Annotated in this window: 845 protein-coding genes, 12 tRNA genes, 1 other RNA gene, 17 pseudogenes, 3 riboswitches and 2 other annotated features (2 of these 880 cut by a window edge); of the genes and pseudogenes, 454 read left to right on the forward strand and 421 right to left on the reverse strand. The window is 52.9% G+C overall.

Annotated features, from left to right (window positions below):
* On the forward strand, positions 1-59 hold the 3' portion of the coding sequence (mgtE, locus tag GBC03_13265; GenBank protein QFS71109.1) for a magnesium transporter. It extends 1,378 nt beyond the left edge of the window; only the last 59 of its 1,437 coding nucleotides appear in the window; the start codon falls outside the window, past its left edge; the stop codon is at positions 57-59.
* On the opposite strand, the gene GBC03_13270 is transcribed toward mgtE, so the two are convergent.
* Positions 22-1,269, reverse strand: a complete 1,248-nt coding sequence (locus GBC03_13270) for a SulP family inorganic anion transporter (protein QFS71110.1) — start codon at positions 1,267-1,269, stop codon at positions 22-24. The two genes, mgtE and GBC03_13270, sit on opposite strands and share 38 nt — an antisense overlap.
* Positions 1,270-1,546: 277 nt before the next feature.
* Between GBC03_13270 and mqo the strand changes: the two genes are divergently transcribed.
* Positions 1,547-3,202 (forward strand): malate dehydrogenase (quinone), encoded by a 1,656-nt coding sequence (gene mqo, locus GBC03_13275; protein ID QFS71111.1) that lies wholly within the window; start codon positions 1,547-1,549, stop codon positions 3,200-3,202.
* Positions 3,203-3,296: 94 nt separating this feature from the next.
* Here the strand turns inward: mqo and eco are convergent, their stop codons facing one another.
* Positions 3,297-3,794 (reverse strand): serine protease inhibitor ecotin, encoded by a 498-nt coding sequence (gene eco, locus GBC03_13280; GenBank protein ID QFS73992.1) that lies wholly within the window; start codon positions 3,792-3,794, stop codon positions 3,297-3,299.
* A gap of 410 nt (positions 3,795-4,204) precedes the next feature.
* On the opposite strand from eco, the gene napF reads away from it, so the two are divergent.
* From napF to GBC03_13355, 15 genes are all read left to right on the forward strand, one after another.
* Entirely contained in the window at positions 4,205-4,696 is a 492-nt protein-coding gene (napF, locus tag GBC03_13285) for a ferredoxin-type protein NapF (protein ID QFS71112.1), read from the forward strand.
* Positions 4,686-4,949: a chaperone NapD gene (napD, locus tag GBC03_13290; GenBank protein ID QFS71113.1), complete on the forward strand. Its 264-nt coding sequence runs from the start codon at positions 4,686-4,688 to the stop codon at positions 4,947-4,949. The genes napF and napD overlap by 11 nt, the downstream gene beginning before the upstream one ends.
* Complete coding sequence (gene napA / locus GBC03_13295; GenBank protein QFS71114.1) at positions 4,946-7,432, forward strand: nitrate reductase catalytic subunit NapA; 2,487 nt, start codon at positions 4,946-4,948, stop codon at positions 7,430-7,432. Before napD ends, napA begins: the two co-directional genes overlap by 4 nt.
* Positions 7,433-7,438: 6 nt before the next feature.
* Complete coding sequence (gene napG, locus GBC03_13300) at positions 7,439-8,134, forward strand: ferredoxin-type protein NapG (GenBank protein ID QFS71115.1); 696 nt, start codon at positions 7,439-7,441, stop codon at positions 8,132-8,134.
* Positions 8,121-8,984 (forward strand): quinol dehydrogenase ferredoxin subunit NapH, encoded by an 864-nt coding sequence (gene napH / locus GBC03_13305; GenBank protein ID QFS71116.1) that lies wholly within the window; start codon positions 8,121-8,123, stop codon positions 8,982-8,984. Before napG ends, napH begins: the two co-directional genes overlap by 14 nt.
* Positions 8,981-9,430, forward strand: a complete 450-nt coding sequence (gene napB, locus GBC03_13310; protein ID QFS71117.1) for a nitrate reductase cytochrome c-type subunit — start codon at positions 8,981-8,983, stop codon at positions 9,428-9,430. Before napH ends, napB begins: the two co-directional genes overlap by 4 nt.
* Before the next feature lie 9 nt (positions 9,431-9,439).
* Complete coding sequence (napC, locus tag GBC03_13315) at positions 9,440-10,042, forward strand: cytochrome c-type protein NapC (GenBank protein QFS71118.1); 603 nt, start codon at positions 9,440-9,442, stop codon at positions 10,040-10,042.
* Between the two features lie 23 nt (positions 10,043-10,065).
* Positions 10,066-10,686, forward strand: a complete 621-nt coding sequence (gene ccmA, locus GBC03_13320; GenBank protein ID QFS71119.1) for a cytochrome c biogenesis heme-transporting ATPase CcmA — start codon at positions 10,066-10,068, stop codon at positions 10,684-10,686.
* Positions 10,683-11,342 carry a heme exporter protein CcmB gene (gene ccmB, locus GBC03_13325; protein QFS71120.1) on the forward strand — a complete coding sequence of 220 codons (660 nt, stop codon included), beginning with the start codon at positions 10,683-10,685 and terminating at the stop codon, positions 11,340-11,342. Before ccmA ends, ccmB begins: the two co-directional genes overlap by 4 nt.
* Positions 11,343-11,819: 477 nt before the next feature.
* The gene (locus GBC03_13330) at positions 11,820-12,557 is read left to right on the forward strand and encodes a heme ABC transporter permease (protein ID QFS71121.1); all 738 of its coding nucleotides are present in this window, start codon (positions 11,820-11,822) and stop codon (positions 12,555-12,557) included.
* Positions 12,554-12,766, forward strand: coding sequence for a heme exporter protein CcmD (ccmD, locus tag GBC03_13335; protein QFS71122.1), 213 nt, complete (start codon positions 12,554-12,556; stop codon positions 12,764-12,766). The genes GBC03_13330 and ccmD overlap by 4 nt, the downstream gene beginning before the upstream one ends.
* Positions 12,763-13,242: a cytochrome c maturation protein CcmE gene (gene ccmE / locus GBC03_13340; GenBank protein ID QFS71123.1), complete on the forward strand. Its 480-nt coding sequence runs from the start codon at positions 12,763-12,765 to the stop codon at positions 13,240-13,242. The genes ccmD and ccmE overlap by 4 nt, the downstream gene beginning before the upstream one ends.
* A complete protein-coding gene (locus GBC03_13345; GenBank protein QFS71124.1) occupies positions 13,239-15,182 on the forward strand; it encodes a heme lyase CcmF/NrfE family subunit in 1,944 nt (647 codons plus the stop codon). The genes ccmE and GBC03_13345 overlap by 4 nt, the downstream gene beginning before the upstream one ends.
* Positions 15,179-15,736: a thiol:disulfide interchange protein DsbE gene (dsbE, locus tag GBC03_13350; GenBank protein QFS71125.1), complete on the forward strand. Its 558-nt coding sequence runs from the start codon at positions 15,179-15,181 to the stop codon at positions 15,734-15,736. Before GBC03_13345 ends, dsbE begins: the two co-directional genes overlap by 4 nt.
* Complete coding sequence (locus GBC03_13355) at positions 15,733-16,785, forward strand: tetratricopeptide repeat protein (GenBank protein ID QFS71126.1); 1,053 nt, start codon at positions 15,733-15,735, stop codon at positions 16,783-16,785. The genes dsbE and GBC03_13355 overlap by 4 nt, the downstream gene beginning before the upstream one ends.
* 41 nt (positions 16,786-16,826) lie before the next feature.
* Here GBC03_13355 and narP read toward each other — a convergent pair whose 3' ends face one another.
* From narP to GBC03_13380, 5 genes are all read right to left on the reverse strand, one after another.
* Positions 16,827-17,474, reverse strand: a complete 648-nt coding sequence (narP, locus tag GBC03_13360) for a nitrate/nitrite response regulator protein NarP (GenBank protein QFS71127.1) — start codon at positions 17,472-17,474, stop codon at positions 16,827-16,829.
* 175 nt (positions 17,475-17,649) lie between these two features.
* On the reverse strand, positions 17,650-19,194 hold the full coding sequence (locus GBC03_13365; protein QFS71128.1) for a hypothetical protein: 1,545 nt from the start codon (positions 19,192-19,194) through the stop codon (positions 17,650-17,652).
* Complete coding sequence (locus tag GBC03_13370; GenBank protein QFS71129.1) at positions 19,194-20,141, reverse strand: glycosyltransferase; 948 nt, start codon at positions 20,139-20,141, stop codon at positions 19,194-19,196. The genes GBC03_13365 and GBC03_13370 overlap by 1 nt, the downstream gene beginning before the upstream one ends.
* The gene (locus GBC03_13375) at positions 20,138-20,500 is read right to left on the reverse strand and encodes a GtrA family protein (protein QFS73993.1); all 363 of its coding nucleotides are present in this window, start codon (positions 20,498-20,500) and stop codon (positions 20,138-20,140) included. Before GBC03_13375 ends, GBC03_13370 begins: the two co-directional genes overlap by 4 nt.
* 296 nt (positions 20,501-20,796) lie before the next feature.
* Positions 20,797-21,039 carry a hypothetical protein gene (locus GBC03_13380; protein ID QFS71130.1) on the reverse strand — a complete coding sequence of 81 codons (243 nt, stop codon included), beginning with the start codon at positions 21,037-21,039 and terminating at the stop codon, positions 20,797-20,799.
* A gap of 356 nt (positions 21,040-21,395) precedes the next feature.
* Here GBC03_13380 and GBC03_13385 point away from each other — a divergent pair, with 356 nt between their 5' ends.
* On the forward strand, positions 21,396-21,857 hold the full coding sequence (locus tag GBC03_13385; GenBank protein QFS71131.1) for a tRNA (N6-threonylcarbamoyladenosine(37)-N6)-methyltransferase TrmO: 462 nt from the start codon (positions 21,396-21,398) through the stop codon (positions 21,855-21,857).
* Between the two features lie 379 nt (positions 21,858-22,236).
* Here GBC03_13385 and fdnI (GBC03_13390) read toward each other — a convergent pair whose 3' ends face one another.
* The 6 genes from fdnI (GBC03_13390) to GBC03_13415 form a co-directional block, all read right to left on the reverse strand.
* Positions 22,237-22,887: a formate dehydrogenase-N subunit gamma gene (gene fdnI / locus GBC03_13390; GenBank protein QFS71132.1), complete on the reverse strand. Its 651-nt coding sequence runs from the start codon at positions 22,885-22,887 to the stop codon at positions 22,237-22,239.
* Positions 22,880-23,764 carry a formate dehydrogenase subunit beta gene (gene fdxH, locus GBC03_13395; GenBank protein QFS71133.1) on the reverse strand — a complete coding sequence of 295 codons (885 nt, stop codon included), beginning with the start codon at positions 23,762-23,764 and terminating at the stop codon, positions 22,880-22,882. The genes fdnI (GBC03_13390) and fdxH (GBC03_13395) overlap by 8 nt, the downstream gene beginning before the upstream one ends.
* An 11-nt stretch (positions 23,765-23,775) precedes the next feature.
* Entirely contained in the window at positions 23,776-26,826 is a 3,051-nt protein-coding gene (gene fdnG / locus GBC03_13400) for a formate dehydrogenase-N subunit alpha (protein QFS71134.1), read from the reverse strand.
* Positions 26,827-27,183: 357 nt separating this feature from the next.
* Positions 27,184-27,260, reverse strand: a tRNA-Pro gene (locus tag GBC03_13405).
* A gap of 73 nt (positions 27,261-27,333) precedes the next feature.
* A complete protein-coding gene (locus tag GBC03_13410; protein QFS71135.1) occupies positions 27,334-29,094 on the reverse strand; it encodes a DUF3413 domain-containing protein in 1,761 nt (586 codons plus the stop codon).
* 31 nt (positions 29,095-29,125) lie between these two features.
* Positions 29,126-29,353 carry a DUF1414 domain-containing protein gene (locus GBC03_13415; GenBank protein QFS71136.1) on the reverse strand — a complete coding sequence of 76 codons (228 nt, stop codon included), beginning with the start codon at positions 29,351-29,353 and terminating at the stop codon, positions 29,126-29,128.
* Between the two features lie 180 nt (positions 29,354-29,533).
* Here GBC03_13415 and yejK point away from each other — a divergent pair, with 180 nt between their 5' ends.
* The gene (gene yejK, locus GBC03_13420) at positions 29,534-30,541 is read left to right on the forward strand and encodes a nucleoid-associated protein YejK (GenBank protein QFS71137.1); all 1,008 of its coding nucleotides are present in this window, start codon (positions 29,534-29,536) and stop codon (positions 30,539-30,541) included.
* Positions 30,542-30,593: 52 nt separating this feature from the next.
* Here yejK and rplY read toward each other — a convergent pair whose 3' ends face one another.
* Both rplY and GBC03_13430 read right to left on the reverse strand, forming a co-directional pair.
* Positions 30,594-30,878 (reverse strand): 50S ribosomal protein L25, encoded by a 285-nt coding sequence (gene rplY, locus GBC03_13425; protein QFS71138.1) that lies wholly within the window; start codon positions 30,876-30,878, stop codon positions 30,594-30,596.
* Positions 30,879-31,002: 124 nt separating this feature from the next.
* A complete protein-coding gene (locus GBC03_13430; GenBank protein ID QFS71139.1) occupies positions 31,003-32,763 on the reverse strand; it encodes a DEAD/DEAH box helicase in 1,761 nt (586 codons plus the stop codon).
* Between the two features lie 151 nt (positions 32,764-32,914).
* On the opposite strand from GBC03_13430, the gene rsuA reads away from it, so the two are divergent.
* From rsuA to GBC03_13450, 4 genes and pseudogenes are all read left to right on the forward strand, one after another.
* Positions 32,915-33,610 carry a 16S rRNA pseudouridine(516) synthase RsuA gene (gene rsuA / locus GBC03_13435; protein ID QFS71140.1) on the forward strand — a complete coding sequence of 232 codons (696 nt, stop codon included), beginning with the start codon at positions 32,915-32,917 and terminating at the stop codon, positions 33,608-33,610.
* Positions 33,611-33,661: 51 nt separating this feature from the next.
* Entirely contained in the window at positions 33,662-34,852 is a 1,191-nt protein-coding gene (locus GBC03_13440; GenBank protein ID QFS71141.1) for a Bcr/CflA family multidrug efflux MFS transporter, read from the forward strand.
* Positions 34,827-35,020: pseudogene (locus GBC03_13445) on the forward strand (hypothetical protein). Before GBC03_13440 ends, GBC03_13445 begins: the two are co-directional and overlap by 26 nt.
* A 174-nt stretch (positions 35,021-35,194) precedes the next feature.
* Positions 35,195-35,539, forward strand: coding sequence for a hypothetical protein (locus tag GBC03_13450; protein ID QFS71142.1), 345 nt, complete (start codon positions 35,195-35,197; stop codon positions 35,537-35,539).
* Between the two features lie 3 nt (positions 35,540-35,542).
* Here the strand turns inward: GBC03_13450 and yejF are convergent, their stop codons facing one another.
* From yejF to GBC03_13495, 9 genes are all read right to left on the reverse strand, one after another.
* Positions 35,543-37,132 carry a microcin C ABC transporter ATP-binding protein YejF gene (gene yejF / locus GBC03_13455; protein QFS71143.1) on the reverse strand — a complete coding sequence of 530 codons (1,590 nt, stop codon included), beginning with the start codon at positions 37,130-37,132 and terminating at the stop codon, positions 35,543-35,545.
* Position 37,133: 1 nt separating this feature from the next.
* Entirely contained in the window at positions 37,134-38,159 is a 1,026-nt protein-coding gene (locus GBC03_13460) for an ABC transporter permease subunit (protein QFS71144.1), read from the reverse strand.
* Positions 38,159-39,253 (reverse strand): microcin C ABC transporter permease YejB, encoded by a 1,095-nt coding sequence (yejB, locus tag GBC03_13465; protein ID QFS71145.1) that lies wholly within the window; start codon positions 39,251-39,253, stop codon positions 38,159-38,161. The genes GBC03_13460 and yejB overlap by 1 nt, the downstream gene beginning before the upstream one ends.
* Positions 39,254-41,068, reverse strand: coding sequence for an ABC transporter substrate-binding protein (locus GBC03_13470; GenBank protein ID QFS73994.1), 1,815 nt, complete (start codon positions 41,066-41,068; stop codon positions 39,254-39,256).
* Between the two features lie 102 nt (positions 41,069-41,170).
* Positions 41,171-42,727, reverse strand: coding sequence for a cyclic di-GMP phosphodiesterase (locus tag GBC03_13475; GenBank protein QFS71146.1), 1,557 nt, complete (start codon positions 42,725-42,727; stop codon positions 41,171-41,173).
* Between the two features lie 188 nt (positions 42,728-42,915).
* On the reverse strand, positions 42,916-43,485 hold the full coding sequence (gene mepS, locus GBC03_13480) for a bifunctional murein DD-endopeptidase/murein LD-carboxypeptidase (protein ID QFS71147.1): 570 nt from the start codon (positions 43,483-43,485) through the stop codon (positions 42,916-42,918).
* 413 nt (positions 43,486-43,898) lie between these two features.
* A complete protein-coding gene (locus GBC03_13485) occupies positions 43,899-44,618 on the reverse strand; it encodes a phosphatase PAP2 family protein (protein ID QFS71148.1) in 720 nt (239 codons plus the stop codon).
* 32 nt (positions 44,619-44,650) lie between these two features.
* Positions 44,651-45,637 (reverse strand): hypothetical protein, encoded by a 987-nt coding sequence (locus tag GBC03_13490; protein ID QFS71149.1) that lies wholly within the window; start codon positions 45,635-45,637, stop codon positions 44,651-44,653.
* Between the two features lie 117 nt (positions 45,638-45,754).
* A complete protein-coding gene (locus GBC03_13495; GenBank protein QFS71150.1) occupies positions 45,755-47,221 on the reverse strand; it encodes a fructuronate reductase in 1,467 nt (488 codons plus the stop codon).
* Positions 47,222-47,426: 205 nt separating this feature from the next.
* On the opposite strand from GBC03_13495, the gene uxuA reads away from it, so the two are divergent.
* Positions 47,427-48,617 (forward strand): mannonate dehydratase, encoded by a 1,191-nt coding sequence (uxuA, locus tag GBC03_13500; GenBank protein QFS71151.1) that lies wholly within the window; start codon positions 47,427-47,429, stop codon positions 48,615-48,617.
* Between the two features lie 57 nt (positions 48,618-48,674).
* Here the strand turns inward: uxuA and yeiP are convergent, their stop codons facing one another.
* Positions 48,675-49,247: an elongation factor P-like protein YeiP gene (yeiP, locus tag GBC03_13505; GenBank protein QFS71152.1), complete on the reverse strand. Its 573-nt coding sequence runs from the start codon at positions 49,245-49,247 to the stop codon at positions 48,675-48,677.
* Positions 49,248-49,397: 150 nt separating this feature from the next.
* On the opposite strand from yeiP, the gene GBC03_13510 reads away from it, so the two are divergent.
* Entirely contained in the window at positions 49,398-49,652 is a 255-nt protein-coding gene (locus GBC03_13510) for a YkgJ family cysteine cluster protein (protein QFS71153.1), read from the forward strand.
* On the opposite strand, the gene setB is transcribed toward GBC03_13510, so the two are convergent.
* Entirely contained in the window at positions 49,649-50,830 is a 1,182-nt protein-coding gene (setB, locus tag GBC03_13515; protein QFS71154.1) for a sugar efflux transporter SetB, read from the reverse strand. The two genes, GBC03_13510 and setB, sit on opposite strands and share 4 nt — an antisense overlap.
* A gap of 369 nt (positions 50,831-51,199) precedes the next feature.
* On the opposite strand from setB, the gene GBC03_13520 reads away from it, so the two are divergent.
* The 6 genes from GBC03_13520 (at position 51,200) to GBC03_13545 (ending at position 58,461) form a co-directional block, all read left to right on the forward strand.
* Complete coding sequence (locus GBC03_13520) at positions 51,200-52,330, forward strand: HPr family phosphocarrier protein (protein ID QFS71155.1); 1,131 nt, start codon at positions 51,200-51,202, stop codon at positions 52,328-52,330.
* On the forward strand, positions 52,330-53,268 hold the full coding sequence (gene fruK / locus GBC03_13525; protein QFS71156.1) for a 1-phosphofructokinase: 939 nt from the start codon (positions 52,330-52,332) through the stop codon (positions 53,266-53,268). The genes GBC03_13520 and fruK overlap by 1 nt, the downstream gene beginning before the upstream one ends.
* Positions 53,269-53,284: 16 nt before the next feature.
* Positions 53,285-54,976 (forward strand): PTS fructose transporter subunit IIBC, encoded by a 1,692-nt coding sequence (fruA, locus tag GBC03_13530; protein QFS71157.1) that lies wholly within the window; start codon positions 53,285-53,287, stop codon positions 54,974-54,976.
* 284 nt (positions 54,977-55,260) lie between these two features.
* Entirely contained in the window at positions 55,261-56,202 is a 942-nt protein-coding gene (locus tag GBC03_13535) for a pseudouridine kinase (GenBank protein QFS71158.1), read from the forward strand.
* The gene (locus GBC03_13540; GenBank protein ID QFS71159.1) at positions 56,190-57,125 is read left to right on the forward strand and encodes a pseudouridine-5'-phosphate glycosidase; all 936 of its coding nucleotides are present in this window, start codon (positions 56,190-56,192) and stop codon (positions 57,123-57,125) included. The genes GBC03_13535 and GBC03_13540 overlap by 13 nt, the downstream gene beginning before the upstream one ends.
* Positions 57,126-57,210: 85 nt before the next feature.
* Positions 57,211-58,461, forward strand: a complete 1,251-nt coding sequence (locus tag GBC03_13545; GenBank protein ID QFS71160.1) for a NupC/NupG family nucleoside CNT transporter — start codon at positions 57,211-57,213, stop codon at positions 58,459-58,461.
* Positions 58,462-58,540: 79 nt separating this feature from the next.
* Here the strand turns inward: GBC03_13545 and GBC03_13550 are convergent, their stop codons facing one another.
* From GBC03_13550 to GBC03_13560, 3 genes are all read right to left on the reverse strand, one after another.
* A complete protein-coding gene (locus GBC03_13550) occupies positions 58,541-59,632 on the reverse strand; it encodes a sugar kinase (GenBank protein QFS71161.1) in 1,092 nt (363 codons plus the stop codon).
* A 2-nt stretch (positions 59,633-59,634) separates the two neighbouring features.
* Entirely contained in the window at positions 59,635-60,492 is an 858-nt protein-coding gene (locus tag GBC03_13555; GenBank protein ID QFS71162.1) for a deoxyribonuclease IV, read from the reverse strand.
* Between the two features lie 207 nt (positions 60,493-60,699).
* Positions 60,700-61,749 (reverse strand): YeiH family putative sulfate export transporter, encoded by a 1,050-nt coding sequence (locus GBC03_13560; GenBank protein QFS71163.1) that lies wholly within the window; start codon positions 61,747-61,749, stop codon positions 60,700-60,702.
* Positions 61,750-61,848: 99 nt separating this feature from the next.
* On the opposite strand from GBC03_13560, the gene GBC03_13565 reads away from it, so the two are divergent.
* The gene (locus GBC03_13565; GenBank protein ID QFS71164.1) at positions 61,849-62,712 is read left to right on the forward strand and encodes a LysR family transcriptional regulator; all 864 of its coding nucleotides are present in this window, start codon (positions 61,849-61,851) and stop codon (positions 62,710-62,712) included.
* Positions 62,713-62,894: 182 nt separating this feature from the next.
* Entirely contained in the window at positions 62,895-64,364 is a 1,470-nt protein-coding gene (gene lysP / locus GBC03_13570; protein ID QFS71165.1) for a lysine-specific permease, read from the forward strand.
* Between the two features lie 65 nt (positions 64,365-64,429).
* Here lysP and GBC03_13575 read toward each other — a convergent pair whose 3' ends face one another.
* Both GBC03_13575 and fghA read right to left on the reverse strand, forming a co-directional pair.
* Positions 64,430-66,415: a ligand-gated channel protein gene (locus GBC03_13575; protein QFS71166.1), complete on the reverse strand. Its 1,986-nt coding sequence runs from the start codon at positions 66,413-66,415 to the stop codon at positions 64,430-64,432.
* Positions 66,416-66,700: 285 nt separating this feature from the next.
* Positions 66,701-67,537, reverse strand: coding sequence for an S-formylglutathione hydrolase (gene fghA, locus GBC03_13580; protein ID QFS71167.1), 837 nt, complete (start codon positions 67,535-67,537; stop codon positions 66,701-66,703).
* Positions 67,538-67,845: 308 nt separating this feature from the next.
* Between fghA and folE the strand changes: the two genes are divergently transcribed.
* The 6 genes from folE (at position 67,846) to mglC (ending at position 74,761) form a co-directional block, all read left to right on the forward strand.
* Positions 67,846-68,514, forward strand: coding sequence for a GTP cyclohydrolase I FolE (folE, locus tag GBC03_13585; protein ID QFS71168.1), 669 nt, complete (start codon positions 67,846-67,848; stop codon positions 68,512-68,514).
* A 14-nt stretch (positions 68,515-68,528) separates the two neighbouring features.
* A complete protein-coding gene (locus tag GBC03_13590; GenBank protein ID QFS71169.1) occupies positions 68,529-69,686 on the forward strand; it encodes a DUF418 domain-containing protein in 1,158 nt (385 codons plus the stop codon).
* Positions 69,687-69,828: 142 nt separating this feature from the next.
* Positions 69,829-70,854 (forward strand): HTH-type transcriptional regulator GalS, encoded by a 1,026-nt coding sequence (galS, locus tag GBC03_13595; protein ID QFS71170.1) that lies wholly within the window; start codon positions 69,829-69,831, stop codon positions 70,852-70,854.
* Between the two features lie 294 nt (positions 70,855-71,148).
* On the forward strand, positions 71,149-72,147 hold the full coding sequence (gene mglB, locus GBC03_13600; GenBank protein ID QFS71171.1) for a galactose/glucose ABC transporter substrate-binding protein MglB: 999 nt from the start codon (positions 71,149-71,151) through the stop codon (positions 72,145-72,147).
* A 67-nt stretch (positions 72,148-72,214) separates the two neighbouring features.
* Positions 72,215-73,735, forward strand: a complete 1,521-nt coding sequence (gene mglA, locus GBC03_13605) for a galactose/methyl galactoside ABC transporter ATP-binding protein MglA (GenBank protein ID QFS71172.1) — start codon at positions 72,215-72,217, stop codon at positions 73,733-73,735.
* A 15-nt stretch (positions 73,736-73,750) separates the two neighbouring features.
* Entirely contained in the window at positions 73,751-74,761 is a 1,011-nt protein-coding gene (gene mglC, locus GBC03_13610; protein QFS71173.1) for a galactose/methyl galactoside ABC transporter permease MglC, read from the forward strand.
* A 49-nt stretch (positions 74,762-74,810) separates the two neighbouring features.
* Here mglC and GBC03_13615 read toward each other — a convergent pair whose 3' ends face one another.
* The 6 genes from GBC03_13615 to GBC03_13640 all read right to left on the reverse strand — a co-directional run bounded on the left by GBC03_13615 (position 74,811) and on the right by GBC03_13640 (position 79,132).
* Complete coding sequence (locus GBC03_13615) at positions 74,811-75,050, reverse strand: DUF2542 family protein (GenBank protein QFS71174.1); 240 nt, start codon at positions 75,048-75,050, stop codon at positions 74,811-74,813.
* Between the two features lie 2 nt (positions 75,051-75,052).
* On the reverse strand, positions 75,053-75,772 hold the full coding sequence (sanA, locus tag GBC03_13620) for an outer membrane permeability protein SanA (GenBank protein ID QFS71175.1): 720 nt from the start codon (positions 75,770-75,772) through the stop codon (positions 75,053-75,055).
* Between the two features lie 215 nt (positions 75,773-75,987).
* Positions 75,988-76,872, reverse strand: coding sequence for a cytidine deaminase (gene cdd / locus GBC03_13625; GenBank protein ID QFS71176.1), 885 nt, complete (start codon positions 76,870-76,872; stop codon positions 75,988-75,990).
* Between the two features lie 129 nt (positions 76,873-77,001).
* Positions 77,002-77,697 carry a CidB/LrgB family autolysis modulator gene (locus GBC03_13630; GenBank protein ID QFS71177.1) on the reverse strand — a complete coding sequence of 232 codons (696 nt, stop codon included), beginning with the start codon at positions 77,695-77,697 and terminating at the stop codon, positions 77,002-77,004.
* Complete coding sequence (locus GBC03_13635; GenBank protein QFS71178.1) at positions 77,694-78,092, reverse strand: hypothetical protein; 399 nt, start codon at positions 78,090-78,092, stop codon at positions 77,694-77,696. The genes GBC03_13630 and GBC03_13635 overlap by 4 nt, the downstream gene beginning before the upstream one ends.
* A gap of 131 nt (positions 78,093-78,223) precedes the next feature.
* Positions 78,224-79,132 (reverse strand): LysR family transcriptional regulator, encoded by a 909-nt coding sequence (locus tag GBC03_13640; GenBank protein ID QFS71179.1) that lies wholly within the window; start codon positions 79,130-79,132, stop codon positions 78,224-78,226.
* 126 nt (positions 79,133-79,258) lie between these two features.
* Here GBC03_13640 and GBC03_13645 point away from each other — a divergent pair, with 126 nt between their 5' ends.
* From GBC03_13645 to mdtQ, 7 genes are all read left to right on the forward strand, one after another.
* Positions 79,259-80,617 (forward strand): MFS transporter, encoded by a 1,359-nt coding sequence (locus GBC03_13645; protein ID QFS71180.1) that lies wholly within the window; start codon positions 79,259-79,261, stop codon positions 80,615-80,617.
* Between the two features lie 11 nt (positions 80,618-80,628).
* On the forward strand, positions 80,629-81,666 hold the full coding sequence (gtdA, locus tag GBC03_13650) for a gentisate 1,2-dioxygenase (protein QFS71181.1): 1,038 nt from the start codon (positions 80,629-80,631) through the stop codon (positions 81,664-81,666).
* A 14-nt stretch (positions 81,667-81,680) separates the two neighbouring features.
* Positions 81,681-82,382, forward strand: coding sequence for an FAA hydrolase family protein (locus GBC03_13655; protein QFS71182.1), 702 nt, complete (start codon positions 81,681-81,683; stop codon positions 82,380-82,382).
* An 8-nt stretch (positions 82,383-82,390) separates the two neighbouring features.
* On the forward strand, positions 82,391-83,035 hold the full coding sequence (gene maiA, locus GBC03_13660; GenBank protein ID QFS71183.1) for a maleylacetoacetate isomerase: 645 nt from the start codon (positions 82,391-82,393) through the stop codon (positions 83,033-83,035).
* A gap of 14 nt (positions 83,036-83,049) precedes the next feature.
* Complete coding sequence (locus GBC03_13665; protein QFS71184.1) at positions 83,050-84,243, forward strand: 3-hydroxybenzoate 6-monooxygenase; 1,194 nt, start codon at positions 83,050-83,052, stop codon at positions 84,241-84,243.
* Positions 84,244-84,401: 158 nt separating this feature from the next.
* On the forward strand, positions 84,402-85,340 hold the full coding sequence (gene dusC, locus GBC03_13670; GenBank protein ID QFS73995.1) for a tRNA dihydrouridine(16) synthase DusC: 939 nt from the start codon (positions 84,402-84,404) through the stop codon (positions 85,338-85,340).
* 144 nt (positions 85,341-85,484) lie between these two features.
* Entirely contained in the window at positions 85,485-86,924 is a 1,440-nt protein-coding gene (mdtQ, locus tag GBC03_13675; GenBank protein QFS71185.1) for a multidrug resistance outer membrane protein MdtQ, read from the forward strand.
* Here mdtQ and GBC03_13680 read toward each other — a convergent pair.
* On the reverse strand, positions 86,915-87,490 hold the full coding sequence (locus tag GBC03_13680) for a DedA family protein (GenBank protein QFS71186.1): 576 nt from the start codon (positions 87,488-87,490) through the stop codon (positions 86,915-86,917). The two genes, mdtQ and GBC03_13680, sit on opposite strands and share 10 nt — an antisense overlap.
* 163 nt (positions 87,491-87,653) lie before the next feature.
* On the opposite strand from GBC03_13680, the gene GBC03_13685 reads away from it, so the two are divergent.
* Positions 87,654-88,241 (forward strand): DUF1282 domain-containing protein, encoded by a 588-nt coding sequence (locus GBC03_13685; protein QFS71187.1) that lies wholly within the window; start codon positions 87,654-87,656, stop codon positions 88,239-88,241.
* Positions 88,242-88,406: 165 nt separating this feature from the next.
* The gene (locus GBC03_13690) at positions 88,407-89,354 is read left to right on the forward strand and encodes a D-alanyl-D-alanine endopeptidase (protein QFS71188.1); all 948 of its coding nucleotides are present in this window, start codon (positions 88,407-88,409) and stop codon (positions 89,352-89,354) included.
* 295 nt (positions 89,355-89,649) lie between these two features.
* On the opposite strand, the gene GBC03_13695 is transcribed toward GBC03_13690, so the two are convergent.
* On the reverse strand, positions 89,650-90,204 hold the full coding sequence (locus tag GBC03_13695; protein ID QFS71189.1) for a GNAT family N-acetyltransferase: 555 nt from the start codon (positions 90,202-90,204) through the stop codon (positions 89,650-89,652).
* A gap of 113 nt (positions 90,205-90,317) precedes the next feature.
* Positions 90,318-92,039: a D-lactate dehydrogenase gene (locus GBC03_13700; protein ID QFS71190.1), complete on the reverse strand. Its 1,722-nt coding sequence runs from the start codon at positions 92,037-92,039 to the stop codon at positions 90,318-90,320.
* A 216-nt stretch (positions 92,040-92,255) separates the two neighbouring features.
* Between GBC03_13700 and bglX the strand changes: the two genes are divergently transcribed.
* The 5 genes from bglX to GBC03_13725 all read left to right on the forward strand — a co-directional run bounded on the left by bglX (position 92,256) and on the right by GBC03_13725 (position 98,450).
* Positions 92,256-94,553 (forward strand): beta-glucosidase BglX, encoded by a 2,298-nt coding sequence (gene bglX, locus GBC03_13705; protein ID QFS71191.1) that lies wholly within the window; start codon positions 92,256-92,258, stop codon positions 94,551-94,553.
* A 142-nt stretch (positions 94,554-94,695) separates the two neighbouring features.
* Entirely contained in the window at positions 94,696-95,613 is a 918-nt protein-coding gene (locus tag GBC03_13710) for an ABC transporter substrate-binding protein (GenBank protein ID QFS71192.1), read from the forward strand.
* A gap of 15 nt (positions 95,614-95,628) precedes the next feature.
* Positions 95,629-96,795, forward strand: coding sequence for an ABC transporter permease subunit (locus GBC03_13715; GenBank protein ID QFS71193.1), 1,167 nt, complete (start codon positions 95,629-95,631; stop codon positions 96,793-96,795).
* A complete protein-coding gene (locus GBC03_13720) occupies positions 96,788-97,735 on the forward strand; it encodes an ATP-binding cassette domain-containing protein (protein QFS71194.1) in 948 nt (315 codons plus the stop codon). The genes GBC03_13715 and GBC03_13720 overlap by 8 nt, the downstream gene beginning before the upstream one ends.
* Positions 97,719-98,450 carry an ABC transporter permease subunit gene (locus tag GBC03_13725; protein QFS71195.1) on the forward strand — a complete coding sequence of 244 codons (732 nt, stop codon included), beginning with the start codon at positions 97,719-97,721 and terminating at the stop codon, positions 98,448-98,450. Before GBC03_13720 ends, GBC03_13725 begins: the two co-directional genes overlap by 17 nt.
* Here GBC03_13725 and GBC03_13730 read toward each other — a convergent pair.
* Together GBC03_13730 and mlrA are read right to left on the reverse strand one after the other, a co-directional pair.
* Complete coding sequence (locus tag GBC03_13730) at positions 98,431-98,538, reverse strand: protein YohO (GenBank protein ID QFS71196.1); 108 nt, start codon at positions 98,536-98,538, stop codon at positions 98,431-98,433. The genes GBC03_13725 and GBC03_13730 overlap by 20 nt on opposite strands.
* A gap of 59 nt (positions 98,539-98,597) precedes the next feature.
* Positions 98,598-99,329, reverse strand: a complete 732-nt coding sequence (gene mlrA, locus GBC03_13735; protein ID QFS73996.1) for an HTH-type transcriptional regulator MlrA — start codon at positions 99,327-99,329, stop codon at positions 98,598-98,600.
* A 222-nt stretch (positions 99,330-99,551) separates the two neighbouring features.
* Between mlrA and GBC03_13740 the strand changes: the two genes are divergently transcribed.
* Genes GBC03_13740 through GBC03_13750 form a run of 3 tightly spaced genes read left to right on the forward strand, consistent with a single transcriptional unit; the run spans position 99,552 to position 102,469 of the window.
* Positions 99,552-101,240, forward strand: a complete 1,689-nt coding sequence (locus GBC03_13740; protein QFS71197.1) for a GAF domain-containing protein — start codon at positions 99,552-99,554, stop codon at positions 101,238-101,240.
* Entirely contained in the window at positions 101,233-101,952 is a 720-nt protein-coding gene (gene yehT / locus GBC03_13745) for a two-component system response regulator BtsR (GenBank protein ID QFS71198.1), read from the forward strand. Before GBC03_13740 ends, yehT begins: the two co-directional genes overlap by 8 nt.
* A gap of 46 nt (positions 101,953-101,998) precedes the next feature.
* Positions 101,999-102,469, forward strand: coding sequence for a DUF1456 family protein (locus GBC03_13750; GenBank protein QFS71199.1), 471 nt, complete (start codon positions 101,999-102,001; stop codon positions 102,467-102,469).
* A gap of 45 nt (positions 102,470-102,514) precedes the next feature.
* Here GBC03_13750 and GBC03_13755 read toward each other — a convergent pair whose 3' ends face one another.
* Together GBC03_13755 and metG are read right to left on the reverse strand one after the other, a co-directional pair.
* On the reverse strand, positions 102,515-102,973 hold the full coding sequence (locus tag GBC03_13755; GenBank protein QFS71200.1) for a DUF1307 domain-containing protein: 459 nt from the start codon (positions 102,971-102,973) through the stop codon (positions 102,515-102,517).
* 193 nt (positions 102,974-103,166) lie between these two features.
* Entirely contained in the window at positions 103,167-105,200 is a 2,034-nt protein-coding gene (gene metG / locus GBC03_13760) for a methionine--tRNA ligase (protein ID QFS71201.1), read from the reverse strand.
* A 165-nt stretch (positions 105,201-105,365) separates the two neighbouring features.
* Here metG and apbC point away from each other — a divergent pair, with 165 nt between their 5' ends.
* The 4 genes and pseudogenes from apbC to GBC03_13780 all read left to right on the forward strand — a co-directional run bounded on the left by apbC (position 105,366) and on the right by GBC03_13780 (position 110,091).
* Positions 105,366-106,469: an iron-sulfur cluster carrier protein ApbC gene (gene apbC / locus GBC03_13765; GenBank protein ID QFS71202.1), complete on the forward strand. Its 1,104-nt coding sequence runs from the start codon at positions 105,366-105,368 to the stop codon at positions 106,467-106,469.
* Positions 106,470-106,497: 28 nt separating this feature from the next.
* Positions 106,498-107,195: pseudogene (locus GBC03_13770) on the forward strand (IS1 family transposase).
* A 14-nt stretch (positions 107,196-107,209) separates the two neighbouring features.
* A pseudogene (locus GBC03_13775) lies at positions 107,210-109,045 on the forward strand (fimbria/pilus outer membrane usher protein).
* Positions 109,046-109,059: 14 nt separating this feature from the next.
* Complete coding sequence (locus tag GBC03_13780) at positions 109,060-110,091, forward strand: putative fimbrial-like adhesin protein (GenBank protein ID QFS71203.1); 1,032 nt, start codon at positions 109,060-109,062, stop codon at positions 110,089-110,091.
* A 76-nt stretch (positions 110,092-110,167) separates the two neighbouring features.
* Here GBC03_13780 and rcnB read toward each other — a convergent pair whose 3' ends face one another.
* Positions 110,168-110,494 (reverse strand): Ni(II)/Co(II) efflux transporter accessory subunit RcnB, encoded by a 327-nt coding sequence (gene rcnB, locus GBC03_13785; GenBank protein QFS71204.1) that lies wholly within the window; start codon positions 110,492-110,494, stop codon positions 110,168-110,170.
* 744 nt (positions 110,495-111,238) lie between these two features.
* On the opposite strand from rcnB, the gene GBC03_13790 reads away from it, so the two are divergent.
* Complete coding sequence (locus GBC03_13790) at positions 111,239-111,673, forward strand: hypothetical protein (protein QFS73997.1); 435 nt, start codon at positions 111,239-111,241, stop codon at positions 111,671-111,673.
* 167 nt (positions 111,674-111,840) lie between these two features.
* Here the strand turns inward: GBC03_13790 and GBC03_13795 are convergent, their stop codons facing one another.
* Positions 111,841-112,674, reverse strand: coding sequence for a hypothetical protein (locus tag GBC03_13795; GenBank protein ID QFS71205.1), 834 nt, complete (start codon positions 112,672-112,674; stop codon positions 111,841-111,843).
* A 507-nt stretch (positions 112,675-113,181) separates the two neighbouring features.
* Positions 113,182-113,279: riboswitch (TPP riboswitch) on the forward strand.
* 31 nt (positions 113,280-113,310) lie between these two features.
* Here GBC03_13795 and thiM point away from each other — a divergent pair.
* From thiM to GBC03_13810, 3 genes are read left to right on the forward strand one after another with little or no spacing between them, the layout of a single operon-like run.
* A complete protein-coding gene (gene thiM, locus GBC03_13800) occupies positions 113,311-114,099 on the forward strand; it encodes a hydroxyethylthiazole kinase (GenBank protein ID QFS71206.1) in 789 nt (262 codons plus the stop codon).
* On the forward strand, positions 114,096-114,896 hold the full coding sequence (gene thiD, locus GBC03_13805; GenBank protein QFS71207.1) for a bifunctional hydroxymethylpyrimidine kinase/phosphomethylpyrimidine kinase: 801 nt from the start codon (positions 114,096-114,098) through the stop codon (positions 114,894-114,896). The genes thiM and thiD overlap by 4 nt, the downstream gene beginning before the upstream one ends.
* Positions 114,897-114,937: 41 nt before the next feature.
* On the forward strand, positions 114,938-115,684 hold the full coding sequence (locus GBC03_13810; protein ID QFS71208.1) for a UTRA domain-containing protein: 747 nt from the start codon (positions 114,938-114,940) through the stop codon (positions 115,682-115,684).
* Here the strand turns inward: GBC03_13810 and GBC03_13815 are convergent.
* The 3 genes from GBC03_13815 to GBC03_13825 are packed head-to-tail and all read right to left on the reverse strand — an operon-like array spanning position 115,658 to position 118,892.
* On the reverse strand, positions 115,658-116,560 hold the full coding sequence (locus GBC03_13815) for a sugar kinase (protein ID QFS71209.1): 903 nt from the start codon (positions 116,558-116,560) through the stop codon (positions 115,658-115,660). The genes GBC03_13810 and GBC03_13815 overlap by 27 nt on opposite strands.
* A 59-nt stretch (positions 116,561-116,619) precedes the next feature.
* Positions 116,620-117,624 carry an ADP-ribosylglycohydrolase family protein gene (locus GBC03_13820; protein ID QFS71210.1) on the reverse strand — a complete coding sequence of 335 codons (1,005 nt, stop codon included), beginning with the start codon at positions 117,622-117,624 and terminating at the stop codon, positions 116,620-116,622.
* The gene (locus tag GBC03_13825) at positions 117,621-118,892 is read right to left on the reverse strand and encodes an MFS transporter (protein ID QFS71211.1); all 1,272 of its coding nucleotides are present in this window, start codon (positions 118,890-118,892) and stop codon (positions 117,621-117,623) included. Before GBC03_13825 ends, GBC03_13820 begins: the two co-directional genes overlap by 4 nt.
* Positions 118,893-119,142: 250 nt before the next feature.
* Between GBC03_13825 and fbaB the strand changes: the two genes are divergently transcribed.
* Positions 119,143-120,195, forward strand: coding sequence for a class I fructose-bisphosphate aldolase (fbaB, locus tag GBC03_13830; GenBank protein QFS71212.1), 1,053 nt, complete (start codon positions 119,143-119,145; stop codon positions 120,193-120,195).
* Between the two features lie 48 nt (positions 120,196-120,243).
* Here fbaB and yegS read toward each other — a convergent pair whose 3' ends face one another.
* From yegS to GBC03_13870, 8 genes are all read right to left on the reverse strand, one after another.
* On the reverse strand, positions 120,244-121,143 hold the full coding sequence (gene yegS, locus GBC03_13835; protein ID QFS71213.1) for a lipid kinase YegS: 900 nt from the start codon (positions 121,141-121,143) through the stop codon (positions 120,244-120,246).
* A gap of 396 nt (positions 121,144-121,539) precedes the next feature.
* Positions 121,540-122,901, reverse strand: a complete 1,362-nt coding sequence (locus GBC03_13840; GenBank protein QFS71214.1) for a U32 family peptidase — start codon at positions 122,899-122,901, stop codon at positions 121,540-121,542.
* A 167-nt stretch (positions 122,902-123,068) separates the two neighbouring features.
* Positions 123,069-123,791: a two-component system response regulator BaeR gene (baeR, locus tag GBC03_13845; GenBank protein QFS71215.1), complete on the reverse strand. Its 723-nt coding sequence runs from the start codon at positions 123,789-123,791 to the stop codon at positions 123,069-123,071.
* Positions 123,788-125,191: a two-component system sensor histidine kinase BaeS gene (gene baeS / locus GBC03_13850; GenBank protein ID QFS71216.1), complete on the reverse strand. Its 1,404-nt coding sequence runs from the start codon at positions 125,189-125,191 to the stop codon at positions 123,788-123,790. The genes baeR and baeS overlap by 4 nt, the downstream gene beginning before the upstream one ends.
* Entirely contained in the window at positions 125,191-126,603 is a 1,413-nt protein-coding gene (locus tag GBC03_13855; GenBank protein ID QFS71217.1) for an MFS transporter, read from the reverse strand. Before GBC03_13855 ends, baeS begins: the two co-directional genes overlap by 1 nt.
* On the reverse strand, positions 126,600-129,680 hold the full coding sequence (gene mdtC / locus GBC03_13860) for a multidrug efflux RND transporter permease subunit MdtC (protein ID QFS71218.1): 3,081 nt from the start codon (positions 129,678-129,680) through the stop codon (positions 126,600-126,602). Before mdtC ends, GBC03_13855 begins: the two co-directional genes overlap by 4 nt.
* Entirely contained in the window at positions 129,681-132,803 is a 3,123-nt protein-coding gene (mdtB, locus tag GBC03_13865) for a multidrug efflux RND transporter permease subunit MdtB (GenBank protein QFS71219.1), read from the reverse strand. It abuts the gene before it with no gap.
* Positions 132,803-134,050: an MdtA/MuxA family multidrug efflux RND transporter periplasmic adaptor subunit gene (locus GBC03_13870; GenBank protein ID QFS71220.1), complete on the reverse strand. Its 1,248-nt coding sequence runs from the start codon at positions 134,048-134,050 to the stop codon at positions 132,803-132,805. Before GBC03_13870 ends, mdtB begins: the two co-directional genes overlap by 1 nt.
* Before the next feature lie 224 nt (positions 134,051-134,274).
* Between GBC03_13870 and GBC03_13875 the strand changes: the two genes are divergently transcribed.
* Positions 134,275-134,388, forward strand: coding sequence for a type I toxin-antitoxin system Ibs family toxin (locus GBC03_13875; GenBank protein ID QFS71221.1), 114 nt, complete (start codon positions 134,275-134,277; stop codon positions 134,386-134,388).
* 98 nt (positions 134,389-134,486) lie between these two features.
* Here GBC03_13875 and yegD read toward each other — a convergent pair whose 3' ends face one another.
* Positions 134,487-135,839 (reverse strand): molecular chaperone, encoded by a 1,353-nt coding sequence (yegD, locus tag GBC03_13880; GenBank protein ID QFS71222.1) that lies wholly within the window; start codon positions 135,837-135,839, stop codon positions 134,487-134,489.
* A gap of 136 nt (positions 135,840-135,975) precedes the next feature.
* Between yegD and alkA the strand changes: the two genes are divergently transcribed.
* Positions 135,976-136,845, forward strand: coding sequence for a DNA-3-methyladenine glycosylase 2 (gene alkA, locus GBC03_13885; protein ID QFS73998.1), 870 nt, complete (start codon positions 135,976-135,978; stop codon positions 136,843-136,845).
* Here the strand turns inward: alkA and GBC03_13890 are convergent.
* The gene (locus tag GBC03_13890) at positions 136,813-140,142 is read right to left on the reverse strand and encodes a diguanylate cyclase (GenBank protein QFS71223.1); all 3,330 of its coding nucleotides are present in this window, start codon (positions 140,140-140,142) and stop codon (positions 136,813-136,815) included. The genes alkA and GBC03_13890 overlap by 33 nt on opposite strands.
* A gap of 326 nt (positions 140,143-140,468) precedes the next feature.
* On the opposite strand from GBC03_13890, the gene GBC03_13895 reads away from it, so the two are divergent.
* The 3 genes from GBC03_13895 (at position 140,469) to asmA (ending at position 143,658) form a co-directional block, all read left to right on the forward strand.
* Positions 140,469-141,110: a uridine kinase gene (locus GBC03_13895; protein QFS71224.1), complete on the forward strand. Its 642-nt coding sequence runs from the start codon at positions 140,469-140,471 to the stop codon at positions 141,108-141,110.
* Positions 141,111-141,201: 91 nt separating this feature from the next.
* Positions 141,202-141,783: a dCTP deaminase gene (locus GBC03_13900; GenBank protein QFS71225.1), complete on the forward strand. Its 582-nt coding sequence runs from the start codon at positions 141,202-141,204 to the stop codon at positions 141,781-141,783.
* Between the two features lie 21 nt (positions 141,784-141,804).
* The gene (gene asmA / locus GBC03_13905; GenBank protein ID QFS71226.1) at positions 141,805-143,658 is read left to right on the forward strand and encodes an outer membrane assembly protein AsmA; all 1,854 of its coding nucleotides are present in this window, start codon (positions 141,805-141,807) and stop codon (positions 143,656-143,658) included.
* A 111-nt stretch (positions 143,659-143,769) separates the two neighbouring features.
* Here the strand turns inward: asmA and GBC03_13910 are convergent, their stop codons facing one another.
* A complete protein-coding gene (locus GBC03_13910; protein ID QFS71227.1) occupies positions 143,770-145,353 on the reverse strand; it encodes a CBS domain-containing protein in 1,584 nt (527 codons plus the stop codon).
* 674 nt (positions 145,354-146,027) lie between these two features.
* Here GBC03_13910 and GBC03_13915 point away from each other — a divergent pair.
* The 32 genes from GBC03_13915 (at position 146,028) to GBC03_14070 (ending at position 182,474) form a co-directional block, all read left to right on the forward strand.
* Positions 146,028-147,164: a polysaccharide export protein Wza gene (locus GBC03_13915; GenBank protein QFS71228.1), complete on the forward strand. Its 1,137-nt coding sequence runs from the start codon at positions 146,028-146,030 to the stop codon at positions 147,162-147,164.
* A gap of 5 nt (positions 147,165-147,169) precedes the next feature.
* On the forward strand, positions 147,170-147,616 hold the full coding sequence (wzb, locus tag GBC03_13920) for a low molecular weight protein-tyrosine-phosphatase Wzb (GenBank protein ID QFS71229.1): 447 nt from the start codon (positions 147,170-147,172) through the stop codon (positions 147,614-147,616).
* Entirely contained in the window at positions 147,616-149,778 is a 2,163-nt protein-coding gene (gene wzc, locus GBC03_13925; GenBank protein QFS71230.1) for a tyrosine-protein kinase Wzc, read from the forward strand. Before wzb ends, wzc begins: the two co-directional genes overlap by 1 nt.
* Positions 149,779-149,934: 156 nt before the next feature.
* Positions 149,935-150,777 carry a colanic acid biosynthesis glycosyltransferase WcaA gene (wcaA, locus tag GBC03_13930; protein ID QFS71231.1) on the forward strand — a complete coding sequence of 281 codons (843 nt, stop codon included), beginning with the start codon at positions 149,935-149,937 and terminating at the stop codon, positions 150,775-150,777.
* A gap of 2 nt (positions 150,778-150,779) precedes the next feature.
* Positions 150,780-151,268 carry a colanic acid biosynthesis acetyltransferase WcaB gene (gene wcaB, locus GBC03_13935; GenBank protein QFS71232.1) on the forward strand — a complete coding sequence of 163 codons (489 nt, stop codon included), beginning with the start codon at positions 150,780-150,782 and terminating at the stop codon, positions 151,266-151,268.
* On the forward strand, positions 151,265-152,482 hold the full coding sequence (gene wcaC, locus GBC03_13940) for a colanic acid biosynthesis glycosyltransferase WcaC (GenBank protein ID QFS71233.1): 1,218 nt from the start codon (positions 151,265-151,267) through the stop codon (positions 152,480-152,482). Before wcaB ends, wcaC begins: the two co-directional genes overlap by 4 nt.
* On the forward strand, positions 152,457-153,677 hold the full coding sequence (wcaD, locus tag GBC03_13945) for a putative colanic acid polymerase WcaD (GenBank protein QFS71234.1): 1,221 nt from the start codon (positions 152,457-152,459) through the stop codon (positions 153,675-153,677). Before wcaC ends, wcaD begins: the two co-directional genes overlap by 26 nt.
* A 13-nt stretch (positions 153,678-153,690) precedes the next feature.
* Positions 153,691-154,437 carry a colanic acid biosynthesis glycosyltransferase WcaE gene (gene wcaE / locus GBC03_13950; GenBank protein ID QFS71235.1) on the forward strand — a complete coding sequence of 249 codons (747 nt, stop codon included), beginning with the start codon at positions 153,691-153,693 and terminating at the stop codon, positions 154,435-154,437.
* Positions 154,438-154,453: 16 nt separating this feature from the next.
* Complete coding sequence (gene wcaF, locus GBC03_13955; GenBank protein ID QFS71236.1) at positions 154,454-155,020, forward strand: colanic acid biosynthesis acetyltransferase WcaF; 567 nt, start codon at positions 154,454-154,456, stop codon at positions 155,018-155,020.
* Positions 155,021-155,031: 11 nt separating this feature from the next.
* Positions 155,032-156,153: a GDP-mannose 4,6-dehydratase gene (gene gmd, locus GBC03_13960; GenBank protein ID QFS71237.1), complete on the forward strand. Its 1,122-nt coding sequence runs from the start codon at positions 155,032-155,034 to the stop codon at positions 156,151-156,153.
* A gap of 2 nt (positions 156,154-156,155) precedes the next feature.
* Positions 156,156-157,121, forward strand: coding sequence for a GDP-L-fucose synthase (gene fcl / locus GBC03_13965; protein ID QFS71238.1), 966 nt, complete (start codon positions 156,156-156,158; stop codon positions 157,119-157,121).
* Between the two features lie 2 nt (positions 157,122-157,123).
* Positions 157,124-157,603: a GDP-mannose mannosyl hydrolase gene (locus GBC03_13970; protein QFS71239.1), complete on the forward strand. Its 480-nt coding sequence runs from the start codon at positions 157,124-157,126 to the stop codon at positions 157,601-157,603.
* A complete protein-coding gene (gene wcaI / locus GBC03_13975) occupies positions 157,600-158,823 on the forward strand; it encodes a colanic acid biosynthesis fucosyltransferase WcaI (protein ID QFS71240.1) in 1,224 nt (407 codons plus the stop codon). Before GBC03_13970 ends, wcaI begins: the two co-directional genes overlap by 4 nt.
* Positions 158,824-158,826: 3 nt before the next feature.
* A complete protein-coding gene (gene cpsB / locus GBC03_13980; GenBank protein QFS71241.1) occupies positions 158,827-160,263 on the forward strand; it encodes a mannose-1-phosphate guanyltransferase in 1,437 nt (478 codons plus the stop codon).
* Positions 160,264-160,486: 223 nt separating this feature from the next.
* On the forward strand, positions 160,487-161,857 hold the full coding sequence (gene cpsG, locus GBC03_13985; protein ID QFS71242.1) for a phosphomannomutase CpsG: 1,371 nt from the start codon (positions 160,487-160,489) through the stop codon (positions 161,855-161,857).
* A 56-nt stretch (positions 161,858-161,913) separates the two neighbouring features.
* Positions 161,914-163,308: an undecaprenyl-phosphate glucose phosphotransferase gene (gene wcaJ / locus GBC03_13990; GenBank protein ID QFS71243.1), complete on the forward strand. Its 1,395-nt coding sequence runs from the start codon at positions 161,914-161,916 to the stop codon at positions 163,306-163,308.
* Positions 163,309-163,317: 9 nt separating this feature from the next.
* Positions 163,318-164,796 carry an MOP flippase family protein gene (locus GBC03_13995; GenBank protein ID QFS71244.1) on the forward strand — a complete coding sequence of 493 codons (1,479 nt, stop codon included), beginning with the start codon at positions 163,318-163,320 and terminating at the stop codon, positions 164,794-164,796.
* A 378-nt stretch (positions 164,797-165,174) separates the two neighbouring features.
* Positions 165,175-166,455 (forward strand): colanic acid biosynthesis pyruvyl transferase WcaK, encoded by a 1,281-nt coding sequence (gene wcaK, locus GBC03_14000; GenBank protein ID QFS71245.1) that lies wholly within the window; start codon positions 165,175-165,177, stop codon positions 166,453-166,455.
* Complete coding sequence (wcaL, locus tag GBC03_14005) at positions 166,452-167,672, forward strand: colanic acid biosynthesis glycosyltransferase WcaL (GenBank protein ID QFS71246.1); 1,221 nt, start codon at positions 166,452-166,454, stop codon at positions 167,670-167,672. Before wcaK ends, wcaL begins: the two co-directional genes overlap by 4 nt.
* A gap of 11 nt (positions 167,673-167,683) precedes the next feature.
* The gene (wcaM, locus tag GBC03_14010; protein QFS71247.1) at positions 167,684-169,087 is read left to right on the forward strand and encodes a colanic acid biosynthesis protein WcaM; all 1,404 of its coding nucleotides are present in this window, start codon (positions 167,684-167,686) and stop codon (positions 169,085-169,087) included.
* Between the two features lie 174 nt (positions 169,088-169,261).
* Complete coding sequence (gene galF, locus GBC03_14015; GenBank protein ID QFS71248.1) at positions 169,262-170,155, forward strand: UTP--glucose-1-phosphate uridylyltransferase GalF; 894 nt, start codon at positions 169,262-169,264, stop codon at positions 170,153-170,155.
* A gap of 367 nt (positions 170,156-170,522) precedes the next feature.
* Complete coding sequence (locus tag GBC03_14020) at positions 170,523-171,866, forward strand: oligosaccharide flippase family protein (GenBank protein ID QFS71249.1); 1,344 nt, start codon at positions 170,523-170,525, stop codon at positions 171,864-171,866.
* Between the two features lie 191 nt (positions 171,867-172,057).
* Positions 172,058-173,275 carry a hypothetical protein gene (locus GBC03_14025; protein ID QFS71250.1) on the forward strand — a complete coding sequence of 406 codons (1,218 nt, stop codon included), beginning with the start codon at positions 172,058-172,060 and terminating at the stop codon, positions 173,273-173,275.
* Positions 173,276-173,285: 10 nt separating this feature from the next.
* Positions 173,286-174,206, forward strand: a complete 921-nt coding sequence (locus GBC03_14030) for a glycosyltransferase (GenBank protein ID QFS71251.1) — start codon at positions 173,286-173,288, stop codon at positions 174,204-174,206.
* A complete protein-coding gene (locus GBC03_14035) occupies positions 174,203-175,327 on the forward strand; it encodes a hypothetical protein (protein QFS71252.1) in 1,125 nt (374 codons plus the stop codon). The genes GBC03_14030 and GBC03_14035 overlap by 4 nt, the downstream gene beginning before the upstream one ends.
* 8 nt (positions 175,328-175,335) lie before the next feature.
* Entirely contained in the window at positions 175,336-176,367 is a 1,032-nt protein-coding gene (locus GBC03_14040; GenBank protein ID QFS71253.1) for a glycosyltransferase, read from the forward strand.
* Position 176,368: 1 nt separating this feature from the next.
* A complete protein-coding gene (gene gmd / locus GBC03_14045; GenBank protein ID QFS71254.1) occupies positions 176,369-177,493 on the forward strand; it encodes a GDP-mannose 4,6-dehydratase in 1,125 nt (374 codons plus the stop codon).
* A gap of 4 nt (positions 177,494-177,497) precedes the next feature.
* Positions 177,498-178,463, forward strand: a complete 966-nt coding sequence (locus GBC03_14050) for an NAD-dependent epimerase/dehydratase family protein (GenBank protein QFS71255.1) — start codon at positions 177,498-177,500, stop codon at positions 178,461-178,463.
* 3 nt (positions 178,464-178,466) lie between these two features.
* Positions 178,467-178,928 (forward strand): GDP-mannose mannosyl hydrolase, encoded by a 462-nt coding sequence (locus GBC03_14055; protein ID QFS71256.1) that lies wholly within the window; start codon positions 178,467-178,469, stop codon positions 178,926-178,928.
* A gap of 5 nt (positions 178,929-178,933) precedes the next feature.
* Positions 178,934-180,340: a mannose-1-phosphate guanylyltransferase/mannose-6-phosphate isomerase gene (locus GBC03_14060; GenBank protein QFS71257.1), complete on the forward strand. Its 1,407-nt coding sequence runs from the start codon at positions 178,934-178,936 to the stop codon at positions 180,338-180,340.
* Positions 180,340-181,086 (forward strand): glycosyltransferase, encoded by a 747-nt coding sequence (locus GBC03_14065; GenBank protein ID QFS71258.1) that lies wholly within the window; start codon positions 180,340-180,342, stop codon positions 181,084-181,086. The genes GBC03_14060 and GBC03_14065 overlap by 1 nt, the downstream gene beginning before the upstream one ends.
* A gap of 5 nt (positions 181,087-181,091) precedes the next feature.
* Positions 181,092-182,474 carry a phosphomannomutase gene (locus GBC03_14070; GenBank protein ID QFS71259.1) on the forward strand — a complete coding sequence of 461 codons (1,383 nt, stop codon included), beginning with the start codon at positions 181,092-181,094 and terminating at the stop codon, positions 182,472-182,474.
* Here GBC03_14070 and GBC03_14075 read toward each other — a convergent pair.
* Positions 182,471-183,618, reverse strand: a protein-coding gene (locus GBC03_14075) for an IS3 family transposase (GenBank protein QFS71260.1) whose coding sequence is annotated in 2 segments (ribosomal slippage) — positions 182,471-183,381 and positions 183,381-183,618 — 1,149 coding nt in all. Because the reading frame shifts where the segments join, the coding sequence is not laid out codon by codon here. The two genes, GBC03_14070 and GBC03_14075, sit on opposite strands and share 4 nt — an antisense overlap.
* 322 nt (positions 183,619-183,940) lie before the next feature.
* Here GBC03_14075 and gndA point away from each other — a divergent pair.
* The 3 genes from gndA to wzzB all read left to right on the forward strand — a co-directional run bounded on the left by gndA (position 183,941) and on the right by wzzB (position 187,889).
* Positions 183,941-185,347: an NADP-dependent phosphogluconate dehydrogenase gene (gene gndA / locus GBC03_14080; protein ID QFS71261.1), complete on the forward strand. Its 1,407-nt coding sequence runs from the start codon at positions 183,941-183,943 to the stop codon at positions 185,345-185,347.
* Positions 185,348-185,595: 248 nt separating this feature from the next.
* Positions 185,596-186,762, forward strand: coding sequence for a UDP-glucose 6-dehydrogenase (locus tag GBC03_14085; GenBank protein ID QFS71262.1), 1,167 nt, complete (start codon positions 185,596-185,598; stop codon positions 186,760-186,762).
* A gap of 143 nt (positions 186,763-186,905) precedes the next feature.
* The gene (gene wzzB / locus GBC03_14090; GenBank protein ID QFS73999.1) at positions 186,906-187,889 is read left to right on the forward strand and encodes an LPS O-antigen chain length determinant protein WzzB; all 984 of its coding nucleotides are present in this window, start codon (positions 186,906-186,908) and stop codon (positions 187,887-187,889) included.
* Between the two features lie 55 nt (positions 187,890-187,944).
* Here the strand turns inward: wzzB and GBC03_14095 are convergent, their stop codons facing one another.
* The 9 genes from GBC03_14095 to GBC03_14135 all read right to left on the reverse strand — a co-directional run bounded on the left by GBC03_14095 (position 187,945) and on the right by GBC03_14135 (position 195,274).
* Entirely contained in the window at positions 187,945-188,556 is a 612-nt protein-coding gene (locus tag GBC03_14095; protein ID QFS71263.1) for a bifunctional phosphoribosyl-AMP cyclohydrolase/phosphoribosyl-ATP diphosphatase HisIE, read from the reverse strand.
* Positions 188,550-189,326 (reverse strand): imidazole glycerol phosphate synthase subunit HisF, encoded by a 777-nt coding sequence (hisF, locus tag GBC03_14100; protein ID QFS71264.1) that lies wholly within the window; start codon positions 189,324-189,326, stop codon positions 188,550-188,552. Before hisF ends, GBC03_14095 begins: the two co-directional genes overlap by 7 nt.
* Positions 189,308-190,045, reverse strand: coding sequence for a 1-(5-phosphoribosyl)-5-[(5-phosphoribosylamino)methylideneamino]imidazole-4-carboxamide isomerase (gene hisA / locus GBC03_14105; protein QFS71265.1), 738 nt, complete (start codon positions 190,043-190,045; stop codon positions 189,308-189,310). The genes hisF and hisA overlap by 19 nt, the downstream gene beginning before the upstream one ends.
* Positions 190,045-190,635: an imidazole glycerol phosphate synthase subunit HisH gene (gene hisH / locus GBC03_14110; protein QFS71266.1), complete on the reverse strand. Its 591-nt coding sequence runs from the start codon at positions 190,633-190,635 to the stop codon at positions 190,045-190,047. Before hisH ends, hisA begins: the two co-directional genes overlap by 1 nt.
* Positions 190,635-191,702: a bifunctional histidinol-phosphatase/imidazoleglycerol-phosphate dehydratase HisB gene (gene hisB / locus GBC03_14115; protein QFS71267.1), complete on the reverse strand. Its 1,068-nt coding sequence runs from the start codon at positions 191,700-191,702 to the stop codon at positions 190,635-190,637. The genes hisH and hisB overlap by 1 nt, the downstream gene beginning before the upstream one ends.
* Positions 191,699-192,778 carry a histidinol-phosphate transaminase gene (gene hisC / locus GBC03_14120; protein QFS71268.1) on the reverse strand — a complete coding sequence of 360 codons (1,080 nt, stop codon included), beginning with the start codon at positions 192,776-192,778 and terminating at the stop codon, positions 191,699-191,701. Before hisC ends, hisB begins: the two co-directional genes overlap by 4 nt.
* On the reverse strand, positions 192,775-194,079 hold the full coding sequence (hisD, locus tag GBC03_14125) for a histidinol dehydrogenase (GenBank protein QFS71269.1): 1,305 nt from the start codon (positions 194,077-194,079) through the stop codon (positions 192,775-192,777). The genes hisC and hisD overlap by 4 nt, the downstream gene beginning before the upstream one ends.
* A gap of 99 nt (positions 194,080-194,178) precedes the next feature.
* A complete protein-coding gene (gene hisG / locus GBC03_14130) occupies positions 194,179-195,078 on the reverse strand; it encodes an ATP phosphoribosyltransferase (protein ID QFS71270.1) in 900 nt (299 codons plus the stop codon).
* Between the two features lie 47 nt (positions 195,079-195,125).
* Positions 195,126-195,248: a sequence feature (His leader region), on the reverse strand.
* Positions 195,224-195,274, reverse strand: a complete 51-nt coding sequence (locus GBC03_14135) for a his operon leader peptide (protein ID QFS74000.1) — start codon at positions 195,272-195,274, stop codon at positions 195,224-195,226. It overlaps the preceding feature by 25 nt.
* Positions 195,275-195,436: 162 nt before the next feature.
* Between GBC03_14135 and GBC03_14140 the strand changes: the two genes are divergently transcribed.
* The 6 genes from GBC03_14140 (at position 195,437) to GBC03_14165 (ending at position 200,371) form a co-directional block, all read left to right on the forward strand.
* Entirely contained in the window at positions 195,437-196,261 is an 825-nt protein-coding gene (locus GBC03_14140; GenBank protein ID QFS71271.1) for an NAD-dependent epimerase/dehydratase family protein, read from the forward strand.
* 46 nt (positions 196,262-196,307) lie between these two features.
* The gene (locus tag GBC03_14145) at positions 196,308-197,237 is read left to right on the forward strand and encodes a LysR family transcriptional regulator (protein ID QFS71272.1); all 930 of its coding nucleotides are present in this window, start codon (positions 196,308-196,310) and stop codon (positions 197,235-197,237) included.
* A gap of 216 nt (positions 197,238-197,453) precedes the next feature.
* The gene (gene yoeI / locus GBC03_14150) at positions 197,454-197,516 is read left to right on the forward strand and encodes a membrane protein YoeI (protein ID QFS74001.1); all 63 of its coding nucleotides are present in this window, start codon (positions 197,454-197,456) and stop codon (positions 197,514-197,516) included.
* Positions 197,500-198,867 carry an amino acid permease gene (locus GBC03_14155; protein QFS71273.1) on the forward strand — a complete coding sequence of 456 codons (1,368 nt, stop codon included), beginning with the start codon at positions 197,500-197,502 and terminating at the stop codon, positions 198,865-198,867. The genes yoeI and GBC03_14155 overlap by 17 nt, the downstream gene beginning before the upstream one ends.
* A gap of 202 nt (positions 198,868-199,069) precedes the next feature.
* Complete coding sequence (locus tag GBC03_14160; protein QFS71274.1) at positions 199,070-200,128, forward strand: YeeE/YedE family protein; 1,059 nt, start codon at positions 199,070-199,072, stop codon at positions 200,126-200,128.
* A 15-nt stretch (positions 200,129-200,143) separates the two neighbouring features.
* Positions 200,144-200,371 (forward strand): hypothetical protein, encoded by a 228-nt coding sequence (locus GBC03_14165; GenBank protein ID QFS74002.1) that lies wholly within the window; start codon positions 200,144-200,146, stop codon positions 200,369-200,371.
* A gap of 35 nt (positions 200,372-200,406) precedes the next feature.
* Here the strand turns inward: GBC03_14165 and sbcB are convergent, their stop codons facing one another.
* Entirely contained in the window at positions 200,407-201,831 is a 1,425-nt protein-coding gene (gene sbcB, locus GBC03_14170) for an exodeoxyribonuclease I (protein ID QFS71275.1), read from the reverse strand.
* Between the two features lie 239 nt (positions 201,832-202,070).
* Between sbcB and dacD the strand changes: the two genes are divergently transcribed.
* The 4 genes from dacD (at position 202,071) to GBC03_14190 (ending at position 205,519) form a co-directional block, all read left to right on the forward strand.
* Positions 202,071-203,243 (forward strand): serine-type D-Ala-D-Ala carboxypeptidase DacD, encoded by a 1,173-nt coding sequence (gene dacD / locus GBC03_14175; GenBank protein QFS71276.1) that lies wholly within the window; start codon positions 202,071-202,073, stop codon positions 203,241-203,243.
* Positions 203,244-203,365: 122 nt separating this feature from the next.
* Positions 203,366-203,839: a DNA gyrase inhibitor SbmC gene (sbmC, locus tag GBC03_14180; protein QFS71277.1), complete on the forward strand. Its 474-nt coding sequence runs from the start codon at positions 203,366-203,368 to the stop codon at positions 203,837-203,839.
* A 125-nt stretch (positions 203,840-203,964) separates the two neighbouring features.
* Positions 203,965-205,023: an FUSC family protein gene (locus GBC03_14185; protein ID QFS71278.1), complete on the forward strand. Its 1,059-nt coding sequence runs from the start codon at positions 203,965-203,967 to the stop codon at positions 205,021-205,023.
* Positions 205,024-205,183: 160 nt separating this feature from the next.
* Positions 205,184-205,519, forward strand: a complete 336-nt coding sequence (locus GBC03_14190) for a DUF496 family protein (protein QFS71279.1) — start codon at positions 205,184-205,186, stop codon at positions 205,517-205,519.
* A gap of 34 nt (positions 205,520-205,553) precedes the next feature.
* Here the strand turns inward: GBC03_14190 and GBC03_14195 are convergent, their stop codons facing one another.
* The 21 genes from GBC03_14195 to pduA all read right to left on the reverse strand — a co-directional run bounded on the left by GBC03_14195 (position 205,554) and on the right by pduA (position 222,336).
* Positions 205,554-206,420 (reverse strand): L-threonine kinase, encoded by an 867-nt coding sequence (locus tag GBC03_14195; protein ID QFS71280.1) that lies wholly within the window; start codon positions 206,418-206,420, stop codon positions 205,554-205,556.
* Positions 206,421-206,511: 91 nt separating this feature from the next.
* Complete coding sequence (locus GBC03_14200) at positions 206,512-207,726, reverse strand: acetate/propionate family kinase (protein ID QFS71281.1); 1,215 nt, start codon at positions 207,724-207,726, stop codon at positions 206,512-206,514.
* Positions 207,711-208,163 carry a propanediol utilization protein PduV gene (gene pduV, locus GBC03_14205; protein ID QFS71282.1) on the reverse strand — a complete coding sequence of 151 codons (453 nt, stop codon included), beginning with the start codon at positions 208,161-208,163 and terminating at the stop codon, positions 207,711-207,713. The genes GBC03_14200 and pduV overlap by 16 nt, the downstream gene beginning before the upstream one ends.
* A 4-nt stretch (positions 208,164-208,167) precedes the next feature.
* Positions 208,168-208,518 (reverse strand): propanediol utilization microcompartment protein PduU, encoded by a 351-nt coding sequence (gene pduU / locus GBC03_14210; protein ID QFS74003.1) that lies wholly within the window; start codon positions 208,516-208,518, stop codon positions 208,168-208,170.
* Positions 208,518-209,072 (reverse strand): propanediol utilization microcompartment protein PduT, encoded by a 555-nt coding sequence (pduT, locus tag GBC03_14215; protein ID QFS71283.1) that lies wholly within the window; start codon positions 209,070-209,072, stop codon positions 208,518-208,520. The genes pduU and pduT overlap by 1 nt, the downstream gene beginning before the upstream one ends.
* A gap of 2 nt (positions 209,073-209,074) precedes the next feature.
* The gene (locus tag GBC03_14220) at positions 209,075-210,430 is read right to left on the reverse strand and encodes an electron transport complex protein RnfC (GenBank protein QFS71284.1); all 1,356 of its coding nucleotides are present in this window, start codon (positions 210,428-210,430) and stop codon (positions 209,075-209,077) included.
* Entirely contained in the window at positions 210,427-211,539 is a 1,113-nt protein-coding gene (locus tag GBC03_14225; GenBank protein QFS71285.1) for an iron-containing alcohol dehydrogenase, read from the reverse strand. The genes GBC03_14220 and GBC03_14225 overlap by 4 nt, the downstream gene beginning before the upstream one ends.
* 10 nt (positions 211,540-211,549) lie before the next feature.
* Positions 211,550-212,935: a CoA-acylating propionaldehyde dehydrogenase PduP gene (pduP, locus tag GBC03_14230; protein ID QFS71286.1), complete on the reverse strand. Its 1,386-nt coding sequence runs from the start codon at positions 212,933-212,935 to the stop codon at positions 211,550-211,552.
* Positions 212,932-213,939: a two-domain cob(I)yrinic acid a,c-diamide adenosyltransferase PduO gene (gene pduO / locus GBC03_14235; protein QFS71287.1), complete on the reverse strand. Its 1,008-nt coding sequence runs from the start codon at positions 213,937-213,939 to the stop codon at positions 212,932-212,934. Before pduO ends, pduP begins: the two co-directional genes overlap by 4 nt.
* Before the next feature lie 9 nt (positions 213,940-213,948).
* Entirely contained in the window at positions 213,949-214,224 is a 276-nt protein-coding gene (gene pduN, locus GBC03_14240) for a propanediol utilization microcompartment protein PduN (GenBank protein QFS71288.1), read from the reverse strand.
* A 3-nt stretch (positions 214,225-214,227) separates the two neighbouring features.
* Positions 214,228-214,719, reverse strand: coding sequence for a microcompartment protein PduM (gene pduM / locus GBC03_14245; protein QFS71289.1), 492 nt, complete (start codon positions 214,717-214,719; stop codon positions 214,228-214,230).
* Positions 214,716-215,348 carry a phosphate propanoyltransferase gene (gene pduL, locus GBC03_14250; GenBank protein QFS71290.1) on the reverse strand — a complete coding sequence of 211 codons (633 nt, stop codon included), beginning with the start codon at positions 215,346-215,348 and terminating at the stop codon, positions 214,716-214,718. Before pduL ends, pduM begins: the two co-directional genes overlap by 4 nt.
* A gap of 5 nt (positions 215,349-215,353) precedes the next feature.
* The gene (locus GBC03_14255; GenBank protein ID QFS71291.1) at positions 215,354-215,845 is read right to left on the reverse strand and encodes a BMC domain-containing protein; all 492 of its coding nucleotides are present in this window, start codon (positions 215,843-215,845) and stop codon (positions 215,354-215,356) included.
* 23 nt (positions 215,846-215,868) lie between these two features.
* Positions 215,869-216,144 (reverse strand): propanediol utilization microcompartment protein PduJ, encoded by a 276-nt coding sequence (gene pduJ / locus GBC03_14260; protein QFS71292.1) that lies wholly within the window; start codon positions 216,142-216,144, stop codon positions 215,869-215,871.
* A gap of 19 nt (positions 216,145-216,163) precedes the next feature.
* Complete coding sequence (locus tag GBC03_14265; protein ID QFS71293.1) at positions 216,164-216,514, reverse strand: propanediol dehydratase; 351 nt, start codon at positions 216,512-216,514, stop codon at positions 216,164-216,166.
* A complete protein-coding gene (locus tag GBC03_14270; protein ID QFS71294.1) occupies positions 216,504-218,336 on the reverse strand; it encodes a diol dehydratase reactivase subunit alpha in 1,833 nt (610 codons plus the stop codon). Before GBC03_14270 ends, GBC03_14265 begins: the two co-directional genes overlap by 11 nt.
* Positions 218,337-218,345: 9 nt before the next feature.
* Complete coding sequence (gene pduE, locus GBC03_14275; protein QFS71295.1) at positions 218,346-218,867, reverse strand: propanediol dehydratase small subunit PduE; 522 nt, start codon at positions 218,865-218,867, stop codon at positions 218,346-218,348.
* A 13-nt stretch (positions 218,868-218,880) separates the two neighbouring features.
* Positions 218,881-219,549: a propanediol dehydratase medium subunit PduD gene (gene pduD, locus GBC03_14280; protein QFS71296.1), complete on the reverse strand. Its 669-nt coding sequence runs from the start codon at positions 219,547-219,549 to the stop codon at positions 218,881-218,883.
* A 10-nt stretch (positions 219,550-219,559) separates the two neighbouring features.
* Entirely contained in the window at positions 219,560-221,224 is a 1,665-nt protein-coding gene (gene pduC, locus GBC03_14285) for a propanediol dehydratase large subunit PduC (GenBank protein ID QFS71297.1), read from the reverse strand.
* A gap of 18 nt (positions 221,225-221,242) precedes the next feature.
* Complete coding sequence (gene pduB, locus GBC03_14290; protein ID QFS71298.1) at positions 221,243-222,055, reverse strand: propanediol utilization microcompartment protein PduB; 813 nt, start codon at positions 222,053-222,055, stop codon at positions 221,243-221,245.
* Positions 222,052-222,336 (reverse strand): propanediol utilization microcompartment protein PduA, encoded by a 285-nt coding sequence (pduA, locus tag GBC03_14295; protein QFS71299.1) that lies wholly within the window; start codon positions 222,334-222,336, stop codon positions 222,052-222,054. Before pduA ends, pduB begins: the two co-directional genes overlap by 4 nt.
* Positions 222,337-222,859: 523 nt before the next feature.
* Between pduA and pduF the strand changes: the two genes are divergently transcribed.
* The 23 genes from pduF to ldtA all read left to right on the forward strand — a co-directional run bounded on the left by pduF (position 222,860) and on the right by ldtA (position 242,920).
* Complete coding sequence (gene pduF, locus GBC03_14300; protein QFS71300.1) at positions 222,860-223,669, forward strand: propanediol diffusion facilitator PduF; 810 nt, start codon at positions 222,860-222,862, stop codon at positions 223,667-223,669.
* A 207-nt stretch (positions 223,670-223,876) separates the two neighbouring features.
* A complete protein-coding gene (gene pocR, locus GBC03_14305) occupies positions 223,877-224,794 on the forward strand; it encodes a regulatory protein PocR (GenBank protein ID QFS71301.1) in 918 nt (305 codons plus the stop codon).
* A 303-nt stretch (positions 224,795-225,097) separates the two neighbouring features.
* Positions 225,098-225,273: riboswitch (cobalamin riboswitch) on the forward strand.
* Between the two features lie 88 nt (positions 225,274-225,361).
* A complete protein-coding gene (locus tag GBC03_14310; protein ID QFS71302.1) occupies positions 225,362-226,741 on the forward strand; it encodes a cobyrinate a,c-diamide synthase in 1,380 nt (459 codons plus the stop codon).
* Entirely contained in the window at positions 226,738-227,697 is a 960-nt protein-coding gene (locus GBC03_14315; protein QFS71303.1) for a cobalamin biosynthesis protein, read from the forward strand. The genes GBC03_14310 and GBC03_14315 overlap by 4 nt, the downstream gene beginning before the upstream one ends.
* Positions 227,698-227,709: 12 nt before the next feature.
* Positions 227,710-228,342, forward strand: a complete 633-nt coding sequence (locus GBC03_14320; protein ID QFS74004.1) for a cobalt-precorrin-8 methylmutase — start codon at positions 227,710-227,712, stop codon at positions 228,340-228,342.
* Complete coding sequence (locus tag GBC03_14325) at positions 228,339-229,478, forward strand: cobalt-precorrin-5B (C(1))-methyltransferase (GenBank protein ID QFS71304.1); 1,140 nt, start codon at positions 228,339-228,341, stop codon at positions 229,476-229,478. The genes GBC03_14320 and GBC03_14325 overlap by 4 nt, the downstream gene beginning before the upstream one ends.
* Positions 229,472-230,077: a cobalt-precorrin-7 (C(5))-methyltransferase gene (locus tag GBC03_14330; protein QFS71305.1), complete on the forward strand. Its 606-nt coding sequence runs from the start codon at positions 229,472-229,474 to the stop codon at positions 230,075-230,077. The genes GBC03_14325 and GBC03_14330 overlap by 7 nt, the downstream gene beginning before the upstream one ends.
* On the forward strand, positions 230,067-230,636 hold the full coding sequence (locus GBC03_14335; protein QFS71306.1) for a decarboxylating cobalt-precorrin-6B (C(15))-methyltransferase: 570 nt from the start codon (positions 230,067-230,069) through the stop codon (positions 230,634-230,636). The genes GBC03_14330 and GBC03_14335 overlap by 11 nt, the downstream gene beginning before the upstream one ends.
* Positions 230,629-231,402 (forward strand): cobalt-precorrin-4 methyltransferase, encoded by a 774-nt coding sequence (locus GBC03_14340; GenBank protein ID QFS71307.1) that lies wholly within the window; start codon positions 230,629-230,631, stop codon positions 231,400-231,402. Before GBC03_14335 ends, GBC03_14340 begins: the two co-directional genes overlap by 8 nt.
* Positions 231,383-232,438 (forward strand): cobalt-precorrin 5A hydrolase, encoded by a 1,056-nt coding sequence (gene cbiG, locus GBC03_14345; GenBank protein ID QFS71308.1) that lies wholly within the window; start codon positions 231,383-231,385, stop codon positions 232,436-232,438. Before GBC03_14340 ends, cbiG begins: the two co-directional genes overlap by 20 nt.
* Positions 232,438-233,163 carry a precorrin-3B C(17)-methyltransferase gene (locus tag GBC03_14350; protein QFS71309.1) on the forward strand — a complete coding sequence of 242 codons (726 nt, stop codon included), beginning with the start codon at positions 232,438-232,440 and terminating at the stop codon, positions 233,161-233,163. Before cbiG ends, GBC03_14350 begins: the two co-directional genes overlap by 1 nt.
* Positions 233,160-233,945, forward strand: a complete 786-nt coding sequence (locus tag GBC03_14355; GenBank protein ID QFS71310.1) for a cobalt-precorrin-6A reductase — start codon at positions 233,160-233,162, stop codon at positions 233,943-233,945. The genes GBC03_14350 and GBC03_14355 overlap by 4 nt, the downstream gene beginning before the upstream one ends.
* A gap of 11 nt (positions 233,946-233,956) precedes the next feature.
* Positions 233,957-234,751 carry a sirohydrochlorin cobaltochelatase gene (locus GBC03_14360; GenBank protein QFS71311.1) on the forward strand — a complete coding sequence of 265 codons (795 nt, stop codon included), beginning with the start codon at positions 233,957-233,959 and terminating at the stop codon, positions 234,749-234,751.
* A complete protein-coding gene (locus tag GBC03_14365; protein ID QFS71312.1) occupies positions 234,748-235,461 on the forward strand; it encodes a cobalt-factor II C(20)-methyltransferase in 714 nt (237 codons plus the stop codon). The genes GBC03_14360 and GBC03_14365 overlap by 4 nt, the downstream gene beginning before the upstream one ends.
* On the forward strand, positions 235,458-236,195 hold the full coding sequence (gene cbiM, locus GBC03_14370) for a cobalt ECF transporter S component CbiM (protein ID QFS71313.1): 738 nt from the start codon (positions 235,458-235,460) through the stop codon (positions 236,193-236,195). Before GBC03_14365 ends, cbiM begins: the two co-directional genes overlap by 4 nt.
* Before the next feature lies 1 nt (position 236,196).
* A complete protein-coding gene (locus GBC03_14375) occupies positions 236,197-236,478 on the forward strand; it encodes an energy-coupling factor ABC transporter substrate-binding protein (protein QFS71314.1) in 282 nt (93 codons plus the stop codon).
* Positions 236,465-237,142 carry an energy-coupling factor ABC transporter transmembrane protein gene (locus tag GBC03_14380; GenBank protein ID QFS74005.1) on the forward strand — a complete coding sequence of 226 codons (678 nt, stop codon included), beginning with the start codon at positions 236,465-236,467 and terminating at the stop codon, positions 237,140-237,142. The genes GBC03_14375 and GBC03_14380 overlap by 14 nt, the downstream gene beginning before the upstream one ends.
* A gap of 8 nt (positions 237,143-237,150) precedes the next feature.
* Positions 237,151-237,966, forward strand: coding sequence for an energy-coupling factor ABC transporter ATP-binding protein (locus GBC03_14385; GenBank protein ID QFS71315.1), 816 nt, complete (start codon positions 237,151-237,153; stop codon positions 237,964-237,966).
* Entirely contained in the window at positions 237,963-239,483 is a 1,521-nt protein-coding gene (locus tag GBC03_14390; GenBank protein QFS71316.1) for a cobyric acid synthase, read from the forward strand. Before GBC03_14385 ends, GBC03_14390 begins: the two co-directional genes overlap by 4 nt.
* Complete coding sequence (gene cobU, locus GBC03_14395) at positions 239,480-240,025, forward strand: bifunctional adenosylcobinamide kinase/adenosylcobinamide-phosphate guanylyltransferase (GenBank protein QFS71317.1); 546 nt, start codon at positions 239,480-239,482, stop codon at positions 240,023-240,025. The genes GBC03_14390 and cobU overlap by 4 nt, the downstream gene beginning before the upstream one ends.
* On the forward strand, positions 240,022-240,765 hold the full coding sequence (cobS, locus tag GBC03_14400) for an adenosylcobinamide-GDP ribazoletransferase (protein QFS71318.1): 744 nt from the start codon (positions 240,022-240,024) through the stop codon (positions 240,763-240,765). Before cobU ends, cobS begins: the two co-directional genes overlap by 4 nt.
* Positions 240,766-240,790: 25 nt before the next feature.
* Positions 240,791-241,858, forward strand: a complete 1,068-nt coding sequence (gene cobT / locus GBC03_14405; GenBank protein ID QFS71319.1) for a nicotinate-nucleotide--dimethylbenzimidazole phosphoribosyltransferase — start codon at positions 240,791-240,793, stop codon at positions 241,856-241,858.
* Positions 241,859-241,987: 129 nt separating this feature from the next.
* A complete protein-coding gene (gene ldtA / locus GBC03_14410; protein QFS71320.1) occupies positions 241,988-242,920 on the forward strand; it encodes a L,D-transpeptidase in 933 nt (310 codons plus the stop codon).
* Positions 242,921-242,980: 60 nt separating this feature from the next.
* On the opposite strand, the gene GBC03_14415 is transcribed toward ldtA, so the two are convergent.
* Positions 242,981-243,056 (reverse strand) — tRNA-Asn (locus GBC03_14415).
* A gap of 160 nt (positions 243,057-243,216) precedes the next feature.
* Between GBC03_14415 and GBC03_14420 the strand changes: the two genes are divergently transcribed.
* On the forward strand, positions 243,217-244,704 hold the full coding sequence (locus tag GBC03_14420) for an EmmdR/YeeO family multidrug/toxin efflux MATE transporter (GenBank protein QFS71321.1): 1,488 nt from the start codon (positions 243,217-243,219) through the stop codon (positions 244,702-244,704).
* A 99-nt stretch (positions 244,705-244,803) separates the two neighbouring features.
* Positions 244,804-244,879, forward strand: a tRNA-Asn gene (locus GBC03_14425).
* A gap of 55 nt (positions 244,880-244,934) precedes the next feature.
* Here GBC03_14425 and GBC03_14430 read toward each other — a convergent pair.
* The 3 genes and pseudogenes from GBC03_14430 to GBC03_14440 all read right to left on the reverse strand — a co-directional run bounded on the left by GBC03_14430 (position 244,935) and on the right by GBC03_14440 (position 249,086).
* Positions 244,935-246,389: an AMP nucleosidase gene (locus GBC03_14430; GenBank protein QFS71322.1), complete on the reverse strand. Its 1,455-nt coding sequence runs from the start codon at positions 246,387-246,389 to the stop codon at positions 244,935-244,937.
* Between the two features lie 115 nt (positions 246,390-246,504).
* The gene (gene shiA / locus GBC03_14435) at positions 246,505-247,821 is read right to left on the reverse strand and encodes a shikimate transporter (GenBank protein ID QFS71323.1); all 1,317 of its coding nucleotides are present in this window, start codon (positions 247,819-247,821) and stop codon (positions 246,505-246,507) included.
* A gap of 345 nt (positions 247,822-248,166) precedes the next feature.
* Positions 248,167-249,086: pseudogene (locus tag GBC03_14440) on the reverse strand (LysR family transcriptional regulator).
* Between the two features lie 141 nt (positions 249,087-249,227).
* Here GBC03_14440 and GBC03_14445 point away from each other — a divergent pair.
* Both GBC03_14445 and GBC03_14450 read left to right on the forward strand, forming a co-directional pair.
* A complete protein-coding gene (locus GBC03_14445; protein ID QFS71324.1) occupies positions 249,228-249,617 on the forward strand; it encodes a RidA family protein in 390 nt (129 codons plus the stop codon).
* 126 nt (positions 249,618-249,743) lie between these two features.
* Complete coding sequence (locus tag GBC03_14450) at positions 249,744-250,703, forward strand: zinc-binding dehydrogenase (protein ID QFS71325.1); 960 nt, start codon at positions 249,744-249,746, stop codon at positions 250,701-250,703.
* 1 nt (position 250,704) lies between these two features.
* On the opposite strand, the pseudogene GBC03_14455 reads toward GBC03_14450, so the two are convergent.
* Positions 250,705-250,983, reverse strand: a pseudogene (locus GBC03_14455) (integrase).
* A gap of 426 nt (positions 250,984-251,409) precedes the next feature.
* On the opposite strand from GBC03_14455, the gene GBC03_14460 reads away from it, so the two are divergent.
* Both GBC03_14460 and GBC03_14465 read left to right on the forward strand, forming a co-directional pair.
* Entirely contained in the window at positions 251,410-252,597 is a 1,188-nt protein-coding gene (locus GBC03_14460; protein ID QFS71326.1) for a hypothetical protein, read from the forward strand.
* 17 nt (positions 252,598-252,614) lie between these two features.
* A complete protein-coding gene (locus GBC03_14465; GenBank protein ID QFS71327.1) occupies positions 252,615-253,778 on the forward strand; it encodes a hypothetical protein in 1,164 nt (387 codons plus the stop codon).
* A gap of 127 nt (positions 253,779-253,905) precedes the next feature.
* On the opposite strand, the gene GBC03_14470 is transcribed toward GBC03_14465, so the two are convergent.
* Together GBC03_14470 and GBC03_14475 are read right to left on the reverse strand one after the other, a co-directional pair.
* Positions 253,906-254,181, reverse strand: a complete 276-nt coding sequence (locus GBC03_14470; protein QFS71328.1) for a hypothetical protein — start codon at positions 254,179-254,181, stop codon at positions 253,906-253,908.
* Position 254,182: 1 nt separating this feature from the next.
* Positions 254,183-254,932 (reverse strand): annotated as a pseudogene (locus GBC03_14475) (transposase).
* 306 nt (positions 254,933-255,238) lie between these two features.
* Between GBC03_14475 and dcm (GBC03_14480) the strand changes: the two are divergent.
* From dcm (GBC03_14480) to GBC03_14490, 3 genes are read left to right on the forward strand one after another with little or no spacing between them, the layout of a single operon-like run.
* Positions 255,239-256,324, forward strand: a complete 1,086-nt coding sequence (dcm, locus tag GBC03_14480; GenBank protein ID QFS71329.1) for a DNA (cytosine-5-)-methyltransferase — start codon at positions 255,239-255,241, stop codon at positions 256,322-256,324.
* Positions 256,325-256,329: 5 nt separating this feature from the next.
* A complete protein-coding gene (locus tag GBC03_14485) occupies positions 256,330-259,107 on the forward strand; it encodes a hypothetical protein (GenBank protein QFS71330.1) in 2,778 nt (925 codons plus the stop codon).
* 34 nt (positions 259,108-259,141) lie between these two features.
* Positions 259,142-260,137, forward strand: a complete 996-nt coding sequence (locus tag GBC03_14490) for a hypothetical protein (protein ID QFS71331.1) — start codon at positions 259,142-259,144, stop codon at positions 260,135-260,137.
* On the opposite strand, the pseudogene GBC03_14495 reads toward GBC03_14490, so the two are convergent.
* Positions 260,072-260,769 (reverse strand): annotated as a pseudogene (locus tag GBC03_14495) (IS1 family transposase). The gene GBC03_14490 and the pseudogene GBC03_14495 sit on opposite strands and share 66 nt — an antisense overlap.
* 151 nt (positions 260,770-260,920) lie before the next feature.
* Here GBC03_14495 and GBC03_14500 point away from each other — a divergent pair.
* From GBC03_14500 to GBC03_14510, 3 genes are read left to right on the forward strand one after another with little or no spacing between them, the layout of a single operon-like run.
* A complete protein-coding gene (locus GBC03_14500; protein QFS71332.1) occupies positions 260,921-262,732 on the forward strand; it encodes a hypothetical protein in 1,812 nt (603 codons plus the stop codon).
* A 17-nt stretch (positions 262,733-262,749) separates the two neighbouring features.
* Positions 262,750-268,746: a DEAD/DEAH box helicase gene (locus tag GBC03_14505; protein ID QFS71333.1), complete on the forward strand. Its 5,997-nt coding sequence runs from the start codon at positions 262,750-262,752 to the stop codon at positions 268,744-268,746.
* Positions 268,716-269,906, forward strand: coding sequence for a hypothetical protein (locus GBC03_14510; protein ID QFS71334.1), 1,191 nt, complete (start codon positions 268,716-268,718; stop codon positions 269,904-269,906). The genes GBC03_14505 and GBC03_14510 overlap by 31 nt, the downstream gene beginning before the upstream one ends.
* A gap of 396 nt (positions 269,907-270,302) precedes the next feature.
* Here the strand turns inward: GBC03_14510 and GBC03_14515 are convergent.
* Positions 270,303-270,494 (reverse strand): annotated as a pseudogene (locus tag GBC03_14515) (hypothetical protein).
* Between the two features lie 282 nt (positions 270,495-270,776).
* Here GBC03_14515 and GBC03_14520 point away from each other — a divergent pair.
* Positions 270,777-271,724, forward strand: coding sequence for a DUF1738 domain-containing protein (locus GBC03_14520; protein ID QFS71335.1), 948 nt, complete (start codon positions 270,777-270,779; stop codon positions 271,722-271,724).
* 192 nt (positions 271,725-271,916) lie between these two features.
* On the opposite strand, the gene GBC03_14525 is transcribed toward GBC03_14520, so the two are convergent.
* The 24 genes from GBC03_14525 to hemA (GBC03_14640) form a co-directional block, all read right to left on the reverse strand.
* Positions 271,917-272,663, reverse strand: a complete 747-nt coding sequence (locus GBC03_14525; protein QFS71336.1) for a molybdopterin-guanine dinucleotide biosynthesis protein MobC — start codon at positions 272,661-272,663, stop codon at positions 271,917-271,919.
* A gap of 9 nt (positions 272,664-272,672) precedes the next feature.
* Positions 272,673-274,532 carry a TraM recognition domain-containing protein gene (locus GBC03_14530; GenBank protein ID QFS71337.1) on the reverse strand — a complete coding sequence of 620 codons (1,860 nt, stop codon included), beginning with the start codon at positions 274,530-274,532 and terminating at the stop codon, positions 272,673-272,675.
* Positions 274,529-274,810, reverse strand: a complete 282-nt coding sequence (locus GBC03_14535) for a hypothetical protein (GenBank protein QFS71338.1) — start codon at positions 274,808-274,810, stop codon at positions 274,529-274,531. Before GBC03_14535 ends, GBC03_14530 begins: the two co-directional genes overlap by 4 nt.
* A 421-nt stretch (positions 274,811-275,231) precedes the next feature.
* Complete coding sequence (locus GBC03_14540; GenBank protein QFS71339.1) at positions 275,232-275,534, reverse strand: conjugal transfer protein; 303 nt, start codon at positions 275,532-275,534, stop codon at positions 275,232-275,234.
* Between the two features lie 44 nt (positions 275,535-275,578).
* Entirely contained in the window at positions 275,579-276,598 is a 1,020-nt protein-coding gene (gene virB11, locus GBC03_14545) for a P-type DNA transfer ATPase VirB11 (GenBank protein ID QFS71340.1), read from the reverse strand.
* Complete coding sequence (locus GBC03_14550) at positions 276,588-277,895, reverse strand: hypothetical protein (protein ID QFS71341.1); 1,308 nt, start codon at positions 277,893-277,895, stop codon at positions 276,588-276,590. Before GBC03_14550 ends, virB11 (GBC03_14545) begins: the two co-directional genes overlap by 11 nt.
* The gene (virB9, locus tag GBC03_14555; protein QFS71342.1) at positions 277,892-278,779 is read right to left on the reverse strand and encodes a P-type conjugative transfer protein VirB9; all 888 of its coding nucleotides are present in this window, start codon (positions 278,777-278,779) and stop codon (positions 277,892-277,894) included. Before virB9 (GBC03_14555) ends, GBC03_14550 begins: the two co-directional genes overlap by 4 nt.
* Positions 278,779-279,462 (reverse strand): type IV secretion system protein, encoded by a 684-nt coding sequence (locus GBC03_14560; protein QFS71343.1) that lies wholly within the window; start codon positions 279,460-279,462, stop codon positions 278,779-278,781. The genes virB9 (GBC03_14555) and GBC03_14560 overlap by 1 nt, the downstream gene beginning before the upstream one ends.
* Positions 279,463-279,684: 222 nt before the next feature.
* Positions 279,685-280,716, reverse strand: coding sequence for a conjugal transfer protein TrbL (locus GBC03_14565; GenBank protein ID QFS71344.1), 1,032 nt, complete (start codon positions 280,714-280,716; stop codon positions 279,685-279,687).
* Positions 280,717-280,787: 71 nt separating this feature from the next.
* Positions 280,788-281,063: an EexN family lipoprotein gene (locus tag GBC03_14570; protein QFS71345.1), complete on the reverse strand. Its 276-nt coding sequence runs from the start codon at positions 281,061-281,063 to the stop codon at positions 280,788-280,790.
* A gap of 11 nt (positions 281,064-281,074) precedes the next feature.
* Complete coding sequence (locus GBC03_14575; GenBank protein QFS71346.1) at positions 281,075-281,803, reverse strand: type IV secretion system protein VirB5; 729 nt, start codon at positions 281,801-281,803, stop codon at positions 281,075-281,077.
* A 22-nt stretch (positions 281,804-281,825) separates the two neighbouring features.
* The gene (locus GBC03_14580; GenBank protein QFS71347.1) at positions 281,826-284,573 is read right to left on the reverse strand and encodes an ATPase; all 2,748 of its coding nucleotides are present in this window, start codon (positions 284,571-284,573) and stop codon (positions 281,826-281,828) included.
* A gap of 11 nt (positions 284,574-284,584) precedes the next feature.
* Positions 284,585-284,863 carry a conjugal transfer protein gene (locus GBC03_14585; protein QFS71348.1) on the reverse strand — a complete coding sequence of 93 codons (279 nt, stop codon included), beginning with the start codon at positions 284,861-284,863 and terminating at the stop codon, positions 284,585-284,587.
* Entirely contained in the window at positions 284,860-285,504 is a 645-nt protein-coding gene (locus GBC03_14590; protein ID QFS71349.1) for a transglycosylase SLT domain-containing protein, read from the reverse strand. The genes GBC03_14585 and GBC03_14590 overlap by 4 nt, the downstream gene beginning before the upstream one ends.
* 72 nt (positions 285,505-285,576) lie before the next feature.
* The gene (locus GBC03_14595) at positions 285,577-285,795 is read right to left on the reverse strand and encodes a hypothetical protein (protein ID QFS71350.1); all 219 of its coding nucleotides are present in this window, start codon (positions 285,793-285,795) and stop codon (positions 285,577-285,579) included.
* Positions 285,796-286,189: 394 nt separating this feature from the next.
* Positions 286,190-286,399 carry a TraR/DksA family transcriptional regulator gene (locus GBC03_14600; GenBank protein ID QFS71351.1) on the reverse strand — a complete coding sequence of 70 codons (210 nt, stop codon included), beginning with the start codon at positions 286,397-286,399 and terminating at the stop codon, positions 286,190-286,192.
* Entirely contained in the window at positions 286,389-286,979 is a 591-nt protein-coding gene (locus GBC03_14605; protein QFS71352.1) for a DUF2857 family protein, read from the reverse strand. The genes GBC03_14600 and GBC03_14605 overlap by 11 nt, the downstream gene beginning before the upstream one ends.
* Before the next feature lie 22 nt (positions 286,980-287,001).
* The gene (locus tag GBC03_14610; GenBank protein QFS71353.1) at positions 287,002-287,187 is read right to left on the reverse strand and encodes an AlpA family phage regulatory protein; all 186 of its coding nucleotides are present in this window, start codon (positions 287,185-287,187) and stop codon (positions 287,002-287,004) included.
* Between the two features lie 143 nt (positions 287,188-287,330).
* Positions 287,331-288,248: a hypothetical protein gene (locus tag GBC03_14615; protein QFS71354.1), complete on the reverse strand. Its 918-nt coding sequence runs from the start codon at positions 288,246-288,248 to the stop codon at positions 287,331-287,333.
* Positions 288,249-288,653: 405 nt separating this feature from the next.
* Positions 288,654-289,832 carry an MFS transporter gene (locus tag GBC03_14620; GenBank protein ID QFS71355.1) on the reverse strand — a complete coding sequence of 393 codons (1,179 nt, stop codon included), beginning with the start codon at positions 289,830-289,832 and terminating at the stop codon, positions 288,654-288,656.
* A gap of 55 nt (positions 289,833-289,887) precedes the next feature.
* On the reverse strand, positions 289,888-291,741 hold the full coding sequence (asnB, locus tag GBC03_14625; GenBank protein QFS71356.1) for an asparagine synthase (glutamine-hydrolyzing): 1,854 nt from the start codon (positions 291,739-291,741) through the stop codon (positions 289,888-289,890).
* A 24-nt stretch (positions 291,742-291,765) separates the two neighbouring features.
* Positions 291,766-292,836: an oxidoreductase gene (locus GBC03_14630; GenBank protein ID QFS71357.1), complete on the reverse strand. Its 1,071-nt coding sequence runs from the start codon at positions 292,834-292,836 to the stop codon at positions 291,766-291,768.
* A complete protein-coding gene (locus GBC03_14635) occupies positions 292,833-293,339 on the reverse strand; it encodes a GNAT family N-acetyltransferase (protein ID QFS74006.1) in 507 nt (168 codons plus the stop codon). The genes GBC03_14630 and GBC03_14635 overlap by 4 nt, the downstream gene beginning before the upstream one ends.
* A 2-nt stretch (positions 293,340-293,341) precedes the next feature.
* Complete coding sequence (gene hemA, locus GBC03_14640; protein ID QFS71358.1) at positions 293,342-294,574, reverse strand: 5-aminolevulinate synthase; 1,233 nt, start codon at positions 294,572-294,574, stop codon at positions 293,342-293,344.
* Positions 294,575-294,722: 148 nt separating this feature from the next.
* On the opposite strand from hemA (GBC03_14640), the gene GBC03_14645 reads away from it, so the two are divergent.
* A complete protein-coding gene (locus GBC03_14645; protein QFS71359.1) occupies positions 294,723-295,571 on the forward strand; it encodes a helix-turn-helix domain-containing protein in 849 nt (282 codons plus the stop codon).
* Between the two features lie 250 nt (positions 295,572-295,821).
* On the opposite strand, the gene GBC03_14650 is transcribed toward GBC03_14645, so the two are convergent.
* Both GBC03_14650 and GBC03_14655 read right to left on the reverse strand, forming a co-directional pair.
* A complete protein-coding gene (locus GBC03_14650; protein QFS71360.1) occupies positions 295,822-297,075 on the reverse strand; it encodes a tyrosine-type recombinase/integrase in 1,254 nt (417 codons plus the stop codon).
* A gap of 161 nt (positions 297,076-297,236) precedes the next feature.
* Positions 297,237-297,312, reverse strand: a tRNA-Asn gene (locus GBC03_14655).
* A gap of 327 nt (positions 297,313-297,639) precedes the next feature.
* Here GBC03_14655 and nac point away from each other — a divergent pair.
* The 5 genes from nac to GBC03_14680 all read left to right on the forward strand — a co-directional run bounded on the left by nac (position 297,640) and on the right by GBC03_14680 (position 305,866).
* On the forward strand, positions 297,640-298,557 hold the full coding sequence (nac, locus tag GBC03_14660) for a nitrogen assimilation transcriptional regulator (protein QFS71361.1): 918 nt from the start codon (positions 297,640-297,642) through the stop codon (positions 298,555-298,557).
* A gap of 101 nt (positions 298,558-298,658) precedes the next feature.
* Positions 298,659-299,609 carry an HTH-type transcriptional regulator Cbl gene (gene cbl / locus GBC03_14665; GenBank protein QFS71362.1) on the forward strand — a complete coding sequence of 317 codons (951 nt, stop codon included), beginning with the start codon at positions 298,659-298,661 and terminating at the stop codon, positions 299,607-299,609.
* Positions 299,610-300,188: 579 nt separating this feature from the next.
* Positions 300,189-301,253 (forward strand): DNA (cytosine-5-)-methyltransferase, encoded by a 1,065-nt coding sequence (gene dcm, locus GBC03_14670; GenBank protein QFS74007.1) that lies wholly within the window; start codon positions 300,189-300,191, stop codon positions 301,251-301,253.
* Positions 301,213-304,215: an ATP-binding protein gene (locus GBC03_14675; protein ID QFS74008.1), complete on the forward strand. Its 3,003-nt coding sequence runs from the start codon at positions 301,213-301,215 to the stop codon at positions 304,213-304,215. Before dcm (GBC03_14670) ends, GBC03_14675 begins: the two co-directional genes overlap by 41 nt.
* 1 nt (position 304,216) lies before the next feature.
* Positions 304,217-305,866, forward strand: coding sequence for a hypothetical protein (locus GBC03_14680; GenBank protein QFS71363.1), 1,650 nt, complete (start codon positions 304,217-304,219; stop codon positions 305,864-305,866).
* A 368-nt stretch (positions 305,867-306,234) separates the two neighbouring features.
* On the opposite strand, the gene GBC03_14685 is transcribed toward GBC03_14680, so the two are convergent.
* Positions 306,235-307,038: a hypothetical protein gene (locus GBC03_14685; GenBank protein ID QFS71364.1), complete on the reverse strand. Its 804-nt coding sequence runs from the start codon at positions 307,036-307,038 to the stop codon at positions 306,235-306,237.
* A gap of 344 nt (positions 307,039-307,382) precedes the next feature.
* On the opposite strand from GBC03_14685, the gene GBC03_14690 reads away from it, so the two are divergent.
* Positions 307,383-308,330 carry a DUF1738 domain-containing protein gene (locus GBC03_14690; GenBank protein ID QFS71365.1) on the forward strand — a complete coding sequence of 316 codons (948 nt, stop codon included), beginning with the start codon at positions 307,383-307,385 and terminating at the stop codon, positions 308,328-308,330.
* A 195-nt stretch (positions 308,331-308,525) separates the two neighbouring features.
* Here the strand turns inward: GBC03_14690 and GBC03_14695 are convergent, their stop codons facing one another.
* From GBC03_14695 to GBC03_14790, 20 genes are all read right to left on the reverse strand, one after another.
* A complete protein-coding gene (locus GBC03_14695; protein ID QFS71366.1) occupies positions 308,526-309,272 on the reverse strand; it encodes a molybdopterin-guanine dinucleotide biosynthesis protein MobC in 747 nt (248 codons plus the stop codon).
* 9 nt (positions 309,273-309,281) lie between these two features.
* Positions 309,282-311,141 (reverse strand): TraM recognition domain-containing protein, encoded by a 1,860-nt coding sequence (locus tag GBC03_14700; protein ID QFS71367.1) that lies wholly within the window; start codon positions 311,139-311,141, stop codon positions 309,282-309,284.
* Positions 311,138-311,419, reverse strand: coding sequence for a hypothetical protein (locus tag GBC03_14705; protein ID QFS71368.1), 282 nt, complete (start codon positions 311,417-311,419; stop codon positions 311,138-311,140). Before GBC03_14705 ends, GBC03_14700 begins: the two co-directional genes overlap by 4 nt.
* Positions 311,420-311,839: 420 nt before the next feature.
* Positions 311,840-312,142, reverse strand: coding sequence for a conjugal transfer protein (locus tag GBC03_14710; protein ID QFS71369.1), 303 nt, complete (start codon positions 312,140-312,142; stop codon positions 311,840-311,842).
* A 60-nt stretch (positions 312,143-312,202) separates the two neighbouring features.
* A complete protein-coding gene (gene virB11, locus GBC03_14715; GenBank protein QFS71370.1) occupies positions 312,203-313,222 on the reverse strand; it encodes a P-type DNA transfer ATPase VirB11 in 1,020 nt (339 codons plus the stop codon).
* Entirely contained in the window at positions 313,212-314,519 is a 1,308-nt protein-coding gene (locus tag GBC03_14720; protein QFS71371.1) for a hypothetical protein, read from the reverse strand. Before GBC03_14720 ends, virB11 (GBC03_14715) begins: the two co-directional genes overlap by 11 nt.
* The gene (gene virB9, locus GBC03_14725; protein ID QFS74009.1) at positions 314,516-315,403 is read right to left on the reverse strand and encodes a P-type conjugative transfer protein VirB9; all 888 of its coding nucleotides are present in this window, start codon (positions 315,401-315,403) and stop codon (positions 314,516-314,518) included. Before virB9 (GBC03_14725) ends, GBC03_14720 begins: the two co-directional genes overlap by 4 nt.
* The gene (locus GBC03_14730; GenBank protein QFS71372.1) at positions 315,403-316,086 is read right to left on the reverse strand and encodes a type IV secretion system protein; all 684 of its coding nucleotides are present in this window, start codon (positions 316,084-316,086) and stop codon (positions 315,403-315,405) included. Before GBC03_14730 ends, virB9 (GBC03_14725) begins: the two co-directional genes overlap by 1 nt.
* Positions 316,087-316,308: 222 nt before the next feature.
* Positions 316,309-317,340, reverse strand: coding sequence for a conjugal transfer protein TrbL (locus GBC03_14735; GenBank protein ID QFS71373.1), 1,032 nt, complete (start codon positions 317,338-317,340; stop codon positions 316,309-316,311).
* A gap of 75 nt (positions 317,341-317,415) precedes the next feature.
* Positions 317,416-317,691, reverse strand: coding sequence for an EexN family lipoprotein (locus tag GBC03_14740; GenBank protein ID QFS71374.1), 276 nt, complete (start codon positions 317,689-317,691; stop codon positions 317,416-317,418).
* 11 nt (positions 317,692-317,702) lie between these two features.
* On the reverse strand, positions 317,703-318,431 hold the full coding sequence (locus GBC03_14745) for a type IV secretion system protein VirB5 (GenBank protein ID QFS71375.1): 729 nt from the start codon (positions 318,429-318,431) through the stop codon (positions 317,703-317,705).
* Positions 318,432-318,453: 22 nt separating this feature from the next.
* Positions 318,454-321,201, reverse strand: coding sequence for an ATPase (locus tag GBC03_14750; protein QFS71376.1), 2,748 nt, complete (start codon positions 321,199-321,201; stop codon positions 318,454-318,456).
* Positions 321,202-321,212: 11 nt separating this feature from the next.
* A complete protein-coding gene (locus GBC03_14755; GenBank protein QFS71377.1) occupies positions 321,213-321,491 on the reverse strand; it encodes a conjugal transfer protein in 279 nt (92 codons plus the stop codon).
* A complete protein-coding gene (locus tag GBC03_14760; protein QFS71378.1) occupies positions 321,488-322,132 on the reverse strand; it encodes a transglycosylase SLT domain-containing protein in 645 nt (214 codons plus the stop codon). The genes GBC03_14755 and GBC03_14760 overlap by 4 nt, the downstream gene beginning before the upstream one ends.
* Positions 322,133-322,202: 70 nt before the next feature.
* Positions 322,203-322,424 (reverse strand): hypothetical protein, encoded by a 222-nt coding sequence (locus GBC03_14765; protein ID QFS71379.1) that lies wholly within the window; start codon positions 322,422-322,424, stop codon positions 322,203-322,205.
* Positions 322,425-322,820: 396 nt separating this feature from the next.
* On the reverse strand, positions 322,821-323,030 hold the full coding sequence (locus GBC03_14770; GenBank protein QFS71380.1) for a TraR/DksA family transcriptional regulator: 210 nt from the start codon (positions 323,028-323,030) through the stop codon (positions 322,821-322,823).
* Positions 323,020-323,610 (reverse strand): DUF2857 family protein, encoded by a 591-nt coding sequence (locus tag GBC03_14775; protein ID QFS74010.1) that lies wholly within the window; start codon positions 323,608-323,610, stop codon positions 323,020-323,022. The genes GBC03_14770 and GBC03_14775 overlap by 11 nt, the downstream gene beginning before the upstream one ends.
* Before the next feature lie 118 nt (positions 323,611-323,728).
* Complete coding sequence (locus GBC03_14780) at positions 323,729-323,914, reverse strand: AlpA family phage regulatory protein (protein QFS71381.1); 186 nt, start codon at positions 323,912-323,914, stop codon at positions 323,729-323,731.
* Positions 323,915-324,060: 146 nt separating this feature from the next.
* Positions 324,061-324,987 (reverse strand): hypothetical protein, encoded by a 927-nt coding sequence (locus tag GBC03_14785; protein ID QFS71382.1) that lies wholly within the window; start codon positions 324,985-324,987, stop codon positions 324,061-324,063.
* 738 nt (positions 324,988-325,725) lie between these two features.
* On the reverse strand, positions 325,726-326,400 hold the full coding sequence (locus tag GBC03_14790; GenBank protein ID QFS71383.1) for a TetR family transcriptional regulator: 675 nt from the start codon (positions 326,398-326,400) through the stop codon (positions 325,726-325,728).
* A 185-nt stretch (positions 326,401-326,585) separates the two neighbouring features.
* Between GBC03_14790 and GBC03_14795 the strand changes: the two genes are divergently transcribed.
* The 8 genes from GBC03_14795 to GBC03_14830 all read left to right on the forward strand — a co-directional run bounded on the left by GBC03_14795 (position 326,586) and on the right by GBC03_14830 (position 335,226).
* Positions 326,586-328,085 carry an efflux transporter outer membrane subunit gene (locus GBC03_14795; protein ID QFS71384.1) on the forward strand — a complete coding sequence of 500 codons (1,500 nt, stop codon included), beginning with the start codon at positions 326,586-326,588 and terminating at the stop codon, positions 328,083-328,085.
* Positions 328,085-329,284, forward strand: coding sequence for an HlyD family efflux transporter periplasmic adaptor subunit (locus GBC03_14800; protein QFS71385.1), 1,200 nt, complete (start codon positions 328,085-328,087; stop codon positions 329,282-329,284). The genes GBC03_14795 and GBC03_14800 overlap by 1 nt, the downstream gene beginning before the upstream one ends.
* A gap of 3 nt (positions 329,285-329,287) precedes the next feature.
* On the forward strand, positions 329,288-330,820 hold the full coding sequence (locus tag GBC03_14805; protein QFS71386.1) for a DHA2 family efflux MFS transporter permease subunit: 1,533 nt from the start codon (positions 329,288-329,290) through the stop codon (positions 330,818-330,820).
* Positions 330,821-330,925: 105 nt separating this feature from the next.
* Complete coding sequence (gene cyoA / locus GBC03_14810; protein ID QFS71387.1) at positions 330,926-331,852, forward strand: ubiquinol oxidase subunit II; 927 nt, start codon at positions 330,926-330,928, stop codon at positions 331,850-331,852.
* A 2-nt stretch (positions 331,853-331,854) separates the two neighbouring features.
* Complete coding sequence (locus tag GBC03_14815; GenBank protein QFS71388.1) at positions 331,855-333,852, forward strand: cytochrome o ubiquinol oxidase subunit I; 1,998 nt, start codon at positions 331,855-331,857, stop codon at positions 333,850-333,852.
* On the forward strand, positions 333,842-334,459 hold the full coding sequence (gene cyoC / locus GBC03_14820; protein ID QFS71389.1) for a cytochrome o ubiquinol oxidase subunit III: 618 nt from the start codon (positions 333,842-333,844) through the stop codon (positions 334,457-334,459). Before GBC03_14815 ends, cyoC begins: the two co-directional genes overlap by 11 nt.
* Positions 334,456-334,779, forward strand: a complete 324-nt coding sequence (gene cyoD, locus GBC03_14825; GenBank protein QFS71390.1) for a cytochrome o ubiquinol oxidase subunit IV — start codon at positions 334,456-334,458, stop codon at positions 334,777-334,779. The genes cyoC and cyoD overlap by 4 nt, the downstream gene beginning before the upstream one ends.
* Before the next feature lie 54 nt (positions 334,780-334,833).
* Entirely contained in the window at positions 334,834-335,226 is a 393-nt protein-coding gene (locus tag GBC03_14830; protein ID QFS71391.1) for a helix-turn-helix domain-containing protein, read from the forward strand.
* A 179-nt stretch (positions 335,227-335,405) separates the two neighbouring features.
* Here GBC03_14830 and GBC03_14835 read toward each other — a convergent pair whose 3' ends face one another.
* The 3 genes from GBC03_14835 to mtfA all read right to left on the reverse strand — a co-directional run bounded on the left by GBC03_14835 (position 335,406) and on the right by mtfA (position 337,809).
* Positions 335,406-336,674 carry a DUF4102 domain-containing protein gene (locus GBC03_14835; protein QFS71392.1) on the reverse strand — a complete coding sequence of 423 codons (1,269 nt, stop codon included), beginning with the start codon at positions 336,672-336,674 and terminating at the stop codon, positions 335,406-335,408.
* A gap of 161 nt (positions 336,675-336,835) precedes the next feature.
* A tRNA-Asn gene (locus GBC03_14840) sits at positions 336,836-336,911 on the reverse strand.
* A 100-nt stretch (positions 336,912-337,011) separates the two neighbouring features.
* Positions 337,012-337,809 carry a DgsA anti-repressor MtfA gene (mtfA, locus tag GBC03_14845; protein ID QFS71393.1) on the reverse strand — a complete coding sequence of 266 codons (798 nt, stop codon included), beginning with the start codon at positions 337,807-337,809 and terminating at the stop codon, positions 337,012-337,014.
* A gap of 93 nt (positions 337,810-337,902) precedes the next feature.
* Here mtfA and GBC03_14850 point away from each other — a divergent pair.
* Positions 337,903-337,992 (forward strand) — tRNA-Ser (locus GBC03_14850).
* A 452-nt stretch (positions 337,993-338,444) separates the two neighbouring features.
* On the opposite strand, the gene GBC03_14855 is transcribed toward GBC03_14850, so the two are convergent.
* Positions 338,445-341,288: an autotransporter outer membrane beta-barrel domain-containing protein gene (locus tag GBC03_14855; GenBank protein QFS71394.1), complete on the reverse strand. Its 2,844-nt coding sequence runs from the start codon at positions 341,286-341,288 to the stop codon at positions 338,445-338,447.
* Positions 341,289-341,876: 588 nt separating this feature from the next.
* A complete protein-coding gene (gene ompC, locus GBC03_14860) occupies positions 341,877-343,064 on the reverse strand; it encodes a porin OmpC (GenBank protein QFS71395.1) in 1,188 nt (395 codons plus the stop codon).
* A gap of 647 nt (positions 343,065-343,711) precedes the next feature.
* Here ompC (GBC03_14860) and GBC03_14865 point away from each other — a divergent pair.
* From GBC03_14865 to vsr, 4 genes are read left to right on the forward strand one after another with little or no spacing between them, the layout of a single operon-like run.
* On the forward strand, positions 343,712-343,981 hold the full coding sequence (locus GBC03_14865) for a hypothetical protein (GenBank protein ID QFS74011.1): 270 nt from the start codon (positions 343,712-343,714) through the stop codon (positions 343,979-343,981).
* Positions 343,982-344,033: 52 nt separating this feature from the next.
* Positions 344,034-344,732 (forward strand): phosphohydrolase, encoded by a 699-nt coding sequence (locus GBC03_14870; protein ID QFS71396.1) that lies wholly within the window; start codon positions 344,034-344,036, stop codon positions 344,730-344,732.
* A 50-nt stretch (positions 344,733-344,782) separates the two neighbouring features.
* Positions 344,783-346,216 (forward strand): DNA (cytosine-5-)-methyltransferase, encoded by a 1,434-nt coding sequence (dcm, locus tag GBC03_14875; GenBank protein ID QFS71397.1) that lies wholly within the window; start codon positions 344,783-344,785, stop codon positions 346,214-346,216.
* Positions 346,197-346,664, forward strand: a complete 468-nt coding sequence (vsr, locus tag GBC03_14880; protein QFS71398.1) for a DNA mismatch endonuclease Vsr — start codon at positions 346,197-346,199, stop codon at positions 346,662-346,664. The genes dcm (GBC03_14875) and vsr overlap by 20 nt, the downstream gene beginning before the upstream one ends.
* On the opposite strand, the gene yedA is transcribed toward vsr, so the two are convergent.
* Complete coding sequence (gene yedA, locus GBC03_14885; protein ID QFS71399.1) at positions 346,656-347,576, reverse strand: drug/metabolite exporter YedA; 921 nt, start codon at positions 347,574-347,576, stop codon at positions 346,656-346,658. The genes vsr and yedA overlap by 9 nt on opposite strands.
* 171 nt (positions 347,577-347,747) lie before the next feature.
* On the opposite strand from yedA, the gene GBC03_14890 reads away from it, so the two are divergent.
* From GBC03_14890 to yedQ, 3 genes are all read left to right on the forward strand, one after another.
* On the forward strand, positions 347,748-348,665 hold the full coding sequence (locus GBC03_14890; GenBank protein QFS74012.1) for a DUF808 family protein: 918 nt from the start codon (positions 347,748-347,750) through the stop codon (positions 348,663-348,665).
* 75 nt (positions 348,666-348,740) lie between these two features.
* Positions 348,741-348,917 (forward strand): DUF2158 domain-containing protein, encoded by a 177-nt coding sequence (locus GBC03_14895; GenBank protein ID QFS71400.1) that lies wholly within the window; start codon positions 348,741-348,743, stop codon positions 348,915-348,917.
* A 130-nt stretch (positions 348,918-349,047) separates the two neighbouring features.
* Positions 349,048-350,742 (forward strand): cellulose biosynthesis regulator YedQ, encoded by a 1,695-nt coding sequence (gene yedQ / locus GBC03_14900; GenBank protein QFS71401.1) that lies wholly within the window; start codon positions 349,048-349,050, stop codon positions 350,740-350,742.
* Here the strand turns inward: yedQ and GBC03_14905 are convergent.
* Positions 350,739-351,554 carry a mannosyl-3-phosphoglycerate phosphatase-related protein gene (locus GBC03_14905; GenBank protein ID QFS71402.1) on the reverse strand — a complete coding sequence of 272 codons (816 nt, stop codon included), beginning with the start codon at positions 351,552-351,554 and terminating at the stop codon, positions 350,739-350,741. The two genes, yedQ and GBC03_14905, sit on opposite strands and share 4 nt — an antisense overlap.
* 290 nt (positions 351,555-351,844) lie before the next feature.
* Positions 351,845-352,072, reverse strand: coding sequence for a YodD family peroxide/acid resistance protein (gene yodD, locus GBC03_14910; protein ID QFS71403.1), 228 nt, complete (start codon positions 352,070-352,072; stop codon positions 351,845-351,847).
* Positions 352,073-352,198: 126 nt separating this feature from the next.
* Between yodD and dsrB the strand changes: the two genes are divergently transcribed.
* The gene (gene dsrB, locus GBC03_14915; GenBank protein QFS71404.1) at positions 352,199-352,390 is read left to right on the forward strand and encodes a protein DsrB; all 192 of its coding nucleotides are present in this window, start codon (positions 352,199-352,201) and stop codon (positions 352,388-352,390) included.
* Positions 352,391-352,445: 55 nt separating this feature from the next.
* On the opposite strand, the gene rcsA is transcribed toward dsrB, so the two are convergent.
* From rcsA to fliF, 14 genes are all read right to left on the reverse strand, one after another.
* Entirely contained in the window at positions 352,446-353,069 is a 624-nt protein-coding gene (gene rcsA, locus GBC03_14920; protein QFS71405.1) for a transcriptional regulator RcsA, read from the reverse strand.
* Positions 353,070-353,349: 280 nt separating this feature from the next.
* Positions 353,350-354,144 carry a flagellar type III secretion system protein FliR gene (gene fliR, locus GBC03_14925; protein ID QFS71406.1) on the reverse strand — a complete coding sequence of 265 codons (795 nt, stop codon included), beginning with the start codon at positions 354,142-354,144 and terminating at the stop codon, positions 353,350-353,352.
* An 8-nt stretch (positions 354,145-354,152) separates the two neighbouring features.
* Complete coding sequence (gene fliQ, locus GBC03_14930) at positions 354,153-354,422, reverse strand: flagellar biosynthesis protein FliQ (protein QFS71407.1); 270 nt, start codon at positions 354,420-354,422, stop codon at positions 354,153-354,155.
* A 9-nt stretch (positions 354,423-354,431) separates the two neighbouring features.
* A complete protein-coding gene (gene fliP, locus GBC03_14935) occupies positions 354,432-355,169 on the reverse strand; it encodes a flagellar type III secretion system pore protein FliP (GenBank protein ID QFS71408.1) in 738 nt (245 codons plus the stop codon).
* Entirely contained in the window at positions 355,169-355,543 is a 375-nt protein-coding gene (gene fliO / locus GBC03_14940) for a flagellar type III secretion system protein FliO (GenBank protein ID QFS71409.1), read from the reverse strand. The genes fliP and fliO overlap by 1 nt, the downstream gene beginning before the upstream one ends.
* A 2-nt stretch (positions 355,544-355,545) precedes the next feature.
* Complete coding sequence (gene fliN / locus GBC03_14945) at positions 355,546-355,959, reverse strand: flagellar motor switch protein FliN (GenBank protein ID QFS71410.1); 414 nt, start codon at positions 355,957-355,959, stop codon at positions 355,546-355,548.
* Complete coding sequence (gene fliM / locus GBC03_14950; GenBank protein QFS71411.1) at positions 355,956-356,960, reverse strand: flagellar motor switch protein FliM; 1,005 nt, start codon at positions 356,958-356,960, stop codon at positions 355,956-355,958. Before fliM ends, fliN begins: the two co-directional genes overlap by 4 nt.
* Positions 356,961-356,964: 4 nt before the next feature.
* Positions 356,965-357,429 (reverse strand): flagellar basal body-associated protein FliL, encoded by a 465-nt coding sequence (gene fliL, locus GBC03_14955; GenBank protein ID QFS71412.1) that lies wholly within the window; start codon positions 357,427-357,429, stop codon positions 356,965-356,967.
* Positions 357,430-357,533: 104 nt separating this feature from the next.
* Positions 357,534-358,745, reverse strand: a complete 1,212-nt coding sequence (gene fliK, locus GBC03_14960; GenBank protein ID QFS71413.1) for a flagellar hook length control protein FliK — start codon at positions 358,743-358,745, stop codon at positions 357,534-357,536.
* On the reverse strand, positions 358,742-359,185 hold the full coding sequence (fliJ, locus tag GBC03_14965; protein QFS71414.1) for a flagella biosynthesis chaperone FliJ: 444 nt from the start codon (positions 359,183-359,185) through the stop codon (positions 358,742-358,744). Before fliJ ends, fliK begins: the two co-directional genes overlap by 4 nt.
* 21 nt (positions 359,186-359,206) lie before the next feature.
* On the reverse strand, positions 359,207-360,577 hold the full coding sequence (gene fliI, locus GBC03_14970) for a flagellum-specific ATP synthase FliI (GenBank protein QFS71415.1): 1,371 nt from the start codon (positions 360,575-360,577) through the stop codon (positions 359,207-359,209).
* On the reverse strand, positions 360,577-361,281 hold the full coding sequence (gene fliH / locus GBC03_14975; GenBank protein QFS71416.1) for a flagellar assembly protein FliH: 705 nt from the start codon (positions 361,279-361,281) through the stop codon (positions 360,577-360,579). The genes fliI and fliH overlap by 1 nt, the downstream gene beginning before the upstream one ends.
* Entirely contained in the window at positions 361,274-362,272 is a 999-nt protein-coding gene (gene fliG / locus GBC03_14980) for a flagellar motor switch protein FliG (protein ID QFS71417.1), read from the reverse strand. Before fliG ends, fliH begins: the two co-directional genes overlap by 8 nt.
* On the reverse strand, positions 362,265-363,968 hold the full coding sequence (gene fliF / locus GBC03_14985) for a flagellar basal body M-ring protein FliF (GenBank protein QFS71418.1): 1,704 nt from the start codon (positions 363,966-363,968) through the stop codon (positions 362,265-362,267). Before fliF ends, fliG begins: the two co-directional genes overlap by 8 nt.
* Before the next feature lie 216 nt (positions 363,969-364,184).
* Between fliF and fliE the strand changes: the two genes are divergently transcribed.
* Entirely contained in the window at positions 364,185-364,499 is a 315-nt protein-coding gene (fliE, locus tag GBC03_14990) for a flagellar hook-basal body complex protein FliE (GenBank protein QFS71419.1), read from the forward strand.
* A 91-nt stretch (positions 364,500-364,590) separates the two neighbouring features.
* Here fliE and yedF read toward each other — a convergent pair whose 3' ends face one another.
* Complete coding sequence (gene yedF / locus GBC03_14995) at positions 364,591-364,824, reverse strand: sulfurtransferase-like selenium metabolism protein YedF (protein QFS71420.1); 234 nt, start codon at positions 364,822-364,824, stop codon at positions 364,591-364,593.
* A complete protein-coding gene (yedE, locus tag GBC03_15000) occupies positions 364,821-366,026 on the reverse strand; it encodes a selenium metabolism membrane protein YedE/FdhT (protein ID QFS71421.1) in 1,206 nt (401 codons plus the stop codon). Before yedE ends, yedF begins: the two co-directional genes overlap by 4 nt.
* A gap of 185 nt (positions 366,027-366,211) precedes the next feature.
* Between yedE and GBC03_15005 the strand changes: the two genes are divergently transcribed.
* Positions 366,212-366,625 (forward strand): lipoprotein, encoded by a 414-nt coding sequence (locus GBC03_15005; protein ID QFS74013.1) that lies wholly within the window; start codon positions 366,212-366,214, stop codon positions 366,623-366,625.
* A gap of 36 nt (positions 366,626-366,661) precedes the next feature.
* On the opposite strand, the gene amyA is transcribed toward GBC03_15005, so the two are convergent.
* The 4 genes from amyA to fliD all read right to left on the reverse strand — a co-directional run bounded on the left by amyA (position 366,662) and on the right by fliD (position 370,424).
* Positions 366,662-368,152 (reverse strand): alpha-amylase, encoded by a 1,491-nt coding sequence (gene amyA / locus GBC03_15010; protein QFS71422.1) that lies wholly within the window; start codon positions 368,150-368,152, stop codon positions 366,662-366,664.
* A 68-nt stretch (positions 368,153-368,220) separates the two neighbouring features.
* On the reverse strand, positions 368,221-368,592 hold the full coding sequence (gene fliT / locus GBC03_15015; protein QFS71423.1) for a flagella biosynthesis regulatory protein FliT: 372 nt from the start codon (positions 368,590-368,592) through the stop codon (positions 368,221-368,223).
* Positions 368,592-368,999, reverse strand: coding sequence for a flagellar export chaperone FliS (gene fliS / locus GBC03_15020; protein ID QFS71424.1), 408 nt, complete (start codon positions 368,997-368,999; stop codon positions 368,592-368,594). Before fliS ends, fliT begins: the two co-directional genes overlap by 1 nt.
* Positions 369,000-369,014: 15 nt before the next feature.
* Positions 369,015-370,424 (reverse strand): flagellar filament capping protein FliD, encoded by a 1,410-nt coding sequence (gene fliD / locus GBC03_15025; GenBank protein QFS71425.1) that lies wholly within the window; start codon positions 370,422-370,424, stop codon positions 369,015-369,017.
* Positions 370,425-370,678: 254 nt separating this feature from the next.
* Here fliD and GBC03_15030 point away from each other — a divergent pair, with 254 nt between their 5' ends.
* The 8 genes from GBC03_15030 to sdiA all read left to right on the forward strand — a co-directional run bounded on the left by GBC03_15030 (position 370,679) and on the right by sdiA (position 378,059).
* Positions 370,679-372,193 (forward strand): flagellin FliC, encoded by a 1,515-nt coding sequence (locus GBC03_15030; protein ID QFS71426.1) that lies wholly within the window; start codon positions 370,679-370,681, stop codon positions 372,191-372,193.
* Between the two features lie 162 nt (positions 372,194-372,355).
* Positions 372,356-373,075 (forward strand): FliA/WhiG family RNA polymerase sigma factor, encoded by a 720-nt coding sequence (locus GBC03_15035; protein ID QFS71427.1) that lies wholly within the window; start codon positions 372,356-372,358, stop codon positions 373,073-373,075.
* A gap of 59 nt (positions 373,076-373,134) precedes the next feature.
* Positions 373,135-373,686 (forward strand): flagella biosynthesis regulatory protein FliZ, encoded by a 552-nt coding sequence (fliZ, locus tag GBC03_15040; GenBank protein QFS71428.1) that lies wholly within the window; start codon positions 373,135-373,137, stop codon positions 373,684-373,686.
* 87 nt (positions 373,687-373,773) lie between these two features.
* The gene (gene tcyJ, locus GBC03_15045) at positions 373,774-374,574 is read left to right on the forward strand and encodes a cystine ABC transporter substrate-binding protein (protein ID QFS71429.1); all 801 of its coding nucleotides are present in this window, start codon (positions 373,774-373,776) and stop codon (positions 374,572-374,574) included.
* Between the two features lie 108 nt (positions 374,575-374,682).
* The gene (gene dcyD / locus GBC03_15050) at positions 374,683-375,669 is read left to right on the forward strand and encodes a D-cysteine desulfhydrase (GenBank protein QFS71430.1); all 987 of its coding nucleotides are present in this window, start codon (positions 374,683-374,685) and stop codon (positions 375,667-375,669) included.
* 15 nt (positions 375,670-375,684) lie between these two features.
* Positions 375,685-376,353 (forward strand): cystine ABC transporter permease, encoded by a 669-nt coding sequence (gene tcyL / locus GBC03_15055; protein ID QFS71431.1) that lies wholly within the window; start codon positions 375,685-375,687, stop codon positions 376,351-376,353.
* Positions 376,350-377,102 carry an L-cystine ABC transporter ATP-binding protein YecC gene (gene yecC / locus GBC03_15060; GenBank protein ID QFS71432.1) on the forward strand — a complete coding sequence of 251 codons (753 nt, stop codon included), beginning with the start codon at positions 376,350-376,352 and terminating at the stop codon, positions 377,100-377,102. Before tcyL ends, yecC begins: the two co-directional genes overlap by 4 nt.
* A 234-nt stretch (positions 377,103-377,336) precedes the next feature.
* The gene (sdiA, locus tag GBC03_15065; protein ID QFS71433.1) at positions 377,337-378,059 is read left to right on the forward strand and encodes a transcriptional regulator SdiA; all 723 of its coding nucleotides are present in this window, start codon (positions 377,337-377,339) and stop codon (positions 378,057-378,059) included.
* 66 nt (positions 378,060-378,125) lie between these two features.
* On the opposite strand, the gene GBC03_15070 is transcribed toward sdiA, so the two are convergent.
* On the reverse strand, positions 378,126-378,350 hold the full coding sequence (locus GBC03_15070) for a DUF2594 family protein (GenBank protein QFS71434.1): 225 nt from the start codon (positions 378,348-378,350) through the stop codon (positions 378,126-378,128).
* Positions 378,347-378,463: a hypothetical protein gene (locus GBC03_15075; GenBank protein QFS71435.1), complete on the reverse strand. Its 117-nt coding sequence runs from the start codon at positions 378,461-378,463 to the stop codon at positions 378,347-378,349. Before GBC03_15075 ends, GBC03_15070 begins: the two co-directional genes overlap by 4 nt.
* A 347-nt stretch (positions 378,464-378,810) precedes the next feature.
* On the opposite strand from GBC03_15075, the gene uvrY reads away from it, so the two are divergent.
* From uvrY to GBC03_15105, 6 genes are all read left to right on the forward strand, one after another.
* Positions 378,811-379,467 (forward strand): UvrY/SirA/GacA family response regulator transcription factor, encoded by a 657-nt coding sequence (uvrY, locus tag GBC03_15080; protein ID QFS71436.1) that lies wholly within the window; start codon positions 378,811-378,813, stop codon positions 379,465-379,467.
* Complete coding sequence (gene uvrC / locus GBC03_15085) at positions 379,464-381,296, forward strand: excinuclease ABC subunit UvrC (GenBank protein ID QFS71437.1); 1,833 nt, start codon at positions 379,464-379,466, stop codon at positions 381,294-381,296. The genes uvrY and uvrC overlap by 4 nt, the downstream gene beginning before the upstream one ends.
* A gap of 56 nt (positions 381,297-381,352) precedes the next feature.
* Positions 381,353-381,901 carry a CDP-diacylglycerol--glycerol-3-phosphate 3-phosphatidyltransferase gene (gene pgsA, locus GBC03_15090; protein QFS71438.1) on the forward strand — a complete coding sequence of 183 codons (549 nt, stop codon included), beginning with the start codon at positions 381,353-381,355 and terminating at the stop codon, positions 381,899-381,901.
* A gap of 150 nt (positions 381,902-382,051) precedes the next feature.
* Positions 382,052-382,127 (forward strand) — tRNA-Gly (locus GBC03_15095).
* Positions 382,128-382,176: 49 nt separating this feature from the next.
* A tRNA-Cys gene (locus GBC03_15100) sits at positions 382,177-382,250 on the forward strand.
* 12 nt (positions 382,251-382,262) lie between these two features.
* A tRNA-Leu gene (locus GBC03_15105) sits at positions 382,263-382,349 on the forward strand.
* Here GBC03_15105 and GBC03_15110 read toward each other — a convergent pair.
* A pseudogene (locus tag GBC03_15110) lies at positions 382,328-382,450 on the reverse strand (integrase). The gene GBC03_15105 and the pseudogene GBC03_15110 overlap by 22 nt on opposite strands.
* A 457-nt stretch (positions 382,451-382,907) precedes the next feature.
* On the opposite strand from GBC03_15110, the gene GBC03_15115 reads away from it, so the two are divergent.
* From GBC03_15115 to GBC03_15130, 4 genes are all read left to right on the forward strand, one after another.
* Positions 382,908-383,822, forward strand: coding sequence for an alpha/beta hydrolase fold domain-containing protein (locus tag GBC03_15115; protein ID QFS71439.1), 915 nt, complete (start codon positions 382,908-382,910; stop codon positions 383,820-383,822).
* Positions 383,823-384,923: 1,101 nt separating this feature from the next.
* Positions 384,924-387,479 (forward strand): autotransporter outer membrane beta-barrel domain-containing protein, encoded by a 2,556-nt coding sequence (locus GBC03_15120; protein ID QFS74014.1) that lies wholly within the window; start codon positions 384,924-384,926, stop codon positions 387,477-387,479.
* Between the two features lie 162 nt (positions 387,480-387,641).
* Positions 387,642-388,448 (forward strand): AraC family transcriptional regulator, encoded by an 807-nt coding sequence (locus tag GBC03_15125; GenBank protein QFS71440.1) that lies wholly within the window; start codon positions 387,642-387,644, stop codon positions 388,446-388,448.
* A gap of 85 nt (positions 388,449-388,533) precedes the next feature.
* The gene (locus GBC03_15130) at positions 388,534-389,160 is read left to right on the forward strand and encodes a LysE family translocator (GenBank protein QFS71441.1); all 627 of its coding nucleotides are present in this window, start codon (positions 388,534-388,536) and stop codon (positions 389,158-389,160) included.
* A gap of 109 nt (positions 389,161-389,269) precedes the next feature.
* Here the strand turns inward: GBC03_15130 and GBC03_15135 are convergent, their stop codons facing one another.
* The gene (locus GBC03_15135; GenBank protein ID QFS74015.1) at positions 389,270-389,632 is read right to left on the reverse strand and encodes a RidA family protein; all 363 of its coding nucleotides are present in this window, start codon (positions 389,630-389,632) and stop codon (positions 389,270-389,272) included.
* A 1,448-nt stretch (positions 389,633-391,080) separates the two neighbouring features.
* Here GBC03_15135 and GBC03_15140 point away from each other — a divergent pair.
* The 4 genes from GBC03_15140 to GBC03_15155 all read left to right on the forward strand — a co-directional run bounded on the left by GBC03_15140 (position 391,081) and on the right by GBC03_15155 (position 393,268).
* On the forward strand, positions 391,081-391,593 hold the full coding sequence (locus GBC03_15140) for a hypothetical protein (GenBank protein ID QFS71442.1): 513 nt from the start codon (positions 391,081-391,083) through the stop codon (positions 391,591-391,593).
* Positions 391,594-391,851: 258 nt separating this feature from the next.
* Positions 391,852-391,971 (forward strand): hypothetical protein, encoded by a 120-nt coding sequence (locus tag GBC03_15145; protein ID QFS71443.1) that lies wholly within the window; start codon positions 391,852-391,854, stop codon positions 391,969-391,971.
* Positions 391,968-392,807, forward strand: coding sequence for a transcriptional regulator (locus GBC03_15150; GenBank protein ID QFS71444.1), 840 nt, complete (start codon positions 391,968-391,970; stop codon positions 392,805-392,807). The genes GBC03_15145 and GBC03_15150 overlap by 4 nt, the downstream gene beginning before the upstream one ends.
* On the forward strand, positions 392,804-393,268 hold the full coding sequence (locus tag GBC03_15155; protein ID QFS71445.1) for a hypothetical protein: 465 nt from the start codon (positions 392,804-392,806) through the stop codon (positions 393,266-393,268). The genes GBC03_15150 and GBC03_15155 overlap by 4 nt, the downstream gene beginning before the upstream one ends.
* A 109-nt stretch (positions 393,269-393,377) precedes the next feature.
* Here GBC03_15155 and GBC03_15160 read toward each other — a convergent pair whose 3' ends face one another.
* Positions 393,378-393,704 (reverse strand): hypothetical protein, encoded by a 327-nt coding sequence (locus GBC03_15160; GenBank protein ID QFS71446.1) that lies wholly within the window; start codon positions 393,702-393,704, stop codon positions 393,378-393,380.
* A 147-nt stretch (positions 393,705-393,851) separates the two neighbouring features.
* On the opposite strand from GBC03_15160, the gene GBC03_15165 reads away from it, so the two are divergent.
* Positions 393,852-394,517: a UPF0149 family protein gene (locus tag GBC03_15165; GenBank protein ID QFS74016.1), complete on the forward strand. Its 666-nt coding sequence runs from the start codon at positions 393,852-393,854 to the stop codon at positions 394,515-394,517.
* A 48-nt stretch (positions 394,518-394,565) separates the two neighbouring features.
* Here the strand turns inward: GBC03_15165 and tyrP are convergent, their stop codons facing one another.
* Positions 394,566-395,777: a tyrosine transporter TyrP gene (gene tyrP / locus GBC03_15170; GenBank protein ID QFS71447.1), complete on the reverse strand. Its 1,212-nt coding sequence runs from the start codon at positions 395,775-395,777 to the stop codon at positions 394,566-394,568.
* A gap of 192 nt (positions 395,778-395,969) precedes the next feature.
* On the opposite strand from tyrP, the gene GBC03_15175 reads away from it, so the two are divergent.
* The gene (locus GBC03_15175) at positions 395,970-396,209 is read left to right on the forward strand and encodes a DUF2492 family protein (protein ID QFS74017.1); all 240 of its coding nucleotides are present in this window, start codon (positions 395,970-395,972) and stop codon (positions 396,207-396,209) included.
* Positions 396,210-396,242: 33 nt separating this feature from the next.
* On the opposite strand, the gene ftnA is transcribed toward GBC03_15175, so the two are convergent.
* Positions 396,243-396,740 carry a non-heme ferritin gene (gene ftnA / locus GBC03_15180; protein QFS71448.1) on the reverse strand — a complete coding sequence of 166 codons (498 nt, stop codon included), beginning with the start codon at positions 396,738-396,740 and terminating at the stop codon, positions 396,243-396,245.
* Between the two features lie 182 nt (positions 396,741-396,922).
* On the reverse strand, positions 396,923-397,258 hold the full coding sequence (locus tag GBC03_15185; protein ID QFS71449.1) for a hypothetical protein: 336 nt from the start codon (positions 397,256-397,258) through the stop codon (positions 396,923-396,925).
* Positions 397,259-397,520: 262 nt separating this feature from the next.
* On the opposite strand from GBC03_15185, the gene GBC03_15190 reads away from it, so the two are divergent.
* On the forward strand, positions 397,521-398,159 hold the full coding sequence (locus GBC03_15190; GenBank protein ID QFS71450.1) for a hypothetical protein: 639 nt from the start codon (positions 397,521-397,523) through the stop codon (positions 398,157-398,159).
* Between the two features lie 47 nt (positions 398,160-398,206).
* Here GBC03_15190 and GBC03_15195 read toward each other — a convergent pair whose 3' ends face one another.
* Positions 398,207-399,625, reverse strand: coding sequence for an MFS transporter (locus GBC03_15195; GenBank protein QFS71451.1), 1,419 nt, complete (start codon positions 399,623-399,625; stop codon positions 398,207-398,209).
* 213 nt (positions 399,626-399,838) lie between these two features.
* Here GBC03_15195 and azuC point away from each other — a divergent pair, with 213 nt between their 5' ends.
* Positions 399,839-399,922, forward strand: a complete 84-nt coding sequence (gene azuC, locus GBC03_15200) for a stress response protein AzuC (protein QFS74018.1) — start codon at positions 399,839-399,841, stop codon at positions 399,920-399,922.
* Positions 399,923-400,043: 121 nt separating this feature from the next.
* On the forward strand, positions 400,044-400,295 hold the full coding sequence (locus GBC03_15205) for a DUF2766 family protein (GenBank protein QFS71452.1): 252 nt from the start codon (positions 400,044-400,046) through the stop codon (positions 400,293-400,295).
* Between the two features lie 128 nt (positions 400,296-400,423).
* Here the strand turns inward: GBC03_15205 and GBC03_15210 are convergent, their stop codons facing one another.
* Entirely contained in the window at positions 400,424-400,927 is a 504-nt protein-coding gene (locus GBC03_15210; GenBank protein QFS71453.1) for a non-heme ferritin-like protein, read from the reverse strand.
* 519 nt (positions 400,928-401,446) lie between these two features.
* Between GBC03_15210 and GBC03_15215 the strand changes: the two genes are divergently transcribed.
* From GBC03_15215 to otsA, 6 genes are all read left to right on the forward strand, one after another.
* Positions 401,447-402,004 (forward strand): DJ-1 family protein, encoded by a 558-nt coding sequence (locus tag GBC03_15215; GenBank protein QFS71454.1) that lies wholly within the window; start codon positions 401,447-401,449, stop codon positions 402,002-402,004.
* A gap of 318 nt (positions 402,005-402,322) precedes the next feature.
* On the forward strand, positions 402,323-403,312 hold the full coding sequence (locus tag GBC03_15220; GenBank protein QFS71455.1) for a substrate-binding domain-containing protein: 990 nt from the start codon (positions 402,323-402,325) through the stop codon (positions 403,310-403,312).
* Positions 403,313-403,397: 85 nt separating this feature from the next.
* Positions 403,398-404,912: an L-arabinose ABC transporter ATP-binding protein AraG gene (locus GBC03_15225; GenBank protein QFS71456.1), complete on the forward strand. Its 1,515-nt coding sequence runs from the start codon at positions 403,398-403,400 to the stop codon at positions 404,910-404,912.
* A gap of 14 nt (positions 404,913-404,926) precedes the next feature.
* Positions 404,927-405,919 carry an L-arabinose ABC transporter permease AraH gene (gene araH / locus GBC03_15230; GenBank protein QFS74019.1) on the forward strand — a complete coding sequence of 331 codons (993 nt, stop codon included), beginning with the start codon at positions 404,927-404,929 and terminating at the stop codon, positions 405,917-405,919.
* A 165-nt stretch (positions 405,920-406,084) separates the two neighbouring features.
* Positions 406,085-406,885 (forward strand): trehalose-phosphatase, encoded by an 801-nt coding sequence (gene otsB / locus GBC03_15235; protein ID QFS71457.1) that lies wholly within the window; start codon positions 406,085-406,087, stop codon positions 406,883-406,885.
* Positions 406,860-408,281: an alpha,alpha-trehalose-phosphate synthase gene (gene otsA / locus GBC03_15240; GenBank protein QFS71458.1), complete on the forward strand. Its 1,422-nt coding sequence runs from the start codon at positions 406,860-406,862 to the stop codon at positions 408,279-408,281. The genes otsB and otsA overlap by 26 nt, the downstream gene beginning before the upstream one ends.
* A 13-nt stretch (positions 408,282-408,294) precedes the next feature.
* On the opposite strand, the gene uspC is transcribed toward otsA, so the two are convergent.
* Complete coding sequence (gene uspC, locus GBC03_15245) at positions 408,295-408,723, reverse strand: universal stress protein UspC (protein QFS71459.1); 429 nt, start codon at positions 408,721-408,723, stop codon at positions 408,295-408,297.
* Between the two features lie 785 nt (positions 408,724-409,508).
* On the opposite strand from uspC, the gene flhD reads away from it, so the two are divergent.
* The 6 genes from flhD to cheW all read left to right on the forward strand — a co-directional run bounded on the left by flhD (position 409,509) and on the right by cheW (position 414,942).
* Positions 409,509-409,868, forward strand: a complete 360-nt coding sequence (flhD, locus tag GBC03_15250) for a flagellar transcriptional regulator FlhD (GenBank protein QFS71460.1) — start codon at positions 409,509-409,511, stop codon at positions 409,866-409,868.
* A 2-nt stretch (positions 409,869-409,870) separates the two neighbouring features.
* Positions 409,871-410,449: a flagellar transcriptional regulator FlhC gene (gene flhC, locus GBC03_15255; protein QFS74020.1), complete on the forward strand. Its 579-nt coding sequence runs from the start codon at positions 409,871-409,873 to the stop codon at positions 410,447-410,449.
* A gap of 125 nt (positions 410,450-410,574) precedes the next feature.
* On the forward strand, positions 410,575-411,465 hold the full coding sequence (gene motA, locus GBC03_15260) for a flagellar motor stator protein MotA (GenBank protein ID QFS71461.1): 891 nt from the start codon (positions 410,575-410,577) through the stop codon (positions 411,463-411,465).
* Positions 411,462-412,391 carry a flagellar motor protein MotB gene (motB, locus tag GBC03_15265; GenBank protein QFS71462.1) on the forward strand — a complete coding sequence of 310 codons (930 nt, stop codon included), beginning with the start codon at positions 411,462-411,464 and terminating at the stop codon, positions 412,389-412,391. The genes motA and motB overlap by 4 nt, the downstream gene beginning before the upstream one ends.
* A 4-nt stretch (positions 412,392-412,395) precedes the next feature.
* Complete coding sequence (cheA, locus tag GBC03_15270) at positions 412,396-414,417, forward strand: chemotaxis protein CheA (GenBank protein ID QFS71463.1); 2,022 nt, start codon at positions 412,396-412,398, stop codon at positions 414,415-414,417.
* 21 nt (positions 414,418-414,438) lie between these two features.
* A complete protein-coding gene (cheW, locus tag GBC03_15275) occupies positions 414,439-414,942 on the forward strand; it encodes a chemotaxis protein CheW (protein ID QFS71464.1) in 504 nt (167 codons plus the stop codon).
* A 100-nt stretch (positions 414,943-415,042) separates the two neighbouring features.
* On the opposite strand, the gene GBC03_15280 is transcribed toward cheW, so the two are convergent.
* Entirely contained in the window at positions 415,043-416,311 is a 1,269-nt protein-coding gene (locus tag GBC03_15280) for a cation:dicarboxylase symporter family transporter (protein QFS71465.1), read from the reverse strand.
* A 423-nt stretch (positions 416,312-416,734) separates the two neighbouring features.
* Between GBC03_15280 and GBC03_15285 the strand changes: the two genes are divergently transcribed.
* The 16 genes from GBC03_15285 (at position 416,735) to GBC03_15360 (ending at position 435,098) form a co-directional block, all read left to right on the forward strand.
* The gene (locus GBC03_15285; GenBank protein ID QFS71466.1) at positions 416,735-417,304 is read left to right on the forward strand and encodes an SCPU domain-containing protein; all 570 of its coding nucleotides are present in this window, start codon (positions 416,735-416,737) and stop codon (positions 417,302-417,304) included.
* A gap of 13 nt (positions 417,305-417,317) precedes the next feature.
* Complete coding sequence (locus tag GBC03_15290; GenBank protein ID QFS71467.1) at positions 417,318-417,860, forward strand: SCPU domain-containing protein; 543 nt, start codon at positions 417,318-417,320, stop codon at positions 417,858-417,860.
* A 16-nt stretch (positions 417,861-417,876) separates the two neighbouring features.
* Positions 417,877-418,632 (forward strand): fimbria/pilus periplasmic chaperone, encoded by a 756-nt coding sequence (locus GBC03_15295; protein ID QFS71468.1) that lies wholly within the window; start codon positions 417,877-417,879, stop codon positions 418,630-418,632.
* Positions 418,608-420,998, forward strand: coding sequence for a fimbria/pilus outer membrane usher protein (locus GBC03_15300; protein ID QFS71469.1), 2,391 nt, complete (start codon positions 418,608-418,610; stop codon positions 420,996-420,998). Before GBC03_15295 ends, GBC03_15300 begins: the two co-directional genes overlap by 25 nt.
* Complete coding sequence (locus GBC03_15305) at positions 420,995-421,960, forward strand: fimbrial protein (protein QFS71470.1); 966 nt, start codon at positions 420,995-420,997, stop codon at positions 421,958-421,960. Before GBC03_15300 ends, GBC03_15305 begins: the two co-directional genes overlap by 4 nt.
* 81 nt (positions 421,961-422,041) lie before the next feature.
* Positions 422,042-423,703 (forward strand): methyl-accepting chemotaxis protein II, encoded by a 1,662-nt coding sequence (gene tar / locus GBC03_15310; protein ID QFS71471.1) that lies wholly within the window; start codon positions 422,042-422,044, stop codon positions 423,701-423,703.
* Positions 423,704-423,747: 44 nt separating this feature from the next.
* The gene (gene tap / locus GBC03_15315; GenBank protein ID QFS71472.1) at positions 423,748-425,349 is read left to right on the forward strand and encodes a methyl-accepting chemotaxis protein IV; all 1,602 of its coding nucleotides are present in this window, start codon (positions 423,748-423,750) and stop codon (positions 425,347-425,349) included.
* A 19-nt stretch (positions 425,350-425,368) separates the two neighbouring features.
* The gene (gene cheR, locus GBC03_15320) at positions 425,369-426,235 is read left to right on the forward strand and encodes a protein-glutamate O-methyltransferase CheR (GenBank protein QFS71473.1); all 867 of its coding nucleotides are present in this window, start codon (positions 425,369-425,371) and stop codon (positions 426,233-426,235) included.
* Entirely contained in the window at positions 426,232-427,281 is a 1,050-nt protein-coding gene (cheB, locus tag GBC03_15325; GenBank protein QFS71474.1) for a chemotaxis-specific protein-glutamate methyltransferase CheB, read from the forward strand. Before cheR ends, cheB begins: the two co-directional genes overlap by 4 nt.
* A gap of 17 nt (positions 427,282-427,298) precedes the next feature.
* The gene (gene cheY / locus GBC03_15330) at positions 427,299-427,688 is read left to right on the forward strand and encodes a chemotaxis protein CheY (protein ID QFS71475.1); all 390 of its coding nucleotides are present in this window, start codon (positions 427,299-427,301) and stop codon (positions 427,686-427,688) included.
* A gap of 10 nt (positions 427,689-427,698) precedes the next feature.
* Positions 427,699-428,343 (forward strand): protein phosphatase CheZ, encoded by a 645-nt coding sequence (gene cheZ / locus GBC03_15335; protein ID QFS71476.1) that lies wholly within the window; start codon positions 427,699-427,701, stop codon positions 428,341-428,343.
* Positions 428,344-428,490: 147 nt separating this feature from the next.
* Complete coding sequence (gene flhB / locus GBC03_15340; GenBank protein QFS71477.1) at positions 428,491-429,645, forward strand: flagellar type III secretion system protein FlhB; 1,155 nt, start codon at positions 428,491-428,493, stop codon at positions 429,643-429,645.
* On the forward strand, positions 429,638-431,716 hold the full coding sequence (gene flhA / locus GBC03_15345) for a flagellar biosynthesis protein FlhA (GenBank protein ID QFS71478.1): 2,079 nt from the start codon (positions 429,638-429,640) through the stop codon (positions 431,714-431,716). The genes flhB and flhA overlap by 8 nt, the downstream gene beginning before the upstream one ends.
* Positions 431,716-432,108 (forward strand): flagellar protein FlhE, encoded by a 393-nt coding sequence (flhe, locus tag GBC03_15350; GenBank protein QFS71479.1) that lies wholly within the window; start codon positions 431,716-431,718, stop codon positions 432,106-432,108. The genes flhA and flhe overlap by 1 nt, the downstream gene beginning before the upstream one ends.
* A gap of 262 nt (positions 432,109-432,370) precedes the next feature.
* Positions 432,371-433,954: an MFS transporter gene (locus GBC03_15355; protein ID QFS71480.1), complete on the forward strand. Its 1,584-nt coding sequence runs from the start codon at positions 432,371-432,373 to the stop codon at positions 433,952-433,954.
* Between the two features lie 4 nt (positions 433,955-433,958).
* Positions 433,959-435,098, forward strand: a complete 1,140-nt coding sequence (locus GBC03_15360; GenBank protein ID QFS71481.1) for a glycoside hydrolase family 105 protein — start codon at positions 433,959-433,961, stop codon at positions 435,096-435,098.
* Positions 435,099-435,191: 93 nt separating this feature from the next.
* Here GBC03_15360 and GBC03_15365 read toward each other — a convergent pair whose 3' ends face one another.
* Genes GBC03_15365 through deoC (GBC03_15375) form a run of 3 tightly spaced genes read right to left on the reverse strand, consistent with a single transcriptional unit; the run spans position 435,192 to position 438,325 of the window.
* Positions 435,192-435,965 (reverse strand): DeoR family transcriptional regulator, encoded by a 774-nt coding sequence (locus tag GBC03_15365; GenBank protein QFS71482.1) that lies wholly within the window; start codon positions 435,963-435,965, stop codon positions 435,192-435,194.
* A 52-nt stretch (positions 435,966-436,017) separates the two neighbouring features.
* A complete protein-coding gene (locus GBC03_15370; protein ID QFS71483.1) occupies positions 436,018-437,523 on the reverse strand; it encodes a pentose kinase in 1,506 nt (501 codons plus the stop codon).
* A 52-nt stretch (positions 437,524-437,575) separates the two neighbouring features.
* A complete protein-coding gene (deoC, locus tag GBC03_15375) occupies positions 437,576-438,325 on the reverse strand; it encodes a deoxyribose-phosphate aldolase (GenBank protein ID QFS71484.1) in 750 nt (249 codons plus the stop codon).
* Positions 438,326-438,856: 531 nt separating this feature from the next.
* Between deoC (GBC03_15375) and fucP the strand changes: the two genes are divergently transcribed.
* Together fucP and GBC03_15385 are read left to right on the forward strand one after the other, a co-directional pair.
* Positions 438,857-440,188, forward strand: coding sequence for an L-fucose:H+ symporter permease (gene fucP, locus GBC03_15380; protein QFS71485.1), 1,332 nt, complete (start codon positions 438,857-438,859; stop codon positions 440,186-440,188).
* Position 440,189: 1 nt separating this feature from the next.
* Complete coding sequence (locus GBC03_15385; protein QFS71486.1) at positions 440,190-440,579, forward strand: VOC family protein; 390 nt, start codon at positions 440,190-440,192, stop codon at positions 440,577-440,579.
* 58 nt (positions 440,580-440,637) lie between these two features.
* On the opposite strand, the gene argS is transcribed toward GBC03_15385, so the two are convergent.
* Positions 440,638-442,371 carry an arginine--tRNA ligase gene (gene argS, locus GBC03_15390; protein QFS71487.1) on the reverse strand — a complete coding sequence of 578 codons (1,734 nt, stop codon included), beginning with the start codon at positions 442,369-442,371 and terminating at the stop codon, positions 440,638-440,640.
* A 238-nt stretch (positions 442,372-442,609) separates the two neighbouring features.
* On the opposite strand from argS, the gene GBC03_15395 reads away from it, so the two are divergent.
* Positions 442,610-443,179, forward strand: coding sequence for a VOC family protein (locus tag GBC03_15395; protein ID QFS71488.1), 570 nt, complete (start codon positions 442,610-442,612; stop codon positions 443,177-443,179).
* 2 nt (positions 443,180-443,181) lie between these two features.
* Positions 443,182-443,928 (forward strand): copper homeostasis protein CutC, encoded by a 747-nt coding sequence (locus GBC03_15400; protein QFS71489.1) that lies wholly within the window; start codon positions 443,182-443,184, stop codon positions 443,926-443,928.
* A 307-nt stretch (positions 443,929-444,235) separates the two neighbouring features.
* Here GBC03_15400 and cmoB read toward each other — a convergent pair whose 3' ends face one another.
* Genes cmoB through GBC03_15425 form a run of 5 tightly spaced genes read right to left on the reverse strand, consistent with a single transcriptional unit; the run spans position 444,236 to position 447,813 of the window.
* Positions 444,236-445,204: a tRNA 5-methoxyuridine(34)/uridine 5-oxyacetic acid(34) synthase CmoB gene (cmoB, locus tag GBC03_15405; protein ID QFS71490.1), complete on the reverse strand. Its 969-nt coding sequence runs from the start codon at positions 445,202-445,204 to the stop codon at positions 444,236-444,238.
* Positions 445,201-445,944 carry a carboxy-S-adenosyl-L-methionine synthase CmoA gene (gene cmoA / locus GBC03_15410; GenBank protein ID QFS71491.1) on the reverse strand — a complete coding sequence of 248 codons (744 nt, stop codon included), beginning with the start codon at positions 445,942-445,944 and terminating at the stop codon, positions 445,201-445,203. Before cmoA ends, cmoB begins: the two co-directional genes overlap by 4 nt.
* 40 nt (positions 445,945-445,984) lie before the next feature.
* Entirely contained in the window at positions 445,985-446,380 is a 396-nt protein-coding gene (locus GBC03_15415) for a hypothetical protein (protein ID QFS71492.1), read from the reverse strand.
* A 51-nt stretch (positions 446,381-446,431) separates the two neighbouring features.
* Positions 446,432-447,250 carry a DUF72 domain-containing protein gene (locus GBC03_15420; protein ID QFS71493.1) on the reverse strand — a complete coding sequence of 273 codons (819 nt, stop codon included), beginning with the start codon at positions 447,248-447,250 and terminating at the stop codon, positions 446,432-446,434.
* Complete coding sequence (locus tag GBC03_15425; GenBank protein ID QFS71494.1) at positions 447,247-447,813, reverse strand: hydrolase; 567 nt, start codon at positions 447,811-447,813, stop codon at positions 447,247-447,249. Before GBC03_15425 ends, GBC03_15420 begins: the two co-directional genes overlap by 4 nt.
* A gap of 263 nt (positions 447,814-448,076) precedes the next feature.
* Here GBC03_15425 and aspS point away from each other — a divergent pair, with 263 nt between their 5' ends.
* The 6 genes from aspS to ruvB all read left to right on the forward strand — a co-directional run bounded on the left by aspS (position 448,077) and on the right by ruvB (position 453,564).
* Positions 448,077-449,849 carry an aspartate--tRNA ligase gene (gene aspS / locus GBC03_15430; GenBank protein QFS71495.1) on the forward strand — a complete coding sequence of 591 codons (1,773 nt, stop codon included), beginning with the start codon at positions 448,077-448,079 and terminating at the stop codon, positions 449,847-449,849.
* Positions 449,850-449,966: 117 nt separating this feature from the next.
* Positions 449,967-450,419: a dihydroneopterin triphosphate diphosphatase gene (nudB, locus tag GBC03_15435; protein ID QFS74021.1), complete on the forward strand. Its 453-nt coding sequence runs from the start codon at positions 449,967-449,969 to the stop codon at positions 450,417-450,419.
* 137 nt (positions 450,420-450,556) lie between these two features.
* A complete protein-coding gene (locus GBC03_15440) occupies positions 450,557-451,300 on the forward strand; it encodes a YebC/PmpR family DNA-binding transcriptional regulator (GenBank protein QFS71496.1) in 744 nt (247 codons plus the stop codon).
* 34 nt (positions 451,301-451,334) lie between these two features.
* A complete protein-coding gene (gene ruvC / locus GBC03_15445; GenBank protein QFS71497.1) occupies positions 451,335-451,856 on the forward strand; it encodes a crossover junction endodeoxyribonuclease RuvC in 522 nt (173 codons plus the stop codon).
* Positions 451,857-451,933: 77 nt separating this feature from the next.
* Complete coding sequence (gene ruvA, locus GBC03_15450) at positions 451,934-452,545, forward strand: Holliday junction branch migration protein RuvA (protein QFS71498.1); 612 nt, start codon at positions 451,934-451,936, stop codon at positions 452,543-452,545.
* An 8-nt stretch (positions 452,546-452,553) separates the two neighbouring features.
* Positions 452,554-453,564, forward strand: a complete 1,011-nt coding sequence (gene ruvB / locus GBC03_15455; GenBank protein QFS71499.1) for a Holliday junction branch migration DNA helicase RuvB — start codon at positions 452,554-452,556, stop codon at positions 453,562-453,564.
* Positions 453,565-453,655: 91 nt separating this feature from the next.
* Here ruvB and znuB read toward each other — a convergent pair whose 3' ends face one another.
* On the reverse strand, positions 453,656-454,441 hold the full coding sequence (znuB, locus tag GBC03_15460) for a zinc ABC transporter permease subunit ZnuB (protein ID QFS71500.1): 786 nt from the start codon (positions 454,439-454,441) through the stop codon (positions 453,656-453,658).
* Positions 454,438-455,193 carry a zinc ABC transporter ATP-binding protein ZnuC gene (gene znuC / locus GBC03_15465; GenBank protein QFS71501.1) on the reverse strand — a complete coding sequence of 252 codons (756 nt, stop codon included), beginning with the start codon at positions 455,191-455,193 and terminating at the stop codon, positions 454,438-454,440. The genes znuB and znuC overlap by 4 nt, the downstream gene beginning before the upstream one ends.
* Before the next feature lie 78 nt (positions 455,194-455,271).
* On the opposite strand from znuC, the gene znuA reads away from it, so the two are divergent.
* The 3 genes from znuA (at position 455,272) to lpxM (ending at position 458,648) form a co-directional block, all read left to right on the forward strand.
* Entirely contained in the window at positions 455,272-456,216 is a 945-nt protein-coding gene (gene znuA, locus GBC03_15470) for a zinc ABC transporter substrate-binding protein ZnuA (protein QFS74022.1), read from the forward strand.
* Between the two features lie 15 nt (positions 456,217-456,231).
* On the forward strand, positions 456,232-457,554 hold the full coding sequence (mepM, locus tag GBC03_15475; protein ID QFS71502.1) for a murein DD-endopeptidase MepM: 1,323 nt from the start codon (positions 456,232-456,234) through the stop codon (positions 457,552-457,554).
* A 122-nt stretch (positions 457,555-457,676) separates the two neighbouring features.
* Positions 457,677-458,648: a lauroyl-Kdo(2)-lipid IV(A) myristoyltransferase gene (gene lpxM, locus GBC03_15480; protein ID QFS71503.1), complete on the forward strand. Its 972-nt coding sequence runs from the start codon at positions 457,677-457,679 to the stop codon at positions 458,646-458,648.
* Positions 458,649-458,690: 42 nt separating this feature from the next.
* Here the strand turns inward: lpxM and pyk are convergent, their stop codons facing one another.
* Both pyk and hexR read right to left on the reverse strand, forming a co-directional pair.
* Positions 458,691-460,133 carry a pyruvate kinase gene (gene pyk, locus GBC03_15485; protein QFS71504.1) on the reverse strand — a complete coding sequence of 481 codons (1,443 nt, stop codon included), beginning with the start codon at positions 460,131-460,133 and terminating at the stop codon, positions 458,691-458,693.
* 249 nt (positions 460,134-460,382) lie between these two features.
* Entirely contained in the window at positions 460,383-461,252 is an 870-nt protein-coding gene (hexR, locus tag GBC03_15490; GenBank protein ID QFS71505.1) for a transcriptional regulator HexR, read from the reverse strand.
* Between the two features lie 330 nt (positions 461,253-461,582).
* On the opposite strand from hexR, the gene zwf reads away from it, so the two are divergent.
* From zwf to eda, 3 genes are all read left to right on the forward strand, one after another.
* Entirely contained in the window at positions 461,583-463,058 is a 1,476-nt protein-coding gene (gene zwf, locus GBC03_15495) for a glucose-6-phosphate dehydrogenase (protein QFS71506.1), read from the forward strand.
* Between the two features lie 234 nt (positions 463,059-463,292).
* Entirely contained in the window at positions 463,293-465,104 is a 1,812-nt protein-coding gene (edd, locus tag GBC03_15500) for a phosphogluconate dehydratase (GenBank protein ID QFS71507.1), read from the forward strand.
* 35 nt (positions 465,105-465,139) lie between these two features.
* Positions 465,140-465,781 (forward strand): bifunctional 4-hydroxy-2-oxoglutarate aldolase/2-dehydro-3-deoxy-phosphogluconate aldolase, encoded by a 642-nt coding sequence (gene eda / locus GBC03_15505; protein QFS71508.1) that lies wholly within the window; start codon positions 465,140-465,142, stop codon positions 465,779-465,781.
* A 104-nt stretch (positions 465,782-465,885) separates the two neighbouring features.
* On the opposite strand, the gene purT is transcribed toward eda, so the two are convergent.
* Positions 465,886-467,064 (reverse strand): formate-dependent phosphoribosylglycinamide formyltransferase, encoded by a 1,179-nt coding sequence (gene purT, locus GBC03_15510; protein ID QFS71509.1) that lies wholly within the window; start codon positions 467,062-467,064, stop codon positions 465,886-465,888.
* 131 nt (positions 467,065-467,195) lie between these two features.
* On the opposite strand from purT, the gene yebG reads away from it, so the two are divergent.
* The 4 genes and pseudogenes from yebG (at position 467,196) to ptrB (ending at position 470,814) form a co-directional block, all read left to right on the forward strand.
* The gene (yebG, locus tag GBC03_15515; GenBank protein QFS71510.1) at positions 467,196-467,486 is read left to right on the forward strand and encodes a DNA damage-inducible protein YebG; all 291 of its coding nucleotides are present in this window, start codon (positions 467,196-467,198) and stop codon (positions 467,484-467,486) included.
* A 73-nt stretch (positions 467,487-467,559) separates the two neighbouring features.
* Entirely contained in the window at positions 467,560-467,913 is a 354-nt protein-coding gene (locus tag GBC03_15520; GenBank protein ID QFS71511.1) for a hypothetical protein, read from the forward strand.
* A 94-nt stretch (positions 467,914-468,007) separates the two neighbouring features.
* Positions 468,008-468,667 (forward strand): DUF533 domain-containing protein, encoded by a 660-nt coding sequence (locus tag GBC03_15525; GenBank protein QFS71512.1) that lies wholly within the window; start codon positions 468,008-468,010, stop codon positions 468,665-468,667.
* An 87-nt stretch (positions 468,668-468,754) separates the two neighbouring features.
* Positions 468,755-470,814 (forward strand): annotated as a pseudogene (gene ptrB, locus GBC03_15530) (oligopeptidase B).
* Here the strand turns inward: ptrB and exoX are convergent.
* The 3 genes from exoX to GBC03_15545 all read right to left on the reverse strand — a co-directional run bounded on the left by exoX (position 470,811) and on the right by GBC03_15545 (position 472,493).
* Positions 470,811-471,473: an exodeoxyribonuclease X gene (gene exoX, locus GBC03_15535; protein ID QFS71513.1), complete on the reverse strand. Its 663-nt coding sequence runs from the start codon at positions 471,471-471,473 to the stop codon at positions 470,811-470,813. The pseudogene ptrB and the gene exoX sit on opposite strands and share 4 nt — an antisense overlap.
* A 23-nt stretch (positions 471,474-471,496) precedes the next feature.
* Positions 471,497-472,153: a carbon-nitrogen hydrolase family protein gene (locus GBC03_15540; protein QFS71514.1), complete on the reverse strand. Its 657-nt coding sequence runs from the start codon at positions 472,151-472,153 to the stop codon at positions 471,497-471,499.
* A gap of 109 nt (positions 472,154-472,262) precedes the next feature.
* Complete coding sequence (locus GBC03_15545) at positions 472,263-472,493, reverse strand: DNA polymerase III subunit theta (protein QFS71515.1); 231 nt, start codon at positions 472,491-472,493, stop codon at positions 472,263-472,265.
* Positions 472,494-472,630: 137 nt separating this feature from the next.
* Here GBC03_15545 and yobA point away from each other — a divergent pair, with 137 nt between their 5' ends.
* The 4 genes from yobA to pphA all read left to right on the forward strand — a co-directional run bounded on the left by yobA (position 472,631) and on the right by pphA (position 475,307).
* The gene (gene yobA / locus GBC03_15550) at positions 472,631-473,005 is read left to right on the forward strand and encodes a CopC domain-containing protein YobA (GenBank protein ID QFS71516.1); all 375 of its coding nucleotides are present in this window, start codon (positions 472,631-472,633) and stop codon (positions 473,003-473,005) included.
* Positions 473,006-473,007: 2 nt separating this feature from the next.
* Positions 473,008-473,880 carry a copper homeostasis membrane protein CopD gene (copD, locus tag GBC03_15555; protein QFS71517.1) on the forward strand — a complete coding sequence of 291 codons (873 nt, stop codon included), beginning with the start codon at positions 473,008-473,010 and terminating at the stop codon, positions 473,878-473,880.
* Between the two features lie 16 nt (positions 473,881-473,896).
* Positions 473,897-474,235, forward strand: a complete 339-nt coding sequence (locus GBC03_15560) for a DUF2511 domain-containing protein (GenBank protein QFS71518.1) — start codon at positions 473,897-473,899, stop codon at positions 474,233-474,235.
* Positions 474,236-474,644: 409 nt separating this feature from the next.
* Entirely contained in the window at positions 474,645-475,307 is a 663-nt protein-coding gene (gene pphA / locus GBC03_15565; protein QFS71519.1) for a protein-serine/threonine phosphatase, read from the forward strand.
* On the opposite strand, the gene GBC03_15570 is transcribed toward pphA, so the two are convergent.
* The 5 genes from GBC03_15570 to yebS all read right to left on the reverse strand — a co-directional run bounded on the left by GBC03_15570 (position 475,308) and on the right by yebS (position 481,354).
* Positions 475,308-475,499, reverse strand: coding sequence for a DUF1482 family protein (locus tag GBC03_15570; GenBank protein QFS71520.1), 192 nt, complete (start codon positions 475,497-475,499; stop codon positions 475,308-475,310).
* 101 nt (positions 475,500-475,600) lie between these two features.
* Positions 475,601-475,840 (reverse strand): DUF1480 family protein, encoded by a 240-nt coding sequence (locus GBC03_15575; GenBank protein QFS71521.1) that lies wholly within the window; start codon positions 475,838-475,840, stop codon positions 475,601-475,603.
* 111 nt (positions 475,841-475,951) lie between these two features.
* Entirely contained in the window at positions 475,952-477,391 is a 1,440-nt protein-coding gene (gene rsmF, locus GBC03_15580; GenBank protein ID QFS71522.1) for a 16S rRNA (cytosine(1407)-C(5))-methyltransferase RsmF, read from the reverse strand.
* 77 nt (positions 477,392-477,468) lie between these two features.
* Complete coding sequence (locus GBC03_15585; protein QFS71523.1) at positions 477,469-480,102, reverse strand: MCE family protein; 2,634 nt, start codon at positions 480,100-480,102, stop codon at positions 477,469-477,471.
* Positions 480,071-481,354, reverse strand: coding sequence for a membrane integrity lipid transport subunit YebS (yebS, locus tag GBC03_15590; GenBank protein QFS71524.1), 1,284 nt, complete (start codon positions 481,352-481,354; stop codon positions 480,071-480,073). The genes GBC03_15585 and yebS overlap by 32 nt, the downstream gene beginning before the upstream one ends.
* Positions 481,355-481,484: 130 nt before the next feature.
* Here yebS and GBC03_15595 point away from each other — a divergent pair, with 130 nt between their 5' ends.
* The 4 genes from GBC03_15595 (at position 481,485) to htpX (ending at position 485,909) form a co-directional block, all read left to right on the forward strand.
* Complete coding sequence (locus tag GBC03_15595; GenBank protein QFS71525.1) at positions 481,485-481,982, forward strand: GAF domain-containing protein; 498 nt, start codon at positions 481,485-481,487, stop codon at positions 481,980-481,982.
* 97 nt (positions 481,983-482,079) lie between these two features.
* On the forward strand, positions 482,080-482,766 hold the full coding sequence (gene proQ / locus GBC03_15600; protein QFS71526.1) for an RNA chaperone ProQ: 687 nt from the start codon (positions 482,080-482,082) through the stop codon (positions 482,764-482,766).
* Positions 482,767-482,785: 19 nt separating this feature from the next.
* Complete coding sequence (locus GBC03_15605; GenBank protein QFS71527.1) at positions 482,786-484,834, forward strand: carboxy terminal-processing peptidase; 2,049 nt, start codon at positions 482,786-482,788, stop codon at positions 484,832-484,834.
* Between the two features lie 193 nt (positions 484,835-485,027).
* On the forward strand, positions 485,028-485,909 hold the full coding sequence (gene htpX, locus GBC03_15610) for a protease HtpX (GenBank protein QFS71528.1): 882 nt from the start codon (positions 485,028-485,030) through the stop codon (positions 485,907-485,909).
* A 45-nt stretch (positions 485,910-485,954) separates the two neighbouring features.
* Here htpX and GBC03_15615 read toward each other — a convergent pair whose 3' ends face one another.
* A complete protein-coding gene (locus GBC03_15615) occupies positions 485,955-487,328 on the reverse strand; it encodes an MFS transporter (protein QFS71529.1) in 1,374 nt (457 codons plus the stop codon).
* A gap of 176 nt (positions 487,329-487,504) precedes the next feature.
* On the opposite strand from GBC03_15615, the gene kdgR reads away from it, so the two are divergent.
* Positions 487,505-488,296 (forward strand): DNA-binding transcriptional regulator KdgR, encoded by a 792-nt coding sequence (gene kdgR, locus GBC03_15620; GenBank protein QFS71530.1) that lies wholly within the window; start codon positions 487,505-487,507, stop codon positions 488,294-488,296.
* Positions 488,297-488,404: 108 nt separating this feature from the next.
* Here kdgR and GBC03_15625 read toward each other — a convergent pair whose 3' ends face one another.
* On the reverse strand, positions 488,405-488,644 hold the full coding sequence (locus GBC03_15625; GenBank protein QFS71531.1) for a hypothetical protein: 240 nt from the start codon (positions 488,642-488,644) through the stop codon (positions 488,405-488,407).
* 160 nt (positions 488,645-488,804) lie between these two features.
* Between GBC03_15625 and mgrB the strand changes: the two genes are divergently transcribed.
* The 6 genes from mgrB to rlmA all read left to right on the forward strand — a co-directional run bounded on the left by mgrB (position 488,805) and on the right by rlmA (position 493,172).
* Positions 488,805-488,948 (forward strand): PhoP/PhoQ regulator MgrB, encoded by a 144-nt coding sequence (mgrB, locus tag GBC03_15630; protein QFS71532.1) that lies wholly within the window; start codon positions 488,805-488,807, stop codon positions 488,946-488,948.
* A gap of 74 nt (positions 488,949-489,022) precedes the next feature.
* Entirely contained in the window at positions 489,023-489,310 is a 288-nt protein-coding gene (locus GBC03_15635; protein QFS71533.1) for a hypothetical protein, read from the forward strand.
* 657 nt (positions 489,311-489,967) lie between these two features.
* Positions 489,968-490,111: a DUF2627 domain-containing protein gene (locus GBC03_15640; GenBank protein QFS71534.1), complete on the forward strand. Its 144-nt coding sequence runs from the start codon at positions 489,968-489,970 to the stop codon at positions 490,109-490,111.
* Positions 490,112-490,123: 12 nt separating this feature from the next.
* The gene (cspE, locus tag GBC03_15645) at positions 490,124-490,333 is read left to right on the forward strand and encodes a transcription antiterminator/RNA stability regulator CspE (protein QFS71535.1); all 210 of its coding nucleotides are present in this window, start codon (positions 490,124-490,126) and stop codon (positions 490,331-490,333) included.
* A gap of 220 nt (positions 490,334-490,553) precedes the next feature.
* Entirely contained in the window at positions 490,554-492,299 is a 1,746-nt protein-coding gene (gene ftsI / locus GBC03_15650) for a peptidoglycan glycosyltransferase FtsI (GenBank protein QFS71536.1), read from the forward strand.
* A 63-nt stretch (positions 492,300-492,362) separates the two neighbouring features.
* The gene (gene rlmA, locus GBC03_15655) at positions 492,363-493,172 is read left to right on the forward strand and encodes a 23S rRNA (guanine(745)-N(1))-methyltransferase (GenBank protein QFS71537.1); all 810 of its coding nucleotides are present in this window, start codon (positions 492,363-492,365) and stop codon (positions 493,170-493,172) included.
* Here the strand turns inward: rlmA and mntP are convergent.
* The 5 genes from mntP to manX form a co-directional block, all read right to left on the reverse strand.
* Positions 493,169-493,735 (reverse strand): manganese efflux pump MntP, encoded by a 567-nt coding sequence (mntP, locus tag GBC03_15660; protein ID QFS71538.1) that lies wholly within the window; start codon positions 493,733-493,735, stop codon positions 493,169-493,171. The genes rlmA and mntP overlap by 4 nt on opposite strands.
* A 418-nt stretch (positions 493,736-494,153) precedes the next feature.
* Complete coding sequence (locus GBC03_15665) at positions 494,154-494,612, reverse strand: DUF986 family protein (protein QFS71539.1); 459 nt, start codon at positions 494,610-494,612, stop codon at positions 494,154-494,156.
* Positions 494,613-494,675: 63 nt separating this feature from the next.
* Entirely contained in the window at positions 494,676-495,527 is an 852-nt protein-coding gene (manZ, locus tag GBC03_15670) for a PTS mannose transporter subunit IID (GenBank protein ID QFS71540.1), read from the reverse strand.
* A 12-nt stretch (positions 495,528-495,539) separates the two neighbouring features.
* The gene (locus GBC03_15675; protein ID QFS71541.1) at positions 495,540-496,340 is read right to left on the reverse strand and encodes a mannose/fructose/sorbose family PTS transporter subunit IIC; all 801 of its coding nucleotides are present in this window, start codon (positions 496,338-496,340) and stop codon (positions 495,540-495,542) included.
* A 59-nt stretch (positions 496,341-496,399) separates the two neighbouring features.
* The gene (gene manX, locus GBC03_15680) at positions 496,400-497,368 is read right to left on the reverse strand and encodes a PTS mannose transporter subunit IIAB (protein ID QFS71542.1); all 969 of its coding nucleotides are present in this window, start codon (positions 497,366-497,368) and stop codon (positions 496,400-496,402) included.
* Positions 497,369-497,810: 442 nt separating this feature from the next.
* Between manX and yoaE the strand changes: the two genes are divergently transcribed.
* Positions 497,811-499,370: a CNNM family cation transport protein YoaE gene (gene yoaE, locus GBC03_15685; protein ID QFS71543.1), complete on the forward strand. Its 1,560-nt coding sequence runs from the start codon at positions 497,811-497,813 to the stop codon at positions 499,368-499,370.
* Positions 499,371-499,376: 6 nt separating this feature from the next.
* On the opposite strand, the gene GBC03_15690 is transcribed toward yoaE, so the two are convergent.
* The 4 genes from GBC03_15690 to pabB form a co-directional block, all read right to left on the reverse strand.
* Complete coding sequence (locus GBC03_15690; GenBank protein ID QFS71544.1) at positions 499,377-500,975, reverse strand: EAL domain-containing protein; 1,599 nt, start codon at positions 500,973-500,975, stop codon at positions 499,377-499,379.
* A gap of 149 nt (positions 500,976-501,124) precedes the next feature.
* Entirely contained in the window at positions 501,125-502,489 is a 1,365-nt protein-coding gene (sdaA, locus tag GBC03_15695) for an L-serine ammonia-lyase (GenBank protein ID QFS71545.1), read from the reverse strand.
* Positions 502,490-502,674: 185 nt separating this feature from the next.
* The gene (locus GBC03_15700; GenBank protein ID QFS71546.1) at positions 502,675-503,253 is read right to left on the reverse strand and encodes a CoA pyrophosphatase; all 579 of its coding nucleotides are present in this window, start codon (positions 503,251-503,253) and stop codon (positions 502,675-502,677) included.
* 3 nt (positions 503,254-503,256) lie between these two features.
* Complete coding sequence (gene pabB, locus GBC03_15705) at positions 503,257-504,618, reverse strand: aminodeoxychorismate synthase component 1 (GenBank protein QFS71547.1); 1,362 nt, start codon at positions 504,616-504,618, stop codon at positions 503,257-503,259.
* A gap of 73 nt (positions 504,619-504,691) precedes the next feature.
* Here pabB and GBC03_15710 point away from each other — a divergent pair, with 73 nt between their 5' ends.
* Complete coding sequence (locus tag GBC03_15710) at positions 504,692-504,874, forward strand: YoaH family protein (protein QFS71548.1); 183 nt, start codon at positions 504,692-504,694, stop codon at positions 504,872-504,874.
* Positions 504,875-504,881: 7 nt separating this feature from the next.
* On the opposite strand, the gene GBC03_15715 is transcribed toward GBC03_15710, so the two are convergent.
* On the reverse strand, positions 504,882-505,226 hold the full coding sequence (locus tag GBC03_15715) for a RidA family protein (GenBank protein QFS71549.1): 345 nt from the start codon (positions 505,224-505,226) through the stop codon (positions 504,882-504,884).
* 128 nt (positions 505,227-505,354) lie between these two features.
* Between GBC03_15715 and GBC03_15720 the strand changes: the two genes are divergently transcribed.
* The 5 genes from GBC03_15720 to GBC03_15740 all read left to right on the forward strand — a co-directional run bounded on the left by GBC03_15720 (position 505,355) and on the right by GBC03_15740 (position 511,910).
* The gene (locus GBC03_15720) at positions 505,355-507,265 is read left to right on the forward strand and encodes an ATP-dependent helicase (protein ID QFS71550.1); all 1,911 of its coding nucleotides are present in this window, start codon (positions 505,355-505,357) and stop codon (positions 507,263-507,265) included.
* A 57-nt stretch (positions 507,266-507,322) separates the two neighbouring features.
* Positions 507,323-508,018 carry a tRNA (adenosine(37)-N6)-threonylcarbamoyltransferase complex dimerization subunit type 1 TsaB gene (gene tsaB / locus GBC03_15725; GenBank protein QFS71551.1) on the forward strand — a complete coding sequence of 232 codons (696 nt, stop codon included), beginning with the start codon at positions 507,323-507,325 and terminating at the stop codon, positions 508,016-508,018.
* 58 nt (positions 508,019-508,076) lie between these two features.
* Positions 508,077-508,661: a Slp family lipoprotein gene (locus GBC03_15730; GenBank protein ID QFS71552.1), complete on the forward strand. Its 585-nt coding sequence runs from the start codon at positions 508,077-508,079 to the stop codon at positions 508,659-508,661.
* A gap of 204 nt (positions 508,662-508,865) precedes the next feature.
* Positions 508,866-510,551 (forward strand): long-chain-fatty-acid--CoA ligase FadD, encoded by a 1,686-nt coding sequence (gene fadD, locus GBC03_15735; GenBank protein QFS71553.1) that lies wholly within the window; start codon positions 508,866-508,868, stop codon positions 510,549-510,551.
* A gap of 231 nt (positions 510,552-510,782) precedes the next feature.
* Positions 510,783-511,910, forward strand: coding sequence for a ribonuclease D (locus GBC03_15740; GenBank protein QFS71554.1), 1,128 nt, complete (start codon positions 510,783-510,785; stop codon positions 511,908-511,910).
* 90 nt (positions 511,911-512,000) lie between these two features.
* On the opposite strand, the gene GBC03_15745 is transcribed toward GBC03_15740, so the two are convergent.
* On the reverse strand, positions 512,001-513,080 hold the full coding sequence (locus GBC03_15745; GenBank protein QFS71555.1) for a tartrate dehydrogenase: 1,080 nt from the start codon (positions 513,078-513,080) through the stop codon (positions 512,001-512,003).
* A gap of 103 nt (positions 513,081-513,183) precedes the next feature.
* On the opposite strand from GBC03_15745, the gene GBC03_15750 reads away from it, so the two are divergent.
* The 5 genes from GBC03_15750 (at position 513,184) to umuD (ending at position 516,241) form a co-directional block, all read left to right on the forward strand.
* Positions 513,184-514,101: a LysR family transcriptional regulator gene (locus GBC03_15750; GenBank protein QFS71556.1), complete on the forward strand. Its 918-nt coding sequence runs from the start codon at positions 513,184-513,186 to the stop codon at positions 514,099-514,101.
* A 95-nt stretch (positions 514,102-514,196) separates the two neighbouring features.
* Entirely contained in the window at positions 514,197-514,835 is a 639-nt protein-coding gene (gene leuE, locus GBC03_15755) for a leucine efflux protein LeuE (protein QFS71557.1), read from the forward strand.
* A 179-nt stretch (positions 514,836-515,014) separates the two neighbouring features.
* Positions 515,015-515,377: a DUF1971 domain-containing protein gene (locus tag GBC03_15760; protein QFS71558.1), complete on the forward strand. Its 363-nt coding sequence runs from the start codon at positions 515,015-515,017 to the stop codon at positions 515,375-515,377.
* A gap of 2 nt (positions 515,378-515,379) precedes the next feature.
* Positions 515,380-515,562: a DUF1869 domain-containing protein gene (locus tag GBC03_15765; protein ID QFS71559.1), complete on the forward strand. Its 183-nt coding sequence runs from the start codon at positions 515,380-515,382 to the stop codon at positions 515,560-515,562.
* Between the two features lie 259 nt (positions 515,563-515,821).
* Positions 515,822-516,241 carry a translesion error-prone DNA polymerase V autoproteolytic subunit gene (umuD, locus tag GBC03_15770; GenBank protein ID QFS71560.1) on the forward strand — a complete coding sequence of 140 codons (420 nt, stop codon included), beginning with the start codon at positions 515,822-515,824 and terminating at the stop codon, positions 516,239-516,241.
* Between the two features lie 160 nt (positions 516,242-516,401).
* On the opposite strand, the gene GBC03_15775 is transcribed toward umuD, so the two are convergent.
* Genes GBC03_15775 through GBC03_15805 form a run of 7 tightly spaced genes read right to left on the reverse strand, consistent with a single transcriptional unit; the run spans position 516,402 to position 521,513 of the window.
* On the reverse strand, positions 516,402-517,199 hold the full coding sequence (locus tag GBC03_15775; GenBank protein QFS71561.1) for a transporter substrate-binding domain-containing protein: 798 nt from the start codon (positions 517,197-517,199) through the stop codon (positions 516,402-516,404).
* 40 nt (positions 517,200-517,239) lie between these two features.
* Positions 517,240-517,965 (reverse strand): ATP-binding cassette domain-containing protein, encoded by a 726-nt coding sequence (locus GBC03_15780; GenBank protein ID QFS71562.1) that lies wholly within the window; start codon positions 517,963-517,965, stop codon positions 517,240-517,242.
* A gap of 18 nt (positions 517,966-517,983) precedes the next feature.
* Positions 517,984-518,670 carry an ABC transporter permease subunit gene (locus tag GBC03_15785; protein ID QFS71563.1) on the reverse strand — a complete coding sequence of 229 codons (687 nt, stop codon included), beginning with the start codon at positions 518,668-518,670 and terminating at the stop codon, positions 517,984-517,986.
* Positions 518,671-518,682: 12 nt separating this feature from the next.
* A complete protein-coding gene (locus GBC03_15790; protein ID QFS71564.1) occupies positions 518,683-519,360 on the reverse strand; it encodes an ABC transporter permease subunit in 678 nt (225 codons plus the stop codon).
* 14 nt (positions 519,361-519,374) lie between these two features.
* Complete coding sequence (locus GBC03_15795; GenBank protein ID QFS71565.1) at positions 519,375-520,283, reverse strand: NAD-binding protein; 909 nt, start codon at positions 520,281-520,283, stop codon at positions 519,375-519,377.
* Positions 520,284-520,303: 20 nt separating this feature from the next.
* Positions 520,304-520,750, reverse strand: coding sequence for a ribose 5-phosphate isomerase B (gene rpiB, locus GBC03_15800; GenBank protein ID QFS71566.1), 447 nt, complete (start codon positions 520,748-520,750; stop codon positions 520,304-520,306).
* Positions 520,751-520,763: 13 nt separating this feature from the next.
* On the reverse strand, positions 520,764-521,513 hold the full coding sequence (locus GBC03_15805; protein QFS71567.1) for an FCD domain-containing protein: 750 nt from the start codon (positions 521,511-521,513) through the stop codon (positions 520,764-520,766).
* 357 nt (positions 521,514-521,870) lie between these two features.
* Between GBC03_15805 and umuC the strand changes: the two genes are divergently transcribed.
* On the forward strand, positions 521,871-523,136 hold the full coding sequence (gene umuC / locus GBC03_15810; GenBank protein QFS71568.1) for a translesion error-prone DNA polymerase V subunit UmuC: 1,266 nt from the start codon (positions 521,871-521,873) through the stop codon (positions 523,134-523,136).
* Between the two features lie 108 nt (positions 523,137-523,244).
* On the opposite strand, the gene GBC03_15815 is transcribed toward umuC, so the two are convergent.
* A complete protein-coding gene (locus GBC03_15815) occupies positions 523,245-524,081 on the reverse strand; it encodes an MBL fold metallo-hydrolase (protein QFS71569.1) in 837 nt (278 codons plus the stop codon).
* A 228-nt stretch (positions 524,082-524,309) separates the two neighbouring features.
* Between GBC03_15815 and GBC03_15820 the strand changes: the two genes are divergently transcribed.
* The 4 genes from GBC03_15820 (at position 524,310) to alaE (ending at position 526,937) form a co-directional block, all read left to right on the forward strand.
* Positions 524,310-524,699, forward strand: coding sequence for a RidA family protein (locus GBC03_15820; GenBank protein ID QFS71570.1), 390 nt, complete (start codon positions 524,310-524,312; stop codon positions 524,697-524,699).
* Positions 524,700-524,730: 31 nt separating this feature from the next.
* Positions 524,731-525,711 carry a threo-3-hydroxy-L-aspartate ammonia-lyase gene (locus GBC03_15825; protein QFS71571.1) on the forward strand — a complete coding sequence of 327 codons (981 nt, stop codon included), beginning with the start codon at positions 524,731-524,733 and terminating at the stop codon, positions 525,709-525,711.
* 52 nt (positions 525,712-525,763) lie between these two features.
* Positions 525,764-526,393 carry a transcriptional regulator gene (locus tag GBC03_15830; GenBank protein ID QFS71572.1) on the forward strand — a complete coding sequence of 210 codons (630 nt, stop codon included), beginning with the start codon at positions 525,764-525,766 and terminating at the stop codon, positions 526,391-526,393.
* 82 nt (positions 526,394-526,475) lie between these two features.
* A complete protein-coding gene (alaE, locus tag GBC03_15835; protein ID QFS74023.1) occupies positions 526,476-526,937 on the forward strand; it encodes an L-alanine exporter AlaE in 462 nt (153 codons plus the stop codon).
* A gap of 5 nt (positions 526,938-526,942) precedes the next feature.
* On the opposite strand, the gene GBC03_15840 is transcribed toward alaE, so the two are convergent.
* On the reverse strand, positions 526,943-527,401 hold the full coding sequence (locus GBC03_15840; GenBank protein ID QFS71573.1) for a hypothetical protein: 459 nt from the start codon (positions 527,399-527,401) through the stop codon (positions 526,943-526,945).
* Between the two features lie 156 nt (positions 527,402-527,557).
* Positions 527,558-528,255 (reverse strand): annotated as a pseudogene (locus tag GBC03_15845) (IS1 family transposase).
* A gap of 130 nt (positions 528,256-528,385) precedes the next feature.
* Between GBC03_15845 and GBC03_15850 the strand changes: the two are divergent.
* Positions 528,386-528,460, forward strand: a tRNA-OTHER gene (locus tag GBC03_15850).
* 59 nt (positions 528,461-528,519) lie between these two features.
* Here the strand turns inward: GBC03_15850 and blaSED are convergent.
* Positions 528,520-529,404, reverse strand: coding sequence for an SED family class A beta-lactamase (gene blaSED, locus GBC03_15855; GenBank protein ID QFS71574.1), 885 nt, complete (start codon positions 529,402-529,404; stop codon positions 528,520-528,522).
* A gap of 191 nt (positions 529,405-529,595) precedes the next feature.
* Here blaSED and GBC03_15860 point away from each other — a divergent pair, with 191 nt between their 5' ends.
* Positions 529,596-530,456, forward strand: coding sequence for a LysR family transcriptional regulator (locus tag GBC03_15860; protein QFS71575.1), 861 nt, complete (start codon positions 529,596-529,598; stop codon positions 530,454-530,456).
* Positions 530,457-530,485: 29 nt separating this feature from the next.
* Here GBC03_15860 and uspF (GBC03_15865) read toward each other — a convergent pair whose 3' ends face one another.
* Positions 530,486-530,914 carry a universal stress protein UspF gene (gene uspF, locus GBC03_15865; GenBank protein QFS74024.1) on the reverse strand — a complete coding sequence of 143 codons (429 nt, stop codon included), beginning with the start codon at positions 530,912-530,914 and terminating at the stop codon, positions 530,486-530,488.
* A gap of 165 nt (positions 530,915-531,079) precedes the next feature.
* Between uspF (GBC03_15865) and zinT the strand changes: the two genes are divergently transcribed.
* Positions 531,080-531,730, forward strand: coding sequence for a metal-binding protein ZinT (gene zinT, locus GBC03_15870; protein QFS71576.1), 651 nt, complete (start codon positions 531,080-531,082; stop codon positions 531,728-531,730).
* An 86-nt stretch (positions 531,731-531,816) separates the two neighbouring features.
* Positions 531,817-532,617, forward strand: a complete 801-nt coding sequence (locus GBC03_15875; protein ID QFS74025.1) for a DUF4111 domain-containing protein — start codon at positions 531,817-531,819, stop codon at positions 532,615-532,617.
* Between the two features lie 104 nt (positions 532,618-532,721).
* Here the strand turns inward: GBC03_15875 and minE are convergent, their stop codons facing one another.
* The 3 genes from minE to minC are packed head-to-tail and all read right to left on the reverse strand — an operon-like array spanning position 532,722 to position 534,535.
* On the reverse strand, positions 532,722-532,988 hold the full coding sequence (gene minE, locus GBC03_15880; protein QFS71577.1) for a cell division topological specificity factor MinE: 267 nt from the start codon (positions 532,986-532,988) through the stop codon (positions 532,722-532,724).
* Positions 532,989-532,991: 3 nt separating this feature from the next.
* Positions 532,992-533,804 (reverse strand): septum site-determining protein MinD, encoded by an 813-nt coding sequence (gene minD / locus GBC03_15885; GenBank protein QFS71578.1) that lies wholly within the window; start codon positions 533,802-533,804, stop codon positions 532,992-532,994.
* Positions 533,805-533,827: 23 nt separating this feature from the next.
* Positions 533,828-534,535 carry a septum site-determining protein MinC gene (gene minC / locus GBC03_15890; GenBank protein QFS71579.1) on the reverse strand — a complete coding sequence of 236 codons (708 nt, stop codon included), beginning with the start codon at positions 534,533-534,535 and terminating at the stop codon, positions 533,828-533,830.
* Between the two features lie 126 nt (positions 534,536-534,661).
* Here minC and GBC03_15895 point away from each other — a divergent pair, with 126 nt between their 5' ends.
* The 3 genes from GBC03_15895 (at position 534,662) to GBC03_15905 (ending at position 536,222) form a co-directional block, all read left to right on the forward strand.
* Positions 534,662-534,955 (forward strand): hypothetical protein, encoded by a 294-nt coding sequence (locus tag GBC03_15895; protein QFS71580.1) that lies wholly within the window; start codon positions 534,662-534,664, stop codon positions 534,953-534,955.
* Between the two features lie 68 nt (positions 534,956-535,023).
* Positions 535,024-535,683: a fumarylacetoacetate hydrolase family protein gene (locus GBC03_15900; GenBank protein ID QFS71581.1), complete on the forward strand. Its 660-nt coding sequence runs from the start codon at positions 535,024-535,026 to the stop codon at positions 535,681-535,683.
* A gap of 77 nt (positions 535,684-535,760) precedes the next feature.
* Positions 535,761-536,222, forward strand: a complete 462-nt coding sequence (locus GBC03_15905) for a YcgN family cysteine cluster protein (protein ID QFS71582.1) — start codon at positions 535,761-535,763, stop codon at positions 536,220-536,222.
* Between the two features lie 23 nt (positions 536,223-536,245).
* On the opposite strand, the gene GBC03_15910 is transcribed toward GBC03_15905, so the two are convergent.
* The 3 genes from GBC03_15910 to nhaB all read right to left on the reverse strand — a co-directional run bounded on the left by GBC03_15910 (position 536,246) and on the right by nhaB (position 538,915).
* A complete protein-coding gene (locus tag GBC03_15910) occupies positions 536,246-536,587 on the reverse strand; it encodes a DUF1971 domain-containing protein (protein QFS71583.1) in 342 nt (113 codons plus the stop codon).
* Positions 536,588-536,698: 111 nt separating this feature from the next.
* On the reverse strand, positions 536,699-537,229 hold the full coding sequence (gene dsbB / locus GBC03_15915) for a disulfide bond formation protein DsbB (protein QFS71584.1): 531 nt from the start codon (positions 537,227-537,229) through the stop codon (positions 536,699-536,701).
* A gap of 144 nt (positions 537,230-537,373) precedes the next feature.
* A complete protein-coding gene (nhaB, locus tag GBC03_15920) occupies positions 537,374-538,915 on the reverse strand; it encodes a Na(+)/H(+) antiporter NhaB (GenBank protein QFS71585.1) in 1,542 nt (513 codons plus the stop codon).
* A 222-nt stretch (positions 538,916-539,137) separates the two neighbouring features.
* Between nhaB and fadR the strand changes: the two genes are divergently transcribed.
* Positions 539,138-539,857 (forward strand): fatty acid metabolism transcriptional regulator FadR, encoded by a 720-nt coding sequence (fadR, locus tag GBC03_15925; protein ID QFS71586.1) that lies wholly within the window; start codon positions 539,138-539,140, stop codon positions 539,855-539,857.
* 34 nt (positions 539,858-539,891) lie between these two features.
* On the opposite strand, the gene GBC03_15930 is transcribed toward fadR, so the two are convergent.
* Positions 539,892-541,424 (reverse strand): SpoVR family protein, encoded by a 1,533-nt coding sequence (locus GBC03_15930; protein ID QFS71587.1) that lies wholly within the window; start codon positions 541,422-541,424, stop codon positions 539,892-539,894.
* A gap of 328 nt (positions 541,425-541,752) precedes the next feature.
* On the opposite strand from GBC03_15930, the gene GBC03_15935 reads away from it, so the two are divergent.
* Positions 541,753-543,051, forward strand: a complete 1,299-nt coding sequence (locus GBC03_15935) for an FAD-dependent oxidoreductase (protein ID QFS71588.1) — start codon at positions 541,753-541,755, stop codon at positions 543,049-543,051.
* A gap of 12 nt (positions 543,052-543,063) precedes the next feature.
* Entirely contained in the window at positions 543,064-544,134 is a 1,071-nt protein-coding gene (gene dadX / locus GBC03_15940) for a catabolic alanine racemase DadX (protein ID QFS71589.1), read from the forward strand.
* A 96-nt stretch (positions 544,135-544,230) separates the two neighbouring features.
* Here dadX and GBC03_15945 read toward each other — a convergent pair whose 3' ends face one another.
* On the reverse strand, positions 544,231-545,967 hold the full coding sequence (locus GBC03_15945; protein ID QFS71590.1) for a potassium/proton antiporter: 1,737 nt from the start codon (positions 545,965-545,967) through the stop codon (positions 544,231-544,233).
* A gap of 97 nt (positions 545,968-546,064) precedes the next feature.
* A complete protein-coding gene (gene ldcA, locus GBC03_15950) occupies positions 546,065-546,979 on the reverse strand; it encodes a muramoyltetrapeptide carboxypeptidase (GenBank protein ID QFS71591.1) in 915 nt (304 codons plus the stop codon).
* A gap of 138 nt (positions 546,980-547,117) precedes the next feature.
* Between ldcA and emtA the strand changes: the two genes are divergently transcribed.
* Positions 547,118-547,729 (forward strand): membrane-bound lytic murein transglycosylase EmtA, encoded by a 612-nt coding sequence (gene emtA, locus GBC03_15955; protein QFS71592.1) that lies wholly within the window; start codon positions 547,118-547,120, stop codon positions 547,727-547,729.
* On the opposite strand, the gene GBC03_15960 is transcribed toward emtA, so the two are convergent.
* Positions 547,730-548,464 (reverse strand): flagellar brake protein, encoded by a 735-nt coding sequence (locus GBC03_15960; GenBank protein ID QFS71593.1) that lies wholly within the window; start codon positions 548,462-548,464, stop codon positions 547,730-547,732.
* A 203-nt stretch (positions 548,465-548,667) separates the two neighbouring features.
* On the opposite strand from GBC03_15960, the gene GBC03_15965 reads away from it, so the two are divergent.
* The gene (locus GBC03_15965) at positions 548,668-548,922 is read left to right on the forward strand and encodes a GlsB/YeaQ/YmgE family stress response membrane protein (GenBank protein ID QFS71594.1); all 255 of its coding nucleotides are present in this window, start codon (positions 548,668-548,670) and stop codon (positions 548,920-548,922) included.
* 118 nt (positions 548,923-549,040) lie between these two features.
* Positions 549,041-551,152: a TonB-dependent siderophore receptor gene (locus tag GBC03_15970; protein QFS71595.1), complete on the forward strand. Its 2,112-nt coding sequence runs from the start codon at positions 549,041-549,043 to the stop codon at positions 551,150-551,152.
* A gap of 53 nt (positions 551,153-551,205) precedes the next feature.
* Here GBC03_15970 and treA read toward each other — a convergent pair whose 3' ends face one another.
* The 4 genes from treA to dhaK all read right to left on the reverse strand — a co-directional run bounded on the left by treA (position 551,206) and on the right by dhaK (position 556,172).
* On the reverse strand, positions 551,206-552,912 hold the full coding sequence (gene treA, locus GBC03_15975) for an alpha,alpha-trehalase TreA (GenBank protein ID QFS71596.1): 1,707 nt from the start codon (positions 552,910-552,912) through the stop codon (positions 551,206-551,208).
* 102 nt (positions 552,913-553,014) lie between these two features.
* Positions 553,015-554,448 carry a dihydroxyacetone kinase subunit DhaM gene (gene dhaM, locus GBC03_15980; protein ID QFS71597.1) on the reverse strand — a complete coding sequence of 478 codons (1,434 nt, stop codon included), beginning with the start codon at positions 554,446-554,448 and terminating at the stop codon, positions 553,015-553,017.
* Between the two features lie 10 nt (positions 554,449-554,458).
* Positions 554,459-555,091, reverse strand: a complete 633-nt coding sequence (gene dhaL, locus GBC03_15985) for a dihydroxyacetone kinase ADP-binding subunit DhaL (protein QFS71598.1) — start codon at positions 555,089-555,091, stop codon at positions 554,459-554,461.
* A gap of 10 nt (positions 555,092-555,101) precedes the next feature.
* Positions 555,102-556,172, reverse strand: coding sequence for a dihydroxyacetone kinase subunit DhaK (gene dhaK, locus GBC03_15990; GenBank protein QFS71599.1), 1,071 nt, complete (start codon positions 556,170-556,172; stop codon positions 555,102-555,104).
* 243 nt (positions 556,173-556,415) lie between these two features.
* Between dhaK and dhaR the strand changes: the two genes are divergently transcribed.
* Entirely contained in the window at positions 556,416-558,317 is a 1,902-nt protein-coding gene (gene dhaR / locus GBC03_15995; protein QFS74026.1) for a PTS-dependent dihydroxyacetone kinase operon transcriptional regulator DhaR, read from the forward strand.
* Positions 558,318-558,682: 365 nt separating this feature from the next.
* On the opposite strand, the gene gap (GBC03_16000) is transcribed toward dhaR, so the two are convergent.
* Both gap (GBC03_16000) and GBC03_16005 read right to left on the reverse strand, forming a co-directional pair.
* Positions 558,683-559,693 (reverse strand): type I glyceraldehyde-3-phosphate dehydrogenase, encoded by a 1,011-nt coding sequence (gap, locus tag GBC03_16000; GenBank protein QFS71600.1) that lies wholly within the window; start codon positions 559,691-559,693, stop codon positions 558,683-558,685.
* Between the two features lie 78 nt (positions 559,694-559,771).
* Positions 559,772-560,753: pseudogene (locus GBC03_16005) on the reverse strand (helix-turn-helix domain-containing protein).
* A 231-nt stretch (positions 560,754-560,984) separates the two neighbouring features.
* Between GBC03_16005 and GBC03_16010 the strand changes: the two are divergent.
* Entirely contained in the window at positions 560,985-561,749 is a 765-nt protein-coding gene (locus tag GBC03_16010; GenBank protein ID QFS71601.1) for a methyltransferase domain-containing protein, read from the forward strand.
* Between the two features lie 207 nt (positions 561,750-561,956).
* Here GBC03_16010 and deoC (GBC03_16015) read toward each other — a convergent pair whose 3' ends face one another.
* The 3 genes from deoC (GBC03_16015) to GBC03_16025 all read right to left on the reverse strand — a co-directional run bounded on the left by deoC (GBC03_16015) (position 561,957) and on the right by GBC03_16025 (position 564,179).
* Positions 561,957-562,667 carry a deoxyribose-phosphate aldolase gene (deoC, locus tag GBC03_16015; GenBank protein ID QFS71602.1) on the reverse strand — a complete coding sequence of 237 codons (711 nt, stop codon included), beginning with the start codon at positions 562,665-562,667 and terminating at the stop codon, positions 561,957-561,959.
* Between the two features lie 85 nt (positions 562,668-562,752).
* Positions 562,753-563,571 (reverse strand): UTRA domain-containing protein, encoded by an 819-nt coding sequence (locus tag GBC03_16020; protein ID QFS71603.1) that lies wholly within the window; start codon positions 563,569-563,571, stop codon positions 562,753-562,755.
* Positions 563,572-563,825: 254 nt separating this feature from the next.
* Positions 563,826-564,179, reverse strand: coding sequence for a helix-turn-helix domain-containing protein (locus GBC03_16025; GenBank protein QFS71604.1), 354 nt, complete (start codon positions 564,177-564,179; stop codon positions 563,826-563,828).
* 333 nt (positions 564,180-564,512) lie between these two features.
* Between GBC03_16025 and GBC03_16030 the strand changes: the two genes are divergently transcribed.
* A complete protein-coding gene (locus GBC03_16030; protein QFS71605.1) occupies positions 564,513-565,688 on the forward strand; it encodes an efflux RND transporter periplasmic adaptor subunit in 1,176 nt (391 codons plus the stop codon).
* A gap of 23 nt (positions 565,689-565,711) precedes the next feature.
* Positions 565,712-568,867: a multidrug efflux RND transporter permease subunit OqxB gene (gene oqxB, locus GBC03_16035; GenBank protein QFS71606.1), complete on the forward strand. Its 3,156-nt coding sequence runs from the start codon at positions 565,712-565,714 to the stop codon at positions 568,865-568,867.
* Between the two features lie 65 nt (positions 568,868-568,932).
* Here oqxB and GBC03_16040 read toward each other — a convergent pair whose 3' ends face one another.
* Both GBC03_16040 and GBC03_16045 read right to left on the reverse strand, forming a co-directional pair.
* Positions 568,933-569,412: a transcriptional regulator gene (locus tag GBC03_16040; GenBank protein ID QFS71607.1), complete on the reverse strand. Its 480-nt coding sequence runs from the start codon at positions 569,410-569,412 to the stop codon at positions 568,933-568,935.
* Between the two features lie 399 nt (positions 569,413-569,811).
* Positions 569,812-570,717: a diguanylate cyclase gene (locus tag GBC03_16045; GenBank protein QFS71608.1), complete on the reverse strand. Its 906-nt coding sequence runs from the start codon at positions 570,715-570,717 to the stop codon at positions 569,812-569,814.
* A gap of 1,089 nt (positions 570,718-571,806) precedes the next feature.
* On the opposite strand from GBC03_16045, the gene GBC03_16050 reads away from it, so the two are divergent.
* A complete protein-coding gene (locus GBC03_16050; protein QFS71609.1) occupies positions 571,807-573,492 on the forward strand; it encodes a HAMP domain-containing protein in 1,686 nt (561 codons plus the stop codon).
* Between the two features lie 146 nt (positions 573,493-573,638).
* Here GBC03_16050 and GBC03_16055 read toward each other — a convergent pair whose 3' ends face one another.
* The 5 genes from GBC03_16055 to GBC03_16075 form a co-directional block, all read right to left on the reverse strand.
* A complete protein-coding gene (locus GBC03_16055; GenBank protein ID QFS71610.1) occupies positions 573,639-574,808 on the reverse strand; it encodes a putative C-S lyase in 1,170 nt (389 codons plus the stop codon).
* A gap of 51 nt (positions 574,809-574,859) precedes the next feature.
* The gene (gene nhaC / locus GBC03_16060; GenBank protein QFS71611.1) at positions 574,860-576,308 is read right to left on the reverse strand and encodes a Na+/H+ antiporter NhaC; all 1,449 of its coding nucleotides are present in this window, start codon (positions 576,306-576,308) and stop codon (positions 574,860-574,862) included.
* 98 nt (positions 576,309-576,406) lie between these two features.
* The gene (gene melR, locus GBC03_16065) at positions 576,407-577,336 is read right to left on the reverse strand and encodes a transcriptional regulator MelR (GenBank protein QFS71612.1); all 930 of its coding nucleotides are present in this window, start codon (positions 577,334-577,336) and stop codon (positions 576,407-576,409) included.
* Positions 577,337-577,732: 396 nt separating this feature from the next.
* The gene (ychF, locus tag GBC03_16070; GenBank protein QFS71613.1) at positions 577,733-578,824 is read right to left on the reverse strand and encodes a redox-regulated ATPase YchF; all 1,092 of its coding nucleotides are present in this window, start codon (positions 578,822-578,824) and stop codon (positions 577,733-577,735) included.
* 116 nt (positions 578,825-578,940) lie between these two features.
* Positions 578,941-579,525: an aminoacyl-tRNA hydrolase gene (locus GBC03_16075; GenBank protein QFS71614.1), complete on the reverse strand. Its 585-nt coding sequence runs from the start codon at positions 579,523-579,525 to the stop codon at positions 578,941-578,943.
* Positions 579,526-579,800: 275 nt separating this feature from the next.
* Between GBC03_16075 and ychH the strand changes: the two genes are divergently transcribed.
* Positions 579,801-580,079: a stress-induced protein YchH gene (gene ychH, locus GBC03_16080; GenBank protein ID QFS71615.1), complete on the forward strand. Its 279-nt coding sequence runs from the start codon at positions 579,801-579,803 to the stop codon at positions 580,077-580,079.
* A gap of 69 nt (positions 580,080-580,148) precedes the next feature.
* Here the strand turns inward: ychH and GBC03_16085 are convergent, their stop codons facing one another.
* The 12 genes from GBC03_16085 to lolB all read right to left on the reverse strand — a co-directional run bounded on the left by GBC03_16085 (position 580,149) and on the right by lolB (position 591,883).
* Positions 580,149-580,952 (reverse strand): cytochrome c1, encoded by an 804-nt coding sequence (locus GBC03_16085; GenBank protein QFS74027.1) that lies wholly within the window; start codon positions 580,950-580,952, stop codon positions 580,149-580,151.
* Positions 580,953-580,957: 5 nt separating this feature from the next.
* Positions 580,958-582,097, reverse strand: a complete 1,140-nt coding sequence (locus GBC03_16090; GenBank protein ID QFS71616.1) for a cytochrome b — start codon at positions 582,095-582,097, stop codon at positions 580,958-580,960.
* A 1-nt stretch (position 582,098) separates the two neighbouring features.
* On the reverse strand, positions 582,099-582,650 hold the full coding sequence (petA, locus tag GBC03_16095; GenBank protein QFS74028.1) for a ubiquinol-cytochrome c reductase iron-sulfur subunit: 552 nt from the start codon (positions 582,648-582,650) through the stop codon (positions 582,099-582,101).
* Between the two features lie 14 nt (positions 582,651-582,664).
* The gene (locus GBC03_16100; protein QFS71617.1) at positions 582,665-583,105 is read right to left on the reverse strand and encodes a pseudoazurin; all 441 of its coding nucleotides are present in this window, start codon (positions 583,103-583,105) and stop codon (positions 582,665-582,667) included.
* An 11-nt stretch (positions 583,106-583,116) separates the two neighbouring features.
* Positions 583,117-583,932, reverse strand: coding sequence for an ATP-binding cassette domain-containing protein (locus GBC03_16105; protein ID QFS71618.1), 816 nt, complete (start codon positions 583,930-583,932; stop codon positions 583,117-583,119).
* The gene (locus tag GBC03_16110) at positions 583,929-584,996 is read right to left on the reverse strand and encodes an iron chelate uptake ABC transporter family permease subunit (GenBank protein QFS74029.1); all 1,068 of its coding nucleotides are present in this window, start codon (positions 584,994-584,996) and stop codon (positions 583,929-583,931) included. The genes GBC03_16105 and GBC03_16110 overlap by 4 nt, the downstream gene beginning before the upstream one ends.
* Before the next feature lie 65 nt (positions 584,997-585,061).
* Positions 585,062-586,114 (reverse strand): ABC transporter substrate-binding protein, encoded by a 1,053-nt coding sequence (locus tag GBC03_16115; GenBank protein ID QFS71619.1) that lies wholly within the window; start codon positions 586,112-586,114, stop codon positions 585,062-585,064.
* 219 nt (positions 586,115-586,333) lie between these two features.
* Positions 586,334-586,562: riboswitch (cobalamin riboswitch) on the reverse strand.
* A gap of 179 nt (positions 586,563-586,741) precedes the next feature.
* Positions 586,742-587,233: a GNAT family N-acetyltransferase gene (locus GBC03_16120; GenBank protein QFS74030.1), complete on the reverse strand. Its 492-nt coding sequence runs from the start codon at positions 587,231-587,233 to the stop codon at positions 586,742-586,744.
* Positions 587,234-587,379: 146 nt separating this feature from the next.
* Positions 587,380-589,059 carry a C4-dicarboxylic acid transporter DauA gene (gene dauA, locus GBC03_16125; GenBank protein ID QFS71620.1) on the reverse strand — a complete coding sequence of 560 codons (1,680 nt, stop codon included), beginning with the start codon at positions 589,057-589,059 and terminating at the stop codon, positions 587,380-587,382.
* Between the two features lie 255 nt (positions 589,060-589,314).
* Positions 589,315-590,262 (reverse strand): ribose-phosphate diphosphokinase, encoded by a 948-nt coding sequence (prs, locus tag GBC03_16130; GenBank protein ID QFS71621.1) that lies wholly within the window; start codon positions 590,260-590,262, stop codon positions 589,315-589,317.
* A gap of 149 nt (positions 590,263-590,411) precedes the next feature.
* Positions 590,412-591,263 (reverse strand): 4-(cytidine 5'-diphospho)-2-C-methyl-D-erythritol kinase, encoded by an 852-nt coding sequence (ispE, locus tag GBC03_16135; GenBank protein QFS71622.1) that lies wholly within the window; start codon positions 591,261-591,263, stop codon positions 590,412-590,414.
* Complete coding sequence (gene lolB, locus GBC03_16140) at positions 591,260-591,883, reverse strand: lipoprotein localization protein LolB (protein QFS71623.1); 624 nt, start codon at positions 591,881-591,883, stop codon at positions 591,260-591,262. Before lolB ends, ispE begins: the two co-directional genes overlap by 4 nt.
* Positions 591,884-592,084: 201 nt before the next feature.
* Here lolB and hemA (GBC03_16145) point away from each other — a divergent pair, with 201 nt between their 5' ends.
* Genes hemA (GBC03_16145) through kdsA form a run of 6 tightly spaced genes read left to right on the forward strand, consistent with a single transcriptional unit; the run spans position 592,085 to position 597,387 of the window.
* Positions 592,085-593,341 carry a glutamyl-tRNA reductase gene (gene hemA / locus GBC03_16145; protein ID QFS71624.1) on the forward strand — a complete coding sequence of 419 codons (1,257 nt, stop codon included), beginning with the start codon at positions 592,085-592,087 and terminating at the stop codon, positions 593,339-593,341.
* A gap of 37 nt (positions 593,342-593,378) precedes the next feature.
* Positions 593,379-594,461: a peptide chain release factor 1 gene (gene prfA / locus GBC03_16150; GenBank protein QFS71625.1), complete on the forward strand. Its 1,083-nt coding sequence runs from the start codon at positions 593,379-593,381 to the stop codon at positions 594,459-594,461.
* Positions 594,461-595,294 (forward strand): peptide chain release factor N(5)-glutamine methyltransferase, encoded by an 834-nt coding sequence (gene prmC / locus GBC03_16155; protein ID QFS71626.1) that lies wholly within the window; start codon positions 594,461-594,463, stop codon positions 595,292-595,294. The genes prfA and prmC overlap by 1 nt, the downstream gene beginning before the upstream one ends.
* A complete protein-coding gene (locus tag GBC03_16160) occupies positions 595,291-595,683 on the forward strand; it encodes a SirB family protein (protein QFS71627.1) in 393 nt (130 codons plus the stop codon). The genes prmC and GBC03_16160 overlap by 4 nt, the downstream gene beginning before the upstream one ends.
* A 3-nt stretch (positions 595,684-595,686) precedes the next feature.
* Positions 595,687-596,496, forward strand: a complete 810-nt coding sequence (locus tag GBC03_16165; GenBank protein QFS71628.1) for a tetratricopeptide repeat-containing protein — start codon at positions 595,687-595,689, stop codon at positions 596,494-596,496.
* 36 nt (positions 596,497-596,532) lie between these two features.
* Positions 596,533-597,387: a 3-deoxy-8-phosphooctulonate synthase gene (gene kdsA / locus GBC03_16170; protein ID QFS71629.1), complete on the forward strand. Its 855-nt coding sequence runs from the start codon at positions 596,533-596,535 to the stop codon at positions 597,385-597,387.
* Positions 597,388-597,440: 53 nt separating this feature from the next.
* On the opposite strand, the gene chaA is transcribed toward kdsA, so the two are convergent.
* Positions 597,441-598,541, reverse strand: a complete 1,101-nt coding sequence (chaA, locus tag GBC03_16175) for a sodium-potassium/proton antiporter ChaA (protein ID QFS71630.1) — start codon at positions 598,539-598,541, stop codon at positions 597,441-597,443.
* Positions 598,542-598,814: 273 nt separating this feature from the next.
* Here chaA and chaB point away from each other — a divergent pair, with 273 nt between their 5' ends.
* The gene (gene chaB, locus GBC03_16180; protein ID QFS74031.1) at positions 598,815-599,045 is read left to right on the forward strand and encodes a putative cation transport regulator ChaB; all 231 of its coding nucleotides are present in this window, start codon (positions 598,815-598,817) and stop codon (positions 599,043-599,045) included.
* 196 nt (positions 599,046-599,241) lie between these two features.
* The gene (locus GBC03_16185; GenBank protein QFS71631.1) at positions 599,242-599,937 is read left to right on the forward strand and encodes a gamma-glutamylcyclotransferase; all 696 of its coding nucleotides are present in this window, start codon (positions 599,242-599,244) and stop codon (positions 599,935-599,937) included.
* A 48-nt stretch (positions 599,938-599,985) separates the two neighbouring features.
* On the opposite strand, the gene GBC03_16190 is transcribed toward GBC03_16185, so the two are convergent.
* Both GBC03_16190 and GBC03_16195 read right to left on the reverse strand, forming a co-directional pair.
* A complete protein-coding gene (locus GBC03_16190; protein QFS71632.1) occupies positions 599,986-600,231 on the reverse strand; it encodes a DUF1883 domain-containing protein in 246 nt (81 codons plus the stop codon).
* Positions 600,232-600,494: 263 nt separating this feature from the next.
* Positions 600,495-600,848, reverse strand: coding sequence for a hypothetical protein (locus tag GBC03_16195; protein ID QFS71633.1), 354 nt, complete (start codon positions 600,846-600,848; stop codon positions 600,495-600,497).
* Positions 600,849-601,057: 209 nt separating this feature from the next.
* On the opposite strand from GBC03_16195, the gene GBC03_16200 reads away from it, so the two are divergent.
* Positions 601,058-602,464, forward strand: coding sequence for a YchO/YchP family invasin (locus GBC03_16200; GenBank protein QFS71634.1), 1,407 nt, complete (start codon positions 601,058-601,060; stop codon positions 602,462-602,464).
* Here the strand turns inward: GBC03_16200 and narL are convergent, their stop codons facing one another.
* The gene (narL, locus tag GBC03_16205; protein ID QFS71635.1) at positions 602,465-603,115 is read right to left on the reverse strand and encodes a two-component system response regulator NarL; all 651 of its coding nucleotides are present in this window, start codon (positions 603,113-603,115) and stop codon (positions 602,465-602,467) included.
* Positions 603,108-604,904: a nitrate/nitrite two-component system sensor histidine kinase NarX gene (gene narX / locus GBC03_16210; protein QFS71636.1), complete on the reverse strand. Its 1,797-nt coding sequence runs from the start codon at positions 604,902-604,904 to the stop codon at positions 603,108-603,110. The genes narL and narX overlap by 8 nt, the downstream gene beginning before the upstream one ends.
* 353 nt (positions 604,905-605,257) lie before the next feature.
* Here narX and GBC03_16215 point away from each other — a divergent pair, with 353 nt between their 5' ends.
* From GBC03_16215 to narI (GBC03_16235), 5 genes are all read left to right on the forward strand, one after another.
* Positions 605,258-606,649: a NarK family nitrate/nitrite MFS transporter gene (locus GBC03_16215; protein ID QFS71637.1), complete on the forward strand. Its 1,392-nt coding sequence runs from the start codon at positions 605,258-605,260 to the stop codon at positions 606,647-606,649.
* 407 nt (positions 606,650-607,056) lie between these two features.
* Positions 607,057-610,800, forward strand: coding sequence for a nitrate reductase subunit alpha (locus GBC03_16220; GenBank protein QFS71638.1), 3,744 nt, complete (start codon positions 607,057-607,059; stop codon positions 610,798-610,800).
* On the forward strand, positions 610,797-612,332 hold the full coding sequence (narH, locus tag GBC03_16225) for a nitrate reductase subunit beta (protein ID QFS71639.1): 1,536 nt from the start codon (positions 610,797-610,799) through the stop codon (positions 612,330-612,332). The genes GBC03_16220 and narH (GBC03_16225) overlap by 4 nt, the downstream gene beginning before the upstream one ends.
* Complete coding sequence (gene narJ, locus GBC03_16230; GenBank protein ID QFS71640.1) at positions 612,329-613,039, forward strand: nitrate reductase molybdenum cofactor assembly chaperone; 711 nt, start codon at positions 612,329-612,331, stop codon at positions 613,037-613,039. The genes narH (GBC03_16225) and narJ overlap by 4 nt, the downstream gene beginning before the upstream one ends.
* On the forward strand, positions 613,039-613,716 hold the full coding sequence (narI, locus tag GBC03_16235; protein QFS71641.1) for a respiratory nitrate reductase subunit gamma: 678 nt from the start codon (positions 613,039-613,041) through the stop codon (positions 613,714-613,716). The genes narJ and narI (GBC03_16235) overlap by 1 nt, the downstream gene beginning before the upstream one ends.
* Positions 613,717-613,986: 270 nt before the next feature.
* On the opposite strand, the gene GBC03_16240 is transcribed toward narI (GBC03_16235), so the two are convergent.
* The 5 genes from GBC03_16240 to GBC03_16260 all read right to left on the reverse strand — a co-directional run bounded on the left by GBC03_16240 (position 613,987) and on the right by GBC03_16260 (position 616,013).
* Positions 613,987-614,118, reverse strand: a non-coding RNA gene (locus GBC03_16240) — RtT sRNA.
* 43 nt (positions 614,119-614,161) lie between these two features.
* A tRNA-Tyr gene (locus tag GBC03_16245) sits at positions 614,162-614,246 on the reverse strand.
* Between the two features lie 32 nt (positions 614,247-614,278).
* A tRNA-Tyr gene (locus GBC03_16250) sits at positions 614,279-614,363 on the reverse strand.
* Between the two features lie 296 nt (positions 614,364-614,659).
* A complete protein-coding gene (gene purU, locus GBC03_16255) occupies positions 614,660-615,502 on the reverse strand; it encodes a formyltetrahydrofolate deformylase (GenBank protein ID QFS71642.1) in 843 nt (280 codons plus the stop codon).
* Between the two features lie 55 nt (positions 615,503-615,557).
* Complete coding sequence (locus GBC03_16260; GenBank protein ID QFS71643.1) at positions 615,558-616,013, reverse strand: YchJ family protein; 456 nt, start codon at positions 616,011-616,013, stop codon at positions 615,558-615,560.
* 112 nt (positions 616,014-616,125) lie between these two features.
* On the opposite strand from GBC03_16260, the gene rssA reads away from it, so the two are divergent.
* The 3 genes from rssA to galU all read left to right on the forward strand — a co-directional run bounded on the left by rssA (position 616,126) and on the right by galU (position 619,249).
* Positions 616,126-617,034 carry a patatin-like phospholipase RssA gene (gene rssA, locus GBC03_16265; GenBank protein QFS71644.1) on the forward strand — a complete coding sequence of 303 codons (909 nt, stop codon included), beginning with the start codon at positions 616,126-616,128 and terminating at the stop codon, positions 617,032-617,034.
* 92 nt (positions 617,035-617,126) lie between these two features.
* Positions 617,127-618,140, forward strand: a complete 1,014-nt coding sequence (gene rssB, locus GBC03_16270) for a two-component system response regulator RssB (GenBank protein QFS71645.1) — start codon at positions 617,127-617,129, stop codon at positions 618,138-618,140.
* A 200-nt stretch (positions 618,141-618,340) separates the two neighbouring features.
* Positions 618,341-619,249: a UTP--glucose-1-phosphate uridylyltransferase GalU gene (galU, locus tag GBC03_16275; GenBank protein ID QFS71646.1), complete on the forward strand. Its 909-nt coding sequence runs from the start codon at positions 618,341-618,343 to the stop codon at positions 619,247-619,249.
* Positions 619,250-619,388: 139 nt separating this feature from the next.
* Here the strand turns inward: galU and GBC03_16280 are convergent, their stop codons facing one another.
* On the reverse strand, positions 619,389-619,802 hold the full coding sequence (locus GBC03_16280) for a DNA-binding transcriptional regulator H-NS (GenBank protein QFS71647.1): 414 nt from the start codon (positions 619,800-619,802) through the stop codon (positions 619,389-619,391).
* A gap of 604 nt (positions 619,803-620,406) precedes the next feature.
* On the opposite strand from GBC03_16280, the gene GBC03_16285 reads away from it, so the two are divergent.
* Positions 620,407-621,024, forward strand: a complete 618-nt coding sequence (locus tag GBC03_16285; protein ID QFS71648.1) for a thymidine kinase — start codon at positions 620,407-620,409, stop codon at positions 621,022-621,024.
* 128 nt (positions 621,025-621,152) lie between these two features.
* Here the strand turns inward: GBC03_16285 and adhE are convergent, their stop codons facing one another.
* Positions 621,153-623,828: a bifunctional acetaldehyde-CoA/alcohol dehydrogenase gene (adhE, locus tag GBC03_16290; GenBank protein ID QFS71649.1), complete on the reverse strand. Its 2,676-nt coding sequence runs from the start codon at positions 623,826-623,828 to the stop codon at positions 621,153-621,155.
* A gap of 476 nt (positions 623,829-624,304) precedes the next feature.
* Between adhE and ychE the strand changes: the two genes are divergently transcribed.
* From ychE to GBC03_16325, 7 genes are all read left to right on the forward strand, one after another.
* Entirely contained in the window at positions 624,305-624,952 is a 648-nt protein-coding gene (gene ychE / locus GBC03_16295; protein QFS71650.1) for an NAAT family transporter YchE, read from the forward strand.
* A 760-nt stretch (positions 624,953-625,712) separates the two neighbouring features.
* On the forward strand, positions 625,713-627,341 hold the full coding sequence (gene oppA, locus GBC03_16300) for an oligopeptide ABC transporter substrate-binding protein OppA (protein QFS71651.1): 1,629 nt from the start codon (positions 625,713-625,715) through the stop codon (positions 627,339-627,341).
* Between the two features lie 119 nt (positions 627,342-627,460).
* Complete coding sequence (gene oppB / locus GBC03_16305; protein QFS71652.1) at positions 627,461-628,381, forward strand: oligopeptide ABC transporter permease OppB; 921 nt, start codon at positions 627,461-627,463, stop codon at positions 628,379-628,381.
* A 14-nt stretch (positions 628,382-628,395) separates the two neighbouring features.
* Positions 628,396-629,304: an oligopeptide ABC transporter permease OppC gene (oppC, locus tag GBC03_16310; GenBank protein QFS71653.1), complete on the forward strand. Its 909-nt coding sequence runs from the start codon at positions 628,396-628,398 to the stop codon at positions 629,302-629,304.
* Between the two features lie 11 nt (positions 629,305-629,315).
* Entirely contained in the window at positions 629,316-630,329 is a 1,014-nt protein-coding gene (gene oppD, locus GBC03_16315; GenBank protein QFS71654.1) for a murein tripeptide/oligopeptide ABC transporter ATP binding protein OppD, read from the forward strand.
* Positions 630,326-631,330: a murein tripeptide/oligopeptide ABC transporter ATP binding protein OppF gene (gene oppF, locus GBC03_16320; GenBank protein QFS71655.1), complete on the forward strand. Its 1,005-nt coding sequence runs from the start codon at positions 630,326-630,328 to the stop codon at positions 631,328-631,330. The genes oppD and oppF overlap by 4 nt, the downstream gene beginning before the upstream one ends.
* A 47-nt stretch (positions 631,331-631,377) precedes the next feature.
* Positions 631,378-632,214 carry a transporter gene (locus GBC03_16325; GenBank protein QFS71656.1) on the forward strand — a complete coding sequence of 279 codons (837 nt, stop codon included), beginning with the start codon at positions 631,378-631,380 and terminating at the stop codon, positions 632,212-632,214.
* A 47-nt stretch (positions 632,215-632,261) separates the two neighbouring features.
* Here the strand turns inward: GBC03_16325 and GBC03_16330 are convergent, their stop codons facing one another.
* Positions 632,262-632,591 carry a DUF440 family protein gene (locus GBC03_16330; GenBank protein ID QFS71657.1) on the reverse strand — a complete coding sequence of 110 codons (330 nt, stop codon included), beginning with the start codon at positions 632,589-632,591 and terminating at the stop codon, positions 632,262-632,264.
* 34 nt (positions 632,592-632,625) lie between these two features.
* Entirely contained in the window at positions 632,626-634,086 is a 1,461-nt protein-coding gene (cls, locus tag GBC03_16335) for a cardiolipin synthase (protein ID QFS71658.1), read from the reverse strand.
* A 141-nt stretch (positions 634,087-634,227) separates the two neighbouring features.
* Between cls and GBC03_16340 the strand changes: the two genes are divergently transcribed.
* Positions 634,228-634,401, forward strand: coding sequence for a YciY family protein (locus GBC03_16340; protein QFS71659.1), 174 nt, complete (start codon positions 634,228-634,230; stop codon positions 634,399-634,401).
* Positions 634,402-634,442: 41 nt separating this feature from the next.
* Here GBC03_16340 and GBC03_16345 read toward each other — a convergent pair whose 3' ends face one another.
* On the reverse strand, positions 634,443-634,739 hold the full coding sequence (locus GBC03_16345) for a YciI family protein (GenBank protein QFS71660.1): 297 nt from the start codon (positions 634,737-634,739) through the stop codon (positions 634,443-634,445).
* A 212-nt stretch (positions 634,740-634,951) separates the two neighbouring features.
* Here GBC03_16345 and tonB point away from each other — a divergent pair, with 212 nt between their 5' ends.
* Positions 634,952-635,662: a TonB system transport protein TonB gene (tonB, locus tag GBC03_16350; GenBank protein QFS74032.1), complete on the forward strand. Its 711-nt coding sequence runs from the start codon at positions 634,952-634,954 to the stop codon at positions 635,660-635,662.
* Positions 635,663-635,711: 49 nt separating this feature from the next.
* On the opposite strand, the gene yciA is transcribed toward tonB, so the two are convergent.
* The 5 genes and pseudogenes from yciA to GBC03_16375 all read right to left on the reverse strand — a co-directional run bounded on the left by yciA (position 635,712) and on the right by GBC03_16375 (position 640,017).
* Positions 635,712-636,110, reverse strand: coding sequence for an acyl-CoA thioester hydrolase YciA (gene yciA, locus GBC03_16355; protein ID QFS71661.1), 399 nt, complete (start codon positions 636,108-636,110; stop codon positions 635,712-635,714).
* Positions 636,111-636,209: 99 nt separating this feature from the next.
* Entirely contained in the window at positions 636,210-638,396 is a 2,187-nt protein-coding gene (locus tag GBC03_16360; GenBank protein QFS71662.1) for a TonB-dependent siderophore receptor, read from the reverse strand.
* 176 nt (positions 638,397-638,572) lie between these two features.
* The gene (locus GBC03_16365) at positions 638,573-639,112 is read right to left on the reverse strand and encodes a septation protein A (protein QFS71663.1); all 540 of its coding nucleotides are present in this window, start codon (positions 639,110-639,112) and stop codon (positions 638,573-638,575) included.
* Positions 639,113-639,167: 55 nt separating this feature from the next.
* Entirely contained in the window at positions 639,168-639,911 is a 744-nt protein-coding gene (locus GBC03_16370) for a UPF0259 family protein (protein QFS71664.1), read from the reverse strand.
* 28 nt (positions 639,912-639,939) lie between these two features.
* Positions 639,940-640,017 (reverse strand): annotated as a pseudogene (locus tag GBC03_16375) (YkgJ family cysteine cluster protein).
* Positions 640,018-640,269: 252 nt separating this feature from the next.
* Here GBC03_16375 and ompW point away from each other — a divergent pair.
* Complete coding sequence (gene ompW / locus GBC03_16380; GenBank protein ID QFS71665.1) at positions 640,270-640,923, forward strand: outer membrane protein OmpW; 654 nt, start codon at positions 640,270-640,272, stop codon at positions 640,921-640,923.
* Between the two features lie 271 nt (positions 640,924-641,194).
* Positions 641,195-642,661, forward strand: a pseudogene (locus tag GBC03_16385) (diguanylate cyclase).
* A 33-nt stretch (positions 642,662-642,694) separates the two neighbouring features.
* Here the strand turns inward: GBC03_16385 and trpA are convergent.
* Genes trpA through GBC03_16410 form a run of 5 tightly spaced genes read right to left on the reverse strand, consistent with a single transcriptional unit; the run spans position 642,695 to position 649,224 of the window.
* Positions 642,695-643,501, reverse strand: a complete 807-nt coding sequence (trpA, locus tag GBC03_16390) for a tryptophan synthase subunit alpha (protein QFS71666.1) — start codon at positions 643,499-643,501, stop codon at positions 642,695-642,697.
* Entirely contained in the window at positions 643,501-644,694 is a 1,194-nt protein-coding gene (gene trpB / locus GBC03_16395) for a tryptophan synthase subunit beta (protein ID QFS71667.1), read from the reverse strand. Before trpB ends, trpA begins: the two co-directional genes overlap by 1 nt.
* Before the next feature lie 10 nt (positions 644,695-644,704).
* Entirely contained in the window at positions 644,705-646,063 is a 1,359-nt protein-coding gene (gene trpCF, locus GBC03_16400; protein ID QFS74033.1) for a bifunctional indole-3-glycerol-phosphate synthase TrpC/phosphoribosylanthranilate isomerase TrpF, read from the reverse strand.
* A 3-nt stretch (positions 646,064-646,066) separates the two neighbouring features.
* The gene (gene trpD, locus GBC03_16405; GenBank protein QFS71668.1) at positions 646,067-647,662 is read right to left on the reverse strand and encodes a bifunctional anthranilate synthase glutamate amidotransferase component TrpG/anthranilate phosphoribosyltransferase TrpD; all 1,596 of its coding nucleotides are present in this window, start codon (positions 647,660-647,662) and stop codon (positions 646,067-646,069) included.
* A complete protein-coding gene (locus GBC03_16410) occupies positions 647,662-649,224 on the reverse strand; it encodes an anthranilate synthase component 1 (GenBank protein QFS71669.1) in 1,563 nt (520 codons plus the stop codon). The genes trpD and GBC03_16410 overlap by 1 nt, the downstream gene beginning before the upstream one ends.
* Before the next feature lie 23 nt (positions 649,225-649,247).
* Positions 649,248-649,342 (reverse strand) — a sequence feature (Trp leader region).
* Between the two features lie 158 nt (positions 649,343-649,500).
* On the opposite strand from GBC03_16410, the gene GBC03_16415 reads away from it, so the two are divergent.
* The 3 genes from GBC03_16415 (at position 649,501) to rluB (ending at position 651,975) form a co-directional block, all read left to right on the forward strand.
* The gene (locus GBC03_16415) at positions 649,501-650,382 is read left to right on the forward strand and encodes a 5'-3' exoribonuclease (GenBank protein QFS71670.1); all 882 of its coding nucleotides are present in this window, start codon (positions 649,501-649,503) and stop codon (positions 650,380-650,382) included.
* Positions 650,379-650,999 (forward strand): threonylcarbamoyl-AMP synthase, encoded by a 621-nt coding sequence (locus GBC03_16420; protein QFS71671.1) that lies wholly within the window; start codon positions 650,379-650,381, stop codon positions 650,997-650,999. Before GBC03_16415 ends, GBC03_16420 begins: the two co-directional genes overlap by 4 nt.
* 100 nt (positions 651,000-651,099) lie before the next feature.
* Positions 651,100-651,975, forward strand: coding sequence for a 23S rRNA pseudouridine(2605) synthase RluB (gene rluB / locus GBC03_16425; GenBank protein ID QFS71672.1), 876 nt, complete (start codon positions 651,100-651,102; stop codon positions 651,973-651,975).
* Positions 651,976-652,059: 84 nt separating this feature from the next.
* Here rluB and cobO read toward each other — a convergent pair whose 3' ends face one another.
* The gene (gene cobO, locus GBC03_16430) at positions 652,060-652,650 is read right to left on the reverse strand and encodes a cob(I)yrinic acid a,c-diamide adenosyltransferase (GenBank protein ID QFS71673.1); all 591 of its coding nucleotides are present in this window, start codon (positions 652,648-652,650) and stop codon (positions 652,060-652,062) included.
* Positions 652,647-653,408, reverse strand: coding sequence for a YciK family oxidoreductase (locus GBC03_16435; protein ID QFS71674.1), 762 nt, complete (start codon positions 653,406-653,408; stop codon positions 652,647-652,649). Before GBC03_16435 ends, cobO begins: the two co-directional genes overlap by 4 nt.
* 214 nt (positions 653,409-653,622) lie before the next feature.
* On the opposite strand from GBC03_16435, the gene sohB reads away from it, so the two are divergent.
* On the forward strand, positions 653,623-654,669 hold the full coding sequence (gene sohB, locus GBC03_16440; protein QFS71675.1) for a protease SohB: 1,047 nt from the start codon (positions 653,623-653,625) through the stop codon (positions 654,667-654,669).
* A 49-nt stretch (positions 654,670-654,718) separates the two neighbouring features.
* On the opposite strand, the gene GBC03_16445 is transcribed toward sohB, so the two are convergent.
* On the reverse strand, positions 654,719-654,970 hold the full coding sequence (locus GBC03_16445; protein QFS71676.1) for a DUF2498 family protein: 252 nt from the start codon (positions 654,968-654,970) through the stop codon (positions 654,719-654,721).
* Positions 654,971-655,365: 395 nt separating this feature from the next.
* Between GBC03_16445 and topA the strand changes: the two genes are divergently transcribed.
* The 4 genes from topA to acnA all read left to right on the forward strand — a co-directional run bounded on the left by topA (position 655,366) and on the right by acnA (position 662,905).
* On the forward strand, positions 655,366-657,963 hold the full coding sequence (topA, locus tag GBC03_16450; GenBank protein QFS71677.1) for a type I DNA topoisomerase: 2,598 nt from the start codon (positions 655,366-655,368) through the stop codon (positions 657,961-657,963).
* 216 nt (positions 657,964-658,179) lie between these two features.
* Positions 658,180-659,154 (forward strand): HTH-type transcriptional regulator CysB, encoded by a 975-nt coding sequence (cysB, locus tag GBC03_16455; GenBank protein ID QFS71678.1) that lies wholly within the window; start codon positions 658,180-658,182, stop codon positions 659,152-659,154.
* Positions 659,155-659,453: 299 nt separating this feature from the next.
* Positions 659,454-659,615: a YmiA family putative membrane protein gene (locus GBC03_16460; GenBank protein QFS71679.1), complete on the forward strand. Its 162-nt coding sequence runs from the start codon at positions 659,454-659,456 to the stop codon at positions 659,613-659,615.
* A 614-nt stretch (positions 659,616-660,229) separates the two neighbouring features.
* Positions 660,230-662,905, forward strand: coding sequence for an aconitate hydratase AcnA (gene acnA / locus GBC03_16465; protein ID QFS71680.1), 2,676 nt, complete (start codon positions 660,230-660,232; stop codon positions 662,903-662,905).
* A 70-nt stretch (positions 662,906-662,975) separates the two neighbouring features.
* On the opposite strand, the gene ribA is transcribed toward acnA, so the two are convergent.
* On the reverse strand, positions 662,976-663,566 hold the full coding sequence (gene ribA, locus GBC03_16470) for a GTP cyclohydrolase II (protein ID QFS71681.1): 591 nt from the start codon (positions 663,564-663,566) through the stop codon (positions 662,976-662,978).
* A 196-nt stretch (positions 663,567-663,762) separates the two neighbouring features.
* Between ribA and pgpB the strand changes: the two genes are divergently transcribed.
* From pgpB to yciH, 5 genes are all read left to right on the forward strand, one after another.
* Complete coding sequence (gene pgpB / locus GBC03_16475) at positions 663,763-664,527, forward strand: phosphatidylglycerophosphatase B (protein QFS71682.1); 765 nt, start codon at positions 663,763-663,765, stop codon at positions 664,525-664,527.
* A 150-nt stretch (positions 664,528-664,677) separates the two neighbouring features.
* On the forward strand, positions 664,678-664,986 hold the full coding sequence (gene lapA / locus GBC03_16480) for a lipopolysaccharide assembly protein LapA (protein ID QFS71683.1): 309 nt from the start codon (positions 664,678-664,680) through the stop codon (positions 664,984-664,986).
* A gap of 6 nt (positions 664,987-664,992) precedes the next feature.
* Complete coding sequence (gene lapB, locus GBC03_16485; protein ID QFS71684.1) at positions 664,993-666,162, forward strand: lipopolysaccharide assembly protein LapB; 1,170 nt, start codon at positions 664,993-664,995, stop codon at positions 666,160-666,162.
* Between the two features lie 174 nt (positions 666,163-666,336).
* Positions 666,337-667,074: an orotidine-5'-phosphate decarboxylase gene (gene pyrF, locus GBC03_16490; protein ID QFS71685.1), complete on the forward strand. Its 738-nt coding sequence runs from the start codon at positions 666,337-666,339 to the stop codon at positions 667,072-667,074.
* On the forward strand, positions 667,074-667,400 hold the full coding sequence (gene yciH / locus GBC03_16495; GenBank protein ID QFS71686.1) for a stress response translation initiation inhibitor YciH: 327 nt from the start codon (positions 667,074-667,076) through the stop codon (positions 667,398-667,400). The genes pyrF and yciH overlap by 1 nt, the downstream gene beginning before the upstream one ends.
* A 123-nt stretch (positions 667,401-667,523) precedes the next feature.
* On the opposite strand, the gene osmB is transcribed toward yciH, so the two are convergent.
* The 9 genes from osmB to GBC03_16540 form a co-directional block, all read right to left on the reverse strand.
* Positions 667,524-667,742: an osmotically-inducible lipoprotein OsmB gene (gene osmB, locus GBC03_16500; GenBank protein QFS71687.1), complete on the reverse strand. Its 219-nt coding sequence runs from the start codon at positions 667,740-667,742 to the stop codon at positions 667,524-667,526.
* 258 nt (positions 667,743-668,000) lie between these two features.
* The gene (locus tag GBC03_16505) at positions 668,001-668,750 is read right to left on the reverse strand and encodes a DeoR family transcriptional regulator (GenBank protein QFS71688.1); all 750 of its coding nucleotides are present in this window, start codon (positions 668,748-668,750) and stop codon (positions 668,001-668,003) included.
* A gap of 99 nt (positions 668,751-668,849) precedes the next feature.
* Positions 668,850-669,032 carry a hypothetical protein gene (locus GBC03_16510; protein QFS71689.1) on the reverse strand — a complete coding sequence of 61 codons (183 nt, stop codon included), beginning with the start codon at positions 669,030-669,032 and terminating at the stop codon, positions 668,850-668,852.
* Positions 669,033-669,214: 182 nt separating this feature from the next.
* A complete protein-coding gene (gene pdeR, locus GBC03_16515; GenBank protein QFS71690.1) occupies positions 669,215-671,209 on the reverse strand; it encodes a cyclic di-GMP phosphodiesterase in 1,995 nt (664 codons plus the stop codon).
* 248 nt (positions 671,210-671,457) lie between these two features.
* Positions 671,458-673,392, reverse strand: a complete 1,935-nt coding sequence (locus GBC03_16520) for an exoribonuclease II (GenBank protein QFS71691.1) — start codon at positions 673,390-673,392, stop codon at positions 671,458-671,460.
* 89 nt (positions 673,393-673,481) lie between these two features.
* On the reverse strand, positions 673,482-674,621 hold the full coding sequence (locus GBC03_16525) for a CMD domain-containing protein (GenBank protein ID QFS71692.1): 1,140 nt from the start codon (positions 674,619-674,621) through the stop codon (positions 673,482-673,484).
* 200 nt (positions 674,622-674,821) lie between these two features.
* Complete coding sequence (gene fabI, locus GBC03_16530; protein ID QFS71693.1) at positions 674,822-675,610, reverse strand: enoyl-ACP reductase FabI; 789 nt, start codon at positions 675,608-675,610, stop codon at positions 674,822-674,824.
* A gap of 226 nt (positions 675,611-675,836) precedes the next feature.
* Positions 675,837-676,463: a hypothetical protein gene (locus GBC03_16535; protein ID QFS71694.1), complete on the reverse strand. Its 627-nt coding sequence runs from the start codon at positions 676,461-676,463 to the stop codon at positions 675,837-675,839.
* A 92-nt stretch (positions 676,464-676,555) separates the two neighbouring features.
* Positions 676,556-677,203 (reverse strand): hypothetical protein, encoded by a 648-nt coding sequence (locus tag GBC03_16540; GenBank protein QFS71695.1) that lies wholly within the window; start codon positions 677,201-677,203, stop codon positions 676,556-676,558.
* A gap of 434 nt (positions 677,204-677,637) precedes the next feature.
* On the opposite strand from GBC03_16540, the gene GBC03_16545 reads away from it, so the two are divergent.
* The 4 genes from GBC03_16545 (at position 677,638) to GBC03_16560 (ending at position 682,819) form a co-directional block, all read left to right on the forward strand.
* Positions 677,638-678,216, forward strand: coding sequence for a type 1 fimbrial protein (locus tag GBC03_16545; GenBank protein QFS71696.1), 579 nt, complete (start codon positions 677,638-677,640; stop codon positions 678,214-678,216).
* A 24-nt stretch (positions 678,217-678,240) separates the two neighbouring features.
* Positions 678,241-678,987: a fimbria/pilus periplasmic chaperone gene (locus GBC03_16550; protein ID QFS71697.1), complete on the forward strand. Its 747-nt coding sequence runs from the start codon at positions 678,241-678,243 to the stop codon at positions 678,985-678,987.
* Positions 678,988-679,016: 29 nt separating this feature from the next.
* On the forward strand, positions 679,017-681,554 hold the full coding sequence (locus GBC03_16555; protein ID QFS71698.1) for a fimbria/pilus outer membrane usher protein: 2,538 nt from the start codon (positions 679,017-679,019) through the stop codon (positions 681,552-681,554).
* 260 nt (positions 681,555-681,814) lie between these two features.
* On the forward strand, positions 681,815-682,819 hold the full coding sequence (locus tag GBC03_16560) for a fimbrial protein (GenBank protein QFS71699.1): 1,005 nt from the start codon (positions 681,815-681,817) through the stop codon (positions 682,817-682,819).
* Positions 682,820-682,877: 58 nt separating this feature from the next.
* Here the strand turns inward: GBC03_16560 and sapF are convergent, their stop codons facing one another.
* The 6 genes from sapF to pspF all read right to left on the reverse strand — a co-directional run bounded on the left by sapF (position 682,878) and on the right by pspF (position 689,247).
* The gene (gene sapF / locus GBC03_16565) at positions 682,878-683,684 is read right to left on the reverse strand and encodes a peptide ABC transporter ATP-binding protein SapF (protein ID QFS71700.1); all 807 of its coding nucleotides are present in this window, start codon (positions 683,682-683,684) and stop codon (positions 682,878-682,880) included.
* Between the two features lies 1 nt (position 683,685).
* The gene (gene sapD / locus GBC03_16570; GenBank protein QFS71701.1) at positions 683,686-684,678 is read right to left on the reverse strand and encodes a peptide ABC transporter ATP-binding protein SapD; all 993 of its coding nucleotides are present in this window, start codon (positions 684,676-684,678) and stop codon (positions 683,686-683,688) included.
* Positions 684,678-685,568, reverse strand: coding sequence for a peptide ABC transporter permease SapC (sapC, locus tag GBC03_16575; protein ID QFS71702.1), 891 nt, complete (start codon positions 685,566-685,568; stop codon positions 684,678-684,680). Before sapC ends, sapD begins: the two co-directional genes overlap by 1 nt.
* Complete coding sequence (gene sapB / locus GBC03_16580; GenBank protein QFS71703.1) at positions 685,555-686,520, reverse strand: peptide ABC transporter permease SapB; 966 nt, start codon at positions 686,518-686,520, stop codon at positions 685,555-685,557. Before sapB ends, sapC begins: the two co-directional genes overlap by 14 nt.
* On the reverse strand, positions 686,517-688,160 hold the full coding sequence (gene sapA / locus GBC03_16585; GenBank protein ID QFS71704.1) for a peptide ABC transporter substrate-binding protein SapA: 1,644 nt from the start codon (positions 688,158-688,160) through the stop codon (positions 686,517-686,519). Before sapA ends, sapB begins: the two co-directional genes overlap by 4 nt.
* A gap of 112 nt (positions 688,161-688,272) precedes the next feature.
* Positions 688,273-689,247, reverse strand: a complete 975-nt coding sequence (gene pspF / locus GBC03_16590; protein ID QFS71705.1) for a phage shock protein operon transcriptional activator — start codon at positions 689,245-689,247, stop codon at positions 688,273-688,275.
* A 168-nt stretch (positions 689,248-689,415) separates the two neighbouring features.
* Here pspF and pspA point away from each other — a divergent pair, with 168 nt between their 5' ends.
* From pspA to pspD, 4 genes are read left to right on the forward strand one after another with little or no spacing between them, the layout of a single operon-like run.
* Positions 689,416-690,084, forward strand: coding sequence for a phage shock protein PspA (gene pspA / locus GBC03_16595; protein ID QFS71706.1), 669 nt, complete (start codon positions 689,416-689,418; stop codon positions 690,082-690,084).
* Between the two features lie 54 nt (positions 690,085-690,138).
* The gene (gene pspB, locus GBC03_16600; GenBank protein QFS71707.1) at positions 690,139-690,363 is read left to right on the forward strand and encodes an envelope stress response membrane protein PspB; all 225 of its coding nucleotides are present in this window, start codon (positions 690,139-690,141) and stop codon (positions 690,361-690,363) included.
* Positions 690,363-690,722: an envelope stress response membrane protein PspC gene (gene pspC / locus GBC03_16605; protein QFS71708.1), complete on the forward strand. Its 360-nt coding sequence runs from the start codon at positions 690,363-690,365 to the stop codon at positions 690,720-690,722. The genes pspB and pspC overlap by 1 nt, the downstream gene beginning before the upstream one ends.
* A gap of 19 nt (positions 690,723-690,741) precedes the next feature.
* The gene (gene pspD, locus GBC03_16610; GenBank protein ID QFS71709.1) at positions 690,742-690,966 is read left to right on the forward strand and encodes a phage shock protein PspD; all 225 of its coding nucleotides are present in this window, start codon (positions 690,742-690,744) and stop codon (positions 690,964-690,966) included.
* A 68-nt stretch (positions 690,967-691,034) separates the two neighbouring features.
* On the opposite strand, the gene GBC03_16615 is transcribed toward pspD, so the two are convergent.
* From GBC03_16615 to GBC03_16635, 5 genes are all read right to left on the reverse strand, one after another.
* Positions 691,035-691,310 carry a hypothetical protein gene (locus GBC03_16615; protein ID QFS71710.1) on the reverse strand — a complete coding sequence of 92 codons (276 nt, stop codon included), beginning with the start codon at positions 691,308-691,310 and terminating at the stop codon, positions 691,035-691,037.
* Positions 691,311-691,419: 109 nt separating this feature from the next.
* A complete protein-coding gene (locus GBC03_16620; GenBank protein ID QFS71711.1) occupies positions 691,420-692,673 on the reverse strand; it encodes an MFS transporter in 1,254 nt (417 codons plus the stop codon).
* A gap of 9 nt (positions 692,674-692,682) precedes the next feature.
* Positions 692,683-693,444: an ATP-binding cassette domain-containing protein gene (locus GBC03_16625; GenBank protein QFS71712.1), complete on the reverse strand. Its 762-nt coding sequence runs from the start codon at positions 693,442-693,444 to the stop codon at positions 692,683-692,685.
* Positions 693,444-694,481, reverse strand: coding sequence for an iron chelate uptake ABC transporter family permease subunit (locus GBC03_16630; protein ID QFS71713.1), 1,038 nt, complete (start codon positions 694,479-694,481; stop codon positions 693,444-693,446). Before GBC03_16630 ends, GBC03_16625 begins: the two co-directional genes overlap by 1 nt.
* Positions 694,481-695,479: an ABC transporter substrate-binding protein gene (locus GBC03_16635; protein ID QFS71714.1), complete on the reverse strand. Its 999-nt coding sequence runs from the start codon at positions 695,477-695,479 to the stop codon at positions 694,481-694,483. The genes GBC03_16630 and GBC03_16635 overlap by 1 nt, the downstream gene beginning before the upstream one ends.
* Positions 695,480-695,848: 369 nt before the next feature.
* Here GBC03_16635 and GBC03_16640 point away from each other — a divergent pair, with 369 nt between their 5' ends.
* From GBC03_16640 to tyrR, 3 genes are all read left to right on the forward strand, one after another.
* Positions 695,849-697,246 (forward strand): YcjX family protein, encoded by a 1,398-nt coding sequence (locus GBC03_16640; protein QFS71715.1) that lies wholly within the window; start codon positions 695,849-695,851, stop codon positions 697,244-697,246.
* Positions 697,243-698,304, forward strand: coding sequence for a TIGR01620 family protein (locus tag GBC03_16645; protein ID QFS71716.1), 1,062 nt, complete (start codon positions 697,243-697,245; stop codon positions 698,302-698,304). Before GBC03_16640 ends, GBC03_16645 begins: the two co-directional genes overlap by 4 nt.
* 149 nt (positions 698,305-698,453) lie before the next feature.
* Positions 698,454-699,995 (forward strand): transcriptional regulator TyrR, encoded by a 1,542-nt coding sequence (gene tyrR / locus GBC03_16650; protein QFS71717.1) that lies wholly within the window; start codon positions 698,454-698,456, stop codon positions 699,993-699,995.
* Positions 699,996-700,042: 47 nt separating this feature from the next.
* On the opposite strand, the gene GBC03_16655 is transcribed toward tyrR, so the two are convergent.
* On the reverse strand, positions 700,043-700,549 hold the full coding sequence (locus GBC03_16655) for a thiol peroxidase (GenBank protein QFS71718.1): 507 nt from the start codon (positions 700,547-700,549) through the stop codon (positions 700,043-700,045).
* Between the two features lie 121 nt (positions 700,550-700,670).
* Between GBC03_16655 and GBC03_16660 the strand changes: the two genes are divergently transcribed.
* Positions 700,671-701,636 (forward strand): L-Ala-D/L-Glu epimerase, encoded by a 966-nt coding sequence (locus GBC03_16660; GenBank protein ID QFS71719.1) that lies wholly within the window; start codon positions 700,671-700,673, stop codon positions 701,634-701,636.
* Here the strand turns inward: GBC03_16660 and mpaA are convergent.
* Positions 701,611-702,339, reverse strand: coding sequence for a murein tripeptide amidase MpaA (mpaA, locus tag GBC03_16665; GenBank protein QFS71720.1), 729 nt, complete (start codon positions 702,337-702,339; stop codon positions 701,611-701,613). The two genes, GBC03_16660 and mpaA, sit on opposite strands and share 26 nt — an antisense overlap.
* A gap of 183 nt (positions 702,340-702,522) precedes the next feature.
* Between mpaA and GBC03_16670 the strand changes: the two genes are divergently transcribed.
* On the forward strand, positions 702,523-704,136 hold the full coding sequence (locus GBC03_16670) for an oligopeptide ABC transporter substrate-binding protein OppA (GenBank protein ID QFS71721.1): 1,614 nt from the start codon (positions 702,523-702,525) through the stop codon (positions 704,134-704,136).
* A gap of 35 nt (positions 704,137-704,171) precedes the next feature.
* On the opposite strand, the gene GBC03_16675 is transcribed toward GBC03_16670, so the two are convergent.
* Positions 704,172-704,942, reverse strand: coding sequence for a DeoR family transcriptional regulator (locus tag GBC03_16675; protein QFS71722.1), 771 nt, complete (start codon positions 704,940-704,942; stop codon positions 704,172-704,174).
* Positions 704,943-705,040: 98 nt separating this feature from the next.
* On the opposite strand from GBC03_16675, the gene GBC03_16680 reads away from it, so the two are divergent.
* A complete protein-coding gene (locus GBC03_16680; GenBank protein ID QFS71723.1) occupies positions 705,041-705,424 on the forward strand; it encodes a glyoxalase/bleomycin resistance/extradiol dioxygenase family protein in 384 nt (127 codons plus the stop codon).
* Between the two features lie 53 nt (positions 705,425-705,477).
* Here GBC03_16680 and GBC03_16685 read toward each other — a convergent pair whose 3' ends face one another.
* Positions 705,478-706,500: a mechanosensitive ion channel gene (locus GBC03_16685; protein ID QFS71724.1), complete on the reverse strand. Its 1,023-nt coding sequence runs from the start codon at positions 706,498-706,500 to the stop codon at positions 705,478-705,480.
* 232 nt (positions 706,501-706,732) lie between these two features.
* Between GBC03_16685 and GBC03_16690 the strand changes: the two genes are divergently transcribed.
* Positions 706,733-706,993 carry a DUF2534 family protein gene (locus tag GBC03_16690; GenBank protein QFS71725.1) on the forward strand — a complete coding sequence of 87 codons (261 nt, stop codon included), beginning with the start codon at positions 706,733-706,735 and terminating at the stop codon, positions 706,991-706,993.
* Between the two features lie 43 nt (positions 706,994-707,036).
* Here the strand turns inward: GBC03_16690 and uspE are convergent, their stop codons facing one another.
* The 3 genes from uspE to GBC03_16705 all read right to left on the reverse strand — a co-directional run bounded on the left by uspE (position 707,037) and on the right by GBC03_16705 (position 709,600).
* Positions 707,037-707,987 (reverse strand): universal stress protein UspE, encoded by a 951-nt coding sequence (uspE, locus tag GBC03_16695; protein ID QFS71726.1) that lies wholly within the window; start codon positions 707,985-707,987, stop codon positions 707,037-707,039.
* A 150-nt stretch (positions 707,988-708,137) separates the two neighbouring features.
* Complete coding sequence (fnr, locus tag GBC03_16700; GenBank protein QFS71727.1) at positions 708,138-708,890, reverse strand: fumarate/nitrate reduction transcriptional regulator Fnr; 753 nt, start codon at positions 708,888-708,890, stop codon at positions 708,138-708,140.
* A 194-nt stretch (positions 708,891-709,084) separates the two neighbouring features.
* Complete coding sequence (locus GBC03_16705; GenBank protein ID QFS71728.1) at positions 709,085-709,600, reverse strand: methylated-DNA--[protein]-cysteine S-methyltransferase; 516 nt, start codon at positions 709,598-709,600, stop codon at positions 709,085-709,087.
* Positions 709,601-710,022: 422 nt separating this feature from the next.
* Here GBC03_16705 and smrA point away from each other — a divergent pair, with 422 nt between their 5' ends.
* A complete protein-coding gene (gene smrA / locus GBC03_16710; protein QFS71729.1) occupies positions 710,023-710,586 on the forward strand; it encodes a DNA endonuclease SmrA in 564 nt (187 codons plus the stop codon).
* Here the strand turns inward: smrA and GBC03_16715 are convergent.
* Positions 710,583-711,389 (reverse strand): helix-turn-helix domain-containing protein, encoded by an 807-nt coding sequence (locus tag GBC03_16715; protein ID QFS71730.1) that lies wholly within the window; start codon positions 711,387-711,389, stop codon positions 710,583-710,585. The two genes, smrA and GBC03_16715, sit on opposite strands and share 4 nt — an antisense overlap.
* A 170-nt stretch (positions 711,390-711,559) precedes the next feature.
* On the opposite strand from GBC03_16715, the gene GBC03_16720 reads away from it, so the two are divergent.
* Genes GBC03_16720 through pcaC form a run of 6 tightly spaced genes read left to right on the forward strand, consistent with a single transcriptional unit; the run spans position 711,560 to position 716,623 of the window.
* Positions 711,560-712,249, forward strand: coding sequence for a 3-oxoacid CoA-transferase subunit A (locus tag GBC03_16720; GenBank protein ID QFS71731.1), 690 nt, complete (start codon positions 711,560-711,562; stop codon positions 712,247-712,249).
* A 10-nt stretch (positions 712,250-712,259) separates the two neighbouring features.
* Positions 712,260-712,916 carry a 3-oxoacid CoA-transferase subunit B gene (locus GBC03_16725; GenBank protein QFS74034.1) on the forward strand — a complete coding sequence of 219 codons (657 nt, stop codon included), beginning with the start codon at positions 712,260-712,262 and terminating at the stop codon, positions 712,914-712,916.
* Between the two features lie 9 nt (positions 712,917-712,925).
* Positions 712,926-714,128 (forward strand): 3-oxoadipyl-CoA thiolase, encoded by a 1,203-nt coding sequence (gene pcaF, locus GBC03_16730; protein QFS74035.1) that lies wholly within the window; start codon positions 712,926-712,928, stop codon positions 714,126-714,128.
* Between the two features lie 9 nt (positions 714,129-714,137).
* Positions 714,138-715,502, forward strand: a complete 1,365-nt coding sequence (locus GBC03_16735; protein QFS71732.1) for a 3-carboxy-cis,cis-muconate cycloisomerase — start codon at positions 714,138-714,140, stop codon at positions 715,500-715,502.
* The gene (gene pcaD, locus GBC03_16740) at positions 715,480-716,244 is read left to right on the forward strand and encodes a 3-oxoadipate enol-lactonase (protein ID QFS71733.1); all 765 of its coding nucleotides are present in this window, start codon (positions 715,480-715,482) and stop codon (positions 716,242-716,244) included. The genes GBC03_16735 and pcaD overlap by 23 nt, the downstream gene beginning before the upstream one ends.
* Complete coding sequence (gene pcaC, locus GBC03_16745) at positions 716,234-716,623, forward strand: 4-carboxymuconolactone decarboxylase (protein QFS71734.1); 390 nt, start codon at positions 716,234-716,236, stop codon at positions 716,621-716,623. Before pcaD ends, pcaC begins: the two co-directional genes overlap by 11 nt.
* 46 nt (positions 716,624-716,669) lie before the next feature.
* Here the strand turns inward: pcaC and GBC03_16750 are convergent, their stop codons facing one another.
* Positions 716,670-717,902: a diguanylate cyclase gene (locus tag GBC03_16750; protein QFS71735.1), complete on the reverse strand. Its 1,233-nt coding sequence runs from the start codon at positions 717,900-717,902 to the stop codon at positions 716,670-716,672.
* A 54-nt stretch (positions 717,903-717,956) separates the two neighbouring features.
* A complete protein-coding gene (locus GBC03_16755; GenBank protein ID QFS71736.1) occupies positions 717,957-720,071 on the reverse strand; it encodes an EAL domain-containing protein in 2,115 nt (704 codons plus the stop codon).
* A 433-nt stretch (positions 720,072-720,504) separates the two neighbouring features.
* Between GBC03_16755 and GBC03_16760 the strand changes: the two genes are divergently transcribed.
* From GBC03_16760 to dbpA, 4 genes are all read left to right on the forward strand, one after another.
* Positions 720,505-721,638 carry a chemoreceptor protein gene (locus GBC03_16760; GenBank protein ID QFS71737.1) on the forward strand — a complete coding sequence of 378 codons (1,134 nt, stop codon included), beginning with the start codon at positions 720,505-720,507 and terminating at the stop codon, positions 721,636-721,638.
* Positions 721,639-721,727: 89 nt separating this feature from the next.
* Positions 721,728-722,711 carry a zinc transporter ZntB gene (gene zntB / locus GBC03_16765; protein QFS71738.1) on the forward strand — a complete coding sequence of 328 codons (984 nt, stop codon included), beginning with the start codon at positions 721,728-721,730 and terminating at the stop codon, positions 722,709-722,711.
* Positions 722,712-722,986: 275 nt separating this feature from the next.
* Positions 722,987-723,169, forward strand: coding sequence for a hypothetical protein (locus GBC03_16770; GenBank protein QFS71739.1), 183 nt, complete (start codon positions 722,987-722,989; stop codon positions 723,167-723,169).
* A gap of 29 nt (positions 723,170-723,198) precedes the next feature.
* A complete protein-coding gene (gene dbpA / locus GBC03_16775; GenBank protein ID QFS71740.1) occupies positions 723,199-724,572 on the forward strand; it encodes an ATP-dependent RNA helicase DbpA in 1,374 nt (457 codons plus the stop codon).
* A 44-nt stretch (positions 724,573-724,616) separates the two neighbouring features.
* Here dbpA and ttcA read toward each other — a convergent pair whose 3' ends face one another.
* From ttcA to nifJ, 6 genes and pseudogenes are all read right to left on the reverse strand, one after another.
* Positions 724,617-725,552: a tRNA 2-thiocytidine(32) synthetase TtcA gene (gene ttcA / locus GBC03_16780; GenBank protein QFS71741.1), complete on the reverse strand. Its 936-nt coding sequence runs from the start codon at positions 725,550-725,552 to the stop codon at positions 724,617-724,619.
* 49 nt (positions 725,553-725,601) lie between these two features.
* Positions 725,602-725,813 (reverse strand): annotated as a pseudogene (locus GBC03_16785) (tyrosine-type recombinase/integrase).
* A 57-nt stretch (positions 725,814-725,870) separates the two neighbouring features.
* The gene (gene uspF, locus GBC03_16790; GenBank protein ID QFS71742.1) at positions 725,871-726,305 is read right to left on the reverse strand and encodes a universal stress protein UspF; all 435 of its coding nucleotides are present in this window, start codon (positions 726,303-726,305) and stop codon (positions 725,871-725,873) included.
* A gap of 81 nt (positions 726,306-726,386) precedes the next feature.
* Entirely contained in the window at positions 726,387-726,599 is a 213-nt protein-coding gene (locus tag GBC03_16795) for a KTSC domain-containing protein (protein QFS71743.1), read from the reverse strand.
* A gap of 155 nt (positions 726,600-726,754) precedes the next feature.
* Positions 726,755-727,879 (reverse strand): porin OmpC, encoded by a 1,125-nt coding sequence (gene ompC, locus GBC03_16800; GenBank protein QFS71744.1) that lies wholly within the window; start codon positions 727,877-727,879, stop codon positions 726,755-726,757.
* Positions 727,880-728,245: 366 nt separating this feature from the next.
* Positions 728,246-731,770 (reverse strand): pyruvate:ferredoxin (flavodoxin) oxidoreductase, encoded by a 3,525-nt coding sequence (nifJ, locus tag GBC03_16805; protein QFS71745.1) that lies wholly within the window; start codon positions 731,768-731,770, stop codon positions 728,246-728,248.
* Positions 731,771-732,436: 666 nt separating this feature from the next.
* On the opposite strand from nifJ, the gene GBC03_16810 reads away from it, so the two are divergent.
* Both GBC03_16810 and GBC03_16815 read left to right on the forward strand, forming a co-directional pair.
* The gene (locus GBC03_16810; protein ID QFS74036.1) at positions 732,437-732,907 is read left to right on the forward strand and encodes a glycoside hydrolase; all 471 of its coding nucleotides are present in this window, start codon (positions 732,437-732,439) and stop codon (positions 732,905-732,907) included.
* A 156-nt stretch (positions 732,908-733,063) separates the two neighbouring features.
* Positions 733,064-733,336 carry a DUF333 domain-containing protein gene (locus tag GBC03_16815; GenBank protein QFS71746.1) on the forward strand — a complete coding sequence of 91 codons (273 nt, stop codon included), beginning with the start codon at positions 733,064-733,066 and terminating at the stop codon, positions 733,334-733,336.
* Positions 733,337-733,343: 7 nt separating this feature from the next.
* On the opposite strand, the gene hslJ is transcribed toward GBC03_16815, so the two are convergent.
* Together hslJ and GBC03_16825 are read right to left on the reverse strand one after the other, a co-directional pair.
* The gene (hslJ, locus tag GBC03_16820; protein QFS71747.1) at positions 733,344-733,766 is read right to left on the reverse strand and encodes a heat shock protein HslJ; all 423 of its coding nucleotides are present in this window, start codon (positions 733,764-733,766) and stop codon (positions 733,344-733,346) included.
* A 111-nt stretch (positions 733,767-733,877) separates the two neighbouring features.
* Positions 733,878-734,867: a 2-hydroxyacid dehydrogenase gene (locus GBC03_16825; protein ID QFS71748.1), complete on the reverse strand. Its 990-nt coding sequence runs from the start codon at positions 734,865-734,867 to the stop codon at positions 733,878-733,880.
* Positions 734,868-735,378: 511 nt separating this feature from the next.
* Between GBC03_16825 and GBC03_16830 the strand changes: the two genes are divergently transcribed.
* The 7 genes from GBC03_16830 (at position 735,379) to GBC03_16860 (ending at position 741,760) form a co-directional block, all read left to right on the forward strand.
* The gene (locus tag GBC03_16830) at positions 735,379-736,188 is read left to right on the forward strand and encodes a DUF2971 domain-containing protein (GenBank protein QFS71749.1); all 810 of its coding nucleotides are present in this window, start codon (positions 735,379-735,381) and stop codon (positions 736,186-736,188) included.
* An 89-nt stretch (positions 736,189-736,277) separates the two neighbouring features.
* A complete protein-coding gene (locus GBC03_16835) occupies positions 736,278-736,874 on the forward strand; it encodes a glutathione S-transferase family protein (protein ID QFS71750.1) in 597 nt (198 codons plus the stop codon).
* A 323-nt stretch (positions 736,875-737,197) separates the two neighbouring features.
* Positions 737,198-739,837 (forward strand): YdbH family protein, encoded by a 2,640-nt coding sequence (locus GBC03_16840; GenBank protein QFS71751.1) that lies wholly within the window; start codon positions 737,198-737,200, stop codon positions 739,835-739,837.
* Positions 739,834-740,025, forward strand: a complete 192-nt coding sequence (locus GBC03_16845; GenBank protein QFS71752.1) for a YnbE family lipoprotein — start codon at positions 739,834-739,836, stop codon at positions 740,023-740,025. The genes GBC03_16840 and GBC03_16845 overlap by 4 nt, the downstream gene beginning before the upstream one ends.
* A gap of 7 nt (positions 740,026-740,032) precedes the next feature.
* On the forward strand, positions 740,033-740,356 hold the full coding sequence (locus tag GBC03_16850; GenBank protein ID QFS74037.1) for a DUF1318 domain-containing protein: 324 nt from the start codon (positions 740,033-740,035) through the stop codon (positions 740,354-740,356).
* A gap of 113 nt (positions 740,357-740,469) precedes the next feature.
* Positions 740,470-741,357: an oxidoreductase gene (locus GBC03_16855; GenBank protein ID QFS71753.1), complete on the forward strand. Its 888-nt coding sequence runs from the start codon at positions 740,470-740,472 to the stop codon at positions 741,355-741,357.
* Positions 741,350-741,760, forward strand: a complete 411-nt coding sequence (locus GBC03_16860) for a GFA family protein (protein ID QFS71754.1) — start codon at positions 741,350-741,352, stop codon at positions 741,758-741,760. Before GBC03_16855 ends, GBC03_16860 begins: the two co-directional genes overlap by 8 nt.
* A 33-nt stretch (positions 741,761-741,793) precedes the next feature.
* Here the strand turns inward: GBC03_16860 and GBC03_16865 are convergent, their stop codons facing one another.
* Entirely contained in the window at positions 741,794-742,399 is a 606-nt protein-coding gene (locus GBC03_16865; GenBank protein ID QFS71755.1) for an FMN-dependent NADH-azoreductase, read from the reverse strand.
* 201 nt (positions 742,400-742,600) lie between these two features.
* Between GBC03_16865 and hrpA the strand changes: the two genes are divergently transcribed.
* Positions 742,601-746,503: an ATP-dependent RNA helicase HrpA gene (hrpA, locus tag GBC03_16870; GenBank protein QFS71756.1), complete on the forward strand. Its 3,903-nt coding sequence runs from the start codon at positions 742,601-742,603 to the stop codon at positions 746,501-746,503.
* Between the two features lie 290 nt (positions 746,504-746,793).
* Here the strand turns inward: hrpA and GBC03_16875 are convergent, their stop codons facing one another.
* The 4 genes from GBC03_16875 to GBC03_16890 form a co-directional block, all read right to left on the reverse strand.
* On the reverse strand, positions 746,794-748,170 hold the full coding sequence (locus GBC03_16875) for an efflux transporter outer membrane subunit (GenBank protein QFS71757.1): 1,377 nt from the start codon (positions 748,168-748,170) through the stop codon (positions 746,794-746,796).
* Positions 748,167-749,249: an HlyD family efflux transporter periplasmic adaptor subunit gene (locus GBC03_16880; GenBank protein ID QFS71758.1), complete on the reverse strand. Its 1,083-nt coding sequence runs from the start codon at positions 749,247-749,249 to the stop codon at positions 748,167-748,169. The genes GBC03_16875 and GBC03_16880 overlap by 4 nt, the downstream gene beginning before the upstream one ends.
* Before the next feature lie 41 nt (positions 749,250-749,290).
* On the reverse strand, positions 749,291-750,937 hold the full coding sequence (locus GBC03_16885; GenBank protein ID QFS74038.1) for an MFS transporter: 1,647 nt from the start codon (positions 750,935-750,937) through the stop codon (positions 749,291-749,293).
* 162 nt (positions 750,938-751,099) lie between these two features.
* On the reverse strand, positions 751,100-752,419 hold the full coding sequence (locus GBC03_16890) for an MFS transporter (GenBank protein QFS71759.1): 1,320 nt from the start codon (positions 752,417-752,419) through the stop codon (positions 751,100-751,102).
* Between the two features lie 391 nt (positions 752,420-752,810).
* Between GBC03_16890 and GBC03_16895 the strand changes: the two genes are divergently transcribed.
* Both GBC03_16895 and aldA read left to right on the forward strand, forming a co-directional pair.
* Positions 752,811-753,605 carry a YdcF family protein gene (locus GBC03_16895; GenBank protein QFS74039.1) on the forward strand — a complete coding sequence of 265 codons (795 nt, stop codon included), beginning with the start codon at positions 752,811-752,813 and terminating at the stop codon, positions 753,603-753,605.
* Between the two features lie 197 nt (positions 753,606-753,802).
* Positions 753,803-755,242, forward strand: a complete 1,440-nt coding sequence (aldA, locus tag GBC03_16900; GenBank protein ID QFS71760.1) for an aldehyde dehydrogenase — start codon at positions 753,803-753,805, stop codon at positions 755,240-755,242.
* Between the two features lie 39 nt (positions 755,243-755,281).
* On the opposite strand, the gene gap (GBC03_16905) is transcribed toward aldA, so the two are convergent.
* Positions 755,282-756,283, reverse strand: a complete 1,002-nt coding sequence (gap, locus tag GBC03_16905; GenBank protein QFS71761.1) for a type I glyceraldehyde-3-phosphate dehydrogenase — start codon at positions 756,281-756,283, stop codon at positions 755,282-755,284.
* Between the two features lie 188 nt (positions 756,284-756,471).
* On the opposite strand from gap (GBC03_16905), the gene cybB reads away from it, so the two are divergent.
* Positions 756,472-756,999 (forward strand): cytochrome b561, encoded by a 528-nt coding sequence (gene cybB, locus GBC03_16910; GenBank protein QFS71762.1) that lies wholly within the window; start codon positions 756,472-756,474, stop codon positions 756,997-756,999.
* 108 nt (positions 757,000-757,107) lie between these two features.
* Here the strand turns inward: cybB and cspF are convergent, their stop codons facing one another.
* Complete coding sequence (gene cspF, locus GBC03_16915) at positions 757,108-757,320, reverse strand: cold shock-like protein CspF (protein QFS71763.1); 213 nt, start codon at positions 757,318-757,320, stop codon at positions 757,108-757,110.
* Positions 757,321-757,619: 299 nt separating this feature from the next.
* On the opposite strand from cspF, the gene cspA reads away from it, so the two are divergent.
* From cspA to GBC03_16935, 4 genes are all read left to right on the forward strand, one after another.
* Positions 757,620-757,835 carry an RNA chaperone/antiterminator CspA gene (cspA, locus tag GBC03_16920; protein ID QFS71764.1) on the forward strand — a complete coding sequence of 72 codons (216 nt, stop codon included), beginning with the start codon at positions 757,620-757,622 and terminating at the stop codon, positions 757,833-757,835.
* Positions 757,836-758,646: 811 nt separating this feature from the next.
* Positions 758,647-758,922, forward strand: a complete 276-nt coding sequence (locus GBC03_16925) for a metal-sensing transcriptional repressor (GenBank protein ID QFS71765.1) — start codon at positions 758,647-758,649, stop codon at positions 758,920-758,922.
* Positions 758,923-758,954: 32 nt separating this feature from the next.
* On the forward strand, positions 758,955-760,073 hold the full coding sequence (locus GBC03_16930) for an S-(hydroxymethyl)glutathione dehydrogenase/class III alcohol dehydrogenase (GenBank protein ID QFS71766.1): 1,119 nt from the start codon (positions 758,955-758,957) through the stop codon (positions 760,071-760,073).
* Positions 760,074-760,239: 166 nt separating this feature from the next.
* On the forward strand, positions 760,240-761,928 hold the full coding sequence (locus tag GBC03_16935) for a HAMP domain-containing protein (protein ID QFS71767.1): 1,689 nt from the start codon (positions 760,240-760,242) through the stop codon (positions 761,926-761,928).
* A 52-nt stretch (positions 761,929-761,980) separates the two neighbouring features.
* Here GBC03_16935 and GBC03_16940 read toward each other — a convergent pair whose 3' ends face one another.
* Complete coding sequence (locus GBC03_16940; protein ID QFS71768.1) at positions 761,981-762,904, reverse strand: LysR family transcriptional regulator; 924 nt, start codon at positions 762,902-762,904, stop codon at positions 761,981-761,983.
* A gap of 125 nt (positions 762,905-763,029) precedes the next feature.
* On the opposite strand from GBC03_16940, the gene GBC03_16945 reads away from it, so the two are divergent.
* On the forward strand, positions 763,030-763,932 hold the full coding sequence (locus GBC03_16945) for a manganese-dependent inorganic pyrophosphatase (protein ID QFS71769.1): 903 nt from the start codon (positions 763,030-763,032) through the stop codon (positions 763,930-763,932).
* A 41-nt stretch (positions 763,933-763,973) separates the two neighbouring features.
* Here the strand turns inward: GBC03_16945 and pcaG are convergent, their stop codons facing one another.
* Both pcaG and pcaH read right to left on the reverse strand, forming a co-directional pair.
* A complete protein-coding gene (gene pcaG / locus GBC03_16950) occupies positions 763,974-764,594 on the reverse strand; it encodes a protocatechuate 3,4-dioxygenase subunit alpha (GenBank protein QFS71770.1) in 621 nt (206 codons plus the stop codon).
* Entirely contained in the window at positions 764,591-765,331 is a 741-nt protein-coding gene (pcaH, locus tag GBC03_16955) for a protocatechuate 3,4-dioxygenase subunit beta (protein ID QFS71771.1), read from the reverse strand. Before pcaH ends, pcaG begins: the two co-directional genes overlap by 4 nt.
* Positions 765,332-765,568: 237 nt before the next feature.
* Here pcaH and GBC03_16960 point away from each other — a divergent pair, with 237 nt between their 5' ends.
* From GBC03_16960 to GBC03_16975, 4 genes are all read left to right on the forward strand, one after another.
* Positions 765,569-766,912, forward strand: a complete 1,344-nt coding sequence (locus GBC03_16960; protein ID QFS71772.1) for a DUF1338 family protein — start codon at positions 765,569-765,571, stop codon at positions 766,910-766,912.
* 45 nt (positions 766,913-766,957) lie between these two features.
* The gene (locus tag GBC03_16965) at positions 766,958-768,466 is read left to right on the forward strand and encodes a carboxylesterase family protein (protein QFS74040.1); all 1,509 of its coding nucleotides are present in this window, start codon (positions 766,958-766,960) and stop codon (positions 768,464-768,466) included.
* A 220-nt stretch (positions 768,467-768,686) separates the two neighbouring features.
* Positions 768,687-770,342: a glucan biosynthesis protein D gene (gene mdoD / locus GBC03_16970; GenBank protein ID QFS71773.1), complete on the forward strand. Its 1,656-nt coding sequence runs from the start codon at positions 768,687-768,689 to the stop codon at positions 770,340-770,342.
* Between the two features lie 166 nt (positions 770,343-770,508).
* Positions 770,509-770,733 carry a DUF465 domain-containing protein gene (locus GBC03_16975; protein QFS71774.1) on the forward strand — a complete coding sequence of 75 codons (225 nt, stop codon included), beginning with the start codon at positions 770,509-770,511 and terminating at the stop codon, positions 770,731-770,733.
* Between the two features lie 104 nt (positions 770,734-770,837).
* Here the strand turns inward: GBC03_16975 and GBC03_16980 are convergent, their stop codons facing one another.
* The 7 genes from GBC03_16980 to GBC03_17010 all read right to left on the reverse strand — a co-directional run bounded on the left by GBC03_16980 (position 770,838) and on the right by GBC03_17010 (position 776,365).
* Positions 770,838-771,614: a DeoR family transcriptional regulator gene (locus tag GBC03_16980; GenBank protein ID QFS71775.1), complete on the reverse strand. Its 777-nt coding sequence runs from the start codon at positions 771,612-771,614 to the stop codon at positions 770,838-770,840.
* A gap of 15 nt (positions 771,615-771,629) precedes the next feature.
* Positions 771,630-772,262: a ribulose-phosphate 3 epimerase family protein gene (locus tag GBC03_16985; GenBank protein QFS74041.1), complete on the reverse strand. Its 633-nt coding sequence runs from the start codon at positions 772,260-772,262 to the stop codon at positions 771,630-771,632.
* An 11-nt stretch (positions 772,263-772,273) separates the two neighbouring features.
* Positions 772,274-772,705: a PTS sugar transporter subunit IIA gene (locus GBC03_16990; protein ID QFS71776.1), complete on the reverse strand. Its 432-nt coding sequence runs from the start codon at positions 772,703-772,705 to the stop codon at positions 772,274-772,276.
* A 118-nt stretch (positions 772,706-772,823) separates the two neighbouring features.
* On the reverse strand, positions 772,824-773,630 hold the full coding sequence (gene sgcQ, locus GBC03_16995; protein QFS71777.1) for a BtpA family protein SgcQ: 807 nt from the start codon (positions 773,628-773,630) through the stop codon (positions 772,824-772,826).
* Between the two features lie 12 nt (positions 773,631-773,642).
* The gene (locus GBC03_17000; protein QFS71778.1) at positions 773,643-774,956 is read right to left on the reverse strand and encodes a permease; all 1,314 of its coding nucleotides are present in this window, start codon (positions 774,954-774,956) and stop codon (positions 773,643-773,645) included.
* Between the two features lie 12 nt (positions 774,957-774,968).
* On the reverse strand, positions 774,969-775,250 hold the full coding sequence (locus GBC03_17005) for a PTS sugar transporter subunit IIB (GenBank protein QFS71779.1): 282 nt from the start codon (positions 775,248-775,250) through the stop codon (positions 774,969-774,971).
* On the reverse strand, positions 775,244-776,365 hold the full coding sequence (locus tag GBC03_17010) for a M42 family peptidase (GenBank protein QFS71780.1): 1,122 nt from the start codon (positions 776,363-776,365) through the stop codon (positions 775,244-775,246). Before GBC03_17010 ends, GBC03_17005 begins: the two co-directional genes overlap by 7 nt.
* A gap of 184 nt (positions 776,366-776,549) precedes the next feature.
* Here GBC03_17010 and rimL point away from each other — a divergent pair, with 184 nt between their 5' ends.
* Complete coding sequence (gene rimL, locus GBC03_17015; GenBank protein QFS71781.1) at positions 776,550-777,095, forward strand: 50S ribosomal protein L7/L12-serine acetyltransferase; 546 nt, start codon at positions 776,550-776,552, stop codon at positions 777,093-777,095.
* Here rimL and GBC03_17020 read toward each other — a convergent pair.
* Positions 777,087-778,067, reverse strand: coding sequence for a hypothetical protein (locus tag GBC03_17020; GenBank protein ID QFS71782.1), 981 nt, complete (start codon positions 778,065-778,067; stop codon positions 777,087-777,089). The two genes, rimL and GBC03_17020, sit on opposite strands and share 9 nt — an antisense overlap.
* 112 nt (positions 778,068-778,179) lie before the next feature.
* Here GBC03_17020 and tehA point away from each other — a divergent pair, with 112 nt between their 5' ends.
* From tehA to GBC03_17035, 3 genes are all read left to right on the forward strand, one after another.
* Entirely contained in the window at positions 778,180-779,184 is a 1,005-nt protein-coding gene (tehA, locus tag GBC03_17025) for a dicarboxylate transporter/tellurite-resistance protein TehA (protein ID QFS71783.1), read from the forward strand.
* On the forward strand, positions 779,181-779,777 hold the full coding sequence (gene tehB / locus GBC03_17030; protein QFS71784.1) for a tellurite resistance methyltransferase TehB: 597 nt from the start codon (positions 779,181-779,183) through the stop codon (positions 779,775-779,777). Before tehA ends, tehB begins: the two co-directional genes overlap by 4 nt.
* A 157-nt stretch (positions 779,778-779,934) precedes the next feature.
* Positions 779,935-780,603 (forward strand): DUF3313 family protein, encoded by a 669-nt coding sequence (locus GBC03_17035; protein ID QFS71785.1) that lies wholly within the window; start codon positions 779,935-779,937, stop codon positions 780,601-780,603.
* A gap of 33 nt (positions 780,604-780,636) precedes the next feature.
* Here GBC03_17035 and GBC03_17040 read toward each other — a convergent pair whose 3' ends face one another.
* Complete coding sequence (locus tag GBC03_17040) at positions 780,637-781,530, reverse strand: EamA family transporter (protein QFS74042.1); 894 nt, start codon at positions 781,528-781,530, stop codon at positions 780,637-780,639.
* A gap of 172 nt (positions 781,531-781,702) precedes the next feature.
* Here GBC03_17040 and GBC03_17045 point away from each other — a divergent pair, with 172 nt between their 5' ends.
* The gene (locus GBC03_17045) at positions 781,703-782,572 is read left to right on the forward strand and encodes a helix-turn-helix domain-containing protein (protein QFS74043.1); all 870 of its coding nucleotides are present in this window, start codon (positions 781,703-781,705) and stop codon (positions 782,570-782,572) included.
* On the opposite strand, the gene benE is transcribed toward GBC03_17045, so the two are convergent.
* A complete protein-coding gene (benE, locus tag GBC03_17050) occupies positions 782,555-783,721 on the reverse strand; it encodes a benzoate/H(+) symporter BenE family transporter (GenBank protein ID QFS71786.1) in 1,167 nt (388 codons plus the stop codon). The two genes, GBC03_17045 and benE, sit on opposite strands and share 18 nt — an antisense overlap.
* A gap of 90 nt (positions 783,722-783,811) precedes the next feature.
* On the opposite strand from benE, the gene GBC03_17055 reads away from it, so the two are divergent.
* Together GBC03_17055 and GBC03_17060 are read left to right on the forward strand one after the other, a co-directional pair.
* The gene (locus GBC03_17055; protein QFS71787.1) at positions 783,812-784,348 is read left to right on the forward strand and encodes a helix-turn-helix domain-containing protein; all 537 of its coding nucleotides are present in this window, start codon (positions 783,812-783,814) and stop codon (positions 784,346-784,348) included.
* Between the two features lie 77 nt (positions 784,349-784,425).
* On the forward strand, positions 784,426-786,390 hold the full coding sequence (locus GBC03_17060; GenBank protein QFS71788.1) for a collagenase-like protease: 1,965 nt from the start codon (positions 784,426-784,428) through the stop codon (positions 786,388-786,390).
* A 39-nt stretch (positions 786,391-786,429) separates the two neighbouring features.
* On the opposite strand, the gene GBC03_17065 is transcribed toward GBC03_17060, so the two are convergent.
* From GBC03_17065 to GBC03_17075, 3 genes are read right to left on the reverse strand one after another with little or no spacing between them, the layout of a single operon-like run.
* Entirely contained in the window at positions 786,430-786,558 is a 129-nt protein-coding gene (locus tag GBC03_17065) for a DUF2474 family protein (GenBank protein ID QFS71789.1), read from the reverse strand.
* Positions 786,558-787,568: a cytochrome d ubiquinol oxidase subunit II gene (gene cydB, locus GBC03_17070; protein QFS71790.1), complete on the reverse strand. Its 1,011-nt coding sequence runs from the start codon at positions 787,566-787,568 to the stop codon at positions 786,558-786,560. The genes GBC03_17065 and cydB overlap by 1 nt, the downstream gene beginning before the upstream one ends.
* The gene (locus GBC03_17075) at positions 787,568-788,971 is read right to left on the reverse strand and encodes a cytochrome ubiquinol oxidase subunit I (GenBank protein ID QFS71791.1); all 1,404 of its coding nucleotides are present in this window, start codon (positions 788,969-788,971) and stop codon (positions 787,568-787,570) included. Before GBC03_17075 ends, cydB begins: the two co-directional genes overlap by 1 nt.
* 170 nt (positions 788,972-789,141) lie before the next feature.
* On the opposite strand from GBC03_17075, the gene GBC03_17080 reads away from it, so the two are divergent.
* The 7 genes from GBC03_17080 to GBC03_17110 all read left to right on the forward strand — a co-directional run bounded on the left by GBC03_17080 (position 789,142) and on the right by GBC03_17110 (position 796,679).
* Positions 789,142-790,551, forward strand: a complete 1,410-nt coding sequence (locus GBC03_17080) for an aminotransferase class I/II-fold pyridoxal phosphate-dependent enzyme (GenBank protein QFS71792.1) — start codon at positions 789,142-789,144, stop codon at positions 790,549-790,551.
* A 324-nt stretch (positions 790,552-790,875) separates the two neighbouring features.
* A complete protein-coding gene (locus tag GBC03_17085) occupies positions 790,876-792,021 on the forward strand; it encodes an extracellular solute-binding protein (GenBank protein ID QFS71793.1) in 1,146 nt (381 codons plus the stop codon).
* 17 nt (positions 792,022-792,038) lie between these two features.
* A complete protein-coding gene (locus tag GBC03_17090) occupies positions 792,039-793,052 on the forward strand; it encodes an ATP-binding cassette domain-containing protein (protein QFS71794.1) in 1,014 nt (337 codons plus the stop codon).
* Positions 793,053-793,997, forward strand: a complete 945-nt coding sequence (locus GBC03_17095; GenBank protein QFS71795.1) for an ABC transporter permease subunit — start codon at positions 793,053-793,055, stop codon at positions 793,995-793,997. It abuts the gene before it with no gap.
* Positions 793,987-794,793, forward strand: coding sequence for an ABC transporter permease subunit (locus tag GBC03_17100; protein ID QFS71796.1), 807 nt, complete (start codon positions 793,987-793,989; stop codon positions 794,791-794,793). The genes GBC03_17095 and GBC03_17100 overlap by 11 nt, the downstream gene beginning before the upstream one ends.
* A gap of 21 nt (positions 794,794-794,814) precedes the next feature.
* Positions 794,815-796,239: an aminobutyraldehyde dehydrogenase gene (gene patD, locus GBC03_17105; GenBank protein ID QFS71797.1), complete on the forward strand. Its 1,425-nt coding sequence runs from the start codon at positions 794,815-794,817 to the stop codon at positions 796,237-796,239.
* 128 nt (positions 796,240-796,367) lie between these two features.
* Positions 796,368-796,679 (forward strand): hypothetical protein, encoded by a 312-nt coding sequence (locus GBC03_17110; protein QFS71798.1) that lies wholly within the window; start codon positions 796,368-796,370, stop codon positions 796,677-796,679.
* Between the two features lie 122 nt (positions 796,680-796,801).
* Here GBC03_17110 and yncL read toward each other — a convergent pair whose 3' ends face one another.
* Positions 796,802-796,897 (reverse strand): stress response membrane protein YncL, encoded by a 96-nt coding sequence (yncL, locus tag GBC03_17115; protein QFS71799.1) that lies wholly within the window; start codon positions 796,895-796,897, stop codon positions 796,802-796,804.
* 193 nt (positions 796,898-797,090) lie between these two features.
* Between yncL and GBC03_17120 the strand changes: the two genes are divergently transcribed.
* Positions 797,091-797,264: a GhoT/OrtT family toxin gene (locus tag GBC03_17120; protein QFS71800.1), complete on the forward strand. Its 174-nt coding sequence runs from the start codon at positions 797,091-797,093 to the stop codon at positions 797,262-797,264.
* Positions 797,265-797,297: 33 nt separating this feature from the next.
* Here GBC03_17120 and GBC03_17125 read toward each other — a convergent pair whose 3' ends face one another.
* From GBC03_17125 to GBC03_17135, 3 genes are read right to left on the reverse strand one after another with little or no spacing between them, the layout of a single operon-like run.
* On the reverse strand, positions 797,298-799,448 hold the full coding sequence (locus tag GBC03_17125; GenBank protein QFS71801.1) for a virulence effector SrfC: 2,151 nt from the start codon (positions 799,446-799,448) through the stop codon (positions 797,298-797,300).
* Positions 799,445-802,426, reverse strand: coding sequence for a virulence factor SrfB (locus GBC03_17130; protein ID QFS71802.1), 2,982 nt, complete (start codon positions 802,424-802,426; stop codon positions 799,445-799,447). Before GBC03_17130 ends, GBC03_17125 begins: the two co-directional genes overlap by 4 nt.
* 4 nt (positions 802,427-802,430) lie before the next feature.
* Positions 802,431-803,741: a ssrAB-activated protein gene (locus tag GBC03_17135; GenBank protein QFS71803.1), complete on the reverse strand. Its 1,311-nt coding sequence runs from the start codon at positions 803,739-803,741 to the stop codon at positions 802,431-802,433.
* A gap of 259 nt (positions 803,742-804,000) precedes the next feature.
* Between GBC03_17135 and GBC03_17140 the strand changes: the two genes are divergently transcribed.
* Both GBC03_17140 and GBC03_17145 read left to right on the forward strand, forming a co-directional pair.
* Positions 804,001-805,599, forward strand: coding sequence for an ABC transporter substrate-binding protein (locus GBC03_17140; protein ID QFS71804.1), 1,599 nt, complete (start codon positions 804,001-804,003; stop codon positions 805,597-805,599).
* 9 nt (positions 805,600-805,608) lie between these two features.
* Positions 805,609-805,842: a DUF2526 family protein gene (locus tag GBC03_17145; protein QFS71805.1), complete on the forward strand. Its 234-nt coding sequence runs from the start codon at positions 805,609-805,611 to the stop codon at positions 805,840-805,842.
* Here GBC03_17145 and GBC03_17150 read toward each other — a convergent pair whose 3' ends face one another.
* Complete coding sequence (locus GBC03_17150; GenBank protein QFS71806.1) at positions 805,843-806,292, reverse strand: EamA-like transporter family protein; 450 nt, start codon at positions 806,290-806,292, stop codon at positions 805,843-805,845.
* Entirely contained in the window at positions 806,289-806,807 is a 519-nt protein-coding gene (locus tag GBC03_17155) for an L-methionine sulfoximine/L-methionine sulfone acetyltransferase (GenBank protein QFS71807.1), read from the reverse strand. Before GBC03_17155 ends, GBC03_17150 begins: the two co-directional genes overlap by 4 nt.
* A 37-nt stretch (positions 806,808-806,844) precedes the next feature.
* Between GBC03_17155 and GBC03_17160 the strand changes: the two genes are divergently transcribed.
* Positions 806,845-807,420, forward strand: coding sequence for a helix-turn-helix domain-containing protein (locus GBC03_17160; GenBank protein ID QFS71808.1), 576 nt, complete (start codon positions 806,845-806,847; stop codon positions 807,418-807,420).
* Positions 807,421-807,477: 57 nt separating this feature from the next.
* Complete coding sequence (locus GBC03_17165; GenBank protein QFS71809.1) at positions 807,478-808,515, forward strand: zinc-binding dehydrogenase; 1,038 nt, start codon at positions 807,478-807,480, stop codon at positions 808,513-808,515.
* Between the two features lie 155 nt (positions 808,516-808,670).
* Here the strand turns inward: GBC03_17165 and GBC03_17170 are convergent, their stop codons facing one another.
* On the reverse strand, positions 808,671-808,928 hold the full coding sequence (locus GBC03_17170) for a hypothetical protein (GenBank protein QFS71810.1): 258 nt from the start codon (positions 808,926-808,928) through the stop codon (positions 808,671-808,673).
* A 74-nt stretch (positions 808,929-809,002) separates the two neighbouring features.
* Here GBC03_17170 and GBC03_17175 point away from each other — a divergent pair, with 74 nt between their 5' ends.
* Positions 809,003-809,668: a GntR family transcriptional regulator gene (locus tag GBC03_17175; protein QFS71811.1), complete on the forward strand. Its 666-nt coding sequence runs from the start codon at positions 809,003-809,005 to the stop codon at positions 809,666-809,668.
* Between the two features lie 56 nt (positions 809,669-809,724).
* Here GBC03_17175 and GBC03_17180 read toward each other — a convergent pair whose 3' ends face one another.
* Positions 809,725-811,845, reverse strand: coding sequence for a TonB-dependent siderophore receptor (locus GBC03_17180; GenBank protein ID QFS71812.1), 2,121 nt, complete (start codon positions 811,843-811,845; stop codon positions 809,725-809,727).
* A gap of 264 nt (positions 811,846-812,109) precedes the next feature.
* Between GBC03_17180 and GBC03_17185 the strand changes: the two genes are divergently transcribed.
* Together GBC03_17185 and GBC03_17190 are read left to right on the forward strand one after the other, a co-directional pair.
* Complete coding sequence (locus GBC03_17185; GenBank protein QFS71813.1) at positions 812,110-813,171, forward strand: YncE family protein; 1,062 nt, start codon at positions 812,110-812,112, stop codon at positions 813,169-813,171.
* 112 nt (positions 813,172-813,283) lie between these two features.
* Positions 813,284-813,421: pseudogene (locus GBC03_17190) on the forward strand (YncE family protein).
* A 175-nt stretch (positions 813,422-813,596) separates the two neighbouring features.
* On the opposite strand, the gene ansP reads toward GBC03_17190, so the two are convergent.
* Positions 813,597-815,039, reverse strand: a complete 1,443-nt coding sequence (gene ansP / locus GBC03_17195; protein ID QFS71814.1) for an L-asparagine permease — start codon at positions 815,037-815,039, stop codon at positions 813,597-813,599.
* Positions 815,040-815,268: 229 nt separating this feature from the next.
* Complete coding sequence (locus GBC03_17200; protein QFS71815.1) at positions 815,269-816,810, reverse strand: PAS domain-containing protein; 1,542 nt, start codon at positions 816,808-816,810, stop codon at positions 815,269-815,271.
* 402 nt (positions 816,811-817,212) lie between these two features.
* Here GBC03_17200 and GBC03_17205 point away from each other — a divergent pair, with 402 nt between their 5' ends.
* Entirely contained in the window at positions 817,213-817,830 is a 618-nt protein-coding gene (locus GBC03_17205) for a glutathione S-transferase (GenBank protein QFS71816.1), read from the forward strand.
* Positions 817,831-817,931: 101 nt separating this feature from the next.
* Here the strand turns inward: GBC03_17205 and GBC03_17210 are convergent, their stop codons facing one another.
* Together GBC03_17210 and GBC03_17215 are read right to left on the reverse strand one after the other, a co-directional pair.
* Positions 817,932-819,242 carry an MFS transporter gene (locus tag GBC03_17210; protein ID QFS71817.1) on the reverse strand — a complete coding sequence of 437 codons (1,311 nt, stop codon included), beginning with the start codon at positions 819,240-819,242 and terminating at the stop codon, positions 817,932-817,934.
* Positions 819,243-819,313: 71 nt separating this feature from the next.
* Positions 819,314-820,510 (reverse strand): L-talarate/galactarate dehydratase, encoded by a 1,197-nt coding sequence (locus tag GBC03_17215; protein QFS71818.1) that lies wholly within the window; start codon positions 820,508-820,510, stop codon positions 819,314-819,316.
* Between the two features lie 317 nt (positions 820,511-820,827).
* On the opposite strand from GBC03_17215, the gene GBC03_17220 reads away from it, so the two are divergent.
* The gene (locus GBC03_17220) at positions 820,828-821,832 is read left to right on the forward strand and encodes a LacI family DNA-binding transcriptional regulator (protein ID QFS71819.1); all 1,005 of its coding nucleotides are present in this window, start codon (positions 820,828-820,830) and stop codon (positions 821,830-821,832) included.
* Between the two features lie 65 nt (positions 821,833-821,897).
* Positions 821,898-822,125, forward strand: a complete 228-nt coding sequence (gene pptA / locus GBC03_17225) for a tautomerase PptA (protein QFS71820.1) — start codon at positions 821,898-821,900, stop codon at positions 822,123-822,125.
* A gap of 119 nt (positions 822,126-822,244) precedes the next feature.
* On the opposite strand, the gene GBC03_17230 is transcribed toward pptA, so the two are convergent.
* A complete protein-coding gene (locus tag GBC03_17230) occupies positions 822,245-822,814 on the reverse strand; it encodes a hypothetical protein (GenBank protein QFS71821.1) in 570 nt (189 codons plus the stop codon).
* Between the two features lie 136 nt (positions 822,815-822,950).
* Between GBC03_17230 and nhoA the strand changes: the two genes are divergently transcribed.
* The gene (gene nhoA, locus GBC03_17235) at positions 822,951-823,796 is read left to right on the forward strand and encodes an N-hydroxyarylamine O-acetyltransferase (GenBank protein QFS71822.1); all 846 of its coding nucleotides are present in this window, start codon (positions 822,951-822,953) and stop codon (positions 823,794-823,796) included.
* Between the two features lie 44 nt (positions 823,797-823,840).
* On the opposite strand, the gene GBC03_17240 is transcribed toward nhoA, so the two are convergent.
* The 9 genes from GBC03_17240 to GBC03_17280 all read right to left on the reverse strand — a co-directional run bounded on the left by GBC03_17240 (position 823,841) and on the right by GBC03_17280 (position 838,083).
* Positions 823,841-826,789 carry an autotransporter outer membrane beta-barrel domain-containing protein gene (locus GBC03_17240; protein QFS71823.1) on the reverse strand — a complete coding sequence of 983 codons (2,949 nt, stop codon included), beginning with the start codon at positions 826,787-826,789 and terminating at the stop codon, positions 823,841-823,843.
* Positions 826,790-827,232: 443 nt separating this feature from the next.
* A complete protein-coding gene (locus GBC03_17245; protein QFS71824.1) occupies positions 827,233-828,126 on the reverse strand; it encodes a PhzF family isomerase in 894 nt (297 codons plus the stop codon).
* Positions 828,127-828,256: 130 nt separating this feature from the next.
* Positions 828,257-828,934, reverse strand: coding sequence for a respiratory nitrate reductase subunit gamma (gene narI / locus GBC03_17250; protein QFS74044.1), 678 nt, complete (start codon positions 828,932-828,934; stop codon positions 828,257-828,259).
* Positions 828,934-829,629, reverse strand: coding sequence for a nitrate reductase molybdenum cofactor assembly chaperone (gene narW, locus GBC03_17255; protein ID QFS71825.1), 696 nt, complete (start codon positions 829,627-829,629; stop codon positions 828,934-828,936). The genes narI (GBC03_17250) and narW overlap by 1 nt, the downstream gene beginning before the upstream one ends.
* On the reverse strand, positions 829,629-831,173 hold the full coding sequence (narH, locus tag GBC03_17260) for a nitrate reductase subunit beta (GenBank protein QFS71826.1): 1,545 nt from the start codon (positions 831,171-831,173) through the stop codon (positions 829,629-829,631). Before narH (GBC03_17260) ends, narW begins: the two co-directional genes overlap by 1 nt.
* Positions 831,170-834,910: a nitrate reductase subunit alpha gene (locus GBC03_17265; protein ID QFS71827.1), complete on the reverse strand. Its 3,741-nt coding sequence runs from the start codon at positions 834,908-834,910 to the stop codon at positions 831,170-831,172. The genes narH (GBC03_17260) and GBC03_17265 overlap by 4 nt, the downstream gene beginning before the upstream one ends.
* A 118-nt stretch (positions 834,911-835,028) precedes the next feature.
* Positions 835,029-836,417: a NarK family nitrate/nitrite MFS transporter gene (locus GBC03_17270; GenBank protein QFS71828.1), complete on the reverse strand. Its 1,389-nt coding sequence runs from the start codon at positions 836,415-836,417 to the stop codon at positions 835,029-835,031.
* 223 nt (positions 836,418-836,640) lie between these two features.
* Positions 836,641-837,219 carry a TetR family transcriptional regulator gene (locus tag GBC03_17275; GenBank protein QFS71829.1) on the reverse strand — a complete coding sequence of 193 codons (579 nt, stop codon included), beginning with the start codon at positions 837,217-837,219 and terminating at the stop codon, positions 836,641-836,643.
* Between the two features lie 66 nt (positions 837,220-837,285).
* Positions 837,286-838,083 carry a helix-turn-helix domain-containing protein gene (locus tag GBC03_17280; GenBank protein ID QFS71830.1) on the reverse strand — a complete coding sequence of 266 codons (798 nt, stop codon included), beginning with the start codon at positions 838,081-838,083 and terminating at the stop codon, positions 837,286-837,288.
* 260 nt (positions 838,084-838,343) lie between these two features.
* Between GBC03_17280 and GBC03_17285 the strand changes: the two genes are divergently transcribed.
* The 8 genes from GBC03_17285 to GBC03_17320 all read left to right on the forward strand — a co-directional run bounded on the left by GBC03_17285 (position 838,344) and on the right by GBC03_17320 (position 846,202).
* Complete coding sequence (locus GBC03_17285) at positions 838,344-839,468, forward strand: muconate cycloisomerase (protein QFS71831.1); 1,125 nt, start codon at positions 838,344-838,346, stop codon at positions 839,466-839,468.
* 12 nt (positions 839,469-839,480) lie between these two features.
* Complete coding sequence (gene catC, locus GBC03_17290) at positions 839,481-839,771, forward strand: muconolactone Delta-isomerase (protein ID QFS71832.1); 291 nt, start codon at positions 839,481-839,483, stop codon at positions 839,769-839,771.
* Between the two features lie 65 nt (positions 839,772-839,836).
* Positions 839,837-840,763: a catechol 1,2-dioxygenase gene (catA, locus tag GBC03_17295; GenBank protein QFS71833.1), complete on the forward strand. Its 927-nt coding sequence runs from the start codon at positions 839,837-839,839 to the stop codon at positions 840,761-840,763.
* Between the two features lie 64 nt (positions 840,764-840,827).
* Positions 840,828-842,216, forward strand: a complete 1,389-nt coding sequence (locus tag GBC03_17300; GenBank protein ID QFS71834.1) for a Rieske 2Fe-2S domain-containing protein — start codon at positions 840,828-840,830, stop codon at positions 842,214-842,216.
* Complete coding sequence (gene benB, locus GBC03_17305; protein QFS71835.1) at positions 842,210-842,695, forward strand: benzoate 1,2-dioxygenase small subunit; 486 nt, start codon at positions 842,210-842,212, stop codon at positions 842,693-842,695. The genes GBC03_17300 and benB overlap by 7 nt, the downstream gene beginning before the upstream one ends.
* A gap of 9 nt (positions 842,696-842,704) precedes the next feature.
* Positions 842,705-843,721, forward strand: a complete 1,017-nt coding sequence (locus GBC03_17310) for a 2Fe-2S iron-sulfur cluster binding domain-containing protein (protein QFS71836.1) — start codon at positions 842,705-842,707, stop codon at positions 843,719-843,721.
* 9 nt (positions 843,722-843,730) lie between these two features.
* The gene (locus GBC03_17315) at positions 843,731-844,504 is read left to right on the forward strand and encodes a 1,6-dihydroxycyclohexa-2,4-diene-1-carboxylate dehydrogenase (protein ID QFS71837.1); all 774 of its coding nucleotides are present in this window, start codon (positions 843,731-843,733) and stop codon (positions 844,502-844,504) included.
* Between the two features lie 210 nt (positions 844,505-844,714).
* Positions 844,715-846,202 (forward strand): SmvA family efflux MFS transporter, encoded by a 1,488-nt coding sequence (locus tag GBC03_17320; GenBank protein QFS71838.1) that lies wholly within the window; start codon positions 844,715-844,717, stop codon positions 846,200-846,202.
* A gap of 1 nt (position 846,203) precedes the next feature.
* On the opposite strand, the gene GBC03_17325 is transcribed toward GBC03_17320, so the two are convergent.
* From GBC03_17325 to yddG, 4 genes are all read right to left on the reverse strand, one after another.
* A complete protein-coding gene (locus GBC03_17325) occupies positions 846,204-846,644 on the reverse strand; it encodes a GFA family protein (GenBank protein ID QFS71839.1) in 441 nt (146 codons plus the stop codon).
* Between the two features lie 88 nt (positions 846,645-846,732).
* Positions 846,733-847,800, reverse strand: a complete 1,068-nt coding sequence (gene ompC, locus GBC03_17330; protein ID QFS71840.1) for a porin OmpC — start codon at positions 847,798-847,800, stop codon at positions 846,733-846,735.
* Between the two features lie 24 nt (positions 847,801-847,824).
* Positions 847,825-848,856: an IS630-like element ISEc33 family transposase gene (locus GBC03_17335; GenBank protein QFS71841.1), complete on the reverse strand. Its 1,032-nt coding sequence runs from the start codon at positions 848,854-848,856 to the stop codon at positions 847,825-847,827.
* A gap of 683 nt (positions 848,857-849,539) precedes the next feature.
* Positions 849,540-850,421 (reverse strand): aromatic amino acid efflux DMT transporter YddG, encoded by an 882-nt coding sequence (gene yddG / locus GBC03_17340; protein QFS71842.1) that lies wholly within the window; start codon positions 850,419-850,421, stop codon positions 849,540-849,542.
* A 236-nt stretch (positions 850,422-850,657) separates the two neighbouring features.
* On the opposite strand from yddG, the gene fdnG (GBC03_17345) reads away from it, so the two are divergent.
* The 4 genes from fdnG (GBC03_17345) to GBC03_17360 all read left to right on the forward strand — a co-directional run bounded on the left by fdnG (GBC03_17345) (position 850,658) and on the right by GBC03_17360 (position 855,983).
* Positions 850,658-853,705, forward strand: a complete 3,048-nt coding sequence (gene fdnG / locus GBC03_17345; protein QFS71843.1) for a formate dehydrogenase-N subunit alpha — start codon at positions 850,658-850,660, stop codon at positions 853,703-853,705.
* A 12-nt stretch (positions 853,706-853,717) separates the two neighbouring features.
* On the forward strand, positions 853,718-854,602 hold the full coding sequence (fdxH, locus tag GBC03_17350) for a formate dehydrogenase subunit beta (protein ID QFS71844.1): 885 nt from the start codon (positions 853,718-853,720) through the stop codon (positions 854,600-854,602).
* Positions 854,595-855,251, forward strand: a complete 657-nt coding sequence (fdnI, locus tag GBC03_17355; GenBank protein ID QFS71845.1) for a formate dehydrogenase-N subunit gamma — start codon at positions 854,595-854,597, stop codon at positions 855,249-855,251. Before fdxH (GBC03_17350) ends, fdnI (GBC03_17355) begins: the two co-directional genes overlap by 8 nt.
* Positions 855,252-855,380: 129 nt before the next feature.
* Positions 855,381-855,983, forward strand: a complete 603-nt coding sequence (locus GBC03_17360; GenBank protein ID QFS71846.1) for an inorganic diphosphatase — start codon at positions 855,381-855,383, stop codon at positions 855,981-855,983.
* Between the two features lie 46 nt (positions 855,984-856,029).
* On the opposite strand, the gene GBC03_17365 is transcribed toward GBC03_17360, so the two are convergent.
* The 5 genes from GBC03_17365 to GBC03_17385 all read right to left on the reverse strand — a co-directional run bounded on the left by GBC03_17365 (position 856,030) and on the right by GBC03_17385 (position 860,808).
* Positions 856,030-856,314, reverse strand: coding sequence for a HigA family addiction module antidote protein (locus tag GBC03_17365; GenBank protein ID QFS71847.1), 285 nt, complete (start codon positions 856,312-856,314; stop codon positions 856,030-856,032).
* Positions 856,314-856,592, reverse strand: a complete 279-nt coding sequence (locus tag GBC03_17370; GenBank protein ID QFS74045.1) for a Killer protein — start codon at positions 856,590-856,592, stop codon at positions 856,314-856,316. Before GBC03_17370 ends, GBC03_17365 begins: the two co-directional genes overlap by 1 nt.
* A 179-nt stretch (positions 856,593-856,771) precedes the next feature.
* Entirely contained in the window at positions 856,772-858,487 is a 1,716-nt protein-coding gene (locus GBC03_17375) for an ATP-binding cassette domain-containing protein (protein QFS71848.1), read from the reverse strand.
* A gap of 308 nt (positions 858,488-858,795) precedes the next feature.
* Positions 858,796-860,493 (reverse strand): oxaloacetate-decarboxylating malate dehydrogenase, encoded by a 1,698-nt coding sequence (gene maeA, locus GBC03_17380; GenBank protein ID QFS71849.1) that lies wholly within the window; start codon positions 860,491-860,493, stop codon positions 858,796-858,798.
* A 171-nt stretch (positions 860,494-860,664) separates the two neighbouring features.
* The gene (locus GBC03_17385) at positions 860,665-860,808 is read right to left on the reverse strand and encodes a stationary-phase-induced ribosome-associated protein (GenBank protein QFS71850.1); all 144 of its coding nucleotides are present in this window, start codon (positions 860,806-860,808) and stop codon (positions 860,665-860,667) included.
* 227 nt (positions 860,809-861,035) lie between these two features.
* Between GBC03_17385 and osmC the strand changes: the two genes are divergently transcribed.
* The gene (gene osmC, locus GBC03_17390) at positions 861,036-861,467 is read left to right on the forward strand and encodes a peroxiredoxin OsmC (GenBank protein ID QFS71851.1); all 432 of its coding nucleotides are present in this window, start codon (positions 861,036-861,038) and stop codon (positions 861,465-861,467) included.
* An 81-nt stretch (positions 861,468-861,548) separates the two neighbouring features.
* Here the strand turns inward: osmC and GBC03_17395 are convergent, their stop codons facing one another.
* Genes GBC03_17395 through GBC03_17425 form a run of 7 tightly spaced genes read right to left on the reverse strand, consistent with a single transcriptional unit; the run spans position 861,549 to position 868,445 of the window.
* Positions 861,549-862,475 carry an ATP-binding cassette domain-containing protein gene (locus GBC03_17395; GenBank protein QFS71852.1) on the reverse strand — a complete coding sequence of 309 codons (927 nt, stop codon included), beginning with the start codon at positions 862,473-862,475 and terminating at the stop codon, positions 861,549-861,551.
* A complete protein-coding gene (locus GBC03_17400) occupies positions 862,468-863,454 on the reverse strand; it encodes an ATP-binding cassette domain-containing protein (protein QFS74046.1) in 987 nt (328 codons plus the stop codon). The genes GBC03_17395 and GBC03_17400 overlap by 8 nt, the downstream gene beginning before the upstream one ends.
* Positions 863,454-864,347 carry a D,D-dipeptide ABC transporter permease gene (locus tag GBC03_17405; protein QFS71853.1) on the reverse strand — a complete coding sequence of 298 codons (894 nt, stop codon included), beginning with the start codon at positions 864,345-864,347 and terminating at the stop codon, positions 863,454-863,456. Before GBC03_17405 ends, GBC03_17400 begins: the two co-directional genes overlap by 1 nt.
* Positions 864,344-865,366 (reverse strand): ABC transporter permease subunit, encoded by a 1,023-nt coding sequence (locus GBC03_17410; GenBank protein ID QFS71854.1) that lies wholly within the window; start codon positions 865,364-865,366, stop codon positions 864,344-864,346. The genes GBC03_17405 and GBC03_17410 overlap by 4 nt, the downstream gene beginning before the upstream one ends.
* 44 nt (positions 865,367-865,410) lie before the next feature.
* Positions 865,411-866,961, reverse strand: a complete 1,551-nt coding sequence (locus GBC03_17415; GenBank protein ID QFS71855.1) for an ABC transporter substrate-binding protein — start codon at positions 866,959-866,961, stop codon at positions 865,411-865,413.
* 15 nt (positions 866,962-866,976) lie between these two features.
* Complete coding sequence (gene ddpX, locus GBC03_17420) at positions 866,977-867,564, reverse strand: D-alanyl-D-alanine dipeptidase (GenBank protein QFS71856.1); 588 nt, start codon at positions 867,562-867,564, stop codon at positions 866,977-866,979.
* Positions 867,565-867,578: 14 nt separating this feature from the next.
* Positions 867,579-868,445 carry a MurR/RpiR family transcriptional regulator gene (locus GBC03_17425; protein ID QFS71857.1) on the reverse strand — a complete coding sequence of 289 codons (867 nt, stop codon included), beginning with the start codon at positions 868,443-868,445 and terminating at the stop codon, positions 867,579-867,581.
* A 402-nt stretch (positions 868,446-868,847) separates the two neighbouring features.
* Between GBC03_17425 and hdeB the strand changes: the two genes are divergently transcribed.
* Together hdeB and GBC03_17435 are read left to right on the forward strand one after the other, a co-directional pair.
* Positions 868,848-869,177, forward strand: a complete 330-nt coding sequence (gene hdeB / locus GBC03_17430; protein ID QFS71858.1) for an acid-activated periplasmic chaperone HdeB — start codon at positions 868,848-868,850, stop codon at positions 869,175-869,177.
* Between the two features lie 157 nt (positions 869,178-869,334).
* The gene (locus tag GBC03_17435) at positions 869,335-871,266 is read left to right on the forward strand and encodes a HAMP domain-containing protein (GenBank protein QFS71859.1); all 1,932 of its coding nucleotides are present in this window, start codon (positions 869,335-869,337) and stop codon (positions 871,264-871,266) included.
* 111 nt (positions 871,267-871,377) lie between these two features.
* Here GBC03_17435 and dosP read toward each other — a convergent pair whose 3' ends face one another.
* Positions 871,378-873,783 (reverse strand): oxygen-sensing cyclic-di-GMP phosphodiesterase, encoded by a 2,406-nt coding sequence (gene dosP, locus GBC03_17440; GenBank protein QFS71860.1) that lies wholly within the window; start codon positions 873,781-873,783, stop codon positions 871,378-871,380.
* Between the two features lie 26 nt (positions 873,784-873,809).
* Positions 873,810-875,192 carry a diguanylate cyclase gene (locus GBC03_17445; protein ID QFS71861.1) on the reverse strand — a complete coding sequence of 461 codons (1,383 nt, stop codon included), beginning with the start codon at positions 875,190-875,192 and terminating at the stop codon, positions 873,810-873,812.
* A 566-nt stretch (positions 875,193-875,758) separates the two neighbouring features.
* Here GBC03_17445 and GBC03_17450 point away from each other — a divergent pair.
* From GBC03_17450 to GBC03_17465, 4 genes are all read left to right on the forward strand, one after another.
* The gene (locus GBC03_17450; GenBank protein ID QFS71862.1) at positions 875,759-876,871 is read left to right on the forward strand and encodes a hypothetical protein; all 1,113 of its coding nucleotides are present in this window, start codon (positions 875,759-875,761) and stop codon (positions 876,869-876,871) included.
* A 204-nt stretch (positions 876,872-877,075) separates the two neighbouring features.
* Complete coding sequence (locus GBC03_17455; GenBank protein ID QFS71863.1) at positions 877,076-877,363, forward strand: hypothetical protein; 288 nt, start codon at positions 877,076-877,078, stop codon at positions 877,361-877,363.
* Between the two features lie 51 nt (positions 877,364-877,414).
* A complete protein-coding gene (locus GBC03_17460; GenBank protein ID QFS71864.1) occupies positions 877,415-882,700 on the forward strand; it encodes a hypothetical protein in 5,286 nt (1,761 codons plus the stop codon).
* A gap of 7 nt (positions 882,701-882,707) precedes the next feature.
* On the forward strand, positions 882,708-887,975 hold the full coding sequence (locus tag GBC03_17465) for a hypothetical protein (GenBank protein ID QFS71865.1): 5,268 nt from the start codon (positions 882,708-882,710) through the stop codon (positions 887,973-887,975).
* A gap of 45 nt (positions 887,976-888,020) precedes the next feature.
* Here the strand turns inward: GBC03_17465 and GBC03_17470 are convergent, their stop codons facing one another.
* From GBC03_17470 to dcm (GBC03_17480), 3 genes are all read right to left on the reverse strand, one after another.
* Positions 888,021-889,349: a family 10 glycosylhydrolase gene (locus tag GBC03_17470; GenBank protein ID QFS71866.1), complete on the reverse strand. Its 1,329-nt coding sequence runs from the start codon at positions 889,347-889,349 to the stop codon at positions 888,021-888,023.
* Positions 889,350-889,404: 55 nt separating this feature from the next.
* Positions 889,405-890,552, reverse strand: a protein-coding gene (locus tag GBC03_17475; protein QFS71867.1) for an IS3 family transposase whose coding sequence is annotated in 2 segments (ribosomal slippage) — positions 889,405-890,315 and positions 890,315-890,552 — 1,149 coding nt in all. Because the reading frame shifts where the segments join, the coding sequence is not laid out codon by codon here.
* A gap of 112 nt (positions 890,553-890,664) precedes the next feature.
* Positions 890,665-892,092 (reverse strand): DNA (cytosine-5-)-methyltransferase, encoded by a 1,428-nt coding sequence (dcm, locus tag GBC03_17480; GenBank protein QFS71868.1) that lies wholly within the window; start codon positions 892,090-892,092, stop codon positions 890,665-890,667.
* Positions 892,093-892,306: 214 nt separating this feature from the next.
* Here dcm (GBC03_17480) and GBC03_17485 point away from each other — a divergent pair, with 214 nt between their 5' ends.
* From GBC03_17485 to GBC03_17510, 6 genes are all read left to right on the forward strand, one after another.
* Positions 892,307-892,822 carry a nuclease gene (locus GBC03_17485; GenBank protein QFS74047.1) on the forward strand — a complete coding sequence of 172 codons (516 nt, stop codon included), beginning with the start codon at positions 892,307-892,309 and terminating at the stop codon, positions 892,820-892,822.
* 2 nt (positions 892,823-892,824) lie between these two features.
* Positions 892,825-893,721: a hypothetical protein gene (locus GBC03_17490; GenBank protein ID QFS71869.1), complete on the forward strand. Its 897-nt coding sequence runs from the start codon at positions 892,825-892,827 to the stop codon at positions 893,719-893,721.
* Positions 893,722-893,942: 221 nt separating this feature from the next.
* Positions 893,943-894,176, forward strand: coding sequence for a hypothetical protein (locus tag GBC03_17495; GenBank protein ID QFS74048.1), 234 nt, complete (start codon positions 893,943-893,945; stop codon positions 894,174-894,176).
* A 45-nt stretch (positions 894,177-894,221) separates the two neighbouring features.
* Entirely contained in the window at positions 894,222-894,476 is a 255-nt protein-coding gene (locus tag GBC03_17500) for a hypothetical protein (GenBank protein ID QFS71870.1), read from the forward strand.
* 37 nt (positions 894,477-894,513) lie between these two features.
* Complete coding sequence (locus tag GBC03_17505; protein QFS71871.1) at positions 894,514-894,801, forward strand: hypothetical protein; 288 nt, start codon at positions 894,514-894,516, stop codon at positions 894,799-894,801.
* A gap of 36 nt (positions 894,802-894,837) precedes the next feature.
* Positions 894,838-895,068: a hypothetical protein gene (locus GBC03_17510; GenBank protein ID QFS71872.1), complete on the forward strand. Its 231-nt coding sequence runs from the start codon at positions 894,838-894,840 to the stop codon at positions 895,066-895,068.
* Between the two features lie 294 nt (positions 895,069-895,362).
* Here the strand turns inward: GBC03_17510 and GBC03_17515 are convergent, their stop codons facing one another.
* The gene (locus GBC03_17515) at positions 895,363-898,575 is read right to left on the reverse strand and encodes an autotransporter outer membrane beta-barrel domain-containing protein (GenBank protein QFS71873.1); all 3,213 of its coding nucleotides are present in this window, start codon (positions 898,573-898,575) and stop codon (positions 895,363-895,365) included.
* 747 nt (positions 898,576-899,322) lie between these two features.
* On the opposite strand from GBC03_17515, the gene GBC03_17520 reads away from it, so the two are divergent.
* Positions 899,323-900,470, forward strand: a protein-coding gene (locus GBC03_17520; protein QFS71874.1) for an IS3 family transposase whose coding sequence is annotated in 2 segments (ribosomal slippage) — positions 899,323-899,560 and positions 899,560-900,470 — 1,149 coding nt in all. Because the reading frame shifts where the segments join, the coding sequence is not laid out codon by codon here.
* Positions 900,471-900,922: 452 nt separating this feature from the next.
* Here the strand turns inward: GBC03_17520 and rcnR are convergent.
* The gene (rcnR, locus tag GBC03_17525; protein QFS71875.1) at positions 900,923-901,195 is read right to left on the reverse strand and encodes a Ni(II)/Co(II)-binding transcriptional repressor RcnR; all 273 of its coding nucleotides are present in this window, start codon (positions 901,193-901,195) and stop codon (positions 900,923-900,925) included.
* Positions 901,196-901,317: 122 nt separating this feature from the next.
* On the opposite strand from rcnR, the gene rcnA reads away from it, so the two are divergent.
* Positions 901,318-902,433 carry a nickel/cobalt efflux transporter RcnA gene (rcnA, locus tag GBC03_17530; protein QFS71876.1) on the forward strand — a complete coding sequence of 372 codons (1,116 nt, stop codon included), beginning with the start codon at positions 901,318-901,320 and terminating at the stop codon, positions 902,431-902,433.
* Between the two features lie 257 nt (positions 902,434-902,690).
* On the opposite strand, the gene GBC03_17535 is transcribed toward rcnA, so the two are convergent.
* Together GBC03_17535 and pcoS are read right to left on the reverse strand one after the other, a co-directional pair.
* Positions 902,691-903,125: a copper-binding protein gene (locus GBC03_17535; GenBank protein QFS71877.1), complete on the reverse strand. Its 435-nt coding sequence runs from the start codon at positions 903,123-903,125 to the stop codon at positions 902,691-902,693.
* Between the two features lie 217 nt (positions 903,126-903,342).
* On the reverse strand, positions 903,343-904,689 hold the full coding sequence (pcoS, locus tag GBC03_17540; GenBank protein QFS71878.1) for a copper resistance membrane spanning protein PcoS: 1,347 nt from the start codon (positions 904,687-904,689) through the stop codon (positions 903,343-903,345).
* An 83-nt stretch (positions 904,690-904,772) separates the two neighbouring features.
* Between pcoS and GBC03_17545 the strand changes: the two genes are divergently transcribed.
* The 3 genes from GBC03_17545 (at position 904,773) to GBC03_17555 (ending at position 908,057) form a co-directional block, all read left to right on the forward strand.
* Positions 904,773-905,696, forward strand: coding sequence for an IS5 family transposase (locus GBC03_17545; protein QFS71879.1), 924 nt, complete (start codon positions 904,773-904,775; stop codon positions 905,694-905,696).
* A gap of 188 nt (positions 905,697-905,884) precedes the next feature.
* Positions 905,885-907,504, forward strand: coding sequence for a phosphoethanolamine--lipid A transferase MCR-9.1 (locus GBC03_17550; GenBank protein ID QFS74049.1), 1,620 nt, complete (start codon positions 905,885-905,887; stop codon positions 907,502-907,504).
* Positions 907,505-907,580: 76 nt separating this feature from the next.
* The gene (locus GBC03_17555) at positions 907,581-908,057 is read left to right on the forward strand and encodes a cupin fold metalloprotein, WbuC family (GenBank protein ID QFS71880.1); all 477 of its coding nucleotides are present in this window, start codon (positions 907,581-907,583) and stop codon (positions 908,055-908,057) included.
* Positions 908,058-908,269: 212 nt separating this feature from the next.
* Here the strand turns inward: GBC03_17555 and GBC03_17560 are convergent, their stop codons facing one another.
* From GBC03_17560 to GBC03_17575, 4 genes and pseudogenes are all read right to left on the reverse strand, one after another.
* The gene (locus GBC03_17560; GenBank protein ID QFS71881.1) at positions 908,270-909,619 is read right to left on the reverse strand and encodes a sensor histidine kinase; all 1,350 of its coding nucleotides are present in this window, start codon (positions 909,617-909,619) and stop codon (positions 908,270-908,272) included.
* Positions 909,595-910,263, reverse strand: a complete 669-nt coding sequence (locus GBC03_17565) for a response regulator (GenBank protein ID QFS71882.1) — start codon at positions 910,261-910,263, stop codon at positions 909,595-909,597. Before GBC03_17565 ends, GBC03_17560 begins: the two co-directional genes overlap by 25 nt.
* A gap of 193 nt (positions 910,264-910,456) precedes the next feature.
* Complete coding sequence (locus GBC03_17570; GenBank protein QFS71883.1) at positions 910,457-911,482, reverse strand: AAA family ATPase; 1,026 nt, start codon at positions 911,480-911,482, stop codon at positions 910,457-910,459.
* A pseudogene (locus GBC03_17575) lies at positions 911,415-912,323 on the reverse strand (IS481 family transposase). The gene GBC03_17570 and the pseudogene GBC03_17575 overlap by 68 nt, the downstream one beginning before the upstream one ends.
* Between GBC03_17575 and GBC03_17580 the strand changes: the two are divergent.
* Entirely contained in the window at positions 912,244-912,429 is a 186-nt protein-coding gene (locus GBC03_17580; protein ID QFS71884.1) for a hypothetical protein, read from the forward strand. The pseudogene GBC03_17575 and the gene GBC03_17580 sit on opposite strands and share 80 nt — an antisense overlap.
* On the opposite strand, the gene GBC03_17585 is transcribed toward GBC03_17580, so the two are convergent.
* Positions 912,375-913,079 (reverse strand): IS6-like element IS26 family transposase, encoded by a 705-nt coding sequence (locus tag GBC03_17585; protein QFS71885.1) that lies wholly within the window; start codon positions 913,077-913,079, stop codon positions 912,375-912,377. The two genes, GBC03_17580 and GBC03_17585, sit on opposite strands and share 55 nt — an antisense overlap.
* 153 nt (positions 913,080-913,232) lie before the next feature.
* Here GBC03_17585 and GBC03_17590 point away from each other — a divergent pair, with 153 nt between their 5' ends.
* Genes GBC03_17590 through GBC03_17600 form a run of 3 tightly spaced genes read left to right on the forward strand, consistent with a single transcriptional unit; the run spans position 913,233 to position 916,281 of the window.
* Positions 913,233-914,246 carry an IS110 family transposase gene (locus GBC03_17590; protein ID QFS71886.1) on the forward strand — a complete coding sequence of 338 codons (1,014 nt, stop codon included), beginning with the start codon at positions 913,233-913,235 and terminating at the stop codon, positions 914,244-914,246.
* 36 nt (positions 914,247-914,282) lie between these two features.
* A complete protein-coding gene (locus tag GBC03_17595) occupies positions 914,283-914,987 on the forward strand; it encodes an IS6-like element IS26 family transposase (GenBank protein QFS71887.1) in 705 nt (234 codons plus the stop codon).
* 55 nt (positions 914,988-915,042) lie between these two features.
* Complete coding sequence (locus GBC03_17600) at positions 915,043-916,281, forward strand: starvation-sensing protein RspA (protein QFS71888.1); 1,239 nt, start codon at positions 915,043-915,045, stop codon at positions 916,279-916,281.
* A 203-nt stretch (positions 916,282-916,484) separates the two neighbouring features.
* Here GBC03_17600 and GBC03_17605 read toward each other — a convergent pair whose 3' ends face one another.
* Complete coding sequence (locus tag GBC03_17605; GenBank protein ID QFS71889.1) at positions 916,485-916,850, reverse strand: hypothetical protein; 366 nt, start codon at positions 916,848-916,850, stop codon at positions 916,485-916,487.
* 91 nt (positions 916,851-916,941) lie between these two features.
* Here GBC03_17605 and GBC03_17610 point away from each other — a divergent pair, with 91 nt between their 5' ends.
* Entirely contained in the window at positions 916,942-917,700 is a 759-nt protein-coding gene (locus tag GBC03_17610; protein QFS74050.1) for a trans-aconitate 2-methyltransferase, read from the forward strand.
* Positions 917,701-917,770: 70 nt separating this feature from the next.
* Here GBC03_17610 and GBC03_17615 read toward each other — a convergent pair whose 3' ends face one another.
* The 5 genes from GBC03_17615 to GBC03_17635 all read right to left on the reverse strand — a co-directional run.
* The gene (locus tag GBC03_17615; protein ID QFS71890.1) at positions 917,771-918,718 is read right to left on the reverse strand and encodes a hypothetical protein; all 948 of its coding nucleotides are present in this window, start codon (positions 918,716-918,718) and stop codon (positions 917,771-917,773) included.
* A gap of 173 nt (positions 918,719-918,891) precedes the next feature.
* A complete protein-coding gene (locus GBC03_17620; GenBank protein ID QFS71891.1) occupies positions 918,892-920,343 on the reverse strand; it encodes a tagaturonate reductase in 1,452 nt (483 codons plus the stop codon).
* A gap of 106 nt (positions 920,344-920,449) precedes the next feature.
* Positions 920,450-920,977, reverse strand: coding sequence for a GNAT family N-acetyltransferase (locus GBC03_17625; protein QFS71892.1), 528 nt, complete (start codon positions 920,975-920,977; stop codon positions 920,450-920,452).
* Between the two features lie 75 nt (positions 920,978-921,052).
* The gene (locus tag GBC03_17630; protein ID QFS71893.1) at positions 921,053-922,489 is read right to left on the reverse strand and encodes a diguanylate cyclase; all 1,437 of its coding nucleotides are present in this window, start codon (positions 922,487-922,489) and stop codon (positions 921,053-921,055) included.
* 193 nt (positions 922,490-922,682) lie between these two features.
* Positions 922,683-922,746, reverse strand: the final stretch of a protein-coding gene (locus tag GBC03_17635; protein ID QFS71894.1) for a DUF4186 family protein. 296 nt of this gene lie beyond the right edge of the window; 64 of the gene's 360 nt are visible here — the last part of the coding sequence; the start codon falls outside the window, past its right edge; the stop codon is at positions 922,683-922,685.

The raw sequence follows: 922,746 nt of genomic DNA on the forward strand, positions 1-922,746 counted from the left end.
TTACTGATACCGGCGGGTTCTTTATTTTTCTTGGGCTGGCGACGCTGTTTCTGATGTAGCGCGTCGTTTGCGCGTTACGATGCGGGGCAGTAATCCCATAGCCACCACTCCGGCAACCACGCCAATCGCCAGGTTGCCAGTGGAGACCGTTGCGCCAACGGTAATGACCATCACCAGCGTTTCCACCACGGGCAGTGTCGTCAGGGTAGTGGGCTGGATGCTGTGCCAACTGAACGTTTTCACCGCCACAATCACCATGATCCCGGCCAGAACCGACATCGGGATTTTCGCCATCACGTCGCTCAGCGCGGTCACCAGCAGCAGTAAAACCAGCCCGGCGGCGATTGTCGACACGCGGCTGCGGCCTTTCCCCATCTCCACGTTAACGATGGTCTGCCCGATCATCGCGCAGCCGGCAATGCCGCCGTAAAAACCCGCCAGAATGTTGGCCAATCCCAGACCCGTGCTTTCACGATTTTTATTTGACGGCGTGACCGTCAGGTCATCAACCAGTTTCGCCGTCAACAGCGACTCCATCAGGCCCACGAAGGCGATACTCAGTGCGCAGGGCCAGATAATCGCCAGCGTGTGCAGATTCAGCGGTACCAACAGTTGCGTCAGTGCCGGTAGGCCACCACGCATTGAACCTTCATCGCCGACGGTTGGCAGCAATTGCCCGGTGGTTGCGGTAAACAGCGTCAGCAAGACAATGGCAATCAGCGGCGCAGGAATGCTTTTAATCACCCGCGGCACCCACAGCACAATCAGCAGCGTTAAGGTAAATAGCCCCCAGATGAGTGGGCTTGTGCTCCAGAAATGGGGAACCTGGGCGAAGAAAATCAGAATACCGAGGGCGTTCACAAAACCGGTCATGACGGCGGTGGGAATAAAACGCATCAGCCGCGCCATCCCGGTGACGCCAAACAGAATCTGAATGAGTCCGGCCAGCACCACCGCCGGCAGGATGTACTGTACGCCATGCTGATGCACCATCGGACCAATCACCAGCGCAACGGAACCGGCGGCCGCTGTGACCATCGCGGGGCGACCGCCCATGAAAGACATGGCAAGACAGAGGACCACCGAGGCGATCAGACTGACTTTCGGGTCAACGCCAGCAATCACCGAAAAGGAAATCACTTCAGGGATCAGCGCCAGCGCGGTAATGACTCCCGCCAGCGTTTCGCGTATCAGCAGACGTGGGGCGCGAAGGACGCCACTGACGGTGTGTTCCTCAGCCAGAGCAGGAGACGAAGGGGTTACAGACATATTTACTCTCAGGTCGGAAGGGGCCTGATAACAGTAGACCAGCAGGCGTCCGTGCGGTGAATAATAAAGCGCCGCATAGTACCTTTCTGGAGCGTCTGTTTCCAGAAAATATTGCGAATAACCCCATAAAGATTCAACGTATTTTTAACTTTTATAAAATTTAAATATAATTTATAAACAATATTTAAATATTTTTACTGAAATGTTAACGTTGATGCCGCTCGATTTTCACCTGCAAAAAGCAAAAAAACGATACTAAAAGTAAGGCATTAACCATATGAAAAAAGTGACTGCCATGCTCTTCTCGATGGCCGTAGGGCTGAATGCTGTCTCGATGGCGGCAAAAGCGAAAGCGACGGAAGAGCAGGAGACGGACGTACTGTTGATCGGCGGCGGCATCATGAGCGCTACATTGGGAACGTACTTACAGGAACTGGAACCCGGCTGGTCGATGACCATGGTGGAGCGCCTGGACGGTGTCGCGCAAGAGAGTTCAAACGGCTGGAACAACGCCGGTACAGGGCACTCCGCGCTGATGGAGTTGAACTACACGCCAAAGAAAGCCGACGGGAGTATCAGCACCGAAAAGGCAGTTGAAATTAACGAAGCCTTCCAGATTTCCCGTCAGTTCTGGGCGCATCAGGTCAACAGCGGCGTATTGCACGACCCTCGCGCCTTCATCACCACCGTTCCGCACATGAGCTTCGTCTGGGGGGATGAGAACGTTAACTTCCTGCGCGCCCGTTATGCGGCGCTGCAACAGAGCACGCTGTTCCGCGGCATGCGCTACTCTGAAGACCACGCGCAAATCAAAGAGTGGGCGCCGCTGGTGATGGAAGGGCGCGATCCGAAACAGAAGGTCGCCGCCACGCGAACTGAAATGGGAACGGATGTGAACTACGGCGAAATCACGCGCCAGTTGATTGCCTCGTTACAGAAAAAGCCCAACTTTACGCTGGAGTTAAGCACTGAAGTCCGCGGTTTTAAACGTAACGACGATAACAGCTGGACGGTGACCGTCGCCGATCTGAAAAACGGCGAAGCGGAACATAACATCAAAGCCAAATTCGTCTTTATCGGCGCAGGTGGCGCAGCGCTGAAACTGCTGCAGGAGACCGGTATTCCTGAAGCCAAAGAGTATGCTGGCTTCCCGGTCGGCGGTCAGTTCCTGGTCGCGGAAAACCCGGACGTTGTGAATCGTCATCTGGCGAAAGTGTACGGTCAGGCTTCCGTGGGCGCGCCGCCGATGTCGGTTCCGCATATCGATACCCGTATTCTGGACGGTAAACGCGTGGTGCTGTTTGGGCCGTTCGCTACCTTCTCCACTAAATTCCTGAAAAACGGTTCACTGTGGGATCTGCTGAGTTCAACCACGCCTTCGAACTTCATGCCGATGGTCAATGTGGGACTGGATAACTTCGATCTGGTGAAATACCTGATTAGCCAGGTGATGCTGAGTGATGACGACCGCTTTGACGCGCTGAAAGCGTACTATCCGCAGGCGAAGAAAGCGGACTGGCGTTTGTGGCAGGCGGGTCAGCGCGTACAGATCATCAAGCGTGATGAAGACAAAGGGGGCGTACTGCGTCTGGGAACGGAAGTGGTGAGCGACAAAGAAGGAACCGTTGCCGCGCTGCTGGGCGCGTCACCGGGCGCATCCACTGCGGCACCGATCATGCTCCACCTGATGGAAACGGTCTTCAAAGATAAAGTGAGCACGCCGCAATGGCAGGCGAAGCTGAAAACGATTATTCCGTCTTACGGTACAAAACTGAACGGCAACGTTGAGGCGACGCAGCAGGAACTGCAATATACCAGTGAGGTGCTGGGTCTGAAATATGACAAGCAGCAGGTGGCAGACTCGCTGCCCACACCGCAACTGAAACCTCAGGCTCAGCCGGAGCGTAAAGCCGTCGCGGATATCGCACTGTAACCCGATTGCCGGATGGCGCTGCGCTTTTCCGGCCTACATCACGTTCTTGTAGGCCGGATAAGGCGGTACGTCGCTATCCGGCATCATTAGCTATTTATCGCGTTACCGCGTTCTGCACGTTATCTTCCGCTTTCCAGATGCGGAATTTCACATCGATATTTGCCGGGGTATACACCACGATCGGCAACTTGCTGTTGTAACGCAACATCCCGTTATCACCCAGATACGCGGTGACAAGCTTCTGCTCTTTTTTGCCGTCCGGGCAGGCCATCATGGTCGATACCGGAGAGGTGACTTTGTCAAAGACGTAGTAGTCATAACCCCAACCTTCCAGCGTTTTGCTTTCCAGTGCGCCGCCCAGACGATGCTGGTTGCAGTCGACCTCCAGCGTCTGACCGATCATCAGTTCCACTTTCAGAGTAGATTCATCTTCCTGATGGGGTAACTGGATAACCTGGCGCTTCATCCCTTTTTCCGCCTGCGGATAAGGGGCGATTTTTTCCAGCGGTTGCGGGGTAGTCTCAGCGGATGCCGCCCATGCAGAGGTGCTGGCGAAGGCAGCGAACAAAACGGCAGGGACCATTGTCTTCATTTTAGAGTTCACAGGTTTTCCTTTTTTATCTTATGAACGATTTCACGGCAGGTTAGCATATTCACCAGAGTTATTGATCTGTCTTTACGTATTTTTTAAGTGCATTAACTGAGTTGATGTCTTAGGTATGGTTATTTATTCTGTTAATGACCATTTGGCCCGGGCAATTATCCTGACAGTTATTTCGATATATAAATAATTACATAACCCTTTGATATGTGCGGAGAAGCACATTCTGACAAGCTTCATTAACACTCTTTTGATCCAACCACTGGTTTTACCCCAATTGGGGTATGCACCTGGAACACATCCTTTACTATCTTACCGATCATAATAATGACTTAGTAGTAACGCGGTTTTTATTGTCGTTCACCCAGCCGGGGGAGCGTCGTTTATGGAAGGGCGATGCCATGGTTGATTTATCCCGTCGAGGCATACTGACTGGCAGTTGGCGTAATGCTAACCGTGGGATCCGTCCGCCGTGGAGCATGGAAGCCTCTCAGTTTCTGTCCCAGTGTACCCGTTGCGACGCCTGTATTCAGGCTTGTGAACACGATGTTTTGCAGCGTGGGCCGGGTGGCTATCCAAACGTTAATTTCCAACAAAGCGAATGCACCTTCTGCTACGCCTGCGCGCAGGCTTGCCCCGAATCTCTCTTTTCTCCGCGCCACACCAGGGCATGGGATCTGATTTTTACCATTGGGCAAGCGTGTCTGGCGTATCAGTCCGTAGAGTGCCGCCGCTGTCAGGATAGTTGTGAGCCGCAGGCGATTATGTTTCGCCCAACGCTGTCCGGCATTTATCAACCACAACTCAATAACCAGAACTGTAACGGATGCGGCGCGTGTGTCGCCAGTTGCCCGGTGTCAGCCATTACCGCGGAGTATAACCATGCACATTAACTGGCAGGTCTGCAGCCTGATTGTTCAGGCCAAAGGCGAACATGTACAGGATATCAGCACGCAGTTAAACGCATTGCCGGGCTGCGAAGTGGCGGTAAGCGACCCGCAAAGCGGTCAGATGATTGCCGTGGTTGAAGCAGAACACAGCGAAACGCTGATGCAAACAATTGAGTCGGTACGCAACGTTGCGGGCGTACTGGCGGTGTCGCTGGTTTATCACCAGCAGGAAGAACAAGGTGAGGAAACACCATGAAACTCAGTCGTCGTAGCTTTATGAAAGCTAACGCCGTTGCGGCCGCTGCGGCGGCTGCCGGGCTAAGCGTGCCGGGCGTTGCCCGTGCAGTTGTCGGTCAACAGGAAGCCATCAAGTGGGATAAAGCCCCGTGCCGTTTTTGTGGCACAGGCTGTGGCGTACTGGTCGGGACGCAACAGGGGCGTATTGTCGCCTGTCAGGGCGACCCGGAAGCCCCGGTTAACCGTGGTCTGAACTGCATCAAGGGCTATTTCCTGCCCAAAATTATGTACGGAGAGGACCGTTTAACGCAGCCGCTGCTGCGTATGAAAGACGGTAAGTACAGCAAAGACGGTGAATTTACGCCGATCGGTTGGGAGCAGGCTTTCGACGTGATGGAAGAGAAATTCAAAACCTCACTGAAAGAGAAAGGCCCGGAGTCTGTCGGCATGTTTGGTTCCGGCCAGTGGACCATCTGGGAAGGTTATGCCGCCTCCAAACTGTTTAAAGCCGGTTTCCGCTCGAACAACCTCGACCCAAACGCACGTCACTGCATGGCATCAGCGGTAGTCGGCTTCATGCGAACCTTTGGTATGGACGAACCGATGGGCTGCTACGACGATATCGAGCATACCGATGCGTTTGTTCTGTGGGGTGCCAATATGGCGGAAATGCACCCGATCCTCTGGTCGCGCATCACCAACCGTCGTCTCTCCGATCCGAATGTTAACGTTTCCGTGCTGTCCACTTTCCAGCACCGTAGCTTTGAGCTGGCGGACAACGGGATGGTCTTTACGCCGCAGTCTGACCTGGTGATCCTCAACTACATCGCCAACTACATCATTCAGAATAACGCGATTAACCAGGACTTCTTCAGCAAGCACGTTAACGTCCGCAAAGGGGCAACGGATATCGGCTATGGCCTGCGTCCGACCCATCCGCTGGAAAAAGCAGCGAAAAACCCAGGTTCTGACGCCTCCGAGCCGATGAGCTTTGAAGATTACAAAGCGTTTGTTGCCGAGTACACGCTGGAAAAAACCGCTGAAATGACCAGCGTGCCAAAAGATCAACTGGAACAACTGGCGAAGCTGTATGCCGACCCGAACAAGAAGGTCATCTCCTACTGGACAATGGGCTTCAACCAGCATACGCGCGGCGTGTGGGCCAACAACCTGATCTACAACATCCACCTGCTGACCGGCAAAATTGCGCAACCGGGCTGTGGGCCGTTCTCTTTGACCGGACAGCCTTCTGCCTGTGGTACTGCGCGTGAAGTGGGCACCTTTGCTCACCGTCTGCCAGCGGACATGGTGGTCACCAACGAAAAACACCGTGAGATCTGCGAAAAACACTGGAATATCCCGGCTGGGACTATTCCGGCGAAAATCGGTCTTCACGCGGTTGCCCAGGACCGGGCACTGAAAGACGGCAAGCTGAACGTCTACTGGACGATGTGTACCAACAATATGCAGGCGGGTCCGAACATCAATGAAGATCGTCTGCCGGGCTGGCGCGATCCGCGCAACTTTATCATTGTCTCCGATCCGTACCCGACCGTCAGCGCGCTGGCAGCGGATCTGATCCTGCCAACCGCGATGTGGGTGGAGAAGGAAGGGGCTTACGGTAACGCCGAGCGCCGTACCCAGTTCTGGCGCCAGCAGATTAAAGCACCGGGTGAATCAAAATCTGACCTGTGGCAACTGGTTCAGTTCTCACGTCGTTTCAAAACGGAAGAGGTCTGGCCTGAAGAGCTGCTGGCACAGAAACCGGAACTGCGCGGTAAAACGCTGTATGACGTACTGTTTGCCACGCCTGCGGTGAGCAAGTTCCCGCTGACGGAGTTGAAAGAGGATCAGTTGAACGATGAATCCCGCGATCTGGGCTTCTACCTGCAAAAAGGATTGTTTGAAGAGTACGCCTGGTTTGGTCGCGGACACGGTCACGATCTCGCACCGTTCGATGACTACCACAAGGCGCGCGGTCTGCGCTGGCCAGTCGTTGACGGGAAAGAGACGCAGTGGCGCTACAGCGAAGGTAACGATCCGTACGTCAAAGCGGGCGAAGGCTACAAGTTCTACGGTAAGCCAGACGGTAAAGCGGTGATTTTCGCGCTGCCGTTTGAACCTGCCGCTGAAGTCCCGGATGCAGAGTACGACCTGTGGCTTTCCACGGGACGTGTGCTGGAGCACTGGCACACCGGCAGTATGACGCGCCGCGTGCCTGAACTGCACCGGGCCTTCCCGGAAGGGGTTCTGTTTATTCATCCGCTGGATGCGAAAAAACGGGACCTGCGCCGTGGCGATAAAGTCAAAGTGGTTTCACGTCGTGGCGAGGTGGTTTCCATTGTTGAAACCCGTGGACGTAACCGTCCGCCGCAGGGGCTGGTATACATGGCGTTCTTCGATGCCGCACAGTTGGTGAATAACCTGACGCTGGATGCGACAGATCCGCTCTCTAAAGAGACGGATTTCAAGAAGTGCGCTGTGAAACTGGCGAAGGTGTAACACGCCATGTCCCGGTCAGCGAAACCCCAAAACGGCCGCCGCCGCTTTCTGCGCGATGTTGTACGCACAGTGGGTGGACTGGCTGCCGTTGGCGTGGCGCTGGGGTTACAGCAGCAAACCGCACGAGCTACGGGCGTGCGGTTGCGCCCGCCTGGTGCCGTGAACGAGAACGCCTTTGCCAGCGCCTGTGTGCGCTGCGGGCAGTGCGTTCAGGCATGTCCGTATGACACCTTAAAACTGGCGACGCTCGCGTCGGGCTTGTCGGCCGGTACGCCGTATTTTGTTGCCCGCGATATCCCGTGCGAAATGTGCGAAGACATTCCGTGCGCCAAAGTGTGCCCCAGCGGGGCGCTGGACCGGGAGATTGCCTCCATTGATGATTCGCGGATGGGGCTGGCGGTTCTGTTGGATCAGGAAAACTGCCTGAACTTCCAGGGCTTACGCTGTGACGTCTGCTACCGCGAGTGCCCAAAAATCGATGAGGCCATCACGCTGGAACTGGATCGCAACATGCGAACCGGCAAACATGCGCGATTTATCCCCACCGTTCACAGCGATGCCTGCACGGGTTGCGGTAAATGTGAAAAAGTCTGCGTGCTTGAACAGCCGGCGATAAAAGTGTTGCCGCTGACGCTGGCGAAAGGGGAGTTGGGTCACCATTACCGCTTCGGCTGGCTGGAGGGGAACGATGGCAAATCGTAAGCGTGACGCCGGGCGCGAAGCGCAGGCGAAAAAAGGCATGTGGCGGAGTCACCGCTGGCTGATCTTCCGCCGTCTCAGTCAGTTTATCGTGCTGGGAATGTTTCTGAGCGGTCCGTGGTTTGGCGTATGGATCCTGCACGGGAACTACACCAGTAGCTTGCTACTGGATACGATCCCGCTGACGGATCCGTTGATTACCCTGCAAAGCCTGGCGAGCGGTCATCTGCCCGCCGCGGTGGGACTCACGGGCGCGGCGATTATTACGGCGCTGTATGCCCTGGCAGGAAAGCGATTGTTTTGCAGTTGGGTCTGCCCGCTGAACCCGATTACCGATTTTGCGGCCTGGCTACGTAGAAGGTTTGACCTGAATCAGTCCGCAACCATTCCACGTCATATACGGTACGTACTTCTGGTTATTGTGCTGGTGGGTTCAGCGCTGACCGGGACGCTACTGTGGGAATGGATTAACCCTGTTTCACTGCTGGGGCGTAGCCTGGTGATGGGATTCGGTAGCGGCGCACTGCTGATTATCGCTCTGTTTTTATTTGATTTGCTGGTCGTTGAACACGGCTGGTGCGGGCATCTTTGTCCTTTAGGCGCACTGTATGGCGTGCTGGGTAGCCAGGGCGTGTTAACCGTTGCGGCAAAAGACCGACAGAAATGTAACCGCTGTATGGACTGTTTTCATGTTTGCCCGGAACCGCATGTGTTACGTGCCCCGGTGCTGGATGAGCAAAGCCCGGTGCAGGTCACCAGTCGCGATTGCATGGCCTGCGGTCGCTGCGTGGATGTCTGTTCTGAGGACGTATTTACAATAACTACACGATGGAGTTCGGGAGCGAAATCATGAAAAGCCATGACCTGAAGAAAGCGCTGTGTCAATGGACAGCCCTGCTGGCCCTGGTGGTGAGCGGTGCGGTTTGGGCGGCAAACGGAGTGGATCTTAACCAGTCTCCGGAAGTGTCAGGGACACAGGAAGGGGCGATTCGCATGCACAAAGAGCAGGAGCGTATGCCGCTGAACTACGTGAATCAGCCGCCGATGATTCCCCATAGCGTCGATGGTTACCAGGTGACCACGAATACCAACCGCTGTCTGCAATGCCACGGTGTCGAAAGCTATCGTACCACCGGCGCGCCGCGTATTAGTCCAACTCACTTTATGGACAGCGACGGCAAAGTGCTGGCCGAAGTGGCGCCGCGTCGTTATTTCTGTTTGCAGTGCCATGTGCCGCAGACTGACGCCCCGCCGATTGTGGGTAACACCTTTACCCCATCGAAAGGTTACGGGAAATAAGAGGTCATTATGGAAAATTCTAACCGTAAACCAGGCCGGATTAAGCGCCTCTGGCAATGGTGGCGTCGCCCCAGTCGCCTGGCGCTGGGTACGCTGCTGTTAATCGGGTTCGTCGGCGGGATTATTTTCTGGGGTGGATTTAACACCGGGATGGAAAAAGCCAACACCGAAGAGTTCTGCATTAGCTGCCACGAAATGCGCAACACGGTGTATCAGGAATACATGGAAACCGTGCACTACAACAACCGTAGCGGTGTACGCGCGACCTGTCCTGACTGCCACGTACCGCACGAGTTTGTGCCGAAAATGATCCGTAAGATCAAAGCCAGCAAAGAGTTATATGCCAAAGCGTTGGGGCTTATCGATACACCGCAGAAGTTCGAAGCGCATCGCCTGACGATGGCGCAGAATGAATGGCGAAGAATGAAAGATAACAATTCTCAGGAGTGTCGTAACTGTCACAACTTTGAATTCATGGACTTAACGGCCCAGAAGAGTGTCGCCGCGAAAATGCACGATCAGGCGGTGAAAGACGGGCAAACCTGTATTGATTGCCATAAAGGGATTGCGCATAAGCTCCCCGATATGCGCGAAGTCAAACCGGGCTTCTGACGGGGTGGTAATGAGTGGGTAGCATGCTTGAAGCCAGAAAGCTCCTCTGCGAGCGGGATGAACGAGTCCTGTTTAGCGATTTGTCGTTCCAGGTCAACGCAGGGGAGTGGATACAAGTTACCGGGGGCAATGGCGCGGGGAAAACCACCCTGTTGCGATTGCTGACGGGACTCTCTCGCCCTGATGCCGGGGAGGTATGCTGGCAAGCACAACCGCTGCATCGTGTACGGGACAGCTACCATCAAAATTTGTTGTGGATTGGACATCAGCCGGGGATCAAAACCCGGCTGACGGCGTTGGAGAACCTGCGTTTTTTCCACCAGGACGGTGACAGCGCAAAATGTCTCGCGGCGCTGGCGCAGGCTGGCCTCGCCGGATACGAAGATATCCCTGTCAATCAGCTCTCTGCCGGACAGCAGCGCCGGGTGGCGTTAGCGCGTCTCTGGCTGACTCGCGCTACGCTCTGGATCCTCGACGAACCCTTTACCGCTATTGATGTGAACGGCGTTGAACGCCTGACGCAGCGGATGGCGCAGCATACTGAAGAGGGGGGGATTGTCATCCTCACCACCCACCAGCCGTTGAACGTCGCCACGGACCGCATTCGCCGGATTGCGCTAACTCACGAGAGGGTAGGGCAATGATGTGGCGTATCTTTCGTCTTGAACTGCGCGTGGCTTTTCGCCATAGCGCGGAAATTGCCAATCCGCTGTGGTTCTTCCTGATTGTCATTACGCTGTTCCCGCTGAGTATTGGCCCGGAACCGCAGCTGCTGGCACGCATTGCGCCGGGCATTATCTGGGTCGCTGCGCTGCTGGCTTCGCTGCTGGCGCTGGAGCGACTGTTTCGCGATGACCTGCAGGACGGCAGCCTTGAGCAACTGATGCTGCTGCCGATCCCGTTACCGATGGTGGTGCTGGCAAAAGTTATGGCCCACTGGATGGTCACCGGTTTGCCGCTGTTGATCCTCTCTCCGCTGGTGGCGCTGCTGCTGGGGATGGACATCTACGGCTGGAAAATTATGGCGCTGACCTTGCTGCTGGGGACGCCGACGCTGAGCTTTCTCGGCGCACCGGGGGTGGGCTTAACGGTTGGGCTAAAGCGCGGCGGCGTGTTGCTGAGCGTACTGGTGCTGCCGTTGACTATCCCGTTGTTGATTTTTGCTACCGCCGCGATGGATGCGGCATCCATGCATCTTCCTGTGGATGGATACATGGCGATTTTAGGCGCGTTACTGGCGGGTAGCGCGACGTTGAGTCCTTTTGCGACGGCGGCAGCGTTACGCATTAGTTTGCAGTAATGCGTTGCCTGATGGCGCTGCGCTTATCAGTCCTACAGGGACAGAGTGTGCAGTATGTAGGCCGGATAAGGCGTTAGCCGCTCTCCACCTGTTGCCTGATGGCGCTGCGCTTATCAGGCCTACAGGGACAGAGTGTGCAGTATGTAGACCGGATAAGGCGTTAGCCGCTATCCACCGGTTGCCTGATGGCGCTGCGTATATCAGGTCTACAGGGACAGAGTGTGCAGTATGTAGGCCGGATAAGGCGTTAGCCGCTCTCCACCTGTTGCCTGATGGCGCTGCGCTTATCAGGCCTACAGGGACAGAGTGTGCAGTATGTAGGCCGGATAAGGCGTTAGCCGCTCTCCACCGGTTGCCTGATGGCGCTGCGCTTATCAGGCCTACAGGGGCAGAGTATGCAGTATGTAGGCCGGATAAGGCGTCAGCCGCCATCCGGCATGACGGTAACTTCATTCGTTTGAGTCTGGTGACGGAATTATGTGGAAAACACTTCATCAACTGGCTATGCCCCCACGGCTGTATCAGCTTTGTGGCTATTTCGTGCCGTGGCTGGCCGTCGCCAGTGTACTGGTGCTGGCTACGGGTTGGATCTGGGGATTCGGTTTTGCACCCGCGGATTACCAGCAGGGGCAGAGCTACCGCATTATTTATCTGCATGTCCCGGCAGCAATCTGGTCAATGGGGATTTATGCCTCGATGGCGGTGGCGGCGTTTATCGGCCTGGTCTGGCAGATGAAAATGGCGAACCTGGCGCTGGCCGCGATGGCGCCGATTGGTGCGGTGTTTACATTTATTGCGCTGGTTACCGGCTCTGCCTGGGGCAAACCGATGTGGGGCACCTGGTGGGTATGGGATGCGCGGCTGACTTCGGAACTGGTGCTGCTGTTTCTCTACGTTGGCGCGATTGCCCTGTGGCATGCGTTTGACGACCGTAAAATGGCAGGGCGCGCAGCAGGGATCCTGGTGCTGATTGGCGTGGTGAACCTGCCGATCATTCACTATTCGGTGGAGTGGTGGAACACGCTGCATCAGGGCTCAACCCGCATGCAGCAAAGCATTGACCCGGCTATGCGTACGCCGCTGCGGTTGGCGATTATCGGCTACCTGCTGCTGTTCATCACGCTGTCGCTGATGCGCATGCGTAACCTGATTCTGATGATGGAAAAACGTCGCCCGTGGGTGAGTGAACTGATTTTAAAAAGGGGCCGCCAATGACCACTGCATTTGCATCCTGGAGTGAATTTTTTGCGATGGGCGGCTACGCCTTTTACGTCTGGCTGGCCGTGGCGCTGAGCATCATCCCGCTGGCGGTACTGGTTATTCATACCGTGACGCAGCATCGCGCCATCTTGCGTGATGTTTCCCGACAACGGGCGCGTGAAGCCCGCCTGCGTGCGGCGCAGACAGAACGGGAGGCGGCGTGAATATTCGACGTAAGAACCGTTTATGGATTGCCTGCGGCGTACTCGTTGGATTAGCACTGACGATTACGCTGGTGCTTTACGCGCTGCGCGCCAACATCGACCTGTTCTATACGCCAGGTGAGATTATCTACGGTAAACGCGAGACGCAGCAGATGCCGGAAGTGGGCCAGCGGCTGCGGGTGGGCGGCATGGTTATGCCCGGCAGCGTGAAACGCGATCCGAACTCGCTGAAGGTGAATTTCAGCATCTATGACGCCGAAGGCGTGGTGGATGTCACCTACGAAGGCATCCTGCCGGACCTGTTCCGTGAAGGGCAGGGCGTGGTGGTGCAGGGGGAACTCGGCGAGAAAAATCACATCCTCGCGAAAGAAGTTCTCGCCAAGCATGATGAGAATTACACGCCGCCGGAAGTCGAAAAAGCGATGCAGGAAAACCATCGTCGCCCGGCAAGCGTCAATAAGGATAAGACATCATGATGCCTGAAATTGGCAATGCGCTGTTATGCCTGGCTCTCGGCGTTGCGTTGTTACTCTCAGTCTATCCGCTATGGGGTGTGGCACGCGGCGACGCGCGGATGATGGCATCGGCAAGACCCTTCGCCTGGCTGCTGTTCATCCTGGTGATGGGGGCCTTCATGGTGCTGATCAACGCCTTTGTGGTGAATGATTTTACCGTGCTCTATGTCGCCAGTAACTCCAACACGCAACTGCCCGTCTGGTATCGCGTCGCGGCCACCTGGGGCGCGCATGAAGGCTCGCTGCTGCTCTGGGTGTTGCTGATGAGCGGCTGGACGTTTGCCGTCGCGCTGTTTTCTCAGCGGATGCCGCTGGATATCGTCGCCCGCGTGCTCGCGGTGATGGGGATGGTCAGCGTCGGTTTCCTGTTATTCATTCTGTTTACCTCCAACCCCTTTGCCCGCACGCTGCCGGATTTCCCGATTGAAGGGCGCGATCTGAATCCATTGTTGCAGGATCCGGGACTGATCTTCCATCCGCCGCTGCTGTATATGGGCTATGTGGGTTTCTCAGTCGCCTTCGCGTTCGCTATCGCGGCGTTGATGAGCGGTCGTCTGGACAGCACCTTTGCCCGTTTTTCGCGTCCGTGGACGCTGGCCGCGTGGGTTTTTCTGACGCTAGGGATCGTGCTGGGCTCGGCATGGGCTTACTACGAACTCGGCTGGGGCGGCTGGTGGTTCTGGGACCCGGTGGAAAACGCCTCGTTTATGCCGTGGCTGGTGGGCACCGCGCTGATGCACTCGCTGGCGGTCACTGAACAGCGCGGTAGTTTCAAAGCGTGGACGCTGCTGCTCTCCATCTGTGCGTTCTCGCTCTGTCTGTTGGGGACGTTCCTTGTACGCTCGGGCGTGCTGGTATCGGTGCATGCGTTTGCTTCCGACCCGTCCCGCGGGATGTTCATTTTGGCCTTCATGGTGCTGGTGATCGGCGGCTCGCTGCTGCTGTTTGCCACGCGAGGGCATAAGGTCCGCTCCAGGGTGAATAACGCCCTCTGGTCACGCGAATCGTTGCTGCTTGGTAACAACGTGCTGCTGATTGCCGCCATGCTGGTGGTGCTGCTGGGAACACTGCTCCCACTGGTGCATAAGCAGCTCGGGCTGGGGAGTATTTCCATCGGCGAACCGTTCTTTAATACCATGTTTACCTGGCTGATGGCGCCGTTTGCCCTGCTGCTGGGCATTGGCCCGCTGGTCCGCTGGGGACGCGATCGACCGCGTAAATTGCAACGGTTGCTGGTCATCGCGCTGGTCAGCACTTTTGGGCTCTCTCTGCTGCTGCCGTGGCTGTTTGAGAGCAAGATTGTCGCCATGACGGTTGTCGGGCTGGCAATGGCCTGCTGGGTGTTTGTGCTGGCGATGGCGGAGCTTGCGCAGCGTATATCGCGTGGTACAAAAATGACGCTCAGCTACTGCGGGATGGTGGCCGGGCACGTCGGCCTGGCGGTGACGATTGTCGGGATCGCCTTCAGTCAGAACTACAGCGTCGAGCGCGATGTCCGCATGAAGGCCGGCGATAGCGTCGATATTCATGAATATCGCTTCACCTTCCGTGAAGTGAAGGATATCACTGGCCCCAACTATCGCGGTGGCGTGGCAATTATCGGCGTGACCCGTGATGGCAAAGCAGAAGCGACGCTGCACGCCGAAAAACGGTTCTATAACAGCACCAGTTCGATGATGACGGAAGCGGCGATTGACGGCGGGATCACCCGCGATCTGTACGCGGCGCTCGGCGAAGAACTGGATAACGGCGCGTGGGCCGTTCGTCTGTATTACAAACCGTTTATTCGCTGGATCTGGGCGGGTGGAATATTGATGGCGCTGGGTGGGCTGTTGTGTCTGTTTGACCCACGTTATCGCAAACGCGTACAACCGCAAAAATCGGCGTCGGAGGCGGTATGAAGCGCAACGTACTTTTGATTCCCTTTGTGATTTTCCTCGTGATTGCCGCGGCGTTGCTGTGGCAACTGGCGCGCAACGCAGAAGGCGACACGCCGACGAATCTGGAATCGGCACTGATTGGTAAACCGGTGCCGACCTTTCGACTCGAGTCTCTGGAAAACCCCGGTAAGCATTATGAGGCGGACGTGCTGACCCAGGGCAAACCGGTCTTACTCAACGTCTGGGCGACGTGGTGCCCGACCTGTCGCGCTGAGCATCAGTATCTGAACCAGTTGTCGGCACAGGGGATTCGCGTGGTGGGGCTGAACTATAAGGACGACCGCCAGAAAGCCATCGTCTGGCTGAAAGAGCTGGGTAATCCCTACGCGCTGAGCCTGTTTGACGGCGACGGCATGCTGGGCCTGGATCTGGGGGTCTATGGCGCGCCGGAAACGTTTCTGATCGACGGTAAAGGCATTATTCGCTATCGCCATGCCGGGGATCTGAACGCCCGCGTCTGGGAGAGTGAAATCAAGCCGCTGTGGGAGAAATACAGCAAGGAGGCCGCGCAATGAGAATTCTGCTGAGTGTGCTGATGCTGCTGCTTTCTGCCAACGCGCTGGCCACCATTGATGTGATGCAGTTTAAGGATGAAGCCCAGGAGCAACAGTTCCGCCAGTTAACCGAACAACTGCGCTGTCCGAAATGCCAGAACAACAGCATCGCGGATTCCAATTCAATGATTGCGACCGACCTGCGGCAGAAAGTGTATGAACTGATGCAGGAAGGGAAAAGTCAGAAAGAGATAGTCGACTACATGGTGGCGCGCTATGGCAACTTCGTCACCTATGATCCGCCGCTGACACCGCTGACTATTCTGCTGTGGGTGCTCCCGGTAGCGGCAATTGGTGCCGGTGGCTGGATTATCGTTGCCCGCTCGCGTCGACGGGTACGCCTGAAACAGGAGGTGTTCCCGGACGAGATGACGTTAGCGCAGGGCAAACGCGCCGGGCTGGCGGTTTATCTGCCGGGTATTGTGATTGCCGTCATTGTAAGTGCAGTCAGTTATTACCAGACCGGGAGCTATAAGCAGGTGGTAATCTGGCAGCAGGCGACGGCACAAAGCCCGGCCCTGCTGGAGCGCGCGCTGGATCCAAAAGCGCAGCCGCTGGATGAGGAAGAGATGACGCGTCTGGCGCTGGGGCTGCGTACCCGTCTGCAAAGTGATGCGACGAACGTGGAAGGCTGGATCATGCTGGGGCGGATCGGCATGGTACTCGGCAATGCCAGTACCGCTACCGAGGCATATGCTAACGCCTATCGACTCGATCCGAAGAACAGCGATGCGGCGCTGGGCTATGCTGAAGCGCTAACCCGCTCTTCTGATCCTGATGATAACCGTCGTGGAGGGGAGTTGTTGCGAGAGCTGGTCCGTCGCGATCACGCCAATGTGCGGGTCCTGAGCATGTACGCCTTCAATGCCTACGAGCAGGAACGTTTTGGCGACGCGGTGGCGGCCTGGGAAATGATGCTGAAGATGCTGCCAGCGAACGATACGCGTCGTGCGGTGATTGAGCGCAGTATTGCGCAGGCAATGCAGCACTTATCACCAAAAAGTGAGTAACCACGTGGCCGGACTGAACGCTCCGGCCGCGTGTTGTTGAATTACTGTAGCCCGCGGGTTTGTAAAAACAGAATGGTGGCGGCAACGCGCGAGCGTACGTTGAGCTTGCGCAGCAGGTTGCGGATATGCACCTTCACGGTTTGTTCGGAGATGTTGAGGACCGAGGCAATCTGCTTGTTGGACAGTCCCTGTGCCAGTTCGTGCAGGACATCCAGCTCACGCTCGGTCAGTATGCTGAACGGATCGTCCTCCTCACCAAACATTTCGCGCTCGCGCAGATAATCACTGACGCGTTCACTGAAAACCTGACCGCCGTTGGCACCCGTGCGAATAGCGTCCAGCAGGACTTCCGGATCGCTGTCTTTTAACAGATAGCCGTCTGCACCTGCATCAATCAGGGCATAAATGTCACTGGCCGCATCCGAGACGGTGAGAATGATAATCTGCGCTGTGATCCCATCGCGGCGCAGGGCGTTCAACGTATCCAGACCGCTCAGCCCTTTCATATTCAGATCAAGCAGGATCAAATCCAGATCGAGACGGTTTGCCAGATCAATCGCCGTTGCGCCATCGCCCGCTTCGGCAACCACCTCGAATGTCGGATCCAGTTCCAGTAACTGACGGATACCACGACGCATAAGAGGGTGGTCATCTACTATCAGCACCTGAAAAGGCGTTGCTTCAGGCATAGTTAGCTCCCGATGTTTTATTAGAATCATTATTGTTATTCGATCAGGAATCGTCCAGATTCACCGCATCGATAAGAGGGTGAAATATTACCCCAGATTACGCATGGGTAAGAAGTAAAACCTGCCGGGAAAAGGGGGGAGGGGGAGCCTCTCATCGTCATGAGAGGCGATGTGATTAGGGCAGTAGCGCGACGTGAGCCACGTCTTCCTCGGGTATCGCGCTGAAATACCAGTATTCATCGTTGATTTTTGCGACGCTAAAACGCGCAAGCGAGAGCGACGTGTCGGACAATGCGGTCTTCACCTGTACGGTGCCGGTTAACGGACGTTTGCTCACCAGCATGAAATCGCCGCGGTTATTGAACCAGGCTGTGGTATCGCCGCTGAGCGCTTGTTGCTTGCCGTTTGCCAACACGGAGTAATCGAAGTTAACCTTTTCCTTTTCCACATTCTCTGCGCCAAAATAACGGCCATAAACCTGCGGATCGTGAAAGAAACCGAAATGACCCCCGCTGTTTTGCATCTTCAAAAAGTGGAAATCAGGCACGGTAAAGTCCTTGTGCCCCTGACTGAGTTGGCTCTTAACGATACTCACACGGACAAAATCTTGCTGATAAACGCGCGTATAAGCGGCATACATTAAGGAGTATGACCAGATGAATACCGCAGCCATCAGGCCCGTAACGGCATAGACGCCATTCATGACCCTGGGACCGGCTACCGTAACGACTTCCCTCGCGAGGAAAGAGAGGGCCAGCAGGAAGAATAAAAATGTCGACAGCATGACCCGGTCGGGATACGACGGGGAGGCCACCATGATAAAAGAGGTCCCCAGTCCCACCAGCAGCATTAATCCGGCCATACCGAGATTGGCACTTTTAATGCGATGTCCCTGTCGTTTCGCCGCGAACAAAAGTATCGCCAGTAAAACCAGCACCACATAAGAAATCCATACCAGCGCCAGGTGGTTAAAAAAGCGCTCACTCAGATGAATAGTGATTCTTTCGGCGATCGATTTATTGTACCAGACGGTATGCGCACCCTGGGCGCGAATAAAATTGCCTGGCGAGAAAATCAAAATACTGGCACCCACCAGCGCGGATAAAAAGTAAGCGATCTTATTCGCAATGATGCGTTTCTCTTGCCAGTAATCGTACACAATAGCCAGCAGTGCAAGGCCAACGACAAAAGGCGCGACGCTTTCATTGGAGCAGCCTGCCAGCAGTCCGAGCAACAGCATTCCAACGTGCGTCCGCGCTTCGCGCTGTTGTTGTATGCGGTACAGGTTCCATATCCATGCGGCGACGAACAGATTCGTCCACAGGTAGTTTGCGCTACCAACGATCCAGAAAACCGTTTGTCCAATATTCGGGTTAGCGACCCAAAAGGTCAGAAAAATAAGGGTAAAAATCAATGCATCATGTTTTTTCCATTTCAGCGTGCCCGTAGGGGTTTTCACAATGAAATAGCAGAACGCGACGACGACAAGGCCCGTCATGGTCGAGACAAACCAACGAGACTCGGTGGCGAGTAACAGCGCGCTGACATAATCAGCGACGACGCGCCCGCTCCAGGTCAGGTAGTGATTCAGGTGCGCATCAAATGAGATGCCGAGCAGGGCATAACGGTAATCATCGGAGTGAATAGGGGTGAACCACTCCAGGACAAATACTGCAAAAAAGGCAATTAAAAGAATGCTTTTATTAACATGCTTTAACATCAGTTATCCTTGTCTGAATCATGACCCATCGTTTTACGTTTTTTCAGGATGTATCGAGGCCGCTGCTTGGTTTCGACATAGATTCGCCCGATATACTCACCCAGTACGCCAATACCAATAAGCTGAACGCCTCCCAGAAACAGGATTGACACAATCAGGGAAGAATAGCCACGCACGGGATTTCCCCACAGAAGCGTATCTATTACCATTCCCGCGCCGTAGGTGAAAGAAACCAGGGCGACCGCGAGACCAATGTAGGTCCAGATACGCAGAGGAAAGGTGGAAAAAGAGGTGATCCCTTCCAGTGCGAGGTTCCACAGCTTCCAGCCGTTAAATTTGCTCTTCCCGGCACAGCGAGTGGCGCGCGCGTAGAGGACGATGTCGGTTTTGCCGCCAACCCAGGATAAAATCCCTTTCATGAACAGATTTCGTTCGGGCATTTGTTTAATGTTGTCCACCACTTCACGACTCATCAGCCGAAAATCGCCGACGTTTTCTTCAATATGCGGTGTGCTGATTTTATTGTGCAGCTTGTAGAACCACTCGGCGCTTTTACGCTTCAGGCGACTATTGACAGAGCGATCGGAACGTTTAGCCAGCACAATGTCCGCCCCTTCCTGCCATTTTTTGATCAGGTGAGGAAGGACTTCGACAGGGTCCTGGAGATCGACATCCATCGGAATAACGGCGTCGCCACTGGCATTGTCGAGCCCGGCAAGCAGCGCCGGCTCCTTGCCAAAATTTCGCGTAAACGAAAGCGCGACAACAAGAGGATCGGCAACGGCGAGAGCGTTAATGATGGATTCCGTTGCATCGGTACTGCCATCATTGATGAACACAATTTCGATGTCATGCGCTTTCAGCGCGTCGTATTCGCGCACCGTCTTGTAAAAAAGACCAATGGTTTCTTCTTCGTTGAAGACAGGAACGACCAGTGAAATTTTCATCGTGCGTCCTTGAATACAATGAATCTGGAATAGATAAATCCACAGATAAGGCTAATGGCTGAGAACGCAACCAGCGTCACCAGCGGCGGGAAACCGCACTGTTCTGCCCCCCAGCCCGTCAGGATACTGAGCAGGCCCATAAACCCGACATACAGCAGATAGCGACGTGTTGTAGTCGATTGCTTGAAGGTAAACCGGGCATTGGCATAAAAAGAGAAACTCACAGCAACACTGAACCCCAGGAAATTAGCCAGCGCCTGATGGGTATGAAAAGCGTAGATGCAGATAGCAAAAACTATCCAGTGAATCAATGTGTTGATCACGCCTACGGAAGTGTACTTAATGAAGTGATGCCACATAAGCAATAAGGTCGGCTGTGCAAAAAACGGGATTGTAACATTATTCCTTCCCCTAACTCGAATCGAATTCAACGCTTATGAGTGCGAATAATCAGAAGCCAGCCCATCAGGGCGGGTTTCCAGGGGAATGTTGGTCAACACGAGAGGATTTGAACCTCCGATCTCCGTCCTGCGACAGCCATGATGATGCGCAGCACATATTGAGGGTCGGATTTGTGCCGGGAGAGAACGCTGTCAATGAGAGTGTTATCAAAGAGATGAGTTGCTGTAGGGGCAGTCGAAGCTTCTCCTGGAAACTATTTCAGAATAGCCGTAACGATGCTGCTGAACACGGAACCCGTAGTAAAGGCGTACTCCGTCGTTATCTCCTCTTTGCGCATGTCCGCGAGTCTGGCAAGTGCGCTTTTAGCATCGGTCGCGTGGACTTCCTCAAAGAGCTTCTCCCAGCCGTCTCTGGCAAGTTGCGCAGTTTTTTCCGCATCAGTTCTTTCCAGGGCGGCAATTTGAGCCCCTCTTTTAAAAAAACAGTATTCAGGCATACGTTACTCCAGGACAGGATGACATCAGAAATAACATATCTAATCGCTCTGGGTTCGTACAGCGGAATTTTCAGCAGGCTGATTCAGTATCAATAAGATGTTGTGCTATATCGTCGATATATCGTAAAAGCATGAAAGGATTTATTCCGCTCCTCGCTCAGCGCAGACAGTAAAATGAATGGATTCCAGCGTCAGACGCTCTACATTTCCGCCAGATTAAACAAGGGCGCGACAGAAGGTCGCTTCTTTTTTTGGGTTGTTGCAATAGCTTGAAAGTTAATTCAGGATTGTCAGTGTCGTCGACGGCATATCTGAACATAAAGGTAATTTTAAATGACTTTTGTTAAGGAGACGCTATGAGAACATATATTGATGCTATAGGGAAAGTTGAGGTTATTAATGATGATATAATCATTGCGCTTAATCCTCCCTATCGCGATGGTCTGAAAGGATTAGACGGATTCAGCCACATCAATGTATTGTGGTGGTGCGATGGCTGTGATGATCCCTTATCTCGGCAGAAAATGATAACGTCAGCACCTTATACTGAGGAAACGTTGGGAGTGTTTGCGACTCGCACTCCTCAGAGACCAAACCCCATTGCACTCACGACGGCAGAAATAATGGATATTGATTCAGATAAAGGTATTCTGATTATATCCTGGATTGACGCGAACAATGGAAGTCCGGTTATAGATCTTAAACCTTATACACCGAGTCTTGACAGGGTGGAAAATCCAGTTACGCCATCGTATTTTTCTCACTGGCCTGAATCATTAGAGGCTTCTTCGAATTTTGACTGGTCGTCAATTTTTTAATTGTGATAGCAGTACAACGATGCGCAGAACAATATCATTTCTGATAATCCACTGGATGAGATGATAATAACGAAAGGTGAGGGTATATCTCTCACCTTTAAATACCTTTCAACCAGACGGTGGCACGCGGGTAGCCTGAAAACGGGATCGCTTCGGGCGCTGTATGCGCCACCTTGTCTCTCTTGCGGAATATCTCGTTCAAGCGATTACTCTTCCTGTTGTCAGGGATACACATCCCGTTGAGAAAAAATGAGAAAAAATGAGAAAAAAATAGCGCCAGAGTAATAACTGACGCTACGGTGTTAATCACATTTTTCTGCTCAGGGTTGGGTTTACTTTTACCGTTCTGTCGGATATGAGAACCTGAGATTCATGGATGTCATTTGCTTTCTTCTTGTACTGCTTTTTCAGCAGCCTCAACTTCACGATACCAGCGAGGATGATGTTTCTTTGCCCACCGTCGACTGACTTTTCCTTCGATCATGCCGGTGATGGAGCCTTTCACCCAGAACGCCATATACATATGAATCAAAATGGCGTGGATCAGCACGATAGCTGCAGTTGCATGAATCAATAAACTCCAGCGAACGACGACGATGGGGAAATAGTGAGTAAAGTAAGGCCGCCAGATAATGACACCGGTCACCAGTAGTACAAAGATCAGACTCATGATGCTCCAGAACATCATTTTCTGTCCGGCATTATATTTCCCAACATCCGCGACTTTATGTTCATTTCCTTTCAGTACCTCGACAATGCCTTTAATCCAGGGAAGATCCTGTTTATTAGGGATATTGTGATGGACAAAACGGACGAACATAAACATCAGTACGACGAAGATCAGCACGCCGAAGAAGGGATGCAATATCCTTCCCATCTGCGGTGTCCCAAAGGTTTCGGTCAACCATTTCAGGGTAGGGAAGAACAGAGCGATACCGGAAAGCGCGACCAGAAAGAAGCTGATGACGACCGTCCAGTGACAGGCACGATCAATGAACGTCGTTCTCAGGATCATTTTGCTTTTACTCATGGGTGTTTTCCTCATCATCATCTGTCTCTTTGTTGGGCCCAATCCCTACATAGTGGTAAATCAGCCCAGCAAAGGTGGCGATAAATCCGGCAGCAGAGAGCGGTTTGAGGATCCCTTTCCATAAATTCACCGGGGTAGCAATATGCGGATCGTTCGGTAGGTTATGGTAAAGCTCCGGCCGATCGGCATGGTGCAAAACATACATCACATGAGTACCGCCCACCCCTTGCGGGTTGTACACACCCGCGTTGGTATATCCGCGTTTTTTAAGTTGTGCCACACGGGTTTCCGCTACGTTCAGCATCTCTTTTTTGGTGCCAAACTGGATGGCACCCGTCGGGCAGGTTTTCACACAGGCGGGTTCCTGGCCGACGCTGATCCTGTCCACACAGAGCGTACATTTGTAGACACGATTATCTTCAGGGTTCAGTCGCGGGACATTAAACGGGCAACCGGCAATACAGTAACCACAACCGATGCAGTGCTCAGACTGGAAATCGACGATGCCGTTGGCGTACTGGATGATTGCGCCTGCAGACGGACAGGCTTTAAGACAGCCCGGATCTGCGCAATGCATACAGCCATCTTTGCGGATCAACCATTCCAGCTTGTCATTCTGGGTGGTTTCGCTAAAACGCATCACAGTCCAGGATTTAGCGCTGAGATCGGTCGGGTTGTCATATACACCGTTGCAATATCCGACGTCATCGCGGATGTCGTTCCATTCGGAGCAGGCTACCTGACAGCCTTTGCAGCCAATACAGGTCGTGACATCAATGAGTTTTGCCACTTCGGCACGAAAATCCCGGGCATGCGGCGGTGGAGTAAGAGTGTTGGTCGCGGAGCGTTTGATAATATCTTGTGATTGCATAGCCATAAGTTCCTCTCCTACGCTCGCTCGATGTTAACCAGGAATGCTTTGTATTCTGGTGTTTGTGAGTTGGCGTCGCCGACGGATGGCGTCAGCGTGTTAGCGAGGAACCCTTTGCGTGTTGCCCCTTCAAATCCCCAGTGGCATGGGATCCCAATTGTGTCCACCTGCCTGCCGTCAATTGTCAGCGTTTGCAGGCGTTTGGTTACAACGGCTTTCGCTTTGATAAAACCACGTTTGGACATGACCTTCACCGTGTCGCCTGCCGTAATCCCCTTTTTGCTAGCCAGCGCTTCGCCAATTTCGACGAACTGGTCGGGTTGGGCGATGGCGTTCAGAAGAGCGTGTTTCGTCCAGTGGCGGAATAATTCGGTAATTGAATACGTGGTCGCGACGTACGGGAAAATGTCGGCTTTGCCCATATTAGCGATATCGCCAGGGTAGATGCGCGCAACCGGGCTGGACACAACATCCGGATGAAGCGGGTTGGTGCCAATAGGTGATTCAATGGGTTCGTAATGTTCGGGGAATGGCCCGTCGTTCATTTTGTCGAGAGAGAACAGACGTGCGACACCTTCCGGATTCATGATGAAGGGCCCGACGTTACTGCCCGGAGCGGCCTGGCCGTAGTCTGCCACATCCATTCCGGTCCATTTTTTACCGTCCCAATGCAGAAGAGGACGTCTGGCATCCCATGGCTTTCCGGCAGGGTCGGCAGAGGCGCGGTTGTAGAGAATTCGGCGATTTGCCGGCCAGGACCATGCCCAACCAGGCGTACAGCCCAGGCCATACGGATCGCTGTTATCGCGATTGGCCATTTGGTTACCTTGCTCGGTCCAGCTTCCGCAGTAGACCCAACAGAAGCTGCTGGTCGACCCGTCATTACGAAGCTGAGCAAAGCTGCTCAATTGCTGACCTTTCTTCGCGATCAATTGTCCTTTGTCATCGTAGAGGTCTGCCAGCGCTATTCCGTTGGCTTCGCGGGCAATTTCTTCCGGATGCGGGTCATACGGATCTTTATAGTTCCAGTTGATGTTCATAAGCGGTTCGGGATTCGCACCGCCTTCCTGTTGGTATAATTCGCGCAGACGCATAAACAGACGGCCGAGAATTTTGCCATCATGCAACGCTTCACCCGGCGGCTCCGCCGCTGCCCAGTGCCACTGTAACCACCGTCCAGAGTTGGCAATTGAACCGTTCTCCTCTGCAAAACAGGATGACGGCAGGCGGAACACTTCTGTCTGAATCTCTTCCGGTTTAACCTCGTTCATTTCGCCATGGTGCTGCCAGAAGTTAGAGGATTCGGTAACCAGGGGATCGATAACCACCATATACTTCAGCTTCGAAAGCGCGCGGGACGATTTGTTTTTATCGGGAAATGCAGCCAGTGGATTGAATCCCTGGACGATGTAGCCGTTTATTTTGCCTTCCAGCATCAGCTCGGCTTGCGTCATTACGTCATAAAGACGATCCCATTTAGGCAGCCAGTCATAGCCCCAGTTATTTTCCGCAGTGGCATGATCGCCCCAGAAGCTTTTCATCATGCTGACAAAGAACTTCGGCGTATTCTGCCAATAGTTCACTTCATTTACGCCCAATGCTGGTGGGGTAATTTGCGAGATATAGGTCTGATAGTCTGGTTGTTTTTCGGAGGGTAGCGGCATATATCCGGGGAGGTTGGTCGACAGCAGACCAAGGTCAGTATAGCCCTGAATATTTGAGTGGCCACGCAGGGCGTTGACGCCACCGCCAGCCATACCGATATTGCCCAACAGCAGTTGCAGCATTCCGGCTGCACGAATGATCTGCGCCCCGGCGGAGTGGTGTGTCCAGCCCAGCGCATACAGGATAGTCGCGGTGCGGTCGGGTACGCAGGTGCTGGCGAGAATGTCGCAAATGCGGTTGAAGTCCTCCAGCGATGTCCCGCACAGGCGATTCACCATTTCCGGGGTGTAACGATCGACGTGAGTTTTGAGTAAATTCCAGACACAGCGAGGATGACTCAGGGTTTCATCACGCAGGGCATTTCCCTGTTCATCAAGCTGATAGAACCAACTCGATTTATCATATTGCCGTTTTTTAGGGTCATAGCCGCTGAATAATCCGTCATTGAACTGATAGTCTTCGCGGATCAGTAGCGCAGCGTTGGTGTAATGGAGAACGTATTCGTGCTGTACGCGCTCGTGTTTCAGCAGATACCGAATGACTCCCAGCAGGAACGCGGTGTCTGAACCCGCACGGATCGGCGCATAGAGATCGGCAACAGCGGCGCTTCGGTTAAAACGTGGGTCGACCACCACAACGGTGGCGTCATTTTTGGTCTGTGCTTCAACCACCCATTTAAAACCAACCGGGTGAGCCTCTGCGGCATTGCCGCCCATAATCAGCACGATGTTGGCGTTTTTAATATCCACCCAGTTGTTGGTCATTGCGCCACGACCAAACGTTGGTGCCAGCGCAGAAACGGTTGGACCATGGCACAGACGAGCCTGGCAGTCGATGGCAACCATCCCCAGGCTACGGGTAAATTTGCCGTCGAGGATACCGGTTTCATTGCTGGCTGCGGAAGAGCACAGCATGCCGGTGGTCGTCCAGCGATTGACGGTCACACCCTGCGCGTTTTTCTCGATGAAATTAGCATCGCGATCGTCCTTCATTAACCGCGCGATGCGGTTAATGGCATCATCCCAACTGATACGTTCCCATTTATCAGAACCTGGGGCGCGATATTCGGGATACTGTAGGCGTGTTTCACTGTGAATATAATCCAACACGCCAGCACCTTTCGGACACAAAGAGCCGCGACTGACCGGATGATCAGGGTCACCTTCAATGTGGTAGATGCTCTCTTTGACGTTTTTAGCGGTATCGCCAAGACTGTACATCAGCATGCCGCAGCCTACTGAGCAATAAGTACAGTTATTACGCGTTTCTTTGGCTTTTAAGAGTTTGTACTGACGTGTTTCCGCGTGAACGGAAAAAGATGATAAGAATCCGAGAGATGCAACAGTTGTTCCTGCCATACCACCCGCGCAGATTCGAAAGAACTGCCTCCGGCTGAGCTCCATTTTTTCTCCAGCTTAAACTTAAGACATGAAAAAGTTCAGTTATTGTAAGGTTAAATCGAATGATAAACCATTAGCTTTTAGTGGTTATTGACATGCTGAAATATTGATATTTTTGATCTAAGAAGGGATTGCCAGATAAAGGACCGGCTTCGTCGGTCAGACAGGTCAGGTATTCTTTGCGGGTCTGTACTTGTGTAAATCGTTCACACAGAGGAAACCTCCAGTCAGTCTGACTGAAGGTATAGGATAGCGACGGAATTTCAGGTGGTTACAGGTTAGCTTATGTCGGAGTTATTCCCCGTACAAATTTCAGGCATAAAAAACCAGCCGTAAAAGGCTGGTTCTTAAGGGGAATTTTGGTCGGCACGAGAGGATTTGAACCTCCGACCCCCGACACCCCATGACGGTGCGCTACCAGGCTGCGCTACGTGCCGACTTGTGGGAGGTAATACTACCGCTTTCCGCACCGAATGCAAGGGGACATCCGGCTAACTGATTAATAATAAATCAGTTAGCGATAAAACGCTTCTCGTCCGTCAACACCTGCAACAGCAGACTCAACTGTGGCTTCTGATCTTTAATCTTCTCGCCGCGTAAATCGTAAGTCTGGTACTTGCCGTTGTTGTTCAGCACCAGCGTCATTTCAGGCGTAGTGATCGCCAGCGTACTGAGATCGGCCGCCGTCACCCAGTAGTGGCGACGATTGGCGTTAAACAGATCCTGTCCCTGCGAATACTCATTGGCAGGCGTGCTGACGTGGAGCAGACGCTGCATTAGCGTGGTCATGACATCAGTATGATCGGTCAGGCTGTTGATCCGCTGCGCGGGGGTTCCCGGCCAGTGAATGATAAGCGGAACCTGCAGGTGACCGCGTGACCAGGCGAAGTTTCTTTCTTCATCGTTCAGCGCGACGCCGCGACCGGCAGTGATAATCACAACGGTGTTATCCAGTTTGCCGGATTCACGCAGCGCGCCGAGCACGCGGTTGATCTGTTTATCCACATCCCCTGCCGCGCGGGCGTAACGGCGGATGAAAGTCGCCTGGTTGCTGTCGTCAACGTTGGTGCCGTTAAACGAAACCCACGAGAACCAGCGGTTATCTTCCTGTGCGTAACGGCCCAGCCAGTTGATCCACTGGCTGGCGGTCTGCTCGTCGGACTGCGTTTGTACGCTGGGCATTGAGAAGTCAGACAGCAATGCCTGGCGGTACAGCGGGCTGGTAAAGCCGTCAGAGGAGAACAGCCCCAGCTGATATCCTTGTTGATTCAACGCCGAAATCAGGGCAGCAGGCGTACGGGTGGACAGAATACCGTCCATGTAGCTCGGTGACACGCCGTAGAACAGGCCAAAAATGCCGTTATCGGTGGTGTTGCCGGAACTCATGTGGCGCGTAAAGGCGATGTTCTGTTCGGCAAATCCGGCGAGGGCAGGCATCTGCTTTTCATAGCGAGAATAGTTCAGGCCATCGACGGTGATCAGCAGGACGTTTTGCCCTGTGCCCATATCGCGATAACGTAACTCGCTCAGCGGATACTGTACGGACACGGCTTCAGGATTTCCCTGCTCAACCAGACGGCGCTGATACTCCTGCGCATCCAGCAGGCCATGTTTTTCCAGAAACCGGCGCGCGGTCATCGGATAGGAGAGCGGCAGATTGGCGCGCTGCATGGTGATCGGGCGATAGAAATTGGCATCCGCCCAGATATAGACCACATGCGAGGTAATAAATGACACAAAGAAGAAGGCGGCCAGCGGCTTGGCGAAGTGGCGACGACGCGTCAGGCTGCGCAGTTTTTGCCAACTCCAGGTCGCAAACAGCATTTCAATCAGCAGGATAACCGGCACGCTGATAAACATCAGCTGCCAGTCGCGCGCCATTTCATTCTGGTCGGGGTTAATCACCAGTTCCCAGACGATGGGATTAAGATGCAGGTGGAAACGGGTAAACACTTCGCTGTCGATCAGCAGAAGCGTCATTCCGGCCGTCGCCAGAATGGCTGACAGGAAACGCATCAGCCTCTGGGACATCACAATGAACGTCAGCGGGAACAGAATCAGCAGATAAGTGGCAAACACCAGAAAGCTGAAATGACCGACGATACTCAGATACGAGTAAACACGACCCGCCAGCGTTGTCGGCCAGTCGGCGACAAACAGGTAACGGCTGCCGAGCACAATGGCCAGCAGAATGTTGAACAGTGCAAACCAGTGCCCCCAGCTAACCATCTGGGAGACTTTTTCACGGTAGCGCTGACGGTGAGTTACCATAACTTGTCGTTCGTTTCCCCGAAGTCGGCTTTTAGTGCGCTTTGTCGTCGTTTACCGAGGACTGTAACGCGCGGGCAAAAGAGTTCGCAATCGCCTGGCGCTGAGCCGGGGCAATGCTGGTATTTATAAGGTTGGTGACCATGTTTCCCAGCACCATCAGGGAAAGGTCAGTCGGTGCCTTATGTTTTTCCAGTACGTTGAGCATCTCGGTGAGCAGTTGTTCAACGTGTTCGTCACTATAGCGGGAGATTTGTGGCATAAATCGAAATCAGTTTATTCATGAAAGGGCAACATATTACCGTAGCAACAGTTTTTTTTCCGCTTTTTTATCCTCAATAATTCGCGTTACCGTGCGACAGGCAAAATGGCGCTGCATCTTCTGTTGCGTCGCCTCGCCGGTGGTGGTTGAATACCGCCCGGTCTTTAAGGAGAGTTTATCATGAGTCTGGATATCAACCAGATTGCCCTGCACCAGCTTATCAAGCGTGAAGAGCAAAACCTTGAGCTGGTCCTGCGCGATTCATTACTGGAACCGACAAACACCGTTGTCGATATGATGGCTGAGTTGCATCGGGTCTATAGCGCGAAAAACAAAGCGTATGGCCTGTTCAGCGAAGAGAGCGAACTGGCGCAGGCACTGCGCTTGCAGCGTCAGGGGGAGGAAGATTTTCTCGCCTTTAGCCGCGCGGCAACCGGACGCTTGCGTGACGAGCTCGCCAAATACCCGTTCGCTGACGGCGGCATTGTGCTGTTCTGTCATTATCGCTATCTGGCGGTAGAGTATTTACTGGTGGCGGTGCTGAACAACTTAAGCAGCATGCGCGTTAATGAGAATCTGGATATCAACCCAACGCACTATCTGGATATCAACCATGCCGATATTGTCGCGCGTATCGATCTGACCGAGTGGGAAACCAATCCGGAATCCACCCGCTACCTGACCTTCCTGAAAGGACGGGTAGGGCGCAAAGTGGCGGACTTCTTTATGGATTTTCTCGGGGCCAGCGAAGGTCTCAATGCCAAAGCGCAAAACCGTGGACTGCTGCAGGCGGTCGATGACTTCACCGCCGAAGCGCAACTGGATAAGGCTGAGCGTCAGAACGTGCGTCAGCAGGTGTACAGCTACTGCAACGAGCAGCTCCAGGCCGGTGAAGAGATTGAACTGGAGTCGCTGTCAAAAGAGCTTTCTGGCGTCAGTGAAGTGAGCTTTAGCGAGTTTACGGCAGAGAAAGGCTATGAACTGGAAGAGAGCTTCCCGGCCGATCGCAGCACGCTGCGTCAACTGACTAAATATGCCGGTAGCGGTGGTGGGTTAACCATTAACTTTGACGCGATGCTGTTGGGCGAACGCATCTTCTGGGATCCGGCCACCGATACGTTGACCATTAAAGGCACGCCGCCGAACCTGCGCGATCAGCTTCAGCGTCGTACTTCAGGCGGTAACTAAGCGCCATAAAAAAACCCCGCCGGAGCGGGGTTTTTCTTCAACTTGTTGGCGATTACGCGCGAACGAAGTCGATGTGAGTCAGCTTCGGCTTGAACGCGTGACGCTGTACAGCCTGAGCTTTAACTTTAACTTCTTTACCGTCAACAACGATAGTCAGAACGTCGCTATAAAAACCTTCTTTAGCTTGCATGTTCATGATGGAATCGTGGTCCAGTTCGATAGCAATCGGGGCTTCTTTGCCACCGTAGATGATTGCCGGGAACTTGTTAGCGGCACGCAGGCGGCGGCTCGCACCCTTACCCTGCTCTTTACGTACTTCAGCGTTGATAGTAAACATTTAAATCTCTCTTTAATAATTCCTGTTACAGGCGACCCAGCAACAGGTAAGTGATCTGCTTTGCGTATGCAAAAGCGGGCGAGATTCTATACTTAAACGCCCATTACATCAATCAAAAGTACGATTAACCGCGTAATTCATGTGCCCGACGGAAACGTCCCTCGTAATCGAACACTTTTTCCCGTACTTGCCAGTATTGACCTTTCATTCGCGCCACCACAAAGTCGGGATGACGTAACAACGTCTGCTGCGCGAGGATATCCGCCGCCGTGATCCAGCGTAGCGGCACGCCTGGCGTGCGGGTATGCGGGCGGATAAACAGTTGTTCAAACGCTGTACGCTGGGCTGGAGTTTGTAAGCGAAAACGTTCGCTGACATCCGCGCCGTCTTCGTCGTAGTAGGTGATTTTCAACCATTCGCCTTTCTCGTCATGACCGTGCTGCAACGTCATGCCGCTACAGCGGAGCACCAGCGCGTCTTTCAGCTTCAGCGCCGCTTTCAGCATGTCGTCCGGATCGACGAGGATCGTATCGCATTCCCGGCAGCGACGGGCGGCAATGTCGTTTTCGGCATTACACTGTGGGCAATTTTTAAAGCGAAAGCGAAAATCGCACTGCTCACGGTGTCCCTCATCATCTTCAAACCAGCCCTGACAGCGGCGTCCGAAATGTTCTATCAGGGTACCGTCAGCGGTGGTTTTGCCCCAGAAGGTGTTGGCGAAGCCGCAGGCCGGACAAAAGACCTGTACCGGCACGTTGTCACTTTTGCCTTTCGGGCTGCCCACTTCCGGGGAATAGAGGTCGTGTGGATTACCGGCGTAATCGAGAATCAAACAGTCCGTCTTTCCCGGCGCGAGGCGCAGACCGCGACCCACAATTTGTTGGTACAGACTGACCGACTCGGTGGGGCGCAGGATGGCGATAAGATCGACGTGCGGGGCATCAAAGCCGGTGGTTAAGACGGAGACATTGACCAGATAGCGAAAACCCTGGGCTTTGAACGCATCGATCAGTGCGTCGCGTTCAGGGCCGGGGGTGTCGCCTGTAATCAGCGCAGAATCCTCTTTGGGCAGCAATCCGGCTATCTCTCTGGCGTGTTCGACGGTGGCGGCAAATATCATCACCCCTTTGCGGGTCTGGGCAAATTCAACAATCTGGCTGATGATGTGCGGCGTGATGCGCTGCTGCTTTTTCAGCTCCCGGTTCAGATCGACGTCGCTAAACAGACCATTGCTCTGCGCCTGCAGGCGGCTGAAATCGTACTGTACCACCGGCATATCAAGTCGTTCCGGCGGTGTGAGATAGCCGTGCTTAATCATATAACGCAGCGGCAGTTCATAAATGCAGTCGCGAAACAGCGCCTGGTCGTCGCCGCGCACCATACCGTGGTAGTGGAAATGATAGATCCAGCCTTTACCCAGACGAAAAGGGGTGGCGGTCAGCCCCAGCAGGCGAATATGGGGATTAGCATTGCTCAGATGAGTAAGGATCTGCTGATACTGGCTCTCTTCGTCATCGCCGATGCGATGGCACTCATCAACAATTAGCAGCGAAAATTCGCTCTGGAAGGCGTCCAGGTTACGGGCCACGGACTGAACGCTGCCGAACACCACTTTGCCGTGGCTCTCTTTGCGTTTGAGTCCGGCCGCAAAAATATCGGCTTCCAGTCCCAGCGCGCAGTATTTGGCATGGTTTTGCGCCACCAGCTCTTTCACATGTGCCAGCACCAGCACACGCCCTCTGGCGACGCGCGCCAGTTCGGCAATCACCAGGCTTTTACCGGCACCGGTGGGGAGGACAATCACCGCTGGCGTTTGATGGCGGCGGAAATGGTTGAGCGTGGCATCCACTGCTTCTTGCTGATAGGGGCGAAGTGTAAAAATCATGGTCTCACAATACGTAACGAACTCGGGTATAGTATGCCACGAATCGTTTTCCCTTGAGGGATGTTGTTAGCCCGCTATACTGGGCAGATAACGGCTCCACTTTTCGGGCAGCGCGCCCGATTCCCGTATTGTTACAGGCAAAATCACACTCATGCGACTTGATAAATTTATCGCTCAGCAACTCGGCGTCAGCCGCGCTATTGCCGGGCGTGAGATCCGCGGTAGCCGTGTTACCGTGGATGGTGAAATCATCCGAAATACCGCGTTCAAACTGTTGCCAGAACACGACGTAGAATATGATGGCAACACGCTGGTTCAGCAAAATGGCCCACGTTACTTTATGCTTAATAAACCCCAGGGTTACGTGTGCTCAACCGATGACCCGGATCATCCGACGATCCTTTACTTCCTGGATGAGCCGGTCGCGCATAAATTACACGCTGCGGGTCGCCTGGATATCGACACCACCGGTCTGGTGCTGATGACCGACGATGGGCAGTGGTCGCATCGTATCACTTCGCCACGCCATCACTGCGAGAAAACCTATCTGGTCACGCTGGAGTCGCCGGTAACCGGTGATACCGCAGAGCAGTTTGCGAAGGGCGTGCAACTCCATAATGAGAAAGATCTCACGAAGCCGGCTGTGCTTGAGGTTATTACTCCCACGCAGGTGCGTCTGACCATTAGCGAAGGGCGCTATCATCAGGTGAAACGGATGTTTGCCGCCGTGGGCAACCACGTCGTCGGGCTGCACCGCGAGCGGATCGGCGCCATTATCCTCGATGCTGACCTTGAACCGGGTGAGTATCGTCCATTGACTGACGCGGAAATTGCCAGCGTTGTCTAAGCCAGACAGGCTAGGTTTTTAACCTGCCTCTGACAAATTCAGGAGTTTTTTGTGACCACCCGGCAGCACTCGTCTTTTGCCATTGTTTTTATCCTCGGTCTGCTGGCTATGCTGATGCCGCTGTCGATCGATATGTATCTTCCGGCGCTACCGGTGATCTCCGAGCAGTTTGGCGTGCCGGCGGGCAGTGCGCAGATGACGCTCAGCACCTATATCCTGGGCTTCGCCGTCGGGCAGTTGCTGTATGGTCCAATGGCGGATAGCCTCGGGCGAAAACCGGTGATCCTCGGCGGCACGCTGGTGTTCGCCGCGGCTGCTGTGGCCTGCGCGCTGGCGCAAACCATCGATCAACTGATTGTCATGCGATTCTTTCACGGCCTGGCGGCAGCCGCTGCCAGCGTGGTGATCAATGCGCTGATGCGCGATATGTATCCGAAAGAAGAGTTCTCCCGCATGATGTCATTCGTCATGCTGGTGACCACGATTGCGCCGCTGATGGCGCCGATTATCGGCGGCTGGGTGCTGGTATGGCTGAGCTGGCACTACATCTTCTGGATCCTGGCGATCGCAGCGGTGCTGGCCTCTGTCATGATCGCGACGCTCATTAAAGAGACGCTGCCGGTTGAAAAGCGCCAGCCGTTCCATATTCGCACGACGATAGGTAACTTCGCCTCGTTGTTTCGCCATAAGCGGGTGCTGAGCTATATGCTGGCCAGTGGCTTTAGCTTTGCCGGGATGTTCTCATTCCTTAGCGCCGGGCCTTTCGTGTATATCGAAATCAACCATGTATCACCGCAGGATTTTGGTTATTACTTCGCCCTGAACATCGTCTTCTTGTTCATTATGACGATTTTTAACAGTCGCTTTGTGCGGCGGATCGGTGCGCTGAACATGTTCCGTACCGGATTGTGGATCCAACTGGCGATGGCGGTGTGGATGGTGCTCAGCGCGCTGTTTGGCGTCGGTTTCTGGGCGCTGGTGCTGGGTGTGGCGGTCTTTGTCGGCTGCGTGTCGATGATCTCCTCCAATGCGATGGCGGTGATCCTCGATGAGTTCCCACATATGGCGGGAACGGCCTCGTCGCTGGCGGGTACCTTCCGCTTTGGCATTGGCGCGCTCGTCGGCGCATTGCTCTCTCTGGCGACGTTTAACTCGGCCTGGCCGATGATTTGGTCCATTGCTTTCTGTGCAAGTTGTTCAATTTTGTTCTATCTCTATGCGAGCCGCCCGAAAAAACGGTGATCAAATACACAACATGGAAGCCGTTCGGCTTCCTTTGTTGATGTATGTCAACGACAATTCCATCATTTCCCCGATATATGTTTATTTTATGTAAAATCAATTTATGTAAAAAGTCACATCATTGTAGTTAAAAAGGTTGAGTTAGATCGCAGAAACGGGTACATATAGCCCGCGCTCCCATCCCGACTGGAAACATCTATTTTAATAAAGGCCATACCGACCATACTGGCCACGCGGGATAAGGATCGTCACGTTATGCAACCGTTTAAGGACGGATTGTCAATGATGTGTTAATATAGATGTAAATAAATTGTGAAGTTATTGTGCTTCCGGGGAAAGAAAGTGACAACATTACAGCTCTCAATCGTTCATCGCTTACCACAGAACTATCGTTGGTCAGCGGGTTTCGCAGGTTCGAAAGTTGAACCGATTCCGCAAAATGGCCAAAGCGTAGAAAACAGTCTGGTGGCGCTTAAACTGCTGAGTCCGGATGGCGATAGCGCCTGGCCGGTGATGCATAAACTCAGCCAGGCGCTCAGCGATATTGAAGTGCCATGTTCAGTACTGGAGTGTGAAGGTGAACCGTGCCTGTTTGTGAATCGCCAGGACGAGTTTGCCGCGACCTGTCGTCTGAAGAACTTTGGCGTGGCCATTGCCGAACCGTTTTCTAACAACAATCCGTTTTGAGCGTCAGCTTAGCGTGAGAAGCTGACGCGTATACGCCTGCTGCGGTGCGCTAAAGACGTGCTGGCATTGCCCCTGCTCGATTACCTCTCCCTGTCTTAGCACAATCACCTGATGGCATAACGCGCGTACCACGTGCAGATCGTGGCTTATGAAGATATAGGCCAGACGATGCTTCTGCTGCAACGATTTCAACAGCGCGAGAATTTGCGCCTGCACGGTCCGATCGAGAGACGACGTGGGTTCATCAAGAATAATCAATGACGGTTTCAGGATCAGCGCTCTGGCAATTGCGATACGCTGGCGCTGACCGCCGGAAAACTCCGCCGGATAGCGATGACGCGTGTCGGCATCCAGTCCCACTTCCGCCATCACAGCCACGACCTGCTGCTCACGCTGTTCGGCTGAGAGCGCTGGCTGGTGAACGCGCAGTCCTTCTTCAATGATTTGCAGTACGCTCAGTCGCGGATTCAGCGAGGAGTTGGGATCCTGGAAGACCACCTGGATACGATGACGAACGGGCAACAGCTGTCGGCGCTTAAGATGTTGTAACTGCTGACCGTCAAATACTATGCTGCCCTGAGAGGTAATAAGCCGCAGGAGCGCCAGCCCGGTAGTGCTTTTTCCCGAACCTGATTCCCCCACCAGCCCCAGCGTTTCACCCGGTTGCAGACTGAAACTGATGCCTTTCACCACCTCATTGTTCGCCACCACGCGCTTAAGGATGCCCTTGCGAATGGGGAACGCGACGCGTAAATCCTCAACACTGAGAAGGGGGGACAGCCCCTGCGGCAATGGTACCGGATCGCCTGCCGGTTCGCTGTTGAGCAACTTCTGCGTGTAGGGATGGGTGGGCGCATGGAGAAGGGGAGCGGCACGGTTTTGCTCAACGCATTGCCCGTTTTGCATCACCGCCACGCTGTCGGCGAGCTTCCTGACAATACTGAGGTTATGGGTGATGAACAACATCCCCATATTCAGCTCGCGCTGGAGTTCGCGCAGCAGTTGCAGGATCTGCGCCTGTACCGAGACATCCAGCGCGGTGGTTGGCTCATCAGCGATGAGCAATTCGGGTCGCGTTAATAGCGCCATTGCAATCATCACCCGCTGACGTTCGCCGCCGGAAAGTTGGTGCGGGTAATCACCCAGTCGTGTTGCCGCCTGACGAATGCCGACCCGGTCGAGACAGCTTAATATCTCCGCGCGTGCCGCTTCCCGGCGCATTCCCCGGTGCAGGGAAAGCACTTCATAGAGCTGTTTTTCGAGATTGTGGAGCGGGTTTAGCGACACCATCGGCTCCTGGAAAATCATGGCAATCTTGTTGCCGCGTACGCCGTGCAGGGTCTGCTCACTGGCGTGCAGTAAGGACTCACCGTGAAAACGGATATCGCCGCCGAGATACACTGCGGGCGGGGTAGGCAACAGGCGCAGAATCGACAGCGCGGTAACGCTCTTGCCGGAGCCGGATTCTCCCACCAGCGCCAGCGTTTCGCCAGCCTCCACGCGCAACGAAATCGCGTTAACCACCGTGCGGACCGTCTCCTGCTTGCGAAATCCCAGCGTCAGATTGTCAATGGCGAGCAAAGGTTGCGTCATATTACACCGCCTTGTTGGGATCGAATGCGTCACGGACGGCCTCGCCGATAAAGATCAGCAGCGAGAGTAAAATGGCTACGGACAGGAAGGCGGTGATGCCCAGCCACGGCGCTTGCAGGTTATTTTTACCTTGCAGGAGCAACTCGCCCAGCGAAGGAGAGCCTAGCGGCAAACCAAAGCCGAGGAAGTCCAGCGACGTCAGGGTCGTAATGGAACTGCATAAAATGAACGGTAAGAAGGTCAGGGTGGCAACCATTGCGTTGGGTAGCATGTGGCGAAAGATGATACTGCGGTCGCTAACGCCGAGCGCCTGGGCGGCCCGGATATAGTCAAAATTACGCGTGCGTAAGAACTCTGCGCGCACCACGCCCACCAGACTCATCCAGCCAAACAGCACCGTAATCGCCAGCAGCCACCAGAAGTTGGGTTGCACGACGCTGGAGAGCAAAATGATCAGGAACAGCGTCGGCATACCCGACCAGACTTCAATGAACCGCTGGCCCCATAGATCCACTTTACCCCCGTAATAGCCCTGCAACGCCCCGGCCAGCACGCCCATGACGCTTGAACACAGGGTAAGCATCAGGCCGAAAAGAATGGAAATACGCGTGCCGTAAAGCACTCGCGCCAGCACGTCGCCGCCGTTGGCATCGGTACCCAGCCAGTTTTGCGCAGAAGGGGGCGAGGGAAAGGGGGTGTCGGTTGCAAAGTTGATGCTGTTCGCCCCAAAACGCACCGGTGCCCAGAGAACCCAACCGCGCTTTTCCAGTTGTTGCTTTAACCACGGGTCCTGGTAATCCGCCCTCGTTGCCAGAGGGCCGCCAAAATCGCTCTCACTGTAGTTTTTGACCAGCGGGAAATACCAGCTTCCGTCGTAGCGCACCAGTAACGGTTTGTCGTTAGCAATCAGCTCAGAACACAGGCTCAGACCAAACAGGACAAGAAAAATCCACAGCGACCAGAAACCACGACGATTATGGCGAAAACGTGCCCAACGGGCCTGATTGACGGGGCTTAAATGGGCCATTAACGTCCCTCAAAATCAATACGCGGATCGACCAGCGTATAGCTGATATCACTGAGAATATTCAGCAGCAGGCCAATCAGGGTGAAGATGTACAGCGTGCCAAACATCACCGGGTAGTCTCGTGAAACCGTCGCCTCATAGCCCAACAGCCCCAGACCATTGAGTGAGAACATCACTTCAATCAGCAGTGAACCGGTGAAAAACATACTGATGAAGGTGGCGGGAAAACCGGCGATCACCAGCAGCATGGCGTTGCGAAAAACGTGCTTCCACAGGATATTCCCTTCACTCACCCCTTTGGCACGGGCGGTGACGACGTACTGCTTACGGACCTCATCGAGAAAGGAGTTTTTGGTCAGCATGGTCAACGCGGCAAACCCGCCAATCACTGTCGCCAGGACAGGTAAGGTGATGTGCCACAGATAGTCGGTTATCTTCTGATACCAGGGCAGGGAGTCAAAATTCGCCGAAACCAGGCCACGCAGCGGGAAGAGATCGTAATAGCTGCCGCCGGCAAAAAAGACAATCAACAGTATTGCGAACAGAAACGCCGGGATAGCGTAGCCAATGATAATAAACGCGCTGCTCCAGACGTCGAATCGGCTGCCGTTATGCACGGCCTTGCGGATCCCTAACGGAATCGACACCAGATAGATGATGAGCGTACTCCACAGCCCCAGGGTAATAGACACCGGCAGACTCTCTTTGATGAGCGCCAGCACCGAGGCGCTACGAAACAGGCTGTCGCCGAAATCGAAGCGAATGTAATTCCACAGCATGGTGAAATAGCGCTCGTGCAGTGGCTTATCAAAACCGTAGCGTTGGGTGATTTCGGCAATCACTTCAGGGTCAAGGCCGCGTCCTCCGCGATAGTTGCTGTCGCTGATATTACCCACCCCGGTCCGGGCGTGGCTGGCGCGGATGCCTTCGCTTCCGGCACCGGGCAGTGCGCTCGTCTGACCAAACTCAATGGCGGCAATCGCTTGGTCGACCGGGCCGCCAGGGGCAATTTGCACGATGAAAAAGTTGATGGTGATGATCGCCCAGAGCGTCGGGATAACCAGCAACAAACGGCGAATCAGGTACGCGCCCATTTATTCTCCCTGTCGTCTGGCGGCTGGCAACTTCGCCGCCCGGTTTACGTCATACCACCAGTTATCCAGGCCGATGGTATAAATCGGACGAATGGCCGGACGGGAGAATTTATCCCACCAGGCCAGTCGGTCTTCAGCCATGTACCACATCGGCAGCATGTAGTAATTCCAGGTAAGTACTCTGTCCAGCACGCGCCCAAGCGGCAGCAGTTTGTTTTTATCACCTTGCGCCGCGATGATTTGATCGATCAGTTTGTCAACCACCGGACTTTTCACACCGGGGGCATTATAGCTTGAGTCGATGTATTCAGACGCCCAGGAGATTTGCAGATCGGAACTGGGCCACGGCATCGCGCGCCACAGGGTCGGCATCATGTCGTAGTCCCGGTTGCGCAAGCGATTGGTGAGTTGCGAGTTATCTACCTGGCGAATATTCATCGTAATACCCAGCCGCTGGAGATTGTGCTGGAAGGGCAGAACCCACTGGCTGTTACTGGCGGCGGAAATGAGCAGTTCAAAGCTCAACGGTTTACCGGTGGCCGTGTTAATGCGCTGCTGGCCTTTCAGTTCCCAACCCGCGTCTTTCAGTAAGTTATCGGCTTTTAACAGGTTTTCCCGATCGTAACCGTCTCCTTTAGATTCGGGAGGCTGGTAAATCTGGCTGAAGACCTCAGGCGGCAGATCCTTTTTCATCGGCGCCAGCAGTACCAGTTCCGCCGCGTCAGGGTAGTTTCTGGCGGCATACTCGGTGTTCTGGAAATAGCTGTTTGCCCGGCTCCAGGCGTTGTAGAACAGCGCTTTATTCATCCACTCAAAATCGAACGCCAGCGTAATGGCTTCACGGACGCGTCGGTCGCTGAAAACGGGGCGCTGAGTGTTGAACGCCAGCCAGCGCGTATCCTGCGCCGATTCATTTTTCTGCTCATCTTTGATGATGTACTGATTATCAAAGTTTTTACCGACATAACGTGTCGCCCAGTTTTTGGCGTCGCTTTCCAGACGCAAATCGAACGCGCCAGCCTTAAAGGCCTCAAAAGCCACGTTGTCGTCGAGGTAATAGTCGTAGCGAATGACATCGAAATTCCAGCGGCCACGATTGACCGGCAGATTGGCGGCCCAGTAATCCTTCACGCGTGAATAGACAATATACTGGCCCATCTTCCACTGACTGATGCGGTAAGGCCCACCGCCCAGCGGAGGTCTGGACAGCGGGTCGCTGAGTTTGTGATCTTTCCAGTACGCTTGTGGCATCACGGGCAACGAGAACAGGCTGAGCATGTCCTCTTTACCCGGCTTCGCGAGTTCCATACGTACGGTCAGCGGCGCAATGGCTTTGACCGTTGTGCCTTTGTAGACCAGACGAAACTGCGGCACACCTTCGGTCATAAATTTGTTGAAGGTGAAGGCGACATCCTTTGCCATGACGGGCGAGCCATCATGAAAACGGGCGCGAGGGTTGATCGTGATTTCAACCCACGAATAATCCTCCGCATAGCGTGCGCTCTCGGCGATCAGCGGATAATAGCTGCCGGGCTCGTCATCAGAGGTGGTAAACAGGGTGTCGTAGAGTTGTTCAGTCCGGGCTGCGGGATTACCGCGCAGGGCATAGCGGTTGAAATTGTCGAATGTGCCGAGGGCGGAAAGCGTGATCTGACCGCCTTTGGGGGCCGCGGGGTTGGCGTAATCGAAATGATCAAAATTGAACGCGTATTTAGGTTCTCCCAGCACCGCAAAGGCATAGCTCTCTTTGATCGCCTGCGCCTGGGCGCCCGCGCTCATCAATATGACAAACAGCAGCAATATGCGAATGATTATCTGCAAAGGGATTCCTTCTCTTGCTTACTTGCCGGCACAGGTCACACTTATGCCTGAATAATAGGGCAGGTGGCGTCTGTTGTGAATCCACGCGTTGGCGCTTTACCATTTCAGCGTGTGTGGCTGCGAAACCCACTGGACAAATTTGTCGAGCGGCATGGGGCGGCTGACCCAATAGCCCTGAAGGAAGCGAACCCCGTGTTCATGCAGCCATTTCGCCTGCTCCGGCGTTTCCACTCCTTCGGCCACCGTCATCATATTGAGGCGCTTAGCGAGCGTCAGCACCGCATCGAGCACCGGTGAGGTGACGGTTTCTGTACCAATGGCGTGTATAAAACCGCGATCGATTTTCAGATAATCCAGGGTATAACGCTCCAGATAAATCAGCGCGCTGTGGCCGGTACCGAAGTCGTCTATTGCAATTTCGAAGCCTGCGGCATGCAACCATTCAAATAACTGTGAGGCTTCATGTTGCTGGATCATGTCGCGTTCGGTAATTTCCAGCACAATCTGGAAGTGGTTGGGAGGCATTGCGGCGACTAACTGGCGAACGTCGTCTTTAAAACTGCTGCTGTGCAGGTGGTCAGGTGCAATATTGATACCGTACTTTGCGCCAACAGGAAGGACTTTCTGCAACGTAGGGGCATCTCGCGCCAGCAGTTTAAACAGATGCTGGGTCAATGGCACAATCATGTGCTGGGCTTCGGCGTAATGAATAAACGCATCCGGCGGGATTTCTCCCGCCGTTGGATGTTTCCAGCGCAGCAACACCTCCAGCCCGGTGACCTTCAGCGACTGCGTATCCACGACGGGTTGATAGACCACGTAGAATTGATCGCGTTTGATCCCTGTGAGGATCTCTTTCCCGGGACGCAAGCGAATGCACATGATGTAGTAGCAAAGTAAACCAGCAATGATGCCCCCCATCCCGCCAAGAAGCAGGGCATACCATAAGTCGGGCCAGGTCCAGTTGGTTGCGTACAGCCGGATCGTCACCGGAACACCGCTTATTTTTGCTTCGCGCTCCGGTGAACTGTCGAGATCGTTAACGGTGAGCAGATGGTCCGAAAAGGTCGACAACGCGGTGTTGCCAACGATAATGGCGATCCCATCAAAGTCTTCTTGTCGGGCGGTATACAGCAGATACGGCGTAAGGTTGATATTCAGGGAGGTGAAAACACCGCTGTTCACCAGCAGGGGATTGCGATACCAAATCACCATCGCAGGTTTATTGGGCATCATCGGTGTTCCCGGGATAATCGCCATGTCGATATCTTTACTAATATCGAGGCTGGGAACCAGTTCGGTCAGCAGCGCATCCATTCCACCGGTTGCCGATGAGCAAAATGCTTTCTTATCCTTAACCAGCAAAAACGCGCGAACGTTCAGGCTAAACGCGGCACGAGAAGTGAGATCCGCGCTGACTTGTTTGCAGGTATTTAAGGTCAACGGCTGGAGGATATCGGTGGTGTTTTTGAGATCGGCAAAATAGCTGACCAGGTAATGTTGAATGTCGGAAACCAGCGTGTCGTATTTGACTTCCCGCTTATGCCACGCCATCACGAACTGTAGGCTACTGATAACAATAGCAATGACAATCCCAGTGATCAGGCAGGTAAGCACGATTTTTCGACCAGTCGTTAAGGCGCGTGTGAACATGATGCCTGGTTTTACCCTGAGATTGTCGATGATGACAAATGTGATGGAATAACAAGACTATAGCCTGGATTGATTCGGCGAGTCATGCTTTTCCACAGAGAGAAAAGGGGAACCAAAAAAAAAAACACCGCCGAAGCGATGCTTTTCGTTTGTCTCGTCAGGGTCGCCAAGGGATAGCAACCAAACGATTAACTGCGGCTCAGAACCCGACGCGCTTCGTTGTAGCGCTTTTTCCAGTATGGCTCGTTCATGCTGGAGATAATAACACCGCTGCTGGTAGAGGCATGAACAAACTGGTTGTTGCCAATATAGATACCAACATGACGGCCCGTTGAACCTGCGCGGAACAGAACCAGATCGCCAGTACGCAAATTCGTGCGTGACACGGACTTACCGGTTTCCTGCTGTTCGTAGGTGGAACGTGGGAGTTCTAAACCAAATTGTTCACGGAATGTACGTTGTACAAAGCTGGAACAATCAATACCTTTTTTGGAGTTGCCGCCGAGACGATAGCGCACGCCTTTCCAGTCAGCATATTGATCCATAATCCGCGACTTCACATCGAGGTTACGCACCATACTCTCAAATTCATCCTGAGAAGCTTGCAGTGAAGAAGCTTCTTGACCCACACCAAGCGTCTCAGAATGCGTGTTCTTTGCGGTGTTACTGGTAGTGCTACATGCAGAAAGCAGTACCGCGACTGCTATCGCGGGAATCCCGCGCAAGATATATCTCAAGATCGGTTGAGATTTGACCATTTTGTTTGTTTTCCCTTGAAGTCCTTAACGATAAATATCGTTATAAAAAATGCCAAACGTGACGAGACTAATTACCTACGCACAATGAGACAATTCTTTAAGCGCAAAACTGTGGCAGAACGCACAAATTTATTCGCGAAGAGAATAATAACCCAGCGAGGCAAAACGAGTTCGAGGTTACCCGATCGTTACAGGCTTGGCGAGTGATTTTATCTGAATTTTAATAAGAAAATGTGATACAGAAAGTGAATAAACGGGATTGGTCAATTTAAGTGCAGAATGGCGAAAAAACAGGCAACTCATTCATTCACAAAGATAATGCTATGACTAAATAATGACGGTGAGATGAATAATTTATCTTAATGCATCATCAGGGCTTAAGAATAAACCCTGATGATGTTAATAACTGTGGGTTATTTGTTTAAGATTTGTTTGTTTTTGCCGGGGAGATAATTGTCGAAAAGCGCGATGAGGCGATCGCTTAACGGGGTCAGGAGACACCAGGGCAGACCAATTAAGACCACGGTTAATGAACCTACGGCGATATCAGTGAACCAGTGGGCACCGATCATGACGCGCGGGAAAGCAAAAACCACAACGATAATAAGGCCGATAATCCCTGCGGCTTTTCCGAAATAGCGCAACATAAATGCGGCGAAAATAAGCAGCATCATTCCGTGATCGCCAGGGAAACTGTCTCTGGACGCATCCTTCGTCGAAATATGCAGCAATTCACTGACGCGATAAATATTGTCAAAACTGAGCGTGGGACTTGCGCGTTTTACGGGCAGCAGCGCCTGACCCGCCTGGTTCAGAACCACGGCGGTGAGCAACATCACCAGGCCGATGATGACAATACGACGGCGGCCTGCAGGCGTCTCCTTCAGCCAGAAACTCAGCATCAGACCGCCCATCGCCAACAGGGAACAGGCGTCAAACGCCCGATTATTGGTGATGGCGACCAGCCACAGGAAGGCCTGGCTCTCCACCAGTTTCTGGTTGAAAAAGTGAAAAATGCCGGCGTCAACCGGGAACCAGAATCCATGATTGGCAGGTATATACCAGCTCATGAACAAAGCCAGACCGGCAAGATTCAGCAGAAGTATCAGTGGTAACCTGATTTTCATATTCAAAGAGTTCACTGTTCAATAAATCGCAGGCAACCTTACGCGTGTTCAGCTAAACGAAGCTTCAACAATGCGCTCTGCAACGTATTCCAGTCTGCCTCGGTACTGGAAATCAGTTCAATACGGCTGTCCGGCGGCGCGACGTTCTGCGTTTCAATGTGCAGATCTTCACCCTGGCGGTTAATGCGCACGAGACCTTCCGCAATACGCATGACCCCTTTCACCCGACCAACTGGCGCCAGACGCGCCCATTCCAGCAGCCCAATGGTGTCAAAAACGGTATCGGCATCGAAAATCCAGCCGCAGGCCTGATGCCCCTGGCCACTGTTCAGGCTACGACGCCAGCGCTGTTGTGCCGGCAGGCTCATCGCCGCGAGTCCTCGTGTTACAGGCTGGCTGTGCGAATGCGCCGCGCTGGCGGGTAATTCAGCCAGGTTCAGACGCGGTAAGTCCAGCAACTGTCCGTCAATCTGACCGTGATCGGCTTGCACTAACTGACGGTTGCCGCCGAACTGCTGCCACCAGGTCTGCAAAGCGCGTTCACTCTCCGCCGTCGCGTGATCGGTTTTATTCGCCACGATGATATCTGCCGCAGCCAGTTGGTCACGAAAGTTCTCATTGGCGACGCTTTTTTCATCCAGCAACCCGCGTGGGTCAAGAATACACAGCGTGGCGCGAAGGTCTATCCAGGGTTCATACACCGGCGCGGTGAGGAGAGAGAGGATCTGTTTCGGGTGCCCCAGTCCCGTCGGTTCGATCAGCAGACGGTCTGGTTTTCCCTGACGCAACAGCGTGTTCAGGCCAACCTGCATGGGCAGGCCGTTCACGCAGCACATACAGCCGCCGGGGATCTCTTTGAGCAACGCGCCGCTATCTGCCAGCAGGGCGCCGTCGATACCGACCTCGCCGAACTCATTGACCAGTACCGCCCATTTTTCGGCAGGATCTTTGTGCGCTAACAGATGAAGAATTGAAGTGGTTTTTCCGCTGCCGAGGAAACCGGTGATGAGGTTAGTTTTGGTCACGCCTGCTCCAGAATGATGTGCCGTAACGGGTTAGCTTTAATCCTGGCGAAAAAAAGTGAAAAAGAGAAGGGCGGGACGAACGAAGACAGGCTCCGTTCGCCTTAATGGCAGAAATTGTTAATTTTTTAACGTATCAATCACCGCCTGATGCGCGCCGCGTTGCGCGATACGCTGCCAGGCCGTTTCAATCGCCTGAACAAAAGCAGGATTGTGCGGGAGGTCGTTGCCAAAGACTTCCTGTAAAGAGAGCAGCGCTACGACGCGTTGGTCCTCATGACTGGCGGCGACGATTGAGCTGATTTTATCGCTCAGTGGGTCGCGAACGTCGATGGTCGAGCCGGCATCATCGATACCACTGACGTAGCGCATCCATCCCGCCACACCCAGTGCCAGTAATGGCCATGCGCTTTCGCGCGCCAGATGGAGGCGGATACCTGCCAGCATCCGCTGCGGTAGTTTCTGACTGCCGTCCATCGCGATTTGCCAGGTCTTGTGCTTCAGCGCTGGATTCGCAAAGCGTTCAATCAGGCTTTGTGCGTACCCGGTTAAATCCACGCCGGTAATACTGAGCGTCGGTGCCTGTTCATTCATCATCAGTCGGTACGCGGCTTCGCGGAACGCGCTGTCCTGCATACACTCATTAATATGCTGAAATCCGGAAAGATAACCGAGATAAGCGAGAAACGAGTGGCTGCCATTAAGCATTCGCAGCTTCATCTCTTCCCAGGGGCGAACATCGCTAACCATCTGCACGCCTGCGGCTTCCCATGCGGGACGACCAGCGACAAAATTGTCTTCAATCACCCATTGAATGAACGGTTCACAACTGATGGCGCAGGGGTCGGCAACGCCCAGTTCGCGGGTGATTTCCGCCAGAGATTCCTCTGTAGCGGCCGGAACAATGCGGTCGACCATGGTGGCGGGAAAACTGACGTATTCACGGATCCAGCTTGCCAGCGCGGGAGAGCGTTTTTCCGCCATCCCCAGTACGGCATTCTTCACTACGTGACCGTTATCAGGAATGTTGTCGCAGGAGAGCACAGAAAAAGGCGCCAGCCCGCGCGCCTGTCGACGTGACAGCGCTTCCACCAGAATGCCGGGCGCTGAAAGGGGTTCGTCAGGCGCCTGCAGGTCGTGAATAATACGCGGGTTTGTCAGGTCCAGCGTACCGGTAGCCGGATCGATGCAATAGCCTTTTTCGGTGATGGTCAGTGAGACAATCGCGACCTGGGGCTCGCAGAATTTTTCAATAATAGTGGCGAGCGAATCGAGTTTTGCGTTCAGACATTCGTTGACGGCACCGACGATAATTGCCTGATTGCCGTGCGCACCTTTTTCCAGCACGGTATAGAGATTATCCTGTGCTCGGAGTTGGCTCATCAACGTGTCGCCGCTGAACAGGCTGATCTCACAAATTCCCCAATCCCCGCCCTGGGCGTTCAGCACCCGGTCGGTCAGTAATGCCTGGTGCGCACGATGAAAGGCGCCAAAGCCGAAATGCACCATGCGCGTTTTGAGCTGCTGGCGGTCATAGTGCGGCGTTTGTACGCCATCCGGCAGTATTGCTGAGGCAATTGTAGTCATGAATTACACACCTGATTAACCATAAATTAACAACGTCAGTGTAAAGTTATATGACAACAAATTGAATTGGTAAGCCGAATTTATCCGGGTAATGTGAGCTAGATCAATCAATCATGCCCCTTTTATTGATCACCTCACAGAAGCCTGTATGGTAGTCGTCATTCAGGTAAGCTAATTTGGTATAACAACTTTGTGAGGTAAAGCAATGGAACAAACCTGGCGTTGGTACGGGCCTAACGATCCGGTATCGCTTGATGATGTGCGTCAGGCTGGCGCAACGGGCGTTGTGACGGCATTGCACCACATTCCGAACGGCGACGTGTGGCCGGTCGAAGAGATTAAAAAGCGTCAGGCAATTCTGGCGGAAAAAGGGTTAACCTGGTCGGTTGTCGAAAGTATTCCGGTTCACGAAGAGATCAAGACTCGCTCCGGTCAGTATCAGGCATGGATAGCGAATTATCAGCAGAGCATCCGCAATCTGGCGGCCTGCGGCATCGACACCGTCTGCTACAACTTCATGCCGATTCTGGACTGGACGCGTACCGACCTCGAGTACGAATTGCCGGACGGCTCGAAAGCGCTACGTTTCGATCAAATAGCCTTTGCTGCTTTTGAGTTGCATATCCTCAAGCGTGCGGGAGCTGAAGCGGACTATAGCGAAGAAGAACAGCGTCAGGCTCAGGCGTATTTCACTGCCATGAGCGATGCGGATATCGAAAAACTGACCCGCAATATCATTGCCGGTTTGCCCGGCGCAGAAGAGGGTTATACCCTCGATCGGTTCCGTGCGCGTCTGGCCGAGTATGACGGCATCAGCAAAGACGATCTGCGTGACAATATGGCAGTGTTCCTGCGCGCGATTGTCCCGGTGGCTGAAGAAGTGGGCGTACGCCTGGCGGTGCATCCTGACGATCCACCGCGTCCGATTCTCGGATTGCCGCGCATTGTCTCTACCATTGAAGATATGCAGTGGCTGAAAGAGACGGTCGATAGCATCTACAACGGCTTCACTATGTGCACGGGATCATACGGTGTTCGCGCGGATAACGATCTGGTAAAAATGATCGAAACCTTTGGCGATCGTATCCACTTTACCCACTTGCGCTCGACGTGCCGCGAAGAGAACCCGAAAACCTTCCATGAAGGCGCGCACCTGCAAGGGGATGTGAACATGGTGGCGGTGGTAACGGCGATTCTGACCGAAGAGCAGCGCCGTAAGAAGGCGGGTGATTTACGTCCAATACCGATGCGTCCCGATCACGGTCATCAGATGCTGGACGATCTGCATAAGAAAACCAATCCGGGCTACTCTGCGATTGGGCGTCTGAAAGGGCTGGCGGAAGTGCGCGGTGTTGAACTGGCGCTGAAAATGACCCAGTTCCGCGACCTGCTGTAAGAGCGAAAATGACAAAAAGGACAGCTCAGGCTGTCCTTCTTTACATACATGCAAAACTTAATCCGCGCGACCCATATAACGGCGCTCTTCAATATGAATGCGGATTTTTTCACCGGCGCTCAGGTATTCAGGAACCAGAATGACCAGACCGGTACTCAGCGTCGCTGGCTTGTTGCGCGCACTGGCGGAAGCACCTTTAATACCAGGAGCGGTTTCCACGATTTCCAGATCAACCGTCTGTGGCAGTTCGAGCGCCAGCAGCTGACCGTCCCAGGTTAATACCTGCATATCCGGCATCCCGCCTTCCGGAATAAACAGCAGCTCTTCTTCGATCTGATCTTTAGTGAAGGTATAGGGCGTGTAATCTTCTTTATCCATGAACACGTATTCGTTGCCATCGACATAGGAGAAGTCAACGCCACGGCGGCTCAGGGTGACGGTATCTACAATGTCATCGCCCTTGAAACGTTCTTCCACTTTCAGACCGGTACGGACATCGGAGAAACGCATTTTGTACAGCGTTGCTGCGCCACGGGCGGTCGGGGACTGAATATCGATATCTTTCACAATCAGCAGCTTGCCGTTGTAATTCAGTACCATACCTTTTTTGATTTCGTTCGCTCTTGGCATCGAAAAGATCCTGTTATAGAGATTAGCTAAATTATCGCGTCAAACTACTCGCGCCGGGTCATTCAGGCAAGCGGAATTCACCTTTTGCTGGTGCAAAAAAGGTGGTACTGTGCGCGCCTGTCCGGTGGTCATAATAAAGAGAGTCAGACTATGGAATGCCGTCCGGATTGTGGGGCGTGTTGCACCGCACCATCGATTTCCAGTCCCATCCCCGGCATGCCTGAGGGCAAGCCCGCCAATACGCCGTGTATCCAGCTTGATGAACACATGCGATGTAAAATTTTCGCGTCTCCACTGCGGCCAAAAGTGTGCTCCGGACTGCAGCCAAGTGCGGAAATGTGCGGCGAATCGACTCGCCAGGCGATGACTTGGCTTATTGAACTGGAGGCGCTGACGGCGCCTTAAACATCCTTAATACGCGTCAGGCAAACCATCGTGGCGATAATCATCACCAGCGCAAACCAGAAGACGGCATGGTAGTTCCAGATTTCTGCGGCAATGCCCGCCAGTGACCCGGCGATAATCCAGCCGACGCGGATGGTATTAGTGTAGAGCGTTGTCGCTGACCCCGCCTGACCCGGCATCAGATCCTGAAAATAGAGCATGCCGATCCCGCCGAGAATACCGATGTAGATGGCGTTCAGCAGTTGTAAACCCAACAGCACCACAGGGGAGTGCGCGACCAGCATTCCTGCGTAAAAGCAAAAACCGGCGGCGACCGCAATGCACATTAGCAGGCGTTTGCCCAGCCGTTTTGCGAAGTAGCCGGCAATCAGCATCGTCGGGATTTCCAGTCCGGCCGCCGTACCCATCATCACGCCCGCCAGTTTTTCCGGCAGATGCAGCTCATTAATAATAAACAGCGGCATATTAATGATATACAGGCTGTTGGTGCCCCACATTAAGGTGCAAATCGCAAACAGTAACAGGGTATCCCGACGGTTTCGACGCGGCGCTTCCAGCGTACCGGTGGCCAGTGTGGTTTCTTTACGCATAGACGGTAAGAAAAACCACACCATCGCGCCGCAAACCACAAACGCCACTGCGGCGCTGAGGTACATCACCGTAAAGCTGAAACCCATCGCCAGCGCGTAAGCCAACGGCGGACCTATCACCCACGCAAGTGAAACCTGGGCGCGCAGTATGGAACTGAACATTACCGCTTCACGACCTGTGCGGTCAGCATGTTCGCGGGCGAGAGCAAACATTTGCGGGTTGGCGGTCGAGCCAAAGCTGCTGAGAAACACGCCGACAAACAGCAGGATAAAGTAGTTACGATTCCAGGCAAATAACACGCACGCCAGCATGCCCAGTGCACAGCAGAAGACGATCAGCTGTTTGCGATCGCCTTTTCTGTCTGAACGTCCTGCCAGAAACTGGCTGACCAGAATGCCGATCACCGCACTGCCGGTAAAAAAGAAACCGACCATCCCCGGGCGCGCATGGACTTCATCGGTCAGAAAGAGGCTCAGCGTGGGGGTTTGTAGCGCACCTGCAATACCGGTGAGAAAGGCGACAATAAGGAAAGCCGTAGACGTCAGGTCAAACGTTTTTGGCGTGGCGGCAGCGGGGGTGTTGTGCATGTTCTGGTATCAGTAGTGTGATGAGACGCGGAGTTTACGCCGCTTAGCTGAAAATAAACAGATGACTAAATCAAAATCGCCACGAAAAATCAAAATGGCATTTCACTCTGGCAATGCGGTTAGCTGACGCTGCTGAACCTTAAACGAAATAGCGCTGTATTTGCTTCAGCACCTTTTCGATAATGAGGCAAAAATGTGCATTGCTTCTAAATTTTGCGATCAAAAATGCAACTTTTCTTGCGTGCTGAAGCAGAAAGAGCAAGACTTCTTGAAACGTTTCAGCGCTGTCGAGTTTCAGTTGAGGAAACCGTATAGCGTCTTTTTTCTCATGTAAGCTGAATCGTTTCAATTCAGCAGGAGAGGAGAACCATGTTTCAGTTATCCGTTCAGGACATTCATCCGGGCGAGCAGGCCGGAGACAAACAAGAAGCTATCCGTCAGGTCGCCGCTGCGTTAGTGCAGGCCGGTAACGTAGCGGACGGCTACGTAGACGGCATGCTCGCTCGCGAGCAGCAGACTTCCACTTTTCTCGGCAACGGGATTGCGATTCCACACGGCACCACCGATACCCGCGATCAAGTGCTGAAAACCGGCGTTCAGGTTTTTCAGTTCCCGCAGGGCGTGACCTGGGGTGACGGTCAGGTGGCTTACGTGGCGATTGGTATTGCCGCCAGCTCCGATGAGCACCTTGGTTTACTGCGTCAACTGACGCACGTGCTGAGTGACGACTCCGTGGCTGAACAGCTTAAGTCAGCGACCACGGCGGAAGAACTGCGTGCGTTGCTGATGGGCGAAAAGCAGAGTGAGCCGTTGAAGCTCGACAACGAGACGCTGATGCTGGATGTCGCTGCGACCGACTTAGTGACGTTGCAGGCGCTGAACGCGGCGCGTCTGAAAGAGGCGGGCGCGGTAGATGCGGCGTTTGTCGCGAAAGTGATTAACGATCGGCCGATGAACCTGGGGCAAGGGATCTGGCTGAGCGACAGTGCTGAAGGCAACTTGCGCAGCGCTGTGGCGGTGAGCCGTGCGGCGAATGCCTTTGACGTCGAGGGCGAAAAGGCGGCACTGCTGGTGACCGTCGCCATGGCTGACGATCGGCCTGTTGAGGTGCTGAAGCGTCTGGGCGATCTGCTGCTGGACACGAAAGCTGACCGTCTGCTGAACGCTGATGCGGCCACCGTACTGGCGCTGCTGACCAGCGATGACGCGCTGACGGATGATGTGCTGAACGCCGAGTTCGTCGTTCGTAATGAGCACGGCCTGCATGCCCGTCCGGGGACCATGCTGGTCAATACGATTAAACAATTTAACAGTGAAATTACCGTGGCAAACCTTGATGGAACCGGCAAACCGGCAAATGGACGTAGTCTGATGAAAGTGGTGGCTCTGGGCGTGAAGAAAGGGCATCGCCTGCGCTTTACGGCGCAGGGGGCTGATGCTGAGCAGGCGCTGAAAGCAATTGGCGAGGCCATCGCTGCCGGTCTCGGGGAGGGCGCATAATGAGCAGACGTGTTGCTACGATCACGCTAAACCCGGCCTACGATCTGGTGGGGTTCTGTCCTGAAATCGAACGCGGTGAAGTTAACCTGGTGAAAACCACCGGTCTGCACGCGGCGGGTAAAGGGATCAACGTGGCAAAAGTGCTGAAGGACCTCGGGATCGACGTAACGGTCGGTGGTTTCCTCGGCAAAGATAACCAGGACGGTTTTCAGCAGTTGTTCAGCGAGCTGGGTATTGCTAACCGTTTTCAGGTGGTGCAGGGGCGTACCCGCATCAACGTCAAGCTGACGGAAAAAGATGGTGAAGTCACCGACTTCAACTTCTCCGGTTTTGAGGTTACGCCTGCCGACTGGGAGCGTTTTGTTAATGATTCCCTGAGCTGGCTGGGTCAGTTTGACATGGTGTGCGTCAGCGGCAGTTTACCGTCCGGCGTAAGCCCGGAAGCGTTTACCGACTGGATGACGCGTCTGCGCAGTCAGTGTCCATGCATTATCTTTGATAGTAGCCGTGAAGCACTGGTTGCAGGACTGAAAGCCGCGCCGTGGCTGGTAAAACCAAACCGTCGCGAACTGGAAATCTGGGCTGGTCGCAAGCTGCCGGAAATGAAAGATGTGATTGAGGCAGCGCATGCGTTACGTGAACAGGGTATCGCGCATGTGGTGATCTCCCTGGGCGCGGAAGGTGCGCTGTGGGTGAATGCCTCAGGAGAATGGCTCGCCAAACCGCCTTCGGTGGATGTGGTTAGCACCGTGGGGGCAGGGGATTCAATGGTCGGCGGCCTGATTTACGGTTTGCTGATGCGCGAATCCAGTGAACATACGCTGCGTCTGGCGACAGCCGTCGCTGCGCTGGCGGTCAGTCAGAGCAATGTCGGTATTACCGATCGTCCGCAGTTGGCCGCAATGATGGCGCGTGTCGACTTACAACCGTTTAACTGACAGCAGGAGAGGCATAATGAAAACGCTGCTGATTATTGACGCTAACCTCGGGCAGGCCCGCGCTTATATGGCGAAAACTCTGCTCGGTGCGGCGGCGAATAAAGCAAATCTGGAAATCATCGACAATCCAAATGACGCTGAACTGGCGATCGTATTGGCCGATGCCATCCCTAATGACAACGCGTTGAACGGCAAAAAAGTCTGGTTAGGCGATATTGCCCGGGCGGTTGCGCACCCTGAACTGTTTCTTAGCGAAGCCAAAGGTCATGCTAAGCCATACAGCGCACCGGTTGCCGTAGCGTCTGTAGCCACGACCAATGGCCCGAAACGTGTTGTGGCCGTGACGGCGTGCCCGACCGGCGTCGCGCATACCTTTATGGCGGCGGAAGCGATCGAAACCGAAGCGAAAAAACGCGGCTGGTGGGTGAAAGTCGAAACCCGTGGTTCTGTGGGCGCCGGCAATGCCATTACGCCGGAAGAAGTGGCGCAGGCTGATCTGGTCATTGTGGCGGCAGACATTGAAGTGGATCTGGCAAAATTTGCCGGTAAACCAATGTACCGTACTTCTACGGGTCTGGCGCTGAAGAAAACCGCGCAGGAACTGGACAATGCCGTGGCGCAAGCCGTGGTGTATGAGCCAACCGGCAAAGCGCAGGCTGCGGCGAATGAAGGGAAAAAAGAGAGTGCAGGCGCGTATCGTCACCTGTTGACGGGCGTTTCCTACATGCTGCCGATGGTGGTTGCCGGTGGTCTGTGTATCGCGCTCTCCTTTGCTTTTGGTATCGAAGCGTTCAAAGTCGAAGGGACGCTGGCGGCGGCGCTGATGCAGATTGGCGGCGGTTCAGCCTTTGCATTGATGGTGCCGGTTCTGGCGGGATACATTGCCTTCTCGATTGCTGACCGTCCGGGCCTGACGCCGGGTCTCATCGGCGGTATGCTCGCCGTCAGCACGGGTTCAGGCTTTATTGGCGGGATCATTGCGGGTTTCCTCGCAGGCTATGTGGCGAAGGCCATCAGCACGAAGCTGAAGCTGCCGCAGAGTATGGAAGCGCTGAAACCGATCCTGATCATTCCGCTTATCTCCAGCCTCGTGGTCGGTCTGGCCATGATCTACCTCATCGGTAAACCGGTCGCCGGGATCCTCGAAGGGTTAACGCACTGGCTGCAAACCATGGGGACGGCGAATGCGGTACTGCTGGGGGCAATCCTTGGCGGGATGATGTGTACCGACATGGGTGGCCCAGTTAACAAAGCGGCGTACGCGTTTGGCGTTGGTCTGTTGAGTACACAAACGTATGCGCCAATGGCGGCCATTATGGCGGCAGGCATGGTGCCGCCGCTGGCGCTGGGACTGGCAACGATTGTTGCGCGTCGTAAGTTCGACAAGGCGCAGCAGGAAGGGGGTAAAGCGGCGCTGGTACTCGGCCTGTGCTTTATCACCGAAGGGGCTATTCCTTTCGCCGCGCGCGATCCGATGCGTGTTCTGCCGTGCTGTATTGTTGGCGGCGCGTTGACGGGAGCAATCTCTATGGCGGTCGGTGCAAAACTGATGGCACCGCATGGCGGTCTGTTTGTTCTGCTGATCCCTGGTGCAATTACCCCGGTGTTGGGATACCTGATTGCCATTGTTGCCGGTACGCTGGTGGCGGGTCTGGCCTATGCCTTCCTGAAACGCCCGGAAGAGGATGCAGTCGCCAAAGCGGCATAATGTTATCGCGTCATACAAGGGCAGAGCGTTCTCTGCCCTTTTTTTATCTTCGTTTTGTGCCCTTCCTCGCAAATTTTTCCTCGCTTACAAACTGTATCTATAAAAAATTGTGATTCTGTTCATATCTGGCGGTTTTAGCCCTTGCCAGTGCGTTTACTTTCATCAAAACAAGTTTACTATGAACACATGTTTGAATGTAAACATGTGCTCTAATAAGTTGTTTGAGCCGTGAATAGATCTTAACGATCTCATTGTCATGGTATTTTCATACCAGGAGATGTGCTATGCGAGAAAAGGAATACATCATCACGATTGGTTCCGCCAATATGGACGTTGCAGGATATTCGCATGCTTCTTTAAATTATGCGGACTCGAATCCTGGAAAAATTAAATTTACACCGGGCGGGGTGGGTCGCAATATCGCTCATAATCTTGCCCTGCTCGGGAAAAATTCCTGGTTAATGACGGCGGTTGGCAATGATTTCTATGGGCAATCATTATTGGCGCAGACGAATCAGTCTGGCGTGCATGTGGATAATTGCCTGATTGTCTCCGGTGAGAATACCTCTAGTTATTTATCGCTTCTCGATAATACCGGTGAAATGCTGGTGGCAATCAATGACATGAGCATTACCGAGCATATTTCGGCGGCATTTCTGGCCCAGCATCTCGATTTCATCCGTGGTGCCAGTGTGATTGTGGCGGATTGTAATATCAGTGAACAGACGCTGGCCTGGCTACTGGATAATGTGGGGAATGTTCCGGTGTTCGTTGACCCGGTATCGGCGTGGAAATGCGTGAAAATCCGCGAGCGTTTAGCTCAGATTCACACGCTTAAACCCAACCGTCTTGAGGCGGAAACTCTCAGCGGCATCGCGCTTTCAGGGCGTGAAGATGTCGCGAAAGTCGCTGCCTGGTTCCACGAGCGTGGCCTGCATCGCCTTGTGCTGAGTATGGGTGGTGACGGGGTCTATTACAGTGAAAGAGGCGGCGACAGCGGCTGGTCGCTACCGATAAAAACCCACGTAGTTAACGTCACCGGAGCGGGAGATGCCATGATGGCGGGACTTGCCTCCTGCTGGGTTGAAGGCATGCCTTTCATTGATTCTATCCGATTTGCACAGGGTTGTTCTTCGATGGCGCTGGCCAGTGAATATACCAACAACCCTGAATTATCTGTTGCGAACGTTAAAACCCTTGTGGAGAACACAGAATGTCTGAATTAACGCTTTCCTCTGAATTACTGCATATTTCGCCAGAAGTCCAGGACGCTATTAACAGTAATAAACCGATTGTTGCGCTTGAGTCGACGATTATTTCTCACGGTATGCCTTTTCCACAAAATGCGCAGACGGCAATTGAAGTTGAAGAAACAATCCGTAAACACGGAGCCGTGCCGGCAACGATTGCCATTATTGGCGGGGTAATGAAAGTTGGGTTGAGTAAAGAAGAAATTGAATTATTAGGTCGCGAAGGACATAGCGTCACTAAAGTCAGTCGTCGTGATTTACCGTTTGTGGTGGCTGCCGGAAAAAATGGCGCGACCACTGTCGCCTCGACCATGATTATTGCCGCGCTTGCCGGTATTCACGTTTTTGCCACCGGCGGCATTGGCGGTGTTCACCGCGGTGCTGAACATACATTTGATATTTCCGCCGATCTTCAGGAACTGGCCCATACCAATGTGACCGTGGTTTGTGCCGGTGCGAAATCTATTCTCGATTTAGGTTTAACCACGGAATATTTAGAAACGTTCGGCGTGCCATTAATTGGCTATCAGACCACCGCGTTACCGGCATTTTTCTGCCGTACCAGTCCGTTTGAAGTCAGCATTCGTCTCGACAGCGCGAAGGAAATTGCCCGGGCGATGGCGGTGAAATGGCAAACCGGCCTGAACGGCGGTCTGGTGGTTGCCAATCCAATCCCGGAAACCTATGCCATGGCGGAAGAGAAAATCAACGCGGCGATTGACCAGGCCGTCCGGGAAGCGGAAGAGCAGGGCGTTGTCGGCAAGGAAAGTACGCCGTTCCTGCTGGCGCGCGTCGCTGAATTAACCGGGGGCGACAGCCTGAAGTCCAACATTCAACTGGTGTTTAACAACGCCGTACTGGCCTGCGAGATCGCGAAGGAATATCAACGCCTCGCCTGATCATAACGAACGGGCAGCTCGCGGTCGCCCGAAACCACCAAAACCTGGCTTCGCGCCGGGTTTCCTGGCATGAAGGGAAATCATTATGGATATAATGAGAAGTGTTGTGGGTATGGCGGTATTGCTGGTGATCGCATACTTACTGTCGGTGAATAAAAAGCACATCAGCTTACGTACCGTAGGCGCTGCGCTGGTACTGCAAATCGCGATTGGCGGGATCATGCTCTACTTCCCGCCGGGCAAATGGCTGGTTGAGCAGGCTGCGTTGGGCGTGCATAAGGTCATGTCTTACAGTGACGCGGGCAGCGCCTTTATCTTTGGCTCCCTGGTAGGGCCAAAAATGGATGTGCTGTTTGATGGCGCCGGGTTTATTTTTGCCTTCCGCGTGCTCCCCGCCATTATTTTTGTGACAGCGCTTATCAGCCTACTGTACTACATCGGCGTGATGGGGCTGCTGATTCGCATTCTGGGCGGGATTTTCCAGAAAGCCCTGAATATCAGTAAGATTGAATCATTTGTTGCGGTCACGACGATTTTCCTCGGGCAGAATGAGATCCCGGCGATCGTGAAGCCGTTTATTGACCGCCTGAATCGCAACGAACTGTTCACTGCTATCTGTAGCGGGATGGCCTCGATTGCGGGTTCGATGATGATTGGCTATGCCGGTATGGGCGTGCCGATTGATTATCTGCTGGCAGCCTCGCTGATGGCGATTCCGGGCGGGATCCTGTTTGCCCGTATTCTGAGTCCGGCAACGGAAGCGTCAAAAGTCACCTTCGAAAACCTCTCTTTCACCGAGACGCCACCAAAAAGCATTATCGAAGCTGCGGCAAGCGGGGCGATGACCGGGCTGAAGATTGCCGCCGGCGTGGCGACGGTGGTCATGGCGTTTGTCGCAATTATCGCGCTGATTAACGGCATTATCGGCGGAATTGGCGGCTGGTTCGGTTATGGTCATGCGACGCTTGAAGGGATCTTTGGCTGGGTGTTAGCTCCGCTTGCGTGGATTATGGGCGTTGACTGGAGTGATGCCACCCTGGCGGGTAGCCTGATTGGGCAGAAGCTGGCTATCAACGAATTTGTCGCTTACCTCAATCTCTCGCCTTACCTGCAGGATGGCGGCACCCTGGATGTGAAAACTATCGCCATCATCTCTTTTGCGCTGTGCGGGTTTGCCAACTTTGGTTCCATTGGCGTGGTGGTTGGGGCGTTCTCTGCCATCTCGCCTCAGCGTGCGCCGGAAATCGCCCAGTTGGGTATGCGTGCGCTGGCGGCAGCTACGCTCTCTAACCTGATGAGTGCGACTATTGCCGGGTTCTTTATTGGACTGGCATAGCGGGTAGCGGGAGTTTGCCGAACGACGGCTGATGCCTTATCCGGCCTGGAGAAACGCTCCCAGGCCGGATAAGTTGTTTTTACTGGTTTGTTTTTAACAGATATAGCGCGTTATCAGCGGAAAGGGTGGGGTTGTTGATACTGACGCTGGCGCGTGACAGGGCCGCACAGGCCATCGCAAAATTCGCGCTTTCGCGAAAATCGCTCCCTTCCAGGAAGCAGTAGATAAGCCCGGCCATAAAACCGTCGTCAGCGCCGAAGCTGTCGACCACCGTATGCGCAGGCGGCGTGAGTAAGAATTGCTCACCGTCTTTCTCGCTACAGAAGACCGACTCATCTTCCAGACAGACAAAAATCTGCTTAATGCCCTGTTGGTGCAGAGCATTCACCGCACTGAGCCGATCGGCGTCGCTGTTGATGGGATGACCCCATAAGATTTCCAGCTCTTTTTGCGTCGGTTTCAGCGTATGGATGCGCGTAAACCAGGTTTTCACCTTTGTCGCCTTGAACTCGGAAACGGTATCAATAAACACTGGAATATCATCAGCCACCGTAAAGACCCATTCGATGGCTTCCGGCGTCAGGTTACAGTCCGCCAGCACCACGCCAGCGTGGCGGATTAAATCCCGCGAGCTGTTTAGTAACTGCGGCGTTAGCTGCTGCAGGATGTGGGTATCGTTAATCGCCAACACCGTCTCTTCCTGCTGGTTGGCGATAGAGAGATAGGTGGAGGTGTTATGCCCGTGCAGGCGAATGCAGCTGGAGATATTGACGCCCGCCTGACGCGTTTGTTCCAGCAGCGTCTCGCCATAAAAATCACTGCCGACAGCGGAAATCAGATGCACATCACGACCCAGCAGTGCGAGGTTATGGGCGATATTGCGCCCAACGCCGCCTGCGGAACAGTGGATACTGCCCGGATTGGACGCGGCCTGCGGGTAGTGGATATCCGCCATACCGCGGATATCCATGTTGATTGCTCCCACCACCACGCAATAGGCCTGCTCGGTGAGGATGTAACCTTTCCCTTTTATCGCCCCTTTACGCATCAGGTCCATGATGTGCGCGGCAACGCGAGAACGGCTGATCTGCAAAATGTCGGCGATTTCGTTTTGCTGAATCAGCGGGTTGCGGCGCAGAATTTTGAGTATCTGTTTTTCCCTGTCGTTCATGATTACGCAACCGCCGTTTCAGTCTGTTGCGCTTTCAGCCAGGCAATCTCTTCTCCCCAGATGTCGGGATTGATGGTTTCCAGCACCAGCGGGATGCCGTCAAAACGGGCGTCCTGCATGATCCAGCGGAACGCGTCGTGACCAATGTTGCCTTCACCCAGGCTGTGATGGCGGTCGACCCGGCTGCCAAAGGTACTCTTGGCATCGTTCAGGTGCATACCGCGCAGATACTGAAAGCCGACGATGCGCTCAAATTCGGCAAAAGTTTTTTCACATTCAGCAGCGGAGCGTAAGTCATAGCCTGCGGCGAAGGCATGGCAGGTGTCGATGCAAACGCCGACGCGCGATTTGTCTTCCACGCCGTCGATGATGGCGGCGAGGTGTTCAAATTTGAATCCGAGATTGCTGCCCTGACCGGCGGTATTTTCAATCACAGCAGTCACGCCTTCGGTCTGGGCGAGGGCGATGTTGATTGACTCGGCAATCTTCGCCAGACACGCGTCTTCCGATATTTGCATCAGGTGGCTGCCCGGGTGAAAGTTAAGCAGGGATAAGCCGAGCTGCTCGCAGCGCTGCATTTCATCGAGAAAAGCTTCGCGGGATTTTTCCAGCGCGTCGCTGACCGGGTGGCCCAGGTTGATCAGATAGCTGTCGTGCGGCAGGATCTGAGCGGATGTGAAGTGATATTTCTCACAGGCGGCTTTAAAGTCATCGATGATTTGCGCGGTGAGAGGGGCGGCGCGCCATTGACGCTGATTTTTGGTAAAGAGCGCAAACGCGGTTGCCTCGATTTCAGCGGCGCGAATGGCGGCATTTGCCAGCCCGCCCGCTGCGCTGACGTGTGCTCCGATGTATTTCATTAAAACTCCTGTTAACCCTATACGCTTTATCCTTACAGGCTGCCTTTGCGTTGGTGGCGTTCACTCACCCCGGTCACGTATTTATGTACGCTCCCGGGGATGAATTCACTTGCCATCTTGATGCAACGTGAGTGGTTTTGCGTATAAACAAACAATCAACAAACAATTCCCAATCATAGCGGGTTAACAGGGTCAGGATGTAGCGAATTATGCAATAACGTGCTGGACCAGGACGTTAATCACGCCACCGCCGACAATCAGCCAGATGAACAGCACCAGCGCCATTAACAGCGGTTTCGCCCCGGCTTTTTTCAGCGCGCTCACGTGAGTTGTCAGCCCCAGTGCCGCCATTGCCATGGCCAGCAGTACCGTATCCAGGGTGACCAGCATGTTCACTACCGCCTGTGGTAACAGGTGGAACGAGTTGAAAATGGCAACCACGATGAACAGAATTGCAAACCACGGAATGGTGATCTTGCTTTTTTCCCCACCGCTGGCCGGTGACAGTTGCTTAACACGTGCGGCCATAAAGATGAGGAACGGAGCCAGCATCATGACGCGCAGCATTTTGGCAATCACCGCCGCGTTTTCCGCATCCGGGTTGATCGCGTGTCCTGCTGCCACAACCTGTGCCACTTCATGCATGGTGGAGCCAATAAAAATACCGTACGTTTCCGGGCTAAACCACTGAGCCAGCAGCGGGTACATCGCCGGGTAGAGGAAAATCGCCATCGTCCCGAAGATCACCACCGTCGCGACGGCGACCGTGACTTTGCTGGCCTCGGCTTTCACTACCGGCTCTGTCGCCAGCACCGCCGCCGCACCGCAAATACTGCTACCTGCGCCGATCAACCAGCTGGTCTGGCGATCCAGCCCAAAGACTTTTTGACCCAGAAAGCAGGCCAGCATAAAGGTGCTGGACAGCGTCAGAATGTCGATCAGAATGCCGCTGACACCCACGTCAGCAATCTGCGCGAAGGTGAGGCGAAAGCCGTAGAGGATAATCCCCAGGCGTAATAAATGTTGCTTGGCAAACAGGACGCCGCCGTCACAGCTTTTCCAGATCTGCGGATAGACGGTATTACCGATCACCATCCCCAACAAAATTGCTAAGGTGAGGGCACTGAACCCGGCCCCTGCCACGGCGGGAATGGATCCGCCCCATAAGGCAACCCCGGTAATTACTGCACTCAGGGCAAGCCCCGGAATAAAATGCCACATTGTTCGACGATGAGTCGTTAAGGTGAGTTCTGTCATTGCCTTCTCCTCTTTTATGGGCAAAAGGTTACGGCGAACTGGCTTAAAAATAAAATTGATTATATATTTATAATTAATCTTTATAAGTGGTAAGCAACCATGCACATCACCCTGCGGCAACTCGAAGTATTCACTGAAGTTTTGAAAAGCGGCTCAACGACGCAGGCGTCGGTGATGCTGTCGCTGTCGCAGTCGGCGGTTAGTGCGGCGCTGACCGATCTGGAAGGCCAGCTGGGTGTTCAGCTTTTTGATCGTGTAGGTAAACGGCTGGTGGTGAATGAACATGGACGCTTGCTTTATCCGCGGGCGCAGGCGTTGCTGGAGCAGGCGGTGGAAATTGAGCAACTGTTCCGCGAAGACAACGGTGCTATCCGTGTGTACGCCAGTAGCACTATCGGTAACTATATTCTTCCGGGGGTGATCGCCCGTTATCGTCGTGATTTCCCCACTCTTCCCCTGGAACTCAGCGTCGGTAACAGTCAGGACGTGATGACGGCGGTGCTTGATTTTCGGGTCGACATTGGGCTTATCGAAGGGCCGTGCCACAATACGGAAATCATCTCGGAGCCGTGGCTGGAAGATGAACTGGTGGTGTTTGCTGCGCCGTCTTCGCCGCTGGCACAGGGGCCGGTGACGCTTGAACAACTCGCCGCTGCCCCCTGGATCCTGCGCGAGCACGGTTCTGGAACGCGGGAAATTGTGGATTATCTGCTGCTGTCGCACTTACCCAAATTTGAAATGGCGATGGAACTGGGAAACTCCGAAGCCATCAAGCACGCCGTGCGTCATGGGCTGGGAATTAGCTGTCTGTCACGGCGGGTAATTGATGAGCAACTCCAGGCGGGAACGCTCAGCGAAGTCGCGGTGCCGCTTCCGCGTCTGGTGCGTACGCTTTGGCGGATCCATCATCGCCAGAAACACCTCTCCAATGCGCTCCAGCGCTTCCTGAGCTATTGCGAATAACGCCTGGGGACCGATGCCTCACCGGTGATGAGTCCTGAAGGCTATAGGTCCACTATTCTCTGCTATTACTTATAATCCGCGGCCGGTCATGAAGGTCTCTTATAACAGCGCATTTGTGCCAGATAGAGAGCGTTTCGTCTGTTACAATCGCGCCTCATTTTTTGGATGGATAGCATTTTCACATGGTTTCCGAAACTAAAACCACAGAAGCGCCCGCGTTACGTCGCGAACTGAAGGCGCGTCACCTGACGATGATCGCCATCGGCGGCTCCATCGGTACCGGCCTTTTTGTTGCGTCTGGTGCCACCATTTCCGCAGCGGGTCCTGGCGGTGCGCTGTTTTCCTATATTCTGATTGGCCTGATGGTGTACTTCCTGATGACCAGTCTTGGCGAGCTGGCGGCGTATATGCCGGTGTCCGGTTCGTTTGCGACCTACGGTCAGAACTACGTTGAAGAAGGCTTTGGCTTCGCGCTGGGCTGGAACTACTGGTACAACTGGGCGGTAACCATCGCCGTTGACCTCGTGGCGGCACAGCTGGTGATGAGCTGGTGGTTCCCCGATACCCCAGGCTGGATCTGGAGTGCGCTGTTCCTTGGTGTGATCTTCCTGCTGAACTACATCTCGGTCAGAGGCTTTGGTGAAGCGGAATACTGGTTCTCACTGATCAAAGTGGCAACCGTGATTATCTTCATCATCGTGGGCGTGATGATGATAGTCGGCATCTTCAAAGGCACTCAGCCGGTGGGCTGGAGCAACTGGACGACGGGCGATGCGCCGTTTGCCGGTGGTTTTGCGGCAATGATTGGCGTGGCGATGATTGTCGGCTTCTCTTTCCAGGGGACGGAGTTGATTGGTATTGCTGCCGGTGAATCTGAAGACCCTGAGAAGAACATCCCGCGCGCGGTGCGTCAGGTGTTCTGGCGAATCCTGCTGTTCTATGTCTTCGCTATTCTGATCATCAGCCTGATCATCCCGTACACCGATCCGAGCCTGCTGCGTAACGATGTGAAAGACATCAGCGTCAGCCCGTTCACGCTGGTCTTCCAGCATGCCGGTCTGCTCTCTGCGGCGGCGGTGATGAACGCGGTTATCCTGACGGCGGTGCTGTCGGCGGGTAACTCCGGGATGTACGCCTCAACCCGTATGCTCTACACCCTGGCCTGCGACGGCAAAGCCCCGCGTATTTTCGCGAAGCTGTCTCGCGGCGGCGTTCCACGTAATGCGCTGTATGCTACGACGGTGATTGCAGGTCTGTGCTTCCTGACCTCGATGTTCGGTAACCAGACGGTTTACCTGTGGCTGCTGAACACGTCCGGGATGACTGGCTTTATCGCCTGGCTGGGGATTGCCATCAGCCACTATCGTTTCCGTCGCGGTTATGTCATGCAGGGCCGCGACCTGAAGGAGCTGCCGTACCGCTCAGGCTTCTTCCCGCTGGGGCCGATCTTCGCGTTTGTCCTGTGTCTTATCATCACGCTGGGCCAGAACTACGAAGCGTTCCTGAAAGACACCATCGACTGGGGCGGCGTAGCGGCAACCTATATCGGTATTCCGCTGTTCCTGATTATCTGGTTCGGCTATAAGCTGACCCGAGGGACTCGCTTTGTTCGTTACAGTGAAATGCACTTCCCGGAACGTGTGAAGAAATAACAGCAACCGCACAAGTGAAACGATAAAAAACCCCGACCATGTCGGGGTTTTTTGTTGGGGGAGACTCAGAAGTTGTACGTCAGACCTACCGTGTAGCGACGACCATCGAGGATAGTGTCGTAGGTATCGTAATCAATCTGTTTATCCAGTGCGTTATAAACCCCAGCCGTCACCAGCAGGTTTTTGTTCGCGTTGTATCGCAGACCGACATCAACCTGCGTATAGGACGGCGTACCCTGCGACATAGAGGTGCGGCTCAGGTATTCGGAGGTTTTACCGCGGAAGTTCAGACGGCTCCAGAAGCCCACGGTTTCCGTTGCCTGCCAGTCCAGCGTGGTATTAAACATATGCTTTGGCATTTTGTTTAATGGCTTGCCCTCGAATTGACCGCTTTTCTGTTCTGACTCGGTATAGGTGTAGTTGGCCGTCCAGTTGAGGTCGCGGGTCATTTTCCAGCCGAACGTCGATTCCACACCGCGCATATTGGCTTTATCAACGTTCACGCGATCGCTGATAAAATCATAGTGCTCGCTGCCAATCGTACAGGCCGGATCGGCGCTGCTGTTACAGCGGCGAACTTCGGTGATCTTGTCTTTGAAATCGGTATTGAACAGGGTGATGCCGGCGTTGAGGTTGTCGCCGTTATCCCACAGCAGCCCCAGTTCTTCGCTCAGGCTCTTTTCCGGCTTCAGATCCGGGTTACCGACGATAATGCCATTCAGACGACCGCCTCCGGTGACCTGACCCCAGTTTGCGGAGGATTGACGCAGGTCTGGCGCACGATAACCTGCGGAGACACCACCTTTTAAGGTCCATTGATCGCTCAGATGCCAGACGCCATAACCGCGCGGTGTCCAGTTGTCGCCGTAGTTTTCGTCTTTATCCATGCGGATGCCGCCGGTCAGGGTGAAGCTGTCGGTCATTGCCCATTCATCTTCCGCAAACAGCGCCCAACTCCAGCGAGTCAGTTTGTCCAGACCATCAGCCGCTTTCAGTTGGTTGCCGGTATCGCGCAGTTTTTCATAACGATACTGACCGCCCAGCGTCAGGGTATGGGCTCCGAGGAAAATCTGGTTCTGGTTATTGAAGATCGTGTTGTACGACTTCATCTCACGACCCGGGTTGTTGGTCTCTTCCTGCTGGATATAGCTGGTGGTGTTGAACTCATCGTAATAGCCGCTGTGCGTTAATGAGTACGTGGTGTGCTCATAGCGGTTTTCACTTTTTGTATTGGGTTTACAGGTTCCGTTACGGCAACTCTCTGCGGCCATTGACTTGCCAGGCGTACTGTCGCGATCCTGCAATTCACGGGCGATATCAAAATCGATGTCATTCTTATCGTCCGGCGTAAAGTTAAGGGTCAGACCGCCGTTACGCAGGCGTTGCTCATTGTAGCCATTGACAATTTGGTCTTCCGCACGGCGAGACAGCAGTCCGGTGACTTTCGCGCCCAACAGGCCGTCGATCAGTGGGCCAGAGGCATAGGCATTGGTCTGGAACAGATCGCCGGAATCGCTGTTTTCCTGGAAGGTGGCATCGCCGTGCAGAGAGCCGGTCCAGCCTTTGGTATTAGAGACTTTTTTGGTGATCACGTTAATCACGCCGCCCATCGCATCGGAGCCATACAGTGATGACATCGGGCCACGGATAACTTCGATTCGCTCAATGGACTCCAGTGGCGGCAACCAGCCCTGCTCGATCCCAGAGTTATCGCTGTTCGGGCGTGTACCGCGAGTGCTAATGCGTTTGCCGTTCACCAGGAACAGCGTGTACTGCGACGCCATCCCGCGGATGCTGATATCACTGCTGCTGCCCCCGCCGGTGACCACCACGCCAGGCACATCTTTCAGCGCATCGGTAACGTCGCGGTAAGCTTTATCTTCAATTTGCTGTTTCGAAATAACCGAAATTGAAGCTGGGGCATTCTGGATTTTCTGCTCAAATCCCGTCGCGGTAACAACAACGGTATCCTGATCGGCAGCATGAACGAACGATGGGAGGCACGCCGCGCTGACTACGACGGCAATAGCCTTAACGTGAGGTATGGTCATTTTGTCATTCCATTAAACGAGTAAAAACCGCGTGTCATGTGAAAGGCCATGACAACTGTATGTGTTTGTCTTTTAAGAACTCTTTGCGGTAAAGAAGCGAGGGGAATTGTACAAAATAATGAATATTTGTAAACAGTAATGATAATTGAAATCATTTGCATTTATCTGATTTGTAAAAGAAATCCTTTTACGTCAATGAGATAGGGGAGCGTAAATGTGAGGAAAAAATGAAGAAATCATGGAGAAGTAACGAAGAAAAAAGGAGGGCACATAGCCCTCCTGCGGCTATTTCATCAAATGCTCTGCATGGAAGCGCAGATGATCCTCAATAAATGAGGCAATAAAGTAATAGCTGTGATCGTAACCGGGCTGAATGCGCAGCGTCATCGGCCAGGCGGTCTGACGTGCGGCTTCTGCAAGAACGGCGGGTTGTAGCTGATCGGCCAGAAACTGATCGCTGTCACCCTGGTCAATCAGCGTCGGGATGGCATCTTCCGGCTGGCTGGCGTACATCAATGCGCAGCTGTCCCATTCCGTCCATGCGGCCTGATCTTCGCCCAGATAGGCGCGAAACGCTTTCTCGCCCCACGGGACGCGGCAAGGATTAACGATTGGCGCGAAAGCGGAAACGCTGGTGTATTTGCCCGGATTTTTCAACGCCATGATCAACGCGCCGTGACCGCCCATTGAGTGTCCACTGATCGCGCAGCGATCGCTGACGTTAAAATGCGCCTGAATCAGCGCCGGGAGTTCATCACGTACGTAGTCATACATGCGGAAATGGGCAGCCCAGGGTTGCTGCGTTGCATTGAGATAAAAACCGGCTCCCTGGCCCAAATCGTAACCCTCATTATTGGCGACCTGTTCGCCACGCGGACTGGTATCCGGCATGACTAATACAATACCCAATTCAGCCGCGATACGCTGCGCGCCGGCTTTAGTGGTAAAGTTTTCATCATTACAGGTTAACCCGGACAACCAGTACAGAACTGGCGGAGAGGTGGTGTCGCGAGGCGGGGGGAGAAAAATGCTGAACGTCATTGCGCAGTTCAGCGTGGTGGAGTCGTGTCGCCAGCGTTGCTGCCAGCCTTCAAAACAGCGGTGCTCTTCGAGCATTTCCATGCGTGGCTCCTTGTTGTGTTGAACCTGAATGTGTTCGCAAACTCCCCATAATACAGATAATTCATGGCACTGTGAGTAACTTTCACTTCCGCATTGCGCAGACATGCTTCATCATCGATACCACGTCGATGTAACCCTTCCCGCTGCCTTTTGCGAAACACGATTTGAAAGGCGACGGCGATTTCAATAATTATCGTTGCGAATACTGGATTATGTGCGCGGCCTCACGCACAATAATCAGGCTGTCTACAGCCTACAAACTTTGCCCCACGTAGGGCAGAGGTGCCACACCTGCAGGAGAAGAATAAATGTCATCACTCAGTAAAGAAGCGGCCCTGGTTCATGAAGCGCTGGTAGCGCGAGGGCTGGAAACGCCGCTGCGCCCACCCGTGCATGAGATGGATAACGAAACGCGCAAACGTCTTATCTCAGGCCATATGACCGAGATCATGCAGTTGTTGAACCTCGATCTGAGCGATGACAGCCTGATGGAAACGCCGCATCGCATCGCCAAAATGTATGTCGATGAGATTTTCTCGGGTCTGGATTACGCCAATTTCCCGAAAATCACCGTCATTGAAAACAAAATGAAGGTTGATGAGATGGTGACGGTACGCGACATCACGCTGACCAGTACCTGTGAGCATCACTTCGTGACCATTGATGGCAAAGCCACCGTGGCCTATATCCCGAAAGATTCAGTGATTGGTCTGTCGAAGATCAACCGCATCGTCCAGTTCTTTGCACAACGTCCGCAGGTACAGGAGCGTTTAACGCAGCAAATCCTGACTGCGCTGCAAACCCTGCTGGGGACCAACAACGTGGCGGTATCGATTGATGCGGTGCATTACTGCGTGAAAGCGCGCGGTATTCGCGATGCCACCAGTGCGACCACCACCACCTCGCTTGGCGGCCTGTTCAAATCGAGCCAGAATACGCGTCAGGAATTTTTGCGCGCTGTACGTCATCACAACTGATTAAGGCAGGGGCTATGGAGCGTAATGTCACGCTGGATTTTGTTCGTGGCGTCGCCATTCTCGGCATCCTGCTGTTGAATATCAGCGCCTTTGGTCTGCCAAAGGCGGCTTACCTTAATCCAGCCTGGTACGGAAATATTACCGCTTCAGATGCCTGGACCTGGGCTATTTTGGATTTGTTCGCCCAGGTAAAATTCCTCACTCTTTTTGCACTGCTGTTTGGCGCGGGTCTGCAAATGCTGCTGCCACGCGGCAAGCGTTGGATCCAGTCCCGTCTGACCCTGCTGGTGCTGCTCGGTTTTATTCATGCTTTGCTGTTCTGGGATGGCGATATTTTACTGGCTTATGGACTGGTGGGGCTGATCTGCTGGCGACTGGTACGCGATGCACCGTCGGTGAAAAGCCTGTTTAACACTGGGGTGTTGCTCTATCTGGTTGGGATTGGGGTCCTGTTGTTGCTTGGTGCGATTTCCGGTAGCGCCTCTAATCGCGCCTGGACGCCGGATGCCTCAGCCTTACTGTATGAAAAATTCTGGAAAGTTAACGGCGGCGTCGACGCTATCAGCAATCGGGTTGAAGGATTATCAAACAGCCTGCTGGCGCTCGGCGCTCAGTACGGCTGGCAACTGGCGGGTATGATGTTGCTCGGGGCAGCACTGATGCGCAGTGGCTGGCTGAAAGGGCAGTTTCGTCTTTCGCATTACCGTCGCAGCGGCTTTTTACTTATCGCCGTGGGCCTGCTGATTAACCTGCCTGCCGTGGTCGCGCAGTGGCAACTGGACTGGAACTATCGCTGGTGTGCCTTCCTGTTACAGGCCCCGCGTGAACTCAGCGCGCCGTTTCAGACGATCGGCTATACCGCGTTGATGTTTGGTTACTGGCCGCAGCTTAGCCGCAGTAAAATTGTTCTCGCGATTGCCTGCGTCGGACGAATGGCGCTGACGAATTACCTGCTGCAAACCCTGATTTGCACCACACTGTTTTATCAATTCGGCTTATTTATGAAATATGACCGTCTTGAGCTGCTGCTGTTTGTTTTCCCGGTGTGGCTGGCAAACCTGCTTTTCTCCGTGATTTGGCTGCGATTCCTGCCTCAGGGCCCGGTGGAGTGGCTCTGGCGACAATTAACCCTGCGTGCGTCAGGGATATCATTGCCCCATACATCCAGATAACGATCTGGATCACAATCATTAACAAAATGGATGTAAGCGCTTTCATCGCTGTGACCGCACTCACGTAGTCCTTTCCCCTCCGCTGACAAAATAGCCGCCAGTTATGCAGTGAGTGACTGCAATTCCAGACAGGGTAGTGAATATGATCACCATTCGTGATGTGGCGCGTCAGGCAGGCGTATCCGTGGCAACGGTTTCCCGCGTATTAAACAACAGTGCGCTGGTCAGTCCCGATACGCGCGAGGCGGTAATGAAGGCGGTGACGCTGCTGGGCTATCGGCCAAACGCCAATGCCCAGGCGCTGGCCACGCAGGTCAGTGAAACGATTGGCGTGGTGGTGATGGACGTTTCCGATGCGTTTTTTGGCGCGTTGGTGAAAGCGGTGGATCTGGTCGCCCAGCAGCATCAAAAATATGTGCTGATCGGCAACAGCTATCATGAGGCCGAAAAGGAGCGTCACGCCATTGAGGTGTTGATCCGCCAGCGGTGTAATGCTTTGATCGTTCACTCGAAAGCGTTAAGCGATCGGGAACTGGGCGAGTTTATGGACCAGATCCCCGGTATGGTGCTGATCAACCGTATTGTCCCTGGCTACGCCCATCGCTGCGTCTGCCTTGACAATATCAGCGGCGCGAAAATGGCGACCCGCATGCTATTGAATAACGGTCATCAGCGCATTGGCTATCTGGCCTCCAGTCACCGCATTGAAGATGACGTCATGCGCCGGGAAGGGTGGAGCAGCGCGCTCAAAGAGCAGGGCATTGTCCCGCCGGAAAGTTGGATCGGCACCGGTTCGCCGGACATGCAGGGCGGTGAGGCGGCGATGGTGGAGTTGTTGGGGCGCAACCTGCAGTTAACCGCCGTGTTCGCCTATAACGACAATATGGCTGCCGGGGCGCTGACGGCGCTGAAGGACAACGGCATTTCCATCCCCTTACACCTTTCAATCATCGGTTTTGACGATATTCCCATCGCCCGCTACACCGATCCCCAACTGACAACGGTGCGCTATCCCATTGCTTCTATGGCAAAACTGGCAACAGAACTTGCCTTGCAGGGCGCGGCTGGAACGCTGGATTTATCCGCGACACACTGCTTTATGCCGACCCTCGTGCGGCGTCATTCGGTCGCCGTGCGACAGAATGCGGCGGCGATCACTAACTTATGATTTCGCCAGATGTAACCGCTTTCAATATGTGAGTAAATTCACAGTATCTTAACATTGTCGTCGCTATGATGGCACCGCTTGTCGCACTGTAACTACGATGTAACTGTGAGTAATCACTTTTACCGAGGTAAAGTCGCTTTAAGCGAAATTAAAGCCTATTTCTGGAGCGTTACCGGGCAAGGAAGAGAGATTTTTTTAAAATGAGCTTCGGCGTTTACATAACACTTCATTAACGTTTTGTCCCGCCGGGCATTTATCTTACGTACTACCCTGCATAATAAAACCGGAGTTACCATGAATAAGAAGGTGTTAACCCTTTCTGCCGTTATGGCAAGCATGTTATTCGGCGCGGCTGCGCATGCTGCTGATACTCGCATCGGTGTGACAATCTACAAATATGACGATAACTTTATGTCCGTGGTGCGTAAGGCTATCGAAGCAGACGCGAAAGCGGCTCCAGATGTTCAGTTGCTGATGAACGACTCACAGAACGACCAGTCGAAACAGAACGATCAGATTGACGTGCTGTTGGCAAAAGGCGTGAAAGCGCTGGCCATCAACCTGGTTGACCCGGCGGCGGCGGGTACGGTTATCGAGAAAGCGCGCGGTCAAAATGTGCCAGTAGTCTTCTTCAACAAAGAACCTTCGCGTAAAGCCCTGGACAGCTATGACAAGGCTTACTACGTCGGTACTGACTCCAAAGAATCCGGTATTATCCAGGGCGATCTGATCGCTAAACACTGGGCGGCAAACCAGGGCTGGGATCTGAACAAAGACGGTCAGATTCAGTTTGTGCTGCTGAAAGGCGAACCGGGTCATCCGGATGCTGAAGCGCGTACCACTTACGTTATCAAAGAGCTGAACGACAAAGGCATCAAAACCGAGCAGCTGCAGTTAGATACCGCGATGTGGGACACCGCAATGGCGAAAGACAAAATGGACGCGTGGCTCTCCGGTCCGAACGCGAACAAAATTGAAGTGGTTATCGCCAACAACGATGCGATGGCAATGGGTGCTGTTGAAGCGCTGAAAGCGCACAACAAAACCAGCGTACCGGTATTTGGCGTCGATGCACTGCCAGAAGCGCTGGCGCTGGTGAAGTCCGGTGCGCTGGCCGGTACCGTGCTGAACGATGCGAACAACCAGGCAAAAGCGACCTTTGATCTGGCGAAAAACCTCGCAGACGGCAAAGGTGCAGCTGACGGCACTGAGTGGAAAATCGACAATAAAATCGTCCGCGTTCCTTACGTAGGCGTTGATAAAGATAACCTGGCCGAGTTCACCAAGAAGTAAGTTTGTTGGGCGCGATGATTATCGCGCCCTTTCATCACGCACTCTGCGAGGCCAACAAGGTATAATTATGGTCAGCACAATTACTCAGCCGTCAGGCGAATTCTTGTTGGAAATGAGCGGCATCAACAAGTCTTTTCCCGGCGTTAAGGCACTTGATAATGTTAATTTAAAAGTCCGCCCGCATTCGATTCATGCATTAATGGGAGAGAATGGTGCTGGAAAGTCGACACTATTAAAATGTCTTTTTGGGATCTATCAAAAAGATTCTGGCAGCATATTATTTCAGGGTAAAGAAATCGATTTTCATTCAGCCAAAGAAGCGCTGGAGAATGGTATTTCAATGGTACACCAGGAGTTAAACCTGGTATTACAGCGTTCTGTAATGGACAACATGTGGCTGGGGCGTTATCCCACCAAAGGCATGTTTGTCGATCAGGAAAAAATGTACCGTGATACCAAAGCTATTTTTGATGAGCTGGATATTGATATCGATCCGCGCGCGCGCGTCGGGACATTGTCCGTGTCGCAAATGCAGATGATCGAAATTGCCAAAGCGTTTTCGTATAACGCGAAAATTGTGATTATGGATGAACCGACCTCCTCGTTAACGGAAAAAGAGGTCAACCATCTGTTCACGATTATTCGTAAGCTGAAAGAGCGTGGCTGCGGTATTGTGTATATCTCCCACAAAATGGAAGAAATTTTCCAGTTGTGCGATGAGATTACCGTTCTGCGTGACGGACAGTGGATTGCGACGCAACCGCTGGAAGGGCTGGATATGGACAAGATCATCGCCATGATGGTCGGTCGTTCTCTGAACCAGCGATTCCCGGATAAAGTCAACGAGCCGGGGGAAGTTATTCTGGAAGTGCGTAACCTGACCTCGCTGCGCCAGCCATCTATCCGTGATATCTCTTTTGATTTGCATAAAGGCGAGATCCTCGGCATCGCAGGACTGGTCGGCGCCAGGCGCACTGACATCGTTGAAACGCTGTTTGGTATCCGTGAGAAATCATCGGGCACCATTACGCTACACGGCAAAAAGATTAATAACCATAGTGCGAATGAAGCCATTAACCACGGTTTCGCGCTGGTCACAGAAGAGCGTCGTTCCACGGGGATTTATGCTTATCTGGACATCGGTTTCAACTCCTTAATTTCCAATATTCAGAATTACAAAAATAAAGTCGGTCTGTTAGATAACTCGCGAATGAAAAGCGATACTCAATGGGTTATTGACTCCATGCGGGTAAAAACGCCAGGTCACAAGACGCAAATTGGTTCGCTTTCGGGTGGTAACCAGCAGAAGGTGGTTATTGGTCGCTGGCTGCTGACGCAACCGGAAATTTTAATGCTCGACGAACCCACCCGTGGGATCGACGTCGGTGCGAAGTTTGAAATTTATCAGTTAATTGCGGAACTGGCGAAAAAAGGTAAGGGGATCATTATTATCTCCTCCGAAATGCCGGAATTGTTAGGGATAACAGATCGTATTCTGGTCATGAGCAACGGCCTCGTTTCTGGAATTGTTGATACAAAAACGACAACGCAAAACGAAATTCTGCGTCTTGCGTCTTTGCACCTTTAAGATTAGGGGCTCCTCATGAGTGCGTTAAATAAGAAAAGTTTTCTTACTTATCTGAAAGAGGGCGGTATTTACGTCGTTCTTTTAGTCTTGCTGGCCATTATTATTTTCCAGGATCCCACGTTCTTAAGTCTGCTTAACTTAAGTAATATTCTGACCCAGTCTTCCGTGCGTATTATTATTGCGCTGGGGGTTGCGGGTCTGATTGTCACCCAGGGGACAGACCTGTCCGCAGGTCGTCAGGTTGGGCTGGCGGCGGTGGTGGCGGCAACGCTGCTGCAGTCAATGGATAACGTCAATAAAGTGTTCCCGGAAATGGCAACCATGCCGATTGCGCTGGTTATCCTGATTGTCTGCGTTATTGGCGCGATCATCGGTCTGGTGAACGGAATTATCATCGCTTATCTGAACGTGACGCCGTTTATTACCACGCTCGGCACGATGATTATCGTCTACGGGATTAACTCCCTGTATTACGACTTCGTGGGGGCCTCACCGATTTCGGGCTTTGATAGCGGCTTCTCGACCTTTGCGCAGGGCTTTATCGCACTGGGTAGCTTCCGGCTTTCGTATATCACGTTCTATGCGCTGATCGCCGTCGCATTTGTCTGGGTACTGTGGAATAAAACCCGCTTTGGTAAAAACATTTTCGCCATCGGCGGTAACCCGGAAGCGGCGAAAGTGTCGGGTGTGAACGTGGCGCTGAACCTGCTGATGATCTATGCGCTGTCCGGTGTGTTCTATGCCTTCGGCGGCCTGCTGGAAGCGGGGCGTATCGGTTCGGCGACCAACAACCTGGGCTTCATGTACGAACTGGATGCGATCGCGGCCTGCGTGGTCGGCGGCGTGTCGTTTAGCGGCGGGGTGGGTACCGTGTTCGGTGTGGTGACCGGTGTGATTATCTTTACCGTCATTAACTACGGCCTGACCTACATCGGCGTTAACCCGTACTGGCAGTACATCATCAAGGGCGGCATTATCATCTTCGCGGTTGCGCTGGATTCACTGAAATACGCGCGTAAGAAGTAACCCTTCCATGCAGAATCAAACCGGTGCAGACGAGCTTTGCGCCGGTTTTTTATTTGATAAAAACCAGCCAGATACCCACAAGCAGCGCGCCAACCGAAAGGCCAAAGTAGACGCCAATATAGCTCCAGTAAGCGGCAGGTTCTGCGGAACGCTGAATTAGGCGCGGTGTCTGCGAGCCCTTGACCGTTTTCTCGACGACGCCGGAGCGTAACCCTTTAATTCCTTCCCGCAGGGTCCAGGCGACAATCATCAGCACGCCAATCACGATAAAAAGCGTTTTATCTTCCATGTCTATTTTCCTTGTTTCTTTTGCAGTTCAAGCAATTGCTCTGGCGTCACGGCCGGATACCCCTGGGCATCGTCAGGAACCTGATGCAGGGTGGGGATCGGCACTAACGGGCCGAGGAACCGGGGTTCACGTTTAAACAGATACAGATCGGCAAGCGCCCCAAAGCGTGCGCCAAACTCGCGAACCCGAACCGTCAGCATATCTTTTGGTGAAGGTACGGCGTAGCACTGCGCCTGTATGCCCATATGCAGGGCGATAAACAGCGCGCGCTCGCAGTGGAAGCGCTGGGTAATGATGATGAAGTCATTGGTGTCGAAGACTTTACGGGTGCGAACAATCGAATCGAGCGTGCGAAATCCGGCGTAATCTAACACGATATCGGTAGGATCGACGCCAGCGGCAATCAGGTCTTTGCGCATGGTCATCGGTTCGTTGTAGCTTTGCAGCGAGTTGTCACCGCTAAGCAGCAGGTAGTTAACTTTGCCGCTGTTGTAGGCGTTGAGCGCGCCCTGAATACGATAGCGGTAATACTGGTTAATAACCCCGGTACGATAATATTTTGCCGTACCAAGTACCACGCCGACCTGGCGGTAGGGAAGGTCCTGAAGCTCATCGTAAATATAGGGGGCGGTTTTCCAGCTCATCCAGCGGTCAAGGCCCAGCACGACCAACAGCAGCAAGCCGATCAGGACCAACAGGCTGTAGAGTACGCGCTTTAGCATGAAGAAAACTCTGTCACTGGATGAAATTTCAATCAGGCTACTGTACCCGCTGTCGAAGCGCAAGAAACAGTAGTCTGATTGGGGGGATTTTCAGCAATACGCAGTCATGCCGAATAAAACCAGTGCAGGCCTGATAAGCGTAGCGCTATCAGGCGATTAGGCCGGATGGCGGTGAAAGCACCTTTTCCGGCCCAGGGGCTGAGGCCATCGGGCAATTAACCCAGTAGCACGCGATCGATGTGATGGCATCCCAGCGCTTTCAGCGTAGCGGCGGTGGCATCCCACTGGATCAGCGGCGCGTCGGCTTTTTCCGCCAGAACCGCACGTTGAATATCGGCATAACCGTAGCCGTTCAGATTCAGCAGAATCAGCGCCCCCTGCAACGGTGGCAGCGTCGGGTTAAACGCGGCATTCTCTCCATAGCTTCCGCTAAAGATGCGTCCGTCTTTGCACTCCAGCGCCACACCGCTCGGTGACTGGCTGTACGGCATATGACTGTGGCTGGCGGCGGCAATGGCCGCTTGCGTCAGTGCATCGCCCTGAGGGGCAAAACCGTGATCCTGTTCGTCCATCAGCAGCGTCTTGATGTCGAGATCTTTGGGCCCAAACGCGTCTGGCAAATAGTCGCGCAACGTATGCGGTTCGCGACCGGGCAGATGAATGCGCAGATCCAGTCCGCTGTTCAACTCGTTCATAAACTGACGGCAGTGGCCACACGGAGTGTAGTTAACGGTGATCGCCGCGAGGCCTTTCTCGCCGCGCAGCCAGGCGTGGCTGATGGCGCTTTGTTCAGCATGAACCGTTTGCTGCATGGTCGCGCCGAGGAATTCCATGTTGGCGCCGAAGTACCATGTTCCGCTCACGCCGCGTGCAATCGCGCCGACGTTGAAGTTCGACAACGGCGTACAGGCGCAGGCCGCCGCCAGCGGCAGCAGCGCGAATGCCAGCGCGTCTTCGTCCAGTCCCGTTGCGCTTTTAAGCATTGAAACCTGCTCAGCCGTCAGCGAAGCGGGGAAATGCGTATCCGCCAGGATGGGTGCCAGCGCTGATTGCAGATTGTCTGCAAGTTGGCTAAAGGCAGTGTGAAAACGTGGGTGCATGACGTTGCCTCATAACAATGTATTGGGATCGTAGTGTACGGGCCTGTTACGGCTATATGTGTGATCTAAATCTCATTGTGTATGCAACTTATGAAACTTAAATTAAAAATGCGCGACGTATCGCAAATTTTAGCCCACAACCGCGAGAATAATCGGAAACAGGAATGGGGCGATCAGTGAGGTAATAATCCCGCAAATCACCAGCGCCAGCGAACTGAATGCGCCTTCCTGATAATCCAGCTCCGCGCAGCGGGCGGTGCCGAGGGCGTGAGACGCAGTGCCCATCGCCAGTCCACGCGCGGCTTTGGTTTTAATGCGCATGGCGTTTAACAGCGTATGACCAAAGACGGCGCCGAGAATACCGACGAAAATCACGCACACCGCACTGACCGCCGGGATGCCGCCGATGCTGCCGCCGACGGCCATCGCAATCGGCGTGGTGACGGATTTCGGTAAGACAGAGGCGGCGATTTCAGGCGTTGCGCCCATCAGCAGCGCCACCGAGGTACCGGTCACCATGGCCACAATACTGCCGACAAAGCAGATAGTAATAATCGACTTCCAGCGGGCACGGATCTGATGCAGTTGTTCGTACAGTGGGTAGGCCAGCGCCACCACCGCCGGTTGCAGCAGATCGTTTAATACCTCGCTACCTTTAAAATAGCTGTCGTAGGAAATACCGGTCAGCAGGAGGAACGGGATAATCACCACCATTGCCACCAGCAGCGGATTCAGTAAAGGAAATTTGAAACGTGCAGCCAGTTTGCGCGCGCCGAAAAAAACCGCCAGCGTCAGCGGTAAAGACCACCAGATTGACGATATCATTCTTTAGACCCTTTCTGACCAACCACTTTGCGTTCACCGTGGACCAGGTGCGAACTCCAGCTCACCACCAGAAAAACCACCAGCGTACTGATTGCGCACGACACCACCACCGGACCAAACTGCGCGCGCAGCAGATCGAAGTACTGCATTACGCCGACGCCAATCGGCACAAACAGCAGCGCCATATAGCGAATCAACACATAGCAGCCGGGGTTGACCCATTTCGCCGGAATGATTTGCAACGCCAGCAGCACAAACAGGATCAGCATCCCGATGATGCTGCCTGAAATGGCGACGGGCAGCAGGGACGCAATAAAAATGCCTGCATACAGACAGGCATATATCAGCACGAAAGCGCGTAAGTATTGCCAGATGATATTCAGTGTCTTGCTCATGTTGTAATTCCTTGAAGCGACGGATTCATCATACAATTAAACTTTAAAACGTGCTATCGATCACATCATGAATTCTTAGCATACTGAAGATAGACAGCGGGAACATTGGGCAATGTCCCCAATACGTGACGCTAAACTTGTGCCAGCAGTTGTAAGAAACGACTCAGCGCGCTGGACGGCGTCTCATTATTGCGCCAGAACACACCCACGCTGCCCTTTTGTTCAATTTTCGGCAGGTTCAGGATCACCAGTTGCCCCTGACTGGCATAGCGTTGCGCCAGCCGTAAAGAAAGGATAGAGATCATATCGCTGCTTTGCAGCAGGTTGGTACTGACGTTCATTGATGCCGATTCGATGGTGTTTTCCGGCAGCATCACCCCGTTATCGACCAGCGCGTTATCAATACTCAGGCGGATGGGCGTTCCCGTCGGCCAGACAATCCAGCGCCAGTGCGCGAGATCGGCCCAGCTCAAGGTATCAAACTTCGCCAGAGGATGGTGGGGACGAGCGACAAAGCAGACTGGTTCGGTATACAGCACCTGATAATTGAGCGGAAGTTGCAGCGCTCGCCCACCGACGCGACCCACTACCACATCCACGGAACCGGCAAGCAGGTCGTGCAGCAGCGGCGTCATGACCTTTTCTTCAATGTTAAGATGCAGCGTCGGCATCTCAACGAGCAGATTGAGGATCGCCTGCGACACACAGTCGGTCGCCACCGGCGAGCAGCCAATCTTCAGGCTCCCTACCAGCCCGCCTTCTTTAAAGCGTGCCATTTCATACTGTGAACGTTCCATGTCATTGATTAAACGCTGGGCGTGTTGCAGCAGCAACTTGCCGCCTTCCGAGGGGCGCAGACCTTTACTGTGACGTTCAAAGAGCGTGATCCCCATCTCATCTTCGAGCTGTGACAGCCATTTCGACAGCGCGGGCTGGGTGATATTCATCATCCGCGCGACGTGCGTGAGATTCCCTTGTTCGCCCAGCGCCACCAGCATTTGCAGATGGTGCAGCTTCAGTTTTTGCGCCCAGTTTGCCATCAGCGATAACCTCCAGGTTATGTCTCTGCATGAAATGCCATTGTACATTTTATCGCCCAGTCTACAAACTCGTAACATACCAAAAACAAAACAACATCTGTCCCTACCTGCACCGAGGCATTCACTATGACTCAACGACGTGAACTACAAGCTCTGATCGATGCTGCTCCTGTCAGCAAGACACAGTGGCGGGTGATCATCTGCTGCTTTCTGGTGGTCATGCTTGATGGTTTTGATACTGCGGCCATTGGCTTTATCGCACCCGATATTCGTACCCACTGGCAGTTAACTGCCGGAGACCTGGCCCCGCTGTTTGGCGCGGGTCTGTTAGGACTTACCGCTGGCGCCTTACTTTGCGGACCGCTGTCCGACCGTTTCGGTCGCAAACGGGTGATTGAGCTCTGCGTGGCGCTGTTTGGCGCGCTGAGCCTGATTTCCGCCTTTTCGCCAGATCTGCAAACGCTGGTCATCCTGCGCTTTCTGACCGGTCTGGGCCTGGGCGGCGCCATGCCAAACACCATCACAATGACCTCTGAATACCTGCCTGCCCGTCGCCGTGGTGCGCTGGTTACCCTGATGTTCTGCGGCTTTACGCTCGGTTCCGCAATGGGCGGGATTGTCAGCGCGCAACTGGTGCCGGCCATCGGTTGGCACGGAATTCTGGTACTCGGTGGCGTGTTACCGCTGATGCTGTTCTTCGTACTGCTCGCGGTCCTGCCGGAATCTCCGCGTTGGCAGGTACGCCGTCAGCTACCGCAGGCAACCATCGCCAGAACGGTCAGCGCGATCACCGGCGAACGTTACGACAATACGCAGTTTTACCTCCAGGAGGCTGCGGCGATTGCCAAAGGCAGCATTCGCCAGCTGTTTGTTGGCCGTCAGTTGCCCATTACCCTGATGTTATGGGTGGTGTTCTTCATGAGTCTGTTAATCATCTATCTGCTGTCGAGCTGGATGCCAACGCTGTTAAACCATCGAGGGATTGACCTGCAACAGGCTTCCTGGGTGACGGCGGCGTTTCAGGTTGGCGGTACGCTCGGCGCGCTGGCCCTGGGCGTGCTGATGGATAAACACAATCCGTTCCGGGTGCTGGCCGTGAGTTACGCGCTGGGGGCGGCATGCATCGTCATGATTGGTCTGAGCGAAAACGGTTTATGGCTGATGGCGCTGGCGATCTTCGGTACCGGGGTGGGTATCAGCGGATCGCAGGTGGGCCTCAACGCCCTAACCGCCACGCTCTATCCCACACAGAGTCGGGCGACGGGCGTGAGCTGGTCCAACGCGGTGGGGCGCTGCGGCGCGATTGTCGGGTCGCTTTCCGGTGGCGTGATGATGGCGATGAATTTCTCTTTCGATACTTTGTTTTTCATTATCGCTGTTCCAGCGGTCATCAGCGCGGTGATGTTAGCCGTACTGACAGTCGTCGTCCGCCAGTCAGCCTCTGTCCCGGATAGCTTGCCGCACGCAAGCGTCGTGAACGAATAAGGAGAATCCCTATGTCAGAACAAAATCAGGATGTTAAAAACAGCCGTCAGCAGTTTTATCAGCATATTTCGGGGCAGAACCTGACCCCGCTGTGGGAATCACTGCATCATCTGGTTCCGCAAACGCCGAATCCAACCTGTGCGCCAGCATACTGGAACTACCAGGAGATTCGCCCGCTGCTGCTGGAAAGCGGCAACCTGATTGGCGCGAAAGAGGCGATTCGTCGCGTGCTGGTACTGGAAAACCCGATGTTACGCGGGCAGTCCTCCATCACGTCAACGCTCTACGCGGGGTTGCAGTTGATCATGCCGGGTGAAGTTGCACCCAGCCATCGTCATAACCAGTCGGCGTTACGCTTTATTGTCGAAGGGAAAGGCGCGTTCACTGCCGTGGACGGCGAGCGCACCCAGATGCACACCGGCGACTTTATTCTGACCCCGCAGTGGCAATGGCACGATCACGGTAACCCTGGCGACGAACCGGTGGTCTGGCTGGACGGTCTGGATCTGCCGTTGGTCAACCTTTTGGGCTGTGGCTTTGCCGAAGATTACCCGGAAGATCAGCAGCCGGTCTCGCGCAAAGAGGGTGACTACCTGCCGCGCTATGCCGCCAACATGCTGCCGCTGCGCCATCAGAAAGGCAACTCATCGCCGATTTTCAACTACCGCTATGACCGCAGTCGCGACGCGCTGCATGACCTGACGCGTCTGGGCGATGCCGACGAGTGGGATGGCTACAAGATGCGCTATGTCAACCCGGTAACCGGCGGCTACCCGATGCCATCGATGGGCACGTTCCTGCAACTGTTGCCAAAAGGCTTTACCTCGCGGGTGGCGCGTACCACTGACAGCACCATTTACCACGTCGTTGAAGGGGCGGGCGAGGTCACCGTCGGCAACGAGACCTTCCATTTTTCAGCCAAAGATATTTTTGTGGTTCCGACCTGGCACGGCGTGTCGTTCAAAACCACCGATGAGACCGTTTTATTCAGCTTTTCGGACAGACCGGTACAGGAAGCCCTCGGGCTGTTCCGCGAAGCCCGCTATTAATTTGGGAGAGAGCCATGACTCAGTATGTATTTGCCCCACAGGCCCCCGTGACCGTACCGGTTGTCGGCAGCGATGCGCAGTTCCCCGTCCGTCGCGTGTACTGCGTGGGACGCAACTATGCCGCCCATGCCCGCGAAATGGGTTTCGACCCTGACCGTGAACCGCCGTTCTTCTTCTGTAAGCCTGCCGATGCGGTTGTGCCGGTTGCTGCAGGTGAAACGTTAGCGCTGCCGTATCCGGCGCAAACGGACAACTATCACTATGAAATTGAGCTGGTGGTTGCCATCGGCAAAAAGGGCAGCGATATCCCGTTAGAAAAAGCCCATGAATATATCTGGGGGTATGCCACCGGGCTGGATATGACCCGTCGCGATCGCCAGATGGAGATGCGTCAGATGGGGCGTCCGTGGGAAATCGGCAAAGCGTTCGATCTCTCTGCGCCCATCGCGCCGCTGCATAAAGTGGATGAGATTGCGGATATCACTTCCGCGCCCATCTGGTTGCAGGTGAACGGCGACGATCACCAGCGTAGCGACATTCGCCATCTGATCTGGTCGGTGAATGAAACGATCAGCTATCTGTCCGGTTTCTTCGAATTGCAACCGGGCGACCTGATCTTCACCGGTACGCCAGAAGGCGTCGGCGCCGTGGTGAAAGGGGATGTGATCACCGGTGGCGTGGGCGGGTTGACGCCTGTCGCTGTGAAGATTGTCTGAGGTGATGTATGAAGCTGTACAGTTTTTTTAACAGTTCGGCGTCATACCGCGTACGTATCGCGCTGGCATTAAAGGGCATCGACTACCAGACGGTGGGCGTCAATATTCGTATCGGTCAACAAAACGAACTGGCCTACCGGCGGATGAATCCGGTGGGGCTGGTGCCGACGCTGGTGACCGATGACGGCGAAGCGCTCGGTCAGTCGCTGGCCATCATCGACTGGCTGGACCGGCATTTTCCACAGTCGCGCTTGCTGCCCGTCAGCGATCCGGCGCGCACGCAGGTGCTGGAAATCGTCTATGCCATCGCTTGCGACATTCACCCGGTGAACAACCTGCGGGTGCTGCGCTATCTGAGCGAGGAACTGAAGGTCAGTGAAGAAGACAAAAAACGCTGGTACGCGCACTGGATCCAGCAGGGGTTAAGCGCCGTCGAACAGCTGTTGCGTCAGAGCCAGTCGCAGAACTACTGCGTGGGCAATGCGCCAACGCTTGCCGACTGCTGCCTGGTCCCACAATGGGCGAATGCGTTAAGAATGGGGTGCGATCTGAGCGGTTATCCGCGCTGCAAAGCCGTGTATGACGCCTGTACACAGCTATCGGCGTTCATCGCCGCAGCCCCCGAAAATCAACAAGATAAAATCTCAGCCTGAGAAGGAGAATGACAATGGCTAAAGTGATGAGAGCAATTATTGTCGGCGGCGGAATTGGCGGAGCAGCCACCGCGCTTTCGCTGGCACGTCAGGGTATCAAGGTGATGCTGCTGGAAAAAGCCCATGAAATTGGCGAAATTGGCGCGGGCATTCAGCTCGGTCCAAACGCCTTCTCAGCGCTGGACAGTCTCGGCGTCGGCGAAGTGGCGCGTTCACGCGCGGTGTTTACCGATCACATCACCATGATGGACGCTGTGAACGCGGAAGAAGTGGTGCGCATCGAAACCGGACAGGACTTTCGCGACCACTTTGGCGGTCCGTATGCGGTTATCCACCGGGTTGATATCCACGCTTCCGTCTGGGAATCGGTTCTGACCCATCCGAATGTTGAGTACCGGACCTCGACCAACGTGGTCGATATTCGCCAGACGGCAGACGACGTGACGGTATTTGATGAGCAGGGTAACAGTTGGACCGCCGATATTCTGGTTGGCTGTGACGGCGTGAAGTCGGTAGTGCGTCAGAGTCTGCTGGGCGATTCGCCGCGCGTGACCGGGCACGTGGTCTACCGCGCGGTTATTGACTGTGCGGATATGCCGGAAGACCTGCGCATTAACGCGCCGGTACTCTGGGCCGGGCCGCACTGCCACCTTGTGCACTATCCGCTGCGTGGCGGCAAGCAGTACAACCTGGTCGTGACCTTCCACAGTCGTCACCAGGAGGAGTGGGGCGTTAAAGACGGCAGCAAGGAAGAGGTGCTGTCGTATTTCGCCGGGATCCATCCGCGCCCCCGGCAGATGCTGGATAAACCCACAACCTGGCGTCGCTGGTCAACTGCCGATCGCGAACCGGTAGAAAAATGGGGTACTGAGCGCATCACGCTGGTTGGCGATGCGGCGCACCCGGTGGCGCAGTACATGGCGCAGGGGGCCTGTATGGCGCTGGAAGATGCCGTCACGCTGGGCAAAGCGCTGGCGCAATGCGACGGCGATGCGGCAAAAGCCTTCGCGCTGTATGAGTCGGTGCGCATTCCGCGCACGGCGCGCATCGTCTGGTCTACCCGCGAAATGGGACGCGTGTATCATGCGGCGGGCGTGGAGCGCCAGGTGCGTAATCTGTTGTGGAAAGGCAAATCGCAGGCGGAGTTTTATCGCGGCATGGAATGGCTGTACGGCTGGAAAGAAGATAACTGTCTTCTGCCGCGCTGAGAATAAGGGCCTTTGCCGGGGGGCGATTCGCTTGCCCGGCCTACCGCCATGATGGGGTGCCGGCGGGATAAGGCGCTTTGTACCGCCACCCTTGCAAAAGGTTTTGCTCATCCCGGATAGGCGCTATGATAGCGCCTCTTTTTTTTGCGGATGACGATATGCGTGTTTTACTGGCGCCGATGGAAGGTGTGCTCGATTCACTGGTGCGCGAACTTCTGACGGAAGTGAATGATTATGATCTCTGCATCACCGAGTTTGTACGCGTGGTGGATCAACTCCTGCCGGTAAAGGTCTTTCATCGTCTCTGCCCCGAGCTGCTCAACGGCAGTCGGACGCCTTCCGGCACCTTAGTGCGCGTGCAACTGTTGGGGCAGTACCCGCAGTGGCTGGCGGAAAATGCGGCTCGCGCTGTGGAACTCGGCTCTTACGGCGTTGATCTCAACTGCGGCTGTCCGTCTAAAATGGTGAACGGCAGCGGCGGTGGCGCAACGTTACTGAAGGATCCTGAACTCATCTACCAGGGCGCGAAAGCGATGCGTGAAGCCGTGCCTGCGCATCTGCCGGTGACGGTGAAAGTGCGTCTGGGCTGGGACAGCGGCGACAAGAAGTTTGAGATTGCGGATGCCGTCCAGCAGGCCGGGGCAAGCGAGCTGGTCGTGCACGGGTGCACTAAAGAGCAGGGCTATAAGGCGGAGCATATCAACTGGCAGGCGATTGGTGAAATCCGCGAGCGTCTGTCGATTCCGGTGATTGCCAACGGTGAAATCTGGGACTGGCAGAGCGCGCAGGCGTGTCTGGCTGTCAGCGGCTGTGATGCGGTTATGATTGGTCGCGGGGCATTAAACATTCCTAACCTTAGCCGGGTGGTGAAGTACAACGAGCCGCGAATGCCGTGGCCGCAGGTGGTTGCGCTGCTGAAAAAATATACCCGTCTGGAAAAACAGGGCGACACCGGGTTGTATCACGTCGCGCGCATTAAACAGTGGCTGGGTTATTTGCGTAAGGAATACCGTGAGGCCACGGACGTCTTTCAGGATATTCGCGCGTTAAATAATTCAGCGGATATTGCCCGCGCGATTCAGTCGATTGAAATTTAGTATTTTTGGCGTGTTTATATTCTTCTGGAATATATTTTTCCAGTTGTGACTTTTCATTGCCGAAGATGTTATGCCACGCGTAACTAAAAAACAGGTCACCACAACGGGTAAGCTCCGCGCACCTTTTCTTATCAGAACCTCTTCATGACTCGTAATTCTTTTCACGCGCTGAACGCGTGCTTTCCGCTGGCTATTTTGCTTGCGGGATGCGCCCCCATGCATGACACCCAAAAGACGCTGGTTCAGCAACCTCCCGCCTCTCACGTGGATTCCGCGCTGCCGTCGGCGCTGAATAACGGATGGCCTGGAAGCCAGTGGTGGCAGGATTATCATGACGCACAGTTGAACGAATTAGTGAAGAATGCGCTTGCCAGTTCCCCGGATATGCAGGTGGCGGAGCAACGGATCGCGCTGGCCGAAGCGCAGGCTAAAGCGGTTGAAGCCCAGGATGGGCCGCAGGTTGATTTCTCGGCGGAGGCTGAACGGCAGAAAATGTCGGGAGAAGGGGTCATGGGGCCGTTTGCGGTCACCGATCCGGCAGCGGGTACGACCGGGCCCTGGTACACCAACGGATCGTTCGGCTTAACCGCCGGTTGGGATCTCGATTTGTGGGGTAAGAACCGCGCGGAAGTGACGGCGCGAATCGGGGCGGTGAAAGCGCGGGAAGCCGAGCGTGAACAGACGCGCCAGCTGTTAGCCAGCGGCGTTACGCGGCTTTACTGGGAATGGCAGACCGAGGCGGCGCTCAGCAAACTGCTGACGCAAATTGAACAGGAACAGCGCAACATCATTGATACCGATCGCCAGTTGTATCAGAACGGCATCACCTCCTCGGTGGAAGGCGTGGAAACGGATATTGATGACAGCAAAACCCAGCAGCAGTTGAATGATATCGCCGGGAAGATGAAAGTGATTGAGGCGCGTCTGAGCGCGCTGACCAACACGCAGTCGACGTCGCTGAAACTGCACGAAGTGAGTCTGCCGCAGGTGGAGAGTCAGCTTCCAGCGCAACTGGGTTACGCCCTGCTGGCGCGCAGAGCGGATTTGCAGGCAGCGCACTGGGTGATCGAGTCATCCATGAGCAGCGTGGAGGCGGCGAAAGCGGCGTTCTATCCCGATATCAATCTGATGGCGTTTTTACAACAGGATGCGCTGCATCTGAGCGATCTGTTCCGCAGTTCTGCGCAACAGATGGGCGTGACCGCAGGCCTGACGCTGCCTGTTTTCGACAGCGGCAGACTGAATGCCAGTCTGGATATTGCCCAGGCACAAAACAATTTGTCGATCGCCAGTTATAACAAAGCGGTTGTTGATGCGGTGAACGACGTGGCGCGCACCGCCAGTCAGGTGGCGACGCTGATGCAGAAAAATCAGCATCAGCAGCAGATAGAGCATGACGCCGATCGGGTGGTCAGCCTGGCGCAGGCACGCTTTGACGCCGGGATCATTGCGGGTTCTCTTGTCAGTAAGGCCAGAATACCGGCGCTGCGTGAGCAGGCTAACGGACTGATTTTACAAGGCCAGTGGCTGGATGCGTCGATCCAACTCACCAGCGCGCTCGGCGGCGGCTATCATCACTCCTGAGGCATCTTCGCTTTACTGCGGCGCTTTAGCCACCAGCGAGCACCGATCACCAGCACTACCGCCAGAATCAGCCAGATCCAATGCTTGAGGTGCTGATCGAGGTGATGCAACCACGGCGCGACCACTTCACCTCCCACGTAGCCCAGGGTGGTGAAGATCAGCGCCCAGATCAGCGCGCCGAGAATATTCAGGGGTAAAAAAATCTTTGGTGGCAGATGGCTGGCACCAATCAGCAGCGGCCCGATCACGCGGAATCCGTACATAAAGCGGGTGCCGATCACGAACAGATACGGGCGGCGCTGGATCATCTTTTGCGCCTGGCGGATTTTGTTGCGGTGACGGGCGAAGCGGCGCAGAATCTTGCCGCCATAGCGGCGTCCCAGCAGATACAGCAGTTGATCGCCTATCATGCCGCCTAAGGCCACGGCCACGACCACAAGAGGAAATTTGAGTAATCCCTGATGTGCGGCAACGCCTCCCAGCAGAGTGATGGTCTCGCCTTCAGCCAGACTCCCAATCACCAGAGCGGCATAACCGTATTGCGCAATAAGACTGTTTATATCCATACGTCTGTATGACCTCCACGACTGTAAGCATACACCCTCTGAATTCGGGATGCTCAAAAAGGGCCATCACACGCAGCGGCATTTCTTTGTCTGTACAATAAATAATCGAAAAGCTGAATTATACTTGAAGTGTTAAGTCCACAGCTGACAACAAGGGGGCGGTATGAACCATGTCTGGGGGCTGTTTTCTCATCCCAATCGTGAAATGCAGGTGATCAACAGCGAGAACGAAACGGTTTCGCATCACTACACCCACCATGTGCTTTTGATGGCGGCCATCCCGGTTATTTGCGCCTTCATTGGTACAACACAAATCGGCTGGAATTTTGGCGACGGCAATGTCCTGAAGCTCTCTTTGTTTACGGGACTGGCGCTGGCTGTCCTGTTCTATGCCGTGATGCTGGCGGGCGTGGCAATCATGGGGCGCGTGATCTGGTGGATGGCGCGGAGTTATCCGCAGCGTCCATCCCTGACGCACTGTATGGTGTTTGCCGGCTATGTCGCGACGCCGCTATTTCTTAGCGGTCTGGTGGCGCTGTATCCGCTGGTGTGGCTTTGCGCATTTGTCGGCACAGTAGCACTGTTCTATACCGGCTATCTGCTCTATCTGGGCATTCCGACATTCCTGAATATCAATAAGGAAGAGGGCTTAAGTTTCTCCAGCTCGACCCTGGCTATCGGCGTACTGGTACTGGAAGTGCTGCTCGCGCTGACCGTCATCCTCTGGGGATACGGCTACCGCTTGTTCTGATTACCGTGCTGCATTGTTGGTGCAAAAGCCAGCAATGCAGCATTTCCTGACGATTCTCTTATGGCGGCGAGGTCATTAGCTCGCTATGATTCCTCTGCTAGCCTGAGCCATTCTGACTCCGGCGGTGCGTGTCATCACGCGTGAATCATTTTCTGAAATCTCATCATGCTGAAATTCCGAGTTTCCATACTGAGCCTGGCGCTGATGCTGGCTGTGCCTTTTGCGCCACAAGCGCTGGCAAAAACGGCGGCGACTGCCGCGGCGTCTCAACCCGAGATCGCCTCCGGTAGCGCGATGATCGTGGATCTGAACACCAATAAGGTTATCTATTCAAACCATCCGGACCTGGTGCGTCCGATTGCGTCAATTACCAAATTAATGACGGCGATGGTGGTGCTTGATGCACGACTGCCGCTGGACGAAAAACTGAAAGTGGATATCAGCCAGACGCCGGAGATGAAAGGGATTTACTCTCGCGTGCGGCTGAACAGTGAAATCAGCCGTAAAAATATGTTGCTGCTGGCGCTGATGTCCTCAGAAAACCGGGCGGCGGCGAGCCTGGCGCACCATTATCCTGGCGGCTATAACGCGTTTATAAAAGCAATGAACGCGAAGGCAAAAGCGCTGGGTATGACCCAGACGCGTTTTGTGGAGCCAACCGGTTTGTCGATTCATAACGTGTCGACCGCACGCGATCTCACCAAAATGCTGATTGCCAGCAAGCAGTACCCGCTGATCGGTCAACTGAGTACCACGCGTGAAGATATGGCGACCTTCGCCAATCCGGCGTATACGCTGCCGTTCCGCAATACCAACCATCTGGTGTATCGCGATAACTGGAATATTCAGCTTACTAAAACCGGCTTCACCAACGCGGCTGGCCATTGTCTGGTGATGCGCACGGTAATCAATAACAAACCGGTGGCGCTGGTGGTGATGGATGCGTTCGGCAAGTACACCCATTTCGCCGACGCCAGTCGTTTACGCACGTGGATCGAAACCGGGAAAGTGATGCCGGTTCCGCCGGCGGCGTTGAGCTATAAAAAGCAGAAAGCCGCACAGATGGCTGCTGCGGGTGGCAATGCGGGTGAGCAGACCGCGCAAAACGACTGATGCCGCTATAGGCCGGATAAGGTGAAGTCGTCCTGGAAAATAGCCTGATGGCGCTTCGCTTATCAGGCCTACGAAAACATCTCACCCGTAGGCCGGATAAGGCGAAGTCGTCCTGGAAAATAGTCTGATGGCGCTTCACTTATCAGGCCTACGAAAACATCTCACCCGTAGGCTGGATAAGGCAATCGTCCTGGAAAATAGCCTGATGACGCTTCGCTTATCAGGCCGACGAAAACATTTCACCCGTAGGCCGGATAAGGCATTTATGCCGTCATCCGGCATGAATAACAAAACCTTACTCTGGCAGCGTCCAGTCACCTTCGTTGAGTGGGCGCTGCATAATCAACGTATCCCGCCAGTCTCCCTTTTTATACCCGACGCTACGCAACTGTCCGGCAATCTCGAAACCGTGCTTTTTATGCAATCGCAGCGACCCCGGATTGTTATGGCCGTCGCCAATCACCGCCACCATCTGCCGCCATGGACCTTCTTCACAGCGGGTGATTAACGTATGCATCAGCAGGCTGCCGACGCCGCGTCCGGTCATGCTGGCATCGACATAAATCGACTCTTCCAGGGTAAAACGATAGGCCGGGCGAGGACGATACTGCGTGGCATAACAATAACCGACGATCACGCCGCGATAGAGCGCCACCAGCCACGGCAATCCATACTGTGCCACCGTACGCATACGTCGGCGCATTTCATCGACCGTCGGGGGGGTTTCTTCAAAAGAGGCGCGGCCATTCAACACATGCCACGCATATAACGAGGAGATCGCCTCTACGTCGTCGGGCAGCGCATCGCGTACCACGATATCGTTATCAGAAAGCGTATCGGCAACAGACATGGTTCTCACCTTTGCGAAGAAAAACCGGAGTCATCACGACTCCGGCACATCTTATTACTTTTGCACGATATTTCGTGCAAATCCAGCCTGCGCATCAGGCACATTAGCTGGCGTTAATCTGAAGACGGTACTTTCCAGAATTTTTGCTTACTGGTCTTGCCAATTCCGGGATTCATACTGTTGGTCGGGTCATTTTCGCGATAAAAACGGGTCAGTGCGGGCGGTGCTTCATACAGATGCCCGACGTTATGCTCAGCCGGGTATTGCGCGCCGCGCTGTTGCAGCAGTTCCAGCATTTGTGCTTTCAGCGCGTGAGCATCCACACCTTTCTTCACGATATAATCCTGATGGAAGACGTAGCACATAAAGTGCCCGTAATAGAGTTTATGCACCAGTTGGTTATCCATCTCCGCCGGCAGATGTTCGTACCATTCGGTGTCATTGCGGCGCAGTGCGATGTCCAGCGCCAGAATATCCTCCACCTCGTCAGCATGAACTGCCTGATAGCGAATGGCTGCGCCAGCCGCTGCGAAGCGGTGCAGGAAGGCTTTGCTACCTTCTTCCGGCGTGCAGGCAAAGAAATCGCCTTCTGCGGTTTTAAAGAATTCGGTGAGCCAGCTTTGCGCTTCCGCGACGCCATCGCCCGCCATTTTTAACAGCAGATGATGTTCATATTTATCGCGCCAGCTTTTCATCCGTGGCGGCAGATGACTCGGGAACAGATGACCAAACTTCTGCATCGCGCGGTCGGTAAAGTGCGGACGGAAGAATTTCACCTTTTCCAGCATCGCGTCGGTGCGCCCCTTCAGGGTGAAGAAGAACGGCATTTTGTCGGTGCCGAGCTTATCAATCATCAGGAAAGTGTCTTTGCCGTACTGTTCGGCAATGTCGTAAATGTCGCGGTGCATGTATTCACCCGCCACCGGCAGATTGTCGAACGTCGCCAGAATATGGCGGCGGATCTCCGTCAGCACCTCGGGTTGATTGGTGCCAATGTAAAATACCTGCTGTTTTTTTTCCGCTTCAAAGGTGTCGAGACGCACCGCAAAGACCGCCAGCTTTCCGGCACAGCCAGAAGATTCGAACAGGCGATCCGGATCGGCGTTATAGCGTGCGGGCGTGTCGGCGTCGATGTCTCTGACGCGGGTGACGTAGTCGTGATCGTGGGCGTGTCGCCCGTCGTGGCGGACATTTTCCTCTTTGATCCGTTCATCGTCCAGTTGACTCAGGATCTGTTCTGGCGTTTGTCCCAGATCGATCCCCAGATGGTTAACCAGTTGCAGCTTGCCGTTTTCATCAATACGGGCAAACAGGGACATTTCGGTATACGCCGGGCCTCTTTGCACCAGCGAACCACCGGAGTTATTACAGATCCCGCCAATGACCGATGCGCCGATGCACGACGAACCAATCACCGAGTGTGGCTCACGCCCCAGCGGCTTCAGCGCTTTTTCCAGCGAATACAACGTGGTGCCGGGATAGGCCAGCACCTGCTCGCCTTTGCCCAGCACGTGGAGCTTGTCGAGGCGCAGGGTGCTGATGATGACAATCTCGCGGTCATAATCATTACCGTTCGGCGTGGAGCCTTCGGTCAGGCCGGTATTGGCCGCCTGCATCAGGATAATTTTATCGGCGTTGACGCAGGCGTTCAGCACGCGCCAGAGTTCCAGCAGCGATCCGGGAAAGACTACCGCCAGAGCCTCGCCCTGACCGGAACGGAAACCCTTGCGATAGCGGGCGGTTTTTGCAGGGTCAGTCAGCAGGTGTGAATGTCCCACCAGGCGGGCGAGCTCATTCAGGAAGGTTTTATTATCAGTTGTTGTAATGGAAGACATTCTCCACTCCTTGTGGTGGGACAAAATATCAGGTTCAAGCATAGCGCTTTGTATGACAATACGCTTTCTCATTCACACTGTCTTTGAATTGGCGGCGTTGAAAATTAAGAGAATAACCTTAGCTTTCTGCCGCGCTGCCGTTTAGGCTTATGGCAAAATGCGGTTTTTGCTATATTTTCGCTGCCACGTCGGGCTTTAGAGAAAGAGAGAATCAACATGAAATGGCTATGTTCTGTAGGTGTCGCAGTTAGTCTGGCGTTGCAACCAGCGCTGGCGGAGGAGCTGTTCGGTAACCATCCGCTGACGCCGGAAGCGCGGGATGCGTTTGTCACCCAGTTGCTGACGAAAATGACCGTCGATGAAAAGATTGGCCAGCTGCGTTTGATAAGCGTCGGCCCGGATAACCCGAAAGAAGCGATCCGCGAGATGATCAAAGACGGCCAGGTGGGCGCGATTTTCAACACCGTTACCCGTCAGGACATCCGTAAAATGCAGGATCAGGTGATGGAACTGAGCCGCCTGAAAATCCCTCTCTTTTTTGCCTATGACGTGCTGCACGGCCAGCGTACCGTCTTCCCGATTAGCCTTGGGCTGGCGTCCTCTTTTAACCTCGACGCGGTGAAAACCGTCGGACGCATCTCGGCGTATGAAGCTGCCGACGACGGCCTGAATATGACCTGGGCACCGATGGTCGATGTCTCCCGCGATCCGCGCTGGGGACGCGCCTCGGAAGGTTTTGGCGAAGATACCTATCTGACCTCCATCATGGGCAAAACGATGGTGGAAGCGATGCAGGGCAAAAGCCCGGCGGATCGCTATTCGGTGATGACCAGCGTGAAGCACTTCGCCGCCTACGGCGCCGTGGAGGGCGGTAAAGAGTACAACACCGTGGACATGAGTCCACAGCGCCTGTTTAACGACTATATGCCGCCGTACAAAGCCGGTCTGGATGCAGGCAGCGGCGCGGTGATGGTGGCGCTGAACTCGCTGAACGGCACGCCAGCGACCTCTGATTCCTGGCTGCTGAAGGACATTCTGCGCGATAAGTGGGGCTTTAAAGGCATTACCGTGTCCGATCACGGGGCCATCAAAGAGCTGATTAAACACGGCACCGCCGCCGATCCGGAAGATGCGGTGCGCGTGGCGCTCAAGTCCGGCATTAACATGAGCATGAGCGACGAGTATTACAGCAAATACCTGCCGGGACTGATCAAATCCGGCAAAGTGACGATGGCGGAGCTGGATGACGCGGCGCGTCACGTGCTCAACGTGAAATATGACATGGGGCTGTTTAACGATCCGTACAGCCATCTGGGGGCGAAAGAGACCGATCCGGTGGATACCAACGCCGAAAGCCGACTGCACCGCAAAGAAGCACGTGAAGTCGCGCGTGAAAGCCTGGTGCTGCTGAAAAACCGCCTCGACACGCTGCCGCTAAAAAAATCGGGGACGATTGCGGTTGTCGGCCCGCTGGCTGGCAGCAAACGCGACGTGATGGGCAGCTGGTCTGCCGCAGGCGTGGCCGATCAGTCCATTACCGTTCTGACCGGCATTAAAAATGCTCTCGGCACAAACGGTAAGGTGGTGTACGCCCATGGGGCCAACGTCACCAACGATAATGACATTGTCACCTTCCTCAATCAGTACGAAGAGGCGGTGAAGGTGGACTCGCGTTCTCCTCAGGAGATGATTGATGAAGCCGTCGCGGCGGCGAAGCAGTCTGATGTGGTGGTTGCCGTGGTGGGTGAGGCACAGGGCATGGCGCATGAAGCGTCCAGCCGTACCGACATTACCCTGCCGCAGAGCCAGCGCGACCTGATCGCGGCGCTGAAAGCGACCGGAAAACCGCTGGTGCTGGTGCTGATGAACGGTCGTCCGCTGGCGCTGGTGAAAGAAGATCAACAGGCCGATGCGATTCTGGAAACCTGGTTTGCCGGTACGGAAGGGGGTAACGCGATTGCCGACGTCCTGTTTGGCGACTACAACCCGTCAGGCAAACTGCCGATGTCCTTCCCACGCTCGGTGGGGCAGATCCCGACCTATTACAGCCACCTCAACACCGGTCGTCCGTATAACGCCGACAAGCCGAACAAGTACACCTCTCGCTACTTTGACGAAGCTAACGGCCCGCTCTATCCGTTTGGTTATGGCCTGAGCTACACCACGTTTACTGTTTCTGACGTGACGCTTTCTGCGCCGACCATGAAACGTGACGGCAGCGTGACGGCGAGTGTGAAGGTGACCAACACCGGCAAGCGTGAAGGTGAAACGGTGATCCAGCTGTACGTGCAGGACGTCACGGCTTCCCTGAGTCGTCCGGTGAAAGAGCTGAAAGGCTTTAAGAAAGTGAACCTGAAACCCGGCGAAACGCAGACCGTCAGCTTCCCGATTGATATCAACGCGCTGAAGTTCTGGAATCAGCAGATGACGTTCGATGCCGAACCCGGCAAGTTCAACGTCTTTATCGGCGTCGATTCTGCCCGCGTGAAGCAGGGATCGTTTGAATTGCTGTGATCGGCGTAAGGGGGCGTTCCCGCGTGGATTCCCCCTGTTTTTCCCCCCGAAAAAACCGAAATGTCGGGTTAACGGAATACTTTTCGACTATGCTTTTCCCTCAAGTCGCTGAAAAAGTCGACAAAAAGATGAGGAAAGCATCATGACAATCTCAAAGATTTGGGCCGGTTCGCTGGCGCTGTTAGCGGCAGTGAGCTTACCCTTGCAGGCGGCGTCGCCGGTGAAGGTTGGGTCGAAAATTGATACCGAAGGCGCGCTGCTTGGCAACATCATTTTGCAGGTGCTGGAAAGCCACGGCGTCAAAACGGTCAATAAAGTCCAGTTAGGTACCACGCCGGTCGTGCGCGGTGCGATCACCTCAGGCGAACTGGATATCTACCCTGAATACACCGGTAATGGCGCGTTCTTCTTCAAAGATGAAAACGATCCGGCATGGAAAAATGCACAAGCAGGCTTTGAGAAAGTCAAAAAACTCGATGCAGAGCAGAATAAGCTGGTCTGGTTAACACCGGCACCGGCCAATAATACCTGGACTATCGCGGTGCGAAGCGATGTCGCCGAAAAGAATAAACTCACCTCGCTGGCCGATCTCGGACGCTATCTGAAAGAGGGCGGTACCTTCAAACTGGCCGCCTCCGCCGAATTTATCGAACGTGCTGACGCGCTGCCCGCGTTCGAAAAAGCCTACGATTTTACGCTCGATCAGACGCAACTGCTTTCACTGGCGGGCGGTGACACGGCGGTGACCATCAAAGCAGCCGCGCAGCAAACGTCCGGCGTCAACGCCGCGATGGCCTACGGGACGGATGGTCCGGTCGCCGCACTGGGCTTGCAGACGTTAAGCGATCCCAAAGGCGTTCAGCCCATTTATGCGCCAGCCCCTGTGGTGCGTGAGGCGGTGTTGAAGGCGTACCCGCAGATGGCGGAATGGCTGCAACCTGTGTTTGCCAGCCTGGATGAAAAAACGTTGCAACAACTCAATGCCAGTATTGCCGTTGAAGGGTTAGATGCAAAAAAAGTGGCGGCAGATTATCTGAAACAAAAGGGATGGGTGAAATAAAGGGACTGAAAAAGGTTGGGTGACGTGTCAAAAGTCAGTATTCAGCGCGTACTGCTGCTGCTGGTTGTTCTTTCAGCCGCCGCCGTTGCGCTGCCGTTTGTGAACTATGCCCCGAATCGCCTGGTGTCGGGAGAGGGGCGACAGCTCTGGACGCTCTGGCCCGGTTCGGTGTCGATGCTCACCGGCGCGGGTTGCGCCCTGCTGGCATTGTGCTTCGTGCCGGGAAGAAAAGGGGCGCTGTGTACGCTGGTGGTGGCACAACTGCTGGTGATCCTGATGCTGTGGAGCGTGGGTAAGGCGGCGACACATCTGGCAGAAACGGGAACGCCGCTGGCGCGAACCAGCGTGGGAAGCGGTCTCTGGCTGGGGCTCGCGCTGGGATTACTGGCCTGCAGCGACGCTATCAGACGTATTACCGCACAGCCACTCTGGCGCTGGGTTTTACATGCGCAGTTGGCGATTATTCCCGTCTCACTCTTGCTGACGGGGACGTTCGATGACCTCTCTTTACTCAAAGAGTACGCTAATCGTCAGGATGTCTTTGATGATGCGCTGGCCCAGCATCTGACGTTGCTGTTGGGTACCGTGCTGCCCGCGCTGGCGATAGGCATTCCCCTTGGAATCTGGTGTTATTTTTCCACCGCCCGCCAGGGGCCGGTGTTTACCGTCCTCAATGTGATTCAAACCGTTCCTTCCGTCGCGCTGTTCGGCCTGTTGATTGCACCGCTTGCCGGGCTGGTAAAGGCGTTCCCCTGGCTTGCAACGGTGGGCGTGGCGGGAACCGGTCTGACCCCGGCGCTGATCGCGCTGGTGCTGTACGCGCTCTTGCCGCTGGTTCGCGGCGTGGTGGCCGGGCTGAATCAGGTTCCCCGCGATGTCCTGGAAAGCGCCCGCGCGATGGGGATGAGCATCGCGCAGCGCTTTCTACACGTTCAGCTTCCGCTGGCACTGCCGGTCTTTTTACGTAGCCTGCGGGTGGTGATGGTGCAGACCGTCGGGATGGCCGTCATCGCCGCGCTGATTGGCGCCGGTGGTTTTGGCGCGCTGGTGTTTCAGGGACTGCTCAGCAGCGCCGTGGATCTGGTGCTGCTGGGCGTGATCCCGGTCATTGCGCTGGCGGTACTGATTGATGCGCTGTTTGATTTAGGGAATGCTCTGCTGAAGGTAACCCACCATGATTGAATTTAGCCACGTGAATAAAGCCTTTGGTGAGCACAAGGCGGTTAGCGACCTGAATCTGCACGTTAAGGAAGGCAGTTTCTCGGTACTGATTGGCACCTCAGGTTCGGGGAAATCCACCACTCTGAAAATGATTAACCGGCTCGTGGAGCATGACAGCGGCAGAATTCGCTTTGCTGGTGAGGAAATTCGCAGTCTGCCGGTACTGGAACTGCGTCGGCGGATGGGCTACGCGATTCAGTCGATTGGCCTGTTTCCGCACTGGACGGTGGCGCAGAACATCGCCACCGTCCCGCAATTGCTGAAGTGGCCGCGCAGAAAAATTGATGAGCGGGTGGAGGAATTAATGGCGCTGCTCGGGCTGGAAGTCGTGTTGCGCGAGCGCTATCCGCATCAGCTTTCCGGTGGACAGCAGCAGCGCGTGGGCGTGGCGCGCGCGCTGGCTGCCGATCCGCAGGTGCTGCTGATGGATGAACCTTTCGGCGCGCTGGATCCGGTCACCCGTGGGGCGTTGCAGCAGGAGATGACCCGCATCCACCGTCTGTTGGGGCGGACCATTGTGCTGGTCACGCATGATATTGATGAAGCGCTGCGCCTGGCGGAGCATCTGGTGCTGATGGACGGCGGAGAAGTTGTTCAGCAGGGGACGCCGCTGGCGATGCTGACGGCACCGGCGAATGACTTTGTGCAACAGTTTTTTGGTCGCAGTGAGTTGGGAGTACGGTTACTGTCGCTGCGAACCGTGGCTGACTATGTGCGCCGGGATGAACAGATTGCCGGGGAGGCGTTGACCGAAGAGATGACGCTGCGCGATGCGCTTTCCGCGTTTGTCGCGCGCGGGTGCGACGTGTTACCGGTGGTCAATCAGCAGGGCATTGTCTGTGGGACGCTTCATTTTCGCGACCTGCTACTGGAGACGCTAACGCATGAAACGACTGTCTGACCCGCTGCTCTGGTTGATCGCACTCTTCCTGCTGATGCTGTTGGGGTTACCGCACAGCCAGGCGATTTTTGCCAGTCTGTTTCCTGAACTTCCGCGCCCGGTTTATCAGCAGGAAAGCTTTCTCGCGCTGGCGCTGGCCCATTTCTGGCTGGTCGCGGTGTCGAGCCTGTTTGCCGTGGTGATTGGCGTGGGCGCCGCAATTGTGGTGACACGACCAAAAGGACGGGAGTTCCGCCCGCTGGTGGAGACCATTGCTGCCGTTGGACAAACCTTTCCGCCCGTCGCGGTGCTGGCGATCGCGGTGCCGGTGATGGGATTTGGTCAGAAACCGGCCATTATTGCGCTGATCCTGTACGGCGTGTTACCCATCCTGCAGGCGACGCTGGCGGGACTGGGGTCGATTGAGGACAGCGTGCGCAACATTGCCAGCGGAATGGGGATGAGCCCGGGACAACAGTTGCGAAAGGTGGAGTTGCCGCTGGCGGCGCCGGTGATTCTGGCAGGGGTACGGACGTCGGTGATTATCAATATTGGCACCGCGACTATCGCGTCAACGGTGGGGGCCAGCACGCTTGGCACACCGATTATCATCGGTCTGAGCGGATTCAACACGGCGTATGTTATTCAGGGCGCGCTGCTGGTCGCGCTGGCGGCGATCGTCGTAGACCGCCTGTTCGAGCGGTTAGTGCAGCGCCTTAGCCGGCACGCAAAATGAAGGTATAGCCTGCGAGCATCACACCGCCAATACCGCCGATGGCCATGAGTAAAAAGAGGGTGATGACACCGATTTTCGCTACGCTCATGATGTTCTCCTTATGTTAACTCAGAGATTATACAGAGAAGCGTAGCTGTTAATGAATCATTAAATGCCAAGTGGATAAATATCGTGTCCTTCCGCGCGCCAGGCATTCAGCTGCTGCTGCTGTGCCGACGTCTGATTTTCGCCGCACCACACCAGTAGGGTTCGCCCCTCAAACAGGTCCGGGCGAAACTGGCTCAGCGAATGCGCCAGTACGTCAACCCGCCATCCCTGCTGGCTGGCAACCCAACCTTCCAACCACAGACGCGTGGTATCGTGAATATTCCAGCCCACGACCAGCGCATCTTTGCCCTGTTTTTTTCTGGCCGAGGCGAGGCAAATGGCGATGTAGTTGATCAACACACCGTCAAGGATCCCCAATAGCGCCAGTAGTGTGGGCTGTTGGCACTGTAACCGCCGACGTAGCGGAAGAAAAAGGTGGGTGGTTAGCGTCTGCGCGGGGTAATCCTGTCCACGCTCTTTTAGCCAGACCCGGAGACTGTGCAGATTGTTATTTTGCAGATAGTGCAGCAGGGTTTCCTGTTGTTCACGCCATCCGTTTTGCAGGTCCACGTTCTCATTGCTCAACAGCATCTTGACTTTGCCGACCTGCACCCCGTTATCAATCCAGCGTTTGATTTCGCGGATCCTGTCGATATCTGAATCATTGAACAGGCGATGTCCGCCGTCGGTCCGCTGCGGTTTCAATAATCCATAACGCCGCTGCCACGCGCGGAGCGTAACGGGGTTAATATCACAAAGCAAAGCCACTTCACCTATGGTGTAAAGCGCCATCATTTTATCCTTGCTCGCGAGGTCCCAGTCTAACTTTAGTCGCTCTTTTTCGAACCAGGTAGTTTTGTCTGTTTTTTAATCAAAGGAGGCGTGATATTGTATTCACACGGACACTTTTGAGTGATCGTTCTCACGAATTCATCTTTTTTTGCAACAGTTCAAAGAAAGATCAACGTAGTCGATGTATGTTACGCGGTTTTAAACGCAGTGTGGTTTGCGGGTATGTACGATTTTAATCTGGTGTTGCTGCTGCTTCAGCAGATGTGCGTGTTCCTGGTTATTGCATGGTTGATGAGTAAAACGCGTTTATTCATACCGTTGATGCAGGTAACCGTTCGCTTACCCCATAAGTTGCTCTGTTACGTCACCTTCTCTATTTTCTGTATCCTCGGCACCTATTTTGGTCTGCACATTGATGATTCCATCGCCAACACGCGCGCGATTGGCGCGGTGATGGGCGGTCTGCTCGGCGGACCGGTCGTCGGTGGACTGGTGGGGCTAACCGGGGGTCTGCACCGCTATTCGATGGGCGGCATGACCGCGCTCAGTTGTATGATCTCCACCATTGTCGAAGGACTGCTGGGCGGTCTGGTGCACAGCGTGCTGACGCGGCGGGGACGCACCGATAAAGTCTTCAATCCGCTGACGGCAGGGGCGATCACGTTTGTCGCCGAAATGGTACAGATGCTGATCATTTTGCTGATCGCCCGGCCGTTTGACGATGCTTACCGGCTGGTCAGCAATATCGCCGCCCCGATGATGGTCACCAACACCGTTGGCGCGGCGCTGTTTATGCGTATTTTGCTCGACAAGCGCGCGATGTTTGAAAAATACACCTCTGCGTTTTCCTCCACCGCGCTGAAAGTAGCGGCCTCCACCGAAGGTATCCTGCGCCAGGGATTCAACGAAGTGAACAGCATGAAGGTGGCGCAGGTGCTGTATCAGGAACTCGATATCGGCGCGGTGGCGATTACCGATCGCGAGCGGCTGTTGGCCTTTACCGGGATTGGCGACGATCACCATTTGCCGGGCAGGCCTATCTCTTCCAGCTACACGCTACGGGCCATCGAGACGGGCGAGGTCGTATATGCTGACGGCAACGAAGTGCCGTACCGCTGTTCGCTGCATCCGCAGTGCAAACTTGGTTCTACGCTGGTTATCCCATTACGCGGTGAAAACCAACGGGTGATGGGGACCATCAAGCTGTATGAAGCAAAAAACCGACTCTTCAGTTCCATTAACCGAACGCTGGGTGAGGGGATTGCTCAGCTACTCTCCGCGCAGATCCTCGCCGGGCAATATGAACGTCAGAAAGCGATGCTGACTCAGTCAGAAATCAAGCTGCTGCATGCGCAGGTTAATCCGCATTTTCTGTTTAATGCGCTCAACACCATTAAGGCGGTGGTGCGCCGCGACAGTGAACAGGCGAGCCAACTGGTGCAGGATCTCTCTACCTTCTTTCGCAAAAACTTAAAGCGCCCGTCGGAGATCGTCACGCTTGCCGACGAAATTGAGCACGTGAATGCCTATCTGCAAATTGAGAAAGCGCGATTCCAGGCGCGGCTGCAGGTGAGTTTAAACGTGCCGGATGCGCTGGCGCATCAGCAGTTGCCGGCCTTCACTCTGCAACCCATTGTCGAAAACGCCATTAAGCACGGGACGTCACAGCTGCTGGGGACGGGAGAGGTGTCTATCACCGCCCGTCAGGAAGGGCAGTACCTGATGCTGGATATTGAAGATAACGCCGGGTTGTACCAGCCCACCACGAATGTCAGCGGTCTGGGCATGAATCTGGTGGATAAACGCCTGCGCGAACGGTTTGGCGATGACTACGGTATTAGCGTGGTCTGCGAACCGGATAGCTTTACCCGAATAACCCTACGACTGCCCCTGGAGGAGACGCATGATTAAGGTGCTGATTGTGGATGATGAGCCGTTAGCGCGGGAAAATCTGCGGATCTTGTTACAGGAACAAAGTGATATTGAGATCGTGGGTGAGTGCGCCAACGCCGTTGAAGCGATTGGCGCGGTGCATCGACTGCATCCGGACGTGCTGTTTCTGGATATTCAAATGCCGCGTATCAGCGGGCTGGAAATGGTCGGTATGCTTGACCCGGAGCATCGTCCGTATATTGTTTTTCTGACCGCCTTTGACGAATACGCGATAAAGGCTTTTGAAGAGCATGCCTTTGATTATCTTCTGAAACCGATAGAAGAGGCGAGGCTGGAGAAAACCCTCAGTCGTCTGCGCCAGGAGCGGAGCAAGCAGGACGTGTCGGTGCTGCCGGAAAACCAGCAGTCGCTGAAGTTCATCCCCTGTAGCGGGCACAGCAGGATCTATCTGCTGCAAATGGATGATGTCGCCTTTGTCAGCAGCCGCATGAGCGGCGTGTTTGTGACCAGCAGCGAAGGCAAAGAAGGCTTTACGGAACTGACGCTCAGAACACTGGAAAGCCGCACGCCATTGTTGCGCTGCCATCGACAGTATTTGGTTAACATGGCGCAGTTACAGGAAATTCGCCTGGAAGATAACGGTCAGGCAGAGCTGATACTACGCAACGGGTTAACCGTTCCGGTCAGCCGCCGCTATCTGAAAAGTTTGAAAGAGGCGATTGGCCTGTAAAACTGGTACACTGCGCGCCATTGCATCATCGACAGTTGAAGGCTCTATGCTTAGTAACGATATTCTTCGTAGCCTGCGCTACACCCTGAAAGTTAATAATAACGACATGGTGCGCATTCTTGCGCTCGCCGACATGGAATCCACCTCTGCGAATTTCGACACCTGGATGACCAAAGAAGATGAAGAGGGTTTTGTCCGCTGCCCGGATATTATTCTCTCCGGATTTCTGAATGGTCTGATCTACGAGAAGCGCGGCAAAGATGATTCAGCGCCTGAACTGGCGCTTGAGCGTCGGGTGAACAACAACACGGTGCTGAAAAAGCTGCGTATCGCCTTTTCGCTCAAAACGGATGATATTCAGGCGATCATGACCCAGCAGAACGTTCGCGTTTCAATGCCGGAAATTACCGCCATGATGCGTTCTGTCGATCATAAAAACTACCGCGAGTGCGGCGATCAGTTTATGCGTTATTTCCTGCGTGGACTGGCTGTGCGTCTGCACGGCAATAAAGACTAAAAGAAAAGCGACGACCCGGCATGATGCCCGGTCGTCGTCGTTTGATTATTTCACTTCTTTAAAGCCTGAGGCTTCCAGCATTTTCTGGCTCTGCTTCATGCTGATACCGTTGCTCGGGTCACCAGAGAATTGAGTACCCGTCACACCCTGCAGCTTTTTAAAGTCAACCTTCTCCATGTCAACAGAGACGGTTTCTTCAGCGTAGCCATCCTTATAGGTCAGCTTCTCTTCCACGCCGGGAATGTTTTGATATTTTGCACTGATCGGATCAAGGATCTTCGCCGCGTCTTCTTTGGTTTTTACCCCGATAGAGGCAAAGTTGATTTTGTTTTGTGAGGTCTGCTTAATGACTTTGTCACCCTTGTAGGTATAGGTCATTACGATCTCAGTACCATTGACATCCGCTTTGAATGTTTTGCTTTCTTCCTTGTCGCCACATCCAGCCAGAGAGAAAACGAGAACTGACGCGAAAACTACCGAAAAAAACGTATTTAATGCTTTCATGTAAAACTCCATTTTATTAAACGTCTGGTACTCAAAAAATCGTACCTGGTATGTATACCAGAAAGAAATACAGTATAGGGGGAAAAGGCTAGGGGAGATGTCTGAAAATGCGGTGTGAAAAATCTGGAAATGACGTGATCTGCTGCCCTGTTGGACAAAAAAAGCGCCGCGAAAGCGGCGCTTGAGGGCGAACTTATTTAACCTGATGTCCAGGCTTCGCGCCTTCATCCGGGCTCAGCAGGAAGATATCTTTCCCGCCAGGACCCGCCGCCATCACCATCCCTTCAGAGATGCCGAAGCGCATTTTACGCGGTGCCAGGTTTGCCACCATGATCGTATGACGGCCAATCAGTACCTGCGGATCCGGATAGGCTGAACGAATGCCGGAGAAGACGTTGCGCTTCTCGCCGCCCAGGTCCAGCGTCAGGCGCAGCAGCTTGTCGGAACCGTCAACGAATTCGGCGTTTTCAATCAGCGCCACGCGCAGATCGACTTTGGCGAAATCATCAAAACTAATGGTTTCCTGAATCGGGAAGTCTGCCAGCGGACCGGTCACCGGAGCGGTCATGGCTTTGACCTCTTCCTTAGACGCTTCAACCAGCGCTTCAACCTGCTTCATGTCGATACGGTTATACAGCGCTTTGAAGGTGTTCACCTTGTGCGCCAGCAGCGGTTGCGTAATTGTATCCCAGCGCAGTTCCGTATTGAGGAACGCTTCAACGCGCTCGCTCAGGGTTGGCAGAACCGGTTTCAGATACGTCATCAGCACGCGGAACAGGTTGATGCCCATTGAGCAAATCGCCTGCAGATCGGCGTCGCGACCTTCCTGTTTCGCCACAACCCATGGTGCCTGCTCGTCCACATAACGGTTTGCGACATCCGCCAGCGCCATGATTTCACGAATCGCTTTGCCGAATTCTCGACTTTCCCAGGCTTCGCCAATGACAGTCGCTGCGTCGGTAAAGGTTTTATAAAGCGCGGGATCGGCCAGTTCAGAAGCCAGCACGCCATCAAAACGCTTGCTGATAAAGCCGGCGTTACGGGAGGCGAGGTTAACCACCTTGTTGACGATGTCAGTGTTCACGCGCTGCACGAAATCTTCCAGATTCAGGTCGATATCATCAATGCGTGAAGAGAGTTTCGCGGTGTAGTAGTAGCGCAGGCTGTCGGCGTCAAAATGGTTCAGCCAGGTGCTGGCCTTAATAAAGGTGCCGCGAGATTTGGACATCTTCGCGCCGTTGACGGTGACATAACCATGCACGAACAGGTTAGTCGGCTTGCGGAAGTTGCTGCCTTCCAGCATGGCCGGCCAGAACAGGCTGTGGAAGTAGACGATATCTTTACCGATGAAGTGATACAGCTCGGCAGCAGAATCTTTCTTCCAGTATTCGTCAAAGCTGACGGTATCACCGCGCTTGTCGCACAGGTTTTTGAAAGAGCCCATGTAGCCGATCGGGGCATCCAGCCAGACATAGAAATATTTACCTGGCGCATTCGGGATTTCAAAACCAAAGTAAGGCGCATCGCGGGAGATATCCCACTGTTGCAGGCCAGATTCAAACCATTCCTGCATTTTGTTCGCAACCTGCTCCTGCAGCGCGCCGCTGCGGGTCCACGCCTGCAGCATTTCGCTGAAAGAGGGCAGGTCAAAGAAGAAGTGTTCAGAGTCACGCATCACCGGCGTTGCGCCAGACACCACGGATTTCGGCTCGATCAGTTCAGTCGGGCTGTAGGTCGCGCCGCACACTTCACAGTTGTCGCCGTATTGATCCGGAGATTTACATTTCGGGCAGGTGCCTTTCACAAAACGGTCCGGCAGGAACATGCCTTTTTCCGGATCGTAGAGCTGAGAGATGGTGCGGTTCTTAATAAAACCGTTCTCTTTCAGACGGGTATAGATAAGCTCAGACAGTTCCCGATTCTCATCGCTGTGCGTGGAGTGGTAGTTGTCATAGCTGATGTTGAACCCGGCGAAATCCGTCTGGTGTTCCTGACTCATTTCCCCAATCATCTGCTCCGGGGTGATGCCAAGCTGCTGTGCTTTCAGCATGATTGGCGTGCCGTGGGCGTCGTCGGCGCAGATGAAGTTGACCTCGTGGCCGCGCATTCGCTGGTAACGGACCCAGACATCAGCCTGGATGTGCTCCAGCATATGGCCGAGGTGGATTGAGCCGTTGGCGTACGGCAGTGCGCACGTTACCAGAATTTTCTTCGCGACTTGAGTCATAGTAGGTATTACTTCTTCTCTGTTGAAAGGGGGTTCTGATGTTACCTGAAAGGGAATAACTACGCCAAGAATTAAGGGCATCAAACCACAAATGAATAATTGTTACCGCTGGAGTACACTAGCTCGCTACAATTGACCTTTTCAGAACAACAAAAAGGAGTCGGGATGAACGCACAATCCCAGGCCAAATCACCAGAGACCCTGCGCGCGATGGTCGCCGGGACGCTGGCGAATTTTCAGCACCCCACCCTGAAGCATAATCTGACGACGCTGAAGGCGTTGCACCACGTCGCCTGGATGGATGACACGCTGCACGTTGAACTGGTCATGCCGTTCGTCTGGCACAGTGCATTTGAGGTGTTAAAAGAGCAATGTAGCGCCGACCTGTTGCGTATCACCGGTGCGAAGGCGATAGACTGGAAGCTTTCTCACAATATTGCCACCCTGAAGCGTGTGAAAAATCAGCCGGGCGTGAATGGCGTGAAGAACATTATCGCCGTCAGCTCTGGCAAAGGCGGCGTGGGCAAATCGTCGACTGCGGTAAACCTGGCGTTGGCACTGGCGGCAGAAGGGGCGAAAGTAGGGATTCTGGACGCCGACATTTATGGTCCGTCGATCCCAACCATGCTGGGTGCGGAAAACCAGCGTCCCACCTCGCCGGATGGCACGCATATGGCGCCGATCGTGTCTCACGGGCTGGCGACGAACTCCATCGGCTATCTGGTCACGGATGATAACGCGATGGTCTGGCGTGGGCCGATGGCCAGCAAAGCGCTGATGCAGATGCTACAGGAGACGCTGTGGCCGGATCTGGATTACCTCGTGCTGGATATGCCGCCAGGCACCGGCGACATTCAACTGACCCTGGCGCAAAACATTCCGGTCACGGGAGCCGTCGTGGTCACCACGCCGCAGGATATCGCGCTGATCGACGCCAAAAAAGGCATCGTCATGTTTGAAAAAGTTGAAGTGCCTGTGCTGGGCATTGTCGAAAACATGAGCATGCATATCTGCAGCAACTGTGGTCATCATGAGCCTATCTTTGGTACCGGCGGCGCGCAGAAACTGGCTGAGCAGTATCACACGCAACTGTTGGGGCAGATGCCGCTGCATATCAGTCTGCGTGAAGATCTCGATCGCGGGACGCCGACCGTTGTCAGTCGTCCGGACAGTGATTTCACCGTAATGTATCGCGAACTGGCGGGACGTGTTGCCGCGCAGCTTTACTGGCAGGGTGAAGTCGGTGATGCTGCCAACTTACTGATTTAGTGTATGATGGTGTTTTTGAGGTGCTCCAGTGGCTTCTGTTTCTATCAGCTGTCCCTCCTGTTCAGCTACTGACGGGGTGGTGCGTAACGGCAAAAGCACTGCCGGACATCAGCGCTATCTCTGCTCTCACTGCCGTAAAACATGGCAACTGCAGTTCACTTACACCGCTTCTCAACCCGGTACGCACCAGAAAATCATTGATATGGCCATGAATGGCGTTGGATGCCGGGCAACCGCCCGCATTATGGGCGTTGGCCTCAACACGATTTTCCGCCATTTAAAAAACTCAGGCCGCAGTCGGTAACCTCGCGCATACAGCCGGGCAGTGACGTCATCGTCTGCGCGGAAATGGACGAACAGTGGGGATACGTCGGGGCTAAATCGCGCCAGCGCTGGCTGTTTTACGCGTATGACAGGCTCCGGAAGACGGTTGTTGCGCACGTATTCGGTGAACGCACGATGGCGACGCTGGGGCGTCTTATGAGCCTGCTGTCACCCTTTGACGTGGTGATATGGATGACGGATGGCTGGCCGCTGTATGAATCCCGCCTGAAGGGAAAGCTGCACGTAATCAGCAAGCGATATACGCAGCGAATTGAGCGGCATAACCTGAATCTGAGGCAGCACCTGGCACGGCTGGGACGGAAGTCGCTGTCGTTCTCAAAATCGGTGGAGCTGCATGACAAAGTCATCGGGCATTATCTGAACATAAAACACTATCAATAAGTTGGAGTCATTACCGCGGTTTTGCGCCAATTCTTGGCACATTACGTGCCGGTGATATGTATACGTCACCCGATATATTCTCGTCCGTACGATTTAGCGGTGTTCGCCTGTTTCGCGATATGCAAATGCTACCGAACTCAAAGCAAAATTTTACGCCGCGGGTGCAGGGGATCGCGCAGAGTAATGCTTTGGTTACCATCGAGCAGAATGGCTTTATCGTTTATCAAAAAGAAGTTCCGCCAGGGCCGTTCTCAATTGCTGATATGCAACTGGCAGGCGGCGGGACAGATTTGGATGTAACGGTACGCGAAGCGGACGGTTCAGTAACAACCTATCTGGTGCCCTATGCTTCAGTCCCCAATATGCTACAGCCGGGGGTGTCAAAATACGATTTTGCGGCCGGGCGTAGCCATATCGAAGGTGCGAGCAACCAGTCCGATTTTGCACAGGCCAGTTATCAGTACGGATTAAACAATTTACTGACACTTTTTGGCGGTACCATGTTTTCTAATCACTACCATGCGTTTACCTTTGGTACGGGCTGGAATACGCGCATTGGCGCGATTTCTATGGACGCCACCCGGTCACACAGCGAGCAGGATAGCGGCGAGGTATTTGACGGACAGAGCTACCAACTCGCCTATAACAAGTATTTGGCGCAAACCGCGACCCGTTTTGGACTTGCGGCATATCGTTATTCATCGCGCGGTTATCGGACATTCAACGATCACGTCTGGGCGAATAACAAAAACAGCTATCATCGTGATGAAAACGACGTTTACGACGTCGCTGATTATTATCAAAACGATTTTGGCCGTAAAAATACTTTCTCTGCAAACATCAGTCAGACGTTGCCGGAGGGATGGGGCGCTGTTTCATTGAGTTCGCTGTGGCGAGATTATTGGGGACGAGGGGGGAATAGTGAAGACTATCAACTCAGTTATTCAAATAGCTGGCGGCGGATTAGCTATACATTCTCAGCGAGCCAGACCTATGATGAAGACCATCGCGAAGATAAACGTTTTAACCTGTTTATTTCGGTTCCGCTTGACTGGGGGGACGGTATTACCACACCGCATCGTTACCTGAGCATGTCAAATTCAACCACCTTTGATGAGAATGGACTGGCGTCAAATAATATCGGCTTAAACGGAACGACGGGCGATCGCGATCAATTTATTTATGGTGTTAACCTGAACCACCAGCGACAGGATAATGAAACGGCCGTGGGTGGAAACGTCACCTGGAATACCCCGATAGCGGCCATTAACGGCAACTACAGTCAGTCGTCGCAATATCATCAGGCTGGCGGAAGTCTTTACGGGGGCGTAGTGGTGTGGTCTGGCGGCGTGAATTTATCGAATCGACTTTCGGATACGTTTGCCATTATGCAAGCGCCGGGTCTGGAAGGCGCCTACGTTAATGGACAAAAATATCGGACGACCAATGCTAACGGGACGGTCGTCTACGATAATCTGACGCCCTATCGCGAGAATCACCTGCTGCTTGATGTATCGCAAAGCGACAGTGAAACCGAACTACGTGGTAACCGTAAAAACGCATCCTCATACCGTGGTGCAGTTTTGCTTGTGCGTTTTGATACCGACCAGCGCAAACCGTGGTTTATTAAGGCCCAACGCCCGGATGGCGCGCCATTAACCTTTGGCTACGAAGTGAATGATGTCCACGGGTACAACGTGGGGGTCGTGGGGCAGGGAAGCCAGCTTTTTATCCGCACGAATGAAATTCCGCCTGAAGTCAGCGTGGCGGTTGATAAAGAAAAGGGACTTTCATGTTCAATCACTTTCGATAAGACGATTGATGAAAGTAAAGTCTATATTTGCCGATAGTGTCGGATATCGCTATGAAACTCAATTTTTTACTTTTACTGGTTCTGATGGTGGTGCTGCCCGCATCTTACGCAGGGTGTAAAGGAAATATCTCCTACGAGGATAATCTTATTATACGTGAAGATTTTTCTATAAATTCCTCACAGTCAGAATCCTATACTCATCAGTTTAACGATCTCACTTGCGTAGGGACGAATACTATTAATCCATTAAAAACATCGGATGTTATTGTTGGATTGTATGATGATACCGTTAAGCTAGCGTTGAAATTTACGTGGGTAAATAGTTCTGATATCAGTCTGGCAAGTGGGAAAGGTGATTTTTCAGCGAGCTATCGGGTCGATGTCTCGCCTGCAAGCAGTGCTGCATCTGTGAACATCTCAGCGGGGTCAGGGAACAGCGTCTATATCAAAGATGTGACTTCACTTTCCAGCGCAACGGCTACTTCTCAAAGTTCAGCACTCTTTACCTTAGTGGTTTGTTTACTGTCGGGTAAAGCGTGGGAACCTTGCATCACAAGTTATCATAACTCGCTTGCAAAGGACGGCGGATTTTACTCTGCGAATTTGCGTTTAACCTACAACAGAAAGCAGACGACCTGCAAACCTGAAGAGTTGAATATTGTACTGCCTGACATTGCTCTTTCAGAACTTGCTGTAAACGGAAAGATTGTCAGCAAAAATGTTACCGAAAATATTCGATTGCAGTGTGATAATCTTTTTGGTGACCGCAAACAGACGTCACGCAAAATGGTGACGTATCTCTCCAGCAGTGATTTAGTCGCGGGAAGCAGTTTTATTCTTCGTGGCAGTACAGACAATGGCGTTGGGTTTGTTCTGGAGAATAATAATCAAGTCGTCAATATATCCAGCGTGACCGGACAAGGTGACGCAACCACATTATGGAAAGTGGATAAGCCAGGAGACGCGGTGAACAGCAATACTGTGAACATTCCCATCGTTGCCAGCTATTACGTTTATGACAAAAGTAAGGTGAAACCGGGCAATCTCAGCGCTACCGCGTTAATTTATGTGAAGTATGACTGACTGTGCCTGGGGTTATCCTGATTACGTTAACGATAAAGCAAGCGCTTGAATTCCCCCTCAGTCCGAGGGGGGATTTTTAGCGGTGATAAAAAATCTCGCCATCGTAGGCTTTGATAATTTTGCCGTCAGCGTCATTGATCAGCACATACGCACCGCCCATATAGGTCCAGTGCGTCCCGGCATCCGGTGCGGGTAAATTTCGCAACTTCCACTGCTTGATGTTGTACTCGTCGGTGCGATACATCTCTGGCACCGTATCGCCTGGTTTGAAATGGGTGAAGTCAGCGATGAAGCCGCTGAGTTCGTACTGATCAATCCCCTTCGCGGCGACGGTTGTGGCGGGTGCGGCCCAGACCGCGCTGGATGCGAGCAGCAGCGCGCCCATCACCAATTTGTTCTTCATACTTCTACGCTCCACTGTTAGAACCTTCAAAATCAATCGTGTATCTTTCCCGGCCTTCATGATGACTGACAAGCGCTGGTTTGTTAGATTCCCGGAAATTTCGTAAAAAATGTAAACCTGTTTTTCGTCTGACAACTGCACTATAGAAGAATTCGGCCAAAAATGATGGCGTCAGACAGCGTTTTCGGACCACTGGCTACCCATGCCACGATCCCCAGATGCAGAAATGCAGGCGTTCGGCATACATCACTCCAGCGATGAAGCCCATAGAGACCAGAAGGAGATACAGAAAAAGATAAAGGACTATCAACTTTAACGCACTGGGTTTCATATTGAAATAGGTTTCATAAACAGAGACGTTTTAAATATTTTCGAAGATAACAGTTAATCAATGGCAACATATAAATTACTTTGCACGATACTATGGCGTAGTAGGCGATTTCTGATCTTGATAAATATCATAATATTAAATGTATTTAAGATTGTGGATAAAAGAATATATGATGACATTGTATCTTTGTACCTCCTTCGTTAATTAATTGCTAATTGAATAAATCAGAATGAAAAAACAGCCAGGAGTACTCTTATTATTCATGCCGGGAGCGCGTTTTGATATCAGCACTACATGAATTATATTGACAGAACAGAACGGCAAAAATATCCTGCACGTGATCTGTTGATATAAAATTCGCGGCTGGCCAGCTGCGTTATTCTTTTTGTTAACTAATGATGGTGATGGCAGTGATGAAAGCGTTAAGCCTAAAAAAGAGTGTTTATGTTCTGGTTATAGCCAGCGTATTGTCTGGTTGTGTTTCGGAAGAAGAACGCCTCGCGCGCTGTGAAGCTAAAGGCGTGAGCCGCGATGTTTGTTATCAGGTCGATCGTGCTAATCAGCAAATGATCGACAACAATGCGCAACAAAGCGCTTATGCCAATGCCCGTGCTGCGGTAAAACAGCATGCGCAGGCCACGAAGAAAAAAAGCGTCTATTACTATGAAGGGATGGAAATCAAAAAGGTGAGCACGGGTTTGAATATTAATGGTTTGCCAGCGTCTCTCGTGGAGAAAGAGGAAAGCGCTACCGTTTATCAGCAAGGTTTACATTATTTTATCGTGTACAACACGGGACACCTGGCAGTACTTAATAACCAGCGTCAGATGCTGGGCTGGGCAAAATAAAAAACCATCACTTTCTAATCTGCTGTTCTTACCGCGGGTCAGGCAAAGCTGATTTCAGTCGCGCCAGGAATAAGACAATAAACGCCGACGATATCAATATTCATGTGGCGCTTCAGGTTGAAGCGCCACCATTTTAACCGCTACCTTAGCGTCGTTTCACGATATTCTTACCAGCCTAATGAAGCAGAAGCCGCGACGACGGAATCACCATCAGACGTTCCGGCATAGCTAACCGTTGCGGCGACATTCTCCGCGAATTTATGACGATAGCCCATGGCATAACCTTGTTCACTTTTAAAATCAGCAGCGCCAACAGCAATAGCATTATCGGTGTCTACATAGTGAAGTCCGGCGATAGATGCGGCTCCAGCAATACCACTACGGTATTCTTTACGATCGTCGTTTTGCTGCTTTTCCATCGCAGAAAAGCGCGAATTATTTTGATTTTCCAGGGTGGTAATACGCGTTTCATGGTTAGCTAACTGTGTGGTGTGAGTCTGAATGACGCCATCTTGCGCTTTTTGTTTTGTTTGCACGTTAGCCACAGCGACCTGGTTAGTCGTTGTATGCTGTAAAGCCGTGTCTGCTTTACTACCATTAGTGCTAATTAACACGTTTTGATCGTTATCGACAATTTTCTGGTTTGCTTTGTTAGTGGCAATATCATCACGATTCTTAATGATTGCCTGGCCGTCATATTGTTCATCCAGAGTGACACGTTTTACCAGGTTATCATGATCGGTACGAATTTGTTGTGCATAAGTGGCAACATTATTCACCTGAGTTACATCCGCTTTACCCGCTTCCAGAGCGGATATTTGTCCTTCATGCTTTTGTAAATCATACGTAGCGCCATCAATACCAGAGACAAAAAAAGCCCCATTGGTCGTGGGATTCGTGACCACTGCATCAACGTTAGCCGCCAGGGCCGCAGGGGCAAGGGAAGCAAACAGAGCAGAGAAAACGGCAACAGCAATAATGGATTTATTTACAGATTTCATTTCAAAGTCTCACATTCAAAACACGATATATAAACAGTTATTTCCACTCTTTTTAATTGCGAGTGTGATTTAACAGTTGTTAATAAAAATGGATGTCAACATTAATAATACGTTCAGAGCATCTTGATTAAGATTTTCCTTAATTCGTGAGGCGAACTATCCACTAATGGAGGGCTAATAATCTTGACTTGGATCACATTTGAATTTAATAAGTAAAGAGGCGTGTCGAGTTATGGTTGGATTATTTTAATGTAAACATTAATAACCCATGCAGCATAAGGTGTCGGCATAATAAATATATTACTGAAGAGGCGAAAATATTTTTTCATGCCTGGTTCAAATAATGGATTTCTTACATTAATAATGATTGTGCTGCTTATGAGCGTTGCACTCGTTTTGTCCTGAAGATGCTGTTGTTGTTACGCACAGAAAAACTCCTTGCACCTGCTCGGTACCGGCGGTTACACTAAATATTGACATTTTATATGTAATTCATTGTTTTATAAGTAATTTGACTCGGGGTGCCCCTTTTCACGAAGGGCTGAGAAATACCCGTACCACCTGATCTGGATAATGCCAGCGTAGGGAAGTCAGACACTGCTCGTGTCCCTTCTTCGCGCGGGCAGGAGCGTAATCATGCAGCCTGACCTGCACAGCCGCGAACATGCGGTTCGTACCTTAAAACAATTTCGTACCCTTTCTCCGTTGACACACTGTATGACCAATGACGTCGTGCAGAGTTTTACCGCCAATACGCTACTGGCTTTGGGCGCTTCTCCGGCGATGGTGATCGAGCCGGAAGAGGCTCGCCAGTTCGCTGCCCTTGCCAGCGCGTTACTTATTAACGTGGGTACGCTGACGCAGCCGCGCGCACGCGCAATGCGAACGGCGGTTGAGCAGGCGAATAGCGCAAAAACGCCCTGGACACTGGACCCCGTTGCCGTGGGCGCGCTCGAGTATCGTCGTCGCTTCTGCTTTGAACTCCTGACCTTAAAACCGGCAGCCGTTCGCGGTAATGCTTCGGAGATCCTGGCGTTAGCCGGTGAAGACGCCAGTGGACGTGGAGTGGACGCCACCGACGCGGTCGCAACGGCCCTGCCGGCGGCGCAGATTCTGGCACGTCAGACTGGCGCTATTGTGGTGGTCACCGGTGAAGTGGATTACGTCACGGACGGCGAGCGCACGCTGAGCGTCACCGGCGGCGACCCGTTGATGACGAAGGTGGTGGGCACCGGGTGCGCGCTTTCCGCCGTGGTGGCCGCCAGCTGCGCGCTGCCCGGAAACCGAATCGAAAATATCGCGTCGGCCTGCGGGTGGATGAAACAGGCGGGACGGATTGCCCGCAAAACCTGTCACGGACCCGGCAGTTTCATTCCGGCGTTTCTCGACGCGCTTTACACCCTGGAGACGGAGGTCGCAGCATGAAGCGGATTAACGCCTTGACCATCGCCGGCACCGATCCCAGCGGTGGCGCAGGTATTCAGGCCGATCTGAAAACCTTCTCGGCGCTCGGCGCTTACGGCTGTTCGGTGATTACCGCGCTGGTGGCGCAGAATACGCGCGGCGTGCAGTCGGTATATCGCATTGCGCCGGATTTTGTCGCCGCGCAGCTCGATTCGGTGTTCAGCGATGTACGCATTGATACCACCAAAATCGGCATGCTGGCGGAAACCGATATCATCGAGGCTGTGGCGGAGCGTTTACAGCGCCATCGGGTGCGGAATGTGGTGCTCGACACGGTCATGCTGGCGAAAAGCGGCGATCCGTTGCTGTCGCCCTCTGCCGTTGAGACATTGCGCAAGCGACTGCTGCCGCAGGTTTCACTGATTACGCCCAACCTGCCTGAAGCGGCAGCGTTGCTGAATTGCCCGCATGCGCGCGCAGAAAAAGAGATGCTGGAACAGGGACGGGCGCTGCTGGCGATGGGCTGTGGCGCGGTGCTAATGAAAGGCGGCCATCTGGATGATGCGCAAAGCCCTGACTGGCTCTTTACGGCTGACGGTGAGCAGCGCTTTACCGCACCGCGGGTGATGACCAAAAACACGCACGGCACCGGTTGCACGCTCTCTGCGGCGCTGGCCGCACTGCGTCCTCGGCATGCTGACTGGGCAGGGGCGGTGCAGGAGGCGAAAGTCTGGCTGTCGGCGGCACTGGCGCAGGCGGATACCCTGGAGGTTGGGCACGGCATTGGACCTGTTCATCATTTCCACGCGTACTGGTAGCGTATATACTGGCAGCAGACTGGCTGTCAGGAAAAAGACTCATGGAACAAGCGCATACTCAACTTATCGCGCAACTGAACGAACGTATTTCAGCGGTGGATAATACGCCGCTCTATATCAAGTTTGCCGAGACGGTAAAAAATGCCGTGCGCAGTGGAGTGCTTGAGCATGGCAATATTTTGCCCGGCGAACGAGATCTCAGCCAGTTGACCGGCGTCTCACGCATCACGGTGCGTAAAGCGATGCAGGCGCTGGAAGAAGAGGGCGTGGTGACGCGTGCGCGCGGCTATGGTACGCAGATCAACAATATCTTTGAGTATTCGCTGAAAGAGGCGCGTGGTTTTTCTCAGCAGGTTGTCCTGCGCGGGAAAAAGCCGGACACCTTATGGGTCAACAAACGAGTCGTTAAGTGTCCGGAAGAGGTAGCGCAACAGTTGGCGATTGCCGCCGGCAGCGATGTGTTTTTGCTTAAGCGTATTCGCTACGTTGATGAAGATGCCGTATCTATTGAAGAGTCGTGGGTGCCCGCGCACCTCATTCATGATGCCGATGAGATAGGCATATCGCTGTACGACTATTTCCGTAGCCAGCACATCCACCCGCAGCGCACCCGCTCGCGGGTGAGCGCAAAGATGCCGGATGCCGAGTTCCAGTCGCATATCCAGATGGACAGCAAAGTGCCGGTGCTGGTGATAAAGCAAGTGGCGCTTGACCAGCAGCAGCGCCCCATCGAGTACAGCATCAGCTACTGCCGAAGCGATTTATACGTCTTTGTGTGCGAGGAGTAACTCCTCGCGAAACGGCGCACAGTCACCGCCGCGATGTCCGACGACCCACGAGGCCACGGCGTTGCCGAGCAGCACCGCGTCCGCCAGCGACCAGCCCGACGCCAACCCGGCCAGCATCCCCCCCGCGTGACTGTCACCCGCGCCAATCGTATCAACGACCAGCGTTGGAAAGGCGGGGACATGACCAGAGGATGACGTACTGAAAAACCAGGCGCCCTCTTTGTCATGGCGAACGATCAAAGGTGCCGCAAATCGCTTCACCCATTGCGCGCCCAGGTCTTCCACATCCGAGCTCAGATCGAACCGTTGGGCCGCGATTTCAGCTTCCTGACGATTGAGCGACACCAACGGGCGACAGGACAGAATGCGCGCCATTAGCGCATCAGGTATATCGCCAATGCGCGGACCAAAATCGATAAACGGCATCATCTGATCCAGACCTTCCAGCCACTGCACCAGCAGTTCGCCGCAGGGGGAGGCCAGTTGATAGCCCGAGAGATAAATCAGGCTATTACGCGGGACGGTGAGTTGAGCCAGCCAGTCAGCGTTCCACTGGTTCTCAACGCCGCTGAATGACATGAACGTGCGCTCGCCATCCGGCTCGACCAGTGCCAGACACCAGCCGTTGTCGCCTTCTGCGGTCTCAATGAGGCTGTGTAACCCTTCTTTCGCCATCCGGTTACGAATGATATCTGCCCACACGCCCTGGCCCAGCGGCAGGGCATTACCGGCATCAATGCCCAGCCGTTTCAACGCGACGGCGATGTTCAGCGCGCAACCGCCGACGTTAACACCTTGCTGCTTTAGCTCAATGTCACAACCGCGCCAGGGCAGAGCATACGCATCGGCAATGACATCGATAACCGCTGCGCCGATGACCGTGACCGGTTGGTGAGTCGTTTAACCTGGCAGCAGTTCGGCTAAACGTGAAGCGTTCATGACTCCTCCCGACGTTGGCGCAGACGGGCAAGCGCCGTAGCATAGCGGTTGAAATCGAGCTGATTGACCGTATCCAGCTCCTGTTTCCATGCCGGATTAATGGCGCCGACGCCCTGCAACGCACCGCAAATGGCCGTTGCCATCGCCCCAATGGTATCGGTGTCGCCACCAAGATTCGCGCACAGAATGGCGCAACGATTGGGATCGGTTTGCGCCAGTTCGACCATCGCAATAGCGCACGCCACCGATTCGATCGTGCTGGTTCCCGCACCAATCACCTGATACAGCTGTTCGCTGGCCGCTTCGGCACCGTCGGCATGACGCACAATTTTTAGCGCCATCTCCAGACGTGCACAGAGCGACGCGCTAAAGGTGGTGATTCGCTTTTGTTGGGCATGCAGGGCGATGGCGGGGAGCGAATCAACGATCGCTGCCCAGGAATCGCCTTCGATCGCCCGTGAAATCGCCCATGCCACCACTACCGCACCGGCGATAGCCAGATCCGATTTGTGCGTCGGGCTGGAGGCCAGCGCGACGTCGTCGATAAACGCATCCAGATTGCGCGCTGGCAGCAGGCATCCCAACGGCGACACGCGCATGGCCGCGCCGTTGGTGACGCCGTTGTTCTCCAGTTCCGCCACCGGTTTCCCGCCACGAATGGCGTTCAGGGCGATTTTCGATGTCGGTCCGAGGACGTTTTTGTTGAAGGCGTCAAAGCGCAGCGCCCAGTCGAGAATGTTACGCCCAATCAGATCCGGGTCGATTTCACCGTCGCGCGTCAGCAGGGCATCTGCCAGACAGAGCGCCATTGAGGTATCGTCGGTAAATTCTGCGCGGCCAAAATAGCAGGCCGCATTGTTTTCTTGCGGGCCCGGCAGAAAGTGGTCAATCCAGCCAAAGTGCGCTTTAACGCGGGTTCTTGGCCACAGTTCTGACGGCATACCCATCGCATCCCCTAACGCCTGCCCGTAAAGAGCACCGAGAATACGTTCTGCTTTCATTTCACTTCCCCTTGTGTCAACGCAGTATCGCGAACCTCAATAGCGGTAATTTCTTTGTCCGATTCGCGAAAGAAAATCATAAACAGCACGGCAATCACGGCGATCATCACCGCCCCGAATGTCCACATGCCCGCCCAGTTGAAGGTGAGGCCGTTGACCGGCTCCTGATAGGCAAACATTTTTTCCATCATTACGCCGCCGAGACGGTAGCCCAGCAGGCTGCCGAACCCCTGACAGCAGAGTGTAATCAACCCTTGTGCGGCGGTACGCATATGCACCGGCGCTTTTTTATCGACGTAGATATATGCCGTCACATAGTAGAAGTCATAGCTCACACCGTGCAGCAAAATGCCGAGGAACAGCAGAGCATAGGTGAAGTATTCGTCTGCGCTGCCGTAAATGAAGAAGCCATAGCGGATCGCGGCAGTGATAAGACCAAGGAGCAATACCTTTTTGATACCAAAGCGCTTGGTAAAGAAAGGCAATGCCAGCATAAAGAAGATTTCAGAGAATTGACCGAGGGTCATCCAGCCGGTGGCGTTTTTCATCCCCACTTCCGTCAGATATCCATTGGCGAAGATGTAGTAGAACGCCAGCGGCATCGCGAACAGGAACGAGCAGAAGAAAAAGACGAGGAAGTTTTTATCACGCAGCAGGGTAATCGCATCCAGACCCAACATGACTTTGAAGTCCATCTTGCCGGTGCTTTTCGGCGGCGTATCCGGCAGGAAGAAGGCAAATACGCCCAGCAGCGCAGAGCTGGCAGCCGTCACCAGCAGTGGGATGTTGGTTGGTGATATATCGTTATAACCCAGCATTTGCGGCAGGAATCCACAGGCGAGACCGGAGGCAATCCAGCCGATGGTGCCCATCACACGGATGCGCGGGAAGTCGCGCTCCACGTCCGGCACGTTGGCAAATGCGATGCTGTTGGTCAGCGCAATGGTCGGCATATAGGTCAGCGAGTAGGCCAGCAGCAGCGGGAAGAATCCACCGAACGTCGTCTGCTGAGCGGCAAAATACATCAGCACCGCACCGGCGAACATCAGAACTGCCAGCACCTTTTGCGCCGAGAAAAATCGGTCAGTCAGAGAGCCCACGAGGATCGGCGACAGAATCGCGGCGATTGCGGTACAGGCGTAAGACCAGCCAATCTCACCGGCGGTAAAACCACTTTTACTCAACCAGAGCCAGAGCGGAACAAACCAGGCTCCCCAGATAAACCATTCAACGAACATCATGAACGACAGCTTCACTGTAGTTTTCATCTTTAAATCCTTCATGACAGGTAAGGTACGTCATGACAGTACCATTTAATAATACCTTTTAAATACCTTTGAGGCGAAACCTTGACCGTCTTAACACTTTTTCGTCAGTGAATCGTGCCAGCGGATAACGCTGAAAAATGCCCGAAAGATGGAAAAAATGGCCGGTCAGTACCAGACTTATGGCTGCCCGCAAAACGCGGATCAGGACAATTCACATTCCGACTCATTCGGAACTTACGGGAGCATAGCTATGACTGATATTGCGCAGTTGCTTGGCAAAGACGCCGACAGCCTCTTACAGCATCGTTGCATGACCATACCCTCTGACCAACTCTATCTACCCGGACATGACTACGTCGACCGCGTGATGGTGGATAACAACCGTCCGCCTGCGGTGCTGCGTAACATGCAGACGTTGTATAACACCGGGCGTCTGGGGAAAACGGGTTATCTGTCAATTTTACCGGTCGATCAGGGGGTGGAACACTCGGCAGGTGCCTCGTTTGCCGCCAACCCGCTCTATTTCGACCCGAAAAACATCGTTGAACTGGCGATCGAAGCCGGGTGTAACTGCGTAGCCTCGACCTATGGCGTGCTGGCCTCCGTATCGCGCCGTTATGCGCATCGCATTCCGTTTCTGGTAAAACTCAACCATAACGAAACCCTCAGCTATCCGAATACTTACGACCAGACGCTGTACGCCAGCGTGGAGCAGGCGTTCAATCTGGGGGCGGTGGCCGTAGGCGCAACCATCTACTTTGGTTCAGAAGAGTCGCGCCGGCAGATTGAAGAGATTTCTGCCGCCTTTGAACGGGCGCATGAGCTGGGGATGGTCACCGTACTGTGGGCCTATCTGCGAAATTCTGCGTTTAAAAAAGATGGCGTCGATTACCACGTCTCCGCCGACTTAACCGGGCAGGCGAACCATCTGGCGGCAACCATTGGCGCGGATATCGTCAAACAAAAAATGGCAGAAAATAACGGCGGATACAAAGCCGTGAACTATGGCTATACCGACGATCGCGTCTATAGCAAGCTGACCACGGATAACCCTATCGATCTGGTGCGCTACCAACTGGCAAACTGCTATATGGGGCGTGCAGGGTTAATCAACTCCGGTGGTGCAGCGGGCGGCGAGACCGACCTGAGCGACGCGGTGCGTACTGCGGTTATCAACAAACGCGCGGGCGGAATGGGTCTGATCCTCGGTCGCAAAGCCTTCAAGAAATCGATGGCTGACGGCGTGAAACTGATCAACGCCGTGCAGGATGTCTATCTCGACAGCAAAGTGACGATTGCCTGATGTCACACATTCCTCTCCCGCAGCGGGAGAGGACTGTCTACGATGATTTCAGCGAAGTAAAGGACAATCCGGCGGCAACCGACACCGCAAGGCGGCGGGCAGAATTTCGATATGAAATTCCTGTCCGCTCAACGGTTCGCCGTCCAGATTAAAGGTGATGTCATGCGGGGCCCGGATAGCAAACCAGGCGGAGGCACCATCGATGATATTGGGATTCTCCTCCTGCGGTTTCAGGGTGGAAAACAGCGCGGGGAGGATTTCTTCACCGGTAAAAATCCGCAGTTGCAGCAGACCGTCGTTGATCAACGCATTCGGGCACAACTGCTGTCCGCCGCCAGCCTGACGTCCATTACCAATTCCAATCACCAGCGCGTCACCCTGCCAGTGGAAGTTTTCGCCACGGATTTCGCAGCGATCTGGCTTAAGCGTATCCATGCGCATCAGGCCGTGAATGATGTATGACACGCCGCCCAGCGCGGCTTTCAGTTTTTCCGGTGTCTCAGTGGTGATACGTGTGCCAAAGCCGCCGGTGGCCATATTGATAAAACAGGTTTTATCGTTGACCTGCGCCATATCAATCTCAATGGCGTTGCCGACAATCGCCAGCTTCAGCGCCTTATCCAGCTCAACAGGGATCCCGACGCTGGTGGCAAAATCGTTGGCGGTGCCCAGTGGCAGGATGCCGAGTGCCGGAATATCGGGACCCTCACAGTGAATCAGGGCTGTCGACACCTCGTTAATCGTGCCGTCACCGCCGCCCGCGATCACCGTTTCAACGCCCAGACGGCGGGCTTCTTCAACATAACGTTCAGCATCGCCTTTTTCCCAGGTGACGCGAACGTGAATCTCAACCCCTTCGTCGCGGAGCAGCCCAATGGCTTCCCGCAATACGGGGTTATCTGCACTTTTACCATTCAGAATCAATACGCTGGACGGGACATGATCCATTCCTTTTTTGCCTGTTTGTTTTTGAAAGACTTGAAGAAAGTGTATAGCAGAAACGAAAGGAGGAGGTCAGAACAGGACTAAAATACGCACACAATATACTATTTTTGCAAACTAAATCGCGGTACAGAAAGGCGGCAAATGAACGAATCCCTGGGAGCATAGAATTACTATGTGACTAGGGTGAGTGAGTGCAGCCAACGCATCAGTACCGCGATTCAGGCAGCAAAAAAATAAGCCTGCGTAAGGGAGATTACGCAGGCTAAGGAGGTGGTTCCTGGTACAGCTAGCATTTATGGGTTATGTTTTTCAGCGAAATGGATAATACCCTTAAAGAACGAAGCGGTATGTGATCGGTTTCTAAGATTCATCCTGGCGTGAAAAAATAACCCTGATTAACTATTTAGCGTGCGGATTACGCGTCGATTCGCCGGAGAAATTGCGCATTAACAGCGCATAATCCAGCATCAGATCCTGCGGAACAGGGATCCATACGGTATAACCGTCACCAGGCGCTACCGGCATCGGCTCGCCCTTGGCGTTTTCCATCTGCGCTAACGTGAAGTTAACGTTGCCCTGCGGGGTCATCAGTTCCAGGCTGTCGCCAACGGAGAATTTGTTCTTCACCGCCACGGCGGCGAGGTCGCCTTTCCGCTCACCGGTAAACTCGCCCACGAACTGCTGACGCTCGGAAACCGAGTAACCATATTCGTAGTTTTGATAATCGTCATGAGTGTGGCGACGCAGGAAACCTTCGGTGTAGCCACGATGCGCCAGGCCTTCCAGCGTTTCCAGCAGCTGTGGATCAAACGGTTTGCCGGCAGCGGCGTCGTCAATTGCTTTACGATAAACCTGTGCGGTACGCGCGCAGTAGTAGAAGGATTTGGTACGGCCTTCGATTTTCAGCGAATGCACGCCCATCTGTGTCAGGCGTTCAACGTGGGCGATGGCGCGCAGATCTTTCGAGTTCATGATGTAGGTGCCGTGCTCGTCTTCGAACGCGGTCATGTATTCACCCGGACGCTGGGCCTCTTCAATCATAAACACTTTATCGGTTGGCGCACCGATACCCAGCGTCGGCTCCACATTTTGTACCGGGATCGGCTCGTATTTGTGAACGATGTTACCGACCACATCTTCTTTGCCTTCCTGCACGTTGTATTCCCAACGGCAGGCATTGGTGCAGGTGCCCTGGTTCGGGTCGCGCTTATTGATGTAGCCAGAGAGCAGGCAGCGGCCAGAGTAGGCCATGCACAGCGCGCCGTGAACGAAGATCTCAATCTCCATCTCCGGCACCTGATTGCGGATCTCTTCAATCTCTTCCAGCGACAGCTCGCGAGACAGAATCACCCGGGTCAGCCCCATCGAGTGCCAGAATTTTACCGTGGCCCAGTTTACGGCGTTGGCCTGGACGGAGAGGTGAATTGGCATCTCCGGGAAGTTTTCACGCACCAGCATGATAAGCCCCGGGTCAGACATGATCAGGGCATCCGGACCCATTTCCACCACCGGCTTCAAATCGCGGATAAAGGTTTTCAGCTTCGCGTTATGCGGCGCGATATTCACTACCACGTAGAATTTTTTACCCAGCTCATGGGCTTCATTAATGCCGAGCTGTAGATTCTCGTGGTTGAATTCATTATTGCGCACGCGCAGAGAGTAACGTGGCTGGCCCGCATAGACGGCATCTGCGCCATAGGCGAAAGCGTAACGCATATTTTTCAGCGTTCCCGCCGGGGAAAGGAGTTCCGGTTTAAACATAATTTTCTCGTTCTGATGACAGGTCAGATCCGCTTCACCTGATGAAGCGGCTAGAGGAGAGTCCTCACTTTAAGGGCGGGCATTGTAGCGCTGCGGGGCAGGGAGGTAAAGGAAAACGCCTGGCCCGATAAGTGTTGCGTTATCGGGCCGCAATTTGCGCTACAGCCTCAGGCAATCCGGCATGCGTCCGCTTCCCAGCGATACCCGACGCCATACACCGCGCGGATAAATGACTGCTCTTCGTCGAGCGCTTCCAGCTTGCGACGCAGGTTTTTGATGTGGCTGTCGATGGTGCGATCCGTCACCACGCGGTAATCATCGTAGAGATGATTCAGCAACTGTTCGCGGGAAAACACTTTTCCCGGCTCGTGAGACAGGGTCTTGAGCAAGCGGAATTCCGCAGGCGTCAGGTCAAGCATTTTACCGCGCCAGGAGGCCTGGAAGCGGCTTTCATCGACGACAAGCGGGCTTTCAGCGTCCAGTTGTTGTAGTTCACGCTGTGGCTTGCAGCGGCGCAGAATGGTCTTCACGCGGGCGACCACTTCACGCGGACTATAAGGCTTGCAGATGTAATCATCCGCGCCGATTTCGAGCCCCAGCAGGCGGTCTATCTCCTCAATTTTGGCGGTGACCATCACAATAGGCACTTCGGAGAAGCGGCGGATCTCTCGACACAGGGTCAGGCCATCGGTACCCGGCAGCATCAGGTCCAGCAGGATCAGATCCGGCGGGGTCTGGCGCACATAGGGCAGAACCCGATCGCCATGGCTAATCAGCGTCGGGGCATAGCTTGCGGCACGCAGATAGTCGATAAGTAACTGTCCCAGCTTGGGTTCATCTTCCACAATCAGGATGCGTGGTGTGTTTTCATCAATGGGTAACTCAGTCATACGTCTCTCTGTAAATCGCGTTCCAGCGGTAACTCTACTGTAATGCTAACCCCGCCAAAAGGCGAATGGGCTGCGTGGATGTGACCATTATGCGCGTCGACGATGTTGACGCAAATTGCCAGCCCCAGACCGGAGCCTCCGCTGGCGCGGTTGCGTGAACCTTCGGTGCGGTAGAATCGCTCAAACAGTCTCTGAAGTTGCTCGTCACTGACCCCCGGCGCGGAGTCGGCAAAGGTGATCAGGACGCGTTTGTCTCGCTGTTCTGCGCTGATGCGCAATCCGCCGCCGCTGTCTGTGTAACGAAGGCTGTTTTCCAGCAGGTTGTTGAATAACTGCATCAGGCGATCGCGATCGCCGAACACGGTCACGCTATCGGGCAGGGAAAATTCTAACGTCAGCCCACGACTGACAAAACGTTCACGGAATGCGCCACCTGCCACTTCCAGTAGCGGGATTAAATCGACGGAGGTTTTTTGATAGGCCAGCGCGCCTTCGTCAGACATCGAAAGCTGGTGCAAATCGTCGACCAGTTTGGTCAGCGTACCCACTTCCGCCTGTAACGAGGCTACCGATTCCGGCGTGAATTTTCGCACCCCATCCTGAATCGCCTCCAGTTCACCGCGCAGGACCGCCAGCGGTGTGCGCAGCTCGTGCGAGATATCGGCCATAAAGTCACAACGCATCTGCTGATTCTTTTCCAGCGTACTGGCGAGCTGGTTGAAGTCCTGCGCCAGTTTGCCCAGTTCATCGGCACTGGTGGCGGTAACACGGGTGGTGAAATCCCCCGCAGCCAGTTTGTGCGTGCCTTCAACCAGACGTTTGACCGGGGCCAGCAGTCCGCGCGCGAGTGGAAAGGTCGCCAGCGCCGCCAGCAACGTCGAGAGCGCGACGATAAGCCAACTGGTACGCCGCTGCTGTTTATCGAAATTGATGTCGGTGTTACGCGTCAGGCGTTCGACGGGGGAGGCGATCACCGCGCCGACCTCAAGGCCGTTCACCAGAATGGGACGCCGCGTGCCGTCTTTGGGAACCGGGCCGCGCGGGCCGACCATCACATGGGCATCCTGGTCCACCACCCAGAACTGAGTACGCCAGCCGTGCGGCGGCATACCGGGCCCCTGTTTGTCATCGTCGTTGTCATGTTCAAATGAGCGGAGGATCTGGAACACAAAGCGTTCATTATTGCGCAGAAAGCGCCAGTTGCCGTGCAACTGGTACTGTTCGCCTAACGCGTCGCTGAGCATGGTCAGGCGCTGTTCGTTGCCGTTCTTAATGTAATCAATGAACCCTCGCTCGAAGCTGATGCGCACCGCCCAATGCATACTGATCAACAGTACGATGCAGGTGGCGAAAATCGCCAGAAACAGTTTGCCGGTAATACCGGGTCGCCAGAGCTTCATCAGGTTCTCCTTTTACGTCGCGCAATGACGACATTTTTGTGGGTATCATTCGGGACGCGAGCAAAGATCACGGCGGGCAAGGCGATGATAAAAGCCATACACAGCCAGGTGTACATAAAGACGGTATGGGATGTTCCGCTATCGACCGTCATGTGCTGCTGCCCGAACATCCCTAGCAGCAACCCGGCGACGGTAACACCGATACTCATCGAGAGTTGCATAATCATCGACAACAGGCTGTTCCCGCTGCTGGCTAATTCATCCGGCAGATCTTTCAGGGTCAGGGTGTTCATGGAGGAGAAACGCGTCGAGTTGACCATGCCCTGAACAAACAGCACCAGCGGCAGCAGGTAATACCAGCCAAGCAGGGCGGTGGACATAAACAGCAGGGTCACCACCGATAGCCCAAGCGTGGTGGTCACCAGCACCCGCCGATAGCCAAAGCGGTTAACCACCTGCACGACAATACGTTTCATGCCCATACTGCCGAGCACCATGGGGATCATCATCAACCCGGCGTGAAACGGGGAGAAGCCAAGACCGATTTGCAAAAAGACCGGCGTCATAAAGGGCAACATGCCGCTGCCGACGCGCCCGGCGAAACTGCCGAACAGCCCCAGCGAGAAGGTCGGCGTGCGAAACAGGTGGAGGCTGAACAGCGCCCGCGGATTACCTTTGGCATGTACCAAATAGAATAAAATGGCCGCCACACCGCACGCCACCAGCGCGCCGAGGGCGAGTGGCGAAATCCCCATTCCCTTGCTGCCGTCCAGCGCGATGGTCAGGACCGCCATCCCTGCCGCCAGCAGCAGAAAACCCGAGAGGTCAAAGCGCCGGGTTTGCATGGTGTAGTTGGGCATCAGCATCAGCGTGGCGATAGCACCAATGATTCCGACCGGGAGATTGATCAGGAAAATCCAGTGCCAGGAGGCGTATTCCACGAGGATCCCGCCCAGTGCCGGGCCGAGCAGCGGACCAATCTGGCCCGGCAGTGTGACAAACGTCATCGCCGCCATGTACTGCTCACGCGGGACAATTTTCATCACCGTCAGCCTACCGACCGGCACCATCATGGCTCCGCCGATGCCTTGCAACACCCGCGCCATGACCAGTTCATTCAGCGTGCTGGAGCCCGCGCAGAACAGCGAGCCCAGGGTAAACAGCACAATGGCGGTGAAGAAAATGTTCCGCACGCCGATTTTGTCCGCCAGCCAACCGCTGGCAGGGAGCATGACCGCCACGGTCAGCACATACGAGACCACGACCATGTGCATATGCAACGGGCTTTCCCCGAGGCTTTTTGCCATCGAGGGAAGCGCGGTATTGACGATGGTGGTATCCAGCGACTGCATAAAAAAGCCGAATGCCACAATCCACAGTTGCCAGCGGGTGCTGTTGGGAAGTTCTGTCATGTCTCTGTTATCGGTTTACGGTGTTTACGCGAAAAACGCAGCCGCAGACGGTCGAAAAAGAGGTACACCACTGGAGTGGTGTAAAGCGTTAACAACTGGCTCATCACCAGACCGCCGACGATGGTAATCCCCAGCGGCTGGCGCAGTTCAGAACCGTCGCCGCCGGAAAGCACCAGCGGCAGCGCGCCAAACAGCGCGGCCAGCGTGGTCATCATTATCGGACGAAAGCGCAGCAGACAGGCCTGGAAAATCGCCTGCTCCGGGGTGAGGTTGCCATGCCTTTGCGCTTCCAGCGCAAAATCGACCATCATGATGGCGTTTTTCTTCACGATGCCAATTAATAGCATGATCCCTATCAGGGCGATTAGGCTGAACGGGGCATCGAAAATCTCCAGCGCCAGCAGCGCGCCCACCCCAGCCGAGGGAAGGGTGGAGAGGATGGTCAGCGGATGAACGTAACTTTCGTACAGCATACCGAGCACAATATAGACCGTGGCAATCGCGGCAATGATCAGGATAACCTGGGAATTCATCGTTTCCTGGAAAACCTGCGCGGTACCGGCAAAACTGCCGCGCACGGTGGACGGTACGCCAAGCTGGGTCATCGCCCGATGAATGGCATCACTGGCTTCTGACAGCGAGGAGCCCGTTGGCAGGTTGAAGGAGATGGTGGACGCCGCCGACAGGCCCTGATGGTTCACCGACAGCGGCGCGTTCGCCGGTTGCCATTTGGCAAACCAGGAGAGCGGAATCGCTTTGCCGTCGCTGTTAATGACGTACATTTTCTCCAGCGCGCTGATGTCCTGGGTGTAGCGTGGATCGACTTCCATCACCACTTTATACTGGTTCATCGGCTGATAGATGGTGGAGATTTGCCGCTGACCAAAGGCGTTGTTCAACAGGCTGTTAGCCGCTTGCACGTCAATGCCCAGTCGCGACATGGTTTCACGATCGTAGATGAGATTCATCTCCGCCCCGTTGTCCTGTTGATCTGAATTGACGTCCGCCAGTTGGGGGAGAGCGGCTAAGGCTTTACGAATCTTCGGTTCCCATTCGCGCAGCGCGGCCAGATCGTCTGACAGCAGCGTGTACTGGTAGCTGGCATTGGACTGGCGTCCGCCGACGCGAATATCCTGTACCGCCATCAGAAACAGATTGGCGCCTGGCTCTTTTGCCAGTTTCACCCGCAGGCGGTCAATCACCTGTTGCGCGGTTTCCCGACGTTCGTCGCGGGACTTAAGGGTGATGAACATCATCCCGCTGTTGACCCGTGAGCCGCCGGTAAACCCGGTGACATTATCCACCGCCGGGTCGTCGCGAATGATCTTCATAAAGTCCTGGAGCTTGCCGCGCATCGCCTGGAACGAGATGCTCTGATCGGCCTGAATCCCGCCCATCAGTACGCCGGTGTCCTGCTCCGGGAAGAAAGTTTTCGGGATCGAAATGTAGAGCCAGATATTCAGCGCAATGGTGCTGAGCAGCACCACGCCGACCAGTCGCGTATGGTTGAGCACCCATTTCAACGACTTACCGTAGCCCTGTTGCAGCGCGACCAGCATGCGGCCAAATCCGCGCAGCCGCTTCTGCTCCCGCGGCTGGCTGGATTTCAGCATCCAGCCGCACATCATCGGGGTGAGCGTGAGCGAAACCAGCAGTGAAATACCAATTGCCACCGACAGCGTGACGGCAAATTCACGCAGTAATCGCCCCGGCAGCCCGCCCATCAGCAGTAACGGCAAGAACACCGCGACCAGCGACAGGCTCATGGACAGCACGGTAAAGCCGACTTCTCGCGTCCCCTGAAGCGCGGCCTGCAAGGGTTTCATTCCGGCTTCCAGATGGCGCGAGATATTTTCCAGCACCACGATGGCATCATCGACCACAAATCCGGTGGCGATGGTTAGCGCCATCAGCGACAGGTTATTGAGGCTGAACCCACACAGATACATCGCGGCAAAGGTGCCAATTAACGAAACCGGAACCGCCACGGCAGGGATCAGCGTGGCGCGTCCGGAGCGCAGGAATAAAAAGACCACCAGAATGACCAGCGCCACAGAAATGATCAGCGTTTGTTCGACCTCTTCCAGTGAAGCGCGAATGGTTGGCGAGCGGTCCTGGGCGATTTGCATATCAATCGAGGCCGGGATGGTGGACTGCAATTCCGGGAGTCTGGCCCGGATGCTGTCGACCGTCTGGATAATGTTGGCTTCCGGCAGCTTGCGGATCATCAGCAAAATCGCCGGTTTGGCGTTGGTCATCCCGGCGTTGCGTACATCCTGCACCGAATCCGTCACCGTGGCGACATCGCCCAGCCGTACGGCACCGCCATTGTTATAGTGAATAATCAGAGGCTGATATTCCGCCGCCGTTTTGAGTTCGTCATTGGTCTGGATCTGCCAGCGATGCGTGGTATCTTCCAGCGCGCCCTGCGGTTTGCGCACGTTAGCGTTGCTGATGGCCGTGCGCACGTCATCCAGCGAGACGCCCTGGTTAAACAGCGCCTGCGGATTCAACCCAACGCGCACGGCGGGCAGCGAACTCCCCCCCACATCAACATCGCCGACGCCATCGATTTGCGCGATGGTCTGCGCCAGTTGGGTTGAGGCGAAGTCGTACAGCTCACCCTGTGAATACGTTTCTGATGTCAGCGTCAGAATCATAATCGGCGCGTCGGACGGGTTCGCCTTGCGGTAGGTGGGACGGCTTGGCATCCCGCTTGGCAGCAGACTTTGCGCAGCGTTAATCGCCGCTTGTACATCCCGCGCTGCGCCGTTGATATCGCGATCGAAGTTAAACTGCAGAATGATGCGCGTGCTGCCCAGCGAACTGCTTGAGGTCATCTCACTGACCCCGGCAATGCGGCCCAGCGAGCGCTCCAGCGGCGTGGCTACGGATGACGCCATCGTCTCTGGCGAGGCACCCGGCAGCGACGCGCTGACCATGATCACCGGAAAATCGACCTGCGGCAGCGGGGCAACGGGCAACAGTCTAAAGCCCAGCACGCCGCACAGGGTGATGGCGAGGGAGATTAAAATCGTCGCCACCGGACGGTAAATGAAGAGGGCGAAAAACCTCATTTACGCCTCCTCTTTCCGGTGAGAGAAGCGGTTTTTCATATACAGCGACAGGCGGTCAAACAGCAGATAGATAACCGGGGTGGTGAAAAGCGTCAGAACCTGGCTGACCAGTAAGCCGCCTACCATGCCGATCCCCAGCGGACGGCGCAGTTCCGCCCCCACACCCGTACTCAGCATCAGCGGCAGGGCGCCCAGCAGCGCCGCCAGTGTGGTCATCAGGATCGGACGAAAGCGCAGCAGACAGGCCTGGAAAATCGCCTCGCGCGGCGCCATCCCCTGTTCGCGCTCAGCGGCAAGGGCAAAGTCGATCATCATGATGGCGTTCTTCTTCACGATGCCGATCAGCAAAATAATGCCGATGATGGCGATAACGCCCAGTTCGCTACCGGCAATCATCAGCGCCAGCAGCGCCCCGACTCCCGCCGTGGGCAGCGTTGAGAGAATGGTGATCGGATGAATAAAGCTTTCATACAGCACGCCGAGCACGATATACATCGCCACCACCGCCGCAACAATCAGCCAGATAGTGCTGCTTAGCGCTGCCTGGAAGGCGAGGGTGCTGCCCTGGAACTGAGTGGTGATATCTACCGGCAGATTCAGCGTTTTTTCGGCGTCCAGAATCGACTGGACCGCATCACCCAGCGAATAACCGTCCGGAACGTTAAACGAGATGGTGGTGACCGGGAACTGATCCAGATGATTGACTGAGAGCGGCGCAAAGCGCTGCTCCACTTTAGCGATGGCGCTGAGCGGTACCATGCCGCCGTCGCTGCTGGTCAGACGGACTGAATCCAGCGCCGCCAGCCCAGGCGTGTTTTCGGTATCGTGTTCCAGCACCACGCGATACTGATTCGCCTGGGTGTAGATAGTGGAAATCAGGCGCTGACCGAAGGCGTTATACAGCGCGTTATCGACATCCGCCATGCTGATCCCCAGCCGACTGGCGCTGTCGCGATCGACATTCACATACGCCACCAGGCCCTGGTCCTGCCAGTCGCTGCTGACGTCAGAAAGCTGTGGTAACGCTTGCAGTTTTTCCATCAATTGCGGCACCCACGTGCTGAGGGCATCCAGCGAGGTGGCCTGTAGAGTGAACTGATACTGCGTGCGACTCACCTGGGTATCAATCGTCAGATCCTGCGTCGGTTGCAGATACAGATCGACGCCCGGCACTCTTGCCACCGCGTCCTGCAAACGGGCGATCACTTTCTGGACGCGGTCGTCACGCTCGTCGAGCGGCTTCAGGTTGATTTGCAGACGCGCGCTGTTCAGCGACGGGTTGGTACCATCGACGCCGACAAAGGAGGTCAGGCTCTCAACCGCCGGATCTTTCAGAATCACATCCGACACCTGGCGCTGGCGCTGGGCCATACTGGTAAAGGAACTGGACTGCGGTGCCTGTAGCGTGCCCTGAATGATGCCGTTATCCTGGACAGGGAAGAAGCCTTTCGGAATAAACACCCACAGCATGATGCTTAACAGCAGGGTGCCCAGCGCCACGCTCAGCGTCAGCCACGGATGGTTCAGCACTTTCGCCAGCCAGTGTCCGTAGCCCGCAATCACGCGGTCAAACATTTTTTCCGACGCGCGGGAGAAGCGGTTTTGCTTACGCAATGACTCCTGGCTCAGCATTCTGGCGCACATCATCGGCGTCAGGGTTAACGACACCACGGCGGAGATTAAAATCGCCACTGCCAGCGTCACGGCAAATTCGCGGAACAGGCGCCCCACAATATCGCCCATGAACAATAGCGGGATCAGGACCGCAATCAGCGAGAAGGTTAACGAAATAATGGTAAAGCCGATTTCGCCAGCCCCCTTCAGCGCGGCCGTCAGCGGTTTTTCCCCTTTTTCGATGTAACGCGAAATGTTTTCGATAACCACGATCGCATCATCCACCACAAAGCCAGTGGCAATGGTCAGCGCCATTAGCGTCAGATTGTTGATAGAGAAATCGAGAAACACCATCACCGCAAAGGTCCCGATCAGCGACAGCGGGACGGCGACGCCAGGAATAATGGTGGCGGGAATATTGCGCAGGAAAAGATAGATGATCATCACGACCAGCGCGATGGCCAGCATTAACTCGAACTGGGTGTCGCTCACCGAGGCGCGGATATTGGTGGTGCGATCGGACAGTACCGTTACGTTCACCGACTTCGGCAGGCTCTCTTTGAGCTGTGGTAGCATCTGATGAATGCTGTCTGCCGTTGAGATGATGTTAGCGCCAGGCTGGCGCTGGACGTTCATCACTATGGCCTGTTCTTTGTTTGCCCATGCGCCAAGCCAGCTGTTTTCCGCCCCTTGTTCAACGGTGGCGACGTCACCAAGACGAACCGGCGCACCATTTTGATAAGCAATGATAAGCTGGCGGTATTCGTCGGCGGACTGCATCTGATCGTTTGCCGAGAGCGTGACCGCCCGGGTGGGGCCATCGAGGCTGCCTTTGGCGGAGTTGACGTTCGCCCCGGTAATCGCCGTACGGACGGTTTCGCTGGTCAGGCCCAGCGCGGCAATGGCCTGCGCATTGAGCTTCACGCGGACCGCCGGGCGTTGACCGCCGGAGAGCGTCACTAACCCGACGCCGGAGACCTGAGAGATCTTCTGCGCTACGCGGGTTTCTACCATGTCTTCCACCTGAGTCATTGGCATGGCGGTGGACGTCACCGCCAGCGTCATGATCGGCGGATCGGCAGGGTTGACTTTACTGTAGACCGGCGGGTTTGGCAGGTCGCTCGGCAGCAGATTGGTGGCGGCGTTAATGGCCGCCTGAACTTCCTGCTCGGCCACATCCAGCGGCAGAGTCAACTGGAACTGGAGGGTCACCACCGATGCGCCGCCGGAGCTTTGCGACGACATCTGCTTCAGACCAGACATCTGACCAAACTGCCGTTCCAGCGGCGCGGTAACCGCAGAGGTCATCACGTCCGGGCTGGCGCCAGGATACAGCGTTACCACTTGAATGGTGGGGTAGTCCACCTCTGGCAGCGCAGAGACGGGCAGGAAACGATAGCCAATGATCCCGGCGAGAAGAATTGCCACCATCAGCAGCGTGGTGGCGACAGGACGCATAATAAACAGGCGCGACGGGCCGCCTGTGCTGCTCGGAGGTAACACCTGCATCAGGAGCGTGCTCCTTTCTTACCGTAGTCGCGGCTGGTGGCTTTTGCATCGGTTGTGGTGGCGGTCTGTGCTTCCACCACTTCCACCTTCGCCCCTTCCGTCAGGCGGTCAATCCCATCGGTAACGACGCGGTCGCCTGCCGAAATCCCGGCGCTGATCACCACCCTCTGGCTGTCCTGAATGCCCGTTTTAACCAGATGCTTACTGACCTTATTTTCATCGTTCAGCACCCAGACGAAGTGACCCTCGTTGCCCATTTGCAGAGCGGCGGTCGGGATCACCACGGCGTTTTGTTCAGTGTCGACCAGCATCCGGGCATTGACAAACTGGTTCGGGAACAGCGCGTCATCCTGATTATCAAAGCGAGCCTTCACTTTAATCGTTCCGGTGGTGGCATCGATCTGGTTATCCAGACTCAGCAGCACACCCGCGCTGAGCTTTTTCGAGTTGGTCCGATCCCAGGCTTCAACCACCAGCGGCTGTCCGCTTTTTTGTGCCTGTACCACGGTGGCGATGTCACTTTCTGGCAGGGTGAACACCAGATCGATGGGATGTGTTTGAGTAATCACCACAATGCCGGTGGTATCGCCGCTGGAAATCTGATTGCCGACATCGACCTGTTTCAGACCGACGCGACCATCGACCGGCGCGGTGATGCGGCTCCAGTCGAGTTGCAGTTGCGCGCTGGCGACGCTGGCCTCATCGGCCTTAATCGTGCCCTCGGATTCGCTCACCAGCGCCTGCTGGGCATCCAGCTCCTGGCGGGAGACTAAATTGCTTTTGACCAGTTGCTGGTAACGGGCCAGATCGCGCCGCGCGTTGGCGAGGGTGGCTTTGTCTTTCGCCAGGACGCCCTGCGCCTGTGCCAGCGCCACTTTAAACTGGCTGGGATCGATCTCCGCCAGCAGGTCACCGGCTTTAACCTGTTGTCCTTCCTGAAAATGAAGCGCCAGCAGTTGTCCATCCACGCGGCTACGCACGGTGACGGTGTTGGCAGCGGTAATCGTGCCCAGTCCGGAGAGATAGCGAGGAACAGCCTGCTCCGTGGCGGTCGCGGCCTGAACCGGCGCGAGTGGGCCCGAGCGCATGCCGCGACGACCTGCGCCAGCCGTTGGCTTCGCTTGCCCGGTTGCGCCGGGCGCTGTGCTCTGCGGTTCACTACGGTTCTGCCAGAACCAGAATGCGGCGATGGCGGCGATGACCACCACGATGGCGATCGTCCAGCGGGATTTGTTACTGCCTTTCATCGTTATGAGTTTCTCATCCTGAAACGTTTCACGGAATGATACTAGTTTAGTCAGCCATCAAGGGAGAAAAATGGAGGAATTATGAAACCCGGTACGGATTCATCCGAATGGCGGCGCGCTTTGCGAGGCGCTACGCAGCAATCATCGTCGAATAAAACGTATGTAAAATTGTGCGCTACAGTGGCGGCACGGCAAAAAGGAGGTAAGCCACGGATTTCAGCAGGATGCTGGAACGGGAAAGCCCCTCCCGAGGAAGGGGCCAAAATAAGGAAAGGGTTATGATGAGGCTAGTCATCATACTGGTGATACTCTTAGTGATCAGTTTCCACACTTACTAAGATACCAGGGGGAGGGGTAACCCTCCCTTGCCCTCACTCCTGACGTTAAGCCACACAAACAGGAATGTCAATCCATCCGCATTCAGCATGCGAGGCGTTTAGCGGAATACCACCTCAGCCCAGCGGGCCAGACCGGCGGTGACGGAACCGAAGTCATCGCCTCCGGCAACGGGAATGCCCGGCAGTTTGGCGGTCAGCGCTTTTTTGATCAGCGGCGAGCGGGCGCTACCGCCGGTCAGATAGATGACCTCCGGTTTTTCCTGGGCGTTATCCAGCGCCAGTTGCACCTGTTCCAGAATTCGGGTGAGCGGCTGTTCCAGCGCGCTCTCCAGTCCCTGCTGACTAATAACGGTTGCCAGATCGTCACGGATAAACGGGAGCGTTGCGTTTATCTCGGGCTGGGCGGACAGTGCAATTTTGCCCTCTTCAGCGCTGCGGACCAGACGATAGCCGAGACGCTGACGCCAGACTTTCAGCAGCAGTGCCACCTGTTCCGGTTCGCGGGCATCGCGCACCAGGTCGTTCAGCAGGCGGCCCGTGGCGCTGCTGTAGAAATCACTTTGCGCCGGGACATCGTTGATAGCCACCGCATTCCACCAGGGCAGTACTGGCAGGGCGATCCCTTTTTCCGTTTCGCCTCCCATTCCGAGCAGCGGCATCAGGTGTTTAAATGCCAGCGCGATATCCAGATCGTTCCCGCCAACACGACAGCCGCTGTGCCCGAGCAGGCTGGACTCGCGGTCGGCGCGGTGATGCCACTGCGGCCCCATCAGCAATAGCGAACAGTCGGTGGTACCACCGCCGATGTCTACCACCAGGACACGTTTTTCCTCCTGCAATGTCGCTTCGTAGTCCAGCCCAGCCGCGACGGGCTCATACTGGAAAACGACATCCTGGAATCCGGCTCGTTTTGCCGCACGCTCCAGAATGCCCTGCGCCTGGCGGTTTGCTTCATCGCCGCCTAATCCCTGGAAGTTAATAGGACGTCCAATGACCGCCTGGGTGATGGTTTCAGGGAGCTGGTTTTGCGCCTGTTGACGGATATGCAGCATCATTGCGCAGACTAAATCTTCAAACAGCGCGACCTGCTGCGGCTTCAGCCCGCTGGCGCCGAGGAAGGATTTCGGCGATTTAACAAAGTACACCTCTTCCGGGTCGTCAATATAGTGCCCAAGCGATGACAGGCCAAACTGTACGCTGCTGGCGTGAACGTCAATGTCCTCGTCGCGATTAAAACGAATGGCCCGGCGCAGCAGCGCCTGCGTTTCATTGTCCGGTGTCGGCACATCATGATGGCGGTAGAGCCATTCGCTCACCGATTCACGCGTCGGCGCGCAAAGCATGGAGGGCAGCAGCGTGCTGCCGTTTTCCATTTTCAGCAGTTGCGGCTTGCCGTCGCGCATGACGGCGACAGAGCAGTTAGCGGTACCGTAATCAAATCCAATAAACACCTTAGAAATCCCCATGCCAGTGAAGAAGGGGCGTGACTTTAGCGAAATGTCGTCGTCGCGACAACTGGAATATGAAAGCAAAGCACAACGCCTGAATAGCGTTTATGCTGAAGGTTTGCAGAAAAAGGAGAAGATGATGTTTACCCTGAGCTGGCAGCCGCCGTATGACTGGTCATGGATTTTAGGTTTTCTTGCCGCTCGTGCGGTCAGCGGTGTGGAAACGGTAGAGGCGTTACGCTACACGCGGAGTCTGGCAATAGGTCAGCACACGGGAATCATCACCGTCGTCCCCGACACGGTAACTCACACGCTTCAGGTCACGCTGAGCGAAGGGCTGCTGCCGGTCGCGGATATCTGTCTTGAAAAAATGGAACGACTCTTCGACCTGCGCTGTAAACCTCAGCAGATAGGCCATGTTTTAGGTGAACTGGGCGCGGCGCGTCCGGGGCTGCGCCTGCCGGGTTCGGTGGACGCCTTTGAGCAGGGTGTTCGTGCGATTCTGGGCCAACTGGTGAGTGTGGCGATGGCGGCAAAGCTGACGTCGAAAGTCGCACGTTTATATGGCGACGTGTTAGCGGACGCACCGCAGTACGTCTGCTTTCCGACCCCTGAACGGTTAGCCGCAGCCGATCCGCTGGAGTTGAAAACGTTGGGTATGCCGCTGATGCGCGCCAACGCGCTCATCCATCTGGCGCAGGTCGCGCGGGATGGAACACTGATAACCCAGCCGCCGGAAGATATCGAACAGGGGATTAAAACGCTACAGGAATTTCCGGGAATAGGCCGCTGGACAGCAAGCTATTTTGCCCTGCGCGGCTGGCAGGCGAAGGATGTGTTTTTGCCTGACGACTATCTGATCAAGCAGCGTTTTCCGGGGATGACCCCCGCGCAAATCCGTCGCTATGCGGAGCGCTGGAAACCCTGGCGCTCCTACGCGTTATTACATATCTGGTATACCGAGGGATGGCAGCCGTCAGTTGATAGCGAAATAACTGGTATTGAGTAGCAGATCCAGCGGCTGCGCTTCGGCGATGATGTCGCCATAAATCTGATCGACACCAATGCCCGATAGCGTATCCATGACGATCGGCGTTTGCACCGGCCCGGCGATGGTTTTAATGCCCAGACGCTGGGCGTGACCCTGAATAATCGACACCAGCATTTCATCCATCATATTGCCGTGAATGCTGGTGCTCAGATCACTGTCGAGCAGCAGGTAATCCGCCATGCTTTTGGTCATCAGATTGAAGATCTGCAGATCGCGGCCAATCTGACTCACAATAATGTGACAACCTGCCTGACGTAATTTCTGGAGTGCCGAGGCGCTCTCCTGCGGATGCAGCAACAGCGCTTCTGCAGGCACCATCAGATGCAGCAGGCGTCCCGGCAGGGTGCTCTGCTCCAGTTGATCCAGGATCTCATCGATAAGCGTTGCGCTGGTCAACCCGGCAGCGGAAAGGGGCAGGGCGACGCTGAATCCTTTACTGGCAACTGCCGGAGCTGCATGATGAAAAAACTCATGGAGTACGCGGCGATCTAACGCATGGTTGAGCGCCGGATCGACTAAGCTGGCCCGGAAGGCCTGTTCTTCCATGACTTCCCCTTCGCTGGTCCACAGGCGCAGCGAGATCAGCCAGAAATTGCTCGCTTCGGGAATGCGCGGGGACGCCACACCGCGGGCGACCATCAGCAAATGGTTATCTTTAATCATCCGCCACTGCTCATCCAGCGACATCATCGCGCGCTCGTGATGCGCCAGTTCCTGCTGTGGTTCATACACGGTCACCTGACCACGTCCGCCATTTTTAGAGGCATAACAGGCGATATCCGCCTGCGACATTACCTCAACCGCCTGACAGTTGTTTTCGTCGATAAGCGTAATCCCGGCGCTGGCACCAATGCGGTGCAGGCGGCCCTCCCACATAAAGTGGTAATCGTTGACGGCGTTAATGATCCGCGTGGCGATAAAGCGCGCGCTTTCAATATTACACTCCGGCAGCAGCAGTCCGAACTCATCGCCACCCAACCGCGCCAGCACGTCGCTGGAACGCAACATGCTAAGCATCAGTTGCGCCAGTTCGCGCAGCAACGCATCGCCCGCCGCGTGACCGGCGCTGTCGTTCACCGCTTTAAAGCGATCAAGATCGATAAAGACCAGTGCGTGACGCTGATGCGAATTGCGCTCGGTTTGCAGCAGTTGCTTCAGTTTGTTTTCAAAACTGGCCCGGTTGGTCAGGTGGGTGAGGGCGTCGTGGGTGGCGCTGTAGCTCAGTTGGCGCAGCATCTTGCGCGACTCGGTGACGTCCTGAATCACCAGCACCGAACCGATATTGCCGCCGTCCAGCGTGCTGAGTGGGGTAATGCTGTAGTGAATATCGTAACTGCCGCCGTTGCGACAATGGAGAACCACATCCTGTTCGATGGCGGAACGGGACATATCGGCGCTGTAGATGTTCTCCATCAACGGGCCGTTATCACCAAAGGTGATCCGCAACACCGTCAACAGCGGGATGCCAATGGCATTCTCCTGCTGCCAGCCGCTCATCTTCTCAGCGACCGGGTTCATAAAGGTGACCTTCATGTCGACATCAATACACACCACCGCTTCGCCGATGGAGTCCAGCGTGATGTGCAGACGCTCTTTTTCCTGAAACAGCGCTTCATTCAACTGCTTCACTTCCGTCATGTCCATGTTGATGCCGAGTAGTCGTTCGACTTCGCCATCTTTATTTAACACCCGATTCGCCAGCGAGCGGATATGGCGGATGCCATCGTTGACCGCAATCCGGAATTCCAGCTTAAAGGGCAGGCGCGCGGCTAATGAGTCACGAATCACCTTTTCTGCATGCTCGCGATCTTCCGGGAGCACACAATTGTACCAGACCGACCAGGTAGGCTTAACGTGGGCGGGGACATCGTACAGTTCGAACATGCGCTTATCCCAACTGATGACGTCGGGTTGCAGTTCCCACTCCCAGATCCCGATGCCGCCGGCTTCATTGGCCAGCGTGATGCGTTCCATCAGCCGTTTGTTGACCCATTCGGTATGTTTGAGATCGTTGATATCTTCGATTTGGGCAATAAAGTAAAGCGGCGTGCCATCAGGATGGCGGACCAGCGAAACGGCCAGCAGCGCCCAGACGACCTCGCCTGCGCGGGTGTAATAGCGTTTCTCCATTGAATAGCTATTAATGTCGCCGCACACCAGCATCGTGAGTTGTTCCAGATCGTTATCCAGATCTTCCGGCCAGGTGAGTTGCTGAAAGGTCAGTGAGCGTAATTCATCCTGGCTATAGCCAAGAAACTGACATAACGCTTTGTTGGCCTGCAGCCATTGCCCTTCCGTACCAACCAGCGCCATGCCGATCGCCGAGTACTCCATCGCGTTGCGAAAACGCTCTTCGCTTTCCGTAATGTGCTTACGTTCGGCGCGAAAAGCATACATCACCATGGTCATGATGTTCGCCGGTAAGAGAATCATTAAGAACGGCAGCCACGGCAGGTTGTTCATCACATGCACTTTGGGGGTGGTCAGCAGCGACGGATCGGATGCCATCATCATTGACACCATCATGACGGTGGCGAGAAAAATGAGAAATGCCTCCATCCGCGGTAAGCGCACGGCGCTCCACATCAGTAACACGATCACTAATGTGAAGGGCCATGGAACATACTTCATGGCGAACCAGCTCAGGACTAAGGTCACCGTCAGCGTCAGCAGCGTCTCAAGGAGCAGGCGCGGATCGCGGTGGCGCAGCAGGTAGTGCGGTTTGAACAATAAGCCCAACGGCACCAGCGCCAGGGCACCAATGGATTCCGACAGGACCCAAATCAGAAACGCTTTCAGCGGCGTTTCGTGCGCAGACAACATCCAGACCAGAATTCCGCCCAACAACGGCGGGATAACCGCACTGCCGAAGGCGAGACGTAGCCAGTCATTGAGATTCTGTAATGGGTTGTACCAGGGGAGCAGCTTACGCAATAGCATTGCGCCGACGGCGGCTTCAATGATGTTGATCGCCGTGTAGGTAAAATTCAGCGCGCTGGGGGGAAACAGGACCAGCGATGCGCCAATGCTCCCCAGCGAGCAGGCAAGCGCAATGCCCGGCCACATGCGCCCGGCATGACGGTAAAAGGCCACCATCATGATAGACGTCGGGAACCAGAGCGGGGCGAGCTGGGTACCAAACTGTGATAATTCCAGCGAGAAAAGGGTAAAAATAAAAGCCGTCAGCCCTAAACTGACGACGCGCAGCAGAGGATGCGGCAAGGTAACTAAAACATGTTGGAATTGTTTACTCATTACCCTGTATCCGAGTGTCCGGAACGTCGCGGAACGCCCGGACGCATCGTAGTAATCTCTGTTTATGCTAGTACAAACAATTTACAATTTATATCCCAGTTGCTCATAATTTGACATTATATGGCGATTAATTACTGCGAAATCGGGTTAATTCCGCGAGTTGCTCCAAATCTGAACAAATAAATTTGCGACAGGGAATCATTGGGGGCTAAATACGCTCCCTGCTATCTCGACTGGTATCGTCCGGCTGAAATCCCTATAATTGCCGCGTTTGACGCCCGTGCGGCGTCGTCCTTCCTAACCAGGTTATTCAGGTCGCTAAATTTATGACTGATCAGTCTCATCAGTGCGTCATTATCGGTATCGCTGGCGCATCGGCTTCCGGCAAGAGTCTTATTGCCAGTACCCTTTATCGCGAGTTGCGTGAACAAGTCGGTGACGAACATATCGGCGTTATTCCCGAAGACAGCTATTACAAAGATCAAAGCCATCTGTCGATGGAAGAACGCGTCAAAACCAACTACGACCATCCGAACGCGATGGATCACAGTCTGCTGTTTCAGCACCTGCAGGCCCTTAAACGGGGTTCGGCGATCGAGTTGCCGGTTTACAGCTATGTTGAACATACCCGCATGAAAGAGACGGTTCGCGTTGAACCCAAGAAAGTCATCATTCTTGAAGGGATTTTGCTACTGACCGACGCGCGCCTGCGTGAAGAGATGAACTTCTCCATTTTTGTCGATACCCCGCTGGATATCTGTCTGATGCGCCGTATCAAACGTGATGTTAATGAACGCGGTCGTTCGATGGATTCCGTGATGGCGCAGTATCAGAAGACCGTGCGTCCGATGTTCCTGCAATTTATTGAACCGTCTAAACAGTACGCTGATATTATCGTGCCGCGTGGTGGGAAAAATCGCATCGCTATCGATATTCTGAAAGCGAAAATCAGTCAGTTCTTTGAATAAGCCCGGCGAATTGTGTACCGTTCAGTGATAACCTGGTTTGCCCTTAATGCACAATGCGTTAAGTGCCCGATGCACGAAAGGAGAAAGTGCCATGCGTCTGTGTGACCGAGATATTGAAGCCTGGCTTGATGAAGGCCGTTTGTCGATCAACCCGCGTCCGCCCGTTGAGCGCATTAATGGTGCGACGGTGGATGTGCGCCTGGGCAATAAATTTCGTACATTTAGTGGACATACCGCTGCTTTTATCGATCTCAGCGGGCCAAAAGCGGAAGTGAGCGCCGCGCTGGATCGCGTGATGAGCGACGAGATCGTACTGGCTGAAGGTGACGCATTTTACCTGCATCCGGGTGAACTGGCGCTGGCGGTGACCTATGAGTCGGTGACTTTGCCGGCGGATCTGGTGGGTTGGCTGGATGGCCGCTCTTCACTGGCGCGCCTCGGTTTGATGGTCCATGTGACCGCGCACCGTATCGATCCGGGCTGGTCCGGCTGTATTGTGCTGGAATTCTATAATTCCGGTAAATTACCGTTGGCGCTGCGCCCGGGAATGCTGATCGGCGCGTTGAGCTTCGAGCCGCTTTCGGGGCCTGCGCTTCGACCGTACAACCGTCGTGAAGATGCGAAGTATCGCGATCAGCAGGGTGCTGTCGCCAGCCGGATTGATAAAGACTGAGTCTAATCCATTGAGGATAGCATGAGACGATTTCTGACGACGCTGATGATTTTGCTGGTCGTGCTGGTGGCCGGCTTCTCTGCGTTAGTATTGCTAGTCAATCCGAATGATTTTCGTGCCTATATGGTGCAACAGGTGGCCGCGCGCAGCGGTTATCAACTGCAACTGGACGGCCCACTGCGCTGGCACGTCTGGCCGCAGCTCAGCATCCTCTCCGGGCGCATGGTATTAACGGCAGAAGGGGCCAGTGAGCCTCTGATTCGCGCGGATAACATGCGTCTGGACGTCGCACTGTGGCCGCTGCTGAGCCATCAGCTCAGCGTCAAACAGGTGATGCTCAAAGGCGCAGTGATTCAGCTGACGCCGCAAACGGAAGCGGTACGCCGCGCAAACGCGCCGGTGGCGCCGAGAGACAACACCTTGCCCGACGTCGCCGAAGATCGCGGCTGGTCGTTTGATGTTGCCAGTCTGCGCGTGGCGGACAGCGTGCTGGTCTTTCAGCATGAAAATGATGAACAGGTCACCGTTCGCGATATTCGTCTGGAGATGGAGCAGGATGCGCAGCATCGCGGTTCCTTCGAATTTTCCGGACGTGTGAATCGCGACCAGCGCGACCTTACCCTTGCCCTCAACGGAACCGTTGATGCCTCCGACTATCCACATAATTTAACCGCCGGTATTCAGCAGTTAAGCTGGCAATTGCAGGGCGCCGATCTGCCGAAACAGGGCATCCAGGGGCAGGGACAACTGCAGGCGCAGTGGCAGGAAGAGAAAAAAACGCTCACCTTCAGCCAGCTCAATGTGACGGCGAACGACAGTTCGCTAACCGGAAACGTGCAGGTGACGCTGAGTGAACAACCGGCGTGGCTCGTCAATCTGCAATTTGCCCGATTGAATCTGGATAACCTGTTAGCCCCACCTGAGAACGCCAGCAGTACTAACGGTTCGACGGAGCAAGGGGGCAGTCAGCCGCCGCTGGCGCGTCCGGTGATTTCAAGTCGTGTGGATGAACCTGCTTATCAGGGGCTGAAAGGCTTTAGTGCGGATATCGCGCTGAAAGCGGATACCGTTATCTGGCGTGGGATGAATTTTACCGACGTCAGTAGCCGCATGACAAATCAGTCCGACGTGCTGACTATTGCCGAACTGCAAGGCAAGCTCGACGGCGGAACGATATCGCTGCCAGGGACGCTGGATACGCGTGCGCAAACCCCGCAAGTGGTGTTCCAGCCGCGTCTGGACGAGGTCGAAATCGGCACGATCCTTAAGGCATTCAATTACCCGATAGCCCTGACCGGCAAGATGTCGCTGGCGGGTGATTTCTCTGGTGCGGATATCGATGCGCAGTCATTCCGCCATAGCTGGCAGGGGAAAGCCCATGTTGACATGCGCGACACGCGGATGGACGGCATGAACTTCCAGCAGTTGATTCAGCAGGCCGTAGAACGCAGCGGCGGCGATGTACAGTCGATGCAAAACTTCGATAACGCAACTCGTCTGGCGCGCTTTGTCACGGACCTGACGCTGGATAGCGGTAAGCTGATGCTGGATAACATGGAAGGGGAATCCACGATGCTGAGCCTGACGGGCCAGGGGACGCTCGACCTGGTCGGACAAACCTGTGATACGCAGTTTAACGTGCGGGTTCTGGACGGCTGGAAGGGCGAGGGCAAGCTGATCGATTTCCTGAAGGCAACCCCGGTTCCGCTACGGGTCTACGGTAACTGGCAGGCGCTGAATTACAATCTGCAGGTTGATCAGCTACTGCGTAAGCATATGCAGGATGAAGCGAAGCGTCGCCTGAACGACTGGGCGGATCGCAATAAAGATTCCCGCAACGGCAAAGACGTGAAGAAGCTGCTGGATAAACTCTGATTCGGCAGGGCGTGTGTGCCGGATGGCGACGCTGTGCGTCTTATCCGGCCTACAAACTGATTCGGCGGGAAATGCCGGATAGGGCTAACGCTCATCCGGCATCCTTTAACGTTAAACCTCGTAATCCATCTCATCATTGTTGCGCAATGGAATTAACTGCACTTTCTGCACGCGATGGCTTTCTACCTGTAGCGTTTTGAGCAGGTAATCGCCCACCTGAACTTCTTCCCCCGGCTTCGGCACGCGCTGCAATTCTTCCATCAGCAGGCCCGCAATAGTGTGGTATTCCCGTTTGTCATCGAGCGGCAGCGGGACATATTGCACCAGGTCCTCCAGCGGCATATGGCCGTTTGCGGTCCACGAGCCGTCCGGGTTTTTCTGGATGTCATGGCGGGCATCGATCTCTTGTGCCTCGTTCGGCAGATTACCGGCGATGGTTTCCGTGACGTCACTCAGCGTTACGATCCCTTCTACCGAACCAAATTCATCCACAACAAAGGCAAAGTGCGTCCGCGCGTTGCGGAACTGCTCCAGCGCCGGAAGCAGCGGCAGCGTCTCCGGGAACACCAGCGGCTGGCGAATCAATACCCGCAGGTTGAGCGGTTCACCGCGCAGCGACTGTTGCAGCAGATCAATAACGTGCACCACGCCGAGCAGATCTTCTTCATCATGACCGCCGGTCACCACCAGACGCGTGTGCTGGTTTTTTTCCAGCAGGGCGCGAATCTCCTCCTCCGGTGCGGTGAGGTCGATATGTTCGATGTCGTGACGCGAGGTCATAATACTGCTGACGGTACGCTGATTGAGGTTGAGTACGCGCTCAATCATCCGACGTTCCTGCGGGTTGAAAATCTGGCTGTCGTCATGGTCAACCAGCATCGAGGCGGTTTCCGCATCCAGTTCGGCTTCTTCTTTCTGCCCACTCAGCAGGCGCATTACCGCCTCGGTCGTACGCTGGCGCAGCGTGTGATTGGCCGACAGGAAACGACGGCGGTTGAAGATAGCCAACTGGTTAAGCGCTTCGATCATCACCGAGAAGCCAATTGCGGCGTACAGATACCCTTTCGGGATCCGGAAGCCGAAGCCTTCCGCTACCAGGCTGAAGCCGATCATCAGCAGGAAACTGAGACAGAGGATGACAATGGTTGGGTGGCTGTTCACAAAGCGGGTGAGTGACTTACTTGCCAGCAGCATCAGGCTGATGGCAATAATCACCGCCGCCATCATCACCGCCAGGTGATCCACCATACCGACAGCCGTGATCACTGAGTCGAGCGAGAAGATGGCGTCCAGCACCACAATTTGCGCCACCACGCCCCAGAATTTCGCCCCTTTGCGCTGGGTGGGGTTGTCGCTGTCCTTCCCTTCGAGTCGTTCGTTCAGCTCCATCGTGGCTTTAAACAGCAAAAAGAAGCCACCAAACAGCATAATCAAATCGCGGGCGCTGAAGCTCAACCCCTGCACGCTAAACAGCGGTTTTGTCAGCGTGACCAGCCACGAGATCGATGCCAGCAGCAGTAGGCGCATCAGCATTGCCAGGATAAGCCCGGTGACGCGCGCACGGTCACGCTGCGCAGGTGGCAGTTTTTCTGCGAGGATGGCAATAAAGACTAAGTTATCAATGCCGAGGACTAATTCGATCACGACCAGCGTGACCAGTCCCGCCCAGATTGACGGATCGGCGATCCATTCCATAGTAAACGTAAAACCTTTCGTTATATGACAATTGTCACAATTCGATCATGGATAAAGCGGACGGAAAATGCAATGGCGAGAAGGGATTTCTCGCGTATTCATCTTACTGACTGTACTGAAAATAACCATAAAGTTTCTGTCGGGAATAATTAAAAAAGCTAAAAACTATTTAGGAAATATCGCAGGGTGAATTGAGGAAATAGATTCTGTCAACCTCAAGTAATTCCTAAAAACAGGTCAATATATCGCTTAATATTAATCTTAAAAACAGAGAATAGCAGGCTTGTTACCTTGCCTGCAATTACGTTAGCTGTAACAATTCTTCCAGCGTTAATGATGGAAGAGTAAATATATTAAGTTGGATCCCGTTTCATTAATGGCTGACATTCAGAATGCCTTACGTATTTCTCTGTTGCGGCAAATCACGAAATGACGAGGCTTGAAAAACATAACCTAATCAGTGTATTGGTAGCTAAAAAGCCAGGGGCGGTAGCGTGCCTGAACGCCTGATGACGAGTCTGCATTATTCTGTCAATAGCTTACGGATGAATTCAATTTTTTTAGGACTGATGCCAGTTAAATTTCTTTTCAATTAACTGCAATGTAAATGTGTACGGCGAAGTCGCTATTTAAATTGCACAGGATAATTACTCTGCCAAAGTGATAAATAATCAATGATGAAATCCAAAATGAAATTGATGCCATTATTGGTGTCGGTAACCTTGATAAGCGGTTGCACAGTACTTCCGGGCAGCAATATGTCTACGATGGGTAAAGACGTGATTAAACAGCAAGACGCTGATTTTGATCTCGACCGGATGGTGAACGTGTATCCACTCACTCCGCGACTGGTTGAACAATTACGTCCTCGCCCTAACGTCGCCCAACCGAATATGTCGCTGGACCAGGAACTCGCCAGCTATCAGTACCGCGTTGGCGCGGGGGATGTGCTGAGTGTGACCGTCTGGGATCACCCGGAACTCACCACGCCTGCTGGGCAATACCGTAGCTCCAGCGATACCGGCAACTGGGTTCAGCCCGATGGCACCATGTTTTATCCCTACATCGGCAAGGTTAGCGTGGTCGGAAAAACGTTGGCAGAAATCCGCAGTGATATTACCGGGCGCTTAGCGAAGTACATTGCTGACCCGCAGGTGGACGTTAATATCGCCGCGTTCCGTTCGCAAAAAGCTTACATCTCCGGGCAAGTGAATAAATCCGGACAGCAGGCGATCACCAACGTGCCGCTGACCGTGCTGGACGCGATTAACGCCGCCGGTGGCCTGACGGAAGTGGCCGACTGGCGCAACGTGGTGCTAACGCACGAGGGTAAAGAACAACGCATTTCACTGCAGGCGCTGATGCAAAACGGCGATCTCAGCCAGAACCGTCTGCTCTATCCGGGTGACATCCTCTATGTGCCGCGTAATGACGATCTGAAAGTGTTCGTGATGGGGGAAGTGAAAAAACAGAGCACACTCAAAATGGACTTCAGCGGCATGACGCTGACCGAAGCTCTGGGTAATGCCGAAGGTATCGATATGACCACCTCCAACGCCAGCGGCATCTTCGTGATCCGTCCGCTGAAAGGCAAAGGCCCGGGCGGCAAGATTGCCAACATCTATCAGCTCGATATGTCTGATGCGACCTCTCTGGTCATGGCGACGGAATTCCGTCTACAACCGTATGACGTGGTGTATGTCACGACCGCACCGGTTGCGCGCTGGAACCGTCTGATCAATCAGTTGCTGCCGACCATCAGCGGTGTCCGTTACATGACGGATACGGCCAGCGACCTTCATAACTGGTAATCGTCATGTTTAACAAAATATTAGTGGTTTGCGTGGGGAACATTTGCCGTTCCCCAACGGCAGAGCGCCTGCTCAGACAGTATCACCCGCAGATTACAGTGGAATCCGCCGGTCTGGGGGCGCTGGTGGGAAAAGGCGCTGATGCCTCGGCGGTGAACGTCGCAGCCAGCCATGCACTTTCTCTCGAAGGGCACTGCGCGCGGCAGGTTACCGGACGACTGTGCCGGGACTATGACCTGATCCTGGCGATGGAAAAAAGGCATATCGCCTCTCTGCACGAAATGGCGCCCGAGATGCGCGGCAAGGTCATGCTTTTCGGTCACTGGGATAACGAGCGCGACATTCCCGACCCCTATCGCAAAAGCCGCGAGGCGTTTGAAGCGGTGTACGCATTACTTGAACGGTCTGCTCGCCAGTGGGCGCAGGCATTGAACGCAGAGCAGGTAAAATAATGACAGAAAAAGTAAAACAGTCTGCCGCTCCGGTAACGGGCAACGATGAGATTGATATCGGTCGCCTGGTGGGAACCGTCATTGAAGCACGCTGGTGGGTGCTGGGCATTACGGCGGTCTTTGCGCTATGCGCGGTGATTTACACGCTTTTCGCTACGCCTATCTATAGTGCGGATGCGCTGGTACAGATTGAACAAAACACCGGCAACTCACTGGTGCAGGATATTGGCTCTGCGTTATCCAATAAACCGCCGGCCTCCGAAGCGGAAATTCAATTGATCCAGTCGCGTCTGGTATTAGGCAAAACGGTAGACGATCTGGATCTGGATATTTCGGTTACTAAGAACACTTTCCCGCTGTTTGGTGCGGGCTGGGAACGGCTGATGGGGCGCCAGAATGAATCGGCGAAAGTCACCACCTTTACCCTGCCGAAAGGGATGAACGAACAGACCTTCACCCTGAAAGTACTGAACGATAAACGTTATGAGCTGTACAGCGACGGCGGTTTCAGCGCGCACGGACAGACTGGTCAGACGCTAAGTAAAGACGGCGTCACGATGGTGGTCAGTGAAATTCACGCCCGCCCGGATACCGAATTTACCGTCACCAAATTCTCCACTCTGGGGATGATCAATAATCTGCAAAATAACCTGACGGTGACGGAAAACGGCAAGGATACCGGGGTGCTTAGCCTGAGCTTTACCGGTGAGGATCGCGAACAGATCCGCGACATCCTCAACAGCATTACCCGCAACTATCTGGAACAGAACGTTGAGCGCAAATCGGAAGAGGCGGGGAAAAGCCTGGCCTTCCTGGCGAAACAGTTGCCGGAGGTGCGAAACCATCTGGACGTGGCGGAAAATAAACTCAATGCCTTCCGTCAGGATAAAGACTCCGTCGACTTACCGCTGGAGGCCAAAGCGGTGCTGGACTCGATGGTTAACATCGACGCGCAGCTCAACGAACTGACCTTTAAAGAAGCAGAAATTTCCAAGCTCTTCACCAAAGCACACCCGGCGTACCGCACGCTGCTGGAAAAACGTCAGGCGCTGGAAGATGAAAAAGCCAAACTGAACGGACGTGTGACGGCGATGCCGAAAACGCAGCAGGAGATTGTGCGTCTGACGCGTGATGTAGAGTCCGGCCAGCAGGTTTACATGCAGTTGCTGAACAAACAGCAGGAGCTGAAGATAACCGAGGCCAGCACCGTGGGGGACGTGCGGATCGTTGACCCGGCCATTGCTCAGCCCGGCGTGTTGAAACCAAAGAAAGCGCTGATCGTTCTCGGTAGCATCATCCTGGGCCTGATGCTTTCCATTGTGGGCGTGCTGCTGCGTTCACTGCTCAACCGCGGTATCGAAAGCCCGCAGGTGCTGGAAGAGAATGGCATCAGCGTGTACGCCAGCATTCCGCTGTCGGAATGGCAGAAAGCGCGGGATAACGTCAAGACCGTGAAGGGCGTCAAGCGTTACAAACAGAGTCAACTGCTGGCGGTGGGCAATCCGACCGATCTGGCGATCGAAGCGGTGCGCAGCCTGCGTACCAGCCTCCATTTCGCCATGATGCAGGCGCAAAACAATGTGCTGATGCTCACCGGGGTCAGTCCGTCCATCGGGAAAACCTTTGTCTGCGCCAACCTGGCGGCGGTGATCAGCCAGACCAGCAAGCGTGTGCTGCTGATCGACTGCGATATGCGCAAGGGCTATACCCACGAACTGCTCGGTACCAACAACGTCAACGGCCTGTCTGAGATTCTGGTCGGCAAAGGGGATATTGCCTCCTGTGCGAAACCCACGTCCATTGCCAACTTTGACCTCGTACCGCGTGGTCAGGTGCCGCCAAATCCGTCTGAACTGCTCATGAGCGATCGTTTAGGCGAGCTGTTGCGCTGGGCGAGCAGCCACTACGATCTGGTGCTTATAGATACCCCGCCCATCCTGGCCGTCACCGACGCCGCAATTGTCGGACGCCATGCCGGTACGACGCTGATGGTCGCCCGCTATGCCGTCAACACCCTGAAAGAGGTGGAAACCAGTCTGGGCCGCTTTGCGCAAAACGGCATTCAGGTGAAAGGGGTGATCCTCAACTCTATCTTCCGTCGCGCCACCGGGTACCAGGACTACGGGTACTACGAGTACGAATATAAATCAGACACAAAATAATAAATCGTGAGTGGCCTGCTCATTGAGTAGGCCTGATAAGCAAAGCGTCATCCGGCCTACACGCTGCGCCGTCAGGCATCGCTGCCGGATGGCGGTGTAAACGCCTTATCCGGCCTACACGTTCGGCCCTCCGGCAATATTTCCTGGGAAATGAAGATGAAAACAGACAAGCCATTGATTTCCATTTATATGCCAACCTGGAACCGGCAACAGCTTGCCATTCGGGCGATTAAATCGGTACTGCGCCAGGATTATCCCCACTGGGAGATGATCATTGTTGATGATTGCTCCTCCTCCTATGAGCAGCTACAACAGTTTGTTGAGGGATTAAACGACCCCCGCGTGCGTTACACCCATAATGAGATCAACTCTGGCGCCTGCGCGGTGCGTAATCAGGCCATCGTCCAGGCGCAGGGGCATTACATCACCGGAATTGATGATGATGACGAGTGGACACCAAACCGCCTGAGCGTGTTCCTTGCGCACAAGCATCAGTTGGTGACCCACGCATTTTTATACGCCAACGATTATGTCTGCGAAGGCGAGGTTTATTCTCAGCCGGCGAGCCTGCCGCTGTATCCGAAATCCCCTTACTCGCGTCACTTGTTCTACAAGCGCAACATCATTGGTAATCAGGTCTTTACGTGGGCGTGGCGTTTCAAAGAGTGCCTGTTCGATACCGAACTGAAGGCCGCGCAGGATTACGACATTTTTCTGCGAATGGTGGTGGAGTACGGCGAGCCGTGGAAGGTGGAGGAGGCGACGCAAATCCTGCACATCAATCATGGCGAAATGCAGATCACTTCGTCGCCGAAGAAGTTCTCCGGCTACTTCCATTTTTACCGCAAGCACAAAGACAAATTCGACCGCGCCAGCAAGAAATATCAGCTGTTTACGCTCTACCAGATCCGCAACAAGCGCATGACCTGGCGCACGCTGCTGACGCTGTTCTCACTGCGCAACGGCAAGCGTCTGGCGGATGGACTGCGAGGACGATAAGCATGCTGGAGGATATCCGCGCGAACAGCTGGAGTCTGCGTCCGTGCTGCATGGTGCTGGCCTACCGGGTGGCCCATTTCTGCTCCGTCTGGCGCAAAAAAAACGGGCTGAACAATCTGTGGGCAGCGCCGGTGCTGGTGCTGTATCGGCTGATGACCGAATGCCTGTTCGGTTATGAAATTCAGGCGGCGGCCACCATCGGACGGCGCTTCACCATTCATCACGGTTACGCCGTGGTGATCAACAAAAACGTGGTGGCCGGTGATGATTTCACGGTTCGTCATGGCGTCACTATCGGCAATCGTGGAGCAGACAGCCTGGCCTGTCCGGTGATTGGCAACGGCGTGGAGCTGGGGGCCAACGTTATCCTGCTGGGTGACATTCGCATTGGTAATAACGTGACCATTGGTGCAGGCAGCGTGGTGCTAGACAGCATCCCGGACAATACGCTGGTGGTGGGTGAGAAGGCCCGGGTTAAGGTAATTAAATGAACATTCTGCAATTTAATGTGCGACTGGCGGAAGGCGGTGCGGCTGGAGTGGCATTAGATCTGCATCAGCGTGCGCTGCAAAAAGGGTTGGCTTCGCAATTTATCTACGGCTACGGCAAGGGTGGGAAGAAGAGCGTCAGCCATAGTCACTATTCCCATGTCATCAAACAGACGCCACGTTTAACGTCGGTAGCCAATATCGCCCTGTTTCGTCTGTTCAATCGCGATCTGTTTGGCAATCTGAACAATCTCTACCGTACCGTGACCCGCACACCGGGTCCGCTGGTGCTGCACTTTCACGTTCTGCACAGCTACTGGCTGAATCTGGCTGACGTGGTGGCGTTCTGCGAAAAGGTGAAAAACCACAAGCCGGACGTGACGCTGGTCTGGACGCTGCACGATCACTGGAGTGTGACCGGGCGTTGCGCCTTTACCGACGGCTGCGAGGGGTGGAAATCTGGCTGTCAGAAATGCCCGACGCTGAATAATTACCCGCCGGTGAAGGTTGACCGTGCGCATGCGCTGGTCGACGGAAAACGTCAATTGTTCCGCCAGATGCTGGCGCTGGGCTGTCAGTTTATCTCTCCGAGCCAACACGTTGCCGACGCGTTTAACGGTCTGTACGGCGCGGGGCGTTGTCGCATTATTAATAACGGTATCGATGTGGCGACCGAAGCGATTCTGGCGGAGTTGTCCCCGGTCAATGAGACCCGGGGAAAACCGAAAATTGCGATTGTTGCTCATGACCTGCGCTACGACGGTAAAACCAATCAGCGTCTGGTGCGCGACATGATGGCACTGGGCGATAAGGTTGAGCTGCATACCTTTGGCAAATTCTCGCCGTTTGACGGGGCAAACGTGGTGAATCATGGCTTCGAAACCGACAAGCGCAAGCTGATGAGCGCGCTCAATCAGATGGACGCGCTGGTGTTCAGCTCCCGCGTGGACAATTACCCGCTGATTTTATGCGAGGCGTTGTCGATAGGCGTGCCGGTGGTCGCTACCCACAGCGACGCGGCGCAAGAAGTGCTGCATAAGTCGGGCGGAAAAACGTTTGCGGCTGAAGAGGTGCTACAACTGGTGCAGATGGATAAGGCCGGGATCGCGCAGACCGTTTTTGGCACCTCGCTCAGCGCGTTTCGCGAGCGCAGTCGTGCGGCATACAGTGGTCAACAGATGCTGGAGGAATATGTCTCGTTCTATCAGAATCTGTAGCTATCTGCTGCTGCCGCTGATCTACCTGCTGGTCAACGTCAAAATTGCCCAACTGGGCGAAAGCTTCCCCATCACCATTGTCACTTTTTTACCCGTTTTATTGCTGCTGTTCGTTGAGCGCATCAGCATTAAAAAGCTGATGATTGCGTTAGGGATTGGGGCAGGGCTTACGGCGTTTAACTATCTGTTCGGTCTGTCGCTGGACGCCAGCAAGTACGTCACGTCGACGATGCTGTTTGTCTATATCGTGATCATTATCGGCATGGTCTGGAGCATACGTTTCAAAACCATTTCCCCGCATAACTACCGCAAGATCCTGCGTTTTTTCTATCTGGTGGTGGCGCTGGTGGTGATATTGGCCGCGGCGGAAATGGCGCAAATTATCCTGACCGGCGGCAGCAGCCTGATGGAAGGCATTTCGAAGTATCTAATTTACAGTAATAGCTATGTACTGAATTTTATTAAATTTGGCGGCAAGCGAACGACCGCGCTCTATTTCGAACCGGCATTTTTTGCTCTGGCGTTAATCTCAATTTGGCTCAGTATCAAACAGTTTGGTATCAAAACGCCTAAAACCGATGCTATGATTCTGGCAGGGATAATATTATCAGGATCGTTTTCAGGGGTAATGACATTTATCCTGTTTTACCTGCTGGAATGGGCGTTTCAGTATCTGAATAAGGATGCGATAAAGAAAAAATTACCGCTGGCGATAATCTCATTAACCGTATTTTTGGTAGGGGTGATATTTGCATTCCCTTATATCTCTACGCGTCTGGGAGATTTAGGCACGGAAGGGTCGTCCTCTTATTATCGCATTGTGGGCCCGTTAGTCATGGTCGGTTATTCTTTAACCCATATTGATGGCGTAGTCAGATTTGGCTCACTTTATGAATATGTCGCATCATTCGGAATCTTTAACGGTGCAGATGTCGGGAAAACAATAGACAATGGTTTGTATCTGCTGATTATTTATTTTTCCTGGTTCGCGGTGTTAATGACGCTGTGGTACATGTGGAAAATCTTTAAAATGACGTTAAACGCATTTGGCGATAATCAGAATTTTCGGGTGCAACTTTATCTTTTTACGCCGGTGTCGCTGTTTTTTACCGGTTCAATATTTAGCCCGGAATATGCATTTTTAATTGTTTGTCCGTTTATTTTGCGCAAAGCGCTGAATATTACAAAAGTATGATGAGGTTAATCCTATGCTGCTCAGTGTTATCACCGTCGCGTTTCGCAATCTGGACGGCATCGCCAAAACCCATGCGTCTCTGGCGCATCTGGCGAAGGCGAGTGACATCAGCTTTGAGTGGATCGTGGTGGATGGCGGTTCAAATGATGGTACAGAGGAATTTCTGCAAAACCTCTGTGGTCACTATCACTTACGCTTTGTCAGCGAACCGGATAACGGCATCTATGATGCGATGAACAAGGGCATTGAAATGGCGCGTGGAAAGTTCGCGCTGTTCCTCAACTCCGGCGATATTTTCCATCCGGATGTTACCCACGTTGTCCGTCAGCTCAAGACACAAAAAGATGACGTGATGATTACCGGCGACGCGCTGCTTGATTTTGGCGATGGTCATAAAACGAAACGTAGCGCGAAACCCGGTTGGTATATTTATCACAGCCTGCCGGCAAGTCATCAGGCCATCTTTTTCCCGCTGGCAGGACTGAAAGTCTGGCGCTATGACCTGCAATATAAAGTGTCATCGGATTATGCGTTGGCCGCCAGATTGTATAAAGAAGGCTATGACTTTAAAAAACTGGACGGGCTGGTGTCTGAATTTTCAATGGGCGGCGTGTCAACGACGAATAATCTGGAATTATGCGAAGACGCGAAAAAAGTGCAGCGTCAGATATTACGCGTGCCGGGTTTTTGGGCTGAATTATCGAAACTATTACGTTTACGTACAACGGGTAAAACGAAAGCCTTATATAACAAAGTTTAAAATATAAGGATGCAATATGCAGGATCTGAGTGGTTTCACCGTACCCAAAGGATTTCGGGGCGGTAATGCAATCAAAGTCCAGTTGTGGTGGGCGGTACAGGCGACATTATTTGCCTGGTCGCCACAAGTGTTGTATCGCTGGCGCGCTTTTTTGCTCCGACTGTTTGGCGCAAAAATAGGAAAAAACGTAGTCATTCGACCGTCAGTGAAAATTACCTATCCGTGGAAATTAACCATTGGTGATTATGCCTGGGTGGGGGATGACGTTAATTTATATACGCTTGGCGATATTACAATTGGCGCCCATGCGGTGGTTTCGCAGAAAAGTTATTTGTGTACCGGCAGTCACGATCACGCAAGTGCGCATTTTGATATTAATGCCACCCCGATTGTGATTGGCGAGAAATGCTGGCTGGCAACGGATGTGTTCGTGGCACCAGGCGTCACGATAGGCGATGGCACCGTCGTCGGTGCGCGCAGCAGTGTTTTTAAATCGCTACCGGCAAATACGATTTGCCGTGGCAATCCCGCAGTGGCAACGCGTGAACGCGTTACAACGTTACACCCTAATGGGATCAATTAAGAGGTAATAAAATGTCAAAAGTCGCTCTCATCACCGGTGTAACCGGGCAGGACGGTTCTTACCTGGCAGAACTTCTGCTGGAAAAAGGTTATGAAGTTCACGGTATTAAGCGTCGGGCTTCTTCATTTAACACCGAGCGCGTCGATCACATCTATCAGGATCCGCATGCGGGCAACCCGAAATTCCATCTGCACTACGGTGACCTGACGGATTCCTCTAACCTGACGCGCATCCTGCAAGAAGTGCAGCCGGATGAGGTCTACAACCTGGGGGCCATGAGCCACGTGGCGGTCTCCTTCGAATCACCGGAATACACGGCCGATGTCGATGCGATGGGCACGCTGCGCCTGCTGGAAGCCATCCGCTTCCTCGGCCTTGAGAAGAAAACCCGTTTCTATCAGGCATCGACCTCCGAACTGTACGGCCTGGTGCAGGAAATCCCGCAGAAAGAGACCACGCCGTTCTATCCGCGCTCGCCGTACGCGGTTGCCAAACTTTACGCCTACTGGATAACCGTCAACTACCGTGAATCCTATGGTATCTACGCCTGTAACGGCATTCTGTTTAACCACGAATCGCCGCGTCGTGGCGAAACCTTCGTCACCCGTAAAATCACTCGCGCGATTGCCAACATCGCTCAGGGTCTGGAGTCCTGCCTGTACCTCGGCAACATGGATTCCCTGCGTGACTGGGGCCATGCGAAAGACTACGTCAAAATGCAATGGATGATGCTGCAACAGGAACAGCCGGAAGATTTCGTCATCGCCACCGGCGTGCAGTACTCCGTACGTCAGTTCGTCGAAATGGCGGCGGCTCAACTGGGGATCAAACTGCGCTTTGAAGGTGAAGGCGTGGAAGAGAAAGGGATTGTGGTTTCGGTCACCGGTCATGACGCGCCGGGCGTGAAACCGGGTGACATCATGGTCGCCGTCGATCCGCGCTATTTCCGTCCGGCGGAAGTGGAAACCCTGCTGGGCGACCCAACCAAAGCGCACGAGAAGCTGGGCTGGAAACCGGAAATTACGTTGCAGGAGATGGTTTCCGAAATGGTCGCCAACGATCTGGAAGCGGCGAAGAAACACTCCCTGCTGAAATCTCACGGCTACGAGGTTGCCATCGCGCTGGAGTCCTGAGAATGAGCAAACAACGTATCTTTATTGCCGGTCATCGCGGAATGGTGGGTTCCGCGATTGCCCGCCAGCTTGAACAACGCGGCGATGTGGAGCTAGTTCTGCGCACGCGTGATGAGCTGAACCTGCTGGACAGCCGCGCGGTGCAGGACTTCTTTGCCACTGAGCGGATCGATCAGGTTTATCTGGCGGCGGCGAAGGTAGGCGGCATTGTTGCTAATAACACGTATCCGGCCGATTTCATCTTTGAGAACATGATGATGGAAAGCAACATTATTCACGCCGCGCATCTGCACAACGTGAATAAGCTGCTGTTCCTCGGTTCATCCTGTATCTATCCCAAACTGGCGAAACAGCCGATGGCGGAAAGTGAACTGTTACAGGGCACGCTGGAACCGACCAATGAGCCCTATGCCATTGCCAAGATTGCCGGTATCAAGCTGTGCGAATCTTATAACCGCCAGTACGGGCGCGACTATCGTTCCGTGATGCCGACCAACCTGTACGGCCCGCATGACAATTTCCATCCGAGCAACTCGCATGTGATCCCGGCGCTGCTGCGTCGTTTCCATGAAGCGACCGTGCAGAGTGCGCCGGACGTGGTGGTGTGGGGAAGCGGGACGCCGATGCGTGAGTTCCTGCACGTCGATGATATGGCTGCTGCCAGCATCCACGTGATGGAGCTGGACAGCGAAGTCTGGCAGGAGAACACCCAGCCGATGCTGTCGCACATTAACGTCGGCACGGGTGTGGACTGCACCATTCGCGAACTGGCGCAGACCATCGCGCAGGTAGTGGGCTATAAAGGCCGCGTGGTGTTTGACGCCACGAAGCCGGACGGTACGCCGCGAAAACTGCTGGATGTGACGCGTCTGCATCAACTGGGCTGGTATCACGAGATCTCACTGGAAGCCGGCCTTGCCAGCACGTATCAGTGGTTTCTTGAGAATCAGCATCGGTTCCGGGGGTAAACATGTTTTTACGTCAGGAAGATTTTGCCACCGTCGTGCGTTCCACGCCGCTTATCTCCATCGATTTGATCGTGGAAAACGCGCAGGGGGAATTTCTGCTGGGTAAACGGCTGAACCGACCGGCGCAGGGCTACTGGTTTGTGCCCGGTGGGCGGGTGCAAAAAGATGAGCCACTGAGTGCGGCCTTCGAACGCCTGACCGAAGCCGAACTGGGGCAACGTTTACCGCTGTCCGCCGGGGAATTTTATGGCGTCTGGCAGCATTTCTATGACGATAACTTTTCCGGCGAAGACTTCTCGACGCATTACATCGTGCTCGGTTTCCGTCTGCGGCTGCAGGAGCGCGATTTGCCTCTGCCTGACGCGCAGCACAACGCTTACCGCTGGCTGACGCCTGCGGCGCTGCTGGCGAGCGACAATGTCCATGACAACAGCCGGGCGTATTTTTTGCCGGAATGTCAGGCTAAGGCGCTGGGATTATGAGAATCCTCGTTTATGGCATCAACTACTCACCAGAACTGACCGGCATCGGCAAATACACCGGTGAAATGGTGGAGTGGATGGCGCGTGAAGGCCATGAAGTACGGGTTATTACCGCGCCGCCGTACTACCCACAATGGAAAGTGGGTGCGCGTTACTCTGCCTGGCGCTATCGCCGGGAAGAGGGCGACGCCACCGTCTGGCGCTGCCCGTTGTATGTGCCAAAGCAGCCGTCAACACTGAAACGATTACTGCATCTGGGCAGCTTTGCCCTCAGCAGCTTTTTCCCGCTGATGGCGCAGCGTCGCTGGAAGCCGGATCGCATTATTGGCGTGGTGCCCACACTGTTTTGTACGCCGGGGATGCGTCTGCTGGCAAAACTCTCCGGTGCCCGCACCTTGCTGCACATTCAGGATTACGAAGTCGATGCGATGCTGGGCCTTGGTATGGCGGGTAACGGTAAAGCCGGCAAAGTGGCGCAACTGGCGACCGCTTTCGAACGTAGCGGCCTGCATAACGTCGACAATGTTTCCACCATCTCCCGCTCAATGATGAATAAAGCCCAGGAGAAAGGGGTGGCGGCAGAGAAGGTGATTTTTTTCCCCAACTGGTCAGAAGTCGCCCGTTTTCAAAACGTTAATGATGACGACGTCATTGCCTTCCGCCAACGGCTTGGTCTGCCGGATGACAAAAAAATCATTCTTTACTCCGGCAATATCGGCGAGAAGCAGGGGCTGGAAAACGTGATTATGGCGGCGGAACAACTGCGTGAGCAGCCGCTCATTTTTGCCATCGTCGGTCAGGGGGGCGGTAAAGCGCGCCTGGAAAAAATGGCTCGCGATCGCGGTCTGCACAACGTGCTTTTTTTCCCGTTGCAGCCGTACGAGGCGCTGCCTGCGCTATTGAAGATGGGCGATTGCCATCTGGTCGTGCAAAAACGCGGGGCGGCGGATGCCGTTCTGCCCTCCAAACTGACCAATATTCTGGCGGTGGGCGGCAATGCGGTGATTACCGCAGAACCGGAGACGGAACTCGGCCAGCTTTGCGACAACTTTACAGGCATTGCGGTGTGCGTTGAGCCGGAATCGGTCGATGCGCTGGTGACTGGGATTGCTCAGGCGCTCGCCATGCCAAAAAACAACACGGTGGCACGTGAATATGCCGAACGCACGCTCGATAAAGAGAACGTGTTACGTCAATTTATTACTGATATTCGGGATTAAATTATGGGTCAGACAACACTCTATCCGGTCGTGATGGCCGGTGGCTCCGGTAGCCGCTTATGGCCGCTTTCCCGCGTACTTTATCCCAAGCAGTTCCTGTGCCTGAAAGGCGATCTCACCATGCTGCAAACGACCATTTGTCGTCTGAACGGCGTGGAGTGCGAAAGCCCGGTCGTGATCTGCAACGAGCAGCACCGTTTTATCGTCGCTGAGCAGTTGCGCCAGCTCAACAAACTGACTGAGAACATTATTCTCGAACCGGCAGGCCGCAATACCGCGCCGGCCATTGCCTTAGCGGCGCTGGCGGCAAAACGCCACAGTCCGGACAGCGACCCGCTGATGCTGGTGCTGGCGGCAGATCACGTGATTGCCAATGAAGACGCTTTCCGTGATGCGGTGCGAAACGCAATGCCGTACGCCGAAGCCGGAAAGCTGGTCACATTTGGTATCGTTCCGGATCTGCCGGAAACCGGCTACGGCTATATCCGTCGCGGCAATGTTACGCCCGGTGAGGAAGATGCCGTGGCGTTTGACGTTGCGCAGTTTGTGGAAAAACCGAATCTGGAAACGGCTCAGGCTTATGTTGCCAGCGGCGACTACTACTGGAACAGTGGGATGTTCCTGTTCCGCGCCGGACGCTATCTGGAAGAGCTGAAAAAATACCGTCCCGATATTCTGGACGCCTGCGAAAACGCGATGAGCGCAGCCGATCCGGATCTCGATTTCATCCGCGTGGATGAAGCTGCATTCCTCGCCTGCCCGGAAGAATCCGTCGATTACGCGGTGATGGAACGTACGGCGGATGCGGTGGTGATGCCCATGGACGCGGGCTGGAGCGATGTTGGCTCGTGGTCTTCGCTGTGGGAAATCAGTGCCCATACCGCCGAGGGGAACGTCCACCACGGCGACGTTATCAGCCATAAAACCCAGAACAGTTACGTCTATGCCGAATCGGGTCTGGTGACCACCGTCGGTGTTAAAGATCTGGTGGTGGTGCAGACCAAAGATGCGGTACTGATCGCCGACCGTAATGCGGTACAGGACGTGAAAAAAGTGGTTGAACAAATCAAAGCCGATGGCCGCCACGAGCACCATATTCACCGCGAAGTGTACCGTCCGTGGGGGAAATATGACTCCATCGACGCCGGTGACCGCTATCAGGTCAAACGCATTACCGTGAAACCGGGGGAGGGGCTGTCGGTGCAGATGCACCATCACCGCGCTGAACACTGGGTGGTAGTGGCCGGTACTGCCAAAGTCACCATTGACGGTGATATCAAACTGCTCGGTGAAAACGAGTCTGTCTACATTCCGCTGGGAGCCACCCACTGTCTGGAAAACCCAGGGAAAATTCCGCTCGATCTGATTGAAGTGCGCTCGGGTTCTTACCTCGAAGAGGATGACGTGGTGCGGTTTATGGATCGCTACGGCCGGGTGTAACGCCTTTATTGCGCCCGGTGGCGCTGTGCTTACCGGGCCTACGATTCTGTAGCGTGTAGGCCTGATAAGACGCGAAGCGTCGCCATCAGGCAATGACCGCTGGATGGCGCGTTGCTTATCCGGCCTACGACGCGCGCCGGGCCACTACCCGGCAAAAACAACAAAACACTTTTTTGGCCAACTACGGGTCAGGGCTAACTGTTGCCTGAATAAGGGTAAAAACATGACGAATTTAACCTGTTTCAAAGCCTACGATATTCGCGGCAGGCTCGGCGAAGAACTGAATGAAGAGATTGCGTGGCGGATTGGTCGCGCGTACGGCGAGTTTCTCAAGCCGAAAACCATTGTGCTGGGCGGCGACGTGCGCCTGACCAGCGAGGCGCTGAAGCTGGCGCTGGCGAAAGGGTTGCAGGACGCGGGCGTTGACGTGCTGGACATCGGTCTGGCGGGGACCGAAGAGATCTATTTCGCCACCTTCCACCTCGGCGTGGATGGCGGGATTGAAGTGACCGCCAGCCATAACCCGATGGACTACAACGGGATGAAACTGGTGCGCGAAGGCGCACGCCCCATCAGCGGCGATACCGGTCTGCGCGACGTGCAGCGCCTGGCGGAAGCCAACGACTTTCCGCCGGTGAACGATGCGACGCGCGGAAGCTATAAGCAAATCACGCTGCGTGACGCCTATATCGACCACCTGTTCGGCTACATCAACGTCAAAAACCTCACGCCACTGAAGCTGGTCATTAACTCCGGTAACGGCGCGGCAGGCCCGGTGGTGGATGCCATCGAAGCGCGCTTTAAGGCGCAGGGCGTGCCGGTGGAATTGATCAAAGTGCACAACATTCCTGACGGCAATTTCCCGAACGGTATTCCTAACCCCTTGTTGCCGGAGTGTCGCGCCGACACCCGTAATGCGGTGGTTGAACATGGTGCCGATATGGGCATCGCGTTTGACGGCGATTTCGACCGCTGCTTCCTGTTCGACGAGAAAGGGCAGTTTATCGAGGGCTACTACATTGTCGGCCTGCTGGCGGAAGCGTTCCTCGAAAAACAGCCGGGCGCCAGAATTATCCACGACCCGCGTCTGTCCTGGAACACGGTGGATGTGGTAACGGCGGCGGGTGGCACGCCGGTGATGTCGAAAACCGGCCATGCCTTCATCAAGGAACGGATGCGCCGCGAAGACGCCATCTACGGTGGAGAAATGAGCGCCCACCACTATTTCCGTGATTTTGCCTACTGCGACAGCGGGATGATCCCGTGGCTGCTGGTGGCGGAACTGGTGTGTCTGAAGGGGCAGTCGCTGGGTGAACTGGTACGAGACCGGATGGAGGCGTTCCCGGCGAGTGGTGAAATCAACAGCACGCTGGACGAACCGGCGGCCGCGATTTCGCGGGTGGAACAGCACTTCGCCGGTGAGGCGCTGGCGGTGGACAGAACGGACGGCATCAGCATGTCGTTCGTCGACTGGCGCTTCAACCTGCGCTCCTCCAACACCGAACCGGTGGTGCGCCTGAACGTGGAGTCTCGCGGGGATATCCCGCTGATGGAAGCGCGAACGCGCACTCTGCTTACGTTACTGAATCAGTAAGGTCAGATCTCCCCTTACTCGTTAACGGGTAAGGGGGGCTAATAACAGGAACAACGATGACAAATCTAAAAAAGCGCGAACGGGCCAAAACCAATGCATCGTTAATCTCTATGGTGCAACGCTTTTCAGATATCACCATCATGTTTGGCGGGCTGTGGGTCGTCTGCAAAGTCAGTGGATTGCCTTTCCTGTATATGCACCTGTTGGTGGCGCTGATCACGTTGGTTGTTTTTCAGATGCTGGGCGGCATAACCGATTTCTATCGCTCATGGCGCGGCGTCAAAATTTTCACAGAACTGACACTTCTGCTGCAAAACTGGACGCTTAGCCTCGTCTTTACTGCCGGTCTGGTCGCGTTTAACGCCGATTTCGATAACCGTCTCGCCATCTGGCTGGCGTGGTATCTGCTGACCAGCGTCGGGCTGGTCTTTTGTCGGTCGTTTATCCGCTACGGTGCGGGCTGGCTGCGTCATCGTGGCTATAACACGCGCCGGGTGGCGGTCGCGGGCGATCTGCCTGCCGGACAGTCGCTGCTCGACAGTTTTCGCAATGAACCGTGGCTGGGCTTTGAAGTGGTCGGCGTCTATCACGACCCGAAACCGGGTGGCGTAACGTCCGACTGGGCAGGGAACCTGGAACAGCTGGTTGAAGATGCCAAAGCGTCGCGGATTCATAACGTCTATATCGCCATGTCGATGTGCGACGGCGCGCGGGTGAAAAAACTGGTGCGCGAGCTGGCGGATACCACCTGTTCGGTGATCCTCATTCCGGACGTGTTTACCTTTAACATTCTGCATTCCCGTATCGAAGAGGTGAGCGGCGTGCCGGTGGTGCCACTGTATGACACGCCGCTGTCGGGTATTAACCGTCTGCTTAAGCGTGCGGAAGATATTGTGCTGGCATCGCTGATTCTGTTGCTGATCTCCCCGGTGCTGTGCTGCATTGCGCTGGCAGTGAAGCTGAGTTCGCCGGGGCCGATTATCTTTCGTCAGACCCGCTATGGCATGGACGGTAAACCAATCAAGGTGTGGAAGTTTCGCTCGATGAAGGTGATGGAAAACGACAAGGTCGTTACGCAGGCGACGCAGAACGATCCGCGCGTCACCCGCGTGGGGAACTTCCTGCGTCGTACCTCGCTGGATGAACTGCCGCAGTTTATCAATGTGCTGACCGGCGGGATGTCCATCGTCGGGCCGCGCCCGCATGCGGTGGCGCATAACGAACAGTATCGTCAGCTGATTGAAGGCTACATGCTGCGCCATAAGGTCAAGCCGGGGATCACCGGCTGGGCGCAAATCAACGGCTGGCGCGGTGAGACCGACACGCTGGAGAAAATGGAAAAACGCGTGGAGTACGATCTGGAGTACATCCGCGAGTGGAGCGTGTGGTTCGACATCAAGATCGTTTTTCTGACGGTGTTCAAGGGCTTTGTCAACAAAGCGGCGTACTGAGGAACGGTTATGAGCTTACGTGAAAAAACCATCAGCGGTGCGAAATGGTCGGCTATCGCCACGGTGATTATCATCAGCCTGGGGCTTATCCAGATGACGGTGCTGGCGCGGATCGTCGATAACCACCAGTTCGGCCTGCTGACCGTATCGCTGGTGATCATTGCGCTGGCCGATACGCTGTCTGACTTCGGTATTGCCAACTCCATTATTCAGCGCAAGGAGATAAGCCATCTTGAACTGACCACGCTGTACTGGCTGAACGTTGGGCTGGGGATTGTTGTCTGTGTGGCGGTGTTCCTGCTTAGTGATGTGATTGGCAATGTGCTGCATAACCCGGATCTGGTGCCGTTGATTAAAACGTTGTCGCTGGCGTTCGTGGCGATCCCGCACGGACAGCAGTTTCGCGCACTGATGCAGAAGGAACTGGAGTTCAACAAGATTGGGATGATTGAAACCAGCTCCGTGCTGGCGGGCTTTACGTTTACCGTCATCAGCGCCCATTTCTGGCCGCTGGCGATGACCGCCATTCTTGGCTACCTGGTCAACAGCGCGGTACGCACGCTGCTGTTTGGCTACTTTGGTCGCAAGATCTACCGTCCGGGCCTGCACTTTTCGCTGGCGTCCGTTTCGTCGAATTTGCGCTTTGGCGCGTGGCTGACGGCGGACAGCATTATCAACTACGTCAATACCAACCTTTCCACGCTGGTACTGGCGCGCATTCTCGGGGCCGGTGTCGCGGGGGGCTATAACCTGGCGTACAACGTAGCGGTGGTGCCGCCGATGAAGCTCAACCCGATCATCACCCGCGTGCTGTTTCCTGCATTTGCCAAAATTCAGGACGACACACAGAAGCTGCGCGTGAACTTTTACAAGCTGCTTTCCGTGGTGGGGATCATTAACTTCCCGGCGCTGCTCGGCCTGATGGTGGTTGCCAATAACGTCGTGCCGCTGGTCTTTGGTGAAAAGTGGAACAGCATCATTCCCGTGCTGCAACTGCTGTGCGTGGTGGGGCTGCTGCGCTCGGTCGGCAATCCGATTGGTTCGCTGTTGATGGCGAAAGCGCGCGTGGATATCAGCTTTAAATTCAATGTTTTTAAAACGTTCCTGTTCATCCCGGCGATTATTGTTGGCGGGCACATGGCGGGCGCCATCGGCGTGACGCTGGGCTTCCTGCTGGTGCAAATCATCAACACCATTCTGAGCTACTTCGTGATGATCAAACCGGTGCTGGGTTCCAGCTATCGTCAGTACATCCTGAGCCTGTGGCTGCCGTTGTATCTCTCACTACCAACGCTGGCGGTGAGTTATGGGTTGGGCATTGCGCTACAGGGGCATCTGTCACTGGGCGTGCTGTTGGCGACACAGATTACCGCCGGTGTCCTGGCGTTCGCGGTGATGATCGTGCTCTCGCGCCACCCGCTGGTGGTGGAGATGAAGCGCCAGTTTTGCCGCAGCGAAAAAATGAAAGCCCTGCTTCGCGCAGGTTGAACCTTACCGCCGCCATCCGGCAAAACCATGCCTGATGACGCTGCGCTTATCAGGCCTACAGGGCGCATGGCGCTTCGGTTATCGGACCGGGAAATAACGCTGTAGGCCGGATAAGGCGATAGCCGCCATCCGGCAAACCATGCCTGATGACGCTGCGCTTATCAGGCCTACGGGACGCATGGCGCTTCGGTTATCGGACCGGGAAATAACGCTGTAGGTCGGATAAGGCGATAGCCGTCATCCGGCAAACCATGCCTGATGACGCTGCGCTTATCAGGCTCACGGGGCGCATGGCGCTGCGGTTATCGGACCGGGAAATAACGCTGTAGGCCGGATAAGGCGATAGCCGCCATCCGGCAACGATTTTACGAGGGTGAAATGAAATTACTGATTCTGGGCAACCATACCTGCGGCAACCGTGGCGATAGCGCGATTCTGCGCGGCCTGCTGGACGCCATTAACCGCCTCGAACCTGATGCGGAAGTGGACGTCATGAGCCGCTACCCGGTGAGTTCGTCCTGGCTTTTGAATCGTCCGGTGATGGGCGATCCGCTTTTTTTACAGATGAAACAGCACAACAGCGCGGCTGGCGTGGTGGGGCGGGTGAAAAAAGTCCTCCGCCGTCGCTACCAGCACCAGGTGCTGCTTTCCCGCGTTACCGATACCGGCAAGCTGCGAAATATCGCGATTGCTCAGGGCTTTACCGACTTCGTGCGTCTGCTCTCGGGCTATGATGCCATCATCCAGGTGGGCGGTTCGTTCTTCGTCGATCTGTACGGCGTCCCACAGTTTGAACACGCGCTGTGTACCTTTATGGCGAAAAAACCGCTGTACATGGTAGGCCACAGCGTGGGGCCGTTCCAGGATCCTCAGTTCAACCAGTTGGCTAATTACGTTTTCGGTCACTGTGACGCGCTGATCCTGCGCGAATCCGTCAGTCTGGAACTAATGAAACGCAGTGAAATCACCACGGATAACGTTGAACACGGCGTGGATACCGCGTGGCTGGTGGATCATCACGAGGCGGACTTTGAACCAGGGTATGCCGTTCAGCACTGGTTGACGGTGGCGGCGCAGCAGAAGACGGTGGCGATCACCCTGCGTGAACTTGCTCCGTTTGATAAACGTCTGGGCACCACTCAGCAGGCTTATGAGAAGGCCTTCGCTGGCGTGGTAAACCGCATTCTGGATGAGGGGTATCAGGTTATCGCGCTGTCCACCTGTACCGGCATCGACAGCTATAACAAAGACGATCGCATGGTGGCGCTGAATCTGCGCCAGCACGTCAGCGATCCGTCGCGCTACCACGTGGTGATGGATGAACTGAACGACCTTGAGATGGGCAAGATCCTTGGCGCATGCGACCTGACGGTTGGTACGCGCCTGCACTCCGCGATTATCTCGATGAACTTCGCAACGCCTGCGATTGCCATTAACTACGAACACAAATCGGCAGGCATCATGCAGCAGTTGGGGATGCCGGAGATGGCGATAGATATTCGTCACCTGCTGGATGGCAGTCTGCAAGCGATGGTGGCGGATACGCTGGGACAATTACCGCAGATCAATGAGCGCCTTGCACAGGCGGTGCGTCGCGAACGCGAGCAGGGATACCGCATGGTGGAATCGGTGTTAACACGCATCGGGGAGGGGAAATGAAGGTCAGCTTCTTTTTACTGAAATTTCCGCTGTCGTCGGAAACCTTCGTCCTCAATCAAATTACCGCGTTTATCGATATGGGCTTTGACGTTGAGATTGTCGCCCTACAGAAAGGCGATACGCAAAATACGCATGCCGCCTGGGAAAAATATGGTCTGGCGGCCAGAACACGCTGGTTGCAGGATGAACCGCAGGGACGCCTGGCAAAACTGCGCTCTCGGGCAATAAAAACGCTGCCGGGGTTGCACCGGGCGGCAACGTGGAAATCACTTAACTTCACCCGCTATGGTGATGAGTCGCGTAATCTGATCCTCTCGTCGATCTGTGCGCAGGTGAGTAAACCGCTGCGTGCGGATGTCTTTATCGCTCACTTCGGTCCGGCAGGCGTGACGGCGGCGAAGCTGCGCGAGCTGGGGGTCATTCAGGGCAAGATTGCAACGATTTTCCACGGCATCGATATTTCCAGTCGGGACGTCCTTAACCATTACACACCGGAGTACCAGCAACTGTTCCGCCGTGGCGACCTGATGCTGCCGATTAGCGATCTCTGGGCTGGACGGCTGAGAAGCATGGGCTGTCCTCCCGAGAAGATTGCCGTTTCGCGAATGGGCGTGGATATGACGCGCTTTACACACCGGCCAGTGAAAGCACCCGGCACGCCGCTGGAGATTATCTCTGTTGCACGACTGACCGAGAAAAAAGGGCTGCATGTGGCGATAGAGGCCTGTCGCCAGTTGAAGGAGCAGGGCGTGGCGTTTCGCTATCGCATTCTGGGCATCGGTCCCTGGGAGCGGCGGTTGCGCACGCTGATTGAGCAGTATCAGCTTGACGATGTGATTGATATGCCGGGCTTTAAGCCCAGCCATGAAGTGAAAACGATGCTGGATAACGCGGATGTCTTTCTTCTGCCGTCGATCACCGGTGCGGATGGCGACATGGAAGGGATCCCGGTGGCGCTGATGGAAGCGATGGCGGTGGGGATCCCGGTGGTCTCTACCGTTCACAGCGGGATCCCGGAACTGGTGGATGCCGGAAAGTCTGGTTGGCTGGTGCCGGAAAACGATGCCCGGGCGCTGGCGCAACAGCTCGCCTCGTTCAGCCAATTTGACCGCCGTACGCTGGAACCCATTATTCAGCGCGCGCGTGAAAAAGTTGAACATGATTTTAATCAGCAGGTGATCAATCGTCAGTTGGCCTGCCTGCTGCAAACGATGTAAACCGAGGTTGTATGCCAGAGAAAACACTCTCCCGACGTACCTTCCTGACGGCAAGCTCCGCGCTTGCCGTACTTCCTGTCCTCCATTCTCCCTTTGCCCGCGCTATTGCGTCCCGTAAAACCGTCAACATTCAGGATTACGATGCGAAAGACTGGATTGCCTCGTTTAAACAGGCCTTTAACGACGCCGGGACCGTCGTGGTGCCGGCGGGACTGGTGTGTGAGAACATCAATACCGGCATTGTTATTCCACCGGGCAAAACGCTGCATGTGCTGGGCCGTCTGAGCGGCAACGGGCGCGGTCGCTTTGTGCTCCAGGATGCCTGCCAGGTGACTGGAGAGAAGGGCGGCAGCCTGCACAATATCACGCTGGATGTCCGCGGTTCCGACTGCGCAATTACCGGTCTTACGATGAGCGGTTTCGGGCCGGTGACACAAATTTATATCGGCGGGAAAAAGCCGCGCGTGATGCGCAATCTGGTCATTGATCATCTCACCGTGACCCAGGCCAATTACGCGATACTGCGCCAGGGGTTCCACAATCAGGTTGACGGTGCGCGTATTACTCACTGTCGCTTCAGTGATTTGCAGGGGGACGCCATCGAATGGAACGTCGCGATTAACGACAGCAATATCCTGATTTCCGACCACGTGATTGAACGGATCAACTGTACCAACGGCAAGATTAACTGGGGGATAGGCATTGGGCTCGCGGGGAGCACTTATGACAACACCTATCCCGAACAGCAGACGGTCAAAAACTTTGTGGTTGCCAACATTACCGGATCAGATTGTCGGCAGCTGGTACATGTCGAAAACGGCAAACATTTTGTTATTCGCAATGTTAAGGCGAAGAACATCACCCCGGATTTCAGCAAGAAGGCGGGCATCGACAATGCGACGGTCGCCATTTACGGCTGCGATAATTTTGTGATTGATAATATCAACATGGTCGACAGTGCCGGGATGCTCATTGGCTATGGCGTGGTTAAAGGGAAATATCTCTCCATCCCACAAAATTTCAAACTCAATAATATCTCCCTCGATAACACGCAGCTTGAATACACATTGCGCGGCATTCAAATTTCGTCGGGTAATGCGACCTCTTTCGTTGCACTGACCAACATCGAGATGAAGCGGGCGACGTTGGAGTTGCACAATCAGCCCCAGCATCTCTTTCTGCGCAATATCAAGGTGATGCAGGAATCAGCAACCGGTCCGGCGCTGAAAATGCACTTTGACCTGCGTAAAGACGTACGCGGCAAGTTCATGGCAAAAGACGACACGTTGCTGTCGCTGGCGAACGTGCACGCGGTGAATGAGAAAGGGCAAAGTTCAGTGGATATCGACCGGATAAACCATCATGTAGTGAATGTTGATGCGATCAACTTCCGGTTGCCGGAGGGGAGGGGGTGATTTGCGACCATTCCTGGCAAAACCGGTCCATACTTAAGATTATGGCTACTGCAATTTAACACCGAGCGGCGTAGCATCAGTCACAAAGCAGCAATGATTTCCTCAACTAATTCATGCTGGCTAAAACGAGTCAAAAGGCTATAATTCAGCAACCATTTACAGGTGGATGAAATAATGAGTAATTTGAAAGCAGTTATACCGGTAGCGGGTCTGGGTATGCACATGTTGCCAGCCACCAAGGCAATTCCCAAAGAGATGCTGCCGATCGTCGACAAGCCAATGATTCAATACATCGTTGACGAAATTGTGGCTGCAGGGATCAAAGAAATCCTCCTGGTGACCCACGCGTCTAAAAACGCCGTTGAGAACCATTTCGACACCTCTTATGAACTAGAGTCACTCCTTGAGCAGCGCGTGAAGCGCCAACTGCTGGCGGAAGTGCAATCCATTTGTCCTCCGGGCGTCACCATCATGAACGTGCGCCAGGCGCAGCCGCTGGGGTTGGGTCACTCTATTCTCTGCGCGCGTCCGGCAATTGGTGATAACCCTTTTGTAGTCGTATTGCCTGATATCGTCATTGATAGCGCCAGTGCCGACCCACTGCGTTATAACCTTGCTGCGATGGTTGCGCGCTTTGAAGAAACAGGGCGTAGCCAGGTGCTGGCGAAACGTATGGCGGGCGATCTTTCCGAGTACTCTGTTATCCAGACGAAAGAGCCGCTGGATAATGAAGGCAAGGTGAGCCGCATTGTCGAGTTTATTGAGAAACCGGATCAGCCGCAGACGCTGGATTCCGATCTCATGGCGGTAGGGCGTTATGTCCTCTCTGCGGATATCTGGGCCGAACTGGAAAGAACCGAACCAGGAGCCTGGGGCCGTATCCAGTTGACTGATGCAATTGCAGAACTGGCGAAAAAACAGTCTGTTGACGCCATGCTGATGACCGGCGACAGCTACGACTGCGGCAAGAAATTGGGCTACATGCAGGCGTTTGTGAAATACGGACTGCGTAACCTGAAAGAAGGGCCGAAGTTCCGCAAAGGTATTGAGAAGTTGCTTAGCGAGTAAGTTTAAAAAATAGACGTCCCGACAGGCGTAAAAAATAACGGTAGTCAACATTCGGCGCGGCGATGCAAGTATGCCTGGAATGTTGCTGCCGTTTTTCTATTTTAGAAAAAGATTTGTGATTTCATTGGTTTAACTACAAAATTTAGCACCGCTTTTTATAAGATTTCTTCTTGTTTCTGACATCAATTGGTAAGACAATTAGCGTTTGAGTTTTGAGGCTTTGCGGCAGAGAAAGCAGAGCTTAACACGTCTGTGAGAGTACGCAGTGCACTGGTAGCTGTAAAGCCAGGGGCGGTAGCGTGTCTGAATAATGAACAATGGAAATAAAATCATATAGCTTTAATTTAATACAGGAAGGAAATTTCTATTGTTAAAAATACAAAGTTCGCAGCCACTATGGTTAAAATTGCTGCCTAAAACATTAGCTCTTAAGCTTATAAATAAAAAGGAACTAGTAGTAGTTATTAATAATGGCGCATGGTTGCTCTTTGATAAGCTTGTTAGACTGTTGTTAGGCTTATTGGTTAGCGCATGGGTTGCTCGTTATCTTGGACCTGCTCAGTTTGGTGAATTATCGTATGTGCTAGCGTACTTAGCATTTTTTCAAACAGTATCCATATTGGGTATGGATGGAATCATCGTGCGGGATATAGCGAGAGATAATAATAAAGCAGGGGAAATATTAGGTACAGCATTTGTACTTAGGCTTGCAGTTGGCACGGTATGCTGGCTTATTGCTGTTGGAGGTATGATAATAGTTAATGGTTGGCAAGATCGTAGTGTATATATTACGGCCCTTGCAGGAGCTATATTGATTTTTCAAGCGGTTGATACGATCGACTTATGGTTTCAAAGTCAAAGTCAAAGTCGGAGAACAGTTATTGCTAAATTATTCTCATACTTTATTTCAAATGGAATTAAGGTCGCTTTAATTTTAAGTAAAGCTCCATTAATTGCGTTTGCAGTAGTCGTCGCGTTAGAAACATTAATTAGCGCTATTGCTTTGATCTACGCATATCGAAAGTTTCCATGTGGTAATTCATGGATATATTTAAAGAAAAAAGCATCAGGAATTATTAATGAGTCATGGCCATTTATCTTAAGTGGTTTATCAATTGCTATTTATATGCGTATAGATCAAATAATGATTAAGGAGTTTTTAACTGATGCTGATTTAGGTATCTATGCAGCAGTTTTACCTCTGGCAACATTGTGGTCTTTTATACCAGTAACTCTTTCTGTCAGTCTTGCCCCATTAGTTGCCAGAATGAAACAACAAGGGGAGAACGAATATTGGGACTGTCTTAGCAATATATTTCGTATATTCGCAATGCAAGCATGGATTATTAGTGTTCCCATAGCTTTATTATCAAATACTATTATCAATGTTCTATTAGGTCAAGAATATCGTGGTGGTACAATTGTACTTTCTATCGTGGTATTTTCGAATGTTTTCATTAGTATGGGAGTTGCGCAAAGTCTATGGATATTAAATGAAAGGAAATCAAAAATTAGTCTTTATCGGACAGTAATAGGTGCTGTAGTTTGTGTGGTGTCTAATTTAATTATGATTCCAAGATTTGGAATTACAGGCGCAGCGATAAGCGCATTATTGGCGCAAGCGTTTTCATCATTTTTGGCTAACTTCGTTCTGTGTCGCAAAATTTTTTATATGCAATTTTTTAGTTTGTTCTTGATAAAATTCAAGTGAGACACTATACAAAATAAATAAAATTGATCAAGGTATTTTTCTCTATGCTATATAATAGGCAAGGCTGTATTCTTGTATTAAATATATCGACATGTTTGAAAATTATACAGCAAGTAATTAATAACATTACTTATGATGTAAAAAATAAATGATAATTTTCTTGTTATTACTATAATTTAAAGGTGCCCAATTTGAATATAGCTTTGTCAATTTTTATATTATCCTTCGGTATAATTACTACAATTAAGGCAATAACGAAAAAAAAACCAATGTTGCTTATTTTTTGTGTCTTTTTTACTATATATTTGTCTCTTCGTCCAGTATTGTTAGCTTTAGGCTACTATAATATATATGCTTATTTGAATAAGTCTATAGATGACTATAGTGAGAAAGGATTAATGATATGCTTGCTATATACTCTATTATCATTCTTAATTTTTTTGTTAGTTTACTTCAGAACGAAAAAAACATTCAAAATTTCAGAAACTGATGGTTCAAATGATATTGCGGCAAATAGCAAAATTAATGTTTTTCATTTTCTTCAAGTGATTTTTCTTGTATTATCATTAACTATTCTACCATTTTATATTTGTTTCGTTTTTATTTTGTGCTTAATGTTCTATAATATTATTAAGTTCAAGAGGTTTGGTGTTTATAGTAATTTATTACTTTGTCTATTCTATTATGTTTTTTTAATGCTTATGCTCTACTTTCTATCTGACGACAGAAGGGATTGGTTGGTAGCAATAGGAGCGCCTATATATATATACTTATTTGTATATATGAAAAGTGTAGTTAAAATAATTATTCCTGGTGCTTTGGGATTGCTCTTGCTGGTTTATGTCAGCGTAGCATTTCGGAGTGGTGGTAATATATTTAATATTGAAGCTGTAAAAGACAGGGCTGAATCAATTCAATCCACTCTAGTTGTACTTGAAGTAGAAACTGATTTTAGCATCGTTTATGATGATTATTTATTACTATTCGATGACAGATATTCGAGTGTAGATTATTTATATGGTTTAACTTTAGTTAAGCCTTTTATTTCATTTATTCCAAGGGAATTACTTCCGGATAAACCAGAAACATCTAGTAGATTATTTCCTAAATATTTTAACCCACCATTTTATTCAGTGGGAGGAAGTGAACCTGTAACCTTATTTGGCGAGCTATATTGGAACTTCTCATATTTCTCTTTAGTTATATATGCTGCATTAGGTTATCTCTTGGGCTTAATAGATAACACGTATTTACGCAACAAGAATAATTTATTATATTCGTCCTTGGTTTTATCACTGAGTTTAACAGGTTTTCATTTGCTAAGAGGTCCTATAGATTCTTTTTTCTTTATATATCTATGGCTGGCTCTTTCATATTATGCATTAAAAATAACGCAAAGAATAAGATAGGTATTGATCAATGAATCATGAATTAGCACCGATATGTCTGTTTGTGTATAATAGATACAAGCATACATTAAAAACAATAGAGGCTCTAAAAAAGAACAAATTAGCAGAGCAGTCTGATATTTACATTTTTAGTGATGCGGCTAAAAATAATCAGGCTATTGAACCTGTGCAAAAAATAAGAAATTATATAAAGCTGATTGATGGTTTTAAATCAGTGACTATAATTGAATCATCTAATAATAAGGGATTAGCAAATTCTATCATTTCTGGTGTGACAGATGTAATCAATAAGCACGGGAAAGTAATTGTTTTTGAAGATGACTTAATCTCAAGTCCATTGACTCTTGAATATTTAAATTTGATGTTGAATACCTATCAGAATTTTGAATCGATAATGTCAATTACAAGCTATTCATATCCAAATAGCACCGTAAAAATAAGTTCTGAATATGAATTCGATAACTATTTCTCGGGAAGACCTTGTTCGTGGGGATGGGCTACATGGAAGGATCGTTGGACTGAAGTTCAGTGGGATGGAAAGGTTTATGAGGATTATCTGTATAACAAGAGGATGCAAGAAGATTTTAAACTATATGCAGGTCGAGATATAGATAGGATGCTAAAAAAACAACTTAAAGGTGAGATCGATTCTTGGGCCGTAAGATTTGTATTCAATTGTTTTCTCCTAAAGAAACTGGCTTCTTATCCTGTTAAGTCCTATATCTCTAACATTGGAACTGATGGTTCTGGGACACATAAAGGCGTCAACGAAAGTTATATTATTAATCGGATTTTAAACGAAAAACTACCAACTAGATTGTCGTACGAATTTGAAGTTAACGAAAAAATTCTTAAAGAATTTAATAAATTTGTTAAGAAAAAATATTATTTTAAAAGATTAATGAGACTATTGAAAAGTAAATTCCAATGATCAAGAAAATTTTGAAGGAGTTCTTTATTCGTTTCACTTTTATCACAAAAAATAAATGTGGTAAAAAGAAAGCTTTGCTTTGCTTTATTGTTCATCCCTTTTTTGTCAAAGGGAAAAAACATCCAAATAGTATTGAACTCGAAAACATTGTCTCAATTCTAGAGAAACTAGATTATCATATAACGGTTGTAGATTATCGTAGAAAGAAAATATTTGGAATGTATGATTTAGTTATAGGGTTTGGTGATTGTTTCGAATATGCTATAACTCACAATCTTGGGAAAAAAAATATACTTTATTCAACAGGATTTCCTGCCTTTATTCAGAATCAAAATGCTTTGGAAGCTTTATTTAGGTTTAAGAAAAATTATCCAAACAAAGTAATTGGTTCGGCAAATAAATATGTGAGAATAACTGAAAATGTCTGGCCAAACCAACTTGTAAAAAGTGATGCAATAATTACTATTGGAAACGAATATATAAAAAAATTATTTGAGTTGTTTCATGACAGGATATATTGTGTACCTTCGACATGTTTTAGCTTAGATAGTACTACTGCTAATAAGGGCAGTATAGAAAATTCAGAAATTGAGCTAAATAGCTTTATATGGTTTGGTGGCAAGGGATGTATACATAAGGGATTAGATCTGTGTATCGACGCGTTTGCGGGAAGTCATTATAAGTTATATATTGCTGGTCCATTGGATGATGAAATAAAACTTTTCCAAGATAAATTGCTTCAATATCCTGAAAACTTTGATTACTTAGGTTTTCTTGATATTGAGTCGAGTGAGTTTAATTTGCTAGCAAAAAAAATACCTTTTTCTATTTTACCTTCCTGCAGTGAAGCAATGGCAACGTCGATAGTTACCTTATCTTACAACTTTGGTACTATCCCTGTAATTACGAAGGAATGTGGTTTTGACTTCAATCTAGATATGATTCAAATCGAATCCTTGACATTGCAAGCTGTGCAAAAAGCAATATGGGAAGCTGGTCAACTAAGTATCGATAATATTCTCAGTAAAAAAAAATCCATTAGAAATCATTTCATTAAGTATCATAATCAGCATATTTTCAATGAAACATTTATGCTGTCACTGAAAAAAGAAATCAGATAGGTATCAAAATGATTATTTATGACGGCATTATTGAGAAACTGCAATCTGGAGGAGGAGTAAGTGTCGTATTCCGTGAGATCATCTCTAGGATGAATAATTACATATATATATGTTACGATGAAGACTCCAAACTATCACTGCCTGCTAACCAGATTACATATAAAGCTAGATTATTCGAGAGATACAGAGATGTTATATTGAATACTGAAGAGAGGGGCATTGGCTCAGTATTCCATTCTACTTATTATAGATTGCCTAACTCTTCAAAAATTCCAGTGGTCACTACAGTTCATGATTTCACTTATGAAAAATTTGTCAAGGGACCAGCAAAATGGTTACATTCATGGCAAAAAAAAAGAGCGATAAAAAGAAGTAATATTATCATTTGTGTTTCTAAAAATACTGCTAAAGATCTGGTTGAATATTGTTCTGTAGATCCAAAATGTATCCGTGTTATCTACAATGGTGTCTCTGAAGCCTATTATCCATTACTTGATAATAATAGGGAGAATAGCAACCGGGTGTTATTCGTTGGGGCTCGTGGGGGTTATAAGAATTTTGGCTTAGCAATTGATGCAGTATCTTCAATTGAGAATCTAGAGTTGGATATTGTTGGTGGTGGTAGTTTAACAACAGAAGAGCTAAAGCTTTTAGAGAATAAACTGCCAAAACGGTATCGTTGGCTTGGTCGACTAAGTGATGAAGAGCTTAATATTGCATATAATCAAAGTTATGCCCTGCTGTACCCTTCAAGTTATGAAGGTTTTGGGATACCAGTAATAGAGGCGATGCGTGCAGGATGTCCTGTGATAGCTTCTAATACTTCCTCAATTCCTGAGGTTGCAGGTGATGCTGCTATATTGGTCAATTCTCTGTCTGCCGATTCACTGCGAGATGCGTTGACTCAATTGACATCTCGTTCTTGTCGTGAACAATTAATTAGTGATGGCTTTAAACAAGCTGAAAAGTTTTCTTGGAATCGTTGTTTTCAGGAGACATTAGCTGTCTACAATGAATTAATTAAAAGAAATGAGAAATAAGATGAGAAAAAAAATCGCGTTAATATCGGGTGTCACTGGTCAAGATGGTTCCTATCTTGCTGAACTTCTCTTGGAAAAGGGTTATGAAGTTCATGGTATCAAACGCCGTGCATCCTCTTTTAATACAGAGCGAGTAGATCATATTTATCAAGATCGACATCATTATGATCCTAATTTCATTCTACACTATGGTGATTTGACAGACACTTCAAATTTAATTCGTATAATTCAAGAAATAAAACCTGACGAGGTTTATAATCTTGGCGCACAATCGCATGTTGCCGTTTCATTTGAATCGCCAGAGTATACTACTGATGTAGATGCATTAGGGACATTACGGTTGTTAGAAGCTATCCGTATTTGTGGGTTGGAAAAGAAAACTCGCTTCTACCAGGCTTCAACATCTGAATTGTATGGGCTTGTTCAGGAAGTTCCTCAGCGCGAAACAACACCATTCTATCCTCGCTCCCCATACGCTGTTGCAAAACTCTACGCCTACTGGATTACGGTCAATTACCGTGAGTCCTATGGCATGTATGCCTGTAATGGTGTTCTTTTTAACCATGAATCACCACGCCGCGGTGAAACATTTGTCACTCGCAAGATTACTCGTGCGATAGCCAATATTTCTCAAGGAATCGAAAAGTGCCTGTATCTTGGCAATATGGATTCCCTGCGCGACTGGGGCCATGCGAAAGATTATGTCCGCATGCAATGGATGATGCTCCAACAAGATCAGCCTGAAGATTTTGTCATCGCTACAGGCAAACAAATTTCTGTTCGTGAATTTGTTCGCATGTCTGCTAAAGAAGTTGGGCTTGAACTTGAATTTAGCGGCGAAGGTGTAGATGAAATTGCAACTGTTATCAGCAAAACTTCAGATTGCGCCATTGGTGTGAATATTGGCGATATTATTGTCCGCGTTGATCCTCGTTACTTCCGCCCTGCAGAAGTTGAAACTTTGCTTGGTGACCCAACGAAGGCTAAAAAGGTGCTGGGTTGGGTGCCTGAAATTACGGTGGAAGAAATGTGTGCAGAGATGGTTGCTAACGATTTGGCGAAAGCCAAGCAGCATGCATTGCTAAAAAGCCATGGTTATGATGTCGCAGTTTCACTGGAGCGCTAATCTGATGTCTAACAAACGTGTTTACGTTGCTGGTCATCGAGGCATGGTGGGTTCGGCAATTTGTCGTGAGCTTGGCTCTCGCAATGATATCGAACTGGTGCTGAGAACGCACGAAGAATTAGATTTAACTTCACAACCAGACGTTCAGGAATTTTTTGCTACTACAAAAATTGATGAAGTGTATCTTGCAGCAGCAAAAGTCGGGGGGATTCATGCTAATAATACCTATCCTGCTGAATTCATTTATGAGAATCTAATGATCGAAAGTAATATCATTCACTCCGCGCATTTAGCGGGTGTGCAAAAATTACTCTTCTTAGGTTCAAGCTGTATTTATCCTAAACTCGCAAAACAGCCTATGCAAGAATCGGCACTGTTGACAGGGATTCTTGAAGCAACAAATGAACCTTATGCTATTGCGAAAATAGCCGGCATTAAATTGTGTGAATCCTATAATCGACAATATGGTCGTGATTACCGTAGCGTAATGCCGACGAACCTTTATGGGATGAATGATAACTTCCACCCGCAAAATTCACATGTTATTCCAGCTCTGATGCGTCGTTTCCATGAAGCCAAAGAGCAAAATGCCCCAGAAGTGGTTGTTTGGGGGACGGGGACACCTATGAGAGAGTTTCTGTACGTTGATGATATGGCCGCTGCGTCAATCTATGTGATGGAGCTCGATGAATCAGTGTACCATAAGCACACCGATCCGATGCTTTCGCACATCAACGTTGGCACGGGTGTTGATTGTACTATTCGCGAAATGGCGGAAACAATAGCAACGGTTGTTGGCTATAAAGGCAATATTGTTTTTGACGCTTCAAAACCTGATGGTACACCACGTAAGCTAATGGATGTTTCGCGTCTGGAAAAATTGGGTTGGAAATTCCACTATAATTTAAAAGATGGCCTGGAGTTAACTTACAAGTGGTATTTGGCAAACCTCTACTCATTCCGGGGGTAGAGCATGAGCAAGAGATTGGAGCAAAATTTATTTTCAACTATCGTTGAGAATACGCCGCTAATCTCGATAGATCTCATCGTAGTGAATAATGAAGGAAACGCGCTGCTTGGGCAGCGCCAAAACCGGCCAGCACAAAATTATTGGTTTGTGCCTGGTGGGCGAATCTTCAAGGATGAATCTTTCGAAACGGCATTTAAACGAATCACGAAGGAAGAGCTTGGGAAAGAAGTATGCCTGAATGAGTCGACATTCCTGGGGGTATATGAGCACTTTTACCGTGATAATTTTACCGGGGCTGATTTTACAACCCACTATGTCGTCCATGGCTACAGGTTAGAACTTGAGCTTCTGGATCCTGATTTGCCGCGGACTCAACACACCGCGTATCAGTGGTTTGATATCCAGACTCTTCTCAGTAGTAATATAGTGCATCAGTACACCAAAAATTATTTCTTATCAAGGTAATAGATATGCTTCTTCCTGTCATAATGGCCGGTGGCTCGGGGACCAGACTTTGGCCTCTTTCTCGCACACTTTATCCAAAACAGTTTCTCTCGCTTAATACTCGTTTCACAATGCTACAGGAGACCTTACGTCGCCTTGAGAACGTTGAGCATAGCCCGGCGCTGGTCATTTGTAATGAGTCTCATCGCTTTATTGTGGCAGAACAGTTGCGTAAAGAAGGGCTCAAGCATGGCGGGATCTTACTTGAACCTGCCGGACGTAACACCGCGCCAGCGGTTGCATTAGCCGCTTTGCAGGCCGTTTCATTGGGTGAAGATCCTATTTTGCTGGTGCTTGCCGCCGATCATGAAATCCAGGATGAAGATAGTTTCAGACAGGCTGTGTCGCATGCCAAGAAATTTGCAGAAGAAGGCAAATTGGTGACATTTGGAATTGTCCCTACTGCGCCGGAAACGGGATACGGCTATATCAAAACCGGAGAAAAGCTCGATGGTGAAGGATATAGAGTCGCTGCATTTGTTGAGAAACCTGAGCTTGAGCTGGCGAATCAATACATTAACCATGGAGGGTATTTGTGGAATAGCGGTATGTTTATGTTTAAAGCCTCGGCTTTTATCAATGAACTCCGCCAGTTCCGCCCCGATATCCTTCAGGCGTGTGAGAGGTCTTTGACGTCATCCAGCCAGGATCTCGATTTTATTAGAGTGGACAAAGAAGCTTTTGATTGCTGTCCGGAAGAGTCAATTGACTACGCGGTGATGGAGAAAACAACGGATGCTGTTGTGGTGCCTTTGAATGCGCGATGGAGCGATGTAGGTTCCTGGTCTGCGTTGTGGGAAATTAGCCAAAAAGACACTAATGGGAATGCAATACGAGGGGATGTACTTTTAGAGGATGCTTCTGATAGCTACCTTTATTCACAACATCGTCTAATAGGTGTTGTTGGTGTGAAAGATCTGGTCGTCGTGGAGACGAAAGATGCGGTTCTTGTCGCGCATAAAGATAAGGTTCAGCAAGTTAAAGGTATTGTCGCTCAGCTCAAGAAGCAGAATCGTTCTGAATACTTACAGCATCGTGAAATTTTCCGCCCTTGGGGAAGTCATGACACTATTGCTGAAGGACAACGCTATCAGGTAAAACATGTTATTGTTCTTCCTGGTCAGATTACGGCAAAACAAATTCATTTTCATCGTACAGAGCATTGGGTTGTCGTGTCTGGAACAGCGAAAGTTCATCTTGAAGACAAAACATATCTGGTCTCTGAAAATGAATCGACCTATATTCCTGTCGGTGTACCTCATGCAATTGAAAACCCTGGCAAGATACCTCTTGAAATTATTGAGGTCAGATCGGGTGTATATCTTGAAGAGGATGATGTGGTCAGAGTGTCATCTTCTGGAGTGGGTTATTAATGCGGATTTCCATAATTACAGCAACGTATAATAGCGAAAAAACGCTGATCGATACTCTTCGTTCTCTGGAGAATCAGACTTATACCGATATTGAGTACATTATCGTTGACGGAGCTTCGAAAGATAATACTATTCAGCTAATCAAAGATAACTGTACGAAAGTCTCTAAAATAATTTGTGAGTCTGACCAGGGAATATATGATGCACTCAATAAAGGTATCAATGCTGCCACGGGTGATGTTATTGGATTTTTGCATTCGGATGATCTGTTAGCCTATAACGATGCACTGGCTGATATAGCCAATACCTTCGAAACAACAGGTTGTGATGCTGTATATGGCGATCTGGAGTATGTTTCGCAGGAGGATACGGGTAAACGCATCAGAATGTGGAAAAGCGGTCCTTTCAGCCGCACCAAAATGCGGTTAGGCTGGATGCCGCCACATCCTTCTTTTTACATGAAACGTTCATGCTACATTGAATATGGCGGTTTTAGCCTCGATTACCGTATTTCAGCTGATTATGACTCTCTTTTGCGATATATATTGAAAAGTGGCATTGGAATGGCTTATCTCCCTAAAGTTCTCGTGAAAATGAGGGTCGGGGGGATTAGTAATCGCTCATTATCTTCAATGATGAGTAAGTCGATGGAAGATGTCAGGATTATGAAGAAAAATGGGATTATATGGCCGCTGGCGTTGGCCTATAAAAATCTTTCCAAAATTCCTCAATTCATAAAGAAATAACAAATATGCTAACTGCTAGTAAAGTAATTAATGAAAGTGGAATCGCTTTTGGTACCAGTGGCGCTCGTGGTCTGGTAGTTGATTTCACGCATAATGTTTGTGCCGCTTTCGCGCATGCTTTTCTTCAGGTTACCAGTGACAAATTTGAGTTCAAAACAGTCGCTCTGGCAATTGATAATCGGCCAAGCAGCTATGAAATAGCTCAGGCCTGCGCAGCTGCAATTAAGCAGCATGGGTTTCAGATTGAATATCATGGTGTTATTCCGACCCCTGCATTAGCGTATTATGCCATGCAGAATGATATGCCCTGCATTATGGTTACAGGGAGTCACATTCCGTTCGACCGTAATGGCCTGAAATTTTATCGTCCAGATGGAGAAATTTCCAAAGAAGATGAGCTGGCTATTATCGGCAGCGCTTTCGAGTTTTCATCTGTGGAACAGCTTCCTGAATTGCAAATCAGCTCTCTGGGAGCTGAAGCTTATGTTTCCCGGTACACATCACTCTATGCTGATAAGATTTTAGCCGGAAAGCGCATTGGCATTTACGAACATTCGAGTGCCGGCAGGGATCTTTACGCCCCATTATTCCAGGAACTTGGTGCTGAAGTGATTTCTTTAGGAAGAAGCGATGAGTTTGTTCCTATCGATACTGAAGCAGTCAGTGAAGAAGATCGGTTGCTTGCAAAAGGTTGGGCGGAACAGTTTAAACTTGACGCGATTTTTTCAACAGATGGTGATGGTGACAGACCTTTAGTCTCTGATGAAACCGGTAATTGGCTGCGTGGCGATATACTGGGTTTGTTGACGGCAAACGAGCTGGGCATTGAAGCTCTCGCCATCCCAGTTAGTTGTAACACAGCGATCGAGTTATCTAATGAATTCAAAACTGTGACGCGTACAAAAATTGGTTCCCCGTACGTTATCGCTGCGTTTAATTCTCTGGCAAATCGTTATTCAAACGTTGCAGGATTCGAAGCTAATGGTGGTTTCCTGCTGGCATCGGACTTAACAATCAACGGTAAACGTCTTAGGTCTTTACCTACGCGAGACGCGGTATTGCCTGCGTTGATGTTATTGGCTGCTTCCAGGAACAAGAAAATTTCACAACTTGTCGACCAACTGCCTCAACGATTCACCTGGTCCGACAGAGTGAAAGATTTCCCTTCAGAGAAAAGCCAACAAATTATTACTGAAGCACTGATTTCGCCAGAGCAACTCTTAACTAAGCTCGGATTAGCTTCTGTTAAATGTGTCAGCATTGATCAAACTGATGGTGTGAGAATAACGCTTGATTGCTCGGATATTTTCCATCTCCGTCCATCAGGTAATGCCCCTGAATTGCGCTGTTATGCAGAAGCGAGTACTGAATCGCCACGGATAATCTAGACACTTCCGAGCCGTTGATAATACTGGTTTTCATATTCTGTCGGTGACATCTGATCGCTAGAACCATGCCGACGCTTACTGTTATAAAACATTTCGATGTAATCAAAAATATCGCTGCGGGCTTCTTCCCGCGTTCCGTAGATCTTTTTCTTTATCCGTTCGCGTTTCAACAACTGGAAAAAGCTTTCTGCAACCGCATTATCATGGCAGTTACCGCGACGGCTCATGCTGCCCTCCAGGCCGTGTGATTTCAGGAACGACTGCCACTCATGGCTTGTGTACTGACTGCCCTGATCCGAATGAACCAGCACCTGTTTTTGGGGATTACGCCGCCATACAGCCATCAGCAGTGCGTTCAGGACAATGTCCTTTGTCATCCGGGATTGCATGGACCAGCCGATAATTTTGCGTGAGAACAGATCAACAACCACGGCAAGATACAGCCAGCCTTCGTGGGTCCTGATGTAGGTTATGTCCGTTACCCAACGCTCATCCGGAGCATCCGGATTGAACTGTCGCTGGAGCCTGTTGGGCGACACGATACTGGCCTCGCCTTTACGTGCCCGCGGGCTCCGGTATCCGACCTGAGCCTTTATCCCGACACGTTTCATCAGTCGCCAGACTCTGTTCACTCCGCACTGTTGCCCGCTGTCCCGCAGATCCAAATGGATTTTGCGATAACCATAGACGCATCCCGATTCCAGCCAGAACTGTTTAATCTGTCCTGTCAGTCTCAGGTCTGCCTGATGGCGTTGTGAATGCGGCTGCTGAAGCCAGGCGTAAAAACCACTGGGATGAACATCCAGCACCCGACAGAGCAGGCGAACAGGCCAGCAACAGGTGTTGTCACGGATAAAGGCGTACCTCAGTCGGACAGCTTTGCGAAGTACGCCGCGGCTTTTTTTAATATGTCCCGTTCGTCGGTAACCCGCTTCAGCTCTTTCTGAAGACGGCGGATCTCGGCCTGAGCATCTGACTGTTCTTTATTAGTGGAAGAATCCGGACCGTACTTCTTTATCCAGGCGTAAAGGCTGTGGGTGGTGATATCGAGACGTGTTGCAACGCTGGCAACAGAATAACCGCGATCAACAACCTGTTTGACTGCTTCAATTTTAAACTCTTCGGGATAACGCTTACCGCTCATGGGCACCTCTCTTTAAGCCATCTTAAATGACTCTGAGGTGTCTGTTAAACCCGTGGCGATTCATACAGAGATAAAAGCTAAAGAGTATGTGGAACAAATTCTGCACAAAGTCGTTACGCTGAACTAAGATTTCTTTTTCTGATAGGAACATATAAATCCACGTAAATGCTTCATTCCTGTGTGACATACACTGATAAGAGGCGATTATCATAAGATAAGGGCATCTTACACTACACAGTCTCCTGCAACCTGAGTTAACATCTAAGCCACATTTCAAGCCGCGCATGAGTCGCGCGGTGACCACACCTGACAGGAGTATGTAATGTCTAAGCAACAGATCGGCGTCGTCGGCATGGCAGTGATGGGGCGCAACCTGGCGCTCAACATCGAAAGCCGTGGTTATACCGTCTCCGTGTTTAACCGCTCCCGTGAAAAGACCGAAGAAGTGATTGCCGAGAACCCGGGCAAGAAACTGGTGCCTTACTACACGGTGAAAGAGTTTGTTGAATCCCTCGAAACGCCTCGTCGTATCCTGTTAATGGTGAAAGCGGGCGCGGGTACCGATGCTGCCATTGATTCTCTGAAACCGTATCTGGATAAAGGCGACATCATCATTGATGGCGGAAATACTTTCTTCCAGGACACCATTCGTCGTAACCGAGAACTTTCTGCTGATGGTTTCAACTTTATCGGCACCGGTGTTTCCGGTGGCGAAGAGGGTGCGCTGAAAGGGCCGTCTATTATGCCTGGCGGACAGAAAGAAGCGTACGAATTGGTTGCGCCAATTCTGACTAAGATCGCCGCAGTTGCTGAAGATGGCGAACCTTGCGTGACTTACATCGGTGCAGATGGCGCAGGCCATTATGTGAAGATGGTACACAACGGCATTGAATATGGCGACATGCAACTTATTGCTGAGGCTTATTCCTTGTTGAAAGGTGGTCTGAATCTCTCTAATGAAGAACTGGCCAGCACCTTTACTGAGTGGAACAATGGTGAGCTGAGCAGCTACCTGATTGACATCACTAAAGACATCTTCACCAAAAAAGATGAAGAAGGTAAATACCTCGTTGATGTCATTCTGGACGAAGCGGCTAACAAAGGGACCGGTAAGTGGACCAGCCAGAGCTCTCTGGATCTCGGTGAACCGCTGTCTTTGATAACCGAATCGGTCTTTGCACGTTACATCTCCTCACTGAAAGATCAGCGCGTTGCTGCCTCTAAGGTCCTGACAGGTCCGAAAGCGCAACCCGCGGGTGATAAAGTTGAGTTTATTGAGAAAGTGCGCCGTGCGCTGTACCTCGGTAAAATCGTTTCCTATGCGCAGGGCTTCTCTCAGTTGCGTGCAGCGTCTGACGAGTACAACTGGGATCTGAATTACGGTGAAATCGCGAAGATTTTCCGTGCAGGCTGCATTATTCGTGCGCAGTTCCTGCAGAAGATCACGGACGCCTACGCGAAGAATGCAGGCATTGCCAATCTGCTGTTGGATCCCTACTTCAAAAACATCGCAGATGAATATCAGCAGGCGCTGCGTGATGTCGTCGCCTACGCCGTTCAGAATGGCATCCCGGTACCGACATTCTCTGCTGCTGTTGCCTACTACGACAGCTACCGTGCAGAGGTATTGCCGGCTAACTTGATCCAGGCACAACGTGATTACTTCGGTGCACATACCTATAAGCGTACTGATAAAGAAGGCGTGTTCCATACGGAATGGTTGGATTAATCTGATTCAGTCCCATTTTTGGAGCAAAGCCCGAAGAGATTCTTCGGGCTTTTTTATTGCGTGAAGACCCACATCACCGGGGGAGAAAGAGCATAGAGTTAAGAAAAGTAGGGTTATAATACGCGCTTTACTGCCTACCTCCTTACCTTGACAGGGAATCAGCATCAGGGTTACAACCCCTACAATTGTATCGGTTGTTGGGTGCTTTAGATCCCTTCAACATATTTAACCAGAAGAAGTCAGAGCTAATGAAGATAACAATTTCAGGAACAGGTTATGTCGGCCTCTCAAACGGCATTCTCATTGCGCAGAACCACGAAGTTGTCGCACTGGACATTGTGCAGGCTAAAGTGGATATGCTCAACAGGAAGCACTCACCAATTGTCGATAAAGAGATTGAAGAATATCTGGCAACTAAAGAACTCAATTTTCGTGCTACGACAGATAAATACGATGCGTACCAAAATGCCGATTTCGTTATAATTGCGACCCCAACAGACTATGACCCAAAGACTAATTATTTTAATACCTCAAGTGTTGAATCTGTAATTCGTGATGTGGTGGAAATTAATCCTAATGCAGTAATGATTATCAAATCAACAATTCCTGTCGGCTTCACTCGAGCTATTAAAGAACAGCTGGGAGTTGATAATGTAATTTTTTCTCCGGAGTTTCTGCGTGAAGGTAAGGCGCTCTATGACAATTTATATCCGTCGCGTATTGTCATTGGCGAGCGCTCTGAACGAGCAGAGCGGTTTGCCGCTTTGCTTCAGGAAGGAGCGGTGAAGCAAGATATCCCTACGCTGTTTACGGATTCTACCGAAGCAGAAGCGATAAAGCTTTTTGCCAACACCTATCTGGCGATGCGTGTGGCCTACTTTAACGAGCTCGATAGCTACGCTGAAAGTTTAGGTTTAAATACCCGCCAGATCATCGAGGGGGTTTGTCTGGATCCGCGTATTGGCAATCACTATAACAATCCCTCATTTGGTTACGGCGGTTATTGTCTGCCAAAAGATACGAAGCAGCTTTTGGCTAATTATCAGTCAGTCCCGAATAATATTATTTCCGCAATCGTTGATGCCAACCGTACTCGTAAAGACTTTATCGCTGATGCTATTCTCGCCAGAAAACCAAAGGTTGTGGGAATCTATCGTCTGATCATGAAAAGCGGCTCGGATAACTTCCGCGCATCTTCCATTCAGGGGATCATGAAGCGCATTAAAGCCAAAGGTGTGGAAGTGGTGATTTATGAACCGGTGATGCAGGAAGAGACGTTTTTTAACTCTCGTATCGAGCGTGATTTAACGCAGTTTAAGCAACAGGCGGACGTAATCATCTCGAATCGTATGGCTGAGGAACTCAAAGATGTGTCCGAAAAAGTCTATACCCGGGACCTCTTTGGCAGTGATTGAGCTGTAAGTAGAGGGGAAGGGAGTCCCTGATAATGGGTTAAAAACCTACCAGAATTTTCACAATCTTATCAATTTTCCTATGGCATAAATTACGTTTCCCGATAAACTGTGGCGTGAGTAGACCTTTCTTATTTAGGGCAATGATGACAGTGGAAAATAACAACGTGTCCGGGCGCAGTAACGAACCGGAACAGATTGATTTGATTGACTTAGTAATTCAAATATGGCGCGGAAAAGTGACAGTGATCCTCTGCGTTATCGTGGCTATCTTCTTGGCTGTAGGTTACCTGGCAATCGCGAAAGAGAAATGGACCTCGACGGCGATAATCACTCAACCGGACGCCGGTCAATTAGCGACCTATACCAATGCCATGAGTATCCTTTACGGTCAGGATGCGCCAAAAGTAAATGATGTTCAGTCGGGTGTTATTGGCCGTTTTAACTCGGCCTTTGCCGCGCTTTCTGAAATGCTCGATAATCAGGAAGAGCCAGAGAAATTGACCGTTGACGCATCTGTAAAAGGCCAGCCTCTTCCGTTGAAAGTCTCCTATCAGGCAACCTCGGCTGAATCCGCGCAAAAAACGCTGGCGCAGTACATTCAGCAGGTTGATGAAGCGGTATCCAAAGAAATTATCGTCGACCTTGATATGAGCATTAAAACTCGGACATCTGGCTTAGAACATTCACTTGAAGCGCAGGAAAAGGTGGCGAAAGAGCAAAAAACACTACGTATTGCGCAGATCAACCAGGCGCTCTCCGTAGCCAAACAGGCGAACATCAAGTTGCCACAGGTCCAGCAGGCCGATCAGGTCTCCCAGGACACCATGTTTATGCTGGGTAGCGATGCGCTTTCATCGATGGTTAATAACGAAGCGACTCGCCCGTTAACCTTTTCGGATGACTACTACCTGACCCGCCAGAACCTTTTAGCGGTTAAGGCGCTGAAGGTCGATACGGACAGCATTCATGCCTATCGTTACGTGATGAAACCAACGTTACCGATTCGTCGCGACAGTCCGAAAAGGGCAATTACTCTGATACTGGCGGCACTGCTCGGTGGGGTGATTGGCGCAGGTGTGGTACTGGGACGCAATGCGCTGCGTAACTACAAGCCAAAAGCACAGTAATCTGATTTATATAATAAAAAAACCGGGCCTTGCCCGGTTTTTTTACGCCTTAAGATCATTGATGCCGCTTGCGCAGATTCTCAATGACCGTTGTCAGGTCGAGATCCTGATCCTGCAGCAGAACCAGCAGGTGATACATCAAATCCGACGCTTCATTGGTCAGTTCGAATCGGTCATGCACCGTGGCGGCCAGTGCGGTTTCGACACCTTCTTCACCCACTTTTTGGGCGATACGCTTGGTGCCGCTGGCATAGAGTTTCGCGGTATAGGAACTCGCCGGGTCGGCCGTTTTTCGCTCGGCTAACAGTTGTTCAAGCTGATACAGGAACAGCCACTGGTGGCTGGTGTCACCAAAGCAGCTGCTGGTGCCTTTATGGCAGGTGGGTCCGATCGGATTCACCAGCACCAGCAGGGTATCGTTATCACAATCTGGCGCAATGCTGACGACGTTCAGAAAGTTTCCTGACGTCTCGCCTTTGGTCCACAGGCGCTGTTTGGTGCGTGAGAAGAAGGTGACTTTGCCGGTTGCAAGGGTTTTATCCAGCGCGTCTGGGTTCATATATCCCAGCATCAACACTTCACCGGACACCGCGTGCTGCACGACGACAGGCATCAGCCCGTCGGTTTTTTCCCAGTCCAGTTGGCTGCGTTGTTGCTCTGTTAACATATCCTGATCTCCACGCCCTGTGTTGCCAGGTACGCTTTTAATTCACCAATATTAATGATTTGCTTGTGGAAGACGGAGGCGGCAAGCGCACCGTCGACATCGGCATCGCGGAAGGCCTCAAGGAAATGTTCCATGGTGCCCGCGCCACCGGAAGCAATCAGCGGCACGCGGCACACTGCGCGCACCTTTTTCAACTGCTCCAGGTCGTAGCCGTTACGCACGCCGTCCTGGTTCATCATGTTAAGGACGATTTCGCCGGCACCGCGCTTTTGCACTTCCTGCACCCAGTCGAGGGTTTCCCAGGTGGTGACGCGGGTGCGGCTTTCATCGCCGGTATACTGATTGACATGATACTTGCCGGTTTGCGCGTCAAACCAGGTATCAATACCGACCACGATACACTGCACGCCAAAACGATCCGCCAGACGGCTAATCAGCGTCGGGTCAGCCAGCGCTGGCGAGTTGATGGAGATTTTATCTGCGCCAAACGAGAGAATTTTGGCCGCATCGTCGACCGACTTAATCCCACCCGCCACGCAGAAAGGGATGTCGATCACTTCCGCGACGCGCGAAACCCAGCTTTTATCGACCACACGGCCGTCGCTGGACGCGGTGATATCGTAGAACACCAACTCATCGGCACCTTCATCGGCATAGCGTTTTGCCAGCGGGACGATGTCTCCGATGATTTCGTGATTGCGGAACTGCACGCCTTTCACGACCTGACCATCGCGAACGTCGAGGCATGGGATTATACGTTTTGCCAGCATAGGATCGCCTCCTTAATGGTGAATTTACCCTCCAGCAGCGCACGTCCGACGATCACGCCGCGCACGCCAGTTCCGCGCAATGCGGCGACGTCGTTGATATCACCGATCCCGCCAGAAGACTGAAAGGCCACCTGTGGATATTTTTTGCAAACCTCTTCATACAAAGAGACGTTTGAGCCCGCCAGCGTGCCGTCGCGAGAAATATCCGTACAGAGCACATGTTTCAGGCCCACCGGTAGATAGGTTTCTACCAGTTCTTCGAGCGAAACGCCGGAGTTCTCCTGCCAGCCACTTACGGCTACCTGCTTGTTTCCCTGCTCATCAATACGTACATCCAGTGCGAGGACCAGCGCGTCGGCTCCAAAACGCTCGAACCAGCCTTTCACCATCTCCGGCGATTTTACCGCCGTGGAGCCGACCACCACGCGAGCGACACCCGCTGCCAGCAGCGCGGCGACGTCGTCTTCGGTGCGTACGCCACCGCCCACCTGAACCGGTACGTTCACGCCCGCGACCAGGGTTTTAATCAGTGGGATCTGCCGTTTCGCCGGATCTTTCGCACCCGTTAAATCAACCAGATGTAACACTTCGGCACCCTGTGCCGCGTAATCCTGCAAACGCGGTAGCGGGTCGCTGCCGTAATCACGCTGTTGCGCATAATCGCCCTGATGGAGACGCACGACGGTACCGTCGATCAAATCTAAAGCCGGAATAATCATCACATCTCCAGAAAGTTTTTCAGCAACTGCGCGCCAGCGGCACCGGAGCGCTCCGGGTGGAACTGCACGCCGAAGAAGTTATCTTTTTGCACGGCAGCAGTGAACGGTTCGCCGTAGTGGCACTGGGCGATGGTCCACGGATTGACCGGCATGGCGTAGCTGTGCACAAAGTAAAAATATGCCCCGTCCTCGATGCCCTGAAAAAGACGATTCCCGGCCTGCGGATAAACGCGGTTCCAACCCATATGCGGCAGCGGCAGACCGACGTCAGTCATCTTAGGTACATCCTGCTCGATGATGCCGAGCATATCGACGCCCCGTGTCTCTTCACTACGCCGTCCGAGGATCTGCATGCCGAGACAGATGCCCAGCACCGGCTGGGTACAGGCTTTAATCAGATCGATCAGTTCGCGTTCGCGTAACTGATCCATTGCCGCCTGCGCCGTACCGACGCCGGGCAGAAACAGTTTATCTGCGCGTAAGACCACATCCGGGTCGCGACTGACCACTGGGGAATAACCATGACGCGCGACGGCGGATTTCACCGAGTTCAGGTTGGCGCAGCCGGTGTCGAGGATCACCACGTTCATCACAGCACTCCTTTGGAGGAGGGAAGGGTATCACCTTCAACACGGATGGCCTGGCGCAGAGTACGACCGAAGGCTTTGAACAGGCTTTCCACACGGTGATGGTCGTTTTTGCCCTTGGTCTTCAGATGCAGCGTCACACCCATGGTGTAGGAGAGTGAGCGGAAGAAGTGTTCGATCATCTCGGTACTCAGATCGCCGACGCGCTGATAGGCGAACTCGGCACGGTATTCGAGGTGCGGACGTCCGGAGATATCCAGCGCGCAGCGCGCCAGGCATTCGTCCATTGGCAGCACAAAGCCAAAACGGTTGATGCCACGTTTATCGCCGAGCGCCAGTTTTAACGCTTCACCCAGCGCCAGACCGGTGTCTTCCACGGTGTGGTGATCGTCGATATAGAGATCGCCTTTGACGGTAATCTCCATGCGGAACCCGCCGTGTGTCGCAATTTGATCGAGCATATGGTCAAAGAAGCCGACGCCGGTGTTAATTTTGCTGCCGCCTTCACGGTCCAGCCACACTTTGACATCAATCTGCGTCTCTTTGGTTACGCGCTCAACGTGGGCGTAGCGATCGCGTTTCGTCAGTTGCTCGCCAATTGCCGTCCAGTTCAGCGTCTCGCGATGGTAACGGAGCCCGGTAATGCCCATGTTTTCAGCCAGTTGGATATCGGTAGCGCGATCGCCAATGACGTAGCTGTTGGCGCTGTCCATTGCCTGCTCAGCGAGGTAACGTTCGACCAGCTTCACTTTTGGCTTACGGCAGTCGCACTCGTCTGCGGGCAGATGCGGGCAGATCAGCACTTCATCAAACAGCACGCCCTGAGAGGTCAGGATTTGCATCATCAGATTGTGCGGGCCGTCGAAATCCGTCTGTGGAAAACTCGGCGTTCCCAGACCGTCCTGATTGGTGATCATCACCAGCTTAAAGCCCGCTTTTTGCAGCTTCAGCAGCACCGGCACAACGTCTGGCTCGAAGGCGAGCTTGTCAAAGCGATCCACCTGGAAATCGCTCGGCGGTTCGGAAATCAGAGTTCCATCACGATCGATAAAGAGATACTTCTGGCTCATACTTGCTCCGCACGTAAAGCGTCAATGACGCGCTGGCTTTCTTCACGGGTACCAACAGTAATACGCAGACAGCCGCTTAAAGAAGGTTGTTTGTTCTGGTCTCGTAAGATAATGCCCTGATCCCACAAAGATTTAAATACGCTGCTGGAGGCGGTGAAGCGCGCCAGAATGTAGTTGGTCTCGGAGTCGAAAACCTGTTCAACACAGGCAATCTCTTTAAGCGCATTCACCAGGTACTGACGCTCAAGCAGGATCTGCGCCACGCGTTCGCGCATCGCGTTGATGCCCTGTGGGCTGAGCGCCTGTTCGGCGATGTCAGCGACGGGCGTGGATAGCGGATAAGGGGCGATCACCTTCAGCAGCAGGTTAATCACCTCTTCGTTGGCCAGCGTAAAGCCACAGCGCAGACCGGCGAGGGCAAACGCTTTGGACAATGTGCGCAGAATGACCAGGTTAGGGTATTCGGAAAGCCAACCCGCCAGCGTTGCCTGCGGGCAGAACTCGATATAGGCCTCGTCGGCGACCACAATGGCTTTGCCGCGCGTCAGTTCCAGCAGCGTGCGCAGATCCTGCGGATTAATCAGTTGTCCGGTGGGGTTATTGGGGCTGCACACGTAAACAACCTTCACGCCATCCAGATTGTCAGAAATGCCCTGCATATCCAGCTGCCAGTCGGCGAGCGTGGAGACGGTGCGGCACTCGACGCCAATGGTCTCGGCGCTGACGCTATACATCCCATAGGTGGGCGGACAGAAGAGAATGGCGTCTTTCCCCGGTTCGCAGAAAGCGCGGATAAGCAGCTCAATACCTTCATCTGCGCCACGACTGACCAACACCTGCTCCGGTTTGACCCCGGCGTACTGCGCATAATTTTCAATCACCGCTTTCGGCTGGCATTCCGGGTAACGGTTCAGCGTTTGCCGGGTGAGTTGATAGTCAACCGCCGTCGGGAATTCGTTGGCATTGAGCCAGACGTCGCCGTTGCCGCCCAGACGACGAGCAGATTGATACGGCGTCAGATTGCGGACGTTTTCACGGGCTAAGTCGGTGACGCTGAACGTGTTTTCAGTGCTCATGCTTGCTCCTTCAGGGCGTTGACGCGCAGGGTGACGGCGTTTTTGTGAGCGGTCAGGCGCTCAGCCGCCGCCAGTGTCTCAATGGTTGAAGCCAGCGCGGAGAATCCCGCTTTAGACAGTTCCTGAACCGTCATGCGCTTCTGGAAATCCGCCAGTCCGAGGCTGGAACAGGTGGACGTATAGCCGTAGGTCGGCAGCACATGGTTCGTTCCGGAGGCGTAATCGCCCGCCGATTCCGGCGACCAGTCGCCAAGGAACACTGAACCGGCGCTGGTAACCTCATCAACCATTTCACGGGCATTGCGGGTCTGGATAATTAAGTGCTCAGGGCCATACAAATTAGAGATGGCAATACATTGCGCCAAATCCTTCGTCACTATCAGCCGACTGGCGCTGAGCGCCTGACGCGCCGTTTCTGCACGCGGGAGTTCAGCCAGTTGACGTTCAACGGCTTCGGCAACGCGACGGGCGATATCGGCATCCGGGGTCAGCAGAATCACCTGTGAGTCCGGGCCGTGCTCCGCCTGTGAAAGCAGATCGGAGGCGACGAAATCTGGCGTTGCGCCACTGTCAGCAATCACCAGCACTTCGGAAGGACCGGCTGGCATATCAATCGCTGCACCGTCGAGGCGCTGGCTGACCTGGCGCTTCGCTTCGGTCACAAACGCGTTTCCTGGGCCAAAAATTTTGTCCACCTTCGGCACGGATTCGCTGCCAAATGCCAGCGCGGCAATGGCCTGCGCGCCGCCGACGTTAAAGACTTCCTGCACGCCGCACAGTTGTGCCGCGTAGAGAATTTCATCGGCAATCGGCGGAGGGGAACACAACACCACCTTTTTACAGCCCGCAATGCGTGCCGGTGTGGCAAGCATCAGTACGGTAGAAAAGAGCGGGGCGGAGCCTCCTGGAATATATAAACCGACGGACGCCACCGGGCGCGTCACCTGCTGGCAGCGTACTCCTGGCAGGGTTTCCACATCGACGGGCGGTAATTTTTGCGCGTTGTGGAAGGTCTCAATGTTTTGCACCGCGACGGCCATGGCGTGCTTGAGATCGTCGCTCAGTCGTGCGCTGGCGGCGGTTATCTCTTCTGCGGTCACCTTCAGCGCCGCAACCTCAGTTTTATCAAACTTTGCGCTGTATTCGCGCAGGGCGTCATCGCCACGGGCTTTGACGTTATCCAGAATCTCGCTCACGGTACGAGTGATGCTGTCAGACGCGGAAATCGCCGGGCGCATCAGTAATTCACGCTGCTGCTCTGGGGAAGAGGTGTTCCAGTTAATGATTGTGCTAAAGCTCATGTCACTTTCCTTTTTATGCCGGATGACGCCTTGCTTATCCGGCCTACTGAACCCGTAGGCCCGGTAAACGAATGCGCCACCGGGCGCCGTCGCGTGCAATTATTCCATCATCTTCTCGATCGGCAGCACCAGAATCGAGCTGGCACCGAGCGCTTTCAGTTTCTCCATGGTCTCCCAGAACAGGGTTTCGCTGCTGACCATGTGCATTGCCACACGCTGCTGATCGCCGGCCAGCGGCAGAATGGTTGGGCGTTCCGCGCCCGGCAGCAGGGCGATCACCTCTTCCAGACGCTCGCTTGGCGCGTGCATCATGATGTACTTCGATTCGCGCGCCTGGATAACGCCCTGAATTCGGGTCAGCAGCTTATCGACCAGTTGCTGCTTGGCGTCGGTCATCTCGCCGTCACGCTGGATCAGGCAGGCTTTAGAGCGATAAATCACTTCCACTTCGCGAAGACCGTTGGCTTCCAGCGTTGCACCGGTCGAGACCAGATCGCAGATGGCATCGGCCAGACCAGCGCGTGGGGCCACTTCCACAGAACCGTTCAGGAGACAGGATTTAAAGGAGACACCTTTCTGGTCGAGATAACGTTTGAGCAGGTGGGGATAAGAGGTGGCGATACGTTTGCCATCAAGTGCGGCGGGACCATCCCAGGTTTCATCAACTGGCGTGGCCAGAGAAAGACGACAACCGCCGAAGTCGAGACGACGCAGGGTAAAGTAACGCGGATCTTCGCCCTGGGCGCGGCGGTTCAGCAATTCCTCTTCCAGAACGTTCTCACCGATGATGCCCAGGTCAACGACGCCGTCCATCACCAGACCGGGGATATCGTCGTCACGCACACGCAGAATATCAATCGGCATATTCTCTGCCATCGCAATCAGGCGCTGGGTGTGTAAGTTAATTTTAATCCCGCAGCGAGCGAGTAATTCGCGTGAGTCATCGCTCAAACGACCTGATTTCTGAATAGCTATGCGTAAACGGGTGTTATCTAACATTCTCTTTTCCTCTTTATCCTGTCTGAACCTGTCTGAATTGCGCACCAAAAAAAAAGCCCCCGGAAGAAATCTTCCGGGGGCTTTCTCATACGTTCATGCACCACTGGAAGATCTGAATGTCTCCCAGCACACATCGCCTGAAAGACTAGTCAGGGTGATGGTGATGATGGTGGTGTTTAAATTGAACGCGTGTCATAAAATTCTCGATGAATGCTTATTCATTTGATGCCTTTTAACCTAAACCACTTTAACGCTTTAAAGCAAGCGCTTTTTTTAATTCCTATTTATAGTATGAATTGTCAGTCTTAAAACGCTGGCGTAGCCTTATAGACATAGTGCTGGAGTCAGGAGAAAACGGATGAAAAAGGTCGCAGTTGTCGGTTTAGGATGGTTAGGCATGCCGCTGGCGATGTCGCTCACTGCCAGGGGCTGGCGGGTGACGGGGAGCAAAACCACCCAGGATGGCGTGGAAGCGGCCAGAATGAGCGGGATAGAAGGGTATCCGCTACGGCTCGAGCCTGAACTGGTGTGCGAAACAGATGACCTGGATGCGCTGATGGATGTTGATGCGCTGGTGATTACTTTACCAGCCCGTCGCAGTGGTCCTGGCGAAGAGTTCTATCTGCAGGCCATGCAGGAGCTGGTGGACAGCGCGCTGGCTTACCGTATTCCGCGCATTATCTTTACCAGTTCGACCTCCGTCTATGGTGACGTGCAAGGGACAGTGAAAGAGGGAACGGTGCGTAATCCGGTCACCGCCAGCGGTCGCGTGTTAAAAGAACTGGAAGACTGGTTGCATAATTTACCGGGTACGTCGGTCGATATTCTGCGTCTGGCCGGACTGGTAGGGCCTGGACGTCATCCGGGGCGCTTTTTCGCCGGTAAAACAGCTCCTGACGGCGAGCACGGCGTCAATCTGGTTCATCTGGAAGATGTCATTGCCGCCATTACCCTGTTGTTACAGGCACCAAAAGGGGGACACATCTATAATATATGTGCGCCTTCGCATCCTGCCCGCAATGTATTCTATCCGCAGATGGCGCGTCTGCTGGGAATGGAACCGCCGCAGTTCCGTGATTCCATGGATAACGGTAAAGGTAAAATTATAGATGGCAGCCGGATCTGTAATGAGCTTGGGTTTGAATACCAGTATCCCGATCCGCTGGTGATGCCGTTGGAGTAATGCTTACCTCCAGCAGTTAGTCGCCATACACCGCAAGGGGGCGTGTATGAAACCACTGCTGGATGTGCTCATCATTCTCGATGCCCTTGAAAAAGAGGGCAGCTTTGCGGCCGCGTCGGCCAAACTGTATAAGACGCCGTCTGCACTCAGCTATACCGTCCACCGCCTGGAAAGCGACCTCAACATTCAGATCCTCGATCGCAGCGGCCATCGCGCCCGGTTCACGCGTACCGGGCAAATGCTGCTGGAAAAAGGGCGCGAAGTCCTGCATACCGTGCGGGAACTGGAAAAGCAGGCAATTAAACTCCACGAAGGTTGGGAAAATGAGCTGGTGATTGGCGTAGACGATACGTTCCCCTTTTCTCTGCTTGCCCCACTGATTGAATCTTTTTATCAACATCACAGCGTCACGCGTCTGAAGTTCATTAACGGCGTGCTGGGAGGATCGTGGGATGCGCTGACCCAGGGCAGGGCGGACATTATTGTCGGTGCGATGCATGAACCGCCCTCATCCAGCGACTTTAGCGTTGCGCGTCTGGGCGAACTGGAACAGGTCTTCGCTGTCGCGCCGCACCATCCTTTGGCTCAGGAGGCAGAGCCGTTGAGCCGCAGTACCATCAAACGCTATCGCGCAATTGTGGTCGGTGACAGTTCGTCTCTCTCTTCTGCATCCGCGACGCAACTGCTTGATGACCAGGAGGCGATCACCGTCTTCGATTTTAAAACCAAACTGGAACTGCAAATCAGCGGTCTGGGTTGCGGTTATCTTCCACGCTATCTGGCACAGCGCTTCCTGGAAAGTGGGGCGCTGATCGAGAAAAAAGTGGTAGCACAAATGCTCTTTGAACCGGTGTGGATGGGATGGAATGAGCAGACGGCGGGGCTTGCCAGCGCCTGGTGGCGGGATGCAATTTTAGCAAATAGTGCTATTGCCGGCGTCTACACAAAAGACGAGACAAACAAATCAAACAGTTAAGAAAAAATAGTTCACGACAAGCCTCTCATTCTCTTGTCTTTTCGCCTCATTTTAGTGCACAATGCGCCGCTTGCAAAAAATGACATTAACCGACGTTTTCATACGCGTCGGTTATTTTTTTGCATCAAACCAATCATTCATACAAAGAGGCCGGGCTTCGTACCGGATAGATATTTACTAAAAACCGACAGTTGTTGTCGCTGAGGAATCCAGAAAATGGGGCAATTTTTTGCTTACGCGACGGCATTCGCCGTAAAGGGGAATGACCATGTCGCATAACGCTACTCCAAAAACCTCTCGCGTGGAATTGCGTAAAACGCTTACGCTGATTCCGGTTGTCATGATGGGTCTTGCCTATATGCAGCCGATGACGCTGTTCGATACGTTTGGTATCGTTTCGGGCCTCACTGACGGTCATGTTGCAACGGCGTACGCCTTTGCGCTGATCGCTATTCTTTTTACTGCGTTGAGCTACGGTAAACTGGTTCGCCGTTTCCCGTCTGCTGGCTCGGCGTATACCTATGCCCAGAAATCCATTAGCCCGACCGTTGGCTTCATGGTGGGTTGGTCATCCCTGCTGGACTACCTGTTCATGCCGATGATCAACATCCTGCTGGCTAAAATTTACTTTGAAGCGCTGGTGCCGTCCGTGCCGTCGTGGATCTTTGTTGTCGCGCTGGTGGCCTTTATGACCATCTCTAACCTGCGCAGCATCAAGACCGTGGCGAACTTCAATACCCTGATTGTGATCCTGCAGATGGGCATTGTGGCGGTGATTGTTGGCCTGATCATCTACGGTGTTTCGAACGGCGAAGGTGCCGGTACGCTGACCAGTACCCGTCCGTTCTGGTCGGAAGGCGCGCATGTTGTGCCGATGATTACCGGGGCAACGATTCTGTGCTTCTCATTCCTGGGCTTCGACGGTATCTCTTCGCTGTCTGAAGAGACCAAAGATGCAGAACGCGTGATCCCGAAAGCTATCTTCCTGACGGCGCTGATTGGTGGTCTGGTGTTCATCGGCGCTTCATACTTCCTGCAACTGTACTTCCCGGATATCTCTCGCTTTAAGGATCCGGATGCGTCTCAGCCGGAAATCATGCTGTACGTGGCGGGTAAAACTTTCCAGTGGGGCGTGCTGATTTTCTCCAGCGTGACCGTTCTGGCTTCCGGTATGGCAGCACATGCAGGCGTCTCTCGTCTGATGTACGTAATGGGCCGTGACGGTGTATTCCCGACGCGTTTCTTCGGCTACATTCATCCGAAGTGGCGCACCCCGGCATGGAACGTGCTGCTGGTGGGGGCGATTGCCCTGATGGCGATTAAGTTTGACCTGGTAACGGCGACGGCGCTGATCAACTTCGGTGCGCTGGTGGCATTTACCTTCGTGAACCTGTCTGTGATTTCACAGTTCTGGATCCGCGAAAAACGCAACAAGACGCTGAAAGACCATTTCAACTATCTGGTGCTGCCGGTATGTGGCGCGCTGACCGTTGGCGCTCTGTGGATCAACCTGGAAGAGAGTTCCATGGTTCTGGGGCTGATCTGGGCCGGTATCGGTCTGGTGTATCTGGCTTGCGTGACCAAAAGCTTCCGCAACCCGGTTCCGCAGTACGAAGATATCGCACAGTAATTCATAACGTCTGTAGGTCCGGTAAGCGAAGCGCCACCGGGCAGGAAGCCGGAGTTAACCACTCCGGCTTTTTTTATGTCGTTGGTTTATTTCCAGTCATTATTCATAACCATTCGTTCTAAATTAGAGAATTTGGTTATTGGTTCCCCGTCGCGTGGTCAGGAATAATTTCCTGATTGATATTCTTCAGGCTAACTAATTTATGTTTTCAATGATTTTGAGCGGGGTTATCTGCGGCGCGCTGCTGGGTTTTGTGATGCAACGCGGTCGATTCTGTCTGACCGGTGGTTTCCGCGATATGGTTATCGCCAAAAACAATCGCATGTTCTATGCGCTGCTGATCGCGATTTCCGTACAGAGCGTCGGTGCCTTTGCGCTGATTCAGGCGGGAGTAATCCGCTATGATGCTGGCGCGTTCCCGTGGCTCGGCACCGTTGTCGGTGGCTACATCTTCGGGATTGGGATTGTCTATGCGGGGGGATGTGCCACCGGAACCTGGTATCGTGCGGGTGAGGGGCTAATCGGCAGCTGGATTGCGCTGGCGACCTACATGGTGATGAGCGCGGTAATGCGTTCGCCTCATGCCAGCGGTTTAAACCAGACGCTGAAGGCGTACAGCACGGAGCACAACTCTATTGCCGACACGATGAACCTCTCCGTCTGGCCGCTGATTGCGGTTCTGCTGGTCGTGACGCTCTGGGTGGTCAGCAAAGAGCTGAAAAAGCCAAAGCTGAAGGTGACCTCTTTACCGCCGCGCCGTACCGGGCTTGCCCATATTCTGTTTGAAAAACGCTGGCACCCGTTCGTGACGGCGGTGCTGATCGGTCTTATCGCGCTGCTGGCATGGCCGCTGAGCGAAGCCACCGGGCGTATGTTTGGGCTTGGGATCACCTCGCCGACGGCTAACATCCTGCAGTTTTTGGTGGCGGGAGACAGCAAATTCCTCAACTGGGGCGTTTTCCTGGTGCTGGGGATTTTCCTCGGTTCGTTCATTGCGGCAAAAGCCAGTCGTGAATTCCGCGTACGGGCAGCCGATGCGCCAACGACGCTGCGCAGTGGTTTCGGCGGGATCCTGATGGGCTTTGGCGCCAGCATCGCCGGCGGCTGTTCTATCGGCAATGGTCTGGTGATGACGGCGATGATGACCTGGCAGGGCTGGATTGGCCTGGTATTTATGATCCTTGGCGTCTGGACCGCGTCGTGGATTGTGTTTGTACGACCGCAGCGTAAAGCCCGTCTGGCAACCGCTGCGGCAAATTAAGCGTAAGGATTAATGATGGCAATTAAAAAACTGGACGTGGTCACGCAGGTTTGTCCGTTTCCACTGATTGAAGCAAAAGCCGCGCTGGCCGAGATGGCGAGCGGTGACGAACTGGTGATTGAGTTTGACTGCACCCAGGCGACCGAAGCGATCCCTCAATGGGCTGCAGAGGAAGGGCATGCGATTACAGATTATCAGCAGGTTGGCGATGCCGCCTGGAGCATCACCGTACAGAAAGCGTGATAACAGGCCCTCCGCCGTGGCGCGGAGGGCGAATCTCAGACAATCTCTTCCGCGTACTGCCACAGCGCCTTCAGTAGCGCCTGCTTCTCTTTATCATCCGCATATTCCTGATATAACACCTGCAACTCATCGGCGTAGTGCTGTAAATATTCCGGCGTAAAGACCTGGCGACGGTGTTCCAGCCAGCGCTGCTGTTCCGCTTCATCCAGCGTTCCGGGGAAGTTACGCGCCCGATAGTTGAACAACAGTTTTTCAATACGCGGATCGACAAAGGTGATATCCAGTGCCGGCAGATTCTGCGGGTCGGTTTCCAGCACAATCTTCATGGCCGCCCGGTCAGCATCGCTGAAGAAGCCGTTATAGAGCTGGGCATCGACGTTGTCAGACGGCGTGAATGGTTCCGCTTCAGCAAAGACGGCGACCACTTTGTCACGCACCTGCGGATTTTCACGCAGTACTTTCAAATTATCGAGGCAGTGCTGGCGATTAATGCCCAGACGGTCAGCATCTTCCGGGCGCAACGTGTTCGCCTGCGCCAGCACCGGACATTTGTTGATGTGTACCAGTTTCAGGGGAACGGCGGCGTTATCGCCCAGACTGGCTTTGGCGGTGTACAGACGCTCGCGCAGGGTGTCGCTGTCCAGTTCCAGCAGCGGCGAAATATCACCGGCCAGGTCAACCATAATCACCGCATTGCGGTTATCCGGATGCCAGGCCAGAGGCGCAACCCAACTGGTATTGCCGCGCCATGCGCCAAACATACCGGAAACATGCACCAGTGGCTTCATTTGCGGCACATCTATCAGCGCGGCCAGCTTGTGCTTGTTGCGGTGCGTATAGAGATACTCAAACAGACGCGGCTGACGTGACTTCACCAGTTGTGCCATGGCAATGGTGGCATAGACGTCCGCCATCGCATCGTGCGCATTGCTGTGTTCGATACCATTCGCTTTCGTCAGATGCTCCAGGCGAAAACTGGGGAGCCCGTCGTCATTTTCCGGCCAGTTGATGCCTTCCGGGCGCAGGGCATAGCAGGCGCGCATAACGTCCAGCAGATCCCAGCGTGAATTATCATGCTGCCAGCTCCACGCGTAAGGATCGTAGAAGTTGCGGTACAGCACGTTACGCGTGACTTCGTCGTCGAAACGCACGTTGTTGTAGCCAATAATGCAGGTTTTCGGCACCGTAAACAGTGCGTGGATCCGCGCGGCAAACGCAGCTTCATTATCACCTTTCTCCCGCGCTTCCTGTGGGGTGATTCCGGTGACCATCACAGCACCTGGTTGAGGCAAATAGTCATCCGCCGGTTTGCAGTAAAACACCTCTGGTTCGCCGATAACGTTGAATTCGCTATCGGTACGCAGGGCGGCAAATTGCGCTGGTCTGTCGAGCGCCGGGTGAATGCCAAAGGTTTCGTAATCGTGGAAGAGAAAGGTGGGTTGCTGCTTGCCGTCATTCATAAATAAGTGGGTTCCGTGACTTCTGGTTGCGCGCTGCCTGGACTGCACAGAGTACCAAAGTTCGACGCGGTAATCAGCCTGACTCGCCGTGAAGCAATAAAGAAACTCGCGACCGGAAACGCGTTCATAACAACGAAAGAGAGAAAACTATGCGATAAGTCACATTTCCTTGCAATTAATCCCTGTTTGTTTTGCCAGTTTTCCGTAAAAAGGACGGCTCTTTTGGAACACCTGAGGACATGCTGTTGAAACCCCGTCTGTTTATTGCCGCTTCTTTACTCGCGATTAATCTCTCTTCTGCTTTTGCCGCGAGTTCGGCCAGTTTTGCGCCCCCTCCGCCCAGCATTGAGGCCGGTTCGTGGGTGCTTATGGATTACACCACGGGGCAAATTCTCACTGCGGGTAATGAACATCAGCAGCGCAATCCTGCCAGCCTGACCAAGCTGATGACCGGTTATGTTGTCGACCGCGCCATTGACAGCCAGCGCATTACGCCGGATGACATGGTCACGGTGGGACACGACGCGTGGGCAAAAGACAATCCGGTTTTCGTCGGCTCCTCGCTCATGTTCCTCAAAGAAGGTGATCGGGTATCCGTGCGCGACTTAAGCCGTGGATTGATTGTCGATTCCGGTAACGACGCCTGCGTTGCGCTGGCTGACTATATTGCCGGTGGACAGCCGCAGTTTGTCGCCATGATGAATAATTACGTCAATAAGCTCAATTTACATGATACTCATTTTGAGACGGTTCACGGGCTGGATGCCCCCGGTCAGCACAGCTCGGCTTACGATCTGGCGGTATTGTCCCGGGCCATCATTCATGGCGAGCCTGAGTTCTATCATATGTACAGTGAGAAAAGTCTCACCTGGAACGGCATTACGCAACAGAACCGTAATGGGCTGCTGTGGGACAAAACCCTGAACGTTGATGGGCTCAAAACCGGCCACACCTCGGGCGCGGGCTTCAATCTGATTGCCTCTGCGGTGGATGGCCAGCGCCGACTGATTGCCGTAGTGATGGGGGCGAATAGCCCGAAAGGGCGTGAGGAGCAGGCCCGCAAACTGCTCCTCTGGGGGCAACAACATTTCGACACGGTGCAGATCCTGCGCAGCGGTAAGCAGGTTGGGACGGAGCGTATCTGGTACGGCGATAAAGAGAACATCGCGTTAGGCACCGAACAAGATTTCTGGATGGCGCTGCCGAAGGCGGAAATCCCGAACATCAAAGCGAAGTACATCCTGGATAAGAAGGAACTGGAAGCACCGCTCGCCGCGCATCAGCGGGTCGGAGAAATTGAGCTCTACGACCGTGACAAACTGGTCGCCCACTGGCCTCTGGTGACGCTGGAAGCGGTAGGCAAGGGGGACGTCCTTTCGCGTCTGAGTGATTATTTTCATCATAAAGCCTGACGATCTCTGGCAGGAGACTGGCAGGAGTTCGGCTCTGCTCACATAATAATCACAAATCTCTTGTGGCTGTTATTCAGGCTTAGTTACACTGTATATAAATACAGTGTAACAATGGAGGCAACATGAACTACGAGATCAGACACGCTGACAAGCGCACCGTTGCAGGTTTCCACCTGGTGGGACCGTGGGAACAAACGGTGAAACAAGGCTTTGACCAGTTGATGATGTGGGTGGATGACAAGCAGGTTGTGACGCAAGAATGGATCGCCGTTTACTTCGACAATCCAGATGAAGTGCCTGCCGAGAAACTGCGCTGTAGTACAGTCGTTTCGGTGCCCGCTGATTTTGTCATACCGGAAAACAGCGAAGGCGTGACGCTCAGTGAAATCGATGGCGGTCAATATGCGACGGCGGTTGCGCGCGTCGACAATAATGATTTTGCGACGCCATGGCATCAGTTATTTAATAGCCTGATGCAGGATCAAAAGTATGAAATGACGTGCAAACCCTGCTTTGAAGTCTATCTGAACAACGGTTGCGAAGACGGTTACTGGGATATCGAGATGTATATATCGGTACAATCTGTCACGAAGTAAGCATAAAACCAGGCGGACCGGCGCTGAGCGACTACGCTTAGCGAGATGTCCTGTCCGCTGCGGTGATCCTCTGCGCGTAAAAACAGGTACAATCTGTTTTTGTCTTTGCCTGACGGAGTGCGTGAGTGCGTGCCGATAAGTCACTGAGTCCATTTGAAATCCGCCTGTATCGCCATTACCGCATTGTGCATGGTATTCGCATCGCGTTGGCCTTCATCCTGACCTTTTTACTTGTTCGCCTGTTTAACATTCCTGAAGGGACGTGGCCTCTGATTACGCTGGTGGTGATCATGGGGCCAATCTCGTTCTGGGGAAACGTGGTTCCCCGAGCGTATGAACGGATCGGTGGCACGATCCTCGGGTCGGCGCTGGGTCTGGTGGCGCTGCGCCTCGAGCTTTTCTCATTGCCGCTGATGCTGCTCTGGTGTGCGGCGGCCATGTTTCTGTGTGGATGGCTCGCGTTAGGTAAAAAACCGTATCAGGCGCTTTTAATTGGCATCACGCTGGCCGTGGTGGTGGGCGCTCCTGCAGGCGATATGGAGACCGCGCTCTGGCGCGGCGGCGATGTCATTCTCGGGTCGCTTCTCGCCATGCTGTTCACCGGAATCTGGCCGCAGCGCGCCTTTATCCACTGGCGAATCCAACTGGCACATTGCGTAACGGCCTATAACCGGGTGTATCAGGCTGCACTGTCGCCCAATCTGTTAGAACGTCCTCGGTTGGATAAACATCTGCAACAGCTCCTGGCTGACGTGGTAAAAATGCGCGGGCTTATCACTCCCGCGAGCAAAGAAACGCGCATCCAGAAATCTATTTTTGAAGCCATTCAGACCGTCAACCGTAACCTGGTCTGCATGCTCGAATTGCAGATCAATGCCCTGTGGGCGACCCGTGAGAGCCATTTCGTCATGCTTAACGCCCATACGCTGCGGGAAACGCAGAAAATGACCCAGCAGGCGCTACTGACGATTGCGCATGCGTTGTTTGAAGGCAATCCGCAACCGATTCTCGCGAACAGTGAAAAACTGAATGAGACCGTTAACGAACTGCGCACGCTGATACGCCAGCATGATGAACATAATGTGGCCGAAACGCCGATTCATGGCTATGTCTGGCTCAGTCTGGAAACCGCCCGTCAACTGGAGCTGCTGTCGCATCTTATCTGCCGCGCACTGCGCAAATAAAAAGCAGGTAAGGGGAATGCTGCCGCTGCTGCTTCGATTCAGCAAGGAATAAGGGTATGATGGAAACCAGAATGAAGCCATTGTCATTTGTGGCTGCGAAAAGTAATGTTAGCCCTATCGTTTAAACGAATCCGACTCTCACATTATCAGGGGTGTAAAAATGGAAACTACCAAGCCATCTTTCCAGGACGTGCTGGAATTTGTCCGTCTGTTCCGTCGTAAAAACAAACTGCAGCGTGAAATCCAGGACGTTGAGAAAAAGATCCGTGACAACCAGAAACGTGTTCTGCTGCTGGACAACCTGAGCGATTACATCAAGCCGGGTATGAGCGTTGAAGCTATTCAGGGCATTATCGCCAGCATGAAAAGCGACTATGAAGATCGCGTTGATGACTACATCATCAAAAATGCAGAGATCTCCAAAGAACGCCGCGACATCTCCAAAAAGCTGAAAGCAATGGGCGAAATGAAAAACGGCGACGCGAAAGCGGAGTAACGCTTGTGTGCAGTGAGGATCCGCAATGCGATCCTCACTGAAGTTTTACGCCGCCGCTGACCATCCGTAACAGGTGCTGTTCTGGCCAGTGTTCGGTCAGTCTGTTTTTTGCCAGTAGCCACTTAACATAGTCCACATCGTGTCGCTGTCTGTCGAGCATCAGTCCGACGACGCTGCCGCTGTGCGCCACGTTCACGCCGTATAAATCGCACTCTTCAACCAGCGACAATAGCGCATCGAAATCGGGTTTCGGCAACAGCATCTGGCTGGCGATGGCGCTCAGTGTCGCCGCCTCTCCCATGCGATACGGATTTTGCTCCGCACAAGCTTCCTGTACTTTTTCCCACGCCCGCTTCAGCGCAGGCGCGCCAGCATGCAAACCGGCCTGCCGCGGAATGCGGTGATAGTCGGCGGTGCGTAAAGTTTGCGGGCTTTCCAGCACGAGGAGGTCCAGCGCGGGTTGAGAATCGCAGGGGATTTGCGTCGAAGCATCGTTGTGGTCAAACAGCGTTAGCTGTTGAAAAACGGTGCTGTCAGTCGGTTCCAGCGAGACGCAAAGTTGCGCGAGCGTGGATTCATCCAGTTGATGACCGAGATGCTGCGCAGTAGCGACGGCTGTTGCGGCGATATCCGCCGTACTGCTGGCCATACCTTTTGCTATCGGGATAGTTGAATGGATCGAAACACGAATATCCTGGCTCAGGTGCGCGGGGTAGTTCCAGTGTTCAAGGAGTCGGTTGACCATCGCCCGGGAAAGAGGGCGCTCGTCCGCTAAAGGAGAACCGGTACAGACCTCGACGGTGCTGTACCAGTCAACCGGGCAGGAGACCAGTTTCTCGCTGCCCATAATCCAGCCCTGAATAAGCTCTCCGCATGACGCGGGGCACTGCGCAACAGCCACGTTATCACCTTTCTGCTCGACAATCCTCGGCGCATAGTGTCATGGCGATTTCGCTATTACCATGATTTGCCGCAATTTGTGCGGCGCGAACTCAGGCCGACACGGCGAAAGTTTCTGATTCTGCGAGAGCAATCCGCATCACGTCCTGGGCTATCATCAGCTCTTCATTGGTGTTGATGACCGCCACTTTGACGATCGCGTTTTCCGCCTGAATAAAGGTTGCATTCCGTTGGTTCTTCTCTTCGTCTATGGCAAGACCCAGGAAGTGCAGATTCTGACAGATTGCCGCTCTGGCGCGCGCCGAGTTTTCCCCGATACCACCGGTAAACACCAGCGCATCCAGTCCACCCATTTGCATGATATAGCTGCCAATCGTGGCGCGAATACGCTCCGCAAACAGCGACAGTGCGAGAGCCGCGCGGGGATTCCCGGCGTCAGCAGCCTGCTCAACGTCACGATAGTCATGCGAGACGCCCGAAACGCCAAGCAGCCCGGATTCATTGTTCAGCAGGTGATTGAGCTGCTGTGGCGTCTTGCCTTCACGCTGGGCAACCCAGGGTAAGATGGACGGGTCGATATCCCCGCTGCGGGTTCCCATCATTACGCCAGACTGCGGGGTGAAGCCCATCGATGTATTAACCGACTTTCCGCCCTTAATCGCGCAAATACTGCTGCCGTTGCCCAGATGACAACACACGACGCGCAGTGCGCTAAGCGGTACACCAAGCCTTTCGGCGAGTGTCGTACTGACATACTTATGGCTGGTCCCGTGGAAACCGTAGCGGCGGATACCAAACTCCGCGTAATACCGCCACGGAAGCGGATAGATATAGGCAGGTTCTTCCAGCGTTTGATGAAACGCGGTATCAAAAACGGCAACTGAAGGTACGTCGGGCAGCAACTGGTGAAACACGTTGATGCCAAGCAGGTTAACCGGGTTATGCAAGGGCGCCAGTTCGGCAAGGCGTTCAATTTCCGCCAGCGATTCATCGGTCACGCGCACGGAATCCTTAAACGATTCCCCGCCATGCGCCACGCGATGACCGACACCCTCGATATCCTGCAGGCTGGTGATAATACCGTGGCTAATCAGCATTTCGAGAAGTAGGGTCACCGCCTCACGATGATCGGCAACCGGCGTGGTTTGCTGCCATTTTTGATCCTGCGCTTTCAGGGTGATCCGGGCATCCGGCAGACCGATACGCTCAATGAGCCCCTGACACAGCAAATCGCCCTGCGGCATGTCCAGCAACTGAAATTTAAGGGACGAGCTGCCCGCGTTGATCGCCATTATTTTGTGAGACATGAAGATTCCTTTTGGTTCAGAAAGGCAAACAGTTCATCAAGACCGGAATGGTTGACGGCGCTGGTCACGAAGACGCGCCGTGCGCCGGCCTGCTCCAGCCACCCGGTGACCTGCGCAATTTTCTGCGGGTTCGCTAAATCTGATTTGGTCACCACGCCGAATGCCGGTCTGTTCATCGGTGCAGTAAAGCCGGGGGAGAAAGGTGACCACTGCGCATCGCTATTAAGCACCAGCGCAATGACATCCGCCTCGCAGGCGCTTGCCAGCAGTGCGCTGTACAGACAACGGTTTTCCAGATATTCGCCAGGGGTGTCGATAGTTTCGGCAGACCAGACAATCGCCTGCGTTTTCTGATACTCGAGAGCCTCGCCGCGCAGACACTGCGTCAGCGAGGTCTTACCGCACTGGCTGGGGCCAATCAACATCATGCGCTGCATAACGCTACGTCCGCGTGATGGAACAGGTTGTAAAACGCATCATTTCACCAAGCGTGCGCGTTACCTGCTTCAGGGCGTATTCCACCGCCGACACGTCGCCGGTTAACACCACCGCACCGGTGAAACGGTCGAGAAAACCTATCTCTACTGCGCCGGATTTCGTCGCAATGTCACAGGCAATAATGGAAGCTTCACTTGGCGTGATGGTGAGAATGCCAATCGCCGAGACGCTGTCCTGCAATCCCAGTTTCTTGAACAGATCTTTGCCGGGGTTCGCAATCAGATGCGCCAGCGTGACCTGTTTGCCTGGTACGTACTCCTGGATCATGCGATCCGTGGTCGGTTGTCTTTCCATCATCCCTCCACCATCTGACGCCACATCGCGTCGTGCGGGCGTGGGATCACCGAACGATAAACCAGCAGACCTTTTTCACCCGCGCTCTCACTGGCAACCGTGACCGCGTTGTTGACATCGGAGACGTCGCCTGCGACCACCATGTAGCATTTGCCGCCGATACCGAACGCCATATGAACGCGCACGAGCGTCACGTTGGACGCCTTCACCGCCCGGTCAGCCGCACTGATACAGGCCGCTACGCTCCAGGTTTCGACAATCCCTACCGCCTGACGTTTATCCACGCTGTTCAGGCCGCTGATTGCGGGAAGCACGCTGGCATGAATGTTGGGCAACACCAGACTGTCGACCAGCATTTCGCCAGCGAGCGCGTTTCCGGTTTCGATCGCCTGTTGTACCGCGCCAACGTCGCCGCCCAGCATGAGTAAAAATTTACCCGGACAAATGGTTTTGCTGACCAGCAGATCCACATTGGCGCTTTTCAGCATGGCATCGCCCGCTTCCATCCCTTTGGCAATGCTGGTGAGTTCTAAAATACCTATGGCCTGAGACATGGTTAACCTCTTACAACGATAATGGCCTGATCTGTTACCTCACAGACAATGCCGTCAATACTGGCGTGAACAGGCGCACCGAGTGCGCCTTGCGGAGTTTCAGCAACGCACTGACCACGCGCGACGCGCTCGCCTTTCTGAACGCAGGGCACCGCGCTGGCGCCGATGTGCTGGCGCAGCAACAGCGTCGTCTTCTCAACAACGGGCTCGCTGTCGACTAACGGCGCTTCCCGATACCATGGCGTTAGCCCCAGTTTGGCGATGAGTCGTTTAACCGGCACCAGACGGTATTTCGCCATCTCATCAGCCGGATTGAGCGGGCCCTCGTAGCGCTGATTTTGGGCGCGCAGTTCGCGTTTCAGCATGCGGTTAATCCGCATGGGTGAAATACCTACCGGACAGGCCACACTTTCACAGACGTTGCATTCGGAACAGGTGAGGGCGCTGAGCAGCAGTTGTGGTGTGGCGGCCTGATGGAAATTGACTGCGCGCACCAGCAGATGCGGAGAGAGTTCGTGACCGATGAGATGCCTCGGGCAGAGATCGGTACACAGGCGACATTGTTCACAAACGGTTCTCGCCACTGACAGCACGGTACGCTCATCCTGCATACGCCGCTGAATCAGCGGATGTGATTTCGGCAGCACCAGCAGTCCGCCGGTAGTTTTCGTGACCGGCGCGTCCAGCGACGTCACCAGGCTTCCCATCATTGGTCCGCCGTTGATAAATCCCGGATCGTCGATGGTTGCGCCGCCAGCCATCTCCAGCACGTCGCGTAAGGACATGCCGATGGGGACGGTTACGGTCTGTGGGCGGACAACGGCACCGTTAATCGTGAGCGTACGGCGCGTCACGGGATACTGCTGCTCGACCGCGCGGGCGATATTCAGTACGGTTTGTACGTTGTTGACCACCACCCCCACGCTGACCGGCAGGGCGGCGGGGGGAACGCGACGACCTGTTGCCATCCAGATCGTCAGAACTTCATCTCCCGCCGGATAGACATCGGGCAGAATGTGAAGCCTGATCGCCGGAGGCAACAGCGGCGTCAGGGCGGCAATCGCTGGCTGGTACTTTTCTTTCAGGGCGATAATCCCTTCACGAGCTCCGGTGGCCTTCATCGCATACTGTACGCCGCGAATCAGACGCGCCGCCTGCTGCGCCATGAGTTGCTGATCGACTTTCAGCATCGGCTCGCATTCGGCAGCATTGACCAGGAAAATCTCCACCTGAGCCTGGAGTTTGACATGCGTCGGAAAGCCAGCACCGCCAGCCCCCACAATGCCTGCCGCGCGAACGCGCTCAACGAGGGTCTGCGCATTCAGTGTGGCCAGTTCATCATTCAGGGCGGCATTCATAGCAACTCCTCAAGCAGTTCCTGAATGGCTCCGGCATCCGCAGCTCTGGGGTTGGTCTTCAGCGTTACGTCCGCCAGCGCGGCCTGAACCATTGCCGGAATACGCTGTGACCAGTCCTGCTTTTGTTCTTTAAGCGTGGCGGCGAGGGTAGGGATAGCGCACGCTTTTTTCAGTTGTTCAATGTGCTGTACCAACGCATTCACACTCGCCGTTTCATTGGCGCTGTCAGGACATAAATGACAGGCTTTGGCGAATCGGGCGTAGCGTTTAGCCGCCCGTGGATCGTGCGCGTTGAAGCGGATCACCGACACCAGCAGCAGGGCATTTGCCAGGCCGTGAGGCAGATGGAACTGGCCGCCTAACTGGTGGGCGATGGCATGGTTCAGTCCCAGTCCAGCCTGGCTGAATGCCATTCCTGCCAGCGTAGAGGCGTTGTGCATTTTGCCTCGAGTGGCAAGACAGTCGCCTTTACGAACGGCGACAGGTAGATACTGAAAGACGATCTGAGCTGCTTTTTCAGCGAGTGCATCGGTAAAGTCACTGGCGTGCGTGGACACATAGGCTTCCAGCGCGTGCGTCAGAACATCCATCCCGGTATTGGCGGTGATGGCGGGCGGGACGCTGACGACCAGCATCGGATCAAGGATCGCCATGTCCGGATAGAGCGCGTTGTTAAACAGCGGATACTTAATGCCTTTCTCCGGATCGCTAATCACGCAGGCGCTGGTGACTTCCGACCCGGTTCCGCTGGTGGTCGGGATCGCCACGCAGGTTTCAATATCAATATCAAACTGACGGCTGAACCAGACAATGGCCTTCGCCGCATCCAGCGCGGAGCCGCCGCCGAAACCGATCACCACATCGGGGCGCAGGGACTGCATTTGCGCAATCCCCTGAACGACGGTTCCGATGGTCGGGTCTGGCGTGATCTCACTGAATACGCTGATCCGGTTATCCGCCGGTATCGCCTCGCGCAGCGTATTAATCAGCGGCGAACGAGCGAGAAAACTATCGCAGATAATCCAGATGTGCTTGTTCGTAAAGCGGCCAAGCACCTTCAGACTTCCAGGGCCGCTGTACAAACGGGTTTGCAGTGAAAAGGTATTCATCACAACCTCATTAGCGGATTGAGAAACCGTTAGTCAGCACACAGCGACGGGAGCGGGCAAACGTGCGCGCCGACGTTGTCCCTTCACCGGTCGGCGTGGCGATGGTGAAGGTGGTAAAACCTTCGCCGCCGACGCCAATTCCCGCATAGGAGGGGCCATTTTTAACGAAAATGGAGGTTTGCAGGGTCCGCGCAGCGAGGTTCAGGCGGGACACATTCTGCGAGTGCATGATGGCGGTATGATGCAGCCCATCTTCCACTTTCAGCGCCAGCGACAGCGCGGCGTCAAAATCGTTAACCTTCACCACCGGCAGCATCGGCATCAACTGCTCACTGGTTACCCAGCTGTCGTCCGCGCTGACGACGCCAATCAACAGGCGCGACGCTTTTGCCGGGACCGGAATACCGGCGGCGTCGAGCATGGCGGAAGGGCTTTTACCGACCAGTTTTTTATTGGCAATGCCTTCAGGCAGGCAGGTCGCGCGCAGCTTCTCGATATCGGCCGGACTGAGCAACAGTGCGCCGAAACTTTGCATTTGCTGGATTAGCTGTTCCGCAACTGACTCCACCACAATCAGGCTTTTCTCTGAGATACAGGGCAGGTTGTAGTCAAATGCCGCGCCGTTGATGATATCTTCTGCGGCCTTCACCAGGTCCGCTGTCTCATCGACGATGCAGGGGGGATTGCCCGCGCCTGCGCCAATCACTTTCTTCCCACTCTTCATGCCCATTGCCACAATGCCTGGACCGCCGGTAATGGCCAGTACGGCAATTTTCGGATGCGCCATCATTTGTTGGGTGGCTTCAAATGTCGGCTCGGCAACGGTCACCACCAGATTGCGAATGCCACAGCTGCGAAACGCGATATCCTCAATCATGGCGATAAGCTTCAGCGACACCGTTTTGGCACCCGGATGCGGGCTGAAATAGACGCTGTTGCCTGCCGCCAGCATGCTAATGCTGTTGTTGATAATGGTTTCTGTCGGGTTGGTGCTGGGAGCGACTGAACCAATCACGCCAAACGGTGAATATTCAAACAGTACCATGCCGCCGTCGCCGGTGAGCGCGGTAGTGGTCAGGTCTTCGATGCCAGGAGTGTTGTCCAGCGCCGCTTTGTTTTTGAGGAATTTGTCCTCTTTGTTACCCATTCCGGTTTCCGCTGCGCTTTCTGCTGCCAGGGCTGCCAACTGTGGTGCCAGCTCTTCCCGGATAGCGCTGATAATGGCGCTGCGCGTTTTCAGCGGTGACTGCTGATAACGCAAGAACGCCTGGTGGGCTGCATCGACTGCTTCACCAACAGACTGAAAGATTCCGTTCCCTTTGATTTCAGTTTTTGCGGGAGCCAGTTGCTCGCTCAAAATGGTGCGGATGAGGGTTTCCAGTTCAGTAGTATTCATTGATGTGTTCTCACGTTTATTGCCGCAATGGCAGTCTGTGCAATGTCCATGTCCTGTTCAACGCTTCCCCCGCTGATACCAAGACCCCCAATAAGCAATCCATCACGCCATAGCGCGTAGCCGCCGCCAAACGTGACGACTTTTCCCTGCATATGACTTTCCAGCCCGTACAGCGGTGCGCCGGGCTGAACCACCGACGCGAGTTCATGAGTCGCGGTTTTCATCGCCACGGCGGTCCAGGCTTTTTTCGGTGCCAGTTCGCTGCTGACCAGCAGAGCGTCCGGCATCCGCCAGGTAACGGCTTCTGTACCGTGGGCGTCAACAATACTGACGACCACCGGGACGTTTAAGGCTTGCGCCCGCTCGACGGCGGCGCGGGTTAACTGATGGAGATCGCCAAAAGAGAGCGACATCGCAGATTCCTTTTTGACAGGGGCGTGACCGGTTGCCAGATAGCGTTTCGTCACTTCCAGGATAATCGTGTCCTGATGGGCGTCGTGATCTTCCGCTCGCGCCAGCGCATACAAGCAGTCTGACAGGCGATTGATATAGCGCATTAGCACATGCCTGACGCTGACATCGGCAGCGAGTTCAACCAGCCGGCGTTCGGCCCGGCGCGCCAGCGTGCGGGCAAAATGCAGGCGGCTTGCGGCTTCACAGCGGCCTGGCAGAATAAAACTGTGCAAGGGCGCGACGCGTCCCATTGCGGTATCGATGGCCGCTTCCAGCGCGGCAATTTCCTCAGAGCTGATGTAGCGCTGGTCCGCTGAGGGTTGTTCGCTTTCGCTGGCAAGTTCAGCGCTGAACCAGAAAATTTGCAGTTGAATGGCTTCCAGCAGCGCGCGATGCTGCGCGTTGCGGGTGGCGCAGACGCACAGGCTCAGCGCGGCGTTAAGCTCATCAAGCGTGCCGTACGCTTCCACTCGGGGGTGCGTTTTACTGACGCGCTGTCCGGTAAAAAGCGCCGTTGTGCCTGCGTCGCCTGTGCGGGTATAAATCGCCATAACTCCCCCTTAACGAGAAAGCGTGTCGACAATGCCGACAACGGCCAGATCGATGGCCTCATTCGGCCCGGAAAAAACATGCCTGGCGCTGGAACCGCTGCTCAGGAGCACCAGTTCGCCAACGCCTGCGCCGACGGAGTCAACGGCGACTTCATCGCCTGCCGTCGGATTCGTCGGCAGTTCGCCGTCGGCACTGACCCGGCGTACCAGCAGAAGTTTTTTACCGACCAACGAGGGCGATTTTTGCGTGGATACCACCGCGCCTGTAACACGTGCCAGATGCATGGTTCACTCCTGCTTAATTAAATGGATGTGGCGTGAACTCGCGGTCTCGCGAGCCAGCGCGGTAACAACACATGTGCGATGCAGCACCAGTAACCCTGCGGGTAAGCGGGCAACATCGGCGTAACTTAACAGTCGAGTGGGGTGCAGTGTGATTGACTGCCCCTGCTCATCGCAGAAAACCAGCGGCAATCGGGCCAGCTTCTTCACTGGCAATGCGGGCAATAGCCGACGTTGCAGTGAGAGTTGCACCCGGAGACCCAATGCCAGCGCCTCATGAATCATGACGGCGGCAGCATGCGACGAATCGTTGTCGGCGATCTGCTCCAGCAGGGGCAGATCGACCTGCAAAATATGCAGGGAGGCGTACTGACAAAACAGGGTGTGGGACTGTGTTTCCCGCAGTTGCGCGACGCTCAGCGTGACGGAGCTTTGTGCTCGACGCTGCAGGCGGGAGACCACCTCCTCGACGATTCGCTGCAACATATCGCCGTTCATCGCGGCGTCACCAGCGTGACGAAAGCATTGGCGTCATCTGCCCCAGCGGCATTGGCCTCGTCGGTATCAATATGCATCTCCAGGCGCATATCGGGGGAAACACGTACCGCAACGTTGTCGAAGATCAGCCGACGATCGGTTCCCTCAATGGCGACACTGACGCTATCGCCATGAGCAACGCGCAGGATCAGCGCATCCAGCGGTGACATGTGAATGTGGCGCTGGGCGACGATCACGCCAGAGGGGAGTTCGACTTCGCCAAAGGGGCTCACGAGGCGAATACCCGGCGTACCATTAAGATTACCGGACATCCGTAACGGTGCGGCGATGCCCAACGTTCTGGCATCCGTGCGCGAAATCTCCACCTGGCTGGTGCTACGTAGTGGCCCCAGCAGGCGAACATTTTTCAGTTGACCTTTTGGACCCACTAACGTGACGGTCTGCTCAGCCGCGTACTGTCCCGGTTGCAGGAGTCCTTTTTTCTCACTAATCGGATGTCCCGGAAAAAGACGGGCATAATCCTCAGCGTTAAGGTGGATATGACGGTTGGAAACGCCCAGTGGAATAGGGCGATCCCGCAATTCATTCAGCACTTTGCTGACCGTCGTTTCCAGAAGTTGCTTATCCATTACGCTTAACCTCGTTTACCTGAATGCAGGCAGAGCGACCGGGGTTCGCCTTTCTGGCGCTTACAGGCCGGGTCCAGACACAAATTGCAGCTGATAATCCCGTCTTCAGGCGCCGCTTCCGGTGCTGACTCTTCTACAACGACTTCAGTTTCAGGTTCTTCAATGGGGGCTGGCACGGGCTCAGGTACAGACACCGCTGCGGGTGCTGATACAGGCGCCGGGGTGGCAGCCATCGCGCGGGAGAGAATACCCTCGCCGGGTCTGGCGATCACTTTATGCGCGACCAGGCCATCTTGCTGTTCGGCGAGATGAGTACCGGTGATGATGGCAGATTGTACTGACGCCACATCACCGGTTATCTTGATCACCGTCCAGCCTGAACCGTTGGTTTTTTCAAGGCCAACCAGCGTGATGGAAGCCGCTTTCGCCATGGCATCTGCGCAACAGATGGCTAATGCCAGACCACTAACTTCGAGTAATCCCAGTGATTGCTTCACGCTGTGCTCCTTTTCGATAGTACTCAGGCCGATTTCGGTAAAATAGCCTCAACGTCGCTGTGCGGACGCGGGATAACGTGGCTGGATTTCACCTCGCCCACGACGCTTGCTGCCGCGCAGCCTGCATCAACGGCGGCTTTAACGGCGCCGACGTCACCGCGAACCATGACGGTCACCAGACCGGAGCCGATTTTTTCGTAACCGACCAGTTGCACGTTGGCAGATTTCACCATGGCATCTGCGGCTTCAATCGCGCCGACCAACCCTTTTGTTTCAACCAGTCCCAGTGCGTTATTCATACTGCGATTCTCCTGTGGATTAAGCATTGAGATCCCGGAAGGGGATCCCTTTGACTAACCTTGCCGCGTTGTTTCCAGTACTTCGCCGGTCAAGGCTGTTTTGGCGATACGTCAGCGTAAAAAGCGGCGCTGAAGTGGGTAAATTTTTGTAGTGCACGACCAGGGTTTCTTCGTTGCAGGCGATGCCAACCAGCAGCGGCGACATGCGGGCTGCCTGCCATGCGCTCTGAACGACTTCTCCCGCCGCCTGGTGTTGAATCACAAACGGGATGCCTTCTTCTTCAATGCCGAGCAGCACCTCTTTCCAGACGGAAAGACAGTCGCCGATAGTCGAAATCACAATGGCAGGCGTAGTGACACTACTGTCCATGGGCAAACTCCTTATGCCAGGAAAGGATGAGGCCCGTCGCCACTGCGTTTCGCGGTCCTTCGGTGCCGCGAATATTTCCGCGTCCGGCAACCAGTCGATAATGCGCCAGGGCGTCCGTCACCAGCTGCGGCACTTCAAAGTCCAGCGAGGAGCCGCCCACCAGAACGACGAACGGAATGTCGCGGATATTGCCCGTCGGGCTAACCTGTCGTAGCGCGCGCAGGGCATTGGTGACAAATACGCGCTCTTTGGCGCTGCGACGAATGGCGCGAACTTTTTCCAGTGCGAGATCGCCGGGCAGAGGCACCAGTTCATCCGGTTTGACCACGCAGACCCGGGCAAATACCGCAGGGGGAAGCGGCGTCGGGAAAAACTGAACGCTGCCGTCTTCGTGGCGCAGATGGAACAGGCTTTCGACCTTGGCTAACGGATACTTTTTGATCTCTTCTGCCAGGTAGCGGTCATCAAGCCCCAGTTCCCGGGCGATGATCATGGTCACCATGTCGCCAGCCCCGGCGAGGTGCGTGGCGATAATTTCGCCTTTGGGATTAATGATGGAGGCGTCGGTCGAGCCAGCGCCTAAATCCAGAATCGCCAGAGGACGCGTGGTGCCGGGCGTGGTGAGCGCGCCCAGAATCGCCGCTTCAGCTTCTGCGCCGCCAACCTGAACGTCCACGTTCAGCTTTTCTTTGATTTCGCTGGCGATCATCGCCATCTGCAGACGGTCTGATTTCACCATCGATGCGATACCGACGGCCTGTTCCAGAGAAAACTCACCGGCCAGTCCGCCGGTGACGCTGACGGGGACGGAGGTGTCGACGGCCAGCAAATCCTGGATAAAAATTTCGTTGCTTGGTTTGTTGGTCAGTTCCGCCATCGTCTGGCGAACGTGTTCCAGCATGCCGCCAATATTGGTGCCCGCTTCACCGGTAACGTTGTCCAGTTTCGGGCATTCGCCGACCGCTTTCATAATGGCGTCGGCACCCGCGGCGACATCAACGCGTAGCGTACGTCCCTGTGACTGCAGTTCAATGTTTCCAGCAGGAATGGCGCGCGCTTTAACATCACCTGAAGGGGTTTTCACCACCACAGCGGAGCGGTTGCCAATCAGCGCTCGCGCCATCGGAACAATGTTTTTGGTCTCGTCCGCGTTGAGATTAAACACCGTCGCGATGCCATAAGGGTTTGACAGCGTTTCGATAACCTTACCGGGTACGGCGACCTCGATGGCGGCCAGCATTCCGAGCGGTATACGGTCGATGTACAGCACTTCATCAACGATAGGCAGCGGTTTTTCCAGTCTGTTACTGACCAGAACGCCATCGTCCTGTTGCAAAATGACACCCGTTAACTGATAACCAGCACGGACTGAGGCGTTAATCATGGTGGCGACATCAGCGAAATCGAAAGCGGATGACACCACCAGAATTAACGGGGTATCCGCCGGGCGGGTGAGTAACTCTTCCGGCGTGATAGTGATCCCCACACCCAGACCGACACCGCCCGGTGTTTTCGGGTTATGACCGATCATGGTGGATTCGGTGATGATAGTTTCCGTGATGGTTTCCATCGCGACATCACCAATCACCGGGGTGGCTTCGTTGATACGGATAAGCGAGATATCGCTGACATTGATGCCTGCATTGTTAGCCGCAAGCGTAAGCGCCTCCTGAATCCCAAACACATTACGCAATGTGCCTTTTATCCCGGTGGTTTCCGCCAGCGCGCTACCGGTAATGGTGAGCGCGCCAGTGCCATCCACTGTCGCCAGCGCGACTTCTGTGGATGAGTTGCCGATATCAATGCCAGCTATATATCTCATGACCTTTCCTTAGTCGTCGCCTTTCAGTTTCTTACGCTCGACGTACAACACCGCAGCTTCACGAACAAACGCGGCGCAGATTTTGGCCTGATAGCGATTTTCAAGATCGTCCGCGATCGCGAGCAGTTCTTCTTTCGTTGAACGGTAAGGACGCAGAGCGTTATAGATCTCAAGAATGCGATCGTCCGGTACAGCCGTCAGTTCTGCGGCACGCTCAAAGTTCATCGCCAGGCGGTCACGTCCAGCATCTTTGGCGATAGCCGCCTGAATGCGCAGCGTTTCCGGTGTGATACGCATATCCTGCGCGGTCACTTTGTTGCTCAGAACGTTTTCGAGAGTGAACTCATCCAGCGTTTTGTTGGTGGCCGTTTTGACCCACTCAGGATGCTTACTGGCGAGTGGATAGTCGGTCACTTTTGCGGTCTGGGTCGTACTGCTCGAACCGGCTGCCGGGGCAGATGTGTCGCCCTGCAGGCTGTTCATGCGGCTCAACACATCCCGTACCATCGATTCAATTGCATCGGTATTCATAAAGGGATCCTTATTAAAGCGCCACGCGCAGTTCCTGCGGGTTTTTGCCCGTCACGACGTACTTCGTCTCTTTAATGTGCAAAATGGCGGATTTAGCCTGATATTTCGGGCGTGCCATCTGATCGTTTAGCGTCGGAACCGGCTGCGGTGATTCACGCTTGGCATAACGCGCGGCGTTTTTACCAATCTGGCGATAGGTTTCCAGCGTCAGCAGCGGTGCCTGCGGGAACAGCTCCAGGTTGGACAGCGGCGGCAGTCCCTGTTGGTGGATGACCGTCGTGCCTTTTGACTGGATGCCGATAGAGATGCCAGAGCCGCTCAGACGGTTACCCTCCACGGCAACAAAGGCCACGTCGGACGATTTAAAGCAGCGAATCACACGCGCTTTGATGCCCTCTTCTTCAATACCGGCAATCACTTCACGCAGAATGTTCTTGTGCGGCAAACCGACGATATTAACGGTCTGAGAAAGGCCAAACGCCGGGCCGACAGCGATGATGACTTCATCCTGTTGCGTGCCCTGTTTTGCCTCGCCAATTTCCGTCAGAAAACTGTCACCGGCCGGTGCAGCAGGTGCGGTTGACGTTCCCGGTGCGCGAAACGAGACGGGCTTATCGCTGGTCTGCATTTCGGACAGAACGTCTTCAATAATCTGGCGCAGCAATTTTTCATTAATTTCCATTGTTCACCCCTTAGCCAAGCTCGTTGGGATCAAGTGCGCCAGGGATGTTCTTAATTTCTTCCCAGCGTTCGCCTTGCAGGCGATAACCTGTTGCCGGACCGGCATAATCGTTGACGTCATTGACTGCAGAGAGCACTTGTCCGTCGCCGACGATAATGGCGGAGGTATGCAGATAGTCCCCGGTTAACTTGGCTTTCTGGATGTTGAGCATGTCCTGCGCGACATCGGTAAAGCCACCCTGAGCCAGCGCTTTCACCACTTCCAGACCGTTGCGGTTTTTGTTGATGATTTCCTGCGCAAACTTGATGTCCTCAACGATGTTACGTTCAGGCATATCTTTTGAACCGTGTGCGTAGGTGGCGGCTTCGACTTCTTCATCCGTAATCGGCGGCAGACCCATGCCGGCGAAAACCGCCTGCAGAGCACGTGCTGCTTTGTTACGAATGGCGATAACGTCCTCTTCACGCACCGGACGCAGACCACCGTCCACTTTCAGGTCACGCTGGATAACGTTGTAGTCATCGAAGTCTTCCGCATCTTCGTTGGAGCCCGCGAACATGTTGTCGTAGTTCGGCACGGCGGAATAACCGGAAGAGATAAAGTCGGTACCCGGCAGGAACTGCATCAGCAGACGCGCGGTACGACGCATATCGGAGTGGGTAAAGGTCTGGTCGTTACTGGAGGCGCATTCCAGATCCAGTGATGAACAGATCAGGTTTTCTGCCAGTACCGCGCGGATCCCTGATGGAACGGCGGACGGAACGCCGATGCAGCTCACGGAGCCGTTTTGCAGACCTTGAACACCCGCCGCTTTGGTGATGTATATGCAGCGCGCTTCCAGATACAGCATGGATTTACCTTCGGCATAGCCCATCTGCACTTCGGAACCTGAACCGGAGGTGAAACGCATTTTCAAACCACGGGAGGCGTAAGAAGAGGCGAGGAAGCCTTTTGACCACGGCGTATCATCGCCATCGGTAAAGACCGGTTCGGTACCGTAGACGGAAATGGTTTCGGCGTAGCAGGTATGGCCCAGCATGCCGAGTTTCAGTTCAGTGGCTTCTTCCAGCGAACATTGCGTCAACACGCCCGGACGACCGACCTGAGAACCGACGAGCAGAGCAATGGCGTTGAACGGGGCATAACGCGCCACGGCCACGGTCGTCTCTTGCTCATCAAAACCGCGCCATGCACCTTCTGCTGCGTCGGCAGCTATCTGCACCGGATTATCTTTGACGTTGGTGACGTGTGCCTGCTGGGATGGAGTACGACGTGCGCGCATTTTTTGCATCGCCATCATCATCTCAACCACGTTCATGTGCGAAACCACTTCGACAATTTTCGCCGGGGTCATCGCCGTAGTCAGCGGCACAATGTCGCGACGTTTCACGTTAGGATCGCACAGCATGTTGGCGAGCTTAACGGAGTCCATTGCCATGACTTCTTCTGCGCGCGTCAGGTTGATGCCGTAGCGGGCAATGAAGTGGTCAATCAGGTCGAACTGGCTGACCGATTTGCCATCGAGTTCGGTGACTGCGCCGTTAACGATTTTAATCGACGGCTTAGGATCGTTCGGGCTTTCCATCGCAATGAAGCCTTCTTCGATCCACTCCTTAACGAATCCGTCCTGATTTACAGGGCGTTTCGCCAGTGCTTCAAATCTTTTCGATCTCATGAATGAGCCTCACGGATATCAGATGTAGGACGGGCGATCGTTTTTCGGTTCTGAACCGAGGGTCGCAAGGACGGTTTTACCGATTTCTCGCGCCGAGATAACCGCCTGACGCACTGCGCCAGAATCGCCGGAGATAACCAGGATCGCTTCGTTACTGAAGCTGGTGCCATGCGCCGGAGAGCTGTAAGCCACGACTTCAACATTCGCTGCTTTCAGCGCGGTATCCGCCATCAGCACGCCGACGGAGGCCGGGGCACCGACAATCACGCCACAGGCACGGCCAACCGGCGCGCCGAAGGCTTTTTCCAGTGCGTAACTGGCACGCGCGGTGTACTGCAGTTCGATGTGTCCGGCCTCATTGCCATAAACATCACCGAAGGTCCGGTCGAGTTCTTTCAGCGCCACTTCAATCCCGCGCTTAACGTCGGAAACGTCGTTGCCGCCGATAATGATTAACGAACCGTGGCCTGCACCGCCTTTGGTATCGCGTGGGAGTTCAATGCTCACCACTTCGGTATTGGTGGCTTTGACCGCTTCGTCAGCCGCCATGATGTGTGGACCCGCGCCGGTACGCGCGCCCAGGATGCCAATGGAGCGATAGCGCTTCTCAAGCTTCATTGCTTCCAACAGGGCACTGTCTACGTTTGCAATCACCAGACCTACGGTGTCGCCAATCGCAGTGCCAACAAATTCCGTTAAACTGCAGCTCTTCTCTGCCATAGCCGTCTCTCGTTTTGGATGGGTTTTATCAGGGATGCCCGCTTGATCAGGCGTTGCCACACGGGCAATGACCTGCGCCATGATCTGTTCAACCAGTTCATTGCTGCTCATGGGTTAATTCCCTTCGGTAAGATTTTTTCAACATCGGTATGAGGGCGTGGAATGACGTGTACGGCTTTCACTTCTCCCACGTTGCGCGCAGCGGCAGCACCCGCATCGGTCGCCGCTTTTACGGCACCGACATCACCGCGAACGATGACGGTTACCAGCCCTGAGCCAATTTTTTCGTAGCCGACCAACATGACATTGGCTGACTTCACCATTGCATCTGCGGCCTCTATGGCTGCAGTTAAGCCTTTGGTTTCTACCATTCCTAATGCTTCTTGTTGCATAAAGACCTCGCCTGGGTTTGTCCCGATAATCATGACTATAAAAAGAAGCGAGGAAAAAGAATGGCTGACTTGAAAGTAAGGGAGAAAAATTAGTGGGGTATGAATGTGATAAACTTGCTTTATTGTATTTTATCCTGTTGTTTTTGCGGGTTTTGTTAATTTTTATGGATGTGATATTTTGGTTTTTGCTATTCCATATTTACATTTTAAGGGATGACAGTATTAATTTAATTTGCTATGCGGGAAAACCGATTTGTGACGTTGATTGGAAAAGACGAATCTTCAAATAACCAATTTTTATTATTCTGAATCGTCTTGGTTAATTACATTCAGGCTCTCTACACGCTGCCTCTGAATAAATGAATGACAAGAAATTGCTATAACAACACGATTTTTCCAGGTCTCAGAGTGCTCAGTTTGCCAACAATTTTCAGCGACCTCTTTCTATAGTAGGTGTTGTTGTACTCTACGACCAGCAAGGGTCCGCTGGTAAGGACACGAACGCTTCTAAGAAGGTGTCACAATGAATGATTCACTGAAAGCGCAATGCATTGCCGAGTTTTTGGGTACCGGATTGTTTTTGTTTTTTGGTATCGGCTGCCTTAGCGCACTGAAAGTTGCAGGTGCCAGTCTGGGTCTCTGGGAAATTTGTATTATTTGGGGTCTGGGAATTTCGCTTGCGGTTTATCTGACAGCGGGAATTTCCGGGGCGCATCTGAACCCGGCGATCACCGTCGCACTCTGGCTGTTTGCCTGCTTCCCGGGACGCAAAGTTCTGCCTTACACCATTGCGCAGGTTGCGGGTGCGTTTGGCGGCGCGGTGCTGGCCTATCTGCTTTACGGCAATTTATTCACCGAGTACGAAACTGCCCACAATATGGTTCGCGGCAGCGCCGATAGCCTCTATCTGGCCAGTATTTTCAGTACATATCCAGCTGCCGCACTTAGCGTGTGGCAGGCGGCAGGGGTCGAAATCGTCATCACCTCTATTCTGATGGGGCTGATTATGGCGCTGACGGATGATGGCAACGGCGTGCCTAAGGGACCACTGGCGCCGCTGCTGATCGGCATTCTGGTGGCGGTGATTGGCGCATCCACAGGCCCGTTGACAGGGTTTGCCATGAACCCGGCGCGTGATTTTGGTCCTAAACTGTTCGCCTGGATGGCGGGCTGGGGGGATATTGCGATGACTGGCGGACGTGATATTCCGTACTTTATAGTACCGATTATCGCGCCACTGATTGGTGCGTGCGCGGGAGCGGCTATCTACAAGTACCTCATTGGTAAAAATTTGCCCTGTAATACCTGTAAAATTGAAGAGACAGACGCGTAATTCGGACACATACGGCTATTATCACGTCTTTAATTTCTATTTCGTGATCTGCTTTCACGAACTGACTAAAAAGTCTCCCCACCCGGGGAGACTTTTGTTATTGTCCCTTATACTTTCTGTCATTACATACAAGGATAGGGGATGATAAAAAGTGAATGTAAAATTTATGTTTTCATTATAACAATGGATTAACTGAGGGATTTTATCATGATTTCTGCGAGTACCCTGAACTCAGAACTCATTAATAAAATCGCACAGGATTTTGCGCAAGCGACCAGCCTGGCTGTTGTGGTTGTCAATATTCACGGTGATGAGATTTCTGAACTGTTTAATTTCACGCCTTTTTGTCAACTGATGCGTCAGCATCCACAACACAGTACCCGGTGTCGTATGAGCGATCGCTGTGGAGGACTGGAAGCGTCAAAATCGGATCAACCCTGTATCTATCGCTGTCATGCCGGGCTAACCGATTTTTCTATTCCTCTCGTGATCTCAGGCCATCTTGTCGGGTTTGTCTTGTGCGGCCAGGTGCGTTTACGTAACGATGACGGTATCGATCTGCTTAACATCATGAAGGTTGACGATCGCTGGCAGGCCGATCCAGAACTGCTCAATGAGTTCAGTAATGTCCCGGAAATGGACTATTCACGTGTGATGGCCTCGGCGGATCTGCTCAAACTCATTGTTGAAAACTGCCTCAAAAAGCAGCTCAATTTCGTGGTGATCAAAGACAGCGCACAGCCTACGGAACCTGCACGTCCGGCCCGCGCCGCCAGCCCTCATGACAGTAAGATGAAAAAAGCGTTGCGCTATATTGATGCGCATCTGTCTGACGATCTTCGTCTTGAAGATGTGGCATCGCACGTCTATCTGAGCCCGTACTATTTCAGCAAACTGTTCAAAAAATATCAGGGCATTGGTTTTAATGCGTGGGTCAATCAACAGCGCATGGCCAGTGCCAGAGAGCTGCTTTGCCACAGTGACTGGAGCATTGCCAGTATTGCCCGCAATTTAGGTTTTTCGCAAACCAGCTATTTTTGCAAAGTGTTCCGTCAGACTTATCAGGTTACGCCGCAGGCCTATCGACAAAAAATAAATGAAAACTTGCCTGCTGAGTCGGCATAAATAGCAATATTTTGCTATTGCCGATTTTTGATATTCCCGTGTAATCCGGTCATTTATAATGGTTAAGTGTTTTTAGTACAGCAATAAATTGTCATAGCGCAATAAAATATCGCTCTTTACGGAATAAACTTCACCAGTTTTTATTTCTGTGATGAGATACAGTGTCATTGTTAAGAGGTTTCATTATTCTCTTGCATGACATTTCATTCAGAATCGTTTTATTGCGGCATTTTATGTTGATAAAAAATGCGCAACGAATAAGTAACGAAAAAGTATTGTTGTGATGAGGAGAATTCATTCTGCTCATCATTTAAGCCGACAGGTTTGACACAATTGTGTCTGGGAAGGGGGTGAAAATCCCCCGCAGCCCCCGCTGCTGTGATGCTGACAACCCCGTGAAGACCACTGATCGCAAGATTGGGAAGGACGGGCGAGGACGACGCTAAGCCAGAAGACCAGCCTGTCGGATACTACCAACAACTTCGGTGGGAAGTGGGTTGCTCAGATGCGTACAGTCGGAAGACTGGGTGTCAGTACATCCCTACCACCCTGAACAGGATCAGGGTCATGGCGGCAAAGCAGTACGCGTTTGTTCTGGCAGGCACCGGTAGCGGCTGTGGTAAAACCACGGTGACGCTGGGCTTGCTGAACGCATTGAAACAACGTGGTTTACGCGTCCAACCCTGCAAAGTCGGCCCTGACTACCTGGATACCGCCTGGCATACGGCCATCAGCGGCACCGCTTCCCGTAATCTCGACAGCTTCATGCTTCCCGAATCGATTCTTAATGCGCTGTTCCGCGAACAGATGCAGGACATGGATATTGCGGTGATCGAAGGGGTGATGGGGCTGTACGACGGCTACGGCACTGACCCTAACTACTGTAGCACCGCTGCGATGGCAAAACAGTTGGGCTGCCCGGTGATTCTGCTGGTTGATGGGAAAGCCGTTTCTACCTCCATTGCCGCCACGGTGATGGGCTTCCAGCATTTTGACCCGACGCTGAACATTGCCGGCGTTATTGTTAATCGCGTCAATAGCGAGTCCCATTTCCAGTTGCTGAAAACCGCCATCGAACACTACTGCGCCGTGCCGGTGCTGGGTTACGTTCCGCGCGTTGAGGGCGTTGCGTTACCCGAACGGCATCTGGGGCTGGTGACCGCGCGCGAGTCCGTCGTGAATCAACCGTTGTGGCAGGATTTCGCTGCCCGACTGGAAAACACGCTGAATATCGACCAGTTACTGGCGTTAAGCCATCTTGAGGCGTTACCACAGGGGGAGTGGCCTGAACTTCCTGCGGCGAACGCCGGGGACGGTCTGACGCTGGCGATGGCCGATGATGAAGCCTTTAACTTTTATTACCCCGACAACGTGAAGTTGCTGGCGCGTACCGGTGTCAACATTGTGCGCTTCAGTCCGCTCCACGATCGCGCGTTGCCCGATTGCCAGATGGTCTGGCTGGGCGGTGGCTATCCGGAACTGCATGCGGCCACGCTGGCGGCCAACAGCACCATGCTGGCAAGCCTGCGCGAGGCGCACCAGCGCGGCGTCGCGATCTACGCCGAGTGCGGCGGATTAATGTACCTCGGCAGCCTGCTGGAAGATGCTGACGGGGTCGAGCATCGCATGGCCGATATCATTCCCGGTCGCAGCAAAATGGGTAAACGACTGACCCGCTTCGGTTATTGTGAAGCGCAGGCTCTACAGCCCACGTTGCTGGCTGCGGAAGGTGACGTGCTGCGCGGTCATGAATTTCATTACTCCGACTTTTCCCCTGAAACGCCCGCCGTGCTGGCATGTCGCAAAGTCCGTGACGGTCAGACGGTGCAAGCGTGGTCTGGCGGCTGGCGAATCGGCAATACCTTTGCCAGCTATCTACACGTTCACTTTGCTCAGCGTCCATTAATGCTTAATCACTGGCTGAACGCCGCACGGGAGGCGTTATGACGCTACTGGCATGGTGCGTGGCCTGGCTTCTGGATGTCGTGATTGGCGACCCGCCAGACTGGCCGCATCCGGTGCGCTGGATAGGCAATCTGATCAATGTCGTGCAACGGATTATTCGCCGCTTCTGCCACAGCGATCGGGCGTTACGTATCGGCGGCGGGGTAATGTGGCTGGTGGTTGTGGGGCTGACGTGGGCGGTCGCCTGGGGCGTGTTACGGCTGGCGGCGCTGATTCATCCGTGGCTCGGTTGGGTCGTTGAAGTCTGGATGATCTTCACCGTGCTGGCGGGGCGCTGTCTGGCGACGGCCGCGCAGGAGGTTGAGCGCCCGCTACGTGAAGGTAACCTTGCGCAAAGCCGTGAAAAACTCTCGTGGATTGTCGGTCGCGACACGTCGCAACTTCAACCGGAACAGATCAACCGGGCAGTGGTGGAAACCGTTGCGGAGAATACGGTTGACGGCATCATCGCGCCGCTGTTCTTCCTGTTACTCGGCGGCGCGCCGCTGGCGATGGCCTACAAAGCGGTGAACACCCTGGATTCCATGGTGGGCTATAAGCACGAAAAATACCGGGCGATTGGCATGGTAAGCGCGCGGCTTGACGACGTCGCGAACTATATTCCTGCGCGGCTGAGTTGGCTGTTACTGAGCGCGGCGGCGGTTTTGTGTCGGCGTAATGGCTCCCGGGCGCTCTGCGTGGGGTGGCGAGACCGCTATAACCACAGCAGTCCAAACTGCGCGTGGGCGGAGGCATCCGTTGCCGGTGCGCTGGGCATTCGCCTGGGCGGCCCGAACGATTACTTTGGTGAGCGTGTTGAAAAACCGTGGATCGGCGACGCGCAGCGCACCATTTCCGTAGATGACATTTCCCAAACGATTCGACTGATGTGGGTCGCCTCAACGCTGGCTTTGGCGCTGTTCCTCGTAACGCGCTGGTTGGTGGTTGGGGTGGCCTGAGGATAAATGACAATGCAATACATCCAGCAACCCCAGGCGATTGAAGCCAAAAGTTTTGACATCATTGGCGAGATCATTAATGAAACGCGCCCGGAGTACCAGTTTGCCAGTCCGCTGCATGAAGCGATCATCAAGCGGGTGATTCATACCACCGCTGACTTTGACTGGCTGGATATTCTCTGGTTTTCGGGCGATGCGCTGGAAAAACTTTGCGCGGCGCTGAGTCGCCCGACGGTTATTTATACCGACACCACCATGGCACTTTCGGGGATTAACAAAACCCTGCTGGCGAAGACGGGGGGCGAGTGCCGCTGCTACATCAGCGATCCGCGCGTGGTAGCACAAGCGAAAGCGCAGGGGATCACCCGTTCAATGGCGGCGGTAGATGTGGCCGTGATGGAAGAGAGTGAAAAGGTGTTTGTCTTTGGCAACGCACCCACCGCACTGTTTCGCCTGCTGGAGCATGATGTGGCGGTAAGTGGCGTGGTGGGCGTACCGGTGGGGTTTGTCGGCGCGGCGGAGTCTAAAGAGGCGTTGACGCACAGTCAACTGCCCGCCATTGCTGCCCTTGGACGTAAAGGCGGCAGCAACGTTGCGGCGGCGATCGTCAACGCCATGCTGTATCACATGCAGGGGGCGCGATGAGCGATCAGACTTTCGACGCGCCCGTCTGGCATAACGGCAAAGCGCTGCGCAAAGGTTACACCACCGGATCGTGCGCCACGGCGGCGGCAAAAGTCGCCGCGCTGATGGTCCTGCGCCAGCATTTGATCCACCAGGTGTCGATTGTTACGCCGTCCGGCGTCACGCTGTGTCTGAACGTAGAATCGCCGCACATTGAAGGACAGCAGGCCATTGCCGCCATCCGCAAAGACGGTGGCGACGATGTGGACGCCACCCACGGCATGTTGATTTTCGCCCGCGTCACGCTGAACGATAGCGGCGAAATTGTCCTGCTCGGCGGCGAAGGGGTTGGCACCGTCACCCGCAAGGGGATTGGTTTACCCGTTGGCAGTGCGGCAATTAATCGCACCCCACGTCACACCATTGAATCCGCCGTGCGTGAGGCGATAGGCCCAGCGCGCGGGGCGGAGATCGAAATTTTTGCTCCGGAAGGCGAAGAACGGGCGCAAAAAACCTACAACTCGCGACTCGGTATTCTTGGCGGCATTTCCATCATTGGCACCACCGGCATCGTGACCCCAATGTCCGAAGAGAGCTGGAAGCGGTCGCTATCGTTGGAACTGGAAATTAAACGCGCCGCCGGGCTGGAGCGAGTGGTTCTGGTGCCGGGTAACCACGGTGAGCGTTTTGTCCGCGAACAGATGGGCATCGACACCAACGTGGTGGTCACTATGAGCAACTTTGTCGGCTACATGATTGAAGAGGCGGTACGACTGGGATTTCGCCAGGTTGTGCTCGTTGGCCATCCTGGAAAGCTTATCAAAATTGCCGCCGGGATTTTTCATACCCACAGCCACATTGCCGATGCGCGGATGGAAACGCTGGTGGCGCATCTGGCGCTGCTCGGGGCACCGCTGGAGTTGCTAACGCTGGTGAGCGACTGCGACACCACCGAAGCGGCAATGGAGCACATTGACGCGTACGGTTTTCAGCACATTTATAACCACCTTGCCGAACGCATCTGCCTGCGCGTGATGCAGATGCTGCGCTTTACCAAAACCCCGCCGACCTGCGACGCTGTCATGTTTTCGTTTGATAACCAGGTACTCGGCAGCAACCGGCCCGTCGAGGCTATCGCCCGGGAGATGCAATGCTGACGGTGGTTGGGATGGGGCCCGCTGGTCTGCTACTGATGACGCCAGCAGCGCGCGCGGCGGTTGACGAGGCTGATGTGCTGGTTGGCGGTCAGCGCCATTTGCAGCAGTTTCCGGACTTTCGCGGCGAGCAGTTTGCGCTGGGCGCCAACATTCCCGAGCTGCTGACGTGGATTGACACGCATCAGGATAAGCAGGTGGTGGTTCTGGCCTCCGGCGATCCGCTGTTTTACGGCATCGGTACGCGGATGGTGGCGCATTTTGGCATTGAGCAGGTACGTATCATTCCTGGTATTAGCGCGGTGCAGTATCTGTGCGCGCAGTCGGGAATCGACATGAATGACATGTGGCTCACCAGTAGCCATGGGCGCAGCGTCTGTTTCGATACGCTGGCCGAACATAACAAAGTGGCAATGGTCACCGACGGTCAGTGCGGACCGCGTGAAATTGCCGCGCAACTGGTTGCACGAGGAAAGGGCGATCGCTGGATGGTGATTGGCGAAAACCTGGCGATGGAAAACGAACGGATCCACTGGCTGCGCGTCAGCGAGGTCCATGCCGAATACGAGATGAATGCAGTGGTGATCCTTGATGAAAGATGAGCTTTTCCTGCGCGGTGAGAAGGTGCCGATGACCAAAGAAGCGGTACGTGCACTTGCTCTCGCAAAACTTGAGCTGCATCGGGCCAGTCACCTGATTGATATCGGGGCGGGGACCGGCAGCGTATCCATCGAAGCCGCGCTGCAGTTTCCGTCGCTGCACATCACGGCTATCGAGCGCAATCCGGCAGCGCTGCGTTTGCTCGACGAAAACCGTCAGCATTTCGCCTGCGCGAATATCGATATTCTGCCGGGCGAAGCGCCGATGATGATGACCGAGAAAGCCGATGCCGTCTTTATGGGCGGCAGCGGGGGGCATCTCACGGAACTGATCGACTGGTCCATGCGCCAGTTGCACGTTGGCGGGCGTCTGGTGATGACCTTTATCCTGCAGGAAAACCTCAACACCGCGCTGGCTCATCTGCAACAACTTGGCATGCAGGAGGTGGACTGCCTGCAAATGCAAATTTCGTCACTGACCACGCTGGGCGCGGGTCACTATTTCAAACCGAATAATCCCGTTTTTGTTATCGCCTGTCAGAAGGAAGAACACCATGTCTGAGTCATTTGATCCCCGTTGTGTGTGGTTTGTCGGCGCAGGTCCAGGTGACCGGGAACTGATTACCCTTAAGGGTTACCGGCTGCTGCAACAGGCGCAGGTGGTGATTTATGCCGGATCGCTTATCAACACTGAACTGCTGGAGTATTGCCCGGAGGGCGCGGAGTGTCACGACAGTGCGGAACTGCACCTGGAGCAAATCCTCTCCCTGATGGAAGAGGGCGTGAAGGCCGGGAAAACAGTGGTGCGCCTGCAAACCGGCGACGTGTCGCTGTATGGCTCGGTGCGCGAACAGGGCGAAGAACTGACCAAACGCGGCATCAACTGGCAGGTGGTGCCGGGCGTCAGCGCTTTCCTCGGCGCAGCGGCGGAGTTGGGCGTTGAATACACCGTGCCGGAAGTCTCGCAGAGCCTGATTATCACGCGGCTCGAAGGCCGCACGCCAGTACCGGAACGCGAACAACTGGAATCCTTCGCCAGCCACCAGACCTCAATGGCTATCTATCTCTCCGTCCAGCGCATCAATCGGGTGGCGGAACGGTTGATCGAGGGCGGTTATCCGGCGACCACGCCCGTGGCGGTTATCTATAAAGCGACCTGGCCGGAAAGCCAGACCGTGCGCGGCACGCTGGCGGACATCGCGGATAAAGTGCGCGATGCCGGGATCCGCAAAACGGCGCTCATCCTGGTCGGGAATTTCCTCGGAGATGAGTATCACTACTCCAGACTCTATGCCGCGGACTTTAGCCATGAATACCGTAAAGCCTGAATCTATCGCGCTGTTTTGCCTGACGCCCGGTGGCGTTCAGTTGGCAAAACGGCTGGCAGCGATGCTGCCGCTGACCTGTTTTACCAGTGAAAAACTGCTGGAGGACGGTTTTCTGCCTTTCGACGGCGGGTTCGCCCACGCCGCGCGCGACGCGTTCTCGAACTATTCCGCGCTGATTTTCATCGGGGCGACCGGCATTGCGGTGCGTGTGCTGGCCCCGCTGGTGAATGACAAGTTCAGCGATCCGGCGGTGGTGGTGATCGACGAGCGCGGGCAGCATGTGATCAGCCTGCTTTCCGGTCACGCGGGCGGCGCGAACGCGCTGACCCGTTATCTCGCCGGCATGCTGGGGGCCGATCCGGTGATTACGACCGCCACTGACGTCAATGAAATGGCGGCGCTGGATACCCTCGCGTTTCAGCTCAATGCCCGCATGACTGACTTCCGTACGGCGGTGAAAGTGGTGAATCAGATGCTGGTGAGCAACCAGCGAGTGGGACTGTGGTGGGATGAAGAACTGGATGAAGACGTCCGCCACTGCGATCGCCGTGGGTTCATTACCGTCACCGATCTCCAGCAACTACCGGAACTGGATGCGCTGGTGTGCGTCACGTTACGTAACGAACTGCCGGCTATCCCGGTTCAGCACTGGAAACTGGTGCCACAGCGAGTCGTCGCCGGAATTGGTTGTCGCCGCGATACCCCGTTCCCGCTACTGGCGGCACTGCTGGCTCGTCAGCTTGAAGCGCAGCGCTTTGACCCGCTGGCGTTGAAAGCTATCGGCAGCGTGTCGCTCAAGAAAGATGAAGAGGGGCTGATTCAGCTTGCCTCCTGCTGGCGCGTGCCTTTTGAAACCTTTACCGCTGACGCGCTGCGTGAGCATGAACATCACTTTCCGACCTCGCCGTTTGTTCGCCAGACGGTTGGCGTCGGAAGCGTCTCGGGTCCGGCAGCGTGGCTGCTGAGTCATGGGCAATTGACCGGCGAAACCCTGCGCGAGCAGGGCGTCACTATCACTTTGGGAGTTTCACACTGATGTTAACCGTAATCGGAATCGGCCCCGGCTCACAGGCCATGATGACCATGGAAGCCGTTGAAGCACTGCAGGCGGCAGAAATCATTGTGGGTTACAAAACCTACACCCACCTCGTCAAAGCGTTTACCGGTGACAAGCAGGTGATCAAAACCGGTATGTGTAAAGAGATCGAGCGCTGCCATGCGGCGATTGAACTGGCGCAGGCCGGACATAACGTGGCGCTGATCAGCAGCGGTGACGCCGGTATTTACGGCATGGCGGGACTGGTGCTGGAGTTGGTCAGCAAACAGAAACTGGATGTTGAAGTGCGCCTGATCCCAGGGATGACTGCCAGCATCGCTGCCGCGTCGCTGCTCGGTGCGCCGTTGATGCACGATTTTTGCCACATCAGCCTGAGCGATCTACTGACGCCGTGGCCGGTTATCGAAAAACGCATTATTGCCGCCGGGGAAGCAGACTTCGTGATTTGCTTCTACAACCCGCGCAGCCGGGGCCGTGAAGGACATCTGGCTCGCGCATTTGAACTGCTTTCCGCCAGCAAGAGCGGGCAAACGCCGGTAGGGGTGGTGAAATCTGCCGGGCGTAAAAAGCAAGAGAAATGGCTGACCACGCTGGGTGAAATGGATTTTGAACCGGTGGACATGACCAGTCTGGTGATCGTCGGCAACAAAGCGACCTATGTGCAGGAGGGTCTGATGATCACGCCACGAGGTTATGTGTTGTGAGTTTTGGCGAGGTTCTGGTCATGGGCGGCACCAGCGATGCCCGCGCGCTGTGCCAGCAACTGGACGCCGCCAACGTGGCGTACACCCTGTCGGTGGCGACGCCGACCGGGAAACAACTGGCCGGCGACATCAAGGGCCAGGTGCGCTGCGGTCGGCTGGAGCAGGATCAGATGGTGAACTGGCTGAAGGAAAACGGCACGCGTTGGGTGATCGACGCTTCGCACCCGTATGCCGAAGTGGTGAGCCGCAACATTCTGCGCGCCTGCGAACGGGCAGGAGTGCTGCTCAGTCGCTATCAGCGCCCGGAGCAGCTCAGCAATCTGACGCATCCGCTGCTCTTTGCCGTACAGAGCATTGATGAGGCGTGTGACGTTGCGCGACGTTTCGGCGAGCGAGTACTGCTGACCACCGGGAGTAAAGATCTGGCAACGTGGCGTGCGGGTTTACCAGAAAAAACGCTGCTCGCTCGCGTGTTGCCCGTACCCGAAGTGATTCAACAATGCGCCGATCTTGGCTTTGGCGTTGGTGAGACGTTCGCGCTGTGCGGACCGTTTAGCGCCGAGTTCAACGCCGCGTTTTATCGTCAGTGTCAGGCTGACGTCGTGATAACCAAGGCTTCTGGTGCAGAAGGTGGTTATCAGGAAAAGGTTCAACCCTGTCTGGATGCAGGCATTCCCTGCATCGTGATTACCCGCCCGGCGCCGCTGGTGACGGGAGATGAGTTACTGGAAAGTCAGGCCGCATTTGCGCAGCGTTTGGCGCGCTGGCTGGCCGCTGCTTAAGGAGTCAGAAAATGAAAAAAGCGCTTCTGGTGATAAGCTTTGGCACCAGCTATCACGACACCTGCGAGAAGAACATTGTGGCCTGCGAGCGCGATCTGGCCGCCAGCTGTCCCGATCGCGATTTGTTCCGTGCCTTTACCTCAGGAATGATTATTCGCAAGCTTAAACAGCGTGATGGTATTGAGATAGACACCCCGCTGCAGGCGCTGCAAAAGCTTGCTGAGCAGGGATATCAGGATGTGGCGATTCAGTCACTGCACATTATTAACGGCGACGAATACGAAAAAATTGTCCGTGAAGTGCAGAGTCTGCGTCCGCTGTTTGTCCGCCTGACGCTGGGCGTGCCGCTGCTGAGTAGCCATGACGATTACGCGCAGTTAATGCTGGCCCTGCGACAGCAGATGCCTGTGCCTGCCGACAATGAAAAAGTGGTGTTCATGGGCCACGGTGCCAGTCACCACGCGTTTGCCGCCTATGCCTGCCTCGATCACATGATGATGGCGCAGGGTTTCCCGGCGCGCGTCGGCGCGGTGGAGAGCTATCCGGAAGTCGACATTCTGATCGAGAGCCTGAGCAAAGAGGGCGTCAAAGCCGTCCATCTGATGCCGCTGATGCTGGTGGCGGGGGATCATGCCATCAACGATATGGCCTCTGACGAAGATGATTCGTGGAAAACTTTGTTTACTGCGGCAGGGATCACGGCAACGCCGTGGCTGAGCGGTCTTGGCGAAAACCCGGCGGTACGAGCGATGTTCGTTGCGCATTTGCAACAGGCGCTGAGCGTGGCGATGGAGGAAGCGGCATGAGCGGCAAACTGTACGCCCTGAGCACCGGTCCGGGAGCGGCCGATCTGATCACCGTTCGCGCTTCACGCATTCTGGGGGCGCTGGACATTCTCTATGCACCAGCGGGACGTAAGGGCGGCGACAGCCTCGCGCTTTCCATCGTGCGGGAATACATCGGCAAAAACACCGAAGTGCGCTGTTGCCATTTTCCCATGAGCGCAGACAGCGCGGAAAAAGAGGCGGTCTGGGATGAAGTGGCCGCCGCGCTGGTTAAAGACGTGAAGGCGGGTAAACAGGTGGGATTTATCACCCTGGGCGACGCCATGTTGTTCAGTACCTGGGTCTTTTTGCTACAGCGTATTGGTTGTCCTGACTGGCTGGAAATTGTCCCTGGCGTGACGTCGTTTGCCGCCATTGCCGCACGATCCAAAACGCCGCTGGCGATGGAACAACAGTCGCTGGCGGTGATCTCTTGTACCGCGCCGGAAGCGGAAATCGCCCAGGCGCTCCGTCAACACGACAGTCTGGTTTTAATGAAAGTGTATGGTCGATTCGCGCGGATTAAAGCGTTGCTGGAACAGGCTGGATTACTGGACTGTGCACTGATGATGTCCGAGGCCACGCTCCCGGGAGAGCAGTGCTGGCGGCATCTCAACGAGGTCAGCGACGATCAGCCGTTGCCTTATTTCTCGACCATCCTGGTCAACAAACAGTGGGAGTATGCAGAATGAAACTCGAACAACAGCTGAAACAGCTGTCATTCAGTGGGCTGGCTGCGGCGCTATTGCTGATGATTGTGCCGGAGCAGGCGTTCGCCATGCACATTATGGAAGGGTTTTTACCGCCGATGTGGGCGCTGGCCTGGTGGCTGCTGTTTTTACCGTGCCTGTGGTATGGACTGGTGCGTCTGCGTCATATCGTGATGGACGACAGTCATCAGAAGGTGCTGCTGGCGCTATGTGGGGCGTTTATCTTTGTGCTGTCTGCACTGAAGATCCCGTCGGTCACCGGTAGCTGCTCGCATCCGACGGGCGTTGGGCTGGCGGTTATCCTGTTTGGGCCGGGCGTGGTGGCGGTTCTCGGCGCTATCGTCCTGCTGTTCCAGGCGCTGCTGCTGGCGCACGGCGGCTTAACCACCCTGGGCGCAAACGGCATGTCGATGGCGGTGATTGGTCCGGTTGTCGGCTACATGGTGTGGAAAATGGCCTGCCGCGCCGGGATTCGCCGGGATGTTGGTGTCTTCCTCTGCGCGATGCTGGCGGATCTGGTGACCTACTTTGTCACGTCGGTGCAGTTGGGCGTGGCCTTCCCGGATCCCGAAGCGGGTGCGACAGGGTCTGTCGTCAAGTTTATGGGGATTTTCTGCCTGACGCAGATCCCGATTGCTATCGCCGAAGGATTGCTGACCGTGATGATCTACGACCAGTTGACGAAACGGCAACTGATTACCGCGCAAGGACATTAAGATGAAAAAGACGCTGATATTGTTAGCCATGGTGATTGCCCTGGTCATTCTGCCGTTTTTTATTGACCATGGCGGAGAGTTTGGTGGTTCAGACGGCGAGGCGGAAAGCCAGATTCAGGTGGTCGCCCCGCATTATGAGCCGTGGTTCCAACCGCTGTACGAACCGGCGAGTGGGGAAATTGAAAGCCTGCTGTTTACCTTACAGGGGTCGATTGGCGCGGCGGTAATTTTCTATATTCTGGGTTACACCAAAGGCAGACAACGCCGTGATGACCGGGCTTGATCGGCTGAGTTATCAGAGCCGCTGGTTTCACATCGCTCCTGAACGTAAGTTTCTGTTCTGGCTGCTGTTGATGATTCTGGCTTTTACCTTGCCCGCGTGGGGGCAGGGGATCGAACTGGCGCTGATAGCCGGGCTGACCTGTTGGCTGCTGCGGATCTCCCTGCGTCGCTGGTGTCGCTGGATGGCGTTGCCGTTTGGTTTTTTGCTGGTCGGCGTGGTGACGATCCTGTTCAGCGTCAGCCGCGACCCGCAAACGCTGCTGGTAAGTTTCCCCGTGGGCAGTTACTGGCTGGGCGTGACGGCGTCAGGACTTCACACCGCTAACGAGACGTTCTGGCGAAGTCTGGCTGCGCTGGCCGCCACGTTCTGGCTGGTGCTTAATCTGCCGTTTCCGCAGTTGATCGTCCTGCTCAAACGGGCGCGGGTGCCGCGCCTGCTGACGGAACAGATCCTGCTAACCTGGCGCTTTATTTTTATTCTGTTAGATGAAGCGATGGCAATTCATCGCGCGCAGACGCTGCGTTTTGGCTATCGTAGTCTGCCGATTGGCTATCGCTCGCTGGCGATGCTGGTGGGCGTTCTGTTCACCCGGGTGCTGATTCGCTATCAGCAAATGGCGGCGACGTTAGATATCAAATTGTATCAGGGTGATTTTCACCTGTAAGGAAAAACATGCTTGCCACCACCGAACTCTGGTTTCGTTATCAGGATGCGCAGGTACTTAAAGGGTTGACGCTGGATTTTTCGCAGCACGCCGTCACCGGACTGGTGGGGGCTAACGGTTGCGGGAAATCCACCCTATTTATGAATCTGAGCGGCTTACTGCGACCGCAGCAGGGCGCGGTACTGTGGCAGGGAAAACCGCTGGACTACAGTAAGCGTGGTTTACTGGCGCTGCGTCAGCAGGTGGCGACAGTGTTTCAGGATCCCGATCAGCAAATTTTCTACACCGATATCGACAGCGATATCGCTTTCAGCCTGCGCAATCTTGGCGTGGAGGAAGCGGAAATTGCCCGACGAGTCGACGAGGCGTTAACGCTGGTAGATGCTCAGCATTTTCGCCAGCAGCCGATTCAGTGCTTAAGTCACGGTCAGAAGAAACGAGTGGCCATCGCCGGCGCGCTGGTGTTACGGGCGAAATATCTGTTACTCGATGAACCCACGGCGGGTCTTGATCCTTCGGGGCGCAGCCAGATGATTGACATCATCAAACGGATTGTGGCGCAGGGAAACCACGTGGTGATCTCCAGCCATGATATTGATCTGATTTATGAAGTCAGCAACGCCGTCTACGTCTTACGTCATGGCGAAGTGCTCGCGCACGGTGAACCGGGCGAAGTCTTTGCTCGCACGGCGCTGATTGAAGAGGCCGGGTTAACGCAACCCTGGCTGGTGAAACTGCACGCGCAGTTAGGCATGCCGCTGTGCAAAACCGAAGATGAATTTTTCAGTTGTATGCGACAACGCGCAATCAAGGAGGCGTCATGACGCAGGCCATTATGTTGCAGGGAACGGCGTCTGACGTCGGCAAGAGCGTTCTGGTGGCGGGTTTGTGCCGCATATTTTATCAGGATGGTCGGCGGACCGCACCGTTCAAGTCGCAGAATATGGCGCTTAACTCCGGCATTACGCCGGAGGGGAAAGAGATGGGCCGCGCGCAGATATTCCAGGCCGAAGCGGCGGGTATTGTGCCGGATGTCCGTATGAATCCAGTGCTGTTGAAACCGACCAGCGATCGCAAGGCGCAGGTGGTACTAATGGGGCAGGTGGCGACCGATATGGACGCGGTCAGCTATCACGAATACAAACCGCGTCTGCGCGAGCAAATCCTCTCCGTTTATACCAGTCTGGCGCAGGAGTTTGATGTACTGGTGCTGGAAGGCGCGGGCAGTCCGGCGGAGATCAACCTGCGCGACCGCGACATCGTTAACATGGGGATGGCCGAGATGGCGCAGTGCCCGGTGATTCTGGTCGCCGATATCGATCGCGGCGGGGTGTTCGCCTCTATTTACGGTACGCTGGCGCTGCTGCATGAACACGAGCGTGCGCGGGTGAAAGGGGTGATCATCAATAAATTTCGCGGTGATGTGGCGCTGCTTAATCCCGGCATCGAACAGATTGAAAGCCTGACCGGCGTTCCCGTGCTGGGGGTGATGCCGTGGCTGGATGTCGATCTCGAGGATGAAGACGGCGTGGCGCTGCAAAAAGGGAAATACCTGCGTACGGAAAAACGCGATATCAACATTGCGGTGGTGCAAATCCCGCATATCTCCAATTTCACCGATTTTAACGCGCTGGCAGCGCAACCTGATGTGCGCGTGCGCTATGTACGCCATCCGCAAGAGTTGGCGGATGTTGATCTGGTTCTCCTGCCGGGCAGCAAAAATACGCTCGGCGATCTGGTATGGCTACGTGAAAGCGGTATGGCTCACGCGGTGTTGCAGGCGCACCAGCAAAACATCCCCATCGTTGGGATCTGCGGTGGCTATCAGATGCTCGGTGAGACCATCATTGATGAGGTTGAATCGGGACTGGGAACGCTGCCGGGACTGGGGTTGCTTGATACTGTCACCCACTTTGCCCAGCGGAAAACTACCACTCAGGTAACGGCGACGATGTCGTCGGCTCTGCCTGACTGGCTGTCTGCGGCGTCCGGGTTGCCGGTACGCGGCTATGAAATTCATATGGGTGAAACGACGCTGAACGGTGGCTGTCGGTCGGTGATGCAACTCCAGAAGCACGGCGAAAACGTCGCGGATGGTGCCGTCACGGCAGATGGACGGGTGTTTGGCACCTATCTGCACGGTCTGTTCGACAGTGATGGCTTTACGCGGGCGCTGATTAACGGCCTGCGCGAGCGTAAAGGCCTGGCTCCCCTGGATCCCGCCTTCCAATACGCGCAATATAAATCGCAGCAGTTCGATCTGCTGGCGGATGCGATGCGGCAACACATCGATATTGAGAAAATTTATACCATCATGCAGCAACACCGGGAGTCCGTATGATGATTCTGGTCACTGGCGGCGCGCGCAGCGGTAAGAGTCGTCATGCCGAAGCGCTAATCGCGGATTCCCCGCAGGTGCTGTACATCGCGACATCGCAGATTTTTGATGACGAGATGGCAGCGCGTATTCAGCATCATCGCGAGGGTCGCCCAGCGCACTGGCGTACCGCCGAGCGCTGGCAACATCTTGATGCGCTGATCGCTGCGGATAACGCGCCGGATGAGGCCATTCTGCTGGAATGTATCACGACGATGGTCACTAACCTGCTGTTTGCCTTTGGCGGTGACAGCGATCCGGATAGCTGGGACTACGCGGCCCTGGAAACGGCGATTGAGGCGGAGATCCAGACGCTGATCGCGGCCTGCCAGCGATGTCCGGCGAAGGTGGTCTTGGTAACCAACGAAGTCGGGATGGGGATTGTGCCGGAAAACCGTCTGGCACGTCACTTTCGGGATATCGCCGGGCGCGTGAATCAGCGTCTGGCGGCTGCGGCGGATGAGGTCTGGCTGGTGGTATCCGGTATTGGAGTCAAAATTAAATGAGTAAGTTGTTCTGGGCAATGCTCTCTTTTATTACGCGTTTGCCTGTTCCTGGCCGCTGGTCACAAGGACTGGAGTTCGATCAGTATTCACGCGGTATTGTGACTTTCCCACTCATTGGCCTGCTGCTTGGTGCCTTGAGTGGGCTGGTGTTTATGCTCTTTCAGCCCTGGTGCGGCGCACCGCTGGCAGCGCTTTTCACCGTGTTAGCGCTGGCGCTGATGACGGGAGGCTTTCACCTCGATGGTCTGGCCGATACCTGTGACGGTGTTTTCTCTGCCCGTAGTCGGGAACGCATGCTGGAGATTATGCGCGACAGCCGCCTGGGAACGCATGGCGGCCTGGCGCTCATTTTTGTTCTGCTGGCGAAAGTTCTGGTGGTCAGCGAACTGGCGCTACGCGGTACTCCTGTGCTGGCGGCGCTGGCGGCCGCCTGTGCGGTAGGGCGCGGGACGGCCGTGCTGTTGATGTACCGCCATCGCTACGCCCGTGAAGAGGGACTAGGCAATGTGTTTATCGGCCATGTCACCGGAACGCAAACCTGCTTTACTCTTGGCCTTGCGGCGATTCTGGCGGCGGTCCTCCTGCCCGGAATGCAGGGCATAGCGGCTCTGGTCGTGACGATGGTGGCGATCTTCTTGCTGGGACAACTGTTAAAACGTACGTTGGGTGGACAAACCGGCGATACGCTGGGTGCGGCAATAGAACTTGGTGAGTTGATATTCCTGCTGGCTCTGCTGTGAGTCAGCCAACACAATGAGAACCCTTATGCAAACGTTAACCTCTTTACTCCGCGAAATTCCGCCGATGAACCGTGACGCCATGACGCGAGCGCAGCAGCATATTGACGGCCTGCTTAAGCCGCCGGGTAGTCTTGGACGACTGGAGGCGCTGGCGGTACAACTGGCGGGTATGCCGGGTTTGAACGGGGTACCGCGTGTCGGCGAGAAAGCGATACTGGTGATGTGTGCCGATCACGGAGTCTGGGATGAAGGGGTTGCCGTTTCACCTAAAGTGGTGACCGCTATTCAGGCGGCCAATATGACGCGCGGCACGACGGGCGTCTGCGTGCTTGCGGCCCATGCCGGTGCAAAGGTTCATGTGATCGACGTGGGGATTGATGCGGAACTCATCCCCGGCGTGGTGAACATGCGCGTGGCGCGAGGGTGCGGGAATATTGCCACCGGTCCGGCAATGAGCCGTACGCAGGCGGAAGAGCTGCTGCTGGAAGTTATTCGCTACACGCGCGAACAGGCACAGCGCGGCGTGACGCTGTTTGGCGTGGGTGAATTGGGGATGGCGAATACCACGCCTGCCGCGGCGATTGTCAGCGTGCTGACAGGCAGCGAGGCTGAAGCAGTGGTAGGGATTGGCGCCAATCTGCCGCTTTCCCGCGTGGGAAATAAAGTAGAGGTGGTTCGTCGCGCGATTGCCGTCAACCAACCCAATCCGCATGATGGGCTGGACGTGCTGGCGAAAGTCGGTGGTTTTGATCTGGTGGGCATGGCGGGGGTCATTCTGGGGGCCGCTTCCTGCGGCTTACCGGTGTTGCTGGATGGCTTCTTGTCCTATTCCGCTGCGTTGGCAGCCTGCCAGATTGCGCCTGAGATCAAGCCGTATCTGATTCCTTCGCACTTCTCCGCCGAAAAAGGGGCGCGGATTGCGCTGGAGCATCTGGAGCTCGATCCCTATCTCAATATGGGAATGCGTCTGGGCGAGGGCAGCGGTGCCGCACTGGCTATGCCGATCGTGGAGGCCGCTTGCGCGATGTACAGCAACATGGGGCAACTGGCTGCCAGCAATATCGTTCTGCCGGATGGTAAAGAAACCGTCTGATACGTCTGTTTTCTGGCCTGCGCACTGTGCTGTTCGCCGGCCAGTTTCAGAAGACGGCAGAGGGTATAGGTTTACGCACGTTAAAAAAGCTATAATTTCCCTACATCTGCCGCGACTGAGGAAAGGGAAATGTTGCCTCGTGTAAAATTGTTCTGTTCATTATTTATGCTGTTTGCAAGCCAGAGCGCGCTGGCTGTCAGCTATCCACTACCACCTGAAGGAAGTCGTCTGGTCGGAAATCCGCTGACGATTACTGTCCCTGACAAGAATACTCAACCGCTTGAAGCTTTTGCCGCGCAGTACGGACAAGGGCTGAGCAATATGCTGGAAGCCAATCCGGATGTGGATGTGTTCCTGCCGAAGTCGGGTTCAACGCTGGTTGTGCCGCAGCAAATCATTCTGCCGGCTACCGTTCGTCAGGGCATTGTCGTGAACGTGGCGGAGATGCGTCTCTACTACTATCCGAACGGCAGTAATACCGTTGAGGTTTTCCCTATCGGTATTGGTCAGGCAGGGCGAGAAACGCCGCGTAACTGGGTGACGAAAGTTGAGCGTAAGCAGGAGGCACCGAGTTGGACGCCAACGGCGAATACCCGTCGTGAATACGCGAGAAGGGGAGAAAGCCTGCCCGCCTTCGTTCCTGCCGGGCCGGATAACCCCATGGGGCTGTACGCTATCTATATCGGCAAGCTGTACGCTATTCATGGCACCAATGCTAATTTCGGCATTGGTCTGCGCGTGAGCCAGGGCTGCATTCGTTTACGCAACGATGATATCGAGCATCTGTTCCAGAATGTACCTGTGGGAACCCGCGTGCAGATCATCGATCAGCCGGTGAAAACCACCGCAGAACCGGATGGCAGTCGCTGGGTGGAAGTGCACGAACCACTGTCCCGTAACCGCTCAGAATATGAATCTGACAAAAAAGTCCCACTGCCGATCACGCCTGTGATGCGTAGCTTTATGAGCGGTGAGGGTGTGGATGTTCACCGCGTCAGCGAAGCGCTCGAACGCCGCTCGGGGATGCCCGTCAACATTAGCCATGGGCAAACCGGAATTTGATGGCGCTGAGGCTGCTGTCAGAAAAGCAAAAAGCCCGCTAAAAAGCGGGCTTTTTTAATATGGCTCCTCTGACTGGACTCGAACCAGTGACATACGGATTAACAGTCCGCCGTTCTACCGACTGAACTACAGAGGAATCGTTGTGGAGGCTTATCTTAGCGGCGAAAAATCTTTTGTCAAACCCCATTTCCGACATTGGCGATTAATTGGCGCTTCTCTCAACAATTTGTTGCAATTGCAGTGATTTTATCGGGAAAAAACTTTGCAGCTTTTCCGTTTCTCCCTCATCATTTGAAATGAGGTTTCAACTTTCTTCTCTAAGGTCCATTTTGAACGTCTCCGCAGCCCTACGCCAGGCCGTCGCCCGCACGCCCTGGTATGCCAAACGCAAGAGTTATAAGGTCCTTTTCTGGCGTGAAATTACCCCGCTTGCCGTGCCTATATTTCTGGAGAATACCTGTGTTTTGCTGATGGGCGTACTCAGTACGTTTCTGGTCAGTTGGTTGGGGAAGGAGGCGATGGCGGGCGTCGGTCTGGCCGACAGTTTCAATATGGTGATTATGGCCTTTTTTGCTGCTATCGATCTGGGAACGACGGTCGTGGTGGCCTTTAGCCTCGGTAAGCGCGATCGCAGACGCGCCCGTGCGGCGGCCCGACAATCTCTGGTGATTATGACGCTGTTTGCCGTGATTCTGGCGGCGGTGATTCACTACTTTGGTGCGCAGATTATCAATGTTGTTGCGGGAGAAGCAACGGCGGAAGTGAAGGCGCTGGCGCTGACCTATCTGGAATTAACGGTCATTAGCTATCCTGCTGCGGCGATCGCCCTGATTGGCAGCGGTGCGTTGCGCGGTGCGGGCAATACGAAAATCCCACTGCTGATTAATGGTGGGATGAATATCCTCAACATCATCATCAGTAGCATCCTGATTTACGGGGTTTTTTCCTGGCAAGGGGTCGGTTTTGTCGGCGCTGGACTGGGCCTGACCATTTCGCGCTATATCGGCGCGATCGCCATTATCTGGGTACTGATGATTGGGTTTAATCCGGCGCTGCGCATATCGCTGAAAAGTTATTTTAAACCGTTGAACTTCGCCATCATCTGGGAAGTGATGGGGATTGGTATCCCAGCCAGTATTGAATCCGTACTGTTCAACGGCGGTAAGTTGTTAACGCAGATGTTCGTCGCGGGGATGGGGACCAGCGTCATTGCCGGTAATTTCATTGCTTTCTCCATTGCCGCGCTGATTAACCTACCGGGGAACGCGCTGGGGTCTGCATCCACCATCATTACCGGAAGGCGTCTGGGAAACGGACAAATTGCCCAGGCAGAGATTCAACTGCGTCATGTGTTCTGGCTTTCCACTATTGGCCTGACCGCTATCGCCTGGTTGAGTGCACCGTTTGCCGGGCTGATGGCATCGTTTTACACCCGCGATCAGGAGGTAAAAGACGTTGTTGTCATCCTGATTTGGCTCAACGCGGCATTTATGCCGATCTGGGCCGCTTCCTGGGTTTTACCTTCAGGGTTTAAAGGCGCGCGCGATGCTCGCTTCGCCATGTGGGTATCGATGCTGGGGATGTGGGGCTGCCGTGTGGTTGCTGGCTATACGCTGGGGATTGTACTAGGCTGGGGTGTCGTGGGGGTCTGGATGGGGATGTTCTTCGACTGGGCAGTACGTGCAGTGCTGTTTTACTGGCGTATGGTTAGCGGTCGTTGGCTCTGGAAGTATCCGCGTCCGAAACATGAAAAGGTGACAAAATCCCCCGTTGTGTCTGAATAAACGACGAAGTGGAGAATATTTCGGCAAACAGTCGCGATAGCGCATTCAGGCTTTGACATTGGCAGTGGGCGTCGCTAATATGCGCCCCGTTCACACAATTCCTCTGTAGTTCAGTCGGTAGAACGGCGGACTGTTAATCCGTATGTCACTGGTTCGAGTCCAGTCAGAGGAGCCAGATTAAAAAAGCCCGCTTTTTAGCGGGCTTTTTGCTTTTCCATCTTCAGACCAGCTTAACGGAACGGCGGCTCGTTGAAGGTACGCAGTTTACGGGAGTGCAGACGGTCGCCTTCAGCACGCAGCAGATCAATAGCGCGAATACCAATCTGCAGGTGTTCGGAAATTGCCCCCTCGTAGAAACGGTTTGCCTGACCGGGCAGTTTGATCTCGCCATGCAGTGGCTTATCAGAGACGCACAGCAAGGTGCCATATGGCACACGGAAACGGTAACCCTGCGCGGCAATAGTGGCGCTTTCCATGTCAATCGCCACGGCACGGCTCAGGTTAAAGCGTAGCGCTGAGGCGGAGTAGCGCAGTTCCCAATTGCGATCGGAAGTGGTCACCACGGTTCCGGTGCGCAGACGCTGTTTGACCTCTTCACCGGGCATGCCGCTGACCATCTTCGTTGCGTCATACAGGGCGCGCTGTACCTCAGCGATACTTGGAATCGGGATATCTGGCGGCAGTACCGCATCGAGCACCTGATCGTCACGCAGGTAGGCATGAGCAAGCACGTAGTCGCCAATCGCCTGGCTTTCACGCAGACCGCCGCAGTGACCAATCATCAACCAGACATCCGGGCGCAGTACCGCCAGGTGGTCGCAGATCGTTTTGGCGTTGGACGGGCCTACACCAATATTCACCAGCGTGATCCCCTGACCGTCGGAAGTGATCAGATGCCATGCTGGCATCTGATGTTTCTTCCATGCCAGATCGGAAATCGCTTCTTCGGGTGCTTCCGTTTCAGCCGTGATCCAGATCCCTCCGGCGCAGGAGAGGGCAATATACGGGCTGTCCGGATCCAGAATCTGGCTGCATCCCCAGCGTACAAACTCATCCACATAGCGGGTGTAGTTGGTGAACAACACGAACGGCTGAAAATGTTCCACTGGCGTCCCGGTATAGTGGCGCAAACGTGCAAGAGAGAAATCGACCCGGCGCGCGTCAAAGTGCGACAGGGGAGAATACTCGACCGGATGATAGATGCCATCTGCGGTTTCATCGCCAATTTGCGCCAGCTCGGTGGTTGGGAAATGGCGGGTTAACCCGGCACTCATGGAGCGATCAAGTGTGAGTTCGGAACCATCAATCACGTAGGGATAGGGGATTTCATGCTGCGAAGGCTCCACGGTTATCTGGGCGTCGTAATCCTGATACAGCAGCGTGAGCTGCTCTTCCAGATAGGGACGAAACAGTCCTGGCCGGGTGATGGTGGTGGTATAGCAACCCGCATGGGTAAAGCGTCCATACGCGCGGGTTTTGGGGGGGTTGGTGGCATTGCCATCCCAGGTAACAGAAAGCGATGGGTAAACAAAAAGACCTTTACTCCGGGCGATGATATCGGGAAGTTCCCCCGTTTCAATGTACTTGCCAATGGCACTGCGTAGCGCCTGAACTGACTGCTCGTAGAGTGCGTCAAGTTTTTCCAGCGCTTGTGCAGGTGTCAGGCTGGAGCCCTTACTCTTCATCTGTGTCTCCTTGTTCTACAGGTGTACTGCTCACCTGATAGTATGTCACCAGAATGTGAAACAAAAGGCAGAGTTTTAGAGAAGAGGCGAGAGCCGAATGGCCCTCGCAGAGTACTCAGGCGTGTTGCTTATCTTTCATCAACAATGCGGTAGCGGCCGAGATCAGGCAGCCGGCCAGTAGATAGATAGCCACACTGTGCCAGTCGCCGCCAGAGAAGGTGACCAACGCCGCAGCGATGAAGGGGGTAAATCCGCCGCCCACCACGCTGGCGACCTGATAACCCACGCCAGCCCCGCTGTAGCGATATCCCGCACCAAACATGCCGGTGAACATGGGTTGCTGTACGCAGACCACCATGTCATGGGCGATATTGGCGAGCATTATCGAGAAGAAGACAATCCAGAAGATCGACTGTGATTCGAGCGCCATAAAGAACGGAAATGCGCTCAGCGTGCCAATCAACGCGCCGGTAATATAAACGCGTCGGCGGCCAAAACGATCTGCTAACCAGGCAAAGCAGGGGATAGTCAGACAGCTCAGCCCACCAACCAGCAGGCCAATATTCAAAAAGAGCTCACGCGGCAGACCAAGATTTTGCGTCGAGTAGTTCAGGGCGAAAGCGGTAACGATATACATGGTCAGCAGTTCGCACAGGCGAAGCGCAATAATCTTTAAAAATGCCCCCGGATGGCGGGCGAGCGCTTCCATCACCGGCAGGCGTTTTTTCTCTTCAGAGGGTTGCTGCTTTTGCTGTTCAAATTCAATGGACTCTTCCATCCCGTTTCTCACCCACAGCGCGCCAAGCACCAGGACGATGCTGAACAGGAACGGAATGCGCCAGCCCCAGCTCAGAAACTGTTCGTCGGTGGTCAAATAACTGATCACTGACACAAGGCCGGTGGAAAGAAGCAAACCGACGCCGTAACCCACCTGTACTCCGCTGCTATAGAACGCTTTTTTGTTTTCTGGCGCACTTTCTACGGAGAGTAACGCGGCACCGCCCCACTCACCGCCGACGGCAAATCCCTGAATGGCGCGCAGCAGTACCAACAGCACCGGCGCCCACCAGCCGATAGCGGCGAATGAAGGAAGAATGCCGATCAATGCTGTGGCAATCCCCATCATCCAGACGGTGAGCATCAGCATCCGCTTACGGCCTAAGCGATCGCCGAAGTGGCCGAAGATCACGCCGCCCAGCGGACGGAATAAGAAACCCACACCAAAGGTTGCAAATGCGGCAAGCGTGCCCATTGCCGGACTAACCTGTGGGAAAAACTCGCGGTTGAATACCAGGGCTGCGGTAATGCCATAAAGCAGAAAATCGTACCAGTCGACGACGGCTCCGGCAAAGCTGCCCAGCGCGGCGCGTCGAGCGCGATTAATCGATGGGGTTTCCTCTGAGGAGGGCGTGGAGATGAGGGTGGAATCCATAGTAATCCTGTCTGTACTGATTTTATTATTAGTATGGGAATGAGAGTCACACACATTGCGGCCAACCTATAAGCGGCTGCTATGAGACTACCGCGGCAGACAGGAAGAGAAAACGATTTTTAATCCGACGAGAGCAGAACAGGGAAATTAAGCGAGTATGGTGTTCGGAAAAGCAAAAAACCCGCTAAAAAGCGGGCTTTTCAAAATTTGGCTCCTCTGACAGGGATCGCCTTAGCCAGTGACTGGCTAATAAGCAAGCTCACTAACTCTCAATTCTCATCCTGCAAGACCACCAGGATGACTACCAATCGACGCTGATGAGCGAATCAGGGGGCTGGGATGTCGTTACTTATTGTTGGAATTGGGGACATGCTGCTGCATCAATTCAACGATCCAATCAATAAAAACGCGTAGTTTAGCGTTGACATGGCGGTTCGGCGGAAACGCCAGGTGCAGGGGCATTGGACTGATACGCCACTGCGCAAATAACGGAATCAAAGAGCCAACAGCCTGATGTGGTGCCGCCATATAGACTGGCAGCACAATCACTCCTAACCCGGCTAACCCAGCTTCCAGGTAAGCATTGCCATCATCCACGGCAAGTACATAGCTGCCCGTGATTTCAATATGTTCACTCTCATTGCGCAGTATCAGAGGATCAATCTTACCCGTGCGTGAGGACAAGAATCCCACGATGCGTGGTCGGTATTTTCCAGCTCTCGCGGGTGCGCAGGGACGCCAAGGCGTTCCACATAACCGGGGGCGACGTAGACGCCGATTTGCAAATCTCCGACATGGCGTGCGATTAGGGACTGGTCGTTGATTTCGCCACCGCGCAGGACGCAATCCACGTTGTCGCCGATCAGATCCACTATCCTGTCACTCACGCCCATGTCGAACTGGATATCTGGGTAGCGTGCGTGAAAAGCCGGTAGAGCCGGTATCAAAATGAAGCGGGCCAGTGGACTGGGCACATCCACCCGTAGCCGACCCCTGGGCGTAATCGCCGCACTGGACAGGCTGTTTTCAGCATCCTCCATGTCTGCCAGCAGGCGGATGACGCGTTCGTAGTAGATCGCGCCATCGGGAGTCACGCCGAGCTTGCGGGTGGTGCGATGGAGCAACTTGACGCGCAGGCGCGCTTCCAGCTGCTGAATGAGTTGCGTCACCGTGGTTTTGCTCATATGAAGCGTTTGGGCAGCCTTTGTGAAGCTACCTGCCTCCACCACGCGAGCAAAGGCGCGCATCGCATCGAAACGATCCATTCCTTATCCTCTCTTTTCACCGATTGTTTGGATTTTACAAACAATGATGGACAAAGTCGCTTGTTTATCCACCCGATCCAGCACCTGTAAAGTGTCTTTATGTTCACCGGGCTGATTTCGCCCCATTGCAAAGGTATAAACATGACAGCACGTGAAGCAGTTTTTCCCTTCGGTCGGCAGGCGCTCTATGAGCGCAATCGTTATTCACCAGCCATCAAATCCAACGGTTTCTTGTTCGTTTCGGGGCAGGTTGGTAGCCGCGAGGATGGTTCGCCTGAGCACGATCTAAAAGCGCAGGTCAGGCTGGCATTCAATAATCTTAATGCTGTTCTCGCAGCTGCGGGCTGCACGTTCGGTGACGTGGTTGACGTTACCCTCTTTGTCGTTGATCCCGAGTCAAACCTCGACGCTATCTGGAGTATCCTGCCAGAATATTGGGGGGAAGCGCCTTACCCTACGTTGACTGGGATCGGCGTGACGTGGCTTTACGGCTTCAAGTTTGAGATTAAGGTGATTGCCAGGCTGCCCTAACCGTTACGGGTCTTTCCGCCAATCGATAATTCAAGAAGGCAGCCCGCGCTGCCTGTAGAGGTATATGCCGGATCGGGATAGTTTGCCAGATTGGTCTGGATTTACTGATGAGACTGAGGAAAATTTATGAAAGCAGCGGTTTATGACGTGGAAGGCGCTCCAGGCGTCCTGAAATATGTCGATATTCCGGAACCAGTCACAGGGCCTGATGACATCCTGATTTCTGTCGAGGCTATCTCGATTGAAGGTGGAGATCTGATCAATCGCCGTTCAACTCCGCCGCCTTTACCTTCATGGATTGTCGGCTACGCGGCTGCGGGCACCGTTGTTGCCGTCGGATCGAAAGTCCGTAGCCGTGCGGTTGGGGACAGAGTCGCTGCTTTTCACATGCAGGGATCACATGCGGAACGTTGGGCTGTACCCGCGGAACGAACCTGGCTTATACCAGATGGGGTGGATATGGCAGAAGCGGCGGTGTTGCCGATTTCTTTTGGAACCGCGCATCATTGCCTTTTCACACGAGGCATGCTCCGGCATGGAGAAACCGTCCTTATTCAGGCCGCTGCTGGTGGCGTAGGGATCGCGGCCGTTCAGCTTGCCTCACAAGCAGGCGCAACAGTCATCGCTGTGACAAGCGGAACGCAGCGAAGAAACCGGCTGCTTGAACTTGGTGCCGCTCATGTCGTGGATCGCGCAGAGAATAACGTCGTGGACAGTGTCCGACAGTACACCCATGGCACCGGTGTTGACCTCGTCATCGATCCGGTGGGGACGACGTTGCCTGCTTCGCTTTCTGCACTCGCTCCGCAAGGACGTCTCGTCTTCGTCGGTAATGCGGGCGGTGGCAGTCTGACTGTCGATTTGTGGCCGCCAATGCAGTCTAACCAGACGCTCATGGGGGTGTTCATGGGCCCCCTTTTTGAAAGGCCCGGCGTTCGGACAAGTGTGGACGACATGTTGCAGGCTGTAGCAGCAGGGCGCATCAGGGTTGTCATTGACCGCATCTTCCCTCTGGCTAACGCTGCCGCGGCCCACGAATTCGCTGAGACAGCGAAACCGCTTGGCCGCATCGTTATGAAGCCATGAGGCGCATTTTCGCACCACGCTCTGAATAGCGGACATCGGGTATGGCTTCTCGGGTAGCAGGAATCTCCCAGAGTTTGTTTCTGGAATCGATCTCAGACCAACGGGCGAAACGTAGTTCGCTGGAACGGATAAACAGGTGCAGGGTGAGTGAGACTGCCAGGCGGGTTAATTCTCGTCCTTGCTGGTCGTCCTGAATACGGGTCAATAATTCGGGTAGTCGTTCGAGTGAAAGCGCAGGGTAGTGGCGTTTAACGAGAGGGGAGATTATATCGTCCAGATTTTTCACGCTAACCTATTGAATCTGAATCACATAGGTATTCGCAAAGCGGCATGAAAACAAGAATTTGGCTCCTCTGACTGGGATCGCCTTTGCCAGTAACTGGCTAATATGTAAGCTAAACCTGAATTGCCGTTCTGTCAAGACCACCAGAATGACCACCAATAGATCTTATCTGCATCTGCAAAGTTAGATACTATAGATTAAGGGGGATATCTCTTGGATGTCTTCTTCCTCACAGAGAAAAAATCGTAGAATTATATATATTAATAGGTAAAACCTTTTGGCTGTTTAGTGTCATTGGAATATACTGTCTTTATATACATGGTTGTATACTTCAATGATTACTAGCAAGTAAAAATAAGAATATAATATATTATGTAGTTTTTATATGTTCTTGGTTGGAATGATTTTGAATAAGGACCATACATGGCTGATAGTAATGAAAATTTAAATAATAATTGCCCCTCATGCGGTAGCAAGCTTGATTCTGATGAAGTATGTGCTTGTGGCTATGACCCAAGCTTGGATGTGCAGGAGGAAAGTTATGTCCCTCAGTTTGCATTGACAGCAACTCTGGATAAAGTGTCAGGGGATTCCGGCCCTATTTTTAAAGAGTCTTTAGGTGAAGTTTGGACATTAGATACAGAAGACGTTCAGCTTTTCATTAAACAAATCGAGAAAAAATTTAAACTTAAAAGAAAACTTCATGGTGTAATCGATGAAAATAAAATGCCATTAAGTGCACCTATTTCTTTCAGTAAATATCTAAATCAAAATATAGATTTTAAATCATTTGTTCAGTCAATGATGGATAGAATGAGAGGTGAAGCGAATAATGATAAATCAAGGCTTTCTGGTGGGGCTATAATATTTATTCATTACAATGTAGATAATGATAAAGAAAGTAGTGGTCGTCTTTTTATTATCATGGTGGATAGAAAAGGAGTCTTTAATTTTGATAAGAATCTTATTCCAGAGAAATTACCATCTATAGATATAGATTCCTTGCGACAAGCTGTCCTTGTTGATTTGACTTTATTCAAAGCAAGCTACCCAGAAAATAATGGCGACCCTTATCTGCACTTTATATCTGGTCGATCTAGTAGCGAATTCTTTAAGCGAGCATTGGGTTGTAACCCAAAAATTGATAATAATAGAAGTATTGATGAAACAAATAGAGCTGTTGATGATTTTGTTAAGGTAATGAAGTTAAAGCACATCGATAGAGTTAAAGTAAAGAAAGCAGTCGAAGCTTTGATGAAATCAAAAGCAAAAGATCCCACTGATAGAAAGTTAACGATTGAAGATATAGGGAATTGTATAGAGAAAACCCTTCCTGAGAATAAAGAATTAAAAGGGAAGTTTGTACAGTTCGCGGATGTTAATGAATATGTTATTGATGATTTTTTCGAACCAAGCAGATTTTCTGGAAGTAGCTTTGGGGAAATAAAGATTTCTGATGCGGAACAGGAATATGAATGTAAAATATCTGTTGATGCAATTAGCGAGGATGATACATCAAATGCAAAAGTTATATATGATAGAGCTAATGGTCAATTAATAATACGATTGTCGCATAATGCAGTAACTGAAATCGAGAAAATAGTTGGTTAAATTTACAAGGAGTAGTGATGAGCGACATGAATGATTTTGAAACATTAGTAAATGCTATCTTATCGGCTAAAATTGAAGTCGATAGCGGCTATATGTTGCTCGAATTTGAAGACCAATCAATTGATATTAACATAATATCTAATTTAATCAAAGATTATGGTTTAGCCGTAGAACCTGAAGTTGAAAGTAAAGAGATTATTTTTCCGTTGTCTTCTGGGGCATTTCGAGATGATTCAAATATATATAGTACGCTAGATTCCTTTTTAAGAACATGTATTTCTTTAGGTTATATTCCTAATAAATACATTATTCTCACTGAGAAGATTTCTTCACTATTAGTTGATGATAAAATTGGTAGTATTGATGTTTACTTAAAATGGATTTCAGTATTATCCAGTGTTGCTAATCATCAAATTGGAGGTAAGTTTATACTCTATATACCAAGTGATAATGGTGGTAAGGAGTTAGTTATTAATTCTTACGAAAGATTGGACTATATTATAAAAGCTCCCTATAGCAAGGTAGTTATAGACTCAGTTGATAAAATAATAAAGGTACTTGGTGTCGAGGATGCTCAGTCTCCCGAAAGAAAATCTATTATTCGTACTGCTATATATGATTTGATTAATAACATTGAGAGTAAAGATATTTCAGCGCTAATTACAATAAGCGAGAGGGTTTTTAACCGGTATAACGATCTTTTGGAGTTATATACAAATAGATTCTCCGTTAACAAATTATTGTCTGAATTGGAACAAAAAAACCTTGAGTATACAACCAAAATAAATGATTTTGTTTCATCTAGCCAGACAAAAGCTTTTGCAATTCCTGGGGCCCTGATTGCGGTCGGTGGATTAGCTAAAGCCAGTGGCTTCTGGGATTCTTTATTGATTTTTATAGGTCTATTTCTTGTGTATTACATAACTTCTATGTCCAATCAAGTTTTATATGAATCCTATATAACTTTAAAAAATAGTCTTAATGACTCTTTTTCAAGGTATTCTAAATTTGATGAAGGGGTAGAAGTTAGGGATGCAGCCAAAAAAATCTCATTAGAGCTTTATCATAAAATAGATAATGCAAAAGAACGGTTGGAAAAAGTTAATAGTATTGCAAAATGGATGCTTTGGATAGGTGGGGGGTATCTAGTCTTAAAAATGATATTTATTGATGGTAAATAAATGGAAAAATTGTTAATCTAATATTGTTTTTCAATTATCAAGAGAATGACAAGTGAGAGTTTTTCGCTTTTTATATCACTATGCGATGGTTATTTAGTTTGATTTTCATGCTTTTTTATAATTTCATCTATAATCGAATTATTGGTTTTTCGAGAACTCGAAAGTGTATAATTAATTGGGCTGCACTGGTATTAAAATTTATACTTTTGTATTTATTGAGGTTTCCCTCTTCATGAATTTTTGCAAGTGAATTACGGGCGGATTTCTTATCCTCTCTATTGAACTGCCATTTATCCATCATGTTTTTAAAATAATCGGAAAAATTAATATTGGGAGATACACCTAGAAGTTTGGCCAATGTTTCAAAAATGACTGTAAGTGCACCGGTTTTAGTTCCACGCACTTTATGGGATTTCAGCCATCAGCCGGTACTCTTCCGGTGTCAGGTTATTCATGGACTCGTAAGGGCGCTCGCCGTTATATTCAGCCAGCCAGCGCTCTGTAATTTCCCGTGCTTCATTCAGGGTTCTGAATAGATAAAAATTCAGCATTTCTGTCCAGTACGTCCGGTTGGACCGTTCGATAAAGGCATTCTGCGTGGGCTTGCCGGGCCTGATAAATTCCAGCATCACGCCATGCTCTTCTGCCCATTGTGCCAGAATACGCAAGACCAGCTCTAGGCCGTTATCCATCCGCATTTTCAGCGGATATCCGCGGTTTGCCACGTTCCTGTCCAGCACTCTCATGACCCGCTGCGCCGGGATATTCAGGTCAATTTCGATCGCCAGCGCTTCGCGGTTAAAATCATCCACCACGTTGAAGGTCCGGAAGCGCCTGCCGCACACCATGCATAAAATCGATGGACCAGCTCACGCTTTATCGCTGGTTTTAAAGCTTTTTTCAATAACGTCTTTCAGTCCGCGGCACTCGAGACTCAGGTCCGCAAGCATCTGTTTCAGTCGGCGGTTTCCATCCTCAAGGTCTTTCATCTTTTTGATATCAGAGGCTTCCATACCGCCGAACTTCGCTTTCCAGTTATAGTACAAGGCCTCAGAGATCCCGGCATCGCGGCAGACATCCTTAACGGTACGTTCGGCTTCGACGGACTTCATAACAGCGATGATCTGGTGTTCGAGTAATCCGGCTTTGCGCATGGCGATCTCATCTAGGGACATAGTCAGTATGCCGGAAGATCTCTAAAAGTGAATGGTCCGGTTTACCGGGTTGCTTACAGATAAGCCGCTTCAAAATTGGGGTGTAAGCCGAGTACTGGTACTCGATGCTGGACTGTGGGTGGGGCTTTAGCTGGTAAAAACACTTTCAAAAAAATAACATAGTTAGTGATCGATGCCATTATGCAGGAGTATAATCTTATTCTATGATTTTTCGAACAAAATAGTTGCCATTTCAGGCAAATCATATGTGTGGTCAAGTAAAATGATGACATCTGGTATGGTGATATGAATAGTATTTTTGCAAGAGAAGGAGATGAAATCCGGGTTCTTTCACTGTTTTCTGGCTGTGGAGGGATGGACTTTGGTATTGAATCTGCCGGAGGAAAGATTGTTTTTGCTAACGATATCGTTGAAAACGCGTGTAAAACATTAGCGAAGTATTTTCCTGATACTGATGTTAAGCATGGCGATATCTCTCAAATTCAAACTTTTCCATCTGTGGATGTTGTCGTTGGTGGCTACCCATGCCAGTCATTTTCGATGGCTGGTAACAGAAAGCCCAGCGACGATGCGCGGACCAATCTTTATAAGCAATTTCTTCGGGTATTGAATATCGTTCGACCTAAGTATTTTGTGGCTGAAAACGTTTCAGGATTACAGCAGTTGGGCGCAGGTAGCTTTTTAGAACAACAAGTTAACGCCTATCGGGATGCAGGATATCAAGTTAGTCACCATCTTGTTAATGCAAAATCTTACGGTGTTCCACAGTCACGCAAGCGCCTGTTTATTATTGGTGTCAGAAACGATCTGGGGCAATATTTTGAATTTCCGGCAGCAACGCATGGTAAAGCGACCTTAAAGAACCCGCACTTAAAACCTTATGTTTCCCATGGTGAGGCTATCCGCGATTTGCCATTATGGCCAGAGGGTGAGTTTTACGAACGACCTCACGATCCCGAGGGGCACTTCTCATGGTACTTTATGTCCAGAAATCGTAAGGCCAAATGGGATAGTCCTGCTTATACCGTCGTAGCGAACTGGCGACATGTGACGTTGCATCCAGCCAGCCCAATGATGAAGTTAACATGGTCAAATCTTGAGGACGGCTGGAAGCAGCGCTGGGATTTTTCTGAAGAATATGAACATGTTGCTATTGATTCAACCCGGCCTAAGCTGGAACAGGCTAGGCGTTTGTCATGGCGGGAATGTGCCAGAATACAGACGTTTCGTCATGATTTTGAGCCTATTGGTGATATTGAATCTCGATTTACTCAGATAGGCAATGCAGTTCCTCCGTTACTGGCCGAAATCATTTTTCAACATCTATTTTCTGGTGATGGGTTGAAAATGAATTTGAGGAAGGGCGAATAAAAATCATGAGTATATCTTTCCCTATTTCTTTAGAAGAGTGGAATGCAGCACTAGTTAACGCCGTTTTTTTTGAGCCTTCCCGTGCAGATGTATTTTTGAGTCGAATCGATACTACTGGAAGAATTTTTGAGCAATTGGCTGGTTCTCGTAGTAAAGAAGAAGCTAAGCAAAGCTTTCTTGATTCATTTGGTAAGGATGAAAGAAAAATACAACGTTATCTCAGAGATGATTCAACGCTTGATAGTCTGACTCGAATAAAAGGCATCCCACCTCATTTTTCTATTCTATATTTAACGTTACTTGCCGCCAGTGCTGATAATGAAACTCATGATGAAGGAGACTTTAGGGTTAGGTTTTCTGTATTATTGGGACTGAATAGGAATAAGAAATTTATTTTTAGAGATTTGCCTAGCTTATGGCGGAGAGTTGAACAATGGAGTCAGAGTAAACAGGGTTGTTCTCGGTTATTTTTACCCGATCCCCAAAATGAAAAGTTGATTGGGTATTCTAAAAGGCTTTCTTTTCCTTGTTATAGAGATGAAGTTCGTTTGCGAGCCATATTGGTTCGTAATAATCTGGACAGCCATTCAACATTTGAGTCTGTTAATAAAGTAATACACCAGAGAATTGATGGTTTTAGTGAAGTATTCGTCAGTGAATTCAATGAATTTTATACGCTATTATCAACTGCAGCCATGCAGCAGGCATATAGTAGCCCGTTCTGGGGGGCTGTGAGGGATATTACGCGGCATGAAGAAAATCAACAAGCCAGAGAGAATGGGCTTTTCTGCATTCACTTAGACGCTACCGATCCGCAACTTCCAGAAATTTATCTGTTAATGGATGATGTTGGTGCTCAGACTTTGGATACCGTTAAAACTGAATCGTTACCAGAAAAATTGGAGAGTTACAGTAGCATTTATTATCAGACCAACGCTAATGCTACATTAACGAGTTTACTTTCATTTCTACAAAAAAGAAAAAAAGGCTTAATTGGATCGCGGGTTGGCATGGCGCTACATGCTGGGTGTTTACCCCTTTTCAGGGATGATTCTGGGTTTATCAGTTCGGATGGTCATTATTTTGACGATGGCCTGGTTTGTTTGATTATTCGTCGTGAATATGCTGTACATATCCGCACTAGGTTTGAACATACTGGCCTGACTGTTATGACGCTAGGAAAAAATACAGATTCTGAAGATTGGGAAGTTCTAGTCTTTGACACGATGAGTAGGCAGGAATTAACCGAACTTGCCAAATTACTTCCTGGTGCTGCTCGTAGATTTATGGTTCAGAGTTGGATACCTGCTCGACCTTATATCACAGGTGCAGCCCGTTTTGGACAGTCAATATTACTTAACCCAGCCAGTACGCCGGTTATTCATATGGTGGGTGCCATTGGCGGGGAATATGTAATCAGCGATTCCAATCATATAGAACTGGTCAGCGGCATACTAACACCAACACAAGGCGGTGAAGGACTATTTATTTCTCCGGAAAAACTCACTTCATTATCAGGACAGGCGTTTTGTCGCTATCGGTTAACGCTTGAGAAACATGTTGAACCGTTGGTTTTTGACATTCACGTCCTCGATCATGCGCCGGATGCTCCGTATCGTAAAGTTGCCGAACAGCATGACTGGCTTATTGATGGTCAACGGGGAACATTAGTGCCATTAAACAATGTTGAGTCAATGGAGTGTCTGAAAAACCAAAAAACTACCTCACTAGGCGGATCATGGTCGCTATGGCGACGTGATGAACGTGTGCCTGTAGAGAGTAAACAGTTTGATTTGCACATGCTTCCTGCCGCATTTGACTGGTTAGCTGAAGCACTGGCACTGCGTTTTCAAAAACGCAGTACGCTACCATTTGATGAGCTTAATACACATATAACGCCCGTATCACTAGCGACAGGTATTCCTGCATGGCGGTTGCGCCGGTTGCTTTTTGCCTCAGGCTGGCTTTGCGTAATAGAAAGACGACATGCGCCGTATCCGGTGGTATCACTGGCAAAACGTACATTATCTGTTTGTGAGACGGTACAAGGACTCACTGCCCGAGTAAGCGGTATGTTGACGAAAAGCGAGCGTCATCATCTGCAAGGTTTGTTGAAAGAAAGTGAACGGGTAAGACGTTGGTCAACAGTGGATAATAATTTTGCACTTGGCAGTATTGAATTGATTTTGTCAGGAGCCGATCGCGTAAAAGATTTGCTTGAGCGATTCAATTGGCAGCTTCTAGTCAGAAAAGATTTTTCTGTTGGCCCATTAAGTGGCGTGCTGTTATCCATGACTCAAATAAAGCAAGTTCCAGCTTTGCCACCTGATATTTATGTGGCGTTCTGGCAGACAAAAAAGAACCAATGGTCAGAGGAAATCCAGCCAACAAATAGCGACCTGTTAATGCGCTGTCGGGAAAAACAACGTAATCGTTATTTTATTCGGGCGGATACGGGGTACTGGCAAACTGATAGCTTTGCCTGGGCGTTAATGGCTCACATCATGAGGTCGGAAAAAACGCTTGGCACTCAAAGTCACTATGGCGATCTCTTCTGGTCTAAATCACTAATTACTTTACCGATTTCTGTCACTCAGTGGTGGTTACATTTCGCCGGTGGTTGTTGTACCGTCAGTGATGACGGAAGGATAATATTTGCTGGTAGAGGGGATGAATTGTGGGGAGGCGTTGAGTGTGATGATAATGCTGTTTTCCCGGTTAACCGAGCGGTCACTCGGCGGGCGAGAGCTTTGGCGCTACGCAGGATAAGCAGCATAAATTAATCTCTTAAATCAATCACTAAGGAGCTCACTCAGGGTGTCTAAAAAACAACATATCATTAAAGAAAGATTGAGGCAGATGTATCTCTTTGGTGCAGAGCCTTTTGAGTTGATGAACTGCCTGAAAGAATCGCAGCAAAAGCTGATTATGGCTGGTGCTAAAGCGGACAATTTGCCAAAGGTTCCGAACAAGATTTTACATTTTTTGAGTGCATTACCACCTAAGGCCCATTCCATTGTGCTAACGTGGTTTCGTACTCACGTACAATTTCCAGAACAAGGCGATCCCCAAAAAATCATTCATGAGATTCTGCTCGCAGAAAATAACGATAAAGATATCTCATCACCAAAACCGCTATGGCGCGCAATCCTTGGGTTCTACGTCACTCAGCCTTGCCCTGACATCGTCGCACAATTTCTTCGCGGTGAAGAAATTACACTACTCCATAATGATGACCCTGATGGGTCCAGCGATAGTTTACCTGAGCAGTCAACGATTAGTGTTACTGATGAAGATATCGAGCAGTGTCTATTCGTAAGTCAGGGACGTGACATATCGCCTTCAGATCGAATAATTCCGGCGTTCGTTGCTGGGCTTGTTGCTATGTTGAAGGGGGAAACGGAAGTTGCAGGTCAGTGGGTGTCACAGTTATCCAATCACCCACTGCCTTTGGGGCAAAAATTTGGTAGGCTCATCTCAACGTTTGGCGTCGTTCGTCCTCAGGAAGAGGCTGACAACGGAATAGTATTATTGGCAGAGCCTGTTGCGCCAGACGAGATCAATGGCGATATCGATGGAGTGTCCTTTGTCGGTAAAGTGACGAAAGTGCTTCCCTCTGGCGTATTCTTTGTTTCGCCCGTTGGCGTGTTTATTGACGATGAACTGCGGGATCTTTCAGATGCTCACAGCCATATGCTCTATCCCGATCGTGGCGAAGTTATAGGATTTTTAGGTAATGACTCCAACTTATTGATAGTGTTTTATGTTCAGATAATGCCCGATGACTTTGTCATGCAGCTCCACCGATTTTGAGAACGACAGCGACTTCCGTCCCAGCCGTGCCAGGTGCTGCCTCAGATTCAGGTTATGCCGCTCAATTCGCTGCGTATATCGCTTGCTGATTACGTGCAGCTTTCCCTTCAGGCGGGATTCATACAGCGGCCAGCCATCCGTCATCCATATCACCACGTCAAAGGGTGACAGCAGGCTCATAAGACGCCCCAGCGTCGCCATCGTGCGTTCACCGAATACGTGCGCAACAACCGTCTTCCGGAGCCTGTCATACGCGTAAAACAGCCAGCGCTGGCGCGATTTAGCCCCGACGTATCCCCACTGTTCGTCCATTTCCGCGCAGACGATGACGTCACTGCCCGGCTGTATGCGCGAGGTTACCGACTGCGGCCTGAGTTTTTTAAATGGCGGAAAATCGTGTTGAGGCCAACGCCCATAATGCGGGCGGTTGCCCGGCATCCAACGCCATTCATGGCCATATCAATGATTTTCTGGTGCGTACCGGGTTGAGAAGCGGTGTAAGTGAACTGCAGTTGCCATGTTTTACGGCAGTGAGAGCAGAGATAGCGCTGATGTCCGGCAGTGCTTTTGCCGTTACGCACCACCCCGTCAGTAGCTGAACAGGAGGGACAGCTGATAGAAACAGAAGCCACTGGAGCACCTCAAAAACACCATCATACACTAAATCAGTAAGTTGGCAGCATCACCGGATTTTTAAATCATTTTACAAATAATGTGACCCATGGGGAATTAGGCATATGGCAAGCGAGACACAAACCATCCGATAAAACGGCCCAGTGTGCATTGACTGACTACCAGTCTCGCGTATATTCCGTTGTCAAAATCCCCTATGATTCCGGCGAACCGGATGCGATTCGTGAATGGCTATTAACCTGTTACCAACCGCAAGATAAATCTCCTACTATCTTCTTCTTAACCGATGGTCTGGCGCTAAGATTACCTGGAGACATTCTTGATCCTAAAAAATATGATTTTGACGTACCTCTGGATTCTTATCGGGAACTAAGTTGTGTGGAACTGCGCTCTCAGTCAATCACTATAGTGCCTCAACTCCCCGGATTGAGCGAAAAATATGATTGTGCGCCTGCCATTACATGGATAAAACGGCTGTTAAAGTTAGACTATTCATCGACAGATTTTCCTGTTTTCAGCAAATCACACTTACAGCGTTTAGCTCACTTTATGGCTGAATATGAGTCAGATAATCGAAGTGCGTATTTACGTGCATTGACGCAACTTGAGAAGGTTGCGGTTTCAAGAGAATTTCTGGACGGTAGCATTCAACAACTGTTGACGTTGCCGACAATAAAGACGCAAATCTGCGCAGAGAAGCAAGTAATACTGGCTCAGTATGAAAGTGAGCAGGAACAACTCAGACAGACGATTGCATCACTGATGGATAAGAAGGCGCAGTTGGATGCAGAAATTAACCGACAGGAAAAGACGCTAAAAAGCGAAACAAACCGTATAAAAAAAGCGCTACGCCAGCAGGAAGCTGAGCTGGATTCACGAATCAGGCAAACCTTTGAGCAAGCGTCTCAGGCGGGTATAGAAACGTTGGCACAGACGGCGTTGTTGCGAACGATGATCGCTGGTTCGGCCACACCCACACCCGTTATACCATCAGAACGAATCACCGAACCCGCCTCGAGCCTTCCGTTACCTCAGTCTTTACTACCGCCGGAAGTAAATGAAATAAACAGCAAAAGAGTGCTACAGGCTGCGATCGAAGAACAGGCAGCGATTACCGGACTAAGCGAAAATCTGTTGTTCAGTTTGATTGCTGCCGCAAATGTTGTATCAGTTGTCGGATTAACAGGAAAATACGCCCAGAAAACGGTCGTTTCTTTAGCCAATATTCTGTCGGGAAGCATATGGGGGGAGGTCTCTATTCATGGTGATCTTTTTAGTATCAGCGACTTAATGAAATCACCTGTGCTAATCAGGAGTACAAATAGCACGAGCTCTATGACGCTAGGTGACTTCTTGGAGCACCAACAATCAAGCGGGTTAATGACTATAGTAAAACTACGCGGGTTTAACCGGATGCCGCCGGAAACATTACTTCCCGAACTTAACGAATGCCTGTTTAGCAGTGAATATTCTGCGGGATTATGCTGGAAGGATCAAAATCATACCTTGCGGCACCTTTCGTTAAGTTACCCTGTATTGTTTGTATTGACGTTTGCCGTTGGTAAAAGTACGTTCCCATTACAGGGGCCGGTTGCCCACCAGTTGCCCGTATTTATGGCCGAATATAGCAGTACACAGGTTGAGCAGACTGAATACTCACCAGCCGAATATACTTCAGATATTGCTCCCGCGTGCGTGGCCTCCAAATTATGGTCTTCGTTATACGCCGATGCTCACCCTAAAGATAATCAGCAGCAAACTATGCGGGCGGTGTTAAACGCATTGGGTTATTCCGACGAAAAATCTCAGGCGCTGGCAATGCTGGCTTTCACTATTGGGCGCAGTACCACAGAAAAAATAACCGCAGAAATTGAGCCATTGGCTCCTGCATTGATACCTTATGTTCAGGAAATCACTCACGGTGCATCTGTAACCGTGCTTGATCATCTGTTCCAGCTATAAATAAACAAGGGCATTTTATGAATAACCCACTGGAATCATTTGAATCAATAAGGGATTTTTACATCACCTATCTTGAAACTGCTTTTCGTATAGGTTCGCCCGATATTCAGGCATACCGACGTAGCTTACTGGAACAGCAAGGTACATTATGTGCAGATCTTTTTCTGGAACCAATGCCAAGATATCAGGATTATGGTTTAACCATCAGTGATTTACGTAATGTGGCTGAAGGTGAGGAATGGTTGCCAGGGTTTACCGAGCAACAAAGGGACGCATTTATCGATCTTTGTCTGGGAGGGCTTTTGCCTCGCGATAAATCCGACTCCACCAAAGGACGTTTTAAACTTTATACCCACCAGCTAGACATGCTGAAAAGAGGTGTACAGCCCGCAATGCCGGGCATCGTTACATCAGGAACAGGGTCAGGTAAAACAGAATCTTTTCTGCTGCCAGTTCTGGCTCAAATTGTGAAAGAAGCGAGTGGTTGGCCGAAAAGTCCCTCGCTTAAATGCTGGCAGCCGTGGTGGCATAATGGAGTAAATACTCAGCCTACGTTTATGCGTGAGGCAGAAGCATCAGCACGGCCAAAAGCCGTGCGAGCGCTAATTTTGTATCCAATGAACGCACTGGTTGAAGATCAAATGGTGCGTATGCGTCGGGCGCTTGATTCCCGAGAAGCACATGAAGCGATGGATTTACACTTGGGTGGCAACCGTATCTTTTTTGGTCGTTATACTGGCGCAACGAAAGTCACTGGCTGGTTAAACCATCCCCGACCGGGGAGCGAGGAAAAAGAGAAAAAAGAGAAAAAACGGGTCGCTGGTAAAATCACTGAATTGCGCGAATATCTTCAATCCGTGGAAGACACGCATCGGGAAGCTGTGCGGCAGGGGATTCGGGATCATGATGATAACCTGCAATTCAATTTCCCTGGTGTATCAGGCGGAGAAATGCTTAGCCGCTGGGAAATGCAAAAATCACCTCCGGATATACTGATTACTAACACCAGTATGCTTTCCACGATGTTGGTACGAGAGATTGACGATCCTATTTTTGACCAAACCCGAGAATGGATTGAACACGATCCTGATGCCTATTTTTATCTTGTCCTTGACGAACTGCATCTTCAGCGCGGTACAGCAGGGACCGAAGTCAGTTATTTGCTCAAACATCTCATAAACCGTCTGGGGCTGGATCAAGAACAGCACCGACATAAGCTGCGTATTCTGGCATCCAGTGCCTCACTGCCCGTTGATGGCCCTGAAGGTAAGAAAAGCGTTGAGTACTTATGGGGGATGTTCGGTCAGCGAGGACTGCCTGTGAGTGCAGCAGCCAAAGACTGGGCAGATTGCGTGGTGAATGGTGCCATGGTTGCTCCAGCACAGGATAATACGTTGCATTTCCACGGTGACCTCAACCACTTCTGCAATACGGTAAAACAGCTACAGGGATCCTCACTGCCATCTTTGCAACACTGGTCAAACGTTGCCCGAAGTATGGGGGGCTATCATGACGAGCAGTGTATGGAAAAACTGGCTCAATGGGTTGTTGTGCAGGCCGCCTGTATGCTTGAAAAAGGTTGCTATACATGTGAAAAGTCTCTGCGTGCTACATCAATAAATGCTCTGGCAGCGCGTATATTTCCCTCCCATTCCACAGGACGTGAGGGGATTCGTGCATTAATATGGTTACGTGCTGCTACAGATAGCTGGCCTGAGTGGTTTTCACATCCCTTTCCCGACGATATTCCATTGCCACGTTTTCGCGCCCATGCTTTTTTACGGGCGCTGGAAGGATTATATGCAGCACCGCTACCTTCCCCGTCAAGTGCATCAACAGAAGAAAGAGAGCAGCACTTTTTTGCCGATCTGACGGTTGAGTCTGGCCTGCGTTATGGCGAGCGTCACTATGACAACAAAAAATCACGACGCGTAGAATTACTCTACTGTGAGTGTTGCGCCACACTATTTTTTGGCGGCAAACCCTCTTCTTTCTCGGCAACGGATAGCCGCGTAGAGCTTTTACCCAACGATCCCGATATTGATCAACTACCTGAACATGCTAAATCGGTTATGGTTGAACGACGTTCCGCCGAAGAATATGCGTTGTTTATGCCGACCGTCGATCGATTCTGGCCTAGAGGAGAAGGAACTCCAGCCGATGAGGACTCTTTTGGGAAGTGGATTAAGGCTGGTTACGATCCGTTTACTGCGGCGATTCAACACACGTTATCGCCTATAAGATCGATTGAACAAACACATATTGCAGGCTGGTTCTATTATGTCCCATCGGGTGATTTTTCCTCTAGGAAAAGAGGCCAGTCGTCCAGCCAGTCACCGGGGAGTGCGCTGCCTTTCCAGTGTCCGGCATGTGGTACATCATATAAATACGGTAAAGGTAAACTATCACCTATTCGCAGTTTTCGAGTCGGCTTTGCGAAAACCACGCAGCTCCTGGCCAGTACGTTGATGGCGGAATTACAACGCTCTGGCGATCGGGAACGGCTGGTCACATTTTCTGACAGTCGGCAGGATGCTGCCAATGCGGCGCTCGATTTGGAGTCAGGTCACCATGATGATGTTCGCCGTGAGATTGTTGTGCGCTCGCTGAAGGAACTGTCAGCGAGTCAGTGCTCCCATAAAGAAGTGACCATACAGTTAGAACAACTTAATAAACGCAGAAAAGAACTAATTAGCAAAGAGATTAAAGAGGGGCAGCTCTCTGCGGATGAAGACAAAGAATTAGGACAGCTTTTTGGCGAAAAACAGCGGCTGAGTGACTTATTGCTACTGCCACAGGCAGACAGCGTATCGCTGAGCAGTATACTGGAGCCTGAAGCACCAATCGCAGGCAACGTCCTTAATCCTCTGTTGGCAACATTAGTTGAAGCGGGTATTCATCCTACCGATCGAACGGGGATATCTCCTGTTCCTGAGCCTTCAAAACAAAAACATGATGAAGAAACTATCACTTTTGCATGGCAGCAATTATTTGAAAAAAACAAACAGACCAAATGGTGTTGGAAGAAACATCCTTCCTATGAGGGTAATCTGGACGTTGCCCGGAAGGAAATCTCCCGCGACCTAAAACAACTGGTCGGGGAAAGCGTGTTCAGTAAAACCTATTTTGCGCTGGAAGAAGCAGGATGGGGTTATCCCTGCCTTCCTCTGGCTAACAGCTGCACGCGTGAACAGTTGGCTGTCTATGACGCTATGCTTCGCGTATTGGCGGATGCCTATCGAGTCGCACCGTCCCAGTACACAACAACAGAAACGCGCTGGCATGTTGCAGACGATGTGAAGCCTAAAAATCGGTTGCGCCGTTTTAGCGATGAGCTTTGTAACCACTCCAGAGCCAAGACATTATTGCTGATTGGGGACTTTCTTGTACACCTCAAACGCTCTGGTCATCAGGGCGGCATTATTGACATTGGAAAAGTGCACTTTCGTTTAGTAGAGGCTACCGCTCCTTTCTGGCGCTGTAGTCACTGTGGTCGCGTGCATTTGCACAAGGGGGCAAAACTTTGCACCCGCTGTTATGCGCCACTACCTGAAACATCTTCTGGTAACGCGGGGGAATTACAAACCCAAAACTATCTCGGTAAACGTATATCGTATGCTTCCCGTATCAGTAGAATGCGTTCTGAAGAACTCACGGGCATGACGGGGAATCCGGCAGCGAGATTACGCCGTTTTAAAAGTATCCTGATTGCTGATGATGATGACATATTGCCAAAAGGGCTGGAGGACTTCGAACCTCATCCTGAGTTGGATAGAGCCGCCAGAGAGGTGGATGTACTCTCTGTTACCACCACGATGGAAGTGGGGGTTGATATTGGCGATCTACGCGCAGTTTTTCAGGCCAACATGCCGCCGCAACGTTTTAATTACCAGCAACGCGTAGGGCGAGCGGGACGACGTGGGCAGGCTTTTGCATTTGTATTAACGGCATGTCGCAGCAAGAGCCATGATTTATTTTACTTCCGTAACCCGGAAAAGATCACCGGCGATCTCCCTCCGCCACCTTTCTTAACTACTAAACTGGAAATGATCTGCCAGCGCTTAGTGCGCAAAATATGGCTGGTGGCCGCTTTTAAGTGGCTCAGAGAGCATGTAGTGGATTCGGGGCAGTCGTGGCCTGTTGATGGTGACAAACATAAACCCGACAATCACGGAGAGTTTTTTCAGGTTCATTGGCTAAAAGAAAATCAGGCAAACTGGTTGCCGCGCATTCGTAACGCGCTGAAAGAAACCATCAACGCGCGTGATGAGTTTGCTCAAGCGTGTATGCAACAGGATGAAATATTCTACCGTACAATAATCCACCCTCTGACGCCGGAATGTCTAATACAAGATATTAAATCAGTACTGGACGACGATGCTATGGCAGGAAAGGGATTGGCGGAAGCGTTGGCCGAACAGGGAAAATTCCCTATGTACGGTATGCCAACCCGAACACGACTTCTGCTGACAAGGCCGGTTAGTACGGACGAACATGATGTACAGTTCGCCAGCATGGATCGCGATCTGGATATTGCGATTCAGGAATTTGCGCCGGGAAAATATCTGGTACAGGACAAACGCCGTTACTTTACCGCAGGCTATGCCGGAATGCTGAAGCAAAGCTACAAAAACCCAGCCGAATTTTTCACTGAAGCTGACGAACCGGGAGAGTGCAGGGCGATGACCGTTTGCCCGGTGTGCAAAGTCTGGGTACTGGTGGGCTCGATGACCGCTGTATGCAGCGCCTGCGGTGGGGTCATGGATGGTGCCGAGCAATATTCGTGTTACGTACCCAACGGATTTATTACCACTCTTGAAGATAAATCTGCAAAAGAAGACTTTGACCAAACCCTGACGGTGGCCAGCAGAGTATCTATTGCTGAAGCTTACTCAATTGAGAATGCAGTATCTGTACCTGACTCTAATGTTGCCATCCAGCTAAAATCCCAAACCTGCCTTAACAGGTTAAATCGTGGTGTTTATGCGGACAAAAAATGGAGTGGTTTCAATGCGATACAAGGAAATTTACGGGTTCCATTCAGAAAGGCGGGAGTATATCAGCCGCTATGGGCAAACCACGTATGGATAGACAATAACCTTCTTGAGGCTGATTTATCACTTAAAAACCGCTTTACCCCTATGCAGGAAAGCCGAAAATCGTTTTATCTCTCGGCACCTAAAGTAACCGATTTACTGGCGTTGATGTTGGTGGATACTCCGGCGGACCTCCAGTTACAGTACTTGCAAGGCGCACTGACTCCTGCATTTCGGGCGGCCGCGCTATCTGCTTCTTTTATCATCGTCAACTATGCTTCGAAAGAGCTACTTGATACTGATCCGGAAGAAATTGAAATTCTGGAGCCTCGCGTACAAATTTTAAAAAACGGTATTTCTGCACCGATATTACAAATGGCCGATCGTCTGGTTAATGGTTCTGGATTATGCGAGCGACTACAGCAGATCGGGAGCTCTGGCTCTCCGATTGTTCTTGAAGTGATGAATGAGATTATCAATGACGAAGGATCCTATCCACTGAAAGAGTTTTTAGAACCACAGCATCGCGACGTATGTTTTCAGGCATGTTATTACTGCCTGCATCGGTACGGTAATCAGGCTTATCATGGCTTGCTCGACTGGCGTCTGGGACTGGATGTCATTCAACTGCTTTTGGATAAAACCTATGATGCCGGACTACGTGGAGATTTTTCATCCCCCGGCATCATTGACTGGACGGTTAATGCCAAACGACTGGCCGAAGAAGCATCGTCTTTATTTAAGGGGAGTGAAGTAAAAATCGTGGGAAATATCCCGCTGATAGGTATTAGCCCACAACGCTGGGCGGCAGTACTGCATCCTTTCTGGAGTTATGACGGGGTTTTTAAAGCTAATCCTGAACTTGAGGTGCTCTCGCTTGAGGAAGATATAGTATTTACAAATACCTTTGAGCTTTCTCGCCGTATGGGAACTGTGATGGCAAAACTGTGCACAACACCTCGTTCGAGCGAAAAATGAATATAATGACGTTGGAGCGAACCCGCCCGGCGCTCCCCTCAAAGCTGGGCGTATTTCTTGCCTGCCCAATGAGGTACTTGCTGGAAAGCGAGCAGCATTCTTTCCGGTGTTTGCCTTTGCCTCCTCAGGCTGCTCTGGGGAGTGCCGTGCACAGACTGGCTGACACGTTGCAAAAAAGTGGCGAGAATAATCCTGAATCAATCATACAGAGGCTTGAAAACGACTTTGTGGCGACCTTGATAAAGACTCAGCAAGGAGCACTGGCGCTATGGGTCTGGGAACGCTATGGCATTGCTGGATTAGTATCGCGTCAGGCGTTGATCAAATACATTCGTTACACCAAATCTCTTGTTACTCCGGTTGCTGAACGGGTTGGACATTTGCCAGATATGATAAAAATGCGGGAAAGTGTTATTCCGATAGGTCGGGAAAAACTGCTGAAAAGTACTTGTTTCGATATGCAGGGACGTGCCGATCTCATTTACCGAAAAGAAACCGGGCAGATACGGGTTGTTGACTTTAAAACCGGCGAAGTGAGAGACGAAAAAAATCAGCCGAAAGAAGAATATTTGTTACAAATAGCGGCATATGGCATGATGGTAAAAGAGTTAGCTCCTGAAATCAATATTGAACTGGAACTAGCCGGAGTAGGGGGGAGCTGGACCGGTGTATTGGATAACAGCCTGCAAGAATGCGTCAATCGTGTTCTTGTTTCATTTAATGAAATATTACCTCGTAATACTTCTTTTTCTGCGCTTAATATAGCTCGGCCGGGTAGACATTGTATTCAGTGTGCTGGCCGTTGCTCGTGCCCGATTTACTCAAAAAATTCATGTCATTTCAGGCAACAATTCTACCCTGACGATCGTCATTTTAGCATCGATATTCATGGGCGATTACTGGAGGTTGAGATGGATGATAATTTTACGACTCTACGACTCCTACTTCCTGATGGTTATATGGCAAAAGTATTTCATATTCCGACTCGATTTATTCCTGAGTCTAATGAGATGATAGGTTGCGACGTTACTCTGTATGGATTGAAGGTCTTTGGCGTTAGTTCGGAGAAAAAAATCCCTCGAAATTTTTATGTTGTGGATACTCAGGAACCCAGAAGATCGGCATTTCAGTTTTTCCTGCAATGGAAGAAAAACCACTAAATATTTTCTCGAAAAATAATAGAGGAAAGCAGAGAGGTTTATTAAGAATGCTTAACAGACAGAATAATTATATACTCTATGGATGGTTTTTTTATTTTCTGCGATCCACTTTCCAGTAATTTTCTTGCCGCTCATCATCAATCGCTGTTTCCTTACCCCGCGCCTGCAAAATCAGGCGTCGGGATTGGCCTCCTGACTAACTCCATCGACGACACAAGGCGTTATCGCTTTTTTTGTGTCGCGCACGCACGGCTAAAGTCCATTCCCTTCAACGCCGCTACGAATTTCACCGTCCTGACCTAGTATGGCGCTCTTCGCCGAAACTCTGATAGAAACCGACGATCCGGCGCGGGTAATTGAGGATAATACCCGTTGAGACCCCAAGTAGGGTGCGACGGTTACGGCGCTGTGGCCTGTTTCAAGAAATCTCTCACCACGAATCCGTGTGATGGTAGATAGACTGTACGCGGCGCTCAATAAGGAGACAGCACATACTTGGCTGTGATTGATGCCGGAACGAGACAATTTAAGAACAAACCGCCCCCGGTTAGCAGGATCGCCTCGCCCGGCAGGAAAACATGCTAGCATCAACAAGAACCTCCTGTTAATGCCAATTCCCGACTCATTACCACCAATCTATTTTCACCGCTGCGGAGTAAGGGGCGCTATGCCCGGCTATGCAGGAGCAGGTTTTTTCTCCCGTGCGCTTTCCGTTCTTCATATCTGCTTCCGGTTAATCGTTCCCAACACAACCCGCCCTGCAAGGGTAAATGGCACGCATGCTGCGCCCTTGCAGGGCAGAACGATGCCGGGAAAGCGAACCGTCAGGCGATACGAAGACGAAAATCACACACTGACGGAGAAAAAATCATGACGATTTCCCTGCATACCACCCGGACAAGCGCCCCTAACACCGCAGCGGCGACCAGCGTATCCCCGCTGGACCCGTCAGGCTCCTCAAAAACGAAATTTTCTAAAACCAGAACCGACATTTACCAGACTGTTACTGACAACATCATTGCAGCGCTGGAAGCCGGTGTAAAACCGTGGTCCTGCCCGTGGCAGCGTGTAGATGGCATGTCTGGTCTGCCTTCCAGTTACGCCACTGGTGCGGCTTATAGTGGCATGAATATCATGTTGCTGTGGTGTAGCGCATCTAAACAGGGGTTCAGCGATTCCCGCTGGATGACCTACAAACAGGCACAGGCGGCAGGTGGACAGGTTCGCAAGGGTGAGCATGGAACAACAGCCATTTTCTATACGACCCTGGAAAAGGAAAACGACGCCGGTGACGTTGAACATATCCCGATGCTGAAAACTTTCACCGTATTTAACGTTCAGCAAATCGACGGTTTGACTCTGGCAACGGAAACCGTCAGCCCGGAAGCAACCTTTGACCCGTTGCCGCAGGCTGAGAACCTGTTCAGGAAGAGCGGCGCAAACATCATCGAGAAAGGACAAAACGCCTTTTTCAGTCCATCAACTGATGAGGTCTGGCTACCGGAGCGCCATCTTTTCGCTGATGCGGCCAACTTCTACGCTACCGGCCTGCATGAGCTGGTTCACTGGAGTGGGGGTAAAAAACGCCTTAACCGTGAAATGAAAGGGAAGTTTGGCAGTGCGGGTTATGCAGAGGAAGAACTGGTGGCGGAGCTGGGAAGTGCCTTTCTGATGGCGGATCTGGGGATTGAGGGAGAGGTACAGCATGAAAGTTATATTGCGTCCTGGCTGAAAGCGCTGAAAAACGACAAGCGTTATATTTTCAAAGCGGCCAGCGCCGCCTCTAAAGCACATCGTTACCTGATGGATAAACTCTGAGACCGGAACCAGACAACCGCAAGGAAATGCGGTTACATGGTATTTAACCGGCAACGCTGCAAGGCACAGACTGAGGCGGAACGCAGCACAGCGAGTACCGGACAGTCTGCGCCTTGCAGTGGAATAAAAAATTTCCGGCCTGGCGGTATCGCCGCCAGGCCGGTGAGACCATAGTGATGGTCTGAGTAAAACTTACGTATAGCTGCCTAATGAAAGGTGTTTCAGTTCATCAAGGGTATAAATGCAAAACACCCGACGGTGGCGTTCTTCCAGCGGGACGTGCTGATGGTTGATGATGACATGCCTGGTGCTGTCAAACAGCAGTTCAAGCGCACGCTTCTTCTGTGGATCGGGCACAACATAAAAAACGTAAATCCACTGCTTGCGGGTACGGGCCAGCAGGTGGCTTGCCATGATCGACTGATAACGGGCCCGGGTTTTCAGGCGGCGCTCGGTTTCAATGGCAATAACGTTACCGTCAGGCAGGGTCAGTAACCCGTCCGGGCGATGTTTTACCTGATACTGGCTGAGAAAACTGGCCCGGTCGCCGTTAATCCATCCCGAAGCGCCTTTCTTCTCCAGAATAAGCCTGGCGGCCTGATTATCAAGATGGTGCTCCAGCGTCCAGCCGGTGATTTTTGATGGTTCAAACCGCGCAGGAAAGATTTCATCATCCGGGGTTAACACTACCGCCAGCCCGTCGCTGGTGATCCCCCATAATGAAATCTTCATTGTCCGTGATTCAAGCACATACTTCTGGATTAACCCCATTCGCTCCGTTTTTGCCAGCAGCGAATAAAGCGATTTGTGGTCCCGGAAACCAAATAACAGCATCAGAGTTTTAAAATCACTGTAAGTTTCTTCTTTCAGGAAGTTCAGCAGTTGTTTTATTTTTTCGTTGTTACGCGTCTGGCGCTCGTGAAATGATGAAATCAGCATAAGCGCTCCTTAAAAATCCAGCGGGGACAGGTGTTCTTCATCATCAGGTTTCGGCTTTACCGGTTTGACTTCGCTTTCGTCGAAGAAAAGAGCCGGGTGTGTTGTCATCACATCCGACATGGCGGGTTTATCATCCTCGCAAAAATCCAGCATGATCTTCACGGGGGCTACCGTTGCGGCAATATCAGGGGAAACCGAAAAAGTTTTTAGCTGGCGCTTTCTGACCTTTATCGGCGAGATCAGTGAAGCAGAAGGTAGCGTTTTTGTCGTAAAGATAAAGCTGACAAAATCGGGTAGGTTCAGGATCATATTGCTGTCAATAAAGAAACGTTCAGCCTGGCGGATTGTGCGCTCACTGTCGATGGTCTCCGTGAGCATATTATCTGTTTTAGCCTTACGGAGTTCGTCATCCACCAGAATAGTGCCTGACATTCTCGCTACCCATTCCGCTGTATCCGGGTCCATAACCCGGTAAACCAGTTTGAATTTGGCATTTTCAACGACCGCACCGACAACGGCGTCACCTTTCAAATCTGCCGGGCAGTCTTTTAAATCGGCAATGGACTGGTGGTCCATAATAATATGCACGCCTTTATCACGCGCTGCTCCTAATCCCTCCAGTGCTGACCTGGATAAATGGTATTTCAGTTCGGAAAGATAAACAGCAATGGGGCGGGGGACGTCTATTACTCGATCGCGCTTTTCTGCCAGTTGGTAAAGGCGAACCAGTAGCATGCGCTGGGCGGTAATAATTTTGCTGTTTCGCATGGAGCCGAGAACATAACAGCAGCCGCCCTCATCAAATATGTGCTTAAGCGAAAAGCCTTCTGGTGAGTTAATGGCATTGAGTAATGCCAGTTCCTCAATTTTTCCGAAAAAGGCTTTGATCTTTTCGGCAATACTCTGAACGTAATCACCGTTATAAACATCCCGGATTGTTGTCGATGGATTATCGCTGACTAATTGTGCGGCTATACGGGCGGCTTTTCGGTCATCAATGCGATAAAAATCAGATTCCTGCCCTTTTTCTGCCAGGCTGAAACCTGCAACAAACAATTCTTCCAGCTCATCGGGCGTGATATCTTCAATCAGATTTAACTGGTATTGCTGTTTTCGCAGGTCAATTAAGGCAAAAGGCTTGCCTGCATCCTCGCAGGCTTTGCGGTAAAGATGCGGTGCCCATTCATCGTCTTTGGGGTCCATAACAAAAACACCTTCACCGGCCAGAATACTTTGATAAAGTAATATGCCGGCGGCTACCCCTTTACCGGCCCCTGTGGTGCCGATAATATCCGCGTGTTGTTTCTGCCAGTCTTTTAACGGGAGATACATTGGTTCATTTTCCCTGCCCATGCCGGTAAAAATGCCTTTCTTCAGGTCGATATAATCCAGCGGGTTATAATGCAGTGTTTCCGGCAGCAGGGACTTTACGGTGCGGACATCGGTGCGCAATTCCCGTTCAAGGGTGGTCTTTTTAACAAGGCGTTTCTTTATTTTGTCCAGTTCCGGTGTGAATATCCGGCGAAGCATAATATGAAAAATAATCCCGGTTACAGTGAAAGCAATCCGTACTGACCACGCCAGTACCGTATTATCACTGGTGGGTCTGATCTTATACAGCCACTGAAAGGATCCGATAACGACCGGAGCCAGTGTGCCGGAGAGAAAACACAGCAGGGAAAAAGCAATAATCAGCTTTTTCCAGAGCGGCGCTTTCTGCCGTTCATCGCTTTTCATTGATGTAAAAAACGGCATCGTCAGCCCCGCTAATAACGCCAGCATCAGTTGTTGCTGTTGCACAAAAGCCAGCAGCGCCAGCATCCCGTTCACTATCGGCGACAGTGAAGCGGCAAGCTTATTTAAAATCATCGTGCCTCCTTCGTCAGCGATTCGCCCCATGACATCGCCCCGTCAATTCGCCCCACGGTGTCGGGCGAAAAGGCGGGGCGAGCGTATGGGGTAAAGAAGGTGGCCGCTGTGCGGCCATGTGCCGGAAAGCATGCTTCCCGGTACGAAACGGCGTGCGCCAGTTCATGCGGGCTGGACGCCCTTATTGCCTGTTGCATGGGGGTAATGTCGCGGCTGGACGCCGCACCAAAACCCCCAACGTCAAAGGCGGCACACCGTCGCCCGCTACGCGCGACCAACCCCTTTAAGACGGTCGCTTTCGCCTTTTTATTCCCTTTGCTCGTTCCTCGCAGAGTGAATAAAAGGGAAGCTGACCTTTAAAGGGGTTGGTCGCGCCACGCTACCGGCTTTTGGCCGGAGACTTAGCAGCGACGGTGTGCGGGGCTGTGCCCCCCGGGTAAACCGCTGTCGTGGGCGACAGCTTTTCGCTCGCTGGGGCGGCGAAATTTATCCGGCTCCCCCCGGCCTGCAAAATCCGCGTGGGCGCGGCTGTTTGCAGGTTAGGCGCGGTGCCTGAATTATTTTCGCTCCTTAACCCGCGAAAATATTTCTGTCCGCTGCCTCATTTTTACGGCCCCTGTTTCTTCGCTTCTTTATCTGCGAAAAACAGAAGCCGTAAAAACCTGAAAACCGTCATGCTCTGTGCCCGTCTCGCCAGTATTAACCACGAACGCGACCATATTTACTGATGATCTGACCGATAGCCGCAGGGTCTGCCGAATCACATTCACTTAAAAATGATTGTCTGGCATCAGCTGTATGGTCAGGCAGAAAACCATGCCTGTTCTTTTTTACGATATTAAAGAATGCCCGTTCAGCGGTGTGACATTCACTGCTGCCGCCATTCCCGGTTGCTTTACCGTACATACATAACACCACCTCGCAGGCATCAGCAGCCAGTACAGTTGTTGAACATGACGCCATAACGCAAAACAATAATGCGGAGGATATTGCTTTGTTCATTTTATTCACCATTATGATTAATGAAAGGTTACGTGTTTGGGGGGTTATTTTATGAATGCCTCTTTCATGCTATTTAAATGAACTGGCTTAAAGTAAATATTACGCATCCGGCGCACATCGCCGTATATATCAATACTGACGATGACATCAATGCTTTTAAGTACCTTGCGTAACAGTACATCAAAAGGAATGTTCCGGCAGTCCGGGTTTTCATAGCAGCGGTCAATGATCCCTTCGATGCATTCTTCCGGGCTGCCCGCATGCAGGGAGGTGATTAACCCCTCATGTCCGGAACCAATAATTTTCAGCGCGTCCCACGCTTCCCGCCCACGAATTTCCGCCAGTAATATCCGGTCAGGGTTCATACGATAATTAGCACGGATCAGCCTGCCTGGTGTGACAATGGCGTTATCCCCGGCATCCGCCAGGTAAAAAAGATGAACATAATTGCCGTGGTGATAAAAACGGATTTCGGGATTATCCTCAATCGTTATCAACCGGAGATGCAGCGGAATATAATGCAGCAGCGTTTTCATATAGGTGGTTTTGCCGGAGCCGGTTTCACCCACGATAAATATCGTTTTGCCGTATTCCACCGCCTTTTCCATAAAGCGGGGAGTATCCCCGCTGTGATATAACCGGATCAGTGCATTATCCTGACTTTCCTTTTTTTCCTGACCGGCCACGCGCTGATAAAATCCCGCATCAATCCATGACTGATGTGTTTTCTGCTCAAACGAGGGTTTGCGCAGCGTAATGGACACCGTATTACGTTCACAGGCCGGGGGAATAATCGCCTGAATACGTTCGCCGGATCCTAATGTTGCAGAAAGGATGGGTGATGTATCGTCAATATTATCGTCATGCCAGGACGCCAGCGCTCTGGCAAAAGCATGACACTGACGCAACGTGATGGGGGATGTCTGTTTTTGCCAGTTCCCCCGGATTTTCGTATGCAGTTCACCCGGCCGGTTAACAGCAATTTCCGTCAGGCCATCCTGAGCGAGAAAATCACCAAACAGCCGGTTTTTCATAAAATCCAGTGACAGGTTTTCAGCGCTCATACCATTTCTTTTTCAGCCGTAGTTGATAAACAGAGGAAAAATCAATATCCGTGCCGGTCATGATGCCGATCACATCGCCCTGGTTCAGGTACATGGTGGGCGGGATACTGATGCTGTTTTCCAGCGTCGTTTTCGCCATTTCCGCCGTGGCGGCGCGGGTGTTTTCGGTATAGTCGGTATTGCGGTCTTTACCCGGCGCGGCATCTGATGCCGCTGCCGCCACGTCCTGCACCGTACTCAGCATCAGGGCGTTGCCGAAACGCTCCCAGAAATGGCTGTCGATCCAGCCCGCGATCCCCGCCTCACCGAGTGGGCCGGTGGCCTGCGTATCGGTGAGCGGGATTTGCAGGCTGCCGGGTTCCGGCGTGCGCAGCTCCGTCCACAGCACAAACATCCGGCTGCGACCGTGTTGCAGTGCGCCGGTGCGGTAGATACCACGGGCGACTGTTCCTGCCGGGATCAGCTTCACATGATTACTGGCGCTCCAGACATCCTCACCAATCAGGCAGGAGATATGACCGCCAACATCGGATACGAAGCGCCGCATCATCGAACACGGAATATAGCGATCCACCGGGATATAGAGATCGGGATTAAGGCCCAGCCGCCTGACACCGGTGATGCGGGCAACGCCTAGATTGTCGTTGTTATTGCTGTCTGCCGGTGCTGTCGTATCCGGGCAGCGCAGACGTCCATCTTCGCCACTGACCAGTACAGACTGACAGGATGTGTACGCCGTGGAGGCTGACGGGCTGCCCGACGTACCCGCGTTGCTGCGCGATCCGCTTCGGGACGTGCGTGTATCGTCGCCTGACCCTGTGCTGCCGCTGTTCAGCCCGTCTGCCAGCGCTGCCGCCTTGTTCAGGGCGGGCGGCCCTGGCGGCAGAGCTGGAGTGGCAGGGGCGCTCTGACTGGCAGGGCCTGCGCTTTCCTGCCTCCCTGGCCCGAACAGGCCAAACGGGTTACTGTCCATGCCCAGATTCTTACGCTCCTGCTGCACCGCCCCGGAGGCGGGCGGCGGCGCGGTGTCAGATTCTTTCTCATCACCCCTTTTCAGGGCGCTGAGAAGACGATCGCCACCGGATGCCAGCGCGATGACCAGGACCAGACTCAGCAGGCTGACGATCAGCGTGCGGCGACCGGACGTCTTACGGAAACGGGTCACTTCCGGCTGACCAGACGGCGTTTTCTGCTCCGGCTCCTGATATGCCATTGCCGCGCGGGCGCGTTCACGGGCTTCTGCTTCCCGTTCTGCGGTGGTTTTTTCCGGTTCGTCCGGGAAAGGTCTGTCAGTCATTTTGCCTCCAGCGTAACGGACGGTGAAACGGTGTCGCTGCGGCTTACCGGGATGTGCCCGAATCCGGCGTTTTCGACGCCCACCACCGAGGTGCCGTAGCGCAGTACCAGTTGCGGCGATGCCGGAACCGCCATCACGGTGTAATTGCCCTGTTGAAACGTCCGGGGCGTGACGGCCTGCTCCTGGCCGTTCACCACCCGGAAGACGGAAGGCAGGGTTTTCGTGGGAGAAAAGCCGATATACGCAAAACGGCCGTCATCCCAGGCAAAGTCAGGGGCGATGGAGGCGGAACCGGCGGCCACCCGTTTTGTATAGCGCCAGTTGCGCGGCGTGGTGGTCTGCCCGAATGCCGCCGCCATCCGCTGCCGGTCCAGTGTTTCCTGCTGATGTTGCTGGCAGGTGGCGCTGGCGGCGGCTGACTTTTTCCTCTGCTCATCGGGATAGCGGTAGCGGATAACAAATGCCTGAGCGGGCGAGTCGCGGTCCAGCACGTTCAGCTCCAGGCTGTAATCACGCTTCGAGGTCACCACGAACAGGTTGGTTTTCCAGTCTTTTGCCGTCGGCAGAAACACTTGGCTGACGTTGTTGCCGCTGGCGTCCGTGACCGGCTGGGTAATCGGGTTCGGGCTGACGCCCACCCGGTTGTCGCTTTTCGTCACAGTCCAGCCTCTGGGAAAACCCGCCTGCGCATCGATAACGGTTTCATTGTCATCAAACACCAGCATGGTGACGTAACCGGGGCGGGTACTGACGACCGTGGCGTTCTGGCTGTTGTACGTGACGTTCTGCATCCGGCTGTCATACGCGCTGCCGCGTGGTGTCGCCGCGCTCCATGCCACGCATGACACCATTAAGCAAGAGAGGAGCAGGGTATGTTTCAGCATTATTCCCCCCTCAGCTCTTTATCGCGCTGGTAGCTGGTGACGATAAAGCCCAGTGGGTTCACTTCGCGCTGGCTGTCGGTAAGTTGGCGGTGCGGGACGTAGCGGTATGTGAGGCGGATATTCCAGACATCCGTTTTCACGGAATTATCAGCAATACGACGAATTGTGCGCTTGATACGCATGGTTGCCAGATTATCCGGCCCGGTGGCAGGCGCATGCACATTGGAAATAATGGCGATATCAACAACATATTCCGCCTTGTTAAAAATCACGTCCGGTGCCTGGTCGCCGTTAAACCCGTCCAGATAGTCCCGGTTCACGCTGTCGCTGTTAAATAACTGCACGTCGTCATAATCACGCTGAAGGGAGAAATAATTATATCCCTCGCGGAGTCTGACATAGTGTGCTGCCAGTGAATGCGCCAGCGCCTTTTCAGACGAAATATCCCGCTCTTTCACGCGGGTCATATATTCATAGCGACCGGTCTGTTTATCCACTGACCATAATTCAGTTTCGGTGGTTTTCAGCGGCAGCAGAATAATAATGGCCGCAATCGCCATTGCAGCCAGAATCAGTCCGGCAGCGGCCACCCGCCAGGCGGTTTTTCGGGAACGCTCTTCTTTTTCCAGCAGGATGGATTCAAAAGAGCGGGAAACATTAACAATGTTCTGAATATCAGACATGGTGAGTCAGCTCCTGAATGATGGTGGGGGAATTCACCGGCTCGGGTTCGCCGGATACCGGCGGGAGGTCGCCCTGATGCCGTGCGCAGCCCGTGAGCGCGCACAGCATCAGAAGGAAGATGCTGAATTTCATGGAAGCCCCTTATCGTATGGATGCAGGAATGCCGCACCGGTGGCGCAGGCCACGGCGTGACGGGGAAAGGAAATTAACGGCAGGAAGGATTAACGGTGACGTTGCCGGTTCAGGCGTTTCATGCTTTCGATGGCGGCGGCGCGTTTCTGCCAGGCGTTCACGGTTTTACCCGCGCCTGCGCCAGTGAGCCTGCCGGTCGCCGCGGGGACGGCCATGCCGCCTTTCGCAGCCAGGCGGGCACCTCCCTTTACTCCCGGACCGGCAAGGCTTGCAGATTTGTTCGCCATTCCGCTCAGGCCACTCATGGCTGCACCCTGCAGCACCGCCTGTACGGCGGCCCCGCTGAGTGCGCTGGCGAGCTTCGCGGAGAACCAGACCACCACACCTGCCGCTATCCCGGCCAGCAGGCACTGTGCCGCCAGCGTCACCATGTTGCTGACATTGGAAGTCCGGGTCGCTGCATCAAGGATTTTATTCAGGTAATTGATGGCGATACGGATGGATAAGGCGGAAAACATGATCGTTAATATTGCCGCGAAAATCGTTTTCAGCCAGTTATCAAACATCGGCTTAAGAAAACCGTACAGCAGGCAGAAAATAAAGAGCGGCGCGGTGGTCGTCATTAACAGGATGGTAATTTCAGCGAGCAGGTTGACAAAGGTGGCTGCCATCAGCAGAACGATCGCGCCGCCCCATACCAGCACTTCGGCAAAGCCACCATTCAGTTTGACGTAAGTCGAAGTGTCCATACTGAACAGCGTCTGCCCCAGTGTCTGTGCCTTTTCCCAGACGGTATCAAGTAGCGCCCAGACGTTATCATCGCCGCTGACACCGTCTTTGAGTGCCTGGATAGCCGCTACCGCCATATCCAGCCAGCTATCCCTGTTTAACGCAAAGGTGGTGATCAGCAACATTCGCCCCACATCCCAGACAACATCTTCAACCGGGGTCCGGAGTTTGCTAGCCAGTGTCTGATAACCGCGAAACAGTATAAATAAGGTAAAAGAGCTGACGATGATGACGCTGATCATCGAGCCGTAAGTGGAAGACTGACCTTCCAGAACGGCATTAAGTCCATCCATGATGTTTTTGTCCATACCAACAAAAATACCTCCGGACATGGTGCCTCACCTGATATATAAATAAAGGAAATAAAAAACAGGGAGAATTCCCTGTTTTGCTGGAGAAGATATTACCGGGTGACGGATTTTCTCTTTTCGGCTTCCTGCTGAAAGAGTGTCTCAAATTTTTCTTTTATTCCGGGCTTGCCAATTTGAGCGAACATAATGGCAGCCCGTTGAGCAAATTCGCAGTTATCGCTTGCCTCGCCATCCTCCAGGCATTGTGTATAAACTGCATAAGTTTCGTCAGGATGCTGCTTATACCAGGCTTCGGATTTGGTTTCCCTGCAGCCGGACAGTAATATCATGCCTGAGAGTGTGCATGAGGTGAATAAGGATCTGAGCACGGATAACCTCCTTATAAATTATTAAGGTCAGCAACAGGTGCCGTTAGCTGCTGCTGTTCAAAGGCTTTCTGTCTTTGCTGTTCCAGCAATGTCGTTCGCTGTTCAGCCTGTCTGACAGACATCTCCCACTGATTCGTCAGCGCATTTAACTGTACGCTTTTCGCCGCGATGGCGTTAGCCAGATCCTGAGACTCTTTCGAGTCCTGCGCATTCGATATACGGTCAGATAAGTCTGATATGTCGCTGAGTGTGCTGTTAATCCTGTTTTCAACGTCAGTGGTATTCTCAATCGCCATTGCCTGATTGATGATCATCTGTTTACAACTGTCGGCCAGGGCCTGAGATTTTATTCCTTCCTGTTCCTCGCTGCATACGCTGAACGATTTGTATTTATTGTAAAGGTTTTGCAGTTCAGAAGAATATGAACTGTTTTGCGTGGTCAGCAGATCATCCAGTGAAATACCGCTCTTACGGAGATTATCAATATCGGTTTTCAGGCTTCGGGCATCACTGAGAAAACCCTGAATATCCCGCACGCCGGTTGCGGTAGCCAGTTGCTTCTTATATGCATCAAGTTCACTTTTATAATGGGTAACCGTATCTTCCCATTGCTGTAATTTCTGCATCCACTGGTTAATGGATTCGGTATTCTGCACGGCGTCGAAAACCGGTATTCCGGCGCTGAACGCCTGCGTCGAGATAAATAACGATAATGCCAGAAGGTGATCCCGGGTACGCATTAATATTACCTCCAGTCTACTGTCAGATGGCCCGCTCAAGGAAAGCGTCTTTCCATTCATCAGGTCGCATACCGTCCTGATAAATGGCATCAAATATTTTCAGGTTGTCCTCACTGCCGCTGAGAAGCCGGGTGAGTTTACCCAGCCCGGACAGATCCATTTTTGCCATCGCCACAAACGGGCGGGTTTCCCCGGCCCGCAGCGGGGTTTTCAGGATGACCATATAATGCTCACCCGGATCCAGGTTCCTGACCGTGTCATAAACACTTTCCGGCACTTTCATTTTCTCCACGTAATCCGCATGGCTGGCTTTCGGATTGGCGAGGAAAATCTGGGTGCCGCACTGCTCAATAATCGCCGGGGCGATGGGGTGTCTGACGATTTCATCCGGTGACTGTGTTGCCGGGATGAAGATACCGTTCAGCTTGCGGATGACTTTCAGCATATTGAGCGAGAAGCGGGAAAATTCGACATCGGCCAGCCAGCGCCAGAACTCATCCATAAACATCACCAGGCGGCGACCGTCCAGAAGACTGGTCACACGGTACAGCAGGTAAAAGGTCACGGGGCCGCGAATATCGTCATCATCCAGAAATTCGGTGCCGTCGATACCAAAGTTATCGACATCGCTGATGGTGAATGTATCGGCCTCGTTATCAAACACCCAGCCGAACTCGCCCCCCTGCGCCCACTGTTTCAGGCGAATACGCAGCCCGTTGGTGCGGGCGTCTGTGGTCGGCGGCTCTGGCAGCACTTCCAGCAGCCGGGTGATCCCGAACCGGCGGTACTCCGGCGGATAGTCCAGCATGATGGTGTCCACGGCGGCACTGATCCGCTCCTCATCGCGCGGATCGAGCGGCTTACCGTTGCGGCGGCACAGCATGCGCACCAGCCGTTTGATGAAACTGATGTTCCGGCGGGTTGGCTCCAGCGCAAACGGGTTGAAGCCAGTGGGCTCGCCGGTACGGATGCGGAAATAACGCCCGCCCGCCTGGCGGATCGCCATCTCCGCCGCCCGGTCCTTATCGAAATACACCGTGGTCAGCCGTTTGATGGTGGCAGAAGGGGCAAACGTCGCCGGGTTACGGTACTTCTGCATCAGTTGTTGCATGACGGTCATCAGCAGGGTTTTTCCTGAGCCGGTTTTCCCGATAATTGCCGTATTCCCCGGCGTTTTCTCTCCAGTGTCATCCCGCCCGGCCTGGCTGTCGTGCAGGTTCAGGTAATACCCGCCACCGCCGGGAGATGTGAGGATGGCGATGGCTTCCCCCCACGGATTACCGCTGCGTTTGTGGGGATGGAAGTTATGCAGGCAGGCCATATCGGCAAAATTCTGGCTGCTGACGGCCACCAGTCGGGGACGCAGCGTATAGACTCCCGGCAGTTGCGCCAGATATGCGGCGGGCAGTGACAGGGTGGAGAGCGTCGTCATAATACCAAGATCGGCGAAGGGCTGGGCCAGAACGTTAGTGTCCTTCACCACCTGTCCGGCACTGTCTGAGGAGATCTGCAGGGAAAAGTGGAATTTACCGCACGACACATGTCCGGACTGGAGCAGGTCGCGCAGGACAAACAGCTCTTCGCGCTGGGAAATCGCATCATCGTCCGTGGAGTTAAGCCGTTTTTCCGCCAGCCGGATATGATTCTGCGCCTCATCCCGTGCCATACAGGTAAAGGACTGCGTCAGAATATACTCGCTTTCAGCGTACAGCAGCGCATCCAGCATACCGGTATGGGTTTCCGGGGAATAATCCTTAATCTCCAGACTGCGAAAGAAGCGTGAACCGCTGACCGTCTGGCATTCGCCGGTGTCGGTGGTAAAAAAGACGTCTGGCGTACTGAGCGTTTCATAAAATGGTGAGTGCGTTACGGCAACCTTCTGCCATCGACCGGTAAGCAGACGATGGAAGAACGCCAGTTGTGAGGAGTACACCCGTCCATTTTCTTCATATATCCCCAGCGGCGTTGCCGTATAGCGGGATAATGAGGATTCGAGTGCTTCGCGGTATTCCAGCATGATTTTGAGCGCCTCATCCAGTGCTGGCTGGCGTTTACCGGGCGACTGCGCCTTCATGGTTCTCTTCTCAATCGCAGAGAACGGCGCGTAGCAGACGGTAAAAAACAGCCGGTGCCGCCAGAACGGTTTTTCTTTTACCGACTGGTAATACCGACGTGTTACCTCATCGGAAAAGGGAATGCCGGAATTCGCCTCAAAGGCATCATGATATTTTTCACGGAGCCGGTGAATATAGAATGTTACCGGCAGACCTTCATACGAACGGATAATGTTATTCAGATGCGTGGCCATCAGGGTCAGGTGATGTTCGTCTTCACATTCAAAGACTGTGCCGCCCAGCTCCCAGGTGGCAACCAAATCACGGTGACGATTTCTGATGACGTAAGGGTGAATATGGGAGGAATAAGGAATGTATTTATCCAGCGTAACGCGCTCGTTTAATTTCATCTTCTGAATAAACTCCGAGACATCAACGTTATCGTACTGGTTTGCCAGAAGGGCATTCGCGCCAAAATGGGTATTGGTGAAAAGTCGTCCACGGGTTTTAAACGCCAGCCAGAGCAGACTGAAATAATGAATCTCCTTTCGGGTTTTATTTTTCATTTCCGCCCAGGCAGGAATGAGCAGAACCGCCAGGTAATAGCTGACATAGACCGCCAGCAGGACGATGGCCCCGCTGACGAGAACGAACGGCACCAGAGGAATACCCATAATGGCGGCAGGCCGCGTAAGCGCTTTATTCAGCGTAGCCATCGTTGCCTCCCTTATGACGCCCAGTAGGCACCGAAGCCGGATGCGCCGACAATCAGGATCGCGCCGATGATGACGTTACGCATATCGTGCAGGCTCTTGCCGTCGAACAGCACCTTATAACCTATCCACATGGTCGCCAGTGTGATGGTGACGGCGGCCAGTCCAAGCAGGCCGGTCGAGGTATTGCTCAGTGTCTCATTGGCCTTGTTAAATCCGCTGTCCGCCGCCAGTACCGGGGCAGACAGCAGGACGGGAGCGACACCAGAGTAACGGCGTTTACGCATGATCATTTCTCCTCATCAGGGATAACAGGGATAGCGCCGCGAATGACGGCATCGGGATAATGCAGGGAAGTCAGGACCGCCGCAGTGGCACCGGCAGGCTCGCCGCGCAGCACAACGGCGGGATAACGGACAGGCGGTTGCGCGTTCCGGTCAGGGTCACGCTGTCGGTCTTCCCGCGTGGACGGGACAGGATAGCCAATGCGCTGCACGTAGCTGGTCTGGTTAAAGGCGGATTCCGGTCGCTGGCCGGTTTCAAAGTTGCCGGAGTAGTAACAACTGAGTGCCCGTTTCAGGGTGCCACCGCGCCGGTAACAGTCGGCGAGAATGCGCTCAAATACCGACAGATTGATGCAAGGGCTAAGCAGGTCGCTGGCCGTGACGCCGTAATGGCGGAAATTGGTGCTGGTGATTTGCATCAGGCCGACCGAATAGCGTCTGCCCTGTGCAGCCAGCCGTCCGGTGAGGCGGATCGCCTCCGGCAGGCTCATGGGGAAATGTGAAATCACGCCCCGGCTACCTGGCAGAATTTCAGCAATGGCGTAAGGGTGGAAACCGGATTCGACCCGTGCGACATCAAGCGACGTGGACGGGTGAATACTGGCGGCGCACTGCACCGCCAGTGCCAGAAAGGCAGTGGTGGAAAGCATGCTGGCCTCGTAACAGAGAGACCGGCGGCTTATAGAAAAATACGCCGCCGGGGGAGAAGAAGAGAAAATGGATTAAGCGGCCGTATTTTGTGAAATGTCACTATCTTCTTTGGGTTCAAGTAGCACCAGTCTGCCGGAGACGGCAATACCGGGTATCAAAACGATATTCAGACCGGGCTTGCCGTTATGTGCGAAGGCCACGCCAACTTTTGTCCAGTACGTGTTTTTTTCGCCCTGAGCATCGGGCTGGCTTTCCTGGGTAACAAAGACGTGATAAACGGGTTTTCTCATGGAATTTCCTTTAATAAAACAGCAATGGATGAAATAAACGAATCACATTCCGGTTCTGCATTCCGGTTTTAACGGGTCAGCGAGAACATTCAGCGGCACCCTGAATTGTGGTTACGTGACAGCCCGATCCATGTTGTTAAAGAGCAATACCCGACCCGGACGAATTAACGTCCATCAGGGCAACCATGTTGTAATGGCGTTTTCAGAATCGAATATCTGGCGAGGGATATAAATGAGAAACTCAAAACAAAAAGAAGAGAGAAAAATAGCGGAGTATTTAAGATGCAGTGAGAGTAATGAGGATTTAAAAAACACGAGAGAGTGGTATTCACATTCACCGTGAATAATAAAGACGTGCAGAGATATAACATCTCTACACGTCCTTTTTATCCTGTCAGCGGCTACTACGTTCAAGTTTTTCCTGACATTCCGTACAGGTGGTTACACCCGGCAGTGCTTGCCGTCGCTTTTCTGGAATGGGTTTACCACATAAACGACAGTGGAATAATGATGGCGCAGGCCCTGGTTTAAATCGATTCTGCGCAATCATCTCATCCAGTCGCTGTTCATTAAATTCCTGATCGCGGTCAATCTCATCCGGCATGTGGCGTCCTCCTGTCAGTGGCAGCGTCCTGTTCGAACAGTGCGATACGTTTCCAGACCATGGTGAGTGATAGCCCTTCGACCTTAGGCTTCAGGGCTTCCGTTACCTGCATCATGGCAATCAGTGCGTCAGGCGATTCGAGGTTGCCCACCCGGCATTGCTGCCATTGCCGCCAGATCCTGGCATCCGTCTCTTCATCCGGCTCAGGTGTACGTCCATATGGCACGTTGACACCCAGCAACCGTCGGCGAAGGCAGACGTCATTAGACGTCAGGCCAAAGTAGTGGTTGAGCAACGCAATAGAACCGCCCAGCCGGATAGCCCGGTTAATCTGCTGCTGTTGCCGGTATTCCTGTCGGGCCTGCGCCAGTAAATGATGCAGAACATCATGGCGGACACTGACCGAAACAAAGGGAGCCGCCGCCCGGCTGACAGCAAACAGTTCATCGAGTGATAACTCATTAAGAGCATTCATTTCGTCGAAAGTGAATCCGAGGGACTCACAGTAACGAATATTGCCTTCTTTCAGAGCATGAAGGACGTCGGTTAATACGTCATAATTCAATGTCGGGATCATAATTCTGTACCTCCCTTAAATATTTTCAGCGGTTGGTTAATTTAAGGTTGATCCATTCATCAATTTCAGATTCCAGCCACGCCACGCTGGCAGGGCCAATTTTAATGGAGCGAGGAAAATCGCCATTTTTCATATACAGGTAAATCTGAGAACGTTTAAGACCCGTTTTTTCTTCAACCTGTTTCAGACGCAACAACTGATGTGCTTTCATTGTTTTCTCCTGTAATGGAAATAAACCGGGTATGCCCGTAGATAAAAAAACACGGCGGAAGATGGAGGAAAAGCTAATGAACCCGTATTAAGGGCACGTAACCCCTTAGTACGGGTTATGTATTGGGACGGATAAATATCCAGTTAGAGAGGCAAGGATGCGGAAGAAGGGGAACCCCGCTCCAGCGCATTTTTCAGCGTATCGCCACTCAGACGATCAGTAATACCGTCATCTGAGGCCCACTGCTCAAAAATGGACAGGAGTTTATAGGGATGTCGAATTAAGGGGCTTATGGCTTCATTATGTTTACAGGCAAGCCAGAACATACGAGATAATGGCGTTGATATTCGAGTTGAAGATGATGACACATTTTTGTTTCTAATATATATTTTTATTAGCTTTTCAAGTTCTGAGTGCCGTATTACTAAACAGGCATCCTTAGGTAAGTTATAAATTGGAAAATATCCGTGACTTTCTGCCTTTTGTGGTAAAAAATATTCATAAGAATTTAACTTAATACTATCAGGTAACCTCTTGATTTGCTTTTCCATTCTGGTCGCCCATGTTGTTTTTTCGAATAGCTGAAATATTTCTCCAGATATGGAAACTGATAAGCCATAGTTTATACTATTAGCTCCTGTTATTGGCAAAGGTATGTTGAGAGATTGGGCTAATAATGATTGGACAATAACATATTCGTACCCAATCAAAGTTGTGTCAATAACTCTTTGCCTTGGGGAAAAATGTTTACCACTAGTGCTAATAATTAAATTTATTCCGTTGGTGAAGTTTATCCCGTCTAGTAAGCAAAGTTTTGTTAAAAATGAATCCGTGGCTAAGCATAGTTTTATTTTATTATTATTTTTTTGAACTTTTCTTAAAATAATAGGAGATTGGAAATAAATTGATAAGTGAATATTACCACATAAAGCATGACGATAAAGATCACTGACTGTTAAATTTTTATCTATAATTTGACTAGCTATTGTCGCTGCTTCTTGTATGGTTACCCATTCCAGCATTTTATTTGGAGATTTTAAAGTAGCGTTATTCAATGACATATAGAAGCTCCTTTTATATAACAATATCTTTGGAATAATCAAAATGGATAGTGTTATCTGTAGGGGCTTGTATATATCGAAACGGTGAAAGTAATAAAATTTAATAAGATCGACATCCTTGTGCTTTTGTTATTCAATTATCAGCAGCGCCCTCATTTTGACAATTCAATCACAGAGTTAGAGATTTGTTAAATCTATATCTATTCTAGCCTCGAGAGCTAGGTTAATGATATAAATTATCACGCTTATTGAAACGACCTAAAATGTTGAATGTTTAATAGGACGCTCAGCGGGGAATTATAAACCGGCACTATGGCCGGTTTTCTTTTATATATAATATCATGAGTGTTGATCAAAATAACATACAGGTGTTTATATAAGATCAATAGGTATAATTACGTTAAGTCAGGATTGCCTGAGATTTGAATGCTTTTTGATATTTACAAACTGTATGAAAGCGCCTAGACCTGCAACAACGCCTGCTGTGGCGGCAAGCAACCATGGGGATAAATTCTGTAAGAGAAGAATGCCACCCATTGCGGCACCAATAGCACTACCCAAGTATAAGGCTGACTCATTGAGAGCTACCGCTAAGTTACCATCGCCCTGTAGCTCACGAGCTTTAATTAATTCGTTATTCTGCGGCACTTGCAATGCCCATCCTACTGCCCCCCAGACTGCAATTGGTATCATTACGAACCATGAGCCCATGGATGCTGAGGGCGATAGTAGAAATAACGAAATAGCTAAAATAACCATAATACTAAAACTCAGCACGGGCCCCTGAAAGCGATCGACCAGAGGACCAATTAAAAAACTGCCTATCACCCCCCCAATTCCCCAAACCCAAAGGTAAGGCGTTACGGAATGCACAGCTCCATAATCTGCATCAGAGAGCAGAGGGGCTATAAAAGTATACATACCAAGACTTGCAATTGCGGCTAATAAAGATACAAAAAGGATTGAGACAACATGCATATCACTAAGAAGCATCAATTTTTGCTTAAGGGATATCGTCTGAGCTTTAGGCAGCATCGGGAGTTTCGTAATTAGTCCAATGAAAGAAATGGCTCCTAATAACGCAACTAACCACAGAGCAATAGCCCACCCAAAACGTTCTGCTAATAGGAGGCTGAGCGGAACTCCAAGCACTGTTCCACTTGCCATACCTCCCATAATAACAGAAATGGCCTTTCCTCTTTGGTCTGGCTCTGAGAGTGCCGCTGCTGCGGCAATACCCATAGCTAGATAAATACCAGCCCCTACTCCCGCAATTGCACGAAATATAAGCAATACGGTGAAATCAGTTGATAACGCACTGGCAGCATTAGCTATCACAAACAGTCCCAGGGCAAATAATAAACCTCTGCGTTGTTGATGAGCAGGTAATAATGCAACAAAGACAGGTGAACCGAGACCATAAGCAAGAGTAAAAGCGGTGACGAGTTGGGCTGCTATCGCAGCCGAAACTGAAAATGATGTTTGTATCATTGGTATCAGCCCGGCAGTAACATATGAAGCCATGCCCAGAGCGAAAGCTCCTAAGGCTATAAGATATACGGCAGATCGAGTATTTAGAGCCATAAAAATTCCTAATTTCGTATTTAAATTGGGGGTAAATAATTACCCCCGATGAAAATCAAAAAGAGAGCGAAATGCTATAATCCTTAAGCCATGTATTTAAACCAATGGCAAGCTCAATGCCCATACGATCATACATGGGAGACAGATCGCCGATTGGCTTCTCTAATGTCTGTTGAATACGTTTATGATCTAATAGGGGTAGAACCGGCGAATTTGAGTCCTCTAAAATTGTGGTTAATGACTGACGTAAAGCTCTTTCATAAGCAGGATCCTGGGTTGAGGGATATGGACTCTTAACACGATTTGAAATACTTTCCGGCAGGATGTCTTTAGTCGCAGCCCTTAGAATACTTTTTTCACGTCCATCAAACGCCTTCATTTCCCAGGGAATATTAAAAGCATACTCAACTAGCCGGTGATCGCAAAAAGGTACACGTACTTCGAGACCAACAGCCATACTCATTCTGTCTTTGCGATCCAGTAGGGTTTGAACAAATCGGGTCAAATTGACATAGCTCATTTGCCTCATCCGATAGTTGGTTTCATTTTCTCCTGGCAGCACTGGAGTTTCTGTCAGAGCCTGTCTATAGCTATCTTGCAAAAAAACATCCATTTCAAGCTTATTCAATAAGCTCTGTGAAAAAAGCGTCTTCCCGTCAAAATATTTTCCAGTGACGGAGGTCAACCATGGGAAGGTTTTAGCCGCTATAGCCTCAGGATCATGGAACCATCGATACCCACCAAATACTTCATCTGCCGATTCGCCAGAAAGCGCGACAGTTGAATGCTGCCTTATACTTTGAAACAGTTGATAAAGAGAAGGCCACATATCGCCCCAAAACGCGGGTGGTAAATCCAAAGCATGTACTATCCTTGAACGCAATTCTGGATCAGCCATAGAACTACTATCGATTATAATTTCTCCATGCTTTGAATTAATTTGCTCAACCAAATCTCGCACAAAAGGAGCATCTGGAGTGCCACGGACTCCATCCCCGGCGAATTCTGTACTATGTTTGGCAAAATCAACTGAGAACGAACGAATATTTTCCTTTCCACCAGCAAGGAGTTTTTTCGAAGCCAGAGCGGTAATTATGGATGAGTCAAGCCCACCTGATAAAAGACTACATAATGGCACATCAGCAACGATGTGTCGGTCGACGATGTCTTCAAGCAGGTCACGAGTATGCTTTATTGTCTGCTCAAGGGAATCCCGATGTTCACGTGCTTCAAGTTTCCAGTATCGCCTTTTAGAAAGCCCACTATGAGAAACTTTTATACACTCCCCAGGTAAAACTTCGCGCATTCCTGAAAATATCGCCTGACCTGGCGTTTTTACCATCTCTAATATTTCCCTCATACCATCAGCATCCACTTTACGAGGGACAAGAGAGTTAGCTAAAAGAGCCTTTGGCTCCGAGCCAAAAATTATGCCGTCTTCTGTTTGAAAATAATAAAGAGGCTTTACACCCATCCTGTCGCGAACAAGGAAAAGTTCCTGTTTTAGGCGATCCCATATAGCGAAGGCGTACATACCATTTAACTTTTCAGGAAAGTCGTTACCCCACTGAAGGTAAGAGTGTAAGACTACTTCCGTGTCACTTCGCGTTTCAAAACGGTGGCCTAAGCTTTGAAGTTCTGCTCTTAATTCTTGAAAATTATATACTTCACCAGTATATGTGATAACAGCCGCAGCACGATATCCACTATAATTGGCCATCATCGGCTGGCGTCCTCCTTCAAGATCTATAACAGATAGCCGACGATGCCCTAATCCAACAGGTCCGTCTATCCATAGACCCTCTGCATCTGGACCCCGTAGAGTCATTGTATCTGTCATTCTTTGCAGCGTTTCCCGCTGAGATTCCAAATTTTGGCTATAGGAAAGCCATCCAGTCATTCCACACATAATTTCACTCCAGTAAGAAAATTTTTATCCAAGACTTTCTAAGTCAGCATCATGTGGTAACAGAACTCGTGTTTGTCCTCGTATATAGCGTGCTGGTGATGTTGCCAAAACTTTCTGACTAATTTCATCTAGCAATTCTTGCAAACCGAATGTTGTGTTAAGATCTGCAAATGGCTGAAGAGGTTGAATGTTATTTGAAACGTATAAAACTACGTCTTTGCAGAATTGAGACAATTTTTCTACAGTCTCCAAGCCGGGTATACGTGGTTCAGTTTTTAAATCCAGCACAGTGATATTTTTACCAGTCGAATCCCGTGTCCAGATTTTGAGGTGGTCGCTATCCCATTCAGGAGTGTCGTAAACGATTCGTGAATGATATAAATTTCCCTTAGAGTCAATAAAAGTAAAGTCTACGTTCCGTTGTCGTTCTATATTGACAAAGCTGCTATAGCCAGCAACTGGCGCATTACCCAATTTCGCAGTGAGTAAGACAGTATCAAGTATATCTCCTCCTGAAATTGAGAAATCAGATTTTATACCCAATGCTGTTTCTAATTTTAAAGGGGAGTCTTTTGGGTATATGTGATTTATAAGGTCCAGTGCATGAATTATTTCACTGGTTACACCACAAGTAGGTCGATAATCATTAATACGATCTTTCCCCCAATGGAATGATGCTCTAACTAGCACCCATTCTCTATTTTTTACTTCATCACGCAGTTTCTGAGTGGTTTCTGAATAACGTTCAACGAGATTAAGTGCAAATCCTTTGATATTTTTAAGCGGTTTTGTTAAATCGCACCACTTTTCATCGGGTATAGCTAAAGGTTTTTCGCAAATAATGAACCCATTAAAGCCCTCTAATTCTCTGAGGGTTTTAACATGACTATGATCATTTACACTCACAACGATTATATCTGGGCTGATAATTTTCATTGCTTCAGATACTTTTTCAAAATATGGCAATTCTACATCTCTCTTATGCCTACTGACATATGAGAAGTGCATATGGGTACCAAGTTCTTTGCCTAAGTAACTGAAAGAGCGAAGAAAACGTTGGCCAGCATAACCGAGGCCAATAATTAGTATTTTCATAATCTGTTTCCTTCATAGATGAAGATATTTTCAGGGCTAACGGTGAACCCTAGCTTTTCATAAAGGCCTTCGGCTTCATAAGTTGATTCAAGTACGACTTTAGAAACTGTTTTTTCTTCAAACCAACTTAATAGGTTCTTCATAATACATAAGGCGACGCCTTGTCTTCTCCATTGAGGAAGAACAACTACAGATTGCACCCAACCGCACATTCCATTAATACAATCTGGAGCAGGAGGGCGGTTGTCAATGATACCTGTGGCACAACCAGCAAGCATACCCTCACACTCAGCGACGAATATTTTTATGTTTCCATTACTTCCATGTTGTTCATTTATCCATTTAATATAAGATTTTTTCCAAATATTACTTTCATGAATGTTGCGACTTGTGTAGCTTGTGTTATGCTTCCCATCAAGCAACATCGAACGCAGATCTACAAGGTTATTAGTATCTTTATCTTGCGCCGCACGAACTTTAATTTTAGCTTGAATTATGTTCATCATTATGCTGCCTGTCCTGAGGATTTTTTCTGTTTAAGAGGAATGTCAAAATACTGGAACACTTCTGATAATGATTCAGCAAGATCCTTAATCTGCTCTTCGCTATGATTAGGTGTGGCATTAACTCTAAAACGCTCAGTTCCAACAGAAACAGATGGATAGTTTATAGGCTGTAAATAAATACCATGTACTTTCAATAAACGCTCGGCTGCTGATTTACATTTGACCGCATCGCCTACCAGTACAGGTAATATATGAGTCGTAGAACAAGACATAACCGGTATATTCATCCGTTCAAGTTCTGAACGTAGAAGCTTGGTGCGTTCCTGGAGTAATTCTCGCTCTTTAGGATGTTTTTTTAGATAATTAATGCTAGCTAAGCAACCAGCAGCTATTGCAGGTGGTAGTGAAGTAGTAAAAATAAATCCTGTCGCAAACGATCTTATAGAATCTATCATCCATTTTCGGCCGGTAATATACCCTCCAATTACGCCTATTGCTTTGGCCATTGTGCCCTGTATGATATCGATTTTATCTGCCACACCGACCTCAGCAGCAATACCCTCACCATTGGGCCCATACATGCCTATAGCATGTACTTCATCTAGGTAAGTTAAAGCATTGTATTTTTTAGCTGCTGCGACAATAGATTCAATAGGCGCGACGTCGCCATCCATTGAGTAAACCGACTCAAAAATTACTACTTTTGGGCGTGTTAATGGATACTGAGCAAGAATTTGTGTTAGATGGTCAACATCATTATGTCTAAATATCTGCCGTTCTGTTTGAGTTGAACGTATACCGTTAATTATTGAGGCGTGATTCTGTTCATCACTTATCACAACGCACTCAGGTATTTGTCGCAACAGGCATTGTAACGTTGCGTCATTAGAGCTAAAGCCAGTAGGAAAAACTAAAGCTGCTTCTTTACTATGCCATTCGGCGAGACTGCTTTCCAGTTTTCCAAATAATCCGTGTGTACCGCCAATATTCCGCGATCCACCTGACCCTGCACCATAGGAATCGATAGCCTCATGCATGGCTTGACGAACAACAGGATGTTGTGACATTCCGAGATAATCATTACTGCACCATACTACGACAGGTCTGGTTTCGTCTCCTTCAAGACGAGCCAGGGGGTAGCTACCACATATACGATTTAAAGTAACAAAAGTACGATACTGACCTGATGATTTAAGGTCGTTCAGCTTTTCATTCAATAAATTCTGGTACATTTTTCACCCCTGTAATTTTACAAACACCATGGATGCAAAGTCGCCACGCTCTTAACAATTAGGAGCCTAAGCGTCTTTATGGCGCATTGTGTCCTGGATTTTTTACGGTTACAATCTAACTGTTTATACTATTACTAGGAGTGATGCGATGAAAACAGTTCGCAACATGCAGCGGACTCGAAAAGAGCTATCTGAGTTTTTACGAAGCCGTAGGGAACGTTTGGAGCCTGCCGATGTGGGTTTGACATCTACGGGAAGGAGACGCACACCGGGCTTACGAAGAGAGGAAGTTGCTGCGCTTGCGGGGGTAGGGCTGACTTGGTACACATGGCTGGAACAAGGCAGAGACATTAGCGTTTCTGCAGCATTTCTTGACAATCTTTCACGTGTTTTGAAACTCGATGCAACTGAACGCCGCCATCTCTATCTTTTGACACAGCAGCGACCCCCAGTTGAGCCAGGTAAAACTTGGTGCATTGTTCCACCACTTATCCATCGACTAATGGGAAATTTAAAGACAAGTCCAGCCTACGTAATAAATTTACGTTGGGATGTAATAGCATGGAATAAAGCTGCTGATCGGGTCTTTCACTTTTCACAATATGCGCCTGAGCGCAGGAATCTTCTCTGGATGATCTTTGCTGATCAGGCTACCCGCATGTTGTTTGAACCATGGGAAGAACAAGCCCATCAGCTGATTTCACATTTTCGAAGGGACTTTGTAAGAGCAACCCAAGCTCCTGATATTTGTGAACTAATCAGGGATCTTGAAAATATTGATCCGGACTTCAAGATGTGGTGGCACGAGCAGGATATTCATGGTCCATACTATGGTAAACGTCAGTTGAATGTCGAAGAAATAGGAGTTGTTTCTTTTGAGCATACGATGCTTACGATTGACCAAGATAGACATTTAAGGCTGGTATATTACGCTATCACCGAGGGCAGCGACGCTGGCTTGAAGTTTGAGGAATGGATATGCTCAGACCCTAATTAAAATGTTAGAAATAATTTTTCTTAGCAAAGTTAATTTTGTAATAAAGAAATCCTTCTCGTAGTAGTTATTTTTTTAAAGTAATTTTTTTTGAGGTGATGGCAAGGAACAACTTCCTGCAGTCATTATTTAATTCTATAGAATCGAACATAAAATAATAGGCCCAACAGGGCCTATTATAAATCCAAAAAAAATTTATCGATCGAGGATTTGATTGCTTGCTATATCTTATCGATTAACAGCCTGTTATTATCTAATTTTGTTGAACATAAAGATAGGGTGCGACATAGCTTTCACGATTCATTTCTAGATAATCGGACCACCACTGCATCATCGCCTTGCGGGCTTCCAGATGTTCTGCCTTGTGAATATAAGCCATGCGCACGGTATTGCGCTCCTGATGACTCATCTGGCGTTCTACTGCGTCCTTTGCCCATAAACCCGATTCCATTAACGCACTGCATGCCATCGCCCGAAAGCCGTGGCCACAGATATCCTTTTTCGTGTCGTAGCCCATCACCCGCAGTGCCTTATTGACCGTGTTTTCACACATTGGCTTATACGGGTTATGGTCGCCGGGGAAGACCAGTTCATTATTACCGGTGATATCCTTAATCTGTTTCAGAATGGCGATGGACTGTTCTGAGAGGGGGACGATATGCGGCATTCGCATTTTGGCCCCGCGCCCGGAATAACGCATGCCAATAATGGGTTCTCGCGTCGCGGGTATCGTCCATACTCTGTTTGTGAAATCAATCTCTGACCAGCGGGCGAAACGCAGTTCACTGGAGCGAATGAACACATGCAGCATTAGCAGGACGGCCAATCGCGTCAGCTCACGGCCCTGATGATATGCCTCAATACGATCAAGCAGTTCAGGCAGCCGCTCCAGTGGCAGGGCAGGATAGTGCCGTCTGACAGGAGGTGTGGTCACGCCGCCAAGGTTTGCTGCCGGGTTGGTGTCGATTAAACCCTGATGGACCGCATGGCGCATGATGTTATTGAGGTGCTGCCGCGTGCGGGACGCAACTTCCAGCAGACCTTTTTCCTCGATCCCTTTCAGCAGGTCAATGAAATGACGAGGTTTAAGTTCTGATACAGGCAGGTTCCCGATTACTGGAAAGATGTGATTGTTCAGGCTGGCAAGCAGACGGTCAGCGGTGTTCTGCGACCATCTCCTGTTACTTTTATGCCACGCCAGCGCCACGTTTTTAAACACTTTCTCCGCTGTTAGTGAGCCACGTTCAGCAGCCCGATGCTGTACCGGATTGATATTCAGCGCCAGCATTTTACGGACTCCTTCACGCTGCTGTCGAGCATCAGACAGGGAGATGGCAGGATAGGCACCCAACGCAATTCGGGATTCTTTACCGTTAATACGATACTTGAGATACCAGTGACGGGAGCCACCCGGCTTGACCAGCAGATACAGACCGTGGGAATCGGAGACTTTAAAGGGTTTATCAGAAGGCTTGAGACTGCGGATTTTCGCGTCGGTAAGGGACATATGGGGGTCACTCCATTATCGAACTAACCTGACCCCAGATTTGACCACCAATTTTCCCCGATGCGGAGGGTAAAATCAAAATACATCGGGAAGAGTTTTCACGCTAACCTGTTGAATCAAAATAAAATAAGAATTCGCAAGGATGCATAAAAGCAAGAAATTGGCTCCTCTGACTGGACTCGAACCAGTGACATACGGATTAACAGTCCGCCGTTCTACCGACTGAACTACAGAGGAATCGTGTGAACGAGGCGCATATTAGCGACGACAATTGGGGTTGTCAAAGGGGGAAATGCGATTGTGCGTCTGTTTGCTGACAAAACCAGCAAAGCGGCGAACTTTCGATCTCCAGCCGGTTTTGCCCCATTCTGGTGCGAGCCTACCCCGGATGGGGCAGATCGGAAAACGTTGACTGAAATCGATATTACCGATAACAATCATAAATGCTTATTTTACGGGTGGTTAACGCGAATTTTTGATCTTATCCGAAACTGGCAAGCATCTTGCAATTCTCTCCTGACATCACTGCCAGCACAGGTTTTGGCATTCCGGACAGGAGGCAAAATGAACTTCAGACGATTGAAATATTTCGTGAAAATTGTCGATATTGGTAGCCTGACGCAGGCCGCTGAAGTATTGCACATCGCACAACCCGCGCTGAGTCAGCAGGTTGCCACACTGGAAGGTGAGCTCAATCAGCAACTGTTAATTCGCACCAAACGAGGTGTGACGCCCACTGAAGCAGGAAAAATTCTCTACACGCATGCGCGGACGATCCTTCGTCAGTGCGAACAGGCACAGTTAGCCGTCTATAACGTTGGACAGACCTTAACGGGGCAGGTGTCGATTGGTCTTGCGCCGGGGACGGCTGCGTCGTCGGTCACCATGCCGCTCTTGCAGGCGGTGCGGGCAGAATTGCCCGAAGTGCTGGTGTATCTGCATGAAAACAGCGGTGCCGTACTGAACGATAAACTGCTGAATGGTCAACTGGATATGGCGGTGCTCTATGAGCGTTCCCCGCTGGCAGGTATTACCAGTCAACCTCTGTTAAAAGAAGACCTCTTCCTTGTCGGCACCCGTGACTGCCCTGGGCAGAGCGTGGATCTTACCGCTGTCGCACAGATGAATCTTTTTCTCCCTCGCGACTACAGCGCAGTCCGTTTGCGGGTCGATGAAGCCTTCTCGCTGCGTCGTTTAACGGCGAAAGTCATTGGCGAAATTGAGTCGATAGCCACGCTGACCGCGGCGATTGCCAGCGGCATGGGCGTGACGGTGTTGCCGGAATCCGCCGCGCGTTCCCTGTGTGGCGCGGCGAATGGCTGGATGGCGCGAATTACCTCGCCGTCGATGAGTCTGTCGCTGTCGCTGAATATGTCGGCAAGGGGGAGTTTGTCGCCACAGGCACAGGCGGTGAAAGAGATCCTGATGTCGCTGGTCAGCAGCCCAGCGTTGGATAACCGCGAGTTGCAGTTGGTCAGCTAAGCGTTATTCCATGATGGAATAAGATACGGGTTTTTATTATTTGTTATGCCGGACATCAGACTCTAACAATAGCAGCATGTCTGATGTATCCGGAGCAACGAGTGAATTTCCAGCAGCTTAAAATTATCCGTGAGGCAGCACGTCAGGATTACAACCTGACGGAAGTCGCCAATATGCTCTTTACCTCGCAGTCAGGGGTAAGTCGGCATATTCGTGAGTTAGAAGATGAGCTTGGGATCGAGATATTTATCCGTCGGGGTAAACGTCTGCTTGGAATGACTGAACCAGGTAAGGCGCTGCTGGTCATTGCCGAGCGCATTCTCAATGAAGCCAGTAACGTACGGCGACTGGCGGATTTGTTCACCAATGACACCTCTGGCGTGTTAACCATCGCCACGACGCACACGCAGGCACGCTACAGCCTGCCGGGTGTCATTAAAGCCTTCCGCGAATTGTTCCCGGAAGTCCGTCTGGAATTAATCCAGGGGACGCCGCAGGAAATAGAGACGTTACTGCAAAATGGCGGGGCGGATATTGGTATCGCCAGTGAGCGCCTGAGCAACGATCCTCTGTTGGTCGCATTCCCCTGGTTCCGCTGGCATCATAGCCTGTTAGTGCCGCACAATCATCCGTTGAGCCAGGTTTCGCCGGTGACGCTGGAGTCGATAGCCCACTGGCCGTTGATCACCTATCGACAAGGGATCACAGGACGTTCCCGCATTGATGAAGCCTTTGCACGCAAGGGGTTGCTGCCTGATATTGTCCTCAGCGCGCAGGATTCTGATGTGATTAAAACCTATGTCGCGTTAGGACTGGGGATTGGTCTGGTGGCGGAGCAATCCAGCGGTGAACAGGAAGAGGGGACGCTGACGCGTCTGGATACCCGGCATCTGTTTGACGCTAACACCGTCTGGCTGGGACTGAAACGTGGGCAACTCCAACGCAACTATGTCTGGCGGTTTATCGAACTCTGTAATGCGGGACTGTCCGTGGAGGATATAAAGCGACAGGTGATGGAGCCTGATGACGTCGCAATTGATTATCAGATATAAGCAAAAAGCCCGCTAAAAAGCGGGCTTCTTTAAATTTGGCTCCTCTGACTGGGATCGCCTTTGCCATTAACTGGCTAATAAGTAAGCTAAACTTGAATTGCTAGTCTGTCAAGACCACCAGAATGACCACCATTTGATTGAATGTCGAATGAGGTCTAATCATCTTAAAAGTTAAGTCTTTGATTTATATATTGTAAATCTAGGAAAACGATGATGTTATTTTATAAGTATTTGATAAATAATAATTTTTTAATTTTAAGACGAAGCATAAGGTAAGTACTTCACTAAACGAGCATTTTATTGACAGAAACTATTTGAAATAATGCTGCCCACCAGAAACAACAGAAGTTCTCTGTGTAACACGAGATACCCACCAGATGAACAGCTATTGTTTTTAATTGCATGTTTTTTAAATGATTTTCTCGCCATGTAACATCCTCAGGTGCGATCATAAAGTTTGGTCTAAATGATTTTCTTGAGTAGAATAAGAGGAACTATTCTTGTCAACTTTATGTCATTGAATAACAAATCTAATAATAACAATTAGTTAGGTTGTGTATGTGACGAATGGATACTAAATTGATTGCAATAGATTTCTTTTGTGGATGTGGGGGAGCTAGCGAAGGGCTACGTCAGGCCGGTTTTGACGTTGTTCTTGGCATTGATGTAGATCAGCAGGCCTCAGAAACATACAAAGCTAACTTCCCTGATGCTGATTTCATCTTCGATGATATCAGAAATGTAACTGTTGAAAGGGTTGCGAACTCTATAGCATTCAAAAGTGCAGATGGTTTGCTTTTAAGTGCCTGCGCCCCTTGCCAACCTTTCTCACAGCAAAACAAATATAAAAACAAAGATGATGAAAGGATTTGCCTCCTAGACGAAACTCACCGCTTCGTTTCAAGACTTTTACCAGAATATATTTTATTAGAAAATGTTCCTGGTATACAGAAAATTGATGGTAGTAAAGAAAGTCCTTTCACAAGATTTATTTCTTTGCTTGATAAGCTAAACTACCACTATGTGTATTTTGTGGCAAATGCTGAAAAATATGGCGTGCCGCAAAGAAGAAAACGGTTTGTTCTTCTGGCTAGTTTGCTAGGACCAATATCAATACCAGAGCCAACTCATGATATAGAAAATTCACCTGTAAAAACAGTTAGAGAATTTATTGGTGAATATCCAAAACTTGCATCGGGAGAAGTCGATAAAAATGATGAACTACATCGTTCGGCGATCCTAACTGAGTTGAATTTAGAGAGAATAAAAAATACCCCAGAAGGAGGGGATCGCAGGGACTGGCCGACCAATTTAATCAACACTTGTCACAAAGATTATACTGGCCATACAGATACCTATGGCAGAATGTCATGGGATAAACCTGCTCCGACCTTGACAACAAAGTGCAATAGTTATTCGAATGGACGTTTTGGTCACCCAGATATAACACAAAATCGAGCTATAAGTATTAGAGAAGCTTCTCGACTACAAACATTTCCAAAAAAATATATATTTAAAGGTTCTTTTAATTCGATGGCGAAACAAATTGGAAATGCTGTCCCTTGTGAGTTAGCTCGACAATTTGGACTGCACTTCATTGAGCATAATGAGGCTTCAAAGAGAGATAATCATGGCAAATTTTAAGACAAGAGCTAGAACCTTAGACTTATTAGGCCGACAACAGATTGCGGGCATCCCTACGGCCATAAATGAGCTATTAAAAAATGCTCATGATGCTTATGCTGATCATGTTGATATAGATTATTTTCGTAGGAAAAGCCTTTTTATTATCAGAGATGATGGCGTAGGTATGTCAAGAACTGACTTTGAAAATAGATGGCTTACATTAGGTACTGAGTCGAAAGTTCAACATACAAACGCATCCCTTCCGCCAGTAGATGAATCTAAAAAATTTAGACATCAGATGGGGGAGAAAGGTATAGGTCGCCTTGCTATAGCCTCAATAGGTAAACAGGTATTAATAATAACTAAGGCTAAAAACACGAATGAGATAACGGCTGCATTTATTAATTGGCAAATATTTGAACTTCCTGGGTTAAATTTAGATGATATCGTTGTTCCGACCAAAACATTTCAACAAATTCCAGATGTCGACCAAGTAAACTCTATGAAGTCTGAGTTACTAGATTCAGTCGATATTTTATTCAGCAAAGATTCTTTAAGTGAAGAAAAATACTTAGAAATAAAAGAAACCATAACATCCTTTTCTATTTGCCCAAAAACGCTGAGTAAAAAATTAATTCGATTTAGCGCCTTTGATAGTAACGATTCAGGAGGTACGATCTTTATCATTTCTCCCGTTGATGAAATTCTGAATTCAGATATCGATGGTGATGGTAATGATAAAGAGGCTACAAAAATAGAAAAAATGTTGATGGGTTTTCATAATACAATGACGATATCTCATCCTGAACCTTTGTTAGATATCGTATTCAGAGATTATAGAAGTAATGATGATACTTATATTGATATTATTGACAAAGAGCACTTTTTCACTAGTGAGGATTTTGAACAAGCAGATCATCATTTTCATGGTTTTTTTGACGAATACGGGCAGTTTAAAGGTAACATAAGGATTTATCATGATAAAAACTTTGAACATATAGTCAATTGGACTGGAAATAACCTAAATCTAACCAGTTGTGGTCCTTTTGAAATAAACCTTGCTTATGTTCAGGGGGATAGAAGGCATTCAATAATGGCTAATGAAGATTATGCCCGAGTTACATCCAAATCTGATAAGTTCGGTGGTTTATATATTTATAAAGATAATATTAGAATTTTACCTTATGGTGATTCTGATTATGATTATCTTGAAATTGAAAAAAGACGATCTAAACATGCTGGTTCTGCTTTCTTTTCGTATAGGAGAATGTTTGGAGTTATAAGTCTTTCGCAAAACGAAAATTTTAGATTAAAAGAAAAGGCTGGGCGTGAAGGGTTTATTGAAGATCAGGCATACAAGCATCTGAGAGATATTCTTAAAAACTTCTTTATCCAACTGGCGGCTGATTTTTTCCGAGATGATGTAAAAGCGGGCCCAAAAGCAGAAATTTGGGCAACAAAAAGAAATGAATTACTTTCTTCTCACAAAGCATTAGAGAAACGAGAAAAGCAAGCTAAGCTAAAAAAAGCTAAATTTGAATCTGCTCTTGGCTATTTCTTTGAGCATCATTCAAATGGACTAATTGAACAAGATGTAAATAATATTCTGACAGAAAGTGAACATAAGTTTCACAGTGTATACTCAATTAAAGATCCTGACATAGCCAGTCAGAAAATAATTGATGTTGAATCCCAGACTAGAGAAGAGATTAATGCATATAAACGCTCTATTATTGTCCCAACCCCTAGGGGGTTTTTAATTAGAGGAGAGCTGAAAGAAGATTATAATACATATCTAACGACCTTGCAGGAGTTAGAGGGTACATGTTTTCAGCCAGCCATCGAAAAAATTGATCAATTAGTTGATAAAGCAATTAATGATTATCAAATAAAAATAAGCAAACGTAAGCGTTTAGAACAGGCGGTTGATTTTATTTCTGTTGAAGCAAGGAAAGTCAATGCTGAAAAAAGAAAAAGCACAGAACAAGTTGTTCTGGATATAAACAAAAGAGTTAAAGAGTTAACATCAGATTTAATGATTGATTTAGATAACCAAATCCGCATTGTAAAAGACAAATTTAAACACATATCTATAGAAAGTGAATCTGATATTGATTTAGTTGCTAAACGAAATGAATTAGCAGCAGAAATTACCAATGTCAGCGAAAGAAATACAAATATTTTAGATACTATCATCAGACAACTTGAGGGTGTTTATTGGGAGAAAGATGAAGATAATAATTATATAACCAGTGAACTAATAACCGAAGTGCTTGGTGAAGAAGTTGATGCTTTGAGAGAAAAAATTCATGCTGATGTTGAGTTGAGTCAGCTTGGTTTAGCTGTGAGTATCATTCATCATGAATTTAATAGTACTGTAAGATCGATAAGAACTAGTCTTAAAGATTTAAAGGCTTGGAGCGATGTCAATGAAGATCTTGAAGGTGTCTATAAGAATATTAAGATTAACTTCGAGCATTTAGATGGTTATCTCAATCTCTTTACCCCATTAAATAGAAGATTACAGAGGAAAAGAGAAGAAATTAAACTTCTTGAAATTAAATCATTCTTAATCGATTTGTTTAAAAATAGAATGGATAGGCATAATATTTCTTTCAAACATACAAAGGGATACTCAAAGGGTAAACTTTATGGTTTCCGCTCATCCTTTTATCCAGTTTTCGTAAACGTAATCGATAATGCAATTTATTGGCTAAATGAAAGTAATAGTAGCGACAAAACTATAAGATTACACGCCGATGATAACGGCAATGTCTATATATCTAATAATGGACCAATCGTTGATTATCGTGATAAAGACAGAATATTTAGCCTGGGTTTTTCAAGAAAATATAATGGTCGGGGAATGGGGTTGCATATCAGCAATGAAGTTCTGGAGTCGATAGGTTATAAATTGACGTTAGATGAACCAAGAGAGGGTTCAACTGTTACATTTAAAATTTCCATGGTGGAAAAATAAAATGAAAACATTCAATGAATTTTCAACAGCAGTTACTGATCATTTTATTCAGAATATTATCTTCATTGATGATAAAGCATATAATAGCAATGGCCCAAAAGATCAGCATGAATTTGATGCACAAGAAGTCACAAAAATATTTTCTAAGAAGGGAAAAATTTGTGCTGTCTATAAACCTCAGTTAGTTAGCGATCTGGAATACTTAACTTCAATTGCGAACAAGTCTGATGTAACAATACTTGATTGGCAGATAGTGCTTGATGAGGAACCAGCAGAAAATGATTCACAAAATGATGAAGAAGATGCTGAGGAGGATGATGTAAGAGGCGTGTACACGAAGAAAATTATCACATCTCTTCTTGGTGATATTGATAATCAACACTGTATAAAATTGATCCTAATTTATACTGGTGAGGTCGATCTCCCTAACATTGCATCAGAAATTAATGCGGCACTTAATGAAAAAAACATTTCTGGTTTCAGCATTAATCAAGATGATCCATGCACTGTTATGTCTAATAATTGTAAAATTATGGTCATATCAAAAGCAAATGGAGGAGTCGGTCGAGCTCAACATTTACCAGAATTGGCTAATAAAACAAAGAGTTATGAAGAATTACCTGATTTCATATCATTACAATTTACGGAAATGACAAGTGGGTTACTTTCCAATTTCGCAATGGAATCTCTTGCTGAAATTAGAAGGAACTTTCATCATATTTTGACTCTCTTTTCTAAGGAGTTAGACGCAGCTTATTTAGCGCATCAAACTTTGTTACCTAACTCTTTTGATGCAAATGAACTGTTAGTCCAGCTGCTGAGCGATACCTTTTCATCCATTATTAGATATAGAAGCCTAAATCAATTTTTGAATGAAGAAAAAGTCAAGTTATGGCTTGAACAGAATATTGAAGATGGAATAAAGCCATTCTATAAGGACGATGGTACTCCAGACAATGTTTTTTACCAAAGAAATGCGGACATGTTATTGAGGTTATTGCGGTCTGATTCCGATGTTAATAATAAATTTTCTAGTTCTTTAATCAGCAGCGATGGGCAACAACTATCAACAAAAAAAATCGGTATTCTAATAAAAAAATATGCCACAACCTTGTTTGCGGAATTTGATAAGACAGAAGAAATTAATAAAAATTTTGCAAAGTTATGCTACCATAGAAGTGCAATTTTTTCGCCTCATCATCTTCCATTTTTATCACTGGGTACGGTTGTTAAAAGCACTCTCGATAATGGGTGTTATTATATTTGCATTCAACAAAGATGTGATTCTGTAAGAATTCAAGAGGGAGAGATGCGTCGCTTTCTTTTTATTTCATTAGACGAGGTTAATGATGGTGGGTTTAACTTTTTAACCCCTAATGGTATTAAACTTAAAATTGATAAGTCTACATATTCTCTACGAACAGTTAAGTTTTCGGGAACTAATGGTTTCGCTCTTGCAACAAGATGTGAAATTGATAACAAAAAATATTTTGAACCATCTTATTACTCCAATGAAAAAGAACATTCCGAGAGGTTTGAGTTTATCATTGAGCTGAAAGAACTTTACGCTCAGCGCATAGTTGAGGAATATAGTTCGAGTCTATCTCGTGTCGGTCTTGATGAACCCGAATGGGTTCGGCGGTTGAACTAGATATTTATGCCATAAATGTATTTTTTAGATGTTATATGACAGTTTCCAGTGTGCAATAAAAGGGAACTGTCAGTATTATTTTTATATATAATGGTTGTTGGCAGAAAATATGTTTCTGGTAAAAGGTAATTAAGTAACCTTCTTGTCTAATCCATTGTTTTAATTATGATTATCATCAAGTGGTCATATGCGAAACAGTATCTAATATAACCTACATTGCTGTTAATGAATTTTATTTTCTCTTTGCGGGTTTCTTTTATTTTCCAATGTGATTGGAATAGTTAGATAGAAGTCAAAAAATAAAAACATTGCCCGTATTATCTTAACGTAAAAATGACTACTTACCTTTAATCCTGATAAATATAAGGTCAATCTTTATCTTCAATATTTCCCATTATTGCACTGATAAATGCTGCGTGCGGTTGAAAATTTAATTCTGATGACATTAAATCAGCCATACGATCAATCAATCCGTCATGAGTCGGGTTTTTGAATGGAAAAATGTCGGCATCTACGAAAAATTTTCCAGCAGCTATACGCTGAATGTTAGCCATATCGACCGCTTCGATATCTTTACTTAAAATCCTTAATTTCTCTGCATCAGGTATATCTACAACATCAATGTATCCATCAGGTAATCCAAGTGCTCTGGTTACATCATCCCAATTATATCCTAAGGAAGTTTTTCCTTCGATTGTAAAAGCTTGGGCTGGGCAAGACGCGAATGGGAAGGCTTCTTGGCATTTAAGTAATAAAGTTGCTAATTTCATCAGTTGCTCTGAACAACATTCACGAATATCTCTCCCTTTCAGTTCGGGGGGGATTTTTTGTGAGTGGCCAACAAAACGATATGTACATAAACCATTTGGCAAAAACCCGCCAATATAAGATACAGGACCCTCTTTTTGCGTTAAATTTCTTAATTCTACAAAAAAACGCATACTCAAATCAGATTTCATTTCTGATTGTTGAAGGCCATACCACGTTGAAAACCCGTCTACACCAGACATAGCCTTTTGGAGGACAAACGTCACACTACGGCTAGCAGAAAGAAAAGCATTGAGTACAAACTGGAATTCTAAACCATCTAAGGTTATTGAACGTTTAAAGAAATATTCTGCTTCCATAAGTTTTTCAACAGGATGACGTAAACTCGTGAAAATATGTGCCATTTCGTATCTCTGCAATCTGAAGGTAATAATAAGATTGTGCTATATGAATATTTTATCATAGCTCATTACAAAAACAGAGTTTGCATTATTACTTAGTAAGTAATCGAAACTCAAGTTCACCACTGCAAAGTAAGGGGCGCTACACCCGGCTATACAGGGGCAGGTTTCTCTCCTGTGCATTTTCCGTTCTCCGTATCTGCTTCCGGTTAATCGTTTCCCAACACAACCCATCCTGCAAGGGTAAATGGCACGCATGCTGCGCCCTTGCAGGACAGAACGATGCCGGGAAAGCGAACCGTCAGGCGATACGAAGACGAAAATTACACACTGACGGAGAAAAAAACATGTCGATTTCCCTGCACACCACCCGGACAAGCGCCCCTAACACCGCAGTGGCGACCAGCGTATCCCCGCTGGACCCGTCAGGCTCCTCAAAAACGAATTTTTCTAAAACCAGAACCGACATTTACCAGACTGTTACTGACAACATCATTGCAGCGCTGGAAGCCGGTGTAAAACCGTGGTCCTGCCCGTGGCAGCGTGTATCCGGCATGTCTGGTTTGCCATCCAATTACGCCACCGGCGTATCCTACAGCGGGATGAACATCATGTTGCTGTGGTGCAGCGCATCTAAGCAGGGTTTCAGCGATTCCCGCTGGATGACCTACAAACAGGCACAGGCAGCAGGTGGGCAGGTTCGCAAGGGTGAACATGGCACTACAGCCATTTTCTATACGACCCTGGAAAAGGAAAACGACGCCGGAGAAGTTGAACAAATCCCGATGTTGAAAACCTTCACTGTGTTTAACATTCAGCAAATTGACGGTTTGCCCCTGATAACTGAAACGGCTAGCCCGGAAGCAACCTTTGACCCGTTGCCGCAGGCTGAGAACCTGTTACGGAAGAGCGGCGCAAACATTATCGAGAAAGGACAAAACGCCTTTTTCAGCCCATCAACTGATGAGGTCTGGCTACCGGAGCGCCATCTTTTCGCTGATGCGGCAAACTTCTACGCTACCGGCCTGCATGAGCTGGTTCACTGGAGTGGGGGTAAAAAACGCCTGAACCGTGAAATGAAAGGGAAGTTTGGCAGTGCGGATTATGCAGAGGAAGAACTTGTCGCGGAGCTGGGAAGTGCCTTTCTGATGGCGGATTTGGGGATCGATGGCGAAGTACAACATGAAAGCTACATCGCTTCCTGGCTGAAAGCGCTGAAAAACGACAAGCGGTATATTTTCAAAGCGGCCAGCGCAGCCTCTAAAGCGCATTGTTATTTGATGAATAAACTCTGAGGCCGGAGCCGGATAACCGCAAGGGAATGCGGTTACATGTTTTTTACCGGCAACGCTGCAAGGCGCAGACTGAGGCGGAACGCAGCACAGCGAGTACCGAACAGTCTGCGCCTCGCAGTGGAATGAACAAAATCGACCGGCCTGGCGGTATCGCCGCCAGGCCGGTGAGGCCATCCCGATGGCCTGAGTAAAAGCTTACGTATAGCTGTCTAATGACAGGTGTTTCAGTTCATCAACTGTATAAATGCGAAACACCAGACGGTGGCGTTCTTCCAGCGGGACGTGCTGATGGTTGATGACGACATGCCTGATGCTGTCAAACAGCAGTTCAAGCGCACGCTTCTTCTGTGGATCGGGCACAACATAAAAAACGTAAATCCACTGCTTGCGGGTACGGGCCAGCAGGTGGCTTGCCATGATCGACTGATAACGGGCTCGGGTTTTCAGGCGGCGCTCGGTTTCAATGGCAATAACCTTACCGTCAGGCAGAGTCAGTAACCCGTCCGGGCGATGTTTCACCTGATACTGGCTGATAAAGGTGGCACGGTCACCGTTAATCCATCCCGAAGCGCCTTTCTTCTCCAGAATAAGCCTGGCGGCCTGATTATCAAGATGATGCTCCAGCGTCCAGCCGGTAATTTTTGATGGTTCAAACCGCGCGGGAAAGATTTTATCATTCGGGGTTAGCACCATGGCCAGCCCGTCGCTGGTGATCCCCCATAATGAAATCTTCATTGTTCGTGATTCAAGCGCATGCTTCTGTATTAACCCCATTCGCTCTGTTTTTGCCAGCAGCGAATAAAGCGACTTATGATCCCGGAAACCAAATAGCAGCATCAGCGTTTTAAAATCGCTGTAGGTTTCTTCTTTCAGGAAGTTCAGCAGTTGTTTTATTTTTTCTCTGTTGCGTGTCTGGCGCTCTTTATATGTCGAAATCAGCATAAGCGCTCCTTAAAAATCCAGCGGGGACAGGTGTTCTTCCTCATCAGGTTGGGGCTTTGCCGGTTTGACTTCGTTTTCGTCGAAGAAAAGAGCCGGATGCGATGTCATCTCATCCAGCGCGGTTGGTTTATCATCGTCGCCAAAATCCAGTGCGATCTTCACAGGTGCCGCCGCTGCGGCAATATCAGGGGAAACAGAAAAGGTTTTTAACCGGCGCTTTCTGACCTTTATCGGTGAAATTAATGATGCAGAAGGTTGCGTTTTTGTCGTAAAGATAAAGCTGACAAAATCGGGCAGGTTCAGGATCATATTGCTGTCAATAAAGAAACGTTCGGCCTGGCGGATTGTGCGCTCACTGTCGATGGTTTCCGTCAACATATTATCCGTCTTGGCCTTACGTAGTTCGTCATCCACCAGGATTGTGCCTGACATTCTCGCTACCCAGTCCGCTGTATCCGGGTCCATAACCCGGTAAACCAGTTTGAATTTGGCATTTTCAACGACCGCACCGACAACGGCGTCACCTTTCAAATCTGCCGGGCAGTCTTTTAAATCGGCGATGGACTGGTGGTCCATAATAATGTGTACGCCTTTATCCCGCGCCGCGCCTAAACCTTCCAGCGCTGGCCTGGATAAATGGTATTTCAGTTCGGAAAGATAAATAGCAATGGGGCGGGGGACGTCTGTTACTCGATCGCGCCTTTCTGCCAGCTGGTAAAGGCGAACCAGCAGCATGCGCTGGGCGGTAATAATTTTGCTGTTTCGCATGGACCCGATAACATAACAGCAGCCACCTTCATCAAATATTTTTTTGAGTGAAAAACCCTCCGGTGAATTAATGGCATTGAGTAAGGCCAGTTCCTCAATCTTACCGAAAAAGGCTTTGATTTTTTCGGCGATGCTCTGAACGTAGTCACCGTTATAAACATCACGGATTGTTGCAGATGTGTTATCACTGACAAATTGTGCGGCCATACGGGCGGCTTTTCGGTCATCAATGCGATAAAAGTCCGACTCCTGACCTTTCTCTGCCAGACTGAAACCGGCAACAAAAAGCTCTTCCAGTTCATCGGCGGTGATCTCTTCAATGAGGTTTAACTGGTATTGGGTTTTACGCAGGTCAATCAGGGCAAAAGGTTTGCCTGCATCCTCGCAGGCTTTGCGGTAAAGGTGGGGTGCCCATTCATCATCCTTGGGGTCCATAACAAACACACCTTCACCGGCCAGAATACTTTGATAAAGCAATATCCCGGTGGCAACCCCTTTACCGGCTCCGGTGGTGCCGATAATATCCGCGTGCTGTTTCTGCCAGTCTTTTAACGGGATATACATTGGTTCGTTCTCCCTGTCCATGCCGATAAATAGCCCTTTACTCAGGTCGATATAATGCAGCGGGTCATAATGCAGTGTTTCCGGCAAAAGGGATTTTACGGTGCGGACATCAGTACGTAATTCCCGTTCAAGGGTGGTCTTTTTAACAAGGCGTTTCTTTATTTTGTCCAGTTCCGGCGTGAATACCCGGCGAAGCATAATATGAAAAATAATCCCGGTTACAGTGAAAGCAATCCGTACTGACCACGCCAGTGCTGAATTATCACTGGTGAGTCTGATGTTATACAGCCACTGAAAGGATCCGATAACTATCGGAGCCAGTGTACCGGAGAGGAAACACAGCATGGAAAAAGCAATAATCAGCTTTTTCCAGAGTGGAGCTTTCTGCCGTTCATCGCTTTTCATTGATGCAAAAAATGGCATCGTCAGCCCCGCTAATAACGCCAGTATTAGTTGTTGCTGTTCCACAAAAGCGAGCAGCACCAGCATCCCGTTCACTATCGGCGACAGTGAAGCGGCAAGCTTATTTAAAATCATCGTGCCTCCTTCGTCAGCGATTCGCCCCATGACATCGCCCCATCAATTCGCCCCACGGTGTCGGGCGAAAAGGCGGGGCGAGCGTATGGGGTAAAGAAGGTGGCCGCGTTGCGGCCATGTGCAGGAAAGCATGCTTCCCTGCACGAAACGGCGTGCGCCGGTACATGCGGGCTGGACGCCCTTATTGCCTGCCGCATGGGGATAATGTCGTGGCTGGACGCCGCGCCAAACCCCCCTGGGTCAAAAGCGGCACACCGTCGCCCGCTACGCGCGACCACCCCCTTTAAGACGGTCGCTTTCGCCTTTTTCTTCCCTTTGCTCGTTTCTCGCAGCGGGAATAAAAGGGAAGCTGACCTTTAAAGAGGGTGGTCGCGCCACGCTACCGGCTTTGGGCCGGAGACTTAGCTGCGACGGTGTGCGGGGCTTTGCCCCCCAGATAAACCGCTGTCGTAGGCGACAGCTTTTCGCTCGCTTGGGCGGCGAAATTTATCCGGCTCCCCCCGGCCTGCAAAATCCGCGTGGGCGCGGATGTTTGCAGGTGAGGCGCGGTGCCTGAATTATTTTCGCTCCTTAACCCGCGAAAATATTTCTGTCCGCTGCCTCATTTTTACGGCCCCTGTTTCTTCGCTCCTTAATCCGCGAAAAACAGAAGCCGTAAAAACCTGAAAACCGTCATGCTCTGTGCTGTCTCGCCAGTATTAACCACGAACGCGGCCATATATACTGATGATTTGACCGATAGCCGCCGGGTCTGCCGAGTCACATTCACTTAAAAATGATTGTCTGGCATCGGCCGTATGGTCAGGAAGAAAGCCGTGTTTATTCTTTTTCACGATATTAAAGAATTCACGTTCAGCGGAATGACATTCACTGCCTCCGCCATTTCCGGTTGCTTTACCGTACATACATAATACCACTTCGCAGGCATCAGCAGCCATTAAAGAGGTTGAGCATGACGCCATAATGCAGAGCAATATTACTGAGGATATTACTTTTTTCATTTCAGCCGCCGTTATGATTAATGAAAGGTTACGTATTTTGGGTGATGTTATTTGTCGGGGTTATTTTATTAATGCCTCTTTCATGTTATTTAAATGAACTGGCTTAAAGTAAATATCACGCATCCGGCGCACATCGCTGTGTATATCAATACTGACGATGATATCGATGCTTTTAAGCACTTTGCGTAACAAAACATCAAAAGGAATATTCCGGCAGTCGGGGTTTTCATAGCAGCGGTCAATGATCCCTTCAATACATTCTGCCGGACTGCCCGCATGCAGGGAAGTGATTAACCCCTCATGCCCGGAGCCGATAATTTTCAGCGCGTCCCACGCTTCCCGCCCACGAATTTCCGCCAGTAATATACGGTCAGGGTTCATTCGATAATTAGCACGGATCAGTCTGCCGGGCGTGATAATAGCATTATCCCCGGCATCCGCCGGGTAAAAAAGATGAACATAATTGGCATGGTGATAAAAATGGATTTCGGGATTATCCTCAATCGTAACCAGTCGGAGATGCAGCGGAATATAATGCAGCAGCGTTTTCATATAGGTGGTTTTGCCTGAGCCGGTTTCACCCACAATAAAAATCGTTTTGCCGTATTCCACCGCCTTTTCCATAAAACGGGGGATATTCCCGCTGTGATATAACTGAACCAGTGCATCATCCTGGCTTTCAGTTTTTTCCTGACTGGCCACGTGCTGATAAAATCCAGCATCAATCCATGACTGATGTATTTTCTGCTCAAACGCGGGTTTGCGTAACGTAATGGACACCGTATTTCGCTCACAGGCCGGGGGAATAATGGACTGAATACGTTCGCCGGATCCCAGCGTGGCAGAAAGGATCGGTGACGTATCGTCAATATTATCGTCATGCCAGGACGCCAGTGCTCTGGCAAAGGCATAACACTGACGCAGCGTGACCGGGGATTCATGCCGCTGCCATGCCCCGTTTATTTTGGTGTGCAGTTCCCCCGGTCGGTTAATCGCGATTTCGGTCAGCCCTTCGATTGGCAGATAATCACCGAACAGCTGATTTTTCATAAAATCCAGTGACAGGTTTTCAGCGCTCATACCATTTCTTTTTCAGCCGTAGTTGATAAACAGAAGAAAAATCAATATCCGTACCGGTCATGATGCCGATCACGTCGCCCTGGTTCAGGTACATCGTGGGAGGGATACTGATGCTGTTTTCCAGCGTCGTTTTCGCCATTTCCGCCGTGGCGGCACGGGTGTTTTCGGTATAGTCGGTATTGCGGTCTTTACCCGGCGCGGCATCTGATGCCGCTGCCGCCGCGTCCTGCACGGTACTCAGCATCAGGGCGTTGCCGAAACGCTCCCAGAAATGGCTGTCGATCCAGCCCGCGATCCCCGACTCACCGAGCGGGCCGGTGGCCTGCGTATCGGTGAGCGGAATTTGCAGGCTGCCGGGCTCCGGCGTGCGCAGTTCCGTCCACAGTACAAACATCCGGCTGCGCCCGTGTTGCAGTGCGCCGGTGCGGTAGACACCACGGGCGACCGTTCCTGCCGGGATCAGCTTCACATGGTTACTGGCGCTCCAGACGTTCTCACCGATCAGGCAGGAGATATGACCGCCAACATCGGATACGAAGCGCCGCATCATCGAACACGGAATATAGCGATCCACCGGGATATAGAGATCGGGATCAAGGCCCAGTCGCCTGACACCGGTGACGCGGGCAACGCCCGGATTGTCGTTGTTATTGCTGCCTGCCGTTGCTGTCGTATCCGGGCAGCGCAGGTGTCCATCTTCGCCATTGACCAGTACCGACTGACAGGATGTGTACGCCGTGGATGATGCCGGACTGCCCGACGTTCCCGTGCCGCTGTGCGGTTCGCTACGGGACGTGCGGGCATTGCCGCTAGCTGTTGTACTGCCGTTGTTCAGCCCGTCTGCCAGCGCTGCCGCCTTGTTCAGGGCGGGCGGTTCCGCTGGCAGAACTGGAGTGGCAGGGGCGCTCTGACTGGCAGGATCTGCGCTTTCCTGCCTCCCTGGCCCGAAGAGGCCAAACGGATTACTGTCCAGGCCCAGATTTTTACGCTCCTGCCGCACTACCCCGGAGGAGGGCAGCGGAGCGGTGTCAGATTCCTTCTCATCACCCCTTTTCAGGGCGCTGAGAAGACGATCGCCACCGGATGCCAGCGCGATGACCAGTACCAGACTCAGCAGGCTGACGATCAGTGTGCGGCGACCGGAAGCCTTACGGAAACGGGTCACTTCCGGCTGACCGGGCGGCGTTTTCTGCTCCGCCTCCTGATATGCTATTGCCGCGCGGGCGCGTTCACGGGCTTCCGCTTCCCGCTCTGCGGTGGTTTTTTCCGGTTCGTCCGGGAATGGTCTGTCGCTCATTTTGCCTCCAGCGTAACGGATGGTGAAACGGTGTCGCTGTTGGTTATCGGTATGCGCCCGAATCCGTCGTTTTCGACGCCCACTACCGAGGTGCCGTAACGCAGAACCAGTTGCGGCGATGCCGGAACCACCATCACGGTGTAGTTGCCCTGTTTACCCGTCTGGGGCGTGGCTGCCTGCTCCTGTCCGTTCACCACCCGGAAAATTGAAGGCAGGGTTTTCGAGGGAGAAAAACCGATATACGCAAAACGACCGTCATCCCAGGTAAAGTCCGGGGAGATGGAGGCTGAGCCAGCTGCCACCCGTTTTGTATAGCGCCAGTTGCGCGGCGTGGTGGCCTGCCCGAATGCCGCTGCTATCCGCTGCCGGTCCAGTACTTCCTGCTGATGTTGCTGACGGGCGGCGCTGGCGGCGGCAGACTTTTTCCGCAGTTCGTCGGGATAGCGGTAGCGGATAACAAAGGCCAGAGCGGGCGAGTCTTTATCCAGCACGTTCAGCTCCAGGCTGTAATTGCGCTTCGATGTCACCACGAACAGGTTGGTTTTCCAGTCTTTTGCCGTCGGCAGAAACACCTGACTGACATTGTTGCCGCTGGCGTCCGTGACCGGCTGGGTAATCGGGTTCGGGCTGACGCCCACCCGGTTGTCGCTTTTCGTCACAGTCCAGCCTCTGGGAAAGCCCGCCTGCGCATCGATAACGGTTTCATCATAATCAAACACCAGCATGGTGACGTAGCCGGGTCGGGTACTGACAACTGTGGCATTCTGGCTGTTGTAGGTGACGTTCTGCATCCGGCTGTCATACGCGCTGCCGCGCGGTGTCGCTGCGCTCCATGCCACGCATGACACCAGCAAACCTGAGAGGAGCAGGATGTTTTTCAGCATCATTCCCCCCTCAGCTCTTTATCGCGCTGGTAGCTGGTGACGATAAAGCCCAGCGGGTTCACTTCGCGCTGACTGTCGGTCAATTGCCGGTGCGGGACGTAGCGGTAAGTGAGGCGGATATTCCACACATCCGTTTTCACGGAATTATCGGCAATACGGCGGATAGTGCGCTTGATACGCAGGGTTGCCAGATTATCCGGCCCGGTGGCAGGCGCATGCACATTGGAAATAATGGCGATATCAACAACATATTCCGCCTTGTTAAAAATCACGTCCGGTGCCTGGTCGCCGTTAAACCCGTCCAGATAGCCCCGGTTCACGCTGTCGCTGTTATATAACTGCACGTCGTCATAATCACGCTGGAGGGAGAAATAATTATATCCCTCGCGGAGTCTGACATAGTGTGCTGCCAGTGAATGCGCCAGTGCCTTTTCAGACGAAATATCCCGCTCCTTCACGCGGGTCATATATTCATAGCGCCCGGTCTGTTTATCCACTGACCATAATTCAGTGTCGGTGGTTTTCAGCGGCAGCAGAATAATAATGGCCATAATCGCCATTGCAGCCAGAATCAGTCCGGTAGCGGCCACCCCCCAGGCAGTTTTTCGGGAACGCTCTTCCTTTTCCAGCAGGATGGATTCAAAAGAGCGGGAAACATTAACAATGTTCTGAATATCAGACATGGTGAGTCAGCTCCTGAATGATGGCGGGGGAATTCACCGGCTCGGGTTCGCCGGATACCGGCGGGAGGTTGCCTTTGTGCTGCGCACAGCCCGTGAGCGCGCACAGCATCACAAGTAAGATGCTGAATTTCATGGAAGTTCCTTATTGCAGGGATGCAGGAATGCCGCACCGGTGGCGCAGGCCACGGCGTGACGGGGAAAGGAAATTAAGGGGCGGGAGGATTAACGGTGACGCTGCCGGTTCAGGCGTTTCATGCTTTCGATGGCGGCGGCGCGTTTCTGCCAGGCGCTCACGGTTTTACCCGCGCCTGCGCCGGTGAGTCTGCCGGTCGCCGCTGCGACGGCCATGCCGCCTTTCGCAGTCAGGCGGGCACCGCCCTTTACCCCCGCTCCGGCGAGGTCGGCGGATTTGTTCGCCAGTCCGCTCAGGCCACTCATGGCTGCCCCCTGCAGCACCGCCTGTACGGCGGCCCCGCTGAGTGCGCTGGCGAGCTTCGCGGAGAACCAGACCATCACACCTGCCGCTATCCCGGCCAGCAGGCACTGCGCCGCCAGCGTGACCATATTGGTTTCAGCGGATGTTTTTGTTGCAGCATCCAGTATCTTATTCAGGTAATTAATGGCGATACGGATGGATAAGGCGGAAAACATGATCGTTAATATTGCCGCAAAAATCGTTTTCAGCCAGTTATCAAACATCGGTTTAAGAAAACCGTACAGCAGGCAGAAAATAAAGAGCGGCGCGGTGGTGGTCATTAACAGGATGGTGATTTCGGCGAGCAGGTTGACAAAGGTGGCTGCCATCAGCAGGACAATAGAGCCGCCCCATACCAGCACTTCGGCAAGGCCGCCATTCAGTTTGACGTAAGTTGATGTGTCCATATTAAATAACTTTTGCCCCAGCGCCTGTGCCTTTCCCCAGACAGTATCGAGCAGCGCCCAGATATTATCATCGCCGCTGACACCGTCTTTGAGTCCCTGGATAGCCGCTACCGCCATATCAAGCCAGCCATCCCGGTTTAACACAAAGGTGGTGATCAGCAACATTCGCCCCACATCCCAGACGACATCTTCAACCGGGGTCCGGAGTTTGCCAGCCAGTGTCTGATAACCGCGATACAGTATAAATAAGGTAAAAGAGCTGACAATGATGACGCTGATCATCGTGCCGTAAGTGGAAGACTGACCTTCCAGTACAGCATTCAGTCCATCCATGATGTTTTTGTCCATACCAACAAAAATACCACCGGACATGGTGCCTCACCTGATATTTAAAGAAAGGAAATAAAAAAACAGGGAGAATTCCCTGTTTTGTTGGAGGAAATATTATTACTGTGTCACTGCATTTCGTTTTGCAGCTTCCTGCTGAAATATCGCCTCGAATTTTTCCTTAACCCCGGGCTGGCCTTCCTGTGCAAACATAAGTGCTGCCCGGTGGGCAAATTCGCAGTTATCGCTTGCCTCGCCATCCTTCAGGCATTGCGTATAAACCGCATAAGTTTCGTCAGGATGTTGCTTATACCAGGCTTCGGATTTGGTTTCCTTGCAGCCGGACAGTAATATCACGCCTGAGAGTGTGCATAAGGTGAATAAGGATCTGAGCACGGATAACCTCCTTATAAATTATTAAGGTCAGCAACAGGTGCCGTTAGCTGCTGCTGTTCAAAGGCTTTCTGTCTTTGCTGTTCCAGCAATGTCGTTCGCTGTTCAGCCTGTCTGACAGACATCTCCCACTGATTCGTCAGCGCATTTAACTGTACGCTTTTCGCCGCGATGGCGTTAGCCAGATCCTGAGACTCTTTCGAGTCCTGCGCATTCGATATACGGTCAGATAAGTCTGATATATCGCTGAGTGTGCTGTTGATCCTGTTTTCAACGTCAGTGGTATTCTCAATCGCCATTGCCTGATTGAGGATTATCTGTTTGCAACTGTCGGCCAGGGCCTGATATTTTATTCCTTCCTGTTCCTCGCTGCATACGCTGAACGATTTGTATTTACTGTAAAGGTGTTGCAGTTCATAAGAATATGCACTGTTCTGCGTGGTCAGCAGATCATCCAGTGAAATACCGTTCTTACGGAGATTATCAATATCGGTTTTCAGGCTTCGGGCATCACTGAGAAAACCCTGAATATCCCGCACGCCGGTTGCGGTAGCCAGTTGCTTCTTATACGCATTAAGTTCGCTTTTATAATGGGTAACCGTACCCTCCCATTGCTGTAGTTTCTGCATCCACTGGTTAATGGATTCGGTATTCTGCACGGCGTCGAAAACCGGTATTCCGGCGCTGAACGCCTGCGCCGAGAAAAATAACAATAATGCCAGACGGTGATTCCTGGAACGCATTGATAGTACCTCAGGTTGGCTTTCAGATTGCCCGGTCAAAAAAAGTATCTTTCCATTCATCAGGTCGCATACCATCCTGATAAATGGCATCGAATATTTTCAGGTTGTCCTCACTGCCGCTGAGAAGCCGGGTGAATTTACCCATCCCGGACAGATCCATTTTCGCCATCGCCACAAACGGGCGGGTTTCCCCGGCCCGCAGCGGTGTTTTCAGGATGACCATATAATGCTCGCCCGGATCCAGGTTCCTGACCGTGTCATAAACACTTTCCGGCACTTTCATTTTCTCCACGTAATCCGCATGGCTGGCTTTCGGGTTGGCGAGGAAAATCTGGGTACCGCACTGCTCAATAATCGCCGGGGCGATGGGGTGTCTGACGATTTCATCCGGTGACTGTGTTGCCGGAACGAAGATACCGTTCAGCTTTCGGATGACTTTCAGCATATTGAGGGAGAAGCGGGAAAATTCGACATCGGCCAGCCAGCGCCAGAACTCATCCATAAACATCACCAGGCGGCGACCATCCAGAAGACTGGTCACACGGTACAGCAGGTAAAAGGTCACGGGGCCGCGAATATCGTCATCATCCAGAAATTCGGTGCCGTCGATACCAAAGTTATCGACATCGCTGATGGTGAAAGTATCGGCCTCGTTATCAAACACCCAGCCGAACTCGCCCCCCTGCGCCCACTGTTTCAGGCGAATACGCAGCCCGTTGGTGCGGGCGTCTGTGGTCGGCGGCTCCGGCAGCACTTCCAGCAGCCGGGTGATCCCGAACCGGCGGTACTCCGGCGGATAGTCCAGCATGATGGTGTCCACGGCGGCACTGATCCGCTCCTCATCGCGCGGATCGAGCGGCTTACCGTTGCGGCGGCACAGCATGCGCACCAGCCGTTTGATGAAACTGATGTTCCGGCGGGTTGGCTCCAGCGCAAACGGGTTGAAGCCGGTGGGCTCGCCGGTATGGATGCGGAAATAACGCCCGCCCGCCTGGCGGATCGCCATCTCCGCCGCCCGGTCCTTATCGAAATACACCGTGGTCAGCCGTTTGATGGTGGCAGAAGGCGCAAACGACGCCGGGTTACGGTACTTCTGCATCAGTTGTTGCATAATGGTCATCAGCAGGGTTTTGCCGGATCCGGTTTTCCCGATAATCGCCGTATTCCCCGGCGTTTTCTCACCGGTGTCATCCCGCCCGGCCTGGCTGTCGTGCAGGTTCAGGTAATACCCGCCACCGCCGGGAGATGTGAGGATGGCGATGGCTTCCCCCCACGGATTACCGCTGCGTTTGTGGGGATGGAAGTTATGCAGGCAGGCTATATCGGCAAAATTCTGGCTGCTGACGGCCACCAGTCGGGGTCGCAGCGTATACACGCCCGGCAGTTGCGCCAGATACGCGGCGGGCAGTGACAGGGTGGAGAGCGTTGTCATAATACCAAGATCGGCGAAGGGCTGGGCCAGAACGTTAGTGTCTTTCACCACCTGTCCGGCACTGTCTGAGGAGATCAGCAGGGAAAAGTGGAATTTACCGCACGACACATGTCCGGACTGGAGCAGGTCGCGCAGGACAATCAGCTCTTCGCGCTGGGAAGTCGCGTCGTCGTCCGTGGAGTTAAGCCGTTTTTCCGCCAGACGGATATGATTCTGCGCCTCATCCCGTGCCATGCAGGTAAAGGACTGCGTCAGAACATACTCGCTTTCGGCGTACAGCAGCGCATCCAGCATACCGGTATGGGTTTCCGGGGAATAATCCTTAATCTCCAGGCTGCGGAAGAAACGGGAACCGCTGACCGTCTGGCATTCACCGGTGTCGGTGGTGAAAAAGACGTCTGGCGTACTGAGCGTTTCATAAAATGGTGAGCGCGTTACGGCCACCTTCTGCCACTGACCGGTAAGCAGACGATGGAAGAACGCCAGTTGTGAGGAATACACCCGCCCATTTTCTTCATATATCCCCAGCGGCGTTGCCATATAGCGGGATAATGAAGATTCCAGTGCTTCGCGGTATTCCAGCATGATTTTGAGCGCGTCATCCAGTGCTGCCTGGCGTTTACTGTGCGACTGCGCTTTCATGGTTTTCTTCTCAATCTGAGAGAACGGCGCGTAGCAGACGGTGAAAAACAGCCGGTGCCGCCAGAACGGTTTGTCTTTTACCGGCTGGTAATACCGACGTGTTACCTCATCGGAAAAGGGAATACCCGAACAGGCTTCAAAAACATCATGGTATTTTTCACGGAGCCGGTGAATATAGAATGTTACCGGCAGACCCTCATACGAACGAATAACGTTATTCAGGTGCGTGGCCATCAGGGTCAGGTGATGTTCGTCTTCACATTCAAAGACTGTGCCGCCCAGCTCCCAGGTGGCAACCAAATCACGGTGACGGTTTCTGATGACGTAAGGGTGAATATGGGAGGAGTACGGAATATATTTATCCAGCGTAATACGCTCGTTTAATTTCATTTTCTGAATAAACTCCGAGACATCAACGTTATCGTACTGGTTTGCCAGCAGGGCATTCGCGCCAAAATGGGTATTGGTGAAAAGCCGTCCACGGGTTTTAAACGCCAGCCAGAGCAGACTGAAATAATGAATGTCCTTTCGGGTTTTATTTTTCATTTCCGCCCATGCAGGAATGAGCATAATCGCTAGGTAATAGCTGACATAGACTGCCAGCAGGACGATGGCCCCGCTGACGAGAACGAACGGCACCAGAGGAATACCCATAATGGCGGCAGGCCGCGTGAGTGCTTTATTCAGCGTAGCCATCGTTGCCTCCCTTATGACGCCCAGTAGGCACCGAAGCCGGACGCGCCGACGATCAGGATCGCGCCGATGATGATGTTACGCATGTCATGCAGGCTCTTGCCGTCGAACAGCACCTTGTAGCCCACCCACATAGTCGCCAGTGTGATGGTGACGGCGGCCAGTCCCAGCAGGCCGGTCGAGGTATTGCTCAGTGTTTCATTGGCCTTGTTAAAACCACTGTTCGCCGCCAGCACCGGGGCAGACAGCAGCACGGAAACAACAGCGGAGTAACGGCGTTTACGCATGATCATTTCTCCTCATCAGGGATAACAGGGATAGCGCCGCGAATGACGGAATCGGGATAATGCAGGGAAGTCAGGATCGGCGCAGTGGCACCGGCAGGCTCGCCGCGCAGCACAACGGCGGGATAACGGGCAGACGGTTGTGTGCTCGGGTCAGGGGCTCGCTGCCGGTCTTCCCGGGTGGACGGGACGACATAGCCAATGCGCTGTACGTAGCTGGTCTGGTTAAAGGCGGATTCCGGTCGCTGACCGGTTTCAAAGTTGCCGGAGTAGTAACAACTGAGCGCTCGTTTCAGAGTGCTACCGCGTCGGTAACAGTCGGCGAGAATGCGCTCAAATACCGACAGATTGATGCAAGGGTTAAGTAAGTCGCTGGCCGTGACGCCGTAATGGCGGAAATTGGTGCTGGTGATTTGCATCAGGCCGACCGAATAGCGTCGGCCTTGCGCCGCCAGCCGTCCGGTGAGGCTCATCGCCTCATCATGGCTTGCGGGAAAATGTGAAATCACACCTTTGCCGCCCGGCACGATTTCAGCAATGGCGTAAGGGTGAAAACCGGATTCGACCCGTGCCACATCAAGTGCCGTGGACGGGTGAACACTGGTGGCGCACTGCGTCGCCAGCGCCAGAAAGGCTGTGGTGGAAAGCATAGTGGCCTCGTAACCGTGGGTCCGGCAGCGTATACAAAAACACGTTACCGGGGAGAAGGACAAAAGCGGGTTAAACGGCTGCGGCATCCTGTGAAATGTCACTCTCTTCTCTCGGTTCAAGCAGTACCAGCCTGCCTGAAACCGAAATACCGGGGATCAGCACGATATTCAGGCCAGGCTTACCGTTATGTGCGAAGGCCACACCAACCCTGGTCCAGTACGTGTTTTTCTCGCCCTGTGCATCGGGCTGACTTTCCTGAGTGATAAAGACGTGATAATTGGGTTTTCTCATGGTATTTCCTTTAATAAAATAGCCGTGAAAGCAATAAAAAGGTCACATCCCGGTTCTGCATTCCGGTTTTAACGGGTCAGCGAGAACATTCAGCGGCACCCTGAATTGTGGTTACGTGACAGCCCGATCCAATTTGTTAAAGAACAATCCCCGGCCTGGACGAATGAACGTCCATCAGGGCAACCATGTTGTTATGGCATTTTCAGAATCAGATATTCAGTGCGGGATATAAACGATAAATTCAAAACAAAAATAAGAGAGATAAACTGGCGAGGATTATCAGATGCGGAAAGAGGGAGAAGGATGCAGAACAGATAATAAAGAAGGCATTCTATTTTAATGGAAACAGAAAGACGTGCAGAGAAATAATATCCCCGAACGTCTTTATCGCTATTATTAGCGTCTGCGATGCTCAAGTTGTTCCTGACATTCTGTACAGGTGGTTATGCCCGGCAGAGTCTGCCGTCGTTTTTCAGGAATAGGTTTACCACATATACGACAGTGAAATAATGATGGTGTTGAACCCGGCTTAAAACGGTTCTGCTCAATCATCTCCTCCAGTCGCTGTTCATTAAATTCCTGATCGCGGTCGATCTCATCCGGCATGGAGAGTCCTCCTGCCAGTAGCGGCTTCCTGTTCGCACAGTGCGATACGTTTCCAGACCGTGGTGAGTGACAGCGCTTCGGCCTCTGGCTGCAGGATTTCCGTCACCTGCATCATGGTGATCAGTGCATCGGGCGATTCAAGGTTTTCTACCCTGCGCTGCTGCCATTGCAACCAGATAGCCACATCTGTCTTTTCATCCGGTTCAGGCGTTCGGCCATACGGCACGCTGACACCCAGCAACCGACGGCGAAGGCAGACTTCATTGGAGGTGAGACCAAAATAGTGGTTCATCAGTGCGATGGAGCCGCCCAGTCGTATGGCCCGGTCAATTAGTTGTCGGCGCTGTTCTTCCTGACCAGAATGGGCCAGCAACTGGTGCAGAACATCGTGGCGTAGCGAGACTGCGATAAAAGGCGCGGTTGCTCGGCTCAGCGTAAAGAGTGCATCTGGCGAGAGCTGGCTGAGGGCATTCATTTCGTCAAATGTGAAACCGAGATCTTCACAGTGACGAATATTGCCTTCATTAAGCGCCTGCAGGGCATTGGTGAGTACGGCGTAATTTAGTGAAGGGATCATAATATGTATTCCGTATATTTTGTTCAACAGGCAAGATAGATGTAGAAATATCTGGGTATATAGCCTGCTGGAGGGTATTTAGTCGAATCAGTTGCTTTAATTCGCCTTCCCTTGACCGCGTTTAGCGCCGGGACAATTTAATATTGATCCATTCGTCAATTTCTGATTCCAGCCAGGCCACACTGGCTGGTCCGATTTTTATTGAACGAGGAAATGTACCCTCTTTCATATACAGATAGATTTGTGAACGTTTCAAGCCGGTTTTTTCTTCAACCTTTTTTAAGCGTAATAACTGATGTGATGTCATGATTGTCTCCTGTAGCAAAACAAACATTGGTATGCCTGGAGATAATAAAAAAGCATAACGGAAGGAGAAGTGGTAGTGGTAAACCCCGTATTACGGGGTTTAATAAACTAAATACGGGATCATATTGTTGACAGATAAACACAATATCAATTTAATAAGGATGAGGACGGAGGGGAGCCACGCTCTAGTGCTGTTTTTAAAGTATCACCGCTTAGACGGTCAGTGATACCATCAGCTGCCGCCCATTCTTCAAAAATTGTCAATAATTTATAGGGTTGTTTTATTAATGGACTGATAACATCATTGTGCCTACAAGCGAGCCAAAATAACCTTGATAAGGGTGTGGATATTCTAGTTGAAGACGGGAGGGATTTCTCTGTAACCTGGGTGCTAATTAGTTTCTCAATCTCTGAGTAACGAATAACAAAGCAGGAATCCTGAGGCAAATTATAGAGGGGGAAATATTCTTGCTTTGTATTTTGATTTATCGTTCCCTCTGAAGAAATCCTCTCCATAATATCAAACGCCAGATCTGTTGGAAGGTTTTTTATTTGATGTTCAATTCTACACTTCCAGGTTGTTTTTTCAAACAGCTGAAAAACTTCATTGGACATAGTAACAGTGATGCCATAATTTACCGTGTTTTTCCCAATAATTGGTAATGGTATATTCAATGAGCATGCGAGAAATTGCTTTATTAAAATACATTCAAACCCAATAAGTGATGTATCAATAATATTTTGTGTGGAGTGGACGTATCTGCCCTCAGTACTGAAAATTGAGTCCCATCCATTAATAAAGCTATTTTTTTCTAGCAGACATAAACGATGAATCAATGTCCCTCTAGCTGGATGCATTTTTACTTTTTGAAATGCATATTTTATTTTTCGCAGAATAATTGGAGATTGAAAGTATATGGCGAGATTAATTTTATTATATAATGCATAACGGTAAATATCACTCTCGTTGATTCTTTCGTTGCTCTCTGTATTAATTATGTTAACGGCTTCTTGTATGGTTACCCAGTCAGGTTTCGGAAGCGAACCGTTTATGATCTCGCTGCTTTTCAACATGAAAAACTCCTTTTACATATTTTTCTATGCAAAACTTAAATTACGATTCAATGTTTCATTATTCATGAATATTATCGATAATGTACAAATGAATCCTATTTTATAAAGTAAAGAGTTTAAAAATAAAATTGTTAAACTAGTTTTTAGTTCGCTATGAAATTTTCTCTCGTAACTATGGATGAGGAGACAATTTCCTGAGAGCATAATGAAGGATGAACTGAATAATATTAAGACTAACGAAGATAAAACTCTATGAATAAAATATCGAGCCGAAATAATAAAGAGTAGTAGTATAAGATCTTTATGGCGAAAATTTTCATATTTTCGTTTGTAGGATCCCTGTTGAGAGAATTCAATAGTAATCCAATCTTTTATGTTGCAAGGGTTATGCTTGAGGCAGTTGCTTGAGCGCTGCTTTGGCTCATAGATGCTTCCTGGTGCTGGTAGAGAAATTGCCTCCCAGTGCTCCATTAGTTCTGAAAACCTTACTACTCCGATCATGCTAACGTCTCCTGACTAAAACGAACGGTACGGTTCGATTTGATCAGGATAGACAAAATTTCTGTCAAGAGGCAAGTTAGGGCGCTAACTAAATTTAGTCGCCTGGAGTTATAGAGAAGAACGATTCGGAAAATGTAATCCACTTGATGGTAGTGTTCCATATAATAATATGGAACAAATTGATAATATTATAAACTCCTGAGCATCTTCTAATTTCTTTAAAACTGGTGATTATAATTATCCTTTACGAAAGGCTAATAAAAAGGCATTGACCGCATCCTTTGCCCATTGATCACGCTGTGCAGCAGAAGTGGAAGATTTTGGATGCATTAAGCACTGTATTTGAGGCTCACCGCGTACCATATTCACGAATAAGGAAGCAACTGCATTTCGCCCAATACCACCTAACGAGATTTCTCCTTTAGATTCAGCTTGTTGTAGTATTTCTTCAACAATGTTATTTATCTTTTCTGGACCTGCTAAATAGAAACGTCTACCTAATTCAGGAAAACGCGGTGCTTCAGAAGCTACAACACGGTAGAGAGCGAGGCCATTTTCCGAAAGCACAATATCCAGATACGTTCGGGCTATTTTAAATAATTTATCATAAATATCTTTTCCCGAAATTTTAATTTTATGTACTTTTTGAAGAAAACGCTCACATTCTATTTCAATCACTGCTGTAAATAATGCTTCTTTATTTGGATAATATGCATATACGGTTGATTTTGAGACTCCAGCAGCCTGTTGGATCATATCTGTTGATGCTGCTGCATAGCCTCTTTCCAGAAAAATAGCTTTTGCTCCTTCAAGCACGCGTTGTGCTTTTTCAGGTAAGTTACTAACTATATCATTAGAAAGTATTTTATTTTTCCTTCTAGTGTCAATTGAGGTCTTTGTTGATACCGACATCTGCACTTCCTTATCCGGAATAAAGCTTGATCTTACCATAAGATGAAACTCGAAATCATATCATTCAGGCCTGAGTGCTACTCACGTATTTTTGCGACGTAGTTGAGTGAAATTTGGTCTTGACTGTACCGAACCGATCGGTTTACTTTGTTCGCCGTAAACTAGAATAAACAGGGCGATCAAGAATGAGGTGTGTGTCAGGTTACAGATTTGCACATGGGACGAAGTCAGTAAGGTACCGTCCGCATTATCTGAAAGGATGTGTTATCTCCGTGCTCAGTCTTGCTTTGGGGTCATGTGCTGCGATCCCCGATCTGGGAACTGCTCCTCAGCCGGAGCAGGCTGCGGCGCTGATTTCACAACGCAGTTTTTCCGCTCCGCATGCTGACTGGCCGCAGGAAAAATGGTGGATGGCCTTCGGCGATACGCAGCTTAACCAGCTGATGAGTGAAGCCACCGCGCATTCACCTTCTCTGGCACAGGCAGAAGCCCGGGTGCGTGAAGCCACGGCCAGAACCGGTGTCGCCCGTTCCCGGTTATACCCGTCAATGGACGCCAGCGCGTCCATTGATAAAGAGAAGCTCAGCTACAACTACATCTACCCTAAAACAGCCGTGCCGCACGGATGGAATGATATGGGGCAGGCCAGCCTCAACTTTAGCTGGGAACTGGATTTCTGGGGTAAAAACCGGGATGCGCTGCGTGCCGCGACATCCGAAGCCAGCGCTGCTGAGGCAGATGCCGCCGCCGCGAAACTGATGCTGACGACGATGCTCGCGGACGCTTATATCCGTCTGCAGTACCAGTATGACAGTCGTGACATTGCGGCCCGACAACTGCGTAACCGGACGGATACCGTCAGGCTGGTGCAGTTACGCCATGCTCAGGGACTTGATTCCAGAGTCTCCGTGGAAGAAAGCGGTGCCCGGCTGGATGTCGCCAGAGCGGCGCTGGCTGAAGCCGATGAGCAAATCAAATTAACCCAAAACGGCATCGCGGCTTTACTGGGCCGGGGGCCGGACAGAGGGCTGGATATCCTCAGACCCCGGTTGCAGATGCGCCGCCCTGTCGGGTTACCTGATGCGCTGAACGCAAACCTGCTCGGACGCAATCCGGAAGTGGTGGCCGCACGGTGGCGGGTTGAAGCCGCCGCCAGCAATATCGGTGTTGCCAGAGCGCAGTTTTACCCGAACGTGAACCTGATGGCCTTCGTCGGATACCAGTCACTGGGGCTGAATAACCTGTTCAGCTCGGGCTCTGATATCGGGAGCGTCGGACCAGCCATCAGCTTACCCCTTTTTGAAGGCGGGCGTTTACGCGCCAACTATAAAGGTGCGAGAGCGGAATATGAATATGCGGTGGCGTCGTATAACGAGGCGCTGACACAGGCATTACGTGAAACTGCTGATGTTACACGGAGCCTTGCTGCTCTGGTGGGCAGGTCAAAAGCAACCGCATCTGCTTTGTCCCACAGCGAGGAAGCTTATCAGTTGGCAAATGCCCGGTATCAGGGGGGGCTGGCCGATTATCAGGAAGTTCTCATTTCTGAAGATGCGTTACTCCAGGCTGAGCTGGCGAATACAGCCATGCATTCCCGGGGTTATGTCTTGGATGTGTCACTCGTCAAGGCCCTTGGGGGCGGATTTGAATCCAGTTCAACATTTGATGCGCAGGTGAAACCGTAATGACTGAAGATAAAGATAAAAACGGCCCACAGGATATGGACAGGGCTCCGGATAACACGAATGCAAAACCGGATAGCGGTGATAAAAAAAAGCATCGCCGTAAATTATTCGCTTTGTTTGGTGGCGTCCTGATTCTTATCGCCATCGGTTATGCCATCTGGCTGATTTTCTTTGCCGGTAAATCCGTCTCAACGGATAACGCCTATACCGCTGCCGAAGTCGCAGACGTCACGCCGCTTGTCGGCGGACCGGTGAAGAAAGTAAATGTGGTCAACACGCAGCTTGTGCATGCCGGTGATGTACTGGTCGTGCTTGATGATACGGACGCCAGAATTGCGGTGTCACAGGCTGAAGCTGAGCTTGGCAGCGCCCGGCGGAAGGTGATGCAGATTATGGCCAATGACACCGCGCTGGGCGGACAGCTTGATTCGCGTGAAGCAGGTATTCAGAGCGCCGAACATGATGTGGCGAGGGCACGAGCCCGGTTTGATAAGGCCACCCTTGATGAGCGACGTCGCCGGAATCTGGTGAAAGCCGGGGCCGTATCTGAGCAGGATTTTACGGATGCGCAGACAGAATTACGGGAGGCAACGGCCGCGCTGGGAGAAGCGGAAGCCAGTCTGAAAGCTGCTCGCGCTGGCAGTGTCGAAGCAAAAGGATCCCGGCAGGCGAACGAGGCCCTGTTTCTGAACAGTACCGTTGAAACTAACCCCATTGTGGTGGCGACCAGAACCCGTCTCGATCAGGCCCGTATAAACCTGGCGCGTATGGTTATCCGGGCCCCGGTGGATGGAGTGGTAACACAGCGCTCAGTGGATATCGGGCAGCATGTTCAGGCTGGAAACCGGCTGATGCGGGTTGTGCCCATCGAGGATATTTATGTTGATGCGAATTTCAAGGAAGGTCAGCTCAGCGACGTCAGACCGGGCCAGAAGGTAGAGCTGACTTCAGACCTGTACGGCAGCGGTGTTGTTTATCACGGCGTGGTTCAGGGATTTGACGGAGGCTCCGGTTCCGCGCTTTCACTGATACCGGCGCAGAATGCCACGGGTAACTGGATTAAGGTCGTGCAGCGACTGCCGGTGCGTGTTCGTCTGGAGCGGGAAGAACTGCGTAAAAATCCTCTGCGCATCGGGCTGTCCATGGAAGTGACGGTGGACCTGACATCGAATGCCAGAGATGACCACACGGAGAAATAAGGTATGTCTGGTTCAGCATTTCCACCTCTGTCCGGATTCAAACTGGTTGTTGCGGCAATCGTGCTCTCGCTCGGGAATTTTATGGTGGTACTCGATACCACCATTACTAACGTCGCGATGCCCACAATATCCGGTTACCTGGGCGTGTCGACAACAGAAGGAATCTGGATCATCACCGCCTATGCGGTGGCTGAAGCCATCACGGTGCCGCTGACCGGCTGGCTGGCGATGCAGTTCGGTCAGGTGCGCGTATTCCTTTTTTCTGTTGTTGCATTTGTGATTTTTTCTGTCTGCTGCGGTCTTTCCTGGTCACTACCGAGCCTGGCCATTTTCCGTGTGCTGCAGGGGCTTGCCGGTGGCCCGCTGATCCCGCTTTCTTCCACGTTGCTGCTTGCAGCCTTCCCGAAGAAACAGGCCAACATTGCCGTGGCGCTCTGGGGAATGATGACGGTAGTAGCGCCTATATTCGGTCCGATACTGGGTGGGCTTATCTCGGATAACTGGAGCTGGCAGTGGGTATTTTACATCAATATCGGCTTTGGTCTGATTGTGGGGTTTGGGACCTGGTGGGTGCTGAAGGGGAAAGAAACACATATCAGCCGTTCCCGGCTGGACAGCGTGGGGCTGGGTCTGCTCGTCATCTTTGTGGCAGCCTTTCAGATCATGCTGGATAAAGGACGTGAACTGGACTGGTTTTCCTCGGATATTATCATTGTCTGCGCCATTGTGGCCGCTATTGCCCTGATCTCGCTGATTATCTGGGAGCTCACCGCTGAGCAACCGGTGCTGGATCTGAGCGTATTTAAGTCACGTAACTGGGTGGTATCTACCGTCACGCTCTGTCTGATGTTCGGTATTTTCTTCGGGAATATCGTGCTGACCCCCCTCTGGTTACAGCAATGGATGGGATACACGGCAACCTGGGCCGGGTATGCGACGGGCCCCATGGGGATCCTGGCCGTCCTGAGCTCGCCCATAATTGGTCGTCTGCTGCCGAAGGTCGATCCCCGTCTGCTGGTGAGCTATGGCATGGGGGTACTGGCGGTCTCCTTTGTGATGCGTGCCCTGCTGACGTCGCAGGCTGACTTTATGTCAGTTGCCGTTCCCATGTTCGTTCTGGGGGCCGGAGTTCCCGCCTGCCTTATCACGCTCACCTCGCTGGGCGTGTCCGAACTGCCGCCGGAGAAAGTGGCAGCCGGTTCCGGGCTGCAGAACTTCCTGCGTGTCATGTGCATGGCGGTAGGCTCTTCCCTGACCCAGACCTACTGGGAACATATGACAAAATTTAACCGAGCGGAGCTGGTGACGGCAATCAATCCTGACGTGCCAGGGATTGTCAGCAACACGCTGGGCGCGGCCGGTATTCCGACAGACACGTCAGCGGCTCTGTTTTCGAGAATGATCGACAGTCAGGCCATCATGCTGGCAACGAACGATTTCTATCAGTCGGCCACCGTTCTGATGCTGGGGTCCATAGGCATTATCTGGCTAATCAAAAAACCGAAAGGGCCGCTTCAGAAGATGTCGGGCCATTAAATAACAGGAATGGCGGTAGCGGGAATGAGAAGGGCAGAGTATCTCCCCGTGAAAAGGTTTCATTATTTATTGCCGGTCTGCAAGTCCGTGAAATGAGGTTGTCCCATGCGATATCATAAATATAAGACCATTGTGAAATGCCTGCCGGTAATAACAGGGACGTTATTACTAAGCGGATGTCATGCTGTTTTACTTGATCCCAAAGGGCAAATCGCTATTGAACAACGGGCGCTAATCATTACGGCTTTTTGTCTGATGTTAGTGGTCGTTATTCCCGTGGTTCTGATGGCAGTTGTGTTTACCTGGAAATACCGGACCACGAATACCACGGCGAAATATACGCCTGACTGGTCCCACTCCAATAAAGTGGAGGCGGTGGTCTGGACGGTGCCCGTCCTGATTATTCTGTTTCTGGCCGTGCTGACATGGAAGTCCACCCATGCGCTTGACCCATCCAGGCCACTGACCTCTGCGGTGAAACCCATCGATATCGAAGTCATCTCCCTGGACTGGAAATGGTTGTTTATTTATCCCCAACAGGGCATTGCCACCGTCAATCAGATTATATTCCCGGTAAATACTCCCTTGAATTTGCGTATTACATCCAATTCCGTGATGAATGGCTTTTTTATTCCGGCACTCGGCAGCCAGATTTATGCGATGCCGGGCATGCAGACCCGGCTGCATCTGATCGCCGGTGAAACGGGAACCTTCAACGGAATCTCGTCCAGTTACAGCGGCAGGGGCTTTTCCGGCATGAAATTTAAAGCGACTGCCGTACCGGATAATACCGCGTTTGAACAGTGGATCGCTGATGTGAAGAAATCACCGGATATGCTGCTCGGTCCGGCTGATTTTGAAAAACTGGCTGAGCCTGACGAAAACCACCCGGTTGAATTCTTCTCTGTCATCGATCCGACGTTGTTCAGATACGTGACTGAAAAATTTAAAGCACACGATCACGATAAGGAGACGGGAATGACTGGGTCAGAGCCGGAACAACACCTCTCACACAGAGCGCGGGGAAATTAATTATGCTCACAGGAAAACTGACGCTGGATGCCATACCTGAGGACCCGATTGTCAGGGTGACGATCGTTGCTATTCTGATACTTGGTGTGGCAATTGTTGCCGCCATCACATATTACGGTAAGTGGAAATATTTATGGTCCGAATGGCTGACCTCCGTTGACCATAAAAAGCTCGGGATCATGTACATCATCGTCGCGTTCGTGATGTTACTGCGCGGCTTTTCCGATGCAATCATGATGCGCAGCCAGCAGGTACTGGCCTCATCCGGAGTGGAAGGGGCGGGGTATCTGCCGCCCTGGCACTACGATCAAATTTTTACGGGTCACGGTGTAATCATGATTTTTTTCGTGGCGATGCCTTTCGTTATCGGCCTGATGAATATTGTGGTGCCCCTGCAGATTGGCGCGCGTGATGTGGCTTTTCCTTTCCTGAACAACCTGAGTTTCTGGTTAACGGTGGTAGGCGTGGTGCTGGTTAATCTCTGCCTGGGAGTGGGGGAGTTTGCGACCACCGGCTGGCTGGCATATCCGCCGCTTTCGGAGTTAGCGTACAGTCCCGGTGTCGGGGTGGATTACTGGATATGGACACTCCAGCTGTCGGGGATCGGGACCACACTGACCGGGATTAACTTCTTCGTCACCATATTGAAAATGCGTGCACCGGGTATGACGATGTTTAAGATGCCGGTGTTCACCTGGGCGTCGTTGTGTACCAACGTGCTGATTATCGCTTCTTTCCCTGTGCTGACCGTCACGCTGACATTGCTGACCCTTGACCGCTATCTGGGCTTCCATTTCTTCACCAATGATATGGGCGGCAACATGATGATGTACGTCAACCTGATTTGGGCGTGGGGCCATCCGGAAGTGTATATCCTGGTGTTGCCGGTCTTCGGGGTCTACTCGGAAGTGGTGGCAACCTTTTCCAGGAAACGTCTGTTCGGTTATACCTCGCTGGTGTGGGCAACGGTCGCCATCACTTTGCTTTCCTTCCTGGTATGGCTGCATCACTTCTTCACCATGGGAGCCGGTGCGAACGTTAACGCCTTCTTCGGGATCATGACGATGATTATCGCTATCCCGACTGGTGTGAAAATCTTCAACTGGTTGTTCACCATGTATCAGGGGCGCATTCAGATGCACTCCGCTATGTTATGGACGGTAGGTTTTATTGTCACCTTTTCTATAGGGGGGATGACCGGCGTCCTGCTGGCCGTGCCGGGAGCTGACTTTGTCCTGCACAACAGCCTGTTCCTGATTGCCCACTTCCATAATGTCATTATCGGCGGAGTGGTGTTCGGCAGTATGGCTGGTGTGTCCTACTGGTTCCCGAAAGCGACGGGGTTCACCCTGAATGAAAAATGGAACAAGAGGGCGTTCTGGTTCTGGATCATCGGATTTTATGTGGCGTTTATGCCGCTCTATGTGCTGGGGTTCATGGGGATGACCCGCCGCTTGAGTCAGAATATTGACCCCCAGTTCCATCCCCTGCTGGTCGTGGCAGCCAGCGGTGCTGCGCTGATAGCCTGCGGGATACTGTGCCAGGTCATTATGTTCTGGGTGTCGGTGCGCGACCGCCACGAAAACCGAGATATGACCGGCGACCCGTGGGGCGGACGGACACTGGAGTGGTCCACCTCTTCCCCGCCGCCATTCTATAACTTTGCTGAAGTGCCTTTTGTCCACGAACGTGATGCGTTCTGGGAAATGAAGGAAAGAGGGGAGGCATACAAGCAACCTGCTAACTATGCCGAAATCCATATGCCGAAAAACAGCGGGGCGGGGCTGATTATTGGTCTGCTCTGCATCGGGTTTGGCTTCGGGGCTATCTGGCATATCTGGTGGCTGGCGGGATTGTCATTCCTCGGGATTATCCTGACCTGGGTTATTAAAAGCTTCGATGAAGATGTGGATTATTACGTACCCGTCGCCGAGATAAAAAAAATCGAGGATCAGCACTTTGCAGAAATAAACAAAGCCGGTGTGACATATGGTAAGTGAAGCCCTGGATTCATCCTTCCGCACCCGTGCTGAGCACGGGCATCAGGGTACAGGTACCAGTAAGGTCTTCGGCTTCTGGATCTACCTGATGAGCGACTGCATTATCTTCGCCACCCAGTTCGCGACTTACGGCGTCATGGTTCATAACATTGCAGGTGGTCCGGCGGGTAAGGATATTTTCGAACCTCCGTTTGTACTGGCGGAAACTGTGCTGCTTCTGTTTAGCTCGATTACCTATGGTTTTGCTGTTATCAGCATGGATAAAGACCGCGAGGGCGGTGTACTTGGATGGCTGACCCTGACATTTCTGTGTGGTCTGGGTTTTATCGGAATGGAAGTCTGGGAGTTCAGTCACCTGACTGCTGAGGGTTTCGGCCCACAGCGCAGTGGCTTCCTGTCAGCGCTATTTACTCTGGTGGGCACCCATGGTCTGCATGTGACATGTGGACTGATCTGGATGCTGCTCCTGATGTATCAGGTTGCCCGACGAGGTCTGTCAGGATTCAGTCGCCCCCGTCTGATATGCCTGAGTCTGTTCTGGCATTTCCTCGATGTCATCTGGATTTGCGTGTTCAGTATTGTTTACCTGATGGGAGCAATGCCATGAGACATTCTGCAGACGCACAGGGCGTAGCTTACGGCAATACGATGTCTTATATAACCGGCTTTCTCCTGTCGATCATTCTGACGGCGATCCCGTTCTGGCTGGTTATGGACAGTGGTGTTTCCGCAGGGATCATCGCAGGCGGGGTCATGACGTGTGCCGTTGTTCAGGTGCTGGTACATCTGGTGTATTTTCTTCACCTGAATGCTTCTTCTGAAATGCGCTGGAACCTCGTAACCATTGTCTTTTCCGCTGTCATTATCTTTATCATTATTACCGGGTCGTTGTGGATCATGTGGAATCTCAATCATCAGATGATGTGAACAGGGCTTTGGCCTTTCTGTTATTCCTGTCTGCCTCATTGTGGGGGGCTATATATGGACATAAAAAAAATACGGAAGGAAAAGATAAACCGACTTGTGGTGTATGAAATTATGCAATGGATTGATGAGCATCTGGAGGAGCCGCTGAAGGTTGAGGATGTTTCTGCAAAAGCTGGTTATTCAAAATGGCATTTTCAACGGATGTTCAAGGAGGTGGCAGGAATAAGTCTAGGGAAATATATAAAGCTTGAAAAACTAAGACGTGCTTGTTTTTTACTGGAGAATACGGATATACCCGTCATAGAGGTGTGCTTTATGCTCGGGTTTACCAGTCAGCAGGTATTTACCCGAGCGATGAGAAATGAAATGCATCATACACCAGGGGCTGTCAGAAGGAATAAACCTGTTCTGAAAAAGAGTTCTGGTATAAAGCGTGATGAGTTATAACCCTCTGTGAATATCATACCCCTCATTGTTTTGTTCTAAAATTACAGGGCGGATTTTAATACCAACTGACAAGGATAAATGGAAGGGGAAATACCATGAAGAAGATACAGAAAAATAACAACAGCATCTGCGTTGTCAGATGCTGTTGTTATCGTAATCCTGATTAGTTTTTTGCTGACTCAGGTAGCTTCATGACTGATATTTTTACTATATATATATGGGGGAACATAGTTTTCCCGGCACGTATAAAGATAATCAGACCACCACTGCATCATCGCTTTACGGGCTTCCAGATGTTCAGCTTTGTGGATATAAGCTATCCGCACGCTGTTGCGTTCCTGATGACTCATTTGGCGTTCAACAGCATCCTTCGACCAGAGTCCGGATTCCATTAAGGCGCTGCATGCCATTGCCCGAAAGCCATGGCCGCAAATGTCCATTTTTGTGTCATAGCCCATCAGTCGCAGTGCCTTGTTGACTGTATTTTCACACATTGGCCTGTAAGGGTTATGGTCACCGGGGAACACCAGTTCCAGATGACCTGAGATTTCCTCTACTTGTTTCAGGATAACGATGGCTTGCCGGGATAATGGAACAATGTGGGGCGTGCGCATTTTGGCTCCGCGTCCTGAATAACGAACACCGGGAAGAGCTTCGCGGGTAGCGGGGATGGTCCAGATACAGTTCCTGAAATCAAACTCGCTCCATCGGGCGAAACGCAGTTCACTGGAACGGATAAACAGGTGAAGGGTCAGAAGGACCGCTTGACGGGTTAACCCTCGTCCCTGCTGATAACCATCAATGCGCCCCAGCAATTCCGGCAGGCGTTCCAGCGGCAGGGCGGGGTAGTGGCGCTTAACGGGGGGCGCTGTCACGCCGTCAAGGTTTGCCGCCGGGTTGCTGTCAATGAATCCCTGATGAACCGCATGACGCATGATGTTACAGAGGTGCTGCCGCGTGCGGGACGCGACTTCCAGCAGACCTTTTTTCTCAATGCTTTTCAGCAGGTCAATGAAATGACGGGGTTTAAGTTCCGTGACGGACAGATGTCCGATAACCGGAAAAATATGATTGTGCATGCTGGCAAGCAGACGGTCAGCGGTATTCTGCGACCATTTTTTATTGCTTTTATGCCACGCCAGCGCCACTGTCTTAAAGACCTTTTCCGGTGAGCGGGCGGCTCTTTCGGCTATACGTTGCTGAGCGGGGTTAATGTTCTGCGCCAGCAACTTGCGGATACCGTCTCGTTGTTGCCGGGCGTCGGAAAGGGATACATCGGGATAAGCGCCTAAGCCAAGGCGGGATTCTTTACCGTTAATTCGATACTTAAGATACCAGAGACGTGAGCCGCCTGGATTGACCAAGAGGTATAGACCGTGTGAATCGGAGACTTTGAAGGATTTTTCAGAAGGCTTGAGACTGCGGATTTTCGTGTCGTTGAGAGACATATGGGGGTCACTCCATAATCGAACCAAACTGACCCCAAATCTGACCACCAAATTCTCCCGATGCGGAGGATAAAATCAAAATGCATCGGGAAGAGTTTTCACGCTAACCTGTTGAACCAACATCATATAATGATTCGCAAGGATGCATGAAAGCAGGAAATTGGCTCCTCTGACTGGACTCGAACCAGTGACATACGGATTAACAGTCCGCCGTTCTACCGACTGAACTACAGAGGAATCGTGTGAACGAGGCGCATGATACTGACCTCACTACGGCGTGTCAACAGTAAAATTAGCACGCCTTTTCAAGTGGTTAATTAATCCTCAATGCGAGGGATCAGTGAACCTGCGCGGGGTTATACGAGTCATCGTCTTCGCTATCACGAAGGCGTTGCAGAGGATCCTGCTGATAAAACTGGCAGAAGCGTTGCCACAGCGCGGGGAACCGTGGCGCAAAGAGCTCCGGGGCACTGAAGAAATACTCTGACAGGACGGCAAAACATTCCGCCGGATCGCTTGCCGCATAGGCGTCAATACTCGACGCGGTTTCACCGACCAGATCAATTTCATCCTGAATATTGTTCATAGCGGCGTGTAGGTCATGTTCCCAACTGGCAACTTCCCGCAGAGGAATCAGCGGGATGCCGCTGGCGCGATCGCCATTACGCATGTCCAGTTTATGGGCAACTTCATGAATAATCAGGTTAAATCCTGAGGCGTCAAAAGAGTCCTGAATATCCAGCCAGTTCAGGATGATCGGCCCTTGCTGCCAGCTTTGTCCGGACTGAACGACGCGCTGGTTATGGACCAGGCCAATATCATCTTCCCATTCGTCATCGACAACAAAGGGAGCAGGGTAGATCAGCACTTCATGAAAGCCATCCAGCCATTCGATACCCAGTTCCAGAACCGGTAGACAGAAAAGCAGAGCGATGCGTGCGCTTTTCAGCGAGTCGAGTTCGAAACCCTGAAGGGCGACCAGCCTTTTTTGTTGCAGGAATCGCTCTGCCAGCGCAATGAGTCTGGCTTGTTCTTGCGCAGTCAAGGTCACAAGCAGGGGGATCGCAAGGGCTTCCTCCCACTGGGCAGATTCATTTTGCGCGGAGTCTTGTGCTTTCCAGGGCCACTTAATCATCGTTTTGCTCGCAAACTCGTCACTTGAACAAAATTGAAGGGACAGGGTCTGTTAAAATGCCAAATTACCTGGCATGATGGCAACCATCAAAACGGAGAGATGCCGGAGCGGCTGAACGGACCGGTCTCGAAAACCGGAGTAGGGGCAACTCTACCGGGGGTTCAAATCCCCCTCTCTCCGCCACTATTCAAGCAGTTAGCTACGTTCCTTTCAACGACGCCCGTCACACTTGGTATCGTGTTGGTATACCCATCCGGTGTTTTTCGCGCCATCATCATCTTCCGATTTACCCAAAACAGGAAGATACAGGGCTGTGAATATTCTGACTTTGCGATCCTGAACATGAACCTGATGTTTCATTTTGTGGTCTGCGTCCGCTTTCACCCATGATGTGCAAACTGGCGAGACCTGGTCGCAGTCGTGCCCGCCAGGGCGCTTTTAAACGTGCCTGTGAAAGGGTGTTGCATCAACTGCATTGTGGTGGAAGATGCAGAGGTGCTGGCGCACCTTCGCATTCTGTTGATTGTTTTGAAATTGATATATTTCAAATAATGATGACACTTTCTGGCGCTTTTTAGCTCGTGTTAAGGACAATGCTTTATCCGTCCATCCCGGCTTCACTCCCCGCATCGCGCTTAAAAGCTGAAGCGATATCCGCCGTTGACTTGCTTCTGATCAAAAGCATTTCCCTGCGTGTAATCGGCTTCGAGGTAGAGCGTGTGCTGCTTGTTGAACTGTGCACTCACACCCACGCCGTTGTTCCAGCCATTACCTTTGAAGCTGTGTTTCTCCCGGGAGCGGTTCAGCCGATACTCTGTATCCCCTGAAAACTCACGGATACCGCCGGTCTTCACATACATATTCAACCGGCTGTTACCTGCGGTGACGTCATACCCCAGTACTATGCTGGCACGCCCCAGCATCGAATCGTAGTGGCTCAGATGGATATTGAGGCCATTACTCGCCTTCATATCCATGTCATTTTGGTCGCTGTAAGTGAACTGGGCCTGTGGTTCAATATAGAACCCATGACCAGGTTGGTTCAGGCTGAATTTCTGCCCGGCTTCCAGAGAGACGCTGAATCCATTGGTGCTACCGCTGGCGCTAACGCCGTTGTTCTGGCTGTCCAGTACATGAAAGCTATTTTTCTGGCGTGACGCTTTTACAACCAGATCGCTGTAAAATCCGCTTTGTGCCATGTAGCTGGCGTACATCCCCATGTAGTCTGAACGTGCAGTACCATCGCCTTCGCGATAGTCTGGCGACGCGCGCGTTGAACCAATAAACAGACCCACATACAACGGCGTTGCATCAGAGAGACGTTTATCTCCGCCAAACTGTATACCGCTGTAACCCATGTCAAAGCCGCTCAGTTTGCCACTGGCGAAAGAGTCCAGGCTTCCCCCGTAACCGCGAAGCCAGATATTACCTTCCTTGCTCTGATTTCTCAGGTCGCCCATCCGTTGCATCAGCGTGCGGTTTTCGACATAGTTCATCAGATAACCGACGTTGAGATAATTGCCGCCAGCATCTGCGGTCGTGGTTGGCTTAGGCGCGGGAGAGGGTTTTACGACGGGAGGCTGAGCCGGATCTGGTGTTGGATCAGGAGCCGGCTCCGGAGCTGTCCCGGAAGCGTAAAGTTCCCAGTTGGTCCCATTTTTACGCACATCATACAGATATCCCCCCAGCTCAACCTGAGAAGAAGCGGTGAATGAGGCCGCACCGTCGGGAGTCTGGACAACGGTCAGGACTTCATTTCCCGTTGTCGCCTCGCTGCCCTGGTTGCGGATGGTCAATACGTGATTACCGGCACTGCTTCCGCTGACATTCAGTAAATCTCCTGCGTTATTAACGCCATCCCCCTCGCCAACGACATCGGCACGCATAACAAAAGTGCTGCTACCGCTCAGGTTCGCGACGTTTAACGTGGTAAATGCGCTGGCGGTTGAGGCGTGGCTGGCAAAATCGACGGTTGAATGAGTCAGCGCCAGCGTATCGAGGTTGGAATGGCTCGTCACGTTCCAGACGCTATTATCCATTGCGACGTCCAGTGTCCCGCCATTGATATTGTCGCTGAAGGAGGAACCCGTCCAGACAGATCCGGAATGCATGTCCAGATTGATCACCCCACCTCTGGAAAGTACGCTGCCATTGATCAGCATTTGTCCCGAGGCGTTGATTCGACTGGCAGCATAGCCATCGTTATGTTGAGTCGCGATGGCCATCTGGTCGGGCGTGCTCATATCAATGACCAAATCGTTTGTCAGATCGATCTGGCTGTTAGTCATGGCGTAAACCCCCCGGGTTCCCGCCGTGCCAGTGATACTCAGATTATCACCGGTTATTTTACCGCCGCCAAGTGTCCACAAACCCAGCGCCAGGCTGCCATTGCGATCCACCGTAATGTCGGTGTTTTGCAAGTTGATAACGGCCGTTGCGCTCTGGGCAGAGGCACCGTAAGAACCGCCAGAGAGTATGCTGTTCCGTTGCGCTGTCGAACCGGAAAAATTGATCGTTGCGCCTGTGCCGCTGGTCACGAGTCCACCCCCCAGGGCGGAAGAAATGTGGCTGCCTTCACCGATAGTGGTCGTTCCACCACGCACTTCAATTCCATTGGCGTCAGTACCATTCACATCCACTGTGAGTCCACTCGCATTAACCTGGCCAAAGCTCCAGATGCCGTGCGCATAGCTGCCATTGGTTTTAATGATGCTGTTTGTTCCCAGGTCGACAACAGAGTTTCTCTGTACGTTTATGCCTAAGGCGCTGTTACCCTGAACATCGATCGTCAGATCTGTCGCGGTAAAACGTGCAACACCGTTAGCTGAATTACCGTTGAGACCACCGATATAAACCCCTGAGCCACCCTCGGTTTTGATTTGGCTTCCGCTACCAAGATCGGCACTGCTGCCATAGTCGTTGATGCTTAAGCCTGTTCCGTTCGCGTTTTCAATGGAGAGTTGGCTGGCTAATAGCGTAGAGCTATGGCCAACAATGACGCCGTTACCGTTACTTTTAATGGTGCTGCCCGTACCTAAGTCAGCATGCGTATAGTTACCATTTAAGGTAATGCCGACGGCAGCGGTCTGACCGACAACGTTTACTGTCAGTTGGTTAGCTGTCAGGGTGCTGTTGTCACCCTGAAGAATGATCCCCTTTGCATATCCGGAGGGGTCGTTGACATTGACGGTAACATTATTACCCAGGTTGATGTTGCCAGGAGTATTGCCTGTAGGGGTCATTACGCCATAGATGCTCCCGTAAGGATCGACGTTATCTCCTGTAATTCTGTCACCATCATTAACTGTAATATTGGTACCATTTTGACTGCCTAAATCAGCAGCAACCACTAATGGCGAAAAGACAATGGCATTCAAACCAATAGCGCCGATCGTCGCCAGTTGAATTGAGGCAGAACGTATTTTAAATTCAGTGAGGCGATCGGCCCCAGTATTTTCATTGTGTTGTTTGATGCTCATACTACTCCTGTATAGTACCCAGACTGCGGGTACTATGAACCCTGTCATTTTGCATACGTGGGGCAATAATGTTTTCTCCCATCATCACCGGGTTATTTATATGATGCGGTTAAGACGAGAGGCTGGAGAATAGTTCTCTATTGCCGGATGTTATCAGAAAGGCTGAAAATTAAGGGGTTTTTAGCTTCCCTCTTGCGAGAGTGCGTTAAGAATAAACTGTTCTCATGCCTGCCGTCGTACTTTATTCCATGCAGTGACTATAAATAGGTCAAAAAATGTTGTCAAAAAGTTCGGCGATATCATTGGATAAATATTTTGGTAAAAGTCTTATTTGCTTGTCGAATTTTCTAATTTATTGTTTTATTTTAAACCGGAGCAATAAAGTGTTGGCTGTTTTTACATTCTTAATAATAAGAAAATGCAAAAACATCAGCAGTCTCTTTTGGTGAGTGAATTTCTACGCGGGAGTTTTACCAAACCATGCTCAGGTGCGGTTTCGCGTACGGTCAAGGCGGGAATTCTGCCGTGGAATGAGTATAAGAGGTACAAAAAAGCCCGCCGGAAGCGGGCCTGACATCATTCTGGAAATTAGAACTGATACACTAAGCCCAGGGCAACCACGTCATCAGTCGCGATGCCGTTGTCTGCATAGAAGTGGTCATCATTGTCCAGCAGGTTAATTTTGTAATCAACGTAGGTAGACATGTTTTTGTTGAAGTAGTAAGTCATACCTACATCAACATATTTCACCAGATCTTTGTCGGTGTAACGTGGGTTACCATCACCATCGTGATCCTGACCACCCAGTTCCTTACCTTTAGATACCAGGTAGGCGATGGATGGGCGCAGACCGAAATCGAACTGGTATTGCGCGACCGCTTCAAAGTTTTTAGTCTGGTTAGCGATACCGCCAGTTGTTTCACCTTTGCCACTGCCGTAGTAAGTCATGTTGCGGGTTTCAGCATACATCGTGGCCAGATAGATATTGTTCGCGTCGTATTTCGCACCCAGGGTCCAGGCTTCTGCTGTTTCACCGCCAGCATAGTTGTTGGCATGGGAACGATCGCCATAACCACGAGTAACCTGATTATCGGTACGATCGGAATTGGCGTAAGCCGCGCCCAGGCTCAGACCAAAGTCAAAGTCGTAGGAGGTGGACATACCGAAACCGTCGCCGTTTTCTTGAGCCAGCTTACGGTTGGTGCTGTTACCAGAACCTTCTTGCCCAGCGAATCCGCCTGAACCTTCATTGTTACCCTGATATTGCAGCGCAAAGTTCAGGCCATCAACCTGACCGAAGAAATCTTTATTACGGTAGGTGGCAACACCGTTAGTACGACCCAGCATATACACATCGGTCTGAGTGTAGCTGTCGCCACCAAATTCTGGCAGCATATCGGTCCAGGCTTCTACGTCGTAAATCACGCCGTAGTTACGACCATAGTCAAAGGTACCATTCTGGCCGAAACCTAAACCGGCAAAGGCCAGACGAGTTGCGGAATCGCCTTTGTCGCCTTCGGTACCATTGGCCTGGATGTTGTATTCCCACTGACCGTAGCCGGTCAGTTGGTCCATGATCTGGGTTTCGCCTTTGAAGCCAAGACGGGCGTAGGTCTGATCGCCATCGCTGCCGCTGTCGTCTGAAAAATAGTGTAAACCATCCACTTTTCCGTAGAGATCTACTTTATTGCCATTTTTATTATAGACTTCAGCTGCATGTGCCGCGCCAGCAATAAGTAATGCAGGAACAAGCATTGCCAATACTTTTCTTTTCATTATGTTTTCCCTTATGATGATAATTCACGTGAATATATTCCCCTTTCCAGAAGAACACGTTGGATACTATTCTATAGAGTTCATTTTATTTTAAAAATAACATGTAACAATTGTATTTTAAATATTTCCAAATATTTCATTTTGGTTTTTTATAATTAATTTTATATGGTTTATTTAAAAAACATTCACATTTATTATGGTGTTATATTAAATGTTTATGATTTCATTTGATAGCATTAATCATTTGAATAATTACTGAGTGAGCGTGTATCAATCAGTCTGGGATAATAATAAGGAAACTGGCATAGGAGTTGGTTATAAAAACAAGTTAATTTAACGATAAAAAGGCTAATGACTCGTTCATAATGATATGGATAATATAAAAAAAAACGGGATGGTGGGGTGAATGTTTTATTTGTTTGCAATATGAGTAAATAAACGGAAAACAGGGCGATTACTAATACCGCGGGAAGTAGCAGAGGATTTTTGTGACATAACTAAAATTGCCCTGGATCAATACATATGCAAAATCAATGACTGGCGGTGGTGTTGTGGCACACATAACATAAAAATGTGATTATAATCACAAAAATGAGCAATGATCTTTTTTGAGTCACATTACAAAAATGGAGTTTCCCTTGAGCAGTATGGAAGAAAGAGCAACACGGAGTCTGGGCGGAAAACTGGCATTGTGGGTGTTTTACGCTTTCTGCGTTTACTTTGTCTGGGCCATGCTTCGCTACGTGTGGGTGATCAGCCACATCGAGTCGATTCAGGTTGCTGGATTCGAAAGCTCACTTGGCTCAACCAGTGGGAAATGGATGGGCGCTCTGCTGGGTTTTCTGGTACTCGGGCTGGTGGGATTGATCCTCGGCGGCATCGCCTGGTATACGCGTCCGCGCCGTCAGCCAACGTGAAGACACGGGAGAAACTTGCTACTGTAGCGTTTCTTAACGTACGGGAGGCAATGTGGATCTTCAGCACTGGCAATCACAATTTGAAGCGTGGCTAGGTAACCATCACACCCGGCAGGATACCGCGCATGATATCTTTCATTTTCGCCGCGTCTGGGCAACATCCCGGAAACTGATGGAAGGACAGGACGTAGATGGGCTGGTCGTGCTGACAGCCTGTTATTTCCATGACATTGTCAGTCTTGCCAAAAATCATCCGGATCGCCATCGCTCGTCGGTTCTGGCGGCTGCTGAAACTTGCCGTATCCTCATCCAGGACTTTCCGACCTTCCCCGAACCGCGACTGGCGTCGGTTTGCCATGCGATCGAGGCCCACAGTTTTAGCGCGAACATTGTCCCGCTTACTCTGGAAGCAAAAATCGTTCAGGATGCTGACAGACTTGAGGCGCTGGGCGCGATAGGGCTGGCACGGGTCTTTGCGGTTTCGGGCGCGTTAGGCGTGGCGCTTTTTGATGGTGAAGATCCCTTTGCAGAGCGGCGTGCGCTTAACGATAAACAGTTCGCCCTCGATCACTTCCAGACCAAACTACTGGCGTTGCCCGGCACCATGCAAACCGAGCGTGGACGTGAACTGGCCCGGCATAATGCGGCGTTCCTGGTAAACTACATGGCAAAACTGAGTGCTGAGCTAAAAGGGGAGTATGAGTCTGTCGATCCTGTGGTGATCCACGCATTTCGCCCCAGCCACTCGTAAAGCCAATTTTATGTTAACCTGACGACACTCTTTTTTGGCCGGTTGACGATATGCAGCAAAATCTTTCAGTAACAGGTTCGCTGGTTCCCGCGACAGACAGCAATGCAGACGCTGTGCAGGCGCTGTTGGCGAAATTGTTGGAAATTTATGATGTTAAAACGCTGGTGGCTCACCTGAATGGAATCGGCGAGAACCACTGGAGTCCGGCTATTTTAAAACGCGTGGTGGCGAATGCCTCGGCATGGCATCGATTAAGCGAACGAGAGTCGGCGTTTTTACGCTCTCTGTTGCCCACGCCGCCTGCGCACCATCCTCACTATGCCTTTCGGTTTATTGATCTCTTTGCTGGCATTGGCGGTATTCGTCGCGGATTTGAAGCGATAGGCGGGCAGTGCGTGTTTACCAGCGAGTGGAACAAACATGCGGTGCGCACCTATAAAGCCAACTATTACTGCGACCCGGCGAGCCACCATTTTAATGAAGACATTCGCGATATCACGCTCAGCCATCACGAAGGCGTTAGCGACAGTCAGGCGGCAGAACATATTCGCCAGCATGTGCCTCAGCACGATGTCCTGTTGGCAGGCTTCCCGTGTCAGCCATTTTCGCTTGCCGGCGTGTCGAAGAAAAATGCGCTGGGACGAGCCCATGGCTTTGCCTGCGATACCCAGGGAACATTGTTCTTTGACGTCGTGCGCATCATTGACGCCTGCCGTCCGCCGATTTTCGTTCTGGAAAATGTGAAGAACCTGAAGAGTCACGATCGGGGCAAAACGTTCCGCATCATTATGCAAACGCTGGATGAGCTGGGCTACGACGTCGCTGATGCAGAGGATAACGGCCCGGACGATCCGAAAATTATAGATGGCAAACATTTCTTGCCACAGCACCGGGAGCGTATTGTGCTGGTTGGATTTCGTCGCGATCTGAATCTGAAGCGCGATTTTACCCTGCGTGATATCAGGACGCGTTATCCTCAGCGGCGCACTACTCTGGCGGAGCTGTTAGAACCGGTAGTCGAAGCCAAATATGTACTGACGCCCGTTCTATGGAAATATCTCTACCGCTACGCGAAAAAGCATCAGGCGAAAGGCAACGGTTTTGGCTACGGCATGGTCTATCCCGCGAATCCGAATAGTGTGACGCGCACGCTTTCCGCGCGCTATTACAAAGATGGTGCAGAAATCCTGATCGACCGTGGCTGGGATTTTGCTGCCGGGGAAGTAAACTTCGACGATCCGCAAAACCAGCAGCATCGTCCACGCCGCTTAACCCCGAGAGAGTGCGCGCGGCTGATGGGTTTTGAATCGCCGCAGGGATACCAGTTCCGTATCCCCGTTTCTGACACCCAGGCCTATCGCCAGTTTGGTAACTCCGTCGTGGTGCCCGCATTCGCCGCCGTGGCGACGTTGCTGGAAGAGAAAATTAAAGCAGCTGTCGCGTTACGCCAGCAAGAGAACGTGCATGGCGGACGTTCACGATAAGGCAACGCGCAGTAAAAATATGCGGGCCATCGCGACCCGCGATACTGCCATCGAAAAACGGTTGGCGGGACTGCTGGCGGAGCAGGGACTCGACTATCGCGTTCAGGATGCATCGCTGCCTGGGCGTCCCGATTTTGTACTGGATGAATACCGCTGCGTGATTTTTACCCACGGCTGTTTCTGGCATCACCATCATTGCTACCTGTTTAAAGTGCCGGCTACGCGCACAGACTTCTGGCTGGATAAGATCGGTAAAAACGTGGAGCGCGATCGCCGTGATATCCAGCGTTTGCAGGTACTTGGCTGGCGGGTGCTGATCGTTTGGGAATGTGCATTACGAGGGCGGGAGAAGCTCGCTGACGTTGCGCTGTCTGAACGTCTTGAAGAATGGATCTGCGGCGGAGGCTCGCCCGCGCAGATCGACACTCAGGGGATGCATTTACTGTAACGTTTTTTCGTTTTCCACCGCGTCAAGCGTCGGTTTGGCAGGGAAAAGATATTTCCCCAGCGTCACCAGAACCACCGCAAAAACGATAACCCCCAACGCCAGCCATTCAATCAGTGCCAGACGTTCACCTCCCAGTCCCGTCCCCAGTAACACCGCAACGACCGGGTTCACGTAGGCGTAGCTGGTTGCCAGTGCGGGGCTGACGTTACGGATCAAATACATATAGGCGTTGATGGCGATGATGGATCCAAACACCGCCAGATAGCCGACCGCCAGAAAGCCTGACAGTGACGGTAGCGCGGTCAGTTTTTCACCGCTGATAAGCGAAGCACACATCAGCACGATCCCGGCGGCGAGCATCTCAATGGCACCCGCCATCATTCCTGTCGGCAGTGTAATGCGGGAACCGTAGACGGAACCAAACGCCCAACTGATTGAACCAATCAGAATCAATATCGCCCCCCACGGATTGCCGCTCAGGTTGCCACCGCTGTTGAGCATCACGATCCCCGCCAGGCCAATGGCAATCCCCATCCACTCCAGCTTGCGGGTTTTGATGCCAAAGAAATGGCTGAAGCACAGGGTGAACAGTGGGACTGTTGCCACCACGACCGCCGCGATGCCGGAGGGGACGTCCTGATGCTCTGCCACCGTGACCAGGCCGTTGCCGACGGCCAGCAGTAAAATACCAATCAGCGCCGCGTTAAGCAGCGGGCGAAGCGGCGGAAGTTTATGACCGCGCAACAGTAAAAAGGCGGTTAACACTCCCCCGGCGGTGAGAAAACGGACGCCAGCCATCATCAGCGGCGGCCAACTCTCCACACCGATACGGATGACGAAATAGGTGGAACCCCAGATGATATACAGCGCGAACAGTGCGCTGAAAAGCGGTAACAACTGCCTGAAACGCATAATCCCTCACGTGAGAAACGCTAACAAGCGACATAGTAAACGCGAAAACTATCGGACTGGCGAGCGATATAATTCACGCATCTTGTTAGAAAAATGTTGACGAATGATGCCAGTTTCAGGCTTATGCGTTTTACTCCATACTTAACGCTTCAAGAAGAAAAAAATGAGGGAATAATTTTGGCAGGAAGTAGCTTACTGACCTTACTCGATGATATCGCCACGCTGTTGGATGACATCTCGATGATGGGCAAACTGGCCGCGAAGAAAACCGCTGGCGTTCTGGGGGATGACCTGTCGCTTAACGCGCAGCAGGTGACGGGGGTTAGAGCGAATCGTGAGCTGCCGGTGGTCTGGAGCGTGGCGAAAGGCTCGCTCGTCAACAAAGTGATCCTTGTGCCGCTGGCGTTGCTCATCAGTGCCTTTATTCCCTGGGCTATTACCCCGTTGTTAATGATTGGCGGCGCCTTCCTCTGTTTTGAAGGGGTGGAGAAAGTTCTGCATACCCTCGAATCGCGAAAACACAAAGAAGATCCGGCTGAACGACAACGGCGGCTGGAAGCGCTGGCGGCGCAGGATCCGCTGGCGTTTGAAAAAGATAAAATCAAAGGCGCGGTGCGAACCGACTTTATTCTCTCTGCGGAGATTGTGGCGATCACGCTGGGGATTGTGGCCGAGGCGCCGTTGCTCAATCAGGTGCTGGTCCTGTCGGGGATCGCGCTGGTGGTGACAATTGGCGTTTATGGCCTGGTCGGACTGATTGTTAAGCTGGATGATATGGGCTACTGGCTGGCGGAAAAAACCAGCGTGCTGGCGCAGGCGTTAGGTAAAGGTTTGCTGGTTGTCGCGCCGTGGCTGATGAAATCATTGTCGGTGGTTGGCACGCTGGCGATGTTCCTGGTGGGCGGCGGGATTGTGGTGCACGGCGTTGCGCCGTTACATCATGCCATTGAACAGTTCGCCCAACAGCAAAGCGCCGTGGTGGCATTGATTTTGCCGACGCTTCTTAATCTGGTGCTGGGCTTTATCATCGGCGCGATCGTCGTGCTGCTGGTAAAAGCCGTGGCCAGAGTGCGCGGGGTGGCGCACTAAAAGTCTTCCCCACAATGAGGCAAAACCAGACATCCTCGTCTAAGGTGAAAACGTTCACTGTATACAGGAGGTAACATGGTTTTTTCGGTCAGTGAGGAAGTGACTGTGAAAGAGGGCGGTCCACGCATGATTGTCACCGGCTATTCCAGCGGTATGGTGGAGTGTCGGTGGTATGATGGGTTTGGCGTCAAGCGAAAAGCATTCCATGAGAATGAACTCGTTTCCGGTGATGCCAGACAACGGTGTGAATGAGCCTGATGCCTAAACGCCCGGCGACTGTCGGGCGTTTTCTTAAATTCAAAAAATACGTGACGGCCATAATACGTAACGTACTGAGTTATGCCAGGATTAGGAAAGCAATCGCGAGTAGGGAGTGGTCAGAGTGCCGCACGAAACAACGATGGAAAACTGGGGCTGGCTGAAAACGCTGGCGCGGCGACTCGGCCCTGGCCATGTCGTGAATCTCTGTTTTCTGATCGTCATGCTCTTTTCAACCCTGCTGACCTGGCGGGAAGTGGTTGTCCTGGAAGACGCTTATATCTCAAGCCAGCGCAATCATCTGGAAAATGTCGCCAACGCCCTCGACAAGCAACTGCAATTCAATGTGGATAAACTGCTGTTTCTGCGTGACGGGATGCACGAGGCGCTGATCACCCCACTGGGATTTTCCGTCTTAAAAGATGCGGTTACCCATTTTGAACAGTTACGTCATTCGCGCGTCTGGCAGCTAGAACTGGATAAGCGACGAACGCTGCCGCTGAATGGCGTTTCTGATTCGTTTGTGAATCAAACTCAGTTGCTCTCGCGTGACAACGAATCGCTGGATAACGAACTGACTGCCGCGCTGGAAGTCGGCTATCTGCTGCGCCTGGCGATCACCCGCGCGTCCCTGTCACTACAGGCGATGTATGTCTCACGCGCGGGATTTTACGTCTCCACGCTGCCGACATCGCTCTCGAGCGAAATTACCACCCGCTACTACGACTACGTGATTCAACCCTGGTTTACCGAGCAGTCGCAGCGAAAAAACCGGACGCGCGGCGTGCGCTGGTTTACCTCGCCGTCACCCGAACTCAGCTATGAGCAACAGCGTGTAACCGTCAGTGTACCGTTGGATAACAACTATTACTGGCTCGGGGTGCTGGCGATGACGATCCCCGTTTCAGCGGTAGAACGGTTTATGGATGAGGCTATCGACAAGGATGTGGAAGGGGAGTACCAACTCTACGACAGTAAACTGAAACTGCTGGCAGCCTCAACGCCGGAACTGAGAAATGCAAAGACGTTTGACGAGCGCGAACTGGCGATGCTGGCGCATGATATTGAGCAGGATACGGTAGGCGGTTTGCGCATGGGGAGCCGCTATATTAGCTGGGAACGGCTGGACCATTTTGATGGTGTGCTGGTGCGGGTACATACCTTAAGCGAAGGAGTACACGGCGATTTCGGCAGCATCAGTATTGCGCTGGCGTTACTGTGGGCGCTGTTCACCGCGATGCTGATCATCTCCTGGGTGGTTATTCGCCATATGGTCAGCAATATGTTTGTGCTGCAAAGTTCACTTCAGTGGCAGGCATGGCACGATACGCTGACCCGCTTGTATAACCGCGGGGCGCTGTTTGAAAAAGCCAAACAGCTGACCCAGCGTTGTCGAACGCAAAAACAACCGCTGTCGGTTATTCAGATCGACCTGGATCACTTCAAAAGCATCAACGACCGTTTTGGCCACCAGGCCGGGGATCGGGTGTTAACGCATGCCGCAGGTTTAATCAGCGGCACATTGCGTACTTATGATGTTGCCGGCCGCGTGGGCGGGGAGGAGTTCTGTGTGGTTCTGCCAGAAACGTCTCTGGCGCAGGCGGAGCAGATAGCTGAACGTATCCGCCAGCGGCTGAATGAGAAAGAGATTCTGGTGGCGAAAAGCGCAACGCTGCGGATAAGTGCCTCACTCGGGGTGAGTAGCACCCAGGAAACCGGGGACTACGATTTTGAGCAACTCCAGTCGCTGGCGGACCGCAGACTCTACCAGGCAAAACAGGCGGGACGTAACCGGGTTTGCGCGGCGGATCGGGGCTAAGGCGCAGTGAACAGCCTGGTCATACCCTCTTGCCAGCCTTCGGGCCCTTTATGCTGTGTGCGGTAAACCTGCACCGCGCTGTCGGAGCGTAAAACCACCCCTTCGCGATTCAGTCCTTTGACGATCACCGCGTAATCCATCGCTTCAAGCAGAGGAGCGTCGTTCGGGCCATCGCCGAGGCCAACGGTGACCGGGCGTCTCTTCCACTGGCGCTGATAGAGATCAATCAGCCCGTTCGCCGCATAGTTTTTTCCTGATGTGATGTCCAGGACATGCCAGAAGCGGGCGCCGTGGACAAACTGCAATCCCAGATCGTTTAGTTGTCGGGCAAACTCGGCCATGCGCTCATCGCTGTCGCGCCAGATCAGGGTGACAGAGGCCTCATGCAGGCGCGTTAAACTGGCCTGGGCAGGTGACAAGCCGGTCCATTCGGCGATCGTGGACTCATCGACATCATCAAACGTTGTGAATTTAAACGCGGAGCGGGCACGAAGTTTACTCAGTACGGCGCTAATTTCAGCATGTGAGGCCCCGAAGATCTGACGCGGAAAGTCAGGATGCGTCTGCCAGCGGCTGTCCAGTTCAACCACGGCGCCATTCTCAGCAATCAGCGGTAGTCCTTGTAAGCCGAGTAACTTCTGGATGTGCAGCATTTCTGCGGCGGTTTTACTGCTGCACAGGATCACGGGAATATTTTTCTCACGCAGGCGAGCGAGCCAGTCGGCAGCGGGTTGCCAGTCATAGGTATAACTGTCCAGCAGCGTGCCATCGAGATCGGTAAAAATCAGCAGTGGAGCGTCGAGTGAAAGCATTTTTATTCCCGTCACGTTAGTCGCGGTATTCTGGATAAATCCTAAAAATAGGGTATTTTGCCTGACAGGGAATTGGGATCGATCCCGTCATCATGAGCGCTGACAGCCTGTCCGCCCTAACCATTAGAAGGATTAATCATTTGTCTGAAAAATATTTGCTTGTCATGCAAAAAAATTGCGGATAAGGTTTAGCGTACATCAGATTTCCTGGTGTAACGAATTTTCAAGTGCTTCTTGCATAAGCAAGTTTCATCCCGACCCGTCAGGGTCGGGATTTTTTTCGCTGCCGGTTAGCGATTAATTTCCGTGACGCTAAAGTCATGGATATCCAACTCAAACGCCTCGGCTAATTCATGCCATGTATGATACTCGCGACCATCCACGCTGACTCTGTCCGGATCGTTTCCGCTACGATGAATCTCGCTCTCGCTGATTTCATTAATCGCCGCCAGCAACGCGTCAACATCGACGCTGACTTCACGTTTTGCGGTATCGCTGTACTCTTTCGCGGTCTTCATTTCAACCTCGTCATTAACCGTGCCACAGACTAAGTATAGACCGTTGAGAAAACCCGCAATTGAACCGGTCAGACGCTGTCAGGCGGCAGTTTTTGTTCTACACTGGCACAAAGCCACAGGAGGATAATGATGAAGGTGAATGATCGGGTCACAGTCAAAACGGACGGCGGTTCTCGTCGCCCTGGCGTGGTACTGGCAGTGGAAGAGTTTAGTGAAGGCACAATGTACCTGGTTTCGCTGGAAGACTACCCGCTCGGCATCTGGTTCTTTAACGAGTCAGGGCATCAGGATGGTATCTTTGTGGAGAAGGTTGAGTAGGATTACGACGGTCGATGTAAGCCCGGCTGGTGGGACATCCACCAGTCGGGACGTCTCATCGCATGTTAACAAATATACCGTTGGTCACGTTATCGGTCAGTCTGACGACATGATAGATAACCTGTTTGTTATGCGTCTTTATCTTTCGTTTTATATTCCCCTTATGGGATGACACCGTTTTCGCCTTGATGTTCATTTGATCTGAAATTTGAATTGTTCCCTGGCCTTCCATCCACATGCGCAGCATGCTGGACTCAGTACGACTTAATGATAACGTCGGTAAATTTATTACCCCGGCGGAGTCCGTCTCTTTTTTCAGAATATCGCCAAGGAGATCGTCCAGTGATTCTGGCTTTATTGATTTTGAACTGATCAATAAGTTTTTTCTGACTAATAGATATTCATCAAAATGGACATTGGCAATTGCCATAAAAACAATAAATAGCGTATTGGGATGCTGATTAATGATTTGCTTTATATGCTGACTGTTGGCTGGATCATGGATAAAACAGTCTTCATTAATAAACACCACAGAAGGTTGGTGTGTGTCACAAGCGATGTCGAGTTCGTCAACGGTTTCGATGTCGTTGATTTCCCTTTTTTTCACCCCTCTGCTTACCAGATACCCGGTCAAACCTAGCCGGGTGTAACTGCATAGATCCATAATAATCGTTGACATGGCTTACCCTCACTCAATGCGTAACGATAATTCCCCTTACCTGAATATCTCATCACAACTTAACGGAATCGAATGCTTCACCTAATGAGACGCATATGCGGTTTTCAGGCGGACTTACTATCCCGTAAAGTTACGTATAATTTGCCTGGAATTGTCTTAAAGTAAAGTAAATGTTGCGTTATGTGAGAGAGATAAAAACAAATAAAGCGCGTGAGAGTTATCCTGGTAGATGTTTTTACTGAATGACTTTCGGATAATCCTTAGAAAAACACGATAAACATTATGGACTATTATTAACGGGTAATTCACTAACAATATCAGCTAATAAATTGAAAATTTCGCTAAATAGATGTTCGCAAAACGGCGCAATCAACGGCATTAATGCCGCGATTAATGTGATACCCACGGTCAGGGTGAGCGGAAAGCCAATCACAAATACGGATAATTGCGGTGCCATACGGTTTAGTAATCCCAGCGCCAGGTTCAGCGTTAGCAGCATAGTGATCACCGGCAGCGCCAGCATCATGCCGTTGAGGAAGATCAGACTCCCCGCTCTGGCCAGCGCCAGGAACGCGTTGCTGTTCACCGGATTGCCGCCAATAGGCAGGGTGTGGAACGTGTCAACCAGCAGTGAAATCAGCCACAGATGACCGTCAAAGGTCAGAAACAACAGCATCGCCAGCATATCAATGATTCTGGCAAGCACCGGCATATTCAGGTGGCTGGCCGGATCGACAAAAGTGGCAAAGGAAAGCCCCATCTGCAAACCGATAATCTCACCCGCCGTACGCACCGCCGCAAAGGCAAACTGCATGGTAAAGCCCAGCGCGATGCCGATCAGGATTTGCTGCATTGCCAGCCATAACGCGTTAAACGAAAAAATCGGCACATCGTTAGGCGGCAAAGAAGGGGCAATGACGATGGTGATGATGATCCCCAGCCCCAGTTTCACCCGTTTAGGGACCGCGCGTTCACTGAGGATAGGTGCGGTGGTGATCAGCGCCAGTACGCGCAGCAGCGGCCAGAAATAGAGGCTTAGCCACTGCAGCCATTGATCGCTGGTTACCTGCAACATCCGTCGTCTTATCCGATGATGTACGGCAGATTGGTGAACAGCGTGCGCACGTAATCCAGCAGCAAGTTCAGCATCCACGGCCCGGCTACGATGATAGCCGTAAACACCGCCACGATTTTCGGGATAAACGACAGCGTCATTTCGTTAATCTGCGTGGCGGCCTGCAAGATACTGATGATAAGCCCCGTCACCAGCGCGACCAACAGCAGGGGGGCGGCAAGGGCGAGGGCAACTCTCATGGCCTCGGTGCCAATCATCATGACCGATTCGGGTGTCATTTTTTGCCTCTAACTGTAGAAACTTTGTGCAAGCGAACCCACCAGCAGTTGCCAGCCATCAACCAGCACGAACAGCATCAGTTTGAACGGTAGGGCAATGGTTGCCGGAGGAACCATCATCATCCCCAGCGCCATCAGTACGCTGGCTATCACCAGGTCGATAATCAGGAAAGGGATGAATATCGTAAAGCCGATCTGAAAAGCGGTTTTCAGCTCGCTGGTCACATAGGCGGGTAGCAAAATGCGCATCGGTACGGCTTCTGGCCCCTGAAGCGGGCCGCTGTTTGCCAGACGGGCGAACAGGGCCAGATCGGCTTCGCGGGTCTGGCGTAGCATAAATTCACGCAACGGCTGTGCCCCTTTATCCAGCGCTTCCTGCATCGAAATTTTCTCTTCGCTGAATGGCTGATACGCCTCGACGTAAATCTTGTCGATAACCGGCGACATGATAAAAAAGGTCAGAAACAGCGCCAGCCCCAGCAGCACCTGGTTTGGCGGTGCAGACGGCGTACCAAGCGCATTGCGCAGCAGACCGAAGACGATGATGATGCGGGTAAAGCTGGTCATCATCAGCAAAATGGCCGGAATAAAGGTCAGTGAGGTGATGAAAACCAGCGTCTGTACGGGAAGCGACCAGCTCTGACCGCCGCCAGGCAGGGGCTGGCTCACCAGACCGGGAAGTTGCGCCAGTGCGGCGGGGCTGATAAGCCATAAACCGGTCAGCGTAAGGGATAACAAACGGCGCATCAGGATCTCCCGGAACGCTTAAGCAAACTCTTCATCATGGCCTGAAAATCGGCAGGAGCAGACGGTGTCTCTTCTGGCACAACAGGGGCCGGGGGGAGGGTATGCAGCACACTGATGTTTGACGCCGTGACGCCAAGCACCAGTCGCGCGTCCTCAACCTCGACAATCACCACGCGTTCGCGCGGACCCAGCGAGGTACTGGCGGAAACTTTCAGTCCGCGCGCATGGCTGCCTTTCGGCGCAAAGCCCAGACGTTTGATGACCCAGGCGGCCGCCAGGATCAACAGGATGATGCCCAACAGCGCGCCGCTAACCTGCATCAGGGGGGACCCCGGGACGGCGGAAGGCGGTTGAACAGTGGCCTGGGTTTTCATGACTAACGGCTCAGACGACGCATACGCTCGGACGGGGTGATGATGTCGGTAATGCGTACGCCGTATTTATCGGCAACGACCACAACTTCACCCTGGGCGATCAGATAGCCGTTGATCAGGATATCCAGCGGTTCACCCGCCAGACCGTCCAGCGCCACCACGGAGCCCTGCGTCAGGCGCAGCAGTTCTTTAATGGTCATGCGCGTGCGGCCCAATTCGACGGTCAGCTTGACCGGAATATCCATGATCAGGTCGATATCCTGCAGCGTGCCGCTGACATCGCCACCGCCAAGCTGCTGGAAAACGGCATCGGCAGCACTTTTGCTGGTGGTCGTTTTTTGCTCGTTCAACGCGTCAGCCCACAGATCGTCCAATGCACCAGTGTTCTCATCAGACGGATTATTCATGTCACTCATTTGGGCTGTTCCTCATTCAGCGAATTCAAAATCGGGTTAATCAAATGTTCCACGCGTAACGCGTACTGACCGTTAACCGTGCCGTATTGGCTGGTCAGTACAGGCACACCGTCCACATGAGCAATAATGCGGTCTGGTTTTTCAATCGGCAGCACATCGCCGGGTTGCAGTTTTAATATCTGAGAAAGGCGCAGCGGAATATCGGCAAAGTTCGCCACCAGCTCCAGCTCGGAGTGCTGAACCTGACGCACCAGATTGTCGCGCCAGTTCTGATCTTCATTACGGGAGTTTTCCAGCGGCGGGTTCACCAGCAGTTCGCGCAGCGGCTCAATCATGCTGAATGGCAGACAGATGTTGAACTCACCGGTCAGGTTGCCAATCTCGACATGGAAAGGGGTGTTAACCACGATATCGTTCGGCGACGTAGTGATGTTGGTAAATTTCACCTGCATCTCAGAACGCACGTACTCCACTTCCAGCGGATTGATGGCCTTCCACGCGTCGCTATAGCTTTCCAGCGCCAGTTTCAGCATGCGGTTGATAACGCGCTGCTCGGTGTGGGTAAACTCGCGGCCTTCCACTTTCGTCGGAAAGCGTCCGTCACCGCCAAACAGGTTATCGACGGCGATAAACACCAGGCTTGGCGAGAACACCACCAGACCCGTACCGCGCAGCGGCTTCAGGTGGATCAGGTTCAGGTTGGTCGGCACCGGCAGGTTGCGGGCAAACTCGTGATACGGCTGAATGCGGATCGCGCCCACGGTAATATCCGGACTACGACGCAGCAGGTTAAACAGCCCCATCCGGAACTGACGGGCAAAACGTTCGTTGATGATCTCCAGCGCTTGCAGACGCTCGCGCACCACACGACGTTGGGTATTGGGATCGTACGGGCGAATTTCACTTTCGCCCGCGATACCCGGAGTCGGCTCGTCTTTCGTGTCGCTGTCACCGTTCAACAGCGCATCGATTTCAGCCTGAGAGAGAATACTGTCGCCCATGTCTTTACCGCAGAATGAAAGCTGTGTACAGCACGTCGGTAACGTCCTGTTTGGGTTGTCCGGCAACGAGCGGAGGGGAAAGCGTCTCTTTAATCGCCGCGATCAATTTTTGCTTACCTTCTTCGGTAGACAGCGCGTTGGCGTCCTGACGAGAAAACAGCAGCAGCAGACGGCTACGGACTTCCGGCAAATATTCGTTCAGGCGCGTGCGCGTGGCTTCATCCTTCAGCCGCAACGTCACGCCGATATACAGTACGCGATCCGCATCGCCCAGATTGACGGTAAACGTATCCAGGGCGAAGAACACCGGTGCAGGCGGTGGCGGTGGTTCATTCGCCGCCGGGGTGGGATGCTGCTGCATACGCCAGTAGCTATAGCCTGCGGTTGCGCAGGCGGCAAGGGTAATGATTACCAGCAGCGGGATCCAAATTGAGCGTTTGCTCTTTTTGCTAATCGCGGAATCAGTCATCTGATACGGGCTTCCTGTTTCGGTACAGCTTATCGGCTGATTATCCCGTGTCCTGACCACGGCAAAGCGTGGAAAAGACGCGGATAATCATGCTACCTCTGGCGTTAGGCGAAGATATCGACGGCGCCGTTACCGCGTGCGGCGGACTGGAGTGAAGCGGGAACGGCCAGCTCACTCTCGTCATCGGCCATGTGCAGAGCCTGTCCCTGTGTGCGAGCCGTTTGCTGCTGTTGGGAAGAGGAGTGTTGCTGGCCGGCGAAACTCTCGCTGCTGATGCTGCTTTGCCCCAACTGAATGCCGCTTTCTGCCAGCTGTGTGCGCAGCGTCGGTAGGGCGGCTTCCAGCGCCGCGCGAACGTGGCTATGGGCTGAAACCATCTGTAGCTGTGCCTGGTTATCATCAAGCTTAAGCGAGATCTGTACCTGACCGAGATCTTCCGGATGCAGACGCAGTTCCGCACTCTGCTGACCCTGGCGGGTAAATAGCGTGATGTGCTGACTCAGGGATTGTTGCCATTCATGGCTGCCCAGCGGTGCGCTCAGAACTGGTGCCGCGCTGGTGGGCGGCGGCTGCGATGCGGAATGCGTGGCGGTGGTCATGGCAATGCCCGGCGTCACGGGGGAAGGCGTGCTGTCGATCTCGGCGTTTGCGGCGGCAGCAGCCACCACAGGCGAGGTGACCACCTGACCTTTAGCGTTTTCCGCAGCGATAACCTGCGGTGTGCTATCCACTTTGCCCTTTTTCGCGTCGTCACGGGTCAATGAACTGCCTGCGCCCTGCGCGAGCGAGCGGGGATCGGCGCTAAGCGAAGCACTCAGTGCACTCACTTTCTCACCGACGGTTACCGGCGGTGTCGTCATTCCCGGTTGACCCGGCAACATGGCGAAAAGGGCGCTAAGGTTGGCGAGATCGTCATCGCTGAGTGCTGAGGTGTCTTCATTATTTTGTGCGGTCTGGCGCAGAGCTGCCAGCGCACTGTTCTTCTGCGTGGGGGTCAGCGCGGACAGCAGAGCCTGTGCGTCGCTCAACCCTTTTTGCACCTCTTCAGACTGTCCCTCTTTGGCGGCTAACAGGTCGGCCAGCTTAACGGCCTGCGAGGAGTCGCCGTCCTGCGTCAACAGGCCCTTTTGCAGCTTGCCGCCGGCGGCCTGCAAATCGGCTAACGTCAGCGGCGCGTCTTTACCCTGTGCGTCGCCTGCGCCTAACGCGCCGGCCAACAGGGCCAGAAAATCCTGGGCGGAGTCCGCCGTTTTCCCGGACGACAGACCGGTGATAAGGTCTGTGTCAGTTGTGGCCATTTGGGGCAAAGTGATCATTCTGGTTTCCTCATTGCTGCACGCTGCGCAAATTCATCCATTTTTTTCTGATCCAGGCGGTTTTCAGCCAGTAAGGCTGCCGCGTTCTGTCTGTCTTGTAAGGTCTGCCAGGCCTGAAGTCGCTGTTTTTTTTCACGCCAGCTGTTCAGCGCCACATCCACTTTTTGCGTCCACTGCGTTAACTGCTGGCGATGCTGTTCCACCGCTTTTTCCAGGGTTTGAATAAACTGCTGGTAGTTAATCCAGCGATTACTGGCAATCCCCTGACTCATATCGTTGTTGAGGTTGCTGCGGTATTCGTTCTGGTAGTCGAGCAGCATCGTGAGCTGCTCTTCCGCTTGCTGAAAACCGCGGCGCATTTCACCTAACAGCAACGCAGCGTCGTCTACCTCTTTTTCGGCGAGATCTTTGAGCGTTGCCAGTGCACCATGTTCAGCCATGACCCTTACCCTCCTGCTTTATCACACCGTCGGGAAAATCAGATCGAGCGCCGACAGGGAATCCTCCCAGTCAGCGCGTTCGAAAATACCTTGCTGTAAAAACGCCTCCAGCTGTGGCCACAACGCGATGGCTTTATCGAGCATCGGATCGCTGCCTTTGGCATAAGCGCCGACGCTGACGAGATCGCGGTTGCGCTGGAAGCTCGACAACAACTGCTTGAAGTGACGCACTTTGGCGTAGTGTTGTTCCGTAATCAGCGCCGTCATCGCGCGACTGATCGACGCTTCGATGTCGATTGCGGGGTAGTGCCCGGCTTCCGCCAGACGACGCGACAGTACAATGTGACCGTCAAGGATAGCGCGCGCCGAGTCGGCAATCGGATCCTGCTGATCGTCACCTTCGGTCAGCACCGTATAAAATGCGGTGATAGAGCCGCCGCCGTGGATCCCATTCCCCGCGCGTTCAACCAGCGCCGGGAGTTTGGCGAACACCGAAGGCGGATAGCCTTTGGTGGCTGGCGGTTCACCGATCGCCAGGGCGATTTCACGCTGGGCCATGGCATAACGGGTCAGGGAATCCATGATCAGCAGTACGTGCTGACCGCGATCGCGAAAATCTTCCGCAATACGGGTGGCATAAGCGGCACCCTGCATGCGCAGTAATGGCGAAACGTCCGCCGGGGCGGCTATCACCACCGAACGCGCGCGACCGTCGGCACCGAGAATGTTCTCGATAAAATCTTTCACTTCGCGACCACGTTCGCCAATCAGCCCGACGACGATGACGTCAGCGCGGGTATAGCGCGCCATCATGCCGAGCAGTACGCTTTTCCCGACGCCGGAACCGGCGAACAACCCCATACGCTGGCCGCGACCAACGGTTAACAGGGCGTTGATCGGGCGCACGCCGGTATCCAGCACATGCTCAATCGGCGTACGTTGCAACGGGTTAAACGGCTGGGTAATCAGCGCCCCGGTTTCCGTGGTATCAGGGGAGGGCAGACCGTCGAGCGGTTTGCCGCTGCCGTCGAGCACGCGACCTAACAGCGCCGGACCCAGCGGCAGTTGTTTGCTGCTTTGCAGCCCTTCGCTGGCGATATTTTTGGCGTAGACGCGCGCGCCGGGCAGAATGCCTTCGACCTCTTCGAGCGGCATCAGAAACAGCCGCTGACCGTTAAAGCCCACCACTTCACTTTCCACTTCGCGGGTTTCGGTTCCCTCCTGGCGTTCAATCACGCAGGTCGCGCCAAGCGGCAACTGTAACCCTGTGGCCTCCAGAACCAGACCGGTGGCGCGGGTCAGTCGCCCATAGCGACGAACGGCCGGAAGCTGCACCATTTTGGCTTCGAAGTTGTCCAGCGTCGTCAACCAGCGGGTCAGGCGTGAAGTCATCAGATCACTCCCGGCGCGGCCAGACGACACAGTTCTTGCCAGCGGGTCGCGACGCTGGCGTCAAGATCGCCTTCATCCGCAGAGACTTTACAGCCGCCGTGGTGCAGGGTCGGATCGCCACGCAAACGCCAGCCGTGCAGGCTGAGGGTGGCGCCGAGCATGTCTTCTACGCGCTGTAAATCATCCGGGTGGACGCGAAGTTGCGGTTTGCCGCTGAACAAGGGCTCCTGCTGTAAGAGCTGCTGGATCTGCTTGATTAAAGCGGAATTATCCACCGCGGGCGTCTGACCAATCACCTGACGCGCGGCTTCCAGCGCCATCTGCATCAGACGCGAGGCGATCACGCTGTCCAGTGCGTCCAGCGTGTGCTGAAATTCGCTGACCAGTTGCTGCATCCGCGCATGAAGCGGTGCCTGTTGGGAGCGGGCCTGCGCCTGGCCCTGTTCCAGTCCTTGCGCCAGCCCTTCCTGATAGCCTTGTTCATGACCGGACTTCCGACCTTCCACAAGGCCCGCGTTGTAACCTTGCTCGTGGGCCTGAATTTTCAGCTGCGCTAACTGCTGCTCGAGCTGCTGTTCCGCACTGATCTCTGGCTCATCCTCTGCTGGCACGGGGTCATCGTTGTGCTCCATGGGCACAAATTCAGCCAGCGGCGGCGCGAGATCGTCCGGGGTCCAGATTTTCCACGGCAGCTCGTTAGACATAGGTATCCTCGCCGCTGCCAATCATCATCTCGCCGGTCTCCGCCAGACGACGCACAATCAACAGAATGGCCTTCTGCTCGTTTTCCACCTGCGACAAACGCACCGGGCCACGGTTGGCGAGGTCGTCGCGCAGGATGTCTGCCGCACGTTGCGACATGTTGCGCAGGAACTTCTCGCGCAGCGGTTGTTCCGCGCCTTTCAGGGCGATCAGCAGCGACTCGGAATCCACTTCCTGCAGCAAACGCTGGATGCTGCGGTCGTCCACATCCACCAGGTTTTCGAACAGGAACATCTCGTCGATAATTTTTTGCGCCAGTTCGCCGTCGAATTCGCGCACGGCACTGATAACCGCTTCTTCCTGCTGCGTTTTCATCAGGTTGATAATTTCTGCCGCCGTTCTTACGCCGCCCATTTTGCTGCGTTTGAGGTTCTGGCCGTCGAGCAGGCCGTTGAGCACTTCGGTCAGTTCCGCCAGCGCGGCGGGCTGTACGCCGCCAAAGGTGGCGATACGCAGCATGACATCGTGACGCAGACGTTCGTCGAACAGTGCCAGAATATCCGCCGCCTGACCGCGTTTGAGGTGCACGAGAATGGTGGCGATAATCTGCGGGTGTTCGTCGCGGATAAGGTCGGCGGCGCTTTGCGGTTCCATAAAGTTGAGCGTTTCAATGCCGCTGGCGGTATCGCGGGTTTCGAGAATATCTTCCAGCAGGCTGGACGCTCGCTCTTCGCCCAGCGCTTTCACCAGCACCGAACGCAGATATTCGTTGGCGTTGATGTTCAGGGCGGCAAACTGCTCGGCTTCCTGCTCAAACTCCGCCAGCACGTCGGTCAGTTGTTTGTTGGAGATCTGGCGGACGTTTGCCATTGCCGCACTCAGCGTTTGTACTTCGCGCTGGGAGAGGTGTTTGAACACCTCCGCCGCGCGATCTTCGCCAATGGTCATCAGCAGGATGACGCTTTTATCGGTACCGGAAAGAGCATTACTCATGATCGTTATTCATCCACTGGCGAATGACCAGCGCCACGACGCGCGGATCGTTATCTGACATTTCGCGAATGCGCTGGCTCATCACTTCTGCGCCCAGACGCTGATTTGCCCGGCGCTGCTGAGTCTGCTCATCTTTACTGAGGCGAACTTCAACGGCTTCTTCGGTCTCCTGACGGATCTGCTCGCGTTCCTGCAGGGCCTTCGCCTCTTCAGCACGACGTGTCAGCTGCGGACGAATCGCTTTACGCCACAGGATCCACGCCACCAACAGCACCAGCAGCCAGCGACCGGCAGAGATCAATTGTTCGATAAACAGCTGCTGTTTCCAGAACGGCAGTTCGCCCGCGTCGTCATCCGTGGCGCTGAACGGTGAGTTGACCACGTTCAGGGTGTCGCCGCGCTTATCTGAGAAGCCCATTGCCTCGCGAGTCAAATCTTCAATCTGTTTCATTTGATCGGCGGTAAGCGGCAGCGGTTTGCCATCCGGCAACGTTTTGTAGTTCACAACCACCGCGACGGACAAACGCTGTACGTCGCCGACGTTCATTTTTGTATGGCGGATAGTGCGATCAACTTCATAGTTGCTGGTTTCGTTGCGCTGAGTATTACGCGGACCCGCACTGGCGCTGGTGGCCGTCTGCTGCTGTGCGTTCTGCCCGTTTTGCGCGTTCTGCGCATTTTGTGCATTTTGCTGATTCGCCGGTGGCGTGGTGATCGGTGCCGTATTCGCCGGCGCAGGCTGGTTGGACAGTGCACCCGGCACGCCACCCGGCAGACCTGAGCCAATTTGCTCGCTTTCGTTCAGTTGACGCGAACGCAGCACGGCCTGAGAGGCATCGCCGTTGGGGCGATACTGCTCTTCCGTCTGCTCTTTATTGGCGAAATCCAACTGCGCGGTCACCTGCGCATGGACATTCCCGTTACCGACAATCGGTGACAGGATCGATTCGATACGGCGTTGGACGCGGCCTTCCACGTCGCTGGCGTATTTCAACTGAGCATCGTTCAGATCGCGACTGCTGGTGTTTGACTGGGTGAGCAGATGACCGGCCTGATCGACCAGCGTCACGTTACCCGGTGGCAGACCCGCCACCGCGCTGGAAACCAGATGCACGACCGCGCTGATTTGCCCTTCATCCAGCGCGCGTCCCGGCTCCAGATTGACGGTAACCGAGGCTGAAGGGGATTTCTGTTCACGTACGAACAGGGACGGCTTAGGCATTGCCAGATGCACGCGAGCGCGTTTAACCGGGCCAAGCGTTTCGATAGTACGCGCCAGTTCGCCTTCCAGCGCCCGCTGGTAGTTCACCTGCTCGCTAAACTGGCTGATGCCGAACTTTTCCTGATCCAACAGTTCAAAGCCTACCGCACCGCCTTTTGGCAGTCCTTGTTGCGCCAGGCGCAGGCGCAGTTCATGGACTTTTTCTGCCGGAACTTCAATCGCACCGCTGCCTTCCGAGAAGCGGTACGGGATATTCATCTGGGTCAGCTGGGTGACGATAGCCCCGCCATCCTGATCGGATAAATTGCTGAACAACGTGCGGTAGTCAGGCGCTTTGGCCCACAGCACCATCGCCACAATAATGGCGACGGCAGCAGAGCCCGCAACAATCAGAGGAATTTTGGGATTCGCACGCAGGCGATTAAGCCACTCGAGAGGTTTAGGTTGGGTTGCAGCCGATGCAGTCGCGTTCATCTCGCACCTCGTGACTGTTCGTGGACGGCTTTATTTGCAAAGTGGAACAAGACTCACTCCCGGGTCAGCAAAATCGAAAAATTGACGGTCTCATTATTTGCGGTTTCGTTTTTTTCTATGCGGTAAAAACCGGGGTTTTATAGCGTTATTTAGCGCCTTTATCTTATTGACAAACTGGTAATCTCTGCTGCGTAGAAAACCATCCAGGGGATTATCATGTCAGCGATACAGGGGATTGAAGGGGTCATCAGCCAGCTCCAGGCCACGGCGATGGGCGCCCGGGCGCAGGAGACACTGCCGCAGCCGACCGTGAGTTTTGCCGGTCAACTGCACGCGGCGCTGGACCGCATCAGCGATACGCAAACCGCCGCCCGCACACAGGCGGAAAAATTCACGCTGGGTGAGCCGGGAATTGCGCTTAACGATGTGATGACCGATATGCAAAAAGCCTCAGTCTCTATGCAGATGGGGATCCAGGTGCGAAACAAACTGGTGTCGGCCTATCAGGAAGTCATGAGTATGCAGGTTTAGGTTTGCGTGCCGGATGGCGCTTACGCTTATCCGGCCTACGATTCACACTTCTTGTAGACCGGATAAGGTTTAGTTGCCTTCCGGCAACCTGTTATTTCTGAATCAGATAGCGGATCGTCGGTCCGTCCTGTTGAATATCCAGCACGGTGTAGCCGTGGTTACGGGCATCCAGCGGAATGTTGTTGATGGACTGCGGGCAGTCGCTGACCACTTCCAGTATTTCCCCTTTTTGCAGTTGTGGCATTGCTTCCAGCGTTGCCACGGCAGGGTAAGGGCAGGGTTCACCGACCATATCAAGGCGATAATCAGGAACAATTTTTGTCATGCGGATTCCTTAGCAGGGGTCAGCCCGGCGCGACGGAAGAAGCGTTTTTCCCAGCCGATGATGAACATCAAGGCGGCAAACAGCAGCAGATAGGTTACCAGCAGGCCGCCGAGCGGACCGAAGGTATTGAGCAGGTTGATTTTGTCCCAGTTGGTGGCAAGCGCAGGGGCGAAGTCATCCCAGTAGTAAGCCAGAATCGTTGAGCCGATGACGTTACCGAGACCCACCCACCAGTAGTGTACCTGGCCTTCCACCGCGCGATACATCCAGCCGGTTTCACACCCGCCAGCGAGCACAATACCAAAACCAAACAGCAGTCCGCCGATCACCGCATTCGGGCCCGCCCACATGATTTTGGCTTCCACGCCAAGCTGTACGTAGCTGAAAATACCGATCGCACTGACGCCCATCCCGAAGATGATCGCCTTTGCCATATGGGTTCGTCCGGTTATCCACAGATCGCGGAAGGCGGAGGTGAAGCAAATCTGCGCACGTTCGATTAACAGACCAAAGCCAACGCCGAACAGCATCGCCAGACCCAGTTTCGGTTGATTCATGGCGGTCAGTAGCGCCCAGCCTACCATACCGATAAACACCAGCATGCCGAGACGGAAACGACGGCGCGCCTGCTCCGGCTTTTGCGTCAGCGGCGACGCGGCGGAGACTTTCTGCATTTTAACCGGGATGCGGAACATCGGCAGCAGGGTGAATCGCGCGCCGAACCAGGAACCGATGGCCGTTGCCACGGCAAAGAACCAGGCGTGCAGGGAGAACTGAGGAATACCGGTAAAGAACGCTGCCAGGTTGCAACCCATCGCCAGACGCGCGCCGAACCCGGCGATGATCCCGCCCAACACCGCCTGCATGATGCGAATGCGGCTGCGTGGAATTCGGAGTTTGACGTTGTTGGCCCACAACGCTGCCGCGAAGCAACCGCCGAACATACCGAGGATCATCATCCCGTCGATGCGGGTGAACGGAGTGCCTTCCAGATGGATCAGCTTGTAGTAGCCCCATTCTTCCGCATGGACGCCAAACAGTTGCAGGATTTGTCCGCCCCAGCGGGTAAATTCACCCGTGACGGCCCAGAAGGTACCGGTGATGCCGAAATAGTAAGTAGAGAGAATACCTGCTGCGATGACCGCAGGGACAGGTGCCCAGAATTTAATTAACCAGGCGTGTTTGAATTGTTGCCATGACATGGGTTTTGCCTCTGAACTCAGAAGGTGTGATACAAGAATGCGGATAGTACACCACTGTGGTTGTTTTGCCTGGTACTATTAAGCGGTAATCCCAAATGGATCAAAGTTCTGCGGGCACCGCGAAAGGCTGGCGGCTGCAGGGCTTTAATGCCACAATCCTCTTTTCTTCGCATGCAGGATGAATGATGAAAAAATGTGCAATCATTGGGGCGTTACTGATGTTAGCGGGATGCGCCGAGGTAGAAAATTATAATGATGTCGTCAAAACGCCAGCGCCCGCCGGACTGGAAGGGTACTGGCAGACTAACGGACCGCAACGCAAACTGGTGAGCCCGGAAGCCATTGCCAGCCTGGTGGTGACCAAAGAGGGGGATACGCTCGACTGTCGCCAGTGGCAGAGGGTGATTGCGCTGCCGGGTAAGCTGACAATGCTGTCCGGTGACTTAACTAACGTGACGGTCAAACGTGAACTTTACGAGATCGAGCGGGAAGGGAACACCCTGGAATATGACGGGATGACCTTGCAACGCGTGGATCGCCCAACGGTGGAATGTGCCGCTGCGCTGGAGAAAGCGCCGCTGCCGACGCCACTCCCGTAATGTTTTGTCCCCCGACAGCCTCCCTGTCGGGGTGCTTCACGAGATCGCCTCTTCAATCACCCATACGCTGACGCTGCCGGCGTTGCAGTAAAACGTGGCGTCGCCGTTCTCGTCCGTAACCACGCTTTCGCTGCGGTTGCCGAGAAAATCTCGCCACGTTTTATTGCCGTAGTTTGCGCCCAGCGCGAGTGTCTTTTCGCCATCATCGCCATTGGATAACACCACCACACAGCCGGGATCGTCGTCCGTCCCGCTGCGGCTAAACGCAATGCAGTTGGGATGATCAAACCAGAGCGTTTGAATGCCGTGGGCGAAACGCTGGCGGGCAAGAATGAGTTCGTCGAGTTGCTCAATGACCGGCATGTCGATCGTATAGGTTTCCCCATCGCCCCCGGTATCTTCATAATGTGCGCCATAGAGATCGGGATAGAAAACCGATGGCACACCATTTTCCCGCAGCAGGATGAGCGCGTAGGCCAGCGGTTTAAACCACGCTTCAACCGGTGCCTCCAGCGCCTGTAACGGCTGGGTGTCGTGATTGGCGACCAGCGTCACGGCGTGAAACGGATCGGCTTCCACCAGCGTACCGCTGAAAATCTGGCTCATGTCGTAATCACGCCCCTGGCGCGACGCCTCATGAAAATTGAGCTGGAGCGGGGCGTCAAAAAGCATCGTTTTGCCTTCCACCTGTTCGATATAGGTTTGCAGCTTATCCACTTCATGCGACCAGTATTCGGCGACGATAAACAGCGGCTTCGGCGCCACCTCCTGCACATGCTCAATCCACTCTTTATAGAACCAGGCCGGGATGTGCTTGACCGCATCGAGGCGAAAGCCGTCACATTGGGTTTGTTCCATCACCCAGCGCGCCCAGTATTTAATCTCCTCAGTGACGGCGTGGTTACGAAAGTCGATATTTTCACCCATCAGGTAATCGAAATTGCCCAGTTCGTCATCGACCTGGTCGTTCCAGCCCTCGCCGGTGTAGTCGTTGACTATTTTAAAGATGCCGTCTTCGTGAGGGTTTTCGATGTGGTCGATACCGCTGAAGCATTTGAAATCCCAGATGAACTGAGAGTACTGACCGCCCCGCGCCGGGAAGGTGTAACGCGTCCAGCCTTCGCATTCGATGATCTCATCCGCAATCTGCGTGCGATCCTCTTCATTGACCCGCTGTACGCGGATGGCCTCTTTCTCGTCCGCCCCCATTTTGTGATTCACCACCACGTCGAGCAGTACCGCGATGTCGTTTTTCTTCAGTGCATCGACAGCCGCCAGCAACTGCGCCTTATCACCATATTTGGTCGCGAGGGTTCCTTTCTGATCGAACTCGCCGAGATCAAACAGATCGTAAGAGTCATAACCGACGGAGTAACCGCCTGACGCGCCTTTATAGGCGGGGGGCAGCCAGACCATATTGATACCGATATCATTGAGGCTATCTGCGCGCTCTGCGACTTCCTGCCAGAGTTTGCCTCCGTCAGGGTAATACCAGTGGAAGAACTGCAGTAAGGTGGGGTTTTTCATCTTCCGTGCTCCAGAAGTCTTGTAGACGACCTCTGGAGTATGGAAGATTTTTGCCAACGTAGCGGGAATTATTGCGGGGCAGTGGGGGCGTCGGGCACCAGCAGCATGCCAGAAAGCCGACCATATGCATTGTTGAGCGACTGCTGACGCGTTGACTGACCGATCAGACCACTGAGCTCATCGAGCCGTTGGCGCAGTAAAACTTTCAGGTGCTCTTCGTTATCCAGCGTCTGTTTGATATGACTGGCAACGATATCCTGGATACTGCGTGTCATGCCCGGTGGAGTTTGCGTTTCAACGACCGCTTCAATACTTTGCAGATAGGAGACTTCCTGCTCCAGTAAAAGGTCCCATTCACCCCGCTGCGCAAATTCGAGCAGCGACTGACTGAGCAGCGCAATGCGCTGCCAACGGTTGATAAACTCCACGGCTGAGGTCATTAACGAGACTCCTGGGAAGATGCTTTCGGTGAGATCTGTTTCCAGGCTTCCGCAATGTTGCCGAGTAACCCTTCCACTTCTTCAATGGCTTGACTGTCATTGCGTAAATTAGCGAGTAACAAACGACGGATCATATAGTCATACAGCGAAGAGAGATGGTCAGCGATTTCGCCGCCATTCTCCTGATCCAGTCCCGCTTTCAACCCGTTATCAATGATGTTGATAGCCTTACTGAGCGCTTCCCCTTTGGCTGCAATATCACCTTGCGCTAAAAACAGGCGAGCGCGCACCAGGGCACTGTTTGCGCCATCAAACAACATTTCGATCAACTGGTGCGGACTCGCACTCATCACGCCGCTTTCCACGCTGACTTGCGCATAAGCTTTGGTACCGCTCGCGGTATACATGTTTACCTCTGGTTATCAGGAACTGGTCATCGCAGTAAATTGTTGGCTTAAATAACTACTAGTGTTATTCAACTTGCTCATCATGGTATCCAGTTGGGTGAACTGAGCCTGATAACGCGCAATGGTGTCGTCGATACTGGCACTGACGGAAAGATACTGCTTCGTCAGTTTTTTCAGGGTGGTATTGATGCTGTCCTGGGCGCTGTCGATAATACCGTCATCAGCCAAGTAGCCTTTCACCAGCGAAGCGACTTTGGTGGTAATCCCGGTCTCTTTGCCATCACCGACTAACAGCTGCTGCACATCCACAGTGTTATCGCTCAGCGCTTTTTTCAGCTTTTCATCATCAATTTTCAGCTTACCGGTGGTGCCATCCTGGGTGATGCCCATTTGCGATAGCGTCTGGAATTTGCCGTCGTTGGCGCTGGCTGAAAATTGTCCACGGATACCTGTCTGAATGGTGCGAACGGTCGTGTCGCCGAGTAGGGCGCCGTTGCTGGTGCTTTGTTCTTCTGCGCCCGGATCGACGGAGGTATATTTTGTCAGGGTACCAATGGTATCCACCAGCGAGTTATACGAATCTACCCAGCTTTTAATCGCGGTTGTCGCTTTGTCATTGCTTTTCGTTACCGTGACGGTGACGTCCTTAACTTCTTTTGTCAGGTTCAACGTAATGCCCTGAGGGGCATCGGTCACCGTGTTACTGCTACGAACAATATCAATACCGTTGACGTTTAGTTCTGCATCTTTCGCTTCAACAATTTGCTCAACGTTGTTGCCAACCACATCCGGGTTATTGAAGCTGATAAATTGATTGAGTTTTTCATCTCCAGAAACAGAGATACTCATCTTATTAGCGACACCCGTTTCTGATGAGGTCAGTACAAGCTGATAATCATCGTCTTTCAGTTTTACAATGCTGGCAGTGACACCACCGTTGGCATTGTTAATGGCATCTCGCATCTCGACTAAAGATGTCTGATCTTTGGTGAGTTTTATCTCTAGCGGCTTCTCTTTCCCGTCCTGCTTAATGATGAGTGTGCGTTCGGCGCTGTCATCACCTTGTGCTGCTTTACTGTCCGTCACTGTTGTGGTGGTGCGAAGCGATTGCGCCTGCGCTATTTGCGTCACATTTATTTTATAAATACCTGCCGCGGCGCCTGCTGTGGTGCTGACGGTGAGATCGGTTGAGTTGCTGACGGCAGTCGTGCTTTTAAAAAGGGTTGCATCATTCAATGCGGTATTTGCGGTCTGGAATTTTTCCAGCGCGCTTTTCAATGTTCCAAACGCCGTCAGTCTTGCCGTAAAGCTGCTCTGCTGTTGGGTGATAGGTTTCAGACGCCCCTTCTCCGCAGTGGTCAGGTTCGTCAGTAACGTATCCAGCGGCAGGTTAGAACCCACGCCTAATGAAGTAAAAGAAGCCATGCGTAATCCCTTTTAATTGCAAACAGTGGTTAGCCACCTTATCGGCAATCTGGCGGCAAAGTTTAATAATAAATTTGGGGAAATAATGGCCGGAATAGTGTGCAAGAAAACGGGTTATTCAAAGGCTAAGAAAAAAAGGGGGGAAACTAAAAATTCTCTAAAGTTCGAAATTAAGGTGCCGATACAAGGGTTACGGTGAGAAACCGTGGGCAACAGCCCAATAACATCAAGTTGTAATTGATAAGGAAAAGATCATGGCACAAGTCATTAATACAAACAGCCTGTCGCTGTTGACCCAAAACAACCTGAACAAATCTCAGTCTTCTCTGAGCTCTGCTATTGAGCGTCTGTCTTCTGGTCTGCGTATCAACAGCGCGAAAGACGATGCGGCGGGTCAGGCGATTGCTAACCGCTTTACGTCTAACATCAAAGGTCTGACTCAGGCTTCTCGTAACGCCAACGACGGTATCTCCATCGCACAGACGACGGAAGGTTCTCTGTCTGAAATCAACAACAACCTGCAGCGCGTTCGTGAGCTGTCTGTACAGGCGACTAACGGCACTAACTCCAAATCAGATCTGGAATCCATCCAGGCTGAAATCACCCAGCGTCTGAGCGAAATTGACCGCGTATCCGGCCAGACTCAGTTCAACGGCGTGAAAGTGCTGGCTTCTAACCAGACCATGAAAATTCAGGTCGGTGCAAATGATGGCGAAACCATTGAGATCAATCTGCAAGAGATCACTTCCAGCACTCTGGGTTTAGGTAACTTGGATGTGACCAACAAAGGTCTGGATCTGAGCAAGCTGTCTACTACTGCGCTGACTGATGCTAAACCATCTTCAAGCGTTCCGACTGTAAGCCATACGTTGACTGCAAAAGATACTGCAGCAACCAACCCGTACTCTCTGTATGTTGATGATGCAGACGCCAACATTGTTTACGCAAGTAACAACGGCACAGATTTCTATAAAGTCTCTGGCTATGACAAAGATACCGGGGTTGTAGATTTTAACGGTGCAGTGAAAGAAACTGGCACCATCACTGCAACTAAAGCAGCCGCTGGTCAGAACGTCAATATTGATGGTACTACCGTTGTTAACGCTGATTCTATCTCCCTGAATAACACGGCTGCTGCTGCGACGACCTCTTTCTCTGTTGATAAAGATGGTCAGATGTATGTGAAAGTAGGCTCTGATATTTTCAAAGGTACGGTTGACCTGAATACCGGGATCGTGAGCTATAAGAGCTCTGATGCTCCGGAAGCTGGGGCAGCAGCGAGTGAAGCTGCTGTTACAACTGGTGACGTTATTGGTAGTACTACGCCGGCGGTTAAACTGGATCTGGCTGGCATTACGGGTCTGGGTGATAACCCGCAGGTATTCTCCGTTAAAGGCGGCGGTTATGTCATCAAAGGTACTGAAAACGATGCAGATGCTTATTACAGCGCCACCATCAAAGATGATGGTACCGTTGTGAAAGGCGATAAGCTGAACTCTGATCCGATGGCTTCTATCGATAAAGCGCTGGCTCAGGTTGACTCTCTGCGTTCCGACCTGGGTGCGGTACAGAACCGTTTCGATTCTGCTATCACCAACCTGGGCAACACCGTTAACAACCTGTCTTCTGCTCGTAGCCGTATCGAAGACGCTGACTACGCGACCGAAGTGTCTAACATGTCTCGTGCGCAGATCCTGCAACAAGCAGGTACTTCTGTACTGGCACAGGCTAACCAGACGACTCAGAACGTCCTGTCTCTGCTGCGTTAATTTACGCTTCCTGCACAAACCCCGCTCCGGCGGGGTTTTTTCGTTCTGGCTTTACCGGTAACCCCTAAATAACCCCTCATTTCACCCACTATTCACCCGATTAAAACCCCTGCAGAAACGGATAATCATGCCGATAACTCATTTAACGCAGGGCTGTTTATCGTGAATTCACTGTATACCGCTGAAGGTGTAATGGATAAACACTCGCTGTGGCAGCGTTATGTACCGCTGGTGCGTCACGAAGCGTTGCGCCTGCAGGTGCGTTTGCCCGCGAGCGTAGAACTGGACGATCTGCTACAGGCGGGCGGTATCGGGTTATTGAATGCAGTTGACCGATATGACGCTCTGCAAGGAACGGCATTTACCACTTACGCAGTGCAGCGTATTCGTGGGGCGATGCTGGATGAACTACGCAGCCGTGACTGGGTACCGCGTAGTGTCCGGCGTAATGCCCGCGAAGTGGCACAGGCGATGGGGCAACTGGAACAGGAATTAGGACGCAATGCGACGGAAACCGAGGTCGCGGAGCGGCTGGCGATTCCTGTAGAAGAATATCGTCAGATGTTGCTTGATACCAACAACAGCCAACTCTTCTCCTATGACGAGTGGCGGGAAGAGCATGGCGATAGTATCGAGCTGGTGACAGAAGAGCACCAGCAGGAAAACCCGTTACAACAGCTCCTTGAGAGCAATTTGCGCCAGCGCGTGATGGATGCCATAGAAGCACTTCCGGAACGCGAACAACTGGTGCTCACGCTCTATTACCAGGAAGAACTCAATCTCAAAGAGATTGGCGCGGTTCTGGATGTCGGGGAGTCACGGGTCAGCCAGTTGCACAGTCAGGCCATAAAACGGTTACGCACGAAGCTGGGTAAGTTATAGCGAACGACGTTGTCGGCGCTGAAAAATGCCGCACAACGTATTAACTACCAGGAGTTCTCATGACGGTGCAGCAATCAAAAAGACGGCCTCTAAGCCGCTACCTCAAAGACTTTAAACACAGCCAGACGCATTGCGCCCATTGCCATAAGTTACTGGATCGCATCACGCTGGTGCGCAAAGGGCAGATAGTCAACAAAATCGCCATTTCCCGCCTCGACACGCTCATGGATGAAGCCGCCTGGCAACAGGAGCAGAAAGAGTGGGTGGCACTCTGCCGTTTCTGCGGTGATTTACACTGCAAAACGCAGAGTGATTTCTTCGACATCATTGGTTTTAAACAATTTTTGTTTGAGCAAACCGAAATGAGCCACGGGACCGTGCGCGAGTATGTCGTCCGTCTGCGCCGCCTCGGTAATCATCTTAGCGAACAGAAGATTTCTCACGATCTGCTCCAGGACGGTTACCTTGATGAAAATCTGGCGCCGTGGCTGCCGGAGACCAGTACCAACAACTATCGCATCGCGCTACGTAAGTACGCGCAATATAAAGCACATGCCCATCCCGAACAGCAACAGAAATCCTCCCTCCGGATGACTTCTGATATATATTAAAAATGAATAAGATGTAGCAGAGTGATTTATGTCGTTACCGATAAACGCTCTACACTACGGGCATTCATAACAACATTCGGGGTAAATATGAAATTAGCACTTCTGGGACGCCAGGCGCTGATGGGCGTGATGGCAGTTGCTCTTGTCGCGGGAATGAGCGCAAAAACGTTTGCAGATGAAGGTCTGCTGAAGAAGGTCAAAGATCGCGGGACGCTGCTGGTGGGGCTGGAAGGCACCTATCCTCCGTTCAGTTTCCAGGGCGATGACGGTAAATTGACCGGCTTTGAAGTGGAATTTGCCGAAGAGCTGGCAAAGCATCTGGGCGTAAAAGCGACGCTGAAACCGACCAAATGGGACGGGATGCTGGCCTCTCTGGACTCTAAACGCATCGATGTGGTTATCAATCAGGTAACCATCTCCGATGAGCGTAAGAAGAAATATGATTTCTCTACCCCTTATACCGTTTCCGGTATCCAGGCGCTGGTGAAAAAAGGCAATGAAGGCGCGATTAAAACGGCCGCCGATCTGAAAGATAAAAAAGTTGGCGTGGGTCTGGGTACCAACTATGAAGAGTGGCTGCGTCAGAACGTCCAGGGCGTTGACATTCGGACTTATGATGATGATCCGACGAAATATCAGGATCTGCGCGTAGGACGTATCGATGCGATTCTGGTGGATCGTCTGGCGGCGCTGGATCTGGTTAAAAAGACCAAAGATACGCTTGCGGTTACCGGTGAAGCATTCTCCCGTCAGGAGTCCGGCGTTGCGCTGCGTAAAGGCAACGACGATCTGCTGAAAGCGGTGGACGCAGCCATCGCCGAAATGCAGAAGGACGGTTCGCTGAAGGCGCTTTCTGAGAAGTGGTTTGGCGCGGATGTAACGAAATAGTCCGAACAGTAAGAAAAAAAAGGCGCTTTAATCAGCGCCTTTTTTATTTCATGCGTTTGAACGTGCATAATAAAAAGAACATCACAACAACGAATACCTGGAGGCTTTATGCCACTGCACAACCTGACACGCTTTCCGCGTCTGGAATTTATCGGCGCGCCGACACCGCTTGAATACCTGCCGCGTTTTTCTGACTATCTGGGACGGGATATTTTCATCAAACGCGATGATGTGACACCGATGGCGATGGGCGGTAATAAGCTGCGCAAGCTGGAGTTCCTGGCAGCAGATGCGTTGCGCGAAGGCGCAGATACGCTGATCACGGCAGGCGCGATTCAGTCTAACCACGTGCGCCAGACGGCGGCGGTCGCGGCGAAGCTGGGACTGCACTGCGTGGCGCTGCTGGAAAACCCCATTGGCACCACGGCGGAAAACTATCTCACCAACGGTAACCGGCTGCTGCTGGACTTGTTCAACGTGCAGGTCGAAATGTGTGATGCACTAAACCAGCCGGACGCGCAGTTGCTGGAGCTGGCCACCCGAGTCGAAGCGCAGGGTTTTCGTCCCTATATCATACCGGTTGGTGGTTCAAACGCGCTGGGGGCATTAGGTTATGTTGAAAGTGCGCTGGAGATAGCTCAGCAGTGTGAAGGCGCAGTACAACTCTCCTCAGTGGTGGTGGCCTCCGGTAGCGCGGGAACGCACGCCGGGCTGGCAATTGGTCTGGAACAACTGATGCCGGATGTGGATCTGATTGGCGTAACGGTCTCGCGCAGCGTAGCCGAACAAAAGCCGAAAGTGGTGGCGTTGCAACAGGCTATCGCCCGCGAGCTGGAACTGACGGCGGCGGCGGAGATTTTGCTGTGGGATGACTACTATGCACCCGGTTACGGCACGCCAAATGAAGAGGGGATGGAAGCCGTGAAGTTGCTGGCGCGTCTGGAAGGGATCCTTCTTGACCCGGTCTATACCGGAAAAGCGATGGCCGGACTGATTGACGGAATCAGCCAGAAACGCTTTAAAGACGAAGGCCCAGTCCTCTTTATTCATACCGGTGGGGCGCCCGCGCTGTTTGCCTACCATCCACACGTGTAATTTTCGGATAAGCTCATGCAAGAAAGTATCCAACTGGTTATTGATTCCCTGCCGTATCTGCTCAAAGGGGCCGTGTTTACGCTACAGCTAAGCATTGGCGGGATGTTCTTCGGCCTGCTGCTGGGTTTTATCCTCGCACTGATGCGCCTGTCGCCGCTGCTGCCGATGCGCTGGCTGGCGCGTTTTTATATCTCCGTTTTTCGCGGTACCCCGTTGATTGCTCAACTGTTTATGATCTACTACGGTCTGCCGCAGTTTGGTATTGAGCTGGATCCGATTCCGTCTGCAATGATTGGCCTGTCGCTCAATACGGCGGCCTATGCTGCCGAAACCCTGCGTGCGGCGATTTCCTCGATTGATAAAGGGCAGTGGGAAGCGGCCGCCAGTATCGGGATGACGCCGTGGCAGACGATGCGCCGCGCCATTTTGCCGCAGGCTGCCCGGGTGGCGCTGCCGCCGCTGAGTAACAGTTTTATCAGTCTGGTAAAAGACACGTCGCTTGCGGCAACCATTCAGGTGCCAGAACTGTTCCGTCAGGCGCAGTTGATTACGTCGCGCACGCTGGAGGTATTTACCATGTATCTGGCGGCATCGCTGATCTACTGGATCATGGCAACCGTACTGTCTTCGTTACAGAACTACTTTGAAAATCAACTGAACCGCCAGGAGAGAGAGCCGAAATGAGTGCGATCGACGTAAAAAACCTGGTCAAGAAATTCCATGGTCAGACGGTGCTGCACGGTATCGATCTGCAAGTACAGGCGGGGGAGGTCGTCGCGATCATCGGTCCCAGCGGCTCAGGAAAAACAACGCTGTTGCGCAGTATAAATCTGCTGGAACAACCGGAAGCGGGTACGATCACCGTGGGTGATATCACCATTGATACAGCGCGTTCGCTGAGTCAGCAAAGAACGCTTATTCGTCAGTTGCGTCAGCATGTCGGCTTCGTGTTCCAGAGCTTTAATCTCTTCCCCCACCGGACGGTACTGGAGAACATCATTGAAGGTCCGGTTATCGTGAAGGGTGAAGGTAAAGAGGAGGCGGTGGCGCGGGCGCGGGAACTGCTGGCGAAAGTGGGGCTGGCCGGAAAGGAGACCAGCTATCCGCGGCGCTTGTCCGGTGGGCAGCAACAGCGTGTGGCGATTGCCCGGGCGCTGGCGATGCGCCCGGAAGTGATTCTGTTCGATGAACCGACCTCTGCGCTCGATCCTGAGCTGGTGGGCGAGGTGCTGAGCACTATCCGCCAACTGGCGCAGGAAAAACGCACTATGGTGATTGTGACCCATGAAATGAGCTTTGCCCGTGATGTCGCGGACAGGGCGATATTTATGGATCAGGGGCGAATAGTGGAACAGGGCCCTGCCAAAGCGCTATTTGCCAATCCACAGCAGCCGAGAACGCGTCAGTTTCTTGAGAAGTTTCTGCTGCAATAATCGGTTTGCTTCCACTCGCCCGGGATTATCCCATTTCGGGCGAGTGGGCATGCATAAATATTAATATCATACGCATGACTATGAGTTCATTTCCCTGGGCGAAATACGCGTATTGAAACAACACTCAAGTAATTGGCGTTATGACCGATATTTTATTCATCTACTTTATTTTATGTGATAGGTTAATTCTCACATTAAAAATGATTATCACTCTCAAGGGCGCGAATACTGAGTATGCAGGATTTAGATTTCTTTACCTGGCGACGGACGATGCTGTTACGCTTTCACGAAATGACAAGCGCAGAGGAGGTCTATAGCGAATTACAGCAGCAGACGCAATTGCTGGAATTTGATTATTACGCGCTGTGTGTCAGACATCCGGTTCCGTTTACCCGCCCTAAAATTTCCCTTCATACCACCTATCCCGATGCGTGGGTTTCACAATACCAGGCGGAAAATTATTTCGCGATTGATCCGGTCCTGAAGCCGGAAAACTTCATTCAGGGACATCTTCCCTGGAGTGACGCATTATTCAGTGACGCGCAGACGATGTGGGATGCCGCTCGTACGCACGGATTGCGTAAAGGGATCACGCAGTGTCTGATGTTACCAAACCGTGCGCTGGGCTTTCTCTCGGTCTCGCGGTCGAGTCTGCGTAATACGCCGTTTGCGGGAGATGAGGTGGAATTGAAGCTGCAGTTGCTGGTTCGCGAAAGCCTGACGGTGCTTTCCCGCCTCGAGGATGAGATGGTGATGGCGCCGGAAATGCGCTTTAGTAAACGGGAGAAAGAGATTCTGAAATGGACGGCGGAAGGGAAGACCTCTGCTGAAATCGCGATGATTCTGTCGATATCAGAAAACACGGTTAACTTTCACCAGAAGAATATGCAGAAGAAGTTCAACGCCCCTAATAAGACGCAGATTGCGTGCTATGCCGCGGCGACCGGTCTTATCTGAAATAATGAGCGTTCTGCGTGGCAGACGACAAACCGGCTGAAAGCGTTGCTCTCAGCCGGTTTTTCTTTACTGACGGTAAGCTTGTTTAATTTGCTTAACAGTGCTGGAAAATACTGCTGCCTGCGCGTCGTCTTCGACCAGCGCGATCTGTTTTTCCATTTTAAGAATCACGCGGCCTGCGTCGGCCTGGCCCATTGCTTGCAGCATCAGCGTTAACAGCGCCTTCAGGCAGGTGACTTCGTTAGCCAGTTCTTGATTATTCTCGGCAGTGGAAAAATCAGGCGTACTCATTTATTTTCCTCGTAATGTCTCAGTAAAAATGTGCGATGGTAAATGTTAAGGCCGCGGAGTATACCATAAGCTGAGGAAAAAATAGCAGTGGTTGTTTTTTGATCGGAAATCACACCGGAGGAGTTAAATTAAACAACAACATGAGAAGACAATATTTTCTTCATCTATTGTTTATTCCGAGTATTTTACTCGTTAATTATTGTTACAAACTTGCCCGGCTATTTAGCATTTAGGCAGGGGATAGCGAGCTTTTGTCACTATTGTGAAACCTTGCTCCCGAAATAACGTGAGTAACTGGCTGTTCTTAGTGAAAGTTTCCACAAAATGTATAGGCTAATTTCCAAAAACGAGAGCAAAATCGGGAACCGGACGTTTTTTACGTTTCAAAGTTGAGATAAAACCCGCTAATATAGTGGGGATCCACTATCAGTAGCGTTATCCCTATTCTGGAGATATTCCTTTGATCAACGTTCTTCTTGTTGATGACCACGAACTGGTGCGCGCAGGGATACGACGCATTCTTGAAGATATAAAGGGCATAAAAGTTGTCGGTGAAGCCGGTTGCGGTGAGGATGCCGTGAAATGGTGTCGCGCCAACACCGTCGATGTTGTGTTGATGGACATGAACATGCCCGGTATTGGTGGCCTTGAAGCCACGCGCAAAATTGCGCGTTCGACTGCCGATATTAAAGTGATCATGTTGACCGTCCACACGGAAAACCCGTTGCCGGCAAAAGTGATGCAGGCCGGGGCCGCAGGTTACCTGAGTAAAGGGGCGGCACCTCAGGAAGTAGTGAATGCCATCCGCTCGGTTTATTCCGGGCAGCGATACATTGGTTCTGACATCGCACAGCAAATGGCATTAAGCCAGATTGAACCCGAAAAAACGGAAACGCCGTTTGCCAGTTTGTCTGAGCGTGAATTGCAGATTATGCTGATGATCACCAAAGGTCAGAAGGTTAATGAGATTTCGGAGCAGTTGAATCTCAGTCCTAAAACGGTGAACAGTTATCGCTATCGTATGTTCAGTAAACTAAACATTCATGGTGATGTTGAGCTGACTCACCTGGCAATTCGCCATGGCCTGTGTAATGCGGAGACGTTAACAAGCCAGTGAGCGATCAGTTTGACGCGAAAGCGTTTCTAAAAACCGTAACCAGTCAACCCGGCGTTTATCGCATGTATGATGCCGGTGGTACGGTTATCTATGTGGGTAAAGCGAAAGACCTGAAAAAACGGCTTTCCAGCTATTTCCGCAGCAACCTGGCTTCGCGTAAAACCGAAGCGCTGGTTGCGCTTATTCAGCAAATTGATGTGACGGTGACGCACACCGAAACGGAAGCGTTGCTGCTTGAGCACAACTACATCAAGCTGTATCAGCCGCGTTACAACGTGCTGCTGCGCGATGACAAATCCTATCCCTTTATCTTTCTCAGCGCGGATACCCATCCCCGACTGGCAATGCACCGTGGGGCGAAACATACCCGGGGTGAATACTTTGGCCCGTTCCCCAACGGCTATGCCGTCCGTGAAACGCTGGCGCTATTGCAGAAAATTTTCCCGATCCGCCAGTGTGAAAACAGCGTTTATCGCAATCGCTCACGTCCGTGTCTGCAATATCAGATCGGCCGCTGCCTCGGCCCCTGCGTCGAAGGTCTGGTGAGTGAAGAAGAGTATGCGCAGCAGGTTGACTACGTCCGGCTGTTTTTGTCCGGCAAAGATGACCAGGTTTTAACCCAACTGATCGCGCGGATGGAGAAGGCCAGTCAAAACCTGGCGTTCGAAGAGGCCGCGCGTATACGCGATCAGATCCAGGCCGTGCGGCGGGTAACGGAGAAACAGTTCGTCTCTAATGCGGGCGACGATCTGGATGTGATCGGCGTCGCGTTCGATGCCGGAATGGCCTGTGTACACGTACTCTTTATCCGCCAGGGGAAAGTGCTGGGAAGCCGCAGTTATTTCCCGAAAGTGCCGGGAGGGACTGAACTGGGCGAAGTGGTTGAGACCTTCGTCGGGCAATTTTACCTCCAGGGCAGCCAGATGCGCACATTGCCTGGCGAGATCCTGCTGGATTTCAATCTGGACGACAAAACGCTACTGGCGGATTCTCTCTCTGAACTGGCCGGGCGTCGCATTAATGTGCAGACCAAACCCCGAGGCGATCGCGCGCGTTATCTGAAACTGGCGCGCACCAATGCCGCCACGGCACTGACCACAAAACTCTCGCAGCAGTCGACCATTACCCAGCGTCTGACGGCACTGGCGACCGTGTTGAAGTTGCCGGCAGTAAAACGAATGGAATGTTTCGACATCAGCCATACGATGGGCGAGCAGACGGTGGCATCCTGCGTGGTCTTTGATGCGAACGGGCCGTTGCGTGCAGAATATCGTCGCTACAATATCACCGGCATCACGCCGGGCGATGATTATGCGGCAATGAATCAGGTACTGCGTCGCCGTTATGGTAAAGCTATCGAAGAAAGTAAGATCCCGGATGTTATCCTGATCGACGGCGGAAAAGGGCAACTGGGGCAGGCGAAGGCCGTTTTCGCTGAACTGGATGTCCCCTGGGATAAAAATCGCCCCCTGCTGTTAGGGGTTGCGAAAGGCGCTGACCGTAAAGCCGGCCTGGAAACCTTGTTCTTTGAACCGGAAGGCGAGGGATTCAGCCTGCCGCCGGATTCACCGGCGCTGCATGTGATCCAGCATATCCGCGATGAGTCACACGATCATGCCATCGGCGGCCACCGTAAAAAAAGGGCAAAGGTGAAAAACACCAGTACGCTGGAGACCATCGAAGGCGTCGGGCCAAAGCGTCGCCAAATGTTGTTGAAATATATGGGTGGTTTGCAAGGACTACGTAACGCCAGCGTTGAGGAAATTGCAAAAGTGCCGGGTATTTCTCAAGGTCTGGCAGAAAAGATCTTCTGGTCGTTGAAACATTGAGGCCGCTGTAGCAACATAGGGGTAAATTCTCTGACAACAGATAGTTACCCGTCACTATGCAATTTAATATTCCAACGTTGCTTACGCTGTTTCGCGTCATCCTTATCCCATTCTTTGTCGTGGTGTTTTATCTGCCATTCACCTGGGCGCCGTTCGTTGCTGCGCTGATTTTCTGTATCGCTGCCGTGACCGACTGGTTTGATGGTTTTCTGGCGCGTCGCTGGAATCAGAGTACGCGTTTTGGTGCGTTTCTCGACCCGGTCGCGGATAAAGTGCTGGTGGCGATTGCGATGGTGCTGGTGACCGAGCACTATCACAGTTGGTGGGTGACACTGCCAGCAGCCACAATGATCGCACGTGAAATTATCATCTCTGCACTGCGTGAATGGATGGCGGAACTGGGTAAGCGCAGCAGCGTGGCGGTCTCCTGGATCGGCAAAGTCAAAACCACCTCGCAAATGGCGGCGCTGGCCTGGCTGCTGTGGCGTCCGAATATTTGGGTGGAGTACGCGGGTATTGCGCTGTTCTTCGTTGCAGCAGTCCTGACACTGTGGTCAATGTTCCAGTATCTGAACGCCGCGCGCGGGGATTTGCTTGATCAGTGATCGTTTCGCCGTAAATTTCAGCAAACGAGCTTACGTGGCGAAAAATATCGTTGACTCATTGCGTCAGGTAAGTAGAATGCAACGCATCGAACGGCAGCACAGATTGCCAGACGATAATAAAATCAAGTGATTAACGATTTGCTTGATGATGCGGGAATAGCTCAGTTGGTAGAGCACGACCTTGCCAAGGTCGGGGTCGCGAGTTCGAGTCTCGTTTCCCGCTCCAGTTTACGACATCGGCCATTGCGGGTGTCAGTCGCAGGACAAAGATTTAAGGCGCGTTAGCAAAGCGGTTATGTAGCGGATTGCAAATCCGTCTAGTCCGGTTCGACTCCGGAACGCGCCTCCACTTTCTTCCCGAGCCCGGATGGTGGAATCGGTAGACACAAGGGATTTAAAATCCCTCGGCGTTCGCGCTGTGCGGGTTCAAGTCCCGCTCCGGGTACCATGGGAAAAAGCAGAATAATCAAAGCAATAAGCAGTGTCGTGAAACCACCTACGGGTGGTTTTTTTGTGCCTGCGATTCTTGTTCCTGACATTTTTCCTGACAATGACCCTGTCGCGGGATAGATACCGTCAGCTTGATGGTGGCTGTTCAATCAGAGAGCAGGTAGGTCAAGGGGAGCAGGGCACTCCAGTACGATACCCGGAGTGCGTTAGTGATGTTTTATCGTTCCAGGAAAGTGAACAGCTTATTGAAGGCGAATTCTAAAAATTCCTCACGACTCTTTCCGAGTTTATGCATGATATAACTCGCCTTCAGGTCACTTTTTTCCACAATGCCCATCAGACAAAACCATATAAACATAATCGTTTCATCCATGTCGTCATTCAGGACGATCTGGTTTACCTCGATTGCCGAGTCCGTCAGGAGCCCGTCAGTTCCTTAATCGGATCTCAAAAGAAAGTCTGATAGGATGTTATCACAAGGGATGTGTCGTGCTGGAACAGAAAGATTTTTCGGTATACTGCTCTCCTGTCTGTCAATTCGCAGTGAGGCGAAAAAATGTTAAGCAACGAAGCGAAGCGCAAAAGGGAAGCACTTTTCAGGGACTACGCAAGTAATGTAGATTTTGTGCTTAACACGCCTCTTCATGAACAAAGAAGAATATGGGAAGAAGGGGCAATGAATGCTCCGTTACCCGAAAATGTCAGCATTGAAACGATTGCGGAAGAGGGCATTTCAGCGGAGTGGGTGAGACATTCGCAGGCAGAAAAGCGTAAAGTCATCCTGTTTCTTCATGGTGGGGGCAACGCTCTCGGATCCAGTATTACGCACAGGAAACTGGTTGGACATATTGTCCATTGTTCAAAAGTGAATGCACTCACGCTCAATTATTCGTTAGCCCCTGAAAATCCATTTCCTGCCGGTCTGATGGATGCAAAATATGCCTGGCTGTGGCTATTAAAGCAGGCTTATCGGCCTGATGACATCATTCTTGGCGGCGACTCAAGCGGCGGTGGGCTGGTTTTATCTCTGCTCCTGTTACTGAAAAACGAACATTATCCGTTGCCGCACTCCAGTTTCTTACTCTCTCCTATGCTTGATTACACCTTATCGGGTGCCACTATTTCTTCTTGTGCAGATAAGGACCCGATGATCGTTATTGAGGATTTACGGCAAACCGTCGCATACTACTGCTCTGCAGCTGAAACATCGAATCCACTGGTCTCCCCCCTTTATGGCGATCTGACAGGACTACCCCCTATCCTGATACAGACAGGAAGTGACGAATTACTTCTTGATGACTCGATCCGCCTGGCGCAACAGGCAACAGAAGCAGGTGTTAACGTCCACATTGAAGTATGGAATGGCTTGTGGCACGTATTCCAGTCATCCGCAGGAAAAATACCGGAAGCAAACCGCGCGATAAGTCGAATTGCATCATTTATTCATTCGCAGCCGCTCGAAGTGCTGTAGGTGCGGCTTAATGTAAACAGAATCAATATTGTACTTAGCAAGTATTAATTTAAGCTCAGTAAAGATATAAGAATTATCCCCGCCTTATTTAACAAGTAAAATATAAAAACAACATGGTACTTTTACAAATAAAAAGAGATATACATTCTCTATTTTTCCGACTATATTGAGCGAGAGAGGTTTCTACTTCTCTTTCTTAGTTAATGGAATCATTTACTGTTTCGAACGTATTTTTACCTTTAACATATGGCCATTATTCTGAATTTTACAGTTTCAGTGGTTTTCAGTGCGCTTTATTTTATATTCTGCCGATTTTTACATGGCGCAGGACGAAAATATTTCTTTTGAAAACAAAGGGAGTTACTGCCAGGTGAAGTGATTATTTAATTAATAGGAATAATGGCGATTGGATGCCAATTATCTTAATTGGCAAAACGGTACTCCATTTTTAATGGTTTAGTACTCGTGAAATATTACTTAATAAAAAGATGATGTAATGGTTCTGCCTGGAACCATTAGCAGGGAAACGTTTATTTCATGGATCTCGAAAAGAATATTGCAGAGACACCAGGAAGGAACATGCTTGATCTGGAGGACTGACAAGTGACTCAAAGGAAATTGAAACAATTATTAATAGCTGCATCAGGTTGTGCCGCAATATGCGCTTTCCCTGTTGACGCTGTGGAATTAGTGGACCGTGAGTTCATCACCGGAGTATCCCCCATTAATTCCGGGAACCACACCGTAAGTGGAGACGATGACAACGTTACGTTAGATGCCAGTGGATTAACCACATCAGTTGCATACCAGCGTGCGATTATCAGCACCCTGAATGGTACGGTAAGGATTGCTATCTCTCAGGATAAAACCTTAACGGTGATAGGACACAATAATAATTCTACTGCCGAAAACAGTTCGGCGTTATATGCCTGGCAAAGAGACACATATCCCGGTAGCTCTATCATTTTTACTGGGGGCAATGTTGTTGTCAGCAATACGGTTCCTGGATCTTCCTCTGACATCTATGCCATCTACGCCGGTCCGGGCGGGAAATTGAATTTCCTCAGTGATGGAGATAACAAAATCAATCTCAAAGTGGATATGTCTGCGCAAGAGGGGGCCGGAACCCATCGCACGGGCATTGCTCTTCATAATGGTGAACTGGATTTTGATGGTGGTCGGTTTGAGGTTTACGTAGATGGTGCGCCTGGAAGTCATTCTATCGACGGACGCAACGGAATAACCATCGCTGCAGGGAGTAAGATGAATGTTAAGGCTGACAGCATTCATATTGAAACGAATCAAATGGCTATTGGGGTAACGGGGAGCACTGGCTCGAGTCGTCCGGCCGCTCCCTATGGTGTTTTAAATGAAGTGAACTTCGAGGCAGATTCCATTTATCTGAAAGGTTCTCAGGGAATTATTTCCATGTTGAACGACAACCTCGGAAGCCACACCCGTTTCACGTTCAGCGGCAGGACGGTTATAGAGGCCATCGCCAATACAGGCCCATGGGCTTTTCCCGGTGATTATGTGGGCGGGCACATTATTGCGGGCAACGCGACAGACTTTGAATTCAATGGCGACGTGACATTGACGGGGGAAGATCTGACGTCACTTGGCACAAGCCCTGGGCATGAACTCAAAGGCGTTACGCTTGTTAATAGATCAAAACTCGTCGCTAATGATGATTTCAATCTCCGGAGCAACGGTGGTCATCAGAACACGGGTTTACGGATACTGGAAAGTCAGGCCCAGTTCAAAGGGCAAACACACATCTCCCTGTCAAATGGTATCGAATCGGCTACCGGGATCCACATTGATGGTCAACCCGGAATGACCACTCACGCTGAATTTCAGGATGACCTGACAATTTCAACTGCGGGTTCTCATGCGGCTAAAATTACCGGGATTGAAGTGCTCTCTGCGGGCACAGCAGATATCCAGAAAGGGTTGTTTATTAATGATAACCCGTCAATTGACTGGTCTCTTTTTTCAACGGGCGCCGACAGCCGGATCGATGCAAACTCATCGGGATCCGGGACCGTACAGGTTGAAGGTAATATTGGCGCGGCTGACAGCGGCACGCTGGAGATGACACTCAACAATGCAAACTCGTGGTTAAAGGCTGCCAGTTATACCGCACGTGATACGGCCAGGGTTGGCATCCTGAACATGAATATCTCCAACGGTGCGGTGTGGGAGGTGACCGGTAATTCGTACGTCACGAATCTGCTGTTGCAGGGAGGGCGCGTTAATATGCTTGCGCCGGGCAGTTCTGGCGCGTTTAAGACATTGACCGTCGAAGGCAATTATAGCGGCGGTGGAACCCTGACAATGAACACGGCGCTCGGAAGTGATAACTCAGCGACGGACAAACTCATCGTCGAGGGAAATACTTCCGGCCATACCCTGGTGGCAATCAACAATATCGGCGGTATGGGCGCGCAGACGGTTGAAGGGATTGAAATTGTCAATGTTGCAGGAACCTCCGACGGAACTTTCGAAAAAGAGAGCCGTATTGTCGCCGGGGCGTACGATTATGATGTGGTCAGGCGCGGCAGCAACTGGTATTTAAGCAGCACAGTGGATCCCGTTGACCCGGTTGACCCGAACGATCCTACTGACCCGGGTGCGCCTGCTTCGCCAGAAACCCCGCAACTACCGGTACACCCGGGAGGCTCATCACAGATTCGCCCGGAATTCGGCAGCTATCTGGCAAACAACCTGGCTGCAAATACCTTGTTCATCTCGCGACTGCACGATCGTCCTGGCGAAACGCAGTATACCGATGTGCTAACCGGTGAGAAAAAAACCACCAGCATGTGGATACGTAACGTGGGGATCCATACACGGTTTCACGACAGCAGCGAACAGTTAAAAACCCAGAGTAATAACTATGTGCTGCAGATGGGGGGCGATCTGGCGCAGTGGAGTTCGGATGGTCTGGACCGCTGGCATCTTGGGCTCATGGCGGGCTATGCCAACAGCCGTAGCCGCACCACGTCGACGTTAAATAACCATAATTCCCGTGGTAAGGTCGACGGCTACAGCGTGGGTCTGTATGGCACGTGGTATGAAAACGAGCTTGATAAATCAGGGGGTTATGTAGACACCTGGATGCTCTACAACTGGTTTGATAACACCGTCGATGGTCAGTATCAGGCAAGTGAGGCGTATAAATCCAAAGGTATCACGGCTGCGGTTGAGGCGGGTTACAGCCTGAAGGTCGGAGAAAGTCAGCAATTGACCTACTGGATCCAGCCCAAAGCGCAGGTCGTCTGGATGGATGTGCAGGCGGACGATCATCGGGAACGTTACGGTACGCAGGTCAAGGTGGATAGCACCGGTAATCTGATGACCAGTCTGGGTGCCAGAGCATACTTCAATCGTAAACCCACCGGTGAAGAAGACAGAATGGCAGGCATTCAGCCATTTGTTGAAGCGAACTGGATCCACAACTCACACAGCCCGCGAGTGACAATGGGTGAGGTGCAAAATGACGTCCAGGGAGTGAAAGACCTGGCTGAACTGAAAGTGGGTGTGGAAGGGCAACTGACTTCTCGATTGACCGTCTGGGGAAATGTCTCCGGGCAAATGGGCAGCGACAGCTATCGCAATGCGCAGGGAATGGTAGGCGTGAAATACCACTGGTAAGTGGAAGGGAGAGGGGCAGGGGAAACCTGCTCCTTATTCGTTCGGGATTGACTGGGCTCTGTTCCAGCAAATAGCAAAAGATCGGTCGTCTATCTCAGTTTCAAAGGGTATCTTTAGCGTGAGCTAGGAATTCCCTGCATCCGTTGCCATGAGAGAACGACCATGAAAAGAGAAGTTCACCAGGTTAAGCAGCACCGCTGCGTGGTACCTGATGTTGAAATCCTGTCGTTATATTCAGAGCGTGCTTTCCCGCGCCATTCACATGATCAATTCGGCATTGGGGTTTTCATCCAGGGTAGCCAACGCTCATGGAGTAATATCGGCAATGTGCACGCGGTGGCAGGGGATATCATTATGGTCAACCCCGGCGAAATTCACGACGGGATCCCAGCGTCAGGTCCCCGGGGCTGGCATATGCTCTATATCAATCCCGACGCCTTCATAAAGGAATGGAATGCTGACTTACCGGCAGACGATTTAATCCTGAAACCCGTGGTTAACGATCCTGCTCTTGGCCTGATGATTCGACAGTTTTTTAGCCAATTGGCTGCCGGCGCGCCTGACACCATGGCGATTGAAGAGGCGATCATGCGCTGTCTGATGCAGGCCGGACAGTATCACACCTTATCTGCTGCACAGCGTATTCCGTATTCTCCGACGGTACGGCTTGCCAAAGCGTTCATCGATGATGCCCCGGAAGAAAACATTACGTTGACTGGGCTCGCCAGCCTGTGCGACATCACCCGATTCCAGCTCATTCGCCGCTTTTCCCGTGAAGTGGGCATAACGCCGCATGCTTATCTTTTACAGTCCCGGGTCCGTCTGGCAAAACAACTCTTATCACAAGGCAAGAGAACGGTTGATGTTGCGATGATGGCGGGTTTTTCCGATCAGAGCCACCTCACCCGCGCGTTTCAGAAACAGACTGGCATAACGCCGGGGCAATATCGCTACGCCGTGGTTAATTAACGGTACTGCAATTTATTACAAGATCTGTAAGTCTGTCCTGATAAACACTGACTGCTCCTGTTATGTGTCTATCAGAGATAATGCTATGCAGATCGGTATCGAATTCTTATTAACCTCATTTATTGTGATTATTTCACCGGGAACGGGGGCTATTTACACTATTGTGATGGGCTTATCGCGTGGTGTGGCATTGAGTCTGCTGGCCGCCGTGGGATGTAATCTGGGGATCATTCCACACATGTTGGCCGCTATCACGGGATTAGCCGCCATATTCTACTCCAGTGAAATGGCATTCACTGTCATCAAATATGCCGGAGTCTTGTGGTTGCTGTACATGGCGTGGAATATCATAAAGGAGAAATCGACGTTACAACCCGATGATTGCGAAGTGACTCAGTCAGGCGTGAAAGTGATCCTGCATGCGATATTCATTAATCTGTTAAATCCTAAGCTGTCTCTCTTCTTTCTGGCCTTCTTACCCCAGTTTATTCAAACTACGTCAACTGCACCTGCAACGGACATGCTGATATTGAGCCTGATATTCATGTTAATGACGCTGCTCGTGTTTATGCTTTATGGTGCTTTTTCATCCTTTATGCGTCGCAAAGTACTAAACCATCCCACGATTTTGTCAGGATTACGGATCCTGTTTTCGTGTGGTTTTGTAAGTCTGGCAGTGAATTTATTTTTAACACAGCAAGGCCTGGGGTAGTAATGTCAATGGCATGCTATTTCTGCGTGAAGCTTATTCATGAGGACCTGTTCTTACGGCGCGATCGTTTATCACGCCGTAAGAATGGTCTGTAATACGATGGGGAATATTATCGGCAAGCAATGGCGTCAAGTTGAAACAGCATCCCTGATGCCCCGCCGCGATGGGCAAATTCAGTCTGAATGGATTTTCTGGCAGGAAATTGACCGTTGAATCGTTGCTTCATGACTTTCTCCATGACCGGAATATCCCACACGTCGCGAAACAGGGCGTCAATTTTCACGACTGACTCCAGTGTCAGGCCGATAGTGCTGAGTCTTTCACTCAGATTATCAAAAGCGCCATTGATTTGTGCCTCAATGGGCTGTCCGATATTTCCGACACAGTAGCTCACAAAGACAAACCCACCAGCTTCAACCATTCCGGCAAGTGCCCAGTCTTCATTTATTTCATGCCTGGTTATTGTCGCCATCATTCACCCCTATTACCCTTTAGTTTTACGCGGTTATTCTCTGCCATCATACTATCTCCACGCATTGTAGTAATAAAGGCGTATTTCAGGCCGGAGAAATAAAAAAGTAAGGCGACTCGCGCCCGTCGTTGTTATGCTTTATGCATACACCCGCGCTCTCATTGACAGCGCTACCAGACTGCTGTCATTTCGCTAAACCTGACCTTACACTTCTCGGACCTTCCAGTGAATTGGAATTATTTTATTTTAGCAAGCCAGTCAAGTGTTAAGTAAAAGTAACAAATTTAAGCTTCTTATTGCCTCGGGCAATGCCTTGAATCTTATTCTGATGCAATGGCAGAAGGCATGATATCTCAGGTTTCAATACTCGGATCCTGTAATGTAACCCACGGGTTCTTTTATAGCATGTAATAATAACGATTATGTAAGCGGCGGGGGTTATGGGATTTGAAGTGAGAGAAATCGGAACATCAAATGATACTGGTATCAGATTATTAAAACAGGGTAAATATTTATGCATTTCCTGTGTTATTGTTTTGTGTCAGATAGAGTATTTCAATGCTTTTTGTGTTAAATGTCCTCTCTGACTGGCTTAAATTAGCAATCATGAAAGCTTTTCTGTACCTTGTTTATCGTAGTTTTGTGTATTAATTACTTAATGTTACAGGTGTATACTCTTTTAAATCATGAGCTTAAAGAACTTCATTTTTTCGTGAGATTTCTGATGTTTCTCATTTAAGGTCGTTTAAGGCTATTTAAAATGACAATTTAAGATATCTACAGCAATAATCAATGTAACAAGAACAGGAAGTGTCTCTGTTGCTTGGCTTATCTATTCTCAAAATAAAATTTCATACGTGTCAGTCTATGCGAAAGGAATCGTCTATGCCTGTGAAAACGGTAATAAATAAAACGTTGTTGACGGCATCTGCAATTACTGCACTGTTCAGTCAACATACCGCAGGTGAGAGTGGCACCATTAATGTTACCGGGAATATGACAGCCAGTATCTGTGGAGACAGGCCCGACGGGCGGCTGCACGAATAGCCCGGCTACCGTGATATAGATTAACGTTAGTGTCCCAATGCTCATTGTCGCAGCAGGTACAAAAGAACGTCGTTTCGTATGATGGTGGTAAAAATGTGGTTGACGGGCGTGATATTTAACTGAAGTACAGCGGCAACCGGATCTATATTGACGAAACAACCGGAGCAGTACAGGAAGTCATGGTCAGGTATGTCATGGGCAGGGTCGATACCACTTTATACATCCATCAGCCAGGTCATGTTTACGGCGAATTATATCCAGTCCAGTCCCATCAGTTCAGATGATCATAATGATAGCGGACCGGCTTCTTGGAAGACAATATCTGGGTAACGTACAATTGATATATTTCGCATGCGCTTTTAAGCATTAAAATATCGTTATTACGAATGGGGTGATGCACGATGCATATATTTTCATATGACCAGTATTTTATTACCGGCTTGCAGCAAGTGTTGTTCTTTACCGGTCTTGATAAATCACCTGATATTGTTGTTTTTGATCCGGGAGGAGGGGCTGTGTATATTACAAACAGTGTAGAATGTCTTCGTGCGGGTTCATCAGATACGTTAACTCATTTTACACAAATACGGTGCTATTCATTGATCAAAAACGCGCCTCTGACTGAGTACTTTTACGTGCTGGACCAGGTCAAGCAGAATAAACGAATCCCGTTGCATACCCGGTCATTGTCGAACAGGGAACGGGTAATCATTGAATATTATCTGGCGGGACTGGGAAAAAGGGCAATTGCACGAACCATGCTGCTTAGCGAGGGAGCTGTCAGCAATAGCCAGTTAAGAGCACTGCGGAAAATGAACATGAAAAATATTCCATTGTTTTTGCAAGTAATGCGTAACTGGTGTGCATTCAGAGCGAAATACACCTGTGAATGCAATGTCACTTTTCTGTCATAGATTTTACGCATTAACGATTATCCTGGAACCATAACCCGACATCACCAGGGCAGAATGCTCAGAGAGCGACATTGCGATGACAGCGTTGTTTGCCCAGAGAAACGAAGTGACAAAAGAGTGATGTCATGCCGCCAATCAGGAGTACCTGAGGATGAAGGCGATAAAAGCAACAAGTAAGAATACCAGGCAATTATAGACAGTAAAGTGCATGGCTATTATGGTCTTCAGAACGTAGCGTTGCCCTCTTGTGGCAGGATAATGTCTGATTATGCGCGTTGTCAGATCTGTCACTGGATTTGTGATCTCGCGAAGTCGGCAGATAGTGATTTATCTGAAGGAAGAAATTCGTTGAGTCTCTCTGAAGCCAGGATCGCGTGAACCATACACGTGACAAAAATCCTTTTTTGGGGGATAACAGGACGCATCCAAAGGACATGGTGATGAAATTGTATTTAATAAATGGAACGGTAGAGTTCAATCCACAGACCCGAAGCCTGAAAAATCAATTGACTGGAGATGTTGTTTATTTACAGCAGCCCGCCGCGATATGTTTCCTTTATCTGATCCTGAATCAGGGTGTGGTTATCAAGCAAAAGGAACTGGTAACCGAAGGCTGGAAAGAGCGTGACGTTGTGGCCATGCCAAATACGTTTTATCAGACTATTTTAACATTGCGTAAGGCACTGGAAGAGATAGGTTTACCCAGAAACATGGTAAAAACCATTTCCCGTCAGGGATTAACCTTGTCATCAACCATTGTGATTGAACCGCTTCCTCTCCAGAATATTACCGCTTGTGATAGTCCATCAATAAAGACGGTGGTCAGCGAAAACGTAGTATGCGAACAAACGCCAATACGAAAATCTCGCAGGTTAAGTATCGGAGTCGTATTTTTCTTTGTTGTGACGTTAATCAACGGCATGTTTATTTATCAGAATCGATTGAAAATGCCATTTCAGAATTTTGTGGCGATGCCTGTGGATAAAAAGACAGGCAACGATTGTCATGTCTATTATGAAGTGACGCAGCCAGTCACTGATAATTACGCTACGTTAATAAAAAAGCATCCGCATTTTTGCCAGAACAATAATTATATTTTTCTTACGGGCTACGCGAAAACTGGACGTACTGCGGCATTTGTCTGTAATAAAGATGTGCGGTCTGACACAGAGGCATTTTGTTCATCTCATTTTTTCTGGAACCTAAGCCAATGAGTAAAAATACCGCTGTTTTGCTCCTGATCGTATTCTTCAGTACGACAGTTATTTCCGGGGCTTTTCTGTTTTACATACTTTTCAAATCTTCATACCTGGAGTGTATTGGCGATGCCGACTGGAATGTTGATGATGCACGTTTTGTAGGTACCGTTTCCTTTCAGATGCATAAGAAGGAGGGGCTGGCTGTCATTACGGGGAAAGTTGATGGGGAGACAAGTGTTAACGTGAATCGGCTGGTCTACTTTAACTATACCCAGCAGTTCAGGACGCGGATTTTACATACGGTACGCATTGTCAAAACCTTTTCCGATACCGTTAATGATGAAACGCTCGAAAAGATATTATCCCAATTTTATCTGAGGACAGGAGGCGAATTGACCCTGGCCGTAGAGGAATATCAATCAGCGTATGTCTTTTCAAACGCCAATGTGCCCTATCTGTTTTGTAGAAAGAAGTGATACACGCTTAAGGGCGGTTGATGACACTTTCGACGAACAGGTGTACCCGCGCGTGCTGTAGTCCGAAGACGATCGCCTGACTGTGATTGCGAATTCCCTGCGACAACAATTATCTGCGGATTGGGGCATTTCGCATAAACAGACCGCGGGCGGGATTATTGGCAAACCCATCCCGGGCAGGGTTGCCACCGGGGGTGGCGAAATTGTCGGATATCAGCGGATCGCCGATAAAAAATCTGGGTTTCCTGCTGTGTTTGCTAAACAGAGCGATGCCGACATCACCGCCACCATCCATGTTTATCCCCCATCCTGGCGTCGTGGCGCTGAGATCGCGTTCCATCCCGGCCTGTCTCTGAAGCGCGTTAGCGGCGACCGGAGCAGAAGAAAGGAAAAATAACGTGAAAATGACGGGACAGGCACTCGACGATCGTTTCATGATAAAAACCTGGTAAAGCATGACGAGTAAAGTATAGCCCTTGCTACCAGAAGTCAGTGTTAACGGATCCCGCGGCAATCAGTATCGGTTTCCTCGTTCGCCATGTAAGATAGCCGCTGGCGAGAGTGTTTACCGAGGACAAGCATGATGAAAACGGGACCGTTGAACGAAAGTGAACTGGAGTGGCTGGATGATGTACTGACCAAGTACAACACCGAGCATGCCATTCTGGACGTGGCAGAACTGGATGGGCTGCTGACGGCTGTACTCAGTTCGCCACGTGAAATTGAGCCAGAGCAGTGGCTGGTTGCCGTATGGGGTGGGGCGCAATATGTGCCGCGCTGGTCCTCTGAAAAAGAGATGACGCGCTTTATGAATCTCGCTTTCCAGCATATGGCGGACACCGCTGACCGGCTGAATGATTTCCCGGAACAGTTTGAACCGCTGTTTGGTCTGCGCGAAATTGAAGGGCGTGAGATTACCATTGTGGAAGAGTGGTGCTTTGGCTACATGCGCGGCGTCGCGCTTTCCGACTGGTCTGCGTTACCTGACACCCTGAAACCGGCCCTGGATGCTATTGCGCTGCACGGCACAGAAGAGAATTTCGAGGTGGTTGAGAAACTGACTCCGGAAGCGTTTGAAGAGAGCGTTGACGCGATTCGCCTCGCGGCGCTGGATCTCCACGCGTACTGGATGGCGCACCCGCAGGAGACGCCGGTGCAGGTACCGGTGAAAGCGGAAGGGAAGGTGGGCCGTAACGATCCGTGTCCGTGTGGAAGCGGCAAAAAATACAAGCAGTGCTGTCTGCACTAGCACGAAGAGAAAAGGGGCATTAGCCCCTTTTCTATCCACTCGATAATATTATCCCACTTCGGGCAGTAGTCCCGCGGCTATCAAAAACTGCACGCCAATCACCCCAATGCCACACATAAACACCAGTGCTAAGGCGGGACGTCCGCCCCGCACGCGGTAGCCCGCCTGCGGATTCTGTTTGCGACTTTGCCATGCCAACAGTGAAGGAACGATCAGCGCCAGTACCGCCAGTGCGACGCCGGCATAGCCCAGCGCCATCACAAAACCTCGCGGATAGAAGAGGGCGAAGGCCAGCGGCGGCAGAAAGGTGATCGCACCCGTTTGTATCCGGCCAGACGCCGAATTACGGCGCTGAAACAGATCGGCCAGATAATCGAACAGCCCCAGCGCGACGCCGAGGAAGGAGGTCGCCAGTGCTAAGTCAGCAAAGAGATGCACCGCCAGTTCAACGTGCGGCGAGGCAACAACTTCCCGCAGCGCCTGGAGCAAACCGTTCAGACCGGCATGATTTGCCAGCAGTCCCATAAATGTTGTGGAATCGATACTGCCCAGCGTCGCCAACTGCCAGAAAATATAGGCCACTAACGGAATCGCGCTGCCGGTGATAAACACCCAACGTAGTTTGCGAATATTACCTTCCATGTAGCTCACGATGCTGGGAACGCTGCCGTGAAAGCCAAAAGAGGTAAAGATGACCGGGATAGCTGAAAGCGCCAGCCCCTGCTCAAGCGGCAGAGTCAGGAGATTGACTTTATGAATGTGCGGCATCAGCAGCGCCAGCATCACCACCAGGAAGATGATCTTGGCGCTGAACAGAAAACGGTTAAACAGATCGACCAGCGAGGTACCCACACAGACGACGCCGCCGGCAACAAAGGTGAACAGCAGGACGCCTGTGGTGGGCGACATCTGCGTCCCGCTCCAGTCGCTGATACTGGAGGCGAGCAATTCCCCCGCGCCGCTGATATAGGCTGCCGTCAGCGCGTACATCAGGAACATCATACTGAAGCCGGTTATCCACTGACCGTAGCGTCCGAGATAGCGTTTTGCCAGCGTGCCCAGTCCGGTATCCGCCGGGACGTGCTGATACACTTCAAGCAGCAACAGCGCGGTGTAGCACATCAACGCCCACAGCCCAATTAATAACGCAAAAGTGACGCCAAAACCGACCCCGGCGGCTGCCAAAGGCATCGCCAGCATCCCTGCGCCAATCGTGGTGCCCGCCACGATGAAAACACTTCCCAGAGTTCTATTCTTCACGCTTTACACTATCCCAGAGATAAATGACGGTTAGATCTGCGGCGCAGGGTAAGGCAAAACGTTATTTTCGTCAAATGACCGTTACATCGACCGTACAAAAATATTTACACACTTGAGTGACCGCAACCTGCGTTAGCGCAAAGCAGCGGATTCCGTATCGCCGTAGGCTACGCACTTTATTGAGGAGGAATGATGGATTCTGTACACGGTCACGAAGTGCTGAATATGATGATTGAGTCAGGCGAGCAATATTCTACGGCAAGCCTGGAAGCAGCGATTAAGACCCGGTTTGGTGAAACGGCGCGTTTTCATACCTGCTCAGCATCGGACATGACGGCGAGAGAACTGGTGGCATTTCTGGCGGCGAAAGGGAAGTTTATTGCTCAGGATGACGGTTTCTCTACGCATGAAAGCAAGATCTGCCGTCATTAAGAAAACGGTGAGGAATTTCCTCACCGTTTACGATTAATTTGCGGTATCGAGCGTCGACAGCTCTTTATCAATAAAATACAAACCTTCGCCGCTTTTCCCTGCCAGCGTTAATTTATCAATCACCGATTTAAACAATTTTTCTTCTTCATGCTGTTCGGCAACATACCATTGCAGGAAATTAAAGGTCGGATAGTCCTGGCTGGTCATGGCCGCATGCGCCAGCTCGTTAATTTTCTGGGTGATCAACTGTTCGTGTTCGTAGGTCACGCGGAATAATTCGTCCAGCGATCCATATTCAGCAAAAGGTGATGAGACGGTATTAATGCGTGGCAGGCTGCCGGTATCGGTCAGATAGTCGAACAGGCGCTGCATGTGGGTCATCTCTTCCTGTGCGTGGCGACGCAGGAACGCGGCGGCCCCTTCAAAGCTGTGGTAGCTGCACCAGGCACTCATCTGCTGATAGAGCAGGGAGGAATATAATTCCAGGTTCATTTGCTCATTCAGTTTGTCGATCATTTCTGTTTTCAGCATGACTTCGCTCCACGAAATTCATAAATATGTTGATGTGGCGTCACTATAATTTGTTATTTAAATATTTGCAAAAGGTAAAATAATAAATTTAATTATTAAAAATACGAATGGGAATAAAACGCATTTGCGCTATAAAATAATCAGCGTGCGATAAATCAGGCCAGTTAATACTGGCCCATAAATTAATAATAATGAGGCGTTGTTGGCGAAATGGCGACGCCCTGACACTGCCAGGAGAGTGTGATTTTGGTATTCATGCACAACGATCCGGCATAAACGCTACAGGTGCTTACGGGTTGGCCGAATGACCGGGCGCTGGCGTAGCCTAATTGTTGACACGCACGCGTGGCGGTACCCTGGGCGATATAGTCATCGGTATGGGCGTTTTGTAACATCGCCTGATCGTAACTCAACCGCACTACGCCGGTCGTCGTGCTGACATCACTCACCTGCGCCTGTCTGTTGATCGTACATCCCGTCAGGAGTATCAGTGAGAGGGCAATAAAAAGAGTCTTCATGGTATCGCTCTGAATGTTCGGTGATACGCTATCCTAATTCACGCATCGGCGTTTCAATGGCCTGAATAACTTATAAATCAGCAACGACTAATCCACACGACGGGAGAGACGGTTTGCGGTCAGTGGATGAAAATGTGAAACTGCTCCTTATTTTTAAAACCATTTTTCACAAAATTTGAAAGTATGTTTGCTAAGTAGTACTGTGCGGTATCGTGATTGACTCAAGGCGGGACTTCCCGCATCGCATTCAGGAGAAGACAGAATGAAAATTGCACTGATGATGGAAAACAGCCAGGCGGGCAAAAACGCCATCATTCACCGTGAACTTAAAGCGGTTGCGGATGAAAAGGGCTTTCCGGTATTCAACGTCGGGATGAGCGACGAGAATGACCACCATCTGACCTACATCCATCTTGGCATCATGGCCAGCATTCTGCTGAATTCGAAAGCGGTTGATTTCGTCGTGACCGGTTGCGGTACGGGTCAGGGGGCGCTGATGTCGCTGAATATTCATCCGGGCGTGGTGTGCGGCTACTGCATCGATCCGGCGGATGCGTTCCTGTTTGCGCAAATTAACAACGGTAACGCATTGTCTCTGCCGTTTGCGAAGGGCTTTGGCTGGGGAGCGGAACTGAACGTGCGCTTTATCTTTGAAAAAGCCTTTACGGGCCGGAACGGTGAAGGTTACCCGCCAGAGCGTAAAGAACCACAGGTACGTAACGCCGGGATCCTCAATCAGGTCAAAGCGGCGGTCGTGAAAGACAACTATCTTGATACGCTGCGCGCGATCGATCCGGAGCTGGTGAAGACAGCGGTTTCCGGTCAACGTTTCCAGCAGTGCTTCTTTGAAAATGGTCAGAATAAAGAGATTGAAGCGTTTGTTCGCGAAATCCTCGGCTGATTATTGCTGAAAAGCCGGATGGCGCAATGCGCTTCCGGCTTCACACATCACTGCCTTGCAGACACCGCGCTCCCCGCATTCTTCGTCAACCGTAATGTATCCACCATGCCAATCAGGCAAATAAGCGCGATGGCCACAAATGCCAGACGGAAGCTGATGCCAGGAATTGCGCTCATCCCCAGCCATTCACTCACATTCGCGCCAATACGAATACCGATTGCACCCAGCGAAATCCCCAGTCCAACGGCCAGTTGTGTGGCGGTGCTGAACAAGGTATTGGCATAGCTCATCTGGGCGGAAGGAACGTCTGAAAAAGCCAGCGTGCTGATGCCGGTAAACTGAATCGAACGGAACACGCCGCCAAGATACAGCACCAGCAAAATAAGCCAGACGGGAGTGGTCGGAGTGATCAGCGCGCAGGCGAGCAGGGCCAGCACATTGAGCGTCCCGTTAATCAGCAGTAGCTTTTTAAAGCCGAGCCAGCGGATGAGCGGTGTGGTGGCGGGCTTAATGGTCAGGTTGCCGACAAATACCGCCAGTACCAGCGAACCGGCCTGAAAGGCATTCATGCCAAATCCCACCTGAAACATGAGCGGCAGAAGAAAAGGCACGGCGCTGATAGAAGCCCGGAACAGCGAGCCTCCGTACATGGTGACGCGAAACGTTGGGACCTGCATGGCGTCGAGGCGAATCATTGGATAGCTGGCCCGCTTGAAATGGCGCAGAGAAAAGGCAAATGTCCCCACGCCAAGCGCCAGCAAGACTATCGTCAATCCGCCTTCGGGATGTTGCGCGCCCAGCAACTCCATCGCATAGACCAGGCTGACCATCGCAATAGCGGTGGCGATGAAACCAGGAAGATCGAAGGGACGCCGATCGTCATCGCGGATATTGGGAATAAATCGCAGCGCCAGTGCGATCGCCAGCAGGCCCAGGGGCACGTTAATAAAGAAGATCCAGCGCCAGTTGGCATAGCTGGTGATAAACCCGCCGAGCGGTGGGCCAATGATGGGGGCAACCAGTGCAGGCCAGGTTAAGGTGGCGATAGCCGTAATCAACTGATGCTTTGGCGTGGTGCGCAATACCGCTAAGCGACCAACCGGAACCATCAGTGCGCCACCCACGCCCTGCAGGATACGCATTGCCAGGAAGCCCTCCAGCGTCGTGGAAAGACCGCACAGTACTGACGCGAGGGTGAAAATGGCGAGGGCGAGCGTAAAGATTTTGCGTGCGCCAAAACGATCGGCTATCCAGCCGCTGGCCGGGATGAGAACCGCCAGGGTAATCAGATAGGCGCTGATACCAATGTTTAAATCAACCGCCGGAACACCGAAACTTTTGGCCATATCGGGCAGGGCGGTCGCGATCACCGTACCGTCAATAAACTCCATAAAAAATGCCCCTGCGACGAGCAGGGCGGCAGGGGAGATACCTCGCTTGCTTTCTATGATCCGATCTTCTTGCATGTTGTACTTGCCATTCAAAAAAAATTATAAAATTTTACCGGAACTGATAGTTACGTAGATGCTTGATTTACCAGCTAAACAGACATAAATGCAAAGGATATGTAAATTTAAAATAGTGATACTCATCACAAAACGGTTGATTTTTGTGATGGCGGTCATATTATGTGTGTATAGACGATAACACCTGCATAACAACATATTTGGAGTCATGCCATGAAACTGCGCAAAATCCTGAAAAGCATGTTTGAAAATTATTGCAAAACTTTCAAAGACGTACCGCCAGGCGCTATGTTCTGATGAAAAAACCTGCTTCGGCAGGTTTTTTTATGCCTGTCATTTGCGCTGGCAGGTCTGGCTATCGTTTTAGCGTCTGAATCGGTACTATGACGGCCTTTCAACACTATCAGGAACGCCTACTATGTCCCAACCGCTGAATGCCGATCAGGAACTGGTCTCTGACGTTGTCGCCTGTCAGCTCGTCATCAAACAAATACTCGATGTTCTCGACGTGATTGCGCCTGTCGAAGTTCGTGAAAAAATGACCAGCCAGCTGAAACATATTGATTTTTCAACACATCCCGCTGCTGCCGATCCCGTCACGTTACGCGCTATCCAGAAAGCGATCGCGTTGATTGAACTGAAATTCACGCCGCAGGGCGAAGCTCACTAAAATAAACCGTTGTTTTAGATTTTAGAAATACTTTTTGCGATACCTCCCCAAAGAGGGAGGCATCGGACTGAAAGGACTTTGCGAACTGGCCTGCTGGGGTGTGAAATGCAGGCCAATGACGGGGTCAATTAATGCTGTTGATAATTGACCACGTTGAGTACGTGCTGATCGGTTTGTGCCGGGCAGAGGCCTGCGCGTTTGGCGCTACGCACTTCATCAAGAATTGTTTGCAACAACAGCCCATCTTGCTGCTGTTCTTTTTCCAGATCGTGGAGAAAATCGAGGGTTGGAGCATCATTCAGGGCTTCAGCTTCGTCAGTTAGCTGCGAAAGCGTGCTGGCGCGCTGTTCATAATCATCCATCGTTTTCTGAAACAGTTCTTCCAGCGAATGTAAATCCTCACCCGGTACGTCGATGGCCTTCACGACCGGATTCGCCCCGGCATTTTTCATGAAGTTAAACACGCGCATCATTTGGGTGACGTTACTCTGAGCCTGAGTACGTAAGAAAGTCGCAGTACCCATCAGACGGTGTTCAGAACACCACTCACTCAGATGGAGGTAGAGATTGGAAGCATAAAACTCAAGATTCATTTGATTGTTGAGTTTGTGAACCATTCCAACTGCAGCCATATCAATATCCTTATTTCCTGATAGAAGGGATGTGCAAAGCCAATATGCACAACTTACTGTTAGCAGAATAAATCCATTCTGCCGGTCCATTATGTGATCGAAGAGTCAATTTCGTTGCGAATCGAAAATAAGCATACCCTCATAAATGGAATAAGAAAATCCTTAAGTAGTATTGTTTATGTTTTTTTACATATTACTGAAGGTAATACATCAAGTAGAAGTTGGTAAACATAATGTGAAATTATATATCCCTTTGATTTTAAAGGGTAGGTAATGAGTTATTGGTTTTGAAATAGCGTTTCAAGTCACAAAACGGAATGATTTCACATGGTAATATAAGAATATTGATAATTTCGACCGTCCCTGCCGCGATAATAATCCTGAGAAACCGTTTTGGCTGAAATAACTCCGGTTTATCTCGTGCGGAAAATCAGGGCAGCGACATCATGTTTAATTATAACCGAATGATTAACTCGTCATTTTCGGTGTTATCAGTATGTAATAAATGAGGAACGGTGAATGAAAAGAGTGGCAGTCTTGCTGGCATCGGGTTTCGAAGAAGCGGAAGCGATCGTCACCATTGATATCTTGCGTCGTCTGAATATCGACGTTGACACACTGGCCTGTGCGGAATCTCGCGCCGTGGTGAGCTACCACGATGTTCCAATGGTGACCGATTACACCCTGGCGGAGAAGCGGGAGAGTTTGTATGACGCGGTGGTGCTGCCGGGTGGGCCACAGGGGAGCGTGAAACTTGCGGCGAATCCACTGGTTGTCGAGTTTATTTCGCGCCATGATGCCGCCGGGAAATTAATTTGTCCCATTTGCTCAGCGGCCGCACGCGTATTAGGCGGCAACGGCTTACTGAAGGGGCGTCGTTACGTCTGTTCAGGCGATCTCTATGAAACGGTGGCCGACGGGATCTATGTCGATGCCCCTGTTGTGGAAGATGGTCATCTCCTGAGCGGTAAAGGATTAGGCCATATTTTTGATTTTGCCCTGACGCTTTCAGCCCGTTTATTAGGCGATGACAAACCGGTCCGCGATCACGCCGAGCATATCTATTATCCGTGGTAATCCGTTTGTTCCCGAATGCAGACGTATTCGGGAACAAGGATTTGTGAGCTGACCTTATGGATTAATGTGCTACCCCACTTTTCATTTGTCTGACAATTACCCCCTTTCTTATGTCATTTTCCGCTGAATTTATGTACGCAATTACTGTAATTCTGCGGTGTGATGCCGCTCTCCTATGGAGAATCAATTTCCCGCTACAACTATTCCAGAACTGGCACTTATCACGAGTCTATTTGGTAATGCCTTGTTTTTCGTCTGAATTACACAAAGTCGTTGAATATTACCCTACATAAAATGACGCTAAAGCTGGAGTTAACCATGCACAAATTCACTAAAGCCCTGGCAGCCATCGGTCTGGCCGCCGTTATGTCACAATCCGCTATGGCAGAATCGATGAAGCTGGGTTTTCTGGTGAAACAACCGGAAGAGCCCTGGTTCCAGACAGAGTGGAAATTTGCCGATAAAGCCGGGAAAGATCTGGGTTTTGAAGTCATTAAAATTGCAGTGCCGGACGGCGAGAAGACTCTGAATGCGATTGATAGCCTGGCGGCAAGTGGGGCGAAGGGGTTTGTTATTTGTACCCCGGACCCAAAACTGGGCTCCGCCATTGTTGCTAAAGCGCGCGGCTATGACATGAAAGTGATCGCCGTGGACGATCAGTTCGTTAATGCCAAAGGCAAACCGATGGATACGGTCCCGCTGGTGATGATGGCAGCGACCAAAATCGGCGAACGTCAGGGCCAGGAACTGTATAAAGAGATGCAGAAACGTGGCTGGGACGCTAAAGAGAGCGCGGTGATGGCGATTACGGCCAACGAACTGGATACCGCTCGTCGTCGTACTTCCGGCTCGATGGAAGCGCTGAAAGCCGCGGGCTTCCCGGAAAAACAGATCTACCAGGTTCCAACCAAATCTAACGATATCCCAGGCGCATTTGATGCCGCCAACTCCATGCTGGTTCAGCACCCTGAAGTGAAGCACTGGCTGATTGTCGGTATGAACGATAACACCGTGCTGGGCGGCGTGCGCGCCACCGAAGGCCAGGGCTTTAAAGCGGCGGACGTGATCGGCGTGGGTATCAACGGCGTGGATGCGGTGAGCGAACTGTCAAAAGCGCAGGCGACCGGTTTCTTCGGCTCACTGCTGCCAAGCCCGGACGTTCACGGTTATAAATCCAGTGAAATGCTCTACAACTGGGTAACCAAGGGCGCTGAGCCACCTGCATTCACCGAAGTGACTGACGTGGTGCTGATCACCCGCGACAACTTTAAAGAAGAGTTGGCGAAAAAAGGGTTAGGCGGCAAGTAATACGACAGCAAGTGAAAGGCCGGGTGGCATCGTTCATGCTGCCATCCGGCAACCGGTTAGAACGATACTGACTCACGGAGACGTTATGCAACAGTCTACCCCGTATCTCTCATTTCGCGGCATTGGTAAAACCTTCCCTGGCGTCAAAGCGCTTACGGATATCAGTTTTGACTGTTACGCCGGTCAGGTGCATGCGCTGATGGGTGAAAATGGCGCCGGGAAATCAACACTCTTAAAAATTCTCAGCGGTAACTATGCGCCAACCACGGGCTCTTTGGCGATTCGCGAGCAGGAAATGAGCTTCGCGGACACCACCGCCGCGCTGAATGCCGGCGTTGCCATTATTTACCAGGAATTGCATCTCGTGCCGGAGATGACCGTTGCCGAGAATATCTATCTCGGTCAGCTTCCGCACAAAGGCGGCATTGTGAACCGCACTCTGCTCAACTATGAAGCTGGTCTGCAACTTAAACATCTGGGGATGGATATCGACCCCGCAACCCCTCTGAAGTATCTCTCAATCGGTCAGTGGCAAATGGTGGAAATCGCCAAAGCGCTGGCGCGTAACGCCAAGATCATCGCCTTCGACGAACCAACCAGCTCGCTCTCCGCAAGGGAGATAGAGAACCTGTTCCGGGTGATCCGCGAGCTGCGTAAAGAAGGGCGGGTCATTTTGTATGTTTCGCACCGCATGGAGGAAATCTTCGCCCTCAGTGATGCGATTACCGTGTTTAAAGATGGCCGCTACGTGAAGACCTTTACCGATATGCAGCAGGTCAACCACGATGCGCTGGTGCAGGCGATGGTAGGGCGCGATCTGGGTGATATTTACGGCTGGCAGTCACGTCCCTATGGCGCAGAACGCCTGCGTCTGCATGAGGTAAAAGCGCCGGGCGTACGTACGCCCATTAGCCTCACGGTACGCAGCGGCGAAATTGTCGGGCTGTTTGGGCTGGTGGGGGCGGGTCGCAGTGAGTTGATGAAGGGCTTATTTGGCGGTACCCGCATCAGCGAAGGGCAGGTGTATATCGACGAAAAACCGATTGATATCCGCAAGCCGGCAAATGCCATCGCGGCAGGAATGATGCTGTGTCCGGAAGACCGAAAAGCGGAGGGGATCATCCCGGTACATTCGGTTCGCGACAACATCAACATCAGCGCCCGGCGTAAGCATGTGCTGGGCGGATGTGTGATCAACAACGGATGGGAGGAGACCAATGCCGACCATCACATTCGATCGCTGAATATCAAAACCCCCGGTGCCGAACAGCTAATCATGAACCTCTCCGGCGGCAACCAGCAGAAGGCTATTCTTGGTCGCTGGCTGTCGGAAGAAATGAAGGTGATTTTGCTCGACGAACCGACGCGTGGGATTGACGTTGGCGCGAAGCACGAAATTTATAACGTTATTTATGCCCTGGCCGCGCGCGGCGTTGCCGTGCTGTTCGCCTCCAGTGACCTGCCGGAAGTCCTCGGCGTGGCTGACCGCATTGTGGTGATGCGGGAAGGCGAGATCGCCGGGGAATTACTTCACGAACAGGCGGATGAGCGCCAGGCGCTGAGCCTCGCTATGCCTAAAGTCAGCCAGGCTGTCGCCTGAGAAAGGAGAGAATGATGTCTTCCGTAACTACTTCCGGATCGGGCGCGCCAAAGTCGCCGTCACCTTTTAGCCTCGGACGTATCTGGGACCAGTACGGCATGCTGGTGGTGTTTGCCGTCCTGTTCCTGGCCTGCGCCATTTTTGTGCCAAACTTCGCGACATTCATCAATATGAAAGGGCTGGGGCTGGCGATCTCCATGTCGGGCATGGTGGCCTGCGGCATGTTGTTTTGCCTGGCGTCAGGGGATTTCGACCTGTCCGTGGCGTCGGTGATTGCCTGCGCCGGGGTGACCACGGCGGTGGTCATCAATATGACCGAAAGCCTGTGGATCGGCGTGGGGGCGGGCCTGTTGCTGGGGGTGCTGTGCGGACTGGTCAACGGCTTCGTGATTGCACAACTGAAGATCAACGCCCTGATCACCACGCTGGCAACGATGCAAATCGTCCGCGGCCTGGCGTATATCATTTCTGACGGTAAAGCGGTGGGGATTGAAGACGAGCGCTTCTTTACTCTCGGTTACGCCAACTGGTTCGGCTTACCGGCCCCGATCTGGCTCACGGTGGGCTGCCTGATCATCTTTGGCTTGCTGTTAAACAAAACCACCTTCGGGCGCAACACGCTGGCAATTGGGGGCAACGAAGAAGCGGCGCGTCTGGCAGGGGTTCCGGTGGTGCGCACGAAGATCATTATTTTCGTGCTCTCCGGTCTGGTCTCTGCGGCAGCCGGGATTATCCTCGCTTCGCGTATGACAAGCGGACAGCCGATGACCTCCATTGGCTATGAGCTGATTGTCATCTCTGCCTGTGTGTTAGGCGGCGTTTCCCTGAAGGGCGGCATCGGAAAAATCTCATATGTGGTGGCGGGCGTCCTGATCCTGGGTACCGTTGAGAATGCGATGAACCTGTTGAACATTTCGCCTTTCGCCCAGTACGTCGTGCGCGGTCTGATCCTGCTGGCAGCGGTGATCTTCGACCGTTACAAACAAAAAGCGAAACGTACAATCTGATAAAAAACGTCCAACTTTTTAGTCTAGTTCCTCTCCTTTGCCAGCCGCTACCCCGGCTGGCAATTGTCTTTCCAAATGGCGAGCATTGTCACACTGTCTATACTTATCGTTGCTTATGAGGCGCGATCCGCGCGTCTCAGACATGACAATAAGGAGGAGTACCGGGTGGCAGAACCGTTAACCGTAACCCCTGAACAGTCCGCGCACTATGCTTATTTTTTTGATCTCGATGGAACCCTTGCAGAGCTCAAGCCGCATCCAGACCAGGTGGTGATTCCTCCCACGATCCTTCAGATGCTCCATCATCTTGCAGAATGCAACGCAGGGGCTCTGGCATTGATTTCAGGGCGCTCAATGGTTGAACTTGATGCGTTGGCTAACCCATGGCGCTTTCCACTGGCAGGCGTGCATGGGGCTGAACGCCGTGACATCAATGGGAAAATGCATATCGTACATCTCCCTTCGGCAATAGAACGCGATATCAGCGTGCAGTTACATACGGCGCTGAGGCATCTGCCAGGAACGGAGATTGAGACCAAAGGAATGGCGTTTGCGCTGCATTACCGACAGGCACCCGAGCATGAGGCCGCGCTACAGGCGCTGGCGCTGCGTATCACGCAAACCTGGCCGCAGCTTGCGCTTCAGCAAGGGAAGTGTGTTGTCGAAATTAAACCGAAAGGCACCAACAAAGGTGAAGCCATAGCCGCGTTTATGCAGGAAGCACCGTTTGCCGGGCGGGTCCCTGTTTTCCTGGGGGACGATCTGACCGATGAGACGGGGTTTCGTGTGGTGAACAAGGCGGGTGGTATTTCAGTGAAGGTTGGAGAGGGGGAGACGCAGGCACAATGGCGATTAGCCGGGGTGCCAGATGTCTGGCGCTGGCTGGAGTCTGTTTACGCTGCACAACAAGAAAAAAACACGAATGACAGGAGAGATGGCAATGAGTCGTTTAGTCGTAGTATCTAATCGAATAGCGCCTCCGGATAACAAAACCAGTGCGGGCGGTCTCGCCGTTGGGATACTGGGGGCGTTGAAAGCGGCAGGGGGGCTTTGGTTCGGTTGGAGTGGCGAACTGGGTAACGAGGATGAGCCATTAAAAAAGATCGCCCGGGGCAACATCACCTGGGCGTCGTTTAACCTGAGCGAAAAGGATCACGAAGAGTATTACAACCAGTTCTCTAATGCGGTGTTATGGCCGGCCTTTCACTACCGGCTAGACCTGGTAAACTTTCAGCGTACTGCCTGGGAAGGCTACCAGCGTGTGAATGCGCAACTGGCAGACAAACTCCTGCCGCTGCTGAAAGACGATGATATCCTCTGGATCCATGATTATCACCTGCTACCGTTTGCCAGCGAACTGCGCAAGCGTGGCGTGAACAACCGGGTCGGTTTCTTCCTGCATATTCCCTTTCCCACGCCGGAGATTTTTAATGCGCTGCCGTCGTCAGAAATCCTCCTTGAGCAGATGTGCGATTTTGATCTGCTGGGTTTTCAAACTGAAAACGACCGCCAGGCTTTCCTCGACAGCCTCTCCAGTCTGACAAGAGTCAGTTCCTGCGATACGCAGAACCACACGGCATGGGGGAAACACTTTCACACGGCGGTCTATCCTATCGGTATTGAACCGAAGGAGATTGCCCGCCAGGCGTCGGGACCATTACCACCCAAACTGGCTCAGTTAAAGGCTGAGTTAAAGAACCTGAAGAATATTTTTTCCGTTGAGCGACTCGATTACTCAAAAGGGCTTCCGGAGCGTTTTCAGGCCTATGAGGCGCTGCTGGAGAAATTCCCTCAGCATCATGGAAAAATCCGTTATACGCAGATTGCGCCCACTTCACGTGGCGATGTGCAGGCATACCAGGACATCCGTCATCAGCTTGAGACGGAAGCCGGACGCATTAACGGCAAATATGGGCAATTAGGCTGGACGCCGCTGTTTTATCTTAACCAGCATTTTGAACGTAAACTGTTGATGAAAGTGTTCCGTGCGTCGGATGTGGGACTGGTCACGCCCCTGCGCGACGGTATGAATCTGGTGGCGAAGGAGTTCGTTGCCGCCCAGGATCCCGCCAATCCAGGCGTTCTGGTGCTGTCGCAGTTCGCTGGCGCGGCGAATGAGCTGACCTCCGCGCTGCTCGTCAATCCTTACGATCGCGATGAAGTGGCGGCAGCGCTGGATCGCGCACTCACTATGCCGCTGGCCGAGCGTATTTCACGTCATGCTGAGATGCTGGAAGTGATTGTGAAAAACGACATCAATCACTGGCAGGAGCATTTTATCCGCGATCTAAAGACGATCATCCCTCGCAGTGCTGAAACTCTTCAGTCACGCAAAGTCGCGACCTTTCCTAAGCTGGCCTGAAGACGTTTTAAGATTAATCACCTTCAAGCGGGACCAGCAGGACATCCACCAGGCTTGAGCTCACCACACTTTTCGCCGAGCAGGACGCTCGCGAAAAGAAGCTATGGTTATGGTTGCCGCAGATGACCAGATCCACATCGTGCTTGCGGCACACGTCCAGAATATGTTCGCTTAACTCGCCGTAGGTAATGAAGGTCTGTTCTATCGGGTAACCAGCATCTTTCCCCAATTTCTCAAGAAAATCATTTGTTTCTTCATGCATCACCGCACGTAAATCTTCCAGCATAGGGGCGGCAAATTGGTTGTATAACTCAGGGTCAGAGGCGAGGGTGATAAGGCTTATCCGGGCGTTGACGGGACGGGCAATGGAGACGGCTTTTGCCAGGAGTTGTTGGCTTTCCGGGGTCACAGCCACGGCAACAAGAATGTGGGTGTAGCTCATAACTCGCTCCTTATTGCAAGAATATGAGGTGGTTCTTCAGCATTACTCCGATTCGCTTACAACTGCAATGCTTCAATATGACAATAATGTGAAGGCTATCATAATTATTCATTAATATTCCTTATAAGTGGATCTAAGGAATAACCAAAAGTGTTAACCAAATCGATTGACTTAAATTAAATTACGGGCTCAATCAATATTCGGTTTAACCAATTCACATTAGTGATTAATCGCAATGCAATCATAAGTACAGTGTGTTGATTAAAAAATAGTAACAGTTAACATGTTGTTTGGAAAGGATAAAAAATATTATCTGTTCGGATTGAGATAAATTCACCTGAATTATTTCCGTTAGGTTACTTTCACTGCCGTGATGTAATATCTTCCACCGCGTCAGACGCCCGATTTAATACTCGTGAGAATAAAAAGGAGTTTCACTGGTTAATTTACCAGCAAAATAAAAGCTCAACTGATGGATTTATGTTAACGATTAAGTTAATTTATGTGATGTGCATCACATATTTTCCAAATTCGCAGCGTGGCTTTGTTGTATGTCTCGGGTGTCACGAGTACAGTTGCGTCGAATTAGGAAAAATCTTAGGCATTTGTAAGAAATCATGTGCTCGCGTTACAACCTGGCAAGGGACCAGCGTGACGCGTGTGTTCATGTTTTAGCGCCTGAGTAAAAGGTATGTGTTTGACCTATTTGCTTTTTTTACCGGGAATTCCCGGCGACATCACGGGGTGCGGTTTTACCGCATAAAAATAAAAGTTGGTTATTCTGGATGGGAATAATGCATACATCCGAGTTGCTGAAACACATTTATGACATCAACTTGTCATATTTACTCCTTGCACAGCGTCTAATCGTTCAGGACAAAGCGTCCGCTATGTTTCGTCTCGGGATCAATGAGGAAATGGCGGTCTCACTGGGGGCGCTGACCCTTCCACAAATGGTAAAACTGGCAGAAACGAATCAGCTTGTGTGTCATTTCCGTTTCGACAGTCATCAAACCATTACTCGTCTGACTCAGGATTCCAGAGTGGACGATCTCCAGCAAATTCATACCGGTATCATGCTGTCCACTCGTCTGTTAAGTGATGTCAATCAGGCTGATGAAACCGCGCGTAAGAAAAGGGCCTGATGATGAGTGAAAAAAGCATTGTTCAGGAAGCTCGTGATATCCAGTTAGCGATGGAATTGATCACACTGGGTGCCCGTTTGCAAATGCTGGAAAGCGAAACGCAGTTAAGTCGCGGTCGCCTCATCAAGCTCTACAAAGAACTTCGTGGCAGTCCGCCGCCGAAAGGTATGCTGCCGTTTTCCACTGACTGGTTTATGACCTGGGAGCAAAATATTCATGCTTCCATGTTCTGTAATGCCTGGCAGTTCTTGCTAAAAACGGGTCTGTGCAGTGGCGTTGATGCCGTGATTAAGGCGTATCGGCTGTACCTCGAGCAGTGTCCGCAGGGTGAACAGGGACCACTGCTGGCGTTGACTCGTGCGTGGACGCTGGTGCGTTTTGTAGAAAGTGGACTGCTTCAGTTATCGAGCTGCAACTGCTGTGGCGGTAATTTCATTACTCATGCTCACCAACCTGCGGGTAGTTTTGCCTGCAGTTTATGCCAGCCGCCTTCCCGTGCGGTAAAAAGACGTAAACTTTCCCAGGATGCTGCCGATATTATTCCACAACTGCTGGATGAACAGATCGAACAGGCTGTTTAACCGATACGGTGTGGTCGGAACACTCCAGCAGCGGTAAGCAATTACCGCTGCTTTTTTTTGCCTCGCCGACGTGTTAACGCCCCGACTGTACGTCCTGTCATAGTCAACAGCGGAAGGATGATGTCGTGCTTATCTTATTAGGTTACCTGGTGGTTATTGGTACAGTTTTCGGTGGTTACGTGATGACCGGCGGAAACCTGGGGGCACTCTATCAACCGGCTGAATTTGTCATCATCGGTGGCGCGGGAATAGGGGCATTTATCGTGGGCAACAACGGTAAAGCCATCAAGGGGACGCTGAAAGCGTTGCCGTTACTGTTTCGCCGTTCGAAATACACCAAAGCGATGTATATGGATCTGCTGGCGCTGCTCTATCGCCTGATGGCTAAGTCTCGCCAGCAGGGAATGTTCTCGCTTGAGCGCGATATCGAGAACCCAAAAGAGAGTGAGATTTTTGCCAGCTACCCGCGTATCCTGGCCGATCCGGTGATGCTGGAGTTCATCGTCGATTACCTGCGCCTGATCATCAGCGGCAACATGAATACCTTCGAAATTGAAGCGCTGATGGACGAAGAGATTGAGACGCATGAAAGCGAATCGGAAGTGCCGGCCAACAGCCTGGCTCTGATGGGGGATTCACTGCCGGCGTTTGGTATCGTTGCCGCGGTAATGGGTGTGGTACATGCGCTTGCGTCAGCGGACCGACCCGCCGCAGAGCTCGGTTCACTGATTGCCCACGCGATGGTAGGGACATTCCTCGGCATTCTGCTGGCCTACGGTTTTATTTCGCCGCTCGCCAGCGTCCTGCGCCAGAAGAGCGCGGAAACCAGCAAAATGATGCAGTGCGTGAAGATCACATTACTGTCGAATCTGAACGGTTACGCCCCGCCGATCGCCGTCGAGTTTGGACGTAAAACACTGTATTCCAGCGAACGTCCGTCGTTCATTGAACTGGAAGAGCATGTTCGCGCAGTGAAAAATCCGAATCCGCAACAGACGACGACTGAGGGCGCATGAAGAATCGGTCTCATCCTATCGTCGTCGTTAAACGGCGCAAACATAAGGGACATGGCGGCGGCGCACACGGATCGTGGAAGATTGCTTACGCTGACTTTATGACCGCCATGATGGCCTTTTTTCTGGTGATGTGGCTCATTTCTATCTCCAGCCCTAAAGAACTGATTCAGATTGCCGAATATTTCCGTACCCCGCTGGCAACGGCGGTGACGGGAGGGAATCGAATTTCCAACAGCCAGAGTCCGATTCCCGGCGGTGGCGACGACTTCACTCAGCAACAGGGTGAAGTGAACAAGCAGCCGAACATCGATGAACTGAAAAAACGTATGGAACAAAATCGCCTGAGCAAGCTGCGCGGCGACCTCGATCAGCTCATCGAATCGGATCCTAAACTGCGGGCGTTGCGTCCTCACCTGAAGATTGACCTGGTACAGGAAGGGCTGCGTATTCAGATTATCGACAGCCAGAATCGCCCGATGTTTAAGACCGGCAGCGCCGAGGTTGAGCCGTACATGCGTGACATCCTGCGGGCGATCGCGCCAGTGCTGAATGGTATTCCAAACCGTATCAGCTTGTCCGGGCATACCGACGATTTCCCTTACGCGAGCGGTGAAAAGGGCTACAGCAACTGGGAACTTTCTGCCGATCGCGCCAATGCGTCGCGGCGCGAACTGGTGCAAGGCGGTCTGGATGACGGAAAAGTATTACGGGTGGTCGGCATGGCCGCCACGATGCGCATGAGCGATCGCGGTCCGGATGATGCCATCAACCGCCGAATCAGTCTGTTGGTGCTGAACAAACAGTCCGAGCAGGCCATTTTGCATGAAAACGCTGAAAGCCAGAACGAGCCGGTAAGTGTATTACAACAGCCTGAGGCCAGTCCGCAGGTAAGCGTTCCCACATCGCCACCAGCCAATCCGAGGTGATAGCGTGAGCATGGATATAAGCGATTTTTATCAGACTTTTTTTGATGAAGCTGACGAGTTGTTGGCTGACATGGAGCAACATCTGCTCGATCTGGTGCCCGAAGCGCCGGATTCCGAGCAACTGAATGCCATATTTCGTGCAGCGCACTCCATCAAAGGGGGAGCCGGCACTTTCGGCTTTACCATTTTGCAGGAAACCACCCATCTGATGGAGAACCTGCTGGATGAAGCGCGTCGCGGTGAGATGCAGCTCAATACCGCCATTATCAACCTGTTTTTGGAAACGAAAGATATTATGCAGGAACAGCTCGATGCCTATAAAAGTTCGGAAGAACCGGACGCCGCCAGCTTCGAATACATCTGCACGGCATTACGCCAGTTAGCGCTGGAAGCGAAAGGTGAAACCGCGCCGGCGGTGGTGGCAAATGCCCGACTGAGCGTGGTCGACAACACGGCGCCTGAAGAGGTTGTTGCAGCCCAGGAAGAGAAGTTGCGCATTGTTCTCTCGCGCCTGAAGGCCAATGAAGTGGCGCTGCTGGAAGAAGAACTGGGCAATCTGACCACCTTATCTGATGTGGTCAAAGGCGCAGACAGCCTTGCGGCAACGCTTGACGGCGACATTGCAGAAGACGACGTTATCGCCGTGCTGTGCTTTGTGATTGAAGCCGATCAGATTGCCTTTGAGAAAGTGGTAACCGCGACGGCACCTGTGGTGCAGGCGGAAGTGGCTGACCCGGTTGCCGTCGAACAATCTGTCGTCGCGGTTCCTGCGGTGAGCGCGGTTGCGGGTGAAGCGCAAACCGGACGCGCAGAGCGGGAAAAACCGGCGCGCGCGAATGAATCCACCAGCATTCGTGTGGCGGTGGAGAAGGTCGATCAGCTTATCAACCTGGTCGGTGAACTGGTGATCACCCAGTCAATGCTGGCTCAGCGTTCGAATGAACTCGACCCGGTGAATCACGGCGATCTCATCACCAGCATGGGTCAGTTACAACGTAACGCCCGCGATCTGCAGGAATCGGTGATGTCGATTCGTATGATGCCGATGGAGTACGTGTTCAGTCGTTTCCCGCGTCTGGTACGCGATCTGGCGGGCAAACTCGGCAAGCAGGTTGAACTGACGCTGGTCGGCAGCTCGACAGAACTCGACAAGAGTCTGATTGAACGCATCATCGATCCGTTAACTCACCTGGTGCGTAACAGCCTCGACCACGGTATCGAACTGCCGGAAAAACGCATGGAATCCGGTAAGAATGTGGTGGGTAATCTGATCCTGTCGGCGGAGCATCAGGGTGGCAATATCTGCATCGAAGTGACCGATGACGGGGCCGGACTGAACCGCGAACGCATTCTGGCGAAGGCCATTTCCCAGGGGATGGCGGTCAATGAAAACATGACCGATGACGAAGTGGGAATGCTGATTTTTGCGCCTGGCTTCTCGACCGCCGAGCAGGTTACCGACGTTTCCGGACGCGGCGTGGGCATGGACGTGGTGAAACGTAACATCCAGGAGATGGGCGGCCATGTTGAAATCCAGTCGAAACAGGGAACCGGCACCACCATCCGCATTTTGCTGCCGCTGACGCTGGCTATCCTCGACGGTATGTCCGTCCGCGTGGCCGATGAAGTCTTTATTCTGCCGCTGAATGCGGTGATGGAATCCCTGCAGCCGCGTGACGATGATCTGCACCCGTTAGCCGGAGGCGAGCGCGTGCTGGAAGTGCGCGGCGAATATTTGCCGCTGGTTGAGTTGTGGAAAGTCTTCGAAGTGGAAGGGGCAAAAACCGAGGCCACCCAGGGCATCGTGGTGATCCTGCAAAGCGGCGGTCGCCGTTACGCACTGCTGGTGGATCAGTTGATTGGTCAGCACCAGGTGGTGGTAAAAAACCTGGAGAGCAATTATCGCAAAGTGCCGGGTATCTCAGCCGCCACGATTCTGGGCGATGGCAGCGTCGCGCTGATTGTGGATGTCTCCGCCCTGCAGGGTTTAAATCGCGAACAACGTATGGCGATCACCGCCGCCTGATTGAGTGAGAAAGGGTAAAATATGACCGGTATGACAAATGTAAGCAAACTGGCCGGCGAGCCGTCAGGTCAGGAATTCCTGGTGTTTACGCTGGGAGATGAAGAATACGGCATCGACATCCTGAAAGTGCAGGAGATCCGTGGTTACGATCAGGTCACGCGCATTGCCAACACGCCTTCCTTTATCAAAGGGGTAACGAACCTGCGCGGCGTGATTGTGCCGATTGTCGATTTGCGCGTGAAGTTCTGCCAGGGCGATGTCGACTATAACGATAACACCGTGGTGATTGTGCTTAATCTGGGACAGCGCGTGGTGGGGATCGTTGTGGATGGCGTGTCTGATGTGCTGTCACTGACCGCGGAGCAAATTCGCCCGGCACCGGAATTTGCCGTGACCCTGTCGACGGAATATCTGACCGGACTTGGCGCGCTGGGCGACCGGATGCTGATCCTGGTGAACATTGAGAAACTGTTGAACAGTGACGAAATGGCGCTGTTGGATATGGCCGCTTCTCACGTTGCATAAACTGACCGCCGGATGGCGCTATGCTTATCCGGCCTACAGTTTGAATGTGTTGTAGGCCGGATAAGGTGTTTACACCGCCATCCGGCAATTACCGCCTCCGTTATGCTTCGACCTTCTGCGACACTTCTTCCTCATCACGCTCTTCCAGCAAACCTTCATTTTGCGCCAGCATCGCTGTGGCAATACCGTTACCTAACACATTGATAGCGGAACGGCCCATGTCGAGAAAATGGTCGATACCCATCAGCAGCAAAATCCCGGCGACCGGAATATTGAAGCTCGGAATCGTTGCCGCCAGCACGACCAACGCGGAGCGCGGGACGCCGGCAATGCCCTTTGACGCCAGCATCAGCGTGAGCATCAGGACGCTGATCTCGGCAAACGACAGGTGGATATTGTAGGCCTGAGCGATAAACATCGAGGCAAAAGAGCAGTAGACCATTGAGCCGACCAGGTTGAAGGAGTAGCCAATGGGGAGCACGAAAGAGACGATGTTGCGCGAGCAGCCAAACGTTGTGAGTTGCTCCAGCGTTTTTGGATAGGCCGCTTCTGAACTGCTGGTGGTAAAGGCTACCAGCACCGGATCCTTGAGCATACTGACCAGGCGAAACACCTCTTTCTTCAGTACCAGATACCCCACCGCCAGCAATACCAGACAGGTCATCAGAATGGCAACGTAATAGCCGCCAATGAACGAGGCGTAGTTGAGCAAAATACCCAACCCTTCGGTGGCGATCACCGAGGAGATGGCGGCAAAAATCGCCAGCGGCGCGACGTACATCACGTAGCCGGTCACTTTCAGCATGATGTGGGACACCACGTCCAGCGCGGCTACCAGCGGGGCATTGAATTTTTCGCCCAGCGACGCGCCGCCAATCCCGAAAAACATTGAGAACACCACAATCTGCAAAATTTCGTTATTGGCCATCGCGCCGACAATGCTGGTGGGAATAGTATGCGACAGGAAGCCTTTCAGGCTCATTCCGCCAACGGCGAGGCCGGTATCGACCGCTTCTTTCGGGATAGCCAGATTGAGTCCGCTGCCGGGTTGTTCCAGGGTAACAATAAACAGGCCCACCAGAATGGAGAGGATGGAGGAGCTAATGAACCAGATCATCGCTTTGCCGCCTACACGCCCGATGGTGGACGTTTCGCCAAGACGCATAATGCCTACGGTCAGGGTGCTGAACACCAGAGGGGCGATGACCATTTTAATCAGACGTAAGAAGATGTCGGTGAGAAGCGTGATGTTATCCGACCAGGCGACAATAACGCTTTCGGATGTATACGAGTGAATAACCGCACCTGACAGAATGCCTGCCAGCATGAAAATCACGATAAATATCGTGAGCTTATTTGCATTTGCCACTAAAAATCCCTCGGGCTGAATTTAACCATTTGTCATCAGCGATATATACGTTTTGTGTATTTAATGCCGCTGAATCATTTCTTACCTAACCTGGAGTAATCCGCCGAGGGTTACAACTATTTTTTATTATTTACTCATTTTGTTGTGTTCTAACGAGGGCGATTTTGTGAACTGGATCGCATAAGAAGGAATATATCCTCTCAAATAACGAGGAAAACAGAATGCTAAAGATGTTAATTAATTGATATGTAATCGCTTTTTACGTCAATCGCCCGTTCGTATGGTCAAACCTGACGGCAGTGGTCGTTTTCTCATCCGTAAACTAAATTTCTGATTATCGGTTTGTTTTACAGGTTTGCATGACCTTTCTCGCCATGCGAGTCGTGACTTTCGTTAAACGTGGCGATTTTTCGGAGGTGTTTGATGAACAGATTATCCCGGTTCCTGGGGATGGCTGGCATTTTCCTTCTGCCGCTGCCTTCAGCAATGGCGGTGACCAGCAGCGGGACGGTTGGGGCGACGTTGACCTTAACCAACGGTTGCCTGATCAATGGTTCGCCCAGTCAGAACGGTATTAACTTTGGTACGCTGGATTTCGGTACCCATCCTGCCACATTCTCGGAATTAACCACCCAGTTAACGGGGGCCGCAGGCGGAAACAGTTTTGGCATTCAGTGCACTACCACGGACTACACCGTGCAAATCACCGGCAATACCAACTCGTCGGCACCCGGTACCGTTGTCGGTACGCCGGGTACGCCAGCCCGTTACCTGGTGAATGCTGCCAATACTACCCAGGGCGTGGCTTACAGCCTCTATAGCGACAGCGGCTTTAACAACGTTATCAGTAATAACACCCCAATACCGAAAGCCTCAACGACGGCCGGGGTCGATAATTACACGTTATACGGCCGGATCCAGGGCGGCGGAAATAGCGTCACCGTGGTGCCAGGTACTTACACCGATACGATTAACGTCAGCGTCATTTACTGATTCGCCCCCTGTCATGAGGATCCTCAGAGCGTGCTTCCCGTGCGGAGGCGGGGGACGGCTACGCCTTTTTCTGGCGATGTTCGGTCTGGTCACGGTGCCGGTCATGGCCGTCACCACGCAGTCCTTCCAGCTAAACGCCACCATCACGCCGGGTTGCTCGGTGACAACCAGCAGCGGCGCAGCGCTGGGAACCCTGAACTTTGGCGCTTATAGCGGTGTAGAAAACCGACGGGTGAGTGCGCAATTTGTTCCCAATGCCGCGCTGGCACTGGCCTGCACGCCGGGCGTGGCGCTGAGCATGACGATTGACAGCGGACGCAACTATACCTCGGTGCGCAATATGCAACGCTCAGGGGGAACGGAGCGGGTGGCCTATCGGCTCTACAGTTCGTCATCGCTGGCGGCGAACAGTGAGATTGGCGTGAATCAGCCGGTCTCAGTCGTCTACACCGACAGCAATAATATCGCGTTACCGCTGTTTGGCGCGGCAACGCTGACGGGGTTTAGCCCCGCAGGTAACTATTCAGATCAGCTTACGGTGACCCTGTCATGGTAGCGAAGGGAGAAGTGATATGCATGTGCGAGCGTCTTTGGGACTGCTGTTTGGCCTAACGGCAGCGCTGGTTTCAGCAGGGGCAAACAGTGCCGCAACGATCCTGTTGTGGCCTATAGATCCCTGGCTGGCGGCGGAGACCAACGCCACCGAGTTGTGGATCCAGAATCAGGGCAATACCCCCACGACGATGCAGGTGCGAATTGTTCGCTGGCGACAGGATGAGGGGTTCGAACGCTACCAGCCGCAGCAGGATGTGGTTGCCAGCCCGCCAATTGTCCGTATTGATAAGGGCAGTAAACAGCTGATTCGTCTGATTAAGCAGTCAGCCGTTCCCGCCGGTGTTGAGCAGGCTTACCGTATTATCGTCGATGAGATCCCACAACCTGACGGCGGGGATAAACCGCAAATGGGGCTGAAGGTGCAAATGCGCTATTCACTGCCGCTGTTTGTCTACGGCCAGGGAATTCAGACCTGGCCGCAGGGGGAGCACCATGCGCGGGTGGATACCGCGAAACTGCACTGGCGAGTGGTGCGCGCCGACGGACAGCCCCAACTGGAAGTGCGTAATGACAACAATGTGCACGTCCGGTTAAGCAAAGTGATGTTGCGTCAGGGCGGCGCGCAGCACACGATGGCGCAAGGCTTGCTGGGGTACGTCCTGCCGGGCAGCACTCGTCGCTGGCCGCTTCCCGCCGGAGCCACCCATCCAAACAACGTTAGCGCGGCAATCAACGCACAGGGTGGCAAATGGTTGTCTGGTCCCGCCCACTAAGCGGCTTACTGATGACGACCTTTCTTATCACCAGCGGAATTTGTCGCGCGGAGTCGGGGGATGATGCGCTCCCGCCGCCGCCCGATGCCCGCGCTATCAATCAGCAAGCGGTTTTTCATCTGGCGCTGATCGTAAACCATTACGACACGCAGCGAGTGGTGCCGGTGATCCAGCGGGCGGGGGAGTTCTACGTTAGCCGAGACGATCTACTGCAGGCCGGGCTTCCCGCAGAACACCTTTCGCAGGGCGAGATCAATGTCTCGCGCTTACCGCAGGTTACGACGCAATACGACAGTCGCGGGCAGCGCCTGCTGCTGAGCGTACCGCAGGACTGGCTACCCGAACGCGCAACGCCATTCGGCGGTGAAGCCAGAGTAAACGAGGCGCGCAACGGCCGCGGGGCGCTGCTTAATTACGACTTCTACAGTAGCCACTCGCAAAACGGCGACAGCCAGGCCTCCATCTGGCACGAGTTGCGCTTCTTTAACGATGTGGGTTCGCTCTCGTCAACGGGCTACGTGCGGCACATTCTGGCCGGGGATGGCGATCGGCAGGACGGATACGTGCGCTACGATACCGTGTTCACCGCGACCCATGAGGCAGATGCCACGCAATGGCGGGTGGGGGATGTGATAAGCGACGCCCTGAGCTGGAGCAACAGCGTGCGGGTGGGCGGTGTGTCGTGGGGACGCGACTTCTCGTTGCGTCCGGATCTGGTGACCTGGCCTTTGCCTGAATTTTCCGGTGAGGCGGCGGTGCCGACGGCGGTAGACCTGTTTATCAACGGTTATCGTGCCGGTTCAACGGAACTCCAGCCGGGGCCGTTTACCCTCACTAATTTGCCCTACATTAATGGTGCCGGCGACGCGGTGCTGGTGACCCGTGACGCGCTGGGTCGCCAGGTGAGTACGACTTTACCGTTTTATGTCGCCAGTAATTTGCTCAAAACAGGCGTCAGCGACGGGGCGGTCACGCTGGGCAGCCTGCGCCGCAATTACGGCATCGACAATTTTGATTACGGTCCGGCGGTCGGTAGCGCAAGCTACCGCTACGGGGTGAATGACTATCTGACGCTTGAGGGCCACGCCGAGGGAGCGGAAGAACTGGCGCTGGGCGGCATGGGTTCGCTGGTCAAGCTGGGCCGACTTGGCGTAATCAATGGCGCCTGGACGGAAAGCCGGATGCGCGGTAATCACGGCAATCAGATTAACTGGGGCTATCAGTACAGCACCGCCGAATTTAGCGTGGCCACCCAACACTCCCGCCGTGAGCGCGGTTTTGGCAATCTGGCGCTGTACGATCAGACCCCGCTGGTGGATAACGACAATCAACCGCTGGCCTCGTTAAGCCAGCGCAGCGATCAGTATTCGCTGACGTTCAACATGGGCGAGTTTGGCAATATCGGCGCGGCATGGATTGGGATCCGCAGTTTTGACTCACAGAAAACAGAACTGCTGAATCTTTCCTGGAGCCGGAGCCTGTGGGGGAGTAGCAGTCTTTATCTGTCTGCCAGTCGCGACAATCAGCAGGGCGACTGGACGCTAGCGATGTCGGTGCAGATCCCGCTGGGCGAGCGGGACAGCGCGGCGGTGTCGATGGAGAAAACGCCGGATGCCGGTCAGACACAGCGCATTAATTACAATCACTCAATGCCGACTGACGGCGGGTTTAGCTGGAATCTGGCATGGGCGCGCCAGTCTCAGGCACGGGATTATCAGCAGGCGACGCTGGGCTGGCGGAATCGAAATATCGAATTACAGGGCGGAACCTACGGCGAAAGCGACGCCATGACCTGGTGGGGTGAGGCGATGGGATCGCTGGTCTTCATGGAAAACCAACTGTTTGCCGCCAATAAAATCAACGATGCCTTTGTGGTGGTCAGCACCGGCGGGCACCCTGATGTCCCGGTCAATTACGAAAACCAGCCGGTTGGTCACACCAACGATCGGGGCTATTTGCTGATAAGCGGCGTCTCCGCCTACTACCCGGCGAGCTACAGCATTAACACGCTCAATCTGCCTGCCGATACCCGCCTGAAGGAGACCGAACGGAAAGTGGCGCTGCGTCGCCAGAGCGGATACCTGGTTGATTTCCCGATGGAACAGGAGCGGGTAGCAAGCGTCATTCTGCATGATGAAAACGGGCACGCGCTGCCGGTGGCAAGCCAGGTTATGCGCGATAACAAATCGCCCGCTGTGGTCGGTTACGACGGGATAGTCTGGCTGGAGAATCTCGATGCGGTGAATCCACTGCGTGTCGTCACGCCGGACGGCCTGCATTGCAAAACCCGCTTTTCACTGACGGCCAATCCTGAACATAAGCTCCAGACCTACGGGCCGCTGGTCTGTCATCAGGGGGGCGGATGACTGGACGCGCGCTGCTGCTGTTGCTGATATTGATGGCCGCGCCTGGAGCGTGGGCGGCCTGTACCGTGAACACCGCGGCGGGGGCATTTGGCAGCGTCTCTTCGTTTACTGTCAACAGTACCGAGCAGGCGACCAGCGCCAATCTGCTGGTGCAATGTGATGTGGTACTGGGGCTATTAAATAACGATACGGTGACATTGACGTATACCGGGGCAACGGTGTCGGCAGGCACCCGCGCCAGTCTCAAGCGCACGGACAATACCACGGTGACGGATGCGATCCCGGTTCGTCTGTGCGGTCTGTCCGGTTGCGCCAGCAACAGTGAGGTGGCCATCGGCAGCAGCTATACCTGGAGTGGGAGTACGCTGTTAGCGCTGTTAGGTTCCACACGCTTTACCCTGCCGCTCTTCTTTCGTACCAGCACCGGACAGAACGTCAGCGCCGGACCGTATCAGGTGACGCTCAATTTCAATGTTTATTACAACATCTGTCAGGTGGGGGCTCTGGGACTGTGCGTCACCACGCAAACCAATACGGTCGCGACCACAATGCAGCTTAACCTGACGGTGACCAATGACTGCATCACCATTAATGCACCGAATGTCAATTTCGGCAGCGCGCCGCTGGTGAAAAATTTCCCGGCGATCTCGCAGGCGGTCTCGATTACCTGCACTAAAGGCAGCAGCTACACGGTAGGGATTAATAATGGCAGTTACGCTAATGGCAACGTGCGCAATATGGCGAGCGGCAACAATCGCCTGAGTTACGAAATTTACAAAGCGAGCACCACCAACCGATGGGGCAGCGTCGGCGCGGAGCGCTGGACCAGCAGCGCCTCATCCTCCACCAGCAGCGATGGTCTGCTGCGAACCTACAACTACACCGCCGTCGTGTTACCCAGCCAGTCCACGCCTCCCGCCGGGACTTACACCGACACGGTGGTGGTGGATATCGCCTTCTGAGCTGGATTTCCCTTTCGCAAACGTAAAGTTCTTATCCAGGGTGCCGATAACGTTGATAACTCGTTTTCAGGAAGGTGCCTTATGTTTAACCGTATCCGCGTTGTCACAATGCTGATGATGGTGCTGGGGGTTTTCGCACTGCTACAGCTTGTATCTGGTGGTTTGCTGTTTTCGTCTTTGCAGCAGAATCAAAAAAGTTTTGTTATTTCTAACGATCTACGCCAACAGCAAAGTGAACTGACCTCGACATGGGATCTGATGCTGCAAACGCGTATCAACCTCAGCCGTTCATCAGCACGCATGATGATGGATGCGAACAACCAGCAGAGCAGCGCAAAAACTGACTTGTTGAAGGGCGCGAAAGCGTCGCTCGCCCAGGCGGCGGAGCATTACGGCAGGTTTAAATCGTTTGCCCCTCTGCCGGAAATGGCGGAGGTCAGCAGCGATGTGGACGAAAAATACCAGAAATATTTTGCCGGTTTAACTGAACTGGTGCAGTTCCTTGAAAACGGCAACATGGATGCATTTTTCGCACAGCCCACGCAGGGCATGCAAAACGGCCTCGGCGACGCGAAGAGCAAATACGCCAGCGTCAGCGAAAAACTCTATCTCCAGGCGTTTGATGAAAGCGCGCGCGATTACCAGTTTGCGAAGTGGCAACTCGCCATCCTGGCGGTGGTGCTGGTGCTGATCCTGGTGGTGGTGTGGTACGGCATTCGTCAAACGCTGCTCAACCCGCTTGCCCGGGTCATCGCTCATATTCGTGAAATCGCAGGCGGAAACCTGACCAATACCCTGACCTTCGCCGGACGTAATGAGATTGGTGAACTGGCCAGCAGCGTCGATCACATGCAGCGCTCGCTGGTGGAGACCGTGACGCAGGTGCGCGAAGGATCGGATGCTATTTACTCCGGCACGACGGAAATTGCCACCGGCAACACCGATCTCTCATCGCGAACCGAGCAACAGGCGTCGGCGCTGGAAGAAACGGCTGCCAGCATGGAAGAGTTGACCGCGACGGTGAAACAGAACGCCGACAATGCCCGTCAGGCGTCGCAACTGGCGCAGAGCGCGTCGGAAACCGCGCAGCACGGCGGCAAAGTCGTGGATAACGTTGTCAAAACGATGCACGAAATCGCCGGCAGCTCGAAGAAGATTGCCGACATCATCAGCGTCATCGACGGTATTGCTTTCCAGACCAATATCCTGGCGCTGAACGCGGCGGTGGAAGCCGCGCGGGCAGGCGAGCAGGGGCGTGGGTTTGCGGTGGTGGCGGGCGAAGTACGTAACCTGGCCAGTCGCAGTGCGCAGGCGGCAAAAGAGATCAAAGCGCTGATTGAAGATTCTGTTTCGCGCGTGGATACCGGCTCCGTGCTGGTCGAGAGCGCGGGCGAGACCATGAACGATATCGTCAATGCGGTGACCCGCGTGACCGACATTATGGGCGAAATCGCCTCGGCCTCAGATGAACAAAGTCGTGGCATCGATCAGGTGGCGCTGGCGGTTTCTGAAATGGACCGCGTGACGCAGCAAAACGCCTCGCTGGTGCAGGAATCTGCTGCCGCTGCCGCCGCGCTGGAAGAACAGGCCAGCCGTTTGACGATGGCGGTGTCTGCATTTCGTCTTGCCGCGCGTCCCTTCGCGGTAAAAACCAAAGAAGAACGGACTTCTGCGGACGTGTCACGCACGGCGCAGAAGCCTTCGTTAAGCATGGAGCATGATACTAACTGGGAAACATTTTGACCGAACTTTAACACTGCGGCCGTTGCCGCCTGATGGGAGCGTTGATGTTTAATCGTATTCGAATCTCGACCACGCTGTTTTTGATTTTGATCCTCTGTGGTGTATTGCAGATCGGCAGTAATGGCTTGTCTTTCTGGGCATTTCGGGACGGTTTTCAGAGCCTGAATCAGGTCGAGCAGAGTAATCAGCAACGCGCGGCGCTGGCACAAACGCGCGCCGTTTTATTACAGGCGAGTACCGCCCTGAACAAGGCCGGGACGTTAACAGCACTGAGCTATCCGCCCGATGACATCAAAAGTCTGATGGTTATCGCGCGCGAAAGTCTGGCGCAATCCGGCACGCTGTTTAACAGCTTCAGGGCGATAGCGGTGAATACCCAGGAGGGGAAAGCCTTGCAGGACGCAACGGAGAAAAGCTTCACCCAGTGGCACAGCGATCTGGAGCATCAGGCCACCTGGCTTGAGAACAACCAGCTGTCAGACTTCCTGACCGCGCCGGTGCAGGCGTCGCAGGACGCCTTTGACGTTAATTTTAACGCCTGGCAGCAGAACATTAATCATGTGCTGGTGGTGGCGGGGCAACAGAGCAAGAACAACTATCACATGTCAGCGGCGATCTTTATCAGCATGGTGATTATTGCTGCACTGTTAACAACCGGGGCGCTGTTCTGGTCACGTAAAATGATCGTCCAGCCGCTGGCGATTATCGGCAGTCATTTTGACAGCATTGCCGACGGTAACCTGGCGCGTCCGATCGCGGTCTACGGGCGTAATGAGATTTCGGCGATCTTCGCCAGCCTGAAGGCGATGCAACAGGCGCTGCGGGAAACCGTCAGCGACGTGCGTCAGGGCAGTCTGGCGATGCATACCGGGATTTCCGAAATTGCGATGGGCAATAACGATCTCTCCTCACGCACCGAGCAGCAGGCGGCGTCGCTGGCACAGACGGCGGCCAGCATGGAGCAGTTGACCGCCACCGTCGGTCAGAACGCCGACAACGCGCGTCAGGCTTCAGTGCTTGCAAAAAGCGCGGCCGACACCGCGAAAACCGGTGGCGATCAGGCCACGAACGTCGCCAGTACGATGCAGGCGATTGCCGCCAGTTCGCAAAAGATTGGCGACATCATCGGGGTGATCGACGGCATTGCCTTCCAGACCAATATTCTGGCGCTGAATGCGGCGGTTGAAGCGGCGCGGGCCGGTGAGCAAGGGCGTGGATTTGCCGTGGTTGCCGGAGAGGTGCGCAACCTGGCGAGCCGCAGCGCTCAGGCAGCGAAAGAGATTAAAGGGTTGATTGAAGAGTCGGTGAATCGCGTCCACCAGGGATCACAACTCGTCAATACCGCTGCACACACCATGACGGAAATCGTGAGCTCGGTAACGCGGGTCAACGACATCATGGGCGAGATTGCCTCGGCGTCAGACGAACAGCGCAGAGGGATTGAACAGGTGGCGCAGGCGGTCACGCAGATGGACCAGGTGACGCAGCAGAACGCCGCGCTGGTGGAAGAAGCCGCCGCGGCTACCGACCAACTCGCGCATCAGGCCGACTCGCTGTCAGCCCGCGTGGCGGTTTTCAAACTGGAAGAACACGTAGTAACACACCAAGAATCGGCACCGCTGCAGGCTGTGCCCGTTGTATCCTGAATGTGATTGAGAAGGCGCTATGACATCATCTCTGCCCAACGGGCAAACGTCATTATTGTTACAGATGACCCAGCGCCTTGCGCTGTCTGACGCGCACTTTCGTCGGATATGTCAATTAATCTACCAGCGCGCGGGGATCGTGCTGGCGGACCACAAGCGGGATATGGTTTATAACCGCCTGGTTCGTCGACTGCGTACGCTGGGGCTGGATGATTTTGGCGACTATCTCAGCGTGCTGGAAGCCAATCAAAGCAGCGCAGAGTGGCAGGCTTTTATCAACTCGTTGACCACCAACCTGACAGCCTTCTTCCGCGAAGGGCACCACTTTCCAGTATTAGCGGAAAGTGCCCGTCGCCACAGCGGCGAATATCGGGTCTGGAGCGCCGCGGCATCGACCGGTGAAGAGCCGTACAGTATCGCCATTACGCTGGCCGATACGCTGGGTACGGCACCGGGACGCTGGAAGGTGTTTGCCAGCGATATCGACACCGAAGTGCTGGAAAAGGCCCGCAGCGGGATCTATCGGCTGGACGAACTGAAGACCCTGTCGCCGCAGCAGCTACAGCGCTATTTCATGCGCGGAACGGGCCCGCATGATGGGCTGGTACGCGTGCGTCAGGAACTGGCAAGCCACGTCGAGTTTTCCGTGATTAACCTGCTTGATAAGCAGTACAACGTGCCGGGGCCGTTTGACGCTATTTTTTGTCGCAATGTAATGATCTATTTCGATAAAACGACGCAGCAGGACATCCTGCGCCGTTTTGTCCCTCTCCTTAAGCCTGATGGTCTGCTGTTTGCCGGGCATTCAGAGAACTTTAGTAACCTCGTGCGCGACTTTAGCCTGCGCGGGCAAACGGTTTATGCGCTAAGTAAGGGTAAAGCATGAGTAAAATCAGGGTGTTGTCGGTCGATGATTCTGCATTGATGCGCCAAATCATGACTGAAATTATTAATAGCCATAGCGATATGGAGATGGTGGCAACCGCGCCGGATCCACTCGTCGCCCGAGACTTAATCAAGAAATATAACCCTGACGTGTTGACGCTGGACGTCGAAATGCCGCGGATGGACGGCCTTGATTTTCTTGAAAAGCTGATGCGACTGCGTCCGATGCCGGTGGTGATGGTGTCGTCGCTGACGGGGAAAGGGTCGGAAGTGACGCTGCGGGCGCTGGAACTGGGGGCGATTGATTTTGTCACTAAGCCGCAGTTGGGGATCCGTGAAGGGATGCTGGCCTACAGCGAGATGATTGCGGAGAAAGTGCGTACGGCGTCGCGGGCGCGTCTGACGGCCCATAAACCGCTCGAGGCTCCGGTGACCTTAAAAGCGGGTCCGCTGCTCAGCTCGGAAAAGCTGATTGCGATTGGCGCCTCAACGGGCGGCACCGAGGCCATTCGCCATGTGCTGCAACCGCTGCCGCTCTCCAGTCCGGCGGTCATTATTACGCAGCATATGCCGCCAGGCTTTACCCGCTCGTTCGCCGAGCGTCTGAACAAACTGTGTCAGATAGCCGTGAAAGAGGCGGAGGACGGCGAGCGCGTTCTGCCGGGGCATGCCTACATTGCGCCGGGCGACAAGCATATGGAGCTGTCGCGCAGCGGGGCAAACTATCAAATCAAAATTCATGACGGTCCGCCGGTTAACCGGCACCGACCGTCGGTGGATGTGCTGTTTCATTCGGTAGCGATTCATGCGGGGCGCAATGCCGTCGGAGTGATCCTGACGGGAATGGGCAACGACGGCGCTGCCGGAATGTTAGCGATGCACCAGGCGGGTGCCTGGACGATTGCGCAAAATGAAGCAAGTTGTGTGGTGTTCGGCATGCCGCGCGAAGCCATCAATATGGGTGGCGTCAGCGAAGTGGTCGATCTTAGTCAGGTAAGCCAGCAGATGCTGGCGAAAATCAGTGCCGGACAGGCAATACGTATTTGAATCAGGAGTAATTTTTTATGGCGGATAAAGAGCTTAAATTTTTGGTTGTGGATGACTTTTCCACCATGCGCCGCATCGTGCGTAACCTGCTTAAGGAGCTGGGATTTAACAACGTGGAAGAGGCCGAAGATGGCGCCGATGCGTTGAATAAACTGCAGGCAGGTGGGTTTGGCTTTGTGATTTCCGACTGGAACATGCCGAACATTGACGGTCTCGAGTTGCTGAAAACTATCCGCGCGGACGGTGGGATGTCCTCACTGCCGGTGCTGATGGTGACGGCAGAAGCGAAGAAAGAGAACATTATCGCCGCAGCGCAGGCCGGTGCCAGCGGCTACGTGGTGAAACCGTTCACCGCGGCGACGCTGGAAGAAAAGCTTAATAAAATCTTTGAGAAACTGGGCATGTAAGGGGCTGACCATGATGCAACCATCGATTAAACCCGTAGATGAACATTCTGCCGGGGATATCATTGCCCGCATTGGTAGCCTGACCCGTATGCTGCGTGACAGTCTGCGCGAACTGGGACTGGATCAGGCCATTGCCGAAGCGGCAGAGGCCATTCCCGATGCCCGCGATCGTCTGGACTATGTGGTACAGATGACCGCGCAGGCGGCTGAACGCGCCCTGAACAGCGTTGAGGCCTCCCAGCCGCATCAGGACGAAATGGAGAAAGGGGCGAAGGCGCTGAGCAAGCGTTGGGACGAGTGGTTCGAAAACCCAATTGAGCTCTCTGACGCCCGCGAACTGGTGACGGATACGCGCAAATACCTCGGTGATGTGCCGGGACATACCAGTTTCACCAACGCGCAATTGCTCGACATCATGATGGCGCAGGATTTCCAGGATCTGACCGGTCAGGTGATCAAGCGCATGATGGATGTGATTCAGGAAATTGAACGTCAGCTGCTGATGGTGCTGCTGGAAAACATTCCGGAGCAGGGCGCTCGGCCTAAACGCGAAAGCGAGAGCCTGCTGAATGGGCCGCAGGTCGATACCAGTAAAGCCGGTGTGGTCGCCAGCCAGGACCAGGTGGATGACTTGCTGGACAGCTTAGGTTTCTGATTTCCCACTGGCCGGATGGCGAGTTTCTCCCATCCGGCTATCTGGCTTAAGGCCATAAACCCTGCCTTTTTTGCTGCTTACTCTTGCCATTAACTCAATGTTGTTCTGGCATCATTTTCGCTCATAAGCCCATCCAGGATCTGATGCGTGTCTGAAGAGAGCGAGAGCGACGACAAAACAGAAGCCCCCACCCCCCACCGACTTGAAAAAGCGCGGGAAGAAGGGCAGATACCCCGTTCCAGAGAACTGACGTCACTGCTGATTTTGCTGGTGGGCGTCTGCATTATCTGGATTGGCGGCGAGTCGCTGGCCAGACGGTTGTCGGGCATGTTGTCAGCGGGACTGCGCTTTGACCACAGCATGGTCAATGACCCCAATCTGATTCTCGGGCAAATCATACTGCTGATTAAAGAAGCGATGATCGCGCTATTGCCGCTGATCACCGGCGTGGTGCTGGTGGCGCTGATCTCGCCGGTTCTGCTCGGTGGTCTGGTCTTTAGCGGTAAATCGCTGCAACCCAAATTTTCCAAGCTCAACCCACTGCCTGGCATCAAACGTATGTTCTCGGCGCAGACGGGGGCGGAGTTGCTGAAGGCGATTCTGAAATCCACGCTGGTGGGCAGCGTGACGGCGCTGTATCTGTGGCACAACTGGCCGGAGATGATGCGTTTGATGGCGGAGTCCCCGCGTACGGCGATGGGCAACGCGATGGATCTCGTCGGGCTGTGTGCGCTGCTGGTCGTGTTGGGCGTGATTCCGATGGTCGGATTCGACGTGATTTTCCAGATCATGAGCCATCTGAAAAAATTGCGCATGTCACGCCAGGATATCCGCGACGAATTTAAACAGAACGAAGGCGACCCTCACGTGAAAGGGCGTATCCGGCAGATGCAGCGCCAGGCGGCGAGTCGACGCATGATGAGCGACGTCCCCAATGCCGATGTCATCGTTACCAACCCGACGCACTATTCGGTGGCGCTTCAGTACGACGAGAACAAGATGAGCGCGCCGAAAGTGGTGGCGAAAGGGGCTGGACTTGTGGCGTTACGTATTCGTGAGATCGGTGCCGAGAACAAAATTCCCACGCTTGAAGCGCCGCCGCTGGCGCGTGCGCTTTATCGTCATGCTGAGATTGGTCAGCAGATCCCGGGGCAACTGTACGCCGCCGTCGCGGAAGTGCTGGCCTGGGTCTGGCAGCTTAAACGCTGGCGACTCGCCGGTGGGGAACGTCCACCACAACCTGCAAATCTTCCGGTGCCTGAAGCTCTGGATTTTATGAACGAGAAGACTACTGATGGCTAATCTGGTCGCGATGCTGCGCCTGCCCAACAACATAAAAAACACGCAGTGGCAGATCCTTGCCGGGCCGATCCTCATCCTGCTGATCCTGTCGATGATGGTCCTGCCGCTGCCGGCGTTCATCCTTGACCTGCTGTTTACCTTTAACATCGCGCTGTCGATTATGGTGCTGCTGGTGGCGATGTTCACCCAGCGTACGCTGGAGTTTGCCGCGTTTCCGACCATTCTGCTGTTTACCACGCTGCTGCGTCTGGCGCTGAACGTGGCCTCCACCCGTATCATTTTGATGGAAGGGCACACCGGTGCGGCGGCAGCGGGGAAGGTGGTTGAAGCGTTCGGCCACTTCCTGGTCGGTGGCAACTTCGCCATCGGTATCGTGGTGTTCGTCATCCTCGTCATCATCAACTTCATGGTCATCACCAAAGGTGCCGGGCGTATCGCCGAAGTGGGCGCGCGCTTTGTCCTTGACGGAATGCCGGGTAAACAGATGGCGATTGACGCTGACCTTAACGCCGGTCTTATCGGCGAAGATGAAGCGAAAAAGCGTCGTTCTGAAGTGACCCAGGAAGCCGACTTCTACGGGTCGATGGACGGTGCGAGTAAGTTTGTTCGCGGTGATGCTATCGCCGGTATTCTGATTATGGTGATCAACGTCGTGGGCGGTCTGCTGGTGGGCGTGCTGCAACACGGTATGTCCATGGGGCATGCTGCGGAAAGCTATACCCTGCTGACTATCGGTGATGGTCTGGTGGCGCAGATCCCGGCGCTGGTGATCTCAACGGCGGCGGGCGTCATCGTCACCCGCGTCAGTACCGATCAGGACGTTGGCGAGCAGATGGTCGGGCAACTGTTCAGTAACCCCAGGGTGATGTTGCTCAGTGCCGCGGTACTGGGTTTGCTGGGGCTGGTACCGGGGATGCCAAACCTCGTCTTCCTGATGTTTACCGCTGCGCTGCTGGGACTGGCCTGGTGGATCCGGGGCCGTGAACAGAAGGCGCCTGCCGAGCCGCAGCCAACTAAAGTTCCGGAAAATAATTCGGTGGTGGAAGCCACCTGGAACGATGTGCAACTGGAAGACTCGCTTGGCATGGAAGTGGGCTATCGCCTGATCCCGATGGTCGATTTTCAGCAGGATGGCGAACTGTTGGGGCGTATCCGCAGTATTCGTAAAAAGTTCGCCCAGGACATGGGCTTTTTGCCGCCGGTGGTGCACATCCGCGACAATATGGATCTCCAGCCAGCGCATTACCGCATTCTGATGAAAGGCGTTGAGATTGGCAGCGGCGACGCCTATCCGGGACGCTGGCTGGCGATCAACCCTGGTACCGCGGCCGGCACATTACCGGGCGAGCAGACGGTTGATCCGGCATTTGGCCTGGACGCTATCTGGATCGAAAGCGCGCTAAAAGAACAGGCGCAGATTCAGGGCTTTACCGTGGTGGAGGCCAGTACCGTGGTCGCCACCCATCTGAATCACCTGATCGGTCAGTATGCGTCTGAACTGTTCGGTCGCCAGGAAGCGCAGCAACTGCTGGATCGCGTGTCACAGGATATGCCGAAGCTGACCGAAGATTTGGTGCCTGGCGTGGTAACCCTGACCACGCTGCATAAAGTGTTGCAGAATTTGCTGGACGAAAAAGTGCCGATTCGCGATATGCGTACCATTCTGGAAACGCTGGCAGAACATGCACCGTTGCAGAGCGATCCGCATGAACTCACTGCGGTGGTTCGGGTGGCGCTGGGTCGCGCCATTACTCAGCAGTGGTTCCCGGGTAACCATGAAGTCAGTGTGATTGGCCTCGACACCGCGCTGGAGCGTCTGCTGTTGCAGGCGCTACAGGGCGGCGGTGGACTGGAGCCGGGTCTTGCCGACCGTCTGTTGGCGCAAACCCAGGAGGCGCTGTCTCGTCAGGAGATGTTGGGCGCGCCACCGGTGCTGTTGGTTAACCATGCCTTGCGTCCATTGCTGTCACGTTTCCTGCGCCGCAGCCTGCCGCAATTGGTGGTGCTGTCGAACATGGAGTTGTCCGATAACCGTAACATCCGCATGACGGCGACTATTGGAGGTAAATAATGCGCAAACTCTTTTGGCTGTTACTCTTCCCGCTGACGTTACAGGCTGCCGGGGAAGGGGCGTGGCAGGCCAGCAGCATCGGTATTACTCTGAATCATCGTGGTGTGTCAGCGTCGTCGGCGCCGCTTTCATCCAGCCAGCCCGTCTCGGGTCTGATGACGCTGGTCGCCTGGCGTTATGAGCTGAATGGCCCGACGCCTGCTGGCTTACGGGTGCGCTTATGCTCGCAATCCCGCTGCGTGGAGATAGAGGGACAGAGCGGCACAACGATGGCATTTAGCAATGTGCCCGCCGTTGAACCGCTGCGTTTCATCTGGGAAGTTCCCGGCGGCGGTCGTTTAATTCCCGCATTAAAAGTCCAGAGCAATCAGGTGATTGTGAACTATCAATAACGGTTATTCTCCTCATCAGGCAGCGGACTGAATTGCTGCCTGACTCGCATTTTTGGCCTCACCTTTTGATCTAAAAGAAACGCTGTTTTATAAATCGGTGACACGTGTTGCCGGTCTCTTTGCGTTTTTGCCATTTCACTCCAACAGGTGGCAAAAACGAAAAGGTATCCCACTTTGTAAGCTTTTACTGTAGCCGTGTAAGTACTCCCCTGGCGCAGCCAACCGGCCGGGAGTCCCCCAACCATTTGCAGGGTTAACGGTGATGAAAACACGTAAAATTGGATTGGTGAATTATTTCGCCTATGGCTCAGGCGATTTCCTGGGCGCAGGCACCACGGCGCTTACGGCAGCCTGGCTGCTCTATTTCTATACAACCTTCTGCGGACTTTCTCCCATCGAAGCGACCTTCATTTTTGCGGCCGCAAGGGTGCTGGATGCCGTTGTCAGTCCGCTGATGGGCTTTTTGACCGATAACTTCGGCTCCAGCTGGCTCGGCAAGCGCTTTGGTCGGCGTAAATTCTTTATCTTGCTGGGGATCCCGTGCGTATTCAGCTACTCACTGATGTGGGTAGGGGATATGAGCTTCTGGTATTACCTGCTGACCTATTTGCTGTTTGATATTGTCTATACCATGATCCTGGTGCCTTACGAGACGCTGGTACCGGAAATGACCGATGATTTCAAACAGAAAACCAAGTTTTCCGGCGCGCGTATTGGTATGGCGCAAATGTCCGCTATTTTGGCCTCTTTCCTGCCCGGCATTTTGTTAACCGCTTTCGGTAAGCACAACCCGATCTCCTTCTTTTATGCCAGCCTCGTGTTCTCGGTACTGTGCGCGTTGATGCTGACCTTTGTCTGGTTCTTTACCTGGGAACGTCCGCGTGAAGAGTGGACAGAAGCCGCGCTGCGCGCAGAAGAAGAGAAAAAGAGCCTGACGTTCAGTCAGAGCATGAATCGTCTGTTCGTAGAGTTAAGCTCTACACTGCGTATTAAAATATTCCGCCAGCATCTGGGGATGTACCTTGGCGGCTATATTGCCCAGGACGTGTTCAACGCCGTCTTTACCTATTACGTCGTGTTTGTCCTGATGCAGGAAGCCTCAATGGCGTCGAATCTGCTTGGAACGATGGCTATCTTCCAGTTTATTGCAGTCATCGCCATGATTCCGCTATGTATCCGTTTTGGACCTGCGCCATCCTACCGAATGGTGGTGGTGCTTTTCGGTCTGAGTTCACTCTCTTATGCGGTGCTTTACTACGCCGGATTGAGCGATGTCTACTCTCTGTTACTGCTGGTTTCCGCGGTGGCAGGTCTGGGTCGTGGGGGGATCAACTATGTACCGTGGAACACCTACACCTACATTGCGGATGTGGATGAAGTCATTACCGGTCAGCGCCGCGAAGGGATCTTCGCTGGGATCATGACCCTGACGCGTAAAGCGTCACAGGCTGGAGCGGTGATGCTGGTCGGCATTGTCATGCAAATGTCAGGCTTTGTCTCAGGGCAGAGCACGCAGCCTGAAGCGGTCAGCCATACCATCCTGCTGATCCTCAGCTGCGGTACGCTACTGGTGCTGGCCTGCGGTTTCCTGGTTTCCCTGCGCTTTAAACTGAATTTGCAAACCCACAGCACGCTGCGCGAAGAGACGGCGAAAATGCGCGAGTCAGGCTGCGCAATGCCGGAAAGCATTACGCCACAGGCGCGCGCCACCGTCGAGATGCTCGCCGGACTGCCGTATGAATCACTTTGGGGTAACAACAACATTGGTTATCTGAATCGTAACAAACCAGCGGCTCCCTCACTGAAGCAGGCTGCGATATTGAATTCGACTTACAACAGAGGTTAAGGATATGAAGGTTTGGCCTGTCAAACATAGCGCATTACTGCGTCAGCCGGAACGTTTTATCTCCCGGGAAGAACTGAAAACGTTAATTCAGACGGTGACAACCAATCTGGTGAACATCAAGGACGAGACTGGTCAATTTCTGCTGCGCCTGGACGACGGACGCGTGATAGACACCAAAGGCTGGGCAGGGTGGGAATGGACGCACGGCGTTGGGCTGTACGGGATGTATCAGTACTACCAGCAGACCGGTGACGAGACCATGCGCGATATTATCGACAACTGGTTCGCCGACCGTTTTGCCGAAGGGACCACCACCAAAAACGTCAACACGATGGCGCCGTTCCTGACTCTGGCGTATCGCTATGAGGAGACGCGTAACCCGGCTTATCTGCCGTGGCTCGACGCCTGGGCGGAATGGGCGATGTATGAGATGCCGCGCACCGATCATGGCGGCATGCAGCACATCACGCTGGCGGAAGAGAACCATCAGCAGATGTGGGATGACACGCTGATGATGACGGTGCTGCCGCTGGCGAAAATTGGACAGTTGCTTAACCGCCCTGAATATGTGGAAGAGGCGACCTATCAGTTTCTGCTGCACGTACAGAATCTGATGGACCGGGAGACCGGCCTGTGGTTCCACGGCTGGAATTACGACGGACATCATAACTTTGCCAACGCCCGCTGGGCACGCGGCAATAGCTGGCTAACCATTGTTATCCCGGACTTCCTCGAACTGGTGAACCTGCCGGAAAACAACGCCGTACGCCGCTATCTGGTGCAGGTGCTGAATGCGCAGATTGCCGCGCTTGCGAACTGTCAGGATGAGAGCGGACTGTGGCATACGCTGCTTGACGACCCGCATTCCTACCTGGAAGCTTCCGCCACCGCAGGGTTCGCTTACGGGATTTTAAAAGCCGTGCGTAAACGGTTTGTCAGTGCGGAATATGCCGACGTGGCGGAAAAAGCGATTCGCGGAATTGTGCGGAACATTTCACCGCAAGGGGAACTGCTACAAACCTCTTTCGGTACGGGAATGGGGCACGATCTCGACTTCTATCGGGCGATACCGCTGACGTCCATGCCCTACGGCCAGGCAATGGCGATGCTGTGTCTGACGGAGTATTTACGCAAGTACTTCTGACCTTTCCTCCGGAACGCGTCGTCCTCCGGGGCGGTGTGACGGGGAGCCCGGATAAGGCAGTCGCCGCATCCGGGCACTTCACCACGCTAAAGTCTACAGGCGTGCCTCTTCATCCAGGGAAATAATCTGTATACCCGCATTGCGATACTCTGTTGCCTCATCGGGCAAGCGATCAATCACGAGGGTATTGATACGATCTGCTGAGGTAAATTGAGCCAGTGACGTGTTCTTCAGTTTGCTGTAGTCGCAAACGATAATCACCTGGCTTGCATGCTCAACCATGCCCCGTTTTGTTTCTGCCAGCATAATGTCAGCCACACAGGCACCCTGTTTGAGCGAGAGCGAATTGGTCCCCATAAACGCTTTATCGACGTTCAGCGTATCGAGAATGGATCGTCCGTTTATCGCCACCACACAGTGGTATCCTTTCTTCACGATCCCGCCCAGCAGGATGGTCTGAATTGAGGGACTGGATTCCAGTTCGCGAGCGATCTGATAATCATTGGTCACCACGGTCACGTTCTGCCGATCGCGGATATTACGCGCGATGTGTAGGGTCGTTGTGCCTGTATCCAGCACAATAATATCGCCATCTTCAACCAGCGCCGCCGCGCGCTGGCCAATCCGTTCCTTAGCGCTCAGGTTGACAATTTCGCGGGTGTCAGAAGCCTGTTCAAAACTCGCCCGCGTACGGAGAACGGCGCCGCCATGCGTTCGGGTAAGCAACCCTTCATCTTCCAACTGACGGAGATCGGCTCGAATGGTTGCGCCGGATACATTAAAGAGATCGCACATTTCAGAAACAGTGACTTTGCGTTTTTCCCTGAGAATACTGAGCAACTTCTCCTGTCTTTCTTCTGCAAACATTCTTCCTCTCTTATTTACGGCGCGTTCCGCACGATAGCGCGCTGGCTTATCTTCAGTCTGGTCCTGCGCTCAGGACATCCAGCCTGTCATATAAGGCGGTGGACTGCTGGTAGAGCGTATCAAAAAGCTCAGTGCAGGCCTGGTAATAATCCCGCAGACGGGGATCTGGCGAAATCAGTTTGTCGAACTGAACCGTCTGTCGCACACCGCTGGCAAAATCAGCGTACAGCCCCACGCCAACCCCTGCGATAATACCGCATCCGGTGACGCCATTCTCCTGATTACGCGTAGATAATATCGGGAGATTATATGCCGCCGCTTTGATTTCAAGCCATAGCGGGCTGCGTGCGCCACCGCCGGAAGCGATCATCTGTTCAGGGTATTGCCCGCACGCCTGCAACTGGCGAAGATTGCGCCAGGAAGCAAAAGCCACACCTTCCAGTACCGCACGGAATAAATGACCGCGGCGATGCTTTCGTTGCAAACCGAAGAACTGCGCGCGCGAGTTATTTTTTTCAGCCAGTCGCTCTCCCGTCAGATAGGGAAGAAATAGCAGCCCTTCAGCGCCCGCCTGTACCGTCGCCGCTTCCTGTAAAAGCTGCGGGTGCGTAATCTGATTGTCGGCAAGCGCCAGCCGCGCCCAGCGGACGGCATCACCGCCAGCATCCAGAATAGTGAATCCGCCCCAGGCAGCGTTAGCCAGATGAAGATTATTAACGAGGGGATGCTGTAACGGGTGCTTTGCGACGACCGTGAGTAACGTCGATGTTCCCGTAGAGTCAGACGCCATTCCCGGCTCATAGACCCCAGAACCCAGCAGGGACGCTGCCATATCAGATGTTCCTGCAACCACCGGGATCCCGCATGGGAGGTCGGTCAGACGGGATGCTTCGGGCGTCACGTATCCAATGATATCGCTGGATAACTTCAGCGTCGGCAATTGCTCAACGCGTAAGCCAAACAGAGCGCAGGCCTGTGAAGACCATCGACGGGTCTCGCTGTCCATCAGAAAATAACAGGATGCTTCACTATAATCGGTCGCCAGCGCGCCGGTTAACATGAAATTGATGTAATCCTTCGGCATAAGAATGGTGGCGATTTTCGACCAGCTTTCCGGCTTATGCTCACGCCACCAGGCTAATTTGAACGCGGGCCAGGCCGCCGCGGGCGGGTTATTTAAATGCGACAGCCATTTTTCCCGCCCTTCACGCACAGCAAAGGCGTCAACCTGCGGTTGGCTACGCTTGTCATTCCACAATAGCGCCCTGTCTTCTACCAGCTCGCCATGATTATCCAGCAGCACGGTTCCATGCATCTGCCCGCAAACGCCGATGACCGCTATCTGCGAAGCCGTTTCAGGATAACGGTAGAGAACCTCGCGTACGCATTCGCAGGCGGCCTGCCACCATAAAGAAGGGGACTGTTCTGACCAGCCCGCCTGTGGCGTCGTCTGCTCATACTCTCTTTGAGCAAAGCCGACCATTGTGCCATCGACATGCAGAATCGCTGCGCGAGTACTGCCAGTGCCAACATCGATCGTGAGTATTTTATCTTTCATCACTGACTCCGGTGACGTTTCAGGCGGGCCATCAGGCCCGCAGCCCTTCGGTTTAATCGGCGTTCAACTCAGGAAAACGTTCAGGATATTGCTCCAGTTCAGCCAGCACTTTTGTGACCGCGCCATGGCTCATGCCGAAACGGCGAACGCCCAGTTGGTAGAGCGCGCGGACCGTTTCCAGGTCACGAATGCCCCCGGCGCCTTTGATGTCGATACGGCCGTTAAGCTGATCGGCGATAATGCTGACTTTTTCCACCGTTGCGCCAGTCGGGGCCCAACCGGTAGAGGTTTTAACCCATTTCATCCCGACTTCTACGGCAATATCACAAACGCGGCGAATCTGTTCTTCGTTCAAATAGTGCGTTTCGAGAATCACTTTTGCCGGTACTGGCGCTGCGGCTTCCACCACGCGGCGTAAATCGTCGCGCACATAGTCATAATCCCCGGATAACACTTTGCCAATGTTCACCACCATATCCACTTCACGAGCACCATCGGCAATAAGCTGCCTCACTTCCTGAACCTTGGTATCAGTGGCATGCCCGCCACCGGGAAAGCCGACTGGCCCGCCAATCATCACCTCTCCAGTCCCTTGCTGAGGTAGCAACGTGCTGAGAAAGCGTGTCCAGCAAGGCAGTACATGCACGGAAATGATGTTGTACCGGGTTGCCAGTTCGGCGGAGGCACGGACATCAGCTTCGGTACTGGTCGCCTGTACTGCGCTCAGATCGATTAAACGTGCAAAACGACGGGTTGTTTCATTCATGGTTATATCCTGCCCTTTGTTTTTAATTGGTTTCATTTGACGCTGTTTTAACGCTTAAATCCATTTAAAAACGCATCAAATGAAAATAACGTGATCAATTTAGCATTTTTTTATTTTCATTTGTTTTTAATTAGCAGGGCGGGGATGAGAAAAGAGGCATGAAGGGGGATGGGTCGGATAGATCGTCTGGCGCACCTCTGCTTAAAAAAACCGGCATAACGTCGGCAGTCAAATCGTCTGAGTACTCGTCATGTTGTGACGACTAATACATGCATTGTTGAAACGCTGCTGTGTGCGGCGGGGGCTGCTTTTGCCCGGAAATCACCTGGTTGCTGTAATGAAGAGGCCTTATGCGTCACGACATTTCACCTATCGCAGATGCGGATAGAGAACATGGGACTGACGGGACGAGTGGGCTTTTGGGATTCCCGGGCCGACAGACGACATGCCGACGCAATGGACGATCGCGTAGACCTGTATGGCGAACATGAACATCTTTTCCGTGCCGCTTCTGATGATGAAATGACATGAACCCTACAATATGAAAACCATTACGAGGATAGCTCAATGAGTACGCTAATTACGGATAAGGTCGATAAAGCGGTGGTCCAGAACGAAAAACTGGATACCAGCGCTTATTTATCGCATACCCCATGGCTACAGTTTTTACTGGTTTGCTGCTTGTTTGCGCTATGGGGGATGGCGGGCAACCTGAATGATATTTTGATTGCCCAGTTTAAAAAGGGGTTCGATCTGACGGATACCCAGACCGCGCTGGTACAGTCGATTTTTTTCCTGGGCTACTTTTTTGTCGCGCTACCTGCGGCGGCGCTGATTAAGCGCTATTCGTATAAAGTGGCGATTATCATTGGATTATGCCTGTATGCCCTGGGGTGCTTCCTTTTTGTTCCCGCCGCTCAGATAATGACCTATGGCGCGTTCCTCGCCTGCCTGGGGGTAATTGCCTGTGGACTCTCCTTCCTGGAAACCTCGGCGAATACCTACTCAAGTTTGCTGGGGCCCATTCAATCTTCCACACAGCGCATTAATTTCTCGCAGATCTTTAATTCGCTGGGCGTCATTTCCGGCGTGCTTATCGGCCAGGTGATGGTCTTTGGTGAAAACGACCCCAGCCATGAAGCGTTGCAGGCAATGCCGACCGCGGTTGCGGATGCGGCTCGCCATCAGATGGTGAGTCAGGTGGTCGGGCCCTATCTGATTATTGGTTCGGTGCTGGTTGTGCTGGCTCTGGTTTTTGTGTTTATTAAATTCCCGTCGTGTAAAGGCGCACAATCTCAGCAACAGGTTTCTGCGGAAAAGATGGGGCCCACCGTGAAGCGCTTGTTTGCAATGCCGCGTTTTCGTCTCGGCGTACTGTCGCAGTTCCTTTATGTCGGAGCGCAGGTTGGCGTATGGAGTTTCACGATTCGTTTCGTTCAGCTTGTACAGCAGGGAACGAGCGAACACTCAGCGACCTACTGGTTGCTTGCCTCACTGGTGATTTACGCCATTGGCAAAACGGTTGCCACCTGGCTGATGAATCGCCTGAATCCGGCGTTATTGCTCGGCAGCTTCGCCTTAGCGGCAACCGGGCTTTTGTTGATCGCGGTGTTTAACAGTTCAATGCTTGCCGTGTACGCGCTTATCCTCGTGAGTTTCTGCATGGCACCATGCTGGCCGACGAACTTTGGCCTGGTCATCAAAGGCATGGGGAAAGATACCCAAACCGCAGGCTCGATAGTGGTGATGTCAATTATCGGCGGCGCAGTGATTCCGCTGGTGATGGGCATTATCTCTGATATGAACGGCGGCAATATGCAAATCGCCTTTATCGCCCCGTTATTGTGCTTTGTTTACGTCGCTTTCTACGGTTTCTGGTGTGTGCGTAAGGGGGTATGACATGCGCGAGTTGATCAAGACGATTGCCCATGTTGGCTATCAGGTCAGTAATTTAACGCGGTCGCTGGCCTTCTACGAACCTCTGGGTTTTAAGCGCCAGCAGCGGTTTAGTAAAACGTCGCCGCAGGGAAATATTGACGTGGCATTCATTGAAATGGGTGGGGCGGTTCTTGAACTGTATCAGCTTCCCGAAGGGACACCTTTTGACGTCCCTCGCTGCGGTATCGATCATCTTGCGCTGGAAGTCAGCGACCTTGATGCCGTTCAGCGGAAACTGGCAATGCTTGGCTATCCGTTGGATGAAGGGCCGATTGAAGAAGATAACGTGCGTTTCTTGCTGATTCGCGGTCCCGATGGTGAACGGCTGGAGTTTGATGTGTTTGTCCGTTAGCGGCAGTAGGGTAGGTGGGCATCAAAAAACCCGGCGGTTGCCGGGTTTTTGCTATCATTTACATCCGCTCTACGGTTTCGATGCCTAATGTATCCAGACCGAGCTTCAATGTTTTCGCCGTCAGCAGCGCCAGTTTCAGGCGGCTGTTACGGATCTCGTCGTTTTCTGCGCTCAGGATTGGGCAGTGCTCGTAGAAACCTGAGAACAGACCGGCGACGTCATACAGATACGCACACATTACGTGCGGTGTCCCTTCACGCGCGACAACGGTCAGCGTCTCTTCAAACTGCAACAGACGGGCCGCCAGCTGCGCTTCGCGATCCTCACTGAGCTGCACTTTCGCGTTCGCCAGATCATTTTCATCCAGACCAGACTTACGGAATACCGACAGCACGCGGGTGTAGGCGTACTGCATGTATGGCGCGGTGTTACCCTCAAACGCCAGCATGTTGTCCCAGTCGAAAATGTAGTCGGTGGTGCGGTTTTTCGACAGATCGGCATATTTGACCGCGCCAATACCGACGGCGTTGGCCAGTTTTTCCAGCTCGTCTGCCGACATATCCGGGTTCTTTTCACTCACCAGACGGCGCGCACGTTCCAGCGCTTCGTCCAACAGGTCAGCCAGTTTCACTGTGCCGCCCGCACGGGTTTTGAACGGTTTGCCGTCTTTGCCCAGCATCATGCCAAACATGTGGTGTTCCAGCGGCACGGAATCCGGGACATAACCGGCTTTACGCACGATGGTCCACGCCTGCATCAGGTGCTGGTGCTGACGGGAGTCGATGTAATAGAGCACACGATCGGCATGCAGCGTCTCATAACGGTACTTGGCGCAGGCAATATCGGTGGTGGTGTACAGATAACCGCCATCTTTCTTCTGAATGATGACGCCCATCGGTTCGCCTTCCTTGTTTTTATACTCATCAAGGAATACCACGGTTGCGCCTTCGCTCTCGACAGCCAGACCTTTAGCCTTCAGATCGGCCACGATCCCCGGCAGCATCGGGTTGTACAGACTTTCGCCCATAACGTCGTCGCGGGTCAGGGTCACGTTCAGACGGTCATAGGTGATCTGGTTCTGGGACATGGTGATGTCGACCAGCTTGCGCCACATTTGCAGGAAGTACTCGTCGCCACCCTGCAGTTTTACCACGTAGCTACGTGCGCGCTCGGCGAAGGCTTCGTCTTCGTCGTAGTGTTTTTTGGCTTCACGGTAGAAACCTTCGAGATCGGCCAGCGCCATTTCACCGGCGTTTTCCTGCTGCTGTTTTTCCAGATAAGCGATCAGCATACCGAACTGGGTGCCCCAGTCGCCGACGTGGTTGGCGCGAATAACGTGGTGGCCGAGGAACTCAAGGGTACGCACGGCGGCATCACCGATAATGGTGGAACGCAGATGGCCGACGTGCATCTCTTTCGCCACGTTCGGCGCGGAGTAATCTATCACTACCGTCTGCTTTGCTGGTTTAGCCACGCCAAGACGATCGGAGGTCAGCGCCTGTTCCACGTGTTTTGCCAGGAACGCCGGATCGAGGAAAATGTTGATAAAGCCAGGGCCCGCGATTTCAACTTTGCTGGCGATACCGTTCAGATCCAGATGAGTCAGCACCTGCTCAGCCAGTTGTCGCGGAGCCATACCCAGTTTTTTAGCAACTGCCATCATGCCGTTGGCCTGATAGTCGCCGAACTGTACTTTTGCTGACTGACGAACCTGCGGTTCGCAATCTGCAGGCGCGCCTGCAGCAATCATGGCCTGACTGACTTTTTCTGAGAGAAGAGCCTGAATATTCACCGGAATACCTTACGTTGATGAAGCGGGATGTTATTTACCGCACCAGTTTAAGAATTAAGGGCGGGAGTATACTGCAAATGCCCCCCTGCGTCAGCACTGCACAGCCGCAAGCGTGCGCAGAAAATAAGCGTTAAAGGAGTGCATAAGCATGCATACCGCAAAACCCGTAATCTACGGTTGGTTGCGAGAGGCCAACAGAGTAAATTAGCGGCTTTGTACACCGATAAGAGCTCTTATTATGGCGAACTGGCAGACCATTGACGAACTGCATGATATTTCCGCAGATTTACCGCGATTCACTCAGGCGTTCACAGAACTTTCCACTCGCCTCGGTCTGGATGTTTCACCGCTTGAGGCCGATCACATTTCTTTGCGCTGTCATCAGGATGCCACTGCCGAACGCTGGCGTCGCGGATTTGAACAGTGTGGTGAGCTGTTGTCGGAAAATACCATCAACGGCAGACCGATTTGCCTGTTTAAACTGCATGAGCCGGTGTGCGTCGCGCACTGGCGTTTTTGTGTGGTGGAACTGCCGTGGCCCGGAGAAAAGCGGTATCCTCATGAAGGGTGGGAACATATTGAAATCGTCCTGCCGGGCGATCCTGAAACCCTGAACGCGCGCGCGCTGGCGCTGCTTTCGGATGACGGGCTGAGCCAGCCGGGCATTTTTGTGAAAACCAGTTCACCGAAAGGGGAACATGAACGTCTGTCGAACCCGACGCTGGCGGTCACTGACGGGAAGGTGACCGTCAAGTTCCACCCGTGGTCGATTGAGGCGATTGTCGCTAGCGAACAGCAACAGGAGTGAATATGGCATTGTTGGAAATCTGTTGTTACAGCATGGAGTGCGCGCTCACGGCGCAGCAAAACGGTGCGGACCGCATTGAACTGTGCGCCGCGCCAAAGGAGGGGGGCTTAACGCCGTCACTGGGCGTGTTACGCTCGGTCCGTCAGGCGGTGACGATTCCTGTACATCCGATCATCCGTCCACGCGGTGGGGATTTTTGTTATACCGACGGCGAGTTCGCTGCGATGCTGGATGATGTACGGACCGTGCGTGAGCTGGGTTTTCCTGGACTGGTGACGGGGATTCTTGACCCTGATGGTCATGTCGATATGCCGCGTATGCAGCAGATTATGGCTGCAGCGGGTCCACTGGCCGTGACCTTCCATCGCGCCTTTGACATGTGTGCTAATCCGTTAAATGCACTGAAGAATCTCGCAGAATTGGGGATCGCCAGAGTGCTGACGTCGGGGCAAAAATCTGATGCAGTGCAAGGTTTAGCAAATATTTTGGAACTTATTGCTCAACCCGGTGCTCCAATCATTATGGCCGGAGCGGGGGTTCGCGCAGAAAATCTGTCGCGTTTCCTGGATGTCGGGGTACGGGAAGTACATAGCTCCGCCGGAACCTTGATGGCTTCGCCGATGCGTTATCGCAATCAGGGTCTGTCAATGTCGACAGATAAGCAAGCGGATGAATATTCCCGCTATGCGGTAGACGGCAAGTCGGTTGCTGAAATGAAAGGAATCATGGTTCGCCATCAGGCCAAATGATTTTACCGTTGCATCATGTCGCCCAATATGATGCTTGCTCGTACCAGGCCCCTGCCCATTCAACAGGGGCCTTTTTTTATCTTTCTCCTGCATATTTAGGCCTGCAACTGTGTTGGCTTTCCGCGCTCACCCCGGTCACTTACTTATGTAAGCTCCCAGGGATTCGCTGTGTCGCCGCCTTGTTGCAAACCGAACTATTTTGGAGAAAGAACCTTATTCCATCAGAAACCGTAGGCCGGATAAGCGAAGCGCCTCCGGCAAAACGCCGGATGCGGCTAACGCCTTATCCGGCCTACGACCCACAACATCACGGTTTACGTGCAATCAATACCGCGCGTAACGGGGCAGGGTAACCTTCAACGGTTTTGCTGTGATCGTTCGGGTCGAGGAAGTCGGCCAGCGATTCGGTAACCATCCACTCGGTACGACGCTGCTCTTCGGTTGAGGTGATGCAAACATCTGCGATGCGAACATCGACAAAGCCGCATTTCTCCAGCCAGTTTTTAAGCGCCAGTGCGGAAGGGATGAAATAGACGTTACGCATCTGCGCGTAGCGGTCGCCCGGCACCAGTACGGTGTTTTCGTCGCCTTCCACTACCAGGGTTTCAAGCACCAGTTCACCGTCTTTCACCAACTGATCTTTCAACTGCCAGAGGTGCTCCAGCGGTGAGCGGCGATGGTAAAGCACCCCCATCGAAAAGACGGTATCAAACGCATTCAACGCTGGCAGTTGTTCTATGCCCAGCGGCAGCAGATGCGCACGCTGATCGTTACCCAACAGTTTACGCACCGCTTCAAACTGGCACAGGAACAGTTGTGTTGGGTCAATGCCGACGGCCAGATGTGCCCCCGCGCCAATCATGCGCCACATGTGGTAGCCGCTACCGCAACCGACATCCAGAATTGTACGCCCGGTCAGGTCTGACAAATGTGGCAGCACGCGATCCCATTTCCAGTCGGAGCGCCATTCGGTATCAATGTTCACGCCATACAGCGAGTACGGCCCTTTACGCCACGGCATCAGATTTCGCATCAGGGTATCGATACGCTTGAGTTGCCCTGGGCTTAGCGGCTCTTCACTTTCCGCCGTCACGCTGTGCAATAAATCCAGACGGTACGGCGTCAGTTCCGGCAGAAATTCCACCGCGTTTGACCACTGCTTGAAGAGACCATGCTGATCGCGCTGCCAGGTGGCTATCTGCGCGGGAAGTGTTTCCAGCCAGTGGGCAAGATGATTTTTGGCAATCAGCTGATAGAAGTTACCAAAGTCGATCATGCGCTCGCCCCAGCTTTTAGCGCCACCAGGGAGCCAAAGTTAAAGCACTGGAACCACAGTTCGCTGTGCTCAAAACCGGCCTGGCGCAGGCGCGCCTTGTGGGTTTCGACCGAATCGGTCAGCATCACATTTTCCAGCATGCTGCGCTTCTGGCTGATCTCCAGTTCGCTGTAGCCGTTTGCCCGCTTGAAGTCGTGATGCATGTTGAACAGCAGTTCACCGACTTTTGCATCTTCAAAACTGAATTTTTCCGACAGTACCAACGCACCGCCCGGATTCAGCCCCTGATAAATCTTATCCAACAACGCCTGGCGCTCCGGTGGCTCAAGGAATTGCAGGGTAAAATTCAGTACCACCATTGAGGCGTTCTCGAGGGTAATCGTGCGGATGTCGCCTTCCACGACCTCGACGGGTGTCGGCGCCTTGTAAGCATCGATATGACGGCGGCAGCGTTCGATCATCGCCGGGGAGTTATCAACGGCGATAATTTTGCAGTTTTCATGATGAATATTGCGACGCACAGAGAGCGTCGCTGCACCCAGCGAACAGCCCAGGTCGTAAACCTGCGTATCCGGCTGCACAAAGCGCTCGGCAAGCATACCAATCATCGAGATAATATTGGAATAGCCGGGGACAGAACGTTGGATCATATCCGGGAAGACTTCGGCTACCCGTTCATCGAAAGTCCAGTCGCCCAGGCTGGCGATTGGCGCAGAAAAAAGCGTGTCGCGGTGAGACATAACGTAAAAATCCGGGAAAAATAAAGTGGCGTATTGTGCGCTAATGCAGGGAGAAAACCAACTCCCACGGCATATACCAAAGGTTCGCCAACACCATCAGCAGCAACGCGCACCAGGTGGCGCTCATGCCTGAGCGACGCCAGCGGAACAGACGGTGGTGGAAACCGTAATAATGCATCAGCCGACCCACGAGCAGAATAATGCCGCAAATGTGCACCATCCAGGTTTCTGCGCCGTTCATTTCCATAAACAGCAACAGCACTAACGCGACGGGAATGTATTCCACCGCATTACCATGAATGCGGATGGCGGTCTGGAGTTCACTGAAGCCGCCGTCGCCATAGGCAACGCGGTATTGCATCCGCAGGCGGACAACGTCAAAAGAAAACTTCATCAACAACAACGCACCCAAAACGGCATACAGCGCGCTTACCATACAAACTCCCTTTAAAATGGCTGATGGCACTGTCTATGATAGGTGGCAATTTCAGAAAAGAGAAGATTGCTGTGGAATGGACGGAGCAGTTCCGATGTCCGGTAAGGCGGTACGTAAGTCCTGCCACAAAGTGTCGACCAGTTCTGGAGCCTGCGCGATATCCGGAGTATGTAAAAAAAGATACGGCGTGGTGGTTTGCTCCCAGAGCGGTAATTTTTTTAGCCATGCGGCAAAAAATTCCCGGTTTTGCCGCATGTCATCGCTGCCGATAAAGCGCACCAGCGGATGGTTCGCGGTGACGACGGCATGCACCGGCAGCTTCGGTTTCTTGCGTTGGGCATCGCGGATGGCTTCATTATGCGCAAGGGCCGCGTGTACCGGACGACTGTCGAGGATCACCCGATTGACTCCGCGCTGATGCAGCCCGCTATTGAGCTGCTGTTCCGCGTCGCTTTTGGCGAAAAACTCTGGGTGGCGCACCTCGACGCCGTAGGTAAACGTCTGCGGCAAGGCATCGAGAAAATGCCAGAGGGCAGGGAGATCGCGTGGACCAAAGCTGGCGGGCAATTGCAGCCAGTACTGACCAATGCGGGTTTCCAGCGGTGACATCCGGGTCAGAAATTCGTGGAGCAAATCATCGCAGTTGCGCAACGCTGCCTGATGAGAAATGGTCGCCGGAAATTTAAAACAAAAACGGAACGCATCGGTCGTTTGCGCGTGCCAGCGTGCCACGATCTCCGCTTTTGGCAGCGCGTACAGCGTGGTGTTGCCCTCCACACAGTTAAAGTGGTGGGCATACTCTTCAAGACCCGTAATGCCAAGACGCACCCACTTCGGGTGCGACCATTGCGGCAGGCCAATGTAGATCATAAGGCGTTGACGATCTCTTCTGCACGGCGCACGCGCGCAATGCGAGGGAAGATGTGGGTCAGGCTGTTCTGATGCTGTTCGGCGCTGGCGGCACTGCAGGCGTCTTCGGCAATCACCAGGCTAAAGCCCAGCTCCCAGGCGTTACGCGCGGTGGACTCGACGCCGATGTTGGTCGAAATCCCGCACAGCACGATGGTGTCGATACCGCGACGGCGTAACTGAAGCTCCAGGTCTGTGCCATAGAATGCGCCCCACTGGCGTTTGGTGACTTCCAGATCGCTGTCGGCCTTGCCCAGCGCCTTTGGATACGTCCACCAGTTTTCCGGTAGCGCTTTAGCCGGGGCCTGTGCGTCAACGGGCTGTTTGAGCGCTTCGGCGTAATCGTCAGACCAGCCCACGCGGACCATCACCACCGGAGAGCCTTTAGCTCGAAATGTCTGCGCCAGTCGCGCGGCGCGCGCCACCACGTCATTGGCTGAATGAGGGCCGCCGGCGAAGGGCAGGATCCCTTCCTGCAGGTCAATAATGACCAGGGCTGTCGTTTTAGCGTTCAGTTGTAACATGGTAACTCCCGTCAAAATCAAGATTCCGTTACACCTTAATCGCGATTGCGTGTGTAAGGAGCGACAATTTTTGTTATTTTTTGTGAGAATTCGCAAGGCCCGTCCAGGAAACAGGCGTACAGTCAGTACCGGACTTATCGTGCGGCAGAATTTCCAGTATAATAGCCGCCTTTTTCATTCAGTTGTGACATACAGTTAAAGCTGCGACATCGTGGCCTGCAAGACAGGCGACAATCCGCCTGCGGCTAATTAAGGGATATCTCATGCGTACAGAATATTGCGGACAGCTCCGTTTGTCCCACGTGGGGCAGCAGGTGACTCTGTGTGGTTGGGTCAACCGTCGTCGTGATCTTGGTAGCCTGATCTTCATCGACATGCGCGATCGCGAAGGTATCGTGCAGGTGTTTTTCGATCCGGATCGTGCGGACGCGTTAAAGCTGGCCTCTGAACTGCGTAATGAGTTCTGCATCCAGGTGACGGGCACCGTGCGTGCACGTGACGAGAAAAACGTCAATGGCGAGATGGCAACGGGCGAAATCGAAGTGCTGGCCTCTTCGCTGACGATCATCAACCGTGCTGAATCACTGCCGCTTGACTCCAACCACGTAAACACCGAAGAAGCGCGTCTGAAGTACCGCTATCTGGATCTGCGTCGCCCGGAAATGGCTCAACGCCTGAAAACCCGTGCGAAGATCACAAGCCTGGTGCGCCGCTTTATGGACGATCACGGTTTCCTCGACATCGAAACTCCGATGCTGACCAAAGCCACGCCGGAAGGTGCGCGTGACTATCTGGTTCCTTCGCGTGTGCACAAAGGTAAATTCTACGCGCTGCCGCAGTCTCCGCAGCTGTTCAAACAGCTGCTGATGATGTCCGGTTTTGACCGCTACTATCAGATAGTCAAATGTTTCCGCGACGAAGACCTGCGTGCTGACCGTCAGCCGGAATTTACCCAGATCGATGTGGAAACGTCCTTCATGACTGCCGAACAGGTGCGTGAAGTGATGGAAGCGCTGGTGCGCAGCGTGTGGAATGATGTGAAAGGCGTGGAACTGGGTGATTTCCCGATCATGACCTTTGCTGAAGCCGAACGCCGTTATGGTTCCGATAAACCAGACCTGCGTAACCCGATGGAACTGGTGGATGTTGCCGACCTGCTGAAAGCCGTCGAATTCGCGGTCTTCTCCGGTCCGGCAAACGATCCGAAAGGACGCGTTGCTGCGCTGCGCGTACCGGGCGGTGCCGCTCTGAGTCGTAAGCAGATCGACGACTACGGTAACTTCATTAAGATCTACGGTGCGAAAGGTCTGGCTTACATTAAAGTCACCGAGCGCGCGAAAGGTCTGGAAGGGATCACCAGCCCTGTTGCCAAGTTCCTGAACGCTGAAATCGTGGAAGCCATTCTGGATCGTACCGCGGCGCAAGACGGCGATATGATTTTCTTCGGCGCGGACAACAAGAAAGTGGTTGCCGACTCTATGGGCGCGCTGCGCCTCAAACTGGGCAAAGACCTGGGCCTGACTGACGAAACGAAATGGGCACCGCTGTGGGTCATCGACTTCCCGATGTTTGAAGACGACGGCGAAGGCGGTCTGACCGCAATGCACCACCCGTTCACCTCACCCAAAGACATGACCGCGAGCGAACTGAAAGCGGCACCGGAAGACGCGGTGGCGAACGCCTACGATATGGTCATCAACGGCTATGAAGTGGGCGGCGGTTCCGTGCGTATTCACAGTGGTGAAATGCAGCAGACCGTGTTTGGCATTCTGGGCATCAATGAACAGGAACAGCGTGAGAAGTTTGGCTTCCTGTTAGACGCGCTGAAATACGGTACGCCGCCGCACGCAGGTCTGGCATTCGGTCTTGACCGTTTGACCATGCTGCTGACCGGCACCGATAATATTCGTGACGTTATTGCGTTCCCGAAAACCACCGCTGCGGCCTGTCTGATGACTGAAGCACCGAGCTTTGCGAACCAGACGGCTCTGACTGAGTTGGGTATCGACGTGGTTAAAAAGGAAGAGAAAAACTGATATGGCAGATATACACGAAATCATTCGCGCTGCATCGCGGCGGCAACTGAGTGAATTCCCATGAGCATAGATAACTATGTGAATGGGATGAACGAAGGCAGCCAACAAAGAGGCGGCGTGAAGGATAAAGTGTATAAGTGTCCTGTTTCTGTCCTGGTCGTGATCTTTGCCCAAGAGACGAAACGGGTGCTGATGTTGCAGCGACGCGACGATCCTGAATTCTGGCAGTCGGTGACCGGCAGTGTGGAAGAGGGGGAGACCGCGTCGCAGGCCGCTTTGCGCGAAGTAAAGGAAGAGGTCGCCATTGACGTTGCGTCTGAGCAACTGACCTTAATTGACTGTCAGCGCACGGTGGAGTTTGAAATTTTTTCACATTTACGTCATCGCTATGCTCCGGGCGTGGTGCGCAATACAGAATCCTGGTTCTGCCTTGCGCTGCCGCACGAGCGTCAGATCGTTTTTAGCGAACATCTGGCCTACCAGTGGCTCGATGCGCCCGCTGCCGCGGCACTCACCAAGTCATGGAGCAACCGGCAGGCGATTGAAGAATTTGTAATTAACCTTAAATAGTTTTCCCTGGAATTTCAGTTCTCAGGAAGGCGGCAAGACCGGGAGTCACCCTAAGCTTACTTGAGTCAGTGATGGGGGCGAGCGGGTGCAGCCAACGCACCTGAGGGCTGAAAGGCAACGGGAAATGGAGAACTTTTATGGCAGGTCATAGTAAATGGGCCAACACCAGACATCGTAAAGCGGCGCAAGATGCCAAGCGCGGCAAAATCTTCACCAAGATCATTCGTGAGCTGGTGACGGCAGCAAAACTGGGCGGCGGCGATCCGGACGCGAACCCGCGTCTGCGTGCGGCAGTCGACAAAGCGCTGGCTAACAACATGACCCGTGACACTCTGAACCGTGCAATCGCACGCGGCGTGGGCGGTGATGATGATGCGAACATGGAAACCATCATCTATGAAGGCTACGGCCCTGGCGGCACGGCGGTCATGATTGAATGCCTGTCTGACAACCGTAACCGTACCGTTGCCGAAGTGCGCCACGCCTTCAGCAAAACCGGCGGTAACCTGGGGACGGATGGTTCTGTTTCTTACCTGTTCAGCAAAAAGGGCGTGATCTCCTTCGAAAAAGGGGATGAAGACGCGATCATGGAAGCGGCACTGGAAGCGGGTGCGGAAGACGTTGTGACCTTTGATGATGGGGCAATTGACGTCTACACGGCATGGGAAGAAATGGGTAAAGTGCGTGACGCTTTAGAAGCGGCTGGGCTGAAAGCCGACAGCGCTGAAGTCTCTATGATCCCATCAACTAAAGCAGACATGGATGCGGAAACCGCACCGAAACTGATGCGTCTGATCGACATGCTGGAAGACTGTGATGACGTGCAGGAAGTTTACCATAACGGTGAGATCTCTGATGAGGTTGCCGCTACATTAGAATGATGTGGCTTAACCCCGTTACCACCGGAGGCGCGTGATGTCCATCATTCTCGGTATTGATCCGGGCTCCCGCATTACCGGTTACGGCGTGATTCGTCAGACAGGCAGACAACTGACGTATCTCGGCAGCGGCTGCATTCGTACCAAAGTCGACGATCTTCCGTCGCGCCTTAAGCTGATTTATGCCGGCGTGACGGAAATCATCACCCAGTTTCAGCCCGACTACTTTGCCATCGAGCAGGTGTTTATGGCGAAGAACGCCGATTCTGCGCTTAAGCTGGGGCAGGCTCGCGGGGTGGCGATTGTGGCGGCGGTCAACCAGGAACTGCCGGTATTTGAGTACGCGGCACGTCAGGTGAAGCAGACGGTAGTCGGTATTGGTAGTGCAGAGAAAAGTCAGGTGCAGCACATGGTGCGAACCTTGCTGAAACTGCCAGCGAATCCACAGGCGGATGCGGCAGATGCGCTGGCCATCGCCATTACCCACTGCCACGTCAGTCAGAATGCGATGCAAGTGAGTGAATCCAGGCTTAATCTGGCGCGAGGTCGCTTGCGATAATAACAAATGAGGCTGGATATTTATCCAGCCTTTTTTTATGATACGGCTTTACTTTCGGCCCAACGCAGGAGCGTAACGTGATAGGCAGACTCAGAGGCATCATTCTGGAAAAACAACCCCCGCTGGTGTTACTCGAAGTGGGCGGCGTTGGCTATGAAGTGCATATGCCAATGACCTGTTTTTATGAGCTCCCGGAATCCGGAAAAGAAGCCGTTGTCTTTACCCACTTCGTGGTGCGTGAAGACGCACAACTGCTGTACGGGTTTAACAATAAACAAGAGCGCACGCTGTTCAAAGAGCTCATCAAAACCAACGGCGTCGGGCCAAAACTGGCGCTGGCCATCCTGTCCGGGATGTCCGCACAGCAGTTTGTTAACGCTGTCGAACGTGAAGAGCTGGGCGCACTTGTCAAGTTGCCAGGCATCGGCAAAAAGACCGCTGAACGACTGATTGTTGAAATGAAAGACCGATTTAAAGGCCTGCATGGCGATCTCTTTACGCCAGCCGCCGATCTGGTGCTGACCTCGCCAGCGAGCCCGACGTCGGACGATGCTGAACAGGAAGCGGTTGCGGCGCTGGTGGCGCTGGGCTATAAACCACAGGAAGCCAGCCGCATGGTGAGTAAAATCGCTCGCCCGGATGCCAGCAGTGAAACACTGATACGCGAAGCCCTGCGCGCCGCGTTATGAGGTAAAGGATGATAGAAGCAGATCGCCTGATTTCGGCAGTTGCCACCCTCCCCGAAGAGGTTGCCGATCGTGCCATTCGCCCGAAACTACTCGAAGAGTACATCGGTCAACCGCAGGTGCGCTCGCAGATGGAGATTTTTATCCAGGCGGCAAAACTGCGTGGCGATGCACTAGATCACCTGCTGATTTTTGGTCCTCCCGGTCTGGGGAAAACCACGCTTGCCAACATCGTTGCCAATGAAATGGGCGTCAATCTGCGCACCACGTCTGGCCCGGTGCTGGAAAAAGCGGGCGATCTGGCCGCGATGCTGACCAACCTTGAGCCCCACGACGTATTGTTTATCGATGAGATCCACCGGCTGTCACCGGTGGTGGAAGAGGTGCTCTATCCGGCGATGGAAGATTATCAGCTGGATATTATGATCGGTGAAGGACCGGCGGCGCGCTCGATTAAAATCGACCTGCCGCCGTTTACCCTGATTGGCGCGACGACTCGCGCGGGTTCACTGACTTCACCACTGCGCGATCGTTTTGGTATTGTGCAGCGTCTGGAGTTTTATCAGGTGCCAGATCTTCAGTATATCGTTGGCCGCAGTGCGCGCTTTATGGGCCTGGAGATGAGCGATGAGGGGGCGCTGGAGGTGGCGCGTCGTGCACGAGGAACGCCGCGTATCGCTAACCGCCTGCTCAGACGCGTGCGGGATTTTGCCGAAGTGAAACATGACGGTACCATTTCCGCTGATATTGCCGCGCAGGCGCTGGATATGCTGAACGTTGATGCCGAAGGGTTTGATTACATGGACCGCAAGCTGCTGCTGGCGGTGATCGACAAATTCTTTGGCGGGCCGGTCGGGCTGGATAACCTGGCGGCGGCCATCGGCGAAGAGCGTGAAACGATTGAGGATGTGCTGGAGCCGTATCTGATTCAGCAAGGCTTTTTGCAACGCACGCCGCGCGGAAGAATGGCGACAGTGCGCGCCTGGAATCACTTTGGTATTACGCCGCCGGAAATGCCGTAATTTCTCGGGCCTGACGGCGCTTCGCTTATCGGGCCTACAAACCACGTAGGCCGGATAAGTCGCGACAGCGCCGCCATCCGGCAACACCCCGTCAGCTTGCCTGCTTCTTCATCATACTGAAAATAAACAGCACTGCGGCGCACAGCACGACTGACGGACCCGCAGGGGTATCGTAGAAGGCCGAGAAGGTCAGCCCGCCTGTAACCGCTATCATCCCAATCCCTACCGCAACGCTCGCCATCTGCTCCGGCGTACGGGCAAAACGACGCGCCGTGGCCGCAGGGATAATCAGCAACGAGGTAATGATCAGCGCCCCGACGAACTTCATCGCCACGCCAATGGTTAAGGCGGTGACCAGCATCAACAGAAGCTTCACGCGCTGCAACTTCACGCCATCGACAAACGCCAGATCGGGGCTGATGGTCATCGACAGCAGATTGCGCCATTGCCAGAAGAGGATTGCCAGCACGACAACCACGCCAATGGCGATAGAGATCAAATCGTCCGGCGTCACGGCCAGCAGATCGCCAAACAGGTAGGCCATCAGATCCACGCGAATATTTGACATCAGGCTGACCACCACCAGACCCAGCGACAGTGCACTGTGCGCCATAATGCCAAGCAGTGTATCAATGGCGAGGTGAGGGCGTTTCTCCAGCCACACCAGACCCGCCGCCAGCATCAGCGTGACGGCAATGACCGCATAGAAAGGATTCACATCCAGCAACAAACCGAAGGCGACGCCAAGCAGCGACGCATGCGCCAGCGTATCGCCAAAATAGGACATCCGACGCCAGACGACGAACGAACCCAGCGGACCTGCCGCACAGGCCAGCATGATCCCGGCTAACCAGCCAGGCAGTAATAATTCAATCATGAGTGACCATTTCCCCGGCGCAACACAATACGACCCTGTAGATCGTGGCGATGATTATGATGATGACGATAAATCCCCAGCTGTTCCGCGCCGCGAGGGCCGAACATCGAGATAAATTCCGGGTGCATGGAAACGATTTCAGGGGTGCCTGAACAGCAAATATGATGGTTCAGACACAGCACTTCGTCCGTTTTTGCCATCACCAGATGCAGGTCATGAGACACCATCAGCACGGCGCAATCCAGTTCGCGACGTAGCTGATCGATAAGGTCATACAGCGCGACCTGGCCGTTGACATCCACGCCCTGAGTGGGTTCATCAAGCACCAGAAGTTGCGGCTGGTTGAGGAGCGCACGCGCTAAAAGTACGCGCTGCGTTTCTCCTCCGGAGAGCTTTTGCATTGGCGCGTCAATCAGATGCCCGGCCTGCACGCGCTTCAGAGCTGGCAGGATGTCATCTTTCTTCGTTCCGGGGCGCAGGCGCAGGAAACGACTGACGGTGAGCGGCAGGGTGGTATCAAGATACAATTTCTGCGGAACGTAGCCAACTCGCAGCTTGCCGTTACGCTTGATCACCCCTTCATTCGGGGCTACCAGCCCGAGGACGACCCGAACCAGCGTTGACTTCCCGGCACCATTTGGGCCGAGCAGCGTTAAAATTTTTCCGGGTCTCAGTTCGAGCGACACGTCAGAAAGGACGCGGCGCTGACCGAAAGAGACCGAGACATTTTCCAGTGAAACCAAAGTCGTCATGTCAATTTTAGTCTTGCAGAAGTTATATAATGTTATAATATCACATTTCTCACATTCATTACGATGATTGGTCGCATTATGTTACATAAAAATACGCTTCTTTTCGCTGCATTATCCGCCGCTCTTTGGGGCAGTGCAACACAGGCGGCAAATGCCGCTGTTGTCGCCTCTCTTAAGCCATTAGGGTTCATTGCTTCTGCCATTGCTGATGGCGTCACGGATACACAAGTCTTACTTCCGGATGGGGCATCCGAACATGACTATTCACTGCGTCCATCTGACGTAAAACGCTTACAGGGCGCGGACTTAGTTGTCTGGATTGGACCTGAGATGGAAGCGTTCATGGAAAAGTCCGTCAGTAATATTCCCGAAGCTAAACAGGTAACGATTGCGCAGCTCAAAGATGTGAAACCGTTGCTCATGAAAGGGGCAGATGATGATGATGATGACCATGACCACGATCATGGGCACGCCGAAAAAGGTGATGCGCATCACCATCATGGTGATTACAACATGCATCTTTGGCTCTCCCCAGAGATAGCGCGGGCCTCAGCGGTTGCAATCCATGAAAAATTAGTGGAACTTATGCCGCAAAGTCGAGCCAAACTTGACGCCAACCTGAAGGATTTTGAGGCACAATTAGCCGCAACCGATAAGCAGGTCGGTAACGAGCTCGCACCGCTCAAGGGTAAAGGCTATTTCGTTTTTCACGACGCCTATGGCTATTACGAAAAACACTACGGACTCACTCCGCTGGGTCATTTTACCGTCAACCCTGAGATACAGCCTGGTGCGCAGCGTTTACATGAAATAAGAACACAGTTGGTTGAGCAAAAAGCAACCTGCGTTTTTGCTGAGCCACAGTTCAGGCCAGCGGTCGTTGAAGCCGTTGCGAGAGGGACATCCGTTCGAATGGGAACGTTGGATCCCCTCGGGACAAATATCAAACTGGGTAAAACGAGCTATTCAGCGTTCTTGAACCAACTAGCGAACCAGTATGCGAGCTGCCTGAAAGGAGATTAATGAGGAAGTGAATACGTGCAACAGATAGCCCGCTCTGTCGCCCTGGCATTTAATAATCTGCCAAGACCCCATCGCGTCATGTTGGGGTCGCTTACTGTTCTGACACTGGCCGTTGCCGTCTGGCGGCCTTATGTTTATCACCCGGAATCCACCCCCATTGTTAAAACGATCGAACTGGAGAAGAGCGAAATTCGTTCACTGCTCCCGGAGGCCAGCGAGCCTATCGATCAGGCTGCACAGGAAGATGAAGCCATTCCTCAGGATGAGCTGGACGACAAAACCTCAGGGGAAGCGGGCGTTCATGAATATGTTGTTTCGACGGGTGATACCCTCAGCAGCATTCTGAATCAGTACGGCATTGATATGGGGGATATCACCCAGCTTGCCGCCTCCGATAAAGAACTGCGTAATCTGAAGATTGGTCAACAGCTCTCCTGGACGCTGACCGCCGACGGCGATTTACAGCGTCTGACGTGGGAAATGTCGCGTCGTGAAACCCGTACCTATGACCGTACTGCGGCGAACGGCTTTAAGATGAGCGCTGAAACGCAGCAGGGTGACTGGGTAAACAGCCTGATGAAAGGTACCGTCGGCAACAGCTTCGTGGCCAGTGCGAAAGATGCCGGGCTGACCAGCGCGGAAATCAGTGCGGTGATCAAAGCGATGCAGTGGCAGATGGACTTCCGCAAACTGAAAAAAGGCGATGAGTTCTCTGTGCTGATGTCCCGTGAAATGCTGGACGGCAAGCGCGAGCAGAGCCAGTTGCTGGGCGTGCGGCTGCGTTCAGAAGGTAAAGATTACTACGCTATCCGTGCCGAAGACGGTAAGTTTTATGACCGCAACGGTACCGGGCTGGCGAAAGGTTTCCTGCGTTTCCCGACGGCGAAACAGTTCCGCATTTCGTCTAACTTCAACCCGCGTCGAGCTAACCCGGTTACCGGACGTGTCGCGCCGCACAGAGGTGTGGATTTTGCGATGCCGCAGGGGACGCCGGTGCTGTCCGTGGGTGACGGTGAAGTCGTCGTGGCGAAGCGCAGTGGGGCGGCTGGGTATTATGTGGCGGTGCGTCATGGTCGTACCTATACCACGCGCTACATGCACCTGCGTAAGCTGCTGGTGAAACCAGGACAAAAGGTCAAACGTGGCGATCGTATCGCGCTCTCCGGTAACACCGGGCGTTCTACCGGTCCACATCTGCACTATGAAGTGTGGATCAACCAGCAGGCGGTTAACCCGCTGACGGCGAAGCTGCCGCGTACCGAAGGTCTGACCGGTAAAGATCGTACCGATTACCTGGCGCAGGTGAAAGAGGTTCTGCCGCAGTTACGCTTCGATTAATCACTCCTGACGTTAAAGCCGGTACGCAGCGCGTGTGCCGGCTTTTTTATTTTGTGCGCGGCAGGGTGCGCCGCTACACTATCATCAGATTTACTTTTCGCGTCATCAGGCACTGGATAAGCATGGAAACAAAAAAGAATAACATTGAGTACATCCCTGAGTTTGAGAAGTCTTTTCGCCATCCACGCTACTGGGGCGCTTGGCTGGGCGTCGCGGCGATGGCGGGTATTGCCTTAACGCCTGCGTCTTTTCGCGACCCGCTACTGGCGAAACTGGGCCGTTTTGCCGGACGTCTGGGTAAAAGCTCGCGTCGTCGGGCGCTGATCAACCTGTCCTTATGTTTTCCTGAGCGTAGCGAAGCCGAACGCGAGGCTATCGTCGATGCCATGTTTTCTACTGCGCCGCAGGCCATGGTGATGATGGCGGAACTGGCGATTCGCGGCCCGGAGAAAATACAGTCGCGCGTTGACTGGGAAGGCCTTGAAATCATCGAGGAAATGCGCCGCAACAATGAGAAGGTGATCTTCCTGGTGCCGCACGGTTGGGGCGTGGATATTCCGGCGATGCTGATGGCATCACAGGGACAGAAGATGGCGGCAATGTTCCATAATCAGGGAAATCCGGTGTTTGATTACGTCTGGAACACGGTTCGTCGCCGCTTTGGCGGTCGTTTGCATGCGCGTAATGACGGCATTAAACCGTTTATCCAGTCCGTACGACAGGGTTACTGGGGATATTATCTGCCGGATCAGGATCATGGTCCTGAGCACAGCGAATTTGTTGATTTCTTTGCCACCTATAAAGCGACGCTACCCGCCATTGGTCGACTGATGAAAGTGTGCCGTGCGCGCGTGATCCCGCTGTTCCCGCTGTATAACGGTGACACTCATCGGTTGACGATTCAGGTGCGCCCGCCGATGGACGATCTGTTAACCGCAGACGACAACACCATTGCCCGGCGAATGAACGAAGAGGTGGAAATTTTTGTTGGCCCTCATCCCGAGCAATATACCTGGATCCTGAAACTGCTGAAGACCCGAAAACCGGGTGAAATCCAGCCTTATAAGCGCAAAGATCTCTACCCTCTCAAATAAAAAAGGCCTCTCGAAAGAGAGGCCTTTTGCATCAGTAGACAATTACTCGACGGTCAGAATACGCGTAGTATTGGTCGAACCGATGGTGCTCATCACGTCACCCTGAGTCACGATAACCAGATCGCCTGATACCAGGTAGCCTTTGTCACGCAGCAGATTCACCGCTTCGCTTGCCGCGACAACGCCATCCGCCGCGCTGTCGAAATAGACCGGCGTAACGCCACGGTAAAGCGAGGTCAGGTTCAGCGTACGCTCATGTCGGGACATGGCGAAAATCGGCAGGCCAGAACTGATGCGAGAGGTCATCAGCGCAGTACGACCGGATTCGGTCATGGTAATGATCGCGGTAACCCCTTTCAGGTGGTTCGCTGCATACATGGCGGACATTGCAATCGCTTCTTCAACATTGTCGAATTGAATATCCAGACGGTGTTTAGAGACGTTGATGCTGGGGATTTTTTCTGCACCCAGGCAGACGCGAGCCATCGCCGCGACGGTCTCCGCCGGGTACTGGCCTGCGGCCGTCTCGGCTGACAGCATGACCGCATCGGTACCATCCAGCACGGCGTTTGCGACGTCCATCACTTCCGCACGGGTCGGCATTGGGTTGGTAATCATCGACTCCATCATCTGGGTCGCGGTAATCACGGCACGGTTCAACTGACGTGCACGACGAATCAAGGCTTTCTGGATGCCGACCAGTTCCGGATCGCCAATCTCAACGCCGAGATCGCCACGTGCGACCATCACCACGTCAGAGGCCAGAATGATGTCATCCATCGCATTCTGATCGCAGACCGCTTCAGCACGCTCAACTTTTGCCACAATTTTGGCATCGCAGCCTGCATCGCGCGCCAGGCGGCGAGCGTAGTTCAGATCTTCACCGCAGCGCGGGAAAGAGACCGCCAGGTAGTCAACGCCAATCAGGGCGGCGGTAACGATGTCGGCTTTGTCTTTTTCGGTCAGGGCTTCTGCGGAAAGACCGCCACCCAGTTTGTTAATGCCTTTGTTATTGGAAAGCGGGCCGCCCACGGTCACTTCCGTGAACACTTTCATGCCCTGAACTTCCAGCACTTTTAACTGCACGCGTCCATCGTCGAGCAGCAGAATATCGCCAGGTACCACGTCTGCCGGCAGACCTTTGTAGTCAATACCGACTTTTTCTTTGTCGCCTTCACCTTTACCCAGGTTGGCATCCAGGAGAAATTTGTCACCGATGTTGAGGAATACTTTGCCTTCTTTAAAGGTAGAGACGCGAATTTTTGGCCCCTGGAGATCACCCAGAATGGCCACGTGGCGTCCCAGTTTGGCAGCTATCTCACGAACTTTATCCGCGCGCATTTTATGATCTTCTGGCGAACCGTGAGAGAAATTCATTCGTACGACGTTAGCGCCAGCGGCGATAATCTTCTCAAGATTGTTATCGCGGTCAGTAGCCGGGCCTAATGTCGTAACGATTTTGGTTCTGCGAAGCCTTCTGGACATGTAATACTCCGTTGACTGAAACAACTAGGTGTTGCGTGAACAATAAACCGGTCGTTCTGAAAACCTTCTACACCCGCCATACTTCACGTTGCCTGTGCGTTGGCTTCCTCGCTCACTCCAGTCACTACCTTAAGTCAGCTTCTGGGGATTCGCTGCGTTGCCGCCTTCCCGCAACGCGAATTATTTAGGGTCTACAAAGCATAGCGAACAAAACCGGATGATGAATTTAAGTCGGACTTATTATTGCTGTTAGCGGTCATTACTCTTGATGAGCAGTTCTTTATCAAAACGCGATTCCTTGAGCGCTTCTTTGACACGCTTCAAGTTATCTCTGAATTTTGCCCCACGACGCAAAGTAAATCCCGTAGCCAGCACATCTATCACGGTCAACTGCGCAAGTCGAGAGACCATGGGCATATAAATGTCAGTATCTTCCGGCACATCGAGGGTAATTGCCAGCGTTGCTTCACGTGCCAGCGGCGTATCGGCGGAGGTTAACGCAATCACCATGGCATCGTTTTCACGCGCAATCTGTGCCAGTTCGACCAGACTCTTGGTGCGACCAGTGTGTGAAATCAGCACCACCACGTCATCGTCGCTACAATTCATACAGCTCATCCGTTGCAAAACGACGTCGTCGGAGTAGATAACCGGGACGTTGAAACGGAAAAACTTGTTCATGGCATCATGCGCGACGGCGGCAGAAGACCCCAGCCCAAAGAACGCGATTTTCTTTGCCTGCGTCAGCAGATCCACCGCGCGGTTGATCGCCGATTTGTCCAGCGACTGGCGAACGTGGTCAAGACTGGCCATCGCCGATTCGAAAATTTTGCCCGTATAGGACTCGACGCTGTCATCTTCATCCACATTACGATTAACATAAGGGGTACCATTTGCCAGACTTTGTGCCAGATGCAGTTTAAAATCAGGGAAGCCACGGGTTTCCATGCTGCGACAAAAGCGATTCACCGTCGGTTCGCTGACGTCGGCTTCTTGTGCAAGCGTGGCAATACTGCAATGGATGGCCCGTTCAGGCGAGGCAATGATGACATCGGCGACTTTGCGTTCAGATTTGCTCAAATGTTCCAGCTGAGACTGGATCTTTTCCAGCATATTCATGATGTAGACTCAAAGATATGACGATTTCAGCAATACAAGAAATCGAGAGGCAATTTTGGTAGATAGTACCCCTGCTAACCTGAGAAGGGGGCAAAATGGTCAGAATAGTTGTTGTTTTTTTTCATTACATGATCAGCATCGTGTTTTGACTCAACGTTATGCGTCGCAAATCGACGACGTTTTTGACCATTTTGCGCCGTTAAACGCCAACCGCACGGTGGGTTAAGCGTTTACGGTTTCCGGAATCACGTAAAAGCAGTACAGTGCACTGTAATAAAATTACAAGTAATGCCTGGCAAAGTACCAGGATAGCTAACTAAGGAGAATGACATGGCGGTAACGCAAACAGCCCAGGCATGTGACCTGGTCATTTTCGGCGCGAAAGGCGACCTTGCGCGTCGTAAATTGCTGCCTTCCCTGTATCAACTGGAAAAAGCCGGTCAGCTCAACCCGGATACCCGCATTATTGGGGTAGGCCGTGCCGACTGGGACAAAGATGCCTACACGAAGGTCGTGCGCGAAGCGCTCGAAACCTTCATGAAAGAGAAGATCGATGAAGGATTGTGGGACACCCTGAGCGCTCGCCTGGATTTCTGCAATCTGGACGTGAACGACACTGCGGCATTTACCCGTCTGGGAGAGATGCTTGATCAGAAAAATCGCACTACGATCAACTACTTCGCGATGCCACCAAGCACTTTTGGCGCAATCTGTAAGGGGCTCGGCGAAGCGAAACTGAATGCCAAACCGGCGCGCGTAGTGATGGAAAAACCGCTCGGAACTTCACTGGCGACCTCTCGCGAGATCAACGATCAGGTCGGTGAGTATTTTGAAGAGTGCCAGGTTTACCGTATTGACCACTATCTGGGGAAAGAGACAGTTCTGAACCTGCTGGCGCTGCGTTTTGCCAACTCCCTGTTTGTCAATAACTGGGATAACCGCACGATCGATCATGTGGAAATCACCGTGGCAGAAGAGGTGGGCATTGAAGGACGCTGGGGCTATTTCGACCAGGCCGGCCAGATGCGCGACATGATCCAGAACCACCTGCTGCAAATTCTGTGCATGATTGCGATGTCGCCGCCGTCGGATCTGACCGCTGACGCCATTCGTGATGAAAAAGTGAAGGTACTGAAGTCGCTACGTCGCATTGATCGTTCCAATGTACGCGAAAAGACCGTACGCGGTCAGTACACCACCGGCTTTGCGCAGGGCAAAAAAGTGCCGGGTTATCTGGAAGAAGAGGGCGCGAACAAGAGCAGTAACACCGAAACGTTTGTGGCTATCCGCGTGGACATTGATAACTGGCGCTGGGCGGGCGTACCGTTCTACCTGCGTACCGGTAAGCGTCTGCCGACGAAATGCTCTGAGGTTGTGGTTTATTTCAAAACCCCTGAGCTAAACCTGTTCAAAGAGTCCTGGCAGGATCTGCCGCAGAACAAACTGACCATTCGTCTGCAGCCGGATGAAGGCGTGGATATTCAGGTTCTGAACAAAGTCCCGGGTCTTGACCACAAGCATAACCTGCAAATTACCAAGCTGGATCTGAGCTACTCCGAAACCTTCAATCAGACGCACCTGGCGGATGCTTACGAGCGCCTGCTGCTGGAAACCATGCGCGGTATTCAGGCGCTGTTTGTGCGCCGTGATGAAGTGGAAGAGGCGTGGAAGTGGGTCGACTCCATCACCGAAGCGTGGGCGATGGATAACGATGCGCCGAAACCGTATCAGGCAGGGACATGGGGACCGGTCGCCTCCGTGGCGATGATTACCCGTGATGGTCGTTCCTGGAATGAATTTGAGTAAAAAAGCGTCTAACTCTTCCGTGTTATTTTACCGGTAACATGATCTAACACAGATTGTTGAACAATTTTTGCACTTTTAAGCCTCGTGTGGATTCACCCACGAGGTTTTTTTTATTACACTGCCTGAAACGATTTTGCCCCAGAGCTCCGGCTAACAAGCGTTTCCTGTGTTTTAAACCACAGTAAATGAACTTGCCAAACCTACCGCTCTGACAGATAAATTTCAGGAGCTTCTATGAATCCTAATTTGTTACGCGTAACACAACGTATTGTTGAACGTTCCCGTGAGACCCGTTCTGCCTACCTCTCTCGTATAGAACAGGCTAAATCCTCAACCGTTCACCGTTCACAACTGGCATGCGGGAATCTGGCGCACGGATTCGCGGCCTGCCAGCCAGACGATAAAGCCTCTCTCAAAAGCATGTTGCGTAACAATATTGCGATCATCACCTCCTACAATGACATGCTCTCCGCACATCAACCCTACGAACATTACCCGGACATCATTCGCAAAGCGCTGCATGACGCGAACGCGGTCGGGCAGGTAGCGGGCGGCGTTCCGGCAATGTGCGACGGCGTGACGCAGGGTCAGGATGGTATGGAGCTTTCGCTGCTGAGCCGCGAAGTGATCGCGATGTCCGCCGCGGTCGGGCTGTCCCACAACATGTTCGACGGCGCGCTGTTCCTCGGTGTTTGTGACAAAATTGTCCCGGGTCTGGCGATGGCGGCGCTGTCATTCGGTCATCTGCCGTCCATCTTCGTGCCATCAGGTCCGATGGCGAGCGGCCTGGCCAATAAAGAAAAAGTCCGTATTCGTCAACTCTATGCCGAAGGTAAAGTTGACCGTATGGCGCTGCTGGAATCTGAAGCGGCCTCCTACCATGCGCCGGGTACGTGTACATTTTACGGTACCGCGAACACCAACCAGATGGTGGTGGAGTTCATGGGGATGCAACTGCCGGGATCTTCTTTTGTCCACCCGGATGCTCCGCTGCGTGAAGCGCTGACGGCGGCGGCGGCGCGCCAGGTGACGCGTCTGACCGGTAACGGCAACGAATGGATGCCAATCGGCAAAATGATTGATGAGAAAGTGGTAGTGAACGGGATTGTCGCGCTGCTGGCGACCGGCGGTTCAACAAACCACACCATGCACCTGGTGGCGATGGCTCGTGCTGCAGGTATCCAGATTAACTGGGATGACTTCTCCGATCTTTCCGACGTCGTGCCGCTGATGGCGCGTCTCTATCCTAACGGTCCGGCGGATATTAACCACTTCCAGGCTGCGGGCGGCGTTCCGGTCCTGATGCGCGAACTGCTGAACGCGGGTCTGCTGCATGAAGACGTCAACACGGTAGCCGGCTTTGGTCTGAAGCGCTACACCCTGGAGCCGTGGCTGAACAATGGCGAACTTGACTGGCGTGAAGGCGCGGCCAAATCGCTGGACAGCAATGTGATTGCCTCTTTCGACCAGCCGTTCTCCCATCATGGTGGCACCAAAGTGCTGAGTGGTAACCTCGGTCGTGCGGTCATGAAAACGTCCGCTGTACCGGTTGAGAATCAGGTGATTGAAGCGCCGGCCATTGTTTTTGAAAGTCAGCATGATGTTTTACCGGCTTTTGAAGCGGGTCTGCTGGACCGTGACTGCGTGGTTGTTGTGCGTCATCAGGGACCAAAAGCGAACGGAATGCCAGAATTACATAAACTCATGCCGCCACTTGGTGTATTATTGGACCGTCGTTTCAAAATTGCGTTGGTTACCGATGGTCGACTTTCCGGTGCTTCCGGTAAAGTGCCTTCAGCCATCCATGTCACCCCGGAGGCTTATGATGGCGGTTTGCTGGCAAAAGTACGCGATGGCGACATTATTCGGGTGAACGGACAGACAGGTGAATTGACGCTGCTGGTTGATGAGGCGGAGCTTGCCGCTCGTCAGGCTCACATCCCGGATCTGAGCGCATCGCGCATTGGAACGGGGCGTGAAATGTTCAGCGCGCTGCGTGAGAAGTTGTCCGGCGCGGAACAGGGCGCAACCTGTATTCATTTTTAAGGCATATTTTGTAATCAGTCGAGAGAAGAACTCTGATGAAAAACTGGAAAACAAGTGCAGAAACAATCCTGACCACCGGCCCGGTAGTCCCGGTGATCGTTGTGAATAAACTGGAACACGCGGTGCCGATGGCAAAAGCGCTGGTTGCGGGCGGGGTGCGCGTACTGGAAGTGACCTTACGTACCGCCTGCGCGATGGATGCTATCCGTGCTATCGCCAAAGAAGTTCCGGAAGCCATTGTGGGAGCCGGTACGGTGCTGAATCCGCAGCAACTGGCAGACGTCACCGCTGCCGGTGCACAGTTCGCAATCAGCCCGGGTCTGACCGAGCCACTGCTGAAAGCGGCAACCGAAGGCACAATCCCGCTGATCCCGGGCATCAGCACCGTTTCTGAACTGATGCTGGGCATGGACTACGGTTTGAAAGAGTTCAAATTCTTCCCGGCAGAAGCCAACGGCGGTACGAAAGCGCTGCAGGCTATTGCGGGTCCATTCTCTCAGGTGCGTTTCTGCCCGACTGGCGGCATCTCCCCGGCCAACTACCGTGATTACCTGGCGCTGAAAAGCGTGCTGTGCATCGGCGGTTCCTGGCTGGTGCCGAACGACGCGCTGGAAGCCGGTGATTACGATCGCATCACCAAACTGGCGCGTGAAGCGGTTGAAGGCGCGAAGCTGTAAGCTATCAACGTGTAAGCCGTGAGCCCGATAAGACGCGTTAGCGCCAGTATCGGGCTTTGCCGGATGGTGGCGCTAATGCCTTATCCGGCCTACAGATCTGTTCCTTAACCTGCCACTTTCACCTGTGCCGCCGCGTTCTTCGCACGTTCAATCGCCTCATCAACGTTGTCAGCCGTTGCCAGCGCCACACCCAGGCGACGCGTTCCATCAATTTCCGGCTTACCAAAGAAACGAACCTGCAAACCGGCACCGACGGCGTTCTGAACATTGCCAAACGTCACGTCCTGACTGGTCAGTCGCGGTAAAATTACCGCAGAGGCGGCCGGACCATACTGACGAATGGCACCCACGGGCAGGCCAAGGAAGGCGCGCACATGCAGGGCAAACTCCGACAGATCCTGAGAAATCAGCGTCACCATGCCGGTATCGTGCGGGCGAGGGGAGACTTCGCTGAAAATAACTTCATCACCGCAGACAAACAGCTCCACGCCAAACAGACCATGACCTCCCAGAGATAACACCACCTTACGGGCAATTTCCTGAGCGCGTTCCAGCGCCAGCGCGCTCATCTGCTGCGGCTGCCAGGATTCACGATAATCGCCGTCCTCCTGACGATGACCTACCGGGGCGCAAAAGTGGACGCCGTCGACGGCGCTTACGGTGAGCAGGGTAATTTCAAAATCAAACTTCACGACGCCTTCAACGATCACCCGACCTGCACCCGCGCGACCGCCCTGTTGCGCGTAGTCCCACGCCTGCGTCAGTTGCGCTTCAGTACGAATGAAGCTTTGCCCCTTGCCGGAAGAACTCATCACCGGTTTTACAATGCAGGGATAACCGATTTCAGCCACGGCGGCGCGGAAGGTGGCTTCGCTGTCGGCGAAACGGAAGGTCGAGGTGGGCAGCGCCAGTTCTTCCGCCGCCAGACGGCGGATACCTTCACGGTTCATCGTCAGCTTTGTCGCGCGTGCACAGGGTACGACGTTCAACCCTTCCTGTTCCAGCGTCACCAGCATGTCCGTGGCGATGGCTTCAATCTCCGGTACGATATAGTGCGGTTTTTCCAGTTCAACGATGCGGCGAAGCGCGTCGCCATCCAGCATATTGATGACGTGTGAACGATGCGCGACGTGCATTGCCGGCGCGTCGGCATACCGGTCCACCGCGATGACTTCCACACCGAGGCGTTGGCACTCGATGGCCACTTCTTTACCCAGTTCGCCTGAACCCAATAACATCACTCGAGTTGCTGCCGGACGCAGCGCTGTGCCTAATAACGTCATGAATATATCCCCCAACAAATTTGGCCGCAGTATATACGAAAACGTTTGCGTCTGTCTTTATTGCCAGGTTGATTTCAGCGGTAAAATAGAATATACTGTACATAAATACAGTAATATTGAGAGGCTGCAACATGGCGGTTGAAGTTAAATACGTAGTCATTCGGGAAGGTGAGGAAAAAATGTCATTTACCAGCAAAAAGGAAGCCGATGCGTATGACAAGATGCTGGATACGGCGGATCTGCTCGACACCTGGCTTGAACAGTCGCCGTTAGCACTGGAAGACGAACAGCGTGAAGCGCTGTCGTTGTGGCTGGCAGAACAAAAAGAGGTGCTGAGCACCATCCTCAAAACCGGTAAGTTGCCTTCTCCGCAGGCGGTTGAGAACGACGCCTCTGCCGGAGACGATACTCAGGCGGCCTGAATCTGACTTGCGCTCCTGACGTTTTGTACCATGCTTTTTCCTGAATCAATGTGCTATTGGGTAAAGGAAAAGTATGAAAAGAACAGGTGCGTTAATCAGCCTGCTGTTGTTAGGCGCCAGTCTGTCGGTATCTGCTGCGGACACTGACAGTAAAACCGTGAAATTCCCCCCGTGTGAGGGTCTCGATGCGGCAGGCATTGCCGCAAGTGTGAAACGTGATTATCAGCAAAATCGCGTGGTGCGCTGGGCAGACGATCAAAAACGGGTGGGGCAGGCCGATCCGGTTGTCTGGGCTAATCCGAAAGAGATTACAGGGCAGGACGGGAAATGGACGGTGCCACTGACCGTGCGTGGAAAAAGCGCGGATATTCATTATCAGGTGAAGGTCGACTGCAAGGCCGGCACGGCGCAATACCGCCAGCAATAGCGCGAACATTTGCGCATCTTTAGCGCTGGCAGACATTTCCTGACATCCCCTCGGGTACGCTTTGAGAATTCATTGTCAGTACTTGAGGGATAAAATGGCTAACTGGCTTAATCAATTACACTCTCTTCTCGGGCAAAACGGATCGTCTTCGTCCTCTTCGGGGGAACAGGGATTAAGTAAGCTGCTGGTACCCGGTGCGCTGGGTGGCCTGGCAGGGTTACTGCTCGCCAACAAATCTTCCCGCAAACTGCTCAGCAAATACGGCACCAGTGCGCTGTTGGTCGGTGGCGGCGCGGTGGCGGGTAGCGTGTTGTGGAACAAGTACAAGGATAAAGTTCGCGCGGCTCATCAGGATGAACCGCAGTTTGGCGCGCAAAGCACACCGCTGGATGTCCGTACCGAACGCCTGATTCTGGCGCTGGTTTTCGCGGCGAAAAGCGACGGTCACATCGACGCCAAAGAACGGGCGGCAATCGAACAGCAGCTACGTGAAGCGGGCGTTGAAGAACAGGGGCGCGCATTCATCGAACAGGCGATTGAACAACCGCTGGATCCACAGCGTCTGGCGCAGGGGATCCGCAACGAGGAAGAGGCGCTGGAGATCTATTTCCTCAGTTGTGCAGCCATTGACATCGACCACTTTATGGAACGTAGCTACCTGAACGCGCTGGGCGATGCGTTGAAGATCCCACAGGATGTCCGCGACGGCATTGAGCAGGATCTGAAACAGCAAAAACAGGCGCTACCCGGTTAACCGAATACCGTCGGCGGCATGTTTCGCTTGCATCATTCGTCAGTTTTGCCACCCTTAGAGGGTGTATAAAGACGAAAGAACAATGACATGCTGCCGAAAGCCAATCGCATTCCCCACGCCATGACTCTCCATGGCGACACACGCATTGATAATTACTACTGGCTGCGGGACGACACCCGTTCGCAGCCGGATGTGCTGGATTACCTGAAACAGGAAAACTGCTACGGACATCAGGTTATGTCTACGCAGCAGGCGTTGCAGGAACGTGTGTTGAAAGAAATTATCGATCGCATTCCTCCCCGTGATACTTCTGCACCGTATGTGAAAAACGGTTATCGCTATCGCCATCTCTATGAACCCGGATGTGAGTACGCCATTTATCAACGTCAGTCGGCGCTAAGCGAGGAGTGGGATGACTGGGAAACGCTGCTCGACGGCAACAAGCGGGCGGCGCACAGCGAGTTTTACACCCTGGGGGGACTGGCGATCACGCCGGATAACACCATCATGGCGCTGGCGGAAGATTACCTTTCTCGCCGTCAGTACGGGATCCGTTTTCGCAATCTGGAAAACGGTAACTGGTATCCGGAGATGCTGGATAACGTGGAACCCGAGCTTGTCTGGGCGAATGACTCGCTGACCTTCTACTATGTGCGTAAGCATGAGACGACGCTGTTACCCTGGCAGGTCTGGCGACACACCATCGGTACACCGTCGACGCAGGACGAACTGATTTACGAAGAAAAAGACGACACCTTCTACGTTAGTCTGCACAAAACGACATCCCAACATTACATCGTCATTCATCTGGCTAGCGCAACGACCAGCGAAGTTTTGCTGCTGGATGCCGAACTGGCCGATGCCGAACCGTTCATCTTCCTGCCACGCCGCAAGGACCACGAATACAGCCTCGATCACTATCAGCATAAGTTTTACCTGCGCTCGAATCGCGAGGGTAAAAATTTTGGCCTCTATCGCACCCGTGTGCGCGATGAGAAACGGTGGGAAACGCTGATCCCGGCGCGGGAAGCTATCATGCTGGAAGGGTTTACCCCTTTACCGACTGGCTGGTGGTGGAAGAGCGCCAGCGCGGCTTAACCAGCCTGCGGCAGATCAATCGTAAAACCGGCGAGGTCGTAGGGATCGCCTTTGACGATCCGGCCTATGTCACCTGGCTTGCTTACAACCCGGAACCGGAAACGTCGCGCCTGCGCTATGGCTACTCCTCAATGACCACGCCGGACACGCTGTTTGAACTGGATATGGATACCGGCGAACGACGGGTGATTAAACAGACGGTGGTGGCGGGATTTGACGCCGCGAACTATCGCAGCGAACACCTGTGGATCACCGCGCGTGATGGCGTCGAGGTGCCTGTCTCGCTGGTGTATCATCAGAAGCATTTTCGCAAGGGACAAAATCCTCTCCTGGTGTACGGCTACGGTTCCTACGGTGCCAGCATAGATGCCGATTTCAGCAGCAGCCGCTTAAGTTTGCTGAATCGCGGCTTTGTTTATGCCATCGTCCACGTGCGTGGCGGAGGCGAGCTGGGGCAGCAGTGGTATGAAGACGGTAAATTCCTGAAAAAGCGTAATACCTTCAACGACTATCTTGATGCCTGCGATGCGCTGATAGCCCAGGGCTACGGCTCGCCCTCCCTGTGTTATGGCATGGGAGGGAGCGCGGGAGGAATGCTAATGGGTGTGGCAATCAACGAACGTCCCGAACGTTTTCATGGCGTGGTTGCCCAGGTACCGTTTGTGGATGTGGTGACCACGATGCTCGATGAGTCGATCCCCCTGACGACCGGCGAGTTTGAAGAGTGGGGGAATCCGAAAGATCCGCAGTATTACACCTACATGAAAAGCTACAGCCCGTACGATAACGTCAGGGCGCAGGCATACCCGCATCTGCTGGTCACCACCGGGCTGCATGACTCGCAGGTTCAGTACTGGGAACCGGCGAAATGGGTGGCGAAACTGCGCGAACTGAAAACGGATGACCATCTGCTGCTGTTGTGTACCGACATGGATTCCGGGCACGGCGGAAAATCAGGCCGTTATAAATCCTGGGAGGGGGTTGCGCTGGAATTTGCTTTCCTGATTGGCCTGGCGCAGGGGACGTTGCCTGGCAACCGTGCGGCTTAAGCGTTATCCAGATAGTGCTTGAGAGTTAAACGCAGCTCCGGGCTCATGCTGTCAAGGTTGTTAAACAGCCAGCGCAGGTAGCCCGGATCGCGCTCAGCGACATCCGAGACAGCTTTGCCACGATACTTACCAAAGGTAAAGGTGGTCAGCAACCCCGGTCGCCCGGTGATGTCGACCATCTGTTCTGTCGTCCAGCCGGAGGTATTCATAATATCGATGAGCAGCGCGGCGGTGATATAGCAGTCATAGAGTGCGCGGTGATGGTGAAGTCCCACAGGGGTTTGCACATTCAGTTTGCGTGACTTGTAGAGCGCCATATTGCTGTACTTAATACCCGGCCAGAGGCGGCGGGAAAGCTTCATGGTGCAAATCCACTCGCCCGGCATGTCTGGCAGCACGCGGCGGTCAAAGCTGGCGTTATGTGCCACATACCATTCACTGCCGTAATAGTGGGGAATGACCTCTTCAATCCACGGTTTATCGGCCACCATCGCTTCAGTAATGCGGTGAATCGCCATGGCCTGCGGCGAGATAGGTCGGTCAGGGCGCACCAGGTGGCTCATAGGATTCACTATCTTACCGTCAACCACGTCGACAGAGGCGATCTCTACAATCCCGCCCTGCAGGCCACAGGTTTCAGTATCGATGATGCGCAGCATGTAAAACTCCTGACCGAAAACGATTAGCGTAATGGAATGATATCACCTTGCCAACCCTGCGCTGTGCGCTGTCCTGTTAATAACAGTGAACCGCGGTCGGCACGGACAATTAATTGCCCGCTTTCATCCCACAATGCGCTACTTCCCCGCGCATTGGCCATCAGTACGGCAATCGAGAATTTATGCGAGAAGCGTTGTAATCGTGACGTTGAGGTGAGCAACTCGGATTCGCTGACGCTTTGACTGGTTGTAAACAGAGAACACGCCGGATCCATATCAACACCTTCCGGTTGTTCATCCACCACGCTGATGGTTTTCAGGTCTTCACACAGACACGCGCCGTGGCTTTGATGAAACATGCGCGGTGAGGTTACCCACGGGGCGAAAACGGCAATCCCGGTGACGAAGCGGTTGTTATGCTCGACTGGAAGACCGGCAATGATCGTCATGCGGTGCGCGTGGGCGGCCTGAGAGAGCGGCTGTAGCAGACTGATATCCGGCGGTGCGGGCAGCGACTGCGATTCGTCCATGCAACCGAGTAATGAAAGTGAGGGAAACACTAACAGTTCACACTGTTGTCTGGCTGCCGCCTCGATGAAATTCAGATGATGAGAGATATGTTCGCGAATAGACGTTTTTAGCGGTTCATACTGTGCTGCGGCTATTTTCCAGCGTGACATAATGACTTCCTTTTCATAGTGTCTACAATCATCCTTAAATCATAGAATAAGAATGTACTTATACTGTAGCAGCCAATATGTAAGGATACGTAACTTTACATCAAAGATATTACTTAGGTTTGGGCTCATACGGTAAGCGTGACAACGAAACGGACGCCAGACGGTGGGCGATCAGACGTTCGCGAAACCATTCGCGCAGATGAGCGGGTTGCTCGCGTTCTACGACTTCGGCGACAACGGGCATGTTGTAGCGCTCTTTAAACGCGACGCCAGCAGCGGCCAGGTCAACGTTTACCTTGTCCATTTCAGCCTGTTCAAGCTGAGCCAAATTTTTGTGCATGGGCTTCTCCTTTGGTATTGCGCGCAAAAGTTACTAAGAGTCTGCCATAATGGCAAGCCGCAATTGAAGATTGTCGACGCGAACATTATAGAAGGTTATCCTCACAGGATAAGGCATTACAAAAGGGAATAGTTGATATGGTCTCTCCTGCACGTACTTTTCGCTATACGCTCCTTTTTCTGGCTTCAGCCCTGGCGGCTCCGACCGTATGGGCCCATGCGCATCTGACCCACCAGTATCCGGCCGCGGAGGCCGAAGTTGCCGCCGCGCCACAGGCGCTGACGCTTAATTTCTCTGAAGGTATCGAGCCTGGATTCAGCGGGGCGACGATTACCGGTCCGAAACAAGAGGGAATCAAAACCCGTCCGGCAAAGCGTAATGAACAGGATAAGAAACAGCTGATCGTCCCGCTCGATGAAACGCTGAAGCCGGGTCAATACACGGTGAACTGGCACGTGGTGTCCGTCGATGGACACAAAACCAAAGGACAGTATACTTTTAGCGTGAAATAAACATGCTGACGCTGACCTGGGTTGCACTCCGCTTCATCCATTTTACCGCCCTGATGCTGGTGTTTGGCTCTGCGCTTTACGGCGCGTGGCTGGCACCGCTCTCTATCCGCCGTCTGATGAGCCGACGGTTCTTACGTCTGCAACAGCATGCTGCATGGTGGAGTTTTCTGAGTGCGTTACTGATGCTGGCGATCCAGGGCGGGCTCATGGGCTCCGGCTGGCAGGATGTTATCTCCGTTCCGATCTGGGTTGCCGTATTGCAAACCCAGTTTGGCGGGGTGTGGCTCTGGCAGATCGTTCTGGCGCTGGTCACGCTGGTTGCCGCGCTGATTGTGCCGCGTAATTTACCGCGACTATTACTGCTCTTAACCCTCGCGCAGTTTGCACTACTGACGGGAGTTGGGCATGCCACGCTGCACTCTGGCGTTATTGGCGCGCTCCAGCAGACAAATCATGCACTGCATCTGATTTGCACTGCGGCCTGGTTTGGCGGTCTGTTACCGGTGATTTACTGCATGGACATGGCAAGAGGACGCTGGCAGCAGCAGGCGGTTTACACCATGATGCGTTTTTCACGCTATGGGCATCTCGCCGTGGCAGGTGTGTTGCTTACCGGTATCGCCAATGTGTTGTTTATACAGGGTTTTTCACTTCCATGGCGGACCGTCTGGGGGCAACTGCTTTTGCTAAAATGTGCACTTGTCCTGCTAATGGTGGCAATCGCACTGGCGAATCGGTATCTTCTCGTACCACGAATGCGCCAGGATAGTCGACGCATCAATCTGTACTTTATTTGGATGACGAAGATCGAATGGGGAATCGGCGCCGTCGTGCTGGCAATTGTCAGTTTGTTTGCGACGCTGGAACCGTTCTGAGGGACAGGCAAAACTCATGAAAAAAATGATTCTCTCTTTGCTGCTTCTGACCAGTTCAGGGGTTGCACTGGCGGCACCGCAGGTCATTACCGTGAGCCGTTTTGAAATCGGCAAAGATAAGTGGGCGTTCAATCGCGAAGAGGTCATGCTGACCTGTCGGCCCGGAAACGCGCTGTATGTGATTAACCCCAGCACGCTCGTTCAGTATCCGTTGAATGATATCGCGCAAGAGCAGGTGGCAAGCGGCAAAACGAATGCACAACCTCTGTCGGTGATTCAGATTGACGATCCGGCAAAACCGGGTGAAAAAATGAGCCTGGCACCGTTTATCGAACGAGCAGAAAAACTCTGTTAATTCCCAAAAGTATCTTTCTGATTTCCAATAAAAAACCGCAAGCCTTCTGCTGAGGGTCTTGCGGTTTTTACATTTCAGTCAGTGACTACCACCGTTTTTTTCCGGCCGCATAAGCCGCGGACTGGAAAACCTGGCGTCGTCATCTATTCTTAAAAGGCAAGGCGACTTAGCCTGCATTAATGCCAACTTTTAGCGCACGGCTCTCTCCCAAGAGCCATTTCCCTGGACCGAATACAGGAATCGTATTCGGTCTCTTTTTATCTGTAGAACGGATGCTTTTCCTGAGCCAAACGGCGTTTCGCACCTATCATTCTGAGTAAACCATACCTACACCCAGGCATAAACGTCCAGCGTTTTTTGCTGCTATTGTTAAATTTGTGTTAGGGCGTGACTGAGGACAAAAACTCTCATGAAACAGCCTGAAAAGAGTTACCAAATGATCGAGGGGGCGCACTGGCGGCACATCTGGGTAGTCGGGGATATCCACGGCTGTTTTGCGCTGTTGATGGCGAAATTACGGGCCTGTCGCTTTGACCCCTGGCAGGATCTGCTGGTTTCGGTGGGCGATCTCATCGATCGTGGTCCTGACAGTTTGCGCTGTCTGCAACTGCTGCATAAGCGCTGGATGGTGGCGGTCAGAGGGAATCATGAACAGATGGCGATAGATGCCTTGCGCACGTCTCAATGGTCGCTGTGGACGATGAATGGCGGAGGCTGGTTTACGATGTTGCCTGAGCAGAAACGGCATCAGGCCACGCTGGCACTGGAGTACTGCCAGCAATTGCCGTGGATCCTGGAGCTGCATTGCCGCGAGGGGACGCATGTGGTTGCCCACGCTGATTACCCGGAAGACGTTTATCAGTGGCAAAAACCGGTTAACCTTACGGAGGTGCTGTGGCGACGTGCACGACTGAGTGCGCATCTTGCGGGAGATGGGGCCGCTATTGTCGGCGCTGACCATTTCTGGTTTGGTCATACGCCGCTGCATCAACGCGTTGACAGCTACAATCTTCACTACATCGACACGGGGGCGGTATTCGGCGGTGAGTTAACGCTGGTACGACTGCAGTGATTAAAAGTCACTGTATTGCTGCGCGGGTGCCCAGAATCCATCGATAAAATCCTCTACCGGGAAGCAGCCACCCTGGCGAATTCGTTGATCGTCCATATAATACAGACACTGCTGCTCGGTATCGTAAACATCCACTACGATATCTTCGCAACCGCCATCCAGATAACAGACAAACAGAACCAGTGCGAACATCCTATCCTCATTTTGTACAGCTCTGACAAAAGTGTAGGAGGAATTAACGCAGGCGGGAAGGGGGAAATAAATAACCCGCCGATAGACGGGTTCTTTTTGAATCAGGCAAGACGCATGATCCAGGCATCAGACTTACGATCGTAATGGTTGCGAAAGAGGACCGAATGTTCTCCGTTGAGAAGGGCAGGAATGCTGGTCTCATCGTCCCAGGCATCCAGCTGCATGCATAAATCCGGATCGGATTTACACGGAATGGTTAACGTTCGGTCTCCCGGCGACTCGCCGTGTAACTCGGCATCGTCAATTTCAAAGGCGCCAATGCGCACACTGGTTTTCATCATCGTGCTCTCCGTTGGTTTGCTGATTGTGGTACGACCAGTTAGGCCGTCCATTTCTCAGCGTAGACAACGCAGGCAAAAGCGCCAGTCAAAAAATGCGCAAATTTCCCGATTTCAGACGTTACCGGTAAACAATTTGCCATCACGAACCAGTTCTCGCGGGTAACTGTTTTTCAGCCGTGAACCGATCCGTTTGGCGAGGCCAATCGGCTGATGCTGGAAGGTCACCAGCACATCGTCAGTGGCGGGGGCGGTCTGCGGGTAAACATCGCGCCCGCGATACCACTCTTGCGCCTCCTGGTGCGACAGTTCAAACGCACTGCGGTGATTCACATCAGCCAGCGCGATGACCGCTTCGTGCTGCCAGCGATAACCTTTGTTATGGGTTTCTGCCAGCTTAATGCCGAGGCGAGAGAAGCGGACTTTACCGATCAGCGGTTCAATCTCCGCCGGGAAAAGCCAGACCTCTTTATCGCGCTGCCAGAGGTGCAGGTTTTCATCCCAGAGCAGGCCGAGGGCGCTAGCCGCCTGGGCTATATTCGCGCCTTCGCGACCTTTGACGGGGGTGAAAGGGAAGTTACCCACTTTGTACTTCGGCGCAGGCAGCGCGGGAATGGACGCTGTTTTACGCAGACGAGCAACGAAGAATCCTTCGCAGTCATAAATCTGCGGAAAGACATGCAGGAAACCTTCGGCTGTTAGCGCCTGCGTTGCCTCAGGAAAAAGATCGTCTAACGGTAAAAATTCCACTGCCTCAGGCCAGGTCTCTTTCAGCCAGGCAAGCACCGATTCGTTTTCATCACGATTTAACGTACAGGTCGAATAGACCAGGGTACCGCCAGGGCGCAGGGCGTGAAACGCACTTTCGATCAGTTCGCGCTGGGTTGCGGCAATCTCATGATTGCTTTCCACGGACCAGTTTTTCAGCGCATCCGGATCTTTTCGCACAACGCCTTCACCCGAGCAGGGGGCATCAAGCAAAATCGCGTCGAACATTTCCGGCAGTGCTGCACCGAATACGCGGCCGTCAAAATGGGTCAGCGCCACGTTATTGATCCCGCAACGACTGATATTGGCATGCAGCACTTTCACCCGACTGGCGGAGTACTCGTTCGCAAGAATCGCCCCGCGGTTGCCCATGCGCGCTGCGATTTGCGTGGTTTTTGAACCCGGCGCGGCGGCAACGTCCATCACGCGGTTCGGCGAATTATCATCGGCAAACAAGGCGGCAACCGGCAGCATGGAACTGGCTTCCTGAATATAAAACAGGCCGCTCAGATGCTCGGCGGTACTGCCTAAGGGCAATGCTTCTTCGTCGTCGCGCTCAATCCAGAAGCCCTCTTCACACCAGGGAACCGGCGTCAGCGACCATCCATACGGGGCGGTTAAAGTGAGAAAATCGGCAACCGAAATCTTAAGGGTATTAACGCGGATGCTGCGGCGTAACGGGCGCTGGCAGGCGGCGAGAAAATCATCAAAAGAGAGGTGTGCAGGCATTGCCTCGCGCATTTGCGTCAAAAAGGCGTCAGGAAAATAAACAGCGTGTTGAGTCACGGGGGAGCACCACCGGCAGTAAAACAAGCGCGCAGTGTAGCATAAAGGCCCCGGCGCGAGCACGCCGGAGCCTGATATTAACGTGGCAGCGCGGTGCCCCATTCACGCCACTCTTTCGGCTCACTTTCCAGCAGCAGGAAGTGTTTCCCGGCCTGCGCTTTCGGTGCCAGCGGGGTGCCTGGCGGCGTGGCGAACGCAATGCCGCCGCGAATGAACTGATTAAAGGTGCCGGTCTTCACGACGCCGCCCGTCAGGCCAAAGTCCAGACTGTATCCGGAGGCCAGCCAGAAGACGGAGTTATTGCGGACCAGATGCTGATAGCGTTGACTGATGCGCAAGGCGATCATCACGCGGTCAGACAATGTGCCGAGCGTCATGCCGGTTACCGTACCGACTTCAATCCCACGGAACAGCACCGGCGTACCGATCGCCAGCGAGCCTGCTTCGGGGACTTCGAGCACAATACTCAGCCCGTCAAGGTAGCGCGAGTCAGTAATGGTCGCTTCCTGCAGTTCGAAGTCTCGACGTGGATTACCCCGACCCGGCTCGACGTTGATGTAGGGTTGCAGGATAGTGTCGAGATGCTCCACGCCAGCGGCCGAGATCTGCGGTGTAATCACGGAGAAGCGCGTCCCGCCACGGGCAAAGGTCTGCACGTACTCCGGATACAGTACCGCCTTCGCCTGTACCTCGTTGCGCGAGGTGAGCAGTTCAAGCGTCTGAATCTGTCCGATATCAATGCCGAGGTAGCGAATCGGCATCCCGGCAGCCAGTTTCCCGGCATCAAAAGCGTGGAGTGTAATTTGCCCCCCGACCGCACGCGCGGCGGTTTCAGAGGCGTACAAAATACGCTTATCGCCTTTGCGCTGGCTGGCGCTGGCGCCGCTCAGGTTATCAAAGCTGATTGCACCCTTCAGCGCGCGCGACAGGGGAGAGGCTTGCACGGTCAGACCGCTGCCGTTGAGCTGCACTTTAGCCCCGCCTTCCGCCCAGAATACGCTGTTGCTGGTCAGCAGGTTGCGGTACTCAGGCTTAATGTGGAGATCGATGTCAAAGGCGTCGGCGCGGGGGCGTACGGTGATCACTTCGCCCACCTCAAATTTACGGTACAGCACCACGGAACCGGCCTGCACGTCCGGCAGCGTTTCCGCACGCAGACTCAGGGTGGTGGTCGGCAGATCGCTCAGACTGTTCTCCACCGCTTTTTCCAGGTTGGCATACAGCGGATAACTGGACTTCATTTCTCCTTTGCTGCCCGGCAATATGCGGATACCGCCGCTTATCCATTCGCTGGCGCTGGCACCAAGAAATTCAACGCCATCCAGACCCACTTTGACATCCACACGACTGTTGACCACGAATTTACTGTCACCCTTAACCAGGTCGCGATGCTGTGGATCGACCGCCGCGGTGAACTCGACCCCTTTGCTGGTTAGCTTACGTTCGATCACCTGGCCTACCTGGACACCGTGGAGGATCAGCGGTTGACCCGCCTCGATACCGTAGCTTTCGGGCGCGGTCAGGGTAAACGTCAGAACGTCAGGTTCATGAAGCAGGGCTTTTTCACCAGGGACAACCACGAACTCGCTGCGCGATTCACCGGTACCGGGCACCAGTTCAAAGGTTTTGCCCGTCAGCAACGAACTGATGTTAGCGTCACTTAGCGACAGTTTGGGACTGCGCAGTTCAATGCGAGTGCCGTCGCGTAGCAGCGTCACAACGCTGGGATCAACGGTCATTTCGCCGGTGACTTTACCGCCCGGCTCTAAATTCAGTTTGGTGAGTTCACCGACTTCCAGCCCCTGATACATGAGCGGGGTGGCGTTCGCTTTCAGCCCTTCGCCGCTGGGCAGTTCCAGCTTAACAATGACGCCGCGTTGGCTGTGCGCCAGATCGGCGTACAGGCCAAAGGTATCATCCTGATCCGCGACCTTTGAGTCGTCCGGGGAGTCAAAGGCAATGGCCCCGTTGACCAGGGCAGCCAGACTCTCCAGTTTGACCTTCGCACCGCTCAGACTGATGTCGGCATTGACCCCTGAAACATTCCAGAAACGACTGCCTTTCTTCACCAGGTTGGTAAAGCGGCGTTCAACCAGAACATCGATAGTGACGCCCTGTTTGTTTGGGTTAATGCTGTAATCATAAACCCTGCCGACCGGGATCTTACGGAAATAGACCAGCGAACCGCTGTTCAGCGACCCCAGATCGGGCGCATTAAGATGGATCATCAGGTCGCCGTTATCCAGGCGATATTTCGGCTGGGTATCAAGGGCGACGAAATGATCCTGCTCTTTACCTTTACCGGGCATCATGCCGATATAGTTACCGCCAACCAACGCATCAAGGCCTGAAACCCCCGCGAGCGACGCTTTGGGCGTCACCAGCCAGAACTGCGTGTCTTCGCGCAGGGCATCTTTCATGTCCGACTTAATGCTGACTCGCACCTCAATTTTTCGCAGATCCTGACTCAGGCTGATGTCCTGAACCGTACCCACCTCTACGCCCTGATAGCGAACGGGCGTACGGCCCGGTACGATGCCATCCGCAGACATGAAATCGATGGTCACGGTGTTACCGCGATCTTCATAACTGTTCCAAATCATCCATCCCGCGATCATTAACGCAATCAGCGGGAGAAGCCAGAATGGTGAGATACGGCGTTTAGTTTTAATCTGCGCTTCAGTCTGCGAAGCGGGCGTTTCCTGACTCATGTGCATCCCAAAGTAAGCGGCTGTCCAGCCATTCCACTGCAAGAATAGTCAAAATGACCGCTGAGCCGAAATAAAACGCAGCCGGTCCCATAGTAAAAGCAAGAATCTGGTCGCGGTTAATCAGCGACATGGTTAAGGCGATAACAAAAAGGTCCAGCATCGACCAGCGACCGATCCACGTGACCAGGCGCAAGAGTTGCATACGCGTGCGTAAACCCTGTTCGCATTTGAACTGAATGCTGAGCAACAGCGTAAACATGACGATCACTTTGGTGAATGGCACCAGAATACTGGCGATAAAGACCACGGCGGCCACGGCGACATTGCTGTTCGCCAGCGACAGGATACCGGACATGATCGTGTCTTCCTGTCGTCCACCGTTCACGTAGATAACCGAGATAGGCATCAGGTTAGCAGGCAGCAGCAAAACAATCGATGCCAACAACGCCGCCCAGCATTTTTGTACGCTCTGATTTCGGCGCTCACGCAAGGGAATATGGCAGCGCGGGCAGCGTCCACGCGGGTCCGGATAACCGGTAAAATGACAACCGAGGCAAATACGCAACTGCTCGTCCGGGCGTTTTGCCGGTCGCTGCGGATAAAAGCGTTCCCACAGCTGTTCAATGTTCAGATGCGACAGCGTCAGGATGCTAAGGATCACCAGTGCGATGAAGGCGTAAAGCCCCACGCCAGGCTGCAAAAAGGCGTAATCCTGAACTTTGATCGATGCCACGCCAATGCCCACCAGATAGATGTCCAGCATCACCCACTCTTTGAGTTTTTCCAGCATCAGCAGCACCGGGCGCAAATTCATGCCGAGAATATTGCCGAACCACAGGTAGGCAATCGCGCTCACGAGGATCAGCGGCGCGCCCGCAACGCAAAACAGCACCATCGTCGCGGTAATGGGATCGCCTTGCTGCGTCATCTGCCAGATCCCCTGCATCACGTTGGCATCAATGCGGATGCCCAGCAGATAGATATGCAGCAGAGGCTCGCCCCAGGCGAAGGGCATCAGCAACAGCATGGTGACAGCCATCGCCCCCAGGCGCGTCAGCGACCAGTCGCGACCATCACGAATTTTCGCCTGGCAGCGGGGACAGTACGCGCTCTGGTGAGAGCGCATCTTCGGCAGACTAAACAGCAGGTCACACTGAGGGCAACGCTGATAGTGCGCACTAGGCAGTGCTTCGCTGATGGATCGGATCGCTATTTTTTTCGTTGGCGTGATCTGGGGTGTCTTGAGAGCCATGTATCGCGAATCAAAGTGTTAGAATTATGTAATCTTAACTCATGACGGGAATGATCTTGAGCATTAACGCATTTAATGCTTATTTTAATAGGCTGGCAGTATCAGAGTAAGACAACTAAGTGATTATATAATGAACAAGACAGAGCTATACGCGGATCTGAACCGCGATTTTCAGGCATTAATGGCAGGAGAAACCAGTTTTCTGGCCACGCTGGCAAACACCAGCGCGCTGTTGTACGAACGTCTTTCGCAAGTGAACTGGGCGGGATTTTACCTGCTTGAGGGCGATACGCTGGTATTAGGTCCGTTTCAGGGCAAAATTGCTTGTGTACGGATCCCGGTGGGTCGCGGCGTGTGCGGCACAGCTGTTGCCCTAAACCAGGTGCAGCGGATTGACGACGTTCACGCGTTTGATGGCCACATTGCCTGCGATGCGGCCAGTAATGCGGAGATTGTCCTGCCAATAACCGTTAAGGGCCATATTATTGGCGTGCTGGACATCGACAGTACGGCGTTTGGGCGCTTCACCGCTGAGGATGAACAAGGTCTTTGCCGGCTCGTCGCGCAGCTTGAAACCGTGCTTGCAATGACGGATTACAAAAAATTCTTTGCGAGCATCGCAGGATAATCAACGGATACCGTAGCAATTACTGATGGCGTCATTATAATGACGCCTGTTCATGCCTGCGGCTTGTTGGCTACGTCCGTTGTAATCAGGAAATTTCATGGAAAATCAACCTAAGTTGAATAGCAGTAAAGAAGTAATCGCGTTTTTGGCCGAGCGTTTTCCGCAGTGCTTTAGTGCGGAAGGCGAAGCGCGCCCACTGAAAATTGGCATTTTTCAGGATCTGGTAGAGCGTATTGAGGGCGAAATGAACCTCAGCAAAACGCAACTTCGTTCCGCTTTACGTCTTTATACTTCGAGCTGGCGTTACCTGTACGGCGTTAAGCCGGGCGCAACGCGTGTCGATCTCGACGGCAACCCTTGTGGGGAGCTGGATGAGCAGCACGTTGAACATGCGCGTAAACAGCTTGAAGAAGCGAAAGCTCGCGTTCAGGCGCAGCGTGCTGAACAGCAAGCGAAAAAACGCGAAGCTGCCGCTGCCGCAGGTGAAACCGAAGACGCACCTCGCCGTGAACGTAAGCCGCGTCCTGCACCACGCCGCAAAGAAGCGACTGAGCGTAAACCGCGTGCTGATAAACCGGCCGCGAAAGCGCCGCGCGCACCTCGTGAAGAGAAATTGACTCCGGTTTCGGATATTTCAGCGCTGAGCGTTGGACAGTCTCTGAAGGTGAAAGCGGGCAATGATGCGATGGATGCCACCGTATTAGAAATCACCAAAGATGGCGTCCGTGTACAGCTGAATTCGGGTATGTCTTTGATTGTACGCGCAGAACACCTGGTGTTCTGAAACGGAGGCCAGGCCTGGCATGAACACATTTTTTAGGCTTACCGCGTTAGCTGGCCTGCTTGCAATAGCAGGCCAGACCTTCGCTGTGGACGACATTACGCGTGCCGATCAGATTCCTGTTCTTAAGGAAGAGACACAGCACGCGACGGTGAGTGAACGCGTTACGTCGCGTTTTACGCGTTCTCACTATCGTCAGTTCGATCTCGATTCGGCCTTTTCCGCCAAAATTTTCGACCGCTATCTGAATTTACTCGACTACAGCCACAACGTGCTGTTGGCGGGGGATGTCGAGCAGTTTGCGAAGAAGAAAGGGCAGTTGGGCGACGAACTGCGCTCGGGTAAGCTCGACGTTTTTTACGATCTCTATAATCTGGCGCAAAAGCGCCGTTTCGAGCGCTTTCAGTACGCACTGAAAGTGCTGGAACGTCCGATGGATTTCACCGGGACTGATACCTTTAATCTCGATCGCAGCAAAGCGCCCTGGCCGAAAGACGAGGCTGAGCTTAATGCGCTGTGGGACGGTAAGGTGAAGTTCGATGAGTTAAGTCTGAAACTGACCGGCAAAGACGACAAAGAAATTCGTGAGACGCTGACCCGTCGTTATAAATCCGCGATCCGTCGTCTGACGCAAACCAACAGTGAAGACGTCTTCTCACTGGCGATGACGGCGTTTGCTCGCGAAATTGATCCACATACCAACTATCTCTCACCACGAAACACCGAACAGTTTAATACTGAAATGAGCCTGTCCCTTGAAGGGATTGGTGCCGTGTTGCAGATGGACGATGACTATACGGTCATCAACTCCATGGTAGCCGGCGGTCCGGCGGCGAAGAGCAAAGCGATTAGCGTTGGCGATCGCATTGTCGGTGTGGGTCAGACGGGCAAAAGCATGGTCGATGTGATCGGCTGGCGTCTGGATGACGTTGTTGCGCTCATCAAAGGGCCAAAAGGCAGCAAGGTTCGTCTTGAAGTTCTGCCTGCCGGCAAAGGAACAAAAACCCGAACGGTCACACTGACGCGTGAGCGCATTCGTCTGGAAGACCGTGCGGTTAAGATGTCTGTGAAGACGGTGGGTAAAGAGAAAGTCGGCGTACTGGATATCCCGGGCTTCTATGTTGGCCTGACTGACGATGTCAAAGTTCAGTTGCAGAAACTGGAAAAACAGAATGTCAGCAGCATCGTAATCGATCTGCGCAGCAATGGTGGCGGAGCGTTGACGGAAGCGGTTTCGCTGTCGGGTCTGTTTATTCCTTCTGGTCCGGTGGTTCAGGTTCGCGACAATAATGGCAAAGTCCGTGAGGACAGCGATACGGATGGCGTTGTTTACTACAAAGGTCCGCTGGTGGTGCTGGTCGATCGCTTCAGCGCGTCGGCATCGGAAATTTTTGCAGCCGCCATGCAGGATTACGGTCGCGCGCTGATCGTCGGTGAACCGACCTTCGGTAAAGGTACCGTGCAGCAGTATCGTTCGCTGAACCGTATTTACGATCAGATGCTGCGTCCGGAATGGCCTGCACTGGGTTCCGTCCAGTACACGATCCAGAAGTTTTATCGCGTGAACGGCGGCAGTACCCAGCGTAAAGGCGTCACGCCCGATATCATCATGCCAACAGGGAATGAAGAGACAGAAACCGGCGAGAAGTTTGAAGATAATGCGTTGCCGTGGGATAGCATCGACGCCGCAACGTATGTGAAATCAGACGATCTGACGCCGTTCGGTCCTGAGTTACTCAAAGATCACAACGCGCGTATTGCGCAGGATCCTGAGTTCCAGTACATCATGAAGGATATCGCCCGTTTCAATGCGATGAAGGACAAACGTAACATCGCGTCTCTGAATTACGCGCAGCGTGAAAAAGAGAATAACGAAGATGATGCGATGCGTCTGGCGCGAATCAATGACCGGTTTAAACGTGAAGGAAAACCGGTTCTGAAGAAACTGGACGACCTGCCAAAAGATTACCAGGAGCCGGATCCGTATCTTGATGAAACGGTGAAGATTGCGCTGGATCTGGCGACGCTTGAGAAAGCGAAGCCCGCGGAACAACCCGCTGCGGCGAAGTAACCTCAGACAGGCACAAGAAATTGTGCCTGTTTTTTTTAACAAGCGCATGAAGTCGTCAGTCTGGTACAACAAAATGTAAAGTTGTGTCTTTCTGGTGACTTACCGGGCATTGATACTTGAAAATAGCGGTACGACCCATACGATGTGGGTAATCGCATAGTGCGTTTTGTTAAGTTGAGGTTAAAAGAAAATTATGATGCGAATCGCGCTTTTCCTGTTGACGAACCTTGCCGTCATGGTCGTTTTCGGGCTGGTGCTGAGCCTGACAGGGATTCAGTCGAGCAGCGTTCAGGGCCTGATGATTATGGCGCTGCTGTTCGGTTTTGGTGGTTCCTTCGTTTCACTGCTGATGTCCAAATGGATGGCGTTACGTTCCGTCGGTGGGGAAGTGATAGAGCAGCCGCGTAACGAAAGAGAACGCTGGTTAATGAATACGGTCGCCACGCAGGCGCGTCAGGCCGGTATTGCTATGCCGCAGGTTGCTATTTACCATGCGCCGGACATTAACGCGTTTGCCACCGGGGCGCGTCGTGATGCGTCTCTGGTCGCGGTCAGTACCGGCTTGCTGCAAAACATGAGCCCGGATGAGGCTGAAGCGGTTATTGCTCATGAAATTAGCCATATCGCGAACGGTGACATGGTCACCATGACGCTGATTCAGGGGGTCGTGAACACCTTTGTTATCTTTATCTCGCGCATTCTGGCGCAGATCGCCGCGGGTTTTCTCGGTGGCAACCGTGATGAAGGCGAGGGTAGCAACGGCAACCCGATGATCTATTTTGCTGTCGCGATGGTACTGGAACTGGTCTTCGGTATTCTGGCGAGCATTATTACCATGTGGTTCTCTCGTCATCGTGAGTTCCACGCCGACGCGGGTTCCGCCAAACTGGTTGGTCGTGAAAAAATGATTGCCGCGCTGCAGCGTCTGAAAACCAGTTACGAACCGCAGGAAGCATCCAGCATGATGGCCTTCTGCATTAATGGTAAAGGTAAATCACTGAGTGAACTGTTTATGACTCACCCGCCGCTGGATAAACGTATCGAAGCGCTGCGAAGTGGGGAATACCTGAAGTAAGCCTGTCGGCAAAAGAGAGAGAGCGCGTCCACGGACGCGCTTTTTTTATCCCTGCGCTCGAGGTTGTGTGATGCGTAAACCACTCACCACCGCCGCCACGGTTGCCAGAATCCCCGCAGCCAGCAGAGAAACATGCGTGCCGTTATCCCCGAACTGGTTCAACAGCAGCGCGACCAGCGCCGCGCCTGAACTTTGTCCCAGCAAACGAGCGGTTCCCAGCATGCCGCTCGCGCCACCGCTGCGTTCGCGCGGCGCTGACGTGATGATTGTGTGATTATTGGGTGACTGAAACAAACCAAACCCGGCACCGCAGAGGATCATCGGCCAGATGATATTGAGATCGGACGGTACGGCAGGAAGCAGCACCAGCGCAAACAGTCCGCTAGCCATCACCAACAGGCCCAGCGCCCCCAGCAATCCCGCATGGACGCGCTCTATCAGATACCCGGCCAGCGGTGCCATGACCATCGTTGCCAGTGGCCAGGGAGTGAGCAGCAGACCCGTTTCAACTTCACTGCGACCCAGTACCGTTTGCAGGTAGAAGGGAAGGGAGACCATCGCCAGCATCTGTGCGCAGAAGGAACAGATTGATGTCCCTATCGACAGTGAAAACAGGGGAATACGCAGCAGGTCGACCGGCAATAGCGGCACCGGTAGTGAGAGTTGACGACGGATAAAGAAGTAGCCCACCACGACCAGCGCCGCCAGTTCAGCACCGACCAGCGTCAGGGACTGCCCCTGTGCAAAACCGCTCAGTGCGGTGATCAGCAGACCAAAGGTCAGTGCGTTCATCACGGCGCTGGGGATATCAAAACGCGGTTTATTGCTGCGTGAACCATTGGGCGGCAGGAATCGTATCGCCAGAATTAGCGCAATAATTCCTAATGGCACGTTGATCAGGAACAGCCATTTCCAGGAGGCGATTGAGAGGATCGCCGCGGCAATGGTGGGGCCAGCGGCTGCAGAGACGGCAACGATAAAGGAGTTGATGCCCATCCCGCGTCCCAGATGGCGCTGAGGATAAATCAGACGGATCAACGCGGTGTTGACGCTCATCAGCGCCGCGCCGCCAAACCCCTGCACGACACGCGCCATCGTCAACACCTGCAGCGAGTCTGCGAGTGCGCAGAACAGTGAAGCCAGCAGAAAGACGACCAGTCCGCATTTGTAGATGCGTCGATAGCCAAACATATCGCCCAGGAACGACAGCGACAGTAACGAGACGACAATGGCAATCTGATAGGCGTTGACGACCCAGATTGAGCTGGCGGCGGAGGCGTGTAAATCATCGGCAATGGTGGGGAGTGCCACGTTGGCAATGGCACCATCCAGTACGGCCATCGAAATACCAATAACAATGGTTAAAATGGCGCCATATCGCTGCGGAAGCGGCAGGCCGTCGGCCTGGGGTTTATTCATGTGATTGATAGTTTCTGCGAAGAATATGATCAGGGTAGTGATTCTAGCATTGATATTCAGGCTTTATGTCGCAGATTTGTAACGAAGTTAGCAAAGATGGATTGCGGGCGCCTGACCATGAAATTATAATAAAAAATCGTTCTGATTTTTATAAAACACTCGTAATGAGGTGATAGATGGCTAACGCAGATCTGGATAAACAGCCTGATTCTGTATCTTCCGTGCTGAAAGTTTTTGGCATTCTGCAGGCGCTGGGTGAAGAGCGCGAAATAGGGATTACCGAGTTATCACAACGCGTCATGATGTCAAAAAGCACCGTTTATCGCTTTTTACAGACCATGAAAACGCTGGGTTATGTGTCGCAGGAAGGGGAGTCCGAGAAGTATTCTCTGACGCTGAAACTGTTTGAACTGGGCGCGCGTGCGCTACAGAACGTTGACCTTATCCGCAGTGCGGACATCCAGATGCGTGAACTCTCTCGTCTGACTAAAGAGACCGTGCACCTCGGTGCGCTGGATGAAGACAGCATCGTATACATCCATAAGATTGATTCGATGTACAATCTGCGCATGTATTCGCGTGTCGGTCGTCGTAACCCGCTTTATAGCACCGCGATTGGTAAAGTGCTGCTGGCCTGGCGCGATCGTGATGAAGTGAAACAGATTCTGGACGGCGTTGAGTACAAACGCAGTACCGGGCGCACCATCACCACCACGGAAGCATTGTTGCCCGTGCTGGATAAAGTTCGTGAACAGGGTTATGGCGAAGATAACGAAGAACAAGAAGAAGGTTTACGCTGCATTGGCGTACCGGTATTTGACCGTTTCGGTGTCGTGATTGCTGGCCTGAGCATCTCCTTCCCGACGCTGCGTTTTTCCGAAGAAAACCTGCATGACTACGTTTCGATGCTGCATACTGCGGCGCGTAAAATTTCTGAACAGATGGGTTACAACCATTATCCATTCTGATGACGTCATGATGGCGATATTAAGAAACTGCCGACTTTCGCGCCGGCAGTTTTATCCTGATGACATCCTGCTTAGGATTACGCGTTGCGGTCATCACGGCGGCGGATCTTAACCGTTATCGACGACCACGGTACTTTTACGCAATAGCGGGCAATCCGTTAACCCAATGATACCGCTATCGGTATGAACATATTGCGCGGTGGCGGTTCCTCGCGCGGTGAGATACTTACACTGCAGCCCCAATCCGGCCGCATTCTCCTGACTGCCTATCAGAACACCATATCCGCTGAGTAATAATCCAATCCAGACAAGCGCAAACAACACGATAGCGCGAATAATCAAACGCATTATGACCTCTTTTCTTCTATAAGTTAGACTGAGCTTAGCGTCTACGCGCATTGATACAAGTAAATGATTCTTAAAAAATCGCGAATGTTCTCTGTAGTTAGTCCTGGTTTAAGATACACATGATATTTTGGTGGCATAAGATGTTGATGCGGAGAGTGGAGTGAAAAAGTTTCGATGGATAATTCTGGTGGTGGTGGTGCTTGTGTGCCTGTTGCTATGGGCCCAAGTGTTCAACATCATGTGTGACCAGGATGTACAATTTTTCAGCGGAATTTGCGCCATCAATAAATTTATCCCCTGGTGAGATCATTTTTTCATCTGTTGATTACCTTCCTGTGGCGCGGTGGTAAAATGATGCGTCTACATTGAGGTGGTGAAATGAACGAAGTAGTGAATTCCGGCGTGCTTAATTTTGCGTCGTTGATTGTATCGGTGGGGGTTCTGGTTGTTGGGCTGGTGCTGTGGTTCTTTATCAACCGTGCAAGCTCGCGAACCAATGAGCAGATTGAGCTGCTTGAAGCGTTGTTAGATCAGCAGAAGCGACAAAATGCCTTATTGCGTCGTCTCTGTGAAGCGAACGAACCGGAAAAAGTGGCTGAGGCATCGCTGAAGGCCAATGACCCGCAAGAGGATGATGACATCATCCGTCTGGTCGCAGAGCGTTAATCCTTTGTAAAACAGGAAGCGAATGGACTGGCATCCCGCCGGTCTTTCCTTCCTGGGTCATTATCCTGCACGCTATTAGTGCAGTTACATATCTCTTCGCTATATCCGTTCCTTCCTGAGTCATTCCGTTGGTTATTGTCTGCACACACTTAATTATATTTTTCCATACGTTAATAATGTGAACTTCCCCGTTTTGTGAGAATGATCGGCTTTATAATAATCGAAACGTTTCTTTCCCTATTTTTGTGCATTGTCATCATTCTTTCATTAAATGAGTGCATAAGAACAGTGGATATCAGGTTGGACCGAAATGTGTTGTTATTATGATAACGGGCCATTTTGTGTTGAGACAAATTATGCATAACAAAGCAGAATTTGTGATAACGGCCTGACTCCACGTTTCATCATCGCGATGATCTGGAAGTCATGAAGTTATTGAGCTATGGTTGAAAAGTCCCCGTTGCGATGCTGGTCTGACAAGGGCTCAGCAAGAACGCGGGAATATATCGGCTTGAGAATTGACGCATAACTGTGCAGATACTCTGTGTCGACTGGTGAGATTTGTGCGACCGATCGAGACACGTTTAAAAATGGCTTGCCATAATTAACGTTGTATGTGATAACACGTTTTGGGTTAAACGAGGTACAGTTCTGTTTATGTGTGGCATTTTCAGTAAAGAAGTCCTGAGTAAACACGTTGTCGTTGAATACCGCTTCTCTGCCGAACCTTATATTAGTGCCTCAAGCAGTAATGTCTCAGTTTTATCTATGTTAGGCCTGCGGGCTAAGAAAACACTCTAAGGAATTTTGCAAATGGCAAAGATTAAAGGTCAAGTTAAGTGGTTCAACGAGTCTAAAGGTTTTGGCTTTATTACTCCGGCTGATGGCAGCAAAGACGTGTTCGTACACTTCTCCGCTATCCAGGGTAATGGCTTCAAAACTCTGGCTGAAGGCCAGAACGTTGAGTTCGAAATTCAGGACGGCCAGAAAGGTCCGGCTGCTGTTAACGTAACAGCTATCTGATCGACACCACTGATTTGAAGCGCGTCTGCGCATCAACCTCAGATTTAAAGCCTCGCTGATGCGGGGCTTTTTCATGCATCTTCCTTCAAAGTATGTCTGAATACCTTCTTCGTTAGCGCTTTGTTGCAAAGCCGTGATGTTATTAGCATAGTTTTCCCCGCTTTCCCGCCGTTATTCCCGTTAAATCAGTCACCTGAATATCATGTTTGCCGGAGAACAGGTGAAAAAGAAAAGTGATGGTACGGCGCGAAGTTTCACACCGCTACGCTTTGCACTACTTTGTATAGCCATATTGCTGAGTCTGGGAATGCTATTGGGACGCGTCGCATGGTTGCAGATTGTTGAACCCGATTCCCTGGTCAGGCAAGAAGATATGCGCTCGTTGCGCGAAGTCACCACGGCATCGCCGCGCGGAATGATTACTGACCGGCAGGGACGGCCACTGGCGGTGAGCGTACCGGTGAATGCGGTCTGGGTTGATCCGCAAACCTTGTTGAGTAAAGGCGGCGTTGGCGCCAACGAACGCTGGCAGGCGCTGGCGAATACGCTGCATCTCTCGCTCACAACGCTGGCGGCGCGCGTTAACCACGATCCGTCGGCACGGTTTATCTACCTTGCGCGTCAGGTCTCTCCTCAACAGGCGAAGTGGATAGAGAGACTGAATTTGCCCGGGATCAACTTGCGTGAAGAATCCCGGCGGTTTTACCCGGCAGGACATGTCGCGGCGAATCTGATTGGTTTTACCAACATTGACGGGCAGGGTATTGAAGGCATTGAGAAAAGCTTTAACGCACAGTTAATGGGTAAACCGGGTTCCCGTCTGGTCCGCAAGGATAAATTCGGCCATGTGATTGAAAACATCACGGAAGTCAATCCTGTACCGGCTCATGAACTTCAGCTTAGCATTGATGAGCGACTGCAGACGGTTACCGAAGATGCGCTGGACAATGCGGTTAGCTGGAATAAAGCGGAATCCGGAGCCGCCGTGCTGGTGAACATTGCCACCGGTGAGATTCTGGCGATGGCCAGTTTCCCCGATTTTAACCCGAATAATCGGGATGGTGCGGGGCTTGACGATTTTCGCAATCGAGCGATTAGCGATACCTTCGAACCGGGATCGACGGTGAAACCGCTGGTCATCATGACGGCGCTTGAGCAGGGGATTGTGCAGCCTGACAGCGTAATCGATACCCATCCATTTTTTCTCGACGGGCATCGCATCCGCGACGTGGGTTTTTATCCGGAACTGACGCTGACCGGTATTTTGCAAAAATCGAGTGACACCGGAGTATCGCATCTCTCGCTGGCGATGCCCATTCAGCAGTTAGTGGATACATATCAGCGTTTTGGCTTTGGTCAGCCCACGGGACTGGGACTCACCGGGGAGAGTCAGGGGCTGATGCCACAGCGTCACTACTGGAGCGATTTGGATCGTGCAACATTTGCCTTTGGCTACGGCCTGATGGTGACACCGCTTCAACTGGCGCACGTCTATGCCACGATTGGCAGTTTTGGCCTTTACCGACCGCTCTCCATCACGCGTATCGATCCGCCGGTCATCGGCAAACGCGTGATGTCCGAAGCGTTGGTCAGACAGGTAGAACATATGATGGAAAGTGTTGCTCTGCCGGGTGGCGGCGGAACGAAGGCGGCGGTTCGGGATTATCGCGTGGCGGTTAAAACCGGGACTGCGAAGAAAATCGGTGATGACGGTAAATACGTGGATAAATATGTGGCCTACACCGCAGGCGTGGCGCCAGCCAGCAGCCCGAAGTTTGCACTGGTGGTGGTGATTAACGATCCGCAGAACGGCGCCTATTACGGCGGTGCCGTATCGGCACCCGTTTTTAGCCAGATTATGGGCGATGTGTTGCGACTGGAAAACGTCAAACCGGATGGCATGCCCGCCGACTCCAGTCATCTGTTGGTAATGCATGGCAATCCGCAGACATTCCCTGTGCGCTAAGTGATTCTCCCTGGGCGTAAATCGCGTTACACTTGCGCCCTGAATTCACCTGCCGGAGTTGTTATGTCGTTTTCCTGCCCCCTTTGTCACCAGCCTCTCGCGCACGTCAATAACAGTTTTATCTGTCCGCAGCGGCATCAGTTTGATGTGGCAAAAGAGGGATACGTCAACCTGTTGCCGGTGCAGCATAAGCGTTCGCGCGATCCGGGTGACAGTGCGGAGATGATGCAGGCACGGCGTGCGTTTCTTGATGCCGGACACTATCAGCCGCTGCGTGACGCCATCGTTGAACAACTTTCCATGCGCCTCGACGCGTCGGCGGCCTCGATTCTTGATATCGGTTGTGGTGAAGGGTATTACACTCACGCCTTTGCTGATGCGCTGCCTGCGGCGACCACTTATGGACTGGACGTGGCGAAGGTCGCCATCAAAGCGGCGGCCAGGCGCTATCCGCAGGTGACATTCTGCGTTGCATCGAGTCATCGTCTGCCGTTTGCTGATGCCAGTCAGGACGCGATTGTGCGGATTTACGCGCCGTGTAAAGCAGAAGAACTGGCGCGTGTGGTCAAGCCGCGCGGATGGGTTCTCACTGCAACGCCGGGAGCGCGGCATTTAATGGAGTTGAAAGGGCTGATTTACGATGAGGTCCGACTCCATGCGCCGCATACCGAGCAACTGGAAGGGTTCAACCTGCTGGAAGATATCGCGCTGGCGTACCCGATGAGCCTGAGTGGGAAGGAAGCGGTGGCGCTATTGCAGATGACACCTTTTGCATGGCGGGCGAAGCCAGAGGTTTGGGAACACCTGGCGAGTAGAGAAACGTTTGACTGCCAGACGGATTTTCGTCTTCACCTCTGGCAGCGCGCGGATTAACCGTGAAAGTGTGTCCAGAGGATCTGGACGCCGATACCGATCAGCACCACCCCGCCCAGAATTTCAGCCCGTTTGCCAAGCAGCGGGCCAATGAAGCGACCGACCATCATCCCCAGCGTGGACATAATCAACGTGGCACAGCCGATAGCCAGTGCGGTAGCGATAATGTTGACCTGCAGGAACGCCAGCCCTACACCGACCGCCATGGCGTCGAGGCTGGTGGCGATGGCGGTAGTGACCAGTAACCAGAAACCGTGACGGCGCAGCGGTTCATCGTCTTCATCATCCGCGCCGCGAAATCCTTCTATAATCATTCGCCCGCCCAGAAAGGCCAGAAGAATGAAGGCAATCCAGTGATTCCATTCCAGTACGAATTTGCTGGCTAACATGCCCAGCGCCCAGCCGATCAGCGGCGTCAATGTTTCGACTGCGCCGAAGATCAAACCGGTGCGTAGCGCTTCAGAGAATTTGGGTTTATGCAGGGTGGCGCCTTTGCCAATTGATGCCGCGAAAGCATCCATCGACATGCCGAAAGCGAGAATAATAGTGGCAGTGATATTCATGACAGCGTCCTGACCGGGGTTTCCATAAAACACACCACTGCCCCCAGTAAACATGCACACCTGAACACAGGCGTTCATACAGTATGCATAGCAGTTGATGTGCCTATGGTCTCGCCTGACTGAAAGAGATTTCAGTCCGTACGTGCCACGTTTTGCAACGAGTATGTTGACACGTACATTTCCGGAGTCTGGAAATCGGCTACTCCCCAAATGACGGCGCAACCTTAACATATTTTGAGAATATAAAACAACTGCGGAGAAATATTATTTGACTTCTAATTGAAAACGATTTTCATTTAGATTTATTGGTAGATAGAACGTTAAAATAAATAACATCTTTACGCCTGGGTTATAGCCTTAGCTATGTTTTTAATTACAATTAAATTGCGAAAAACAAAGCACAGGCTATGTTTCTAACTCACTGAGAGGAAACGAGAAGTTTATATATCTTTTCCAGGTCGTCGATATTTCGTACGCGAATAAGCAAACGCCTTTGTTCTAATTGCATCACCAGAACACCATCTTCCGATAAATTCATCTCTTTAATGCGGTTATATTCTATCCATACGTTGGCGAAGAAAAATCCACCCTGTTTGAAGAGGATCTTCGGTACCCGGATCCAGAAAATATAAAGCCCCATCAACGCCAGTGCACATAATAACCATGTGGTCATGATAGCCCCATGGCTGGTGACATTGTTGTAGATAAGAATCGCGATGAGGCCGATGAAGATGACGCTGTCCACGCGGCTTCGGCGTAGCAGGGGGATGGCAAGCAGAGTCTGGCCATTGCGGCGTGGCATGATGAACTGATCGTAAATGGCGTAAGCCAGCAACGCGGCAATAAAGAAAACCAGCACCAGGTCCGTAATAGTCATTAATCCTTGTTCCTCCAGATAAAAAAAACGGGGCCGTTAAGGCCCCGGTAGTGTACTACAGTCTTACAGACCCAACAGGCCGACCGCATATCCCGCGATACCGATGACGAAGAAGCCAACGATAATCCACAGCGGGTTGACTTTCTTACGCAGCAGCCACATACAGGCGAAGGTAAGCAGTAACGGAACCAGACCCGGCATCAGCTGGTCGAGAATGGTCTGGACGGTGGTAACGCGCGTCTGACCATCCTGACCGGTGATGGTTGAGACCACCAGCGGGATGTTCACGTGCGTCCATTTGTTCACCAACGCCCCCATGACAAACAAGCCGAGGATTGACGCCCCCTCAGTCAGTTTTTGCAGGAAGCCGCCGCCCATATCCTTAACAATATCGACACCTTTGCGGTAACCGTAGGCGACACCGTAGTAACGGGTCAGCAGACGGACGGCGTTGAACAGAATGAAGAACAGCAGCGGACCCAGCAGGCTGCCGCTCATCGCGATACCCGCACCTAGCGCAGCAAACACCGGACGCACAGTACCCCAGAAAATCGGGTCACCCACGCCTGCCAGCGGCCCCATCAGACCCACTTTGATACCGTTGATGGCACCATCATCAATCTCTGCGCCGTTAGCACGCTGTTCTTCCATCGCCAGCGTTACGCCGAGAACTGGCGCCGCAACGTACGGGTGGGTGTTAAAGAATTCCAGGTGACGCTTGATGGCTTGCTTACGCGCATCGTTGTTCTCGGGATACAGGCGACGAATAGCCGGTACCATGGAGAAGCAGAAACCCAGCGCCTGCATACGTTCGAAGTTCCATGAACCCTGAAACAGGTTAGAACGAATGAACACGCCACGAATGTCACTCTGTGTGAGTTTTTTCTCAGTGGTAGTTTTAGTCATATCAACCATTTCGCTCACCTGCTAGTCCAGTTCGTTATCGAGGGAGTTGTCACCCGCAGCCTGCGCTGGTGCACCCGCCACGCGGTTATATTTCGGGCTCAGTTGGATGTAGAGGATGGCCATTACCGCACCAATCACACCCAGAGCAACCAGGTTGAAGTTAGTAAATGCGGCAGTCACGAAGCCGAGGTAGAAGAACGGCATCAGGTAGCCTGCACGCATCATGTTGATAACCATCGCGTAACCGACCACAACGATCATGCCACCGGCGATGTTCAGACCGCCTGTCACCACTTCCGGAATCGCATTCAACATGCCCTGAACTTCGCTGGTCCCTACGGAAATCGCAACGATAACCGCCGGGATAGCGATACGCATCGCCTGCAGGAACAGGGAAGAGACATGCAGCCAGGAGAGCGCCGTCAGGTTACCGTTTTCCGCCGCTTTATCCGCGGCGTGCTGGAATGCCACGGTGATAGTACGAACGATAATAGTCAGAACCTGGCCTGCTGCGGCCAGCGGAATAGCCAGCGCGATACCGGCACCGATGCTTTGGTGACCCGCGATAACCAGAACGGTAGAGATAATGGACGCTAGTGCGGCATCAGGTGCAACGGCAGCCCCGATGTTCATCCAGCCCAGGGCGATCATTTCCAGGGTACCACCGATGATAATACCGGTTTTCATATCTCCGAGAACGGCACCAATCAGCGTACAGGCCACCAGTGGGCGGTGGAACTGAAATTCATCGAGTACCGACTCCATACCCGCGATACATGCGACGATGAACACCAGCACAATCTGAAGAGTGGTAATCTCCATTGTACTTCTCCTATTGCTATAACAGCCTTAAGTGTGAAAGCTCATTCAATGCCAGGGGGTTACTTGCCCACTTTGGCAATCAAATCCATCATTTTCAGTTTCTGATCGGTCGACACTTTACGCGCCTCAAGCTCAATACCGCGGGCATTGAGTTTGTTAAAGGCTTCGATGTCTTTTTCATCGACAGAGATGGCGTTGTTGACCTGCGTTTTGCCCTGACGGAAAGCCATACCGCCAATGTTAACGGAGGTGATTTTCACGCCGCCTTCGACAATGCGCTCAACATCGGTCGGGTTGGTGAACAGCAGCATCACACGTTCGCCAGCATATTTCGGGTTGTTATAAACGCGAATCATCTTGGCAACATCGACCACGTGAGCAGTCACGCCAGGAGGCGCTACCTGCGTCAACAGCGTTTTACGCACGGTGTCTGCAGCCACTTCATCGCTGACAACGATAATACGGGTAACGTTGGTTTCTTTGGTCCAGCGGGTAGCCACCTGACCGTGGATTAAACGGTCATCAATACGGGCAAGACCGATTTGCATATAATCGTTCGGTCCCATCGGTTTTGCCGGGGCCGCGGCTTTGGGGGCTGCTGCGACAGGGGCAGGGGCGGCTTTTTCTACCGGTTTCGCTTTCAGCGCTTTCACGCCTTCGCGACCGGTTTCAACTGCCAACGCCACCAGCTCGTCGAAGCTCGGGTTGTCGTCACGCGCCATCAGCGTTTCGACCAGCATAGGGATGTTCACCCCGGCAATGACTTCATACTGCTCTTTGTCGACGACAATGCGGCTGGCAGCGTTGAATGGACTGCCTCCCCATGTATCGACGAGAAACAGCACGCCGTTACTGGTATCGAGTTTTGCCAACTGAGCGTTGTACTTTTCAATCAGCGTTTCAGCATTCTCGCCGGGCACGAAATCGATCCAGCCGACGTTTTCCTGCTCGCCTAACAGCATTTCTGCTGTCTTGAGTAACTGCTCTGCAGCCCAACCATGTGTGCCTATAACAATAGCAATGGTCACTTGCTACCTCCTTTATTATCGTTAACACATCAACGTGAGAGATGTATTTGAATCGCCGTCCGCAACAGAATCGATTCAGATAAGGGTTACAATGAAAAACATATGATGTCCGCGAATTATTTTAGATATCGAAAAAAATATTTTATGTGATGAAGATCCGTAATTTAGCTTTCGCCAATGAGAAATTTCGTAGAGTAAAATATCTCTGTTACAACTCTTTGCAAAGGAAGGTAAATCTTTGCCAAAAACACATTGCCTCTGTTATGTTTACGTTCTGTTTAACTTACCAGGAGTATAGGGCACTAGCCCGCTGTATGGATCGTCACCGACGTCATTTCACCTTCAGGCCGCATCGCGCCTGCCAGTCTGGCATTTCTTGCCACACGTTTTGTCTGCACCGTGTTTTATCGCCTGTTAACCATTCCTTAAGCAGGAGCTTGTCATGGAATTCTTAATGGACCCCTCGATTTGGGCGGGTTTGCTCACGCTTGTCGTCCTGGAAATTGTCCTGGGTATCGATAACCTGGTCTTCATTGCGATTCTTGCGGATAAGCTGCCGCCAAAGCAGCGTGACAAAGCGCGCCTGATTGGTTTATCCCTGGCGCTCGTGATGCGTCTGGCCTTGCTATCCATTATTTCGTGGATGGTCACGCTGACCCAACCGCTATTCTCCGTCATGGATTTCACCTTCTCCGGTCGCGATCTGATTATGCTGCTGGGGGGGATCTTCCTGTTGTTCAAAGCCACGACGGAACTTCATGAACGGCTGGAAAACCGTGAACATGACTCCGGGCATGGCAAAGGGTATGCCAGCTTCTGGGTCGTTGTGACGCAGATCGTTATTCTGGATGCCGTGTTCTCGCTGGATGCCGTCATTACCGCCGTCGGCATGGTGAACCATCTGCCCGTGATGATGGCAGCGGTGGTGATTGCGATGGCGGTGATGCTGTTGGCATCCAAGCCGCTGACGCGTTTCGTCAACCAACATCCGACGGTGGTAGTGCTCTGCCTGAGCTTCCTGCTGATGATTGGTCTGAGCCTGGTCGCTGAAGGTTTTGGTTTCCATATTCCGAAGGGCTATCTGTACGCCGCGATTGGCTTCTCAATCATTATAGAAGTGTTTAACCAGATTGCGCGTCGCAACTTTATTCGTCATCAGTCAACATTGCCGCTGCGTGCGCGTACGGCTGACGCGATCCTGCGTCTGATGGGCGGAAAGCGTCAGGCTGCGGTCTCGCATGAATCCGAAAGCCAGGCTGCCGTTCCGATCCCGGAAGGGGCATTTGCGGAAGAAGAACGCTATATGATTAACGGCGTTCTGACGCTGGCACAGCGCTCGCTGCGCGGCATCATGACCCCGCGAGGTGAAATTAGCTGGGTGGATGCCAGTCTGAGCGTCGATGAGATCCGCGAACAGTTGCTCTCTTCTCCACACAGCCTGTTCCCGGTGTGTCGTGGTGAACTGGATGAGATAATCGGTATCGTACGGGCGAAAGAGCTGCTGGTGGCGCTGGAAGAGGGTGTCGACGTAGCGGCTATCGCGTCTGCTTCACCGGCCATTGTGGTGCCGGAAACGCTGGATCCTATCAACCTGCTGGGCGTTCTGCGTCGTGCACGCGGTAGCTTTGTTATCGTCACCAACGAGTTTGGCGTGGTACAGGGGCTGGTTACGCCGCTGGATGTCCTCGAAGCCATTGCCGGTGAGTTCCCGGATGCTGATGAAACACCAGAAATTACCGTTGACGGCGATGGCTGGTTAGTCAAAGGCGGTACCGATCTGCATGCTCTGCAACAGGCGCTGGCAGTGGATAATCTGGTCGATGAAGATGAAGACATCGCGACGGTTGCGGGACTGGTGATTGCCGTTAATGGTCACATTCCCCGTACGGGTGATGTGGTTGAGGTTCCTCCGCTGAGTATTACCATTATCGACGCCAATGATTACCGCGTGGATCTGGTGCGAATTGTTAAAGAGCAACCTGCGCATGAAGAAGAGGAGTAATCTCCTCTAACGCAGAGGCACAGCGGGCGTCATGCGTCCGTTATGCCTGGGTGGCGGCGGGTGACTGCCCGCCAGCCACTGCGGAAAGTCGCGCAGCGGCATTGGCTTTGCAAATAAAAATCCCTGCAGCAAATCCACACCGTGACGGCGCAAATGCTGCGCCTGCTCCTGTGTTTCAACCCCTTCCGCGACCAGTTCGATATGCAGACGCTGCCCGAGGGCGATAATGATATCGGTAACCGTCGAGTTAACGGCATCAGTGCCAATGGCGTTGGTAAAGGACTTATCAATTTTCAGAATGTCAGGACGCAACTTTTCCAGCCATGACAGCGAACTGTTGCCGGTACCAAAGTCATCGAGCGCCAGCTTGATGTTTTGCTGTTGCAACTCGCGAACGATCCGATAATCAACGTCCCGCAGCGCATCCCGCTCGGTGAGTTCAATCACCAGTTGCTGAATGGGGTGCTGACTGAACCAGTACTGTTCGAGATCTTTCAGTAATTCACCCTGTTGGAAATGGCTGGCAGCAACATTAATGCCAATATGAAACTGACTGCTCATGGGAAAATAATGACGTTGTCGAATGGTTTCTGCTATCACATAGCGCGTTAGCGGTGCGATCTGGTGATGTTCTTCGGCAATAGGAATAAACACGTCAGGCGAAATCCACCCCTGACGAGGATTATTCCAGCGCAGCAGGATCTCCACCCCCACGCACTGTTTAGTCCGCGCGTTCAGTAACGGCTGGCAAAAAAGCTCAAATTCGCGTTGTGCCAGCGCGAGATTAATCTCCCAGGAAAAGCTCATCCGGTTGGCAGTGGCCAGCCACGCGAGATACCCCACCAGCAGACTGAGCATCAATGCCAGAGGCAGTTGCGCGGGCAGGGCTTTGAGCGCCAGTGCTTCTGCGGCAGGCCCGGTCACGCTAATGGTAAAAGGATAATGTTGCGAGGCGAGTTGATAACGCTGTTCATCTTTGAGCGTGGGCAGAGTCTCCACCACGCCGTTCCCGTAAATCAAATGCCGGTTGCCGACCGTCAGGCTGGCTCCGGTAATCAGCGGTTTACGCGGTTCCAGTAGCAAGGTGGTAAGCAGGTCGATATTGACAATTTCCAGTACACCGTCCTTACCGTCGGGAGAAGCCGGGTACCACTGGATGAGAATCGGGCTGCCTTTAATGAGCAGCGGGTCGGTGGACAGCAGCAGCTGCGCATTTGCGGTGGGTAGTTCAGGTTGGAGTTGGTGAACCGGGATATTGCGATAGCCAAAGACGCTGGAGCAGTAGAGTATACCGCGCTGGACCAGGGCGATTGCGCGAACCGTTTGCAGTCTGGCGGCCTGTTTGCGCAGTGGAAGATGCGTAACGGAACAGGGAAGACCAATCAGCGGCAACAGAATATCGCGGCCATTTTGCAACGGACGCAGTACTTCATCGAGCGTGGCGACCGCCCGGGAGGCAAAGGTCGCCGTGTGGTGGTGATTTAAATTCCGCTCCGAAATAAATCGGACGCTCAGGGTCAGGATGAGCGTAACAAGCGCACAAAGAGTACAGAGAATAAAACGATTGCGACGATATTTATTTATGATCCGTTGTGCTGTCTGCATGCGGCCACCTGATAACCGTCAGCCACAAAAGCCAACCGTAACAGAGCAAGTGTAGTGGGGAAATGGCGAACAGACGAGGAAGGGGGCAAATTTCGCCCATCCGTTGCAGATGGGCGAGCGTGAGGTATTAGTGGCGCAGGGTGACTGGTTTAGTCACACTGAACTTTGATCGCCAGACCACCGCGCGAGGTTTCGCGGTATTTGGCATTCATGTCCTTACCGGTTTCGTACATCGTTTCGATGACTTTATCCAGTGAGACGCGCGGCGCGCTGGTACGACGCATCGCCATCCGCGCGGCGTTGATCGCTTTAACAGAGGCAATCGCATTACGTTCAATGCACGGCACCTGTACCTGACCCGCAACCGGATCGCAGGTCAGTCCCAGGTTATGTTCCATGCCAATTTCAGCGGCGACGCACACCTGCTCCGGGCTTGCCCCCAGCAGTTCTGCCAGACCGGCCGCTGCCATTGAACAGGCCACACCGACTTCGCCCTGGCAGCCGACTTCTGCACCCGAAATCGAGGCATTCATTTTATACAACGCGCCAATAGCGCCCGCCGCCAGGAAGTAGCGGGTATAGATATCCGGGCTGACGGATTCAATAAAGTGATCGTAGTAGGCCAGCACGGCTGGCACGATACCGCATGCACCGTTGGTCGGCGCGGTGACCACACGACCGCCCGCCGCGTTCTCTTCGTTGACGGCGAGGGCGAACATGTTCACCCAGTCGATCACATTCATCGGGTCGTTAGAGAGCTTATCGCTGGAAACCAGCATCCGACGCAGCGCAGAGGCACGACGCGGGACGCGCAGCGGGCCCGGTAAAACGCCTTCGGTATTCATGCCGCGATCGATACAGGCCTGCATGGTCTGCCAGACGTGACCGAAGTACTCTTCAATCTCTTTCTTGTCGTGTAATGCCAGCTCGTTCTGCATCGCCAGTCCGGAAAGAGAGAGGCCGGTGCTGTTACAGTACTCCAGCAGCTCGGTTGCGGATTTGAACGGATAAGGGACACTCACCTCATTCGCTGCATCCTGACCGAAATGCTCTTCATCGACGATAAAACCGCCGCCGATGGAATAGTAGGTTTTGCTGTAAACGACGGCATCGCCGTTATACGCATGGATCTGCATGCCGTTTTCGTGCAGCGACAGGTTGCTGTTATGAAAACGCATGCCGTCGTTTTGTGGGAAATCTACTTCGTGCTGACCGTGTGCCAGCAGCAGGCGACCGCGCGTCTCAACGTCGTGGATGAAACCAGGGATACTATCAATATCCACGGTGGCGGGCTCATTACCTGCCAGACCCATAATAATGGCGATATCGGTGTGGTGACCTTTACCCGTGAGCGACAGTGAACCATACACGTCAACGGCGACACGAGTAACGCTATCCAGTAATCCTTTTTCGACCAGGTCATCGACGAACTGTTTACCCGCCTTCATAGGCCCTACAGTATGGGAAGATGAGGGACCAATCCCCACCTTAAACATGTCGAATAGACTAATCACGATAATACTCCTGACAGGGTGACTGGAAACTTCCAGAAACGATGTAATAACTGCGCATAGTGTAAGAGGGAACGCGGGGATCGGCTTAACTATTCACATGAATTAAACTAATGGGTAACCGCGTTTTTACTAATGTTGTGACGGGAGCTTCAGGTTGTGTCGTCAGCGCGTAAAGATAAGTATAGTCAGGGCTTCACGCCAATTTGTAGTGCCAGTTCACGAATAATTCCGGCGGTCATGCCCCAGACGAAATAATGCTCATACCATGAAAGCCACACGCGATGCGAATCACCGCGACGCCAGACATCCAGCGGATGATAGCGGCCTAAATGCAGCGCCTGCGCCAGCGGCATTTCAAAGACTGCAGAAACCTCATCTTCGCTGGCACGGTAAGGCAGATTGGGCGGGATAATGCCAACCACCGGCGTGACCTGGAACCCGGTCACGCTGTCAACAGGCGGCAGTACGCCGATCACGTCAACGGCTTCTGGCGGGATCGCCACTTCTTCTTCTGCTTCACGCAGCGCGGCGGCGATGAGCGAGGCATCGGTGCTGTCAACCGCGCCGCCGGGGAAGGCCACCTGACCGGCATGTTTGCGTAAATGCACTGAACGCTGGGTCAACAGCAGTCCCGGCTGTGGCCGGCGAACCACGGGAATGAGCACGGCGGCCTGTCGCAGGTTCAGCGATTCGCGATTAATCTGCGGGCGCAAAAGTTGGAAGCGCGATAAAAAATCATCCAACGTCAGGCTCTTGTTATCCACGTTTTAGTTCTCCAGTTGTTGCAGGATACGATTAACTTTATCAAAGGTTTCCTGATATTCCGCCTGTTCCTCGCTATCAGCCACGATGCCGCCACCAGCGGAACAGTACAGTTGACCGGCCACGGCGGTCAGGGTGCGGATGGTAATGCTGGTATCCATATTGCCGCAGACGCTCAGATAACCGATGCTGCCGCACCAGGCGTTGCGCCGATGGGGCTCCAGTTCATCAATAATTTCCATTGCGCGCACCTTTGGCGCCCCGGTAATCGAACCGCCCGGAAACGCGGCGCGGAGCAGGTCGCTGGCATGCCGTGTGGGCGGTAACCGCGCGGTCACGGTACTGACCAGATGATGCACCGCCGGGAAGGGTTCGACGACGAACAACTCCGGTACTTTCACTGAACCGGGCACTGCCACGCGGCCAATGTCGTTACGCATCAGATCGACAATCATTAAATTTTCCGCCCGATCCTTCGGTGAGTTCGCCAGTTTCTGCGCCTGCTCCCGGTCTGCCTCTTCCTGTGGGAGTCGCGGCAGGGTGCCTTTAATCGGGCGAGTCTGAATGTTGCCGTCGGCCAGAAGAATAAACCGTTCTGGCGACAGGCTCAGAATAGCGCCTTCATCCAGGCGTAAAAATGCGCTGAACGGGGCGCGGTTCTCCTGATTCAATCGCTCAAAGGCCAGCCACTCATCACCCTGATAAGACGCCTGAAAACGCTGGGCCAAATTGACCTGATAGCAGTCGCCGCTGTGCAGATACGCCTGTACCTGGCGGAATTTCTCGCCATACTGTTCACGCGTCATATTCGAGCGCCAGTCTGCGGTTAACCTGAACGGCGCACGTACAGGGGATTGCTCGCTTTCGAGCCAGGCGAGTCTTTTCTGGACGTCCGAATGACTGATCAGGGTCACGGTCTGGCGCTGGTGGTCGACAATGAGTGCCCAGTCGTAGAGGCCGATCGCCATGTCTGCCAGCGCGATATCCTGCCGGGCATGGCTGGGCAGGATTTCGAAGCGGCGTCCCAGATCGTAGCCGAATAACCCCAGCGCGCCGCCCTGGAACGGTATATCGGCGTTGACCGGCGGCTGGAGGTTCAGCGCAGTCAGCGCGCTTTGCAATACCGCCAGCGGGTCGTCGTGAGTAAGACGACAGCCTTGCGCATCGCAAACCTGTGTGGTCTCGCCGTGCGTCTTCACGGTGCAAACCGGATCGGCCACCACGATGTCAAAGCGGCTATGCGGGTGATCCGCGTGACCGGAATGCAGCAGCATCGCCCACGGCAGATGACTTATTGGCGCGAAATAATGTTCGGCGGCGTCCTGGCGCCAGGGGAGCGTGATAATAGCGGGAGATAACGTCTTCATTGATCCTGACTGTACTGGCTATGTTCCGGGTTGCATGAAATAATTAGCGCTGACAATTTAGCAGGAGTTAACGATGTTTGCAGGTTTACCTTCACTCAGTCATGAGCAGCAACAGAAAGCGGTTGAGCGTATTCAGGAGCTCATGTCACAGGGAATGAGCAGCGGCGAGGCGATTGTCTTAGTGGCAGGAGAACTGCGCGCCACTCATACCGGCGAGCGGATTGTGGCGCGTTTTGAAGATGAAGAAGATGAGTAACCCCGGCTTACACCGCGGCGATTATCTTAATCTCAACTTTGTATTTTGGGTTCATTAACCCAGCCTGAACCGTGCAGCGTACCGGCGCATGACCGGCTACAACCCAGGCGTCCCAGGCTTTGTTCATCGCCGCAAAGTCGTTCTTATCGGCGAGGAAAATGGTGGCATCCAGAATGCGTGATTTGCTGCTGCCTTGCTGTTCCAGCGCGGCGTCAATCTGCGCCAGCGTGTTAGCGGTCTGCTCAAAGGCGTCGGCATCGAGGTTTGCCGGTACGCCAGTGTAGTAGAGCGTATTGTTATGGATAACCACGTCAGACCAACGATCTTCGGCATCGATACGGATGATAGTCATAAAGCCTTCCTCTTAACGTTCTGCATAAAATGGCAAGACTGCCATATTGTCAGGGCCTCGTCATCTCTTCAACTGGCGTAAGCCGCTGCGGCCTGACATAATCCCTGTTCAAATCAACAGGGGGTAGTGTGACGGACGATTTTGCACCAGACGGTCAACTGGCTAAAGCGATACCGGGATTTAAACCGCGCGAACCGCAGCGGCAGATGGCGGTGGCCGTCGCTCAGGCCATTCAAAAATCACAGCCTCTGGTGGTCGAAGCCGGAACGGGGACGGGGAAAACCTACGCCTATCTGGCACCGGCGCTGCGCGCAAAAAAGAAAGTGATTATCTCGACCGGTTCGAAGGCGCTGCAGGATCAGCTTTATAGTCGCGATCTGCCGACGGTGGCTAAAGCGCTGAAGTACACCGGAAGACTGGCCCTGTTGAAAGGACGTTCAAACTATTTATGCCTGGAGCGCCTCGAACAACAGGCGCTGGCGGGCGGCGATCTCCCCGTTCAGACCTTAAGCGATGTGATCCTGCTGCGGTCGTGGTCGAATCAGACCGTAGATGGCGACATCAGCACCTGCGTCAGCGTAGCCGAGGATTCTCAGGCCTGGCCGCTGGTCACCAGTACCAACGACAACTGTCTCGGCAGCGACTGCCCGCTGTATAAAGATTGCTTTGTGGTGAAAGCGCGTAAAAAGGCGATGGACGCAGACGTGGTGGTGGTGAACCACCATCTGTTTCTGGCCGATATGGTGGTCAAAGAGAGCGGTTTCGGTGAACTGATCCCGGAAGCGGAGGTGATGATTTTCGATGAAGCCCATCAGCTACCGGATATCGCCAGCCAGTATTTTGGTCAGTCGCTCTCCAGCCGTCAGCTCATGGATCTGGCGAAGGACATCACCATTGCCTATCGTACCGAACTGAAAGATACCCAGCAGTTACAGAAATGCGCCGACCGTCTGGCGCAAAGCGCGCAGGATTTTCGTTTGCAACTGGGCGAACCGGGATATCGCGGCAACCTGCGTGAACTGCTGGCCGATCCGCGGGTGCAGCGGGCTTTTTTACTGCTCGATGACACGCTGGAGTTGTGTTATGACGTGGCGAAATTGTCCCTCGGACGTTCGGCATTGCTCGATGCCGCGTTTGAGCGCGCCACGTTGTATCGCGCACGTCTTAAGCGGCTGAAAGAGATCAACCAACCCGGCTACAGCTACTGGTATGAATGTACCTCGCGCAATTTCACCCTCGCGCTGACCCCGCTGACGGTGGCGGATAAGTTCAAAGAGGTGATGGCACAGAAGCCGGGGAGCTGGATTTTCACCTCCGCAACGCTGTCGGTGAATGACGACCTCCATCACTTTACGGCGCGTCTGGGGATCGACGAGGCGGAATCGATGCTGCTGCCGAGCCCGTTTGATTACACCCGCCAGGCGCTGCTCTGCGTGCCGCGCTATCTGCCGCAAACCAATCAGCCGGGCGCGGCGCGACAGCTGGCAGCAATGTTAAGACCGATCATCGAGGCGAACAACGGGCGCTGCTTTATGCTCTGTACCTCGCACGCGATGATGCGCGATCTGGCTGAACAGTTCCGCGCCACCATGACGCTTCCGGTACTGCTGCAGGGGGAAACCAGCAAAGGCCAACTGCTACAACAGTTCGTCAGTGCGGGAAATGCCCTGCTGGTGGCGACCAGTAGCTTCTGGGAAGGGGTGGACGTGCGCGGCGATACGCTGTCGCTGGTGATCATCGACAAACTGCCGTTTACGTCGCCGGACGATCCGCTGCTGAAGGCGAGGATGGAAGATTGTCGCTTACGCGGTGGCGACCCGTTTGATGAAGTGCAACTGCCCGACGCGGTGATTACGCTAAAGCAGGGAGTTGGGCGTTTGATCCGTGATGCTGACGATCGCGGCGTGTTGGTGATTTGTGATAACCGGCTGGTGATGCGACCTTACGGCGCCACGTTTCTTGCCAGTCTGCCACCGGCACCGCGCACCCGGGATATCGCCCGTGCCGTGCGATTCCTCGCGATACCATCCTCCGAGTAATCTGTTACGGAGTATGGTAAGATGCGGGCCATTTTATTGATCTAAGCACGAAGACTCATGCGAATTCTGGCTATTGATACCGCCACAGAAGCCTGCTCTGTGGCTCTGTGGAACGACGGTACTCACTCTGCTCATTTTGAGCTTTGCCCACGAGAACATACTCAACGCATCCTGCCAATGGTGCAGGATATCCTTGCCGCTAACGGCACCTCTCTGACGGAACTTAATGCGCTGGCCTACGGGCGTGGACCGGGTAGTTTCACCGGTGTGCGCATTGGGATTGGCATTGCCCAGGGGCTGGCGTTAGGTGCAGACCTGCCGATGATTGGCGTCTCCACGCTGATGACGATGGCGCAGGGCGCGTGGCGTAAAACCGGTGCTACCCGTGTCCTGGCGGCCATTGACGCGCGAATGGGTGAGGTCTACTGGGCCGAGTATCAGCGCGATGAACATGGCGTCTGGCACGGTGAAGAGACGGAGGCCGTGTTGAAACCTGAGCAGGTGTCCGAACGTTTACAACAGCTTTCCGGTGACTGGGTGACCGTCGGGACGGGTTGGCCTGCCTGGCCTGAACTCGGTAAAGAGAGCAAATCGACGCTGCGTGACGGTGACGTCCTGCTGCCAGCGGCGGAAGATATGCTGCCGATCGCCTGTCAGATGTTCGCCGACGGCAAAACCGTGGCGGTCGAGCACGCTGAACCGGTTTATTTACGTAACAACGTAGCCTGGAAGAAACTTCCCGGAAAAGAATGAATCTCAGTAGCATGACCAGTAAAAACCGGGTCAATGCGCTGAGAAAAGGAGTCGCAGTATGGCGGTTCAAAAACAAGTTGTTAAAGGCCTGCTCGCGGGAGCGATTGCGCTCATGTTGAGCGGGTGCGTCACGGTTCCGGATGCGATTAAGGGCTCCAGCCCCACGCCACAAGACGATCTGGTACGAGTGATGAATGCCCCGCAACTGTACGTGGGTCAGGAAGCGCGCTTTGGCGGCAAAGTGGTGGACATTCAAAACCAGCAGGGGAAAACCCGGCTGGAAATTGCGACCGTTCCGCTCGATAGCGGTGCGCGCCCCATTCTGGGCGAACCCTCGCGCGGGCGTATTTACGCCAATGTGAATGGGTTCCTTGATCCGGTCGATTTCCGGGGGCAACTGGTGACCGTTGTGGGACCGATTACCGGTACCGTCGAAGGCAAAGTGGGTAATACGCCGTACAAATTCATGACGATGGACGTGTCGGGTTACAAGCGCTGGCGGCTTGCTCAGCAGGTGGTGATGCCACCGCAACCGATCGACCCATGGTTCTACGGCGGGAGAAGAGGCTGGCCGTATGGCTATGGCGGTTGGGGATGGTATAACCCGGGCCCAGCACAGGTTCAAACGATAGTCACAGAGTAACGCGTTGTATTATCAGTAAAAGAAACAGCGGCTGGTCCGCTGTTTCTGTTTTATTAACGTCATAACAAAAATAAATAGTGACGCGCTTCGCAACCTTTCAGTTGAGTGATTAATAAACTGGTACGCTGAGTTAATATTATGTTAACGACTTGTTTATTATCTGGGGTTGAGATGACGACGAACACTCATTTTAGAGGTGATGCAGTGAAGAAGGTTTGGTTAAACCGTTATCCCGCGGATGTGCCTGCGGAGATCAATCCTGACCGTTATCAATCCCTGGTGGAACTGTTTGAACATGCTGTCGCGCGCTATGCCGATCAGCCGGCGTTTATGAACATGGGGGAGGTGATGACCTTCCGCAAGCTGGAGGAGCGTAGTCGCGCCTTCTCTGCTTACCTGCAGCAGGGGCTGGGGCTGAAAAAAGGCGACCGCGTCGCGCTGATGATGCCAAACCTGCTGCAATATCCGGTGGCGCTGTTTGGCATTTTGCGCGCCGGGATGATCGTGGTGAACGTCAACCCGCTTTATACCCCGCGCGAACTGGAGCATCAGCTAAACGACAGCGGCGCGGCGGCGATTGTGATTGTCTCCAACTTCGCCCATACCCTGGAAAAAGTGGTTGATAAAACCAGCGTTAAGCACGTCATTCTGACCCGTATGGGCGACCAGCTTTCCACGGCCAAAGGCACGCTGGTGAACTTCGTTGTGAAGTACATCAAACGACTGGTGCCGAAATATCATCTGCCGGATGCGATCTCTTTTCGCAGTGCGCTGCACGCCGGTTACCGTATGCAGTATGTGAAGCCGGAAGTGGTTTCTGCGGATCTGGCGTTTTTGCAGTACACCGGCGGGACGACCGGGGTGGCGAAAGGGGCGATGCTGACGCACCGCAACATGCTGGCTAACCTGGAGCAGGTGAAAGCCACTTACGGGCCACTTTTGCACCCGGGTAAAGAGCTGGTGGTGACCGCGCTGCCGCTGTACCACATTTTTGCCCTGACCATGAACTGCCTGCTGTTTATTGAACTGGGGGGACAGAACCTGCTTATCACCAACCCGCGCGATATTCCGGGTCTGGTAAAAGAGCTGGCGAAGTATCCGTTTACCGCCATGACCGGCGTGAATACCTTGTTTAACGCCTTGTTGAACAATAAAGAGTTCCAGCAGCTGGATTTCTCCTCTTTGCATCTTTCTGCGGGCGGCGGTATGCCGGTACAACAGGCGGTGGCTGAACGATGGGTTAAGCTGACCGGACAGTATCTGCTTGAAGGCTACGGGTTGACCGAATGTGCGCCGTTGGTCAGTGTTAACCCGCACGATATTGATTATCACAGTGGCAGCATCGGCTTGCCGGTGCCGTCGACCGAAGCCAAACTGGTGGATGACGACGACAACGAAGTTTCTCCGGATCAGCCGGGTGAACTGTGCGTGAAAGGACCGCAGGTGATGCTGGGCTACTGGCAGCGTCCTGACGCGACGGATGAGATCATCAAGAACGGCTGGCTGCACACGGGCGACATCGCGGTCATGGATGATGAAGGATTCCTGCGCATTGTCGACCGTAAGAAAGATATGATTCTGGTCTCCGGCTTTAACGTTTATCCGAATGAGATAGAAGATGTGGTGATGCAGCATCCGGGGGTGCTGGAAGTGGCTGCCGTCGGCGTTCCGTCCGGCAGCAGTGGCGAAGCGGTGAAGATTTTTGTGGTGAAAAAAGAGGCTTCGCTCACTGAGGAAGCGCTGGTCACCTTCTGCCGCCGTCAGCTCACGGGCTATAAAGTCCCGAAACTGGTTGAATTCCGCGATGAACTGCCGAAATCAAACGTCGGCAAAATTTTACGTCGAGAATTGCGTGACGAAGCCCGCGCCAAAGTGGACAATAAGGGCTGAGCGTTAAGCAACACGTCAAACGCCGGGTGAATCCGGCGTGAGAGTGATCGCAAACCTTGCTCCGATACCGGACAAGCAGAGATCACCTTATTAAAACCAGGAAAATCAATTTATTGATTTTCGGCTGATAACCACAAAGAAGGAAAAACCACGTTTTTTCCCTTCTTTGTCAGCAATCTGACGCCGGGTGAATCCGGCGTTTTTTTTGGCGTAAACCGAAGAGAATGCAATTTGAATTACCAAATGATCACCACTGACGACGCGCTGGCAACCCTGTGCGAAGCGGTCCGTGCGTTTCCTGCGATTGCCCTGGATACTGAGTTTGTTCGTACCCGTACCTATTATCCGCAGTTGGGCCTGATCCAGCTGTTTGACGGCGAACATGTTGCACTGATCGACCCGCACGGCATTAGCGACTGGTCGCCGCTGAAAGCGATTCTGCGCGACACCGCCATTACCAAATTTCTGCACGCGGGTAGTGAAGATCTGGAAGTCTTTCTGAATGCGTTCGGCGAACTGCCGCAACCGCTGATTGACACGCAAATCCTGGCCGCATTTTGCGGCCGCCCGCTGTCGTGGGGCTTTGCATCGATGGTGGAAGAGTACACCGGCGTGGCGCTGGATAAGAGCGAGTCGCGTACTGACTGGCTGGCGCGACCGCTGACTGAGCGTCAGTGTGAATACGCCGCAGCGGATGTCTGGTATCTGTTGCCGATTGCCGGAAAACTGATGGCGGAAACCGAGGCTGCGGGCTGGTTGTCTGCGGCGCTGGATGAGTGCCGCCTGATGCAAACGCGTCGTCAGGAAATCCTCGCGCCCGAGGACGCCTGGCGCGACATCACTAACGCCTGGCAGCTACGCACGCGCCAACTGGCCTGCCTGCAACTGCTCGCCAACTGGCGTCTGCGTAAAGCGCGTGAGCGCGATCTGGCCGTGAACTTCGTGGTTCGCGAAGAGCATCTGTGGTCCGTGGCGCGTTATATGCCTGGCAGCATGGGCGAACTCGATAGCCTGGGGCTTTCCGGCAGTGAAATTCGCTTCCACGGTAAGACGCTGCTTTCACTGGTGGCTCAAGCGCAGGCGCTGCCGGAAGAGGCCCTGCCGGAACCGCTGCTGAATCTGATGGACATGCCGGGTTATCGTAAAGCGTTTAAGGCGATCAAGGCGCTTGTCACGCAAGTGAGTGCGGAACATAACGTCAGCGCAGAGCTGCTGGCGTCGCGCCGTCAGATCAACCAGTTGCTCAACTGGCACTGGAAGTTAAAACCGCAGAATACAGAGCCTGAATTGATTTCTGGCTGGCGGGCGGCGTTGATGGCGACGACGCTCAACGCGTTGCTGGCAGAGTATCCGCTTTAATGTTTTTGCCGGATGGTGGCTACGCCTGATTAGGCCTACAGACTCTCAACCGTAGGCCTGATAAGCGCAGCGCCATCAGGCATTGAACCCTTATATCCTCGCGCAGATCGCTTCACCGACCTGTTGTGTTGAGGCACTCCCCTGCAAATCCGGTGTTTTAGGTCCGCTGGCGATCACCTGCTCAATCGCCGCCAGAATCCCGTCGTGTGCGGCGGTGTACTTCGCATCTCCTGCGCCGAGGAAATCGAGCATCATCGCCCCAGCCCAGATAGTCGCAATCGGATTGGCGAGGTTTTTGCCATAAATATCCGGGGCGGAACCATGTACCGGTTCGAATAACGACGGGAAAGTGCGCTCAGGGTTCAGGTTAGCCGAGGGGGCAATGCCGATGGTGCCGGTACACGCCGGGCCGAGATCGGAAAGAATGTCGCCAAACAGGTTCGAGGCAACCACCACATCGAAGCGCTCCGGTTGCATCACAAAGCGGGCGCAAAGAATATCAATGTGCTGCTTGTCCCAGTGGATATCGGGATAGTGCTGCGCCATAAGCTCCACGCGTTCATCCCAGAACGGCATACTGATCGCCAGACCGTTGGATTTGGTCGCTGACGTCAGCGTTTTTCGCGGACGGCTTTGAGCTAATTCAAACGCATAACGCAGAATTCGATCCACGCCCCGGCGGGTGAAAACGGATTCCTGGATGACCACCTCATGCTCGGTGCCCGGATTAATATGTCCGCCCAGCGAAGAATATTCCCCTTCGGTGTTTTCACGCACGACGTAGAAATCAATGTCGCCCGGCTTCTTGCCGGCCAGCGGGCAGGGCACGCCGGGGAAGAGGCGAACCGGGCGCAGATTCACATACTGATCGAATTCCCGACGGAATTTTAGCAGCGAACCCCACAGGGAAATATGGTCCGGAACCGTGTCCGGCCAGCCGACGGCGCCAAAGTAAATGGCGTCAAAGGAGGATAACTGCTCGCGCCAGTCATCCGGCATCATTTTCCCGTGCTCAAGGTAATAATCACAGCTGGCCCATTCGAACGTCTCCACGCTGAGCGACAGGTCCCAACGTCTGGCGGCCGTCTGCAAAACGCGAATGCCTTCTGGCAGCACTTCCTTACCGATACCATCACCGGGAATCGCGGCAATACGACAGGTTTTCTTCATACCAGTTCTCACTTGTAGGGTAGCGAAATTGACTTCCTCCTTATCCTATAATTGACTGATCGACAGTTAATCTCTTCAACTGGTGAAACATAAAACACAGATCATGAATAATCCTCCTTTGCTGACTGATTTGCGCGTCTTTATTCTGGTCGCCCGACGGGCGGGATTTGCCGCCGTTGCCCAGGAACTGGGTGTTTCACCGGCCTATGTCAGTAAACGTATTGCGCTGCTTGAACAGAACCTGAATGTGGTTTTGCTGCACCGCACTACGCGTCGCGTCACCATTACGGAAGAGGGCGAGCGCATCTATGAATGGGCGCAGCGCATTCTGCACGATGTCGATCAGATGATGGATGAACTCTCTGATGTCCGTCAGGTTCCGCAAGGAATGTTGCGAATCATCAGTAGCTTTGGGTTTGGCCGGCAGGTTGTGGCACCTGCGCTGTCCGCACTGGCAAGGCAGTATCCGCAACTGGAGCTGCGTTTTGATGTGGAAGACCGGTTGGTGGATTTGGCCAATGAAGGCGTCGATCTCGACATCCGCATTGGCGATGACATTGCGCCGAACCTGATCGCTCGCCGGTTGGGGACGAACTATCGAATCCTCTGCGCTTCTCCCGCGTTCCTGGCGCAGTACGGTACGCCAAAACAGCTTGCCGATCTTGCCACCTGCTCCTGCTTAGTGATCAAAGAGCGCGACCACCCCTTTGGGATCTGGCAATTGCAAAATAAAGAGGGGGAGCACGTCATTAAGGTGACCGGGCCGCTGTCATCAAATCATGGCGAAATTGTGCACCAATGGTGCCTCGACGGGCAGGGGATTGCGCTGCGCTCCTGGTGGGATGTCTGTGATAACATTGCCAGCGGTCATCTGGTGCATGTTCTGCCGGAATATTACCAGCCGGCCAATATCTGGGCGGTGTATGTTTCACGACTGGCCACATCGGCCAAAGTGCGTATTACGGTGGAATTCTTACGCCACTATTTTGCCGAGCGCTATCCAACCTTTTCACTGAAATAAAGGCGTCGGTAAAGCGCTTCCCTTGAGCAGGGGCATCCGTTAGCATATTGTTTCGCGGTTAAGCGAAAAAGTGGTTTCAGGAAGAAGAGGTTAACGTGTTTGCAGAGTATGGTGTACTGAATTATTGGACTTATCTGGTCGGGGCTATTTTTATTGTCCTCGTCCCTGGACCGAACACGATATTTGTGCTGAAAAACAGCGTCGGACGTGGAATGAAGGGCGGGTACCTTGCGGCAAGCGGCGTATTTATTGGCGATGCGGTGCTCATGTTTCTGGCGTATGCCGGGGTGGCAACGCTGATTAAAACAACGCCAGTATTGTTTAATATCGTCCGCTATCTCGGTGCCTTTTACCTGCTTTATCTGGGCGCAAAAATCCTCTATGCCACGCTTAAAGCAAAAGGCGGCGACGCTGCTGAAGAGGCGGTTCCCTTTGGCGCCATTTTTAAACGTGCGTTGGTGCTGAGCCTGACGAACCCGAAAGCTATTCTGTTCTATGTTTCCTTCTTTGTGCAGTTCATTGATGTGAATGCCCCACATGCGGGACTGTCATTCTTCATCTTAGCGACCACGCTTGAAGTGGTGAGCTTCTGCTACCTGAGCTTCCTGATCGTTTCGGGGGCCTTTGTTACGCAGTACATTCGTACCAAAAAGAAACTGGCGAAGGTCGGAAACTCGCTAATCGGCCTGATTTTTGTCGGTTTCGCCGCGCGGCTGGCGACATTGCAGTCGTAAGCCAGGAGGCCCGCCGCACAGGCGGGCTTTTTGTTTCGGTATCCCAATGAATAGTCCATTTTGGCGTCCTGCAAAAAGTAACCAATAAATGGTATTTAAAATGCCAGTTATGAAGCGTAACCTTTCTGGAACAGCGGTTTACTCACAATCGCATCCTACCGACTGGAAGAGGGAAGGACATGCTTCAGATTCCACAAAATCATATCCACACACGTGCCACGCCGTTCTGGAACAAAGAAACGGCACCTGCCGGAATTTTCGAACGCCATCTTGATAAAGGAACCCGACCGGGAGTGTATCCCCGTCTGTCGGTGATGCAGGGGGCGGTCAAATATCTCGGGTATGCGGATGAACACAGTCCAGAAGCGGAAACGGTGATGATCATCGAAGCGGGTCAGTTTGGTGTGTTTCCACCGGAAAAGTGGCACAACATCGAAGTGATGACCGATGACACTTATTTCAATATCGACTTTTTCGTCGCGCCAGAGGTCCTGATGGAAAGCGCGAATCAACGAAAAGTCATTCATACCGGGAAGAAATAATCATGGGCAAAGCAACCTATACCGTCACCGTGACGAATAACAGCAACGGCGTTTCTGTCGATTACGAAACCGAAGCGCCAATGACCTTACTGGTGCCTGACGTCGCCGCCGAGGTGGTGAAAGATCTCGTCAATACCGTGCGCTCTTACGATACGGAAAATGAACACGACGTCTGTGGTTGGTAAGTGACGCCACGCAAAGAGGAAACCGGCTGCCATTAGCCGGTTTTTTTATGTGTCCCGAAAACGCGCTCCGCACAATGCCCGCTCTAAAATGGACGGACGTCGTCATTCTGCGCAAAAATTTACAAACAGTATATTTGCAGGATCAATAAATGCTTACGCGCAATACGGCGAAACTTTGCGCCGCGGCGTTTTGCCAATGACTTGATCCCAGCCCTAGTTGAAATTACTGTATATAAAAACAGTATTAAAGGTGTGCATTATGACGTTGTACAGACCTGCGCAATGGCGTGAAGCCATCGCCGTCCCCCTTTTCAGCGAGCGGGTTCCGTGCGGATTTCCCAGCCCGGCGACCGATTATGTTGAGCAACGTATCGATCTCAACAAGTTACTTATTCCGCATCCCAGTTCGACCTATTTTGTGAAAGCGGCTGGCGACTCAATGATCGACGCGGGGATCGGCGATGGCGATCTGCTGGTGGTGGACAGTTCACGCACTGCCCGCCACGGGGATATCGTGATTGCGGCGGTGGAGAGGGAGTTTACGGTTAAGCGGTTGCAGTTGCGGCCCACTGTTCAGCTTAATCCTATGAATTGCGCTTATTCACCCATCATCATCGGCAGTGAGGATGCCCTGGATATCTTTGGCGTTGTGACATTTATTGTGAAAGCGGTGAGTTGACCTGGGTTGCGTCATTACCTGTAACGCCAAAGCAAAACAGCGGACGTCGTTACATTATTCATTAACGGGTAATACGTGCATCCAGATAGCTCCCTGATGTCCGGGTATAATATCTGGATGCCCGGTATGATTTTATTTAAGCACGGTCGCGTCAAATAAATTATGGTCTGCTAATGATCTCTGCCGGAATAGGTTCGCCATGATACTTTTCGTAAATGGCATTCAGCTTCCCGTTTTTGAGATTAGTGACAATCCACTGATCGAGTTTTTCTTTTAGCTCTGGTTCATTCTTTTTCAGGCCAATGGCTAAATCAAATACGGTAAGGGTCATTTTAGGTTCAAATGCCAACTTAGGGTTTTGCTTCTTAATCTGATTAACCAGTGTGGCAGAGGTAGCGACAGCGTAAGCCTGACCACTCACCGCCGCCGTAACCAGCGTAGCATCGTCATCGTAGCGTTGAATGGTCACACCATTTTTCATCGCATCTTTGGTCAGCATTGAATCCTGAGTGGTGCCCCGGGTGACGGTAATTGCATGTCCTTTTAAATCGCCCCAGTCGCTTATTTTCGTGGCTGCCGGAGCACCAATAACCGATCGTAACCCCGCATAGGCTCGGCTAAAGTCAATAACCTGCGCTCGCTGTGGCGTAACGGAAAGGGTGGATATGATGATATCGGCCTTCCCGGTCTGTAAATTAGGTATCCGCGTCGGACCTGTTGTTTCAATGAATTTCAGTTTCACACCCCAGTCCTTAGCCAACAGCTCCGCGGTTTCAACATCGGATCCAACCGGCTTCATTGAGGCATCCAACATTCCTGAAGGTGGAATGGATAAATCGGTGGCAACGCGTATTTCACCTCGTTTTTGAATTTCTTCCAGGACATTTGCCGAGGCAGGAAGGGTGATAACGGTGGACAGTAACGACACGAGCAGTAAGATTTTTTTTGCAGGGCTCATATTATTTTCCTTCGTAGGGATATTTCGCTGGGTGAGTGGTTCACAAATCGTTAGAAATAAATTCCTGTAATGCCGCCGTGCCCGGCGTTTTCAGGATATCTACCGTGCCGCTTTCATGGACGGTACCCTGATGCATAAAGATAATTTTATCGGCGACCCGACGGGCGAAATTCATTTCGTGGGTGACCATAATCATGGTCATGCCACTTCCCGCCAGGCGCTCAATAACGCGCAGGACTTCTCCGGTGAGTTTTGGGTCTAATGCCGATGTCACTTCATCAAACAACATCACTTTTGGTTTCATTGCCAGGGAGCGCGCGATGGCTGCGCGCTGCTGCTGCCCGCCCGAGAGTTGCTCTGGATAGCTGTCTGCCTTGTCGGCCAGGCCCACCTGGTTGAGTACGGACAGCGCCAGCCTTTTGGCTTCAGCTTTAGCCATCTTTTGGACGGAGACAGGGCCTAACGTAATATTTTGCTCTATCGTCAAATGGGGAAACAGGTTGTAACTCTGGAACACAATCCCGACGTCCTGGCGCAACTTGCGCAGGTTGAGATGTGGATCTTCAACCTTGTGCCCACAGACTTCAATGCTGCCGCCATTGATGGTTTCCAGTCGATCAATACAGCGCAGCGCAGTACTTTTGCCTGAACCGCTGGCACCAATCAGTGCCACAACCTGCCCCTGATTCACGGAAAAAGAGACGTTTTTCAGCACAGGATTGTTGCCAAAGCTTTTGTGTACGTTTCTGAGAGTAATAATGGGCATAGTATTAACCTTCAGCACTTAATTGATTCGTGGACTCACCGTTTGTACAGACTTAACGTTTTTCTCTGGCGCGCCCTGCTCAAGCCGGCGGCTTAATACCGATACGGGAAAGCACAGACAAAAATACAATGCAGCAACAATGAGATAGATAATAAATGGCTCAAAAATCGAGTTATTGATCAGTTGCCCGGCTCGCGCCAGTTCGACAAACCCCACGACAGAAGCCAGTGACGTGTTTTTGATGATTTGAACCGAAAATCCCACGGTTGGCGGTGTGGCAAGCTTGATGGCCTGCGGCAGTACGACTTTAAACATGCGTTGCGTACTGGAAAGTGCCAGACATTCAGCCGCCTCCCATTGCGCGCGGGGAACGGCCTGAATGCAGCCTCGCCAGATTTCGCCCAGATAGGCGCTCGCATAAATGGTGAGAGACAGGCCGGCGGCCAATAAAGGCGAAATCGTCATGCCCAGTTGCGGCAATCCGAAATAGACCATAAACATGATAATCAGCAGAGGCGTTCCCTGAATTAACTGCACCCATGCTGAAACGACCAGCCGTATGACACGAACCGGTGCGATGCGGCCCAATGCTATCAGAAACCCCATTATTCCACCGCCGCCGAACGCCATGAGTGACAGGACTATTGTCCACAGCGTGCCTTCCAGCAGAAATTGAATATGGGCGAAATTGAGGGGAATATTCATCGTCATGACTCCCTAAATCATGGTGCCAAGCCGGCGACGGCGAGGGAAAATGGCCTGTCCAAACAGCCAGAATATCAGCCGCATTAACAACGAGAGCGCGATATAAATCCCCGCCACAATCACGAAAGTTTCAAAGGGGCGGTAGGTTTCTGATTGAATAAAGTTAGCGGTCGCGGTGAGTTCTTCAGTGGATATTTGCGAGGTCACCGATGAGGCCAGCATTAATAAAATAAACTGGCTGGTCAACGAAGGATAAACGCGCTCGATCGCGGGTCGTAATGCGACATGCCAGTATTGCTGCCATTTGGTTAATCCCAGGGTTTCAGCGGCCTCCCATTGCCCTTTATGCACGGATTCAAACCCGGCACGCATAATTTCTGCGGTATAGGCGCCTACATTAATCGTCAGTGCAATCACAGAGACGGTGAAGGCGCTAAACGAAAAACCCATGCTCGACAGGCCAAAATAAACAAGAAATATCTGTACCAAAAATGGCGTATTGCGAATGGATTCAACATAGATAGCCGCGACTCTCGCAAACACTCTGGATTGAGAGCGTCGGGCAATGGCACAGAGCGTGCCTATCAGAAAACCCGTCACTGTCGTCACTAAGGCCAGTTTGGCGGTCAATTCCGCACCGTCCAGCAAGAGCTGCCATTGTGAAAGTATTGCTGTGAAATCGAGCATCATGACTTTCGCCCCGGTTAATTTGTGTTTGCGGTCTGTTGGCCGGTTAACCGGTCATAGACTTTGAACAGGGCCTGGTTGCCATTCGCGCCTTCACCATAGACCTGCGCATTCTGGTACTGGCTCGCCACAAGGGCGGTCGCCGGAAGGGGAACGGGATGCTTTTGCGCGGCTTCTAAAACCAGACGGAGATCTTTCATCATCAGATCGATGCGGAAACCGGCAGAGGTATCACCTTCGATCATGGCCGGACCCAGTTTGTCGAGCATCCATGAGGCTGCGGAACCGCCCAGCAGCACTTCCCGCATTTGTGGCAAATTGATATCCCAGGCGCGCGCCAGTGCCAGTGCTTCGCAAATCGCCTGAATATTGATCCCGCAAATCAGCTGGTTACACAGCTTCACGGTCTGCCCGGCACCGGATGCGCCAACATGATTTAACGTCGTCCCCATGGCGCGCAGATAGGGCGTGGCCCGCTCAAAACCATTCGCATCACCACCCACCATGATGGTCAGCGTGCCATTTTTAGCACCAATCGGTCCGCCGGAAACGGGCGCATCAAGCATGGTTACACCGACGGCCAGGAGCGCCTGGCTCAGCTTGCGGGTGGCATCAGGGGCAATGGTGCTCATGTCCACATACAGTTTTCCGCGTGGCGGTACAGACAGCAGTCCCTGTGGGCCACGCACGATCTCTTCTACCTGGGGCGTGTCCGGCAGCATTGAAATAACGATATCGGCATCGCGGACGGCGGAGGGGATGTCGCTAACAATTTCAATACCGAACGGACGTAACGCATCGCCTGCGCTACTGACGATATCGAACGCGCGTACGGTATATCCAGCCTGCGCAAGATTGCGTGCCATCTCGCGCCCCATCACGCCTAAACCAAGAAAGCCAACAACACCGGAATGAATCGTTTTCATTATGATTTCCTTCAGATTTATCAGTTATGTTGTTCGAGTAATGCCAGTTTCTCGACGCGGCGAACGAAGTCAGCATCCTGAACAAATGTCGCCTGCAAAAATGCGTCTATGAGATCGCGCGCCAGCCAGGGGCCAACGATCTGTGCGCCGATGCACATCACATTCACGTCATCGTGCTCAACAGCCTGGTGCGCTGAATGCACGTCATGACAAACGGCGGCGCGGATGCCTTTTACTTTATTCGCGGCAATCACCGCGCCCACGCCAGTACCACAAACCAGGATCCCGCGCAGGCCGCTCTCCTCGCGCACCTTGCTGCATACGGCATAAGCAATGTCAGGAAAATCCACCGGATCGGGGTTGTAACTCCCGATATCGTTAATCTGATGGCCAGCCTGCTGCAGCCACTGAATGAGTTCTTGTTTGAGCTGGAATCCGGCGTGGTCACTGCCAATGACGATCTGCATCTGTTTATCCTTTTTACGGTGTAGGAGTAATGGACTGGGAACCGACCATGCGAATGGTGGCGCGACGACGAAAATCCGCACCAATCTCAAAATGGCGACTTAATAATTCATCGGCTTTGTCTTCGTCACGTTCGACGATGGCGGCAAAAATGGCGCGGTGATGGTCAATGAGAAACGCTTCAATACCTTCCACCTGAATAATTTGTTCACGTCTGTCGAGGTGAGAACGCTGCATCAGCACGCTAATGGACTGATAAATGCTGATAAGCGTTGGCGAGCCTGACGCGCTAACAATGGTTTCATGGAAGCGAAAATCAGCTCGTCCACCTGATTCCGGGACATGGATCGTTTCGCTTATCTCACGCAGGCAGTCGGCTAACCTGTCGTAGTCACTCTGTGTTCCCCGGCGGCAGGCCAGGCGGATCGCCTGACGTTCAATGGCGATTCGGGCTTGCATAACGTCATCAACCACGTTCGGTTGATGAGCCAGTACGAAGGTGAAAAATTCACCGAAAAGCGAAACATCCGGTTTCGTGACAACGGTGCCGATCCCGTGACGAATCTCTACCGCGCCTATCATGGCAAGCGCTCTCAGCGCTTCCCGCAATACCGGACGGCTTACACCTAACTTTGCAGACAGCTCGCGCTCGGGTAACAGGCTGTCGCCTGCTTTTAATGCCCCGCTTAACAGCTGTTCGCGTAAAAATTTAACAACGTGGTCATGCCCGCTGCAGTTTTCCGTTACTTCGCGCTTGATTTCCATGCGATTCACCAGTGGTCTTGAGTGGTAATACCAATGGTAGATATGTTAATAAAACATTAATGTGATGTTGATCGATAATTGACCTGTCTGTTTTGTGAGCAGACATGCAAATCTTGATTTGAACCATTGAGGAGGGGAGTGGAAAGGTCCGGCTAACGTGCGGGCACTGCATAGGGACAAACCGGATTAACAAAGCCATATCACTCACCCACAGGGTTATGCACCGTTTCTGTGGATAACCGATGACGTTTTTCAGGCAGAACAGTCGACTAAGAAAAATGGCCAGGATTTCGCTTGCAAGTTAAAAAATATCTTAAATAATACTGGTTATAAATACAGTATTTGTGAAGGCATACCATGTTTGCACTATGCGATGTGAATTCGTTTTATGCGTCCTGTGAGACGGTGTTCAGGCCCGATCTGCGCGGGCGACCCGTTGTTGTGTTGTCGAATAACGATGGCTGTGTGATTTCTCGTAGCCCCGAAGCGAAACCGTGGGCAATCATGGGAGCACCCTACTTCAGGCAGAAAGAGACGTTCAGGCGTCATGGGGTGGTATGTTTCAGTTCGAATTATGAACTCTACGGCGACATGAGCAATCGGGTCATGACGACGCTTGATGAGTTGGCACCTCGCGTTGAAATTTACAGTATCGACGAGGCTTTTTGCGATCTGACAGGGGTTCGAAACTGTCGTGATCTCACGGATTTCGGCAAAGAGATCCGCAACACGGTCTTACAACAGACACATCTGACGCTCGGCGTGGGAATTGCGCAGACAAAAACCCTGGCCAAACTGGCTAACCACGCGGCGAAAAAGTGGCCGCAGCAGACGGGCGGGGTTGTGGATCTGTCGAATCTCGAACGACAGCGAAAATTGATGGCAGCCCTGCCGGTTGATGAGGTGTGGGGCGTTGGCCGTCGTATCAGCAAAAAGCTGACTGCGATGGGCATAAACACGGTACTCGATCTGGCAGATACGCACATCGCGGTGATACGCAAGCACTTCAATGTGGTACTGGAAAGGACCGTGCGGGAGTTACGCGGTGAACCCTGTCTGGTGCTTGAGGAGTTTGCGCCCGTGAAGCAGGAGATCGTCTTCAGTCGGTCATTCGGCGAGCGCGTTATGGAATACGAACCGATGCGCCAGGCGATTTGCGCTTACGCGGCCCAGGCGGCAGAGAGACTCCGGGGTGAGCATCAGTATTGCCGGTTTGTCTCGACATTCGTGAAGACGTCGCCGTTTGTGCCGAATGAGCCCTGTTACAGCAATAGCGCGTCCGTGAAACTACTGACACCGACGCAGGACAGTCGGGACATCATCAGCGCGGCCACGCGATGCCTGGACGCTATCTGGAAAGAGGGGCTCCGTTATCAGAAGGCCGGGGTCATGCTCGGCGATTTTTTCAGTCAGGGCGTGGCTCAACTCAATCTGTTCGATGATAACGCACCGCGTCCCGGCAGCGAGAAGTTGATGGAAGTCCTTGATACGCTCAACGCCAAAGAGGGGAGAGGAACGCTGTACTTTGTCGGGCAGGGTATTCAGCAACCGTGGCAGCTGAAACGACAGATGCTTTCTCCGCGTTACACTACGCGTTTTTCCGATCTGCTGGTCGTCAGGTGATCGTTACATTCAGCGTCTAGTCTTTTCCCTGGAACAGGCGAAATAAAAGGCATCATGTATGAATAATCGGGAGACAGAAAATACTGTCTCCATTTACGCAACCCGATACTACATGGGGAAGTTCAGCGTCAGTCCCACACCCGCTTCTTTGAGATCCACATAACGGGACAGATGAATTTTTGCGGCAAGATCGGTGCAATGACTGGGATAAAGCGTATCAGCAGATAATGCGCTGAGATATTTCCCCGTTTCAGAGAGTAGCGATTCATCGGCATTAAGTAGATGAAAACCGCCTATAACGGAGGCGATTCTTGATTCTCCAGTGACGGATTTTGCGTACTCGATAATATTACAAATCCCGGCATGTGAGCATCCGGTGACAATCACCAACCCATCCTTTGTTTTAATTGCCATTGCGCTATCGTCAATCACGTAATCAGTCGTTAACTCACCCTCATTATTATGCGTGTGGCCTACCGGATGCTGCGCTTCATAATGATTCAGACGGGGAATTTGTCCTAAAAAAGTGATGTTTTCTGATAACTCCAGGGGACGTGTGGAACTGACGACATTGAAGAAGTAATCAAAGCAAAATGCATTGTGGTTCATCCCAATGGGTTTTGAATGATAAAATTTAGGCACAAATGTGGCAGGGTGGGCAATGATATCGACTTTCTTTTCTGGTGGCGATGGAATTCGGTCGTAATACTGGAACAAATGGTTTAACCCCCAGGTGTGATCGTTATGCCCATGTGATAATACAATTTTATCAATGCGTGTAAGGTCAATACCCAGGATCTGTGCATTTTTTAAAAAAACATCAGAGTAGCCAACATCAAAAAGAAGTTTTAACCCTGAGCATTCAATGAAATAGGAAACGCCAGGTTCTCCCGTTAAATACCTGTCAATGTAAGTATTGTTATCTACCAGTATGGTTAATTTCATCGTCCCGCATCTCGTTTGGATTCAATATGTTGATTGGCTCCATTATCGAACTTTTTAATTTCCTGAAGCAAATCAGAACCGGGATCTCTGTCACATAAGCCAGGGATAGACACGGTGGACGTTCAGTACAAGGGGAGTTGCGTAGTGCAATGTGTGGTAAAAATGCACTATACAAAAAGTATAAATTAATACATATTGTATTAAATATGAAACACAGGAGAGTCGCACATGCACCCGGACATCACATTGAACTCAGCGTCTCATGGGCTTCCGCCCGCTGGCCACTACTCGGCGAGCGTGACAGCGGGGGGATTTGTTTTTATCTCAGGACAACTGCCAGTCACCCGACAAGGTGAGAAAAAGGCGGGGGCGTCTTTTGCGGAACAGACCAGACAAGTTCTGGAAAATGTCGATGCCTGCCTGACGGGGGCCGGTGTATCCCGTCAGCATCTGGTTTCTGTCCGTGTCTATGTGACAGATATCAATCTCTGGCCGACGTTTAATGAAATCTACGCCGAATGGATTGGTGATTTCCGCCCATCTCGTGTCGTTGCAGGGGTTGCAGAGCTGCATTATGGTTCTGCCTTAGAAGTGGAAGCGATCGCGCTGGCGCAATAAGCCTGACGCTTAACGGTATAAAGGTGAAAAAATGACTGAGATTACACGTCCGGAATATGCTGATGTTGCAGCCGCCGCTGAGCGCATTGAAGGATATGCAAACAAGACGCCCGTAATGACCTTCCGGACCGTCAATGAGGAATTTGGCGCCGATGTTTTCTTTAAATGTGAAAACCTCCAGCGAATGGGGGCCTTTAAGTTTCGTGGGGCGATGAATGCATTACGCCAGTTTACGCCACAACAGCGTGCAGCCGGCGTGGTGACATTTTCTTCCGGAAATCATGCCCAGGCGATAGCGTTGTCAGCCAAATTGCTGGGTATTCCGGCGACAATCATCATGCCTCATGATGCACCTGCCGCGAAAGTGGCGGCGACCAAGGGGTATGGCGGCAATGTCGTCATGTACGATCGCTATACGGAAGACCGTGAACAGATTGGTCGTGAACTGGCTGAAAAACAAGGATTGACGCTCATCCCTCCCTACGATCATCCCCATGTGATCGCCGGCCAGGGTACGGCGACCAAAGAGTTGATTGAGGAGGTCGGCCCACTGGATGTTCTTTTTGTCTGTCTGGGGGGCGGCGGGTTACTTTCCGGTTCAGCACTGGCAGCCCGGCAACTCTCTCCAGATTGCATTATTTATGGCGTGGAGCCTGAAGCCGGTAACGACGGACAGCAGTCTTTTCGCAGCGGGAAAATCGTGCACATCGATACGCCAAAAACGATTGCTGATGGTGCACAGACACAACATCTGGGGCACTATACGTTCCCTCTGATTCAAAAATACGTTAATGATATTCTGACCGTTTCAGACAATGAACTCGTTGCCTCGATGAAGTTCATGGCGGAGCGCATGAAAATTGTCGCCGAACCCACCGGCTGTCTTGGCTTTGCGGCGGCAAGGGCGAGAAAAGCAGAACTCAGCGGGAAAAAAGTCGGCATTATCATCAGCGGCGGCAATGTGGATATCGCGCGCTACGGTGAGTTTCTGGCCGGGAAATCCGTCTCGTAAAGCGGTAAACGGATAGCAATAATGACAACGGGCATCACTGTGGGAGACCGGCATGCCAAAAAACGACGAGAATTCGCTTCTCAGCCAACTTGACACTATCGCGAAGGGATTAAGCGAAACGTTTTCTCCCTTTTGCGAAGTGGTTGTTCATGACCTGAAGGATCCTGAGCATGCGATTATGTCGATACATAATAATTTATCCGGGCGTGAGGCCGGACAACCGGCTACGGAACTCGGTCTGGCAAGGATTGCGTCTCCAGATTTCCCTGAAATTATTGCGAATTACGGCAATCAGTTTGCCGATGGCCGTCCGGTAAAAAGTACGTCTATTGGCATTAAGGATGAAGAGGGCAAATACGTCGCGGCATTATGCCTTAATGTCGATATGACGCTTTTCCGGGGGATGCAGAGCGCGCTGGCGCGTTTTACCGAAACAGAGAGTTCACCAATACGTGAACATCTTGACCCCGGGAGTACTGAAGTTATTCGCCAGCGAATCGATGATTTTGCCGCGAAACGCGCCACTACGGCTCGCGCGCTTAAAACGGAAGACAGAAAGGTTGTGATCCAACAGTTACGAAAAGAGGGATTGTTGAATGTACGTAAATCCATGGATACGGTGGCGCAGCATTTAGGGGTATCAAGGGCGACAGCCTACCTCTATGCGCGCCAGTCCGGGTAAGTCCGGGTCGGTGTGCTATAGTTTCTGGTTTCTCTTTGGGTGAACAGACGTTTTGTCACTACGCCACGACAGGAACCGTATGATGTCTCAACGCCCACCACAGACAACACGTCGGACAGCATTTTTTGCCGATACCACTGTACTGCTCCTGTTCTTCACGACAACAGGCATTATTAATGAACGCGTGATAGCGGGCATGACGTGGGAACAGGTGCTGCATGCTCGTCTTCTGGGGGCGATTCTGATGGTTCCGGTTGCCAGACCTTACGGCATATGGCGGGACTGGTTGATGAAGCGAGCCGGAGAGAGTCGGATTTCTCAACTGCTGTGGGACAGTATGGCGCTCGTCAGTTTCCAGGTGCCGGTTTATGCGGCGATCATTGCGTTTAGCGGGGCGTCGGGGAGTGGGTTGGTCCAGGGGACGCTGGGCGCAGCCTTAATGATGCTCTTGCTGGGGCGCCCTTATGGTGCGTTTCTTAATGGGGTACGTAAGCTGTTCGGTTTACCGCCGGGGGGCGATAAACCCATGTCCCTGAATAGCTGAACCCTCTACAGACCAGGATATTTCCCGTCATCATCGACCAGATAAAGCTGCGTCAGATACCAGCGCTGATTTTGCTTTATTAAGTGATACTCGTACTCGGGGGAGTAATAGGTTTGTGGAAACCGGGTTTTTACAATAGCTGAATTATTCTCGACGACTACCGACAGAATTTTTTCCTGATTCGGGTCATGCGACGAGTCTGAACCAAAAGCGACAGGCTCACCTTTATAGTTGGGAAGCGTATATTTTTTCAACAACGCATCCCAGCGTTGTTGAGCATATTTCATCACGTTGTGGTCATCCTGCGTTTGATGCAGTGCAAATGAGCGATCGTTCCACGCTTTGTAGTCTCGTTGAAAACTGACAACAATTTCCTCTGGAGTGTTTAACGTATCTGCAATGGCATAACGGATGTTTAAAAATCCCATCAGTAATAAACAGAGTGCGATAAAACAATGTTTCATTGGAGTGTCTCAGTATGCTGGAAAAGGAAATCACTTTATTGTGCAATATATCATCTTTGAGACATTGCTTTGTCTGAAGAATGAGCAAACGCGCGGGAATAATAAAAGAAAGTTGTCCACAGCTATTGCAGGGGTAATTTGGGTAATGACTCCAACTTATTGATAGTGTTTTATGTTCAGATAATGCCCGATGACTTTGTCATGCAGCTCCACCGATTTTGAGAACGACAGCGACTTCCGTCCCAGCCGTGCCAGGTGCTGCCTCAGATTCAGGTTATGCCGCTCAATTCGCTGCGTATATCGCTTGCTGATTACGTGCAGCTTTCCCTTCAGGCGGGATTCATACAGCGGCCAGCCATCCGTCATCCATATCACCACGTCAAAGGGTGACAGCAGGCTCATAAGACGCCCCAGCGTCGCCATCGTGCGTTCACCGAATACGTGCGCAACAACCGTCTTCCGGAGCCTGTCATACGCGTAAAACAGCCAGCGCTGGCGCGATTTAGCCCCGACGTATCCCCACTGTTCGTCCATTTCCGCGCAGACGATGACGTCACTGCCCGGCTGTATGCGCGAGGTTACCGACTGCGGCCTGAGTTTTTTAAATGGCGGAAAATCGTGTTGAGGCCAACGCCCATAATGCGGGCGGTTGCCCGGCATCCAACGCCATTCATGGCCATATCAATGATTTTCTGGTGCGTACCGGGTTGAGAAGCGGTGTAAGTGAACTGCAGTTGCCATGTTTTACGGCAGTGAGAGCAGAGATAGCGCTGATGTCCGGCAGTGCTTTTGCCGTTACGCACCACCCCGTCAGTAGCTGAACAGGAGGGACAGCTGATAGAAACAGAAGCCACTGGAGCACCTCAAAAACACCATCATACACTAAATCAGTAAGTTGGCAGCATCACCGTAATTTGAGTTATGTATTATCTCGCCCGGTCCTGATGATGGGTAGATTCTCAATCAGAAATAATGACCGGCAGACCGCCATTAGCTCATCTGGAAGAGCGAACGACTTTTGTTGTAGGGAACGGGGTTCGAGGCCTCGATGGCGGCCCAAATTTAAAGGCCCAGACGTTTGTCTGGGCCTTTTTGTTTTCTCCGCGTGCTTGCCGGGATCAAAGCCCTTCCGTCACAATTTTTGCGGCGGCGGCCAGAACATCTTTACGTCCTTTGGCATCCTGCTGTGGCTGTGTAAAGTAAGTCACGAGGATCAGCGGCGCACGATCTTCGGGCCAGATCACCGCGATATCATTCGTGGTGCCGTAATCGCCGCCCCCGGTTTTATCGCCAACCACCCAACTTTCAGGCAGTCCGGCACGAATACTCTGGCCGCCGGTTGTATTCCCTTTCAACCAGGCGACCAGTTGTGCCCGCTGCATACCGGCCAGTGCATCACCCAGCGTCAGCTTATGCAGGCTTTTTGCCATCGCCAGCGGCGAGGTGGTATCGCGTTCATCGCTAGGGATGGCGGTATTCAGTTCGGGTTCAGTCCTGTCCAGACGAAACGTGGTGTCGCCAATCGAACGGGCAAAGGCCGTGACGTTGCCGGTGCCACCCAGATGCTCAAGCAATTTATTCATTGCCGTATTATCGCTGTATTGCAGAGCGGCAGCACTTAGCTCCGCTAATGTCATCTCTTTATCGACGTATTTTTCCGTCACCGGGTTCCAGTTCGTGAGATCGGCTTTATTGATGGCCATTTTCTGCTGCAAGATATCGCGTTGCGTTTCACTCTGTTTTAATACGGCGGCGACGACAATCGTTTTACTGGTACTGCACATGGCAAAGCGCTCGTCACCGCGATAAAGAATTTGCGAACGATCGGCGGTATTAATGAGCGCAACGCCGAGTCGACCACCCGATTGTTTTTCTAAGGCTGCCAGCTTTTGCTGAACCTGTGGGGTAGCCGCTTGCTCACGGGCCGAAAGCGGCGAACTGCCGGCAAAGAAAGCGAGCATACCAGCGATAAGTAGCGTCTGATGGAATCGTTTTTTTAGCATAAATAACGTCCTTGAAAATCAGTAAATAGATTGATAAGCGCTTTCATTTTTTCCACTCAGACAGACAAAAGAAGAAAGAGAATTAAAGGCGCAAGATATCTCTGCGGTACCTGGACTATCCGCTATCAGCGCTTGCTTAACAAGCGAGAAGAATTTACCCTGGAATAAAGAAAATCTTATGAGTCCTTATTATGCGTTCTAATCTTCCTCTCAATGCGCTACGCGCCTTTGAAGCTTCAGCTCGCCATTTGAGTTTTACACGAGCGGCACTGGAACTCTGTGTCACGCAGGCTGCCGTCAGCCAGCAGGTGCGTATCCTGGAAGATCGCCTGAACAGGGTGCTTTTTAAACGTCTGCCCAGAGGGCTGGAGATGACGGATGAGGCGCAGGCGCTGTTTGCCGTCCTGACCGACGCCTTTAGCCAAATCGACACCATTTTCCGTAAGTTCGAGGGCGGGGAGTATCGTGAAGTGCTCACGGTCGCCGCGGTCGGGACATTTGCCGTTGGCTGGTTACTGCCGCGTATTGAGCAATTCCGGCAGGCGCATCCGTTCGTTGAGTTGCGCTTGCGCACAAATAACAACGTCGTGAATCTGGCGGCTGAGGGGCTGGATTTTGCCATCCGCTTTGGCAGCGGACAGTGGCCCGCTACCCATAACGACATGCTGTGCGAGGCTCCGCTGACCGTCCTGTGCACGCCAGAAACCGCGCAACGGCTTGGCCAGCCCGCCGATCTTCTGCAAGAGAATCTTCTGCGGTCATACCGGGCAGATGAGTGGGATAACTGGTTTGCTGCGGCAGGCGTGACGGCGGAACGGATCAATGGCGCCGTTTTTGACTCCTCTCGCCTGATGATTGAAACGGTCATCCATACCGGCGGCGCGGCACTGGTTCCGGCAATGATGTTCACCAGAGAACTGGCCGCCGGACAACTCGTTCGGCCTTTCGCAATTGAAATCAACATGGGCGGTTACTGGCTTACCCACCTGAAGTCGAAACCGGTGACGCCCGCGATGGAAATATTCCGCGACTGGATCGTGAAAATGACATAAACGGGAGCCAGCAGACTCCCGTTTACGGCTCAGCGTACCACCAGTACAGGACAGTGTGCATGGCGCACGACGGCTGCGGCGGTAGAACCCAACAGGTACGTTGAGATACCGGGCTGGTGTGAAGCGATGATCACCAGGTCAGCACTGACGGAATCCGCCAGTTTCAGGATCTGATCTTTCGGGGGGCCATATACCACATGCTTTTGAACACGGCCTTCAGGGATATCGAATTGTTTCACAATCTCATCGAGTTTCTGTGATGCCTTCGTCTGCAGTCCATTTTTATCCGGGAGTTCGCCAGAGTAAGCGAGCCCCAGGGATGCATAAAAGGGGACTGAGGGAATGACTGACAGAAAATGGACTTTTGCCGTTTTGGCGTGAATTTTAACCTGAGGAATAAGTTGCCGGGTGAGATCGGCTTCTGAGATATCAATGGGCACCAGAACAGAACGATACATAGTCATTACCTCCTGTTTTTTGTCTCCAGTCGCAGTATATCGAATCTGCTTTTTGCATAAAAAGTGACCAGATCAAGTTTCCGTCATTTACGCTCAGCGGTGTTGAATAAATTTAGTTGTTATAATATAACATTTCATCTTATTCACTTGATTGAGGGTACGACGTTGGCAATGCATTGGAAAAAAATATCAATCTCTCTGGGAATGCTGTGGATCAGCAGTTATGCCTTCGCCCACGGCGATCACGCGCATGGCGTGCCGCTGACAGAAATGGAACAGAAGGCGGCGCAAGGCGAATTTGCGGATAGCAATGTCAGGGACAGGGCGCTTACCGACTGGGACGGCATGTGGCAATCCGTTTATCCTTATCTGGTTAGCGGCGAGCTGGATCCGGTTTTTAAACAAAAGGCGGAAAAGGATAAGAGTAAAACGGCGGAAGAGGTGAAATCCTACTACCGTAAAGGCTATGCGACGAAGGTCGATACCATTGGCATCGAAAATGGCGTGATGGAGTTTCATACCGGCAAGCAGGTAGCCTCCTGTCAGTATGACTACGCCGGTTACAAAATCCTGACCTATACGTCAGGTAAAAAAGGGGTGCGCTATCTGTTTGAATGCAAAGATGCAAACAGTAAGGCGCCGAAGTTTGTGCAGTTCAGCGATCATATCATTGCGCCGCGCACGTCGAACCATTTCCACATTTTTATGGGCAATACCTCACAGCAGGCGCTACTGGAAGAGATGGATAACTGGCCGACCTATTACCCTTATCAACTCAAGGCCCAGGCCGTGGTGGATGAAATGCTGCACCACTAAATTCAGGTTCAGCCCGCTGCTTGTCGGCGGGTTTCCTGCCGCGTTAAGGTGTACCGGGCAGAAATGACATGATAACGGTTGAGACGATGACATCAACGATGCCGGATACCCTCCGGGACCAGTTGGAAAAGGCGAAGGCCGTCATTGCACGGATCCTGGAAGACAGCCTGCTGGCCATTCACCTGTACGGGTCTGCCGTTGAAGGTGGGCTAAAACCCTACAGCGATATTGATTTGCTGGTTACCACGCGCGTGCCGCTGACGACGGCGCAGCGAGAAGCGCTTATGCAGGAACTGCTGTTGGTATCAGCCGGGCCTGGCTCGTCGGCGCTCTGGCGGGCGCTTGAGGTAACGGTGGTGGTGCATGGCGATGTGGTTCCCTGGCGTTTTCCTCCCCGGCGGGAGATGCAGTTTGGCGAGTGGTTGCGCGAAGATATTCACGCGGGGAAGTATGAACCTGCGCAGCAGGATAGCGATCTGGCGATTTTAATAACCCAGGCGCGTAGTGCCAGTATTGCCTTATCCGGCGAGCGTGCGGACCTGCTTTTTAAGCCTGTGCCAGAAAACGACATACGAGAGACGTTCCGCCAGACGCTGATGCTCTGGCAGAACAGTTGTGATTTGCAAGGCGACGAACGCAATATCATTTTGACCCTGGCACGCATCTGGTACAGTGTGGCGACGGGCGGTTTTACCGCGAAAGACAGGGCGGCGGACTGGTTGCTGCCTTATCTCCCGGACGAACACGCTTCTCTACTTGCGACCGCGCGGCTTGACTATCTGGGGCAGGTAAGCGTTGACTGGGCAGAGGTTATGCCCGCCGTCTCGCGTTTTGTCTGCTATGCAAAAGCGAAAATAGCCGAACCGTTATTGAGCGCGGATAAGTGAATTCCGTATTTCACGCATCATCACTGTCGCAACAGATAACGCGCTGAAAATAAAAAAGGCAGATCGCTCTGCCTTTTTTTCCTGGAATCTTCTTAGTGACGCGTTTATTTCGACTCTTCAGTTTCCGGTAATGTGACGTTAAGTTCGAGAATGGAAATATCGCCGTCTTTTTGTTCTAGCTGAACGGTGACCATTTCCGGATCAATTTGTACATACTTACAAATGACTTCAAGAATATCTTTACGTAACTGCGGTAAATAATGCGGCTCGGCGTCGCTACGACGACGCTCGGCAACAATAATCTGCAATCGCTCTTTTGCGATGTTCGCTGTACTCTTTTTCCGCGAGAGAAAAAAATCCAGTAATGCCATAACTTATCCTCCGAACAGGCGTTTGAGGAAACCTTTCTTCTCTTCGTCAATGAAGCGGAAAGGACGTTCTTCTCCCAACAGACGGTCTACCGTATCGGCATACGCTTTACCTGCGTCTGCATTGATGTCCAGAATGACAGGTTCACCCTGGTTAGAGGCGCGCAGAACAGACTGATCTTCCGGGATAACCCCGACGAGTTTGATACGCAGGATCTCCAGCACATCTTCCATACTGAGCATATCGCCCCGGTTGACGCGGCCCGGGTTGTAGCGCGTCAACAGCAGATGTTCTTTAATCGGATCTTCACCGTTCTCGGCGCGGCGAGATTTAGACGCCAGAATACCCAGAATACGATCGGAGTCGCGCACCGAGGAGACTTCCGGGTTAGTGGTGATGATCGCTTCGTCGGCGAAATAGAGCGCCATCAGCGCGCCGGTTTCGATCCCCGCCGGGGAGTCGCAGACGATAAAATCGAAATCCATCGCTTTCAGATCGTCGAGGACTTTTGCAACGCCTTCACGCGTTAACGCGTCTTTATCGCGAGTCTGAGAGGCCGGAAGAATGAAGAGATTTTCAGTGCGCTTGTCCTTGATGAGCGCCTGATTGAGCGAAGCATCGCCCTGAATGACGTTGACGAAATCATAAACAACCCGACGCTCACACCCCATGATCAGATCGAGGTTACGCAGGCCGATATCAAAATCAATAACGACAGTTTTCTTTCCCTTCTGGGCCAAACCAGTAGCGATGGCCGCGCTGGAGGTGGTTTTGCCAACGCCCCCTTTACCCGAAGTAACTACAATAATGCGTGCCATAGAAATTCCTTGTTAAAAAGGGATCAATTCAACGGTTGAACTGTCAAAGCGTTATCTGCCAACTGCAGACGTGCCGCTTTGCCATAAAATTCTGCTGGGATTTTATCACTCAGCCAGTAAACACCTGCGATAGACACCAGTTCTGCCGTCAGATGGGTACAGAAAATTTGCGCTTCCCGGTCGCCGCTTGCCCCAGCCAGCGCACGACCTCTCATCATGCCATAGACATGGATATTGCCATCAGCGATCAGCTCTGCGCCAGCACTGACGTGGCTTGTAACAATCAGATCACATTGTGGTGCATAAATGCGTTGACCGGAACGAACCGGTACATCAATAAATCGCGTTTTTGTGACGGGAGTAACGTTTTGCACTACTGCGGCGGGAGCAACGGGTTCTGCCGGCGCGGAACGCGCCACTTTATCTTTACCTTCAGTAAGTAAAGGAAGGCCCATTTTGTCGATTTCGGCTTTCAGCCGGGCATCTTTGCAACCGCTGACGCCAACAATACGCAACCCCGTCGACGCCACGACCTTCTGCAACTGCGGCCAGTTCACCGGCGCGTCAAGGCTACTGACATTCACCACCACAGGAGCGTGTTTTAAAAAAGCGGGAGCCTGCGCGATTTTGTCTTCTAACGCCTGACGAATAACCTCGGGTTCTGCTTCATGTAAATGAACCACTGATAAGGTGAAGCTACTGCCTTTAAGTTCGATGGGCGTGTTTGACATCCTGGCCTTACTCAATTTGCTATTTATCATCCCCGATGTGGAGTGATATTCCGAAGTCCAGAAGGCATGTTATAGTCACTATTATATTGAGGCAAGTCGCCATCCGTTTAATTCAGAGTAAAATGTATGTTTTGTGTGATCTACAGAAGTGCTAAGCGTGACCAGACCTATTTGTATGTCGAAAAAAAAGACGATTTCTCACGCGTGCCTGAAGAACTGATGAAAGGATTTGGTCAGCCGCAGCTGGCAATGATATTGCCGCTCGACGGGAGCAAAAAGTTAGTCAACGCCTCGCTGGATAAAGTAAAACAAGCCTTAACGGAGCAGGGATATTATTTACAACTGCCTCCGCCGCCCGAAGATTTATTGAAGCAACATCGTTTCAACGCCTCACAAAACAATCCAGAAACCGATAAATAAACGGTACCCGGCGTCATGCCTGTCGGTGCCATTCCTGAAGTCAACGATGACAAATTAGGGGAAAATGAATGTATCAACATCATAACTGGCAGGGTGCGCTGCTTGACTACCCGGTAAGCAAAGTGGTGTGCGTGGGCAGCAACTACGCCAACCACATTAAAGAAATGGGTAGCGTCACGCCGGATGAGCCGGTGCTGTTTATCAAGCCAGAAACCGCCCTGTGCGATTTGCGCCAGCCGCTGGTCATTCCGACAGATATGGGCTCGGTGCACCATGAGGTCGAACTGGCGGTATTAATCGGCGCGACGCTGCGTCAGGCGACCGAAGAGCATGTCCGTAAGGCGATCGCTGGATATGGCGTGGCGCTCGATCTGACGTTACGTGATATTCAGGGCAAAATGAAGAAGGCTGGGCAGCCCTGGGAGAAGGCAAAAGGATTCGATAACTCGTGCCCGCTGTCCGGGTTCATTCCGGCCACGGAATTTAACGGCGATCCGCAGGCGACGCCGCTGGGCCTGACCGTCAACGGCGAGGTTCGCCAGCAGGGCACGACGGCGGATATGATCCACAAAATCGTTCCCTTAATCGCCTATATGAGCAAGTTCTTTACCCTTAAAGCCGGCGACGTTGTGCTGACAGGCACCCCGGAAGGCGTTGGACCGCTTGCCAGCGGCGATGAGCTGGTGGTCAATTTTAACGGTCATTCCCTGACGACCCGCGTCCTGTAACACCTGATTGCCGCCTTTTTGGGCGGCAAAACTTGCATCAGCGTGTCAGACTGGTTATAAGGTGCAGCTTTATAGTAATGGCGGATACCCTGATGAGCGATTTACCTTTCTGGCAACGTAAAACCCTGGATGAAATGACCGATGCCGAATGGGAGTCGTTATGTGATGGCTGTGGTCAGTGCTGCCTGCATAAACTGATGGACGAGGATACCGACGAGATCTATTTCACCAACGTCGCCTGTCGTCAGCTCAATATTAAAACCTGCCAGTGCCGCAACTATGAGCGCAGGTTCGAGTACGAGCCTGACTGCATCAAGTTAACGCGTGATAACCTGCCCACCTTTGAATGGTTGCCGATGACGTGCGCCTATCGTCTGCTGGCGGAAGGGAAAGGGCTGCCGGAGTGGCATCCGTTGTTGACGGGGTCGAAAGCGGCAATGCACGGCGAGCGAATTTCGGTACGCCACATTGCGGTAAGAGAGTCAGAAGTCCATGACTGGCAGGACCATATCTTAAACAAACCTTCATGGGCGGATTGATCCGCCCGGTCTGATTTCAGGCGTTACGCTTTTTTCGCCTGATACATCTCATCGCCCTGATGTTCGTCAGCGACCCAGAAGTTGATGTTGAACTGGGCGTCATCGCTGAGCTCCACACGATGCCAGTACTGTGGCGGGCTGGTGGCGAACTGTCCGGCGTTAATCACCACTTTGACTTCAGGCTCTTTTGCCTCTTCGTTGGCGAATCCGTAATAGGTTACCGTACCTTCCATCACACAAAGCTGACCGAAAACGCCAGCGGCAGTGTTGTGGTGGGAAAGCAGTGCCGCGGGGACATTATCTTTGGTGAAGAAAGGGGTGGAACGTTTGATTTTCCAGTTTGCCGGGATACGTAAATGGGACACGGGACATCTCCTTGCCAGGTTGCATAAGATGCATTTAATATACATCTTATGCAGCACCGTCAGCAATGACTTTAAGGCAAAAAAAACGCTCCTGGCAGGGAGCGTCTGAGATTAGCGACCAAACAGATCGCGTCTTTTCGGTTTAAGCGGCTGGACAAGCAGGACCAGAACCGCGATGACCAGATAGGCCGCAAAAATGCCCAGTAACCATTGTGGCATTTCCAGCGATAAAAATTCCCACTGGCGCTCAGCGCAATCTCCGGAGGCAACAAACACCTGTGGCACCCACTTATCCAGCGGCAACCAACTGGGGAAGCGGGCCATAAAATCACAGGTCATGAACGGAGAAGGGTGCAACTGGATCATCGTGTGTTCCCAGGCCAACTGCACGCCGCGCCAGGCACTGTAGATCCAGATAATCAGCGCCACGTAGCGCAACGGCGATTTAGGCGCAATAGCCCCAACCAGCCCGGCCCCCATGATGCCGAACAGCGCGCAGCGCTCATAGATGCACAGTACACACGGCTTAAGCAGCATAACATGCTGAAACCACAGCGCGACCAGTTCAAGCGCCAGGGCAGTAAAAGCCATTAATAACCAGGCGCCCCGACCCCGTGAGCACTGGTTTAAATATCGCAACATAATAATTTCCCTGCAACATGCGTAGACACGGCAGTGTAAACCAATTCGATCACAGCGCCACCAGGAGAAACTTAAATATTGTGTAATCGGATAAATATCATGCAAAAAGGCAAACCGGGCAGTGAAATGCCCGGTAAGTTGTTATTAAAGTGTAGCTAACCAGCCGGTTTGCGTCATCCACTCGGTCAGCGGCGTCAGGGTAAACTCAACGCACAGCAGACCGACCAGGGTCAGCACGATGGTATACGGCAACGCCATCCAGACCATTCGGCCATAGGAGAGGCGAATCAGCGGTGCCAGCGCGGAGGTGAGCAGGAACAGGAACGCCGCCTGACCGTTTGGCGTCGCCACGGACGGCAGGTTAGTCCCGGTGTTGATAGCCACCGCCAACAGTTCGTACTGTGGCAGCGAGATAGCGCCGCTTTCCATGGCCGCTTTGGCCTCGTTAATGTAGATAGTACCAACGAAGACATTATCTGAGATTGACGAGAGCAGACCGTTGAAGAGATAGAACAGTGTCAACTGCGCGTGCTCCGAGGCCTGCAATACAAACTGGATAATCGGCGAGAAGAGTTGCTGATCGATGATCACCGCCACAATCGAGAAAAAGACCGTCAGCAGCGCGGTGAAAGGCAGGGACTCGGTAAACGCCTTGCCAATCGCATGCTCATCGGTCACACCGGTCAGCGAGGTGGCGAAGATAATGACGGACAGACCGATCAGCCCCACTTCCGCCAGATGCAGCGCCAGGGCAATAACCAGCCAGACGCCGATAATGGCCTGAACGATCAGCTTTAATCGGTCCTGACGATTACGCTGCTGGCGGCTTTGATCGTCAAACTGTTGCAATACGTCACGTACTTTTTCCGGCAGCGTTTCGCCATAGCCAAACCAGCGCAGCTTCTCAACCAGTACGCAGGTGAGCAGACCGCAAATCAGTACCGGAACGGTGACCGGCGACATCCGCAGGAAAAAGTCGCCAAAATGCCAGCCAGCGGCTTTGGCGATGATCAGGTTCTGCGGTTCACCCACCATCGTCATCACACCGCCGAGCGCGGTTCCCACTCCGGCATGCATCATCAGGCTGCGAAGGAAGCCACGGAACTGTTCGAGTACCGATTTGTAGTGCTGATCGATATGGCTGTCATCAAGAATGTCATGATCGTCCGCGCGGGAAGAGGCCACGCGGTGATAAATGCCATAGAACCCGACGGCGACGCTTATCACCACCGCCACAACGGTCAGCGCATCAAGGAAGGCGGAAAGGAAGGCCGCCGCCACACAAAACGCAAGTGACAGCAGCGTTTTGGAGCGAATGCTCAGCAGCAGACGGGTAAAAATAAACAGCAGCAGCTGCTTCATAAAATAGATGCCTGCGACCATGAACATCAGCAGCAGCAAGACTTCCAAATTGTTTGCCACCTCTTCACGAACATGCGCGGCGCTGGTCATTCCAATCATAACGGCTTCAATGGCCAGCAAACCGCCTGGCAGCAACGGGTAACATTTCAGGGCCATCGCCAGTGTGAAGATGAATTCCGCCACCAGCAACCAGCCCGCAACAAATGGGCTGATAATGAAAATCAGTGGATTAACTATCAGGAAGGTCAGTAGTGCGAGCTTGTACCAGTCTGGCGACTGGCCTAAAAAGTTGCGCCAGAACGCGCGGCCCCATGAGAGTTCCATTATGGTTTCCCTTACCTTATTTATTGAAATGATGTTCTTATGGTTAGCCACAAAGAGTAACGGTCAGTCTGAAAGCAGGCAAGCCTTTAACCCCCGACAGCCCGTGTTATCAAGAAAATGAAGCCTTGATCCACTTTTTCTTCATTGTGTCTGCTATCGGGCGTGTACCCCGTCTGGTATGATGAGTGTAACTATGTTTTGCTGTGTAATGGAAATCTCACTATGGTCATTAAGGCGCAGAGCCCGGCGGGTTTCGCGGAAGAGTACATCATTGAAAGTATCTGGAATAACCGCTTCCCCCCTGGCACTATCTTGCCTGCAGAACGAGAACTCTCGGAACTCATCGGGGTGACTCGTACCACGTTACGTGAAGTGCTGCAGCGTCTGGCGCGAGACGGTTGGTTGACCATTCAGCATGGCAAACCGACGAAGGTGAATAATTTCTGGGAAACGTCCGGGTTGAATATTCTTGAAACGCTGGCGCGTCTCGATCACGAAAGCGTTCCGCAACTGATCGATAATCTGCTGTCGGTCCGGACCAACATCTCCACCATCTTCATTCGTACCGCGTTTCGTCAGCATCCTGACAAAGCGCAGGAAGTGCTGGCGACCGCGAAGGAAGTGGCCGATCACGCCGATGCGTTTGCCGATCTCGATTACAGCATTTTCCGCGGTCTGGCGTTTGCCTCCGGCAACCCGATTTATGGCCTGATTCTTAACGGGATGAAAGGGCTGTATACCCGCATTGGCCGTCACTACTTCGCCAATCCGGAAGCGCGCAGCCTGGCGCTCGGTTTCTATCATAAGCTGTCGCAACTGTGCTTACAGGGCGCGCACGATCAGGTATACGAAACGGTGCGTCGTTATGGTCATGATAGCGGTGAGATCTGGCACCGGATGCAGAAAAACCTGCCAGGCGATTTAGCCATTCAGGGCCGCTAAACGCGAACCCCCTCATGATGAGGGGGTTTTTGTTTTACAGGCTGTTCATTCTGGGTGGGCAGCGCTCGAGCAGTTCCACGCTTCCGTCCTCGTTTTGCTGTTCCAGCATCACATCAAACCCCCACAGCCGGTGCACATGCTTGAGTACCTCTTTGCGGCCTTTATCCAGCGGCGCGCGATTATGCGGGATATAGCGTAGGGTGAGAGAGCGATCGCCCCGCAGATCCACGTTCCAGACCTGAATATTCGGCTCCACGTTGCTCAAATTATATTGCGACGAGAGGCGGTTGCGGATTTCACGATAGCCTTCTTCATTGTGAATAGCAGAGATCTCCAGGTAGTTATGCCGGTCATCATCCAGCACCGTAAAGAGGCGGAAATCACGCATCACCTTCGGTGACAGGAACTGGCTGATAAAACTCTCATCTTTGAAATCACGCATGGCAAAATGCAGCGTTTCCAGCCAGTCGGAACCCGCGATATCCGGGAACCAGTACTTATCTTCTTCCGTCGGTGACTGACAGATACGCTTGATGTCCTGGAACATAGCGAACCCCAGTGCGTAAGGGTTAATACCGCTGTACCACGGACTGTTATAAGGCGGCTGGAATACTACGTTGGTGTGGCTGTGCAAAAATTCCAGCATAAAACGTTCGGTGACTTTCCCCTCGTCATACAGGTGGTTCAGAATGGTGTAATGCCAGAAGGTGGCCCAACCTTCGTTCATCACCTGGGTCTGTTTCTGCGGATAAAAATACTGGCTGACTTTGCGCACAATGCGCAGGATTTCGCGCTGCCATGACTCCAGCAGCGGGGCATTTTTTTCCATAAAGTAGAGCAGGTTTTCCTGCGGCTCTGAAGGATAGCGCCGCGCTTCGGCGACCGTCTTCTCTTCTTCTTTCTTCGGCAGGGTACGCCACAGCATGTTCACCTGGCTTTGCAGATACTCTTCGCGACTTTGCTGGCGGGCCTTCTCCTCCTGGAGGGAGATTTTCTGCGGGCGTTTATAGCGGTCAACGCCGTAGTTCATCAGCGCATGGCAGGAGTCGAGCAATCGCTCAACCTCGTCCACGCCGTACCGCTCTTCGCACTGGGTAATGTAATTACGCGCGAAGATCAGGTAATCGACAATGGAACTGGCGTCGGTCCAACTGCGAAACAGATAGTTATTTTTGAAGAAGGAGTTATGCCCATAGCAGGCGTGCGCCATCACCAGCGCCTGCATGGTAATGGTGTTCTCCTCCATCAGATAGGCAATACACGGGTTGGAGTTAATCACAATCTCATAGGCCAACCCTTGCTGACCGTGTTTATACAGCCGTTCAGTCTCGATGAATTTTTTGCCAAACGACCAGTGAGGATAGTTAATGGGCATCCCGACGCTGGAGTAGGCATCCATCATCTGCTCGGAGGTGATGACCTCAATCTGGTGCGGGTAGGTATCCAGTTTGTAGAGTTTCGCCACCCGGTCTATCTCTGCCAGATAGACATCCAGCAGATCAAACGTCCAGTCGGGTCCATCGCTCAACCGTGTGGTGTCCTTGTTCATGGAATCAATCGTAGCCATTCGCGCACCCTCATTGTTGGCGGCACTCTCTGTGTGGAGCACCTCATTTCAAGCATAGAACACCCTGTTAAAAACCGTGTCAGTGGAGAAATATTTTCTTTGCGATTTCCGCTGGTCGACCCGCCAGATTTCTCGGTCATAACAACATTTTATGCTGGATAAAAATAACCCGCAGCAGGAGATCCCAAAGCAACGAGTTCAATGTTCCTCCTGCTATATGTGAGATGTGTCACCATAAAAAAGCCATATGTTGAATAATATTTTCATCTGGGTTATCAAGATGTAATTAGATGATTGTTCTTTTACTGTTACTGTTAACGGAGTGGCTATGCGAGTTGTCATACTGGGAAGTGGCGTCGTTGGCGTGACCAGCGCCTGGTATCTGAGTCAGGCTGGACATGATGTCACCGTCATCGATCGCGAACCTGGCCCGGCGCTGGAAACCAGCGCGGCGAATGCGGGGCAGATCTCTCCGGGCTATGCAGCGCCCTGGGCTGCGCCGGGTGTACCGCTAAAGGCGATTAAATGGATGTTTCAGCGCCATGCGCCGCTGGCAGTTCGTCTGGACGGCACACAGTTCCAGTTGAAATGGATGTGGCAGATGCTGCGTAATTGCGATACCAGCCACTACATGGAAAACAAAGGGCGGATGGTGCGTCTGGCGGAATACAGCCGAGACTGCCTGAAAGCGCTGCGTGCATCGACCGGTATCCAGTATGAAGGGCGTCAGGGCGGCACGCTGCAACTGTTCCGCACCGCACAGCAGTATGAGAACGCCACGCGCGACATTGCCGTGCTGGAAGACGCTGGCGTGCCGTATCAGTTGCTGGAAGCCAGTCGACTGGCGGAAGTCGAGCCGGCGCTGGCTGAAGTGGCGCACAAACTGACCGGCGGCTTGCGTTTGCCGAATGACGAAACCGGCGACTGCCAACTCTTTACCCAGCGTCTGGCGCAGATGGCCGAACAGGCGGGGGTTAAATTCCGTTTCAATACGCCAGTGGATAAACTGCTTTGCGAAGGCGAGCAGATTTACGGCGTGAAATGTGGTGATGAGATCGTTAAAGCCGATGCCTACGTCATGGCGATGGGCTCTTACTCCACGGCGATGCTGAAAGGGATTGTCGATATCCCGGTCTATCCGCTGAAAGGCTATTCGCTGACGATTCCGGTGGCGGAAGAGGACGGCGCACCGGTTTCGACTATTCTTGATGAAACCTACAAAATCGCCATTACCCGTTTTGACCAGCGTATCCGCGTTGGCGGTATGGCGGAAATTGTCGGCTTCAACACCGAACTACTCCAGCCGCGTCGGGAAACGCTTGAGATGGTGGTCCGCGATCTCTACCCGCGCGGAGGGCATGTTGAACAGGCGACATTCTGGACCGGACTGCGCCCGATGACGCCGGACGGTACGCCGGTGGTGGGGCGTACCCGCTTCAAAAATCTGTTGCTGAATACCGGACACGGTACGCTGGGATGGACGATGGCCTGTGGTTCAGGGCAGTTGCTGAGCGATATTCTGTCGGGTCGCACGCCCGCTATTCCGTATGACGATCTGAGCGTGGCGCGCTACCACGCTGGTTTTACGCCTTCACGTCCCCAACATCTGCACGGCGCACATAACTAAGAAGGACGAGAGATGACCCGCCCTATATTGGCCAGCCTTGACCTGCAGGCGATGAAACAAAACCTGAGCATAGTGCGTCAGGCCGCACCGGACGCCCGCGTCTGGTCGGTGGTGAAAGCGAATGCCTATGGTCACGGCATTGAACGTATCTGGAATGCGCTGGGCAACACCGATGGTTTTGCTCTCCTGAATCTGGAGGAGGCGGTAACCCTGCGTGAGCGCGGCTGGAAAGGGCCAATCCTCATGCTGGAAGGTTTTTTCCATGCGGAAGATCTGGCGCTGTACGACACCTGGCGTTTGACCACCTGCGTTCACAGCAACTGGCAGCTTAAAGCGATTCAGAATGCAAAGCTGAAGGCACCGCTGGATGTCTACGTGAAGGTTAACAGCGGCATGAACCGTCTGGGCTTCCTGCCGGAACGACTGCAAACCGTCTGGCAGCAACTGCGCGCGATGCCGAACGTCGGCGAAATGACGTTAATGTCGCACTTCGCCGACGCTGAGCACCCTGACGGCATCCGTAATGCGATGGAACGTATCGCGCTGGCAACGGAAGGGCTGGAATGCCGTCGCTCACTGTCAAACTCAGCGGCCACGCTGTGGCATCCCGATGCGCATTTTGACTGGGTGCGACCGGGTATCATTCTTTACGGTGCGTCGCCGTCAGGCCTGTGGCGCGATATCGCCAATACCGGGCTGAAGCCGGTGATGACGCTCAGCAGCGAAATCATCGGTGTACAAACGCTGAAAGCGGGGGATCGCGTCGGCTATGGCGGGCGCTATACCGCCAGAGGCGAACAGCGCATTGGCATCGTGGCGGCGGGCTATGCGGACGGTTATCCACGTCATGCGCCGAGCGGAACGCCGGTGCTGGTGGACGGTGTGCGGACCACTACCGTGGGCACGGTGTCGATGGATATGCTGGCGGTGGATTTAACGCCATGCCCGCAGGCGGGTATCGGGACACCGGTAGAACTGTGGGGTAAAGAGATCAAAATTGACGACGTGGCGAAATCTGCCGGAACCGTAGGCTATGAGTTGATGTGTTCGCTGGCGCTGCGTGTTCCGGTCGTGACGGTGTAACTTTTATGTTGCCGGACGGTGGTGCGATGCGCCTTATACGGCCTACAGCGGAGTCATCAGTAGGCCGGATAAGCGCAGCGCCATCCGGCATGATAACTACTCTTCGTCTTCATCCCCGGCGACGCGAACCCCGACTTTACGGACCTGATTGTCTTCTTTTTCTGCGACCGTCCAGATCATCCCGGCGAAGATGACCTGGTCCCCGACAACCGGGGCCGCGCCCAGCAGTTGCTGAACAATTTCGCCCAGCGTTTGCTGCTTATCGCGGTACTCCGTTCCGTCATCCAGACCATAAATCAGCGCCACATCGGCATACTTGGCGCTGGCTTCCAGAATAAAGTCGCCGAAGAAGCGCTGATCCAGCGCCACCGGCGGTGACTGACTGAACAGTTTGCCCAGCGCCGGGAGGTCGCGTTCACGACCGATGACGCACAGCACGTCACCTTCACGCAAACGGGTACTGCCGGTGGGATGAAACAGCACGTTGTCACGAAACAGCGCCGCAATGCGCGTTTCCTGAGGCATATGCAGATCGCGCAGTGCCGCGCCGACACACCATTTATCGGCGCTAAGCTGATAGACAAACTGCTCCCACGGATTGTCCGGATGAATATCCAGCCCCACACGTGAGACCGGCCAGCCGACCGGTGGCACCACCACTTTCGCTTTTTTCGCCGCCCAGGAGAGGGAGGTGCCCTGAAAAACCAGTGACACCAGCACCACGAAGAAGGCGACATTGAAGAACAGACGGGCATTTTCCAGGCCCGCCATCATCGGAAAGACGGCAAGGATGATGGGCACCGCGCCGCGCAGACCCACCCAGCTAATAAACACGCGTTCACGCAGATTAAAACCGCGAAACGGCAGCAGTCCGACAAAGACGGAGAGCGGACGGGCGACGAAAATCATCCCGGCGGACAGGATCAGTGCCGGAATGGCAATCGGCAGCAGGTCGGAAGGATTCACCAGCAGTCCGAGCACAAGGAACATGCCGATCTGCGCCAGCCAGGCCAGCCCGTCGAAGTTTTGCAGAATGCCAAAACGGTTGCGAATCGGGCGATTGCCCAGCAAAAAGCCGCACAGATAGACCGCCAGAATCCCGCTGCCTTCCAGGGCGGTGGTCAACGCGAACACCAGAATCCCGCCGCTCAGGGCCAACAGGGGATAGAGCCCGGCGGGCAGGGAGATACGATTAATCATCTGCTGTAGCAGATATCCGCCGCCCAGCCCAAGCAAGATGCCCAGACCAAACTGCTGAATAATGTGGACTGCGAACATCCAGCTTAAGCCGGTTTCGTGCTGCTGAATCATCTCGATCAGCGTAATGGTCAGGAACACCGCCATCGGGTCATTACTGCCGGATTCAATTTCCAGCGTCGCGCCGACACGCTCGTTCAGCCCTTTGCCGCCAAGCAGGGAAAAGACCGCCGCCGCATCCGTTGAGCCAACAATGGCACCAATCAGCAGCCCCTGGATCAGGTCGAGATTAAACAGCCAGGCGGCGATCATGCCGGTTAAACCGGAGGTGATCAGGACGCCAACGGTCGCCAGAGAGAGCGCCGGACCCAGCGCGACGCGAAACGAGCTGGCCTGCGTACGCATCCCGCCATCAAGCAGGATAATCGCCAACGCAAGGTTACTGACCATATAGGCAAAGGGGTAGTTATCGAACGGGATGCCGCCGACGCCATCGACGCCAGCCAGCATGCCAATCGCCAGGAAGATAACCAGAATCGGAATGCCAAGGCGTGATGAAAATGAACTGAGTAAGATACTGCTGGTAACGAGGACGGACCCCAAAATGAAAAGACTGATTATTGCCGCGGCGTCCAACGTTCGGTTACTCCTCAATTAGCCATGTTTTTCTGCATTGACATTATCATATTAACGGCTGCAACCGGGCGTTACTTAGCCCTACAGCCGTTTTTTTTTATGATTTCAGAAAGGGATGACCCGAGATCGTAAGTTGTGTGCCGTTTTGACTATTCTGTAGCACGGCATGCGCGCCTAACGCCAGCGTAACGGTTCGCGGCTCATGACCAAAATCAAGCCCGGTAATCAGGGGAACAGAGAGGCGTTCACGTAAAAACGCATACACCGTGTTGAGGTCGTAGCCGTCATCATACTCATTCGGGGCGCTGCCGCTAAAACTGCCCAGCACAATGGCGCTCTGGCGGTTTAAAATGCCCGCATCAAACAGCTGCAGCAACATGCGCTCGACGCGAAAAGGGTGCTCATTGATGTCTTCCAGCACCAGAATACCGTTTTCAATTTTTGGCATCCACGGGGTGCCGATAAGCGAAATCAGCATCGCCAGATTGCCGCCCCACAGCGTTCCTTCGGTATGACAGGCCGGGCCTTCGCCTTGCCATTCCACCGTGTACTGCGCGTGACGTAATGCTTGCCAGAAATGGGTTTGCGTAAAGGTATTCAGCTCCGGTGCGCCAACGTTCGCTGCCAGCATCGGGCCGCTGAAGGTGATGACATTGCCTTGCGCCAGCAAACCACACTGGATCGCCGTAAAATCACTGTGACCGCAAATGAGCAACGGATCCCGCTGTTGTCGGGCGGCAAGGGCCTGCCAGTCGATGTGTTCCAGCAGTCGGCTCGCGCCATAGCCACCGCGCACCGGCATAACGATGGTGTCCGGCGCGGTGAGATGCACAAGCCCGTTCACGTCTGCCAGACGCTCCGATTCCGTACCCGCAAAGCGTTGATGGCGACGACTGACCACCGCCGTATTATCGACCTGATGCCCCGCGTCCTTAAGGCGCTGGATACCAAGCAAAGCCGCGTGTTGATTAATGCAGTAGCCCGAGGGGGCAATTAAGTGAAACCGGGACATGGCAATTCCTTGCTACAACAGAAACCAAATGTATATCATGCCGCCTATAGTAGAACGTTTTGCCGGATGACGCTTTGCTTATCCGGTTTACAACGGTGATTTTAGTAACGAAGCGTTCCGGCGATAAGGACAGAAGACGTGAAATTGAGATGGTTTGCTTTTTTGATTGTGTTGCTTGCAGGTTGTAGTTCAAAACAGGATTATAAAAATCCCCCGTGGAATGCGGAAGTGCCGGTGAAACGCGCCATGCAATGGATGCCGATCAGTGAAAAAGCCGGGGCGGCGTGGGGCGTTAGCCCACAATTGATTACGGCGATTATCGCGATTGAGTCAGGCGGGAATCCCAATGCGGTCAGCAAATCGAATGCGATAGGGCTGATGCAACTGAAAGCATCGACCTCCGGGCGCGATGTCTACCGTCGGATGGGCTGGAGCGGCGAGCCTTCAACCAGTGAACTGAAAAACCCGGAGCGCAATATCTCAATGGGCGCCGCCTACCTGAGTATTCTGGAGACGGGCCCGCTCGCCGGTATTGAAGATCCGCAGGTGATGCAGTATGCGCTGGTGGTCTCCTATGCCAACGGCGCAGGCGCACTGCTGCGCACGTTCTCTTCTGACCGGAAAAAGGCCATTAGCAAAATCAACGATCTCAGTGCCGATGAGTTCGTTGAACACGTCGCGGATAACCATCCTGCGCCCCAGGCACCGCGCTACATCTACAAATTGCAGCGCGCGCTGGATGCGATGTAATTAGTCGCGCACTTTATTCGATTTCTCCCGGGCTTCGCGCTCGAGGGAAAAGATAATCCGCTGAAGTTCCCGCTCCACCGCCGGGCCAACGTTGAGAAAACGAAAGCTCAGGCGGGGAGTCGAAATCGTCTCATTTTTCCCGTCAATCACTTTGCGTTCAGTTACGGAGATCAACTGCGCGTCAAAGTGAAACATCCCCCATTCCCCCATATCCAGCGCAATTTGCGAAAAACGCATCCCTTCCGTGAGTCCTGACGGCTTCGGGCCTTCCAGCAGCGCGCCCATTCCGCCGAGGGAAAGATCGTACAGACGAAAACGTAGGGTGCTGTTATCTGGCATCTGCGCGGTACAACCGTAGGGGGGATGGAGCGGCGCGCAGATGCGAAAGTATTCCCGTCGTTGGACAAACCACAGCGCCGGAGGAAGCGGGGTGATAAAGGCCGGAAGTTGCTGATACTCACCGCTGTGCAACTGCTCAAGGGTAAACTCAACCTTCGCGCCCTGAGTTTCCGCCGTAAAGGTAATATTGCGCGCCTTCTGTACGGCGAGGTTTTCGTTTTGCTGACTGCCAAAGTCCATCACCAGTCTTTCGGCCGAAACATCAAGGATTTTGCTGATGAATTGCCCGCCGCGCCAGGAGACGCGCAAAGGCACCTGATTGCTGTTTAAGTCGCGAAGAACGCCCAATACCGCCAACGGATTTTGCTTCAGAAACTGCTCATTATAATGACTCACGCGGAACGACCCCTGGATGCCTGACAGTCTATCGAACGGTTATCGGCAAGACGCAGGAGAACTTAATACAAACGCGTGATTTTTTTTACCAAAGACAAATAATTCAGTCTCGCGGAAACAGCGAGGATCAAGGGGTTGCCTATACTTAATGGACAAGCGCAAGAATCTGTTGCGTGTGGTTTCCCTGAAAAGAGGGTCTGAACATGGGAATTATTGCCTGGATTGTATTTGGTTTGATTGCCGGTGTTATCGCCAAATTGATCATGCCGGGACGTGACGGCGGCGGATTCATCCTGACCTGTATTCTCGGCATTATCGGTGCCGTAGTGGGCGGATGGCTGGCGACCATGTTTGGTATTGGCGGCACAATCAGTGGCTTTAACCTTCACAGCTTCCTGGTTGCGGTGGTGGGTGCCATTGTGGTGCTGGGGGTATTCCGACTCGTGCGCCGCGATTAACAACACGGCTCCTGCGGGAGCCGCGTTTTTATCCTGGTCCCCTTCAATTCCTCTCTTGATTTACCTAATTAAATGAGAATAATTAGCATTCCAATTTAAACTGATAATTATTCTCACTATGACAACTTCCTGCTTCCGACTTTGTGCGCTCTCTGGCTGTATCTCACTGGCTCTGACCACGCCGTCTTATGCGGCAGATTCTAACGAATCCACCATCGTGGTATCCGCAACGGGACAGGAGACCCTGCTGCCGGCCTGGACCAACAGCGCCACCAAATCTGCCGTCCCGGAAAGTAAAACGCCGCAGGTGATTAATACCATCGATAATCACGAGATAACCTTACGTCATGCGAATTCTGTCAACGAGATCCTTCGCTATGCGCCGGGGGTGTCGACGGAAGTGCGCGGCAATACTTCCTATATGAGCGAGTACAAGATTCGTGGTTTCTCCGTCGATCAGGAGTACTACAACGGCTTGCAGTTGCCGTATAACGTCACCGGTAATACCAAGGCGCGTATCGACCCGCTGCTGGTGGAAAGCGTGGATATCCTGAAAGGGCCCGCGTCCGTGCTGTATGGCAACGGTTCGCCGGGAGGGCTGGTGAATATTCAGGGCAAAAAACCGCAGGCTGAGCAAAAAACGGAGATCGGCTTTAATACCGGTACGCGTAATCTGAAAGAGGGCTATCTGGACTCCACCGGTAAAATCAGCGATAGCGACTGGAATTACCGTCTGCTGGGTAAGGCGACGGAGGGCGACGACCAACCGCACACCACGCGTTATGAAGACTATCTGCTGGCACCTTCCGTCACCTGGCAACCGGACAGCAAAACGCGTCTGACGCTGGATGCCCTGGTGCAAAATACGCCGTCGTTGTCACCGTCGAACCCGTTACCGATTGCTTATTTGCGCTCGGGTTACGCCGATCGTCGTGACTATGCCGGAGATGAGTGGAGTGGCTTTAAGCAGCGTCAGTGGATGGTGGGTTATCATTTCGAGCATGAATTTGACAGTGGTTGGGGATTCAGTCAGCAGGCGCGCTATTTTGACGTCGATACACACCAGCGCAGCGTCTATTCAACCGGTAATGGTACGAACCCGGTATGGATGCTTGACCGCTTTGCCTATACCACTGATGAAGATCTGAAAAGTTTCAACATCGACAACCAGGTGACAAAAACGGTCGCGCTAGGGGACTGGCAGCACCATTTGCTGGCCGGCTTTGACTATCAGAAACTCGACAGCCATTACTTCTATCGTTACGCCAGCGCCACGCCGGGAATCGACATGCGCGCCCCGGATTTCCATCAGGTGCATACCGCCGATCTGGGGTTGTACACTGCGCAGAAAAACCGCCTTTCTTATCAGCAAAATGGCTACTATTTGCAGGATCAGGTCGCGTTTGGTGGCTTAAATCTGCTGGCCAGTCTTCGCTATGACGATTACCGTTCTACGACTACCGATGCGATGCAAAACGACGAGAAAACCTGGATCTCTCAAGACCGGGTGACCAAACGGTTGGGCGCGCTCTATGCCTTTGAAAACGGTATTTCACCGTTTATCAGCTATTCCGAAGGCTTCAAACCGATTTCACCGCAGGGCACGCTGACGGCGAAAGACGTGAAGCCGACGACCAGCAAACAACTGGAAGGCGGGGTGAAATACCTGCTGGTCGATTACGCGACAACGCTGACCGCCTCTGTGTTTAACATTCGCCAGAAGAATGTCCTTTCCGCCACGCCGACCTGGGATTATCGACAGACCGGGGAGATCGAATCGAAAGGGGCGGAGCTTTCGGTCATCAGTCGTCCAGGTGACAACGTCACGTTGATCGCCAATTACGCTTACACCCATGCGATCAATACCGAAGATGAAACCTGGGAAGGCAAGCGCCCAACGCAGGTGCCGGAGAATGCGTTTAACTTGTGGGGGGATTACACCTTCGACGCGACCACACTGCGCGGGCTGACGATGGGCGCAGGGGCGCGCTATACCGGGCCGATGGAGATCTCGCCGGACAACAAGGGCGGTAAACTGGGGGGCACGACACAGTACGATCTCGCCGTGTCGTATCGCTTAGGCGAGGTGCTGCCGTCACTGAGCGGCGTGACGCTAAAAGCCAGCGCCCAGAACATTACCAACAAAGAAACGTTCAGCTGCTACGACAGCACCAACTGCTGGATTGGCCGCGACCGGACGGTCCAGGTCGGGGCAAGCTACCGTTTCTGATCGCATGAAGCGAAAACCGGCCTGGCATTCTCAGGCCGGTCAGACACTGAGTATTATGGCGTTGCCTGTTTTTGTGGCGGTTCAGCGGATGCCGGGCTGGCAACAGGGCGCTTTTCCGGCACGCTGTCACACGGTTTTTCCTTCGGACAAATTAGGTCGAGCATCTTCAGCGTGACGCCATTGCTCCAGCCAAAACCATCCTGCAACGGATATTCTCCGCCGCCACCGCCGGTCCCGGTGCTGCTGATGTCATATTTTTCCACCAGCTTTTGTTCGCGATCGTACGTGTGCTGCACGTTGGTCAGAAAGCGCCAGCTCACCTCCATCGCTACGTCATTCTGCCCATAGTTCTGTAAGCCCTCGGTGGCGACCCACTGCAGCGGCGCCCAGCCGTTTGGCGCATCCCATTGCTGTCCGCTTTTCACCGACGTGGTGGCAAGCCCGCCCGGTTGCAGCAGATGCGCGCGGGTGGCCGCAGCCATTTTGCTGGCGCGATCCTTCGAGGCGGCATTGACATACAGCGGGAACAGAGCGGCAGCGGTCAACTGATTCCGTACCCGCTTGCTCTTCAGGTCGTAATCCGCGTACCAGCCCTCTTTATCATTCCACAGGTAATGTTCCATGGCTTTCTGTCGGGCATTCGCCAGCGTGTCGTACTGGCTGGCTTTTGCCTCATCCCCCGCGGCTTTGCTGGCGCGCGCGAGGATTTTTTCCATTTTGTACAACAGGGCGTTGAGATCGACCGGAACGATGCTGGTGGTCCGCAGCGTGCCAAGCTGCTGCGGATTATCCATCCAGCGTGAACTGAAATCCCAGCCGGACGCGGCCGCTGCGCGCAGATCGCGATAAATATCGGTCGCCGGGCGGTTTGGATTGCTTTTCGCCGTGGCAATATCTTCGACCCAGGATTCCGGTCGCGGCGTATCCCGCTCATCCCAGTAGCGGTTGAGAAGGGTGCCATCCTCCAGTTTCACCACCCGCTTGTTCTGTTGACCTGCCTGCAGCGTTTCGACGCCTTCCATCCAATAGGTGTACTCTTTTTGCATCTGCGGCAGGTATTTTTTCAGCGCATCGTCGCCGTCGTGCTGAGCCAGCAGTTCGACCATCAGTGAAAAGAAGGGCGGTTGGGAACGGCTTAGGTAGTAAGTGCGGTTGCCATTGGGAATATGACCGAAGGTATCAATCTCCCAGGCGAAGTTTGCCACCATATCGGCAATATTGTCCCAGCGACCGCTTTCGGCAAGTCCCAGCATGGTGAAGTAACTGTCCCAATAATAGACTTCCCGGAAGCGCCCGCCGGGCACCACGTAAGGCTCAGGCAGCGGCAACAGGGAGTCCCATTTTTCCACGCTTTCGGTGGAGCGGGTTAACACCGGCCACAGCCCGTCGATATGTTCACGCAGCGATTGCCCTTTCGGAGGAACATATTTCTCCCCTTCTTTCGGCAGCGTAAAGTTGACGCTCACGAAGTGGCGCAAATCGAAACTGGACTGATTCTTTTGCATCCGGTAATCCGCGAGGATCATCAGCGGGTCACCGTTAGGCACGGCGTCGGCAAAGGTTTTCTGATCGGGAAACAGTCTGGCATTCTGCACATCGTTAAACAGAGGACCGAGCAGAATATCCGGCGGCTGCGGAGGGGAGAACGGCATCTCTTCGGCGTTAACCGACAGGGAAGAGAAGGTAAGCAGCGTGCCGGAAACCGCTAATGTTATGACCAACGACAGTGAAGCAGGCGCGCGAAAAGCAGGGGTATGCATTGATTAATCTCCTTAGTGCGTACCGAATAACGGTATCTACCATGAGAAAATCGTAGTCCAGGATCGCTCCCGGCGCGTGATTACCCCCCTTTTTTTGCGACGTTACAGCGGTTTCCTTTCTCTGATGGCGCGATTTCGCGCCACATCAAGGGTGAGTCGCTCGCCCGTTTGCACATCGTTAAGCGCGTCGCCCTGCTGACATACCCAGGCGATGCCCATCTCCCGGGCGATCAACGTGCCATGCGCGAGCGAACTGCCTTCCCGCAGGCAGATGCCTTTCACCACGTGCGGGTCGAGTTCCGGCACCGTTGACGGAAACAGGTTGTCGGCAACCAGTATGGCGGGCGCGCTAACGTCAGGCAGCACCAGCGGGCTTTGCAGCAAATGACGCAGCGTGCGGTGCAGGAGATCGTCGATATCGATGTAGCGCGCCTGCAGATAGGCGTCATCCAGTTGACGATACTGCGTACTGAGGCTGCTCAACACCTGCTGCCAGGCATATTCCGCCGTACAGTGCTCGCTGCGCAGGAGCCCGCAGGCGGTATCAAACAGCTCCGGATCGTCCAGCAACATATGGTGACCAGAGAAAATGGCCGCCAGGTCACCCGGCCAGTTTTCTTCCGCGCGGGTAATCAGCGTCATCAGGTCGAGCAGCGTGAGATCCAGCGCGTTACGCAGTCGCGCCTGCTCTGCGCCAGGACTGCGATCGGACGCTTGTCGAATCGGTGGCAGCGTTGGCGCGTAACAGAACGCGTTGCCCGTGATGTCCGCCGTCGACGATGTGACAACCGCCGCATCTTCCAGCGACTCGCCGAAATTCTCCGCCGCCAGACGACTAAACGCGGCCAGCGCATCATCCGCCTGTTCTCCACTTGCCAGCAGACGTACCGTGTCATGACAGCGAACCTGCAACAGCGAAATCTGATTCAGGCTGTCCGGCGTAACGCACTTGCCGTTTTTCTCCAGCAGCAGATCGGCGTTAAAGGCCGACAGCGTTGCCACAAGCCGGGAGGCCGGGCGAATGTGCAGACCGTTGGGATTCTTGATCACCACGGACACTGATTTTGCTGCCGCATCCTGTGCGATAAAGGTCGGGGTAATGCGGGTTTCAGAAGCAGAAGAGGGTAAACCCAGTTGCTCACGCTTGGCCTCGAGAGCGTTCGTTGCGTCGGCGATGACCTTGTCGATATCCGCGCCTGCAGCGGCGCTCACCGTTGCCGCCAGCGTCCCTTCCACCAGCGGCGCGGCGCACAGTCGTACTTTCGCTGCGATCGTCGGATCGAGGAGGTCCAGCGCCGTTTCTGCACTGAGCAGGGCGCTGCCAATGTCCATCATCACCAGCACGTGGTCGGTATCGGCAACAGACTCGATCGCCTCCATCACCTTAATGGGGTCGGTGCCGATGGGATTTTGCGGATCGTCGATACCGGCGGCAATGGCTATTTTACAGTTGCCGCCCATTAACATCTGTTGCGCCAGTTCGCCAACCCCTTCACCGAGGCGGGCGCTGTGAGAGACTATGACCAGGTTTACCATCTTACTGTCCTTACTCTTTTGCCGCGGCTGCCAGCATCTGGATCATAAACATCACCGAGGTCGCACCCGGATCCTGATGCCCGATACTACGCTCGCCCAGGTAGCTGGCGCGACCTTTGCGGGCCTGCATCGTAATCGTGCTTTGTGCGGCGGCTTCAGCCTCAGAGGCGGCAGCGTCCAGCGCGGCGGTGACGGAGAGGTTCTGCTCACTGGACTGGCGTAATGACTCCGCCACCGGTACCCAGACATCGCACATCGTTTTATCACCCGGCTCGGCTTTACCCCGGCTTATCACGCCATCAGCACCTTCACGCATCATCTGATAGAGCTCATTGAGCGACAAACTCTGGTGCGCCTGCGTGGCCTGCGCGGCACGGATGAAAAAGGTGCCGAACAGCGGGCCACTGGCCCCTCCAACGTTTGACAGCAGCGTCATCCCGGTGTTTTTCAAAATAAAACCGATATCTTTATCCGCAATGGCCGGTAATTTTTCGACCACTTTGCTAAAGCCGCGATGCATATTCAAACCGTGGTCAGCATCGCCAATCTCGCGATCCAGCCCGGTGAGATAATCACTCTCTTTACTGAAAATGTCCCCGCAGCGATAAAGCCAGCTCACAATCTGCGCTCTGGTAAGTGACATGACTCTCTCCTTAGTTGCCCCAGTTCAGGCCTGGGGTGTGAACCGGTGCGTCCCAGAGTGCCAGCGTCTCGTCATCCACTTTAAGAAGCGTGATGGAAAAGCCGGTCATATCCAGTGACGTACAATATGAACCAATCAGATTGCGTTCGATGACGATACCCGCCTGCTGGCAGCGTGCGTCGAGACGGTTATAGACGCCGTACAGTTCAGAAAGCGGCGTGGCGCCGAGGTTATTGACCAGCGCGATGACGCGATCGCCACGTTGCAACGGTTGTTTGCCTTGCTTATCTTCCAGCCAGACGCCCTGGGTGGGATCCCAGTGGCGCAGCGTGCGGCTATAGGTTCCGTTTTCCAGCAGGGTATCGAACATTTCGTCAACGGTTCTGTCGAGTGAGACGAAGGCGCGACGGTCAATGCCTGGCTCGCCGTGGATCCCCACACCGAACTCCATTTCATTGTCGGCGAGGGTGAAAGAGGGCTGCCCGGCTGCCGGAACCGTACACGCTGCGAGGGCGATACCGATCGAATGGCCATGATTGTTGAGTTTGCGTCCGAGTTCGGCGCAGGCTTCCAGGGAATCGCCGCGTTCTGCCGCCGCCCCGACCAGTTTTTCAATCAGCACGGTATTAGCAACACCACGTCGTCCGGCGGTATAGAGGCTGTCTTTGACCGCCACGTCGTCATCCACGACCACGGTGGTGACCTTCACGCCGCTTTCGTGCAGCAGTTCGGTCGCGGTTTCGAAGTTGAGAATATCGCCAGTATAGTTTTTCACGATCAGCAGCACGCCTTCGCCGCCGTCAATCTGCATGGCGCATTCGAACATTTTATCAGGGGTTGGGGAGGTGAAAATTTCTCCAGGACAGGCACCGGACAGCATGCCCTGGCCGATGTAGCCGCAGTGCATCGGTTCATGACCGCTGCCGCCGCCGGAAAGCAGCGCGACTTTGCCCTGTACAGGGGCATCTGAACGGGTCACATACACCGGATCCTGATGCAGGGTCAGTGACGGATGCGCTTTTGCGAGGCCAGCCAGTTGTTCACTCAGTACGTCTTCCACACGGTTAATCAGCTTTTTCATTCTTTTGCTCCGGGTCTTAGGCTCCAGGGGATCGGTTGTGTTCAACGCCACGGCGACCGCTCGCTGCCGATAACGTAATTGTGCCCCAGCGCGCGAAAAAGAAAATTCATCAATGTTATGTTTCATAAAGGAACACTAATCTTAATAAATGTTCCATAACGGAACGCTAAAACGCGAAATACGGCAAAATTGCGAGCAACCGCACCCGGAATCGCGGAGAAACCGACAGTGAAGAGCAGCGAGATAGCAACCACAGCAGCGGACGTCCCGGAATATATTCGCGCCTCATGGCTGCGCTGCGGCAAAATTATGCAGCGCGAGTTCTGGGCCCTGCCGCACCGGGCACAGGGGCTGACGTTTGACTCTATTTGTCGGCGCAAAACGGCGATGCTCACGCTCGGGCAGGCGGCGCTGGAGGATGCGTGGGAATACATGTCGCCACGAAAGTGTGCGCTGTTAATTCTTGATGAAAGCGCTTGCGTGCTCAGCCGCTGTGGCGATCCGGATACGCTCCAGCGCCTGGAGGCTCTCGGCTTTACCGACGGCACCTATTGCGCGGAAAGCATCATTGGCAGCTGTGCGCTGTCGTTGGCCGCTATGCTGGGGCAGCCGGTAAAAACGTTACCCGATCACCATTTTAAGCAGGCGCTCGGTGCGTGGAGTTTTTGCTCGACACCCATTTTCGACAACCACGGACGCCTCTCTGGATCTATCGCGCTGGGCTGTCCGGCAGACGACGCCTCACCTGCCGATCTGTCATTAACGCTGGCGATCGCGCGCGAGGTGGGGAACTCGTTGCTTACCGATAGCCTGCTTGCCGAATCGAACCGCCACCTCAATCAGCTGTATGGTTTGCTGGAGAGCATGGATGACGGCGTGATGACCTGGAATGCGCAGGGAAGTCTGCAATTTATCAACGCTCAGGCGGCACGGCTGCTGCATCTTGACGTGACGGCTGCCCACGGCAAAAACCTCAGTGAACTCCTGACGCTGCCCAGCGTTCTGCTGCGTGCTATCCGCCATCAGCGTCCGCTCCATCATGTTGAGACGACGTTTGAAAGCCAGCACCAGTTTGTCGATACGGTGATAACCCTCAAGCCGATTGTCGAAACGCAGGGCACCAGTTTTATTTTGCTGCTGCATCCGGTGGAAAAGATGCGCCAGTTGATGACCAGCCAGTTGGGTAAAGTGAGCCATACCTTTGCGCAGATGGCGCAGGACGATCCGCAAACCCAGCGTATCGTCCATTTTGGTCGTCAGGCGGCGCGGGGCAGCTTCCCGGTGTTGCTATGTGGTGAAGAGGGGGTCGGCAAGGAGTTACTCAGCCAGGCGATTCATAATGCCAGCGAGCGGGCGGAAGGCCCGTATATTGCGGTGAACTGCCAACTGTATGCCGATCAGGTTCGGGATTTTATCGCCAGTACGGCGGACGACGACAGAGAAGGGCGGTTAAGCCGCCTGGAACTGGCGCACGGCGGCACGCTGTATCTGGAGAAAATTGAGTATCTGGCACCTGAACTGCAGTCGGCGTTATTACAGGTGATCAAACAGGGCGTCATCACCCGTCTTGACGCGCGCCGCGTGGTGCCAGTCGACGTGAAGGTGATTGCCGCCACGACGGTGGATTTGGCGCGGCTGGTGGAACAAAACCGCTTTAGCCGTCAGCTTTATTACGCGTTGCACGCTTTTGAAATTATGATTCCACCGCTGCGACAGCGACGTAACAGCATCCCTTCGCTGGTGAATCACCGCTTGCGTCGCCTGGAAAAACGGTTTTCGACTCGCCTGTCTATGGATGACGATGTACTGACCCCGCTGATTGCCTGCGACTGGCCCGGCAATGATTTCGAACTCAACAGTGTTATTGAAAATACGGCGCTGAGAAGTGAAAACGGGCGTATTCACCTGAACCATCTGCCGGAGTATCTCTTTAACGAGCACCGGACCTCAGAATCCACGACCGGTAGCTTCTCTGCCAGCGTCTCATTTAGCGACATCGAGAAGGATGCCATTATTCACGCGGCAAGGGTGACAGGAGGGCGTATTCAGGAGATGGCCAGCCTGCTGAAAATTGGCCGTACCACGCTATGGCGAAAAATGAGGCAATACAATATTAACGCGGCGCATTTTAAGTTGAGCTCCTGAAAAACGGGCGTTTTTGCATCCTATTTTAAAGCGATTTCTGTCCGTTATGGATTAAAACCAGACGATGACAACGCTGCCATTTTCCCGGCGTCGAACCTTGCCAGAAGATCCCGGAAGGCAATGCGCGCATTTTTTTATTATCTTCCCGTATTTTTTTCATTCGATCCTTACCCTGTTCGCGCTGCCTGAAACCGCAAGACATCATGCAATAACGCAACCACAAAGCATGCTGCGAGACAAATGGCGCGGATGACCGCACCGCAGCAGGTGCGGGCCCGGCAGCATCGCAGGTAACGACGGCACGCGGCAGAAATTAAAAATCCACGCCAGGCGTGGATTTTAGAGGGCGGGTGAGAGCGGCGAGGTTAGCGTTCACGCCTTGCCATCAACAGCGCGAGGTCGACGAGGCGATTGGAGAATCCCCATTCATTGTCGTACCACGCCAGAATTTTGACCATATTGCCGCCAATCACCAGCGTTGAGAGACCGTCGATAATGGAAGAACGCGGGTCACCCTGGTAGTCGCTTGAGACGAGCGGTTCATCGCTATAGCCGAGGATCCCTTTCAGTGGCCCGCTGGCGGCGGCTTCACGAAATGCATTGTTGACCTCTTCAGTCGTCACATCCCGCTCAAGCGTTACGGTCAGGTCGACAATGGACACCACCGGAACCGGTACGCGCAGCGAGTAACCGGTTAAGCGACCGTCCAGTTCAGGAATGACTTTGCCAAGCGCCTTCGCGGCACCGCTGGAGTAAGGCACAATCGACAGTGCGGCGGCGCGGGCACCACGAAGATCTTTTTCCGGCTGGTCATGCAGCGCCTGGCTGTTGGTATAGGCGTGGGTGGTGTTCATCAGACCATGCTTAATACCAAAATGCTGGTGCAAAACCTGCGCGGCAGGTGCCAGACCGTTGGTGGTGCAGCTACCGTTGCTGACCACGAAGTGTTTATCCGGGGAGTAAAGGCTATCGTTAACGCCCATCACGATGGTTAAATCATCGTTTTTACCGGGGGCGGAGATAATCACTCGCTTTGCGCCACCGCTGTGGATGTGCACCGCTGCTTTATCTCGATCAGTGAAAAAGCCGGTTGCTTCAATGACGATATCAACTTCACTCTGACGCCAGGGGATATTGGCGGGGTCGCGTTCACTGAACACGGTAATGGGTTTACCGTCAACCACAAGCTGCCCCTCACCGGCGGTGACATCGGCGTCGAGTTTACCGAGCAGCGAGTCGTATTTCAGCAAATGCGCCAGCGTTTTACTGTCTGTCAGATCGTTGATTGCCACAATCTGAATATCCGGGTTGCCCAGTGCAGCACGCAGTACGTTGCGTCCGATACGGCCAAAACCGTTAATACCGACCTTTACCATGATCAACTCCTTATCTGTTGTCTCTGAAGGTAATGTAGGTCGGTGGCCCGTTGGCGTAAATGACAAAAAAGGATCACTTTACGCCATTTTACGACAGTGAAAGCGCTGGCGATATTCACCAGGCGTAAGTTGAAGCTGTTTTTCAAACAGCCGCCGCAGGTTAATGCTGCTGCCAAATCCCGTTTGTTCGGCGATACGATCCAGCGTCTCGTTGGTCTGCTCCAGACGCTGTCGGGCAGCGGCCAGACGGGCTTCGGCGACATAGCGCGCCGGTGAAGCGCCGGTTTCCCGGGTAAACACGCGGGTGAAATTACGCGGACTCATGGCGACTTTTTCCGCCAGCTTATCCACACTGAGGTCGGCGGTGAGGTTCTCGAGCAACCATGCCTGCAGATCGTTAATGGGGCCCAGGGCGCTGGTCTGCTGAAGGTTATAGCGGCTAAACTGCAACTGGCCTCCGGGGCGGCGCAGGTACATGACGAAGTCCTGGGCGATGTCGCGCGCCAGGCTGAATCCGTAGTCTTCTTCAACCAGCGCAAGCGTCAGATCAAAGCCGGAACTGACTCCGCCTGATGTCCAGATGTGTTCGTCCTGAATATAGAGTGGACCGCCCTCGACGCGCACCCGAGGAAATTCGGCCTGCATGGTTTCCAGTAGCTTCCAGTGGGTGGTGGCGCGTCTGCCATCCAGCAGTCCGCTTTGTGCCAACAGCATCGCACCGCCGCAAATGGATGCAATACGGCGGGCATGAGGAGCGGCCAGGCGCAGCCAGTCAACTACCGCAATCCCTTCCTGCGGATTTTGACCTTTGCCAGTGATAATGATGGTATCAAGAGGCTCACGAGGGTCAATTTCATGCAGGCGATGATCTGCCAGTAAATTTAAACCGGACTGACCATGGATCACCTGATGCGGCTGGGTTGTTGCTAGCTGAACCTGGTAACAGACGTCCGTAGCGCCTTCTGGATGCAGGCGGTTGGCCTGCATCCAGAAGGTCGGCAATACCAGCGGATTCAAACAGCATACCGCCATCGGGGACAATGATTAGTATCTTCTTCATGTCCTGAAAAGTAATCTTTTTACAGAATAAGTCAACAACACAGACGCAAACGGGAAAAGCCTTATTCCTGCCGTAGTGACAGTCCCAACGCTAACCGCCAGCAAACGGACCGTGAATTGTGACGATAAGTGGCGAGTGGGAGCGTATTTTTTTCTTGATGTAAATCATTCTCATTTTCACGCTATCATGTTAACTTGCTTTTAATATGCAACTTATAGTGAGGGCATCGTCATGAGCGCAAGTGAGAAAGCCGGACATACATTTTTAGCCAGCCTGGGGAAAACCCGTTTGCGACCCGGCGGCGTTGAGGCTACCGAGTGGCTGTTCAGTCAGTCGAATCTCACGGCGGACAGTGTCGTGCTGGAAGTCGCCTGCAACATGGGTACCACGTCCATCGAACTCGCCCAGCGCTTTGGCTGCACAATATATGCCATCGATATGGATAAAAACGCACTGACGAAGGCCCGGCAAAACGTCGCGGCTGCGGGTCTACAGGATAAAATTCAGGTGCTGGATGCGAACGCCACTAAATTGCCTTTCGCCGACGAGGCCTTCGATGTCGTGATTAACGAAGCGATGCTGACCATGTACGTGGACAAGGCGAAATCCCGGCTGATTAATGAATATTATCGGGTGCTCAAACCCGGCGGTCGCCTGCTGACACACGACATTATGTTCACCCATGAACATCTGGAGGCGGTCAGACAGACGCAACTGGAAGACGTTGTGAAATCCAACGTCAGCCCGATGACCCGAACGGCATGGAAAGCACTGTTTATCGCCAACGGCTTCCAGTCGGTCAACACGCATCACGGCGAGATGTCTCTTATGTCCCCGTCAGGGCTGATTCGTGACGAGGGTCTGACGGGCACGGCGAAGATCCTGTTTAACGGATTGCGAACCCGTGAGAACAGGACGCGCTTTCTGGGGATGTTCCGCTTCTTCCGGCACCATCGCCATCAGTTGAACTACATCGCCTGCTGCTCACGGAAATAATGTCCAGGTGGCCTGACGCAATGGTCTGTTTATTGATCCTGTGCGCTAGCGGCCAGTTCAGTCACTTTTAAAGTTGTGGACACGGTAGTAGGGCTTTCATGGACCCCCGTGGTTGAGAACTCACACCATGCAATTCCGGACCGCTTTTAACCGTTTCATAATAGCGGGCAGTCACCTGCCCGCAAATATCAACAGATACTTTTAGCATTAAGCATCCAGGCCTAAAACCACGGGGGTGGATCGATAACCAATTCCCATACGGTCGATTCCCATATCAATCAATTGCAGGAAGTGTTCACGCGTACGTATACATCCAGAACCTTTTACTTTGCAGCGTCCCTTTGCCGCATCGAGCATCACCTGAATCACCTCTGGTGTAGCACCTTTACTTTCGCCGCCGGTATAGAACCCGGTGGATGTTTTGACGAAATCCGCCCCGGCGCGGCATGCGTATTCCGTGGCGGTTGCAACCTGTTCCAGCGTTAACGCATCGGTTTCAAAAATCACTTTCAACAGGGTGTCGTAACGATGAGCAACGGCTGCCACAGCCCGGATGTCCTCTTCAAATTCCTGCCATTGCCCACTGCGGATAAAACCATAGTTGGCGACGATATCGAGGTCTTCAACGTCACCGTTTTGACAGATAATTTCGGCCTGCTTGACTTTGGATACCGTTGACGATGCGCCAAACGGGAAATCACACACGACACAAATGCCGGTGTTTGTCCCTTTGCACATCGTCCTGGCGATGTCGAGATATGCCGGGTTTATGCACACGGTTTTACAATTAAAATCAATACCTTCCTGAATGTATTTCTGAACTTCCGCCAGGGTAAATTCTGGTTTGAGGACCGACTGATCGATGTACCGACCCAGCTCCTGAGGTGACATCTCTGCGGCTTTCTTTTGCGGCTTCATAGGCGATCTCCATTCATTGTTTCATTTGTATGATACATATTAGAGAGTGAAAGCGCGTTGTCAATATCTAAAAGAACAGGGGCAATCAGCATGTTAACTGGCGGGAAAAATCGACCCTCGCTTTAGCTGAATTCTGCCCGGCATTAAACAGGTCAATTTTAAAATTGCACTTATCCGCTCGGGTCACCGACGTCGTATATTCAAAGACAAAACCGTTCTCAAGGAATGAAACACGTTCAATATGGTAACCGGCCATGACTTTTTCCGTGCACTGCAGATAATGTGCGGCTGATTTGTTGATAATCACCGCTTCAATATGTTCAGTAGCATGCGCAATATTCAGCCCAAACTCATTTTTGAGAACATCATAAAGGGAAAGGGTGGCAAAGTCGTAAAACTCAATGCCGGGGCACAGATTCCAGGGAATACAGGTCGTTTCCAGAAGCAGGGGGGTGTCATCCCCCAGTCGGACTCGTTTCAGGATGAAAACCTTACGCTGCGTTGGCGTCAGGTTCAGTTTGTCAGCAACCATCTCATCTGCATCGCTCACTTCCGATTGCAGCACCAGCGAATGGGGTTTTATTCCCTGTTCCCGCATACTTTCAGTGAAATTATAGAGCGAATTGAGTCGGCGATTAATTTTCTTATCGGCAATGAAGGTGCCTTTACGACGCTGACGTACAATAAGACCTTCCTCAAGAAGTTCATTGAACGCCAGTCGAACGGTTGTCCTGCTGATATTAAGAATGTCACACAACTCATTTTCGGTGACGATTTTATCATGGGGCCTGAATACGCCGAGCTTGATTTGATGGCGAATAAACGCGGCCAGTTGCGAATACATAGAAGAACGAGTGCCTTCGGTAAAACGGAAGTTATCTTTGATAAAGAGTCCAGTGTCCATAGCATTCTCTTCTGACCTATTGTGTCACTCAAAGGTATCATACCATTAAATAGCCAGCCACGGCTGTCGCGCATTATGGTGCGTAATGACGTTTAAGATTTGTTATGGCGTGACGAACCCGCTGTCTGTCTTTCAACGCGACACCGGTGAGAATGGGCTCAGGCGACACGATGAGCAGCGAAGAGAGGGGCAATCAAATCATCAGGCAGGCGTAGGGGCATTCACAATGGTTCCAACCACCGAGAGAGGCATGACTAACATTGGCGAAGTTTGGTCAACGGGCAGCCGGCACTGCGGCGCCACGCGCCGGGAGCCTGACCGTACTGACGCTTGAAACTGCGGTTGAATGACTGCTGAGAGTCAAAGCCCAACGCGATCGCCACGTTCAAAATCGGTTCGTCGCTGTGGGTTAAGCGTTCAACCGATTTTCGCAGCTTTTGGGCACGAATATACCCGGCGAGGGGATAACCCGTATGTTCTTTGAAGAGGCGCTGGAGGTGCCATTTCGAATAACCGGCTCGCCTGGAAACGGTGTCGATGTCCAGGCGGTTATCAAGGTTGTTGTCGATCCAGTCGAGTAAATCGTGAATAAATGCGCCAGTGTTCATCTTGTTTCCCCCCGTCGCTTATTTAAAAGCATCTTTGTCTGTTGCATTTAAAGGTGGCCTGTTTTTGCATTAATTGCAAGTTTTATTGTTACACTTAAATCCTTGCCGGAAACGCGTCTTTTGGCACTGACACCAACAGCACATAAAGTGTATCAATTATTCTTGCACTAAATTTCACGCCTCCCTACAATCGCCGAAATAGTGTATTCGCAACTGTTACAGTTTTGTGGCGATGAACGACACAAATGTCCCTGAGCCAGCCCGGACAAAGGAAGTGGCGCGGTGTCTCCTGCTGCGTCTTGCCCGGCGGCTACAATTACCGGAATAAAAATAATGAGCCTGCAAAAAACCTGGGTTAGCTTTCATCTGCATGCGCTGGGAGCGATGCTGCTCGGCGTACTGCTCGTCGGTTGCGATGACGGTGTCGCCCAAAACGTCGCGCCACAAGCTCCCGCCGTCAGCGCCGCTGACGTGGTAATGAAATCCATTAATCAGTGGGATAGTTTTAATGGCAGGATTGACGCGGTGGAAAGTGTTCAGCTACGCCCGCGCGTCTCTGGCTACATTGATAAAGTGAATTACACCGACGGTCAGGAGGTGAAAAAAGGGGAGGTGCTGTTCACTATCGATGACAGGACCTATCGCGCCGCGCTGGAACAGGCGCAGGCGACGTTGGCGAGAGCCAAAACCCAGGCAAGCCTCGCGCGAAGTGAGGCGAACCGTACCGATAAATTAGTCAATACTAATGTCGTCTCCCGCGAAGAATGGGAGCAGCGCCGTTCGGTCGCCACCCAGGCACAGGCCGACATCCGCGCAGCGCAGGCGGCCGTTGATGCTGCGCAACTTAACCTGGATTTCACCAAAGTGACCGCGCCTATTGAGGGTCGCGCCAGCCGTGCGTTAATCACCAGCGGTAATCTGGTCACCGCGGGGGACAGCGCCAGCGTGCTCACCACGCTGGTATCGCAGAAGACGGTTTACGTCTACTTTGACGTGGATGAGTCGACCTACCTTCATTATCAAAACCTCGCCCGCAGCGGGCAGGGCGCGTCCAGTAATCATCTGGCGCTACCGGTTGAAATTGGCCTTGTTGGCGAGGATGGCTATCCCCATCAGGGAAAAGTCGATTTTCTTGATAATCAGTTAACGCCGAGTACCGGCACAATCCGTATGCGCGCGCTATTAGATAACGCGCAGCGTCAGTTCACGCCGGGACTCTTTGCCCGCGTACGCCTGCCGGGCAGCGCGGAGTTCAACGCCATGCTTATCGACGACAAAGCGGTGCTGACCGATCAGGATCGCAAATATGTTTATATCGTTGATAAAGAAGGTAAAGCGCAGCGCCGCGATATTACACCGGGGCGTCTGGCCGCCGGATTACGCATCGTGCAGCAGGGACTGAACCCTGGCGACAGAGTCATCGTCGATGGTTTACAAAAAGTGTTTATGCCGGGTATGCCGGTTAACGCGAAAACCGTCGCCATGACCGCCAGCGCCACCCTCAACTGATCCCTTACCTGAGAATCCGCCACATGGACTTTTCCCGCTTTTTCATCGACAGGCCGATCTTTGCCGCGGTGCTGTCGATTCTGATTTTTATCACAGGATTAATCGCCATCCCGCTGTTGCCGGTCAGCGAATATCCTGATGTCGTACCGCCAAGCGTACAGGTGCGTGCGGAGTATCCAGGCGCCAACCCGAAAGTGATTGCGGAGACCGTGGCAACGCCGCTGGAAGAAGCGATCAACGGCGTTGAAAACATGATGTACATGAAATCCGTCGCAGGCTCTGACGGTGTGCTGGTGACCACCGTCACGTTCCGTCCGGGCACAGACCCCGATCAGGCGCAGGTTCAGGTACAAAACAGGGTATCCCAGGCCGAGGCGCGTCTGCCGGAAGATGTGCGCCGTCTGGGTATCACCACCCAGAAACAGTCGCCGACGCTCACGCTGGTGGTGCATCTGTTTTCGCCTGGCGGTAAGTACGATTCACTGTATATGCGCAACTATGCCACGCTAAAAGTGAAGGACGAGCTGGCGCGTCTGCCTGGCGTTGGTCAGATCCAGATTTTTGGCTCAGGCGAATATGCTATGCGCATCTGGTTGGATCCAAACAAGGTGGCGGCACGCGGATTAACCGCTTCGGATGTGGTAACGGCGATGCAGGAGCAAAACGTACAGGTTTCCGCCGGGCAGCTTGGCGCCGAGCCGCTGCCGAAAGAGAGCGATTTCCTGATCTCCATTAACGCCCAGGGGCGTCTGCATACGGAAGAAGAGTTTGGCAACATTGTCCTGAAAACCACGCAGGACGGTACGGTTGTCCGCCTGCGCGACGTGGCGCGTATCGAAATGGGCTCCGGAAGCTATGCGCTGCGTTCACAGCTTAACAATAAAGACGCGGTCGGGATTGGTATCTTCCAGTCTCCGGGGGCAAACGCCATTGATTTGTCTGACGCGGTGCGCGCCAAAATGAACGAGCTGTCCACGCGTTTCCCGGAAGATATGAAATGGGCGGCACCTTACGATCCTACCGTTTTCGTTCGCGATTCCATTCGCGCGGTAGTGCAAACGCTGCTGGAAGCGGTGGTGCTGGTTGTACTGGTGGTCATTTTGTTCCTGCAAACCTGGCGCGCATCAATTATTCCACTGATCGCGGTGCCGGTATCGGTCGTGGGCACGTTCAGCATTCTCTACCTTCTTGGTTTTTCGCTTAATACCCTGAGTTTGTTCGGGCTGGTATTGGCTATTGGTATCGTTGTGGATGACGCCATCGTCGTGGTGGAAAACGTCGAGCGAAATATCGAAGAGGGGCTTGCTCCACTTGAGGCGGCGCATCAGGCGATGCGAGAAGTTTCCGGGCCGATTATCGCCATTGCGCTGGTGCTGTGCGCGGTATTCGTACCGATGGCGTTTCTCTCCGGGGTAACCGGTCAGTTCTACAAACAGTTTGCGGTGACTATCGCAATTTCAACCGTGATCTCTGCTATCAACTCGTTGACGCTCTCTCCGGCGCTGGCTGCCCTGCTATTAAAGCCGCATGGCGCACCGAAAGACTTCCCGACCAGGCTTATTGATCGCCTGTTCGGTTGGCTTTTCCGTCCATTTAACCGCTTTTTCCACCGCAGCTCGAACGGCTATCAAGGGCTGGTTGGCAAAACGCTCGGACGACGGGGAGCGGTATTTGCTGTCTATGTGCTGCTGCTCTGTGCTGCTGGCGTCATGTTTAAAGCCGTACCCGGCGGGTTTATTCCAACGCAGGATAAGCTGTATTTAATTGGCGGCGTGAAAATGCCAGAAGGGGCGTCGCTGGCACGCACCGATTCGGTGATCCGCAAAATGAGCGAAATCGGTATGAATACCGAAGGTGTGGATTATGCGGTTGCCTTCCCGGGGCTTAATGCGCTGCAGTTCACCAACACGCCGAATACCGGGACCGTCTTTTTTGGCCTGAAACCGTTCGATCAGCGCAAACACTCTGCGGCGGAAATTAACGCGGAGATCAACGCTAAAATCGCGCAAATCCAGCAGGGCTTTGGTTTCTCCATTTTGCCACCGCCGATATTAGGGTTGGGGCAGGGCTCCGGGTATTCGCTGTATATCCAGGATCGCGCAGGTCTTGGTTATGGCGCGCTGCAAAACGCGGTGAACACGATGTCTGGTGCAATTATGCAGACGCCGGGGATGCATTTCCCGATCTCAACCTACCAGGCTAACGTTCCGCAACTGGATGTACAGGTCGATCGTGATAAGGCGAAAGCGCAGGGCGTGTTGCTGACCGACCTGTTTGGTACGCTGCAAACCTATCTGGGATCGTCTTATGTGAATGATTTTAACCAGTTTGGGCGTACCTGGCGCGTGATGGCGCAAGCCGACGGACCGTTCCGCGACAGCGTGGAAGATATTGCTAATTTGCGCACCCGTAATAATCAGGGCGAAATGGTGCCGATCGGCAGTATGGTGAATATCAGTACCACCTACGGGCCGGATCCGGTGATTCGCTACAATGGTTATCCGGCGGCGGATCTCATTGGCGATGCCGATCCTCGCATACTCTCTTCCGCACAGGCGATGACGCAGCTTGATAAGATGTCGAAGCAGATACTGCCGAATGGGATGAATATTGAATGGACGGATCTGAGCTTCCAGCAGGCCACTCAGGGCAATACGGCGCTGATTGTCTTCCCGGTTGCGGTTCTGCTGGCTTTCCTGGTGCTGGCGGCACTGTATGAAAGCTGGACGCTACCGCTGGCGGTGATCCTTATCGTCCCGATGACCATGCTGTCCGCTCTGTTTGGCGTCTGGTTGACCGGTGGTGATAACAACGTGTTCGTTCAGGTTGGTCTGGTTGTACTTATGGGGCTCGCCTGTAAAAACGCTATTCTGATCGTTGAGTTCGCCCGCGAGCTGGAAATCCAGGGGAAGGGTATCATGGATGCGGCGTTGGAAGCCTGTCGTCTGCGCTTACGCCCGATTGTGATGACGTCCATCGCCTTTATTGCCGGGACGATTCCACTGATCCTCGGGCACGGCGCAGGTGCAGAAGTGCGTGGTGTCACCGGTATCACGGTGTTTTCCGGTATGCTGGGCGTGACGTTGTTTGGTTTGTTCCTGACGCCGGTGTTTTACGTTACGCTGCGTAAATTCGTTGCGCGCGGTAAACCGGTAAGGGATGTTTTGCCTGTTTCTTAAGGCATTGCACATAACGAAAAAACCGCCTTCACCGTTAAGGCGGTTTTTTTGCAGTAGGGAAATAACTAATGCGCTTTTTTAGACCGGGCATCAATTTCAGGGACCGGATCGCAGCCGCTGGTATCGGCTTTTTTGACCTCTTCCAGCGCGCTTGCCACGGTATGGCGAGCTAATACCTCTAATGAAGCCTGCTCCGCTTCATCGGCGATAGATTTGAAGTACCAACACGCGTTGGCGCTGACCACGCAGCGAGCAGGTATGTCAGGACGCGACGCCCACAGTTTTTTATCTTCTATGACGGAAATGTAGATATCGCGCAGGGTGATCTTGTCCGCCGGGCGACCAAGATGAATAGAACCGTTGCGGCCAAGCGTTGAGACGATGATACCGTCACGCGTGAGCGGAACCATTAATTTGCGAATAAAGCTCGGATTCGCTTCCAGACCATAGGCCAGAATTGCACTTGTCGAACGTTCACCCGATTGCTCCGCCATCGCTACGCTGAGAACCATCTGCAAAGCTGTCGGGAAGCGGTAATCTAACATTTTATTGTCCTGGGTTGCGGTGAATCTTGTTCTTTTTGGCACCGCGGAGGTGGATAAACAGTAAGCATCAATATAACAAAAAGGGTAATTTTTTTGAAGCAGTGAACGATTGACCTGACAGGCAAAAATGCGTTTCCGGTACGCGCCGGAGGGGAGAAAAGCATCAATCGCGAACGCTTTATTGATCTCAAATTCAACGATAGCGGATCGCGATGCTGTCCTGGCTACAATCAATGTTTCACTTAACTCTTTATCTGAAAACTCCTTATCTGAAAACAACGGGAAACTACACGACAAACCTTCATGACATACGGCAATTGAACGCTATCGTAATGTCATTCGTGAATTGGGTCTGTCGAGTAATGTGCAAATCCTCTCTGAAATTTCTGCAAATATGATTTACTGAGACCATTCAGTTTTACCTCGCCCGGTGTTTTTTGCTTTATACAACGCTTCATCGACGCGTTTGATAAACGCACTGGTTTTTTCGTCTTTATTTTTAATGCCCAGCCCGATACTTATTGATAATGTGTTTTCTTCATCAATGGCGATTTTTGACGTATCATGCATAATCATGCTGGCATAGGTTGATAGTAATTTGGGATTTGCATTTTTTACCATAATGGCAAACTCCTCCCCGCCAATTCTTGTGGGTATGCAATTTTCTGATGAACAGGTGGAAAGTAATTTCCCAAACTTTCTGAGTGTTTCGTCACCTTTTACATGTCCGTATTGGTCATTAATCTTTTTAAAATGATCAATGTCAATTAAGATGAGACCCAGAGAAGGATAGGACAGGTCATGAATGGTGTTGATAAAAAAACGTCTGTTGGGTAGTTGCGTCAAATCATCGTATTTTGAAATTGTATTAGCCAGGGCATAGAGTTTTTCCAGGTCGCGTATTTTTTTATACCCCGAAATACAGACGAGAAAAATCCCCGCTAAGCGTAAAAAATTTTTCAGATAGCTGAGCCAGTGAGGCTGAAAGACGAGTTGTTCCGAAAACTCAAGCGTGGCGCCTGCCAGCCAGATGAGCAGGCCCGATCTCAACAGTACACTGTGTTTTGTGTACGCAGAAAATTTCCCGGTAAGATAAAGTGCCATCAACAGAAACAGAACAAGTGTTAGATCAAAATAAGTTTGTGGGTTTTGAAGGGCGCTACCAAAATAAACCGGTGGATAATTCCACCAGTTAACATAGAAAATAACAGCGATTATCAATATTCCCAACGCAAAGAGTATTAATGAACGTTTTGAGCCGTGACTACCTTTAGGTTCGCCTGGATATTGTAAAGAAAAATTCATTAGTATGCCTGCGAAAGCGTCTTTTTATAGCTATTGAGTGCGAACATTTTGATTTCTCCTGACGTCACTTTTCTCGTTTGCAATAAGCATACTGTATAAAAGACCAATGATAGCATTTGGCTATTGGAAGGTAAATATCGATCGTTGTTATCGATTAATAATAACGATCAATTGCTTATTTTCAATTGTTGAATTCTATCGATAGGTGAAACTCATGATATTTTGTATCTATACTTCCATTTCTGATTCTATTATTGGAATAAAATATCAATGTAACAAAAATTGTAGGGTTTAAATGTTGGCGCTGTCGTGGGATGGTTTTGTAAATATGACTATTGAAGAATGCCTGACCTGAGAGTGGTGTGTAAGCATCCCGCATAGGCGTCCCATTCACATTTAGCGATCGTCCGGCATACTCACTTTGCCAACGAAGGAGAGCGCTATGCGTAACACTCAGTTTTATTGAGCTTCAGGTCATGCCGGCATTCATTGATGATTTTCTTTGCCTGAACAATATCGTTGAATCAATGTTCACGCATAGCACCGAACGCACGCTACACCCAGGGGGATTTTCTGGTGACAGATGATAATCAATTCAGGTGTGTGGCGTAAAAATATCAGTCCATCCTTTCTGAAACTTTCAATTGATTAAAGCCTGTCATTTAATAATGGTGGTGATTTATTTTTATTGGACTGTATTAATATCAATGTTAATTATTCTTTATGCAATTAATGGGTATTGGTTAAGTTGTTATCTTTAGATTAATATGGAATCGGTTGTTGTTTTTTTATTCTTTTGTTTCCAGTTTGTAAATTATGAGATAAGCATAGAGTTGTCTTTTTCAATTAAAAAACAACATGATACGGTTTGCTTTGCGCGTGAGTTCCCGTCTTGTTTCAGAATGTCAATGTTTTTTTGAGATAATGAACACGTTAAAGTCCTCTCCCTTTCTGCCGATAGATACGCTGGCACATGTTCAAAACATGATCAATTTCAATATGTTAGCTTGACTCCGTCCTTGGGTGGAACGTTCCCGGTATTGTTCTGATTTTTTCACCGGGTGGCAGGGAAAAGGTGACTTTTTTTGTATGAGACAGCAGATGAAAATAAATAATTTTGGTGTTGGTACCCGAATGGGGGCTGGCTTCAGTATTGTTCTCACCCTTGTCGTTATTATGGCTGTAACGGGTATCGTTAAATTAAACGGCATATTGAAGGAGACCCATGCTATTACGGACAGGTTGCTGGTTCTGGAGCGACTCACGGGAGCGTGGGGGGCGGCAATTGACTATAACGGCGCGATGGGGCTGTCTGTGCTGACTTCCTCTGATGAGGGAATTAAAAAATTTGCCCAGTCAAAAATGAAAGTGGTGACAGAGCGCGTGAGTGCCATTCAGAAGGAACTGACAGAATTAATTGTCTCTGATACGGGTAAGTCACTCCTGGCGACCGTGGCTGATAAAAGAAAACTGTACATTGATATTCGCAATGAGGCGATTCGCATCAGCGAACAAGGGAATGGTGACGCCACCAATGCATTTATTCGCGAGAAACTCATTCCCGCCATGGAGGTCTATTCCGGCAGCGTAAAAGCACTGGAAGATTACGATAAAGCACAAATTGATGAAGCCGCTGATTCCATTCAGGGGAATGGCTCGGCAGCAATTCAGGCTCTGATTGTTCTTGGTGTCATCGCTATTCTCGTCGGCAGTCTGTTGGCGTGGTTTATCACTCGCGGGATAACTCGCCCATTGTTGTCTGCCGTTCATGTGGCCCGGGAAGTGGCGTCCGGTAATCTGGGCATCGAGGTTAAAGTGGAATCCCGAGACCAGCTTGGACAACTGATGCTCTCCCTGAGGGAAATGACGGAGAGTCTGCGTAATACAGTACGCAAAGTCCGTGAAGGGGCCGACAGCATAGCGTTAGCCGCGGCTGAAATTAATAGTGGTAACACCGATCTGGCATCTCGCACGGAAGAGCAAGCGGCAGGAGTGGAAGAGACCGCCTCGACTCTGGAAGAGCTGACGGCAACGATTAACAATACAGCAGCAAATACGGCGCAGGCGCATCGTTACGTGAGTGAGACAGCATCTGTCGTGAAACAGAATGGCGCAGTGATGAGTGAAGTGTCTTCCCGAATGCAGGAAATTTACGATTCCTCATCAAAAATGGCTGACATCATCCAGGTTATTGATGGTATAGCCTTCCAGACCAATATTCTGGCGCTGAATGCTGCAGTGGAAGCCGCGCGAGCGGGTGAGTCCGGACGTGGTTTTGCTGTGGTGGCTGGAGAAGTCCGTACACTGGCGCAACGCAGTGCGTCAGCGGCTCGTGAAATTAAGGAATTGATCGATGACTCTGTCTCCCGAATTGCCTCTGGCCGCAACCTGGTTGAAAAAGCAGATGGCGGCATGACGGGAATTGTTACCAACGTCCAGAACATGACTCAACTGATTGAGGAAATCGCGCAAGCGAGCCGGGAGCAGAGTGATGGGATTGCTCAAATCAACAGTGCGATGGGACAGATTGATACCACCACACAGCAGAATGCCGCGCTCGTTGAAGAGTCAGCCGCCGCAGCCTCTTCAATGCTGGAGCAATCCCGTGTACTCCAGGATATGGTCAGCGTGTTCAGTCTGAATGAGGAAGGAAAACAAGCCGCAAACATGGCCTCAGAAAAACGTGTTAGTCACCTGAGGGAAAGGAATAATGGCGAAAAATATGTGTTGTCCAAAAAGATAGCTTCGGAAACAGACAACTGGGAAACTTTCTGAGCACTATAAAAATGAAAAATCCACGCAATTGCGTGGATTTTATCGTTTAATCAGGTGGACAAATTTACTGTGCCACTACAGCCTGATGTTGTGCCGGCGTTCTCAAACCGGTTCTCACACTCAAAGCAGGATCCTACCTCACGCTGTTAGCCAGATAGCGTGCTATATGCTGACTTAAGATTTTCCATTGCCTGAACCAGGACTGAACGAGAACATCCCACATTGATCCTCATATGTTTCTCCCCGCCAGGACCGTACTGAATTCCAGGAGAAAGGCCCAGTTGTGCATCTTTAATGAAAAATGAGGCCAGTTCTTCGTCATCCAACCCCAGTTTTTCAGCATTCAAAAATAATAAATAAGATGCCCCGCCATAGATTACTGAGATTTTAGGGCAGTAGCGTTCAATTGATTGTTTCACAAAATTAACATTTCCAGCGAGGTAGACTCGTAACTCCTGATACCAGTCGTCACAATAGGTGTACGCTGAAAATATAGCTGACTGCTGAAGATAATTGGTTTCCGCGAGGTGACAGCGGTCAAGAAAACGATAGAGTTTATCTCGTAATTGCCGGTTCTTTATAATCATAAACCCGCCCTGAATCCCTGGCGTATTAAATGTTTTGCCCGTGGAGTGCAGGACGACAGATTGGTTTTCCATATCGTCATCGATATTAAAAAAGGGGATGTGCTTTTTATCTGTCAATGTTAGATCGCAATGCACTTCATCCGAGATGACAATTACGCCTTCTTCGTGACAAAAACGTTTTATCTTTAAAAGTATCTCTCTGCCCCACACAACCCCGCCGGGGTTGTGTGGGGAAACGAACAAAAATAGTTTGGATTTTTTCAATTTTTCTCTGAAATCATCCCAGTTAATATCATAGGTTCCATCATTCTCAATGAGCGGAGACTGGAGTAAATGACGATAACTACCAGGCACAAAATTCCGATATGGATCATATACCGGAGTGAGCGTCAGTATGTTATCACCAGGCTCCGTCAGCGCTAGTAGAGTTAAAACCACCGTTTTTATCACGCCGGGAATAAAATGTAACCATTCCTCATTAAGCAGGCAGTCATACTGTTTTTGATACCAGTGAATGACAGACTCCTTCCAGCCCGGATAATCCATGTTGTAACCCTGCACAGGCTGAGATAAAACCGTAGCCAGTTCTGTTTGAATAGCCTGTGGGGTTTTGAAATCCATATCTGCAATCCATAACGGGATGATATCTTCCGTGCCGAACATTTTTTTCATTTGTCCGATTTTGCGGCTAACAGGATCTCTGTCGATGACACTATCAAATAAAGACATATTTATTACACCGATATCTTTTAGGTTAATTTCGGTAATACTCTCTGTAAATCAGGAAGCTGTTGTATATTCAGGATCATCATTCGGCTCATAGCGTGCAATGCCAATACCCGTGGCCGCCCACAGTAAAGCAAAGAACACACCGCTGTAACATAAAATAGCCCATGGAAGATAATCGAGTGTGGCCACGTCCAGCATGGTGGCACAATACACCCCGGAAGCTGACCATGGAATAATCGGCTCAACCACCGTTCCAGCATCTTCCGTTGTTCGTGAAAGATTTTTTGTTGCCAGTCCTCGTCTTTTATATTCCTCTTTGAAGGCATCACCACACAGCAGCAAAGGTAATGTTCCATTTGCAGTGCAGGCACAAATAGTAAAGGCGCACACAATCGTTGTTAATACCAATCTGAACGTTGATTTTACTCCTTTTGTCAGTGCCCGGATGACTGTGTGAAGTGAGCCTGTCGCACTCATGGCGCCTGCAAAACTGAATGCACTAAAAACCGTAACGAAGCTGCTGAACATCGAGATTGCGCCACCTCGTTCCAGCAGACGTGGAAGATCTGAAGACAAAGAAGCAATATTCGCTCCCTCAGCCATGCTTAATCGGAATCCACTCACCACAGATTCGCCAACCGACGACGGAGCAAATGACTGAACTACAAGAGCCAGGATTACCGATACCAGCGTGGAAAGAAAGAGCATAGGAATAGGGGGTTTTTTGGTCAGGGAGCCGTAAAGCACCATAACAGGCGGCAACAGAAGCAGGATATTGAAATGATAGACTTTTGCGATTGACGTCATCAAAACAATAATGGTGTCTGGCGTTGTTGCGGTTGTGTCGATATTGAGTCCCATATACGCATAAACGATGCAGCACAAAATAAAACCGGGTCCAGTTGTCCAGAGCAGATGCCCAATATGGGAGTATAAATTGACACCTGCTGCTAATGCAGCCATGTTTGTGGAATCTGAAACAGGTGATAATTTATCCCCAAACCAGCATCCTGAAACAATTGCGCCTGCGGCAATTGCTAACGGTATATTCAGGCCAATGGCCACACCAATCATAGCAATACCGATTGTACCCATTGATCCCCACGAGGTACCAGTGCATACAGAAATGAGTGCTCCTAAAAAGAATGCAGAGATGTAAAAGTATTGCGGATTAATGATTTTAAGTCCGTAATATATCATCATCGGTATCGTCCCTGATACCATCCATGCTCCGATTAAAAAACCGATACTTGCCACAATTAAAATAACAGGCAAGGCTTCAGAAATTTTCTCACAAATCGAATTCAGTATATCGTCCCACGTATAACCGTGAGCAATAGCGACAAATGAGGCAGCGGCTGTACCTAAAAGAATCATGGGTTCCGCACGAATATCAAATACAAAATATCCAATGCTTATTGCAGTTAGCATGACGATCATAGGGAACAGCGACCAGAAAAAAGAAGGCTGTCGCTTATCTTTTAGCTTATTATATATCATTTTTTTTGCATTCCTGATGCTATTTTATATGGGTAGAGGTTCAGAAATAGATGTGTGTTCGCTAATGCTTTTTAAACAATCATAGATGTTCCTGGTGATTATATCGACTGATATCTGCGCTCCTGACTAAGCTTGCGATACTCTTTGGGTGCCATACCAACATGATTTTTAAAAATGCTGTAGAATCGACTACTGGACGTAAAACCTGCTAGCATTGCAATATCCAGAATTGTTTTATCGGTATCACTTAATAATGCACGCACATGGTTAATACGTAAGGCCATAATGTATTGCTTGATAGACAATTGCATTGCTCCTTTAAATATTCCCATGGCGTAGTTAGCATTTAACTTCACGTGGTCTGCGATATCGTTTACCGTGAGTTGTTTATCACAGTTTGCAGCAATAAATTCGAGCATTTGGCTGACATAAAATTGAGCATGTCGCGAGGTACCATTCAGAAGTGTATAAGACGCTTTACTGACTGATACCGGAGCCCAACCGGATAAACTAAAACGCTTCAGCATCAGCGCAATCTCATCAATAGCCAGTTGACGAATGTGGGTGCTTTTGCTGTTCAGTTCATGTTGCCAGCGCTGGACCTCAATGACGCTGAGTTGCTGCACAGCCTGGGACTGTATTACTCGGCCGTGCGTAACATGATTAACCAACTCTCGATCCAAAGGCCACGATAAAAATAAGTGCATAGGTAGATTAAAAATCGCCATTTTCTGACAGTGACCCGGATCGGTTAACTGGTGCGGTGTACAGGCCCAGAATAACGTCACATGTCCTTGATGAATCTTGATCGCTTCATCATTGATCAAATACTCCACATCACCATCGAATGGGATATTGATTTCAATCTGTCCATGCCAGTGACTGTATGACATTGCCAGCGGAGCACGAAGTTCGATATCCATCTTCTGTGACTCGGAATACAAGGCCAGAGGACTTTTGGTTTGCTTGTCATAACTACGGCACATATGGGGATCATACGGTAACCGTGGGAAGTTTTTATCCGCCATAGCCATCACTCCAGATCAACAGCCAAAGAACATTCTCTGTGAAGCATTTTTTTAAAGCTTACCTGAAAACACTCCCGACTTTACCTACATTCCATACAATTTATTCCCGGAAACTCAGATTTATGTGTAACTGATTAGCGATCTGAGTTTCCAGGAGAAAATAGGTCATCAAGTGATGTTGACGTTGATGTTTGCTGCATTTCAGGCAAATCACAGATCAGGGGGGGCAGGGACGTCTACCCGTTGATGTGAAGATGAACAATATGACGAAGAGCAGCGTTCAGCGAGGAATTCAGGGGGGTATTGAAAATATAAAATCCACGCAATTGCGTGGATTTTATAAGATTTATTAATCTTCATGAGGCTCAATGAAACCTCATGAGACAACAAATTTCTTTAGACGTTGAACAGGAAGTTCATCACATCGCCATCTTTAACGATGTAATCTTTCCCTTCGGCACGCATCTTACCGGCTTCTTTCGCGCCCTGTTCACCTTTGTAGGTGATGAAGTCGTCAAACGCGATGGTCTGTGCGCGGATAAAGCCTTTCTCAAAGTCAGTATGGATTTTGCCCGCTGCCTGCGGAGCCGTCGCGCCGACAGGGATGGTCCATGCACGCACTTCTTTCACGCCTGCGGTGAAGTAGGTTTGCAGATTCAGCAGCTTATAACCAGCACGGATCACACGGTTCAGGCCTGGTTCTTCCAGCCCCAGTTCCTGCATGAATTCGTCGCGCTCGTCATCATCCAGTTCGGCGATGTCGGCTTCAACAGCTGCACAAACCGGAACCACGACGGAACCTTCTTTCGCGGCAATTTCACGCACCTGATCGAGATATGGGTTGTTCTCGAAACCGTCTTCGTTGACGTTAGCGATATACATGGTTGGTTTCAGAGTCAGGAAGCTCAGGTAGCGGATCGCCGCTTTGTCTTCTTCCGTCAGATCCAGAGAACGCAGCATGCCGGCTTCAGAGAGTTGCGGCAGGCATTTTTCCAGTGCCGCCAGTTCGGCTTTCGCATCTTTATCGCCGCCTTTGGCTTTCTTCTGCACGCGGTGAATTGCGCGTTCGCAGGTATCGAGATCCGCCAGAGCCAGCTCGGTGTTGATAACGTCAATATCTTCCGCCGGGTTCACTTTGCCCGATACGTGAATGATGTTGTCGTTTTCGAAGCAGCGAACCACGTGGCCGATCGCTTCGGTTTCACGAATGTTGGTCAGGAACTGGTTACCCAGACCTTCACCTTTGGATGCGCCTTTAACCAGACCGGCAATATCAACAAATTCCATTGTGGTCGGCAGGATACGCTGCGGTTTGACGATCTCAGCCAACTGGTCCAGACGCGGGTCGGGCATCGGCACGACGCCGGTATTCGGCTCAATCGTACAGAATGGGAAGTTTGCCGCTTCAATACCGGCTTTGGTCAGCGCGTTGAACAGGGTGGATTTCCCGACGTTGGGCAAACCGACGATACCGCATTTGAATCCCATGATTTAAATCACCTTAATATCTTGATAATCAACCTGTTGCAGAGAACAGATTGTAGAAATGGAAATAACTCTGCCTATTATACACGGCGTACGGCAAAAATGCCGCACATCACTGCTTATTGCGCTTTAAAGGCGTGCAATCGGTTCGTTGCTTTGGTCAAACCTTCTTTGAACCACAACTCAGTGCAACGCGCCGCTTCGTCAATTGCATCGTCAATTAACTTCTGTTCAGAAACAGGCGGTTTGCCTAGCACAAAGCCGACAACTTTATTTTTGTCGCCCGGATGGCCGATTCCGACACGTAAGCGATGAAAGTTAGGGTTATTGCCGAGCTTGCTGATAATGTCTTTCAGCCCGTTGTGTCCTCCATGACCCCCACCGAGTTTAAACTTCGCCACGCCAGGCGGAAGATCCAGTTCATCGTGGGCCACTAAAATTTCATCAGGATTGATGCGATAAAAACTCGCCATCGCGCCGACCGCTTTGCCGCTCAGATTCATAAACGTGGTGGGAACTAACAAACGGACATCTTCACCTTCCAGACTGACTCTGGAGGTGTAGCCGAAGAATTTCGGCTCTTCGCGCAGGGGGGCGCGCAACCGCTCTGCCAGTAAATCGACGTACCATGCGCCCGCATTATGTCGGGTGGCTGCATATTCAGCGCCGGGGTTCGCCAGGCCGACAATCAGTTTAATCGTCACGTTTTCTATCCTGAGTGTTTCAATAACTGGCGCGTAGTTTACTGTCTGTCGTCCCGCTTGACAAAGAACCGTGTGACTTCACACGAAAACTGAATAATTGCCAACATTGATTATTGGAAAGTCAAGATGTTCAGGGGGTTATTTGTAAAGTTTTGTTGAATAATGGCTGGTAATTGTGATCGCAGGCGCACTACCAAAGCGGTGTGTTGTCTATACTTTACACATAAGGATTAGGGGTATTCCCTGAAGCAACCCAAAGGTTCCGGAGGTGACATATGAAACGCAAAAACGCTTCGTTACTCGGTAATGTTCTCATGGGTTTGGGGCTAGTGGTCATGGTGGGTGGCGTGGGTTATTCCATTTTAAACCAGTTGCCGCAATTTAACCTGCCACAATTTTTCGCTCATGGCGCAGTGCTCAGTATCTTCGTCGGTGCCATTCTGTGGCTGGCGGGTGCCCGCGTAGGGGGGCATGAGCAGGTCAGCGACCGTTACTGGTGGGTGCGCCACTACGATAAACGTTGCCGTCGTAACGATAATCGTCGTCACAGCTAACGCTTAGCTGCAAGATAATGACCAGCCAGCATGAGGCTGACTGGTCAGAGTGCGGTTTCTTTCTCGCGCTTAGTTTTGTGCGCGTCTTTTCATTCGTCGTAACATCCACAATAGCGCCAGTATCACGGTGAGATAGCCCATCACGTAAATTCCCTGATGTGTTCTCGTCTGCCGTTCAGGATCGGCTGCCCAAACCAGAAAGGCCGTCACATCCCGTGCGTACTGTTCTTCCGTTTGCGCGACATGCGCGTCTGTTTGCCATTCGATTTCGCCATCCGCCAGCGGCTTTGGCATGTTAATCACGCCACCCGGATAGTAGCGATTGGCTTTCATTTCCGGATCGTCGGGCAGGTAACCGGTTAAGAGTGCGAAGAGGTAATCCGCCCCTTGCTCAGAGTAGGGCATAAACGCGTCCAGCAGAAATTGCGGAAAGCCGCGATCGTACGTACGGGCGCGAACGATATAACTCAAATCCACGGGCAGGGCGCCGTTATTCAGATATCTCGCTTCCTGCTCATTCAGGTAAGGCGAAATAAAACTGTCATTCAGGGTGCCGTCCCGCTCGCCGGGCTGACCGTCATCCTGGATAGTCGGGAATACATAGCCGCTGGCAAGGCTTTTCGCCTCTTCTGTCGTCAGCTCCGGGCCACCGGGTTTCGTCAGTGTGCGAAACGTCAGGTATTTCATGCTGTGACAGGCCCGGCACTTCTCTTCATAGACCTGCAAACCGCGCCGCAGTTGCGCCTTATCATATTCACCGGCAAGGCCGCTGAAGCGCCAGTCCTGTCGTGTCGGTACGGCGTCTTGTGCAAATACCGACCCCATCACGCAGAATACCATCCACAGCATGCTGTATCTGAATAATTGTCTTATCATCTTCAGTCCTGCTTTTCCAGAAAACGCCGACAGGGCAGCACCAGTAAAAACCAGGCGAAATAGCCGAGTGTCGACAGCTGCGATGCCGCGCGGATCCAGCCCTCTTCATTACGAATGCCTTCCGTCAGATCGGGGCCAACCAGCGCTTTCGATCCCAACCATCCCAGAAAACAGAGGTTCAGCACCCATAGCCAGAAACCCCCTTTCACCCATTTGCTGTAGTGGCGAAAACGCGCGCGGGAGGTATCCAGCCAGGGGAGAATGTAGAAGATCAGTACCGCGCCGCACATGGCCGCCAGCCCGACGCGTTCATCTGGAAAACAGCGCAGAATGGAAAAGAACGGGAGAAAGTACCATTCCGGGGCGACAATTGCCGGAGTGACCGTGGGATCCGCCGGGATGAAGTTATCCGCGCTACTCAGATAATGCGGCGCGAAAAACAAAAACCAGGTGAACAGCATCAGAAACAGCGTGATTTTGATGGCATCAGAATCCGTGATTCGGTAATCAAAGAACAGACTGCGTGATGCCTTTTCGCTGAAGGTCCGTTTCATCGCGTGGGCAAATGCCGACTGTACCGTGCGGACGTGGAAAATCGTCATCACCACGACGGCAAAGGGAAGAATAAAGTGCAGAACGTAAAAGCGTCCCAGCGTGGGGGTTCCAGGCGCATAACCGCCCACCAGGAAGGTGTACAGTCCGTCTCCCACTACCGGAATGGCGCGGGCGAAACGGGTGATGACCGTCGCCGCCCAGTAACTTTTTTGCCCCCAAATCAGGCTGTAGCCGAGAAACGCGGTGATCATCAGCAGCACGTAAAGCGTGACGCTAATCATCCACATCGTCACATACGGTCTGCGGTAGACGTTGTAATACATGCCCCGGAAAATATGCAGATAGCAGGCGAAGAAAAACAGCGATGCACCGATGGCGTGCATATTGCGCAGCAGTTCTCCGTGGCTCACTGCGCGCATGATGTGAATGATGGAATCAAACGCCAGTTCTGCCGTTGGGACGTAAAACATCGCCAGCACGATGCCGGTCAGTATCTGTATCCCGAGCATTACCAACAGGATCGCGCCGATGGCGAATAGCCATACACCGGCGATGGAGCGTGGGAAAGGAATGCGCCAACGGATCATCTCACGCGTCCTTAGCGCCAATTCGCACGGTCAGGCCATCGGGGTGAAAGGCGTACTCGGGAACCGCCAGGTTGGCCGTTGCGGGCCCGCGCGTGACCCGTCCGGAAGTATCAAACTCCGAACCGTGGCACGGACAAACCCAGCCCTGTCCGCCGGGCCTGGCATTGGGTACGCAGCCGGCATGTGGGCAGTATCCCTGAACGACCAGCCACTGCGGATGGTCTGGCGTGACCCGTTCACTGTCCGACTGCGGATCGATAAGCACGCTGTGGTCGCCGGTACGGGCTGCGGCAATCTCTTCCGGCGTGCGGTGATGGATGAGGATTAACTTTCCCTGCCAGAGGCGTCTGACGGTTTGCCCGGCGGCGACACCCGCCAGTGAGACGTCTATCGGCTCATTTTCCCCGCGGGCCGTTTCGTCTGGGCCTAGTGCGGAAATCAGCGGCCAGACGGCGGCGGTCACCCCCGCCGCGGCAGCAAATTTTGTCAATTTACACAGGCAGTTGCGTCGTTGTTCCTGAATATCATCATCTGACGGTTTGTTCTCCACCACCACAGCGCTCTCCCTTACTGTTTATCAATGCGCGAATAGATCTCCTGGAAGCGCTTATCGGCGATCCCGGGGGCTTTAAACTCGCGGTAGGTGTCCGGCAGAGTGGCGTTGCCAACTTTGATCAGCATCACCATTCCTTGTGCATAGTGCGGGGTGCATTTAATGCCGTAGAATCCCGCGTCGTCATATTTCACCGCGATCTCCTCATCGATTTTGCCGATAAATCCCGGGTACCCCGCAGGAGACAGCTCAGCAATTGAGGCGGCATTGTGGCTTTTATGCTTACGGATAAACTTCACCGTGTCGCCGGGTTGAATCTCCAGATAGTCCGGCTCATAGACCATGGGTCCCGCTGAACCGCGATTCTTCATCAGCACTTCGTGAGTTTGCGAGAAAGCGGAGGCGGTGAGGGCCAGCAGACACAATGCGTTCAGGCTCTGTTTGACATATTTCATGGGGATCTTCCTTAAGTTCCTTCAGGCTTTTGATAACGAATAAAACAGCTAGCGCCGTGGGGATCGCGTTCGACGATGGCGTCAATACCAAACCAGGCGCGGAGATTGTCGCGGGTGAAAATGGCGCAGGGACGGCCCTGCATTTCCAGACGACCGGCGTTCAGCACGATGATGCGATCGCAGAACATGGCGGCATGATTGAGATCGTGGAGGGCGGCGACAACGGTCAGCTTTTCGCGTTTCACCAGACTGAGAAGGCCAATCTGATGCTGAATGTCGAGATGGTTAGTGGGTTCGTCCATCAGTAACAGTTGTGGCTGCTGCGCGAGGGCGCGGGCAATGTGCAGACGTTGCTTCTCGCCGCCGGAAAAGGTGTGCCAGCAGCGGTGGCGAAGATGCTGAAGATCGACTTTCTCCAGCATGGTCTGGACGATGTCGTCATCGTTTTCCGACCACGGATTCAGCAGGCTAAGCCACGGAGTGCGTCCCAGTGAGACGGCCTGCAGCGCGGTCAGGCGTTCACTGGTTTCCGCCTGCTGTTCAACCAGTGCAACCTGTTGGGCCAGTTGACGGCGCGAATAGTGGTGAAGCGACTTTTGTTGCAACAGGATGTGACCGGCTGAGGGTTTCAGCAGACCGGCCAGCAGCGAAATCAGCGATGTTTTACCGGATCCATTAGGGCCGATAATGCCGACAAACTCACCCGGCGCTACGCTGAGTGAGACATCATTGACAATCACTTTGCCTTTCACCTGCCAGTGCAGACGCTGCGCCTGAATGATGGCCTCACCAGCCGCAACGGGAGTCGGTACAGGATTAACGGTCATTTCGCCTGGTTTCCTCTGATCAGGATAATTGAAAACGCGGGCGCACCGACCAGCGCCGTGATAACGCCGATGGGCAGAACTTGTCCGGGGAGCAGCGTGCGAGAAATAACATCGGCGACGATCAGGAAAATCGCGCCGATCAGCGCGCTGACGGGCAGCAGCCGATGATGCTGATTGCCCACCAGCAGGCGGGCGGCGTGAGGGATCACCAGTCCCACAAAGCCAATGGCGCCGACGATGGAGACCATAATGGCCGTCATAGCGGTCACGGCGGCAATCAGCACGCCGCGGGTGCGTTTCACCGGAATACCCAGCGATGCTGCGGACTCTGCGCCAAAGGAGAAGGCATCCAGATGACGGGCATAGCAAAAGCATATCGCGACGCCAGCCAGCGCGGTGGGGACCGCCAGTATCACGTCCGGCCAGCGGACACCGCTCAGATTCCCGAGTAACCAGAACATAATGCCGCGCGCCTGTTCCGCGTTGGCGGAGCGGGTGATGATCAGTGAAGTCAGCGCATTGAACAGTTGTGAACTGGCGATACCGGCGAGAATGATTTGCGTGGTTATGCCACCACCTTGCCTGCCGCCCGCTGCGACGGCCAGCAGGGCTACAAACAGAAAGGCGGTCAGGGCGCCAATAAATGCGCCGAACGACATGCTTATCATGCCCGCGCCCAGTCCGGTCAGCGCAACCAGCACCGCCCCGGTAGACGCGCCGGCTGAAATGCCCAACAGATAGGGCTCGGCAAGTGCATTACGCAGTAATGACTGTAAAACCACGCCCGACACGGCCAGACAAGCGCCACAACTGGCAGAAACCAGTGCTCGGGTCAGGCGATAGTTCCAGACGATCCCGGCGTCCAGCGCATCAACCGGATAGTGAGTATCAAACAAACGGTTTGCCAGCGTGTTGAGCACGTGCTGCCAGGGAATAAACGTCTCGCCAATGGCGATCCCCGCCAGCAGGACACCGCACATCAGCACGCTAACCCAGAGGGCGTGACCGCAAACATTGACCGCTAACCGACTGACGGCGTGACGCGTCCTGCGTAAATCGCTCATAGTGACCTGCGTTTCGGAGTGCATAAAACGCGCCGGACCCGTCGGGGTCTGGCGCAAAACGAGGATTAATGCGCGGCCTGAGGATGCGCTAAGCCGTACTCAACCAGGGCATCCGCCAGCTTTTCAACACCGTCAATGGTTCTGATACCGGCATTCATGGTCTGCACGTCAATCACGGGTAAATGATTGGCTTTTACGGCGGGGATCAGTTGGGTGACCGGATCGGATTTCAGGTAATCCATTTTCACCTGCCAGTCATCGGCCGGGAAACGACGACGACTCATTTCCCCCAGCACAATCACCGACGGCTGGGCTTTCGCGATAGTTTCCCAACCGACAGTCGGCCACTCTTCGGCGGAATCAATGACGTTTTTGACGCCCAGCGTTTGCGCAATCCAGGCCGCAGGTCCCAATTTCCCGGCGACGTAAGGATCAAGTTGCAGGTCGGCGCTGGAGAACCAGAAGACGGCGGAGACGTTGCTGTCCATCCCGGCGATTTTGTTTTTCGCTGCCGCTTCGCGCGCTTTAAGGCTGGCAATCAGTTCGTCACCCTTATCCTGAACGTCGAAGATCGTCGCTAAGTCGGCGACTTCCTGATAGACCATCGCGATATCAAACATCCCTTTGCGAACGCCATCACCACCATCTTCGTTATCTTTCGCGCAGTCAGCCGGTGCGGTATAGACCGGGACCTTCAATTCGCTGAACTGTTCATAAGACGCCACGGTACCGGCGGGGCCGATTTGCCATTCGAACTGGCTGGCGACCAGATCCGGTTTTTTGGCAATGATGCCTTCGAAACTGGGGATGTTTTGCGCAATCACGGCAATCTTGTCATTTGCCGCTTTCCAGGCATCGGGAACCGGTCCAAACCACAGCGACGTTCCCACCACGCGGTCAGCCAGACCCAGTGCATACAGGATCTCTGTACTGTTTTGTCCCACGGTGGCAACACGTTTTGGTGCTGCGTTAAACGTGATATCCCGACCACAGTTTTTAATCGTCAATGGATATTCCGTTTTTGCAGCATGAGAAAGACCTGAGGTAAGAAACAGCGCGGCACCAGCAACAGCCAGAAGCGTTTTTTTATAAGGTAAAGAGGTAAAATTTGCGTGCATTATTATCATCCCGTTCATGCCAGAATCTGAACGTCTGGTCATGGATTATGTCGTTCCTTATATCGGGAGAGTTCATGACGATAGATGACATAACATCGTGAAATTTATGCATGACTTTATGCAAATAAAGAAAGTATGTGGTTCAGTCAGAAAACTGATTCACCTTTTCACAGTGACTTATGTCAAATAAATCATCCCATGGACCATCCCGTCCACTCAATGGAGCATAAATTTGACAGCAGGTCTCCTGACTCACGGTAATCAGAATATCGGCCTTCCCATAAAGATTCGCTTTACAGTGACCTGCAACAAAATATGCTGCACGAGGATATTCTGCATCCGCCTACAGTTGCGGGGGCAGTTATGGCATAAGATTAGAATAATCCGCACCATATTCCTATTCACTACAATGTTGGTGTAATGAAATGCTGTCGGAAAGGACTGTATCGGCATTTGTTAACAAGATCAATCACCGGGTGAAGAGAGGGCGTAATCGGATATATGAGTGTTTAATTCATATATTTCAAGTAGTTAACATTTTTGTGGATAATAAAATTCGGGATAGCGAAACGTAGTAATGAAAAGCTAAATGAGAATTGATTGACATTGATCAATTAATATTCTTAGTCATGCCAATTTATGTGATCTCTCCATATGCACTAATTGCCAGTGATCATGCATATCCATCACCACCTGAAAATTATTACGTTTCCAGAATGAATATCCGCCCGGTAAAAAATGGTGGGTATGCAAGTATAATAGGGTGTACTGGTGCTGCTCACAAAATGTTTCAGCAAAAGCGAGTAACTGACGGCCAATACCTTTTCTGCGATAGCGTTTGTCCACATAACAGCGACAAATTTCCGCCGTTTCATTCAAAATATAACGCCCGCGAAGTTCAGCTATTCGGTCGTCATATTGGCAGACGGCCAGGGTAGCAATGAGTTCATGCTTTTCGCTCCAGGCGCAAAGCAATAAATTCCGCTCCTGCTGAATATACTGCTGTTGCAGATGAAAAACATCCTGTCCGGCAGAAGGAACAGGTCTTCCAGCAGCAAAGAATTCATTCAAATGCTGGGTCAGAAATAACTGAACCGCCGGAATATCATCTCCGGTCATTTCACGTAAGGTAAAGGGAATCACGAACTGCCACTCTTATTCACAGGAACAGAAAACGGATAATAACAACTCAGGCGAGGAAAACCAGCGGGCAGAGTGGAAAATGTTACCGGCCCGTACAGGAACAGACCGGTAACCGCCAGAGATTACAAATCAGCCAGCGCCGCGTCGCGGTTCGGGAAGAACGTCAGGCGTCCCGGAATCGGCTTAATACCGGCGCGCGCCATCGTGCGCAGCGGCTGGAATTCCACGTTTGTCACGCGCAGTTCGCATCCTTCCGGCAATCTTTTCACAAAGCGCTGGAAGGCATCCAGGCCCCCGGCATCCAGCACGGGCACCGCATCCCACTTCAGCACGACTATGCGCTTGCCTTCAATGCGCGACTCCAGATCGGTGAACAATCCTTCAGCCGCGGCAAAGAACAGCGGGCCTATCACGCGCAGCACCAGCACATCCTCTGGCACCTCAACGTTCACCGCGGCCAGTCGCGTCATGCGCGCGATACGACGCATAAACAGTAACGAGGCCAGCACAATCCCGACGCTAATGGCAATGACCATGTCAAACAGCACCGTCAGCGACATACACATCATCATCACAATGATGTCGTCTTTGGGCGCGTGACGCAGTAAATCCACCACCTTGTGGGCTTCGCTCATGTTCCACGCCACCATCAGCAGCAGGGCCGCCATCGCCGACAGCGGTAGCCAGGAGAGCAGTGGCGCCAGCGCCAGCAGCGCCATGATCACCAGAAGCGCGTGGATCACAGCGGAAATCGGGGAGGTAGCGCCAGCGCGGACGTTCGCCGCCGAGCGGGCAATCGCCGCCGTTGCCGTAATCCCGCCGAAGAAGGGCGCGACGATGTTACCCAGCCCCTGACCGATCAGTTCACTGTTGGCCTTGTGTTTGGTACCGGTCATTCCGTCGAGCACCACGGCGCAGAGCAGAGACTCAATCGCCCCCAGCATCGCCATAGAAAACGCCGCCGGAAGCAGAGCGCGCAGGGAATCCCAGCTCAGGGTGAAATCAGAATCCGGCAGGTTCCACGGCAGCACCAGCTGCGGCAGCAGTTGGGGGATCCCATTGCCCTGTGAGCCGTCGGCCAGAATATAGTGGAACTGAGAACCAATGGTCGCAACATGTCCGCCCAGCAGGTTGACAATCCCCATGACGACGCAACCGGCGAGCAGGGCGGGCAGGTGACCTGGCAGGCGAATGCCCAGACGCGGCCAGAAAATCAGGGTACCCAGCGTGACCACGCCGATGGCGGCGTCACCCAGGTTGATGGTCGGCAGGGCCATAAACAGCGCGCCGACTTTCTGCAGATAGTGCTCCGGTACGTGGGCCATCTGCAGACCGAGGAAGTCTTTGATTTGCATGGTACCAATGGTGATACCAATCCCTGAAGTAAAACCTAAGGTCACTGAAACCGGGATGTACTCAATCAGGCGACCGAAGCGGGCCAGGCCAAAGAGGATCAGAAAAACCCCGGACATCAGCGTCGCCACCAGCAGGCCAGCAAGTCCAAACTGCTGCGAAACGGGGTAGAGGATCACCACAAATGCGGCGGTTGGACCAGAGACGCTAAAACGCGACCCCCCGGTTAAGGCAATGACTATCCCTGCCACAGCGGAAGTATAGAGTCCGTACTGCGGCGCAACGCCACTCCCAATAGCCAGCGCCATCGCCAGCGGGATGGCAATAATCCCGACGGTGATCCCGGCAATCACATCACGGCTAAACCGCGAGGCGGTATATTTTTCTTTCCAACAAGCGTCGATGAGGGCGCGGAAAGGCATCACATGTGAGGAAAAAATTCTGTTCACAATAATGTTTCATCCATGAGCGCATCATCTGTCAACTCATAGGCTGGTTGGCAGGTGAAGGAGGCTTAAGTCATTCCACTTCATCCTTCCGATTGTCTCTTTGTTGGCTGCCTTCATTCGCCCCCGTCACGTACTACCGGTACGTTCCCGGGAACTCATTCGCTTGCCGCCTCGATGCATCCTGAATGATTTTGTGGAGAAATAAGGGTTACAGACGAAAAAACCCGCCGCAGCGGGTTTTTGAACCGGGTTCGATTAATGCTCGAACATAGCAGAAATAGATTCTTCGTTGCTGATACGACGAATCGCTTCGGCCAGCATACCCGACAGGGTCAATGTACGCACGTTCGGCAGTGCTTTGATTTCGTCGGTCAGCGGAATGGTATCGCAGACGACAACTTCATCAATCACTGAGTTACGCAGGTTGTTAGCTGCATTGCCTGAGAAGATAGGGTGGGTCGCGTAAGCAAATACGCGTTTCGCACCACGTTCTTTCAGCGCTTCAGCGGCCTTACACAACGTGCCACCGGTATCGATCATGTCGTCAACCAGTACGCAGTCACGGCCAGCGACGTCACCGATGATGTGCATCACCTGAGAGACGTTTGCACGCGGACGGCGTTTGTCGATGATTGCCATATCGGTGTCATTGAGCAGTTTAGCGATAGCGCGGGCACGCACGACGCCACCGATGTCCGGAGAAACCACAATCGGGTTATCCAGATTCAGCTGCAGCATATCTTCTAACAGAATTGGGCTACCAAATACGTTATCAACCGGTACGTCAAAGAAGCCCTGGATCTGTTCAGCATGCAGGTCAACGGTCAGAACGCGGTCAACGCCAACGCTGGACAGGAAGTCAGCGACAACTTTTGCCGTAATCGGTACACGGGCGGAACGTACACGACGATCCTGGCGCGCATAGCCAAAGTAAGGAATAACGGCGGTGATACGGCCTGCGGAAGCACGGCGCAGGGCATCAACCATAACGACCAATTCCATCAGGTTGTCGTTCGTTGGAGCACAAGTGGACTGGATGATGAAAATATCACCACCGCGTACATTTTCGTTAATTTGTACGCTGACTTCGCCATCGCTAAAGCGACCTACAGCGGCGTCGCCGAGAGAAGTGTACAGGCGGTTGGCAATACGTTGTGCTAGTTCCGGGGTGGCGTTACCAGCAAAAAGCTTCATATCAGGCACGAGAAGAACCTCAGGCATGCGTCCATTGGTGGAAAGAGTTTGCCGAAAACTGTGCGGGCCAGGCAGGACTCTCTCCATGCGGTGTATTAAAGAGCGCGATGCAACGTCTGGAACAAGGTGACGTTGTCACCGAAACTCAGCTTGCCCGGCTAAAGCATGGATTGATGGAGTGGAGAAAGGTTGACACCCTTCGCCACAAAGCCATTAAACCATTCCGGGGCTTGCTCAAGCACCTGTCGGGCACGAGATTCTGTATCGAATTCAGCAAAGACACAGGCCCCTGTACCAGTCAGGCGCGACGGCGCGTATTCTAACAGCCAGGAAAGCGCCGCATCAACCTCGCGAAAACGTTTTCTTGCGATAACCTCGCAATCATTGCTGAATTCACATTTTAATAACGTTTCTATTGACCTTTTTGGCGTATTGCGGGGGAGGTCTGGATCGTTAAAAATCATCGGCGTAGAAATACTGACGCCCGGATGCACCACCAGGTACCATTTTTCGGCCGGCTCCACCGGCGTCAGGCGCTCTCCGACGCCTTCAGCAAAGGCGGCGTGTCCCCGGACAAACACCGGGACGTCAGCACCCAGCGTTAATCCGAGCGCGGCCAGCTCGTCCAGCGACAAACCGCACTGCCAGATGTTATTCAGCGCGACCAGCACGGTTGCCGCATTCGACGACCCCCCGCCAAGCCCTCCGCCCATCGGCAGACGCTTTTCGATACGGATATCTGCGCCGCTGCCGGCCGGTAGACGACCGCTCTCTGCGGCTGTTTTCATCAGCAGTCGCGCGGCGCGAACGATCAGGTTGTCTTCATGTGCTACGCCGTCAACCGGCGTCAGGAGATGAATTTCGCCGTCGCTGCGCGGCTCCAGGCTGATGGTGTCGCCATAATCAAGGAACTGAAACAGGGTTTGCAGCGTGTGATAACCGTCCGCACGTCGTCCGGTGATGTATAAAAACAGATTCAGTTTTGCCGGAGAGGGCCAGTGGGTCATCATTTCACGATCCAGTTATCCATTTTCAGCTTGATACGCTGAGCGCCGTCAGAAAGCTCCATATTGGCGGGCATCGCCGGAGTAGTCTTACTGTCGTACGCACTGTAGACCACCTTCCAGCTTTTGCCGTCCTGGCGGTAGTTTACTTCACTCAGTCGATACTGGTCGTCAAGCTTGTAGTCGGTGGCGTCGCCCGGAAGGCCGAGGATCCATTGGCGCAGGCTGTTCAGCGGGATCGGCATACCGGTCAGCTTGCCAATCATCTCTTCGGCATCGTCAGCGGTATAGCGCTGCCCTTTGTTATCCATTAACTGCACGTTACCCGGCTGCGCATTCAGTTCAAGTTCGGTGCTGCCAAGCGGGTTGGTCAGCAGCAGACGATAGCGATCCTGGCCGGTCTGCTGCCAGAAAAAGCGCGCATAGACCTTCTGTTCGTCGGAAATATAGGCAAACGCGCCGCGCGTCTGATACTGATTTAATTGACGGACATCCTGCTGATGCTGCCGCCATTGAGGAGAGTCCGGGCTCTTCCCCGGGCCTTTCGGCGCGTTGAGCGTACAGGCGGTCAGAACCAGGCTTGCCAGCGGAAGCAGGCGGATCAGGCGAAAGTCAAGCAGGGTCATAATGATGACGAATCCTTGTGATATGTTGCAATAATAACCCTTAATGCTAGCGCTGTGCGGGTATATCGTCTACGTTCACGTTATCTTAATTTAAGCGACAAGCTATTACTCCAAAAGGGGGCACTCTCTTTTATTGATTCCGCGCATCCTGTATGATGCGAGCAGACTAACCATATCAACGCTGGTACTACTCCCGCAGACATGACCCTTTTAGCGCTCGGCATTAACCATAAGACGGCACCTGTATCGCTGCGAGAACGCGTAACGTTTTCGCCGGATACGCTCGATCAGGCGCTGGAAAGCCTGCTTGCGCAGCCAATGGTGCAGGGCGGCGTGGTCTTGTCGACGTGTAATCGCACGGAGCTGTATCTTAGTGTGGAAGAGCAGGACAATCTGCATGAGGCGCTGATTCGTTGGTTATGCGACTACCATAACCTCAACGAAGAGGAGCTGCGCAGCAGCCTCTACTGGCACCAGGATAACGACGCGGTCAGCCATCTGATGCGTGTCGCCAGCGGTCTGGATTCGCTGGTACTGGGTGAGCCGCAAATTCTCGGTCAGGTGAAAAAGGCCTTTGCGGATTCGCAAAAAGGCCATCTGAACGCCAGCGCGCTGGAGCGAATGTTCCAGAAATCTTTCTCTGTCGCCAAACGAGTCCGTACGGAAACTGATATCGGTGCCAGCGCGGTGTCCGTTGCGTTTGCCGCCTGTACGCTGGCACGCCAGATCTTTGAATCGCTCTCCACGGTTACCGTGCTGCTGGTCGGCGCGGGCGAAACCATCGAACTGGTGGCGCGTCATCTGCGCGAACACAAAGTGCAGAAGATGATCATCGCCAACCGCACCCGCGAGCGGGCACAGGTTCTGGCCGATGAAGTGGGTGCCGAAGTTATCGCGCTCAGCGACATCGACGAACGCCTGCGTGAAGCCGACATTATCATCAGTTCAACCGCCAGCCCGTTGCCTATCATCGGCAAAGGAATGGTGGAGCGCGCGCTGAAAAGCCGCCGCAATCAGCCGATGCTGCTGGTGGATATCGCCGTTCCGCGCGATGTCGAACCGGAAGTCGGCAATCTGGCTAACGCCTATCTCTATAGCGTTGACGATCTGCAGAGCATTATTTCGCACAACCTGGCGCAGCGCAAAGCCGCGGCGGTGGAAGCCGAAACCATTGTTGCGCAGGAAACCAGCGAGTTTATGGCCTGGCTGCGCGCTCAGGGCGCCAGTGAAACCATTCGTGAATACCGTAGTCAGTCTGAGCAGGTACGTGATGAATTGACCGCGAAAGCGCTGGCAGCTCTGGAACAGGGCGGCGACGCGCAAACCATTATGCAGGATCTGGCATGGAAACTGACCAATCGCCTGATCCATGCACCAACCAAATCTCTTCAGCAGGCCGCCCGTGACGGGGATGACGAACGCCTGAATATTTTGCGCGACAGCCTCGGGCTGGAGTAGCAACACACCCTTCTTTTTACAAGGTGCATTTACGCCTATGAAGCCTTCTATCGTTGCCAAACTGGAAGCCCTGCATGAACGCCATGAAGAAGTTCAGGCGCTGCTGGGTGATGCGGGAACCATCGCAGACCAGGAACGTTTTCGCGCATTGTCGCGTGAGTATGCACAACTTAGCGATGTTTCTCGCTGTTTTACGGACTGGCAACAGATTCAGGACGATATCGAAACAGCACAAATGATGCTCGACGATCCTGAAATGCGTGAGATGGCGCAGGAAGAACTGCGCGAAGCGAAAGACAAGAGTGAACAACTGGAACAGCAGTTACAGGTACTGCTGCTGCCGAAAGATCCGGACGATGAGCGCAATGCGTTTCTGGAAGTTCGTGCCGGGACCGGCGGTGACGAAGCCGCCCTGTTTGCCGGCGATCTTTTCCGCATGTACAGCCGCTATGCGGAAACACGCCGCTGGCGGGTGGAGATCATGAGCGCCAGCGAAGGCGAGCACGGCGGGTATAAAGAGATTATCGCCAAGATCAGCGGCGACGGCGTCTATGGTCGCCTGAAATTTGAGTCCGGTGGACATCGCGTGCAGCGTGTCCCGGCCACTGAATCGCAGGGACGTATCCACACTTCCGCCTGTACCGTAGCGGTGATGCCAGAGTTACCGGAAGCCGAACTGCCGGATATCAACCCGGCCGATCTGCGTATTGATACCTTCCGCTCCTCCGGGGCGGGTGGCCAGCACGTTAACACCACCGACTCCGCCATCCGTATCACCCACCTGCCGACCGGCATTGTGGTGGAGTGTCAGGACGAACGTTCGCAGCACAAAAACAAAGCCAAAGCGATGTCGGTGCTGGGCGCGCGTATTCGCGCAGCCGAAGTGGCACGACGTCAGCAGGCGGAAGCCTCAACGCGTCGCAACCTGCTGGGCAGCGGCGATCGCAGCGACCGTAACCGGACCTACAACTTCCCGCAGGGGCGTGTAACCGATCACCGTATCAACCTGACGCTCTACCGCCTGGATGAAGCGATGGAAGGCAAACTGGATATGCTGATTGAGCCTATCGTGCAGGAATACCAGGCCGATCAGCTGGCGGCGCTGTCCGAGCAGGAATAATGGATTTTCAGCACTGGTTACGTGAGGCGATAAGCCAGCTACAGGAGAGTGAAAGCCCGCGCCGCGATGCCGAGATCTTACTCGAATTCGTGACCGGAAAAGGGCGCACGTATATCCTGGCATTTGGTGAAACGGCAATAACCGACGCCCAGCGTGAACAGCTGGACAGGTTACTGGCGCGTCGCAAACAGGGGGAGCCCATTGCGCACTTGACCGGCGTACGTGAGTTCTGGTCATTGCCGCTGTTTGTCTCGCCCGCCACGCTTATCCCGCGTCCGGATACCGAATGTCTGGTGGAACAGGCGCTGGCGCGTCTGCCGTCAGGCCCGTGCCGTATTCTCGATCTCGGTACCGGCACCGGCGCGATTGCGCTGGCGCTGGCGTCTGAACGTCCTGACTGTGAGGTTACGGCGGTTGACAGGATGCCGGAAGCCGTTGAACTGGCGCAGCGTAATGCCACCCATCTGGCCATTCACAATGTTCATATCCAGCAAAGCGACTGGTTTAGCGCCTTGTCGGGGCAGCAGTTTGCGATGATTGTCAGCAATCCGCCGTACATTGACGAACAGGATCCGCATCTGGCGCAGGGCGATGTCCGCTTTGAACCGCTGACCGCCCTGGTCGCCCGCGATGGCGGAATGGCCGACATTGTGCACATCATCGAACAATCGCGCACGCGACTGGAAGCTGGCGGTTATCTGCTGCTCGAGCATGGCTGGCAGCAGGGCGCTGCCGTACGTGACGCCTTCATTCGCGCGGGCTACCAGGCGGTAGAAACCTGTCGTGATTATGGTGATAACGAGCGTATTACGCTCGGACGTAAACCTGCATGAACAGCGTTACGCTCTTGCTCAGCGTTCACCTCATCAGTATTGCGCTTTCCATTAGTCTGTTTGTGTTGCGCTTCGGGTGGGCTGAATGTCACTCTGCGCGGGCTCACGCGCGCTGGACGCGCGTCGTACCGCCGGTTGTTGACACCTTTTTGCTGCTTAGTGGCGTGGGGTTGATCGCTAAAACGCACATCCTGCCATTCACGGAGCAGGGGACATGGCTGACTGAGAAGCTGTTTGGAGTTATCATTTACATCGTTTTGGGTTTTATGGCGCTCGATTACCGTCGGGCGCGCAGTCGGCAGGCGCGGTTAATCGCGTTCCCGCTGGCACTGGTGGTGCTGTACATCATCATTAAACTCGCCACCACAAAAATACCGTTACTGGGGTAAGTCATGAGGTCGTTAGCTGATTTCGAATTTAATAAAGCTCCATTGTGTGATGGGATGATCCTGGCATCGGAATCGATCCGTCTGGATTTTCCTTCGCAAACTGTCTATGACGAGCTGGAACGTCTGGTCAGCCAGGCGCAAGAAGAAATTAGCCAGCTTTTGTCTCAGGATGAGCAACTGGAAAAATTGCTGGCACTTTTCTACGGCGAGTGGGGTTTTACTGACACCCGCGGCGTTTACCGTTTGTCCGACGCATTATGGCTTGACCAGGTACTGAAGAACCGCCAGGGCAGCGCGGTGTCTCTGGGGGCGATCTTATTGTGGATCGCCAACCGGTTGTCATTGCCGCTGGTCCCGGTGATTTTCCCGACGCAGCTTATTTTGCGTATTGAGTCGCTGGAAGGCGAAATGTGGCTCATCAACCCGTTCAATGGTGAAACGTTGAATGAGCATACGCTGGAAGTATGGCTGAAGGGGAATATCAGTCCGGTCGCAGAGTTATTTAACGAAGACCTGGATGAAGCGGATAACGCAGAAGTCATTCGCAAGCTGCTGGACACGTTGAAATCTTCTCTAATGGAAGAACAACAGATGGAACTGGCGCTGCGTGCGAGTGAAGCGTTACTGCAATTTAACCCGGAAGATCCGTACGAAATACGTGACCGGGGCTTAATTTATGCGCAACTGGAATGTGAACATGTCGCGCTGACCGATTTAAGCTATTTCGTTGAGCAGTGTCCGGAAGACCCGATCAGCGAAATGATTCGTGCGCAGATTAATAACATCTCGCACAAGCAAATTGTCCTGCATTAATTTATCGACATTCTTACTCATCATTAAGGCGATCCTATGAAACAAAAAGTGGTTAGCATTGGCGACATCAAGGTAGCAAACGATCTACCGTTCGTGCTGTTTGGTGGTATGAACGTGCTGGAATCGCGCGATCTGGCGATGCGCATTTGTGAGCACTACGTGACCGTTACCCAGAAACTGGGTATCCCTTACGTGTTCAAGGCCTCTTTTGATAAAGCCAACCGTTCTTCTATCCACTCCTACCGTGGACCGGGCCTGGAAGAAGGGATGAAAATCTTCCAGGAACTGAAGCAGACCTTTGGCGTGAAAGTGATCACCGACGTTCATGAAGCCAGCCAGGCGCAGCCTGTTGCTGACGTTGTGGATGTGATTCAGTTACCGGCGTTCCTCGCGCGTCAGACCGATTTGGTGGAAGCGATGGCGAAAACCGGCGCAGTCATCAACGTGAAGAAACCGCAGTTCGTGAGCCCGGGTCAGATGGGTAACATCGTGGATAAATTCCATGAAGGCGGTAACGATAAGGTGATCCTGTGTGACCGAGGGGCAAACTTTGGTTATGACAACCTGGTCGTTGATATGCTGGGCTTCAGCGTGATGAAGAAAGTCTCCGGTAACAGCCCGGTCATTTTCGATGTGACCCACGCGTTGCAGTGCCGCGACCCCTTCGGTGCAGCCTCTGGCGGTCGTCGCGGTCAGGTGACTGAGCTGGCGCGTGCGGGTATGGCGGTCGGTCTGGCCGGTCTGTTCATCGAAGCGCACCCGGATCCGGCCAACGCGAAATGCGACGGTCCGTCCGCGCTGCCGCTGGCGAAGCTGGAACAGTTCCTTGTGCAGATGAAAGCGGTTGACGATCTGGTGAAAAGCTTTGACGAGCTGGATACCGAGAACTAAGTCTCGCAGAAACAGAAAACCCCGCCGCAGCGGGGTTTTTTTTGCCTGCAAGGTCAGGCAAATATCGTCATCAGATAGGCGATAAACAGTGCCAGATGCGCCGCACCGTTCAGCACGTTGGTGCGTCCCGTTGAGAACGAGATATGGCACAGCACCAGCGACGCCACCATCACGACCATTTCCGGCGCGCCTAAGCCGAACACCAGGTCATTCCCCGTTGCCCATGCAATCAGCGTCACCACCGGTACCGTCAGGGAGATGGTTGCCAACACCGAACCAAAGAACAGGTTCATTGCTCTCTGTACCTGATTATTCAACACGGCTTTCAGCGCCCCAAGCCCTTCCGGGGAGAGGATCAGCAGTGCGACAAGGAAGCCGGTAAAGGCGACCGGGGCGTTCAGCTCAGTCAGCAGCGTCTCCAGCGGGTTCGCGTTCATCTTGGTGACGGCAATCACCGCAATCAGATGAATCACCAGCCAGACGGCATGCCACAAATTGCTGTGCGCTGAGGGCTTACCGTGATGCGGGTCGTCGTCGTCGCTGTCATCTTCATGCTCATAGACAAACAGGCTCTGGTGCGTTTTGGTTTGAATGAGCAGGAACACGCCGTACATCGCGGCAGAAATTAAAGCGACCAACAGCGCCTGGCTGGTGGTGAAATTCGCGCCCGGCAGCGCCATTGGAAATACCAGCACGATAATCGCCAGCGGAAACAGGGCAATAAGATACTGCTTAATACCGAACAGGTTCATATACTGCGTTGCGAATTTACGCCCGCCCAGTAACAGTGAAAAACCCACCAGACCACCGGTCACAATCATGATGATGGAATAAAGCGTGTCGCGCATCAGCTTGGGTGCCGCATCGCCGGTCGCCATCAGGGCTGAGATCAAGCTAACTTCGAGAATGACCACTGACAGACTCAGAATGAGTGAGCCATAGGGTTCGCCGAGGCGGTGGGCCAGTACGTCGGCGTGACGAACAACGCTAAAGGCGCTGCTTAAAATACCAATCAGGGCAAGAAGGTTAATTCCGATCACCGCTGGTAGTGAATGGCTGTTTCCCCAAAGGAATAGCACTACCAGCGCCACAACCGGGAAAATAAGCGATGTCTCCTTATGGCGGGTTTTCACCGCCTCTTGTGCATGTGTCATTAATGCTCTCCATCTCTGCAGGTCGATTTTAGTTATAAATGTAATAAAGCGTGTAAAAAATAACAGAAAACGCAGGCTTTCTGGTGATATTTTACGAAATTTTACGGCATTCCCGCATTTCACCTTTAAAACGACAGAAAGAGAAACTCTTGCTTTTTGAATGTTTAAATAACAACACCTTATGATGGTCGTAGGGTTAATAAACCTTTTTACAGTGGCAGCGGCGTCCAGGGTTGACCACACTTTAGGTTTAGCCAAAAAGCGGAGTCAATGATGCCTTATCATGCGAAAAAAGATCTACCAGACAGTGTACAGCACGTCTTACCCGCCCATGCCCAGGCTATCTACAAGGAGGCGTTCAATAGCGCCTGGGAGCAGTATAAGGACAACGCCTCTCGCCGTGATGATGCCAGTCGGGAAGAGACCGCGCATAAAGTCGCGTGGGCGGCAGTGAAAAAAGAGTATGCCAAAGGTGAAGATGATAAGTGGCATAAGAAAACCTAACCACTTAACTTATAAGGTTTAACGCTACAGCCCCCGTGAACGCATGGGCGAATCGTGCTACCCGCAACCGTTGCAGCCTTGCAAGCGGCCCGTGAATTGCATATTGTCGTGATATTGGTTTCAAAATGAGCAGTTAAAATGCCCGGAAGGCGTCAAAAAGTTGTCGCAGGGAAGTATGCAGTGGCGGAGGTGTAAGGTGTTAACGCGTGATTTCTTGATGAATGCCGATTGTAAGACGGCATTTGGTGCTATTGAAGAATCACTCTTATGGTCAGCAGAACAACGTGCGGCGTCCCTTGCGGCGACGCTGGCTTGTCGACCAGATGATGGACCGGTGTGGATCTTCGGTTATGGATCGTTGATGTGGAACCCGGCGCTAGAATTTGATGAGTCATGCACCGGTACGCTGGTGGGATGGCATCGGGCATTTTGCCTGCGTCTTACGGCAGGGCGCGGAACCGCGTGCCAGCCGGGGCGAATGCTTGCACTGAAAGAGGGCGGGCGCACCACTGGCGTGGCCTATCGTCTCCCGGATGCTTCGCTTGAGCAGGAGTTAACCTTGCTGTGGAAGCGAGAAATGATCACCGGTTGCTATCTGCCAACCTGGTGCCAACTGGCGCTGGACGACGGGCGAACGGTGAATGCGCTGGTGTTCATTATGGACCCGCGCCATCCGCTGTATGAGTCGGACACGCGTGCGCAAATTATCGCCCCGCTGATTGCTGCCGCCAGTGGGCCGCTTGGCACCAACGCGCAGTACCTGTTTTCGCTCGAACAGGAGTTGCAGAAACTGGGAATGCAGGATGAATGTCTTAACGACCTGGTGACTAACGTTCGGGGGTTGTTAGGTGAATCTCTGCCGGAAGGTGTTTTGCGCCCGGGTTTCGCGTGAGGCTTATATAAACCCGGTAGGCACAGGCGCTACCGGGCAATTCGCGTATCAGGCGGCGATATAACTGATGGAATGTTCAAGCGACTGGCTATGGCTGTCGATCAATACATTCCAGACGCCGGTATACGGTACGGTCAACCACGCGTTATCACGATTTTGCACGCTTAATATGTCGGTCTGCGCGTCTTTAACGTGATTCTTCTCGCTCATCAGATGAATGTGGCAACACTCAGAACAGCGTACGACCACAGTATCCCCACCAAATAACTTCAAACTTGCCTTTACTAATGCCATTTCTCACCCCGTATTGAAAACAACGTACTTCCCTTAGGAAGTGCTGCGTGATGTTGTTCACATTTTACCCATGAGGCATAACACCAAAGAGTTAGGCTTCGGATGCTGATTTTGATCAAAAAATGGCATAACGATTAAACAATAGTGACAAAATGCCTGAGAAAAGCGTGATCGGGCGCACTTACTTTTGGTAAAGATACGCCCCAATAAGATTAAATTCGGAAATTACCGGCTGTTTCAGCAAGCTCACCTGAAAAGAGTGATTAGAACGTCAGAACTTTGTCGGCGGCCAGCGTCCACTGCGCCAGTTCTACCAGCGTGCCGACTTCCACGCCGTCAATCAGCGGCAGCGCCGTGATCCCGCGTCCGTCTGTGCAGGTCTTGCACAGTTTGACCGGGACATTCTGGGCGGTGAGAATCTCCAGCATCTGCTGAATGTTATAACCTTCTGCGGGCTTCTGACCGCGTAAACCCGCCGTGACGGCATCCGACATCAGAAACAGTCGCAGGTCGAGATCGCCCGCCTGTTCACGTAACGCGATCGCCAGTCTCAGGCTGTTGAATAACGATTCGCTACCGTATGCCGCACCGTTGGCAATGATCACTATCTTTTGCATGTTGACTCCTGTAAGCAGGGAGGTTTGATTTGTCAGCCCGTTATGTTACCGCGCAAGCGGAGTGTTACCAATGAAAGTCTGACGAAAAGGAATACCAGGCAAGAGTAAGGATATTCCTGAAAGTGTGAGAAAGTCTGCAAAACATCCCTGAGTCAGGTAAGCTTTTAACGAGTTAAGTTAACTGAACTGTGTAAGAAGCCATCGTCGATTTGAGCCGTTTTGTATCGCATCCCGTCCCTCTCTGGTTACTCTTGCTGCTGGCAGGCGGTACGGCCAGTGCACAATCCTCCTTTATGCAACAGGCCGAAAATCCCTTTGACAATAATCAGGACGGGCTGCCCGATCTGGGGATGGCGCCCGACTCGCATGAAGGCGAAAAACATTTCGCCGAGATGGCGAAAGCCTTTGGCGAGGCGAGCATGATCGACAACGGTCTTGACACCGGTGAGCAGGCAAAACAGTTTGCCTTTGGCCAGGTGCGCGACGCGGTGAGTGAGCAGGTGAATCAACACCTGGAATCCTGGCTGTCGCCGTGGGGCAGGGCCAGCGTCGACGTACAGGTCGATAACGAAGGCAATTTCAACGGCAGTCGCGGAAGCTGGCTCGTTCCCTGGCAGGATAACTCGCGCTACCTCACCTGGAGTCAACTGGGGCTTACCCAGCAGGATGACGGACTGGTGAGTAATGTGGGTATCGGCCAGCGCTGGGCGCGCGACGGTTGGCTGCTCGGCTATAACACCTTCTACGATAATCTGCTGGATGAAAACCTTCAGCGCGGTGGACTGGGTGCCGAAGCGTGGGGGGAATACCTGCGACTTTCGGCCAATTATTACCAGCCGTTTGCCTCATGGCGCGCCCATACGCCGACGCTGGAGCAACGAATGGCGCGCGGTTACGACGTCACGGCTGAAATGCGAATGCCGTTCTACGAATTTCTCAACACCCGCGTCAGCGTGGAGCAATATTTTGGCGACAGTGTGGATCTGTTCGATTCAGGAACGGGCTATCACAACCCGGTGGCGGTGAAGTTGGGGCTGAACTACACTCCGGTTCCGCTGGTGACCGTAACCGCTCAGCACAAGCAGGGAGAGAGCGGCCTCAGCCAGAACAACCTCGGACTGAACCTGAATTACCGCTTCGGCGTGCCGTTGAAAAAACAGTTGGCGGCAAGCGAAGTGGCGGAAAGTCAGTCGCTGCGCGGAAGCCGCTATGACAATCCGCAGCGCAACAACCTGCCGACGATGGAGTATCGTCAGCGTAAAACCCTGAGCGTATTTCTGGCGACCCCGCCGTGGGATCTGCATGCGGGCGAAACGGTACCGCTAAAATTACAGGTACGCAGTCTGCATGGCATTCGCCATATCACCTGGCAGGGGGATATGCAGGCGCTGAGTCTGACGGCGGGCGCAAACGCAGAAAGTGCTGAGGGCTGGACGGTCATTATGCCGGCCTGGGACAGCAGTGAAGGCGCGAGTAACCGCTGGCGACTGTCGGTGGTGGTGGAAGATGAGAAGGGGCAGCGTGTCTCTTCCAATGAGATCACGCTCGCGCTAACTGAACCGTTTATGACAATGCCAGAGGACGATCCGCGCTGGAGGTTGCTCCCGGAGGAGTAATCAGAAGATGCGTTCCTGATGCACCCACACTGCCGCTTCGACGCGTGATTTGAGCTTCATTTTCTTCAGCATATGCTTCACGTGGACTTTCACCGTGCTTTCGGTGATATCCAGACGGCGGGCAATCATTTTGTTCGGCAGGCCCTGGGCGATAAGCTTCAGAATGTCGCGCTCACGTGGGGTCAGTTGCGTGACGTCGCGATCGGAGGTGGCTCGGTTGGCGCGCAGGCTGGCAGCCAGTACCGGCGTTAACGCTTCGCTTAATACCATCTCTCCGGCAGCGGCCTGCTGTAACGACTTAAGCAAGTCTTCCGGTTCCATGTCTTTCAACAGATAACCGTCAGCGCCGCGCTTGAGCGCCGTCACGACATCCTCTTCATGATTCGACACGCTGAACACCACAATTCGACCGGACAGCGCCTTCTCACGCAGTTTGTCGAGGGTTTCCAGCCCGTTCATCCCCGGCATGTTCAGGTCGAGCAGGATCAGATCCGGGTCAAGCGATTCGGCCAGTTCGATACCCTGCTCGCCGTTACTGGCTTCACCGACCACGGTAATATCGGGTGCCATGCTGACAAGCTGTTTGACGCCTGTCCGCAGCATCGGATGATCGTCGATGAGCAGGATAGTTGCCGGTTCCTGATTATTCATGGGTATCTCCTTGAACTTCTGTGAAGTATTTTTCGGGAATAAAGGTGACAGCGACTTCAGTACCGCCCGTCTCGCGACGGCGTACCTGGCAATCTCCGCGCAGGCTCTGCGCCCGGTCGCGCATGATGATCATGCCATAGTGGTTACTGCGTTCGGCATTCTCAGGAACGCCGCAGCCGTTGTCTTGTACAGTCAATTTAACCTGCTTGCCCTTTAGCGCTACGTTGACTATCACTTCATCAGCGTGAGAGTGCTTAAGCGCATTGCTTAAGGCTTCGCGGGCAATTTGCAGTAGATGAATCGCCTGATGCGAAGGCACCAGACGCGGTGGTAGCTGATAATCCAGTTTCACCGTAAAGCCAAAACGGGCGCTGTATTCCTGACAACTGGCTTCCAGCGCCGGGCGCAGACCGGGCTCGGTCAACTGTAAGCGGAACGTGGTCAACAGTTCGCGCAGTTGCGCCCATGAAGCGTTCAGTTCGTTGCGGATCTGGCTCAGCAGGTCGCGGCTACTGTCCGGCAACGTCTCTCCCTGCATTTGCAGGCAACTGACCTGCATCTTCATACAGGACAGTGATTGTGCAATAGAATCATGCAGTTCGCGCGCAATGGTTGCACGCTCTTCCATGACAATCAACTGCTGCTGGCGTTCCTGATTGCGATCCAGCGCCAGCGTTGCGGTGAGTTGTTCCACGACGGTATCCACCAGTTGTTGCTGATCGTGACTCAGGTGACGCCCCTGCGGCAGGGTCGCCAGTAAAATGCCGTATTGGGTGTGGGTGTCCGTTAAGCGCCATTTCAGCGTCATTCCCCCTTCAATTTGCGGCAGCGCGTCGCGCGGGCAGAGATGGCACCCCTTATCATCACAGCTGATATCGGACTGGCAGGTAAATTCCTGATGGTTATCTTCGTCTTCCTGGTCATACACCCGCAGTTCGATGTCATGCATTTGGGTCAGGTTTTGCAGACCGTTCAGCACCGGGGAGAGCCGTTCGCAAAGCGGTACCGGTGAATGCAGACGACGGTTCGCCTGCCAGAGAAAAGAGAGGATCTGGTTTTTCTGCTCCAGCCCGGCGGTTTTTTCCCTGACGCGCTGTTCGAGCACCGAATAGCTTTCCGCCAGTTCGTCTGACATGTTATTAAGCGCATCGCCGAGCATCGCCATCTCATTGCGCCCGCCGATCTGCGCGCGCTGAGTGAAGTCGCGCTGGCTGACGGCACGGGCCATCGACAGCAGTTGTTTCCACGGCTGAAGCAGACGCGCCCGCAACCAGATAATGGTAAAGACCAGCAGCAGCGCCATGAAAATCGCCATCACCCGGTGCACCATTACCACGCGTTCGATGCGCATTTCGGTGATGTGATCAAACGCGGAGACGAGCCTGTCAAGACCGGTGACGAACTGGCTGACGTCGGCGGCGACGGCCTCTCTGCTGCTGGCCTGTTGCAGGCCAGGAGACAGTTCGCGATGCCAGTAATCCTGGAGTGCACGCAGTTGCGCCTGCTGGCCGTCGCGTTCTGCCGCACGGGTTAGTTCCGGGCTGAACGCCGTCTGTTCCATCTCATTAAGCAGTTTCTGGTCGTCAGCGTTCAACGGCACCGCCGCGAGCAGGCGATAGCTTTGCATCCGCAGTGAGCCCGCTTTATTGATGGCGTGCGCGCTGCCCTGTACGCCCTGGACTAGCCAGCCAGAGACAGCCATACCCGCCACGCCAATGGCGGTAGAGAGCATCACAATGAGCGCCACCTGGTTAACCAGCGTGAGCGGAGAGAGACAACGTTTTAGCATAAAACCTTCTTCCTTCAGGCCTCCGGACAGCGAATGTGGAAACCTTAATGAATGACGAGACTGCCGGTCAGAATTGGGCAGTGGCGTTATTCTCGACCATCCCCTGGAGTATACCCATACCTAAAACGAGTTACCTCTTAATTGCCGCGATCGGAGAGGATTTGAGGAAGGGGGTACCTGCGGCGGGCAGCACTGTGAAAAACCACGTATTTCTTGTCGAATTATTCTACTCACTTAGGGTGATCATGATTTTTTTGCTGTGATATCGACAACTTTTCCTTTGATTTATATCAACTTACCTTGCGCTGTAAACCCTAATGTTGCAGGCATCGAATCGAGTATCAGAGGTGTCTATGAGTCACTCATCCGCCCCGGAAAGGGCATCTGGAGCTGTAATCACAGAATGGCGGCCGGAAGACCCGGCGTTCTGGGCGCAGCGAGGTCAACGTATCGCCAGTCGCAACCTGTGGATTTCCGTCCCTTGTCTGCTGCTGGCGTTTTGCGTCTGGATGTTGTTCAGCGCTGTTGCGGTGAATCTGCCGAAAGTCGGCTTCAACTTTACGACTGATCAGCTGTTTATGCTGACGGCATTACCGTCGGTCTCCGGCGCGTTGTTACGTGTGCCTTACTCTTTCATGGTACCGGTCTTTGGCGGCCGTCGCTGGACCGCGTTCAGTACCGGGATCCTGATTATTCCGTGCGTCTGGTTAGGGTTTGCGGTGCAGGATACTTCCACACCGTTCAGCACCTTCATTTTGATCTCTTTGCTTTGCGGTTTTGCCGGCGCGAACTTTGCCTCCAGTATGGCGAACATCAGCTTCTTCTTTCCGAAACAGAAGCAGGGCGGTGCGCTGGGGCTGAACGGCGGTTTGGGGAATATGGGCGTCAGCGTCATGCAACTGGTTGCGCCGCTGGTGGTCTCTCTGTCGATATTCGCCATCTTTGGCAGCCACGGGGTTGAACAACCGGACGGTTCACAGCTATATCTGGCGAATGCCGCGTGGGTCTGGGTACCGTTTCTCGCTCTCTTTACGCTGGCGGCCTGGTTCGGCATGAACGAACTGGCGACGTCGAAGGCGTCACTGAAAGAACAACTGCCGGTCCTCAAACGTGGTCACCTGTGGATCATGAGCCTGCTCTATCTGGCGACTTTCGGCTCGTTCATCGGGTTTTCCGCAGGCTTTGCGATGCTGTCAAAAACGCAATTCCCGGAGATTCAGATCCTGCACTATGCATTTTTTGGTCCCTTTGTCGGCGCGCTGGCGCGTTCGGCGGGCGGGGCTATCTCTGACCGTTTAGGCGGGACGCGCGTCACGCTGGTGAACTTCGTGCTGATGGCCATTTTCAGCGGCCTGCTGTTCCTGACGTTACCGACCAACGGGACCGGCGGCAGTTTCATCGCCTTCTTCGTGGTCTTCCTTGCGCTATTTATGACGGCAGGGCTGGGCAGTGGTTCCACCTTCCAGATGATCTCCGTTATCTTCCGTAAGCTGACGATGGATCGCGTGAAGGCGGAAGGCGGCTCTGAAGAGAAAGCGATGCGCGAAGCGGCGACCGATACGGCGGCAGCGTTAGGCTTTATCTCAGCGATTGGGGCCATTGGCGGCTTCTTTATCCCGAAAGCATTTGGCACCTCGCTGGCCTTAACCGGCTCGCCGGTTGGCGCGATGAAAGTCTTCCTGATCTTCTATATCGCCTGTGTGGTTATCACCTGGTTGGTATACGGACGGCATTCGAAAAAATAAAAAGAGCAGTCATGTATTACTCACTTGCGCGGCGTTAGACCGCGCTTTTTTTGTATCTTATTTAGTTACAACATACTTTTGGTTTGTTGTTCGCACCGTTCTGCCACCCCCTCAGCCGGAGGGTGTCTCCAGGGGGCATACCCCTTAATACCCACTTGTAAAGAATTAAACACTCGCCGAATGCGTGATGAATAAAATAATCAATTAAATCAATACAATAAATGAAATAATCAAATCATCCGAAAGGGGTATGTCCAGATTTACTCCCCGTTTTCATCCCTTTCCACCTTGATCGTTATCAATTCTCACGTCCTTTCAGAGCGTTACCTTCGCTCTCAATCAAGCAATGTCGATTTATCTGAATGTCGATTTATCAGAGAGCCGTCAGGCTCCACAGGAGAGAACCGATGAGTAAATTCCTGGACCGATTTCGCTACTTCAAGCAGAAGGGTGAAACCTTTGCCGATGGGCACGGCCAGCTTCTCGAAACCAACCGGGACTGGGAGGATGGATATCGCCAGCGTTGGCAGCACGACAAAGTTGTGCGTTCAACCCACGGGGTTAACTGCACCGGCTCATGCAGCTGGAAAATCTACGTTAAAAATGGTCTGGTGACCTGGGAAACCCAGCAAACGGACTACCCACGTACCCGTCCGGACATGCCAAACCACGAGCCTCGCGGCTGTCCGCGCGGCGCCAGCTACTCCTGGTATCTCTACAGTGCTAACCGTCTGAAATATCCGCTGATGCGCAAACGTCTGATGAAGATGTGGCGTGAAGCGAAGAAACTGCACAGCGATCCGGTTGACGCCTGGGCCTCCATCATCGAAGACGCCGATAAAGCAAAAAGCTTCAAACAAGCGCGAGGTCGTGGTGGTTTCGTCCGCTCCTCCTGGCAGGAAGTCAATGAACTGATTGCCGCCTCCAACGTCTATACCGTGAAAACTTACGGCCCTGATCGCGTGGCTGGTTTTTCGCCGATCCCGGCGATGTCAATGGTCTCCTATGCGTCCGGTGCACGTTACCTCTCCTTGATTGGCGGGACCTGCCTGAGCTTCTACGACTGGTACTGCGACCTGCCTCCGGCCTCACCGCAGACCTGGGGTGAGCAGACTGACGTGCCGGAATCCGCTGACTGGTACAACTCCAGCTACATCATCGCCTGGGGTTCTAACGTTCCCCAGACCCGTACGCCGGATGCCCACTTCTTTACCGAAGTCCGCTATAAAGGCACTAAAACCGTTGCGATAACGCCGGACTACGCTGAGATCGCCAAACTGTGCGACCTTTGGCTGGCCCCGAAGCAGGGGACTGATGCGGCGATGGCGCTGGCAATGGGTCACGTCATGCTGCGTGAATTCCATCTCGACAACCCGAGCCAGTACTTTACCGACTACGTGCGTCGCTACACCGACATGCCAATGCTGGTGATGCTGGAAGAGCGTGACGGTTACTATGCTGCGGGTCGTATGCTGCGCGCCGCAGACCTTGTTGACGCGCTGGGCCAGGAAAACAACCCGGAATGGAAAACCGTTGCCATCAACAGCAATGGCGATATGGTCGCGCCGAACGGTTCTATTGGTTTCCGCTGGGGCGAGAAGGGCAAATGGAACCTTGAGCAGCGCGACGGGACGACCGGTACCGAGACGGAACTGCAATTGAGTCTGCTGGGCAGCCAGGACGAGATCGCCGAGGTGGGCTTCCCGTACTTCGGCGGTGAAGGCACCGAACACGTTAATAAAGTGGCGCTGGAAAATGTGCTGCTGCACAAACTGCCGGTTAAACGCCTGCAACTGGCGGACGGCACCACGGCGCTGGTCACCACCGTTTACGATCTGACGATGGCCAACTACGGTCTGGAACGCGGTCTGAACGATGCTAACTGCGCAACCAGCTACGACGATATCAAAGCGTACACCCCGGCGTGGGCAGAGCAAATTACCGGCGTTCCGCGTGCGCAGATCACCCGCATCGCGCGTGAGTTTGCCGACAATGCGGATAAGACGCACGGTCGTTCGATGATCATCGTCGGTGCCGGTCTGAACCACTGGTACCACCTCGATATGAACTATCGCGGGCTTATCAACATGCTGGTGTTCTGTGGCTGTATCGGCCAGAGCGGCGGCGGTTGGGCGCACTATGTCGGCCAGGAAAAACTGCGTCCGCAGACCGGCTGGCAGCCGTTGGCGTTTGCCCTTGACTGGCAGCGTCCGGCACGTCACATGAACAGTACGTCGTACTTCTACAACCACTCCAGTCAGTGGCGATATGAGACGGTTACCGCACAGGAGCTGCTGTCGCCGCTGGCGGATAAATCGCGCTACAGCGGACATCTGATTGACTTCAACGTGCGTGCCGAGCGCATGGGCTGGCTGCCGTCTGCACCACAGCTTGGCACCAACCCGCTGACCATCGCACAAGAGGCGAAGAAGGTCGGGATGACGCCGGTGGATTACACCGTCAAGTCGCTGAAAGACGGTTCGATTCGTTTCGCGGCCGAACAGCCGGAAAATGGGAAAAACCATCCACGCAACCTGTTCATCTGGCGCTCCAACCTGTTGGGCTCCTCCGGTAAAGGTCACGAATTCATGCTGAAGTACCTGCTGGGAACCGAGCACGGTATTCAGGGCAAAGACCTGGGCAAGCAGGGCGGCGTGAAGCCGGAAGAAGTGGAATGGCAGGACAACGGTCTCGACGGCAAACTGGATCTGGTGGTAACGCTGGACTTCCGTCTGTCGAGCACCTGTCTGTACTCCGATATCGTGCTGCCAACCGCTACCTGGTATGAGAAAGACGACATGAATACCTCGGATATGCATCCGTTTATTCATCCGCTTTCCGCCGCCGTTGACCCGGCATGGGAATCAAAAAGCGACTGGGAAATCTACAAAGCTATCGCGAAGAAATTCTCAGAAGTGTGCGTGGGGCACCTCGGGAAAGAGACGGATGTCGTCACGCTGCCAATTCAGCACGACTCTGCCGCCGAACTGGCACAGCCGCTGGATGTGAAGGACTGGAAAAAAGGCGAATGTGACCTGATTCCGGGCGTTACCGCGCCGCATATCCTGACCGTTGAACGTGATTATCCGGCAACGTATGAGCGTTTTACCTCGATTGGTCCGCTGATGGAGAAAATCGGTAACGGCGGTAAAGGGATCGCCTGGAACACGCAGAGCGAAATGGATCTGCTGCGCAAGCTTAACTACACCAAGGCAGACGGCCCGGCGAAAGGCCAGCCAATGCTCAATACCGCCATTGACGCGGCAGAGATGATCCTGACGCTGGCCCCGGAAACGAACGGTCACGTGGCGGTGAAAGCCTGGGCGGCGCTCAGCGAGTTTACCGGTCGCGACCATACCCATCTGGCGACGAACAAAGAAGAGGAAAAAATCCGCTTCCGCGATATCCAGGCCCAGCCGCGCAAAATCATCTCCAGCCCGACCTGGTCCGGTCTTGAAGACGAACACGTCTCCTACAACGCGGGCTATACCAACGTTCATGAGCTGATCCCGTGGCGCACGCTGACCGGTCGCCAGTCGCTGTATCAGGATCATCAGTGGATGCGTGATTTCGGCGAAAGCCTGCTGGTTTATCGTCCGCCAATTGATACCCGTTCGGTGAAATCGGTGATGGGCGAGAAATCCAACGGTAACCCGGAAAAAGCGCTCAACTTCCTGACGCCGCACCAGAAGTGGGGCATTCACTCCACCTACAGTGACAACCTGCTGATGCTGACGTTGGGGCGCGGTGGTCCGATTGTGTGGATGAGTGAAGTGGATGCCAACGATCTGGAGATCAAAGATAACGACTGGATCGAAGTGTTCAACAGCAACGGTTCGTTAACTGCGCGCGCAGTGGTGAGCCAGCGTGTACCCGCGGGTATGACCATGATGTATCACGCACAGGAACGTATCGTGAACATTCCTGGCTCAGAAATCACCGAGCAGCGCGGCGGTATTCATAACTCGGTCACCCGTATTACGCCGAAACCAACTCACATGATCGGCGGCTATGCGCAGTTGGCCTACGGCTTTAACTACTACGGTACCGTCGGTTCGAACCGCGATGAGTTCGTGGTGGTACGTAAGATGAAGAACATTAACTGGTTGGATGGCGAAGGCAATGACCAGGTACAGGAGAGCGTAAAATGAAAATTCGTTCACAAGTCGGCATGGTGCTGAATCTCGATAAGTGCATCGGCTGTCACACCTGTTCCGTGACCTGTAAAAACGTCTGGACCAGCCGTGAAGGTGCTGAATACGCGTGGTTCAACAACGTTGAAACCAAGCCTGGCACCGGCTTCCCGACCCACTGGGAAGATCAGGAAAAATACAAGGGCGGCTGGATCCGAAAAATCAACGGCAAAATCCAGCCGCGCATGGGCAACCGTGCGATGCTGCTGGGTAAAATCTTTGCTAACCCGCATCTGCCGGGCATTGATGACTACTACGAGCCGTTTGATTTCGATTATCAGAACCTGCATAACGCAGCCGAAGGTAAGCATCAGCCGATCGCGCGTCCGCGCTCGCTGATTACCGGTCAGCGGATGGCGAAAATCGAAAAAGGGCCGAACTGGGAGGACGATCTGGGCGGTGAGTTTGAGAAGCTGTCGCAAGACAAGAACTTCGAAAACATGCAGAAGGCGATGTACGGCCAGTTTGAAAACACCTTCATGATGTATCTGCCGCGACTGTGTGAACACTGCCTCAACCCGGCGTGTGTGGCGACCTGCCCGAGCGGCGCCATCTATAAGCGTGAAGAAGACGGCATCGTGCTGATCGACCAGGACAAGTGCCGTGGCTGGCGGATGTGTATCACCGGTTGCCCGTACAAAAAAATCTACTTCAACTGGAAGAGCGGTAAGTCTGAGAAGTGCATCTTCTGCTATCCGCGTATCGAAGCCGGTCAGCCGACCGTGTGCTCCGAAACCTGCGTGGGCCGTATCCGTTACCTTGGCGTGCTGCTGTATGACGCGGATGCGATTGAAAGTGCAGCAAGCACCGAGCATGAGAAAGATCTCTACCAGCGCCAACTGGATGTGTTCCTCGATCCGAACGATCCGGCGGTCATTGAACAGGCGCTGAAAGACGGTATTCCGGTGAGCGTCATTGACGCGGCGCAGCAGTCGCCAGTTTATAAAATGGCAATGGACTGGAAGCTGGCACTGCCGCTACATCCGGAATATCGCACGCTGCCGATGGTGTGGTATGTACCGCCTCTGTCACCGATTCAGTCGGCGGCGGATGCGGGCGAACTGGGCAGCAACGGCATTCTGCCTGACGTGGACAGCCTGCGGATCCCGGTTCAGTACCTCGCTAACCTGCTCACCGCAGGTGATACCCAGCCGGTATTGCTGGCGCTGAAACGTATGCTGGCGATGCGCCACTACAAACGTGCGGAAACGGTTGACGGCAAAGTGGACACCCGCGCGCTGGAAGAGGTGGGCTTAAGCGAAGCACAGGCGCAGGAAATGTACCGTTACCTGGCGATTGCCAACTACGAAGATCGCTTCGTGGTACCGAGTAGCCACCGTGAACTGGCGCGTGATGCATTCCCGGAGAAAAGCGGTTGTGGCTTTACCTTCGGCGACGGTTGCCACGGTTCTGATACTAAGTTCAACCTGTTTAACAGCCGCCGCATTGATGCCATCGATGTGACCAGCAAAACGGAGCCGCACCAATGATTGAACTCGTCATTGTTTCGCGTCTGCTTGAGTACCCGGATGCTGCCCTGTGGCAGCATCAGCAGGAACTGTACGATGCACTCGCGTCATCTGAAAATCTCAATAAAGAGGATGCGCATACGCTCAGCGTTTTCCTGCGCGACTTAACCGCTCAGGAGATGCTGGATGCGCAGGCCAATTACAGCGAACTGTTCGACCGCGGTCGGGCAACCTCGCTGTTGCTGTTCGAACACGTCCACGGTGAGTCTCGCGACCGCGGTCAGGCGATGGTTGACCTGATGGCACAGTACGAGCAGCACGGTTTACAGCTCGACAGCCGTGAGCTGCCGGACCATCTGCCGCTGTATCTGGAGTATCTGGCACAGTTGCCCAAGCGCGAGGCGCTGGGCGGGTTGCAGGATATTGCTCCGATTCTGGCGCTGCTGGGTGCGCGTCTGCAACAGCGTGAAAGCCGCTATGCGGTACTGTTCGATCTGCTGCTGAAACTGGCGAATGCGACTGTCGACAGCGACAAAGTCGCGGAGAAAATTGCGGATGAAGTTCGCGATGATACGCCGCAGGCGCTTGATGCGGTCTGGGAAGAAGAGCAGGTGAAATTCTTTGCCGATCAGGGCTGCGGCGAGTCTGAAATTTCCGCTCATCAGCGTCGTTTTGCCGGAGCCGTTGCGCCGCAATATCTGAATATCACCACCGGAGGACAGCAATAATGCACTTCCTGAATATGTTCTTCTTTGACATCTACCCGTACATTGCCGGGTCCGTGTTTCTGATTGGTAGCTGGTTGCGTTACGACTATGGTCAGTACACCTGGCGTGCCGGGTCCAGTCAGATGCTGGATCGCAAGGGGATGAACATGGCATCGAACCTGTTCCATTTTGGGATATTGGGGATCTTTGCCGGCCACTTCCTCGGCATGCTGACGCCGCACTGGATGTATGAAGCCTGGCTGCCTATTGAAGTGAAACAGAAGATGGCGATGATTGGCGGCGGTGCGGCGGGCCTGATGTGCCTTGTCGGCGGTGTACTGTTGCTTAAGCGTCGTCTGTTCAGCCCACGCGTGCGGGCAACCACCACCGGAGCCGATATCCTGATCCTTTCGCTGCTGGTGATCCAGTGCGCGTTGGGACTGTTGACTATTCCGTTCTCCGCCCAGCATATGGACGGTAGCGAAATGATGAAACTGGTGGGCTGGGCACAGTCTGTGGTGACCTTCCACGGCGGCGCGTCTGCGCATCTGGAGGGTGTGGCGTTTATCTTCCGTCTGCATCTGGTGCTGGGGATGACGCTGTTCCTGCTGTTCCCGTTCTCCCGGCTGGTACACATCTGGAGCGCGCCGGTCGAGTACCTGACGCGCAAATACCAGATTGTTCGCGCCCGTCACTGATACGGTTTTTGTGCTACTAAACCCTGCTCCGGCAGGGTTTTTTTATGGGGTCGTGCGACCTGAATTGTCGGATGGCGCTACGCTTATCCGACCTACATGATGGCGAACTGGTAGGCCCGGTAAACGAAGTGCCACCGGGCAAAGGTTACCTGCTGAAACGCTTTCTCGCTTTGCTCGAATCGAACCTTAATCGACACTTCTCATCCTTCCCGCATGGGCAGAATATAGGGCATTAGAGTTTGGATTTAAACGGGGACAATAGGGAAGTGATGGTGGCGGGGGAAGGATTATTCGTCGCTTCGCTCCTCACCCTTCGGGCCGTTACCTACGGTAACGTTCTCTCGCTTTCGCTCGAGTCGAACCTTAATCGAAGGCTCTCACCCTTCCCGGTAAGTGCAAACTTCTGCATAACTTATCGGGGTTGCTACATTGCCGTAGCAAATAATGGTGGCGGGGGAAGGATTCGAACCTTCGAAGTCGATGACGGCAGATTTACAGTCTGCTCCCTTTGGCCGCTCGGGAACCCCGCCAGGGGTGTGATGCTTTGATATCTCGAAAGAGATGGTGGTGGGGGAAGGATTCGAACCTTCGAAGTCGATGACGGCAGATTTACAGTCTGCTCCCTTTGGCCGCTCGGGAACCCCACCACGGGGTTTGGTGTTTCATAGCCTGAAGGATTATCGTTACATGCGGTAACGCTCTCTCGCTATGCTCGAGTCGAACTTCGAAGTCGATGACGGCAGATTTGCAGTCAGCTCCCTTATGATCGCTCGGGAACCCCACCACGGGGTAATGCGCTTTACTGGCCTGCTTCCATTTCGGGAAGCGGGGCGCATCATATCAAATGATGCGCCCCTGTAAAGCATTCCGGTGAGAAAAATAAACTGGTTGCCTGATTTTTACCCGCAAAGGCGTAAAGCTAACCAATTCATTTCTCAGTCGATTAAAGAATAATCGTCCGATTGCCGTAGACAAATACGCGCTGGGCAAGCACCTGATACAACGCGCGGCTCAGCACGTTCTTTTCGACGTCGCGCCCGGCTCGCATCATATCTTCCGCCGTGTAGGTGTGATCCACATGAATAACGTCCTGCATGATGATCGGACCTTCGTCCAGATTGTCATTCACATAGTGCGCCGTCGCGCCGATGATTTTCACTCCGCGCTCGTAAGCCTGGTGGTAAGGTCGTGCACCAATGAATGCCGGCAGGAATGAGTGGTGAATATTGATAATTTTGTTCGGGAAGCGGGCCACAAATTCCGGCGTCAGCACGCGCATATATTTCGCCAGCACCACGTAATCCGGTTGGTGTGCGTCAATCGCGTCCGCCATCTTCTGGTCGTGCTCTTCGCGGGTTAAACCTTCATGACTGACCAGTTCGAAGGGAATTTCAAAACGCTCAACCAGCGAACGCAGCGTTTCGTGATTGCCAATCACCGCGGCAATATCCACATCCAGCCCGCCATAGTTGGCTTTCATTAACAGGTCACCCAGACAATGCGCTTCTTTGGTGACCAGAATCACCACGCGACGACGTCCGGCGGGATTCAACTCACGAATGGAGCCTTCCGGCAAGGCGCTGTCCAGATCGGCCAGCAGCGTGGAGTCGTTAAAAATCCCTTCCAGTTCGGTACGCATGAAAAAGCGCCCGGTTCGGTGGTCTACAAACTCATTGTTCTGCACAATATTCAGTTCATGTTTGTAGCAAATATTCGTAATCCGCGCGATAAGCCCTTTCTGGTCAGGGCAGATGGTACGAAGCACTTTTCGTTGTAAAGAATGCATTGCAGCGGTAATCCTGTTGATGATGTTTGCTAAGTGAATACTGTCGGGCAGTTGACTAGCCGCAGCATTTTTTAAATTTTTTACCTGAACCACAAGGGCAGGGGTCGTTACGTCCCAATTGCGGGCGTGTACCATCGATATAGTACCACTGACCGTTTTCTTTTAAAAAACGAGAACGTTCAATGATCGCCCCCGGTTTATCGTGTTCGCGAAAACGGGCGACAAAACTGACGTAGCCGGTGTTGTCGGCCTCAGAGACGGTGTGCTCGAAAACGGTTAGCCCCAGCCATTCGGTCGTGGCAAATCCTGCACCGATCTCATCCCGAAAACGGGCCGCGTGACAGGTCGGATGCCAGGTCCTGATTAAATAATCTGCGTCTTTCATCACAAAAGCGCAGTAGCGCGAACGCATGAGGTGCGATGGATCGGGTGCGACTTGCTCACCAGACAGATATCGGTGGCAACATAGGCTATACTCGACTGCGCTACCACAGGGACAACGTTGAGACACAAAAAACTCCCTGATAAAAAAACGGCGTATAAAAAAAGCCTGGGTAGCACTATGTTAACTGAGCGTTGGAGATGTTGCTACGCCCGTAAGCCAGGGGAAGTCTGTCGGTCAAATGAGAAAAATGAAAATAGGTCTGGCGCTAGGCTCAGGTGCTGCGCGAGGCTGGTCGCATATTGGTGTCATCAAAGCCCTCAAACACATGGGCATTGATATTGATATCGTTGCAGGGTGTTCCATCGGTTCGTTGGTCGGTGCCGCCTATGCCTGCAATAAATTGCCCGCGCTTGAAGAGTGGGTTTGCTCGTTCAGCTATTGGGATGTCCTGCGTCTGATGGACCTGTCATGGCGAAGGGGCGGACTGCTGCGCGGCGAGCGCGTCTTCAATCAATACCGCAACGTCATGCCTGTGGCCGAAATTGAGCAGTGCAGTCGTCGTTTCGCAACGGTGGCGACCAATCTCAGTACGGGACGCGAATTATGGTTTACTGAAGGCGATCTCCATCTCGCCGTTCGCGCCTCCTGCAGTATCCCTGGCCTGATGTCTCCCGTCGCCCACAATGGCTACTGGCTGGTGGACGGCGGTGTCGTTAACCCGGTTCCCATCTCTTTGACCCGCGCACTGGGCGCGGATATCGTGATTGCCGTCGATCTGCAACACGACGCGCATCTGATGCAGCAGGATTTGCTGTCGTTGAACGTCAGCGATGACAGTCCGGAGGGTGATGATGAAGGACTCTCCTGGCACGCACGCCTGAAAGAGCGGCTGGGTAATATCACCGCACGCCGCGTGGTGACCGCACCAACCGCGATGGAAATCATGACCACCTCGATTCAGGTGCTGGAAAATCGCCTGAAGCGTAACCGCATGGCGGGCGATCCGCCGGACATATTAATTCAACCTTTCTGTCCACAAATCTCCACCCTGGATTTTCATCGTGCCAGCGCTGCCATAGAAGCAGGGCGGTTAGCGGTAGAGAAAAAGATGGACGAACTTTTGCCTCTGGTGCGTGCCGGCGTTTGACGCACCATTATTAACTACACTTAAGCATATTCTGACAGGCGTGTGTGGCAATAGCATGCCACTATTGAGTAAAGCCAGTCAGGGGAGAGAACATGACGCAGCCATTGGTCGGAAAACAGATTTTAATCGTTGAGGACGAGCCGGTTTTCCGCTCGCTTCTGGATTCCTGGTTTTCCTCTTTGGGAGCGACAACGGCACTGGCGGGCGATGGCTTAGAGGCACTGGACCGTTTAACCGATTTCACGCCCGATCTCATGATTTGCGATCTCGCCATGCCAAGGATGAACGGCCTCAGCCTGGTGGAGCATTTGCGTAACCGCGGTGACCAGACGCCGATTCTGGTGATCTCGGCGACAGAGAATATGGCGGATATTGCCAAAGCCTTACGCCTCGGTGTGGATGACGTTCTGCTGAAACCGGTAAAGGACCTGACCCGGCTGCGGGAAACCGTGTTTGCCTGTCTTTATCCGAACATGTTTAATTCCCGTGTTGAAGAAGAAGAGCGCCTGTTTCGCGACTGGGATGCGATGGTGGACAATCCCGCAGCCGCCGCGAAATTGCTTCAGGAGCTTCAGCCTCCGGTACAGCAGGTTATTTCGCATTGCCGGGTCAATTATCGACAACTGGTTTCGGCGGATAAGCCAGGACTGGTTCTGGATATCGCGCCGCTCTCGGATAACGATCTCGCCTTTTATTGTCTGGACGTTACCCGGGCCGGTGACAACGGTGTGCTGGCGGCGTTACTTCTGCGGGCGTTATTTAATGGCTTGTTGCAGGATCAGCTCGCGCATCAGAATCAGCGCCTGCCGGAACTGGGGGCATTATTGAAACAGGTCAACCATCTGCTTCGTCAGGCCAATTTACCCGGACAGTTCCCGCTATTAGTCGGCTATTATCATAGTGAGCTTAAAAATCTGATTCTGGTTTCGGCCGGACTCAATGCGACATTAAATACCGGATCGCATAATGTGCAGATCAGTAACGGCGTTCCGCTGGGAACGTTAGGCAATACCTACCTCAACCAAATTAGTCAACGCTGCGAAGCCTGGCAGTGTCAAATTTGGGGGGCAGGAGGTCGATTGCGCCTTATGTTGTCTGCGGAATGAACAATCGAGAGGGTGGATGCAAATTGCCGTACCTGCCTTTCTCTGCTGGTGCTACTATCAGCGCCAGTCTTATACGTATTTATCTTAATTATACGAACACGCATCCTTTTCGGACCTGAGGCTTGAGTCAGTCCTGATATACTCGATGCGATACAGATTGATGAACACGTTCAATACATGAACAGTCCAGGAGAATTTAAATGGCTGCCATTAACTCGAAAGTCAAAAAAGCCGTTATCCCGGTTGCGGGATTAGGAACCAGGATGTTACCGGCGACGAAAGCGATCCCGAAAGAGATGTTGCCGCTGGTTGATAAGCCATTAATTCAGTATGTCGTTAACGAGTGTATTGCTGCGGGCATCACTGAAATTGTGCTGGTGACTCACTCATCGAAAAATTCGATCGAAAACCACTTCGACACCAGTTTTGAACTGGAAGCGATGCTGGAAAAACGCGTTAAGCGCCAGCTACTCGAAGAAGTGCAATCTATTTGCCCACCGCACGTCACGATAATGCAGGTTCGTCAGGGGCTGGCAAAAGGCCTGGGCCACGCGGTATTGTGCGCCCATCCGGTAGTCGGTAATGAGCCTGTCGCCGTAATTCTGCCTGACGTTATTCTTGATGAGTTTGAGTCCGATTTATCCCAGGATAACCTGGCAGAAATGATTCGTCGTTTTGATGAAACCGGAAATAGCCAGATCATGGTTGAGCCGGTCGCTGATGTGACCGCATACGGTGTTGTTGACTGTAAAGGCGTGCCGCTGGCACCTGGCGAAAGCGTTCCGATGGTGGGCGTCGTTGAAAAACCGAAAGCCGATGTCGCCCCGTCAAATCTGGCGATTGTTGGCCGCTACGTGCTGAGCGCGGACATCTGGCCTCTGCTGGCGAAAACCCCTCCGGGAGCGGGTGACGAAATTCAGTTGACTGACGCTATCGATATGCTGATCGAAAAAGAGACTGTCGAAGCCTATCATATGAAAGGGAAGAGCCACGACTGCGGCAATAAATTAGGTTATATGCAGGCATTTGTGGAATATGGCATTCGACATAATTCACTTGGCAGCGAATTTAAGGCCTGGCTCGAAGAAGAGATGGGTATTAAGAAGTAACCAGACGTTATAATTAACGAACAGAGACGGCGCTGGTATCCAGTGCCGTTTTTTTATACGCACGCTTTATGGGGAATCGGTAGATCGCGGACATAAAAAATCCCGCAGAGCGCGGGATTTTAAGCAGGTAGATTACAGATTATTCCTTAATCAGGAAATCATCCAGTTGTTTACCTTGCTCTTCCATTGCTTTCTTGATCACTGCCGGAGTACGACCCTGACCAGTCCAGGTTTTAGTTTCGCCGTTTTCGTCAACGTAGCTATATTTAGCCGGACGCGCTGCACGTTTAGCTTTGGTGCCGGATTTAACTGCAGCCATGCTATTCAGCAGTTCATTCGGATCAATACCATCAGCAATCAGCATTTCACGATATTGTTGCAGTTTACGAGTACGCTCTTCAACTTCAGCCGCTGCCGCGCTTTCTTCTTCACGACGTTCGTTAACAACAACTTCTAATTTTTCCAGCATTTCTTCCAGCGTTTCAAGGGTACATTCTCTTGCCTGCGCACGAAGAGTACGGATGTTGTTCAGAATTTTAAGTGCTTCGCTCATTGTAGTAATCTCAAACTTATATTGGGGGTGGTTTGTTGAGCTAATAATAGAGCGTTAAATTCAGATGTGCAATAGCCAGGAATGTAAGGAATTCAAAATTGCCCTTTATTTTTTGCCAACAATAAATATCCGAACTTAAATTTTTCTTGAAGGAACGCACAAAAAAGGGCTTATTGGCTGAGCGGTTACTCCTTTTTTCAGTCGAAAACATCCGGATTCAGGTCACATTTTCACACGATGAAATAGACTCTCATCGTAGTGATTTCAACCTTTTGTATTAGTTTTGTTGATGGACACCGTCTATTACTCCGCAATAGTTATGTAGAACAGTAACAATAAGTTCAGGGTTTCCATTAGGGCGGTGTTGATAAGCAGTGTTGATGAATATCGAACGCACAATACGACAAGAATGGGATCCGTCGCGCGTTGTTTGTTCAATTGTTAATTCGTATTTTCCGTACACTCACCTCTACAGATTTTTCGCGGGACGTGTGCTGGCGACGGAAGATATAGCCGGCGGGTGCAGAACCAGGCACCGATAACGATTCAAATTATGCTACACTGCGCCCCGTCTTTATTTCACTTTGGTGAGGGTCTGTGGCCGATGGCACAGCTATATTTCTACTATTCAGCAATGAATGCCGGTAAGTCGACTGCCTTACTGCAATCTTCATACAATTACCAGGAACGCGGGATGCGTACTGTTGTATATACCGCCGAAATAGACGATCGCTATGGCGCGGGGAAAGTGAGTTCGCGTATCGGGCTGTCTTCTCCCGCCAAATTGTTTAACCAGAATTCATCGCTGTATGAAGAGATAGCAACCGATAATGCGCAACAGCCTGTTCATTGTGTGCTGGTGGACGAATGTCAGTTTTTAACCCGACAGCAGGTTTATGAATTATCGGAAGTTGTTGATCAACTGGATATTCCGGTGTTGTGCTACGGATTACGCACGGATTTTCGCGGCGAACTGTTTGTGGGTAGCCAATACCTGTTGGCGTGGTCAGATAAGCTGGTTGAACTCAAAACCATCTGCTTCTGCGGACGCAAAGCGAGTATGGTGCTACGTCTTGATCAGGCGGGCAGACCTTATAATGAAGGCGAACAGGTGGTCATAGGCGGCAACGAGCGGTATGTGTCGGTCTGCCGTAAGCATTATAAGGAAGCGCTGGAGGAGGGGTCTCTGACAGCGATACAGGAACGCCATCGTTACGACTAACCGTCTGCCTTGATGAGCGGTTGGCGAAGTGCTCAGCCGTTCATTGACCCGACAGCAGTAACTGATTTCGGATATAAAAAAGCGGCCTCAACAGAGGCCGCTTTTACGTTGTGAATGCTCAGCGAGGATTAAGCGGATTTCTTCGCTTTTTTCTCTGCTTTCGGCGCGGCAGCAACTTCTTTCGCCGCCGGAGTTCCTTCAGAGTACTCACGACCGTAGAAGGTATCCATCAGGATCTGTTTCAGTTCGGAGATCAGCGGGTAGCGCGGGTTAGCGCCGGTGCACTGGTCATCGAATGCATCTTCAGACAACTTGTCTACGTGAGCCAGGAAGTCTGCTTCCTGAACGCCCGCTTCGCGGATTGACTTCGGAATACCCAGTTCAGCTTTCAGGCTTTCCAGCCATGCCAGCAGTTTCTCGATCTTCGCTGCAGTACGGTCGCCCGGTGCGCTCAGACCCAGATGGTCTGCGATTTCAGCATAACGACGGCGTGCCTGCGGACGGTCATACTGACTGAAGGCAGTCTGCTTGGTCGGGTTGTCGTTCGCGTTGTAGCGAATAACGTTGCTGATCAGCAGGGCGTTTGCCAGGCCGTGTGGAATGTGGAACTGAGAGCCCAGTTTGTGCGCCATTGAGTGACAAACACCGAGGAAGGCGTTCGCAAACGCGATACCGGCGATGGTGGCTGCACTGTGAACACGTTCACGGGCTACCGGGTTTTTAGACCCTTCGTTATAGGACGCCGGCAGATTTTCTTTCAGCAGTTTCAGCGCCTGCAGTGCCTGACCGTCGGAGAACTCAGAAGCCAGTACGGAAACGTAAGCTTCCAGGGCGTGAGTCACCGCATCAAGACCACCAAAGGCACACAGTGATTTCGGCATCTCCATCACCAGGTTGGCATCGACAATCGCCATATCCGGGGTCAGGGCATAGTCAGCCAGCGGGTATTTCTGGCCGGTTGCATCGTCGGTCACAACAGCGAACGGCGTGACTTCAGAACCGGTACCGGACGTGGTGGTGACCGCGACCATTTTCGCTTTCACACCCATTTTCGGGAACTTGTAGATACGTTTACGGATATCCATAAAGCGCAGCGCCAGTTCTTCGAAGTGCGTTTCCGGATGTTCGTACATGACCCACATGATTTTCGCGGCGTCCATCGGGGAACCGCCACCCAGCGCGATGATAACGTCTGGTTTGAAGGAGTTTGCCAGTTCTGCGCCTTTACGGACGACAGAAAGCGTTGGGTCAGCTTCCACTTCAAAGAACACTTCGGTTTCAACGCCAGCGGCTTTCAGCACAGAGGTGATCTGGTCTGCATAACCGTTGTTAAACAGGAAGCGGTCAGTCACGATGAGCGCACGTTTGTGGCCATCAGTAATCACTTCATCCAGCGCGATAGGCAGTGAGCCACGGCGGAAGTAGATAGATTTCGGAAGTTTGTGCCACAACATGTTTTCAGCTCGCTTAGCAACGGTTTTCTTGTTGATCAGGTGTTTCGGACCAACGTTTTCAGAGATGGAGTTACCACCCCAGGAACCACAACCCAGAGTCAGGGAAGGTGCGAGTTTGAAGTTATACAGGTCACCGATACCACCCTGAGATGCCGGGGTGTTGATCAGGATACGGGCGGTTTTCATCATCTGACCGAAGTAAGCCACGCGTTCCGGCTGGTTGTCCTGGTCGGTGTACAGACAAGAAGTGTGACCGATACCGCCCATTGCTACCAGTTTCTCTGCTTTGATAACCGCGTCTTCGAAATCTTTCGCACGGTACATCGCCAGCGTCGGGGACAGTTTTTCGTGAGCGAACGGTTCGCTCTCATCAACCACTTTTACTTCACCGATCAGAATCTTGGTCGTTTCCGGTACCGAGAAGCCGGCCAGTTCAGCAATTTTATATGCGGGTTGACCTACGATAGCAGCGTTCAGCGCACCATTTTTCAGGATAACGTCCTGAACGGCTTTCAGCTCTTTGCCCTGCAGCATGTAGCCGCCGTGGCTGGCGAAACGTTCGCGAACGGCGTCGTAAACTGAATCAACCACAACAACAGACTGTTCAGAAGCACAGATTACGCCGTTGTCGAAGGTTTTGGACATCAGGACAGATGCAACAGCACGTTTGATATCAGCGGTTTCGTCGATAACCACTGGCGTGTTACCTGCGCCCACGCCGATAGCGGGTTTACCGGAGCTGTATGCCGCTTTCACCATGCCCGGACCACCGGTTGCCAGAATCAGGTTGATATCCGGGTGGTGCATCAGTGCATTAGACAGTTCTACGGAAGGTTGATCGATCCAGCCAATCAGGTCTTTCGGTGCGCCAGCCGCGATAGCCGCCTGCAGCACGATATCTGCCGCTTTGTTGGTCGCATCTTTCGCACGTGGGTGCGGAGAGAAGATGATTGCGTTACGAGTTTTCAGGCTGATCAGGGACTTAAAGATCGCCGTAGAGGTTGGGTTAGTGGTAGGTACGATACCGCAGATGATACCGATAGGTTCAGCAATGGTGATGGTCCCGAAGGTGTCGTCTTCAGACAGCACGCCGCAGGTTTTTTCATCTTTGTAAGCGTTATAGATGTACTCAGAAGCAAAGTGGTTTTTAATCACTTTATCTTCGACGATACCCATGCCAGATTCGGCAACGGCCATCTTCGCGAGAGGGATTCGAGCATCTGCAGCGGCCAGAGCGGCGGCGCGGAAGATTTTATCAACTTGTTCTTGAGTGAAACTGGCATATTCACGCTGGGCTTTTTTGACGCGCTCGACGAGTGCGTTAAGTTCAGCGACATTAGTAACAGCCATAATGCTCTCCTGATAATGTTAAACTTTTTTAGTAAATCATCTGCTCGATACGTGAGTATAGACAGCGGGCGTTAGTTTGCATAACGGCCAGAAAATCAATTGGTTACTTAACGTCCAGTTTGCTCTGATTTACTAAAAGAGTTTATGCGTCAGCGGCATCTAACTCTAACGCGTTACTTCCAGGTGGCGTAAGCAAGGTTACTCACTTCTGAGTAGCTATTACGTGATCTGGATCAATATTTGTCAAAGCTGACACCTTTCAGCAGGCCCTTTTAGCCCTTAACGCTAAGTGTTGTCTAATTGTAGTGGTGAATGGCTATCAAATTATCATAATTAAAACATATTGGTAACACTCAGGAATGGTAGCAATTTTACGTTTGCCCTGGTGAAATGTACTGTGAAAAGGCGTATCTTCAGCACGGTTTTCACCCGGTAACTTTAACTCATTTTATACGGCTAACGCTTCGGAGCTAACCGTGATCCAAACGCTGTTTGATTTTCCTGTTTATTTCAAATTTTTCATCGGGTTGTTTGCGTTAGTGAACCCGGTTGGGATTATTCCTGTCTTCATCAGTATGACCAGCTACCAGACAGCGGCGGCGCGCAATAAAACGAACCTGACTGCCAACCTGTCCGTCGCGATCATTCTGTGGACCTCGTTATTCCTCGGTGACGGCATCCTGCAACTGTTCGGCATCTCAATTGACTCGTTCCGCATTGCTGGCGGTATCCTGGTGGTAACCATCGCGATGTCGATGATTAGCGGGAAACTGGGAGAGGATAAACAGAACAAGCAGGAAAAATCGGAAACGGCAATCCGGGAAAGCGTGGGCGTCGTTCCTCTGGCGCTGCCGCTGATGGCGGGTCCTGGGGCGATCAGTTCGACCATCGTGTGGGGAACGCGTTACCACAGCGTAATGTACCTGCTTGGCTTTTTTGTGGCGATTGCGATTTTTGCCCTGTGCTGTTGGGGACTTTTCCGTATGGCACCGTGGTTGGTGCGAGTTCTGGGGCAGACGGGTATTAACGTGATTACCCGAATTATGGGTCTGCTATTAATGGCGCTGGGCATCGAATTTATTGTCACGGGTATTAAGGCCATATTTCCTGGGCTGTTAAGTTAATTTGCTTTCAGATGAAATAACCTACGGAGCTGTTCGCGGCTCCGTTCATCTCTATGTTCTACTTCTACGTTTCGTCACCTTTCTGACTTTCAGGTCCGTACTTCGGGAAAAACTCATGCCCTTCTGGGTGTAAATCCTCTTGATTTTGCAGCGCTTTTACTCCCGTTTCATACTGCCACTTTGTTATTTTGCTCACATCACAATCCTGGGCTTGCTGAAGGATAATTGAGATGATATTAGTTAATTCAGTGAACCTGCAGATGAATGTGCTAAAAAATAACCAATTGTTAAATTATCGTACATTTTAACGCCTTTTGCTGATATCAACGCTTTCAGTCTGATGAGGTGCTGTTAATTGTATGATTAATAAGTGATTATATTTATTTTATATGTTTCGGAACGTTCCGCCGGAGCGTTATTTTTTCTCTAAAAGAGAATTGCTTAACAAATCTGTAAATTGTATTGGCGGTTAATTAATGCTTTTGTTACTTTCCGACAGTTCATATTGCAGCAGATTGCTCGTTGATGAGAATAAATATCAACAAGGCAGTTCAGCCCACTATTCATGCGCCCCTGGCAGGAGAGGCGTATAACGAATCGACGTAAGGCGATCAAACGAATCGCCAGAATAAATAAAGTCGGTGATAGCAGGCAGTAAACGACCTGACAGCTGAAAGTCTCCGGAGCTGCTCAGAGATCCCTGACGGGATTAACAGGCTGGTGATTTAACCAGTAATTATAATGAGGGAGTACAAACACAATGACCAACACGAAAAAAAGTTTAGTGGCGGCAGGAATTTTGACTGCGCTAATCGCCGGAAATGTGGCGACGGCGGCGGTTGTTCCCGCAGGTGTGCAACTGGCAGAAAAACAGACGCTGGTGCGAAATAATGGCTCAGAAGTACAGTCCCTCGATCCGCACAAAATTGAAGGGGTGCCGGAATCCAATATCAGCCGCGATCTGTTCGAAGGTTTAATCATCAGTGACGTCGACGGTAAACCGTCCCCGGGCGTGGCTGAGAAATGGGAAAATAAAGACTTTAAAGTCTGGACATTCCATCTGCGCAAAGACGCAAAATGGTCAGATGGCTCGCCGGTGACGGCCCACGATTTTGTATACAGCTGGCAGCGTCTGGCGAATCCGAATACCGCATCTCCATACGCCAGTTATCTCCAGTATGGTCACATCGTCAATATTGACGACATTGTTGCCGGCAAGAAACCACCAACCGATCTCGGTGTTAAAGCCATCGATGATAATACCTTTGAAGTCACACTCAGCGAGCCTGTTCCTTATTTCTACAAACTGCTGGTGCACTCATCCGTTTCCCCGGTTCCTAAAGCCGCTGTCGAAAAATACGGTGAGAAGTGGACACAGCCAGCGAATATCATCACCAACGGTGCGTATAAGCTGAAAGACTGGGTCGTCAACGAGCATATCGTGCTTGAGCGCAATCCTAATTATTGGGACAACGCCAAAACGGTCATTAATCAGGTGACCTACCTGCCAATCGCTTCAGAAGTGACGGACGTCAACCGTTACCGCAGCGGTGAAATCGACATGACCTATAACAACATGCCGATTGAACTGTTCCAGAAGTTGAAAAAAGAGATCCCGAACGAAGTTCACGTTGACCCGTATCTGTGCACCTACTATTACGAAATCAATAACCAGAAAGCACCGTTTACGGATGTCCGCGTGCGTACCGCGCTCAAGCTGGCGCTGGACCGCGATATTATCGTTAATAAAGTGAAAAACCAGGGCGACCTGCCGGCATACAGCTTCACGCCTCCGTACACCGACGGCGCAAAACTGACTCAACCAGAGTGGTTTGGCTGGACGCAGGAAAAACGTAACGAAGAAGCGAAAAAATTACTGGCTGAAGCCGGATATACCGCGGAAAAACCGTTGACCTTCAACCTGTTGTATAACACCTCCGATCTGCATAAAAAACTGGCTATTGCCGCCGCGTCCATCTGGAAGAAAAACTTAGGCGTGAATGTGAAGCTGGAAAACCAGGAGTGGAAAACCTTCCTCGATACGCGTCATCAGGGTAACTATGATGTCTCGCGTGCGGCCTGGTGTGCGGATTACAACGAGCCAACGTCCTTCCTGAATATGGTGTTGTCTGACAGCTCGAACAACACGACGCACTATAAGAGCCCGGCGTTTGACAAGATCCTTGCCGATGCGCTGAAAGCAACGAATGAAGAGCAGCGTACTGAGCTGTACGGTAAAGCCGAGCAGCAGCTTGATAAAGATTCTGCGATTGTGCCGGTGTTCTACTACGTCAACGCCCGTTTGGTTAAACCGTGGGTGGGTGGTTATACCGGTAAAGACCCGATGGATAATATCCACGTAAAAGACTTGTATATTATCAAGCATTAATGGCAAAGGGTGGGGCAGCATAGGTTGCCCCACAGTGTCTTTTTTCGTCGACTCTCAACACTCCTCATCAGTGGTTCTGCGTGAAGGGGTGTAAAGGCACTCGCCAGAAGGTACGGGCAATGTTGAAATTTATTCTACGCCGCTGTCTGGAAGCAATTCCGACACTGTTTATTCTTATTACCATTTCGTTCTTTATGATGCGCCTTGCGCCGGGAAGTCCTTTCACCGGTGAACGCGCGCTGCCAGCGGAAGTCCTGGCGAATATTGAAGCGAAATACCATCTGAACGATCCCATCATGACCCAGTATTTCAGTTACCTGAAGCAGCTGGCGCACGGTGATTTCGGCCCTTCTTTTAAATACAAAGATTATACGGTTAACGATCTGGTCGCCTCGAGCTTCCCGGTTTCCGCGAAGCTGGGCCTTGCGGCCTTTCTTCTGGCCGTGATCCTCGGGGTGAGCGCCGGCGTGATTGCCGCGTTGAAGCAAAACACGCGATGGGACTATGCGGTCATGGGGGTGGCCATGACCGGGGTGGTGATACCGAGCTTTGTGGTCGCACCGCTGCTGGTCATGATATTTGCGATCACCCTCAAGTGGCTGCCGGGCGGCGGCTGGAACGGTGGGGCGTTGAAATTTATGATCCTGCCGATGGTGGCGCTCTCGCTGGCCTATATTGCCAGTATTGCGCGTATCACCCGTGGCTCGATGATTGAAGTGCTGCACTCGAATTTCATCCGCACCGCGCGAGCCAAAGGGCTGCCGATGCGTCGCATCATTTTTCGCCATGCATTGAAACCCGCGCTGCTCCCGGTGCTTTCGTATATGGGACCAGCGTTTGTCGGGATTATCACCGGTTCGATGGTCATTGAAACAATTTATGGTTTGCCGGGTATCGGTCAGCTGTTTGTTAACGGCGCGCTGAACCGCGATTACTCGCTGGTTCTCAGCCTGACGATCCTCGTGGGGGCATTAACCATTGTCTTTAATGCGATAGTTGACGTGCTGTACGCCGTCATCGACCCGAAAATTCGTTACTGATACTGGAGCTCGCGATGATGTTAAGTAAGAAAAACAGCGACGCGCTGGAGAATTTCAGTGAGAAGCTGGAGGTCGAAGGACGCAGCCTGTGGCAGGATGCACGCCGTCGTTTCATGCATAACCGCGCCGCGGTCGCCAGTCTGATTGTGCTGGTATTGATCGCGCTGTTTGTGACGCTGGCACCCATGCTGTCGCAGTTCACCTACTTCGATACCGACTGGGGAATGATGTCCAGCGCGCCAGATACCGAATCAGGCCACTATTTCGGTACCGACTCCTCTGGACGTGACCTGCTGGTGCGCGTGGCGATTGGCGGGCGGATCTCGCTGATGGTCGGCATCGCCGCCGCGCTGGTAGCCGTGGTGGTGGGCACGCTGTACGGCTCGCTTTCTGGCTATCTGGGCGGAAAAATCGACTCCGTGATGATGCGTCTGCTGGAAATCCTCAACTCCTTCCCGTTTATGTTCTTCGTTATTCTGCTGGTCACCTTCTTCGGACAAAACATTCTGCTGATTTTTGTGGCGATCGGAATGGTCTCCTGGCTGGATATGGCGCGTATTGTGCGTGGGCAGACCCTGAGCCTGAAGCGCAAAGAGTTTATCGAGGCCGCGCAGGTGGGCGGCGTGTCGACCGGCAATATCGTACTGCGTCATATTGTGCCTAACGTGCTGGGCGTGGTGGTGGTGTATGCCTCTTTGCTGGTGCCAAGCATGATCCTGTTTGAATCCTTCCTCAGCTTCCTGGGACTGGGAACGCAGGAGCCGTTGAGCAGTTGGGGCGCATTACTGAGTGATGGCGCCAACTCGATGGAAGTGTCGCCATGGCTACTGCTGTTCCCGGCAGGCTTCCTGGTGGTGACGTTGTTCTGTTTTAACTTTATTGGCGATGGCCTGCGTGATGCCCTCGACCCGAAAGACCGTTAAGGAGTGCAGCCATGAGCGTAATTGAAACTGCAAGCGTGCCGTTCACGCAGCAAAGGGCTAACGCACTGCTGGACGTAAAAGATCTCCGCGTGACGTTCAGCACTCCGGACGGTGATGTCACCGCAGTGAATGATTTGAACTTTACGCTGCGCGCCGGAGAAACCCTCGGTATCGTGGGGGAGTCCGGTTCAGGCAAATCGCAGACCGCGTTTGCGCTGATGGGGCTGCTGGCCGCCAATGGCCGGATTGGCGGTTCGGCGACCTTCAGCGGACGCGAGATCCTCAATCTGCCGGAGCGTGAACTGAATAAACTGCGCGCCGAACAGATCTCGATGATTTTCCAGGACCCGATGACCTCGCTGAACCCTTACATGCGCGTCGGAGAGCAACTGATGGAAGTGCTGATGCTGCATAAAAGCATGAGCAAAGCGGAGGCGTTTGACGAGTCGGTCAGAATGCTGGACGCGGTCAAAATGCCGGAAGCGCGTAAGCGGATGAAGATGTTCCCGCATGAATTTTCCGGTGGTATGCGCCAGCGCGTGATGATCGCAATGGCGCTGCTGTGCAGGCCGAAGTTACTGATTGCCGACGAACCGACGACCGCGCTGGACGTCACCGTACAGGCGCAAATCATGACGCTTCTGAATGAACTGAAGCGTGAATTTAACACCGCAATCATCATGATTACCCACGATCTTGGGGTTGTGGCCGGTATCTGCGACAAAGTACTGGTGATGTATGCCGGTCGGACTATGGAATACGGTAATGCCCGCGATGTCTTTTATCAGCCCGTTCATCCGTATTCGATTGGCCTGCTGAACGCAGTGCCGCGTCTGGATGGTGAAGGCGAAGAGATGCTGACTATTCCGGGAAACCCGCCCAACTTACTGCGTCTGCCGAAAGGCTGTCCGTTTCAGCCGCGTTGCCCTCATGCGATGGAGATTTGCAGCACCGCGCCGCCGCTGGAAGAGTTCAGTCCAGGACGTCTGCGCGCCTGCTTTAAACCGGTGGAGGATCTGGCATGAACGCTGTTGATGAAAAACGTAAAGTCCTCCTGGAAATCGCCGATCTGAAGGTGCATTTCGACATTAAAGATGGCAAGCAGTGGTTCTGGCAGCCCTCGAAAACCCTGAAGGCAGTCGATGGCGTGACGCTGCGGCTGTATGAAGGGGAGACGCTGGGTGTCGTTGGTGAATCTGGCTGTGGGAAATCGACCTTTGCCCGGGCCATTATCGGACTGGTAAAAGCAACCGAAGGGCGGGTGGCATGGTTAGGTAAAGACCTGCCGGGAATGAAACCCGATGAATGGCGCGACGTGCGCAGCGATATTCAGATGATTTTCCAGGATCCGCTGGCGTCGCTGAATCCGCGCATGACCATTGGTGAAATCATTGCTGAACCGCTGCGGACCTATCATCCGAAGCTGTCGCGTCAGGATGTGCGCGATCGGGTAAAAGCGATGATGATGAAGGTGGGTTTGCTGCCAAACCTGATCAACCGCTACCCGCATGAGTTTTCGGGCGGACAGTGCCAGCGTATCGGGATTGCCCGGGCGTTGATTCTGGAGCCGAAGCTGATCATCTGTGATGAGCCGGTTTCCGCACTGGACGTGTCGATTCAGGCGCAGGTCGTCAATCTGCTGCAGCAGCTTCAGCGGGAGATGGGACTGTCGCTGATCTTCATTGCCCATGACCTGGCGGTCGTAAAACATATCTCCGACCGCGTGCTGGTGATGTATCTGGGCCATGCCGTGGAGCTGGGAACCTATGATGAGGTTTACCACAACCCGCTGCACCCCTACACCAAAGCGCTGATGTCGGCAGTGCCGATTCCCGATCCCGATCTGGAAAAGAACAAGACGATTCAGTTACTGGAAGGGGAATTGCCGTCACCGATTAACCCGCCGTCAGGCTGCGTATTCCGCACCCGTTGTCCCATTGCCGGGCCCGAGTGTGCGAAAACGCGCCCGGTACTGGAAGGTAGTTTCCGGCATGCCGTATCCTGCCTTAAGGTAGACCCGTTATAATTGCAAGGGCTGACAAACTGTCAGCCCTTCTTTTTACTGAGGTTATCGTGTCGTTTTCATTGTCATCACTTCGCGGGCGGGTTTATCACCGTTTGTTCGACCTGAATACCCGTTCAGGCCGACGGGTTGAGGGATTATGTGCACTGTTCGCGCTACTCAGCGTGCTGATTATTTTTATTGAGTCGGGCATTGGCACGCAATATCACCTGACATTTGATGAGTGGCATATTTTCGTCTGGCTCGAACTCTTCGTCACGCTGGTTTTTACGCTGGAATATTTTCTGCGTTTAGTGAGCTGGCCGAATCCGGCGAAATATGTCTTCAGCTTCTGGGGCCTGATTGATTTAGCCACCATTCTGCCCTTGTATGTGATGTGGCTGTGGCCGGAAATCAGCCTTAATTACGTTTTTGCCTGGCGGGCGATGCGGGCCATTCGTATTTTGCGGATCCTGAAGTTACTGCGCTTTATGCCTTCGCTACGGGTGTTCTGGCAGGCGATTCTGAGCGCCAGACATCAGCTGATTCTGTTTTATTCGTTTATCGGCATTGTGATGATTATTTTCGGCACGCTGATGTATCTCATCGAAGGGCCGGAATATGGATTTACCACGCTGAATGCGTCGGTCTACTGGGCGATTGTTACGGTTACGACAGTCGGGTACGGCGATATTACGCCTCACACCCCGTTGGGGCGAGTCGTGGCGTCAGCACTGATTCTGATTGGCTACTCGGTGATTGCGATCCCCACCGGATTGATCACCACCCATATGAGCATCGCGTTTCAAAAGCGAAGTCAGCAGCGGAAATGCCCGCAGTGTCAGCAAAGCCAGCACGAACATAGCGCGAAGTTTTGTAACCATTGCGGTAGTAAACTACCGGACTAAATAAAAAGAGCCGCGCTGGCGGCTCTTCTCTTCATCATTATTACTCATTACTCGCGCCAGAGAATATGGCAGAGCTTGTGATCTTTTTCGCGACACAGCAGTACGCGAGCAAAAATATCGTTGATCTCGCCATCTTCGCTGTCCGCCAGACCAATCACCACTTCGGCAAAGAAGTCAGGGTTCAGGTCGTAATCAACATGCTCCTGCCAGTCTTCTGACGGGTCAAATAACTCCGCGCCGCCGCGTTCCTCAAACTGCAGGTTGAACAAAATAATGTCCGCCGGATCGAGGTTGTCGGCCGCCAGTTCGAGAAAAATATCGTAAGCCTGCTCAAGCGTTTCGTCTTCAGTCAGGCGATTGTTCAGATCCATATCCATAATGACTACCTGTTTACCGTCTCTTGGGCACGTTTTACAGCAACGGGCTGAAGAAGTAAAACAGTCGCTCGGTGATCCGCTGCCAGAGTGGCCGTTTTACCCACAAACTCGCGTCCAGCAGCCGGGAACGGGAGATGTAATCGTCCTGCACGGCAGCCAGATCGCCGCCGAATCCGACGTCATCAATGACCAGTGTGATCTCAAAGTTAAGCCACAGGCTGCGCATGTCGAGGTTCACGGTCCCGACCAGACTGAGTTCACCATCGACCAGTACGCTCTTGGTATGCAGCAGACCGCCTTCAAACTGATAGATTTTCACTCCTGCCGCCAGCAGTTCGGTAAAGAAGGCGCGGCTGGCCCAGCCGACCAACAGCGAATCATTCTTGCGCGGCAGAATAATGCTGACGTCCACCCCGCGCTGCGCCGCCGTACAGATGGCGTGCAGTAAATCGTCGCTCGGCACGAAATAGGGGGTGGTCATGATCAAATATTCACGCGCCGAATAGGCCGCAGTCAGTAGCGCCTGGTGTATCAGATCTTCCGGAAAGCCTGGGCCAGACGCGATGGTATGAATGGTGTGTCCGCTGGCCTCTTCGAACGGCATGATGTTGACGTCCGGCGGCGGAGGCAGGATCCGTTTGCCGGTTTCAATCTCCCAGTCGCAGGAATAGACGATGCCCATCGCGGTGGCGACCGGACCTTCCATTCGCGCCATCAGATCCACCCATTGACCCACTCCCGCATCCTGTTTGAAAAAGCGCGGGTCAACCATATTCATGCTGCCGGTATAGGCAATATAGTTGTCGATCATTACCATTTTACGGTGTTGACGCAGGTCCATACGGCGCAGGAACACACGGAACAGATTGACCTTCAGCGCCTCAACCACTTCGATACCGGCGTTGCGCATCATTGCTGCCCAGGGACTGCGGAAGAAGGCGACGCTGCCGGCAGAGTCGAGCATCAAGCGGCAATGGATCCCGCGTCGTGCGGCAGCCATCAGAGATTCCGCAACCTGATCCGCCATGCCGCCGGGTTGCCAGATATAGAACACCATCTCGATGTTATGTCGCGCGAGCTGGATATCGCGGATTAGCGCCTGCATCACATCATCAGAATCGGTGAGCAACTGAAGTTGGTTGCCCTTGACGCCAGCGATGCCCTGGCGGCGCTCACAGAGTTTGAACAGCGAAGCGGCAACGCTGCTGTTCTCCTCGGCAAAGATGTGTTTGCAGGCTTTGAGATCGTTCAGCCACTTCGCGGTGGACGGCCACATTGCGCGGGCGCGCTCGGCCCGGCGTTTGCCTAAATGGAGTTCCCCGAAGGATAAATAAGCAATAATTCCGACCAACGGCAGAATGTAAATGATCAACAGCCAGGCCATCGCGGAGGGAACCGCACGGCGTTTCATTAAAATACGTAATGTTACACAGGCAATGAGCACCCAGTAGCCCAGAATGACCAGCCAACTCACCACCGTGTAGAAGGTTGTCATAGATTAAAAATCCTTTTGAAAGCGTATTGTTATGAGTTTACGCGTCATGATTAATCTGGCAAATAAAAACACGGCAAAAGCGCTAGCCTGCCTGTCTGCGGGGGGTATAATGCCAATTCTAGCACTGTAAGAGTAGGTATCATGAAGCGGAGTAGAACGGAAGTGGGGCGCTGGCGGATGCTGCGTCAGGCCAGTCGCCGTAAAGCGCGTTGGCTTGAGGGGCAGTCGCGTCGGAATATGCGCATCCACTCAATCAGAAAGTGTGTCCTGAATCAGCAGCGTAATTCGCTGTTGTTTGCGATCCACAACCTCTGAGTGAACAGGGCACCGCATGCGGTGCCCAATGAACACGTCTTTCAGAACGTCTTCTTGAAGGGTTTCACCGAAACCTGCGCGTAAACCCCGGCGGCGACATAGGGGTCGGCCTCCGCCCAGGATTTCGCCTCTTCCAGTGAGTCAAATTCAGCAATAACCGTGGAGCCGGTAAAACCTGCCGCACCCGGATCGTTGCTATCGACAGCAGGCATTGGGCCCGCGGTCAGGAGACGTCCTTCGTCGTGGAGCAACTGCAGTCGCGCCAGATGAGCGGGGCGGACGGAAAGACGCTTTTCAAGTGAGTTTTGATTATCTTGCGCGTAGATGACATAAAGCACGGATAGGGCTCCTTGGTCGGTAAAAGTGCTAAATACGTTATTTGAAAGGTCTCTTTACTGCAACGCAAAGATGACAACCTTGTTAAGGCCGTGCAGTTGTCAGGGAATTGACAGGATAAAAATGGCGCTTATGTCGATGGCTTATTGAATATGATTGCTATTTGCATTTAAAATCGAGGCCTGGTTTTTCAACTGAAACGATTATGACTTCAATGACCCTTGATTTACCTCGTCGCTTTCCCTGGCCGACGTTACTTTCCGTTGGCATTCATGGCGCTTTAGTGGCGGGACTCTTGTATACCTCAGTACATCAGGTTATTGAACTGCCAGCCCCTGCGCAGCCTATCTCCGTAACGATGGTTTCGCCAGCCGACCTGGAACCGCCACAGGCGGTTCAGCCGCCGCCGGAACCGGTGGTCGAGCCTGAACCTGAGCCGATTCCCGAACCGCCTAAAGAGGCTCCGGTTATTATCGAGAAGCCGAAGCCTAAACCTAAGCCAAAACCGAAGCCGGTGAAAAAGGTGCAGGAGCAGCCGAAGCGTGATGTTAAACCTGCCGAGCCGCGCCAGACGTCACCGTTTGAGAATACCGCGCCTGCGCGTCCGACGACCAGTACCGCACCGGCGACCAGCAAGCCGACGGTGAGCGTTCCGGCAGGTCCGCGTGCGTTGACGCGCAATCAGCCGCAGTATCCGGCGCGAGCCCAGGCATTGCGCATTGAGGGGCGGGTAAAAGTGAAATTTGACGTCACGTCTGACGGTCGGGTAGATAACGTACAAATCGTGTCAGCGCAACCGGCCAACATGTTTGAACGTGAAGTGAAAAATGCGATGCGCAGATGGCGCTATGAGGCCGGAAAACCGGGCTCAGGGTTGGTCGTGAATATTGTCTTCCGCCTGAACGGCACCACGCAAATCGAGTGATTGTGACGCAGGAAAAAAAGAAGCCTCCAGAGCGGAGGCTTTTTTGTGCTTATTGCGCCGGAAGCGGGCGGGGTTTACCGTCCGGATCCACCGCGACGTAGATGAACAACGCTTCTGTCGCTTTGTAGCGCTGGCCAATCGGCTCAGACGCCACTTTCTTCACCCAGACTTCAATATTGATACTGACGGAAGTGGTCCCACGCTTCACGCAGCGGGCATAGCAGCACACGACGTCGCCGACTGCGACCGGGCGCAGAAAGCTCATTCCTTCCACGCGGACGGTCACCACGCGACCATGGGCAATCTCCTTGGCCTGAATGGCACCGCCAATATCCATCTGCGACATCAGCCAGCCGCCAAAAATATCACCGTTCGCATTGGTATCGGCAGGCATAGCCAGTGTGCGTAAAACCAGTTCGCCCTGTGGGGCGTGAGTTGTTGTTGTCATTGTAAAACCGACTGTAGAAAGAAATTTCAGGCGCGATGCTACTATGATTTTAGCACGGAGAACAGAGGGGAAACGCCCGCGAGGCGGGCGTTTGAGAGATTAGAATGACATCGTCACGCCTGCATAGTAAGCGCGCCCGGGTTCGTTATACGTGGAGGCTCCGTCGTTTTCACGATAGATTTGCTTGTCGAACAGGTTACTGATCCCGGCGTTCAGACGCAGGTTTTTCGTCATCTGGTAGTTGGCACCGAGACCAACAATCGCATAAGCGCCAATCTCTTTATCCGACATGGCACCCGTTTCGTTACGCGTTTCAGCGTACTCGCGTGGTTTTTGTCGACCATACTGCGTCCACTGTAACTGGGTGGACAACTTATCATTCACCTGCCAGTCGAGCAGGGTATTGATGGTGTATTTGGGGATCACAGAGAGCGGGTTACCGGTGTCCTTGTTCTCGGATTTGATCATATACGTCGCGTTGGTGCGCCAGTTTAACGTCTCCGGTACCAGCGGAATCACCACGTTGCCTTCCAGGCCTTCAACAATCGCTTTGCCGCCATTTTCCCATTGCAGGATATTATTCCCGTTGGAAGCGTAACCGATAATATCGGTCCCGGAGACGATCTTGTTTTTATAATCGTTACGGAACCAGGTGATTCCCGCATCCCAGCCTGAGTAAGTAAATTCAAGGCCGATTTCTTTGTTGATACTGATTTCCGGGTCCAGATCCGGATTACCCAGCAGATAACAGCTGCCAGTGGCGATATTATTCGGGCAACCGTTGCCGCGCGTGGAGAGCAAATATCCCTCGCTGGATTGGTACAGGTTTGGCGCTTTAAAGACGCGCGCAATCCCGGCTTTCAGTTTGAACAGATTGCCCAGTTCCTGCGACATATTCAGACTGGGGCTCCAGTTGCTGCCAAATTCGTCGTGATAGTCAAAACGGATCCCCGGAATAATATCTGTGCCCGGCCGCGCTTCGATATTATCTTCAAGATAGATACCGGTAAGCGTGGCGCTATTTTTGGTGCTGCGGCTGGACGCGTCACCGGAGACATTGCCAATCTGCACACCGGATGCGCTGGTAGCCTGCATCGATGCCGGGTCGTTAAGTTCATCACGGTTCCATTCCGCACCCAGCGTCAGGGTTTGATCAACCAGCCAGAAAAGCGGGATGTTGAGTTCTCCGGAAGAACGATAAGATTCCAGGCGGCTGGTGGCGTATTCAGTGTTATTGATCATCCCTTCCACTCTACCGGTCGAGCCTTCCTGCATCCGGGTATTGTTGGTTTTTTCGTAATACACGCCAAATTTAGACTGTCCCCAGTCCCAGATGCCGTTATGCGTCAGCCCCCATGACTGGCGATACATCCGGTTGGTTTCGTCACCATAGAGCGAACTGACTAACCCGTCAGGACTGACGTTGCTGTTGCTGTACTGCGTATCTCCGGCATAGATATTGCCCTGACGGCTGTAGCTGTAGTCAAAATCAACAATTTGCTGTGGCGTCAGTTTCCAGGAGAGCAGGGCGTTGATGTCTTTATTGCGCACCCCTTCACGTCCTGCGGCATAGGATCCATTTTGCTGGGTATTAATATCCGCCGCATCGGCATCGGTTTTATTGATATTGCCGTACAGGCGCATGGTGAGAATGTCATCAATGAGCGGGCCGCTCAGATTGAAGTTCGCACGTTTGGTGGCGCCTTCTTTGCTGTTCTCAGGCTGATTGGTATAAAGAGACAGCGAGCCATGCCAGTCGTTCGTCGGCTGTTTGGTGATGATATTTACCACGCCGCCTGCCGCACCAGAACCGTAACGCGCCGCCGCCGGGCCGCGCAGGACTTCAATACGTTCGACCATCTCCGCAGGTACCCAGTTCGTGTCGCCACGCGTATCGCGCTCGCCGCGCCAGCTATAGCGTACGGAATTGCGTGAAGTGACCGGTACGCCGTCAATCAGGATCAGCGTGTTTTCCGGCCCCATGCCGCGAATGTCAATCTGACGATTATTGCCCCGGCTCCCGCTGGCGCTGTTGCCTGTCAGGTTCACGCCTGGCATGGTGCGAATGATATCGGAGAGATCGTTGACCGGCGGGGATTTTTCAATGTCTTTGGCGGTGATGATAGAAACACCGGGTTGTTGTTTGAGGGCTTCTTCGGCGGTGGCCTGGACGACCATCGTTTCGCCGTCGTTCATGACTTCGTCTGCAGCGAATGCATTTCCGCTTAATGCTGTGGCAATCAAAAGCGCCAGAGGGCGCGGCGAGATTTTTGTTATCGTATTCATCAACTGACATCCATATTGTTAAAAATGCGATAAGGAATATCAATGATAACCATTCTCATTACAATATTGTGAAGGCAATCTCCATAATATCTTCATGATTCATGCAATTTAGGGTAGGTACGGCAGGGAATGTGCAGAAAGCAAAACCAGGCCCGAAGGCCTGGTCTGATGGACGTTTACGATTTGTCTTCTTGCGGGAGATGACGATAGATATAGACGCCGCTCAGCAGGGTAAAGATCAGCGTCAGTGCAGTGAGGCCGAACACTTTAAAGTTCACCCAGATATTTTGCGGCAGCCAGAATGCAATGTAGATATTGGCAAGTCCACACAGGATAAAGAAGATAGCCCACGCGAGGTTGAGCTTCGACCAGACCGGTTGCGGAAGCGTCAGTTCTTTACCCAGCATGCGCTGGATCAGCGGTTTTTTCATGATCCACTGGCTTACCAGTAACGCACCCGCAAACAGGCCGTAAATTACGGTCACCTTCCATTTAATAAATTCATCGTTATGGAAGAAGATAGTCAGACCACCGAACACGGCAACCAGCACAAAGGTGATCAGCGCCATTTTCTCAACTTTACGATAGCGAACCCAACTGTAGATGAGCACGATCGCCGTTGCGACAATGAGCGCCGAGGTGGCCGCATAGATGTCATACACTTTGTAAAAGACAAAGAAGACAACCAGCGGTAAAAAATCAAGAAACTGCTTCATTCTTCGATTCCGTAATCAAAGGCGTCGGGCATTTCTGCCGGCGACGCAGACAGGGTTATTGGCGAATCAACATATACAGACGAAACAGGTAGATGAGCAATACGGCGGAGATCAGATTGCTCAACGTATTCGCGATAACGGCGCCAACGTTAGGGTCAAATGCAGCAAAGCTGGAGGCAAACAGCAGCAACAGCGTTTTTGCCAGCAGCCAGCCCATGACCGCCGGGGCGACCAGTCGCATATTAGACCACGCCAGACGCATACTGTTGCGCATCGCGGTGAATATACCCATTTTATCCTGCACCAGCATGATTGGGGCAAGCGCCAGCAGAATAGCCAACAGGATGCCGGGCACCACCACCAGCATAATCCCGAGTTGTACCAGCAAGGTCGTCAGCAAAATCAGGATGAACAGGCGCGGCAGAATCGGCGCACTGGCACCGATAGCACGCAGGGCACTGACGCGATGACCCGCTGAAATCAACTGAATCATCAGCAGTACGCCACCGGCCATCACGGTATTACCGATCAGTCCTGAAAACGTGGAGGCCGCAGAGGCGCGCAACAGGATCTGCTGCTGTTCCGGCGTCATGTTTTGCACCAGTTCGAACAAGCCCACGCTTCCCGCAAGATTATCCCCTTCACTCAACTGTGCAATCTGCGCATCGCTGGGTGAGAAGGCATGCCCTAATACCACCGTGATGAGCGCGCACAGTAGCGAGATCAGGAGGATGGTTAAAAATTGATTACGGAAAAAATTCCCGGTGTCACGGTATACGGACTGCGCCGTGATAGACATGCACTCTCCTTGAGTTCTGCAGGTGTTGTTAAGCGTGCAATTGTACCCTGGATAACCGTGCAGTGGCAGCATCAAGGGGTGTATGGAAAAGCATATCTTTGTAAAGCCAGAGTAATTTGAACAACAAATCCACAACGTGATGACGTCGTTCCCGCAAAAAATAAGAAAATACTTTCAGATTGAAAATATTACAAAATTGATCTGAACAGGAATAACCAGGATTTTGAATGCTACTTCTAACTTAATCTGGATCAATAAATGTTAAATTATGCAGCCTAATGTGATCCAGGTTAGATCACTTATTACTCCAATGTAGGTATATTCGTGACGCATTTATAACCATAACGATGGAGCGGGTATGAAAAAGTTAACAGTGGCGGCATTGGCAGTAAGTACTCTTCTCTCTGGCAGCGTTTATGCGCATGAAGCTGGCGAGTTCTTCATTCGCGCCGGTTCGGCAACGGTAAGACCGACGGAAGGCGCGGACGGGACTTTAGGTCATTTAGGTGGCTTTAACGTCAGCAACAACACACAGTTGGGTCTGACATTCACTTACATGGCGACCGATAACATCGGTGTTGAACTGCTGGCGGCAACGCCATTCCGCCATAAGGTGGGTACGCAGGCGACCGGTGATATCGCCACCGTTCACCATCTGCCGCCAACCCTGATGGCGCAGTGGTATTTCGGCGACTCCAGCAGCAAACTGCGTCCGTATATTGGTGCTGGTGTTAACTACACCACATTCTTCGATACCAAATTTAATGACGACGGTCAGGATGCTGGGCTATCCGATCTCAGTCTGAAAGATTCATGGGGTGTGGCAGGCCAGGTAGGTCTCGATTACCTCATCAACCGTGACTGGCTGATTAACATGTCTGTTTGGTATATGGATATTGATACCGAAGCCAAATACAAATCTAACGGCGCGGTGCTGCCTGAAGGTCGATACAACGACAATATCCGCCTCGATCCGTGGGTGTTTATGTTCTCGGCGGGCTACCGTTTCTAAAAAAACGGTCACAACGGTTAAAAGCGGGCGCCTTCAGCCCGCTTTTTTTATGCACCGTGTACAGACCTGCTATCTTTTCTGATAGGCATGCATTGTAAGTATCGCATCATGAAATTAACGCCGTTTTTGCTGGAACAAAAAATCGCGACGCTTGAGCAACTGCCATGCAGGTTATCTGACAGAAGGGGATGATTAGCCGTTCTGACCTGTACTGCACAGGTAAAATCGAATACCGTAGTGATAACAGCGTGTTGATGCCCAGGGTGCCTTGGTGAAAATTGTGCAGGACAGTTTACGAAACAGACAGGCACTTATTATTTCAGCGTTGATCACGCTGCTTTTTACGTCGCTTTTCCTGTTCATTATCTATGAACAGCGACTGGCGGCGGTTAATGAAGGGATGAACCGCCTGCAAACGCGGATGCTCGATATCTTTAATGATAATGAAATGATCGCGGATGCCACCGGTGTGCGCTACCGGCAGATTAAAACCGCCGGCCAGTGCGGTGAGATGTCACAATTTACTCCCCGCGGGGAAGCCTGGGGTATTAACGCCGACAGCAAACGCATTCACTCCGCATCGTGAGCGATGGTGGCGCGTGAGCGGACCGTCAACGCGCTGTGCATGTTTGCCGCCGCTGAGTTTATTCGCAGCAGGGTGAATGCGCTCAATCCGGGTAATTTCGATGCTCATCGCTATATTATCGCCGATGATGCGAGCTATTTTTACTGGTTTACGCCTGCGGATGCTAAAGCGTTTGATTATCTCACGTCGAAGATGGCGCGAAATATTTCCAGCTTCTTTCTTCCTCCCGTCGATTTTTATACCCGTCTGCTCGAAAAGAGTGTCAAAACGAAAGCATTGAGCTCCACGGATTTTTATGACGATAAAATCACGGATGAGAAAGCCTTCAGCGTCGTGAGCTATATTTATGACCTCTCCGGCAATGAGATTTCCGACCATATCGTGGGCTATCTGGTTTACGACCATGCGAGGCCGGAGCTTCAGGAAGCATTACGCGATGCCTTTGATCGGCAGGTGCCGCACGGGTTGAACGTTTCGCTGGTGAATACCCTGAATCAGCAATCGCTTTGTCTGTCGGGGGACTGTCAGCGTCGCCCGGAAATCCGTTTTAAGGTGCTCTCTGAAAAGTATGTGATTCACTACGCCATCTCGCTCAGCGGGTTTGCGATGCATGACACCCAGGCGGGACTGCTGATCCTGATGGCTCCGTTCTTCTTTGTGCTGATCATGATGGGATTAAAATCCTGGCTGAATGAGAGCGATCTGAAAATCTACATCGACTCGTTGACGGGCTGCTTCAACCGTAAAATTCTCGACATCATCAAGCGGCGGGATCTCTCAAACAGTTCGGTGGTACTGGTTGATTGCAATAAATTCAAAGCGATTAACGATACCTGGGGGCATGTTGCTGGCGACAGAGCGCTACAGGTCATTGCCAACCGGATGTTGTCCAACACCCGTACCAGTGACGATCTGGTGATTCGTACCGGTGGGGATGAGTTTGTGATCGTGCTGTATCATGCGAAAACTGCCGATGCGGTCGCCATCGCAGAACGTATCGCCCGCCAAATCAATGAGTATCAGTTTATCGTGCAGGATAAGCAGGTACCGCTCTCCATTTCCTGGGGCGCAGCAGAAGTGACTGAGGGGATTGATGATGCCATTCAGTTTGCGGATGGCGAGATGTATAAAATGAAGCAGACCAAAGGATAAGACCGCCAGATGGTGTCTGGCGGTCCTGGGAAATTACCGGCGAGTGGCGGCTTTTAACCCGCTGACGAATGTCTTCAGCTCTGCGAGCATCTGCTCAGGTTGCTCAACGTTCTTCTCAATGATTTTGACGATCGCAGAACCGGAGATCGCGCCAGCGGCACCCGCGTCAATGGCGGCGGAAACCTGATCCGGTGCCGAAATGCCAAACCCCTGCAAAGATGGTGCTGCATTGTACTCTTTCAGCTTCTCTACCAGATGATGTAGCGGCAGCGCGGCGCGGTTTTCAGCGCCAGTCACGCCTGCCCGCGACAGCAGATAGGTATAACCCCGGCCATGCGAGGCAATCTGGCGCAGCAGGTCATCATCGGCATTCGGCGGACAGATGAAGATCGGCGCAACGTTGTGGCGCAGCGCGGCCTGGCGGAATGGCGCAGACTCTTCAATGGGGACGTCGGCGACCAGCACGGAGTCGACGCCGACCTTTTCACACTGTGCGTAAAACGCGTCAATGCCCTTGCTGAACACCAGGTTCGCATACATCAGCAGGCCAATTGGAATGGTCGGGTGTTTTTCACGGATGGCTGCCAGCATCTCAAAACAGCGGGTCGGCGTAACGCCAGCAGCAAATGCACGCAGCGTGGCGCTCTGAATGGTCGGGCCATCGGCGAGCGGATCGGAGAAGGGGATCCCTAACTCCAGCGCATCCGCACCCGCCTCAATCAGGGCATCGATAATTTTCAGTGACTGCTCAACGCCCGGGTCGCCGAGGGTCACGAAGGGAACAAAGGCTCCTTCCTTGCGATCGTTGAGTTGAGCAAACAGGCTTTCATAGCGTTCCATCAGATTTCCCCTCGCGCTTTCAGAATATCGTGTACCGTGAAAATGTCTTTGTCACCGCGTCCGGAAAGGTTAACCACCAGCAGTTGCTCTTTTTCCGGGTTCTCGCGCATCATTTTCAGCGCGTGGGCCAGGGCGTGCGACGACTCGAGCGCCGGAATGATGCCTTCGTGCAGGCAGAGTGTTTTAAACGCTTCCAGCGCCTCGTCATCGGTGATCGACACGTAGTCGGCGCGCCCGATGCTGTTCAGATACGCATGCTGTGGCCCAACGGACGGGAAGTCGAGACCCGCGGAGATGGAGTAGGATTCCTCGATCTGGCCCTCATCGGTCTGCATCATCGGCGCTTTCATGCCGAAATAGATCCCAACGCGACCGTGCTTCAACGGCGCACCGTGTTCACCGGTTTCAATTCCGTGACCGCCCGGCTCCACGCCGATCAATCCCACGTCGGGTTCATTGATGAAATCGGCAAACATCCCGATGGCGTTAGAACCGCCGCCCACGCAGGCGATCACCGCATCCGGCAGGCGACCCTCTTTTTCGAGGATCTGCGCTTTGGTTTCTTCGCCAATCATGCGCTGGAATTCACGTACGATGGTCGGGAACGGGTGCGGACCCGCAGCGGTACCCAGCATGTAGTGCGCGGTTTCGTAACTGCCAGACCAGTCGCGTAGCGCTTCGTTACAGGCATCTTTCAACGTGGCCGAACCGCTATAGACCGGAATCACTTCGGCACCCATCAGGCGCATACGGAAGACGTTCGGCGACTGGCGCTCAACGTCTTTTGCCCCCATGTAGATACGGCATTTCAGACCGAGCAGGGCGCTGGCGAGGGCAGAGGCGACGCCGTGCTGTCCCGCACCGGTTTCGGCAATAATCTCTGTTTTGCCCATGCGTTTTGCCAGTAACGCCTGACCTAACACCTGGTTAGTTTTATGTGCGCCGCCGTGCAGCAGATCTTCGCGCTTCAGGTACAGCGTGGTGCGGGTTCCGGCGGTGATGTTCTGACATTTGGTCAGCGCGGTGGGACGTCCCGCGTAGTTCTTCAGCAGGTCAGTAAACTGGGCCTGAAACTCGGGATCTTTTTGCGCACTGACGAACGCGTCTTCCAGTTGACGCAGAGCAGGCATCAGAATCTGCGGCACATACATGCCACCGAATTCACCAAAATAGGGATTGAGTAATGTTGTCATGTCCTTTTCCTTAATATGCGCGCAGTGTCTGAAATACCGAGGCCAGAAGGCGTGCATCTTTGATGCCCGGCTGTGACTCTACACCAGAATTAAAATCGAGACCGGCACAGCCGGTTTTTGCCGCATCGACGCAGTTATCCGCGCCAAGACCGCCTGCCAGTAACACATTGTCCAGCGACTGACCCAGCAGTAACGACCAGTCGAAACGCTGACCGCTGCCGCCCTGGCCGTTATCCAGCACGTACTTGTTAACGTGCTGATAATCGCGGGCCGGGAGGGTGTCACCGACGCTCAGCGCTTTCCAGATCTGTACGTTTTCAGGCAGCGCGGCGCGCAGGGCGTCAACGTACGCCTGATCTTCACGGCCATGCAGTTGTACGGCTTTCAGCGAAAGCTGCACCGCTTTTTCGCAGACGTCGGCAATATCATGGTTGCGGAACACGCCGACGTATTGCAGCGGGGCGGCGGACTGCACCGCGCGGGCCTGCTCATCGCTGACAAAGCGTGGAGAAGAAGGGACAAAGATCAGTCCGCCATAAATCGCGCCAGATTCGCAGGCGGCTTTGGCATCTTCCGGACGCGTCAGGCCACAGACCTTATTCTCGCCAAGCAGAACGCGACGCACTGCGGCGTTGAGATCGTCAGAGGACATCAGCGCGGAACCAATCAGGAAACCATTGGCAAAGTGGCTCAGCTCGCGGATCTGGGCGTAGGTATTGATCCCCGACTCGCTAATCACCGTCACGCCCTGACCCAGTTTCGGTGCCAGTTGACGGGTACGATTCAAATCAATCGACAGGTCGCGCAGGTCGCGGTTGTTAATCCCGACCACTTTCGCACCCAGCGCAATGGCGCGCTCCAGTTCGGCCTCATTACTGACTTCCGTTAGCACGCCCATGTTCAGGCTGTGCGCTACGGTAGAAAGATGGCGATACTGCTCGTCGTCGAGAACGGAAAGCATCAGCAGGCAGGCGTCAGCCTGATAGTGGCGCGCAAGGTAGATTTGGTAAGGGTCGATAATAAAGTCCTTACACAGAATCGGCTGCGGCGCGATGCTGCTCACGATCGGCAGGAAATCAAAACTGCCCTGAAAATACTTCTCGTCGGTCAGAACGGAAATGGCGGAGGCGTAATGTTTGTATATTCCGGCAATCCGCGCCGGGTCGAAATCATCGCGGATCACGCCTTTGGATGGAGAGGCTTTCTTGCACTCCAGAATAAAAGCCGTACGCGCGCCCTGTAAGGCATCATAAAAATGACGCGTGCTGGGCTGGACATCGTTCTGAAAACGGGTCAACGGTTGTTGCTGTTTGCGGGCTTCCACCCAAATCGCCTTGTCTGCGACGATTTTCGCTAAAACGGTTTGCATCATTTATCCTCTTGCCGCCAGAGCGGTGACTCGGTCATAAGCGGAACCACTGTGCAATACCTCGAGAACGGTTTGCGCATTAGCCTTGAGATCTTCTTCACCATGCAGTCGCATCAACATTGCGACGTTTGCGGCAACGGCAGCCTCGTGGGCGGCGTCACCTTTACCTTGTAGTAAGCGTGTCAGAATGTCACGGTTTTCTTCCGGCGTACCGCCTGCCAGCTGTTCCTGATGGTAAGGGGTCAGGCCGAAGTCGTCCGCCGTCAACTGATAGCTTTTGATCTCGCCGTCATGCAGCTCCGCCACAATGGTCGGCGCATGCAGGGAGACTTCATCCATTCCGCCGCTGTGCACGACCGCAGCACGCTGGTAACCCAGCACCCGCAGGGTTTCGGCAATCGGCAGAACCAGTTCCGGGCTGTAGACGCCAATCAGCGCCAGCGGCGGGTGCGCCGGGTTAATCAATGGCCCCAGCACGTTGAACAGCGTACGGGTTTTCAACTGCTGACGTACCGGCATCGCGTGGCGGAAACCAGTGTGGTATTTCGGTGCAAACAGGAAGCAGACGCCCAGGTCGTCCAGCGCCTGACGCGATCTGTCGGCATTCATATCGAGATTGATGCCGAAGGCGGCCAGCAGGTCTGACGAACCGGATTTACTGGAGACGCTGCGGTTGCCGTGTTTAGCGACCTTCAGGCCGCACGCCGCAGCAACAAACGCGCTGGCGGTTGAGATATTAATGCTGTTACTCCCGTCACCGCCGGTACCGACAATATCGGCGAACAGATAGTCAGGGCGCGGGAACGGTGCGGCGTTTTCCAGTAAGGCGGTTGCCGCACCAGCAATTTCATTGGGATGTTCACCGCGAATTTTCATGCTGACCAGAGCGGCAGCCAACTGTTCCGGCTTCAGTTCGCCGCGCACGACGGCGGAGAACAACTGATGACTCTCCTGCTGACTCAGGGTTTGCGCCTGATACAGTTTTTCGAGGATCGGCTGCAGCGTATTGGTCGGCTCCAGCTTCTGCTGCGCCCAGGCCAGCGTCTGCTCAAGCAGGCGTGCGCCCTGAGTGGTCAGAATGGACTCCGGATGGAACTGTAACCCGCAAACGCGATCGGCGTCGTGACGTACCGCCATCACCATGCCGTTAAAATGGGCGTTAATGGTCAGGCCTGCGGGAACGTTGCTGCCGATGAGTGAATGATAGCGTGCAACCGGCAGCGGATTTGTCAGACCGGCAAACATCGCCTGTCCATCGTGTTCAATGCTGGACGCCTTACCGTGCAGGATCTCGCCGGCCTGGCCGACGTAGCCGCCATAGGCTTCGACAATCGCCTGATGTCCCAGGCAGATGCCGATAATCGGCAGCTTACCGCGCAGGCGCGTCAGCAGTTCCGGCATACAGCCCGCTTCACTGGGCACGCCAGGGCCGGGAGAAAGGACCAGAACCGGGTTCTTCATGGTTGCCAGACGCTCAATCAGGGTCTGGGCCGGAATATGGTTACGGTAAATCACCACGTTGTGACCGTTGGTACGCAGCTGATCTGCCAGGTTATAGGTAAATGAGTCGATGTTATCGAGCAGCAGAATATCAGCCATCAGAAAGTCTCCTGTGCGTGGTGCGCGGTGGCAATGGCACGCAGGACCGCGCGCGCTTTATTACGGGTTTCGTCGGCTTCGGACTGGGGAACAGAATCGAGCACAATACCGGCGCCGGCCTGGACGGTGGCGATACCGTCTTCCACCAGGGCTGAACGAATAACAATGCAGGTATCCAGATCGCCGTGCGCGGTGAAGTAACCGACTGCACCGCCGTAGCTACCGCGTCGGCGACCTTCGGCTTCAGCAATCAGCTGCATCGCCCGCACTTTCGGTGCGCCGCTGAGCGTGCCCATATTCATGCAGGCGCGGTAGGCGTGCAGTACATCGAGATCGCTGCGCAGTTCGCCGACCACGCGGGAAACCAGGTGCATGACGTAGGAATAACGGTCAACCTTGGTCAGGTCAGCCACATAGCGGCTGCCCGGCGTACAGATGCGGGCGAGATCGTTACGCGCCAGGTCAACCAGCATCAGGTGTTCGGAAAGTTCTTTATGATCGGTGCGCATCTCCAGCTCAATGCGGCTGTCGAGGTCACGATCCAGCGAACCGTCGGCGCGACGACCGCGAGGACGCGTGCCGGCAATCGGGTAGATTTCAATCTGACGGCTGGTGGCATCGTATTTCAGCGAGCTTTCCGGCGACGCGCCAAACAGGGTGAAATCATTGTCCTGCATAAAGAACATGTACGGGCTGGGATTGCTTTTCTTCAGCACATAATAGGCCGCCAGCGGCGACGGGCAGGGCAGAGAGAAGCGGCGTGACGGGACGACCTGGAAAATTTCCCCGGCACGAATCGCTTTTTGCATTGAGCGTACCACTGCGCCAAATTCTTCATCGCTCTGATTGCATTCGCAGCGCATCTGCGGCACAGGAATGACCGGCAGCGGCGGTGCTGGTTCCGTCAGTTGCTGGCTAAGACGGGCCAGTCGCGCGGTGAGGCGCTGTTTCTCGGCGTCGTTATCGCTGAACAGACTGGCCTGAATACGGGTGCTTTGTTTCTGGTGGTCGATAACCATCAGCGTTTCCGCCAGATAGAAACAGTAGTCCGGGCAGCGGTTGCCTGCCTCAAGCTGCGGTAAATCTTCAAAACCGGCAACCAGATCGTAAGCAAACAGGCCGCCGAAGAACATCGCTTCGCGCTCCTGCGCCGGGACGTTGACCAGCTCCTGCAGCAGGCGGAAGGCGTCAAATACAGAGAGTGCGCACAGACGCGCGTCCTCGTCTAATAACGGGCTGACCGCCGGGAAACGCAGCACGCGTCCCGACTCCTGATGTTCATTCTCAACACCGGCAGGCAATGCCGCATCCAGCAGCGTCAGCAGCGCTGCACCGTTGTCGGTTAAGGCCTGAATGGTGACAGTGTCACCGACGGCGGTAATGCGCAACGCGCTATCCACCAGCAACAGGCTTTTGAGATCGTCTTTGCTGTCGATATCTGCCGATTCCAGCAGCAGCGTTGCCGGACGATCGCCGCAAACCTGATGGAACAACTCCGTCGGGTTTTTACGATAGGCGGCATCGCAGGTAATGAGTTCGAGTGTCGGTTTTGATGTCTGCATTGTTGTTCTCATTAATTTTGTTCAAAAAAAAGCCCGCTCTGTTGGCGGGCCGGGTATCTGGTGGCGATCTACACGCGAAATACACTGCCCGAAATCAGGAAGTGCGCCACCCACCGTGCAGAACAAATGTTGCTTTCATTTCGATACCCTTTTGCTTGTGAACTTTCGTACTAGTTAACTAGTTCGGTGGGTTATTGTCAACACCTGATTTCAGTAAATTTGCTGGAACCGTTATGATGCGCAGGAAAGATTATTTTTGAGAGACGGGAGTTCGCCTTGAGCGACACGAATTATGCAGTGATTTATGACCTGCACAGTCATACAACGGCATCCGATGGACGACTGACGCCAGAAGCGTTAGTTCACCGCGCCGTCGAGATGCGCGTTGGCACGCTGGCGATTACCGACCATGACACCACAGCCGCTATTCCTGCGGCAAGCGAAGAAATTTCACGTTCTGGCCTGGCGCTGAACCTGATCCCCGGCGTTGAGATCTCAACGGTCTGGGAGAATCACGAAATTCATATTGTGGGTCTGAACATCGACATTGAAAATCCGGCGATGTGCGCGTTTCTGGCGCAACAGACGGAACGACGGCAGCAGCGTGCGCGGCTCATCGCCGACCGACTGGAAAAAGCGCATATCACTGGCGCGTGGGAAGGCGCATTGCGCCTGGCCGACGGCGGTGCGGTTACCCGCGGTCATTTTGCCCGTTACCTGGTGGAGTGTGGCAAAGCGACCACCATGGCGGATGTCTTTAAAAAGTATCTCGCGCGCGGGAAAACAGGATACGTTCCGCCACAGTGGTGTACAATAGAACAAGCTATTGATGTCATTCATCATTCTGGCGGTAAGGCCGTACTGGCTCATCCAGGTCGGTACGATCTTAGCGCTAAGTGGCTGAAAAGGCTGGTGGCGTATTTTGCGCAACATCACGGTGATGCGATGGAAGTTGCGCAGTGTCAACAGTCCCCCAATGAGCGCACGCAACTGGCCACGCTTGCCCGCCAGCATCAGCTATGGGCATCGCAAGGATCTGATTTTCATCAGCCTTGTCCGTGGATCGAGTTGGGCCGCAAGCTCTGGCTGCCGGCAGGCGTTGAAGGCGTCTGGCAGACGTGGGAGCAGCCGCAGAACACCACAGTGAGGGAAGTATGAGCCAGTTTTTTTATATCCATCCTGATAACCCACAGCAGCGCCTGATCAACCAGGCGGTTGAGATTGTGCGTAAGGGCGGGGTGATTGTGTATCCAACCGATTCCGGTTACGCGCTCGGTTGTAAAATTGAAGACAAAGGCGCGATGGAGCGGATTTGCCGCATTCGCCAGTTACCGGATGGGCACAACTTCACCCTGATGTGTCGCGACTTGTCCGAACTGTCGACCTATTCGTTTGTCGACAACGTGGCTTTTCGTCTGATCAAGAACAATACGCCAGGCAATTACACTTTCATTCTGAAAGGGACGAAAGAGGTGCCGCGTCGGTTGTTGCAGGAAAAACGTAAGACCATCGGTCTGCGTGTGCCGTCGAACCCGATCGCGCTTGAACTGTTGCAGTCGCTGGGCGAGCCAATGCTCTCCACCTCGCTGATGTTGCCGGGCAGTGATTTTACCGAATCCGATCCGGAAGAAATTAAAGACCGACTGGAAAAACAGGTGGACCTGATTATTCACGGCGGCTATCTGGGCCAACAGCCGACGACGGTGATCGATTTAACGGATGATTCCCCGGTTGTCTTGCGCGAAGGTGTCGGAGACGTTAAACCTTTCTTATAAGGGCGCAACTCTGTATACTACGCGGCCTTAAAATGGCGCTGAGAAGCGCCGTTGATTCTCCTGTTCGACGCCTGTGAAGGCGACAGCTAAAGGAAGCTCTATGAGCGAAAAGTTACAGAAAGTGCTGGCGCGTGCTGGCCACGGCTCCCGCCGTGAAATTGAATCCATCATTGCAGCAGGTCGCGTCAGTGTAGACGGCAAAATCGCCACGCTTGGCGATCGCGTTGAAGTGACGCCCGGTCTGAAAATTCGTATCGACGGTCACCTGATTTCGGTGAAAGAGTCGGCGGAACAAATTTGTCGCGTTCTGGCCTATTACAAGCCGGAAGGCGAACTGTGTACGCGTAACGATCCGGAAGGTCGTCCTACCGTCTTCGATCGCTTACCGAAACTGCGCGGCGCGCGCTGGATTGCGGTAGGGCGTCTGGACGTCAATACCTGCGGTCTGCTGTTGTTTACCACCGATGGTGAACTGGCGAACCGTTTGATGCACCCGAGCCGTGAAGTTGAACGTGAATACGCGGTGCGCGTCTTTGGCCAGGTCGACGACGCTAAACTGCGCGATCTGAGCCGTGGTGTTCAACTGGAAGATGGCCCGGCGGCGTTTAAAACCATCAAGTTCAGCGGTGGTGAAGGGATCAACCAGTGGTACAACGTCACCCTGACCGAAGGGCGCAACCGTGAAGTGCGTCGCCTGTGGGAAGCCGTTGGCGTGCAGGTAAGCCGCCTGATCCGCGTGCGCTATGGTGATATTCCGCTGCCGAAAGGCCTGCCGCGCGGCGGCTGGACGGAACTGGATCTCGCGCAGACCAACTATCTGCGCGAACTGGTAGAACTGGAGCCGGAAACCACCTCGAAAGTGGCGGTGGAGAAAGATCGTCGTCGCATGAAGGCGAATCAGATTCGTCGTGCGGTGAAACGTCACAGCCAGGTGAGCGGCGGTCGCCGTGCTGGCGGTCGCAATAACAACGGTTAACGCTTTTGTAGGCCTGATAAGCGTAGCGCCATCAGGCAATTGCGCGGTGCCGGATGGCACCGCAAGCGCCTTATCCGCCCTGGATCAGTAGTCGATACCCATCTGGGCTTTGACCCCTGCCTCAAAGGCATGTTTGACCGGACGCAGTTCACTGACGGTATCGGCCAGCTCGAGAATATCCCGATGGCAGCCACGACCGGTGATGATCACCGTCTGGTGAGACGGTCGCGCATTCAACGCGCTAATCACCTCTTCAAGCGGCAGATAGTCATACGCCACCATGTAGGTCAACTCGTCCAGCACCACCATGTCCAGTTGCGGGTCGGCAAGCATTCGCTTGCCGTGCTCCCATACTGCCAGACAGGCCGCCGTGTCGGCCTCGCGGTTCTGTGTTTCCCAGGTAAACCCGGTCGCCATCACCTGAAATTCGACGCCGTGCGGTTCCAGCAGGTTACGCTCGCCGTTGGGCCAGGTTCCCTTGATAAACTGCACGACACCGACCTTTTTACCGTGTCCCACCGCGCGGGTGGCCGTGCCGAAGGCGGCGGTGGTTTTTCCTTTCCCGTTGCCGGTGAAAACCATCACGATACCGCGCTCATCCTGAGCCTGGGCTACCCGGGCATCAACCCGGTCCTTCACGCGCTGCTGGCGCTGTTGATAACGTTCTTCACTCATTGGGCGATTCCTGGTTTGCGGCCCGGTTGGGCGTCGAAGGTCATGCCGGTCTTGCGGCGGCTGTCATCGCCCATTAGCCACAGATACAGCGGCATAATATCGGCGGGTGTTTTGAGCTTTTGCGGATCTTCCGTCGGAAAGGCGTTGGCGCGCATTCCGGTACGCGTGCCGCCCGGGTTGATGCAATTCACGCGCAGCGGGCGGTTTTGATACTCGTCCGCCAGCACCTGCATCATTCCTTCGGTGGCAAATTTAGAGGCCGCGTAGGCCCCCCAGTTGGCGCGGCCTTGTTGGCCTACGCTGGAGGAGGTGAAGACTAACGATCCGGAATCTGACTTAAGTAATAAAGGAAGCAATGCCTGGGTCAGCATAAACGTCGCGTTGACGTTGACCTGCATCACCTGTTGCCAGACCTGCGGGTCCTGCTCGATCATCGGGCAGACGTCTCCCAGTAATCCGGCATTGTGCAGGACGCCGTCCAGACGTGGATACTGACCGGCGACGCGCTGCGCCAGTTGATGACAATCATCAGCGGTACAGGTTAACAGATCAAGCGTAAGCCACGATGGCTGACGCCCCGTTTGCTGGGCAATCATTTCGGCGACGTGGCGCAATTTCTCATCATTACGGCCTAGCAAAATAACGCTGGCGCCGTAGCGAGCGTAGGTCAGGGCCGCTTCCCGGCCAATGCCATCGCTGGCACCGGTCACCAGAATGATGCGATCCTGCAAAAGGTCTTGTTTCGGTTGATAATGCATGGGGACTCCTCGGCGACATGCCTGGTCGCTCTGCTTCTCGTTGGTGTGTCGGGTTTATGCCTGAAACAGGACCCAATTTCAATCAGCCAACGGCGATAACGCCCTAAAATGAACACTTTGTCATACTTTTGTCCATCCGCATATCCCGCGAGACGACGCATTACGCCTGATGTACACTGAGCCGACGCTAAGTTGTTTAACCAAGGTGGAACGTGTGGAATTGTTGTCTGAATATGGGTTGTTTTTAGCAAAAATCGTCACCGTTGTACTGGCTATCGCGGCGATAGCCATCATTATCGTGAATGTTGCCCAACGTAAGCGCCAGCGTGGCGAACTGCGGGTTACCAACCTCAGCGAACAATATAAAGAGATGAAGGATGAACTGGCGATGGCGTTGCTGGATAGCCATCAACAGAAACTCTGGCATAAAGCGCAAAAGAAAAAGCACAAGCTGGAAGCGAAAGCCGCCAAAGTAAAAGCGAAGCAGGGCGACAGCGACACGTCGGATAAGCCGCGCGTCTGGGTGCTGGATTTCAAAGGCAGCATGGATGCCCACGAAGTCAGTTCGCTGCGTGAAGAGGTGACGGCCGTTCTGGCGGTGGTGAAACCGCAGGATCAGGTGGTGGTGCGTCTGGAAAGTCCCGGCGGCGTTGTCCACGGCTATGGTCTCGCCGCATCACAACTGCAACGCTTACGCGATAAGAACATCCCGCTGACCGTGACGGTGGACAAGGTCGCGGCGAGTGGCGGTTACATGATGGCCTGCGTGGCGGACAAAATTGTCTCGGCCCCCTTTGCGATTGTCGGCTCAATTGGCGTGGTCGCGCAGATCCCCAACTTCAACCGCTTCCTGAAAGGAAAGGATATCGATATCGAGTTGCATACCGCCGGACAATACAAGCGGACCCTGACGCTGTTGGGTGAGAACACTGAAGAAGGGCGGCAGAAATTTCGTGAGGATTTGAACGAAACCCATCTCCTGTTTAAAGATTTTGTTCATCGTATGCGTCCGACTCTGGACATTGAGCAGGTCGCCACCGGTGAACACTGGTATGGACAGCAGGCGCTGGATAAAGGACTCATTGATGAGATAAATACCAGCGACGAGGTGATCCTGGGATTAATGGAAGGGCGAGAGGTGTTTAACGTTCGTTATCTGCAGCGTAAGAAACTGGTGGATCGCGTAACCGGCAGTGCCGCTGAAAGTGCCGACCGTCTGCTACTGCGCTGGTGGCAGCGCGGACAAAAACCGCTGATGTAAAAAGCCATATTAACGACAAACGCGAGGCCTGAAGCCTCGCGTTTTTGCTTTAATCGATCAGGTGATACTTTTCAGAAAGCACATGCGCCAGATGTTTAAACATATTGAACACGGCAGTGCTCTTTGGCGTGGGTAAACCTTGCTCGTCTAAAAAGTAATCCCCACTGAAGACCAACACCCCATTTCGCTGGGTTACACCGGTGGCAACAATGCCGGCCAGCGTATCTTCATGCTCACGAATGATTTTGTTGGCTTCAATCAACAGCGTTTCGCGATCGATAGGTTGTGTCTCTTTGCGCATTTTTTACTCCTTAAACAAGGACATTAGTCTACGCCGACCGACTCTTTTGGGCAAATATTCCCTGAGCGTGATCAGGGGGTTGTCAACCTTTGCTGACTGGCAGGATTTGTTTTTGCATGCTAATAAAGTTGCGTAACGAATTTTATCAGGTACAGTGTGACGCTTTCGTCAACCAGGCAACAGATTTGCTTGACATTCGACCGAAATTCCGTCGTGCTATAGCGCCTCTGTGCGAAAAAACCTGTTAACTCAGTCACCTGGCTATTTAGTGTACAGAGTCAGTACAAAGGGTTGATATCCACAGACGCAGGGACCATATCCGTGGCTCGTCGTCTGTAGATGGTGTATCAATGTGCGACGCATTCCTGGAAGAATCAAATTAGGTAAAGGTGAATATGGGTAAAGCTCTTGTCATCGTTGAGTCCCCGGCAAAAGCCAAAACGATCAACAAGTATCTGGGTAATGACTACGTGGTTAAGTCCAGCGTTGGTCATATCCGTGATTTGCCGACCAGTGGCTCAGCAGCTAAAAAGAGCGCCGACTCTACCTCCACCAAAACGGCTAAAAAGCCCAAAAAGGATGAACGTGGCGCGCTCGTCAACCGTATGGGGGTTGATCCGTGGCACAACTGGGACGCGCACTATGAGGTGCTGCCCGGTAAAGAGAAGGTCGTCTCTGAACTGAAACAACTGGCTGAAAAAGCCGACCACATCTATCTCGCAACCGACCTTGACCGCGAAGGGGAAGCCATTGCATGGCACCTGCGGGAAGTGATCGGTGGTGATGAGTCGCGTTACAGTCGCGTGGTGTTTAACGAAATTACGAAGAATGCGATTCGTCAGGCATTTGAAAAGCCGGGCGAACTGAACATTGATCGAGTAAACGCTCAGCAGGCGCGTCGCTTTATGGACCGCGTGGTGGGGTATATGGTCTCGCCGCTGTTGTGGAAGAAGATTGCCCGCGGCCTGTCAGCTGGTCGCGTACAGTCCGTGGCGGTGCGTCTGGTCGTTGAGCGTGAGCGCGAAATTAAAGCGTTTGTTCCGGAAGAGTTCTGGGAAATTGACGCCAACACCACTACGCCTTCCGGCGACGCGCTGCCCTTGCAGGTGACCCATCAGAACGATAAGCCGTTCCGTCCGGTGAATCGCGAGCAGACGCTTGCGGCGGTGAGCCTGCTGGAGAAAGCGCGCTACAGCGTTCTGGAACGTGAAGACAAGCCGACCAGCAGCAAGCCGGGCGCGCCGTTTATCACCTCCACCCTGCAACAGGCGGCCAGTACGCGTCTCGGTTTTGGTGTGAAAAAGACCATGATGATGGCGCAGCGTCTGTACGAAGCGGGCTACATCACTTATATGCGTACCGACTCGACCAACCTGAGTCAGGACGCCGTAAACATGGTGCGCGGTTATATCGGCGACAATTTTGGCAAGAAATATTTGCCAGAAAGTCCGAATCAGTACGCCAGCAAAGAAAACTCACAGGAAGCGCACGAAGCGATTCGTCCTTCTGATGTCTCCGTGCTGGCGGAAACGCTGAAGGATATGGAAGCCGATGCGCAGAAACTGTATCAACTGATCTGGCGTCAGTTTGTCGCCTGTCAGATGACGCCGGCGCAGTACGACTCCACCACGCTGACCGTTGGCGCGGGCGATTTCCGTCTGAAGGCGCGCGGTCGTATTCTTCGCTTCGACGGCTGGACGAAGGTGATGCCAGCGCTGCGTAAAGGTGACGAAGACCGGACGCTGCCGGCAGTCAATAAAGGCGATGCGCTGTCTCTGGTTGAACTGACCCCGGCTCAGCACTTCACCAAACCACCGGCGCGCTTCAGCGAAGCCTCGCTGGTGAAAGAGCTGGAAAAACGTGGAATTGGCCGCCCGTCGACCTATGCGTCGATCATTTCGACCATCCAGGATCGTGGCTATGTGCGCGTGGAAAACCGTCGCTTCTATGCGGAAAAAATGGGTGAGATTGTCACCGACCGCCTGGAAGAGAATTTCCGCGAGCTGATGAACTACGATTTCACCGCGCAGATGGAAAACAGCCTCGATCAGGTCGCGAATCACGAAACCGAATGGAAAGGCGTGCTCGACAACTTCTTCAGTGATTTTACTCAGCAACTGGACAAAGCTGAGAAGGATCCGGAAGAAGGGGGGATGCGTCCGAACCAGATGGTGTTGACCAGCATCGACTGCCCAACCTGCGGGCGTAAAATGGGGATTCGTACCGCCAGTACCGGCGTGTTCCTCGGTTGCTCCGGCTATGCGCTGTCGCCGAAAGAGCGCTGCAAAACCACCATTAATCTGGTGCCGGAAAACGAAGTCCTGAACGTGCTGGAAGGTGATGACGCGGAAACCAATGCCCTGCGCGCCAAGCGTCGTTGTCAGAAGTGCGGCACGGCGATGGACAGCTACCTGATCGATCCGAAGCGTAAGCTGCACGTCTGTGGTAATAACCCGACCTGCGACGGCTACGAGATCGAAGAGGGCGAATTCCGCATCAAAGGGTATGACGGTCCAATCGTCGAGTGCGAAAAATGTGGTTCTGAGATGCACCTGAAGATGGGGCGTTTCGGTAAGTACATGGCCTGTACCAACGACGAGTGCAAAAACACCCGTAAAATCCTGCGTAACGGTGAGGTTGCGCCGCCGAAAGAAGATCCGGTTCCGCTGCCAGAGTTGCCGTGTGAAAAATCGGATGCGTATTTCGTGCTGCGTGATGGTGCCGCCGGGGTGTTCCTGGCCGCCAATACCTTCCCGAAATCCCGTGAAACGCGTGCGCCGCTGGTGGAAGAGTTGTTCCGCTTCCGTGACCGCCTGCCGGAAAAACTGCGTTATCTGGCCGATGCGCCTCAGCAGGATCCTGAAGGCAATAAAACGCTGGTGCGTTTTAGCCGTAAGACCAAGCAGCAGTATGTTGCCGCTGAAAAGGACGGGAAAGCGACCGGCTGGTCAGCCTTCTTTGTTGATGGCAAATGGGTTGAAGGCAAGAAGTAATCGCCCACGGTTCTGTCGTTGTGAAGAGGGTCGCGTAAGCGGCCCTTTTTTTGTTTTTATTGCGGGCTTATTATTTTTTAGTCATCCCTATACAGTCTGGCTATTAATGATATAGTGGTTATAGTTAATGGCTTTTTTATTATTAAATCGTATTAGCAGCGCCCCTCAGCCTGCTCTGAAACGATGACTTGATGGCGCTAATCTGGATGGTTTAACATGAAATTACAGCAGCTTCGCTACATCGTTGAGGTGGTTAACCACAACCTTAACGTCTCCTCCACCGCGGAAGGACTTTATACCTCGCAGCCGGGTATCAGTAAGCAGGTCCGCATGCTGGAAGATGAACTTGGCATCCAGATTTTTGCCCGTAGCGGTAAGCATCTGACTCAGGTGACGCCAGCAGGCCAGGAGATAATCCGCATTGCGCGCGAAGTGCTCTCCAAAGTGGATGCGATAAAGTCGGTTGCCGGTGAGCATACCTGGCCGGATAAAGGCTCACTTTATATCGCGACGACGCATACTCAGGCACGTTATGCGTTGCCGAACGTGATTAAAGGTTTTATAGAGCGCTATCCGCGCGTGTCGTTGCATATGCATCAGGGATCGCCGACGCAGATTGCTGAGGCGGTTTCGAAAGGTAATGCCGATTTTGCCATCGCTACGGAAGCGCTGCATCTGTATGACGATCTGGTGATGTTGCCATGCTATCACTGGAATCGCTCGATTGTGGTGACGCCCGAACATCCGCTCGCCAATAAAGCCTCAGTGTCTATTGAAGAACTGGCGCAGTATCCGTTGGTGACGTACACCTTTGGCTTTACCGGTCGTTCCGAACTGGATACCGCCTTTAACCGCGCAGGGCTGACGCCACGTATTGTTTTCACGGCGACTGATGCGGATGTGATCAAAACCTACGTGCGTTTAGGCTTAGGGGTAGGGGTGATCGCCAGCATGGCGGTTGATCCACTGTCGGACCCGGATCTGGTTCGCGTGGATGCGCACGATGTCTTCAGCCACAGCACGACCAAAATCGGTTTCCGTCGCAGCACGTTCCTGCGCAGTTACATGTATGATTTCATTCAACGTTTCGCACCGCATTTGACGCGTGACGTGGTGGATACCGCCGTGGCATTGCGCTCGAATGAAGAAATTGAAGAGATGTTTAAAGATATAAAATTGCCTGAAAAGTAATTGCCACAGAAACAGTCGGTATCTTTTGTTCGCAGGGGATACCGAAAGTTTTAATTAAATCACAATTCTGTTTATTAAGGCTGACGTAATAATAATATCCATACGGGAGTTATGGATAATCAGTCGTAAAGTAGTGTCTTATTCCCCGCCTCGCAAATTTCCTATTCCAAATATTTATTTTCGATCAAAAGATTGATTTATTCACTGGAAACGATTCGTAAATTCACTGGATTTTTGACTAAAGTTTCATTAGGATTTGTCTCATCTGATGATTAATTGTACCGATTGTTGGTGCTTAAATGATAAGTGATGTCGATTGTATGAGGTTAGCAATGCCGTCTGAAAACCAGGAACCACGTCGGGACCCTGAGATGAAACGCAAAGCATGGCTTGCGGTTTTCCTGGGCTCAGCGCTGTTTTGGGTCGTGATTGCACTGTTGATCTGGAATGCCTGGGGGTAAACATGGTTGTTCACGACTCACAACAGACGTCTTTACCCACATGTCACTCTGGTGACACGGTGCGAGAAACGAAAAAAGGCGCGTGCGTGAAAACGGTTCCCGAAAACTGGAAGTTGACTCAGCAACAGCAAGCATTTATTGCGTTATTCGACGAAGACGAAGACGAACAACAGAAACAATAATCGTCCCCATTCTTATTACCGTTTTTTTGTACTGACAAATTATTGCGGTACGCTTTCACATATACACCACAGCAATAAATAGTTGAGAAAGTCTCAACACAATGTATTAAACAAAAACGGGTGTAGCCGATGCTTAGTGCAAATATGAAATACTGGTCCTGGATGGGCGCATTTTCCGTCTCGCTGCTCTTTTGGGCTGAACTGTTCTGGATGGTGATGAATTAATCTCAAACCTCGCTGCGGCGAGGTTTTCGTTTTCTCTCTTTCATACACTCGTTCGTCCGCGCTTCTGTACCCTCTGTCCCCATTGTTCGGTTTCTCCTCTTTTATCAATTCGGGTTGTTATCAAAACGTTACAGTGTGTTTGTGTTATCTTTAATATTCACCCTGAAGAGAATCAGGGCATCGCAACCCTGTCATTAAGGAGGAGCTATGTCGTCAACCCTACGAGAAGCCAGTAAGGATACACTGCAGGCCAAAGACAAAACCTACCACTACTACAGTCTGCCGCTGGCTGCGAAATCTCTGGGCGATATCACCCGTCTGCCCAAATCACTGAAAGTCTTACTGGAAAACCTGTTGCGCTGTCAGGACGGCGATTCCGTCACACAAGAGGATATTCAGGCGCTGGCAGGGTGGCTAAAGCGCGCCCATGCCGATCGCGAAATTGCCTACCGTCCTGCACGCGTGTTGATGCAGGACTTTACCGGCGTCCCGGCGGTGGTGGATCTCGCCGCGATGCGCGAAGCGGTGAAACGCCTGGGCGGCGATACCGCGAAAGTGAACCCCCTGTCGCCGGTGGATCTGGTTATTGACCACTCCGTCACCGTTGACCATTTTGGCGATGACGATGCGTTCGAAGAGAACGTGCGCCTCGAAATGGAGCGTAACCACGAGCGCTATGTGTTCCTGAAATGGGGCCAGCAGGCCTTCAGTCGCTTTAGCGTGGTACCGCCGGGAACCGGCATTTGCCACCAGGTTAACCTGGAATACCTCGGCAAAGCGGTCTGGAGCGAGCTGCAGGACGGTGAATGGCTGGCTTATCCGGATACGCTGGTCGGCACTGACTCACACACCACCATGATTAACGGTCTGGGCGTTCTGGGCTGGGGCGTGGGCGGTATAGAGGCTGAAGCGGCGATGCTGGGACAACCTGTTTCGATGCTGATCCCGGATGTGGTGGGCTTCAAACTGACTGGAAAACTGCGTGAGGGGATTACCGCAACGGATCTCGTGTTGACCGTCACTCAGATGCTGCGTAAGCACGGCGTGGTCGGAAAATTTGTCGAATTTTATGGCGACGGCCTGGACTCCTTACCGTTGGCTGACCGCGCCACCATCGCCAATATGTCGCCGGAATATGGCGCGACCTGCGGCTTCTTCCCGATCGATGGCGTGACGTTGGACTACATGCGCTTGAGCGGGCGCAGTGAAGATCAAATCGAACTGGTTGAAAAATACGCGAAAGTGCAGGGCATGTGGCGTAACTCCGGCGATGAACCGGTCTTCACCAGTACCCTGGCGCTGGATATGAATGATGTCGAGGCGAGCCTTGCCGGACCGAAACGTCCGCAGGATCGCGTCGCGCTGGGCGATGTGCCGAAAGCCTTTGCCGCCAGCAGTGAGCTGGAACTGAACACCGCGCAGAAAGATCGTCAACCCGTGGAGTACGTGCTGAACGGCCAGTCATACCAACTCCCTGACGGGGCTGTGGTGATTTCGGCGATAACGTCCTGCACCAACACCTCTAACCCGAGCGTGCTGATGGCGGCGGGTCTGTTGGCGAAAAACGCGGTGACGTTGGGACTGAAACGTCAGCCGTGGGTGAAAGCCTCGCTGGCACCGGGGTCGAAAGTGGTGTCGGATTATCTGGCCAAGGCGAAACTGACGCCGTATCTCGATGAACTGGGCTTTAACCTGGTGGGATATGGCTGCACGACCTGTATTGGTAACTCAGGGCCGCTGCCGGAACCTATCGAAACCGCGATTAAGAAGGGCGATCTGACCGTTGGCGCCGTGCTGTCAGGCAACCGTAACTTTGAAGGTCGTATCCACCCGCTGGTGAAAACCAACTGGCTGGCGTCTCCGCCGCTGGTGGTCGCCTATGCCCTCGCGGGCAACATGAACATCAACCTGGCGAAAGATCCGCTCGGTCATGACCGCAAAGGCGATCCGGTCTACCTGAAAGATATCTGGCCGTCGGCGCAGGAAATTGCCCGTGCGGTGGCGTTGGTCTCCTCAGAGATGTTCCACAAAGAATATGCGGAGGTGTTCGAAGGGACGCCAGAGTGGAAAGCGATCAACGTTGACCGCTCAGACACCTACGGCTGGCAAAACGATTCGACCTACATTCGCCTGTCGCCGTTCTTTGACGAGATGCAGGCGCAGCCCGCACCGGTGACCGATATTCACGGCGCACGCATTCTGGCGATGCTGGGGGATTCGGTGACCACCGACCACATTTCCCCTGCCGGGAGCATTAAGGCCGACAGTCCTGCCGGGCGTTATCTGCAAAGCCGCGGCGTGGAGCGCAAAGACTTTAACTCCTATGGCTCACGACGTGGGAATCATGAGGTGATGATGCGCGGGACGTTCGCCAACATTCGCATCCGTAACGAAATGGTGCCGGGTGTGGAAGGGGGAATGACGCGGCATCTTCCCGGCACGGAGGTGCTGTCTATCTATGACGCGGCAATGCAGTATCAGCAGGAGAACATTCCGCTGGCGGTGATTGCCGGCAAAGAGTACGGTTCGGGTTCCAGTCGTGACTGGGCTGCTAAAGGGCCGCGACTGCTGGGGATTCGCGTGGTCATCGCGGAGTCGTTCGAACGAATCCACCGCTCTAACCTGATTGGGATGGGTATCCTGCCTCTGGAATTTCCGCAGGGTGTGACGCGAAAAACGCTGGGGCTGACCGGGGAAGAGGCAATTGACATTGCCGATCTGCAAAAACTGAAACCTGGCGCGACGGTGCCGGTGACGTTAACCCGGGCTGACGGGCACAAAGAGGTGGTGCAGTGCCGCTGTCGTATCGATACGGCGACCGAGTTAACCTACTACCAGAACGACGGTATCTTGCATTATGTGATTCGCAATATGCTGAAGTAAGCGATAAAAAAAGCCTGCATGACACGATGCAGGCTTTTTTAAAGCATTGCTTTTAACGTATTCGTATTGCTTATTTACTCAACAGGTGGCCCATCTTGGCGGCTTTGGTATCCAGATAATGTTCATTATTGGGATTACGGCCAACAATCAGCGGGACCCGCTCCACAATATTAATTCCCGCTTCACTGAGAATTTCGACTTTCTTCGGGTTATTGGTGAGCAGACGCACTTCATCAACGCCCAGCAGCTTGAACATATCGGCGCAGAGGGTGAAATCACGTTCATCTGCGGCAAAACCCAACTGATGATTGGCCTCTACGGTGTCGTAGCCCTGGTCCTGCAACGCGTAGGCGCGAATCTTATTGAGAAGGCCAATGTTACGTCCTTCCTGACGATGATAAAGCAGAATTCCGCGTCCTTCTTCCGCGATATGCGTCAGGGCGGCTTCCAGCTGAAAACCACAGTCGCAGCGCAGACTGAACAGGGCATCGCCCGTCAGACATTCTGAATGGACACGGGCCAGAACCGGCGTCTGACCAGAAATATCACCATACACTAACGCGACGTGATCGTGCCCGGTTGCCAGTTCTTCAAATCCCACCATCAGGAAATCGCCCCATGGGGTTGGCAGTTTGGCTTCTGCCACTCGTTTAAGCTGCATGTGTTTCTCCAGATAATGCCGGCACGCGATGTAGTGCCGTTGCCTGTTGGCTTATCTTCTTATTTTGCCATAAGGCAACGGACTTCACCTAATCGCTGCCGCCCAATCGTCATGCGAATGGCACAAATCTGTCAATTTCCCCGAACAGGGGATTTTTCGGTTATGATTGTGGCACTTATCCGTCAAAGAGGTATACATGCTGTCGATTGCAAAGCGTACTGCGGCTGGTGCGGGATTATTGCTGATTATGCCCGTTGCCGTGTGGGTGTCCGGCTGGCGCTGGCAACCGGGTCAGGATTCCGGATGGCTAAAAGTGATGTACTGGATAACGGAAACGGTCACCCAACCGTGGGGCATTATCACGCATGTCATTCTTTGCGGCTGGTTCCTCTGGTGCTTACGCTTTCGCCTTAAAGCAGCAGTGATGCTTTTTACCATTCTGGCGGGTGCTATCCTGATGGGTCAGGGCGTCAAGTCGTGGGTTAAGGACCAGGTACAGGAACCTCGTCCTTTCGTGATATGGCTGGAAAAAACGCATCATATCCCGGTTGATGAGTTCTACACTTTAAAACGTAAGGATCGCAGTGACCTGGTGAAGGCGCAACTCTCAACCCAGCAGAATATTCCGCTGTTTTTACGCCAGCACTGGCAAAAAGAGACCGGGTTTGCGTTTCCGTCCGGTCACACGATGTTTGCCGCAAGCTGGGCGCTGCTCGCCGTGGGGTTATTGTGGCCGCGCCGGCGGACAATGACGATTGCCCTTTTGCTGGTGTGGGCGACGGGCGTCATGGGCAGTCGTATGCTGTTGGGCATGCACTGGCCGCGCGATCTGGTGGTCGCGACGCTGATCTCCTGGGCGCTGGTAACGCTGGCGACCTGGCTTGCGCAGCGGTTCTGCGGGCCGCTCATGCCGCCGCCGGAAGAAAGGCAGGAGATTGTCGAACGCGAGCAAAACGGCTGACCGGGGTTGATTTTACCCGGTTTGCCCTTAAATCATCCGATAGCCGACTGCTTTCCCATTTCGCAGACGCCGTGAAAATGGTAATTTAAAAGGCTAAATGCGGTAAGTTGAACACGATTTATTCGCTTAAACCACATAACGGGAAGTAATGTGAAATATTTACTCATTTTCTTACTGGTGTTGGCGATATTTGTTATCTCGGTAACATTGGGTGCGCAGAACGATCAACAGGTGACGTTTAATTATCTGTTGGCCCAGGGCGAGTATCGTATCTCAACCTTGCTGGCCGTTTTGTTCGCTGCAGGTTTCGCCATTGGTTGGTTGATCTGCGGTCTTTTCTGGCTGCGGGTTCGTGTTTCTCTGGTGCGTGCTGAACGTAAAATTAAACGACTGGAAAACCAGCTCTCGCCTGCGACCGACGTTGTGGTGACGCCTGGTACGTCGGTCGCGAAGGAATAACCGTTTATGCTGGAGTTGTTGTTTCTGCTTTTACCTGTTGCTGCCGCCTATGGCTGGTATATGGGTCGCAGAAGTGCGCAACAAACAAAACAGGATGAAGCTAACCGCCTTTCCCGCGATTACGTCGCGGGCGTTAACTTCCTCCTGAGCAACCAACAAGATAAAGCGGTGGATCTGTTCCTCGATATGTTGAAAGAGGATACCGGCACCGTTGAGGCTCATCTCACCCTCGGAAACCTGTTTCGTTCTCGCGGCGAAGTTGACCGCGCCATCCGTATTCACCAAACCCTCATGGAAAGCGCCTCGCTGACCTATGAACAGCGACTGCTGGCGGTTCAGCAGTTAGGCCGTGATTACATGGCCGCCGGTTTGTATGACCGGGCGGAGGATATGTTCAATCAGCTTACCGATGAAACTGATTTTCGCGTAGGCGCGTTGCAGCAACTGTTGCAGATCTATCAGGCGACCAGCGACTGGCAGAAGGCCATTGAGGTTGCCGAAAGACTGGTCAAACTGGGCAAAGACAAGCAGCGTATCGAAATCGCCCATTTTTACTGTGAACTGGCGCTGCAGCAGATGGGGAGCGACGACATGGATCGCGCCATGACGCTGCTGAAAAAAGGGGCCGCGGCGGATAAAAATAGCGCCAGGGTCTCTATCATGATGGGCCGTGTCTGGATGGCGAAGGGCGATTATGCGAAGGCTGTTGAATGTCTCCAGCGGGTGATTTCCCAGGATAAAGAACTGGTTAGCGAAACGCTGGAAATGCTCCAGACCTGCTACCAACAGTTAGGCAAAAATGATGAATGGGCAGAATTCCTGCGCCGCGCGGTAGAAGAGAATACCGGCGCTGCCGCAGAACTGATGCTGGCCGATATTCTTGAGGATCGCGAAGGGACGGAGACTGCACAGGTCTATATCACCCGCCAGCTCCAGCGCCATCCGACGATGCGTGTTTTCCATAAGCTGATGGATTATCACCTTAACGAAGCCGAAGAGGGCCGTGCGAAAGAGAGTCTGATGGTGCTGCGTGATATGGTGGGCGAACAGGTGCGCAGCAAACCACGCTACCGCTGCTCTAAATGCGGTTTCACCGCCTATACGCTGTACTGGCATTGTCCTTCCTGTCGCGCCTGGTCAACGATTAAGCCAATTCGCGGACTTGATGGACTGTAATTTTTAAAAAGATCGTTATTTAGTTACAACATACTAATGGTTTTATTCACAACCTCACTCTGGCATTTGTGCCACATCGCCTGGCAGAGGTGTAATCGCGTCTGTTATTTTTTGCGCCTGACAGGTAGAATGCACGCCGTTTACCCATTTGCCCCTTAGCAAGAAGGCCTGGTTATGACGTTAACTGCTTCATCTTCTCCCCGTGCTGCTACCGATTCTCCTGTCGTTGTTGCTCTCGATTATAATAACCGCGATGACGCTCTGGCGTTTGTTGACCGAATTGACCCGCGCGATTGCCGTCTGAAAGTTGGCAAAGAGATGTTCACGCTGTTCGGACCTCAGCTGGTTCGCGATCTCCAGCAACGTGGCTTTGATATTTTTTTGGATCTGAAATTCCATGATATCCCGAATACCGCAGCCCACGCGGTAGCTGCCGCCGCGGATCTTGGCGTCTGGATGGTCAATGTCCATGCGTCGGGCGGGGCGAGAATGATGACCGCAGCTCGTGAAGCTCTGCTGCCGTTTGGTAAGGATGCGCCGCTATTAATCGCGGTCACTGTGTTGACCAGCATGGAAGCCAGCGACTTAGCCGATATTGGTGTGACACTGTCACCTGCTGAGCATGCCGAGAGACTGGCGGCATTAACGCAAAAATGTGGTCTGGATGGCGTGGTCTGCTCAGCCCAGGAAGCGGTACGCTTTAAGCAGGCGTTTGGTCGTGATTTTAAACTGGTCACCCCGGGTATTCGCCCGCAGGGCAGTGCTGCCGGCGATCAGCGGCGGATTATGACCCCTGAGCAGGCGCTGAAGGCGGGAGTGGATTATATGGTCATCGGGCGTCCGGTGACGCAGTCTGACGATCCGGCGCAGACGCTGAAGGCAATAAACGCGTCACTGAGGCGGGAGGCGTAATGAGCAATTCGAACAGTCGTCTGGTTTATTCGACTGAAAGCGGGCGGATTGATGAACCCAAGGCCGCACCTGAACGTCCGAAAGGCGATGGAATTGTCCGTATCCAGCGTCAGACCAGCGGTCGTAAAGGGAAGGGCGTCTGCCTGATTACCGGCGTTGATCTGGATGACGGCGAACTCAACAAACTGGCTGCAGAGCTGAAGAAAAAATGTGGCTGCGGCGGAGCAGTAAAAGACGGCGTAATTGAAATTCAGGGTGACAAGCGTGATTTAATTAAGTCGTTGCTGGAAGCCAAAGGCCTGAAAGTGAAACTGGCGGGCGGTTGATGAAAAAGCCACGATATAAATATCGTGGCTTTAATTTCTACTGCTAAATAAATTGTGTAGTGCAGACCAGAAAAAAATAATCGTATTATTATATCGAGCCGGACAACCGTAGATTATTTACGATTATTTACCTACCTGATGGCCGATAATACCACCGACAGCGGCACCACCCAGCGTACCCAGCGTGCTGCCATCTGTTAAGACTGCACCACCTAATGCACCTGCACCCGCACCAATGGCGGTGTTACGGTCACGTTTAGACCAGTTAGAACAGGCGCTCAGAGACATTGCCAGGGCAATCGCCAGCACAGCGGCGGTCATTTTTTTGCTCGTTACAAACATAATACTTTCTCCTGAATTAACGATTCACGGAAGTAAGCTCTCTTTAACTATAGTTAAAATATCTGTCATTAAAGAGAGCATCCGTGAAACCTTATTGCGCAGGGTAATATCACGCAGGTGATAGTCACTTCCTGTTATATCGCTACTATTAATTTTACGACTTTCGCCTGTGAACAACAGGTAAATAGTCTTAATTCAGGAGTCAGAATAGTCTCAGAGCGCAAATGATCTGCACAGCGCAAATCATTTGCGAATATTTTACTCAGCGTCGACGATATTAACGGTCAGGCCACGCTGTTCCATCAACTTACGGTCGCTGGCGCTGATTCTGGCATCGGTGATCACGCGGCTAAACCGCTCAATAGGGCCCAGCGTGTACGGATGGACCGCGCCAAATTTAGAACTGTCGGTCAGAACAATGGCTTCCGAACCTTTCTCCAGCACAGCATTGACCACATCAGCCCGCATCATGTCGCGACCCGTGAAGCCCGTTTCGGTTTGCCAGCCATCAATGCCAATAAACGCCTTACTGAAATGAACCTGCTGGATGAACTGACGGGTAAGTGGTCCCACCATGCTTTCGCTTTTTTTCTGATAAATACCGCCGAGCAGGATCACTTCACAGGGAGTCGCTTTCAACAGATGTGCAATGTAACTACTGACCGTGATGATGGTGACGTCTTTCTGTTCCGCCAGCGTTCTTGCCAACAGGGCATTGCTGCTGCCATTTTCAATGAACACCGACTCGCCAGGGTTAACCAGCGATGCCGCGAATTCCGCGAGCTGACGCTTCAGGGTGTAGTTGGTCATCATCCGGGTTTCCACGTCTTCGCTATCCAGCGAAACGGCGAAACCGTGCGCACGGCGTAGAAAGCTCTGCTTCTCCAGGGTGTTCAGATCCTGTCGGATGGTGACTTCGGAAACGCCAGTGATTTTGGCCAGTTCAGAGACGCTCATCTGACCTTTATCAATGACCATTTGCAAAATTTTTTGTTGTCGGGAGTTCATAGCTCTAATTTTTATAGCGGTAATCATACCGCGAAGATTAAACACATGCGGCGGTGCCACATCCAGGCGGCACACGGCCGCAAACCGTGCGCGAAAAAATCAGATCTCCCACGGGGCCCGGGGTTTCTTCGTCAATGATACGGCCTCATCCTGTACCTTACTCAACAATTCCGCCTTCAGAATTTCGAGATTATGGATGGCGGAGTGGACATCACCGGCCACCAGGATATCAAGCACGGTATCAATACGCTCGGCAACCCGCTTAGCATCGATATCAGACATGGGGGGATCCTTTGTCAAATAATGAGAGAAGTTAATGATGCAAAAAATGACGGCAAAAGAGAAGGGAAAATTCGGCCTCGCCAGAACCTTTAGGGAATATCATATGTTCTGCGAATACATACAGATATGTAGAAGGCAAAAAGCGAAACTTTCCGTTTCGCTCAGGCGATCATTTTGCCGGCTTAACGCTTTTTCTTATTGAGATAACGTTTGTACCAGCGCTCAAACACGGTGGCAGGCATTGGTTTGGCAAATAAAAAGCCCTGTCGCTCATTAACGCCGTTTTTCGTCAAAAAAGCATCCTCTTTGGCGCTCTCCACGCCTTCGGCAATCACCTGTAGATTCAACGCCTGCGCCACGGCGACAATCGCACGGACCATCGACTGCGATACCGATTTCTTGTGAATGTCGCGAACAAAAATCTGATCCAGCTTGATGGCATCAATCGGAAAACGCGTCAGCTGCGAAAGCGAGGAATAGCCGGTGCCAAAGTCATCCAGATGCACCTGGGCACCGAGCTGGCTAAACTGCTGAATGACGGACAGCGCAAGCGCTTCGTTTTCAATCAGGCAGCTCTCCGTCAGTTCGACATCGATAGGACAATATTCAAAATTGAGCTCGTGCAACACTCGCTTCAGATCGGTGAATATCGTCTGGTCGGCCAGTTGGCGGGCAGAAATGTTAACCGCCACGCGCAGGTTGATGCCTTTATCACGCCATTTCGCGACCTGGCGCACAACGTCGAGGATCACCCAGCGGCCGAGTGGCACAATCAGCCCGGACTCCTCGGCGTAAGAGATGAACTCCAGCGGAGGGATTAGCCCGCGTTCAGGGGACTGCCAGCGCACCAGCGCCTCAAGGCTGCGGACTTCGCCTCGCCAGGTCACTTTCGGCTGATAGTGAATCAGCAACTGATCGTTTTCCAGCGCTTTACGCAGGTTAGTGTCCAGCCACAGGTATTCGAATACCCGCTCGTTCATCTCCGGCGAGAAGACGCAGAACTGGCCGCGTCCGCCTTCTTTTACGGTGTACATCGCGGTATCGGCATTGCGGATCAGGTCGCCGCTGCTCTCACCGTGCTGAGGCGCCAACGCGATACCGACAGAACAGCCCGTATAGACTTCTATCAGGCCGATACGGAAGGGCTGGCGCAATCGGGTGAGGATCCGCGAGGCGACCGCCTCAAGCGAGCTCTGGGATGTCTGGCTGGCCAGTACAATAAACTCATCACCGCCGAGGCGGGCCAGCACTTGATTTTCATCCAGACAACTCAGAAGCGCTAATGACACCGCCTGTAAAAGCTGATCACCAAACATGTGACCATAGGCATCGTTCACCTTTTTGAAATTATCCAGGTCGAGATAGACAATGCCCACCTGGCTGTCTCCAACCGCCTGATCGATGGCGTCATTGATCAGCTCATGAATAGCATTGCGGTTTGGCAAACCGGTAATCGTGTCGGTATTCGCCAGCACGCGTAATCGTTCCTGCGCGCGCCGTTCTTCCGTAATGTCAGTGCCGGAGCAGATCAGATAGATTTCATTCTTCCCGCTGCCGCTGTGGACAAATTTGTTGCGAAACAGAAACAGCCGCTGGCCCTTGCGGGTCTGTACCCAGAGTTCAACTTCATACGAATTGCCGTTGCGAAAGAAGCCGCTGATGTTGCGACGAGAGGCGGCGGCCTCCCGACGACTCATAAAGAGTTTGAAGACGCTCTGCCCAATCACTTCTTGCTCTTTTAGCCCGGTGTACTCTTCACACAGGCGGTTGAAGCGCTGAATGTTGCCCCGGCTGTCGAGGATCACAATGGCAGAGTTGGCTTCAGACACTACCTGTTCAGCAAACGACAGCCCTTTGACCAGATCGCGCGCCACGGAAGGGGTATCGTGCCAGGCCGATGCGCTGCCCGCCCATTCATGCTTGCTGATTTTACGGCCCACCAGATGCACCGGGATATCGTTGTTGTCAAAGGGGAGCGTCATCATCAGGCTGGATGTGATAACGGTCATTTCGCGGATCCGTTCGGCTTGCTCGGGCGCAAGTTCAACGCTTTCCGTACGGTCGGTCGCTTCGGTGACGGACAAATGCAGGGTGTTGGAATCTTCTGACAAACGCCAGTAAGGCGTGTGAGTGCCCATATAGCTATACAACGTTGCGGACTCCAGAATGTCTTTCATAATGAACACCCTCCCGTTTAAAGCGCGAACAACCCTCAATGGAAGGGGCAGCTACCGTTCAGTTAAACTCATGATGGCTGAACATCTTGTTTTGTTTATGTATTTATTTGTAATTCAGATCCGGGAAAAAGCATAGGCGCGGTTGAAAATATATCCGGCTGACAGTCAGAGTGTAGTGAGAGAATAGGGATTTGGGGGAAAAGAAACGGCCTTTCCTGAAAAGAAAAAGGCCGTTACAGAGCCGGTTATCAGGCGGCTGGACGGGCGATGAGGCTACGGGTTTCCATCCGCACTTCGGCGATGGTGACATCAATCACATCGGTCACTTTGTAGACGGTTTCGCCTTTGATCTGGATGGTGCCGTTTTCCTGGCTGCACACCAGTTCGTCACGCACCGCGTGCAGGAATGGCGCGGGGATAAAAGCAACCGCGCCGTTATCCACCAGGCGGACACGCATCCCGCCACGGCTGACATCGATGATCTCCGCCGCGAAGCGGGTATCCGTACCGGCCTTATCGCTGAGGAAACGGGCATACAACCAGTCACCAACATCGCGTTCCGCCATACGGTTCAGGCGACGGCGTTCTGCCATCTGTACGGTTACCTCTTCCTGCGGACGGCTAATACTTTCACCTTTGATGACTGCTTTAAGCAGGCGATGGTTGATCATATCGCCATACTTACGAATCGGTGAAGTCCAGGTGGCGTAAGCCTCCAGACCCAGCCCGAAGTGCGGCCCCGGCTCGGTGCTGATTTCCGCAAAGGACTGGAAGCGACGAATACGGCTGTCGAGGAAACCCGACGGTTGCGCATCCAGTTCACGACGCAGTTTGCAGAAGCCTTCGAGGGTCAATACCTCTTCGGCGTCCACATGCATCCCGTGGGATTGCAGCAGCGCCGCCAGCGCATCAGCATTGGCCGGATCAAAGCCCAAGTGAACGTTGTAAATGCCAAAGCCGAGTTTGTCGCGTAGCACGCGTGCGGCGCAGATGTTGGCGGCAATCATTGACTCTTCGACAATCCGGTTCGCGATACGGCGCGGTTCCGCGACGATATCGAGCACTTCGCCTTTGTCGCCGAGAATGAAGCGGTAGTCAGGGCGATCTTTAAACACCAGCGCATGGTGATGGCGCCACTCGCCGCGGTTCAGGCAGATACGTTGCAGCAGGCGAATCTGCTGTGCGATTTCTTCGCGCTCAGGCTGCCAGCTACCGCTATTTTCCAGCCAGTCAGAGACGTTGTCGTAAGCCAGTTTTGCTTTCGACTCAATCGTGGCGGCGAAGAACGTGATGTCATCTTCAATGGCGCCATCCGCGGCAATGGTCATGCGACAGGCGAGCACCGGGCGCACTTCATTGGCGCGCAGCGAGCAGAGATCGTCAGACAGTTCGCGCGGCAGCATTGGAATGTTGAAGCCCGGCAAATAGTTGGTGAACGCACGGATTTTCGCGGCGTTATCCAGCTTGCTGCCTTCGGCTATCCAGGCGGTAGGATCGGCAATCGCCACGGTCAGCTGTAGCTTGCCGTCGGTCAGTTCTTCGGCATACAGCGCATCGTCCATATCTTCAGTGCTGGCACTGTCGATGGTGACAAAATTCAGCGCGGTAAGATCCTGGCGTTCCAGACCTTCATCCAGCATTTCCGTCGCCACGCCGTCTGGCGCTTCTTTTTCAAGATTGTGACGTGCCAGGGTGACCCACCACGGTACGAAGTGGTCGTCAGCGAAAGTGATGAACTGGGTTAATTCGGCGTAGAAGGTGCGGTCGCCTTTGAGTGGATGACGGCGCATTTCAGCAACGGCCCAGTCACCCTCTTTAAATTCATGTTCCACACCGCGCGCGGCGCGGCAGGGGATAGCGTCTTTTAACAGCGGATGATCCGGCACGATGGACAGGCGATCGTTCTTACCCTGCACTTTACCGACAAAACGGGTCAGGAACGGCTCAACCAGTTCTTCCGGCTCCGCAGATTCACGATCTTTTTCAGTGTGGATGACGGCGATGATTCGGTCGCCATGCATCACTTTTTTCATCTGCGGCGGTGGGATGAAATAACTTTTTTGCGCATCGACTTCCAGGAAGCCAAAGCCCTTTTCCGTGGCTTTTACCACCCCTTCGGCACGTGGCGTCTGGGAATGCAGTTGCTGTTTAAGCTGCGCTAGCAGCGGGTTGTCCTGAAACATATTTGTCTATTTTCGTGGCCATAAGAGCGGCTGACAGTTTTACGCGAAAGTACCTGATGCGGCAAGTGCTCTTTATGGCAATGAGGGGGTTAACGCGTCTCGCCCAGCGCGATTTTCAGACGATTTATCCATCCGCACAAACCCGACCAGGCCAACAGATTGATTGCCTGTTCGACGGACGTACAGTACTCGCTGAGCGGGGTGAACTGTGCGGCACTGAAACGATCGGGCGCGCGCGTCAGCCATTGTATCGCCTGGAACAACGGGCGCTCAAGCGGCTGTTGCCGTTCCCGCCGCTCAATCTCATGTTCGTTCTGCCGTAGTGATTCGGCGACTTCTGATGCTGTCGCATGTTGGTTAAAGCAGCTTGCACTGCCGTTAATTCGTGACGTCAGCAGCGTGGTGAAACCGTGCGCGGGGGACTCAACAGACAATGTGCTCTTCAGTAAGGAGCCAAGCAGGGCGAGCAGCGTCGGTTGATGAACCAGATTGGGGGCGATGTGTTGAAGGTAGGCGACGGGCTGATAGCGCGACAGACACTCAAGCTGTTCCGCCGTTGCGTAGCGCAGTTCGACCTGCTCGTGCGCCGAATGCCAGGTCGCGTCGGGCTGCAGAAATGGGGCGACATCGGCGAATGACTGCGTGTCCAGGCCCGGCACCCAACGCACCGGTTGTCCAAGCCAGGCCTGAAACGTGGCGATGACGCGTGCCTGAAAACCGATATAGCCGATGATTTGGTTTATCAGCGCGATATCCCAGGCGGAGAGACCCACGTCGCGTAGATGCTGGCGTGCGCGGTTATCAATCACCGAGGGCGAACGGGCAAGCTGGCGCGCGTACTGGGTAATCTGCGCCAGTCGGTGATTACTTTCACGTGACGAATCTGGGCCGGGAAGCGACGTCAGACGGGCCGCATAATGGTTACAGAGTCGCTGCACACCGTACACCTGGGCGACCGTTAACGCGGTACTCATGCGTTCATAAGCGCTAAAGGTATGCAGGCGGTTCAGTAAAACGGTGTCAGGGAACAGTTCGTGAGCCAACTGGCGTGCCGGTTGCAGCCAGGACTGAAAGGGAATAAGCGCGTCTTCGGGGATCACCAAATCCAACAGAAAGCGATCGTCAACGTGTGCGGCTTCGGGCACCAGCGGTAACACGTCCTGCGGGCCGGTGCTGGACTGGGTTTCGTGATACCAGTGGCTTTTGCCGTTGAATCGGCGTTGTTCCATGGGCGTTCCTTGGTCTGTATGTGGCGACCCGGACACGTCGTCGTCGAATCACGCCGGATCGTTTTCGCTGCTTTATCCTGGCGTAAGCGGGGGAAGGGATGAAAGATTGTTGCGTGATAACAAAGATCAAAAAGCTATATTGCGGGGAAGGTTTTAGAACATGGGCGGCAGGGCACCGCCCACAGGGGAAGTCGGAACGATTATTTCAGTTCCAGTTCGTTCATTGCAGCGATGCTAAAGCCACCGTCGACATGAACCACTTCACCGGAGATACCGCCAGACAGATCGGAGCACAGGAACGCCGCAGAGTTGCCCACATCTTCGATGGTCACAGTGCGACGAATCGGGGTGACTGCTTCGCAGTGTGCCAGCATCTTACGGAAATCTTTAATGCCGGAAGCCGCCAGCGTACGGATTGGACCCGCAGAGATAGCGTTAACACGTACACCTTCCGGACCCATCGCGTTCGCCATATAACGGACGTTTGCTTCCAGAGACGCTTTTGCCAGACCCATCACGTTGTAGTTCGGGATCGCGCGCTCAGCGCCCAGGTAAGAAAGCGTCAGCAGGGCAGAGCCCGGGTTCAGCATAGAACGGCAGGCTTTCGCCATCGCCACAAAGCTGTAGGAGCTGATGTCGTGAGCGATTTTAAAACCTTCGCGGGTGACCGCGTTCACATAGTCACCGTCCAGTTGGTCGCCAGGAGCAAAGCCGATAGAGTGAACGAAACCGTCAAATTTCGGCCAGGCTTTGGCCAACTCTGCGAACATGGTGTCGATGCTTTCATCTTCTGCCACATCGCACTGCAGAACGATGTTTGAACCCAGCTGAGCAGCAAATTCTTCCACGCGGCCTTTCAGTTTGTCGTTTTGGTAGGTGAATGCCAGTTCCGCGCCTTCGCGGTGCATCGCCTGCGCGATACCCCAGGCGATGGAAAGTTTGCTGGCAAGACCGGTCACCAGAATACGCTTACCGGAAAGAAAACCCATAGCTTAAATCCTTATGTCATTGCTTATTTTAGCTTTATATTCATTCGGTTATGACGAATGTAGCCAGAATAAAAGAGATAGCAGGCTGAAATTATAGCCCACTATACGCCTGAATTGTCACGTGATTTTTACATAGTGCTGAAAGTGGTTCGCGTCACGGAGCAGAAAACCAGCACTTTTCTATTATATCAGCAGTCGCTGTCTGTACTGATCCAACCTCATTTAATCAATACTTTTGCGGCAAATGATGGATAGCTATCAGTCGTCCATTTTCGATGCTGATATAACCACCTAACTTGAGGTCGGCAAGGATTTTCATGATGCTGCTGCGAGAAAGATGGGTTCTGTCACGAATGAAGCGCTCAACGGAAAGTGTTTTACGTAAGGATTCTGACTCATGCATCAACTCAATCAGTTGACTGCAAATCACTTCATAGGCGGTGGGCGCGCTCAATTGTCGACTGTAAGAAAACAGTTTACTGCTCACCACGACCATATGTTTAGCCAGCACTTCCCACAAACCCAGTTCCTGGATGTGCTGATGCACCTCCACTAAAGGCAGGGTCGCGATTTTGCAGGGCTCTGCGGTAATAATATAGCTGCCGGTGACTCCCAGGCCCAGGATAGTAAATGATGGGGCACGTACCACGAGCAGATGGTCTGCGGTGCGATGTACCTCAACAGAGCCACTGAGGATTAATCGACAAACCGGAGTGTTTGCCTCAAGAAAATCAAGCCTAATTCCCTTTCGGTAAGTACGAGGTGTGACAAAAGGCAATAATGCCTCAACCAACGTTTTTGACCATGGGTGGGGGGTATTGAGTGCCGGTGGAGTTAATGCTTTTTCATCCATAAAACAGTTATACCGAATGACATGTCTCTTTGATAATTATAGACAAAGAGTTGCAAAACGTTACAACAAAGCTCACCAGATCATGCTTAAGCTCAAAACTTTGTTGGTAAGTAATTAATTTTAATTAATTTTCCGTTATTTATTTCAATGTAGTTTCCCCGGCGCAATGTCGAAAGTACTGCCATAATCCCGCTGCGGGACAAGAAACAGCGGTTTTGAACGTAATTTACTACCGATTCCGATTTTCTGAACTCGTCAGACTCCAGCGAAAGGTCAAACAGTAGATAGCGTATGGCGCCGTAAGCCCCTGGCTGAGACAAACGCGTGCAATGCGTAAAAATGCGGGACGAAATATGTACCATCACGTGGGAAAGCGGCTCCCATAGCACGTGCTGCTGGATAATGTCCATGGCCTCGCCAAGCGGAAGGCGGCTCACGACCGCATCTGCTGATGTGCATAATGTTAGCTGACAAGGGATGTCGCTCAACATGCTAAAGCCAAAAACAAAAGGGGCAGTTTCAGAGTTTAACGACAATCCATCTATTGTGCGGTTGATCACCACATGCCCTTTATGCAGCAAATAACAGTATTTTATCTCATCGGTTGCATACTGTAGTACCGTTCCCTTACGTGTCAGTAGGGGTATCGCCTGAGTATTCAGAGCAGTGAGTAACTCCTGGAATGATTGTTCAGGCTTGTTTTCATGCAAAAAAATGTCAATGGTCGGTGAATCTGACATGGTGGTGCTGAATCCTGGTAATGAAAGAGAATAACTTTCCAATTATGACTTATTCATGTCTATCACTGGATCCAGAATAAGTGTCTAAAATTACACCGCCAAAATATTGCAATTTACGAATAAATAACGTGTGGGGGTGTGTAATTCTGGATTGAGGCTACATTGCATTCGAATGTTTCCATAAATACAATATTCTTCGTTAGTGGAGAGTTGGTTCTTGTGATAGACATTTTCACTCATGTTTTCTATTCAAGCTGTATAAATTGCATGGGGACTAAATGGGTGGCTGATTTATAATAGATGGAAGGAATGTTTTGCAACGATGAATGCGTTGTTATTGTATATTGCCTTCTGTTTTTTATACGCAAATAAAATTATCTCAGGAACAGCTATAGACTCGCGGTCAGGGCATCATTCTATTTTTAGGAACGAAAATGAAACTATCTGTTTTTTTTAAAGTGGGTCTTATTGCATCCGCATCTATGGGCATGGTGAATGCCTCCTATGCCGCCCCTGGAGCGTCAAGCGGCACCATCACCTTTGAGGGTAAAATTACCTCTTCTACTTGTGAGGCGACAGTGAACGGCGTTGAGGCCGACGGGACCGTAACATTGCCACCGGTCGCCGTCTCTGCGTTCACTGATGCTACCGCCGGGCGTACACCGTTTACCATTGAGTTGGCAAATTGTACGCTGACGGATCCAGATACCAAGGTCGGGACGTTTTTTGAACCTGATGGTATTCAGGTGGATTCCGCAACCGGGCATCTGAATAATATCGCTACGACTGGTGCCGCAACCGGCGTAAGTCTGCAATTATCAAATGGTAATGACGACACCGCTATTCTTGTCGGCGATGCAGGGCAGACAGGTTCCGCGCAATATGTCGTGCCTGACACCACGAGTAAAAAGGGAACCCTTTCTTACTTTGTTGAGTACTACAAAGTATCAGGCGCCACCCTGGGTGCTGGTGCGGTACAAGGCAAAGTCGTTTACGACCTGATTTATAAATAATCGACCAAAGAGTGTTATGACAATATGTTTATTCCTATGATTCTGTCCAGACGTAAAGTAAAGTTTTTATTCGTAGCGCTATCAGGGATGACAGCATTAAGTTATAGCACTCTCTCTTGTGCTGGTATTGTGCTAAGCGGAACCCGCGTTATTTATCCCGCGGAGCAAAACGAAGTCACTGTAAACATGAAAAACTCCGGCAAAGCACCGGTGCTGGCACAAAGCTGGATTGATGATGGCAATCAATCCGCAACGCCGGATAAAATTATTTCACCGTTTGTATTAACACCTCCCATTAATCGCGTCGATGCCGGAAAGGGGCAGACGTTAAGGATTAGTCTGGTTGATGGCAAGGGGATTGCGACGAATAAAGAATCCATATTTTATTTGAACGTTCTGGAGATCCCAGCGAAGTCAAAAAATGCCGCTGAGAATAATCATCTTAGTATCGCGTTCAGAACCCGAATAAAGCTTTTTTATCGTCCGCAAGGTTTAAGCGGTAGTGCCGGTGATGCGCCAGACGCATTGCAATGGTCAATCAGTAATGGCGGTGTAAAAGCCACAAACCCTACACCTTATTATATTACTCTCGGGACAGTGACCTATACCCAGGGGGGGAGTAAACACGTTGAAGATGGAAAAATGATCGCGCCGGGAAGCAGTTCTGACTTTCATTTTAAAAATGTAAGTGCAATCAGTGATATTAACGCGATTACTTTTACCTCAATTAATGACTATGGCGCTGCGGTCAAACATAACCAGGGCAAATAGTCTTAAGCTCTGCCTCTGGTGGAAATATTATGATTATCTTGTTCTCAGTTATTTTGTTTTTAGTACTAAACATTTTCATTATGCAATGTTCGGTGGCCGCCACGGGGGACGTGCCGGCTCCCCCGGCAGAGGAGCAAGTGGAGTTTGATTCTGACTTTGTAAAACAGCCGGCGGGACAGTCCGTAGATTTAGCCCGTTTCTCCAACGGAGCTAACGTTCTGCCGGGTGTTTATAAAATCGCTGTGGCGTTGAATCAACAAACGCTGACCGTGGCGGAAGTCGAGTTCAAGGCGGCAGATAACAAAAATGTCATCCCCTGTATTCCGCTGAATGTGCTCAATTTGATTAATTTCAAGAAAGAACAAATTAACTTTACTCAGTGGGATTCCCTCACTGACAAAACAGAATGTATCAACCTTAAAGCGATCGTTCCTGAAGCTGAGCTGGATTTTGATAACCAGAATCAGCAGTTAAACATCTCTATACCGCAGATTTATATTAATAAACAGCCCCGCGGGTCAGTGCCTGCCTCTATGTGGGACAGCGGTATTCCGGCGATGATGCTGAGTTATAACATGAACGCGTATCAATCTAAAAATAATGGCTACGATTCAAAGTCGTTTTATACCGCCATTAACAGCGGGTTGAATATCGGCTCCTGGTATTTACGCCATAATGGGTCGTATAACTGGGCCGATGGAACCGGGGGACGCTACAGCGTTCTGAATACTTACATTCAGCACGATTTACCGCGTATTTCTGGTCGTTTGGTGGCTGGGCAGTCCAACACCAGTGGGCAATTGTTCGATACGGTGCCATTTACCGGCGTTCAGGTCGCCAGCGACGAACGTATGCTGCCGGAATCACAGCGTGGTTATGCGCCTGAAATCCGCGGTATCGCGAAAACCAATGCGAAAGTGACGGTGAAACAGAGCGGGCAGACCATTTATGAGACCACCGTTTCGCCGGGCTCTTTCGTCATCAACGATCTCTATCCAACCGGTTACGGCGGCAACCTGGATGTCACTATTGAAGAGGCCGATGGCTCTCAGCAGAATTTTTCGATTCCTTATGCCTCGGTGTCTCAGCTCTTGCGCCCAGGCAGTCAGCGTTACAGCCTGAGCTTGGGTAAACTGCGTAGTGACAGTGTTTCAAGCGATCCGAACCTGGCTGAAGCGACTTATCAACGCGGTTTCTCCAACCTGATTACCGGCTATACCGGTTTACAGGCCAATAAAGATTATCAGGCGGTTAAGGTGGGGACGGCGCTGGGGCTGCAAATCGGTGCGATCGCTTTTGACGTCACACAATCGCAGACGCATTTGCCGTCACCAGATAAGCAGGATATTTCCGGCCAAAGCTATCAGGTGAGCTACAGCAAGCTTATTAATGAAACCAATAGTAACATAACGCTTGCTGCATACCGTTTTTCGAGCAGCGGTTATATGGATTATATGACTGCAATGGAAAGCATTCAGGCGGTTAAAGATGGCGAAGACAGAAATACCATCCAGCGTGAAAAAAACCGTTTCACAGTCACGATAAGCCAGGGACTGGCTGATGACTGGGGCCAACTCTATCTCAGTGGTTCTTTACAGGACTATTGGGGACAAGATAATTATGAGCGCCAGTATCAGTTTGGTTACTCGAATCACTATAAACAACTGAGCTACAGCATCAACGTTAGCCGTAGCCAGGATGCCTGGGGCGAATCGCAGACCAGTTATTATTTGAATCTGTCATTCCCCCTGTGGGAAAACCACGACAGCAACTATGCACCACAAATGAGTCTGAGCTACAACCAGGACTCAAATGGTCGTTCGGGTGAACAGGCGATGATTTCAGGAAGCGCGGGAACGGATAATCAATTGTCCTGGAACGCCAGCGGCACGCATGACAGTGAGGCCGGAACTTCCGCGAGCGTCGGCGGTTCGTATCGGAGCCGTGTGGCACAGATGTCAGGCAGTTACAGTCAGGGGCCGGACTACCGCAGCACGTCTCTGAGCATGTCCGGGGCGATGGTTGCCCACTCCGGTGGCCTGACGCTCTCACCTTATAACAGCGATACCTTCACGCTGGTGGAAGCGAAAGGCGCAGAAGGGGCAACAGTGCCGTCATATCCCGGGATTAAGGTTGACAGGTTTGGTTATGCGCTGCTGCCGGCTTCAAGTCCCTATCAGTTGAGTGATGTATCAATCGATCCGAAAGGCACGTCCCGCAATGTCGAGTTGGACAATACATCGCAAAAAGTGGTCCCTCGCTATGGCGCTGTCGTGAAAGTGAAGTTCAACGCGGAGAAAGGCACGCCGATTTTAATTACCTCGTCCTACGCAGGCAAAGCGCTGCCGTTTGGTGCTGAGGTCTATGACGAAAAAGACCATAGCGTTGGTACCGTTGCGCAGGGGAGCACGATCTATGCCCGCGTCGTGGAGCTGAAAGGGGCGTTGAAAGTAAAATGGGGTGAGGGTAGCGCATCACAATGTTCGGTTAGCTACATGCTTGCGCCCGGTATTGAGGATGACACTAAGCAAACGGCTATTCAGCGGTTTAGTAATGAATGTCGCTAGTCACAAATTATTAATTAAACGTTTCTCTTTTATTCACGGTTTGGTGATGCCTCCAATTAGTAGAACATGTATTTTTCAATAAGGGCCCCAATAATTCATGACAATTCAACTAATTGGAAGCGTTACCCAAGTTTTTACCGGGTCTGTTTTTACACCCGACATAAATATGCGCATAGCATAATAGATATTATAATACCCCAGTTCAAACCGTGACAGATTCAAACAATTACCTCTACAAACAATATCTTAACTGCGAAATTATGAAAGCAAAAAATATCATTTTCATACTGATCAGCATTTTTGTTTCACTGTTGACACTCACCTGCTCAGTGCATGCCAGTTGTTCAGGCACCACCGGGGTTATGAATATTGACATCGGCACCATCACTATTCCAGGCGATGCGGATAACAGCACCAGCATTGAATATAAAGATTTACTTGGAACCCAAGCTGATGTCGAGACCGCCGCAGCGATATCCTGCTCGGGTTATTTTACTTATGTAGGGAAAATAACCAATGCCGTACCGGGCACCAACGATCTTGAAAAAGCGCTGTTATCGGATGGTTCCTGGAGTGGTCTTGGTTTTAAATTTTATACCAGAGCCTATGACGGCTGGTATAATTCATTGCACAATGCCTCGCCTCCGGTCACGATTGCCGCCACATGGAATAAATTCTGTATGGAATCTGAATGCTGGAACCCACAAAGTCACGAAGGCATTATTATGATAGGTGCTCTTAGTGTATACGGCGGCGGCGCCCCGGCAAAGCCCGGCATCATTAATACGACCGTTACGCCCTTTACCACGGATGGCTATCCCGCCATCACCTACCATATTACCGGTACCGTGGTTGTCCCCAGCTGTAGTGTCGATGCTGCTACGCCTTCACGTGTTTTGCTCAAACCGGTCAGTGCCAACGACCTCTCCCATAAGGGAAGTACGGCTGAGGATACGCCGTTTGAGATTTCACTGAAGTGCAATAATAACGTCTCTGTCAATTTGCTGCTTGATGGCACCGAGGACACTGACGCACAGGACGATGGTGTGCTGGCTTTAAATGGCAACTCAACGGCCTCGGGGGTCGGTGTCCAGCTGTTAGTCAATAATAACCCGGCGAAACTGAATGAAACCTTTAAGGTAGGCGATGCCGTTGAAGGAAATACCGCTATCGCCATGACGGCTCGTTATTACAGAACCACCAGCGCGGCAGTTAAAGCGGGCTCGGTTTCTGCCACAGTGGTTTATAATGTAACCTATAAATAAAAACATTATGTGTCGTCTCGGGGTTAAGAAAAGGCAGAATAATTTCTGCCTTTACTCTTTACCGATCTTTGCGCCACGCATCCGCCGTCAATGCCTCACCAAAATGCCCGGCAATCAGGCGTTTGGTCAGTTCATGCAGCGGAGAGGCCAGTACATCCGCGGTACTGCCGCGCTCGACGACTTCCCCCTGGTGCATCACCAGCACCTGATCGCTGATGTGCTTCATCATCCCCAGATGCTGAGTCACGTAGATATACGAAATGCCCTGTTTTTCCTGCAATTCCAGCATCAGGTTGATGAGCTGCGAGCGCATCGACATATCGAGCGACGCCAGTGCCTCATCGGCAATAATCACTTTCGGACGCAGGATCATCGCACGCGCCAACCCCAGACGCTGTTTTTGTCCCGGCGCCAGCATATGGGGATAGTAGCTGACGTGATCGGGCAGCAGTCCTACCATCCGCATGGTCTCGATGATCTGTTTGCGTCGCTGTTCCGGCTCAAGATCGGTATTCAAGCGCAGCGGAAAATCGAGGATTTGCGAAATACGCTGGCGCGGGTTCAGTGACGTTGACGGATCCTGGAAAATCATACGGATACGCTGACTGCGAAACGAATAGTCACCAAATTCGAGCGGATGATCGTCAATCAGCAGTTCACCGCCGGTCGGTTCAACCATGCCTGCCAGCATTTTTGCCAGCGTCGATTTACCGGAGCCATTTTCACCAATGATGGCCAGCGTCTGGCGTTCGCGCAGCGTAAAGCTCAGCGGTTTTACGGCTTCCACGGTCTGGCGACGAAACCAGCCCGTACGATAGCGGAAGGTTTTACTCAGATTGCGGACTTCGAGTAAGGTCTCGACCATCTCACTCTCTCTCCATGTTTAGCGGGAAATGACAGGCGTAGAGATGGTTTTTCACCCCGGTCAGACGCGGCGTTTCAATACATTCGCGCTGTGCATAGGGACAGCGCGGCCCCAGACGGCAGCCGATCGGCAATTGTTCCAGCAACGGTATGGCTCCGGGCATCGTGTTAAGACGACTCTTGTGCGGCATGGCGCTACCAAAGTCGGGAATGGCGCGAATCAGCGCCTGCGTGTACGGATGATGCGGCGTCGTCACCAGCTCTTTGCTCAGTGCCGTTTCCACCGTCTGACCACAGTACAGCACGTTAATTTTATCTGCCCACTGGCTAAGCATTTGCAGGTCATGGCTGATCAGCAGAATAGTGGTATTGCTGTTCTGATTCAGTCGTGTCAGCAGACGGAAGATCTGCGCCTGGGTGGTCGGTTCCATCGCGTTGGTGGGTTCGTCCGCAATCAGCAGTCGCGGCTGATTCGCCAGCGCGATGGCGATCATCACCTTCTGGCATTCACCGTCGGTCAGTTCATAAGGGAAGCTGCGCATCGCGTCTTTATGATCTTTAATCCCCACGCGGTGCAGCAGTTCAATGGCGCGACGTTTGCGCCAGCCAATACGCTGCCACCAGCGGCCTTTATAGGTCCATGCCGGAATGTTTTGCATCAACTGGCGACCCACACGCTCGGAGGGATCCAGACACGACTGCGGCTCCTGGAAGATCATTGAGACGTTATGTCCCACCAGTTTGCGTCGTTCGCGCGGCGAAAGGCGCAGCAGGTCGATATCGTCAAAACGCATCCGGTCGGCGGTGACGCGCCAGTTGTCTTTGGCTACGCCGCAGATGGCTTTGGCAATCAGGCTTTTACCCGAACCTGATTCACCCACCAGCCCGCGAATCTCACCTTCGCTTAAGGTCATGCTGACGCGATCGACGGCTTTGACCCACTCTTCGCCGGCTTTAAATTCAATCGTCAGGTTGCGGATATCCAGTAACGGCATTATTCCACCCCCGCAATGATGGCGCGGCGAATGCCGTCACCCAGCAGGTTGACCAGCAGAACGCTTATCATGATTGCCGCACCGGGCAACATCACCGTCCACGGCGCAACGTAAATCAACTCCAGCGCATCGCCCAGCATGGCCCCCCATTCCGGAGAGGGGAGTTGTGCGCCAAGATCGAGAAAACCCAGCGCGGCGATGTCGAGGATCGCCATTGACAATGCGCGGGTGATTTCAGTGATAAGACCCGCGGTAATGTTGGGCAGAATGGCGAACCAGAGGATGTTGAGCGTCGAGGCGCCATCAAGACGTGCCGCGATAACGTACTCTTTTTCCAGCTCGTCATGCACCATACTGTAGACCGAGCGCACCATGCGCGGCAGCAGCGCCAGCCAGACGGCAAACATGGCATGGGTTAAATGCGGCCCGGCGAAGGCGACGACGATAATCGCCAGCAGCAAAGACGGAATCGACAGCAGCGTATCAAGAATATGGTTAAGCACGGCGGAACGCAGACCGTGCGTCGCCCCTGCGACAACACCCAGCAGCAGTCCGCACAGCGTCGCGGCGAGCGTAACGACAAACGCGCCGCCCACCGTAGGGGCCGCGCCGCTGAGCAGGCGGCTCAGGACATCACGTCCCAGATCGTCGGTACCAAGGAAAAAGGAAACTTCGCCATAGCGTGACCAGGACGGCGGTAGCAACTGATAGCCGAGGAACTGTTGATCGATGCCATACGGTGCAAACCAGTTGCCAAACACGCATAGCACCACCAGTCCCGCACATCCGTACAGGCCGACCATTGCCGTGGTATCGCCATAAAATTTGCGCCATGCGGTGCGTAGCGTACCTGGCGGGCGCTTTTCGCTATAAACGCTATCGTAAGGCATACCATTCCTTATGTTTCAGAGGGTTAGCCATAGCACCCAAAATATCAGAAATCACGTTAACGATGATGACCAGCGAACCAATCACCATTACGCCGGCGGAAATCGCGGCGTAATCCTGCTGGCGGATGGCGTTGATCAGCCAGCGGCCCAGCCCGGGCCAGCTAAAGACCATTTCAGTAATCATCGCCAGCGTCAGCATGGTTGAAAACTGCAGGCCAAGACGAGGGATCACTGGCGGTAAGGCGTTATGCAACACATGGCGGCGCAGGATCGTAAACCGTGACAGACCGCGCGTGGCCGCGGCTTTAACGTAATTCTGATCGAACACCTCGATGGTACTGATGCGCATCAGGCGAATTACTTCGGTGGTCGGCGCGACGGCCAGCGTCAGCACCGGCAATACCATATGACGCACGGCGCTCATCACCATTTCATCACGCCAGGGGGAGTCAGAGATCCAGGCGTCGATAATAGCGAGACCCGTGACCGGCTTAACTTCGTACAACAGATCGAAGCGGCCTGACACCGGCAGCCAGCCGAGGTTCAGCGAAAAGAAAAGGGTCAGCAGGAGCGCCAGCCAGAATACGGGGATTGAAAAACCGAGCAGGGCGAGGGCGCTGATCAGGCGATCCTGCCACTTGTTGCGGGTGATCCCCGCCAGCATGCCCACCGGAATCCCCACCATTAGCGCAAAGCCAAACGCCAACGTGCACAGCTCCATGGTGGCCGGGAACACCTCTTTAAGCTGCTCAGAGATGAGCTGTCCGTTGATGCTGGAGACACCAAAATCCCAGTGAATGAGGCCATTGAACCAGAACACCCACGCATTCCACAGCGATGCCCCCTGAAGCGGCGCATGCGGTGTAAAATAGCTGAGGCTGAAGCCAATAAAGGTCAGAAAAAACAGGGTGACCAACAGCAACAGAAAACGACGCAGGGTGAAGATAATCATGGCTTTTTCACCTCATCGTTTTTTTCGCGCGACACGCCGGCGAAAGAGGCGTTACCAAAAGGACTCAACACCAGACCTTTAATGTCATATCGATAGGCCTGCAAACGCAGCGACGAGGCAAGCGGCAGGATCGGCAACTCTTTGGCGAGAATGTTCTGCGCTTCATCATACGCATCAATACGCGCGGAAAGCTGCTGAGAAGAGAGCGCCTTGCGCAGCACGTTGTCGAATTCCGGATCGCACCAGTGGGCGAAGTTGGTTTGCGAATTGATGGCCGCGCAGCTGAGTAACGGGCGGAAGAAACTGTCCGGATCGTTACTGTCGGTTGCCCATCCGGACAACGTCAGATCATGGTTCATGTCCATCAACCGCGCCTCCTGGAAACGACCTTCAACCGGTACAATCACCACTTTCACCCCAACCTGCGCCATATCCGCCTGGATCAGCTCAGCCGTTTTCAGCGGGCTGGGGTTCCACGCCTGCGAACTGGTCGGCACCCACAGCCGCAGCGTCAGATTCTCCAGCCCCAGCGCCTTAAGCTGCTCGCGGGATTTGGCCGGATTGTATTCTGTTATTTTAGCCTCGTTGTCATACGCCCACGAGGCGCGAGGTAAAATAGAGGCTGCCGTTTCTGCCGTGCCGTAATAGATGGACTGCATCAGACGCTGGTTATTGATTGCCAGCGCCAGCGCGTGGCGAACCGCCGGGTTATTCAGCGGGGGTTTGTCAGTGTTAAACGCCAGGTAAGCGATGTTCATCCCCGGACGCAGCGTCAAACGCAGGCGCGGGTCGTCACGCAGGATAGTCAACTGGCTGGCGGCAGGCCAGGCCAGCACATCACATTCACCGGTGAGCAGTTTTGATAAGCGTCCGGTTCCGCCAGAGCCCAGATCCACCACCACCTGCGGCATCAACGGTTTACCCCGCCAGAATTGTTCATGCCGTTGCAGGCGAATGTACTGTCCGGCGCGATACTCTGAAAGCTGGAACGGACCGGTACCGACCGGTTGGCGGTCAAGCTGTTCCTGGCGATCCTGCTTTGCCAGTTGCCCGGCATATTCAGCCGACATCACGGACGCATAGTGGGTTGCCAGGTGCCATAAGAAAGAGGCGTCCGGTTTCGTCAGCCGAAATTCCACCGTGTTGTTGTCAAGCTTACGCACGCTCTGCACGTTATCGGCAAACTGCAGGCTGTCGAAATAGGGGAAATTGCCGCCGTTGACGTTATGCCACGGATGGTTGCGATCAAAGATGCGCTGAAAAGTAAAGACCACGTCGTCGGCATTCAGTTTGCGGGAGGGGGTAAACCAGGCCGTTTTTTGAAACGCCACGTCGCGACGCAGGTGGAAGCGGTAGGTTGCGCCGTTATCCAGCACCTCCCAGCTTTCTGCCAGTTCCGGGACCAGACGATAGGTGTAGGGATCGACATCCAGCAGCCGGTCATAGAGCTGGGCGGCGAGGGTGTCAACGATCAGCCCGCTGCTCACTTTCTGCGGATTAAAGGTGTTGACCTGCCCACTCACGCAATAGACAAAGCCACTGTCGCGGATATCTTCACGCGGGGTGATTTCAGGCGCAGCAGTAGCCTGAGCACTCAGAAGTCCAGCCATCACTACCAGAGACGATAAAACCAGGCGCATAATTTTTAAGGTTTTTAGGTACGATTTGCAAAGTGTATCGCACTATCGCCCGCCAGGTACAAATGTCTGCGGGCAACTGGCGCAAATATGCGCAATCAGGGGGTGGCAAGCGTTAAATCTGATGTTTTTTGAGCAGTGCGCGCAACTGATGATAGGTCAGTCCCAGCAATTGTGCCGCCCGCTTCTGGTTGAACTTTGCCTGTTGCAGACTCGTTTGCAGTAACGTTTTCTCCTGCTGTTGCTGAAACTCGCGTAAATCGAGGGGAAGCGAGGGGCCCGTTGTCGCGGTTTCTGCGACGGGGGGCGTTGGCACGTGACGCTGAAACGGATCGATCACAATCTCATCAAGCGGCGACTCGCTGGTGCCATGTCGGTATACCGAACGCTCAACCACATTTTTTAATTCACGGATATTCCCCGGCCAGCCGTAGTTCAGCAGCGCTTCTCTGGCATGTGGCGTAAATCCGGGAAACAGCGGCAGGCGAATTTCACGACACATCTGAATGGCAAAGTGTTCTGCCATGAGCATGATATCGGCCTGACGTTCGCGCAGCGGCGGCAGTTGCACCACGTCGAACGCCAGACGGTCAAGGAGATCCGCGCGGAAGGTGCCTTCATTGACCATCGCCGGAAGGTCCGCATTGGTGGCGCAAACCAGACGCACGTTCACCTGCAACGGTTGGCTACCGCCGACGCGCTCCAGTTCGCCATATTCAATCACTCTGAGCAGTTTTTCCTGCACCAGCATTGGCGCGGTAGCAAGTTCATCCAGAAACAGCGTGCCGCCGTCGGCCCGTTCAAAGCGCCCCGGATGACGTTTTTGCGCACCGGTAAACGCGCCGGCTTCATGACCGAACAGTTCGCTGTCGAGCAGGTTTTCATTCAGCGCCGCGCAGTTGAGCGAAATAAACGGTCCCTGCCAGCGAGAGGAGAGATAATGCAGGCGGTTGGCAATCAGTTCCTTACCGGTTCCGCGCTCGCCGATGATCAGTACCGGCTTGTCCAGCGGCGCAAGGCGGGAAACCTGCTCCAGCACTTCCAGAAAACTGTTGGCTTCCCCTAACAGATTATCTTTGTATTCAGCCATGATGAATTTCGCCACATGTTAGTGTATTTAACCACTTTACCTTGTTTTTCTGTCGAGGTAAAACGGTACATATCAAGCAAAATCAAAGGATTAAAAAGTTGGCACGCAGATTGTATTAGAGAGTCAGCAGGGCATCGCCCGACATCAGAAAAATGTGAGGATAGAATTATGGGTATTTTTTCTCGTTTCGCCGACATCGTGAATGCCAACATCAACGCACTGCTTGAGAAAGCGGAAGATCCGCAGAAGCTGGTTCGTCTGATGATTCAGGAAATGGAAGATACGCTGGTTGAAGTGCGTTCTAACTCGGCACGTGCGCTGGCGGAAAAGAAACAGTTATCACGTCGAATCGAACAGGCAACGGCTCAGCAAACCGAGTGGCAGGAGAAAGCGGAACTGGCGCTGCGTAAAGAGAAAGACGATCTGGCCCGTGCCGCACTGATCGAGAAGCAGAAGCTGACCGATCTGATTGGCTCTCTGGAACATGAAGTGACGCTGGTGGACGATACGCTGACGCGCATGAAGAAAGAGATTGGCGAGCTGGAAAACAAACTCAGCGAAACCCGCGCTCGTCAGCAGGCGCTGACGCTGCGTCATCAGGCGGCGAACTCATCCCGTGACGTGCGTCGTCAACTGGACAGCGGTAAGCTGGATGAAGCGATGGCGCGCTTTGAATCTTTCGAGCGTCGCATTGACCACATGGAAGCCGAAGCGGAAAGCCACAACTTTGGCAAACAGAAAACGTTGGATCAGCAGTTTGCCGACCTGAAAGCGGATGATGAAATCAGCGAGCAACTGGCACAGCTGAAAGCCAAAATGCAGCAAGACAAGCAATAATAATACCTGGCGGTGCCCGAACGCGCCGCCGCTCATCACCTGTAAGGAGTACTCATGAGCGCGCTATTTCTGGCCATTCCGTTAACCATTTTCGTGCTGTTTGTGTTACCGATTTGGTTATGGCTGCATTACAGCAACCGTTCCAGTCGCGGGGAGTTATCGCAAAGCGAACAGCAACGTTTAGTTCAGTTGACCGACGACGCGCAACGCATGCGTGAACGTATCCAGGCGCTGGAAGATATTCTTGATGCGGAACATCCGAACTGGAGGGATCGCTAATGGGCGGCATTGATCTGAACAAAAAATTATGGCGCATTCCACAACAAGGCATGGTGCGGGGCGTCTGCGCGGGGATCGCGCAATATCTTGATGTGCCGGTTAAACTGGTGCGCATTTTAGTGGTGTTGTCGATCTTCTTCGGGCTGGCCTTTTTCACCCTGGTCGCCTACATCATTCTGGCGTTTGTGCTCGATCCGATGCCGGACAACCTCGCGGCTGGCGAACAGCAACCGTCCAGCGGCGAGCTGTTGGATATCGTCGATAAAGAGCTGGCGGCGGGGGAGAAACGCTTGCGGGAAATGGAACGGTATGTCACCTCGGACACGTTTACCTTACGTAGCCGTTTCCGTCAGTTGTAAGTCATTTAAGAGGGCTGAGATGAGCAATCGCTGGCAACGCGCCGGGCAGAAGGTAAGACCCGGAATGAAAATAGCAGGAAAGCTGGTGCTTCTGACCGCACTACGCTACGGCCCGGCGGGTGTCGCAGGGTGGGCGGTGAAATCCGTCGCCCGCCGTCCACTGAAAATGCTGCTGGCTCTGGCACTGGAGCCATTTTTAAGCCGCATGGCGGCGAAAATATCAAAACGTTATTCCGGAAGTTAATTTCCGCAGTCTTTAATCATTTCCCTTGTCTTCATCTGTAACAGCCCACAGCGTCGATTGTTGGGCTGCTAGCCTTTCTTTTTTCCTAAAATGGTCGTTATCGCTGTCGCTAAAATCCCGATGAGCGGCATGACGCCCGCACCGGCTAAAAAGTTTTGCTGATCGATCTGTTTTTCCTTGCGGATATCTGCAAAACGGGCAAGCGCCTGTTCTTCATCTGCGGCATTGATCTCTTCAAATTGCTTCTCGTAGCCCTGCTCAGTCAGTCGCAATGCGGCATCCGCGTCGGATCGTTTCAGTGTTCTGGTGTGCTGCCCTTTTTGATAAAAACAGAACTCTGGCATAGGGTGCTCCTGACGAAGTGAGAGGGAGTAACGACTATAGCCTCCCAGGAAGAATGCCAGCAATAGTGCACTGATTTTATGATCGTTCGTTTGGTGATTTTCCCGCCGTTCAGGTTTCAGCGATTCGCGCTGTGCGTAGCGGACGGCAAATCAGCACCAGGGCCGCAGCGCTACAGAGCGGAAACAACGCCAGTAAAAGCCAGGGATAAATCGCTTGTGTTGACGGAACAAGCGCATTGTCCAGTAAACGACCAAGCAGCAAATTACCCGCCAGCACTGCGCATCCCCCTGCGGTGGAGAGCGCACCATAGTGTGCGCCCAACGTCGATTCATTGGCGAACTGAGGGATGACATCCTTTGCCGACGGTACCAGCAGCATCTGGCCCAGCGTTAATAGCGTGACCAGACAGACTGACGGTATTAACCGTAATCCTCCCTGCGGCGGTTCTGTCGCGGCAAAAAAGGCCACACTCGCAAACGCGGCTGAGAGCAACAAAAACCCCACAGGCAGTATCCTGACGGCACCAACCCGCCTCGCGACACGCGCGAGCGGAAGCTGAAATAAAATAATCAGTACCGAGGCCAGCATAAAGAGTGGACCGAGGTCCTTTTCACTGCCACCCGAACGCTGGAGCTCCACCGGCAAAGCCAGGTAGAGTTGGTTGTAGCTCAACAACCACGAACTGTAGGCGATGATAAAGGCAACGAAGCGAGGCTGACGAAAGGTCGTCCACCACGGGAGAATGTTGAGCGTCTGTTTGTTGTGGTCAGAGGCAGGCAGGAAGAAGTAGAGAACGATTAACGCGATAAGAAACACACCGGCCCCAGCCAGCGCGATTTGTCGAAAACCGATCCCCGTCATCAGCGCACCCATCGCCGGGCCGAGTACCGCGCCAAGCTCCCCACAAACCGCAAACAGGGCAAACCATTCCGCACGGCTGCGCTTTCCGCGGGCTTCGCTTTGCGTGCCTGCTTTTGCCAGCAGGGCTTCAATTGACGGGGAGAACAGCGCCCCGCCGATTCCCGTCAGACACGCGCCCAGAATGATGGGGCCCAGCGATTGTCCATAGGCCAGAAGCAGATAGCCCAGAACACGAACCATACAACCGAAGAGGATGACAATTTTTGCCCCGAAACGATCGGAGAGGGCGCCGCCGACAATAAACATTCCTTGCTGTGAGAAGGTGCGCAATCCCAGCACCAGCCCAATAAGTCCACCAGAGAGCAGCATATCGTCGCGCAGAAAGAGGGCGAGAAATGGCACGACCGCGTAAAAACCGATATTAAAGGCAAACTGGCTGCCCAGCAGAACAGGCGGGTGGAGGGTTGTGGCTGGTCGCAGGGACCACGCAGAGAGACGCATTACACGGCCTTACACCAGGAAGTGGATATGTTTTTTGCCATGGAAAGGCGAGATTTCGATTCGGGTCTTAACCCGGAAAACGTCCCAAAGCAGTTCCTCGCTCAGAATGTCCTGCGGCGTTCCCGTTGCCACAATCTGCCCACGTTGCATAACCATCAGCGAGTCACAGAACATAGACGCATGGTTGAGATCGTGGATAGCCACAATGCTGGTCACTGGCAGTTCACTGATCAGATGCATTAATTGCATTTGATGGTGAATATCCAGGTGGTTGGTGGGTTCGTCCAGTAGAATTTCGGTGGGGGCTTGCGCCAGCGCACGGGCGATATGTACCCGCTGGCGTTCACCGCCGGATAAACTGAGCCAACCTTGTTCGCATTTTTCCAGCATATCAACCCGCTGTAAGGCTGCGTTGACCGTTTCGTCGTCGTGCGTGCTCCAGTTAGAGAAGGGGGAGTGATGGGGAATGCGGCCAAGTTTTACGACATCACGCACGCGCATGTTTGCATCGGTCATGCCGTGTTGTTCAACGAAAGCTACCCGACGGGCAAGTTGCTTTTTGGGTATACGGGATAGGTTTTTTCCGTCCAGCGTCACGTTGCCGATATCCGGGCGACGTAATCCTGCCAGGATGCGTAAAAGTGATGATTTCCCACAACCGTTTGGCCCAAGTAATCCAACGGTCTTACCGGGCGCGACGTTGAGCGAGACATTGTTGACGATAACCTTTTTACCGACTTTCCAGGTCACATTTTCAGCGGCAATACTCATCACTTATTCCTTGAGCGGTAAATGATCACGGCAAAGAAGGGGACACCGACCAGGGCGGTTACCACGCCAACCGGCAAACTTTGCGGCGCTATCAATAAACGCGACGCGATATCCGCCAGCACCATCAGGATCGCGCCAGCAAGTGCGCTGGCAATAAGCAATGTGCGATGCAGCGGCCCAAAGAAGAAGCGCATGACATGTGGAACCACCAGCCCTACAAAACCAATTGAGCCAGCCATGCTGACGATAGTGGCGGTGATGAACGCGGTGGTGGTGAAAAGGGCAAGACGTACCCAGGGAACAGCAATCCCCAAAGACGCGGCGGCATCGTCGCCAAAGGTAAAGGCATCCAGCGCACGCGAATAGTAAAGGCATATTGCCAGTCCGGTCAGTACCACAATCAACGCTAACTGGAACTCAGGCCAGCGTACGCCGCTGAAACTGCCCAGCAGCCAGAACATCACGTCGCGAGCCTGTTGCGCGCTAGCGGAGGTGCTGATGGTATAAGCCGTGATGGCATTGAAGAGCTGGGAAGCCGCCACGCCAGCCAGAATAGTTCGTTCGTTACCCCCTCGCGCGCCGTTTGTCAGAAAGGCGACAAAGGCAAAGGCTGCAAATGCCCCGGCAAATGCGCCAGCAGAGAGGGAGACCGCGCCCGTACCAATCCCCAAAACAACAACGGAAACCGCACCGGTTGATGCGCCCGCAGATACCCCTAACACATAGGGTTCCGCCAGTGCATTCTTCAACAGACTTTGCAGTACTGCACCACAGATTGCGAGACCCGCCCCACAGCATGCCGCGACCAGCGCGCGGCTCAGGCGAAAGTCCCAAATCACACTTTCATAGATGCGGCTGAGCGGGATATCGGTGAGTCCCATTCTGTTGCTGATGGCGTAGAAAACGTCCCGCAGCGGGATAGACAACTCACCCACGCTGACCCCAGTGGCAATCGTGAGAAACAAAAGCAGGATAGCGAGTAAACATGAGCTGGTAAGAAGCAGACCCTGTCGTGTCTGAAGTACCGCAGATGTCATCAGTTCAGCCCCAGTTTTCTGAGCTGCTCGCCAACCTGTTCAGCACCGTAAAGGGTGCGGATAGTCGGGTTCATCGCCTGACCGTCCATAACCACAATATGGCCTTTTTTCACGGCGTCTAACTGACTGACGGCAGGATCGCTTTTCAGGAATTTGATTTTCTCTTCAGCGTTATCAAGCGCCCAGCGGTTACGGTCAAGGCTGGATACCACAATGACGTCCGGGTTGGCTGCGATAACGCTTTCCCAACTCACCGTCGGCCATTCTGTCTCAGAGGTGATGGCGTTGTGTCCACCCAGCACGTTGGCAATGAACCCGGAAGCACTGTTTTTACCGCCGACGTAAGCATCGGCAGAAGGGGATGCACTGGAGAACCAAAAAACAAAAGAGAGATCTTTCTTGCTGTTACCGAACTCCTGGCGGAGATCGGCTTCACGCTTTTTAAAATCGGCGATAACAGCCTGACCTCTGTCTTCCACATTGAAAATTTTCGCGAAATCTTCAATCTCTTTATAGAGATAGGTCATATCCCACAGGGTCTGACGACTGCCATATAAATCGCCGGCCGCTTTCTTTGTGGCGCACATGCCTGGCGATAAATAGCTGTTTACGCCGACGGTAAGCAAATCTTCACGTTTTGCTACCTTACTTTCAGGCCCTAATAACAAAGGTAACTGTGCGGGAACGAAATCCGGGTTTTGCGCAAGGATGGATTCAAGAGTGGGAATTTCTACCGTGAGCGTTTTGATTTTGGCATTTTGTTCAGCCAACTGAGGCAGCACTTTGGTCGGCCAAAATGCACTGGCGATCACGTTATTCTGCAAACCTAACAGCAGCAGAATCTCAACGGTATTCTGCCCGAGAGCCACGACGCGTTCTGGCGCTTTGGTGAACGTTTCAGTGTATCCACAGTTCTCCAGAGTCAGTGGATAGGTCGTTGCCTGAGCAGCACTGACGGACGCGAACACCATGCCGAATGCGCAAATGACTTTTTTCATTAACCGCTACCCTTCATTCAAATTATTATTAATGCAAATGAAACTCATTATTGAAGCGGGGTTTTATACAATGCAATATATTTGGTGTCAATGGGAGACATTGTCTGGCGCGGGATGAACAGGGGGACGGATAAGAATCGGGTAGAGAAATAAACGTTATCAAATTTAATTTAAAATAATGCGTTATTTGTGCGGCATTGCTGATAACGCATCGTCCTGACGTATTCATGCCATTAAACCGCTTTTCAGGTGTAACGGTGTCGCACTTGCTTTTCCAGTACCACAACACGGTTGATAATCAACGACCTGCCCCCACAATAAAGGTATGCGTTATACTTTTTTCTGGTCTTCAGGCATAACGGGATGGCGATGAAGAGACTCACCAATGAATTCAATGCGCTGGTTAATCGCGGCGTAGACCGACATTTGCGCCTCGCGGTCACCGGGCTGAGCCGGAGCGGAAAAACCGCATTTATCACCGCAATGGTTAACCAGTTATTGAATATCCATGCCGGGGCGCGATTGCCGCTGCTTAGCGCGGTGCGTGAAGAGCGCCTGCTCGGGGTGAAGCGGGTTCCCCAGCGCGATTTTGGCATTCCCCGCTTTACCTACGATGAAGGGCTGGCCCAGCTGTATGGCGATCCGCCGACGTGGCCGACGCCAACCCGCGGGGTCAGCGAAATTCGCCTGGCGCTACGCTATAAATCCAATGATTCTCTGCTGCGTCACTTCAAAGAGACGTCGACGCTGTATCTGGAGATTGTCGATTATCCCGGCGAATGGCTGCTCGACCTGCCGATGCTGGCGCAGGATTATCTGAGCTGGTCACGGCAGATGACCGGGTTGCTCACCGGACAGCGGGCAGAATGGTCGGCGAAATGGCGACAACTGACGCAAGGACTGGATCCGCTGGCAACCGCCGATGAGAATCGCCTGGCCGACATCGCGGCGGCGTGGACAGAATACCTGCATCAGTGCAAACAGCAGGGGTTGCATTTCATCCAGCCGGGGCGGTTCGTGCTGCCTGGTGATATGGCTGGCGCGCCGGCACTGCAATTTTTCCCCTGGCCGGATGTGGACGCGTGGGGGGAATCCAGACTGGCCCAGGCGGATAAACACACCAACGCCGGGATGCTGCGCGAACGCTTTAACTACTACTGCGAAAAGGTGGTGAAGGGGTTCTATAAGAACCACTTTTTGCGCTTCGACCGTCAGATCGTGCTGGTGGATTGTCTGCAACCACTCAACAGTGGGCCGCAGGCGTTCAACGATATGCGCCTTGCACTAACCCAACTGATGCAAAGTTTCCATTACGGACAGCGCACGTTGTTTCGTCGGCTGTTTTCTCCGGTGATAGACAAGTTGCTGTTTGCCGCCACCAAAGCGGACCACGTGACTATCGACCAGCACGCCAATATGGTGTCGCTGTTGCAGCAGTTGATTCAGGACGCCTGGCAGAACGCGGCGTTTGAGGGGATCAGCATGGATTGTCTGGGGCTGGCTTCCGTCCAGGCAACCACCAGCGGGTTGATTGACGTTAACGGCGAGAAGATCCCGGCGCTGCGCGGAAATCGCTTAAGCGACGGATCGCCCCTGACGGTCTACCCCGGCGAAGTGCCGGCACGACTGCCGGGACAGGCGTTCTGGGACAATCAGGGATTTCAGTTTGAAGCTTTTCGACCACAAAAGATGGATGTCGATAAGCCACTGCCGCACATTCGCCTGGATGCCGCGCTGGAGTTTTTAATAGGAGATAAATTGCGATGAGCGAACCGATAAAACCGCGGATTGATTTTGCCGGTCCGCTTGAAGTCGAGCAGAACCCGGCTTTTAAAGCGCAACAAACGTTTAGCGAGACGCAAGCCCAGTCCTTTGCCCCGGCCACCGTCGATGAGCCTCTGGAAGAAGAGGGGCAGGCCGAAGCGGTAATTGATGCGGCGCTGCGCCCGAAGCGCAGTTTGTGGCGCAAGATGGTGATGGGCGGTCTGGGGCTGTTCGGCGTAAGCGTGGTTGGACAGGGCGTACAGTGGACGATGAACGCCTGGCAAACGCAGGATTGGGTGGCGCTCGGTGGCTGCGCGGCCGGGGCGCTGATTATCGGCGCGGGCGTTGGATCGGTGGCAACCGAATGGCGACGCCTGTGGCGTTTGCGTCAGCGTGCGCATGAGCGCGATGAAGCGCGCGACCTGCTGCACAGTCACGGTGCCGGAAAAGGGCGGGCCTTCTGCGAGAAACTGGCGCAGCAGGCCGGAATCGATCAGTCGCATCCGGCGCTACAGCGCTGGTACGCCTCGATTCACGAAACGCAAAACGATCGCGAGGTGGTCAGCCTCTACGCCCATCTGGTTCAGCCGGTGCTCGATGCCCAGGCGCGGCGCGAAATCAGCCGTTCGGCGGCGGAGTCGACGCTGATGATCGCGGTCAGCCCGCTGGCGCTGGTGGATATGGCGTTTATTGCCTGGCGCAATCTGCGACTGATTAACCGTATTGCCACGCTGTACGGTATTGAGCTGGGCTATTACAGCCGTTTGCGTCTGTTCCGTCTGGTGTTGCTCAATATCGCCTTTGCCGGGGCCAGCGAGCTGGTGCGGGAAGTGGGGATGGATTGGATGTCGCAGGATCTCGCCGCGCGCCTGTCGACCCGTGCCGCGCAGGGGATTGGGGCAGGGCTGTTAACCGCGCGACTGGGGATCAAAGCGATGGAACTTTGCCGTCCGTTGCCATGGATAGATGATGACAAACCGCGTCTGGGGGATTTCCGTCGTCAGCTGGTCGGTCAGCTCAAAGAGACAGTGCAGAAAAACGGCTCCTCGCGAGAGAAATAATGTTGTCGCAGGCGTTGACCGCGTAACTTTACGCCGAAACGCCTGTTTTTCCGTCATGCTGTCAATATTTGTTGACAGAATCCTTCCTGCTTCCCCATTCCTGGCTTATCATCTTATCTATAGCTCATTATTCAGGTGAAGGTCCCCCCATGCGTCTGGAAGTCTTTTGTGAAGACCGACTCGGTCTGACTCGCGAATTACTCGATTTACTGGTGCTACGAAGCATAGATTTGCGCGGTATCGAGATTGACCCCATCGGGCGAATCTACCTTAACTTTGCCGAACTGGAGTTCACTAACTTCAGTAGCCTGATGGCTGAAATCCGCCGCATTGCGGGCGTTACCGACGTACGCACCGTACCGTGGATGCCGTCAGAGCGTGAACATCTGGCGCTCAGCGCGCTGCTTGAGGCGCTGCCTGAACCCGTCCTGTCGCTGGATCTGAAAAGTAAAATTGAGATGGCGAACCCGGCGAGTTGCCAGCTCTTTGCGCTAAATCCGGAGCGAATGCGCAACCACACCGCCGCGCAACTGATAAACGGTTTTAACTTCCAGCGCTGGCTGGAGGGCAATCCGCAGACCTCCCACAACGAACATGTGGTGATCAACGGGCAGAATTTCCTGATGGAAATCACACCGGTCTTTCTGCAAGGGGAAGCTGACGAAACCATGCTCACCGGGGCGGTGGTAATGCTACGTTCAACCATTCGGATGGGGCGTCAGTTGCAGAATCTGGCGACCCAGGATGTGAGCGCTTTCAGCCAGATCATCGCCGTCAGCGGCAAAATGAAACACGTTGTTGAACAGGCGCGCAAACTGGCAATGCTGAGTGCGCCGCTGCTGATTATCGGCGATACCGGCACCGGTAAAGATCTGTTTGCCCATGCCTGTCATCAGGCCAGCCTGCGTGCGGGTAAACCGTATCTGGCGCTCAACTGCGCCTCGATTCCTGAAGATGCGGTGGAAAGCGAACTGTTCGGCCATGCGCCGGAAGGCAAAAAAGGCTTCTTCGAGCAGGCGAACGGCGGTTCGGTGCTGCTTGATGAGATTGGCGAAATGTCGCCACGCATGCAGACTAAACTGCTGCGGTTCCTCAATGACGGCACGTTCCGCCGGGTGGGGGAAGATCATGAGGTCCATGTCGATGTGCGTGTGATCTGCGCGACGCAAAAGAATCTCGTTGAACTGGTGCAGAAAGGACTGTTCCGCGAAGATCTCTATTATCGCCTTAACGTGCTGACGCTGAATTTGCCGCCGCTGCGCGATTGTCCGCAGGATATCATGCCGCTGACCGAACTGTTCGTGGCGCGTTTTGCCGATGAACAGGGTGTCCCGCGCCCCAAACTGGCTGCCGATCTCAGTACGGTGTTGACCCGCTACGGCTGGCCAGGCAACGTGCGACAGTTGAAAAACGCCGTCTACCGGGCGCTGACGCAGCTTGAAGGTTACGAGCTGCGGCCGCAGGATATTTTGCTGCCGGATTACGATGCGACGACGGTTGCAGTCGGTGAAGATGCGATGGAAGGTTCTCTGGATGACATCACCAGCCGCTTTGAGCGCTCGGTGTTAACCCAGCTGTACCGCAGTTATCCAAGTACGCGCAAGCTGGCGAAACGTCTGGGGGTTTCTCATACCGCGATTGCGAATAAGCTGCGCGAATATGGCCTGAACCAGAAGAAGAGTGAAGAGTAAAAAAATGCCTCCGACAAAATGGAGGCATTTTTGTATGCCGGGATGACTTACGCTTTCAGCACTTCCAGTGCGGCGGCATAGTCAGGCTCGTTAGTGATTTCATTCACCAGTTGGCTGAAGATGACATTGTCATTTTCATCCAGAACCACCACCGCGCGAGCGGCCAGGCCTTTCAGAGGGCCTTCAGTGATTTCAACGCCGTAGTTTTTCAGGAACTCAGAGTTACGCAGCGTGGACAGCGTGATAACGTTGCTCAGACCTTCTGCGCCGCAGAAGCGGGACTGAGCAAACGGCAGGTCCGCAGACACACACAGTACGACGGTATTGTCGATTTCAGTGGCCAGTTGGTTAAACTTACGTACCGATGCCGCGCAAACGCCGGTATCGATGCTCGGGAAAATGTTCAGCACTTTGCGTTTGCCTGCAAACTGGCTCAGTGCGACGTCAGACAGATCTTTTGCCACGAGGGTAAAAGGCAGCGCTTTGCTACCCGCTTGAGGAATGGAGTTGGCGACTGCAACCGGGTTGCCCTGGAAATGAACGGTTTGTGACATGGTTATCTTCCTGTTTACATATAGTTAACGTCACAGCTAGTTTATGCCAACAGCCGATAACACGGCAAACGCTATTTCGGTGTAGCGCACAAACCACCACGTCATGGTTTAAGGAGAAAAAATGCGTTCTGTGAAGGTATACGAGGAAGCCTGGCCGTTACATACCCCCTTTGTGATTGCCCGTGGCAGCCGCAGCGAGGCGCGTGTCGGGGTGGTTGAACTGGAAGAAGAGGGCGTGAAAGGGACGGGCGAATGCACGCCCTATCCGCGCTACGGGGAAAGCGATGCGTCCGTGATGGCGCAAATCATGAGCATAGCGCCGCAACTGGAAAAAGGACTGACCCGGGACGCGCTACAGAAACTGCTTCCCGCCGGCGCGGCGCGTAACGCGGTTGACTGTGCATTGTGGGATCTGCATGCCCGTCAGCAGCAGCAAACGCTGACGGAAACGCTTGGCGTGGCGTTGCCCGAGACGATCGCCACTGCGCAGACCGTGGTGATTGGCACACCGGAACAAATGGCGGCCAGCGCGGCGGCGCTGTGGGAAGCCGGTGCAAGAGTGTTGAAGGTGAAACTGGACGATCGGTTGATCAGTGAACGCATGGTGGCGATTCGGTCGGCGGCACCGGAGGCGACCCTGATTGTCGATGCCAATGAGTCATGGCGGGCGGAAGGGCTGGCGGCGCGCTGTCAACTGTTAGCCGATCTCGGCGTGGCGATGCTGGAACAACCGCTTCCGGCGCAGGATGACGCGGCGCTGGAAAATTTCATCCATCCGCTGCCGGTCTGCGCGGATGAGAGTTGTCATACCCGTAGCAGCCTGAAAGCGCTGCACGGGCGCTATGAAATGGTCAATATCAAGCTGGACAAAACCGGTGGACTGACCGAGGCGCTGGCGCTGGCTACCGACGCACGCGAACAGGGATTTGCGCTGATGCTGGGTTGCATGCTTTGCACGTCACGGGCGATTACTGCCGCATTACCGCTGACGCCGCAGGTCAGTTTTGCCGATCTTGATGGCCCTACCTGGTTGGCTGTCGATGTCGAGCCCGCGCTGCACTTTACGACCGGACAACTTCATCTTTAGGATGCCAGCGCAGGAGCGTGGACATCGCCTGTAGATATTTCTCGCTGGCCTCATCGGATGAGATCGGCGGAAATTCCGCAGTGATGCAGTGTAATTCCAGGTCCGCACACCAGCTGCCGAAAGAGCCGGGCGTTTCGTAACCCACGCTGGTCACCAGCGGCAGTTCGAACGCCTGCGCCAGCCATTCACCGAGTTCACTGCTTTTGGGATCTTCAATGCAGGCCAGCGGGTCATGGAAGGAGACGACCCACGCGGGGTGAATGCGATGAATCAACTGACATAGCGCCTGAGTTTCCGGTTCCGAACCCGGATGCTCTCCCGTCAACAGCACCACGTCACGCGCTTGTGCAGCGCTGTTCCAGCGATAAACCGTCTCCCCGGCTTTCCAGTTGGCTGACGGAAAATTGCGATTGAGATCGACGCCGTTGGCGTTCGCACGTAAACCAAGCTGACAGCCGTCCGGGTTTACCGCGAGGATCACATGGTGGCGGCGCAGTGACGGCGTCAGCGTGCGCAGCGCGCAGGAGAGCGTGACCACCGACGCGTTTTCGTCACCGTGCGTTCCCGCAATAATCAAACCACTGTCGCGACTGGCGGCGGAAGCCGGAAACCAGATCAGCGGAGCCCCCAACAGTGAACGTCCATAATGTTCGGTTCCTGGCGGAAAGGCGCCGCGTTGTGCACGAGGGCGGGTAACGGTCATAAGCGTCTCTGAATTCAGGGATTATTACTCGCAGTGTTGTGCAAATCTGGCCGATAATCAAATCGTTTTCACACGCACTGATTTTTAGTCGTAATATCAATTTTCTGCAGGAAGTTGTTTGCATTTCCTTCAGGCGAAACAAATAATTACGCCATCGTGACTAAGCCGGATTGAGGGGACTCTATGAAGCACTCTGTTTCAGTAACCTGTTGTGCGCTGTTGGTTAGCAGCATTTCTCTGTCATATGCTGCGGATGTTCCCAGCACAACGGTACTGGCAGAGAAGCAGGAGCTGGTTCGCCATATAAAAGATGAACCTGCGACGCTTGACCCGGCAAAAGCCGTTGGACTGCCGGAAATTCAGGTTATTCGCGACCTGTATGAAGGGCTGGTGAACCAGAACGAGAAGGGCGAAATCGTGCCTGGCGTCGCCACGCAGTGGAAAAGCAACGACAATCGGATCTGGACGTTTACGCTGCGCGATAATGCGCGCTGGTCAGACGGTACCCCGGTGACCGCGCAGGATTTTGTCTATAGCTGGCAGCGGCTGGTAGATCCGAAAACGCTGTCACCTTTTGCCTGGTTTGCCGCGCTGGCGGGGGTGAATAACGCCCAGGCGATTATTGATGGCAAAATGACGCCCGATAAGCTCGGCGTGACCGCCATTGACGCTCGCACCCTGAAAGTACAACTGGATAAACCGCTGCCGTGGTTCGCCAATCTCACCGCCAGCTTTGCGTTTTATCCGGTACAAAAAGCCAACGTGGCAAGCGGTAAAGACTGGACCAAACCGGGCAATCTGATTGGTAACGGCGCCTATGTGCTGCAGGATCGCGTGGTGAATGAAAAGCTGGTGGTGGTGCCGAATACCCATTACTGGGATAACGGTAAAACGGTGCTGCAAAAGGTGACCTTCCTGCCTATCAATCAGGAGTCCTCAGCCACCAAACGTTACCTGGCGGGTGACATCGACATCACCGAGTCGTTCCCCAAAAATATGTACCAGAAGCTGTTGAAGGACATTCCTGGTCAGGTCTATACGCCACCCCAGTTGGGAACCTATTACTATGCGTTTAACACGCAAAAAGGCCCTACTGCGGATTCCCGCGTGCGTCTGGCGCTGAGCATGACCATCGATCGTCGCATTATGGCGGAGAAGGTGTTGGGGACCGGGGAAAAACCGGCCTGGCATTTTACGCCGGACGTCACTGCCGGCTTTACGCCTGAACCGTCGCCCTTTGAGCAAATGAGTCAGGAAGAGCTGAATGCGCAGGCGAAAACGCTGTTGCGTGCGGCGGGATACGGCCCGCAGAAGCCGCTGAATCTGACGCTGCTGTACAACACCTCTGAGAACCACCAGAAAATCGCCATCGCGGTAGCCTCGATGTGGAAGAAAAATTTAGGTGTGGATGTCAAGCTGCAAAACCAGGAGTGGAAAACCTACATCGACAGCCGTAACACCGGGAACTTCGATGTGATTCGCGCTTCCTGGGTGGGGGATTACAACGAGCCTTCCACCTTCCTGTCGCTGTTGACCTCAACACACTCCGGCAATATTTCCCGTTTTAACAACCCGGCGTATGACAAAGTCATCACCCAGGCGACGATGGAAAATACCGATAAAGCACGTAACGCGGATTACAATGCGGCGGAAAAAATCCTCATGGAGCAGGCTCCGATCGCGCCAATTTATCAGTACACCAACGGGCGCTTAATCAAACCGTGGCTGAAAGGGTATCCGATCATGAACCCGGAAGATGTGGCTTACAGCCGGACCATGTACATCATTAAGCACTAACAATCCGTCAGCGGGCGCGGGATCGCGCCTGCTGATTACACCGTGTAAATGCGAATATCATGTTCGCGAAACGCCTCGCAATACTCCTTGCTGATGTTCGCCTCAACCACAATAACGTCAATTTCACTGCTTCGGGCGACGACATAGCGAGCCACCGCCGGGATCTTGTCTGCCGTTAGCGCCACAATGGTTTCATTGCACTGTTGAAGCACCGCGCGCTTGAATTCACAGTCGGCATAATCGAACCCGGTCAGACCGGATTCTGGTGCCATCGCACAGCCGCCGATAAAGCCCTGATCAAACAACATTCCCTGAACCTGAGCGATCGCCGATGCGCCGACGCAACCGCCGGAAGAACGCTGCAACTGACCGCCGAGCATGATGACGTCATACAGCGGCTTTTTTAGCAGTACGGCAGCGATTTCCGGTGAATTGGTGACCACGGTCAGAGAGAGTTCTGCCGGGAGCGCTTCCGCCATTGCCAGGTTGGTCGTGCCGGTGTCGATAAAAATACAACTGCCTGATTTGACCAGTCGTGCACATTTTTGCGCGATGCTGCTCTTTTGATCGGGTTTCTTCGTTTTGCGGACCGCATAGTCACCGGCCTCTGGCAGCATCATTACCGCGCCGCCATACACTTTTTTGCAAATACCTTCCTTACTGAGTTCGTGAAGATCGCGGCGAATGGTGTGTTCCGACACGTTCAGTCGGGAGGCGAGGTCGCTGCATACCACACGCCCATTCTCCTGCAGGATCTGCTGAATCAGGGCTTGTCGTTGTTCCGGGAAAGCTGCATAATCGAGCATAATAAATCCTGAAAACCATATCATCGAGCAATAAAAAGCATGATCGGGCAAAACGATCGCTGCTGTCAACATTCTGACGGGCTGAGACGAGGTAAAACATGAAAATCGCACACATGGCGCTATGGACCACGGAACTGGAGGCACAGGCGCGCTTCTGGGCGGAGTTTTTTGGCGGTACGCTCAATGAAAAATACAGCAGCAAGAACAATCCCGGATTCGAGTCCTATTTTGTGCGCATCGGCGATGACATTGCCATTGAACTGATGACAAAACCGGGGTTGCGTGCTCAGCGACCGGATAACCAGACAACCGGATGGGTGCATCTGGCGATTGCGGTGGGTAGTGCAAAAAAAGTGGATATGCTGGCGAAAAAAGCACAGGCGCAGGGGATCCTCGTTTCGCCTCCACGTACCACCGGGGATGGTTACTATGAAGCGGTCATCAAGGACCCGGACGGGAATTTCATCGAAATTGTCGAGTGAGGAGAGGGATCCCCAGCCCCGGATCGCGATGTCCGGGGCTGGAATAGTAAACGTCACGAACCGCTACCGGTTTCATTGATATAGAGCGTCTGGCTCGGGAAGGCAAAGTCAGCACCATGATTCTGTACAATATCAATAATATTAAGATAAACCTGTTGCTGTACGGCCAGCCACTCTTCCCAGATCGTGGTGCGGGTAAAACAATACACCATGATATTTAACGAGGAGTCGCCAAAGCCATTGAAATAGACCAGCAGCGTTTGTTGCTGATCGATATCATTATGGGTTTGTAGCATCTGCCGTATATCAGCGACGATAGCACCGATTTTGCTGGCATCTTCGTAACGTAACCCGACAACCGTGTTGATTCGCCGGTTACTCATGCGGCCTGGGTTTTCGACGCTAATCGAGGAAAAAATCGAGTTGGGAACGTATAATGGCCGATGATCGAAAGTGGTGATTTTGGTCATCCGCCAGCCAATTTCCGTCACGGTGCCTTCAATATTGCGATCCGGAGATCGCACCCAGTCACCGATGCTGAAAGGGCGGTCGAAATAGAGCATGATTCCTGAAAAGAAATTGCTCAAAATATCTTTCCCGGCCATCCCGACCGCGATACCGCCAATTCCGCCGAAGGTCAGTAATCCCGACAGACTCATACCGAAGTGTTCGCCATACAGCAGAATGATGACGATAACGAGGGTTATCTTGATTATCCGCGATAAAATTCTCGCGCGGGTGATATCATGACCTTTATTTATTTGCGATTTTTCAAACTGGTTAATAAGCAGAAACAGTTTCAGGGTCAGAATCAGCGCAATCAGTGAAGTACAGACAAAGTCGACAAAACTGGATGAGATTGCGCTGATATGATAATGCGCAATGACCGTATTCGCGACGCTACCCAATGTACTAATGATCAGGGTGTAAATAAGAAACTGGATGACATGCAGAACAAACCCTTTCTTCTTTTTATTACCGTGATGAAACCAAAAATTCATCAGAATTAAGCTGAAAAGGCTACTTAAAATAACCGTCACATTGAAGATGTTTTTTACAAACAGGTCAGTAAACATCGTTATCCCCGGTATTCCGGTCCCTTTTAAATAACAGCAATATAGCCACAGTCTTAATCATGATACTCAGGATAAACAATTGAGTCATCAAAGAATCGTGGCGATAAATAGTGATATCGGCGCTTTCATACCAATAAGATTTCAATGTGACGCATTTGTGCGTGAAGACTTTTGCGCATTGTCATGGTATTGTTGCACTAAAGTAACGGACTTTCAGTAACAGAAGGGCATTATGATGATGGAAAAGCTAAAGACGGCGAAGGGCAAAAAGTTTCTGCTGTGCCTGCTGGGGGTGTTTATCATCGCCGCATCGGTTGTCACACGCGCCACGATCGGCGGGGTGATTGAACAGTATGATATTCCGCTTTCTGACTGGACGACGTCGATGTATATCATTCAGTCATCAATGATTTTCGTCTATAGCCTTGTTTTCACTGTGCTGCTCGCCATCCCGTTGGGGATTTATTTCCTCGGCGGTGAGGACAAACAATAAAAAAGGCCCGATTATTCGGGCCTTTGGTTTCTTTCACGACGCGTTAGTCGTCTTCATCGTCATCAAGTTCAACAGGCGTCTGGTACTGATCGGGCTTGATGACCAGCAGGTCGCAACGCAGGTGATCGATGACCTGTTCCGCCGTGTTGCCCAGGAACGCGGCGGAAATCCCGGTACGACCCACCGTCCCCAGAACCACAATCCCCGCCTGCAGATGTTCTGCTAAATCGGGGATCACCTCTTCCGGCAATCCTTTCTCGACGTGCGTGACTTTCTCGTCGATGCTGAATTTTTGCCGCAGCGCTTTCATTGCCAGCAGGTGCTGACCGCGAATCGCATCGTTATAGACGCTGGGATCAAATTCCGGCAGTTCAATGGCGATATTGATAGGGGTGACAGGGTAGGCCCCGACCAGATGCACCTCTGTATGGTTGACCTGCTCGGCGAGTTGTAGCGTCTCTTTCACCAGCTTTTCATTCAGCGCATTGTGGTAGGCCTCTTCGCTGGCGAGGTTTACCGCTACCAGCGCTTTACCGCCTTCCGGCCAGGGCTGGTCTTTTACCATCCACACCGGGCTTGGGCATTTACGCAGCAGATGCCAGTCGGTCGGTGTAAAGATAACCGCTTCCAGTCTGTCATGCTGGTGCGCCATCTTCAGCACCAGATCGTGCCCGGCGCTAATGACTTCCTGAATAATGGCTTCAAAAGGACGGTTGTGCCAGACCACTTTAATGTCAACAGGAACGCCTGCTTCGATGTAGTATTTTGCTTGTTCGCGTATCCAGGCTGTCCGCTGACTAATGACGCCCTGACGCATGGCTGTACGCTCATCAGGCGACAGCAGGGTGGTCATCTCGTAGGAAAAGTCGTAGATCGGCAAAAAGGCTTTAATTTTGCCACCAATCCGTTGATGCAAATAAACCGCACGCCGTAACGCAGGTTGATCGTCCTGATTCGGATCGATAACCACCAGCATGTTTTGATACATAGCCATACAGGGTCTCCTTACAACTGTCATCGCAGTTTGTAACTAAAAGAGTAACCCAAGAATGTGAATTGAAACAGGGAAGAACCTTCTGTCAGATCAATAAATCAGGAAAATTTAGCGATTCGACAGAAGGGTTTCAGAAGGGTTGCGGAAAGATTAAGCAACGTTACGGGTGTGTCCGGCGAGTACCGCCAGCGCATCACTGTTTTCGATGGTGATGTATTTCCCTTTCACCGCCAGCATCCCGCTCTTCTGGAAACGACCCAGCAAACGGCTGATCGTTTCAACGGTCAGGCCCAGGTAGTTACCGATATCCCCACGGGTCATGGTCAGTCGGAATTCACGTGGAGAGAAGCCTCGCTGCGCGAAGCGACGGGACAGGTTATAGATAAATGCCGCCAGACGCTCTTCCGCGTTTTTCTTCGACAGCAACAGGATCATATCCTGGTCGCCTTTGATCTCACCACTCATCAGACGCATCATCTGCTGACGCAGGTTCGGCATTTTGCCGGACAGATCATCAAGTGTCTCAAACGGGATTTCGCAGACCATTGAGGTTTCCAGTGCCTGCGCAAAACTCGGATGATGACCGCTACCGATCGCGTCGAAACCGACCAGGTCGCCCGCGAGGTGGAAGCCTGTTATCTGCTCATCGCCTTGTTCAGTAATGGTATAGCTCTTGATCGTACCGGAACGAATGGCATAGAGCGATTTCAGCTCATCACCCGCCTTAAACAGCGTCTGGCCTTTCTGGATCGGCTTTTTACGCTCGATGATATTATCAAGCTGATCAAGCTCATGCTCGTTAAGTGTGAACGGGATGCAAAGCTGGCTGATACTGCAATCCTGGCAATGGATAGCACAACCGCCAGACTGAATGCGCCGTATAATTCGCTTTTCCGGGATCATAGGTCTGCTCAAGCCGTAATTGATATTTGTCAATTTTAACATCTTTTTGGTGAGCACGTAAGTCTGAGCTAACCCCAATAGCGGATAATTCTGGTATACGTGAGCAAATTATTTCTATCTCTTTGAAAATCCATACTTTCCGTGTGGCGTCTTTACGTAAAAGTGTGAGCAAGAAGGCACGAATTGCCTGGATATTACAGCAACAGGTAACCTTCATGGCGCAACAGCCACTCTTTCCGCTGCACGCCGCCAGCATAACCGGTCATGGTGCCGTTGCGTCCGATGACGCGGTGGCAGGGCACCACAATGCTGATTGGATTCGAACCGTTCGCCGCGCCAACCGCCCGCGCGGCCCCAGGACGTCCCAATTGTTCAGCCAACTGGCCGTAGTGCATCACCTGACCACAAGGAATGGTGCGTAATGTCTGCCAGACTTCCCGCTGAAAAGGGGTACCGCCGGTGGCGGTAGGCAGCGAATCGATCGCGCTGAGGTTGCCGGCAAAGTAGTCGGCAAGTTTATCGCACAGGCCGCCCGGATTCGTCGCGCTGATGCGGGTATAACCTTCGGCGCGGTAATGGATATCCAGCAGTTGCACCATACGATCGCTGTACTGTTCCCACTCGATGGCGCGCAGCCTGTATTGCTCATCGCAAATCACCCAAAGCGGACCCAGCGGGGTCATCATTTTCTCTTCCAGTAGTGTCAGCATCGGTTGCCTCGTTGGCATGCAGTCGGTGGGCGTCAACGTATCATGGTCGTCGTCAGCAGCGCTATACCTCTGATTTGGGATAAAAAAATAGAGCCTGTCGACATCCGCCAGACTCTACAGTACACACAGCAGTTTATCCTTCATGTGTTCCCGTTATTATTCCGTGTGGCGGGTAATGTCTTATAGCAAGAACCGTTTACTGATGCCAGCCATCATGGGTGATTGATTTCACGAAAATCTAAGTTAAATCAAATGGATTTTAGAATCACTCAATATGAGTTAATCATGGATAAAATCGACGGTACTTAGTGCATCATGGGTTTATGACATCCCGATGTTTACTGGAAACATCTGTAAACCGTTGTCGCCCTTCTGGGCGACGGTTATGATAGTGGCTGTCTTTAAAAGCGGGAGGACGGAGCATGAACCTTGACGACAAATCATTATTTCTTGACGCCATGGAGGATGTTCAGCCGCTGAAACGTTGCGCCGACGTACACTGGCAACCCGTGCGCAATACGCGTACCCCGCAGCGCATTGATACACTCCAACTGGATAATTTTTTCACCACCGGTTTTCTGGAGGTCGTCCCGCTGACGCAGCCGCTGGCGTTTCGTCGCGAGGGATTGCAGCAGGGCGTGCTCGATAAACTGCACACAGGGAAGTACAGCCAGCAGGCGAGCCTGAACCTGTTGCGTCAACCGGTGGAAGCGTGCCGCCAACAGCTGTTCAGTTTTCTTCTCCAGTCGTTACAGGATGGTCTGCGTAACGTACTGATCATTCATGGTAAAGGACGAGACAATAACTCACATGCCAACATCGTACGCAGCTACGTGGCGCGCTGGTTGACCGAATTCGACGACGTTCAGGCGTATTGCACGGCGCTGCCGCATCATGGCGGCAGCGGGGCGTGTTACGTGGCGCTGCGCAAGACCGCACAGGCGAAGCAGGAAAACTGGGAACGCCACGCCAAGCGAAGCCGTTAATGCAGCAACAGCGACAGCTCCTGCGCGGCTTTCTGCAACTCAGGCAGCACCCGGTTGCGCAACTCGTCCGCCGTCACCTGGCCGGCATGTACTCCCACGTTCAACGCGGCCTGAACCTGGCCCTGACTGTTCATCAGCGGTACGGCAATGGATCGCAGCCCCATCTCCAGTTCCTGATCGTTTAGCGCATAGCCCTGTTGCCGCACTTTCTTCAGTTCGGCGCGCAGGGCGGGGACGGAATCCACGGTCTGCGAGGTGTAGCGGATCATGGTGATGCGACCGAGCATGTCGTTCAGCTTGTCCTCAGAAAGATGACTGAGCAGCACGCGTCCCATTGAAGTGGACCACGCGGGCAGTCGACTGCCGATGTCCAGATCGATGGTCATAATGCGTGAACTGGAGGCGCGGGCGATATACAAAATATCGTCACCGTCGAGGGTGGCGATGGAACAGGACTCATTGAGCATTTCGCTCAGATGCTTCAGAACCGGTTGCGTCGCACGTGCCAGCGGCGTAGAGGCCAGATAAGCATGTCCCAGCGCCAGGATCCGTGGGCGTAATTCAAAATTTTTTCCATCTTCGGCATAGACAAATCCCAGTTTTCCCAGCGTATACAGACAGCGTCTGACCGCCGCGCGCGGTATCCCGGTTTTCTGGCTAATCTGCGATATTGACATAACCCGCCGTTGCGGCGTAAACGCCTGAATCACCTCCAGCCCACGCGCCAGTGAAGCCATGTAGTTAGGGTCGCCCTTGAACGGATCGGCCTCATTGTTCAGTCGGTCATCAGGATGTTTTTCCACTGTTTTCCTCTCGTTGTTCGCCACGGATCACATTCTTCGTACAAATATAAATGATGTTCGATAATCGCACCATATTTCGATTATCGCCCTTGCCTGACTTCGTTAAGTGGGTCACATTTTGTGCGAACAACGCAAAAATGTGCGAAATACGCACCAAAAGGAGCGAGCTGATGATTGATAAAAGTGTGCCTTCGCTGGAGGAGGCCATCGCCGGGATCCCGGATGGTGCCACCATCATGATTGGGGGCTTTGGTACCGCCGGACAACCCACCACGTTGATCGATGCGCTCATTGCGCAGGGGGCTCGCGACCTCACCATCATCAATAACAATGCGGGCAACGGTGAAATCGGTCTGGCGGCGCTGTTGAAGGCCAGACGCGTGCGCAAAATGATCTGCTCCTTTCCGCGTCAGGTGGATTCACAGGTTTTTGACGCACTGTATCGCCGCGGCGAGGTTGAGCTGGAACTGGTGCCGCAGGGGAATCTGGCGGCGCGGATTCAGGCCGCCGGGGCCGGACTGGGAGCCATTTATACGCCGACAGGCTACGGCACCCCGCTGGCGGAAGGTAAAGAAACTCGCCGCATCGAGGGGAAAAACTATGTACTCGACTATCCGATCAAAGCCGATTTTGCTCTGATTAAGGCGCACCAGGCCGATCGCTGGGGAAATCTGGTGTATCGAAAAGCGGCGCGCAATTTTGGCCCCATCATGGCGACTGCCGCGCAAACCACCGTGGTGGAGGTGAATCAGATTGTCCCGCTGGGCGAACTCGATCCCGAGCACGTCATCACGCCCGGTATTTTTGTCCAGCGCGTGTTTTCTCTGGAAAACCTCACCCACGCTGCGCTGCGCGCGTAAGGAGTAAATGATGAAGAAATTATCCCGTGACGAAATGGCCAGACGCGTGGCGCAGGATATTCCGGAAGGAGCATACGTCAATCTGGGGATCGGCTTGCCGACCCGCATCGCCAACTACCTGCCGGCGGAAAAAGAGATTTTCCTGCACAGTGAAAATGGCCTGCTCGGGATGGGGCCAAAACCCGCAGAAGGGGAAGAAGATCCGGAACTGATTAACGCCGGAAAAGAGTACGTCACCTTGTTGCAGGGCGGTTGCTTTTTCCACCACGGCGACTCTTTCGCCATGATGCGTGGCGGACACCTCGATATCTGCGTGCTGGGGGCGTATCAGGTCTCTGCATCAGGGGATCTTGCCAACTGGAGTACCGGTGCGCCGGACGCCATTCCCGCCGTGGGCGGCGCGATGGATCTGGCGATCGGTGCGCGCCAGGTTTTCGTGATGATGGACCATCTGACCCGCGACGGTGAGTGCAAACTGGTTGAGTACTGCTCCTACCCACTGACGGGCATGGGCTGTGTCAGCCGTATCTATACCGACCTGGCAGTGATCGACATTACCGACACGGGGCCGGTTGTCCGGGAGATTTTCAACGGTCTCTCTTTTGAGGAGTTGCAGCGTCTGACGCCGGTAACGCTGAGCTGTGAACCGCTGGCGCAAAGCGCATAAGGAACTATGATGAATCAGGCATTTATCTGCGATGCAGTGCGGACCCCTTTTGGTCGCTTCGGCGGAACGCTGGCGAGCGTCAGGGCTGACGATTTGGCCGCCATTGTGCTGAAAGCCTTGCTTGAACGTAATCCTGGCCTCGATCCGGCGCTGATTGATGATGTGATTTACGGCTGTGCAAATCAGGCGGGGGAAGATAACCGCAACGTGGCGCGGATGGCGCTGCTGCTGGCCGGGCTACCGGAAAGCGTTCCGGGCAGCACGGTAAACCGTCTGTGCGGATCCAGCCTTGATGCCATCGGCATCGCCGCGCGAGCGATTAAAAGTGGTGAAACGCAGCTGATGATCGCGGGGGGCGTGGAGAGCATGTCGCGTGCGCCATTTGTGATGGGTAAAGCAGAAAACGCCTTCAGCCGGAATATGAAAATCGAAGACACCACGATTGGCTGGCGTTTTATCAACGCGCAAATGAAAGCACGCTATGGTGTAGATTCTATGCCGGAAACGGCGGAAAACGTGGCGCAGGAGTTTGGCATATCGCGCACCGATCAGGATGCGTTTGCCCTGCGCAGCCAGTTACGCACCGCTGCCGCTCAGGAGCAGGGACTGTTCGCGCAAGAATTGATTCCTGTGACAGTGTCACAGAAAAGGGGCGATCCGCTGATCTTTCGCGAGGATGAGCATCCGCGCGCAACGTCGCTGGAGGCGCTCGCCAGGCTGAAAGGCGTGGTTCGCGCCGACGGTACGGTATCGGCGGGCAATGCGTCTGGCGTCAACGACGGTGCCTGTGCGCTGCTCATCGCCAGTGAACAGGCGATGGTACAGCAGGGGTTGCAACCGCTGGCGCGTATTGTCGGCGTGGCAACCGCTGGGGTCGCCCCGCGAATTATGGGCTTCGGTCCGGCACCGGCGGTCCGTAAAGTGCTGGCACAAACAGGATTAACGCTCAGTCAGATGGATGTCATCGAACTTAACGAAGCGTTTGCCGCGCAGGCGCTGGCGGTGATGCGCGATTTGGGGCTACCCGATGATGCCGCCCAGGTGAATCCCAACGGCGGTGCGATTGCCCTCGGCCACCCTCTGGGGGCATCGGGCGGTCGTCTGGCGATGACCGCCGCTTACCAGTTACAGCGTACCGGCGGCCGCTATGCGCTTTGTACGATGTGCATTGGCGTGGGTCAGGGGATCGCATTGATTATTGAACGTGTGTAAGGAGCAGGAATGACCTTGCTAACCCCGTTGATGCGCGGAACGGCGCTCACGACAGAATTTTCAGATTTACAGCTTCTCCAGGGAATGCTCGATTTTGAAGCCGCGCTTGCCCGCGCGCAGGCCGCCTGCGGAGTGATCCCGGCAACGGCCGCCGGGCCTATCGCCCAGGCCTGTCGCGCGGAGTTGTTTGATCTGCCCGCGCTGGCGGAATCGGCGCGGGCGGCAGGCAATCTGGCGATTCCGCTGGTAAAACACTTAACCGAACGGGTGAAGAGCGCAGATCCTGACGCGGCGCGCTACGTCCACTGGGGGGCAACCAGTCAGGATGCGATCGATACCGGTCTGGTGCTGCAACTGCGTGCCGCGCTGAATCACACGCAACGCGCGCTGGGTCAGTTGACAGAAACCTTTGCCCGTCAGGCATTGCACTACCAGCACACCGTCATGCCTGGGCGTACCTGGATGCAGCAGGCGCTGCCGGTGACCTGGGGCTTAAAACTGGCGAGCACGCTTGATGCGCTGCTGCGCTGGCAGGAACGTCTGCAACAGTTGCTGCCTCGCGTCCAGGTGCTGCAGTTTGGCGGCGCGGCGGGAACGCTGGCATCACTCGGACAGGACGCTCTACCGGTGGCAGAGCGGCTTGCGCAGGAACTGGCGCTGACGCTGCCGGATACGCCCTGGCATACCCAGCGCGACAGGCTGTTAGAAGTCGGGGCATGGTATGCCGGTATTGGCGGTACCCTCGGCAAGTTTGCTCAGGACTTTGCGCTGCTGATGCAGACTGAAGTGGCAGAAGTCAGCGAACCTGCCGCCGCAGGTCGGGGCGGATCGTCGGCGATGCCGCATAAACGAAATCCGGTAAGCTGTGCGGCGATCCTGACCGCCACGCAGCGTACGCCAGGGCTGATGGCCACACTCTTTGGTTGTCAGCTACAGCAGCATGAACGCGCGCTCGGCGGCTGGCAGGCTGAATGGGAAGTCCTGCCGGAGGTCGTCATGCTGGTCGGGCACGCGCTGGAGGAAACCCAGCTGCTCGCCCTGCATATGCAGGTTTTTCCGCAAAAGATGCGTGACAACCTGGACATCACCCACGGTCTGATGATGGCGGAAGCGGTCACTCTGGCGCTGGCGGCATTTATCGGCAAACAGGACGCGCACCATCTGATTGAAGGGCTGTGCCATCGCGCAATAGAAAACGATCGATCCCTGCATTCGGTGCTTGTCGATGACCCGCAGGTGATGGCCCATCTTAATGAATCTCAGCTGGCGGCGTTACTGGATCCCGGCACGGCGACCGGCAGCGCGGCACAATTTGTTCAACGTGTGCTTGCACGTTACGAGGAACGACAGCATGGAACTGAATTACCAGATTGATGGCCCGGACGATGCGCCAGTGGTGGTGTTATCCAATTCCCTGGGCACCACGCTTACGATGTGGGCGCCGCAACTTGCCGCGTTGAGCGCACAGTATCGGGTGTTACGCTATGACACTCACGGGCATGGTGCTACGGGTAAAACGGGGCCAACCGATCTCGCCCGGTTAGGGCAGGATGTGATTGCGTTGCTTGACCACCTGGATATTCCGGCAGCGCATTTTTGCGGGATCTCGATGGGAGGGCTCACCGGGCTCTGGCTTGCCTGTCATCATCCTCAGAGGATGCTGAGCGTGACGGTGATAAACAGCGCCGCACGCATCGGTGATGAGGCGGGCTGGCACGCTCGCGCACAACATGTTCGTCAGAACGGACTGCGCGACATTGCCGTCAGCGCACCTGAACGCTGGTTCAGCCCATCCTTTTGTCGGTCCGCACCGCAAACGGTCTCAGCCCTGTGTCAGCAACTCGCGGACTCGTCAGCAGAAGGATACGCCGCCTGCTGTGATGCGCTGGCTACGGCTGATTTACGTGAACAGATTAGCCGTATTACGCGGCCGGTGCTGCTGATCGCCGGAGAATATGACCCGGTCACCACCGTGGACGACGCCCGGTTTATGCATCAGCGTATTGCAGGTTCCGTGCTGGCCGTGGTGAAGGCGTCCCACTTATCCACTATTGAAGCGCCGGCCACGGTGAACGCGGCGTTATTATCGTTTCTGGGAGGACAACATGCAGGATGAAGAACGTTATCAGCAGGGAATGGCCATACGCCGGGGTGTCCTGGGCGATGCGCATGTTGACCGCACCGTGCAAAATCTGACGCCGCTGAATGAAGAATTTCAGAACTTCATTACCCGTTATGCATGGGGTGATATCTGGAGCCGTCCCGGACTGGATCGGCATACGCGCAGTATGATAACCATTGCGATGCTGATTGCGCTCAATCGCGAGGCGGAGCTGAAAATGCATCTCAATGCCGCGTTCAACAACGGTGTAACGCGTGAGGAACTGAAAGAGCTGATCATGCATTCGGCGCTTTACTGCGGATTGCCTGCCGCCAATGCGACGCTGCATCTGGCGCAGCAGGTTTTTGATCAGCGCGACGCCGCGGGGAAATAAATCCGGACACCCCGGCGACGGTGCGCGTCGTCGGGGGACACCGTTTTCAGGCTGCGAGCACCCGGTTTCGCCCATCGTTTTTGGCCCGGTAGAGTGCAGCATCCACCCGCTTAAACAGTTCATCGATACTTTCGTTAGGTTCGTGGTGGGCCACACCAATGCTCACGGTAAAGCGCGGCAGGCCGGGGAGGCCAATTTTCGCCACCGAGGCGCGAATGGATTCGGCTAGCTGCAGCGCGGTCTCCAGCGGGGTGCGCGGTAACAGCAGAATAAACTCTTCGCCGCCCCAGCGGAACACTAAATCACCGTTGCGCGCGCAGGATTCCAGGTTTCGCGCCAGCTCGCAGAGCACCTCATCCCCTTTCAGGTGACCATACAGGTCGTTAATGCTTTTAAACCGGTCGGTATCAATGAGCAGCAGGCTGTAATCCTGGGGCAGGGACAGATGCTGCATCTGTCCCTGTTCAGTCAGTTGATAGAACTGACGACGGTTGAGCAATCCGGTCAGCGCATCATGCAGGGCGGCGCGCTCCAGTTCTTGTTCGAGGCGTTTCTGCTCGGTGATGTCGTGAATGATGCACAGCATCAGTCTGTCGCCGTAGATTTCAATCGGCCCGGCATAGGTTTGCACATGGCGGGTTGTGCCATCGGCAATTTTATGGACAAAATTTAACGGTTTATGCCCGCCCGGAAGTCGCGCAATTTCATGCATAATCGGCAGAATCTGCCGACCCAACATATTGATTTCCCAAGTATGTTTCTGGCACATTGCCTCCAGGCTGTAGCCGTAGAAATTGAGCGCCGCCAGGTTGGCATCGACAATAAGTCCCTCTCTTGAGGGGTCAATCAACAGCATGGGGGCGGAGTTAGTGAGAAAAAATCGGGCGTAAAATCCCTGCTTTTTACGCTGATAGGTTGCAGACCGGCTGGCCTTCAACCCCTGCGCCGCCGGGGTATCAATGCCTTCGAAGAGAATCACTTCACCGGATCCCGGCAGGTCTTTTACCGACAACCGGCAGGTGAGCGCAGCCGGATTATTTTCACGCGGCACCGTCAGAATTTCGACAATATCCTGCTGGTTGCGAAGATCCGTAATATAGTTCGGTAAGATAGTCTGCGCGTGGGTGGAATACACCCCTTTGCGCAGTTGGCTGAAGGTGTATCCTTGCATCATCTCTCTGGCGATACGATTGGCAAAGAGTAATTCTTCGGTGCCTGGAGAGACGATCCAGACCGGAAGCGTTAATAAATCCAGTGCATTCAGGTTGTGTGCAATCATCAGTAATCCCGTTATTTTTTATTCATTATTTTGCGAACATGCGAGAATAGTTTTTTATAATGTAATAGAACGTTGTGGTGATAAACAGGAAACAACGTTTAGTTGTTCAATGAGATTATCCTTTTGTAATAGTGACGGTATTTGCTGTGCCGGTAAGGGATGGGCATATAAAAAGCCTTGCAGTACGCCACACCCCATCTGCGTCAGGAGTCGCTCTTGCTCAGGCGTTTCGATCCCTTCCGCGACGACGCGTAAATTCATAGAGTGGGCGATATCAATAATCGTCGAGACAATTTTGCTGTTCTTGTTGTTCTCATTGATATCTTTAATAAAGATACGATCGATCTTCAATTCCCGCGCCGGAAGTGATTTCAACATTAGCATATTTGAATATCCGCTTCCGAAATCATCAATTGAAACCGTGATCCCGGCAGTCGAAAAGCTATTCAGGATCTGCGTGCTGCGCTCAAGATTTTTTAGCACGGCACTTTCCGTTATTTCCAGCGTTAACCGGGACGGCAGGATCTGGTAACGGGCAAGCGCGCTACAGACGATATCGACGATATCATGCTGTTCAAACTGCGTCGCAGAGAGGTTAATCGCAAGCGACCAGTCGGTATGTCCTTGCTGGGTCCATTGACAGAGCTGCGAACAGGCCTGCTGAATCACCCATTTCCCGACCGAAAGCATGAGACCCGTATCTTCAAGCGTGGGGAGAAACGCGCCAGGCATCAGTAGCCCTTGTTCAGGATGCCGCCAGCGCAACAGCGCCTCAAACCCGGCCAGAGTGCGGTCACTGGCAGTATATTTTGGCTGATACCATAGCTCAAATTCATGACGCGCCAGCGCCTGTGACAGGTCCTGTAAAAAGGCTGGCGCGGTGGTAACAAGGGCTTCCATTTCCGGTTGGTAGATGGCCCAGCCGTCGCGACCCTGCTGCTTCACATGATACATGGCGACATCCGACTTCACGCGTAGCTCATGCGGGGTGGTACCGTGTTCGGGATAGAAGCTGAGCCCGGCGCTGAGTGAAACACGAATGACATGGCCTGAGAGAGAGAAAGGCATTCGCAGAGCGTTGGCAATACGGTCCATCCGAGTGGAGATAGCTTCGGTATTGTTCTCCGGCATCAATAAAATAAATTCGTCTCCCCCTAAGCGGGCAAGCGTCATGGTGTCATCAAGACAGGCGAGGATGCGCTGGCTACTGGCTACCAGTAATTGGTCGCCAATATGATGACCCCAGGTGTCATTGACGACTTTAAAACGGTCAAGATCGATAAAAGCAAGGGCAAACCGCCGCTGGTTGAGCGCCGAGTCTTCCATACAGGCCAGTAAACAGGTGTCGATTTGTGCGCGGTTGGGCAGCCCTGTCAAGGCATCGAAATGACTTTGCTGGGTCAGTTTCTCGCTGAGATGGGAGAGGTTTTCTGCCAGTTGCGACGCCCGCACCTGCGAGTCAAGCATGGAGATCACCAGCATCACGCCTAGCGTGACCAGCGTGATACCCGCGACGCAGATGGCGAGTTCAACCTGACTGAGTCCCGCGTGGAGTGTGTGGCTATGATGACTGAACGTGGCCGCGCTCATACCGGTGTAGTGCATGGCGGAGATCGCCAGCGCGAAAATTAGTGACGCCGCCAACCGGTTAAGCAACGTCTGGCGCGTATCCTGCTGCTGTGAAAAAGCCAGTCGCAGGCCGAGACCGGAAGCCATGACGGCGATGATAACGGACAGGGCTACCAGCCCCCGATTCCAGATGATGGCACCTTGTCCGACGACTGCGGCCATCCCAACATAATGCATGGCGACCATTCCCATGCTCAGAACCACGGTTGCGACCAGCAGTCTGATGCGTGAGAGCGGTGTGCCGGGAATCACAATGTGAATTGCAAACGACGCCGCGAGCAGGGCAATAGCAAAGGAGAGAAGGGTCAACGGCAGATGATAGTTAAGGGGCATGCTCATTTTCATCGCCAGCATTGCGATGAAATGCATAGACCAGATCCCCATACCGAGCGTAATACCCCCCGATAAGCGCCAGAATATCGATTCTCGCCGCGCAGAAATAGCCACTTTACCCGCGCTATCGAGGGAGACAAATGCAGCAATGAAGGCAACAAGAAACGAGATGCCGATTAATACCGGATCCCATGATACGTGCAACATCTTGCTTTCCATCGAGAGTCTGTCGTGCAGTTAAATTTAGCAGGGATTCATCCTTTCGCATGAGAAAAAAATGACAAATCCCGAAATTTTCGCCTTCTTCATTAGCGTTCTGCGGTGAAAAGCGGCAAAAGCGCGAAGGTGCTTATTTAAACGTTATGAAATCTAATCAGTTAAGCTGTGGTTAATGCGCGTTACATAGAGTGTCGTGCCACTTAACTGTTCAGGAGTAGAATCTCATGAGCCTGGAGGGGAAAGTCGTCGTTTCCATGATTAACATGAAGCATAAGGTAAATTTATCTTCCATTATCCCGCTTTAAGGTAAATTTAATTAATCTCAACGTGAAGATGAGATACAGAGCTAAACGAGAAGAATATATGCTTTTCTGATGCTATATAAATATGACCTGCCATATTAACCTCTAACAGGTTTAAAATGTTAAAACACATTAGCGTCAGAACATTTATTCTCGTATTTCTGCTATTTGTTTTTTTCATGATTAATGTTGTGCAAATAATGTACTCGGTGAGATTTCCGGTATTCATTGCAATGAACGTCATTTTTCTGCTGGCGTTACTGTCATTATGGTGCTACATGACAATATATCTTGTCACCCCCATCAATACGGTGAAAAGAAGTATTGAGGCGGTGACCGCGGGAAATCTCGCCGTTCATATTCCTGAATTTGGTAATAACTGTGCCGGGAGACTCATTCCGGGCATCAACAGTTTATCCGGCAGCATCGCGACGCTGGTGCGGGAGATCCGACTTTCTTCGAAAACAGCGCTGTTGTTGTCAGAGCAGTTGGCTGCCCGCAGCGCTGAATTATCGGTAAAAACAGAACAGCAGTCCGCCTCATTAATCCAGACCGCCGCCAGTATGGAACAAATGGCAGCCAGTACCCGCAACAACGCTGACCACACGCGACTCGCCAACCAACAGGCCGACAGCGCGATGCAATGCGCGTACAAGGGCAGCGAATTAATGGTTCAGGTCGCCAGTAATATGCATTCGATTACGGCGTGTGCGCAGCAAATGACAGAAATAATCACCCTGATTGATGATATTGCGTTCCAGACCAATATTCTGGCGCTGAATGCCGCTGTAGAAGCCGCGCGTGCAGGAGAGCACGGAAAAGGATTTTCCGTCGTGGCGACGGAGGTTCGAAATCTGGCGCACAGAAGTGCAGAGGCCGCGAAAAATATTCGGGGGCTCATCGATGTGACTCATCAAAATGTGCAGCAAGGCGCAACGATTGTGGGCGAAACAGAAAAAAATATGCAGGAAATTGTTCAGGGTGCAGGGCAATTAAGCCAGTTGATGAGTGAAATATCGGCCACCACGACTGAACAGGAAAAAGGGATTAATCAGATAACCCTGGCGATGAACGAACTGGAAAAAGTGACGCAAAGTAACACCCTGATGGTGGACGAATTATCAGGATCGTCAGATGTTCTGAAATCTCAGGTTGTCGATCTCCAGTCAAAAACACATCAATTCCGTTTAAGTGATTCGGCAGAAGAGATATCCCCCCCGGTGCACAAGCGCTATGCTCGCGGGTTTTCATGAGCCATTTCAGCACAATGGGAGAATGAGTGGTTGCTTAACATACGTCGACGGCTAGACTAACCAGAAAAGCGCGAGGTATGGGAGGCGAAATGGAAGCCATCAAAGGGTCTGAAGTCAGTGTGCCGGATGCGGTGTTTGCCTGGTTGCTGGACGGCAAAGGCGGCGTAAAACCGCTGGAAGATGATGATGTGATCAGCAGCGAACATCCATGCTGGCTGCACCTGAACTACACGCATCCGGACAGCGCGCAATGGCTGGCAACGACGCCGTTATTGCCGAATAACGTCCGTGACGCGTTGGCCGGTGAAAGTCTTCGTCCGCGCGTTAGCCGCCTGGGGGAAGGGACGCTCATTACGCTGCGCTGTATTAATGGCAGCACCGATGAACGTCCCGACCAACTGGTCGCAATGCGTCTGTATATGGATGAACGGCTGATCGTCTCAACGCGACAGCGTAAAGTGCTGGCGCTTGACGATGTGGTCAGCGATCTCCAGGAAGGCACCGGGCCTGCCGACTGTGGCGGCTGGTTGGTTGACGTATGCGATGCGCTGACGGATCACGCCAGCGAATTTATCGAAGAGTTGCACGATAAAATCATCGATCTCGAAGACAATCTGCTCGATCAACAAATCCCGCCGCGCGGATTCCTCGCACTGTTGCGAAAACAGCTGATCGTCATGCGCCGCTATATGGCTCCACAGCGCGATGTGTACTCGCGCCTGGCCAGCGAGCGTCTGCCGTGGATGACGGACGATCAGCGACGCCGGATGCAGGACATTGCCGACCGACTGGGAAGAGGGCTGGATGAAATTGATGCCTGTATCGCCCGTACCGGCGTTATGGCGGATGAGATTGCTCAGGTGATGCAGGAGTCTCTGGCAAGACGCACGTATACCATGTCATTGATGGCGATGGTTTTCCTTCCCAGCACGTTTCTGACCGGACTGTTCGGCGTCAATCTCGGCGGCATACCTGGCGGAGGGTGGCAATTTGGTTTTTCACTCTTTTGCATTCTGTTAGTGGTTCTGATTGGTGGTGTTACTTTATGGTTGCATCGTAGTAAATGGTTGTAAAAACGGGTGTTTTAAGAGATTTCTACACCTAAAAACGGCTTTAAGATTGAGCGAAGTCAATAAATGCGACGCCTGTTAGGGGCAATATCACTCTTGCAGGTGAATGCAACGTCAAGCGATGGGCGTTGCGCTCCATATTGTCTTACTTCCTTTTTTGAATTACTGCATAGCACAATTGATTCGTACGACGCCGACTTAAATAAGTCGGCTTTTTTTTGTCTGCCTGTTTTCAGCTACTACCCTAAAAGGGAGTCAATGACAGACCGGAGGCAACGATGTTACCTGTGTTAACCCTGCACGATCGGGCGATTCATTTCTCTGATTCCGTGCCAACCGACCCCATACCCATCCCTGAGCCGATTCCTCGTCCGCAGCCGATGCCGGATCCGCCACCGGATGAAGAACCGATTAAAATGTCGCATCACAGGCGCAGATCTGCGAGGATACGCGCCTGCTGACTGTGAGTCGTTTACCGTGAGATTAAATTGTGACTGCTTTTGCTACCCTGAATGTGTTACCCGCCGCCCAGCTTGAGAATCTGAACGAGCTGGGGTATCTGTCCATGACACCCGTCCAGGCGGCGGCGTTGCCGGCGATCCTTGCCGGGCAGGATGTCCGGGTGCAGGCGAAAACCGGCAGCGGTAAGACGGCAGCATTTGGTCTCGGGCTGTTACAGCATATTGATGTCACCCTGTTTCAGACGCAGTCGCTGGTCCTGTGCCCGACGCGCGAACTGGCGGATCAGGTCGCGGGCGAACTGCGTCGTCTGGCGCGTTTCTTACCGAATACTAAAATCCTGACGCTTTGTGGTGGACAACCTTTCGGTGCACAGCGCGATTCTCTTCAACATGCGCCGCATATCATTGTCGCCACGCCCGGTCGCTTACTCGACCATCTGCAAAAGGGCACCGTTTCGCTGGACGCGCTGACCACTCTGGTGATGGACGAAGCTGACCGGATGCTGGATATGGGATTCAGTGAGGCGATAGACGAGGTGATCCGCTTCGCGCCCGCATCACGTCAGACGCTGCTGTTTTCGGCGACCTGGCCGGAAGCGATCGCGGCCATCAGCGGTCGCGTGCAGCGAAATCCGCTCTCTATCGAAATTGATTCGGTGGATGCGCTTCCCGCCATCGAACAGCAGTTCTTTGAAACGTCCACGCACGGTAAAATTCCGCTGCTGCAAACGTTGCTTAGCCAGCATCAGCCAGCTTCCTGCGTGGTGTTCTGTAATACCAAAAAAGATTGCCAGGCGGTGTGCGATGCGCTGAATGAGGCCGGACAAAGTGCGCTTGCACTGCACGGCGATCTGGAACAGCGCGACCGCGATCAGACGCTGGTGCGCTTTGCCAATGGCAGTGCGCGGGTGCTGGTGGCGACTGACGTTGCGGCGCGCGGACTCGATATCAAATCGCTGGAGTTGGTGGTGAATTTCGAACTGGCGTGGGATCCGGAAGTCCATGTTCACCGCATTGGACGTACCGCGCGCGCCGGGAACAGCGGTCTGGCTATCAGCTTTTGCGCACCGGAAGAGGCGCAGCGGGCGAATATTCTCTCTGAAATGCTACAGATAACCCTTAACTGGGTCTCCGCTACGGCTCAACGCACGGTAACGCCGCTGGTTGCTGAAATGGCGACGTTGTGTATCGACGGCGGTAAGAAGGCCAAAATGCGTCCGGGTGATGTGCTGGGCGCGTTAACCGGCGATATTGGTCTGGATGGCGCGGATATTGGCAAGATTACCGTTCATCCGGCGCATGTTTATGTGGCGGTCCGTCAGTCGGTGGCGCATAAGGCGTGGAAACAACTGCAGAATGGGAAGATCAAAGGCAAAACCTGTCGGGTTCGCCTGCTGAAATAAACGCTTGTTGGGCCGGAGACAAAACGTGTCCGGCCCGCTTCACATTACTTCACTTCAACAACGTTCAGACGCAGCTCGTCAAGCTGATTGTCGTCTTCTTCCGGTTGCCAGCCTGCGGGCTGAAGCGGGATCTCTTCACGATCAAACGCCAGATCGCCGCCATCGACAACATCAGAACCGTGCTTAATGCCTTTGAAATCGAACAGGTTAATGTCGCTCAGGTGTGAAGGAACCACGTTCTGCATGGCGCTGAACATGGTCTCAATACGGCCAGGATAGCGTTTATCCCAGTCGCGCAGCATATCGGCAATCACCTGACGTTGCAGGTTTGGCTGCGAACCGCACAGATTACAAGGGATGATCGGGAAGCCTTTGGCTTCGGCAAAGCGTTCAATATCCTTTTCACGGCAGTAGGCCAGCGGGCGGATCACGATATGTTTACCATCATCGCTCATCAGCTTCGGCGGCATGCCTTTCATTTTCCCGCCGTAGAACATATTCAGGAACAGGGTTTGCAGAATGTCGTCGCGATGGTGGCCCAGGGCGATTTTGGTGGCACCCAGTTCCGTCGCCGTGCGATAGAGAATGCCACGGCGCAGGCGTGAACAAAGAGAGCAGGTGGTTTTGCCTTCCGGGATCTTATCTTTCACGATCCCATACGTATTCTCTTCAACAATCTTGTACTCAACGCCAAGTTGTTCAAGATATTCAGGCAGAATGTGCTCGGGGAAACCGGGTTGTTTCTGGTCCAGGTTAACGGCGATCAGAGAAAAGCTAATAGGGGCGCTTTGCTGCAAATTGCGCAAAATTTCCAGCATGGTGTAGCTGTCTTTACCGCCGGACAGGCAGACCATGATGCGGTCGCCATCTTCAATCATATTGAAATCGGCAATCGCTTCGCCCACGTTACGACGCAGACGTTTTTGCAATTTATTCAGGTTGTACTGTTCTTTCTTAGTAATATCTTGATTTTGCGACATTTAATCTTTACTCAAATATCAAACGGGGCACCAGTGGGACAAAAGCGCTTTACATCGCCAGCGTCGAGTTTAGCATCGCTATCTGCTCACTCTTCATTTCTTCAATCCCGGTAGCATTGATTTCATACACCAGCTGCGCATTTTTGTGCCCCACCTGATGGCAACAAAAGACGGGTTTGCGCCTGCGGGCAATAATCCGCATGCGAAAGTGTGCCGTGTATGGTACGGATTGCGGCGACGAATGCCAGCACGTTTTACAGCTTAAACGTTCTGAAGGACGGGAACAAAAAGCCCGCAGCGATGTGCGGGCTGAAAATGTTAGCGTACGACCAGTACGGAACACTCTGCATGGCGTACCACAGCAGCGGCGTTCGACCCTAACAGATATGTTGTAATGTCCGGGCGGTGCGAAGCAATAATCACCATATCAACCGCCAGTTTTTTCGCCATTTCAAGAATCTTGTCTTTTGGCGAGCCTTCAGCGATATGGATCTGTACTCTGTCCGACGGGATAGTGAACTTCTTGATAATCTCTTCCAGTTGAGATTTCGCTTCGGCTTTCAGATCGTCCATGGCAGGCAACTCCGCAGAGTAGGCCAGGCCCAGTGCAGAATAGTAAGGCAGAGACGGGATGACGGTCAGGAAATGAACCTGTGCATCGTCAATTTTCGCCTCGGCTTCGACATGATTAATCACACGTTGAGTTAATTCTGAGTCTGAAATATCGATGGGTACAAGAATTGTTCTGTTCATTAAACCTCCTGTTTGAGTATCCATATAAAGTGTAACGTCTTATCGCAGATTCAGTACAATGATAATGATCACATTTCAGCATTATTTGTTTTTAGTTTCTGGATACTTACCCTTAATAACGCCGTCATAAAATCGGCCTTTTGAGACCACAGAAAGAAAATTTTGGTATATATGCGCAGGGACTCCGCGATATTGCAGAACACCAGACTGGTAGAAACGAATTTCCAGCGTAGACGATTTCTCGTCATAGCCGACGGATGCGATTCGTGATGATTTTACGGGTTGATGGTTCATGGCGGCATCCTCGACGGCAGGTCATACAATGAATATATCATCTAACTGAAGGGGATTTTAGTCTACAAGATATCGCGTTTTGTTATAGGTAAAGCGGATAGGTTCTAACCGGGTGAAAGTGATAACAGCCCGCCGTTACCCGCGGGCTGAGGGGCTTAGAACTGGTAGACCATACCGAGTGCGACGACATCATCGGTATTAATATTGTTACGAGAATAGAAGCTGTCGTCGTTATCCAGCAGGTTGATTTTATAATCAACGTAGGTGGACATGTTCTTGTTAAAGTAGTAAGTCGCGCCAATATCCGCGTATTTCACCAGATCTTTGCTGTTGTCATTGCCCTGACCGGTCAGATCTTTACCTTTTGACATCAGGAAGGAAACCGCTGGACGCAGCCCGAAGTCGAACTGGTATTGTGCCGTCACTTCTACGTTCTGGGTTTTGTTTGCTACGCCGTCATCACCATACGGGGTCATGTTACGGGTTTCAGAATACATAGTGGCCAGATAAATGTTGTTGGCGTCATATTTCAGACCCGCAGTCCAGGCATCCGCCTTATCGCCACCCGCGACGCGACCGCCGGTATTGACCTGCTCGTTGGTACGATCGGAAGTGGTGTAGGCTGCACCGAAGCTAACCCCCATCCCGACGTCATAGGTAGACGAGATACCGAAACCGTCGCCGTTAGCGTTCTGGACGGTGCGATCGCCACCATTACCGGTGCCTTCCTGTTCATTGGTTTTCTGATTTTCGTTGGCACCCTGATACTGCAGGGCGACGTTCAGGCCATTAACCAGACCGAAGAAATCAGTATTACGCCAGGTTGCAACACCGTTAGCACGACCCGTCATAAAGTTGTCAGACCGGGTATAGGAGTCGCCACCAAATTCAGGCAGCATATCGGTCCAGCCTTCCACGTCGTACATGACGCCGTAGTTACGACCGTAGTCAAATGAACCGTAATCGCCAAATTTCAGACCAGCAAAGCCAAGACGGGTAAAGCTGTTGCCGTGATCGCTTTCGGTGGTGTTAGCGTTAACCTGATATTCCCACTGGCCGTAACCGGTCAGTTGGTCGTTAATCTGCGTTTCACCTTTGAAACCCATACGGACATAAGTTTGATCGCCATCACTGTTGGCATCATCAGAGAAATAATGCAGGCCATCAACTTTGCCATACAGATCTAATTTGTTGCCGTCCTTATTATAAACTTCAGCGGCATGCGCGGCGCCTGCGGCTAACAGGGCAGGGATAACAAGGGCCAGTACTTTTCTTTTCATCGAAATTATCCTTTAGTTTTATTATTTACCTGTAACTCCCTCTGTTGGGGAGTAAAAAAATACTAAAGGAGAAGTTCCGCAAAGAGATAAACATCAATCGTTACGTCTTAAGTTAAACCTTAAATAAATAATTCTGTAGAAATGATAATAATTGGTATGAATATAATTGCATGAAAGATATAAAATTTAAATTATACAAAATAAAGACGATGCGATATTCTTCGGCTGTTATATGCCTTTATTGTCACGTACTGCTTTTTTGTTGGTCCATTGCGAAACGTACTGATTTACCGACAAAGAAATTGACAAGCCCGAACAGATGTTCGGGCTTTTTTTTGCGTTCAGTCAGCGATTCCAGCAACCGGGTCAGTCGGTACTGGTCTTCTCGGCTTTACCTGCCAATTGCGCCAGGAAGTCATAGCGTTTTTGCAGATCCGCCGCGGCGTCTTTCCATAACTGCTCGGCCACGTCCGGTTGCTGCGCATTCAGGCGACGGAAACGCTGCTCGTTGAGCAATGTCTCCGCCAGCGCATCTGACGGTGGACGAGAGTCCAGCGCCAGCGGCAATTTGCCTTCATCCGCGCGGCGTGGGTCAAAGCGGTAGAGCGGCCAGAAGCCGGTCGCCGTCAACTGACGCATCTGATCGTGACTCAGCGCGAGGTCATAGCCGTGTTCTTCACACGGGCTGTAGGCGATGATCAACGACGGCCCAGGATACGCTTCCGCTTCCTGAATGGCCTTCACGGTCTGGTTGAGTTGTGCACCGAGCGAAATCTGCGCCACATAGACATGACCGTACATCATCATGCTGACGCCCAGATCTTTACGCGCCTTACGCTTACCGTGCTCGCCAAATTTCGTCACGGCACCGAGCGGCGTGGCTTTTGAGGCCTGACCGCCCGTGTTGGAGTAGCATTGCGTATCCAGCACCAGAATATTGACGTTTTCAGTCAGGCTCAGCACATGATCCAGCCCGCCGAAGCCAATATCGTAGGCCCAGCCGTCACCACCAATCAGCCAGATGGATTTTTCAACCAGCGCGTCGGCATCGGTGAGCAGTTCACTTGCGCCATCGACATCCTTCAGATGCTGACGCAGCGCGGCAACCTGCTCGCGACGCACTTCAGGCGTCGCTTCCGCATGCAGTGCATCGTTCAGTTCGGCCGGGATCCGATCGGCAAACTGTTCAAGCAGGCGCAGAACGCGTACCCGATGCTGATCGACCGTCAGCCGGAAGCCCAGACCGAATTCCGCGTTATCCTCAAACAGCGAGTTTGCCCACGCCGGGCCGCGACCATGGATATCGGTGGTGTAAGGTGTGGAAGGCAGGTTACCGCCGTAAATAGACGAACAACCGGTGGCGTTGGCGATCAGCATTCTGTCACCGTAGAGCTGGGTCAGTAGCTTGATATACGGCGTTTCGCCACAGCCGGAACAGGCACCGGAATACTCAAACAGCGGCGTAATCAGCTGCGACGTACGGATATCGATGCGCTCAAGTTTACTGCGGTCAATTTCCGGCAGACTGAGGAAGAAGTCATAATTCACTTTCTCTTCTTCTACGTGTTCAAGGCGGGACATCATATTGATGGCCTTGATTTCCGGATCCTGACGGTCCTTCGCCGGACAGACTTCCACGCACAGATTACAACCGGTGCAGTCTTCCGGCGCGACCTGCAGAACGTATTTTTGCCCGCGCATATCCCGTGATTTCACATCCAGCGAATGCAGGCTGGCAGGGGCGTTTTCCATCGCTTCCGGCGAGACCACTTTGGCACGAATTGCCGAGTGCGGGCAGGCAGCAACGCAGTGGTTACACTGGGTACACAGTTCTTCTTTCCAGATGGGGATCTCTTCGGCGATGTTGCGTTTTTCCCAGCGCGTAGTGCCCATCGGCCACGTGCCGTCAGGCGGTAACGCCGAAACGGGAAGGGCGTCGCCGAGGCCCGCGAGCATGGCTGCGGTGACCGTTTTTACAAAGTCAGGTGCGGCGTCAGATACCACCGGAGGACGGTTGGCGCTGTGCGGATCAACCGCCTGCAGCGGCACCTCAGCAACGGATTCTCGCGCCAGCGCCAGTGCCTGCCAGTTGCGTTCTACCAGGTCCTGACCTTTACTGCTATAGCTTTTGGCAATCGCGCCCTGAAGCTCAACCAGCGCGCTGTCACCCGGCAGGATTTGTGTCAGATGGAAAAACGCCATCTGCATGACGGTGTTAATACGCGCCGCCAGTCCACATTCACGGGCGATTTTCACCGCATTAATGACGTAAAAACGCGCTTTCTTCTGGTTCAGTACCGCCTGTACTTCCTGCGGCAACCGTGACCAGACCTCATCGGCGGGATATGGCGTATTCAGCAGGAAAATACCACCGGGCTTCAGACGCTCAGCCATCTGGTACTTGTCGATAAACTGCAACTGATGGCAGCCGACAAAATCGGCCTGAGAGATCAGGTAAGCGGAACGGATCGGCTGTTCACTCACGCGCAGGTGAGAAACCGTCAGACCGCCGGCCTTTTTGGAGTCGTAAACGAAGTAACCCTGGGCATACCACGGCGTCGAATTACCGATGATCTTGATGTTGTTTTTGGTTGCCGAAACACTGCCGTCGCTGCCGAGGCCGTAAAACAGCGCTTCCAGTTTGGCCGTCGCCGGCAGGGTGTTATCAGGCAGCGGCAGCGACAGGTTAGTCACATCATCGTAGATACCAACGGTAAAGCGCGGTTTGGGTTTGGCGTGGCTCAATTCATTAAAGACCGACAGCACGCAGTCCGGACCAAACTCTTTTGACGAAAGGCCATAGCGGCCGCCAATCACGCGCGGCAACGTTTCGCGTTCGCCGCAGTTGAAGGCTTCCGCCAGCGCGGTCATCACGTCGAGATACAGCGGCTCGGCCTGGGCACCCGGTTCTTTGGTTCGATCGAGCACGGCAACCGCGCGAACGGATTCAGGCAAAGCCCGCAGCAGATGTTTAGCCGAGAAGGGGCGGAACAGACGGACTTTCAGCACCCCGACTTTCTCGCCGCGCGTCAGCAGTTCGTCGACCACCTCTTCGCTGGTGCCGATGGCGGAGCCCATCAGAATGATGACCCGTTCGGCCTGCGGATAACCGTAGTATTCGAACGGCTGATACTGACGACCAGTTGCCGCGGCGAAGTCATTCATTGCCTGTTCGACGTGGTCATATACCGCGTCATACCACGGGTTGGTTGCCTCTCGGGACTGGAAGTAGGTGTCCGGATTCGCTGAGGTGCCGCGGATCACCGGGTGTTCCGGATTGAGCGCCCGCGCACGGTGCGCCTCAATTTCAGCCTGTGGCATCAGGCCGCGAATGGTGTCATCCGCGAGCGGGATGATTTTGTTGATTTCATGCGATGTGCGGAAACCATCAAAGAAATGAATAAAGGGAACCCGACTCTTCAGGGTGGCGATTTGCGAGATCAGCGCAAAGTCCTGCGCTTCCTGTACGCTCGCCGCGCACAGCATGGCGCAGCCGGTCTGGCGGACGGCCATGACGTCAGAATGATCGCCAAAAATAGACAGCGCGTGGGTTGCCACAGTACGCGCGGCGACATGCAGTACAAAGGGGGTTAACTGTCCCGCCAGTTTGTACAGCGTGGGGATCATCAGCAGTAACCCCTGTGAAGAGGTAAAGGAGGTAGCTAGCGCGCCGGTTTGCAGCGCACCGTGAACGGTAGCAATAGCACCGCCTTCCGACTGCATTTCGACGACACGCGGCGTATCCCCCCAGACATTTTTTAGCCCGTTGCCTGCCCAGGCATCTGCCTGTTCAGCCATCGTTGAACTGGGCGTAATGGGGTAGATGGCGATAACTTCACTGGTACGAAACGCCACCGAAGCGACTGCACCATTACCGTCAATTGTTTGCATATGACACCCTTACATTGCGCAAAAAAAGAGGGACGCAGGAAACAACTTAGCGCCCTGATAGTTATTCCTTAAGTATAGGGCTTTCCTGTATTCCCTTGAAGTTGTGCTGCTTTCGAGTGCACAAATTGACACAAGGATCGCAAAAATAGCGACCGTTTTATTACGTACCAACAAAGACTGGGTTGTATATTTAATTGTGTATTTTTGTTGCTAATTGGTTATTGGTTGCGGGAGATGAGCGAAATTTTTCTTACTCTCCGCGATAATTTTATCGCTGGAATAACAATAAAAAATACTTTGTCCAAAAATGGATTGGGATTCTCTTTGAGGATTTCCTTAATGAATTTATTATCTTCGCTGTCGTCATCACGATGTAAATTTCTTAATAAGGTTTTTTAAGTTCGGTATCCGGTAGCCCACGTCTATACTGGGCGCTGTTCAGAACAAGAGAGCCTGAAAATCTTCAGGTCACTGAATGTCGATAATCTCTATTTAATCGCGAATACGCGTTATAACAACAATGACTCTTTTATCTATCCCTATAGATAACTCTTTTTCGTGCGCAAAAAGTCTGGATGTGTCCATGTATTTAATTGTTTTGATTAGGTTATGTTTCGAATATTATTGCTCGCTTTACTTATTTCCGTCTCGTCGTCGTCATTTGCCATGGTGAAAAGCCAGGTTAAAAACATAGGTTTCAATACCGTATCTCATCTGACTTATTCTGAAGGGTACTTTTCGCAAGCACCTGTTCCGAATAAGAAAGCGCAACTTAAGCGTCGCATTATGAGTGAATTTGCCGCGTGGAGAGGAACCGATTACCAATGGGGGGGAGATAGCCGCAGAGGAATTGATTGTTCCGCATTCACGCGCAGAATCATCGCGTCGGTGATCAACAGACGTTTACCGCGAACGGCGCTGGAACAAAGTCATACCGGTCATCCTGTCAGCCAGCGTGAACTCAAAGTCGGCGATCTGGTGTTCTTTAAAACGGAGCCGAACGTGCATCATGTTGGCGTCTATATCGGCAATGACTCCTTTATTCATGCGTCCAGTTCGCAGGGTGTGACGCTGTCACATTTGTCGAATCAGTACTGGCAGGCGCATTATTTGACCGCGCGTCGGGTAAGCGCATAACGGCAGAACAGGTCAGTAGGATCAAAAACCGCGTGAAAAAGCGCAATAAAATGCGGCGAGGCCGCATAAATGCGCGTTTTGGCTCTCGACGCGACGGATTCGGATGCCTATTATTAGTGCGGCTTGTTTACGCTTACAGAATATGAGGGGAGTCAAATGCGCGCAGCGTTTTGGGTAGGATGTGCCGCGTTATTATTGTCGGCTTGCAGCAGTGACAATGAACCTGTTCAGCAGGCGACAGCAGCGCACGTCGCACCGGGTTTAAAAGCGGCGATGACCAGTTCCGGTGAGGCCAATTGCGCCATGATTGGCGGTTCACTTTCCGTTGCTCGTCAGTTGGATGGATCGGCAATCGGCATGTGCGCGCTTCCCAACGGCAAACGTTGCAGCGAACAATCCCTCGCCGCGGGAAGCTGTGGTAGCTACTAAGCTTCCATTACTGCACTAAATCGGCAAGTTTATAGCTTAACGAATGCTCCGCGGTGGCCAGGGTGAGCTGGTTCGCGGTCAGGTCGACCTGTGCGCCTTGTTTCAGCATCGTGCTGAGGGTGTTATCCAGCTCGCTGAGCTGGGGATCGGCGCACATCATACGGGTCATCGCCATCTCTTTTACCTTCAATGCGCCGTCAGAGAGTGATGCCTGACCGTTGAAGCGATTGCACATATTGCCGGAAATCGTCATCTTTTCGCCAAAGCTCAGCTCAAGCGGATGGCCCGTTGCACCGATCGGTTTACCGTCCACACTCTCCAGAACAAAGCGATGATGCTGCAATTGCTCGCGGCTAACCGACACTTTTCCATTACTGACACAACCTGCTATCAGCAGGCTCAGCGCAACCAGCGCTATGACCTTCTTCATGTTAGTTCTCTGCATTAAAACCGTATTTACCACCGACAGCATACCGATCTTATTGCCAGTGGCTTTGGGGAAATTCTGAAATGCCCTCCTGAAAACAGGAGGGCGACGGGATCAGAACAGGGCGTTAGGACTGGTTTCTCCGTTCGCTAACTGCCGCAAATTCTGTAACGTAGTCTCAGAAATGCTGGTCAGCGCTTCCGCGGTCAGGAAGGCCTGATGCCCGGTGAACAGCACGTTATGACAGGCGGACAAGCGACGGAAAACATCATCCTGGATAACGTCATTCGACTTATCTTCGAAGAACAGATCGCGTTCGTTTTCGTAAACATCCATCCCCAGGGAACCAATTTTCTGATTTTTCAGCGCCTCAATCGCAGCCTGAGAATCGATCAGCGCACCGCGACTGGTGTTGATGACCATCACGCCGTTTTTCATCTGATCAAACGCTGCATGGTTCAGCAGGTGATAGTTTTCCGGTGTTAACGGGCAGTGTAGCGAAATCACATCGGATTCGGCGAACAGCGTCGGCAGGTCAACATATTCCACGCCGAGTTCAAGCGCAGCGGCGCTGGGATAGGGATCAAACGCCAGCAGACGCATGCCAAAACCTTTCAGAATACGCAGGGCGGCGATGCCAATCTTCCCGGTACCAATTACGCCCGCTGTTTTTCCGTGCATAGTGAAACCCGTTAACCCTTCCAGAGAGAAGTTGGCATCGCGGGTACGCTGGTAAGCGCGGTGAATACGGCGGTTGAGGGTCATCATCATGCCCACCGCGTGTTCCGCGACGGCTTCAGGAGAATAGGCCGGGACGCGAACGACCTGCAGACCAAGCTCTTTTGCCGCATCCAGATCGACGTTATTGAAACCCGCACAGCGCAGCGCAATATACTTAACGCCATGATTTTTCAGCTCTTCGAGTACCGGGCGACTGCCATCATCGTTCACGAAGATACAAACGGCTTCACAACCATGTGCGGTTTTTGCCGTTTTCTCCGTCAACAGAAAATCAAAGAATTCAAGCTCAAAGCCAAAAGCCTCGTTAACCTGTTGCAGGTACTTCTTGTCGTACTGTTTTGTACTGTAGACGGCGAGTTTCATAAGACTTTCTCCAGTGATATTGAATCACAGTTATCTAATTCAAATTATTCTACAAAATATAAAATATCATTGAAAGTGATACGTATAATGAATAATTCTAGAGCATCTATCGGTTATGCATCCATCATACTAAATTTTAACAACTTTCTTAAGCATATGACTTCTGTGGCGCATCCTGGGGGCATAGCGGTTGACATGCGGTCATTCAGCACATCGACCTGATTCCTCTCTCAGCGCCACCTTGTGTCGGCCTCATCGGCCCTCTGTGTCAGCTATATGAGGACACGCTTTGGGAAAACCAACCGCATGGGTCAGTGAACATAAGAGGCTCTGTCATACTAAATCGCTTCGGTATTGTCTGGATTGGTATGCTAATTCACCGTTTGAAATTTTCAGTTTGCTTTAAAAATAGATAAATGTTCGGTTTGACAAACTTCATGTTTTTTATTCAATCATCCATGTTACCATTAATGATAATGGATATTTACATCGTTTATGTTAAGAGGCAGAAATGGATGATTTGATCTATCACTATACTTCTGAAAATACCTTTAAAAGCATGATGCAATCAAAAAGTATCTGGCTTACAGACTTGAGAAAGATGAATGATGACACTGAATATATTTTGGGCTTTAAAATCATAAGTGAATATATTAGAGAATTCTTTCCCATCTTGAGTGAAGAGGTTGCTAAGCTATCCCCAGAAAATATGGGCGATGATTTTATGATTCTTATTTCTTCGTTTTCTTTATCGGGAGACTCTCTCGGTATGTGGAGGGGATATGGTGACTTTGGCAGTGGGATCTCGTTTGGCGTAGAACATGCTGATATGTCTATGATTAATTTAGTAAACAGATACGTTGAGAAAGGAGGGCCTGTTTTCGGTAAGGTGATGTTTTTCGGGGTTATTTATAATGAAGATAATTTTAAAGAATGTTTGCGTAGTTATTTAGAGCATATAAGCAATCAGTATAGTAAAAATGATAAAGTGCATCAGTCAGTGGCTATTGGCAAACTTAAAACAGTCGTTGTAAGACTTTCTTCGCTATATAAGCATCATAGTTATTATGATGAACAAGAATTCAGAGGTCTTATTGAGGTTATGGGGAAAAACGATCCATATAAAATCTTAGAAAGAAGTACCTCCTTTGGTGAGGCTAAATATTATAAAATGGATCTTGCTGTTGGCGATTATATGCCAGTCAAAAAAGTAGTGCTTGGACCTAAGAATAAGACCACAAAAAATGACATGAAGGAGTATCTGAAATCCATTAATATCAATGGTGTCGATGTGATCAAGTCAGAAATCCCATTCAGGTAGTGAGCAACGGTTCGACCAGGTCTTCAGAACAGTGAGTTGCACGAGTGATTCTTTGTCGAAACTGATTTTGAAAACAAAGGAGTGTTACCTTGAACATCTATATTTACCCTAAAAGCAGATCGCTCAGAGTGCTCTGGACCCTTGAAGAAATTGGCGCAACGTATGAATCTATAAAAGTCGATCTCCTGAGTCCTGCTTCCGGAGTCAAATCACCGCATCCTTATAGAAAAGTCCCCTTTTTGACGGACGGAAACGTCTCTCTTAGCGAGACAATGGCAATATGTATTTACATCTGTGAGCAACATCCCGGAACATCTCTGTATCCCGAAAATTCGGCAGAAAAAGCGGCTGTTAATTCATGGATTAGCTTTGCCCTGACCGATCTGGAATCACCTGTCTGGAATTTACTGAAACAGAGAGTGTTAACGCCGGAAAATCTGCGCTCTACAGATTTAATGAACTACTTCGGAAATGAAGCAAGCAAAGTTCTCACCCAAATTCAATTTAATCCAGATTACGCATGGATTGCGGGAGACAACTTTACCCTGGCCGATATTTTTATATCTCATACGTTGCTATGGGCAAAAGCCTGTGGTTTAGAAATAGACAGGGAGGTAGACAGTTACATACTCAGAGCGATGAGCCGGCCTGCATTGCTGAGGGCACAGGAAAGGAATAATCGTTAAAGACTGCATTTGCCTAATCATACGGACCCCGAGACCGTCGGTTCAGGCGATTTCCGCTATCCCCTCTGGCCTCTGATTTTTACACCGCCGGGGCTTGGGGCAGGATTGAAGGCCATAGTTTGCTCGCTATTGCTCAATATCAGGCTTTAGATTTATCTGATAACCCACTGTAATTTATCTGACTTTCTGATTTTTAAGAGGGTGAAAAATTGTGTATGTCATCCCGGAGCATCTATTCTTAATCTGGGCATGTTTCACTAAACATGACACAATAACAGCCTAATTCGGCTTAATTTTTCGCTAAATCAGGATATTAACTGCCCATGAAGGGTAAATATAAAGCCGTTCTGGCGCTTCTGTTACTCGTGATCCTCGTGCCGCTGACGTTGGTGATGACGCTGGGGCTGTGGGTTCCCACGCTTGCGGGCATCTGGCTGCCGGTCGGAACGCGCATTGCGCTGGATGATAGCCCCCGATTCACGCGCCACGGTTTACATATTCCTGAGCTCCGCTATCTGGTTGATGATTGCCAGTTAGCCCGCATCAGCCAGGCCCGGTTGTCACATCCCAGTCGCTGGCAGTTGAACATTGGCACGCTTGAACTCGACTCCGCCTGTCTGGCAAAACTGCCGCAGGCGGAACAATCTCCCGCCGCGCCGCGTACGCTTGCCCAATGGCAGGCCATGCTGCCCAATACCTGGATAACTATCGACAACGTCATTCTTTCACCCTGGCAGGTGTGGCAGGGCAAACTGAACGTCTCGCTGAGCGCTTCGGTTCAGCAACTTCGTTATCAGGGCGACAAAGTGAAATTTCAAGGTCAACTGCGCGGTCAGACACTGACGGTAAGTGAGCTTGATGTCATGGCATTTGAAGGACAACCGCCGGTCAAACTGGTCGGTGAATTCACGATGCCGCTGGTGCCGGATGGACTGCCGGTGAGCGGGCACACCGTCGCTACGCTCAGTCTGCCGCAGGAGCCGTCGTTGGTCGATGCGGAACTGGAATGGCGTGAGAATGCCGGACAGTTGATCGTGATGGCGCGGGATAATGCCGATCCGCTGCTCGATCTGCCGTGGGAACTCACGCGCCAGCAGTTAACCATCAGCGACGGGCGCTGGTCGTGGCCTTATCAGGGCTTCCCCCTCAGCGGGCGTCTGGGCGTGAAGGTGGACAACTGGCAGGAAGGCATCGAGAAAGCAGCAATCAGTGGACGATTGAATGTGCTGACCCAGGGGGACGCGGGGAAAGGCAACGCGGTGCTTTCATTTGGGCCAGGAAAACTGAGCATGGACAACAGCGCGATGCCGCTGCAACTGACCGGTGAAGCCAAGCAGGATGATTTGGTTTTCTATGCCAGACTACCTGCCCAGTTGACCGGCAGCCTGACCGACCCGGAACTGGCGTTTGGTCCTGGCGCGCTGCTGCGTTCGCGCGGGCGGGTCATCGACTCGCTGGATATTGACGAAATCCGCTGGCCGCTGGCGGGCGTGAAGGTGACACAGCGCGGGGTGGATGGACGATTGCAGGCGATTCTGCGCGCTCATGAGAATCAGATGGGGGATTTTGTCCTGCACCTGGACGGTCTGGCGAATGATTTTCTGCCCGATGCAGGGCGCTGGCAGTGGCGCTACTGGGGCGAGGGAAGTTTTACCCCGATGCACGCTAAATGGGATGTGGCAGGCAAGGGCGAGTGGCATGACGACACGATCACGCTGACCGATTTGTCTACGGGATTTGACCAGCTTCAGTACGGCACCATGAAGGTTGAAACGCCCCGTCTGATCATGGATAAACCGGTTGAATGGGTGCGTGATGCGGCGCACCCTCGATTTAGCGGGGCGCTTTCGTTCGATGCTGGGGAAACCCATTTCTCCGGTGGTAGCGTCTTACCCCCCTCAACCCTTAAGTTCAGCGTGGAAGGGCGCGATCCGACATTTTTCCTGTTCAAAGGCGATTTACATGCCGGCGCGATCGGCCCCGTGAGGCTCAACGGTCGTTGGGATGGCCTGCGTTTACGCGGTCAGGCCTGGTGGCCAAAACAGTCGCTGGAGGTGTTCCAGCCGCTGGTGCCGCCGGAGTGGAAAATGAAACTACGCGAAGGTGAGCTGTATGCCCAGGTGGCGTTTTCAGCTGCAGCGGAACAGGGATTCGAGGCCGGCGGTCACGGCGTCTTAAAAGGCGGCAGCGCATGGATGCCGGATAACCAAATCAACGGCGTCGATTTCGTGCTGCCGTTCCGCTTTAGTGCGGGCGCGTGGCAACTGGGGACGCGCGGACCGGTTTCGCTGCGAATTGCTGAAGTGGTCAATCAGGTGACGGCCACGAATATCACCGCCGATCTGGAAGGGGCCTATCCGTGGAGTGAAGCGGATCCGCTGTTGCTCACGGATGTGAGTGTGGATGTATTGGGCGGCAAGGTTTCCATGCAACAACTGCGTATGCCGCAGCACGATCCGGCGCTGGTGCGGGTGCAAAACATCTCTTCAAGCGAACTTATCAGCGCGGTTAATCCGAAACAGTTTGCGATGTCCGGGCCGGTGAGCGGGGCGCTCCCTCTGTGGTTGAACAATGAAAAATGGATTATCAAAGACGGCTGGTTAACCAATCCCGGTCCGATGACGCTGCGTATCGATAAAGACACCGCAGATGCGGTGGTGAAAGATAACATGGCGGCAGGGGCGGCTATTAACTGGTTGCGATACATGGAGATTGCCCATTCATGGACCAAAATCAATTTAGACAATTTGGGGGTATTGACGATGCAGGCGCAGATCACCGGCAACAGCCGGGTGGATGGCAAGGTCGGCACGGTGAATCTCAACTATACCCATGAAGAGAATGTCTTTACGCTGTGGCGCAGTCTGCGCTTTGGCGACAATCTACAGGCATGGCTTGAACAAAACGCGGCGCTGCCGGAAAAAAACTGTCCGCAAGGCAAGGAATGTGAGGAACCCCAATGAAAACAATGATAGCCATGCTGGCGCTTCTTCCGCTGTGGTTAGTGACGGGCTGTACGCCGCGCATTGAAGTCGCGGCGCCAAAAGAGCCCATCACTATCAATATGAACGTCAAAATTGAGCATGAGATCCATATCAAAGTGGATAAGGACGTTGAAAGCCTGCTCAAATCCCGCAGCGACTTGTTCTGAGGTCATGATGAAAAGAACCTTAATCCTGGCGACGCTCATTCTGAGTTTGCTGAGTGGGAGCGCCCTGGCGCTGACGCTAAATGAGGCCAGAACCGAGGGCCGGGTCGGTGAGACGTACAGTGGCTATCTGGTGGCGCTGAAACAAGACGCGCAAACGCAGGCGCTGGTCAGGGATATCAATAAAGCGCGCAGCGTAAGTTATCAGCAGCTCGCGGAAAGCCATAATCTACCCGTTGATGAAGTGGCGAAAATGGCCGGACAGAAACTGGTTGAGCGTGCGAAACCAGGAGAATATGTCCAGGGCATTAACGGCAAGTGGTTACGTAAGTAATTCGTCGTATCTGCGATCTGCGGCTTTCCGTTTTGCTGGGTTGGGCGTAATAATTTGCAGGGTAAGTTTCTATACTCTCTTTTCTTACGCGCTATTCAGCAGAAGGGGCAGTTATGGCAAATCATGGTAAATCTGACACGTTTTCACTCGGTTCCCGGCAGGTTAAACGCTTAGGGTATGGAGCAATGCAACTCGCGGGGCCTGGGGTTTTTGGTCCACCGCGCGATCGTCATGTTGCATTGACGGTGCTTCGGGAAGCGATCGCACTGGGGGTCAACCATATTGATACCAGCGATTTTTACGGTCCGCACGTCACCAACCAAATCATTCGTGAAGCGCTGCATCCTTATCCGGACGATCTGGTGATTGTCACTAAAATCGGCGCTCGTCGTGGAGACGATGCCTCCTGGTTACCGGCGTTCTCACCCGAGGAACTCAGGCAGGCGGTTCACGATAATCTGCGCAACCTCGGTCTGGATGTGCTGGATGTCGTTAACTTACGCATTATGCTGGGCGACGGTCACGGCCCTCATGAAGGATCCATGGAGGAGAGTTTCAGCGTGCTGGCGGAGCTTCAGCAGCAGGGACTGGTCAAACACATCGGTCTGAGCAATGTGACCGCACGCCAGGTGGCGCAAGCGCGTAGCATGGCAGACATCGTTTGTGTGCAGAATGAATACAATATTGCCCATCGCCAGGATGATGCGTTAATCGACATACTGGCAGAAGACGGTATTGCTTACGTTCCCTTTTTCCCGCTGGGCGGGTTCACGCCGCTGCAATCCTCCACGCTCTCAGATGTGGCCGCGAGCCTCAATGCGACGCCGATGCAGGTAGCTCTGGCCTGGTTATTGCACCGTTCGCCAAATATTTTGCTGATACCCGGCACGTCGTCGGTGACGCATTTACATGAAAATATGGCCGCTGGCGATCTGATTCTTTCAACTGACGTGCTGGCGACGCTGGAGGGGATATCGAAAGAAGGACATACCGATGACTGAAAAAAGAGCAGCACAATGCCACTGCGGTGCCGTCAGATTTACCGTTCAGCTCAGTGACGGTTTTAATACGGTCCGGCGCTGTAATTGTTCATTTTGTCGGATGCGGGGAGCGGTGGTGGTCTCTGCGCCCCTGATGGGAATAGAGATTCTTACGGGAAAAGACAAACTCACGGAATATCGCTTCAATACCGGCACCGCCAGGCACTTCTTTTGTTCAGTGTGTGGGATTTATACCTTCCATCAACGCCGATCCAGCCCGAATCAATACGGGGTTAATGTGGCATGTGTTGAAAACGTGTCGCCGTTTGATTTTCCCTGTGTAGAAGTTACAGACGGAGTGAACCATCCGAGTGATGGTGTGAGTCAGGGAGTGGTGGGTTATTTACGCTATCAGAGCAAATAAAAAAACCTCCCGCCGGAGCGGGAGGGGAAGAACTTACGCGGCAACCACGCTATCGATGGCGGCTTTTGCGTCAGACTGCGCTTTAGACGCTACTTCCGGACCGTAGGCGATCCCTTCTGCGAACACGAAGTTCACGTCGGTGATGCCGATAAAGCCGAGGAAGACTTTCAGGTACGGCGCAATCAGGTCGGTCGGCGTATCTTTGTGGATACCGCCACGGCTGGAGAGGATCACCGCGCGTTTGCCGGTTACCAGACCTTCCGGACCTTTCTCGGTATAGCGGAACGTCACGCCGGCACGAGCAATCAGGTCGAAGTAGTTTTTCAGCTGCGTCGGGATGTTGAAGTTGTACATCGGCGCGGCGATAACAATCACGTCGTGCGCTTTCAGTTCAGCAATCAGCTCATCAGACAGCGCCAGCGCGTCCTGTTGACGAGGCGTCAGCGGCGCGTCGCTCGGGCGCAGGGCACCCACCAGTTCGCCATCCAGTACCGGGATTGGATTGGCAGCCAGGTCACGAACGGTGATTTCGTCAGCAGAGTGCTTTTCACGCCACTGTTCAACAAAATAATCAGACAACTGACCAGACTGAGAGTACCCTGCCAGAATACTGGATTTGAGAACTAATACCTTGCTCATGGGTGTTTCCTTATAGGTGTTTGAATGGGCTGTGCCCCGTTGCTTGTTGACACTTTATTCACAATCCTGTCGCAGAGAAAGCGCAATATATCGAATCCTATGTTCGAATTTATTGAACAACACACAAAATGCGCTGATGTGGTACTCTATTCCAATCATTTAGAAGAGATTTAACCAGGCAGAGCACTGCCTTTTAACGCTATGACAGAACAACAAAAATTAACCTTCCACGCATTACAACAGCAGCTGGATTCACTGATGCTGCGCGACCGGCAGCGCTTTTCGCGTCGCCTGCACGGCGTGAAGAAGGTTAAAAATCCTGATGCACAACAGGCCATTTACCAGGAGATGGCGAAAGAGATTGAACAGGCGGCAGGTAAAGTTGTGCTACGCGAAGCAGCACGACCGTTGATTACCTACCCGGAAAACCTGCCCGTTAGCCAGAAGAAACAGGCGATCCTCGAGGCCGTTCGCGACCATCAGGTGGTGATCGTCGCCGGGGAAACCGGTTCAGGTAAAACCACTCAGTTACCGAAAATCTGCATGGAACTGGGGCGCGGGGTCAAAGGGCTGATAGGCCACACCCAGCCGCGGCGTCTGGCGGCGCGTACGGTGGCTAACCGTATCGCCGAAGAGTTACAGACGGAGCCGGGCGGGTGCATCGGTTATAAGGTGCGCTTTAGCGATCACGTCAGCGACAACACCATGGTCAAGCTGATGACCGACGGTATCCTGCTGGCGGAGATTCAGCAGGACCGTCTGCTGATGCAGTACGACACCATCATTATCGATGAAGCGCATGAACGTAGCCTGAACATCGATTTCCTGCTTGGTTATCTGAAAGAACTGTTGCCGCGTCGTCCGGATCTGAAAATTATCATCACCTCCGCCACCATCGATCCGGAACGCTTTTCGCGCCATTTCAACAATGCGCCGATCATAGAGGTCTCCGGGCGCACTTATCCGGTGGAAGTTCGCTATCGACCGATCGTTGAAGAGGCGGATGACACCGAGCGTGACCAGTTGCAGGCCATCTTCGATGCGGTAGACGAACTGGGTCGAGAAAGTCCTGGCGACATCCTGATTTTCATGAGCGGTGAGCGCGAGATCCGCGATACCGCCGATGCGCTGAATAAACTGAATCTGCGCCATACGGAAGTGCTGCCGCTGTATGCGCGACTGTCGAATAGCGAACAAAACCGCGTCTTCCAGTCGCACAGCGGACGTCGTATTGTGCTGGCGACCAACGTAGCGGAAACCTCGCTGACGGTGCCGGGCATCAAATATGTGATCGATCCCGGTACGGCGCGTATCAGTCGCTACAGTTTCCGTACCAAAGTCCAGCGTCTGCCAATTGAACCGGTATCGCAGGCTTCAGCCAACCAGCGTAAAGGCCGCTGCGGGCGCGTTTCCGAAGGCATCTGTATTCGTCTCTATTCCGAAGATGACTTCCTGTCGCGCCCGGAATTTACCGACCCGGAAATTCTGCGCACCAACCTGGCGTCGGTCATTTTGCAGATGACCGCGCTGGGGCTGGGTGATATCGCCGCGTTCCCGTTTGTCGAAGCGCCGGATAAGCGCAACATCCAGGACGGCGTGCGTCTGCTGGAAGAACTGGGGGCGATTACCACCGATGAACAGGCGACGGCCTATAAACTGACGCCGCTGGGGCGTCAACTGAGCCAGTTGCCGGTGGACCCGCGTCTGGCGCGAATGGTGCTGGAAGCGCAAAAACACGGCTGCGTGCGCGAGGCGATGATCATCACCTCGGCGCTGTCGATTCAGGATCCGCGCGAACGTCCGATGGACAAGCAGCAGGCGTCCGATGAGAAACACCGTCGCTTCCACGACAAAGAGTCCGATTTCCTCGCGTTTGTGAATCTGTGGAACTATCTCGGCGAACAGCAAAAAGCACTGTCGTCAAACGCCTTTCGCCGTCTGTGCCGGACCGACTATCTGAACTATCTGCGCGTGCGTGAATGGCAGGATATCTACACCCAACTGCGTCAGGTGGTGAAAGAGTTGGGGATTCCGGTAAACAGCGAACCGGCGGAGTACCGCGAGATCCATATTGCGCTGCTGACCGGGCTGTTATCACATATCGGTATGAAGGATGCCGATAAGCAGGAATATACCGGCGCACGTAACGCGCGCTTTTCGATTTTCCCCGGTTCCGGCTTATTCAAAAAACCGCCGAAGTGGGCGATGGTGGCGGAACTGGTGGAAACCAGTCGCCTGTGGGGACGTATTGCAGCGCGGATCGATCCCGAGTGGGTGGAGCCGGTTGCTCAGCATCTGATTAAGCGTTCCTACAGCGAACCGCACTGGGAGCGGGCGCAGGGTGCGGTGATGGCGACGGAAAAGGTGACCGTTTACGGTCTGCCGATTGTCGCCGCGCGTAAGGTGAACTACAGCCAGATTGACCCGGCGCTGTGCCGCGAACTGTTTATCCGCCATGCGCTGGTGGAAGGCGACTGGCAGACGCGTCATGCCTTTTTCCGTGAAAACCTCAAGCTGCGCGCCGAAGTGGAAGAACTGGAACACAAATCGCGCCGCCGCGACATTCTGGTGGACGACGAAACGCTGTTTGAGTTCTACGACCAGCGCATCAGCCATGACGTGATTTCCGCCCGTCACTTTGATAACTGGTGGAAGAAGGTCAGCCGCGACACGCCGGATCTGCTGAACTTTGAAAAGGGCATGCTGATCAAAGAGGGCGCAGACAACATCAGCAAGCTGGACTATCCGAACTTCTGGCATCAGGGCAATCTGAAGCTGCGGTTGAGCTATCAGTTCGAACCGGGTGCGGATGCGGACGGCGTGACCGTACATATTCCGCTGCCGCTGCTCAATCAGGTCGACGAAAGTGGCTTTGAATGGCAGATACCGGGCCTGCGCCGCGAACTGGTGATTGCGCTGATTAAGTCGCTGCCCAAACCGGTGCGGCGCAACTTTGTGCCAGCACCGAACTATGCCGAGGCGTTTTTAGGCCGCGTAACGCCGCTGGAACTGCCGTTGCTGGACGCGCTGGAGCGTGAACTGCGGCGGATGACGGGCGTAACGGTTGACCGCGAAGACTGGCACTGGGATCAGGTGCCCGATCATCTGAAAATCACTTTCCGGGTGGTGGATGATAAAAACAAGAAGCTGGAAGAAGGGCGCTCGTTGCAGGAGCTGAAAGACCGGCTGAAAGGGAAAGTGCAGGAGACGCTCTCGGCGGTGGCCGATGACGGTATCGAACAGAGCGGGCTGCACATCTGGAGCTTTGGAAAACTGCCGGAAAGTTACGAGCAGAAACGCGGTAATTACAAAGTGAAAGCGTGGCCCGCGCTGGTGGATGAGCGCGACAGCGTGGCGATCAAGCTGTTTGATAATCCGCTGGAGCAACAGCAGGCGATGTGGTCAGGTTTGCGCCGTTTGCTGTTGTTGAACATCCCGTCGCCGATCAAATACCTGCACGAGAAGCTGCCAAACAAAGCCAAACTGGGTCTGTATTTCAACCCGTACGGCAAGGTACTGGAGCTGATCGACGACTGCATTTCCTGCGGCGTGGATAAGCTGATTGACGCCAATGGGGGGCCGGTCTGGACGGAAGAAGGCTTTGCCGCGCTGCATGAGAAGGTTCGCGCTGAACTGAACGAGACGGTTGTGGAGATTGCGCAGCAGGTCGAACAGATTCTGACCGCGGTCTTTACCATCAACAAGCGGCTCAAAGGGCGCGTGGATATGACGATGGCGCTGGGCCTTTCTGATATCAAAGCGCAGATGGGCGGGCTGGTGTATCGCGGGTTTGTCACCGGTAACGGTTACAAACGCCTTGGCGACACGCTGCGTTATCTGCAGGCGATTGAAAAACGTCTCGAGAAACTGGCGATTGATCCCCACCGCGATCGCGCGCAGATGCTAAAAGTCGAAAGCGTACAACAGGCATGGCAGCAGTGGTTTAACAAACTGCCCCCGGCGCGGCGCGAAGACGAGGATGTGAAAGCGATCCGCTGGATGATTGAAGAACTGCGCGTCAGCTACTTTGCCCAGCAACTGGGGACGCCGTATCCGATTTCGGATAAGCGTATCCTGCAGGCGATGGAGCAGATTAGCGGGTAATTCAGTGCCGGATGGCGGCTTCGCCTTATCCGGCCTACACGTTCAATGGCATCGGATGAGAATGACGCGTTCCGGCGAGCGCCGGATGGCGGCTTCGCCTTATCCGGCCTACACGTTCAATAGCATCGGGTGAGAATGACGCGTTCCGGCGGGTGCCGGATGGCAATGCATTGTTCGTAGGCCCGATAAGCGCAGCGCCATCGGGCACCGGTGATGCACTCCACCCGCCGCCCGGTCATTCAGTGCCGGATGGCGGCTTCGCCTTCACGTTCAATGCCATCGGGCATCAGTCAGACACTCCACCCGCCACCCAACGCTTTATACAAATCAATCTGCGCCAGCAGCAGGTTATTTTTCACCTGCACCACGCTGGTCTGTACTGAGAACAGCGTACGCTGCGCGTCCAGCACGTCGAGATACGAGGAATAGCCGTTACGATAGCGGTTTTGCGCGATTCGCAAGGTCTCCTGTGCGACCGCCTGTTGCGCCTGCAACTCCTGCAACTGCTCCTGATAACGGGTGATGGCATCCAGACTGTCGTTCACTTCTCTGAAGGCGTTGCGCACGGTTTTCTCGTAACCGTACAGCGCCTGATTGCGCTGGGACTGCGAAATATCCACCTGCGCGTTCAGCGCCTGACGGTTTAACAGCGGGGCAAGAATGCTGCCGCCAAGACTCCACAACTGAAGGGGATTATCGAGTAGAGCGGGCAGGGTGCGATCCTGTATCGATCCGCCGGCAGTGAGATTGAACGACGGTAGCAGGCTGGCGCGGGACGCCGCCAGTGAGGCATCGGCAGCAATCAACTGACGCTCGGCCTGGACAATATCCGGACGGCGATTAAGCAATGTTGACGGCAGCTGCGAGGGAATCTTCAGCGGCGTCAGCGCCTCGAAATCCGCGCTGCGATCGACGCGTTGCGGGTTAGCGCCAAGCAAAATGCTCAATGCGTTCTCCTGCTGGGCAATCTGATGTTGCAAGAGCGGAATTTGCGCCCGCGTGGAGCGCAGTTCAGAGTCGGACTGCATGAGCTCCAGGCGCGAACTGTAGCCCGTTTCATACTGGCGTTTAGCCAGATTCAGCGCCTCTTCGCGGGATTTCACCGTCGCCTGGGTCACTTCCAGTTGTTCATCAAGCGCCAGCAGCGTGACATACCCGGAGGCGACCGATGATGCGATGGTCAAATCTGCCGCCGCGGCCGCCGCTTTTTGCGCCTCCAGCGAGGCCTGCGCTGCACGCGCCGTACTGCGGTTAACCCCCCAGATATCGACGTCATAACTGGCAGTCAGGCTGCCTTTATACAGCGTACTGTAAATGGGCAGTCCGGTGGCGGCGGACTGTGCGCGGGCGCGGGTGCCAGCAAGGCTGGCATCCAGTGAGGGAAACAGGCTGCCCTGCGCGGCATAGACCTGCGCCTGGTATTCATTGATGCGCTCACGGGCGATCAGCACATCGCTGTTATTATTCAGCGCCTGATCGACATACTGATTCAGATAACGATCATGAAAATTTCGCCACCACACCTGCTCTGCGGGGCTGGTGGGGCCGCTGGTTGCTCGCCAGGCGGCGGGGATTGCCAGTGAGGATGTCGCGGGCTGAACATCGACAGACTGACAGCCAACCAGCAGCAGGGCGACCGCCACGCCCGACAAGGGGCGGAAGGTCATGGTTTCACCTCCCGGGTATCAATATGCACCTGTACCGACATGCCGGGGCGCAGCAGCGCGACATCCTCTGGCTTGCCAAGCACTTCCACCCGTACCGGGATGCGCTGGGCTATTTTCACGAAGTTGCCGGTCGCGTTATCCGGCGTGATGGCGCTAAATTCCACGCCCGTTGCCGGCGAGATGCTCTCAACGCGGCCTTCATACTGTTTATCGTTTAAGGCATCGACGCTAAATTTCACCGGCTGACCGACGCGGAGGTCGGCCAACTGCGTCTCTTTGATATTCGCGATGACCCAGTGCTGAGATGGGACCAGGGTGGTGAGATGCGTACCGGCAGTGACGTATGCCCCAAGCCGTACGGCGATTTGTCCAAGCTGACCGTCGCGCGGGGCGATGATCCGCGTGTTTTGCAGATCAATTTCCGCCAGTTCCAGCGCGGCCCTGGCGTTTTCCACATCCGCCTGCAACGCGTCGCGGTTAACAATCACGGTCTGCAAATCCTGGCGCGACATGTCCAGCGTCGCTTGGGCCTGATCGATATCAGCGCTGCCCTGCGCCGCGCTGGCGAGGGCGGCGTCACGCTCACGAATCGACAGTGAGCCATCAGCCGTCAAATCTTTCACTCGTTTCAGATCGGCCTGGGTCTTCAGACTTTGCGCTTTGGCATTTCTCAGAATGGCCTCGTTGCGCACAATCACGGCTTCCGCGCTCTTACGCTGCTGCTGATTATTGTTGAGCGCGGCGATTTTCATCGCCAGCTGCGCCTGAGCCTGATGCACTCGCTGACGATAGATGCGGTCATCTATCTGCAATAACAGATCGCCTTTTTTAACCTGCACGAAATCCTGCACGTTCACCTGGGTGATGTAGCCGTTCACCTGCGGGCTGATAAACGTCGTTTGCCCGCGCACATAGGCGTTATCGGTAAACTGCGTATGGCGGGTAAACGGCGGAAGCTGCCACGCATACAGGATCACCAGCACGCCGACGATGCCAATCGCTGCAGCGGCAAAAATGGAGACAATGCGCAAATTATTGCGGGTGTGGGCCTGCTCTTTGGCGGCATCCTGCTGACTCATAACTGCTCCTGAGAGAACACTTTCAACATCATTATTTTCCGTTATTTGGTACCTGTGGCTTTCTTCAGCGCCAGATGCGCCGTCACGCGCAGACGCAGCAGACGCCAGAAAATCCACACCAGCGTGGCGGTAGCGATGCTGGCCGTCAGCAGGTAAGTATCATTGTAGGCGAGGATATTGGCCTCAAGGGCGCTAACGTTCTGCAGTTGCAGCACGGCCTGGGTGTCCAGCAGCGCGCTGTCGCCAATCAGGCCCTTGTACATCTGCGTATAGAGCTGTAGCCGCTCATTCACCAGCGGATTAAGCGTGGTGAGCTGGTCGGCCAGCAGACTGGAGTGGTATTTTTCGCGCCAGGTTTGAAAGGTGCCGAGGATCGCCGACCCTAGCAGGCCGCCGATGTTTTGACTCATCCCAAACAGCACGGAAAAGCTGACCAGATTTCGCGGATCGGCGACAACGCCACCGATCCCGGCCAGCATCGCCGGGGCGAGAAAGAACGCGCTGCCGAAGCCAAGCAGAAACTGGCTAATCATCAACTGATCCGCACGCGTCAGGTTATTCGACTGGCTGTCCAGCAGCGAGGCAACGATCATCAGCACCAGCGAGGTGACGATGGGCCAGGCTAGCCGCGTCGGCTTAATCGTCAGACAGCTGGCGACAATGCCGCAAACAATCCCGGCAAAGATCGACCACGCGAGCCAGGTCATCTGCTCGTTCTGTAGTCCGGCATACTGCAGCCAGCCAATCACACCGGTATTTTGCTCCGCAAGGACAATGCGGATCAGCAGCATAATCAGCCCGAGACGTAAGATACTGCCGCTCGACAACCAGCGGGTATTGAGCAGGGGGTTGCTGCGGTTATGTTCAAACGTGATGGCGGCAATGATGAGCACCGTGGCCAGCGCCAGCGACCAGCCTATCCACGGCGCTTCAAACCACCAGTCCAGGCGCCCCAGCGACAGCACGGCGCAAAGTAATGCCATCCCCGGTGCCAGTAAAATAAACGTGATGAAGTCTTTCTTTTCAAACACCTTTTTGCGATCGCCCGGTGGTAGCTTCAGGGCGATGACGCAGCCCAGCGAGATCAGCGCCAGACCCAACTCAAAAAAGTACAGGCCGCGCCATTCATCAAGCTGTAGCAGTTCAGTCGAAAACAGACGGGCTATTGGGATCGCCAGCGATGAGCCGGTAATCCCTATCGTCAGCGCCTTGAGACGATGTTTCGCCGGCCACGCCTGAATCTGATAATAAATCCCCAGCGAACTGAGCGCGGCGGCGACCATGCCGTGCGCGGCACGCACCATGAGTGCAGAGCTCAGATCGTTAACAAACAGGTGGAAGAAGGTGACCAGCACGTACAGCACCAGAAACCCTTCGGTGAACGCCCGCAATCCGTATTGCTGGCGAAATTTCACCAGTAGCAGGTTGATAGAGACATTGGTCATCACGTAAACCGCGGGTAGCCATGCGATCTCCGTTGACCAGGCCGCAAAGGTGCCCTGCAAATTTTGCAGGTTGGCGGAAACCATCGCGTTGCCTAATGCCCCCGTCAGACACACCAGCAGGCCAACTACACCATAAGCAATACGCTTAGGCGTGCTGTGAACAGGCGTCGAAGGAGAGCCCAGCAGAGCCGGTTTTTCGTGAGGCTGCCAGTCGCGAGGCGCGTAGGGATCGCGTTGAGGCAGACGCATAAGGTTTTTTACCTTCATTGAATCTATTTATTAGCAGACTAATGGTAATGTATGTTACGTAAATTATAAATCAAGTGAATAGGAAAACGCCTGGTAAATCAAATGTTCCGTGCAGGTATTACATCAAAGCGGCCAGAGGGTCTGGCCGCGAAGGGATTACAACACGTCGGGTTGGGCGTTGATCGCCGGGTTACGCTTCACCCGACTGGCAAAGAAAATGGCAACCAGGGATATCGCCACGGTGGTGAGCAGATACCACGCCACGGGCACCCAGTCGCCGTCATATTTCGCCAACAGACCGGTGGCGATAAGGGGCGCGGTACCGCCTGCCAGCGCGGCGCCAATCTGGTAGCCAAGGGTGATGCCGGTGTAGCGAACGTTGGCGCTGAAGATTTCGGAACACAGTGTTCCCAGTACCGCCGTCACCGGAGCCCAAAGCACACCGAACATCACGATTGTCGCCAGCATAATGCCCCAGGTAGTGCCGGTATTGAGCAGCAGGAACCACGGCACGATAAACAAGCCAAGCAGGGAGACGCTGATGGCATACATCCGTTTACGCCCGATCTTGTCCGACAGCAGGCCCATCAACGGGATCATCACGGTGGCGATCAGCGCGCCAACGGTGACGGCTTCCAGCACCTGAGATTTCTGATAGCTGAGGGTGCTCGTGGCATAGCTGACCACAAAGGTCGAGAAAATATAGAACGGTGCGGTTTCCACCACCTTCAACCCGGCGGCAATCAACACTTCACGCCAGTGATGGGTCAGCGTATCGCGCAGCGGCGCTTTGGCGACCTGACCAGACGCTTTCACTTTTTTAAAGTCCGGCGTTTCGTCGATATCCCGACGGATCCACAACCCTAACAGCACCAGCACGGAGCTCAGCAAGAACGGAATGCGCCAGCCCCAGGAGAGAAAATCCTCTTCGCTAAACAGGGTCATCAGCGACACGATAAACGTCGCCATCAGCATCCCAATCGTCACGCCCGCCTGCGGAATACTGCCGAAGAAGCCTTTGCGTTTTTCCGGCGCGTACTCATAGGCCAGCAGCAGCGCGCCGCCCCATTCGCCGCCAATGCCCATCCCCTGGATGATGCGCATCAGAATAAGCAGGATAGGGGCCCAGATACCGATCATGTCATAAGTGGGCAGCAGGCCAATCATCACCGTCGCGCCGCCCATCAGGGAAAGCGTCAGTACCAGCGTCTTTTTACGCCCGATGCGATCGCCGATGTGGGCGAAAATCACCCCGCCAATCGGGCGAATGAAAAAGGTCAGAGAGAAGGAGAGATACGAGAGGATAAGACCGATCACCGGGTCGACCATCGGGAAGAAAATCTTGTTGAACACCAGTGCTGCCGCGGTGCCATACAGGAAGTAGTCGAACCACTCAATCGCACTGCCGGTCAGACTGGCGACAAGTACCTTCTTATTTTTCTTCAGAATAGCCGTACTGCTTTCATGGGTTGTCATTAACTTAAAACCTCCGCCAGAGAACAAAGAAGGTGTCACCTGGCGGTGCGGCAGGTGCAACCTGTTACGTTAAATGGTTGTAAAATTGTTAATTAAACTAGGTGTGTTATTAACATTTCACAAGTGGCGTCACGCGGGAATGGGCTGAAAAGAGAGTAATTTGTCAGTGTTATTTTCTGCAAAAACAAAATATTTAACGTTAATCATTCATTAGGTGTCAGTTAAACAGGATAGTAAGCAGGTGCAACCGCCCGGTTTTTAGACGTTTTGTGTTATTTCACGCAGATGATAAAAAAAGCGTCGAAATATCAATCATCAACCTTTCAGAGAGATCTGCTGTTTATTCAGCGTGGGTGGGGTACTCTGCTGCAATGTGAGGAGGAGCCTAATGATGCAACCGTTCCCGAAACTTTCCGCCACCACCCTTGAGGCTGCCAATACGGTGGGGCAGTGGCTGGCGCAGGATGACTTCTGCGGGGAGGCCGCTTACCCGGCAGACTGTGTGGTACTGGCGGGCAATGCCGTCATCCCGACGATTGACGCCGCCTGTCGAATTGCTCAGGAGCAAGATATTCCGCTGCTGATTACCGGTGGGATTGGTCATTCCACAACCTTCCTGTATGCTGCCGTCGCCCAACATCCGCGCTACAACACGATTCAGACCACTGGTCGCGCCGAAGCCGCCATTCTGGCGGATATTGCCCGCCAGGTCTGGCATATCCCCGCCGATAAAATTTGGCTGGAAGACAGGTCAACCAACTGTGGGGAAAACGCCCTTTTTAGCGCGCAGATGATTGCTCAGGCCGCAGAACCGATTAACACCGCCATCGTGGTACAGGATCCCACTATGCAGCGGCGCACGGTGGCGACCTTTCGTCGGGTGACCCGTGACGATCCGGACGCGCCGCGCTGGTTGAGCCATCCGGGATTTACGCCCGTATTGCGTCAGCAGGAAGACGGTGTTGCGTTCGCCAACGACCCGGACGGTCTGTGGACGGTCGATCGCTATTTAGCGCTGGTGGTGGGGGAAATCCCGCGCTTGCGCAATGATGAAACCGGCTATGGCCCTCGTGGGCGCGACTTCATCGTGCATGTGGATTTCCCGCCAGAGGTCGAAGCCGCGTGGCAGACACTGCAACAGGATGCGGCGCTGAATGACGCGATGAACAACCGTTCGCTGCGCTAACGGCTGCCCGTTTGGGTGTATTTTCTCTCAAACGGGCAAAATACGAAGGCCTGCCTTTTCGTTCTCCCGAGCCCGATCCCCCTCTTTTATGAAGCAGTTCACAGAATCACGACGCCGGTCGGGATCGCTGAGGCATGATTGATATTTATTAACAATAGTTTTACTTGTTAAAAACAATTCAATCACAGGAGCAGCGCATGTCAGTACCCGTACAACATCCTATGTATATCGATGGACAGTTTGTGACCTGGCACGAAAATGCCTGGATTGATGTCGTCAACCCGGCGACCGAAGAGGTGATTTCGCGTATTCCTGATGGTCGCGCCGAAGATGCGCGTAAAGCCATTGACGCCGCCGACCGCGCGCAGGCGGAGTGGGAAGCGCTACCGGCGATCGCTCGTGCGGGCTGGCTGCGCAAAATTGCCGCCGGGATCCGCGAGCGTGCCAGTGAAATCAGCGCCTTAATCGTCGCTGAGGGGGGCAAAATTCAGCAACTGGCGGAAGTGGAAGTCTCCTTTACCGCCGATTACCTCGACTATATGGCAGAGTGGGCGCGCCGTTACGAAGGCGAAATTCTGCAAAGCGACCGTCCCGGCGAGAATATTTTGCTGTTCAAGCGTGCGCTGGGGGTCACTACCGGGATCCTGCCGTGGAACTTCCCGTTCTTCCTCATTGCCCGCAAGCTGGCTCCGGCACTGTTGACCGGGAATACCATCGTGATTAAACCCAGCGAATTTACGCCCAATAACGCCATTGCGTTTGCCAAAATCGTCGACGACATTGGCCTGCCGCGCGGTGTGTTTAACCTGGTGCTGGGGCGTGGCGAAACCGTCGGTCAGGAACTGGCAGGCAACCCGAAGGTGGCGATGGTCAGCATGACCGGTAGCGTTGCCGCGGGTGAGAAGATTATGGCGACGGCGGCGAAGAATATCACCAAAGTGTGCCTGGAACTGGGCGGCAAGGCACCGGCCATTGTGATGGAGGATGCCGATCTTGAGTTGGCGGTGAAAGCGATTGTTGATTCACGGGTGATCAACACCGGGCAGGTGTGCAACTGCGCTGAGCGCGTATATGTGCAAAAAGGGATTTATGACCAGTTTGTGAACCGTCTGGGTGAAGCCCTGAAGGCGGTGCAGTTTGGCAATCCAGGCGAGCGTAACGACATCGCCATGGGACCGCTTATCAATGCTGCCGCTCTGCAACGTGTTGAGCAGAAAGTGGCGCGCGCGGTACAGGAGGGCGCGCGGGTGGCGCTCGGCGGTAAAGCCGTTGAGAGTAAAGGTTATTATTATCCCCCCACGCTGTTGCTGGATGTCCGTCAGGAGATGGCCATTATGCACGAAGAGACTTTCGGTCCGGTGCTGCCCGTTGTGGTCTTCAACACGCTGGAGGAGGCCATCGCGATGGCGAATGACAGCGACTACGGTCTGACGTCGTCAATTTATACGCAGAATCTCAACGTGGCGATGAAAGCCATTAAAGGACTGAAGTTTGGCGAGACCTATATTAATCGCGAGAACTTTGAAGCGATGCAGGGCTTCCACGCGGGCTGGCGTAAGTCGGGGATTGGTGGTGCTGACGGCAAACACGGGCTGAACGAATACCTGCAAACCCAGGTGGTCTATTTGCAGTCCTGATCGGCGAAGAAGAGCGGAGGTTTCCCTCCGCCTTTACGTTTAGCGCTTAATGAACTTATCAAGGGTACGGATAAGCTGCGTCACAAAGCCGTATTCGTTGTCGTACCAGGCCACCGTTTTCACCAGTTGCAGATCCCCCACCTCGGTGATTTCAGTCTGGGTGGCATCAAACACGGAACCAAAATGGGAGCCGATGACGTCAGAGGAGACAATTTCTTCATCGGTGTAACCAAAAGATTCATTGTTTTTCGTCGCTTTTTTCAGTGCGTTGTTAACCTCTTCCGCCGTCACTTTTTTAGCCAGAATCGACACCAGCTCGGTGACGGAACCGGTTTTCACCGGAACGCGCTGTGCATGGCCCTTCAGCTTGCCGCTGAGATCCGGGATAACGAGACCGATCGCTTTCGCCGCCCCCGTGGTATGCGGGATGATGTTTTCGGCTGCCGCACGCGAGGCGCGCAGATCCTTCCCTCGCGGGCCATCGACCAGCGACTGCGTGCCGGTGTAAGCGTGAATCGTGGTCATGGTGCCCACCTTAATACCAAAGTTGTCGTGCAGGGCTTTGGCCATCGGCGCCAGGCAGTTGGTGGTACAGGAGGCCACCGAAACAATTACATCACTGGCATTCAGCGTGTCATCGTTAACGTTGAAGACGATGGTCTTCATGTCGCCTGCAGGCGCGGAGATCAGCACTTTTTTCGCACCAGCATCGATGTGTGCCTGAGATTTCTCGGTAGAGGTATAAAAGCCGGTGCATTCAATGATGACTTCCGCACCTTTGGCTTTCCACGGGATATTTTTAGCGTCTTTCTCTGCATAAACCGCGATCGTTTTCCCGTCAACAATCAGCGCGTCTTCCGTAAAATCAACGCTCCAGGGGAACGGGCCGTAGTTTGAGTCATGCTTAAGCAGATAGGCGAGGATTTTAGGGGAGGTGAGGTCGTTGATTGCGACCACATCAACATCGCTTTTGACTTCCAGTAACCGACGCAACACCAGACGACCAATACGACCAAAACCGTTAATGCCAATTTTACTCATGATTAACTCCTGTGAGGTTGTCGCGGACATTCTTTTTTCCCTACCAGGCATAGTCCAGTATGGCGGGGTGAGCAATCGCACTTCTTGCCGTTGAGCCTAACTGACTGATAAGCAGTGAAGAAAAATTAATGAATTTTTAACAAAAGCTCGCTATGTTGTCGCTTTATTGTTTTTACTCAGGAAGTGTTATGGGCAATAAGTACTCAAGCCTGCAGATTGGCATCCACTGGCTGGTCTTTTTACTGGTGATTGTGGCCTACTGTGCGATGGAATTCCGCGGCTTTTTCCCGCGCAGCGACCGTCCCGTCATTAACATGATTCACGTTTCTTGCGGGATAGCCATTCTGGTTCTGATGGTTGCGCGTTTGCTGATCAGACTGAAATATCCGGCTCCAGCCATCGTGCCGAAACCTAAACCGATGATCACCGGACTGGCACATCTGGGGCACCTGGTGATTTATCTGTTGTTTATTGCACTGCCATTGATCGGCCTGGTGATGATGTACAACCGCGGGAATCCATGGTTGGCCTTTGGTCTGGTGATGCCGTACGCGGCAGAAGGCAATTTCGAACTGGTGGATACGCTGAAGTCCTGGCATATCACGCTGGCGAATCTCGGCTATTTTGTCATTGCGCTACATGCCGCCGCCGCGCTGATGCACCATTATTTCTGGAAGGATAATACGCTGCTGCGGATGATGCCGCGTAAGCGATAAGGTGATTTTCGCCCGGTGCGGGGAGACCCTCCACACCGGGTGCTACTGATGACCCTGGTACTAAGCCGCCAGTTGCGAGGGCATCAGAAATAAAAGTGTCATTATAGGTCATGAAAAATAAACATTCGCTGCTGATGGCCCACGCAGACCATTTATCCGACAAAACTCAACGCGTAGCCCAGGGGTAAGTTTTTCTGAATCGCGGAGGTTTAGTGCTGAAATGTGAAGCTGAACATCTATACGGCCATCGGAGGGGGTGATAAGACCTTTGCCACTTTTGTAGTCAAAGGTTTTGACAATTCCTGTCATTTTACGGGACAAACAAATTCCTTAATACTGATAACCCGGTGCACTATACAGACGATTTGAAAGAAAGCCAGCGTTTTCTTGTGGGTATAAAGGAGTCCGGATGGCTAAAATAAACATTGATTAATTGGTATGACCGTGCGTTAATGGCGACGTCGGTTTGAAGAACAGACGATATACAAAGTAGTTTACTAAAGCAGTTCTCATTTCAGGTGTTATTCACTTATTCCTTCTTTGAGTCTCTCCAATAAGTACTAAGTAATTTCTGTAATAAAAACCATCTAAGCCGAAAGGCTCAATTTAAGGAATATAAAATGTCAAATAAAATGACTGGTTTAGTAAAATGGTTTAATGCTGATAAAGGTTTCGGTTTCATTACTCCTGCTGACGGTAGCAAAGATGTTTTTGTGCATTTCTCAGCTATTCAGAATGATAATTACCGTACCCTGTTTGAAGGACAGAAAGTCACATTCTCAATAGAGGATGGCGCTAAAGGTCCTGCGGCAGCGAATGTCGTTACTACAGAGTAAAATCCAACGCTTTGTCTGTATGCGATAACGAAGAAGGCTATTGCCTGAGTAGACATATCGACAGAGTGGGTAGGGGCTGGCTTTCCCCAAAAGCATCACAATTTAAATTAAGCACATCAAACCCGCAATTGCGGGTTTTTTATTATATCAATTGACTAATGATATATATTTTTTGCTATTACATGCGCTCGGGGAGGATCAAAACACTCAGGCAACGGCTTTGAGATTTGTCTGGAAAACTTTATTGCAATGAGGGCAAATCAAAAGAGCACCTTTTTGTACTCTTGAAAAACTGTGTTGAGATTCTTTGGCGCAGTTTGGGCAGGAACAGTTGACAAGATAATTGCGACGTGATTTTGAGTCTTTACGTTCTGACATAGGCTTTTCCTGTATGAATGGACATCAATAATACACCAAATAACAAAAAAAATCTCATGTTTATTTTGATAAGCATAAATTCCGCGTACCCGAAATGTTTATTTAGAACACTTTTATGTCAGGCTCCGGGAATTACCTCCTTTCACATTTAAAAAACGGAAACCGGATACGCCCAGCGCATCCGGGTTATCGGAGGTGATAGGGCTAAATGCATGCACGACAAAGAGAGTATTGCCAGGATTATCCTGGACCGCCGTCCTTGTACTTGCAGCCGGGGAGGTGGGGCGTGTTTCGGGAGCACCAAAAAGACGGTGTATGTTTACATGTGTACTTCAATACAATCCTGTAACATACTGATTTTGATAAAATATTATATTTCACAAATTGTTAATATTTATGATAGTATACCCCCCTATAGTATACAGGAGGGAGTATGCCACATTCACCCGCAGATAAAAAACGTATTCTGACTCGCGTACGGCGCATTCGGGGGCAGGTGGATGCTCTGGAGCGTGCGCTGGAGTCCGGCGAACCTTGCCTGGCTATCCTGCAACAAATTGCCGCGGTTCGCGGCGCGTCCAATGGCTTAATGGGCGAAATGGTTGAGATCCACCTGAAGGATGAACTGGTGAGTGGTGAAACCACGTCTGACCAGCGCGCCGTGCGCATGGCTGAAATCGGCCACCTTCTTCGCGCTTATCTAAAATAAACCTATCACCTCGCAATAAAGGGAAGAGACAGATGAAATCACGTGCAGCAGTCGCGTTTGGCCCCGGCCAGCCGCTTAAAATTGTTGAGATTGACGTCGCACCGCCGAAAAAAGGCGAAGTGCTGGTCAGGATCACCCACACCGGGGTGTGTCACACTGACGCGTTTACGCTTTCTGGCGACGATCCGGAAGGGGTATTCCCGGCGGTTCTGGGACATGAAGGCGGTGGTGTGGTGGTCGAGGTCGGCGAAGGCGTTACCAGCCTGAAACCGGGCGACCATGTCATCCCGCTGTATACCGCCGAATGCGGCGAGTGCAAATTCTGTAAATCCGGGAAAACCAACCTCTGTCAGGCCGTGCGTGCCACCCAGGGGAAAGGCCTGATGCCGGATGGCACCACCCGTTTTTCTTATAACGGCGAACCTATCTATCACTATATGGGGACCAGTACCTTCAGCGAATACACCGTGTGTGCGGAGATCTCACTGGCAAAAGTCAACCCGCAAGCACCGCTGGACAAGGTCTGTCTGCTGGGCTGCGGTGTGACAACAGGTATTGGTGCCGTGCATAACACCGCGAAAGTCAAAGAGGGCGACACCGTTGCCGTGTTTGGCCTTGGCGGAATTGGTTTGGCGGTGATTCAGGGCGCCGTGCAGGCGAAAGCCGGACGTATTATTGCCGTCGATACCAACCCGGAAAAATTCAAACTGGCGGCTGAAATGGGGGCAACCGACTTCATCAACCCGAAAGACGATGACAAACCGATCCAGGAGGTGATTGTTGAACTCACCGATGGCGGCGTCGACTTTAGCTTCGAATGTATTGGTAATGTGAACGTGATGCGTGCGGCGCTGGAATGTTGTCACAAAGGGTGGGGCGAGAGCATCATCATTGGTGTTGCCGGCGCGGGTCAGGAAATTAAAACCCGTCCGTTCCAGTTGGTGACTGGCCGTGTCTGGCGTGGTTCCGCATTTGGTGGCGTAAAAGGGCGTACCCAGTTACCCGGGATGGTGGAAGACGCGATGACCGGGAAAATCCAGTTGGATCCGTTCATTACCCACCGCCTGCCGCTGGATCAAATCAACGACGCGTTTGACCTGATGCACGAAGGTAAATCCATCCGTACCGTTATCCATTTCGGCGATAACTGATTCATCCGCCAGCGGAAATCTCCGCTGGCGCTCTCCTGTTTTTAACATAAATGTTGTCAAACTGTGACGAAATCGGCGCTTTTCCCGGTAAGTAAACCTCGCGGAATGCCGATGACTATCTAACGGGCGCGTATTACGCATTAATCCTACAAGAGAGTCGACGGTCATGGACAACACAACATCGATGCAAGCACCACATAAGCTGGGCTTTTTGCATCACATCAGGCTGGTTCCGCTGTTTTCCTCCATTCTCGGTGGCATCCTTTTACTGTTCGCGCTGAGCTCAGGTCTGGCGGGCTACTTTCTCATGCAGGCTGACCGCGATCAGCGGGACGTGACGGATGAGATCCAGGTTCGCATGGGATTATCGAACAGCTCGAACCACCTGCGTACCGCGCGAATCAACATGATTCATGCAGGCGCTGCCAGTCGGATTGCTGAAATGGATGACATGAAGGCCAACATTGCCGCAGCGGAAAAGCGTATCAAGCAATCTGAGGAAGGATTTAACGTTTACATGGCGCGCAAGGTGAAAACCCCTGCGGATGAGGCGTTGGATGGCGAGCTGGAGAGTAGCTTCAAAGCCTATGTTGCAGGGATGCAACCGATGCTCAAGTACGCCAAAAACGGCATGTTTGAAGCGATCATCAACCACGAGAGCGAACACGCAAGACAACTGGATGACAGTTACAACAAAGTCTTACTGAAGGCGATCGAACTGCGCATGGCACGTGCTAACCAGTTAAGTGAGCAGGCGCATCAGCGCACACAACTGGGGATGATGTTCATGATAGGTGCCTTTGGTCTGGCGCTGCTGCTGACGCTGATGACGTTTATTGTTCTGCGTCGTACCGTCATTCAACCTTTGCAGCATGCCGCGCAGCGTATTGAGCAAATTGCCGCTGGCGATCTGACCATGCAGGATGAACCGACCGGGCGCAGCGAGATTGGGCGTCTGAGTCGCCACCTGCAACAAATGCAGCGTTCGCTGGTGCAAACGGTCGGATCCGTGCGTCAGGGCGCAGAAGAGATTTACCGAGGCACCAGCGAAATCTCGGCGGGCAATACCGACTTGTCTTCACGCACCGAGGAGCAGGCTGCGGCGATCGAGCAAACGGCAGCCAGTATGGAAGAGTTGACCGCAACGGTGAAGCAAAACGCCGATAACGCGCACCACGCCAGCAAACTGGCGGAAGATGCGTCCGGTAAAGCCAGTCGTGGCGGACAGATGGTCTCCGGCGTGGTCCAGACGATGGGTAATATTTCGACCAGTTCGAAGAAAATCTCTGAGATCACCGCGGTCATTAACAGCATTGCCTTCCAGACCAATATTCTGGCGCTGAACGCCGCAGTAGAGGCCGCGCGTGCCGGTGAGCAAGGGCGTGGATTCGCCGTGGTCGCCAGTGAGGTCCGTACGCTGGCCAGCCGCAGCGCCCAGGCGGCGAAAGAGATTGAAGGGCTGATCAGCGAGTCAGTCCGGCTGATCGATCAGGGTTCCGGTGAAGTGGTCGCGGCGGGTAATACCATGACCGACATTGTGGAGGCGGTTAAACGCGTCACCGATATCATGCTGGAAATCGCGGCGGCGTCGGACGAACAGAGCCGTGGGATAGTCCAGGTTAGCCAGGCTATCTCAGAGATGGATAAAGTGACACAGCAGAACGCCTCGCTAGTGGAAGAGGCCTCTGCGGCGGCGGCATCGCTGGAAGAGCAGGCCGCGCATCTGACGGAGGCGGTGGGTACGTTTCGCTTGCAGGGGGGACGCTCGGGTAAACGCGTGTCGACAACAAAGACGCCCGTTCAGCCTTTAGCGCAGCCGGTTACCGATCGTGGGGATAACTGGGAAACCTTCTAATCGCCATTGCCGGGTGTGGCGCAATAGTGCCTCATCCGGCCTGTCTGACCGGTTATAACGGCATCGATTTACGAATGGCGGAAATTAAGGTCTGTGCGCCAGAGGAGAGCGGTGAATCCACGCGGGTCAGAATACCGATCGGCTCGCCAGCACCCTGTGTTGGCACCGGTAGCGAAACCAGCGTCGCCTGGCGCAAATCCTCTTTTACCGCGCCTGACGGCACAAACCAGACGTAGTCATAATCGACGGTTAACTGGCGCGACAGCGACGCGGAGAGCGTTTCAATGCAGCCGGTTGGCATCTTACAGCCCTGACTTTGCAGCAACGCCTCGGCATTCTGACGGGGGATTGTCCCTTTTGGCGAGACAACCACGGGCCAGTCCATCACGCGACTCAGTGTCACATTTTCCTGCAGTAACGGGTGGTTGGGGCGAACGACCAGCTTTAATGACTCGAGAAACAGCAGCTCATAATTGAGGCCGCTCATCAATTCCGGATCGGACATCCGGCCAATGCCGATGTCGATCTCGCCGGATTTCAGACCCGCCAACAGCATGGTGTTGTTCATCGTCGCGACTTGCAGCGTGGTCTCTTTTTGTTGCCGATGAAACTGCCCGATGACCGACGGAAGAATACCCAGCGCGGCGGTCGGCAGAGCGCCTATTCTTACCACATCATTGTTAAGACCTTCTTTACGATTCAGCGCCTGTCCGGCGGTATTGAGCGCATCAAGCACTTTCACCGCGTGCGTTAAGAACTGCTCGCCGGGCAGCGTTAGCTGCGCGCCAAGCCGTCCGCGCTCGAAGAGGCGGGTTCCGGTCAGTTGCTCCAGTTCGTTAAGCGTCTTGGAAAGCGCAGGCTGGCTAAGGTTAAGGGTTTCTGCTGCGCGCCCCAGGGTTCCTTGTTGAGCAACAGCGACAAATGTATGAAGATGGCGCAATCGGATGCGCTGACTGAACAGACTATTTTTTTCCATAAGCGATGTTAAGAACAGAGCGGTGCCGGTGACAAGTAAAGTTGTTTGTTTTTGATAACTTGATTGCAAAATATTATTAACATTTAACTTATTTAAGTAACAGCACTTTCTCTTCGGAGGCGAAAATGATCCATGTCGTAGGCCACCTTAATCCGGACAGTGATGCCATTTGTACCGCTTTTATGGCAGCGCGCTGGCTGAATATGCGCGGACTTCAGGCCACAGCCTGGCGTCTGGGCGAACCCAATCGCGAAACCCAGTTTCTGTTCGAGCGGGCCGGGCAGGATATACCGCCGTTGCTGGAAATGCCGTTGACGGATCTCGACGTCTGGCTGGTGGATTTCACCGAGCCGACACAGGGGCCGGAAACCCTCCAGGAGAGCAATATCGTCGGCATTATCGACCATCATCGCCTGGGCGGGCTGGTTACCCGCCTGCCGCCAGAGGTATGGATAAAGCCGGTGGGCAGCAGTGCCACGCTGTTGTGGCAACTGATGAGCCCAGAGAACAGGGCGCAGATAACGCCTGCGCAGGCGTTATTGTTGTTGGGCGCGATACTGAGTGACACTGTCACGCTACGTTCGCCCACGACGACTGCGGATGACCGTCTGGTCGTCGAAGAACTGACAGCGCTTGCCGGGATTGATCTGACCGCGTTCAGCGCCGATCTGCTGAGCGCGAAAACCAGCGTTGAAGGATTGCGCGCCAGCGAGCTGCTGCAAAAGGATATCAAGCGTTTCACTATTAACGGTCAGCAGGTGAGCGTCGCACAGATTGAACTGTACGCGCTGAGCCAGGTCGCCGACATGATGGACGCTCTGCGTGAGGAGATGACCGATTACGCGGCCCGCAGCGGGGCGGATTTGGTTGTGCTGATGCTGACCGACATCAACGTGGGCAATTCACAACTCTGGTTCGCCGGCCCGCGCCAGCCTGAACTGGCGCAACCGGTAACAGTGGAAGGGATGTTGAGTCGTAAGAAACAGATGCTGCCGTGGCTGGAAAGTCATGTTGCGCAGATAAACTAGACAAAACGGGCTGACAGATTCAGCCCGTTCCCTTGACGGCATCAGACGTCAAAAAAGACGGTTTCATTTTCGCCCTGCAGGTGAATATCGAAGGTATAGACGGTCTCACTACCGCGCTGCTCGCGGCGGGCAATCAGGGTCTGACGGCGAACTTCCCATTCGATCAGATTGAGCACCGGATCGTGCTGATTGGCTTCTTGTTCATCCGCAAAATAGAGGCGAGTATTCAGGCCAATGTTGATGCCGCGCGCAACAATCCACAGATTGACGTGCGGCGCCATCGTACGGCCATCGCGTCCCACCACGCAGCCAGGTTTGATGGTGTCGAAACGCCAGACGCCGCTGTCGAAGTCGGAACAGGTTCGTCCCCAGCCGCGAAAATCCGCGTCGATCGGTTTTTCTTCCTGACGGTCCGCCGGATGGTTATAGCGTCCGTGGGCGTTGGCCTGCCAGATTTCCAGCAGCACATCGCGCACCGGCGTGCCTGAACCATCAATCACCCGGCCTTCAATCACGATGCGCTCGCCTTCGGTATGACTGTTGGTCAGTGTGGAACTGAAATTCTTCTCAAAGATGTGAAACCCTGCGGCGTCAGGCGCAAGCCCAATGTGCACATACGGTCCCGCCGTTTGCGAGGCGGTTTCCTGCAAATAGTCTTTCATCGCGAGCCCCCCTGAGTTCGGTTTTCAAATAAGGTGGCGCGCTGCCCGCGGAGCACGAGGTCAAAGCGATACGCCAGGCAATCGAGCGGTACGGCGGCGTGGGTATCCAGTTCGGCAATCAGCGTGCGGATGGCGTCATCGTTATTGATGGTTTTCACAATCGGACACTGCTTGATCAGCGGATCGCCTTCAAAATACATTTGCGTAATCAAACGTTGGGCGAAAGCTTCACCGGAGAGTGAAAAGTGGATGTGCGAAGGACGCCAGTCACTGACCTGATTGCGCCACGGGTAGGGGCCGGGCTTGATGGTACGGAAAAAGTAATAGCCGTTCTCATCGGTTAACACCCGCCCGCAGCCGCCGAAGTTAGGGTCGATCGGTGCGAGGTACTGATCCTTCTTGTGGCGATAACGACCGCCGGCATTGGCCTGCCAGACTTCGACCAGCGTATTTTTCAACGGCCGACCAAAGCCATCACGCACATAGCCATGGACGATAATGCGCTCGCCAATCGGCAGGCCGTCTTTGGCGTAATTCATGATCAGGTCATTATCCAGCGGGCCAAGATCGTTGCTGCTAAAGACCGGTCCGGTGATTTCAGACAACGAGTTTTGTAAGGAGATCAGCGCGTTGCGCGGCGAGCGCAGAACGCTGGTTTTATAGCCGGGGGCAAAGGCCGGCGGATGGCTGTTATAGTCGCGATGGATCACCTCGCGAGAGGTCACTTTTTCACGCATAGCGGACTCCGGTACAGGGAAGAGAGTTATTGTTTTATGCTTACCTGATGCAGTGTGTGTAAATGCATTGTTAATTAAAAGTGAATTTATGCCGTTTATTACATAACCAAAGGCTATATAAGGGCGCAGGGTCTGACGCAGAGCGAATTCAGGTGAGATCACACTTTGTAAATTCTTCCCCCCAGAGTGAATGGCGTTTCCTACACTCCAGGTAACATTCACTGGAGGCATGACATTATGGCGAACACCATCACGGCAGATGAGATTCGGGAACACTTTTCGCAGGCAATGTCAGCCATGTACCAGCAGGAAGTTCCGCAGTATGGCACGCTGCTGGAACTGGTGGCGGATGTGAATCTGGCGGTCCTCGAAAATAACCCCACGCTGCATGAAAAACTGGCTAATGCAGATGAACTGGCGCGCCTCAACGTAGAACGTCATGGCGCTATTCGCGTCGGTACGGCAGAGGAACTGTCCACGCTGCGCCGCATGTTTGCCATCATGGGGATGTTTCCGGTCAGCTATTACGATCTCTCCCAGGCCGGGGTACCGGTGCACTCAACGGCATTCCGCCCGATTGACGATGCCTCGCTGTCGCGAAATCCGTTTCGCGTCTTTACCTCGTTATTGCGTCTTGAACTGATTGAAAACGCCTCGTTGCGCCAGCGCGCGGCGGAGATCCTCGCTCAGCGCGATATCTTTACGCCACGCTGTCGTGAACTGCTCGATGTCTGGGACAGCCAGAATGGGTTTAGTGCGTCACAGGCGCGCGAGTTTGTGAAAGAAGCGCTGGAAACCTTCCGCTGGCATCGTCATGCCACTGTGGATGACCAAACCTATCATGCGCTGCATAACGAACATCGACTGATCGCCGATGTGGTCTGTTTCCCCGGTTGTCACATTAACCACCTGACGCCCAGAACGCTGGATATCGACCGGGTGCAGTCGATGATGCCGGAATGTGGTATTGAACCGAAAATCCTGATCGAAGGCCCACCGCGTCGTGACGTACCCATTCTGTTGCGCCAGACCAGTTTCAAAGCGCTGGAAGAACCGGTGCTGTTCGCTGGTGAAATGCAGGGGACGCATACGGCCCGCTTCGGCGAGATAGAACAACGCGGCGTGGCGCTGACGATCAAAGGGCGTCAGCTGTACGATGAATTATTGCGCAATGCCGGGACGGGTAAAGATAACCTGACGCACCAACTGCACCTGCAGGAGGTGTTTAACGCGTTCCCGGACAGCGAATTTCTGTTGCGCCAGCAGGGGCTGGCATGGTTTCGCTATCGTCTGACGCCGTCAGGCGAAGCGCACCGCAAGGCGATTCATCCCGGTGACGATCCACAACCGCACATTGAACGTGGCTGGGTGCAGGCGCAGCCCATCACCTATGAAGATTTCCTGCCGGTCAGCGCGGCGGGGATTTTCCAGTCGAATCTGGGGAATGAAACTCAGGCGCGCAGTCATGGCAATGCCAGTCGCGAGGCCTTTGAACAGGCGTTGGGCTGTCCGGTGTTTGACGAGTTTGTGTTGTACCAGGAAGCGGAAGAACGCAGCAAACGGCGTTGCGGCCTGCTTTAATCCAGGTATCCTGTAGGGATCTGCGATTAACGGGTAAACATGGACATGGTCAATCCCAGCATTCCACTGATTAAAACGGTGCAGGGCCAGTTGATGGGTGTTGTACAGGATGACACCCACCTCTGGCGCGGCATTCCTTACGCCGCGCCGCCAACGGGTGAACGACGCTGGCGAGCACCTCAACCGGTCGCCCCCTGGTCCGGGGTTCGTGACGCCAGTACCTTCTCCAGTGCAAGCTGGCAGGACATTGAATACTGCAAAGAGTTGGGCGGCGGCGATCCGGGCGCTTTTTCTGAAGATTGTCTCTATCTCAACGTCTGGTCTCCGGCGAAACGTCATCAGCCGCTTCCGGTAATGGTCTGGCTGCACGGCGGTGGCTACACCATCGGTGCCGGCAATCTGCCACCTTATGACGGCGTTGCGCTGGCGAAGCGTGACGTGGTTGTCGTTACCGTCAATTATCGCCTCGGTCATCTCGGCTTTTTTGCCCATCCGGCGCTGGAAGGCGAAGAGGGCGAGTGCCTCAATAACTTCGCGCTGCTCGACCAGATTGCCGCGCTGCGCTGGGTTCAGGAAAACATCGCCGCGTTCGGCGGCGATCCGCAAAACGTCACGCTGTTTGGGGAGTCGGCCGGGGCGCGCAGCGTACTCTCGCTGTTAGCCTCTCCGCGCGGGAAAGGGCTGTTTCATAAAGCGATTGTACAGAGCGGCTACACGCTGCCGGACACGCCTCGCGAGATTGCCCTGGAAAACGGTGTTGCGCTGGCAGAGCACTTTGGCTTGCAGAACGCGACGGCGGAACAACTTCGCGCCATTCCGGCTGAGGCATTCTGGCCGCTGGGCGCGCCGTATAAAATTGCGCCGACGCCCATCTCCGGCGATGCAATACTGCCGGAACCGATGCTGGACGTCTTTTTTGCCGCCAGACAACACCCAATGCCCATGATGATTGGCTCGAACAGCGATGAAGCCAGCGTGATGGCCGTCTTTGGCATCGACCTTGCCGGGCAAATCCAGAAACTACGTCGTGAACGCAGGCTGGGACTCGGCCTGATTAAGCTGCTGTATCCGGGTGTGAAGGGCGATGAAGAGCTGGGGCGGCATGTGTGTCGGGATATGGCGTTTACGGCATTGGGCTATGTGGTGATGCAGGCGCAGCAGCGGGTTGGCGAACCGTGCTGGCGTTACTGGTTCGATTACGTTGCGGAAACGGAGCATCACACCTACGCCAACGGCGCATGGCATGGCAATGAAGTGCCTTATGTTTTTGATACATTGATGCTCGCCGAGCCCTCGCGCAATTACGTGAACGCTAACGATCTCGCTTTTGCCGCCCACGTTGCGGATTACTGGGTCAATTTCGCCCGTCATGCCAGCCGGTCTTGCGATGTGCTTCACGGACCGGTCCGCTGGCCTGCCTGTATTCAGGGCCGCGATCGGTTGTTGCGCATTGGGCTGAACAAGTTCGCCGGATTTAAGGTTGAGAACCGGTTCATGCGGGCGCGGCTTTCGCTCTTTAAACGGGTGATGGCCCACCATGTCAGTCTCGACTAACTTTGCACAAGCTGAAAGTTTGTGCGGGAAAATTTACGTGGGAATCAGTCTGTTCTCATCGACACGAAATATTTTCCGTTTTGTTCAGATAATCAGCGGCCAACAATTGGATTCTTAATGAATTTTGTCTAGAGTGAGCGGTCAGAATTATGCAACTTCTTGCCGCTGTCGAGCGCCAGCGCGGGACCCTTCACATGACCAGAAGGATTTACTTTCAGGTATGAATCGCAGACGATTTATTAAAGGTTCAATGGCAATGGCCGCCGTGTGCGGTACCAGCGGTATTGCTTCACTCTTCACCCGTGCTGCTTATGCGGCGGAATCCGACATTGCAGACGGACAAACCGTCCGCTTTGATTTTTCCGTACTGCAATCCATGGCGCACGATCTCGCGCAGAAACCGTGGGGCGGTGCGCCGCGTGCGTTGCCTAATACGCTGGCGAATCTGACGCCGCAGGCCTACAACAGTATTCAGTACGATGCCGCGCAATCGCTGTGGAACAACGTCGAAGACCGCCAGTTGGATGCGCAGTTCTTCCACGTCGGGATGGGCTTTCGTCGCCGCGTACGCATGTTCTCCGTTGATTCCAGCACCCATCAGGCGCGTGAGATCCACTTCCGTCCGGAACTGTTTAAATACAATGATGCCGGCGTTGATACCAAACAACTGGAAGGGCAAACCGATCTCGGCTTTGCCGGTTTTCGCGTCTTCAAAGCGCCCGAACTGGCGCGTCGCGACGTCGTCTCCTTCCTTGGCGCAAGCTATTTCCGTGCGGTTGATGATACCTATCAGTACGGGCTTTCCGCGCGCGGTCTGGCAATTGACACCTACACCGACACCAAAGAAGAGTTCCCGGATTTCACCGCCTTCTGGTTCGATACGGTGAAACCAGGCGCCACCTCGTTTACCGTGTACGCGCTGCTGGACAGCCCGAGCATCACCGGTGCCTATAAGTTCGTGATTCACTGCGAGAAGAGCCAGGTGATCATGGATGTCGAAAATCGTCTCTATGCCCGCAAAGACATCAAACAGTTGGGCATCGCCCCGATGACCAGTATGTTCAGCTGCGGCAATAACGAACGCCGCATGTGCGACACCATTCATCCGCAGATCCACGACTCCGATCGACTGGCGATGTGGCGCGGTAACGGCGAGTGGATCTGCCGCCCGCTGAACAATCCGCAGAAGCTGCAATTCAACGCCTATACCGATAACAATCCGAAAGGGTTCGGCCTGCTGCAACTGGACCGCGATTTTACCCACTATCAGGACATCATGGGCTGGTACAACAAGCGCCCAAGCCTGTGGGTTGAACCGCGTAACCAGTGGGGCAAAGGCACCATCGGCCTGATGGAGATCCCGACGACTGGCGAAACGCTGGATAACGTGGTCTGCTTCTGGCAGCCGGAAAAAGCCATCGAAGCGGGTGACGAGCTGGAATACAAATACCGTCTGTACTGGAGCGCACAGCCGCCGGTCCGTTCGCCGCTGGCGCGCGTGATGGCGACCCGCACCGGTATGGGTGGATTCCCGGAAGGCTGGGCACCGGGTGAGCACTATCCGGAGAAATGGGCACGGCGTTTTGCGGTCGATTTCGTGGGTGGCGATCTGAAAGCGGCCGCGCCGAAAGGCATTGAGCCGGTGATTACGTTGTCCAGCGGTGAAGCGAAACAGATTGAGATCCTCTACGTTGAACCGTTTGACGGTTATCGCATCCAGTTCGACTGGTACCCGACGTCTGACTCGACCGATCCGGTGGATATGCGTATGTTCCTGCGCTGTCAGGGAGAGGCGATCAGTGAAACCTGGCTGTATCAGTATTTCCCGCCTGCGCCGGATAAACGTAACTACGTCGACGACCGCGTGATGCGTTAATCGACGCCGACGCCCTTCGTTATGCGAAGGGCGTCATCAGAGATGAGCGTGAAATATCTGTACAGGAATTAAACACGATCCCGTTCGCATTTTTCCCTAAGTCAAATGAGTAAGCTGAAGGAGTGTATTTCTTATACACATGGTTTATCACTAACAGGGAGAGCGTATGTTTCCAGAATACAGAGATCTGATTTCCCGACTGAAATCCGAGAATCCTCGCTTTCTGTCTCTTTTCGAAAAGCACAACAACCTTGATCATGAAATTGCCAGGCTGGAAGGTTCCGATGGTCGGGGATACAATCTCGAAGTCGTTCGTCTGAAAAAACAGAAACTCCAGCTTAAGGACGATATGCTCAAAATACTGCAGAAAGAAAGCGTTGATGCGGGGTAATCCGCGTTGATGAGCCGCTAACCGCACAGAAGGAAAACCACGCTTTTTCCTTCTGTGTCAGCAAGCTAAGCCGCCGGCCCTGGCGGCTTTTTTGTGCCTGTCATTCAGCGATGTGGCAACACCAGATGACATCCCGCGTGGGTGTAGCGCTGCACAATGTCATCCGCGAGCGCGCTGTCGCTGATGATCGTTTTAATACATGAGAGCGTGGCCACCGCGTGAGGTTCGACGGCATCAAACTTTGAATGATCGGCCATCAGCACCACGTCGCGGGCGCGTTGAATAATCCGCGTTTTAACGCCGACTTCGAACATCGTCGCGTTGGTGATCCCCGTTGCCAGCGACAGCGCATCGCAGGAGATAAAGGCCCGTTCTACCGAAAACGCATTGATCATCTCCAGCGCCAGGCTCTCACCCACCGAAAAGTAACCCGGACGAATCAGTCCGCCGATGATGTAGCTCTCGACGTGCGGAAAACAGCCCAGCTCATTGGCGATTTTGATGTCGTTACAGATGACTTTCACCCGCGCATCGGCCAGACATTTCGCCAGTTCCAGACAGGTGGAACCGGAATCAAGAAAGAAACAGTCGCCGTCTTTGATCATCGTGCGGGCCAGGGCGGCAATCTCTTTTTTGGCCTCCGCCTGCAATGTCCGTTTGACATCAAAAACATACTCTTTGTCATCCATGCTGTCGTCAAAATCAAGGCTGCCGTGACCGCGAATCATGCCGGGATACTGGCTGGCGATATACTGGAAATCACGACGGACGGTGGCCTCCGCATAGCCAAACAGTTCCATGGCCTGCTGGGTAGAGAGATGACGATGCTGCCACAGATAGTGCAGCATCTGTTTGATACGGTCAGGGCGCTGTTGGCTCATCGAAGCAATCTCCTCTTACAGTCCGGCAAACCGGGATAACGTGGCGTGATAGTTTTCTGATGAGAACAGCGCGCGTCCCACGACAAGATGCTGCGCGCCCGCTGTCGCCAGCTGTTGTGCAGCGGAAAGCGTTATGCCACCGTCGGCCCAGCACGCCGCTTCAGGAAAACAGTCGCGTACGCGACGGACCTTCTCACACAGGGCGGGAATGAACTGCTGACCGACGCCGTCGGGTTCGCTGGTCATGACCATCAGCGCATCCAGGTGTGGTGCCAGATAGCAATACGCGTCAACAGGGGTGGCCGGATTAAACGCCAGCCCGGCTTTCGCGCCGATAAGCCTTATTTGTGCCAGCGTTTCAGAAGGATATGCCAGCGCTTCAGCATGAACAAAAATCCACGCCGGTTTGAGTTCTGCCAGAGCAGAAAACCAGTCCTGTGGGCGGGAAATCATAAAATGAAATGAGAGGGGATGTGTCGTCTGCCGGGCGACGGCCTGCACGGTTTTGAGGCCAAAGGTAATGTTGTTAATAAAGCTGCTGTCTTCGATATCCAGATGCAGTGAACCCATATCGGCATCGGCCAGGGCAGTCAGCGTCGTCCCGTAGTGCAGTGGATCCGCCGACGCAAGAGAAGGGTGCAGAATCATCATCGCCTCCGTTATCCGCATACCTGCGCAAACAGCGCGGCGTCGGTTTGCGCTTGTCGCACCGCCGCGAGTCGTTCGGGTGAATCAATAAACTGACTGATGCGCTGGAGGGTGAGGATATGCGCATTGGCATCCGTCGCGCTGACGCACAGCAGCAGCCAGACCGGGTCGCATTCCTCATGACCAAACGCGACGGGCGTTTTAAGCGTCGTGATGCTGACCTGATTGTGGTTAGCCCCTTGTTCGGGCCGCGCATGGGGTAAGGCGATACCGGGGGCAATTAAATAGTACGGCCCCCAGTTCAGCGTGTTGTCGATAATGCCGTCCACGTAGCCCGGTTGCGCAGCGCCAAAGGTAATCAGCGGGCGAGCGGCGATCTCGACGGCCTGGCGCCAGTCTTTGGCCTCGCGCTGTGTCTGCACCCACTTAACATCGTTTATCATCAGTCGTTGACTCCTTGCCGGTTAGGGTTACTCTGATAGCGATCCCCGTCGAGACTTTTGACGAAGGCGGCAGGGATCGCTGTACTACCGGGGGTAAGCGCTCTGCTTATCCCCTTTTTTATTGCCGTATATGATGCACTTTTTCCATAAACCGACTGACCCGCGCCTGATCGACAAAGTTGGCGAAAACGCCGTCCTTTTTAAAGGTGGTGGCCGTTACGCAACCGTCAGCAATGCTAAGCTGTTCCTCAACGTTTTCCAGACACACGCCGGTATTCGCCAGCACCACGGTATCCGGCACCGTCTCTTTTACCCGCTTTAGCAGGGCGCTGTCGGTGCGTGCGCCCGCCGTCAGACCAGAGACGCAGAGGGCATCCGGATGGTTGTTAAAGACGGTGGATTTCGCAATGGAACAAATATCGCGATTGCCCAGATATACCGCCGCTTCAGGCACAATATTGAACAGCGTTTTGACCCCACCCGCGCCGATGCGGTGCTGATGACGTATGGTCTCACCGACGTTGGTGTCCCAGACGCCGAAGTCGCTGGCGTAGGCACCGGTAAAAATCTCGCGAATAAACGATGCGCCCGTCGCCATAGCCAGGTCGAACGACGCGACCGGATCCCACAGCACATTGACGCCAAACGGGATGCGGATTTCGCTCATCAGTTGTCCAATCACCCTCGCCATTGCCGCGGTGGTTTCCGGGCGAACCTTCGTGAGATAGGGGAGACTAAACTCGTTGGAAAACATCACGGCATCCACGCCGCCATTTTGTAGCGCCAGCAGATCGTCCCGGGCGCGGTCGATCACCCAGTTCATCCCTTTCTGCGCATCAAAGCTCGGGTCGCCGGGCAATGCGCGCAAATGGCACATGGCAATAACAGCTTTTTCCGTTCCAATAACCTCTTTCAGCCAACTCATTGAAGGTACTCCTTATTCCGATAGTTCACGTTTACGTAAGAACAGCACGACGCTGGCGACGATACCCACCGCCACGACGACGCCAATAATGCCAAGCGACATCAGCTCCGAAATTGACCAGCCAAACATGTTGCCTACGGACAGTGCAGAGATTTGCGCGTTTTCACCGGCAAAGCTGAAACCGCCCTTAAGCGCCATGTCGGTGAAGTAGGGGGCAAACTGCGTGGCGATCAGCAGGACGGTGACCATGACAATCACGCCGCTGATTAAGGTGCGAATCAGGTCGCCGCGATGGATAACCGTCGCCATACAGATAAAGAACGGTGCGACGGGCAGGTCGGCAAGCGGCAGCACTTTGTTGCCGGGCAAGATGCTGGCGAGAATCAACATGATAGGGATCAGCAACAGGCCAACGGCAATGGTGGTGGGGTGACCCAGCGTGACGGCGGTATCCAGACCGATATACACCTCACGTCCCTTAAAATGCTTCTGGAAGAATTTACGTGCGCCGTCGGAGATGGGGAGTAACCCTTCAACAATCAGACGGATCATGCGCGGGAACAGCACCATAATCGCCGCGACGGTGATCATCAGGCTGGCGCAGCCTTTAAATCCTTCACCCGCCGCGAGACCAAAGATCAGACCGAGCACCACGCCGATAATGACCGGGTCGCCGACCATGCCGTAGCGTTTCTGGATCTCCTGGGCATCAATGTTGCGTCCTTTCATAAACGGAATTTTTTCGTAGATGGCATCGAGGAGAACGAACAGTGGTACCGAACTGGAACCATAGCCCTGCGGAATGGAGATCCCCTCCAGTCCGACGATGTTCTGCACGCGCTTAGCCGTCCAGTCGGCCATTTTCAGCGACAATGCCGCGTGGCAAATGGCACCCAGCACGCCATAAATCAGACTGCCGGTCATTAACTGGACCACGGTGCCGGTAATGGCGTAGTGCCAGTAGTTATAGATATCGACGTTCATGGTTTTGGTCAGACGGGTGACCAGCATCGCGACGTTGAGCAGAAAAATAATCGGGATAATCATTGCGCCAATGGCGGTGGCGTACCCGACGCCAGAGGCCGGTCCTGCGCCGACGTCAAACACATGCAGGGTCAGACCAAAGCGTTCAATCATCACTTTGATGGGCGGACTGAGGCTGTCGATCGCCATGACGATCACCAGCCCCATTCCGACAAAACCAATCCCTACCGTGACCCCGGCTTTGATCGCCTGCAGCCAGGGAATACGGAAGATCAACCCAATCACAATCATGATGATGGGAACAAAGACGGTACCACCGAGAGACAGGATGTAGTCAAACATAATGCCTCCTTGTTATTGCGTTAACAGTGCCTTGATTTCTTGCTTCAAGGCGTCGTCGTTAATTCCCGTTAGCAGTGCCGCGCCGTTTAACGTGGGAATACCGTAATCGTTATTGGTACGCATGGACGTCACAATCAGGTCCATGCCGTTACAATTCAGCGGGATCTCATTGAGACAACACTGGGCGGTGCTTGCCGGAATGCCTTGTTCAGCAAGGAACTCCTGCAACTTGTGCGCAATCATGGTTGACGTCGACATGCCGGTACCGCATGCCACAAGGATCTTTTTCATAATGGATTTGCCTCTTGTGTAGTGCCTGAATCAGGCTCAACGGGAAAGTGCCCGGCTGGCATACCAGCCAGGGCGGTCAATAAGCGAATGCAGTCAGTCAAATCGCGCAGACTGGCGACCTCCGCGGGAGAATGGGTATAGCGACAAGGGATAGAGAGGCTGACGCAGGGAATGCCGTCCTGCTCAACCTGGATATAGCCCGTTTCGGTGATAACACCGGGCGCGACTTCGCGCTGCACGGGAATATGGTGCGCAAGGGCCGTTTGCTCAAGCATGTGGATCAGTCGCGGTGGCGTGATTAAACCGGCCAGCGTGCCACGTCCGTGATAGTTCAGGCAGGTGATGCCGACCCCCTGGTTGACCCGGACGTCGGAGTAGTCCTGCAGATCCGGCGTATCGCATGACGGCGTGATATCAATGCCGATGGCGAGATCCGGCTTAACGCGGCGTAAAACCGGGACAATGCCGCGGATGTTGAACTCTTCCTGCACGGACGCCACCAGATAAACCGCGATATCCAGCGACGCTGTGCCGATGGCATCCGCCACGCCCAGCAGCGCCGTGCACCCCAGACGATCGTCCAGCGCTTTGCTGCACACGAGATCGTTCGCCAGCAGTTGCGGTGGGTTATACAGCGTAACCGGCGTACCGACCTGGATGCCCATCCGCAGGGCGTCGGCTTTATCCTTCGCGCCGATATCAATCCACAGTTTATCGACGCAAGGTGATTGCGTGCGTTCATCCCCCTTTGCAAAGTGGTACGCCTTAATGCCGATGCATCCCATCACCGGGCCATTATCTCCGGCGAGCGTGACGACCGAACCGGACATAGTGACCTGCGCCGGGCCGCCCACACGTTCGAAGCGCAAAAATCCCGACGGCTCAATTTTGCGCACCATAAAGCCGACTTCATCCATGTGGGCAAACATCATCAGTCGCAAGGCATTCGGGTTATCGCTACCGTAGCGGGCGACGACATTTCCTAACCGATCGCGCCAGACCTCTTTTGCCTGACGTTTAAATTCGCGTAGCATGACCTCAGCGACGCTGTTTTCATGCCCTGAAACGGCATTGAGATGCAAAAGCGAGAACAGTGTTTCCTGCACAGAAAATGACATAAGGATCTCCGTAGAAGATAAAACAATCACTCGTTGAGCGTTTTATAGGCGCTGGCTGGGCGAATAATTGTGAGCAGTCTCACGTGGAAATAGCGAAAGTAGAGGAAATAAAAAATAATGTGAGGTAAGTAGAATAAAAACGCTCAATGCTGATGAATGTCTGAACGCGGGAGGAAGAATACGGGTGAGTGAAATTATTGAGATCAATGACACGCTACAACTACGGGCGGTAGAGGAATGTCACGTTGCCGGGCTGTATCAACTGGTACGTAAAAACAGTGCCTGGCTACAGCAGTTTTTAGACTGGCCGCAATACGTCAACGCTGAAGAGGATTCGCGAAAATCCGTGCAGGGCAACATGATGCTCCACCAGCGGGGCTATGCCAAAATGTTCCTGATTTTCGACGGCGAGGAGATGCTGGGCGTGCTGTCGTTTAATCAGATCGAGCCGTTGAACAAAGCGGCTTATATCGGTTACTGGATAGATGAAGCGCAGCAGGGGAAAGGGATCCTGTCGCGCGCGTTGCAGGCGTTTATTCATCACTATGCCGGGCGAGGCGAAATTCGCCGCTTTGTTATCAAATGTCGGGTAAAAAATCTGGCAAGCAATCAGGTGGCACAGCGCAATGGCTTTACGCTTGAAGGCTGCCTGAAGCAGGCGGAGTTCCTGAACGGTCACTATGACGATGTTAATCTGTACGCACGAATCATCGATTCGTCGCTACAGTGAACCAATCAGCGGTGTGCGAGTGATATGCTGTTCACCGTTGAACACTTTCGGGCCGCGCAGGTGAATGGCCTCGTCTGTGGCGGCCTCAACGGTGGTGCGTCCTCGGATGTCGATGTGATTTTCAATCAGTACCTCACCGAGAATACGCGCATCGCCTTCAATCAGAATATGATCGTCGAGTAAAATGGGACCGCCGCGCAGCACGGCGTTTCCGCCCACCAGCACGTGATGTTTAAGGACACAGTTGCCTTCCACTCGCGCCTGTTCCGCCACCTGCGAACTGTAGCGCAGGGTGGGGATCGCATCGTCCCCGGTGCCGGCTATTACCTGCGCACGACCGTAGACTTTCGCACAATCGCAAATCCAGACGTTATTTTCGTCGTTACCTTCAATCAGCGCGTCATCAAAAACTTCGGCCCGATGCTCAATAAACGCGTAGCTGACGATGGCGTCGCCATAGATTTGCGCCTGGTGGACAATGCGTGAATTGATAACCGTGGCGCGGTCATAAACTTGCAGGATCCGATCGCGCTCGACGGTGAGTCCGCGCGCCGCGACAATCTCTGATTGTTGCAGAATCCGCGCGTCGCCAAAGAGGTGGCAGTCGCCGCGAACCGTGGATGACTGAATCGTGACGTTGTCACTGATTCTGGCACCGTGGCTGAGCTCCGCATGGTCTATCCAGACGTTATCGCCAAGGCTGACGTTGTCGCGTAGCAGGCAGGGCTGGGTGATACGCGCATTGCCCGAAATTATACAGCCGGCAAAGGCCAGCGTGTTTTCGTCGTAAATCCAACAATCTCCGGTATGGGCCAGCACGCTTTCATCATCAATCCAGCCGCCAGCGTCACCGGTTTTCACATCATTAAAGTCAACGAGTGCGATAATCTGGCGTAGTAATACGCTCTTTTTATTGCCATTATCCAGGTAACTGAACGCGCGCGGTTCGTCGCTGAGTCGGTATTTACGCATGAAGGCATTCCGTTTAGTCGCTTACTATAACCGTAGCAAATTCTGCGACGCTGGCTAACGCGGATAAAATTCCATAAAATGCATTTAAAATATACTTTATAAATTAAACAAAATGAGCAACAACAAGAGTAGCGATCGCGTCCTGAATCTTCCCGCCGGTTACTTCGGCATGGTCCTTGGGACGATTGGAATGGGCTTTGCCTGGCGCTATGCCAGCCAGATCTGGTCGGTCAGCCACTGGTTCGGCGACGGTCTGGTGATGCTGGCGATGGTGATATGGGGACTGCTGACGCTGGCGTTTATCACGCGTCTGATCCGCCTTCCGCACAGCGTGATCGCCGAGATTCGCCATCCGGTGATGAGCAGTTTTGTCAGCCTGTTTCCGGCCACCACGATGCTGGTGGCGATTGGTTTTGTTCCGTGGTGTCGTCCGCTGGCGATTGGCCTGTTTAGCGTCGGGGTCGTCATTCAACTGGTTTACGCAGCATGGCAGACCGCCGGGCTGTGGCGCGGCTCGCACCCACAAGAGGCAACAACGCCAGGACTCTATTTACCCACGGTCGCTAACAACTTCATCAGCGCGATGGCCTGCGGCGCATTAGGCTATACCGATGCCGGACTGGTCTTTTTAGGGGCGGGCGTTTTTTCCTGGCTGAGCCTGGAGCCGGTTATCTTGCAGCGTCTGCGCAGCGCCGGCGAATTGCCCACCGCTATGCGGACTTCGCTGGGGATCCAGCTTGCGCCTGCGCTGGTGGCCTGTAGCGCCTGGCTGAGCGTCAACGGCGGTGAGGGCGATACGCTGGCAAAAATGTTATTTGGCTACGGCCTGCTGCAACTCCTGTTTATGCTGCGCCTGATGCCCTGGTATCTGTCGCAGCCGTTTAACGCCTCATTCTGGAGTTTCTCGTTCGGCGTGTCGGCCCTGGCGACCACCGGACTGCATCTTGGCCACGCCAGTCCCGCTGGCTTTTTTCACACGCTGGCGGTGCCGTTGTTCATCTTTACTAATGTTATCATCGCATTATTGTTGGTACGCACGTTCGCACTACTGATGCAGGGAAAACTGCTCATTCGCACAGAACGTGCGGCATTACTGAAATCTGAGGATAAAAAATGACCCTTCGTGATGAAAATTACTTCACTGAAAAATATGACTTAACCCGTACTCACTCTGACGTTCTGGAGGCGGTGAAGGTCGTCAAACCGGGAAAAACGCTGGATTTAGGCTGTGGCAATGGCCGTAACAGTCTGTATCTGGCGGCGAGGGGTTATGACGTGACCGCGTGGGATAAAAACCCGATGAGTATCGCCAACGTCGAACGTATCAAAGCGGCAGAAGGGCTGGACAATCTCCAGGCGAAAGTGGTGGATCTCAACGCCCTGACGTTTGAAGGCGAATATGATTTTATTCTCTCCACCGTGGTACTGATGTTCCTGGAAGCCAAAACGATTCCGGGTTTAATCGACAATATGCAGCGTTGCACCAAACCGGGCGGTTATAACCTGATTGTTGCCGCCATGGATACCGCTGATTTTCCGTGCACGGTAGGATTCCCGTTTGCTTTTAAAGAAGGGGAACTGCGTCGTTATTACGAAGGCTGGGAATTACTGAAATATAATGAAGATGTTGGCGAACTGCATCGTACTGATGCCAACGGCAACCGAATTAAACTGCGCTTCGCCACGCTGCTGGCGCGTAAAATGGCCTAAGCGAAAGCGCCGCTAACCTCCTCAGCGCCCAGCATTTTTCCTAAATATGGGCGCTCTGAAATAAATTGTGCTGTGGTTACCATTTTTAGTCCAACGCAGATGATTTCCCTTTGCTACTATTTCAATTGCATATCTGCATATTCTAAGGGATCGTTTCATGCGTACTCATACTTTATTTAAAGTTGCAGTGCTTACTGGTTTACTGGCCTTATCCGGCTGTGCATCAAAAGTCACACAGCCAGATAAATATTCTGGTTTTTTAAAAGACTACTCTGGTCTTAAGGAAACAAAATCCGCCACCGGGCATCCGGTGTTACGTTGGGTCGATCCCGGCTATAGCGAAACCAAATATGACAACATTGTCTGGAATCCAATAACCTATTATCCGGTACCAAAACCGACCACTCAGGTCGGCCAGAAGGTGCTCGATCAGCTGTTGACCTACACCAACACGAAACTGAAAACTGCCGTTGGTCAACGTAAACCGCTGGTGACCACGCCGGGGCCGCGTAGCCTGATCTTCCGTGGTGCGATCACGGGGGTAGATACCAGTAAAGAAGGGCTGCAATTCTATGAAGTGGTACCTGTGGCGCTGGTGGTTGCCGGTACACAAATGGCAACCGGTCACCGTACCATGGACACCCATCTCTACTTTGAAGGCGAGCTAATTGATGCGGCAACCAATAAGCCGGTGATTAAAGTTGTTCGTCAGGGCGAAGGTAAGGACCTGAACAACCAGAGCACGCCAATGGCGTTTGAAACGTTGAAGAAAGTGGTTGATGACATGGCGACAGATGCCACCATGTTTGACATAAACCGGAAATAATTGCCACGCGCCATCGTCTGATGGCGCGTTTCTTTATGCCGTCCGGCGGCGCAAGAGTGCCGGTGGGCGGGCAAACATCACCAGATTTCCCACCAGAATCAGAACCAGCCCGGCCACCGCATTCACCTGCCAGCTATAGCCTTCGTAAACCGTAGAAAATGACAGCGCAACCAGCGGAAATAGCAGCGTGCTGTAGGCGGCATTGCTCGGGCCAATTCTCCCCACCAGCGTAAAGTAGGCACCAAAAGCGATGACCGATCCGAAAACGGCCAGATACAGCAGGGCGCCGAGATAACTGAAGGTCCACTGCGGGGTGAAATTATCCCCACGCACAAGTGCAATCGTCGCAATCAACAGCGTGCCATACAGCATGGCCCAACTGTTGGTGGTCATCACTTCCAGACCCTTTTTCTGATGGCGGAGGCTTATCATATTTCCCAGTGAAAAACCAAATGTCCCCAGTGCGCTAAGACCAATGCCCAGCAGCAGCGATCCGCTAAAGCCGCTGCTCATCAGATCGTGCCAGAAGAGGGTGACGATACCGGTGAGTCCCAGCGCGGCGGCGCAATAAAAGCGCAGCGGCGGTTTTTGCCCAAAGAAGAAGAAACTGTTCACCGCGTTAAACAGAACCGCCATGGAGAAGATAACTGACTCCAGTCCCGTATTGATCCAGGCCGCTGCGGTATAAAAACACCAGAAGTTGAAGCAGAAGACGCAACTCCCTTGCAGCAGGCAGAACAGATGGTCACGTAGCGATAGCGTGCGTAACTTTCCGCGCAGCAGCATAATGACCATCATCAATGCCGTCGCCACCGCAAAGCGCCAGAAAATCGAGACCGGTGCGGCAACGGGGCCCTGCTGCAAATAAATGGCGATCCATGTGGTACCCCAGATAACCACGACCAGACAATACAATAGTGCGTTCATCATTATTCTCTCTTCTTACCCGATAATTGACTGTCGCCGATCTCAGGTGGGACGCGCTTTCATCGATTTGCGGGATACTTGCAAAATCTTGCGCTTTTTTCTGTCCGGCGGGTGGTAACCGCAATGACCTGCGATAGACTGAATGCCTGAACAACAGCGTTTATGTGGTGGTATGACCCGGTCTTACGATGCCTTTGAAAAATTGAGTCAGCACAATGCCGTGTTGCAGGAGTCGGTCGAGCTGCGTTCGGGCGTTCAGTTAGCGGCATGGTCAAACAAGCGCGATACCATCACGCAGTATTGCGATCATCACACGCTCAGTCTGTATGTCGCGGATGGCTACGAAAGTTATCAGAAAACGGCTTCTGGCTGGAAAAATGGCGGTGGGCCGGACCGCTTTTGCCTGTTGCCAAAAGAGAGTGAATCCACCTGGGATATCCGTGACAACCTCTCGTTCGTGCATCTCTACTGCACCGACGCGCATCTGCGTGACGTGGGGGAAAAGGTCTGGGACAAAAGTCCATACCGCTTTACGCTGGATGAACGGACGTTTGGTAACGATCCGGGCATTACGGCGGTCTACCGACAGTTTTTGCTGGGTAACGACTGGCATCAACCCGCGAATCACCTGACGCTCAGCGCCGCGTCGTCACTTCTGATGACTCATATTATTCAGCACTACAGCAACGTGCAGTGGCGATTGCCGACGGTAACGGGCGGACTGGCGCCGGTGACGTTGCGCAATGTGCTGGCCTATATCGACGCCCACCTGGCGGAACCGTTGACGCTAGCCGATCTGGCGTATGAAGCCGCGCTGAGTGAATTTCATTTCGCCAGAATGTTCCGCCAGTCGATGAAAATGGCACCGCATCAGTACGTGATGCAGCGCCGGATGGCCGTGGCAAAGCAGCTGGTCTGTCACTCACAGCGTCCGTTAACGGAGATTGCGCTGGCCTGCGGATTCAGTTCGCCGAGCCACTTCAGCAATCGCTTTAAGCAGGTGACGGGCAAGACGCCGACGCAGTTACGCGCGTCGGGCTAACCTTAAGACGGTGTAGCAGATCCCGCCTGCGATCAGTCCCCAAAATGCCGAACCCACTCCCCACAGCGTCAGCCCACTGGCGGTGACCAGAAACGTCACCACGGCGGCATCACGCTCGTTTTCATGATTCAGCGCCTGGTACAGGCTACCCGAAATCGTCCCCAGCAGCGCCAGTCCCGCCAGCATTTGAATGCCACTCGTCGGCAGGGCCGCCATCATGCCGGTAATCGAACTGCCGAAAATACCGGCTAACAGATAGAACATCCCGGCGGCCGCGGCGGCCAACCAGCGTTTAGCGGCGTCCGGATGGGCATCCGGACTCTGGCAAATCGCCGCAGTAATGGCGGCAATGCAGATGGAATAGACGCCAAAAGGGGAAAACAGCAGTGCCAGTAATCCGGTGACAATGATCAAAGGTGAAACGGGGACATCGTATCCGGCGGCTTTCATCGTTGCCACGCCGGGCGCATTCTGTGACGCCATTGTCACCAGAAAGAGCGGTACAGCAATGCCCAGAGCGTGGGCCAGAGAAAACTGAGGGGCAATAAAGGTGGGTAACACCGGGGTCATGGCGAATGAAGAGGTGACAATGTCACCTTCGAATAGCGCAATGACCGCGCCGGCAATCAGTGCCGCAATGACCGCGTAGCGCGGCGCAATCCTCTTCATCACTAACCACGCCAGCAGCATACCGCCACAAAGCAGAAACTGGTCGCCGAGACGGGCAAATGCCTCCAGGCCAAAGCGGAGCAAAATCCCGGCCAGCATGGCCGCCGCCAGCGAGTGGGGGATCACCTGCATCAGGCGGGCGAATAATCCCGTCACGCCACACAGTACGATTAACGCGTTAGCGATGATAAACACACCAATCGCTTCTGGCAGCGTCAGCCCCTGGAGTCCGGTCACCAGCAGCGCCGCGCCGGGCGTTGACCACGCCGTCAGTACGGGGGCGCGATACCAGAGCGTCAAGAGCAGCGTACTGACACCCATTGCGATGCCAAGGGTGGTCATCCAGCCGGCAATTTGCGTTGTGCTGGCGCCCGCTGCCACGGCGGCCTGCCAGATGATGGCCGCAGAACTGGCATAGCCAACCAGTACGGCGACAAATCCAGAAAGCAGTGTGGGTAATGGCAGGGAGAATGATCGCATAAGCCCTCCTGTGCGTTATAACGGTCGTTTAATCTAGCATCTGGGCGTTATAACGTACAAGTGGTAAGCTGACCTTTTGGGAGGATACCAATGGACAACCTGACGCACTATCTGGCGAACACCTTAAAAACATTACGCAAGCAGCGGGAGTGGAGTTTATCGCGCCTGGCTGAAGCGACCGGTGTTTCAAAAGCAATGCTCGGGCAAATTGAGCGCAACGAATCCAGTCCCACGGTGGCGACGTTATGGAAGATTGCCACCGGACTGAACGTCCCGTTCTCCACTTTTATTTCACCGCCGGAAACTGAACCGCTGCCGACGTTTGATCCGCAAGAGCAGGCGATGGTCGTGACGCCGTTATTTCCGTGGGATCCGGTGCTACGGTTTGACCACTTTTCGATTCTGCTGGCACCCGGCGCGCTCAGCGAATCCACACCGCATGAAGCTGGCGTGATTGAACATGTGGTCGTGATAGCGGGCGCACTGGAGATGTGCATTGACCAGCAATGGCGCGTGATCCGTGCCGGAGAAGGAATTCGTTTTGCGGGTGACCGCGCCCATGCCTATCGCAACAGCAGCGAACAGACCGTGCACTTTCATTCGCTTATCCATTACCCACGCAGTTAAGCGGGAAAACTATTTCGCAACGTGGCGCTTCTGACTACAATAGCCGCCATTTTGCTGCTACTGGATACAACAACGCTATGCGCCAGTCCCCACATCGCCTTGAATTGTTAAGCCCGGCACGTGATACCGCCATTGCCCGCGAAGCCATTTTACATGGTGCAGATGCCGTCTATATCGGCGGTCCTGGCTTTGGGGCGCGTCATAATGCCAGCAATAGCCTGAAAGATATCGCCGAACTGGTGCCGTTCGCCCATCGCTATGGCGCGAAAATCTTTGTCACGCTGAATACGATTCTTCACGACGATGAACTGGACCCCGCGCAGCAGCTCATTACCGATCTCTACCAGACCGGCGTTGATGCGCTGATCGTACAGGACATGGGCATCCTGGAACTCGACATCCCGCCCATCGAACTGCATGCCAGCACCCAGTGCGATATTCGCAGCGTGGAGAAAGCCAAATTCCTCTCTGACGTGGGTTTTACGCAGATAGTACTGGCGCGGGAACTGAGTCTTGAACAGATTCAGGCTATTCATCAGGCGACCGACGCTACAATAGAATTCTTTGTCCACGGCGCGCTGTGCGTGGCGTATTCGGGACAGTGCTATATCTCGCATGCACAAACGGGGCGCAGCGCCAACCGTGGCGACTGCTCGCAGGCGTGCCGTTTGCCGTACACCCTGAAAGACGATCAAGGACGAGTGGTGTCGTATGAGAAACACCTGCTGTCGATGAAAGATAACGATCAGACCGCCAACCTGGGTGCGCTGATCGACGCTGGCGTGCGCTCCTTCAAGATTGAAGGGCGTTACAAAGACATGAGCTATGTAAAAAACATCACCGCGCACTATCGTCAGATGCTGGATGCCATTATTGAGGATCGCGACGACCTGGCGCGGGCTTCTGCCGGGCGTACGGAACATTTCTTCACGCCGTCAACGGATAAAACATTCCATCGCGGCAGCACCGACTACTTTGTGAATGCGCGTAAAGGGGATATTGGCGCCTTTGATTCGCCGAAGTTTATCGGTCTGCCGGTGGGTGACGTGCTGAAAGTGGCGAAAGATCACCTCGACGTTGAAGTCAGTGAACCGCTGGCAAACGGTGACGGTCTTAACGTCCTGATCAACCGCGATGTTGTTGGCTTTCGCGCCAATACCGTCGAAAAAACCGGACATCATCGCTATCGCGTCTGGCCGAACGAGATGCCCGCCGAACTGCATAAACTGCGTCCGCCCCATCCGCTGAATCGCAATCTTGACCATAACTGGCAGCAGGCGTTAACCAAAACCTCAAGCGAGCGTCGGGTTGCCGTGGATATTGAACTGGGCGGCTGGCAGGAACAGCTGATCCTGACGCTGACCAGCGAAGAGGGCGTCAGCATCACCCATACGCTGGACGGACAGTTTGATGAGGCCAACAACGCGGAAAAAGCGCTGAACGGTCTGAAGGATGGACTGGCGAAACTGGGGCAGACTCTCTATTACGCCCGCGATATCGCGGTGAACCTGCCGGGGGCGCTGTTTGTGCCGAACAGCCAGCTTAATGCGTTTCGCCGGGAAGCGGTGGAGCTATTGGATGCCGCGCGCCTGGCGGGCTATCAACGCGGCGTTCGCAAACCGGTGTCTGAACCTGCGCCGGTTTACCCGCAAACGCACCTGAGTTTTTTGGCCAACGTTTATAACCATAAAGCGCGCGAGTTTTACCATCGCTATGGCGTGCAGTTGATTGATGCGGCATATGAAGCGCATGAAGAAAAGGGCGATGTGCCGGTGATGATCACCAAACACTGTCTGCGTTTTGCCTTTAATCTGTGCCCGAAACAGGCGAAGGGCAATATCAAAAGCTGGAAGGCAACGCCGATGCAACTGGTTAACGGCGATGAGGTGTTAACGCTGAAATTTGACTGCCGCCCGTGCGAAATGCATGTGATCGGTAAAATCAAAAATCATATCCTGAAGATGCCGCTGCCCGGCAGCGTGGTGGCTTCCGTCAGCCCGGAAGAGCTGATGAAAACGCTGCCAAAGCGTCGTAAAGGTTAACGATTATGCCGGATAAACGCAGCGTCATCCGGCATAATCTTAATGCGATTTAAATCCTGCCGCCGTCATGATCAGGCGAAAGAACATGCCCACGGCAGCCAGCGCCAGCACGCTGCCGCCCCACAAAATCACCAGCCACATCAGGCGGTTCCAGACAGATTGTTGCATCAGTGATACCCCTCGCCATGTTGAACTTTGCCACGGAATACGTAGTAACTCCAGAAGGTGTAAACCAGAATAATGGGAATGATCAGTAACGCGCCGACCAGCATAAAGCCCTGACTCTGCGCGGGCGCAGCAGCCTGCCAGATCGTAATGGAAGGCGGAATGATGTACGGCCAGATGCTGATCCCCAACCCGCTGAAACCGAGGAAAACCAGACCAAGGGTCAACACAAAGGGCAGCGCGTGGCTGTCTTGCTGGTTAAGCGTTCGCCATAACCAGAAGCCAATCACCGCAACCAGCAGCGGAACCGGCAGCAGGAACCACAGATTCGGCAGCGTAAACCAGCGTTTAGCGATCGCCGGGTGCGCAAGTGGCGTCCACAGGCTGATGAGCGCGATGACCAGCAGCATCGCCAGCAAGAGTTTTTTCGCGACAGTACGCATCTTATCCTGCAAGGGGTTCTCGCTTTTCATCACCAGCCAGGTGGCACCCAGCAACGCATAAGCGACGACCAGACCAACGCCACAGAACAGGGTGAAAGGGGTGAACCAGTCAAACGGGCCGCCGCTGAAACGGCGACCGGTGACGGCAAAACCGTTAATCACCGCACCCACCACCACGCCCTGGGTGAACGTCGCCAGCATCGAACCGCAGAGAAACGCTTTATCCCAGAACGGACGATGGGCTGGCGTGGCTTTGAAGCGAAATTCAAAGGCGACGCCGCGAAAAATCAATCCGATGAGCATCAGCGTTAGCGGGATCGTGAGCGCGTCAATAATCACCGCATAGGCCAGCGGAAACGCGCCGAACAGCCCGGCACCCCCGAGGACCAGCCAGGTTTCATTGCCATCCCAGACCGGGGCGACGCTGTTAACCATCACGTCGCGATCGTCAGCATCGCGGATAACGGGAAACAAAATGCCAATACCCAGGTCGAATCCATCCATCACGATGTACATCAGCGTGGCGAAGACGATGATGACGAACCAGATTACCGATAAATCAATACCCATTAGCGGTGTGCCTCATGTTGAGAGTCGAGGACGGCGGCAGACAGCGGCCGGGCTGGCGTGCCGGTGGGCGGCGTCGGAGCAATCGTGTCCTGTGGCCCCTTGCGGATGAGGCGGATCATGTAGCTATAACCCACGCCAAAGACTGAGCTGTAGACGACAAAGAACGCCAGCAGAGAAAGACTCATGTGTAGATCGCCATGTGCGGAGACCGCATCAGCAGTACGTTGCAGCCCGTAAACCACCCACGGCTGACGACCGACCTCCGTTGTGACCCAACCCGCCAGAATGGCAATCAACCCTGACGGCCCCATCCATAAAGCAAAGCGCAGGAACGGTCGTGAGGTATAAAGACGCTGTCGGTAGCGTAACCACAGGGCACAAACACCGAGCAGGATCATTAACATCCCCAGACCCGCCATGATGCGAAACGACCAGAACACCATCGTGGCGTTGGGGCGATCCTCTTTCGCAAACTCTTTCAGCGCCGGGACCTGTTTATCCAGACTGTGGGTCAGGATCAGGCTGCCCAGCGCCGGGATCGCCAGCCCATAGCGGGTACGTTCTTGTTCCATATCCGGCCAGCCGACGAGCAGCAGCGGGGTGGGTTCCCCCGGCGGGTTTTCCCAGTGGCCCTCAATGGCGGCGATTTTGGCGGGCTGATGTTTGAGAGTATTCAGGCCGTGCATGTCGCCAATGAGCGCCTGAAGCGGTGCGACAATCAGCGTCATCCACAGCGCCATCGAAAACATGGCGCGGATAGCAGGAGTCGTGTTTCCGCGCAGCAAATGCCAGGCCGCTGAGGCCCCGACAAACAATGCGCTGCTGAGAAACGCCGCCACCGACATGTGGAGCAAGCGGTAGGGGAACGACGGGTTGAAAATGACGGCGAACCAGTCCACCGGCACGACCTGGCCGTTGACTATCTCATAGCCCTGTGGCGTCTGCATCCAGCTGTTGGAGGCAAGGATCCAGAAGGTGGAGATAATCGTACCCAGTGCCACCATGCAGGTGGAGAAAAAATGTAATCCAGGGCCAACCTTGTTCCAGCCAAACAGCATCACGCCGAGGAATCCGGCCTCAAGGAAGAACGCCGTGAGCACCTCGTAGGTCAGCAATGGCCCGGTGATACTGCCGGCGAACTCGGAAAACCCGCTCCAGTTGGTGCCAAACTGGTAGGCCATCACCAGACCGGATACCACGCCCATACCAAAGTTAACGGCGAAAATTTTCGACCAGAACTGGTAGAGCGAGCGCCAGACGGGATTTTTGCTTTTCAGCCAAAGCCCTTCCAGCACCGCAAGGTAGCTGGCAAGACCAATGGTGATCGCCGGAAAAATAATGTGGAAGGAAACCGTAAAGGCGAACTGGATCCTTGCAAGATGAAACGCATCAAGACCGAACATGCAGAGCTCCGCACTAAAAATTGATTCAGCGCAATTTTAAGTCTTTGATGATTTCAGTATCAGAAACAGTAAGGGCTTTTAAAACCATAACAGTTACCAGAGCGTTGAGTATTTTACTCACTGATATACACTGTGCGGGTCCACATGTTTTGACCCGCGAGATAATAACGATGAAAAAGTACCAGCGTCTGGCTGAACAACTCTGCGAGCAGATTGCCTCTGGCGTCTGGCAACCTGGCGACCGTCTGCCGTCACTGCGTGAGCAGGTGGTCAGTAGCGGGATGAGTTTTATGACCGTCGGACATGCCTATCAGCTACTGGAAAGTCAGGGACGGATTATTGCACGTCCCCAGTCCGGTTATTATGTCGCGCCACGTCCGGTTAGCCAGCCCGAGGTGCAACCGGTCCAGGTGATGTGCGACGAAGCGGTAGATATCAACACCTATATCTTCGAGATGCTACAGGCCAGTCGGGATGCGTCGGTGATGCCGTTTGCCTCGGCCTTTCCCGATCCGCGTTTATTCCCCCTACAGCAACTGAACCGTTCTCTGGCGCAGGTGAGCAGGACCGCAACCGCGATGAGCGTGATTGAAAACCTGCCGCCGGGGAACGCAGAGCTGCGTCACGCCATTGCCCGCCGTTATGCCCTACAGGGTATTACCGTCTCGCCCGATGAGATAGTCATTACCGCCGGAGCGCTGGAGGCGCTTAACCTGAGCCTGCAGGCGGTGACAGAACCGGGCGACTGGGTGATTGTCGAAAACCCCTGTTTCTATGGCGCGTTGCAGGCGCTGGAGCGGCTGCGGCTTAAAGCGTTGTCGGTGGCTACGGACGTGAAGGAGGGGATCGACCTCGCGGCGCTGGAGCTGGCGCTGCAGGAGTACCCGGTCAAAGCCTGCTGGCTCATGACCAACAGCCAGAACCCGCTCGGCGTGACCCTCAGCCCGGAGAAAAAGGCGCGTCTGGTTGAGATACTCGATCGCCATAATGTGATGTTGATTGAAGATGATGTCTACAGCGAACTCTACTTTGGTCGGGAGAAACCGCTGCCCGCCAAAGCGTGGGATCGGGGCGATAAAGTGCTGCACTGCTCGTCGTTTTCCAAATGTCTGGTGCCGGGTTTTCGCATCGGTTGGGTAGCCGCCGGCAAACATGCCCGTCAGATCCAGCGATTACAACTGATGAGCACGCTCTCCACCAGTTCGCCGATGCAGCTGGCACTGGTCGATTATCTCTCTACGCGCCGGTATGACGCTCATCTTCGCCGCCTGCGCCGTCAACTGGCGGAGCGCAAACAGCAGGCCTGGCAAACGCTGCTGCGTCATCTTCCGGCGGAAGTAAAAATTCATCATAACAACAGCGGCTATTTTCTCTGGCTTGAACTACCGGAATCGCTGGACGCGGGTGAGCTGACCACACAGGCGCTGGCCCACCATATCAGCATCGCGCCGGGGAAAATGTTCTCGACCTCAGACACCTGGAAGCGCTTTTTCCGCTTCAATACCGCATGGAATTGGGGAGAGCGCGAAGAAGACGCGGTGAAACAACTGGGGCAACTCATTCGCGCTCAGATGAAATAAAACACGCGCGCTATTCAATATAAAAGAATGGCGCGTTCTTATTTATAAAATATCAGCAAGAACCGTACGACTTTATTTCCCGCCGATCATCATAGGAAATATCAATAGCTTTTGTTTTTCCATCTCGTCAGCTAACCCCTTGTCTATACTCCAGAAGATAGCCGCTCAGCGCCGGCGTTCGGGGCGTAATGCGCGTTATGTCACAACCTGATTAAATTTCCTCATGCCGGGAGGTGCGCTGACGGCGCGCCGACTATTTTTAGGAAAGGACATATATTTACGGCAAGGCTGCCGCTCAATATTTTGCGACAGGAGTAAGACCTTATGAGCAAGAAATTTGCCCGCAGCAGCCTGTGCGCGCTCAGTATGACGCTGATGACCGCGCACGCCGCCGAACCGCCTACCGCTTTAGGTCAGGCTGAAGGCCGCCTGGATATTATCGCCTGGCCGGGCTATATCGAACGTGGTCAGACCGATAAACAGTACGACTGGGTGACACAATTCGAAAAAGAGACCGGCTGTGCGGTTAACGTCAAAACGGCGGCGACGTCGGATGAGATGGTCAGCCTGATGGCGAAAGGCGGTTACGATCTGGTGACGGCCTCTGGCGATGCCTCTCTGCGCCTGATCATGGGTAAACGCGTGCAGCCAATCAACACGGCGCTCATCCCTAACTGGAAAACCGTCGATCCCCGGGTGGTCAAAGGCGACTGGTTCAACGTGGCGGGCAAAGTCTACGGCACGCCGTATCAGTGGGGACCGAACCTGCTGATGTACAACACGCAAATTTTCCCGACGCCGCCGGATAGCTGGAACGTGGTGTTCGTTGAACAAAACCTGCCGGATGGAAAAAGCAACAAAGGCCGCGTGCAGGCCTATGACGGACCGATTTACATTGCCGACGCGGCGCTGTTTGTGAAAGCCACCCAGCCGCAACTGGGGATTTCGGATCCGTATCAACTTACCGAAGCGCAGTATCAGGCGGTACTGAAAGTACTGCGCGCGCAGCAACCGTTGATCCACCGTTACTGGCACGACACCACCGTACAAATGAGCGATTTCAAAAATGAGGGCGTCGTGGCGTCCAGCGCCTGGCCGTATCAGGCGAACGCGCTGAAGGGTGAAGGGCAGCACATTGGTACGGTGTTCCCGAAAGAAGGGGTCACCGGCTGGGCGGATACCACCATGCTGCACAGCGAAACAAAACACCCGGTTTGCGCCTACAAGTGGATGAACTGGTCGTTGACGCCAAAAGTTCAGGGCGATGTGGCGGCCTGGTTTGGATCGCTGCCGGTCGTCACCGAAGGCTGCAAAGCCAGTACGCTGCTGGGCGACAAAGGCTGTGAAACCAACGGCTACCGCTATTTTGACAAAATCGCCTTCTGGAAAACGCCTGTCGCTGAAGGCGGTAAATTCGTGCCGTACAGTCGCTGGACGCAGGATTACATCGCCATCATGGGCGGTCGTTAACGTCACTGGGGTGATTTATGACGTACGCAGTGGAGTTTGACAACGTCTCGCGTCTGTACGGTGACGTGCGGGCGGTCGATGGCGTCAGTATTGCGATTAAAGACGGTGAGTTTTTCTCCATGCTGGGGCCCTCCGGCTCCGGCAAAACCACCTGCCTGCGCCTGATTGCCGGATTCGAACAGCTTTCTGGCGGTTCGATTGCCATCTTTGGCAAGCCAGCCAGCGATTTACCGCCCTGGGAGCGGGATGTGAATACCGTGTTTCAGGACTACGCGCTGTTTCCACACATGTCGATTCTCGACAATGTCGCCTATGGCCTGATGGTCAAAGGCGTCAATAAGAAGCAGCGTCAGGCCCAGGCCCGCGAGGCGCTGGAAAAGGTGGCGCTGGGGTTTACCTTCGAACGCAAACCGTCACAGCTTTCCGGCGGTCAGCGTCAGCGGGTCGCCATCGCCAGGGCGCTGGTCAACGAACCGCGCGTGCTGCTGCTGGATGAACCGCTTGGTGCACTGGATCTGAAACTGCGCGAGCAGATGCAACTGGAACTGAAAAAGCTCCAGCAGTCGCTGGGGATTACGTTCATCTTCGTGACGCACGATCAGGGCGAAGCGCTGTCGATGTCCGATCGCGTGGCGGTGTTTAACAACGGCCGCATTGAGCAGGTGGATTCGCCGCGCGAGCTCTACATGCGTCCGCGCACGCCGTTTGTTGCGGGTTTCGTCGGAACATCGAACGTCTTTGATCCCGCGATGGCCTCAAACGTCTGCGGGATGACGGGCAGCTTCTCGCTGCGCCCGGAGCATATCCGGCTCAATACTCCTGGAGAGATCCAGGTGCAGGGGGTGATTCAGGCCGTGCAGTATCAGGGGGCCGCCACCCGTTTTGAACTCAGGCTTGCTGGCGGCGAAAAGCTGCTGGTCAGTCAGGCCAATCAGACGGGAGAGCCGTTTGCGACTCTGCTCGCGCCCGGTCAGCAGGTGATGGTGTCATGGCCGCGCGAGGTCATGGTACCGCTGGTCGAGGAGAGGTGAATGGCAATGAATGTGCTCTCTACGCCTTCACGGCCCGGCGGTCTGAGTAAACTCACCGGCTTTTTCTGGCGTCATCCCGGTCTGGGGCTGTTTTTGCTGCTGCTTGGCCCGCTGATGTGGTTTGGCATTGTCTACTTCGGCTCGCTGCTGACGCTGCTGTGGCAGGGGTTTTACACCTTCGACGACTTCACCATGTCGGTGACGCCGGATCTGACGCTCGCCAATCTTCGCGCGCTGTTTAACCCCGCCAACTACGACATCATCTTACGCACGCTGACGATGGCGATTGCGGTGACAATAGCCAGCGCGATTCTGGCGTTTCCGATGGCGTGGTACATGGCGCGCTATACCTCTGGCAAGATGAAAGCGTTCTTCTATATTGCGGTCATGTTGCCGATGTGGGCGAGTTACATCGTCAAGGCCTACGCCTGGACGTTGCTGCTGGCGAAAGATGGTGTGGCGCAGTGGTTCCTGGTTCATCTTGGCGTAGAACCTCTGCTGACCAGCCTGCTGACGCTGCCGGCCGTAGGGGGAAACACGCTCTCGACGTCGGGGTTAGGGCGCTTTATGGTGTTCGTCTACATTTGGCTGCCGTTTATGATCCTGCCGGTTCAGGCCGCGCTGGAACGGTTGCCACCGTCGCTGTTACAGGCGTCCGCCGATCTGGGGGCTCGTCCACGCCAGACCTTCCGCTATGTGGTTCTGCCGCTGGCGATCCCCGGCATCGCCGCCGGTTCTATCTTCACCTTCTCGCTGACGCTGGGGGATTTTATCGTGCCGCAGCTCGTGGGGCCGCCGGGCTATTTCATCGGCAACATGGTCTATTCCCAACAGGGTGCGATTGGCAACATGCCGATGGCGGCGGCGTTTACGCTGGTGCCAATTGTGCTGATAGCCCTTTATCTGGCGTTCGTGAAACGCCTGGGAGCGTTCGATGCACTCTGAGCGCGCACCGTTTTTCCTCAAACTGGCGGCCTGGGGCGGGGTGGTATTCCTGCACTTCCCGATTCTTATCATCGCAGCCTATGCGTTTAATACCGAAGATGCCGCCTTTAGCTTTCCACCGCAGGGGCTGACGCTACGCTGGTTCAGCGTTGCTGCGCAGCGCAGCGATATTCTGGATGCCGTGACGTTGTCACTAAAAATCGCGGCGTTGTCGACGGCGATTGCGCTGGTGCTCGGTACGCTTGCCGCCGCGGCGCTCTGGCGGCGTGATTTCTTCGGTAAAAACGCTATCTCATTATTGCTGCTGTTACCGATAGCCCTGCCGGGGATCGTCACCGGTCTGGCGCTACTGACCGCGTTTAAGACGGTCAATCTCGAACCGGGTTTTTTCACCATCGTCGTCGGTCATGCGACGTTCTGTGTGGTGGTGGTCTTTAACAACGTGATAGCCCGCTTTCGTCGTACCTCCTGGAGCCTGGTGGAGGCCTCTATGGATCTCGGCGCCAACGGCTGGCAGACCTTCCGCTACGTGGTGCTGCCGAATCTGGGATCGGCGCTGCTGGCCGGGGGAATGCTGGCGTTCGCGCTGTCTTTCGATGAAATCATCGTCACAACCTTTACTGCCGGTCACGAACGGACGCTGCCGCTGTGGTTGCTCAATCAGTTAGGGCGACCGCGCGACGTGCCGGTGACGAACGTCGTGGCACTGCTGGTCATGCTGGTCACAACCATTCCGATTCTGGGGGCCTGGTGGCTCACGCGTGAAGGCGACAGCCTCGCCGGAAACGGTAAATAAACAACGATATGGGAAAATGCTATGCAACATCAATTACTGATTAACGGCGAGCTGGTCAATGGTGAAGGTGAGAAACAGCCCGTCTATAACCCCGCCACCGGCGAGGTGCTGCTGGAAATTGCAGAAGCATCTCCCGCTCAGGTGGATGCGGCCGTTCTCGCCGCCGATCGTGCGTTTAGCGAATGGGGACAGACGACCCCAAAAGCGCGCAGTGAACTGCTGCTGAAACTGGCTGACGTTATTGAACAGAATGCGCAGGTCTTTGCCGAACTGGAATCACGCAACTGCGGCAAGCCGCTGCGTTGCGCGCTCAATGATGAGATCCCGGCGATTGTCGATGTATTTCGCTTTTTCGCCGGTGCCGCGCGTTGTCTGAACGGTCTGGCTGCGGGGGAATATCTGGAAGGTCATACCTCGATGATTCGTCGCGATCCGGTCGGCGTTGTCGCCTCCATCGCGCCGTGGAACTATCCTCTGATGATGGCGGCGTGGAAACTGGCCCCCGCGCTGGCGGCCGGTAACTGCGTGGTGATCAAGCCGTCGGAAATCACACCGCTGACCGCGCTGAAACTGGCGGAATACGCCAAAGATATCTTCCCGCCGGGCGTGCTCAACGTACTGTTTGGCAGAGGCAAAACGGTCGGCGATCCGCTGACCGGGCACAAGAAAGTGCGCATGGTCTCCTTAACCGGTTCGATTGCTACCGGCGAGCACATCATCAGCCACACGGCGCCGTCGATTAAGCGCACGCATATGGAACTGGGGGGGAAAGCGCCGGTGATTGTGTTCGACGACGCTGATGTGGATGCGGTGGTGGAAGGGGTGCGCACCTTCGGTTTCTACAATGCCGGTCAGGACTGTACCGCCGCCTGTCGCATTTACGCGCAGAAGGGCGTTTACGACGCGCTGGTTGAGAAACTCGGTGCCGCAGTGGCCAGCCTGAAGACCGGCGCGCCGGAGGACGAATCGACTGAGCTGGGTCCGTTGAGCTCACTGGCGCATCTGGAGCGCGTCACCAAAGCCGTTGAAGATGCCAAAGCGCTGGGACATATCAACGTGGTCACCGGTGGGAAAAGAGTCGAAGGGCCGGGTTACTACTTTGCCCCGACGCTGCTGGCAGGGGCTAAGCAGGAGGATGCGATCGTCCAGCGAGAAGTGTTCGGTCCGGTGGTCAGCGTGACGGTCTTCGAGGAGGAAGAACAGGTGCTGGAATGGGCCAATGATTCGCAATATGGCCTCGCCTCATCGGTCTGGACGCGTGATGTCGGACGCGCGCACCGGGTCAGTGCGCGTCTGCAATACGGCTGCACCTGGGTTAATACCCATTTCATGCTGGTGAGCGAAATGCCGCACGGCGGGCAGAAACTGTCTGGTTATGGAAAAGACATGTCACTGTATGGACTGGAGGACTACACCGTGATCCGTCACGTCATGGTGAAACACTGACCGACCATGTCCGTGATAAGCCGTAAGCCCTGCCGCCGTGCAGGGCTTTTTGTTGTCAATACTCAGGGGCAAAAGAGTATGGTATGGTGAATAGTCATTCATAAAAAATGCATTTAAATGGAGTGGGTATGATTGTTAGAACGTGGCATGGCTGTGTACCCGTGCAGCATGGCGATGGATTTGCAGTACATTTAGAATTGACCGGCGTTAAGCATTCCCAAAGCATTCAGGGGAATGCAGGGGCATTTGTTCGCCGGGAGCGGCAAGGGGAATGGGAGCACTTCTTCCTCGCCACGTACTGGCACAATCTGGCGGCAATTAAAGCTTTTGCCGGCGAAGATTATCACGTCGCGGTGACCTATCCTGATGACGAACAGTTTGCGCTGCTTTCCGATCCGTATGTGTTCCAGTTTGAGGTCAACGAGAAGGTGCCGCTCTGATGTCATCCCGAATGAGTAAACATTAAGGATCATTTACGCTATCGCGGGGAAGTGAGAGGATCGTCGACCAAAGGCAGAGAGGATTTTCCTCTCTGCCCGTCTGCGCCGCAAGCACTCAAAATTTAGATAAACCAGCCAAATCTCAATGAGATAAGAGCAAAAAGACCAACAGCAGCAAAGAGATTTATCAACACCACGGTTCTACTGGAAACATTCATTTTTGCCACCCTGTGTTAGTGCCCCTTTGTATATAGTTCGCTGTCTCGCGATCCGCAATAGTACAAACCAGGGACTTAACGTAAGCGGTCATAAAAAGCGGCAAAATGATTGACCAAAAGTGATAAAACTTGATGTGCATCAAAAAATGGAGCATATTGCGCGCGTTTTATTCTTCTGGCCGGATGCCCTTAAATGTCTTTGTACCAAAAAATGTTGATGTTCTATGCGGTAATGGCCGCGATTGCCTTTCTGATCACCTGGTTCCTCTCGCATGATAAAAAACGCATCCGCTTTCTGAGTGCCTTTCTGGTCGGGGCCACCTGGCCAATGAGTTTTCCTGTCGCTCTGTTGTTTTCGCTGTTTTGAGTCGACTCAGCCGGTGTCCATCCCGGCTGAACCTCAGGCCGTTGTCAGCAACGCGCACAGCGCCTTTCGGTCTGCTTCAGTCACATCCTGCGGATGCTGATACCCTTTGTTTTCCGTTGCCCGCGTATACAGCGCAACCAGCCAGTCATAGACATAGCGGCTGGCGGCGTGTACCGGTTGCTCTTCCAGTTGTGTTAGTCGCGCCATCGGCTGGCGTTTGACCGCGCTGAAAATTGCCGTTCCTTTGACGATCCGACTGGCGGGGCGTTCTGCCTCAGCCACGTCGGCATAGCCAAGCCAGGCAATAAAATTGGCGATACAGGCGTGCAACTGGGCAGCGCAGACCTCTTCACGCTGCAATATCTGTTGCAGCTGCTGCGGCAGTTGCAGGCGGTAGCTGGCGATCGCCAGAATGTCGACGACCTGACGCAGCGCAGCGGGCGTCAACCCTAAACGTTTCGCCTGACCATCATCGCGACTCCACTGGCGAATGTGGTTGAGCCACATGCGGTGCGCCTGATAGCCCGTCTCTTTGTTCTCTGCCTGTTGCGGCGCGTCACGGACGTCCGCGAAAAGGTCAATGGCGTCATTGAACAAGCCGCTGACCTGTTCTTCGCGCGGTTGCGGGCGACGGAGCAGAGTTTCAAATTGTTGTACCGCCGGTAACAGGCCGTCGAGCAGATCGCCGTGATGCGCCGCCTGCTGTTGTAACTGGCGGACGACCGCTTCCGCGCTGGGCGCTTCGGCTGGTTGCGCCAGCATCAGTTCACGAACATGCTGTAGATGCTGCTCGTTCAGCGCCTGCAGCCGTGCCTGACGCTGGGGCGTTGACGTGGCTTGCGACAGCCATTCAGTCAACCGCAGCAGACTGTGTTTATCCAGCGCCTGCAGAGTGCCCCAGTGCTGGCCCGGTTTTCCCATCAGATGCTGGACCGCTTCGTCCAGATTCTGCTGCGTGGTAAATCGCGCATCCTGCGGCGTAATCGCCCACACCACGCCAGGCATCGCGGTTTCGCGCGTCGGCTGCGTGTCGTGCACCCAGTTGAGCAACGTTCTGGCCGTAGACGGCGTCTGCGTACGGGTGGCGGTGGCATTACAGACAACCAGTACATCGGGCTGAAGCTGCTGCCGGTAATGCTCCAGCAACCAGCCCAGTTTAGCCTGCCAGAGCGGTTGCGGGTGGTTGAGCGGCGCGAGCGGAATATCCAGCAGATCGACGCCATCCAGTACGCTATCTTCCACACTCAGCACCAGCTCGCGCGTCAACAGGGCCAACGACGACTGGGCGAGACTGACGGCGTTAAGTCGCTTCTCATCCACAACGGGATGGACGACCACATCGCTTTGCGCCTCCTGCGAGGCGAGAAATTCCTGAGTGATAAAGCTTTCTGAGGGTAAACCAAACTGATCGACCAGCAGGCTCAGCGGCGCGGCGACTTCGCTGGCATGACCGGTCTGCTGCAGGACCTGTGCCAGTTCCAGCCACTGCTGCGTCAGTTCCGGCTGCTCACCCCACAACAGCGACCAGGCGCTGGCGCGGGTTGAGAGATCGACCGTCGGCAGCAGCAGGGCAAATTGCTGCCACAGCGCGTCATCAATCTGCTGTTGCGATGCGGGGAGACAACGCTGCCAGAAGCGGGCAATGGTCGCCACTTCCTGCGCCGTCACGCCCTGAACGGGATGTAACTGACGTAGCGACTGCCACTTCTCGATGCGCGATTCGATAATCGCTTTTTCCACCTGCCGGTACGCTGGTTGGGCACAGGCCTGGGCGATGAAGATCTGCACCAGTTCAGCTTCCGTTACCAGTCGCAGGCGCAGCGGCCACTCGTCGTCGGACAGGTTAACCTGGCGCGTGAAGCGCAGTGCCATGTTGGTTGGCGCGTGTCCGGGGTTGAGATGACTGAAATAGTCGAAGCTGCGATCCGGCGTAATGACATTGACCTTACCGTTGTCGCTGTTGCACAGCGCGGCAAGGAGATGCGCTTTCGCCGCCTGCGAATAGCCGTAAAGCCCAATGCTGGCGCGCTCATGTCGGGCGGCATTGAGGGCGGATTCCGTGGCGGCTGCGCCGTTGAGTTGTGCCAGCAGGGCATCTGCTTCATCATCCAGCGTCATGGCGTGCTGACGGGTGCGGTTAACCCACGCAATCGCGGCCTGAGTGGTATTCAACATCTTGCTCATTTCAGGTACACGCTCCCGCTGTCAATCCAGTAATGGCTGCCGCTGTGTCGGCGATCGGCCAGGGTATTCAATTTTAAGGTCAGGGCATTCGCCGCCACGGCCGTGCCGTCCTGTAGCCAGGCATCACTCAATATAAACGACTCGGGGCCGCTCTCTTTGTTGCCGCCGCGCAGTTGCAGACGCACATTTAACACACCGTCGCCGGCGATATTCTTCGCCAGATCGGCAGAGTTAATGCTCAGCGTATACAGCGGCGTTGCGGGCCAGCGACTGTTCGCCAGTTGGCGGAAACCGAGCGTAACGTTGCCGCGCAGCGGGAAGTGCAGGCGGGTGTCGAGTTTCGCGCCGGGTTTATCGAGATCAATATCCTGATACCAGACGTTTTCCTCACGCAGCGTGTTCACCGTATTGTCGAGCACCCCGAGGTAGCGCACGGTTGAGTAGGCACCAATATCAGCGGCTTTAAAGTTAAAGCGCGGCAGGCGCAGATCCAGCGCCAGGCTGCACAGCATCGCCCCCACGGCGGCGGTGGATTTCGGATTGCCAATGCGCCCCTGCTGACTGAACGGATACCACTCATGGACGCGGTAGTTGTCCATCCACACCATGCGGTTGACCGGGACCGGCTGCAGATGACGGATCAGCGCCTGAACCGCCGGGATACAGGTCGGTCTGCCGGTGACCAGCAGAACATCACAGCAATAATGCGAAATGGCTTCACAGACCGCATGCAGCGGAGAGGTCAGGGTAAACTGACCTGCCAGCATCGCCTCCTGCAACTGGCTGAACTGTACCTGCAACGGAACGCTAAAGAGATCAAACGTCGGCGAACCTGACGGCAGCGCGTGGTCGATCGCCTGCTGAATGTAGTTCAGTACGTTGCGGGTCGGACGATGGTTCAGCAGATCGCCAAAGGTGGCGTGCAGTCCGGCCAGCGGATCGTTGATGTCGCTCTTTTCCCACGCAGAGAGCACCGCGTGACCGAGTGGCATAAAGAGTTGTAGCGCCGTCTGTTGCCGTAAAACGGCCTGGGTATCGATGCGTCCGGAATCGCCAAACAGCGTGGCGAGCAGGGCGGCGGCATCGGTGACTCCCGCCTGCTGCAGTCGGGTTTGCAGGGCGGGCAAAATGCATTTCTGGATAATGTCCAACAGCATGTCATCGCCCGCGACCTTGAAACCTTCGCGGAACAGCAGATGCGGCGTGATTTTCACATTGGCGCCGACGCCATCGTCCAGTTGATAGTGGACAATCGCCATGTCGGTGGTGCCGCCGCCGATATCAATCGAGGCCACGCGCAACGCCCGGCCTTTCGTCTCTCCGGGTTCCGGCAGACGATCCGGGCGGGCAAGGGCGTTGAAGAATGCTTCGCTGCGACCGGCATAGTGGGAAATGGCTTCGTTGTACAGCCAGACTAACTGACCGCAACTGGCTTCGTCCCACTCCATCTGAATTTCAGGGACCGGAACCACACTTTTTTCCTGCTGTTTACGCGTGCTGAAATCCTCGTCCTGCGGGTGCCAGCCCATTGCTTTCCAGACAATGGCTATCGCTTCGAACATGCGCAGACGGAAAATTTCGCGTTCCTGCTTGGGCATCGCCGACGGGAGCGTGAGGATCAGCGAGCGCAGTTGACGCGGCGATGCCGGAAAGCCCAGACGCAGACGGGTTGCGACGCTGTTGATTTGTCCCAGCGCCTGGGCGAGGATCTCGCACAGCATATGGGTCATCAGCGTACTGCGGCTGTACTGGGGCGAAAACACCGGCAGGCGGTCATCCTGGGGCAGTGAATAGAGCGGCTGACCGTCATCGTTCATCAGGTTCATCAGCGGAAAGGCGGTGGCTAACGGTTCGCGTTGCGTTTTACTGTTCATCTGGCTGAAGCGCCAGTCATGCAGCACCGGCGTTTCATCCCACAGATAGCGGCGCGGGCTGGAAATACCGCTGTTACCGTCCGTTCCCGTGCGCTGCATTGCCAGCTTACGCGCTTCGTCACCGACCCGCACAATCGACGGCCAGATGAAGGCATCTTCACGTCCGCTTTCAACGGAGAAATGCTGTTTGCCAAAGCGGGCTTCTGAAAATTCAAGACGACTGGTGAACAGCGGATCGTTGAGATACTGCGGTTCGCTCAGCGATCGAACCTGCAGTTCCGCCGTCTGACGCAGTCCGTCATTGGCGTCGCCATGATCTTCAATCAATACACCGCAGGTATGGGTGTTACCGACATCCAGAATCAAATCGACCGGGATCGCCGGGGTACTGAGGGTGTGGGTCACCAGTTTGACTTCCGGTACGGCGAGCTGTTCCCCCAGTAGCGCCAGCAGGTTCAGCCAGTGCGCCTGATACTCAAAGTTGCGCAGTGCCAGGCTGATAGCCTGTTCAGTACGGTTTTCCTGCTGGCTGACGTGGTTGAGAAACGCCTCGCGCAGCCAGCCGTCAATCCAGGTCTGATCGAGAAAATCCGCTATTTCATCGTCGCGCCAGGCCAGGGCAAAACGGGTGCCGTTCAGCAGATCGTTTTCGCCGGGCGCGAGCGCGGCGGGCGCATTCTCGCTTAACTGGCTATCGAGCGCGAGGGTGACGCGGTGGGTATTGCCCGCGCTGTCGGGTTCGGCAAGTTTGCGTACCTGAACGCGCGCCCAGTTGTCAGGCCCTTCAACGAAGGTGCGCGGCGGATTAAAGCGCAGGAACGGCAGCGGCAGCCAGATGCCGTCGAGGACATCCAGGGAATAATGCAGCGTTTGCGTACTTTCCGGTTTCACCACTTCCGGCTGCGAGCCTGCGCGCGCAGGCAGGGTATAGCGATCGTTTGCCAGATCGTAATCCAGTCGCAGCAGGGGGCCATTGGCCGTTTTACGCACGAAACGACCATGATGCGCAGATTCCTGCGGCGTCAGCCCAAAGTCGAGAAACTGAACGCCGCTGTTTGCGATGAGCGTGACGCTCTGTTTGTAATCACACAGATTCACCAGCATAAAATCAGGCACCTATCTTTTTGAACGTCAACGGAATCGCTGCTTTCGCATCAAAGCGGGCGGTACAGGTGGCGACATCATTGGCCCCGGCTTTACAGGTGATCTCCGGCATCGGATAGCGTGAACCGTCGGTGCAGCGCGCATTGCTACGACTCTTAATCATTAATTCCCCACTCTGATGCAGCCCCGAGAAGAGATCCGCGCGGCAGACGATGTTGTCGCCGTGAACCACACGCGCCGTACCTTTATTGTTCTGGATCTGGTAGCGCAGAGACGGCGCTTTGCCGGTGACGGGATCTTTCACATCCACCATGACGCGCCAGTTACCGTTGAGAAAGCGCGTGGTGCCAGCCTTCATCTGGTTCGCATCCATCACCAACGCGTCTTTCGGAATCGCGGTAATCACCACCGGCTCATCGGCAGGTTTTTCTTTTTTCATCGGTGCAATGACTTCCGCCTGATGCAGCGGCAGCGCGGCGGTAAGCGTCGGCAGAGGTTTCCGTTCCGGCGGCGGTGGCGGCGGTACATTGACCACTTCCGTCGCGATGGCTGGCGTCTGTGATTTCCACAGTAGCGGAGCGGCAATGGCGGCGACAATCAACGCGGCGACGGGCAGGCTCCACAGCGGCAGGCGACGTGACGGTTTGACCGGGACTGGCGTCACTTTTTCTTCTGTGACCACAGGAACCGGCTGCGGCACACTAACCGGTTCTGGCTCGCTGACCGGGACGACAGGCGTGGAGAGCAGCGGTTCGTCCGCCTGGGCAAATGTCACCTCAGGAACCGCCTCTTCGACCGGTTCTGGCTCAATGTGAATTTCCGGTTCAGGTTCTTCCTGAGTACGCAGGCATTCCAGCACATCCTCGCGGATGTTCGCATTGAGATTGATAAATCCCCAGAAGGTAATGACCGGTTTGCCATCCACCAGGAAGACGTGATTTTCGCCTGGAAACTGGACGGCCTTTTCCAGCAGCGAACCAAACAGTTGTAGTGATGTTTTCCCGGACTGCAGGCTTTTGCGGCTCAGCGATGCGGCGCTTTCCAGCGTAGCACAGAGATAGCGCAGGGCGCGAAAGCGCGCCTCTTCATCGGCGGCTTTCCACGCGATGGATACCCCTTCAACGGGGGAATACCAGTCAACCCGATCGCCGCTGTCGTTGACTTGTGGAATGGCGAGACAATCCACCATCGCCTGCTGCTTACGCAGACGGAGCGTTTCACGAATTTGTAATGCTGAATCAAAGACGGCCTGGCCGCCACCGCCGACGGCCTGATAATCATCCAGATTGCCGCTGCGCAAGAGTGTTTTTGCCACGATAAGGACCCTAAGACTTTTTCACGCATCTACTTTACGGATTCGTGGCCCAGGCAAACGGTGGAAGAGAGGCAAAAAGGGGTGAATTTTCAGGGCATAGATGCGTTGACGTTTTCGAAAAGACTTAACAGAAATTCTGTGGTGAAAGATCCAACAAAAATGCGTGGATTCGCATAACCTGAGACAGATTTGTTATTTTTCAGTTGTCTTAATCTATGCTCCTATAACCCCCTCAATAATAACGAAGAAGGTTCATATCATGTCCACAGGGAAAACGCTGCTCGCGCTGGCGCTCAGTACCGTGTTACCAACGGGTGCCGCGCTGGCGGCAAATAACGACACCCTTGTCTATTGCTCGGAAGCCTCGCCAGAATCCTTTAACCCGCAAATTGCCAGTTCTGGCCCGTCGTTTGTCGCCAGTTCACAGGTGCTGTACAACCGCCTGATCAATTTCGACCCGGTAAAAAACACGCCGGTGCCGTCGCTGGCGACGGACTGGACTATCTCTGAAGATGGTAAAACCTACACCTTTACGCTGCGTCAGGGCGTGAAGTTCAACAGTAACAAGTTCTTCAAGCCGACCCGCGATTTCAACGCAGATGACGTCATTTTCTCGGTATTACGCCAGAAAGACGCGACACATCCGTACCACAATGTGTCGCAGGGCAGCTATGAGTATTTCAACGACGTGGGCTTCGATAAGCTGATTAAAGAGGTGAAAAAGGTCGACGATTACCACGTGCAGTTTGTGCTCAGTGAACCTAACGCCGCGTTTCTTGCCGACTGGGGAATGGATTTTGCCTCAATTCTTTCTGCGGAATACGCCGATGCCATGCTGAAAAAAGGGACGCCGGAAAACGTCGATAACTGGCCGATTGGCACCGGTCCGTACGTCCTGCAACAGTACAAACAGGACTCGCAGATTCGCTATCTGGCGAACCCGAATTACTGGGACGGCGAGGTGCCGACAAAGCATCTGATCTTCGCCATCACGCCGAACGTCCAGACGCGGATGGCGAAACTGCAAACCAACGAATGTCAGATTATCCCTGCGCCATCGCCGGTACAGTTTGATGAAATCAAGAAAAACAAAGACCTGGCGCTACATGCCGTTGAGGCGCTGAACGTCGGCTATCTGGCCTTCAACACCGAGAAAAAGCCGTTTGATAATGTGCTGGTGCGCCAGGCGCTGAACTACGCCACCGATAAGCAGGCGATTGTGAAGGCCGTGTTCCTCGGTTCGGCGAAAGTGGCAAAATCACCGATCCCGCCAAATATGATGGGTTTTAATCCGGAACTGAAGGATTACGCCTACGACCCGGAGAAAGCGAAAGCACTGTTGCAGCAGGCCGGGCAGGAGAAAGGGTTTGAAGTGACGCTCTGGTCGATGCCTGTGCAGCGTCCGTATAACCCCAACTCACGACGCATTGCGGAGATGATTCAAAGCGACTGGGCAAAAGTGGGCGTGAAGGCGAAGATCGTCTCTTACGAGTGGGGCGAATACCTTTCCGGCATGCGTAAAGGCGAGCATGACAGCGCGCTGTTTGGCTGGATGTCGGATAACGGCGACCCGGATAACTTCGCCGATGTACTGCTGGGCTGCAACAACATCAAAACCGGATCGAATGCCGCGCGCTGGTGTGATAAGGAGTATGATTCACTGGTCCAGAAAGCGAAGCTGACCAGCAAACCGGAAGCGCGCGTGAAGCTCTACCAGCAGGCGCAGGAGATCTATTATCAGCAGGCGCCGTGGATTGCGCTGGCAAACGGCAAGACATTCTACGCCACGCGCAGTAACGTGACCGGTTACAGCGTCAGCCTGATGGGCAGTGATTTTTCAAAAGCAAAACTGAATTAAGGAGTTTTTATGTCGCACCTGGATGAGGTCAGCGCCCGTGTCGATGCCGCCATTGATGAGGGCGTCATTACCCATATGAACGAACTGCTGGTTGCCCTGAGCGAGGACGCGCAGTTAAGCCGTGAAGATCGCTACACGCAGCAGCAGCGATTAAGAACGGCTATCGCGCACCACGGTCGTCAGCATAAGGAAGATATGGAAGCGCGCCGCGAACAACTCACGAAAGGCGGCACGATCCTCTGATCAGAACTGGCGTCTGGCGACGAGCCAGGCGCCGACCACCAGCATCACTGCGCCGCAGACCGGGCCGATTAAGGCTCTGAGCGGAACGCCGTGACTGCGTAAAATATCCAGCACGAGACCGCCAATTAACTGGCTGGCGACCAGCACCGCAATGGTGGTCGCCGCACCAACATGTTGATAGCCGCTGATGCTGGCGAAAACGAAAAACGAGCCCAGCAGACCGGGGATCAGTGTCCACCAGCGCACGCTGGAAACCAGTTCGCCAAATCCCGCCACGCCCTGTTTAAACCACAAAATGCTGACAAACAGCACAATCCCGACCAGCGAGTTCAACAGCATGGCGATCAGGATGGTCGATGAGGTCTGTGTAATCCGCACCATCAGGGTGTTTTGTACCACCAGACCGATACCGGCGGCGATAAGAAAGGCGAGGGTGAGCGACTGGTTCATCCGCGTGAGTCCGGTTCGAGGCGGTCGTCAAGCTGTAACTGCATAAAGGTCAGATCCAGCCAGCGGCCAAATTTAGTGCCTACCTGCGGCATCTGCGCGGTAGTGTTAAACCCGAGCGTCTCGTGCAGGTGTAGTGAGGCGTGGTTCTGCGACTCGATACCGGCGACCATCACATGTTTACCACAGCGACGGGCTTCATCAATCAGCCTGCTCAGTAACTGGCGTCCCAGACCTTTTCCCTGATGATCCGGATGGACATAAACCGAATGTTCGACGGTATGGCGGAAGCCATCAAAGTTGCGCCAGTCACCAAACGAGGCGTAACCCGTGACAACGTCACCTTCCACGCTTACCAGCACCGGGTAACCTAGCGCCTGCCGCGCTTGATACCATGTAATGCGGTTATCGGCATCGACCGTCTGATCGTTCCAGATGGCGGCCGTGTGCAGCACCGCATGGTTATAAATCTCTGCGATGGCGGCGCAGTCCTCTTTGCTGGCGAATCGAATAGACATGTTGAACCTCGGAGCTTGTTCACTATAGTATTACGATATGAATACTATTGAAGACAGCATAAATCAACGGATCGGTGCAAGAATTCGCATTGAACGAGAATCCCGCAGCTGGTCGCTTACCGAACTGGCTGAACGGGCGGGCGTGTCGCGCGCCATGATCCACAAAATCGAACGCGGCGAAAGCAGTCCAACGGCGACGCTGCTCGGCAGGCTCTCCGGGGCGTTTGGCATCAGTATGTCCATGCTGATTGCTCGTGCCGAAATGCAGGAGGGTAAACTGTCCCGTTTCGCCGATCAGCCCGTGTGGCACGATCCGCAGAGTCACTATCTGCGCCGCCATGTGTCGCCGCGTAGCGATCTGCCTATCGATCTGGTGCAAATTGAATTGCCAGCGGGTAGCGATATCCCCATGCCAGCGTCATCGTACGTTCAGGCCCGGCAGCTGATCTGGCTGCAGCGGGGCGAACTGGTGTTCGTCGAAGGGGATACGCGTCACGAGATGAAGGCGGGAGATTGCCTGGAGCTGGGGCCGCCAAATGACTGTCGTTTTATCAATGAGACGACGCAACCCTGCGTTTACCTCGTTGTGCGCTTAAACCAGGCCGGGAGTTAATGACCGCGGCGGCCTGCTACTATTGATGGATTCATGCCAAAAGCAGAGGAGAACATCATGGCTCAACAAACACAGCGTAATCGTCGTTGGGTGTTAGCATCCCGGCCACATGGCGCACCGGTGGCGGAAAATTTCCGTCTGGAAGAAGACGATGTCGCCACCCCTGGCGAAGGTCAGATTTTACTGCGCACGATTTATCTGTCGCTCGACCCGTATATGCGCGGACGCATGAGCGATGAACCGTCATACTCGCCGCCGGTCGAGATTGGTGGTGTGATGGTTGGTGGCACCGTCAGTCGTGTAGTGACGTCAAATCATCCTGACTATAAACCTGGCGAATGGGTCCTGAGCTACAGCGGCTGGCAGGATTATGATATCTCCGACGGCACGGGGCTGGTGAAGCTTGGGGATCATCCCGAGAATCCGTCGTGGGCGCTCGGCGTGCTGGGGATGCCCGGATTTACCGCCTATATGGGATTGCTTGACATCGGTCAGCCGAAAGAGGGCGAGACGCTGGTCGTGGCGGCCGCAACCGGCCCTGTCGGCGCAACGGTTGGGCAAATTGGCAAGTTGAAGGGGTGTCGCGTCGTGGGCGTTGCTGGCGGTGCGGAAAAATGCCGCCATGCCACTGACGTGCTGGGCTTCGATGTCTGTCTGGATCACTATGCCAGCGACTTTGCTGAACAACTGGCGAAAGCTTGCCCACAAGGTATTGATGTCTATTACGAAAATGTGGGCGGGAAGGTGTTTGACGCGGTGCTGCCGTTGCTGAACACCTCGGCGCGGATCCCACTCTGTGGTCTGGTTAGCGGTTATAACGCGACAAACTTGCCGGCGGGTCCCGACAGACTGCCGCTGCTGATGGCGACCCTGCTGAAGAAACGGATCCGACTGCAGGGGTTTATCATCGGTCAGGACTACGGACACCGCATTCACGAATTTCAGCAGGAAATGGGGCGCTGGGTGAAAGAGGGGAAAATCCACTACCGCGAGCAGGTCACTGACGGACTGGAGAACGCGCCAGAGACTTTTATCGGCCTGCTGACCGGTAAAAACTTTGGCAAAGTGGTGATCCGTCTGGCCGACGACGCGTAAACAGAACCTGGCGGCGAAAGCCGCCATTAAAAAATAGGCAAAATTTTAAATTCCAGCTTTAATTATACCCTTAATAAGTCGAGTTGCAGGACAAAGCCCAAAGGGCTTTGAACAGCGCTAGCGCTGGCCCCGAAGGGGCGAAGCCGAAGGCTGAGTCACGCGGCATGGGAGTGACAAATTCGTCGGGAACGAATTTGACCAGCCGCAGGCTGGCCTTCGGTGAGAGACAGGATGTCTCTCATTAATCTCCGGGAGCTTACTCGAGTAAGTGACTGGGGTGAACGAGCGCAGCCAACGCATCTGCAACTTGAAGTATGACGGGTATATATCACCGCGTAACCGACGAATAATCTGTCGGGGCAGTTAAAATAACGTGGGTAAATTACTTGTTGTTTACGTTTTACATTTTTCATACCAGGCGATATTTATATCAATTAGGCGATTTAGCTTAATTGCGATTGGTTATGTTATGAGGTGAAGAAATAGAATGCCTGGTATGGAAAAAACGCAACATTTAAGTCTGACTACACAAGTTGAAAGAGGACTAAAAGACAAATTAAGCATTGGTGCTTTACGTCCGGGTGCCAGGCTTATCACCAAAAATATCGCACAGGAGTTGGGGATCAGCATCACCCCGGTCCGGGAAGCGCTGCTACGGCTGGTCTCCTCAAGCGCATTGGCTATCGCGCCCGCACAGGCGTTCATGGTTCCGGATATCACAATGACGAGGTTTAGCGAGATCGTTCACATCCGCTGTGAACTGGAAGGTATGGCGGTGATGGCGGCGACGGGCGAGGCCACGCCGGAACGAATGGGCATTCTGCATGCGCTTCTGGCGGACTATCAGCAGGCTCACGAGAGCGGTACGATAGAAGACCGGCTGTTGGCAAACCGGGCCTTGCGCTTCAAAATTTACCAGTTTGCCAATATGCCTACGCTTGTCGAAATGATCGAACAGCTTTGGGTGCGCATGGGGCCGAGCCTGCATTTTCTTTATGATATGGCAAAGCAGGAAGCCTATCAGCACAACGTCGGACATTATCAGGAATTGCTACGCGTGATGGCGACCGGAAATAAAGACGCCAGCCGTCATTGTTTAATTGACCTGATACATAAAAATGTAGTGGTAATTAAACAGCAATATAGTTATTAAGCATAGCTAAAATATAGCGGGGAAAATCCCCGCTCGTGCGGCATTAATAATCAGCCTTACTCAAAATGCCAGGCCAGGTTGACGCCAACGCCATAGTTTCGCCCTGGCGCAGGTTCGTAGTAGCGGCCATTCGATTCATTCACGATGACCGAGCCGACATACTCTTTGTCGAACAGGTTATCGACGCGACCAAATACATCTACCGTCAGACGGCTGACGTTAAATTTATACCCGGTATTCAGGCCGACGACGGTATAAGACGGCGCTTTCGCGGTATTTTCATCATCGGCCATGATATCGCCCATATAGCGTGCATCGGCACCCGCATACCAGCCTTCATCAGGAACGTATCCCAGCGAGGCGAACCCCATGTTCCGCGCGATGCCGGGCATCCGGTTACCGTTACAGTTCTGGTCGCTACACACGTTACTGCGATAGGTGGCATCCAGCCAGGTCCACGACGCGATGAACCGCCAGTCTCCGGCAACGCGTTGATCCCAGGCGAGTTCCGCGCCCTGGCGGCGCGTTTTACCGGCATTTTTATAGGTCGTGCGTCCTCCGCTGCTGGAATCGACCACCAGTTCATCATCGGTATCGGTCTGGAAGAGCGCCGCCGTCAGCAACCCGTCACCGATCCGGGTTTTACTCCCGATTTCCACCGTATCGTTGGTTGAGGGTTTGAGCGCAAAATTCATCCCGCTTTGTCCGTCAGCGCGATAGGAAAGCTCATTGATGGTCGGCGTTTCGAAGCCACGGCCTGCGGCGAGATAGACGTTCCACCCATCGGTTAAGGCGTATTTTAACGAGCCGGCTGGCAGCCACTGATGGTAGCTGGCCTCACCGCTGTCATCGCCATTACCCGGCGTGACGTAACGATCGTTGGAATCGAACCACACTGAACTGTAGCGCACGCCGGCATCCAGCGAGAGTTTGTCGGTCAACTGCCACTGGGTTTGCAGATAAGGATCCACGTTCCACATCAGGTTGCGTTCATCGCGGCGCAGACTGCCTTTTTGTCCGTACTCCGGCACACCGTTACTCAGGCGATAGTTGTTATAGCCTTTACGGTTTTCACTCATGTTCTCGTAGTTCAAACCGGTGGTGAAGGTCACGGGGACACCCAGTTCACCACGATGCGTCCAGCGGCTGTCGATGCCCTGATAATGACGTTGCAGAGCGATCACGCCGCCTGCATGAGAGGGGCGAAGCTGGGGCGTGATGGGAATGGACTGGTACTGCGTGGTTTCGCGCTCTCCGGCGTACATCATGACGCTCATGTCATCCCGCGCGCTGAACTGGCGCTCATAGCGCAATCCGGCCTGGGTCTGTTTGATGGTTTTGCGCGTGTTGTATTGCTCAGCGCGAGGGGATTGCCGCGGATCTTCCCGCCATTCCGTTTCGCTGAGGCCACCCGGATCGTCGGCTTTGATGTCGACACTGTTAAAAATCAGGCTCAGTTTACTGTCGTCATCGAGGCGTACGCCCAGTTTTGCGTTCGCCAGATTTTTCTGCGCGCCGCTGCGGTCACGATAGCCATGGGTGGTGAAACGGGTGGTGGAGACCGTGTAATCCACGTCGCCTGGCTGGGTGCCATCACCCATCGCGCCCGTGGCTTTCAGCCCATAACGCCAGCTACCGAAACTGCCGTAATAGCTGCTCGCTTCTATTGTCGGCGGCTGCTGACCGGTTTGGGTGGTGACATTCATCACGCCACCGGAGGCATTGCCGTACAGCGCTGAGAAGGGGCCGCGCAGCACCTCAACGTTCTGCACGCTGCTGAGGTCAATGTTCGAGGTCTGCCCTTGACCGTCCGGCATGGTGGCGGGAATACCGTCCACATACAGACGGATGCCGCGAATGCCATAGGTGGAACGGGAGCCGAATCCACGTAGTGAAATCTGCAAATCCTGCGCATAGTTTTGCCGGTTTTGTACCTGAAGTCCCGGCACGCGGGTCAGCGATTCTGACAGGTTGATGCGCGGCGCTGCCAGACGCATCTCATCGCCGTCAACGACGCTGACGGCTGCTGGCGTATCCAGCTCTGATATCGCCTGGGGTGACGCGCTAACGATCATCGTCTGGGCATCGGTCGAGTCATCAGCCATCACTGGCGATGAGAACACGAGCGGGAGAAAAAGTGCGGGAACTGCGGTATGTCGTGCGGAAATAATCTTCATGAAAAAGGCCAGTTAAATTGAACGTACCCAGCGGTATGTAAGTTCTATGTTAATGGATTTGTAAAAATATGAAAATTTTAACGGCACGATGCGTTAATAATTGATGGAGAAATTAAGAAGATTGTAGCCAGAATGCGAATAAATGCTCCACATTCACACGAATAATGATTACCATTCCCATCTATAAAAAAGAGCAATACCATGATGTTGCTCGTTGAAGCGATGTGAAGCAGCAAAAATAGCGATTTATCAAAGGGAGTCGTCATGCATTTTCGTCATCTGTTTTCACCGCGCCTGCGGAGTTCATTGCTGTTAGGTTCGCTGCTGGTTGCTTCGTCATTCAGCGCCCAGGCCGCAGAAGAAATGCTGCGTAAAGGCGTGGGCAAAGGTGCCTACGAAATGGCTTACAGCCAGCAGGAAAACGCGCTGTGGCTGGCTACCTCGCAGAGCCGCAAGCTGGACAAAGGCGGCATCGTTTATCGTCTTGACCCGGTGACGCTGGAAGTCACGCAGGCCATCCATAACGATCTCAAGCCGTTTGGCGCCACCATTAACAATGCGACCCAGACGCTGTGGTTCGGCAACACGGTGAACAGCGCGGTGACGGCCATTGATGCGAAAACGAGTGAAGTGAAAGGGCGACTGGTCCTCGATGCCCGTAAGCGCTCAGAAGACGTGCGTCCGCTGCAGCCGCGTGAACTGGTTGCCGATGAAGCTACCAACACGGTTTATATCAGCGGTCTTGGCAAAGTGAGCGTGATTTGGGTAGTTGATGGCGAAAAAATTGCGCTGAAAGAGACTATCCAGAATACCGGTAAGATGAGCACCGGTCTGGCGATCGATAGCCAGGCGAAACGTCTGTACACCACTAATGCCGATGGCGAATTCATTACCATCGATACCGCCACCAACAAAATCCTCAGCCGTAAAAAACTGCTGGATGACGGTAAAGAGCACTTCTTTATTAACCTGAGTCTCGATACCACCGGTCATCGCGCATTTGTTACCGACTCAAAAGCGGCCGAAGTGCTGGTCGTTGATACCCGTAACGGCAACGTGCTGGCGAAAATCGCCGCGCCGGAATCGCTGGCTGTGTTGTTTAACCCGACGCGCAATGAAGTCTATGTGACGCACCGTCAGGCGGGTAAAGTGAGCGTGATTGATGCGAAGAGCTACAAAGTCGTGAAAACGTTTGATACGCCGACCTTCCCGAACAGTCTGGCGCTGTCAGCTGATGGCAAAACGCTGTACGTGAGCGTGAAACAGAAATCCACTCGCGAGAAAGAAGCCACTGAACCGGATGATGTGATTCGCATCGCCCTGTAAGACGCCAGAGGGCGGTAATGTCTAAGACTACCGCCTGATGGCGCTTCGCTTATCAGGCCTACGCCTGAGGAGTGTCGTAGGCCGGGTAAGGCGAAGCCGTCACCCGGCAGATACATGAAATACGCCAACCTTCCCGAACAGCCTGGCGCTGTCAGCCGATGGCAAAACGTTGTACGTGAGCGTGAAACAGAAATCCACTCGCGAGAAAGAAGCCTCTGAACCGGATGATGTGATTCGCATCGCCCTGTAAGACGCCAGAGGGCGGTAATGTCGGGCACCGGCGCTAAGACTACCGCCTGATGGCGCTTCGCTTATCAGGCCTACGCCTGAGGGGTGTCGTAGGCCGGGTAAGGCGAAGCCGTCACCCGGCAGATACATCAAGGTGCAATCTGATAAGGCCTGCCCGAAAGTGCAGGCCTTATTATTTATGGCGCGGTGCGGTGTATTTCCGCCACGCGTTTACGCACGCCGTACCAGCCGGCGACCAGCAGGATGGCAATCAGCGGCAGAGAAGCAATGGTCCAGGTTCCGTTCGGATAATCGAACGCCATCAGCACCAGAACGCTCAACAGAAACAGCAGCGTTAACCACGAGGTATACGGCGCGCCAGGCAGCCTGAAGCTGACGTCGGCGGCTTTCCCTTCTTTGATGGCCTGACGCAAGCGCAACTGGCAAACCACGATAAAGCCCCACGAGGCGATGATCCCCAGCGACGCAAAGTTCAACACGATTTCGAAGACCTGTGACGGGACCAGATAGTTGAGAAAAACCCCGACAACATACACCACCAGCGTCGCCAGAATCCCCGCATAGGGCACATGCTGACGGCTCATCTTACTCATGAATTTTGGGGCTGAGCCGCCCATCGCCATTGAGCGCAAAATGCGTCCGGTGCAATAAAGACCGGAGTTCAGGCTGGAGAGGGCGGCAGTCAGTACGACGATGTTCATCATACTGCCAATGTAAGGAACGCCGAGCTTCGAAAAGAAGGTCACAAACGGGCTTTGTCCCGCCTGGTAGGCGTTCCATGGCAGCAGCAGAACCAGCAGCACCACGGACCCGACGTAGAACAGGCCGATACGCCAGATCACGCTGTTGATGGCTTTTGGCACCATCGTCTGCGGATCTTTACACTCGCCAGCGGCGGTTCCCACCAGTTCGATAGAAGCAAAGGCAAAGACCACCCCTTGCACCAGCACCAGCGCTGGCAGCAGGCCGTGGGGGAAGAACCCGCCGTTATCGGTAATCAGATGAAAGCCGGTGGCATTACCGTCCAGCGGTTTACCCGAGCCGAGGAAAATCGTCCCGACCACCAGAAAGAGGACAATGGCCAGTACTTTGACCAGTGCAAACCAGAACTCCATTTCGGCAAACCACTTCACGCCGATCATGTTCATGGTCCCCACAATAGCCAGCGCGCCGAGCGCAAAGACCCATTGCGGAACGTCACCAAACGCGCCCCAGTAGTGCATATACAGCGCGACGGCGGTGATATCGACAATGCCGGTCATTGCCCAGTTGATGAAGTACATCCATCCTGCGACGTAGGCGGCTTTCTCGCCGAGAAATTCACGGGCGTATGAGACGAAACTGCCGCTGGAAGGGCGGTGTAAAACCAGTTCGCCCAGCGCGCGCAGAATAAAGAACGAGAAGATCCCGCAGACCAGATAGACCAGCGCCAGCGCCGGACCCGCCATCTGCAGGCGTGCGCCAGCCCCCAAAAATAACCCGGTTCCAATGGCGCCGCCGATGGCGATCATCTGAACCTGACGGTTGCCCATCGCTTTGTGATAACCCTCTTCATGGGCATTCAACCAGCGTCGTTTCGCCGCGTGCTGCTCCGACACCGTTGTCTCTTGTGTATTCATTACGTTACCTGTTTACCTGTCTGATAAGTCGAACTTTTCGTCGCAACCACCTGCTGCGACGCAGGGGGTGCTTCCCGTCATTCTGGGTAGGGATAACACCACCGGCGGAGCATCCTACCTGCAAATAATAAACGGTGCAAAATAGTCCATTCCGAATGGTCAGATTGCGTAATAATCAACCAGAACTGAAGTGAGAACCCGCTCTGAACAGGCAGAGCGGGAGGGAAGATCAGGCGGAGGTGCCGAAGACGTGTACCGCCTGTTGCAGGCGTGAGGAGCGCCCGGAAAGATTGCCAGCGGCGTCCCTGACGCTTTCCACCATCGCGGCATTGTTATCGGTCATGGTGCCAATGCGGGAGATAGAATCGTTAATCAGTTCCAGCGCCTGCGTCTGTTCGCGCGTCGCAAGGCCAATTTCTTTAATCATGGTCGACATCTGGAACACGTCGTCGATCATCCCGGTCAGATGGGTTTCCGTCTGCTCAACCATGCTCACCCCGGCGTTTACGTTGGCGACGTTCTTCTCAATCAGCGACGCAATCTCTTTGGCGGCCGACGCGGAGTGCTGCGCCAGATTCCGTACTTCAGCGGCAACGACCGCAAATCCGCGTCCGGATTCTCCGGCGCGGGCGGCTTCAACCGCCGCGTTAAGCGCGAGGATATTGGTCTGGAAAGCAATACTGTCGATCACGCCAATGATATCGACGATCTGCCCGTTATCGCGGGAAATCGACTGCATCATGCCGATCGTCTGCTTCATGAAGTCGCCCCCTTCGCTGGCGTTAGCGCTGGTTCTGTCCGCCATCGTCATCGTTTGTGCGGCGGTATCTGCCGTTTGCTGCACCGCGCTGCCTATCTCTTCAATCGCGGCCGCGGTTTGTTGCAGGTTGGCCGAGGTCTCTTCGGAGCGCTTATGCAGCGCTGAGCCTTCCTGACTGACGCGGGTACTGATCTCCTGAATACCGGCAATTTGGGTACTGACATCGTCTACCAGTGAATTCAGATTTAATCCGGCCTGATTAACCAGACGCATCATCATCCCCAGTTCATCGACGCGATCTAAATGAATGCTGTCGGGTTTTCGCCCGGCGACCACTTTCTGCATCTGCGACAGGATCTGTTTAACCGGATGACAAATTTGATACTTAAGGTAAATAGCCAGCAGCAGAAATAAGAGGGTAAACGCGCCTGCCTGAATAAGCGGATTGATCGCTAAGAAAATAATAGCCAAGGCGAGAAACAGACTGGCACCAATAGCATAATTGACACGTTGACGGATGGATAACCATTTAAACGCGGATAAAAAGGCCAGGATGCCACGGCGAATAATAATGCCCTTAAATAATCGATGGCCCTTGAAATTGTTATTATTTATCTTTTGATAAAGCTGCTCACTTTGCTCAATTTCCTGACGCGCAGGAACAGTGCGTACCGAGATGTATCCGGTTAACTGTTCGTTATGCCAGACGGGGGTAACGTTGGCGCGAACCCAGTAATGGTCACCATTGTGACGACGATTCTTGACCATGCCGGTCCAGCTGTCGCCCTGTTGCAGGGTAAACCACATATCAGCAAAGGCGGCAGGCGGCATATCCGGATGACGAATGATATTATGCGGTTCGCCCATCAGTTGATTTTCGCCAAATCCACTGGCGTCGATAAACGCTGAATTCGCATAGGTAATATGGCTTTGCGTATTCGTTGTAGATAAGAGCGTCGCTTTCTCGTTAAGTAAAAACTCTTTCTGTGTAACGGGAATGTTACTTCTCATGAAAGACTCCTGGTGATACTGTGCGGAATAAACACAAAAATCCGTCAGCTCGGGCAGACGGATAATAGAGATTGATGTATTTAGAATGCTGCATTCTCTACTAAACATAAGAATGACGAAAGTATTTAAAATGAAATTTACACGCTTTAATTAAAATGAGATGTCAGTAAAATGAAAAATAAATACAACTGCGCAACCTGAAAAGTACAGGGTGTTCTCTTAAGTAAAATCTAACCAATAAAACGATGCCAAAAAGAAAATAGGGTCGTTCAATTGCGGTTAAGATCATTCGTTTTACTGACCTATTAATTTTTGTAGGGAGCGGTTGGCAGGAACGTTCAGAAAGCCATGCCAGAAATGCAGGTTACTCTACACTTAGAGTTTTAACCTGCAGGAGGCAGTATGATTAAGGTTTACGGGGCGCCAGGGTGGGGGTCAGCGATCGGCGAATTAATGCTTACGCTGGCGGACATTCCGTATCGTTTTATTGATATCAGCGGTTTTGATAGTGAAGGGCCGCAGCGCGATCTGCTGAAAAAAATCAATCCGCTGTGCCAGGTACCGACGCTGACGCTTGAAAATGGTGAGGTGATGACCGAAACGGCAGCCATCGCGCTGATGGTACTCGATCGTCGCCCCGATCTGGCTCCGCCCGTTGGAAGTACAGAGCGCCAGCAGTTTCAGCGCCTGTTAATCTGGCTGGTGGCTAATATCTATCCGACATATACCTACGCTGACTATCCGGAACGCTGGGTTCCTGATGCGCCCGCACAGTTGAAAAAGAACTGTATTGAATACCGTAAATCACTCTACCTCTGGCTGAACGACCAACTGAGCGCCGAACCGTATGCCTTCGGCGAGCAGTTAACCCTGCTTGATTGTTATCTGTGCGTGATGCGCACCTGGGGGCCAGGTCATGACTGGTTTCAGGACAATACGCCGAATATCAGCGCGATAGCGGACGCCGTGTGTCAGCGGGCAGAATTACGCCAGGTGCTGAAAAACAACGAGATCATCTGAGAGAAGGTGACACTGGCAGCGGGTGAAAGCGCAATAAAAAAACGCTGTTCCGAGGAGTGCAATCCCGGAACAGCGGGGCGAAGTCTTCGCCATAGGGACTATCAGGCAGCAGACGGGGTTAGCGTAATGCGATCCAACGGTCCAACAATAAACAGGTAGGAAATAAGGCCAATGAGCCCCATTGAGCCGACGTACAGAATGGCGAAGTCAAACGACTGGGTATTGGCCAGAATTACGCCGATCACCAGCGGAGTGACGATACTTGCCATGTTGCCGCACATATTGAAGACCCCCCCCGCGATGCCCAACATCTCTTTCGGCGACGTATCGCTAAGGACGCACCAGCCGAGGTTGCCAAACCCTTTGGCGAAAAAGGCCAGGCTCATCGCAGCAATGACCACGAACTCCGAAGAGGTGTAGTTAGCGATAACAATCACGCAGGAGAGCAGCATGCCGCAAATCACCGGCAGTTTACGCGCGATGGTGAGGCTGTAGCCGCGTTTGAGCAACCAGTCGGAGAAGACGCCACCGAGCAGGCCGCCGATAAATCCGGCAATCGCCGGGATACTGGCGACAAAACCCACTTTCAGTATCGACATCCCCTTGGCCTGGTACAGGTAGGTTGGGAACCAGGTCAGGAAGAACCAGGTGATAGAGGTGACGCAAAACTGCCCGATGTAGACACCGATCATCATCCGGTTGACGCAGACGCTTTTGATCTGGGCGAACGAGACCTTCTGCGACTCCTTTTTACTGCCAAGCATCGGTTCACCGCCACCCTCGCGGATATAGTCAATCTCCTGTTGATTCACTTTGGGATGGTGCATCGGATCTTTGATTTTAATTAACCAGAAGACGCCGAGAATAACGCCAATCGCACCGATGTAATAAAAGACAAAATGCCAGCTCAGGTTATGCAGAATAATAGTCATCAGCGGGGTAATAATCCCCAGCGAGATATACTGTGCTGCCTGATAAACCGAGGTGACAAAACCTCGCTCATTATTCGGGAACCACTGTACGCTTAAGCGACTGTTTGCCGGGAAGGCAGGCGCTTCGATTGCGCCCATCAGTAAACGCAGAATAATCAGGACAATCAGCGGGCTGGCGTACAGATAGATGGTGCCCTGAAACATGGTCACCAGCGACCAACCGATCAGCGCACAGCCATATACCAGACGCGAGCCGTAGCGGTCTAATAACCAGCCACCGGGTAATTGCATTATCACATAGGCAATACCAAAAGAAGAAAAAGCCAGTCCCATTGCTTCCGGGTCAAAGCCTAATTCCTTACTCATAATCGGCGCGACGACGGATAACGTTGCCCGGTCGGCATAATTAAATACAGTGGCAAGAAATAAAAATATAAGAATGCTGTAACGCACTTTGGTGCGCTTTATCATTGTGCTCATTCTCTACTCCTCGATAAGGGCAGAAAGCGTTCTGTAAGGTAAGAGGGCGGGAATGATTCCCGCCAGTGTCATCAGGGGCGTTTGCCAAATTCACAGCTTAATTGGGTCCAGCGGCGAGCCTGCTCGCTCAGGGTGAAGCCCAGACCGTGGCGATCGGAGATCCACATGCGACCGTCGCGCAGTTCAAGCTGTTCGTTGAACAGCGGGTTCAGCCACTCGAAATGCTCCAGCCACGGCTCCAGCGGGTAGGCGGCGGACAAATGCAGGTGAACTTCCATGGCAAAATGCGGCGCAAGCTTACGCCCGTGCTTCGCGGCCAGATCCATAATCTTCAGGAACGGTGAAATACCGCCAACGCGAGGAGCGTCTGGCTGGACGAAGTCGCTGGCGTTCCCCAGAATCAGCTGTTCGTGCTCGCGGAAGCTGGTGAGCATTTCACCGGTGGCGATGGGCGTATCCAGCGCGGCGGCAAGCTGAGCGTGACCTTCAACATCGTAGGCGTCCAGCGGCTCTTCAATCCAGATAAGATTGAACTGTTCCATTTTGCGCCCCATGCGGATCGCCGTTTCACGATCCCACTGTTGGTTGGCATCGACCATCAACGGGAAGTCATCGCCCAGCGCTTCGCGAACGGCGGTTAAGCGGCGGATATCCTCGGCACAGTTGGGTTGCCCAACTTTCAGTTTGATCCCGCCGATGCCGTTTTCGCGTGAAATCACGACATTTTTCAGTACCTGATCGAGCGGGGTATGCAGGAAACCGCCGGAGGTGTTGTAGCACTGCACGGAATCCCGGTGCGCGCCCAGCAGTTTAGCCAGCGGCAGGCCAGCACGCTTGGCTTTCATGTCCCAGAGGGCGATATCGATAGGGGAGATGGCCTGAACCGCCATTCCGCTGCGGCCAACGGATGCGCCTGCCCACAGCAGCTTGGTGTAGATCTTATCGATGTCATTCGGATCTTCACCCAGCAGGTTGTCGGCGATTTCTTTGGCATGAGCGTAAATGCCCTGACCACCGGCTCGTTTTGAATAGCTGAAGCCGACGCCTTCAAATCCATCGCGACTGCGGATCTCGGCAATGATGATCGCCACTTCGGTCAGCGGTTTCTGGCGACCGGTTAACACTTTGGCGTCACTCACCGGGGTCGCCAGCGGCAGAAATGCCAGTGACAGCTTCACCCACTCGATGCGATCGCCGGTTTCCGCTGCCGTTCTGGCGTTGGCTGCTTTGGCATAGGTTACGGCGTCAGAATTCGCGCTTAAGGACATGTCATTCTCCTGATTGATGTAAAATGATTGCGCTAACATTTCTATTCTGATGGCAGAAATTAATCCAGAGAGTTGATGTTGAATTGAACAATCGATCACATATGGCGAATAAAAAAGGGGAATTCCTGCAAAACAGGTCACGATCCAAAACAATCTGGTAAAATGCACAACATTGAATGATGGCGCTAACATTTCATTGTGCGAGGGGGAAAGTAAGCTGCTGTATTTGCGGCGTTTCCTGGTCAGAAGCTGGCAATAGCCACCGGCATGATGAATAATGCACAGATAAATCAGTGAATTTTGCAGGGGCATCCACAGTGAAGAGCACAAAACCACCTCGCGCGCCGACGCTGGAAGATGTTGCCCGCAGTGCTGGACTGTCGCCCATGACGGTGAGTCGGGCGCTCAATACACCGCAACTGGTGCGGCCTAAAACGGTTGAGAAAGTGATGCAGGCGGTGCGGGCGACCGGCTATATTCCCAACGCGCTGGCGGGAGGTCTTGCGTCACGGCGCAGTAAATTGATTGCCATTGTGGTGCCGCAGATCAACAACAACATGTTCGTCGATACTATCCAGTCGCTGAGCGATGAACTGGCAAGGCGCGGCTATCATATTCTCCTGTGCGTGGCGGGGTATACCGAGCAGACGGAAGCGGAGCTGGTGGCAACACTGCTTTCCCGGCGTCCGGACGGCGTAGTGTTAACCGGCATCCACCACACCAGCGAACTGAAAAAAGTGATTCTCAACGCGGCTATTCCGGTGGTCGAAATCTGGGATCTCACCCCAACGCCGCTTGATATGCTGGTCGGTTTCTCTCATGAAAAAGTCGGGCAGGCCACCGGCGAGTATCTGCTAAGTAAAGGGTATCGTCGTCCCGGTTTGCTGTGGACGGCCGATCGCCGCGCCGGTCAGCGTAAGCAGGGGCTATGCAGCGTTCTGGCACGCCATGATATTCATGATGTGCCGCAGGTCGATGTACCGCTCCCGGCATCGCTGTCGCTGGGACGCAGCGGACTCACGCAACTCTTCAGCGAAGGGGAATTCGACGTAATTGTCTGCAGTTCCGACACCCTGGCGCAGGGCGCGATGATGGAAGCGGAAAGCCGTGGATTACGTATTCCGCAGGATTTAGCGGTTATCGGTTTTGGCGATCTCGATTTTGCCGCCAGTAATCGTCCGTCGATCACCACCGTCAGCGTTGACCGTCGCGCCATTGGTCAGCGAGCCGCCACGCTGTTGGCGAATCGCATTGAACAAACGGCAGTGGAAGAGGCCATTATCGATATCGGTTTTCACCTTATTGAGCGTGAGTCCGCATAAACTGACACTGGCGTATTCACAACTGTGCTCGTTTTAATCCTCACACTGATAATTAGGAACCTGCAATGCCACACGTTGATATTAAATGTTTTCCGCGCGACCTGACTGAAGAACAAAAAGCGGCGCTGGCCTCAGAGATTACTGAGACGATCGTTCGTCATCTGAAAAGCAAAGCGCGCTCGGTGAGCGTGGCGCTGACTGAAGTTCCTGAAGAAGCGTGGCAGGACGTATGGGATAGCGAGATTGCACCGCAGATGGACGCGCTGATTAAAAAGCCAGGCTACAGCATGTAATAAAACGCCCGGTCGCGAGGGCTGACCGGGCGACGTCGGATTATGGCGTGACGATATTGAACCAGAACTCAACTTTATCCGTATAGCCAGGCAAGAGGAGCACTATGGTGCAGGCGCAGCTAACCCGCCGTTACGCGTTTGCCGCTGGTGACGAACGTTCCAGCGCCAAGATGATGCAGGGTATTAAGCTTATCGTCATCGAACTGCCAGCGGCCTTCGACAAACACACGTTCATCCGCGGCGGCAGAAACCACTTCACCGAATAAGGTGTCGTATTTTTCCTGCGCGGCGGTGGCGGGGAGGAGACGACACTCCATCCAGGCCAGACATTTTTCTTCGACCACCGGCAGCCCCAGAACCGGCCCTTGTATCACCGGGATACCGTAACAGTTGAACTTGTCTTCATCGCGACCGGAGACGCTGCCGACAGCGTACGTCCAGTTGGTGGCGGCGACGCCGGGAATGACGATACCGAACAGGCCGCTGCGCTCAATTAACTCTCGCGACCAGGCCGTTTTATCGACCACAATGGCGAGACGGGGCGGTTCAAACTCGACGGGCATAGACCACGCGGCGGCCATGATGTTGCGTCGGTTGCTGACCTCATCGCGACTGGTGATAAGCACCGTAGGGCCATGATTGAGCAGGCGACTGGCGTGGCGTAATTCGACAGGACGGAATCGGCTCATAGGATTGTCTCGCAAAGGGTTTTTCTGAGTATTAATGAAAATCGACGTTGCGCCAACCTACTAATAACATCAGCCTCACGCTTTGGACTCATCGTTTATACTCGGGTAACGATTAAGGCTCACGACAGGAAACCTGATGACTCCCATCCTGAATGCTTATTTTGCGCGTCTGAACTGGTCAGGGCGTACCGAAGTCAATATTGAGACGCTTCGGGCGCTACATTTGCAGCATAACTGTACTATCCCGTTTGAGAATCTTGACGTGCTGTTGCCGCGAGAAATGCACCTTGACGATCGGTCGCTGGAAGAGAAACTCATTACCGCACGTCGCGGTGGCTATTGTTTTGAGCAAAATGGCGTGTTTGAGCGCGTACTGCGCGAACTGGGCTTTACCGTACGCAGCCTGTTGGGGCGCGTGGTGCTGGCAAATCCACCAAATTTACCCCCGCGAACTCACCGTCTGCTGTTGGTGGAACTGGACGGCGAATCGTGGGTAGCCGATGTGGGGTTTGGCGGCCAGACGCTCACGGCTCCCATTCGTCTGCAAGCGGACATGATTCAGAAGACGCCGCACGGTGAATACCGTTTGCAGCAGGAGGGGGACGACTGGATCCTGCAGTTCTGTCATCACGAACACTGGCAGTCCATGTATCGCTTCGATCGGGTGACGCAGCAGCAAAGTGACCATGTGATGGGCAACTTCTGGTCTGCGCACTGGCCGCAATCGCACTTTCGTCATCATCTGTTAATGTGTCGTCATTTGCCGGACGGGGGAAAATTGACCCTCACCAACTTCCATTTCACGCATTACGATAATGACAGGGTGGTAGAACAGCGCAATTTGCCGGATGTCGCCTCGCTGTATGCGTTACTACAGGAACGTTTTGGCCTGGGGGTGACGGACGCGAAGCATGGGTTTACGGAAACTGAGCTGGCAAGGGTGATGGCGGCGTTTGATACGCATCCGGAAGCCGGAAAATAAAGAAAACCCGGCAGGCAGCGCATGCGCTTACCGGGGGTTTTTCATCAGAACGAGGCTTTAATCCCGATCATCGCTGAGGTATCGCTGTAACCTTTGTCGCCAACCTGCTGAGCGACGTTACCCCACAGCGCGACGTTCTTCGTCAACTGGCCTTCGACACCGGCTTTCAGTTCGCCGATATTGCGGGCACCCTGCAGATTCACGTTTTCACCGTTCATCGAGACGCCAAAGTCTTTGCTGTTGTGGATCCAGTTGGCTTCCACAAACGGCTGGAAGGTGCGGTTCTTATCATTGTCCAGTTGGTTATGTCCCTTGCCGAACAGACGGACGCCGACGCGGGTCTGGATGTTGCCATCCCCGTTGCCTTCCACGCGGGTACCGTTAACTTCTTTGTGCTCATCCGCCTTCACGCCCATCCAGGTGACCTGCGCTTTAGGCTGGATATACAGCGCGTTACGTTCGCTTAACGCTGCCAGTTTCCAGGTATAGCCGGATTCGACAGACGCGGTGAATCCGCTGGAATCATACTCTTCCGCTTCAACGTCACGACCGGAAACGGTGTTATCGAACCAGCTGTACTGCGCCCAGGTGTCAACGTATGCCCCTTCGTGAGTGGCGTTGTCCTGCAGCCACGTACCGTACAGACCGACGCTGTAACCGCTGATGCGACTGTCAGCGCGGTTACCATTACGCTGGTTTTCCGCGCGGCTCTTCTGGTTAGCGTAACCTGCCATCAGACCCAGATGGTAACGATCGGTGTTGTCCGAAGACCACTGTGCGAGATCGCCACCCAACTGCATGACATAGCGGTTGCTCTGCATGTTCAGTTGGTCGCTGCTGTCTTTCTGACGGGTATGACCACCGACATTACGCAGCCACAGGCTGGTGACCGCGTCCTCGCCGGTCAGTGCGTCAACATAATGCGTTTCGCCCAGACGATCCTGTAAGCGGGTGTTAAACATCGTGTTCGCCGCCTGCAGGTTCATACCGTACAGACCGGCTTCCGGACGAATTGCGTGTTCACGCGGCGTCGGGGATGGCGACTGCGGATCGGTGGGATCAACAGGCGATGCCGGATCCACCGGGGTGACCGGAGACAACGCGCTGCTCAGGTACCAGTTCTTGTTATTCCCGCCTTCGCCGCGTTGCAGGGTGTAGTCATAGGCGCCTGCCACGATGCGGCCATTCTGTCTGAACTCCCCGTCGGAATGACCGGCGACGCTGATGAGTTCGATACCGTCCGTCGTCAGTCCACCCGCGCCCCCGGCGTTCAGCACTTTGACGCTCGTCGTGCCCGAGGTGTTGCCGGCAACGATCATCCGGTCAGTCGGCGAGGCGTCATCGCCCAGTTGGGTGTTCATCACGATGTTACCGTTCGCACCGGTATAATCGCCGTCCACCGTCAGGGTTTTGAAGCTCGTGGCCTCACGGGTCAGCCTGCGACTCTGCACGCTGGTGGGCATGAAGGTCAGCGTGGAATCATCCAGCGTCAGGTGAGTAAGCTGAGAACTTTTGGTCATGTTCCAGGCCGAGCCTTCCGCCAGCGACAGGTTATTCACCGCGTTGCCGCTGGTTACCGTTCCGCCAACGAAACGCGACTGGCTGGTCGCACTGATGTCAACCACGGCGGCATCGCTGGCTTCGACAGTACCGACAATCTGCACGTTCTGCGGATGAATCGTCACGCGGGAGTCAGCGTTTTCAGCCAGAATAGCGGTGGCATTCGGGTCGTTGTAGTTAACCCCCATCTGCACCCCGCCATTCAGCGTGATTTCGCCGCCTTTGTCCGCATGGACATAGTTCCAGCTCCCGCTGCGGGTGGTATCAACAACATCAATATTGAGACGCCCATTAATGTCGATTTTACCCGCCGTCGACGCATCGTCTTTACTGGCCAGAATACCGGTACCGGTCGTCTGTTGGTGTCCCTGGGTGTCCAGCGTGATGTTCAGGTCGTTGCTGGTAAACTGCGTGGACCCCATGGAGTCAACGCCATCAAGAACCGTTCTGTCTGCACCTGATTTCAACAGCAGGGTCGTTGTACCGTGGGTGGTGATAGTCGAATCCAAATCGATGCCTGAAAGACCATCAGAAAGCCAGATTGCGGACGCCACGCCCCCGACGCCATTGACGGTGACATCGACATTGGTATCGCCAAACGCTTCGATATAACCGGCGTTAGCATTAATACCATCCGCAAAATCATTGGCAACGGATTTAACGCTGGCATTTTGATACTGAATCAGCGAGCGGTTAGCTGCGTCTGTCGATTCCGAAACGATCCCCACGGCGTATTCTGTACTCTTGCTATTAACAATAAGATTTTCAGCGTCGATGAAAGTCCCTTCCTTCGCATAAACGCTAAAAGCGTGTCCATTCGCCCCGGTTACCGTTGCATTCACCGTGGTATCGCCGGTTAAGGTAATAACGCCATTATTTTTATCAGAAAAGATACCCGAGATAGTCTTGCCATCACGCTGGTGGCTGATGTTGATGGTTAAATCATCAGCAATAAGCGCGCCTTTTTGTGCACGATAGGCGTCACTGGTTCCCCCCATATCAACAATGCCGACGGCGAACAGAGATTGATAATCTTCATCAAGCGCCAGGTCCGGGCGTCCGTCGACCGTACCCGGAATCAAATCCCCGGTAATTTGATTCACCGTAGAGCCTGACCCTAAATTGATTGTTCCGCTGTTGGCAACAAAAACAGTACCAGACGCGAGCGTAAGATCGCCATCTTCAAACTCGCCCCTGCCGCTGACGATTGGCGTTCCGCCCGGGTGGGTAACCGTAATCCCGCCATTGTTCGCCACGGAGAGGGTGTTGTTTTCCCCGGAGGTACTGATAATTTTATAGGTACCGCCGTCGGTAAGGGCTCCACTCCCGGTGATAATCCCCTCATCCTCATTATAAATTTTTGCACAAACGTTATTTGTCATTAACAAGCTGCCAATCAATAATGCCATGGTTGTTAATTTAAATTCTTTCATATCAATATTCACATTCTTAATAGACAAATACAGCGCGTAATATATTATATTTACGGCGTTGAGTTTTTTGTTTCCAGACAGAACGAGTGTTGTTTAACTTTTGCTATATCTGAAGAATCCTTTGCTGCGACTCACTCTCAAGATAATGACTTATTTTTCATATCGCCTAAGAAAATTACAAATGAATTGTTCTTACGTAACTAAATAAATCGATTGGTGATAGTATTAAAATAAAACAAAACAGATGAAATGATGTTGATTTTTAATTAATCCCGGTTGATGAAAGAAGAAAATAAAGCGGATTATCATTATGATTTTTAAAGCGTTTACCACCTTAAATGCTATTTAAGATTAATTGGACTATCTTAATAAGAATTTAAAGCGGTCAATATAAGAAAGGAAAATAAAGCCGCCCGGTAAGGCGTATCTTTACCGGGCTGTTTTTAAAAATCTACCGCCCATTGTGCGTGAAACAGGATCACTGCGTTACCGGATATCGTGACTTTTACCGGTTGGTTATCCTGAATCGTCACGTCAATATCAACGATGCCGTCGCGACCTAATGCCCGTCCCTGATGTCCTTTCACCTGTAGCAATTTCCCGTCATGTTGTAATAAATGATGATGCACCAGCCAGGCACCCATTGGGCCATTGGCATTGCCCGTCACCGGATCTTCCACAATACCGATTGCCGGAGAGAACATGCGTCCATCGGTCTCATTTTTACCCGGACGGATCTGAAAAGGAAAAAAGCCATTGCAGCCAATCTGCTGACTGATAGCGCAAAGCGCAGAAAGGTCGGGGGCGAGGGCGTCAATATTGACCTCAGGCTTCAGTGGGATCATCACTTTGGAATGACCGGTCGAGGCGACCTGAATCGGCAGGCCCGGTAGCATTGCGTCCTCACTCAGGTGCAGCGCGCGTAGAATGGCGGCGCGGATGTCGCCTTCGAGCGGCGCGTCGAAGGAGGGCGCACCTTGTTCCAGCGAGATACGATAATCGTCGCTATCATAGCGGATCTCAACCCGGTGACGTCCCGCCAGCGAGGTTTGCCACACCGTGGTATTACCCAGTCCCAGCGCCGTGGCGCGGACGTAATGTGCCGCAACGGTGGCGTGCCCGCAAATGGGCACTTCTACCGTCGGCGTAAAATAGCGAATGCGTACATCGCTGTCGTCGCTTTGCAGCAGGAATGCGGTTTCGGAGTGACGCAGTTCGCGGGCAATCAGTTGCATCTGCGCGTCGCTAAGGCCGTCAGCATGCAGGACAACACCGGCGGAATTGCCGCGAAAAGGGGTTCTGGTGAAGGCATCAACGTGGTAAACCTGTGGTTTCATTAGCATTCTCCCTGAGTTGGAGAAGCATCATAACGTGCAGCGTAGCGGATGGCGATGCCGCCAACATGAACACGCTTTTCGGCTGGAGCGAACAGTCGCCCGGCAGATTGCACTGCCGGGCAGTGGAAGGCTATCGACGGGAACGAACGATCTGGTAGCGACGACTGAAGTACTCAAACGGCGCGCTCCAGACGTGAACCAGACGGGTGAACGGGAAGAGCAGGAAGATGGTCATCCCCAGCACCAGGTGCACGCGGAAAATAAACGCCACGCCGTCCAGGTGGGCAGAGGCCCCGCCACGGAAGGTCACAACTGACTGCGCCCACTCCACCAGTTTCAACATTTCACTGCCGTCCGGGTGCTGCGCGGAGAACGGTATCGTGCTTAAGCCCAGTATGCACTGAATCAGCAGAATGCAGAGGATCAGGATATCCGCCGTGGATGAGGTGGCCCGGATGCGGGAGTTTGTCAGACGACGTACCAGCAACCCCGCACCGCCGACCAGCGTCAGCACGCCGCAGATCCCGCCTGCAATCATCGCCATCTGCTGTTTCACCGCGATGGGCAGGAACCAGGCGTACATCCAGTGTGGGGTTAACATCCCGAACAGGTGGCCAAAGAAGATCCCCAGAATGCCGATGTGGAACAGATTCGACCACAGGACCATCCCGCGTTTGTCCAGCATCTGACTGGAGGACGCCCGCCAGGTGTACTGCCCGTAGTCATAGCGCAGCCAACTGCCGAGGATGAAGACCGTCCCGCAAAGATAGGGGTAGATGTCGTAAAAAAAGACGTTCAGGAACTGTATCATTTCGGGCCTCCCGCGCTGACGTCGACGTACTGCGGCGCCACGTCCTGGCTAAAGCGTCGTTGATATTGCTGTAATGGCGAACTGTCACAGGCCGTGGCGTTATCTTCGATAAATTTCACCTGTTCTTCTTCCCAGACGGCATCCAACGCCTGACGAGTGTCATCACGCGTTTCAGTGTCAACCTGTTTCGTGACACTGTCACTTGAAAGTGGGCTACCCGACAGGAGCAACAGGGCATCGAATAGCTGATACCACGGCGTGCCACGCTGCTTTAAACGTCCCCCCAGCAGGGCCAGAATCGGCGAGACGTTCTGCAAGCCTTCGCGTGCGTCGGTTTCTGGCAGCACGCTCAGGTATTCCAGATACAGCGGCAGATGGTCCGGCAGTTCGCGACAGTCGAGTTGCAATCCCACTTTTTCGTACTGCGTCAACAGATCCACCATCGCCTGGCCGCGATCGCGGGACTCTGCATGCACGTGCTCGAACAGCAGTAGCGAAGTGGCGCGCCCACGGTCAAACACCTCGCACCATTCGGCCTGTTTATCGAGCAGCGGCGCGTTGAGCAGTGCTTCGGTGAAGTCGGTGAGCATTGGCGCATCGTGGCGCACCAGTGCCAGCGCGTCGTCCTTACACGCCCACAGCCACTCATCCGGATACTCCATCAGCAGGCCAATCACCTTGAGGATTTGCATTATTCACCCTCCGCCTTGTCACGCACTTCGGTGATGTTGATGGCGTCAATGCGACTGCTGTTGAACAGATTGAATTTGGTATCGGAACCGTGGCACCCGTCGCCGAAGGAGAAGCCGCAACCGTTTTTCTCCGGGAAGGCATCGTGCGCCATTTCACGGTGGCTGGTCGGGATCACAAAGCGGTCTTCGTAGTTGGCAATCGCCAGGTAGCGATACATCTCTTCAATTTGTTCAACGCTTAAGCCCACTTCATCAATCGCACGAGTATCGGTGACGCCTTCGACGGTTTGCGCCCGCATATAGTGGCGCATTGCCATCATGCGCTTGAGCGCACGCAGCACCGGCCCGGTGTCGCCTGCGCTCAGCATATTGGCGAGATACTGCACTGGGATCCGCAGGCTTTCGATCGCCGGCAGCACGCCGTCGCTTTTGGGCAGTCCGCCCGCATCGGCGTAGGACTGAATGGGCGACAGCGGCGGCACATACCAGACCATTGGCAGCGTGCGGTATTCCGGATGTAGCGGCAGCGCCAGCTTCCAGTCCATCGCCATTTTGTATACCGGCGATCGCTGCGCCGCGTCGATAACGTTTTGCGGGATCCCCTGTTTCAGCGCTTCTTCAATCACCGCCGGGTCGTGCGGGTTCAGGAACACGTCGCACTGGCGCTCATAGAGATCGGTTTCATGTTCGGTGCTGGCCGCTTCTTCAATGCGATCCGCATCGTAGAGCAGTACGCCGAGATAGCGGATACGCCCGACGCAGGTTTCCGAACAGACGGTCGGCTGGCCGGACTCAATGCGCGGATAGCAGAAAATGCATTTCTCTGATTTGCCGCTTTTCCAGTTGAAATAGATTTTTTTGTACGGGCAGCCGCTGATGCACAAACGCCAGCCGCGGCATTTATCCTGATCGATAAGCACAATCCCGTCTTCTTCACGCTTGTAGATGGCACCGCTCGGACAGGTAGCGACACAGCTTGGATTCAGGCAGTGTTCGCACAGACGCGGCAGATACATCATGAAGGTGTTTTCAAACTGGCCGTACATCTCCTTCTGGATCTTGTCGAAATTGCGGTCGCGGGCGCGTTTTTCAAATTCACCGCCAAGCAGCTCTTCCCAGTTCGGCCCCCAGATGATTTTATCCATCCGCTTGCCGTCAATGAGCGAACGGGGACGGGCGGTAGGCACATGTTTTCCCTCCGGCGCGCTGTGCAGATGCTGATAGTCGTAGGTGAACGGCTCGTAATAATCATCGATTTGCGGAATGACCGGGTTAGCGAAGATTTTAGTGATGACGCCCATTTTACCGCCCAGACGGGGTCTGATCTTGCCATTCACGTCGCGAACCCAACCGCCTTGCCACTCCTCCTGATCTTCCCAGTTTTTCGGATAGCCGATGCCGGGTTTCGTCTCGACGTTGTTAAACCACGCGTACTCCATTCCTTCACGCCCGGTCCAGACGTTTTTACAGGTAACGGAGCAGGTGTGACAACCAATGCATTTATCGAGGTTCAGTACCATGCCAACCTGTGAGCGTATCTTCATTTTTTCGCCTCCTGTACCTGATCCCGACCTTCATCATCCAGCCAGTCAATGTTCTTCATTTTTCTAATCATGATGAACTCGTCGCGGTTGGAGCCGACGGTACCGTAATAGTTAAAACCGTAGGCAAGCTGCGCATAGCCGCCGATCATGTGCGTCGGTTTCGGGCACACACGGGTGACGGAGTTGTGGATCCCGCCGCGCATGCCGGTCACTTCCGAACCGGGGATATTCATGATGCGTTCCTGCGCGTGGTACATCATGGTCATGCCGGGCGGCACGCGCTGGCTGACGACCGCGCGAGCGGTGAGGGCGCCGTTGGCGTTGAAGGCCTCGATCCAGTCGTTATCCTCGATACCGAGCTCTTTCGCATCCGTTTCACTGATCCAGACAATCGGCCCGCCGCGCGACAGCGTCAGCATCAACAGGTTTTCGCTGTAGGTGGAGTGAATGCCCCATTTCTGGTGCGGCGTCAGGAAGTTCAGCGCTTTCTCCGGGAAGCCGTTCGGCGGAATTTCACGCATCTCACTGACGCTGCGGGTGTCAATCGGCGGGCGATAGGCGACGAGACTTTCACCAAACGCGCGCATCCACTGATGATCCTGATACAGCTGCTGACGGCCGGAGAGTGTGCGCCACGGAATCAGCTCATGGACGTTGGTATAGCCCGCGTTATAGGAGACATGCTCGCTTTCCAGACCAGACCATGTCGGGCTGGAGATGATTTTGCGCGGCTGTGCCTGGATATCGCGAAAACGAATCTTCTCGTCTTCTTTGTTGAGCGCCAGATGGGTATGCTCACGTCCGGTCATCGCACCAAGCGCTTGCCACGCTTTCACCGCCACCTGACCGTTGGTTTCCGGCGCCAGCGCCAGGATAACCTCCGAGGCATCGATTGCCGTTTCGATCAGCGGGCGGCCTTTCGCCGGGCCTTCGCGCTTGGTGTAGTTAAGCTTGCCGAGGAAATCGACCTCCGTCTGGGTGTTCCACGATATCCCCTTACCGCCGTTACCCAACGTATCCATCAGCGGTCCGAGCGAAGTAAAACGCTCGTACGTCGCGGGATAGTCGCGTTCCACCACGGCAATGTTTGGCGCGGTTTTTCCGGGGATCAGGTCGCATTCCCCTTTACGCCAGTCCTGAATGTCGAACGGCTGCGAGAGTTCTGCCGGTGAATCGTGCTGTAACGGTTGCAGCACCACGTCGGTTTCTTGTCCCAGATGGCCGACGCAGACCTCGGAAAAGACGTTGGCGATGCCTTTGTAGATTTCCCAGTCGCTTTTCGATTCCCACGCGGGATCCACCGCCGCCGACAGCGGGTGAATAAACGGATGCATATCCGAGGTATTCATGTCGTCTTTTTCATACCAGGTGGCGGTCGGCAGAACGACATCTGAGAACAGACAGGTGCTCGACATACGGAAATCGAGCGTCACCAGCAGGTCGAGCTTGCCTTCGATCGCCGCAGACTGCCATTCCACCTCTTCTGGCTTAATGCCTTCGCTGGAACCCAGCGCTTCTCCCTGAATACCGCTCTCTGTACCGAGCAAATATTTGAGCATGTACTCATGGCCTTTACCGGAAGAACCGAGCAGGTTAGAACGCCAGACAAACAGGTTACGCGGATGATTCTTACCGCTGTCCGGCTGTTCGCAGGCAAAGCGAATATCACCGGATTTCAATGCCGCAACGGTGTATTCCACGGGTGACAAGCCGGCCTTTTCGGCGCTGGCTTTGACCGTCAGCGGATTGAGATTAAGCTGCGGCGCAGAGGGTAGCCAGCCCATGCGTTCGGCGCGCACATTGAAATCGATCAGATGACCGGTGAATTTTGAGGCATCCGCCAGCGGCGAAAGCAGTTCCTGCGCGGTCAGTTTTTCATAACGCCACTGGCTGGCGTGATTGTAGAAAAACGAGGTGCTGTTCATCTGGCGCGGCGGACGGTTCCAGTCCAGGGCAAAGGCCAGCGGTAGCCAGCCGGTTTGCGGACGCAGCTTTTCCTGGCCGACATAGTGCGCCCAGCCGCCGCCGCTCTGCCCGACACATCCGCAGAACACGAGGATGTTGATCATTCCCCGGTAGTTCATGTCCACGTGATACCAGTGGTTGACGCCGGCACCGAGGATAATCATCGAGCGACCGTGGGTCTTATGCGCCGTATCGGCGAACTCACGGGCGATGGTTTCAATCTGAAAACGCGGCACGCCGGTTATCTGTTCCGCCCACGCTGGCGTATAGGCTTTCACCTCGGAATACGTAATCGCAGCGTACGCGTCTTCCAGACCGCGATCGAGGCCGTAGTTTGCCAGTACCAGATCGTAGACGCTGACCACCGGGCATCGGCTGCCATCGGCAAGCGTTAACTGCTTCACCGGCAGTTGGCGCACCAGTACGGGTTCCTGCTTCACGCTGCGAAAATGGGGGTTTTCGTTGCCGCCGAAATAGGGGAAGGCGACGCCCAGCACCTCATCATGCTGACCGAGCAATGACAGTGACAGTTCGGTTTCTGATCCTGCCGCCAGTGATTCAAGGTTCCATTTGCCTTTTTCACCCCAGCGGAAACCAATCGAACCGTTAGGCACCACCAGTTCCCCGGTGCTGTTACAGGCGACCGTTTTCCACTCCGGGTTATTGCTTTCACCCAGCCCATCGACCAGATCCGAGGCGCGCATCATCCGTCCCGGCACGTAACTGCCGTCCTCGCGGGCGTCCAGTAATACCAGCATCGGCATGTCGGTGTAGTGACGGCAGTAGTTGAGGAAGTAGTCGCTGGGATTGTCGAGATGGAATTCTTTTAAGATAACGTGTCCCATCGCCATGGCCAGCGCGCTGTCGGTGCCTTGTTTTGGCGCCAGCCACTGATCGCTCAGCTTGGCAACTTCGGAGAAATCAGGAGTAATCGCGACGGTTTTGGTGCCTTTGTAACGGACTTCGGTAAAGAAGTGGGCATCCGGCGTACGGGTTTGCGGTACGTTGGAGCCCCAGGCAATGATATAGCTGGAGTTGTACCAGTCGGCGGATTCAGGCACGTCGGTCTGTTCGCCCCAGGTCATCGGTGAAGCGGGCGGCAGGTCGCAGTACCAGTCGTAAAAACTCAGACAGGTGCCGCCGAGCAGGGAAAGATAGCGGGTGCCGGCGGCGTAAGAGACCATCGACATCGCCGGGATCGGCGAGAAGCCAGCGACGCGGTCCGGGCCATAGGTTTTGACGGTCCAGACGTTAGCGGCGGCAATGAGCTGGTTGAGTTCTTTCCAGTTGGAGCGGATAAACCCGCCGCGACCGCGCACCTGCTTGTAGCTCTGGCACTTTTGCGGGTCATTCATGATCGAATCCCACGCCAGCACCGGATCGGGATGGGAAGCCAGGGCCTCGCGCCACAGTTCGATCAGCCGTTTGCGCACCAGCGGGTATTTCAGACGGTTGGCGCTGTACAGATACCAGGAGTAGCTGGCACCACGCGGACAACCGCGCGGTTCATGGTTGGGCAGGTCCGGACGGGTACGCGGATAGTCGGTCTGCTGGGTTTCCCAGGTCACCAGACCATTTTTGACGTAGATTTTCCAGCTACAGGAGCCGGTGCAGTTCACCCCATGGGTTGAACGGACAATCTTGTCAAATTGCCAGCGCTGACGATAGCTGTCTTCCCAGTCCCGGTTGGTATGCATCACCTGACCGTGACCGTCAGCAAAGGTGTCACCCTTTTGTTTAAAGTAACGGAAGCGATCCAACAGTTTACTCATGACATTTCTCCTGCTCCATAGGGTCTTGTAGGCCGGATAAGGCGCAAGCCGTCATCCGGCATTGCGTGATTGCCTGATGGCGACGCATGGCGTCTTATCAGGCCTACGTCAGTTGTTGTTATTTTTGTTGTGGTTTACGGCGGCCATAGACCAGCCAGGTCACCAGCACGCAGACGATGTAAAACACCAGAAAGATTTTCATGGCGCCGATGGGGGAACCGGTCATCGCCAGCGAACTGCCGAATGCTTTAGGAATGAAGAAGCCGCCGACGGCGCCAATTGCGGAAATAAAACCCAGCGCGGCGGCGGTGTCGGTCACCGCTTCACGCTGTGCCTGTTCGTCGCTGCCGCCGCGCAGTTTCACTTTGTAGATAGTGAGCTGGCGGAAGATGACGGCAATCATCTGGAAGGTAGAGCCGCTACCCAGACCTGCGGTTAAGAACAGCCCCATAAAGACCAGATAGAAGGCGATAAAACTGCCGGAACCTGAGCCGGGCAGCGTCAGGAAGAGCAGGGCCGAGAACAGCGCCATAAAGATGAAGTTAATCAGCGTCACGCGCACGCCGCCAAACTTGTCGGAGATGACCCCGCCCGCAGAACGCGCCAGCGCGCCGATAAACGGGCCAAAAAACGCCAGGTTGAGGATATTCACATCCGGAAACTGCGTCTTCGCCAGCATGGCAAAGCCTGCGGAAAAGCCGATGAATGAGCCGAACGTTGCCAGATAGAGCAGGCTTAATAGCCAAAGGTGAAAACGCTTGAGCACCGGCAACTGAGAGGCGATAGAGGCTTTGGAACTGGCGATGTCATTGGTGCCAAGCCAGGCGGCTATTGTGGCAATCGCCAGCAGCGGCACCCAGATCCAGGCGGCGTTTGCCAGCGAAAGCAGTGACCCATCGGGTTGCGGGACGCCCTGGACGCCGAGGAAGGCAAATATCGGCAGGAAGATAACCAGCGGCGCAGCCAGTTGCATCACGCTGACGCCGAGATTGCCCAGCCCTCCGTTCACCCCAAGCGCGCTGCCTTGCTTCGCTTTCGGGAAAAAGAAACTGATATTGCCCATGCTGGAAGCAAAGTTTGCACCGGCAAAACCGCACAGCAGCGCGATGATGATAAATACCTCGAAAGGGGTGGTGGTATTTTGCACCGCAAAGCCGAGCCAGACGCAAGGAATAATCAGTATCGCGGTGCTAAAAACCGTCCAGCGGCGTCCGCCAAATATAGGCACCATAAAGGAGTAGGGAACGCGTAATATTGCGCCAGAAAGTGAAGGTAATGCGGTTAATAAAAAGAGTTGATCGGTGGTGAAATTAAAACCAATTTTATTGAGATTGACGGCGACGGCGCTGAACAACATCCAGACGCAGAAGGCAAGTAACAGGCAAGCGACTGAGATACAAAGGTTTCTTCGTGCTATGTGTTTACCTTTATTCTCCCAGAATGCGGGATTTTCCGGCTTCCAGTCACTCAAAAGATAACGGTTATTTTTCTCATTTTGTCGCGCCATATTACCCCTCACATGCACATGCGTTCATGAAAAAAAAGAAATAGTCTGCGCAGAGCGCTATACGCCCTTTTAAGAATTTATTGATGCTTTTATGAATGTTGAGGAAAGGATAGATAAAAATGCGCAACCACGCGGAGTGAAGGGGGAATAACAGGTTGCTTAAGTGTTACCAAATGTAAATAAAAAGTATAAATGGCTAACATTCATTCGTTCAGGCATTCGTTCAGGAAAAAAGCTCCAGCGCAATCATGCGATCCAGATGGCGATCAAACGCCGGATCGTCCATCTCCTGAATGCCGAGAACGTACATGCCATCCAGACCGCACACCAGCGCTATCAAGCGCCAGGCGATGTCTGCGGGGGCGGAGGCGGTGGTGAACTCTCCGGCGGCGAGTCCGCTTTCGATAATGGCGACCGTTTCCTCATGCCACATGCGCATGGTGAGAAGGTAGGCGCTTTTGATTTCCGGATCTTTGTCCGCAAGGATCTGCGCTTCGCGCCAGAGCTTAATATAGGGCTCGAATCCGCGGTCATCACTGCCCAGCGTGGCGTGCAGACGCATGCGCCAGGTGGCATCTTCCGCGACGAGTTCCGCATCCAGCAGGGCGCGAATAAGACGGACAAAGGCCTGCGATTTAAGTTCTCCGGCGGAGGTGAAATGGTGGTGGACTTGACCGGTCGCCACTTTCGCTTCTGTGGCGATTCGCCGGACGGTCATGGCGGAAAAACCGTCTTCGAGCGCCACGCGCATGGCCGCCTGTAATATTACTTCGCGACGCTCATCTTTATTCAGATAGCTCATACCACCTCCATTCTTGCTGGAGAGGCAGTGTATCAACAAGCTGGACAGACGTTCAATTGTTACACGCTACAGCTGAAGTGAGAGCTCCATCGCGGAACGACGCAAAGGAGCCAGCGCTTTCTCTTTTAACGCGGCAGCGCTCATGGATGACGCTGGCACCCCGACGTTGAGGGCAGCAACCACGGTGCCATTGCGGGAAAGCAGCGGAACGGCAAGGGAACAGAGTCCAACTTCAATCTGCCTGTCGGCCAGCGCATAGCCCTGAATACGCACGCGGGCGATCTCTTCCCGCAGCGCTGCCAGGTCACAAATCGTGTGTGGGGTATAGCGGAGTAACTGCGCGCGTGACAATGTCACTTCAAGCAGCTCTTCGGGAAGCGCACTGAGCAACACGCGTCCCATAGAGGTGGCCCACGCGGGCAGTCGACTGCCACGTCCGATGTCGACGCTGAGCAGGTTGTTAACCGCCGCACGGGCAATGTACAGCACATTGTCACCGTCGAGCGTGGCGGCAGAACAGGATTCACCGAGTGATTTTCCCAGATTATCCAGTGCGGCCTGCGCCACTTTTGCCAGCGGCGTCCCCGCAAGATACGCGTGTCCCACGGCCAGCACGCGCGGCAGCAGTTCATAGCTACGCCCGTCTGGACTGTGCACCATTCCCAGCGCCGCCAGAGTATAGAGACAGCGACGCACCGCCGCGCGGGAAATCTGCGTTTTCTGGCTGAGTTGTGAAATCGTCAGACGCTGACGTTGAGGGGTAAACGCATTCAGGACTTCCAGACCCCGTGCCAGAGACAGCATAAAGTTAGGGTCTGATTTAGCCGATGGGCTGCCTATAACTAACTGATTTTTATCGCTCATTGAGTCCTTCTCCTGTGCAATTCAAATCCTTAACCGCATCAACTATACCGTGCAGGCGAACGTGAGTCGGGGAATATCCGTATTTTCCCACCGGGATCACATTATTAACCTCAATGTAACAATCATGCCGATAATCGCACAACATTTCGATAATCGCCGTTGACCACCTTCGTGGCGCGCACCTATTGTCAAAAGCACCGTCACCGTGGGTTATCACCGGTGGCACAAAAAGTGATGATATTCATGCTCAGGAAGAAACAATGACTGCGACCGTTGAACGTATTGAAAGCTGGCTGGTTGATGTCCCGACGATTCGGCCTCACAAACTCTCCATGACCACGATGGGTTGCCAGACGCTGGTGATTGTGCGGATCACGCGTTCAGACGGCATTAGCGGCATTGGCGAAGCCACTACGATTGGCGGACTGAGCTATGGGGTGGAAAGCCCGGAGGCGATTCAATCCGCGATTACGCACTATTTCACACCGCTGCTGAAAGGCCAGCCAGCCGGGAATCTGAATGCGTTGACGTCACGCATTAACCGGGCGATCAAAGGCAATACGTTTGCCAAATCGGCCATTGAAACCGCGCTGCTGGATGCCCAGGGAAAGGCGCTGGGGCTGCCGGTTTCCGCACTGTTGGGCGGCGCGCAGAATACCGTGTTGCCGGTCCTGTGGACCCTCGCCAGCGGCAATACGGATAACGACATTGCCGAGGGGCAGCGACTGCTGGATGCCGGGCGGCATCAGGCGTTTAAGCTGAAGATCGGTGCCCGGGAGCTGGAGACCGATCTGCGCCACACCCGCGCCATTGTGGAAGCGCTGGGGGACCGTGCCAGCATCCGCGTTGACGTCAACCAGGCGTGGGATGCCACGTCGGCGGCGAGAGGATGTCGGGAACTGGCGGCCATGGGCGTCGACCTGATTGAACAACCGGTGAGTGCCCAGGACAGTGATGCGCTGGTTCGCCTGAGTCAACGCATTGAAACGGCTATTCTGGCGGATGAATCCGTTGCCAGCCATTTCGACGGTTACCGTCTGGCACTGCAGGGGTTCAGCGGCGCGTATGCCCTGAAAATCGCCAAAGCCGGCGGACCGGAAAGCGTGCTGAAACTGGCGCACGTTGCGCAGGCGGCGGGTATCGGCCTGTACGGCGGCACGATGCTCGAAGGCACCGTGGGCACCGTGGCGTCGCTGCATGCCTGGTCAACCCTGCCGTTGCAGTGGGGCACCGAGATGTTCGGCCCGCTGCTGCTAAAAGACGACATCGTCAGCCTTCCGCTCTCCTTCGCCGACGGTTGCGTGGTGCTGCCGCAAACGCCAGGGCTTGGCGTCGAGCTCGATGAGGAAAAACTGCAGTTTTATGCCCGTAAGCCTCGGGAATAACAGGAGAACCTAATGTTATTTAAAGTGGATATGACCGTAAATATTCCTTACGGAATGCTGGCTAATGAAATCGACGAGATTAAATCACGGGAAAAAGCTTATTCCCAACAGTTACAACGAGACGGCAAATGGCGACATCTCTGGCGCGTTGCCGGTTTGTACGCCAATGTCAGTATATTTGATGTCAACGATGCCGAAGAATTACATCAGATATTAATGGCGCTGCCGCTCTATCCCTTCATGGATATTCGGATAGAAGCGCTGTGCCGCCATCCGTCGTCTATACACAGTAACGACCAATAATAGCCGTACCGCATGCCGGAATTATCCGGCATAAACCCTACAGACAATAATAAGTGAGAAGCACTATGAGCCACTCTTTTATCCAACAAGATGACGTACAGAAATTATTGCGTGAAGGTGCCGGTTTAAATGGACCGGAAGGTAATGAGCGCTTTAAATCGATTATTCACCGCCTGCTCGGCGATATTTGTACGCTTATCGACGACTATAATGTCACGCAGGAAGAATTCTGGCATGCGGTGAATTATCTGCATGAACTGGGCGGTCGTCAGGAAGCGGCACTGCTCGCCGCTGGCCTGGGTCTTGAACATTTCCTCGATCTGCGCCAGGAAGCCATTGAATCCCGTCTGTCATCAGAGACGGGCACCCCGCGCACTATCGAAGGTCCGCTGTACGTCGCCAACGCGCCGCTGGCCGATGGCTACGCCCGGATGGATGACGGCAAAGATGCTGGCGACGTGATGTGGCTGCATGGTCAGGTCACAGACGTGCATGGACAACCGGTGGCCGGGGCCATTGTTGATATCTGGCACGCCAACACGCTGGGCAACTACTCATTCTTCGATCAGAGCCAGAGCGACTACAACCTGCGTCGTCGCATTCGTACCGACGCCGAAGGGCGCTACAGCGTGCGCAGTATCCTGCCTTCGGGTTACGGTTGCCCGCCGGACGGCCCGACGCAAAAATTGCTCGATCAACTGGGTCGTCACGGCAACCGTCCGGCGCACATCCACTTCTTTGTCTCCGCGCCGGGCTTTAAGCACCTGACCAGCCAGATCAACCTGAACGGTGACCAGTACCTGTGGGATGATTTTGCTTTCGCCACCCGTGATGGCCTGATTGCCGACCCGGTGAAGGTCAACGACCCTGCGTTGATTCAGCAGCGCGACCTGGACGGTGAACATACCGAAGTCTGTTTCGACTTTACGCTGTGCGCGGCGCAGCGTGCTGAGGAAGAGCAGCGTATTACCCGACTGCGCGCGCAGGAATAATTCACGACGCCTGTCTGACTCGTACCGTTTTATAAATCCTGAATGATGCAGGAGGAATACACTCATGCAAAAAACGCTCTCGGCATTAAAAGATAAAATCACGCAGGCCCTGATTGTGGATCGTGATAAGCATATTTATCGTTGCCATCGTTCGATATTTACCGATGAGCAGTTATTTAATCTGGAACTAAAACATATATTCGAAGGGAACTGGGTATTTCTGGCGCATGAAAGCCAGATCCCGGAACCCGGCGATTATTTTACCCTGACCCTGGGTCGACAACCGGTTATTATCACCCGCGATAAAAAGAACGAACTGCACGCGTTAATTAATAGCTGTGCGCATCGCGGCGCCATGTTATGCCGACGCAAAACGGGGAATAAAAATTCCTTTACCTGTCCGTTTCACGGTTGGACCTTCAGTAATAACGGCAAATTGCTGAAGGCGAAAGATGAAAGTACCGGCGGTTACCCGGAAACGTTTAAACATGAAGGTTCACACGATCTGAAATCGCTGCCGCGTTTTGCTTCCTATCGCGGATTTCTGTTCGGTAGCCTGAGTGAGGATGTACTGCCGCTGGAAACGTACCTCGGCGAGACCTGTAAAATTATCGATCTAATGGTCGACCAGGCTCCCGAAGGGCTGGAGGTTCTGAAAGGTTCGTCCAGCTACGTCTACGAAGGCAACTGGAAACTGGGGGCGGAAAACGGGGCCGACGGTTATCACGTCAGCGTAGTGCACTGGAACTACGCCTCCACCATGTCGCGGCGGAACTACGAGGCGGAAGGGACGCGCGCGGTAGATGCCAACGGCTGGTCAAAGAGCCTCGGCGGCGGCTACGGGTTTGAACACGGCCATATGCTGCTGTGGACGCGGGCGATGAACCCTGAAGTTCGTCCGGTTTACGACCATCGTGAACGCCTGCAGGCGGAGTTTGGTGAAAATCGCGCCGACCAGATGGTAAATGAGACACGGAATTTGTGCCTCTATCCCAATGTATACCTGATGGATCAATTCTCAACGCAGATCCGCGTGATTCGCCCCATTGCCGTCGACAAAACCGAAGTGACGATCTGGTGTTTTGCGCCCAAAGGTGAATCTGACCCGGCGCGGGCGCTGCGCATCCGCCAGTATGAGGATTTCTTTAACGTCAGCGGGATGGGAACGCCCGACGACCTGGAAGAGTTCAGCGCCTGTCAGCGCGGCTATCTGGGCGAAAATCTGGCATGGAGCGATCTCAGTCGTGGTGCGCTGCACTGGGTGGACGGACCCGATGAGCATGCGCAGCATGTCGGATTTACGCCACTGCTGAGCGGCATCAAATCTGAAGATGAGGCGCTCTACATCGCTCACCACCACCACTGGCAGAACGTGATGCTCGCGGCGGTGGAAAAGGAACATCAGCAGTATGAGCGGTCAATTACACAGCGCGTGGAGGTAGGCGGATGTTAACGCTTGAACAGGTTCGCCAGTTTCTCTATTACGAAGCGCGGCTGCTTGACGACCGGCAGTGGGATGCGTGGCTCCATTGCTATAGCCCAAAAGTGGTCTTCTGGATGCCTGCCTGGGGCGATGATGATAAAACCACCCGCGACCCGCAGCGGGAGATCTCGCTTATCTATTATCCCAGCCGGGACGGGCTGGAAGACCGGGTGTACCGCATCAAAACCGAACGTTCCGGTGCCAGTACCCCGGAGCCGCGCACCACGCATATGATCGGCAATATCGAACTGTTGGGCGAAAAAGAGGGCGGCGTTGAGGTGCGCTACAACTGGGTCACCTACAGCCACCGCTATCAGCACACCGATGCCTACTTCGGCACCACGCACTGCACGTTAGTTGAAGAGGGCGATCAGCCGCTCATCACGCGTAAAACGGTACGGCTCAATAACGACTATATCCGTCAGGTGATTGACGTTTATCATATTTAAGAGGTGCTTATGAGCTTTACAATTGCCCTCAACTTTGAGGACGGCATCACCCGCTTTATTCAGTGTAACGCTGGTGAAAAGGTGCTGGATGCTGCTTACCGGCAGAAGGTAAACCTGCCGATGGATTGCTCCGACGGCGTCTGCGGCACCTGCAAATGCCACTGCGCCAGCGGCGATTATTCGCTGGGAGAGGACTTTCTGGAAGAGGCGCTGAGCGATGACGACGCGACCGCACGACAGGTGCTGACCTGCCAGATGATCCCTTCCAGCGACTGCGTGATTGACGTGCCGGTCGCCGCCGCACAATGCAAAACCAGTATCACGACCACCGATGCAGACGTGCTGGCGATCAATTCGCTCTCTGAGACGGCGATTGAACTGGTCGTGCGTCCGCACGTCGCGCTGCATTTTCTGTCCGGACAGTACATCAACATTCAGGTGCCGGGCACGGCGCAGCAGCGCGCCTATTCGTTCAGTTCACTACCGGGCAGCGACGAAGGGCGATTTTTGATCCGCAATGTGCACGGAGGGTTGATGAGCCAGTGGTTGACCCAGCGCGGACAACCCGGCGATACCGTCACACTCAGCGGTCCGATGGGCAGCTTTTATCTGCGTCACGGCGAGCGTCCGGTGTTGATGCTTGCCGGCGGCACGGGACTGGCGCCGATGCTGTCCATGCTGGAAACGCTTGCCGCGCAGCAGAGCTCGCGGCAGGTCACGCTGCTATATGGCGTGACCTACGACGTCGACCTGGTCAAAACCGACGCGCTGGACGCCTTCCAGCACAAACTGGCTGGCTTCCGCTGGTTGCCTGTGGTCGCCGACGCGCAAAGCGGTTGCCCACAGCGCGGGTTTGTCACCGATCATCTCAGTGAGGCGCTGTTGAATCAGGGCGATGTGGATATTTATCTCTGCGGTCCGCCGCCGATGGTCAACGCCATCACCACGGCGTTACGCGAACGGGGCATTACGCCAACTGGTTTCTGGTATGAAAAATTTATCGCCAGCCAAAGTGCCGCGGCATAAGGAGCCTTAATGCGATTTAACGATAAAGTCGTGGCCATTACCGGCGCGGCGCAGGGCATTGGTCGCCAGACGGCTATTCAGGCGGCACAGGAAGGGGCGCGATTGTTGCTCATCGATCGTTCCCGTCACGTCCATGAACTGGCGGCAACCCTGGCGTCCGGCGGATGTCAGGTGCTGGCGCTGGAGGCGGATCTGGAACAATGGGAAAGCACCGAGCAGGTTTTTGCCGCGGGCGTCGCGCATTTTGGTCAACTGGACGTGCTGGTCAATAACGTCGGGGGAACCATCTGGGCCCGACCGTTTGCCGAATATCAGCCGGATCAGATTGAAAAAGAGATCCGCCGTTCGCTGTTCCCGACCCTGTGGGGCTGTCGCGCAGCGCTGCCCTGGATGCTGAAACAGGGGCGCGGCAGCATTGTGAATATCTCTTCCGTCGCCACGGGCGGGGTGAATCGCGTGCCTTACTCCGCAGCGAAGGGCGGCGTCAACGCGCTAACGCGATCGATTGCGATGGAGTACAGCGGAAGCGGCATTCGCATCAATGCCGTCGCCCCCGGAGGGACCGATGCCCCGGCGCGTCTTGTACCGCGTAATGAAGAAACGCCCTCTGCCCAGGAACAGGCGTGGTATCAGCAGGTGATTGATCAGACCGTCGACAGCAGTCTGATGCACCGCTATGGAACGCTGGCGGAGCAGGCGAATGCGATTCTGTTTCTCGCCAGCGACGACGCCAGTTATATCACCGGCATCACCTTACCGGTTGCCGGCGGCGATCTCGGCTGATGTTGTTTTGCCAGTAGGCCGGCCATCGTGTTCGGCTTACTGTCTTATCCCGCGGTTCTGCCATTCTTCACCGACGTCAAAATCATTCACTCATTCAATACTCTCATTATTTGGTAATCACGGCGCTGAACAAAAAGTTGGACATACGTTCAATTTTCCGTAGGATCGACAAAGCTGGACGTGTGTCCAGCTTGTTTCGTAGGGAGTTTTATGTTTCGTCAGTGGTTAACGTTAGTGATTATTGTGCTGGTCTACATTCCTGTTGCGATTGATGCAACGGTGCTGCACGTTGCCGCACCCACTCTGAGCATGACGCTGGGTGCCAGTGGCAACGAACTGTTGTGGATCATTGATATTTACTCGCTGGTGATGGCAGGGATGGTACTGCCGATGGGCGCACTCGGCGATCGTATCGGCTTTAAACGCCTGCTGATCCTCGGCGGGGCGCTGTTCGGTCTTGCGTCACTGGCCGCCGCCTTTGCACATACTGCCAGTTGGCTTATTGCCACCCGTGCCATTTTGGCGATAGGCGCAGCGATGATCGTGCCAGCGACGCTGGCCGGGATCCGCGCCACCTTTTCGCAAGCGCACCACCGCAACATGGCGCTTGGCGTCTGGGCGGCAGTGGGATCGGGCGGGGCGGCATTCGGCCCACTGGTTGGCGGTATGCTGCTTGAGCACTTTTACTGGGGCTCCGTGTTCTTAATCAATGTGCCGATTGTACTGGTCGTTGTAGCACTTACCGCGCGCTATGTTCCGCGTCAGGCCGGACGCCGCGATCAGTCGTTGAATCTGGGACACGCCATTATGCTGATTGTCGCGATTCTGCTGCTGGTCTACAGCGCGAAGACGGCGCTTAAAGGGCATATCGCCACCGGCGTTATTGCGCTGGCGCTGGTGAGCGGCGCACTGCTGCTGGCGCAGTTTGTCCGCATTCAACTGGCGGCGAGTCGTCCCATGATTGATATGCGCCTGTTCACCCATCGTATCATTTTGAGCGGCGTGGTGATGGCAATGACGGCGATGATTACGCTGGTCGGTTTTGAGCTGCTAATGGCGCAGGAACTGCAGTTTGTTCATGGCTTAACGCCGTATCAGGCGGGATTATTTATGCTGCCGGTGATGCTCGCCAGTGGATTCAGCGGCCCGATTGCCGGGATGCTGGTGTCTCGGCTGGGGCTGCGGAAAGTCGCGACCGGCGGGATGGCGCTGAGCGCCCTGAGTTTCTATGGTCTGGCGGCAACGGACTTCAGTAGCCAGCAACTTCAGGCCTGGGTGTTAATGGCATTGCTCGGATTCAGCGCGGCCAGCGCCCTGTTGGCCTCAACGGCGGCGATCATGGCGGCGGCGCCGGCAGAAAAAGCGGCTGCGGCCGGGGCTATCGAAACGATGGCCTATGAACTGGGCGCGGGGCTGGGGATTGCTATCTTTGGTCTGTTGCTCAGTCGCAGTTTCTCTGCGTCAATTGCGCTGCCTGACGGTCTGAACGCCGGGGAAATCGCACGCGCCTCGTCCTCAATGGGTGAAGCGGTACAACTGGCGCAGACGCTTCCTTCGGCAATGGCGGATACGGTTCTGCTGGCCGCGAAGCAGGCTTTTACCTGGTCGCATAGCGTGGCATTAAGCAGTGCCGGAAGCATGTTGATTCTGTTGGCGGTGGGCATGTGGTTCAGTCTGGCGAAGGCCGCACGCGAATAACTCAGTGGGTGAACTGACAGCGGTTATCCAGTTCTTCAACTTCCTTTCCGCTCAGGCGGGCGTACTGACCCGTGAGTCGCCAGAACGCGGGTTGCGTCTCGGTATAAATCTCGGCGGCAAGGATCAGACGGCGACGGTCGACCTCGTTAAATTCGAGCAACGTCCAGGGAATGAAATAGCGCTCGGTGTCGGTTAACTTGATCCACAGTGGGCAACCACAGCCGGAACAAAAATACCGTTCGCCGCGCGAAGACGATGCAAAGTAAGCGGGCCCGGGCGCATCGGGATCCATCACCGGTTGTCCACAGGCTTCCAGATACATAGCGATACCGCCAGACCATTTCTGGCATATCGTACAGTGGCAGGCATAGACGTCGAGGGATTCGACATCGACGGTGAAATGACTCTGCCCGCAGAGGCAACGTCCTGTATAGGTTTGCACGGCATTCTCCTTATGGCCGGTTTAACATCGGGGGGAAAAAAAGCCAGCCCATCGTGGGCTGGCTTTTTGTACAGCTCAATTCTAAAAATTAGAACTGATAGGTCAGGCCAACGGCAACGATGTCGTCAGTTGAGATACCCGCTGCACGGGTAAAGTTGTTGTCATCCAGCAGGTTGATTTTGTAATCAACATAGGTAGACATGTTTTTGTTGAAGTAGTAGGTTGCGCCAACATCAACATATTCAACCAGATCCTGATCGCCGTAACCGCCCATGTCTTTAGCTTTGGATTTCAGGTAAGCCAGGGACGGACGCAGACCGAAGTCGAACTGGTACTGTGCAACCACTTCGAAGTTCTGCGCTTTGTTAGCAATACCGTTTACATCACCGAAAGTGGTCATGTTACGGGTTTCAGCATAGGTGGTTGCCAGGTAGATGTTGTTCGCATCATATTTCAGACCAGCAGCCCATACTTCAGCGTTTTTACCCGCTGCATAGAATACGTTGTCGCCACCGCGAGTCTGGGAATCGGTACGGTCAGATTTCGCGTACGCAGCAGTAGCAGCAAAGCCTTCATATTCGTAGCTGGTGGACAGACCGAAACCGTCGCCGTTTTGCTCAACGAGTTTAGAACGACCATTGTTGGTTTCGCCAGAAGCGCCATTTTTGCCCTGATACTGCAGCGCGAAGTTCCAGCCTTCAACCAGACCGAAGAAGTCAGTGTTACGGTAGGTTGCAACGCCAGTAGTACGGGCAGTCATGAACACGTCAGTCTGGGTCCAGGTGTCACCACCGAACTCAGGCAGAACGTCGGTCCATGCGCCAACATCGTAAGCCACACCGTAGTTACGGCCATAATCGAAAGAACCAAATTCAGCAAATTTCAGACCAGCAAACGCCAGACGGGTTTTGTTGCCTTTGTTGCCAGTTGATTCAGCATTGTTGCCTTTGAATTCATATTCCCACTGACCGAAACCGGTCAGCTGATCGTTAATCTGCGTTTCGCCTTTGAAACCCAGACGAGCATAAGTTTTGTCGCCATCATCGCCGTCATTGTCGGAGAAGTAGTGCAGAGCGGTAACTTTACCGTACAGATCCAGTTTGTTGCCGTCTTTGTTGTACACTTCTGCCGCATTCACGACGCCTGCTGCCAACAGGCTAAATAGCTGTGCCTAATACCGCTACACTTTTGCCTGACCATGTTTTCCTCCGGGGAATGGGCTGGCGGTTTCCATAAAATGGCGGACCTTTTTCAGTAACTGCCACATTGAGCGGCACTGATGATTACGGGTTATCGTGTCATGAAGTGCCTGCCATAGCCGTTCCACATGATTCACCCACGGCGAGTAAACCGGCTGGTAAATTACCCTGAACTTGGGATTTGCTTTCAACCAGCGCTGTGTTTCGCGGCTTTTATGGATAATGTAGTTATCAACGATCAGCGTGATTGTTTTCGCCCGCCGGTAAGTGGCTTTCAGGTGCTTCAGCAGAGCGATAAACAGCGCTGAACTTTTGCTGTTGCCGCCCACGTAGCTGACTTTACCCGTGCCACTGTGCAGTGCGCCGGCCAGATAGTATTTTTCGTTCTGCCCCGGCGTCACTACCCGTTTCTGCTGTCCGCGCAACTGCCAGTCCGCACCGATTTTAGGATTAAGGTGGATATCCACTTCATCTTCATAAAATACCGGATGCTCTGCGCTGCATTCATCCAGCGCTTTGTGGATTACCGCCATCTTTTCATCTTTATGTGGGTCACGGATACGCAGAGTTGGCGCGGCCCTGCGCCATACAAGCCCCGCAGATGGCAACCAGCGGCGAACGGTTCCTGCATGTAACTGGCAACCGGTTATCTCATTGATTTTTATTGCCAGTAATTCGGTGCTCCAGCGTGAACGTTGATAACCAAAATCGCCGGGAGAATGCTTTATCAGCTCACGTAACAGGGTGCAGATATGTTCAAAAGGCCAGCGTCGGGAGCGCCCTGCGGGTAAGGATTTCAGGCCTTCAATACCTGAGTGCGTAAACCAGTTAATCCAGCGACCAACGGATGAACGGGCACAACAGAGAGTTCTGGCAACATCGCTGACCCGTTCACCCCGATGAAGCATCAGCATGGCCGTGAGTCTGCGGGCATGATTTTTATCGCGCGTTTTATGAATAGCTTTCTGCATCAGGCGTCGTTCGCCACGGGGTATTGGTGCTATGATCGGCATCGCTCAGTCCGGTTGGTGGTTTTGGTTGGTTTGGCGATTGATCAGATCGCACAATCCGGGCTGAGTTCCCTTTCAGTGATCTACTATTCCGCGCAGCTATTTAGTCACTGCCACTGCAACTAATTTAAGTTTCATTGTTAACAATCCTTATAATTTTCTTGGTGTGATTCCTGAACCATTGCCGAACGAATCGCTTCATCAATGGCAAACTATTTTTAAGGTACGCAGCAGTACCAATTCAATAATAAGTTTCATGGAATTGCAGATTATTTCTATTTGTGTGATCCAGATCGCCTTAAGTCAAATCTGAGGCGCGGAAATTCCTGGAAATAACTATCTATGCAATATTTACGCAGGGGACTATATACGGGTTATCGGTTATTATATGAGTTAGTTACCGATGTGTATTATATACGCGTTAATAATTGTAAATCAGCGAAATCATTTAATTATTTAGCGTCTTGTTAGCATAAATTTAACATAAGTATAAAAACTTAATATTTCTGTTGTAAGGAAATAAATAAACCTGAATCAGCTCCATAATAAAGGTATGGCAGGGCGATCGAAAAAAGCGAATAAGAATTTTCTAACAATCAGTAAATATCCTAAGGAACGACAGTTGATTTATTGTCTCGCGAAGGATGATGTCCGGGTCAGAAAAGGGGGGCGACCCGGTGATAGCGTTACGCGCGGCGTGTGGCCCACCAGCAGAGCAGCGAACCAATGCAAACCATAATGGCACCCTGCCAGAAGGAGAACGACAGCGGGGCGCTCAACAGCACGGCTGCCAGCGCAGATGACAGCACCGGTGTGAAATAAGAACCTACCGCCATGATGGTGACATTTCCGTGCAAAATCCCCACGTTCCAGGCGGCATAGGCAAAGCCCAGCGTCAGCGCGGCAGAGACGAGCTTAATCACCACCGGCGTACTGAACATCATTTCGGGCTGCGGCGTCAGAAAATAGTGGACCCACAAACTGAGTGCCGTCAGTAAAACAAAAACCGTAATGCCATTAAACCCCCGCGCGTATTTATTGGTCACGGTACAGTAGGTCGCCCAGATAAACGCGCCGAGAAAGGCGAGAAAGTAGCTCAACGGACTGCTGGTGATATTGCTGATAATCTCTCCAGGATTCAGACCGTTTTCTCCACCCAGCACCCAACAGATACCGGTTATTGCGAGCAGGACGCCGGGAACGATTATCCAGGTGGTTTTTTGACCGTTAAACAGAATCGCGAATAACACCGTCAGACTTGGCCATAAATAATTGACCATACCGACCTCAATCGCCTGATGACGGGTAGCGGCATAGCCCAACGATAACGCCAGACATATTTCATAACTGACAAACAGCACGCTACCGGCGATTAAATAACCAACAGGGAAACGACGGATATTGGGAAATCCCACGGTAAATATCAACAGCAGCCCACTTAATGAATAGATTGCCGCCGCACCACCAACTGGCCCAAGTCCCTCACTGACGCCACGAATCAGACCCACCATTGTGCTCCACAACACAATGGCAATAAGTCCAATCAGCGTTGCTTTTTGTTTCGTCATTCTGTTTGCCGTTTTCCATGCCTTATCAAAAAAGAAGTTGAAATATATAGCACTTTTTTAGCGGATTTATCCAGGCGAATGCTGAGGAGGTATTACCACCTTGGTGGTATATAAAACCGACAATTGGGACTATTTAGTAGCGGAACCGTTTCGTTATTGATTTGACTCAAAAAAAATACGGGTATTGCTGTTAGTTTCCTCGGCGACATGACAACTCTGGAAAAAGAGGGAAAGCAATGAACGTCAGCCGCAGAAAGTTTTTTAAAATCTGCGCGGGCGGTATGGCTGGAACAACGGTTGCTGCGTTGGGATTTACGCCCAAAATGGCACTGGCTCAATCGCGAAATTATAAGCTGTTGCGCGCGAAAGAGATCCGAAACACCTGCACATACTGTTCCGTAGGTTGCGGGCTATTAATGTATAGCCTGGGAGATGGAGCAAAAAACGCCAAAGAAGCGCTTTATCATATCGAAGGGGATCCGGATCATCCGGTGAGCCGTGGCGCATTGTGTCCGAAGGGTGCCGGTCTGCTGGATTACGTCCATAGCGAAAACCGCCTGCGTTACCCGGAATATCGCGCGCCAGGCTCCGATAAATGGCAGCGCATTAGCTGGGATGAGGCACTCACCCGCATTGCTAAACTGATGAAGGCTGACCGTGACGCCAACTTTATTGAGAAAAACGAACAGGGCGTAACGGTAAACCGCTGGCTTTCCACGGGGATGCTCTGTGCCTCCGCTGCCAGTAATGAAACTGGCATGCTGACGCAAAAATTTGTGCGCTCACTCGGCATGCTGGCAGTAGACAACCAGGCGCGCGTCTGACACGGACCAACGGTAGCAAGTCTTGCTCCAACATTTGGTCGCGGTGCGATGACCAACCACTGGGTTGATATCAAAAACGCGAACGTCGTGATGGTGATGGGCGGTAACGCCGCGGAAGCCCATCCAGTGGGATTCCGCTGGGCGATGGAAGCGAAGAACAACAATGACGCCACGCTGATTGTTGTCGATCCCCGTTTCACCCGTACCGCCTCGGTTGCCGATATTTATGCGCCGATTCGCTCTGGCACGGACATTACGTTCCTGTCCGGCGTGCTGCGGTATCTGATTGAAAATAACAAAATTAACGCCGAATACGTCAGGCATTACACCAACGCCAGCCTGCTGGTGCGGGATGATTTCACCTTTGACGACGGTTTATTCAGCGGTTATGACGCGAAAAAACGGCAGTACGACAAGTCGTCCTGGAACTACCAGTTCGATGAAAACGGCTATGCCAGACGCGATGAAACCCTGTCGCATCCGCGCTGCGTATGGAATCTGCTGAAACAGCACGTTTCCCGCTATACGCCGGAGGTGGTAGAGAACATCTGTGGGACGCCGAAAGCTGACTTCCTGAAAGTGTGTGACGTGCTGGCCTCCACCAGTGCGGCGGATCGTACCACGACATTCCTGTATGCGCTGGGCTGGACGCAACACACGGTCGGGGCGCAGAACATTCGCACGATGGCGATGATCCAACTGCTGCTCGGCAACATGGGGATGGCAGGCGGCGGCGTTAACGCCCTGCGCGGTCACTCCAACATTCAGGGCTTAACCGACTTAGGTCTGCTCTCTACCAGCCTGCCGGGTTATCTGACGCTGCCGTCAGAAAAACAGAGCGACTGGCAGACCTGGCTGAACGCCAACACGCCAAAGGCCACGCTGCCCGACCAGGTGAACTACTGGAGCAACTATCCGAAGTTTGCCGTCAGCCTGATGAAATCGTTCTACGGCGATGATGCACGCAAAGAGAATGACTGGGGCTTTGACTGGTTGCCGAAATGGGATCAGGCGTACGACGTCATCAAATACTTCAACATGATGGATAGCGGGAAAGTCACCGGCTATATCTGTCAGGGCTTTAACCCGGTGGCGTCCTTCCCGGACAAAAACAAAGTGGTTCGCAGCCTGAGCAAGCTGAAGTACTTGGTGGTTATCGATCCGCTGGTGACTGAAACCTCAACCTTCTGGCAGAACCACGGCGAGTCGAACGATGTTGACCCGGCGTCGATTCAAACCGAAGTATTCCGTCTGCCGTCCACCTGTTTTGCCGAAGAAGATGGTTCTATCGCCAACTCCGGACGCTGGCTGCAGTGGCACTGGAAAGGTCAGGATGCTCCGGGTGAAGCACGTAACGACGGCGAAATTCTGGCCGGGTTGTTCCATCGTCTGCGCGAGATGTATCGCACAGAGGGGGGTAAAGGCGTGGAACCGCTGCTGAAAATGCGCTGGGACTACAAACAGCCGGATCATCCAGAGTCAGAAGAGGTGGCGAAAGAGAACAACGGCTATGCGCTGGCCGATCTCTATGACGCCAACGGTGTTCTAATCGCGAAGAAAGGGCAACTGCTCACCAGCTTCGCACAACTGCGTGATGACGGGTCGACCTCGTCTTCCTGCTGGATCTACACCGGTAGCTGGACGGAGAAGGGCAACCAGATGGCCAACCGCGATAACGCCGACCCGTCAGGGTTGGGCAATACGCTGGGTTGGGCATGGGCATGGCCGCTGAACCGTCGCGTGCTGTATAACCGCGCCTCAGCGGATATCAACGGTAAGCCGTGGGATGCGAAACGCATGCTGATCCAGTGGGACGGGGCGAAATGGACGGGTAATGATATCCCGGACTTCAACACCGCGCCTCCGGGCAGCGCAACCGGGCCGTTTATCATGCAGCCGGAAGGGCTGGGGCGTCTGTTTGCCCTTGATAAGCTGGCGGAGGGGCCGTTCCCGGAACACTACGAGCCGATGGAAACGCCGCTGGGAACCAACCCGCTGCATCCGAACGTCGTTTCCAGCCCGGTCGTGCGCATCTATGAAGATGACGTGTTGCGCCTTGGGAAGAAAGACGCGTTCCCGTATGTCGGAACGACCTATCGTCTGACCGAGCACTTCCACACCTGGACCAAGCACGCGCTGCTGAACGCCATCGCGCAGCCGGAACAGTTTGTGGAGATCAGCGAAACGCTGGCCGCCGCCAAAGGCATTGGCAATGGCGACTACGTGACGGTAAGCAGCAAGCGCGGATTCATTCGCGCGGTTGCGGTGGTTACGCGTCGTCTGCGAACGCTGCACGTCAACGGTCAGCAGGTTGAAACCGTCGGGATCCCGCTGCACTGGGGCTTTGAAGGGGTTGCGCGTAAAGGCTATATCGCCAACACCCTGACGCCAAACGTCGGTGACTCAAACTCGCAAACGCCGGAGTACAAAGCGTTTTTAGTTAACATCGAGAAGGCGTAAGGGGGCGAGCATATGTCTTTGGAAACGCAGGACATCATCAAAAAGTCCGCAACGAACGCGATCACGCCGCCGCCGCAGGCGCGTGATTACAAAGCCGAGGTCGCCAAACTCATTGACGTCACCTCCTGCGTGGGCTGCAAAGCCTGCCAGGTGGCCTGTTCTGAGTGGAACGACATCCGTGATGACGTGGGGCATTGTGTCGGGGTGTATGACAATCCCGCCGATCTCAGCGCCAAGTCCTGGACGGTGATGCGTTTTAGCGAAACCGAGCAGAACGGCAAGCTGGAATGGCTGATTCGTAAAGACGGCTGTATGCACTGTGAAGATCCGGGCTGCCTGAAGGCGTGCCCGTCTGCCGGGGCAATCATCCAGTACGCCAACGGGATTGTCGATTTCCAGTCCGAACACTGCATTGGCTGCGGCTACTGCATCGCCGGGTGTCCATTTAATATTCCGCGCCTCAATAAAGAGGATAACCGCGTCTATAAATGCACACTCTGCGTCGATCGCGTCAGCGTGGGTCAGGAACCGGCCTGTGTCAAAACCTGTCCGACCGGGGCGATTCATTTCGGTACCAAGCAACAGATGTTGGAAATGGGCGAGCAGCGCGTCGAAAAGCTGAAGGCGCGCGGTTACGAACATGCTGGCGTCTATAACCCGCAGGGCGTAGGCGGTACGCACGTGATGTATGTTCTGCATCACGCGAATCAGCCGGAGCTCTATCACGGTTTGCCGAACGAACCGAAAGTCGACACGTCTATCAATCTGTGGAAAGGGGCGCTGAAACCCCTGGCGGCGGCCGGATTTATCGCCACTTTTGCCGGGCTTATCTATCATTACATCGGTATTGGCCCGAACAAAGAAGTGGACGATGACGAGGAGGACCATCATGAGTAAGTCGAAAATGATTGTGCGCACGAAGTTCATCGACCGCGCCTGTCACTGGACGGTGGTGATTTGCTTCTTCCTCGTGGCGCTGTCGGGGATTTCGTTTTTCTTCCCGACGCTGCAATGGCTGACGCAAACCTTCGGTACGCCGCAGATGGGACGTATTTTGCATCCGTTCTTTGGCGTGGCGATTTTTGTCGCGCTGATGTTCATGTTTGTTCGTTTCGTCCATCACAACATCCCGGATAAGAAAGACCTTCCGTGGCTGAAGAACATTGTTGAAGTGCTGAAAGGCAACGAACATAAAGTGGCGGATGTCGGCAAATATAACGCCGGACAAAAGATGATGTTCTGGTCAATTATGAGCATGATTTTTGTGCTGCTGGTGACCGGCGTGATCATCTGGCGTCCGTACTTCGCGCAATACTTCCCGATGCAGGTGGTGCGTTACAGCCTGCTGATCCACGCGGCGGCGGGGATCGTTCTGATTCACGCCATCCTCATCCATATGTATATGGCATTCTGGGTGAAGGGATCGATTAAAGGGATGATTGAAGGGAAGGTGAGTCGCCGCTGGGCGAAGAAACACCACCCGCGCTGGTATCGTGACATCGAAAAGGCAGAAGCAAAAAAAGAGAGTGAAGAAGGGTTAAGCTAATTCTCTTTTTTTCAGATTAAAGGGGCGCTACACAAGTAGTGCCTTTTTTTTGCCATAAAAACGTCATGATCCTGACATCGACTAAACGTAACGTGTTGTCTTCACAAATAACCGAAGAGTTAACCGACAATGCATCTGGTCAAAAAATTAGTCGCGGTAAGCGTACTTCTTTGTGCGTCAGTTCAGGCGCAGAACATCCTCGATTTTCCACAACCGGAGAACAATCCGGAAGAGTTTTACGCCGTGACGGAAATTCCGGCCGGTGGGATCATTAAATACGAAACCGACGCTAAAACCGGATTCATCTTCGCGGACCGCTTCCAGTCGATGCCGGTCGCTTATCCGGCAAACTACGGCTCACTGACCCAGTCACTGGCGGGCGATGGGGATCCGCTGGACGTGATTTTCTACACCCGCGCTCCGATGGCACCGGGAACGCTGATCAAGCTGCGCGCGATTGGTGTACTGAAGATGATTGATGGCGGCGAGAAGGATGACAAAATTGTGGCGGTTCCCGCCAGCAAAATTGATCCTACGTATGACGACATCAAGGAACTGGCCGACCTGCCAAAAATTGAGGTTCAGCGTCTGGAATCGTTCTTCCGTGTCTATAAAGCGTTACCGGAAGGGCGTAAGAAAGTGGAGCTGAACGGCTTTAACGACGCGGCGACCGCGAAGCAGGAAATCAAACAGGCATGGGACGCCTGGAAAGCGAAAAATCCTCAGCAATAAGTGAATCTGCCGGACGGTGTGTTTGCCTGTCCGGCATGCAACGCCTTTACTGCGCGGCCAGCCGGCGCAGGCGGGAAACGTCCACGCTTTTTTGCGCTTGCGCCAGACTCCAGGTATTTTGCAGATTCAACCACATTTCCGGAGAACTGCCGATCACTACCGAGAGTTTGATCGCCATTTCCGGGGTCAGGGCCGCTTTGCCCGTAAGTAACCGACTTGCCGTTGAGGGCGCAATCTCCATTGCTCGGGCAAATTCACGCAAACTGACGTTCAGTTCGTCCAGCGCTTCCTGAATGATATCCCCGGGGCGGGGATGATTCGCCATTTTCATCAGTGATAATCCTCGTAATCCAGAATGTACGCATCGCCATTGACGAATTCAAACGTCATACGCCAGTTGCCTGAAACCGAAATCGCCCAGACGCCATCGCGATCGCCGCTCAGGGGATGCAGTCGGTAACCGGGCATGTTGATATCGTTCACGCAGCCTGCGGCATCAATCACAGCAAGGCGGTGTCGTAAACGTCTGACGTGATTTGTCATCACACCTGACGTTTTGCCGTGAAGAAACAGGTCGCGTAATCCCTTGTGCCTGAAATTCATGATCATCCAGTTCACCTCGTTCCTTCAGGAGGAACAGTAGCATTATGTTCCGTGTGGCGCAACAATTTTCGCCGTCGTGTGCGTGATTGTCTGGCGAAATGAGCAAAGAGAAAAGGAGAGGGGATGAATACTGGAAAGCGCTACGCAAATTGCCCGGTAAACATCACGTTACCGGGCATTGAGGGTTAAAGACGTGCGGTGAGGTCGTCTATCTCTTTACGCCATTGAGCCTGTAACTGCGGCTTCTGGTGTCTGGGTTTACGGGCCAGATCCTCAGCCAGACGCTGCTCAAGCGCGAGCAGTTTTTCCAACAGGTCTTCCTCGTCAATGCGCTCCAGGGCAAGCGGACCGTCATCTTTCACATCAGCCGACGAAAGTTCCGCTGTGGTCTGCCGGATATGCGCATAGACGGCTTCCAGATCGTGCCATTCGCTCAGTTCACCGTCGTCAACAAACCAGAACCGATTACAGCTCTGGCTGATGAGTTGACGATCGTGACTGACCAGCAGCACGCCGCCCTCAAAGGTTTGTAGCGTCTGCGCCAGCGCTTCTTTGCCCTCCATATCCAGATGGTTAGTCGGTTCATCCAGCATGAGCAGGCTATAGCGCGCCAGCGACAGTCCGACGAACAGCAGGCGCGAACGCTCGCCGCCGCTTAATGTACTGACCGATTGCGAATGGCGAATCCACGGGAATCCCGCGCTTATCAGCGCCATTTTGCGGATGTCCGGTTGCGGGGCGAACGGTTCAAGGGCGTCAAACAACGACGCATTATCCGGCAGTTGATGCAGCGTCTGGTCGTAGTAGCCCAGTGAAACGCGAGGGTGAAGGCGCAGTGAATCTGACGTCTGCTCCGTCAGATAATGCTGCCAGATCAGTTTTAACAGCGAGGATTTACCGCAACCGTTACGCCCGACGATCGCCACCCGATCGCCGCACTTCAGGCGGATGCCTGCAATGGTAAACAACGTTGGCGCGTCCGGGGCAGGCATGACCGACAGGTGCGATAATTCCAGCAGACGGTCTGCTCGCAGTGCGTCTCCGTGTAATGTTAGTGACCACTGACTTCCTGCCGTCAGATCCGTTTGCACCTCCTTCAGACGTAACACCTGCTTTTCCATTTGCTTCGCTTTGCGCGACAGATCTTCGTTGTCGTACACTTTCCCCCAGGTTGCCAGTCGTTTAGCGCTGGCGGTGACGCGGTCGATCTCCTTTTGTTCCGCCTTATGGCGTAACGCGTCGCTGGCATCGCGCTCAATCAGCGCCTGCCGGGCCGCGCTACAGGACAACGCAAAGGTATGAAGGGTACGATCGCGCAGGATCCACGTGCCGTTTGTGATCGCATCCAGCAGGTGCGGATCGTGGGACACCACCACGAAACTGCCGCACCAGTTCTGTAAAAACTGTTCCAGCCACAGTAGCGTCGGCAAATCCAGGTGGTTACCCGGTTCGTCAAGCAGCAGAAGGTCTGGTTGGCGCATCAGCGCGCGGGCCAGCAGCAGACGCGTATGCTGACCGCCGCTCAGGGTCTGCGCCGTCAGTTGTCGATCCTGGACACGGAAGCCCATCTGCGCGAGCAAGGTGTCGACCTGCCAGAGTTGACTGGGGCGTTCATGTTCAGGAAGTTGAGCCAACACGGCTTCCTGTAACGTCAGCGGCAGGATCTCATCAGGCAAATGTTGTTCAACACGGGCAAGATGGCAATGGTTCGCCAGCGCCAGGGTTCCGCCGGTCGGGGCAATTGAACCGTCGAGAATTTTAAGCAGTGTGCTTTTGCCGCAACCGTTGTAGCCGATAAGCCCAATGCGATCGCCTTTTTTCAGGGTAAACGTCAGATCGTCGAAAAGCGTGCCGAACGCCGTATCAACGTGCAGGGATTGTGCGGTTAGTAATGTGCTCATTGTTGCTTACTCAAGAGTTACAGGCGTAAAAACGCCTCGTCAAACATCGCTGACGATAACCCGGTAAGCCCGAGAGAAGGGGAATTCAGAAGTTAGCTTCGCTCAAGCAGAAGTTATCGCAGCACGATACCGATAACGCTTGAGCACTGGCGATCGCCAAAAGCATGTGAAGCGATGAATCGTTCACAGTACAGCATAAGTATCCTCCTTTTATTTATCCGAATGTTAATCGATGGTGAAAGTGTAAGCGCAAGTGATGAGACAGCGCAAGCCTGAAGGCCCGGCAGCGTACGCCACCGGGCAGTTCATCAGATGGAAGTACGACGATAATCGCGATATTCCGCCTGCCAGAAGTTCTCTTCGATAGCCTGCAACAGCGCTTCGGCAGAGGTTTTCACCGCCACGCCCTGTTGTTGTGCCATTTTACCGACGGCAAACGCAATGGCGCGCGAGACGGTCTGAATGTCTTTCAGTTCCGGTAACACGAGCCCTTCACCGTTGAGTACCAGCGGCGAGTACTGGGCCAGCGTTTCACTGGCGGACATCAGCATCTCATCGGTAATGCGGGATGCGCCGGAGGCAATCACGCCCAGCCCAATCCCGGGGAAAATATAGGCGTTGTTACACTGGGCAATAGGATAGATTTTGTCTTTCCAGACCACGGGCATAAACGGACTGCCGGTGGCGACCAGCGCGTTACCTTCCGTCCAGGCGATGATGTCCTGCGGCGTTGCTTCCACACGCGAGGTGGGGTTAGACAGTGGCATCACGATCGGGCGCGGGCAATGCTTGTGCATTTCGCGGATGATCTCTTCGGTGAACAAACCGGTTTGTCCGGAAACGCCGATCAGAATATCGGGCTTAACGTTACGGACTACGTCAAGCAGCGACAGCACGTCGTTGTCGCTGTCCCACGATTGCAGATTTTCACGTTTCTGCACCAGTTTGGTCTGGAAGGAGAGTAGATTCGGCATCTGGTCGGTCAGCAGGCCAAAACGGTCCACCATGAAGACTCTCTGGCGCGCGGCCTCTTCGCTCAAACCTTCACGCTGGATCTGAGCAACTATCTGCTCGGCAATACCGCAACCGGCGGAACCCGCGCCGAGGAAGACAATTTTCTGCTCGCTGAGCTGGCTACCTGCCGCTCGGCTGGCGGCGATCAGCGTACCAACGGTAACCGCAGCGGTGCCTTGAATGTCGTCGTTGAAGGAGCAGATTTCGTCGCGATAGCGGTTAAGGAGCGGCATGGCGTTCTTCTGCGCGAAATCTTCGAACTGCAGCAGAACGTCCGGCCAACGGTGCTTAACCGCCTGAATAAATTCATCGACAAACGCATAGTATTCATCATCGGTGACACGCGGATTTCGCCAGCCCATGTACAACGGATCGTTGAGCAGTTGCGGGTTGTTGGTTCCCACATCCAGCACCACAGGCAGGGTATAGGCAGGGCTAATCCCGCCACAGGCGGTGTACAGTGAAAGCTTCCCGATTGGAATGCCCATCCCGCCGATCCCCTGGTCGCCAAGACCGAGGATACGCTCGCCGTCGGTCACCACGATTACTTTGATGTTGTGGTTGGGTACGTTTTGCAGAATGTCGTCCATGTTGTGGCGGTTCTGGTAGGAGATGAACACGCCGCGCGCGCGACGATAAATCTCGGAGAAACGTTCACAGGCAGCACCTACCGTCGGGGTATAGATAACCGGCATCATCTCATCGAGATGGTTGTGAACCAGTCGGTAGAACAGGGTTTCGTTGGTATCCTGAATATTGCGCAGGTAGATGTGCTTGTCGATTTCCGTTTTGAATCCCTGATACTGGATCCAGGCACGTTCCGCCTGTTCTTCAATCGATTCGACCACTTCCGGCAGTAACCCCAGCAGGTTGAAGTTACGGCGTTCCTCCGTACTGAACGCACTGCCTTTATTCAGTAAGGGAAATTCCAGCAGTACCGGGCCAGCGTAAGGAATATAAAGGGAACGCATTTTTTTGCTTTTGGTTTCCATGTCACTCACTCTTTTTTGGATATCCGTCCCTGGCACTTTTTATAATACGTCGCCATTCCACCAGGGTATCGGGCACAGAGTATAAAGCATTGCGAATGGATTAAGGCTTTTTGTAAGCAAAAACACCATCGCGGTTGCGATGGTGTTTATCGTCATATTCGGGCTGTACGGTTACTTCTTGCTGTCTGCGTGGCGTTTTCTGCCGGTAGGGTTGTTCACCACGCTGGATTTTTCACCTTCAGTCACCACTTTGCGCTGATTGGAGATTTTATGGTCCAGTCCAAGAATATGACGGGCCTGACGGTTCGATTTCATTCTAACTCCTTTATCCTGTTACTGGTTTCAAGGATGAGTCCATATGACTTCGGACGAAATATAACCCTTAAGGTCGACGATACAGAAAAATACCGACCTGATTGATGGTCGGCCATTTTCTCTGAAAGGTCAATGTGTAAGCGGGGAATTAAGAAGTCTCTGCTAACCGCCACAAAATCTGCTGAACGTCCTATACTTGTTATCCCGACGATAAAAAGGAGAGAACGATGACTATCCATAAGAAAGGTCAGGCACACTGGGAAGGCGACATCAAACGCGGAAAAGGCACTGTTTCGACGGAAAGTGGCGTGCTTAACCAGCAGCCTTATGGTTTTAATACCCGCTTTGAAGGGGTGAAAGGCACCAACCCGGAAGAGTTGATTGGCGCGGCGCATGCCGCCTGTTTCTCAATGGCGCTGTCGTTGATGCTTGGCGAAGCAGGCTTCACGCCAGAGGCTATCGACACCACGGCGGACGTGTCGCTGGATAAAGTCGATGCCGGTTTTGCCATTACCAAAATTGCGCTACACAGCGAAGTGAAGGTGCCGGGAATCGATGCCGCCACCTTCGACGGTATCATCCAGAAAGCGAAAGCCGGCTGCCCGGTCTCGCAGGTGCTGAAAACGGAAATCACCCTCGATTATCAACTGAAGTCATAGCGACAGTATTGCCCGGTCGCGTGATGCGAACCGGGCATAAAAGCCTTACTGTACAACCCAACATCACGCACCAGCTTAGCGCTATCCGGCACGCCAGCAGCGCACGTCGATTCCCGAATCAAGTCTGCGTAGCACCTGTCGGTTTTCACATCCGCTACCGGCGAGCGGACACCGTTCACGAAAGAAACACCCCACCGGCAGAACCCGGTTGCCGGGCAACTCCGTTTTGCGAATCACCAACTCTTCGGCCAGCGGCGCGCCGGTTTTTGGCACGGAATCCAGCAGCAGACGGGTATAAGGATGTGCCGGGGTGGTAAGTACCTGCGCCGTGTCGCCGAGTTCGACGATTTGCCCGAGGTACATCACCGCCACCCGGTCGCTCATATGACGTACCACCGAGACGTTATGCGAGATCAGAATGTAGGTCAGATTGCGACTGGCCTGCAGTGCAACCAGCAGGTTCAGGATCTGCGCCTGAACGGAAATATCCAGCGCAGATGTGGGTTCATCCAGCACGATCACGTCCGGTTCTGACGACAGCGCGCGGGCAATAGCAATACGCTGACGCTGCCCGCCGGAGAAGGCGTGTGGCAGACGGTCGAGATATTCCGGGCGGATCCCGACCTGGCTTGCTAACGCGGCGGCCAGCGCCCGACGCTCCCGCTCGCTACTGCGCTTGTGGATCCACACCGGTTCGGTGATTATCCGCCAGACGGGCAGACGCGGATCCAGCGAAGAGAGCGGGTCCTGAAACACCATCTGCATTTCGGTCGACGCGGAGTCCTGCTGATACTGTCCCTGGCTGGGTTTCAGCATTCCCATAAGTAACTGCGCCAGCGTACTTTTACCGCAGCCGGATTCGCCCACGATCCCCAGCGTTTCGCCCCGACGGATCTGTAAATCCATCCCGTTGAGCGCGTGCACGCGTTCGGTCACCCGTCCCAGCCAGTTTTTCTTCGCCGGGAAATCAACGTGCACATCTTCTAAGGCCAGTAATGTTTCAGACATGGGAACTCTCCAGATGGGGATACCAGCAGGCTGACCGCTGGTCGCCAGCGCCGAGGGGGCTCATGGTGGGTATCGTTTCGCAAAGCGGACCCGCGGCAAAACAGCGATCCCGAAACGCGCAGCCGTGCGGCAAACAGGTGAGATCCGGCACGGTGCCTGGGATTGCCGGCAGCGGTTGACGCGGTTCACCCTGTTCCGGCGCACATTTGAGCAGGCCAATCGAATAGGGATGGGTCGGATGGTGAATCACGGCATCGGTCGGGCCGCTTTCAATGACGCTTCCGGCATACATCACGTACAGCCGGTCGCACAGTTGCGACACCACCGCCATGTCATGACTGATAAACAGCACGGCCGTACCGCTGGCGCGGGCTTTGTGCTTCAGCAACCGCAGCACCTGCAACTGCACGGTGACGTCCAGCGCGGTGGTAGGTTCATCGGCGATGATCAGTTCCGGCTCGCAGGAGAAGGCAAGGGCGATCATGACCCGCTGACGCATCCCACCCGAAAGCTCAAACGGAAAGCGGCTCATCACCCCGGCGGCGTCGGGGATCTGCATCTCTTCCAGCAGGGTAATCGCTTTTTCGCGGGCCTGCGCACGACTCACCGTCTGGTGGTGGCGAATCACCTCAACCATCTGCTGGCCAATACGGCGCGTCGGGTTGAGGGCCGTCATCGGCTCCTGGAAGATCATCGCCACGCGGGCGCCGCGCCACTGGCGCATCTGCTTCTCACTGGCGTTCAGCACATCTTCGCCCAGTAACGAGACGCGCCCCTGATGGATGCGATAGCTGCCTTCCGGCAGCAGACGCATGGTGAGCATCGCCGTGACCGACTTCCCGGAGCCTGATTCGCCCACCACGCCGACAATCTCGCCGCGATGAATGCGCAGCGACACATGGCTCAGTGCATGAACATCGGCTTTGTATCCCGGAAAGCTTAAGTGTAAATCGTCTATTGCCAGCACCGGTTGAGTCATCACTGTTTTCCTCCTGCTTTCGGATCCAGCAGATCGCGGATCCCGTCACCGAACAGGTTAAAACCGACGGCGGTGATCAGGATGGCGGCACCGGGGAAGGCGCAATACCACCACTGATCGAGAACGTAGTTGCGGCCAATCGCCACCATTGCCCCCCATTCTGCGCTCGGTTGCTGGGCACCAAGCCCGATAAAGCCCAATGTTGCCGCCATCAGGATGGCGCTGCCGATATCCAGCGACGCCTGCACAATCAGCGGCGGCAGCGAGTTGCGCAGGATGTGCCAACTGATCAAATGCCAGCGGGAGGCACCGTACGTGCGGGCAGCCTGCACATAGGCAAACTGGCGCACGACCAGCGTTTGTCCGCGCGCCAGTCGCACATAAAAGGGAATGCGCACAATGGCAATTGCCAGCATCGCGTTAAGCAGGCTCGGACCCAGCGCGGCGGCCAGCGCCATCGTCAGCACCAGAGAGGGGATAGACAACATGATATCCATCATCCGCATGATGATGGCGTCAGCGCGACCGCCCATCACGCCGGACAGACAACCGAGCAGTGAGCCAACGCCGCCGGCAATCCCGACCACCACCAGCCCGGCGACAATCGACTGCTGGCTGCCCACCAGCACGCGACTGAACAGATCCCGTCCGACCTCATCCGTTCCGAACCAGTGCGTCGCCGTCGGTGGCAACAACCGTGCGCTTAAATCAATGGCATTCGGATCGTAAGGCGTTAGCCACGGCGACAACACCATCAGCAACAGCATCAGGACAATGATCGCCCCGCCAATTAGGGTCAGCGGACTGCCCTTCATCAGCCAGAACAGTCTGGCCCAGTCTATGCGCCGACGCGTCGCGCGAACCGGCGTCGGGGTCTCTTCGGTTAACATCATTCAGCACCTCCGCGCCCGATGCGTGGGTCCACCCACAGATAGAGCAGATCGACCACCAGGTTGACCAGCACATAAGCAAAAGAGACCACCACGGCAAAGCCCATCACCGCCGGGAAATCAAGCGCCTGAATCGACGTTACCACCCAGGCGCCCATACCGGGCCAGGCAAAAACAGTTTCGGTCAGTACTGCGCCATACAGCAGATCGCCCAGCGCCAGTCCAAGTACGGTGATCGACGGGATCAGCGCGTTGGGCAGGGCGTAACACAGTACGATGTACCAGCCGGGAAGACCGCTGGCTTTAGCCGTGCGGATATAATCTTCACTGAGCTGTTCCAGCATCGCAGAACGAATTTGCCGTGCCACAATCCCCAGATGAACGAACGCCAGCGTCAGCGACGGTAAAATCAGATGCTGTAGCGCATTGAAAAAGACCTCGCCGTTGCCTTCCAGCAGGGCATCAATCAGATAAAACCCGGTGACATGCGTCGGCGGATCCAACCAGTCATCCAGTCGTCCGCCTCCCGGTAAAATGTGCAGTTGTCCGTAAAACAGCACGATAACGCCCAGGCCCAGCCAGAAAGCCGGCGTTGAAATACCGGTGATCGCCATCAGGCGCACCAGATGGTCCAGCCAGCGATTACGCCAGACGGCGGAGAGGATGCCTAACGGAATACCGATGACCAGCGCCAGCAGTAGCGAGCAAAAGGCCAGCTCCAGCGTGGCCGGGAAAAAAACGCGCAGCTCTTCCATCACCGGACGTCCGGTGCGAATCGAAATGCCTAAGTCGCCCTGAAAGACATCGCCTACGTAGCGGGCAAACTGCACGTACAGCGGTTGATTCAACCCAAGCTGTTGGCGAATGTTCTCGACAATCTCTTCGCTTGCCCGGTCGCCCGCCAGCAGGCGCGCCGGATCGCCGGGGATCAGGTGCGAAATAATAAAAGTGATGACGCAAACGCCGGCCACGACAAGGACAAGTCCCCAGCAGCGCTGGCGCAAAATGCTCCAGAAAGTCATTGGCTTCCCCTGGCGGAGCCAATACGGCTCCGCATTAACGTGGCTTATTTGCTCATGGTGCCGATATTAAAGACCTGCTCGAGCATCGGATTGAACACGAAGCCTTTGACCTCTTTGTTCATCGCTAACTGGTAGTTCTTCTGGAACAGATAGACGTAAGCCGCTTCATCAATGACTATCTTCTGTGCCTGCTGGTAGTCCGTGGTTCTGGCCGTCTGATCGGTCGTGCTCAGCGCACTGCGCAACAGCTTGTCGACCTCGGCATTTTCATAGAACGAACGGTTTCCGGGCAGTCCTTTCTTGTCAGACTCGAACCAGTAGTTCATGAACATATACGGGTCAGCGAAGTCCGGACTCCAGTTGCCGATGGCGATGTCGTAATCGCCTTTACCCACGCGATCGCGCATCGTGGCATTCGCCAGTTTTTCCAGCTTCACGGTAATGCCCAGTTTGCTGAGGCTGGCCTGAGTGGCGAGGGCAATCGGCTCCCAGTTTGGATCGTTATCGGAATAGAGGAAGCTCAGGCTGGTAGGTTTGCTGGCGACTTTCTCCCATTCAGCTTTCGCTTTGGCTTCATCAAAGTGATATTGCAGCGCAGAGGGGTCATAGCCCCACATGCCTTCCGGGATAGGCCCGCGCATCTGTTTGCCGTTACCGCTGAGGATCCCTTTCACCATGCCCTGATAGTCGGTGGACCAGGAGATAGCCCGACGCAGTTCCGCCTGATTCAGCGGCGCTTTGCTGTTGTTCAGATAAAGATAGGTCACGCGCAGCGACGGATAGTCCGCCACCGCAACGCTGCCTTCGTGTTTTAACGCGCTGAGCTGATCCACCGGCAGGGCATCGGCGATATCGATATCGCCACGCGACAGTTGCAGGCGACGCGACGCACTCTCACCGATGATTTTCACCGACACGCGTTTAAAATTCGGTTTTGGCCCGGCGTAATGCGGGTTCGGAACCAGCACCAGTTGTTGACCTTTCTGCCAGCTTTTCAGCATAAACGGCCCGGAGCCTGCGGTGTTTTGCGCCAGAAAGCCGCGAGCGTCATCCGCCGCATGCGCTTTCAGCACGGCAGGGTTGACGATCGACGCCCCGTCATTGGCCAACGTATAGAGAAACGGCGCGAACGGTTGGCTGAGGGTAAATTTCACCGTGTGTGCATCAACGGCTTCCACTTTGAGATCTTTGGGAAACGCTTCTGCGGGCCCCTGGCTGATTTTCAGCAGACGCTCGAAGGACTGTTTCACCGCCTCGGCGGTCACGGCGGAGCCGTCGGCAAATTTGGCCCGATCGTCAAGCGTAAAGGTCCACTCTTTCTGATCGTCAGAGGCTTTCCAGCCGCTTGCCAGATCGCCTTCCACTTCGGTAGAGCCTTTGTCACCCTCGGTTTTATACTTCACCAGCCGCTGATAGGACGGATAAGTGACCGTCCAGTCGTTATTATCAATGGTAACCGCCGGGTCAAGGGTTTGCGGATCGGCGGCTTTGCCGATCACCAGCATGTCTTTCGGGACGGCAGCCTGAGCCGCAGGCAGGGTCATCGCCAGGGCAACAGCAAGCAACGCGGGGCGAAATAGCAGAGTTAGTTTCATGATGAAGCTCCGGAATCAAAAGGATGTGTGTGTCGTTGTAGTCGTAACGGGAAAGCAGGCAATACAGTCTTCCAGCAGCGGATAGCGACTCGCGGCGGGTAACTCAAAATGCCACCACTCGCTGCTGATGCCGACGAAGCCACCGCCAAACATAATGGCGTTGAGTAACAGTCGGTTACGCTGCGCGGCGGCAGGAACAGAAGGGTGGTAAGCATGGGAACGGTCGTGCATCTCATCAAAACCCGCGCCCATATCCAGGATCTTGCCGTTCGCGTCTTTCAGGGTGACGTCGATGGCCGTTCCGCGACTGTGGTTGGAGCCGATAGCGACATCGACCACGTACTGCGGATCGGGGCAGGCATCCCACAGGATCGACTGCGCCTGCTGTGGGCGATAGGCGTCATAAACCACCAGAGAAAGGCCCGCCAGTTGCGCGATGCTGATGCTTTTTGCCAGCGCGGTGACGGCATCCTGATGCAGCAGGCAGCGCGATTCGCGATAAATCGGCGCGCCGGTCAGGTTATCGGCGGTCGCGTATTTGAGGTCGATATCCAGCGTCGGAAAAATCACCGACAGATCGGCCAGTTGCGGAGTTTCAGACATAGCACGTTTCCTGTTTATTGTTCGAATTGACCAAATTCTTGTTGTAACTGGCGGTTGGTCTGTAACCGCCCGGTAAGTGAATCGCCCAGATGTTCTGCCACGCCGGAAAGCAACAGGTTGAACAGACAGCTCACGGGAGCCAGCGAATCCCAGAAGTGTCCGGTGTCGGTTTTCACCTGCAGTAAGTCGATGGCGTAATCTCGCGCCCAGGGGCACCAGATATCGGTTACCAGCGCCAGCGGTATTTGCCGCTCGCTGGCGACGCGGCAATACTGCCGGGCGATGGCGGAGTAGGCGCGGGTATCGGTCAGCACCACATACGGTTTCTCAAACCCGGAATTGAGGGACTCCACCCAACTGCCGGAGAGCCCTTCGGAATAGTTCACCCTGGGCCGCAGATACTCGAGGTGACTGAAAAAAGCGTTGGCGATACCCCGCGTCGACTGGATCCCCAGCACATATACCGCTTCCGCCTGCGCCAGTTGCCGGATAATGCGCTGGAAAGTTTCACCTTGCGCCAGTTGATAAACATGGGCGATCGCATCTATCTCCAGCGACAGCGACTGACGTGCGCGGTCCGGCAACTGCTGCTGTTGCTGCCAGGAGTCCAGACGCTCGTTCATGCCCCAGGGCTGATAGGGAACGCCCGGCAGTTCCCGCAGGCTGGCTTTGACATCTTCCAGATTGCGGTAGCCGATTTTGCGCAGGTAGCGTCCGACGGTAATCCCGCTGGTGCCCGTCGCTTTGCCAATGCTGTCGGCGGTTTCAAACGGGATCTGCGCCGCATGGGTTAACAGCCAGCTGGCAACGCGCTTTTCGCTCGGCGTATGCAGGCTGAAGGTCTGTTCAATTCGGGTCAGTAACTCAGGTTTTGCTGTCATCACCGTCTCGCTGTTACCAGGCTGTCAAAAGTCCGCTCACTGTTAGTCAATTAACAATGCAGGACGCGTGCCATGTTCGGAAACGCCGCCGCTGCGGGCGTCAATTGTTAAAATGACGCCGATTTTATTAACCAATGATCAACATTTGTGCAGCGTAGTGCAGTTTTGGTGCAACGGTAAGGTGGAAGGGCGTTTATCTGCAGGATACGCAGGCGGGATCACATTCTCGCGGCGAAATAAGCGGCAAACATCGGGATCGGTACAGGGAAATATCAATAACAGCCATAACACGTGTACATGTATTTATTTCTTTGAGGGGAAGGGTATTATTTTTCTCGTTCTACATTAACGGTTTAAAGCGCTCGTGTAGAGGTTATTTATATCATTAACGGAGTCATCATAATGAACAAATTCTCCCTTTCTACAGCAGGTATTTTAGTGGCAGCGCTGTTGACCAGTGTTAGCGTAAATGCAGCAACGAAAGACGCGAAAGCCGACGTCACCCCCAAAAGCATGAGCTGCCAGGAGTTCATCGACCTGAACCCGCAGACGATGGCACCGGTTGCCTTCTGGGTATTAAATGAAGATGAAGACTTTAAGGGCGGGGACTACGTCACTTTCGATGAAACCGTGACAACCGCCGTTCCTCTAACGGTTGAAATCTGTAAAAAACATCCGCAAAGCGAATTGGCTAAAATCAAAGACGAAATCAAAAAAGAATTAAGCAAATAAGATTAAGCGCTTATTTAAACCCAGCCAGAGTGCTGGGTTTTGCTATTTGTGACAATGTCACATTATTAATTTAAGACAATATTGGATTTTGTATAAAGCTCTAAAACCACGTGCCGATACTGAATATAAATTAGTCTGGAAATAAAAGGATGTTTATATGGTCTGGTATCCGTCACGTATTTCGACTCGTTTGACACTCGGGGGGATCGCGTTACTTGCCGTAACGACGTTAGTTATTGTTGTTATTATGCTTTGGCGCGGGCAACCTCGCGTCGTTGAAATCAACACGGCGTTGATCGAGGAGACCGGGCATGGCCTGACGCGTCAACTCAGCAGCGTCCTGTCACGCATTGAGGGAGAAACCGTTAGCCTGTCGCGCCTGGCCGAAGTCCTGCCAAATGACGAAGCGCTGTACCTCGCGGTTGTGCCGCGTTTACTGGGCGAACAAAATAAGTCGATCATCACCGGGGGCGGAATCTGGCCTGAGCCCGATGCCTTCACTCCCGGTGTTGCGCGTCGCAGCTTTTTCTGGGCACGCAATAACGACGATAAGCTGGTGTTTTCCGACGAATATAACGCGCCTGGCGGCAACGGTTACCACAGCGAAAGCTGGTATCAGGGCGCGAAAGGTCATTCAAAGGAAAACTGCGTCTGGTCTGATGTTTATCAGGATGCTATTTCCGGAATCAACATGGTGACCTGCAGCATTCCGTATCAACTGGAGGGTAAATTCGCCGGTGTGGCAACGACAGATATTCGACTCGATAACGTTGCCAGCTTTATGCAGCAGCAGGGCGGACGTACCGGTGGATACGCCTTTGTGGTCGATAAGCAGGGACAAATTCTCTATTTCCCGCAAAACGATCGGGATCATTACAAAACCGTTGGCGATCTGGTGAAGGCTTCCGCGTGGCTGAGTCCGGTCGCGCAGCGTTTGCAGAAACTGCGCACCGCAACCACCGATGTCTCCTCCATTGCACTGGAAAACGACGGCATTCTGAACGCGCCGTCACGCGTGATGCTGTTCCCGATGGCTGATACCGGTTGGGTGGTGGGGCTGGTGACGCCGCAAGAGCGCATCGTCGGACTGGCGAAAGTGATGATGCGCGATGTTCTTGAAGTGCTGATCCCGGTCATGACGCTGTTGCTGGTGGGCTCCTGGCTGGTTGTCCGCCGCTTGATTGCCCGTCTGGACGACACGCGCCGGGCGCTGGACGATATCGCACAGGGTGAAGGCGATCTGACCCGTCGCTTAGAAGTGAGAGGTAAAGACGAAATTTCGGCGATTGCGCAGGCGTTTAACCTTTTCGTGGATAAAATTTCCGCCATCCTGCTTACGGTGCGCAGCAGCAGTGAGGTGGTGGCGAGCAACGCCGTCAGCCTTGCCGACAGCAATACTGAATTGTCATCACGCGTCACCCAGCAGGCGGCGGCGCTGGAAGAGAGTGCGGCCGCGATGGAGCAACTTAATGCGACCGTACATCAAAATGCCAGTAATACCCAACTGGCTGATGAGCTTTCAGAAAGTACGGCGCAAACGGCTAATCGTTGCGGAGACGTCATGCATGGGGTGATTTCGACCATGGATAACGTCAGTGCCTCATCGGGTCGAATGGTTGAGATCGTTTCCGTGATTGACAGCATTGCTTTCCAGACGAACATTCTCGCGCTCAATGCCGCCGTGGAAGCGGCCCGCGCCGGGGATGCCGGGCGCGGATTTGCAGTCGTGGCATCGGAAGTCAGAACGCTGGCCCAGCGTAGCGCTACCGCCGCCCAGGAGATCAAAGCGCTGATTGATGAGTCGGTATCTCATGTCGATAACAGCAGCCAGCAAATTCATCATGCCGGCGATCGTTTACAGGAACTGGTGGGGCATGTTCGTCAGGTGCGTCAGTTAATGGGGGAAATTCGCGTGGCGGGAGAAGAGCAGCGCAAGGGCGTGGCCGAAGTTACGCTCGCCGTGACGGAAATGGACAGCACGGTCCAGCAGAACGCCTCGCTGATTGATGATGCGGCGGCGCGCACGCATATCTTAAAAGCCGAAGCGGAAGAACTGGCCTTGCAGGTATCATCGTTTAAATTGCCGTAACGTCGTTGTGATGGAATTGCCGGAGGAGACGTTGTCTTATCCGGCCAATACATGACATCACGCCAGAGGCCCGGTAAGCGACAGCGCCATCGGGCCTCTCATCACGGTGAATCAGATTTTCAACGGCAGCGCCGTCTGCATCCAGGTGGCTATCTCATCTGCCGGAATGGGACGGGAAAAATAATATCCCTGAATCACCGGACAATTCATTGAGCGCAACAGCTCAAATTGTTCCTTCGTTTCAACGCCTTCCGCAATTACCATCAGGTTCAGACTCTGCCCAATGCTGATAATTGCTTCCAGCAAAGACTGAATGCGTTTCTCGGTCTGGCAGCGATCGACAAAGGTTTTATCAATTTTTAATTCCGTTACGGGCAGGCTGACCAGGCGGGAGAGGCCGGAAAAACCGGTGCCGAAATCATCGATCGACAGTCCCACGCCCATGTTGCGTAAGATCTCAATGCGCCTGAGGATCTCTTCATCCTGCTCCATCATCATGCTTTCGGTGATTTCGACCGTCAGCTGATCGCCCGGAATGGCAAATTCCACCATCGCTTCCGATACCTGGTCCGGCAGTTGATTGCTGCGAAAGTGCAGGGCGGAGAGGTTCACCGACAGGGTCGGAATGGTCAGCGACATCGTGCGCCATTCCGCCAACTGGCGACACGCTTCTCTGACCACCCAGCGACCAATATTCTCAATTTCGCCCGTCTCTTCAGCGAGCGGAATAAAACGATTGGGCGGTACGTGACCGTGCACCGGGTCGCTCCAGCGCGCAAGCGCTTCGAAACCATACAGCTCGCCGGTCTGGGCAAAGATCTGCGGCTGATACACCAGCCGCAACTGGTCATTGGCAATGGCATTTTTCAACGCCGCGCCCAGTTGCAGACGTTCTTTTACGGCGAGGTTCATTTCTGGGTTGAAGAACTGCCAGCCGTTACCCCCCGCTTTGCGAATGAAATCCATCGCGTTGTGGGCCGTGGAAAGCAGATAATCACGTTCTCGTCCCGCCTCATAGCTAATCCCGATGCTGAAGGTCAACGGGAAGGGCTTGTCGTCATAAAGTGTCGCTTCACTGCCGATATTGATCAGTTCATCCGCAAACTGGGTGATATTACTCATTTCGTGGTCGTCACTGACCAACACAAACTGCGTGCCTTCGATACGGCTTAAATACTGATTGGGCCTGAGCCGGTCGCGAATTTTATTGATAACCTGCTGCAAAACCTGATCGGCTACGGCGTAGCCAAGACTGTCGATGACATCCTGGAAGTGATCGACGCTGATGAGAAACACCACCGGCGAGAAGGCTTTTGCGCCAACAATGAGATCGTCGAGATAGGCGTGCAGGTGATTGCGATTGGGCAGACCGGTGAGCGGGTCAAACTGCAGGAGATGCTCGATATGTTGACGGCTTTTCTCCTGTTCCAGCGCCAGGGCCGCCATATGTTGGCTGATATCTGCCACGCGCTCAATAAAGGCGCTGGTCTCTTTCCCTTTTGTCGTTTTAATTAATAGCGTCCCGGCCGGCTCACCATCACGTTGACGAATGGTGAGCGTCCAGACGCTCAAATCCTTCGCGTCGATCTCTTTTGATGACGCGGCCCAGAACTGACGGGCGTTATCTTTCAAGGCATACAGCGAAACATGCGTATCCCGCAATACCGCTTCGATATTGCGGCAAATAATGTCACCCATTTCGTGAAACGGCGGGCTGGTGCACATTGCCGCCAGAATATTGCCTTCAAGCTGGCGAATCTGCCGTTCTTCGGTGATATCAGAAAAGGTCATGACCAGGTTTTGCAGTTCACGACGCGGGTCATGAACCGGGCTGACAGACGCTTTAATCCAGATCTTTTCGCCCGCACGGGTGACCACCAGAAATTCGTCCTGATCGCGGGTCGTTTTCCAGAGTAGCTGTTTGAGTCTCAGGCGATTATCCGACGGCTCTTCGGGAATATTGAGCAGGTCATCCGGTTGTTGACCCGACGCATCGGTAATGCCGTAGCCAAACATTTCGGTAAAGGCGCGGTTACACTGAACAATGCGGCGCGCAGGGTCGAGCACAATCACCGGGCGGTCGAGATGATCGACCGCCAGCACCAGCAGACGTTTCTGTTCTTTTTGTTCCATCTCTACGCTGGCATCTCGCACAAGCGCCAGATAGAAAATCTTGCCAGCCACGTTTACTTTTGACAGGGCAAAACGCGTCCAGACTTTGCTGCCGTCTTTTCGTTCCAGCAGCAATTCCCGGCTCATCCCTTCGACACGCGCCTGGCCGCCTTCACGGTTATGCCGAATGTAATCCGGGTGAGCGGGGCGTAAATCATGGGGAATGAGCATCGAGATGCCATTACCGATCACCTCGTCACGACGATATCCCCAGAGCTTTTCCGCTGCCGGATTAAAAAACAGGACTTCGTCATTTTCATTAATTAATACCGCCCCCATCATATTCTGCTCAAGAGCAGGAAAGAAAATGCTGTCTCCGGAGCCTTCAACGTCGGTTAGCTTCATTTTTTACCTCTGCATCCGGATATTTCTCAGGAAGCTGGTTTCCAGAGTTCAACACAATTCCTGCCTCGTCTTTTTGCCGTATACAGAGCTTCATCTGCGATCTGAATTAAGCGCTCGTAATCCGGGTGACCATTAAACATGGCGGCGCCAATTGACAGTGAAAGCGGAATGATTTCGCCATTCGGCGATTTAATTTTGGTTTTCTCGACGCGACTGCGAATACGTTCGGCAGTGCGCAGCGTATCGGTTTGGTTCGCCTCGGTAAGAACGATAACAAATTCATCGCCCCCGTAGCGGAAAACATAGTCACTGCTGCGTACGTTATCATAAAAAGCCTGAGAAACCCGACGCAGAATATCATCACCGGTATTGTGACCCCAGGTGTCATTGATCTCTTTAAATTTATCGACGTCGATAATCAATACCGAGAGTGGAGTGCCGGCGCGATTAGCATGGGCGATCTCACGTTTAAAAATGGTCGGCAGGAAGCGACGATTCAGTAATTTAGTTAACACGTCCATCCCCACCTCATGGCGGGAAACTTCTTCAAACAATTCGCGCAGCAGGGTGATTATCTGCGAAATGGAATTGCGGATTTGCAGCAGGAACTTCACACGCGCCGCTTTATTGTTCAGCGCTTTTGTTGATCCGTTGGCGTTATGAAAAATGCCGTCAAAATCCTGAATTAAGCGTGAAATATGGCCAACTTCAGCAATGCCACTGAAATAATGCCGACCTTTGTGATTGAACCACAGGCCAAAATCCGCCTGACTCAGCGGCAGGCTGTTGCCCAGATCGGAATCGAGTAACACTTTATAAATAATGTCCATTTCCCATGAAAGCAGGGCGCCAATTTGTCGCTCTTTCTCTTCTTCCGCATTTTCCAGCAGGGTGAAAATACGATAATTTTCATCTTCTTTGGCGGCCGTACTTTCACTGAATGAGAAGGCGCGGGACATCACTTCCATTGCCAGATCGATGCTGTTTATAGAAAAATGATAAACCTGTAATTTTTCAATTGAATCATGGTGACCATCAATAATGATGGGGTAGAGGATCTTTTTCAGAACCCGGAAACCCATTTCAACCAGTTCAACCGGAATACCTATACGCGCATGCACCTCAGCAACCGTATGTTGATCTTTTATAAGCTGGTCAATATCGTCAACCTTGCAGGAGAGAACGTTGATAATCCAGAGTTCGAGGGCATTTTTTAGCTGTCTCTCAACCTGTTCATTACTCAAAAACTCTTCTGCATGCGGATCGGTGAGAACATCACGATAGAACTCAATGCTCAGGGTATGTGCATGGGCCTTTGCGATCTCAGACGCAAGCTGGCGAATGTGAGGATGGGTGTTTTCAACCAGTGCCTCCCATTCGTTTTTCATTCTTTTAAGATACATCTCCATGATGCAGATCCTTACAGTGGTTAGCGAACGACATTGCGGCCTGGGTCATATGCACATTCGGGATAGTAAGATGAATCTAAAGCACAGAACACCTGAAATGTAGCATGGGTACATTAATGAAATAGTGTAATGCCTTAAGCCATATTTTCATGCAATCAGGCGAAGTAGACCTGAAATAATTATGGATATAGCCAAAAGTAGCAAAAAAAATCCTTTTTAAGCGACTTTTTAAACTAATCGACTTCTGAAAAGTATAGTCCATCCTTTTGATCGTTGAGAGGAATGAGTAACCCGCGCAAGATGACGAATGGTATCTTTTATCATCTCGCTGTTTTTCAATTTCATGAAATGACATGAGTGATTTTTTGAAAGAAATCTTCATCATTATGTAATAAATCCTATTTTTTACGCCGGGTAATAATCAGCGTATTTTTTGACGCTTATTTCCGCCGTTATTTATTGATCATTCGCCGTAGAGTTGATCGCCAACAACCCTTCAGATCACACGTTGCGTTCTACTCTCTCCTTAGCCACAGCATATCGGCAGCGAAATAGTGGAGGTTACGATGGGACGACAACTCGTTATTTTTCTGGATGGCACGGGCAATCGCTTCAGTCATAAACCAACGAATGTCATTCGGTTGCTACGCTCACTGCCTAAAGAGCGCGAGGACGTGCTGACCTATTACGATCAGGGCGTCGGGACGTTTGGCGTTAAGGAGACGCTCTTTGAATGGCAAAAGTTGCCTTCGCGGATCTGCGGACTGGCGTTTGGTTGGGGACTCAAGCGTAACGTCGAAGGGGCTTATCACTTCCTGGCAGAGAATTACCGTCAGGGAGATGAAATCTATCTGTTCGGCTTTTCCCGTGGTGCCTATGCTGCCAGAGCGCTGGCGGCGCTGATTCACACGGCGGGTATTGTTGAAGGCTATCAGGCGCATCTCTTTGACTATGCGTGGGCAATGCTGCTGGCAAGAACCGGGGAGAATCATACGCCAGACTTCAAACTTCAGGCGCGTTTCAAGTCTACCTTTGGCAGGCGGGTGAACGTCCATTTCCTTGGCCTGTTTGATACGGTGAAGTCGGTGGGCTGGATTTACGATCCGGTCATCATTCCTTATACCGCGAACAACCCGGCTGTTGAGATTGTCCGTCATGCGGTGTCCATTGACGAGCGGCGCTGCTTTTTTCGCCAGCATCTCTGGCGCAAAAATGATGATATGAAAACGGATCTAAAAGAGGTGTGGTTTGCCGGGGTGCATTCCGACGTTGGTGGTGGTTATCCGCCACCGCAGTCGCAACTGGCGTTGACGACGTTTCGCTGGATGTTGGGTGAAGCCTGGCGCGCTGGACTGAGCATCGATTTTTCCCGTGCTAAAAAGGAACTGTCGATTCGCATGCGGGGATTCCCTGCTATTCATGACTCCATGCTGTTGGGGTGGAAGTTTGCCGAATGGCTACCTCGTCTGGTCTGGACCGGAGAAGATCATCAGCGTGAACTCAAAATTGGCGCAATGCCCCCGTTTGGTCAACCGGTTCCGCGGCCAATGACGGGCGTCATCAGCGTACATGAATCGGTGGTTAATTTAATGAACGCCAATCCGGATTATCGACCGTCCAATCTTCCTCGTTATTATTCGATTGAGGGCGACGATCCGGGGATCGCGAGTTTACTCTGAAGACGCTCACGTCGCCGGGTTATTATTGCCGCTGTTTACCCTGTTCTGAATATTCGTGAACAGGGTAAACAGATTAATGCCTCAGTGTGATGTCCTCTGCCGGAATAACCTTTTTCTCTTAGAGTCCCCCTGAAATTCACTGCACTATCCTGAAGTGTGTAAAACGCATAAATACGGCTATCCGGCCGGTTCAGGAGTGAAACCATGAGCACACGTTACACCGTAGAAATTACCTCTTCCGACGGTCATTCTGCCCGTTTAAAAATTGAGATTTCCTTTCTTCCTGGACAGTCGGAATGGACGTCAGAGCAGCCTGATGTCTTCTCAATTAATACTGGCCCAATGCTTAACAATTTTCAGCTAATGGGACTGGGCGTTACACCGGTGGCTTTTCTGACGAATTTCCCCGGCAAAAGCAGCGGAAAGGGCGGGAAGAACGATCCGGGAGGGTCATTTCCACATGGGGAGCTGGACTGGGAGATTGTGCCATAAGCGTGACGCGTTCGGCTGATACCGCAGTTTCATTATTCCCTGGAGGTTGCAATGTCAGAACTCACCACCGCCTGGCAAGACTTAATGGAAAGCATTGAAGCGGGCTGGCGTCGTAGTAGACGCAGCGATCGGGTCAGTCTTTTACCAATGTTCAATAAGAATAACGACCTCCAGCTAAAATTTGATGTGAATGGCGTCGTCGCCGTGACGTTTGATTCCCGCCAGAATCCCTCTTTTCGCTGGGCGCCATCGACAAAGCGTCCGGGTTTTTCTGTGCTCACCGCCACATTACCGCTACAGAAGGCATCGCAAAAAACGGTCTATTTTGATGGGCTGGCGCTGAACCTGGCGACGTCCGGGCATGTGGTCAGCCTGTTTCTGAAAAAAGACACCTTCGATATGTACTACGAACTGACGCTGCAACTGGACAGCGTCAGTCTCTCGCCGGTACTGGCGGAATCAAATTTGCATCGTTCAGCCCTGCGCAACATGACGGCGGAAGAAGCGGGGCATGAACCACATTATTTCAGCGCCAACTGCGGTGAGGGCATTGCGATCGCCGACTCGCAGGCTAAAGCCAGTCTGAAGATCGTGTGTGAAAGCGGGCAGCCCGGGCGGGATACGACGTGGACCGTCACGCTGGAACAGGCGGAGAGCATTTTGACTCCCCGGCAAGGGAGCGCGATTCAGATTAGTCACACGCCGTTTATTGTCTCGCAACTACAACAACCGACGCTGGCGGAAGAGGCCGGTAATATTATTGCGCAATGGAAAAGTGACGATCCTGACGGGGCACAGTGGCGGTTCGGTATTGAGAGCGTTTCGCTGAATTTTCCACCGCAGGCGGTGGGTGAAGCGATGGTTCGCGGGGAGCGTTTTCGTCCTGTCGGGCAGGCCAGCCCCATCGATCCACATAAACCGATTCCGTTTCGCTTTTCTCGTCGCACCGAGTTGACGGTGCGTCCTTCTCGCGTGGACCGCCGCTATACCGTACATCCTGGCGACACGCTATCCGTTCTGCGGGATGCCGAACTGACGCGGATGGTGAGCGAAATGGTGTATCCGCTGGAGTTGACCTATCAGCGCACGCCGGAATTACAGCGCACGGTGATTGTTTCCGAGATAGCCAGCGCGCTGGGTCAACCCGCGATTGCCTTGCCGGTCAGTGAGCAGAGCTTTGCTATGAGTCCGCTACTGGAAACCTATTTTCGCCATCACGCGGCAAAAGAAATGGGTGACCTGAAAACGCGTATTACCACGCTGAGAACTCACCATCTCGCCGCCCGGCAAAATTTCATCCATCGTCTCGCCCGGTTCACGCTGAAAGAGGCGAATTACCCGCTGCGCAAGCTGGATCTGACGGAAGGTCTGAGCGCCACACTGCGTGGCAAAAAGCAGGGGGCAGCCGCTGTCTGGCCCCTTCCCGAAGGGGCATCGCTGAGTGATTCCCAGCGTATCGCGCTGGATAACTATGTGGACAGCCTGCCAGACAGTCCTGCCGCTGCACGTTCGCTGCCCATTGGACTGCTGTACTCCATTGAGTTTGCCTCTGAACTGATGGCGGTGTTACACACCCCGGTCACGAAAGAGGTTCGCCTGCTGGAACTGACGCTCTCGGTACTCGGTGCAACCGGCGCGGTACAGGCGGCCTTTGACGAGGGGCGCACGCAGTTCGATGCCAGCGTTGAAAACGGTCAGCTGTCACGGCTGGTAAAAACGCGCTATGGCCGTATCGCCACCGTCTGGAATAAGGCGCGTCACGTGGTGGTTTATACCCGCAGCACCGCACCCGGCGCACAATTTGCCGGGGAGCAGAAAGATGAGGAATTTTTAGGGCGTCCGCTGCTGCGCAAAATGGAAGAGTACATTGAGATCCTCGAACCGTATCGCCTTTTCGACGGCGAAGCGTCTGCGGCGAATAATAAGCCGGGATGCCTGCACGCCTTTCATTTCGCCACGCAGCGCATTTATGTCAATGGTTCATGGGGACACGACGTGGATGAGGGCTACGAAATCCCGTTGTTTAACGAACTGGACAGCTCCGGTTTTTACGTTAAGCCGTGGGCAGGTCCGGTTGCGCGGGGCGGAGGGGATGAACTGACGCAACACTGGCATGACCAGCCACAGCATCTCTACTTTTTTACTACGACAAAAGTCGGGGCCGGGGCGGATACGGACACCTGGGCGTCGCAGTTAGCCATCGATTGCGACGAGAATTACAGCTTTGGCAGAATGACTCGACCAGAGACAGGCGAGCTTCTGAAACCTGTTCAGCTTCCCAGCCTGACGTTACAGGCGCTGACCAATCCCCGATTTTCGATGCCGCTACGCCCGGAGGGCGTCTCTGACATTGTTCATGGCCGTGGCACAGAAGAGCTGGTCGCCAGTATTCGCACAATGCAGATTGAACGTACGCTCGCGACACGCAGGGTGGATCTGAGCACACTACCGGATGATAAGGATAAAAACATTGCGTCGCTGATCCAGCACGCGACATACAGCGCGGAGTTAAAAAGTCTGGAAGCGACGCTTCAGACGCTGTTTCAGGATGCCAAAAAACTCTGGGCGCTATACGAGGGTAACAACGTCAAGACGTTCAAAGAGCGTCTGCTCACACAGGTGGATGACGTCTTTAAAGAATGCAGTGACCGTCTGGACATCAAGGTTAGCGATATAACACAAGGGAAGGGCGAAACCCTTGATCACGTCAAAAAGACCCTGGGGTTGGCGCGATCGCTATCGGTCCAGATGATCGATGAACTCTGTGCTCAGGGGCACGCGGCAACAGACAGCCTGCTGACAACATTGTCTGCGATCCACGATCCGAACCTTGCGCTGGATAGCGTAAAGTCCTTGCTGGAGGAGCGTTATCTCAGCCTCCCCGTACAGGCCTTCCTCAGACGTTCCGCTGAGTCATTGAACGGTGCAAAAGCGGTCATCGCCGATTTACGGCTCTTTTGTGCGAAAGCGCCCGACAACATTGCCGCCCTGTGGCCAGCGCTCAGAGAGATTATTACGCGTGCGGATACGGCGTATAAGGATCTGTTGGGTATAAAGGATCGGGATGCGCTGCTTCTGGCCGTCGACGCGTATTGTCGCACGATGACGACCATGCTTAGTGGCGGCATGAAGAGCGTTGATGAACTCAGTACCGCCATTGGCGCGTTAAAATTCCCTGCACAGTGGCAGGGGCCTCAGCATCTTCGCGATATGCTCACGCTGCCGCTGACCAATCTGAAACGGGCGGTTGCCGCATTTAGCGCGACCATCAGTCATGTGTCAGAACAAATCAGGAACATCGGCGAGCTGGATGCCCAGCGTGCAGAACTGCAAAAGCTGCTCCCGGCGGTACTCACTCCACTGGATGATACGCTCAGCCTGCTGGAGAAGTTCGACTGGCAGACAATGCGTAATACGACAACGACGCTGGAATCGGTACTCGCCGCCATCGACACCTTGCAGGGCAACCTTTTCGGCAATGCCACGCAAACGTTCTTCCCGCAGTGGCAAGAGGAATGCGCGGCATACCGGGCGCTGGTTAAAAACATTGAAGATAAAAAGCCGATTGATAAAGAATTTGCGGATTTTGTCACAGCGCTGGAGGCACTGAACCAGACTCTGGCTGTACCTGCTTTCCCCAACCGTTCGCCATTTTCAACCGCCCTGACTGACCACTGGAACCGGGAATTTATTTCCATCGATAGCGCGGTTTCGACACTCTCCACCAGCTTTGACGAGGTTAATAAACAGGCCACCGCGTTTTTGAGCCACAACGCCGCCGTCGTAAAGGCGGAGCTTGAGCGGCGCAGACTCGACGTGAGGGCGCTGATTGAGGGGCTGTCTGACGCCGGTCAATGGTTTGAGGTCGCGAACAAACTGCAAGAACAGTTAGCCGAGACGACCCGGCAGGTACGCGAACAGTTTGTTGATCGGGCCACGCGGTTGTTTGATCAAAAAAGTCGCGAGTACGCGAAGGCGATCGACGCGACGTTAAAGCAGGCGAATACGGGCATCACCGGGGCACTTCCCCAAGCCGGTCAGGCCATAAAGCTGATGAAGCTGCTTTCAGATCCGCCACAGCTTCCGCAACTGACTATTCGTACCGACAACATTGAATATGTTTTCGACGATCTAAAAGACCAGATTGAAACATCGCCGTTTGTCGCCCGACTCCGTGAGGCCGACGCGGGGATTAAAGAACTGGGGCTGACGATCCCTTCCTGTGAACTGAACGGCAACATTGTCCCTGCGTCGCTTCGGGGCGTTGATTTCTCGCAGATCGTTCGCAATACGGCGATTGATTTTGAAAACTTTTTCAAGAAGTTCAAACTGCCGGACTTGCCCGATGATGCCATTCGTATCAGCCATCATATCGATGCCAAAACGCGTAGCGCCAGTATCAAAGCGGTTATTGATCATCAGTTTACGAGCACAGAATCGCTGTTTGAAATCCCGCCGCTGAGCCTTGATGTCCGTAAACCAAAGCTGGTGGCCACCAGTGATGTCGATATCTCCGTCAGTGACGCGACCAGAAGCCGCACGCAGGCGCTGTTCAGCGGCGACTGGATCCTCAACTTTTCAGGCCAACCGCTGGTGACCTTTGCGGATGCCCGCATTCAGTACAGTGAAGCCAGCGGATTCACGTTCGATCTCGACCCGAAGAATATCGAACCACACGCCGCGCTGAAATTTATCGGCGACGTATTACGGGGCGCGATGCCAGACGTTCCTCCGTATGTGGAAATCGTCAAAAACAAAGCGGGGATCCCGACGGGGGCGTCGGTGAGCCAGAAACAGGCGTTTGGTCCGCTGGAGTATGGCGGCGTCTCTCTGGGTAAATCTGTGCTGGCTTCCGGGTTCCGGCTGAATATGAACGACGGGATGATGCAGATTGAAACTTACTTTGGCATTGGTGAAAAAGCCTCCCCGGTGTCCATGCAGATAGGCGTCTATGGCGGTGGCGGCTGGCTAACGACCCGGGCCGCCGCGGTGAATAAGGACGGCAAACTCACAGCGGAGTATGAGGCATCGATTGGCGTGGCATTGGTCTCGACGAAAACCTTCAATCTTGCGGGTGTCGCCGAGGGTCATTATGCCATTCGACTGTTTGTCGAAGCCGGTTTCTCCTCCGACGCATCGCATAACTTTTTTGCCGCCGGCGTGCAAATGACCGGTAGCGCGAAGGTACTGGGCTATCTGACCGCTTATCTGAATTTACTGGTGCAGGTCGAGCACCGAAACGGACAGATGAAAGGGCGCGGACATCTGGATATTTATATCGAAGTTTGCTGGTGCTACACGGCGCATATTTCCCGCACAGTGGAACAGGATTTGTGAGGTGTCTATGTCATTAACAACGTTTAGCTGGATGATGCATGGCAATGATGAAGGGCTGGTGGATGGGGATACGAAACGGCGAATCTCAGTTAACTGGGTGATGCCGACGGGAGAACTTCCCGTTGGTGTCCCGTCCATAGACGGACAGACGGTGATTGACACCGTCGGTTCGCTGCTCTGGCCCTGGCAAATGCGCATTACCGGCTGGGCGATAGTTACCGATAAACAATTTCACCTCGCCACGCCGGTCCCGACCAATGTGCTGACCGATCCGCAGAATCTGCAGGAAAAAATGGCGGACGAAATCGGGCAAAAGTGCAGCCGTTGCAAACTGCCGTTTTCCACCGCTATGGCGCAGGCCCAGGCCAGCCCTGGTGAAATCAGTCTGCCTCACCTGTTTGCCCCCCTGACGCTGTTACCTGCTGGCGTGAGTCTGGATATGCTGGGCATGACCCGCAGCTTTACCCTTGACGATGCAACACTCCCTGTTGCCTGTGCTCCGGAATTCACGATGACTCATAAGGGGCAGAACATCGTCTTTAGCCCTGTGAGTGCCGACACAAAGGGCGAGATAGTGACGATCGGCTACGAGGCAAAGGCGGAGAAAGAAGATAAGCCTTACTCGGGTTTGCCCGCCTTTGCTGTCGTGATGAAAAAGATCAAACCCGCCGACAGCGTGACGCTAACGCCGACACTGAAGAGCGCCGAACGAGCGGAAATGGGGATGCGCGCCTGGCTGGCCGATGCCGTTCTGGCACCGTTGCCCATGTTGGCTCACGTACTCAATGCCGAAGCGGCCAATGCCAAAACAGGCAATGGCGAATGGCAACCAGGCATTGAACAACATCAACTGCTGAACCGCGCATTAGGTCCTGGGTATCTGTGTACTGAAATACGCGATAAGTCGATTCGGCATTTCTGGTTCTGGGATCGCCTTCAGGGCAGCAACCCGGTGGCGATTTCGATCGAGACCTGGGACGCTAACACCCTGGTCTGGGAAACACTCAGGCAGGCGATTAATAACCCCGGGACGGGTGAACATCGGTTATTGCAACCCCTTGTCAACGATAGCAGTAAGACCATTACGGGCTTTGCGCTAAACGTGGGGATGATGCTCAGTACCGCCGATGGCCGACGGATAATGATGACCTCATGGCTGGCGGCAGTGGCGGTGAATTTTCATCAGCCAGATGCTAACAACCCAACACTCAACTTTATCGAGTGGTATCAACTGATATCGTTGCATTACTCAGACCCCGGCATGGCCGAACTACAGGCGCGCTGGTGGTTTTTCCATCTGTCTATAAAAGCGCCAGCGGCAACACAAGCACTGCACGCCGGCATCGAGTCCTGGATTGCCGGAGATGTTTCAACTCAGGCCACCGTTCTGAGTGACAGCTATCAGGAAATGCTGGCGTTGCTGGTGGAGTGCCCAACGCCGGACACGCAGAATGCCAGTATCAGTGAAGTACTTCAGACGCTACAGCAGCAAATGCAGTTACCCGGCGCGCAAAAGGTTATCAGTCTGGGCGAGGAGCGCGATCTGGCGGTTGAAATCTGCCCGCCGGACGGGGCCTATGACGATCGGGACATTCGCGGTTATGCCGTCGCCATGGCCATGGGGAAGGAAAGTATCGTCCCCAAATTAGGCTGCGCGTGGCTGACGGACACGGCGCTGAAAGTGCAGGGGGCGTGGCTGCCGGACACAGAGCGGAAAGGGCCCACACAGCGCTTTCACGACACCGTGGGGGCGACCGTGCAGAACGGTCGCAAAGTGGTGGCGTTTGCCTATTCGGGCGCGCCGTTGAGCGGTGCGGTGAGCCTCAAAGACGGCGTCGACTGTCTCGATTTCGGCTGGCCCAAAGACCCACAGGAAAACTCGGATATCTATACCTCTCCCTGGCGACTCCCTCCGCTAGCCTATGGGTTCCGCTATTGGGTAACCGGAACGGCAATCGGCAATGGCGGGCAGATTCTGCAGGAGAACTTTCGCAGCGGTGACAATCCCTGTGCGCTCAAAGCGGCCAGCCAACTGAATTTCTTACCCGGTGAGGGCTATCTTTATTTGTGCCGGGTAGCACCAGGTGCCGTCACCGTGCAGTCCACAGAGAAGGCCGTCGATCCCTGGCTGATGGAAGGGGAATCCCGCGCCTGGGATCAGCAAGGCTTAGCGGCGGATCGGGCGCAGGCCGGTGAACACCCGAAAGTGGCAGACGGCAGGCGCCCCCGTGTTGTTGTCATTTGCGACGGAAAAAACAACTGGAACAGCAGCGCGCTCACGGCGGCCACGCTGACGTTGACCCCGCCCGATGCCACGGAACAGGTACTGACAAAGTGGATGGAAGCCGACATCTGCCTGGAATTGCTCAAACCCGACCTCGGGAAGAGTGCAACGCTCAGAGCCCAGCGTGCCACACTACTCAAGAAACTGCGTAAAACAGGCAAAAACCTGCCTGAGGATGTGGTCGATCTTCCTCGCCATCCCGCCGTTAAGTCTATCGGGGTGAGAGTGAAATTTGATGATGGTCCGCAAGTCGATTACCTCGTCACGCCAACATACCTCACAGAACGAGGTTTTTTAACGCCAGCCACACTGCGCGTTGAGGCCGGAAGCGCATCACGCGTCCTGCCGCCAAAGGGTACGGATACTGGCACGATAACGCTCATCCTGAAACCGGGAACGATTGCCACCGTGACCCTCTGGTCTCTGGTGCCAACGACATTCTTTATCCCAGGGCCAGATATCCGGATGGCAGACTTTGCCACTGATAATAACGACAAGACACACCCGACCTGGAGCGAGGCGTCACACCGGGGGTTTTCACCCGTTGTGCACCTGTTTGAGTGTTTACCTGACACAATAACGCTGTTCGACGGTGCGGGCAGGGCGCTAAAAGAGATTCAGCAGGCGCTCCGTTTTGTGCCGCAAGAGTCAGATACCGTCGCCTATCTGGCAACGGAGAAGGGGTTCGACGCGAACGGGCTGAAGGGGTTTCTGATTCAGCGACACGAATGGCACTGGACGGGCTACCCGCTGGCGCTGCCCAAGCGGTTGGGTGACAACACTCAACTGGAGCAGTGGTCCGAAGCGTTTGCTGGCACCTCGTCTTTACGCGAAACGCAGAACCATATTCTGCAAACCAGCCGTGCGGCAACACCCGCAGACTGGCGCTTTGGCTCACTTGCCGAACCGGCGCTCCTCTGTCGACTGCGAATGCCCGGCTATCACGGTGCGCGTTTTTTCGCCTGCGTCATGCGCCCGATCCTGCGTTATCGCCGTTGGCTGAAAACCAGTGCGGTTCAGGATCTTGAGAACACGATTGTCGCTAAAGGCACCGTCGTGCCCGCACGTATCAACTGGCACGATCCCTCACTGCGGCTGGCCCCGCCGACGGTCCATACCACGATCCCGCTGGTCCGCACGGTCATGGCGCTCGAGAAGGAAAAGCCAGCGGAGATCCGTACCAGTGCAAACGGGGCGCTGATTTGCCTGAACGACGCGCTCTGTCGAACGGCGGCGCTGACGCAGTACAGCGGCGTCGGGGAAACCTTCGACGTTGACCTCGAAGCCACGCGCTATGCCACGGTGAATGAAATTGGCCCCAATCCCATCTTCCACGCAGGGCCAGGGCAGCGCGTGGATGATGCGAAGAAGGTCACGCTTTTTCTGCCTGGGAGTAGCTGGTTCACCCAATTGGGCGAGCCGGTCGTGCCTGAGCGCGAGATGAACTGGGGAATCGAGGTCGAGCGTCCCTTTGGCCTGACTTACGATACCGACAGCAATGCCAAAGTGGTGCAGACGGCCATCATCGTCCGCCCGACGGGACACGATGTTTTTGCCTACTGGATAATGGCGAAGATCCGTATCCGTCGGATGCTTGACCCACACGAGAAGTGGACGTTGAGCGATCAATTTCCCCTCAGCGAGGATAAGCAGAGTTGGTTACTCGGGCGCCGGGAAGAAGGCGACGATCGCGTTCCGTTTGATTTCGTCATCGAGATCCCGCCGGGAACTGATTTTCTCCTCTCCCTGCATTTTGCAGAGGGAAAACGTATCGAGAAAAATGGCGACGCGAACGCGTCACGCCGTCTGTTGTGCAGTTGGCACAAAGGCCAGTGGGACGGGACGGCGGCAATGCTCTGGGGAGTGCAGGTGCTTGATCAGGTCATGGCCTTTGGGAGCGATCAATGGGCCACCGTCAAACGTTATTCGCCGTGGGAAACGACAGAGGCGACGACTGGATTGCCAATAAAGTCGGTGTTGCCCATTGCGCTGAAAAACGCGGAAGGTTGCAAGGCCCGCCGCCTGTTGCTCAGCGACTATGGTGAATCGCACTGGTTGACCTTTATTGGCATGCCGTACCGGCATCTGGCCATTGCCCGGGAGTCTTTGCGGATGGCGATTGAGGATAAGTACGATCTCGCGCAGTCAAACAAAGAACACGCCATCACGCTGACCCGCAGTAGCGTGGTACAAGCCAGTGAAAATATCTCCCGCGATTTACTGATTGAACCTCTGGAACCGATTAAGAAAACGGCTCCTGGGGAAGAACCGCCCCGTGTCAGACCGGGGGGCGGTACCTTTCACCTGTTGTTGGTGTTTGAACCCGTCAATGACGTGGCAACACCGCTAGCCAATCAGCAACTGGGGAGGCTGACAGGCGTTTATTATCCGCAGCGCGATGACATAACGGCTACGACGCGCTATCCGCAATTGCGCTTTCATTCTTACATGGCGGATTCGCCAATAAAGAATAAATTACCTGATGGCTCAATCGGTTATATCTATAAATTTCACTATACCGACTGCCTGCCAGCGGACTGGACAACGCTGCAAGCGCAGTTGTTTCCCGTCAGGAACGCGGACGGCTCAGGAGAAGAAGCGAAGGTTCGCTGGCTGCCTGAAATCATTGGCCCCATTACCACCGCGCCGCTACCTGTGCATGATGGGCACTGGCCGAAGCCCAACGTAACGCTTAAGCGAAAAGAGGGGAAAGAGAGGTCCATTGATCTGAATGTTGATGAAGACCGGGGATGGCGCTGTCAGGTAACAAAGGAAAAAGGAACCGATGTGTTCAATGCGCTTAGTTGGGCCGATGACCTGCCGGGAGGGCTCTGTACCGTGCTGGAGGGCGATCGGCTGGCGCTGGTTGGCAGTGGAGGGCGACTTATCGCAACGTTCACAGACTGGTCGCAGAAGAAAGGGGATGTACAGACGTATGATGACAAAGGCCAGCCCCGAAGTGAGCGCTGGGGCTGGAACTGGAACGCGTAAATGACGACGTAAAGAGAGAACGGCGTCTCTCTTTACGTTACAGTGTCACTTAGACCAGCGGTTTCTCAGATAATTGACGACCTGCTGGGCCTGCGGTTGGTTGAGATTGTTTTCTCTGAACAAAATCGTGCCGCTGATTTGTGGCATCGATTCATTCAAATCGAGTTGTTTCTTCAGTTCCGGGACGCCGCCGTTGACCGTCCAGTCCGGTTCATTGCGTGAGGGCTCGCCGACCTTGTACAGCGCAACACCGATATACAGCCGCGTTTTTGTCGGCTTCACGACGTCCGCCCACCATTTTGCCAGCACGTCATAGCGCGCTGCATCGCGGGAGAAGGGCCAGTAAATTTGTGGCGCGATGTAATCCAGCAGGCCCTGTTTCACCCAAAGCCGTGTGTCCGCATACGACTCATCATAAGCTGCCGCGCCACGGGTATCGGATCCGGCGGGGTCATGCGAACGGTTACGCCAGACGCCAGCCGGACTGACGCCAAACTCCACGTCCGGATTGATTTGTCGTATAGTACGGGAAACCTGCTCAATTAACTGTTGCGTATTATGGCGACGCCAGTCAGCTTTTGAGCTGAATCCCTGGCCGTAACGCTGGAAGGTCAGACTGTCGTTCAGCGCTGAACCGGGGGACTCGGCATAGAAATAATCATCAAACTGGACGCCATCCACCGGATACCGTTTCACCACTTCAGCCACGATACTGGTTATCCAGTCACGGGCTTCCGGGATCCCCGGGTCGAGAACATAGCGATCGCCAGCGGTACGGATCCAGTCACGATGGAGGACAAACACGCTGGCGGGCTGAAGCGACACGGTGCGGTTTAGCGCATTCACCGTTGACGATTTCACATTGGTGGAGACGCGATAAGGGTTGAACCAGGCATGAACGCGCATGCCGCGCTTGTGGGCTTCATCGAGCATGAACTGGAGCGGATCGTAGCCTGGATTCTCACCAATCTTCCCGGTGAGCATATCCGACCACGGTAAAATGGATGACGGCCAAAGGGCGGTGCCGTCGGGTTTAACCTGAAAGAAAACGGTATTAATACCCAGTGACTGTAAGTTATCGAGTTTATCCGTTAACGCCTTTTTCTGCATTGCAATGCGCGTAGCGGCGCTACTGACATTAACAGACGCCACCGGCGGCCAGTCCAGCCGGGAAACCGTCGCCAGCCACACGCCGCGAACCGGCTCATTCAGTTTCTGCGCTTTAGACGGCGATGTCGGCGTAGATTTCGGCGGCGTTACCAGTGAAACCGGGGGTTTTGATGAACAGCTCGCCAGGAAGAACGCTGCCACCACCAGGGCACTGATTTTTTTAACGCGAAACAGAGAGAAAACGCCACGAGAACAGATATCCATATAGGCCAGTCATCCGGTTAACACAAAAGAGAAATTATGAATCGCCACGGATAATCTAGACACTTCCGAGCCGTTGATAATACTGGTTTTCATATTCTGTCGGTGACATCTGATCGCTAGAACCATGCCGACGCTTACTGTTATAAAACATTTCGATGTAATCAAAAATATCGCTGCGGGCTTCTTCCCGCGTTCCGTAGATCTTTTTCTTTATCCGTTCGCGTTTCAACAACTGGAAAAAGCTTTCTGCAACCGCATTATCATGGCAGTTACCGCGACGGCTCATGCTGCCCTCCAGGCCGTGTGATTTCAGGAACGACTGCCACTCATGGCTTGTGTACTGACTGCCCTGATCCGAATGAACCAGCACCTGTTTTTGGGGATTACGCCGCCATACAGCCATCAGCAGTGCGTTCAGGACAATGTCCTTTGTCATCCGGGATTGCATGGACCAGCCGATAATTTTGCGTGAGAACAGATCAACAACCACGGCAAGATACAGCCAGCCTTCGTGGGTCCTGATGTAGGTTATGTCCGTTACCCAACGCTCATCCGGAGCATCCGGATTGAACTGTCGCTGGAGCCTGTTGGGCGACACGATACTGGCCTCGCCTTTACGTGCCCGCGGGCTCCGGTATCCGACCTGAGCCTTTATCCCGACACGTTTCATCAGTCGCCAGACTCTGTTCACTCCGCACTGTTGCCCGCTGTCCCGCAGATCCAAATGGATTTTGCGATAACCATAGACGCATCCCGATTCCAGCCAGAACTGTTTAATCTGTCCTGTCAGTCTCAGGTCTGCCTGATGGCGTTGTGAATGCGGCTGCTGAAGCCAGGCGTAAAAACCACTGGGATGAACATCCAGCACCCGACAGAGCAGGCGAACAGGCCAGCAACAGGTGTTGTCACGGATAAAGGCGTACCTCAGTCGGACAGCTTTGCGAAGTACGCCGCGGCTTTTTTTAATATGTCCCGTTCGTCGGTAACCCGCTTCAGCTCTTTCTGAAGACGGCGGATCTCGGCCTGAGCATCTGACTGTTCTTTATTAGTGGAAGAATCCGGACCGTACTTCTTTATCCAGGCGTAAAGGCTGTGGGTGGTGATATCGAGACGTGTTGCAACGCTGGCAACAGAATAACCGCGATCAACAACCTGTTTGACTGCTTCAATTTTAAACTCTTCGGGATAACGCTTACCGCTCATGGGCACCTCTCTTTAAGCCATCTTAAATGACTCTGAGGTGTCTGTTAAACCCGTGGCGATTCAGACATTATTACAACAATCTTAAGCATTTAAATTGATGAAGGAGCTCAGGTCAGCTGACTTCGTCGTAAAACTGCCGCAAGCGCTGGGAGGCTGCAAATTCAATTCGTGACTTCAGCAGTTTGGCGACGGCCGCAAAGACATCAACGACCACGGAGTTCCCAAACTGTCTGTAAGCCTGTGTATTGGACACAGGGATACGGAAAACACTTTCCCCGGGTTTATCGAAGCCCATTAGCCTGCTGCATTCACGTGGCGTTAGCATGCGTGGCCGACGGTCCATGTTGTATGTGTTATGGAAATCAGTTTCTCCCAGTTCATGAGACCAGCCCCGATCAATAAGAATTTCAGATCCGTCTTTCATATAGCGGCTTGAGAGGGTTCTGGTGACACTATTAACATTGGAAGGATCTACTAGTCCAAAACCAAAACCATTGCCTTTTGCCGCATGTTTCTTTGCATAGTTGTATAAGTACTCCCAGAGTTTAGGGGAGAGGATGTATTTACTATCTACGCTCGGATCCAGTAAATCTGAGAGAGAAGGGCGCTTGTCCGGATAAAAGTCTTTAATGTCTCTCAGAGTAAAACCGTCTTTCAGACGTAGGTCGCGGCGAAAACCAATAAGGACGATACGTTCACGGTGCTGGGGTCGGAAATGACGGCCATCGATGACTTTAGGATCATCCGCGCCCGTGCTTTCGCTGTTTGCGACGTCGTAGCCAAGCTCATCGAGCGTTTTCATGATGATGTTAAAGGTATTACCCTTATCGTGACTCTTCAGATTTTTTACGTTTTCCAGAACAAAAATTGCAGGTTGTTTTGCCCGGATGATCCTGGCCACATCAAAGAAGAGCGTACCCTGAGTGTCGCACTCGAAACCGTGTTTGCGACCCATAGAGTTCTTTTTACTGACACCGGCGATGCTGAATGGCTGGCATGGAAATCCCGCAAGAAGAACATCATGATCCGGGATAGAGGCATCGATAAATTTGTATGCCTCGTCATCAGTAACCTCGGGCCGGTTGCTAAGAGTGATGTCACGGATGTCTGAATTGAAGCGGTGCTCGTTCTCATCGCAATACCAGTTCGCCCGGTAAGTACGGCTGGAATAAGTATTCCATTCGCTCGTGAAAAGACATTTACCACCGATGGCATCAAATCCGCTTCGCAGTCCACCTATCCCTGCAAACAGATCGATAAAGCTAAAGTGCCTGTCCTCATAATCAGCAGGTCGTGAAGGTATTAAAGTCTGTAGATAGCGTCCATCTGCGATACTCAGCTCACAATGCTCAGGTATGCATGTAACCTGACGTTTAAGGGATGCACGGGACCAATTACTGCCATTTTCATCATTTAATACCTGAGCCAGATATTTCAGGTCATAAATGGTCGAAGCTGTTAACAAAGTTTTGTGGATCAGAGATGGTGTTTTATCCACATCATTCAGGTCTGTCTCAAGATCATGAGTGTAACGTTTCATCCAAACTCTCTCAGGAATAATATCTTTGAGATAGATTAACACGCTTAATTTGGATTATTTTTTGGTTCAGGTTCTAAATTTATTGTGATTATTCTGCCTTTAAGTTGCAAAAAGATTGGTTTTAAGCCCGCCCATGAAATAATGACTTGTTAAAATACTGCCTGTAAATAGGCTTGTGGATACATGTCTGTACTCAACAAATCAAGGTGAAATGATGTTTTTTTTAACAAAGTTACTTTTGCCCATCATGATTGTTGTATTCCCAGTGGCGTCCTGGGGGAACTCAACAACTTTTGAGGCAAAGGTGGTTAAGATTGTTGACGGTGACACCATAACTGCGTTGGATGCTCAAAACACAACCATCAAAATACGGATGTATGGTATAGACGCTCCTGAATCTAAACAGGCTTTTGGCCAAAAAGCAAAACAGGCCTTAACCACAGCTATAGCAACTAAAATCGTTACCGTGATAGACCATGGTACGGATATCTATGGCCGTATGTTAGGTACCATCTGGTTAGATGGATATGATATCAATGCCTCTATGGTGGACAGTGGATATGCGTGGGTTTATCGGTTCGAAGATAACGCCATTGTCCCTGGCTATATCAAATATGAATCCGCAGCACAAAAGGAGGCAAAAGGGTTATGGGCAGACACCAACCCTGTCCCACCATGGCAGTGGAGACAGGCAAACGAAAAGCCCAGAAAGGTGAAAGAGAAGAAATAACTATGATGAAAGAGCCTCATCCGTTACTTCAGTTGGTACTAAACGATTCCGGTCGTCTAACCATGCCTGTTTATTATAGAGATCAACAGTATTGCCCGACTTGCCTTACAAAGGTGTTGAAGAGTGAGGATGGAAGTTTGGCGCACCTCGGGGAAATAAATCAAAATACATGTAGACCTTCTATTTCAGTAGTTGTGACAAAAGCAATTATTGAAATGTTATGTGACGGGGAAAAAATATATGTAAATCCAATACGACACCGAGGCCGGGTGCTGGCACCCTCAGTAATTTTTTCTCCCGACACTCACACTTTCAAACCGTTTATAAATACAGACTATCAGCCTGTGGGAGCAAACTGGAAAAGTGAAAAGGGATATAAACTCGGTCTGTTTTATCTCAAAGATCGAGCCAACTCTATCAATAAAGAGGAATTTGATTTCATTGCCGTTATAGACCCTGAGGCAATGCAGAAAGAATTTATTTCGGCCTGGTCTGAGGTTGATGAAAAAAATCCATTGGAAACGCTGAAGCAGATCTTACGATCTAAAAACAACTCTTCTTTATGGGTAAAATGGCCTGGCAAAATTGAGCATGCGCAAAAAGGAAATTACAACGAAAATTACTGGTTCGATTATCAATCTGATAATCAGGAAGTGAACTGTACGGTCTCTGTTGTAGGTATCGAAGGTAACAGTTCCGGTGAGACAATTTATAGATTGCAAACTTTGCTAAAGCGTAAGCTCAATGAATATCAACTGGTTCGGTCTTTAGGGACTATTATGCTTCTTGATAATACCGGGAATATGATTCCATCAAACCATCCTTATTTTGAAGTCATCTCAAAAGCATGTATAAATGGAGTGCGTGACTTTGTTCGTCAAAACCCGTGGGTAGTCTGACGGTCAACTATAAAGCATAATATAATTAGTAATAACAAGGAACAGACATGAATGAAAACTCAGTAATCTTAATAAGTTTATTTTGGTTTTTTTTGGGATCGAGTGTTGTAGCTGGTTTTATGGATGCATCATTATATTGCTGGATTTTTGCAGCCATAAGCGCATTGTTTCTTCTTTCGGTGATACAAACACCAAAGGAGTTAACGGTATCTATTAGTCATATGACAAGCAAAACGCTGATCTCAAAGACAGATGATGGATACACATTTAGCATTTCACCTTACGGAGACGGGTACCGCTTATCAGTCTCGCCTGAAAATCGTCACAATGGTACCCAAAGCTTTGACGGCTGGTTCCCACGTTTTTTTTCCGAACCACAGTATGCCAAATCATCTTTAACTAAATTTCTCGGTGAGTCCTTAGTATGGGAAGAAGATTCAAGTAATGCTCTATGAGATTACTTATTATAAATTTTTCTATTAATCTCCATGGAGTGATATATGAATTTGGCCTATTTTTTATTTTTGTCTATAACTGTTATGCTTACGAGCTTTATTATTAAATCACTTGTCGTATTGGTAAAGTTCAAATTACTTCGTGATGAACGTCTCGAATATACCAGCAATAAAAATATTGATGAGATGTACGATTTAATGAATGCGAAGGAAGAAATCCTCATAAGGCATCATAAGCAGATGTTGGCATTGCATCTTTCACTATTAATATTCGTTCTATTTATTGCTTACATTTACTAAAAATAATTTTATTCAACATTTCAACAAAGGGTTTTCAATGGAAAGCTTCGAAACTGAACAAATGATTCAATATGCTTTCTACATAAATATCGTAATAACGACTGGTTTGGCATGGTTTTGCTTGCGGTCAGGATTGCATTACAATTTTTTCAGAAAAGCAGAGAGTGCCAGAACAAAAGGGCTGAGTAGTACCTCTACTGAACACGGTCCAGCAATAGTGAGACTAAAGAAGCTACAAGCATTAGTAGATTTTATTAGTAACTGTGCTTTTCTAATCCTTTCAATTGGCACAGCTTATATTTTGTATGTTTGGAGCCACAGTTAACTCATACGAGGTAACTTCGGCAGGTAACAACTTCTAATGCAGGACTTTAATAACTCTAAGGGATTCTACATGAAAAAAGACGATCTAATTACGCGTTGTAAATTACTTAAAGGCGAACGCGATGAGTCTATCTTTACCATATTAATTGGGATAGTAGTAAAGCTGGGGCTGGTAGGCCTGGCATTCTATCTGTTGCTTGGTTCCACGATTGATTGGTCAAGCTGGAAAACTTATGCCGCCATGTTGATCTTGGGAGCATTTCTCTAAAATCTTGAACCTTTTTTCACTCATTACAAGCCATGGCCTAGTGCGTAGATCATACGACTTTAAACCTTATGTCATTGATTTATAAGTACATATAACATAGATTATGTTAAATTGAATCTGGCAAAATGAATCCTGTATCGCTTACTACCTTGCTACCCTTTGCTGAACCGGTCCCGATAAGGCATTGCAGTCACCGGATCCTCCTTTCTGGTGACTGCAGTCCCGAAATAACGATTACTCCCTTTTCCTTCCGGCTTGCTCCGGTCAGACGCAACGTCCCTTCAGGCAAATGGATCAGAAACTGTATTTGATGCCAATAGACGCCTGCGAATCACGGTATCCGTGGTCACCGATTTGCTGGGCCACACTACCCCATACGCTCATTTTTTTGTTAATGTTGCCTTCAATACCGACTTTAGCTTCTCCGATGTTGCGTGCACCAGCCTGATAATCAGAGACATCATTCATTGTCACGCCGACGTTTTTAGTATTGTGCAGCCAGTTAACCTCAACAAACGGTTGCAGTGCTCGCGTGGTTCCTGCATCTGTTTCACGTTGCTCCTGGCGATAAGCGCGCAAACCTAAACGCGTCGACAAATTCCCGCTATTGCCAGTCACTTTTGTTCCATTCGTTTCATCGTGTTTATCTGCATGGACACCCATCCAGACCACCTGAGCTTTTGGTTGAATCCAGTAACTGACGTTATCGTGCTGGCTCAGATTAAAACTGTATCCAGCTTCAACCGACGCTAACCATCCTTGCGAATCATATTTCTCTTTGGATAATCCATCGCCCTGTACGGAGTTAGTAAACCAGGCATGCTGGACCCAGCTGTCGACATAGAATCCGGATTTATCCTGCTGGTTGGCATACCAGGTACCATACATTCCCAGCGAATAGCCATCTACTCTGTTTTTGGCCTTATACGCACTGTATTTAGCATTCGTATTGCCCTGTGCATAACCATAACCCGCCATGACACCTAAATGAAAACGATCCAGGCCACTATGGCTCCATTGCGCGATATCCCCGCCGATTTGCACCACGTAACGATTGCTCTGCGTTTTTAGCTGGCCAGACTGAGTTTTACTGCGAGTGTGCCCGCCGTCCTGACGCAACCACATGCTGGTCACTTTTTTCTCACCGGTTAAAAAGTCGGTGTACTGTGTTTCACCGAGCCTGTCGTGTAAACGGGAAACGAACATGGTATTTGCCTGCGCAAGGTTTGCGACATAGGCCCCTGCTTCTGGACGTATTACCTTAACGCCCCCACCGCCACTCTCCTCTGCGGGTTGATTCGGACTTTCTGGAATTGCCGGTTCTGACGGTGTAGCGGGAGCCGCTGGATCTGACGGTGTGGCGGGAGTCGCTGGATCTGGCGAAGTGACTGGCGTTTCCGGGTCAGTGGGGGTTACAGGTTCTTCCGGTTCTTCATAGACAGAACTGGTTAAATACCAGTTTTTACCCGTTTTAGCAGCGTGATATTCATAAGCGCCGGCAACGACGCGATTTCGGAGAGTGAAAATACCCTCAGATTCTCCAGCGACAGTAATAATCTCAATACCATCAGTCGTTTGAGCGCCGCCGCCATTATGGTTATTAACAAACAGACCGGTTGTCCCCGACGTATTCCCCTGCACCACCAGTTTATCCGTCTCAGAATCGTCATCACCTAACGTCGTATTAATGGTGACGTTACCACCGCCGCTATAATTGCCATTCACCGTCAATGTTTTAAATGCGCCGCTGTTGCCTGGGGACGAAAACACGACCGAACCGTTATTTGAAAGCGTTGCAACTGTCGAGCTGTCAGTCATATTCCATTGGCTGGTATCATTCAGGGTCATTGTATCAACATCGGGTGTCCGACCGGTGAATGTGGAGGCATGGTTTAACGTCACGTCTAAAGATCTGTTGGCATTCATTGACTGCGAAATAATATCGCCGAAAATATGCGAATTATCCGCCGTGATATCCACTGCGCCCGATCGCCTTGATGAACTTAAATCTTTGACGTTGATGGCAACATCGATTTCGCCTCCCGAACGACCAATAATCATGGAGTCATTCAGGTTCAGGGCTAACGAGCCGCTTTCATTCTGGATGGCATAGCCATCATTGGTTTCAATATGGCTACCGGTTACCTGTAAACTATTAGCATCACTCGTGCTGGCGGTGTTAAAAACAATACCATGGCTGCCGTTACCGGTCATCTTCAACAGGCTATTATTCAGTTGAACATCAGCCCCGTTTTGTATCCGTACCCCAACAGACGTCGCTCCATGAATTTGCGCGTTAAGACGGTTCGCATGTAAAATACTCCCTGCCGTTTTCGCTATGAGTCCTGTTGATGTCACTCCGTGAGTCGTCAGTTGAACATTATCGAGGTAAACCTGTGACCCTGCAGATTCAGTGCTGACGCCGTAACTCCCTGTACCATAAAGTGTAATGGCGGTATCCGATGCCGTAATTGTGGTGGGAGCAACGTTGTCGCTATTGTTATGATGCGCATACAGGGCGTAGCTGTTATCACCAGAGGTAATAATTTCACTGTTGTCCGCAAGCAGAATCTGGCTACCATTTCTCATGCCTACAGCGATAGCATTATTACCCAGCGTCTCCATTTTTGTATTGCGAACTTCCGATATTTCCTGACTTTTATCGGCAAATACGGCACTGGTATTGTTACCATGCGTAATAATATGTGAGTCGTTCATCAAAAACTGAGAACGCCCGATTTGCCAGATCGCATAACCTACATTTTCATTTCGCTGCGTCTCGATTGTGACATTATCATAAATACCTTTAGTCGCCTGCGTCTGGTTTTGCACCGGGAAATTTGAATCCCAGGATAACGACGAGCCATAACTGACATCCCCATGAATATACGTATTCCGGGCAGTGAGTAGTGCGCCATTTCGTGCATTTAAACCGGTCGACTGACCAAGGAACGTGATATCAGAATCAGTGACATGAATGCTTGAACCAATATCCTTCGCATTCAATCCATGCATATGCGCGATCATCACCGTGTTATGGAAGCGGGCTGTCGCCCCAGCCAGCACTTTTGCAATGTAATTAAAACTCTCTATTCTGGAGTCAGAAATATCGACAAGTGAATTCTGGCCCGTTACCTGAATAGCCTGCGTGCGGTCAATGCTATAACTGGGCTGATTTTTTAAATAATTTATCGTTGCTCCCGTAAGAACTACCTTTCCTCCGGATTGTGCACTAATAACGGCCAGGCCACCAGTGACGTAATTGACAGTGAGAGAAACCCCCTCCCCGCTAATCGTCCCCGCATTTGAAGCGAGTAACGCGGCGGTATCATTCATTATGTACTGTTCATTAGGCGTTAATGTCACCTCCTGTCCATCCGAAGCCCTGACATAGGTGGTAACAACGGCATGAACTTGTGACGATACCAGGGCGCCACTGATGGCCAGTGCAATCGCCGTGATCTGAAAATGCCTTTTATGGCGGTAAAACGCAGATAGCAAGGTCATTTGAATTGATATCCTTATCCATTATAATTCATTCCTGATTTATGAATTTGAATACTATTTACTATAGAATTCACAATACCATTATCTAATCATAAGATTATTTTTTAGCTTAATGAATATCAATACCGCAGTCAATAGTTTGCGTTTGGAATATTTAAAAATAAAAGTTATTTCATAATCCAGCAATCACGACAAAACCCCAATAAAATCAAATAAATAAAGATATGCTGTATTGTTGAAATTAATTCGATCGTCATTATTTATATTGATTTTTCCGAATTTTCACGAGAATAATCTTAAAGTGTTGCATGTGTTTTTTCCTACTAAATTGATTAATAATTCATTTTCATAATTCAAATTACACCCTCGCAACACCTGGTCGATTTTCAATATAAATTCTACTATATGAAAAATAGCCAAATAATGACCAAAAGTCGATTTATCCTCCGTAAAAAATTACATTTAATTAACTCTCAATATCAGACCCATTGCTATATCGGGCTGGCAATGTGCCGCTGAGGGTCTAGTCAGATATTTTCTTTGTTTTTCGCCAACATGGCGTGCGGTATAGCTCGCGATTCAACGCTGAAGGCGATACCGGGCCCCAGTCTGGTTGAGACCCGGCAAAATTGCACGCCTTACCCCTTCGCCAGCTTGACTTAACGTCGATTAGGAACAAAATAATGAATCGCCACGGGTTTAACAGACACCTCAGAGTCATTTAAGATGGCTTAAAGAGAGGTGCCCATGAGCGGTAAGCGTTATCCCGAAGAGTTTAAAATTGAAGCAGTCAAACAGGTTGTTGATCGCGGTTATTCTGTTGCCAGCGTTGCAACACGTCTCGATATCACCACCCACAGCCTTTACGCCTGGATAAAGAAGTACGGTCCGGATTCTTCCACTAATAAAGAACAGTCAGATGCTCAGGCCGAGATCCGCCGTCTTCAGAAAGAGCTGAAGCGGGTTACCGACGAACGGGACATATTAAAAAAAGCCGCGGCGTACTTCGCAAAGCTGTCCGACTGAGGTACGCCTTTATCCGTGACAACACCTGTTGCTGGCCTGTTCGCCTGCTCTGTCGGGTGCTGGATGTTCATCCCAGTGGTTTTTACGCCTGGCTTCAGCAGCCGCATTCACAACGCCATCAGGCAGACCTGAGACTGACAGGACAGATTAAACAGTTCTGGCTGGAATCGGGATGCGTCTATGGTTATCGCAAAATCCATTTGGATCTGCGGGACAGCGGGCAACAGTGCGGAGTGAACAGAGTCTGGCGACTGATGAAACGTGTCGGGATAAAGGCTCAGGTCGGATACCGGAGCCCGCGGGCACGTAAAGGCGAGGCCAGTATCGTGTCGCCCAACAGGCTCCAGCGACAGTTCAATCCGGATGCTCCGGATGAGCGTTGGGTAACGGACATAACCTACATCAGGACCCACGAAGGCTGGCTGTATCTTGCCGTGGTTGTTGATCTGTTCTCACGCAAAATTATCGGCTGGTCCATGCAATCCCGGATGACAAAGGACATTGTCCTGAACGCACTGCTGATGGCTGTATGGCGGCGTAATCCCCAAAAACAGGTGCTGGTTCATTCGGATCAGGGCAGTCAGTACACAAGCCATGAGTGGCAGTCGTTCCTGAAATCACACGGCCTGGAGGGCAGCATGAGCCGTCGCGGTAACTGCCATGATAATGCGGTTGCAGAAAGCTTTTTCCAGTTGTTGAAACGCGAACGGATAAAGAAAAAGATCTACGGAACGCGGGAAGAAGCCCGCAGCGATATTTTTGATTACATCGAAATGTTTTATAACAGTAAGCGTCGGCATGGTTCTAGCGATCAGATGTCACCGACAGAATATGAAAACCAGTATTATCAACGGCTCGGAAGTGTCTAGATTATCCGTGGCGATTCAATTTGAGCAAAGGTAGGACCTGTACACAGACATTAAAGTTGTCTCCTTTAACATGAAAAAGACTTTAAAGTTGTCTACTTCTTCAGATAGACCTACTTAACAGGATACTAAGTAGGTCATCTCCTTTCTCGCGTAGCATCTCTCGACGTTCACAGCAGAGGACACGTTTCAAAATGTCATCCAAAATTTTTTTCCATTATCTGACGTTGGGTGATTTTGATGGTCAGCGAGTAGAGGCTTTAACAATGTGGGTTGCCCTGAGCAAAGTAAGGGAAGTAGATGTACCAGAAATGTACGCGTTGCCTTGCATGAAGGGGGGCATCTTAAAGCTCATTGATTAAACAAACTCACTATGCCGCTACAAACAGCCCAAAACCGTCACTTGATAACGTGTTATTTAGATAAATTAATGCTCAGGGCTTTTAGCCAAACTGTCACTTGATGTAAGAATCCAGAACCTTCAGCACAACGTCCAGGTCTTCTTCTCGTTTCTGTTCTTCACTTTCATGAACAATATGTTCAGTCAAATGTCCTTTAATCACTTCACGCAATAAACCATTCACGGCACCACGTATGGCGGCTATTTGTTGCAGTACAGCGGCACATTCGTGAGGTTCATCAAGCATTTTTTTCAGCGCAGCAACCTGCCCCTGGATCTTGCTTGTACGTGCTTTCAGTTTTTGTTTATCGCGGATGGTATGTGACATGTGGGCTCTCACTCTCCTGGATATTTTATGTAACTATACCAGCGTTATTCTACTGGGGGGTAGTATATTTTACTGGGGGGGAGTAGAATCCGGCCTACACTTAATAACCAAGAATGATTCTCATGAACGAATTTACGACACTTCTTCAGCAAGGCAACGCATGGTTTTTCATCCCCAGCGCCATTCTGCTTGGCGCGCTTCATGGACTGGAGCCCGGGCACTCCAAAACAATGATGGCAGCATTCATCATTGCTATAAAAGGCACCGTACGTCAGGCCGTGATGCTGGGTGTCGCGGCAACATTGTCGCACACTGCAGTCGTATGGCTGATTGCTTTTGGAGGGATGTATATCAGTAATAAATTTACCGCAGAATCAGCCGAACCCTGGCTACAGATGGTCTCTTCAGTGATCATCCTTGGTACGGCTTTTTGGATGTTCTGGCGAACCTGGAGCGGTGAGAAAAACTGGCTGGAGGGAATGCAGGAGAATGAACATCATCACCATGACGAAACAAGGTTGATCGATACTGGCCATGGAAAAGTTGAACTGTCCATTTTTGAAGAAGGACAACTTCCCCACTGGCGGCTACGCACTCTTAGTGGCCAAAGATGGGCTTCTGAAGATATCTCATTAACCACACTTCGGGAAAACAGTACGATCTCTCAGACTTTTGAATTTGTTGATCATGGTGATTATCTGGAGTCAACATCTCCCATCCCTGAGCCTCACAGTTTCAACGTACGTCTGTCTCTGGGACATCGTGGTCATGTCCATGACTATGATGTGGCGTTCGCTGAACACGACCATGACCATGACCACTCTGAGCTTGATGGGCTGGATGTGAATTCGAAAGAGTATCAGGACGCTCACGAACTGGCTCATGCCAATGACATAAAACGCCGCTTCGACGGGAAAGAAGTAACCAACGGGCAAATCCTGATATTTGGACTGACAGGAGGGCTTATCCCTTGCCCGGCAGCTATAACTGTATTGTTGATCTGCCTTCAGCTTAAAGCGCTTACGCTGGGTGCCACACTGGTTGTTTGTTTCAGTATCGGCCTGGCATTGACCCTCGTAACGGTTGGAGTGGGTGCGGCGATCAGCGTTCGTCAGGTCGCCAAACGCTGGAGTGGCTTCAATACCATCGCCAGAAGAGCCCCCTATATTTCAAGCGCCCTGATTGCTGCTGTTGGGATTTACATGGGTATACATGGCTGGAATGGGCTGGTGCATTAACACCGGTACTGATGACACACACTCTGGGTACTTACAAAGTACATCCTAAGCGCCACCGTTGAGGTTATGAGCAGAAAAACCCGGAATATAAAGCTGCTCTTTCCGGGACTTGTTGCTGAGGCAGGGATTAAGTAACTGATTAAATCCATTCCCATAAGACTCAATGATAAATGAAAGAATAAAAAAAACGCTCCCGGACGGGAGCGTAAGCCAGTGACTTCGGCGTCAAATGAGGGTCTAACAAGTGGAGCTGCGGGTTAATTCTGGGTGATCTGGCTGCGATGCTTTTCAGCCTGCTGCTGATGAATAACGGAAGACTGACCATTATTCGCCTTCTCGTGCACAACAGCGGCTTTTTCATGCTCGTTCATTTCTGAAAATGACGTTGCTGATTCGTTGGTGGCCCCTGGTTTGCCTTTCATCATTTTTTTATGCATCTCCGCCATGTCCTGGTGGGCAGAAGCGTTGCCGTTTTGCATCATTTCATGGGACATTGCAGCCTGATCGTGTCCGCTCATATCCATCATTGTCATACTGTCTCCCTGAACAGCGCTTTTTTCAGAGGTTGACTGCATCTGATGGGCGGGTGCCTGGGCATTATTTACCTGGTCATGCATGTTCATTGTCTCTGCAGCCATGGCGGATGAAGCGACAGCCATAATGGCAACAAATGATACAAGGATCTTTTTCATGGTTGGGTCTCCGGTGTTTTCATACCCAAACAATCAACGGCTTATAACAGAGAAAGCATTTGATCTCAGGGCGGGTTATTCATCACTCCAGGAACCAGGCGATTGCGTTATCACTCTGCTCCTGATTTATGTATGATTATAAAAAACCGCCTCTGTTTATCGCGTGACTGAATGATGACAATTTTGTCACCTTCCAGGTTTCTCCTGAAGAACGGGATTAATCCATTAACAGGCGCACACTGAACACAATTTCCCGCCCCTGCTGTTCTGCTGACAGCTCGCCGCCATGAGCATGAATGATCGACCTTGTAATTGATAATCCCAGCCCCGCGCCTTCCGTGTTGTGGACCCTTGATGAATCAGCTCGATAGAACCGATCAAACAAACGTTCCAGATTAGCGGGAACCTGGCCGGACATCGTATTCGTAATCATCACGTTCACACAGTCACTGTCACGCTCAAGGTGTATCGCTGTACAGGTGTTATCGGGAGAATACTTGATTGCATTGGAAAGCAGGTTACTGAAAGCACGTCGCAGCATATCGCTGTCTCCGGCAACAACGCCCTCTCCTTCAACGGTGATTGTCTTTCCTGTTTCGTCTGCCAGAGGCTCGAACAGCTCACGTAATTCATTCAGTTCGGCGGCCAGATCCACATCATGTTTATCCAGCTGCAGCAGACCATGCTCTGAACGTGCCAGAAAAAGCATATCACTGGTCATTCGTGACAACCTTTTCAGTTCTTCCAGGTAAGCGAATAAGATTTCGCGGTAATGCGAAACATCCCTTTCCTTAGCCAGTGCAAACTGCGTCTGCATCATCAGATTACTGACCGGTGTGCGCAGCTCATGCGCGATGTCAGACGAGAAATCTGACAGTTTCCGGAATGACCCCTCCAGGCGATCGAACATGTTATTGAACTCCTGCATGGTCTCAGAAATTTCCGGCGGAGCCAAATCGGGATTAAGACGCTGATCCAGGCTGTGTACGGTCATGGAGGAAGCCAGACTGGTCATTTCCCGTAGCGGTTTCAGACCAATACGTGTGGTCAGCCAGCCCAGAAAAACAGAAATAAAGACCAGACCGATATTGAACCAGAACAGCCAGGTACTGAGCTTATCCATAAACAGGGTGTGATACCCAGTATCCGTGGCAACCGTAATGATGACATGTTTGCTTTTACCCTGTTCCGGCGTCACGGCAACCCGCCGCGAGATACTGCGGTACACGGTGTTATTTTCTTCCGTCTGGATCATATAGTCGAGAATATCACCCGACTTATTAAGCAGGACCGCTGGAACAACAGAATTTTTGGCATAGAGTTCAACAATTTTTTCATTTTCCATGTTTTTTATAGAAATGAATAAACCATTGTGCCCTACCATCGCATCGTTTATTTTTTCTGATAATGACTTAATATCCGTTTTGTTCCGGAACGTCTCTGTTTTAAGAAACTCTTCGGTGAGCTGAAGTTTACCTGTCAGAAAATCGCGGTCCTGATTATCGAAATAGCCATTAAGGGTGCTAATCAGGATAAAACTTGATAACCACCATACCGTAAGCATCACCGCGGCTTTGTTGAATAAATCGAACTTTTGCTGAGTTGAAGGATCAGATCACGCATCTTCCCGACAACGCAGACCGTTCCGTGGCAAAGCAAAAGTTCAAAATCACCAACTGGCCCACCTACAATAAAGCCCTCATCAACCGTGGCTCCATAACTTTCTGGCTGGATGATGAAGCTATTCAGGCCTGGTATGAGTCGGCAGCGCCTTCTTCACGAGGCAGACCTCAGCGCTATTCTGACCTTGCCATCACGACTGTGCTGGTCATTAAACGCGTATTCAGGCTGACCCTGCGCGCTGCGCAGGGCTTTATTGATTCCATTTTTTCTCTGATGAACGTTCCGCTACGCTGCCCGGATTACAGCTGTGTCAGCAGGCGGGCAAAGTCGGTTAATGTCAGTTTCAAAACGCCCACCCGGGGTGAAATCGCACACCTGGTAATTGATTCCACCGGGCTGAAGGTCTTCGGTGAAGGCGAGTGGAAAGTCAAAAAGCATGGCCAGGAACGCCGCCGTATCTGGCGTAAGCTGCATCTCGCCGTTGACAGTAAAACACATGAAATCATCTGCGCTGACCTGTCGCTGAACAACGTTACGGACTCAGAGGCCTTCCCCGGGTTAATCCGGCAAACCCACCGGAAAATCAGGTCAGCCGCCGCCGATGGCGCTTACGATACCCGGCTATGTCACGATGAACTGCGGCATAAGAAAATCAGCGCGCTTATCCCTCCCCGAAAAGGTGCGGGTTACTGGCCCGGTGAATATGCAGACCGTAACCGTGCAGTGGCTAATCAGCGAATGACCGGGAGTAATGCGCGGTGGAAATGGACAACAGATTACAACCGTCGCTCGATAGCGGAAACGGCGATGTACCGGGTAAAACAGCTGTTCGGGGGTTCACTGACGCTGCGTGACTACGATGGTCAGGTTGCGGAGGCTATGGCCCTGGTACGAGCGCTGAACAAAATGACGAAAGCAGGTATGCCTGAAAGCGTGCGTATTGCCTGAAAACACAACCCGCTACGGGGGAGACTTACCCGAAATCTGATTTATTCAACAAAGCCTCGTTAAGGTTAACCTAAGATTTCAGAATGATAATCTCTGCTTTGCAGCGAATAAGGCAATCATAATATTAGATTGAATTGTTGTAATTATCATCAATGTTTTTACTGGTTTACTATTTTCCGGAGGTGTTAATGCCTGTACTTTTCAGGGTGAAAGTTATTCCGCTGGTTTTACTTCTGGCAATGATCTTTGCGTTTTTACTTAACTGGCCAATATTGCTGCATTTTTACGAGATTTTGTCGCATTTAGAGCATGTCAAAATTGGTTTTGTCATTTCTATTCCCTTTGTTCTGGTTGCGGCGCTTAACGTTGTTTTTATGCCTTTCTCAGTTCGTTTTCTGCTGAAACCTTTCTTTGCTTTACTGTTTATCACTGGCTCACTGGTCAGTTATTCGACACTAAAATATAAAGTAATGTTTGATCAAACGATGATTCAAAACATTATTGAAACTAACCCCCAGGAAGCGCATTCCTATCTTAATGGCTCAATTATTATATGGTTCGTCTTTACCGGTATCCTTCCTGCCATCCTCCTTTTTTCAATAAAAATTCAATATCCTGAAAAATGGTATAAAGGCATTGCTTACCGTTTGCTCTCCGTGCTGGCATCGTTGAGTTTGATTGCAGGTGTTGCCGCACTTTATTATCAGGATTATGCCTCTGTCGGCCGCAATAACTCGACATTGAATAAAGAGATCATCCCGGCGAACTACGCTTACAGCACTTTCCAGTATGTTAAGGATACGTACTTTACGACTAAAGTGCCTTTCCAGACGCTGGGGAATGATGCTAAACGCGTCGTCGCTCACGAAAAACCCACGCTGATGTTCCTGGTGATTGGCGAAACGGCACGCAGCCAGAATTTCTCGATGAACGGTTATTCGCGTGATACCAATGCCTTTACCAGCAAATCCGGCGGCGTTATTTCGTTTAAAAATATGCATTCCTGCGGTACCGCTACCGCAATATCCGTTCCGTGCATGTTCTCGAATATGAATCGCACCGAGTACGACAGTAAAAAAGCATCTAACAGTGAAAATTTCCTCGACATCGTGCAGAAAACCGGTGTCTCGCTGTTATGGAAAGAGAACGATGGCGGTTGTAAAGGCGTATGTAGCCGCATCCCGACTGTCGAAATTAAGCCTAGTGATAACCCGAAACTGTGCGATGGCAAAACGTGCCATGACGAGGTGATGCTGGAAAACCTTGATGATGAAATCGCCAAAATGCCAGGTGATAAGCTTGTCGCCTTCCATATCATTGGCAGCCATGGACCGACTTATTACCTGCGTTATCCGGCTGAGCATCGCCACTTCATGCCCGAATGTGCACGTAGCGATATCGAAAACTGTACTCAGGAACAATTGGTCAACACCTACGACAACACCCTTCGTTATACAGACTATGTATTAGCTGAGATGATTGAAAAGCTAAAAAATTACAGCGATCAGTACAACACCGTGCTGCTTTATGTGTCCGATCATGGTGAATCATTGGGCGAAAGCGGGCTATATCTGCACGGCACGCCGTACAAACTGGCACCGGATCAGCAGACGCATATTCCGATGCAGGTCTGGATGTCACCGGGCTTTATCGCCGGGAAACACATCAACATGTCTTGCCTTGAAAATAATGCGGCGAAAAAATCATATTCCCACGACAACCTGTTCTCATCGATTTTGGGGCTGTGGGACGTAAGCACCAGCGTCTATAATCCTGACCGCGATTTGTTCCGCGAATGCCGTGGCTAATCGATTGTTAGTATAACAAAAAGCCTTACGGCAACCTGGTTGCCGTAAGCTGCAAGAATGCAATAAGGCTTATAATATGAAACAACTTACTTTCAACGACCTACGCAAGCAAAGCGCACAAGCCGCAAATTCCCCCCGCTTACGTGCCCATCATAATTTCCACCCTGAATTGAGCGACCCGGTGCAGCGTCTGGCTATTGCTATGGAACCGGGAACTTATGTTCGCCCTCATCGCCACCCGCATACTTTTGAACTGCTGACATCCCTTACCGGTCGCTTTTTGGTATTGAACTTTGATGACCTGGGTAACCTGACCCAGCGCGTCGTGTTAGGTGAGGACTGTAAAGTGCTGGAGATGGATGCAGGCACCTGGCATACCGTATTGTCACTGGATGAAGGCGGCGTTATTTTTGAGGTAAAACACGGTAGGTACCAGCCTGTTGCTGATCAAGATGCCGCCCCATGGGCCCCCGCCGAAAACGAGCCGGGAACTGCAGAGCTGATGAAATGGTACACACAGGCGCAAGTAGGTGATGGCGGATATCCGCGGTAATTAATGCGTTGCACGGAGTGCCATTCTCTCCTTCGCGCCAACTTCAAAGGCTAAGACGCTTCCTCCCAAATCACCTACTCGTAAACCTGTGGCAAGAGTAGAAAATCATCTTATGCAAATAACAGGCAATATCCTTACCGAGGTCGGGATGCAGGCAAAACACCAGCAGAACGCAAAGTATCTCCAGTAAGAGTACAATTTTCATCTACATTTTATCGCGCAGATTGCAGTGGCAGGACAATGCTGACCAGTACGCCTGAGGTAAACTGGCTGGCAGGGGCTAAAGTAACTTTCCCACCCAGCCGCGTGACGCATGCTTTGACTATCGCTAAGCCCAACCCAGAGCCGGGTTGGGTCACGCCTTCAGGGCGATAAAATGCATCGAACACGCGCATCCTTTCTTCTGCGGCAATACCGGGACCGTTATCTTCAACTTTAATGATCGCTTCGTGCTGCGATACCATCACGCTGAGATCAATTTGTCCGTGTTCCGGTATATAGCGGATTGCGTTTTCTACCAGATTTTTCACGATAATAGTGAGTGTGTATTTATCGGTGTAAACCAGCTGACTCGCACTGGCAGTTTCCAGTACGCCAATATCAATACTTTTTTCCAGAGCAAGTGGATGCAGGGATTCAATCACCTCCCTGAATAACTGTGTAATGAGCAGAGGCTGATTATTTCCTTGCCGCGTATTTTGCTGTTCGCGGGCAAGCAGAAGCAGCTGTTCTAACAAGTTTTTGGTTCGGCTTAACCCTTGTTGCAGGCTGTTCAGCCGGAATTGCGCTTCGGGCGACATTTCGCTCGCCGACAGCCGCTCCGCCTGTAGCGACAATGCCGTTAGCGGGGTACGTAACTCATGGGCCGCATCGGCGATAAAACGTGACTGTGTCTGCATGGCATCGTTAACTTTGTGCAACAATTTATTGATACCACCCACAAATGGACGAATTTCATCAGGAATGGCATCTTCAGGGAACGGCGTCAAATTGCGTTCATCTCGCTGATGCACCTCATCGGCAAGGAGTGAAACGGGGCGAAAGGCTTTCCGGATCAGATCAGTCGCAACCAGCAACAGTATCGGCAACAGCAGACTGAGCGGGATCAACGTGCGCAGTGCGCTTTCAAATGAGATTTCGTCGCGTACGTCAAGCTGCTGACCAATGGCGACCAATTGGGTGGGTGAAAGTCGATGCACCAATACACGATACGATTCTCCGCCGGAAATTACGTTCTGAAAACCTTCATGCATGGGCGTTTCCAGCTGAAAAGTGGGGTCGCGGGCCTGCAGGGAATTACCGTTTTCCGATATGAATTCCACCACCACTCGGGAATCATTATCACCATCCAGTTGCTTAACAAGAGTCTGCGAGTCAGGGTTGTCATATATCACACTGGCGATTTGGGTCAGGGTGCCATCCTGTAGTTCATGGGCTTCGTCGAGTGCAAAATAGAAGGTAAGACCACAGGAAATAACTGCGGTAAATAAAATGGCGACGCTCAGGGCTACCGAGAGCTGTAGCTTCAGAGAGTTTTTCACTCGCTTTTGGAAACCAGCCATCCGACCCCCCTGACATTTTTGATGGCATTCCGGCCGAGCTTTTTACGTAGAGCGTGGATGAAATACTCAACAGCGTTACTTTCAATCTCATCCCCCCAGCCATAAATACGGTCTTCAAGATCGCTGCGAGAGAGAATACCGCCGGGGCGCTGCATGAGTGCTTCCAGAAGAGCATACTCGCGCTTCGAAAGTAAAAAGTTCTCTCCGCTGGCCAACAAACACACTTCGTGACTGACCGGGTTCAGGCTGAGCACACCGTTACTCAGCAATCGATCACTGTTGCCGTTATGTCGTCGCAAAACAGCGCGTATCCGCGCGAGCAGTTCGCTGAACTCGAACGGTTTAATTAGGTAATCGTCTGCTCCACTGTCGAGGCCGTGAAGTCTGTCCGTAAGGGCATCCCGCGCGGTGACAATCACCACCGGTACGGATGATCCCTGACGGCGAAGTGCGTTCATGACGCTAAAGCCGTCCTGTCCCGGCAGCCCAAGATCCAGGAGCACAATGTCATAATGCTGCGCGAAGCAACTGGCCAGCGCATCATTGCCATTTTTCATCCAGTCCACCGCATACGACGCATCGCGTAACGAATTCGCCACCACGTCGCCGATCATCAGATCATCTTCAACCAGTAAAATTCTCATCGCGTTGATAATCCCTATGTGTAGTGGCTCGCAATCGAAATCCCTCCGACTCGCAATCAGCGCATATTTCGGCTCACATTAACTGCAAATGAAAAACGCCCCCGACTCACATTAAGTGACAATGGGCTCGCAATCAGCCAGACGGACTCGCAATCCAGTCCGCCGGGCTCACAATAACTGCAAATAGACATCGTCATATCGGTAGGCCGACCGCCAACATTCTGTCGCGTAGCTCGGCTGTGCGGGCAGGGTCTAACTGATTGTTAAATAATGCCCTGATTTCAGCAGGTTTTGCATCAAACTGCTCCACCATATCTTTCAGCCGGTAACCATGCCGCGTGAGTGTCGGTTCCAGGTCATCCAGTTGACGTGACAGTACGGATTCAACCAGCGTGGCGGTAATCGGCTTTTCACCTGTCTGGTATCCTGCTTCCATCGCCAGCGTCAGGTGCAACTGGACCTGCAGCGGTGTACGAAGTTTCATCGCCAACAGGTCAACTGCTTCGGTCGTCAGAATATCTTCCGGCTTACCCTTGCCGGTGCTGGTTTTCAGCAACCACTGGATATATTCGCGCTGGCTGCCGGTGATCCCGTCCAGCGTAAAAATATCGGTACGATAACCGATTTCCTCCATCGTCGGACGACGCAGGTCATTACGCAGTTTAGGGTGACCTGCCAGAACGACAGATAGCCGTCCTCCGCCGTCTTCAACCACTTCCATCAACCGTTTGAGCCCCGTCAGTGTATTACCGTTCAGGTCATGCGCCTCATCAACAAACAGCGCCACCGGGCGTTTACCTTTTTTGACCAGCTCCTGCAGTTCCCGCTCGCGACGTTCACCCTGCTTGGGGATCTGCACCTGCTTATCCTGCGCCAGGTCGTAAAACAGGGCGTTAATCAGCGTGGCGAGCCGGACACTCTGTTTGTCGACCGACAGGGAACGGGCGACAATGATTTTGTTTTCATCCATCAGTTGCTGCTGCAGGCGTCGCAGAGTGACTGTTTTGCCACTTCCGACCACACCACAGACGGCTATCAGACGCCCTTCGCGTATCGCCCCTTTAATGTCTTTCATCAACTGCTTATGGTGAGCAGTTTCATAATACCTGGCCTGTTCAATAGACTGCGTCAGCCCATAATGCTCCATCACTTCAACCCGCATGGTCTTCTCCTGGTTGTCTGTTACGAAAATAGTCTCTGATGCGGGCGAGTACTTCATTACGGTTTAGCGTCTCAGCCAGAATACTGTCGATAAACGCCCGGTCTTCATCCGGCATTCTGGCCAGCGGAATGGCCAGATCGTCGGCAATAGCCAGTTTTGCCGCAATAACGGTGGGAAAGTGGTATTCAAATTTTCGGGCATCAAAGGGCTGATGTGGCAATTCATCAATGCGCTGCTGGGTGTCATCACTGACCACGCGGAGATCGCTTCCGGACAACGCGCTGATGGGGATGTTCAGCTGTCTGGCCAGAGCATGAATACGATCGGCCCGTTCAGCCGCTTTGCCACGCCTGAACGTCCGATAACGGTGTAGTGGCACAGGCCCCGATACCGGATAATAAGGCCCCCATGTTTCACCGGTAAACTCCACATACATCTCTTCGTCAAACAACCCCCACAGCAGAATGACGATTTCCCCCGCCATATCCGGTTCAACTTCCCATGCGGTGCCGTCTATCGTTACCCGCGCATCAACACCCACCTTGCGGGATTCCGGCTCCCGGGCGAACCGACCGTATTGTTCCCAGCTGCACATATCTCTCACGCCGTCCCGGGGGATATTTGCCAGCCAGTCCTCCAGGCGCGAGTGTTTCTCGCTGCGGTGTTGCTGCGCATTGTAACGACTCAGATAGTTCCAGAGCCATTCGTTGGCCTGCAGCTCCGTCTCCGGTTTATGGAAATGGTACAGGGTTTCATGTGCCTCTTTAACGGTCCTGAAAGGACGCTCTACTTTACCTTTGGACCGTGCCGTTGTCCGGGTGCCATCCTTACCTGCCGGTGTATGCGTCAGCCAGTCAACTTTCAGGGACTGCATCACATTCTGGAATACATGGCTTTGGCACTGTTGCAAAGTTAGCGATGAGGCAGCCTTTTGTCTTATTCAAAGGCCTTACATTTCAAAAACTCTGCTTACCAGGCGCATTTCGCCCAGGGGATCACCATAATAAAATGCTGAGGCCTGGCCTTTGCGTAGTGCACGCATCACCTCAATACCTTTGATGGTGGCGTAAGCCGTCTTCATGGATTTAAATCCCAGCGTGGCGCCGATTATCCGTTTCAGTTTGCCATGATCGCATTCAATCACGTTGTTCCGGTACTTAATCTGTCGGTGTTCAACGTCAGACGGGCACCGGCCTTCGCGTTTGAGCAGAGCAAGCGCGCGACCATAGGCGGGCGCTTTATCCGTGTTGATGAATCGCGGGATCTGCCACTTCTTCACGTTGTTGAGGGTTTTACCCAGAAACCGGTATGCAGCTTTGCTGTTACGACGGGAGGAGAGATAAAAATCGACAGTGCGGCCCCGGCTGTCGACGGCCCGGTACAGATACGCCCAGCGGCCATTGACCTTCACGTAGGTTTCATCCATGTGCCACGGGCAAAGATCGGAAGGGTTACGCCAGTACCAGCGCAGCCGTTTTTCCATTTCAGGCGCATAACGCTGAACCCAGCGGTAAATCGTGGAGTGATCGACATTCACTCCGCGTTCAGCCAGCATCTCCTGCAGCTCACGGTAACTGATGCCGTATTTGCAGTACCAGCGTACGGCCCACAGAATGATGTCACGCTGAAAATGCCGGCCTTTGAATGGGTTCATGTGCAGCTCCATCAGCAAAAGGGGATGATAAGTTTATCACCACCGACTATTTGCAACAGTGCCCCTTAACGAATGGAAGGGACTTCCCCTGGATATGCGCCTGATTAACTCTTGTGCAATCATGGGGTAAACATAGCCCCGGAGGGATTCGTTATGACCATCACGACTGTCGGTATCGATCTTGCTAAAAATGTGTTCGCTGTTCACTGCGTTGACCAACACGGTAAAACTGTTCTGGTTAAACCCAAAGTATCGCGTGCTGCCCTTCCTGAGCTGATTGCCAGTTTACCTCCCTGTGTTATCGGGATGGAGGCATGCTCCGGGGCTCACTACTGGGCAAGGTTGTTTCGGCAATATGGTCATGAACCACGGCTGATGGCTGCTAAATTTGTATCTCCTTACCGCATGGCCGGTAAATCAGGCAAAAATGATGCAGCTGATGCTCAGGCTATCTGTGAAGCAGTTCGTCGCCCGCATATGCGGTTTGTACCAGTGAAGGATGAGAGCCAGCAGGCGATGCAATGCCTACACCGTATCAGACAGGGTTTTATCGAAGAGAAAACAGCAACATATAACCGATTGAGAGGTTTGATATCGGAATTCGGTGTCATCGCCCCACAAAGTACAGATGCCCTGCGTCACATGGTTTCTGAGCAGAAGAGTTCTTTGCCACTTCAGGTTCAACAATGTGTTAATGACCTGCTGGAACACATTGATCGTATTGAAGATAATATTACTGAATATGACCGGATTTTGTCCCGCATGGCAAAAACAGATCACCGCAGCCAGCGATTGATGGAACTGAAAGGGATTGGTCCCACAACGGCCTGTGCGCTGGTCGCCAGTATCGGTAATGCACACGATTTTAAAAATGGGCGACAACTGGCAGCCTGGCTGGGACTAACGCCATCGCAGTACAGCAGTGGTGGGAAATCAAAGCTTGGCAGGATAACTAAAGCTGGCGATTCGTATCTGCGAACGCTACTGGTTCAGGGGGCTCGTTCGGTTCTGATTGGTGCCGAGAAAAGGACTGATTTATTCAGTCGTTGGGTCTGTTCACTGGTCGATCGCAGAGGATACTGGCGTGCCGTTGTAGCCATCGCCGCCAAAAACGCAAGGCTGTGCTGGGCATCATTGCATGGCACTGTTGCAAATAGTCGGTGGTGATAAACTTATCATCCCCTTTTGCTGATGGAGCTGCACATGAACCCATTCAAAGGCCGGCATTTTCAGCGTGACATCATTCTGTGGGCCGTACGCTGGTACTGCAAATACGGCATCAGTTACCGTGAGCTGCAGGAGATGCTGGCTGAACGCGGAGTGAATGTCGATCACTCCACGATTTACCGCTGGGTTCAGCGTTATGCGCCTGAAATGGAAAAACGGCTGCGCTGGTACTGGCGTAACCCTTCCGATCTTTGCCCGTGGCACATGGATGAAACCTACGTGAAGGTCAATGGCCGCTGGGCGTATCTGTACCGGGCCGTCGACAGCCGGGGCCGCACTGTCGATTTTTATCTCTCCTCCCGTCGTAACAGCAAAGCTGCATACCGGTTTCTGGGTAAAATCCTCAACAACGTGAAGAAGTGGCAGATCCCACGATTCATCAACACGGATAAAGCGCCCGCCTATGGTCGCGCGCTTGCTCTGCTCAAACGCGAAGGCCGGTGCCCGTCTGACGTTGAACACCGACAGATTAAGTACCGGAACAACGTGATTGAATGCGATCATGGCAAACTGAAACGGATAATCAACGCCACGCTGGGATTTAAATCCATGAAGACGGCTTACGCCACCATCAAAGGTATTGAGGTGATGCGTGCACTACGCAAAGGCCAGGCCTCAGCATTTTATTATGGTGATCCCCTGGGCGAAATGCGCCTGGTAAGCAGAGTTTTTGAAATGTAAGGCCTTTGAATAAGACAAAAGGCTGCCTCATCGCTAACTTTGCAACAGTGCCAAAATTACCAATGTAAAAACGATTCTAACGGCGCCCGGCGGAATTGACCTGGCGGTCGTTAAGATTGAGACCAACGAGCCGGGACTGTATGGTCTGGGATGCGCAACATTTACCCAACGTATCTTCGCGGTAAAAAGTGCGATCGATGAGTACATGGCCCCTTTTCTGATGGGTAAAGATCCGACGCGTATTGAAGATATCTGGCAGTCGGGTGCGGTGAGCGGTTACTGGCGCAATGGACCTGTCATGAACAATGCGTTGTCCGGTGTGGACATGGCGCTGTGGGATATCAAGGGTAAACTGGCGGGCATGCCGGTTTACGACCTGCTGGGTGGCAAATGTCGCGATGGGATCCCCCTGTACTGCCACACCGATGGTGGCGATGAAGTCGAAGTGGAAGATAACATCCGCGCCAGAATGGAAGAAGGCTACCAGTATGTTCGCTGTCAGATGGGCATGTACGGCGGCGCAGGGACCGACGACCTCAAACTGATCGCCACACAACTGGCGCGTGCGAAGAACATTCAGCCGAAGCGTTCACCGCGTAGTAAAACGGCCGGTATCTATTTTGATCCGGACGCCTACGCAAAAAGCGTTCCGCGCCTGTTCGAGCATTTGCGTAACAAACTCGGCTTTGGTATCGAATTTATCCATGATGTGCATGAGCGCGTGACGCCGGTGACCGCGGTTAATCTGGCAAAAACGCTCGAACAGTATCAGCTATTTTATCTTGAAGATCCGGTCGCACCGGAAAATATCGACTGGCTTAAAATGCTGCGCCAGCAGTCTTCAACACCGATTTCTATGGGTGAGCTGTTTGTGAATGTGAATGAGTGGAAGCCGCTCATCGATAACAAACTGATCGACTATATTCGCTGCCACGTGAGCACCATCGGCGGGATTACGCCAGCGAAGAAACTCGCCGTCTACAGCGAACTGAACGGCGTACGTACTGCATGGCACGGGCCAGGAGACATCTCCCCGGTCGGGGTCAGCGCTAATATGCATCTTGATTTGAGCTCGCCGAACTTTGGCATTCAGGAGTACACGCCAATGAACGACGCGCTGCGCGATGTCTTCCCTGGCTGCCCGGAGATAGACCAGGGTTATGCGTACCTGAACGATAAGCCGGGGCTGGGTATCGATATCGATGAAGCCAAAGCAGCAAAATATCCGTGCGAGGGAGGGATCCCGTCCTGGACAATGGCGCGTACGCCTGACGGTACGGCCTCAAGACCGTAAATCCGTAAATCCGTAAATAATGATGACCCGGTTGATGATTGCCGGGTCGTTTTAACTGTCTTTCAACCTCTGCTCATCGCATGACATCTACTCTCCCTTCTTCAATGTATAGCGTTTAGATATACATTTGCTACGGTCTCTGGCCCATACCGCCGCAATGCCGCCGAATCAGTTCCCGTAGTGGTACGTCCTGTACGGCTGACTCACCAGGCTTCTGGCTCTCTTAGCATATGGACGATGTTGCACGGATTCATGATCCAGCCGCCGTTGAAGCCGTCGGGTAACGGCTCTACTGCATCACAGCGTACGACGCCGCATTGTTCGGCGTATTCTTCTGCGGCACTGAAATGGGGCGTGAATAATTCCAGCCAGAGTTCAGCCTGACTGAGTCCCGGCGCTTCATCAATCCAGAGTTTGTTCGGTCCGAGTTCGAATCCGACCGCTGGCGGCTTATCGGTAATTTCAGGCAGCTCAATAATGTTCCGATAAAAATCAATCGTCTGTTGATACTGATGTGATGGCACCTTCATCGCGATGTCTATACCACCTCTGATATCTGGTTTATTCATAAGGAATTTCCTTACCGATGGCGGGCAATACTAAACTAGTATAGTTCATACGGTGTGCCCGCTTAGCTAACCCATCACAGGAGAATTGATGATGTCCGACTGGAATCCGGCGCTATATATGCAGTACGGTGCAGAACGCTCAAGACCCGCCGCTGAGCTGCTGGCCAGAATTCAACTTGAGCATGTCTCTTCTGTGGTGGATTTGGGTTGCGGGCCCGGTAACAGTACGGCGTTACTGCAACAGCGCTGGCCTGGCGCGAGTATTACCGGCGTGGATACCTCCCCGGCGATGCTGGATGAGGCGCGAAATGCCTTGCCTAATTGTCATTTCGTTGAAGCAGACATTCGTCAGTTTCAGCCCGTTACGCCGCCCGATGTCATTTACGCAAATGCCTCACTGCAGTGGATCCCCGATCATTATGAGTTATTTCCCCGGCTGGTCGCCCTGCTTAAAGATAATGGCATTCTGGCCGTTCAAATGCCGGATAACATGCTTGAGCCTTCGCATGTGCTGATGCGGGAGGTGGCTTATGAACAGGATTATCCAAATCGTGGTCGCGACGCCCTGCCCGGCGTTCACGCGTATTACGACATTCTGAGCGAGGCTGGATGCGACGTGGACATCTGGCGCACGACCTATTATCACAAAATGCGTTCGCATCAGGCGATCATTGACTGGGTCAGCGCGACGGGATTGCGCCCCTGGCTGCAGGATCTGAATGCACACGAACAGCAACAATTTCTGAATCGCTATCATCAACTGCTACAGGAGCAATACCCGCTGCAGGAAGATGGCCAGATACTGCTGGCATTTCCCCGCCTGTTTATGGTTGCGCGTCGCCAGTCCTGATCTCAGTCTCTCAGTGTACTGACCGCTTTCCTGGCGGCCAGTTTTGCTTCCTGTTTCGGTCTGTCACTCTTTACGTCAACTGGTAGTGTTTGTCCGGCATCCGTTTCGGCGGAATGGCCGATTCATCATTCATCTGCAAGAGGTCAATTTCGATAGCGTTGCAAATGGCATCAAGGGGCAAATCATTATTTTCGGTGCCGAATGGATCCTCCAGCTCTTCTGCCAGCGCGTCCAGAGAAATAAAAGTGTAGGAGATGAGTACCGAAATAAAGGGAGTCATGTAGTGCAGGTCAACCACCAGGGCAAAAGGCAGCATGATGCAAAACAGATAAACCGTACGATGGAGGATCAGCGTATAGGCAAACGGCACGGGCGTATTGGCAATTCTTTCGCATCCGGCAAGCACGGCGGACATGTCGTTTAACCGATTGTTCAGACTATGAAATAAGATATCCGATAGCTGTCCGTCGCGTCGACGCGTCGCCAGCCATTCCCCCATCATCAGCAAAATTCGGTTTGCCGGAGAGTGAGCAGCAAACACGCGCTGCAGATCTTCCGCGCTAAGATACTTCGCTATCGGCCCAGCCTGTGGTTTGCGCCGCAGCGTCATGCGCAGGCAGTGAGCAAAGGCGATTTGTAGGCGGACAAACTGCCCTACCTCGCGGTCATCCGGTAAAACCGTTTTGACCTCCCGCAGCAACGAACGGGAAGCGATCATCAGTTGCCCCCAGAGTTGACGCGCCTCGACATAACGGGAGTAACAGGCGTTATTGCGAAAGCCCAAAAAGATAGCGATCGCCACGCCGAGTATGCTAAACGGTGCGAGAGTAAATTTGATGCCCAGCATCGTGTACCACGGCAGCAGGACGATCACGGCAATAGACAGCAGGAAATTGAGCAGTAAACGAGAAGAGATTTTTGCTAACACGGAACCATGCCAGACGAATATCAGGCGTAACCAGTGCTGTTGTGGACGAACGATCATGACGGTGTTCTGGAAAGAGACGAATCTGACCATTAAACGTGATCTGGATCAAACATTCAAGCGAGTTAAAAGTGACATTGTCACTGGCTTAATGCTGGACGGGCTCTTTTCAGCGCAGGACTTACAGACGGGATAATTAGTTAACTACATTGTATGTTGTAACTACATAGTTCTGCTAAGAAACCCGGCCTTAGCCGGGTCCTGTATTAGCACAGCGGTTTCACCGCTTCGCGCATTCCCTTCGTCAGAATGGCATCGAGATCGGCCGTCACCTGCTCAACCAGCCCCGCCACCTTCGTCAGGTCTTGCTCCCAGTGCGCTTCTACTGCCAGAACGTTACTCACCAGTTGCTGAGTACCGATCTGGCGATCGCCATGCTGGCTCCAGAGCTGTTGGAAACGGGTTAGCCAGTGCGCATCATCCTGAACCGGATAAGATTCCCCGTTACGCTCACCGCGATAAAACGCAATCAGCGCGGCTAAGGCGAATGTCAGACGAGCCGGCAGTTTGCCGTTCGCCTTCTGCCCTGCCAGTAACTGCGGGAGAATACGGGTACGGAATTTGGTCATCCCGTTTAGCGCAATCGACAGCAACTGATGCTTGATGTACGGGTTGCGGAAACGTCCGGTTACCGCGCTGGCAAATGATTCCAGTTCATCACGCGGCAGATCGAGAACCGGGATGATCTCGTCATAAATCGCTTTTTCAACAAAGGCGCAGATCTCTGCGTCATTCATCGCCTCGCCGACCGTATCCAGTCCGGCCTGGAATGCCACCGGCACCAGCGCGGTGTGTGCACCGTTGAGGATGGCGACTTTGCGCTCTTTATACGGTTTGATATCGTCGACAATCAAAACGTTAAGCGGATATTTGTCGAGACGCAGTTCTGCGGCCAGTGATTTCGGCCCCTGAATGACAAACAGATAGAAGTGTTCGGCGGTATCGAGGAAACCATCGTGATAGCCAAGGTCAGCTTCCAGCTGCGCCGCTTCATCGCGCGGGTAACCGGTGACGATACGGTCCACCAGCGTAGAACAGAAGACGTTTGCCCGATCCAGCCAGGTAATAAATGCCGCAGGCAGCGCCCACTCCTGCGCATAGCGCAGCACCAGTTCACGCAGCGCATCACCATTATAATCAATCAGTTCGCAAGGGATGATAATCCAGCCTTTATCCTGCGCGCCGTTGAAATGGCTGTAGCGTTCGAACAGCAGACGCGTCAGTTTCGCCGGATAACTTACCGCCGGCGCATCATCAAATTTATCGCCAGCGTGATAGCTGATGCCCGCTTCCGTGGTGTTAGAGAACACAAAACGCATCTCAGGATTGTGCGCCAGTTTCAGGAACGCATCGTAATCACCGTAAACGCTGATTTCACGATTCACTGAACGAATCAGGCGGGCATCGCTGACGGCTTCTCCCTGTTCATTCAGACCACGAATGATTGTGGTGTAGAGGCCATCCTGTGTACTGAGTGACGGTGGGAATGTGCTTTCAATAGGTCGAACAATGACCACACCAGAATTCAGATCGGTATGTTCATTCAGGAGATCTACTTGCCAGTCAACAAAGGCGCGAAGGAAGTTACCTTCACCAAACTGAATAATGCGTTCAGGATAGTGAGCACCGGGAAAATCGCGACGGTTAAGTGTTTTCACAATGGGTTCCCTTTCGATTAGTCATACAACCTGATTAAATTGGTAGAACAGGTTAGCAAAACTTTACGAGAGTAAAACCCTGTTTTGATCAATTCATGACGACTATTTATAGAGATTTATAGAAAATCGTGGTGCCGGTCAGCTTTCCATCAGGCATCAGCGCATAGTTCGGGATCTCACCCGCTTTGAGCCAGCCACAAGAGTGGTAGAACAACTCAGCATCGCTTCCCGTTGCCGTATCCAGCACCAGCTGTGTTTTGTGCTGTTGTGCTGCGCTCGCTTCCAGCGCCATCATGAGCTGGCGGGCAAGTCCCTGACGACGGGCGCTGGAGTGAACGAGAAGTTTCGCGACGTCCGCGCGATGAGGTTGATTTTCCGGTTGCTGGACAATGAGTTGAACCGTACCGACAATTACGCCAGAAGCGTTGTCGACCGCAAGAACGACGCGCTCTCCTCTACTCACGCTTTGCGCGACGCCATGCCAGAACGCACGCGCTTTTGACGGTTCAAACGGTAAAACAAAACTGACCGATGCGCCGCGCGTCACGCAGTCGATCAGGACGTCACAGAGCTCATCAATTCTTGCCTCGATGGCTCCTACGTCCAGCACATAACAGGGTTTTGATGGGGGCATGTTGTCTCCTTAAATTGAGACAACACCATGCACTTAACATTGTGATAACACAACGGGGAATAACATAGGATATTGTTATGCCAGATCGCTTTCGGTAAAGACTGCACTGCCGGACCGGCGGTCGCTGGTACGATTTCGGCCTTCGTTCTTCGAACGGTAGAGGCACTCATCCGCTTCAACCATCAATTTGTTAAATACGTCCGTCAGCAAATGGGGGCCGATACTGCCGTTCCCCAGGCCAATGCTCACCGTCATATAGATGTTCTGCTGGTTCCAGGTGAAGGGTTGCTGCGCCACCGCTTTACGGATGTTTTCCGCCAGAAGCATTCCCTCTTCAGGGTGCGTCGAAGGTACCACGACGACAAACTCTTCCCCTCCCATACGCGCCACCAGTCCCCGGTCACCGACAATCTGCTGAATACGCTGCGCAAACACGCTCAGCACCAGATCGCCACATTCATGGCCGAAGTTGTCATTGATGCTCTTGAAATAGTCGATATCCAGCAGCATGACGGTAATATGCTGTGAGCGCGGATATTCCTGCCGCTTCAGCGCTTCATAGAGTCCGGAACGGGAATAGACCTGGGTGAGAAAATCGAAATCGGCGCGCAGGGAAACCTGCTTCATCAAGGAATTAATCGCCGCTACGCTGACTGAAACCATAATGGGACAAATCGCCATCGTGGCAATTCCCAGTCGTGCAGAGAACATCTGCGGCGTAGACAATGGCGACTCCACCGCGATATTGATAATCGAATTTGCCACCAGCACGATTTCAACGGCACCGGTAAGAAAGGTCAGCAGACAGGTGACCTGCGGCGTATAACGTACCGCACACCAGATCAGCGCCGGCAGCGGAAAAGCCAGGCTTCCGGCACCGCCAATAATGACCGACGCCAGTACCGAGATAATTAACGCCGCCACCGGCATCAGTTGTTCAGGCTTAAAGCGTTTGACCGCACCGGGAATACCCAGCGTCAGCATACAGGGCACAATCAGCACCCCTGTCGAAAATTGTTCGCTAAACCAGTCAGCAACCAGCGGCCAGAATGAAAGTCGGTCGATGCCAACGGACCCCATCGCCCCCAATATTGCGCAGAGCAGCGCCGCTACCAGACAGTAATTAAATAAACGTAAGGCACTGATGGGCTCATATTTATTTTTCCCCAGTCGTTTATCGCGGATCACCAGTTGGGCGACAACCACGATAAACACCATGTTGGAGAGATTAATGACAAGCGACACCCAACCCCATTCGGTGGTGATCGCATCATAACCCAACATCGCAACGTAGCTGACGGCATAATAATGCAGTTTATTAAGCCAGACATAGCGGGCAAAAACCCCGGCGATCACGCCGTTTAGCGGCCAGAACAGAGAAAGTTCATGCACCAGACGCAGTTCCGCACCAATAAAGTAGAACAGTGTCGTTAAAGCAAAAATAGCGCTGGCGTTACGCAGTGGATGGCCTTCCTGAAACAACCGGAAAGACGGAATGTGGAGTGCGTGCATTAAATATCTATCCATATAATTGCCGTTGGCAATTATCTCTGGGTAATGATTATATTATTTAAGAGAATAGCATGAATTATTCTCAAAGATAGTCATCCCCCGCTGCGTTAACCTATTATTTTGTTAAATCCCCCACCATTAACCCTGGTTATTAAATGGGTATTTTCAGGGGGCGGTTGTAACCATTTAATTATTACTGTTTATTCATTTGGATAACTAACCAGTGATGGATAACAGCGACCACATACCGTTGTTGC

It is taken from the genome of Citrobacter telavivensis (genome assembly GCA_009363175.1).
In the GTDB taxonomy this organism is placed as follows: domain Bacteria; phylum Pseudomonadota; class Gammaproteobacteria; order Enterobacterales; family Enterobacteriaceae; genus Citrobacter_A; species Citrobacter_A telavivensis.

Bases quoted from the DNA above. Each gene is read 5' to 3' on its own strand.
- minC (QFS71579.1), bottom strand. From the start codon at position 534,535: ATGTCAAACACGCCCATCGAACTTAAAGGCAGTAGCTTCACCTTATCA.
- GBC03_16525 (QFS71692.1), bottom strand. From the start codon at position 674,621: ATGGAACAACGCCGATTCAACGGCAAAAGCCACTGGTATCACGAAACC.
- GBC03_16660 (QFS71719.1), top strand. From the start codon at position 700,671: ATGCGTTCTGTGAAGGTATACGAGGAAGCCTGGCCGTTACATACCCCC.
- GBC03_13560 (QFS71163.1), bottom strand. From the start codon at position 61,749: ATGACAGAACTCACCTTAACGACTCATCGTCGAACAATGTGGCATTTT.
- zwf (QFS71506.1), top strand. From the start codon at position 461,583: ATGGCGGTAACGCAAACAGCCCAGGCATGTGACCTGGTCATTTTCGGC.
- virB11 (QFS71340.1), bottom strand. From the start codon at position 276,598: ATGAGCGCTGAAAACCTGTCACTGGATTTTATGAAAAACCGGCTGTTT.
- GBC03_17075 (QFS71791.1), bottom strand. From the start codon at position 788,971: ATGTTCGGTCTTGATGCGTTTCATCTTGCAAGGATCCAGTTCGCCTTT.
- dcm (QFS71397.1), top strand. From the start codon at position 344,783: ATGCAGCAAAATCTTTCAGTAACAGGTTCGCTGGTTCCCGCGACAGAC.
- GBC03_15205 (QFS71452.1), top strand. From the start codon at position 400,044: ATGTCCCAACCGCTGAATGCCGATCAGGAACTGGTCTCTGACGTTGTC.
- fabI (QFS71693.1), bottom strand. From the start codon at position 675,610: ATGGGTTTTCTTTCCGGTAAGCGTATTCTGGTGACCGGTCTTGCCAGC.
- GBC03_16365 (QFS71663.1), bottom strand. From the start codon at position 639,112: ATGAAGCAGTTTCTTGATTTTTTACCGCTGGTTGTCTTCTTTGTCTTT.
- fbaB (QFS71212.1), top strand. From the start codon at position 119,143: ATGACTGATATTGCGCAGTTGCTTGGCAAAGACGCCGACAGCCTCTTA.
- pptA (QFS71820.1), top strand. From the start codon at position 821,898: ATGCCACACGTTGATATTAAATGTTTTCCGCGCGACCTGACTGAAGAA.
- GBC03_17615 (QFS71890.1), bottom strand. From the start codon at position 918,718: ATGGTCAGATTCGTCTCTTTCCAGAACACCGTCATGATCGTTCGTCCA.
- znuA (QFS74022.1), top strand. From the start codon at position 455,272: ATGTTACATAAAAATACGCTTCTTTTCGCTGCATTATCCGCCGCTCTT.
- GBC03_14895 (QFS71400.1), top strand. From the start codon at position 348,741: ATGGTTTTTTCGGTCAGTGAGGAAGTGACTGTGAAAGAGGGCGGTCCA.
- GBC03_15875 (QFS74025.1), top strand. From the start codon at position 531,817: ATGACATCAACGATGCCGGATACCCTCCGGGACCAGTTGGAAAAGGCG.
- wcaE (QFS71235.1), top strand. From the start codon at position 153,691: ATGCTGCTCAGTGTTATCACCGTCGCGTTTCGCAATCTGGACGGCATC.
- pyk (QFS71504.1), bottom strand. From the start codon at position 460,133: ATGTCCAGAAGGCTTCGCAGAACCAAAATCGTTACGACATTAGGCCCG.
- GBC03_15165 (QFS74016.1), top strand. From the start codon at position 393,852: ATGAAAACGGGACCGTTGAACGAAAGTGAACTGGAGTGGCTGGATGAT.
- cheW (QFS71464.1), top strand. From the start codon at position 414,439: ATGACCGGTATGACAAATGTAAGCAAACTGGCCGGCGAGCCGTCAGGT.
- GBC03_17320 (QFS71838.1), top strand. From the start codon at position 844,715: ATGTTTCGTCAGTGGTTAACGTTAGTGATTATTGTGCTGGTCTACATT.
- GBC03_16675 (QFS71722.1), bottom strand. From the start codon at position 704,942: ATGCTCGATTATGCAGCTTTCCCGGAACAACGACAAGCCCTGATTCAG.
- dusC (QFS73995.1), top strand. From the start codon at position 84,402: ATGCGTGTTTTACTGGCGCCGATGGAAGGTGTGCTCGATTCACTGGTG.
- flhe (QFS71479.1), top strand. From the start codon at position 431,716: ATGCGCAAACTCTTTTGGCTGTTACTCTTCCCGCTGACGTTACAGGCT.
- pduC (QFS71297.1), bottom strand. From the start codon at position 221,224: ATGAGATCGAAAAGATTTGAAGCACTGGCGAAACGCCCTGTAAATCAG.
- oppA (QFS71651.1), top strand. From the start codon at position 625,713: ATGACCAACACGAAAAAAAGTTTAGTGGCGGCAGGAATTTTGACTGCG.
- GBC03_17120 (QFS71800.1), top strand. From the start codon at position 797,091: ATGTCTTTGTACCAAAAAATGTTGATGTTCTATGCGGTAATGGCCGCG.
- cmoA (QFS71491.1), bottom strand. From the start codon at position 445,944: ATGTCTCACCGCGACACGCTTTTTTCTGCGCCAATCGCCAGCCTGGGC.
- yehT (QFS71198.1), top strand. From the start codon at position 101,233: ATGATTAAGGTGCTGATTGTGGATGATGAGCCGTTAGCGCGGGAAAAT.
- GBC03_17125 (QFS71801.1), bottom strand. From the start codon at position 799,448: ATGAGCAAGATGTTGAATACCACTCAGGCCGCGATTGCGTGGGTTAAC.
- ccmB (QFS71120.1), top strand. From the start codon at position 10,683: ATGATGTGGCGTATCTTTCGTCTTGAACTGCGCGTGGCTTTTCGCCAT.
- GBC03_14645 (QFS71359.1), top strand. From the start codon at position 294,723: ATGAAAACAGTTCGCAACATGCAGCGGACTCGAAAAGAGCTATCTGAG.
- GBC03_13375 (QFS73993.1), bottom strand. From the start codon at position 20,500: ATGTGGCATCACTTCATTAAGTACACTTCCGTAGGCGTGATCAACACA.
- GBC03_13495 (QFS71150.1), bottom strand. From the start codon at position 47,221: ATGACTACAATTGCCTCAGCAATACTGCCGGATGGCGTACAAACGCCG.
- napB (QFS71117.1), top strand. From the start codon at position 8,981: ATGAAAAGCCATGACCTGAAGAAAGCGCTGTGTCAATGGACAGCCCTG.
- GBC03_13970 (QFS71239.1), top strand. From the start codon at position 157,124: ATGTTTTTACGTCAGGAAGATTTTGCCACCGTCGTGCGTTCCACGCCG.
- GBC03_17280 (QFS71830.1), bottom strand. From the start codon at position 838,083: ATGAGCGATAAAAATCAGTTAGTTATAGGCAGCCCATCGGCTAAATCA.
- GBC03_16445 (QFS71676.1), bottom strand. From the start codon at position 654,970: ATGCGCAAAGAGACACAACCTATCGATCGCGAAACGCTGTTGATTGAA.
- GBC03_17565 (QFS71882.1), bottom strand. From the start codon at position 910,263: ATGAGAATTTTACTGGTTGAAGATGATCTGATGATCGGCGACGTGGTG.
- fliS (QFS71424.1), bottom strand. From the start codon at position 368,999: ATGTATACCGCGAGCGGTACCAAAGCTTATGCGCAAGTCAGCGTGGAA.
- metG (QFS71201.1), bottom strand. From the start codon at position 105,200: ATGACTCAAGTCGCGAAGAAAATTCTGGTAACGTGCGCACTGCCGTAC.
- GBC03_16795 (QFS71743.1), bottom strand. From the start codon at position 726,599: ATGAACCATCAACCCGTAAAATCATCACGAATCGCATCCGTCGGCTAT.
- GBC03_16645 (QFS71716.1), top strand. From the start codon at position 697,243: ATGAGCGAACCGATAAAACCGCGGATTGATTTTGCCGGTCCGCTTGAA.
- fnr (QFS71727.1), bottom strand. From the start codon at position 708,890: ATGATCCCGGAAAAGCGAATTATACGGCGCATTCAGTCTGGCGGTTGT.
- pduV (QFS71282.1), bottom strand. From the start codon at position 208,163: ATGCAGCGCATGATGTTGATTGGCCCCAGCCAGTGCGGTAAGACCTCG.
- GBC03_14055 (QFS71256.1), top strand. From the start codon at position 178,467: ATGAGCAAGAGATTGGAGCAAAATTTATTTTCAACTATCGTTGAGAAT.
- GBC03_15930 (QFS71587.1), bottom strand. From the start codon at position 541,424: ATGGCTACGATTGATTCCATGAACAAGGACACCACACGGTTGAGCGAT.
- GBC03_14650 (QFS71360.1), bottom strand. From the start codon at position 297,075: ATGTCCCTTACCGACGCGAAAATCCGCAGTCTCAAGCCTTCTGATAAA.
- GBC03_13875 (QFS71221.1), top strand. From the start codon at position 134,275: ATGCTGGAACGGGAAAGCCCCTCCCGAGGAAGGGGCCAAAATAAGGAA.
- sapC (QFS71702.1), bottom strand. From the start codon at position 685,568: ATGCCTTACGATAGCGTTTATAGCGAAAAGCGCCCGCCAGGTACGCTA.
- GBC03_17465 (QFS71865.1), top strand. From the start codon at position 882,708: ATGTCATTAACAACGTTTAGCTGGATGATGCATGGCAATGATGAAGGG.
- GBC03_13645 (QFS71180.1), top strand. From the start codon at position 79,259: ATGACTCAACGACGTGAACTACAAGCTCTGATCGATGCTGCTCCTGTC.
- GBC03_17470 (QFS71866.1), bottom strand. From the start codon at position 889,349: ATGGATATCTGTTCTCGTGGCGTTTTCTCTCTGTTTCGCGTTAAAAAA.
- ruvB (QFS71499.1), top strand. From the start codon at position 452,554: ATGATAGAAGCAGATCGCCTGATTTCGGCAGTTGCCACCCTCCCCGAA.
- GBC03_14755 (QFS71377.1), bottom strand. From the start codon at position 321,491: ATGATCATGCGTAAACGCCGTTACTCCGCTGTTGTTTCCGTGCTGCTG.
- GBC03_16825 (QFS71748.1), bottom strand. From the start codon at position 734,867: ATGAAACTCGCCGTCTACAGTACAAAACAGTACGACAAGAAGTACCTG.
- GBC03_15420 (QFS71493.1), bottom strand. From the start codon at position 447,250: ATGATCTACATTGGCCTGCCGCAATGGTCGCACCCGAAGTGGGTGCGT.
- GBC03_13665 (QFS71184.1), top strand. From the start codon at position 83,050: ATGGCTAAAGTGATGAGAGCAATTATTGTCGGCGGCGGAATTGGCGGA.
- GBC03_17230 (QFS71821.1), bottom strand. From the start codon at position 822,814: ATGAGCCGATTCCGTCCTGTCGAATTACGCCACGCCAGTCGCCTGCTC.
- aspS (QFS71495.1), top strand. From the start codon at position 448,077: ATGCGTACAGAATATTGCGGACAGCTCCGTTTGTCCCACGTGGGGCAG.
- dacD (QFS71276.1), top strand. From the start codon at position 202,071: ATGCTGTTGAAACCCCGTCTGTTTATTGCCGCTTCTTTACTCGCGATT.
- GBC03_13345 (QFS71124.1), top strand. From the start codon at position 13,239: ATGATGCCTGAAATTGGCAATGCGCTGTTATGCCTGGCTCTCGGCGTT.
- yecC (QFS71432.1), top strand. From the start codon at position 376,350: ATGAGTGCGATCGACGTAAAAAACCTGGTCAAGAAATTCCATGGTCAG.
- otsA (QFS71458.1), top strand. From the start codon at position 406,860: ATGAGTCGTTTAGTCGTAGTATCTAATCGAATAGCGCCTCCGGATAAC.
- GBC03_16010 (QFS71601.1), top strand. From the start codon at position 560,985: ATGAGCGCAAGTGAGAAAGCCGGACATACATTTTTAGCCAGCCTGGGG.
- GBC03_15030 (QFS71426.1), top strand. From the start codon at position 370,679: ATGGCACAAGTCATTAATACAAACAGCCTGTCGCTGTTGACCCAAAAC.
- cyoD (QFS71390.1), top strand. From the start codon at position 334,456: ATGAGACATTCTGCAGACGCACAGGGCGTAGCTTACGGCAATACGATG.
- GBC03_17175 (QFS71811.1), top strand. From the start codon at position 809,003: ATGCCTGGTATGGAAAAAACGCAACATTTAAGTCTGACTACACAAGTT.
- GBC03_14745 (QFS71375.1), bottom strand. From the start codon at position 318,431: ATGCGTTCCAGGAATCACCGTCTGGCATTATTGTTATTTTTCTCGGCG.
- GBC03_14485 (QFS71330.1), top strand. From the start codon at position 256,330: ATGAGTATATCTTTCCCTATTTCTTTAGAAGAGTGGAATGCAGCACTA.
- yejB (QFS71145.1), bottom strand. From the start codon at position 39,253: ATGGGCGCGTACCTGATTCGCCGTTTGTTGCTGGTTATCCCGACGCTC.
- shiA (QFS71323.1), bottom strand. From the start codon at position 247,821: ATGGATTCCACCCTCATCTCCACGCCCTCCTCAGAGGAAACCCCATCG.
- hdeB (QFS71858.1), top strand. From the start codon at position 868,848: ATGAACAAATTCTCCCTTTCTACAGCAGGTATTTTAGTGGCAGCGCTG.
- GBC03_17055 (QFS71787.1), top strand. From the start codon at position 783,812: ATGGACAACCTGACGCACTATCTGGCGAACACCTTAAAAACATTACGC.
- GBC03_16690 (QFS71725.1), top strand. From the start codon at position 706,733: ATGATGATGGAAAAGCTAAAGACGGCGAAGGGCAAAAAGTTTCTGCTG.
- GBC03_15145 (QFS71443.1), top strand. From the start codon at position 391,852: ATGTCTGATTATGCGCGTTGTCAGATCTGTCACTGGATTTGTGATCTC.
- flhD (QFS71460.1), top strand. From the start codon at position 409,509: ATGGGAATAATGCATACATCCGAGTTGCTGAAACACATTTATGACATC.
- yedA (QFS71399.1), bottom strand. From the start codon at position 347,576: ATGCGTTTCAGGCAGTTGTTACCGCTTTTCAGCGCACTGTTCGCGCTG.
- GBC03_14380 (QFS74005.1), top strand. From the start codon at position 236,465: ATGACCGGGCTTGATCGGCTGAGTTATCAGAGCCGCTGGTTTCACATC.
- GBC03_16520 (QFS71691.1), bottom strand. From the start codon at position 673,392: ATGTTTCAGGACAACCCGCTGCTAGCGCAGCTTAAACAGCAACTGCAT.
- GBC03_15635 (QFS71533.1), top strand. From the start codon at position 489,023: ATGAACGAAGTAGTGAATTCCGGCGTGCTTAATTTTGCGTCGTTGATT.
- fdxH (QFS71844.1), top strand. From the start codon at position 853,718: ATGTCTTTGGAAACGCAGGACATCATCAAAAAGTCCGCAACGAACGCG.
- gmd (QFS71254.1), top strand. From the start codon at position 176,369: ATGAGAAAAAAAATCGCGTTAATATCGGGTGTCACTGGTCAAGATGGT.
- GBC03_13895 (QFS71224.1), top strand. From the start codon at position 140,469: ATGACTGATCAGTCTCATCAGTGCGTCATTATCGGTATCGCTGGCGCA.
- GBC03_16020 (QFS71603.1), bottom strand. From the start codon at position 563,571: ATGGACACTGGACTCTTTATCAAAGATAACTTCCGTTTTACCGAAGGC.
- GBC03_17010 (QFS71780.1), bottom strand. From the start codon at position 776,365: ATGTCATTTTCTGTGCAGGAAACACTGTTCTCGCTTTTGCATCTCAAT.
- galS (QFS71170.1), top strand. From the start codon at position 69,829: ATGATCACCATTCGTGATGTGGCGCGTCAGGCAGGCGTATCCGTGGCA.
- GBC03_14795 (QFS71384.1), top strand. From the start codon at position 326,586: ATGAGGTGTGTGTCAGGTTACAGATTTGCACATGGGACGAAGTCAGTA.
- GBC03_17110 (QFS71798.1), top strand. From the start codon at position 796,368: ATGATTGTTAGAACGTGGCATGGCTGTGTACCCGTGCAGCATGGCGAT.
- GBC03_13910 (QFS71227.1), bottom strand. From the start codon at position 145,353: ATGGAATGGATCGCCGATCCGTCAATCTGGGCGGGACTGGTCACGCTG.
- GBC03_16630 (QFS71713.1), bottom strand. From the start codon at position 694,481: ATGACATCTGCGGTACTTCAGACACGACAGGGTCTGCTTCTTACCAGC.
- narW (QFS71825.1), bottom strand. From the start codon at position 829,629: ATGCAAATCCTCAAGGTGATTGGCCTGCTGATGGAGTATCCGGATGAG.
- gmd (QFS71237.1), top strand. From the start codon at position 155,032: ATGTCAAAAGTCGCTCTCATCACCGGTGTAACCGGGCAGGACGGTTCT.
- cobS (QFS71318.1), top strand. From the start codon at position 240,022: ATGAGTAAGTTGTTCTGGGCAATGCTCTCTTTTATTACGCGTTTGCCT.
- GBC03_15185 (QFS71449.1), bottom strand. From the start codon at position 397,258: ATGAAGACTCTTTTTATTGCCCTCTCACTGATACTCCTGACGGGATGT.
- pspB (QFS71707.1), top strand. From the start codon at position 690,139: ATGAGCGCGCTATTTCTGGCCATTCCGTTAACCATTTTCGTGCTGTTT.
- pyrF (QFS71685.1), top strand. From the start codon at position 666,337: ATGACGTTAACTGCTTCATCTTCTCCCCGTGCTGCTACCGATTCTCCT.
- GBC03_16985 (QFS74041.1), bottom strand. From the start codon at position 772,262: ATGATTCTGCACCCTTCTCTTGCGTCGGCGGATCCACTGCACTACGGG.
- GBC03_13730 (QFS71196.1), bottom strand. From the start codon at position 98,538: ATGAGCGTAGCGAAAATCGGTGTCATCACCCTCTTTTTACTCATGGCC.
- GBC03_15225 (QFS71456.1), top strand. From the start codon at position 403,398: ATGCAACAGTCTACCCCGTATCTCTCATTTCGCGGCATTGGTAAAACC.
- fliL (QFS71412.1), bottom strand. From the start codon at position 357,429: ATGACTGATTCCGCGATTAGCAAAAAGAGCAAACGCTCAATTTGGATC.
- oppB (QFS71652.1), top strand. From the start codon at position 627,461: ATGTTGAAATTTATTCTACGCCGCTGTCTGGAAGCAATTCCGACACTG.
- GBC03_17460 (QFS71864.1), top strand. From the start codon at position 877,415: ATGTCAGAACTCACCACCGCCTGGCAAGACTTAATGGAAAGCATTGAA.
- fghA (QFS71167.1), bottom strand. From the start codon at position 67,537: ATGGAAATGCTCGAAGAGCACCGCTGTTTTGAAGGCTGGCAGCAACGC.
- GBC03_14315 (QFS71303.1), top strand. From the start codon at position 226,738: ATGACGCTACTGGCATGGTGCGTGGCCTGGCTTCTGGATGTCGTGATT.
- folE (QFS71168.1), top strand. From the start codon at position 67,846: ATGTCATCACTCAGTAAAGAAGCGGCCCTGGTTCATGAAGCGCTGGTA.
- hisH (QFS71266.1), bottom strand. From the start codon at position 190,635: ATGAACGTGGTGATCCTCGACACCGGCTGCGCCAACCTGAACTCGGTG.
- copD (QFS71517.1), top strand. From the start codon at position 473,008: ATGCTGACGCTGACCTGGGTTGCACTCCGCTTCATCCATTTTACCGCC.
- GBC03_16615 (QFS71710.1), bottom strand. From the start codon at position 691,310: ATGCCAGAGTTCTGTTTTTATCAAAAAGGGCAGCACACCAGAACACTG.
- tar (QFS71471.1), top strand. From the start codon at position 422,042: ATGTTTAACCGTATCCGCGTTGTCACAATGCTGATGATGGTGCTGGGG.
- GBC03_17555 (QFS71880.1), top strand. From the start codon at position 907,581: ATGAAACAACTTACTTTCAACGACCTACGCAAGCAAAGCGCACAAGCC.
- GBC03_16280 (QFS71647.1), bottom strand. From the start codon at position 619,802: ATGAGCGAAGCACTTAAAATTCTGAACAACATCCGTACTCTTCGTGCG.
- GBC03_14460 (QFS71326.1), top strand. From the start codon at position 251,410: ATGGCTGATAGTAATGAAAATTTAAATAATAATTGCCCCTCATGCGGT.
- maeA (QFS71849.1), bottom strand. From the start codon at position 860,493: ATGGAAACCAAAAGCAAAAAAATGCGTTCCCTTTATATTCCTTACGCT.
- wcaI (QFS71240.1), top strand. From the start codon at position 157,600: ATGAGAATCCTCGTTTATGGCATCAACTACTCACCAGAACTGACCGGC.
- GBC03_14565 (QFS71344.1), bottom strand. From the start codon at position 280,716: ATGTCCGGAGGTATTTTTGTTGGTATGGACAAAAACATCATGGATGGA.
- deoC (QFS71484.1), bottom strand. From the start codon at position 438,325: ATGAAACCAATTAAAAACAAAGGGCAGGATATAACCATGAATGAAACA.
- fliR (QFS71406.1), bottom strand. From the start codon at position 354,144: ATGTTGCAGGTAACCAGCGATCAATGGCTGCAGTGGCTAAGCCTCTAT.
- mglB (QFS71171.1), top strand. From the start codon at position 71,149: ATGAATAAGAAGGTGTTAACCCTTTCTGCCGTTATGGCAAGCATGTTA.
- fliN (QFS71410.1), bottom strand. From the start codon at position 355,959: ATGAGTGACATGAATAATCCGTCTGATGAGAACACTGGTGCATTGGAC.
- sgcQ (QFS71777.1), bottom strand. From the start codon at position 773,630: ATGAGTTGGCTGAAAGAGGTTATTGGAACGGAAAAAGCTGTTATTGCC.
- GBC03_14525 (QFS71336.1), bottom strand. From the start codon at position 272,663: ATGCTGATTTCATCATTTCACGAGCGCCAGACGCGTAACAACGAAAAA.
- benE (QFS71786.1), bottom strand. From the start codon at position 783,721: ATGCGATCATTCTCCCTGCCATTACCCACACTGCTTTCTGGATTTGTC.
- rlmA (QFS71537.1), top strand. From the start codon at position 492,363: ATGTCGTTTTCCTGCCCCCTTTGTCACCAGCCTCTCGCGCACGTCAAT.
- GBC03_17570 (QFS71883.1), bottom strand. From the start codon at position 911,482: ATGAAGTACTCGCCCGCATCAGAGACTATTTTCGTAACAGACAACCAG.
- acnA (QFS71680.1), top strand. From the start codon at position 660,230: ATGTCGTCAACCCTACGAGAAGCCAGTAAGGATACACTGCAGGCCAAA.
- znuC (QFS71501.1), bottom strand. From the start codon at position 455,193: ATGACGACTTTGGTTTCACTGGAAAATGTCTCGGTCTCTTTCGGTCAG.
- yebG (QFS71510.1), top strand. From the start codon at position 467,196: ATGGCGGTTGAAGTTAAATACGTAGTCATTCGGGAAGGTGAGGAAAAA.
- GBC03_13590 (QFS71169.1), top strand. From the start codon at position 68,529: ATGGAGCGTAATGTCACGCTGGATTTTGTTCGTGGCGTCGCCATTCTC.
- maiA (QFS71183.1), top strand. From the start codon at position 82,391: ATGAAGCTGTACAGTTTTTTTAACAGTTCGGCGTCATACCGCGTACGT.
- GBC03_15355 (QFS71480.1), top strand. From the start codon at position 432,371: ATGAAAACACGTAAAATTGGATTGGTGAATTATTTCGCCTATGGCTCA.
- GBC03_16975 (QFS71774.1), top strand. From the start codon at position 770,509: ATGTTTCCAGAATACAGAGATCTGATTTCCCGACTGAAATCCGAGAAT.
- GBC03_14365 (QFS71312.1), top strand. From the start codon at position 234,748: ATGAGCGGCAAACTGTACGCCCTGAGCACCGGTCCGGGAGCGGCCGAT.
- GBC03_14620 (QFS71355.1), bottom strand. From the start codon at position 289,832: ATGGCTCTAAATACTCGATCTGCCGTATATCTTATAGCCTTAGGAGCT.
- narP (QFS71127.1), bottom strand. From the start codon at position 17,474: ATGCCTGAAGCAACGCCTTTTCAGGTGCTGATAGTAGATGACCACCCT.
- napA (QFS71114.1), top strand. From the start codon at position 4,946: ATGAAACTCAGTCGTCGTAGCTTTATGAAAGCTAACGCCGTTGCGGCC.
- GBC03_16460 (QFS71679.1), top strand. From the start codon at position 659,454: ATGATAAGTGATGTCGATTGTATGAGGTTAGCAATGCCGTCTGAAAAC.
- GBC03_13855 (QFS71217.1), bottom strand. From the start codon at position 126,603: ATGACAGAACTTCCCAACAGCACCCGCTGGCAACTGTGGATTGTGGCA.
- GBC03_17500 (QFS71870.1), top strand. From the start codon at position 894,222: ATGAATTTGGCCTATTTTTTATTTTTGTCTATAACTGTTATGCTTACG.
- GBC03_17495 (QFS74048.1), top strand. From the start codon at position 893,943: ATGACAAGCAAAACGCTGATCTCAAAGACAGATGATGGATACACATTT.
- GBC03_14710 (QFS71369.1), bottom strand. From the start codon at position 312,142: ATGAAAAAAGTAATATCCTCAGTAATATTGCTCTGCATTATGGCGTCA.
- mdtC (QFS71218.1), bottom strand. From the start codon at position 129,680: ATGAGGTTTTTCGCCCTCTTCATTTACCGTCCGGTGGCGACGATTTTA.
- GBC03_14320 (QFS74004.1), top strand. From the start codon at position 227,710: ATGCAATACATCCAGCAACCCCAGGCGATTGAAGCCAAAAGTTTTGAC.
- fdnI (QFS71845.1), top strand. From the start codon at position 854,595: ATGAGTAAGTCGAAAATGATTGTGCGCACGAAGTTCATCGACCGCGCC.
- pduM (QFS71289.1), bottom strand. From the start codon at position 214,719: ATGAACGGCGATATGTTGCAGCGAATCGTCGAGGAGGTGGTCTCCCGC.
- GBC03_14520 (QFS71335.1), top strand. From the start codon at position 270,777: ATGACGATTTCCCTGCATACCACCCGGACAAGCGCCCCTAACACCGCA.
- GBC03_15365 (QFS71482.1), bottom strand. From the start codon at position 435,965: ATGTTTGCAGAAGAAAGACAGGAGAAGTTGCTCAGTATTCTCAGGGAA.
- GBC03_13545 (QFS71160.1), top strand. From the start codon at position 57,211: ATGGATATAATGAGAAGTGTTGTGGGTATGGCGGTATTGCTGGTGATC.
- mdtB (QFS71219.1), bottom strand. From the start codon at position 132,803: ATGCAGGTGTTACCTCCGAGCAGCACAGGCGGCCCGTCGCGCCTGTTT.
- GBC03_17315 (QFS71837.1), top strand. From the start codon at position 843,731: ATGCGATTTAACGATAAAGTCGTGGCCATTACCGGCGCGGCGCAGGGC.
- GBC03_13755 (QFS71200.1), bottom strand. From the start codon at position 102,973: ATGAAAGCATTAAATACGTTTTTTTCGGTAGTTTTCGCGTCAGTTCTC.
- pgsA (QFS71438.1), top strand. From the start codon at position 381,353: ATGCAATTTAATATTCCAACGTTGCTTACGCTGTTTCGCGTCATCCTT.
- pduB (QFS71298.1), bottom strand. From the start codon at position 222,055: ATGAGCAGCAATGAACTGGTTGAACAGATCATGGCGCAGGTCATTGCC.
- GBC03_15525 (QFS71512.1), top strand. From the start codon at position 468,008: ATGGCTAACTGGCTTAATCAATTACACTCTCTTCTCGGGCAAAACGGA.
- GBC03_16165 (QFS71628.1), top strand. From the start codon at position 595,687: ATGAGGTCGTTAGCTGATTTCGAATTTAATAAAGCTCCATTGTGTGAT.
- GBC03_15175 (QFS74017.1), top strand. From the start codon at position 395,970: ATGGATTCTGTACACGGTCACGAAGTGCTGAATATGATGATTGAGTCA.
- wcaL (QFS71246.1), top strand. From the start codon at position 166,452: ATGAAGGTCAGCTTCTTTTTACTGAAATTTCCGCTGTCGTCGGAAACC.
- fliI (QFS71415.1), bottom strand. From the start codon at position 360,577: ATGACTTCACGCCTGACCCGCTGGTTGACGACGCTGGACAACTTCGAA.
- prmC (QFS71626.1), top strand. From the start codon at position 594,461: ATGGATTTTCAGCACTGGTTACGTGAGGCGATAAGCCAGCTACAGGAG.
- purT (QFS71509.1), bottom strand. From the start codon at position 467,064: ATGACGTTATTAGGCACAGCGCTGCGTCCGGCAGCAACTCGAGTGATG.
- trpA (QFS71666.1), bottom strand. From the start codon at position 643,501: ATGGAACGCTATGAAAGCCTGTTTGCTCAACTCAACGATCGCAAGGAA.
- GBC03_14165 (QFS74002.1), top strand. From the start codon at position 200,144: ATGGCAATTAAAAAACTGGACGTGGTCACGCAGGTTTGTCCGTTTCCA.
- GBC03_17490 (QFS71869.1), top strand. From the start codon at position 892,825: ATGATGAAAGAGCCTCATCCGTTACTTCAGTTGGTACTAAACGATTCC.
- GBC03_16940 (QFS71768.1), bottom strand. From the start codon at position 762,904: ATGGAAAAAAATAGTCTGTTCAGTCAGCGCATCCGATTGCGCCATCTT.
- GBC03_15625 (QFS71531.1), bottom strand. From the start codon at position 488,644: ATGCGTTTGATTATTCGCGCTATCGTGTTGTTTGCGCTTGTCTGGATT.
- GBC03_17045 (QFS74043.1), top strand. From the start codon at position 781,703: ATGACCCGGTCTTACGATGCCTTTGAAAAATTGAGTCAGCACAATGCC.
- GBC03_13700 (QFS71190.1), bottom strand. From the start codon at position 92,039: ATGTCTTCCATTACAACAACTGATAATAAAACCTTCCTGAATGAGCTC.
- GBC03_13710 (QFS71192.1), top strand. From the start codon at position 94,696: ATGACAATCTCAAAGATTTGGGCCGGTTCGCTGGCGCTGTTAGCGGCA.
- GBC03_15895 (QFS71580.1), top strand. From the start codon at position 534,662: ATGTTTTGTGTGATCTACAGAAGTGCTAAGCGTGACCAGACCTATTTG.
- GBC03_15425 (QFS71494.1), bottom strand. From the start codon at position 447,813: ATGTTACAACTGAACGCTAAAACGACAGCCCTGGTCATTATTGACCTG.
- ychF (QFS71613.1), bottom strand. From the start codon at position 578,824: ATGGGATTCAAATGCGGTATCGTCGGTTTGCCCAACGTCGGGAAATCC.
- osmC (QFS71851.1), top strand. From the start codon at position 861,036: ATGACTATCCATAAGAAAGGTCAGGCACACTGGGAAGGCGACATCAAA.
- GBC03_14785 (QFS71382.1), bottom strand. From the start codon at position 324,987: ATGTTGAAAAGCAGCGAGATCATAAACGGTTCGCTTCCGAAACCTGAC.
- ansP (QFS71814.1), bottom strand. From the start codon at position 815,039: ATGAATACACAAGAGACAACGGTGTCGGAGCAGCACGCGGCGAAACGA.
- GBC03_16370 (QFS71664.1), bottom strand. From the start codon at position 639,911: ATGTCTATCACGGCGCAGTCCGTATACCGTGACACCGGGAATTTTTTC.
- gtdA (QFS71181.1), top strand. From the start codon at position 80,629: ATGTCAGAACAAAATCAGGATGTTAAAAACAGCCGTCAGCAGTTTTAT.
- pduE (QFS71295.1), bottom strand. From the start codon at position 218,867: ATGAATACCGATGCAATTGAATCGATGGTACGGGATGTGTTGAGCCGC.
- GBC03_14635 (QFS74006.1), bottom strand. From the start codon at position 293,339: ATGAACATAATTCAAGCTAAAATTAAAGTTCGTGCGGCGCAAGATAAA.
- trpCF (QFS74033.1), bottom strand. From the start codon at position 646,063: ATGCAAACCGTTTTAGCGAAAATCGTCGCAGACAAGGCGATTTGGGTG.
- GBC03_14030 (QFS71251.1), top strand. From the start codon at position 173,286: ATGAATCATGAATTAGCACCGATATGTCTGTTTGTGTATAATAGATAC.
- fruK (QFS71156.1), top strand. From the start codon at position 52,330: ATGAGCAGACGTGTTGCTACGATCACGCTAAACCCGGCCTACGATCTG.
- GBC03_15820 (QFS71570.1), top strand. From the start codon at position 524,310: ATGCACCCGGACATCACATTGAACTCAGCGTCTCATGGGCTTCCGCCC.
- GBC03_17160 (QFS71808.1), top strand. From the start codon at position 806,845: ATGAATACTATTGAAGACAGCATAAATCAACGGATCGGTGCAAGAATT.
- GBC03_17605 (QFS71889.1), bottom strand. From the start codon at position 916,850: ATGAATAAACCAGATATCAGAGGTGGTATAGACATCGCGATGAAGGTG.
- GBC03_16655 (QFS71718.1), bottom strand. From the start codon at position 700,549: ATGTCACAAACCGTTCATTTCCAGGGCAACCCGGTTGCAGTCGCCAAC.
- GBC03_14690 (QFS71365.1), top strand. From the start codon at position 307,383: ATGTCGATTTCCCTGCACACCACCCGGACAAGCGCCCCTAACACCGCA.
- GBC03_17275 (QFS71829.1), bottom strand. From the start codon at position 837,219: ATGAGCTATCTGAATAAAGATGAGCGTCGCGAAGTAATATTACAGGCG.
- GBC03_14550 (QFS71341.1), bottom strand. From the start codon at position 277,895: ATGACTGACAGACCTTTCCCGGACGAACCGGAAAAAACCACCGCAGAA.
- GBC03_14325 (QFS71304.1), top strand. From the start codon at position 228,339: ATGAGCGATCAGACTTTCGACGCGCCCGTCTGGCATAACGGCAAAGCG.
- thiD (QFS71207.1), top strand. From the start codon at position 114,096: ATGAAGCGGATTAACGCCTTGACCATCGCCGGCACCGATCCCAGCGGT.
- GBC03_17035 (QFS71785.1), top strand. From the start codon at position 779,935: ATGCGTACTCATACTTTATTTAAAGTTGCAGTGCTTACTGGTTTACTG.
- asmA (QFS71226.1), top strand. From the start codon at position 141,805: ATGAGACGATTTCTGACGACGCTGATGATTTTGCTGGTCGTGCTGGTG.
- GBC03_15965 (QFS71594.1), top strand. From the start codon at position 548,668: ATGGGAATTATTGCCTGGATTGTATTTGGTTTGATTGCCGGTGTTATC.
- GBC03_14070 (QFS71259.1), top strand. From the start codon at position 181,092: ATGCTAACTGCTAGTAAAGTAATTAATGAAAGTGGAATCGCTTTTGGT.
- GBC03_13995 (QFS71244.1), top strand. From the start codon at position 163,318: ATGAGCTTACGTGAAAAAACCATCAGCGGTGCGAAATGGTCGGCTATC.
- GBC03_14695 (QFS71366.1), bottom strand. From the start codon at position 309,272: ATGCTGATTTCGACATATAAAGAGCGCCAGACACGCAACAGAGAAAAA.
- smrA (QFS71729.1), top strand. From the start codon at position 710,023: ATGAACCTTGACGACAAATCATTATTTCTTGACGCCATGGAGGATGTT.
- narX (QFS71636.1), bottom strand. From the start codon at position 604,904: ATGCTAAAACGTTGTCTCTCTCCGCTCACGCTGGTTAACCAGGTGGCG.
- GBC03_14225 (QFS71285.1), bottom strand. From the start codon at position 211,539: ATGAATACCTTTTCACTGCAAACCCGTTTGTACAGCGGCCCTGGAAGT.
- nac (QFS71361.1), top strand. From the start codon at position 297,640: ATGAACTTCAGACGATTGAAATATTTCGTGAAAATTGTCGATATTGGT.
- yebS (QFS71524.1), bottom strand. From the start codon at position 481,354: ATGGCTCTCAAGACACCCCAGATCACGCCAACGAAAAAAATAGCGATC.
- vsr (QFS71398.1), top strand. From the start codon at position 346,197: ATGGCGGACGTTCACGATAAGGCAACGCGCAGTAAAAATATGCGGGCC.
- alaE (QFS74023.1), top strand. From the start codon at position 526,476: ATGTCTCAACGCCCACCACAGACAACACGTCGGACAGCATTTTTTGCC.
- hisD (QFS71269.1), bottom strand. From the start codon at position 194,079: ATGAGCTTTAGCACAATCATTAACTGGAACACCTCTTCCCCAGAGCAG.
- nhoA (QFS71822.1), top strand. From the start codon at position 822,951: ATGACTCCCATCCTGAATGCTTATTTTGCGCGTCTGAACTGGTCAGGG.
- rcsA (QFS71405.1), bottom strand. From the start codon at position 353,069: ATGTCAACGATTATTATGGATCTATGCAGTTACACCCGGCTAGGTTTG.
- GBC03_13615 (QFS71174.1), bottom strand. From the start codon at position 75,050: ATGGAAGATAAAACGCTTTTTATCGTGATTGGCGTGCTGATGATTGTC.
- GBC03_14540 (QFS71339.1), bottom strand. From the start codon at position 275,534: ATGAACAAAGCAATATCCTCCGCATTATTGTTTTGCGTTATGGCGTCA.
- GBC03_17405 (QFS71853.1), bottom strand. From the start codon at position 864,347: ATGATGTTAACCGAAGAGACCCCGACGCCGGTTCGCGCGACGCGTCGG.
- GBC03_15070 (QFS71434.1), bottom strand. From the start codon at position 378,350: ATGAGTACGCCTGATTTTTCCACTGCCGAGAATAATCAAGAACTGGCT.
- fliH (QFS71416.1), bottom strand. From the start codon at position 361,281: ATGTCTAACGAGCTGCCGTGGAAAATCTGGACCCCGGACGATCTCGCG.
- GBC03_16815 (QFS71746.1), top strand. From the start codon at position 733,064: ATGCGCGCAGCGTTTTGGGTAGGATGTGCCGCGTTATTATTGTCGGCT.
- znuB (QFS71500.1), bottom strand. From the start codon at position 454,441: ATGATTGAATTATTACTGCCTGGCTGGTTAGCCGGGATCATGCTGGCC.
- GBC03_14560 (QFS71343.1), bottom strand. From the start codon at position 279,462: ATGTCTGATATTCAGAACATTGTTAATGTTTCCCGCTCTTTTGAATCC.
- GBC03_16965 (QFS74040.1), top strand. From the start codon at position 766,958: ATGGTCAATCCCAGCATTCCACTGATTAAAACGGTGCAGGGCCAGTTG.
- pduP (QFS71286.1), bottom strand. From the start codon at position 212,935: ATGAATACTACTGAACTGGAAACCCTCATCCGCACCATTTTGAGCGAG.
- GBC03_17210 (QFS71817.1), bottom strand. From the start codon at position 819,242: ATGAGCACAATGATAAAGCGCACCAAAGTGCGTTACAGCATTCTTATA.
- rcnR (QFS71875.1), bottom strand. From the start codon at position 901,195: ATGTCACATACCATCCGCGATAAACAAAAACTGAAAGCACGTACAAGC.
- deoC (QFS71602.1), bottom strand. From the start codon at position 562,667: ATGAAGCCGCAAAAGAAAGCCGCAGAGATGTCACCTCAGGAGCTGGGT.
- GBC03_16555 (QFS71698.1), top strand. From the start codon at position 679,017: ATGATTATCTTGTTCTCAGTTATTTTGTTTTTAGTACTAAACATTTTC.
- GBC03_16720 (QFS71731.1), top strand. From the start codon at position 711,560: ATGATTGATAAAAGTGTGCCTTCGCTGGAGGAGGCCATCGCCGGGATC.
- GBC03_15900 (QFS71581.1), top strand. From the start codon at position 535,024: ATGTATCAACATCATAACTGGCAGGGTGCGCTGCTTGACTACCCGGTA.
- cysB (QFS71678.1), top strand. From the start codon at position 658,180: ATGAAATTACAGCAGCTTCGCTACATCGTTGAGGTGGTTAACCACAAC.
- nhaC (QFS71611.1), bottom strand. From the start codon at position 576,308: ATGATATATAATAAGCTAAAAGATAAGCGACAGCCTTCTTTTTTCTGG.
- GBC03_13510 (QFS71153.1), top strand. From the start codon at position 49,398: ATGGAATGCCGTCCGGATTGTGGGGCGTGTTGCACCGCACCATCGATT.
- GBC03_13380 (QFS71130.1), bottom strand. From the start codon at position 21,039: ATGCCTGAATACTGTTTTTTTAAAAGAGGGGCTCAAATTGCCGCCCTG.
- yedF (QFS71420.1), bottom strand. From the start codon at position 364,824: ATGACAAAAATTGTTCCTGATTATCGCCTTGATATGGTCGGTGAACCC.
- GBC03_17095 (QFS71795.1), top strand. From the start codon at position 793,053: ATGGCAATGAATGTGCTCTCTACGCCTTCACGGCCCGGCGGTCTGAGT.
- GBC03_14330 (QFS71305.1), top strand. From the start codon at position 229,472: ATGCTGACGGTGGTTGGGATGGGGCCCGCTGGTCTGCTACTGATGACG.
- dhaL (QFS71598.1), bottom strand. From the start codon at position 555,091: ATGTCACTTACCAGAGCGCAGATTGTGAGCTGGCTTTATCGCTGCGGG.
- GBC03_17215 (QFS71818.1), bottom strand. From the start codon at position 820,510: ATGTCCTTAAGCGCGAATTCTGACGCCGTAACCTATGCCAAAGCAGCC.
- GBC03_15675 (QFS71541.1), bottom strand. From the start codon at position 496,340: ATGGAGATTACCACTCTTCAGATTGTGCTGGTGTTCATCGTCGCATGT.
- zntB (QFS71738.1), top strand. From the start codon at position 721,728: ATGGAAGCCATCAAAGGGTCTGAAGTCAGTGTGCCGGATGCGGTGTTT.
- dsbE (QFS71125.1), top strand. From the start codon at position 15,179: ATGAAGCGCAACGTACTTTTGATTCCCTTTGTGATTTTCCTCGTGATT.
- GBC03_13475 (QFS71146.1), bottom strand. From the start codon at position 42,727: ATGTTCACACGCGCCTTAACGACTGGTCGAAAAATCGTGCTTACCTGC.
- GBC03_16770 (QFS71739.1), top strand. From the start codon at position 722,987: ATGTTACCTGTGTTAACCCTGCACGATCGGGCGATTCATTTCTCTGAT.
- ompC (QFS71744.1), bottom strand. From the start codon at position 727,879: ATGAAAAGAAAAGTACTGGCCCTTGTTATCCCTGCCCTGTTAGCCGCA.
- cmoB (QFS71490.1), bottom strand. From the start codon at position 445,204: ATGATCGACTTTGGTAACTTCTATCAGCTGATTGCCAAAAATCATCTT.
- GBC03_16930 (QFS71766.1), top strand. From the start codon at position 758,955: ATGAAATCACGTGCAGCAGTCGCGTTTGGCCCCGGCCAGCCGCTTAAA.
- GBC03_13825 (QFS71211.1), bottom strand. From the start codon at position 118,892: ATGAAAACTACAGTGAAGCTGTCGTTCATGATGTTCGTTGAATGGTTT.
- sapF (QFS71700.1), bottom strand. From the start codon at position 683,684: ATGGTCGAGACCTTACTCGAAGTCCGCAATCTGAGTAAAACCTTCCGC.
- dhaM (QFS71597.1), bottom strand. From the start codon at position 554,448: ATGGTAAACCTGGTCATAGTCTCTCACAGCGCCCGCCTCGGTGAAGGG.
- GBC03_16685 (QFS71724.1), bottom strand. From the start codon at position 706,500: ATGTTTACTGACCTGTTTGTAAAAAACATCTTCAATGTGACGGTTATT.
- GBC03_15905 (QFS71582.1), top strand. From the start codon at position 535,761: ATGGCGGATACCCTGATGAGCGATTTACCTTTCTGGCAACGTAAAACC.
- GBC03_13535 (QFS71158.1), top strand. From the start codon at position 55,261: ATGCGAGAAAAGGAATACATCATCACGATTGGTTCCGCCAATATGGAC.
- napG (QFS71115.1), top strand. From the start codon at position 7,439: ATGTCCCGGTCAGCGAAACCCCAAAACGGCCGCCGCCGCTTTCTGCGC.
- GBC03_13685 (QFS71187.1), top strand. From the start codon at position 87,654: ATGAACCATGTCTGGGGGCTGTTTTCTCATCCCAATCGTGAAATGCAG.
- GBC03_16875 (QFS71757.1), bottom strand. From the start codon at position 748,170: ATGACCTTCCGCCCCTTGTCGGGCGTGGCGGTCGCCCTGCTGCTGGTT.
- GBC03_15710 (QFS71548.1), top strand. From the start codon at position 504,692: ATGTTTGCAGGTTTACCTTCACTCAGTCATGAGCAGCAACAGAAAGCG.
- napF (QFS71112.1), top strand. From the start codon at position 4,205: ATGGTTGATTTATCCCGTCGAGGCATACTGACTGGCAGTTGGCGTAAT.
- GBC03_14145 (QFS71272.1), top strand. From the start codon at position 196,308: ATGAAACCACTGCTGGATGTGCTCATCATTCTCGATGCCCTTGAAAAA.
- rcnB (QFS71204.1), bottom strand. From the start codon at position 110,494: ATGAAGAACAAATTGGTGATGGGCGCGCTGCTGCTCGCATCCAGCGCG.
- cbiG (QFS71308.1), top strand. From the start codon at position 231,383: ATGAATACCGTAAAGCCTGAATCTATCGCGCTGTTTTGCCTGACGCCC.
- cdd (QFS71176.1), bottom strand. From the start codon at position 76,872: ATGCACCCACGTTTTCACACTGCCTTTAGCCAACTTGCAGACAATCTG.
- GBC03_16115 (QFS71619.1), bottom strand. From the start codon at position 586,114: ATGCACGCAAATTTTACCTCTTTACCTTATAAAAAAACGCTTCTGGCT.
- GBC03_17200 (QFS71815.1), bottom strand. From the start codon at position 816,810: ATGAGAAGTAACATTCCCGTTACACAGAAAGAGTTTTTACTTAACGAG.
- GBC03_17455 (QFS71863.1), top strand. From the start codon at position 877,076: ATGAGCACACGTTACACCGTAGAAATTACCTCTTCCGACGGTCATTCT.
- baeS (QFS71216.1), bottom strand. From the start codon at position 125,191: ATGAAGCTCTGGCGACCCGGTATTACCGGCAAACTGTTTCTGGCGATT.
- GBC03_15415 (QFS71492.1), bottom strand. From the start codon at position 446,380: ATGGTAAGCGCGCTGTATGCCGTTTTGGGTGCGTTGTTGTTGATGAAG.
- cybB (QFS71762.1), top strand. From the start codon at position 756,472: ATGGGCAATAAGTACTCAAGCCTGCAGATTGGCATCCACTGGCTGGTC.
- GBC03_17130 (QFS71802.1), bottom strand. From the start codon at position 802,426: ATGCTGGTGAATCTGTGTGATTACAAACAGAGCGTCACGCTCATCGCA.
- GBC03_16090 (QFS71616.1), bottom strand. From the start codon at position 582,097: ATGATCCGTTGGCGCATTCCTTTCCCACGCTCCATCGCCGGTGTATGG.
- GBC03_14505 (QFS71333.1), top strand. From the start codon at position 262,750: ATGAATAACCCACTGGAATCATTTGAATCAATAAGGGATTTTTACATC.
- GBC03_17425 (QFS71857.1), bottom strand. From the start codon at position 868,445: ATGACAGCAAAACCTGAGTTACTGACCCGAATTGAACAGACCTTCAGC.
- mglA (QFS71172.1), top strand. From the start codon at position 72,215: ATGGTCAGCACAATTACTCAGCCGTCAGGCGAATTCTTGTTGGAAATG.
- GBC03_17410 (QFS71854.1), bottom strand. From the start codon at position 865,366: ATGACTTTCTGGAGCATTTTGCGCCAGCGCTGCTGGGGACTTGTCCTT.
- GBC03_16735 (QFS71732.1), top strand. From the start codon at position 714,138: ATGACCTTGCTAACCCCGTTGATGCGCGGAACGGCGCTCACGACAGAA.
- manZ (QFS71540.1), bottom strand. From the start codon at position 495,527: ATGGTTGATATGACTAAAACTACCACTGAGAAAAAACTCACACAGAGT.
- GBC03_16860 (QFS71754.1), top strand. From the start codon at position 741,350: ATGACTGAAAAAAGAGCAGCACAATGCCACTGCGGTGCCGTCAGATTT.
- fliP (QFS71408.1), bottom strand. From the start codon at position 355,169: ATGCGCCGTTTGTTATCCCTTACGCTGACCGGTTTATGGCTTATCAGC.
- fliM (QFS71411.1), bottom strand. From the start codon at position 356,960: ATGGGCGACAGTATTCTCTCTCAGGCTGAAATCGATGCGCTGTTGAAC.
- GBC03_16830 (QFS71749.1), top strand. From the start codon at position 735,379: ATGGATGATTTGATCTATCACTATACTTCTGAAAATACCTTTAAAAGC.
- gap (QFS71600.1), bottom strand. From the start codon at position 559,693: ATGGTAAAGGTCGGTATTAACGGTTTTGGCCGTATCGGACGCAACGTA.
- gndA (QFS71261.1), top strand. From the start codon at position 183,941: ATGTCTAAGCAACAGATCGGCGTCGTCGGCATGGCAGTGATGGGGCGC.
- ldtA (QFS71320.1), top strand. From the start codon at position 241,988: ATGTTGCCTCGTGTAAAATTGTTCTGTTCATTATTTATGCTGTTTGCA.
- ychH (QFS71615.1), top strand. From the start codon at position 579,801: ATGAAACGCAAAAACGCTTCGTTACTCGGTAATGTTCTCATGGGTTTG.
- eco (QFS73992.1), bottom strand. From the start codon at position 3,794: ATGAAGACAATGGTCCCTGCCGTTTTGTTCGCTGCCTTCGCCAGCACC.
- trpB (QFS71667.1), bottom strand. From the start codon at position 644,694: ATGACAACATTACTCAATCCCTATTTTGGTGAATTCGGTGGCATGTAT.
- nhaB (QFS71585.1), bottom strand. From the start codon at position 538,915: ATGGAACTCTCATGGGGCCGCGCGTTCTGGCGCAACTTTTTAGGCCAG.
- cheY (QFS71475.1), top strand. From the start codon at position 427,299: ATGGCGGATAAAGAGCTTAAATTTTTGGTTGTGGATGACTTTTCCACC.
- chaB (QFS74031.1), top strand. From the start codon at position 598,815: ATGCCTTATCATGCGAAAAAAGATCTACCAGACAGTGTACAGCACGTC.
- pspD (QFS71709.1), top strand. From the start codon at position 690,742: ATGAGCAATCGCTGGCAACGCGCCGGGCAGAAGGTAAGACCCGGAATG.
- yddG (QFS71842.1), bottom strand. From the start codon at position 850,421: ATGACGAAACAAAAAGCAACGCTGATTGGACTTATTGCCATTGTGTTG.
- cyoA (QFS71387.1), top strand. From the start codon at position 330,926: ATGCGATATCATAAATATAAGACCATTGTGAAATGCCTGCCGGTAATA.
- yoaE (QFS71543.1), top strand. From the start codon at position 497,811: ATGGAATTCTTAATGGACCCCTCGATTTGGGCGGGTTTGCTCACGCTT.
- GBC03_15760 (QFS71558.1), top strand. From the start codon at position 515,015: ATGCTTCAGATTCCACAAAATCATATCCACACACGTGCCACGCCGTTC.
- galF (QFS71248.1), top strand. From the start codon at position 169,262: ATGAGTAATTTGAAAGCAGTTATACCGGTAGCGGGTCTGGGTATGCAC.
- GBC03_17585 (QFS71885.1), bottom strand. From the start codon at position 913,079: ATGAACCCATTCAAAGGCCGGCATTTTCAGCGTGACATCATTCTGTGG.
- fliK (QFS71413.1), bottom strand. From the start codon at position 358,745: ATGATCACTTTGCCCCAAATGGCCACAACTGACACAGACCTTATCACC.
- ccmD (QFS71122.1), top strand. From the start codon at position 12,554: ATGACCACTGCATTTGCATCCTGGAGTGAATTTTTTGCGATGGGCGGC.
- GBC03_14350 (QFS71309.1), top strand. From the start codon at position 232,438: ATGTTAACCGTAATCGGAATCGGCCCCGGCTCACAGGCCATGATGACC.
- GBC03_14160 (QFS71274.1), top strand. From the start codon at position 199,070: ATGTTTTCAATGATTTTGAGCGGGGTTATCTGCGGCGCGCTGCTGGGT.
- wcaB (QFS71232.1), top strand. From the start codon at position 150,780: ATGCTGGAGGATATCCGCGCGAACAGCTGGAGTCTGCGTCCGTGCTGC.
- GBC03_14760 (QFS71378.1), bottom strand. From the start codon at position 322,132: ATGCTTTCCACCACAGCCTTTCTGGCGCTGGCGACGCAGTGCGCCACC.
- GBC03_16340 (QFS71659.1), top strand. From the start codon at position 634,228: ATGAAGCGGAGTAGAACGGAAGTGGGGCGCTGGCGGATGCTGCGTCAG.
- GBC03_13780 (QFS71203.1), top strand. From the start codon at position 109,060: ATGAAACTCAATTTTTTACTTTTACTGGTTCTGATGGTGGTGCTGCCC.
- GBC03_15575 (QFS71521.1), bottom strand. From the start codon at position 475,840: ATGATGAAAACCAGTGTGCGCATTGGCGCCTTTGAAATTGACGATGCC.
- prfA (QFS71625.1), top strand. From the start codon at position 593,379: ATGAAGCCTTCTATCGTTGCCAAACTGGAAGCCCTGCATGAACGCCAT.
- GBC03_14360 (QFS71311.1), top strand. From the start codon at position 233,957: ATGAAAAAAGCGCTTCTGGTGATAAGCTTTGGCACCAGCTATCACGAC.
- oppD (QFS71654.1), top strand. From the start codon at position 629,316: ATGAGCGTAATTGAAACTGCAAGCGTGCCGTTCACGCAGCAAAGGGCT.
- rsuA (QFS71140.1), top strand. From the start codon at position 32,915: ATGCGACTTGATAAATTTATCGCTCAGCAACTCGGCGTCAGCCGCGCT.
- GBC03_16160 (QFS71627.1), top strand. From the start codon at position 595,291: ATGAACAGCGTTACGCTCTTGCTCAGCGTTCACCTCATCAGTATTGCG.
- GBC03_17630 (QFS71893.1), bottom strand. From the start codon at position 922,489: ATGCACGCACTCCACATTCCGTCTTTCCGGTTGTTTCAGGAAGGCCAT.
- GBC03_15715 (QFS71549.1), bottom strand. From the start codon at position 505,226: ATGACTATCATCCGTATCGATGCCGAAGATCGTTGGTCTGACGTGGTT.
- baeR (QFS71215.1), bottom strand. From the start codon at position 123,791: ATGACTGAGTTACCCATTGATGAAAACACACCACGCATCCTGATTGTG.
- GBC03_17400 (QFS74046.1), bottom strand. From the start codon at position 863,454: ATGACTCAACCGGTGCTGGCAATAGACGATTTACACTTAAGCTTTCCG.
- GBC03_13890 (QFS71223.1), bottom strand. From the start codon at position 140,142: ATGAGTAAACAATTCCAACATGTTTTAGTTACCTTGCCGCATCCTCTG.
- GBC03_14590 (QFS71349.1), bottom strand. From the start codon at position 285,504: ATGCTTTCCACCACTGCCTTTCTGGCACTGGCGGTGCAGTGCGCCGCC.
- GBC03_13630 (QFS71177.1), bottom strand. From the start codon at position 77,697: ATGATATCGTCAATCTGGTGGTCTTTACCGCTGACGCTGGCGGTTTTT.
- GBC03_16725 (QFS74034.1), top strand. From the start codon at position 712,260: ATGAAGAAATTATCCCGTGACGAAATGGCCAGACGCGTGGCGCAGGAT.
- pspA (QFS71706.1), top strand. From the start codon at position 689,416: ATGGGTATTTTTTCTCGTTTCGCCGACATCGTGAATGCCAACATCAAC.
- GBC03_14700 (QFS71367.1), bottom strand. From the start codon at position 311,141: ATGATTTTAAATAAGCTTGCCGCTTCACTGTCGCCGATAGTGAACGGG.
- pcaG (QFS71770.1), bottom strand. From the start codon at position 764,594: ATGAAAGACTATTTGCAGGAAACCGCCTCGCAAACGGCGGGACCGTAT.
- napC (QFS71118.1), top strand. From the start codon at position 9,440: ATGGAAAATTCTAACCGTAAACCAGGCCGGATTAAGCGCCTCTGGCAA.
- pduU (QFS74003.1), bottom strand. From the start codon at position 208,518: ATGGAAAGACAACCGACCACGGATCGCATGATCCAGGAGTACGTACCA.
- yciA (QFS71661.1), bottom strand. From the start codon at position 636,110: ATGACAACAACAACTCACGCCCCACAGGGCGAACTGGTTTTACGCACA.
- hexR (QFS71505.1), bottom strand. From the start codon at position 461,252: ATGAATATGCTGGAAAAGATCCAGTCTCAGCTGGAACATTTGAGCAAA.
- ompC (QFS71395.1), bottom strand. From the start codon at position 343,064: ATGAAAAGAAAAGTATTGGCAATGCTTGTTCCTGCATTACTTATTGCT.
- wcaK (QFS71245.1), top strand. From the start codon at position 165,175: ATGAAATTACTGATTCTGGGCAACCATACCTGCGGCAACCGTGGCGAT.
- GBC03_17185 (QFS71813.1), top strand. From the start codon at position 812,110: ATGCATTTTCGTCATCTGTTTTCACCGCGCCTGCGGAGTTCATTGCTG.
- GBC03_17505 (QFS71871.1), top strand. From the start codon at position 894,514: ATGGAAAGCTTCGAAACTGAACAAATGATTCAATATGCTTTCTACATA.
- GBC03_15125 (QFS71440.1), top strand. From the start codon at position 387,642: ATGAAAAGAGAAGTTCACCAGGTTAAGCAGCACCGCTGCGTGGTACCT.
- fruA (QFS71157.1), top strand. From the start codon at position 53,285: ATGAAAACGCTGCTGATTATTGACGCTAACCTCGGGCAGGCCCGCGCT.
- GBC03_17165 (QFS71809.1), top strand. From the start codon at position 807,478: ATGGCTCAACAAACACAGCGTAATCGTCGTTGGGTGTTAGCATCCCGG.
- narJ (QFS71640.1), top strand. From the start codon at position 612,329: ATGATTGAACTCGTCATTGTTTCGCGTCTGCTTGAGTACCCGGATGCT.
- GBC03_16640 (QFS71715.1), top strand. From the start codon at position 695,849: ATGAAGAGACTCACCAATGAATTCAATGCGCTGGTTAATCGCGGCGTA.
- GBC03_13635 (QFS71178.1), bottom strand. From the start codon at position 78,092: ATGAGCAAGACACTGAATATCATCTGGCAATACTTACGCGCTTTCGTG.
- adhE (QFS71649.1), bottom strand. From the start codon at position 623,828: ATGGCTGTTACTAATGTCGCTGAACTTAACGCACTCGTCGAGCGCGTC.
- GBC03_15295 (QFS71468.1), top strand. From the start codon at position 417,877: ATGCATGTGCGAGCGTCTTTGGGACTGCTGTTTGGCCTAACGGCAGCG.
- GBC03_17335 (QFS71841.1), bottom strand. From the start codon at position 848,856: ATGCCGATCATAGCACCAATACCCCGTGGCGAACGACGCCTGATGCAG.
- GBC03_14805 (QFS71386.1), top strand. From the start codon at position 329,288: ATGTCTGGTTCAGCATTTCCACCTCTGTCCGGATTCAAACTGGTTGTT.
- tcyJ (QFS71429.1), top strand. From the start codon at position 373,774: ATGAAATTAGCACTTCTGGGACGCCAGGCGCTGATGGGCGTGATGGCA.
- cbiM (QFS71313.1), top strand. From the start codon at position 235,458: ATGAAACTCGAACAACAGCTGAAACAGCTGTCATTCAGTGGGCTGGCT.
- patD (QFS71797.1), top strand. From the start codon at position 794,815: ATGCAACATCAATTACTGATTAACGGCGAGCTGGTCAATGGTGAAGGT.
- rcnA (QFS71876.1), top strand. From the start codon at position 901,318: ATGAACGAATTTACGACACTTCTTCAGCAAGGCAACGCATGGTTTTTC.
- pdeR (QFS71690.1), bottom strand. From the start codon at position 671,209: ATGAAAGACATTCTGGAGTCCGCAACGTTGTATAGCTATATGGGCACT.
- edd (QFS71507.1), top strand. From the start codon at position 463,293: ATGAATCCTAATTTGTTACGCGTAACACAACGTATTGTTGAACGTTCC.
- hslJ (QFS71747.1), bottom strand. From the start codon at position 733,766: ATGAAGAAGGTCATAGCGCTGGTTGCGCTGAGCCTGCTGATAGCAGGT.
- GBC03_16755 (QFS71736.1), bottom strand. From the start codon at position 720,071: ATGTTGCACGTATCATGGGATCCGGTATTAATCGGCATCTCGTTTCTT.
- GBC03_15305 (QFS71470.1), top strand. From the start codon at position 420,995: ATGACTGGACGCGCGCTGCTGCTGTTGCTGATATTGATGGCCGCGCCT.
- lolB (QFS71623.1), bottom strand. From the start codon at position 591,883: ATGACCCTGCTTGACTTTCGCCTGATCCGCCTGCTTCCGCTGGCAAGC.
- cobU (QFS71317.1), top strand. From the start codon at position 239,480: ATGATGATTCTGGTCACTGGCGGCGCGCGCAGCGGTAAGAGTCGTCAT.
- GBC03_13575 (QFS71166.1), bottom strand. From the start codon at position 66,415: ATGACCATACCTCACGTTAAGGCTATTGCCGTCGTAGTCAGCGCGGCG.
- kdsA (QFS71629.1), top strand. From the start codon at position 596,533: ATGAAACAAAAAGTGGTTAGCATTGGCGACATCAAGGTAGCAAACGAT.
- GBC03_14190 (QFS71279.1), top strand. From the start codon at position 205,184: ATGGAAACTACCAAGCCATCTTTCCAGGACGTGCTGGAATTTGTCCGT.
- flhC (QFS74020.1), top strand. From the start codon at position 409,871: ATGAGTGAAAAAAGCATTGTTCAGGAAGCTCGTGATATCCAGTTAGCG.
- sbcB (QFS71275.1), bottom strand. From the start codon at position 201,831: ATGAATGACGGCAAGCAGCAACCCACCTTTCTCTTCCACGATTACGAA.
- GBC03_13695 (QFS71189.1), bottom strand. From the start codon at position 90,204: ATGTCTGTTGCCGATACGCTTTCTGATAACGATATCGTGGTACGCGAT.
- GBC03_13655 (QFS71182.1), top strand. From the start codon at position 81,681: ATGACTCAGTATGTATTTGCCCCACAGGCCCCCGTGACCGTACCGGTT.
- dosP (QFS71860.1), bottom strand. From the start codon at position 873,783: ATGAAGCTAACCGACGTTGAAGGCTCCGGAGACAGCATTTTCTTTCCT.
- GBC03_15005 (QFS74013.1), top strand. From the start codon at position 366,212: ATGAAAAAATGTGCAATCATTGGGGCGTTACTGATGTTAGCGGGATGC.
- hisB (QFS71267.1), bottom strand. From the start codon at position 191,702: ATGAGCCAGAAGTATCTCTTTATCGATCGTGATGGAACTCTGATTTCC.
- GBC03_17625 (QFS71892.1), bottom strand. From the start codon at position 920,977: ATGCCCCCATCAAAACCCTGTTATGTGCTGGACGTAGGAGCCATCGAG.
- GBC03_17170 (QFS71810.1), bottom strand. From the start codon at position 808,928: ATGAAAAATGTAAAACGTAAACAACAAGTAATTTACCCACGTTATTTT.
- pcaH (QFS71771.1), bottom strand. From the start codon at position 765,331: ATGCGTGAAAAAGTGACCTCTCGCGAGGTGATCCATCGCGACTATAAC.
- pduN (QFS71288.1), bottom strand. From the start codon at position 214,224: ATGCATCTGGCACGTGTTACAGGCGCGGTGGTATCCACGCAAAAATCG.
- GBC03_13385 (QFS71131.1), top strand. From the start codon at position 21,396: ATGAGAACATATATTGATGCTATAGGGAAAGTTGAGGTTATTAATGAT.
- eda (QFS71508.1), top strand. From the start codon at position 465,140: ATGAAAAACTGGAAAACAAGTGCAGAAACAATCCTGACCACCGGCCCG.
- GBC03_14610 (QFS71353.1), bottom strand. From the start codon at position 287,187: ATGAAAGCACATCAGTTGTTGCGTCTGAAACAGGTTGAAGAAAAAACG.
- yejK (QFS71137.1), top strand. From the start codon at position 29,534: ATGAGTCTGGATATCAACCAGATTGCCCTGCACCAGCTTATCAAGCGT.
- nifJ (QFS71745.1), bottom strand. From the start codon at position 731,770: ATGCAAACAATTGACGGTAATGGTGCAGTCGCTTCGGTGGCGTTTCGT.
- GBC03_16840 (QFS71751.1), top strand. From the start codon at position 737,198: ATGAAGGGTAAATATAAAGCCGTTCTGGCGCTTCTGTTACTCGTGATC.
- pocR (QFS71301.1), top strand. From the start codon at position 223,877: ATGATTTCTGCGAGTACCCTGAACTCAGAACTCATTAATAAAATCGCA.
- ompW (QFS71665.1), top strand. From the start codon at position 640,270: ATGAAAAAGTTAACAGTGGCGGCATTGGCAGTAAGTACTCTTCTCTCT.
- napH (QFS71116.1), top strand. From the start codon at position 8,121: ATGGCAAATCGTAAGCGTGACGCCGGGCGCGAAGCGCAGGCGAAAAAA.
- GBC03_13640 (QFS71179.1), bottom strand. From the start codon at position 79,132: ATGGCAAACTGGGCGCAAAAACTGAAGCTGCACCATCTGCAAATGCTG.
- GBC03_13690 (QFS71188.1), top strand. From the start codon at position 88,407: ATGCTGAAATTCCGAGTTTCCATACTGAGCCTGGCGCTGATGCTGGCT.
- GBC03_16285 (QFS71648.1), top strand. From the start codon at position 620,407: ATGGCACAGCTATATTTCTACTATTCAGCAATGAATGCCGGTAAGTCG.
- GBC03_16360 (QFS71662.1), bottom strand. From the start codon at position 638,396: ATGAATACGATAACAAAAATCTCGCCGCGCCCTCTGGCGCTTTTGATT.
- GBC03_16890 (QFS71759.1), bottom strand. From the start codon at position 752,419: ATGACAACCCATGAAAGCAGTACGGCTATTCTGAAGAAAAATAAGAAG.
- GBC03_17155 (QFS71807.1), bottom strand. From the start codon at position 806,807: ATGTCTATTCGATTCGCCAGCAAAGAGGACTGCGCCGCCATCGCAGAG.
- pphA (QFS71519.1), top strand. From the start codon at position 474,645: ATGAAACAGCCTGAAAAGAGTTACCAAATGATCGAGGGGGCGCACTGG.
- GBC03_16635 (QFS71714.1), bottom strand. From the start codon at position 695,479: ATGAAAAAAGTCATTTGCGCATTCGGCATGGTGTTCGCGTCCGTCAGT.
- araH (QFS74019.1), top strand. From the start codon at position 404,927: ATGTCTTCCGTAACTACTTCCGGATCGGGCGCGCCAAAGTCGCCGTCA.
- dsrB (QFS71404.1), top strand. From the start codon at position 352,199: ATGATGAAGGTGAATGATCGGGTCACAGTCAAAACGGACGGCGGTTCT.
- amyA (QFS71422.1), bottom strand. From the start codon at position 368,152: ATGAAAAACCCCACCTTACTGCAGTTCTTCCACTGGTATTACCCTGAC.
- rluB (QFS71672.1), top strand. From the start codon at position 651,100: ATGAGCGAAAAGTTACAGAAAGTGCTGGCGCGTGCTGGCCACGGCTCC.
- GBC03_14270 (QFS71294.1), bottom strand. From the start codon at position 218,336: ATGAGATATATAGCTGGCATTGATATCGGCAACTCATCCACAGAAGTC.
- wzzB (QFS73999.1), top strand. From the start codon at position 186,906: ATGACAGTGGAAAATAACAACGTGTCCGGGCGCAGTAACGAACCGGAA.
- fdnI (QFS71132.1), bottom strand. From the start codon at position 22,887: ATGAGTAAAAGCAAAATGATCCTGAGAACGACGTTCATTGATCGTGCC.
- GBC03_17065 (QFS71789.1), bottom strand. From the start codon at position 786,558: ATGCAACAATCTGTCTGGAACCGCCTGATGTGGCTGGTGATTTTGTGG.
- pspF (QFS71705.1), bottom strand. From the start codon at position 689,247: ATGGCTGAATACAAAGATAATCTGTTAGGGGAAGCCAACAGTTTTCTG.
- GBC03_14685 (QFS71364.1), bottom strand. From the start codon at position 307,038: ATGGCACATATTTTCACGAGTTTACGTCATCCTGTTGAAAAACTTATG.
- fliE (QFS71419.1), top strand. From the start codon at position 364,185: ATGTCAGCGATACAGGGGATTGAAGGGGTCATCAGCCAGCTCCAGGCC.
- GBC03_13870 (QFS71220.1), bottom strand. From the start codon at position 134,050: ATGAAAGGCAGTAACAAATCCCGCTGGACGATCGCCATCGTGGTGGTC.
- GBC03_14730 (QFS71372.1), bottom strand. From the start codon at position 316,086: ATGTCTGATATTCAGAACATTGTTAATGTTTCCCGCTCTTTTGAATCC.
- hisG (QFS71270.1), bottom strand. From the start codon at position 195,078: ATGTTAGATAACACCCGTTTACGCATAGCTATTCAGAAATCAGGTCGT.
- GBC03_15780 (QFS71562.1), bottom strand. From the start codon at position 517,965: ATGCCCATTATTACTCTCAGAAACGTACACAAAAGCTTTGGCAACAAT.
- GBC03_16680 (QFS71723.1), top strand. From the start codon at position 705,041: ATGAAAATCGCACACATGGCGCTATGGACCACGGAACTGGAGGCACAG.
- virB11 (QFS71370.1), bottom strand. From the start codon at position 313,222: ATGAGCGCTGAAAACCTGTCACTGGATTTTATGAAAAATCAGCTGTTC.
- GBC03_15795 (QFS71565.1), bottom strand. From the start codon at position 520,283: ATGAAAACGATTCATTCCGGTGTTGTTGGCTTTCTTGGTTTAGGCGTG.
- GBC03_14835 (QFS71392.1), bottom strand. From the start codon at position 336,674: ATGTCTCTCAACGACACGAAAATCCGCAGTCTCAAGCCTTCTGAAAAA.
- GBC03_14375 (QFS71314.1), top strand. From the start codon at position 236,197: ATGAAAAAGACGCTGATATTGTTAGCCATGGTGATTGCCCTGGTCATT.
- GBC03_13795 (QFS71205.1), bottom strand. From the start codon at position 112,674: ATGAAATCTGTAAATAAATCCATTATTGCTGTTGCCGTTTTCTCTGCT.
- GBC03_17385 (QFS71850.1), bottom strand. From the start codon at position 860,808: ATGAAATCGAACCGTCAGGCCCGTCATATTCTTGGACTGGACCATAAA.
- uspE (QFS71726.1), bottom strand. From the start codon at position 707,987: ATGGCTATGTATCAAAACATGCTGGTGGTTATCGATCCGAATCAGGAC.
- GBC03_15615 (QFS71529.1), bottom strand. From the start codon at position 487,328: ATGAATAAACCCCAGGCCGACGGCCTGCCGCTTCCGCAGCGATATGGC.
- GBC03_17595 (QFS71887.1), top strand. From the start codon at position 914,283: ATGAACCCATTCAAAGGCCGGCATTTTCAGCGTGACATCATTCTGTGG.
- fliG (QFS71417.1), bottom strand. From the start codon at position 362,272: ATGAGTAATGCTCTTTCCGGTACCGATAAAAGCGTCATCCTGCTGATG.
- wzc (QFS71230.1), top strand. From the start codon at position 147,616: ATGACAGAAAAAGTAAAACAGTCTGCCGCTCCGGTAACGGGCAACGAT.
- GBC03_14450 (QFS71325.1), top strand. From the start codon at position 249,744: ATGAAAGCAGCGGTTTATGACGTGGAAGGCGCTCCAGGCGTCCTGAAA.
- GBC03_15595 (QFS71525.1), top strand. From the start codon at position 481,485: ATGAACAAGACAGAGCTATACGCGGATCTGAACCGCGATTTTCAGGCA.
- GBC03_17180 (QFS71812.1), bottom strand. From the start codon at position 811,845: ATGAAGATTATTTCCGCACGACATACCGCAGTTCCCGCACTTTTTCTC.
- GBC03_14530 (QFS71337.1), bottom strand. From the start codon at position 274,532: ATGATTTTAAATAAGCTTGCCGCTTCACTGTCGCCGATAGTGAACGGG.
- melR (QFS71612.1), bottom strand. From the start codon at position 577,336: ATGGCGGATAAAAACTTCCCACGGTTACCGTATGATCCCCATATGTGC.
- GBC03_17450 (QFS71862.1), top strand. From the start codon at position 875,759: ATGGGACGACAACTCGTTATTTTTCTGGATGGCACGGGCAATCGCTTC.
- GBC03_17590 (QFS71886.1), top strand. From the start codon at position 913,233: ATGACCATCACGACTGTCGGTATCGATCTTGCTAAAAATGTGTTCGCT.
- uxuA (QFS71151.1), top strand. From the start codon at position 47,427: ATGGAACAAACCTGGCGTTGGTACGGGCCTAACGATCCGGTATCGCTT.
- GBC03_16510 (QFS71689.1), bottom strand. From the start codon at position 669,032: ATGTCTGATATCGATGCTAAGCGGGTTGCCGAGCGTATTGATACCGTG.
- GBC03_16040 (QFS71607.1), bottom strand. From the start codon at position 569,412: ATGTTAGATTACCGCTTCCCGACAGCTTTGCAGATGGTTCTCAGCGTA.
- sbmC (QFS71277.1), top strand. From the start codon at position 203,366: ATGAACTACGAGATCAGACACGCTGACAAGCGCACCGTTGCAGGTTTC.
- ldcA (QFS71591.1), bottom strand. From the start codon at position 546,979: ATGTCCCGGTTTCACTTAATTGCCCCCTCGGGCTACTGCATTAATCAA.
- GBC03_16100 (QFS71617.1), bottom strand. From the start codon at position 583,105: ATGAAATATGTCAAACAGAGCCTGAACGCATTGTGTCTGCTGGCCCTC.
- GBC03_16220 (QFS71638.1), top strand. From the start codon at position 607,057: ATGAGTAAATTCCTGGACCGATTTCGCTACTTCAAGCAGAAGGGTGAA.
- GBC03_14445 (QFS71324.1), top strand. From the start codon at position 249,228: ATGACAGCACGTGAAGCAGTTTTTCCCTTCGGTCGGCAGGCGCTCTAT.
- GBC03_17310 (QFS71836.1), top strand. From the start codon at position 842,705: ATGAGCTTTACAATTGCCCTCAACTTTGAGGACGGCATCACCCGCTTT.
- sapD (QFS71701.1), bottom strand. From the start codon at position 684,678: ATGCCGTTACTGGATATCCGCAACCTGACGATTGAATTTAAAGCCGGC.
- GBC03_16625 (QFS71712.1), bottom strand. From the start codon at position 693,444: ATGAGTATTGCCGCTGAAAATGTGACCTGGAAAGTCGGTAAAAAGGTT.
- fcl (QFS71238.1), top strand. From the start codon at position 156,156: ATGAGCAAACAACGTATCTTTATTGCCGGTCATCGCGGAATGGTGGGT.
- GBC03_17270 (QFS71828.1), bottom strand. From the start codon at position 836,417: ATGGCGCGACAAAATGAGAAAAATAACCGTTATCTTTTGAGTGACTGG.
- GBC03_14800 (QFS71385.1), top strand. From the start codon at position 328,085: ATGACTGAAGATAAAGATAAAAACGGCCCACAGGATATGGACAGGGCT.
- yodD (QFS71403.1), bottom strand. From the start codon at position 352,072: ATGAAGACCGCGAAAGAGTACAGCGATACCGCAAAACGTGAAGTCAGC.
- mepS (QFS71147.1), bottom strand. From the start codon at position 43,485: ATGGTCAAATCTCAACCGATCTTGAGATATATCTTGCGCGGGATTCCC.
- napD (QFS71113.1), top strand. From the start codon at position 4,686: ATGCACATTAACTGGCAGGTCTGCAGCCTGATTGTTCAGGCCAAAGGC.
- bglX (QFS71191.1), top strand. From the start codon at position 92,256: ATGAAATGGCTATGTTCTGTAGGTGTCGCAGTTAGTCTGGCGTTGCAA.
- GBC03_17040 (QFS74042.1), bottom strand. From the start codon at position 781,530: ATGAACGCACTATTGTATTGTCTGGTCGTGGTTATCTGGGGTACCACA.
- GBC03_15785 (QFS71563.1), bottom strand. From the start codon at position 518,670: ATGAATATTCCCCTCAATTTCGCCCATATTCAATTTCTGCTGGAAGGC.
- GBC03_15970 (QFS71595.1), top strand. From the start codon at position 549,041: ATGACAACTTCCTGCTTCCGACTTTGTGCGCTCTCTGGCTGTATCTCA.
- GBC03_16865 (QFS71755.1), bottom strand. From the start codon at position 742,399: ATGAGCAAGGTATTAGTTCTCAAATCCAGTATTCTGGCAGGGTACTCT.
- motB (QFS71462.1), top strand. From the start codon at position 411,462: ATGAAGAATCGGTCTCATCCTATCGTCGTCGTTAAACGGCGCAAACAT.
- GBC03_13540 (QFS71159.1), top strand. From the start codon at position 56,190: ATGTCTGAATTAACGCTTTCCTCTGAATTACTGCATATTTCGCCAGAA.
- GBC03_16545 (QFS71696.1), top strand. From the start codon at position 677,638: ATGAAACTATCTGTTTTTTTTAAAGTGGGTCTTATTGCATCCGCATCT.
- tsaB (QFS71551.1), top strand. From the start codon at position 507,323: ATGCGAATTCTGGCTATTGATACCGCCACAGAAGCCTGCTCTGTGGCT.
- GBC03_15745 (QFS71555.1), bottom strand. From the start codon at position 513,080: ATGAAGAAAACCTGTCGTATTGCCGCGATTCCCGGTGATGGTATCGGT.
- dcyD (QFS71430.1), top strand. From the start codon at position 374,683: ATGCCACTGCACAACCTGACACGCTTTCCGCGTCTGGAATTTATCGGC.
- GBC03_17245 (QFS71824.1), bottom strand. From the start codon at position 828,126: ATGAAACCACAGGTTTACCACGTTGATGCCTTCACCAGAACCCCTTTT.
- GBC03_17150 (QFS71806.1), bottom strand. From the start codon at position 806,292: ATGAACCAGTCGCTCACCCTCGCCTTTCTTATCGCCGCCGGTATCGGT.
- yciH (QFS71686.1), top strand. From the start codon at position 667,074: ATGAGCAATTCGAACAGTCGTCTGGTTTATTCGACTGAAAGCGGGCGG.
- GBC03_13840 (QFS71214.1), bottom strand. From the start codon at position 122,901: ATGTTTAAACCGGAACTCCTTTCCCCGGCGGGAACGCTGAAAAATATG.
- GBC03_14905 (QFS71402.1), bottom strand. From the start codon at position 351,554: ATGCTTTCACTCGACGCTCCACTGCTGATTTTTACCGATCTCGATGGC.
- galU (QFS71646.1), top strand. From the start codon at position 618,341: ATGGCTGCCATTAACTCGAAAGTCAAAAAAGCCGTTATCCCGGTTGCG.
- yejF (QFS71143.1), bottom strand. From the start codon at position 37,132: ATGACGCAACCTTTGCTCGCCATTGACAATCTGACGCTGGGATTTCGC.
- pduO (QFS71287.1), bottom strand. From the start codon at position 213,939: ATGGCGATTTATACCCGCACAGGCGACGCAGGCACAACGGCGCTTTTT.
- GBC03_15585 (QFS71523.1), bottom strand. From the start codon at position 480,102: ATGAGTCAGGAAACGCCCGCTTCGCAGACTGAAGCGCAGATTAAAACT.
- GBC03_15860 (QFS71575.1), top strand. From the start codon at position 529,596: ATGCGTTCTAATCTTCCTCTCAATGCGCTACGCGCCTTTGAAGCTTCA.
- mpaA (QFS71720.1), bottom strand. From the start codon at position 702,339: ATGACCGTTACCCGCCCTCGTGCACAACGCGGCGCCTTTCCGCCAGGA.
- GBC03_15775 (QFS71561.1), bottom strand. From the start codon at position 517,199: ATGAGCCCTGCAAAAAAAATCTTACTGCTCGTGTCGTTACTGTCCACC.
- GBC03_14265 (QFS71293.1), bottom strand. From the start codon at position 216,514: ATGGACAGTAGTGTCACTACGCCTGCCATTGTGATTTCGACTATCGGC.
- rpiB (QFS71566.1), bottom strand. From the start codon at position 520,750: ATGCAGATCGTCATTGGCAGTGACCACGCCGGATTCCAGCTCAAACAA.
- mdtQ (QFS71185.1), top strand. From the start codon at position 85,485: ATGACTCGTAATTCTTTTCACGCGCTGAACGCGTGCTTTCCGCTGGCT.
- GBC03_17550 (QFS74049.1), top strand. From the start codon at position 905,885: ATGCCTGTACTTTTCAGGGTGAAAGTTATTCCGCTGGTTTTACTTCTG.
- GBC03_14720 (QFS71371.1), bottom strand. From the start codon at position 314,519: ATGAGCGACAGACCATTCCCGGACGAACCGGAAAAAACCACCGCAGAG.
- GBC03_14335 (QFS71306.1), top strand. From the start codon at position 230,067: ATGAAAGATGAGCTTTTCCTGCGCGGTGAGAAGGTGCCGATGACCAAA.
- GBC03_14085 (QFS71262.1), top strand. From the start codon at position 185,596: ATGAAGATAACAATTTCAGGAACAGGTTATGTCGGCCTCTCAAACGGC.
- virB9 (QFS74009.1), bottom strand. From the start codon at position 315,403: ATGCTGAAAAACATCCTGCTCCTCTCAGGTTTGCTGGTGTCATGCGTG.
- GBC03_16855 (QFS71753.1), top strand. From the start codon at position 740,470: ATGGCAAATCATGGTAAATCTGACACGTTTTCACTCGGTTCCCGGCAG.
- GBC03_16810 (QFS74036.1), top strand. From the start codon at position 732,437: ATGGTGAAAAGCCAGGTTAAAAACATAGGTTTCAATACCGTATCTCAT.
- narH (QFS71639.1), top strand. From the start codon at position 610,797: ATGAAAATTCGTTCACAAGTCGGCATGGTGCTGAATCTCGATAAGTGC.
- sdiA (QFS71433.1), top strand. From the start codon at position 377,337: ATGCAGGATTTAGATTTCTTTACCTGGCGACGGACGATGCTGTTACGC.
- GBC03_16110 (QFS74029.1), bottom strand. From the start codon at position 584,996: ATGAGCGATTTACGCAGGACGCGTCACGCCGTCAGTCGGTTAGCGGTC.
- hemA (QFS71624.1), top strand. From the start codon at position 592,085: ATGACCCTTTTAGCGCTCGGCATTAACCATAAGACGGCACCTGTATCG.
- GBC03_14310 (QFS71302.1), top strand. From the start codon at position 225,362: ATGGCGGCAAAGCAGTACGCGTTTGTTCTGGCAGGCACCGGTAGCGGC.
- fliF (QFS71418.1), bottom strand. From the start codon at position 363,968: ATGAACGCGACTGCATCGGCTGCAACCCAACCTAAACCTCTCGAGTGG.
- GBC03_13550 (QFS71161.1), bottom strand. From the start codon at position 59,632: ATGAACGACAGGGAAAAACAGATACTCAAAATTCTGCGCCGCAACCCG.
- GBC03_17080 (QFS71792.1), top strand. From the start codon at position 789,142: ATGAAAAAGTACCAGCGTCTGGCTGAACAACTCTGCGAGCAGATTGCC.
- gap (QFS71761.1), bottom strand. From the start codon at position 756,283: ATGAGTAAAATTGGCATTAACGGTTTTGGTCGTATTGGTCGTCTGGTG.
- GBC03_17365 (QFS71847.1), bottom strand. From the start codon at position 856,314: ATGAAAATGGCGAATCATCCCCGCCCCGGGGATATCATTCAGGAAGCG.
- fucP (QFS71485.1), top strand. From the start codon at position 438,857: ATGAGTACGCTAATTACGGATAAGGTCGATAAAGCGGTGGTCCAGAAC.
- GBC03_15155 (QFS71445.1), top strand. From the start codon at position 392,804: ATGAGTAAAAATACCGCTGTTTTGCTCCTGATCGTATTCTTCAGTACG.
- GBC03_14390 (QFS71316.1), top strand. From the start codon at position 237,963: ATGACGCAGGCCATTATGTTGCAGGGAACGGCGTCTGACGTCGGCAAG.
- GBC03_16620 (QFS71711.1), bottom strand. From the start codon at position 692,673: ATGCGTCTCTCTGCGTGGTCCCTGCGACCAGCCACAACCCTCCACCCG.
- GBC03_14065 (QFS71258.1), top strand. From the start codon at position 180,340: ATGCGGATTTCCATAATTACAGCAACGTATAATAGCGAAAAAACGCTG.
- GBC03_15560 (QFS71518.1), top strand. From the start codon at position 473,897: ATGAAAAAAATGATTCTCTCTTTGCTGCTTCTGACCAGTTCAGGGGTT.
- GBC03_14595 (QFS71350.1), bottom strand. From the start codon at position 285,795: ATGAGAAAACCCGTTTATCACGTCTTTGTTACCCAGGAAAGCCAGCCC.
- tehB (QFS71784.1), top strand. From the start codon at position 779,181: ATGACCCTTCGTGATGAAAATTACTTCACTGAAAAATATGACTTAACC.
- GBC03_14220 (QFS71284.1), bottom strand. From the start codon at position 210,430: ATGAATGCCGCCCTGAATGATGAACTGGCCACACTGAATGCGCAGACC.
- GBC03_16535 (QFS71694.1), bottom strand. From the start codon at position 676,463: ATGGATGAAAAAGCATTAACTCCACCGGCACTCAATACCCCCCACCCA.
- GBC03_16880 (QFS71758.1), bottom strand. From the start codon at position 749,249: ATGAGTCAGCAGGATGCCGCCAAAGAGCAGGCCCACACCCGCAATAAT.
- GBC03_14750 (QFS71376.1), bottom strand. From the start codon at position 321,201: ATGGCTACGCTGAATAAAGCACTCACGCGGCCTGCCGCCATTATGGGT.
- wcaD (QFS71234.1), top strand. From the start codon at position 152,457: ATGTCTCGTTCTATCAGAATCTGTAGCTATCTGCTGCTGCCGCTGATC.
- hisA (QFS71265.1), bottom strand. From the start codon at position 190,045: ATGATTATTCCGGCTTTAGATTTGATCGACGGTACCGTCGTGCGTCTC.
- hisF (QFS71264.1), bottom strand. From the start codon at position 189,326: ATGCTGGCAAAACGTATAATCCCATGCCTCGACGTTCGCGATGGTCAG.
- pcaD (QFS71733.1), top strand. From the start codon at position 715,480: ATGGAACTGAATTACCAGATTGATGGCCCGGACGATGCGCCAGTGGTG.
- GBC03_13270 (QFS71110.1), bottom strand. From the start codon at position 1,269: ATGTCTGTAACCCCTTCGTCTCCTGCTCTGGCTGAGGAACACACCGTC.
- GBC03_16945 (QFS71769.1), top strand. From the start codon at position 763,030: ATGATCCATGTCGTAGGCCACCTTAATCCGGACAGTGATGCCATTTGT.
- tap (QFS71472.1), top strand. From the start codon at position 423,748: ATGTTTAATCGTATTCGAATCTCGACCACGCTGTTTTTGATTTTGATC.
- GBC03_16410 (QFS71669.1), bottom strand. From the start codon at position 649,224: ATGCAGACATCAAAACCGACACTCGAACTCATTACCTGCGATGCCGCC.
- GBC03_17000 (QFS71778.1), bottom strand. From the start codon at position 774,956: ATGTTTGACTACATCCTGTCTCTCGGTGGTACCGTCTTTGTTCCCATC.
- dhaK (QFS71599.1), bottom strand. From the start codon at position 556,172: ATGAAAAAGCTGATTAACCGTGTGGAAGACGTACTGAGTGAACAACTG.
- GBC03_13750 (QFS71199.1), top strand. From the start codon at position 101,999: ATGCTTAGTAACGATATTCTTCGTAGCCTGCGCTACACCCTGAAAGTT.
- GBC03_14790 (QFS71383.1), bottom strand. From the start codon at position 326,400: ATGTCGGTATCAACAAAGACCTCAATTGACACTAGAAGGAAAAATAAA.
- pduD (QFS71296.1), bottom strand. From the start codon at position 219,549: ATGGAAATTAATGAAAAATTGCTGCGCCAGATTATTGAAGACGTTCTG.
- GBC03_13430 (QFS71139.1), bottom strand. From the start codon at position 32,763: ATGATTTTTACACTTCGCCCCTATCAGCAAGAAGCAGTGGATGCCACG.
- GBC03_15135 (QFS74015.1), bottom strand. From the start codon at position 389,632: ATGGCGACAATAACCAGGCATGAAATAAATGAAGACTGGGCACTTGCC.
- yegS (QFS71213.1), bottom strand. From the start codon at position 121,143: ATGGATCATGTCCCGTCCAGCGTATTGATTCTGAATGGTAAAAGTGCA.
- wcaC (QFS71233.1), top strand. From the start codon at position 151,265: ATGAACATTCTGCAATTTAATGTGCGACTGGCGGAAGGCGGTGCGGCT.
- rssA (QFS71644.1), top strand. From the start codon at position 616,126: ATGAGAAAAATGAAAATAGGTCTGGCGCTAGGCTCAGGTGCTGCGCGA.
- GBC03_15210 (QFS71453.1), bottom strand. From the start codon at position 400,927: ATGGCTGCAGTTGGAATGGTTCACAAACTCAACAATCAAATGAATCTT.
- GBC03_15140 (QFS71442.1), top strand. From the start codon at position 391,081: ATGCATATATTTTCATATGACCAGTATTTTATTACCGGCTTGCAGCAA.
- wcaM (QFS71247.1), top strand. From the start codon at position 167,684: ATGCCAGAGAAAACACTCTCCCGACGTACCTTCCTGACGGCAAGCTCC.
- GBC03_14865 (QFS74011.1), top strand. From the start codon at position 343,712: ATGGAAGAAAGAGCAACACGGAGTCTGGGCGGAAAACTGGCATTGTGG.
- dadX (QFS71589.1), top strand. From the start codon at position 543,064: ATGACCCGCCCTATATTGGCCAGCCTTGACCTGCAGGCGATGAAACAA.
- GBC03_14770 (QFS71380.1), bottom strand. From the start codon at position 323,030: ATGCCGGATGAGATCGACCGCGATCAGGAATTTAATGAACAGCGACTG.
- GBC03_17610 (QFS74050.1), top strand. From the start codon at position 916,942: ATGTCCGACTGGAATCCGGCGCTATATATGCAGTACGGTGCAGAACGC.
- GBC03_15285 (QFS71466.1), top strand. From the start codon at position 416,735: ATGAACAGATTATCCCGGTTCCTGGGGATGGCTGGCATTTTCCTTCTG.
- trpD (QFS71668.1), bottom strand. From the start codon at position 647,662: ATGGCTGATATTCTGCTGCTCGATAACATCGACTCATTTACCTATAAC.
- GBC03_16895 (QFS74039.1), top strand. From the start codon at position 752,811: ATGCAACCGTTCCCGAAACTTTCCGCCACCACCCTTGAGGCTGCCAAT.
- fliO (QFS71409.1), bottom strand. From the start codon at position 355,543: ATGAAAACCCAGGCCACTGTTCAACCGCCTTCCGCCGTCCCGGGGTCC.
- pduF (QFS71300.1), top strand. From the start codon at position 222,860: ATGAATGATTCACTGAAAGCGCAATGCATTGCCGAGTTTTTGGGTACC.
- cls (QFS71658.1), bottom strand. From the start codon at position 634,086: ATGACAACCTTCTACACGGTGGTGAGTTGGCTGGTCATTCTGGGCTAC.
- GBC03_16845 (QFS71752.1), top strand. From the start codon at position 739,834: ATGAAAACAATGATAGCCATGCTGGCGCTTCTTCCGCTGTGGTTAGTG.
- yncL (QFS71799.1), bottom strand. From the start codon at position 796,897: ATGAATGTTTCCAGTAGAACCGTGGTGTTGATAAATCTCTTTGCTGCT.
- GBC03_17145 (QFS71805.1), top strand. From the start codon at position 805,609: ATGTCGCACCTGGATGAGGTCAGCGCCCGTGTCGATGCCGCCATTGAT.
- cydB (QFS71790.1), bottom strand. From the start codon at position 787,568: ATGGGTATTGATTTATCGGTAATCTGGTTCGTCATCATCGTCTTCGCC.
- GBC03_17300 (QFS71834.1), top strand. From the start codon at position 840,828: ATGCAAAAAACGCTCTCGGCATTAAAAGATAAAATCACGCAGGCCCTG.
- cyoC (QFS71389.1), top strand. From the start codon at position 333,842: ATGGTAAGTGAAGCCCTGGATTCATCCTTCCGCACCCGTGCTGAGCAC.
- GBC03_17205 (QFS71816.1), top strand. From the start codon at position 817,213: ATGATTAAGGTTTACGGGGCGCCAGGGTGGGGGTCAGCGATCGGCGAA.
- oppF (QFS71655.1), top strand. From the start codon at position 630,326: ATGAACGCTGTTGATGAAAAACGTAAAGTCCTCCTGGAAATCGCCGAT.
- thiM (QFS71206.1), top strand. From the start codon at position 113,311: ATGCAGCCTGACCTGCACAGCCGCGAACATGCGGTTCGTACCTTAAAA.
- GBC03_13460 (QFS71144.1), bottom strand. From the start codon at position 38,159: ATGGCCCATTTAAGCCCCGTCAATCAGGCCCGTTGGGCACGTTTTCGC.
- cobT (QFS71319.1), top strand. From the start codon at position 240,791: ATGCAAACGTTAACCTCTTTACTCCGCGAAATTCCGCCGATGAACCGT.
- GBC03_15545 (QFS71515.1), bottom strand. From the start codon at position 472,493: ATGCACAAAAATTTGGCTCAGCTTGAACAGGCTGAAATGGACAAGGTA.
- GBC03_17510 (QFS71872.1), top strand. From the start codon at position 894,838: ATGCAGGACTTTAATAACTCTAAGGGATTCTACATGAAAAAAGACGAT.
- minE (QFS71577.1), bottom strand. From the start codon at position 532,988: ATGGCATTACTGGATTTTTTTCTCTCGCGGAAAAAGAGTACAGCGAAC.
- GBC03_13330 (QFS71121.1), top strand. From the start codon at position 11,820: ATGTGGAAAACACTTCATCAACTGGCTATGCCCCCACGGCTGTATCAG.
- GBC03_16120 (QFS74030.1), bottom strand. From the start codon at position 587,233: ATGACCGGAGATGATATTCCGGCGGTTCAGTTATTTCTGACCCAGCAT.
- cpsG (QFS71242.1), top strand. From the start codon at position 160,487: ATGACGAATTTAACCTGTTTCAAAGCCTACGATATTCGCGGCAGGCTC.
- GBC03_16980 (QFS71775.1), bottom strand. From the start codon at position 771,614: ATGAGCCAACAGCGCCCTGACCGTATCAAACAGATGCTGCACTATCTG.
- mdoD (QFS71773.1), top strand. From the start codon at position 768,687: ATGAATCGCAGACGATTTATTAAAGGTTCAATGGCAATGGCCGCCGTG.
- GBC03_17415 (QFS71855.1), bottom strand. From the start codon at position 866,961: ATGAAACTAACTCTGCTATTTCGCCCCGCGTTGCTTGCTGTTGCCCTG.
- GBC03_14050 (QFS71255.1), top strand. From the start codon at position 177,498: ATGTCTAACAAACGTGTTTACGTTGCTGGTCATCGAGGCATGGTGGGT.
- GBC03_16030 (QFS71605.1), top strand. From the start codon at position 564,513: ATGAGCCTGCAAAAAACCTGGGTTAGCTTTCATCTGCATGCGCTGGGA.
- ruvC (QFS71497.1), top strand. From the start codon at position 451,335: ATGTCCATCATTCTCGGTATTGATCCGGGCTCCCGCATTACCGGTTAC.
- GBC03_17240 (QFS71823.1), bottom strand. From the start codon at position 826,789: ATGAAAGAATTTAAATTAACAACCATGGCATTATTGATTGGCAGCTTG.
- pduL (QFS71290.1), bottom strand. From the start codon at position 215,348: ATGGATAAGCAACTTCTGGAAACGACGGTCAGCAAAGTGCTGAATGAA.
- treA (QFS71596.1), bottom strand. From the start codon at position 552,912: ATGCATACCCCTGCTTTTCGCGCGCCTGCTTCACTGTCGTTGGTCATA.
- dsbB (QFS71584.1), bottom strand. From the start codon at position 537,229: ATGTTGCGATATTTAAACCAGTGCTCACGGGGTCGGGGCGCCTGGTTA.
- narI (QFS71641.1), top strand. From the start codon at position 613,039: ATGCACTTCCTGAATATGTTCTTCTTTGACATCTACCCGTACATTGCC.
- GBC03_14420 (QFS71321.1), top strand. From the start codon at position 243,217: ATGAGGTTTCAACTTTCTTCTCTAAGGTCCATTTTGAACGTCTCCGCA.
- GBC03_15690 (QFS71544.1), bottom strand. From the start codon at position 500,975: ATGCAGACAGCACAACGGATCATAAATAAATATCGTCGCAATCGTTTT.
- GBC03_15120 (QFS74014.1), top strand. From the start codon at position 384,924: ATGTCTGCGCAAGAGGGGGCCGGAACCCATCGCACGGGCATTGCTCTT.
- GBC03_17435 (QFS71859.1), top strand. From the start codon at position 869,335: ATGGTCTGGTATCCGTCACGTATTTCGACTCGTTTGACACTCGGGGGG.
- GBC03_13365 (QFS71128.1), bottom strand. From the start codon at position 19,194: ATGTTAAAGCATGTTAATAAAAGCATTCTTTTAATTGCCTTTTTTGCA.
- apbC (QFS71202.1), top strand. From the start codon at position 105,366: ATGAACGCACAATCCCAGGCCAAATCACCAGAGACCCTGCGCGCGATG.
- GBC03_13790 (QFS73997.1), top strand. From the start codon at position 111,239: ATGAAAGCGTTAAGCCTAAAAAAGAGTGTTTATGTTCTGGTTATAGCC.
- flhA (QFS71478.1), top strand. From the start codon at position 429,638: ATGGCTAATCTGGTCGCGATGCTGCGCCTGCCCAACAACATAAAAAAC.
- GBC03_14830 (QFS71391.1), top strand. From the start codon at position 334,834: ATGGACATAAAAAAAATACGGAAGGAAAAGATAAACCGACTTGTGGTG.
- GBC03_13820 (QFS71210.1), bottom strand. From the start codon at position 117,624: ATGAAAGCAGAACGTATTCTCGGTGCTCTTTACGGGCAGGCGTTAGGG.
- GBC03_16850 (QFS74037.1), top strand. From the start codon at position 740,033: ATGAAAAGAACCTTAATCCTGGCGACGCTCATTCTGAGTTTGCTGAGT.
- GBC03_16990 (QFS71776.1), bottom strand. From the start codon at position 772,705: ATGATAAACGATGTTAAGTGGGTGCAGACACAGCGCGAGGCCAAAGAC.
- GBC03_17285 (QFS71831.1), top strand. From the start codon at position 838,344: ATGACTGCGACCGTTGAACGTATTGAAAGCTGGCTGGTTGATGTCCCG.
- virB9 (QFS71342.1), bottom strand. From the start codon at position 278,779: ATGCTGAAACATACCCTGCTCCTCTCTTGCTTAATGGTGTCATGCGTG.
- azuC (QFS74018.1), top strand. From the start codon at position 399,839: ATGAAACTGCGCAAAATCCTGAAAAGCATGTTTGAAAATTATTGCAAA.
- GBC03_15360 (QFS71481.1), top strand. From the start codon at position 433,959: ATGAAGGTTTGGCCTGTCAAACATAGCGCATTACTGCGTCAGCCGGAA.
- GBC03_13740 (QFS71197.1), top strand. From the start codon at position 99,552: ATGTACGATTTTAATCTGGTGTTGCTGCTGCTTCAGCAGATGTGCGTG.
- GBC03_17360 (QFS71846.1), top strand. From the start codon at position 855,381: ATGCATCTGGTCAAAAAATTAGTCGCGGTAAGCGTACTTCTTTGTGCG.
- GBC03_15290 (QFS71467.1), top strand. From the start codon at position 417,318: ATGAGGATCCTCAGAGCGTGCTTCCCGTGCGGAGGCGGGGGACGGCTA.
- dcm (QFS71329.1), top strand. From the start codon at position 255,239: ATGAATAGTATTTTTGCAAGAGAAGGAGATGAAATCCGGGTTCTTTCA.
- pspC (QFS71708.1), top strand. From the start codon at position 690,363: ATGGGCGGCATTGATCTGAACAAAAAATTATGGCGCATTCCACAACAA.
- GBC03_15570 (QFS71520.1), bottom strand. From the start codon at position 475,499: ATGTTCGCACTGGTTCTGTTTGTCTGTTATCTGGATGGCGGTTGCGAA.
- oqxB (QFS71606.1), top strand. From the start codon at position 565,712: ATGGACTTTTCCCGCTTTTTCATCGACAGGCCGATCTTTGCCGCGGTG.
- catA (QFS71833.1), top strand. From the start codon at position 839,837: ATGAGCCACTCTTTTATCCAACAAGATGACGTACAGAAATTATTGCGT.
- GBC03_15370 (QFS71483.1), bottom strand. From the start codon at position 437,523: ATGAAAGATAAAATACTCACGATCGATGTTGGCACTGGCAGTACTCGC.
- GBC03_16560 (QFS71699.1), top strand. From the start codon at position 681,815: ATGAAAGCAAAAAATATCATTTTCATACTGATCAGCATTTTTGTTTCA.
- GBC03_15605 (QFS71527.1), top strand. From the start codon at position 482,786: ATGAACACATTTTTTAGGCTTACCGCGTTAGCTGGCCTGCTTGCAATA.
- fdnG (QFS71134.1), bottom strand. From the start codon at position 26,826: ATGGAGCTCAGCCGGAGGCAGTTCTTTCGAATCTGCGCGGGTGGTATG.
- GBC03_16330 (QFS71657.1), bottom strand. From the start codon at position 632,591: ATGGATATGGATCTGAACAATCGCCTGACTGAAGACGAAACGCTTGAG.
- GBC03_13370 (QFS71129.1), bottom strand. From the start codon at position 20,141: ATGAAAATTTCACTGGTCGTTCCTGTCTTCAACGAAGAAGAAACCATT.
- GBC03_15160 (QFS71446.1), bottom strand. From the start codon at position 393,704: ATGAAACGATCGTCGAGTGCCTGTCCCGTCATTTTCACGTTATTTTTC.
- GBC03_13410 (QFS71135.1), bottom strand. From the start codon at position 29,094: ATGGTAACTCACCGTCAGCGCTACCGTGAAAAAGTCTCCCAGATGGTT.
- GBC03_16025 (QFS71604.1), bottom strand. From the start codon at position 564,179: ATGAACACTGGCGCATTTATTCACGATTTACTCGACTGGATCGACAAC.
- GBC03_14035 (QFS71252.1), top strand. From the start codon at position 174,203: ATGATCAAGAAAATTTTGAAGGAGTTCTTTATTCGTTTCACTTTTATC.
- GBC03_16215 (QFS71637.1), top strand. From the start codon at position 605,258: ATGAGTCACTCATCCGCCCCGGAAAGGGCATCTGGAGCTGTAATCACA.
- GBC03_15115 (QFS71439.1), top strand. From the start codon at position 382,908: ATGTTAAGCAACGAAGCGAAGCGCAAAAGGGAAGCACTTTTCAGGGAC.
- uspF (QFS71742.1), bottom strand. From the start codon at position 726,305: ATGAACAGAACAATTCTTGTACCCATCGATATTTCAGACTCAGAATTA.
- yedE (QFS71421.1), bottom strand. From the start codon at position 366,026: ATGTCATGGCAACAATTCAAACACGCCTGGTTAATTAAATTCTGGGCA.
- GBC03_13555 (QFS71162.1), bottom strand. From the start codon at position 60,492: ATGAAATACATCGGAGCACACGTCAGCGCAGCGGGCGGGCTGGCAAAT.
- GBC03_14060 (QFS71257.1), top strand. From the start codon at position 178,934: ATGCTTCTTCCTGTCATAATGGCCGGTGGCTCGGGGACCAGACTTTGG.
- GBC03_15750 (QFS71556.1), top strand. From the start codon at position 513,184: ATGAATAATCCTCCTTTGCTGACTGATTTGCGCGTCTTTATTCTGGTC.
- GBC03_16050 (QFS71609.1), top strand. From the start codon at position 571,807: ATGAGACAGCAGATGAAAATAAATAATTTTGGTGTTGGTACCCGAATG.
- GBC03_15765 (QFS71559.1), top strand. From the start codon at position 515,380: ATGGGCAAAGCAACCTATACCGTCACCGTGACGAATAACAGCAACGGC.
- GBC03_15830 (QFS71572.1), top strand. From the start codon at position 525,764: ATGCCAAAAAACGACGAGAATTCGCTTCTCAGCCAACTTGACACTATC.
- GBC03_14585 (QFS71348.1), bottom strand. From the start codon at position 284,863: ATGATCATGCGTAAACGCCGTTACTCTGGTGTCGCTCCCGTCCTGCTG.
- GBC03_15665 (QFS71539.1), bottom strand. From the start codon at position 494,612: ATGACTATTACGGACCTGGTGCTGGTTTTCTTTATTGCCGCGTTGCTG.
- GBC03_16750 (QFS71735.1), bottom strand. From the start codon at position 717,902: ATGATTGCACACAACCTGAATGCACTGGATTTATTAACGCTTCCGGTC.
- GBC03_14735 (QFS71373.1), bottom strand. From the start codon at position 317,340: ATGTCCGGTGGTATTTTTGTTGGTATGGACAAAAACATCATGGATGGA.
- GBC03_17060 (QFS71788.1), top strand. From the start codon at position 784,426: ATGCGCCAGTCCCCACATCGCCTTGAATTGTTAAGCCCGGCACGTGAT.
- GBC03_16935 (QFS71767.1), top strand. From the start codon at position 760,240: ATGGACAACACAACATCGATGCAAGCACCACATAAGCTGGGCTTTTTG.
- GBC03_16420 (QFS71671.1), top strand. From the start codon at position 650,379: ATGAGCCAGTTTTTTTATATCCATCCTGATAACCCACAGCAGCGCCTG.
- asnB (QFS71356.1), bottom strand. From the start codon at position 291,741: ATGTGTGGAATGACTGGATGGCTTTCCTATAGCCAAAATTTGGAATCT.
- rssB (QFS71645.1), top strand. From the start codon at position 617,127: ATGACGCAGCCATTGGTCGGAAAACAGATTTTAATCGTTGAGGACGAG.
- pgpB (QFS71682.1), top strand. From the start codon at position 663,763: ATGCTGTCGATTGCAAAGCGTACTGCGGCTGGTGCGGGATTATTGCTG.
- htpX (QFS71528.1), top strand. From the start codon at position 485,028: ATGATGCGAATCGCGCTTTTCCTGTTGACGAACCTTGCCGTCATGGTC.
- wcaF (QFS71236.1), top strand. From the start codon at position 154,454: ATGCAGGATCTGAGTGGTTTCACCGTACCCAAAGGATTTCGGGGCGGT.
- GBC03_16195 (QFS71633.1), bottom strand. From the start codon at position 600,848: ATGCAAAAGATAGTGATCATTGCCAACGGTGCGGCATACGGTAGCGAA.
- pcoS (QFS71878.1), bottom strand. From the start codon at position 904,689: ATGCTTACGGTATGGTGGTTATCAAGTTTTATCCTGATTAGCACCCTT.
- GBC03_16960 (QFS71772.1), top strand. From the start codon at position 765,569: ATGGCGAACACCATCACGGCAGATGAGATTCGGGAACACTTTTCGCAG.
- wcaA (QFS71231.1), top strand. From the start codon at position 149,935: ATGAAAACAGACAAGCCATTGATTTCCATTTATATGCCAACCTGGAAC.
- GBC03_13415 (QFS71136.1), bottom strand. From the start codon at position 29,353: ATGCCACAAATCTCCCGCTATAGTGACGAACACGTTGAACAACTGCTC.
- GBC03_15220 (QFS71455.1), top strand. From the start codon at position 402,323: ATGCACAAATTCACTAAAGCCCTGGCAGCCATCGGTCTGGCCGCCGTT.
- GBC03_14600 (QFS71351.1), bottom strand. From the start codon at position 286,399: ATGCCGGATGAGATTGACCGCGATCAGGAATTTAATGAACAGCGACTG.
- yobA (QFS71516.1), top strand. From the start codon at position 472,631: ATGGTCTCTCCTGCACGTACTTTTCGCTATACGCTCCTTTTTCTGGCT.
- cheB (QFS71474.1), top strand. From the start codon at position 426,232: ATGAGTAAAATCAGGGTGTTGTCGGTCGATGATTCTGCATTGATGCGC.
- GBC03_15190 (QFS71450.1), top strand. From the start codon at position 397,521: ATGAAAATTGCACTGATGATGGAAAACAGCCAGGCGGGCAAAAACGCC.
- GBC03_15385 (QFS71486.1), top strand. From the start codon at position 440,190: ATGCGCGAGTTGATCAAGACGATTGCCCATGTTGGCTATCAGGTCAGT.
- sapA (QFS71704.1), bottom strand. From the start codon at position 688,160: ATGCGCCTGGTTTTATCGTCTCTGGTAGTGATGGCTGGACTTCTGAGT.
- GBC03_14465 (QFS71327.1), top strand. From the start codon at position 252,615: ATGAGCGACATGAATGATTTTGAAACATTAGTAAATGCTATCTTATCG.
- GBC03_16105 (QFS71618.1), bottom strand. From the start codon at position 583,932: ATGACCGTTAATCCTGTACCGACTCCCGTTGCGGCTGGTGAGGCCATC.
- narL (QFS71635.1), bottom strand. From the start codon at position 603,115: ATGAATAATCAGGAACCGGCAACTATCCTGCTCATCGACGATCATCCG.
- GBC03_14680 (QFS71363.1), top strand. From the start codon at position 304,217: ATGAAAACATTCAATGAATTTTCAACAGCAGTTACTGATCATTTTATT.
- mglC (QFS71173.1), top strand. From the start codon at position 73,751: ATGAGTGCGTTAAATAAGAAAAGTTTTCTTACTTATCTGAAAGAGGGC.
- proQ (QFS71526.1), top strand. From the start codon at position 482,080: ATGGAAAATCAACCTAAGTTGAATAGCAGTAAAGAAGTAATCGCGTTT.
- GBC03_13915 (QFS71228.1), top strand. From the start codon at position 146,028: ATGATGAAATCCAAAATGAAATTGATGCCATTATTGGTGTCGGTAACC.
- GBC03_14430 (QFS71322.1), bottom strand. From the start codon at position 246,389: ATGAAGAGTAAGGGCTCCAGCCTGACACCTGCACAAGCGCTGGAAAAA.
- GBC03_13810 (QFS71208.1), top strand. From the start codon at position 114,938: ATGGAACAAGCGCATACTCAACTTATCGCGCAACTGAACGAACGTATT.
- fliQ (QFS71407.1), bottom strand. From the start codon at position 354,422: ATGACACCCGAATCGGTCATGATGATTGGCACCGAGGCCATGAGAGTT.
- GBC03_15215 (QFS71454.1), top strand. From the start codon at position 401,447: ATGAAAAGAGTGGCAGTCTTGCTGGCATCGGGTTTCGAAGAAGCGGAA.
- hisC (QFS71268.1), bottom strand. From the start codon at position 192,778: ATGAGCACTGAAAACACGTTCAGCGTCACCGACTTAGCCCGTGAAAAC.
- aldA (QFS71760.1), top strand. From the start codon at position 753,803: ATGTCAGTACCCGTACAACATCCTATGTATATCGATGGACAGTTTGTG.
- GBC03_14765 (QFS71379.1), bottom strand. From the start codon at position 322,424: ATGAGAAAACCCAATTATCACGTCTTTATCACTCAGGAAAGTCAGCCC.
- GBC03_13680 (QFS71186.1), bottom strand. From the start codon at position 87,490: ATGGATATAAACAGTCTTATTGCGCAATACGGTTATGCCGCTCTGGTG.
- wcaJ (QFS71243.1), top strand. From the start codon at position 161,914: ATGACAAATCTAAAAAAGCGCGAACGGGCCAAAACCAATGCATCGTTA.
- mtfA (QFS71393.1), bottom strand. From the start codon at position 337,809: ATGATTAAGTGGCCCTGGAAAGCACAAGACTCCGCGCAAAATGAATCT.
- GBC03_16670 (QFS71721.1), top strand. From the start codon at position 702,523: ATGAAGCACTCTGTTTCAGTAACCTGTTGTGCGCTGTTGGTTAGCAGC.
- GBC03_17090 (QFS71794.1), top strand. From the start codon at position 792,039: ATGACGTACGCAGTGGAGTTTGACAACGTCTCGCGTCTGTACGGTGAC.
- benB (QFS71835.1), top strand. From the start codon at position 842,210: ATGTTAACGCTTGAACAGGTTCGCCAGTTTCTCTATTACGAAGCGCGG.
- wzb (QFS71229.1), top strand. From the start codon at position 147,170: ATGTTTAACAAAATATTAGTGGTTTGCGTGGGGAACATTTGCCGTTCC.
- GBC03_16045 (QFS71608.1), bottom strand. From the start codon at position 570,717: ATGAATTTTTCTTTACAATATCCAGGCGAACCTAAAGGTAGTCACGGC.
- fliT (QFS71423.1), bottom strand. From the start codon at position 368,592: ATGACCTCAGCCGTGGAGTTTATCAACCGTTGGCAGCGCATTGCGCTG.
- osmB (QFS71687.1), bottom strand. From the start codon at position 667,742: ATGTTTGTAACGAGCAAAAAAATGACCGCCGCTGTGCTGGCGATTGCC.
- GBC03_17560 (QFS71881.1), bottom strand. From the start codon at position 909,619: ATGGCTGGTTTCCAAAAGCGAGTGAAAAACTCTCTGAAGCTACAGCTC.
- GBC03_13355 (QFS71126.1), top strand. From the start codon at position 15,733: ATGAGAATTCTGCTGAGTGTGCTGATGCTGCTGCTTTCTGCCAACGCG.
- minD (QFS71578.1), bottom strand. From the start codon at position 533,804: ATGGCACGCATTATTGTAGTTACTTCGGGTAAAGGGGGCGTTGGCAAA.
- GBC03_15730 (QFS71552.1), top strand. From the start codon at position 508,077: ATGGCGGTTCAAAAACAAGTTGTTAAAGGCCTGCTCGCGGGAGCGATT.
- ftnA (QFS71448.1), bottom strand. From the start codon at position 396,740: ATGCTGAAAACAGAAATGATCGACAAACTGAATGAGCAAATGAACCTG.
- GBC03_14580 (QFS71347.1), bottom strand. From the start codon at position 284,573: ATGGCTACGCTGAATAAAGCGCTTACGCGGCCTGCCGCCATTATGGGT.
- GBC03_14340 (QFS71307.1), top strand. From the start codon at position 230,629: ATGTCTGAGTCATTTGATCCCCGTTGTGTGTGGTTTGTCGGCGCAGGT.
- pcaC (QFS71734.1), top strand. From the start codon at position 716,234: ATGCAGGATGAAGAACGTTATCAGCAGGGAATGGCCATACGCCGGGGT.
- GBC03_16435 (QFS71674.1), bottom strand. From the start codon at position 653,408: ATGCATTATCAACCGAAACAAGACCTTTTGCAGGATCGCATCATTCTG.
- cheZ (QFS71476.1), top strand. From the start codon at position 427,699: ATGATGCAACCATCGATTAAACCCGTAGATGAACATTCTGCCGGGGAT.
- GBC03_15805 (QFS71567.1), bottom strand. From the start codon at position 521,513: ATGGAAATCAAGCGCGAAGTAACGGAAAACTGCAGCGGGCATGACCAC.
- GBC03_13900 (QFS71225.1), top strand. From the start codon at position 141,202: ATGCGTCTGTGTGACCGAGATATTGAAGCCTGGCTTGATGAAGGCCGT.
- fliZ (QFS71428.1), top strand. From the start codon at position 373,135: ATGACGGTGCAGCAATCAAAAAGACGGCCTCTAAGCCGCTACCTCAAA.
- exoX (QFS71513.1), bottom strand. From the start codon at position 471,473: ATGCTGCGCATCATCGATACTGAAACCTGTGGCCTGCAGGGCGGGATT.
- purU (QFS71642.1), bottom strand. From the start codon at position 615,502: ATGCATTCTTTACAACGAAAAGTGCTTCGTACCATCTGCCCTGACCAG.
- tcyL (QFS71431.1), top strand. From the start codon at position 375,685: ATGCAAGAAAGTATCCAACTGGTTATTGATTCCCTGCCGTATCTGCTC.
- GBC03_14155 (QFS71273.1), top strand. From the start codon at position 197,500: ATGACCATGTCGCATAACGCTACTCCAAAAACCTCTCGCGTGGAATTG.
- setB (QFS71154.1), bottom strand. From the start codon at position 50,830: ATGCACAACACCCCCGCTGCCGCCACGCCAAAAACGTTTGACCTGACG.
- mlrA (QFS73996.1), bottom strand. From the start codon at position 99,329: ATGGCGCTTTACACCATAGGTGAAGTGGCTTTGCTTTGTGATATTAAC.
- GBC03_16550 (QFS71697.1), top strand. From the start codon at position 678,241: ATGTTTATTCCTATGATTCTGTCCAGACGTAAAGTAAAGTTTTTATTC.
- GBC03_13520 (QFS71155.1), top strand. From the start codon at position 51,200: ATGTTTCAGTTATCCGTTCAGGACATTCATCCGGGCGAGCAGGCCGGA.
- GBC03_15520 (QFS71511.1), top strand. From the start codon at position 467,560: ATGAAAAGAACAGGTGCGTTAATCAGCCTGCTGTTGTTAGGCGCCAGT.
- yeiP (QFS71152.1), bottom strand. From the start codon at position 49,247: ATGCCAAGAGCGAACGAAATCAAAAAAGGTATGGTACTGAATTACAAC.
- GBC03_16540 (QFS71695.1), bottom strand. From the start codon at position 677,203: ATGTCAGATTCACCGACCATTGACATTTTTTTGCATGAAAACAAGCCT.
- hemA (QFS71358.1), bottom strand. From the start codon at position 294,574: ATGTACCAGAATTTATTGAATGAAAAGCTGAACGACCTTAAATCATCA.
- hrpA (QFS71756.1), top strand. From the start codon at position 742,601: ATGACAGAACAACAAAAATTAACCTTCCACGCATTACAACAGCAGCTG.
- catC (QFS71832.1), top strand. From the start codon at position 839,481: ATGTTATTTAAAGTGGATATGACCGTAAATATTCCTTACGGAATGCTG.
- sanA (QFS71175.1), bottom strand. From the start codon at position 75,772: ATGCTAAAGCGCGTACTCTACAGCCTGTTGGTCCTGATCGGCTTGCTG.
- GBC03_17445 (QFS71861.1), bottom strand. From the start codon at position 875,192: ATGGAGATGTATCTTAAAAGAATGAAAAACGAATGGGAGGCACTGGTT.
- GBC03_15825 (QFS71571.1), top strand. From the start codon at position 524,731: ATGACTGAGATTACACGTCCGGAATATGCTGATGTTGCAGCCGCCGCT.
- GBC03_14815 (QFS71388.1), top strand. From the start codon at position 331,855: ATGCTCACAGGAAAACTGACGCTGGATGCCATACCTGAGGACCCGATT.
- fdxH (QFS71133.1), bottom strand. From the start codon at position 23,764: ATGGCTATGCAATCACAAGATATTATCAAACGCTCCGCGACCAACACT.
- GBC03_16055 (QFS71610.1), bottom strand. From the start codon at position 574,808: ATGTCTTTATTTGATAGTGTCATCGACAGAGATCCTGTTAGCCGCAAA.
- rplY (QFS71138.1), bottom strand. From the start codon at position 30,878: ATGTTTACTATCAACGCTGAAGTACGTAAAGAGCAGGGTAAGGGTGCG.
- ribA (QFS71681.1), bottom strand. From the start codon at position 663,566: ATGCAGCTTAAACGAGTGGCAGAAGCCAAACTGCCAACCCCATGGGGC.
- ddpX (QFS71856.1), bottom strand. From the start codon at position 867,564: ATGTCTGAAACTCCGCAACTGGCCGATCTGTCGGTGATTTTTCCGACG.
- GBC03_13720 (QFS71194.1), top strand. From the start codon at position 96,788: ATGATTGAATTTAGCCACGTGAATAAAGCCTTTGGTGAGCACAAGGCG.
- GBC03_16705 (QFS71728.1), bottom strand. From the start codon at position 709,600: ATGCTGACACTACTGGAAGAGAAAATGATGACCCCGCTGGGTCCGCTT.
- dcm (QFS71868.1), bottom strand. From the start codon at position 892,092: ATGAAACGTTACACTCATGATCTTGAGACAGACCTGAATGATGTGGAT.
- GBC03_15790 (QFS71564.1), bottom strand. From the start codon at position 519,360: ATGATGCTCGATTTCACAGCAATACTTTCACAATGGCAGCTCTTGCTG.
- ccmA (QFS71119.1), top strand. From the start codon at position 10,066: ATGCTTGAAGCCAGAAAGCTCCTCTGCGAGCGGGATGAACGAGTCCTG.
- GBC03_16190 (QFS71632.1), bottom strand. From the start codon at position 600,231: ATGGCATTAGTAAAGGCAAGTTTGAAGTTATTTGGTGGGGATACTGTG.
- GBC03_13565 (QFS71164.1), top strand. From the start codon at position 61,849: ATGCACATCACCCTGCGGCAACTCGAAGTATTCACTGAAGTTTTGAAA.
- GBC03_14385 (QFS71315.1), top strand. From the start codon at position 237,151: ATGCTTGCCACCACCGAACTCTGGTTTCGTTATCAGGATGCGCAGGTA.
- pduA (QFS71299.1), bottom strand. From the start codon at position 222,336: ATGCAACAAGAAGCATTAGGAATGGTAGAAACCAAAGGCTTAACTGCA.
- GBC03_13725 (QFS71195.1), top strand. From the start codon at position 97,719: ATGAAACGACTGTCTGACCCGCTGCTCTGGTTGATCGCACTCTTCCTG.
- GBC03_16505 (QFS71688.1), bottom strand. From the start codon at position 668,750: ATGAACTCCCGACAACAAAAAATTTTGCAAATGGTCATTGATAAAGGT.
- GBC03_14140 (QFS71271.1), top strand. From the start codon at position 195,437: ATGAAAAAGGTCGCAGTTGTCGGTTTAGGATGGTTAGGCATGCCGCTG.
- mntP (QFS71538.1), bottom strand. From the start codon at position 493,735: ATGAATATCACTGCCACTATTATTCTCGCTTTCGGCATGTCGATGGAT.
- GBC03_15640 (QFS71534.1), top strand. From the start codon at position 489,968: ATGTGTGGCATTTTCAGTAAAGAAGTCCTGAGTAAACACGTTGTCGTT.
- cobO (QFS71673.1), bottom strand. From the start codon at position 652,650: ATGAGTGAAGAACGTTATCAACAGCGCCAGCAGCGCGTGAAGGACCGG.
- oppC (QFS71653.1), top strand. From the start codon at position 628,396: ATGATGTTAAGTAAGAAAAACAGCGACGCGCTGGAGAATTTCAGTGAG.
- GBC03_17085 (QFS71793.1), top strand. From the start codon at position 790,876: ATGAGCAAGAAATTTGCCCGCAGCAGCCTGTGCGCGCTCAGTATGACG.
- lysP (QFS71165.1), top strand. From the start codon at position 62,895: ATGGTTTCCGAAACTAAAACCACAGAAGCGCCCGCGTTACGTCGCGAA.
- GBC03_17515 (QFS71873.1), bottom strand. From the start codon at position 898,575: ATGACCTTGCTATCTGCGTTTTACCGCCATAAAAGGCATTTTCAGATC.
- uspF (QFS74024.1), bottom strand. From the start codon at position 530,914: ATGTATCGTTCTGTTCTGGTGCCCATTGATATCTCAGAAGCCGATCTC.
- kdgR (QFS71530.1), top strand. From the start codon at position 487,505: ATGGCTAACGCAGATCTGGATAAACAGCCTGATTCTGTATCTTCCGTG.
- GBC03_14575 (QFS71346.1), bottom strand. From the start codon at position 281,803: ATGCGTACCCGGGATCACCTTCTGGCATTATCGTTATTTATCTCGACG.
- fliJ (QFS71414.1), bottom strand. From the start codon at position 359,185: ATGGCTGAACATGGTGCACTGGCAACGCTCAAAGATCTCGCCGAAAAA.
- lapB (QFS71684.1), top strand. From the start codon at position 664,993: ATGCTGGAGTTGTTGTTTCTGCTTTTACCTGTTGCTGCCGCCTATGGC.
- tyrR (QFS71717.1), top strand. From the start codon at position 698,454: ATGCGTCTGGAAGTCTTTTGTGAAGACCGACTCGGTCTGACTCGCGAA.
- ispE (QFS71622.1), bottom strand. From the start codon at position 591,263: ATGATGACCCACTGGCCCTCTCCGGCAAAACTGAATCTGTTTTTATAC.
- cheR (QFS71473.1), top strand. From the start codon at position 425,369: ATGACATCATCTCTGCCCAACGGGCAAACGTCATTATTGTTACAGATG.
- GBC03_17370 (QFS74045.1), bottom strand. From the start codon at position 856,592: ATGATCATGAATTTCAGGCACAAGGGATTACGCGACCTGTTTCTTCAC.
- GBC03_14615 (QFS71354.1), bottom strand. From the start codon at position 288,248: ATGTCATTGAATAACGCTACTTTAAAATCTCCAAATAAAATGCTGGAA.
- GBC03_16760 (QFS71737.1), top strand. From the start codon at position 720,505: ATGTTAAAACACATTAGCGTCAGAACATTTATTCTCGTATTTCTGCTA.
- GBC03_14040 (QFS71253.1), top strand. From the start codon at position 175,336: ATGATTATTTATGACGGCATTATTGAGAAACTGCAATCTGGAGGAGGA.
- GBC03_15540 (QFS71514.1), bottom strand. From the start codon at position 472,153: ATGTCACGCTGGAAAATAGCCGCAGCACAGTATGAACCGCTAAAAACG.
- GBC03_14855 (QFS71394.1), bottom strand. From the start codon at position 341,288: ATGAGCATCAAACAACACAATGAAAATACTGGGGCCGATCGCCTCACT.
- GBC03_17100 (QFS71796.1), top strand. From the start codon at position 793,987: ATGCACTCTGAGCGCGCACCGTTTTTCCTCAAACTGGCGGCCTGGGGC.
- GBC03_15395 (QFS71488.1), top strand. From the start codon at position 442,610: ATGGCGAACTGGCAGACCATTGACGAACTGCATGATATTTCCGCAGAT.
- pduJ (QFS71292.1), bottom strand. From the start codon at position 216,144: ATGAATAACGCACTGGGACTGGTTGAAACAAAAGGGTTGGTCGGCGCG.
- umuD (QFS71560.1), top strand. From the start codon at position 515,822: ATGACGTTGTACAGACCTGCGCAATGGCGTGAAGCCATCGCCGTCCCC.
- cspA (QFS71764.1), top strand. From the start codon at position 757,620: ATGTCAAATAAAATGACTGGTTTAGTAAAATGGTTTAATGCTGATAAA.
- cspE (QFS71535.1), top strand. From the start codon at position 490,124: ATGGCAAAGATTAAAGGTCAAGTTAAGTGGTTCAACGAGTCTAAAGGT.
- GBC03_14200 (QFS71281.1), bottom strand. From the start codon at position 207,726: ATGTCTCACAAAATAATGGCGATCAACGCGGGCAGCTCGTCCCTTAAA.
- GBC03_17265 (QFS71827.1), bottom strand. From the start codon at position 834,910: ATGAGTAAACTGTTGGATCGCTTCCGTTACTTTAAACAAAAGGGTGAC.
- GBC03_15840 (QFS71573.1), bottom strand. From the start codon at position 527,401: ATGAAACATTGTTTTATCGCACTCTGTTTATTACTGATGGGATTTTTA.
- GBC03_15195 (QFS71451.1), bottom strand. From the start codon at position 399,625: ATGCAAGAAGATCGGATCATAGAAAGCAAGCGAGGTATCTCCCCTGCC.
- tonB (QFS74032.1), top strand. From the start codon at position 634,952: ATGACCCTTGATTTACCTCGTCGCTTTCCCTGGCCGACGTTACTTTCC.
- ttcA (QFS71741.1), bottom strand. From the start codon at position 725,552: ATGTCGCAAAATCAAGATATTACTAAGAAAGAACAGTACAACCTGAAT.
- uspC (QFS71459.1), bottom strand. From the start codon at position 408,723: ATGAGCTACACCCACATTCTTGTTGCCGTGGCTGTGACCCCGGAAAGC.
- GBC03_17020 (QFS71782.1), bottom strand. From the start codon at position 778,067: ATGCGTAAATACCGACTCAGCGACGAACCGCGCGCGTTCAGTTACCTG.
- sapB (QFS71703.1), bottom strand. From the start codon at position 686,520: ATGATTATCTTCACCCTGCGTCGTTTTCTGTTGCTGTTGGTCACCCTG.
- umuC (QFS71568.1), top strand. From the start codon at position 521,871: ATGTTTGCACTATGCGATGTGAATTCGTTTTATGCGTCCTGTGAGACG.
- GBC03_15440 (QFS71496.1), top strand. From the start codon at position 450,557: ATGGCAGGTCATAGTAAATGGGCCAACACCAGACATCGTAAAGCGGCG.
- blaSED (QFS71574.1), bottom strand. From the start codon at position 529,404: ATGCTAAAAAAACGATTCCATCAGACGCTACTTATCGCTGGTATGCTC.
- GBC03_15815 (QFS71569.1), bottom strand. From the start codon at position 524,081: ATGAAATTAACCATACTGGTAGATAACAATACTTACATTGACAGGTAT.
- pduT (QFS71283.1), bottom strand. From the start codon at position 209,072: ATGTCTCAGGCCATAGGTATTTTAGAACTCACCAGCATTGCCAAAGGG.
- tehA (QFS71783.1), top strand. From the start codon at position 778,180: ATGAGCAACAACAAGAGTAGCGATCGCGTCCTGAATCTTCCCGCCGGT.
- GBC03_14630 (QFS71357.1), bottom strand. From the start codon at position 292,836: ATGAAAATACTAATTATTGGCCTCGGTTATGCTGGCCAACGTTTTCTT.
- pcaF (QFS74035.1), top strand. From the start codon at position 712,926: ATGAATCAGGCATTTATCTGCGATGCAGTGCGGACCCCTTTTGGTCGC.
- chaA (QFS71630.1), bottom strand. From the start codon at position 598,541: ATGACACATGCACAAGAGGCGGTGAAAACCCGCCATAAGGAGACATCG.
- fliD (QFS71425.1), bottom strand. From the start codon at position 370,424: ATGGCTTCTTTTACTTCATTAGGCGTGGGTTCTAACCTGCCGCTGGAT.
- GBC03_14780 (QFS71381.1), bottom strand. From the start codon at position 323,914: ATGACATCACATCAGTTATTACGCTTAAAAAAGGTTGAAGAAAAAACC.
- GBC03_17395 (QFS71852.1), bottom strand. From the start codon at position 862,475: ATGTCTGAAACATTACTGGCCTTAGAAGATGTGCACGTTGATTTCCCG.
- GBC03_15935 (QFS71588.1), top strand. From the start codon at position 541,753: ATGCGAGTTGTCATACTGGGAAGTGGCGTCGTTGGCGTGACCAGCGCC.
- cpsB (QFS71241.1), top strand. From the start codon at position 158,827: ATGGGTCAGACAACACTCTATCCGGTCGTGATGGCCGGTGGCTCCGGT.
- GBC03_15300 (QFS71469.1), top strand. From the start codon at position 418,608: ATGGTTGTCTGGTCCCGCCCACTAAGCGGCTTACTGATGACGACCTTT.
- fadR (QFS71586.1), top strand. From the start codon at position 539,138: ATGGTCATTAAGGCGCAGAGCCCGGCGGGTTTCGCGGAAGAGTACATC.
- lpxM (QFS71503.1), top strand. From the start codon at position 457,677: ATGGAAACAAAAAAGAATAACATTGAGTACATCCCTGAGTTTGAGAAG.
- GBC03_14095 (QFS71263.1), bottom strand. From the start codon at position 188,556: ATGTTAACAGAGCAACAACGCAGCCAACTGGACTGGGAAAAAACCGAC.
- GBC03_17485 (QFS74047.1), top strand. From the start codon at position 892,307: ATGTTTTTTTTAACAAAGTTACTTTTGCCCATCATGATTGTTGTATTC.
- GBC03_15400 (QFS71489.1), top strand. From the start codon at position 443,182: ATGGCATTGTTGGAAATCTGTTGTTACAGCATGGAGTGCGCGCTCACG.
- GBC03_16925 (QFS71765.1), top strand. From the start codon at position 758,647: ATGCCACATTCACCCGCAGATAAAAAACGTATTCTGACTCGCGTACGG.
- GBC03_17375 (QFS71848.1), bottom strand. From the start codon at position 858,487: ATGAGCACATTACTAACCGCACAATCCCTGCACGTTGATACGGCGTTC.
- pabB (QFS71547.1), bottom strand. From the start codon at position 504,618: ATGAAGACGTTATCTCCCGCTATTATCACGCTCCCCTGGCGCCAGGAC.
- GBC03_15130 (QFS71441.1), top strand. From the start codon at position 388,534: ATGCAGATCGGTATCGAATTCTTATTAACCTCATTTATTGTGATTATT.
- GBC03_17140 (QFS71804.1), top strand. From the start codon at position 804,001: ATGTCCACAGGGAAAACGCTGCTCGCGCTGGCGCTCAGTACCGTGTTA.
- narH (QFS71826.1), bottom strand. From the start codon at position 831,173: ATGAAGATACGCTCACAGGTTGGCATGGTACTGAACCTCGATAAATGC.
- topA (QFS71677.1), top strand. From the start codon at position 655,366: ATGGGTAAAGCTCTTGTCATCGTTGAGTCCCCGGCAAAAGCCAAAACG.
- alkA (QFS73998.1), top strand. From the start codon at position 135,976: ATGTTTACCCTGAGCTGGCAGCCGCCGTATGACTGGTCATGGATTTTA.
- mqo (QFS71111.1), top strand. From the start codon at position 1,547: ATGAAAAAAGTGACTGCCATGCTCTTCTCGATGGCCGTAGGGCTGAAT.
- GBC03_17535 (QFS71877.1), bottom strand. From the start codon at position 903,125: ATGAAAAAGATCCTTGTATCATTTGTTGCCATTATGGCTGTCGCTTCA.